A 922,746-nucleotide genomic window follows, 5' to 3' on the forward strand; every position below is an offset into this window, starting at 1 on the left:
TTCTTATTGCAGCTGAATGAAAGGAAACAGATCTTCTCCACTTTATTGAAAATAGGTCGATAAAGCTTTGATACCAATCATCCTTCACTTGATAAAGGTCTTTTCGGACCCCTCTTTTCCAAGCACGTTCCACTAACTTCAAATCGGATAGTGCTCTGACAGATGTGCTCATGCTCGTTTTGCTCATCCCGAGTTCTTCTGTCATGTCATCCAATGTTAACGGCTCATTATGAAAAAACATCGTGCCATACTGTCTTCCAGCAGAAGGTGTAAGACCATAAAGATGTATATTTTGTGCGATGGATTCAATAATCCGCTCACGAGCTTTTTCAAGTTTTTCATTACCGTTCATACAACGTCTTCCCTCCACTATAACCGGCATTTATTAACCGATCCAGCTCATTTCTTATAGCGTATTATATCCTATCTTAAAAAGCAATTCGTAGCAATAAAAGTTCGTACAGTTTTTTCTGTACAAACCATTTAAATTGAGAAAACGGTTGTAATGCAAAAAAAAGACAGCTATACTAGAAGACATTCGTCAGTTTTGAAAATATAAGGAGTGTATGTATGAGTGAACAGATTGCCAGTAAGAAAATCCAAGTGATAAACACCACAAAGATTTTCGGTAAAAATGCGAAGCGGGCTTCCCAGCTTCTAAATGAAGGAAAAACAAAAGGTGAGATTTTGAAAGCCACCGGCGCAACAGTCGGGGTGAAAAATGCATCATTCGATGTGTACGAAGGTGAAATATTTGTCATTATGGGATTGTCAGGTAGCGGAAAATCAACGCTTGTTAGATTACTGAACAGGCTGATTGACCCAACAATGGGCAATATCCTGCTAGACGGTGAGGACATCGTTGGGATGAATAAAGAACAACTTCGTAATGTAAGGCGTAAGAAAATTGGAATGGTATTTCAAAACTTCGCACTCTTTCCCCACAAGACGATTCTTGAAAACGCGGAATATGGCTTAGAAATCCAAGGAGTAGCGAAGGCAGAACGTCAAGTCAAAGCGAAAGAATCCTTAGGACTAGTCGGACTTGCAGGATATGAAGATCAATTCCCTAGCCAGCTGAGCGGAGGCATGCAACAGCGTGTTGGTTTAGCGAGAGCGCTAGCTAATGGACCAGATATTTTGCTGATGGACGAAGCATTCAGTGCGCTTGATCCGTTAATCCGCAAAGATATGCAAGACGAATTATTGCAACTTCATAATGATATGGGGAAAACAATTATTTTCATTACGCATGACTTAGATGAGGCACTTCGTATAGGCGACCGCATTGCATTGATGAAAGACGGGGAAATTGTTCAAGTGGGTACGCCCGAAGAGATATTGATGAGTCCGTCGAATGAATATGTAGAACGCTTTGTTGAAGATGTGGATCTTTCTAAAGTATTGACAGCGGGACATATTATGAAAAAAGCAGAGACGGTTCAAATCGACCGTGGAGCGAGAGTAGCTCTTCGAATGATGAAACAACTTGGGATATCTTCAATTTACGTTGTCGATAAAGCAAAGCGTCTTTTAGGTGCGGTCACGGCCCAAGATGCGAGTTTGGCTATTGAAACAGGGAAGACACTTGAAGAAATAATGATTACCGACCTTCCGATGATTCTTCTGGATACCGTGCTAATCGATCTGTTCGATATCGTATCGACAGCGGTTATTCCGGTTGCAGTCGTTGATGAAAATAACAAGCTACAGGGAATTATTATTCGTGGTGCATTGATTGGTGCATTATCAGGTGATAATCAGTTTATCAATAATAACGGAACTTTCGATTCCGATGAACATACGGATACGGAGGCGAAGATAAATGGATAAATATTTACCTCGTTTGCCATTTGCGGAGTGGATTGACAATGGAGTCGATTGGCTCGTACTAACTTTCGGTACAGTGTTTGACGGGATTTCAGATTTTCTCAAAGGAATAGTTGAAGGATCAGTGGAATTGCTCGATATCGTGCCATCTATTTTACTTGCCGTGCTATTTGCCTTGCTTGCGTGGTTCGTATCTACTCGCCGCATTGCCATATTTACATTGTTCGGCTTGCTGTTCATCGATTACTTGGGTTATTGGTACCCGATGCTGCAAATGCTAGCGCTCGTACTCACCTCTGTATTCTTCGCACTGATAATCGGAATTCCAGTCGGTATCTGGGGATCACAACAAGCGACAGCAAGAAAAATCATCAATCCCTTATTGGATTTGATGCAAACCATGCCGGCTTTCGTTTATTTATTGCCAGCTATATTCTTCTTTAACATCGGGGTCGTCCCAGGTGTTGTGGCATCTGTTATCTTCTCAATGCCGCCAACAATTCGTTTGACAATGCTTGGAATAGAACAAGTTCCGAAAGATTTAATCGAAGCGACAGAAGCATTTGGTTCTACTACTTGGCAGAGATTGAGCAAAGTACAAATTCCGCTTGCAAAACCTACAATTATGGCGGGTGTCAACCAAAGTATTATGCTTTCCCTATCGATGGTCGTTATTGCATCGATGGTTGGTGCGCCAGGGCTTGGTGAAGAAGTTTATCGAGCTGTTACACAACTGAAAACGGGTGTTGGTTTTGAAACCGGATTGTCCATCGTTATCGTAGCCATCATTTTAGATCGCATCACGCAACACGCAGGAAAGAAAAAACAAGGGGGAACTAAACTATGAAATTAACAAAAAAAGTATTAGGACTTGGAGCGGTTGCTCTGCTTGCAGTAGGACTTGCTGCATGTGGCAGTGACAAGAATGAAGCAGACGGAGACTCCACGAAAACAGTTGGTGAATCAGTAGACTATAAGATTACAGGTATCGATCCAGGTGCAGGTATCATGGAAGCTACTGAAAAAGTACTTACAGAATATGACCTTACAGATTGGGATCTAACAACAGGTTCAAGTGCGGCAATGACAGCTTCACTGAAAAAAGCTTATGACAAAGAGCAACCGATTATCGTTACAGGTTGGACACCGCATTGGAAATTTGCGAAATACGATTTGAAATATCTTGAAGATCCAAAAGGTGTGTACGGTGGGGAAGAGCAGATCCGTACAATCGGAAGAATCGGATTAGCAGAAGATCTGCCAGAAGCGCACCAAATCTTATCGAAGTTCAACTGGACTGAAGAGGATATGGGAGAAATAATGGTAGCTATTCAAGAAGGTGAAAAAGAAGACGCGGCAGCACAAAAATGGGTTGAAGCAAATGAAGAAAAAGTGGCTGTATGGACAGAAGGCGTTGAAAAAGTTGACGGCGACAAGATCAAACTTGCTTACGTTGCATGGGACAGTGAAATCGCTAGTCATAACGTCATGAAAATTGTTTTAGAAGATATGGGTTATAAAGTGACATTAACACAAGTTGAAGCAGGTCCATTATGGACTGCAGTTGCTGACGGTAGTGCAGACGCATCGCTTGCAGCTTGGATGCCATTAACACATAAAACATATGCTGATAAATTCGAAGGTAAATTCGAAGAACTTGGCGTCAATATGGAAGGTGTCAAAGTCGGTCTAGTGGTACCGAAGTATATGGACATCGATTCAATTGAAGACTTGAAGAAATAAGTAATAGAATGTCAGTGTTATTTAAACGCGAGCAATAGGATAATGAACCCGGAAGAACGCTGTAATATGCAGCGGTTTCTCGGTTTTATTATATGTTGCAAATGCAATGGTATTCTTATTTCATCATATATAGAAGACTCAGCTCTGTTCAATCAGACTGAGTCTTTTTTGATTTTATGGCAGCAGTATGATAACTTTAAGTCGGCACGTATAAACAAACTCTTCGGGGCAAGGTGAAATTCCTTACCGGCGGTGATCGAGCATAGCTCGTCAGTCCGTGACCCGTCCTTCCTTGCTTGGAAGGCGGTGGAGCTGGTGAAATTCCGGCACCGACAGTTATAGTCTGGATGGGAGAAGTTGTTTGGATATACGTGCTGTGCTTGCAGGCTCTGCCCTTTCAAAAAACGAAAGGGGGAATGCCAATGGACCCTCAACATTATATGAGACTTGCTCTTGAACTGGCGCGTAGTGCACAAGGACAAACCTCGCCAAATCTACTTGTTGGTGCTGTTTGTGTGAAAGACGGCCGGATTTTAGGGACTGGTGCGCACTTGGAAATTGGGACAGCTCATGCTGAAGTGCATGCGCCGGCAATGGCAGGTGCGAATTCTATTGGTGCGGATCTATACGTGACACTGGAACCGTGTGCCCATACTGGGAAAACAGCTCCGTGTACAGATCTCATTATTTCATCTGGAATTCAAAGTGTTTTTGTTGAGTCTATCGATCCGAATCCCTCCGTCAATGGAGCGGGAATCGGGCTTCTTAAAGTTGCTGGGATTGAAGTCATTACCGGCATTTTACAGGAAGAGGCAGAGCAGTTAAACCAAGCATTTTTTCATTTCATCAGATACGGGAAACCATACGTTACCTTGAAAGCCACCGCAACTCTTAACGGTAGACTTTCAACGCAGAACGGGGACAGCAAATGGATTACTTCGGCTGCATCACGAACCGATGTCCATCACCTCCGCCATACCCATGATGCTATTTTGGTAGACGTACAAACCGTACTTCACGATAACCCTTTCCTCACCACCCGTTTGCCCCATGGTGGAAAGAACCCAATTCGAATTAATTTAGACCGGCATCTCAGGACGCCAAATCAGCGAATGTTGTTACAGACCGCGCTGTAGAAACAGTTATTTTTACACTCGATTCAACACATTCTGAAACTACTTTTTTTGAACATCCTTTAGTTTCAATTAAAAGGATTTCAGAAAACGTATCTTTTTTGAATGAAGTTTTAAAACGTTTTGCTGATAAAGAAATCATGACGTTGTTCGTTGAAAGCGGTAGCAAAGTTCATTCCAATTTCATCAATGAAGGTCTCGCAGATGAACTGTATTTGTATATGGCTTCGAAATTATTCGACAACGGTTCTTCATTGTTCATGAATGATACTTGGAACCTAATGGCAGAAAGCGAATCCCTGCGTTTTTTAGATGTGCGACAAAAAGGAGACGATTTCAGCTTTCATGCCAGGTTTCTGAAGGAGGATTGACAGCAGTTGTTTACTGGGATTATTGAAGAAGTAGGAACAGTTTCAGCGGTTAGGCCAGCGGCGAATTCTTTGCAACTATCAATCCGTTGTAGCAAAGTGCTTAGCGATGTTAAAAAAGGCGATAGTCTGGCGGTGAATGGTGTCTGTTTGACGGTATCAGATTTCTCGAGCAATCATTTTACAGCTGATGTCATGCCTGAAACTGTTAAAGCGACAACGCTTCAAGCATTGCGTACGGGAAGTCCAGTTAACTTAGAACGTGCGATGGCGGCGAATGGTCGTTTCGGCGGACATATAGTCAGTGGACATGTCGATGGCACTGGCGAAATTGTTTCGGTTAGACAAAAAGAAAATGCAATCTATATGGAAATCAGTATCGCAACTAAATTATTGAAGTATTTTATCCCAAAAGGTTCAGTAACTGTGGATGGAACATCACTTACTGTATTTGGTGTGACGAGTATTGGTTTTATCATCTCATTAATTCCAGTCACGCAAGGTGACTCAATCATCGGCCGAAAACGGGCTGGGGATCGAGTGAACGTAGAATGCGATATGCTCGCGAAATATATAGAACGGCTAATAACTACAGACAAAGAGAATCCAACTGGCGGTTTAACAATGGATACCCTTATCGCCAGTGGATTCCTCAGTTAAGGGGGCAAAGCAGATGTACTCTACCGTAGAAAAAGCAATTGAAGAACTAAAAAAAGGAAAAGCAATTATTGTCGTTGACGACGAAGACCGAGAGAACGAAGGTGACTTTGTTGCACTTGGTGAATTCGCTACACCCGAAATCATTAACTTTATGGCGACGGAAGGCCGTGGATTGATTTGCGTGCCGATAGACGAAGAGAAATCGCGACAGCTTGAACTCGGACTTATGACAGAAAATAATAGTGATGTGCACGGAACTGCATTTACGATTAGCATTGATCATGCGGATTGTCATACTGGAATCTCTGCATTTGAACGGTCGGAAACAGTATTAAGGATGCTAGGGACTGAAGCAGGTCCAACAGACTTTAGAAGACCAGGACATATATTTCCGCTAATAGCGAAGTCTGGCGGCGTCCTAAAGCGCTCTGGTCATACAGAAGCTGCTGTAGACCTCGCGAAGCTCGCGGGAGCAGAACCAGTCGGCGTCATATGTGAAATTATGAACGTAGATGGGACAATGGCGAGAGGTCCACAGTTGAAAGAGATAGCTGAACGATTTGATCTTGTTATCTTAACAATTCAGGAACTAATTGCTTATCGTCGCATCAATGAAAAACTTGTTGAGCGCATTGTAGATATTAGTCTGCCAACAGATTTTGGAGATTTTAAAGCAGTCGCTTTCGTTGAAAAAGAAACAGGGCATGAACATATTGCTTTGGTAAAAGGTGATATCGAAGATGCTGAAAATGTACTCGTCCGCGTTCATTCGGAATGTTTGACAGGCGATGTCTTTGGCTCATGTCGATGTGATTGTGGTCCGCAACTTCAAGCTGCACTTGCACAGATTGAAAAAGCCGGAAGAGGCGTCTTACTCTATATGCGTCAGGAAGGTCGTGGAATAGGTCTCGTCAATAAAATGAAGGCCTACAAGCTGCAGGAAGAAGGATACGATACTGTTGAAGCCAATGAGAAATTAGGATTTCCAGATGACCTTCGAGATTACGGCATCGGTGCACAAATACTGCGGGATCTCGGTTTAACGTCGATTCATCTTCTGACGAACAACCCGCGTAAAATTGCTGGAATAGCAGGACACGGGTTAGAAATAACAGAGCGCATTCAAATCGAAATGCCTGTTAAAGTGGAGAACAAAATTTATATGGAAACAAAGAAAAATAAAATGGGACACTTATTGCATAATTGAGGGGGAATAATGATGAGAACAATTTATGAAGGACATTTAGTTGGAACAGGGCTTAAAGTTGGAATCGTGGTAGCAAGGTTCAATGAATTCATTACAGGAAAATTACTAAGCGGAGCGGAAGATGCATTGCTTCGTCACGGAGTAGCCGACAGTGATATCGCGGTTGCTTGGGTGCCAGGTGCCTATGAAATTCCGCTAATAGCGAAGAAGATGGCGGCTTCCGGTAAGTACGATGCAGTTATCACACTTGGTACAGTTATCCGCGGAGCAACACCGCATTTCGACTATGTATGTAATGAAGTGGCTAAAGGGGTCGCGGCCATCAATCTGCAGGAAGGCATCCCGGTTATTTTCGGTGTCTTGACAACAGACACGATTGAACAGGCAATTGAACGTGCGGGAACGAAAGCCGGCAATAAAGGATGGGATGCAGGGAATGCAGCGATTGAGATGGCGAATTTGTTGAAACAGATATAATCGTTGATAAATAGAAGGCACAGTTTTCGGTTATCCGGAAACTGTGCCTTTTTTAATATTTCAACACCCGCGTACATGTTAGTTAAGGAAATGTAGTAGTAGAGTGAATAATGTGGTTAGTTTTAGGGATTCCGAGGTATAAAGAATAAAGGAAAGGTTTTTTGAGGAAACTATTTTTTGACGAAGTGCATACAATGTTGTATGATGCTAATAACCAAGTAAGTTAATATGAATTAAGGAGAATGGGTATGAAGAAATTTAGTTTACGCGTAATTCTACTATTTACAGCAATCATTTTACTTGCTGCATGCGGAAACGCTAATAAAGGAAATACAAGTGGTAGTGAAGAGTCTAAAGGAAACAGTGATTCAGGAAAGAAAACGGAAGATTTACTTGTGAAAATACAGGATGAAGGCAAGTTAACAATCGGGACAGAAGGAACATATCCACCATTTACATTCCATGATGAGAAAGGGGAACTTACAGGTTTTGACGTTGAAATCGCAAGAGAAATAGCGAAACGACTCGGGGTAGAGCCTGTATTTCTAGAAACGCAATGGGATGCGATTTTCGCAGGGCTTGACTCTAAACGGTTCGATATGATTGCAAACCAAGTAGGGATTCGTGAGGACCGTATTGAGAAATATGACTTTTCGGAACCGTACATTTCATCATCTGCAGTCCTCATTACAAATACTAGTAATAAAGATGTGACAAGCTTTGAAGATATTAAAGGGTTAAAGTCTGCGCAGTCATTAACGAGTAACTATGCAGACACTGCAAGATCTTACGAGGCTGAAATTGTGGGTGTTGAAGGATTTAACCAAGCTATTGAGCTCATCAATTCCAAACGTGTAGATGTAACGATAAATGATAATTTATCTTTCTTAGACTTTATGAAGCATAAACCAGATGCACCTGTCCAAATTGTGGCGACAGCAGATGACGTTTCACAAAGTGGTTTAATGTTTAGAAAAGGTAATGAAACACTTGTTAACGAAGTAAATAAAGCACTAAATGCAATGATTGAAGACGGAACATACTTAAAAATCTCCGAGAAATGGTTTGGTGAAGATGTCCTTAACTAATATTTTAGCTAACCCAGAGAAAGTACAAAGACTTCTAGATATTGCCCTAACATCCCTTTGGCCATTGCTGGAGGGAGCTCTTTACTATACGCTTCCTTTAACGTTTCTTTCTTTTTTCTTTGGAATTATTCTTGCAGTATTAACTGCGTTAGGAAGAATATCAACAAGCAAGCCGCTACAAATTATCGCAAGAATTTATGTATCTGCAATTCGTGGAACGCCTTTACTCGTACAACTATTTATTTTGTTTTTCGGATTGCCAACGGTCGGAATAGTTATAGATCCATTTCCAGCCGCCGTCTTCGGATTTTCATTGAATGTAGGGGCGTATGCTTCAGAAGTGATTCGCGCAGCAATACAATCGATACCGAAGGGACAGTGGGAGGCAGCACATACGATTGGCATGAACTATACCCAAACGCTTAGGCGAATCATTTTGCCGCAAGCAACGAGAGTATCTATCCCGCCTTTATCGAATACATTTATTAGTCTTGTGAAAGATACATCGCTGGCATCGCTTATTTTAGTGACAGAAATGTTTAGAAGGGCTCAAGAAATCGCTTCTGCAAACTATGAGTTTTTATTACTTTATACTGAAGCGGCGATTATCTATTGGCTCATTTGTTTTATCCTTTCCTTAATTCAAGACAGAATCGAACATCGGCTGGATCGATATGTGGCTAAGTGATAAGTTGAAAAAACAACTGTTAGAAGGTGCAAACTATGATTTCAATAAAAGGCTTGTATAAAAAGTTCGGGGACCTTGAAGTGTTAAAGGGAATTGATTTGGAAGTGAATAAAGGGGAAGTTGTAGTTGTCATAGGTCCATCAGGCTCTGGTAAAACGACACTGCTTAGATGTTTGAATATACTGGAAGTCCCGACAGCCGGGACTATAACCCTTGATGGCCACGAAGCAGACTTTTCTAAACGTGTAGCAAAAAAAGAAATTGACTATTTTAGAAGTGAAACAGGTATGGTGTTTCAGAATTATAATTTGTTTCCTCATAAGACTGCTCTTGAAAATGTGATGGAAGGGCCAGTCATCGTAAAAAAAGAAGCTAAAGATGTAGCACGGAAAAAAGCTGAGAACTTGTTAAATAAGGTTGGATTAGGTGATAAGTTCGACTTCTATCCTTTTCAACTATCAGGGGGGCAGCAGCAGCGGGTAGGGATTGCAAGGGCGTTGGCATTGGAACCAAAAGTAATGCTGTTTGATGAGCCTACATCTGCGCTAGATCCTGAATTAGTCGGTGAAGTGCTGCAGGTCATGAAAGATCTTGCCAATGAAGGAATGACCATGGTTGTCGTTACACACGAAATGCGTTTTGCACAAGACGCAGCCGACGAAGTTATTTTTATAGATAATGGAAAAGTAGTTGAGCGAAATAAACCGAGCGAACTATTTACAAATCCAAAAGAAGAACGAACCCGACAGTTTTTGAACTTAATTTCATAACTAAAATATACGAAAAGATAGCCGATACGCTTGGTTATCTTTTTTGTCTCAGATCGAGAACCTCGCTAAAATTGTTAACAATAGTTATGATAGAGGAGATGTTATTTTATGAAATGAGGCGATTTACATGAGTGAACAATCAAATGTAGTACTACCTAAAAAAACGTGTACGATTGAAAAGCTAGTTACGATACCCAAAGATGTTAAAAAAGTGCTGAATGGCGAAAAGACAGCTACTCGCCGTAATGGTGTTTATGCAGATCTTGGTGAAATTATGGTACTCGACGGGAAAGAGTTTAAAGTAGATACAATTTATTCACAGACGCTCGGCGAAATGACGGACGAACATGCACAACAAGAAGGTTACACAACGATGGAAGAATACAAACAATCTATTCTCGCGATGCATGATAAAATGCCATGGTTACCGACGATGAGTGTTTGGGTGCATGAATATAGCCCAGTAGAGAAATGATGTTCTGAATGAATTCAGGAATCTATGGCGCGATTGTCTTTTTGCATGTTATCAGTGCTGTCCTTGCCATAGGTCCATTATTTCTATTGATGCCGATTATTAAGCGAGTGCGTGGCGTTGAAACGGACATTGAGCAAGTCTACTTGTCTATTATCAATGTCATCATTCGCTTGGTCATGCATGCAGGACATGTTCTCGTCTACACGGGTGTCCTTCTATTGGTATTTGGACCTTGGCCATGGTATACGTCATGGGTAATCATGACGCTTGCTGTTTTGCTACTATCTGGAGTTTTCCTAGCAAGAGGATTTACGGTTGTGCTACGAAGATTTAAGAATCCAGATGCTGATAAAAATAAGATACTTGATCGTTTAAATGGTACTTCATGGCTCTATATCGGCCTTATGCTAATCATGCTCTGGCTCATGGTTCAAAAACCGATGCTTTGGTAGATAACCCGCGATACATAGGAAAAGACGTGCATCTAACTGGTGCATGTCTTTTTTGATATTTAATTCTACAAGCATTTTGCCATAGCTTATGGCAATTGATGAAACTGTCATGGCAAGTACACGAACTGTCATAGCAATTGATGAAGCTGTAATGGCAAGTACACGAACTGTCATGGCAATCATTAAAACTGTCAGTGAAAGCCTGAACTGTCATGGCAATCGATGAAACTGTAATGGCAAGTACACGAACTGTCATGGCAACCAATTAAAACTGTCAGTGTAAGCTTGAGCTGTCATAGCAATCGTCAAAACTGTTGGGATGAGTCAACCTATAACCACTTGTAAGTAAAGCAGGCACATTATTTCATATTTCCGACTCCTTTTTGAAAGTAGTTCGTCTAGTAAGGGTGAGGGGCAGTGGAGAAAAGTCTAGAACAGCTTTATGTAGAATATAGTGATCGCATTTATCGATATATCTTTTTACAAGTCCGTCAGAAGGAGTTGGCGGAAGATCTGACCCAAGAAACTTTTTATAGAGCGTTCAAAAATATTCATTCGTTTAATAAACAAGCTAGTATGTTGACATGGCTATTGAAGATAGCTAGAAATGCTACGTATGATCATTTCAGGCGGAAAAGGATCATTCGATTTTTCAGTCTTGATAAAGATCTGAATGTGGATACAAGCAATCTTTCGCTGGAAGATGAATTACTGAAAAAGGATATGACTGTAAGGTTGTACAATGCGCTAGCTAGTTTGAAGCCAACCTATCGTGACGTCCTTATTTTACGGAAAATCAACGAAAGCTCGATCAAAGAAACAGCATATATCTTAGGGTGGACTGAGACAAAGGTGAAATCAACAATGGTGCGGGCATTTGCTGCGCTGAAAAAAGAAATGTACAGAATGGAGGGGGAGAACGGATGAATGACTTCGATGAATTTGATGGTGAGTTTAACGAGTTGAAGGATGTTGATAGATTAGAAACTGATCGAATGATTAGCTTGGAGAAAGTCATTGCTAAAAGTGGAAAAAAGAAATTTAATATGCTCCCACTAATTTTTTCTAGCTTTGCCATCTTTGCTGTTGGACTATTTTTAATGATGACGATTAAAGAGTATACATCTGAAGTTGAAAGTCAGAAAACAATCATTGATGATCAATCCGTCCCTGAAATTCCAATGGTCGAAGTAGAGTCAAATATGATCACTGTAGAATACGGAATAGATAATATGGACAAAGGAAATCACGATTATGAAACAATAGGTACTGGAAAAAGAATTGTAGTAGAGCCAAGAGTCTCTGGCTTTCAACGCGGGGACGTTATTTATTTTGCAACACCGAAGTATTCAAATGGAAATCCAAATTTAAATCTAGCAGGGAATTATATATCAAGAGTTGTGGGCTTACCAGGAGAGAGAATTGAAATTAGAGAAGGTCAGCTATATATTGATGAAATGAAACTAGAGTCTTTTTATTCATTTCCAACCGTAAGAGGAATGAATAAAAAAAAGTATTTGGAAACAGTCGATTCTCAAAATTCCTCTATGACTGAAGAAGATTTTGAAGAAAGCATGGAAGCCATTTTAGTACCAGAAGGCACAGTATTTGTGCTGGGGGACCAGTGGTGGAGAAGTATAGACAGCCGTCACTTCGGACCTTTATCATTAAGCCAAGTGGAAGGGAAAGTAATAGGATATGGAATTGAATAATAAAATAATATGCCTGATAGCCTATTATTTAGGGGATCATAAATAGTTTAAATTTAAATCGTCTGTAATTGAAAAAAGCTCACCAAGTCACAATCATTGTGATTTGGTGAGCTTTTAACATCATAAGTTACTTTGAACATAGGACAGACGTTGTGCAATTTCATTTGCAATTTTCATGCCATGGAAGCGTCCGTCTTCAATGTAAACACGATTTGTAATGCCACCCGTTACAACACCAGAAAGAAAAACGTTCTTGACATTTGATTCATATGTCTCTTGATTAAAGGAAGGAACTAATGAAGAGAGGTCAGTTTGAATTCCAATGCTTTGAAGCAGAGAGATATTGGGTTGATAACCGATGAGGGAAAATACATAGTCATTTTGAAGTGTAACTGTTCCGTCAGAAGAGTTTATGCGAATAGTTGATTCATCGATAGCAGCAATACTGGAATTGGGATGAAAATCAATTTTTCCTTTTTTAAGAAGGTTACGCATATCTAATAACAACGATGGTTTAATGCCTTCTAAGACAGTTTCTCCACGATGGATAAGTGTAACCTTGGCCCCATTACGATAAAGATCAATAGCAGCTTCAATTGCTGAATTTTTACCACCCACAACTGTAACATGTTGTCCATAATAGAGGTGACCTTCTTTATAGTAATGTGATACCTTCGCTAGATTATCTCCGTCTACACCTAGTTGTCTTGGCGTATCGAAAATTCCTGTTGCAATAACAATCATCTTCGCTTCGTAAGGAATGGTGTTGCCATTACGATCTTCTGCGTGGATAGTAAAGGATGCTGCATTCTTTGAAATAGAATTAACCTTTTGATAGCACTTAATATTAATTTCTTGTCTCTCAGTTACAAGACGATAATATTTTAATAGTTCAGTTCGATTTGGACGGACATCTTGAGATAGGAATGGAATGTTGCCGATTTCTAAGCGGTCAGAAGTACTATAGAAAGTCATGTGTAATGGACAGTTGACAATGGAATTGACAATCGCCTCTTTTTCAATAATCACATAAGAAAGTCCTTTTTCTTGTAGAGCAAGACCCGTTGATAAGCCACACGGACCACCGCCAATAATAACAACATCATACATACAATAAATATCCTCCTTAAAGTTTTACATAAACAATGGTTAAAAGCATTAATTTTTTAGGAATGTTGCATGCATGAATAATGCAACAATGCTGTATAAGCCTTGCCCGTTAGTATGCTCAGACGAGTGGGAAGAAATACTTAATTAATTGTATATAACTTGTTTTACGCACTGGAAAAGGAGTTCATATATTTTGCTAGCGAACTATCCTATAAGACCTTGCCTCATTCAGACATACCGAGCATGAAAAGTTTGCATGATTTAGGTGATACAGCAAGACTTCTATACGATTTTCATGCAATAACTGGACAATGGGAAGAAAGCAAAGCACAAAACGAGAAAAATCACCTTGATTTAGCAAAGGAATTAAAAAACAGTGGAAGCTATGATTATATAGTGAATCGGATGTTAGGAAATGGATTATTCTGAAATTTAATAGAAACTATTAAATAGATGGAGTATAATAACAAGTATTCGTGATTATAAGTCAAGATTAAAGTTGTATACTTCACTATTAAATTGAAAATTCTTAAGTTTTTTGGGCTATCTAAATTATGAAAAAAGGGGATAATTAATGATGAAACGATTAGAAAAGGGAGATACAATCGGTATTTTCACACCATCTTCACCCGCAACTGTTACTGCGTTGCAACGGTTTGAACGTGCAAAAGCATTTTTAGAATCAAAAGGGTTTGTTATTGTAGAAGGTAAATTGACAGGACAGTCTGATGTTTATCGTTCCGGTTCACCTAAAGCACGCGCAGATGAACTAAATGAGCTATTAAGAGATCCGAATATAAAGATGATTATGTCCACAATTGGTGGCACGAACTCAAATAGCATGCTGCCATATATTGATTATGAAGCATTTAAGCAAAATCCAAAGCTAGTCGTTGGGTATTCTGATGCAACGGCTGTTTTACTCGCCCTTTATGCAAAAACAGGTATCTCAACATATTATGGACCTGCTTTAATACCTTCGTTCGGTGAATTTGAACCACTAGTAAATGATACTTATCAATATTTCGAACAATATTTTATGAAAGAGACAGAGCTACCTTATGAAGTGCCAATGTCTCCATTTTGGTCTGATGAGCCTGTGAACTGGTTAGAAAAAACGACAGAGAAAACGCTTTTTAATAATAAGTGGGTGACTGGACATAGTGGTGTTGCAGAAGGACGATTAATAGGTGGCAATGTGAATTCGATGTATGGATTTATTGGCTCTTCTTATTTCCCTACAATTAAACAAGGCGATATTTTATTAATTGAGGATTGTATGAAAAATGCCTCAATTGTTGAGAAGAATTTTGCAATGCTAAAAGTGCAAGGGTTTTTTGATAAAGTTGCTGGTATTATTTTAGGTAAACATGAACAGTATGATGATTTAGGTACTGGCAAGCAGCCATTGGACCTACTGATAGAGCAATTAGATGGGATGGATATTCCCATTTTAGCTGAGTTCGATACGTGCCACACCCATCCAATGCATCCATTTGCTATTGGCAAACAAGTGAAGTTAGATACAGGTTCCAAAAAAGTATTTTGCACGGAAAAATGGTTGTGAAATTTTCAGTATCTAAAACTTTTGTTTAACAGAAATAGAAATAATTTTTGACGATAAGCAATAACAACAAATTGATTATTGAAATGTTGAATTATGTAATTTGTTGTTTATTGCACCAAATGGGCAGGTTAGTGGAAAAAAGTAAAAATGCTCAATAGTAAAAGGGCAAGATGAATCTGATGAAACAGGATAAACAAATAGATAGGTCGAGCAAGCTATTCGCATTTTTATATAGCGTTTTCATAGCAACACCTTTCTATAGCATATTAGGCATTGCTACTTACCTGGAAGAGGAAAAGTTGAAGTTACCAAAAATGAGAATACTTTTGATATTGAAATTTCCAGCAATGCTATCCTTGTAAAAGAATTGATGTAACAATTTAAAACAGCGGAAAATAAATATGGACGGGGGAGTAAAGACACTATTTCTCTTTTTTCACCAATGACTATATACTAGTTTGGTGTTTTAAAAGTAGGACATTAAGTGGCGTCATTATACTATCCTATGAATCTTTTGGTACTTATTATTGCCATCTATTAGACTATGTGGTATATTTTTTGATGGTTATAGGCAAACTTATTGAAAAATAGGGACGCAAAGCTACAGGTCTAAAGTAATTATTACTATGACGGCTGAGCTGCTCAAGAAATGCTAGATAATAGTCTAGTTTTTTTATTTGCCTATTTCATTGTGAAATGGGCTTTTTTTATGTGTAAAGAAAGATACAAAAATTGAAGAGGAGGAAATAATTATTATGAGTTTTTTTAAAAACATGTCATTAAAGTATAAACTTTTACTTACAGTTTCTATTATTGTTTTAGCACTTTTTTCTGTTCTAACGACACAAAGTATTTCTCAATTGAACGGCCAGTTAGAAAATGACCTAGAACAAGAGTTAAAAAGTGTTGGCTTATTGACAGCCATGAACCTAGATTCCAAAGATATAGATGGTCTATTGAAAGTTCAAGGGGAAGACGATCCTGAATTTTTGAAAATGCAAAGTACCTTGGATGGCATAAGGGAAGAACAGGGAATCATGTTTTGGAGTTATATATGGGAGATGGAGGATAATGGCGTCACTCCTATCGGCTATACTGAAAATTTGAATGAAGCGTATGAAGCGGGGGAATTGTTTACTGATCTTGCTCCTGTTCATGTAGATACTGCTAAGCTCGCAATTAAAAATGATCAATCAGAGGTAACAACTATTTTTGAGGACTCATTCGGATCATGGCGAACAGTTTTCAGCCCTCTTAAAGATGAAAGCGGAAATACAATTGCAGTGTTAGGAATTGATTACTCTGCGGATTATATTGATACCATCATAAAAAAAAGTGTTACAAAACAGATTATTATTGCAGTAATCGGAATTTTAATCTTATTAGTATTGCTGTATTTTACAATTGATCGGCTTTTATTACCACTTAAAAAAGTGGTCATTGTTGCAGACCAAGTGGCAAATGGAGAATTGAACGATGTTGATCTTCAGATTACAAATGATGAAGTTGGACAACTTTCACAATCGATAAAAACAATGGTTTCAAATTTGCAACATGTCATATTAAACATTAGAAATACATCTGATCACGTTGCATCATCAGCCAATCAGCTAACTATGAATGCGACAGAATCGTATATTAGTTCAACAAACGTTTCAAAAGAAATGAAGAATATCGCTCAAAATGCTGAAACTTCTTTGGTGATGACTGAAGAAACAGCTGCTGCGATGGAAGAAACAGCGGGGGGAATACAACAAATCGCTGATTCAGCCAATACGGCTTCTGAATCGTCTCTGACGGCCTCAATTGCTGCTGAACAAGGAAATAAGGTTGTCCAACAGGTGATTGATCAAATGCAATTAATTAATACATCTGTAGAACAAATAGAGGAAACTATTAATGGTTTACATGCTAATTCTAATAAGATTAGCGACATTGTGAACATTATTACTGCTATAGCAGAGCAAACAAATTTGTTAGCACTAAACGCTGCTATTGAAGCAGCCAGAGCTGGTGAGCATGGTAAAGGATTTGCTGTCGTTGCAGATGAAGTAAGGCGTTTAGCTGAACAATCATCTCAGTCGGCTAAAGAGATTTTCCAACTAATTCATATGATTCAAACGGATTCTAATGCCTCTGTAACCGTGATGGAAAAAGGAAAAGAAGACGTAAGAGTGGGAATGGATTATACGAATGAAGTAGGCGAGATATTTAAAAGGATTGTACAATCTGCAGATGAAGTCGCAGATCAAATCCGGGAAATTTCTGCTGCATCTCAAGAAATTTCTGCATCCTCTGAAGAAGTAGTCGCATCCGTTAATAATATTAAGAAAACATCTCAACAATCTACCGAGTTTTCATTGAATGTCTCACAAGCTACACAAGAACAATTGGTGTCGATGCAAGAAGTGAAAGAAGCATCTGCTTCATTAGGCCAAACTGCGGAGAAGCTGCAGTCCCTAATTACAAACTTTAAATTGGAGAGTGAAGATTAATGGATTTAAAGCTTACCGGTAAAAATGTTCTCATTACAGGCTCTAGTATGGGGATAGGCAAGGCAATTGCTTTAGCTTTTGCTGAACAGGGAGCAAATATTTTAATAAACTATATTGGCAGCGATCAAGAGGCGGAAACAGTTCGTCTACAAGCGAAGGACCATGGCGTGAATGCACTAAAATATTGTGCGGATGTATCTGACTCTAAACAAGTGCAGGATATGTTTCAGTATATGGACAACCAGCTAGGAGCAATAGATATTCTTGTCAACAATGCCGGGTTTGCACAGAATGCTCCTATTACAGATTTAACTGATGAGCAGTGGGACAAAATGATAAAGGTTCATCTTTACGGAAACTTTTATAATTGCCGAGAAGCGGCGAAAAGAATGAAGGAAAAAAATAAAGGTAAAATTATTAACATCTCTTCAGATATAGGAAGTCTTGGGTGTGAAGAATTCACCCATTATTCAGCGGCAAAAGGCGGTATTAATGCTTTTACAAAAGCTTTGGCAAGAGAGTTGGCACCGAATATATTGGTCAACGCTGTGGCGCCTAGTGGAACATATACTGGCATCCTCGAAGCTTTCGGTGAAAACTATATCGCGGAAGAGTCAGCGAAATATCCACTAAAGCGCTTGGCTCAACCTGAGGAAATCGCCAAAACTGTGTTATTTTTAGCATCAGAAAATGCGGATTTTTATACAGGTCAAATACTAACTCCAAACGGTGGAGTAGTTATGAACGGATAAAAGATAGATGAGGAGCACTTGAATTGATGAATATCGTCGTATTTTGTGTATATTTAGTTTTTATTTATTACATTGGCTATAAAGGATATAAGCGCGTCAAAACTGCCGAAGATTTAATTGTGGCGGGCTGGAGTATGCCGTTATCTGTTGTAACTGGGAGTTTAATTGCCGCGTTATTAGCAGCTCCATTCTTTTTTGCTGCTGTCGGCTCAGGTTATACAAGTGGAGGCTTTGAAGGATCCGCAACAATGGGCGGACTAGGTACATGTATGATTTTAGGGGCATTAATCTGGACTAAGCCCCTAAGAAGATTAAGAGGATGGACACTAGCGGACTACTACGGATTGAGATATGGTAGTAAAAGATTAGGAGCATACACGGGAATCGTGATGGCGGTAGCATTTGGTATTTTCAATGCCGCAGCTCTCACTGTTGGGGGTACTTATATTATCCAACAACTTTTCCAAATCGATTTCCTTCCAGCTGCACTATTATTTGTTTCGTTAACGGCACTCTACTCCGTTATTGGAGGCTTATGGGCTGTCGCTTACACCGAAATTGTTCAAGGGGCACTAGCGGTAGCCGGAATCCTTGGGATAACCATATTTGTTTTATTCTATTATCCTGATGTTACATTTAACCCTGATTGGTGGAATGTAAATGAATTATTTAGTAGAGGTGGAGTTGAATTCTGGACACTCTATTTAGTTTTAGCTCTTGGTGATATTCCAGCAGTGGACTTAGGTCAGCGTGTTGCAGCGGCAAAAAGTCCGCGTGTCGCACAGCTGAGTATGATTATTGCAGGTTCAGTAATCATCGCTATTAGTTGGATACCTGGAATGTTAGGGGAAGCTTTTAAATCTATTTATCCGAACAGTTCCAATCCCGAAACATTGATGCTTGTTTTTGCACAAGGTTATTTCCCACCTATTTTATCTGCTATCTTTTTAACAGCGATGGCGGCGATGGGTATGTCAACTGTTGCGGCATGTTATGTAGCAACCTCAGGAATTGTTACTAAAAATATTTATTTAGATTTTATTAATAAGAATCCTGATCCGAAAAAACTATTGTTTTTTTCCAGAATGGTGATTCTTGCAAGTGCATTGTTAGGTTTAATCCTGGCGCTAAGTGCTCAAAAAGTTATTGATTTAGCCTATTTAGCATGGGATGTTGTATTTGTTACATTGTTCTGGCCAATCGTTTTAGGCCCATTTTGGAAGCGGGTAAGTACTCCGGCTGTATGGGCAAGTATATCTGTTGGACTCGTATATTATATTATTACGTCACTTACTCACGTTCCTGGGCCGAAAATTCAATCGGATGGGTTTTTGGGCTTGTTGGGCGAATTGTGGCTAACGCCTGTTTTCTCAGGTGTGATTTTTTCTGGAGTGACAATTATTGTAATAAGTCTATTAATCCCACCTACCCAACACGTTCTTGACATGCATGAAATTGAAAAAAATAAAGAACTTGATCACGTTGGAAGTAAAGAAGAACTAGAAATATTGAATACTTCAAAACAACCAAATATCTGAGTTGGTAACAGGACATGCTTAATTGTGTGTCCTGTTTTTTTGAATTCTATCTACCATATCTGATTAATTTATCAAACATAAATATTTTTTCTAATAGTAATATTGGATTACAAAAACTTCATATCGTAGCTAGAGGTCTAAAGAATGAAAGCGATCCGCAACGAAAGTCAAGTCCTCCAAAAATAAGTTACGTAAGTTTGGACGTCGTCTAACTGCAAGTGGATGGTAGGCGACCGCTGTTTGGAATCCACGTATATCGTGCCAACTACTCCGCATTGACTTCACTTCGGCTTCAGGATTTTGAAAAAAAGACTGAACGGCTACATTTCCTAAACAAAGAATGAGAGTAGGCTTTTTTTCTGTAAGCTGCTGTACTAAATGCCTCATACAAATTTGACGTACTAATTCTTTGTCGTATGCTCGAACGGGCTTCCTTTTTAGTATAAAAGTGACATACAGATCATCTATTTTCAAGCCAGCTTCATTTGCAACTTCTTGTAGCGTTTGCCGCGTTCCACAAACAAATGACTCGCCTTCACGATCTTCACGTGCTCCGGGATTGTCAAGAATAATCATAATCGGGGCCGCTGGATTACCTTCACCCCATACCATCCGTGTCCCTTGTTCATAAAGGCCGCATTCCTGGCAATTTACAAGGTGATCAGGGGTTGGCTCCTCCAATAACATTTTTGGACAGAAGACAGGCATTATTTTCAGCTCACTTTGACGTTTATTTGCAAAAAAAAAGAGGAAGCGCCTGTAACAGAAGAACGCAGCCTTAGTACACCACAACCTGTGGCAACATTCTAGGCCCATTTGCAGATTATCCCCAGGGAAGCTTTATAATTTCCAGTGCAATAAGGAGAGCTTTCCACTAACCAATGGATTTCAATCAGAGTCACAGCATATAGGTTAAATGTGGTAGAATTGTTATAATATTTCGATGTTTATTATTTTTATGTGAATGGGGTGTGGGGATGGAGTTTAGACGTTATCAAGATGTGCAAAAATTTGCATTGAAAGCTGAACCTGTTTTAGGTAAAAGGGAAGATGTATACAGTCTTTTTTTCGGTGTATTGCAGGCAATTAAAGCTGGCCGATACGAGAAGCCGTTTATGGCGACGATTGAAGAGGAGGGGCAGGTGCTAGCCTTATTTCAAATGACCTATCCACATCCGTTAAACCTAATTTTTACGGATGAAAGCCGTTTGGAAGAATGTATGGATTTGTTAATAAGAAACCTATTGGAACTTAAAATTGAAATTAGTTCCATCATAGGTTTAAAACCGTGGGCATTCCTCTTCAGTAAGAAATGGGAAGTGAAAACAAGTGTGTATCCTCAATTGATGATGGACCAGGGATTGTATCGATTAGATAATATAGATGAAACACTTGAACACAGTCCAGGCTCTTGGCGTTTGGCAAATACGGATGATTGTTCACTCATTGAGATGTGGTTCAACTTGTTTGAGGAAGATGCAGGACTTCCGCTAACAGCAGTGGAAGATGTGAAAAGTCGAGTTGCATCATTTGTAGCCGAACAGGAAGTATTTTTGTGGGAGGATAATGGCAAAGTAGTTTCCATGATGAAAAAAGCCCGACCGACAAATCATGGCGTAACTGTCTCCCTTGTATTTACACCAAAGGAAGAGCGAAAGAAAGGCTACGCGCGGACGATGGTAGCAGCTGGAACAAAGGAACTTCTAAAAAAATATGATTTTTGTGTGCTTTACACTGATTTGATGAATCCGACAGCAAATAAAATCTACCAAGAGATCGGCTACAAGAGAATTGCAGATTCTATACAGATTGGATTTAGCTTGAAATGAAAAAGGTGTGATCTTTATAGGAAATCTGAATCACATAGTTGATCGAAATTTATATGAAAATATCTGATATGGGAAAAATTAATTCCGAAACTAGAAGATAAATATGACACAAACAATCACAATAACTAGCTGGAAAGTACAGAGAAGAAGGCGTGGCTGGATCCATCATGTGATAAGTCCAAATGATATTCGCTCTTTTCAATGTTTCTAACGAACTAAGAATATTTCATGTCAAAAAAGCCAAGAATAGAAAACTCCTGGCTTTTTTGATATGAAATTCAAATTAAATTATTTTATCGTGAAAAAATATCGAGTTTTTCAATTCGTGCAACTGCTTCTTTTAAACGGTCTTCACTTTCCAATAAGCCAACACGTATATACCCTTCACCATACCTTCCAAAAGCATGGCCCGGTGCTACGGCAATGTCTGCTTTGTCTAATAGTAACTTGGTGAATGATTCGCTTGTATATCCTTCTGGTACAGGTAACCAAGCGAAGAAAGATGCAGCGGGCGCGATGACATCCCAACCGATTCGTTTACATTCGGAAATTAAGACATTCCGGCGGCTTTCGTAAAGTGAAACGAGCTCATCCACACAATCCTGGCTTCCCGATAATGCCTCTGTTGCTGCGCGCTGAATTGCTGGGAATATATCTATGAATAAATGATCCTGCAATAAGCTGATTGCTTCGATAATATCGGCATTACCGATGGCAAAACCGACCCGCCATCCCGCCATATTATACGTTTTTGACAATGTGTACATTTCAATTCCAACTTCTTTTGCACCTTCTGCTTGCAGGAAACTGACAGGTTTCGCACCGTCAAAACCGATTCCACCATAGGCAAAGTCATGCAAAATTGCAATATCATTGTCTTTTGCCAAAGCAATCGTTTCTTCGAAAAATGGAAGTGTGGCTGTTGCGCTTGTTGGGTTATTTGGATAGTTCAAATACATTAATTTTGCTTGCTTCTTTTGTTCATCGGAAAGAGCAGAGTAATCAGGTAAAAAATCGTTTTCTGCAAGTAATGGCATTAAATCGTATTTAATATTGGCTAAGCTTACACTCGATAAATAATCGGGATATCCCGGATCCGGCAATAAAAGTAATTCATCTTCGTTCATAATCGCGAGGGGTAACTCGACCAATCCAGGTTTTGTTCCAAATAGAATCGCTACCTCTGTTTTAGGATCAATATGAACATCGTATTCTCGTTTATAAAAGTCAGCAACAGCCTGTTTTAATTCGGCAGTCCCTCTGAAAGGGGAGTATCCATGTGTTGTTGGATCTTCGACTGCTTCTTGGAGTGCTTTTATAATATGTGGAGGTGTCGGTTGATCGGGATTTCCACGCCCCAAGTTAATAACGTCGCGTCCTTCAGAAAGTGCTTCTTGTACGTTTCGAACAAGTGATGCGAAAAAGTGCGGTGGTAGGTTCTTGAGTCGATTTGATAGTGCCATGTAATAACCTCTCTTCTATGTAATCCAATCTTTAGTGTAAAAGAGTAAGATAGTATAAGTTTTTCACTTGGAGCAGTGTCTAGACTCCAGCGCTTGTCGGGTCTACCAAGGCGCTTGCGCTTTTCTTATTGTCTAGCTCCAGGCGCCAGCCGCTCTGAGGCCCAAAGGATGTGGGTCACCTAGCCATTGCCGCAGGACGCGGCGTACTTAGGCTAGGTTCCTTGAAAGCAATCCAGCTATGTGGCAAAGAGCGCCACGTCGTGCCTGCAAGGATGCAGGTATGCAGTCGTTGCGACAGGACGTCGCGCTCTAGACTGCCTTCCCCTGGATCGACTTATGCCTGTCGCGTCTAGACGGCGCCTTCCGCTTTTCTTATTGTCAGTATACATGGAATGAAATGAAAATGATAATAAATTGTTATATATCAGAACATATTATGTTGACAATCTTATTGGAACATACTAATATGAAACTTATCAATCAAAATAATTACATAATGGTACTTATCAAGAGAGACTGAGGGATAGGCCCGATGACGTCCAGCAACCCCTTGCGTAATGTAAGGAAGGTGCTAACTCCTACAGAGTGAATTTCATTCTGAAAGATGAGCTGAAACCTTTTTATTTTCGGTGCTTCTTTCATATATGAGAGAAGCATTTTTATATGGTCAGACATCTGAGATTTCGTACTTCTATTTATAGAAAGAGGAGAATTGCATGATTCAAATTCAAAACGTATCAAAAGTATACAAAACAAAAGAGAGAATCGTGACTGGTGTTGATAATGTCTCACTCGACATTAACACAGGAGAAATTTTCGGAATCGTAGGTTACTCAGGTGCAGGGAAGAGTTCTCTTATCCGTTGTCTAAATTTGTTGGAAAAACCAACGAGCGGAACGATCTTAGTAGATGGATTAAATTTGATGAAGTTACGGGGGAATAATCTCCGTCAGGCACGTCTGAAAATAGGAATGATTTTTCAACACTTTTATTTAATCAGCCAAAAGACAGTATATGAAAATATAGCATTTGCTTTACGGGCAGCCAAAACGCCTGCCAATAAAATAAACGCTCGGGTAACGGACTTACTAGAAATGGTTGGCCTCTCTGATAAACGGGATGTTTATCCTGCGCAGCTGAGTGGTGGCCAGAAGCAGCGGGTAGGTATTGCCCGAGCACTAGCGAATAATCCTTCAGTGTTACTGTGTGATGAAGCAACATCTGCATTAGATCCAAATACGACGCTATCTATTTTAAGGCTGTTGAAGAAAATAAATAAAGAATTACAGATTACAATCGTTCTAATAACACACGAGATGAATGTCGTGAAAGAAATTTGTGATCGCATGGCAATTATGCAAGATGGAAAAGTGATTGAAGAAGGACAAGTATATGATATATTTTCAGATCCTCAAGAAGAATTAACGAAAGAATTTATTAGTAGTGTTGTGTCATTTGATGTGCCGTCAATGATTTTGAGCAAGTGCACGGGCAAACTGGTCAAAGTCATGTTTAAAGGTGATGTCGCAGGCGATGGAATTATCTCAGATACTGTGCAGCAATTTACTATACAAGGTAATTTCCTACACGGCTCCATTGAATATATTCAAGAAAGGCCACTCGGTACTTTCCTGATGGAACTAAAAGGCGAGGATGACGAAATAGAAAAGGCAATTGCCTATATGTCATCACGAGCTGCTCAAGTGGAGGTAATTGACAATGGGAATTGATTTACAACACGTTATAGAGTTAATGCCTGATATTACAAAAGCATTTGGGGAAACACTTTATATGATAAGTATTTCTCTCGTTATCGCACTTGTTATTGGGCTTCCGCTAGGGATTTTGCTGTTCACTACCGATAAAGGCTTATTTTTAGAAAATCGGGCATTGAACTCAGTTATTGGCTTTATCGTCAATATGGTCCGTTCTGTGCCGTTTATTATTTTACTCGTCGCGTTAATCCCTTTAACGATTTTAATAGTAGGTACTCCGATTGGCCCTGGGGCTGCTAGTGTTTCATTATCTGCGGCAGCAATCCCTTTTTTCGCAAGAATTGTGGAGACTTCACTAAGAGAGATTGATAAAGGTGTTATCGAAGCTGCAATCGCTGTTGGTGCAACTCCGTGGATGATTATCAAAGATGTACTATTGCCTGAAGCAAAAACAAGTATTATTCAAGGCGTGACACTTACAGTAATTAGTTTAGTCGCCTATTCAGCAATGGCTGGTGTTGTTGGTGGTGGCGGAATCGGGGATTTAGCAATTCGATTCGGCTACTATCGTTACGACAATACAATAATGGTAGTGACCGTGGTGATATTAATACTATTTGTACAAGTAATTCAGTTTGCAGGAGATCGGATTTCAAAAGTAATTGATAAACGATGATGGGGAGAGAGAAAATTATGAAAAAGTTTCTATTAGTTGTATTAGTACTTGTAGTTGGAACCGCACTAGCTGCTTGTGGTGGCAAAGAAAAAGCTTCGGATGACAAATCTGTGAAAATTGGTGCAACCGCTGGACCATATAGTGATATGTTGAAAAAGGCGATTATTCCTGGACTTGAAGAAAAGGGATATAAAGTTGAACTAATTGAGTTTAGTGATTATATTCAGCCGAACAATGCACTGGCAAGTGGCGATATTGATGCAAACCTGTTCCAAAACACGACTTATTTAGAAAATGTCGTTAAAGAAACGGAAGCTGAATTATCACCACTTATTATCGTACCAACAGCTCCAATGGGCATTTATTCGAATAAATTCAAGACAATTGAAGCTATTGAGGATGGAGCAAAAGTTACCATTCCAAACGATCCTGTTAATGGAGCCCGCGCCCTTTTAGTGTTACAGGATGAAGGTCTAATTGAATTAGATCCAAATGCAGAAGTGCTAAAAGTATCTGAAAAAGATGTAACAATGAATAAGAAGAACTTGGTGTTTCAGCCAATCGAAGCGGGTCAGCTTCCACGTTCAGTTGACGGTACTGATTTAGCGGCAGTTCCTGGAAACTTTGCCTTGGCTGCAAGTATGAATTTATTAGATGCGCTAGCACTAGAGGACATGCTTGATATATACAGAAACGTAGTTGCAGTAAAAACGGAAAACATTGATAAGCAATTTGCTAAAGATATTATTGAAATAGTAGAATCAGCAGAATTTGAAAAAGTAATTGATTCAGATTTTGAAGGCTTTGGTAAACCAGAGTGGATGAAGTAAAATCTAACTAGCAACGTCAAAAAGCTGACGAGACCATTACGGTTTCGTCAGCTTTTTTTGTTCTTCCTGCCTAGGAAATTATAAAATCTTGTACAGTGGATAACCTGCGAAAGCTGATATTTCACGTCTAGACTCAAGCGCCTCTGAACAGGCGCTTGCGCTTTTTTTTATTGTGAAACGTTAGCCGTTTCGTTTGCCTCAATTTCTTCCGTCAACACAACTAGCTGATCAATCAAATCACCGATATAAGCGATTGTGTCACGCAATGGTTTTTCTGTTGTAATATCGACACCTGCCATTTTTGACAGTTCAGCAGGGGATTTTGTACCACCAGCTTTCAATACTTCGAGCCATTCATCGACAGCAGGCTGACCTTCTTCAAGGACACGTTTAGATACTTGAGTGGAGATTGTGAGTCCAGCACTGTATGTGTATGGATACAAGCCCATGTAGTAGTGTGGCTGACGCATCCATGTAAGTTCCGCGCCTTCATTAATCTCCACATCATCTCCCCAGAACTCTTCAAGCACGCCGCGTTTCAAGTTGTTCAATACACCGGCGTTGACACTTCCGCCTGCATCAATGCGTTCATAGACTTTTCGTTGGTAGGCAGCTTCTAGTAAGTGCGTTACAAAGTTATGGTAGTACGTGCGTGCAACGATTGATGAAATGACCCAACGCTTGAATTTCGGATCATTTGAGTTTTCTAATAGGTGGTTAGCCACGAGCATTTCATTCATCGTCGAAGGTGCTTCGATGAAATACAGGGATGGGCGTGCATTGAATACGTTTTGCTCTCGATTTGCATTGTAGAAATGACCCGCATGCCCTAATTCATGAGCTAAGACGAATACATCATTCATACTACCTGTCCATGAAATAAGGATATATGGATGGTTGCCATAAGGGCTGGAACAGAATGCTCCTGTTGATTTACCTTTGTTTTGAGCGAAATCAATCCAACGTTCTTTGTATGAACGATCCACCATCTCCATGTAATCAGTACCCATTATAGCAAGGGCATCATCAATATATTTCTTCGATTCATCTACGGTGATTTTTGGTTCGTAAGTTGGATCAAGCGAGATTTTCAAGTCGGCAAACGTCATTTTATCAAGTCCATGGACTTTTTGCAGAAGTTTCGCGTACTTTCGCATATGCGGTGCAAGCTCTTTTGTGATTAAATCAATTTGACGGTCATACATGGATTTATCGACTTCTTGGGTGAATAATAAGTAATCGAAAATCGAATTATACCCTCTTAGGTCAGCTGTTGTTTTTTCCGTTTGTAAATGCATGTCATATGTTTTTGCAGTTGTATGTTGATAGTCTTTTAACTTAGCTGAGAATGCATCGAATGCAGCACGGCGTTTGGCGGTATCCGTTTCGCCCTCCCAGTCACCTTCGAAGGACACATAGCTTAACGGATAACTTTTCCCGTCGACTTCGAAATCATCAAATGCCATATCCACCATTTTTGTCGTGTTATACAAGCCATATGGCCCGGCGAATGTGGAAGAGAAGGCAGCTAAAGTTTTCTCAACTTCAGGATGCAATTGGTACTCTTTTTTGCGAATCAATTTCTCCAAGTAATTTTTAAAATCACCTGACTGTTTCATTGCATCTTCCAAAACATCAATGGGTAATTCAGAAAGTTGACTGTTGACGAATGATAGTTTGCTGTTTATTTTCGCGGCAGTGGAACCAAACTTGCTTGAGCGCATTTGTGCTTCGTCATCCGTTTGGTCTGTACTTGATGACAAACTCGTATACGTGCCAACAGGAACCACTTTTTCATAAACAGCCGCAAAGCCTTCCAATGCCTCTATTACTGATTTAGCATCTCTAATGTTGCCATTGAATTTTTCGGCAAATGCATCGACTTCTTTTACCAATTCAATTATCGCAGCATCATATTCCTCTTCTGTTTTGAAAAGGTCTTGCAGATTCCATGTTTCTTCTGTCTTTACTTCTGAACGCAGCGGCATACTCTTTACCAATCTAATCTCTCCCTTTTATTACGGATGTCGAACTAAATAATAGTATATAGTAGAATAGGGTAAAAGTAAAAAAACAAATCCCTTTTTTGACAACTTTCAGATAGTATGTGTTATTTTTGCTTTTTTGAAAGACGTTCGATTTCATCTGTTAGGATAAAAGCAAGATCATCATTGCCGAAAAGTTGTAGGACATCCAGCATTGTTTCGTTATCAATGTCGATATCTTCTTCAAATTTAGCTTCCTCAACTATTTTCTTCATCGTCTCATTTTCTTGTTGGTCTGGGTATGCACGGCTATATAACTCATGCGGGTTCACTTCATTATTAGCACACCATTGTACAAACAACCGAATCATTAGCTGCTCATCTTGTTGATATTTTTGAATGACTTGTTCATCGATGTTTTTAAATTCCATGTTAGTTAGCTCCTTTAAAATACTCTTCCCATAAGTATATACGAAATGTGAAACTTCTAAGGGATATAGACGTAAGTATAAATATAGAACAACAAATTAGTTAAGAGTATCAGTCTATATATGTTGAAATAATGAAACCAATTGATTTCGCTATGAAGTTAGGTGCCTTCGAATCATTTGTTCACTATAATAGTTCATTTCAAGAATGGGGTACAAGGAAAAGTGAAAGAACTAATTATCATTGGTATTGTGTTAATTATCGCAGTGTGGCTGGGAGAGCGATTTCTGAAAAGAAAGCTGCATATAACAAAGAAGACAAATACTATGGATGATCGCGCAAAAAGTCTTCAATTTTTCGCGTTGGCAATCCTGATGATTGGTTTTGTTATTAGTTCTATCATGGGCTCCGTGACTCTAGCTACAAAGTATGAAAATTTTAACTTTGTTTATTTTTTTGGACCTTATCTGATTTTAGTATCTATGGTAAGAGGATTTATGGATTGGTAATTCAATAAACCTTCAAAACAATGGATTCTACAAATCTATACCATATTTCTTTTGTTCATATTAATGATAGCTATTTTTTTGATTGATCAACTTAAATAAACACATAAGAAAAGCGCTTGAGTCTAAACAATGCTCAAGGAGAAAACTTATATTTTATTGTCTTTTTAAAAAGGACAAGAATAGAATGACTATCTTGCCCCCTGTATTGGATAGGTTAAATTTTATTGCTGATGAGAAAATGAACAATCCAATCCACATCTAGTGGACCATCAACTACTTCGTAATAGAGTGAAGAGTTTTGGATGATTAGATCTTCATTTACAATAATGCTAAAGTTGTCTCCATTACTATCTGTTAAATTAATAATGAACTGATTGATATCATCAACCTTATTAATTTTTTCAGGTTTTAATTTTCGGACATGATAATCTTGAAGGAATTCAAGTAAGCTTTCAATTTCAGATTCATCACTTATATTCCAAATTTTGGGGGAGGAACCTGAAAGGGATGGTTCCGAAAAGGTCATTACACTAAACTGAGATTCCGTGGTGCCAAGAACCTTCGTAACCTCTTTCTTGTCGTAGCCTAGGAAAAGTTGAGTCATTGCATATGTGCCTATAATCATAATGCCAATCGATAATAGTGCTCTTATTTTCATGTTCTATTCCTCCTGTAATTCATTTCTTTAGTATACGCGGATGAAGATGTACGGGATCATGCTTGTACATTAATAATCTATGCAGAATCACACGGGGAAATTAGTAGAAAGGGGTTATAATCAAATGTTTTTGAAAAAAATAACGCTTCTTCATAAAGAGTCACTTTCAAAGGAGGAGTATCCATTTTCTATACCCTCAATTCAGTCGCTAACGGAGTTGGATTTAACGAATAGTGTTACATTTTTTGTTGGGGAAAATGGTTCAGGGAAATCGACATTACTTGAGGGAGTTGCGGATTTATGCGGGTTTAATTCGGCGGGTGGCGGTAGAAACAATACATATGCAGTAGATGCGTCTGAAAGTGCATTAAGTGATTATCTTCGCTTGTCATGGATGCCGAAAGTGACGAACGGATTCTTTTTACGGGCTGAATCTTTTTATCATTTTGCTTCACACGTTGATGAAATGGCAAAAGAACCCGATGGCTCCTATCATGCTTACGGAGGGAAATCACTTCATCATCAGTCTCATGGTGAATCATTTCTGTCACTATTTCTAAATCGATTCAATGGAAAGGCAATTTACTTACTCGATGAGCCGGAAGCCGCATTATCACCGCAAAGGCAGCTGTCGTTTCTGCGTATTATGCATGATCTTGTCCGGGAAGAAAATTGCCAGTTCATCATTGCAACGCATTCGCCCATAATTTTAGGCTATCCTGATGCGACAATCTTGAGTTTTGATGATGGAGAAATAAAGGAAACCGAATATGAAATGACTGAGCACTATCAGATCACAAAATATTTCCTGGATCATCGTGAAAAGTTTCTGAAAGATATTTTAGAGGATGAATAGATTGTCGGAATGTTATAATGATGACGTAGGAATGTGGAATGGGGGAAAAGGGATATGAATAATGAAGTAGTACATGCAATTCAAGATGACTATCCGGAAGATTTCGCTTGGTGTTTTGGTTGTGGGCGCTTAAATGAAGATGGTTACCATTTCCGAACGGGGTGGCAAGGGGAAGAAACTGTAACCTATTATGAACCGTCACCGAAGCATATTGCGATACCAGGATTTGTTTATGGCGGTCTAATCGCATCATTTGTCGATTGTCATGGGACTGGTTCGGCCGCACTTGCATTGCACCGGAAAAATGGGCATGAGCCAGGCAGTGGAGAAGAACCACCACGTTTCGTCACAGCGTCATTAAACGTGAATTATATGAAACCAACTAAACAAGGTACTTTGTTAAAAGCGGTTGGAAAAGTGGAAGAAATTCATCCGAAGAAGTTTAAGGTATCTGTTGAAGTATTTGCGGATGACACAGTTGTTGCAACAGGAGAAGTCGTTGCTGTTATCATGCCAGCAACATTCGCAAGTAAATAAAATAGGGGAGAGAAAGCTGATTGCCACATGCAGTCAGCCTTTTTTAATTGAACTCTATAATAATTGACATGAAACCATTTGGTTGTATATGCTGTAAGTGTAACCAAATGGTTACGCATATTATTCGGGAGGTAATTATATGACAATTAATGAGAATTTTGCCGAAGTGAGAAAAAATATACTCATCAATGCTCCAATTGAAAAAGTTTGGGGATATGTCGCTACAGCTGAAGGTATTGGTACATGGTTTATGCCGAATGATATGCAACCGATTGAAGGGAAAGAGTTTATCCTACAAGCAGGACCCTGGGGCAATTCGGTGTGTAAAGTGACAGAGGTGAACCCACCAAATCGCTTATCTTTTGAGTGGGGAGAGGAATGGCTGATTACGTTTGAGTTGAAAGAAAAAGACGGTCAGACCGAATTAACACTAATCCACGCGGGATGGATCGAAGAAAAACAGACGGAGTTTGGTGAATCACATGCAGAGGTGCGTTCACGTATGTCTGGTGGATGGGATGGACTCGTACAAAAACTGAAACATGTAGTTGAAGGTTAAATGGCTGAAGAGCAACAACAATACGATGTTTTTCAAGCAATTGCTGATCCGACTCGACGCCAATTGTTGCAACTGCTTGCGGGTGAAGAATTATCAATATCAACAATCAGTAGCCATTTCACAATGAGTAGAACCGCTGTAACCAAGCATCTGCATGTATTAGAGTCAGCTGGACTCGTTGTTGGCCGGAAAATGGGTCGTGAAAAGTTATATTGTTTGGAAGCCAAGCCGCTACAAAAATTGCAAACATGGCTTACCTTCTATGAACAGTTTTGGGACAACAAATTATCTATACTTAAAGATGTCATTGAAAGCGATCGAGTTGAAGGATGACACTTTAAAAGCCGACAATCAGTCGGCTTTTTTTTATACAAGAAAGCATTTAAGAAATAATTAATAATTATCGGTTACACTCTTACTAATGAAAGAAGGTGTATATTAATGTCCATCCGTAAGCGTTTGCTATTTTCTAACATTGCAATAGTGATTCTTCCTATTATTGCTCTTTTTCTTATTGATATAATACTATATTATTTTCTTGCCTTTATTATCAACTTAGATGTAGGTGCGGATTTCCAACAAACATTTATCAAACTGAGATTTATTGGAATGTTTCTGATTATTATTTTGATAAATGGTTTGCTGACATTTTACGTTTCGAAAAGTATCTTAAATCCAGTTAAAAAACTATCGAAAGCTGCCGAACAAATAAAAAATGGGGACTTTGACACTCCGATTACGTCAATGGGTGAAGATGAACTTGGGAAGTTAGCTGAGACGTTTGAATTAATGAGAATAAAATTGCAACAATCAGCACAGTTGCAAGATAAGTATGAACAAAATCGGAAAGAACTTATTGCAAACATTTCACATGATTTGAAAACGCCAATCACTTCAATTAAGGGGTATGTTGAGGGAATACGAGATGGTGTGGCGGATTCGCCAGGAAAAATGGATCGTTATATTCAAATAATCTACACAAAGGCAAATGATATGGATCATTTAATTGATGAACTATTTCTATTTTCCAAGTTGGATTTAAGCAGTGTTCCGTTTCATTTTGAACAGTTTAATCTTCAAGATTATTTTACGGATTTAATAGAAGAGATGCAATTTGATGTCGGCAAGGATGGTATTTCGATTGTACTTACTGTTGAAGGTTGGTCAGGATATGAAGTGTATGCAGATAGAGAGCAACTAAAACGTAGTGTAACGAACATTATTCAGAACAGTGTTAAGTATATGGAGAAAAAAGAGAAAAAGATTAATGTTCATTTGAAAGCGAATTCGGTTGAAATTACGATTCAAGTAAAGGATAACGGAGAAGGAATTTACGAAGAAGCGCTTGCCCATATTTTTGAGCAATTCTATAGAGCAGATTCCTCTAGAGCGGGTGGTGAGGGACGTAGCGGACTTGGACTTGCCATTGTCAAACGAATTGTCGAACAGCACGGCGGCAGGGTTTGGGCTGAAAGTGAAATAGGAATGGGGACCTCCATATTCTTTACTCTTCCAATCTCAGAAAAGCAGGTGAAAAGATGAGCAGCATTTTAATAGTAGAAGATGATGTAAGTATCGCAGAATTGGAACGAGATTACTTGGAAATGAACGGATTTACTGTAGAAATTGCACTGACGGGTGATGAAGGGTTAAGAAAAGCGATTGCTGAAAACTATGATTTAATTGTTTTGGATTTAATGCTTCCTGGTATCGATGGATTTGAGATATGTAAACGGGTCCGTGAAATAAAAGACATACCTATTTTGATGGTGACAGCTAAGAAAGAAGAAATTGATAAAATACGCGGTTTTGGTTTTGGAGCAGACGATTACATTGTCAAACCGTTTAGTCCAGGCGAGTTGGTAGTACGGGTGAAAGCGCATGTTTCAAGATACAACCGCCTGGTGAACCGTGAGCAACAGAAGAATGAAATTCAAGTACGTGGGCTCCATATTGATAAAAACGCCCGGAGGGTATTGGTCAATAATGATGAAAAAGTGTTGACCGCAAAAGAATTTGATTTACTCACATTTTTAGCTTCGAATCCGAATCATGTTTTCAACAAAGCCCATTTATTTGAAAGGGTATGGGGTTTTGATGCAATGGGGGATGTGTCTACAGTTACGGTCCACATCCGAAAAATTCGGGAAAAAATTGAAACGGATCCTGCAAACCCAGAGTATATTGAAACGATTTGGGGAGCAGGTTATCGATTTAAATAAAGTTGGAAATACCGGGGTTCATTGAGAACTTTGGTGTTTTTTGGTTGTCTAGGAAATTATAAAATCTCGTACAGTAGATAAGTTGTAATTAAGAGATTTTACGCCTAGCCCCTCGAGTCGCTTATGTCCTGTAGTGATTGAACTGCCCTCCTTACTTGTCGGGGCTGAAGTGGTGGTTGCGTTTTGTTCTAATTTTTACAGTTGGTAGACAAGGACATGTCTCCTATTTAATAAACATTTAATAATTTCCTAATAAGGAGTTCAGAATCGTATTGTATTCTATGACTAAGGTTAATGAAACAGGAGGGGTTATTCATGGGAGAAACGGTTGTAAATGCCCGAGTAAAAGTTGGGAGGGTTCTCTTTTTAGTATTTGGATTGCTATTTGCTTGTGGGATTGTTATGCAGGTTTTACTTGCGGGAATGGCAGTATTTGGTGATTCGATTAATTGGGTTAAACACACTTTGATTATTCATTTATTTGGATTTAATGTGCCGATATTCATGTTGATTACTGCATATATAGGTAAAATGCCGCGTTGGGCTTATTGGCAAGTTTTCGGAGTATTAGTATTTGTTTTCTTGATGTACTTTACAGCTAATATTACGAGTGCTTTACCGCTTGTTGCAGCGCTTCATCCAGTTATAGCTATGATATTGTTTACGTTTTCAATATGGATTGTTTTGGCGGCATGGAAACATAATTTTAAAAAGTAAGGAAGTGGAGTATTGATGATGAGAGTGATGTTAGGAATTATCGTAGGAATCATAGGAGGATTTATTCTAGGAGTTGCATTATCTAGCTTCATCGGCGTATTTGGGATGGTATTTTTCGATCAACCCCTGGGTATAAAGTTCTTGCCTTATTTCAGTTCATTTATCTGTGCGATTGCGGTACCATATATGGATAGGAAAACCCTAAAAGAAAAAGCATGATTGACATTCAATCATGCTTTTTCCATAGGTGTTTTTGTATCAAAAGCCAGTCACCGTTTCTCCCATCTCAAGTGGTTCCAGTGCTTTTGTTTGATCAATAAATATAAAAGCATCATATCGATTTCCGATTTGAGATGGTACATAGTTACCAAATTTCTCGTATTCAGGATTGTAGACGACCCCAATCGCTCGATGGCCAATCCAACCGGTGAAATAGTGTCGGTTATCTTCATTGAAAACGAATAGTTTATTGAAAGCGCCAGACTTGTGTACTAAATCTTCCCATGAATGTTGACGAGCGGGAGGGACTTCTATTTTCTCGAAAGGTACTCCCCATTGTTCAGCTGCGATGACGGTGCCCCGATGCGTTCCGAATCCTACTGCATAGACATCTTCTTTCATAAATTGTTCTCGCAGTAATTGACCGACGTTGAGCATTCCGTCCTCCTGCATTGTTGTTGCACGGGCGTCTCCAATATGCGTATTATGTTCCCAAACGATGATCTTTGCATTTTCTCCATAATGTTTCATTACTTCATTTATCGCTTCAACCATATGTTCATCGCGAATATTCCAGGAAAGTGCGTTGTCTTGGAGCATGGCACGGTAATATTTTTCGGCGTTTTTAGTCACGAGTGCATTCACTTTTAAATTTAAAGTGGTTTCCTGATCGTCTTTATAGTGTTTATTGTGCGAGCGAATGGACGATAATAAATCACTCACTTCGTCAATGCAAACTTGTGAAAAGTGAGCTGTGGAAATTGCATAATGGTCTGGCATACCGTTGAAAGGTTCGAAGCAGGAAAAAGCCTTTTTAGCTAGTTCAAGATCGGCACCCGCGGGATTGGATTCTGTTAAGTAACGGATAATTTCCTCCATAGATTCCCAGAGACTATACATATCGATTCCGTAAAATCCTGTTTTTTGATCGGGAATCCTCTTGTCATTATGCATTTTCAACCAGTCGACAAACTCCGCAACCTCTTCATTAGCCCACATCCACGTCGGCCATCTGCCGAAAGCTTTCAAAACTTCGTGTGCATCATCTTTACTTTCGCTATATCCTTTTATATAGCGATTAACATGCTGAGCGGACGGCCAATCACCTTCGACCGCGATGGCTGAAAACCCTTTCTGTTCAATTAGCATTTTGGACAGCTTAGCCCGAACTGTGTAGAATTCTGATGTCCCATGGCTTGCTTCTCCTAATAAGACGATTTTTGCATCACCTATGGCTTCGATTATTGTTGAAAGATCCGCATCAGATTGAAACGGGAGTGCATAATTTTTAACGGCTTCCTCAAGTGTGAACTTCAATTGGATAACCCCATTTCCTGCAATGTATTATGGAAGTATACCCAACTATTCACATCGTAGCCTATGATAGTTAAACAAAATGAATTGAAATTGTATGACAGACAATTGCAATAATGTACAATTGAATTAATTACATGACAAAGGGGCGATTGAAATGCTAGAGGGAGTTATTATTGTTGGGCTTGTGATGAGTGTGCCAATCATTGCAATTATTACGGATCATCAAAGAAGAATCGTGAAAATTAAAGGGGAATTCATGAGGGGTGAGATCGAACTAGAAAAACTAAAACAGCAAAACTTTATCATGGAAACTGAAAAGATGAAAATCGAATTGGAACAAATGAAACTGGATTATACATCTGGAAAAAATGAAATTATGAAAATATAAAGGAGGGGGAGTGAATGAGTATGAGCGACGATAAATTAAACCCACCATACAACGATCTAATCGGCGATATTTTAAAAGAATATACAAAAAAAGGCGGCATGGATAATTTAGCGGGCCATGGGAAACCGTTATCACAAGAGTACTTTTCGGGTGATACGTTCCAGCATTTTCAGCGAATCGCTAAAGATGCCGGATATAAACCACATTGGTTAAATCTACAGCATGAAATTCGCGATGAATTAATCGCAATTACAGCTATTCAACGTGCAGATGCTGCAGCAGAGTTGGAATTACGAATAGAAAAAGCAAACGAGAAAATAGCTGAATACAATAAATCTTGCCCACCCCCTATGCAGAAGGGATCAGTGTCGCTTAGTAATTTTGAAGCTGTGATTGATCGGTGGAAATGAAGTAATAAGAAAAGGGGAGTGACAGTGAATCGTAATTATAAGTTCATTTTTCTCGTCGTTTGTTGCACTTTATTAATGTCGGGATGTTCTCAATTTACACAAAAAAATAAGGATAAAGAAACAGATGTAACAAACTCGCCGATTACAGAACCACCCAAAAAGGAGGAGATTGTTTTATCAAAGGTAGAAGAAATGGTTGACCAAATGACATTGGAAGAAAAGGTCGGGCAATTACTAGTGATTGGCGTTGAAGGTACCTCGTTTTCTAGTGAGATGGATAACCTCATCCGTAATTATCATGTTGGTGGGGTTATTATTATGGGAAGAAATGTAGCGACAACAAATGAAATGCTACAGCTGATTAATGGAATTAAAAAAGCAAATGAACTTAATAAAATCCCACTATTCCTTTCTGTCGATGAAGAAGGAGGACGTGTTTCCAGAATGCCCGTCGGTATCCCTAAACTGCCCACAAGTGCGCAAATTGGTAAACTTAATGATGAATCGGTGAGTTACCGCGCAGGCACCTATTTAGCTGGAGTGCTTAACGAATTCGGTTATAACATGAACTTTGCACCTGTATTGGATGTTAATAGTAACCCAAGAAATCCAGTTATCGGGAATCGCTCATTCGGATCGGATCCCTATCAAGTCGCTAAGCTAGGCATATCGACGATGCATGGAATGATGGACAATGGCATTATTCCTGTCGTTAAGCATTTTCCGGGGCACGGCGATACGGTTGTTGATTCACATAAGGCGTTGCCAAAAGTGGAAACAACTTTGGAAGCACTTCGTAACGTAGAGCTAGTTCCATTTCAAAAGGCAATTGAAGAAGGTGCCGATGCTGTAATGGTCGCTCATATTTTATTTCCAGCACTTGACCCTGATTATCCATCCTCAATGTCTAAAGCTATTATCACGGGATTACTTCGCAACGAAATGAAATTTGAAGGTGTCATCATAACGGATGATCTGACGATGGGGGCGATTGCGAATGACTATACAATCCCAGAAGCGGCAGTTCAGTCCTTCATCGCGGGAAGTGATCAGCTACTTGTAGTTCGCGATTATGAAGTTCAACTAAATACTTTGAATGCGTTCATTAAGGCTATTGAAACAGGGGAAATCACAGAAGAGCGGCTTAATGAGAGTGTAAAGCGGATTTTAACGCTAAAAGAAAAATATAGTGTGTCAGATGAAGTGCATGAAAAAGTGGATATGGATAAAATCAATGAATTGTACGACAAGCTTCAGCTGAAATAAATGAATTTTCTCTCCCGATTATTCGTATAATAAAATACTTGAAAAAGATTGGGAGGGTTATTATATGGAGAATAAAGGATTAAAAGTGTTAATTCATGCCAGTGCTTTCTTTATGCCATTTTTGGTACCGTTTATCATTTATCTAGTTATTGATGATTTAGAGGTCAAAAGGATGGCGATACAAGCAATCTTATTCCAACTGGTCATGGGAGCATTGATTGTTGTTTCTACGATACTTATTATTGTAATTATCGGGATTCCATTGCTAATTGGATTTGGTTTAATGTGGTTAATTGTGCCGATCATAGCAATTGTAAAAGCACTGAATGACGAAAAGTACAATTATCCGATTGTAGGTAGATGGATTTAATTATGTTATCAATAAACAAATCATTAAGTGTAGTATGAAAAAAATCCATACTAAATGTCCACTAAAGTAGAACCTGCTTTAGTGGTATTTTTTAACATAATCCTATGTTACGATGCCGCTGTGGATTAAAAATAAAGCCGCGATGTTTATAAAAAAGATGCGACGTTTTACCCCTTTAGATGTTTATCTAAAGGGGTGTTTCATTGAAAAGGACTTACTTATTGAAGTAGTTGAGTGTAAACTGAATTTATAGAAATAATTGGAATGATATTTTGGTTTGGAAATTGTAAAGGTATATTTTTTGTCGTGATGCAAGACTACGTGTTTGGCAAGCTAGAACGAGATTGCTTGACCAGGTGCTAGATGTAATCAATTATGGCAAATTCTCTGTAACGGGATTTACTTATGATGATTTGTAAATGAGAAGGTATTTAAACTATCGGATGCTGGTTTAGTTGAAGACCAAAGGGTTCCTAGGCAGCTCTTTTTTCTTCTAGAACAAACGGAGCAGTCTAGTTTAATCAGGAACTTTTAAGTCTTTGGTTATGATAGTTTAATGCTCAAACGAAAAGAGCTGAATAAAAGTCACTGACTTTAAAATTGCATGTAAACATGTGTGCATACACATTGAATTAAGTGAAGTCTTTATGGGGGTATTAAATTATGACGAATAATGAAATTACTTTGGAAGCCAGAAGACTGATCGATAGAATTAAGATGAAATATCCCGATTTTGTTGGTAAAACAGTAAGCGAAAGTGACATAGCAAAATTAGAAAAAGAATTGAAGATAAAGTTACCAAATTGGTATATCGAACTTTATACAACCGTTCCTTTAATCGATACGGAGTTTGGGGTCCAAGAAGATGGGCCAGATGAGGATTATGACGGAATTTCTTATATGATATGTGGTGGTGTTGACGACATAATTGAAGAAAGCACTGAATTTGAACCTGGAATATCTGCGTTAAAAGATGGATACGTTTTTATAGCTAGTTGCTCCCACGGTAGCGGCAACCCTATATATGTCAAACTAAACTCAGACGAGACAAGAGTTTATCGTATATATCACGATGATCTCACTAAAGCTCAACTAGTAGAAAACCTTGCATCTTTGTTTAAAAATGCAATAGTCTAACGAATTCGATACCTGCTCAACAATTCAACGAAACCTTATTCACCTAACGGATTGTCTTGTACACGAACAAATTTTACAGGCTAGGTTTGACACAGCTATTGCTTTTCATCTTCACCTAAGGGGGCAGCTTAGATAAATAAAGGTGTAGAATAAATCATTAAAAATAAATATTAAAAGAGGGATATTATGAACCACTACCAAATTGTAAAAGAAGTAATTAATGATTGGGACCCGAAGAACTTTTTAAGTTTCTCATCTGAGGATGAATATGATCCAGAAATAAGTCGCATTGTATCGCGATTACCAACTGCATCTGTTGAAAAATTAGCTGTAGTGATACATGAGGTCTTTGATGAAATGTTTTCGAGAAGTGGAGCACCTTCGATTAATAATTGTTATCCAAGTGCATTAAAAATTTGGAACAAAATTTATAATAATAAATTTCCAAATGTTAATCAAAAGCAATATTATTAAACAAACAAGGTGCTTTATTTTAAAATCGACTGCTTTTTATTGCGTAATGGAGGTAACTACTTCCGTGAACAGGCGTTATGTTAACCTGGTGTGTATGGCTTATACAAGGTCGTTCAGCAATCGGGCCAAATAGTTGAAATGCAAGATCATCTTTAAATCATGGGAGGAGAAAAATGAAAAGAACTTTGGGATTAACATTTATACTTTTATCATTATTTCTTGCTGCGTGTGGAGGTCCTCTCACATATACCGCTTCAACATTGGTTGTCGTAAAAAAAGGTCATAGCGACAAAGACCATTGGATTGAGGCGTACGATCCGAACAACCAAAACAAAGAGGAAGCATTTAAGATAATGGTGCAAGAAGAGATGGTTTGGAATCTTATCGAGGAAGATAGAGAGTACTTTTCAATGTATTCAAAAAAGAAGGAAGTACCCTGGCGTCTAACATAAATTGAACATTCGGTAGCCGAGGAGAGGTAACTACTTCCTAATATTGGCGTTATGTCAACCAGAGGTGCATGCAGCATAAAAACCCGTTCAGCGATCGAATCGATGGTTTGCGGATGGAGATAAACGAGTTTCTTGTTAAACTAACGGGGCAGGTTAGTTCAACAAGGGACTCCGGATCAAAACAATAGAAAGAGACTAAAAAAGGGGTATTACTAAATGAATAATAACTTTATTGAAAAAATTCAATCGTTTTATTCTGACCTTTCCATTGAAGACTTTTATCCTAATGAAATTGGACAGAATAATGATGTTTTCATTGTAAACAAATCTTTGGTTTTTAGATTTCCAAAATATAAAAATGGAATAATTCAATTAAGAAGAGAGACGGAAATTTTGAAATACATTAAAGGTATCATCTCCATTCCTATTCCGAATCCAATTTATCAGTCTTTTGAAGAGTTAGAACCAGGTAAGGTCTTCACCGGCTATAACCTAATAGATGGTGTTCCTTTGTGGGAGGATAGTTTAACAGGTGTTGAGAGTGTTGAATTGGTTAAAGGGTTGGCAAAACAACTTGTCTCTTTTCTTGTAGAACTCCATTCTATTTCAGGAGAAAAAGCAAGTCGAGATTTGAAACTAAAGGTTCGTAACCCTCGAGAAGAGATGTATAAACTGTATGATAAGATTCAAAATAAATTATTTCCTTTTATTAGAAAAGACGCTCAAAAGGAAATCTCACAATCTTTTGAAACGTTCCTAAAAGGGAAGGCATTCTCAAATTTAGATATAACACTGATACACGGAGATTTTGGGTCATCCAACATTTTGTGGAATCCGGAAACAAGTATGATTTCAGGGATAATAGACTTCGGTGGTTCGGGTTTAGGCGATCCAGCGTATGACTTTGCTGGAATACTCTCTAGCTTTGGTGAAGATTTTTTTGATATGTGTATTAATATATATCCAAACGGTAATGAAATATCTGAACGAGTTAAATTTTATAAAAGTACATTTGCCTTACAAGAAGCATTGCACGGGATTGAGAATGAAGATAGACAGGCTTTTGAAGATGGAACTAAAGATTATAGATAGATTGCTTGTTCAACTAACGAGGTGTTTTAGTAGAGTAGAGCAACGTCTTTTAAGACGTTGCTCCTTTACATTTAAAAGTACTTCTGATAATACTCTTTCCTTAGCCTACCGCTTAATTGAGCGTATATCCTTGTGGTTTCACTTTTTTCATGCCCCATAAGACTTTGTATGACTTCAATAGGAGCCCCATTATTCAACAAATGAGTTGCATAGCTGTGTCTAAGTTGGTGTGGATGAATCTCTTTATTGATTTCAGCACGATTTGAAATCCGCTTAATGATGTATCGCATTTGGGCAACACTCATTTTACGTGGCTGCCTTACAGTCACAAAGATGGCAGGATTATTGTCATTACGGCTTTCAATATAGCGTTTAAGCCATATGTCGCAACGTGTATTAAAATAAACTTCCCTTTCCTTATCACCTTTTCCCCTAACGATCGCGGATTGATTGGACCAATTAATATTGTTCTTTTCTAACGCTACTATTTCTCCAATTCGGCAACCGGTAGAAAACATGAATTCAAAAATCGCTTTTTCCATTGGGGAATGACAGGATTCACGAAGGTGTTCAATCTCCCGTTCGGTTAAATACTTGGGTATCCGCTTACCTACTTTGGGCTCTTTAATCTTGCAAGTTGGATTCTTACTCAGGTAGCCTTCTTCATGAGACCAACGAAAAAAAGATTTCATAAAGCGGATGCGATGTGCAAGACTAGCTGGTTTTAAATGCTTGCCCGATACAGCAAGATATTGCTTCAGTTGATTTGTATCCAACAATTCCATCTCTACATCATTAAAATAACCAATTAGTAGCAAAGACTGTAACTGATAAGCCTTCAACGTTTGTAGTGAAAAACCCTCTATTCGTTTATCAGCTTCAAACGAAGACCATGCTTTTGACAGTAACAATTCCATTCCCCCTAAAGTAGTAATGTTAAAGGAATTATTGCCAACTTAATAGAGTTATAGACATAAGGAGTGATTTTACTAACGGGGCAGTTTAGTTGAAGAAGGAATTCTATTCAAGGAGGAGTTTTAATGAAAAAGAAAAACTATGTTATTGCATTTATTGCAGGGGTAGCAGTGACTCTTTTTATATTACCTTTACTTTATGCGTTAGGTGTTCTATCCTTTGATGTTGTGTTAAATTCTTTATTTGGTAAAGATAGTATACTGGCTATTATCTTTTCATTAGTTCTTATTATAATAATTTTGTTTTTGCTTGTTAAATATGTAAATAAAAAAGGATAACGTCACGTTTTAGCATTAGTAGATTTCAAACTAACGAGTGCTTTACTTCAATTAGGGGTTAAGCTCCCTTTTCCTCAACTAAAGGGGCAGGTTAGTGGAAGAAGATGTTTCGAATTGGAAAGTTAAATCTACATAAAGTTTTAGGTTATAATGTTCAAGAAAAAAGCAGGTTTGAATAAAGGAGAATTGATGTGACTAATTACGAAACGCAGTTGATAAATATTATCAAAAATGACGAGTATATAATCTCTATTTTAAAAAGCGTTGAGAAATTAAATTTAAATGATGCTTGGGTTGCAGCTGGACTCATTAGAAATAAAGTGTGGGATGTTTTACATAACATCAATACACCTATAAATGACATTGATGTTATTTACTTTGACAACATAGATACTTCGTGGGAAACAGAAAAAGATTTAGAAAAAAAATTAGAAATTTTAATACCTAACCAGCCGTGGACGGTAAAAAATCAAGCACGTATGCATTTAAAAAATGGATTTGATTCTTATAATTCTTCTTTTGATGGTGTTGCCCATTTTACAGAAATACCAACTGCAATAGCTGTAAAAATATGCAATAGTGAACTTAAAATAATGGCTCCATACGGACTGGATGATTTGTTTAAAAAGATTGTTAAACCTACTCCATATTATCAAAATAATAGCAAGTTACGTTCAATATATATTGAGCGCATGCAGGAGAAAAAATGGCATGAAATTTGGATTGATTTATCTGTGGAAGTTTGATTTTATTCTTCAACTAACGGGTAGCTTTACTTCAAGAAGGAGTAAAGCCTTTTTCCTTATTGAACTAAAGGGGTAGGTTAGTTTAAGAAGGTTTTAAAGAAATAATTAATTGGGGGTAGAGAAAAATGTTATGGGGAACTATTTTACTCTGGATTGTTGGTTTATTAATTTTGTACATAGTAATCTTTGCAGCAGTAAAGGATGGGATTGATAAGTCAGAGGTTGGTCAGTTAATAAAAACGAATTATGGGGTTAAAGATGAAATTGTTACGGTTAGTGATGATGAAATTGAAAAGGAATTAGAAGACGAATTTAATAAGAAATAGTGGATGATAAATAGTTTTGAAAAAATGCGAATGACCAAAGAAGGTAAATACGTGAAGATTTGTTAATTAGCAATGTCTGGGTAGACTAATTATTATTATAAGGTGTTTTAGCACACGAATGAAAAGAGTAATTCAGTTAACCTTGTTAAACTAAAGAAGCAGGTTAGTTGAACAAGGTAATTAACTTTTTAGTGAGAGCAGAGGTGGAGTATGAAACAATTATATTTGTCATTAAAAGAAGCAGGTTTAATGTTTAAAGAGGATACAGAACAGGGAGAGGTTGATTTCATTCTTTTTGAAACCTACGATAATATCAGGGGATGTGAATACATTCGAAACGCTTTTCGGGGATGTAGAAGAGAATCCGACCTATGAAGCCTTGTCAGGTTCTCATACTTTTAAATTGGAATCTACTCAATACACTATGACTGCTGAAGAAATGGGTTATCAAAAGTATTTCGACCAATGGAAAGAGCAGGGATTATTTAACTAACGGGTGCTTTACTTCAAGAAGGAGTAAAGCCTTTTTTCTTCTTGATCTAACGGGGCAGGATAGTTGAAGAACAAATTGAATAGAATTTTAATTTTTTTTTAGAACCCCTTTAAATATTATCTTAAATCAAGGAGGAGGCGTCGATCCAAAAATGTGATGGACGTCTTGTTTGCCTGGTTAGAATTGTAATTCAATTAGTATCTTCAAAAAAAGATACTTTTAAAAATTAAAGTAATCTACAATCATTTGTAAGATTAATAGAACTGTTACTAATCTAAGAAGTGGTTTTACATGTTCCGTTTTTAATTTATGAGCTAATCTTACTCCGAACTGTGCACCAATAATGGATCCAAGCATTAATGCTATGGTAAGTGGCCAGAAAATTTTACCCGTTGATATGTAAGTGATGGCAGAACCAAAGCAACTTGCAAAAACCCCAACTCTTGCTAAGCCAATTGCTCGGATATAGGCAATTTTTTGGCTTGCATATAAATACATCGCAAGTGTACTGCTTCCTGGCCCAAACATTCCGTCATACATTCCTATACCAATTAGTGCAGTTCCTGATTTTTTATTTGCATGAAACTGTTCAGTTCCATCAAAATTACCTGTATTCATGAAGGAAGTTACAAATGCAAAGCTTAATAAAATGATTGCAATAATCGTTAGGGTACTTCCGCTTAAAAAGGAAGCAATGAGTCCACCTAAAATACCTCCTCCAAGACAAAACATTAGGACTAATAATGCTTCTTTCGAGGAAACTTCTTTTCTCTTTAATATGACAAGAAAGCTTGAGAGTGAACTGACAGTATTGGAAACCTTGTTTGCACCGATTGCTGAATGCACGGGTAACCCCATAAGTAACATAGTGGGTAAGCTAATCAGTCCCCCTCCTCCAACCAATGTACCGACAACATTACCTATAATTCCAATCATAAAAAAGATGACAAATTCCATTGAAGAACCTACTTTCAAAATTACACCATAGATTCAGTTTACCACGTCTAATCTTTGATATGAACTCTAAATGAAACAACTTTTTATTTAAATTATTAGCAAATCAAAATTCGATGAATGGAACGATAAGGTAGAAGAATTTTTTCGATATTGTGTTTTTTATTCAACTAAAGGTTTACGGTTTTTTTAATAACAATCTTCAACAATAGGGAGTTTTTCTGAAATGAAAAGAGCGTCTTTCTTCATGAAAGGGCCATTTAATTGAACATCACCTTAAAGGAGTTTGGATATTTATGTTAGTGTTTATTTGAGATTGTGAAAAATTGTACTTAAACTAAAGGGGCAGTTTAGTACAATAAGGAAAAATCTGCTTTAATAAAACTAATGATTTACAGGGAGTGAAAATAATGTTTTTCTTTACTGTTGATGAGGATATTACACTAAAATTATTGACCAAGCAAAATGCTACTGAACTATTTATAATTGTAGATAAGAATCGTGTTTTTTTAAGAGAATGGCTTCCCTGGGTTGACAGTAAAAATACTGTTGAAGATTTTCGAAGTTCAATTGAAAAATGGGGAAATAAATACATATCCAATACTGCAATTAATGCTGGAATCTTTTTTAAAGGAGAACTTGTAGGAATGTTGGCCTTTCCAGAAATAGATTGGAAGGGAAAGAAGACAAGCTTTGGATATTGGTTATCACCTGATTTTGAAGGGAAAGGCATAGTAGTAAGATGTGTAAAGGGGTTAACAAATTATGCCTTTAAAACCTTAAATCTAAATCGGGTTGAAATAAGCTGTGCAGAAGACAATTTAAGAAGCAGGGCTTTACCCGAAAAACTTGGCTTCATTAAGGAAGGCATTTTACGTGATAATTACTACTTGAATGGGTGTTTACATAATTTGATTGTTTACAGTTTATTAAAAAGTGATTTGGAAAAAGCAAAGGATAATTAGTTTGTGAACAATTGCACTTAAACTAACGGGTGCTTTAGTGGAACAACAGTAATGCTTTTCTTATTAAGCTAACGAAGCAGTTTAGTTGAATAATTATGTATTAATTTGAAACTTTTACCAATGTATATCGTCAAACTTCGTATGGAGAATTGTTGTGGAATGTGCAATTTTCTTTTGAAAGGGGAATAACATGAAAAAAATAATTATTTTCATTTTTCTATTGCTTGCATTTGTATATAGTTTCTTTCTAACTTCTTGGTCAGGTTCATACATTATGATTGAAGAGGATTGGAAAAATCACATTGTTTTCACTCCTGAGAAGGTTACTGAACCACAACAAATTTATGAAATCGATAAATTTGTTTATGCTTTTAAAATCGACCCACTACTGAGTATGGTTTGTGTTTTATCATTTTTAACACTAATTGGATTTATTGTTTTTTGGATTAGTAAGAAGTTCCACCATAAAACAAAAGTATATTAAATTAAATAATTCCTTCTTAAACTAACGGGTGCTTTACTTGAAGATCATCGAGCTGCTAGACAGCTCTTTATTCTTATTGAACTAAAGAAGCAGTTTAGTTTAATAAGGGCTACTAATTATTTGAGGTGATAAAGGTGTCGATAAAATGTCTTAATCATTTTTTATTTTCAGTTTCTGATTTACAACATTCTATTGATTTTTATAAAAATGTATTAGAAGCTAAATTGTTAGTAAAAGGTAGAAGCACTGCCTACTTTGATTTAAATGGTATGTGGCTTGCCCTCAATGTAGAGAAAGATATACCTCGTAATGAAATAAGCCAATCATACACACATATAGCTTTTTCAATTGAAGAAGCTGAATTTGATAAAATGTACGAGAAACTAAAAGAATTGAATGTAAACATCTTGTCAGGTCGTCAAAGAGATGAAAGAGATAAGAAGTCTATTTATTTTACTGACCCAGATGGTCATAAGTTTGAGTTTCATACAGGCACTTTACAAGATAGAATAGATTATTATAAAAAGGGAAAAGCACATATGGAGTTTTTCGATTAAAGGATTTCCTTGTTGAACTCCCATGAAAATTAAAAAACGCTCAAAAGCTATAAAATAGCATAACAAAAGAGACTCAGAAAAAGCTTTTTTTAAAAAAGGCTGAGCCTTCATAAACAATTATATATGTGAGTGTTTACATTGATAAATTTTTTTGAATATAACTGGCAAGTAAGAGACGAATGGTTTGAATGGTGTAATCCACTATCAAATGAAGAGTTGATAAAAGATCGAACTGGAGGAGTAGGAAGTATTTTATACACCCTTTTTCACATTATTGATGTTGAATATAGTTGGCTTCGTGGTATTCAAGGCAAAGAAGACGTAGTAGTTGAATTTGCTGATTATGATACGCCTGAGAAGGTTAAATCTCTTTCAGTTAGATTCCGAAATGAAATTGCTGAATTTCTAAAAATAAATTTAGATGAATTAAAAGAGAAAGTTATATGTGTCCCTTGGGATGAAGATAAATATACTGTTGAAGAAATATTACATCATATAATTGCTCATGAGATTCACCACATTGGTCAACTCTCTGTTTGGTCAAGAGAATTAGAACTCACCCCCGTACCTGCTAACTTTATTGGCAGAAAGTTTAAATCCATTCATTCTTATTAAACTAACGGGTGCTTTCGTATTATAAGGTTAACCAGTTTTTACTGGTTGACCTTTTTTTAATTGGATTTAATATATCAGTAGCCAGGGTAGGACGTACGGGTGCGTGGGGCATTGATCCCGTCAAGTAAACTGTCCACCCCCTACTTGTAGAAACATGTTTGAGGCTGGTTGGTGGTTGGGACGTAGATCTCGTATAACAAGCGAAGCTATGACACTACAAGAAGGATTAGGGGTACTGGCAAGTAGAAATTAGAGGAGGAATAAAAATGAATCCAGTAGTTGGCCTGGATGTGGCAAAAGGAGAAAGCCAAGTTCAGGCATTCTTAGGTAAATCAAAACCGTTTGGAAAGAGCTTTTCTGTGAAGCATACCAGAGAGGAATTACATCGCTTTATTGGATTTTTAAAAGAGATAGAAAAGATGACAGGACAAATGCCTATGGTCATTCTAGAATCCACTGGTCATTATCATACCCCCGTTGTTCAATTCATGGAGGAACATGATGTTCTATATATCTTGCTTAACCCTATAATTTCTTATCAGGCTAAGAAGTCCAGTTTAAGAAAGGTGAAAACGGACGCAATCGATGCGTATCAGTTGTGTGTACTTTATTACAAAGAAGATTTTGAACCTCATAAAAACAGAGGGCTTCAGCTTTTAGACCTTCGAAATCTTTCAAGACAACAGGAGATCGTTACGAATATGTATGTAGAAGCAAAACTTCAGTTTCATACTATTTTAGATCAAGTATTTCCTGAATATCGGAAGGTTTTTGGTGATCTATATTCAAAGGTTTCTTTATTGATGTTAGAGGAATTTCCGACTTCAGAAGCCGTCTTATCAGCTGGGGAAAGTAAAATAGCCGTGCGTGTTGCAGAGTTCTGCCCTAGTCGTTCTGTCCAATGGGCAAGAGAAAAGGCAAAAAAAATAATGGATGCCGCAATGCGAAATCCATTTCAAAAAGTCGTGTATCAAAGTCACTTAATCAATCTTCAAATGTATATTGAGATGCTTTTTCAGTACCAAGGACACCTTTCAATTTTAGAGAATCGTATTGTGACCTTGGCAAATGAGCTAGAAGACTACAAGATTGTCCAATCGATTCCTGGAATAGGAGAAAAAATCGCTGCAACGATTATCTCCGAAATTGGTGAAATCGATCGGTTTAGTCATCCGAAAAAACTGGTTGCCTTTGCAGGAGTAGATCCCAGAGTTTACTCATCAGGAAAGTTCACAGCAACAACCAACCGTATGACTAAAAGAGGTTCAAGCAGACTGCGTCACGCCTTGTATCTAGCCGTATTATGTGGAATAAGAAGTTCAAGGAACAAAAAGCTTAAAGAATTCTATGATAAGAAAAAGTCAGAAGGAAAGCCTGCCAAAGTAGCGATTGTAGCCTGTATTAATAAATTACTTCATTGGATTTATGCATTATTAAACAGAAAAGAATCTTTCCTTGATATAGCTTAATTAACAGTTTTAATAATGAGAGAGAAAATCTTCCAAAAGGTTTTTGGAGGGCTGTTTGGCATGCTCAAAATAGTATAACATAGGGTTAATAATTATTTTAGAGAAAAATATTGACATCCTATTAGCTGGTTTAGTTCAATAAGAATAGGACTTGCGTTTATGATTAAACTTCATATATGTAAGTCCTTTTGTTATGCCTTCACACATAGATAAGCGATGGCGAGATGACTCTACCGCCTGCTACTGGTTCTTAGGATTCTTTGGGCAATATGAAATCATAAATCACAAGGCTGTTATGCAGATACCAATCTTCTATATCATCTCTCTGCACCAATATTTGTAAATATGTTAGACTATACCAAGCGACTGATTATTCCGTTCTTAAACTCCCATGAAAATTAAAAAACGCTCAAAATCTATAAAACTGCATAACAAAAAAAACTCAGAAAAAGCTTTTTTAAAAAAAGGCTGAGCTTTAAGAATAAATCAGGAACCAACTCCATTCTTCCTAGAATATAGGCAAGGCTGGTGCAGTAACCAGAGTAGGATTAATCTCCCATAAGTGCTACCCGTATTGGGTGCGACAGTCTGTGATGCACCGTGGTCGTTGGAGTCAGACTAACGGATGGCTCTATGGCACCATAGTTCATCGACCTTGTTCGCCAGCCGTAGTATCCAATACCCGTTCTGCACACATTTTCATTCTCTGTGGTGTAGCGCTGATTTTGCGCTACATGTATGGCTAACGGGGCAGGTTAGCTGAACAAGAAATACTTTTTATTGGAGGGTTCAAATGGAACTGATTATTGAAAGGGCAAAACATGCTGATGCTGAAAAATTAGTGGGAATTTTTCATAACGCATACTCAGAAAATGAGAAATTAGGGTTTCCTTCAAGTGCATCCAAGGTTGAGGCTGAAGAAGTTAGAGAATGGATCAACAACATGATCATATACACAGGGAAAGAAAAACGCACAAACAACATCATTGCTACTATACGGTTTAAATACAGTGAAGAGTGGCAGTGTTATGTACTAAGTAGATTGGCTGTTAAGTCATCTTACAAGGGGAAGGGCATTGCAACAAAGTTAATGAAGTACGGGGAATGTAAACTTTCAGAGATGGGAGAAAAAAGAGTTAGGTTAACGGTAGCTAAAACTCATCCTTATTTACCCAAAATGTATGGAGAAAAAGGATATGAAATTGTGGGAGAACGCTTATTTCAAGACCTTCCATATGACGAACTTATTATGGAGAAATTATTGTAGTCCTTCTTAAACTAACGGGTGATTTAGTCGAAAATCATTGAGTTGCAAATGCAGCTCTTTGTTCTTCTTGAACTAACGGGGCAGTTTAGTTCAAGGTGAAATGCGATAATTATTATCAATTTGGATATTTTGAATTTGATATAAACGAAAGCGAGAATGAGTAAATGAACATAATGGACTATCTTAAAGAAAGGTTTCCAACTGTCGAATTATTCCCAAGCGTTTATTATCAATGGGACATTGGCATCCATTTTTCACTTGGTGCGGAAATCTATCAATTCAAAGAAAATGATGAACTCAATCTTGAGCGATTTTGTCTAGTATATAAGCAGACATCCACAATATTCAACGAATTATTTGAGCAAAATGACGACTTGTTTCTTGTAACGAATGTATATAAGCACAAAACGAAAGAGAAACGTACAAGAAAACTGAAGGTATACCAACCGTTTCTGAAATGTAAAAATAATTTGAATCGAATTCAGGTGAAAACCTATCCTTATCCCTTCGAGTTGGACGAAGCAGAAGATTTTGAGATGCAACAATTTTCCTTGCTGTGTAAACGGGAGGACATACGTGTGAATGAATTACTTAAGGCAGCGACTAATGAGGATTTTCCTTTGACACCTAAGTTTGGGGGATACTCCATTGATTATCCCGATGTTTTCTTTGTGAACATCACAAAAGACATTATTTTCTTTGTTTACGACGACCGAGGGTGCGAAGTCATAGCCCGTGAAGCAGACCAGATACGTCCACTTTATGAGAAATACTATGATTGGGTAGAAGATGTTGATAGAAAAAGGATTGAAAAAGGGTTAGGAGAAAGAGGATTAAAAAATTAATAATGACTTTTCATCTCATTCTCTTGTTGAAATAACGCGGCTGTTTTACTAAAGGGGCAGTTTAGTATAATAGAGGTTGAGAAACTTGGAAATGAGGTGGATTCAATGGAGAATGTTAAATGGATAAATGGAAGCCATCAAGAGGATAACCGTATTTTTGATTCGGAGTTTGAAGTTAAAGAATGGACAGAAGCATTATATCCAGATTTTGTTGCCTATTTAGGTAATAAAAATAATGTAGGATATGCAACACCTGATGAAAAGGTAATTAAATATTTAGCATCTCTTTTTCCTCAATGGGCTGTTTATAACAATATGCAAATCGATGTCTGTACAGAAAAAACAGAAATGAACGGTCAAATTATCTATAAAATTTGGACAGTGAAATTATAATTATTTTTCACTAACGGGTGCTTTATTTGAACAACAGGGGCTTCTTAGAGGTCTCTTTTTCTTATTGAACTAACGGGGCAGGTTAGTTAACAAGGAGTTCCATTTTTTAAACAAAAATAGAGTTCAATATGATACGGTTAAATAAGAACTTGTGTAGGAATTTAATGGGGGCAAAGGTATATGTTGAAAATACTAAGAATTATCTTATCGGTTATTGTTATGGCACTAGCAGGTTATAGTCTAATTACTAAAAACTTTGAGTTTATGTCATATATGATGTTTTTCCTAGGCGTACTTATGTTGGTTACCGGAGTTGCGGAACTACAAGCAAAACGGAAAACTAATGCGATATCTTCTATCCTTGCAGCAGCATTTTTATTTTTTGTCGCCATTTATACTTTTTAAGCTAGAAGCAGGTTAGTTGAACAATGAAACAACTACAAAGGAGTGAGAATATGATTGTTTTTCAATTAATAGGAGTCTTTTTAATGCCTATCATGTGCGTTATATTTTGTTTGAATTTGGTTTCTATATTGAAAAAGGTAAAACACGATGAAAAAACTACGGTCAATACTTTTTGGCTTACAATATCGTTTACTCTTATTATGTGGAGCATTGCAGTGCTAGCAGCAGTCAGTTATTAAGCTAACGGGTGCTTTACAACAAGAAGGAGTAAAGCTTTTTTTCTTATTGAACTAAAGTAGCAGGTTAGTTCAATAAGAAAAGTCATACTTAGCCATATTATGAAGTGGTGTTACGAGATAGTAGTAGGGGCAAGGTAATAAGCTACGTAGTACTAGACGTACCCGAAGTTTATCGGAGTAAATAGTATGACTTCACTTTATCAATATTTAAATAATGATGCATGAAAGAAATGAAAAGGAGTTGATGAAAGTGATAGAAGACCTATCCAAAGAAGAACATGGTATGAGTGGAACCGTCCGTTCTAAATTATTTGATAAGTACTTAGAAGTGTGGATTGAAGAAGATGTGAGCGTTGAGTATGTCAATTTATGTGCAAAGTCTCTCAGTAGTATAGATGATAACCTTATAGAAGTTATATGCAAAGCAGCCATCACTTACTCCGAAGACTTCTGTGAAATGGTTGGACAAGTGCCTCCTAAAATTGAAAAGATGAGGGACATCCTTCAGTATGTAGAATTTGGCTCTATGCTTGGATGAGCCAGAGGATAATTCGGTACCAGTTGTCCATTTAATAGGAGGCTGCGAGTGGGAACCAGAGCATGGGATTGAAGTCATTATCCGCAATGGAGAATTAATCTACCTGGGAGCTTACAATGGTGAATGGGCGTGGGGAGAACTGGAACACTATGAGGAAGACTATAACTATGCCTTTGTGGTAAAACAAAGTGTAGAAATAGAAAAAGAGAACTTAGATTAACATTAACAACTTGTCCTTTGTTAAAAATGAATTTGGATATGCTTCTCCAAGCTCATTTTTCTATAAAAACCAACCATTAACTTTAACATAGCCATAGAGAAAAGAATTATCGTAGTTGGCATGATTATCCTTTAATAACATCTGATTTTCATAATCCTTCTTCAACTAACGGGGCAGGTTAATGCAACAAACATTTAAAGAATTCCTAAACGACGCTTTGGAATTCTTTAATCTATGTATCAAGATACTTTCAAACTTAAATTAAGTTGAATATTCATAAAATTAGAGTACAATATTTGATATATACAATTATTGATAGGGGGATATGAATGAAAAAGAAATTAAGATTTTTACTATTAACAACATTGGTTTGTGGTATTTTTTCATTTTCAAATAATTCTTATGCAGTGACACAGGAGAAAGAATTAAATGACGTCTTCCATTCTAGGGAGGTTCAAACTCTAACAGTTTTAGATTCTCAAGGTGTTTCCTACTTAACTACGGAAGAATATTTACAGACACCTTCTGGATTACCTATTTATAAAACTGAATTAATTTATACCGATTTCCATGAATTAAAACAACACGAGTTTATCGAATTTACAAAAGATGTTGAAGGGCATTTGTATAAAGGTACTCTAAAATTATATCGAGCCGATAGGCAGGACGACGATAGCTGGGTAATCTCTAGAGTCGAATTGTGAGTTTTTTCACTTCAACTAACGGGTGCTTTAGTTGAAGTATAGGGGCTTCTAAGGGAGCTCTTTTTCTTATTGAACTAACGAAGCAGGTTAGTTGAACAAGGTAATTAACTTTTTAGTGAGAGCAGAGGTGGAGTATGAAACAATTATATTTGTCATTAAAAGAAGCAGGTTTAATGTTTAAAGAGGATACAGAACAGGGAGAGGTTGATTTCATTCTTTTTGAAACCTACGAGAATGGAACGATAATATCAGGGGATGTGAATACATTCGAAACGCTTTTCGGGGATGTAGAAGAGAATCCGACCTATGAAGCCTTGTCAGGTTCTCATACTTTTAAATTGGAATCTACTCAATACACTATGACTGCTGAAGAAATGGGTTATCAAAAGTATTTCGACCAATGGAAAGAGCAGGGATTATTTAACTAACGGGTGCTTTAGTTGAACAATCGGCTGCCTTCACAGGGTGGCTTTTTCTTATTGAGTAATGGGGTTAACTACTTCCGTGAAGTGACGTTATGTTAACCTGGTGTGCATGTAGCATACAAGACTGTTTAAAGCCTTCCATGAAATATAATAAGTTAACATAGGGGGTGTATTATGATTTCATATAATAGAGAAATTAGATTGAGAGACTTGGAGATCTATTTATTATTTAAAAGTGGTTTATCTATGGGATATTTAATTATTGAAGATTTAAGAAGACCATTAGGTAAAGAGGAAATGAAATTAGATCCATATAAATATATAGATCTAGAAGATATTGAAGAGTATCGAAATCTAATTAAAATTGATGTATTGTCAGACGAAACTTTAAACGAAGATGATCAAGAAATTTTCCGGGAATTTGCGTGTGGTTTAGTGGATAGAAAAGACTTTTGTGCATTGAAAGTAAATTATACTGTTAATCCAGAGTTATTTGAGGAGTTTCCGTTAGATTTAGAGGTAGAAGATTACGAAAAAATGTTAAATGTAATAAATTCTGGGTTTGATATTTCTAATTTAAGTTTAAGTAATTTGATGTACCTATCCCAGGATTGAGAGTACTTAGATGAAAAAATATATATTAAGGTGCATTAGGTGAACAAGAAATACAAGAAGGTCTAAAATTGGGCAAGCTTGGTAATTAGCATTTGATATTTGCGAGAGAGGTTAAAGTGAATGCAAAATAAAGAATTAAAGGTGTTGGAAATACCGAAGTGGGGACGCTATTTACGAGGTGAGTGGCTTGAAAACTTTGCTGGTCATCTAACAAAAGAGAAACAAAAAGAAATATATTTGAATTCATTTTTATGGCACCTTTGTAGTTATGAAAAAACGGAATGCCTCGAAAAGGAAGTGGCCATAAAAGCATTTGAAAGGCAAAAAAAGAATCAATGCACAATCTTTTATGAATTCACGAATGAAGCGTTTTTAGTTCAAAATGCTATAAATCTTAAAGTGAAAGATTTGCCATACGATCGCTGGGATCTTAATTTCAGTGACATCTATGTTATGGATTCGGAAAATAATTGGACATTTATTATAACGCATGAAACAGGGCTTGGACCTTATTTTATTCAAAAGTCATAACTACCACTTTCACAATCGGCTGCCTTCACAGGGTGGCTTTTTCTTATTGCGTAATGGAGTTAACTACTTCCGTGAACTGACGTTATGTAAACCTGCTGTGTATAGAGGATACAAGCCCACTCAGTAATCGAATCGCTATTTTGTGGGATCTCATGGAGTGAATCCCGTTGCTAAAAAGATTATGGAGTTTTTACTTAAGGAACTTAATAATGTTTCTTGCTAAGCTAACTGTGTGCGTTGATTTAAGAAGGATTAACGCATTTTTTACAGAAATTATTGTTCTAAGGGGGCTTGTATAGATGAGAGTAGGTTATAGTGTTTTAAAAGAAATCCACGAGAAAGCTTTTACCCCTAGTGCATCTGATTATGGATTAACTCAAATAGAGTTTGAGAATTTCATCCTTTTCCTTGAACAAAAAGGATATGTAGAAAGAGTATTGAGAGTGAATGAAAGGTTTTCTTTAAATCCTGCTCGTTTAACAGCAAAGGCTATTGATTTATTAGAAGAGAACAAGCATTATATCGAATCATACCCAGAAAGAAGTGGTTTAAAAGCATGGATACAAGTAGAGAAAGAACTGTATTCAAATGGAGCTGAGGCAGAATAAGAAATAGCTCCTGTACTAAATAAGCTTTTAAAAATGTGAAAAGATTCACTTAAACTAACGGGTTTAATTTAAAAATCGGCTGCCTTTACAGCGCAGCTTTTGTTATTGCGTAATGGAGTTAACTACTTCCGTGAATCGGTGTTATGTAAACCTACAGTGCATGCAGCATACAAACTCGTTCAGCGTTCGAATTCTTTCTTCAACTAACCCGCCAGCATAGTCAATCTTAACAATAAAGTATCAATACAGAACCTTCCCTGTTAAAATTTAGGTGAGGTGGGAAACTATGAAAACTAAATCTTTACCGATTGTAATAATACTTATTGCCTTAGTCGTTGGTGCTCTAGGCTACTTCCTATTCATGAAAGTATTTATTCCAAATATGATGTAATGATAAACCTAAGAAATAGTCCGCAGTAGGTGTCTACTGCGGACTATTTCTTATTGAGTAAAGTATTTTTCTTATTGCGTAATGGAGGTAACTACTTCCGTGAATTGGCGTTATGTCAACCTCGTGTGCATGCAATATACATTCCTTGTTCAACTAACAGGGCAGGTTAGTTCAATAAGACCTGGCTAAAATATTTTTATAGGAAATATTGATATAGTTATGAAAAATGGAGGTGTAATAATGAACTTTTTTGATTGGAAAATAGAAATGGTAGAAAGTTTAAAACCGTATATAGATATTGAAAATAAAAGAATGGCTATTCTTACAGCTGAAGATGATGAAATTCATATGGCTTTAGAATTTGATGAAAACAATAATTTAGTAATGCACCCAAGATGGAATATAAACATTATTATCTTAGGTGATAAACATTTAAAATTTACTACAAATTCATAAAGATATTCTTCAACTAACGGGTGCTTAGTTAAAGATCATGGGGTTGCTTGGGCAGCTCTTTTTTCTTATTCAACTAAAGGGGCAGTTTAGTTCAATAAGAAAAAATGGACTTTTGAAATTTTCATATGGAAAATATAATCAAAATTGGAACTTTAATTCGTTTCAAACGTATTAAAGTAAAGGGGCAGGTTAGTTTAAGAGTATTGTTTAACCTTTGTTCAACAAACGGACCATAATGCCGAATAAGGGGTGTTCATATTGCGGAAATGTCAAAATTGTAATATGTCTTAATTACAACCAAAAGTGACACTCTTATTGTTGAATTAAACCAGCCGATAGTTTGTGAAGAATAATACTTAAACTAACGGGTGCTTGTGCGGCTGAGCCAAGGTCGTGTCATATAGCGGGGGGGATTCCCTTCGGAATGAACTAGCCATTCACTCGTAGCGAGTCTTGGAGGGCTACTGGTAACAGTAGCCTTTAAGCGTAGACAGTTAGGTGGTGGGCCGAAAGCCAACTGGTTGAAGGGATTGAGCTCCATAATGTTAGTAAATCGAGAGGGCTGATGCCTTGCCTGCGGCAGAAAGCTACATTTCATCCTCCGTTAGAGGCAAGAAGGATAAAACCTCTCTGGAGTCAGAGACCTTGGCACGTCACACATTGATAGGATACGGCAACTCGGGAGACCCTACCGGTCTTTTCTGCAGATAGAAGAGTATGGTGTACAAGCGATAATAAGCAAGGAAGCCAAATACCGTTGTAGGGAGTCGGATAGCAGCGTAGTACCAATGAAGTTGGGTAATGCCGATGGAGGAAAGGCTGCTACCAAGTTATCACCCTTACTAGGGACACATTTACTAAACACAGAGGTAGGGATACTAAATGGAAACAAAACTAGTAAGGATAGCAGAATTAGCAAAATCTGAGCGATAGAAGATTAGCTACATTTTGTGAATGGTGACTAGGAGGAGCCGTGTGCGTGAATAGCGCAAGCACGGTTCTGTGAGGGGGGAGGAACACAATCTACCGCAAGGTAGAGAGGTTCTCTTCTACTCGACTACTTAATCAAGGAGATAGTCAATGTGAAGGTCTTCTTTTATAACGAGGCAGGTTTGTGTTATTAAATGACAAAGTCCGTTCTTAAAATCAAATCTAAAAAATACATTAGAATAATAAAGAAAGAGAAAGAAGGAACTAGGAATTTCTAAGGAAGGTTGTGATGAACATCAAGATAACGAATTTTTATTATCTGATTGCAGGAGTCCTTGCGATACTGTTTGCCTTTACGCACGCATGGAACGGGCAGTCCGCCGTGCTACCCACGCTCAACATTGAAACGATATCCGTGGGCGTCCAGACAATATTCACGTATGTCTGGCACATCATCACGGTGGAGAATCTGGTCTTTGGCATTGCTTTCATCTTCATGTCATTCCAAACTGATCAATCAAAAATCCGTTTTTCAGCATGGTTGATTGTAGCGATTTTGATCGTCCGATTGATGGCTATTCTTGGTGTGACGGCATTCTTTGACGCTTCAGGGCTTAAGGATGCGATTATAGATTCGATTGCCATCGTAATCTATGTCGCCCTTATCATACTGGGCACAAGAATGAAGAAAAAGCAGTTAACATAAAGTTGTACTGTTTTATCCTCTTTGAATTTTTTATCTAAGGGGGTGTTTAGTTGTAACACAGTGTGAAACGATATATGAAAGTTTGTGAAGAAATCTTAAACTAACGGGTGCTTCGTATTATAAGGTTAACCAGTTTTTACTGGTTGACCTTTTTTTAATTGGATTTAATATATCAGTAGCCAGGGTAGGACGTACGGGTGCGTGGGGCATTGATCCCGTCAAGTAAACTGTCCACCCCCTACTTGTAGAAACATGTTTGAGGCTGGTTGGGACGTAGATCTCGTATAACAAGCGAAGCTATGACACTACAAGAAGGATTAGGGGTACTGGCAAGTAGAAATTAGAGGAGGAATAAAAATGAATCCAGTAGTTGGCCTGGATGTGGCAAAAGGAGAAAGCCAAGTTCAGGCATTCTTAGATAAATCAAAACCGTTTGGAAAGAGCTTTTCTGTGAAGCATACCAGAGAGGAATTACATCGCTTTATTGGATTTTTAAAAGAGATAGAAAAGATGACAGGACAAATGCCTATGGTCATTCTAGAATCCACTGGTCATTATCATACCCCCGTTGTTCAATTCATGGAGGAACATGATGTTATATATATCTTGCTTAACCCTATAATTTCTTATCAGGCTAAGAAGTCCAGTTTAAGAAAGGTGAAAACGGACGCAATCGATGCGTATCAGTTGTGTGTACTTTATTACAAAGAAGATTTTGAACCTCATAAAAACAGAGGGCTACAGCTTTTAGACCTTCGAAATCTTTCAAGACAACAGGAGATCGTTACGAATATGTATGTAGAAGCAAAACTTCAGTTTCATACTATTTTAGATCAAGTATTTCCTGAATATCGGAAGGTTTTTGGTGATCTATATTCAAAGGTTTCTTTATTGATGTTAGTGGAATTTCCGACTTCAGAAGCCGTCTTATCAGCTGGGGAAAGTAAAATAGCCGTACGTGTTGCAGAGTTCTGCCCTAGTCGTTCTGTCCAATGGGCAAGAGAAAAGGCAAAAAAAATAATGGATGCCGCAATGCGAAATCCATTTCAAAAAGTCGTGTATCAAAGTCACTTAATCAATCTTCAAATGTATATTGAGATGCTTTTTCAGTACCAAGGACACCTTTCAATTTTAGAGAATCGTATTGTGACCTTGGCAAATGAGCTAGAAGACTACAAGATTGTCCAATCGATTCCTGGAATAGGAGAAAAAATCGCTGCAACGATTATCTCCGAAATTGGTGAAATCGATCGGTTTAGTCATCCGAAAAAACTGGTTGCCTTTGCAGGAGTAGATCCCAGAGTTTACTCATCAGGAAAGTTCACAGCAACAACCAACCGTATGACTAAAAGAGGTTCAAGCAGACTGCGTCACGCCTTGTATCTAGCCGTATTATGTGGAATAAGAAGTTCAAGGAACAAAAAGCTTAAAGAATTCTATGATAAGAAAAAGTCAGAAGGAAAGCCTGCCAAAGTAGCGATTGTAGCCTGTATTAATAAATTACTTCATTGGATTTATGCATTATTAAACAGAAAAGAATCTTTCCTTGATATAGCTTAATTAACAGTTTTAATAATGAGAGAGAAAATCTTCCAAAAGGTTTTTGGAGGGCTGTTTGGCATGCTCAAAATAGTATAACATAGGGTTAATAATTATTTTAGAGAAAAATATTGACATCCTATTAGCTGGTTTACTTGAAGAGCGTTGAGCTGCTTAGACGGCTCTTTTTTCTTGTTCAACTAAAGGAGCAGTTTAGTTAAGTAAAAAATGAATTGGAGGTCGAACAGATATGAAACGAGAGGGAATTGTTAAATGGTTTAAAGAAGAAAAGGGTTATGGTCGTATTATGCTTGACGGTGAGGATGGAAATCATGTTTTTGTTCATTTCAGTTCGATTTTACCTGATAAAGAAAGATTTTCGAATGGATTCAAATTCCTTAAACAAGGTCAAAAAGTATCCTTTGATTTAATTGAAAACCCAAATTCTACTGACCAAAAGCAAGTTGCAGAAAGTGTAATCATTATCTCTGACTAAAAAGTTCTTCTTAAACTAACGGGGCAGGTTAGTTCAATAAGGGATTCCATTTTTATAAAAAAAAAAGAGTTCAAAATGATATGATTAAACAAGAAATTGTACAGGGACTTAATAGGGGAGATGGAAATATTGAAAATATTAAAAGTTATCTTATCAGTTATTGTTATAGCATTAGCAGGTTATGGTCTAATTACTAAAAACTTTGAGTTTATGCCCTATATGATATTGTTCTTAGGTGTGTTTATATTGGTTACGGGGGTTTCGGAACTACAAGCAAAAAAGAAAACAAGTGCGATATTTTTTATCCTTGCAGCAGCATTTTTATTTTTTATTGCCATTTACACATTTTAAGCTAAGGGGGGCTTTACTTGAAGATTCTTGAGCTGCTTGGGAGGCTCATTTCTTATTGAACTAAAGGGCAGTTTAGTTGAAGAATGATAAACAACTACAAAGGAGTGAAAATATGGGGAATATGATTTTTGTTTTTCTATACATAATAGGATGGCTTTTAATGCCTATCTTGTGCGTTATATTTTGTTTGAATTTGGTTTCTATATTAAAAAAGGTGAAAAACGAAGAAAAAACTACGGTCAATACTGCTTGGCTTACAATATCTTTTACTCTTATTATGTGGGGCATAGCAATGATAGCATCAGTAGGCGTTTATTAAGCTAACGGGTTGCTTTAGTTGAAGATCATCGAGTTGCTAAAGTAGCTCTTTTTTCTTATTGAACTAACGGGGCAGGTTAGTTCAAAAAAATGATAAAATGAATTCAAAGTAAAGTGGCTAAATTGGGGAGAGAAACTTGAAAATAATCCTTTGTCTTGTAAATGCTGGTATGTTATTTGGTACTTGGTTGATTGCTTCTGTTATTTTTACCACAGGGGATGAATGGTGGTCTTTATACACTCTAAATATGGAGGAAATATCTCCATTCAATTTAGAAATATCTTGGATAAAAATCTTTATTTTTGGATTCATCTCTTTAGTAATTTCTTTTTTTCTTGTAAAGATAACCTCAGAAAAAAATAATAACTTCGTCCTTCTTCAACTAACGGGTGCTTTAGTTAAACAAGAATCGGTTGCCTTTTCAGAGCAGCTTTTCCTTATTGCGCAATGGAGTTAACTACTGCCGTGAACCGGCGTTATGTTAACCTGCTGTGCATGGCCTATACAAACCCGTTCAGTGATCGAGTTCCTTGTTCAACTCCCATGAAAATTAAAAAACGTTCAAAATCTATAAAATGGCATAAAAAAACTGAGCCTTCAAAATGATTATATTAAGTTGAAAGTTAATCAGTAACCAACTCCATTCTTCCTAGAATAAAGGCAGGCTGGTGCAATAACCAGAGTAGGATTAATCTCCCCTGAGTGCTACTCGTATAGAGTGCGACAGTCTGTGATGCACCGAGGTCGTTGGAGTCAGACTTAACGGATGGCCTCAATGGCACCATAGTTCATCGACCTTCTTCGCCAGCCGTCCCAATCTATACCCGTTCTGTACACATTTTCATCCTCTGTGGTGTAGCGATGATATTGCGCTACATGTATGTCTATCGGGGAGGTTAGTTTAAGTAGAAAATTATAAAATAAGCCAAAATTATTAACTTTTTTGCTAATATGTTATTGATAGTAATATTGGTTTCAATGGATTTACTTAGGTTGATACGAGAGTGGGTCTGTTATATCCGAATAATTCTCTATTATTAAATATCATTGAATGTTAAGATAAGTTCAGGAAGGGTGTTTGGTCTTGAATAAATATATTTGCAAAACTTGCGGGGTTCAATATGAAAGTTCAATTGATGTGCCTGAACAATGCCTAATTTGTACAGAGGGGAGACAATATGTTAGTTCTTTTGGTCAATCCTGGACAACTTTAGATAATATGCAACAATCGAAAGAATTTATAAATGAAATTCTTTTAGAAGCAAATGGTTTGTACAGTATTGCTACAAAACCCAATTTTGCAATTGGGCAAACAGCTTATTTAATCCAAACTGTAGGATTCAATGTCTTATGGGATTGTATTGCGTTTTTGGATAAACAAACAATTGAGTATATCGATAAATTAGGAGGCATACAAGCCGTAGCATTATCTCATCCTCACTATTATTCAACTCAAGTGGAATGGGCAGAAGCATTTGATGTACCTATTTATATCCATGAGGATGACAAAGAATGGGTTATGAGACCAAGTGATAAAATCATATTTTGGTCAGGAGACTCTCTTGAATTACATAAAGGAATCGTTCTACATCGTTTAGGAGGACACTTTAGAGGTGGAGCTGTTTTGGAATGGAAAGACGGCAACAATCAACAAGGGATTTTACTAACGGGTGATGTTATCCGAGTGGTTGCTGACCGTCAATGGGTAAGTTTTATGTATAGTTATCCTAACTTCATTCCACTGCCCGCATCTAAAGTTCAAGAAATTTCCTCCTTGGTAAAAGGATTGAAGTTTGATAGACTGTATGACGCTTTTCATCGAATTATAAAAGAAGATGCAAATGAATCTGTACAAAAGTCTGCAAAAAGGTATATTGAAGCATTAAGTGGAACATTGTTTACTACATAATGAAAGTTCGTACCTGTTGAACTAACGGGTGCTTAGTTGAACAACAGGGGCTTCTTAGGAAGCTTTTTTCTTATTGATCTAACGCAGCAGGTTAGTTGAAGAGTGTTGTTTAACTTGTGTTCAACAATCGGGCCAGAATGTTTAATTACAATCGAAATTGTGGGGAGAATTGAAGGTCAGGATAGTTGAATAATACTTAAGGGGTGTATATATGAATAAATCATGTGTCCTTTTATTGCTGTTTCTTACAATATTCCTAACTGGATGTAGTGAGGATGATAATAAGGCTTGGGAGCCATATAGTCCTTTAAATACTTCTTCTTTAATGAAACAATATGCACTTGAAGATAATTACGCACAGTTTCAATCCTTAGTACAAGAAGGGTACGATGAAGATAGTATAAACGAGATGTATGAAACTGTGAGAAGCACTGCAACTAGTAGTGCAGAAATAAACAGTTTTACTTTAGTCACTTTTGATAATGGTAAAACGTTGCTTGTACACTTAATGCCTGTTACGTCTGAAAAGGGGGAAGTGTTAATTCAAGATGTTATTGAAATTCCAATTGAAATGGCATCGTATATAAAGGAAGAGTTAAATAAAAAGTATGAAAAGTAAAGTTGATTGAGTAAATGCCTTGAACGCTTATTAAACTCCCATGAAAATTAAAAAACGCTCAAAATCTATAAAATGGCATAACAAAAAAAACAGAAAAAGTTTTTTTAAAAAAGCTGAGCCTTCAAAATGATTATATTAATTTGAAAGTTAATCAGTAACCAACTCCATTCTTCCTAGAATAAAGGCAGGCTGGTGCAATAACCAAAGTAGGATTAATCTCCCATAAGTGCTACCCGTATTGGGTGCGACAGTCTGTGATACACCGTGGTTGTTGGAGTCAGACTAACGGATGGGGCTCTATGGCACCATAGTTCATCGACCTTCTTCGCCAGTCGTAGTATCCAATACCCATTCTGCATATATTTTCATCCTCTATGGTGTAGCGCTGATTTTGCGCTACATGTATGGCTAACGGGACAGTATATTTAAATAAGGGGGTATTGTATGATTTGGATAAAATTTTTATTTTTTGTATTTATTGTGTTTGTTTTAAATTCAATAGTTAAGCTCCTTTTGAGAAAAATACTCAAAATCGAGAAGGAGAAAAAAACCATTTTTTCTTACAATCACATCAACGAATTGCATGGAAAAGTTGATTGGACTATCAGAATTACTTCTATGATTGCACTTATCGTTTTCAATAGCTTAATCATAATTGAAGATTATTCGATAAACCTGTTACTAATTGCATCGTTTTTCTACATTGTATTAGATTACGCAGTAAGGGCATTTTTTGAGTGTAAATATTCGCAGAACCCCAAACAATATATTCTAACTACTAGCGAAGGGGTATTATTTTTAGTTGCCATAATTATAGTCATTAAGTTTGATTTGCTTATTAAATTAACTTAATTGAGAAAGTCATTCTTGGTATCCTCCCATGAAAATTAAAGAACTCTCAAAGTCAATAAAATAACATAACAAAAAAAGCTCAGAAAAAGTTTTTTTAAAAAAAGGCTGAGCCTTCAAAATGATTATATTAAGTTGAAAGTTAATCAAGAACCAACTCCATTCTTCATAGAATAAAGGCAGGCTGGTGTAATAACCAGAGTAGGATTAATCTCCCATGTGTGCTACTCGTATAGAGTGCGACAGTCTGTGATGCACCGTGGTCGTTGGAGTCAGACTAACGGATGGGATTTATGGCACCATAGTTCATCGACCTTCTTCGCCAGCCGTAGTATCCAATACTCGTTCTGAATATATTTTCATCCTCTAGTGGTGTAGCGCTGACTTTGCGCTACATGTATGGCTAACGGGCAAGATTGTGATAAACAAATGATGGAGGTGAAAAAATGGGTGTTAAAAGAAAATTCGGAGCACTAATTTTAACGAGTGTTATTGTAATGTCTGTGGTATTTTGGTACACGCAACAAAAGCCATATAGTACAGAGCAGGTTATGAACTCATTATGGGATACGTATGAAGTACAAAGTTATTCAATTGGTGATACTGATCCGGTTATATCGATAGATGTATATGATAAAAATGATATACCTGAAGTTGAAAAGTATTTAAAAGCTAAATTGTCTAAAGCTGATTTAAAACACTATGAAATCGAGTTGTTTTCTCGGTGGTCGTGAATTTTTGGGTGAGACGACAATAAACCATTTTCCACAATCGGCTGCCTTTACATGGCAGTTTTTCTTATTTAGTAATGGAGTCAACTACTTCCGTGAATGAGTGTTATGTTAACCTGGTGTGCATGGCGTATGCAAGGTCGTTCAGCTTTCAATTCGGTGGTTTGTAGGTTGATCTCAGTCAAATAAATTAAAAGGGGACGTAAAATTAGATTAGGGGACTTTGAAGTGCGGGATGTTCGTGTTAGCGGTCAACATTATTCTTTAGCCATTTTAGATGAAGTTCGACCTGCCACATTTGATGATTTTGAAATTCCATATTTAATTTATGAAGAAGATGACCAGCGTGCAAACTATTTCTCTGCTACATATTTCTCTGATGAATCTGTTAAAGATGGACATAGAAAAATACTCGGTGAATTTGCACGAATGCTTACAGAACACTTAGCATTGGCAAATTGTGAAGTAATTATAAAGTTCTATCAAGAGAACCCAGTGATGCTGACAACCAAGACCCTTACTTTAAAAAAGTAACAAAGAAGCAAAAGAGAGTTTCCTTGCATTATGTGACCTTTTAAATGGATACATTGAAGAAGGAGATTATTGCGAGTTATATACTTGTTGGGTTGGAGAAGAGGAAGAAGAAAGAAATTATGATTTTGACCAAACTATCAACCTTAATAACATTGATATCAATAACATCTCAATATTCGAGAAAACACTATTGGTAATAAGAAGATAATACTCAACTCCCATGAAAATTAAAAAACGCTGAGCCTTCAGAATGATTATATTGAGATGATAGGTAAATCAGAATCAACTCCATTCTTCAGAGAATATAGGTAAGGCTGGTGCAATAACCAGAGTAGGATTAATCTCCCATGAGTGCTACTCGTATAGAGTGCGACAGTCTGTGATGCACCATGGTCGTTGGAGTCAGACTAACGGGGAGGTTAGTTGAATAATTAAAAGACTAAATAGGGTGAACAAATAGATAGAACGAAATGGGGCGAAAAAATGGAAAGTAAGTTTAGTGAGTATTCCATCATTTTAGTTGTCGTTGGAATTTTTGTTGCATATATGACTTTCCCACCGATTAATATTACTATTTTGGGTTGGTGGGGAATATTCATTGGATTTGGTGTCTATTTAACAGGCATAATACTTGGTATCGTTGCTTTCTTTAAGAAAGAAAAAGGGTTTATTAAGTATATCTCGTTACTTTCCATTTCATTAGGCGTTTTATTTATTGCATTTCTCTATGCTATCGTCGGTAGAATTTAACGAAATTAATTTGATGACATAATTATACTAACGAAGCAGTTTAGTTCAATAAGAACTTCACCTTTTCATTCACTGTGGTGTAGCGTTTATTTTGCAATACATGTATGGCTAACGGGTCATTTTTCATTGTATTATTTACTATTAATTATGATTTATCGGATATTATTTTAATTCATTACGATTTTAATGTATATTAAAGGGATAATAGGGAATTTTACGTTCAAATAATTCCTGAGGGAGAGAAAATTATTGCGAATTTTTCTTTATATAACTTTAGTTACAATCATCATAGTTACCATTTCATCATCTATTCTTCGAAAAAAGAGTTATCCCAAGTATTGGATACATAGCGTTTTATTAACAGGAATATCGTTTGTAATCGCTGTCGTAAGCTTTTTCAAAATGGACAACGGCTGGGCATCAATGAGTTTTTTCTTTATGTTTATTAGCATTATAATTGGTTCGCTTATTGGCACAGCTATTTCAATGCTTACAAAATACAAGACGGTCTAATATCAAAAAAGCAAAACGATTTTTCGTTTTGCTTTTTTGATACACTTTCTATTGGTGTGTTGGGAACCTAGTTGTTCAACTCTCATGAAAATTAAAAAACGCTCAGAAAAATTTTTAAAAATAAGGCTAAGCCTTCAAAATGTTTATATTAAGTTAAAATTTAATCAATAACCAACTCCATTCTTCATAGAATAAATGCAAGCTTGTGCAATAACCAGAGTAGGACTAATCTCCCGTGAGTGCTACTCGTATAGAGTGCGACAGTCTGTTATGCACCGTGGTCGTTGGAGTCAGATTAAAGGATGGGCTCAATGGCACCATAGTTCATCGACCTTCTTCGCCAGCCGTAGTATCCAATACCTGTTCTGTACACATTTTCATCCTCTGTGGTGTAGCGCTGATTTTGCGCTACATGTATGCCTAACGGGGCAGTTTAGTTCAAAAGACTTTCATATTAATTAAGATACTGAAATCAAATAAATGGTTTGATTTAGAAAATTAGGGGGAACACAATGAATCAAAAATATAGCAAGTGGTCTGCCGTATTAAGTATTATTTGTGCAATAACTATTCTTACTTCTTATGCAATTGCACCAAAAGAGCCTGAAGGCTCGCTGGTTGTACTTCTAAAAATATTATTTTTCACTTCCATTATCGCGGGTGTTCTTAGTCTGACACTTAGCTATTCGGCGTTTAAAAACAAAGAAGAAGGCTTTCTGAAGAAGATAGCCCCTATTATAATTTTATTGATATTGTTAGTGTTCGCCCTTTCATTTATTGGAATAGTAGCAAGTATGGGTGATTTATTTTAATGTCGCTTATTGCACTAACGGAGTGCTTTAGTCAAGTAGAGCAACGTCTTTTAAGACGTTGCTCCTTTTACATTTAAAAGTACTTCTGATAATACTCTTTCCTTAACCTTCCGCTTAATTGAGCGTATATCCTTGTAGTTTCACTTTTCTCATGCCCCATAAGACTTTGTATGACTTCATTAGGAGCTCCATTATTCAACAAATGAGTTGCATAGCTATGTCTAAAGTGGTGTGGATGAATCCCTTTATTGATTTCAGCAGGATTTGAAATCCGCTTGATGATGTATCGCATTTGGGCGACACTCATTTTATGTGGCTGCCTTGCTGTCACGAAGATAGCAAAATTATTGTCATTACGGCTTTCAATATAGCGTTTAAGCCATATGTCGCAACGTGTATTAAAATAAATTTCCCTTTCCTTATCCCCTTTTCCTCTTACGATCGCAGATTGATTAGACCAATTAATATGGTTCTTTTCTATCGCAACTATTTCTCCAATTCGACAACCGGTAGAAAACATGAATTCAAAAATCGCTTTTTCCATTGGGGAATGACAGGATTCACGAAGGTGTTCAATCTCCCGTTCGGTTAAATACTTTGGTATCCGCTTACCTACTTTGGGTTCTTTAATCCTGGAAGTTGGATTCTTACTCATGTATCCTTCTTCATGAGACCAACGAAAAAACGATTTCATAAAGCGGATACGATGTGAAAGACTGGCTGGTTTTAAATGCTTGCCCGATATAGCAAGATATTCCTTCAGTTGATTTGTATCAAGAAATTCCATCTCTACATCCTTAAAATAACCAATTAGTAGCAAAGACTGTAACTGAGAGGCCTTCAATGTTTGTGGCGCAAAACCCTCTATTCGTTTATCAGCTTCAAACGAAGACCATGCTTTTGACAGTAACAATTCCATTCCCCCTAAAAAGTAAGATTAAAGGGATTATTGCCGATTTAATAGAATTATAGACATAATAAGTGATTTTACTAACGGGGCAGGTTACTGGAATAAGGAAATGTTAAATATGGAGTAGAAAGGTGACGATTATAAGTGCATGGATATCCAGAAGAAAACGATTTACTTTCGTTGTTTGAGTGTGAACCTACATTGTTAGATACCACTTCATTAGATTTTTTTTATAATAGAGCAACATATCGATTTTCTAATGGGGAGGAAGACTTCATTGTTACACTTTCTCCTTCTTACGGTGAAGTAAAAATACAAGTAACCCAACGGGCTTCCAATCAATTGATATCACTCATGGATTTAAAGCGAGTTGATAAATTTGAAATAACAGCAGATAAAAAAGACCTATCAAGTGTACTGTTAATGCTTCTGAATGACGATTTCATCACACAAACAATTGAAATTGATTTTAAGCCGAAGTATAAATTAATTTTTAGAGAACATTATACGCGGTAAAAATCCCCGTCTTGTTTAACTAACAGGGCAGTTTAGTATAACAAGGATTTTTGTTCTATTTCATTGAACATAGTCTCATATGAGGAGGTAGAACATGAAAAGGAATTTCAATTGCAGAGATATAATAGTTAATGTAAGTAGAGTTATTCAAACAATGTGCAGTTAAACTTAACTTGGAGGAATACATAATGAAAATAAAACCGACAAAAAAGGACTTACTTTCATGGATGGATAGTTATGTACCAGAAAAAGACTTATTTTTCATAACGAAAGAACTTCTTAATAATGAAATTGACTTTACAGATGTGTTATTAATGCCAATAGATGAGTTTTATAATCACAGTACGTATGGACAAGTAAATTATGTAAATGGTTATGAGTACTGGAATATAAAGAACGCTCAATACGTAATCATAGCTGAAAAAGAATGGATTGAAAGCATATCTGAAGAGGAAAAACAATTAATTTTAAATTCACAAGTGCTAAGTGAAAGAGGGCTTGTACTACCTGTTACATTTATACATGAGACAGAAAAAATACCTTCAAGTTATGTGGTGAATGGGCACGTTGTCATTCAGCGTTCCATGTGGGAAAAGCTTGACGAGTCATTTAAAGAACAGTTACTTACAACAGTGGTTTATGAATGGTGGGATAAGGGAGAATATGAGGAATCACCAAAGTCCTTACCTAGTTTTCTAAAACCATTTGCCAATACCTTTGGTCATTTTCAAGGTGCAAATTGTTTAGCAGCAGTTTTGTTTGCTATTTCAAAAGGGAAACAAGAGTGGTTTATATATGAATGGATACATCAAAAAACATTTCTTGAAAAATTGAAACAGTATCACTATGAGGAGTTTCTAGATGAAGGACTACACCAAGCGGACATTGTAATTTGGAAAGATGAAAATGCTATCATTCAACATGCAGCTTATTATATTGGGGAAGAATTATATTTCAATAAACATGGACAAACGATGTTTAATCCTTGGAAGTTACTTTCGAAAGAGCAACTTTATAAAGAGTGGGAACATCTAACACTTGGGAAGTATCGACAACGTAATTAATCAATTGGTAAAAAAGGAATATTTTTTCTTATTGTACTAACGGGTGCTTGTGCGGCCGAGCCTAGGTCGTATCATATAGCGGGTGGGATTCCCGTCGAGAAAGAACTAGCCATTCACTCGTAGCGAGTCTTGGAGGGCTACTGGTAAAGTAGCCTTTAAGCGTAGACAGTTAGGTGGCGGGCCGAAAGCCAACTGGTTGAAGGGATTGAGCTCCATAATGTTAGTCATTCGAGAGGGCTGATGCCTTACCTGCGGCAGAAAGCTACATTTTATCCTCCGTTAAAGGCAAGAAGGATAAAACCTCTCTGGAGTCAGAGACCTTGGCACGTCATACATTGATATGATACGGCAACTCGGGAGACCCTACCGGTCTTTCCTGCTTATAGATGAGTATGGTGTACAAGCAATAATAAGCAGGGAAGCCAAATGCCGTTGTAGGGAGTCGGATAGCAGCGTAGTACTAATGAAGTTGGGTAATGCCGATGGAGGAAAGGCTGCTACCAAGTTATCACCCTTACTAGGGACACATTTACTACACACTGAGGTAGGGATATTAAATGGAAACAAAACTAGTAAGGATAGCTGAATTAGAAAAATCTGAGCGAAAGAGATTAGCTATATTTTTTAAATAGTGACTAGGAGGAGCCGTGTGCGTAAATAGCGCAAGCATGGTTCTGTCAGGGGGGAGGAACACAATCTATCGCAAGGTAGAGAGGTTTCCTTCTACTCGACTAGTTCAATGAATGATACTTGAAGTTTAGCTGGAATAAACATAAAAAGATGGAGGGGTATGTTTATGTTCAAAAAAAGATTAATTTTAATCTGCACAGTAATTTTGTCGTTAGTAATTGCAGGATGTAATGACGAAGAGCAGATAAAAGAAGAAGTTATTCAACACAATTGGAATGAAAGTCCTCTATTTGAATCAGACAATTACACAATGATTGGGGAAGAGGGACGTTTGGGTTTTATTTACGATGATAGTGAAGGTATCAGATTTTATCCAAACAAAGTACAAAAATATATGTGGCACTTTTGGGGAAATAAAGATGAGTTAATTGGTGACTTTAAGGTTTTAGGAACTCACGAAAACAGTGATGAGGAAATAATAATTGTACCAAAAAGAGATAATTCTAATCTTAGTCCTAATAATGGTGCAGATCAGCACTCTCCAACAAATATGACGCTCCCTAAAAGTGGAATGTGGAAGTTAGATGCCTATAAAGGAGATGAAATATTTGGAAGTGTTTATGTAAAAGTTCATAAGAAATAAATGATTTATTGGACTCCCATGAAAATTAAAAAACGGTCAAAATCTATAAAACTGTATAACAAAAAAAGCTCGGAAAAAGTTTTTTTAAAAAAAGGCTGAGCCTTCAAAATGATTATATTAAGTTGAAAGTTAATCAGAAACCAACTCTATTCTTCAGAGAATAAAGGCAGGCTGGTGCAATAACCAGAGTAGGATTAATCTCCCATAAGTGCTACCCGTATTGGGGCAACAGTCTGTGACGCACCGTGGTCGTTGGAGTCCGACTAACGGATGGGCTCAATGGCACCATAGTTCATCGACCTTCTTCACAAGCCGTAGTATCCAATACCCGTTCTGCATATATTTTCATCCTCTGTGATGTAGCGCTGATTTTGCGCTACATGTATGGCTAACGGGTGCTCTACTTCAATTAGGGGTTAAGCACCCTTTTATTATTCAACATAAGGAGCAGTATAGTTGAATAATACATTTCAACTATAATAAATAAATGTTAGTATAAAATTATAATATTAAAACAATTTGAACCTACGCGGTTGAGGGAGGGCGATTTGTGAAAAATTTATTATTAGCAATCTTAGGGGCAGTTGTGACAGCGGTAGTATTAAGTTTGATAACAAAAGGTTTTGAAATGGATGTATTAATTTCCCTTATCTTAGGTATTGTACTTGGGTATAGCATTGGAAAGAAAGAAAAAGCAGACTCGAATTAGGGAACTATCTAACTGAATAGGGAAGTTATTTTAGTAGTATTACAATATTTTTTATTAAAATAACGGGTTGCTTTAGTTGAACAACAGCAGATCGTCTAATGACGGTCTTTTTATTTATCTAGTTGTCTGTAGGAAGGTTTAATAAAAGCATATCCACTAAATCGTTTCGAAAATACCGTCCTCTAACGTAACAACCTAAAATCATTATATAATTTTTTATATGAAATACCGTCTATTCCATAACTAGCTAATATATCCTATTGTAAGGGGGTGCCGCATGAATAAAAAAATTTCCATTATATTAATAATAGCTTTATCTTTGTTTTTTACCGAAACAATTTATGCTAATGAACTTACAACACCATCTGGAATTTCAATATCCGATGTAGAACGTTTCGTAGACGATTATGCACATGAATATATTGGTGAAACAACTGCGGGTGCGAGCATTGTTATTTTGAAAGATAATAAAGTTGTTTTATCAAAAGGATATGGTTATGGAGATATTGAAAACCAAATTAAAATAAATCCGAATACTGCTGTTTTTGAATGGGGTTCAGTAAGTAAATTGTTTGTCTGGGTGTCGGTCATGCAATTAGTCGAACAAGGAAAAATCGATTTAGATGAAGATATAAACAGATATTTACCAAAAGGATTTTTAACAAAACTAACATATGATGACCCTATCACTATGTTGGATTTGATGAATCACACTGCAGGATTTGAGGAAAATATTTTTGACACGGGATATGCTAACGAATACCGTGTAAAATCTTTAGAAGAAGGATTGAAAATTGCTGAGCCAAACCAAGTATATCGTCCAGGTAAAGTCGTTGCTTATTCTAATTATTCAACTTCTCTAGCTGCATATATAGTTCAATTAATTACAGAACAAGACTTTAATGAATATGTTGATGAACATATATTTCAAAAATTAGGTATTCTAGATTCAACTTCATATTTGTCTTTAGGGAGAAATGAGCAGATAACAAAAAACAAAGTAAATGGATATGAGCTTATTGAAGAAGGAGATTTCAAACTATCGACACCGTACTATATGTCCATGTATCCTAGCGGTGAAATAAATGGAACAGCACCAGATTTAGCTAAGTTTGCAATGGCACTTATGCCACAATCCGAAAATGAAAACGTTTTGTTTGAGGATAAAAATACGCTAGTTACAATGCTTTCGCAAAGTTATGCTATTAATGAAAATGTCCCTGGTATCGCACATGGTTTTTGGGAGTATGATGGAAAGTTTAAAGGATTAACACATGGTGGAAATACAGTTTCCTTTTCAAGTAATTTTCATATCGTCCCTGAAGAAAACTTTGCAGTAATAATATTAACGAATCAAGCTTCAGAGTCTGATATTTCCTATGGACTGACGAAGGAATTGGTTGGAGAAAAAGAGATAGATGAAGTAAAATTGGCGGACTTACCAAACTCACAAATCACAGAAGGAACGTATCTTACTACTCGCAGAATGAAAAGTGGATTTTTAAATTTGTATTACTATTTACTACCACTTACAGTGAAATCACTAAATGCGAACGAAATTGAAGTAAGTTTGGTAGGTATGAAAGCTAATTACGTCCAAACATATCCAAATGTTTATAAAATGACAAAAGGTAGTACTATGTTTATTCTTACAAATGTTCTTTATTTTTCTATAGAGGATGGTGAAGTTAAACAAATTTCTACATCGATTTCAGATTATCTCCCTTTAGATAAAAATATATTTTGGTTAACAATAAGTGCTGTATTATTCATTTATTGTTTAGTATACTTTATTGCTTCCCCATTCGTTTTAATCGTAATCAGTATTTTGAATCGGAGAAGAAAAAAACCTTCTATAAAAATAAGAAAATGGGTTTACCTATTAAATATTGTTGGTACAGCATTTATCGTAAATATTATTTTATTAGTAATTAGGATGTTGAGTAATAGTGATCGAGGATATTTTGAAGTATTCCCACAAATAGTTGCTAATTATGTTTTAACTATTTTAAGTGTTGTTTTTATTATTTTCATTCTAGTTAATTGGAAAAAGGCAACTCTAATGAAATTACAGAGGGCTATTTATCTTCTATCAATCGTTACTATTGTTATATTAATCTTTTTACTTATAACATGGCAGTTTTATTCTTAGTGAAAAAGCTCTGTTTAATTTACGCTGTTGATATTTGATTATTTAGTTCAATGAGAAAACAATGAGGTTTTTGCTGATATTTGTATGATGAGTAACTACAATGAAAGAAAAAATAAGTTACCCTATTCAACATACTTTTATTTTATCATCACTTTTAATTACCTTTTTATCATTTGTATCGCTAATAATATTTCGGTTTTTTTGGAATTAGCTATTTATTCACTTAGAGAACGTTATATACGGTTAAAATTAATGTTTAGAATTAATTATAGCGTCACTTTTTTAACTACATGAAGAATTTCACTTAAACTAACGGGTGGTTAGTGGAACAACTGTAAAGCTTTCCTTCTTGAACTAAAGAAGCAAGTTAGTTGAACAATCAGTCCAGTTTATTGAACAAGGATATTTTCTGTTTTTAGCGAATTAGAATTACAAACAAACTTATCAAGAATACAAGATATTGCAAAATAACAGGAACAAAGGAGGTATGAGATTTGAAAATCCATAGAATAGATCATGTGGGTGTAATCGTAAATGATCTCACTGCCGCTAAAGATTTTTTTCTCGATTTTGGCCTTGAGGTGCAAGGGGAATGGGAAATGGAAGGAGAGTTGATAAATCAGGTATTTGGGCTTAATGACGTTAAAGTAGCATGTGTAGGATTAGGGACACCAGACGGTCAAGTATGGATAGAGCTAATCAAATTTTATAATCCGTCAGATGAAAGAGAAATTCAGCAACCTTTTGCAAATACCCCGGGTATTCGGCATATTGCCTTTGCTGTTGAAGATATTGAAGCTGTTGTTGCCAAGTTGAAAAAGAAAGGTACGAAAATCTTTAGTGAGATACTACACTATGAAGAAAGTTATAAGTTATGCTACTGCAGTGGGCCAGAGGGAATTATTTTAGAGTTGGCGGAGAAAATCAAATAAATTATGGGTAATTACTAGTTATCGGGCCAATAATTGATGGATTTTGACATCCTGCCAGTGAAATATGTAATCACGTCGATAAAGTTGTTCCGCAAGCGGGCGCGATTGTTATGTAAGTGTTTCTGTTCTTATTCAACTAACAGGTAATTTAGTGTATCAATAGTAATATATTTCTTATTCAGCTAACGGGGCGGTGGCAGCAGTTAGTTTAATTAACAAATTATATGAAATGCAGTAAAGAACTTTACTCTTTCATAATGATGGTTCGGCTTGTATAAGGTGAAGTAAGCAAAAACACCTCTCACAAACAATTGTGAGAGGTGCTCTTTTCTGCATAAAGAGGTAGACACCAGTGCTTCTTTAAAATCCGCTTTGATTTCCCCTGTTAAGGGACCTACGCTCAATTAATATGGATTATCACTTTAGTTTATCGTTTAAAATGCCCTCTTCTAGGACGGAAAACTTATCTCCATATACTTTCATAATATGTACGTTCCCCCAAGCGCATAGCGAATCTAATATACTCTCCAAGCTTAAACCGTATTCACTCAATTCATATTCTACTTTCGGTGGAACCTGGTTGTAAGCAATCCGGTTAATTACGCCATCTGCTTCTAGCTCACGTAATTGTTGCGTGAGCATTTTTTGTGTGATATCTGGCATAAGACGTTTCAATTCACTTGTACGTTTTTTACCATGTGTCAGATGGCATAGAATGACACATTTCCATTTTCCACCGATCACTTCTAATGTCGCTTCAACGGATATATTATACTTCTTTTTTGTCATGCTCATCCTCCTTACTAATGGGTACTTTAAAGTACCTATATAACTTTTTGGTACCTATAGTACTTAAAAGTGCGTACTTTTCTTTTTAATCCCTGTGACTCATACTAACATTTGCAGATGAATTGTACGAGGTATTCATTGTGGTCTTTGTAAATTCAATCATACAACAAAGGAAAAGAAAGGATGAAAAAAGTGACTTTAGATAAAAAGAGAAGTATGTTTGCACTTCTTGCATTAGCTGTCAGTGCATTTGCAATCGGAACAACAGAATTTATTAGTGTTGGGCTTTTGCCTCTGATTTCCCAAGACTTAGATATATCGGTGACGACTGCAGGACTAACTGTTTCCCTGTACGCGTTAGGTGTAATGATAGGTGCTCCAATTTTAACATCGCTCACTTCAAGAATGCCACGGAAAACATTGTTATTATGGATTATGATAGTCTTTATCATAGGAAACGGGATTGCGGCGGGTGCAACAAGTGTTACGGTTTTGCTTATGGCCCGTGTCATTTCAGCGTTTGCACATGGTGTGTTTATGTCAATTGGGTCGACAATCGCTGCTGATTTAGTTCCAGAGAATCGCAGAGCAAGTGCGATTTCAATCATGTTTACAGGACTTACGGTTGCTACTATTACAGGAGTTCCATTTGGGACATTTATTGGACAACAGTTTGGTTGGCGCTTTGCCTTTGTGGCAATCGTAGTGATAGGGATTATAGGGTTTATTGCGAATAGTATTCTTGTTCCATCCGATTTACGTCAAAGTACTCCGACAACGATTCGAGATCAAGTTAAACTCATAACAAATAGTCGGATATTGCTAGTATTGACCATTACAGCATTGGGATACGGAGGAACATTTGTTGTATTCACGTACTTATCTCCGTTGCTTCAGACGATAACAGGATTTAAACAAGGAACCATCGTGATCATCTTACTTGTTTACGGAATTGCGATTGCAATTGGTAATATGATTGGTGGGAAGCTGTCAAATAAAAACCCGATTGGCTCGCTGTTCTATATGTTTATTGCGCAAGCGATTGTGCTTTTCATATTAACATTTACGGCACCATTTAAGGTCGTGGGTTTAGTAACAATTCTTTTCATGGGATTGTTTGCATTCATGAACGTTTCAGGACTTCAAGTGTATGTCGTCATGTTAGCTGAACGTTTTGTCCCAAGTGCAGTAGATGTTGCTTCCGCTATGAACATAGCTGCATTTAATGCGGGGATCGCGATGGGGGCCTACGTAGGTGGAGTGGTTACTGATTCGATTGGGCTCATTCATACGGCTTGGATCGGGGGGGCAATGGTACTGATTGCAGCCATACTAACAGGCGTCAGTCGGGCGCTAGAAAGAAAAGATCAGCAAAGGATTAATCTAACCTAAAGGGGGTGATTGGAAACGTATAATCTGCAACACAACTTTAATTAAAAAATAGGAGGACATAAATAATGAAAAACTTACAATCGACAACAATGTTGCATAACGGTGTGAAAATGCCTTGGCTTGGCCTTGGTGTATTTAAAGTGGAAGAGGGTCAAGAATTAATAAATGCGGTGAAAACTGCGATTACACATGGCTATCGCAGTGTCGATACAGCGGCGATTTACGGCAATGAAGTTGGCGTAGGACAAGGTATTCGTGAGGCAGTTAAAGAAACAGGTATTGGGCGAGAAGATTTATTTATCACATCAAAAGTTTGGAATTCAGAGTTGGGCTATGCATCAACAATTGCAGCTTATGAAGAGAGCTTAACGAAACTAGGTTTAGACTATTTAGATCTATACCTTATTCACTGGCCAGTGGCAGGAAAATATAAAGAGGCGTGGAGAGCGCTAGAAACACTTTATAAAGAAGGACGGGTTAAAGCAATCGGCGTAAGTAATTTCCAAATTCATCATCTTGAGGATTTGATGAAGGATGCGGAAATTAAACCAATGGTGAACCAAGTGGAGTACCATCCACGTTTGACACAGAAAGAATTGAGTGGATTTTGCCGAAAACAGGATATTCAGTTGGAAGCATGGTCTCCACTCATGGCAGGACAATTACTCGACAACACAGATCTTCAGGAAATCGCCGATAAATATGGTAAATCAATTGCCCAAGTTATTTTACGCTGGGATCTACAAAATGGCGTTATTACAATTCCGAAATCCACGAAAGAACATCGTATTGCTGAAAATGCAACAGTTTTTGATTTTGAATTAACAGCGGATGATATGAAACGCATCGATAGTCTGAATCAGAATCACCGAGTGGGTCCAGATCCGGATAACTTTGATTTTTAAATAAACTAAACCCCTATCTTAACCTAGATAGGGGCTTTTCATTTTGTAATATATGGTGTAAGAACCAGAGTCAATTGACACTTACCTATTAGTAAGTTAGTATTTGGTTATGGAAAATAGAAAATCACAAATCATTGAGCTAGCACTTAGAAATATTCGAGAAAAGGGCTATTTGTCTTTTAGTTATGACGACTTGGCTAAGGAACTTGGTGTAACGAAAGCAAGCATTCATTATCACTTCATGAAGAAAGAGGATTTAGGTCTAGCCGTTTGTACAAAGTTAAAAGAAGGTCTGGAAAAATCTTATTTGAACATTGATCAAGCTCAAATAAACAGTGAAGATAAACCGTGGGAGTTTATTTCAAGAAGAGCTAATCAGATTGGTAACAATGAAGTTTGCCCGATATCATCTTTACAAGCAGACTATAACTTTTTACCGATCGCTATGCAAGAGAGTGTACAACAATTGAGTCAAATGGAGATAGACTATTTAAAAAAGCTTCTTGATGTTTTAAAGGAAGAAGGAAAACTAACACATGATACAGGGGCATTAGCCGCTCTTCTAATATCGAGTATTAAAGGTGCGCTACAATATAGACGTGTAGTAGGAGAATATTTGTATTCTATAGTAATTGATCAATTAAAACTGCTTGTAAATGGAAATGATGGAGTTAGGAATATGTGAATACATGACGATTTTATGGGAGGTATTAGTATATGGAACGTCGAGTTGTTGTAACGGGATATGGAGTCGTATCGCCACTAGGAAATGATGTAGATACGTTTTGGAATCATATTAAAGAAGGTAAATCTGGGATTGGGAAAATTGAGGACGATGAATTCAAAGAAATTAACACACAGATTGCTGGGCGTATAAAGGACTTTCCAGCGGAAGAATACTTTGATAAAAAAGAATTGGGGAAATATGATTTGTTTGCGCAGTACGCTTATGCAGCGGCAAAACAAGCGTTAGACCAATCAGCACTCAATTCGGACACCGTTAATAAGGAGCGAATAGGCGTTTACGTTGGATCTGGAATTGGTGGAATTGACACTGTACTCGAAAATCATAAACATTTACTAGAAAGAGGCGTAAGAAAGGTCTCTCCATTTATGGCACCAATGATGATTAGTAATATGGCGGCAGGTATTATAGCTATTAAATATGGTTTTAAAGGTCCGAGCTTTTCGCCAGTTTCTGCCTGTGCAACAGGTAACCACGCAATAGGTGAAGCATACTTGAATATTTTACATGGTTATTCCGATGCTATCGTAGCGGGGGGAGCAGAAGCTTCAATAAATCCATTATCTTTTGCTGGTTTCTCAAGAATGAGAGCCATGTCTACTTTAAATGATTCACCTGAAAAGGCGAGCCGCCCTTTCGATCGTGAGCGTGATGGCTTTGTTATGTCGGAAGGCGCAGGAATTTTAGTACTTGAAGAGTATGAACATGCTAAAAAACGGGGAGCAACCATCCTGGGCGAAATCGTGGGTTACGGTTCAACAACAGACGCCTATCATATTACATCCCCGGATTTTGATGGAGCAGCAAGAGCGATGAAATTAGCTTTAGGAATGGCACGACTTAATCCGACTGATATTGATTACATTAATGCGCATGGAACGAGCACACCAGAGGGCGATAAATCAGAAACGAAAGCCATTAAAGCTACTTTTGGTTCTCATGCCTATCAGTTAAAGGTAAGCTCAACCAAATCGATGACAGGACATCTATTTGGTGCGGCAGGTGGGGTTGAAGCAATCATAACGCTTAAAAGTATACTGGAAGATATTGCACCACCTACTATCAATTACGAAAATCCAGATGAAGAATGCGACTTGAATTATGTTCCAAATGAAGCTGTGAAAATGGAGATAAACTATGCGATTTCAAATGGCTTTGGTTTTGGCGGGCATAATGCAGTACTTGCTTTTAAGAAATTTATCCCGCATTAACGGGCAGTAAGACTCCGACATCGAGTCTTTAAGGACACAAGAAGAATCGGAGGGGGATCAGAACCCCCTCTGATTGAAGATTAACTTTATAAAGTAACTAAATACATGTGGAGCTCCGTCCGATTGTCAGACGGAGCTCCATTTATATTGAAGCAGTCTATATATGTTGAATTAAAGAATCCTATTGAATCTGACGTTGCGCTCAAAATAAGAGAGTATTAATTCGGGGTGTGGATTGTAGAACGCTTGGCGCTTTGGGGATGCCTTTGCCGCGCCTGCGCTAGGGTGTTCATTATCGAGAGAAATGTAATTTCGAGATGTATATGCTGAGATTATAAGTTGATTACTAGTTGATACTACTTATAGTCAATAAAGACGTGCCCCAGCTTGCAGATTTCATCGTAGATAATGAAAAGCCCTTTCTCACATAGACAATCCAGCGAAGGCGCGACTTCGTGGTAGCCGGAGCGATAAGACTAAGGAGGGATGCAGTTCAATCCCTCCCAAGGGGTCTTCTTTCTGGCTTATCGCGGGAGGCATCCACAAAGCGTCGAAGCGATATTAGTGGGAATTCTAAACCATTCCAAGTACTAATGCTTTTTCAGTGGCCTCCCAAAAGCCCTTGTAAAACGCATACGCCGTATTCATTTGTTCAACATATATAGTGAAATTAAATGACTTTATGGATTAGCGAGGAGTGCATTGTATGAATGGTAAACGTGTCACACCGATTCTCCGTATATTCGATGAGAAGAAAGCAAAAGAATTTTACGTTGACTATTTGGGATTTAAATTAGATTGGGAGCATCGATTCGAGGATAATTTGCCGTTGTATATGCAGGTTTCAAACGGAAATTGTATCATTCATCTATCAGAGCATCACGGGGATTGTAGTCCGGGGGCTGCTATTCGGATAGAGATTGAAGATATCGAAAGCTTCCATGCAGTGCTTCACTCGAAAGAATATAACTTCGCACGTCCAGGTCTTGAAACAACTCCATGGCAAACGAAGGAACTGACAGTTATTGATCCATTTAGCAATCGCATTGTTTTCTTTGAGGATAGAGAATGAAAAAACGGGTTATCTTTCGTTAAAGATAACCCGTTTTCTATTATTTTCGATTGCTATACGATTTTAAGATTTGATCGGATTGTTGCATGATTTTTAAGGCGTTGTCGATAGATTGTTGTGTTTTATTTGTCCGAGATTTCTCTTTCATGGTTTCCAAGTTGTAGAGGATAGCAGGTAATTTAGCGCTTGGTGCGACATACAATGTGTCATCGTTTATGAAGGAGCTGCCTGGCAGGTGGTAACGCATGCCAAGTAAATTGTTTTCGTAATGAAATAAATCGTGACCTATCATCTGTGCATCATGTTCTATTCCGAGTAAATTTAATAATGTAGGCATCAGATCAATTTGTCCGCCTAAGTGGCTAATCGTTTCCCCGGAGAAAAGTCCGCCTCCTGAAAAAATGACCGGTACGATAAAACGGTCTTGTAGGTTATAAGGATGGTCGAGTAGATCTAAAAGAATAGCCTCATCATCTTTTGTGACAGGAGCCCCGTGAACACCCGAATGATCCCCGTAGACTAGAATCAACGAATTATCATATAAGCCCGCCTCTTTTAATGTATCAATGAATATTCCGATTTGCTCATCTGTATAGCGGACTGATTGAAGATAATTGCCGACATATGTGCTGTCATAACTATCCGGTAATACTAGATATTGAAGATCTTCAGGCATTTCAAACGGTGTATGGCTTGTCAGTGTAATGATGTTTGAATATATTTTTTCATGTTTCTTAAATTGCATGGGCAGTTGTTTAGCAGCAAAATCGAACAGTACTTCATCCGCAGGTCCAAATCCTATTTCTTGTTCTGCTGGAATTTCTTTGTTGGTATAAACGTAGTCAAAACCGAGTGCTGGATATAGTTTTTCACGATTCCAATAGGTAATGTCATCGGCATGATAAGTGGCTGTACCATAGCCATTCCTTTGTAAAGTTCGAGGTAGAGAAGGGACTGGCTTTCCATTAATGACATTGACAGTCGGATCCATACCTTCAGGGTAAATGGACGTGTGCATAAGCCACTCGGCGTCAGAAGTGTTGCCCGCCCCGATTTGTTGGTATACGTTATCGAAATATGTACTATCTTTCAATAAGGCATTTAAATAGGGTGTGATTTCTTGTCCGTTCACTTTTCTATTGATCACAAAGCCTTGTAATGACTCGACCTGAATGACGAATACATGACGATCCTTAGCAATACCGTAGGAATTATGCTTATTTGCGGGAACGTAGTCATTCCCTTTGAGTTTCTCCACGTCTTGTTCTGATAAATTAACATCAGAAGCTAGCGCGATACCGAAGCTCCGCGTGAAAACTTGCACCGCTTGCGATTGTAAATAGCCATTCTCTTTTGCAAAATAAGAAACGTCAATAAGTGGTTGCCTAAAAGCTAGTAGTGTTGTAATAAGACCAATACTTCCAAATAGAATCGCTAATTGTCTAGTTACTTTAGCTGAAGATTTTATTTTTTTGGCATTATAGTAATATGCAATTGGAAGGATAAGTAGTAGGTCCAGGAAAAAGAGGAAATCATAGGGCTTGCTTAGAAGACCGACTGTTCCTCCTACAGAATTCGATTGATAAAGTTGCTGTAAGTCATAATAGGATGGAATTGTTGAAAAGTAACGCGTGTAGTAAATAATGGCGATAAATAATACAGACAATATCGTATTGAATACGAAGATGCCGGTCCATGTCCGTTTCTTTACGAAGAGAACGATGAGTGAAAGTAAGAATGCCCATAGTGGAAATTCAATGAGTGCAATATGGAAGACAGATTTGTTATGAAAAACGACGACACGAAATGCGATCACTTTTAAGAAAAGTAAGGTCAAAATCAGGGTGGTTGGATGTAGTAGAATAGGCTTAACTTTTTTGATGAACAATTTCATATTGAGTACCCCCAAATAGAACTTTCTATTAATATAGTGTAACAAAGATATTTTTTGATGTGAAATAAAAAGAAGGAAATAGATGGAACTTCTTTGTAATTAAAGAAGTAAATGAAAATAGACTTGAAAGGGGATGCCGAAGCCCTAAGTTTAGACAGTGCTAAAGTGGACTTGACGGTTTTCATTTCATTAAATATAGTGAAACCCTTCATCGAAATTGTTTGATAAATTTACTTTAAACGCTGGAATGTATTTTTATCATGTATCTTAATCTCTATTAACAGATCATTTTTAGCTATCTAACATAGAAATACACTCTACTCGTTAAAGGAGAAAATCAACACTAGTAGTTGGAGGAACTTTTCAAAAAAACATGTAACCTTTTCGGTAGCTTAAACGAATAATGGTTGTATGACAAAATGAGGGGGGATATATTTGCTTGATGCAGAAAACTTGGAAGACAGAATCATTGAGATTTGTAAAGATGGTATTTGATATTCACAGGGATTCCATAGCAAGAAAAGATAGCACCTTCATCGCTAATGGAAAAGAATATGCAAAGGTGGCGTTAATAGTGTCTCGAACAAGCAAGAATTACGATGAAAATGTGGATTTCGCAGAACTACTACACGCTAAAATTGAGCAAAAATACCCTGGAATTTCGAGAGGGGTAATAGTTAAGAATGGTAAGGCACAAAGTACTTACAATCAGGATCTCATTGGTGAGTCAGTATTAATGAATATAGGCGGGATAGACAATACATTGGAAGAAGAATTTAGAGCAGCGGATATTTTAGCGACAATCATTAAAGAAATAATTGAAACGAATTAATCTGTTACTTAAACACGGATGATCTATGATATATATCGGAATCTGCCAAGTTTTAATATGAAAAATTCATCTTGTATACCACGTCTGTTGAATTTCTTTCGTCCCAAAAAGCTTTAGTACTTCGTGTACTTGTGCCTTTGGAGGGCGACGGATGAACGACCACCATGCGCATCCTATAGATCAAGATATCTCGGTACTGGTATAGGAGTCATTCAATCCAAAGCGATCTAAAAGCAACCGTACTCGGGACGCCTAGTGTTTGATTAAGTTGTTTTTTGGTTTATTTTGGTTATCAACACGTGTGCTTGTATACTATTAAAAAACGATCCCCCAATTTTATGCCAGGTGAATCGTTTTGTTTTATCCATTATTTGTTCTCCCATTACCTCTGAGAGGATTAAACCGTAGTTCATGTCTATTAATAAAATAGTTTTTTTTGAAGAATATCTAATGCTTGGTTAATAGCATCTAAATCTTCATTCGAAGCATTTTGTATTCGATCTAGGAAACGAAATTCTACACATGCAAAAGACTCGTTCATCATGGTTTCCCCATCTTCTGAGAGGCGAATATATTGTTTTCGTCGATCTTCGGTATCACTTGATTTTTCGATTAGATTTTTTTCGCTTAATTTTTTCAGTTCACGGCTCGTGTTTGGCATAGATATATGCTGACAATCACTGATTTCACTAGGAGTAACAGGTTGACTAACGGCTATATACTCAAGAATATTATATTGAACTGGTGTGACGGAATCTGATTTGGTATTTTTGGTTAATTCGTGTGTCACGCGATGAACAGAAGTTGTAAATGATACACATTTATAAAAAAGAGCTTTTTTGTCCATAATTCTCACCTCTTACTCACAAGATATCAAAAACATTGTCCTAATACAATTATCATTTGACAACAAAAAGAAGAGAGTGCTATTATTTACTTGTCATATGATAAGTAAAAGGGGTGCGTTATGAAAACGCTAGTTATATACACATATCCAAATCACAAAAGTTTAAATTATGCATTTTTACAAAAAATTATCAATGGAAGTAATGAAAATCCGAACATAAAGGAGTTACAGGTATTAGATTTATATGAAGAAAAATTTGATCCACTCCTAGTGTTTAGTGAACATAAACGAAGACGTGATATGTATCGTGATCCTCGCATTGAAAAATATAGAACACAAATTACTTGGGCTGATAAGATTGTCTTTGTCTATCCAATCTGGTGGGGAAGACCTCCAGCAATGCTTATGGGATACATTGATCAATTATTTTCTGCGAATTTTGCTTACAGGGATAAGAAGGGACTACTACCAGAAGGACTTTTGAAAGGAAAGTCAGTTGTATGTGTATCGACTATGAAGGGCCCTACAAAATATCCACTTCTCTGGTTGAATAATGCACATAAAATATTGATGAAAAAAGCGCTGTTTAGTTTTGTAGGAATCAAAAGAGTGAAGTTTTTTGAATTTGGTAATATGGAAAGTTTAAAAGGAAAACAAACAAAAAAATTAGAGAAAATTTATCTTTATTTTAAAAGAGTAGATCGGTAAGAAAAGTATTTCGATACTTTTAAAATGTAGGTACACGATAAGCAAAGCTTACTAATTCAAGTTCAGTAGAATAAAACAGCTCACTTAGATGGATTTACTCCATTGAGTGAGCTGTTTTATTAATATGGATCGGCGTCATGACCTTTCGCCACTGCTTCATCAGGGGCTTTATCGCCATCTCTATTTCCGAGGGGCTTCTGACTCGATCCTTTTGTTGAGGCTTGTGCCAAGCCTTCTCGTAAACGACGTCCGTATTCTTCATCCGCCTCATCCGCAAGAGCTATCATTTTAACTTGAATACGTGGGTCACAATTTGAAAGGTCTGACACCAAGTTTGAAATTAAATCTGCTCGTTCCCATTCTTCAAAATTGCGATACGTGTCTCCGGCTTGTTTTGTATTGCTTTGTCGGTCAATGGACTCTCGCACAAGTTTACCTTCAATATAAGGAGTGTATTCTATTCCGTCTTGTTCAGCCTCTTTTAAACCGCCTAAGATCGATGGCTCGTAGTTAATATGAGGATTCTGACCCGGAGCTCTGTCAAGTTTATATTGCATCTGTCCGCCACTCTGATTCGTTGCTACCCGTTTTTTGGGAGAATTGATGGGTAGCTGTAAATAGTTGGCGCCAACGCGATGACGCTGCGTATCGGAATAGGAGAAAGTCCGTCCTTGAAGCATTTTATCATCAGAGAAATCAAGACCATCGACAAGCACACCTGTACCGAATGCTACTTGTTCAACTTCAGTGAAGTAATCTTCAGGGTTTTTGTTTAAGGTCATCTTTCCGACAGGTAACCATGGGAACAGATCTTCAGGCCATAATTTCGTATCATCGAGCGGGTCGAAATCGAGTTCTGGATGTTCGTCGTCACTCATAATTTGGACAAGCAACTCCCATTCAGGATAATCACCTTCTTTGATCGCGTCATGTAAATCTTGTGTCGCATGATTAAAACTTGTCCCTTGGATTTCACTTGCTTGTTGTTGGGTTAAGTTTTTAATACCTTGTTTCGGTTCCCAATGATACTTGACAAGTACTGCAACGCCTTCTTGGTTCACCCATTTATACGTATTGACACCGGAGCCTTGCATCATGCGGTAATTGGCAGGGATGCCCCAGGGCGAATAAACAAATGTCACCATATGGAACGATTCGGGAGAGCTGGCGCAAAAGTCGAAAAAGCGTTCGCCGTCTTGAATATTCGTAATCGGATCTGGTTTAAAAGCATGAATCATATCGGGGAACTTGATCGCATCACGGATAAAGAATATTTTTAAATTATTTCCAACGAGATCCCAGTTACCGTCCTCTGTATAAAATTTCACAGCAAATCCACGAGGGTCACGAAGTGTTTCAGGCGAGTGTCCACCATGAATAACGGATGAAAAGCGGACGAATACAGGCGTCTGTTTGCCTTTTACCTGAAAAAGTTTTGCGCGTGTATACTTGGAAACGGGTTCGTCACCAGCTGTTCCATAGGCTTCGAAATAGCCATGCGCGCCTGCACCACGTGCATGGACAACACGTTCAGGAATACGTTCTCTGTCGAAGTGGCTGATTTTTTCTAGAAAATCATAGTTTTCTAAAACAGCAGGACCTCGATTGCCGACTGTTCTTAGATTCTGGTTGTTTGTAACAGGATGTCCCTGTCTATTCGTCAATGTATCTTCTTGTTCTTCATTCAATTTGTTATTGAATAGATCGTCTGACAATTGATAACCTCCTCTTTAATATGATGAAACGTGTGCATAGTAAATCGTAGGACAATACGTTTTGAACAGGGATCTCATCCACACTCTGCTCAATTAAGAAGGATTTAATTCCTGTTTACGTTTTTTACTATAACGAATTGTCGTAACTGAGTGAAGAAATGCTTGAGACAGGCATATACATCTATAAAGTATTTGAAATAGGTGGGGTCCTGTGTACATTTTACAAAAGGCGCTAACGCTATTTATCGGAAGTTTATTAGTCGCGATCGGTGTAAATTTATTTCTTGTTCCATTTGGGTTGTTGGATGGTGGTGCGATTGGTATCAGTCTAATTATCCATTATGCGATGGGTGTCAAAGTGGGGCTTACATTTCTTATCGTAAGCATCCCAATCTTTATGCTTGCTTGGAAGTATTACCGTTCTTTTTTTTACAACGGAATCCATGGCATGTTGCTTTCATCCCTAATCATGGATTTATTATATCCATTGAATATGATCGGAAGGGAATTGGTAATTAGTCCTCTAATAAGTGCAATATGTGGAGGGATATTTATCGGTGTTGGGGTGGGTATCATGCTTCGCCTTGATATTAGTATTGGGGGAACCGATTTACTAGCACAAATGATTGCAAGGAAACTGTCCATTAATCCAGGTGTTATGATCTTTTGCATTGATATATTGATTGTCACAATGGGAAGCTTATTAATACCTTCTGTTCATCTAGTCTTGTCGTTTACGACAGTGATTATGGTTGGTATTACAACAAGTCTGATTGTATTAAAATCCGCAAATGCATAGAAAAGGGCAATGAAAATACGTATTCTTCATTGTGATTAAAGAGAAGACAGAAACAAGACCAAGTGTACATTTCACTCGGTCTTGTTTCTGTCAGCATACCTTTAGAAAGTCTTCGGTTTTGTGTAAATTGTTCTCAGTAGTAGGACTGGGGTTTCAATCTTAAGCACGTGTTGTAATAAGAATCCATTTCAAACTCCGTATCACTTTTTATTAATATACTTCTGTTACGTTTCTTCTTTAACTCCGATATTATTGAACGCATTGTGAACATCAATTGAATTTGTCACAATGACCGCTAATACGATGGCAGTCTTACTTAAGTTTATTATTAAAGTGATTTTCTCGGCAGTACTGTCGTAGATTTCCACCATATACGGTACAAATTCAGGAGTGAACAAATTAGGATTAAATACAATAGATAAAAGGAGAGCAATCCATAGAAGATTAACAAAGAAATTTCCGGCCGCGAGCTTGGTAGTCCATTGTGAATCACTGGATTTATAAACTGATAGCGACAATTCAAACGTAACTAAAACTAATAGGAGAGGAAAATAATAAAGTAAAGTATCTCCATTCAAAGCAAACATGAAAGTATTCAATCCCTTCCGCCCTTGTATGTGTATATTAAAGTGTTGCCAAATTGTCGGTGGAAAATAAGTCCGGCGGATATGTTTTTCAAAGCAATCCAGAAATAATCGATATGTATGTGAATGATTTGACCACAGTTTAGAGTTGAATATCGAAAGAGGACATACAAAACAAGACCGGGTGTCCATCCACCCGGTCTTGTTTCTGTCATTTTTCTTTTTCGTAAATCTTTAACTTCGTATAAATCGTTTCCAGTATCGGGGTTGGGACGTCATGTGTATTCGCGTGTTGCAATAATAAACCATGCAGATGATCGGATTCTAGCGGAAGGGATTTTTCTATATCTCGCTGCATCGAGGATTTCATAAGGTATGGCATATCACTAATTTTGGTATACAGTTCTTGCGTGATAGTATCATGTATTGGTGCATTGATTTTCTTCATAATTGCGCCGAGTTCTTCCAACAGTGAAGCAACAGTATTACGCCCGGTTTCCAACTCCATAATTGGTCCTATTGGTGACTCCATCAGTGATGTAATACCGGATAGTGCAGTGATGAACAAATATTTATGCCACATTTCCTGATTGATTTGCTCACTTAGCACACATGAAGCGTTGGCCCCTTCAAAAGCAGCTTTCAGTTTTTCCATACGGGGTGTGATCTCCCCAGATCTTTCGCCGTAAATAAGCTGATGGATCGGACTTTTTTGTAATATGGCTCCATGTTCGTCAAGTGTCGTTTCGATGAAACAAAGACCACCGATGACGGCATCTTCTCCGAAAGCTTTGATTAGTTGTTCGAGATGCCCGACGCCATTCAAGAGGGGGAGAATAATCGTGTCCTCTTTTACAAATGGACGTATATCATTGATTGCTTGGGTAAGGTGATAGGACTTTGTAGAAATGAGGATCAAATCGAATTTATCCCCAATATCCTTTGATGTAATCATTCGCGGGGCGAGCTTAGCATCCCCGTTGACACTTTCAATTTTTAAGCCAGATTTTTCAAGCATTTCTTTGCGCTTTGCTCGTACAAGGAAAGTAACGTTCTCTCCTTTTTCCAAGAGCCTACCTCCAAAATATCCGCCAATTGCTCCTGCTCCGACGATTAATATGTTCATATCATAATCCTCCTTATATCTGTATGATAAATTCTATTCTACAGTAGTCTGGGTTATTAGAATCATTGAATGACGTGTAATGAAAAACGATGGCATGCCGGACAGGATATGTCTAGCTTGCCATCGTATACATTAACCGATGATCGAAATATATTTTTCGCCAAGAACTTCCTTCGTTTTATAATCGGTATTGACCAATTGATCACTTACGAATGCTTTAACATCTTGTTCTTTAATTGCATAAAATTCTTCGATTTCACGTGAGAACAACAGTTTTTCTTGTTGGATAAGTGACTGCAAACTTGATTGTTGTTTTGGTTGCAAAATCTCCCCGGGCAGCATTTGTTGAAGTGCCTCCGTGTATTGTTCAAGTGCTCGTGCACCGACAATCTTGACGCCTTTTTTCTCTTCATTCAACATGACGATAGTTGGGAATCCACGGACGCCTAGTTGACGAACGAGTTGAAAGTCTTCTTGCAATGACGTTTCAGCTTCCGGCAGTTTCGATTGTTTGACGATTTCTACTCCACTAAGGCCAACTTTATTGACAAGATCGATTAATATGTCATCTTGCGCAATGTTTTGATTGAAAGCGAAGAGGGCTTCGCGTGCGCGGCGTAAAAATATATTGGCGATTTCGGGACTTTGCTTATGAATCACTTTAAATACACGAGAAGGAATGAAGGAAGATTCGATCGGATTATCATGCCAAAGAGTCCCGTCAATCGGCATACGAGAATGCTCACCGACTTCTCTCCAATGCTCAGCGACATCGGCAGGACCATTGATGCCATTTGCGGTGTCCGCAAAGCCGTTCCAGTTTTCCAATAATCCACCCATCAATGTATGCATGTTGACGTATTGGCCATATTGCGCCTCGAATTTTCGGAGAACGGGTTCCAGTGCCCAACAGTGGGAGCAAATTGGATCCGTTACATAATATAAGTCGACCTTCTTTTTAGGCGTGGAGAGATCGATAAATTGCATTTCTGTTTCTCCACCAGGTCCGCATACGCCAGTTTCTAAATCGCATATCATATTGTTTTTCATTCTAATTCCTCATTTCTTTATTTTGTAATTGTCTGTTCCAAATCGATATTATCTTGTGCCCACTTATGAACAGGTTGGAGGGCAATTGCTAACTGCTGTCCTTTGTCTGACAGATGATATGAAATGGTGACGGGGGTGCCTTCTGTTACTACTTTCACAACCAAGCTATAATTGGCGAGTTCAGTTAGCTTTAATGATAAGGACCGTGGGGTAATATCATTCAAATCACGTTTCATATCAGAAAAGTGTGCCGTAAAGTTTGGGCAATTCGATAAGTAATGGACGATGAGACCATTCCAACGCCTGCCTAATATTTCAAAGCACGATTCCAAATAAGGACAAACCTTCATAAGTATCACCTCTTCTTTCGATAACTTTATTATATGCAGGTATACTAAGTATATCAAGTATAAAAATTATATTAACTAAAACACGCTCATCAAAGTAAATTTGATGAGCGTGTTTTAGTTAATTAATCCAAGTTGTGAACTCTTTAAAATCGGTCCTTTTAAACGGTTTCGGTTCAATTTCAGGATATCCTAGGTAGATAAATGCAACAATCTCACCTTTAGTAGATAGTCCGAAAAAATCACTTACTTTTGGATGGTAACAAATTGCACCTGTTCGCCAGATTGCACCAAGACCGAGTGCATGTGCGGTTAATAGCATATTTTGGACACTGGTACTGACAGTGGCATACTCTTCTTTCAAAATAACATTTTCTTTTTCACTTGGCTCCACTCCGACCGCGATGATGACAGGTGCACGCAGCGGATTCCGTTCACTTCGTTCAATTTTTACGATACTACTTTCCGAAAGAGGATCTTCCTGTTGAGAAATCGTTATCTCACGAAGCACTTTACCTAATTTCATTCTGCCATCGCCTTGAAGTACATAGAAACGCCAAGGTTCGGTTTTATGATGATTCGGCGCATAAGTTCCCGCCTCAATAATTTGTTCAATAAGATTTGCTGGTACAGCTTGATCACTGACTAGCGGAATAGTTCTCCGTGTCTTAATCGCGTCGTGTATATTCAAAAAGATCGCCTCTTTCTATCCATACTAAATAGCTACTTAATAAGTATATCGACATGAGTAGATAAAATCATTGTTTTCGCTATATTAAACATTCAAGTGTTCGGAAAATGCGATATACTTGGTCTATTAAGTTACTACTGTCAGGGAAAGAGTGTGAGAATCAAATGACCACAGTAAAAGAATCATCTGCATTAGGAAATCCTGTTTATCCAATTATGTTTGCAATTGGTGCTTGCCATTTGTTAAACGATACGCTTCAAGCTGTGATTCCAGCAATGTTTCCTGTTCTTGTAAAAGAGAGGGGGTTTAGCTTTACCCAACTTGGATTCATTTTTTTTGCTTTGAATATGGTGGCATCAGTCTTACAACCGGTCATCGGGTATATAAGTGACCGGAAGCCAAAACCTTATGCGCTTCCATTCGGAATGATGTTTTCGCTAATTGGAATAGGGGGGCTCGCTTTTGCTCCAACTTACTGGTTATTAATCGTTTCCGTCATGTTACTTGGATTTGGTTCCGCCGTTTTTCACCCTGAAGGATCACGAGTCTCTTTTATGGCTGCAGGATCGAAGCGTGGACTTTCTCAATCCATCTATCAAGTGGGTGGAAACTCGGGACAGGCACTTGCACCGTTGATTGGTGCGTTCATATTAGTTCCGTATGGTCAAAAATCGGCAGCGTTATTTTTGCTTGTTGCAGCACTTGGTATTTTTATATTGATGAAAATATCTGCCTGGTATAAAAAGCAGTTGGAACAGGAGAAGTTAAACAATCGTAAGAAAGTCCTTCTCTCATCGATTGGTAACTTAACGAAAAAGAAAATAGGGATAGCACTTGGTTTACTTCTTGTCATCATCTTCGCCCGTTCATTTTACGTTACGAATATTACAAGCTTTTTCATATTTCATTTGATGGATAAATATGAGGTATCAGATAAAGAAGGATTACTCTATATATTCCTGTTTTTGGCACTTGGTGCAGTCGGCACATTTTTTGGCGGACCGATGGCAGACAAGCTTGGAAGAAAAAATGTCATTGTACTTTCGCTCGCAGTGCCGATACCGTTATGCTTAATACTTCCATATGTTCCATTATGGGCTGTGGCAGTGTTACTGATGTTAATTGGTTTTTTCATTATGCTAAGCTTTTCGGTGACAGTTGTTTATGCACAAGAGCTAGTACCAAGCAAAATTGGAACGATGGCAGGGCTGACTGTTGGACTGGCATTTGGTATGGGAGCAATTGGTTCGGTTATCATCGGAATAATGATGGATAGTATTGGTATTCATCCTACGATGATCATTGTTTCATTCCTCCCTATTATTGGACTTGTAGGGTTGGCGCTACCGCGCGATCAAAAATTAACAGCAGAAACTGCGGATTAAGGGGACAAAATGAACAATTATTGTAGATATGCGTTGCATCAAATAAGGGTTGCGATTGATTCCCTTGTTGAACTAGTAGATTGCTTAGAAGAGCATGACTTACAACAAAGACCAACAGCTGCAAAACATTCCGTTGGTGAGTTATTAGAGCATATTGCCACAATATGTAGAGCGGATTTTTATATTGCTGATGGTGCAAACCAAGAAGAAATGGCTACATTTTATTCAACAGTTTCATTGATTTCAAAAGAGGAAATTAAAGAGGCATTATTGAGTAATTATACTTTTTTACAAGAGAGATTTATGGAGTTTAATGAAGAAGAGTTGCACATGGAAATAACTTCATATTGGGGGGTGACCTACTCCCGGTACGAGTGGCTAGTAGAAACAACAGCCCACCTATACCATCATAGAGGGCAATTGCATTCAATACTTGTTCATTGTTATGGTTTGGACTTAAATGCTCAGCTATTTGAATAATTGTATGGTGAAAATAAATAGTTTTTTGAGTTGGCTTTTACATTCAATCCATATTATAATATGGAGTCGGCTTAAATTTGAAAGTAGGTTGTAAAAATTGTCCAAAGACCAAAGAAAGAAAATGCTAATATTAATGATTAATATGTTTATTGCAGTAGGAAGTTTCGGAATTATAATACCTATATTACCGGCCTATCTTTTGTCAATTGGCCAAGGTGGGACGGCAGCGGGCTTGATGATTGCCATATTTGCGGGAGCACAGCTTGTAATGTCACCAATTGCAGGGAAATGGACGGATCGCTATGGACGTAGAATAATGATTATTTCAGGACTTAGCGGTTTGGCCCTGTCCATGTTCGTTTTTTACTTTTCAGATTCGATAGGTGTGTTATATCTATCCCGTGTTATTGGGGGCGTTGGAGCAGCGTTATTAATCCCAGCGATTTTTGCTTACGTGGCAGATATCACAACAATGGATCAGCGTGCCAAAGGTAACAGTTTCATTTCTGCTTCGATGTCACTTGGGATTGTTATTGGTCCTGGAATCGGAGGATTTTTAGCTGATTTTGGTTTGAAAATGCCACTGCTTATATCTGCGATAGTAGGACTCGCAGCCGTTGCTTTTTCAGCATTCATGTTGGAAGAAAGCATGGATACGAAAATCGAAGTGCCTAATGAAAAACCTGAGCCAATGGTAAAAGAAATTGCACAGTCATTTAACAAACCGTACTTTATCCCTTTAGTTATCACGCTTGTCATGAGCTTTGGGTTAATGGCATATGAATCAGTTCTCGGCCTTTTTGTAGATAATGTGTTCGGAGCCACTCCGAAAGATATTGCTGTATTAGTAACTTCAACAGGTATCATCAGTGTAATCATTCAACTATTTGCTGTTGATTGGATTGTTCGCAAATTTGGTGAAGCAGTCGTGTTGAACATTTTCCTTGCTCTTGCGGCACTTGGATTTTTGCTGTCCATCTTTGTGCCGAGTTATATTATGTTTTTCGGTGTTACGATGATTATTTTCCTCTCGACTTCTATACTGAGGCCTGTACTGACGACACTCATATCTAAGTTGGCGGGGAATGAGCAAGGATTTGCGATGGGAATGAACAATGCATATATGAGCATTGGAAACGTCCTTGGACCACTTCTTGCTGGGCTTCTGTTTGACGTGCATATTTTGTATCCATTTATTTTGGGACTAATCGTTCTTGTAATTACAATATTTGTCTCTATGAAATGGAAAGGTCCACGAAACATCTCAATGTGATAAAACAGGCAATCCCCATAGGAGGGATTGCCTGTTTTATTGAGTTCTGTTTCTTTACAAGTTTCGAATTCCGAAGTATAATATAATAGTTACCTAAGTAAATAAAGGAGTTGAAGATATGAATCCATTATTCCATGAAGTATTTCAAAAGACACGATTATTAAGTAAAGAATTAAATCTAGTGCTTAAAGAATATGATCTGTTCGCATCACAATGGACAGTGCTTTACTGTGTTCATCAACATGAGGAAATGATATTAACAAATATATGGAAGTATTTGAATGTGGAAGCTCCAACGATAACACGAACTGTGAGTCGATTGGAGGAATTAGGATGGCTGAAGACATACGTAGGGAAGGATCGTAGGGAAAAGGTAGTCCGCCTTTCGGAAGAAGCTGTAGCCAAGTTTCCTATGATTGAGGCCTCGATTATTCATTTTGAAAATGAATTTTTAAAAGGTTTGTCAAATGAAGAACAGGTAATACTAAGAGGATTATTGAAAAAGCTCGACAATGAAAGAAGTGAGTAATTTGGAAAAAAAAGAACCTATTTGGACAAAACCATTCGTCAGTTTGTTTTTTACTAATATATCTGTATTTATCGTATTTTATGGCCTTGTAACTACTCTGCCGCTTTATGCAATCGGGGTGTTGAACCGAACAGATGAAGAGGCGGGATTACTGATGACAGTATTTTTACTTTCCGCAATTGTTGTCAGACCGTTTACAGGGAAAATTTTAGATATTGCAGGAAAACGAAAAATGTTATGGATTGGTCTTGCCCTCTATTTGATATGTACAGTCCTTTATTATTTTATCCAACCGTTTGCGGGACTTTTAGTGTTGCGTTTTGTACAGGGGATCTGGTTTAGTATTATTACGACGGCGACACTTTCAATTGCGGCAGATATTGTGCCGATCACGCGAAGAGGAGCAGGCCTGGGCTATTTTTCGATGTCGACAAATTTAGCTGTTGTTCTCGGTCCATTAATTGCGCTGGCTGTCATTCAATCCTATTCATTCGATGTATTGTTTGTCGTGCTGAGTATATTAATGATTGTCGGCGTGTTAACATCTCTATCTGCACCAGCCGGCGTTATTCCAGTGAAAAATGATGTGAAAAGCAAATTGTCATTTGGCGACCTGTTTGAAAAACGGGCAGTGCCAGTGGCATTCCTTGGAAGTTTGATAGCATTGTCTTATGCGAGTGTCTTATCGTACCTATCCATTTATGCACAGGAAAAAGGACTCCTAGCATTGGCGAGTTCCTTCTTCCTCGTGTTTGCGGCAGTTATGCTATTAACTCGCCCGTTTACTGGTAGGCTCTTCGATGAAAAGGGGCCCCAATATGTAATAATACCCGGGTTTATATTTTTTGCCATCGGTCTTGTCCTTTTGGCAAACATGGATTCTGCAATATCCTTTTTAATTGCGGGAGCATTTGTTGGATTTGGTTATGGTGCACTTGTTCCGAGCTTCCAGACACTTGCAGTACAATCAACAAAACATGAGAGAAGTGGATATGCGACCGCTACATTCTTCACGTTTTTTGATTCGGGCCTTGCGATAGGGTCGTTTGTACTTGGGCTAATTGCTCTCCATTTCGGATATGAATCCGTTTACTTGGTGTCGGGTGCACTTGCGTTTGCTGTCCTTATCCTTTATATGATTATCCATCGGAAAAAGAAACATGAATCCTTAACATAGGGATTCATGTTTTTTTGTTTGCTGCAAATCGTGATAAACAAGGGAAGGGCACTTATTACTTTTTAAAAAATTTAAGTGTTCATTTGCGATTTAATTGGAAGTAGTTTAGGGTATATAGTTATTAACTAATTTAATAGGGGTCGGTTTTCTTTGGATAGGAAGTTTTGGAGAAATCCGGTATTCTCAATTTCAGCAACAGTTATCTTGTTTCTTGTAGTTGCGGGGGCGGTATTACCGGAAAAGTTTGGAAATGTAGCAGATAAATTATACGACTTTACAGCAGTGAATTTTGGCTGGTTCTACTTGCTGGTTGTTTTCATCATAGTGATATTTTTAGCTGGTCTGGCGATCAGTAAGTATGGAGCAATCAGGATTGGCGGCGATGAAGAACGGCCGGATTATCCGTTTTTCACATGGATTGGGATGTTATTTTCGGCTGGTTTCGGAGTAGGGCTCGTTTTTTGGGGTGTAGCGGAACCGATGAGCCACTATTTCATTTCACCGATTGGAGGCATAGAACCGCATTCAGAACAAGCGGCACGGGTTGCAATGGGTTACTCATTTTTCCACTGGGGTATTTCTCAATGGGCTATCTTCGGTATTGTTGGCTTGGTTATCGGGTTTTTACAATTTCGAAAGAAAAAAGATGGTCTCATTTCCACAGCTTTGGAGCCGTTGCTAGGATCGAATAAAAAGTTGAAGATAGGTATTGATTCTTTTGCAGTCATTGCTACAGTCATGGGGATTGCCACTTCGCTTGGGCTCGGTATTTTGCAGATGGCTGGTGGTCTGGAATCTGTATTTAACATTAAAAGTACATTCAGCATACAGTTAATTATTATAATTATCGTTTTTATTTGCTACATGCTGTCGGCAGCTTCAGGGTTGAATAAAGGAATCCGTTATTTAGGGAACTTTAACTTAGGAATGGCAATAGCGATGCTTGTGTTCTTTTTCATCGTGGGTCCAAAGGTATTCATCCTTGAAACCTTTACACTGGCAATCGGTGATTACATAACGAATTTCATTCAATACAGTTTGCGTTTACAGCCTTATCAAGGTGGGACATGGGTCAGGGATTGGACGATATTCTATTGGGCGTGGACAATCGCATGGTCGCCTTTTGTTGGGGCGTTCGTTGCACGTGTATCCAAAGGTAGAACGATTCGAGAATTCATCATCGGGGTAATGGTCATTCCGCCGGTGTTTGCATGCATGTGGATTGCAACATTGGGCGGGACAGCACTTTATAGTGATTTGAACAACGGTACAAAGATAGCGGAAGCTGTTAACGCTGATGTCACTTCTGCAATTTTCGAGACGTTTAGACATATGCCATTCACTGGACTCATGTCCGCTTTGGCAATCTTATTGATTTTTACATTCTTGGTGACATCTGCGGATTCGGCAACGTACATCCTGGCGAGTATGACAACGAAGGGGAGTTTGATGCCACCCTTGATTGTGAAAATGGTTTGGGGAATCCTAATGTCAGCGATAGCGGCAGTGCTGTTATATGCCGGCGGGTTGGATGCATTGCAATCTGCTTCACTTATTGCTGCATTGCCTTTCACGGTTCTTCTCCTTTTACTTGTAATCGGAATGGGCAAATTGTTGAAGAAAGAACCAATTACGGTCAGACCGGCCGACATAAGAAGTTTTGAGAGGATCGAACGTGCAGTGAAGAAGAAAGCTGAGAAGGAAAAATCAATTATGCCTTCATCCAAAAGAAGGAATCAGCAGAAGAAGTGAATTAAAATAACACAAAAATGCCTGCCCTATCATATTTTAGGGTCAGGCATTTTTTGTGATTTTTATCATCTAATTACTTCTCGTAAATTCTTTTGAGTGCATCTTTAAATTGGGGCTTAATATTAATAGCCGGTTTGATTTCTTTCGCTTTCTGTTCGGCTTCATCCACGGAATCCGCTAGTCCCAATTCCAATAATGTAGCAGTGGCAATGGTTCCTGCTCTACCCCGACCAGTATTACAGTGAAAATACACATTTTTCCCAGCCTTATATGCATCGGTTATTTCTTTTACAGCAGCTTGAATGGACGCGTCTTGTTGCTGGGTATCGTCAACAATAGGCTGATGTACACTTTTATTATTTGAAAGTGGAACTTTTACTTCTGCACGTAAATCAAAGATAATATCAATTTTTTCATTCGCAAGAAGATCATCAATTGCATCTACGCCACCTATGAAAATTCGATTTGAGACTAGTTCTTCATACTTTTTGATTGTCATGGAGGATCTCCTTAGTATGTATTTGTAAACAGTATATCATTTAACGTAATGAACTTTTCGTTTCGGTAATTCTAAGCAATTTAATTGCCCGCCGTAGACAGCTCCACCATCGATACCAATAATCCGGTTATCTCCGAAGTAAATAGTATGATTTTCCGCATCCTCATGAAAAATTTTAGTTGGCGTATGACCGAAGACGACTGTCCTGTCTCCATCATAACCTGTGTGGAACTCTTCGCGGATCCACATCAATATATAGGGATCTGTTTCAGCAATTGGTTGTGTAGGGTGAACGCCTGCATGGACGAAAACATAATCGTCACGTTCGATAATGTGATCCAGATTTTGAATGAATTCAAGGTGTTTTTCCAATATTTTGGAATTCAATACAGGTTTAACAAATACCTCTGCATCTTGCATCATAAACTCACTTTCGTTGAGACCGTAACTTTCTAAGGTTTTGCTACCGCCACATCGATTGATCCAATGTTTCCAAGCTCGTTCCTCGTTTGTCGTCAAGGCTTTGATCATCAAGTCTTCATGATTTCCTTTTAGGACAAGGGCTCCTTCTGATTTCAGCTCGATAACCTTATCAAGTACCTTTCTCGAGTTTGGCCCACGGTCTACATAATCACCTAACAGAATGAGTTGATCGTGATTAGAATCGTACTCCACATCGGATAATAAACGTTCAAACATTTCTAATTCGCCATGAATATCACTCATTACAAGTGTACGCTTCATTCTTCTTCATCCTTTCGGAAATGCTTTATATTACTCAAATCTATCAATTTTGTTGATTAACCATATTCTTACATAAGGAACAAGAGTCTACAGTAGACTTGTACATTTCCGGCTCTTTTTGGCCGAAATAATAGCAACACCTTTACCACGGGTTAATTGTAGCTGGAAATGATTTGGAAACTTCCGTCCGCTCCACCGCTTTAGTAACAGTGTGACGCTATATAGAAAGTGTAACTGGCTTACATCAGAAAAGGAAATGCTATAAAGAAGGGGCAGACAAAATTGCTCCTTTATGGAGAGGAAAGTGGTTATTCACTCCTTCCCAAATGGTTTAGAGCTTAGTGTAACTGTCACTTTTAGGAGCGACGGAGGTCGACTACCCTACGCAATAAGAATTCCCTATAACGGTGCAGTAGTCGGTCGAACCAAAGCGATTTAAAAGCATCTGTACATTAGGCATCTGGGGTTTAATCATAAAATTAATTAGTCATTACTGGATAACTTGGGTTACTCAACGCATGTGCATACTTAAATTGATTATACGGTAATGTAAATGCGACATTATTAATAATAAAGATTCTTGTGTTCTGATTTTATCCCGCATTAACGGGCAGTAAGACCCCCACTTCAAGTATTTAAGGACACGAGAAGAATAAGTGGGGGTTCAACTGCCCGTAAAAGCCCGAATGGTTATACTAACAATCAGTGGGGGATGAAGAGCCCCCCTCTGATTGAAGATTAACTTTATTTTAAAGTAAATGTTTTTATGTATTTAGTGATTTTGGCTGAATGGTTTGAAGAAGAACTTTATTTCCGGGGAAATATTTTGTAGTTGCTATAAATAGTAATAATAATCATATATATCATTAGTTCTAGAGTTTATTCATCCGAGAACAATGAGTAAATACTTATTTCTCGGTTAATGAAGGGGAACAAAAATAGTTTTTCTATTTGATTTGATTAAAAAGTAAAACTATATAACTAATATATGAGAGAGGTATCGGTGGTGAAATGTATTGGAGTTGTTTTTTGACCTGATTAGATAAGTTGTAACTTTGCCACCAGCAAAACGGACTAATAAGAATACGAGGAGGGTTTTTATGAAAAAGAAATTTGGTTTGTTTCCGTTACTATGTTTAGTCCTACTACTTACACTTTTTTTGAAACCTGTACCTGTGGCTGCTTGCTCATGTGTAATGAAGCCTTCAGTAGATAAAGGATATTCACGTTCGCAAGCAGTTTTCAGCGGAGAAGTTATCGGAATAAAGGACAATAACGGGCTGTTAGGCAGGCGTGGAAAAACGGTCCTATTTAATGTGAAAGAAACATGGAAGGGAATTAATGAAACGGAAGTTGCTATTGCGACAGGGAGTAGTGATGGAGATTGCGGCATAGCATTTGTCGTTGGCGAAGAATATTTGGTATATGCTAGGCTATCTGATATGTACGGGGATGAATCGCTTACGAGTATAATTTGCGATCCAACGACAGAGCTTGGAAATGCTGCTGAAGATATTGCTATTTTAGGCCAAGGCCAAGTTCCAACACAAGATGTTAAATCTGTTGATAATGGGAAATCAACCGTCTTAATTGGTGGTGGAGTTGTTTTTATAGCTGGATTGCTTGCGATTTTTGGGTGGTACCGGGTTAAGAGAAATAAATAAGAAATAAAACCAATTGCCGAAACAGAATCAAAGTTTCGGCAATTGGCTTTATTTTTGGTTTTCTTATGGATTTATCCCGCATTAACGGGCAGTAAGACCCCCACTTCAAGTATTCAAGGACACAAGAAGAATAAGTGGGGGATCAACTGCCCGTAAAAGCCCGAATGGTTAAACTAACAATCAGTGGGGGGAAGAACCCCCCCCTCTGATTGAAGATTAACTTTATTAAGTGAATGCCATCATCCGGTCAAGTGGACCATCGGGTTTTATTATATCGGCTAGATCTAGAATTGGAATCGGGAAGTAGGGGAAGCCCCAATAGTATGGCGTGATTTCATAAAGCTGGAAATAAATAACGAGAGAAGTGTCAGCGATATAGAAATCCTGGTCACTACGGATTCCTTTGAATGGTTCAAGCAACTCAATATTCCAGTCTTTGATCCGCTGATTTATGATATCCGACAGTTTTTTCTCGTAGTTGCTACCCTTTTTGAATAAATCCTTCAACTCGTATTGTTTACCGGTTTTTGTATCAAAGGTCAGTGATTTAACGATAGTCATCCCGTGTGCACCGCCTGTAAACGAATAGACGATGAGATTCAAACTAAGGATACCGCGTTGATTGTTCTTTAACTCGAAGTTGGCAAGTAATTCCACGAGGTCTTTCTCGTAAAAACTTTGTTCGACTAGTATTTTGTTCAGAGTGGTTATGATGGCATGGTTAATAGTACTTTGCGCATTGGGATTTGGTAATTGGGTAACAACAGGGTAATATACTTTAACATCCTTTGAGGCGTGGGGCAGTCTTTTTGTTGCAATTGATACTGGTAAATCCACTGGATACGTCCTTCCCTTCTCAATAGAGTAGTACATCATATGTTCAATTGAGTTAGGAAAGTCGAAATAATGGCTTGTAAGAATAAAACAAAGCCTTTTTTAATTCGGAAGTTGTTCCATACATATATTGAAATAATGAAGTTTATTGAATCCGCTGTGGCGATAGAAGGTCCCTTGAAAGTCGCCTTCGCTGTTTATTCATATATCCAACTTATATAGAAACTACGGGTGGGATCCTGGAGCTATAGAATGACACATAGCGTCGTTCCGTGTAGAATTAATGTAATGAGCAGCGATTGAGGAGGTTTCAATATGATGAAAAAACAAAAAGAGTACGAAAATAAATTGAAGAACTTTGATCCGGAGTCCAGTATGCCGGAAACAGAAAACCATTATTCAGACGAAAAGTTTTGGGGAAAAATGATGAAATACGGGAAACTGGCGGGGAAGACAACAGTCTATTATAGCTTGCTTCTTTTCTACGTTGCAAAAAGTCCTGAGGTTCCCAAATCGACAAAGATGATTATTGTCGGTGCACTCAGCTATCTGATTTTCCCGATCGATCTCATTCCAGATTTCATACCAGTAGTCGGACTGGTGGATGATGCCGGGGTCATAGCCGCAGCCGTATTTAAAGTGATTTCTTATATTGATGAAGATATAAAAAATAAAGCAAAAGTGAAAATGAATACACTACTTGGTTTTAAATTCAATGATGAAGAAATAGACAAACGATTATTATAATGGAAAGAGCTAACAAGGAAATGAAAAATTCCGAGTTAGCTCTTTTTGTTTGAATTTCTGCTGTTATTCATACACAATTCTTGGGGCCTTACGAATAATAATTTCCCAGTTTGTTCCGGTACCAATACGATAGGCATCTGCAAAAGATCCTTGATTGATAGCAATGCCGATATTGTCGAGGGAGTTCACATAAACGAGTGGCTCACCAATATGCAAGTCTGCAAACGATCGGCCGAACGTCATGATGTTGTTGTAGATTGTACGGCCATCTGTCGTTATAGAAACTTCTATTGAATCGCCATACTGTTCTACGATTTCCTTGAATTGTTCTCGGCTTATATTGGTCCAGAGATTGCCGAAGGGACGGTCGATAATATCTACTATTCCTGTAATTGTTTCATCTACAATGGTGGACAATTTCAATGGTAGTGCAATAATAGTTGATGGATTAACTGATGCACCAATTTCTTCAAATTGTATAATTCCAGCAGCAAGCCGCGCACCCGTGTAAGCAAATATATCGCGTCCGTGGAAGGTATGCGATTCACCTGAATTTGGAAGCCGGTTTTTTGATTCATCGATTTCCCGGATCTCCGTTATTTTGATGAATTGCAACACATGCGTTAATGTCCCGTTATCCGGCGTAATAATATAGTGATTATCCGCAGTCTTCGCAACAATCGCACGACGGTTCGATCCAACTCCTGGATCGACAATTGATACGAAGACCGTTTCACTTGGCCAATAACCAATCGACTGTAATAACCGATAGGAAGCTTCCCAAATATTGTATTGAGGAATTTGATGTGTGATTTCAAAAATTGGGATTCCGCGTTGAACGGAGTTTGCTACGCCATGCATCGCACTCACTGCACCATCACTTTTGCCGAAATCGGATTGAAAAACTAATAAACCTGTTGTCATTACAAATCCACTCCTCATTCCTATAGTTTATGAAAGTGAGAAACAAAAAAATCCCGCTCAAATCAATCGTTAACCGATTGAAAAGGACGGAATTCATCACTTTACTTTTCTCTTCAATGCTCGTATGTATTATTGAATAATTTACACGATTATGAATCAAAAGTCAACAATGCTGCATGATAAGGTTCTATAAAAATGCCTGTCACTACTACGAATCAATAGTGTAGTGTGACTAGTATCTTCCTGTTATTTCCGAAATGTTGTCCGATTTTAAAGAAAATGAACAATCAGAGCAATTAGTAAGGGAAATATAGTTGTTTTGAATTGATTTGAATGACACCATTCTTCGCTTTTTGGGCTGTTTTATGTTAGAATTTAAGTTCATAACAGAAGAGGACGTGACGTTTAATTGATCACAATTACTATACCAAATCCGGATGTAACAATTGTACAACGTAAACAAGAAATGGGTGCCGATGTTGCGCCGATAAAACCAATTTATGGATTTATTGATTTACATGAAATTCCACGTGATAAAGGCGGCATCATTTTGTTTTATAATAACAAAGATGAATTGCTGTTTGCTGGGAAAGCACGTAAACTGCGCCAACGTGTTAAAAAGCATTTTGAAGACACGGTCTCTCCAATCAAAAATCATCGTAACGAAGTGCATGAAATTGCGATTATCGTTGTCGAAGACCCGATGGAACGCGAAATTTATGAAACGTATATCATTAATACACAACGTGCGAAATATAATCTTGATAAAGTATTTTTTGAGTGAACAACAGAGCTGACTGCCATGTGCAATCAGCTTTTATTTTTGACCATTTATGTTGAACAACACGAATGAAGTTCTTTATTTCAATAATACATAGGAAAAGGGTGGGAACATGGACAAGAGACTACAAAAGATTGTCGATGAAGCGCAAGAAAAGTTTGGTTTGGATGCTTACCGAATGGAAAGACATTCGATTTATAAAGAACGAGATACTATGGGGGATGCTTACTATACGTTTACTATGGAGTGGTTTCCTAAAGAGTTAAACGAGCCAATCGAAGAAGGTTATAATCCCGAGGGAACAGCGATTGTTGAATATGCAATTCAAAAGCAACGCTTTAGTAATGTGTCATTCGTACAAGGCGAATCATTTTCTACAAAAACGCACTTTCCGGATAAAGCCGCTGATGAAGTCGCTGCATGGCTTGAAAAGGAAACTGGATTGGTGTACGAACAGGATTTCAAACTAACGCAAGCGAATGCAAATGGGTTTCAATTTACATCAGACATCGATGGTATCTATTTTTCTCCGAGCTGTATACTTGAAGTTGAATTTGATGATGTTGGCAAGCTGACTTCTTATCATTCGTACGGAACGATGCCTTCGCAAAATCTCGTTGAGCAGTCAAAATTCACGTTAACACTTGAAGAAATTGAACCAATCGTCAAAAAACAGCTTCAACTTATAAAGTTTCCATCTGAAACTGAAAAACGTTTTGTTCCCGTCTATGCAATGGAAGAAGTGTACGTAACGGTTGACGGGGCCCGAATCATCCCATTTATGGAACATGAGCGTTCAGAAGTTAAAATTGATGAAGTAATCGAATGGAATAAACCGTTAGAACAAAATATTGATCGTGAAGAAATCACAATTGTTTCCGAAGCAAACGTAGAAGAAGCATTAGGTAACGTCGACGCAGGTAAAAAACTGACGTTGTCGGCTGATCAAATTGAACGTAGTAAAAAAGTTGTTCGGGATGTCCTACGGGCTGAATATCCTGATGAATCAGGAAAGTGGAAGCTGTCCCAACTTCGTTGTCAAGAGAACTTTATCGAAGCGCATTGTGAAATAAATGAAGAAAACCCAATGATTTTTAATAGAAAAGTAGTTGTTTTCATGAATCCGGAAACGATGAAGGTGCTGAATTATCTTGATAACGGCTCGATGTTTGAGATTTTTGATGCCTTTCTCCCTGCCGCAAACGCGGTCGTAACACATGAAGAAGCATTTGAGAAAATGATACCCTATATTACGCTTGATCCGACTTATGTATATGATGAGTTCGTAGGTAAGTATATTCTTTGCGGATTGTTGGATGCAGCGGAATGTGTTGATGCGGTGACAGGGGAAATTGTCGATTTAGGAGATATATAGGTTCAGTTAATTAATTATAAATGTTGAACAAATGAATACGGCGTATGCGCTTTACAAGGGCTTTTGGGAAGCCACTGAAAAAGCCTTAGTACTTGGAATGAATTAGGATTCTCACTAATACCGCTTCGACGCTTTGTGGATGCCTCCCGCGATAAGCCAGAAAGAAGACCACATGGGAGGGATTGAACTGCATCCCTCCTTAGTCTTATCGCTCCGGCTACCACGAAGACGCGCCTTCGCTAGAAGGTCTATGTGAGAAAGAGCTTTTCATTATCTGTGATGCAATTTGCAAGTTGGAGCACGTCTTTCTTGAATATAAGTAGTATCAACTAGTAATCACCTTATAATCTCAGCATATACATCTCGAAATTACATTTCTCTCGATAATGAACACCCTAGTGCACGCGCGGCAAAGGGGTCGCCAAAGCGCCAAGCGCTCTACAATCCACACCCCGAATTAAGAGGAAACTGAAAAAGTTCTTTTTTATAGTAAGAACTAGTTGATTGTAGTGAAGAGCGGCGACTCCAGCGGGAACAGCGCGAGCTGAAGACCCCGCAGGAAGAGCCGTTACGCAGAACGGCTTTTGCGAGCAAAAGCGTTAGCGTTGGGAGCACGGGGCAAGAATGCCTTAATTTCTGCCAAGAACGCAGAAATACGGCCAATCGAACCCTTTGCTGTTCGATTGGCTGAAGCCGTGCCCGCGGAAAGCGTCCGCTCGGAACGGAAATCAACGGGATTGAAGGAAATCGTACTTTTTCAGTGGCCTCCGAATTAAAACGCTCTCCTTATTGAGCGCCACGGAAGATTCAATGGGATTCTTTAATTCAACATATATAGTATGTAAATGGGGATTGAATACACGTTTCCCATTTATGTAATAGTAATGATAAGTGATGAAAAATGAAAAGAGTATCCAATTATTGTTTACGCATTCTTGAAGTCGGTATACTTAATGCCTCTCTGAAACAATAGAAATTAGATATGAATAAAGAATTGGAATATTTAAAAGTTTGTGTTATAGTCAAGGGGATATTTCGATAATTGAATATGTGTAAAAATAGGTGCGGATTAATACTGATGTATTGGTCTGCTTAAAAGGGAAGTTCGGTGAGAATCCGACGCTGTCCCGCAACTGTAAATGGGAGCGATTTCGTTTAAACCACTGCTTTTTATAAAAAAGTGGGAAGGTACGAATAGCAATGATCATTAGCCAGGAGACCTGCCTCTTTTTATAACACATGTTGACCTACGAGGATAGGGGGTGTTAAGGACGCGCGGATGAGCTATGCCTATTTTTAGCAGGCAGCTTTCTTTTAGTTGGGATTCTGGCGCTCTTTAACAACTTCTCTTATGAAGTTGTTTTTTTTATGGTCAGAAATAAGGGGAAGCGCTGCGAACAGATACAATAGGATAATTTTTGGTGAAGTGAAAGCGTTTACAAATCTCAGAGTCATAACCATTCAGATTGGGGGAAAATAGTATGACGAATACACTTACATTTTTACCAGGACTTGAAGGCGTGATTGCCACTGAAACATCCATTTCGCTGCTCGATACGGAATTGGGTCAGATTATTATCAAAGGATACGATTTAATCGAGCTTTCAAAAACAAAAGGGTATCTTGATATTGTCCACTTGCTAATGGAAAATACCTTGCCGTCTGATACTGAAAAAGCAGGTGTGGCAGATAAATTGAAAAAAGAGCATGGTGTGCCAGAAGGTGTCACAAAGATTTTGCAAGCATTGCCTAAAGAGACACATCCAATGGACGCATTGCGAACTGGGATATCTGCTTTAGCGGGCTATGATAAGGAAATTGATCAGCACACTCTAGCTATCAATAAAAAAAGAGCTTACGAGTTACTTGGCAAAATTCCGGAAATAATTGCGAACAGCTTTCACATTTTACAGGAAGAGGAACAAATCCTTCCGTTGAAAGAATTGTCATACAGTGCTAATTTCCTTTATATGATTACGGGGAGGAAACCGACAGAGTTGGAAGAATCTATTTTTGACCAGTCGCTACTACTTTATAGCGAGCACGAAATGCCAAATTCCACCTTCACCGCAAGGGTAATTGCCTCGACGTTTTCGGATTTATATGGTGCATTGACTGGAGCGGTTGCTTCTTTAAAGGGCTATTTACATGGAGGAGCGAATGAAGCAGTCATGAATATGCTTTTAGAGGCTAGTTCTGTTGACGCATTTGAATTGTTATTAGAAAAGCGTTTACGTGATAAAGAGAAAATTATGGGGTTTGGTCATCGAGTCTATATGAAAAAGATGGATCCAAGGGCCTTGGTAATGAAGGATGCGTTAAAGGAGTTATGTGCGCTAAAGGGTGACGATCTCCTTTACCGGATGTGTGAGGCGGGAGAAACCATAATGGAGAGAGAGAAAGGACTTTATCCAAATCTAGATTATTACGCGGCACCGGTATATTGGATGCTGGGCATTCCAATCCCATTATACACACCAATCTTTTTTGGTTCGAGAACAGTAGGATTGTGTGCGCATGTTATTGAACAACATGAAAATAATCGTTTATACCGTCCAAGGGTTCATTATATAGGCGAACGACACAGCAATCATTCAACTGGGGAGTTGTAACTGGCCGTTCACCACAACAGCGATACACTAGGCATCACTTAGTACTATTCTAAACAAATTGAAAGCGGAAAGGAAGAGTTAGATGTTGAAATTGAAAGAACAAATGACAATGGATACACTGATAGAGGAAATTACGGACTATGTTTTAAATAAAGAAATTACAAGCGAGGAAGCATATAAGACAGCACATAATGTGTTAATAGATACAATCGGGTGTGGAATATTGGCATTAAGCTATCCGGAGTGTACGAAATTACTAGGACCTGTAGTACCGGGTACTATTGTTCCAAATGGCAGTCGTGTACCTGGTACATCGTATGTACTGGACCCGGTCCAAGGCGCATTTAATATTGGTTGCATGATACGATGGCTCGATTATAATGACACATGGTTAGCTGCTGAGTGGGGTCATCCGTCCGATAATTTAGGTGGCATTTTAGCTACAGCGGATTATCTAAGCCGTTTACGTCTCTCGGAAGGAAAAAAACCACTTGTTGTACGTGATGTATTGGAAATGATGATTAAAGCACATGAAATCCAAGGCGTACTGGCATTAGATAATAGTTTGAACCGTGTTGGACTTGACCATGTTCATTTCGTCAAAATTGCTACAACTGCGGTCGTCACCAAAATGCTTGGCGGGGGACGTACAGAAATAAATAATGCGTTGACAAATGCCTGGATTGATGGCGCAAGCCTTAGAACGTATCGTCATGCACCTAATACCGGTTCACGAAAATCGTGGGCAGCAGGAGATGCAACGAGTAGGGGTGTACGACTGGCGATGATGGCAATGACAGGCGAAATGGGTTACCCGACAGCGCTATCCGCTCCGGAGTGGGGATTCCAAGATGTTTTATACAATCAAAAGGAATTAACACTGGCACGTCCTTTAGACTCTTATGTGATGGAGAATATACTGTTTAAAGTATCGTATCCAGCCGAGTTCCATGCGCAAACAGCGGCGGAATGTGCCATTATCCTGCATCAGGAGATAAAGGAGCGACTTGATGATATTGAAAAAATTACAATCACGACACATGAATCTGCTATTCGGATTATCGATAAAGTAGGTCCGCTTAACAATCCCGCTGACCGTGACCATTGCATCCAATACATTACGGCACTTGGTTTACTATATGGCGATGTTGTTGCAGATCATTATGAAGATGACGTGGCAAATGACTCACGAATCGATCAATTAAGAAATAAAATGATTGTCGTAGAGGACGAGCAGTATAGTAAAGATTATCTCGATCCGAGCAAGCGCTCGATCGCCAATGCTGTTCAAGTTACATTTAAAGACGGTTCCACAACAGAGAAAGTTGTAAGTGAGTATCCGCTTGGTCATCGCTTTAGAAGAGAGGAAGCTATTCCTCAAATACGCGAGAAATTTTCGGCTACATTGATGACTCATTACCCTGAAAAGAAGCGAACAGAAATAGAAGTGGCGTGCGAAAGCCAAAGTAAGTTAGAACAGATGAACGTCAAAGAATTTGTCGACTTATTTTTGCTTTAAGAGAGGAGGGAAATGACAATGGCGTGGATTGTTGATCAACAATCATCACAAGAGACATTAGCTAAGAAATTCCATTCAATCATGCATGCATCAGGAATCGTTCAAATCCCTGGTGCGCATGATGCGATGGCAGGGCTTATTGCACGAGATGCCGGATTTTCTGCACTCTATTTATCGGGGGCCGCCTATACGGCTAGTCGTGGTTTACCAGACTTAGGGATTGTGACGTCAACTGAAGTTGCGGAGCGAGCAAGGGATATAGTGCGTGCTACCGATTTACCGCTGCTTGTTGATATAGATACAGGTTTTGGTGGTGTATTGAATGTAGCAAGGACAGCCCGTGAAATGGTAGAAGCGAATGTCGCAGCAGTACAATTAGAGGACCAACAGTTACCTAAGAAATGTGGCCATTTGAATGGAAAGAACTTGGTTTCTACTGAAGAAATGGTGCAGAAAATAGTAGTGTTGAAACAGGTTGCACCGACACTTCTTATTGTTGCGAGAACAGATGCGCGCGCAGTGGAAGGTTTAGAGCAAGCGATTGATAGAGCGAAGGCATATATGGAAGCGGGTGCGGATGCTATTTTCCCGGAAGCTCTTCAATCAGAAGAGGAATTCAGACGGTTTGCCAAAGAGATTTCGGTTCCTTTGCTTGCAAACATGACTGAGTTTGGAAAAACACCCTATTATAGCGCCGATGAATTTGCTGAAATGGGTTTCCAAATGGTAATTTACCCAGTCACATCATTAAGAGTTGCTGCCAAAGCCTATGAACGTGTTTTTGAGAAAATCATCAATGAGGGCTCACAAGAACAAGCACTTTCTGATATGCAAACGAGAAGTGAATTATACGTTACTATTTCTTATGATGAATTTGAAGCATTGGACGAGTCAATAGCGAAGACCGTATTAACAAAAGAGCAGTAATACTGAATAGCGGCGATGATTCGTTCTTTAAGGCATGGAGGTAAGGCCTGCTGGAGAATGGATCATCGCCTTTTCACATTATCAAAAGGTGGATGATGAGAAATGGTAAAAGAAGATTATTATAGGGTTAAAGAATGGATGAGCGAATATCCGCAAGTGTTGACAAAGGACCTTGAAATCGGAGAAACATTACGTTTGCTCTCCGAAGGACATTGTTCGGAACTGCCAGTTGTGGATCATGAACGACTAATCGGAGTCGTCACAATAGGGGATTGCCTTGCTACTATTAAGAGTGGAATAGGTTGGAATGAACCGATTAACTCTATTATTAGTGCAGTCTTCCAATCGGTGAATGAAGATTTCTCCGTGAAGCAATTGGATGGATGTCCAACCTATGTCGTATGTGAGAAGACAGGCATGCTCCAAGGAGTAATCACACAAATAGAACTGCTGAAGATTAATCAAGCCCTTTTTCAACGACTTGAAAAATCAAAGGAGACAATCGAGTGGTATACACTATGTTTTGATACGGCTTATGAAGGATTGACGATTGTAGATGAAGCTGGTGTGATTCAATTGTTTAATGAAAACTATAGCCGCTATGTTGGCGTGACTAAGGAGGAGGCTATTGGCCTTCCAGTAGAAAATGTTATTGAGAATACAAGGATACCAATTGTCCTTAGAACGGGTATCCCTGAGCGTAATCAAATCCATTGGCTGCAGGGGCAAAAAATGGTTGTTCACCGAATGCCGATTTGGAAAAATGGTCGTATTATTGGGGCCGTCGGTATGCTTATTTATGAAGGCGTTTCTGAAGTCCAGCAAATTATCACTCAAATAGATTTGTTAGAGCAACGAAAAGGGAGTGAAACGTCGATTGAGGTGAGCAAAGTTGCTGCACAGAAACGGTTCACTTTTGAAGATATTCTCGGAGAGAGTCCCGCCATATCTAATACAAAGAAGCTTGCAAGAAAGGCAGCACAGTCTAAGGCTCCCGTTTTGATCACTGGGGAAAGTGGTGTTGGAAAAGAGCAATTTGCAAGGGCGATACATGATACGGGTAAGATGAGCAGTGGACGTTTTATCAGTGTTAATTGTGCAGCAATTCCCGAGAACTTAATCGAATCAGAGTTATTTGGCTATATGGAAGGTGCGTTTACAGGTGCGAAAAAAGGAGGGAAACCCGGAAAATTTGAGCTTGCTCACATGGGAACAATTTTCTTGGATGAAATTGGTGACATGCCCCTTGCGACACAGGTGAAAATTCTTAGGGTGATTCAGGAAAAAGAGGTGGAACGGATTGGTGGAACTGAACCGATTCAGGTCCAGTTCCGGATTATTACAGCTACAAATAAAAATCTTGAAAAAATGGTGAGGGAAGGCGAGTTTAGAGAAGATTTATATTATCGGCTTCACGTGATCCCCTTGAATATTCCTCCACTTAGGGAGCGGAAAAGCGATATCCCACTGATTATTTCCGCACAGCTACCCACTCTTTGTCAAATGTACGATAGTGAGGGGAAAACGATTGATAAGGAAGTCATGCAACTATTCTTTCGATATCATTGGCCAGGGAATGTACGCGAGTTAATTAATGTATTGGAAAGATTATTTGCATTGACAAGCGAATCCCATATTAAAAGGAGTGATTTGCCAAACGAATTTTTTCGAATAGAAAAGAAACAAGAATATATGACTATTTCCTCGTCGTTAAGCGAAAGAAATGAAGTAAGACAACTTGTGCATGAGGAAGAAGAGAAGAATATCATTGAAAAAGTATTAAGAGAAGTAAGCGGGAACAAGTCGGAAGCGGCTAAACGTCTCGGCATTACAAGAGCAACTCTTTATAATAAACTATCTCGTTATCAGTTATAAATGCATACTGCTAAATAGAAGCGTCAATTTGTCTAGTCACTTAGACAGTTGGCGCTTTCCATAGCTTAGAAACATCTGTGTTCCGTCCGAGATTTTATTGGCATGCAACTTGCAATATATAACATTGAATGGAGGGAATGAGAAATGGAGCAGATACAACACTTAATCTCAGATACTAATTTAACAAATAGTAGTATGACTTATTCCTATTTTACACCCGAAGATTTTACAGACGACTATGAAATGATTGCTAAAACAACCAAACAATTTCTGAAACTGGACGTGAAGCCTCAACTTGAAAAAGGTTTGTCGATAGAAAATCAAGATGTTCGTGTACTTTTTGAAAAAGCTGGGGATATTGGTCTTCTTGGTATTGAAGTCCCGGAAGCCTATGGTGGTTTTGAGTTAGGGAAAATGGTTGCAGGTCTCGTTGCAGAGATAATGGGTGCGGCCGGCTCATTTAGCGTTTCGTTTAATATTCATGTTGGTGTTGGTACATTGCCATATGTCTATTTTGGTACAGCAGCCCAAAAGGAAAAGTACTTACCGAAATTGACAAGTGGGGAATGGATTGGTGCTTACGCCTTGACAGAGTCGAATGCAGGGTCGGATGCTTTGAATTCGAAAACAACTGCCGTCTTGAACAAAGAAGGGACGGATTGGATATTGAATGGTGAAAAGCAATGGATAACGAATGCCCATCTCGCTGATTGTTACGTAGTGTTTGGAAAAATAGCCGAAGGTATGACTGCATTTATCGTAGAGCGAACATTTGAAGGAGTGTCAGTTGGACCTGAGGAAAAAAAGATGGGGATTAACGGTTCTTCTACTGCTACTCTTATTTTGGAAGACGTCAAAATACCTGTTGGAAACGTCCTGGGGGAAATTGGGAAAGGGCATCATATTGCTTTGAATATTTTAAATATGGCTCGTTTGAAACTTGCATTTGCCAATATCGGAACGGCAAAGCATGCATTACATCTATCAGTAGCTTATGCGAAAGAGCGAAAGCAATTCAGCAAAGCATTGATTGGCTTCACGATGATCCAAGAAAAGGTAGCCAATATGGCAGTACGAATCTTCGGTGCAGAAAGTGCGGCATACCGAACAGCGGGGGAAATGGATGAAGCGCTTCAATCTGTTGATTCGGAAGAGGAGTTAGTAAGAATTGTCGCTGACTTCATGATTGATTGTGCAATAAATAAAGTGAATAGTTCAGAAGCCCTTGATTATATTGTTGACGAGGCAGTGCAAATCCACGGGGGATATGGTTATATGCAGGAATATGAAGTAGAAAATTTATATCGCGATGCACGAATCAATCGGATTTTCGAAGGGACGAATGAAATTAATCGTCTTGCAATTGCTAAAGGTGTACTGAAAAAAATCGAAAAGGGGCAACTATGGTCTGCAAAAAACGAAGTGGACAATCGGACGCATGCTTTGACGCGGCATTACGGCTACTTAGTAAAGGCAAAACAACTTATCGGAATTGTCGTGAAAGCGCTTGCTGGACCTTTAGGGAAATCAATTGAAGAGGAACAAGAGTATTTAGGATTACTAGCCAGTATGAATGAAAGGCTATTCATCATGGAATCTGCTTTGCTAAGGACTGAGAAGGCACTAATTAAAAATGGGGAATCCGAGGAAAAAAGGAAGATGCTAATGTCCGATGTCATTTGTGAAGAGGGGTATCGAAGTATTCAAACAGCAGCTATTTCGTTTGTATCAAGTGCTCTACCCGATGAGGAAAGTCGTGGGCTTATGCTGATGGAAATTCAAGCAATCTCAGCTCCGCTTTACAGTAATATGTTTATCAAGAAGAGAGAAATTGTTCAAGGAATAATAGAAAGCGCTCGATATAACGTCTAAAATATGGGGGGACTCGATGATGAAAATTGGCATGATCGGCTTAGGGAATATGGGAATGCCCATGGCGAAAAACTTACTGGAATCTGGATTCACTGTTTATGGAAATGACCGAAGTGAATTAGCTGAAACTGTATTTCAGCAAGCGGGCGGAATAATTGGTCTTTCTGCAATACAAATGGCAGGACGTTGCGCTATTATTTTGACGAGTTTACCATCAACAGCCGCGGTGGAATCAGTTTATTTAGGAGAAGCAGGGTTGATTCACCAAAGCGATGAAAATATTCTTTTGATTGATACGAGCACTGTTTCGCCGGAAGTGAATCGCCGCATAAGCGAGGAAGCACAAGCGAAAGGAGTTGCTTATTTAGCCGCACCAGTCAGTGGGGGTGTGATAGGTGCGGAAAATCGGACATTGACATTTATGGTTGGTGGCCGAGCGGTGGACTATGAGCGTTCATTACCAATTATTTCAGTACTAGGCGAAAATTTGTTTCATGTGAATGAGCGAATTGACAGTGGTACAATTGCAAAATTGATAAATAATCTGCTCATCGGTTTCTATACCGCAGGGGTGAGTGAAGCGTTGGCATTAGCAAATGAAAATAACATGGACATGAACAAGCTTTTTGATATGTTAAATGTTAGCTATGGACAGAGTCGAATATATGAACGGAACTTCAAATCATTTATCGAAAATGAGGAGTATGAACCGGGATTTGCGCTGAAGTTATTACGAAAAGATATGGGATTCGCATTGCAATTGGCAGAGAGTAATCAGTTGCATCTCCCAATCAGCCAAGCCCTTTTTGCAGTTTATGAAGAAGCGGAACATGCGGGATTAGCGGAAGAGGATATGTCAGCTTTGTATAAAAGAATTGGACATCAAAAAATAGCATTTACAATAGGGGGATTGAAATAAATGACTACAACAACTATAAAGCAAATGAAAAATTGGATTAACGGTGAATGGGTGGACTCATCTGGTACTGAAACGGAAACAGTTTCTAATCCAGCAACAGGTGAAACAATTGCTTATGTACCACTATCTACAAAGAAAGACGTCGATGCTGCAGTGGAAGTGGCAAAACAAGCTTTTCTATCGTGGGCCGATATACCAGTTCCGAACCGTACGCGTCTTCTGTTTACTTACTTGCAAAAGTTGGAGGAACATAAAGAGGAGTTAGCACAGATTATTACGATGGAAAGCGGAAAAACATTGAGAGATGCAAGAGGGGAAGTGCAAAGAGGGATTGAGGTAGTGGAACTTGCTACGTCAGCGCCTAGCATGATGATGGGAGAAGCTCTACCAAATATGGCTACCGGTATTGACGGATCTGTCTGGCGCTACCCGATTGGAGTTGTCGCAGGGATCACTCCATTTAATTTCCCGATGATGGTGCCCCTCTGGATGTTTCCACTCGCAATTGCTTGCGGGAATACATTTGTCCTTAAAGCATCTGAAAGAACGCCCGTTTTAGCGGGACATCTTGTTGAATTATTTCACGAATCCGGTTTCCCGAAAGGTGTCTTAAGTTTGGTGCATGGGGGAAAAGAAGTGGTGAACGGTTTACTGGAGCACCCAGATGTCAAAGCAATTTCTTTCGTTGGATCAGAACCGGTTGCAAAACATGTGTATGAAACGGGTACGAAATACGGTAAACGTGTTCAGGCGCTTGCTGGTGCAAAGAATCATGCGGTCGTCATGGCGGACTGTCATCTCGAAAAAACAGTTCAAGGAGTTATTGGTGCAGCGTTTGGCAGTAGCGGTGAGCGTTGTATGGCTTGTTCGGTCGTTGCAGTTGTTGATGAAGTTGCAGATGATTTTATGGAGCTACTTGTTGCAAAAACGCGTGAATTATCAGTAGGAGATGGACGTTATAAAGAGAACTTTGTTGGCCCCCTTATTCGCAAATCGCATAAAGAACGTGTGCTTAGTTATATAGAGAGTGGTATAGCTGAAGGGGCTTCGCTGATTGTCGATGGCCGAGAAATAGATAGTCAACTGGCAGAAGGAAATTATCTCGGAGCGACTATTTTTGATAACGTGAACAACGAAATGAAAATTTGGCAGGAAGAACTCTTTGCTCCAGTGTTAAGCATTGTGCGTGTGAAGGATTTAGAAGAGGGAATTGCGCTGACAAATCAATCGAAGTTTGCCAATGGAGCGGTCATTTATACGGGAAGTGGTAAAAGCGCTCAAACGTTTCGTGAAAAAATTGATGCGGGTATGATTGGAGTAAATGTGAATGTACCTGCACCAATGGCATTTTTCTCTTTTGCTGGTAACAAATCTTCGTTCTATGGAGATCTCGGCACAAATGGGAAAGACGGGGTACAGTTTTATACGCGTAAAAAAGTTGTAACGGAGCGTTGGTTCTAAGAAAAGAATTGAAAAAAGCCGAATTCCTTTTTGGGGGGATTCGACTTTCTCTAATTAGTCGGCTATGAAAAAGCCATTGACCATTTCATTCGAAACAGATGAAATGTGTGGGTACTTATAGCAGGGTGCTAAATCTTTATCAATCAAGACAGAGCGAACTCCTTCGAAAAAGTCTTCGTGTTTCATGAAGTTCATTGCAAGAATAAGGTCTGTGGCAAGGCATTCTTCCAATGTTTTTTGTTCGCCGTCAATTAACTGTTTTAGTGTCACTTTTAATGATACAGGTGATTTCGTACGCATTGTTTCTATGGCTTCTTTCGCGAATGAAGTATCATTTTCCCCTAAGGCATCGAAGAGGGATTCTATCGTCGTCTGAGAGAAATGGTCGTCTATGTCTTTTTGCAAAGATACTAGTTTGCCTTCATCCGGTGCGGTTGATGTGTATTTTGCGAGCAATGTGTCAATGGTTGTTTGCTCCCATTTCCTTCCCTCCAATTCATCGATGAAAAGCAGGAGTTTTTCATGAGACATAAAATGATCTGCTCCATTTATATACAGTACATCTGCAGCTTTTAATTGTGTAGCCGTCAATGCTAAATATCTTCCGATGAATCCCGGAGCCTTATTTAAAAAATAGGCGGCACCTACATCTGGGAAAAAACCAATTGTCATTTCTGGCATTGCCCAAACGGTACGCTCGGTAACGATTTTAATAGAAGCACCATAAGTTAAACCTACGCCGCCTCCCATGACAATACCATCTAAACAAGCAATGATTGGTTTAGGGAATTGGGCAATGGATAAATCTGTTTGATATTCTTCTGTGAAAAAGTCGTTTGCTTTTTGGAGACCATTTTCACTATTTTTCGCTTCATATAATGTTTTAATATCTCCGCCGGCACATAAACCTTTTGTTCCTGCACCTTTGATTATGACAGCTTTGACACGTTCGTTTGTCTTCCAATCTGTTAATTTTTCCCTGATTGCTTGAACCATCGCGAAGGACAGTGAGTTTAAAGCTTTCGGCCGATTGAGTAAAATTGTAGCAACTCCATTGTCGCTTATTGAAAAAAGGACTTCTTCTGTCATTGTTCACAACCCCTTTTACGTATGTTTAAATAGCGGTTTTCTTTTTTCAATAAATGCGTGTACACCTTCCTTGGCATCGTCTGTTAAAAACAGTTCAGCAAAATTGTTACGTTCCCGTTCTAGCCCATTTACTAAGGATTCATTTGCTCCATGTATGATACATTCTACAGCTCGCGTGATGCTGGTCATACTCTTACCGTCTACAAATGCTTTGGCAATCGTTTTAGCAGTTGGCAAAAGATCTTCTGGGGAAACGACTAATTGGATAAGTCCAGCTTCCTTTGCCTCGTCGCCGTTAAGTTGTTTGCTTGTTAAAATTAGTTCCAATGCAGTGGCTGTACTGGTTATCCTGCTCAATCTTTGCGTTCCGCCGAACGTAGGGATAAGCCCAAGTTGAAGCTCGGGTAATCCCAGTTTGGCTGCAGAAACGGCAATCCGGTAATGGCAGCTCATAGCCAATTCCAATCCTCCACCAAGACAAGCACCATTAATGGCTGCGATAACGGGTTTTTTCATCGATTCTATTTCGTTGCAAATTGCTTGTCCCGCTGTGGCCATTGCCAATCCTTTCTGGTCGTCACCTAGTGCGTCAATGAATTCTTTAATATCAGCACCGGCAACAAAGAAGCGACCTGCACCAGTTAAAATAATCGCTTTCAACTTATCATCATTGGCAAGACATTTAAAAACCTCTCTTAGTTCGGCAATGCATGCTGTTGACAATGTATTGGCTGGTGCATGGTCTATTTCCACGATTGCAATGTCATCTTCAATCAGTAGATTCGTGAAATTTCTCGACATGATTTTTCCACTCCTTTATTAACTATATATGTTGACATAAAGAATCCACTCAACAACGCTTGGCACCCCTATGAGGCGCCTTCGCTGGTGATTATATAGAATCATTAGTTCAATATATATATTAGTTATGCAATTATCATGCCAGTCTAAAGAGTGTGTAGTAGGAATGTTTAATTAATATGGAACTGTAAAACTGTCTAGACAGTTTTACAGTTCTTCGTCAGATGAAAGTTTTCGTAGTCGGGAGATTTTCATCGGTTGAAGTCTGTGAACTGAAATCTAATCAGGGAATCTACGGATGCTGTTGGTATGGCTTTCTAGGGGTTATTTTTCAAAAAAATATTTTTTTCTTTACTTTTGGTTTTAGATGTTCTACTATGAAGTTAGTAAAGTTTCCTGAGGGAAACAATAATGTAATTCATTTTTTTGCCTATAAAGTTTCCCTAGGGCAAAAAAAATTTGGATTTAAAGTTTCCCTTGGGAAACTCCGGCATATAAATAGATATATGGAGGTGTGTAAATATGAAAGATGCAATTGTAGTTTCGAATTTGCATGTGTCGTATTTCGGAAAAGAAGTGCTACATGATATAGAGTTCACGATATCAAGTGGGAAATCAGTTGGAATCATTGGACCGAATGGAGCAGGGAAGTCCACTTTGCTTAAAGTGTTACTAAATTTGATTTCAAAAGATAAAGGGGATATTACAATCCTTGGTTCCACGCTGAAAGAAGTCCGTAAACGAATTGCTTACGTTCCGCAGCGTAGTACAATCGATTGGGATTTCCCGATTACAGTCAAAGATACAGTTCTTATAGGTACGTATCCGACAGTTGGATTATTAAAAAGGCCAGGGCGAAAGGAAAGGGCATTGGCTCTGAAGTGCCTTGAAAAGGTTGATATGATCGAGTTTCAGGATCGGCAAATTGGAGAGTTATCTGGCGGTCAGCAGCAGCGTGTTTTCCTGGCTAGAGCACTTGCTCAGCAGGCAGATTTGTTTTTACTCGATGAACCATTTGTTGGAATTGACGCAACGAGTGAAGAGATGATTGTGAAGATTTTAAAAGAGTTGCGCGATGAAGGAAAAACAATCATCGTCGTCCATCATGATTTGAACAAGGCGGAAAAATATTTTGATGAACTGTTGTTGTTAAACAAGGAGTTAATTGCGAAGGGCAGTGTGAAAGAAGTGTTTACGCCTCAAATGATTTCAAAAGCATACGGCGGACAATTATCGTTTTTAGATGGGGTGATGGCGAAATGATGCATTTCATCGAGGCAGTTATGCAATATGGTTTTCTGCAAAAAGCGCTTATTACATCGGTGATGGTTGGTATCATTAGTGGCGTCATTGGCTGTTTTATTATTTTAAGAGGAATGGCCCTGATGGGGGATGCGATATCTCATGCCGTATTACCAGGTGTCGCAATTTCTTTCATGCTAGGTATCAATTTCTTTATCGGAGCGGTGATAACGGGTATTTTAACAGCTATCGGTATAGGATTCATCAACCAGAACAGTCGTGTGAAAAATGATTCTGCGATTGGCATCATGTTTACTGCTGCATTTGCCGCTGGGATTATCCTTATCACATTTATGAAGAGTAGTACAGATTTGTATCACATCCTGTTTGGGAATGTGTTGGCGGTCAGACCTTCTGATATGTGGATGACACTAATAGTTGGTATTTTCGTGTTGTTAAGTGTGTTTATATTTTATAAAGAGTTGCTTGTCAGTTCGTTTGACCCGATTATGGCTCAAGCATATGGGCTTCCGACTAAGATGATCCATTACTTTTTAATGGTTCTATTAACACTTGTTACGGTCGCATCGTTACAGACAGTGGGCATCATATTAGTAGTTGCGATGCTTATTACACCCGCTTCGACAGCTTATTTATTAACTGATCGGCTGTCTGTCATGATAGTCATTTCAGCTGCATGTGGAACGATTTCGGCGATAATTGGTTTGTATTTGAGCTTCACGTACAATCTTGCATCTGGCGCAACAATCGTACTCGTCGCAACCGCTTTATTTTTCTTAGCATTTATATTCTCACCGAAACAAGGTTTATTGTGGAGAGCTATTCGAACAAATAAACAAAAATCAGCCGTTTCGTGAATGGCAATTCAAAATAGAAGGGGAAGATTGTGAATGAAAAAAAGTATGCTATTGTTTGCACTGATTGTTGTTGGAGTCTTGTTGTCGGCATGTAACCAAGGGGCGACTGCTCCAAAAGAGAAGGGTGAAAAACTGCAAGTCGTTGCGACGTATTCGATTGTCTACGATATTGTGAAAAATGTCGGGGGAGATTTGGTCGATGTTCACAGCCTTGCACCGATTGGATCAGATCCTCACCAATATGATCCACTTCCGGCAGATGTCGCTTTGACGACAGATGCAGATGTTGTTTTTTATAACGGGCTAAATTTAGAAGAAGGAAATGCATGGTTTACTAAATTGATGGAAACCGCTGGAAAAGCGGGGGAGGATGCGCCGGTATTTCGTGTAAGTGAAGGGGTTGAACCGATGCTCCTCAGTTCGAAGGACCATTTAGGGGAAGAAGATCCCCATGCTTGGCTTGACGTGCGCAATGGCATCAAGTATGTAGAAAACGTGCGTAAATCCCTGAAGAAAATTGATCCAGAAAATGCAGACATCTATGATGAAAACGCGGATGCATATATCACTGAACTCAAAGCCCTTCATGAAGAAATCGTGGAGAAAATGAACAAGATCCCAGAAGAACGACGGATACTCGTGACGAGTGAAGGTGCGTTCAAATACTTCTCCAAAGCGTATGATTTTAATGCAGCCTACATTTGGGAAATCAATTCACACCATGAAGGAACACCTGAACAGCTGACAACTATCATTGCAACTATCAACGAGGAAAAGGTTCAAGCATTATTTTTAGAAACAAGTATCGATCCACGTAGCATGGAGATGGTATCAAGGGAAACGAATGTGCCGATTAAAGGGAAAATCTTTACGGACTCTCTAGGGAAACCTGGTGATGATGGCGATACGTATGTGAAAATGCTAAGATGGAACGCAGACATGATTTATAGTGGTTTGAATCAATAACAAAATGATGAAGCAGCCAGGACTTTTTACTTCAAAAGTCCTGGCTGCTTTTTGGAGGAAATGGTTGTGTCGGTGATAACGCAATCCATGGCGGTGATAACCTCGTTTGAGTCGGTGATAATACAATCCATAACGGTGATAAACTCAGTATAAGCTTGTTTTTTGTTAGTCCATATTAATGAAAATCCCATCAAGATTTGCTTCGTTTTTCAATAAACCGGTTTCTGTCATCCAATCGGCAGTTGCTTGCCATGCCTGTTCATCCTGCTCACCAAACGTACCAGGTGCTGTCATTTTCGGAAGAAGAATCGAAAGTGACTCTCTTTCAACAACCTCGACGAGTGGGAAATTCGCTTCATCCTGGTATTTTAGCAAGATAGACAGCGCTTCTTCAGGATCTTTCTCCATATCATCAAAGGCTCTTCCGGCAGCGCGCCAAAATGCTTCGATGTTCTTTTGGTCTTTCTTCCAGGTATCGTCACTTGTCACAACAATAAGTTCATAAAACGAAGGTATTTCGAAGTCTGTCGGGTCAATATAGCCTGTTGGAAATCCTTCATATTCAAGTAGCGGTACTTCATGATTAATATATGCCCCGATAACAGCGTCTGCTTTTTTTGAAATCAATGCAGAATTTAATTCAAACCCCACATCGACCATGTTTACTTTACCGTAGTCTGCACCATCTGCTTTCATCATTGTTTCTAGTATTGCTTCGTTCAAAGGGATTCCTGAATAGCCTACAGTTTTTCCTTCTAGATCTTTTGGTGACTCGATACCACTTTCTTTTAAAAATGCTACGTGATTCAATGGCGAACGAACGAGAACGCCGACGGATTTAATGCCGATATTCTGTTCAGACTTTGCAATTATAACGTCAGGCTGATAGGTGATGCCCATAGTCACTTTTCCTGCTGCTGCAAGGTTAATAGGATCAGTCGGACTTGCGGGGAACTTGATATCCAGTTCAATGCCTTCATCTTTGAAATAACCTTTTTCCTCCGCAACATAAAGGAAGCTATGTACAGCATTAGGATACCAATCAAGCATGATACTTACCTTTTCTGTTTTTTCATTAGTATTGCACGCGCTGAGCAATAGAATTAGCGCAATACTTGTAAGTGATAATGTGATTTTCTTCAATTTTTAATCCTCCATTTTAACGTTCGATTTTCAATAATGGTCACGCAGATGAATAGACCGATTCCGACGGCACTCAGTACAAAGATGGGTGCGAAAACAGCTGCACCATCGAACTGCGTCATCATACGCCTACTGAAGTAACCAAGGCCTGCCTGCGCGCCTAACCATTCTCCGATTGCAGCGCCAATTACACTTAGTGTCACAGCGACTTTCATTCCAGAAAAGAAATGAGGGAGGGCAGTTGGTACGGAATATTTATAGAAAATATCCTTTTTTGAAGCACCCATCGTCAAAAAAAGTTCTTGTATATCTTTTTTTCCTGACGATAAACCATCGAATGTATTCACTGTTATCGGAAAAAATGTGATGAGCACAGTAACAGCAACTTTGCTCCAAATTGTGTAACCAAACCACAGTACAAAAATAGGTGCAAGCGCAATAATAGGAACCATTTGAGATGCAATGAGAATTGGATAGAGCGCTTTTCGTATGCCTGGACGGGAAGACATTAGCACTGCAATTGCTGTTCCTGAAATAATCGAAATGGCTAGGCCGATAATAATCGTCATCAAAGTAACCGGTAGATGTTTCAACAATAATACTTCCCTCAGTTCCCAAAAACGTATAAAAATTTGTATAGGGGAAGGGAGAATGAACGCTTTACCGTAAAGGCGTGCACCCAACTCCCAGATACTTAGAAATCCTGCAATGATTACTAAGGAAGCCGTATTTTTCACAGCGAAACCTCACTTCTGAGCTTGCCGATAAGCAGTTCTTTTAGCTCGAGCATTTCAGCGCGATGTAAATCGTTTCTTATTCGAGGTCTTTCAAGAGGCACTTCGATTTCCACGAATGAAGTGACAGGTTTGTTTTGCAACAGAAAAATACGGTCTGACAGAAACAGTGCTTCCTCTACGTCATGTGTGATGAAAAGGACAGTTGATTTGCGCTTTTCCCACAGATTGATTAGCCACTCTTGCATAGCCAGTCGGGTGATGGCGTCGAGTGCTGAAAACGGTTCATCCAACAATAGTAGGGAATTGCCAGAAAGAACAGCGCGTAAGAAAGCGACGCGCTGCTTCATTCCACCCGAAAGTTCTCCTGGATAGTTATCCTCTGTTCCACCAAGACCGAACTCTTGTAATAATGGTTGTACTTGTTCCTTGGCGGCCTTCTTATCTAATCCGGCTACTTCAAGCGGAAGACATGCATTTTCTAAAATGGTTCGCCAAGGCAGTAACAAATCTTGTTGTGGCATATAGCCGACCTTTCCAAGGCGCTGAGTATTTGGATTCCCTTCAAGAGAAATGGTACCCCCTGAGGGTTCATCTAATCCGGTTACAAGACGAAAAATCGTACTTTTACCGGAACCGCTAACACCAATTATCGAAATAAACTCACCGGGAAGAATGTTGAATGACAGATTATCGAGTATGCTGTTGCCTGATTGGTACGTGAATGAAACACCGTCAAACGATAGCATTTATCATTTCAACTCCAGGCCACATTTGTTTTGTATTTGCCATATCCCAAAACATATATTCATAACGAGTTGTATTGAGGAAAATCTCCTCGAGCTTTAACAGTTCATGCTCCGGTTTTCCTTCTGCTGATTTGTTCATTAAATCAATACACCAGCCCGCAAGTTCCTTGAATTCATCCGAAGAATACATCTGAATCCAATCGCCATATAACGAGTGATCGGCAGCACCTGGAATAGCATTTAGCTCCTTACCGATTTCCCAGTAACTCCATGCGCAAGGAAGCAGAGCAGCCATCACTTCCGCAACCGTTCCATTTTGACAGACGTGTAACATGTAGTGCGTATACGCAAGTACAATTGGTGACGGCTTAGCGTTTTCAAGTTCCTGTTCAGAAATGCCGAACCGCAGTGCGTAGCTTCGATGCAGGGCCATTTCCTTGTTCAGCGTCCCATCGAGTAGTGTCGCGAATTTGCCCATCGTTTCCAAGTCGTCGGCTTTTACAGCCCCGATCGCAAACAGTTTTGCATAATCAATCAAATACAAGTAATCCTGTACCATATAAAACCTGAATTTATCCGGATCAAGCGTCCCATCGCCAATTCCTTGTACGAACGGATGGCTATGATTCTGTCTCCAGATTGGTAACGTCTTTTCTAACAAACGGTCAGTGAACTTCATGATTCCAACACTCCCTTTGTATTCTTGAAAACCAAAAAACCCACTCCTTGAAGAAGAAGTGGGTTGTAGACAATCAAAAGTATCCCGGAAAATAGACCGGCAGAATTATTGTGTCAGCACCTCTTCCTTACGCTGGTATTAACCAGTTCAAGTTATAAGGGTCAAGGCACATGCCTCTCTCAGCTCTGTTAGAGCACCCCTAGCGGTGGATCATATGAAATTGGACTCATCCCCATTATAAGCATATTAAAAATAGAAGGTCAACCTTAACTTTGCGAAAAGTTAGAAAGGAATGTATGTTTCCTTTTACGAGAATTATCCTGTAAAGTAGAAAGAAAAAGTGTTGAAGGGGGAAATGAATTTGAAATTTTTCCATACAGCGGACTGGCATTTAGGCAAGCTCGTTCAAGGTATATATATGACAGAAGGACAGCGTTATGTGCTTGATCAATTTGTAGAGGCAGTCGAAGAAGAGAAGCCAGATGCGGTCGTTATCGCAGGCGATTTGTATGACCGTGCGGTGCCACCTACAGAAGCGATTGCACTACTTGACGAAGTGCTTGGAAAAATTACTATGGAACTTGGAATACCTGTCCTAGCGATTGGAGGAAACCATGATAGCCCGGGACGCCTCCATTTTGGAAGCGGATTGATGCGAGTAAATGGCTACCATATTGCAGGTCAGATGACGAAAGTAATCGAACCGGTCGTTTTGTCAGATGATTACGGTGAGGTTCATTTCCATCTCGTACCATTTGCGGATCCTTCTGTTGTAAAACATTTGCACGAAGATGAAACGATTGTGAACCATAACGATGCGATGAAGAAAGTGACGGCAACTATCCGTGAACAAATGGCAGAGGGGGTCCGACATGTATTTGTTGGACATGCTTTTGTGACACCTCACGGAGAAAGTGAAAATAACACGAGTGACTCCGAACGACCGTTGGCAATTGGTGGGGCAGAATATGTGTCGGCGCATCTTTTCGAAGGATTTAATTATACTGCACTTGGCCACCTACATCAGGCACATTATGTGTTAAATGAAACAGTGCGATTTGCGGGTTCGCCAATGAAATATTCGATTTCAGAAGAACATCATAATAAAGGGTTTCTAATTATCGAACTTGATGCTGCAGGGCAGGTATCTGTTGAGAAACGGGAGTTGAAGCCAAAGCATGATATGCGGACGGTTGTAGGGACGATGGAAGATATTTTGTTGCACCCAGTAAGTGAGGATTATGTTTTTGTTAAATTGCTAGATGAGACACCGGTTTTATTCCCGATGGAAAAAGTACGGTCAGTCTATCCGAACGCGATGCATGTTGAGCGTAAAGTGCTCATGCTGACCGCAAATGCGGTTGATGAACAACGTATGGAACATGGGAAGCATGATGATTTAGCACTCTTTAAAGCATTTTACGAAGAGATGAAAGGAGAAGCGGCAGACGTAGAAACGGAGACCCTCTTTTCAGAAGTGCTCCATGAAGTTATGCACAAGGAGGGGACACAGCTGTGAGGCCAATTCAATTAATGATGACGGCATTTGGACCATATAAAGGGACGGAAACGGTCGATTTCAGGGAATTGAAAGACAATCGACTCTTCGTTATTTCAGGAGCTACTGGTGCGGGGAAAACCACGATATTTGATGGGATTTGTTTTGCGCTATATGGTCAGGCGAGCGGAGAAGATCGAACGGATAATCGTGCGATGCGAAGCGACTTCGCAGACGACGCAGTTCAAACGACCGTTGAATTGACGTTTGACATTCATAATCGAACGTACCGCATCATGCGGCAAATACCGTATGTCAAACAGGGGAACAAGTCCGAAACGTCTGCGCGCTGCGAGTTCTATGAACTGACGGAAGACGGGGAGGTACCACTTGTCGACAGGCAGATTGTATCTGAAATTAACAAGAAGGTAGAAGAACTAATCGGCTTTACACAAGCACAATTCAGTCAGATTGTTATGCTGCCGCAAGGAGAGTTCCGAAAGTTTCTAACGTCTGATACAGAAAATAAAGAAACAATCATGCGGAAAATATTTAAAACAGATAAGTACCGTGAAATAGTGGAGCAGCTAAAAGGGAAGAAAGACAGCGCACAAGCGACTCTGACGAAAGAGATGCAACAGAGCGAAGGACATATTGGACAAATAGCGACCTTACTGCCCGAGCGTGAGTCATCGGTCTTTACTGTTCTGGCGAATGAACATTACAATGTGAATCAAGTCGTTCAAGGATTAGAAGAAGAATTTGCGTTTTATCAAGACAAGACGGTTGTTGTTAAAAAGAGTTATGACGAAGTTTATGCAAAACATACAAAAATGCAAGAAATGTACCAGGCTGCGAAAAGTATGAATGAACGTTTTATTGAACTACGTCAAAAAGAATTATCGTTAAATAAGTTAACGGAACAGTTGCCAATTGTGGTACAAAAAGAGCAACAAATAGCCGACGCAGAGCGAGCTGTTTCAATCGGTGAACTTGAGATGCAATTACTCAATTTGAAAGAAGAAACTGCCGCAAAAGCCGATAATCTTAAGAATGCGAAGGAAGCAGTCCAGATAGCAGCAGAAAAAATGGAACTTGCTGGAGAGCATTTTCGAGTGGAAGAAGCAAGAAAAACTGACCGTGAAAAGCTGACGGAAAGTTTGATTCGACTAAAAGATTTCCTTCCGGCGGTTTCAAGTTTGGCATCGAAGGAAACTGCTCTTGATGTGATGAAAAAGGAAAACAATCATTTGGAAAAAGAACTTGAGAAAACCGTTAGAATGACAGATGAAGAAACGAAGAACTTGGAAAAAGTGAAAGTAGAAATCGAGATGTTTGAAGTGGGACAAGTTCAGTACGATGAACGTATCGATCAACTAAATGAAACGATTGAAAAGTGCAAACTACTGGATGAATTCATTGCGATTCGAAATCGGATACACGTATTGGAACAAGGAAAGAATGATCACGAGGCGCGTTATGAGAAAAGTAAATCGGAATACGATGCAGTAGAACAACTTTGGCTAAATAACCAAGCAGCTATGTTGGCTGAGTCTTTAAAAGACGGGGAATCCTGCCCGGTATGTGGGAGTGAACATCATCCCGCTAAATCGCATAAAACAATTGAAGTAACCATTTCAAGGGAAAAGCTGGAAGTGGAGAAAGAACGGCTGAAAGAAGTCGAGGGGCAATTCCGAACCGCGGCTATTACCTACCAAAATACAATCGAGCAGTTAACTGATAAAGAAAATGAAATGAAGCGGTTAGCTATAGAAAAGGATAATAATAATTTACATGAGGTAAAACAGAAGCTAGAAGCGGAAGTGGCTAAGCTTCGCGCAGATCGAAAATTGCTTGTTAATCTGAAAGTGGAATTGAAAAAGAAAGAAGTAATTACAGCGCAAATCGTGGCGCAGAAAACTGAAATGGAACGTGCATTGTTTCAACAAAAATCGTCCTATGATACACAACTAGCCCTGTTTAACATGACATTACAAACGATACCCGAAGATGTACGGGTACTAGCCACGCTTCAGGAGCGGATTGCTGAAACTGAAAAGAAAAAAGAAGAATTAGATTACGCTTGGGAAGTAGTCCAGAAAGTGCGTGAGGAAACGAGCGAGAAGCTGGGGGCGGCGAAAGTAGCAGAAATTCATGCTGGGGAAACCTTGGAAGAAGTTGTAGGGAAGAGGGGGCAGGCGGAAAGTAGATTCAAAAAAGCATTAGAAGAATTGGCATTCCCAACAGAACAGGCTTATCGTGAGGCGAAAATGCAAGAAGTTGACCGCATTTTGTTGAAAGAAAAAGTGGCGGTATTCAAACAACAACTTTATAGTTTACGCGATGCAGTAGGGGAGTTACGGGTACTGCTTGAAGGAAAAGAAGTGGTGGATTTGAGCGATTTGGCAACGAAAGTGGCCAAATTGAAAACTGATTATGAAGCCGCTCTTACTGACTATAATGCTTCTTCAGAATATGAAAAAAACGCATTCAGTTTGAAGGAGAAACTTGTACAGTCATCCGTAACAGTGATTGAACTTGAACGAATATATGGGAAAATCACAGACCTTTACGATATCGTAAGAGGACAGAACGGTTTGAAGTTGTCATTCGAACGCTATATTCAAATCGAATACTTGGAACGTATTATCCAATCGGCGAATGAACGTTTGAAAGAAATGTCGAATGGGCAGTTTGTCTTAATCCGCAGTGACCGTCAGGAAGTACGAGGGAGACAAAGTGGACTGGGTCTCGATGTATATGATGCTTATACAGGGCAAACACGTGACGTGAAGACATTGTCAGGTGGCGAAAAGTTCAATGCCTCTCTCTGTCTAGCACTTGGTATGGCAGATGTCATTCAAAGTTTCCAAGGTTCGGTGTCAATTGATACGATGTTTATTGACGAAGGATTCGGGTCACTTGATGAAGAGTCGTTGAACAAAGCAATTGACACATTAATTGATCTGCAGAAATCAGGTCGTATGATTGGCGTCATTTCTCACGTTGAAGAACTGAAAGCTGCATTCCCTGCGATTCTCGAAGTGAAAAAAGCAAAAGAAGGCCATAGTCACACGAAGTTTACTATTAAATGAGTTAATCTTATGTCCGTTTGCATGTTCGATCATGCAAACGGACAATTATTATATCGAAAATAGTATTATGATTTGTTTATTGTTAATATATCAGAAAAATCAATGTTTTATTATTCTTTTTAACATAATAAATTGCCATTATTATATTGCATTTTGTAAAGGAAAAGAGTATTATTAATTCAGCGATATATTGCATACGTGTAATGTTATTTACATCAAGGGGGAACTGAAGTTATGCAAAAGAAGTTATCATTTTCATCGTATCTTGCCATTGGCTTGATGCTATTCGCACTATTTTTTGGAGCAGGAAATCTTATTTTTCCAGCACAGCTTGGGCAATATGCTGGAACGAACATGTGGCTAGCTGTTCTTGGGTTTTTAATTACTGGAGTAGGGCTTCCATTTCTCGGCATCTTAGCGATGGGCTTCTCGGGGAGTCAAAATTTACAGCAACTTGCAAGCCGGATACATCCAGTTTATGCAGTTGTTTTCACATCACTTTTATACTTAACAATTGGTCCATTCTTCGCCGCACCACGTACAGGTGCAGTCGCATTTGATATTGGAATCTCTCCGTTTATTAGCGCGGAATATATGCAGATTGCTACAATTATCTTTACTTTATTGTTCTTTGGTCTTACATTGTGGTTATCATTAAATCCCGCGAAAATCGTTGACCGTGTAGGTAAAATCCTTTCACCAGCACTCATCGTACTTTTGTTCGCTTTGTTGGTTATGGTTATTGTAAAACCAATGGGTGTAATTCAATCACCGCAAGGCGATTATACAAGCGGAGCGTTAATAAAAGGTGTTATGGAAGGTTATAACACAATGGACGCACTCGCTTCATTGGTCTTCGGGATTATCGTCATTAACGCAATCCGCTCGATGGGTGTGACGAATAAACGTGAAATTCTAATGGCGACAGCAAAAGCAGGTGCGATTGCGACTACATTCCTTGCGATTATCTATGTAGGAATTGCTTACTTAGGGGCGACGAGCACAGAGTTATTTGGACTCTTTGATACGGGCGGACCTGTATTAAGCGGTGCATCATCTCATTATTTGGGGACATTTGGATTGGTTATGCTCGCTGTAGTAATCCTACTCGCATGTTTGACTACGAGTATCGGACTGATTACTGCATGTGGTGAATATTTCAATACAATTATGCCGAAAATTAGCTACAAAGTTTTCGTTATTTTCTTCTCAACATTCTGTTTCGTTATCGCGAATTTTGGATTGGCGAATATCATTACGTATTCGATTCCGGTATTGATGTTCTTGTATCCGTTGTCAGTCGTTTTAATGATTCTGACATTCCTGTCACCGCTATTCAACCATGCCCGTGTAGTGTATGTATCAGCAACAGTCGTTGCATTTATGATTAGTATTATTGATGGATTTAAAACACTTTGTAAATCACTTGAGATAGCGTATTTTGATTGGTTAGCCCCAATTATATCCTTTTATGATCGTGTACTTCCTTTCTATGAGGAAGGGCTTGGTTGGCTTTTACCGGTACTCGTTGTCATACTAATAACCGGAATAGCCGCACGCATTCGGAAAAAACCTACAGTAGAATTATAATAAAAAGCCGGTTCCTCACTGAGGAACCGGCTTTTTATTATACTTTGACGCGTCTGTTGATTAACTATTTATTGTCATAAAATACTGGTGAGTAGGGCTTGGAAAAATCCATTTTCACCGGATCATTTCCGGTTCGCTTTCGGCGAATTATTCATGACATATTTACCGAGGGGCAAGTGTGGCTAGAAATTGCAGTTCATTCCGCCTAGGTAATCCTGTTACGAATAGTTGCCTGTCGCGTTCCTACAACATTCAAGTGAAGTATAAAGCTACTTTAGAAAAAAGAGGACTTTTATAAATGTTGTAAGTGACCAAAGATACAATTTCAGTCACTCTAGTACTTAGTACAATGCGTTCCTTGCTTACTTTTAGTAAAGAATATGCATTTTATCATGCGATGGACTATAAGAAAGTGACCCTTCCTTAACTAAAGAAGACTCGACTATGGAGAAGGCTTCAGCCGCCAAAATTGCATCTTTGGCGGCTTTTATCCAGATAAGCAGTCCCGCTATTCTTTCGTCCCGAAAAGCTTTAGCGCTTAGTGTACTTATCCATTTGGATTGCGAAGGATGAATAAGTGCCCTACACATCAAGACATCTCGGTAATCTTATAGAGGTTCTCCGATCCAAAGCAATTCAAACATAACTGTACACAAAGCGTCTAGTGTTTGATCAAGTTATTTACTGTTTTTTGGGTTAATCAATACATGTGTTAATTTGATTTGAGAGAATGAAATTCTTCAATCGCACGTAGCCAGTTTCCACTCATAATTGAGGAAACAGCTATAGGATCCCGTTCTTTCATTGAATTGATAATTTTATCATGCTCATCAATCGATTTTTCAGTTAAGATAATAGAGTTATGGAAGAATAATCTTCTGACATGTGCTTGAAGTGAAGCGACCATAGTTATGATGTATGGATTGTCCGCTGCGTCAACGATAATCTGATGAAACTCTTCGTCGATTTTTAAAGCAGAAAAGTAATCTTCAGTATAGACTGCATGGGCAAATATTCTATTCGTACTTTCAAGTAAGGCGATCGTCTCTTCTGTCAGCTGCGGGATTGCAAGTTCAGCGGATAAGGCTTGCAATGCTGCGAGGGGGGGAAGGAGGTCTGTGATAGATTCTTTATCGACTTCCGTTACTTGCGTTGCCTTCCCAGGATACATTCTCACAAACCCTTGCACTTCAAGTAATTGCAACGATTCACGAATAGGTGTCCTGCTAACCCCGAGCGCCCCGGCAAGTTCTGTATCGTTTAACTTTTCACCTGGATGTAATGTGCCATCTATAATCCATTGCTGGAGTTGGTTAAATGCATTTTCCTTTGCGGAAATTCGAAGTGGCTTCGTATGATCTGTCGGTACCGGCATTTTGAATCACCATCCTGTATTTGTCATTATTGCTCTAGTATACAATAAAGTAAGGTCAGTTGGAAGATATGCAATATATTACGAGTGAATTTTTCTGTTTTTAAAAAGATGGTTTGTCTTCGGAAAGCGTTTTTTCATAACAATGTACACGTAGTAACCAATCATACTACCTAGTGTGTTTAACCATAAATCATCAATATCGCTACTTCTGGCTTGGGACAACTGCGTTATTTCGATAAAAAGAGATATGCTTAACCCAATCAAACAAACTTTCCAAAATCGATTGAATTTGCTCCATAATAAAGGAATCATAAAACCAATGGGCATGAAAATGCATATATTACCTAAAAAATTTATAATAAATGGCTGCCAGAAATTCAATTCCGTAATGGCATAATAATTATCTTGAAAAACCCTGAAAGGAATAAGATTTACATTCGAAAATGAGCGTGTAACGACCGGTCCTGTATAAAGAAACGTCAGGATTGTTTGTGAAAATAACGCCGTCATGAATAATAAAAAGATGACAACACCAATTTCATGGTAGACATGAAGTTTCACGTATCCGCGTATTTTATTGTAAATGATGCGGGTGATGAGGATGATTGGCAAAGCGATGAATAGATAAGGAATCATTTCTGCGATATACCCTAAGATTGTAGTCATTAAATCCACCTTATTTTATGTAATGTCGCGCTTATATTTCAGAGAGATATCTTGATCCTCTTTAGAAGTTCCATATGCAAGTTCTTCATGCTGGAAGATGAATCCGCGAGCCTCATAGAAGGGAATGCCATAATGGTTTCCTTTGGCGACGGAAACCCATTGTTCATTTGCGCCATACGTATATTTCTGTATTTTAGTAAAGAAGTCGAGAAGTCGTGTGCCAATACCCATTCCTCGCATTAAAGGGTCTAAATAAAAGACATATACTTCTCCCGCAGTTTTACTAGTCATTCCGCCGCCAATAGCACCGACGATTTTTCCATTTGACTCAGCAATGAAATAACCGTGCCATTGTTCATTAATAGAGACGATTTCTTGCTCAATACGTTGCACGCTGTAATATTGGTCAATTAGTTTAGTAATATAATCCTTGGAATAAAGCTTGTCGTATGTAAACCATTGACTCGTTATAAGTATGTCAGTTATGGCCGCGGCATCGTTCCTTGCCGCTCTACGAATAGTAATCGTATTCATTGCAGACACCTCTTTGCATGTAATAATACACATACTGATTGTAATGGTAAAGACAGCTTTCTGTAATGTTCCTGTAATAGTCGATTGCTATTATAAGTATAGACTAAATAGCAGGGAGTAGAGTAATTGAGAAAATTATTAATGACCCTCATTCTTACGATTGCATTATTGGTCAGCGGAGCAGATGTAAGCTGGGCAGCATCGCCAAATTACACAGTTAAAAAAGGTGATTCGTTATTCACGATATCTAAGATGCATAACGTATCCATTTCCAAATTAAAATCATGGAACAACTTGAAGTCAAATATAATTCAGCCGAACATGAAGCTGAAAGTCGCTTCTGGGGCAAAAGTAGTTAAAAAAGCAGCAGCACCGAAAAAAGTGGTTAAATCAGTTGCGAAAACACCATCTCGATCCGATTCTGATAATGTTGTCAAAGAATTCACTGTTTCGGCCAGTGCATTTACGGCCAATTGCAATGGATGTTCAGGAGTAACAAAAACAGGTATTAATCTGAAAAGTAACCCGGATGTCAAAGTCATTGCTGTTGACCCAAGTGTCATTAAACTCGGAACTAAGGTATATGTGGAAGGCTACGGATATGCAATCGCCGGTGATACGGGAAGCGCAATCAAAGGAAACAAGATTGATGTATTTTTCCCGACAAAAGAGGCAGCGTATAAATGGGGTCGTAAAAACGTGATGATAAAAATACTGAATTAAATGATAAAGCGCCAACTTTCCGATTGGAGGGTTGGCGCTTTTTATGCGTCGATTTACAGTCAAAGTGTGCACTTAATCTTGCTTGCTCTTTGTAATGAAAAAGACAACTCGTTGTAATGTTATTGTCATACAACTTGGGCAAGCTGTCTCCTGAGAATAAAATACAAGGAGACGAGTAAATGAAAAACATACTTTTGACATTAATCCTGACGATTGTCTTATTAATTAGCGGAGCAAATGAGGGTTTCGCTTCATCAGCAACGTATAAAGTCAAAAAAGGCGATACATTATACAAAATCTCTCAAATGCATAATACAACAGTAGCGAAATTGAAGTCGTGGAATAATTTGAAATCGGATCTCATTTTCCCGAATCAAAAACTTAGTATCGGTTCAAACGCTAAGAAATCTAAGGAAGCAGCTGATAAGCCCGCATCAAAAGCTGTATCACGGTCAACGTCTACGAATGCCGTCAAAGAATTTACCGTCTCGGCAACTGCATATACAGCTTATTGTAATGGTTGTTCCGGTATCACAAAAACGGGCATAAATTTAAGAAAAAACTCAGATCTAAAAGTGATCGCCGTCGATCCGAATGTTATTAAACTTGGAACGAAAGTACACGTAGAAGGGTACGGATACGCGATTGCTGGTGATACTGGAGGAGCGATTAAAGGAAATAAAATTGATGTTTTTATACCTACGAAAAGCGAGGCCTATAAGTGGGGGCGAAAAAATGTCAAAATAACAATAGTCGAATAATCACTATCAAAGCTTGCCTGATCGATTAGGCAAGTTTTTTTTATTGTCTAGGAAATCATGAAATCTCGTACTGTGGATAAGTTGTAACGTAGAGATTTTACGTCTAGACTCCAGCGCCTAGCCCCTCGAGTCACTTCTGGCCTGTAGGTAAAGGCAAAGAGCGCTTGTCGGGGCTGAACAGGCGCTTACGCTTTTGTTCTTGAAAGGATAAGTTTTTAGATTTGGAACAGTGTCTAGACTTCAGGCGTTAACCGCTCTAGTCATAAGTAATCTAGCTATGTGTCAAAGAACGCCACGTTGTGCTTGCAAGGATACAGGTATGCAGTCGTTGCGACATGATGTCGCGAACTTAGACTGCCTTCCCTTTTGTCCGACTTATACCTGTCGCGTCTTAAAGGGAACCTTTCGCTTTTCTTATTGAAGTAAAGGAGTATGAAACATAAAATGTATAATACATATCGGTACATTGCTATTCATAGCCCTGTCTGCTATATTTCGTATTCACCTATTAATCGAACTTTAAGGAGTTTCAAGCAATGATCTATTTCCAAAAAAGTGACATAAAAAATCCCCATATCAAACCAAATGTAACAGTTAATTTGAAATTGAAAATGATTCTTCTCATTGGTATATTAATCATCGCAATCGTCTTGGTCATCGGGGTCTTTATGAATTATTTTATATCTGATATGTTAGAAACGCAGATGGGAGATCGGGCGCTCGGCGTTGCTGAAAGCGTTGCACATATCCCCGAACTGGTTAATGCATTTAAGGATGACAATCCTGCGTCAATTATCGGTCCGATTATTGCACCAATTCAAGAGGTGACTGGCGCTGAATTCATCGTCATCGGAAATGCGGAAGAAATAAGGTATGCTCACCCTATAGCCGCTAAAGTCGGAGGGAAAATGATGGGGGAAGACAATGAGAGGGCATTAGTGCGTGGTGAATCGTACCTCTCAAAAGCGATCGGCTCATTAGGCAGCTCATTAAGGGCGAAAGTACCCATTTACCTTGACGGGAACATTGTCGGTGTCGTATCTGTCGGTTTTTTAGCTAATGATATGCAAACTATAATCCATAACTATAATAGTCAGTTATGGATTGTCTTGTTGCTCATTGCAGGAGTTGCAGTTATCGGTGCAATCATCATTGCATCGTATATTAAAAAAGTATTATATGGATTAGAACCAGAGGAAATAACCCATTTGCTGATCCAAAAAGAAACGATTCTTCAGTCGACGCATGAAGGGATTATTGCATTAAATCAAAATGGAATGATCACGATGATAAATTCTGCTGCACAACTTTTATTATTCGATAAACAGATTGCATCAGATTATTACGTTGGTAAAAAAATACAAGAAGTATCTCCAATTGAACATTTATCCGTGTTGTTGAATGACGTAAACGGGCTATCTGATAAGGAAATAGTGATAGGTAATAATAGTGTTTTCATAAACACTGTTCCAATCTACTTTGAACAGCTGTTCATCGGGACGGTATCCACTTTTAGGAACAAGACTGAAATTGAGTCGTTAACGAAGGAGCTGACTCGGGTTAAACAATACGCAAATGCATTAAGGGCCCAAACCCATGAATTCTCAAACAAGCTACATATGATACTCGGCTTACTACAACTGGGAAAGAAAAAGGAAGTTATTGATTATATTCAAAAAGAAAGTAACTTGCAAAAAAACTGGATTCGTATATTGATAAGGAAAGTAGCAGATCCGCTAATAAGTGGAATTTTATTAGGGAAATTAAATCAGGCGAATGAATCAGGTATAGATTTGGTAATTCACCAGGATAGTATATTGGAAAATCAATTATCTGAGAAGAAAAGTGAGGTGTTATTGACAACAATAGGGAACCTAATTGATAACGCAATGGACGCAGTGAAAAAGAATCCTTCCTCAAACCGAAAGATATCGATTTTTTTCACTGATATAGGTGATGATATCATTTTTGAAATAGAGGATTCAGGAGAAGGAATTACTGAGAAGCTAGCTCAAAAGATATTTGAACAAGGATTTACTTCGAAAGAAGGCACGAATCGTGGTTTCGGGCTTGCTTTGACGAAACAGCTAATAGCCGAAGTGAATGGAGCACTCTATTTAGAAGAAGGAGAGCTGGGAGGAGCTTGTTTTGTTGTCTCCATACCGAAAAATCCACGTGAAGGGACAGAAAAAAATGCGTGAAACAATTCAAGTATTAATAGTGGAAGACGACTTTAGAATTGCTGAAATAAATCGTCAATCCGTCAATCGGGTAGATGGGTTTACTGTCATGGAAGTTGTTAAAACTGCGGAAGAAGCATTGATTTTATTGCGGAACAAAGCGAAGTTGCCACATCTAATTTTATTAGACGTCTATATACCTGATACCGAAGGATTGAGTCTGTTTTGGCAATTACGAAAAGAGTTCACTGAAATTGACGTCATTATGGTGACTGCAGCTAAGGAGGTAACGACCATTGCTGAAACGTTACGTGGCGGAATTTTTGATTATATTGTGAAACCTGCAGATTTCATCCGTTTTGAACAGACGTTGAAACGTTTCAGTAATCAGCACGTCCTTTTGACTTCAAGGGAAGAGCTTGAACAAGATGAAATCGATTGGTTGACAGGTTTGCAAACATCCCAAAAGATTGAAACTGTTGCGATAGGAAAGTTACCGAAAGGAATTGACCAAATTACATTAGATAAAATAAAAGATGTTATACAGGCAACCGATAATTCTGGCGTTACGGCAATGGACGCTGGCAAAAGAGTGGGGGTAAGTCGATCAACCGCAAGACGTTATTTAGAGTATTTAGTGTCGGTTAAGGAAGCAGAAGCACAATTAAAATATGGAGACATCGGGCGGCCTGAACGAAAATACATACCGTGGACAAAATGAACAAAACACACAGAAAGATCAATAATGTTTTTACTTAATTAAACTTATTTTTCTAACCTCTTTATGATAAGTTTCTGAGTATAGAAAACTTTGGAAAAGAGAGGGATCATTTTGTCTGTCGAAACAAATTTTCAATCGTTGTGAAAATTGATGTATCCGCTTACACTATGTGAACTTCCTTTTCATTAGTAAACAGCCGTTTACTAGAAGGAGGAAATTATGCTTAGTATTATTGGTTTATTTACAATACTCATTGTTGTTGTGCTACTTATAAGTGGCAAAGTCTCTCCAATTGTAGGGCTAGTACTTGTTCCGATAGTGGGGGCGTTCAGTGCAGGATTCAACTTCGAACAAATTGGTGAGTTTTTCACAAGTGGAACGCAATCTGTCTTCAGTGTTGCTGTCATGTTCATTTTTGCGATACTGTTTTTCGGAATCATGCAGGATGTAGGGGTATTCGACCCTCTCATTGATAAGATGATATCACTTACTCGTGGAAATGTTATTGCAGTGGCTGTTGGTACTGTCATCATTGCTGCAATCGCTCATTTGGACGGTTCAGGAGCCTCGACGTTCCTAATTACAATCCCCGCTTTGCTCCCGTTATATAAAAAGTTAAAGATGAGTCCCTATTTGTTGCTCATGTTGGTCGGAACAAGTGCAAGTGTAATGAATATGGTTCCTTGGGCTGGCCCGTTAGGAAGAACCGCGGCAGTGCTTGATATGGATGTCACTGAACTGTGGAGACCACTCATTAAGATTCAAATAATCGGCCTAGTATTATTAGTTGTTTTGGCAGTTTTACTTGGACTTCGTGAAAAACGTCGCATCGCGAAAAACATATTAGCGGATGAAAAATCCATGTCCGTAGATGACTCACTTGAATTGCCGGTAAATGTTAATCAGGGTCAAGATACGGTCGCGGAAAAGTTATTGAGCCGACCAAGGTTTTATTGGATAAACGTCATATTAGCAATCAGTGTAATCGGTGTTTTGGTCTGGGGCGTAATTCCAGCTGGATTCGCATTTATGATTGGGGTCAGTATTGCTTTACCTATTAACTATCCTAATATACAGGACCAGATGTCGCGCATAAAAGATCATGCACCAGGTGCGATTCTTATGGCAACGATCATTTTGGCCGCAGGTTCGTTTTTAGGTATTCTAAATGGGACGGATATGTTGAATTCGATTGCAAAAGATCTTGTGACTGTTTTGCCCGCATTCATCATTCCATATTTGCACATCATCATAGGAGTGCTCGGTGTTCCATTCGATTTACTGCTAAGTACGGATGCCTATTATTTCGCATTGCTTCCGATTGTCGATCAGGTTGTAACTGGTTTTGGAGTATCTTCACTCTCTGTCGCTTATGCTATGATTATCGGAAATATCATTGGAACGTTTGTCAGTCCTTTATCTCCGGCTCTATGGCTTGCACTAGGATTGGCAGGGCTTGAAATGGGCCGTCATATCCGTTATTCATTTATGATGATGTGGGGTTTCAGTGTTGTTCTATTGGCAATCGCTATTGTGATCGGTGTTATTAAAATCTAAGTTTAAAATTGAAAAATAATTTTCCTTCGGGGAAGTTGTTTTTTTGTTGTTTGAATAGTTTTCGAAACTGACTGGGTGACTGTGATTCAGTCAATTCGGATGATACAATAAAGAAAAAGATGAGTGGGAGTAGTAGTCTCGGAAATAGATTTCGATATATTTGTGCTCATAAAAAATTTGGAGAAAATCGAGCTGTGCTTTCTGAACGAGTCATTAATCGTCGACTGTAACAATGAGGGGAATTGATTCGGGACCAATCTCTCAGAATTAAGGGATGCTATCCAATTCATAGAGTAAGTACAGGAGCCGTTAAAAAAGAACGATTTCAAAGAATGGTTGAAATACATGCAGGAGGGGTGGAATAAATGAACGTCTATATTATTACAGGTGTGTCAAAAGGGATTGGATTTGAACTTGCAAAGCAGCTAGGTAGTGAGGGGCATTTCGTTATCGGGATTGCACGCACTATAAGTAAACTAGACGGTGTAAAATTCATTAGAGCAGATCTTTCTGAAACGGAGAAACTGGAAGCGCTAATGGATGAGTTAATCACTGTTTCCCCACGAGAAGCGGTGTCATTCACACTTATTAATAACGCTGGCATGGTTGATCCTATTGGAATAATGGGTGCTATAAATGCGGAAGATATAACAAAAGCAGTAGCATTAAATTTGACGGCACCAATGATTTTATCCAATACATTTATTGGGGCTTTGAAAAACTTCAAAGGAGTGAAGCGAATCGTCAACATCTCATCTGGAGCAGGCCGCAATGCGTATGAAGGATGGGGAGCATATTGCACAACGAAAGCGGGACTTGATCATTTCTCGCGTGTTGTCGCACTTGAGCAGGGGAGCGCGGAACACCCAGTAGACATCGTTTCTATCGCGCCGGGGATTATAGATACTGGAATGCAGGAAACCATTCGGGGAAGTAAGGAAGAGGCATTCCCTCTCCTTGATCGTTTTATAGACTATAAGGAAAAAGGGTTGTTAAGCAGTGCTGAACAAACTGCTGGCCAATTAATTGCATTTATGGTGAATGAAGACTTCAAAACAGTAGGTGCGATTGCTGATTTACGGGATTTTTGACACTGAAGTTAGAAGCGAGCAAATAGCGTTGCGTCCCGATCATATAACTGGATTGCCGATCAAATAACATTGCGTGTCGATCATATAACTGGATTGCCGATCAAATAACGTCGCGTGTCGATCATATAACAAGTTTGCCGATCAAATAGCATTGCGTCCCGATCATATAACTGGATTGCCGATCAAATAACGTTGCGTCCCGATCATATAACTGGATTGCCGATCAAATAACGTCGCGTCCCGATCATATAACTGGATTGCCGATCAAATAGCGTTGCGTCCCGATCATATAACTGGATTGCCGATCAAATAGCATTGCGTCTCGATCATATAACTGGATTGCCGATCAAATAGCGTTGCGTCTCGATCATATAACTGGTTTGCCGATCAAATAGCATTGCGTCCCGATCATATAACAGGTTTGCCGATCATAAAGCATTGCGTCCCGATCATATAACTGGATTGCCGATCAAATAACGTTGCGTCCCGATCGTATAACTGGATTGCCGATCAAATAGCGTTGCGTCCCGATCATATAACTGGTTTGCCGATCATATAGTGTTGCGAACCAATCATATAACTGGATTGCCGATCAAACAGCGTTGCGAACCAATCATATAACTGGATTGCCGAGCATATAGCGTTGCGAACCAATCATATAACTGGTCTGACCGATCATATAGCATGTGTCCCAAGCATATAAGCTGTTCAATCAATCAGAAACTAAAAAACAACAGAAAAAAGGTTGCCCCTGATTTTATTTCAATCGAGCAACCTTTTTTTGTCATTCAACTAGTTTTACTGTTATAAAATCCTTCATCTTTTCCATCGCTATCAAAAACGGGGGATTATTTCGCTGATTGATCATTTCATATCGAATGACATGGACATCAGCCTGGTGTAAGTTTTTTACATAAGCCAGAAGTGCATCCCGCTCTTCTCCGCCACCTTCATGTCCATCATAGACAGCAACCGCTATGATACCGCCTTTTTTCAGCAACCCAAGCATTGTATGGATTGCTTTGATTGTAGAGTCGGCTTTTGTAACAATTGACAAATCTTCACTATGCGGCAAGTAACCAAGGTTGAACACGGCGCAGCCAATTTGTCCGCTAACATATTTTTCGACGTTTGCATGACTATCCAATATTAGTGACACGCGTTCACTTAAATTACCGAGTCGTTCGGCTGTTGAGTCGAGTGCTGCCTGTTGAATATCGAATGCTAAAACATGTCCATTTTCACCGACGAGATCAGCTAAAAAGAGTGTGTCGTTGCCGTTGCCGGTAGTTGCATCAACAACGGTTTCACCAGCATTGACTGTTTCACTAAATAATTGTCTTGCGAAGGGAAGAATGCGATGTAGCTTCAAATCAATTCTACCGCCCCTGCATAATGTTTCCCTTGCCAGCTGTCACGACGTTCGAGTTCTTTGTCTATGCCATTCAACACTTCCCATTTCGTGACGCTCCACATTGGGCCAATCATTAATTCAATTGGACCATCACCTGTAATGCGGTGGACAATCATTTCTGGTGGAAGAATTTCAAGTTGGTCAGCAACTAGGTCAATGTATTCTTGTTTCTCCAAGAATTCAAGTTGGCCTTTTTCGTATTGTTTCACCATTGGCGTTCCTTTAAGTAGATGAAGAAGATGGATTTTGATGCCTTGAACATCGAGTTTTGCAACTTCACGTGCCGTTTCCATCATCATGTCATAATCCTCAAGCGGTAAGCCGTTGATGATATGTGTGCAGACACGAATACCGTGTTTGCGCAATTTCTCGACACCTTCAACGTAGGATTTGAAATCATGTGCTCTATTGACAAGGTTTGCCGTTTTTTCGTGGACAGTTTGTAGGCCAAGTTCAACCCATAAATAAGTTCGTTCATTCAGCTCAGCTAAATACTCGACAACATCGTCAGGTAAGCAGTCTGGACGAGTTGCGATTGATAATGCAACGACGCCTTCTTGCGCTAATGCCGCTTCGAATTTTTCTTTTAACTTTGGAAGCGGGGCATGCGTATTTGTGTATGCCTGGAAATAGGCCATGTATTTGCCATCTTTCCATTTCTTGTGCATTCTTTCGCTGATTTCTGCAAATTGGACGTCGATTGGATCGACGCGGTCCCCGGCGAAATCTCCAGATCCTGCAACGCTGCAAAATGTACAGCCACCGAAAGCAACAGTGCCGTCCCGGTTCGGGCAATCAAATCCAGCGTCAAGCGCAACTTTCATTACTTTGAATCCGAATTCATCTTTTAAGTGACGTGACCATGTATGATAGCGTTTCCCTTCAGTAGGGAAAGGTAAGTTTAATTTATCCACTTTATTCACTCCTCTAACAGCTAATTGTATCATGTTTTTCCGTACTGGCATCATCTGAATTATGGAACTTATTTTATGGGTCTTGTCTGAATGTAGAAAAAGTCATACACTTTTACTGACTTTATATATGGACGGAGGCGTAGGGTATGCCTAAAAAAGTATGGCTTCTCGTGATTGGAATGTTCATTAATGTCATGGGAAACTCGTTTCTATGGCCGCTAAATACGATTTATATGCACGATTATTTAGGGAAATCGCTTTCTGTCGCTGGACTTGTCTTGATGGCTAATGCAGGAGCTGGTGTCGTGGGCAACTTGCTTGGCGGTTATTTATTTGACCGGATAGGTGGATTTAAGTCTATCATGGCTGGAATCATCATTTCAATCATCGGCCTTGTTGGCCTTGTATTTTGGCATGACTGGCAACCATACATCTGGTTTTTGACGCTTCTAGGTTTCAGTGGGGGTCTTATTTTTCCAAGTATGTATGCGATGATGGCGACGCTTTGGCCGGAGGGCGGCAGGAAAGCTTTTAACTCGATTTACCTGGCCCAAAACGTCGGTGTGGCGATTGGGCCAGCCTTAGCAGGACTTGTCGCTTCGGTCAGTATTGACTATATTTTCCCTGCGAATTTGGTATTTTATGTGGTCTTTTTCTTTATCGCTTTCTTCGGTTACCGCAAACTTGAAATTGCACCTGATCGTCACACAAGTGTCATTAAGGAGAATAAGAAAATTCGTCAAAAAGCACCTTTTTATGCGCTACTTATCATTTCAGGCGGTTATCTGATTATGTGGCTTGTCTATTCCCAGTGGATGACGACAATTTCTACCCACTCATTATCACTTGGTATTTCATTGAAACAATATAGTTTGTTATGGACGATAAATGGATTGCTGATTGTGATTGGACAACCAATCATTAAGCCAGTCATCTCTAGGTTGGAAAATAAAATAAAAACGCAAATAATTATCGGGATTGTTATTTTTAGTATTTCTTATATTGTAGTCAGTTTTGCAGCTTCATTTACAATGTTCATTGTTGCAATGGTGATTGTGACGTTTGGGGAAATGTTTGTCTGGCCGGCTGTGCCGACCATTGCGAGCCAACTTTCTCCTAAAGGAAGGGAAGGCTTTTATCAAGGAATTGTCAATTCCTTTGCGACAATGGGGCGGATGTTTGGGCCATTTATTGGAGGAATTCTTGCAGACCAATATGGTATGCAAGTGATGCTATTCATATTGACAGCATTTATGATCATTCCAATCATCACTAGCTTGCTATACGACCGGCCCATTAAAAAAGCCGGCTATCAACCGGAAAGCCGCTTATAGGCTTTCCGTTTTTTTCTGTACGCTACTATCATTGCAACATTCGGTAGAGTTTGATTTAATTGAGAAGAAGGATTATTACGTAAGTTTTAAAAGATTCAAAGGGGGATGTAAAATGAAGCCGATTTATTCATCAGCGAAAGAGGCGGTTGCACAGATTGAAGATGGTGCAACATTAATGGTTGGGGGATTTGGACTAGTAGGAATTCCGGAACAACTCATTCTAGCACTTGTTGAAAAAGGTGTGAAAGACTTAACGGTTATTTCAAATAACTGCGGAGTCGACGAGTGGGGACTTGGACTACTATTGAAAAATAAACAGATTAAGAAAATGATAGGCTCATATGTTGGTGAGAATAAAGAATTCGAACGTCAGGTACTATCAGGTGAAATTGAAGTTGAGTTGACGCCGCAGGGAACACTTGCAGAAAAGATTCGTGCTGGTGGCGCTGGTATACCGGCATTCTTCACGCCGGCTGGTGTTGGAACGCTCGTTGCGGAAGGGAAAGAGATCCGTGTCTATGATGGTAAAGAGTATGTTCTTGAAGAGGCGCTTCGTGCGGACTTCTCACTTATTCGTGCAGCAAAAGCCGACAAGTTCGGCAATTTGATTTACAACAAGACCGCACAAAACTTCAATCCAATGATGGCGGCTGCAGGGAAATTCACAATTGCAGAGGTGGAGGAAATCGTGGAAACGGGCGATCTTGATCCAATGACGATTCATACACCTAGCATTTATGTCCAAGGACTTCTACAGGCGCAACAAGAAAAACGAATTGAGCGTCTGACGACTCGCTAAGGAAAGGGGAATTGTGATATGGGAGAAGTGAATGTAAGGGAACGAATCGCAAGACGGGCTGAAAAGGAAATCGAGGACGGGAACTACGTCAATCTTGGAATTGGTATGCCAACGCTCGTTGCTAATTATATATCACCTGAAAAAACAGTCGTACTTCAATCAGAAAATGGATTGTTAGGTATTGGACCTTATCCGGCAGCTGATGAAGTTGATCCGGATCTCATTAACGCGGGAAAAGAAACTGTTACATCTATTCCAGGTTCAGCATACTTTAACAGTGCTGAATCATTCGCGATGATTCGCGGAGGACATGTCGATGTTGCCATACTTGGCGCGATGGAAGTGTCTGAAAAAGGGGACTTGGCTAACTGGATGATTCCTGGCAAGATGATCAAAGGAATGGGCGGTGCGATGGATCTTGTTCATGGCGCGCGAAAAATTATCGTTATTATGGATCACGTTGCGAAAGACGGCTCTGCGAAGATTAAGAAAGAATGTACACTTCCGTTAACAGGAAAAGCGGTCGTCCATAAAATCATTACAGAACGCGCATTGATTGACGTGACAGCCGATGGACTGGAATTGAAAGAAGTGTTCGAAGGATTCACTATTCAAGAAGTCATTGATTCGACAGAAGCGGTGTTAATTGTGAAGGATGTTATTGAAGGCGTAAAATGATTGTTGTTAAAGTGGCATGATTCGGGTAAACTAATAGCAATAGCTTTGGTGTTGAAGAGGAGTAGTAATCTTTACTGTCGTTTATTAGAGAGCAGGCGGTTGGTGGAAGCCTGTACGATAGAGATGAACTCGCCTTGGAGCCTGCATTGGTGAATTATTTGATTTACTAACCCGTGCCGTTTTCCGCGTTAAGGAGTCAAGTTGGGCGGCTTTGTCGTCAATTTGGGTGGCACCGCGGGAATTATACTACTCTCGTCCCTTATCTTTTTAAGGGACGGGAGTTTTTTGTTTTTAGTGCTTTTCTACTTATCAAGGAGGAATTTTAAATGAGTTATAATCACGGACAAATTGAGAAGAAGTGGCAACAGTACTGGAAAGACAATAAAACATTCAAAATGATGGATGATCCGTCTAAACCGAAATTTTTTGCGCTTGATATGTTTCCATATCCATCAGGTGCTGGACTACACGTCGGGCATCCGCTTGGCTATATCGCGACAGATATTTTGAGCTCATTCAAACGGAAGCAAGGCTTTAATGTCCTGCATCCGATGGGCTGGGATGCATTTGGCCTTCCGGCAGAGCAATACGCGCTTGATACAGGTAATGATCCTGCCGAATTCACCGCGAAAAATATCGCAACGTTCAAGCGTCAAATGAATGATCTTGGTTTTTCTTATGACTGGGACCGTGAAATTAATACGACAGATCCATCTTATTACAAGTGGACGCAATGGATTTTCATCCAACTTTACAATAAAGGCTTAGCTTACGTCGATGAAGTAGCTGTTAACTGGTGTCCAGCACTAGGTACAGTTCTTGCGAATGAAGAAGTAATCGATGGCAAGTCAGAACGTGGCGGCCACCCGGTTGAGCGTCGTCCAATGCGCCAATGGGTATTGCGAATTACAAATTATGCAGACCGTCTTCTTGAGGATCTTGATGAACTTGATTGGCCGGAAAGCTTGAAAGACATGCAACGTAACTGGATTGGTCGTTCAGAAGGGGCACAGCTGACTTTCGAAATTGAAGGAACTGATTTGTCATTTGAAGCATTTACAACACGTCCGGATACAATTTTCGGAGCGACGTATGCAGTGCTTGCACCAGAATTAAAACTTGTTGAAAAAGTGACGACTGCAGAACAAAAGGATGCAGTTGAAAAATACCTAAACGAAGTGAAGATGAAGAGTGATCTTGAACGTACAGATCTTGCAAAAGAGAAGACGGGTGTCTTTACGGGAGCTTACGCAATTAACCCTGCAAGCGGCGAGAAGATGCCAATTTGGATTGCAGACTATGTTCTTGCAACATATGGAACAGGCGCGATTATGGCGGTTCCAGCACATGATGAGCGTGACTATGAGTTTGCAAAAGAATTTGATCTGCCAATTATTGAAGTTGTAGCAGGCGGCGACGTTTCTGCAGAAGTATATGTTGGAGATGGAAAACACGTCAATTCAGGTTTCCTTGATGGATTACTCAAAGATGAAGCAATCGAAAAAGCAATCGCATGGTTTGTTGAAAAAGGCAAAGGCGATAAAAAAGTTACATTCCGTCTTCGTGACTGGTTGTTCTCAAGGCAACGTTACTGGGGCGAGCCGATTCCAATTATCCATTGGGAAGATGGCACAATGACACCTGTTGAAGAAGCAGATTTACCGCTCGTATTACCAGTAACGGATAATATTAAACCAAGCGGAACGGGCGAGTCACCACTTGCAAACATCGATGAATGGATAAATGTGACTCATCCAGAAACAGGGATGAAAGGTCGTCGCGAAACGAACACGATGCCACAATGGGCGGGTAGCTGCTGGTATTACTTGCGTTACATTGATCCGGATAACGATGAAATGATTATCGATCCTGAACTTGCGAAACGCTGGTTGCCTGTAGATATCTACGTAGGTGGAGCAGAACACGCAGTTCTACATCTGCTTTACGCACGATTCTGGCATAAAGTGCTTTACGATATCGGAGTAGTTCATACGAAAGAGCCATTCCAAAAGCTGTTCAACCAAGGGATGATACTTGGTGAAGGTAATGAGAAGATGTCGAAATCAAAAGGCAATGTAGTTAATCCAGATGATATCGTTCATTCACACGGAGCTGATTCACTTCGCCTTTATGAAATGTTCATGGGGCCTTTGGAAGGTTCAAAAGCATGGACGACGAATGGTCTTGACGGAGCTCGTCGTTTCCTAGATCGTATCTGGCGCCTGTTCGTCAATGAGGATGGATCACTTAGCACGAAAATCGGTGGAAAAACGGGCGGATCGCTTGAGAAAGTTTACCATCAAACTGTGAAAAAAGTGACGGAAGACTTTGAAGGAATGCGTAATAATACAGCAATTTCTCAGATGATGGTCTTCATTAACGAAGGCTATAAAGTGGATTCGATTCCAAAAGAATATGTTGAAGGCTTTGTTAAAATGGTAGCGCCAGTTATTCCGCATCTTGCAGAAGAGTTATGGGAGAAGTTGGGTCATAGTGATACAATTACGTATGAACAATGGCCGACATTTGACGCATCAAAACTGGTCGATGATACAGTTGAAATGGCTGTTCAAATCAACGGCAAAGTACGTGCGAAAATCGTCGTATCGAAAGACGTTACGAAGGATGATCTAGAGAAGCTTGCACTAGAAGATGAAAATGTGAAAGTACTTCTTGAAGGCAAAGAAGTGAAAAAAGTCATCGCGATTCCAGGAAGACTGATTAATATTGTTGCAGTAGGTTAAAAAAGAAAATCCGCGTAAGAGGGTTGGCCCTCTTACGCGGATTTTTTGTTGTCCAGTATCGGATAGCTGTAGTTTAGTTCGTACAATCTATAATAAAGTTTTTCCATAATCAACGTTTATAGATCAGTCGCATGTTCTCCTGCATTCATCCCAGCAATCCTGCCGGTAACAAGTGCGGAAGTGATATTATAACCGCCTGTATAGCCGTGAATATCCAAAATTTCACCGCAGAAGTAAAGACCTTCCTTCTTGCGGGAACCTAATGTCTTCGGAACGATTTCTTTTACGGATACTCCGCCGCCTGTGACGAATGCTTTTTCAAGTGGCTGCGTACCATTGACGTTCATTGGGAATGCTTTCAATAATTTAGCTAATGCCCTAATCTTTTCTACTAGCATCTGAGCTCCAGTTTCAGCCGGATCAATTCCTGCCCGGTCGAATAAAAATAGCATCCAACGTTCAGGCACAATCCCTTTTAATACATTCTTCACTGCTTTTGTTGAATCTTCTTTTAGTGTGGTATTGAGCAGTTGGAATACTTTTTCTTCATTGAGCTCGGGCATTGAGTCAATTCTCATCTCAACGGGCTTGTTGCCGTTTTTCATACGTTCTTTCACAACAAATTGACTGCATCTTAAAATGGCAGGCCCGCTTAAGCCGAAATGGGTGAACAACATGTCCATCTGATGTGTGATAAGATTCTTACCTTTGGCGTTAAGGACGGATACTGCCACGTCACGAAGCGCAAGACCTTGTAGATCCTTTGAAACAATGAAAGGTTCATTTGATAATAAAGGTACTTCTGTTGGATAAAGTTCCGTCACGGTATGTCCGGCTTTTTCTGCCCATGGATAACCGTCTCCTGTTGAACCGGTTTGAGGAACTGCTTTTCCCCCGACCGCTACAACAACAGCGTGTGAACGGATCTCTTTGCCAGAATCGAGTCTGACACCTAGAATTTGCTCTTCATCCATCAAAAGTTTTTTAACGCGCGTTTCTAATCTCACTTCAACATGTAAGCGATCCATTTCTGTCAGCAATGCATTGACTACATCTTTTGCTTTGTTCGACACTGGAAACATTCTGCCATGATCTTCTTCTTTCAACGGAACGCCAAGACCTTCGAAAAAACGAATGATGTCTTCATTATTGAAAACGGAGAAAGGACCATATAAAAATCGCCCGTTCCCTGGAATGTTTTTAACGATTTCTTCTTGTGACAGGCGATTCGTAACGTTACAGCGCCCGCCCCCTGAAATGGCCAATTTAGTACCAAGTTTTTTTCCTTTTTCTAGAAGGAGAACTTTCCTTCCGTTTTCAGCAGCGGCAATGGAGGCCATCAATCCTGATGGTCCCCCGCCAATGATGATGACGTCTACATCAACATGGTTAGTAGTCATTGTGTTATCAAGCCTTTCGGTAATGGATTATTAAATAACAGTTTAACACAGCATCATTGAAAAATAGTAGGGGCGGTCAAAATGGAAGAAAATATAACGACGGCATGTGGTACAATTAAAAATGGTTTAACAATAAAACTTTCAAGAATAGTGCGAGTAGAAGTGTTTGCAAACTTCTTTCCCAAGACTGGGATAGTGCCTGTGATAAATTGGAATGATGAGGAAGCAGAGTAGAGTTACTTTGACGAAGAATAGGAAGAGGGTACGGAATGACTAGAGAAGTAAATAGCGAAGTTGAACAGCATATAAGTCAGCCAGAGGGATATCAAGAGCAGTCGTATCCAACGAGCGCGGAGAACGAGAAAATAAGACACGATGCTTTTCAACACAAAGAGTGTCAGCGCATCTATCATAAATTGATTAGCCATGCAGGGGGAATGGATGTAGTCAGAAAAGGTAGGAGATTGATTGCGAAAAAAATTGCTACCACATGCTTCCTAAACTCAACAGAGCCTGACTATGAAGAATTTAAGCAAGGTGTACTGATTGCTAACGAAAACATTAAAATAAAACGAGATGAATCATACTGAGTTTACCTAGTAATTAGAGACACATACAGAACAAAATTAGGCTGCCTTTTCTCCAGAATCCAGTGGAGATGGGTAGCCTGATTTTTCTTTGGCGACTGCCCGCTTTTTTTACTGGTCTGTACGTTTGACTAACTAATTATCATATGATGACGTCATATATAATGGAAACCACACTTTCAGTTTTTCTCTATTCCACACTAATGACGGATATACATTGTGAAAAGCGTCGTCTGGGGGTAAACTGTTAAGTAGATTTAGGGAGAATGGAAGGATCAAACATGTCATCAAATCTTGTAAAAGGGACCTTTATACTGACAATAGGTCTATTTTTATCGAAAGCGCTTGGACTATTATACGTTATTCCATTTTACGCAATCGTTGGGAAAGAAAGTATCGGTCTCTATCAATATGCATACATCCCATACAATATCGCGTTAGCTATCGCGATATCAGGAGCACCACTTGCGATTTCAAAATTCGTAGCAAAATATAATGCTCGTGGCGATTATGCAACTGGACGGAAATTGTTAAAGTCAGGGATGCTTGTGATGGCAGTCACAGGAATACTTTCCTTTTTAACGCTGTACTTTTTAGCTGAACCGATTGCGAAACTTGTTCGTAAAGATGATGAACAAATCTTCACAATTGAAGAGATTGCAAATGTGATTCGCTGGGTCAGTTATGCACTGCTTGCCGTTCCACTTATGAGTATCGTGCGAGGCTTCCTACAGGGCAATCAAAAAATGATGCCGACTTCGGTTTCTCAGTTAGTAGAACAGGTTGTGCGAATTATTGTCGTTCTGGCAGGAGCGTTTATTGTCGTGAACTTCATGCATGGATCTCCGAAAACTGCAGTGAACTTCGCGGTATTTGCGGCGTTTATCGGGGCGCTTGCGGGTCTCGCTGTCTTGTTCAAGTATTGGAAAAGTTATAAACCAGAATTCGACCATCTTCTTGCGAATAGTACTTCATCAAGTGACGTTTCATTCAAAGACATGTACAAAGAAGTATTTGCTTATATCTTGCCCTTCGTCCTGGTAGGGGTTATTAATCCCCTTTATCAATTCGTTGATATGATTACTTTTAACGAAGCGATGTCTTCAATCGGCTTTGCAAAGGTAACTGACATCTATTTAACGATGCTGAACTTTTTAACGCATAAAGTCGTCATGATACCTGTCATGATTGCGACAGGATTTTCAATGGCTCTTATTCCGGTCATTACAAGTTATTATGCGAAAAATGATCAAAAAGGGATTACAAATTCACTTGATCAGACCTATCAGATTATGCTGTTCTTGACGGTACCAATCGTTATCGGATTAATCGTTTTGTCAAATGAGTTCTACCAATTTCTATATGAAAAAGATGCAATGGGTGCAGAGATACTAGCGAATTATGCCCCTGTCGCGATTTTATTTGGCTTATATACAGTGACAGCAGCCATTTTGCAAGGCATCGATCGACATAAGTGGATAGTTTTCACTTCATTACTCGGACTGTTTTTCAAACTGGTACTGAATATACCGCTCATCAAAATATTTGAAACGAATGGTGCCATTATGGCGACTTCAATTGGTTATACAGTCGCGGTAGGCATTAATATCGTCATCATTACTAAGACCCTTAATTACAGGTCGAAGATGGTGTTTAGAAGACTTATCCTTATCGCTATATTAAATGTCATTATGTTAATAGCTGTCACATTTACATTGAAAGGACTGACAGCAATCAGTCCTGCTGACGGAAAAATGCAGTCTATCTTGTATATTTTGATATGCGCTACAGTTGGTGCTGCAATTTACGGTTATCTATCGCTTAAAACGGGGCTTGCACAGAAATTGTTCGGAGAGCGATTGACTAGATTCACCAAGAAATTAGGCTTTTAGGAGGAATAAAATGCGTTTGGATAAATTATTGTCGAACATGGGATTTGGTACGCGAAAAGAAGTAAAGATTTTGATGAAAAAAGGTTCCGTACGGGTTAATGAAGTGGCAGTGAAAGATGCCGCACTGCATGTAGATACAGTGAAGGATGAAGTAACGGTACTGGGTCAAAAAGTCGTCTATAAAGAATTTATGTACCTAATGATGAATAAGCCACAAGGAGTCTTGTCTGCTACTGAAGATAAAAGGGACCAGACAGTTATTGATTTATTAGATGAAGAATATAACATTTTTGAAATGTTTCCTGTTGGAAGGTTAGATAAAGACACAGAAGGTTTTTTGTTACTGACGAATGACGGAAAACTTGCGCACAACTTATTGTCACCTAAAAAAGGGGTGCCGAAAACGTATTATGCTCATATCGAAGGAATTGTTACAGAAGAAGATACCAAGCAGTTTTCAGAGGGTGTTACTCTGGATGATGGCTATGAGACGAAGCCTGGTCAGCTGCGCATATTGAAATCAGCGGATATTTCCGAAATCGAGTTGACGATTACGGAAGGGAAATACCATCAAGTCAAGCGAATGTTTGAAGCGGTTGGTAAGCAAGTTGTTTACTTAAAACGCTTATCGATGGGGCCTTTATCTTTGGATGAAACTTTAGCGCTTGGATCATACCGAGAATTGACGGAAGAGGAATTACAGCAACTCATGCAGATTTCTGGAAAATAAAAAGGGCTGAGCCGTTTAAGAATACGGTTCAGCTCTTTATTGTTTGTCTAGAAAATAATGAAATCTCGTACTGTGGATAAGTTACCATTTGAAAATTTCACGTCTAGACTCCAGCGCCTAGCCCCACACGACGCGGGTCATGCAGTTTCTGTCTTGCTGATTAAAGGCAAAGAGTGCTTTTATCAGCAAGGCTACCGGGAGGGATTGAACTTGCATCCCTCCTACTTTTTGGGGCTAAACAGGCGTTTCCGCTTTTGTTATATACAGGCTCCAAGCGCCAGCTCCCTTATACCTACGTGAAGCAGGTATGAGAGCTGGCGCTTTTTGCTTTTCTAGGTCATGTGCGGGTCACGAAGATAACTTCACTTTTTTTGCTGTCGTCGTCCATTTACCGCGTACCGGGCTCATAATGAGCTCGTTGTATTCAAGGACATTTAAATCCCTTTGGACCGTACGGTGAGTGATGCCAAATTCTTCGACCAGGTTTTCGGTAGTTACAGTGCCATTATCAAGGATATAAAAATAGATATCCTTTATGCGTGTAAGCATACGATCAGTTGCAGGTTTCAAGTGTGGAATCACCCCTTCATCTTCATTTTCCAAAAAGGTTTGGTCATGAGACTTATGAATGTTGCCTAAAGCACGTTGAAATTATCCCTGACGACGCACATCCTTTCGAAAAAGTTGAAAAGTCAGATTAAATCTTCTGACAATACTAGTATAACGTATTCTCGTGAAGTTTGCATGAATTTTATTGTAAAGAGTCTGTAAAAGATGATTCCTCTTTATTTTCTTGGGCTAACGTGTGAAAATAGACTTATTGTGAAAGAAGGTGCCTTGAATGTCTAATTGGGAAAATGAAGCTTTAAAAAGACAAGAATCTCTGCTAGCTGATTTACAAAGTTTAATCGCTATCCCTTCTGTACTTGATGAAAGTGCGGCAACTAAAGATTTACCATTCGGACCGGAACCAAAACGTGCACTCGACTGGCTGTTAGAAGAAGGTCGAAAAGCGGGAATGCTTGTGAAAAATGTAGATAATATGGCGGGGCATATTGAGATGGGGGAAGGGGACGAACTCATCGGGATCCTTTGCCATGTCGATGTCGTGCCAGCAGGAAGTAATTGGATACATGAGCCGTTTGGCGGTACTATCGAGGACGGAAAGCTGTTTGGTCGTGGTGCCATTGACGATAAAGGACCGACTATAGCCGCTTGGCATGCGATGAAAATAGTCCGGGATTCAGGTATCACGATGAACAAACGAGTGCGGCTCATTATCGGAACAGATGAAGAAAGTGGTTTTCGATGTGTGAAGCGCTATTTTGAAAAAGAAGAAATGCCAACTATTGGATTTGCGCCAGATGCTGATTTTCCCATCATTAACGCCGAAAAAGGAATTGCTTCTATCCTATTTAAACAAAAGGTAGTAACTTCAGATGGACAACTATTGCTATTCAAGTCAGGAAATAGGACAAATATGGTGCCAGATTATGCAGAGGCACACCTGGCAGAGGAAGTTGTATTTGACAATGAACAGTTTGTTACATTTTTGAATATTCATGACGTAACAGGGGGAGTTTCCACTGATAGTGGTAAGACCATCATCAGTTTGAATGGAAAATCAGCACATGCAATGGAGCCAGATAATGGCGTCAATGCCGCCGTCCTACTTGCTTCTTTCCTGAATCGCATATTGAAAGAAGGTCAATCAAAAGACTTTACACAATTCATGTTTGATGCATTTGCTAATGAATCTCGAGGACTGTTCTTAGGTTTGGCGTTCAATGATGAAATGTCAGGCGATACAACGCTGAATGCGGGTATCGTGACATACAATCCCACAAGTGGTGGGGAAATTAATGTTAGTATGCGTTATTCAGTCAGCTATCTATTTGAAGAGAAAATGACGACATGTATGAAACGGTTAACGGAAACACCTTTTTCGGTCGATATTGGATCGAACTCTGCACCGCATCATGTGGACGCAAACGACCCCCTTATTCGGACGTTGCAAGAAGTGTATACTGATCATACTGGAGAACATGCAGAACTATTGGCAATCGGGGGAGGAACGTACGCACGTGTCCTTGAAAAAGGGGTTGCTTTTGGTATGCTATTTCCTGGCAGGGAAGACGTAGCTCATCAGGCAGATGAATATGTTTATATAGATGATTTAGTGAAAGCAACTGGGATCTATGCAGATGCAATCAGCCGACTCGTATCTGAAAAAACGGAAGGGGAATAAGGATGACAGTATACTTTATTGATGGACAGTTTACAGAACGTGATGGATTGGCTATTTCGATTGATGATCGCGGTTATTATTTTGGTGATGGCGTGTATGAGGTAATTAAAGTATATGGTGGAGAATTATATACTGCGGAAGAACATATTGATCGTTTATTTCAAAGTGCTACGAAGATAAAGATGACAATCCCTTATGCTGAAGTGCAATTGATGGAAATTGCCCGTGAATTAGTGGCAAAAAATAACATTTTGGTTGGGCATGTTTATATCCAAGTGACACGTGGATCTGCAACAAGGATGCACCAATTCCCTGATCCGGCAGTACCGCCAGTCGTGACTGGATATGCAATTAACAACCCAAGACCTATGACAGGTATAGAAAACGGAGTTGGGGTTAAATCAGTAGCGGATGTCCGTTGGTTGCGTTGCGATATTAAAAGTCTTAACTTGCTCGGCAATGTTCTCGCTAAGCAAGAGGCGCTTGAAGCAGGCTGTATAGAGGCATTGCTTCACCGTGACGGTGTTGTTACGGAAGGTTCTTCGTCGAATATGTTTGGGGTAAAGGATGGAACAGTCTATACTCATCCTGTGACAAATCTTATTTTGAATGGAATTACGCGTCAAGTTGTACTGGGACTGTGTGAAGAGCAAGGAATTCCTGTCGTCGAGAAATCCTTTACAATAGATGAAGCTTTTGGAATGGATGAATTTTTCTTAACGTCAACGACATCTGAAGTAACGCCAGTCATTTCAATCGACGGACGTCCTGTAGGCTCGGGAATATTGGGACCATTGACAATGAAGTTACAAAAAGCATTCAGCTCGCAAATCTCATCTTTTATAGCGGATGAATAATAATGTATAGTATGTGATTGGAGTGAATGGACATGGCGCAACTTGTTAAACTGCTTGACTATGTCTCCCGTTACGAGCAAGATCTTACGCGTTATCCTTCGCAGTATATCCGTTTGAAAAGGTATCAATGGGAACGTATGAAGACCCAGTGGGAAAGTGGAGCTGATTTATCAGAATGGCAACAGGATATTAAAGAGGTAGTAGAACCGGAAGAGAACAAATGGTTTTCTCCTCTACTTCGGGTCTTCGGCCAACGTAAAGATGTTGAGGCAGAGCAATATCACGACAATAGCGAAGATGAAAAAGGCGATAAGGAAGAGAATTTTGGATTTAGTCCAAATCTGATTCATAACCCCTCAAGTCTTGAGCACTTAAGAAGACTTTATTTGGATCAACTATTTCATTTTCAAATCAAGTGGGCAAGTTCGACGTTAATGGACAAGTCAAGGGTTGAATCTCGCTTTTTCCGAGATCCACTTTTACGAAGTTTCGCTCAGAATCTTCCGGATAATTATTTGTTGTTCTATTATCCAATCTTACTACTGAAGAAAGCACCTGTTGAACTAGACATTATCATTGTGACACCTGTTGAATGCATGTGTATTACGGTGCTTGAGAAAGAAGACGTTGCAGCGTTTAGTGGGAGCGGGGACAGATTCTGGTTAAAGAAGCTTGGGGAAAAAGAAACGAAATTTCTAAGCCCGCTTATAGCATTGAACAGAACTGAAAAGATTGTTTCGAGTATATTGAAAGCACAAGGTATCGATTTTCCTGTACGTAAATATTTGATTTCACGTAACGGGTATATCGATCACCCAGGTTCGGCATTCGATGTTGATATTATCGATAGACGGTCATATGAGGACTGGTTTTCTGCACTTCAGAAATTGCCGGTTCCGATGAAATCTACGCAATTCAAAGCGGGCCAGGCAATACTTGACGTGGGGCAAACTACTTCAATAAGCAGATTATTTGGCGATGAAGAACAACCAGAAGATGGCAATAACCTATAAATAGAAAAGAGTGTATATAATGAGGCTTCGTAATAAACCATGGGCAAGAGACTACATGGCAGAACACCCAGATATCCTATTAGCTGAACCAGAAAAAATGATGAATGGATGGCATACCCTGTTTGGTAATGGCAATCCAATACACATTGAAGTTGGATCAGGTATGGGCCAATTTATAATTGGTATGGCTGTTGCCAATCCAGATGTGAATTATATTGGCATTGAGCATTTTGACAACGTTATCGTATCTGCGCTTGAAAAGGCTGTTGAAGCAGAAAAGCCATCAAATTTACGACTATTCCGTGCAAATGGAATGGACCTTGCAAAGATCTTCCACAAAGGGGAGATAGATAGGGTGTATTTAAATTTTTCTGATCCGTGGCCGAAAACGAGAAATGCGAAAAGAAGATTGACGCATGAAACATTTTTAAAACTTTATGAAGAGGTACTAGCAGAAGGTGGAGAAATTCACTTTAAAACAGATAACCGTCTGTTGTTCGAGTACTCACTCGTCTCAATGTCTCAGTACGGTATGAAGTTAGGTTTTGTATCACTTGATTTGCATGCAGAGATGCCGGAAGATAATATTATGACGGAATATGAAGAGAAGTTTTCAGCAAAAGGACACCCGATATACAGACTTGAATCACATTTTACTAATTCTTGATAGAAACAAGTAAGGGAATGGGGGAATGTTTCTGTGGATACTTATACATTTCATGATATGACGTTGACATGGCTGGATGGTAGTGGCAATTTTTTAGACGGCGGAACTATGTTTGGGGTTGTTCCAAAAGCACTGTGGTCAAGACGTTATGAAGCGGATGAACAAAACCGTATTAAAATGAGAAACGATCCGATTCTCATTCAGTATAAAGGAAAAAATATATTGATTGACACAGGGCATGGAAAAGGGAAACTCAGTGAGAAAATGATGAAGAATCTAGGCATAGTTGAAGAGGCAAGGGTTGAGGGGAATCTTGCTGAGCTCAGTTTGTCGCCAGAAGACATCGATATTATTCTCATGACGCACTTGCATAATGATCATGCAGCAGGTTTGACGGAATTACGCGAAGGGGATTTTGTTTCTGTATTTCCGAATGCTGAAATTTACGTTTCACAAATCGAATGGGATGAAGTACGTAATCCGAATATTCGTTCCAGAAATACATATTTAAAAGAGAACTGGGAGCCTGTTGAGCAGCAGGTGAAGACATTCAAAGGAAGCATTACAATCATTCCAGGAATCGAAATGATCCATACAGGCGGTCATAGCGATGGTCATAGTATTATTAAATTGACACAGCATGGTGAGACGATTCTTCATATGGCTGATATTATGCCTACACAAGCACATAGTAATCCGTTGTGGGTTCTGGCTTTTGATGATTACCCAATGACGTCAATCTTTGCTAAAGAGAAATTGATGAAAGAGGCGCTTGCTGGGGGCTATAAGTTTACGTTTTATCATGATGCCTATTATAGACTTGTAAAATGGGATGCTAGCGGAAAAGAAATCATCGAATCCGTTACAGTTTCTAGTTAGGTTCAGTTAAAGAATTCCATTAATTTCGCTCCTGCGCTCGGGGATGCTTCCCGCCTTAAGCCTGATCGCTGCACGTCTTTATAAGCTCAACATATATAGCCATTGGTTAATTAAAAAACCGTCACACTACCAGAGGAGTCTGGGAATGTGACGGTTTTTATTGATATATATAGACTTCGGCGCATTGTTTTAAGCTTTTATGAGTTCAACGACTGTACCCGTTTTTGCATCTGCTGCAAATTCGAATTGTTCCAGTTCGCCTTCTTTAATGCGTGATATGCCGCCGCGGTAAACGTCCATTGTAATGACTTTGTTTGTGAAAGGCTCAGTTTTCATGACGATCCATGAACCATCTATCGGACCTTCATTTTTAAAAGCATCTTTAATTGTGTTTAGAACAGAGTCTGCTGAAACATTTTGGTTAACTCGATCGATTGTTTCGCTGACAACAATACCAGCTGCAACACCCGTTAATACTCCTGCTAGGAAATCTGATACTTTCATTCTTTTTACCCCCTATAGTCGGTATTTCAAACAGTGTACCACAATTTTACTTATCTTTGCCAAGCCAGTCTATTGAAATAGTAATTCGATTTCCGAATTAAACGATGGAAAGTTTCTGAATAATCGACTACACTATATACAGTAGGTACATATATGAAAAGTGGGAGGAACTATTTAATGCAAAAAGATACACTTGAAATGTTTAGGACTTTGACCGAACTTCCGGGTGCCCCTGGGAATGAACATGCAGTTCGTGGTTATATGCGTGGAGAACTTGGGAAGTATTCTGATGAATTGATCCAAGATAACTTGGGGGGTATTTTTGGCGTTAGAAAAGGGCCTGAAGACGGCCCGCGTATAATGGTTGCGGGTCATATGGATGAAGTTGGATTTATGGTTAGTCAGATCACGGATAACGGAATGATTCGTTTCCAACCGCTTGGCGGATGGTGGAACCAAGTACTACTAGCGCAACGCGTTGAAATTATTACGGATAGCGGTCCAGTTATTGGTGTCATTGGTTCGATTCCGCCGCATTTGTTAAGTGATGAAGTACGAAATAGACCAATGGATATAAAAAATATGCTTATCGATATTGGTGCAGACGATAAAGAAGATGCGAAGAAAATCGGCATTCGTCCAGGTCAGCAAATTGTTCCAGTTAGCCCGTTCACTCCGATGGCGAATGACAAGAAAATACTTGCTAAAGCTTGGGATAATCGCTATGGTTGCGGACTCGCAATCGAATTGTTAAAAGAAGTGCACGGTGAAAAATTGCCGAATAATTTGTACTCCGGGGCAAATGTTCTCGAAGAAGTTGGACTTCGTGGTGCTGCGGCAGCCGCAACGATGATCAATCCGGATTTATTCTTTGCGCTAGATGCAAGTCCAGCAAATGATGCCACGGGTGACAAAAATGAATTCGGTCAACTTGGAAAAGGGACATTACTTCGGATTTTTGACCGTTCTATGATAACTCACCGCGGTATGCGCGAATTCATCCTTGATATGGCAGAGACACATAATATTCCTTATCAGTACTTCCTCTCACAGGGGGGGACGGATGCAGGACGGGTCCATACGTCGAATGAAGGTGTTCCAAGTGCTGTCATTGGTATTTGTTCACGCTACATCCATACATCGGGATCTATCATTCACACCGACGACTACGCAGCAGCGAAAGAGCTTCTTGTGAAACTTGTTAAGGCGTGTGATAAGACAACGGTAGAAACGATCAAAAGTAACGTATAAACTGAAATCCGTCCTTGCGCTATTAAATGGCGTAGAGGACGTTTTTTTACTTGGATGAATGGAGGAGGATATGAATGGAATTTATGATAGGATCTACGAACCCTGCAAAAGTAAAAGCAGTTAAGGAAGTTTTGGCAATTCATTTTCCGCAGGCACTTATTGCTGAGACTGAGGTAGGGTCAGGTGTTTCAGACCAACCTTTTAGTGATGATGAAACTAGGCTTGGTGCAATTAATCGTGCACTACGCGCAGCGGGGAAGGGAGCAAGTGCAATTGGAATCGGGCTGGAAGGTGGTGTACGGATTCTTGAGGGACAGATGTACCTCTGTAACTGGGGTGCGTTGACACTTCCTGATGGGACGAGGTTTACAGCGGGAGGTGCACAGATTCCATTACCGAAAGAAATTGCGGATGAGTTGATGGCTGGGAAAGAACTGGGTCCGGTTGTCGATACTTATTTCAAGTCGAGCGGAATTCGGATGAAGGAAGGAGCTATCGGAATGCTGACTGCGAACGCGGTAAAACGCGATGAACTATTCGTACATATTTTACAGCTTTTGGTGGGACAATATAAATACCATCTGCAATCCCAGTAAATATCGAAGTGCTTGATTGCAACGTGTTTTGGTTGCAAGTAATCCGTAACAACATTAAAATGATAAATAGTGTTTAAATTAATGATTGGGGGAAATCGAATGTTCCGAAAATGGAAATTCATATTCCTGTTGACGATATCTGTATTAACGCTTGTAGCATGTGGAAAAACGCTTGACGAAAGTGCAACTTCAGGAGTCGAAGCGGCGAGAGAAGCATTTCACTCGAATGATAAAAAACGTACTGAAGAGATTGACGGCATTAAACTATATCTACCTGCCGGATTTAAGAAGAATGATAAGTCAGATGCACAAAATATCGTCTTTACGAAAAAAGAAGAAACATTTATCCTTTTTGTCAATCCAAATGAAAAAAATGACAGTAAACTGTTTTATGATTTGCTTCTTGCTGATAAAAGTAAAGAAATTGTCGAGCAGGCAACGTTTACGGATGAAGGCATTTTTGGTTTTGCGGCGGTAATCAAAAGCGGCAATGACGATGTTGAGCTTATGACGAGCGTGGGCGGATCAAAAATGACGACAATGACGAAAAAAGGAAACATCGAAGAAAACCTAGCAAGAATGATGGAAATCGTGCGTTCTATTAATCAAGAATAGATGCAATTTTCCGAGAAAAGTAAGAAGGTATAAGTTTTTCGACACGGAACAGTGTCTAGGCTCTAGGCGCCAGCCGCTCGGGTCATAAGCAATCCAGCTATGTGGCAAAGTGCGCCACGTCGCTGGATTGACTTATGCCCGTCGCGTCTAAACGGCGCCTTGCGCTTTTCTAAGTGTCTAGGCTTCAGGCGCCAGCCGCTTGGAGGCCCACAGGATGTGGGGTCACGTAGCCATTGCCGCAGGACGCTGCGTACTTAGGCTAGGTTCCTTGAAAGCAATCCAGCTATGTGGCAAAGTGCGCCACGTCGTGCCTACAAGGATGCAGGCATGCAGTCGTTGCGACAGGACGTCGCGTACTTAAGCTGCGTTCCTTTAAGGCGTCTTACGCTTTTCATAATGAATGGAGGAAAAAATAGATGAATTCTGCGCAGCTTGTTGAAATTTTAAAAGAGCATCTTCCATCTGAACATTTCAAGTGGCGATTTGACCGAAAAACGGATAAGGTTCGTCTAGAGCATTCGGTTCTAAAAAAAGGGATGGATATTTCACTCCCGGAAATTCTTGTGAAATATGAACAGAAAAAAGAGGCGGCAATAAAAGAAATAGTTTATACAATTGGTGAGACGTTTAAAGCGATGGAAAAAGAACAATCAATAGGATTCTCTGATAGTACGATTATTTATCCTGTGATCAGGTCTTCATCGTTTCCGAAAGAATCTGCTGTAGGACATCGTTTTCTTATGAAGGACCATACGGCTGAAACGTGTATCTATTATGCACTTGACCTTGGAACTACCTACCGGTTAATTGATGAAAGTATGTTGGAGTCTCTTGGTATGTCTGAAACGGAGATAACAGAGTCTGCATTATTCCGTGTAAGAGCATTACCGACCGCGATGAAGAAGGATGAAGTCTCGGGTAACATCTATTACTTTGTCAATAATAACGATGGTTATGATGCTAGTAGAATATTGAACAGCACATTCCTGAAAGAGATGGAAGCGAAAATCGAGGGTCATATGACTGTTTCTGTCCCACACCAAGATGTACTAATTATTGGTGATATCCGGAACGATACGGGGTATGATGTACTTGCTCAAATGGCTATGCATTTCTTTACCACTGGCACTGTACCAGTTACATCTTTATCATTTATCTATGAAGATGGAAAACTTGAACCAATTTTCATTATGGCTAAAAATCGTTTAGCAAGAAGGGAAGGAAAGAAAAAGTGAATATTTTTTATAACATAAATGGTGTTGGAGATGTGTTGCTTGTGCAGCTTGCACTTACACGTCCAGAATCTATTGTAACTAATTCACAAGGGGATGTTACGTTAATCCATGACGAGGTTACTGGAGAATTAACTGCATTTAACCTATTCAATGCATCATCTTACGTGAAAAATGAAGCAGTCGGGGAAGTTGAGCTGACTGAAGAGGTGGCAGGGCAATTGCAAGACGCACTTCTAAAGAATGGCGTAGAGATTAAACTTGACATAGACTTTACACCAAAGTTTGTTGTAGGACATATTTTGACAAAAGAAAAGCATCCGAACGCCGATAAGTTAAGTGTTTGCACGGTCGATGTTGGCAGTGAAACAGTTCAAATTGTCTGTGGAGCACCGAATGTGGGTGCGGGCCAGAAGGTTGTTGTCGCGAAAGTTGGAGCTGTTATGCCATCTGGAATGGTCATTCGTGATGCAGAATTGCGTGGGGTTCCATCGGCTGGAATGATTTGCTCAGCAAAAGAACTAGGTTTGCCTGACGCGCCTGAAGAAAAAGGGATTTTAGTACTAGATAACAATGCTGTTACTGGTGAAATCTTCACAAAATAAGAGCACGAAAAACGTACCGGTTTGGTACGTTTTTTTGTTTTCATAAATTGATTTGATTTTGTCGTGTCAGTACTGTTAAAATAGAGTGATTGACATGAAAAGAGTGATAGTCTTGAGTTGGTTTAAAACAATAGTAGACCGGTTATTTGGACCGGATGAAGACAATAATAAAGTGGAAACAGAATATGAAAAAACTGAAAATGAAATTGACGAATCATTAAATAAAAATGAAACTAGTAACAACACATCATTTCGCTTTCCGATTATCTCAGATGCAGAAATATATGGTTGGGACGATGAATCTGTTACTGAAGTAGATTATCCGAAATACACAACTAAAAATAAAGATGCGGACGATAATTATGAAACGAAACCACTTTCCGAAAATGCTAAATGGCCAAGTGATAACAGAACAGTCAATATCTTTAGGGCTGATTCATTACAAAAATATGGCGTAAAAGAGAAAGAAAAAAGAAGTTCTTTCTCCTCCACAAAAAAGGCCCTTCAGGAGGAACTTCCACCGAAAGTGAATGTGACGGTACAAAAACGTTCCAGTAAGCCATTTACACCGACCGCAGTACCTTCGCCCGTTCATGGATTTATTAATCCAAGGAGAGAAGTAACGACACCTTTAAAAACGGAAGAAGTGAAGTTGCAGCCACCGGAAGAAGAGGTAGTTGTTACAGAATCACAGTTGACAAAGACGGATGAATTTTATTATGAAAATGAAAAAACGAGTAGTATACCAATTTTGAACGAGGACTTTGTGATTGGAAATGACAGCAGAGAACTCACATCTAGTGAGATAGAGCCGCTAAAAGTTGAAGTCTACGAAACTGAAACGACAGTAACTGAGGACGAAGAGACCGTAGTATTGCCAGATGCCATAGAGCTTTCTAAGGATGAATTTGCTACAATCGAATCACTAGTGATTGAAGAGGACTTTAAGGGAATTATTTCGGATGAAGTGGACTATACTAAGGATGCGTTACCTGATGTAGAGGCTGAAGTAAAAGTAGAGCCCTCTCCAGGCATTCCAGAATTGGTAGAACAACAAAGTCAAGTAACAAAAAAAGAACGGACTGTTCCATTCAATGTATTGATGTTGAAGTCCGATAAAGAGAAGCTAAAAGTAGTAGAACCTTTAAGTGTGAAAGTTCCAAATGAAAGCAAAAAAGTAACTATCTCTGAGCCGATAAGTACGAAACCTTTGGTCGACATTCGAGAAGAGGTTTTGGTAGAGACGAAAGAAATAGCTGGCGAAACCTTAGAAGAAGAGGAACCCTATTACGCATTCCCGTCACTGGATTATCTGATCCCCCCTGAATCACAAATCGAAGATACAGAGTGGCTGGAATCGCAATCTGAAAAGCTTGAGGAAGCGTTGTCGCACTTTGCGGTTAAAGCGACCGTTATCGAAGCGATGCAAGGTCCGACAGTCACTCGTTTTGAACTGACTGTCGGAGTGGGGACTAAAGTGAGTAAAGTACGTAATTTAACAGATGACCTAAAATTGGCGCTAGCAGCCGAAGATATTCGTATCCAAGCACCGATTCCCGGAAGAAGTTCCATAGGAATTGAAATTCCAAATCGGAAGACAAGACCTGTTCGGATATCCGAAGTTATTGCGACGGAACAGTTCAGAGCTTCCACGTCTCCCCTTGAGGCTGTGCTTGGATTAAGCCTAACTGGAACACCAGTAACCTTAGATCTCCGCAAGATGCCACATGGTATGATTGCTGGGGCTACAGGTTCAGGTAAATCCGTCTGCATTAACTCGATTTTGGTCAGTTTGCTTTACAAAGCTACACCAACAGACTTGAAAATGATGCTGATTGACCCTAAAATGGTAGAACTTGCACCATTCAACGGCATACCACATCTAATTAGTCCTGTGATTACGGACGTCAAAGCTGCAACTGCTGCACTAAAATGGGCAGTGGCGGAAATGGAAAGACGTTACGAGCTGCTTGCTCATGCAGGTGTGAGGGATATCGAGCGTTACAATAAAGCAGTTGTAGAAAGTCGTAGGTTCTCTTTGAAGATGCCTTATCTTTTAATTGTCATTGATGAACTTGCAGATTTAATGATGATGGCGCCGGCAGATGTCGAAGTATCAATTAGTCGAATTGCACAAAAAGCACGTGCATGCGGTATCCACTTGATCATCGCGACACAGCGTCCTTCTGTCGATGTTATTACAGGTACAATCAAAGCGAATATCCCAACACGAATCGCATTTTCAGTTTCATCACAAATCGATTCTAGGACAATAATTGATTCCCCTGGAGCAGAAAGGCTTCTTGGGAAAGGTGACATGCTATACATTGGAAATGGACAATCTTCTGGCGTTCGACTACAAGGTACATTTGTCACGGATGAGGAAATAGAGCGTATAATAGAACACGTTCGGAATGAGGCAACACCAGATTATTTATTTGGCCAAGAAGACCTTCTTGCAAGTAGTATTGAAGAAGAAGGAGCCGATCCACTTTTTGAAGAGGCTTGTCTCTTTATCCATGAAACAGGCAGTGCATCAACGTCTCTGTTACAACGTAATTTTAGTATCGGATACAATCGAGCCGCCAAACTAATGGATCGAATGGAGAAAAGTGGATTCATCTCAGGGCCGCGGGGAAGTAAGGCACGCGATGTCTTTTTGACAGAAAGTGATCTCGATCGACTTACAGATCGTATAGAATAGTAAGGAGCCTTGCAATGCGGGCTGTAAATCAAAATACTTAACTGATAATTGTAGAGGGAATAAACTAATGATATTTAATTAAGGGGAACAGAAATGATCCCGGGAGGTTGCATTATGACGTTGTTCCATTTTACTGGCATTAAGGGCGCTGGAATGAGTTCGCTCGCCCAAATACTTCACGATTCTGAGAATGAAGTACAAGGTTCAGACGTGGAGAAATGGTTCTTCACAGAAGATCCGCTCCATGAAAGAAAAATAACTGTGTTGAAATTTGATGAAAACAATATTAAATCAGGAATGACAGTTATCGCAGGAAATGCATTTCCTGATAGCCATCCAGAACTTATAAGGGCTAAGGAACTTGGCCTCGAAATTATTCGATACCATGACTTTTTAGGAAAGTATATGGAGAAATTCATATCGATCGGAGTTACAGGCTCACATGGTAAAACATCGACTACGGGTTTGCTTGCTCATGTGTTATCTGGACATTCACCTACTTCCTATTTAATTGGAGATGGTACGGGAAGTGGCCCAGCAGACAGCGAGTACTTTGTATTCGAAGCTTGCGAATATAAAAGACATTTCCTGGCATACGAACCTGACTATGCGATTATGACAAATATCGATTTTGATCATCCAGATTATTTTAAGGATCTAGCGGATGTGATGGACGCATTTGGTGAAATGGCACTCCGGGTGAAGAAAGCCCTAATTGCCTGCGGTGATGATAGACACTTGCAAAAAATTCAGGCCAATGTTCCAGTGCTCTATTACGGATTTGAAGAGTCGAATGATTTTGCTGCGAAAAATATCATCAAAACTGTGGAAGGTTCATCCTTTGATGTTTTTGTAAGGAATGAGTTTTATCATACGTTTACAATACCGCTGGCTGGGGATCATGCAATCTTGAATTCGCTAGGCGTAATTGCGCTCTGTCATTATGAAGGAGTAAAAGCGTACACTATTCAAGAAAAACTGTCTACTTTTCATGGTGTTAAAAGGCGCTTTACGGTAATGGAAATAGCAGATCGAATTATTGTGGATGACTACGCTCATCACCCTACTGAAATCCAGGCGACATTGCAAACTGCGCAACAGAAATATCCTGACCGTGAAATTGTTGCGATATTCCAACCGCATACATTTACGCGGACCGCTGCCCTTTTGAATGAATTTGCGGAAAGTCTTTCAACTGCTGACCACGTCTATTTATGCGATATATTCGGGTCCGCACGTGAAAAGGCAGGTATTTTAACCATTAATGACTTGATTAATATAATTCCGGGTGCAAAGCATCTTGATCTTGATGATAATAAATCACTTGAATCTCATGGAAACGCAGTATACCTCTTTATGGGGGCAGGCGATGTTCAGAAATACATGAGCGCATTCAAGTCTTACCTTGATAAAGAAGAAACGGTTTAACAGGACACTATATAAGTTGAATGTATAGCATAGTTATATAAACAGCTTGACCCTGGACGGGAAAGATTTAACTTGATCCAGGGCTAGCTGTTTTTTCGTTTTGGGAATGAATAAGTTGTCACAAAAAATAAAATGAATTCTAGTTTGATGAAGGAAAATGAAGACTAATGTCGAAGAAGTAATAATGTGTATAACGTTTATTTTACCTTCGACAAGGGTAGACAATGTTATATGAGTATTTGAAGGAGGCAGTACCGTGGAGAATTTACTGTACATAGCGGCAATTGTCGCTGCAATCGCATTTTTGATTTTATGCATTAGTTTAGCGAGGACCCTATCCTCATTGAAGAACACATTACACAGTGTTTCTGGAACAATGGAAGGGTTGACAACTCAACTTGAAGGGGTAACAACGGAAACAACAGAACTTCTTCATAAAACAAATCAACTTGCAGAAGACATTCAGCAGAAAGCCGAAAAACTGAACACTGTTGTCGAAGCTGTGAAAGGCGTAGGCGAGTCTGTCACAGTACTCAATTCCTCCGTTAGAAGGGTTTCCAGCAATATCGCTACAGAGGCAGAACGGAACAGTGACAAGATTGCACAAATCGTTCAATGGAGCAATGTGGTTATCGATATAATGGGTAAAGTAAAGGAACGGAAGACAGGTAAGGCAAGCGCGAAAGGGTGGACTGTTTACAAGCCAGTACCAGGCCAAAAGAGATTGCCTAGCCCGAATAAAGGCAGATAAATAGAACTTAAATATGAAGTATTTAAGTTGAATATATAAATGCGTGTTTAAATTACGTGAAGGCGCCATAATTGGGGTAACCGAAAGCCCTAAGACTGTGGTGAAAGCTGCCTGGCTTAGGGCGAGAGGCATCTTCTAGCGTCGTAGCGGATACAATAGGATTCATTATTTCAACATATATATATAGACTTAAAAAACAGGAGGAATTGGATATGAGTGAAGAAAACAAAGTGAAATCAAATAATAATGACCCACAATACAACCAGGGTGGTCAAGGTTATGAAAATGCGTATGGCCAACCATCATACCTACCGACAAATTATGATTATAACAAGGACTATACAGATTCTTTCTATGATGAAAATGAAAGTTCAGGAGCGGGAAGCTTCTTAATGGGTGCACTTGTGGGAGGAGTTATCGGAGCAGCTGCGGCACTATTCTTGGCACCAAAAACGGGTAGTGAAATGCGAGGAAACCTTACAACTCAAGCAACTCAACTGAAAGATAAGAGTATTGAAATCAGTTCTGTTGCGAAGGAAAAAGCTACAGAGCTAACTTCGGTCGCAAAAGAGAAGACTGGTGAATTATCGAAAACAATCCAAGAACAGTCTGGACAACTTGTCGATAAAGTGAAATCGATGAAATCGAAAACATCTATGCCGATGGATGATGGAACAGCATCTTCTGAAGGCGAAGAGTCTATTGATTTCGTTGATACAGCTAAATCCAAAGTTGAAAATACTATTGAGGCTGGAGAAGAAAGTATTACAGCTACTGCAGAAGCTGTAAAAAAAGCAGTCGTGGGAAAAGCTAATAATGCTGAGAAAGCTACAACTGGCAATAGTGATGTCTCTTATGGTAATAGCGAGAACCTTGGTAAAGATAAAATAACTAACCAGAACTATGTGTCAGACATTCTTGAAAAATAAAAAGTAATAGAAAAAAGTCCGTCTACTCAAATATGAGTAGATGGACTTTTTTTAAAGGTAAGCAAGTATAAATGTTCCTACCAAGGCGTTTCCGCTTTACTTGTTGTCTAGACTCCAGATGCCAGCCCCTCGAGTCGCTTCGGTCTTGCAGAAAAGGCAAAGTACGCCTTTATCTACAAGACCTCCAGAGCTTGTCGGATCTAACCGGCGTCTTCCGCTTTTCTTGTTGTCTAGACTCCAGATGCCAGCCCCTCGAGTCGCTTCGGTCTTGCAAAAAAGGCAAAGTACGCCTTTATCTACAAGACCTCCAGCGCTTGTCGGGGCTAACCGGCATCTTCCGCTTTTCTTATTGTCTAGACTTCAGCGCCTAGCCCCTCGAGTCGCTTAGGACCTCAAGTTAAAGGCAAAGAGCGCCTTTATCTTAAGGTCCTTCAGCGCTTGTCGGGTCTCCCAAGGCGCTTCCGCTTTTCTTATTGTCTAGACTTCAGACGCCAGCCCCTCGAGTCGCTTCAGTCTTGCAGAAAAGGCAAAGAGCGCCTTTATCTTCAAGACCTCCAGCGCTTGTCGGGGCTAACCGGCGTCTTCCGCTTTTCTTAAGTAAAACTAATTTCAAGTCTGTCGCCGCCGAAAATAGCATCGTTGAATCCGATTGGTGTGTCGTTTCGAAGCAGTTTATAATTACTTGATGGGTTTTCGGGTAAACTATAATCTGTAAACGCAAAGATGTCGCCAAAAGTAATAGGACTTTCACTTAGTGATACAAAATCAAGATGATCCCCAGGTTTTACAATGGCAGATACTTCAGCACTATGCCCGTTTAAAGTAAAGGTAAGACGTGGTTTTTGAATTGTGACGGGTTCATTGTTGAATAGTACTGTTAGTTTATCGAACGCCTTTTTACCTATCTCAGCTACAACTTCATCTATGGTAGGGAATGGCGGTTTTTGGGTTGTAATTCGGTCTCCATCTTTCAGTACGTGCGATGGCTGCACCGAAGTCCCCATGATGAAGAACTCGTTGTTCTTTTTTTTCAAGGTGACCGTTCTTTTATTGACGGATACTGTGAAAAGATTGTCCTTTAAAAGGTCATTTCGATGTGCTTTTTCAAATACTGCCGCGACTGTCTTGGTGTGTGAAACTGTGATTTTATCACGGTCTTGTATCGATGTATCGATGCTTTTTAGAATTCCATTAATATGAATAAGGGGCTCCAATTGCACGGCAACTCCGTCCAACATTGCACTGATGGCTCTCATATCCTCAACAAGGTCACGCACAGTCGCTATTGCGTTAGTACCATCACTGCCGGGAAGTAAGTCGATTGTATCTCCATTTTTAATGCAGTCTTTTGTACTTGCTTTTACCCCATTTAATAGGATTGTTGAGGGTGTACCATGTTCTCCAGGTATTATTATATCATTGTCATTTACTGTTATCGTCATTCCAAGTCCGGGCATACCGTATAGTTGACGGGCTTTAATGTTTGCGGCAAGGAGTGCATCACTGACGGTCATTTCTTTTAATTCGAAGAGTCGTAGCACCTTGTCATTTACGGACACGGACATATAATGAATCGGCGCTCTTCTTGCAGCGATAGCGATACCGATTGGTGTGACGAGTTCTGGCGATGAAGCTATACCGGGTTCCAATGTAATTCCCGAGAGAGCATCCAACCCACGAATACCTACCCTATTTTCGGGTAGTCCTAGGCATATACTAATTTCTTTTGTCAGCCCCGGCGTTAAACTACCGCCGCCAACAACCATAACTGCTTTAGGGGAAACTCCATTGTTCAGGCGCTTGATTTCATCCGAAATGGATTTGGCAAGCCGATCTACAGCAGGTTTAATAATAGCGGTTACATCACTTGAAGCAACATTATCTTCAAAGCCGAGAATGTCTGTCATGACAATTGTATCTTCTGTTGTAATACTTCTTTTTGCAGTCTCAGCAAGTTGGAAGTCAAGGAGATAATGGTTGCTGAGTGCTTCTGTAATTTCATCACCTGCAAGTGGCACCATTCCGTAAGCCACAACGGTGTTGTTATCGGTAATAGCTATATCTGATGTCCCTGCACCTATATCGACAAGCGCGACGTTTAGGCGTCTCATGGATGGTGGGATTAGGACGTTGATAGCTGCAATCGGTTCCAGTGTCAGGGCTTCCATTTCGAGTCCTGCACGTTTGAGCGCAGAAAGAAGTGATTCGACGACGACTCGAGGAAGGAATGTCGCGATGACGTCAACAGAAGCAGACCGTCCAGCCTGATCAATCAGGCTACCTATTTCATCACCTTCAAGTTTATAGTAAAGAACGGAATAACCGACACAATAATAATAGTCGTCTTTTGTCACTGTATCGGAGGACAGCAGTTTTTGCTGGGCTTGTTGGACTGCTGCAAGTTCTAAACGATTGACGTCTTCGCCAGCAATGAGAGACCTTTCTGAAATATCGATAGCCATTGAACCTTCCGATGTTTTCAATGCACGACCTGCGGCAGCAACACTGACCCGTTTCAAAGGACCGTGCTTTTCCTCAAGAATTTCTTTGATTTCTAAAATGACGTTTGCAACACTTAAAATGTTATGTATTTGTCCGTCAATCATTGAACGTTCCTTATGTTCAATCGAAACAAGATCAGCAACATGAAAAATACCATTGTCTTCAATCAGGATGATTCCAACGACAGAACGCGTCCCGATGTCGAGTGCAAATAGTGTAGTAGCCAGAATTATTCATCCTTTCTGTCGATAAATGTCCCGTATTTAAAAGAATAAGTAGAAATAACGTGACTTTTCAAATAGTCTTCTTTATACTTAGGTCTATTATCAAAAATGTAACATATATTCTTCTCTACTGAAAGAGAATTATATATACGGGGAGGAGACGGACAGATGAGACAAAATGATTTAGATGAATTGCGCGGCCGTGTAAACGAGCTGAATGGTAAAGTTTTGGATCTTATTAACGAAAGAACAACTGTGGTCCAAGAAATTGGTAAAGTAAAAGAAAAGCAGGGTGTTAATCGGTATGATCCGATTCGCGAACGTGAAATGCTTAACTTCTTAAAAGAATCTAACAACGGTCCGTTACCTAATGGAGTACTTGAACAGATTTTTAAAGGAATATTCATGTCTGCACTTGAGATACAAGAAGACGACCAACGCAATGCTTTGCTTGTTTCCCGTAAGAGAAAAGCCGAAGATACGATTGTCGACATTAATGGCCATAAAATTGGGGACGGAACACCGTCATTCATTTACGGTCCATGTGCAGTCGAATCATATGAGCAGGTTTTAGCTGTTGCATTGTCCATCAAAGCAAAAGGGTTAACGATGATAAGAGGAGGAGCTTACAAACCTCGTACATCGCCATATGATTTCCAAGGTCTCGGCCTTGAAGGTTTGAAAATACTTAAACGAGTTGCTGATGAAACAGGTCTTTCAGTTGTTACGGAAATTATTACGCCGTCACATCTCGAAGAAGCGCTTGAATATATCGATGTAGTTCAGATTGGCGCACGTAACATGCAAAACTTCGAATTGTTGAAAGAAGCTGGAATGATTAATAAACCAGTTCTTCTAAAACGTGGACTTGCAGCGACAATCGATGAATTCATTCATGCAGCTGAATATATACTCTCTAAAGGTAATAGCCAGATCATCCTTTGTGAACGTGGTATCCGTACATATGAACGGGCAACTCGCAACACATTAGATATCTCTGCCGTTCCAATCTTGAAGCAGGAGACGCATCTTCCGGTCTTCGTTGACGTAACACACTCAACAGGTAGAAAAGATTTGTTACTACCTACAGCGAAAGCTGCGATAGCAGTTGGGGCGGATGGCGTAATGGCTGAAGTGCACCCAGATCCAGCTGTTGCATTATCCGATTCTGCACAACAGATGGATCTGCAACAATTTGATGAATTTTATGACGCAATTAACCAATTCATGAACACGCACACAACAATCTCATGAGTAGACGCCGGGCCTATAATGGTTCCGGCGTTTTGATTACATAGGTCACATCTGTTGATTAAACATCTACTTGCATAATACACTGGTAAGAAAGGCTTGAAAATCATCATTTTCACTGGACCATTTCCGGCTCGCTTGCGGCGAAATAATCATGATACCTTTACCGAGGACAGGAGTGGCTAGAAATGACTTCGTCATTCTTAGCCACTCCCTTTGGGAAGGAATTGCAATTCATTCCTCCATGGTCATCTTGTCACGAATATTTCCTTTGCTGAAAAAAGACAAAACAATGGGGAAGGCCTCAGCCGCCAAAATTGTATCTTTGGAGGCTTTTCTCTAGATAAGAAGCGACTTTTTCTTTCGTCCTGAAAAGCTTTAGTGCTTTGTGTACATATGCCTTTGGGGAGCGACGGGTGAACGATAACCATACGATTACCGGAAAAATGTATATGAATGCGACTTTATGGCTTCCATATACATCAAGATATCCCGGTAATCATATAAGAGTCATTAAACCAAAGAAATCCAAACGTAACTGTACACGAGCGCCTAGTATTTGATTGAGTTATTTACTCGTTAAATTTGGTTAATCAACACATGTGACATAAGGTATAATGAATGTATATAGAAGGAGGAATTTTAATGGCTATAACGATTTACGACGTAGCCAGGGAGGCTAATGTTTCAATGGCAACGGTCTCCCGTGTCGTTAACGGCAATCAAAATGTAAAACCTGCAACGAGAAAGAAAGTTCTCGACTGCATTGAACGGCTTGGCTATCGACCGAACGCAGTTGCGAGAGGTCTGGCTAGTAAGAAGACGACAACAATCGGAGTCATCGTTCCTGATATCTCGAAAAGTTTCTACTCGGAGCTTTCCCGTGGAATAGCGGACGTTGCGACGATGTACGAATATAATATGATCCTGTCGAACTCCGATGAGAGCACAGACCGAGAAGTAGAATTAATAGAAGACCATCTCGGTAAACAGGTGGACGGGCTCATCTTTATGAGTGATTCGATTTCTGATGAAGTTCGTGCCGGAATGTCCACAGCGAATGTTCCGATCGTTTTGGCTGGAACGTTGGACGTGGAAAAACAATTAGCAACGGTGAATATTGATTATGAAGAAGCTGCTTATGTGGCGGTCAATAAATTAATTCGAAATGGTCATACGAAAATCGTGTTTGTTTCGGGGCCATTTACAAGAGATATCAACCGTATCAGTAAAAAAGTGGGATACATGAGAGCCCTCCAAGATGCGGATATTCCAGTCGATGAGCAGTTTGTCATTGAAATGGAAGATACGTACGATGGTGCATATGAGGGCTGGAAACAAATCCGTGAATTGCAGGGTCAACCAACTGCCATCATTGCAGGAAGTGATGCGATTGCTGTCGGTTTGTTGAATGGAATTAGGGATGGAGGACTATCTGTACCTGAAGATTACGAACTCATCTGTTTTGAACATTCAATTTTGGCAAGGGTAGTAAGACCGCAACTCACTTCTATTGTCGTTCCGCTCTATGATTTGGGTGCAGTGTCAATGCGTCTGTTGACGAAATTGATGAATGGGGAAGAGGTTGAAGAGCAACAGGTCATTTTACCTTTCCGGCTTGAAGAACGTAAATCTATGAAATGAAAAAAGAGCAATCTTATCAATCGGATATATCCGGCTGAAGGGGATTGCTCTTTTTGAGGAATAATACTGCTATTTGTCACGTCTGTTGAATAACCAAAGTAACCAGCAAGTAACTTGATCACACACTGGCTGCGACGTGTATAGTTGCATTTGGATTGCTTTGGATTGGAATTGACTTCTATTACGATTACCGGATGTCTGGATGCGTAGGGTAGTCCTTCATCCGTCGTTCTTCAACTACATAAGTACACGAAGTGCATTTAGAGCTTTTTAGGACGAAAGAATAGCTGGCTTCTTAACTAGAGAAAAGCCGCCAAAGATGCAATTTTGGTGGCCGAAACTTTCTATAGGGTTTTCTCTTTTTTATTAAAGAAGTGTCACTTCTAGCCATACATGCCTCTCGGTAAAAATGTCACGAATATTTCGCCGAAAGCGAGCCGGAAATGGTCCAGTGAAAATGGGGGATATCAAGCCAGTCTCACCAGACGTGGTTATTTGTCAATTTTTTCGTTGCGGATCATATGTAAGGCTCGGCTAAGCATCTGTGCATTTTTCTCGTTGATTTCATCTTTTCGTGGAATAGGTTCGTATAGTGGTACAGGATCCTCCCAAGTCGGAATAAGTGTAACGGGAGACTGCTCCTGCCACGTTGATAACCAGTCCTCTGGCAGTGGACCAGTAGGTGTAGGGATATTTTTCATCGCCAGCCAAATATGAGCCCAAGCCCTTGGGACAACGCGCCAGATATCATATCCGCCACCACCGACGGCTATCCAGCGGCCTTCGCAATATTGTTCTGCAATTTCGCGTGCAACCCGAGGGATTTCTTTATAAATATCCATTGTTCCATAAAGGTGGGTTAAGGGATCGAAATAATGCGCATCTGCACCATTTTGTGTCAAGATGACATCGGGTTTGAAAAATTCAGTCACTTCTTTTATGGCTGTTTTATAAACAGAAAGGAATGACTCATCCTCTGTAAAAGCGTCAATCGGGAAATTAAAGGAAGTCCCATAGCCAGAACCATTGCCGCGTTCGGTTATACTTCCGGTTCCAGGGAACAGATAACGCCCAGTTTCATGGATGGACAGTGTACAGACTGTAGGGTCATCGTAGAAGCTCCATTGAACGCCATCTCCATGATGAGCGTCTGTATCGATATAAAGAACGCGTGCCCCGTACTTTTTTTGTAAGTACTTTATGGCAACTGAACTGTCATTATATACACAAAAGCCGGAAGCACGTCCATGAAATCCATGATGCAGACCTCCGCCTAGGTTCAATGCATACTTAGAGCGTCCTTGCATCACTTCATCTACCGCAGTCAATGTACCGCCGACCAGCATAGCACTGGCTTCATGCATATTCGGGAAAATTGGCGTATCCTCTGTACCGATACCGTAAATGCTACCAACATCCTCAGTTAGTTCACCTTTACCAGCCTTTTTTACTATTTCAATAAATTTTTTATCATGAGCGAGAAGTAATTCTTCGTCTGTGGCCATGCGAGGGGCGATGATATCGCTATCTTGAATGGCCCCAGATTTCTTTAAAAGGTCGAGAGTCAAGAGAATTCTTTTTTGGTTAAATGGATGTGAATCTGAAAAAGAGTATCCAAGTTGTTCTTCTGAAAAGATGAAAACGGCATCTTTTTTCATACGTCAATGCCCGGGACATTTGGCCAAAGGACCTCAAATCCGCTTACCTTTAATCCCTCAATAATTTTGAGAGGATTCATTGAGTTAATCCGGATGACAAGAATTTTATTTGCTTCGTTCTCTTTATCGGGATAGACGAGCACACTCAAAACGTTTAATTTCTGCTCGTGGAAAACTTTGGATACTTCGAAAAGGATTCCAGGTGTATTAGGAACCCGTACTTCTATTTGTGAGCCAGGTTGATGTGCGCCCGTTAATTCAATATATTTGTAAAGTAAATCCGTTTCAGTGATGATTCCAACTAATTTTTTATTGGACACTATTGGCAGTGAACCGATTTTATTATCATAAAATAGTACCGCTGCTTCTTCAACAAAGTCCATTGGATGTCCGGTAATCGGATTTTTCGTCATCACTTCAGAAAGTAAAGTATCATATGGGCTACTGTCTTTTATTTCGGAAATGGACGAGGGAACAACTTCTTTCAAGTCTCGGTCTGTCACGATGCCGACTACTATGCCATCCATAGATAGGATTGGCAAGTGGCGAATTTTTCTATCCCGCATGGCGTCAAGTGCATCTTTTACCGTATTTTCTGGTGATAGGGTTAGAACATCTTTTATCATTATTTCTTCAATTAGCATCTGATTTATCCTCCCTTCAATACATGAACCGGTTCATGAACCGGAGACTGTCAAATTGCTGGACGGTATCTTGATTAATTCTTTTGCCGATTCGTGCCATTAGGCAATTGGCTGGGTGAGAACTTATTTCAGGATCATCGGTTGCGTAATATTCCAGACCTCCGGCATTCATCATCTTCTCCATTACTTTTCTATACTCCCAAACGTTGAGTTTCGTACCCTTCAAGTCCCAGTGCCAGTAATATTCAGTCGTTAGGATAATATAATCTTCCATTGCATCGTCCATCATGGAAACGCGTAAAAGTGACTTGCCAACCCCGCCGGCCCTGAACTTTGGAATAACTTCAATTGCTCCAAGTTCGATTAAATTTTCTATACTTCCTTGCGACCATCGCTCCAGAGGGTCGGGATACAAATAAGTTACGTAGCCCACAATTTCATTTGAATCGCGAACGATTAAAATACGACCTTCTGGGAGTCCTGCAATTTCAATGAGTGCCTTGTGTTGTTGTGCGGGAGGTCTGAATGCAACAAGATCCTCGTGAAAATCAAGGCTAGCAAGGTAATCGGCAGTAATGGGCCCCTCGATAACGATGTCTCCATTCTTATGTTTTATCTCCATTGCGTTATATGTTTTTATATGTTCCAATATGATCACCTCCGTATTTGATATAAACCTACTACCTAGTATACAACAATATGGATAAATAAAAGCCTGTTGATTACTACAAATTTAAAACTGTTGGAAAAATATAATTAATTAGACAACTAGGTTTGGATTGAGGTAGAATGATAGTTATATTGTATTCTTGAAAGGGTGAAATGAATGGTAATGAAAACATTGCCCGCAGTTCATGGGGATTATCAGTTAGCAGATTATGATCGTACAGCCGCAGAATTTAAATGGACGGATGTAGAAAAAGACTTCAGCTGGTTTGAAAGCGGACTCATGAATATTGCCCATGAAGCGGTAGATCGCCATGCGGATTCTTATCGAAAAAACAAGGTTGCACTTTATTATAAGGACGCTAATCGAAAAGAAAGCTATACGTATAATGAAATGAAAAAGATGTCAAATAAAGCTGCAAACGTATTGCGCAATCAGTCGCCGCTCGAAAAAGGGGACCGGATTTTCATCTTTATGCCTCGCTCACCGGAATTGTATTTCTCATTTTTGGGCGCGTTGAAGCTGGGTGCTATTGTTGGACCGCTTTTCGAAGCATTCATGGAAGGTGCTGTCTATGACAGATTGTCTGATAGTGAAGCAACTGCAATCATCACGACACCTGAACTTCTTGAACGAGTGCCTGTTGACAAATTACCACACCTGAAGACAATCTTTATTGTAGGAGAAAATGTGGTGGAAGAAGGCCTTATCGTCGACTTTAACAAGCATATGGCAGATGCTTCCCAGTACTTCCAAGTTGAATGGATGGATAAAGAAGACCCAACACTTCTACATTACACTTCAGGTTCAACAGGAAAGCCGAAAGGCATCGTACATGTACAGGAAGCGATGGTACAGCAACTGCAGACAACACGTTGGGTACTGGATCTAAAAGATGAGGACATCTTCTGGTGTACAGCGGATCCAGGTTGGGTGACAGGCACAGCTTATGGTATTTTCGGACCAATGCTTGCCGGGGCAACTAGCTTGATTCTTGGCGGCAGATTTTCGGCAGATGCTTGGTATGGAGCGATAGAGGAATATGGTGTCACGGTTTGGTATAGTGCGCCAACCGCATTCCGGATGCTTATGGGAGTTGGGGAAGGGCCACTAAGCAAGTTTGATCTTTCTTCACTGCGCCATATTCTTTCCGTGGGTGAACCACTTAATCCCGAAGTAATCCGTTGGGGATCTGAAGCGTTTAAATTGCGAATTCATGACACATGGTGGATGACAGAAACAGGTGCACAAACAATCTGTAATTTCGGATGTCTGCCAATTAAACCTGGATCAATGGGCAAGCCGGTTCCCGGTATTGAAGCAGCCATCGTTGATGATCAAGGAAACGTATTACCTCCAAATCATATGGGTAACTTAGCTATTAAAAAAGGATGGCCTGCAATGATGCGGCAAGTTTGGAATAATCCTGAAAAATATGCATCTACCTTTATCAATGATGAGTGGTATGTTTCGGGTGATTCAGCATACATCGACGAGGACGGATATTTCTTTTTCCAGGGCCGAGTCGATGATGTGATTATGACGAGTGGAGAGCGCGTAGGACCATTCGAAGTGGAAAGTAAACTGCTTGAGCATCCCGCGATTGTTGAAGCTGGGGTTATAGGTAAACCTGACCCAGTTCGTGGCGAAATTATAAAAGCATTTGTATCGCTTCATGAAGGAATTGAGCCGACAGATGAATTAAAAGAAGAAATTCGACAATTTGTTAAAAAAGGGCTGGCCGCACATGCTGCTCCACGTGAAATTGAATTCAAAGATAAATTACCGAAAACACGAAGTGGAAAAATTATGCGTCGTGTGTTAAAAGCTTGGGAACTGAATTTGCCGACAGGTGATTTGTCGACAATGGAAGACTAACATTGAGTAACTAATAAAAACACAAGGACACAAGGCGCCTGGAGATAGACACTATTCTAAGTCGAAAAAACTTATACTTTCTTAGCATTCAAAAAAGAGCCTGTCCGCTATTGATAGCGGACAGGCTCTTTTTCCTATTTCATTCCCCAGTTTCATCGTCTCCACTTGTAGGAGGCGGGGTACCACCGTCGTTCCCATCCTCAGTTACAGGAGGTGGTGTAACAGGTGGTACGTTTTCCGTTGGAGGTGTTTCGATAACTTCCTCTTCAGGCTCAGGCTCCGCAATGGTGACTGCATTGGAGCCATTTGAAAGTCTTCCGGTAATGTCGACAGCCTTGACTGAGTATGAGCCAGAACCGACTGTAAATATATTCGAAGAACCGTCTCTTATTGTTCCGATTTTAACATTATTATCATAAACATAGTACCCAATAACATCGTTGGAAGGTGAATTGCCCCATGTTATTGTCGTTCCATTTAAACTAACATTTACTGGTGCAGGAGCGACATCATCTGCATTAAATATAGCTCCCGACACGACATGAGATGCGAAAGCGGAGTTCGCTGGGAACAATTTTGAAGCATCTCCTCCCCACGGTCCGAGCATTCGGTCGATGAACACTTGGTTAACGCCTGTGCCACCTGATGACACGAATTCGCTTGGTGTTGATGGAAGTGCAAGGTACCTCGTCCCTTTAACAGATACATAAGAAGAAGAGGTAATGCTATCATCCGGTTTTGTTGGTAACATCACTTTTGCGTTGAATAAATCCGTTTTAACGAGCCCTGCAGACGAACATGCAGCAGAGGGAGCAAGCCCAGAAATACCGCAGAACGATTTTTCAACGACACCGTTAGGACGACTGAATTTTGCAGAGGCCCCGACTATTTCTGGTGTTACTTCGTTCGCAGCATTCATAATTCGGGCGAAAAGCATACTTGTCCTTGTGGTAGGATGCAATGTTTGTTTTTCGAGTCCATAATAAAGACTTCGAGTTCGGTCTTTGTATCCGAGCCAAACACCAAGAGACACATTTGGGTTGTATCCAACAAGCCAAGCGTCACCGTAACCTTGTGTTGTTCCCGTTTTGGCAGCAAGATCTGTAGTGAATTTCATGTTTTGCGTTACTTGCGAGCCAGTGCCGCCCGTTTTTACAACATCACGTAACATATCAGTAACAATATAACTCGTTTCAGGGCTGAAAACATCGACAGGTTCAATTTCATGTTGATAGACGATATTGCCATCCATATCTTCGATTTTTTCGACGATGTATGCGTCTATGAACTGCCCACCATTCGCAAATGTTGCAAATGCATTCGTGTTTTCCTCAACACTCATTCCGACCGTCATGCCCCCGTATGAAGTAGAGGGATTGACATAGTCTCCTGGGAGAAGTTTTGAAATACCCATCTTGTCGAGGAATTCGGCAGGCCGTCGATCAAGGATGTCGCGATATAATCTTGCTGTTGCCAAGTTCAATGACTTGGAGAGTGCTTCCCTTGCAGGGATGATTCCATATTCCATCGATTTTGTATAGTTGCTAGGTGTCCACATAGAGCCATTCGCTTGTTTGACACTGAATTTAACATCGACGACGGGACTTCCAGCCCCGATTACGCCATATTCAATAGCAGGTGCATAAACGAGAAGTGGCTTCATGGCAGATCCATTCTGTCTGAATGCTTGTGTAGCATGATTAAGCGCTTGGTGTTCATGTCCACGGCCGCCGATGAAGGATAAGATTTTACCAGTGCTATTTTCGATCATAATAGCCCCGACTTGGACTGGATCCTCCGCGAATTCGACCTCGCCGGAATGAGAATCTTTTACTTCGCGTGTATAGGTAAATCCGTAACTTTCGAAATCATTACCGACTTCATTCATCTTGTCATATAGATCTTTATTAACGGTAGAGTAAATTCTATAGCCATCATTTTTCATTGAACGCGTCGCAAGTATTGAATATTTTTCTCGTAATTTATCTTCTTGTTCAAGACGTTCGGCATCGACTCCGTCTTTTTCCGCAATAATTTCCGCGAGGATATCGACCGTGCGATTCTGAATTTCTTGCGTCAAATAAGGATATCTTTCATTCGCGCGCATGACGGGTTCACGGAAATCCTTTGTAATATCATAGACGATTGCTTCATTGTACTGCTGTTCAGTTATGTAACCAGTTTCCTTCATCCTGAAAAGAACTGTCTTCATCCGATTGATTCCCGGCTGTAAGAATTCTTGTTCTTTCAATCCGCCACCACTTTTAAAAGGGGTATAAGCGAAAGGGGCCTGAGGAAGTCCAGCTATGAAGGCGGCTTGTGGTAAATTCAATTTCGCTGCTTTTAAAGCGAAAATACCACCAGCTGCAGTTTCAATACCTGCAATGTTTTGCCCATTTGAATTACGGCCGTATGGAATAATGTTCAAGTAAGCTTCGAGAATTTCATCTTTTGTCATGAAATGCTCAATTCTCATTGCCAGTAGCATTTCTTTCGCTTTTCGTTCGTATGACACTTCGTTGGTTAAAATTTGGTTCTTAATAAGTTGTTGTGTCAAAGTCGAACCGCCAGTTTGGTTATCGGAGTTCGTTACATCCTGTAATAGTCCGCGGAAAATCGCTTTTGGGACAATGCCCTCATGCTGTGCGAAATACTCATCCTCTGTGGCGAATACTGCATCAATAACGAATGGGGATACACTTTCGAGTTTCGTCTCTTTCCGTTCTATATCAGAGTTAACTTTACCGATATAGATATTGCCGGCAAGATAAAGTTCGGACGTTTCTTCGTAGGTGAAGATTGCATCCCGCATTTCTTGCTTTGAACGAAGCGGTTCTTTGGCTACCAATGAAGCAAAATAGCCTGCTCCGACTGAACCGGCAAACACTACCAGTGTCAAACCTACTACAATGAATAGAAGAAAAAGGTTCCAGGTGACGCCTGAGGTGATGCGCATCCCTTTAGCCCATTTAGTTTTAGTCATTGTTTCAAGTTTCTCTTCTATTAGATCAATACGATTCTTTTGATGTTTACTCACTTAAATCAACCTCCTGAAATCTTACCTATTATAGCACATTTCCATAAATGCCAATCGATAATATTTGACAACTTTTGAATATCGGTTAGAATTACTGATACATATACTTTCACATGTTGAATGAGTCGAAGTAGTGGTTGGGGAACCGTTTAGAGAGGCAGCGGCTGGTGAAAGCTGTCCGGTAAACCAATCATGAATTACAGCTCTGGAGTGTGACGCGTGCGCAGTGTTATTGCGTTTTGAGTGGAGAATTTTTTCTCAAGCCGGGTGGTACCGCGTTAATACAATAATTAGCGTCCTTGCATGATTTTTTTAAATCGTGTAAGGGCTTTTTTGTTGTCTACTTCCAGGTGCTAAGCGCTTTGAAACTCATTCGACGCGATGCGTTATTACTTAAATCACAGGAGGGGTTAGGATGAAAGAGAAATTGATGGAAGACTTAAAGTGGAGAGGGTTACTCTACCAACAGACGGATGAGGCGGGTCTTGAGGATTTGCTGAATAAGGAGAAAATCTCACTGTATTGCGGCGTTGATCCGACTGCGGATAGCATGCACATCGGACATATCGTGCCATTACTTACGCTACGCCGTTTCCAAATGCATGGACATCGTCCGATTCTACTTGTTGGAGGAGCTACGGGTATGATTGGGGATCCATCAGGCCGCTCGGAAGAAAGACAGCTCCAAACAACTGAACAAATCGATAGAAACGTTGCCGGGATTAAGAAGCAGATGGAACAAATTTTCGATTTCGATTCTGAAAACGGCGCTCAAATGGTGAACAACAATGACTGGGTAGGTTCGATGAGCGTCATCGAATTTTTACGCGATTTCGGTAAGTTGTTAGGCGTTAACTATATGCTTGCGAAAGACAATGTTGCATCACGTCTCGATAGTGGAATTTCTTTCACTGAGTTTTCATATATGCTTATTCAAGGAATTGACTTCAACCATCTATTCAATAATTATGGCTGCAGAGTTCAAATCGGTGGATCGGATCAGTGGGGCAATATTACGACAGGGCTTGAAGTTATTCGTAAAACGCACGAAGAAGAAGTGAAAGCATTCGGTATCACAATTCCACTGGTTACGAAAGAAGATGGTACGAAATTTGGTAAAAGTGCGGGCGGCGCAGTATGGCTTGATGCAGAAAAAACATCACCTTATGAATTCTATCAGTTCTGGATAAATACAGCTGATGCGGATGCTGTTAAATATATGAAAATATTCACATTCATTGAGCGCGAAGAAATCGAAGCGTTTGAAATTACAGTTCAAGAGGAACCACATTTACGGAAAGCGCAACTTAGATTGGCAGAAGAAATGACGCGTCTGATTCACGGTCAGGAAGCACTTGACCAGGCAATCCGTATTTCCAAAGCATTATTCAGTGGTGATTTGAAAACACTAACTGCGAATGAAATGAAAGACGCATTCAAAGATGTCCCTTCGTTTGAAATGGCGAAAGAGGATAAAAACATCGTTGACTTTATCGTCGATTCTGGCGTGTCGCCATCAAGACGACAAGCTCGTGAAGATGTGACAAATGGTGCGATATCATTGAACGGCGAACGAGTGACGGATACGGCATACGAGGTGAGCGCAGCAGATCGTTTGGATGATGCGTTTACGATTGTCCGTCGCGGTAAGAAAAATTACAAAATGGTGAAATTCGTTTAACTGTGGAGATTCATGAAAGCGAAACCCGCAAACTTTTCATTCGGCAGGAAAAAAGAGATGTTCGAGGGCTATGTTAGAAACTCCATAACTGAAGTTAAAACGACTCATTGCAGAATGGTTTTATGAGTTTGCCAGTTCGCGGAGGGCATTTGACTTCACAAATCTATTTCCGAGTCTGCACGAAAAATCAGAAATGATTCCTTATGAAATTGACTGAAGAAGAGAATTTAGAGCTGAATTTTCGAACTGTGATGGCAACGGCCGGAACTGTCATGGGGAGTTATGAAACTGTGAGGACAATGGCAGGTACTGTCATGGCAATTCGTGAAACTGTGAGGACAACGACGAGAACTGTCATGGCAAGTCATGCAACTGTCGCGGCAACAACTGAAAGTGTCTAGAAATAACATTGCTTATAATGCGAAAGGCTGTTTTCCCTATTAGGAAGGGGAAAACAGCCTTTTTATTTTACGCGTTTCTAACCCACTGCGGTAGTTGTAAATCCGCATAAATTTCCGGGTGAATCATTTTGGCTAATTTCAAAGCGCCTTCAAGGAGCCGCGGGGAAGGGCGACAATACAGTTCTTCTTCCATTACTGAAAGGCGGTCACTTTTCACGGCGTCCAACTCTTTCCAACCGGGCCGTTTCAGAACAACTTCTTTTTTCACTTTATTGATTCGTACTCCGACCCAAGCTAGAAGGATGTAATCAGGTGCTCTATTTAGTACATCCTCCCAGTCAGTCTGAACACTGGCAAATTCAACGTCGCGAAATTCATTCAAAGCTCCGGAAATAGTGCTTATTTCAGTCAGCCAATTAATTTTTCCAGGTGTAAATACAGGCTTTGGCCACCACTCCCAGTATAAAGAAGGGGTAACTTCGACAGTTTCGGCACGTTTTTTCATGTCTTGAATAAATAATAAATACTCTTCTTTAATTTGAAGTGCGTGTTCTTCAATTCCACATGCTTTTCCGACAGTTAACAGATCTTCTGCGATATCATCCAGGCTTTGTGGATCTAATACTAAGTGTGGAATCATTCGCTTCTCGAGTTCTGCGATGTTTTTTTCCATTCCGGGAACACTGAGCGATGCAAGCACTAAGTCAGGTTCATACAATTCCAATTTGTCCATATCAATCGACAAGTCAGGCCCTAATTTGGGTAAAGAATTGATTCCGCTAGGCCAATCAGAAAAATCATCAACTGCAACGAGTTGATCAATGAGGCCAAGGTAGGCAAGTAGTTCCGTATTACTCGGGCAAATCGATACAAGTTTCATATAATCACCTCATAAGTCGTAGTATGTACAGTATATCACGAAAAAAAAGAGCCCTGTGAAGGGCTCTTTTCCAAAGATGCTATTAACGAGAGTAGAATTCAACGATAAGTGATTCGTTAATTTCTGCTGCAAGTTCGCTGCGCTCAGGCATGCGGACGAATTGACCGACTTTAGTGTCTTTGTTGAATGTTACGTATTCAGGAACATAGCTGTTCACTTCAAGCGATTCATTTACAGTATCAAGGTTTTGAGATTTCTCACGGAAAGAAATTTCTTGACCAGGTTTAACGCTGAAAGAAGGGATATCAACGCGTTTACCATCAACCATGATATGGCCGTGGTTTACAAGTTGGCGTGATGCACGACGTGTGCGTGCAAGACCCATGCGGTATACAATGTTATCAAGACGAGTCTCAAGAAGAATCATGAAGTTAACACCGTGTTTACCAGGCATTTTACCTGCTTTGATGAACATCGTTTTGAATTGACGTTCGTTTACGCCAAACATAAAACGAAGTTTTTGTTTTTCTTGTAATTGCTTTCCGTACTCAGAAAGTTTTATGCGTTGGTTAGGACCGTGTTGTCCTGGACCGTAAGGGCGTTTTTCGATTTCTTTTCCTGTGCCTGTAAGTGAAATCCCAAGACGACGGGAAAGTTTCCATGATGGACCTGTATAACGAGCCATGAAAGACTCCTCCTCTATTGTTGGTTTTATTTTGTTGTAAAATAAGAACCAGATGTGTTCAATCCAAATGCCATTCTATCATCTTGCACCCTCGCCTCCGCAGCCAGGAAGTTACTCGATGCACCTTGTAAAAGGAATAGACTGGACAATCTGAAACACACAACTGCTGCAACTATTTTACACAAGTTCCATCATAACAACTATAGAAGTAAGAGTCAAGCGTCATACTTGTAAACTAAAATAAGTCAAATGGTCTATGTAAAGTAATGGTAACTATAGTACCAATGTATTACAATGATAGTAAGACTTATTTGAATTCTATATACAGATTAGGATTGGGGTGATTATGTGACGGATCATCAATTGACGATGTTGAAAATTAAAAGCGATTTGATGGATTTATGGACCAAAGATACTGCTTTGCAATCGTATGAACAATGGTTTAAGGCGTTGAAACCAAAACTAAATCACCATTTTAATATTGCACAAGCGGATTTTTTCATATATGCGAATAATAGTTTTGTGGCACTTAAAGGTCATAAGTCCGTTTCTAAGAGAGAACAAGCCTTGGTATTTGATGCACTTAAAACCGGAAAAGCGTTTAGCCATGATTCTTTAATCTCGCGAGTTAGAGAGACAGGTTTTAGCTATGCCGATGACTTTCTTCTGTTCCGGAATTTGAAATCTGAACCACTCGGATTGCTGGTTCTGAAATCTACTAATAAATGGAACGCATTTGCTACATCGCCATTTTTACATGAACTTGAAAAGGCGGTAAGCGACCTCATTGAGATAGTAAAGAAAATGGTTTTTCTTATAAAAGAGGAAAAAAGCTCCAAGCGTTTGTTCGGAGTCACCGAATTATTCAATTCAACAATGCAAAGTAATGTGATTTTAGATGGCGTAGTCTCTGCGATATCTAAAAATTTCCCGTCATCTGAAGTGGGACTTCTTTTATCACATGATCAAAAAGGGGTGACGCATAACTATAAGTTAATTGATTACATGAACGAAAGACCGTCTGCGATGAATGCGTTTGTATCGGGTGAAACGACAAAGGAAGTAATGCCTGAATTGTCATGCAGGCTGATTAATGCACCAATTAGAGGAAGACAAGGTATCTATGGTGTGTTGCAAATTAAAGCACCAATTGACCTCGTTTTTTCATCGACACAGAAAAAGTTTATCAGTATGGTAGTAAACACAGCAGGAAGTGCACTGGAAAAAGCGATTCTACATGATCAATCCCACCGTGTTATCGAAGATTTACAACTTGTCAATGAAACGTCGAAAAAATTGAATAGCAATATGCATTTTGGAGAAATGACAGCATTTTTGAAACAGCAATTGCTGAAAGCGTTTCGGCCAGCAGAAATTGCATTTGTTTTTAACAATGAACAAGATGGTTATGACCTCTCTCAATTAAGTTCAGATTTTTTTCGTACGGAATCAGGCAAGAATTATATTGAATTCTCATCGAAATACTTGAGGAGTGGCAAAGAAGCTTTATTTGATGCGAATTTTAGCGGCACCATGAACGAATCTATTGGTTACGAGTCAATCATAGCGATTCCGATTGTGAATCAAGAGGTACTTACGGGTTTCGTTGTACTACTGCATATGGATCAATACTTCTTTTCATTCGACAGCTTCAAACTCATGCAATCACTTATTGGCCACTCTTCGCTTGCGCTTGCGAACTCGGTATTACGCGACCAGTTACAGGAACTTGTTGATAAAGATCACTTAACCAAACTTTATACAAGGAGTTACGTAGATAAGATTATTGAAAAGTCGATTGTTGATGATGAAATGGGTGTGTTTGTTCTCGTAGATGTCGATGACTTCAAGAAGATAAACGACACATATGGTCATGTTACTGGTGATGATGTGCTGAAGCAGATCGCTACCATCATACTTGCAGAGGTATCCGGTAGAGGGGTTGCGGGAAGATGGGGTGGAGAGGAAATCGCTATCTTTTTGCCGTTGACAGAATTTCAAGAAGGGGCATTATTTGCGGAACGACTAGTTAAACTTATTCCTGCTGCCACTGAACCCTCAATTACGGTATCGATAGGGATGCATAACTGGACGACTAAACGACAGTCGACTTATAAAGAACTGTTTCAGCATACTGACAAAGCACTGTATATAGCGAAAAATAACGGTAAAAACCAAGTGGTAATCCATGAAGAAACCAGTTATACCTTTTCCTAACTGTGATTAAAGAGTAAACTAATAGATGTAGAGTTAGAATATTCTTTAAACATAAGGAGGGCAATGGAAATGGACAAAAAAAACCTTCACAAAGATACGATTGTCATTCATGAGGGATATGATGATAGGGAACATCAGGGGAGTTTAGCGGTACCACTTTACCAAACATCGACCTTCTCGTTTGAAACAGCATTGCAAGGGGAGAATCGCTTTTCAGGTGTAGAGGGAGGGAACATTTACTCCAGGCTTGGTAATCCGACTGTCCGCGTGTTAGAAGAGCGTATGACAGCTCTTGAGAACGGAAAAGGTGCACTTGCGTTTGGTTCGGGGATGGCAGCAGTCAGTACGATTCTCGTCCACTTGACGAAATCGGGTGATCATATTCTGTGTTCACGTGGAATTTATGGCTGCACATTTGGACTTCTTGGTATGCTGAATGAGAAATACAATATCACGCATGACCTTATTCAGATGAAGACAGAAGAGGAGATTGAACGGGCTATTAAACCGGAAACGGTCTGTATATATATTGAAACGCCTATCAATCCAACAATGGAACTTGTCGATATTCACGCGGTCGTGAATGTAGCTAAACGTCATGGACTTCGAGTTGTAGTTGACAATACTTTTTCGTCGCCCTATTTGCAGAATCCGCTCGATATCGGTGCGGACTTCGTTTTGCATAGCGCAACAAAGTATATTAACGGTCACGGAGATGTCATAGCTGGGCTTCTTGTCGGAGCTGACAAAGAAGAGATGGAGTCAATTCGTATGTCTGTGCAGAAAGATTTCGGAGGCATCATATCGCCATTCGATGCTTGGCTTTTAATCCGCGGATTGAAAACGCTATCGGTTCGCATGGAGCGCCATACTTCGAATGCGGAAAAAGTGATAGCTTATTTAAAAGGTCAGAAGCTTGTTGAAGAAATCTATTATCCGTTCGATAAAGACAATCCACAATATGAAATAGCGAAACGTCAAATGAGAGCAGGAGGCGGCCTGATTTCATTTACAGTTAAAGGTGGTAAAGAAGGTGCTCAGCTATTCATGGATAGCCTTTCTCTCATTAAGATTGCAGTCAGCCTAGGAGACGCAGAAACGCTTATCCAGCATCCTGCGACGATGACACATTCTGTTATTCCTGAGGCGGAGCGACTACAGATGGGTATCACTGATTCTTTACTAAGGCTTTCAGTCGGTCTTGAACATGCCGAGGATCTCATAGCTGACTTCAAGGCGGCATTCGCAATCATGGAGACAGCGATTACTGAGCGGGCTTAAACTAAGAAAAGCGCAAGGCGCCTAAAGGATTGCAGTTTAATTGCGCCACTTCCTGTGGCAACAGCTGCATGACCTACATCCTGTAGGCCCGCGACAGGCATAAGTCGATTCAGGGAAGGCAGTCTAAGATCGCGACGTCCTGTCGCAACGACTGCATACCTGCTTCCAGCAGGCACGACGTGGCGCTCTTTGCCACATAGCTGGATTGCTTATGACCTGAGCGGCTGGCGGCTGGAGTCTAGACAATAAGAAAATCGCAAGGCGCCGGGAAACTAGATACTATTTTAAGCGAAAAAACTTATACTTTTTTATCTATGACCAAATAGGACAGGAACCTCTCTGCTATAATTAACAACAGAGCAGGATTTCATGATTGTTGAGCAATGAAAAAACTGCCTTGGCACCGATTGTCTGGTGGCCAGGGCAGCTTGTTGTTCAAAGATGTTTGACTAGTACCTCGACAAGATGTTCCAGTCCAGCCTGATCTTCTTTTGTGAAGCGATTCAGCTCGGGGCTGTCGATGTCAAGGACACCTAGTAAGACACCATCTTTTAAAATAGGAATGACAACTTCAGACTGGGAAGCTGCATCGCATGCAATATGTCCTGGGAAAGCATTGACGTCCGATACGATAATGGATTTTTTTGTTTCAGCAGCTGTTCCGCAGACGCCTCTTCCAAGGGGAATACGAATGCACGCTGGAAGACCTTGGAAAGGACCAAGCACCAGTTCTCCGTCATCCATTAAGTAAAAACCGACCCAATTGATGCGGTCGAAAAATTGATTGAGTAAAGCAGAAGCGTTGCTCAAGTTTGCGTACATATTTCTCTCACCCGTCAACAATGCGTCCAATTGACTTGAAAGTTGTTCATATTTCACTTTTAAATCAGTGGCATAGTCAATTTCTTGAAACAAATAGAACACCCCTTGTTAAGTATATTTTGTTTAAATAAGTATACATATTAAGACGTTTATAAACAAATTTTGTCGATTATTAGGGTGGAAAACAGGTTTTTCCCTATAAATCATTCATATTCGCAACCAAAAGGGTTTAAACGTGGTACTATATAGGATAATATCATGGTACAGTGACTTGGACAGGGGGACCACGATGAAAATCATCATCATTGCCATACTAGTAGTTATTATATTAACGACAATCGCCTTCTTATTCAGGCGTAAACATATCCAGGAAATTGGTCGGTTGGAGCAGGAGAAACTACAAATTCAACACAAACCTATCTTAGAAGAGATGACAAAAGTGAAACAACTGAACATGACAGGCGAAACCGAAGAGAAATTCGAACGGTGGCGTAGCGAATGGACAGAATTGATGGACGTACATATGCCAAAAATCGATACATTATTATTTGATGTAGAGGATGTAGTAGATCGTTTCCGTTTTAGAAAAGCAACAGGATTAGAGAAAGAAATTCAAGAGAAAGTTCGATTTTGCGATAAAAAAATGAATAATATTTTGCAAGAGCTAAACGAACTCGTTGGCAGTGAAGAAAAAAATCGCATTGAGATGGAAAAATTAAAAGAGCAGCATCGTGCCGCTCGCAAAGCGGTACTCGCTCATCAACATTCGTTTGGGATGACAGCGAATCCACTTGAAAAGGAACTGGAATCATTTAACCCGAAATTCGCAGAATATGACGAGTTGACAGCGAATGGCAATTATTTGTTGGCACGGGAAATTGTCATGGCATTATCAGCAAAGGGAGATCATGTTTTTACGTTAATCCACGAGATCCCATCGTTGCTTTCTGAAATACAAAGCAAAATTCCAGCATCGATTCGTGAACTGCGAAATGGAACGAGAGAGATGGAAGAACAGTCCTATTATTTGCAACACCTAGAACTGACAAAACAACTTAGAACAATTGAGATTGAACTTGAAGAACTATTGTTAAAAATGGCTGATCTTCAAATTGAATCTGTTCAACAGTGTACAAGTGAAATAAATGATCGCATTGATTCATTTTACGATGCGCTTGAAAATGAAGTGAATGCAAAGCATTATGTAGATGAGTACTACAATCAAATTGCTGAGAGGCTTCACGCAATAACGATATTGACAAGAGAAACTTCAGACGAGGCGGCTTTTGTTCAGCAAAGTTATCGAATGGATGAAAAAGAAGCACAAATTCCACAGCTGGCTCTCAAAAAGTTAGGTTCTCTCGACAAACGATTTGGTGTGCTTATTTATAGGCTTGAGGAACAATTATCTGCTTATTCGGGATTACAGGAAGAGTTGCAATCCATTTTTGAAGAACTAGAGCAAATTGCTGTTGAACAGGAAAGTTTCACAAATCGTATGAAAAACTTGCGGATTGATGAAAATAATGTTCGAACTAAACTGGATGAACTGTCGCGTAAATTACAAAATTCAGAACGTATGCTACATAAGGGGAATATCCCAGGTATACCAGATGATATGGAAGCACGTCTTGAAGAAGCAGATGAACAAATTTATATTGTGACACAAAGTTTACAGGAAGTACCGCTTAATATGAGTCTTGTCGATTCTTATTTGGAGAACGCAGGGAAAGCTATAAATGATGTATCTATAAAAGTTGAAGAGATGCTTGAGAATGTATTACTGATTGAGTGGATCATCCAATATGGAAACAGATACCGTGCATCCAATCCGGAAGTTCACGCCCGCTTGTTAGATGCTGAAGAGTCATTCAGACAATTCCGTTATGCAAAAGCATTGGAAGAAGCAGCGACAGCGGTTGAAGAAATGGAACCGGGTGCTATGAAACGAATTGAAGAACTTGTGAAAGAACATGTCTGAGTTAAAAAGTAGACTACAAATAGCCACCGGCATATAATGCAGGTGGCTTTGTCACGCATTGAACTTGATTCAGTAATTTTTTTGTACTGAAAGCGAAGCGTTAGCTAAAGTAGTACCCACTTCTATAAGTGGTGGGATCAATGCTGAAATGCGTATTTAATGTAAAATGAAAGGAAGATTCACATGATTTATTTTGATAATAGCGCTACAACAGCTCCTGATGAGGGTGTGCTTACATCTTTCATAGAAGTGAACAAGCGCTTTTTTGCGAATCCCGCTTCAATACATCTTGCTGGAAAGGAAGCCGAGGCGCTTCTTGAACGATCGAGAGAACAGATCCTATCGATTCTTGGTGCACATGATGGAGAGCTTTTATTCACATCGGGTGGTACGGAAGCCAATAATTTAGCGGTAATCGGTTTTGCACGTGCTTTGCGTGCTAGAGGCAACCATCTCATCACAACAAAAATTGAACATCCATCTGTTCTTCGTTCAATGGAATATTTAGAGACGCAAGGGTTTGAAGTGGATTATTTGTCAGTTGATGAGCAAGGAATGATCTCTGTTGAAGAGTTGAAAAGTAAACTTCGGAAAGATACAATACTTGTCAGTATTATGCATGTCAATAATGAAATCGGTACAATACAGCCAATTGCTGAATGTGCACGCCTCATTAAAGAAAATACAAGAGCACTATTTCATTCGGATGCTGTTCAAAGTTTCGGAAAACTACCCGTTTCGTTAACTGGAGATGGTCCGGACGCAATAACGATTTCAGCCCATAAAATTAATGGCTTGAAAGGTTCGGGCATACTAGCATTAAGAAAAGGAATGGCACCAGAAGCAATTAGTTATGGCGGCGGCCAGGAAAGTGGTATTCGCAACGGTACCGTATCCGTAGCGAATGCAGTGACGATGGCAAGGGCGATACGGATGAGTGCGATAGACATCGAGCAGAAGGATTTCAGTCAATGGAGAAATCGGCTTATAGGCTTTATCGGGCAATTTGAGAACGTTCGTGTACTTGCCCCTGATAAGGCAGCACCGCATATTTTAGCTGTCGCTTTTTATAAAGTAAAAGGGGAAGTTGCAGTTAATTTCTTTCAAGAAAACGGTATTACAATTTCTACATCTAGCGCTTGTTCATCGAAAAGTGGCACTGCGGGGCATGTAATAGAAGCTATAGGTGTTAATGGGAAATTTAAAAACGGAGTAATCCGTATCAGCTTTGGAAAAAATAATATAGAACAGCATGTAGTGGAATTCGAGCAAGTATTTGCACGGTTCATGGAACTGCTTGGAAGGGGAAATAAGTAATGGAATGGAACGAACTATTGATACGCTATGGAGAGATATCATTAAAGGGACGAAACAGGAATGTATTCGTCAAGAAATTAAGAAACAATATTAAAGATGCTTTGAGTGATTTGAAAACGGTAATCATTAAACCTGAACGTGATCGCATGTTTCTTTTTGCGGAAGACAAAAGCGATATGGAAGAAGCGATAGCTCGTTTGCCACATATTTTCGGCATTCAATCTTTCAGTCCAGTTGCAAAATGTGAAGCGACGCTTGAAGCGATTAAAGAAAAAGCCTTAGAAATCATTGGGGCAAACGAAACAGCTGGAAAAACGTTTAAAGTTGAAGTGAGACGTACAGACAAAAGGTTTCCGCTTGTGACAAACGAGTTGCAGCTAGAAATTGGGTCACATGTGTTACGTAGCTTCCCAGACCTCATTGTGCAAATGAAAAAACCTGATATCGTGCTACTCATTGATATTAGAATAGAAGGAGCTTTCTTAACAGCTAAAGTATATGAAGGTGCAGGCGGTATGCCGGTAGGTTCAAATGGACATTCAATTCTAATGCTTTCAGGTGGTATCGATAGCCCAGTTGCAGGCTATCTTATGATGAAGCGCGGTGTGTCGATTGATGCAATTCACTTTGCCAGTCCGCCATTCACAAGTGATTTGGCTAAAAAGAAAGTGATGGACCTTGCAGAGAAGTTAAGTTCATTCGGAGCAGCAGTTAGGCTTCATATAATACCATTCACTGAAATCCAACAAGCGATTGTCAGTCAAGTACCTGATAATGTTTCAATGACGACAACGCGGAGATTAATGCTTCAAATTGCTGATAAAGTGCGTGAAGAAGAAGGTGCGCTCGCAATTGTAACAGGGGAAAGCCTTGGACAAGTTGCTAGTCAAACGCTCGAAAGCTTAACGGCTATTAACGCTGTGACCTCTTCCCCTATTTTGCGCCCGCTCATTGCAACGGACAAACTGGATATTATAGATATTGCCCAAAAGATTGGCACATACGACATTTCAATTAGACCCTATGAAGATTGCTGCACAATCTTCTCGCCTTCAAACCCGAAAACAAAACCAAAGCTTGAAAAAGTAGCTTATTATGAAAGCTTTACTGATTTCGAGCCAATGATTGAAGAAGCGATTGAAAAACGACTAATCGTTGAACTACCACTTCAACAAAAGGACGACTTCGAAGACCTTCTTTAATGTTAGAATAAATTACTGTTTACATCCACTGTATGAAATTCCGTTTGCGATGCATTCTATACGCACATAGAAGTTAGTACCAAAGTTAAAGGCATCAATTTAAGTGGATTAGGGATAATGGGAACTCAATCAAATTGAAGTACTATATATCGAACAAATAAGTATCTGTATAAACTGTGGAAGGCATCGTCTAGCGCCTGAGCGAATTCAATGAAATTCTTTATTTCAACCAATATAAAAGCTGCATCGGACATTGTCTGATGCAGCTTTTTGGCTTATATAGTGTAAGCAAAAGAATGGTTGCTTAAACTAATCTTAATTATTTGGCGTTATTTACCACTTATTATTCGCGCATGAATTTTATTAACTTGTGCATTCTAACTGCACAAGGAGGTGATAAACATGGCGAACAACAACAGCGGCAACTCGAATCAGCTAGTAGTTCCAGGCGTAAGACAAGCACTTGATCAAATGAAAAATGAAATTGCAGCAGAATTTGGCGTACAAATGGGGCCAGACGCATCATCGCGTGCCAACGGATCCGTCGGCGGAGAAATTACTAAGCGATTAGTGCGTCAGGCGCAACAACAAATGAATGGCAATAAATAAAGATTTATTCAATGAAAAGATGTTTCGGAACAACTTTTCGCTAATATAGTGTAAGCAAAAATGCAGATGTTTAAACTATTTTATGTAATTGGTGGACATTACCATAACAAATAAATGCATAAAGTTTTATAAACGGCACATTCTATGTGCACAGGAGGTGACAAACATGCCAAACAACAACAGTGGTAATTCAAATCAGTTAGTAGTTCCAGGCGTAAGACAAGCACTGGATCAAATGAAAAATGAAATTGCAGCAGAATTTGGTGTACAAATGGGACCAGATGCATCATCACGTGCTAATGGTTCGGTCGGTGGAGAAATTACAAAACGACTAGTGCGTCAAGCGCAACAACAAATGAGCGGGTACCAAAAATAACTCTTTAACTGTGAGGCTGGTTTAGGTATTATCTAAAACAGCTTTCGCTTATACAGTGTTATCAAAAGTACAGTTGCTTAATCAATTCAAAGTGATTTACAAACTTTACCACCTATAATTTTGCATGAATTTCTGCATCTAGCACATTCTAATTATACAAGGAGGTGGCAATCATGGCGAACAACAACAGCAGCAACAACTCGAATCAGCTATTAGTTCCAGGCGTACGACAAGCATTGGATCAAATGAAAAATGAGATCGCAACAGAATTTGGCGTACAAATGGGACCAGATGCATCAGCGCGTGCCAACGGATCCGTCGGCGGAGAAATTACAAAGCGCTTAGTGCGACAGGCTCAAGAACAGATGAAGGGTCACTAAGAATAATTGTTTAATGAAAAGCTGTTCCGGAATTATTCCGGAACAGCTTTTCATAATTTTTACAAGTATTAGCTAGTAAAGAATGAATTACTCTTAGGTTTATTTAGAAAAGTAAATTAGTTTTGAATTATCGGTACTTTATTTGTATACTTAGATGATACATCTAAGGGGGAATTTGCATGAATCGTGAACAACTGATTGCGCCAGAACAATATAACCTTGTCAGTGAATTTGAAAAGTATGCAACAGGTACAGGAAAAAAAGCGCTAATTTATGTTAATGCAGAAGGAAACAAGAAGGAAATTACATATGATGAATTAATCACTTTAGCGAATAAGGCAGCCAATGTCTTCAAATCGAACGGACTTGAAAAGGGTGATGTCGTTCTTGTCATGGTTCCAAGGCTAATCGAAGCATATGTGACGTATATCGGCGCCCTTAAAGCGGGACTTGTCGTAATCCCGAGTTCAGAAATGTTACGGTCTTCCGATATTGAATATCGATTGGCACATAGTGATGCTAAAGCAATCGTTGCGTTCGATGCGTTTACTGATCAATTTAGCGAAGTAAAAAACATAGGGGATGTCAAGGTATTCGTTGTTGGACAGGCTAAGAAAGATCAACTTTCATTAACCGATCTAATGGAAACTGCATCAACGGCGTTTACAGCACCACAAACGAAAAGTTCGGACATGGCATTTCTATCTTACACATCAGGCACGACGGGGAAACCAAAAGGTGTCGTACATACACACGCTTGGGGGTATGCGCACTTACGGACAACAGGAGCAAGCTGGTTGGGTATCAATGAAGGTGACGTAGTCTGGGCTACGGCTGCACCAGGATGGCAAAAGTGGATTTGGACACCTTTCTTATCCGTAATTGGTAGCGGCGCAACGGGACTTGTATATGACGGGAAGTTTGATGTGACGACTTATTTAGAGTTGATTGGTAAATATCAAGTGAATGTATTATGTTGTACGCCAACGGAATACAGGTTTATGGCGAAGGCCGAAAACCTTGGGGATTTTGATCTTTCTTCTATTCGTAGTGCGGTTTCGGCTGGAGAACCGCTTAACCGTGAAGTAATTGATATATTTGATAAGACTTTTTCGCTTTCAGTAAGAGATGGCTATGGGCAGACGGAAAACACATTACTCGTCGGGACGATGCTAGGTATGGAGGCGCGGAAGGGTTCTATGGGAAAACCGACGCCTGGCAATAAGGTCGACATTATCAATGACGAAGGAAATCCAGCGGTTGTTGGGGAAGTTGGGGATATTGCGGTACATGTATCGACACCTGCGTTATTCAAAGAGTATTTAAAAGATCCGGAACGGACAACAATGCAGTTCCGAGGTGATTATTACGTAACTGGTGATCGTGCAAAAATGGATGAGGATGGTTATTTCTGGTTTGAAGGTCGCGGGGATGACATTATTATCAGTTCCGGCTACACAATCGGACCATTTGAAGTAGAGGATGCATTGACGAAGCATCCCGCAGTCCGTGAATGCGCAGTCGTTGCGAGTCCGGACGAAGTCAGGGGGAATATCGTCAAAGCATTCGTGGTGCTACGTGACCCTGAAAGGAAAAATGAAGAGGGTCTTATTAAAGACTTACAGGATCACGTGAAAAGTTTGACAGCGCCTTATAAATATCCACGTAAAATTGAGTTCCTGGATACTTTGCCGAAAACTGCTTCAGGAAAAATCATGCGAATTGAATTAAGGAAAAAAGAACAACTGTAAATCATTCCAGAAAACAAACCGCTTAAAAAGCACGGGTTATTCCGTACTTTTTAAGCGGTTTTTGGTGTTTACGAGTAGGTTGTCAGTATTCTAAATAATCTCATCTTTACGTAGTGAATTAATGGGGCTATACTTAGTTTATTATTTCGATAATCAAAATATATGGGGGCGTCGTGATGCAAACAGAAAAAAGCGGTGTCCTTTGGGCAATCGGTTCGTATCTTATTTGGGGGATTATGCCGATTTATTGGAAAAGCCTTGAGCATGTCGCAAGTGCTGAAATATTAGTGAGTCGCATCGTGTGGGCATTTGTTCTAACGTTAGTAGTAGTTCTTCTTCTGAAAAATGGACGTCATCTTAAGGCGGATATAAAAACCTTGTGGATCTCGCAAAGAGACTTTTGGGCTTTGTTCGCTGCTTCAGCACTTGTTTCAACGAACTGGTTTATCTACATATGGGCAGTGAATCATAACTATATTGTCCAAACAAGTCTTGGTTACTATATTAACCCGCTTATATCGGTACTACTTGGAATCTTTTTCTTGAAAGAAAAGTTGTCAAGAGCACAGCAAGTTGCTTTTTTACTGGCGGCAACAGGAGTCACAATTTTGACGATTTCGTACGGTAAGTTTCCATGGTTGGCATTTACACTGGCAATAACGTTTGCAGTTTACGGTCTTATCAAGAAACAAATTAAGCTAGATGCACTTCGTGGGTTGACAATTGAAACGTTCTTCATTGTTCCGTTCGCTGTCATCTATTATGTGTGGCTATTCATGGAAGGCAATGCAGTGTTCTTACATTCTGACATCAAGACGGACATTTTACTTATCCTAACAGGTATAGCAACGGCTTTACCACTTATTATGTATGCAAAAGGCGTACAAAGAATTCCGCTATATATGGCTGGATTTCTTCAATACATAGCCCCAACGATGATGCTGTTTCTCGGAGTTGTTGTGTACAAAGAAACGTTCGGGAAAATTGAGGTATTGTCATTCGCTTTCATTTGGGCAGCATTGTTACTCTTTACGGTATCTAAACTAATTGAAGTGATGAAAATGAAGAAGAGCCTCCTTTAAATTAGGAGGCTACTGAAAAAGGCTATCTTTATATGTTGAAGTAAAGAATTACATCAAACCCGTTCTGGTATTTTGGGGATGTCTAGGCTAAATATATTCATCTGTTCATACATTAACTGAAAAAAAAGGAGGATAATATTGATTAATAAAATAGATATTATAAATCCGAAACTTGCTAAGGAGGTATTGAGCGTTCAAATTGCTTCGTATAAGGTAGAGGCGGAGTTGATTGATTTCTATGACATTCCGCCATTAAGGGATTCGGTTAGCACATTGCAACAATGTGGCGAAAATTTCTATGGATGCTATTTAGATGGAGAGTTAAGCGGAGTCATTTCTATAAAGGCAGAAGAGAATCTAATAGATATTCATAGGTTGATGGTGCACCCAAAACATTTTAGAAAAGGAATTGCCAAGAGATTATTAGATTTCATTGAAAGCGTCGGAGAAGGGAATGAAAAACTGATCGTATCAACGGGTTCTAAAAATGCACCAGCAATCTCCTTCTATGAAAAAAATGGATTCATAATAACTGGAGAAACAAAAGTAATGGAAGGTTTATCAATAACTTCATTTGAAAAGAAAATAACTCGATATCGCTAACAGCCTTCTTTCCTAGTAGAGCCATATTGTGAAACCCATCTGATAAGTATACGTCTATTAGTAGAAAGGGGGGATAATATGAAAGAGTTATCAATGCTATTTATTATACTAGGAACTTTACTAGTAGGGAGTTTTCAAAAGGAACAAATAGAAACAAAAACGGGGTATTTAGATTTAAAAGAAAAAAGTGGAATAGCTATATTCAGTAAAGCGGTGAGTGATTCGACCAGCGAACTAGGAATTGTTAATATGGTAAATCCGTCGTATAGATTCGACCTTGGTGAAGAATCATATTCCCTTTGGATTTCAGAAGACAATGGAACAATAATGAATACAAAAGACACTCATACTATTTACAGACTTTCAACTAGCTCAGTTCAAGAGGTTAATGGGTTTGTTAATAGAGATTAAACCTTCTTCAACGAACGAAGCAGTTAGTTGAAGAAGGTTAACCAAGCATTCTGCCGATGAATATAATGAAAGTTAATACGATTGAAAAAACTGACATGAAAATTATAGTAAATATACCTCTTGCCATTGCCTTCCATTCCCTTACATCCTTTAACCCGATGACTCCAAGAAAAAATGTTATCACTGTTATGCCTAAGACAATATCTAATGAATGAAGCCCTATGATTTTTGTGGTAAAACTAAAAAAATCTGCAGACGATATTGCGATTAAAAACAGAGGAATACAAAGTAAAGAAAGTATAAAGGACAATGAATTAATAGTTATTTCCATTCCATTCCACTCCCTTCTAAAAATACTATTCAATTTTAATAAATCTTCACGTACATATCCTTTACTTTTTTAGAACTTAGAGCTCATCTATATGATAAAACAGGATTAAAAAATATAGTATATATGTTGAATTAAAGAATCTCATTGAATCTGCTATGGTGCTCAATAATGAGAGAGTTGTAATTCGGTGTGTGGATTGTAGAACGCTTGGCGCTTTGGGGATGCCTCTCGCCGTAAGCCTGGATTAGCGCTACGCATCCAGTCTTACGACTTCGGCGACCCCTTTGCCGCGCCTGCGCTAGGGTGTTCATTATAGAGAGAAATATGATTTTGAGATGTATATGCTGAGATTATAATGTGATTACTTTTTGCTACTATTTATATTCAAGAAAGACGTGCCCCGGCTTGCAGATTTCATCGTAGATAATGAAAAGCTCTTTCTCACATAGACCATCCAGCGCAGGCGCGATAAGACTGAAAGTGGTCTTCTTCCTGGCTTATCGCGGGAGGCATCCACAAAGCGTCGAAGCGGTATTCGTAGGATTTTTATTTCATTCCAATTATTGTTTTTTTCAGTAGCCTTTCAAAAGCCCTTGTAAAGCGCATACGTTGTATTCATTTGTTCAACATATATAGAGCTAGGGATAAGTGAGTTAATAATGCCGAAATACTTTAAAACATATTTTTTAAATTTTTATGGAGAAATCAGGTTATGGAGATAGGGTAATGCCATAAAATGAAAGAATTAGGAGTAAGTACATACTTAGGACGAAGATAAATCATGATTGTTCCATCGCGTTCCAATTTCATAAGTACACGAAGTGCTAAAGCTTTTTGGGACGAAAGAATAGAGGGGCATAGACCTGGATAATAGCCGCCAAAGATGTTATTTTGGCGGCTGAAACTTTCTTTAGGGTTATCTCTTTTTTACTAGTAAAGAAGTGTCAATTTCTATATGGTATCACATGATTACATGCATACTCTTTTGCTAATAGTAAGCAATATAACGTGCAAGAGTGCCCGAAATTGCATCTTCGGGCACTTACAATCCCTATAGAAAGTCATCTATTCTTTTCTTTCAAAACAACTGTATTTTTCACTTGAACATTGTAGGTACGCGACAGGCAACTATTCACAACAGGATGACCCAAAAAAAGTGTGGCTAGAAGCGACGGAGTCACTTCTAGCCACACATGCCTCACGGTAAATATGTCGTGATTAGTTCGCCGAAAGCGAACCGGAAATGGTCCAGTGAAAATGGGTTTTTCCAAGCCTTAATACCAGTGTTTTATGCAAATAAATGGTTAATCAACAGACGTAATTGTAGATTGAAAGGTTCTTACTAAAGTAGTTGAGCTTTTCAATGTTGAAATCATATGTATTGCTATAAAACGGTAATCGACAGGCGGTGTTGCTTTTCTTTTATAAATAAATTCGCTGCACTTTCTCCCAGAAGGAGTTATTTTTCAGTTTCACAGTTTTCACAGTTTTATCGCTTAATCTAATTTCCACACTTTCAACTTGGCGAATCCCCAGCGCTTCATTGTCAGCAGCAACTAAAGGGAAAACGTTGCCATCCTGATGAACTTTTAGTTGGAATTTACGTTCGCCACTCATTATGAAGGACGAGCCAAGTGTTCTGTATTTATTATTGTTTACGGAAGCAAGCTCAGTCACTTGGAAACACCGAAGTAGTGGATCAACGACCGCTCCATTGACAGACTTATTGTAAGCAGTACTGCCAGTCGGTGTGGAAATTATTAGACCATCACCGAGGAATGTTTCGAATAATTTATCATCTATAATGACATCCAGGACGAATGTCCGAATGATATTCGAGCGAATACTGAATTCATTTAGGCAATAGAATGGTTGGTGATCATCAATCTTTACTTCGATAAGTGGATACTTTCTCACTTCAAGACCTTCTTTACGAATGGTCTGCGTCATTTCGTAAAGATTGTTATAATGAAAATCACAATAAAGTCCGGGTTTACCTGTTAAAGAAATACCTGCATATAAACAATCCTGTCGGAAACCGGTTTTTCGAACCGCTTGTAAAAAAGAACCATCGCTACCGATGCTGATGATAATATTTGCATCTTTATCGTTGTCGGTCATTGTAAAACCCTCATGAATCAACGCATCTGCCACTTTGGATTTTTTATCAAGTGAATCTTCATCATGTTTACTGTAAATAAAAATATTCATTCGATCTGTCATTACACAAAGCCCCCTCTGAATAAGTTATACTGATTTTACCACGTGGTGAAACATTTTGGTGTGTCCGAACGTATAAGTTAATGGAATGAAAAAGGAGGAATTTGAAATGACAATTAAACGATGGATTGCAATCATCGTAGCTGCAGCACTTGTTTTTGTGTCAATAGGCATAAATTCACTATCGTACATATTTACGAGAGATTTCAACGGATTCTTTGAAGACATGATGGCAACTTCATCTTCGGGGTATGAGGAAGCGATTATTGAGGAAGGAACGGGTAAGGATAAAATCGCTGTTCTTTCTCTTGATGGGGTTATTCAGGACTTAGGGGATACGTCATCCCTTTTCCAATCTGCAGGTTATAATCATCAGTATTTCATGAATCAGTTGTCTGAAATTCTTGAAGATACTAATGTAAAAGGCGTTGTGCTTGAAGTGAATTCACCAGGTGGCGGAGTCGTTGAATCAGCGGACATTTATGATGCTCTCCGTATGATTCAAGTAGAAAGAGAGATTCCGCTGTATGTTTCGATGGGCGGAATGGCTGCTTCAGGCGGTTATTATGTATCAGCTCCAGCTGATAAGATATTTGTTAATCGTGAAACGATTACAGGTTCAATCGGTGTCATTATGGAAAGTGTTAACTATGCGAAACTTGCTGAGAAATACGGCATTGATTTTAACACGATTAAAACAGGTCCATATAAAGATATTATGAGTGGATCTCGTGAGATGAAAGATGAAGAACGCGTAATGCTTCAAGAAATGATAAATGATTCCTACGAACGCTTTGTTGATATTATCGAAGAAGGTCGCGGCATGACAGAGGCTGAAGTGAAAAAAGTAGCTGATGGCCGTATCATGAATGGGCGTCAGGCAATCGAAGCTGGGCTTGCAGATGAATTCGGCAAGGCGGGTGATGTTATTGCTGCCATGAAAGAAGATTATAATCTTCAAGATGCCACAGTCTTTGAGTATACGTCCCTTGATAGCTGGACTTCAATACTCGGCGTGAAAGCAGGAAATATGTTTGGCGGTAATATTGAGTCTGAACTAATCGGTAAGTTATTAAACGATTATAATGCACCACGGATGATGTATTTGTATGGTGAAAAATAAGGAGGGCTAGCGAATGTCGGAACACATCGAACAACAACCGGATCTGACGGGGAATTCCACTGCTGCGACGCCTATTCCAGATTACGAGACTATTCAAACTGAACATTATCGGGCGAAGTATGCGGGTTTCTGGACGCGACTATGGGCATATACAATCGATCTTCTTGTTTTATCAGCAATAAGCGGGATTATCATTAAACCGATTTTTCGAGTTGCAGGTTGGGAGATTACAAATCCCTCATTCTTCTTCTTCAGCACCTATAAAGTTACTATCCTTATTTTGATGTTGCTTTACTTTGCGCTTATGACGAAGTATTTACAGCAAACAGTAGGGAAGATGATCATGGGCATAAGAGTAGTGGCTAAAGACGAGGGTAAGCTTACGTGGGGGTCTGTCATATTCCGCGAAGTCATCGGAAGATTCATATCCAAAATGTTGGTCATCCCTTATCTGCTGGTCCTATTTATGCCTAGAAAAGAAGCATTGCATGACTTATTCGCCGATACTGTTGTTGAACATGAGCATTCTTATGAAAAAGAGATGGTTGTAGATTACCGTAAACGGATTGAGGGACAACAGTTGCAAGACGGTACTATCATTTAGTAAGATAGACTTAGAAGAGGAGGCGTCTTAATGGCTAACGTTACATTCAAGAACAACCCTGTTACATTGCTTGGAAAAGAAGTTGCAGTAGGTGATACTGCGCAAGATTTTACAGCACTTGCGAACGATTTGAGTCCGGTGACACTTGCCGATTCAAAAGGGAAAATCAGGTTAATCAGTGTGATTCCTTCAATTGATACGGGTGTCTGTTCAACACAGACGCGTAAATTTAACGAAGAGGCTGCTTCTCTTGGGGATGACGTTCAAGTGTTGACGATTTCTGCCGATCTTCCTTTTGCACAAGCGAGATGGTGTGCTGCTGAAGGTATTGCAAATCTACAGACATTATCCGATCATCGCGATTTATCATTTGGAGAAGCGTACGGCGTCGTAATGAAAGAACTTCGCTTGCTTGCACGTTCTGTCTTCGTTATCGATAAAGATGATAAAGTGACGTATGTTGAGTATGTCGGCGAAGGTACAGACCATCCTAACTATGAACAAGCAATTTTAGCGGTAAAAGAATTAACGAAGTAACTAAAAAATACTAATGAAAACCCACTCGGAAACGGGTGGGTTTTGTGAGTTGAGGGATAACTAAATGACAACTAATACAGAAAAAATATTTTCATTCATTGATGCATATGCAGAATCTACAGAAGTACTTTACCTGGAAGCAACCATTGATATTTGTCAAAAATGGCTTTCAGGAGAATCGCAACCTGCGGTATCAGAAACAGTAACTAAAGAGGATATCCGTAGAGGTATCCAGCTTGCAGTCCTGAAGGGGATGAAGCAAAATGTACAGCCTAACCACCAGATGACTCCTGATTCAATCGGAATGCTCATTGGACATATTGCTGGAAAATTGGCGATAGGTGAACAAGGTATTACACTTCTTGACCCTGCAGCTGGTACAGGAAATCTTCTCTATACGGTCATGAACACAATTGAGAACGATGTCACTGCGACAGCAATAGAAATTGATGATTTGTTAGTGAGATTGTCCGCTGTTACTGCGGAATTACTTGAGCACCCTGTCACATTCTATGTGCAGGATGCATTGCGACCGTTATTTGTCGATCCAGTCGACATCACCATAAGCGATTTACCTGTCGGATTTTATCCTGATGATGAAAATGCACTCAATTATGAATTGATGCCTGCAGAGGGGCATGCTTATGCACATCATCTGTTCATTGAACAATCAATGAAGCATACGAAACCAGGTGGGCACGGTGTATTCATCATACCTGCAAATTTGTTTGAGTCCGATCAATCGCCTACATTGCATCCCTATTTGAAAAAACAAACGAATATCCGGGCAATTATTCAGTTACCTGATTCGTTATTTAAAAATGTAGCGCATGCAAAAAGTATATTAATTTTACAAAAACCTTTACCAGAAGCAAAAGTGACACATGATGTCCTTCTTGCGAAGGTTCCTAATATGACTGATAAGCATGCCATGGCCCTGTTTCTTCAGAAAATCGATATTTGGGCTACTGAATAAAGCTGGAATCTAGACTTACTCGGTAGCTGTGTGTTTAGAATTGCTTGGTAAAGAAATATGTGTAAAAGGAGCGCTTTATATGCGGAACATTTTAGCGATAAACGCTGGAAGTTCGTCCTTGAAGTTTCAACTTCTCCAGATGCCAGAAGAGCACGTAATAGCAAAGGGACAAATTGACAGAATAGGTCATTCAGAATCGATTTTCAACATGAAGTTCGAACAACGCAGGGTAGAAAAGGGTCAAGATATCCAGAATCATACCGAAGCTGTAGCCATGCTTCTTAAGATGCTGATTAGTGAAGGAGTCGTTCGATCATTCGATGAAATTGATGGGATCGGTCACCGTGTTGTACACGGTGGCGAAGTTTTCAGCGGTTCCGTACTCATCAATGATGAGATACTTGCAACGCTTGAGGGACTATCAAACCTTGCGCCACTCCATAATCCCGCAAACATTGTTGGCATTAAGGAGTTTAGTAAAGCATTGCCTAATGTGCCTGCTGTTGCGGTTTTTGATACGGCGTTTCATCAGACGATGCCGGAAAGTTCTTTTCTTTATCCGTTACCCTACGAGTATTATGAAAAATATGGCATCCGAAAATACGGTTTCCACGGTACAAGCCATAAGTATGTAACGGAACGTGCTGCGGAATTATTAAATCGTCCACTTGAAGATACACGTCTTATTTCCTGCCATTTGGGAAATGGTGCAAGTATAGCTGCTGTTGAAGGTGGGAAATCACTCGATACGTCGATGGGTTTTACCCCTCTTGCGGGGGTGACAATGGGGACGCGTTCAGGAAATATCGATCCGGCACTCATCCCATATATTATGGAGCAGACGGGAAAGACGGTCGAAGAAGTCCTAGACGTTTTGAATAAACAATCGGGAATGCTTGCTATTTCGGGGTTTTCAAGCGATTTACGTGACATTGAAATCGAGGCTTCAAAAGGGAATGCGCGTGCACAGCTGGCTCTAGATGTCTTCGCAGATCGAATTCATAAATACATTGGTTCGTATGCGGCAAGGATGGGCGGAGTGGATGCGATTATCTTTACAGCCGGAATCGGTGAAAATAGTGATGTCATTCGTAAGAAAGTGTTAGAAGGTCTTGAATTTATGGGGGTCTATGTTGATCCGGATTTGAATACTATCAGGGGTAAGGAAGTGCATATCAGCTTTCCGTACTCTCCCGTTAAGGTGTTAGTAATCCCGACGAATGAAGAAGTAATGATTGCACGTGATACGATGCGTGTTGCGAAGTTATAAAACATCCAATTGAGTGTTAGATAATAAAAGAGTTGCCCAGGGAAATAATGGGCAACTCTTTTTTGAAAAGATAAGAAGATATAAGTTTTGACTTAGCACTTTGTCTAGAAGGCGCCTTGCGCTTTTCGTATTATAATGCTTCAGGTGTACGAATGACGAGGACGTCACATTTTGCAGAACGGACGATGTTTTCGGATACACTACCGATTAGGAAACGTTCGACCGCATTCAAGCCAGTTGCACCACAAATGATAAGGTCTGCATTTAGTTTTTTAGAAATATCTTTCGAAATCATTGTTTTTGGTGACCCATATTCTACTATGACATTAACGCGTTGCAAGCCAGCTTTCTCGGCTTCCAATTTATAGTCGTTTAACAATTCTTCTGCGAACTTTTGTGCTCTTTCGGCAATCGACCGATCATAAGCTTCGACCGCAGCATATGAACGTGTGTCGATGATGTTAATCAAGTTTAATGTAGCCTCGTTTCTATCGGCAATTGCCACCGCTTTTTTGAAAGCCCACTCTGATTCCTTTGATCCGTCGACAGCAACAAGAATTTGTTTGTATACTAATGTCATTTAATTTCACTCCATTCTTTAAATAGGTATACTTACCTTACTTCGATAAAAAGGATGAAAAACCTTTTAATAATAAAGAATAAAGTGACGAATAGTTTTAGTTTCGACAAAAATGTCACATTTTCGAATTAAGGTTAAAAAATTTCTCGAATAATAAGACTTTTGAGTAATAGAGTATTCTGCGAATTGATAAAATACAGCATAAATCCTTACTATCTGATAATATTAAAAATAGATTGGCCTGGATGAAAGATTTTCGAATGGTCAACTAACTAAATGTTATCTTTAGGAGGAATCGCAATGATTATTGGTGTCCCAAAAGAAGTGAAAAACAACGAAAACCGTGTCGCTATGACACCTGCAGGGGTTTTTAACTTAAAGTCGGCAGGTCATGAAGTTATCATTGAAAAAGGTGCAGGTCTAGGTTCAAGTTTTACGGACGAGGATTATACTGCAGCAGGAGCTAAAATCGTTGCAACTGCAGAAGAAGCATGGAATGTAAATATGGTTATGAAAGTAAAAGAACCGGTTGCCGCTGAGTATGGTTATTTCAGTGAAGGGCTTATCTTGTTCACTTACTTGCACCTTGCCCCTGAAGTAGAATTAACAAAAGCACTTCTTGACAATAAAGTTGTAGGAATCGCTTACGAAACAGTGCAGCTTCCAAATAACTCGTTGCCTCTTCTAGCTCCTATGAGTGAAGTTGCAGGCCGCATGGCTACACAAATTGGTGCACAATACTTACAACAAACAAATGGTGGTAAAGGTATTCTATTGAGTGGCGTACCGGGCGTTTCACGTGGCCACGTAACTGTTATTGGTGGTGGGCAAGCTGGAACAAATGCTGCTCGTATTGCGGTTGGTATGGGTGCGAAAGTAACTGTTCTTGACTTGTCAGTCGATCGTCTGCGTCAATTAGACGAAATCTTCGGCAATGATATTCAGACACTTGTTTCAAATCCATTCAACATTGCTGAATCAGTAAAAAATGCAGACCTTGTTATCGGGGCGGTCTTAATCCCAGGAGCGAGAGCGCCGAAACTTGTTTCAGAGGAAATGGTTAAATCAATGAAACCTGGATCTGTTCTTGTAGACATTGCAATTGACCAAGGTGGTATTTTTGCGACATCGGATCGTGTAACGACTCATGATGAGCCAACCTATGTGAAACATGGTGTTGTTCACTACGCGGTAGCGAATATGCCAGGTGCAGTTCCACAAACTTCAACAACTGCATTAACGAACGTTACAGTTCCTTATGCACTTCAAATTGCGAATAAAGGCTACAAACAAGCTTGTTTAGACAACGTTCCTCTTCAAAAAGGCATCAACACAATGGAAGGGCATGTTACGTATAGAGCTGTAGCAGATGCTCAAGGTGTTGAGTATGTATCCGCTGAAACACTTTTGAATCAATAATGTTTAACTTGATTCAGCAGAAGTCCCTGCTGATATAAAAAGGCTGTCCACACTTGTTAGAGTGTGGACAGCCTTTTCTAATTATGGTTGAATAATCTGTAATTCTTTAGGGAACTTGGTTAATACTTCGACGCCATCAGCTGTAACGACAACATCATCTTCAATCCGTACACCTGTAACTGCTGGATTATAAATACCTGGCTCAATTGTGAAGACCATACCTTCCACAAGGGCAAATTCGTTTGTACCAGTCATGGATGGGAACTCGTGAACTGAAATTCCAAGTCCGTGACCGATACGGTGTGTGAAGTATTCACCGTAACCCGCTTGGTCAATCACATCACGCGCAGCTTTATCAATTTCCATAGCCTTGACGCCGGGACGAACCAAATCAACAGCAGCCTGCTCCGCTTTTCTTACCGTTTCATAAATTTCACGCATTGCATCCGTTGGTTCACCGAACGCAACTGTGCGTGTAATATCTGAACAGTAGCCGTTATAAACGACGCCTAGGTCAAAGAGGATGAAGTCGCCTTTTTGGATTTTACGATCTCCAGGTGTACCGTGTGGAGATGCTGTTTTCGGGCCAGAAAGAACCATCGTATCGAACGACATTTTCTGAACTCCTTTTTTCTTCATTTCAAACTCAATTGCCATAAGAATCTCAAGTTCAGTTTTTCCTTCAGCGATTTCTCTGCAACCAACTTCAATAGCGTAATCAGCCAGTTCAGCAGCTTTACGTAAATTATTTAGTTCATCTTCGCTTTTGATGTTACGCATGCCGTTTAGCTGTTCGTCAAGGCGAACAAATTTAGCGCCAGTAAACAGTTCATTCATCCGCTCAAGACGCTCCACTGTCAAATGAGATTTCTCAATGGCGATTGAAGCAGGGAGTTCTCCACGTTTACGGACAGCCTCCATTACGATATCCCAAGCATCATCTGTATCTTCGTGACCAACAGCGTCATAGGACCAGCCCGCTGTTTTTACGTCAGTTACTTCCATCAAGGGACAAATTACAAATGGTTCTGCATCTTTAAATACCATTACGCCAAGAAGACGTTCATGCGGGTCACTCTGGAATCCAGATACGTAAAATACGTTATCTGGTGTAGTGATAAATGCCGCGTCCAAGTTTTCTTTCTGTAAAAACTGTTGTATTTCTTTAACTTTACTCAATTCAATGACCTCCTCTAATATACTTCTATCATAACAAAAAAGAGGGTTTTCAGGTTGTATAACGAAAATTGTTTAATAAGATAAGAAAATGGAGGAGATTATTCAATGCAAATTTCATACCACGGTCATTCAATTGTGAAAATAAAAACAGGCAACTGCACAATTCTCATTGACCCGTTCATTACAGGAAATAAGCTTACGGATCTTGAAGTTGGAAACGAAAAACCGGATATTATTTTACTGACGCATGGACATAATGATCATGTTGGAGATACGGTGGCAATTGCAAAGGCGAGCGATGCACTAGTTATAGCACCAAATGAACTTGCCGTTTACTTGAGTTGGCAGGGAATAAGAACACATGGCATGAATATTGGAGGTTCCTGTAAATTTGAATTCGGTACAGTAAAATATACGCAAGCATTTCATAGTTCTTCTTACACAACAGAGACCAATGACATCATTTATACAGGTATGCCAGCAGGTATTTTAGTAATGGTGGAAGAGAAAACAATTTATCATGCTGGGGATACGGCAATTTTTAGCGATATGGAGATGATTGGTAAGCGTCATCCAATCGATATCGCATTTGTTCCAATAGGTGATAATTTTACAATGGGCCCTGAAGATGCTGCATGCGCAGTCAAGTTGCTCAATCCGCAACTAGCTGTACCAATCCATTTCAATACATTTCCGCCGATTGAGCAGGACCCCGAAACATTCAAAGCGCTAGTGGAAGGACATGAAGTGAAAATAATGATAGCGGGAGAAGTTTTTGAATTATAAAAGAGCTATGCGAAAGTTTTTTGAAATAGCTTATCTATTGCGTCCAGGCGCCCGGTTAGCGCTTTTTTTAAGCCTTTTGTGGTAGAATGTCCTTAAGGTCATGATAGAGAAAAGGTGAAGACATGGCGACAAAACATGAATTGATACTCCGCTATATCGAGGGGTTAGCCGTCGGTGAGAAAATTTCGGTCCGCCAAGTAGCGAAGGCGCTGTCTGTCAGCGAAGGGACTGCCTACCGGGCCATCAAAGAGGCGGAAAATCAGAAGCTCGTCAATACGATTGAACGTGTAGGAACAATCCGGATTGAAAAGAAAAAGAAAGAGAATATTGAACGACTCACATTTGCAGAAGTACTTAACATTGTCGACGGGCTAGTAATCGGTGGCCGTGGGGGATTACATAAGACGTTGACGAAATTCGTTATAGGTGCAATGCAATTAGACGACATGATGCGCTACATCGATGCGGGAAGTCTTTTGATTGTCGGAAATAGATTGAAAGCGCATGAAACTGCGCTTCTTGCAGGGGCTGCAGTGCTAGTCACTGGTGGATTTGACGCATCCGATGAAGTGAAGAAGTTAGCGGATGAATTGGAACTACCGGTTATTTCGACGAGTTACGACACATTTACCGTAGCAACGATGTTGAATAGGGCAATCTATGATCAGTTAATTGAAAAAGAAATTTTGCTGGTGGAAGATATTTTGACCCCGCTCGCTGACACAATTACACTTTCAGCAAAAGATCAGGTCACTCATTTTCATGAAGTGAACGATAGGACATCTCATACTGGTTATCCAGTTGTAGAGAAAAAGGGGAAACTTGTGGGTGTAATTACTTCACGTGACGCGATTGGTAAAATGGATGATGAATTGATTGAAAAAGTAATGACACGTCATCCGATAACAGTTACGGGAAAAACATCTGTTGCTTCGGCTGGGCATAGTATGATTTGGGAAGGTATTGATTTGTTACCAGTTGTTTCGGATGCGGGATTGCTTGCTGGAATTATTAGTCGTCAAGATGTCTTGAAGGCGCTTCAAATGACTCAGCGTCAACCTCAGCAGGGTGAAACAATTGATGATATTGTTAAAAATCAGATGAAATCCATTCCTGAACAACCGCATACTGTCGAATTTACAGTTATCCCGCAGATGACGAATCAGTTTGGTTCTTTGTCATACGGAGCTTTGACCACCCTTTTAACTGAGGCAGGCAACAGAGCTATCAAAATGCGGAAACGCGGGGAAAGTGTCCCGGAAAATATGTCACTGTACTTCATTAAGAATGTTGAACTTGGAAGTATAGTTGTCGTTATTCCAAAGATATTACATATGAGCAGAAGGTTTGTAAAAGTCGATTTCGACATACTAACCGAAGGGGACCTAGTTGCAAAGGCCATGATTATGTATCAATTGTTTGAACGATAATTAAAGAACGCGGTCCAAGGACGCAGCATCCTGTCGTAAATTGGTCATATAAGTTGAAGTATTGATAACTGAGCGTAGGCGCCTTTCAAGGGGTAGCCGCAGCGGATTCAATGGAATTCTCTATTTTAACGTAAAAAGACAAAAAAACTGATGCACATTTGCGCATCAGTTGTCGTTCAACTTTGTTTCTTCATCTACAAAGCTTCTGTAATGTTTATAGGCCTTGAAATTAAAAATACCTACGTAAGCTCCGAATAGGATAAATAAGGCTGCGATAACATATGTTGTGATACCGTCAAAAAGCATCAGCTGATTGAATCCGAAAAACAACAGCAAACCGCCGAGCGAGGCGCCAGACATACTAGCATACATTTTCTTGCGAATTGGAAATAGTGATCTTGTGCGGAACTGCCGAGTCTTAAAGTAAAAGTAGAAGACCGCAGAAGCGATGATGAAAAATACGAAAATGAAATTTATCGTTAACATGAAAGCCCTCCATTACATACAAACTTCTTACATTGTAGCGGATTTTGGAGCAGAATGCGAACTGAATATATCGAAGCTTGGGGGAATCGGATATGAAAAGACAAATCATCGACACAATTGAAAAGTACGATAAAATCATTATTCATCGTCATGTGAGACCAGATCCTGATGCATACGGATCACAATCAGGACTGAAGGAATTGATAAAAGCAAACTATCCTAATAAGCAAGTGTTTGCAGTTGGCCAACACGAAGAATCACTTACCTATCTCGCGCAACAAGATCACGTCGAGCGGTCGTTTTATGAAGGAGCTCTTGTGATTGTCACTGATACAGGAAACACGGGTCGAATTGACAGCGAGTTTTATACAGAAGGTGCTGTACTTATGAAAATTGATCATCATCCTGATGCAGACCCATACGGCGACATCAAATGGGTTAACACCTCTGCAAGCTCGACATCTGAAATGATCTACTCGTTGTATGAAGAAGGCAAACAGTTTTATGGGTGGAAAATGACCACTGATGTGGCTAGGTTGCTATTCGCGGGAATTGTCGGGGATACAGGACGTTTTCTGTTTCCAAGTACAACAACAACAACTTTTGAAGCAGTTAGCGAGCTTATCAAATTTGATTTTGATCGTCCGGAATTATTTGCGGGAATGTACGAAGTTAAGCGGGAATTGCTACATTTAAAAGGATATATGTACCAAAACTTTACCATGGATGAAAATGGAGCCGCATTTGTTAAAATAGATAAAGCGACACTTAAACAATTTGGCGTAACTGCATCTGATACATCTCAACTCGTTGGGGCGTTAGGTGACGTGCAAGGGATTTGTGCATGGATCATATTCATAGAAGAAGAGGATCAAATTCGCGTTCGACTACGCTCAAAAGGTCCTGTCATCAATACTTTAGCTGCCCAATACGGTGGCGGTGGACATCCTCTTGCCTCGGGTGCTTCTGTTCATTCATGGGAAGAAGTAGACGAAGTCATCGCGAAGTTAAAACAATTATGTGTATAAAAAACAGGCGGAGGGATTGCATTGACACTTGTCTATCCGCAAGTAGTAACTGGCGCCGATCTTCTGCGTGGAATTAATAAACTAGATTATTTAGCCCCGCTTCTGAAAAGGAGAGGGGCTAAAGCCGTCGCGATCGTTAACTCGAAGTTGTACGGTATTCGGTCATTTTATAAGGTAATGAAAAAATACGGAATTCGTCCGGTTATAGGATTATCTATCTTTTTAGAAATTGAAGAAGGGGTAGTTGCTCTTCTTTACGTTTACGCAAAAGATGATGAAGGTTATCGAAATTTGTTGAAGATGAGCAGTGCCGTTTCCGTAAGAGAGTCTGAAACGCTGCCGCTACAATGGTTGAAAGCATACAGCAAAGGCTGTATCATCGTTTGTCCGTTGACGGATATATCCTGGGGGCCTTCACTATCACATAACGAAGAAGTGTTCCAGCGCGTCATAAAGGATTGCGACAAGTCATCGATATTCATTGGTGTTGCTAGGACAGAAGGCGTCAGACATCCTGATGAAGAATTAATTGAGAAAATTGCAGATGTAACCAATACGCCTATCGTTGCGGTTTATGAAAGTCGGTACACCGACAAGGAGGATGCATTCGCTTATGAAGTTGCGGAAGCAATTCGGACAGGATTCAAGCTGAATGACCCTGCTAGGCCTGAAAACCGTCACAAGGCGGCATATCTACCAGAAGAAGCTGAGCTTGCTGAATGGTTCTCAGACAGACCAGAGTGGCTTACAAATACGTCAAGTATCCTCTTGGCGTGTGATGCAGAATTGCCTCCGAGTCAATCGCTTATGCCTGTGTTTCCAGTTCCAGCGGGAGAAACGGCGACAAGTTTGTTGGAGCAAAATGGAATGACGGGTTTGCAAAAACGACTAGGCAAAGTGGATGAGGCATATGAAAAACGACTCCGTTATGAAATTAGTGTAATTAGAGAAATGGGCTTTGCCGATTACTTCCTGATTGTCGAAGATTTTATGCGTTACGCTAAAGAAAATGCTATCTTGACGGGTCCAGGGCGGGGGTCTTCGGCCGGATCGCTCGTTGCTTATGCGCTTGGCATCACAGATGTTGATCCGATTAAATATAGGCTCATTTTTGAACGATTTCTAAATCCGGGCCGGGTAACAATGCCGGACATTGATATTGACTTTGCGGATAATCGACGTGCGGAAGTAATTGACTATGTTGCACAGAAATACGGGAAGACAAATGTTGCGCAAATCATTACGTTTGGCACGCTTTCTGCCAGATCGGTTGCTCGAAATGTGGCACGTGTGTTTGACTTTTCAAATGAAGAAATGGCTTATTTATCGAAGGAAATTCCTAATAGACATGGAATTACGCTTGAAGCGGCAGTTGCAGAATCGAAGGCACTGCAAGATTGGATTGCAATTGACCCGCTACGAAATGATTGGTTGAAAGCAGCAATTCGACTTGAAGGATTACCTCGTAACGCATCTACACATGCTGCTGGTGTGATTTTATCGCCTGTCCCGCTTGTTGAGGTGGTACCGCTTCAAAGTGGTGCGGATGGAATTTACCTTACCCAATGGCCGATGGGAGATGTTGAAGAACAAGGTTTATTGAAAATGGACTTCTTAGGTCTGCGTAATTTAACTTTATTAGACCGTATCAGATCTATGATTACTTATGACAGAGGAATTCGCTTGGATTTTGAAAAGATTCCCCTAAACGATGAAAAAACCTTTGAGCTTTTTAGGGCGGGAGATATGACAGGGATCTTTCAGTTTGAATCGGATGGAATGAGAGATGCCCTTCGTTTGATTCGACCGAATAAATTTGAAGATATCTTTGCAATTAATGCACTTTATAGACCAGGACCGATGGACAATATTCCATTGTATAGCAGGCGTAAAAATGATAATGAAAAAATAATGTATATTCATCCGCAACTTGAATCTGTTTTGAAAGAAACCTATGGGGTTATCGTCTATCAAGAACAAATCATGGAAATCGCAGTCCGCGTGGCAGGATTTACGATGGGTGAAGCGGATTTGTTAAGGCGTGCTGTAAGTAAGAAAAATCGGGAGAATCTAGAAAAGGAACGAACTCATTTCACGCAAAAAGCTCTTGAAAATGGTTTTCCGGAAAATTCCGCTGTTGCAATTTACGATCTTATTGTAAAGTTTGCGGACTACGGATTTCCGAAAAGTCATGCTGTTGCCTATTCCCTTATCTCGTACCGGCTTGCTTATTTAAAAGCGAATGAACCCGCTTATTTTTATGCTGCACTCCTTTCATCGATGACTGGAAATAATGACAAGGCAATGGAGTTAATGCGTGAATCTGAGGCGGCGGGCGTTAAGATTTTACCGCCATCTATTAAGTATAGTAAATATATGTATACAGTTGAAAAAGGCTCAATTCGGATTGGACTTGGCGCTATCAAAGGTGTGACGCCTACATTTTACGATGCTATAAAGCGTGCAAGGAAGTCTGGTGGTAATTGGAAGACATTATTTGATATGGCAGCATCAGTCGGTGGGGATGTATTTACTGAGAAGGCGATTAGGCCACTTGTAAAAGCAGGGGCACTCGATGAGTTTGGAGAATCACGGGCTATTTTGATCGCTTCAATTGACGCGGCGATATCTCATGCATTGTTCATCCGCCCTGATGATGGCGATGATTTATTAAGTGAAGTGCTTCGTTCGGTGGCGAGCCCAAAATATTCTCCGGGTGGCACACTGCCCCGCATGACGCTACTCGAATATGAAAGAGAAGTACTTGGCTTCTATCTTTCAGAACACCCTGCAGCAGAAGTGAAAAAAGCGGCAGGTGGTGGATTCCATACCATTACTTCAATTGATGGAATTCCAGACCGCGCATATGTGAAAATGGTGGGTCTGATTACTGAGATAAAACGAATAAGAACAAAAAAAGGGGAATCTATGGCATTTGTTACGATTCAAGATGAGACGGGACAAATTTCTTGTACATTATTCCCGAAACAGTATATGATTTCAGAAAGTCAGCTTACTGAAATGGCGATAATTCATGTAGAAGGAACTGTCGAACGTCGTAGAGGGAAGCCACAAATACTTGTTCAACAAACGAAAGGCAGTTAAGAGGCATGCTGATATAACAGGCATGTCTCTTAATCGTTGCATAAAAGTATGTGTTGTGTATTACGGTTTGATTCGATTTCCATCTTTCACTTTACGTTCAGCATCGTTTTCTGTATGCTAAAGGCAGGAGTGGTCAGACCACTTATCATCATGTCTATTTCCAAAGGGGTCCACGCATGCAAAATCCAAAACCATCGTCGAAAATGTTTCTAGATATTGTCGGTGAACTTAAATCGATAATTAAAGAAGAGGGCATTGAAACCGGTGGAAAGCTACCTTCCGAACGTGAACTGGCAGAACGTCTGCAGGCAGGAAGATCCACGGTTCGTGAAGCGTTACGAAGTTTGGAACTGCTCGGGCTTATCGAAACTCGGCGTGGTGAAGGTACGTTCCTTGTCGATTTCAGGAAGCATCAACTTGTTGAAGTCCTTGCAGCTTTCATCATGCAACAGCCCGATTCCGTCATCGATGTTCAGGAAACACGGAGAATTCACGAAACGGCGGCAATCCTCGCTATATGTAAGGACAGTGCATTACGGGCATTACCAGTATGGGAGAGCTTGCTGAAAAAAATTGATCAGGATGGGGAAATTTTACGAGAGGACCTTGTCCGTGAGATGATTGTTGCAGCGGGAAATCGATTATCGCTTAAAATTTGGTTTTTATTAAAACAATATAGTAAAGTACCATTCAGTGAAATGACAAAAGTTGATGAAAACGATAGTGTGAAAATGTTGCTTCTAAACTTGGGTGATGGCAACGTGATTGCCACGTTGGAAGCCTATTCTGAATGGATTGAACTAGTTGAAAGTGAAAGAGGGGACAATAATAAATGATTCGCGATCTATTTATGAAAAATAGAAAAAAGCATACGACGACAATTCCTTCCGTTGACGCTAAAAATGATGTACCAGAAGGAATTATGACAAAGTGTCCAGAATGTAAAAATATTATTTTAACAAAAGATCTAATCAAACTAATGAAAGTCTGCCCGAAATGTGATCATCATTTGAAGATGACAGCAGCAGAACGTGTAGCTTGTCTATTCGATGAAGAGACATTCAAATCAATTGACGATCATTTGAAGACGGAAAATCCACTTAATTTTCCTGCTTACACTGAAAAAGTTGAGTCAGATTCGAGAAAAACGGGTTTGAATGAGGCAGTTCTTACTGGAACAGGTAAAATCGATGGACTGGAAATTGCTGTAGCTATTATGGATTCACATTTCCGTATGGGCTCGATGGGGTCGGTTGTTGGTGAAAAGATTACCCGCGCAATCGAAAAAGCGACTGAACTTGGCATTCCAATGATTATCTTTTCTGCGAGCGGTGGGGCACGTATGCAGGAAGGCGTGTTATCACTCATGCAAATGGCGAAAACAAGTGTCGCACTTACACGTCATGCCAGTGAAGGTTTGTTATATATATCAGTCATGACATACCCAACGACAGGCGGCGTGTCAGCAAGTTTCGCATCGGTTGGTGATATTAATATCGCGGAGCCAAAAGCTCTCATAGGTTTTGCAGGTAGACGCGTTATCGAACAAACTGTTAGAGAAAAATTGCCAGACGACTTCCAAACAGCAGAATTTCTCCTGGACCACGGCCAACTGGATGCAGTCGTTCATCGTACGGATATGAAAGAAACTATATCTAAGATTGTTCGACTTCACGTGAAAGGGGCTAACTGAAATGGGGAAAACGTTGAAATTCGAGGAACCAATCGTCAAGCTGCGCGAGAAAATCGTAGAACTTGAAGAGTTCACAGCGAACAATTCGGTTGACCTTTCAGATGAAATCGGAACGTTAAAGGTTCGTTTGAAGAACTTGGAAGAAGAAATATATGAGAATATGGAACCGTGGGACCGTGTTCAAGTGGCAAGGCATCCGGAACGTCCAACTACAATTGACTATATCAATATGTTGTTTGAAGATTTTATGCAACTGCACGGGGATCGGGCTTATGGTGATGATGCAGCAATTGTGGGGGGGATCGCTTCATTTGAATCGGTTCCAATAACAGTTATCGGCCATCAGCGTGGGAAAGACACAAAAGAAAACGTCAAACGGAATTTCGGAATGCCGCATCCTGAGGGGTATAGGAAAGCATTGCGCCTTATGAAACAGGCTGAGAAATTCGGCAGACCAATCATTTGCTTCATCGATACGAAAGGTGCTTTTCCTGGCAAGGCGGCTGAAGAGCGGGGACAAAGCGAAGCGATTGCACGTAATCTTGTTGAAATGGCTGGCTTGACTGTTCCAGTTATCTCTATCGTCATCGGAGAAGGCGGGAGTGGCGGAGCGCTGGCACTTGGGGTGGCAAATCATATTCATATGCTTGAGCACTCAACTTACTCTGTTATTTCACCTGAAGGAGCCGCTACCATTCTTTGGAAAGATTCAAGTCTTGCCAAACAAGCTGCCGAAGCTATGAAGATTACAGCTCCACACTTGAAAGAAATGGGTATTATCGATGATATTATTCCAGAAGTTCGAGGTGGTGCGCATCGTGACTCGAAAGCGCAAGCTATTAGTATCGGGAATGCAATTCGAACTTCGATGGATGAATTAGGAACGCTAGATGGTAAAGGCTTAGTTGACCATCGTTATGATAAATTTCGCTGTATAGGCGTTTTTTCTGAATAAAAGAAAGATGCGGGTGACCGCATTTTTTCGTGTTCATAAAAATCTACATAGGAGTGATTTCAATGAAGAAGATTGCTGTGTTGACAAGTGGGGGAGACGCGCCTGGGATGAATGCTGCAGTTCGTGCAGTTGTTCGGAAAGCAATTTATGAAGGACTTGAAGTTGCAGGCGTTTTCAATGGTTATCAAGGATTAATCGAAGGAAAAATCGAACTTCTACAACTGGGTTCCGTGGGTGATATAATTCAACGGGGCGGGACCATATTACGGTCAGCCCGCAGCGCTGAATTCCGGACGCTCGAAGGCCGTCAAAAAGCACTGAAACAATTGAAGTTGAACGGGATTGAGGCTTTAGTCGTCATTGGCGGTGATGGTTCGTTCAGAGGTGCACTTGAATTAACGGCTCTTGGTCTACCATGTGTCTGTGTTCCAGCAACAATAGATAATGATATCAATGGCACTGAACTCACAATCGGTTTTGATACGGCATTGAATACAGTCATAGATGCCATCGATAAGATTCGCGATACTGCTACATCTCATGAACGTACATTCATTATTGAAGTTATGGGACGCGATGCTGGAGACCTTGCCTTATGGGCGGGACTGGCTGGCGGTGCTGAAACGATTCTTGTACCGGAAGAGAAGTATGAATTGCCTACGATCATCGAACGGCTGAAAAGCGGTAAGGGACGAGGTAAAAAGCATAGTATCATTATTGTAGCTGAAGGGGTTATGTCGGCCGCAGAGCTTGCTGAAATATTGAAGCGCGAAGCAGATATCGAAACACGTATATCAGTGCTTGGACATATTCAGCGAGGAGGTTCACCTTCTGCACGTGATCGTGTCATTGCAAGTCAGTACGGAGCAAAAGCTGTAGAAGTATTGAAAGAAGGACGCGGTGGCATTGCGATTGGCATGCGAAATCATGTGGTGGTAGACTATGAGTTGACAGATGTTTTCGAACAATCAAATGGTTTGGATATGGAAATGTACAAGCTGTCCAACGAATTGTCTATTTAACTTTGTGTATCAAAAATTCCCTGCCTTTATACGTGGGAAGACAAACGCGAACGAAGTCAGTAATTCAGAGGGCATCAAAATGTCGGCTGAATCGAGCGAGCACTATTTAAAATCTGGGTGCAATTAATTGGGTTGTTAAAAAAACTAAAAGAGGCGATATTTGATGAGAAAAACGAAAATAGTATGTACGATTGGCCCTGCAAGTGAATCACCGGAATTATTGGAACAACTTATTGAGGCTGGTATGAATGTAGCGAGGCTGAATTTTTCCCATGGTAATCATGCGGAACATAAAGCCCGTATCGATTCCATTAGAAAAGTCGCACGTGAAAAAGGCAAAGTTGTTGGGATTCTATTAGATACGAAAGGACCAGAAATTCGGACGCATTCTATGATGAATGGAAAGTTGGAACTTGTAACAGGACAAAAAATTGATATTTCCATGACGCAAGTCGAAGGAAACAATGATGTATTTTCAGTAAGTTACGATAAACTTATTGAAGATGTAAACGAGGGTTCTGTTATTCTTTTAGACGATGGTCTAATCCAATTAGAAGTTACTGGTAAAGACGTAGCACGAGGGTTAATTCATACACTAATTATTAATTCGGGGTCATTAAGCAATAATAAGGGCGTTAACATACCGGGTGTTTCAGTACAACTTCCTGGAATGACGGAAAAAGATGCAGAAGATATCCTGTTTGGTATTAGGGAAGGTGTCGACTTCATAGCTGCCTCATTCGTAAGACGGGCTTCCGATGTTATGGAAATCCGTGCCCTTCTTGAGAACAACAACGGCTCGAACCTGCAAATTATTCCGAAGATAGAAAACCAAGAAGGCGTCGACAATATCGATGAAATTTTGAATGTTTCAGATGGTCTTATGGTAGCACGTGGTGATCTGGGTGTAGAAATACCACCAGAAGAAGTACCACTTGTCCAGAAAAATTTGATTGAGAAGTGTAACCAGGCGGGTAAACCGGTTATCACGGCAACACAAATGCTTGATTCGATGCAGCGTAACCCGCGTCCTACACGTGCAGAAGCGAGCGATGTAGCGAATGCGATTTTTGACGGTACCGATGCAATTATGCTGTCAGGAGAGACGGCAGCAGGAATTTATCCAGTCGAATCAGTCCAAACGATGGATCGAATTGCGCTTACTACGGAAGCTGCCATCGATTATCGCTCTGTAGTGTCGACACGTCGACGAGAAAAACATGGTAATATGACTGAAGCGATTGGACAAGCTGCAGCATACACGGCTATCAACTTGAAAGTGAAGGCTGTCCTTGCCCCAACAGAAAGTGGTCACACAGCTAAAATGATTGCCAAATATCGTCCAGGTTGCCCAGTTATTGCGGTAACGTCATCTGAAATGTGTTCAAGAAAACTATCACTTATCTGGGGCGTCTACCCGATAGTTGGAAAAAAAGCTTCTTCGATTGATGAAATCTTGCAAGAGTCTGTAGAAGAGAGTGTTAAACATCAATATGTCGGACATGGTGATGTGGTTATCATTACAGCAGGTGTTCCAGTTGGTGAAGCGGGAACGACGAACTTGATGAAAATACATGTCATAGGTGATTTGCTTGCACGAGGACAAGGAATTGGCAAAGATGTAGCTTATGGTCGAACTGTTGTAGCCAAAAATGCAGCTGAAGCATTGGCGTATGATACAGAAGGAGTTATTCTTGTAACGAACGCATCTGATCGTGATATGATGCCTGCCATCGAGAAATGCGCAGGACTCATTACGGAAGAAGGCGGATTGACGAGTCATGGTGCAATTGTCGGACTCAGTTTAGGTATACCGATAATTGTCGGAGTTGAAAATGCTACCCAGCTTATCCAACATGGCAAGGAAATTACGATGGATGCTGAATCTGGCGTTATCTATAATGGACACGCGAGCGTTCTATAAAGTTAATCTTCAATCAGAGTGGGGGTTCTTCATCCCCCACTGATTGTTTAAAGAACTTAGGCTAAGTGCGCCACGTCCTGTGGCAAAACCTAAGTAACCAACAGGGAGGAATGAACTGCAATTCTTCCTCATTGGCCCTACCCATTCGGGATAAATAAGATAAGGCTGCTTCCGAAATGCTCGGTAAGCAGCCTTTTTTAGGAGATGAATTTTGCATGAAATGGATAGTACTCACATTTATTGCTGTTCCGGCAGCTGAGCTTGCTTTACTAATTTATTCAGGGAAGACGCTAGGTCTATTGCCCACGATAGCTATTATCTTTATCACGGGGATAGGAGGGGCATATCTCGCCAAACGCCAAGGTATGAAGGCTTGGACTGAATTGGAAATGCGTATGACAGCTATGGAGACACCTGGAGATGCACTTATTGATAGTGTTTGTATCCTATTTGGGGGGCTTCTGCTAATCATGCCTGGATTCATTACCGACTTAGTCGGCTTATTACTCCTTTTCAAAGGACCAAGAAATAGTATCAGACCATTTATTCAGAATTGGATTTATAATAAAATGAAAAAAGGACAAATTGTTATCCGGTAAATAAAGGATGCTGTCTGACTTTCAGTGCGGTAAAAAGTAAGAATGGTGTCAGTAGAATACCGGGTAATCCGAATAAATAGAAGGAAGAAGCCGTTATGAAAAAAGCATGAATGGGCTTTAGGTGGAAAGTGGATGCCCACATGTATGATTCGGCCATTTGCCTAGTTATCATGGTGAATAGATAGAGTAAAATAAGTGAGATACCTATATATAAATTGTTTGTGTATAGGAAGAAAGCGGCCATGGGCAATAGGAACAGGCCGATACCGAGGAATGGCAGACTATCTGCCAGCGAGATAAGAAAAGCGTTACCAATGGGTGACTCGAACCGTAGAAGCAAGAACCCTATTGAGATAATACAGAATGTCAGGAAGAATAAGCGGGCTTCTACTGATACGAAAGTGCCGATAAGTTTACCGGATTTCGTAAACATACCTTTTGCTGGCAGGCGTATGGTGCTAGGGAAATAGACTAGAAACCAGTAGCGGTTTTTTCCGGATTCCCGTAAGGCAAAAAAATAAGCAACGAGGAAAATGAACAAACTGAATAACTGTTGAAAAACGGTACTGATGATTGTTAGGGTGTATTCTAAAAGCGCATGGCCATATTCTACAACTTTATCCTCGAGGAAAGTGAATAGCTTGCTAGGGATGTCGGTATTTTGTGTGAATGGAGCTATATGGCGTTCGACAGTTGGAACGGTGTCAATAAGCCCATGGATTGCGATGAAAGTGAACGCGCTAATTAAAAAAAGCATAAGTGTCATAACGAATAATGTTGCAATTGTAAGCGGAAGCTTGGTCATTGAGCGGACGGATGATAAGATAGGGGCAGTGAAGTAGGCGATAATGATAGCGATTGCCGCCGGGGGAACAGTGAACAGGATAATACCCGCCAAAAAAGCAGGCAACCATTTCATGAAAATTGATTGAAATGCTTGTTGCTTGTTCCGATTTTCCGGCATTTTCCGTCCCCCTTTTTATAAATCTAAAAACAAAAACAAGCGTATCCATTCACAAAGATGACAATATTGATTATAATGGTCGTTGTAAGCGTTTTTAAGTAGCGAATTAGTATTAGCAGACTAGCTGTTCTTCTGTCTCCTTTTTGTAGATTGGACAGCTGTACTGAAAGAGGGAGCGATTTATATGACGTCAACCAAAGGGTTGGAAGGAGTCGTAGCGACACAGTCAGCAATCAGTTCTATTATTGATGACACACTTACATATGTCGGCTATGATATTGATGATCTTGCAGATAACGCCAGCTTTGAAGAAGTTATTTATCTTCTTTGGCACCAACGTCTGCCAAAAGAGGACGAGCTTGCAGAGCTGAAAAAACAGCTTGCAGAGAACATGTCTGTTCCTCAAGAAGTACTTAATCATTTCAAAACGTATCCTATTGGGGAAGTACACCCAATGGCTGCACTGCGTACTGCAGTATCTCTACTTGGACTATACGATGAAAAAGCAGAAGATATGTCTGATGAAGCAAATTACGAAAAAGCGATTAAGCTTCAAGCGAAAATCGCTACACTCGTTACTTCATTCTCGCGTATCCGTAAAGGCCTTGAGCCGGTTGCTCCAAAAGCTGAACTTGGCTATGCTGAAAACTTCCTATACATGCTTTCAGGAAAACAGCCTGAAGCAATTGCAATTGAAGCATTCGACAAAGCACTTGTCCTACATGCAGACCATGAGCTAAATGCATCTACATTCACAGCACGTGTTTGTGTAGCTACGCTTTCTGATATGTATTCAGGTGTGACAGCAGCGATTGGTGCACTTAAAGGACCACTTCACGGTGGCGCAAACGAACAAGTAATGAAAATGCTGATGGAAATCGGTTCAGAAGACAAAGTAGAAGCATATATCCGTGCAAAATTGGATAACAAAGAAAAAATCATGGGCTTCGGCCACCGTGTCTACCGTAAAGGTGATCCACGTGCGAAACATCTGCGTGAGATGTCTAAGCGTTTGACTGAACTTCGCGGCGAAGAGAAATGGTACAATATGTCCAATAAAATCGAAGAAATTGTTACCGGCGAAAAGAATTTGCCGCCGAACGTCGATTTCTATTCGGCTTCTGTCTATCATTCACTCGACATCGATCATGATTTATTCACGCCAATTTTCGCAGTATCTCGTATTTCGGGATGGATTGCACATATCCGTGAGCAATACGCGAACAATAGATTGATCCGTCCTCGTGCAGATTATACGGGACCGGGCATGCAAAAATACGTTCCAATTAAAGAACGATAAGAACGAAAATACATGGGGCAGCATAGATATATGCCGGCCCTCTGATTTTGAATTTGGGAGGAAATTATTCATGACTAACGGTGGAAAAATTACAGTAACTAATGGTGTTTTAAACGTTCCTGATCACGCAACAATTCCTTTTATTATCGGTGACGGTACTGGTCCGGATATTTGGCATTCGGCATCACGCGTACTTGAAGCAGCTGTTGATAAAGCTTACGACGGCAAGAAAAAGCTTGTGTGGAAAGAAGTTCTTGCAGGGGAAAAAGCATTCAACGAAACTGGCGAATGGCTTCCACAAGCAACACTAGACACAATCGATGAGTATTTGATCGCTATTAAAGGACCACTTACTACGCCAATTGGTGGCGGTTTCCGTTCATTGAACGTTGCGCTTCGCCAAGAATTGGATCTTTACACTTGCCTACGTCCAGTACGTTACTTTGAAGGTGTTCCTTCACCAGTTAAACGTCCTGAAGATTGCGATATGGTTATTTTCCGCGAAAATACGGAAGATATCTATGCAGGTATTGAATATAAAGAAGGTACACCTGAAGCGAAAAAAGTAATCGAATTCCTACAAAACGAAATGGGTGTTAAAAATATTCGCTTCCCAGAAACTTCTGGTATCGGTATCAAACCTATTTCTGAAGAAGGTACAAAACGTCTTGTACGTGCTGCTCTTGCTTATATCATTAAAGAAGGCCGCAAGTCACTGACGCTTGTCCATAAAGGAAATATCATGAAGTTTACAGAAGGCGCATTCAAAAACTGGGGCTATGAAGTTGCTGAACAAGAATTCGGCGATAAAGTCTTCACATGGAACCAGTATGATCAAATCAAAGATGCTGATGGAACTGATGCTGCAAACAAAGCACAAGCTGAAGCTGAAGCAGCAGGCAAAATCATCGTTAAAGATGCAATTGCTGATATCTTCTTACAACAAATCTTGACACGTCCAAAAGAGTTCGATGTTGTTGCAACAATGAACTTGAACGGCGACTATATTTCTGATGCACTTGCTGCACAAGTTGGTGGAATTGGTATTGCTCCTGGAGCAAATATCAACTACATTACTGGGCATGCAATCTTTGAAGCAACTCACGGTACTGCACCGAAATATGCAGGACTTGACAAAGTTAACCCTTCTTCACTCCTTCTTTCAGGCGTCTTGATGCTTGAGCACCTTGGATGGAACGAAGCGGCAGCTATGATCACTGCTTCAATCGAAAAAACAATTGTTTCTAAAGTTGTAACATACGACTTTGCTCGTCTTATGGACGGTGCAACTGAAGTGAAAGCATCTGAATTCGCAAATGAATTGATCAAAAACCTTTAATTATTACTACTTTAGCGGTGGAGAAGACTTCGGTTTTCTTCACCGCTGAAGGTTTATAGTAGATTAAATGAGGGCTCAACCCCTCATACATATGAATAAAAGGAGAGACAACTCATGACAATGCAACGTAAAAAAGTCTCAGTTATCGGTTCTGGTTTCACGGGTGCGACTACAGCATTTCTTTTAGCTCAAAAAGAGCTTTGTGATGTAGTGATCGTTGATATTCCACAAATGGAAAATCCGACAAAAGGGAAAGCTCTTGATATGATGGAAGCTGGACCTATTCAAGGTTTTGACGCGAGTATTATTGGAACTTCAGATTACGCGGATACAAAAGACTCTGATATCGTCATTATCACAGCTGGTATTGCACGCAAACCAGGTATGAGCCGTGATGACCTTGTTCAGACGAACCAAAAAGTCATGAAAATCGTAACAGGTGAAATCGTAAAACATTCTCCGAATACAACCATCATTGTATTGACAAACCCTGTCGATGCTATGACGTACACAGTATACAAAGAATCAGGATTGCCGAAAGAACGCGTAATCGGACAATCTGGTGTACTTGACACTGCACGTTTCCGTACGTTTGTAGCGCAAGAATTGAACTTGTCTGTTAAAGACGTCACTGGTTTCGTTCTTGGCGGTCATGGCGATGATATGGTTCCACTTGTACGCTACTCATATGCGGGTGGTATTCCACTTGAAACGTTGATCTCTCCTGAGCGTCTTGAAGAAATCGTAGATCGCACACGCAAAGGTGGAGCAGAAATCGTAAACCTTCTTGGTAATGGTTCTGCTTACTATGCACCAGCAGCATCACTTGTTGAAATGGCTGAAGCGATTCTAAAAGATCAGAAACGTGTACTTCCTTCGATAGCATATCTTGAGGGTGAGTACGGTCTTGACGGTATTTACATCGGTGTTCCAACTGTGCTTGGCGCAGGCGGTATCGAAAAAATCATCGAACTTGAATTGACTGAAGATGAAAAGGCGGCATTGGCTAATTCTGCTGAATCAGTTAAAGCTGTTATGAAAGTTCTCGTCTAATATCTTTAATAAAAATCGAGTAGCATATGCTACTCGATTTTTATTCTGATTATTGATAAACTTGTATTATCACACTAAAAGGGGGAAATAAGTTGATACTAGGGAAGAAAAGACGTCTAGGTAGAAAGATAGAGGAAATCACTGTTGGAGAAAAGTTGAAATTGACAGAGAAAATTGAAGATAAAGATCTCCTACTCTATCTTGGTCTAACAAATGATAGTAACCCGCTCTATATACAGCATGATTACGCTTCACAGACGGCTTATGGATTGCCTATCGTACCAACTATTATGCTGACAGGGATTGTGACATCCGCCGTTTCAAAGTATTTACCTGGACCTGGTTCACATATCGTGAAACAGCAATTGTCATTCCCGAAAGCTGTGTATCACTATACAACTATCAATTTTTTGCTCGAAGTAATTCATGTTGATAAAGAAAAAAACTCAATAGACATTTCAATAGAAGCGTGTGACGAAAAGGAAGATATCGTTATTTCTGGAATAGTGACAGTCACTCCGCCAAAAGTGGAAGAGCGTCTTACATCACAAGCAATGGATAACTTTTGACGGGGGATTGATGCAAGTTGAGTTCAAGTATAAAGAAAATATTGATTGTCGATGACGAACAGCCGATTCGAACACTATTAGAATACAACTTAAAGCAGGCGCAATACGAAACAATCACCGCTGCTGACGGAGAAGAAGCTGTATTGAAAACAGAAATGGAAAAACCTGATTTAATTTTACTTGACTTAATGCTTCCGAAAATGGATGGGATTGATGTCTGCAAAACGTTAAGACAGCGGGGACTCGATATTCCGATTATCATGCTGACGGCAAAAGGGGACGAGCTCGACAAGGTGCTAGGTCTTGAAATTGGCGCGGATGATTATATGACGAAACCGTTTAGTCCTAGAGAGGTTGTTGCACGCGTTAAGGCTGTATTGAGACGTAGTGGGGAATGGACAGGCCGTGTCGAAGAAACAGGGATTTTGACCACTGGATCTTTAACTGTGCACGCTGAACAATATGAAGCTTATCTTGACAAAGTAGAACTTGAGTTCACACCAAAGGAATTTGAACTTCTTGTTTATTTCATGCAGAACAAGAATCGTGTTCTATCACGGGACCAACTTTTAAGTGCAGTCTGGAATTATGACTTTGCTGGCGATACACGCATCGTCGATGTTCACGTCAGTCATCTACGGGAGAAAATTGAAGAAAACACGAAGAAACCTGTTTTCATCAAGACGGTAAGGGGAATTGGCTATAAATTTGAGGAGCCGAAAATTTGATGAAAGATTTATATTCCCGATTAACTATTGCGTGTGCAATTCTTCTTTCGGTTCTTTTAACTGGCCTCGGTATTGTCCTGGGTCAGTTTTTCCCTTTATTCGCGCGTGATATCACACTTGATCTGCAACGACAATACTGGGTCTATTTAATCGTCACGCTGATAATTGCATTTATTCTCTCTCTCTTTATAGCGATGCGGATGATGATGCAATACGCTCGTCCGGTCGATGAAGTGACAAAAGTGGCCGTTCAAATTGCACAGGGCGATTACCATGCAAGGACTAAAACGGATGAACCAGAATATGATAATGAACTTGCGATTTCTATTAACAAAATAGCGAGTAATCTGCAAGAAATGTCGACACTTCGAATGATGGAAAAAGAACGCTTGAAAACACTTATAGAAAGTATGGGAAGCGGTCTTCTGATGTTTGGTCGTGAAGGATCAGTCAATCTTGTAAATGGGGTATTCGAAAAGACATTTGGATTTTCAAAAGAGGAGCCAATTGGTAAAACGTTCAAAACAATCGGTTTGCCTATTGAAATTGAAGATTTGATTGAAGATGTTTTTATGACAGAACAAGTACGTGAAAAACAGGTTAGGATTGATTCTGGAGGTTTTTATTCCTACATGGGCGTTTATGGTGCGCCTGTTATCGGCCATCATGGGAATTGGCTCGGAATTGTTGTTGTCATGCATGATATTACAAAGCTTGTCCGGCTAGAAGAAGTAAGAAAAGATTTCGTTGCAAATGTATCCCACGAACTTCGTACTCCTATTACTTCAATTAAAGGGTTCACTGAAACATTATTAGATGGTGCGATGAATGAACCTGTCATAATGAAAGAATTTCTTGAAATCATTCAGAAAGAAAGTAACCGCCTACATCTATTAATTGATGACTTGCTCGAATTATCAGCAATGGAAAGAGAAAACTTTTCACTTCAGTTTGGACATGTTGAGCTGTTAGAACTGATGAATGATGCATTGAAAATCGTTTCCGGTAGTTTGGAGCGTAAGAAGATGGCTATCAACTTGGATATTGCAGATGAAATTGCTATCGAAGGCGATGCAAGTCGATTAATTCAAGTAATGGTAAATCTCTTATCAAATGCGATTAACTATTCAAAAGAACAGACAAAAATCACTGTTTCAGTAAAAAGAATAGCGCAAAATGTAATTATTGAAGTACAAGATGAAGGAATCGGTATCGAACAAGTTGAACTGGCACGGCTGTTTGAACGCTTCTACCGTGTTGACCGTGCAAGGAGCCGTGACTCGGGTGGCACAGGGTTAGGACTAGCCATTGTCAAACATCTCGTGGAAGCCCATAGTGGTACAGTCGAAGTGGAGAGCACAATCGGTGTTGGTACATTGATTCGTATCTGTCTACCTTTACGACAAGGTAATTAAGCAATCCCACGTCTGTTGATTAACCAAAGTAACCAGGATCACACACTGGGCGCTACGTGTATAATTGCTTTTGGTTTGCTTGGATTGAATGATTTCTATACTTTTACCGAGATATCTGGATGTGTAGGGATGCGAATTTGTCGCATCCCTACACATTTTTTCGGTAATCGTATGGTGGTCCTTCATCCGCCCTGCTCCAAATGGATAAGTCCACGAAGTGCTCAAGCTTATTGGGACGAAAGAATAGAGGGGCATCTACCTAGATAAAAGCCGCCAAAGATGCAATTTTGGCGGCTGATGCTTACTCTATGGTTTTGCCTTTCTTTATTTAAAAGAAGTGTCACTTTCTAGTAGACATCACATAATTAGATGCATAAACTTTACTAAAAGTAAGCAAGGAACACATCGTACATCGTGAAAGGGTGCCCGAAATTGCATCTTCGGGCACTACAATCTCTATAGAAAGTCATCTATTCATTTCTTTCAAACTTAACCGCATTTTTCACTTGAACATTGTAGGTACGCGACAGGCAACTATTCTCAACAGGATTACCGAAAAAGTGTGGGTAGAAGTGACGGAGTCACTTCTACCCACACATATCTCTCGTTAAATGTGTCGTGATTAGTTCGCCGAAAGCGTAACGGAAATGATCCAGTGAAAATGAAGGTCATGAAGCCCTTCTCACCAGTATTTTATACGAATAAATGGTTAATCAACAGACATGTTCATAAGTAAAGAATTACAGAAGCAGACTAAACAACGCGTCATTTTCAATTCTATCCACCCCCGTGGTAAGATGAATGAAGATGACGTTTTTTTGAATGGAGTGGAATGTACATGACGACAAAGAAAATTGTGTTACTTGACGGAAACAGTCTTGCGTACCGGGCATTTTTTGCATTACCTTTATTAACAAATGATAACGGTATCCATACCAATGCGGTATATGGCTTCACGATGATGCTACAAAACATCCTTGAGGATGAAAAACCGACGCATATTCTCGTGGCATGGGATGCTGGAAAAACAACATTCAGGCATAAAACATACGGAGAATATAAAGGTGGGCGTCAGAAAACGCCACCTGAATTATCCGAGCAATTCCCTTATCTGCGAAAGTTGCTTGAAGCATACAATATCCCCCAGTACGAACTGGATCAGTATGAAGCGGATGATATCATCGGCACGCTTAGCAAAGCGGGAGATGCGGACGGTTCCGAAATCGTCGTCATTTCAGGGGATAAGGATTTAACGCAACTTGCCAGTAGCCATACAACGGTGTTCATCACTCGAAAAGGGATGACGGATATTGAGAAATACACGCCTGAACACGTCATGGAGAAATACGGCATTGAGCCCCATCAAATCATTGATATGAAAGGACTAATGGGCGATGCATCCGATAATATTCCCGGCGTTCCTGGAGTCGGGGAGAAAACTGCGCTCAAATTGTTAATCGAATACGGTTCGATTGAAAATGTCTATAAATCACTTGCTAAAATTACTGCTAAAAAGCTGAATCAGAACCTAACGGAAAATGAAGCGCAAGCGTTTATGAGCAAAGATCTTGCGACAATTGAAGTGAATGCACCGATCACGGTTAACATTAATGATTTAGCGTATGACGGCCCCGATATGGATCAAGTGACGACTATTTACCGGGAGTTGAAATTCAAAACGCTCCTCGAAAAAATTACTCCTCAAGCAGCTGAAGAACCAAAAGAAGCAATTGAAGTCACGATTGTTGCCGAACTCTTGGACAAGGATTTATCAGATGAGATGGCGATTCATGTTGAAATGATGGATGAAAACTATTTGACTGCAGAGATTTTAGGCATTAGTTTAGCGGATGAAAAAAACATTCTATTTATACCGCTTGAAGTTGCAAAAAAATCGACACCATTCAAAAACTGGTTGCAAAATACGGACAAGCTGAAATACTCGTCTGATTCAAAAGCAGCTAGTGCATCACTAGCGCGTCAAGGTCTAGATGCAGAAGGCTTCCAGTTTGACCTATTGCTGGCGACCTACATCGTCAACCCATCGACGACCTATACCGATGTAGCTTCCATTACAGGAGAGTTTGGTTACACAGAAGTCGAGCAGGATGAAGTGATTTATGGAAAAGGTGCTAAGAAAGCGATACCGACCGAAGAAATAATTGCAGACCACGCCGGTCGAAAAGCGCTGGCGATTTGGAAATTGCACGCAGAGATTGAAGAGAAATTACAAGATAATGATCAATATGATTTATACCATGAACTTGAGTTACCGCTTGCGGCGATTCTTGCGAAAATGGAAACGACTGGTGTTAAGACGGACCGAGAGACGCTTCTGACAATCGGAACTGAACTGTCTGCTAAACTGGCCACACTTGAGACAACTATTTATGAAATTGCAGGAGAAAAATTCAACATTAATTCACCTAAACAGCTTGGCGTCATCCTTTTTGAGAAAATCGGACTTACTCCGATTAAAAAGACGAAAACTGGTTATTCAACTGCGGCGGATGTGCTTGAGAAGCTTGAAAGCGAACATGAAATTATCAGCCATATATTGAACTATCGCCAACTCGGTAAATTGAATTCGACATATATCGAAGGACTATTGAAAGAAATTCACGAGGATGGCAAGATTCATACCCGTTTCCAGCAAGCACTCACGACAACAGGTCGACTTAGTTCCATCAATCCCAATTTACAGAACATTCCTGTACGGCTTGAAGAGGGAAGGAAAATTCGTGCAGCGTTCGTTCCATCTGAACCGGGCTGGTATCTATTTGCCGCGGATTATTCACAAATCGAACTGCGGGTACTCGCACATATGTCGCAAGATGAAAAACTGATTGAGGCTTTCCGTGCAGGTGCAGATATTCACACGAAGACAGCAATGGATGTTTTCGGTGTTGATGAAGATTCAGTGACGTCAGACATGCGACGAGCAGCAAAAGCAGTCAACTTTGGAATTGTCTACGGTATAAGTGATTACGGACTTTCGCAAAACTTGGATATTACGCGCAAAGACGCAGCACAATTCATCGATACTTATCTCAGCAGTTTCCCGGGAGTCAAACAGTATATGAGCGACATTGTTGCAGAGGCGAAAAGGAAAGGCTATGTGACGACGCTTATGAACCGGAGACGCTATTTACCAGAAATCACAAGTTCGAATTTCAACTTAAGAAGTTTTGCGGAACGGACTGCTATGAATACACCGATTCAAGGAAGTGCAGCCGATATTATTAAAAAAGCAATGATTGAAATGGCTAACAGGCTTGAAGTTGAAGGCATGCAGACACGTATGCTCCTGCAAGTACATGATGAATTGATCTTTGAAGCACCACAAGAAGAAATTGAGAAACTAAAAGAAATCGTACCTGAAGTGATGGAATCTGCTCTAGCGCTTGACGTGCCATTGAAAGTAGATTGGGCATTCGGATTATCTTGGTATGAGACGAAGTGAGGGGATAAAGTGCCTGAATTACCGGAAGTAGAAGGGGTTGTCCGTGCACTCGCACCAATTGCGATTGGAAGGACAATCCAGAACGTAACCGTTTCAGATACGGTTATCAAATCAAAACAACTAGGTAAAGAAGCTGTGATAAAAGGAATTACAACCGAAGATTTTATAGTAGATATGGCTGGTATGACGATTGGAAATGTCACACGGCGCAGTAAATACATTTACTTTCATTTAATGAAAGATGGTAACACCTGTCTTCTTGTCAGTCATCTTGGTATGACAGGGGCTTGGTTCACCGTTGACAGCGTTGATGACATTACGGAAATGAAGTTCCGTAACCATGTTCATGTTGTTTTTACGCTGGAAGGCGGGGGACTACTGGTGTATTCGGATATTCGTCGTTTTGGAGAACTACGGCTTCTTGGCTGTGAAGCAGATCATCCGCCACTATTGAAAATGGCTCCTGAACCGTTCGCTACTGGAGCGCGCAAGCATTTCCTTGAGTTTGCAGCTATGCCGAAATATGCCCGAAAACCAATCAAAGAAGTCATTATGGACGGGCATGTACTATCTGGATGTGGGAATATTTATGCGACGGAAGCAATCTATAAGATGAAGATTCATCCCGAAAGGACTACGGAGCGGATTAGTCTAAAAAGAAAAAATGAATTATTTGATGTGATTGTGGCTATTTTACAGGAAAGTATTGATGCGGGAGGTAGCTCCATTTCTGATTACCGGAATATTAATGGGGAAGCGGGCACAATGCAGGATCGTCTTAAAATGTATGGCAGGAAATTTTGCCCTGCTTGCGGCTCTGCCACGGAGAGTATGAAAATCGCAGGTAGGACATCCGTTTATTGTCCGACATGCCAGAAATGATTGTTGAAGGGCTGTGTGAGCTATGATTATCGGTTTAACGGGCAGTATTGCAAGTGGGAAAAGCACCGTATCCAAGATGTTGAAGAAAAAGGGCTTTCCAATTGTAGATGCGGATGAAATTGCACGTCTTGTTGTCGAACCCGGAAGTCCAGTTTTACAAGAGATCAGTCGCGTATTTGGTCAGGGGATTTTACGTTCGGACGGATCGCTTAATCGTGAAAAGCTAGGGGAGCAAATATTCGGCAATGTAGAAGAGCGCCAAAAGTTGAATGGTATCATCCATCCTGCAATACGACAAGAGATGTTAAGGCAAAAAGAGCAATTGATTTCAACAGGATCGAATACAGTTATCATGGACATCCCTTTGTTGTTTGAAAGCAAGTTGCAATCGTTCGTGGATAAAATTATTGTCGTGTCTGTCACAGCAGAAATACAAAAGGAACGTCTCATTGCGAGGAATGTGTTATCGGAAGAAGAAGCGGATGCACGAATCCGTTCACAACTATCAATCGAAGAGAAGGAACTGAGTGCAGACGCGGTTTTATTCAATAACGGTCCAGTGGAAGAGACAGAAAGCCAGTTGACTGAGGTACTTTCTAAATGGAATGCAGAGCCCTGAAGTGATTCTGAAAAATGAAACATTTCAATTGTCCATAGTAAATCTTGGTTTTAGCATAATATGTGTTATACTAATGACGAGTATTAGATAAAAAGTATAACATACATACAGGAGGATCTTTATATGACTACTTCTATTGCGATAAACGGGTTTGGACGAATTGGACGAATGGTATTCCGTCAAATGATTACAGAAGAAGATGTAACAATCGTTGCGATTAACGCAATGTATTCATCAGAAACACTCGCTCATCTTATAAAGTACGATACGAATCACGGTACATTTGATGGCGAAGTCATTGCAGAAGAAAATGCGATTGTCGTCAATGGGAAACGAGTGCAAATCGTCTCTGACCGTGACCCGCTTAACCTTCCTTGGAAAAAGCTTGGTGTCGATATTGTCATTGAAGCGACTGGTAAGTTCAATTCGCGTGACAAAGCGGCTCTTCACCTTGAAGCGGGGGCAAAAAAAGTCATTATATCGGCACCTGGTAAAAATGAAGATATCACAATTGTTTTAGGTGTAAACGATGATAAATTAGATATCGAAAAGCATGACATCATTTCGAATGCAAGTTGTACAACGAACTGTCTTGCTCCTGTAGCTAAGGTATTAAATGATACATTTGGGATTGACAACGGTTTAATGACAACGGTTCATGCGTATACAAACGACCAAAAGAACTTGGATAATCCTCATAAGGACCTTCGACGTGCACGTGCATGCGGACAATCTATCATTCCAACATCTACTGGGGCTGCGAAAGCGTTGGCACTTGTGCTTCCAGAATTGGAAGGGAAGATTCACGGAATGTCACTTCGTATACCTACCCCGAATGTTTCACTTGTCGACCTAGTTGTAGATTTGAAGCAAGACGTGACAGTAGAGATGGTAAACAATGCATTTAAGCAGGCTTCTGAAGGAGCGATGGCAGGTATTCTCCGTTTCTCAACAGAGCCGCTTGTATCTATTGATTACAATACAACAACTGACTCAGCAATCATTGACGGTCTTTCAACAATTGTTATGGCAGATCGCAAAGTGAAAGTACTTGCCTGGTACGATAATGAGTGGGGTTATTCTGCACGAGTCGTCGATTTGACAAAGAAAGTTGCAGTAGCTTTGAAAACAAAAGAACTTGCTTAATTGTGAATAGAGAGCGTCCCTAAAGTCAGTGAACGATGACTTTAGGGACGTTTTTTCTTGGAAGACAAGTATATGTTTTCGACGTGGAACGGTGCCCAGGCTCCAGGCGCCAACCCTTGGGTCATAAGTTGTTTGGGAAGGGATTGAACTACATCTCTCCTGTGTGGGGGTTGAAGTACGCCTCCTCGTACTTGTAAGCAGTCATAGCGACAGGACGTCGCGAACTTCAACTGCCTTCTTTTATCACTTATGCCTGTCGGGGTGGATGGCGTCTTGCGCTTTTCTCATTGTACAATGCTTCTTTCCACTCTATTTCGATTTTTTTTGTCGTTTTCTGTTATAATTAAGTTATTATCTAAGAAAAAGCGGAGGATACACATTATGAAATGTCCAGCTTGCCAGTTCAATGGCACCCGGGTAGTTGATTCTAGACCGGCCGAGGAGAATAGATCCATCCGGCGTCGCAGAGAATGCGAACAATGCGCATTCCGTTTTACGACATTTGAAAAAGTTGAGGAAATGCCTTTGATTGTCGTGAAGAAAGACGATTCGCGTGAAGAATTTAGTGGAGAAAAAGTGCTCAGAGGTCTTATTCGAGCATGTGAAAAACGCGCTGTTTCCCTTGAGGACCTAAAAAAGATCGTCTATTCTATTGAAAAAGAATTGAGAAGCGCAGGTGTTGTGGAGATTAATTCTGATGATGTTGGGGAAATGGTTATGGAACAGCTATCGGAAGTTGATGAAGTCGCTTATGTCAGATTTGCTTCAGTCTATCGCCAATATAAAGACATCACAGTTTTCATAAAAGAATTGCAAGACCTACAAAAACGAACGAAAAAGTAACGTATCCCATTCAGATAGGAAGTAGAGTTTGATGGCACCCCTTTATAAAGAACTACAGCCAGTTGACGCATACAAAATACGGTTATCGCAGCCCTTTTCAGATTATGACCGTCAACTCCTCACTTTATTTTACCAACCGCTGATTGGCCCAGGTGCGATGAGTTTGTTTATGACATTATGGGCGGACGCAGAGCGTGAAGATGACCGTGAATACAACCATTACCACCTTATGAACATTTTGACGATGCCACTGGGACCTGTCTTCGAAGCCCGTATATCTCTTGAAGCAATCGGCTTATTACGAACGTACAAGAAAAAAGATGGAGATGCGAGATTATTTGTTTACGATCTGCTTCCTCCACTTGATGCCAAAGCTTTTTTCCTAGATCCACTGTTGTCGACATTCTTGTTTAGTAAAATCGGAGAACAGGCATACCGAAATCTACGTAGCCGCTTTGCGCTAGACAGTGTTAATGAAGTTGGATTTGAAGATGTTTCTCGTACATTTTTAGATGTGTATACGCCCGTTCAGCAGGGCTATAGCATGGATATGGGCGAGGGCCAGCAGTTTATCGGACGGAATGAACCGGAAGGTGTTCCGTTTTTGCATTCAGACTTTGATTTCAATCTGCTAAGTTCGGGGTTATCTGAACAAATGGTTCCCAAAGCTTCATTATCTTCTGTTTCTAAGGAATTAATTGCGAAAATCGCATTCCTTTATTCGCTCACGCCGCTAGATATGCAAAAAGTCATCATGATGGCTCTCGATGAAGATCTCAAGTTGCCGGAAGACAGATTGCGAAAGTCAGCAGCGGAGTTTTATAAAATGAATGTTTCAAAAGAGGCGCCAGTCTTGCATAAAGTGTATGCGAAAGAATTACCTAAGCCTGAAACAGGACTATTAACGCGAGATGAAGAATTGGTGCATTACCTTGAAAATACGGCACCCCTTGAAATGTTGCGTGAGATTAACGGGAAAGAGCCACTTTCTGTAGACGTGAAGCTTGCTGAAAAGTTGGTCAATACACATGGGTTGTCCGTCGGTGTCGTCAATGTTCTGCTGCAATACGTTCATTTGCGCAATGACGGGAAAATAACGAATAGTTATGTCGAGAGGATTGCTTCCCATTGGATGAACAAAAAGGTTGATACAGTGAAAACTGCACTTGAAATGTCGAGGAATGAGCATGACCAGTATGTTAAATGGAAAAATGAAGGTCAGAGCACAGGATCGAAATCGACGCCTAGACGAAAATCCGCGCGGGAAGAGAAAGTACCGGAATGGTTTTATAAAAAAGAAGAAAAGAAAACAAAATCAGATAAACCTGTTAAGTCTTCTTCAGAGATTGATGAAGAACGCCGTAAATTACTTGAGGAATTAGGCGTAACGGGGGACGGGACGGTGAAGTGAAATGGAACATATTGGCGATACGTTGAAACGGGTCGTGAAATCACCGGCATTTGCCGCAAGATATGATGAATTGCGCAGAGAAGTGATGGAGAGTCCAGGGGTACAACAATTTTTGAAGGATCATTCCACTGAAGTTGATGGCGAAGTGGTCGAGCGGAGTCTTGGGAAACTATACGAATACGCCACCGCTTCCCATAGTTGTGGAAAATGTCCCGACCTCGCAGGATGTGTGAATATCATGAACGGCTTCGAACCGAAATTGGTATTATCCCGTGGGCTTATAGATGTGGAATATACAAAGTGTCCCAACAGATTAGTTGATGATGATCAACGTAATATTAAGAAGATGATAGACAGTATGTATATGCCCAAAGATGTCATGGAAGCGAAATTGCAAAGCATTGATATGTTTTTTGATGATAGTAGGGTGCCGGCGGTTCGAGCTGCAAAAGATTTCTTGAACGCTTTCGATGAAACCGGAAAACTTCCAGAGCGAGGTATGTACATTTATGGCCCGTTTGGAATCGGTAAATCATTCGTGCTTGGAGCATTGGCGAACGAATTAGCCAATCGTCGGATACGTACAGTTGCTGTATATGTCCCGGAATTCCTAAGGGAAATGAAACAATCTATTCAAGATCAGACCTTAAATGAGAAAATTGATTTTGTGAAAAACGCACAAGTACTTATGCTTGATGATATTGGTGCAGAAACAATGTCTGCTTGGACGCGTGATGAAGTGCTCGGCACTATTTTACAATACAGGATGGCAGAAAAATTGCCGACTTTTTTCACATCTAACCTTAGTTACGCTGAACTTGAAGATCATTTGACATACACACAGCGTGGTGAAAAAGAAGCTGTAAAAGCGGCAAGAATCATGGAGAGGGTGCAAATGATTAGCATTCCAATACGACTCGATGGTGAAAATAGACGCGATAAATAAAAGGGAAACCTAAAAATGACAGAAGCATTGAGCTTCTGTCATTTTAATAGTTTATTTATTATCTATTTTCAAAACGGTTTGTGCGTTGTTCTCTTTGCTTTTGATTCTCATTTTCTTGAGTATTCAACTTATCGATATCGAATGTAGAGCCGAATTCTTCACGCATATCATTTGGTTTTTGGTTTTTGTTACGGTCTTGATTTTGTTTTTGGTCACGGTTTGGATTTCTGTCTTTGTTATTTGGCAAGATTAATCACCTCCATAAACGTATCATGTGTTTAATGCAGCTTTTCATTCCATGGTAATTAATTCTACCTATATATGTTGACATAAAGAATGCTCTCAACAACGCTCGGCACTTGGGGGTGCCTTCGATGGAGATTATATAGAATCATTAGTTCGACATATATAGCAAGTGCGATTTCTGATTTTTAACTTCATATTTTGACAAGCCTTCGCGTTTCGTAATTGATAACAATAATGCTACAAACTCCCTATTCACTCCTGTACAGAATTTTATATTTTGTTCTTTCCGGCTCAAATTCTTCGGAAAAGTGGCCTGAATGATTATAAATTTACCATATCAATATCGGGCGGGTGAATGTCCTCGTTATTCACTTTATCTCCCTTATACCTCACTATTAAATACCATTGCTACTAGTGCTGGTTTTAGTCGTCAATCCGCTTTTCGCTCATTAAATCACTTACGGTACCTAGTCGAAGCCCTTTCCCTTTAATTTCAATTATCATAGTTTCCAGCCCTTCAAAAACGGCTTTTGTGGGGTGCATTAGAACCATCGCACCGCTACTTACCCCAGAGACAACACGCACAACCATTTCGGAGGTTGCTGGCTTTCTCCAGTCAACTGTATCGACCGTCCATAGAATGGTTTTCATGCCAAGCTCATTGGCGACCAAAATGGTTTCCTGATTAAAACTTCCACTTGGCGGTGCAAACCATATCGGTTTTATACCAAGAGTTTCCTCAATTACATCATTGGTTTTTTTTAATTCATTCACTGTTTCATTTCGAGAACGCTGTTTAAGGTCGGGGTGACTATAAGCATGGTTGCCGATTTCGTGACCTTCAAGGTTAATCATTGTAGCCAGATCGGGATTATTTTTAACCCAACTACCATCAAAAAAGAATGTTGCCTTTACCTGGTTGTCTGATAATGTTTTCAGGATACCCGGAATGTACTCATTGCCCCAAGCGACATTTATGAGTAGGGCTACCATTGGTTTTTCAGGATTCCCACGATAAATCGGTGAGGGTTCTAAATCGCTCAAATGGATTTCCGGAGAAGTTTCCTTGAAAATGATTTTATTTGTATCAATATCTGTGCTGGGTTTCATGTTCTTATAGCTGGCTTCAATATCTACTTCTAAGCCATTATATCCGGGTATTGCTTTCCAGACTCTGTCGATTTTAGCGTTAATAGGTTCAATTTTATGTTGGTCATTATAAGCTGAAATCATTTTAATAAGTTCATCATTATCAGCTTCTGAGAAAGTAGTGATGGAGCTTTCGGCGTCAGGCTTTGAAGAAATAGCTGTAAATGTCTTAATGAGAATGCTCGGCACTGAGACTAGCACAATAAAAATCATAATCATGTAAATGATCTTTTTCATTCTTTTTCCTCATATGCAATACATTTAACTAATTGAAGATGTTCAGGCCAATCTACGGCAGCTTTATCACTTTGTTCCATGGTAAATCCTCCATTCAATATCTTGATACTAGTAGGCTTCCCGTTCATCTAAGGACTATACTTTTGATTATCTGGCAACACTGCAATCTAAATAAATAGAAAAACAGCTGGAGGAACCTAGAGGATTAGGTTGTTTTATAATTATTAATGCAATGAATTATGGAGATACATGTAGAACGAACTTGCATTTATTACGTAATCGACGTATACTCAGTTTTAATTAATAATCTGAAATGCTTGGAAGAGGACAACAATCTTTTCGTCTACCTAAAGAGAACGGGGCCATTGGCTGGAAGCCCTGAAGGATAGAAGGATGATTTACCACCTTGGAGCAGCATCGGTGAACAGTGCAGTAACCGATGACGGAATCCGGTCCGTTACCCGACGTCAAGCTTCATCTTTTCGGTACGTTTGTCTAGCTTCAGCGGTCTAAACAGGCCACTTACGCTTTTCAAGTGTTCCGGATTGAAGGAAGAAGGGTGGAACCGCGAGCTAAAGCTTCGTCCCTTTCCAGGGATGGGGCTTTTTTTGTTTTCCAATAATAATAAATGAGGAGTGCTTAACAATGACAAATATGATTAATTTGAAATTTCCAGATGGTGCCGTGAAAGAATTTCCACAAGGCACAACTACAGAAGACGTAGCAGGATCAATTAGCCCGGGACTGCGAAAAAGTGCGCTGGCAGGTAAAGTTGGAGACAAGTTAGTAGACTTGAAATCAGCAATTAATGAGGACGGTGATATCGCGATTATCACACCTCAATCACCGGAAGCGCTTGAAATATTACGCCACAGTACAGCACATCTTCTTGCACAAGCTGTAAAACGTAAGTTTCCTAATGCAAAACTAGGTATTGGGCCAGTTATCCAAAGCGGATTTTATTATGATATTGATTCGCCTGAACCGATTACAGCAGAAGACTTACCAGAACTTGAAAAAGAGATGAGAAGAATTATTGCTGAAAACGTGGAAGTAATTCGTCATGATGTATCTCGTGAAGAGGCGAAAAAGCGTTTTGAAGAAATCGATGACGAATACAAACTAGAACTTCTAGAAGCGATTCCTGAGGGCGAGCAAGTGTCTATTTATGAACAAGGCGACTTCATCGACTTGTGCCGTGGTGTTCACGTTCCATCTACAGGGAAGTTAAAGGAATTCAAACTCCTTAGCATCGCAGGCGCTTACTGGCGCGGCGATTCGAATAACAAAATGCTACAACGAATTTACGGTACAGCGTTCTTTAAAAAAGATGAACTAAAAGAACATCTTCGTCTTTTGGAAGAAGCTAAAGAGCGAGATCACCGTAAAATAGGGAAAGAACTTAATCTTTTCATGAACTCTCAAAAAGTGGGTCAGGGCTTGCCGATGTGGTTGCCTAAGGGAGCAACGATTCGCCGAATCATCGAGAGATACATCGTTGATAAGGAACAGAGGCTTGGCTATGATCATGTCTATACACCAGTTCTCGGTAGCGTCGAATTATATAAAACTTCAGGCCACTGGGATCATTATCAGGACGGCATGTTCCCTGTAATGAGTATGGACAACGAAGACCTTGTTTTGCGTCCAATGAACTGCCCTCATCATATGATGATTTATAAAAATGGAATTCATTCATACAGAAACCTGCCGTTACGTATTGCGGAACTTGGTACAATGCACCGTTATGAAATGTCCGGAGCACTATCAGGCTTGCAGCGCGTTCGTGGAATGACGTTGAATGATGCGCATATCTTTGTTCGTCCGGATCAGATTAAAGATGAGTTCAAACGCGTTGTCCAACTTGTTATTGACGTTTATAAAGATTTCAATATCGAGGATTATTCATTCCGTGTTTCTTACCGCGATCCAGCGGATAAAGAGAAATATTTTGATGACGATGCAATGTGGAATCGTGCACAAACAATGCTGAAAGAAGCGATGGATGAACTTGGTCTTGACTATGTTGAAGCAGAAGGGGAAGCTGCATTCTACGGACCTAAACTTGACGTTCAAGTGAAAACAGCAATTGGTATGGAAGAAACATTGTCAACAGTGCAACTCGACTTCTTGCTTCCTGAACGTTTCGATCTAACATACGTTGGCGAAGATGGAAAACAACATCGTCCAGTCGTCATTCACCGCGGCGTTGTTTCAACTATGGAACGTTTTGTTGCATTCCTAATTGAAGAATACAAAGGTGCATTCCCAACTTGGTTGGCACCTGTCCAAGTTGAAGTAATTCCAGTTTCACCAGATGCACATTTTGATTATGCAGATGGCGTTCGTGAAAAATTGGTTGCTGCTGGATTCCGCGTTAATATTGATAGCCGTGATGAAAAAATTGGTTACAAGATACGAGAAGCACAGATGCAAAAAGTACCTTATATGCTCGTTCTTGGAGACAAAGAAGTCGAATCAGGCGAAGTGAACGTTCGTAAATACGGCGAACAGCAATCTGAAAGCTTGCCATTCGACGAATTCCTTGCTAGACTAAAAGAAGAAGTTACAAGTATTTAAATTTATACAGCAGTGGTCAAACACTAACTATATAAATTGTAACGCATGTTTTCAGCGATGAAAGCAATGCGGCAACCGTGAATTAGCCAAGCCGCAGATTAAAACATGTTGACAAGTTTACTATCACATGGTAAAGTAATTAAGGTTAGTAATGACTGAATACAGTTTGTGGTATAAGAAGAGGCTACCCGCTTCTCACCTGTTCGACGCCTAGACGTTGTTGACGGGTTAAAACATGAGTGAAGTGCCGTGCATTTGCACGTACACATACGCGGGTAGACAAATCCAATTTGTCTACCTTTTTTAATTGGATGGACCTGTGGGGCCGACCCGAACCGGACGGTATACCCAAACCATGTATTCGAGAAATATCCGGAGGTGGATTACTATTAGCAAAGACATGTACGTAAATGAGGGCATCCGTGCCCGCGAGCTACGCATTATTGATCACAACGGCGATCAGCTCGGAATCAAAACACGCACTGAGGCACTTGAAATTGCCGCTCTTGCGAATTTGGATCTTGTCCTTGTAGCACCAACAGCGAAACCCCCAGTGGCTCGTATCATGGACCACGGAAAGTTCAAATTTGAACAGCAGAAAAAGGATCGCGAAGTCCGTAAAAATCAGAAAATCATTTTGCTTAAAGAAGTTCGGTTAAGCCCGACAATCGATGAGCATGATTTCCAGACAAAACTACGGAACGCTGTCAAGTTCCTTGAAAAAGGCGATAAAGTTAAAGCTTCAATCCGTTTCCGTGGACGTGCGATTACGCACAAGGAAATCGGACAGCGTGTCCTTGACCGTTTCGCAGAAGCGTGCAAAGATGTATCTACGGTTGAACAACGACCGAAGATGGAAGGCCGCAGCATGTTCCTAGTGCTTGCACCAACTGCTGAAAAAGAGTAACAATGAATGATTTAGGAGGAACAGAACATGCCAAAAATGAAAACTCACCGCGGCTCAGCGAAACGTTTCAAAAAAACCGGTTCTGGTAAATTGAAACGCGGCCGTGCTTACACAAGTCACTTGTTTGCAAACAAACCGACAAAAGCGAAACGTCACCTGCGTAAAGCTTCACTAGTTTCTTCAGGCGATTTCAAACGCATTCGTCAAATGATCACTTACATGAAATAATTTAAAACACAATCGGACAGAAAAGCAGGAGGTAATGAACTATGCCACGCGTAAAAGGTGGAACAGTGACGCGCAAGCGTCGTAATCGAGTATTGAAATTAGCAAAAGGTTACTTTGGTTCAAAACATAGACTTTACAAGGTAGCAAACCAACAGGTAATGAAATCATTCAACTATGCATACCGTGACCGTCGTCAGAAGAAACGTGAATTCCGTAAACTTTGGATTACACGTATCAATGCGGCTGCACGTATCAACGGTCTTTCTTACAGTACTCTTATGCACGGCTTGAAAGTAGCTGGCATTGATGTTAACCGTAAAATGCTTGCTGATCTTGCAGTGACTGACGCGCAAGCGTTCACACAACTTGCAGATGCAGCGAAAAAATCAATCGCAAAATAAGAACGTCAATAAAAGTCGCCAAACGGTCCAGAGTTAATCTGGGTGCGAGGCGACTTTTTTATTTGTTTTTTTTACGGCGACGGTAAAGTTTTCGTATTGAGGAGTTTAGGAAGAGGATCTTATAGATCCGTGAATCTGTCGTACAGTTTAAAGAATTATATTATTACTCTCTGACTGCTAAACAGTGTAAAATGTAAGTAGAGAAAGAAAAGAGGGGAATCATACTTGCAAACGACACTATTAGGATGGATTGCAATTATGTCCGTTTGGGCATTTATTACGATGGGGTATGATAAGCGTCAGGCAAAGAGAAAAGGACAACGAATACCTGAAAAGAATTTATGGACGCTTGCACTGCTTGGTGGAGGCATTGGTGCATATCTTGGGATGCAAACATTCCGTCATAAGACAAGACGTACATCTTTCCGGATCGGCTTTCTTATTTTAGCAATTGCCTATGGTATTGGCATACTCTATCTTCTAGGTGTTACCCTACCAGGAATGATGGAAGTGTAAAATAGCCCGCTTTTCAACGGGCTTGTTCTATTGTTCCATTAGTCGTTCGATTGGATTTTTCCAACTAATAGCGGCTTTGGGGTAGTTGGATAAGATTGTGGATGAAAGAAAATCAAAATCCGCTTTTGTGAAATCTTGAAGTTTTGTTTCATCTTTTACCCAAACGAAAATGGAGATGACGTCAATGGAATCATCTGTTGTATCTAAGTATTTTTCACCCTCAAACATAGCGCCTTTATACGATAGGAAGAAATTTTTTCGCACATTATTTACTTCATCATAGAAATAATACTTTTCCTCCGCGTATGCATCATCAAGCTTTCTTTTGGGGTCCGTCAAATAACGAATCCCGCGGTAGACTAAATAAATGATAAAAGCAATAATGATCAAGCGGATCAGTAATCCCATAACGGATCCCCCTTATGAATTTATAGATACTATCTTATACGGATGACAATCTGAAAAGTTTCAATATAGTTAAAAAAATGGAGGTTTTTTTATGCAACTGTCAAAACTATTTACCATGCAACGTGAACTCGATTTATTTATCCAAAATAACAGAGAGGAAAAAACAGATGTTTTTCTAGAAAAAGGACTTGCACTCTTAATTGAACTCGCGGAACTTGCGAATGAAACGCGTTGTTTCAAATTTTGGAGCACAAAAGGTCCTTCAGATGATGCTGTGATTCTTGAAGAATATGTAGATTCGATTCATTTTCTACTTTCCTTGGGTATAGAAAAGGACTTACATACGCTAACAAATTGGCCGGAAGGTGAAGTTGAAGGAGAATTGACACAATTATTCCTAGAAACTACGGCTGCTATTCACTGTTTCCTGAATGAACTTAGCATGACGGCTTATGAGAAAGTCTGGATTCATTATGGGGCCATTGCTAAAAAACTTGGTTTCACAAATGAAGATATTATTGGTGCGTACTTAGCGAAGAATGAAGAAAATTATAACCGTCAAAAAACAGGTTATTAATTGTTTTATAGAAAAATCAAAAAATAGATTGACAGAAGCCTCCAGATAAAAAATAATAGAGTTGTATATAAACTTTTTAGGGGGCGTAAATGTGAACGATTGGAACAAAGAGGATTTTGGTATAAGGTTAAAGAAATTGCGTGAAGAACGCGGATTATCAATGATGGCATTCGGAGCAGCTATAGGAACGTCAGCAAGTCGTATTAAAGATTGGGAAAAAGGGAAGAATGCTCCATCGGCGGCTTGGGTGGCAAAAATATCTGAACGCTTTAATGTTACAACTGATGAGCTGATTCTAGGGAATTCGAAGACGTCAAAACCGTTTAAAAGCACGGGATCTGCAAATGTAGATATGCTTTACGACAAATTGAGAGAAAATGTTATTAGCGATATAGAAACGCAAGAACAAGAACAAACGAGTCATACAGACGAACTGTATGCAGAACTTGATGCTATACACAAAGAAACGTATAGAAGCGGAAAGGGCAGAAAACGTGCAGAAATCGAAATGCTTGCGATACTGACAGAACTGCCGAAAAAAGAGGTCCTAGAACTTTTAGAACTTGCAAGGTTGAAAAAACGCTGGTTGTAATGAAAACGACTACGAATACAACGAAAAAAAAGATGCCCTTACGGCGTAAATGGTTTTTCATCTTATTCATACTTGTCCTTCTTTGCTTTGTCGTATATAAAGGAAATACAACAGTCGGGGTAACGCATTATGAAATTGCGTCGGACAAGATCCCTGCTAATTACGACAAATACACTATCGTCCAGATTTCTGATTTACATGATGCCGAATTGGGTGAAAACCATTCACATGTTGTTGATAGGGTGAAAATGATCACGCCTCAAGCGATATTCATTACGGGTGATTTTATCGACAGTAACCGCTACGATCTTGAAAAAAGTCTGATTCTTATTGAAGAGCTTCAATTTGTCGCTCCAATCTATTACGTGACAGGAAACCATGAAATCGCTACGCAGGATATGGACCGTATTAAGGGGGCTCTCGAAGACTTGGGGGTTCGTGTCTTATCGAACGAAGCGGATGTAATTACATTGTTTCCCGATAGTTCAATAGCAATAGGAGGAATTGAAGATCCGCTGGCAAGTGAGCTTGAAGATGATGAAGACGTTAAAATATCGATAGAACAAGCATTTGAAAATATACCTGATGAGATGTTTAAAGTGCTATTGTCACATAGACCTGAGCAATTTGATGTATACGCTGAAGCCGGGATAGATGTGACGTTCAGTGGTCATGCTCATGGCGGACAGTTTCGTATACCAGGGATCGGTGGCCTCGTTTCACCCGGACAAGGTTGGTTTCCCAAATATTCATCAGGCGTCCATGAGAAGAATGGCAGCGACTTGGTAGTCAGTCGCGGCCTGGGCAATAGCATCATTCCAGTGAGGCTGTTCAATCAACCGGAAATAGTAGTTGTCACATTACGCACAATAGAATAGTCCTAGCCTCCTTTCGATTATTGAAGGAGGTTTTTTTGTTGAAAATAATAATAGAATCTACCGTAAAATCCCATTAAATAACTGCTATTCTCATTTGTCGAAATAGGATATGATATGTACTTAACGTGAAAGTATCCGTAGTTAAGGTAAAGGCATTTTTGACATGTGTATAAAAATTACACTGCGAATGTTAAAAATGGAATAGGGAGGAACTAGAAATGATTCAAAGTGCTTTAGAGTGGATTGTAACGACAGGGAATAACCTTTTATGGTCGTATATCCTAATCGGTTTGTTAATTGGTTTAGGTATTTATTTTACGATTCGAACGAAATTTGTACAGTTTCGCCTGTTTGGTGAAATGTTTAAACTTATAGTGGAAAAACCGGAAGTGAAGGGCGGGATATCTTCCTTTCAAGCGTTTACAATTAGTGCTGCATCACGGGTTGGAACAGGGAATATCACTGGGGTTGCCCTTGCAATTGGCATTGGAGGGCCAGGCGCAGTTTTCTGGATGTGGGTCATTGCGATAATCGGAATGGCGACTGCGTTTATCGAAAGTACGCTCGCGCAAGTGTATAAAGTGAAGGACGGCGATACATTCAGGGGAGGGCCTGCTTATTATATGCAAAAGGCTTTGGGGAATCGGAAGCTGGGTATCATATTCGCTATTTTGCTGACACTTTGCTTCGGTTTTATTTTTAATGCTGTACAGTCAAATACAATAAGTTTATCATTCAATAGTGTGTTTCATATTGAAAAATGGGTTATTGGATTAGTTCTTATTTTTATAACGGCTCTTGTTATTTTCGGAGGCGTTAAACGGATTGCCAATGTCACACAAGTTATCGTTCCGATTATGGCTATTCTCTATATTATTGTTGCTTTATATGTCGTTATTATGAATATAAATGAGGTTCCCGCAGTATTTAAACTAATCTTCACGAGCGCATTTGGAATGAACGAAGCGGTCGGTGGGGCAGTCGGGGCAGCGATTATGCAAGGAGTGCGACGTGGACTATTCTCCAATGAGGCAGGTATGGGGAGTGTACCGAACGCTGCTGCGGTTGCAAGTACATCGCATCCGGCAAAACAGGGTCTTGTTCAAAGTCTAGGTGTGTTTTTTGATACAATCATCATCTGTTCTGCAACGGCGTTCATTATTATTCTTGCCGATCTTTATAATACAGGTGAAGTGGATGGAATTCTCTTGACGCAGACATCCCTTGGTGTCCATGTAGGAGAGTGGGCACCTTATTTCTTGGCAATTGCCATTTTGTTTTTTGCTTTCAGTTCAATTATTGGAAACTATTATTATGGCGAGACGAATATTGAATTTATCAACGCGAATAAAATATGGTTAACTCTTTACCGTTTTGGTGTACTCGCGATGGTCATGTTTGGAACGCTTGCAAAAGTGGATCTTGTTTGGAACATGGCGGACCTCTTCATGGGGATGATGGCAGTCATTAATCTAATAGTTATCTTCCTTCTAGGAAAAGTGGCATTCAAAACACTAGATGATTATACAGAACAACGAAAAAGAGGACTCAATCCTATATTCAAGTCTAGTACGATTCCCGGGCTAAAAGGTGCAGAATGTTGGGAAGATGAAAAGATAAGCGACGGCAAATAAAAGATTACTTCAATTGTTAAGAAGGCAAGAAACCTATTTGAACTATAATTGGTTTCTTGCCTTCTTTCATTTCGTTTACTATTTAGAAGAGTGTGAAAAAAGGTAACTATTAAGGTATGATAGAGATAGTATGCACTTAAGAAAGGATGATTAAGATGAAAGCATTTATCCATGAATTAGGGCAGTTGAAAATAGGTGACATGAAAGAACCAGTTGCAGCAAGTGGTGAAGTCGTCGTTGCGATTCAGACGGCAGGTTTGAACCGTCGAGACTTATATATACCTGGACGTAGGGGGAATGAGGCACAAGCATTGACGCTAGGATCTGACGGTGCAGGAATTATTGAGTCAGTAGGTGCAGGAGTAACGGCGTTTGCAGTCGGGGATGAAGTAATGATTAATCCTTCGCTACGTTGGTTTGAAAACAGCGATGCCCCACCGGCAGAATTTGATATTTTAGGAATGCCAGATAATGGGACATTTGCTGAGAAAATTGCTATTTCGGCTGAACAGATTGAAAGGAAACCCACTCACTTGTCCTGGGAAGAGGCAGCGGTACTTTCGTTAGCGGGTTTAACAGGTTATCGTGCACTATTTACTAAAGGGGGATTGAAAGCGGGGGATACAGTTTTCATCCCAGGTGCCGGCAGTGGAGTAGCCACGTATCTTATTTCATTCGCTAAAAACGTTGGAGCACGTGTGATTGTTACTTCCCGCAGTGAAGCTAAGCGAAAACAGGCACTTGAACTTGGCGCGGACATCGCTCTTGATACGAATGGGGATTGGAACAAGGAGTTAGAAGGAGAGACAATCGACCTCGTTATCGAAAGTGTTGGCCGGGCGACGTTTAATCGTTCGCTTAGTTTATTGAAAAAAGGCGGGCGTATCGTCATTTTTGGAGCAACGACTGATGATACAGTCGACTTGGATTTGCGCGCGTTTTTCTATGGACAGTACCAACTTTTCGGTTCTACGTTAGGTAGTCGAGAAGAGTTACGTGACATGATTGCGCATGTCGAAAAATATGGAACACGTCCAATTGTCGATAAAGTCTTCAATTTGGATGAAGCGGCAGAGGCATTCGATTATATTGAAGAGAGTAAGCAATTTGGAAAAGTGGTACTGCAAGTAACGAAATGATGTAGTACTTCAGTTAATTATAATGTCGTATAAAATTCACTGAGATATCCCGCTATTTGGATATAGCTGGGGTATACTTAAAATAAAAAAGGTGGGACAGACATGACAAAAAAAGTATCGCCATTAACTGATTTACAAATAGCATCACAGGCCACGATGAAATCGATTTGGACTATAGCCAAAGAGGCAGGTATACCCGAAGAAGCGGTCGAACCATACGGCAGATTCAAAGCGAAAATTGATGTAACTAAGTTAGCCGAGAGTAGCAAGGATGGAAAAGTGGTTCTTGTCACAGCCATTAGCCCAACGCCGGCGGGGGAAGGGAAGTCGACTGTCACTGTAGGGCTTGCTGATGCCCTTTCAAAGCTCGGAGAAAAGACAATGATTGCTTTACGCGAACCATCCCTTGGACCTGTTATGGGGATGAAGGGTGGGGCTACAGGCGGTGGTTATGCTCAAGTGTTGCCAATGGAAGAAATTAATCTACATTTTAATGGTGATATTCATGCAATTACGACTGCGAATAATGCGCTTAGTGCACTTATAGATAATCATCTTCACCACGGAAATGTGCTTCGGATTGACCCGCGGAGAATTACTTGGAAACGCGTCTTGGATATGAATGATCGCGCATTACGCAACATAACAATTGGACTCGGCGGCCCTACACAAGGAGTTCCAAGAGAAGATGGTTTCGATATTACAGTCGCATCTGAAGTTATGGCGATTTTTTGTTTAGCGACAAGCCTGCAAGACTTGAAAGAAAGACTTGCACGTATCGTTATCGGTTATACGTATGATAAAGAGGCGGTAACGGTACGAGACCTTGGTGTCCAGGGGGCATTGGTACTTCTACTGAAAGAGGCATTCAAACCAAACCTTGTGCAGACAATTGAAGGGACTCCGGCACTTATACATGGTGGACCCTTTGCGAACATTGCGCACGGCTGTAACTCGTTAATTGCAACAAATACGGCACGTAAACTTGCTGATATCGTCGTTACGGAAGCTGGATTCGGTGCCGATTTAGGTGCTGAGAAATTCATGAATATAAAAGCACGTCAAGGTGGATTCTCACCTGATGCAGTTGTTATTGTGGCAACAGTACGTGCACTTAAAATGCATGGCGGAGTTCCGAAAAACCAGCTTGCAGAGGAGAATGTACAGGCTGTCACGGATGGATTAGTCAACTTAGCTAAGCATATTGATACCATTCGTGCATTCGGTGTCCAACCGGTCGTTGCGTTGAACAAGTTCATCACGGATACTGGTGCAGAACTGGAAGTCATTTTTGAGTGGTGTGAGGAAAACGAAATAAGGGTAGCACTCACTGATGTCTGGGAACGCGGTGGAGATGGCGGCATTGCTTTGGCGCAGGAAGTTTTAAAGCTTCTGGATGAACCAAATAATTTCGCTCCACTCTATGATGTAGAACAGCCCGTAAGTGATAAAATTACAGCTATTGTTCAAAAAGTATATGGTGGATTGGGTGTTGTATTTACAGAACAAGCGTTAAAAGATCTCAAAAATATCGAGAACAATGGCTGGGGAATTTTGCCGATTTGTATGGCCAAAACCCAATATTCATTTTCAGATGATCCGAAAATACTTGGGCGCCCTGAAGGGTTTACTATTACTGTTAGAAAAATCATTCCGAAACTTGGAGCAGGATTTCTTGTCTGTCTGACGGGGGATATTATGACGATGCCAGGATTGCCGAAAACGCCTGCAGCACTTCAGATGGATATCGATTTACAAGGCAATGCAGTAGGTTTAATGTGATTTTTGAAATTGTGGATAGGTAATAAATTTAATGAGGTTGTCCAAATAATTGGGGACAACCTCATTGTTAATTAAGTAAGTCTCGAATCATGTTTCGCTTAGAAGCACACATATTTAAATCAGTTTATTTAGGTGGCAATTTAGTAAGCGAGTGTATACGTGGTATGATAATTAACTATAAACGATAAAAAACACTGAACAGTAATTCAGTGTTTGCATTTAAAACAACGAAATAATTTCCTCCCTTTTGAACTAAAGCACTGATTAGCATAATAAGAGGTGTAGCTATTATTAGAATATACCTATAGACTTCCAGCTAATTCTTTAATTACTTTTTTTGCTTCAGATGCAAATTCTACCGAGGCATCATAATAGTCTTGCCCATCTTTTAGGAGTGAAAAATCACCAATTTCAATTTTTAGTAAAGTACTACCGTTTAGGTCTTCTAACTTAAACAGATATGCCACATCACCTTCATTCGGTTTTACTTCCCAATTTGATGAGTATAAGGCAAGTTTTAATTCCTTCAATTCTTCTGCTTTTATAATTGTTGTAACAGTCTGGTCACCGTTAGGATGCTCCCAAACCACTTTACTTCCCTTACTCATATTTTCACTAGGATAATTTTCTGGAAGTTCATCCCACTGTGCAATATATTTTGGGTTAATGAGTACCTCCCATACTTTTGAAGGAGTAGCCTCTATATGAACTTCATCTTTTACAATTAGTATATTGGTCATTATATCTACCTCCTGAAATGTTGGATCTAAGTCAATATTTTCATTGAGAAAAACTGTCGTTAGTTCAATAATAAATAATTCCAATATTCTATTATACCAACAATACTTAGAAATTAAAATTTTCCATCACTTTAGAGTATCCCGTCCGTTTATAAATTGGGAGGATTTTTATTATTACGCCCAAAAGCGAACTTTCGTTGTTCTATATAAATCAAAAAAGCACTGCGAATTGCAGTGCTAATTTATGCTCTAATACAATGTGGTTTTGGCTACGAAATTTAATGTTATTTGCTTGTTTGCACCTCCGAAGAGAAACCGTGAAGCATTTCTGCTTCTACTTACTTTATTTTAAAGTGCTTTATCGTCAATCGAATCGAGCCATGATTCGATTGTTCCGATAACAGACTCAACACAGCCGTCTTCGAAAGGTGATATTAAATTGGCTTCGGCGACTAGTTTTGTAAATGATTTTGAACCACCGAGTGTGCAAAGATGTAAATAATCTTTCCATGCCGCATCACGGTCTTCAAATGAGCGTTTCCAAAATTGGAACGCACATATTTGTGCAAGGGTGTAATCGATATAATAGAATGGGCTTTCATAAATGTGACCCTGACGCTGCCAAACAGCACCCGATTCCAAGTATTCAATGCCATCGTAATCCCGCATAGGTAGGTAGATATTCTCGATCTTTTTCCAAGCTGCTTTTCGTTCTGCAGCTGTCATTTCAGGGTTTTCATAGATGACATGCTGGAATTCATCGACTGCGACGCCATATGGTAAAAAGAGCAATGCACTGCTAAGGTGTGCGAATTTATATTTATCCGTTTGTTCTTTGAAGAAGAGTTCCATCCAAGGCCATGTGAAGAACTCCATACTCATTGAGTGAATTTCTGCACCTTCAGATGTAGGCCACATATATTCTGATATACCAATATTCTGGCTAGAGAACACTTGGAATGCGTGCCCGGCTTCATGCGTTAACACATCGATATCTCCAGAAGTTCCATTGAAATTAGAGAAGATGAAAGGCGAATCGTAATTATCGATGAATGTACAATAGCCGCCCGCTTCTTTCCCTGTCTTCGCTTCGACGTCTAGTAAGTTCTTGTCCGTCATGAATTTGAAAAATGCATCAGTTTCAGGTGAAAGTTCAGCATACATCTTTTTACCGTTTTCAATGATCCAGTCAGGAGATCCCTGGGGTGTTGCATTGCCTGTAAGGAAGTCTAAGGACTGATCGTAAAACTTCAATTCGTCTACGCCTATACGTTCAGCTTGGCGCGCATAAAGGCGGCTTGCGAGCGGAACGATATGGTCGCGTACTTGATCACGGAATTTCTTCACCATATTTGCATCATAGTCGATACGTTCCATTCTTAGGTAACCAAGCTCCACAAAGTTTTTGTAACCAAGTGTCGTCGCGATTTCATGACGGAGTTTAACAAGTTGATCATAAATTTCATCGAACTTTTCACCATTGTCAGCATAGAATTTGTAGGAAGCTTCCATAGCTGATTTACGAACGGAGCGGTCCGTAGATTCTGCATAGGGTCCCATTTGAGCAAGTGTAAGTGTTTTACCATCGAATTCGATTTGTGAAGATGCGACCAGTTTCGAGTAATCGGAAGTTAGTTTGTTTTCTTTTTGTAACAAGCCAACAATTTCTGGAGAAAACGATTTTATGGCATTATCAGCTAAAGCGAATAGTTGAGTGCCCCATTTTTCTTCGAGTTGTGCTCTGAAAGGAGTGGAAACCAGTTCTTTGTAGTAAGCGGTTTCAAGTTCTTGGTACTCTGGTCCGATTTCGTCGAAATAATCGCGTTCTTTCTGATAGAACTCATCGTTTGTATCGATGGATGCACGGATATAGACAAGGTTGGCCATTGTTGAGTAGTCTTTACCAATCGTGTTGATCTTCTCAATGACTTCATTTTGCTGGTCATAAGAACTTGCGGTACGGAATTCCTGTAGCAACTCGTCAAAGTCTTGTTTTACTTCTGCCATATTGAGCTTTGAGTATTGATAGTCTTCAAATTTAATCAAAATGATTCCCCCTGCTAGTTTACTAGTGAATTACTTCACTCTTTATATTGTTCACGAAGTTCCGGAATATTGCAAAAGAAATTTACGATTTTCATGTATTTTGTCAAATTAGCTTGTTAAAGAAGTATCATGACTAAAGCATAGTAATAGAAGAAGTATGAAAATAGTCGTCTACATTGGCACGTCTGTTTATTAACCGTTTTCTTTCATAAAGAGCAGGTAAGAAAGGCTTGAAAAACTCTATTTTCACTGGATCATTTCCGGTCCGCTTTCGGCGAGCTATTCATGACAACTTTACTGAGGGACAAGTGTGGCTAGAAATGACTTCGTCATTCCTAGCCACACCCTTTGGGGAGGAATTGCAGTTCATTCCTCCTAAGTAATCCTGTTACGAATAGTTGCCTGTCGCGTTCCTACAACGTTCAAGTGAAAAATACAGCTACTTTAGAAAAAAAGAATAGATGACTCTTTATAAAGGTTGTAAGTGCCCGAAGATACAATTTCGGGCACTCTAGTACTTTCTACAATGTGTTCCTTGCTTACTTTTAGTAAAGAGTATGCATCTTATCATGAAATGGACTATAAGAAAGTGACTCTTTCTTAACTAAAAAAGACAAGACTATGGAGAAGGCTTCAGTCGCGAAAATTGTATCTTTGGCGACTATTATCCAGATAAGAAGCCCGCTATTCTTTCGTCCCGAAAATCTTTAGTACTTTGTGTACGAATGTATTTGGATAGCGACGGATGAATAAGCACCATGCGATTTCTTCACATCAAGACACCTCGTTAATCGTATAGAGGTCGTTCAATCCAAGCAATCCAAAAGTAATTGTACAAGAAGTGCCTAGTGTTGGATTCAGTCATTTACTGGTTGCTTTTGGTAAATCAACACATGTGATAGATTGGATATTTAAGAGGTATATGGAGGGAACAATAAAATGCAAAATGGAACTGAACAATTGATGGATACGGATGTGGAATTTGGATTAAGTGAAGAGGAAGTGAATAAAAGGCTGGATGAATACGGGGCGAATAAACTTACGGGTAGTAAAAGCCGTACGCTGATACAACGGATTTTTGCACAAATCAATAATGTGTTAATTTATGTATTAATCGTTGCTGCTGTTATTTCCGGAATACTTGGGGAAGTGGCAGACTCAGTTATTATTGGATTGGTCGTTATCATCAATGCAGTTGTGGGGGTCGTTCAGGAATCGAAAGCGGAGGAAGCGCTTCAAGCGTTGAAAAATATGGCAGTACCTAAAGCACTTGTAAGGAGGGATGGTGTCAAGCAAGAGATACCGTCGGAAGAAGTCGTTCCAGGTGATATCATTCTCCTTGATGCAGGCAGGTATGTTCCGTGTGATATCAGACTAATTGAATCAGTAAATTTGAAAATTGAAGAGGCGGCACTGACAGGTGAATCTGTGCCTGTTGAAAAGGATGCACATTTTAGTGGAGATCCCTCAATGCCAATCGGAGATCGAAAAGACATGGCCTTTATGTCGACATTGACTACATATGGGCGTGCAACTGGAATTGCTATTGCAACAGGCATGAAGACTGAAATAGGGAAAGTGGCTACCATGCTTGACCAGGAAGTGGACGACGAGACGCCTCTTCAGAAAAGCCTTGCCCAATTAGGTAAATATCTTGGCATTGCTGCTGTTGCCATCTGTGTCATCATATTTACGATTGGCATACTTCAAGGGCGTGGCTATTTGGAAATGTTTATGTTAGCGGTCAGTCTTGCAGTTGCAGCAATACCTGAGGGGATGCCTGCGATCGTTTCAATCGTCCTTGCAATCGGCGTTCAAAGGATGATTAAGCAAAACGTTATCATCCGAAAACTCCCTGCTGTGGAAGCGCTAGGCTCTGTGGATGTTATCTGCTCTGATAAAACCGGGACGTTGACTCAAAATAGGATGACGGTTACAACGTTTTTTGCAGATGGGACTTTAAATGAGTTAAGTAAAGCTAATCTGAAAAACCCGGTACAAAAATTGTTGTTTGAGAATATCGCATTGTGTAATGATGCGACGTATTCTAAAACAGGAGAAACAGGAGATCCAACAGAGATTGCGCTTGTCGTAGCGGCGACAGAATCCGGACTGGAAAAAGAACTGTTGGATAATAACTATCCTAGAATCACGGAGTTACCATTCGATTCAAATCGGAAACGAATGACTACGGTACATCGATCTGCAGATGCAATGTATTCACATACAAAAGGTGCTATTGACGGCATCCTACAGAAGTGTACACATATTGAAGTAGCTGATGGGTCAAGGATACTTGATGAAGCAGACCGGCAATCAATTCTGGAAGCGGCCATGACGATGTCTTCTAAAGCGTTACGTGTATTAGGCTCCGCTTATAAGATTGTAGAAGAAGCCAAAGCCATGGAACTAGACCAAGCTGAAGAAGGATTGACATTCCTTGGCCTTATCGGAATGATTGACCCGCCGCGTGAAGAAGTGAAAGACGCAATTAAAGTGACGAAAGAAGCTGGGATTCGAACAGTGATGATTACTGGTGATCATCAGGACACGGCATTTGCAATAGCGAAAGAACTAGGAATTGCGACTCGGAAATCAGAAGTAATTGAAGGGAAAACAATTGATTCGATAACGGGGGATCAATTGGTAGAAAAAACCGGAGAGATTAATGTCTATGCACGTGTTTCGCCAGAACATAAAGTGAAGATTGTACAAGCACTTAAAGTGAAAGGTCATACAGTGTCGATGACAGGGGATGGCGTCAACGATGCACCATCATTAAAAGCGGCAGATATTGGCGTGGCAATGGGGATTACGGGAACTGATGTTGCAAAAGGTGCAGCAGACATGATTTTGACAGATGATAATTTTTCGTCAATCGTGAAAGCTGTCGAAGAGGGACGTGTGATTTACCGCAATATTAAGAAGTCCGTCATATTTCTATTGTCATGTAATCTAGGTGAAATCATCGCGCTTTTTGCCGCGATTTTACTAGGATGGCCGCTACTATTGCGTCCGATTCATATACTGTGGATAAATCTTGTGACAGATACATTTCCAGCACTATCACTCGGTGTGGATCCTGAAGAGCCTGGAGTAATGAAAGAAAAACCACGACACCGGCATGAGAGTATATTCAGAGGATCTATTCCATTTTTGATTTTAAACGGAATTTTGATTGGGGCGATTACGCTCGTCGCTTTCATGGTTGGAGTATACATGTCAGGTGAGCATGAAGGTAGTTTCCTAGCCCTGTTTTCATCGGGAATTCCAGAAAGCGCACTAGTTCACGGACAGACAATGGCTTTCATCGCACTAAGTTTTTCCCAACTTGTTCACTCCCTTAACTTCAGGTCGATGGATAAGTCTGTATTTACAGCAGGGATTTTCAAAAACAAATTCTTGATTTACTCAATTTTGCTTGGAATCATTTTGCAAGTGGTTATCGTGTCAGTTGGTCCAATCGCAAAAGTCTTTAGTGTGCATTCACTAGGGCCTATGGAATGGCTAGTTATTGCCGCTTTAAGTCTGCTGCCTCTCTTGATAAACGAAATGATTAAATTCATTAAAAAATAAGGTATGTGCCAAAGTTAACCCTTTTGGTGTTGAATGATGTATTATGGAGTGTAGTGGCTTTGTAGCCGGGGAATCTAAAATTGTAAGTGAGAGGTTGGTACTACTATGGAAATTACTGAGTATATCATCAAAAAAATTAACGATCCTACTGGGATCATTGCTGGAGAGCGTTATGAATACCGATTGTACATTAATCTTGATGAAGAAGACGAGCTTTATTCTGAAGGTGGAACGGGCCTTCGAGTAATCTTTGCAATTGACGAGGATGAAGGTCGAATTGCTTCATATCACTTCTTTGAGCGTTCAAGTGAGAAAGTTCTTGATTTCGAATTGGAAGATGACGAGAAAGAAACTGTTCTTGCATATTGCAGAGCGCATCGCGAATAGGAAGAAATAAAAGGCCTGTACACATTTGATGTGTACAGGCCTTTTATTGCGTACCTTTAATTCGAAAATCAGATTATGTGTATTTTATTGTATTTTGTTAGATAATGTGTAGAGTGGATAGAGAAGAAGAAAACTTTTATCCGAGACTAATCTAATTGGAGTGTTTAACTATGAATAACGAAATCGTTGATATTACAATTATCGGGGGAGGACCGACAGGACTCTTCGCTTCTTTCTATGCTGGAATGCGTGAAATGTCGGTAAAAATCATCGATAGCTTGCCACAACTTGGCGGTCAGCTGATCGAACTGTATCCTGATAAAGATATATATGATGTGGGCGGATTCCCTAAAATTCTTGCGAAAGATTTCGTAGCGAATCTAGTAACGCAAGCTCATTATTCGAAACCAGAAATCCTTCTCGGTGAAACGGCTATGTCAGCAACGCGTGATGGAGATCATTTCATTCTTAAAACAGATAAAGGCGTTCATTTGACACGTACCATTCTTTTGACTGCTGGAATCGGTGCATTCCAACCACGTAAGATTGGTCTTCCTGAAGAAGTCCTTTTTGAAGGAAATACACTTCATTACAGCATTAAGGATCTGACGATTTTTAAAGATAAAAATGTACTCGTTTGTGGCGGTGGGGACTCCGCGGTTGACTGGTCACTTATGTTGGAGGATATCGCTTCAACTGTGACACTGGTTCACCGTCGTGAACGCTTTACAGCACATGAGACGAGCGTTAATCAACTGATGGAATCGAAAGTTGATGTGAAAACTTCCCGTGCTGTGAAAGTGATTGAAGGGGAAGATGGCAAGGTTAGTGGCATCGTCTTAGCAGAAAAAGACGGAACTGAGGAACGTCTTGACGTCGATCATTTAATTGTTAACTACGGTAATATATCTTCTCTTGGGCCCTTGAAAGATTGGGGTCTAGAAATGGATCGTAACTCGATTATGGTTAACACGCGTATGGAGACAAACATCGAAGGTATCTATGCAGCTGGAGATGTTACAAATTATGAAGGCAAGGTGAAGCTAATTGCTGTCGGACTTGGCGAAGCGCCGATTGCGGTGAATCATGCGAAAGCTTATGTCGATCCAAAAGCAAGATTGCAACCACTTCATAGTACAAGTATCTTTAGTTAAATATATTTTATGGTAAATTGAAAAACCGCCTTGCGCGGTTTTTTTTTGCGTGGAATTCGGGAAAATATTTATCAGTAGTGATTTGCTTGAAACTACCTTGCGATATAGAACGTAATAGTAGTAGTACATGAAGAGGGGATGCTAACAGTGAAAAATGGTCGTGATAGTGGTTTTATTTACTGGAAGTTGAATTATAGAAAAAAGTTTATCATATATGTTGAATTAAAGAATCCCACTAAATTTACTATGGCGATCAATAAGGAGAGAGTATTAATTCGGGGTGCGGATTGTAGAACGCTTAGCGCTTTGGGGATGCCTTACGCAGTAAGCTTGGATTAGCGCTTCGCATCCAGTCTTACTGCTTCGGCGACCCCTTTGCCGCGCCTGCGCTAGGATGTTCGTTATCGAGAGAAATGTGATTTTGAGATGTATATGGCGAGATTGTAAGGTGATTACTATTTGATACTATAAAAATTGAAATAAAGAATTCCATTGAACCGCTACGGCGCTAGGGGATGCCTCCCGCAATAAGCCAGATGAGGTATTCTTTAACCTATCTGGAATAATATCTTGGCATTAACTGTATAATTTCTGCAAAGAACGCAGAAATTATACAAACTGAACTCTTCATTGTTCGGTTGGCTACCCCGTTAAGGCGCCTTCGCTCAGTATATATACCAGATTCAACATATATAATTATATTCAAGAAAGTCGCAATCCAGGTTGTAGATTTCATCCCAGATAATGAAATGCGCTTTCTCAAATAGACCATCCAGCGCGGGAGGCAACCACAAAGTGTCGAAGCGGTATTCGTAGGATTTCTATTTCATTCAAAGTACTAGATCTTTTCAGTGGCCTCCCAAAAATCCTTGTAAAGCGCATACGCCGTATTCATTTGTTCAACATATATAGAACTTTATGGCATATTCCGATTTGTATTATCGTAATCATAGTACTGCTAATTTCAGCAATACCTGAACTAGAGAAAAAATTGGATTATGGCGTTATTAATTACTTTACCTGTTCAAATACTTTACACTTATTTAAAATGAAAAAATGAATATCAACAGTAAAAATAATTTAGTGGTGCGCCATTTTGGTCAATCATTTCAAGCGGATGGGCTAGCTGTTAAGTGGTTTTTCACTAATGAGGGCTTTAGTAGAATGAGCAACAGAAAACCCACCTTGGCCAAGGTGGGTTTTCTGTTGCTCTAAAATAATACTATGCATGGTTTGTAGCTCATAATGGGTTTTAGTTCAGCTTATATACAGCTGTAGTGTATACGTTAATCTCTGAAACATACTGCTTTTAAAACTATAAAAAGAAAGTGATAGCCAGGATGAGTAGCAATGGACCAAATAGGATGATGTATCCAATCGGGTTGGCGAAGTTGATGGTCCAACCGACACCGAATCTTTTCTCAACAAAAATGGAGGAATCGTCTTTATTCACATAAAAGATCCCAGCTTTCCAATACTTATCGTCATCGACGTCAGTAATACCGGCAATAGAATCATCTTCAATGTCAACATTGATCCGTGAGCCACTCTGACCGACTTTGAAAGCATAGATAGCTGTCGTTATAAGGACGATTAGTGAGAAACCCAACGGTAATGCAAGCATAAGTACTGCACTACCAAGTCCTTCATGGATTGTCGTAAGCTGTAGGAATCCCAAAAGAACAGTCATGAGTACGCTTATCATAAATAATAACCAACTCGTGTATTTACGGAACGATAATTGTTGAATTTGAGATGTTTTTCGTTTTGCGGCATTCAATTTAATGCCGGAATTTTTTGTGAATGCATTGATCCCAAGCATCATCCCTTGCATAACCAACAGAATGAGTAGAAGGGCAATTACGGAGAAAGGTGTTTTCGGGCTAAAGGCATCTGCTTGGCCACTTGGTCCCCAATGTGTTGGAATCATACTAGGCATACTACTGTATTGGGTTGCAGTATAGGCAATTAGGCCAATAGTTATAATCATTGGTAAAGCATAAAGAAATGAAGGAAGCATTTCGTCTTTTGTTCGGATAGCTAAATCAGCGATTCGGACCTGTTTCAAATGTAAGCCCCATTCATTGAGTTGTTTAAGACGTGTTGTTTTTGCATGAAAGTAAAAATAGAGCCCCATACTCAAAAAGATGATACCGAACTGAATCGCTAATCCGGTTAAGATAATTTTGTCTTCCGTTAGGCTACTAGTGTTGGCCAAGGTAAAATAAGCAATCAGTGAAATGAGACCGGTAATGAAAATAGTTGCGGCATATATTTTCTTGAAAGAAGCAATTGTAGGGTCGTCTGTATGTCCTTCTGGAATCGTTACGCCGAACGCAATTGTCCGTCTCAATAAAAATGGGGTGGCGGATAGCAGTACAAAGAGAAAACCGATTATGACTAAAAATAGTGTAAGTTCCATTCCTTTACTCCTCCTTAATAGATAAAATGATAGATGAAATTAATTTATTAATAGCTTCAGGTTTCATCCCGAGCACGATTGCTTCTGCGATGATTGGTTTTATTTCTGTGGAAATTCTTTCAAGATGATCCCCACGAATGTCATCTTGTGAAAGAGGATTGACGATAGCTCCTGACTTTGGAACAATCCGAATGATTTCTTTTCTTTCAAGTTCATGGTAAGCCTTATTGACGGTATGCATATTCATGCCAAGGTCTGCTGCTAATGATCGAACGGATGGTAGCGCATCCCCGCCTACCAGTTTTCCACGAGCAATCGCTTCGATTAGTTGGGAGGCTAATTGTGCGTAAATTGGTATATCCGATTCCGGTTCGATTTGGATGAACATTTGATTACCTCCTAACTGTTCTAATTCTATTATAACAAATGTGTTCTATTATGTATAGAGCAAGTGTTGGTTTACATTAATCAATTACGCCTTGGGGTAGTTGCGCTTGCGCAATTAACACCTTTCAAAATTTGTGACATCCGTTGGAGGCTTAACTTGAATAAGCAGAGTCTTCTACTGACTCAAGTTAAACTAAAAACCCCTGAACATCCAGTCCAGGGGGAGTAAAGTGACTACTTATTGTAACTCTGAAACTTTGACGAATGTATAGCCTTCACTTTGCAAGTAAGCTAAAACTGCATCGAGACCATCCGCTGTCGATTGGTGAATATCGTGCATAAGAATAATGCTGCCATCTTTTGTCGCACCTTTTACATGTGCAAGAAGTTTGTCTGGATCACGGTGTTTCCAGTCAAGCGTATCTACATCCCATAGAACAACAGGTAAGTTTGTTTGGCTACGAACAGTTTTGTTAACTGCACCATAAGGGGGCCTGAATGCAGTTACTTTCTGACCGGTGACATTTTCAATAATGGAAGACGTCTCGTTGATTTCACTGCGAACCTTTTCGACGTTTGCCTTTGTTAAATCGGGGTGGTTCCAGGTATGATTCCCAAGTTCGTGCCCTGCTTCTTGTACTTTTTTTGCGATCTCCGGATAGTATTCAACCCGACTACCAAGCATGAAAAATGTTGCTTTTGCATCGTATTTATTTAACGTCTCAAGAATTTGAATGGTCACTTTAGGATCGGGCCCATCATCGAATGTAAGGGCAATTTGTTTAATGCCATCATCGACTTCTTCTGTGGATCCTTCCGTTTCATCTTCAGTAGTATCACTATCGTTGTTGACTTGATTTGTAGAGGATTCTGTATCCTTAGGAGGGGTAGCTGGATTTTCCTCCTTCACCGGATCTTTGGTAATCGTATTCTCATCAGTATCTTCAACTACCAATTGGAACTTTTCGGAAAGTAAGCTGTTTATATCACTCACTGGAATTACGATAATCGGTGGACCGGCTGCTCCCGCTGCTAGTTCGTATTCATCGAAATAAAGAATAAGAGATTCATCCGTGATTGCGAAATTATCGAAGTTTGCCCAGATTGGTTCAGTCTGGAGATGCACTTCTTCCGGGAAAACGTGATCTGCAAGTAAAGGATCGTTGTAAATTGCTTCGCGTGCTAAAGTAGAAAGTTGTTCGAGATTTTTTGGATCACGTCCAAAGAGGTCCGCAATTGTAAACGTTTCTCCTGTTTCAGGATTCAAATGGAATGATCGAATATCGGTTGTACCGTTTGCCCCGCCGGTTGAACTACTGTTAACAAGAACAAACGAATAGTTTCCTGAATAATGGGAAAGGGTTTCAAAAGAAATGTTGAGTTCACCTGTGAATTTACTACCGTTTTTTTTGTTTTCTGCCATTGTAGTTAAATAGTTTTGTTTAGCTGTTGTTATGTATTTGGAAATAGCTTCATTGAATGGACTATGTAAACTTTGCGGATATTGAATGGCAAATGGAATATATGTATCATTAGAAGTTTCCGTAATAATTTTAATACCTGGATAATGGGAGTCAATCGTATCGATTACGACCGAAGTTGAAGCCTTGTTCTTTTCAGGAAGCGAAGAAGCCTCGTTCTTAGTAGTTTGTGAAATTAAATAGATAGCCGATACGGTTAATGCGATGATAGCTATTGAAAATGTAATGTCAATCCAGGATGAACGACGTTTTCGGTGCATATTTTTCATGTTGTAGGCTCCTTTACTGTTTATAAAAAGTTAGACGGATGAGTCTCGTTAATAGTTTCAAAAAGTTATATATATGTCGAAATCTATCATTAAACATACTTTTATAGTATACATGAAAAAAAGAAATGTACCAAGTATTGACATAAAATTCGGGAAAACTAATTAACCTTAGTTAATAGAAGGGTAATTTGGGTATATATTGACTCGGAATAATTCTTGACCAACGTAGCTAAAGAAGCTTGTTACGTCCAGACTTCAGCGCCTAGAGGCTCGGGTCATAAGTCGGTCCTGCTGTGCGGTAAAAAATCGGCTTGGCCAGCTCGTCTTATGCCTGTCGCCTCTGAACAGGCGCTTGCGCTTTTGTCTATTTGTGATATAATATCAGCGTCCCGGATCTTGCAAATACGGGTTTGCTTTTGTATATTTACAATTATTTGTGAATAATCCGAGCCGGTTGTTGCTATAACATGCAATTATAAAAACAAGGTGGTTGGAAAAAATGGAAAAAAACGCATACCAGGTTCTTCTCTATTACAAATATGTAACGATTGAAGATCCTGAAACGTTAGCTGTTGAACATTTGGCGGCATGTAATGAAATTGGTTTAAAAGGTCGTATTATTTTAGGTACTGAAGGAATTAACGGTACATGTTCGGGAACCGTTGAACAGACGGAAGCGTACATGAACATGATGAAAAGCGATGATCGTTTCAAAGATATCGTTTACAAAATCGACGAAGCAGATGGACATACATTCAAAAAAATGCATGTGCGCGCTCGTGAAGAAATCGTTAACTTGAGCTTACCTGATGATATTAACCCAAATGAATTAACGGGTAATTACTTAAGTCCTGAAGAGTTCTTCAAGCAGATGCAAGATGAAGATACAGTTGTCATTGATGCACGTAATGATTACGAGTTTGATCTTGGACATTTCCGTGGAGCAGTTCGTCCAGAAATTGAAAACTTCCGCGACCTGCCTGAGTGGATTCGCGACAACAAAGAACAGTTCGAAGGGAAGAAAATCCTAACGTATTGCACTGGTGGAATACGTTGTGAAAAATTCTCCGGTTGGCTTGTACGTGAAGGTTTTGAAGATGTTGGTCAATTGCACGGAGGAATCGTCACGTACGGAAAAGATCCTGTTGCCAAAGGTCAGCTTTGGGACGGACAATGTTACGTATTTGACGAGCGAATTGCGGTTCCAATCAATCAAGTGGAGCATGTAATCGTCGGCCGTGATCATTTTGATGATACGCCGTGTGAACGCTACGTGAACTGTGCAAATCCGATATGTAACGCAAAAATTATTTGTTCTGAAGAAAATGAGCACTTGTATATGCGCAGTTGTACGGACGAATGTCGTACACATCCGCGGAACCGTTACTTCGTTGAGCATAACTTGACAGTAGAACAATATGACGAGCGTCTCGAAGCAATTGAACGTCGTAAAAATGAAATGCAAGCTATTTAAATGAAAAACGCCTAAACAGATTTATCTGTTTAGGCGTTTTTTGTTGGAAGTATAGAAAATAATTCGTCAGATTTTTATCGTAAATAATGGTGGCGATAAGAAAAGTAATAAGCGATCATACCGGCAATCGGGGTGGAAGAAGCAATCAATAAAGATAACATAAGCCGGAATTTCCCCTCGAAGATCAGGGCTAAAGCCATTGCCACTAGGGCGATAGGAGCTTACGGCTTCGGCGACCCCATTGCCGCGCCTGCGCTAGGGTGTTCATTATCGAGAGAAATGTGATTTTGATATATATACTGAGACTATAATGTGATTACTTTTTGCTACTAATTCTATTCAAGAAAGACACACTACAGGTTGCAGATTTCATCGCAGATAGCGAAATGCGATTTCTCACATAGACCTTCTAGCGAAGGCGCGACTTCGTGGTAGCCGGAGCGATAAGACTGAAAGGGGTCTTCTTTCTGGCTTATCGCGGGAGGCATCCACAAAGCGTCGAAGCGGTATTAGTGGGAATCCTAATTCATTCCAATTACAAGGGCTTTTTCAGTGGCCTACCATAATCCCTTGTGAAGCGCATACGCCGTATTCATTTATTCAACATATATAGTTGAATCATAATAAAAGGTGCCCGATACATGAAGACTAAATGTAATAATTGTCAAATTCTAAGAGATAAGGTTAGGTTAAGCTTCTCATCTGAAATCCGCACATATTCATTACTTATGTTGCAGTACTTTAAATGAAATTAAATACGTCAGCAATCCAACTATAGGAATGGAGACTGTTGTAAAGAGTGGATACCAAATATAATCAACAAAATAATTTGGAATGAACATATAAGATCCAACAATAAAAAATGAGTAAACTAAAATAAAGATGAATGCATTACTGACTGCTTTAAGTGTAATTTGAACAGCTCGTTCGTCTGAAACATCGTATTCTACGGCTAAGAATGCATTCAAAATAGAGTGTTTGTTTTTACGGACGAGAATAAATTGTATGGTATTTATGATGACAAATAAAATGACAATAATTATAAAAATAAACCCTGGCCATCGAGTGATAAAGACTTCAAACCCATCAATAAAGCCTCGGTCCATTTGAATATATAGCTGCTCCACCCTTAAATAATCAAAAACCATTACCGCTAGAGATAGCAGTAGCATAATCCTTAAAAACACTGTAATGTACATACTCATTTATTTTTCTCCTCTTTCGAAAAAATTCTCTCAATCGGCATTTCAAACACTTCTGCGATATTCATAGCTAGTAGTAGGGAAGGGGTGTAGCTACCCTTTTCGAGCGAGACGATTGTCTGTCTTGTTACCCCAACCTTGTCGGCGAGATCACCTTGTGTCAAATTGAAACGCGCTCTTAATTCCTTCACGCGGTTTGTAAGCAAATGGATTCCTCCTTGCTGAATGTTAAGTTGATTGTATAGTATGATATTCCTTTTGTAAAGTTAACTATACAAAAAGGATGCTTTGCTTTACATGTAGTAGGCTTAAATTGTCACTTACCCTCTTACTTATAGGCACGTCAAAGTGTTATACTAAGAACAGTCAATTGATATTGGAGGAACTATAGTTATGCAGTGGAGAAATTTATATCGTGGATTCTTTATGGGGATTAGCGATCTTATTCCTGGTGTGAGCGGAGGAAGAATTGCGTTCATTTTGGGTATTTATGATGAATTACTAGCATCGATTAGCGGGTTTTTCAGCCGTAATTGGAAAAAACACATCGGATTTTTATTGCCGTTAGGTATTGGAATCGGAATCACACTTCTATTGTTCAGTAAGGTAATCGAATACTTACTTAAAAATCAGCCTGCGCCTACTCAGTATTTCTTTATGGGTCTTGTCGTCGGCGTACTACCTTTCATTACAAAGCAAGCGGGTGTGAAAAGAAATTTTACATGGCAACATTTCATAGTCATTCTATTAGTTGGAGGAGCACTCGCTTCACTGGCATTCATTAAACCACAAGATACAGCAGTCATTACATCCCTGACTGCCTCCAATGCGATTGGACTCTTTTTCGCTGGATGGGCGGGAAGTATCGCCATGTTATTGCCGGGTATTAGCGGTTCATTCATTTTGCTGGTTTTGGGCGTTTACTCGACGGCAATTGGTGCATTATCGAACTTTAATTTATCAATTATCGCTGTTATCGGTGCAGGAATCATTGTGGGGTTCATCGTCAGCAACAAAGCAATCAGTTATTTGCTGAAGCATTTTAAGTACATCATGTTTGCTGTGATTATCGGACTTATTGTAGGTTCGTTATTCGTCATCTATCCCGGGATTCCTGAAAGTGGAACACCGTTTGTCATGAGTGTCATTGCGTTCTTTACAGGTCTCGTCGTCGCGAATATGTTCAATTCACAGAGCAAAACATCAATCGTCAATAAGTAGTGAAAAGTGCCACATCTGAAACGGATTGAACCGTTTCTGGATGTGGCACTTTTCATATTGACCGTCATTATAACTTCCCTCCTCGCATACTATGGATAAAACATGCCCTGACTGGAGGGAAATTGATGGATATATTAAACAAAGTAAGAAATTTCCGAGAAGAAGAAAACAGACTTAAGTGGGAAGGCACGTTTGCTGAGTACCTAGCCATAGTGAAGGACAGAAAAGAAGTCGCACAAACAGCACATTCACGTGTTTATAATATGATTAAAAGCTCTGGATTAGTGGAGAAAGATGGTAACAGGCTCTATCAATTTTTTGGAGAAGAGATTTTTGGACTTGAAGAGTCAATCGAAAGGCTTGTGGAAGAATACTTTCATCCCGCAGCTAAAAGACTAGAAGTTCGTAAACGGATTTTGTTGTTGATGGGACCAGTGAGTGGTGGTAAATCTACAATCGTGACTTTATTGAAACGCGGACTTGAGAACTATTCCAAAACAGACGAGGGTGCGGTTTACGCCATCAAAGGCTGTCCAATGCATGAAGATCCGCTACATTTAATCCCGCAGCATTTACGCAAAGATTTTTTAGAGGGGTATGGTATTCGTATTGAAGGAAGCCTGTCGCCGCTAAATTCTATGCGACTTGAACAAGAATACGATGGTGAAATTGAAAATGTACTGGTAGAACGAATCTTTTTCTCGGAAGACAAACGTGTCGGTATTGGAACATTTACACCTTCCGATCCAAAATCACAGGATATTGCGGATTTAACGGGAAGTATCGACTTTTCTACAATTGCCGAATTTGGTTCCGAATCGGATCCGCGTGCTTATCGCTTTGACGGTGAATTGAATAAAGCAAACAGAGGCATGATGGAATTTCAGGAAATGCTGAAGCTGGATGAGAAGTTTCTATGGCATTTATTATCGCTGACCCAGGAAGGTAACTTTAAGGCGGGCAGGTTCGCGTTGATTAGCGCAGATGAACTAATTGTTGCGCATACCAATGAAACAGAGTACCGATCTTTTATTGCCAATAAAAAAAATGAGGCTCTTCACTCAAGAATTATTGTAATGCCGATTCCTTATAATCTAAAAGTTAGCCAAGAAGAGTGTATTTACGAAAAAATGATTAAAGAAAGTGATATGACGCATGTTCATATTGCTCCACATGCATTTAAGGTAGCTGCGATATTTTCAGTGTTGACACGTCTGGAAGATTCTAAGAAACAAGGAATCGATGTTGTAAAGAAAATGCGTCTTTACGACGGGGAAAGTGTTGAAGGATTTAATCAAATGGATGTAGAGGAATTGAAGAAGGAGTTTCCGAATGAAGGAATGAACGGCATTGATCCACGTTATGTCATCAACCGAATTTCATCGGCTATCATTCGAAAAGAAGTTTCTTCAATTAATGCACTAGATGTCTTACGTTCTTTGAAAGATGGGCTAGACCAGCATGCTTCCATTTCACAAGCAGACCGTGAAAAGTATATGAACTATATTGCAATCGCAAGAAAAGAATTTGATGAAATTGCAAAGAAAGAAGTCCAAAAAGCATTCGTTTATTCATATGAAGAGTCCGCGGTATCGATGATGGATAACTACCTCGATAATGTTGAAGCCTATTGCAATAAAAACAAATTGCGAGATTTTTTAACAGGAGAAGAAATGAATCCGGACGAAAAATTGATGCGTTCCATTGAAGAACAAATTGGTATTTCGGAAAATGCTAAAAAAGCTTTTCGAGAGGAAATTCTCATTCGACTTTCCGCTTATGCAAGGAAAGGAAAGCGTTTTGACTATAATTCCCATGAGCGTTTGCGAGAAGCCATTCAAAAGAAACTGTTTTCAGATTTAAAAGATGTTGTCAAAATTACGACTTCATCCAAAACTCCAGACGAATCGCATCTTAAAAAGGTGAATGAAGTCATCGCACGACTTATCGATGAGTATGGTTATAATTCAATTTCGGCAAATGAATTGTTGCGCTATGTTGGAAGTCTACTAAATCGATAAATGCTGGAAGATAAATGAGCAAGACTGATGAAGCATTGGTCTTGTTTTTTTCTAAAAATCACAAGCATACATTGGCTAAAAGATGGGTGTGGATGAAGATGAGTGAAAAAGACAATGAACATTTTGCTATCTCACAAGAAAACTGGTCTCTTCACCGAAAGGGCCATCAAGATCAGCAACGTCACTTAGATAAAGTGAAAGAAGCTATTCAAAATAACTTGCCTGATTTAATCAGTGAGGAAAGTATTATTTTGTCAAAAGGTAAGGACGTTATTAAAATCCCCATACGTTCGCTAGATGAATATAAAATTCGATACAATCATGACAAATCAAAGCATGTAGGGCAAGGAAATGGAGATAGCCAAGTAGGTGATGTGGTTGCGAAAGATGGATCGCAGGGGAAAAGTGGGCCAGGGACAGGGAAACAAGCCGGGGATCAAGCGGGGGAAGACTATTATGAAGCAGAAGTCTCGATTGCTGAATTAGAGGATGCCTTGTTTAAAGAAATGGAATTACCGGATTTGGAACAAAAAGAGCAGGCCGAAAACACGGCTGAAAAAATTGAGTTTAATGATATCCGAAAAAAAGGACTTATCGGAAATATTGATAAAAAACGAACGATTTTAACTGCTATTAAAAGGAATGCCATCAAAGGGAAAGCTGAAATTGCACCCTTTCACAATGATGATTTACGTTTTAAAACATGGGACGATGTGAAAAAACCTGAATCTAAAGCAGTAGTTCTTGCCATGATGGATACGAGTGCATCAATGGGTAATTTCGAAAAAATGATGGCGAGAAGTTTTTTCTTTTGGATGGCTAATTTTTTGCGCACGAAATATGAAACAGTTGAATTTGAATTTATTGCGCATCATACAGAAGCAAAAGTGGTGACTGAAGAGGACTTTTTCTCGAAAGGGGAAAGTGGGGGTACTATTTGTTCATCCGCGTATATAAAAGCACTTGAATTGATTGAAAATAAATACAATCCTGTACGCTATAATATCTATCCGTTTCACTTTTCTGACGGAGAAAATATGTCATCTGATAATGAAAAATGTATAAAACTTGTTCAAGAACTTATGGCTGTTTCCAATATGTTTGGTTACGGTGAGGTAAATGCCTATAATCGTTTTTCAACAATGATGTCCTCATTTAAAAAAATCGATGACCCGAAATTCCGTCATTATATATTGAAAGAAAAACGAGATGTTTACTTTGCGCTTAAAAGCTTCTTCCATAAAAACTTGGAGGGATTCGATTGACGGAAATAAAAGCGCTTCACCGTGCGATTGATGAAATCACAGAGATCGCAACTGGATTTGGTCTCGACTATTATCCCATGCGGTATGAAATTTGCCCTGCCGATATAATTTACACATTTGGAGCGTATGGGATGCCAACCCGTTTTACTCATTGGAGTTTTGGAAAGCAATTTCATAAAATGAAGTTGCAATATGATCTTGGTTTGAGTCAAATCTATGAGTTAGTCATTAATTCAAATCCTTGTTATGCGTTTTTGCTGGATACGAACAGCCTTATTCAAAACAAACTTATTGTTGCCCATGTTCTTGCCCATTGTGATTTTTTCAAAAATAATGTTCGATTCTCTAACACAAGAAAAGACATGGTAGAGAGTATGACTGCAACGGCTGAGCGCATTGCGAATTATGAAATGATCCATGGTAAAGATGAGGTAGAACGTTTTTTAGATGCTGTATTAGCCATTCAGGAACATATTGATCCTTCTATACTAAGGCCTCAACGGCCAGCTGATGATTTGGATGAGGAAAGTGTTGAAGAAGAAATTATACGGAAAACGCCTTATGATGATTTATGGAATTTGGATAGAAAAGCGGCAGAGAAGAAAGTAACAACACCAAAGGGAAAGAAAGTACCTCAAAATCAGGAAAAAGATCTTTTGCTATTTATTTTGGAGTATAGTCGTGAACTGGAAGAATGGCAACGTGATATATTAACGATGATGCGAGAGGAAATGCTCTACTTTTGGCCACAGCTTGAAACGAAAATTATGAATGAGGGCTGGGCATCTTTTTGGCATCAACGTATTTTGAGGGAAATGGATTTAACCTCAGATGAAACAATCGAATTTGCTACATTGAATGCGAATGTTATCCAGCCTTCGAAAACCTCGATTAATCCCTATTATCTAGGATTGAAAATTTACGAGGATATTGAAAAGAGATACAATAATCCGACGGAGAAATTGAGAAGGTTAGGGGTCCAGCCTAACACGGGTATAGAAAAAATCTTTGAAGTGAGAGAAATTGAATCGGATATATCCTTTATCCGCAACTATGTCACCAAAGAGTTAGTTCAACAGGAAGATTTATATCTCTTTGAAAAAAAGGGCGGCAACTATCAAATTACTACTAAAGATTATGAAAATGTAAGAAATCAACTAGTATCCATGCGTGTAAACGGTGGTTTTCCATATATCGTAGTTGAAAATGGAGATTACTTGCGCAACGGAGAACTGTATTTGGTGCATAAATACGAGGGGACCGAGCTGGATCTTAAGTATTTAGAAAGTGTGCTTCCTTATATTTATCAATTATGGGGACGGATTGTACATCTAGAAACGTATGTAGAGAATTTGCAAGTCGTCTATTCATATGATCGGAACAAGGTATATCGACGGTATGTTTAAGTGATAACCAATAGTTAGAAGTAGTACTATCCCGCGATCGGATTTTCGGTTGTGGGTTTTTTTCTCGTCCAGATTCCGATGGGGTAAAGGTTCATGGACTGGGAGATACATTCGTTAATGGTGCTTATGTGGAAATTGAAGTGGCAAAAGGTAAAACATCAATGAAAACGAAATTCATATAATGGCGAACGGACTTTCATTTCAATACGCCGCATAATCTGTTATTCTTAAAGTAAAGCTTAAGACGGGAGAGTGAATGAAATGGCTGGACCAGCACTTAAGAAACTACACTCCCACCGCGCAATTCATGAAGGCGGACTTTCAGGGGCAGTTAGTAAGACAGAGGGCATGATGGAATTTCTTCAACAGGGTGATCTTGCGTTGGCGAACCAGGCGGCTGATGATTTAATTGAATACTGGAAGACACGTGTTATCAGTCACGCGGATGCCGAAGAACAAGGGTTTTACGGAGAAGTTGCCGAACGGAATCCTGATCTGAAGGACACTGTTGTTCAATTGACACGAGACCATGATTTGCTACGGATTATCGTGAAGGATATTGAACAACTGCGTGAGGACGAAAATCTGAGTCCTGCTGTACTTCATAGGTTTCATGCATTAATCGTCGTCAATGAAATACATAGCCGCGATGAAGAACGCATGCTTTTTGAAAACTAATACTACTTTAAGCGCCATTAACCGGTGCTTTTTTCTTTGATATATAGTTAGGAGATGGTCCAAATCGAAAAAGCTTTATCAATATTGACAACATATTTTGGGTATCCTTCTTTTAGGACAGGTCAGGAGCAAGTTATCCGGGGCGTTATGAGCTATCAGGATACACTTTGCGTTATGCCAACGGGGGGCGGGAAGTCTGTCTGTTACCAAGTGCCCGCACTCGTGATGGATGGCACCGTTCTTGTTATTTCACCACTTATTTCACTGATGAAAGACCAAGTCGATGCACTCCACCAAGTAGGGATTCCCGCAGCGTACATCAATAGTTCACTTTCATCAGAGGAATACTTTGAAACAATGGAGAGAGCCGTGTTGGGCGAGTATCAGCTTCTTTACGTCGCCCCTGAACGTCTTGACTCACCGTCTTTCAAAAATCAGTTGCGGCGGATGACAATTCCGATGGTCGCTATTGACGAAGCACATTGTATTTCGCAATGGGGTCACGATTTCCGTCCAAGTTACCGCAATATAAGCAGTATTGTTTCTCTATTTGATAAAAAGCCGGTTCTCCTTGCACTAACAGCTACTGCCACACCAGCTGTCCGGGAAGATATTTGCCGTCAGCTTGGAATTAGTGAAAATAATACGGTTATGACAGGATTTGAGCGGGCAAACCTCACTTTTTCGGTCGTCAAAGGGCAAGACCGTGAAAAATTTGTAAAAGAATACGTCCGTAAAAATGAAGGAGAAGCGGGCATTATTTACGCTGCTACACGAAAAGCGGTTGATCATGTGCACGACATTCTTCAAAAAAGTGGAGTGTCTGTTGCGAAATATCATGCTGGACTTGGAGATATTGAACGTCAGTCTGGACAAGACCGTTTTTTGAATGATGAGGCGTCAGTCATGGTTGCGACAAATGCATTCGGCATGGGAATTGATAAATCCAATATCCGCTATGTTATTCATTACCAGATGCCGAAAAATATGGAGAGCTATTATCAGGAGGCAGGGCGTGCAGGACGTGATGGGCTTGACAGTGCTTGTACTGTGCTATTTTCATCACAGGATGTACAAACCCAGCGTTTCTTGATTGATCAATCACAAGACCCAAGCAGAATTCCGGCAGAGCTTGAAAAATTGCAGTCAATGATTGACTATTGCCATACAGAAACATGCCTTCAGAAATTCATTATTTTGTATTTCGGAGAGACAGATGTGAAGGACTGCGGTCGCTGTGCAAATTGTACCGACACACGTGAAAGTACGGATGTGACTGAAGACGTTCAAAAAGTATTGTCATGTGTCATTCGAATGGGACAACGGTTTGGCAAGGCGATGATTGCACAAGTATTAACAGGATCTCGGAACAAGAAGGTGATTGAATTCGGTTTCGATAAATTAACGACATACGGTTTAATGAAAGGGCGTAGCGCAAAAGATATATCTGATTTCATCGAGTTCATCATTTCAGAAAGTTATCTTGGCGTGGAGAATGGGCAGTTTCCAACCATTTACGTCAGTGAACAAGGGAAAGATGTGCTGACAGGTAAAGTGACAGTCAATCGAAAAGTGACTGTTATTACAATGCAAGTTGCGAATGATGATCCACTATTCGACCAGCTTCGTGCACTACGTATGAAACTGGCTCAAGAAGCGGGTGTACCGCCGTTCGTCGTCTTTTCAGATAAAACGTTGCGTGATATGGCGGCAAGAATGCCTGTTACAAATGATGATTTCCTCGAAGTAAATGGTGTTGGTCTTGCGAAATTGGAAAGATACGGGGAAGCATTCATGGAAGAAATCAAGACTTTTCAAATGCAAAACGCATAAAAACCATCCGGACAATGAACAGTCCGGATGGTTTTTTGTTATCAAATTATCTATTATCAACTTTTTCCGGATACATATCGTGATTCATCATCCGGTGTTCCGCCATTTGTACATATTTTGTTTCGGGTTTGCCATAGTTGCAATAAGGATCGATTGACAAGCCGCCACGCGGCGTAAATTTCCCCCATACTTCGATATAACGCGGTTCAATTAGTTTGATTATGTCATTCATAATAATATTGACGCAGTCTTCATGAAAGTCGCCATGATTTCGGAAACTGAATAGATATAATTTGAGTGCTTTACTCTCCACAAGTTTTTTATCCGGCACAAAACTGATATACATCGTCGCGAAATCGGGTTGCCCTGTCATCGGACAAAGTGATGTAAACTCCGGACAGTTGAATTTAACAAAGTAATCGCGATCCACATGCATATTGTCGACAGCCTCTAAAACATCGGGGTTGTACTCGTACACGTATTTCGTGTTTTGATTGCCGAGCAAAGTTAAGTCGGTCAATGTTGCTTCATCTCTTCCAGCCAATTAAAAAAACCTCCCGTATATTTTGTCAGGGAGGTCCATAGGCGCCGGGAAAACGGCCATATCGAATGCACATGGCGTAAATTCCGTCATCCATAGTTTTTTATAGAGGGTCGCTATGAACCTCTCCCGAACAGGGTATTCATTTCGTATCTGACATTATAGGACGTGCGATGATTTGTCAATAGATCCTTTTTTCTTCAAGCCAATCAAGGCATATAAAGCGACAGCGAGGAGGATGAATCCTGTCAGCATGAAAGCGCCTCGGTACTCCAAGTCCAAGAATCCAATCAAGCTTGAACCTGCAACGACACCAATCGAGAAGAACGCGTAAAAGTAACCATATGCTTTCCCGCGAAATTCAGGAGATGAAGAATCGATTAGCAGCGAGTTGATGGATGGGAAGAGGAAAGCGAATCCAGCCCCATAAATACACATTGCAATATATAAGTAATTCAATTCCTCAACTTGACTCAGGAACAGCATACTTAATCCCATAAGTGTTATTCCGAATGCAAGTGTCACAACTGGCCGTACACGGTCAAAAACTCGATTGATGGGCAATAAGAAGATGAGAATAGCGACGACGCCAAATGTGCTTAGTAACAACCCCGTTGTTTTGGTATCAAATCCAAGTGATTCAACTTTTAGCGGCAACACAAGGGCAAGTACACCTTGTGAGAACATTAAGAAGAATGCTCCCGCGAATGCTCTGACCATCCCCGGATGTTGGAAAAGATATCTGACACGGAAACTGTCAGCTCCTTTTGAAGGCTGTTTTCGTACATATGTAAACGATCGGAGAACAAAGAATGCAAGTATTGCCAGTAGCATCATGATGCTGCCGTTGACCGCCATAATGAAAGGTGTACTTGTTTTAGCTGCCACAATACCACCATAAGCTGGACCGATAATCGCTGCCAATCCAACGAATGCACCTGAAATTGCAACACTTTTACCTCGTTTAGATTCTTCTGCACGATTTGCCAGGAAAGTGAACGCAGCTGGTACAATTAGCCCTTCCATAAAACCATGGACAAAGCGGACACCGAGCAATGACATTGGTCCATCAACAAACGCGTAGAGGAAGAGAGAGAGTGCCGAAGCAAATAGTCCAAGTACGAGTATGAAAAAAGGTCCTCTTTTGTCAGTCATGAAACCGGAAATGACATTCCCGATAGTATTTGAAAATGAATACATACCAACTGCAAGTCCAACTAAAAATGGTGTAGCACCAAGAGATAATGCAAATGGGCTCATGACAGGCAGTTGCGAAAATAAATCAAAAAACGAGAAGAAAACGATGAGGTAAACAAAACCACGCATAATGAAGCCTCTTTTCAATTAATAGATAACATCCTACCCTATACTTTAGCATTATTTGGACCTAAGGGGAAAAGGAGAGATTGTGAACAAAACATATTCTTTAGCAATTAATGAAAGATAACGATAAGATTAATGAAATATATGAATGGGTAAAGGGGGAAACGGTGAGTGGGCTTTTTTACAAACTTATTTAAAAAACAAGATGATAGCGAAATTGTAAATGAAATTGAAAAGCGATATATTTTCGTTCAACTAGACTTGGAACATTATTCCGAACCGTTTTTTGCGAGGGATTTAGTAAACATGCCCTCTCCCGATTTGAAACAACCTGAATATAGGGGCGTTCACAAATCATTTGCTGCAGGGTTGTCATTAATCCCGCATCTTAAAGCAGATACTTCTATCGAATTGTTCATTCTAACGGATTATTTCGATGTGGAGGAAATCATCAAAGCGGGTATTGCTGTGAAACATGTGCAATCTTCTGTTGATAGGATAATGATGGAAGCAATTATTTGGAAGCGTAACGGTCAGGTGGAAACAATTCCATTTTTGCTGAATCTCCGTCTTGAAGACGAGAGCTCCCGATTGGCTGCAGCATTAATCAGTGTTCAAAAAGAGATACCATTCTATTTTGGGCAGATTGTGAATGAAGTGTTCACAATAGAAAAGCAACTGCTTGTGAACATGCCCGAAGTGGTCCAAGAAGATATGCAAAACACTTTCGCAGAGCTGTATAGTGATGAACCCAGGAAATTCGGACCTTTTGTCGGCCTAGAAAGCGTATCAAATCGAGAAATGACGACTGGAGGATGGGTCATGCATTTTAATAATGAGAAGCTGAAGGAAGAGGAATCAGACTTGTCTTTGATGAAAATTAAAATTCTAAGCTCAGCTTTTGATAAAATTAGTCGTCTAGGTGTCAAAGGTCGGTTTACAGGATGGATTGCAGAAAATGTGGCAGATTCAATCGGAACGGGTTCATACGGTGAGACGACGACGCTTATCTTTACATCATCGGAACCGATGCATGGTAATGAAAAATTGCATAGTGAAATTATGAAATATATGAAGTCGTTAAAAGGGTTTATTCGCGAGGAAGGCGGCTATCCCTTAAAATACGAGGGCCTTCCTGTGCTAAGACAAAATGGCGGTGGCTATGGGTTTGTTGCCATTGATGAAGTTTTTTTTACGAAAGCGGACGAGTTATATAGAAAAATGACCAATAAAGAGATAAACTTATACTATAAATTGCTGAAATTGAATGCAACAGATTGAAAGGGGAAATACGACGATGACAATTAGAGTCGGAATTGCAGGTTACGGAAATTTGGGACGCGGTGTTGAGTCTGCAATCAATCAGAATAAAGATATGGAACTGGTTGGTGTGTTTACAAGGAGAAATCCAGAAGATGTGAAATTACTGAATGGCAATGTATCCGTACATATGATGGATGACATTCATAAATTTACTGATGCAATCGATGTACTCATCCTTTGCGGCGGATCGAAAAATGATTTACCAGAGCAAGGCCCGGCCCTATCAGCTTTATTCAACACGGTGGATAGCTTTGATACACATGCGAAAATTCCAGGTTACTTTGAAGCGGTAGATGCATCGGCTAAACCTAACGGTAAGATTGCCATCATTTCAGTCGGCTGGGATCCAGGTTTGTTCTCCATTAATCGTCTTTATGGCGAAGCGGTCTTATCAGAAGGTGCGACTTACACGTTCTGGGGCAAAGGATTGAGTCAGGGACATTCCGATGCGCTTAGAAGAATTGAAGGCGTAAAAGGTGCTGTCCAATATACAATTCCTGTTCCGGACGCTGTTGACAAAGTGCGTAGCGGTTCATTACCAGAATTGACTACGCGTGAGAAGCATACCCGCGAATGTTATGTAGTCTTAGCAGATGGCGTTGACGGCAACAAAGTGAAAGAAACGATTGTCACGATGCCTGACTACTTTACAGATTACGATACGACAGTGACTTTTATTACTGAAGAAGAATTGAAACAGGATCACTCTGCGATGCCACACGGCGGTTTCGTGATTCGCAGCGGTAAGACAGGGGAAGACAGCGCACAAGTGATGGAGTATTCCTTGAAACTCGACAGCAACCCTGAATTCACATCAAGCGTGCTTGTTGCGTACGCACGCGCAGCTTATAGGTTGCATCAGAACGGTGAGACGGGTGCGAAAACAGTCTTCGACATTGCGCCTGGATTGCTTTCTCCAAAAAGTGCTGCAGATTTACGGAAAGAATTGCTGTAATTGTAGTTGGAAATAGAATTGCATATTGCTTTTTGAATAAACAACGGCAGCGTTACCTCTATAGTTGAGGTAACGCTGTTTTTATGGAGATGTTTTGTTTATTACTATATATTCGGCACTACTTATTTGGAGTTAACAAGGTGGTATATCTTGCAGGGTATAACGAACAAATCTAGCGACTAAGTTGTTTTGGAAGAACATTCCACTTGTTGAGTGCCGACTATATAGTGATTTCGATCAACTCTCTACTTTATTTGATTCTCAATCCTAAATGTTTTGATAATAGTGCACTTTTCGCATATACTACTCATGTACGATTTATTTAGGAGGTCGAAGGAATTGACGAAATTAGATGAAACGTTAGTGATGCTGAAAGAACTTACAGACGCAAAAGGGATTCCTGGTAACGAACGTGAACCCCGTGAAGTTATGAGAAAGTACATAGAGCCATTTGCAGATGATATTGAACAGGATGGTCTTGGTTCATTAATCGCGAAGAAAACTGGCGATGAGAATGGACCCAAAATCATGCTAGCGGGACATCTTGATGAAGTTGGATTCATGATTTCTAAAATTGACGATAAAGGTTTCCTATCATTTCAAACAGTAGGCGGCTGGTGGTCACAAGTAATGCTTGCACAGCGCGTGACAATCGTTACACGCAAAGGGGACACAGTTACAGGTGTTATTGGATCGAAACCACCGCATATCTTATCGCCTGAAGCGCGTAAAAAACCGGTCGATATTAAAGATATGTTCATTGACGTTGGTGCAACTTCGAAAGAAGAAGCAATGAAGTGGGGCATTCTACCTGGAGATATGGTTGTACCGTATTTCGAATTCACAGTGATGAATAATGAAAAATACCTTCTTGCAAAAGCGTGGGACAACCGTATCGGCTGTGCAATTGCGATTGACGTAATGAAAGCGCTTAAAGATGAAAAACATCCAAATATCGTTTTCGGAGTGGGGGCTGCACAAGAAGAAATAGGTCTTCGTGGTGCGCGCACAGCGGCAACGAAAATTCAGCCGGACATCGGATTTGCAGTTGATGTAGGAATCGCTGGCGACACGCCAGGTGTTACGTCCAAAGAAGCTACTGGTAAAATGGGCGATGGTCCACAAATTCTATTATTCGATGCTTCAATGGTATCGCATAAAGGGTTGCGTGAACTTGTTGTTGACACAGCTGAAGAGAATAGCATTCCTTATCAGTTTGAAACGATTCCAGGCGGAGGAACAGATGCAGGTTCAATTCATCTGTCAGGCAATGGCGTACCATCACTTGCAATCTGTATTCCAACACGTTATATTCACTCGCATGCAGGTATCCTGCACCGCGACGATTATGAAAATACAGTGAAACTGATTGTCGCAGTCATTAAGAAATTAGACCGTGACACGGTGAATAAGATTACATTTGAATAATTGAACGATTATTCTGCTCAGGCCAATTAAATGGTCTGGGCAGTTTTTTTATTTGAATAAATCTATAAAAATACACTTGACTTTATAATTATGCATACATATAATCAGAGATACCAATTGAAATAAACGATAGGGGATGAGGGAATGGTGAAGATTGAAATGGATAATGCGAAAATAGTAGAAGGATTGAAAGGGAGAGATTTACTTACCCTGCTTGATTATACACATGAAGAGGTATCGTATTTATTGCATAAAGCAGATGCCATGAAAAAAGATATGGCGGCTGGCAAGATGCCGAATTTATTGGCCGGAAAAACACTGGGGATGATTTTTGAAAAGCATTCAACGCGTACACGTATTTCATTCGAAGTGGGTATGATCCAACTTGGGGGGCATGCAATGTTCATGAATGCACGTGACTTGCAAATCGGCCGTGGGGAGTCCGTTTATGACACAGGTCATGTATTGTCTGAGTACTTGGACGGCGTCATGATCCGTGCGAATTCACATGAAATGGTGAAGGAACTAGCACAACACACTTCGGTTCCAATCATCAATGGTTTGACGGATATTTTCCATCCGTGTCAGGCGCTAGCAGACTTGCTGACAGTTTTGGAAGTGAAAGGTTCATTAGCGGGGCTGAAGTTAGCATATGTAGGAGACGGTAATAATGTAGCGCATTCACTTGTAATTGCTGCGGCACATATGGGTATGCACGTAGCTGTCGCGACGCCAAAAGGGTTCGAATACAATCCGAACCTCTTAGTGAAAGTGAAAGCCATTGCTGTTAAAAATGGCGGAAGTGTCTTTGAAACAACGAATCCAATAGAGGCTGTCGCTGGAGCTGACGTCGTTTATACAGATGTCTGGACGAGTATGGGCCAAGAAGAGGAAGCGGCTGCACGCCTAGAAGCATTCAAAGAGTTTCAAATTAATGACGGATTGGTCGCACATGCGAAAAAAGATTATATGTTCTTGCATTGCTTACCTGCACACCGTGAAGAAGAAGTTGCGACGTCTGTTATTGATGGACCGAATTCTTATGTATTTCAGCAAGCGGGCAATCGACTGCATGCGCAAAAAGCGGTTCTTGCTTCATTGTTGTAATAAAATAAATTAACAAGTCCAGGTTTTGATGTGAGTAGCACGTGGCGGTCATAAGTGCCTCCATGGCGAGCATAAGGAGGAGCTACGTGGCGGTCATAAGTACACCCGTGGTGAGCATAACTAGCCCCATGCCGGTCATAACGTAATCGACAGTCCTGACTACATCAAAAAATGACTTGTAACTAATTGGCAAGTACTCACATCCAACTTCTATAGATTAACAAGTCCAGGTTTTAATGCCTGGGCTTTTTTTGTATATTAAACCTAACTTAATGTTAATAATACTGTACACAATGTTAAGTTTAGTATACATTATGAATAGGAGGTGTCACGATGTTAAAGAATCGGCTGAAAGAATTGCGAGCACGACATGATTTCACACAAATTGAACTGGCAAAACGTGTTGGCGTGACACGACAAACAATTGGCTTCATCGAAAAAGGGGAATTTTCACCGTCCGTGACACTTTCATTGAGATTGGCACGTGCATTGGAATGTGATATTAACGAATTATTTTGGTTAGAAGGGGAGGAATGACAATGAAGAATGATATGAGAATTACGTATCCACTATGGCAAATGGGTGTCATCGTTATAGCAATGCTCCTCACTTGGCTGGTTGGTTTATCTTCTGTTTTCACAGTGGGAGATAGGACCTTTGAGGTTAATGTTCAAGAGGAATGGGGAGTGATTTGGGGAGTTGCGCTGCTTGTTTTCGTTTTCTATTTAGCGTTATTTACTTGGAACGTTGTCAAGCACAATAAACGGATGCCGAATCATAAAATAAATGTTTTCTCATGGAAGCCGCAAGAATATATGGAGGATGACGAACTATTTCAAGAGGTTACGAAACGGGCGACAAAGAAAGTCTATACTTATTTTGTTTGGTCCATCCCCCTTTTTGCTGGTTTGTCTTTAGGACTCCAAGTTGGAACGATTGGTGTGGTAATGGTTCTTTTACTTCTTTCAATGGGGCAATATTTAATTTATTACACAGAAGTCAGGAAATATACGGGGGTAGATGAATGATGTTTGAATATTTTTTAGTGTTTCTAGGTGCTGCCATTCCGTGGTTAGAAATCGCACTTGTCATCCCGCTAGGCATCATTAGAGGGTTGTCCCCGTTTTGGGTTATGATCCTTGCATTCGTTGGTAATATGCTGACGGTGCTGATTCTCATTATTGCATTCCAAAAAGTGAAGGAATGGATGGAGTCAAGGAAAAAGAAGGATGGAAAAGAAGAATCGAAGCGGACTGAGCGGGGGAAACGAATCTGGAATAAATATGGTATGCCTGGACTCGCGTTGCTCGGTCCGGTTTTAATCGGAACACATATTGCGGCGTTTATCGGATTGTTATTTGGGGCAAGTAAAGTGAACACGACAATTTGGATGACGATTAGCATTGCGTTATGGACGCTTGTATTCGGCATTGCGACAGCGATGGGCTTCGATTTCTTCGTGGAAAACCTTTGAATCTAATAATGCAGAAACAAACACGAAAGTTTAAACTTTCGTGTTTGTTTAGTTTGTTTTTTAATTGTTGGATCGACCACGGCCACTTCAGCAATTAAATGGTGAAGAAACTAGCACAACACACTTCGGTTCCAATCATCAATGACTGACGGACATTTTCTATGACTTTGAACTTCTACCCAAAGGTTCTGCTGAAAGGTTTGAATGATTAGAATTGATAGTAATGATGTCTATGAAGCTGAATATATTGCTTACAATAGTGAAGGTGTAGTGATTTATACTGGTAAACCTGGCGAGTAATAAGAAAAGTGGGTGAAAAGTATATGAAGTTGAAATTTTTATATTTAGCAATAACAGCATTTTTGATTGTTGGTTGTTCAAATAACCAAGAAGTAGGGAATATCACTGATACAGATAGTTATGAAAATGTCAGAGAAGTTGCTTGGGCGTTTATCGAAGAAAAAGGTTGGAATGACAATGCTAAAAAAGACTGGAAAAGTGCGAAAGTGAAGAAAATGATTGCGAATAATAGCTATGAATTGTTGGATAAAACTTATGAAGGAAAAGAGATATTAATCGTTTCTTTTGAAGACAAAGAGAATGTTGTGGTTGGTACCCCTTTAATACTTATTGACCCCAATCTCAATGAAGTAATTGGCTATATGCCAGGTGAATAAATCCCTTGTTTAAGCAAAGATGGCTTTAATTGAAAAAGATAAGTACGCTAAAATGAAAATCGCTCGGATTGATATGAAGCCACTGAAAAAGTCATATTTCCTTCAATCCCGTTGATTTTCGTTCCGAGCGGATGCTTTCCGCAGGCACGGCTTTAGCCAATCGAAAGCAAAGGGTTCGATTTGCCGTATTTCTGTGTTCTTTGCAGAAATTAAGTCATTCTTGACCCTTGCTCGCAAAAGCCGCTTTTCACTACAATCAACTAGTTCTTACTATGAAAAAGAACTTTTTCAGTGGCCGCATTGATATCCAAGCGATTTTTTGTGCTAAGTTTAATGTTATTTAACTTGTTGAACAATATGTAATTTGTTGTCTTCCAACCTTATATCCACATTACCGGAGCTACTTAGGTTTCTTGGGCATGTTTTATCTTATCGAACTCCCTTGAAAATTAAAAAACTATAATTGGTTGGAAATTTCTGCGAATTCAATGTATACTTTGAGTATCAAAAAAAAGGGAGATTAGCCTATGTTATCGAGCATTGCAGTAGAAGTTTTAAAAGAATTAAGTGAACAAAAAAACTTCGCAAGGGCACAGTAGAATATCGCAAACCCTTACTGCTGACCCCTGCAATTTAATTGGGGGACATTAAATTGATTAAGCATTATAGTGAGAGTTTTTTATCAGGAAATAAAATTGCTTTACGTAAAATTACAAAAGAGGATTATGCGAATTTCTTTGCAATTGAAGATATAATGGAAAGTCGTTTATTAATGAATGATGGTATTCCATTTCCACCTACTGAGGCGGACCACGAGAAATTTCTTAGTGAGATTAGTTCTGAGAAAGATGACTACATGTTTGCCATCGAACTTAAAGACGAAAAACTATTCATTGGAACTATCGCTGTTTACTTAGTGAACTGGAAAAGTAGTACTTGTCACGTTGGTGTTTCAATAGGACCTGAAAACCAAGGAAAAGGCTATGGAACCGATTCAATGAAAGTATTGGTAGATTTTATTTTTAATTATATGAATTTAAATAAAGTGAAACTTCAAGTATTTGGCTATAACAAAAGGGCGATTTGTTCTTATGAAAAATGTGGTTTTCTTTTGGAAGGTACTCTAAAAGAAGAACTCTTTAGATTTGGTAAGTATCATGATATTTATATTATGGGTTTACTTAGAAAAGATTGGGAATGTAAGACATAATTAACCTTTGAATAGGCAGACCAGTTAAATGGTCTGTTTTTATATCTCTTTTTCAGCGAACGAGCGCATTAGCATAAGTAATGGAGCTTAAGCAGCTCCTTTTTATAATTTCAATTATGATTGTGTAATTCTCTTTTAAACGTTAATTGTATACTATTGTCTTTATTGTTTTTTCACTTTTTTGTTACTGGATTATTTTTGCATCTAATTTATTTCACTACCGAATGCTTTAGTTGAAGAATCGGCTTCCTTACGGGGGAGCTTTTTCTTATTGAGTGAGAGGTAAATACTTCCGTGAACGTAAAAATATGTGAATTTTCAATTATGAATGATATAATTCAAAATAAGTAACGGAGGGAGGGGCGTAATGAAAAAACAGATACGCAAGGCGGATCAGGCTAAAATACGCCAACGAAAACAGATCGTATTGCGAATGAACTTCCTATTCTTTTCAATCTTTGTCCTATTTTCATTGCTCATTTTTCGCCTTGGCTATTTACAAATCGTTAAAGGTGAAGAGTATTCCCGTGAGTTGGAAAAAAAGGAAGAAATACCTGTCAACACAAGTGTGCCAAGGGGAAGAATATTTGACCGTATGGGGCTTGTTCTAGTTGATAATGATCCGAAGAACGCCATTACATATACGAAAATGACGTCGACGACTTCAGCCGAGATGCTTAAAGTTGCTGAGCAACTTGCGGTCTTGATTGAACAAGAGACGAAAAGGATTACCCCTGGAGATAAGAGAGACTTTTGGATTTTAAAGAATTCAAAAGCAGCAACGGAAAAAGTTTCTATAAAGGAACAAGAGAGACTTGAAAAGGATAGTAAGCTTTCACGGACGGAATTGCAGAAGAAGATTAATAGGCTTACACGAAAACGAATTACGGACGAAGAAATTGATTCTTTTACGGAAGAGGAGCTAGAAGTACTTGCGATTTACAGAGAAATGATGTCGGGCTATGCATACTCACCGCAAATAGTGAAAAGTGGAAATGTGACGGACGAGGAATTCGCAACTGTATCTGAACGTCTAGGAGAGTTACCGGGCGTGGATACAACGACAGATTGGGAACGTGTGAGAAGATCAGACAATACGATTCTAGGGACAACCACGAGCCCCATTGAAGGTATTCCTAAATCCCGTGAGAATTATTTCTTGGCACGGGATTATTCAGGAAATGACCGTGTTGGAAAAAGTTATATTGAGCAATATTATGAGGATTTGTTAAAAGGGCAAAAAACAATTGTGAAGAATATTAAAGATCGTAGCGGGCGTGTCGTCGAAACGAAAACAATCCGACAAGGCGAACCTGGTAAGGATCTTATTCTGACGATTGATAGTGAACTGAATCAGACAATTGAAAGTATTGTATCGGATAAACTGTTGGAATTGAAAAGAGGGCCAAATACCGGAGAATTGGACAGGGCTTTTGTAGTTATGATGAATCCAAATAACGGTGAAGTTCTTTCGCTTGTAGGTAAGCAAGTTGTTACGAATCCAGAAACAGGAAAACTTGAAATATGGGACTATGCATATGGTACATTTACTGCGCTCCATGAAGCGGGATCAACAGTGAAGATGGCGACGCTTCTTACGGGGTATCAGGAAAATGTGGTACGTATCGGCGAAACGAAGATAGATGAACCGATTAGAATCGGTGGAATTACAAAAAGATCGCTGTTTAATCAAGACTCTAGGGTTGCTGTAACTGATATTGAAGCAATCGGCAAGTCTTCGAACGTTTATATGTTCCGTATCGCAATGGCTATGGCGGATTCTAACAACAGCACTGAAGGAGCGAAACGCATTAGGGAAAATGCATTTGATACGTTCCGACATTCTTTCGCGTCTTTTGGACTTGGAACAAAAACTGGCATTGACTTACCGGGGGAGTCACGCGGTCTGATTGGCGAAAGTAATTCAATCGGTATTTTAATGGATTTATCCATCGGGCAGTTCGATACCTATACAACACTTCAATTGGCTCAATACGTCTCAACAATTGCAAATGGTGGTTATCGGATAGCTCCAAAAGTATTAAAAGAAATACGCGAACCATCTGAGGATGGTGAAATTCTTGGTTCTCTCATTCAAGAAACAGAGGTCAATATTTTAAATAGGATTCATAGTACTGATGCGGAAATTGATCAAGTGAAGCGTGGTATGCATTACGTGTATTATGCACCTAAAGGAACGGCCTCGAATCATTTTGCTGGAAAAGACTATGATGGAGCAGGGAAGACGGGAACCGCACAAGCATTCAGTTCAGGGAAATCGACAATCAATCTATCCCATGTGGGGTTTGCACCTTACGAAAATCCGGAAATTGCTTATGCGGTTCTTATCCCAAACATTACTACAAAGCCAGGAGATCAAACGGCTGGTGCTCAAAATAAGATTATCCAACAAGCAGTAGACGAATATTTTAAACTAAAAGTAAAAAGAGCTAAAGAAGAAATTTCTACAGCAGCCGAGCAACCAATTATACAGGCACCTAAAAAAGAATCTGAAAAATAAAAGTAGGGAAACCAGAAGAATGGTTTCCCTACTTTTTCAATAGATAAAAGCCTAAGCCGCTATCTATGATGAAAATGAAATTAAGCTCTTCGAAAAGAGAATCCGCTCCTATAAAATACATACAGTCTTCTTGTCAATTAATTTTAAAAGAATATTCATGGATATTCCTCCGCCTATCGCTAAGAAAAAACTCCTAGAATTCTAAAATAACCCCTTCAAATAAGGCGTGTTCTTTGTCATCTGAAATTCGAAAAAACTGAAAACTGTAATTCTGGGTAAAATTTTGTTATACTTACAAACAGACCAGTTGGTATGTGGAAGGAGATACATCAAATATGGATATAAAATCGCAATTAATTGATACTGCTACGACCCTTTTTCAACAAAAAGGATATAAAAATGTCGGACTTAACGAGATTTTAAAAGCTTGTAATGTTACAAAAGGAGCGCTCTATCATCATTTTCCAAACGGAAAAGAAGAATTATTGATTATTTGTTTACAAGGTTTAAATGAGGCCATTACCACAGATATCAAAGTTATTTTCGGCAGGCATCTATCAGCTAAGGACGCCATACTCTCAATGATTGATAAGTTAATTCAGGATTTTGAAAAAAGTGGCACCATTATCGGCTATACATTTAGTAGCATTGTCAGTGAAATGGCAACGATGAGTGAACCAGTCCGTACTGCTTGTAGTGCTCTATATGAAAACATTCAACACCTTTACTATGAGAAACTTATAACGGAAGGCTATTCGAGTGAATCAGCTTCCGCTATTGCATTGTTGATGACAGCTTCGATTGAGGGGGCAATGATGCTATGTTTGACGCAAAAATCCGCAACACCTTTGAAAACAATTGCCACATTATTGCCGGGTATATTAAAAGTGAACAAGTAAATTCGACAGAACCCGTTAATATTGTGTTTGTTAAACTGAGTGCATCTTTAGTGTAAATTGCATTTACTGCGGTTTTATTGATATATCTTACGATTATTCACTCCATAGCGTGATTTGTTATTGGCATATTCATCGATGTATTTAACGTAGGTCTCAAATATGAATTTTGAAAGGAAGAAAAACAAACTATGCATCAAGAAAACAGACTACCGAAAAACGGTAAAGAGGGCGCGTTATTTGGCGCAATTATCGTAACATTATCAGTATTAACAATGGGACCAATCAATATGATCCTTGCTGCTGGAGGCTTCAACAAAGATGTTGCAATGAACATGCTAATCGTGTTACCTATTATTTGGGTTTTCGTCATGATAATTGAACCGGTAGCAATCGGTCGTTTTGCAGAATTTTTATCATCTAAATTCATTTCGCCAACAGATGGTTTTGCTGCTCGTATTATGTTCCGTACAATTTTCACAGTATTAGGCATGTCATTTACAATGACATTTGTTGGGGTTATCATTGGGGATGGTTTTACAACTGATATCTTTGCACACTTTATCCAAATCTGGCCCCGTAACTTCTTACTCGCCCTATTTTTAGAGAGCGTAGTGATCCAACCATTTGCACGTTTAGTAATAGTTAAAATGCACGCAGCGCAAGATAGAAAAGCCGCAGTTCAAACGAATACACAAAATATCTAAAAAATCGCTCAGACTTTTCAAAAGTCTGAGCGATTTTTTTATTATTCATTCAGCAGGCGTACGGATGACTAAAACATCGCATTTAGCTGAACGTACGATTGCTTCAGATACAGAACCAATTAAGTAGCGCTCTACTGGCGTATGCCCCGTAGCGCCGCAAATAATTAAGTCTGCCTTCACCAATTTAGCAATCTCTTTTGTAATCACCGTTTTAGGTGAACCATATTCAATAATGATAGTTACATTTTCAACGCGAGCAGCTGCTGCGCGTGCTTTATAGCGTTCTAAAATTTGTTGAGATTGTTCTTTGACTTGCCCAGCAACTTCTTTATCAAGAGGTCCCAAGTAGCGCGTATCAATAATGTTAACGAGGTTTAATTGTGATCCTTGATTTCGATATGCAATCTCAAGTGATTTACGAAATGCAAAATCGGCCTCTTTTGAACCGTCTACAGCTACTACAATACTTTTATAATCAGTTGCCATTAGTCATAAACTCCTTTTAAAATTATGTAATAAATCAGTTGTAGTTATTTTGAATTCACATTTTTCGATTTTTTCATGAACAAATACAATATAACATTAATCACTGCAAATACTAAAACGACTATAAAATTTTTCGGATTATCCAATATACTTTTCTTCGAGTTTTTCTTTCTATTTTCACTGCTTTAAAAAGTGGATAGATGGGGTCGTGGAAAAAGGAATTCGAGTCGGAACGAATGGGGAAAATGAATTTGAAGTAAATACGGCATGCCTGGATTGGCACGCATACCGCCGCACTCATCGGGTTATTGTATGGAGCAAGCAAAGTGAACACAACCATATGGATGACCATCAGTATTGCATTATGGATACTTGTATTTGGCTTTGCAACGCCGAAGGGCTTTAATTTCTTTTTGGAAAATAGCTAGTTCTTAAAATACAAAAGCCGCTCAATTAATGAGCGGCTTTACGTTTATCCAAACGCCGTGATAGAAGATTGCGCCGGTGATAGTGCTCCGTGAAATCTTTGCATAATTCAACTTGCCGCAAATACTTGTGCTAGCTCTCCGGCCATCTTTGTTTTTTCTTGTTCTCCTGCATGATTCCATAGCTTTTCGAAAAACACCCCTAGTCCAGGTAACAGGTGCTCTTCACCTCGTTTAATAGCATCTTCCACAACGTTACGGATATCATCCGCTGTATTATTCGTCATGTTTGCTGAAATGGCATCTCTTATTTGAAAATCCATTTTATCAACCTCCCACTTTCATTTTGGACACAAATATCGCCAACTATACCGTCATTTGATACACTGAAAAGAAAAAGGCGGTAACGTACATATGAAACGAATTGAATCATCACAAAACGCACTCGTGAAACATTGGAAAAAGCTTGTCACAACACGAAAAGAACGCGATCTGTCGAAAGAATTCCTTGTCGAAGGTTTTCATCTCGTCGAAGAGGCATTAAAAAGTAACGGGACAATTCTCGCGTTGATCACCCGTGACGGAGTTGAAATACCTCAAGGATGGTCTATCGAAGGTGTAAAGCTTGTTGAGATAACAGAGGCAATTGCGAAAGAAATTTCGGAAACGGAGCAGTCGCAGGGTATTTATGCACATTGCCGTCAGCCGGAGCATGCCGAAGAGGATTATTCAGCATGGAAAAAACTTTTGTTAATTGACGCAGTCCAGGATCCTGGTAATGTCGGAACGATGATTCGGACGGCAGATGCTGCTGGAATGGATGCAGTTATTCTTGGAATGGGGACCGCTGATTCGTATAACCCGAAAACAGTACGTTCTGCGCAAGGCTCACATTTCAATATTCCAATCGTCAAGGGTGATCTTATTGAATGGACGGCTAAGGCGAAAGAAGCGGGCATCCAAGTTTTGGGGACAGGATTGAAAAATGCTGTGAATCATTCCGATATTTGGCCACAAGACGAATTTGCATTGATTGTTGGAAATGAAGGCAGTGGCGTCAATCCGGATTTGCTTGAGATGGCGGATAATACGGTCAAGATTCCAATGTACGGCAAAGCAGAATCGTTAAACGTCGCAGTGGCAACGGGTATCCTGCTATATACGTATTCTAAAGTGTGAAAATTAGCATGTTGTTGATGATCAAATCATAATCGGGTATACTATTGGTTATGAATAGAAATGAAAAGCAATGATCGGGAAAAGTAAACAATACATGAGCCGAAAGGGAGTCCGCGCCTTGACTGAAAGCGCAGATGGGTAAATGATTGTCGAAGTTCACCCCGTGAGCTGCCGCCAGGACCAGCGTAAGCTGTAAAGGTGTGCCGGTGCCGGACCGTTATTCCGATTTGAGTGATCATATCTTCGGGTATGATAATCAGGGTGGTACCGCGAAATCGTCCTCGTCCCTTTTTTAAGGGGCGGGGTTTTTATTTCGTCTAGTTTCGGGCGCCAGACGCCCTACACTTTTTTTATTTTGAAAGGAGAATTGACATGGAAGCACAATTAGAACTGTTGAAAGTAGAGGCGCTTGCAAAAATTGAAGCAGCTTCAGATGTAAAATCATTGAATGAAGTTCGTGTAGCCTACTTAGGGAAAAAAGGGCCAATTACTGATTTGTTGAAAGGCATGGGAAAACTTCCTGCTGAAGAACGTCCGAAAATGGGGGCGCTTGTCAATGTTATTCGTGAGGCAGTGACAGAAGTGCTCGAAGACCGTATGGCGAAACTTGAAGAATTAGCCATCAACGAACAGCTTGAAAAAGAATCGATTGATGTAACATTGCCTGGACGTCCTGCACGTACTGGAAATCACCATCCGTTAACACGTGTTGTTGAGGAAATCGAAGACTTCTTCATTAGCATGGGCTATGAAATTGCTGAGGGTCCTGAAGTTGAGAAAGATTATTACAACTTTGAAGCGCTGAACTTGCCAAAAGGCCATCCAGCACGTGATATGCAAGATTCGTTCTACATATCCGAAGATATTCTTCTTCGTACACATACGTCACCAGTTCAAGCACGGACGATGGAAGCGAAAGGCGGCGCGCCGATTAAGATTATATGCCCAGGTAAAGTGTACCGTCGTGATAGTGACGATGCGACGCATTCTCATCAATTCACGCAAATTGAAGGGCTTGTTATTGGTGAAGATATCCGCATGAGCGACTTGAAAGGGACACTTTCTTTATTCGCTAAAAAAATGTTTGGCGATGAGCGTGAAATCCGTCTGCGTCCGAGTTTCTTCCCATTCACGGAACCGTCTGTTGAAATGGACATTTCATGTTTCAAATGTGGCGGAGACGGCTGTAACGTTTGTAAGAAAACAGGCTGGATCGAAATTTTAGGTGCCGGTATGGTACACCCGAATGTACTGGAAATGGCTGGTTATGACCCCGCTGTTGTATCAGGTTTCGCTTTCGGTATGGGCCCTGAACGTATTGCAATGTTGAAATATGGTGTGGAAGATATCCGTCATTTCTATACAAATGACGTGCGGTTTGTATCGCAATTCCACCGGACGGAAGCTTGAGGAGGAGACGAATATGTTAGTATCTACAAAATGGTTAAGTGAATATGTAAATATAGAGGGAATTTCTACGGCAGACCTTGCGGAGAAAATTACACGTTCGGGCATTGAAGTTGATTCCATCATCGACCGTTCGCATGGTATGACGAACATAGTTGTGGGTTATGTGTTGGAATGTGTGAAACATCCTGAAGCGGATAAGTTGAATATTTGTCAAGTGGATGTTGGGGAAGAAACTACACAAATTATTTGTGGTGCTCCCAACGTTGCAGAAGGGCAAAAAGTCATTGTTGCACGTCCAGGTGCAGTACTACCAGGCGGCATGAAGATTAAAAAAGCAAAACTGCGTGGTGAGGAATCGAACGGAATGATCTGTTCACTTCAAGAGCTTGCAATTGAAGGCAAGCTTGTACCAAAAGCATATGCAGAAGGAATCTATGTGCTTCCTGAATCAGCTGTACCAGGTGAATCCGCACTCCCGCTGCTTGGTCTTGATGATCAAGTGCTTGAATTCGATTTAACGCCAAACCGTTCAGACGCACTCAGCATGATAGGCGTTGCGTATGAAGTTGGAGCGATTTTATCACAAGGTATACAACTCCCTGAAATTAACTACACGGCTTCAAATGAAAAAGCCGAAGATATGCTGAAACTGCGTATCGATGCAAAAGAAGAAAATCGGATGTACGTAGCGAAAGTCGTTAAAAACGTTAAAGTAGAAGCATCGCCGTTATGGCTTCAAAACCGTTTAATGGCTGCTGGAGTACGTCCACATAATAACGTTGTCGATATTACAAACTTTGTGTTGATGGAATACGGTCAGCCGCTTCATGCATTTGACTATGACCGTCTTGGAACAGGTGAAATCGCTGTCCGTCTTGCGGAACAAGGTGAAAAAATCACGACATTGGATGATACTGAACGGACACTGGAAGCGCATCAACTTGTTATTACGAATGGTAAAGAACCTGTAGCGATTGCTGGCGTAATGGGCGGATTAAATACGGAAGTACATGATGGAACGACGACGGTTGTCATCGAATCTGCTTACTTCTCATCAGGATCTGTCCGCCGTACATCGAGAGAGCTTGGACTTCGTAGTGATGCGAGTACACGTTTTGAAAAAGGAGTCGATCCTAATCGAGTCGAAGCAGCAGCAGAACGTGCCGCACAGCTTATGGCTGAAATTGCGGGGGGCGAAGTGCTTGCTGGATCTGTCATTGTTGATGAACTCGATAAAACGCCTGTACGCATTACTGTTTCACCGGATTATATTAACAATCGCCTTGGTATGAAGATCCCTCTAGAAGAAATGCTAGCTATTTTAGACGGATTACAAATCCCTACAGAAGCGGTGAACGGAAAATTGATCATTGACGCACCGACACGCAGGCAGGATCTTCGAATCCAAGAAGATATTATCGAAGAGATTGCACGGATGTACGGCTATGACTTGATTCCAATGACACTTCCAATAACGGAATCGACGCCGGGTGGGTTGTCGCCGTATCAAGCGAAACGTCGTACAGTTAGAGCGTTCCTTGAAGGCGCAGGACTCTTCCAGGCACTGACGTATTCATTAACATCTAAGGAACAGGCACAAAGCTACGCGCTTGAAACAGCACCTGTTACAGAACTTCTGATGCCGATGAGTGAAGACCGCAGTATCCTTCGGCAAAGTCTTATCCCGCATCTCCTTGAGGCTGCAACATACAACGTTGCACGCCGTATGGATTCGGTAGCACTTTATGAAACTGGATCGGTATTCCTTGGTGAAGAGGAAGATGGACTGCCACAAGAAGTTGAACATGTTGCAGCTGTTATTACTGGGAAATGGGTTGACCATGCATGGCAAGCTGAAACGAAATCGGTCGACTTCTTCGTTCTAAAAGGAATTGTCGAAGGCATGATGGATAGTCTCGGTCTTTCTGAAGGTCTGTCATTCGAACAAACTGTTCTTGACGGGATGCATCCTGGACGGACAGCAAACATTTTCTATAATGCCGAACGGATTGGTTTGATTGGACAAATTCACCCGACAGAACAGAAAAAACGTGATTTGAAAAACACATATGTAATGGAAATGAACCTTGCTAAAATTTTGGCAGTTGAAACGGAAGAACTTTTATATACCCAGGTTCCACGTTTCCCATCGAGTTCAAGGGACATCGCGCTTGTCGTTTCGAGCGATACATCAGCAGGTATGCTTGAAAACGTTATTCGCAGCGCTGGTGGTAAATTGTTGAAATACGTTAGATTGTTTGACCTGTACGAAGGGGACAATGTTGAAGATGGCAAGAAATCACTTGCGTTCTCACTGACATATTCAGATGCTGAGCGCACATTGACAGACGAAGAAGTTGTCAAAGCGCATGACAAAGTATTGAACGCATTAACAACAGAAGCAGGAGCTTTGCTTCGCGGATAACTAAAATCAAGAGGCACACAGAATTCTATTCTGTGTGCCTCTTTTTGGGGAAATGCAATTAGAAAAGAAAAGTTGCAACTACGTTTGAAAAATTGAAATTAGAATCTTAGAGTTGCCATTAAAAACGTAAAGTTGCAATTACAGTAATTACCTTGGCATTTGTTGCTTAGATTTTCGCGAAAACGAAAAGTTGTGATTACACGTCAAAAACTCACCGTCTTTTCCTAACCGCGAGATTCTTAGCTTTCCCTGCATTCGCAAAATGCCACTTCGTCAGTGATTTCAAAGTATCTTCACCGCTTTTCAATAAAATCTTGGCGGCCACCTCATCCACTCGCGGTCCTGCGCCTTTTGGCAGTGTCATTCCTGCAATACCACTCAACCGTTCCATCTCTTCTAAAAACGCAACACGTGCAATAATTGACGCAGCTGCAACCGACATATGAAGACCTTCCGCTTTTGTCGAAAACAGCACATTCTCTCGCACAATTTCAGCCTCCGCTTTGATGTGATTATAATAAATTCCGCGCTCCGCAAATTGGTCAATCAAAATATAATCGGGTTTCTCTCCGTCCATTTTCCGGAGTACATGCTTAAGTGCCTGATTATGAAGGAGGGCTTTAATCTTTCCCTGAGACCAGCCGCTCGCTTGTACATCATTGTATTTCTCGTTTTCAAGCGTCAGCACACTATAAATGAGCGCCTCCTGTAAATCAGGTGCGATTTTTCGCATGAGGTCATCTGTTAGCATTTTTGAATCTTTTACACCAAGTTCGCGAACAAGCTCTATTTGATCGGCACGGACGAAACAAGCTGCAACAGTAACAGGCCCGAAGAAATCACCCGTTCCTGTTTCATCTGACCCGAGAACGGATAACTGTGCTAAGCGGTCTGGCAGCACATCACCTTTTGTTTTCAATGCGGCCGACCCAGCTTTAACTTCTGCAGTACCCCAACGCGCGGCTTCTCGTTCAGATCCTGCGCCCTGGAATAGTACTTTTCCGGACTTGTAGGCTGTGATTGAGGTATCAGGTAGTTTCGCTGCAAAGACGACGCCAGGAGCGTTGCGTAAGACTTTTGAAGACGTGTAATGATTTATCACTTTTTTCATATCTTGACTGTTTACAATAATAACTTGATTACTCAATTTATAACTTCCTCTCGTCGACTTAATTCACAACTAAAACCATTTCGTGGTATGATTAATAACAGAGTTTTTTATGTGGGAGGTCGTATCATTGGCAGACGAACAGAAGACACGCATAGCAGTTGACATATACGGACAGACCTATAAAATGGTCGGTACCGAAACAAGCACTCATATGCGGCTGGTCGCCTCGATGGTCGATGAAAGGATGAGGGAAATCAGTGCCCATAACCCTTATCTCGACAGTACAAAAATCGCTGTGCTAACCGCCGTTAATAGTGTACATGATAATCTTAAATTAAAAATGCAAATTGAACAATTAGAAGTAGAATTGAATAAGCTGAAGGGTTGACGGTATTACATGCTTGATTTATTAATTATTATCCTCCTATTTGGGGGACTCGTAACTGGATTCAGACGGGGACTCATTGTCCAAATTATACATATGACAGGTTTCATCATCGCACTTGTCGTCGCTTATACGTACTATAAACAACTTGCGGAAGCATTTGTTCTTTGGGTTCCTTATCCAGGTGTGACTGCCGGTTCAAAATTATCCATGACAGTTGAACAACTTGATCTAGATGGGACGTTCTATCAATTACTGGCATTTGTTTTGATATTTCTTGTTGTCAAATTTGGATTGCAGCTCATTGCATCTATGTTTGATTTCCTGAAGTATTTGCCCGTCCTCGGTTTCGTTGCACGTATTGCGGGAGCTTTGTTCGGATTTATCGAATTCTATATACTTATGTTCCTTGTTCTCTATCTGCTGGCTATGCTACCGATAGAGTTTATCCAAGAAAGGATAAGCAATTCATTGCTTGCTAAGTCGATGTTTGAACATACGCCGGTGCTATCTGAAACTGTGAAAAAATGGTGGTACATTTATACAAACTGACGGCTTCCCCCTTTTTGGAGGGAAGCTTTTTTCTAGAATTGTCTATCCGCAGCGGCCGAATGCAAAAGGACGCTTCCGTATATCAGAACAGGAGGGCTTATAGTGAATAAAAAAACAATCATTCGCACGTTTGAAAAAATCGCTTTATATATGGAGTTGCTTGGGGAAAACCATTTCAAAGTAGCAGCATTTAGAAAAGCGGCCAACGTGCTTGAACTAGATCCACGCAGTTTATCCGAAATGGATGATATTTTAAAGTTGAAAGGGATTGGCAAAGGCACGGGTGCTGTCATTACCGATTTGCTAGAAAAAGAAGAGTCTGATCTGCTGAAAGAACTGGAAGAAGCTGTGCCAAAAGGGCTTATTCCATTGTTGAAAATACCAGGCCTAGGTGGCAAGAAAATCGCCAAACTACGGGAAGCGATTGGCATCGATTCGGTTGAATCGCTCCATGCGGCATGCATGGCAGGGGAAGTAAGTAAAGTAGCTGGTTTCGGCAAGAAGACAGAAGAGAATATGTTGAGCGAAATTGAAATCTTAGGAACTCGTCAAGGGAAATTTCCGCATTGGCAAATGGAGAAGGTTGTTACATTTGTTGAGCAGGAACTTCGTTTGATACCAGAGATTAAACATTTTTCTGTCGCTGGAAGTTACCGTCGAACGGAAGAGGAAAGTAGTGACGTCGATTTCATCATTGTGACGGACGAGCCCGCAACTGTACGGGAAAAGCTACTTGCCACATTACCTCTGGTTGCGACGATTGCGGCAGGGGATGCGAAACTGTCTGTAACACTCGACTTGGAAGAGGCGATTGACGCCGATTTCCGCTTCGTGAAAGCAGAACAATTCGCAAGTGCTATTCATCATTTCACTGGCTCGAAAGACCATAACGTCAAAATGCGCCAACTTGCGAAATCTAGAGGAATGAAAATAAGTGAATACGGAGTGGAGAATGAAGATGGTTCCATCGAGACATTCGATTCAGAAGAACAATTTTTCGCTCACTTCGGTTTGCCGTTCATCCCGCCTGCAGTGCGCAGAAATGGCAGTGAAATCGATCGTGTCGATGAACTAGCCGGCTTGGTAGCGATCGAGGACATCCGTTCGGACCTTCATATGCATACAACATGGTCGGACGGAGCGTACTCAATCCGTGAAATGGTTGAGGCCTGCCGTGCTAAGGGCTATTCTTATATGGTTATCACAGACCATACGCAGTATCTCAAAGTTGCGAACGGACTAACACCTGAACGAATACGTGAACAAATCGTGGAGATCCGTTCGTTGAATAAAGAATATGATGATATCGAAATTTTTTGCGGAACGGAAATGGACATCCTTCCTGACGCTACACTGGATTTTGATGATGAACTGCTAAGTGAGTTAGATTTTGTCATTGCTTCTATTCACTCTAATTTCAGTCAATCACAGGAATTGATTATGGAACGGCTCCATACGGCTATGAAAAATCCGCACGTCGATATGATTGCACACCCGACCGGTCGAATCGTTGGTCAACGGGAAGGTTATAATCCTGATGTACCCCAACTTATTCAGTGGGCGAAGGAGTATGGTAAAATACTTGAGTTGAATGCGAACCCATATCGGCTCGACCTTGCGACTGATCATCTGATTATGGCGCAGGAAGCTGGAGTTACTATTGCCATTAATACAGATGCACATGCAATTGAACAACTAAATTATATGACTACTGGCGTAAACTACGGTAAAAAAGCATGGTTGAAAAAAGAGACGGTCGTTAATACGTGGCCGCTCGATAAATTTATCCGCGAAATTGTGCGGAAGTGAGAGGAAGTGTAAGACATTGGAAAACCGTGTCTTAAAAACACTTGAGTTCGATAAAATCCGGGATATGGCAGCAACTCATTGCACATCATTCGCCGGTCGATCTTATATGGAGAAATTAGTACCCGTTAGTGATTTTGATGAAGTTGTAAAACTGCTAGAGGAAACAGACGAAGGGTTATCGATACTTCGCGTTCGTGGCAATGTGCCAATGGGCGGAATTAGCGATATTAGACCCCATGCCAAACGTGCACAAATGGGCGGCATGCTGAGTGCTTATGAATTGATGGAAACAGCCAACACAATCCGTGCAAGCCGGAACCTGCGTCAATTCATTGAAGCGATAGTGGCAGATGAAGATATTGAAATTCCGCATTTCATTGCGAAAAAAGATGCCATTCCGATTTTGACAGGCTTGGAACACGAAATCAATGCATGCATTGATGACAATGCGCATGTTGTCGACAGCGCTTCAGGATCGCTACGTACAATTCGGCAAGGTTTGCGAATGCAGGAAGGCCGCGTACGTGAAAAGCTGGAAAGTTATACACGTGGGAAAAATGCTGCAACGATGTTATCCGACGCCATTGTCACTATCCGGAATGACCGTTATGTGATTCCAGTAAAGTCGGAGTATCGTTCGCATTACCGTGGTGTTATTCACGATATGTCGTCGTCTGGTCAAACGCTTTTCATCGAGCCTGATGCAGTCGTACAGGCAAATAATGAAATTAGAAGATTAAAACTGCAGGAACAGGAAGAAATCGAGAAAATCCTTATCGATCTGTCCGCGAAAGTGCAGGAAGTCGCACATGATTTATTCACCCTTGTTGCGATACTGTCTGAAATCGACGTTATCCTTGCGAAAGCAAAATTTGGCAAAGCGCATAAATGCACGAAGCCCGAAGTGAACAATAAAGGCTATATTCGTCTAACGAAAGCGCGACATCCCTTGTTGTCGATGGAAGAAGCAGTTGCGAATACAATTGAATTCGGTAAAGATATCACAACCATCGTTATTACCGGACCTAATACGGGCGGGAAAACGGTCACATTAAAAACGGTAGGATTATGTACGCTAATGGCACAGGCAGGACTTCCTATACCGGCACTCGACGGCTCTGAAGTTGCAGTGTTCGATTCGATCTATGCTGATATTGGAGACGAGCAATCGATTGAGCAAAGCCTTAGTACATTCTCCTCACATATGGTGAACATCGTCGATATTTTAGAGAAATACGATGACCGTTCCCTTATTATATTCGATGAGCTCGGTTCGGGTACGGATCCGCAGGAAGGGGCGGCACTTGCCATCTCGATTCTGGATGAAGTGCATGGACGTGGTGCAAGAGTAATGGCAACAACTCATTATCCAGAGTTGAAAGCATATGGCTATAACCGTCCAGGCGTTGCCAATGCAAGTGTTGAATTTGATGTTGACACGCTTAGTCCTACGTACCGTTTGTTAATAGGCGTTCCAGGACGCAGTAATGCGTTTGAAATTTCAAAGCGACTAGGATTGCAGGACAGGGTTATTGATCGGGCGAAAAAATTCACGGGTACAGATCGCGGTGAAGTCGATTCAATGATCCTTTCGCTTGAGACAAGCCGTGTGCAATCAGAAAAAGATGCAGAAGAGACGCATGACATCTTACTAGAAACGGATCGTTTGAAACGTGAATTGGAAGAAAAACTAGCGGAGTTCGATAACAAGAAAGAACGAATGGAAGAAAAAGCAAAAGAGAAAGCCAAAAAAATCATCGAAGATGCGAAGCGTGAATCGGAAGCAATCATTTCAGATTTACGTGCAATGCGCCTGAATGTGGGGGCAAACGTAAAAGAACACGAATTGATTGAAGCTCGAAAACGTCTTGAAGGCGCTGCTCCTGCTGAAGCGAAGAAGAAGGCAGTGAAAGCGAAGGCAGCGCCAAGGGCCCTTCAAACAGGTGACGAAGTGAAAGTGCTCAGTTATGGTCAAAAAGGGACGCTCATTGATAAAGTTTCAGATCATGAATGGATTGTCCAAATTGGTATTTTGAAGATGAAGCTTGATCAATCAGGACTGGAATTTGTTAAACCTGAAAAAGAGAAAAAACAGTATGTATCAACTTCAGTAGCGGGACGAGATACACATGTTAAAATGGAACTCGACCTGCGGGGAGAACGCTATGAAGATGCAATTTTCCGCACAGAGAAGTATTTGGACGATGCGCTCCTATCAAATTATCACCAAGTGTCGATTATTCATGGCAAAGGGACAGGGGCGTTAAGGCAAGGTATCCAGCAATTCTTGAAAAATCACAGCCGCGTGAAAACGTACCGATTTGGCGAAGCCAGTGAAGGCGGACACGGCGTTACTGTTGTTGAATTGAAATAATTCCACTGTTTAAGTTAACCAATGTATACCTGTATAAACCAAGCAAAGGCGCCTTACAAGGAGGAGTCACTGAAAAAGTTCTTTTTTATAGTAAGAACTAGTTGATAGTAGTGAAGAGCGGCTTTTGCTAGCGTTGGGAGCACGGGGCAAGAATGCCTTAATTTCTGCAAAGAACACAGAAATACGGCAAATCGAACCCTTCGTAGTTCGATTGACTGAAGCCGTGCCCGCGGAAAGCGTCCGCTCGGAACGGAAATCAACGGGATTGAAGGAAATCGTACTTTTTCAGTGCTCTCGCTAAGGGCGGAAGGCATCCCCGAGCGCCGCAGCGACTTGAAAGGAATCTCTATATCCACCTACTCAGTGGATAAGATTCTCTCAAAGTTTCATGCGCTAATGAAAAAGTATATTCCCGTTTTTGAAACCTTTTACGTGCTTATCCGTATAGGAAGGAATGACCGAACGTAAAAGGAGTCTAAAACTATGAATAAAACCGAATTTTGGAATCATCCATTAGTAGAATCAGCAGGCTATTTCAGTGTAGTAGTCCTATGTCTTATCGTTTCAATGGTGCTTTTTGAGCTCGTCACGAAATATAAGAATTGGGAAGAAATTAGAAAAGGAAACGTTGCAGTGGCACTTGCGACAGGTGGTAAAATATTTGGGGTAGCAAACATTTTTCGATACTCAATCGAACAGCATAATTCATTACCTCAAATGATTGGCTGGGGCTTGTTTGGATTTACCCTGCTTATTTTCGCCTATTTGTTGTTTGAATTCCTGACACCTAAATTCAATATTGATAAGGAAATCGAAGCAGATAATCGTGCGGTCGGTTTCATATCCTTGACGATATCAGTGGGACTTTCATTCGTTATAGGAGCAAGTATTTCATAAGGGTTGTGAAGTTGTGGAAAAATTAGCTAAAATATTACTCGTTGTCTGCGTATTATTTATCGCAGTAGGTATTTATTGGATGACGGCAAATACACCTTGACCAGTTTATTCTGGTCAAGGCTTTTTTTATTGACATAAAATATTCTATTTGAAACCTGACTCAATTACTACTATAATTAGATTAGGAATATTCAAAGAATTGAAGAAGAGGAAAAAGGAGGCTTTTATTTGACAATGAAACCTTGGCTGGACTTATATCCCGCTGAAATCTCAAAGACGCTTGACTATGAACATATTCCTATTCAGGAATTCTTGACAAGATCCAGCGAGAAATATCCTAACAAGATGGCTATGCATTTCCTTGGTAAAGACATCTCATTTAAAGAGTTTCATGAATCAGCTTTGAAGTTCGCGAACTATTTGACAACTATCGGAATTGTCAAAGGGGACCGGGTTGCAATCATGCTTCCAAACTGTCCACAAGGGGCAATTGCCTACTATGGGATATTGTATGTGGGTGCAATCGTCGTTCAGACGAATCCTCTTTATACGGAGCGTGAAGTGGCTTATCAAATGGTTGATTCTGGAGCGAAAGCAATCATTTCACTCGACATTCTATTTCCGCGAATTTCGAAAATCGTTAAAGACACAAAACTTGAGCATGTAATAATAACGGGAATAAAAGACTACCTACCGTTTCCTAAGAATCTCATCTATCCATTCATTCAGAAAAAAGAACACGGGATTACAGTGAAAGTTGAGCACCGTGGAATGAACCATCTATTCACGGAAATTATGAAAGTCGCAAAATCAGATCCGGTTAGTTATGACTTTGATTACGATGAAGATATTGCGTTGCTGCAATATACGGGTGGCACAACGGGTCCTCCAAAAGGAGTCATGTTGACACACGCTAATCTTATTTCTAACGTTAAAATGTGTGGCGAATGGTTGTATAAGTGTAAAGAAGGCGAAGAAACGGTCATGGGTATTTTGCCATTCTTCCACGTATATGGAATGACAACCGTATTAATTCTTTCTGTCATGCAAGGGAATAGAATGGTACTTATCCCTAAATTTGATTTTGAAACGGCTTTGAAAGCAATCGATAAACAGAAGCCAACCTTATTTCCTGGCGCACCTACGATCTATATTGGACTTTTAAACCATCCTAATCTTAAAAAATATGATCTATCTTCAATTAAAGCGTGTATTAGTGGTTCTGCCGCATTACCAGTCGAAGTGCAGGAGAAATTCGAGAAAGTCACTGGTGGGAAACTCGTCGAAGGATACGGTCTTACGGAAACGTCTCCCGTTACCCATTCAAATTTCGTTTGGGCAGACAAACGAGCTAAAGGATCAATTGGTGTCCCTTGGCCAGATACAGATTCTTGCATACTTGGTCCTGAGTCATCAGAACCGCTGGCGAATGGAGAAATTGGTGAAATTGCGGTAAAAGGCCCTCAAGTGATGAAAGGCTATTGGAATAGACCGGAAGATACGGAACAAACTTTCCGCGATGGCTGGTTTTTAACTGGGGATCTTGGATATATGGATGACGAGGGTTATTTCTATGTTGTTGATCGTAAAAAAGATATAATCATTGCAAGCGGTTTCAATATTTATCCACGGGAGATTGAAGAGGTTCTTTATGAACATGAAGCGATACAGGAATGTGTTATCGCGGGTATCCCAGATCCGTACAGGGGCGAAACTGTCAAAGCCTATATTGTCTTGAAACAAGGAGCTACTGTAACGGAGGAAGAGCTTGATAAGTATTGCCGAGAGAATTTAGCATCGTTTAAAGTGCCGCGACTTTATGAATTCCGTACAGAATTGCCGAAAACAGCTGTCGGGAAAATTTTACGCCGTGCTTTGATTGATGAAGAAAAAGAGAAAGCTGAAAAGGAATTACTTCCACTGTGATGTAATGCTTGACATAGTAGCCGTTAACAACTAATATGAAAATATGAATGAATCATCATTCATATTTTCTTTTTGGTGGTGATATATAGATATGAAACGAGATAGACCAAAATATAAGCAAATAGTAGATGCGGCAGTCATTGTCATTGCTGAGAATGGATACCACCAAGCCCAAGTTTCGAAGATAGCAAAAGAAGCGGGGGTTGCTGACGGGACAATCTATCTTTACTTCAAAAATAAAGAAGATATCCTGATATCTGTTTTTAGAGAAAAAATGGCAATTTTCGTAAATAACGTCGAAGTTATATTGAAACAGGATATTGATACATCTGAAAAGCTATTCAGACTGATTGACAGTCATTTTCGCATTCTGCATGAAGACCGTCACTTGGCAATTGTTACGCAACTAGAACTTCGTCAATCGAATAAAGAATTACGTCTTCGTATTAACGAAGTCCTAAAAGAATATTTAACGCTCCTAGATGCAATTTTGAAAGAGGGAATCGTGAATGGGGCGCTAGACGAAGGCCTTGATATCCGACTTGCTAGACAAATGGTATTTGGTACAATTGACGAAACAATCACTTCATGGGTGATGAATGATCAAAAATATGATTTAATGAAACTATCACCCGAAGTACATAGGCTGATTATGAATGGAATGAAAGCGTAACTTGAATCAAGTTAAGTAGCCTCTGGCGGATGTCGCAAATTTTGAAGTGGGTTCGGGAAGGCAACCAAAGTTCGCCGAGTCCTGCGGCAAAGGTTGCATACCTGCATCCAGCAGGCACAATTCAAAATTTGGACGCAATTACGCCGAGGTGTTATTGATGGAAAGTGGGGATGAAATGGAGTTTCTAACAGTAGCAATTGATGATGGGGTAGCTGTTGCGACAATTAACAGGCCACCCGCGAATGCGCTTTCACGCGCACTCATACTGGAAGTGAATGCATTACTTGATCAAGTGGAGAACGACGATTCTGTACGAGTCATTGTCTTTCACGGAGAAGGCAAGTTTTTCTCGGCTGGAGCAGATATTAAAGAATTTACATCTGTCACTTCAGGCGAAGAATTTTCAAAACTTTCCGCAAGCGGACAAGAAGTTTTTGAACGGCTTGAACGTTTCTCTAAACCGGTTATTGCCGCTATTCATGGCGCGGCACTGGGTGGTGGGCTTGAACTAGCGATGGCCTGTCACATGCGGATTGTAACTGAAAATGCGAAACTGGGCTTGCCGGAATTGCAATTGGGTCTAATCCCCGGTTTTGCTGGGTCACAGCGGCTTCCGCGTTACGTCGGCATGCCGAAAGCAGCGGAGATGTTATTAACGAGTGATCCAATCAGTGGGATAGAAGCAGCCCGTCTAGGACTTGCCAATCATGCTTATACAGATGAAGAACTCCTGCCTAAAACAATGGAGCTTGCTAAGAAGATTGCTAAGAAGGGTCCTGTCGCAGTGAAAGCTGCACTAGAGATGCTGCAATTTACGAAGCATCCTTCTTATTATGAAGGTGTGAAGGCAGAAGCTGATTCATTCGGTGAAGTTTTCGTCTCTGAGGATGCAAAAGAAGGAATCCAAGCATTCCTTGAAAAACGTGTACCTGTATTTAAAGGGAAATAATTAAAAAGTTAGGGAGGCCTGCAATATGAATATTTATGTACTAGTAAAACGGACATTTGATACAGAGGAAAAGATCACGGTTTCTAACGGTAAAATTTCTGAGGATGGTGCGGAGTTCATCATCAATCCTTATGATGAATATGCAATTGAAGAAGCTATCCAGGTACGCGACGCAAATGACGGCGAAGTAACTGTCATTACAATCGGTGGAGAAGACGCGGAAAAACAACTTCGAACAGCGCTTGCAATGGGTGCAGACAAAGCGGTTCTAATCGATACTGAAGATGACCTTGATGAAATGGATGAATTCACATCTGCTAAAATTATTGCTGAGTATTTGAAAGATAAAGAAGTAGATTTGATTCTTGCAGGAAACGTTGCAATTGATGGCGGTTCTGGACAAGTTGGTCCACGTGTGGCTGAACTTCTAGGCATTAACTACGTAACGACAATTACGAACCTTGAAATCAACGGTACATCCGTCAAAATCATTCGTGATGTTGAAGGGGATTCTGAAACAATTGAAACGTCACTGCCATTACTAGTGACTGCTCAGCAAGGTCTTAACGAACCACGCTACCCGTCACTTCCAGGTATTATGAAAGCGAAGAAAAAGCCGCTTGAAAAGCTTGAACTAGATGATCTTGACCTAGAAGAAGATGACGTAGAAGCGAAAACACAAACAATCGAAATTTACCTTCCGCCGCAAAAAGCTGCTGGACGTATTCTTGAAGGCGAAATTTCTGATCAAGTGAATGAACTTGTAAATCTGCTTAAAAATGAAGCTAAAGTAATCTAATCAGACTTTTAATTGTAATGGAGGGACTATAAATGTCTAAAAAAGTAGTAGTACTTGGGGAAGCACGAGAAGGAGCTTTGCGTAACGTTTCATTCGAAGCGATTGCAGCTGCTAAAAAGATTTCGGGAGGCGGAGAGGTTGTCGGGGTATTGCTCGGCGATGCTGTTCAGTCACTTGCAGAAGAAATGATTCATTACGGAGCAGACCGTGTCGTTACTGTGGAACATCCACATTTGAAACTATATACTTCTGACGCATTCAGCCAAGCGTTTATGGCGGTTTACGAACAAGAGAAACCGGAAGCTATTGTGTTCGGTCACACAGCTTTAGGGAAAGATTTGTCACCTAAGATTGCTAGTAAACTAGCATCAGGTTTAATCTCTGATGTAACTACTATTGAAGGCGAGGGCGATGCTGCGGTATTCATCCGTCCAATCTTCTCTGGTAAAGCATTTGAAAAAGTGAAGAACAAAGACGGACTTCTATTCATCACAGTACGTCCGAATAACATTGCGCCTTTAGAGCACGACGCAGGCAGAACAGGCGACGTAGCTGCACTATCTGTTGATGTTACCAATCTTCGTACAATCATTTCAGAAGTTATTCGTAAATCGACAGAGGGTGTCGATCTTTCAGAAGCGAAAGTTGTTGTTGCAGGGGGCCGTGGCGTGAAAAGTGCGGAAGGCTTCGAACCATTGCAAGAACTTGCGACACTTTTAGGTGGAGCAATCGGTGCATCTCGTGGAGCGTGTGACGCGGATTACTGTGACTATTCTCTACAAATCGGGCAAACTGGTAAAGTTGTTACACCGGACTTGTACATTGCTGCAGGTATTTCGGGGGCAATCCAACATATGGCAGGAATGTCTAACTCGAAAGTAATCGTGGCAATCAATAAAGATTCAGAAGCGAATATTTTCAAAGTAGCAGACTATGGAATTGTTGGTGACCTTTTCGAGGTTATTCCGATGATGATTGAAGAAATTAAAAAAATTAAGACAAACTAATTTAAAGTGAAGCTCCCTCAATAGTGGGGAGCTTCTTTCAATAACTAAGCATATATTTAGCCCGTCATATAGCTGCATGCTATAATACAGACATAGGTTATCTATTAAGAGGAGGAAAATTTATTATGGCTATTATTCACGCGACTGATCAGAATTTTGACGAAAATATTAAAGAAGGACTTGTCCTTGTTGACTTTTGGGCACCTTGGTGTGGACCTTGTAAAATGATCGCTCCAGTTCTTGAAGAACTAAACGGCGAAATCGAAGGTAAAGCGAACATTGTTAAAGTTGACGTTGATGACAACCAAGAAACAGCTGGTAAATATGGTATCATGTCAATCCCTACTTTGGTTCTTTTCAAAGATGGAGAAATTGTTGACAAAGTTGTCGGCTTTAAACCAAAAGAAGCACTTGCTGAATTGATTGCAAAACACGCTTAATTAGTAACTTGATTTAGCAGAAGTTCAAAATCTGGGCGAAATATTTTTTGCGATGAAAGCGAAGCGGCAGTCGCAAATAGCCGAGATGTATTTGATAGAATAACCGGGTCCTTCATTGGCACCCGGTTTTTTGGTAGGTGAATTAGATGAATGAGTTAATCGCAGAAAAGTTGGCCATATTACCGGAGTTGCCAGGCTGTTATTTGATGAAAGATAGGCAAGGGACAATCATTTATGTGGGAAAAGCGAAAGTGTTGAAAAATCGGGTTCGTAGTTATTTTACGGGTAGCCATGATGCTAAAACACAGCGACTTGTTGGAGAAATCATAGACTTTGAATATATTGTCACTTCAACCAATCTGGAAGCGCTTGTCCTCGAGTTGAACCTTATCAAACAGTATGATCCGAAATATAATATCATGTTAAAAGATGATAAGACCTATCCATACTTAAAATTAACGGCAGAGCGTCATCCGAAACTAATCATTACGAGACAAGTGAAAAAAGACAAAGGGAAATACTTCGGTCCGTATCCTCATGCTTTTGCCGCCGGTGAAACGAAAAAGTTGCTTGACCGGCTCTATCCTTATCGAAAATGTCATACGATGCCTGATCGGGTCTGTTTGTATTACCATCTTGGCCAGTGCCTCGCCCCTTGTGTCAATGAAGTGGAATTGGAAACGTACAAGGAAATGGTTGATGATATTACCCGCTTTTTGAATGGCGGCTATAAAAGTGTGAAAAAAGAATTGACGGAAAAAATGGCTGCAGCTGCGGAGAATTTGGAGTTTGAGCGCGCGAAAGAATACCGCGATCAGATTGTTAATATTGAAGCGATTATGGAAAAACAGGCGATGACGATGAGTGATTTCACTGATCGTGATGTCTTCGGATTTGCTGTGGACAATGGATGGATGTGTGTTCAAGTCTTTTTCGTCCGTCAGGGAAAGCTAATTGAACGGGATGTATCGCTATTCCCGGTTTATCAAGAACCGGAAGAAGAACTGCTAACGTTCATCGGGCAGTTTTACGGTAAGTCCCAACATTTAATCCCGAAAGAAATCCTGTTGCCTCAGGGAATGGATAGTGAAATCGTCCGTCAACTTCTAGATGTCAACGTCTTCATTCCGCAGCGCGGTAAAAAGAAAGATCTCGTCCATCTAGCCATCAAGAATGCTGAGATATCATTGAAAGAAAAGTTCCAACTTATTGAACGACAAGAACTTCGTACAATTGGCGCATGTGAAGAACTTGGCAAGGCGATGAATATCACCATACCGTACCGTATTGAAGCATTTGATAATTCACATATGTACGGTTCAGATGCCGTCTCTGCGATGGTGTCATTCCTTGATGGGAAACCGAACCGTAAAGACTACCGAAAGTATAAGACGAAAACTGCGGCAGCACACGATGACTATGCGGCGATGCGTGAGGTTGTAAGGCGGCGTTATATCCGTGTGCTAAAGGATGATTTGCCATTACCTGACCTAATCGTTATAGATGGTGGTAAAGGTCATATGGAAGCGGCCAGGGAAATCATTGAAGATGAGTTGAACTTGTCGATTCCAATTGCTGGACTTGCGAAGGACGATAAACACCAGACGGCGCAACTTCTCTATGGCAATCCGATTGAAATGATCCCGCTAAAGAGAACGAGTGAAGCGTTTTACTTGTTACAGCGAATTCAAGACGAGGTGCACAGGTTTGCAATTACTTTCCACAGGCAACGGCGCGAAACTAATTCATTGACATCAGCGCTCGATGGATTACCAGGCGTCGGACCGAAACGGAAAACATTATTACTTAAACACTTTGAATCTATGAAAAAGATTCGTGAAGCATCCGTTGAAGAGCTGCAACAAGCGGGCTTGCCGAAGGTGGTTGCGGAATCAGTGGAAACGTATTTCCGTGAAGAGGCATTGCGAGAAGAGAAGTAATGTGATAGAGTGAAAGCACTGAGTTTTTTCACTAAAAAATTGCATATGTAGTGAAGATAGAGGTGCGGATACCAATAGTAAATCTCCGGAAGGCGGCAGCCTGATGAACGGGATTGAAAGGAGTATTCGCCGAAGCGGACCAATCGGCTGTCACGATTGTCCTGCTGGATTTCCATTGAATAAATGGAAGTCTGTCAGGTATAAAAATACCTGGAGAGCTATCTGAACGGGGCGGCTCTTCGGCGAGCGCTCCAATCGGACCGGCTCTCATACTTATGAGGGCCGTTTTTGCGTTCAGGGGGAAATTGGAGGGAATAATTATGGAACGAATTGTAATGAAATTTGGTGGCACATCAGTTGCGAACCCCGAGAGGATTGCACGCGCTGCAAAGCTTGTACAAGGTGAAGTAAGTCGGGGGAATCAAGTTGCGGTTATCGTCTCTGCAATGGGAAAAACAACGGATGATCTTCTAAAGCTCGCCGTGGAAGTTAATCCGAAAGCGGGCCGCCGCGAACTTGATATGCTACTTGCGACAGGTGAGCAAGTAACAGCATCCCTTTTAGCGATGGCAATTGCGGCACAAGGTTTGGAGGCTCGCTCATATACAGGGTGGCAAGCGGGTGTAACGACAGAGTCAGTTCACGGCAATGCGCGAATCGAGCAAGTCCATGCAGATAAGGTTGTATCGACGCTTGAATCGGGTGCTGTTGCAGTGATAACCGGCTTTCAAGGTGCTGACAGCTCGGGTGAGTTGACAACACTTGGTCGCGGGGGATCTGATACAAGTGCTGTGGCGATTGCGATTGCAATTGATGCAGCTATCTGTGATATTTACACAGACGTTGAAGGGGTATTTACGACAGATCCAAGATTAATTGGACAAGCGAAGAAACTTGAGGAAATATCATATGATGAAATGCTTGAAATCGCGAATTTAGGCGCAGGAGTACTTCACCCAAGAGCGGTGGAGTTTGCCAAGAACCATCAAATGCCGCTTCGGGTCAGACCTGCACATATGGAAGGTGAAGGAACGATTATCAAGGAGGAAATTGATTTGGAAAACAATTTAATTGTTCGGGGCATCGCCTTTGAAAGAGATATTATTCGGATTACAGTTATGTATGACGTTCCATACAATGGCTCGCTTGCGAATATATTCACTGCACTTGCGGATCACCATGTTAACGTCGATATTATCGTCCAGACAATTATGGAAGGCGTACAGCCGTCTGTGTCATTTTCCATTAAGAAAGAGGATTTTGCAGAAGCTATTAATGTTTTGGAGACAGAAAAAGAAGCCCTTGGTTACAACAGAGCCGACTTTGAAGTGGGTCTTGCGAAAGTTTCAATCGTTGGAAGTGGAATGGTATCCAACCCAGGAGTCGCTGCACAAATGTTTGAGATACTCCGTAGTGCATCAGTTCCTGTGAAAATGGTTAGTACGTCTGAAATTAAGGTATCCGTAGTTATTCCAGAATCGGATATGGAAATAGCGGTAGCGGCGCTTCATAAACAATTCGGGTTAGACAACGACTGAAATAATTTGTTATGTCTATTGTTAACCATTTTATTGCAAGTGCCTGAAGACAAAGGGCGCTCTATCACTTTTAATAAAGCCTTCCTTGTAAATTTTAGTTAAGACTATACAAGTTACAGTGCAATTCCATATAGAAAGTGACACTTCCTTAAAATTAAAAAGGAAATGCTATATAGATGGATTCAGCAGCCAAAATTCCATCTTTGGCTGCTCTATTATGGATTGGAAAGTGCTTATTCATTCGTTCCCAAAAACCCCTCATGCGATTAACGAGAAAACTGCGAGAGGTGCAACCCAACGGAAACTGTACATAGAGTGTTTCATCATGAAAATAAGCAGTAATTTACTGGTTATTTTTAGTTATATATGTTGACATAAAGAAACCCCTGTACAACGCACGGCGCATAGAGATGCCTTCGCTGGAGATCATATAGAATCAATAGTTCAACATATATAGATTAGTTGTATGAAAAAGAAGATGCGCCCGATTTAAAGGATGCATCTTCTTTTTCATGCCTCAACTTTCGTTTTTAAGTCCCATTTGACTTGGAAATGGATGAGACCATCCTTTGCGTTAAATTCTCCGTAGCACTCAGTGAGCAATCCACTAAATTTCTGGTACTGTTGTGCAATGAAACCGGCTTCAAGTTGGCAAGATCTGTTTTGGGCATTTGTAGCGAAATCATTTTTTAAAGAATAAAAAGCCTCGTCTTTCAACGTCTTTTCAAGATGAAGTGGCCCCCATCCGGCTTCTTGAAAGAATTCAGGAAGTTCATCAACACCAAAAATCGGGAATTTTCGAGCTACTTCTTTTCCGGCCCAATAGAGGATTTCATCTTCATGTTTCCCGAGGATACTTGGCAACACGTGATCTCGTAAAATTTCATAGCCAAAACGGGTTGGTGAATCATATGTAGTATTTTCCAATCGAATATGCAACCCTTTCAGTTAAATGATAGCGTTAGTGAATCCAAGAGAATAATAATATATTAAATTCGGGCGTGTCGAAAAGCCCACATCGTCTTGACCTCTTCAAAACTGAGGAGTACAATGGTTATGTCATAATATTGTACCACGAAGAGGTACGTCGTCAACGGTCGCTTCATGTCGAAATGATGACAGAGGCGCACTGAAGGACTCAGTTAATAAAGGAGGGTAAAAGACTTGTCGAGAGAATCAGATTTTTATTTGCGTCGTCTTCATTCACTGCTCGGAATCATTCCAGTGGGGCTTTTTGTTGCCCAACACTTAGTGATTAACCATTTTGCCACACGCGGCCCAGAGGCATTCAACACTGCATCCAATTTCATGGGTAACTTACCGTTCGTATTGTTTCTTGAATGGTTCATCATCTACATCCCACTTATGTTCCATGCGTTCTATGGTGTGTACATAGCTTTCACAGCGAAAAATAACGTAAAGCGTTACGGGACTTTCCGAAACTGGATGTTTATGCTACAACGAATTACGGGAGTATTCCTAGTCGTGTTCATCGCATGGCACATCTTCCAAACAAGAGTTCAAAAAGCATTGGGAGCTGATGTGGACTACGATATGATGGCTGACATCTTATCGAGTCCATTCATGCTTGCGTTCTACATTGCAGGTGTCCTTGCAGCTACATTCCACTTGGCGAACGGCGTTTGGTCATTCCTAGTAAGCTGGGGAATTACACAATCTCCACGTTCACAAACCATCGTTACGTATATCTCAATGGCAATATTCCTAGTGCTTTCTGTAATCGGTATACAAGCACTACTTGCATTTGTTTAATTTGAATCAGCAGAAATCCCTGCTGATTCAAATTTGGACGCAATTACGCCGAGGCGTAATTGAATAACAACTTAACTAAATGACTACGAGATCACCTATAATTTGAGGAGTGAAACAATAATGGCAAAAAGCAGATTGATTGTCGTCGGCGGTGGACTAGCCGGCCTGATGGCAACTATCAAAGCCGCTGAAGAAGGTACGCCGGTTGACTTGTTCTCCATTGTTCCGGTTAAACGTTCCCACTCTGTATGTGCACAAGGCGGCATTAATGGTGCAGTAAATACAAAAGGGGAAGGCGACTCACCTGACATTCATTTCGATGACTCTGTATACGGCGGAGACTTCCTTGCGAATCAACCACCAGTTAAGGCAATGACGGATGCAGCACCAGGAATCATCAGTCTATTGGACCGGATGGGCGTTATGTTCAACCGTACGCCAGAAGGATTGTTGGATTTCCGACGTTTCGGAGGTACAATGCATCACCGTACGGCTTTCGCTGGTGCGACGACAGGACAGCAGCTCCTTTACGCATTAGACGAGCAAGTTCGAAGTCATGAAGTTGCTGGACTTGTGACGAAATACGAACACTGGGAATTCCTTGGTGTTATTCTTGATGAAGAAGGCGTTTGTCGCGGTATTAAAGCGCAAAACATGAAAACGATGGAGATTCAAGCCTTTAAAGGTGATGCAGTCATTATGGCAACAGGTGGACCTGGAATCATTTTCGGGAAAACGACAAACTCTGTCATCAATACAGGTTCTGCAGCTTCTATCGTTTATCAGCAAGGTGCACACTACGCGAATGGTGAATTTATCCAAATTCACCCAACAGCAATTCCAGGAGACGATAAACTGCGTCTTATGAGTGAATCGGCACGTGGTGAAGGTGGACGTGTCTGGACTTATAAAGACGGCAAGCCTTGGTACTTCCTTGAAGAAAAGTATCCGGATTACGGTAACCTAGTACCGCGTGATATCGCAACACGTGAAATATTTGACGTTTGTGTTAACCAAAAACTTGGTATCAACGGTGAAAACATGGTGTATCTGGACCTTTCCCATAAGGATCCAAAAGAGCTTGATATTAAGCTTGGTGGAATCATCGAAATCTATGAGAAATTCACAGGCGACGATCCACGTAAATTACCGATGAAAATCTTCCCGGCTGTCCACTATTCAATGGGCGGACTATGGGTTGACTATAATCAGCAAACAAGTATTCCAGGTCTATTCGCGGCGGGTGAATGTGATTATTCACAGCACGGTGCAAACCGTCTTGGCGCAAACTCACTCCTTTCAGCAATTTACGGCGGTATGGTCGCAGGACCGAACGCTATTCATTACATGAAAGGTTTGAAACGTTCTGTAGTGGACCTTCCTTCTACAATCTTCGACGCAGCAGTGAAAGAAGAGCAGCAGAAGTGGGATGATACGCTTAAAATGAACGGTACTGAAAACGCTTATGTTCTTCATAAAGAACTTGGCGAATGGATGACTGATAACGTAACAGTAGTTCGTTACAATGACAGACTACAAGCGACAGACGATAAAATCGTTGAGCTTCTTGAGCGTTATGAAAACATCAACATTACGGATACACAACTATGGTCTAACCAAGGTGCAACATTTACGCGTCAACTGAAAAACATGCTATACTTGGCTCGTGTTATTACTCTTGGTGCACTTAACCGTAATGAAAGCCGTGGAGCCCATTACAAACCGGACTTCCCGAATCGTGATGATGAGAACTTCTTGAAAACGACAATGGCGAAATTCGATGGACATTCTGCACCAATCTTCCATTATGAAGAAGTAGATGTTTCCTTGATTCCACCACGTACACGCGATTACTCCGCGAAGAAAGGAGATTGACCTAAATGAGCGAGAACAATACGGCAGTACAAGAACGTGAACAGCAGACGTCACAGAAAACGGTTCTTTTTGAAATTCGACGTCAGGATACTGCTGAATCACAACCTTATTGGGAAAGTTTTGAATTAGAATATAGACCGAATATGAACGTCATTTCTGCTTTAATGGAAATTCGTCGTAACCCGGTCAACGCAGAAGGTAAGCAAACGACACCAGTTAACTGGGAAATGAGCTGTTTGGAAGAGGTTTGTGGGGCATGTTCAATGGTTATCAATGGACGTCCACGCCAATCTTGTACGGCACTTGTAGATCAGTTTACACAACCGATTAAACTTGAACCAATGAAGACATTCCCAGTCGTTCGCGACTTGATTGTTGACAGAGAATTCATGTTTGATTCGTTGAAAAAAATTAAGGCATGGGTTCCGATTGACGGCACATATGACCTTGGTGAAGGACCTCGTATGCCTGAGCGTAAACGCCAATGGGCATATGAACTTTCAAAATGTATGACGTGTGGTGTATGTCTTGAGGCATGCCCGAACGTTAACGACAATACGAACTTCATGGGACCTGCATTGCTATCACAAGTACGGCTGTTCAACTCGCATCCAACTGGTGCAATGAACAAAGACGAACGTCTGGCTACGATTATGACAGACGGTGGAATTGGTGAATGTGGTAACTCACAAAACTGTGTAGTTGCATGTCCAAAAGGAATTCCTTTGACTACTTCGATTGCAGCAATGAACCGTGCAACGAACGTACAAATGTTCAAAAACTTCTTCGGAAGTGACCATATGGTGGACTGATTTCAGTCCCTAGCCTCGCTACGGCATTATGCCTTGGCGGGGCTTTTTTCTATTTTTGTTTAGCACCTTCATTTATTAGGGAGTATTTGATAGAATAGATGAATGGGTATTCATTTTAGAAGAGGAGATGTTTGGTGAGTGAAAGCAGTGTACATAAAAGAGTTGTCGACATGGGAATCGGAATTCAAGTTTTCTGTACCTATATCCGTTCGTTTTTCTGAGACGGACATGTATGGTCATTTGAACAACACGGTCCCATTTATTTATTTTGAGCATGCGAGGATTGAGTTCTTAAAAGAGATTAGGCTTATGAATAATTGGCTTGATCCAAAGGGTGAAAATTTTCCGGTCGTTGCTGATTTGCAATGTGATTTTTTGAAGCAAGTCTTTTTTGATGAAAAGTTGGAAATATTCGTTAAAGCTGCCGCAGTTAGTAACAGTTCTGTTGATATTCACTATATGGCGAAGAACAGTAAAGATGATATCGTCTTCACAGGACGAGGTACGATGGTTCAGATTGGCAGACAGACGGGCAAAGGTGTTGCGTGGTCTGAAGAGGAGAAAATACTTTTTGTTAACTAAATCACCATGTAGCCGGCACAGCTCGCCGCCTCTTCACATATTTTAAAGTGAAAGTGGATAGGAGGGCGCGTCTTGATAGAGGACTCTAAAAACCGTTCTTTGCTTACGGCAAGAGAGCGAGAAATTTTTAATCTGCTCGTTGAAGATCAAACGACAAAAGATATTGCGGGGCGGCTCGGAATCAGCGAAAAGACTGTTCGCAACCATATTTCGAACACAATTCAAAAGCTAGGTGTTTCCGGCAGAGCACAAGCGGTAATCGAATTGTTACGGTTGGGAGAGTTACAATTGCGTTGAAGCAGGTGTTAATGATGAAGGGTGATCATAGCCGAGTGTAGGTGATTGATGCCTTGTAACAGTAGCTGTTTGATCTGCATTATGCAGCTCTCAAACAGCTTTTTTTTAACGTTTTTTACCATCAATTTATTAGGTATTGCCATAAGCGCAAAAAAGGGGGACAATAGGTAGACAGTATTTGTTTTCAGGGAGCTGGTTCAGTTGATGGAAAATAACCCACCAAAAATTCAATATACAGATGAAGTTGCACATATGGAGAAAGAATTACGGTATGTTGCAGCAATCATCAAACAACAAGGCCGTAGAATTCTTAGTAATTATACAATCACTCCACCTCAATTCGTTGCTTTACAGTGGCTATTTGAACATGGAGATATGACGATTGGGGATTTGTCGAACAAGATGTTCCTTGCATTCAGTACTACGACTGATTTGGTCGATCGGATGGAAAAGAACTCGCTTGTGAAGCGTGTCCGCAATGATCAAGATCGCCGTGTTGTCCGAATTCATCTTCTTAGCGAAGGTGAACGGGTAATCGAAGAAGTAATTGATAAACGCCGTCATTATTTGAATTCGGTGTTAGTAGACTTCGATGAACAACAAGTGAAGGACTTCTCAGATTTGCTGAGTAAACTACATCAAGAGATGAAAAAGGATTGAGGGATTTTAGTGGAAGCACCAATTGGAGTAATTGATTCGGGCGTCGGCGGGCTAACCGTGGTTAAAGAGATGCTCAATCGACTACCACATGAACCCATTGTCTATATAGGGGATGATGCTCGTTGTCCATATGGGCCCCGGCCGATTGACGAAGTCCGGGAGTTTACAATGGAGATGGCATCAGCACTTTCCGAAATGGGTATAAAAATGCTTGTCATTGCTTGCAATACGGCTACGGCTGTTGCACTCGATGATATCCGAGCACGATTTTCATTTCCTGTCATCGGCGTTATCGTGCCAGGTGCACGGGCTGCAGTTAATGCGTCCGTGGCGGGAAAAATTGCTGTGCTTGGGACTGCTGGAACGATTAAAAGTGGCGCTTATAATGATGCAATCCATGTTCTTTCACCGAATGCGATGGTTTACTCACTTGCGTGTCCTGAATTTGTTCCAATTGTCGAAAGTGGTCAGTATAAGTCAGATAATGCAGGTATCATTGTTGACCGTACACTCCGTGAACTTGAGGGGAAAGATTTTGATGCGGCGATATTGGGGTGTACACATTATCCATTATTGCAGCAACATATTACAACCTCCCTTCCGAATAATGTAAAAATTATTTCATCCGCGGTAGAAACAGTGTGTGATGTTGAACGTATTCTACTTTCTAAAGGCATTGAGCGCATTGCTGACAGCGTAGTGGCACCTGTTTTTTATACAACAGGGGAGTCAGAAACTTTTCAAGGCATTGTTGAAGACTGGTTGTCGATTGAAAAGCCTAATGTAAGCTATATTGAATTGTAAGAAACCCGGAATGTCCAGATTTGGACATCCGGGTTTTTGCGTATATGAAATGAGTTATGATAAGATGAATGCGCAATCTGAATGATGGAGGGTACACGATATGAGACATGATGGAAGAATGGCCGACATGATTAGGCCGGTAACAATTGAAACAGATTATTTAATTCACCCCGAAGGCTCAGTTCTTATTACGGTCGGAAATACGAAGGTGATTTGTACAGCTTCTATAGAAGAACGGGTTCCACATTTTTTACGTAATAGCGGAAAAGGCTGGATAACAGCGGAATATTCTATGTTGCCACGCGCTACTGGACAAAGAACGCAACGTGAAGCTTCAAAAGGTAAGGTTAGCGGACGTACGATGGAAATACAGCGCTTGATAGGCCGTGCACTGCGCGCTGTCATCGATTTGGAGACGCTTGGTGAACGAACTATCTGGGTGGACTGTGACGTTATCCAGGCAGATGGTGGTACGCGTACAGCGTCGATTACGGGTGCGTTCGTCGCAACAGCAATGGCAATCTCGAAACTACACATCGAAAAAGGATTAGCTAAATTCCCGATAACTGATTTCCTTGCTGCAACGAGTGTAGGGAAGACGGTTGAGGGTGAACTCATTCTGGATCTGGACTACATCGAGGATTCGTCGGCTGCTGTCGATATGAATGTTGTTATGACTGGTGCCGGCGCTTTCGTCGAACTTCAGGGGACAGGCGAAGAATCGACATTTACGCGCGTTGAGATGAACGGTCTTGTGGAGCTTGCAGAAGTAGGAATTAACCAACTAGTTGAAGTGCAAAAAGAAGCACTTGGACTTGTTGCGCAGTTGATCAAACCGAAAGAACAAGGTGAATCATGAAGGAAGTATTGATAGCCACGAATAATGTGGGCAAGGCAAAAGACTTTGAAGCGTTGTTTAAGCCACTGGGAGTAAAAGTTCTTACGTTAAATGATATCGAAGGAGATATCGATGTAGAAGAAACGGGCGACACATTTGAGGCGAATGCGATTCTGAAAGCAGAGACGGTCGCACGCTTGCTTGGCAAAATCGTTATTGCAGATGATAGTGGACTTGAAATCGATGCGCTTGGCGGCGCGCCAGGCGTCTACTCCGCGCGTTATGCGGGTCTCGAGAAGAATGATGATGCAAATATCGACAAAGTACTACAGGAGCTAGAAACGACGCCTGTGGATGGTCGTACCGCTCGATTCCGCTGCGTGCTAGCAGTGGCTGGTCCTGGTTTGGTTACAGAAACGTTTTCGGGTAGCTGTGAAGGTCTGATTCACCATGAACGTCAAGGAAAGAACGGCTTCGGCTATGATCCAGTCTTCTTCGTGCCTGAAAAGAATCGAATGATGGCGGAATTGTCACCTGAAGAGAAAAATGAGATTTCACACAGGGGAGCAGCTTTAGCTCAGTTGAAATTCAAATTACCTCAATATATGACGGTGGCAGGTGATTCAGAATGAAGATTGTTGTTATGAGTGATTCGCATGGAGATAAGGAAACGGTGAAAGCCGTTTCTGCACTTTCTGCGGACGCGACTTTCCATTGCGGTGATAGTGAGCTGTCATTCGATGATTCAGTTTTACAGACAATGCATAGAGTCCGTGGAAACTGTGACAGGGATGCTAGGTTTCCCGCATCTGTTGCGGTCAAGGTAGAGGGGAAGACAGTTTTAGCTGTACATGGTCATGAGCATGATGTGAAACAATCGTTGATGGGGCTTTATTATTATGCAAAAGAATCTGGAGCAGATATCGTTCTATTTGGCCATTCGCATTTGTATGGTGCTGAGATGAAAGACGGAATACTGTTCTTGAATCCAGGCAGCACAATGCAGCCGCGGGGCGGGAAAGATGCGACTTATGCTGTTGTAGAATGGGATGAAACAGTGCGCGTTACATTCAAGAATATGGCATCGGAAATAGTAGATTTTATAGAAATAAAAAAGATTTAAAAAAGCGTTGACTTTATTCCTAATGCAATATATACTAAGTATTGTCCTTAGGGAATGAATGAAAGTTTGAAACGCACGTCTCAGTAGCTCAGCTGGATAGAGCAACGCCCTTCTAAGGCGTCGGTCGGGGGTTCGAATCCCTCCTGGGACATAATCAAGATAAGTTAGAAGAAGTTAAGAAATTAAAAAACCGCTACAAACGTTGTACTAACAGCGTTTGTAGCGGTTTTTTGTTTTTGGAGAATTCGTTAGAAAACGATAGAAAGTGAAACCATTATACTCAAATTATACACATTTCACACGATCATTTCCTCGAAGGTAGCGATTGTACTCTTTTCATCACGTACACGTAATTCTTTATGATGTGTGCATAATATTTCAATGTGGTATCAATATCTTTGTGGCCTAACCTTTCAGAAACATAATATATGGACACCTTTCTGTACAGCAAGATACTTGCGTGTGTATGGCGTAATCCATGAACCGAAATCAATTCGATGTCGAGACTTTTAAGCATCCCACGTAACAACTTATTAACGTATTCATTAGTGATACATTTATATTTTGATATCTCACTATAAAAAATAAGTCCAATTTCATTGTTCGGTGTTTCATTAAACAAAACTTGAAATGCCGACATGGTCTTATTATCCATTTTTATTATACGGATAGATTGCTCATTTTTTGTAGGTATAAAACCGTTACCTCCTTTATAATCCCAAGTTTCATAAACATCAATTTCATTTTTCGTGAAATCAAAGTCTTCTCGAGTCAAACCCATCATTTCTCCAAACCTCATTCCTGAAGTTAAGCCAAGTAACAATATGTAATGTGTTATTGTTCTTAGATTTCTATCCTTAGTGATTTGAAATAATTTATTTAGAAATAGTGTGCTTTCCACGTAATTAAGGTGCTTGTCTTCATTCCTTTTCTTGGCAGTCCCAGTCAAAACGACATCTTTTGTAAAATCCTTATAGATAATATTTTCCTCTATAGCCGTTCTAATACAAGCTCGAATATGTGTATTTAACTTTCGTGTCGTTTCTTTAGCATGAGTCAGCCCATATACGTTCAGAAATTGCTGATATTGACGTTTAGTGATGTTTTGTATGGGAGAATTCCCGAAGTGGAATATTATCGTTTCTAGGGTGGCCTGGTATCGTTTAAGAGTAATGGTGCTTATGTCGACTTTGTAGTCTGCAACCCATCCCCGAAAGTATTCATCAAAGGGCTCAGGTTTCAAATGTGGAATAACCCCTTTTCTTAAATTGGCCTCTAACTCCGTAGCTGCTACTTCGGCTTCTTTCTTAGTTCTGAATCCTCCTTTCCTAATAGGTTTTTGTGTCCCGTTTATCATGCGACTAACTCGATATTCCCATGTCTTACCTCTCTTTTGAAATGACGCCATTCTACTTCAACCTTTCTATCAATCATTTGTTTAAACCAGCCAAGTAACAGGCTTCTCGATACTGTAACCATATTTCTAATCTGTTGTTTGCAAAGGAATGTTCAACATTGAATAGCGTTGCGATAAGACGGATTGCTTCACATCTAAGTTTTGGTAATACCAAAAGGTTTAACATGAAAGTTGGAATGCAGAGATGGTAAGCAAATTCTTCTGCTTGCCACTTTTGATACCTAGGAAAAGGGTTGTGAATAGAGGACTGGAATTCTCTTTGCCTTAAGATGTAAGCCAATCCATGTGCGAAGTCTTGCCAAATCTTTTGCTCCGCTTGGTTCTCATTAAGAAAAATAATGAATATTCATTCGAATTTGATAAAGAAATAGAACGCCTTCATTTCTTATTAATGGATGATGATGGATTGAATTCTTCGTTTATAGAAATGGTAATGAAAAGGGACTTTATTATCTACCGAACATCTGATGATCATCCTTTTGTAATAGGTGATAATCCAGTCGTTGCTGTAAATAATAAAAATATAAACACAATTTCTGTTCCTCTTAGCCAAAATTACTTAATTGCTTTTGACTCTATATCATTAGGGTATAACAATGGAATAGTAGATGCTGGGCCGGAGAAAGTCAAAATGTTTAATAATTTACAATATCATCAGAGTATAGAACAGATTTGTTCTTCAAAAGATGACTTTTCATGGATTGATAGAAATAATAGAAAGCTAGAATCGCAAGGTTTTGATTTCTTTTCCAAAATGCCTAAAGAATCCCTTGAGTTATTGGTAATATTAGAAGGGGAAAAGAGTTTTAAAATTGATTAATTTAATTTATGCCCCCACTCAAATAACGCACATCCAAACACGGCATCTCCTTGGTACAATCAATGTATGAATTTTAGGTAGTGCTGTTCTCACGTCTCAAGAAAGATTAACGATTGTCCACATCACACTCCAACCTGTTAGCAAAGATGGATTGTATTTGGCAAGTATAGCGCTCAGATTGGTCTTGATCGGTCTTTAATATCGTCTTAATGCTGCTCAGGTTTGCTCTAGGAGAGTATTCTAACGCTTTTTACAGGTAGCTTCGATACGTGTAAAAGAATACCGTTCCGAAAGTTTGGGAAGTGCTAGACATGACTTTAATGCTTGTTTTTTATTTTTATTGGCCGATAATATAGCTTTAATGGTTGTAAATGTATTTGGACCAACACCTTCTGCCCATTTTAAAAAGTGTGCAGAAGTAAAGTTGATTAGAGCCATGCGATTTTACCACTTGTGACATCTTTCTTACCATTGAATCCCAACTGGAGAGATAGCTTTTTTGACAGCATGACCTCAAAGCGGCATGAGCTGGTTAACAACTTGACACCGAGCCTTCACGGGCATGACACTCAAGCCAGGAAATCAGCAACACGTGCTGGCTTGCCCCGCCAAGGCTATCATGCCCGTCACTCGGTGTAAAGTTGTGAGTTTAAGAATCAGCAACCCTCCCCAGTCGTTGTGTATCCTATATCCACGTCTCTCATGTAAAGGGGTAGCTATGGTAAACTACTTGTCATTCACTGGTACATTTGTTGTTCTTCGGTGGTAAAAACATGTTAGGGGTGGTACATTTCATTGGCTGTAATCAAAAGTTCAGATATTGCTGGTGTTGAGTTGGCATATGATCCTGAACGATGGTGTTTTGTCCGTCACGAAAAAACGTGTGAATAATATACGAAGCGAGGTGCAATCCTATGAAATATCCAGATAAATTGAGTTCATTGGATAAACAGCGATTATATGATAAACAGACCGAATATGATTATCGAAGGATTCTTAACTCATTACGAGACAATAGTGAAACAGTTAAAATTATTGGAACATCATTGAATAACGCTATTATCGATATGGAAAATGAATCAATAAAGTATTTATTGGAAGATATAATGCATCTATTACAAACATTGGATTATTTATTTGATTCTTGTAGTAGTATAGAAGGTTCAAATGTAAAGTTTCTTCCGCATACAGCATTTTTTCGTGAGTATGTCACGACATTAAAAGTGGTTGATGGTAAAATTTATGATATTTTCAATGAAAGAAAATTGAAAGATAGTGAGTTGTTTAAAGAGTTTTGCAATATAAGTGAACTTATATTAAAAGAGAAAAATTGGAGAAATCAAATAGAACATAATATTGATCCGTTTTACGATGGAGATTATTTTGAAATAATAAATGAAGTAAATGTTGAAAAGATGGTGTTATATATTGGAGGAATATTTGATCTATCGATGAAATTAATCGATGCAAATTATTTGAAGGGAAAAGTAGAAAATATAAAAGTAACTTATAAAATAGTTCCACTCAGCGAAAGAATCCAAACCATGTCCAGAGCCAATAAATTGCAAATTGGAATAAATGAGATGTTATGTGAGATAAGTCATCGAGTTATGGAGAATAATAAATTGGACGATGAAGGGAAAAATATTATTGATCTAGGATTTAAGTATTTAGAACTTAATAAATCGTTATTAATAGTCTATAAAGATGAGGAATCGGAATATGTAAATCAGAGTTACTCAGGTCTAAAACGAGAACATTACCAATATTTTGTACGTATGTCTATATCAATAATCTATAGAATTTTTGACAAGTTAGGTCTCTATCTTTATAAAAAAATGGATTTACGAATCAAAAAATCATACTTTAAAGCTGTTATAGATTCGATTGATAAGAAAAATAATAATAACTCTTCATTATTAATAAAAGACTTAAGTGATTTAAGGGGAAGTACGGAGTATATTGAGATGAGTAGGATTAGGCAGAATATTGCTCATAAGAAATTATCCCTCGACTTTAATAGAAGTTCTGAGGAGATGAGGTCTTTGATTACCAATATGTTTGATATTGTTGGGAGCATTATATATAGCTTGTCGGAAGAATATTTTGAAAATAACTCGTTGAGTGTTTCAAATCGTTCTAAAAGTGAGGTTGCACAAAATAGTATTGGTAAAAAGCTATAGAGCAAAATAACTTGGAAAATATATTTTGGTATTGTTTCAAAAAACTAAGAATAGTCATGCGAAATATGCCGGATAACAACTTGATATGAAGTAACCTATTTGACGCCAACTTTTTTATGATCAATTCAATTTCCTGGTTCCTCAATAATATTTGTACAGAAATTATTTCCCTACAATTGCGAACCACTTTCAAATTGGATATAATATATACATATTTCATTAGTTTTCACGTCACCATTTTTCACAGGTGAAAGTCGTAATACCTTTTATTCTTCACTAAAGGAGATTCGACACAAATGTTAGCCTTTGTATTTTCATTCTCTTTTGAGAAAAGTTAGGCAGACGTCTTCCGTCATAAAATTGCTGTATGCACACTAGATACTTACGCATTATTTGCGTGATATATATTTTAAAAGCCGATTGATCCCACTATGGGTGAAATTGGCTTTTTTGCTTTAAAAATCTGAAAGGAGTGCTGCATTGAAATGACACGAAAACAAAACAACTTTCGTTTTCTGTTTCAGTGGGTTACATAAAAGTCGATTGATCCCTTATGGGTGAAGTCGGCTTTTTTATTTATAAAAAATACAAAAGGAGATGGTTTAAGTGGAAAAAGTACTTACGTTTACAAACGAACAGAAGTCGTTGATTTGGAATCGGTTTGTTCAGCCAGCAAATGGGACTCAAGAAGAGGCGGACCATTTTATTGAAGTCTGTGAGACATTCGGCTTGAATCCATTGCTTGGTGATATCGTTTTTCAACGTTATGAAACGAAGAACGGTCCGAACACATCTTTCATTACTACTCGCGATGGGTTGCTTCGTGTAGCTACTAGGCAAGAAGGCTATGTAGGACCTCCTAACGCTAACGTGGTCAGAGAAGGAGACACATTCGAGTTCATCCCATCAGAGGGAAGTGTTCGGCATGAGTTCGGTCAGAAGCGTGGTCCAATACTAGGTGCTTATGCAGTCATGCATCATAAACATTTTAGACCGGTTGCCGTCTTCGTGGATTTTCAAGAATACTTTCAAGCAAATTCAGGTGAACTTAACTCGAAGTATGGCAATAAAAATACTTGGGATAAAATGCCCTCTGCCATGATTCAAAGAATAGCAGAAGTCTTCGTACTTCGTCGTCAGTTCCCTCTAGGTGGCTTATACACTCGTGAAGAAATGTCGATTGAAGAAGACTTTAATAGCAACAGTGGCAATGTGGATGCACCGAAGCAGTCTAATCCAGCCCCCAAAAAACAATACGAGATTACAGGAAATCAACAAGCTGCCGAGACACCTGTTCAGCAATCAAGCAACAACATTATTGAAGGGGTATTCATCCTACAAAGTTTTGAAAAAGGGGTAAGCCCACAAAAAGTGCCATTCGCAAAATTGAATGTTATGAACAAAGAGAGCAATGAAGTAAGTCTTGTTCTGGTGAAGGAGAAACAAGAACTAATTGATTCCCTAAGCCAAATAAAAACGGACCAAGAGTTGACTATGGTCATTAAAAAAGAAAGTGGCTTTAATTTTCTTGAAGAATTCTCTACTGTTCAAGCGAATGTTCAATCTGAAACTCAATCAGAGTCGGTTCAAAAGGAATCCGTTCAAGAGCCGGTTCAACAGGATAATCAAACGTCTTCTGAACCACTTGATGCGTTCATCATGGAAAAGTATGAACAGGGTACAACTCCGGGTGGCGTATCCTTCGCAAAAATGTATGTGAAAAGTGTGGCTAGTAATACTAAAACAATGGTGTTTGCGCAAGGGGAAATAGCGGTTCAAAAAACACAACACCTTATTGAAGGAGATCAGTTTACGATGCAGACCCGTACAGAAAATGGATTTACGTTTTTCGAGAAATTGGGAGATGCGGATAAGGGGGCAGCTTAATTATGCTTCCTGAAATATTAAAAGTTGCAGAGGAATATGGGCTCTCGTTCAATCCTCGCTCTCACGGAAAAAAAGAGACACTTTGCAAATGCTGTTTTTGTGCTGAGGACTCCAAGGCGGGTAAAGGACATAAATTTTATTTGTCGCTAAACACACATGATCAACTTTTTAAATGTTGGTTTTGTGGTGTTTCAGGTGGCGTATTGGACTTTGAAGCCAAGATATCGGGACTACCTTATTCTGAAATACGCAAAAAGTATTTCGGGATAAGAAAGAAACCCATACATCCGGCTGAAAGCTTGAATGCACATCAACTTCGGTCCATTGGTTGGGCTGAATACAAACGGGAGAACCGAGCCGCATTCAAAGAGAATAGAGAAATGGTCTTTAGTGACTGGCAGAACTATGAATACGAAGAGCTTGCAAAGCACTTTGCTATGTTCATAGTGGTAGCTCATATCGAAAATCAAGAGGAGCGTCAAAATAACCTTCTTCATTACGTTATGCAGTCCTGTCACGATACACAAATTCAATTGATGTTCAATCGAGTATTGGCTGAATATGTGAAAGATGAAGCGGATCGTGCTGGTTGGGCTATTCAAGGTGCTGAAATAGGAAGGGCTGCATGGAAAGTATCGTTGTCCACCTATGACTTTGAAATGGATAAAGTCGTGTACAACGTCATTTTCCTTTATCACATGCTAAAAACGGATGAAATGCAAAAGTCTTTAAAAGGGACTCGTAAAAAGGAAGCAATCGTTAATGACAAAATGTCTTTCGCTAATTAAAATAACCGTTACCCTTCACGGAGGAGAAATAGGGACGTAGCTGAAAATTAGTTGCGAGAAAAGGAGTGAATTATGAATAACGTTAGTTTGGTAGGTCGTCTGACGAAAAAGCCAGAACTAAAATACACACAAAACGGTGTTGCTGTTTGCAACTTTATGCTTGCAGTGAAGCGTCCATTTAAAAATGCTAATGGTGAAAATGAAGCTGACTTCATCATGGTTCAAGTTTGGAGGAAACCTGCCGAAAATGCGGCTAACTTCCTTAAAAAAGGCAGTCAAGCTGCGGTGAATGGTCGTATTAGCACACGGCATTATGAAAACGACAAGGGTGACCGTATATACGTCACAGAGGTTGTCGCTGACTTTGTACAATTTCTCGACCCGAAACCTCAAGGTCAAGGCAACCAACAACGGCAAGGACAGGAGAGCTCCCAGAAACAGCCTAATCCTTACGCTAGTAACAGTAACACTCAAAATCAAAATGGTAATCAATTCGAAACGAGTGGAGGTCCTGTTGTGGTAAGCGATGATGACCTGCCATTCTAATAGGAGAATTTAGATGAAAAGAGGGATTGGGAAACCAGTCTCTTTTTGTTTGTCAAAAATGAAAGGGAGGAAAAATAAAATGAAATGGAAATATAATAGTATGTACGAAATTATTGAGTTATTGCATGTGCTTGATTTCAAATGTAATAAACAAAAAATAGGGGCTGAATTAGTCATTTTGGGCGGTTCAGGGATATTACTTTTCATGGAGTTACATGATAAGACATTTCGGCCTACGATGGATGTGGACATAAATCTTCTTAGTACAAATGACGTTCAAAAATTGAGGTCGTTACTGGAAGACTTGGATATAGATATAGTAGGTGGGGTAATGGAATTACCACCATTGGAAGATTTTAAAAAGAGTTCTATGTTCAAGTTAGATGTAGATTTTACATCAATTGAAGTATATGTTCCTGATATTGAACTGCTGGCCTGCAGCAAAATATTTTCGGCCCGTGAAAAGGATCTAGTAGATTTGGAAAAGACGATAATACTTGAGAGTTGTAACAAAGAAAAGTTGTTAGATATGGTGGAGGAGTACAAAATGTACTTATTAAACACCGATAATCCTAATTTGAATCTGTATTCGTTAACTCGCATATTTGAAGAAAAAGGCATATAATGTAGGAAAGAGTGCACAATATAATGAAAGAAGGGAGTCGTTCAGGATGAATTCGATGACTGATAAGAAATACGCTGTTCCTTTTTCAGCCTTTGTTGAAAAACTGCAGCAACAGAATGATTATCTGTTAGAAGGTGGAACTAGTTACCGTCAACGGACAGCGGAATTGGCACTAGAAGTTGCTCGTAAAGCTGGTAATGTTAATTCGTTTTATGACAATGATGATGCCAGGGAACTAGTTACTCAATTATTTCCTGAACTCAATCTTCATCGAAGAGAAGATGTAGCAAAAATGCTACGAGTAGTTGTTAATCGTCTTCATCTGAACGCGACACTTTCTGATGATGTTAAAGAGCACGTAAAACAGAAAATGAGTAGCCAAAAGAAAATTAGGTTAGTCAAAGTAAAATAGGCGAAGTATCTTTTAAAAGTCGATTTACCCATTACGGGGTAGTCGGCTTTTTTTGATAACTCAAATAGAAAGGAGAATTCACTATGATCTTTTCCTTTTCAAGATTAAGTCTCTACACAACCTGTCCTTATCGCTTCTTCAAGAAACACATCGAAGGATACGAAGAACCAGCAACCTACCCTTTAGCTTTGGGGAAAGGGGTTCATAAAGCGGTCGAAGATAAAATTAATGGGGTGTCTCATTCAGAAGCCATTTTAAATGGGATGATTGAAGCCGAGTTTCATCCAAAAGTGACGATGGATGAAATGTCAGAGTTGGTTAGTTATGCACCGCTTACAGAGAACATGGGGGAAACGGAGATTCACTTTCAACTTCCACTTTCTGATGAAGATTCAGCCCCGATGTTACAAGGGTATATTGATCTTGTTTCACCAGACGGAAGTACAATAGTCGATTGGAAAACGAATCGGGTTAGCTACGATGTTCGAGATAATCATCAGGTAGGGTTGTATGCGTGGGCAGTTGGTCAATTAAAGAATCAATCTGTCGTTGAAGGTAGTTTGTACTTTCTTCGATTCAGAAGAGCGAGCAAACACGTTTTTAATCAGGCTGATATGGACAGATCTAGACAGTGGGCTTTGGGTGTAGCAAATGAAATTAATTTCAAACGTGAGATTTTGGATATGCTACCGGAAGAAGCGGAGAGTTTATTCCTTTCAACGCCTTCTAGTCATTGTAGGCATTGTCCGTTTGCTATTGAGTGTTATCGAAATTTTAGTAGTTACTAAAAGATAGAAATATAGCAGAGTTAGCGCCGATGTGGATTATCCCCTTCGGTTTTTTTATGTCCAATAATTAATGGGGGGAGGTATTTACATGACGATGACTACAGTATAGTGTAAGCGGTATGAACTATGAGCGTTAGCGGAAGAATTGCTATCATATCTGACGGGGTTTAAATTAGACGAAATGTATGTGGAGGAAAAAGTAATGGTTGATTTAATTGTTTTATCTTAACTTCACGCTTACTATTGTCAATAGGATATTAATATGAGGCGCCTGGGAAAATATACTTGATAATAAATAGGCACTCAATTTCGTTGATTAATTCTTGAGGTTTAATCTGAATGGTTTTGTGAATTTAGGATACGTTTATTTATACAGGTTTGAATTGTCAGATAAATAAATTTTTAGTTAATTATTATTATGCTTAGCCCCCAGAAAAGTTATTGCTACTTTCAATCCACGAAATATAGTTTGAAGTACTCGATTATATGGACTATATATTGTGGTTCAGAGGAAGCAGTTTTTCAAAAAAGGACTTTTTGTGGTCTAACCTTAATATAGATTATAAAAAAATTGTGAACGGAGATGGTAGAATGTATTTTTATAACACTGGATTCGGACAAGTAATGTCTCGTCCTGGAGTGCATCTGATCAGGGATAATTGGAATGATTTTGGATATCGCACTCTTTTTAAGATGTATTTTGTTGATGAATCAAAAAAGCAATCCGAAATAGGTCATGTTAAAATTGGTACGTCCACAGAAGAATTTTCCACCAACATTTCGACTGGAATCGCAAAGTTAAACGAAACGCATTTCAGTTTAGGGCAGGGTAAGGATTATTATGAGAATTTAAATAGATTAGGCCCAGATATACGAAGTAGTATATTGGTGGGAATGAATGATATTGCTAACGATTTGAATATTTTTGATCAGGTAATTCAATATGAGGTAACAAAATCATCCTTGTTACGTGATATAAAAGTATTCACCGTAAAAAATCAATTTCACAGAATAGCTAAAGGTGGGGTACCGCTTACGCCTTATCAATTTAGTTATCATTACTCCTACAACGACAATGAAGATTCAGTTGTTTTCGAATTTCAGGTAGAACCGGACTCAATGCCACCGACAAACATACATGCTTTAATTGGTAGCAATGGTGTTGGTAAAACGACAATACTTAATGGAATGATTGACTCTCTGTTAAATGGTTCGGGAACATACGATGAGGATGGTTCAATCATAGAAGATGAAGACAAAAATAACCTTTTTTACGATTCACTTACTTTGGACTCAACAGATTTATTCGCTAATATGCTTTTTATTTCTTTTAGTGCATTTGATAACACAGCTCATTTTCGAGACAGAATAGATGAAGAGAAAGGAATACTCTATTCTTATATTGGGATAAAGGATAGTGAAATAACTGAACAGAATGAAGCTACCAATAAAGATGGTTCAAGTGAAAAGTATATTTCTAAGACACCGGAAACATTGATTAATGAATTTTTACACAGCATTAAAATTATTGAAGAAACAAGTGATTTACGAAAGATTCATGAGTGGAGGAAAGCAATTGAAATGCTAGAGAGTGACGCCATTTTTAAGAGTTTTGGTCTTAAGGAAATAGATTTAAAGGAGATTGATGAATTAAAGCAGATATTTAATGAGCTAAGTTCAGGTCATAAAATTATCCTTTTAACTATCACAAGATTAATTGAAAAAGTTGATGAGAAGTCATTAGTAATTTTAGATGAACCGGAATCTCATTTACACCCTCCACTACTATCAGCATTTATTAGAGCGTTGTCTAATATTTTAATATCTCAAAATGGAGTTGCAATCATAGCTACTCATTCGCCTGTAATTCTTCAAGAACTACCGCGTAGCTGTATTTCTATTATTAAGAGAGCCGGCAAAAATTGTTCTTTTTACAGACCTGAAATCGAAACCTTCGGTGAAAATGTAGGGACCCTAACTAGAGAAGTATTCGGTTTAGAAGTTACATATTCTGGATTCCATGGACTGTTGGAGAAGTTGGTGGAAGAAGGAAATAATTATGAAGAAATACTTGGCAAGTTTAATGGTGAACTAGGGATAGAAGCTCGTACTATTCTAAGGTCACTATTGCTGTATAAGGAGTGAAAAAATGCGAACAGTTCCCAGACCCAATTTTTCTACAGATGAAGTTATATTAAAATGCATTAGCAATTACGAAGATGAAGAATTAGTTTCACGCTTTAAGGATAGTATAGAAGAAATAGTTGAATGGGGTAGTGTGCTTAAAGAAAAAATTGAAACTAATACAGTCCATACAATTGAAGAAGATAGTTGTATTCCCAGAATAATAGATAAAGCAGAAATGATTAAACTTTATAATGACAAATTTTCTAAGCAGGGGCAGCCCGGTAGAGATTACTATAACACTATAATGGAATTACCTAAACATCTTCTATGTCCTTTGTGTGGATATAGACCCGTCGATAGTATAGACCATTACTTGCCAAAAGGAAAATTCCCTGTGTTTTCTATTAGTCCTTTAAATTTGATTCCAGCTTGTTTTGGTTGTAATAAGCGTAAAAAGGAAAAAAAAGCCAATAAGGCGGAAGAAGAATTTCTTCATCCTTATTTCGATAATATCGAAGATGACTTGTGGTTGTACTCAGCGTTCGAAGAGAAAATTCCTTTGACCATATTTTTTAATGTGAATCCACATGAATCTTGGGATGATATTACTAAGGAAAGAGTACGTAAACATTTTAATATATTTCAGATTGGACAATTATATAGTAGTTATGCCAGTTCTGATATTTCAGGAAACATATATAATTTAAAAAAGATATATGATGAGGGTGGAGCATCCGCTTTAAAAAATGAGTTATTCAGAACAGTGGAAAGTTTTCAATATGCCCAAGTAAATTCTTGGCAAACAGCTATGTATTCAGCATTATATAATAGTGAGTGGTTTTGTGAGGAAGCATTAAATTACTCAATAGAAGATATATTAAAGTGAGTAATTCGACTACATCTCTGATACACGTATTCCGAAGTGTTGCGACTGCTACTTTGATTTGATAAACTTAATCTATGTCTGTTAGTTTTCAAGTCATCGTATTTTGATGAAAGTCGTTATACCTTTTCATTTTATAAAAGGAGATTCGACACAAATGTCGCAGCCTTTGAATTCTCATTTAGGGAAAAGCTAGGTAGATGTAATTGTACGTCACAAAATTGCTTTCGGGCAAAATCATATTGGATATTTACGCATTTTTGCGTGATATATATTAAAAGTCGATTGAATCCTTAGGGATACAGTCGGCTTTTTTGATTTCAAAAATAAAAAGGGAATGGAGCGATGCAAATGGTTGGTAAACAATTAGAACGTCTAGTTTCTAACAACAAAAAGGGAAGCGCGAACAAGTCATTCATCTGCTTTATGGATGATAAGAGAGAACGGAAATTCCTTGTCTTTAAGTTTGGCGGTATCTACCAACTGGATGGCAATGGAGAAGTTAAAAAGATGGATTCTCTTACCGATATTCAAGATATTTTCATGTCTATTGAAAACGGTGATGTGAAGATAATTGGTAGCGGAGATATTGGAATCTAAAGGGGGAGTTTCATAATGGTTCTGGCAAAAACAGAGATTATTGAAAGTATGGATCATGCAATTAAATTAGGAAAAGAAATTGAACGTGTTGAATCAGCGTTGAAAGCAATGAAGGCTGAACTAAAGGCTTTCGTCGACAACAATGGTCCAGTTGATACAGGTGATGTTATTTGGGATTACACTGTATCTGCATCGTGGCAATTTGATGAAAAAGGAATAAAGGAAGTAGCTCAAAACATGGTGCTTGAAGGTGTGAATCCATGGAAAATGCTGAACATCACAGCTTCAAATCTGAAAAAGATAGGCTGGGATGATGCAGTAATTACAAAAATGGGCGAAAAAAAGGAGACGCGTCGATTCGCATCTCGTAAAAAGTGATTCTTTTAAACCTTGTAGATTGATTATATCATAAAAGCCTTCCACCGGGCAATGAAAGAGTGGCACATGAACGCTTGTGCCACTTGGCACTTGCTTTGTGTGAGAGAGGATTACAAAATGACAACTAAAAAATATATTATAGCTGCTCGTGAAGCAGTTTCCACTTACAATGCAGTCGGTTCTGAAAGTATGATCGAATTGCAGGATATTCTGGCTGTATTAATTGGACCATCTGCAGAACCGGAATTTACGGGTCGTTTAGCAGCTCGTGGAATCAGAGCCCTAGTCGATATGACTGTTTCTGAGTTGGAAGAGGAAGGAATGACGCATAGTGAGGCTCTAAAAGTCCATTCTGGTATGTTGATTGCTAGAAAGATGCGTTCTGCTGGAAAGGTTGAGGAACGATATACAATCAGATCTCTAGAAGATACAGCAGCTTATTTGATGGCTGAAATGACGTCACTAACGCAAGAACATTTCGTGGTCTTGTACCTAAATGTAAAGAATGAAGTACTTCATAAAAAGACGGTCTTCATTGGTTCGTTAAATTCTTCGATAGTGCATGTCCTCTCCCGCCGTGAGAAATTCCGGCACGCCATAGAAACCTACGGAAGTTTTTATATACATTCCCAATCGTCATCGGTTTGCCACCAAGTGCCGGGAAAAAATAATCTTCTGCCACAGGATAAGGATGGACCTTATTAAAGTAATGCTTAAATCGTTCTATAAGTGAAGGTGACATGGGTACTAGTCTACTGTTATCATTTTTAGAATGATGGATGGTGAGAATACCATTTACTAAATCAATATCACCCACTTTGAGAAGTCTGGCTTCAGATGCTCTTAGTCCACACATATAAATCAAACGAAAGAAAACAGGCATAATTAAGTGTCTATAAGGACATTCACAACTGTATCGGCATTTGTCGGTTTCAACAAAAATTCTTTTCAATTCATCAGCAGTATAAATATATGGCATATATTGTTCTTCAGTTGGATAGTACCCTTTCGGAATGATATATGCTTGGATTCCGATGGAATCCATATACTTTCCAAATTGGCGAATGATTGATGTACGTGCGCATTGGTTTGCCTGCGCTTCATAAGCTTTTTTTGCTACACCAATCCAATACGATGCCCCTTGTAAGATTTGTAGCATTTGGATATTTTTCCAACGTAAATCTGGCAAAACGTTTCAATTGACCTTCTTCTGTATCGTACTTGTATCCGACAGCCCGCTTCAGATCCACGTGGTTTTGAATATGTTCTTTAAAAGGTCCTTCATAAATGATGTCACTCATGACTTGATACCTCCTCAAAGTCAAGGGCACATTCCTTCAACTTCTTAATATCAACCTTCAGATAAACGGCTGTTGAATCAGTATCTACATGGCCGAGTATATCTGAAATGGCGGAGAGCGGTGTGTCATTTTCAAGAAGCATGCTAGCCAGTGTGTGCCTAAGGGAATGCATACCTCTTTTCTTTTTCAATGTGGGAAGATGTGCTAGTTCCATGTATCTTTTTATGAGCTGGTTTAAATGGTCACCTTCTGAAAACGGACCAAAAGGTGCCATATGTTTGACGAAAACGTAGGGACTGTCTATTTTAGGTCGACCGTATTTGAGATAATCAATCACTGCCCAGCCAACCTCCGGTGTCAATGGAAGAGATAAGGCACTTCTTGTCTTTGATTGAATAAAGACAAGCTGCTTCTCTTCCCAATGAAAGTTCTCCATTTTAAGGTTTTTAATATCTGTACAGCGCAAACCAAGACAGCACGCCAGTAGGATAATGGCATAATCCCGTTTTCCTTTCGGACTTCCTTTATCGATGGCATTGACTAGTTTTTTCAACTCATCGGGTGTCCATACGGATGGAATATGGGTTTGTTTCCTTGCTTGCACCATTGGCATTTTTGAAGCAAAATCAGTCTGTACTCGTCCAGTTTCCTGAAGAAAACGGCAAAAGGCACGTATAGAGCATATATTTTGCTCCACTGTTTTGTACGTATAGCCTGCCAATGTTTTAATATAGTCATTAATCAATGTAAGGTTGATTGCCCTACAATACGATATGGATTGGGAAACAAGATAATCCATGAATCGTTCCGACTGTTTAACATAATGGTCTATTGTCACATTGGAGTAATCCTTTTCTGTACAATATTGTTTAAAATGGCTACTGATATCAATGAAATAAGGATCCGTAAGGATTTCCTTGTGCTTGTAATACCGACGTAAAACGGTATTGTGCAACTGAAAGTCTCCTATCATTCTGATGATGCGTAGCTCTTGTGTCTCAGATTGCGATAGAGCTCGATCAAAATCTTTTTCAAGGATGCGAAAGTATTCTTCAACAAAGTCTATTCCCAGGCTTTCGGAATAGTAGGTTTCACCTTTTTCCCGAGCGAATTGAATCAACATTCGCCATCTTCTACGGTAGAATTTCATAGTTCCTTCAGTGTAACCGAGGCGTAGCATTTCTTGCCCGAGATCGTGAATTAGATCTTCCAATGTTTTCTTTTGCATAATTACTTTCTTTGCATAAGGTGGGGTTATCTCTCCTTTACTAGCGAATACCTACCTCAATGAATTGGATTGGGAGCTTGATTTGAATGGACTACGTTTTGTCCGATACGCAGATGACTTTCTAATCTTCGCCAAAAGTAAAGAAGAAATTCAAAAGGCAATAGGCATCACAAAAGCCAAATTAAAAGAGTTGGGCTTGGAAATTGCGGAAGGCAAAACAAAAGTAGTCAATTTTAAGAAAGATGACTTTGATTTCCTTGGCTTCACATTTCAACATTGGACAATGAATAAGAAGGGGAAACCGGTCTTTTTCGTCGTACCGAAAGAGGAGTCCATTAAAGACTTCCGTCTGAAAATCAAGAGGAAAACACCTAAGAAACTGACGCTCGATAAAGTCGAATGGGTAAACCGGGTCAATCCGATTATTAGAGGGAAAGTAAATTATTATGTGCTTGTGATAGACGCGATAAAAGAAAACACCGAATTGGGTCAGAAAAGTCATTGTGTAACAAGGAAAATCCGAAGGATGTTAGATAGTCTAGATGGATATATCCGCAGAAGATTACGAGTGGCTTTTATACATAAGCACCCAAGTCAAATCAAGGAATATAAGATGCGATATAAGTGGAATAATGAATTTTTCATCGCGATTAAACTTATCCCTAGCTTATGGCTCTATCTGAATAAAGCATACGGACAAACACTCGAAGATTTCGCAATGGATAAGAAAACAAAATCCAAACGAAAGTATGAGTTGGCTAAACTTCGTTTCCAAATGAAAGGCGAAGAGTATTTTTCATCCCTTCGCCTTCAAAAGATGCAAAACGCCTGGAATGCATCACACTAGAATCTAGCGATAACATATTGGTAAGCCGTATGCCTAAATAGGGCACGTGCGGTTTGATAAGGGGGAAGCCATGAGAATGGTTTCCCTACTTTATCTTATGAAGAACTGAAGTGAGGAAGATGCAATATTTACATGAATTAAGCAAATAAATATAGTTAAACTTTGCCGAGGAGTCGTAAAATTAACTAATTGAAAAAGTCTTGCAAGTCTAGAGATTAGGGTGAAAGCTGGAAAAGTATATAAAATAGAGCTGCAAATTGATCTAAGACATGATAAATATTCAAGTGAAGCAAAATGTATAAAAACCTGCATAAAAGCAAAAAAAATTGGGATTTTTAATGGAAGTATTTATATTTTGAAAATAAAGAGATAATAATGGTCCGGACTTTGATGTCCAAATAGTCTAGACTTTGGTGTCCTTGTACATTTTTCGTTTGTGTCATTTTTAATTCCTCTTTTCTATTTTTTTATTAAACTCATGACTAAATTTGAATTTAGCTTAAAGTTTATTATAAGACAAGTGAGAAGAGAATGTCACTCCCCTTCTCGTTGTGGTACAAAACTAAATGAATAGCGAAACTAAACATTCTTACTGTATGCGTTTTATTATCCGAACTAAAAACTTCGCAGCAAAGTATGATAAAGGAATACCTAAAAATAAAATAAGGTAGCTCATAAAATAACTATCAAAAAAGTATTGATCCGACAAGTAAGCAGCTAGTTTAAAATATGGAATAAAAAGTATTATCACTAATGCTACAAAGCCTGCTTCTCTCAACATTAATTTATTTTCATTAACCTTTTCCTCGCCTTTCCAATTTTCCTCCATAACGAATCTACCCCTTTTCCATTTGATTCTTCTTGCACTAACTATCTGCCTCTTTATTCAAAGAAGAAAAAGAGCCGTTTTAGCTGCTCAGATCCTTAAATAAAGAACCCGATGTTATACAAGTGAAAAAACCTTTGTATAAATTGTAAACTATTTTAAAGAATATTAAAAACAATACGGAAAATCATAGTGAGATTTTCCGTATTGTATAAACTTAAATTAATAGAATCCTTCTAGTGGTTTATCCATTCATTCCATGCACTTCAATTTTTTTGAAGATGACTTAACAGGTAAGAATCGATATTTGGAGCAACTTCTGCTTGATAGCCTAAGATATCAAGAGTTTCAAGGTTCAAATCGCTGTTGATAGAAATTACGTCTGTTTTAAATGAAACACTATCTCCAATTGAAAATTGACTCATAAGGTCTCCAGCAAACTCCCAATAAATCTTTGAAACTTCATTTAAGTTAGTTTTATCTGAGTAGTCAAACCCTAAGCTTGTAGCTTGTTTGTCAGTATCATAGTAAATATCTGTAATAGTATCGCTTACAATAATAGAATCCCCTATATTGAAGCTTTTCAAACTGTTAACATATTCCTGCAGTTCTTCATCAAAATGGTCATTTTTCAAATCATTAATCGACAAAACGGATTTTTTTGTCTTTAATTTTGAATTTGTATTGTTCTCTTTAAAAGCTTTCTGTTGCGGAATGATAAAAAGTGAATTATTTTCAAAGTGGTACTTACTTTGTTTTTCTTCTAGTGCTAAAGGCTGCGGTCCTTCAGCTGGGAGACATTGAGTACATGGAGGACTATTAAAAAAGTAGAATACTCCCAGGTTCCACTGAATTGGATCATGGATATTATACATAACTGTGTAATCACCGGATGACATTCTACTAGCTGTAATTCCTTGATCATGTCCGACGTTTCCACTTGCTACTCTTGTCCAGGTGCTGTTTCTATATATAGCAATACCAATTTTTTTCGTCCAAGAATTTACAGGGCTTGTTCTACCAAATGCATATATAGAATCATAGTAATTTTGAAATTTCACTGTTGTCTCTGCCCATGCTTCATCCTTGGTATAAGTTTTCGATCCAGTAGTCGTCCCCACAGCACCAGTTACTGAGGCAGATTTTGCGGGTACATTGTAAAGTTTATTAGATAGATGTCCACTGATTGAATAAACGGCCCCCAAATAAGTTTTCCATAAATTTTGAATAGATATTTCGTCACTTGCAGCGTCGACTTGAATTTTAGCTTCATCTAAAGAAGAAGCCATTGCTGTTTTGTTAGACCCAATGAATATTGATAATAACATCAATGTTCCGGTTTGTGTAGTGCAAAATAGAAGTACATAGAATTGCAAAGGAAAAGTACATAACGTTGCAACACAAGTTTCAACAAAAAAAGGCTTGCCAGCCTTCCAAAATTTCTCTACTGTATTGGTGTCGAATCAAATCAGTGGAGGTTGAAAGGAATGCTGGCAATGCCTGAAATTAATTGTATCAAATTAATGAGGAATCAGAAATCATTATCTATTAATCACATATCAAAAACTCTTGGAATCAATTGGAGAACTGCTAAAAAGTATGCAGATGAAGATGATTTGCCTGTAGAAATAGAAAGAAAAAAGTCAGGAATGATGTATGAACAAAAATGGGGAGAAATTGTTGGAGATTGGCTTTGGGAAGATCAAAAGCTCAAAAGAAAAGAAAGAAGGAATAACAAAGGAATCTTTTCTGCCTTACAAGAAATGGGGTTTAGGGGGTCCTACCGGACTGTCTCATATTTTATTAAAGAATGGCGCGAAGGAAGAGAAGATGTTGAAGATGAGACTAAAGATAAAAACTACGAGCGCTTAATCCACCCTCCCGCTGAGGCACAATTAGATTTTGGATTGATGCAAGCTGTTCAAGATGGAAAATATAAAGACATCCATTGCCTAGTCATGTCACTTCCCTTTAGCAACGCTGCTTATGTAATTCCATTACCGGCGGAAAATCAAGAGTGTCTTTTACATGGCATGAAAATGATATTCAAACAACTAGCAGGGATTCCTAAGAAAATCCGTATTGATAACATGAAAACAGCCGTCATTAAACCAAGGAACAGAAATGAGGAGGCTGTATTCACAGATGAATTTCTTCACTTTTCGAATCATTATGGATTTGAACCCCAAGCCTGTAATCCTTATTCCGGCAACGAAAAAGGAAGTGTAGAAAATAAAGTCGGCTACGTTCGATATAATTTCATAACTCCAGCACCCGTCATAGAGGATTTGGAATATCTAACCCGGCTACTTGAACAACAGCTTACAACGGATCGTCAACGCATACACTATAAAAAACAAGTACCGTTACAAGAGCTATTGGAGGAAGAGCATCAATATCTTTTGGAGTTACCTGAAGAAGAGTATCCTGTTTTCAAAGAAGAAAAAGTGAAAGCAAATAAATATGGAGAAATCACTTTAGACAAAGTAAAAGTCTATGTTCCGAAAGCTTACAATTATACAGGTTTATCTGTCGTAAAATATTGGAATCGATTCAAGGTACTATCTCCCCATGGAGAAGTCTTGTATGAAGATAATCGTCCGTATATGCACAAGAATCGTGAGATTCCGTGGAAATCCATCTTAAAAGCGTGGTTAAGTAAGCCGCGTTCAGTACCCTATTCTCGTTTTTCAACTTATCTTCCAGGTCGAGTATATGAATACTTTAATATCTCGAATCTTTCGATTCGTAAGGAACGCATAAATTGGGTACTAGCACTACTAGCCACTCATGATATGAATGAAATCAATAATGAGTTTTATGAGCTATTGAATGGACAAACAGACGCTTTAAAAGACCCGGAAGCACACCCTTATGACGTTGATTGGAACAAGTATGATCAGCTTCAGAAAGCACCAGAGATTGAAGGTGAGGTTCGTTGACTACAAATTTAGATACTATGTGTAAAACTTTACGTTTAGCTCATGTCAACGATATTTATTCTGGTATATCATATGAAAATCCAGCTCAATTTCTAGAAGATTTATTTCAAAAAGAGCTTCAGCTGCGAGAAGAAACGAAAGTCGAACGATTAATAAAGCAGGCGAAATTTCATCAAAAGAAGTCACTTTCATCATTTCAATGGAAAGAACAGATTCATTTCCCCGCTCACATTGACTCGCATGAGCTATGTACACTAAATTTTATAGGCCGTAATGAAAATTTAATTTTAACCGGTGCTCCTGGAACTGGAAAGTCTCATTTAGCGACCGGTATTGGATATGAGGCCTGTAAGCAAGGTTTAGAGGTTCGCTTTTATAGAGTTTCGGACTTGGGAGAAGCGCTCGAAAGAGCATGGCGAGATGGCAAGCTATCTCAGTTTAGATGCCGCTTTAAAAATGTGGATTTAATTATATTGGATGAAATGGGTTACGTTCCATTCAATAAAGAGGGAGCAGAGCTCCTCTTTCAGCTCATCTCGGATTGGTACGAACAGAAAAGTTTAATTATCACTTCAAATTTAGAATTTAGCCAATGGAATCGTGTTTTTAGCGATTCTAGATTGACTGCTGCATTGGTAGATCGAGTGATACATCATGCTCATATTTTGAATTTTACAGGAGATAGTTTTAGAGTAACAAACGCTTTATCACGTCAGAAATAAATACTGATTTGAAGGCTGGCAGGCTTGTGTATTTTCCTTTGCAATCTTCTGCACTTTTATCTTGCAAAACACACCGGTTAACAGTATTAGTAGTTTTTTCATACAAGATACCCCCTATTGTTTTTTTTTGGTACAATATAATTATAATAATTCTGTATATTTAAATCACTATAATGAGGTTGGGAAAATAGTATCTTAAGAGCCCAATAATCTAACCCTTTCGACAGTAAGTTTCCTAGAACTAAGAAAGTGATGTGAAATAAATGATTCTAACCGGTTACTTAATTAAAAAAGAACGAATAAACAAAAATATGAAGCAAATTTGGCTGGCCAAAGGTATCTGTTCAGTATCTTACCTAAGCAAGATTGAGAATGGACAAACAGTTGCTAGCCAAGAAATTCTAAGTCTTCTAGCAGAAAGATTAGAGATCGTAACGGATAGCTTCGACACACATACTGAAGATACTTTCATAAAATCAATGTCGAATAGCTACAAAGAATACCTTACAAAGAAAAATAATGATGGAATTCAACGATTTGTGAATACCAGGGAAAAAAAATATGTATTTAATTGTAAAAGAAATCACAATACCTATAACCTATTGTTAATCCGCTTTTTATTAATCAATAACGAAGATAGAATTACAATAAGAAAGGAAATAGCTTTTTCCGAGCTGCTACTAAGTGAGTATAGTAATAAAGAAAAGTACCTCTATTATATAAATGGATGTTTATATAGATACTTTGAAAGTGATTACCAAAGTGCTTACGATTATATATTGAAAATTGAAGAGATATTGAACGAGTTAATACTGGAACCATGGGAAAAAGCGGATTTTAGTTATATTGCAAGTCTATGTTATGGAAAAAGAGCACTCTTTAACCAAGCCATAGATTTAGCTGGACAATCATTGAAATACTTTACAGACAATATTTATTTGGAAAAAGCCCTGGATTGTCATATAGTACTAGGGAATTCATATAAGAATTTGTTGGATTACAATAGTTCGGAGAAGCATTTGATGTTTGCATTAGAAATAACTAACCAATTAAACAAGTTTGACTACCTCGGTATGATTTATCATAATTTGGCGCTACTACATTCACGTATGGGGTTTTCACAAATCGCAATTGAAAAATTTAAAAAAAGTTTAGAGTATAAAAGAGATGAAGGGCATAAAAGTTATCTTCTAACTCTTTACGCTCTGATGAAGGAACTTTATAGACACAGTGATTATGAGGAAGCAAGAGGATTTTGTAGACAGGGATCCCTTCTAATCAATGAGTGGGAAAACAATGAATTATACAGGGAGTATACTTTTCATTTTGAAATTTATAGGAATTATATTGATAAGAATGAAGATATTGAAAAGACTTTAATTTCTGCTATTGACTATTTTAGACAAGTTAATGATAATTGGAATACGACTAAATACACACTAGCCTTAGCTGAGCATTACAATAGTATTGGTCAGTATAAGAAATCAGCATTAAATTACAGTAAGTTTGTCCAGGCGAAACTCGAAAAAAAATCGATTAAATCATGGGAGGAATTATAATGAGAAAAATAGTAATACCATACTTTTTAGCTCTACTGTTTTTAGCGACGATTTACACTCAGTCTACATCTGAAAACGATGATGAAAATCCAAGACCTACAGAATTTCCATCCACCTTCATTAATTAATTTTCTAACTTGCATTTATAATAGTTTAACAAAAAAGAAGACAGGGATCCCCTAACGGGTTCGGTTGATGGGGAGAAAACAATAAAAAATACAGTGTTTGGGGACACAATTCGCATAGGAATTAGTGTCCCCGTTTTTGTTGTTGCATCAACATTTAGATGCTTTATATTGATGAATTAGTACCACAATTGGCACCGGAATTAGCAGCAGCACATAAATTTATTTGCCTTTGTTAATTCCATTGTTAAAACACTTGCTAATTAGATGTTGAAATGAAAAATGTTGAAGGAAGACGAGAAATCTATGCTAAAATATACTAAAGATTGTGAAATAATGTACTTAAACTAACGGGGCAGCGCGACAAGTTTTGTTATAAACACTAATGTGTGAAAAAACAAGGGATTTCTTCGGAAATCCTAACTTTATAACCGAGGATAGGAATGACAAAACCATGTATTTTGAAACTATCCCATTAAGATTCCTGCATGCGTCATAATGGACAGATTATGTCTCGCTTAATTTGACAAACCAAGTTAGTTAATAATACACTGCACAAGGTGAATAGACATTCTTCGCTCACTAACCAAACGTGATAGTTCAAAAAAGAGTTTTTTTACTTGAATTTGAATGTATACTTATCGCAATGAAGTTACTTTTACATAAAGAAAATAAAAAGGTTTAATGAAGAGGCAATTGATTACCACAAGAACTTCTGGCTGTTCTATGATATTAATGGACGAATTGTTTAAAATAAGGTTTAATAAAAAGACTCAGCAGCACCGAAACAGATAGCTTTAATATGTAAACAACTGGAAAGAGGGAACAAATGATTTCATTCATACTAACGTTGAAACGTTTATTATCAGCTGTAATTCGAATAGGAAAGGAACCGCTATTTAAAACATTACTTTTAACATTAGCCATTATTTTGTTATCTGGCACTATGTTTTATTATGGGATAGAAGGATGGTCACTGCTTAACTCGTTTTACTTTGCATTTGTCAGTTTAATTCCGACAGGCGTCAATACTGGGTTAATGCCAGAAGCGACTATCAGTAAATGGTTTACTATGGTTTATCTAGTGGTCGGGATAGGGGTCATGCTTATGCTAATAATGAGACTGGGGCTAGCTATCATCAAATTTGAAAAACCAGAAGACAAGGAAGTTGAATCAAAGAAATGAATAAGAGCCAGGAACGAGAAGAACAACTTTAGGCCATGGTCCAGCAGCTGCAAAGCGACCTGGACGAACTGAAAAAGCCCCGGTAAAATCCGAGGGCACTGAAAAACTTACGTTTTTTAATTTTATAAAAAAGTTTCACAAAAAAAAGCGACATTTCGTTCAAAATCGAACGAAATGTCGTAAGCCCCCAATCAAACAAGGCATATCCAAACTTAGCACCTCCTTGGTACGATTAACGTATCAGTTTTAGGAGGTGCTTTTAATGTCGCAAGAAAAATTAACAATAGTCCCCGTTACACTCCACCCTGATGGTAAAGATGTATTTCCCCTCGCTACTTCGAATACCTCCGGTATTTGCATAATCAAAACCGTTACTGCTGAAATCTCCTTTTATAACGGACTAGAAGAGCGCATTATCCAAACAGTAATGAGGGAGTTGAAGCATTTATGAAACAGGATTACACCAGTGTGAAAAATATCTATATCATCTGTGGGAAAACCGATATGAGAAAAGGTATTGACGGCCTAGCTACACTGATTCAAGACTCTTTCGAGCTCGATCCCTACAGTGATTCCATTTTTTTATTTGCTGGAGGGAGTAAAGATCGTTATAAATGTTTGTATTTTGACGGTAATGGCTTCGCTATGCTTTATAAGCGGTTAGATAACGGTAAACTACAATGGCCTAGAAATGAACGAGAAGTTCGCAATTTGTCGCAACAGGAACTCAGATGGCTTTTAGAAGGATTATCTATTCAGCAACCAAAAGCCATTCAATCTTCATCTGAAGGAATATTTTGATTTTTATCTTTATTTCGCTATTCGAACTCGTTATACTAATAGAAACAAAACCGAACGGAAAGTGGTGAATGGTATGCCAGATGTTTCTTCTACGAATGAAAAACAAACAGAGAAATTAATTCGGGTACTAGAAAAGCAATTGGCTCATTCAAATCAACAAAACCAGGAAATGTCGAAACAAATTGAATGATAATAACAACAATCAATGAAATAGAATTTAATAAAAGGAATCTGGAAGTTGATCAACTAAAAAAGGATATTTCGAAAATTGATAATGTAAGTTCTGAGGAATTAGAAGATTTTCAGAAAGAAAACAAAGAGTGGATTGCTGATGTAAACAATAGACTTGATGAGTACATTGCTGATGTTCCTGAAGGTGAAAAAGAAGCTGAATTGCTAAAATTACTTGATGTAGAGAATCAATTTGGTACAATGTCTGCTGTTTCTGCGCATTTCCATGACCATAATTTCCAATTAGAAATGGTTATTGGACTTATAGCATGACACCTAAAGCATCTACTAGAATATTGAGGCCTTTGGCTATTGCTGGGTGGAATGACCTGAAAAATAGTTATGCAAACATTAATACAAGTAGTTTTAAAGACCAATATTGGTGCCATTTTGAAGCGATCATAGAAGCAGATTGGGATATTGAACAAGGTAGACCAGATGTAGGCTTAATTAAAACTATTGCTGCTTTTTGTAATCCAAAATAATAAGAGATATAGCCCCTTTGACTTTGAGGTGACCCCTAAAAGTTAGAGGTTATTATTAAGCAGCTAATTGGCTGGTTTGAAGACGGTATTGAACCGGACTCATGCCAGTCAATTTCTGTTTGATCCGTTTGTTATTATAGTAATTGATGTAAGATTCGATATCTCTTTTTAATTCCTCATATGTGCGAAGTGTTTCGCCATAATACATCTCTTGCTTTAGAAGCCCGAAGAAGTTCTCCATTGGTGAATTATCTATGCAGTTTCCTTTGCGGGACATACTTTGCGTTATCTGATGCTTTTGTAATTTTTTTTGATATTTCCTCATCTGGTAATGCCAGCCTTGATCGGAATGAAGAATGACTTCATCGCCTGGTTGAAGACGCTGAACAGCTTCGTCTAATATATCTCCTACAAGTTGATAGACCGGTCGATTCATGACTTTATATGCGATAATTTCGCCATTACACAAATCAAGAACAGGTGACAGATAACGTTTTTCTCCAAAGAGATGGAATTCGGTCACGTCTGTTACCCATTTTTGATTCATTTTGTCTGCCTTAAAATCACGTTGTAATACGTTAGGAGCGATTTTTCCGACGTTTCCTTTATAAGAGCGATACTTCTTCATACGGACCCTACATTTTAAGCCGATTTCATTCATCAAGCGGTTGATGGTCTTCGGGTCATGCGTAAACCCGTATTTCTTCAGTTCTTTCGTGATACGGCGGTAACCATAACGCCCCTTATGTTCGTGATAAATGACGTTGATTGCTTCTTTAACGATCTCATATTTATCAATTTGATTTAATCGTTTTTCCCAGTAGTAATAAGTGCTGCATGGAATGTCAGCGACTTCAACTAAATCCACGACCTCATATTGTTCCTTTAGTTCAAAAATTAATTGCGCTTTGATTTTGTTTGTAATTTTTTCTGCATCTGAACTAAAGCGTTCAACTTTTTTAGTTAAGCGTTCTCCATTTCTAGACGCACGATTTTCGCTTGTAAGGCTTCTACTGAATCTTCAGCTGAGATTGATTTTTGTGAGTCGATTTTCTTCGTTTCTTTTTTCATGGATGGACGCCACTTCTTCTTTGGTTCTAGCGCGTCGAATCCTTTTGACTTAAGCAACTGCTCCCACCTATAAACGCTACTAGGGGAAGAGATATTAAAAGTGCTTGCCGTTTCTCTAAAAGACGCACCTGTTTTGTTCATAAAATTGAGTACGTCTAGTTTAAACCCTGATGAGTGAGTATTGCGGACAGAATGAGCCACAGGTCAGATGAAGATATAGAAACAGCCATTGAAACCGGGCTCGCAATGGCTGTTTGCGTTCTTTATCGAAATGATTAACGATCTAATCCTTTATCTATGATGTGAATAGCCCATAAAACCATTTCATCCATATCTATTTCCTCATCCTCAGACTCAAAACAACGAGTTAGTAAGCCATTTACTACTATCTCCATTATCCCATCAGGCAAGTACCTGTGAAAATAATAAGTAGCGATACGATTTTCCACTTCGGATGGAATCATACCTTAACCCCCAAGCCATGACGTTCTCTCATCGAAATTTCTCCATCAACTAGGATTTTATAGGAATCATGCACAATCCGGTCCAGAATCGCATCTGCTATCTGTGCCTGTCCTAACTTCGAGTGCCACCCTTCGGGTGAGAATTGAGAACAGAATATCGTGGATGTCCGCTTTAGTCTCGATTCGATAATTTCTAAGACATGAAGGGCATGCTCTTCTGATAGCTCTGTCAGTAACCATTCATCCAGAATCAAGAGATCAATTTTCTTATATTTTTGAATGATTTTACGGAAGCTACCATCGGCTTCATATTTCGCTACAGCTAATTCATCCAGTAATTCTGGCAACCGAATATACTTTACTTTGTAAAATTGACGACAGGCATGGATGCCAAACGCGTTCGCTATCCATGTTTTTCCGTTCCCCGATGCACCCATTAAAATAATGTTATGGTGATTCTGTAGATAATTCCCTGTTGCCAGCTCTAAGATGAGGTTTTTGTCTAGCCTGCGATCTGGATGATATTCAATGTCTTCAATGGCTGCCGTTGGATTTTCAAAAGTTGCCTGTTTAATCAATCGTTCTAATCGGTTGGATTTTCGACGATCGTATTCGTAGTCAACCAGGAGGTTGAAGCGATCATCAAAATCCATTGTTTTATAGTCTTTGTTCTGACTCTGTTGTTGATACAGCTCTGCCATGGCTCCCATATTCATTTCAGTTAATTTACGTAACGTTTCTTGGTTCATCATTTGCTTTTCCCCCCCAAGTATTTAGCGCCACGGGTAAAGCCGTGGTTTTCATGGTGAATAATTTGCTCATTGTCTTTTGACTTGCGCTTATTTCGCCTGTCTAAAATCCCTTTTAACACAGGTATGGTCGGATTAGTGGAGATTTCCAGTAATGTTTGAGTTGCAGTCTCCAACTCATCCTTTGTATGCTTGGTGGATACATTTCGTAACGAGCTTAGAATCATGAGTGCTTTCTTTTCCGGATTATGTTTTAAAATGTAGGCGACCAATCGATCCACAGAAGGTCCGACGGACTCTGCCCATATCTGATTATTCTCCGGAGTATGTTCCAGATATGACCGATGATTATCCGGCATATGATCAGGGTTCGTAGAAAATTTGCCCTACTTCCTCACGCAACCGTTTGTGAGATGCAATGCGCACTTCCTTAAAGTACACTTCAAGTAGATCCGCGGATAATCGAACATCGACCTGTTCACGGACATACTCATATGGAACGGAATAATACATGCGCTCAACTTGGATGTGGTAGTTCAGTTGAACTTTCGCTGTTTTCCATTCCGCAAGTTTGTAACGGTTTGGAGGAAGTGGCTGAAGGTGAGATTTCTCCTCTTCCTCGAATACCTTTTTCCGTGACCCAGGACGTTTTTGAAAATCGATTTCGTTGATTTCTTCTAGTTTTTCATGAATTCGTTGATTAAGATCTTCCAAGTGAAAACATTGATAGTTCCGTAAAGACGCGATAATTTGGCGTGAGATGTGACCAACTGTTCCTTCCACACTGGCCTTGTCTTTTGGTTTTCGAACGCGACTGGGCACAATGATTGTCCGATAATAATCTGCCAGTTCGCGATAGGATTCATTGAGAAGGGGCTCTACTCGATGAGCTTTAATCACACCTGTTTTAAGATTGTCAGGTACAAGAGTTTCAGGCACTCCACCAAAATATTCATACGCTTGAATATGAGCGGACAACCAATTGGGTGATTTCATATCCAGAAACGCCTCTACGTAGCTGAATTGGCTGTAGGGTAAGGTCGCAATAAAGACATAGGCTGGAATTTGTTCCCCGGTAAAGCGGTCGGTTACATGCAAAGTGGAACCTGCCCAATCCACTTCCATAATTTCGCCTGGCTTTCTGCGAATAGGCATGGTCAATTTATACTTCCTTGCGTATTTCCCATACTGTTCGCAGAACGTTCGGTAAGCATAAGGGATTTTTCCGCCTTCGCGAGCCTCTACCGCATACTCATGATGCAATAAGGCCAACGTGACATTCTTTTTTTGCAACTCTTTATGCACCTTCTCCCACTTGACAGGGAAGTACCCCTTTTCACTTGGCTGCTTCTCGGGAAAGAGAAGCTCCTCCAACCACCGGTTGGTCGTGGTGTCATTCAAACTTTCCAAGCCGTGTTTCTTGGCACGTTGAACGACCTCGGAAACTGTATTCCGGGAATGACCAGTGCTGGAACTAATGGTGCGCTGACTGATCCCGTCAAAATACAGTTCGAGGATTTTGCGACAATTAACCATAAAAAAACCTCCTGTATAATAAAATTGTCATGCCTGTACGCATGCAATTTTCATTATACAGAAGGTAATTTAATTAGTAGGGTGGCTCTCATGCCCGCATTCACCGGCTCTATCAGTCGCACTGGGTGGCTCAAAACTCCGCACTAGTGGCTCAATTCGTATGCAATAATCATGAGTAGCTTGCATAGTCTTTCTTAAAACCTCTTTCGCCTTGTGCTTCAAATAATTTCACCCAATTAATGACTAGAGATTTATCCGCGCCAATGCTTTCTGCAAGAGTTTTATAGCTTTCGTTTCCAGTTAAATAGCGTGCCACCGCTTGTAATTTAACTTCCACTGTATATTTAGACATAAAAGCACCCCGTAAATGTTAGTTGGTGTCTAAGATTTACGGGGCAGAACAGAGAGCAAAATCTTCTAGGGTTTTTTTATTTTTTTAATAAAAGGTTGTGATAATTGCGAATGACGTTTCTTAATATAATGTGTATATAAATGGGGGGTTGGAGAATGAATGAAACTCAAGTTAAATTAATAATAGCGCCACATTCTTTTGATGAAGAAAAAATAAAAGATGAAGTAACTAATAATATCTCTAGCATTGGTGCTAGACACTTTTGGAATCAGGGATATACAGGTAAAGGTGTAGTTGTTGCTATATTAGATACTGGTTGCAACTATCACAATTTAGACTTAAAGGATCGCATTATTGGTGGGTATAATTTTACTAAAGATTTTGACGGAGATATAAATAGATTTGAAGATTTAAATGGACATGGTACACATGTAGCTGGAACAATAGCAGCTTCATTAAATGGTTATGGGATAGTCGGGGTAGCACCTGATGTGAGTTTACTTATTTTAAAAGTTTTAGATTATAGAGGAAGCGGAACTGTTGATTCATTGGTGAAAGCTATTGATTATGCTATGAATTGGACAGGTCCAAATAATAAAAGAGTAAATATTCTATCTTTATCATTAGGATTATCCTCTTCTAAAGAAAATCTTCATAATGCCATTAAACATGCCGTTTCTAAAGATATTGCAGTTGTTGTAGCTTCTGGGAACGAAGGTGATGGCGATTTATCAACTGATGAATACTCTTATCCTGCTGGGTATGAGGAAGTAATTGCAGTTGGTGCATTAGATAATAATAATGAAGTTGCCAATTTTACTAATACTAATAAAGAAGTAGATATTTATGCCCCCGGAGTTGATATTAAATCAACATATCTAAATATAGATTTTGCCGATTTATCTGGGACTTCTATGGCCGCTCCACATGTAACGGGGGCATTAGCATTATTAATTAATAAATATGAAAATTTGACAAAAACAAGGCCTAAGGAATCGAAATTATTTGAATATTTAATGTTACATACAACTAAAGTACAAATTGCGCATTCAGGAGAAGCGTTCTCTATCCTAAATCTATCAAAAGACGTTATTATAAAAGAAGATTTTAGTGAACAATTCGAAGATATACTAGATAAGTCATTACTCATTAAATGTTTTTGTGAAGTCCGAAAATCGCAAGCTTTCTTTACGCAATGCTTGAACGAAAATTCTACAGAAAATGAAAGTGAATTTCTAATATCATTGATTCAAGAATCAGCATCTACTGCAGAGCATATTAAAAATTTATGTAAACCATTTAAATAAATCATATAAGGGTTAGTTTGTGTACTTTCTTTTTTTAATATTATTAAGAACATATGATCTTTTTTATCATTAAATAAGAACATATGATCCCGTTATGTGTTATAATATATGTTTTAAGGGGTTGCTTTGGATGTTGAAAAAAGAATGGGATGATGGAAAAGTTAGAAAATTCGAAAAGGAAAACCCGGAATTATTAGGTAATAATTTAGTGATTTCCTTTCTAAAAATACCAACTAACAAAAACATTTATATGGATACGATCTCAAACCCTACTCCAAAGAATATGAAAAAATTAGATGTATTATTCAAAAAATTCTATTTTAGAATTCGTTTTATTTCTCATATTTCTACAACACTTAAATTTAATTCTATTAATTACGACAAACGATTGAGACTTATACAATCAAGAGTTTCTTCCACTTTAGATGCGACAATTAATTCTAGTGAAGGCGAAGAAACATTCCTCGATTTATTAGCGGACGAACAAGCATATAACTTTTTCGGTGAGATTGTTATAAATGATGAACTAGTTGAACATGTAACCTGTCCTATATTGTATGATGCTTTAAATACACTGACCAAAAAGCAAATAGAAATTATTAATTTAGCTTATGTAAATAGATTAAGCGATACAGAAATTGGACTGAGATTAAATAAAACGCAGCAAGCGATTTCTAAAACTCATAAGAAAGCATTGGGAAATATGCTAACTTACATTGAAAACTATAAGAATAAAGGGGGTTAAGGATAATAAGAAGGGGGTGGATTAATTATGTTAACAGAACCATCGGAATGGATTATGATAATCGGGAATTTCGGATTTCCGATTGCAATAACAGTATATCTATTTATTAGATTCGAAAAGAAAATAGAAAATCTTGAAAAAAGTATAAATCTCTTATCAGGAGTTATAAAAGATTTAAGAAAGGATTGAAAATTAATGCCAAAAGAGTTGATTGCCCTTGTAGAAAAATCAAAATATGATGATAATGCATTATTAACTGTATTAAATTTTTTTGAACCTAAACTGAAACATTGCCTCTATCAAACACAACCGCATTATAGAGAAGATTTACGTCAAGATTTGCTTATTAAACTCATTAATACTATAAAAAAATATGATGTAAATTCTGTTCCGGGGTTCTGGGATTTGAAAAAGATTTATAGTGACCAACAAAGTTAAAAAAAATTCAATTAATGCTAAAACGGTCAAAATTTTGATCGTTTTAGTTTTAAAAGTTTGTTATTTTAATACTTTTACTTCTTTAATTTATATAATCATTGTGGTGGCATAGCCAAGTGGTAAGGCAGAGGTCTGCAAAACCTCTATCCTCGGTTCGAATCCGAGTGTCATCTTATTATCCTTCTAAGTAGAGGGGGATTCCAGAAAGCCATATTATTAAATATAGGATTTTATATCGAATTTAATTTTATAAAAGGGTTGTTATTTCGTATTGTCGATATTCTTTAATACATATAACACAAATTAGGAGGGAATATTTCATGGAAATCATAGTATACTCTAGCAGCAATTGTGGATTTTGCACTAATCAAAAGGAATTCTTAACATATAAAGGAATTGTTTTTGAGGAAAGAGATATTGATAACGACGTTCAATATTTTCAAGAACTTAAAGATTTAGGAGCGTCAGGTATACCATTTACCATTGTTAAAGAAGCAGGTGAAATTATTTCAACCTTAGCGGATTTGATGAGGTAAAACTTTCTAAAATCTAAATTAACAATAATTACGCTTTCTCCTAAGGGAAATATTTATATCAAAAAAAGATGCCCCTACCTTTAAGTGAAAAAGGGAGATAAAGTAGAAGGTTATTTAGCGGGCAATCATTGCAGAAAGAATCTTAGCAAACATCAATGACCTATTGAAATTCTATGATGTCAAAGTAGCAACTCAGTTTTTTGATGAGACATTCGGATACACAACCGAGCAAGTAGGGTTGTAAACAAGAAAGATGGAAGAAAAGAATCATTCCCTTCTTCGTAGAACTTTTCCGAATGGCAAATGAATTGTAGGAGACGACCAAGAAAAACGAGTTATCTAAAGTAATTACTCAAGAGAGAGAAGAAATATAAATAATAAGAAAAGCACTCATCCTTAACGCTGTGAACTATACCCCGAATCTCGGACACTTTGAAAAAAGACCCGAGATTCGGGGTTTTTGTATATAATTATCGAAATCCCGTATATAATCAAGACAATGTGGATAGGTTACACTTAGTTGGACAATTAAATTAAGGGCTAGTAGAATAATACACAAGAAGTGAGGAGATCTACTATGTCCGTAAAAAGAAGAACGTTTTCTACAGATTTCAAAAAACAAGTGGTAGCCCTATATGAAAACGGGAAAAGCCGACAAGATATTGTCAAAGAATATGAATTAACCGCATCTGCTCTTGATAGGTGGATTACACAATTCAGGCAGTCAGGTTCTTTCTTAGAGAAAGATAATCACTCTCCAGAGGAACAGGAATTGATTGCCTTACGGAAGAGAAATAAGCAACTGGAAATGGAAGTAGATATTTTAAAGCAAGCAGCACTGATCATGGGACGAAAATAGATGTGATTCAACAAAACCGTCACACCTATTCGGTATCAGCAATGTGTAAAGTCCTAAAAATTGCGCGTAGCACCTTCTATTATGACACTGAAGTATCCGCTCAAAAAGAACAAGTAAAACAGGCAGAAGAACGCGTATTAAAAGAAAAGATCGCTAAGGTTTTCAATGAAAACCGACACGTTTATGGAACTCGGAAACTAAAAATAGAACTAGATAAAGAGACAGAGGGCCTTACAATCTCGAGACGCCGAATTGGAAGATTGATGCGCGAACTTGGACTTCAATCAAAATACGCCAAACCTTCCTATAAACCAATGGCAACAAGACCAAATGAAGAATCCGTTCGAAATGTATTAAATCGAGAATTTGAAGTGGACAAAGAGATGTCCGTGTTAGTAAGCGACTTAACATACGTAAAAGTAGGATACCGTTGGAGTTACGTTTGTTTCTTAATCGATCTATACAATCGTGAAATTGTCGGGTGGAGCGTCGGAGCACAAAAAGACGCTGCTTTAGTTCAGCGTGCCTTCGATTCTGTTAAATACCCATTGGGAAACGTGAACTTATTTCATACAGATCGCGGTTCTGAATTTAAAAACGTTGGTATCGATGAATTATTAAGTGGATACAACATTAAAAGATCACTCAGCCATAAAGGGAATCCTTATGATAATGCAGTGGCAGAGGCAACATTTAAGATTTTAAAAACAGAATTGATCAACGGAGCACATTATCAAACCCTTAACCAGCTGTCTCTTGAGCTTTTCGATTATGTCAATTGGTATAATAATATCCGTTCGCACAGTACATTAGGCTACCTAAGTCCGGTTGCTTATAAAAAATAGCCCTTAATAATATCGTTTGATTTAGTGTTGACATACCAATGTACTGAGTGGAGGATTCGATATGAACAAGAAAAAATTTACTGAGACACAAATACGCTTACTAGAAGCTAAAAAAATATAAAACATGCATCTGATAAATCTATCTCCTATGCACCTGATTTCAAATTAAAAGCTGTAAAAGAAAACAAGCTTAGCAAAGGTCCTCAACAAATCTTTGTTGAAAATGGATTTAACCTGGAGATAATAGAATAGGCTCAGATAAACCTAAAGAATGTCTGAAGCGTTGAAGAAAGGCCTATGAGACTCATGGAGAAGAAGCTTTCAGTGTGGAGAGACGTGGCAAAGACAGCACTGGCAGACCGAGCGCAAAAGACGAAACAGCTTAGACTATTCTAAAGAAAGCGGAAGCGCGTATCAAGTATCTACAGGCTGAAAATGATTTTCTAAAAAAGCTAGAGGAACTAGAAAGGAAGTGAAGAAGTAAATATTCCAGCACAACAGAAATTCATGCTCATTGAATTGACAATTAGGAGACACGGTCTTGGGCGCATGATAAGCGAGTTTTGCAGGATTGCTGAAGTTAGTCGGGCTGGCTATTACGACTGGTTGAAGGCTGCAGATAAAAGGATACTACTTGAAGAAAGTGATTATATGGACTATGAGCTTACCCTGAAAATCTTTGAAGCTAAAAAGAGAAAAGCCGGTGCCAAGACATTGAGGATGGATATGGAAAACGATTACTCAGCAGTGATGAATCTCAAGAAAATCCACAGATTGATGAACAAGTATGAGTCGGTCGCTAAAGTATGACGTCCAAATCCATATGAAAAAATAGCTACGGCTAACCAGGAGCACAAGACACTTCCTAACATTTTGAATCGTGAGTATGACCAACAAGAGCCGGGGAAAGTACTTCTTACGGATATCACTTATTTGTATCATGGCAATGGGAAACCAGCTTATCTGTCCGCTGTAAGGGATGGAGCGACTCGTGAAATTATCGCCTATGAATTATCTCAAAGCTTGAAGATGGATTTTACATTCAACACACTAAAAAAACTTGAAGATTCTCCCGAAGGTCGCATGCATCCCGAAGGAATACTTCATTCAAATCAAGGATTCCATTACACACATCCTGAATACCAGCTACTGGTTAAGGAGATGGGACTTACACAATCTATGTCCCGCAAAGGAAACTGTTGGGATAACGCATCGATGGAGTCCTTTTTCGGCCATCTAATAGATGAAGTTGATTTCGCGAGCTGTCAGAACTTCGAAGAATTAAAACAGTTGATTGACGCTTATATTTTCGAATATAATTCACATCGTTATCAGTGGGATTTAAAGAAGATGACCCCGGAATCATCTCATTGCAAGTTAAGCTATAGGGTCTTTTTAATAAGTGTTCGTATTATAGGGTACAGTTCACTGCAGAGTGAGTGTTTTTCTTTATGTTAAGAAAAAGATATCAATTTCGAGTAGGGCATTATGCACCAAAACCTCGCATACCCATTAGGACAATTATTCCGCCGTATCCTAAGATAACAATCGATATGATAGACAATCCGAAAAATTTCAAAAAACCGTTTTCTTTTGATTTAACTGCGACAATACCTATAGTAACACTTGTTATCCAAGCGACGACCCCTAAGAAAAAATAAATATTGAGTGCGCCGTTTTCACCAAATGAGCTGGCATAAAATAACAACAATCCTACAATGCTTAAAACACTTGAAGTTAAACCATATTTCCCCTTCAAAATCATTCCCCCCTCCCTTCATCCTGAATGCTGAATTTTCATTAAATAATAACATTTTATCTAGTATATCATAAAACTCTTAATCGGAAAAGCGAAAAAGGTAAGAAGGAACACCAAAACGCAGTTAATTATATCTGTTATCACGTCTATTGATTAACAAAATATAGGTAAACCTCTTTCACTGTATTCCCTCAAACGACATAGAAAATCGACAACAGTACTTTGCCATATTAGTTCCAATGTCAGCGACAAAAAACGCGGGTAAAACTTATGTACGAGTGGATGGAAAATGGTATTACGTATGCTTATTTGTCGCACTTTTTAACCGGGAAATTATTGGGCATAGTGCAGGCCCGAACAAAACCGTAAAAGCACTATCTAGCGTCAATAGACGACTTGATCTCATACAAATTTTCCACACAGATTGAGGTACTGAATTTAAAAATAAAATAATTGATGAAGCCTTAAGTACATTTGAAATCAAGAGATCTCTAAGTATGAAAAGATGCCCCTATAACAACGCTGTGGCAGAAGCGTAAGCGTCAAATAGGTTCTTTCCACCGTTGGTTGAATTGACTATATACTCTGTTATAATGTAGGGAAAAAGAATGTAGGAGGGATTGCTTTATGGATGAACTCATCACATTACTTGACGGAAATTTGATTTTTACAGGTACGGGCATATCTTAAGATTTCATTTATTTCTTTGTGACATCTACTCGAAAAGAATGTGCGTGCCCTTTCTGTCAAAGTGTATCTTCTCGAGTCCACTCTCACTATAACCGAAGCTTTCAAGATTTGCCGATTCAAGATAAAAAGGTAGTTATTACGCTATCTAATCGAAAAATGTTTTGTGATAATCCATCGTGTCATCGGACGACATTTGCCGAAACTTTTTCTTTTATAGACAATAAAGCGAAGAAAACCAAACGATTGAAAGAAACCATTCTGGAGGTTTCACTGACACAAAGTTCTGTCTCTGCCGCAGTTTATCTATCGAAACACGTAGTCGACGTTAAAAAGAGCACAATCTGTAATTATCAAAAAAAAAGCATACTGGTAATAAATAAAGAGGATATTGAAGCTATTTGTATTGATGATTTCGCAATGAAAAAGAGAAAGAGTTACGGTACAATCATGGTGAACCTAACCGATGGTAGGGTCATTGATCTCATAGAATCAAGAGAGAAAGATGACGTAGTTATCTGGCTTTTTCTTTTTCCCAATATAAAATATTTCTCAAGAGATGGCTCTCTTACCTATGCCTCTGCGATTAGGGAAGCCCATCCTGATGCCCACCATATTAGTGATCGATTTCACTTAGTGAAAAATTTGACGGACGCAAGCACGCTCTGTATGTATAGAATTTTAGCTGGGCGAATTGTCATTCCATTAACCAAGGAAAAGAACGCGATGAACGAACTGTTAACGAGTAAACTTTCACGACGTACTAAAGTCCTTTGGGTCAAGTCCTTAGCGTCTCAAGGTCTCACTAAGCAAGATATCCGAACGCAAACGAAATGCAGCCTTCAAACTATTCAAAAATACAGTAGAATGCGAGAAGAAGAAATCCCTAAAGATTCAGAGGATCAACGTGGTCGTGAACATAATGAAGCAATCCAGAGGATTATGGATAAAGTCAAAGAAGTGAAAGCTTTACAAGAAAAAGGATATAGTAGTAGAAAAATATCTGATGAGACAGGCTATACAAAACGCACAATAAAAAATTATTTATCGCACAATTTCAATCCTATCCATGGTCAATATGGTGTACAGCGCCCCGGAAAATTGTCCGCTTTTTGAAATGAAGTAATTGCCTTGCGCTCGAAAGGAACAACTTATAAAGAGATCTATACTTCCATTTGTAAAAAAGGATATACAGGGTCAGAAGCCGCGATTAGACAATTCATAGCGAAAGAAAAAAGGTTACAAGGTGATCTGGAAGACGACGTCACCGCTGGTTCCACAGAGATTGTGGAAAGAAAATGGCTTGTAAAGTTACTCTACAAGCCACTAAATAAAGTGAAAGCAATTTCCCCCGAACAAGTAAAAAACGTTGTTCAGAAGTATCCATTAGTCGGTACATTACTTCGCTTGGTCAGGCGCTTCAAGGAGATTCTTCATTCGGGAGATAAAGAGTTGTTACATACATGGATTTCAGAGGCCGTAGCCCTCGAAATAAATGAATTGACTAGTTTTCTCAATGGTATTAAAAAGGATATAGATGCGGTTGAAAATGCATGTACGCTTCCCTATAACAATGGATTAGCTGAAGGTAGCATAAATAAGTTGAAAACCATCAAACGTATCATGTATGGCAGAAACAGTTTTGAACTTCTACGGAATAAACTATTATTGCTTAAATCCCGTAAATTCAACTAACTGTGGAAAGAACCTATTTGACGCTTACATAATAATAGTCACGATTAATGTTGAATTTTTCGACTTTAATGAAACCGAGAAAAAATATTATTGTTAGTGTTGGTGCTGCTGAACATAAAGCGGCGATTGAAGCTATAATCCATCCTGCTCCAGACAGCATTTTAAAAACAATTGGAATATAGGCATATAAAATCAATCCTCCCCCCGCTATGTACATGAGTTGCCGTTTTGAAAGAGATCCCAATATTTCTTTTTGTTCTGACGACATATCTATGGGCACTTTTTCATTTCGCATAATGTTGCTCCTTTCAATGGCCGCTATTGAAAAGCACCTTTTTTCTATAAACAAAGAAGGTGCTTTTCAATAATTAATGGCTTGACCTTCGATACCTATACCGATTCGGTAAATGAGTGGTTAATTTAATAAGAAAGACATCTAGTTAACTACCACCAAGTCCAGTCGCCCAACCTGCAATGTCGTAAACTTTGAAAATTATAAATGCGCCTACTAGAACCAAGGATAATTTAATAAATCCCTCTGTCCGTTTCTGTGGATTGCCACCACTACCAGCTAGCGTCATGCCACCCCACTCGAGCATTCCTACAATCCAGAATCCTCCAAGTACCATAATGAAATAAACTACACCCGTCAAATCTTTGTGAATTCCAGTCATATCACCGGTTTTAGTAATCCCGGACTGTTTCATAGCGTCTGAAACATCCGCTACTAATGCTGCATTTGAATCCATAAGTAATCAAACCACCATAAATACAGCTGCAACAGCTAGAGGCGTTTTAAAGCTTTCATGTTTTCAGAGGGGTATTCCCATTCGAATCTATTAACTTGAATACATCATAGTAAAACAGATTCCGGATGGCAAGTGAATTTAAAGAACCTCTTACCATATATAAACAAAGAAGTGATGTGTGGTTTCTTTTGAAAAAACCTATAGTAAGCATCAGTTCATAAGTTAATAAGAGAAGTTAAAAAGAACGCAACTAATATCGTTGCGTTCTTTTTAACTTCATATTTCGTCTGCCTTTTTTTGTTTTGTCGCACCAGGAACACACATGCGACAAGTCCATGCGGCAGAAACTACCTTAAACACAGCCACAGGAGAAATCTGATTTCATCCTTCTCCATGTGGTCTCCCGATATCAAGTTGAATAGTGTTCTGCAGCTTGTCTAAGTTCTTTCCACTCCCTTGTGCTACAAAAATCTCAATAGATTTTGCAATTGAAATCTCGTACGAAGTAATTTCTTTTAATAAAAATTGTTTTTGTGCAAAGGTTGTTACTTGACCTACTTTTTTTGCTTTATATAATGTCAGCTGACATTGATAAAAAAAGGAGGAAAACAAATGGTAGTAGTAGTAGGTAATTATCTAACTTCTTCAGAAATTGAAGAACTTACATCTAGTTTTAAAGAAAGTCAAAAGTACAAAAATCTTATTCAGGAAATGGGTTCATACGGTATTGTCGATGATCGTACCTTTGACGTCTCGCAAGGATTAAAATTTGATTTGATCCAGAACGAGGATGTTATTTCCGCTAAATCCCTAACCCTTCAGCTTCCAAACGATGTATCAATCATGTATATCGTAAGACACCTAAATGGTGACAAAGAAACTACAAATGATTTCTTTGTAGGTGCTATTGAAGAAAAGGATGAGCACGGCGGAGTAAAGGAGACTAAATTTACAGCTAGAAATGAAGTATCTGTTTCTATCTTTGAAAAACAATTTAATGAAGAACAGCTCGTAGAAGCAGCGAATCTCGACAAAAAATCGAAAGAAGAATTTCCGTTTGACGAGAATTATTATCCGGGACAACTATTGGAACAAGTTGATTCACAAGCTTGGTATTCTGGTTGTATGGCTGGAGGTTATCACTGGTGCGGTGAAGGTTGCGGAGGTTCAATAGCATGTAGTTCTCAATTAGCCGGTGTAAATCAATTGGATAACTGTTGTAAGTCTCATGACTGTTGCTATACCACGAGAGGGGTAAAACATCCGAATTGCTACTGTGATGAACAGTTGTGTAAATGCGCTAACGCGGCAAAATGGTATTTTAACACTCCGCTAGTTCAAGCAGCCATGTGCTTCAGTTGTTAATAACACAAGAGTTGAGTAATGAACCTTTAATGGGTTCATTACTCAATAATATCAAATCATATAAAAACTATTAGGAGGAAATTAAATGAATATCACATTACCTAAATCGAATTTCAAAAATATTTTGCTTATCTCCACTCTTCTATTTGTTGTTTTTTTCGCAACATCTGTACAAGCTGGTACTACACGTTCCGATGCCGTTTTGAATAATCAAGGTATTAAATCGGGTCCAACAATAAATATTCATGGTGGAAGTGCATACTTTTCTTCATTCAATGAAAGTCGTTCTCAGGAGTGGCTACATGGAAGCATTAAACAATCCATTTTAATTTTGCCTGATCCAGAAAGGTTCGTGAACATTGATCAACCGGGTTCTGGTATCGGGAAATCAGTGTCACTTAGCCCTTCCACATACTATGCTCACGCATTTGGGTCAAAACCCATTTATGGTTATGTGAAAGTAACAGGCACGGAATAAAAAATAGGTAATGAACCATAATTTATATGGTTCATTACCGTTTTTTATATAACGAAAGGAGATAAAATATATTGAACTTTATATCAATCATGAACATTAAATTGCATAAATATCTTTTGTCTGTTGGGTTGATGGGTTTATTTACTTATGTTGCCTATGTCCTCTACAAACTCATGTTTGAATTAAATGACATGGGAAATGCAATACAGTTATCTAGTTTTGTTATACAGTCTGGGATGCTTTTTTTTATGTTACTTGGTTACCGTTTTGCCAATAAAAATACAAAAGTTGCATTTTTATTGAATACAGAGAAGAAAAGTCTATTTAAACTGCACCTATCAAGTATACTTTTATTTCTATCTATTGGTGTGTTTTTCGTGTTTTCTGTTATAGGTTTTACAAGTGTCTATTATTACAAAATTTACTCTACTAATCACTTTTATTCAGAAAGTGCATTATTTTTAATAAATCAATGGCTTCTCCCATTCTTAATAATGGGTTTAATTGGATATCTAGTAGGATTAAATTCAAATAGTAAATTTGCATATGCTGTATTAATACTTATTTGGACCTTGATGTCTCCCACAAATCAAGACTTCATCTTTCACTTACTTGCTAACACTAAATTACTTGAAGGAAATTCTTTATTAAGAAACTTAAATATAGGAATAAGTGAACCTAGCAAACTATACCACCCCTTTTTAGGAACAGAATTATATTGGACAAAAAAAGGGCTGTTTTTATTCTTCTTATTAGGACTTAACTTCCTGTCAATTCTTACTTGTGCACGTCAAGGTCTTAGGAAATTAAATTTATCGTTTTTTATAATGAGTCTAGTGGTATATTCTTTAATTCCTGTAACTTCGACCACTAGCTTAAATTCAGAATTGCTAATAGAAGATTTCAAAAGTGATATTCAATATTACTCACAAGAACGTGTATCGTCGGATAAATCGTTGTTCGACTATAAAATAGATAATTATGATATTACTATCAAAAATTATGAAGATTTTGTTGTCGATTTGAATATGGATATCAGTGATGTTAAACAGAACCAAGTTGCTTTTACACTATACAGAGGATTTAAAATATCAGAAATCAACATTTTAAAAGGGTCTACTGTGAAAAAAGCAACTTTTACTCAAGATGGCGACCATACTTTAGTGATTATTCCGCAAAAGTTAATGGGAAAATCTATTACTCTAAACGTGAAATATATAGGAAGTAGTACATTTTCAAATCCTTTATCTAATAAGCATGTATATCTACCATCGGATTTTGCATGGATCCCCTCTAATAGAAGTGATAATACTCATTTTGTTTTTAGTAATTTATATTTAAATAATTCGTTTCACTTAAAACATAAGACTCCGTTTCGACTGACATATGAAGGGGTAAATAAACCAGATTTCATAAATTTGGATTCAATACGAGATTCCTATTATGAAGGGGTAACATCAGGGGTAACACTTATTTCAGGGGAAATTGATCATCGTATTTCCAACGGAAAATATGATGTCTATTTCCCGATTTCTTGGTTCAATTACGAAAGAGAAATTGATAATTATCTAAATGAATTTGAAAAAACGCTTAGCGCTTACAATCGAATTTTAAATACAAGTTATACGATGCCAGAGACAATAATACTTTTACCTAGTTTAGCCTTGAATGACACGTTTATGTTTACAAAAACTAATAGTGATAAAGAACATCTAATAGTCCAAATAGACCCTAACCAATTGACTCAAAGCAGACCTTTGAATACAAATATTCCCTATCAAATTGACGCCGCCTTTGGGAATAATACGTTCTACGATAAACCTGAAAAATTCGCACAATGGATATTATTTAATAGTTTATTAGGAAGTAATTTGAGTGGGCAGCTTGATGATCATTCTTCATCAATTGTTTTTAAAAAGTTCCAACAAACTTTGGCCTCTCCCTATGTGAGTTCAAAATATAAAGAAACATTTAATACTATATCGCAATATAATAACAATCGATTGTCTGAGGATTTTTTATTAAAATGGAAACAGCTTTTAAGTGACGATATTGAAGATGACTGGAATCAACTAGAAGAATTAATAAAATCAAACGATATGGGGGATATGTAATGATCCAGATAAATAACTTATCAAAAACTATTAAAGGGAAAAAAATTTTAGACAATCTAACCATCAACCTTAATGGTATAACAGGCATAATAGGACCGAATGGCGCTGGTAAGTCCACATTGATGAAGATTATTGCTTCTGTAGAGAGTGCAGATAAAGGAAGTGGTTTTAAAATTGAACAGATAAACAAGGAGAAATTGAAATTAGGCTATTTACCGCAAGAATTTTCTATCTATCCTAACTTAACTGTACTGGAGGTCCTGAAATTACTAGCTACTTTGAAAAACAACTTTGATAATCATCATATTGAGCACTTGCTAGAAATTTTGAATTTAACAGATTATAAAGAAATGAAAATGAAACATCTATCCGGTGGCTTGAAAAGGCGTGTGGGTATTGCTCAAGCACTCTTGGATAAACCTAACTATCTAATCATCGACGAACCTACTGCTGGCTTAGATATGATTGAATGCATTAATTTAAGAAATATTCTTCTGAATATTGGTGAAGAAGTAGATATAGTAATTTCTTCTCATATTCCTGAAGACATTGAGTATATCTGTAATCATATAGTAGTAATGGATTGTGGAAAAAAGAGATTTGAAGGCCAGTTATCTAAAATGATAGAGCTTACTAAAAATCTGACATATGAAACAATTATAGAGATAAATAATATTGGAACTTTGAAAGAAATAGGAAAGTTAGTAAAGATCGATAAAGTATCAAATTCATTAGCTAAAGTAGTTTTTGTTACAACAAAGCCTTTATCAAACGATCTCATGTTTAAAAACATCGCACCTTTATTTTCAGGAAGTTACGTCTCGCTCCTAGATAGCGATTTAGCAATATGATTCCATTAATCCGATTAAAGAGTAAATCAATAGGTTTATTGTTGTACCTTCCACTGGTGATTTTCTTAATTAACATGGGTTTAATTGGAATTGGTTTTGACAATGTGAACATTTTAATCATATTTCTACAATTATTCTTTATTCCTCTAGCATTTGCAGGGGTACTATACTTATTTTACGATCTATTTAACGAGAAGAACTTTGCTTTCATGTTAAGTTTTTATAAGGGTCAGATAGGTAAGATTCTTATAGCATTTTTCGGGATGTTATTAGTTCCACTATTCATTTTACTTTTTACAATAGATTCTATTTACGCTGAATTTAATCTGTTACCCACTCTAATACTATTGGTTTCACAACTATTTTTAACCGGAATTACCGCTTTGGTCATTTACTCTTTGTTTAAAGATATTAGCATTTCTATTTCATTGTTTTTTTTATATATATCAACAGAATTAGCAACTTTCGGAACAAGTGAATATTTGTATCATATAATGTATTTAAATTTAGATGGAGTATTCACATTTAATAGCATAATAAGCCTTTCAGTTTTGAATGTATTCTTCGGTGTTATTGGGTATAAAGTATTTAAAATGTATATTTCAGTATAAACTTCATTAAAGAGTAGTAATTAATACTTTATATAAAGTTGTTATTTTTACCGCCTGTCCTTCTTTATATAGTGTAATACAAATTAAAATAATTAGGAGGAAACAAGATGAACAAAGAACAGTATTTAAAAAATGACGAGGTACAAGCAAATGAAGAGGTATCAATTGCAGCAAAAGAAACAACGGTGTCTGCTAGTGTGTCCTACAAAGTAGGTTTAGTGGGTTATGCAACTTCCTCAAGAATTGATGCGCCGGACGGAATTCTTAGAGTTGTCGCAAAAAACACAGGTAGCAACACTCTAGTTGTTCGGGTCATTAGAGGAACAGGTGTAGCAATTGTGAAGGAATGGAGTGTTGCGCCCGGCAAAACAATAACAACAGGTGATTTTTCACTTCCGCCGGACTATTACTCTCTACGCTTGGCACGTGAAAGGGATAGTTATCCTACATCTGGTACTGGTACCATCACAAGCGTCCAATATTATGGTTAAAAAATGTTGAAAACTTTTTAAAGAATCTGATGAACATCCCCCCACCTTGCATATACTTTGCAGTGGGGGTTTTTGTTGTATTGAAAAGATAACTGCTGGATTGTCAACTGTAAGTCGCACAAAACTTATAAGGTCTGTAATCTATATTCCAATGGACTTTTATACCCAAGTGTTCCATGTATTCTAATTTTATTAAACCAGTGGACATAATCATCAAGTTCTACGACAAGCTGCTCAAGATTCTCAAAATGTGCACCATTCGCAAACTCCGTCTTGAACACCTTGAACATCGCTTCTGCGTAAGCTCCAATACACCCCACCTTCTAACCTCATTCTCCCCAAAAGAGCGTAAGAGCCGTTTGGAAGTTGATGGTTACAGCTTTTTGATTATGACCTTAATTGCGGTTGATTTGCGGTCTTTAATGCTAGCGGGGTTAAAGGCGTATTGCTCAATCTGTTCAACTATATTATTGGGGTATAATATTAACGCCTGTTCTTTTTATAAATCTAATCTCCTTGAATAAATCTTGTCTCCGTAATAAATTTTAAAAAGCATAGTCAAAACCGTGGCCAGAGATTTTTTTAGAACAAGAAAAACGCTTTAAAACCGTGACCTGATAGCATTTCTTCGAGAAGAGGGTTCGACTCTCACCGTCTCCATACCTAGAAATCATATGATTTCAAACAGTATAAAACCCCTTGGTAATCGAGAGGTTTTACTTTTGCCTTAATTCATCAAGTAACATCTAATTGAATTCAACATTTCACCTAGATGCTGCTTTGATATATCGAAACGCTCATAGCAAAACAGTGAGCGTTTTCTTTTTACAACATAATGTAAATTATGTTGTATTTTTCTGTTTACTTGGATATAATTAAGGCCATAATACAACATAGTTTATTAATTCTAATGAAAAATAAATGCAACATAATTTACAGGAGATGATAGTATGATGGAAGCTTTCCAGGAATATTTAAATTCAAGCGACCTAAGTGAAAATACCATCAAAGGGTACACTCAATCTGTCAATGGATATCTAAAATGGTTTGATGATTCAAAAGGTGTTTCATTCACGAAGTTGCACCGAGAAAATATTCGCGAATATCTATCCTTTCTTAAAACAATTGAAGCGGTAGGACCTAAAACGATTAATACGAAATTAAGCGGTTTAGTCAAATTCAACGAGTTTTTAATTCAGGCTAAAAAACAATCAGATCTGGTTATTGAAAAAAGTGATTTCGTTAAAGTTCAGCAGCAGTATGCGTCCCTTGCAAAAGTTGAATTTCAGGATGCAGAAATGTTTCGTCAATTAGTACTGGATAGTGGAAAGGCAAGAAATTATGCAATCGTAACTGTTCTAGCCTATGGGGGATTACGCATTTCAGAAACACTCAATTTAAAAATAAACGACATTAACTTGGTGTCCCGTGAAATACTTGTTGTGGACGGGAAGGGCGATAAATCTAGAACCGTTTTTATGGGGGAGAAGGTGAAGATTGCCTTGCAGTCTTGGCTGCGGGAAAGGAAGGAGAAAGAAATAGATTGCGAATTTCTTTTTCCGAGCAATCGAAACAAAAGGCTGGATCGTACTGTTGTCAATAGGTTGTTTAATACTTATTCAGCTAAGATTGGAAAGGATATTACTCCACATGATCTTCGACATTTTTTCTGTTCAAATGCGATTGAGAAGGGCATGAGTATTCATGAAGTGGCCAATCAAGCCGGGCATTCAAATATTCATACGACGATGTTATATACGAATCCTACTAAAAAAGAAATGTTGGAGAAGATGAACCGGCTTTGAAAATGATTTTTACCTAGAAGGAATGTGAAACCTCATTATATAGAGGGAATTCAAATTTAATTAGTGTTTTATTATGATGAAAAAGAAAGTTGGAGGGATTACTTGAAGGTTAATAAAATCTTCTGACTCTTATTCGTTTCTATCTTATAATGAAGTAAGTGTTATGAACTGATATTAAACTATTAGCGGGTATGAGAGGAGCTAGTGCATTGACAAATACGATTACGATGAAGACAATCAACGAGCTGTTGGAAACTACCGCTTTTTTTATTCCATCCTATCAGCGCGGATATCGCTGGGACAAACAACAAGTACAGAATCTATTAGACGATATTCTACAATTTATGAATGAAGGAACATCGGCGTTTTATTGTTTACAACCTGTTGTTGTACGGAAAAAAGATGAGTATGAAGCAGGGTTGCCTATATATGAAGTGATTGATGGACAACAGCGGCTTACTACGATTGCGCTGATTCTAACATATTTAAATGAAGAACCGTATTCACTTACATACGAGACACGTCCTGACAGTTTCCTGTATTTAAAGCGAATGAGGGAAGAAATTGAATTGGAAACGGGCGCGAAAAATATTGATTTTCATTTCTTTAACAATGCATTTGTAACAATTAAGGACTGGTTTGAGCAGCCTCGAGATAACCGTCGTACTTTACGACAGAAGTTTCTCATCGCGCTTGGTGAAAGTGTCAAAGTGATTTGGTATGAAGTGGCGTCTGGGATTGAAGTGCGTGAGGTTTTCAGTCGTTTGAATATAGGGAAGATACCGTTAACTAATTCCGAGCTAATCAAAGCGCTGATTTTATCGAAAACCCCACGACTTCAGCAATTTGAGTTAGCAAATGAATGGGATCAAATCGAGCGTCATCTCCAGAATGATCGTCTTTGGTACTTTATCCAACCGAAAGATGCTTATACGAACCGAATTGAGTTTCTATTTGATATATACACAAGCAATATCTCACAGAAGCATCATGATCCTTTCTTTACGTTTTATAAGATTCAAGAAGAAACATCTTTCGAGCAAGTATGGCTACAAATCAAATCCTATCTAGCGCGTTTTGATGAATGGTTCAATGATCGTGAACTTTATCATTATGTCGGCTATTTAACACAGCAAAAATCTATTACACGCTATATGAGCTTATATGATAGCGACCGTATTAAAGATAAACGCGAGTTTCGTAATGAATTGAAAAATGAAATAAAAAATGATATAGAAGGAATGGAGCTTGACGAACTAACATATGGTGGACGCGATAATCCACAGATTAAAAAAGTATTGCTCTTATTTAACATATCCACAACATTAAATCAAAAAAATGACGAAGCACGTTTTCCTTTCGATCGTTTTATAAAAGAACGCTGGAGCATTGAGCATATTCATGCGCAAAATACAGAAGGATTGAATAGGAAGGACCAGTGGCTTGCTTGGATTAGTGATACGATTTATATGCTTGAACAATTGGAGCAGCTAAGTGAACAGGGGCAGTATCAATTTTTAATTCAAAAACTTGGAGAATATAAAAATGACAAGGATATTACACATGCTATTTTTGAGCAGTTGTTTGACCAAGTGCTTGCCGAAACAGAAAAGCAATTTGGCTCAAACATTCATGGGATTGAAAATCTAGTGTTATTGGATCAAACAACGAATAGTGCGCTGAGTAATCACTTTTATCCTGTGAAATATAGCAGAATGAAAAAGCATGATAAAGAGGGGAGTTTCATTCCGATTTGCACACGAAATGCTTTCATGAAGTATTACAGTAGTGAAGTAGACAATTTCCAACTTTGGACAGAACAAGATCGTCATGATTATATAAAAGCGATTCATCAATCACTAGAGATATTTCAGTAAAGGAGAATGAAGATGGAGGCACCTACAACGTTTTGGCAACTATTAAACCACTTTTATATTACCATACCAATCATTCAGCGTGATTATGCACAAGGTCGCATGGATGACCGTACGAAAGATATTCGAACGGTCTTGCTTGAGCATTTACAAGAGGCGCTGGAAGGAGAACGGCATGTTGATTTTGACTTTGTCTATGGTTCAGTAGAAAATCAAACATTGACACCACTTGATGGGCAGCAACGTCTTACTACTCTTTTTCTCTTACACTGGTATTTTAGTGTGAAAGAAAATATAGATATAAAGGATGTATTAAGCCGTTTTTCTTATGAAACTCGCATTAGTGCACGTGACTTTTGCCGTGCGCTTGTATTGAATTCACCTTCATTTAGCCAGGTGAAAAGTCATAAAATTTCAGATGTATTACAAGAGAAAAAGTGGTTCCAACACCAGTGGTTACAAGATCCAACTGTACATGCAATGCTTGTCATGCTAGATGATATACACACTCAATACGAATCTCTTGAAATTGAGGTGATGTTACTCTTAACGGAAGACGTATGTCCAATTACGTTCAGCTTTTTGGAGCTGAAGGAATTTGGTCTAGGTGATGAACTCTATATAAAAATGAACGCGCGAGGGAAACCGCTTTCGACTTTTGAGAACTTTAAAGCTCAATTTGAACAAGTTTTAGAAGAGGGGGATTTCTTGCAAGAGAGCAAGAACTTTTCGAAAATGCTTGAGCGTGAATGGACAGATTTACTATGGTCATATAAAAGTAATGATTTTACAATTGATGAATCATTTATTGAAGTGTTTAGTTTTATTACAACCGCATTGGTGGCTAAGAAAAAGGGGGTTCGTAACCCACGTATATTTTCAGAGCCCTTCGTAAAGCGGTCGGAGTTGAAGGCTGTCTATGATAGGAAAGAGCATGTAAGTTTTTTATTTGAAACACTTTCTTTGTGGGGAAATAGCGACGACATTCGCGCGGAATTTAATCAACTAACACGGGCATTACCGTTGTACACACAACATACGCAGCTCTTTGACATGTGTGTACAAAAGGATAGTAGCTTTAGTTTATATGAGAGGATTTTATTATATACGATTGTAATGAAGAAACTTCACAAACAAGATGATGATATGGTGGACACCCTTCGAGTGATTCGTAATCTAGTGCAACGCATACGCCAAGCGAACAATGGTCAATTTAATAGTAATTTACGTTTTGACATGATTGGTGCGATTTTTAGAACCATAGATCAATTAATTGAAACAAATGAACCGATTTATGACGCGATTTTACGCATTGCTTCGGTAGAAGGGTTTGCGCTTACGAGCTGGAAACAAGAACAAGAAAAGGCTCGTTTATTGAAAGAAAGACCGGATTTAAAAGAAGCCTTACATGCATTGGAAGATGAACTGACTTTAAAGGGATCAGTCCACCGATTGCTACCGATATTCAAGCGCTATCCAAATGAAACACTGACCTATGTGAAGGAGTTATTACAACTTCCAGATGCCTTAGTTGCGCGGGCAATGTTAACAATCGATGATTTTGCGCCCCAAGTGGGTTGGAGTAATTTGGGACCACGTTATGTATTTGGAGGTAGCTTTTACCGCGACTTTATTTGGACGAATAATAATGAAGATTTGACAGAAACCTTTTCACAACTGATTGAATTACTCATTGCGGCGCCGCAAGAAAAAGTAGCCGATAAAATTGCGTACATCATTTCGAATAATAATGAGTGGGGTAAAGATTCGTGGGTATATTATTTTGTTAAATATCCGACAATGTTACGCGGAAATAAGTTGCTTTATGTATTTGCAGATGAAGAGAAGTATGCGATTGAGCGTTTAACGGGTGTTAATCTGCAAGCAGAGCATATTAATCCCTTTTATGATGCAGTTATTCAGGAAATCAATGATAACGACATTTGTAAATATTCGCAATCAACGATTCGACTAAGTGATCCTAGTTGTCTTGTGACTGAATATGGATTTGTGTTTAGAATTACAGAAGGATATTGGACTTATGAAGGAGAATCATCGATTTGTGATGCGTTAGGAAAACATAATAAGACTTTAACAGGGCTTGATCTAGTGGAAAGAGGAGTAGCACTTGTAAGGTATGCGCACGCTATGAAGACTGTACCTGCATGAATTAGTTCATTTTGAGATTCAGAAATAAAAAACTCTTGTCTTTACTTATCGCGATTTGTTGGAAACCTTTATGAAATAAACCGTTATTTTATCGGCAAATACATATTGCAAGGCTTTATCTGAATCATTCATTGTAAGGACAAAAAATGATGTTATTTTCATTCATACGGGTTTCTTCCATAGCTTTACTACTGTGATTTCTTCAACTTTCCATTTACTATAGGCCATTGATTATAGCCACGAGAATGTATCACTTGTGACATCTTTATTACCACGCAATGTCACCTCGTGTACCAGAACACTGAGCTGCATACTAACTGGGGAGATAACGTTTGTATGATTACAAAGTGATATGCGCTGGTTAACAACTTGACTCCGAGCCTCCACGGGCATGAATTCCAAGCCATGAAACCAGCAACACATGCTGGCTTGTTCGAATAAGGCTATCATGCCCGTAACCCGGTGTAAAGTTGTGAGACTAAGAATCGGTTGCTTCCCCCAGCCTTTGTGTAGCCTGTATCACGTCTGCTACACAAGGAGCAAATAGTTAAAATGTGGCAGTGGTAAACTACTTGTCATTCACTTGTACAAAACATGGCAGGGGTGGTACATTTCATTGGCTGTAATCAGCTATTAAAAAGCAATCCGTTTATCTTTTGCCAGTTTGTACTTGCTGTCGTTTCCTAGCTCGATATAGTAATCGGAAAATGCTGGTTGCTTAGTTTATTTTCAGGTATAGAAAAAGCATCCCGAAAGATGCTAGATGAATTGCTATTAATGGACATATACAAAGTCAAAATAATAATCATCGTTATCATGTTTCAAGTCTAATTTGATAAATATGTTTGCTTCATCGCTATCTTTACCTAACTCCACAGATGCGAATTCAAATTCTTCAATAGGGTATTTCCTCAAAAAATCTTCGGCTCGTGACAATCCTTCGTTTATTGCATTTTCCTCAGTTTTTTCTCCGTACGGAACAGTGTTGTAAAAATGTTTCGCCACAACAAAACTAACTATCCCATCCTTCTTCAGACGTCTAACCTTTGATATGGACCTATCATATATTCGTTCATTATCACAGATTAGAGGCTTTAAAAACAATCTGAATGCAGTAAACTGCATAATTTCTGGTACATCTTCCTCGTAAAATCCTATATATGATTTCGGATTTTCTAGAATTGAATCTTCCAAGTTATGATACTTTTTTCTTGAGAACTGGGTAGGATACTCACCCTTGGGCGTTATAATAAGCAAGACATGCCTTTTATTTTGACCTTCTAATTGATCCAGATATTGTTCGATTGGCAAATTAACTCACTTCGCTTTCGTTTGGTAATTTGAATATACTTTAAAACACCTCGGATGGGATGCAAGGATGTGTGCTTATATCCCTAATTTTATCGCCATTTGTTGAGTTGTCTGAACAATTTCTTTAGCTGCCGTTCCTTGTAAACTCTTTGCTTCTTCATAAAGCGATTCATTCACCGTAACAATTTCAACATTGAGTGAACTGATCATTAAGTTAGTAGCCTCAACATATTTCCCGAAACTATTAACTAAACGATCGTGTTCAGTCTTCAAAGCGGATGGGACATTTTGTTTTAACAAAGTTTTCTCTTGTTGCTTAAACTCCTGTAACAAAATAAGATATTCGCCTTTCGCTTCTCTAATTCCGATGGTATCGCGAGTAATGTCATCGGATATTTCTCCGAACCGGTTTCCTGTTTGTTGCATTCGGTTTCCTACCGCTGCTATATTCATAGCGTATGTCCTAATTTCAGGCGTAATTTTCATTACTATATTCTCACCTCCTACTGACAACATTCGCCAATAAAGGCGCAAATCCTTTATTTATACCCTCAAAACTACAAATTGTATCAGCATTTCAATGTGGTTTTAAAGAAAGGGGAAGTATATCGAACGGTGTATGGAATTTTTATTGGCACGCCAGGCATCCTTTCATTACATCGAATCATGGTATACTAAATTTAGTAGAGTTTTTCGAAAAGTATAGGGGGGCTTTTTATGTATATTTCCGATTTGAATATTTTGAATTATAGGAACTTTAATCAATTTAAAGGGGAGTTGAATAAAGGCTTGTCGATAATTATTGGCGAGAATAACGTAGGGAAATCAAATTTTTTAGAAGCTCTAAGTCTTATTTTTAATAGTGATTACTCCGCACGAAAACGAATATTACAACAAGAGGACTTTTGGAACGGTCTGAGTATCCATAATGCTTGGCCAGAAATTGTAATTGAAGCTACCTTAAAAGGGATTAAGACAGAAGATGAACTTGCTATTACAAGTAGATGGCTAACAAGAAAGCCTGGAGAGGCGAGACTTACCTATAAGTATAGACCAAAAGCTAATATATCTATCAAACCACCTACCGAAAATACGCTTATCAATAAGGTTCGTCTTCCACTAAACGAATACGAGTGGGTAATTTATGGAGGAGAACGTGAAACATTGGATACGTTTGATTTCAATATGCTTTCAAAATTTGGTGTGGAGTATGTGGGGGCTCTTAGGGATGCAACTGCAGAATTAAAAAAGTCTTCTGGTCAATTGCAGCGTATTCTTAGAAACTTTGATTTAGATGAAGATGAACTCCGAAAAATTGCAGATAAAATTGATGAGCTTAACAAGCAAATTATGCAGGGGAGAGAAATCAAAAGTGTACAAAGTGACATCAATCAATACCTAAGAAAAATAACGGGTGCTACAAGACAACAAGTAAAAATACAAATGGGAGAAAGTGATTATGATTCCCTATTAAAAGATTTAAAGGTCGTAATCGGTGTCAAGGAAGACAGTGTGCATTCTGTTGAGATGAATGGTCTTGGTTATAATAATTTATTGTATATCAGCCTCTTGCTTACACAGCATACTGCTTTAAAGGCTAAGCGACTCCAAGAACATGATTATTTATTTCCAATTTTGATTGTAGAAGAACCAGAAGCTCATCTACATAGTCATCTGCAAAAATTTCTAGCCAATTACTTCTTTAATGAAGATGTTGCGGGGCAAGTCATCATGACATCTCACTCATCTCACGTTAGTTCACATTCCAATTTGGATAGCTTAGTTATGTTTTATAAAAACTTAGATCAGAACTTATCCAAACGTATTGGAACAATTTTTGATTCGAAAAAGGAAGATCAAAAGCAATATAAGAGGTACTTGGAAAGATGGTTAGATGCTACTAAATCTGATATTTTCTTTGGGCGAAAAGTTCTGTTGGTAGAAGGAATTGCAGAACGCTTATTGATACCCAAATTTTTCTCGATGTTATATAAAGAAAAAATAACAGAAGGTAAGAAAGTAGAAGTGATAGATAAAACATTAGAAGGCGAAGGGATTTCCGTGATTTCCGTAGATGGTGTAGCGTTTCGACCATTTTTACAGTTATTTGGACCAACTGGTTTGAACATAAAATGCGCGGTTTTGACCGACAGTGATCCAGAATCGGTTCCTCTTAAGGATAAAGATGGTGATGAAGTAATTGGAACGGATAGTAAAGTTGTTAGAGAAGAGGTGTATCCTACTAAAATTGGTGAGTATGAGAATTGTGCACGAACCGCTGGTTTAATGAGGGATTTTAGTCCTTCTCCAAATATCTTTGTTTCTAGTAATATAAAAACATTTGAATATGACTTGATGCTTGAGGACAATATTCCTTTCTTTTCAGACTTGATTAAAAAGTATAGTATTGGTACGAAAGATAACAGGGAACGTATAGTCTCATTAAATGGACAAGAATTCGTAAAAGAGGCATATAAGTTGATTTCAAAGGAAAAGGGGGAATTCTCCCAATTCATATTAGAAGAATTGAATAATGGTAAGCAGCTTCACATACCAACATATATCAAAGAGGCATTTAAGTTTCTCATGAAAGAAAAGGAGGGAGACGGAGATGATTGATAATGACGATTTTCGTAAAAGTATAGCTTATGCTCCTGTGACGGACTCAATTGTCGTACAGGCTGGTCCAGGGAGCGGGAAAACAAAAATATTAATTGAACGATTAAAGTACATAATCGAAAATCGACCCCAATCCTATTCTGGTATTGCGTGTATTACCTATACTAATGCGGCAAAAGATGAAATTATAACGCGATTACAGAATGATGGATTTCAGTTACCTAAGGATTTATTTATAGGAACAATTCATTCCTTTTTGTTGGATCATATAATTAAACCTTATTCACATTTTGCTAATAAAAAGAAAGAGCCATACAAGCTGGCTTCGTACGGTTTTGCAAGAAAGTATAAACAAGAAATTGGGGAGATGTTAAATCGTCCCACTCACTTTATTAGCGAGAGCATCTACAGGGCATTTGAAAGCTTGGGGCGTGATGAAGAAGGTGAACCATTTTGCTTTCAAAACAGAATAACCCCTGAAGTAGCTAGAATATGGAAGGATATCACAAAAGAAGAGGGGTATATTGACCAACAAGATGTTATTTACCTCTCATATCTTATATTAAATGGATACGAGCATATTAGAAATGCATTTAGTTCTCATTTTCCATATGTCCTTGTGGATGAGTATCAAGATGTTACTTTTTATCAAGAGAAAGTTTTTAAGCTAATGGAAAGAACCTCATTTTTTTGTGTAGGCGACCGAAATCAATCCATTTATAGCTTCACTGGTGCAAAGCCAGAGATTTTTCAATCAAAGTGGGCACATGAATGCTATGCGAGTTATACTTTAAGTAATAATTTACGTAGCACAGAACATATTGTCAAGTTTGCAAATCATAAAACGGGAATTATTCAATTAGAAGCTGGTCTAAATGCATCTAGTGAGCAAATGGTGATATTTATTAAAGATGTTAATGAGGATTTTGAAGTTCTTCAAATATTTAACCGTATACGTGGAGAGGTAGAATGTGAAAACCCATATAATCCTTATATGATTTTGGCAAGAGAAAATGATTATGTTAAAAAAATGGGGTACTTACTAAAAAATCAAGATATGGAGTCAAATCCATTTCTTCGAAAGTTGAAAAAGGAACATTATCGTCGTTTTCGAATTTTAGAAAACCTCTTACTCGCTATTTCTTATAAACGCAGAAATGAATTTGACCAAGCTGTTGAGAGAATGTCTGAGGCCTTTAGTTATTTATTTTTTAATGAGCATCCGAATTTTGTAGCCTTATCTGAAATTGGATTTGATAAGTTTATGTGGAAAAAGCTTCAGATTTTCACGTTATTTTTTTTAGACAATATTGACTTAACTGAAATTTCAGTAGCAAGTCTATTTTTGCAGGTGAAAGAATTTTTATCAGTACAATCTAAGAAACTATATGATATATCTATTGGAAGGAAGATACTTATGCTTAACTATAAATGGAAAAACCAATCTAGGGCGGCTAAAAACACTATGGTATCTCATTTGCTAGAGCAGGTTGAACTGCAAAGTAATTTATCTGAAAGTGGAGGTCATCTGTTTAGCATTCATGGTGCAAAGGGGCAGGAAGCTGAATGCGTACTAGTGATGGCTGAATCAGAATCGCAGCTTACGGAATGGCTTGGGAAAAATGAGGAGTCCGAAGAAGCACGTGTTGGCTATGTTGCGTTTTCAAGAGCTCGAAAGCTACTATGTGTATGGGCTCCCTCTATTAAAGAAGAAAACTATTTACACTTACAAAAGCATGTGAAATTTGTTGATAGCAGTTACGCAACAGAAATAGAAAGTGTTTAAGGCGAAAGGCATAGTAGCAACTAATCCAATATGAACGTATGTTTTTTTCCACCGAAGGACAACAAATGTACTAATGAATGACAGGTAGTTTACCATGGACCCTCTTTAATTAATTGATCCTTGCGTGGTAAATCTATTGCATTCAATGGTGAAAAAGATGTCACAAGTGGTAAAATCACAAGGCGTAACCAGCACTGTTGTAGCGTATATCTCGGGAAAAGTTGATATCATATTTCACATCCGGCTTGCAAAAAAAAAGAAATGAGGACTGATTATAATACGTCAGTCCTCATTTCTAGATTCTTCATCGCTATTTAAAACATAATGTTGATTTGGATCAAAATTAGAAGAAGCTACATGTCTAATTAAACCTTTATCTTCAAGTGATTTTAATACTTTTAGTGCATAGCTTGGACTTTTTTCTAATGCTTGGGCTAACTGTTTTGTCTTCAATTTATCTTTTTCATAAGCGATTTCTAGTGCTGTCTTTTCGTCCTCAGTAAGATACTTCCAGCTTCTGTTTATTAAAGAAGAAATCCTTTCTTCTCTACGTCGACGACGCATAACAATGTTGTTTTTTAATGTTAGAACTACTGATGTTGGTGTTTCTTCATAAACAGGTGGATTTAAGAAAAATTGTTCCATATCCTGAAATATCCGCTTCACACCTTCATTGAGTTCACGAACCCATTCAAAATCGGTCAATGCGCGAGCGATTTTAGGGTTTCTTGAATAACGTGTAAATTTAATATTTTCTACGCTCACTAGATTTGGTAGTTTTCCTGGACTATGGATTTCTAAGCGATCATCAAACATAAAAACTTTAATATCATCACCATGGACGTTGTAGGCACGATGGGTAATGGCATTAATCAACCCCTCTTGCCATGCGAATGGGGGATATTCAGGAATAGTGGTGAATTTACCTGTATCTTTATCAAGGGTCATAAACTCTCGAAGTTGTGTGTCAATAAACTCTTTTGCCTCTTCAATGAGTGTAGGTATAGGTGCCTCGAATACTTTTTGCTTAGAAATATTAATATTAGTACCGACCTCTGCCTTTATTCCGTCGTATTTGTAAAATCTTAATTTCGCGCTTGGAACAAACATTGTTGGATACTTTGCGAACATGAGGGCTCCGGCAATCGTGACTTTTAATTCACCGTCTATAAGCTTTAAAAATCCTCTTGCCAGAAGGAGTTCTTCAAAATCTCCTTTAAACTTCAGTTTTTCTTTGTACTTATGGAAAACATTCACATCCAAATTTTCCATCGTGCAGGATTCAGCAATCAACTCTTCATAAAGTCGATTTCCCTTATCATATTCGATATCTATTCGTTGCTCAAAGCTAAGTTTTTTTGTTTCATCTCCAACGCGTAAAAAAACATCATCAGCCTCTGTTTTATGCACTTTATCCACGCTTGGTTCAATGTGTAGCAAAAGAATTTCATCTTCTTTTCCGTTCTCTTTAATAATATTAATTCGTTCAAATTTATAGTTGACTGAAGGAAAGCATTTTTCAAAACCGCATTGGATAAAATCATTTACTTTTATATTACCTTGAGAAAGAATACCAAGGGCTTTCCCATTTTCAATACCTATAGCAAGTAGCCCGCCATCGGCATTTGCAAAACCGACAATGGCCTCTGCTAACTTTTGTACTTTAATACTCGCCGATTTACGGTCAAAATACTGGCTTTCATTCATTTCTAATAAAGCATCTAACGATAATTTAGAATCATGTTTGGAAAAGACCATAATTTCCCTCCATCTGTTACTTGATGATACTGTATAGTGATTCCTGAACAGGTAAATATCTATATTATACCACAATAAACAGCCATCCTTAGCACTACTACCTAAAATGCATCAAATAAACATGAAACAGTACAAAGGTGCAGCGAGGCATCAGAAACAAGCCTATAATGTAGGGCGATAAAAGATTATCAAAACCATATGTGGTAAAGTACAAAATCATAAGCAGCCATTGTACATTGTTACCGCACTGTTTAATATTGTGCGCTTTATCTAGTCAGTGGCTTCTAACAACGTCCGCAAACAGTGGCTAAAAACTCCTCACAGCTGCCTTATTCTGTTCGCAGTGCTAATTGAATTGAATGAACCCCTACGGTTAAGTGAAATTAATCTGTAGGGGCCTTTTCGTTTTAGTGGTAAAGTCTGTGGCAATCGTCGTTACAACTATGGTAGTAGAGGTACATTCTTGTGGCTGCAATCACCAAGCTTTGCATTTTGACTATCAAGCTTCTCACGGAAAACCAATAAAAATCTAGTCAAACAGCTGTTTTAAGTCCCGATCCTCGTTTTTCAGCTACCGAGCCTCCTACGAAGCAGGTTGAGCTTCGCAATTTGGCTATCGAGCTTCGCACGGAAAACCAATTAAAACCTAGTCAAACAGCTGTTTTAAGTCCCGATCCTCGTTTTTCAGCTACCGGACCTCCTACTAAGCAGGTTGAGCTTCGCAATTTGGCTACCGAGCTTCGCACGGAAAACAATATAAACCTAGTCAAACAGCTATTTTAAGTCCCGATCCTCGTTTTTGAGCTACCGAACCTCCTACGAAGCAGGTTGAGCTTCGCAATTTGGTTATCGAGCTTCGCACGGAAAACCAATAAAAATCTAGTCAAACAGCTGTTTTAAGTCCCGATCCTCGTTTTTGAGCTACCGAACCTCCTACGAAGCAGGTTGAGCTTCGCAATTTGGTTATCGAGCTTCGCACGGAAAACCAATAAAAATCTAGTCAAACAGCTGTTTTAAGTCCCGAGCCTCGTATTTCAGCTATCGAACCTCGTACGAAGCAAGTTGGGCCTCGTACGAAAAATCAAAAAATGGTTTAGTTAAACAGTCGTTTTAAGTTCCAGGCTTCGCAATTTGACCATTGAGCTTCTCACAAATACTGGTACTCATAATATTTATCCGATATTATTCTGATTTTGTTAGAATAAATGCATATCCAATTATTTTTCATTCATCTTAATTACTGGTGAAAGTCGCTATACTTTTTGCATTCAAAAAGACAGGGAAGGGAGTTGGAAATGGTGTGAATTCAGAGTAGTTTGCTACATAGGCATCCGAAACTGTAGTACACTAATAAGGATTACTTCAGTAAAATAAGGTATATTATAATTGTTGAATAGATTCTCTTTAAAGACAAGAAAAGTAGGTGAACAAAGTGGGGAAATATCAATTGGATAACAAAGGTAAGGCAGCTGTGACAAATTATCATGAAAAAAACAAGCCTGCCAAATTTGATAAAAAGCAGCAACTTGAAAAAATACGTGCGGAGTATTTGGAAAAGAAGCAAAAACAAACAGATAAATAAAAGGATGTATCTTCGGAATTATCAAAAATAGACGAATGGCAAAAGGCTATTTTAGAATTAGTGTCGATATAACACCTGTTTAAGTGCCGAGCCTTGTAGGGAAAACCAATAAAGGTTTAGTTAAACAGCGGTTTTAAGTTCCGAGCTTCGCAATTTAGCTATCGAGCTTCTCATGAATACAGGTGCTCATAATAGTATTCCGGTATTTTTGCGATGTTATTCTGATTTTGTTAGAATAAACACATATCCAATTATTTCACAGTCACCTTAACCACTGGTGAAAGTCGTTACACTTTTTGCGTACGCAGAAAGAGATCCGGCACAAATTTTCAGCCTTTGTATTCCTTGTTTAAAGGAGAAGTTAGGTAGACGTATTCGACGTCAATAAATTGCTTTTGGATATCAGAAGAGATACTTACGCATTTTGCGTGAACTATTAAAATCGGTTTTTCCTAATCAGGAGAGATCGGTTTTTTGCATTCAAAAAGACAACAGGGAAGGGAGTTGGAAATGGATTTACTATAAAGAAAAAATTGAGTAATTTTAAAACGCATCTACTTGGCAATCGCTAGGTATAAATGCGTTTTTTTATTTATTAAAATACAAAAATAGAAAGGGTTGATAAGTATGTCGATTAATCTTGATGATATGACGGCAGTTCAAAACGAGCAACAAGAGGGTATTCTCGGCCATCTCATGTGGTTTTCGGTTGGCAAGCAGTTAGTCAAAAAGGATGATTTAGAACGAGCACTTGTTCAATCGGGTTTGCCAGTTGAATGGATGCCGAATGCGATTCGTCCAGCCGATGCTTTCCGAAGAAGTACAAAAGAGATTGAGACTAGAAAATCTACTGGTTATGCTGGGGTATTCGAGAATTTTCTTATACGTGAAGTGTTCTCGGACAAAAGCCACGTGCAAAGAAATATTGTAGTGGAAAAAGTGGATCAGGCAGGCAAACGTCTTGATTATAACAGTAAAGCCGGAGTGATCACGCTAGATAAACAGAAAAGTTCTCTGACGTTTATTACGGAGAACGAAATTGCAAAAGAGTTGTGCTTTGAGGCAGAGCGTAATTTCAATATTTATAAATCCCATTATTCAGCCCAACAAGTAAGGGTAATGGTCAATAAAATCCTACAGTCTTTAGCGCCTACACCTGTGCGCCCGAATGGAGGGATATACTTTGTCCCAGATTCACATACGGAAGGGTTGAAACAACTCGTGAACTTCACGTCTTCTCTTGAGAATAGTGAAGGGTTCAAGATACCTGTCGTTAATACATTCGATAACCGACAAATGGTGAATACGAAGCTAAATGATCATTTAGAATCCATTTTACGTGATTGCAAATCGAGTGCTGGGCTGAAAAAAGGGCAAGTGAAGGAGATTATTGAAAATGCGCAGTCCGTAATTGCGAATTATCGTAATTACAAAGGCATTGTCGCCAATGAAACAGATGCGCTAGAAAATAAAATCATGACGATTCGTGCAGCGGTTTCACAGTTAGTAGCGGACCTTTAAATTTATTGGAATGGAGAGAAGAAAATGGCAGAATTTTATCAAATGGATGTAGTCGAATATGTGCAGCATGTTAAAAAGATTGCCCAAGAGCTTGAACGCTCAAATGAATTAAAAGAAAAGGAATTGCAAATTAAAATGCGAGAAATATCAATAAAAGAACAGGAATTGTTTATTCTTTCGGCGAAAAATTGAATGGATTCTAGTGAAGGGAAGTACGGTAGCGACAGAGTCCGACTTCCTTTTCCTATGTAAATTTAAAATGAAGGGGTTATCCAAAATGACAAACACTAATTTTGCAAAGTTAGAGGAAATTAAAAATGCGCTTAATGCAAAGTTTTTTGAGCGTGAGGAAGAGATTGAGGGAATTCTTGTCGCTCTACTTTCTAGGCAGCACATGCTAATGATTGGTCCTGCAGGAACTGCAAAATCCGCATTGTCGGTTGAAATAGCCAAAATTGTACAGGGGACAGCGTATTTCCAGTGGTTGCTAACACGGTTCAGTACACCAGAGGAGGTATTTGGCCCACTGTCGTTAAAAGATCTTGAACAAGGCGTGTATAAGCGGAACACGGCAACTAAAATGCCGGAAGCTAACCTTGTTTTCCTGGATGAAATCTTCAAGGCGAATTCAGCTATTTTGAACAGCTTGCTAACGTTAATAAACGAAAGGCTTTTCTATAATAACGGGACGCCAGTAAAAGTTCCTTTGATGTCAGTTATCGGAGCCTCAAATGAGTATCCCGAAGAAGGCGAGGGACTTGAAGCGCTTTTTGATAGGTTCTTACTTCGGTTTGAACTAGATTACATTGCCGATGAAACGAATTTTGTTTCTATGATGAAAGGTGCTGGTCAAAATCAGGAAATGCCTACTATGACGATGGACGAGTTGGTTCAACTTCAGTTCTTTACTGACATGGTAGCTATTCCTGATGAAGTTTTCGAGATCCTTTCGAAAATCCGCATGGCATTGAGAGATGAAGGAATTCGCCCATCAGATCGGCGTTTCAAGCAGTCTTTGAGTGTTTTACAAGCGAAGGCACTCATTAGCCAGCGACAAGTAGTACAAGTGGATGATATTGTAATCTTAGAAAATGCACTTTGGGAAACCGTTGATCAAAAGGATACGGTATCGCTCATTGTTCGGAGTCACGCACAGGATGTAGTGACTCGGGCCATTGATGCCGTACAGAATGAAGCGAATGAAGTTTTTAACTCTATGCTGAAGGATAACTCGACAGATGCCGGAATGGAGGCGACCCAGAAATTGAAAGCATTAGTCGCTAATTTAAATAAGTTGAAAAAGCATAATCAAAGTCGGGATATGGACATTAATCCAATACTCGATAAAGTGAAATCGATGCAACAAGAAATCCTCGATAGTATTTTAGAACCCATGGATTTTGATGCTCAAAATGAGAAGAAAGCAGTCGAGATGCCATTCTAAAATGTCGAGTGAAAATATGAGGTGTCGGGGGGAGGTTCCTTCGACATCTTTTTCAAACTATGAAAGGAAGTGTTCTGCGTGATAAAGAATGAAAATCGCTCTGTACTAAATACCGATACATTTGATAAAAGACGATTTAAAGAAATCTATGAGATGTCGCAAGGATTGCAAAAGATAAGTGCTGATGGAGAGTTGCCAACGTACGAGCCATTATTGGCTGACATCTGGGCCTCCTTATATAAGATGAAACCAGAAATCACGAAAGGTGACGATACTGGCGATCTTCAGGTTAATAAATCACTGATGGAAAAAATCATGACGGATGAATCTTTCGAAAACTATCGAAGCTTCACACGGTTGGATGATTTGTCTTCAGCTATTGGCACAATGAAATTCGGAGAGAAGACGAACGAATGGTTGGCAGACCAAAAAAAGCAAGATGAAGACCTGCAAAAACAGATGCAAGAAATCCAGGCGATGCAAAGGCAACTTGGAAAACAGGAACGACAAGAAGGGGCTCAAAATGGTATGGAGCAGCTTCAAGCTGACCTTTCAAAAGCGATGGCCGACTTAGACAGCCAGCTGCAACAAACACTCCAAAACAATAGTCATAGCTTTTCAGAGGCGATGGCTCAAGCTATGCAGGAAACGAAACAGGTGAAAGATGGTCTAAAATCATTGCTTGGTGGTACCGGTACTGGTAATGGGGATGCGGAACTAAAAAAGGTTCCCCTTCGAGACCAGATTGCATTGGCCGAGAAAATTGCGTCTGACAAGAAGATGAAAGAAATTGCTGAGTGGGCAGGCAGGTTCAAACAGATTGCCCGTAAAAAGCAGAAGTCCAAACATAATGAGGCTATGGAAAGAAGCGGAGTCACCATAGGTAATGAAATTGAACGGTTATTGCCGATGGAACTAGGATTATACACGCATACAACAACAAAGAACGACTTCTTACGTCGGTATGTTGAAGGACAAACGATGCAATATGAGCAAAAAGGGCATGAAGTATTAGGGAAAGGTCCAATCGTACTTTGTCTGGACCAGTCAGGCAGCATGAGCAAACTGGATACACAATCAAAAGGGTTTACATTAGCCCTTATGTCGATTGCGAGAAGACAGAGAAGGGATTTTTGTTTGATCTTGTTTTCTACACGTACACAGATCTTTCAATATGAAAAAGGAAAAATTAAAGGGTCCGATATGGTTAGTTTTGCACAAACATTCTTAGGTGGCGGCACGAACTTTGCACTTCCCTTAGATAAGGCAATGAGCGTCATAAACGAAAGCCGTTTTAAACAAGCTGATGTCGTGTTTGTTACAGACGGTGAAGACAGATTAAAGGATTCTATTTTAGAAGCTTTTAATCAGAAGAAAAAAGAGAAAGCGTTTAATGTGCTCTCCCTTGTGATAGGAAGTAGAACGGATACGGTGAAACTGTTTTCCGATAAAGTTGTCCAAGTTAAAGACTTTGATGATAAAGGAAGTTTTACCGCATTTGAAATCTGAGTGGGGGACGGCGGAGTCGCTTATGATATTAATTGTTAGAAGACTTATTAAATTGAAACGGCGTTTCCGATAATTTATCAACAGAAATATGCAAAAATATCTTTCGTGAACTAAATCTTAGCATGAGGGATGTTTGTAGAAGCTATGATTCAGCTTGGTATTTATGAGTAAGCCGGAGTGATTTGATTAATGTGAGAGGGCAAATCATTAAAGGGAATTAACCTGCGCTGCTTCAGAAGTCATTTTCGACTTTCGGGGCAGTTTTTGTGCGCCCGGTATGGGCGCAGTCTATAGAGGCAAGTCCCGAGCTGCAAAGAAAATTTCTTTAGCTATTAGCGCCGATAGTAGAGCAAAAGTCGACTTTTCATTGGATTTTTGCACCATAATAGTGTCATAACTTAAATATTCTTGTTGTTAAATGCGATAAAAAGTTTCAGAAGAATGGACCTATTGGAAATGTGGGGTATAATGAACCTATTAAATAACCATTTAATTAGAAGACGCATAGATTGGAGGACAGTTCTTTTGAAAATAGCTTTAGTACATTTAAGTGATATACATTTAAGAGAGAACGACGAAAATAACTTTATTAATAAAAAAATAAAATCGATTATAAAAGCGATTAATTCTGATATCTTACATACAGAAAAGGTATTTATTTTGATAACAGGAGACACTGCTTTTTCAGGGAAAAATAAGGAGTTTGAAAAAGGAATAGATTTATATACCGAAATAATAAACGAAATTGAAAATGTGACCAAAAATATAGTTTTAATTCCAGGAAATCATGATTGCGATTTTTCCATTAACTCTAAGCTACGGGAAAAACTAATGGAACGTACTACCATCGAGGATGCTTATGACGATGATATGGTGAATGAGATCTCGACTCCATTAAAAAATTTCTATGAATTCGACGATCTTTTTAAAAACCATGATAAGCTCGCCTATTCCGACCCATTGTTCAATCAATACAAGTTTGAATACGAAGGTTTTGTGATTCAAATCAACTGCCTGAATACGGCATGGTTCTCTGTGAGAAATGAAATACCAGGATCTATGCTCTATCCTATTAATAAGTATAAAAGAAATATGCAAGATATTGCTAATCTTTCCATTACTCTTTTACACCATCCTACTCATTGGTTAAACCCTGTCAATAAAAGAGAAGTCGATGCTGTACTGAGAGAAAATAGTGACATTATTTTAACTGGCCATGAGCATGAAAGCACACATACCAAAGGGAGTAATTTACAAGGTGATGAAACACTTTATTTTGAAGCAGCTGCACTGCAAACCAATTTCCCAGATGAAAGCAGCTTTACAATATTACATTTAGATTTAACTAAAAATCATCTTTCAAAAAATGACTTTATTTGGTGTCCTGAAAATGAGATTTACTTCAAAAATGACATTATAATAAATGAAGAGATTAATATAGCTAAAACACTAAAAAAGAATGGCTTTTATTTCAAATCTGAATTCGAAACCTGGCTTCATGAACCTGGAATAATGATAAAACACCCAAGAATTGCAGATGAAATTTTACTGGGGGATATCTATGTATTTCAGGATGCTGAAATACTCGATATTGAAGATAAAGACCCTTCTTCAAAAATAATTAATTTGAGCACCCTTTTGAAATTTAATGATAATAAAGTCATGATTATAGGTCCAGAGAATTATGGTAAAACCGCTTTTTGTAAAAGATATATATTAGAGGCGTTTCAACAAGGATATGTTCCGGTATTAATTAATGGAGATAGATTAAATAAAACATCCATTGGAGAAATAAAGAGGAGTATATTAGTAGAATTTACCAAACAATATGGCGAACAGAAAAAAGAAGAGTTTTCTCAGTTAGAAAAAGAGCGAATTATATTGATAATAGATGATGTCAATAAATCTCCACTAAATGCTAAGCATCGAATAAAATTATTAAATGAAATAAATGAACATTATTTAAATGTAATTATTACTTCTAGCGAATTTATCAAATATGAGGAGTTATTGGTGGAAACAGAGAAAGCTATTTATAAAGATGATTTTACTTTCATGGAAATGCTCCCTTTAGGAAATGAATTACGTGGTGAACTAATAAAAACATGGAATGAGATTGGTGATACAGGTACATCGGATGAAGATGAGAAGATTAAAAGAATAAACCGCTGTGAAACTATTCTAAGAACAATGATTGGTAACAATTATGTTCCATCCTTACCTTTTTTTGTTTTGACTATTCTACAAACAGTTGAAAGTGGAGATTCAAATTTAAAGGACAGTGCATACGGATATTACTATGAATATTTAATTAGGAATCAGCTATTAAATATTCGACTGACTAATGAAGACATGAATACTTTTAATAATTATATAGCACATCTTGCTTTTACTTTTTTTACTGAGAAAACATCGTATATGAGTAGAACAGAACTTAAAAATTTTCATGAGCAGTATAAAGTAGAGTATGCTGTTACTGCTGAATTTAATATTTTTTTAAAGATGTTATTAGACACCTCAATTATTACAGAGTTCGGATCTACATTTAGCTTCAAATATAAATATATATATTATTACTTTGCCGCAAAGTATCTTTCTGATAACTTAACTGAGCCTGAGATTGTGAATCGCGTATCAGAAATGTGCGGTAAACTATACAATGAAGAATATTCAAATATAATCATGTTCTTGTCACATCTCTCAAAAAACCCTGTTATTTTAACTAACGTTTTAGCAAGTGCAAAAAATATATTCAAAAAATATATTCCTTCTAAGCTAGATGAGGATGTACAATCATTGAATAAATTAGCCGTTAATATTCCCGAACTAGTAATTGAAAATAGGAATGTTTTGGAGGAGAGAAGAAAGAGACATATTCGGGAAGATGAGATTGAGAGACAACGATCTCAAGTTATTCAAAATATTGAAGTTCAGGATGATATATTTGAATTTGATGATGAAACTGAATTTGATATAGTAGCTAATTTAAATTGGTCGATGAAAACCATAGATATTATGGGGCAAATTTTGAAGAATTATTATGGCTCCACTAAAAAGGATCAAAAGATTCAAATGGGTGAAGAGCTTTATAACCTGAGTCTAAGATCTCTAAGTGCTTTCCTAACTACGTTTGTAGAAAATCAGGATGCTATTCTATTGGATTTAGAAAGAATTATTAACAAGAATGAGGTTAGCGATAAAGCGAAAATTAAAGATTTGGCCCGCAATTTTATATTTGGATTGACATCTACTATTTCAGGGTTTTTTATTAAAAAGGTGTCCAATTCAGTTGGAACAACAGACTTACAACCTATTTTTGATGAAATACAAAAAATAATTCCTACTACACCAGTTAAACTTATAGATATTTCAATAAAACTTGATCATGCATATGTTATTCCCTTTAAGGAAATTGAAGATTTACTTGATGAGATAGGCGATAACCCTATGGTTAAATATATATTGCGTAGAATAGTAGTAAACCATTTGTATATGTTTCCTGTAAATTACAGGGATAGGCAAAAAGTTGTTGAAATCTTATCACTGAATCAAAAAGCATTGGCAATAACTACTATTAAAAAACAACTTATTGAAAAGTAATAGTGGCTTTATTCTTTAGAATGAGTGAAAATCATCACAATACTACACAAACGTTGGTTAGACTGACATAGCGATAAGAACAATAGAGCTACCTTTACATCCTATCTTATTGGTGTTAGGTAGCTTAATATTGCTTGAATATGCCCCTAATAATTTAAAGAGGTTATATATGTTTATCAATGTCGAACTATTGAATAATTAATTTTAGTGATTTGGACTTCAGGTTTCACTGGATTCGGTTACCGGGTTATCCATATCCGAACGTACGATGATTGCCATGGGATGTTTCGGACAGCTAATGCTGCCTTTAAAGTATTGATTACGAGTAGCGTTGATGTTTTGATAGAATAAGGTGACTACGATATACTGAAGCAAAATAAAAAAGTTGAAAAGGGTTATCGACCGATTTGTGTTTTTTGATTATTCTATCTGGAACCTCTAAAATAGAATATACTAAGCAACGGGGTGATAGCTATGGCAAAGATCATAACTTTCAAAACAAGACAGCAGTTGGAAACAGAAAAGGCAACGAAAGTTGTACATGAGTGGGAAGCTCACTTGGAATGGGAAGAAGCGAATTGGTACCATGTAATTGAAAAGGAAATCGAAGAAGAGCAGAGCTTATCTCTAGAGGAGATCGAGTGGTTGAAAGAGTGGATAAAAAAAGATAGTTAACAGGAACAGTGTTATTATCATTTTTACATATAATTGGATATTGCGCTTGTACTCATATTATACGCATTAAATAGTGAGAACCTTGCTACATAAGGCGTAAAGTGCTCTTGAAAATGTCCTCCTGGGACATAATGTAATAAAATTAATTTGAATAAAAAACACCTGAAACATTGTTAATTCAATGTTTCAGGTGTTTTTTATTTGCTGAGAGCCTGGTTGAATTTGATTGTTTTGAACAGTAACTACGCGGATTTCTCACACGACAATTGATTAGCGCGTTTCGACACTATGCTTTTGAAAGAAATATCGATTGATATGTTGTTTATAAAGTTGGAATTTAGAAGTCAGATTTCGTTCATCTTTTTTTACACAAAAGGAATAGTGACATCAGTTGCCGACAAAAACGAAATTGATGTGTACTGTGTTTATTGTCCACAAACCGTTGAATATTATTAGTTTGACCCTAAACGATTTGATTAGTCATAAGCTTGTGAGTAGAGGCACCGAAGAATAATCAGGCCCACAACGTAAAGTTTGCAAATGATTATCATGAGGTTCCTAGTGTTTAGCTAAGCCGTCGGTCGGGTGACGAATCCCTCCTTGGGCATTAAAAAAAGATGTATGAATGACATCAAATCAGTCTTTTTAGTAAGTAGGGTAAAAGAACAGGATACCAACTGTACTGTATTTATCTCCAATTGCAAAAGATTTGCCGGAAGAGGGTCGTGCAGTTGCTGTAGCTTGGAGAGATAAATTCTTAGAACTTGTAGATAGAGAATAAAATCTGATCATAAATAAAAAGTGGACGCAAGTTTTTTATAACTAGCGTCCACTGCTATTTAATAAGCAATAAAACATCACCAGTTGTAATATAGATATTTCCATCTATTTCAACTGTTTTCACTATATTTCTCTTCAAGAAAATTATGCCACGCTCCTTAACTACTGTTTATTCTTTTTTAAAATGAATTGACCACTCTAAAAAGAATGTGTTACTGTGTATATGAGTATAAACAGTATAACAGTTAAGAAAGGGTGTTTATATATGAATGAATGGAAAGAAGCATACAGGCTCGCAGCTTTTGAAATAAAGGCTTCAATAAAAAGCTTTCTACTGATCTTGATTTTCTATATTGTGATGAGCCTGATTTTCATGCTGTCGTTCGATGTTTACCTGGAAGGCGAATTCAAATTCTTTGATTTTATGTTCATGCTGATTTTCTTCATGTTTCCGGCCTGGATGAAAGGTAAGGAATTCCAGATGCAGAAGATGGATGGGGATTTATGGACAGCGCCCTCAATTATCATGCTGCAGCAGCTACCGATCTCCAAAAACATCATCGTCAAAAGCCGCTTCATCATTCATGCATTCTGTTCATTTCCGTTCCAGTTGGTTCTGTTCATCGCGATGCCGCTGATGTCGGAGAATTTCCGGGACATGATGACGCCTATCGCTTACATCGCATTCCTGCTGATTTGGCTGGGTTTATCGATTTCCGTCGGCTTTATCATGGCGGCGAGCGAAGCGGGAGGAAATTTCAATACGAGTACCATCGTAAAATCGTTTATTTACTTGGTGATTGGCGCCGTTGCACTTTATTTCATGTTCCCGCTTTTATCAGAGAACGGCTTTATCCACTGGACGATGTCGCTTGCAACTGAATGGACACTGCTGTCAGTCATCGTGGCTATTGTCTTGAGCATTGCGGGCTGTAAATACTGGCAAGCGGATATGAGAAAAACCATTAAGAAAACGGAATATCTGTGAGAGGGGGGCTGGACTTTGCTGCCGATACGCTTATCCAAAGATTCTCGTGAACCGATTTATCACCAGATTGAAAAGCAGCTGAAAGCACTGATTGCAGGAGGCCATTTACCTGCAGGAACGCCGCTTCCATCAATCAGGGTGCTGTCGAAAGACCTGGAGATTAGCGTCATCACGATACGTCGCGCCTATCAGGACCTGGAGTCACAGGGCTTCATCGAAACAGTCCATGGCAAAGGGACTTTTGTCGCGGAAATACAGAACTCCATGAAACAGGAAACGATGACGGCTTCCGTCCAAACGGAATTCGAACGGGCCATCCGCAACGCGATGGATTACGACTATACTGTCGATGAAATCAAAACGGTTTTTGAAGAGACTTTAGAAAAACTCGCGAAAGGGGAATGACAATGCAGCCATGGATTGAAATAAAAGACGCGAATAAAAAGATTGATGATTTTCAGCTCGGGCCTGTCAGTCTAGCGATTGAGCCGGGGACCATCACGGCGCTGGTCGGCAATAACGGCTCTGGCAAAAGCACCTTGCTGAAGCTGATCATGAATCTGGCGAATCTGGACGGAGGAGGGATCAGGGTCTTTGGTAAATCGGTCGACGGGAAAGACGAAAGCTGGAAAAGGCATGTCACGTACCAACCGCAAAACGCTGTTGGCTGGAACGCCTATACAGGAGAGGACCTGAAAAGGCTGATTGCCCCTTTATATACGAAATGGGATGAGAAGCTTTTTGAACGCATGATCCAGCTACTCAACATCCCACTCGATAAGCGTTTCGGCAAATTATCGCCAGGTCTCCAGCAGAAGCTGAGCCTGTCGCTCGCATTGCCGCGGAATACTGATATCCTGATTCTCGATGAACCTACCGTGTCACTCGACATCCCATCAAAAAAACAATTCATGGATTTGCTTGTCGAGTGGATGGAAAAGGAGGACCGTGCTGTCATCCTGACAACTCATCAGCCGGAGGATCTTCAGAAACTGGCGGATTACTTGTTTCTGATGAAGGACGGGCAGGCGGTCGGCCGGTATGAGAAAGACATGCTCGCTGCCGGATTCCGCCGCTATTGGCTCAAAGAAATGCCAGCGGTGCGAGTACCGGGTGAGGTTTCCCGTTCCGGAAACGAGCTGATATCAGATAATCCTGACACAACGGAACAGTATTTCACGCAACACGAACACAGTGTCATTGACGTCAAAGCCTTGGAACTGGAAGAAATCATCAGCCTTCTGCTGAAGTAGAGAACTAAGAGAGGATGAGAGAAATGGAAACAATGCTTACTGTAGAAGGTTTAGGAAAATCCTTCAAGGATAAGAAGATTGTCTCAAATATTTCCTTCGAAGTGAAAAAGGGAGAGATTATGGCGTTGCTCGGACCGAACGGGGCGGGGAAATCGACGACAATCCGCAACATCATGGGCATCTTGTATCCCGATGAAGGTACGATCGCTTTCCGGAACCGCTCTACGAAAGATATCCCGCGTGATAAAATTGGCTATCTGCCGGAAGAGCGGGGGCTCTACAAAAACGTCAAGGTCATGGACATTCTGCTGTATCTTGCGGACCTGAAGGATTATCCGCTGGACCTAGCTAAAGAACGCGCGCTCGAGTACTTGAAAAAGTTCGGCCTAGAGGGCAAGGATAAAGTATCGGTCGAGGAGTTGTCGAAAGGGATGGGTCAGAAAGTCCAGTTTATCGCCTCCATTCTTCATGAACCGGAACTGCTGATTCTGGATGAGCCGTTCTCAGGTCTTGATCCGGTCAGCCAGGAGCTGTTCAAAGAAGAAATCCGTTCACTGGCCAAAAAAGGCACGGCGATTCTATTGTCTTCGCATCAGATGAACCTTGTCGAAGAGATGGCGGACCGGCTGTTCTTGATTCACCGCGGCACGAAAGTGATCTACGGGACCCTGAGTGATGTCAAAAAGGAATATGCTAATTTCAAATGCACGATCAACGGCAGCAACAGCCGCAGCCTGCTTGAAAACCTGCCAGAAGTCGAGCGGGTCGAACAGAACGGGGCAACGGCTGTGCTTTATCTCACAAAACATGTGCAACCCGCTGTCTGGCTGAAAAATCTTCCAGATGAACTCGACATTCAGGAACTATCGATCGACCGGATTTCGCTCCATGAAATCTTCATAGATATCGCCACGGACAAGAATCTTTTGAAGGAAGTGGGGGAGTTGCATGCGTAACACGATGAAAGTCGCCAAATGGGAAATCAAACGCAATATGAAAAGCAAGTCGTTCATCATCGGCCTATTCCTGACACCAATCATCTTCCTAGCATTTTTCCTGCTGCCGGACCTGTTCAGTTCGGATGATGAAGCAGCGACAACGACAGTCTACGTCAATGACCAGCTCGGGGTCTACGGACAATTGGAAGCAGCGGTAGCAAATACCGAATGGCAGATGGAACAGACAGACACCACAGAACAGGAAGCCACCTCAGCGCTTGAAGGCAAAGAAGACGCTGCGTATATCTTCATCGACGAACAGGCAATTGAAACCGGAAAAGTTGCAGTTTACACGCATGAAGATACGAGTTCAGCCTTCATGGATGAAGTCCAGATCCTCGGTGGTCCGCTACAGATGCTGCAGATCGAACAGCTCGGCCTGACACAGGAAGAAGCGGCAGTTGTCGCGCAGGGAGTCGTCTTTGAAGATGCTTCAGAAAAACCGGAAGAAGGCGGCCTGTTCAGTGAAAACATGCTGGAACGTGTGATTCCAGGAGCATTTGCCGCTGTCGTCATGCTGTCAATTGTCTTCACCGGAATGGCAATCTTCCAAAGCGCGTCCCAGGAGAAGAAAGACAAAATTGCTGAGATTATTCTGTCGTCTTTAACGCCTGCAGAACTGATGCAAGGCAAGATCATCGGCTATTTTGTCCTCGGTATCATCCAGGTCGTTGTCTATATTGTCATCGCGCTGCCGGTGCTCATCTGGAAAATCGATTTTCCGATTATTGAGTATCTGTTAGTGCCCGAACTTCTAGTGCTAATATTCATTTCTATCCTCGGATACCTGCTCTATGCGGCGCTATTCGTCGGAATCGGTGCCACAATGGCTGATATCTCGACAGCGGGGAATTTCCAGGGCATGGTCATGATGTTACCATTCAGCCCATTCCTTTTCATTGGACCAGTCTTCAGCGATCCAAGCGGATTCTGGGCGCAGCTTGGAAGCTATATCCCGTTTACATCACCTGGCGTTCTCATTATGCGCCTGTCACTTCTTGAAGAATGGCCGTGGGTGCAAATCATTATCGCCATCGGAATTCTTGTCGTCAGCGTCTGGGTCTTCATGAAACTTGCGGGCAAAGTCTTCAAGATTGGCATCCTGATGTATGGCAAGAACGCTACACCGGGCGAAATTTGGAAATGGATTCGGGCGTAAAAAATAGAGCTTGCTAATCAACAATATCTATTAACCTTATAAATTATAGAATAGAAAACTTTCTTACACATGTGTTCATTAACTAAAAATAACCAATAAATAACTTAATTGACTACTAGACGCTCGGTGTACAGTTGCTTCTGGCTCGCATTGCATTGAACAACTTCTTTATATAACTGAGCTATTTTGATGTATAGGAATGCGACTTCGCCGCATTACTATACATCTTCTTCAGTAATCGTCTGGTGGTCGTTCATCCGTCGCGCCCCAAAGGCAAAGGTACACGAAGTGCTAATGCTTTTGGGAACGAGGGAATGGAGGGTTCCTAACTGGGTAAAAGCCGCCAAAGATGCAATTTTGGCGGCTGAAGCTTTCTCTATGGTCTTTTCTTATTTTAGGAAGTGTCACTTTCTATAGGAGCTTACCTGATGTGGAGTTTAAGCCTTATTAAAGAACACATTGTGCAATGTACCAGAGTGCCCGAAATTGCATCTTCGGGCACCGATACCTTGTGAAAAAGCTTGCTCTTCTTTACTTCTAAAGCAACAGCATTTTTCACTTGAATAGTGTGCCGAAAGCGAACCGGAAATGATCCAGTGAAAAGGGGTTTTCAAGCTTATGCATATCTGTTGTTTATGCAAGAAAATGGTTAATCAACAGAAGTGACTTTCTTATTAAGTAAGGTGGAGAGATTTGACCCTTTGCAATCTTAACTGTAGATTGCCGAGGCACTGTGCTAATTCCGAAAGTATTCACGTAAAGTCGTCAAACCCTTTTGATAAGGTTTTGACGTTTTTTTGTCAGGATAAACGCTGTTTCAAATACAAGATTTTAGGCAAAGAACGAAATGTATTGTGTGAAAATGAAGACGGCTGTATTTCTTAAGGGAACAGATGTCGAATTCTGGTAAAAGAATTCGGGAGATTTTGAAAAAAATGGGACCTTAAACTAATTCGCATGCGGGTTGACCTGAAGGGTGCGCAAGAAATTCTCCGCTGTCGAGAACAATAAATACAGTCCGATTAAAGTTTTTTATTTACTGTAAATTCTGGATGGGGTAAAAACCACCCAGAATATTTATGAGTAATGAAAAACATGTAAAACATGAAACTCACAATTTTGTCTCCTATTATTAATAATTTTTTAGCCAATATTACAGGGGTTTTACTGGTACTGACCAAGTATAGAGAAGAAGCGGGTGACGAATTGATGGAATACCTTTTCAGATGGCGAAAGCTCTCGAGTTGCGGGGCTAATGATTCCAACGGTTCTTCGAATGATTGGTGTTTCTATTGGTATCTTAACTGTAAATCGTGGTGTAGAATCGTAAAAAGAGCTTTCGGGTAAAATAGTTACACCGATACCTGCTGCTACTAACCCTTTGATGGCATCCATATCTTCTCCTTCTGATGAAGTTTTCGGTGTGAAGCCAACACTATTACATGCTTCTACTGCGATTTTTTTTAGTACATATCCTTCTGGAAATAATATGAAATCATCGTTTCTTAAATCAATAAGTTGTAGCTTCTCACGTTTTGCAAAGGGGTGATTCGAAGGTAAAAGTACAGAGAAATTTTCAGTAAATAAAATAGATGTGTTGATCGAGTCATCTTTTGGAGGAAGCGGTCCTAAAAAGGCAAGATTTAGTTCCCTTTTATTCACAGCATCGATCAAATAATTATATGATCCTTGACGTAAATGAAACGCTACATTGGGATATTCTTTTTTAAACGCTGAAATGACAGTAGGTAATAGGTGACCAGCTAAACTAGTAGGAAATCCAATTTTGATAGTCCCTTTATCTGGATCTAAATATTCGTCTATTTGTTTTTTCGCATAATCAATCGCTTGCAAAGCAGAAATGCTATGTTCTGAAAAAATCTTGCCAATTTGTGTTAACTTCACATTTCTACCAACACGTTCAAATAATTCTACTCCAAGTTCATCTTCTAAATTTGCAATTTGTCTACTTACAGCTGATTGGGCTACATGCAAATGAATAGCTGCTTCTGAAATATGTTCACGTTCTGCTACTTCGATAAAGTACCTCAACTGGCGTATTTCCATACTTCCCTCCTAATCTATCTCAAAAACAGATCATTTATATCCAAATTATATATTGTTTGTATTAGTTTGAAAACATATAATATTAGTAAGTTACTTTTTATGGAAAATGGAGGGGTTCAAATGACATTTCATCAATTACCGAAAGCACAGGGCATGTATGATCCAACGTTTGAACATGACGCATGCGGGATAGGTTTATATGCACATATAAAAGGAAATGCAACACATGATATCGTAGAAAAAGGATTAGAAATGTTATGTCGACTTGATCACCGTGCGGGACGTGGAAGCGATGGTCAAACGGGTGATGGTGCAGGACTGATGGTGAAGATACCAGATGTTTATTTTCGTGTTGTGTGTAATGAATGGGATTTGCCGGAAAAAGGAGCTTATGGCGTAGGAATGCTATTTTTTACAGACAATAATGAAGAACGTGCGGGCATTGAACAAAAAATTAACGACATGATTATTGCGCAAGGGCAAGAACTCATCGGGTGGAGAACAGTTCCAATTAACGCTAGTGTTCTAAGTGAAAAAGCAAAAGAAACAGTACCAGTCGTTCGTCAAGTATTCATCAGAGCAATAAACACAACTGATTCACTTGCATTTGAACGTAAATTATATATCATTCGAAAACAAGTGGAGCACTGGGCAGTACAACAGGATAAAAAATTCTATTGTGCAAGTCTATCAAGTCAGACAATCGTCTATAAAGGATTACTTACTCCCAAAGAGGTGAATCTTTTTTACGTGGATCTTCAAGATGAGCTATTTACATCTGCCTTTTCATTAGTACATTCTCGCTATAGTACCAATACATTTCCAAGTTGGGAAAGAGCACATCCAAACAGATATATTGTTCATAACGGTGAAATAAATACATTACGTGGAAATATTAACTGGATGAAAGCACGGGAACAACAATTTGTATCAGAAGCATTTGGGGAGGATCTTCCAAAGCTTTTGCCAATCATTGATACAAATGGGAGCGACTCTTCCATGTTAGATAATGCATTTGAATTTTTTGTACTTGCTGGTAGAAAACCAGCTCACACTGCCATGATGTTAATACCAGAACCTTGGACAGAAAACCCTCATATAACTGAGGAGAAAAAGGCTTTCTATTCTTATCACAGCAGTTTAATGGAGCCATGGGATGGACCAACAGCTATTTCATTTACAGATGGGAAACAAATTGGGGCAATTTTAGATCGCAATGGTTTACGACCAGCTCGGTACTATGTGACAAAAGATGATTATATTATTTTCTCTTCTGAAGTAGGGGTAGTAGATGTAGAAGAAGAAAATATTTTATACAAAGAACGTTTAACCCCTGGAAGAATGCTACTTGTTGATTTAGAACAAGGTCGTATTATTTCAGACGAAGAAATTAAATCAGATATGGCAAATGCATTACCTTACCAACAATGGTTAGACGAAAATTTAGTAACTATTACATCTGAAATGGAAGAACCAGAGCAAATAGATGATTTGTTGTTCAAACAAAAAGCATTTGGCTACACATATGAAGATATTCAAAAATACATGATTCCGATTGCGTTAGATGGCAAAGACCCAATTGGATCAATGGGGAATGATACACCACTAGCCGTTTTATCAGATCGACCACAATCGTTATTTAATTATTTTAAACAGCTCTTTGCACAAGTAACAAATCCACCAATAGATTCAATTCGTGAGCATATTGTGACATCTACAATGACGCTACTTGGAGCAGAAGGAGATTTACTGCATCCAAATCGATCTAATAGCGAACGAATCTTTTTAGACACACCTATTTTAACAAATAGCCAGTTTGGCCAATTAAACGATATGAAATCAAACAAATTCCGAAGTGCAACTATAGATTTAACTATGTCTGCAAATTTAGAAATCGATTTATGTCATGTTTCTAAACAAGCGGATGAATATATAGCACAAGGAATAGCCTTGCTCATACTTTCCGACCGACTGTTGGATGTAAAGCAATCTACAATTCCAGTCCTACTAGCTGCAAGTAGCCTCCATCAACATTTACTTCGCACAGGAAATCGAACGAAGGTAAGTATTATTGTGGAATCTGGTGAAACAAGAGAAGTGCATCAATTTGCTGCTCTGATTGGATTTGGGGTAGATGCGATTAATCCATATCTTGCTTATGCAACGATTGCAGAAGCAATAGAAGAAGGGCATATTGATAGTAGTTATGCAGTAGCGGTTGCGAAATATAGTCAAGGTATTACAGATGGTGTAGTGAAAGTAATGTCGAAAATGGGTATTTCAACTGTTCAAAGTTATCGCGGAGCTCAAATTTTTGAAGCAGTAGGGATTAGTAAAAAAGTGATTGAACGTTATTTTTCAGGAACTGTTTCTCAATTAGGAGGTATTAATCTAGAAACAATCGTGGAAGAAGCGCATAAAAGACATCAAGCAGCTATAGATTCCACTGGGGCTTCTTTAGATTCAGGTAGCGATTTCCAGTGGAGAAGTACTGGTGAACATCATGCATTTAATCCGAAAACAATCCACACACTTCAGTGGGCTACTCGAAAAGCGGATTACGGTTTATATAGACAATATGCAGAAATGGCAAATGAAGAGCGTATTGGATTTTTGCGTAATTTATTGACATTTAAAAAAGATGTTAAATGTATTCCACTGGAAGAAGTCGAGTCTGTAGATTCCATTGTCAAACGATTTAAAACGGGAGCGATGTCGTTTGGTTCATTAAGCAAAGAAGCCCATGAAACACTTGCTATTGCGATGAATCGCCTAGGTGGTAAAAGTAATAGTGGGGAAGGTGGAGAACATCCTAGCCGTTATGAACTAGATGCCAATGGAGATAACCGAAGAAGTGCCATTAAACAAATAGCGTCTGGTCGATTTGGAGTGAAAAGTCATTATTTAGTGCAAGCAGATGAACTGCAAATTAAAATGGCGCAAGGTGCGAAACCGGGCGAAGGTGGTCAGTTACCAGGTAATAAAGTATACCCGTGGGTAGCCGATGTTCGTGGATCGACAACTGGAGTTGGATTAATATCTCCACCTCCACATCATGATATTTATTCGATTGAAGATATGGCGCAATTAATTCATGACTTAAAAAATGCGAATAGAACTGCTCGTATTAGTGTGAAACTAGTGGCGAAATCGGGTGTTGGAACGATTGCTGCTGGGGTGGCAAAAGGTGCAGCAGATGTGATTGTCATTAGTGGATATGACGGTGGAACAGGTGCATCTCCTAAAACGAGCATTAAACATACGGGACTACCTTGGGAGCTAGGACTCGCAGAAGCGCATCAAACATTAATATTAAACGGTTTACGTGATAGAGTGAGACTGGAAACAGATGGGAAATTGATGACTGGTAAAGACGTTGTAATGGCTGCCTTACTTGGAGCTGAGGAGTATGGATTTGCAACAGCTCCATTAATCGTTTTAGGCTGTATTATGATGCGTGCGTGTCATCTAGACACTTGTCCAGTCGGAATTGCGACTCAAAATCCGGAACTTCGCAATAAATTCACAGGAAGTGCTGATTATGTTGTGAATTTTATGAAATTCGTAGCGGAAGAAGTTCGTGAGTATATGGCGTTACTTGGATTCAGAACAGTAGAAGAAATGGTAGGACGTGCGGATGTGCTAGAAGTTAGTGATCGTGCAAAAGAACATTGGAAAGCAAAACAATTGGATTTAACGGCATTGCTTTATCAGCCAGAGGGAGCACGTACGTTTAAAATTCCACAAAATCATAAAATAGAACAATCATTTGACTTACGTGAATTATTACCAAAAGTAGAACATGCTATTCTAAGTGAATCCAAAGTGGAATTGAATTATCCAATTGCAAACACGGACCGTGTAGTAGGCACGATTATTGGAAGCGAAATATCCAAACTATATGGTGCTAGAGGATTAGCCCACGATTCGATCACACTTCGATTTACCGGAGCAGCCGGGCAAAGTTTTGGTGCGTTTATACCAAAAGGGATGTCTATGTATGTAACAGGGGATGTAAATGATTATTTTGGCAAAGGATTATCTGGTGGAAAACTGATTGTCACTGCACCTATTCAAGGTGTTGCTGAAGAAAATGTTATTGCTGGAAATGTTGCGCTATACGGTGCAACAAGTGGAACTGCATTTATAAATGGACGTGCTGGAGAGCGCTTTGCAGTTCGAAATAGTGGAGTAGATGTTGTCGTAGAAGGCATTGGGGATCATGGCTGTGAATATATGACAGGTGGTCGTGCTGTCATATTAGGGGATGTTGGGAAAAATTTCGGCGCAGGAATGTCTGGCGGCATTGCGTATGTACTTGTTGATGACTTGGATGGATTAAAACAAAAATGTAACACAGAAATGATTGGATTTGAACGAATTGAATTATCAGAAGAAAAACATGCGATTCGCCAATTAATTATGAATCATTATTATTACACGAAAAGCACGAAAGCTATGAACATACTAGATAAATGGGAGGAAAATGTTCAAAGATTTGTAAAGGTCGTGCCAAATGATTATAAGAAAATGCTCGAAAAAATCGCTGACTTTAAAAGGGATGGTTTAACGGATGATGCAGCTGCAATGCAAGCATTTTTAGCAACTTCCGTGAACCCAGAAATAAAGCCACTCGCGCTTGTGAAAAAATAAGGGAGGGGGAATAGTAAATGGGTAAACCTACTGGATTTATGGATTATAAACGAGAAAAAGGAAAGGAAGAAGCCCCTCTCAGACGTATTAAAAACTGGGGAGAGTATGCCTCGAAGTTAACAGATGAAGCACTTAAAACACAAGGTGCAAGATGTATGGATTGTGGGACTCCTTTTTGCCATATGGGGATTGAAATACAAGGTGCGACTGCCGGTTGTCCTATTAATAACTTAATCCCTGAGTGGAATGATTTAGTGTATAAAGGAAAGTGGCAGGAAGCACTAGAAAGATTATCGATGACAAATAATTTTCCAGAATTTACTGGTCGTGTTTGTCCAGCTCCTTGCGAAGGATCTTGTACACTTGCCATTTCAGATCCAGCAGTATCGATTAAAAATATTGAGCGTACTATTATCGATAAAGGATTTGAAAATGGCTGGATAGTACCTAGAATTCCAGTAGAGCGCACAGGGAAAAAAATTGCTATAGTCGGCTCTGGACCTGCTGGACTTGCAAGCGCAGATGAGTTAAATCAAGCGGGTCATTCTGTAACTGTATTTGAACGTGCGGACCGTGTTGGTGGACTACTCATGTATGGCATTCCAAATATGAAACTAGAAAAAGATGTAGTTGAACGTCGAATTCAGTTACTCCAGCAAGAAGGAATCGATTTTGTGTTAAATACGGAAATTGGTAAAGATATTTCAGCAGATCAATTAAAAGATGAATTCGATGCGATTATTTTATGTATCGGCGCACAGAAACAACGTGAACTTCGCATGGAAGGTAGCGATTCAAATGGGGTTCATCTTGCAATGGATTACTTAACTTTTACTACCAAAAGTTTGCTGGATTCTAATTTTGCTGACGGGCAATTTATCAATACAAAAGGGAAAGATGTCATCATAATTGGTGGAGGAGATACGGGGGCAGACTGTGTGGCAACTGCAATTCGTCAAAACTGTAAATCAGTTGTCCAGTTCGGAAAACATCCACAGCTACCAAATACAAGAGCGGAAGACAATTTGTGGCCAACCGATTCGAATATTTACAAATTGGAATATGCTTATGAGGAAGCGGAAGCTAAATATGGCAAAGATCCTCGTGAATACTTAATCCAAACAACGAGAATGGTCGCAGATGAGAAAGGGAATTTAAAAGAGCTCCATACAATTCATATGGAAAAAATACTAGGGGAAGATGGGGTTCATTTCTTTAAAGCAATACCTGGTACAGAAAAAATTTGGCCTGTACAATTTGTGTTTGTTGCAATTGGATTTGAAGGAGCAGAGCTTTCATTACCAAATCAATTGGGCGTGAACATTGTAAACAAAAAAATTGCCGCAACAACAAAAGATTATGCAACAAATGTAGATGGCGTATTTACTGCAGGAGATGCGAGAAAAGGTCAAAGTCTTATCGTTTGGGCCATTAAAGAAGGGCAAGATGTAGCGAAAAAAGTCAATGAGTATGTAAGTAAGCAGTCAGTCATTTGCTAATACGGCAGCGTTGGAGGAAGCTGAACAGATGTATGCAGGCATCACTCTGGAACCGGCTAGATCGCTTTTCGAGAAGCTGGATATCAAAGTGTTCCTATAGGGAGTTAACTTCAAGAGGGATTCTAGAAGTGAGATTTCGTTCATCTTATTGCAACACAAAAGGAATAGTTACATCAGTTGTCGACAAAAACGAAATTGATGTGTACTGCGTTTATTGTCCACAAACCGATGAAATGCTATTACTTTGAGCCTAAACGATTTGATAAGTCATTTAGCTTGAGAGTAGATGCACCGAAGAATAATCAGTTACACAACGTAAAATTTGCAAAAGATTATCGTGAGGTTCCTGGCGTCTAGCTAAGCCGTCGGTCGGGGGCTCGAATCCCTCCTTGGACAAAAAATATATGAATGATATCAAACTAGTTTTTTTAGTAAGTAGAGTAAAAGAACAGTCATCATCAGAATGCGACACTTACTGATGCTGGTAAAGACTACTTAAAACAGAAAATGAGTGCCAAAAGAAAGTTAGGTTAGTCAAAGTAAAATAGGGGACGTTTCTTTTAAAAGTCGAATTACCCAAAACGGGGTAGTCGGCTTTTTTGATATCACAAATAGTAAGGAGAATTCACTATGATCTTTTCCTTTTCAAGATTAAGTCTCTACACAATGCGAAGATGCGGCAAGGTTCATCAATTCCTTTTAATGTTCAATAAATATGCAACTAAAGTAGGTCAATTTCTTAACGATAAGTTTCTAGATAAACCAAGAAAGCGCGTGATTTTAGTGATTTGTTGACTTGGATTGTATTTTGAAACTATGCAATTGGATCGTCAGATATACCTTTTTTAGGGGTTTTTTTTAGAAATACGCATTACGAAAAAATCAGTTGCTAATTTAAAAACTCTCTTGTATGATAAATAAACAAGTAAATCGTAAACATTACTGTTTGGGATTAGTGAAGTAGAAATAGTGCCGGCTAAAGTTGTTACAGAGCATAATAATTTTAACTGTCTTGGTCGTTGATGAGAGAATGATAGATATAAACCTAATTTGAGAGGAGAGATTTTTATTAACTCAAGTAAGAAGATTCCAGTATATGTACTAAGCGGTTTTCTTGGAAGTGGTAAAACCACCGTGTTATTAAATATGCTAGAACATTGTAAGAAAAAGGGGCTACAGCCGGGAATTATTTTAAATGAAATAGGCCAAACAAACGTAGAAGGTCATTTATTTGAAAATCAAAAGGTATTTGAACTGTTAGACGGTTGTATTTGTTGTACGATCCAAGAAGATTTAAAAGAAACAATGAACGAGTTGATAACGGAAATGGAACACAGTCCACTCGATGTTTTATTTATAGAAGGAACCGGAGTAGCCAATCCGATGGAAATACAAGAAGTTCTTCTGAGTCATCCATATACTGATCAATTTGACTTAATGTCTATTATTACAGTTTTGGATGCTAGTAATTATTTGGAGTATCAAAGCATATTTTCAAGCTCAACAGAAGTCCGGAATTTAATACATGAACAAATGATTTGTGGAAGTCTACTGGTGTTAAATAAGACGGATTTAGTTCCTTTAAATCAACTTGAAAGTATTAAACAAAAAATCACAAAGAAATCGAAACAAGAAAAAACTATTATGGAAAGTGTCTACGGTAAAATTGATGCTGAATTGCTTTTTGAAAAGCGTATCCACTCTGTTACGATTGGAAAATCGCCTTTGGATGTTGAACATCATCATCATCATCATCACTCGACATTGCAAGCGCTTAAGTTGGAGGATTGCCCTGTAGTTCGAAAGAAAGAATTCGGAAAATGGCTCAAACACCTTCCAGCCAATGTACTACGAGGAAAGGGGTTCGTTGAAATCGAAAGCTCACACCAACTTTACAGTTTCCAATATGCTTCAAGGAAGGTAGCATTTACTCCAGTCCCCGCCGCTTTAAATAGAAAACCAGTTATTATTCTAATTGGCTTGGGGCTTGACACAGAGCAGATAAACGATCATTGGAAGCAACTCGTAAAGCAATGAAAATCGTATTTTTTTGCGTAGCACTTTACAGAAATTAAGGATATTAGAGAGATAGGAGTACGATTCATGACAAGCAAACGAAGTTTAGGGGTGAGCTTACTTTTCATAGGAGTGCTCCTCTATTTCTTTTTATCAATAGGATTCACAGAAATACAAGCGGCAATTCCAAAAAGCATATTGCATGTAAATACCATTTTTCTGAGCATCGTATTAGAAGCATTACCCTTTGTGTTTCTTGGGGTGTTTACATCAGCTCTAATCCAAACGTTTGTGTCTGAAGAGGCTGTACAACGGTTTATTCCTAAAAATCCTATTATAGCAATCGTGCCAGCTGTACTAGTAAGTGCAATTTTTCCCGTTTGTGAATGTGCAATTATTCCAGTGGTGCGAAGATTGATGAAAAAGGGAATGCCGTTGCATATAGGTATTATTTTTATTGTTGGGGCACCTGTATTAAATCCCATCGTCTTTGCATCTACCTATTATGCCTTCCAATCTACCCCAGCAATTGCGTATGCCCGGATGGGATTGGCGTTCGTATTGGCCATTGTAATTGGTAGTCTCATATATGCTTTCTATCGGAATCGTAATCAATTAAAGTGGACAACAGAGGAACTGTTGGATAGACCTATACAGTCGGGTGGCAGGGAAGTCCCTAAAATAAAAGCTGTATTTTATCATGCAAGTGATGAGTTTTTCGATATGGGGAAATTTTTGATCATGGGCGCAATGATTGCCAGCTTATTTCAGACGTTCTTTGATAGGGGGCTATTGGTAAGTATTGCTGCCAATGACATGACTTCACCTCTTGTTATGATGGGATTTGCGTTCATCTTATCACTTTGCTCCGAAGCGGATGCATTTGTAGCATCCTCGTTTGCACACACATTCTCCGCAGGATCACTCCTTGCTTTTTTAGTCTATGGGCCGATGCTAGATTTGAAAGGTACGATTATGCTATTTGCTTATTTCCGTGCTAAATTCGTTATAGGCTTAATGGCTATTATTACTGTGTCTGTATATGTGATGATTTTGATATACCAATACTTATTTATGTGAGGTGCGTTATGCAGGAAGAACGGGATTACAGTTCTCATGCTTTGTTTAGAGGAATTATATTACTAGGTTTTTTTCTACTCTTATTTAGATTGCTAGTATCAGGGGATATTACTTATTATATTGCTCCTAAAATGATTCCCTTTTCTTATTTTGCACTTGTGATTTTATTGGTATTGGGGCTTATGCAACTATGGAGAAGTGGATCGAAGAATCTGGAGGAATTATACTGTAATTGTGGCTTTAGCCATACTCAAACTGGAACACCCTTACAAACATTTTTTATATACACTTTGTTTGTCTTACCTGTTCTGACTGGATTGTGGTTTCCAATGACCGTTTTAGATAGTTCAATTGTCGCCAAAAGAGGGGTTATATATGGAACAGGTTTGAATACCACACTGCCAGCCGTTAGAGATGATGAAACTGATACCTCCTATGACTTGCCAGGAACAGATCCTGACATTGTAGAAGAATCCATTGATGGAACGAAGATTGTTGAAGACATGAACTATGAAAATGATGAATACCCTACTCGTATGGAAAGTCTGAGAGATGAACTATTAGAAGACGATAAAATCATTGTAAGTGAAGCAAGATATCTGGATATTACCGATAATATTTATGCTTATCTCGATTGGTTTCTTGGTAAGGAAATAGAAAATGTTGGGTTTGTATACAAGCAACCTGACTTGGAAGAAGATCAGTTTGTAGTTGCACGATTCGGAATTACTTGTTGTGTTGCAGATGCTTCTGTCTTTGGCATTTTGTCGACTTCTGGTGAAATGTTTGAAGTAGAGGAAGATGAATGGGTTAGGGCAACGGGCTATTTATCGAAAATAACCCTAGAAGATTGGGATTATCCTTACCTGCAGATAACTGACATAGAGAAGGTAGAAGAGCCCGAAAATCCATATATAAATTAAACATAGCCCTTGTCAACCGGACAGGGGCTATGTTTTTTAGGTGTGATAATGTGCGGAAACCTGTTTATAGCTATCGTGAAATAAATGGACCTGATACAACGAAAGGAATAATACTCAATAAATGCCACCGCCATTGCCTGAACTAATGTGGTAACGGTCATCTCTACTTTTTAGGTTGTAGACTTAACCAACGTGTGTTCAAACTTCTATACTAACTCCAATAATCTTGTGAAACAGTATTTAAAGAATTCATTAATCATAATTAAGGTTACCTTATCACTCGCAAAGTAAAAAGAGATCATTCATGACCTGAAAGTACAGGTGTGCTTAGTTTAAAGGAATTACTTTTCACAATATGAAATAAAAACAGTTGCTAATTCAAAAATGCTCTTGTATGATAAATAAATACTTAAAACGTAATGATTACGATTTAGGGGGATGAAGGAGGAGTTTTTTGTGGTGAATAAAAAGTTTTTATCTATTTTTTCAATTATTACTCTACTATTGCTCGCAACATGCGGCAACAAAGAGCAAACGAATGAGAAGGTAGAAGCGGAAGGTAACGAAGACCTCATATCCGTTTATACTACTGTCTATCCGCTTCAATATTTCACAGAACGGATTGGCGGCGACGCGGTCGATGTGCAATCTATTTATCCGCCGGGGGCAGATGAGCATACGTTTGACCCAACACAAAAGGATATGATGGCACTCGCTGATTCAGATTTATTCTTTTATATCGGACTTGGTCTTGAAGGATTTGTGGAGAATGCCGAAAAGACAATGAAAGGCGAGCATGTCAAAATGATAGCGGTCGCTGACAATATTCCAGAAGAGTCGCTAGGTGAAGGACATGATCATGATCACGGAGAGGAGGGGCATGAGTCTGATGGGCACGATGAAGAAGAGCATGAGTCACACGAACAGGACCATGAAGAAAACGATTCACATGATCATGACGACCATGAGCACAGCGAATTCGACCCTCATGTTTGGATTTCTCCTTTATTAAGTATAGAACTCGCAAGGGTAATTAAAGACTCACTCATCGAAGCATCTCCTGAAAAAAAGGATATGTTTAAAGAAAATTTTGAAGTGTTAAAAGAGGATTTACTCGCCCTCGATCTGAAATTTAAAGACATGGCTTCCAATGCTACTACAAAAACATTTTTCGTTTCACACGCAGCTTTTGGTTATATCGCTGATTCGTATGGACTTGAACAAGTAGCAGTTGCCGGATTAAATTCGCAAAGTGAACCTTCACAAAAGGAATTGGCTGCTCTTGTTAAATACGCGAAAGCACATGAAGTGAAATATGTTTTATTCGAACAAAACGTCTCCTCTAAACTAACTGATGTCATTCGAAAGGAAATTGGAGCGAATTCACTGATGTTGCATAATCTTGGTGTTCTAACAAGTGAGGATGTGGAAAACAAAGCAGACTATTTATCTTTGATGGAATACAACATTGCAACACTTGCGGAAGCATTGGGTAATAAGTAAAGCGTAAGGAGTGGGAGAATGAAAAAAAGGATACCCGTAACGTTGTTAAGAGGCTACTTAGGTTCGGGGAAGACGACCTTATTGAATCATATTTTACACAATCGACACGGGCTGAAAGTCGCCGTCATCGTTAATGATTGGTATTCGGATGAATCAACAGGAAATTACGGAAGGCTTAGATAAATGCTTGCTTACGGAAGAAGAATTAGTGCAAGATTGGACAATTTTTGTGGATCCATTGCCTAATTTTCAAATCGAAATTTGACCTATAGGAGGAACTAGTATGAGGGTAAATATCACATTAGCTTGTACAGAATCAGGAGACCGCAATTACACAACTACAAAAAACAAACGCACTAATCCCGAACGGATTGAATTAAAGAAATACAGCCCGCGCTTAAGAAAAGTCACGATTCATAGAGAAACAAAGTAAAAAAATTTGCAAAGTTTTAAATCGTAATGATTACTAATTATGGAGTGGAAATAGAATGGCGAAGAAATCTAAGGTAGCGAAAGACAAGAGGCAACGGAAGTTGGTTGCTCACTATGCGGTACTTCGTAAAGAATTGAAAGAGAAAGGTGACTATGAATCGTTAAATAAGCTACTTAAGGATTCTTCCCCAACACGATTGAAAAATCGATGCGAACTGACGGGGAGACCAAGAGGATATATGCGGAAATTTAACATGTCACGGATTGCTTTTCGGGAACTTGCGCATAAAGGGCAACTACCAGGTGTTAAAAAAGCCAGTTGGTAAAAGATATTCAACCATTCGGTTACTATAGAATGGTTGAATTATTCCAATGTGAGGTGCGTGGGATAAATGAGCCTGTATCAGTTTAACTCAGGAAACGGAAGGGAGATTTAAGTGTCTTGCCAATAAAACATCAACTGCTTAGCAGTTTGTTACTCATGTTACTTGTTGTAGGAGCTTGTAGTAATAAAACGGAGGAATCGTCTGCTGAGTCAAAGGAAGAGAAGAAGCTACTAGATAGCACGGGTACAGAAATTGTATTAGACAAGATACCCTCTGAAATTATTTGTTTAACAGAAATCTGTGTGGATACCCTGCATCTTTTAAAAATCGAGCCCAGTGCTGTATCAGCTGCTGGAATCACGCAGGAATCAGAATTTTTTGGAGAAGCGGGTGTCGCTATCCCATTGATAGGCGGAACTTTTTTTGAGCCAAACATTGAAGATATTTATCAAACGAATCCGCAACTGGTTATTGGTTTAGGTGGCGTTCATGATAGCTTGCGTGAAAGTTTAGGAGATATACCGCTTTATATAGTTAGTCCATTGTCATACAAAGATTCTATTGAATTCGTACGTGTAATGGGAAGCATAACAGGAAGGCAGGACTTGGCCGAGGCTGCAATTAAGAACTTTGAGGAAAAAATTGAATTATTTAAAGAACAAGCATCTATGGATATTACCACATTAGTGATGTACGGATCTGATGTGAATTTTGGGATTGATACAAAAGAAAGCGTTGTCGGCTCTTTATTAGCCGAAGGTGTCAGCTATCCATGGTCTACTGGTGGAGATGCTGAAAGTCATACTAGTGGGGGAGCTCAATTTTCCTTAGAGGAAGTCCTTAAGCAAAATCCAGATATCATCTTTGTCGAAACATTTTCCTTTGATAAGAAAGGACCGACATTGTCCGATCAACTCTCTGAAAGTCCAATTTGGAAAGAATTAAAAGCTGTTCGAAATGATGAGGTCTATGAAGTTAGGACCAATATCTGGGCAAATGGTAGAGGGATAGGTTCATTATCAATTGTTTTAGATGAAGTGACTGGGATTATTGAAAACGGTAAATAAGCCGAGAAGTGGGCAAAAAATACTATCCATTAGTTTATCCCTCGCACTTTTATGTTTGGTTCTATCGTTTGTTCTACTCATTTTAAGTTTAATGTTGGGCGAGCCTAGACTCTCTTTTGCTTCCTTGTTACAAGTGTTGGATGGGCAGGCCACGAAGTTAGAGGAAATTGTTGTTTTTGAGATACGATTACCAAGATGGGTTGTGGGATGGATTGCAGGGGCTGTTTTAGCACTTGCTGGTACAATGCTTCAAGACGTCCTTCAAAATGACTTAGCAGGACCGGAATTGACAGGAGTGTCAGCGGGTGCTGCGATGGTAATGGCATGTGTTACTATATTTAGCCTGCCATTATCTTTTTCACTTTATCCGTTAGCAGCACTGACTGGCGCTATGTTTAGCGGACTTATTGTGGTCACAGTAGCCTCCAGTAAATTGCGACGATCTTCTATCTTACTGGTCGGCGCTGCTATGACCGCAACAATAAATGCACTGGTGATTGTGGTGATAAGCATTGGAAGTCCAAATGACATCGGATTGTTGTTTTTCTATCTCACCGGCAGTTTAGCGAACCGAACGCAAGAGCATGTTTTGGCCCTTTTACCTTGGTTTATCATCGGCGTTCCTTTGGCATTACTTGCCGGAAAAGCTTTAAATGTTTTCCGTTTGGGAGATGAAGCGGCAAAGGCGCGGGGAGTTTCCGTAGATCGCATCAGACTTTTGGTATTTGGAATAAGCGCTACCTTAACTGCTGCTGTTGTCGCTTATTGTGGTCCAATTGGTTTTGTTTCGCTTATTATCCCTCATCTAATACGTCGGGGTGTTCAAAGTACAAACAGCTATGTTGTTATGCCATTAAGTATTCTTGCGGGCGGAACATTTTTGACAGGAATGGATTTAATTACACGAATTTATTTTTATCCGGTTGAAATTCCTGTAGGATTGCTCACTTCCATAATTGGTGGGAGCTGGCTCTTGTTTATGTTTATAAAAAGGAGAACCGGCTTATGAATATATATACTTTTAAAAGATTATGGTCTATTCTATGTATCTTACTTTTGCTGTTCTTTTCTCTTCATTTGATTTTAGGTGGTTTGAGTGTGGAAATTCAAACAGTTGTTAAAGAGCTCATGAATCCTAATCATGATTCTACAGTCCGGAATATTCTTCTAAACCTGCGTTTACCAAGAGCGATTATTGCTGTTCTTTGTGGGGGGATGCTTGGGTTAGCAGGTGCTTTATTGCAAAGTGTCATTTCAAATCCATTAGCTGAACCCGGTGTTATTGGTGTGACAGCTTTGAGTACGCTGTTTGCTGTTCTTTGGATTACCTACTCGCCATTTTCCATTCTTATGAGTTATAGCCTTCCTGTAGTGGCAGCTATCGGAGCAACGCTTTCTGTTGCGTTGCTTTATCGAATCTCGAAGTTTCCTCATATCGGGATGCAGAAATTGGCTTTGATTGGTGTACTTTTTTCAGTTATTATACAAGCTTTTATTTCTCTCATTCTATTGCAGCAACAACAAGCTATGGGGAGCATTTTACTATGGATGATTGGATCGCTAAACGGACGTACATGGTCGCAATTTTATATGGTGGTACCTTTTGCACTGATTTTGATACCGATAGCACTTTCTTTTGCAGGTATAGTGAACGGCTTGCGTCTAGGTGACGAGAAAGCTCAAACATTGGGCATCAATTTACAATCATCAAAAAAATACATACTGCTTGTTGCGGGATTACTAACTGCAGGTGCCGTTTCAACAGTTGGAGCAATTGCGTTTGTAGGACTCATTGGACCGCACATTGCCAGACACCTAGCTGAAGAAGATGCCCGACTATTCCTGCCTATAAGTTTCTTGACTTCCTCTTTACTTTTATTGGCTGCAGATATAATTGCTCAGGTTGCAGTTCCATTACTGCCGGATGCTTGGGTACCGTTTACTATCCAATTGCCGACGGGTGCTGTAACAGCTCTAATTGGCGGACCCTTCTTTATGTACTTAATTACTAAAAACATGAAAGGTGGTAAAGTCAGTTGAGTCAACAAGATATACAATTGCAGGATATCGGGATTTCTTTTGGCTCAAAGGACGTAGTGACAGCATTTACTGCAACAATTAAAGAAGGGAAAATCACAGTTCTTTTAGGCCCGAATGGCTGTGGGAAATCAACGCTATTAAAAGCTATTTCAAATATTGTAACGCCTCAAACAGGTAAAGTTTTGCTTGGAGATACACTAATTTCAAGCCTTTCTGCTAAAAACCTGGCAAAAAAAATGGCGTTGCTCCCGCAAGTTTACGATGCATCGATTCGGATAACGGTGGAAGAACTGGTCGAGCAGGGTAGATATCCCCATATGGGTGCAATTGGCATGCTCAGAAAACAAGATCATATTGCCATCGGAAAAGCTATGGAGATGACTTCAGTTAATCATTTGAAGAATAAATTATTGGACAACTTGTCTGGTGGAGAAAGACAGCGGGCATGGCTTGCTTTAGCGCTTGCTCAGGATACACCGATTATATTGTTGGATGAGCCGACAACGTTTTTAGATATCCAACACCAATTAGCAATGCTTGAATTGATAAAAGAGATTAATCAAAAAGAACAAAAAACAATTTTATTGGTATTACATGACTTAAACCAAGCACTTCAATATGCGGACGAAATTTTATTGATGAAAAACGGCTCGCTATATATTGATGGAAAACCGAAAAAGGTATTGAACGCTGAAACGATTAAAGATGTTTACAATGTGAAAGTCAGCTTAATAGAAGATGCACAGTCGAATAAATCATTTATTCTTCCATTCCACTGATTCTGTGTAAAATGTCACCTAACGGACGTTTAAAAAGCAAGTTAGTAAAGTCTATCCAACCATTCTTTAATTAAAGAATGGTTGGGTTTTTAAGTTGTAAATACGTGAGGTGAGGAAAATGCATGATCGATTAATGGAGTTTTTACTAAGAAGCGAGGTTAAAAAGCTTACGGAAGAAAAAAGGAGCCTGTATCAGTTTGTCATTGAGTTAGAGGATTCTTTGGCTGAAAGTGCTGAAACGGCTGATCATTTTCTTAGTCTTCTAGTGGAAAATTCTCCGTACGAACTCGCGGGCCGTCATTTTAAATTGCCCATAACAAAAGTGGTCCATCTGATGACTGCTATTGAAGTAGAATTAACTGGAAAAATCGAAACAAGGTGTGGAAAGATGAAATGGGTTGACTATACTGATCACTTACTGCAAACGGCTGAAGAGGGACGGAGTAAAAAGCTATTTCTGTTTATCAATTAATAAAATTGATTGTAGCGTAAAGAGCAATTAACATGATTATCTTCAATGGATGTAGCTCTAGAGGATTACTAAAAAATTGTAAATATTGGTGTCCATCCTTTTTCCAAGTCGATTTAGAAAGTAGACAGATTATGAACTCAGACGATATACAGCGCCTGTAAGAGGATTGATGAGATGGAATGAATTCTTATAAGGAACGAAATTCCAGTGAACGTGTAAACACCAATCTCAAAGGTTATTTTCTACTAAATCAGATCTAACATTATACAGGAGAGAAAGCCAAAGTTCATTTCGTCGGAGTTCATATTGAGTGCAATACTAGTAACTTGCAGTTAATCAACTCATCCAGCTTCAACTATTCACAACAGCGTAATCGGAATTTTCATTCGTTTTTTAAAGAAATCATTTGGACTCTGTTTCTTTATGATTTTTTAAGAGTACGTAATATGAAATCGATTCAATTGACTTTTAAAAAAGGGAAGAGTAAGATACGGAAGTACTCTAATTAGAGTACTTTGTTGAAACCGAAAAACATATTTTATTAGAAAGAAGGAAGAAATACATGAAATTTATACATTTCTTAAAAACAAAAGGGGCTATTGCCGCTATTTTTATGGGGATTTTTTACGCAATCGCCATGCTCGGAATATTTATCCCCGGGTATTCAGCCATTCCGAATAATATTGATCAAATGCCGATCGCTATGGTGAATGACGATGCAGGCGAATATGGGATAATGATTGCAGAACAACTTGCAGAGAAACTACCATTTGAAGAAATTGAAACGGATTTGACAAACAAGCAAGCGTTAGCACAATTAGAAAAAAATGAATTGGCGTTAATCATCCATATTCCTGTAACGTTTTCTGAAGACATGCAAAATGGGGAAACAGCATCAAGCATTGACTTTACAACCAATGGAGCAAGTGCGACAGTTGTTTCTTCGACAATGACTTCCATCGTTAACGAAATCAATAATCAATTAAGCGCACAGTTTTCCACACAAACAGCACAAGGTGTATTGATGAATTTGAATATACCCGAAGAGCAAGCAACTGAAATGGCGGAAATGATCGAAACTGCATATGCTGGAAATTTGGTCACGATCAATGAGATTCCAGCGGGCATGAATAATACTATGCTACCAATGTTCTTAACAATGGCCGGATACACGGGTGCAATGATTGGCGCTATGCAATTAGTCGGAGCATTTAGAGCCAGTCGCGGAAAAGCAAGCAAAACGCGGCTATTCTTATATGTTCAATTAACAGCATTGTTAATCGCGGTTGTATCATCCCTTGTAGCTTTGGGTATAGCATATTTAGTCAGCAGCCATGGAGCTGACATATTTGTGAGCCTGACTGCACAGCAAATTTTGAACTATATGGTATGCTTCAATTTCACGGCGATTTTAATTTTCTTGATGGGTGAAGGCGGAATGGTTCTCAACTTGCCAATACTATTGGTCCAAACACTTGCCAACGGTGCGACAATCCCTCGGGAAATGATGTACTTGCCATATGAATGGATGAGCTATATTTCGCCGATGTACTATTCTGTCCAAGCGTACTTCGCGACATTATATGGCAGCGTCAGTGCAGCGCCTAATCAGTGGATGATGGTGGCTGTGGGAGCCGGGGCTATGTTAATTAATATATTAATTGTGGCTTTCCTTCACAAGCCGCAGCCTGTATCGGAACCTGAAACAGAGTCTGTAAGTATTGAGACGGCTGAAATCACTGCATGATTTTGTTACAATGAGGGAGTCACTTGCCGAAGGAGATTGATCATGACAATCCAAATATACATTTTGAGTAAATTAATCGAAGGCAATAATTATCCATATAAATTAAAAAGACAGCTGTCGGATCCGATTCCATTTGATAAACTTGCCGGATTGACAGAAAGTAAGTTGTATTATAATTTTAATACTTTAGCAAAACAAAGACTTATCGAGGCAGTGGAAATCATCAAAGAAGATCATCGGCCTGACAAGCAAGTATTTTCCATTACTGCAAAAGGCCGTGAAGAACTGCCGAAAAAAATATACAAGTTATTTGAAAAAGCCGACAAAATCAGTGAAATGCTTGTGGGCTTAGCCAGTATCGAGTACGTTGATCGCGACAAAGTGATTGCCATTCTTGAAAGGAAGTTAGCCGATCATAAAGACCGCTGGGAGTATTTGAAAAGTTTAAATGAGCACGTAGATGTTGGAAAAGAAAAAGAAAAGCTCATGGAATTTATGGGCGATTATTTCCCCAGCAAGGCCGAGCATACAGCGAGCTGGCTTGAAGTGTTGATAGACCTTATAAAACAAAGAAAAATATAATTGGATGAATGAATCTAACGCTATTGGAAGCTTGTACTTCCGTGTAATTAAAGGGTTTATTCTATATGAGTTATGTTGGTATCAGCTTTTATGATTATTGCTTACTGTATGGTTTTTATCAAACTAAAGAAGTCTTTTGGGTAAAGAAAATTACTTTATTAAATGAATCGTTACGTCCTTGCATAAGGAAATAACGGTTCATTTTTATTTTCATTCAAGTAATTGTTTGTCTGTCCTGTAGAATAGAGATACATTTTATTCAAATGAGTGTTTGCGTCCGTCAAATTTATCACTAGTTGAAATCGATCACTGATATGGTGGGCTTCAGGAGGGGCTATCCAAATCTCAGTGGTAAGAGAGCCATCTCTTGAGACATAATTTATATTAGCAAAAAAAGAAAGCTAGATAACTGCATCTTCTATCTCTCTTGATTCTACGGGGTTAATGACCCGACCATCGGCTAGGTTCACCATGATGGTAGCGTAACTCTTTCTCTTTTTCATTGCGAAATCAGCGATACAAATGGCTTCAATGTCCTCTTTATTTATTACCAATATGCTTTTTTGAAAATTACAGATTGTGCTCTTTTCCACTTCATTATAAAACGATGTACAAACAATTCAACTAATTGTGGAAGTAACCTCTTTTTCATTTACTTTAAAGAGAATGAAGAGCCATCAATAATTTCAACGTCTTTCCTTGCTTTTACTTCATCCATTAATTTGAAAAGCGCCTCATCTTTTTTCTTAGCCTCAATCATGCAGTCAATTAGTGGAATACTGCCCTTTATTTCATGAAGGAATCTAAAAAACATATCGATGTCTACATAATCTGAATGATGGCGAAAAGCTTTATCACTCTTTGGACTTGATATATGCATTTTTATTGAGAGCGGAGAATGTCTCCATGTCTGAATAACTCTATTCCAGTTGGTTTCCCAATTTGTACCTAGGTGATGGGCCAGATGATGATGATAATCGAAAACTAGAGGTATATCTAGTTTTTCACATAAGTAAAGTGTATCTTCTAACGTAAAAGAAGTATCATCATTTTCAAGCATAATCATATTTTGAATCCTTTTCGGGACGTCCATCCAATTATCAACAAAACGTTCAAGTGAGAGTTCGGTTTCTTTATAATTACCACCAACATGCATGACACAGCGATGAGTCGGGTCAATCCCCATCGCCTTTAGTAATAAGTAATGTAGCTTTAAGGTACTAATTGAATTTTTTAAGATATGCTTCTCTTTAGAATTAATCAGAACAAAGTGATCTGGATGAAAATCAACTCTAATCTTATGTTTTTTTGCGAAATCTCCAATCTCACGAAGCGGTTCTATTAATGGCTTTATATAATTCCATTTAAGAAGCTCCTCGTGGTTTGCTAAAGGAATAAGGCGAGAGGTTAGCCGATAAAAATGAATATCAGACGCTACATTATGTTTTAACAGTCTTAGTGTATTATGTAAATTCGAAAGTGCAATACATTCTAATTTACGGATGGCAGCTTCCCGATCATCAATTTTTTTGAATTGGGTAAAAGTCATTGTTTGCGAAGGGGATGCATTATCAAGTTCCATACTCATTGCGACATAACCAAGACGTACAATCGTCATTTATTCCACCTCATCTGTATTATCATTATTCAGCAAATGTTTATGTACTGAAAGCGAAGCGTCAGCTACAGAAGACTCTCACCTCCATAGGTGGGAGATGAATGCGTTTTTTTACCTGTTAAGCGGGTGTCCAAATGTCCGCTGACCAAAGAAAGAATGGCAATCTAAGTTCGCCGCGTCCTGCGGCAACGGTTGCATGACCTACATCCTGTTGGCCTCAAGCTCGATTCAAAATCTGGACTCAATAATTGAATAACTCTATTCTTCGCGGTTACCATTCCACAGATGACCCTGAAATACGTTTGACTCCTCGAATTGCAGCTATTTCATCTACAAGTTTCAGCATGGCAAGGTTTTTTTGTTTTGCTTCTATCATTATGTCAAAGTCCTTATTAAGCTCCTTTGCCATCTTTAAGAAGGGGAGGACAAAGTCTAAAGAAACAAAGTCGGCATGAGAACGATAGGCTTGATCTGATTTCGGTGAAGAAATGTGAACTTTTGGGACAATATTAAAGGTATTCCAAGTCTTAAATATGCGGTCTAAGTAAAGAGGGAGGTCACTCTCCACGTTATTCGCCATATAGTGATGATAATCGAGTACCATTGGAATGTTTTCCTTTTCACAAGTAATGAGTGTTTCCCGAACATCATACGTTTTATCATCATTTTCTAGCGTCATCTGCTTCTTAATTTCCTTTGGCAATTTTTTGAGATTTTGATGGAAACGGTTTAATGACGCAGTTTTATCCCCATAGGCTCCGCCAATATGAATATTAATTAATCCCGTATCAAGAATGTTCATAGCTTTGAGCATCCTAAAATGATATTCCATACTTCTTACTGCATTCGTTGTGACTTCTTCTCTTTGGCTTGTGAAAAGTGTAAATTGATTTGGGTGAAAGCTTACTCTAAGCTTGAAATTTCGGACTAAATTCCCGATTTCTTCCCATTCGTTTTTGAATGGAGTTAAGAAATCCCACATCACTTCCGGATGGGTTGCTAAAGGGACAAGTGAGCTTGAAAACCGGTATAATTCTATTTCATGCGCGATATTATAATACAAAATTCTTTTTGTGTGCTGTAAATTTTGTGCTGTTATCGATTTCAATTTTTCCATTCTCTCGTTTATAGGGAGCGTTGAATACCGTGTAAAAGTTAGAGTTTTTGATGGACTCGCATCCCATAAGCCTAGTGCATTACCTACATATCCGAACCGGATTTTCATCTACTTTTCCCCTTTATTCAATACTTTGAGGTTGAAATCTAATCTGACACATAATTTCTAAGAGCATTTTAAACAGTGAGGGGAAATTTATACATAAATATTATCTGCATAAATCCATTTATGTATACACAAAATGAGAATGGTTAACCCGCTTCGTTAATTGAGTATGCTTTATATAAGCTAACGGTCCATGAGAGACAATTGGTTCAACCTTCCTTTTACTTGTTCATATAATGTATTGAGAGGAGGTTAAACTAAATGGATCGATTTATTCTTTTGATGTTGGCTAGTATTTTAGCTGGATTTGCATTATTAAAGGTTCCCTTATCAGATACTTTTTTAGCGGGTTTAGAGCCGATAACTAACTTAATAGGTATTTTGGCAATTGTGATTTTCTCCCTTGTCCTAATGTATAAAGGTTTAATGGCGCTACTGGGGAGAAAATGATAAGAAGTTTAGACTCAGAAGTTATTCTGAGTCTTTTTAAGTTACTACTCACAAATATATTATTATCTAAAAGGTTGCAAACATACAATGGCATTGTAAAAAAATATGGTATTTCACTCTTTTGGGTAACACTTATTCAACTAACGAGTACGTTACTGAAAGAGGGAATAGAAATATGAGAAATGAAGATAAGATATGCTATCTAGATTGTACAGGCTAGAATAGTTTGAGTTTTTTTGATACTTTCACTTGAATCCCCTATTATAGAAGGAACAAGTCTAGTCTGAAGTGGTGGCGATTTTGACGAAGATAATACCATACAGAACTAGGCAGCAATTATAAATAGAAAAGGCGGTTAAAGTATGCACGTGTGGAAGACTGCTTGGGATGGGAAGAAGCAAATTGGCACAATGTAGTAGATAGAGAAACGAAGTATGAGGGGGGCAATTTATTGATAAAGTATGAGTGGCGAAAAAAGGATAAAAAAATCTATTTACCAAAACAGATACCTACTATTTACAATGATACCGAAAAGTCGTATATCAAATTGCAAGGTGCAGGACATCCAGATAGCGATTCATTCCGGGTAAATGTGGAAATTTTATATGCATTGTCTTATAGTATTCGAATGATGCGAAAGGGTGGCTACACACCAAAAGACTACTATGAATATACAGTATTTCCGCTTGAAGGAATTTGGGATTTAGATGAAGAGGGAAGAAAATTGGATTACCTGGATAAAAATCATTTTGTCTATCAATTAATGATCAGACAGCCTGACTTTGTGACGAGGGAACTTTTTCAAAGGGCTGTTGAAAGTGTACGAGCAAAAAAGAAACATTTACCAGTTGATACAGCAACACTCGAATCTTTTTCTGATGGATTATGTGTTCAGATGATGCACCATGGTAGCTACGATAAAGAACCAGAAACGTTTTCTAAGATGGAAAAGTATTGTGAGGAACAAGGTTTGATACGAATTGAAAAAAGCCATAGAGAAATCTATATTACAGATGCAAGAAGAACAGCTCCAGAAAAATTAAAGACTGTGCTAAGATTTAAAGTTTCTAAATAAAAAAATGTTCGTTTCGCGCTTTATTTATAACGAATCGTATTCTCGAATACCCCAAGCTGTATTTTGTATATTCCCATTCAATTAGTAATGCTATTTTATGCCAGACGAATGAATTCGAAAAAGAGTATTTGAAGTTGCAAAATACATAAGTGGTCAGTGTATATAGTTAAAGAGAATATTGGGTAGCGTTAACTCGGAAAAGTAAGTCTTTATAACAAATAACGTCATGAAAAGCCTTACACATATTATAGAGATTGAATAGAAGAAACCTAGGTATATCAGGAATTAAACGCTCTAAAAACGTCCTCGTGGGACATTATGTAACGAAAATTGATTCAATAAAAAACACCTAAAACATTGTTGATTTTAATGTTTTAGGTGTTTTTTTATGGTAAGAATTTGGTTGGAATTGATTGTTTATAAAAAGTGAAAAAAACGTCTCTTTCAAATTGAACAGCAGTGTGCTCAGTGATCAGGCTCTTTAATAAGGGGGAACGAAAAAAGCCCAATATCTTAATATTAATACTAAGGAATTGGACTTTTTAATATTGGAATTTCTTAATGTTTTAAATCCGTATTTTCCTGATGCTACACTAAATAATTGGATATCATATTTCATCTTCGAATTCGCAACAATTATGATCGCATAAATTCATTGAAAAAAATGAGAAACTGTGGTAAATTTATATAGTTACACATCATTAAGGAATTAGTATATAGATTACCCTATTTTAATTATACATCATAAAGCCCTTTTTAGTCAATATTTTTTTGAGAAAAGAAGTGTTTGATATGAATATGGAACTTCGCCAGGAGCAAGAACGAGTGGACAGCGTAATTGGTTGATCAGATGAACAACTTTTGTCATATGATTCGTCTTGGTATTGAGCGATAAATGGGAGGGAAAGAAATGAAACCATATGTACTAGAGTTACGGGAAATCGATAAAATGAGTCAAATGGTGGTTGGTGGCAAAGGGATGAATTTGGGTGAGTGTTCGAGGATCGAAGGAACACTTGTACCAGAAGGTTTTTGTGTTACCACTGAGGCATATAAAAGAGTCATTGGGGAAAATGAGGAGCTTCAACAATTACTAGAGCAACTAGCAGTTCAAAAAGTGGACGAACGAAAAAGAATTAGTGAAATTAGCAGGAAGATTCGTGAGCTGATTGAGGGGATTGAAATCGAGAAGGGGATCGAACAAGATATCGATCGATGTCTCTTAACATTTGGCCTAGAGCATGCATATGCTGTTCGTTCAAGTGCAACAGCCGAGGATCTTCCATTTGCCTCCTTTGCTGGTCAACATGACACTTATTTAAATATCATCGGAAGAGATAAAGTATTGCGCCACATCAGTAAATGTTGGGCTTCCCTATTTACTGATCGCGCAGTAATTTACCGAATCCAAAATGGATTTGATCACAGCCAAGTTTTCCTATCCGTTATCATTCAACGCATGATTTTTCCACAGGCTTCAGGAATTTTATTTACTGCTGATCCGCTTACTTCTAATCGAAAGCTACTATCGATCGATGCTAGCTTTGGACTAGGGGAGGCCCTTGTTTCCGGCTTGGTATCGGCGGATTGCTATAAGGTGCAAAAAGATGAAATCGTCGATAAGATGATAGCAACCAAAAAACTGGCTACCTATGGGCTAAAAGAAGGCGGAACAGAGACGCAGCAGATCAATCCTGATCTGCAAAAGTCTCAAACACTTACTGACCAACAAATTTTACAACTAGCACGCAAAGGAAGACAGATTGAAGCTTATTTTGGTTGCCCACAAGATATCGAATGGTGTTTGGTTGAAGATACATTTTATATTGTCCAGAGTCGCCCAATCACTACTTTATTCCCTGTCCCTGAAGCGAATGATCAAGAAAATCACGTTTACGTTTCTGTCGGTCATCAACAAATGATGACCGACCCCATGAAACCATTAGGATTGGCTTTTTACCTGTTAACGACCCCTGCACCCATGCGTAAAGCTGGTGGAAGGCTGTTTGTTGATATCACACATAGTCTGGCTTCACCTGTTAGCAGAGAAATTTTAGTAGATACGCTGGGACAATCTGATCCGCTCATAAAAGACGCACTAATGACCATAATCGAGCGGGATTTCATTAAATTGTTACCAACTGATGACAAAGAGCTGAGTCCAAGTAGTAATAAAAGTATGTCTTCTGCGGGTTTTCAAACACAATTCAAAAACGATCCTACAATCGTTTCTGAATTGATAAATAGTAGTGAAACATCGATAAACGAGTTAAAACAAACCATCCAAACGAAATCAGGATCAGATTTATTTGATTTTATACTAGAAGATCTGCAGCAATTAAAGAAGATTCTATTTGACCCACAAAGTTTGGGTGTGATTATGACTGCTATGGATGCTTCATCATGGATCAATGAAAAAATGAATATGTGGTTGGGTGAAAAAAACGTAGCAGACACGCTTTCCCAATCTGTACCAAACAATATTACTTCGGAAATGGGTCTGGCGCTATTGGATGTCGCAGATGTGATTCGTCCATTTCCAGAAGTAATTCATTATTTACAGCATGTAAAAGATGATAACTTTTTGGAGGGAATCGTTACGTTTGAAGGAGGACAGGAAAGCCAAGATGCAATAATAGCTTATCTCAACAAATACGGAATGCGATGTGCTGGAGAAATCGATATGACTAAAACTCGTTGGAGTGAAAAACCAACTACACTTGTCCCTATGATTCTCAGTAACATCAAAGAACTTGAGCCTAATTCGGGCAAACGGAAATTTGAGCAAGGGCGGCAGGCAGCTTTGAAAAAAGAACAAGAGTTAGTAGATCGATTGATGCAATTACCGGATGGTAAACGAAAAGCCGAAGAGACAAAACGAGTGATTAGCCTAATCCGGAATTTCATCGGTTATCGTGAATATCCCAAATACGGCATGATTAGTCGCTACTTCGTTTATAAGCAGGCGTTACTGAAAGAAGCCGAACAACTCGTACAAGCCAACGTTATTCATAAAAAAGAAGATATATACTATCTCACATTTGAAGAACTTCGTGAAGTCGTACGAACAAAAAAACTGGATTTCGAGATTATCAGCAAACGTAAGAACGACTACAAATTTTATGGAAAACTAACGCCCCCGCGTGTACTCACGTCTGATGGTGAAATCATTGCAGGTAAGTACAAACGAGAAAATCTCCCAGCCGAAGCGATTGTAGGACTACCTGTTTCTTCTGGAGTTATTGAGGGACGAGCACGTGTCATCTTAAACATGGAAGAAACTGTTTTAAAAGAAGGAGATATATTAGTCACCTCCTTTACTGATCCCGGCTGGACACCATTATTTGTCTCCATAAAAGGTCTTGTTACCGAAGTTGGTGGACTGATGACCCATGGAGCAGTTATCGCACGTGAATACGGCTTACCAGCAGTTGTCGGAGTGGAGAATGCTACCAAGCTGATAAAAGATGGACAACGTATTCGAGTAAATGGAACAGAAGGGTATATAGAAATACTATAATTCAATACATTTAAATCTTAAAAGAAGAGCATACGAATTAGAAGAATCATTGACATCATGGTGCTTTGGGGTCTATGTTTAGAACCCTGTGACTAGGACATATGAGCAGTCATTTTCTAATTAGGGAAATCCGAATTTTTTTAAAAAAAATTATGAAACCCAGCAATCTTCTCATTTGAAGGTAGCTGGGTTTTTAAAGTTGGATGTGCAAAATAACAATTTAAATAAGCGCAAATTATTGGGGAAAGTGAAAATCATGATGGTTCGGGCTAAGGTTACTTCTTGAGTGAATGAAGTGAACTTTGGTAGTTGGAAAAAGGATTGTATGCATCCGGTTCGATTGACAAGCAACTACACGGTTGCTTATACTTAATGTATGAAGGACAAAGACGCTATATTCAAAGCACTTGGCGACTCGACTCGGCGGCTGATATTAGACGAACTATCCGAACGCAACGAGCTAACGTTGTATGAACTTACGGTACGTCTCATTACGAAGCACAACCTTACCATTTCGCGACAAGGGATAGCTAAACATCTTTCTGTATTGGAAGATGCAGGGCTTGTAAAATCAAAACGAAAGGGAAAATATCGAGTACTTATGTTCAACACCGAACCACTTAAAAACTTGCTGAATGGATGGATAAAGTGATTTTGTGGAAAAACAAGAAAAAATATTCCGCAGACGTAAGTAAGGGGATAAAAAGCGGATGAAGTCACTGAGTGTATTTTGAATGGTTTATTAAAAAAGGATATTATAGAAATAGGGTTTCGAACGAACTTGTGTTTTTCACTTGCAACCAGATTGTTAGCACAGCACTATACATCGCAAATATCAAAGGAGGCAAAAAACAGTATGAAAATTATTGTTACTAGTATATTCGTAGAAGATCAAGACAAGGCACTAGAGTTTTATTCAGAAACGTTGGGCTTTGTAAAAAAGCATGACGTTCCTACCGGAGAATTTAGATGGATTGCACTTGTTTCTCCCGAGGAGCAAGAAGGTACTGAGATTTTGCTCGAACCAAATAATCATCCAGCAGCCAAGGAGTATCAAAAGAAACTATTTGAAGAAGGCATACCTGTAACAATGTTTGGTGTTGAAGATGTTCGCAAAGAGTACGATAGGTTATTGAAACACGGCGTGAACTTTTCTATAGAGCCGACAGAAATGGGCGAAGTTACAATAGCTGTCTTCGATGATACATGTGGAAACCATATTCAGATAATCCAGCAGTAACTTTATGCGGATAACAGAGTAGAGTTAAGCTTAGCAACCTATTAACGCGTGGCACCAAAGCGTTTGGTATAGGAATGAACTGAGTATCTGCGTATGTAGGGAGTTTTTATTTAAACTAGCTAGTGATTCACTGAGCGGTTAATCAGCATTGCTTCAGCACTCAGTTTATTCCATCAAAGGGCACTTTTCCGGAGTAACGAAAAAAGTCCAATTTCTCAATTTTAATATTGAGAAATTGGACTTTTTTATATTTACTTATAGTGTTATGCAACTTAAAGAACAAAAAAGCTTGCCAGCCTTTCAAAATCCTCTACTGTATTGGTGTCGAATCAAAGCAGTGGAGGTCGATAGGAATGCTGGCAAAGCCTGAAGTGAATGTGCACATAAGCATAAGGGTAATGATGAATGCTTAAATAAAATCGTGTAGTTTGATTCACTGTTGGGGTCATTTAAGGAGTACATTCATTATTAACATGATAACGTCCTTTTGGTATTGCATAAGGAGAGCCTGAAACAGGGTCTTTTATCACCATACAATCGAGGCCGAATATGTCTTTAACTAATGTGCTTGTAATAACCTTTGATGGCTCACCCTCAACTATAAGCTTTCCTTTACGAAGTGCAAAAATATAGTCTGCATAGCGCGCGGACAAGTTTATATCATGAAGAACCATTACAATCGTAGTTCCGTGCTTTCGGTTAAGGTCTGTGAGTAGGTCAAGAATTTCGACTTGATATGTGATATCTAAAAAGGTTGTCGGTTCATCAAGAAATAAAATATCTGTTTGTTGAGCCAGAGCCATTGCGATCCAGACGCGCTGTCTTTGACCGCCAGAAAGCTCGTCAATATCATTATTTGCAAGCTCAGTTATATCCATAATACTCATAGCTTCGGCGACTGCATCATAATCCTTTTTTGTCCAACCGCTGAGCAATGATTGGTGCGGAAATCTTCCGCGTCCAACCAAATCAGCGACAGAAATTCCTTCTGGAACAATGGGGGATTGCGGTAGCAGTCCTAAAACACGAGCTAATTGTTTTGATGGGATTTTGCTGATGGGTCTTCCGTCAAGAGTGATTTTTCCAGACGTAGGCTTTATAAGCCTTGATAGTGTTTTAAGAAGCGTAGACTTTCCGCAGGCATTTGCTCCAATAATAACGCTTATTTTATTACTTGGGATAATAAGGCTGACTCCATGGATGATCGTTTTATTATCATAGCCCGCTACTATCTCTTCGGCTTGAAAAACATGTGTCGGTTTCATTATAATTCTCCCCTTCGATTCATTCGGATTAGCAGGAAGATCAGATACGGCGCTCCGAGTATTCCAGTAATGACGCCCACGGGGTATCTGGCCACAAAAGCAAATTGTCCGATTAGATCTGCCGCCAAAACTAAATTAACGCCAACAAGACCTGCGGGAATTGCGCTTGAGAAGCCAACTCCGACTAGTCTTTTTGCAATTGGTCCGGAGAGGAAGGAGACAAATGCTATTGGACCCGTGGTAGCAGTAGCAAGAGAAATCATGCAGACGGAACTAAAAATAAGCACAATTCTTGTCTTGTCCGTGTTCACTCCGAGAGAAGTGGCTGACTGTTCTCCAAGTTCCAATATACTTAGGTGTTTTCCTAGCACTATAATAATAGGTGTAAAGATGAAAACTGATAGTATCAAAGGCGGAAGTTCGTGCATTTGTGAGCCATTGAGGCTACCGCTGAGCCATCTGAACGCTGCGGGGAGATCTTGTTCTGCACCGATCAGTAGAAGATAGGATATTAAAGCGCCAAGCATGGCTTGTATGCCTATACCGATAAGAATTAATCTCCCGATTGAAAATGACTTTCCCCTAGATAATATGTAAATTAGTATTACAGTAGCAAGGCCAGCAATCACGGAAGCAATGGAAACAACAGCTCCGCTAGTATGAAGTATGACTATACAAAAAACAGCCGCTGCGCTCGAGCCGCTAGTAATACCGATTACATTCGGGTTAGCTAGGGGATTGCGCAACATAGTCTGAAAGGTGTTTCCGGCAATGCCGAAAGCGAATCCAGCGAAAAGACCTGCCAGCATTCTTGGTAGACGTATGGTATTAATGGCAAAAGAAGCACCTTGGAGTTCTTCTCCAGAAAGTACTCGGATTACATCTATTACGGGATAGATGGTGTTCCCCAGTAAAAGCATCGCACAGCAAAGAATGAATGCAAGTGCTGCCAGGGAGCCGGTAACAAGTATCCATCGACGGTGTCTTTGACGTCTGCCCGCCATAATAAACTTAACAGATTCATTTTTCATAATGACCGCACTTTCGATTTCATAGCTAATAGTATTAGTATCGGTGCTCCTATAAATGCTGTAACTACACCGACTTCAAGCTCTCCAGGGCTACCGATGAGCCTGCCGCTTACATCTGATACAGTCAAAATGATGGCTCCTGAAATAGCAGACATCGGTATAACAAAACGCAGGTCAGGGCCAAGAATAAGGCGCATGACGTGGGTTGATAAAAGCCCAACAAAGCCAATTGGACCTGCCAGGGCAGTAGCTGAGCCGCACAAAAGAACGGCCCCAAGAGCTGCAACAAGCCTCAGTATTCCTGTTTTAACGCCGAGTCCGGTTGCAACATCGTCTCCCAGGGCAAGTGCATTTAGTGCTGGTGCAGAAATAATAGCTATCAGTATTCCAATTATCAAAAAAGGGATAAAAGTCGTAATAGCGCTCCAGTTTGCTGAGCCAACACTTCCTACCTGCCAAAACCTGAATTGATCCATGACATGAGAACGTGGGATCATTATTGCGATGACTAGGGAAGAAAGGGCGGCACTTGTAGCGGCTCCCGCCAAAACAAGCTTAATGGGCGTAGCTCCACTACGCCCCATAGAGCCAATACCAAATACGAAAATCGCAGTAAGCGCAGCACCAGCTAAAGCTAGCCATATATATTGATTGGCGCTGCTTATGTTAAAGAATGCAATTCCGCAAACGACAAACAATGATGCACCTGTATTAACTCCCAGTATACTCGGGTCTGCAATCGGGTTGCGAGTGACCGCTTGCATAAGCGCTCCTGAAACTCCGAGTGCTGCACCGCAAAGTAAACTGAAAACTGTTCGTGAAATCCTTTTGCGAACCACATTTGCTTCGTAGGAGTTTACGTCAGGGTGAAATAAACCGTCCATCACTTCATTTAATCCCACCATACGAGAACCTAAAGCCAGGGATGCAAACATGCACAAGCCGAGCAGGACAAAACAGATCACCAGAACTGTTATAAAATTCTTCGGAATATGTAAGCTTGACTTTTTTATTTTGGAAACCGATATACTATTCATTTAATTTCTTAATGGCTCCTCCTATTAATTCAAGGTATTCATCAATCGTATAAGATATCGCAAGTGGATTTGGATTTCCAGAAGCGGCCATAGGAGTATCGTTACCAATGAACACAACAGAACCTCTTTGAATCGCTGGAATTTTGCCTAACAGGGGATCAGCTTTAACTGCTTCATAAAGGCTTTCATCACCATATCCAATTATGATATCAACGTCGTTAAGAATGTCAGCATTCTCAGCGCTTAATGACAATGAGTAGCTAGTAGGATCAGTAATCTGATTCGTGATACTTTCAGGATATTCCATACCTAGCTCAATTAGAAAAGCACCTCGAGGATCTTTAGGTGTATAAAGATGGAGTTTAGACATATCTTTAGCCGAGAAGTTGACCCAGGCAACTTTTTTGCCTTCCATCTCAGGATATTTACTTGATTCCTCCTCAATTAGTTTCTCAGTGTCCTTAATAAGTTGTTCGCCTTCTGCTTTCATTCCCATACCTGTTGAATTTAATATAACTTGGTCACGCCATTCGGTTGCCCAAGGAGCGTCCTGATAGGCTACGACTGGAGCGATTTTACTAAGAACATCATAGTCTTCCTGTGTTATACCCGAGTAAGCTGCAAGAATTACATCAGGATTTGCATCTGAAATAGCCTCAAAATCAAGACCATCGGTATCCTGGAAGATATTAGGTTCATCTGCGCCGAGTTCCTCGAGTTTTTTAGCTGTCCAAGGCAAAAGTCCGCTGTCATCCTGAACCCCGTAATTAGCGGCTGAGAAGCCTACAGGTATAACTCCAAGAGCGAGAACAACATCATGATTAGCCCATTGAACTGTAACAACTCGTTCAGGCTTGCTAGCAATTTCAGTTTCGCCAAATGCATGCTTTATTACGATCGGAAATTCAGTATTTTTATCTTGAGAAGCAGGTTTTTCTGTTTTAGATGTTTCGGTACTTTCCGATGATGAATCAGGTGTTGAACTTGATTTCTCACCTGAACAACCAACTAGTAGTATCATAGCCATTGCCGAAATTAGTAATGCTTTTAATGAGATTTTTAGTTTCGTATTCATTTTCATAACCTTCCTTATCGTAAAATGTATTTTTAGTGATTGGTGACTAACTTTACGGAATAAACTCACATTATTTATTTTGTAAAGTTTTTTGAAAGATGTTTTAACTTTACCTTCCGAAGATGATCAAAGAATCAGTAAGGGGATAAAATTTTTCTTTAATTGTCTCCTTTTTATAATTGATAATGATAATCATTCTCTATTAATGTATATTTACTTTGATAGGTTGTCAATGAAAATTTATTAGAGCTACTTGCGATGTACGGTTGGGAGGGAATAGGTATCCAAATCTTCTTTGATTTCCACGATTCATTGGTACTCAATAGTGTAATCTAGCCGCTTTAATATCCCTTCTGGAATTGGGAAATGAATTTTCGTCACTTTACTCTTACAAAATCAAAAAACTCTCAGTGATAATAATGCATAACAAAAAACTCAGAATTTTTTTAAAAAAAGGATGAACCTGGAGTTCTTTGCGCTATTTGGAATCAAGAAAACAGACGGCGGAAACTAAAAACATTCACCTATCTGTTTCTGATGCCTTGATTAATGCAGAAATGTTTAAAAATCAGTATAAGTTGATAGAACTAATTTGGATTAAACACTCCAAACATTGATGTATAAGTAAGACTTGGAAGCTATGTATTTAGATATAATTACTTAGATCAGGCTATCGTGCATATTTCATGTGACGATGCATATAATAAAGTTGACCATTGGCCATGACTAAGATTTATTCAAAGGAAAGGTTAATGGGCATCGGGGTGTCTTTTGTGGAATCCTGAGGTTAAAAATCTGGTGATGATTAGGCACCGTGAAAACTTGATACACTTACCGGACTTCGGGTACCGGAGGTTGGCAAGCAACATTATAACCTAATCATTATATTCGAGAGGAAGGGAGGGAGTAGTCATACTTACCTCTCTTCTTTTTGATTGGAAATAGGTGACTCATTATGATGAATAATGACAGGACAATAGCTTTCGAATGAAAAGGCGATTTGTAGTAGAAAAAAATTACTGTTTAACTCTTGTTAGAACAAATTATCAATTATAAACACCTAAATTATTATATGAATTTGGGACCATCAAAAGGGAAAGCCTGTACATTGTATATTGAATTATTCACGGATATTTCAATATTGGCTACGCATGCCGTTTTACAACGATTGGCGGAGGAATACTGTTTCTGCACCTTGACTTCTGACGGCTTAAAATCCTTTTTCTTTTGTTAAATAACGAGCAAACAATATACCCATTATACAGCCATACATAATGTGCCCTACAATCCAGTATGAAAATGAGGGAATACTAGTAAATGCAGGCGTTCTGTCGGAAAATGTGGTCGTAGGGAATATTGCTACACCAATGATGAAAGAGACGAAGGTACATAAAACAATGATTTTCCTACTAGATGAAATCTTTCCATTAATAATCATCAAATACAAACAAATCGATAAAGCTATCGAGACAATTAGATGAAAACCTACTTCAACAAGTTCTGGAAAGACAAACGTTTTGATGTAAGGAATATAATCGACGTTTAATAATAGCGTGTAAACTTTAAAACGAGTAATGTGCTCAATAATTTTTAATAATGCAGCTAAGAATAAACCTGAAATCAGTCCATATAAAAAAGCTCTTTGCAGGCCCCGTCTTGTTAAAAGCATATTTTCACTCCTTGCACTTATTTATTTCCATTTCAGTAAATGATGTTTAGTTCACTTCTTAGCGAGGTAAACTCCAATAGGGCTAAAAAAGGGAGTAGATAATGATGGATGAAAAAAAACAAGCACTGAAAATATTGAAAGAAAGCTTCGTGGGTACGATGGCTACAGTTCAACAAAACAAGCCACACACTCGTTATATGACTTTTTTCAGTGATGAATTTACGCTTTACACCGCAACATCAAAACAAACGCAGAAAGTGGATGAACTTGAAGTGAATCCACATACCCATATCTTAATTGGTTATGAAGGAGAAGGTGTGGGTGACGAATATCTTGAAATAGAAGGAACTGTCAGTATTTCCGACGATGAAAGTGTAAAAGAAAAAGTATGGAATGAGCATCTGAAACCATGGTTCAGTGGTCCTGAGGATTCCGATCTTGTTATCTTGAAAATTTCACCAGATTCAATTCGGCTGATGAATAAAAAAGGTGACGAACCAAAAGAGATTACACTATGAACAAAGAGGTACCAGCATTAGGAGCTGGTACCTTTTTTTGGTTTATTGGCGTAAGGCTTCTTCAAGTGAACTGGTGACGTGGATTGCCTGAAGTGTTTTGTTTGTTGCGTAGTCGAGTGCACCCATGCCACCTAGGTAAAAATCAATATGTTTATTATTAGCTGCAAACTGATCTAAACTCTCCAGTAAATCCGGATCATTTATAAAAGGGGCTGTTGTTGTTGCTGATAGCAGTACTTTTGCAGGCTTCAATTTTTCTACCAGAGACTCTATGGCGCCAGGAGCAGGAGAAGTACCAACCAATACTGTTTTCCAGCCTTTCATCATAAATTGCAATAATAGTATGTGCAAAGGGATTTCATGACGTTCATAAGGCAGGCATGCTCCTAAGACTAAAGGTGCATCGTCACTGCTTTGATAGTTACGACGAATTTGCACTAGGAAGTCTCGTACGACCAAGCTTGAGACAGATTCCTGATACTCGCTCCATTCCTTCATGTGCCATTTATTACCGACCTCATTTAAAAATGGAACAATCACAGATGTTAAAAAATCGTTTAATCCGAAAGAATGATAAGCCTGCTGCAACACTAGATATAATTCCAATTCATCACAATAGGATCCTTTTTCTAGAAGTTGAAAGACATAATCATTTAGCAATTTTTGATGTTGAATCGCATGGATTGGATCTGGAACAGTATCTAACAACTTACGTCTATCCTTTGTAAGTTCGACAGCACGCTTAATGGAATGTCCTTGCCCAGAAAGAGTCTTCACATTTAATAGGGAGTTGATATCTGCCTCACTATATATACGATAGCCATTTTCTAATCGATTGGGTTGTACAAGATTATAACGTTCTTCCCACTTGCGGATTACTTGTTTCGATAATCCTGTCATGTCTGAAACTTGTTGTATAAAATATAAACCATTAGAATCTGCTGGAGTGATTATGTTCATTACATCCTTTCGACAAACTAGAAGTCTTAGTGTAAGTATAGGGAATTTGGATGTTTTGTACAATGTTGTAGTTTTAACGTTATACAATGGGGAAATTCGATCCCAACACAGCCTATCATTTGGCTAGGTCTGTTGGGATAGGTGTTGGCTTTCCAAACAAATAGCCTTGGAATAATTCGTATCCGACCTCTTTCAACCATTCAAAGTCTTCTCGCTCTTCAATCCCTTCAGCAAGCGGAATTGCACCAACTTGTAAGGCACTCGATAAAAACTTTTTAGCAGCTGCCTGTTTTGTTAAATCACCAGATACCCCCTGTACAAATTTCATGTCTAACTTCATATAATTGGGCATTAATTGTTCAAGGACTTCAATTGTGCTAAAGCCTACACCCACATCATCCAGCGCGTAGTGTAAACCCCTTTCTCTGTAAAAAGTTAATATTTTTTTCAAATGCTCAATATCATCCACACTTTCTGTCTCAACTACTTCAAAGACTAATTGAGAAAAAGGGATCCCCAACTGAATTGCAAGTTGAACGGTAGTTCTGAGACAATGTTCGGGAGAGTAGATTGAAGTCGGGATAAAGTTAATGAACACTTTCTTATGAATAGCGGCGGCGTTCCTAACGGCAGCAATTCTGCAAACGCGATCTAGCGCATAAGTACGGTTTCTTTTTTTTGCTGCTGTAAATACTTTACTTGGAGCCACAGAATTTCCGTTATCATCTTGGAAACGGGCCAGCATTTCATAAGCAAAGACTTCTTGGCTTTTCGTAACGATTGGCTGTATGTGAAATGTGACGTTGTTTTTAAGTATGACCTGGTCAATCCATTTAAATTCTAGCAATTCAATTATTTCATTAATCGGTTTCCAGTCACTGTCGTCCACTTTAAAATAAATTGACTTTACTTCCATTACATCACTGAAATAATCGTATAGCCCCGCAACCGCAGCCTCTCTTACAACAATGATATTATCACGGGAGTTGACCAATAAGTCGTTACTTTTAAGGTAAGACATAAGTTGGGGAAGGTGAGTTAAATTACTTTCTCCAGAAATACGGATTTTGTAAAACAGCTCCGTTGGATTGCATGAAGTACAAATGTGCATATAGTCTCCTCCTAATCTTTGGCTAGAATCCTCTCCATCTAGTATATAACAACCCTTATCATTTGTATAACGTTTTATTGTTTAGAGTGTACAAAGGTTTGACAAACTTTTATTACTCTGTTTTAATTGAGTTCAGAAATAGAAAAGAATTGAGAAGTTAGGAAAGGGGTAACAGTTTTGAATCGATTAAATTAATGGATAGATAGCTGCTAAATAATCTCGAAAATGTAAACTACTTAAACCAAAATTACATAAGGATGTGAAGAAATGTTTTTAGCTTTAAATGAAATTAAGAAAAACAAATTACGCTTTACGTTGATCATTGGTGTTCTAATGCTCGTATCATACTTAGTGTTCTTTCTATCGGGACTTGCTACAGGCTTAGAAAATCTGAATCGTGAATCAGTTGATAAATGGAAAGCAACAGAAATCATTTTGACAGAGGAATCGGATAAGAGCATGTACCAATCTTCATTAACAATTCAAGATGCAAATGAAATCGATGCTGAAGAAATTGCCGTAATCGGTCAAATAAATGCAGTTGCCGGCAATGGTGATAATAAGACGAACGTATCTATTTTTGGGATAAACAAAGATGAATTCATTATGCCGAATGTGACGGAAGGCAAAGAATTTGCAGAAGGCAATGAAGTTATCGCCAGTGATGCATTAAAAGAAGATGGATTTAAAGTAGACGATGAACTGCAATTATCATCATCTGACGAAATATTAACTATTGTAGGTTTCACAGACAATGCAAGATTTAATGCGGCTCCAGTGCTATATGGAGATTTGTCTACTTTCCAATCAGTGAAATTCGGTGAAGCAGCCGAAGCAAATAAGGAAAGTATAAGTGGAATTGTTGTTCGCGGGGATGAACCAATTGCTGACATGAAAAATGATTCATTGGAATCCATTGAAATTGAAACATTTATACGGAGTTTACCAGGGTACACGGAACAGAGTTTAACATTAAACTTCATGATTTATTTCTTGTTTGGTATTTCAGCGGTCATTGTTGCAATTTTCCTTTACGTATTGACCGTCCAAAAAATCAGTATGTTTGGCGTCATGAAAGCTCAAGGTATTTCTAATAACTATCTGTCACGTTCAGTCATTGCACAAACATTTATATTAGCTGCGATTGGTGTGGCAGTAGGTTTCGGATTGACGTTAATCACCGGTTCATTTCTACCAAGTGCGGTACCAGTAGCATTCGATGTTGTAACAATGGTCATCTACGGACTCGTACTAATAGGAGTTGCGATATTGGGTGCGGTGTTCTCAGTTCTTACAATTGTTCGAATCGATCCATTGAAAGCAATAGGAGGGTAAATGATGGTAGTTTTAGAATTAAAACAAGTGAAAAAGACATTCGGCAGTGGCCATAAAGAAATAGAAGCAATGAAGGAAACAAATTTTACTGCAGACAGGGGTGAGCTGATAGCTATTATCGGTCCGTCTGGTTCCGGTAAAAGCACATTTCTAACAATTGTCGGCGGGCTTCTTACACCCACTTCAGGGTCTGTGGTCATAAATGATAAGAATCTAGCGGATTTAAATGAGAAAGAGCGTTCAAAGATTCGGTTGAAGGAAATTGGGTTCATTCTACAAGCATCGAATCTAGTTCCATTTTTAACAGTCGCCAATCAGTTAAAACTATTGGACCAAGTTAAGAAAGAAAATATGACGAAAAAAAAATTAGAAGAGTTATATGATGACTTGGGTATTGGGGATTTACGAACTAAATACCCTGCAGACTTGTCTGGCGGAGAACGTCAGCGTGTGGCAATTGCCAAAGCGTTATACAGTAACCCTTCCATTATTTTAGCTGATGAACCAACAGCATCTCTTGACTCAGATCGTGCCTATGAAGTTATGGAACTACTGAAAAACGAAACAAAGAACAAAAACACAACGACCATTGTCGTCACACATGATATACGTCTCGTAGACTATTGCGACAAGGTATTCAAAATGACAGACGGTGTACTTGTGCAAGAAAAATAAAGAAGTCTGGTGCCTTACTAATGGTTAAGGCACCTTTCTCCATACATAGAAAATGAATTATGTAGAAAGAATCTTGAAAAGGTGGTGAAATCAAATGAACAGTAAACACTTGGACAGTGAGAAGCTATATTATGCTTTTGTCTCAGGCGCAAATAGGGTTATTAAACATAAGAATGAACTTAATAGAATAAATGTGTTTCCAGTAGCTGACGGTGATACCGGAACAAACTTAACATTTACGATGCAAAATATTATTGAAGAAACACAAATGAAAGGCTCTGCAAAAGAAACAATAGGATCGATTGCAGATGCGGCATTAACAGGTGCGAGAGGGAATTCTGGTATTATTTTTGCGCAGTTTCTGAATGGACTTCATCTAGGATTGGACGATGAAAAGGAGATAACGTTATCTGGTTTTTCTGAAGCAGTAGAAAGTGCGGTACTCTATGCATACAAATCAATCTCCAATCCAGTAGAAGGAACAATTATTTCGGTTATGAAAGATTGGAGTAACTCTCTTCGTTTACTAAAAGATCGTGTAACCGACTTTTCTCAACTATTTACCATCTCGCTGGAAGCCGCCACCCAATCACTACAATCCACGCGTAAGCAGCTTAAAGTATTAAGAGATGCTTCAGTGGTAGACGCCGGTGGAAAAGGATTTGTTTGTTTTCTTGAAGGTATAACTAATTACTTTTTGAAAGTAGAGGTTGAAGAAACAGACTACGTATCTGCTGACGTGGAATTTAAGGATAGTGGACGTGCGACTTGTTTCGCTATAAACGGATAAAACCGTGAAATGTGAGGATTACATTTTCGTAATCTAACTTTGTTTTCGATAGATGGAATGATAGGGACATGTCCCCTAGAAACATCCACACTGATACTCCTACATGCGTTCTATCCTGTTAGGGATTGAAGGTATGAAGCTAGGTGAAGTCGGGCGAAGGATACACTAAGTTCAGCTAATACAGTGAATATGGTATCTGATAGTTCGGGTGGCTATAAAATATCTATGATGAGAATGTTCTATTAGGAACTGACGAATTTCCGAATGTACGGGTCTAAACATTCGCCATATACGAAAGGTATGGTCATGCACAACGCATGGTAAGTTCACGATGAGTAAGAGTGTTCACTATGAAAACCGTGTAGCAGACTAAGTTGCTAACAGACTTACAGGCTCAAAGGGAACATCTAACGATATATGTACAGCTAGAAAACAAGGAACAAGGGAAGCAAAGAACGTTGTTAAGGGCTAGCACCCTAACGGTTGCTATAAGACAGATAATGTCGAAATGCATTTATTCTTGTGAAAGTAGGGGCATGAACCTTTGAAGTTACTGTAATGGTAATGGAGGAATAGCCCCAAGTCTACTTTAAATATAATAGTCGATTTTCTCAAAAGTGAATTGCAAAGGTCTGGTAAGAATGTGGGAATATCACACAAGAAAGGCGTGATGCCACAATGCAAACTAACCTAAGATATTGGGAATACTACAATATGACTGATACCTTTACTGATTTATATGAAAGGTCAAAACAAGATGAAAAATTCACTAGACTTTACGAATTAATCATCTCAAGAGAAAACATTCTCTTAGCTTTTCGTGCTATTAAATCAAATAAAGGGTCAAAAACACAAGGTACAGATGGTAGAACGATAAATAATATAAAAACCATGAAAGATGAAGAAATAGTTGCGGAAGTACAACGTATCCTGTTAAATTATCAACCTAAAAAAGTGAGACGAGTATTTATTCCTAAACCTAATGGAGATGAAAGACCATTAGGTATTCCATGCATTATGGATAGACTTATCCAACAATGTTTTAAACAAGTATTAGAACCGATTGCAGAAGCTAAGTTTTACAATCATAGTTATGGGTTTAGACCTTTACGGTCAACACATCATGCTATGGCTAGAACCCAATTTCTTATCAATCGAAATAAATTGCACTTTGTAGTAGACATTGATATTAAAGGATTTTTCGACAATATCAATCACACGCTGCTAATAAAACAATTGTGGAATATAGGAATACAAGATAGACAAGTCCTGAAAATCATCAGTAAAATGCTCAAAGCAGAGATTGATGGAGAAGGCATACCAACTAAAGGAACACCACAAGGCGGAATCTTATCCCCCTTATTATCTAATATCGTTCTAAACGATTTAGACCAATGGGTAGCTGGACAATGGGAACTCTTTGAAACGCAACACAAATATACACAGTGGAATAAATACACAGCACTAAAGAACACCAAACTAAAAGAGGGTTTCATTGTCCGTTATGCAGATGACTTTAAAATCATGTGTAAAGACTGGAAGACAGCTGAAAAGTGGTTTCATGCAGTTAGGCTTTACCTAAAAGACCGTCTTAAACTCGATATATCACCAGAAAAATCACAAATTGTGAATCTAAGAAAAAGCAAATCCGAATTTCTAGGATTCACAATAAGGGCAGAAATGAAAAGAAATATATTCGTAGCTCAAACTGGGGTAATGGATAAGAAAAAACAGGATATTAAGAAAGAGTATAGGGCAAGAATCAAAACATTAAGAAACTCCCCAACAGCACAAAATGCTAGGAAGTTTAATAGCTTCATACTCGGACTACACAACTATTTCATAAAAGCGACAATGGTTAATATAGAATTCTCACGAATGGCCTTTGACCTTTCAAATTTCACGATTAATCGTCTTAAAAGTGTAGGAAAATATGAAAAACCTAAAAATCCTACCAAAGTTTATAAGAAATTCTATAGAAACAACTTTAGAACCCATAAAGTTGCAGAAGTTTACCTTTTTCCCTTAGCGGATATAAAAACTTCTAATAATATGAATTTCTCACAAGACTTAACACCATTTACGGTAGGTGGAAGAGATAAAATTCATCAAAAGTTAAAGCCTGACATCTTTACAGAGATTAACAAACTCATGAACTCCTATATTCCAAATAGAACTACTGAATATATGGATAATCGTATCAGCAGATACAGCATGAAAAATGGTAAATGTGAAATCACTGAACTTTTTCTCTTTGCAGAAGATGTTCATTGCCATCACTACAAACCAATTAGTCTTGAAGGAACAGATGAATTTAAAAATCTGCGAATTCTTCATAAAGATGTTCACAGGTTAATACATGCAACAAAAGATGAAACAATAAATAGGTTAATTAAATTCCTAAAACTAACAGACGAACAAATAAAGAAAACAAACCAATATCGAAAGTTCTGTAACTTAGAACTTATTGACTGAAATTTAAAGTAGATGGAGCGCCGTATGATGGGAAACTGTCACGTACGGTGTGGAGCAGGGGAAAAGATGGAGATAATATCGAAGTCTTACCTATTGCTATTTCATTCGAATGAGAATACAAAACCAAGTCACAGATATTGTACGGAGGCGCTTATAAAAGGCGAGCAGATAGATTTGGAAATGTTGAGAAATAATCTATTAGATCTAGGAGAGTCGCTGATTGTCGCAGGAAGTCCGGAGAAGGTCAAGATTCATATCCATACAAACCATCCTGAGATACTGTTTGATAGACTAAGAGAATTTGGAATGATTATTCAGCAAAAAGCAGATGATATGCTTAGACAATTTGAAACTGTTCATAGTAGGAAACATAAAATTGCGCTAGTTACAGATTCAATTGCTGACTTACCAAAAGATTTAATGGACAAGCACCAAATCCATATGATTCCTTTGAATCTACTTATAGGTGATAATAGTTATTTAGACAAATTGACAATTAGTCCTTCTTATTTGTATGAATCAATGGATGATGCCAAAAAATATCCGACATCTTCACAACCTACTGTAAAAGCAGTAGAAAGTTATTTGAATTCTATAGTGCCTTACTATGAATCAATCATTGTGATTACCGTCTCTAATAAAATGAGCGGAACATACGATACGATTGTCAATGCAGCGAAGAAAATTAAAAGCACCGGTGCAAAAATTGCGGTAATAGATTCGATGTTAAACTCAGGCGGACAAGGTCTAGTTGTTTTAAAGGCTGCTGAAGCGATTGAGAAAGACGTAGAATTTACGAATGTAATTGAAATAATTAACGATACAATCAAGAAAACAAAAATCTTTGTGAGCGTTGATACGTTGAAGTACATGGTTCGTTCAGGACGCATTAAAAAATATACAGGTCTTGCTGCTAAAATGCTGAATTTAAAACCTCTTGTATCCATTAATAACACTGGAGATGGCATAGTTATTGGTAAAGCACTTAGTGTGAAAGCTAATACTAAAAAAATGCAAGCTTTGGTAAGGGAAATTACTCGTACGAAAAAGATTGTCAGTTATTCAATCGTTCATGCAAATGCGATTGATCGGGCGAATGAATATGAACAAATTTTCTCGCCTCTTATAGGAAGAACACCTGAATACATCACTGAAATATCTTCAATTGTAGCTATGAATGCGGGTGTGGGATGTGTTGCAATTGCATTGACAACAGAATAAAGGAGGTTTTATGATGTCAGCTGTTTATTTGGGTACGTTCATTACCTTGTTACTATTTTTCTTCATTTTTTTTCTGGTTGCTCAGAAAAAGAAAAACAACGGTCTAGTCGATATTGCATGGGGACTTGGATTTGTCATAGCGGCAATTTTTAGTTACTTTGCTGGAGGGTTCCAAACTGATCGCGCAACTCTCATAACAATTTTAACTATTATTTGGGGAGTACGGTTAGCGTATTACTTATTCAAAAGAAATTGGAATAAGCCTGAGGATTACCGCTATGTTAATATGAGGAAAAGATGGGGAACTAATTTTGTCTATTTAAAAATATTTCTAAATGTATATGTACTCCAGTTAGTATTGCTATTTATCATTGCGCAACCTATTTTACTGACAAATGTATCTTCTACAAAAGGTCTTGGAACGCTGGATTATATTGGATTGATAGTTTGGATAATCGGATTTTTCTTTGAAGTCGTAGGAGATAATCAGTTGAAATCTTTCATTAAAAAACCTGAGAATAAAGGGAAGTTGATGAAGTATGGTTTATGGAAGTATACGCGTCATCCTAATTATTTTGGAGAGGCAACCATGTGGTGGGGAATTTTTCTAATCGCCTTCTCTTCACCTAATGGATGGATAGGAATAATTAGTCCAATCATCATTACTTTGCTTCTATTATTTGTATCAGGAGTACCTTTGCTCGAAAAGAAATATAAGAATCATCCTGAATTCGCTGACTATGCAATGCGAACGAGTAAATTTGTACCAATGCCTCCAAAAAAATAGTAAGCAAATTGGACATACTACGGATAACTGATTTGAAGGATGAGATGTAGTTGAAAAAAATAATTGTCTGGTTTAGAAAAGATTTACGAGTACATGACAACCCCGCTTTGTGGGAAGCAGCCCAGCAAGGAATGATTATTCCTGTTTTTATCTGGTCGGAAGAAGAAGAGCATGAAAACACCTCAAACTTAGTAGGGCAATGGTGGCTTCATCATTCATTGATAGCGTTGAAAAAAAAGCTAGAATCAATTGGTTTATCCCTCATTTTTAGACGAGGTAGCAGTTTAAAAGAGCTTTCTTTACTTTGTAAACAAACAAAAGCAGATGCTGTTTTTTTTGGTGAAAGATATGAGCCATCTATTATTAGAAGAGATAACGCGATTACTCAAAACCTGTTTTCTAATGGGATGGAAGTTCGTTCATTTCCTTCAAATCTACTCTTCGTACCTGGTGATTTACTGAATCAAAAGAATGAACCTTATAAAGTGTTTACAGCTTTTTGGAAAAGGACGATGGGGGAGTCTGTTAATCGTCCGCTTCCTATTCCAGTTGACATTAATCCATTCAATCAAGTTCTTCCGTCTCTACAAGTGGAAGAACTTGATTTGTTACCAGTGAATCGCTGGAATGAAAAGTTCCATCCGCACTGGGAGCCAGGTGAAAAGGGCGCTATTACGAGATGGGAAAAATTTACCGATGATGGCCTCAGCCGATACGTTGAGGGGCGTGATATCCCCTCTTCAGATTCGGTTTCATTATTGTCGCCCCATTTAGCCTGGGGAGAAATAAGTGTTAGAGCAATTTGGTATTCAGCTAAGCGGCTGAACGAAACGGAAACAGGAGAGTACATGCAATCATCCATCGATGCCTTTTTGAGGCAGTTAGTATGGCGTGAGTTCGCATATCACCAGCTCATTCATTTTCCGGAAGTGCTACAAGTCCCTTTACGTGAAAAATTCACAGCATTTCCTTGGCAGGGTTCTAATGAAGAATTTGCTAAATGGCAAAAAGGTTTGACGGGTTATCCTCTAGTCGATGCGGGAATGCGAGAATTATGGCAGACGGGTGTAATCCATAATCGGGTTCGAATGGTTGTCGCCTCATTTTTAGTTAAACATTTACTCATATCCTGGGTAGAAGGATCTAGCTGGTTCAAGGACACGCTAATTGATTTTGATGCGGCTAACAATGCAATGGGTTGGCAGTGGGTCGCTGGGTCAGGGATCGATGCGGCGCCGTATTTCCGGATATTCAATCCGATTCTTCAAAGTCAAAAGTTTGATCCGGAAGGAATATATATTCGGAAATGGGTTCCCGAACTTGCTGGAATTTCTTCGAAGTTTATCCATGAACCATGGAAAACACCCGCAAATTTACTACATGAATCCGGCATCGTACTTGGCAAAACGTATCCGCTCCCTATCGTTGATCATTCACTTGCCAGAATTCGTGCGTTAGAAGCATACGCGCAAGTTAAAAATAAATCATAATACGTCTGTTGATGAACCATTTATTTGCAAAAATACTGGTGAGTCGGGCTTGATGAATTTCATTTTCACAGCACTATTTTCGGCCCGCTTTCGACTAACTATTCAGGATAGATTTACTGTGGGGTCCGAGTGTGGCGAGAGGTAATACTGTTTAGCAAAAAGTATGCTCCTAATCATGTGATACCTTATAGAAAGTGGCACTTCTTTACTAAAAAAGGAAAAAACCTTATAGAAAGCATCAGCCGCCAAAATTGCATCTTCGGCGGCTTTTCTCTAGCTTAAATGTCAGCTATTCTTTAGTCAAAAAAATTTTCTGCACCACGAATACTTATGCATTTGGAGCAGGGCGGATGAAGGGCCACCAGACGATTACCGAAAAAACTGTGTAGAGATGCGACAAAGTCGCATCTCTACACAGACAGACATCCCGGTAATTGTTTAGAAGCCATTCAACCAACGCAATCGGAAAATGCAACTATACAAGTAGCGCCCAGTAGGTGATTATGTTATTCACGGGAAAGGATAATGGATATTAGGATGACTCTCTGGTATCCGAATATAAAAAAACACCATTCAAATCTGAGTGGTGTTTTTTCTATTTTCAATTCACTTGTAATGAAACATCAAGCAACAGTGTGGCCGATGCCGCTAGAAAAGGGCTTGTAAGTACTTTAATCCGTGGGCCAGTTGAATTGCGGTCCATTTTAAACAAAATCCTATTTATGAACTGCACCCCTGCTGAATAATTGAAGCTGCAGTTATTAATGCGGACGGTTCCTTATTCTCTATATCTTATAGCTAATCCTTTTAAGAAATTCCTTGCGTATCTGTCAAGGCACTCTTTATAATTCTTGTGTCCTTCTTTTCTTAATACAGCACCTAATTCACCTTTTGTTATAACGACTCCTGCTTCTTCTAATATTTCAAGCATATCATCGCTTGTTAATGATAGTGCTATTTTCACTTTTTTTAGAAGGATATTATTAACGCTTTCATAATTTTTTATAGCCAGTGCCGGTTTTTCAGCTTGTCCTGGTTTTGGATCTTGTTGCCCTCTTTTGAAAATAATAAAGCCATTTAAAAATGAATCTAACATACTATTACTACACTTTAAAGTCCCTTCATTTTCAGCTGCATCATGGTAATTGTCATCTGATTTTATGAGCAACATGGACACTTCTTCTTGTGTTACTTCAACGCCGCCAAGTTTAAATATCTCTACCATAACCGAGTCTTTTATATCTAGAGCATATCGTAATCTAATTAATATATCATTATTATTCATGTATAAACCTCCAGTGAAATTGTACTATTTACGTAATTGAATCATCATTTTTAAAGTGGAAAAAGGCAATCAAAGTTAACTTAATAATAGCACATAAAATTAGTTTAACCTTTTTTTTGTTATATCAGACTTTAAAATAGACGAATTCCTATCCGCATTAAAAATTCAGGGTAAGGTGAGTGTGAAATCATAGCTTTCCTCATCAATAAAATCCCTATATAATATAGTAGAAACGGAATATGGGTCCCGGTTGTGGACAGTTTTAAATTTTGAAGAATTATTCTTAGTGAAGGAACAGGTGTAAAACATATGAGTTTATTGACTGTAGCAAATTTAAGTCACGGCTTCGGTGATCGTGCGATTTTCGAAGACGTCTCTTTTCGGTTATTGCAAGGAGAGCACATCGGCTTAATCGGCGCCAATGGCGAAGGTAAGTCGACGTTCATGAACATTATTACGCGCAAGTTAGAACCTGACGCGGGAACGGTAAGTTGGGCGAAGCGGGTGCGGGTCGGGTATTTGGATCAACACGTTGCATTGAAACAAGGGATGAGCATTCGCGATGTGCTGCGGACCGCTTTTCAATATCTTTATGACCAGGAGACAGAAATGAATGCGCTCTTTGCCAAGATGGCTGAGGTAGATGCAGATGAACTGGAAGTCCTTCTTGAGGAGACGGGTCAGATGCAGGAAGAATTGACGAACAATGATTTTTATATCGTCGATTCCAAAGTCGATGAAGTAGCGAACGGACTAGGATTAAATGAATTTGGTCTAGATCGGGACGTTCATGATTTGAGTGGGGGGCAGCGGACAAAAGTGTTGCTTGGTAAGTTATTATTGGAAAAACCGGACATTCTTCTTCTTGATGAGCCGACGAACTATTTGGATGTTGAGCATATTGATTGGCTACGCAATTATTTGCAGAACTATGCGAATGCTTTCATATTGATTTCCCATGATATACCATTCTTGAATAGCGTTATTCAGCTTATCTACCACATGGAAAATCAGCAGATCACTCGATATTCTGGGGATTACGATGAATTTTTGCGCGTGCATGAAATGAAGAAGCAACAGGTGGAAGCCGCCTATAAAAAGCAACAGAAGGAAATTTCAAACCTTAAAGACTTCGTGGCACGTAACAAAGCGAATGCAGCGACGAGTAAAATGGCTATGTCCAGGCAGAAGAAGCTAGATAAGATGGATGTCATCGAATTAGATGCCGAAAAGCCGAAGCCACAATTCTCCTTTAAACAGGCAAGGACCCCGGGGAAATATCTGTTCGAAACAAAGGAACTCGTGATTGGCTATGATGAACCGTTGTCAAATGCCTTGGATCTTACGATGGAACGTGGGCAGAAAATCGCTTTGTCTGGTGCGAATGGTATTGGGAAAACAACTCTCTTAAAGAGCATTCTAGGAGAAATCCCTGCACTTGCCGGTTCTGTTACTCGTGGTGACCATCTGGAAATCGGGTACTTCGAACAGGAAGCCAAATCGGAAAACAACAATACTTGCCTTGAAGAAGTATGGGAGGATTTTCCGCATTTTACGCAATACGAAGTGCGTGCTGCCCTTGCGCGATGCGGGTTAACGACCAAACATATTGAGAGCAAGGTGAAGGTGCTAAGCGGTGGAGAAAAGGCGAAAGTGCGTCTTTGTAAACTGCTTAACCGCGAAACAAATTTGCTCGTCCTTGACGAACCGACAAATCACCTTGATAGAGACGCGAAAGAGGAATTGAAACGTGCCTTAAAGGAATACAAAGGCAGCGTGCTACTTATTTCTCATGAACCTGATTTTTATGAAGGCCTTGTAACTGATGTTTGGAACGGCGAAAATTGGACGACCAAGATGTTTTGAGTGGCTTGAACTTAGGTAGTTGAAATTAATTCGAATAGAATAATGAACCAAACAAAAGTCTCTCACAATTTGCGAATTGGTGGGAGATTTTTGTTTGGTTATTTTTGATAGCCCTCCATTTGCACATATAAAATAGTACTGGTCGAATGCTAATCTCATTTTGCATAAACGATTTTATTCCGCCCCTTTTACTAGCTGAAAAACTCCTCTTTCATCGAAAAGCTAAAAAAGTATAGTAAATGTTGAAAAAATGCTATTGATAGCGCTTTCATATTGAATTTTCAGAGTTTATGATTAAGTAGTAAGTACTTTTTATTCGAAAAGAGAGGGGTAAAAAAATGATTAAGAAATTTAAGGGGTTAACATTTTTGGCAATCTTGATGGTGTTCACACTCGTCGCAGCTGGATGTAACAATGATGGAGGTAGTTCGGTTGACGTAGGTATCGTATTACCGACGAAGGATGAACCTCGATGGGTACAGGATGAGCAACGTTTCAAGGATGCATTAGCAGATTCAGATTATTCAACGGAAATTCTATTTAGTCAAGGATCTTCAGCGAAAGAGAAAGAAAATGTAGAGGCATTATTAAATAAAGGCATCAAGGTATTAATTATCACTCCTCATGATGGTGCGGCAGCTGCATCTGCAGTAGAAGCAGCGAAAAAAGAGGGTGTAACTGTTATTGCGTATGACCGTTTAATTACAGATACGGATGCAGTGGATTATTATGTAACATTCGATAGTTTAGCAGTAGGTGCTGCACAAGCACAGTATTTAGTGGACAATGCACAGGGGTCTGACGTTCCTCTTTACCTTTATGCAGGTGCGGCTTCAGATAACAACGCATTTTTATTCTTCGAAGGGGCCTGGAAAGTGCTTCAACCGAAAATTGCAGATGGTACCTTTAAAATTGCTAACTCAAGTGAAGCAGAGGGGTTAAAAGATTCAGCCGAACTTTCGCGCGACCAACTGGGAAAAATTATTGGTCAAGTTACAACGAACTGGGATGCAAATGATGCGAAAAACAAAGCGCAAACACACTTAACAGCTGCGGGTGACGACTTAAAAGGTGATGTTGCAGTTCTAGCTCCGAATGATGGAACAGCTCGGTCAATCGCAGACGTATTTGCTTCTGATAGTGTAATTTCAAGTTACTTTGTGACTGGCCAAGATGCAGAGAAAGCATCTATCCAATATATAATCGACGGAAAACAGTCGATGACGGTATTCAAAGACGTTCGTGCACTGGTGAAAGATGCGATGGGTATGGCAGTTGAAATCTTAGATGGCAATACACCAGAAACAACAGGTTCTTATGATAATGGTTCAGTTGAAGTTAAAGCGAAACAAACGGACGTAATCGTGGTGAATGAAGATAACGTGAAATCTGAGCTAATCGATTCTGAATACTACGAGGCAAGCGAATTCACAGGTTTAGAGTAAAAGTATCACATTGGAAAATGGAAAATAGTGATAGTGTAATCTATCACTATTTCTCCATTTCTATTTTGTTTGGGTTAGGGAGGCGATAGAATGAGCGAATATATTTTAGAGATGAATGACATATCTAAAGAGTTCCCGGGAGTCAAGGCCCTATCGAACGTGAATTTCAAAGTGAGAAAAGGAGAAATTCATTGTTTGGTTGGCGAGAATGGTGCGGGAAAATCGACGTTGATGAAGGTGTTGAGTGGAGTTTATCCATATGGCACATACGACGGAGATATCGTATTTGAAGATCAAGTTCAACAGTTCAATGAGATTAGCGATAGTGTGAAGGCTGGTATTGGCATCATTTATCAAGAGTTGGCACTTTTTCCGGATTTGTCCGTCTATGAAAATATATTTGCTGGCAATGAAGTGAAAAAGGGTCCGTTCGTTGATTGGAATCAAACAATCGTTCAAGCTACGCAGATACTGAAAAAAGTAAAGCTGAAGGTGACGCCGGAAACACTGATTAGGGAATTAAGTGTAGGAAAACAACAGCTCGTAGAAATTGCCAAAGCATTAAGTAAAGATGTAAATCTGCTGATTTTAGATGAGCCGACGGCAGCACTGAATGAAGATGACAGTGAAAATCTGTTAAAACTCCTAAAGGAATTAAAAAGCCAAGGAATTAGCTGCATTATGATTTCTCATAAGCTGAAGGAAGTTATCGAGATAGCGGATAAAGTAACGATTTTGCGGGACGGCAAGACGATTTGTACGCTAGATGCAAGTAAAGGGGAAGTAGCGGAAAATGTCATTATCAAAAATATGGTAGGACGTGAAATCGAAGACATTTACCCGAAACATCCTGATAAGAAAATCGGGGATACTGTCCTCAAATTGGATAACTGGTCAGCGTATGACACGCAACTAGGAAGAAATGTTGTGAAAAACATCAATCTTCACGTAAAAAAAGGCGAGATTATTGGGATCGCTGGTCTGATGGGGTCCGGTCGTACAGAACTTGCTCTTAGCATTTTTGGGAATCCGAAAAACTATAAGTTACAAGGGGATTTGGAAATTCAAGGGGCGCCAAAAGTACTGAAGCATACAAGTGATGCGATTAAGGCTGGTATTGCGTATGTGACGGAGGATCGAAAAGGAGACGGACTGTTTTTATTACAGGATATTAAGAGTAATGTCTCGGCGGCACATCTGAAAGGTATTTCGACGAAGGGGATTCTCAACTTAAATGAAGAAGTGAAGGTTGGTAAAGAGTACAAAGACTCGTTGTATATTAAAGCGAGTTCACTAGAGCAAATAGTTGGCAAATTGAGTGGTGGAAACCAACAAAAAGTATCGCTTGGGAAATGGTTGTTTACTGGACCTAAGATCTTGATCTTAGATGAACCGACAAGGGGAATCGATGTTGGGGCGAAATTCGAAATTTATACGATTATGAATCAGTTGATTGACGAAGGTATGAGTATTATTATGATCTCCTCTGAACTTGGTGAGGTGCTAGGGATGAGTGATCGTATCTATGTTATGGCAAATGGCTCGATCAAAGGAGAACTGGCCATGAAGGAAGCGACACAAGAAGCGATTATGGAACTTGCGACGCAATAGGAGGGATAACGATGGGATTTTATAAAGAAACTAAAGCGCTCGTCAAAGCCAATATTCGAGATTACGGGATGTATATTGCGTTAATCGTTATTTTGTTAACATTTACGATTATGACGAACGGCTTGTTTATGTCTTCTCGAAACATAAGTAACTTACTGGATTCCGCTGGTTATATTGCGGTTTTGGCGGTTGGGATGACCCTTGTTATCGTCATTCGTCATATTGATTTATCGGTGGGCTTTTTAGCAGGATTTCTAGGTGCGATTACAGCCATTTTCTTGACGCAAATGGGCTTGTCAGTATGGATTACTATTCCGCTGATTTTAATTTTAGGTGCTATCATTGGATTATTTAACGGGGTATTAGTTGCTAAAATTGGAATTCCATCATTCGTTGCTACGCTGGCGGGGATGTTGATTTTCCGTGGTGCACTCCTTCAGGTTACAGAAAAAACGGGAACGATTATTGTTAGGGATGAACAATTCAATGCGATTGGGAATGGATTTATTCCATCGATTATGCAAATTAATGGCTTGCATCTACTGACGTTATTAGTAGGATTTGTCGGAGTACTTTTATATATATACAATGAAATCGCCAATCGTCGTAACAAATTGACGTATGGCTTTGATGTAATGTCTAAGGGGATATTTAGTGTAAAGCTTGTTTTGATATCAGCGATTATTGCTTACATTACTTGGATTTTAGCTGGCTATAACGGATTTTCTTGGACGGTTGTCATTATAATAATCGTTGTCATAGTTTATCACTTCTTAACGACTAAAACAGTACTCGGTCGTCACATTTATGCAGTCGGTAGTAATCCTGAGGCCGCGCATTTGAGTGGGATCAATGTACAAAAGATTACATATATCGTCTTCGGTTCCATGGGGATGCTCGCGGCGTTATCAGGAATTCTATTTACATCTCGGCTTCAATCGGCAACGACCACAGCTGGAACTCTCTTTGAGCTTGACGCGATTGCAGCGGCATATGTTGGTGGAGTATCTTCTGCAGGTGGTGTCGGTAAAGTAACAGGTGCCATTATCGGAGCCATCGTGATGGCCTCGTTATCGAGTGGGATGAACTTACTAGGTGTAGGAATTTCCTATCAATATATGATTCGCGGTGGTGTTTTAGCTGGAGCGGTAATCTTTGACGTCATGACACGGAAGCAACGGGGTTAAAAGAGAATAGTAGAATAACTGGGCACCCTATTTGTAGGGTGCCTGATGTCGTTTTGTAAGGCATTGTTAATTCCTAGACAGGTTGATAAGATGAAAGAAACAAGCTTTAGGAAAGGGGAAGGGATATGCGGAAAAAAGTTGTTTTAATACTTGTCGCACTCATTATGATTTTTAGCTATTTGACTATTGTATCCGCAACTAAAGCGTATCGTTTAACTAGTGATAGGCCAGCTAACCTCCCCATTTCCCCGGAATCTATTCGTCTCGTGCTCATTACCCAAGAGCTTGATACTCCATTTTGGAATAAGGTTGGCCAAGGGGCATTGAAGCAGGCACAAGAAGAAAATGTTCAGCTTGAAGTGTGGGGAAGCTATGGAAATAACCAAGATGATTTTTTGAAGACAATGGAGATTGCGATTCATTCTAAGGTGAATGGTATTATCGTTCAGGGGCTAGATAATGAAGAATTTAAAGAACTGACAAAGGTTAAGGCGGCTTTTTATGGGATTCCTATCATTACCATCGCTAATGATGTACCAGTGGAAGAGAGCTTGCGAAAAACATATGTTGGTTCAGATCAATTTGGGGCAGGACAAATGGTTGCTCGTCAATTGATAAAAGAAATGGGCACCACAGGAGAAGTGATTATACTTGGTGATCAAGAGCAAGCATATTATCAAAAAGAACGTTTAGCTGGTATCCAGAATGTATTGGGTGGCTATCCAGACATCGAAATGATTGTTAAAGGAACGGCAGATGCAAAGGAACAAGTAATGACAACGACGCAACAGCTGATGAATGAAGTACCGCGAGTCACTGCATTTATAGCCATCAATGCAAATTATACAGGTCCAATGATTCAAGAGATCGGAAGACGTACTCAAGTAGAGCCGTATTATATTTATACCTTCGATGACGGCGTTGGATTAACTGCCCTCTTAGAGCAAGGCAAGATCGATGGAATTTTGGAGCAAAAGCCAGAAGCGATGGGCAGCGAGAGTGTTGAGCGGTTGATGGAGTGGATTTCTGGCGAGACCGTCCCGCTCGATTCAAATGGTTACCTCACTGAAACGCGCATGGTTGACGCGGAAGGTGAAGAACTATGATGACGATTCAAAAAAAGATCTGGATACTCGTTTCCGTTGTGTTGCTGATAATGGGAATTATTTGGTTGACGCTTACATCTTATAATCAGAAAACTCAGGAAAAATCCAATGATATTTTACAACGCTATTTGCGGATGAATGAAGTAACAACAGCAAGTCAGCAAATAATTACCAACTTAAATAACTATTTACTTGACCCAACAGCTAATCATAAGCAACAGATAGAGAAAAGCGTAGCCGTTATTGAGGAGGTACAACAGGATGTAGCGGAGCTGCGGAATGTGGAAAATGCATTTTCAATAACCAATTATATTCATTTAATCGATAGTCTTATTGAGACGACGAATCGCTCCATTATGTTTTCAGAGGAGCAAGAAATGGAAGGGTCGACGAACGAATTTAATGAAGCAAACCGTATTTCTATGTACATATCTGAAATGACCTTAACGATTTTAGACCGAGAGCTGAAGACCTCTAACCGGTTTTATCGAGGTATTATCAAGCAATCGGAGGAGTTGAAAAAGCTAGGAATCTGGCTGTTGCTATTGATTACTGCTGTGTTACTTTTGGCTATCTACTGGTTTTCACTTAGTATTACGCGGCCGATTCATCAGCTCACGAAGGCCGCTAACGCATTGTCTCAAGGTAGTTTTAATCAACAGATTGAAGTGAAGTCTAATGATGAGATAGCCTTTTTAGCAAAGACCTTTGATGAGATGCGTGTAAACATTAATGATTTAATAGTAGAAATTCAACAAAAGGCACAGCTTGAGCATGAGCTTCAGCAAAGTAAGTTGTTATTGAAGGAGAGTCAATTTAGAAGCTTGCAGAACCAGATAAATCCACATTTTTTATTCAACACATTGAACACATTGTCGAAAAAGGCGTATTTAGATGGTGCGGAGGAGACGAGCGATCTTATAGTCAGTGTAGCCGGCTTGCTACGTTATAATTTGAAGCGGATTGACCGCTCTGTGACGGTGTTTGAAGAAGTAGTCGTTTTGAATCAGTATATGGAAATCCAAAAGGCACGTTTTACGGATCGCTTACAATTTAAATCTGACATCGACGAATCTTGCTTAGATGTAAAAATTCCGGGACTAACCCTTCAACCCATCATTGAAAATGCGGTAATTCATGCTATTGAGCCGGAGCAGGATGGAGGCATCATTTGGTTTAGGATTAAGAATGACGGTCCATGGGTCATCATTGAAATCGAGGACAGTGGACAAGGGATGTCCCCAAAGAAAGTGGAACAGTTGCTGAAGGGGCACATTATACCAATCGAAGGACATTCTACAGGAATAGGCTTTCAAAATGTGGTGAAAAGATTGCATTTATTCTATGGAATAGAGGATTTGGTCACGATTGAAAGTAGAGAAGGTCGGGGGACAAAGGTGGTCATACAAATTCCAAGGGCCAGGGAAGAGGGAAATGATGATGAAGCTTCTAATCGTTGATGATGAACCGATTGAGCGAGAAGGGATGCAGGCAATCTTACAAAAAGCGTTCCCTGAACTTTCCATTTACCAAGCAAGAAATGGGGAAGTAGCAATAGAATTAGCAGATACAATTCAACCAGATTTGGTCTTAATGGATATTAAGATGCCTGGTATGACAGGACTTGAAGCCTTAGAAAAGATTCAAGATAAGCATTCTACTATCAAATTTGTTATGGTGACGGCCTTTGATATGTTCGATTATGCGAGACAAGCGCTCAAGCTCGGTGTGAAGGATTACTTACTGAAACCCAGTAGAGCAAGTGAGATTGTTGCAACGGTAGGGAGAGTATTAGAGGAATGCAGGCTAGAACGCATTGCAGAGGCTACGAGCCAAATGCAGCATGAAAAGTGGCAAAAGGCGTTGACATTAGTGGAAACAGATATCGTGACACAGCTATTATTTGATCATGTTCATGAAGTTCATATTGATATGCTTGTCGAGATGCTAGATATTCGCTCTACTCATGAAAAGTTTGTAGTAGTAGTGTTGTTGCCAGAGGGAGCAGAACACTATTATGTGAGGATTAAGGAAAAGGTGCGTGAAGCGGGAAATGCTTGGGTAGGTGCGTTATATGGACGGCAGCTACCCATCATTGTGTTTCGTGATCCAGAGAAATCCTTTCGTTCGCAAGCAATGACATTAGCCAAAGCGATTTTATCGTTGGCTAAGGAACAAATGAGCTTAGACTGGTTTATTGGGATTGGTCAGGTTTGCGAACCATTAGACGAGATTCGTCAGTCGTACCAAGAAGCGCTTATTGCGACTATGGATACAACGCTAGCGGTCAAGAGTCGGTTTTATGCTGACGCTCCAGTGCTCAGTTTAGAGACAGATAATCAGGTTATCAAGCAGCAGCAGAAAGACTTTTTTGACCAAATTCGTTTAGGGGACTGGGTATCCATTCGCTCTGGGATATTGGATTTGATACAACAGCATGAGAATGAGGGGAATTCACTAATTTACACGCAACAACGAATGCTTGAGTTGCTTTGGATTGCGAACAGAGTGATGGATGAAATGGGAATGGAAGCGAATGCCCCATTTTTTTCGTTTCAAGCACAGGACTATCGACAATTGCGTACGGAGACGCTACTGCTACTCGAACGGATGAATGCTGCCTATGAGGCACATTACGAACGAGTGGAGGCTGATAAGATACATCAAATTAAACAATTTATCAGTGAGCATTCACATAAAGATATTTCACTGAACATTCTCGCGCAAAAAGTCGATTTAAGCCCGATTTATATTAGTAAAATGTTCAAAGAGAAGTTGGGCATTAACTACATCGATTTTCTGACGGAGTGCCGAATTGAAAAAGCAAAGAAGCTATTGAATGATCCAGAGCGAAGCCTAAAAGAAATTACGTTTGAGGTCGGTTATCATGAGCCGAATTATTTCAGTAAGGTGTTCAAGAAAATGTGTGGAGTGTCCCCGAAGGAGTACCGAAAAACGTTAATGAGTAAAAAAGTCGAAGTCTGATAGGGGGCAAGTAGATGAAACGAAAGGCTATAATCGTATGGCTATTGGGAATGATTTTGATACTAGTTACTTGTATAGCTATACCAAAGCAGACATTGGAGACCGTTGAGTTAGAAGAAACGATACCTTTTAGTGCAATCGACAGTCCAATCCGTATTGGATTTTCGATGGACACACTACTTGAAGAACGATGGCTGAGAGACCGTGATTTGTTTAAAGAAGCCGTTGAAGCACTAGGAGCAGAAATCGAGATTGTCGCTGCGAATGGAGATGATGCGCTTCAGATTTCACAGGCAGAGGCGCTCATTCAAAGCGGAATCGACCTTTTGGTAATTGTCCCACATAATGCTGAGGCAACAGCCGCGATTGTTCACAAGGCGCATCTTGCAGATATCCAAGTAATTGCCTATGATAGACTCGTCAAAAATGCGGATCTCGATCTATATGTTTCTTTTGATAATGAACAAGTGGGCGAAATGCAGGCGAAAGCCATCACTGCTCTCGTACCGAAGGGGAATTACGTCTTTATTGGTGGTGCGATTACCGATAACAATGCACATTTATTGAAAAAAGGTGTGTTCAATGTGCTGCGTCCCTATATTGAACGAGGTGATATTAAGATTGTCTATGATCAGTGGACGAAGGATTGGACTCCAGTGAATGCACAAGCCAATATGGAAGAAGCTCTTCGGACAACGAACAAGCAGATTGATGCGGTAATTGCTGCGAATGATGCCACGGCAGGTGGTGTTATTCAAGCACTCGCGGCTGTTGGACTAGCAGGTCAAGTACCAGTTGCCGGACAGGATGCGGATTTGGCAGGAGTGCAGCGAATTGTTACTGGAACACAAACGATGACAGTCTATAAGCCAATCAAGATGCTTACACAGGAAATGGCGAAATTAGCGGTTGCGATGGCAAAAGGTGAGAAAGTATCTGCTGAACAGAAAGTTAATAATGGGAAGATCGAAGTTCCTTCCGTGCTACTAACACCAATCGCTGTAAATGAACACAACCTAGATAGTACGGTGATTTTCGATGGATTTCATTCATTTAAAGATGTGTATCAAGTAACATCGAAGTAAATCGGGTGTCCAACACTTAGCGAGAGACCATTTTTGGTAACTCTTGCTAAGTGTTTATTTTTCATTGCAATACGAACGTGCATTCTATATGATGACTAAAAGAGGAGGGAACGAGTGTGCGTGTTGAGTTGATTAAATCAATGGAATGGAATCACGTCTCAGATATGATATCCGCGGCGAAAGACGATGCGATAGGCAAGCGAAGCATTAAAATACTACAAGTAGGTGATGTCTCATTTAGGGCCAATTACTATTCACGAAAATCCGATCGTATATTTAAAATCGACACTATCCTTGCACTCGTTCCCGTTACTCCAAGAGAGCGGATTGTTGTATGATTGACTACGGTAAGTTTCCAAATCGGCACATCGCCTGTATTGATATGGTGAGTTTTTATGCTAGTTGTATGGCTTCGTTGTATAGCTTAGATGTACAAAAGGTGCCGATTGCGGTCGTTGGGAATCTTGAAAGAAAAGGGTCTGTTGTGCTCGCGGCATCGCCTCCAATGAAAAAAAGATTTCGCGTTAAAACAGGTTCTCGTTTGTACGAAATTCCACAACATCCTGACATTAGGCTATTCAATCCAAAAATGAGTTATTTTCTAGAAATGTCGATGGCTATTACATGCCTACTTCATAAATACGTTCCGGCTGAAGCGATTCATGTCTACAGTGTAGATGAAAGCTTTATTGATCTAACTGGAACCGAAAAGTTGTGGGGCGACCCAGTGCAAACTGTTAAAGTTATTCAACAGGAAATAGTTGCGACGCTAGGCTTACCTTCAACTGTCGGCATGGGACCGAATATGTTAATGGCAAAGCTTGCACTAGATCTAGAGGCAAAGGATACAGGCTTTGCGAAATGGACCTTTGAGGATGTAGCGGGGAAATTATGGCCAATTTCTCCATTAAGTGAAATGTGGGGGATTGGTCGTCAAACGGAAAAAAATTTAAACAATATGGGGATATTTTCAGTTGGTGATTTGGCCAATGCCGATTTACAAAGGCTTGAAAAAAAGTTTGGAGTAATGGGCAATCAGTTATTCCATCATGCGTGGGGAATAGACCTCTCCAAGATGGGTGCACCAATTCTTGAAGGCCAGGTTAGCTATGGGAAGAGTCAAATACTTATGCGAGATTATAATTTGCGGGAAGAAGTAAACGTGGTCTTGTTAGAGATGTGCGAGGATATCGCCAGAAGAGTAAGGGAAGAATACAAGGCCGGACGCACTATATCGCTCGGTATCGGATATAGTAAAAATGCTTTTGGAGGTGGATTTCGTCGTTCTCGTACTATTGTGGAAGCCACAAACGACACAATGAAAATTTATAACGTTTGCAAAGAATTGTTGAATGAAAATCATGGCAATCAAGCCGTGCGGCAAGTCACCGTTTCGATTACGAAGTTAGAAGATGAGCGTTCAATGCAATTAAGTTTATTTGATACGAAAAAATGGCAAGTACGGAAGCTAGGTACAACAATGGATACTATTCGTACTCGTTATGGGGATAACGCTATATTAAGGGCGGTATCACTCACAAATGCAGGGACATCTATTAAGAGATCTACATTAGTTGGCGGTCATCAGGGATAGGAGTTGTACTATGATTAGGGACCGAGGAAATATTAAATGGACAGCGATGATGCTGTCGGAGCATGTAAGGGAGTTACGAAAATGGATGGATCAGGATAATTACACTGAAAGACCGGAACTAAACGAGTGGGATCTTCAATCGATTCAAGAAGAGCTTGAATTAGCGTATAAGAGGCAATGTGAAACGCTAATTAAAACCTGGGATAGTGGACGAATTATTCAACATCACGGGATAGTTGAAGACATCGATTTGAGGGAGCTGTGCATTGAATTAAAGAATCCGCTCGGTACAGAAATAATACGGGTAGCTGCTATTACAAATGTGCAAAGCATGGAGTAGAGAGACAATAACGCCAATTTAAAACTGATAATAGTATCCCTATGTTAAGGGATACTATTTATTTTGGAGGTTAATTAATGGGGTATAATGGTTTTTTGAGAGTTGAAATGGTTAACTTTATCGACCAATAAACAGTAAGAGGCATTCCGGACTAATTCAAACAAGAAAGTCCGTCCTTTTCAGTGGTCGGTATCGTGTCGTATCTGGATGGTGTTAATCGCAGGAAAAGAAAATAGCGGACATTAATCGTGAAAACATGTTAAGAGTATGTAAAGCTTCTTGATTACATCTTGAATGTATTATTTGAAATGGTATATTTGTCTTGTTGCAAAACAATATCGATATTAAGGGAATAGTGGCATAGAAGATAAAGTATTAAGAGGAGTCAATATGAAAAAAGCTAAATCAAATAGGGGATTAAAATCACTTTTGGAACTATTTTTAGTTTCAACACGACTTGGATTGACCTCCTTTGGTGGGCCAACAGCTCATTTGGGGTATTTTCATGAAGAATATGTACGAAGAAGAAAATGGATGGATGAAAAAAGCTATGCAGATTTAGTTGCTTTAGCTCAGTTCTTACCTGGCCCAGCTAGTAGTCAAGTAGGTATTGGTATAGGTGTTATGCGGGCGGGCGTTTTGGGTGGAATTATATCCTTCATCGGGTTCACAATGCCTTCAGTTATTGCACTTATTTTATTTGCCTTGTTGCTCACAGGGGGTGACGTCGGAAATGCTGGATGGATACATGGCTTGAAAATTGTAGCAGTGGCGGTAGTTGCGCATGCTATTATCGGAATGGCTAAAAATTTGACACCGGATTTAACAAGGAAATCCATTGCTCTATTCGCACTAATAGGTACTCTTTTTTTGCAAACAGCTTTTGCTCAAGTAGGCGTCATTGTAATCGCTGCATTTTTGGGGTTCATTCTGTTCAAGCAACACAAAGAAAATGATGAAGTGAGTTCGCAATTTCCAATCGCTAAGAGTGTTTCAGTGATCTGTTTACTGCTATTTTTCGGGTTACTCTTTTTGTTACCCGTAATCAGGGAAGTAACTGGATCCTACTGGGTAGCTATGTTCGATAGTTTTTATCGGTCAGGTGCTTTAGTTTTTGGTGGCGGTCATGTCGTCTTACCTTTACTAGAACAGGAATTTGTACCAACTGGATGGATAAGCGAAGAATCATTCTTAGCTGGTTATGGTGCTACACAAGCAGTACCAGGCCCTTTATTTACATTTGCAGCTTACTTAGGAACGGTAATGAAGGGCTGGCAAGGTGGTTTAATAGCTACGTTTGCAGTATTCCTACCTGCATTCCTGCTTATTCTCGGTGCACTCCCTTTTTGGGATAGTTTACGAAGCAATCCTAAAATTAAAGGAGCCATCATGGGCGTAAATGCAGCAGTTATAGGGATATTAATAGCCGCTTTTTATTTCCCTATTTGGACGAGTTCCATTTTAGCGCCTATTGATTTTGCTTTAGCTGCCCTATTGTTTAGTATGCTTGCCTTTTGGAAGCTTCCACCTTGGATTATTGTAGTTACAGGAGCTATTGGTGGTTCATTACTGACACTATTATGAAATAAATAACGTCACGCATGGGGTTTTTCCTCAGGTGTGACGTTTATTTTATTTCTACTATTATTGTCATTTTATCATTTCAATCTAACTCGATAGACATTCATCACACAGATGGTGTACAATAAAACCAAGAAAACTAAAATGGGTTTTTTAGTTTTTGAATAGTTGAAGTTGAAAACAAGAAATTTAAATGCATTTAAAGAAGGAATCGAGCATATTAAAAATTAGGGAAGAAGATTTATCTCCTACATTTGCATCAGTTATGAATTTAGAGTGTGAAAAAGGTTGGTATATATGTTGAACACATGAATACCTAAATAAACTGAATGAAGGCGCCACCTCGAGTTCAATGGAATTTTTATTTCGACGAAAGCTATATTGCTAAGATAATGAATGTGAGCATTAGAAGAGATCGAATCGTTAATAATGCTGTGACAGGCAATACAGAATACTATATACGTTGAATTAAAGAATCCCATTGAATCTACTATGGCGCTCAATAAGGAGAGAGTTGTAATTCGGGGGGCACTGAAAAAGTACGATATCCTTCAATCCCGTTGATTTCCGTTCCGAGCGGACGCTTTCCGCGGGCACGGCTTCAGCCAATCGAACTACGAAGGGTTCGATTTGCCGTATTTCTGTGTTCTTTGCAGAAATTAAGGCATTCTTGCCCCGTGCTCCCAACGCTAGCGCTTTTGCTCGCAAAAGCCGTTCTTCGTAACGGCTCTTCCTGCGGGGTCTTCAGCTCGCGCTGTTCCCGCTGGAGTCGCCGCTCTTCACTACAATCAACTAGTTCTTACTATATAAAAGAACTTTTTCAGTTTCCTCTTAATTCGGGGTGTGGATAGTAGAACGCTTGGTGCTTTGGGGATGCCTTTGCCACGCCTGCGCTAGGTTGTTCATTATCGAGAGAAATGTGATTTTGAGATGTATATGCCGAGATTGTAAGGTGATTATTTTTGCTACTAATTCTATTCAAGAAAGACACACTTCAGGTTGCAGATTTCATCGCAGATAATGAAATGCTCTTTCTCACATAGACCATCCAGCGAAGGCGCGACTTCGTGGTAGCCGGAGCGATAAGACTGAAAGCGGTCTTCTTTCTGGCTTATCGCGGGAGGCATCCACAAAGCGTCCAAGCGGTATTGGGGGAATTCTAATTAGTTCTAAGTATTGGGACTTTTTCAGTGGCCTTCCAAATGCCCATGTAAAGCGTATACGCCGTATTCATTTGTTCAACATATATAGATGTTAAAGTGTTAGACGGCCATTATTAGTTGTATATTCTTATATAAATCTAGTCTTTAAATATGAAAGGAAAAATGATGACAGTAATTATAAATGAAGTTACAAAAGACAATATAAACGATATTCTAAAACTGCGTATTAATGAAGAACAACAGTCTTTTATTGAAACGCCGCAACAATGTTTAGATGAGGCAAAGGTATGCAGCAACTTTCAACCAGTAGGGCTTTATTGGGAAAAGAATTTAGTTGGTTTTGCTATGTATGGATTTTTTCCTGATGAAGGAATAAATGGACGAGTGTGGCTGGATCGGTTTTTAATCGATTCTAAATATCAAGGTCTTGGATTAGGAAGCATTATGTTAAGCGCATTAATTCAACGGTTAGAACAAGAATATAGTTGCAATGAAATCTATTTAAGCATCATTGCCGATAATCAAGGAGCACTTCACTTGTATCAGAAATTTGGCTTTAAGTTCAATGGTGAAGTGGATAGTAATAATGAAAAGCTAATGGTGAAAAGTTTATAATGTTTTTTGGTTTATCGTTTAGAACTTGACCTACTTAACTCTGTAGACATTCATCTCACAGAGGTTGTATAATGAAACTGGTAAAACTACAAACGGATTATTAGTTTCTGGGGAGGTCGAAAATTGAAAACAAGAATCAGAAATGCATTTATTGAAGAAACGCGAAATAATGGCATTAAGTTCACGATGGATGATTTGGCAAAGCGTCTTGGAATTAGCAAGCGGACGTTATATGAAAATTTTTCATCTAAGGTAGATATCCTTGAATCAATTATAGATATGACGCTCGTTGAGTTCGATGAACAAACACGGCGTATAATTGACAATCCAGAACTTACGCTGTTAGAAAAAATCCGTAAGGCGATTGTCGTCATGCCAAAATACAATGAGTTTTACGATCTCCGGATTCTGAACCAATTAAAACGGACTTACCCTGTACAGTGGGAACGGGTGAACCGTGAGTTGCATCAGTGGGATGATTTAAAGGGTCTTCTTGAAGAAGGGATCCGAACAGGTATTATTGTGGATCGAAATATCGATCTGCTTATGAAATTGATTATTGAAGCTTCGAATGCAACGCTCGACCGACAATTTTTTTTAGAACATAGTATTTCTGTTACGGAAGCGTACGGGGCGATTGTGGATGTGTTATTGACAGGTATGGTGAAGGAAAAATAAGGTCAGCTTACTGGCATTTTAACTGCCAGTCTATTTTTTTGACTGACGAAACTATAAAAACTAAAATCGTTTCCGTGTTTTATGGAACGACAAAAGATAAGGAATTGAATTGGTAATGAAAAAGGAACAAGTAGTAAATCGCTTAGATACGGAATCTGTTGGGAAATCTTTTTTGAGGTATTTAATCCCGTCGATGGTTGGGATGCTACTGATGGCTGTCAATATTGTGATCGACGGAATTATGGTAGGCAATCGCTTAGGCCCAGTCGCTCTTGCCGGGGTAGGGATTGCAGCGCCAGTTTATACGGTTTTTGTCGCGATGTCACTGTGGATTGGAATTGGTGCAGCGACCCGTTATTCCGCAATGATGGGAGCTAAACGACCTGATAAGGCGCGTGTTATTTTTTCACATGCCATTGTCTCTATATTTATTTTAACGCTGATTGTCGGGCTTACTGCCTTTGTTTTTAGGACGGAACTTGCGTATTTATTGGGCGCGAATGCCGACACATTTCAGTACACTGCAGGTTATATGAAGGTCATGTTGCTATTTGGATTCATCTTCACTGTTGAAAATGCATTCAGTATTTTGGTGCGAAATGACGGTGGACCGAACTTATCAATGATTGCACTTGTTGCTACGGCAGTCGTCAATATCGGATTGAATTATGTGTTTTTATTCATACTTGATTATGGTGTAGAGGGTGCTGCAGCGGCAACGGTCATTGGTGCATTTGTGGGGCTTGTCATATTGAGCACGCATTTTTTTAGAAAGAAAAGTAATTTGCGTTTTGTTCGCTTTAAGTTCAATCGAAAGCTTTTTCTATTAATATTAGTGATTGGATTTCCGAGTTTTCTTGCGGAAGTTGGATTTTCGGTCTTTACAATCTCGCATAATATTACGTTTGAATACCTCGCTGGAACCGCAGGCGTGTCTGCATTTACGATATTGAATTATGTTCACAGTGTTATGTTGCTGTTATTTTTAGGTATGGGTGCGGCGATTCAACCGCTGATTAGCTATTACCGTGGGGCAGGTAGCGAAATCAAGATGAAAAAGACTGTTCGTATGGCTATTGGGACAGCACTCGGGGCCGGCATCTTCTTTCTGCTTGTCGGCCAATTTGCAGCCGCTCCAATTGCAAGTTTGTTCGGCGATTTTCCAGAAGAAGTAATGAAAATTGCGGTTCCGGGTATTAAACTGTTCTTTATCGCCTATCTTTTTATGGGCACAAACTTTGTCATGATGACGTATTATCAATCCATCGGACAGATCCGAATGGCAACGTGGATTACTGCAGCAAGGGAAATTGTTGTTTTGCTAATCTTGCTCGCCATCATGCCACGACTATTTGGATTAACAGGTGTCTGGCTCGCTATACCAATATCGGAATTCATTGTTCTGATGACAATTTATTATTACCACAAAAAATGGAACAATTGAGATGTGACTTTATAAGGAATGTTGTAAGAGAAATAACCTATATATGTTGAATTAAAGAATCCTATTGAATCTGCCGTGGCGCTCAATAATAAGAGAGGTGTAATTCGGGGTGTGGATTGTAGAACGCTTAGCGCTTCGGCGACCCCTTTGCCGCGCCTGCGCTAGGATATTCATTATCGAGAGAAATGTGATTTTGAGATGTATATGCCAAGATTATAATGTGTTTATTTTTTGCTACTAATTCTATTCAAGAAAGACACATTCCAGATTGCAGTTTTCATCACAGCTAATGAAATGCTCTTTCTCGCATAGACCATCCAGCGCAGGCGCGTCTTCGTGGTAGTCGAAGCGATAAGACTAAGGAGGGATGCAGTTCAATCCCTCCCAAGTGGTTTCCTTTCTGGCTTATCGCGGGAGGCATCCACAAAGCGTCGAAGCGGTATTAGTGGGAATACTAATTCATTCCAATTACTAGGGATTTTTCAGTGGCCTCCTAAAATCCCTTGTAAAGCGCATACGCCGTATTCATTTGTTTAACATATCTAGAAGGTATTGGGGGATAAATATGCAAAAAGTAGTGCAGACTAAGTGATTGGTCTGTACTACTTTTTTGTTGTAAGAAGAACAATTTCTTTAGGGTTATTTTTTCTAGTGAGTACATATAATTTATTTTATTAGATTATAAACTGGTATAGACAACTATACCGATTGAGTGTATAGTGAAAATTAAGAATACTAGACATGTTGAACAAATAATACCTATATAAACTAGCGAAGGCGCTGTAAGCGGCGGATTTGAATGGAATTTATTTCTATTTATACAGGATATTCAAAAGGGATGAGGAATTTGATGAAGACATTGTTGATTTCAAATATTACAATTGCCAATTCAACAAAGGATGGTATATCTGGAGACATTTATATAGAAAATAGCGAAATTATAGAAATCGCTACTTCTATAAATAAAGTTGCAGATATACGAATCGATGCGGCGGGTAAGGATTGGATTGTTGTGCCTGGTTTTATTGACATTCACATTCACGGTTCTTCAGGCTTTGATGTAATGGATGCGACGCCGGAAGCATTAAATGGTTTGGCGAGCGCGCTTCCCCGTGAAGGGACGACGAGTTTTTTAGCAACAACAATGACGCAGTCGGATGAAGCGATAGCAGGGGCGTTACGCAATGCGGGTTTATTCAATGCGGATGAAAGGCAAGCTGAAATGTTGGGGGTTCATTTGGAAGGGCCTTTTATTTCAGCTATACGAGCGGGTGCACAACCGGTTGAGCATATTACAACACCGTCTTTTGCCCTTTTTGAACAATGGCAAGAGCTGAGTGGTAACCGCATTAAAATTGTAACTGTTGCTCCTGAGGTGGAAAACGGTCTTGCTTTCATTGAAAAGGTAACGACGAGTGGTGTGATTGCATCTATTGGACATACGGATGCAACATCGGATATCGTTCGTAATGCGGTTGAGGAGGGTGCTACTCATGTGACTCATTTATACAACCAAATGAGTCCGTTTCGTCATAGAGAACCAGGGGTTGTTGGAGCTGCTTTTTTAGAGGATTCACTTCTCGTTGAAATTATCGTCGATTGCATTCATAGTCATCCGAAATCGGTTGAACTCGCTTATCGTCAAAAGACTTCCAATCGAATTATTCTTATTACGGATGCAATGCGTGCGAAAGGGCTTCCACCTGGCATTTATGATTTAGGAGGCCAAGATGTAGAAGTATCACACAAAGCTGCGCGGCTTCGCGATGGAACGCTTGCAGGAAGCATATTAACGATGGAACAAGCGGCACAGAATATGAAGGCTATTACAAATTGTTCATTAGCTGAATTAGTTGCAATGACCTCAACAAATGCTGCCGAACAACTTGGCCTATCCAATAAAGGCAGGATTGAGCCTGGAAAAGATGCGGATCTTACCATCATCGATGGGGAGTGGAATGTCCAGATGACTATTTGTAGGGGGGAAATTGCTTATACTAAGGAGGTAATGGGATGAAGGTAGTCATATGTGCTAATTATGATGAAGTAAGCGTAAAGGCCGCACAATTGGTAGAAGCACAAATTCTTGGAAATGATCACTCGGTGCTTGGACTTGCAACAGGATCAACGCCACTAGGGCTTTATGAACGATTAGTTGAAGGTGTTAAATTACGTGGGATATCGTATAAAAATGTGTGCACGATTAATCTAGATGAATACCTAGGTCTAGATAAAGGGCATCCGGAAAGTTACCGCACATTTATGACTGAAAACTTATTTGATAAGATTGACATTGTAATTGGAAATACGTATATTCCGGATGGGACATCTGATTCAGCAGAAGAATGTCTGCGTTATGAACAAGTAATTGATAGCGTAGGGCCGATTGATCTGCAGGTATTGGGGATAGGAAGAAATGGGCATATCGGCTTTAACGAACCGGGAACGGATTCAAACAGTCTGACACATGTCGTTGAACTTGTTGCATCTACCCGAGAAAGTAACGCACGTTTCTTTACTTCCATTGATGAAGTTCCAACACATGCGATTACAACGGGCATCAAATCGATATTAAAAAGTAAGGAAATTATTTTACTGGCATCCGGAAAAGATAAAGCAGAAGCTGTGAGAACATTATTAAATAAAGATGTGACTGAAAGTTTTCCAGCATCAATTTTATGGAATCACGATAATGTTACACTTATTGTTGATAGGGATGCATATGAACTGGTTAAATCATAAGGGAAGTGAGTATTATGCTAGATAAACAGTCACCGATACCCATGTACGTCCAAATCGAGGACTATTTGAAAAATCAAATTCTGCAAGGGGATTTTGTAATTGGAGAGGCAATCCCTTCCGAACGTGAACTGACGGATACGTTTGACGTAAGTCGCATGACTGTCCGCCAATCCATAACGAATCTAGTAAATGAGGGGCTCCTTTATCGTGAAAAGGGGCGCGGAACATATGTGGCGACACCCAAGATTGAACAGCCTCTTAGTGGTCTTACAAGCTTTACGGAAGATATGCTGTCACGTGGGATGAAACCTAGTAACAAACTTATTAGTTTTGAGAAAATGATACCTGAAATAGATATTATGCATGAGTTACAGTTGGCTAAAGATGAAGAAGTATTCGTCGTTAAGCGAATTCGGTATGCGGACGACAAACCGATGGCGATCGAAAGGTCATATCTTCCTGTTAAGCTCGTCCCAAATCTTGAATTGAATGACATAGAAGGATCACTGTATTCGTTTATAGAGAAGGATAAACGGCTAATAATTAGCCATGCCTCGCAACGCATGGAAGCTGTGTTAGTGAAAAAGGAAGATGCAGAGTTCCTTCAAATTTTTATGCCTTCAGCAGTTTTGTTGATAGAACGAATCAGTTATTTAACGAACGATGTTCCGATTGAAATTGTTCGAAGTACATATCGGGCAGATCGTTATAAATTTATCAGCGAGATTCGGAGATGATTGAATGAATGCGTATTTCAAGGAAATCGAATCATTGATGAAAAAAGTTATTCAAGAAGAACAGCAATCTGTTGAAAAGATTGCAGCAGAGATAATGAAACGCCTTTCGCGTGGTGGTATTGTTCAGTTATTCGGCTCAGGTCATTCTCACTTAATAGCGGAGGAGCCGTTTTTCCGTGCGGGCGGTTTAGTACCAGTACGACCAATTATTGTCGAGACTTTGATGCTTCATAATGGGGCTTCACAGGCATCTACGAATGAAAAAGACCCTGAATTTACCCAAACATTTGCGGGTCAGCTAGACATTCGTTCTGAAGATGTAGTCATTATTATTTCAACTTCTGGACGAAATGTGGTACCAATAGATGTGGCGTATATTGCAAAAGAGTCCGGGGCTTATGTTGTTTCTCTCCAGTCTCTTTACTACAACGCGTCTGAACAGCCATCTAAACACCATTCAGGAAATAGACTTGAAGATGTTACTGAAGCTGTTTTGAATACGCATGTAACGGTTGGGGATGGGCTTCTGCTATCGGAGGGAACACCTTATGCACCGGCTTCTGGCGTCATTGGGAATATGCTTCTTCATGCGACATTCAGTCGTGTGATTGGTATGATGATTGAAAGTGGTATAGAACCTCCAATATTTAAAAGCGCAAATTTGGATGGAAGCTCAGCACATAATGAGCAAATGATTGCTACTTATAGCAAGCGAATTAAGTTTTAACTTGATTCGACTAATCTATTAAAAGGGAGAGTTTAAAATGATTGAGAAAAATTACAAAGTTACTAGCAACGAGGGACTTCACGCCCGTCCATCATCCGTATTAGTTTCAGCGGTGACACCATTTACGTCAGATGTGAAACTTGCATACATGGAAAAGACAGTGAACTTGAAATCGATTATGGGTGTTATGTCACTGGGAATTTCAGCTGGGGCAGACATTAAAATCATCGCTGATGGTGAGGATGAAGAAGCATTAATGGCTAAAGTGGATGAAGTAATAAAATCAGAAGGAATCGGTGAGTGATTTCAACGATTTAAGGCATTCCACTTTTGCATGCTTTTAGCGTTTTGAATGCATCTATATATTGAACTACTAAAAACTATATAAACTAAGCGAAGGCGCCTGACAAGGGGTAGCCGAAGCCCTAAGACTGATGGCGAAGCTGTCTGGCTTAGGGCGGGAGGCATCCCAAGCGCCGAAGCAAAGTCAATGGGATTATTTATTTCATCAAATATAAAACAAAGATGTTTCAAGTCCTTGTGAAAGCGTCACCGAGCTCTAGTCGGGTGACGCTTTACTGTTTTACGGGATAGCTCATCGACTTTTTTTACCTAATTGACCAATTATCAATGTTAAAACAGAAATCGCTGTGATATAGTGGGAAATGATGAAAGAAGGTGTGCGTATTGAGAAAGAAATACGGAAGACTCAGGAAAAAAGAAAATGTTATCGTCTTTCCAGGAACATTTGAAAAGCTTGTTGAAAATGGCCATGTAGCCGTCGAACAGGAGAACTATGAGTTAGCGGTGGAAGCATTTGACCAAGCTATTGTATATGAACCTGACAATCCGGAATTTCTGGGACCATACGCGGTTGCCCTTTATGAAACAAAAGACTTTCAACGTGCAAAAGAAATTGCAGCAAGGCTCCTTCATAGCGGAACCGCCGATTACGTCGATGCAATGGAGCTGTATTTGACAATTAGCATTCAACTGCAGGAGTACGATGAAGTTGAAATGACAATTGATGCGCTAATTGATGAAGGAATCGTTCCGCCTGATATGCTGAACAAATTCAATTATCTGCGGGAATTGAATGGTCGTTTGTCTGACCGCTATGCACAGGACGAGCCCAGCTATCGAATGGAATTATTCACACTAGACGAATTCATGAAGATGGATGCATTGGCACAACAGTATGCACTGGCTTCACTTGAAGGTAGTGATTTAACTGATTTAGTCCCTTTACTTGCGATAATTGTAGCGCGGGACGATGTGGCACCATTAGCAATTACGTTCGCATTAACGCTACTGCATCAGACAGGGCACTCTGATGAACTTACAGTGCGGAAATTCGGCTGGGAGAAGCGTATTGTTCCAGCAGCTATGACATTACCTGGGCAAGATGATTTAACGAAACAAGTTCTTGAAGAAGTGGATCGTCGGTTACTGCAGGATCCATCTAGATTAGAAATGGCTCAAGGTCTCATTGAGAAATTTGCAATTACTGCTTTCCCTTTCGGCTGGGGGACTCATCAAGCAGAAGAAGTCGCAACAGCCTATGTAAACTACATAGAAAGTCTGTTTTCAGGTGAGCAGTTACCCGAGACAGCACTGAACTTACTTATTCAACAGATTGACAACGATTCGGACCTTTAACAAAGTGTGAAATCTGTTGAAAGATGAAGAGACTATGATATACTGAAATGGTTGTCAATGGAGTATATACGGAACAAAAGATATTGGCCAAAACGATTCGGAGGTATTTAATTATGTCAGTTAAATGGGAAAAGCAAGAAGGAAACACAGGGATTCTAACAGTAGAAGTACCTGCAGAAGCAGTAACGGTAGGTCTTGATAAAGCATTCAAGAAAGTTGTGAAAACAATACAAGCACCAGGATTCCGTAAAGGGAAAATGCCACGTCAAATGTTTGAAAAAATGTATGGCGTAGAATCACTTTACAATGAAGCACTTGATTTCATCCTTCCAGAAGCATATTCAAATGCTCTTGACGAAGCAGGCGTTGAACCAATCGATCGTCCTGAAATTGACATCGAGCAAATGGAAAAAGGAAAAGACCTTATTTTCAAAGCGGTTGTTACATTGAAACCAGAAGTGAAACTTGGCGATTATAAAGGCCTTGAAGTAACACGTCAGGAAACAACAGTTACTGACGAAGAAATCGAAGAGCAACTGAAAGATCGTCAACAAAAATTCGCTGAATTAGCTATTAAAGAAGATGGCGCAGTTGAAAATGGCGACACAGTGAAAATCGATTTCGAAGGTTCTGTTGATGGAGAAGTTTTCGACGGCGGAAAATCTGAAGGGTACGACCTTGAAATCGGTTCAGGTTCATTTATCCCTGGATTCGAAGAACAATTGGTTGGCATGAAACAAGACGAAGAAAAAGACGTCGAAGTGAATTTCCCTGAAGAATACCATGCAGCAGAACTTGCTGGTAAACCAGCGATTTTCAAAGTGAAAATTCATGAAATCAAGTCAAAAGAAGTTCCAGCACTTGATGACGAACTTGCAAAAGAAATTGATGAAGAAGTAGAAAGTCTTGAAGCATTGCGTACGAAGCTGAAAGAAACTACTTTGGAAGAGAAGAAATCGGCATCTGAAGTAGCACTTCGCGATGATCTTGTCGAAGCAGCTGCGAGAAATATGGAAGTCGAAATTCCTGAAGTAATGATCAATTCTGAAATTGAACGTATGATGGAAGAGTTCGGACAACGTCTTCAATCACAAGGTATGAACCTTGAGCTTTACTTCCAGTTCTCTGGACAAGATGAAGAAGCACTTCGTTCACAAATGAAAGACGATGCACAAAACCGTGTTCGCGTTTCACTTGTACTTGAAGCGATTGGTAAAGCTGAAAACATCGTAGTTGAAGAAGCTGATATTAACGCAGAACTTGAAAAAATGTCCGCGCAATTCGGTATGGATGTTGAGCAAATCAAAACAACACTTGGTGGAACTTCTGTTCTTGAAAATGACCTTCGTTTCAATAAAACAGTTGAATTCCTTGTTGAAAATGCAAAGATTACTGAATAATAAAGTGAAATAAGGACAAGGTACGGAAGACCGTACCTTGTTTTTCATAGAAAGACATAGAATTACCTTCTTGAATAGGGAAGAATTCTAATTAGTTGATAAAAACGGGGGAATCTTGTAAGATTGTCACTTGAATAGGGGTGAGCATAATGTTCAAATTTAACGATGAAAAAGATAACTTGAACTGTTCTTTTTGCGGGAAATCCCAGGAACAGGTTCGTAAGTTAGTCGCTGGTCAAGGCGTCTATATTTGTGATGAATGTGTTGAACTTTGTGCTGAAATCGTTGAAGAGGAAGTCGGACTTGAAGAAGGTTTCGAGCTTAAAGACGTTCCGAAGCCGAAAGAAATACAAAGTATACTCGATGAATACCTTATTGGACAGGACCGTGCAAAGAAATCACTTTCAGTTGCTGTCTATAATCACTATAAACGTGTTAATTCGAACAGTAAGATTGATGATGTCGAGCTATCGAAATCCAATATCGTCTTAATCGGACCAACAGGGAGCGGTAAAACATTACTTGCTCAAACGCTTGCTAGAATCCTCGATGTACCTTTCGCGATTGCAGATGCTACATCTTTGACGGAAGCGGGATATGTTGGTGAAGACGTAGAAAATATTCTATTGAAACTGATTCAGGCTGCAGATTATGATGTAGATCGTGCGGAAAAAGGGATCATCTATATTGATGAAATCGATAAAGTCGCGCGTAAATCCGAAAATGCGTCCATTACACGTGACGTGTCAGGGGAAGGTGTCCAACAGGCACTTCTTAAAATTCTTGAAGGGACAGTTGCGAGCGTGCCACCACAAGGCGGACGTAAACATCCACATCAAGAATTTATCCAAATCGACACGACGAATATTCTCTTTATTGTTGGGGGAGCATTCGACGGAATTGAAGAAATCATTAAACGCCGCATCGGACAAAAAGTAATTGGTTTCGGTGCTGAGCCGAACTTGGTTATTGAAGAGGAGTCTTACCTTGCTAAACTGATTCCGGAAGATCTTCAACGTTTTGGTCTGATACCAGAGTTCGTAGGTCGTTTACCTGTTCTTGCAAGTTTGGAGCAGTTGAGCGAAGATACGCTGTATCAGATTTTGACGCTTCCGAAAAATGCGATTGTAAAACAATACCAAAAAATGTTTGGGCTGGACAATGTTGAACTGCGATTCGAAGATGATGCCTTGCTTGAAATTGCAAAAGAGGCAATCACACGAAAAACAGGTGCTCGTGGTCTGCGTTCAATCATTGAGAATATCATGCTCGACGTAATGTATGAACTGCCTTCACTTGAAGAAGTGACGGAGTGTGTCATTACTAAAGACTCCGTCTTGGGGCAATCAAATCCAATTCTTTTAACAGCGGACGGTACCCGAGTTCATCTGGATAATGAGAAAGACTCGGCGTAACGCCTGAAGGATGAAGCTGACTCCGATGACGCGCGTGAAAATGCGCTCTTCGGATGTCAGCTTTTTTTAAATATTTGATTGAACTAAAAGTTGGATATACATAATTAATGGAGGTGACTTCCGCATGTTAACTAATGAATTGAACAATATACCATTGTTGCCGCTGCGTGGGCTGCTCGTATACCCTACGATGATTTTACATATTGATGTTGGAAGAGAGCGCTCCGTATTTGCCATTGAACACGCAATCGCACAGGATAACCTTATTTTTCTTGCTACGCAGAAAGATATAAGTATAGAAAATCCGGAACCGGAGGATCTGTATAAAGTAGGGACATTGGCGTTTGTTAAATCGATGACACAACTACCAAACGGGACGTATCGTATACTTATTGAAGGAATTGAACGTGCAGAATGGTCGGATTATGAGGAAGCGGATCTTTATCCCGTGGTTAAAGTAATTGGTTATCCAGATGATGAGGAAATTGATGCTGAATCAGAAGCGCTAATGAGAACGCTACTTACATATTTCAAAAAGTACTCAAAAATCTCGAAAAAAGTGACAGAAGAAACATATGATTCTGTCGCTTCAATTATAGAACCGGGAAGACTGGCAGATACGGTCGCTTCTCATTTACCGCTGAAATTGGTTGCAAAGCAAGAAGTACTTGAAATAAAAAATGTCAATGAACGCCTTGAATGGCTTATGAGTAGACTTTATAATGAGCAAGAAGTGCTGAACCTTGAAAAGAAAATTAATGAACGTGTCAGGGAAGCCATGGAGCGAACGCAAAAAGAGTTTTATTTGCGTGAGCAGATGAAGGCGATTCAGACTGAACTCGGTGATAAAGACGGTAAAGGTCTAGAAGTAATAGACTTGACTGAAAAAATTGAGAGTTCCGGTATGCCGGCAGGTGTTAGAGAAGCCGCGTTGCGTGAACTCGACAGATATGAAAAACTACCATCTGCTGCAGCTGAAAGCGGAATCATCCGTAATTATATCGAGTGGCTCGTTACGTTGCCATGGTCCGATGCATCAACAGATCAGCTTGACATTAATCGCTCGGAAGAAATCTTAAATCGCGACCACGATGGACTAGAAGCTGTTAAAGAACGTATACTTGAATATTTGGCAGTTCGTCAATTAACGAATTCATTACGGGGACCAATCCTTTGTCTTGCGGGTCCACCAGGTGTCGGAAAAACGTCTTTAGCTAGGTCTATTGCAGAATCTCTAGGTAGGAAGTTTGTTCGAATCTCACTTGGCGGAGTGCGTGACGAGTCGGAAATTCGTGGTCATAGACGGACATATGTGGGCGCAATGCCTGGGCGAATTATTCAAGGTATGAAAAAAGCTGGCAAGATTAACCCGGTGTTCTTACTGGATGAAATCGATAAGATGTCGAATGACTTCCGTGGGGATCCATCGTCCGCGATGCTTGAGGTACTTGACCCAGAACAAAACAATAAATTTAGTGATCATTACATCGAAGAGCCTTATAACTTATCGAATGTTTTGTTCATTGCGACTGCCAATGATTTAAGTGCAATTCCGGGACCACTTCGTGACCGGATGGAAATCATTTCAATTGCTGGTTACACAGAAATTGAGAAGCACGCTATTGCGAAAAATCACTTGATCCCGAAACAGTTGAAAGAGCACGGACTGACAAAATCGCAGGTTCGTATCAATGATCCTGCGATTCAGGACATTGTAAGGTATTATACACGCGAGGCAGGTGTACGTGGCCTAGAACGACAAATTGCTGGTATTTGCCGTAAAGCTGCGAAACTGATTGTCACGGGAGAGAAGAAAAGTATAACGGTTAGTTCTAAAACACTTGAATCTCTTATTGGTAAAAAGAAATACAGGTATGGACAGGCGGAGACAGTGAATCAAATAGGCGTCGCGACAGGACTTGCTTATACGCAAGTTGGTGGAGATACATTGCAGATTGAGGTTTCTTTATCGCCAGGAAAAGGTAAACTTATACTGACGGGTAAACTTGGAGATGTTATGAAAGAGTCTGCACAGACTGCATTGTCCTACGTGCGTTCGAAAACGGTGGAATTCGGTATTGATCCAGATTTCCATGAAAAGTGTGATATTCATATCCATGTACCTGAAGGTGCGATCCCTAAAGATGGACCTTCAGCCGGTGTGACGATTGCTACATCACTGGTCTCTGCATTGACTTCACGGCCAGTACGCCGTGAGGTCGGGATGACTGGTGAAATTACACTGCGCGGTAGAGTTTTACCGATTGGTGGCGTGAAAGAAAAAACATTAAGTGCCCATCGAGCTGGCTTGACGACGATTATCTTGCCAAAAGAAAATGAGCGCGACATCGAAGATATTCCAGAAAGCGTCCGAGAGGAACTGACATTTAAACTCGTTTCTGACGCAGAAGAGGTCCTCGAAATTGCATTGGAGGAGACTTCCAAATGAAAGTCCATAACGTAGAAATGATAATGAGTGCTGTACGCCCCGAACAATATCCGGCGGAAGGGTATCCGGAATTTGCGTTAGCAGGCCGGTCGAACGTCGGTAAATCATCTTTCATAAACAAGATGATTGGTAGAAAAAGCCTTGCTCGAACTTCTTCGAAGCCAGGTAAGACACAAACGTTAAACTTTTATAAAATTGAAGAGCAATTATTTTTCGTCGATGTACCGGGATACGGGTATGCAAAAGTATCCAAGTCTTCTCGTGAAACATGGGGGAAATTCATTCAACAATATATGACTGAACGGGAGCCACTTCGAGCTGTCATTCAAATTGTAGATTTACGCCACGCTCCAAGTGCTGATGATTGTGCAATGTACGATTTCCTTGTAGAGAATAATATGCCTGCAATCATCATTGCGACGAAAGCGGACAAGATTCCAAAAGGGAAATGGGAAAAGCATAAAAAAGTCGTTCGTGAAACGCTTGCAATGCGACCATACGATGCATTAATTGTCTTTTCATCTGAAAAGGGAATCGGAATGGACGAAGCATGGAAAGAGATTGAAAGCAGAATGTAATTGTAGAATTGGGAAATCCGGAAGACGAGATATACATCGTTTTCCGTTTTTTTTATAGTGTGCTGGCGCACAGTTTAGTAATTCAGTCGTATACTAAAATAATTTGTTCTTCAGTTTTCTTATCCAGTCGTATGGTTTAGTCAATCTGTCGTATAGTATTAGTAATCGGTAATGCAGTTCCAATAAATTTGATTTAGGATTGCACATTAATTGCATGTGAAATCGAAGGCTGTTAGGATTAGATTATAATCATTATAAATAGTTACGTTTAACCGTTCGTAGTCATAGGTTGTTCACAATTTCCAACAAGAAAAGTGATAACTATATGGTATAATGGGAAGCGTGAAATAGAACGTGAGAGGTGTGAACACCTGATGCATACAATCGTAATCGGTGTCAATCACCGGACAGCACCTGTTGAAATAAGAGAGAAATTATCTTTTATTGAAACAGAACTGCCGCAGGCGATGCAAACATTGCAACAGCAAAAAAGTATATTAGAAAATATTATTATATCAACTTGTAATCGAACTGAAATTTATGCAGTAGTTGATCAGTTGCATACGGGTCGTTATTACGTGAAGAATTTCTTGGCTGAGTGGTTCGATTTGCCACTTGAGTCTTTCTCTTCTCATTTAATTATCATGGAAAATGATGGTGCGATTGAGCATCTGATGCGCGTATCGGCAGGCATCGATTCTATGGTACTTGGTGAGACACAGATTTTAGGTCAAGTGAGGGACAGTTTCCTTGAAGGCCAAACAATTGGTACAACAGGTACTGTTTTCAATGAGCTATTTAAACAAGCCGTAACGCTTGCGAAAAAAGCCCACACTGAAACTGCAATTGGCGATAACGCTGTCTCAGTTTCCTATGCTGCTGTAGAACTCGGTAAAAAGATCTTCGGTACATTGGACCAAAAGCATGTGGCCATTCTTGGAGCAGGCGAAATGGGTGAACTTGCCGTTAAGAACTTGCACGGAAGCGGTGCAAGCAAAGTGACTGTTGTTAACAGGACACTGTCGAAAGCGGAAGTCCTTGCCGATAAATTCGGAGGTGTTGCGAAGTCGATGCAAGAACTGCAATGTACACTTCTTGAAGCAGATGTACTGATTAGTTCAACAGGTGCAAACGACTTCGTTATCGATTTTGAACTTATGCAGTTAGTAGGTCGGTTGCGTAAAGGAAGACCAATATTTATGGTAGATATCGCAGTACCGCGGGATCTGGATCCACGTATCGGCGATCTTCCAAATGTTTTCCTTTACGATATCGATGATTTACAAGGAATTGTGGAAGCGAATCTCGCGGAAAGAAAGCGAGCAGCCGAAGAAATTGGCCTTATGATTGAGCAGGAACTTGTCGTATTTAAAGAATGGGTTGCTACACTTGGAGTGGTTCCGATTATATCGGCACTTCGTCAAAAAGCGAATCGCATCCAATCGGAGACAATGGCGAGTATTGAAAACAAAATGCCAAATTTAACTGAACGTGAAAAGAAAGTATTAAGCAAGCATACGAAATCTATCGTTAATCAATTATTGAAAGATCCTATTCTACAGGCGAAAGAGCTGTCAATGGATCCGAAAGCATCCGAAAAGCTGGAATTGTTCCAGCAAATATTCGGTATTGATGAAGATGTAGTAAATGAGAAAGAAACGCTTGCAAAACAGGCGAAACAACGGTTAAAAGTCAGAGCTGAAAGACATGCGACGGCACAACCGGATTTGACATTTTGAACGTTTGTCAAAGGGGCGTTTCCGCATCAGTGTGATACACTATAGATGCAGAAACGCCCCTATTAGTTCGGAAAGGCAGAGAGGTTATCATGGCTGAAATGATGATGGCGAGACTGCATGAAGTAATGGTCGTACTCTATGCAGTAAGCCTTGTTTTTTATTTTATAGATTACTTGAATAAGGATACGTTTGCACACCGAAGCGCTTTTTGGATTTTAACCGTCGTCTACTTTCTACAAACATTCTTTCTTGTGATGTATATAATCGAATGGCAAAGGTTCCCTGTACTCACTCTTTTTGAGGGGATTTACTTTTACGCTTGGTTGTTGATTACTTTATCAATTGTCATGCATCTGTTTTACAAAGTTGGTCACGCCGTCTTTTTCTTAAATGTGATTGGATTCATATTTATGACAATTCATACATTTGGACCTGAACAAATTGAACAGTCGCCGATAGGGGAAGCGCTTATTTCAGAGCTGCTATTCATCCATATTACATTCGCGATTTTGTCTTATGCAGCGTTTGCGATGTCATTCGTTTTTTCGATACTCTATCTTCTTGTTTATAAAGTTTTAAAGAAGAAGAAATGGTCAAAACAATTTAATAGGCTTCCTTCTCTTCATCAAACAGAGATAGGCATGAAGGCGTCTCTTTATACAGGTATTCCGTTTCTGCTCGTCAGTTTAATTCTCGGCATGCAGTGGGCGATAGTTGCACTCGATGTATGGTCCTTTTTTGATATGAAGATTATTGGTTCATTTATCCTTCTTGCCATTTACGGTTCTGTATTATTCTTGAAGCGAAGTGGCAAGCTAACAGGAAACGACTTTGCATGGGCGAACGTATTTGCATTCCTTTTTGTTATCATCAATTTTTTTCTTGGAAGTAAGTTATCCGGGTTCCATTTTTGGTTATAACTTAATACAGCTTGGTTTCAAACCCTGGCTGTATTAAGTTAAAGCCTCTGGCGGATGCTACAGATTTTTTGGGGATTTATTATCAAGCAAACTCGAAAAAATCTGAACACAAATACGCCAAGGTGTATTCGATTAAGAAAGGTTGGATTAATTAATATGAGAAAAATAATCGTAGGTTCAAGAAGAAGTAAACTTGCATTGACACAAACAAACTGGTTTATAGACCAGATGAAAGCTGCCGGTGCTCCATTTGAATTCGAAGTGAAAGAAATCGTTACAAAAGGAGATCAAATCCTAGATGTAATGCTATCGAAAGTTGGCGGTAAAGGGCTTTTCGTGAAAGAGATTGAGCAGGCATTATTTGATAAAGAAATCGATTTCGCAGTACATAGCATGAAAGACATGCCAGCTGTTCTTCCAGAAGGACTTGTTATCGGTTGTATTCCTCCGCGTGAAGATGCGCGCGATGCATTCATTTCGAATGGTCATGTGAAATTCATGGACTTACCAGTAGGTGCTAAAGTTGGAACGTCTAGTTTACGTCGTAGTTCACAATTACTGCTTCTGCGTCCCGATCTTGACATCCAATGGATTCGTGGCAATATCGATACACGTCTGAAAAAAATGGTTGACGGTGAATACGATGCGATTCTTCTTGCGGCTGCCGGCATGAAGCGAATGGGCTGGAGCGCGGATGTGACTACGGAATATATGTCCGTTGAAGATTGTATTCCAGCAGTAGGACAAGGGGCACTAGCAATTGAATGCCGTTTTGATGATAAAGAGTTACTTGCAGAACTTGCGAAATTAACGGATGAAAAAACATGGAAAGAAGTTGAAGCAGAGCGTACTTTCCTAACTGAAATGGATGGTTCGTGCCAAGTTCCGATTGCCGGATTTGCGCAATATAACGGTAGCGAAGTCGAATTGACGGGCTATATTGCTTCTCCAGACGCAACACAAGTGTTTAAAAAGACTTTCTCAAGCACGGATCCCGTTGAAGCGGGTATGGAAGTTGCAAAAATATTGCGTGCCGAAGGGGCTTCAGAAGTGATTGAGAAAGTGAAGGCGGATATGGATGCGTGATCGTCAACCGCTGTTAGCTGAAACGGTCATCTTTACAGGGACTCCGAAGTCTAAAGATGTCTTTGAATTGGTAAAGCGCTACGGAGGGACGCCTGTTTCATTGCCGCTTATCCAAGTGGCGGAGTTAGTGGAACAGACAGATGAACTTCGTTTGACCGCTTGTCCGATGTATGATTGGTTAATATTCACAAGTCAAAGTGCGGTTGCGGCGTTTGGTGCAAAACTCAATCGTCATGGTGTTTCTTCGGAATCAATTCCAGCGAAAATAGCAGCCGTAGGCACTCGAACTGCAGAAGCGCTTGAAAAAATTGGTTTTACAGTCGATTTCATCCCAACCGTGTTCAGTGCAGATACATTCGTAAAGGAATTTAATCCTGCTGAAACAGATATTCGACGTATTCTTTTTCTACGCGGATCAATTGCAGGCGTCACCATCAAAGAGGAAATTCCTTTTGAAGTGGATGAATGGACAGTTTATGCGACAGAGCGTGCAAATGATTCCATCGATTCACTAGTAGATTTATTGCAACAACAACAGCATTTGAGCGTTTTATTCGCAAGTCCTTCGGCGGTTGAAGTTTTTGCTGAAGAAGTGGCTCCGCGGACAGGTTGGAACGGCTTTACAATCGGGGCTATCGGACATGTGACGGAAAAAGCATTGCTAGAAGTTGGTGCGGTCGTTCATGTTAGACCCGATACATACACACTTATGGATCTCGTCGAGAAATTGGCGGGGCGAAAGGAAGGGTAATTTTGGATACTTTACAATTCAGACGCAACAGACGTTTGCGCACATCAACTACATTGCGTTCTATGGTGAGAGAAACTGTTCTGAGGAAAGAGGACTTCATCTATCCGATTTTTGTTATAGATGGGGAAGACATCAATAATCCAATCGCTTCTATGCCGGGTGTGTTCCAGAAATCACTCGACCATTTTACAATTGAACTCGATGAAGTTGTGTCACTTGGAATTCCATCAATTATTTTATTTGGTCTTCCGGCAACTAAGGACGAATTGGGGTCGGAAGCTTATTCTGATCAAGGGATTGTCCAAAAAGCCACTCGTTTAGCGAAAGAACGTTATCCTGAACTTGTCGTCATTGCGGATACTTGCCTGTGCCAATATACAGATCACGGACATTGCGGTGTTCTAGAAGACGGTAACGTATTAAACGACCCATCATTGGAACTGTTGACGCGTACTGCAGTAAGCCAGGCGAAGGCGGGAGCCGACATCATTGCACCGTCGAATATGATGGACGGTTTTGTAGCAGCTATTCGCCAAGGGTTAGACGCAACTGGTTTTGAGCATATCCCGATTATGTCATATGCAGTGAAATATGCATCCGCCTATTACGGACCATTCCGTGACGCTGCGGAATCCACTCCTCAATCAGGCGATCGCAAAACGTATCAAATGGATCCAGCAAACCGCATAGAAGCAATGCGTGAAGCGGAATCAGATGTTGCAGAAGGTGCTGACTTCCTAATCGTTAAACCGGCGCTTTCGTATCTCGATATTATGCGTGATGTCAAAGACAATTTTACATTGCCAGTAGTTGCATACAATGTGAGCGGCGAGTATGCAATGGTTAAAGCAGCAGCGCAAAATGGTTGGATTGATGAAAAAGCAATCGTTCTTGAAACGTTGACAAGTATGAAGCGTGCGGGTGCGGATCTCGTTATGACGTACCATGCGAAAGATGCGGCACGCTGGCTGGAGGAGAAATAATTGGGTAGAAATTATGAAAAGTCGAAACAAGCATTTGCTGAAGCGGTAAATCTTATGCCAGGAGGAGTTAACTCTCCTGTTCGTGCATTCAAATCTGTCAATATGGACCCGATTTTCATGAAGAGCGGAAAAGGCGCTATTCTTACAGACATCGATGGCAATGAATATATCGATTATGTACTATCTTGGGGTCCGCTTATTCTCGGTCATTCTGATCAAGACGTAGTTGAAGGCATTAAGCGCGTTGCAGAAACTGGAGCAAGCTTTGGTGCACCAACGTTAGCGGAAAATGAACTTGCGAAACTTGTTATTGAACGCGTTCCTTCAATTGAAATGATTCGTATGGTGTCATCCGGTACGGAAGCAACGATGAGCGCACTACGTTTGGCGCGCGGTTATACTGGTCGCAATAAGATTTTGAAATTTGAAGGCTGTTACCACGGTCACGCTGACTCACTGCTCATTAAAGCGGGTTCTGGCGTTGCGACACTTGGCCTACCAGATAGCCCAGGTGTGCCTGAATCGGTTGCGAAAAACACAATCACTGTTCCTTATAACGATTTAGAAAGCATTAAAGTCGCAATTCAAGAATTTGGTGACGACTTAGCGGCAATTATTGTTGAGCCTGTCGCGGGTAATATGGGTGTTGTCCCACCTGAACCAGGTTTCCTTGAAGGATTGCGTGAGTTGACAGAGAAAAACGGCACGCTTCTTATTTTTGATGAAGTAATGACGGGCTTCCGTGTTGGCTATAATTGCGCACAAGGTTATTACGGTGTGACGCCGGATATTACATGTCTCGGAAAAGTAATTGGCGGCGGCCTTCCAGTTGGTGCATATGGAGGGAAACGTGAAATTATGGAAAATATGGCTCCTGCAGGAACGATTTATCAGGCAGGAACTTTATCAGGTAATCCACTGGCGATGACTGCAGGTATTGAAACGTTGAAAAAACTAACGCCTGCATCTTATGAACACTTCATTAAACTTGGTGATCAGCTAGAAGCCGGTTTCCGTTCGGCGGCTGAAAAGTTTGATATCCCGCACACAGTAAACCGCGCGGGCTCGATGATCGGCTTTTTCTTCACCAACGAAAAAGTGTCGAATTACGACAAAGCGAAAACGGCTGACCTTGAATTATTTGCTGATTACTATCGCTTAATGGCTGAAGAGGGTATTTTCCTTCCGCCATCTCAGTTTGAAGGTATGTTCCTATCGACTGCGCATACAGAAGCGCATATTGAGAAGACAATTGAAGCGTTCCATACGGTATTTGCTAAACTTCGCGCGTAAAATAGCTTAGTCAATTCAAATATGAATTCGATAGTAATGTTTGTTTTAATAATAAAGACAATATCCTCCGACTAGTTTACTGGTCGGAGGATATTTACGTTCAATCTATTTAATCTTCTATTGTAACCATGCCGCGCATACAATTGTTTGTGAAGGAATAGAAGGAGGGAACAGGTATGGAGAAAAAACAGTGGTCAATGGAGGAAAGTTTCTATTTCCCAGAACATGCTGGCGTACCGACGGGTGTACAGTCAGTCACAGTGACGCCAAGGTATACTGAAGAGCGTACAGAAGACTCAGTCCGGTTGACAGGCATTTATCATATTGCGGCGAATGTCGAATTCGGTGAAGGGCTAAGGGCAGGGGAATGGGACGATTCATTTATCCTCATTGACGATGTCGAAGTGGATGGCAAGGATGGTTATTTTGAATACGCGGTACCGCTTAATATTGACTTACCTTCAGTAGCAGAGAGCCCATTGGAGATTGTAACAACGCAAGCAACAGGTAAATCAGACGGACAAGGTACTTATGGGGTTGTCTGGAATGTAGAATGTACGTACACAGAAGCGGTTGCAATAGTGGAAGAGGCTGAGGAAGTGCAAGTACAAGTAGCGGTTGCGGTTGCAGCGCCCATTGTAGCAGCAATTGACAGCACTCCGTTAGACGAGATGGACGAAGTGCTGTCGTTCATTGCGGAGCTTACGGATGGCATATCGACGACAGCCTACCGTTCAAATGATGTTTTTGTAAAGAACGAAAGCTAAACCACACAGGAAACAGAACAATAGAAAGTCGCCTGTCGTCGGTATGATCAATAATCGTATCAACTGAAAAAGGCAAATAGGGATAATGATTCCTTTAGCGTAAAATCGACATTTTCGAAGCCAGGGAGGAAGTAAATAAGGGTTATATCCTCTACGCATAACACAATCCTTTCGTTATATACTTGACGAGCAACCGATTATTCCGTTACAATTACTGCAATTGCATATGGATGCGATGATTGGGATAGTACGTGAATGGATTAGACTAAAGAGAGGGTTCGAGTGCTGAAAGGACCTGTCGATTATTTACCGAATGTAACCCATGAGCAGTTTCCGTGAAAGTGTGTTCAAAAAGAAAAACATTTTTGAGCGTAGTAGCAGAAGCCGGTTTGAAGCCGTTATCGAAGTTTGAGGTGCACAGCTCTTTTGTGTGCACGAATAAAGGTGGTACCGCGAACAGCTCCTTCGTCCTTTAAGGCGATAGGAGTTTTTTTGTACCCAAAAATAAAGGAGGAAATAACATGTCAACTGAAAACAACACGTCGATGCCGACGAAATATGATCCACAGACAATTGAAGCAGGTCGTTACGAATGGTGGCTGAAAGGGAAGTACTTTGAAGCACAACCTAAAAGCGATAAAACACCTTATACAATTGTTATTCCACCGCCGAACGTCACAGGTAAACTTCACCTAGGCCACGCATGGGATACAACGCTACAAGACATCATGACGCGTATGAAACGTATGCAAGGCTATGATGCACTATGGCTTCCAGGAATGGACCACGCGGGAATCGCGACACAGGCTCGTGTTGAAGCAAAACTTCGTGAAGAAGGAACGACACGTTATGATTTGGGCCGCGAAAAATTCGTTGAAGAAACATGGAAATGGAAAGACGAATACGCAGGTCATATCCGTGCGCAATGGGCGAAACTTGGATTGGGTCTTGATTATACACGTGAACGATTTACCCTGGATGAAGGACTTTCGAAAGCAGTACAGGAAGTTTTCGTTAAACTCTACAACAAAGGGCTTATCTACCGTGGCGAATATATTATCAACTGGGATCCGGCAACGAAAACAGCTATATCCGATATCGAAGTTATCCATAAAGACATACAGGGTGCTTTCTATCATATGCGTTACCCACTAGCAGACGGAACGGGCAGTATCGAAATTGCGACAACTCGACCTGAAACAATGCTTGGGGACACTGCGGTTGCAGTCCATCCTGAAGATGAGCGCTACAAGCATTTAATCGGCAAAACGGTTAAATTACCGATTGTCGGCCGTGAAATCCCGATTATTGCAGACGATTATGTCGACATGGAATTTGGAAGTGGTGCCGTGAAAATTACACCTGCACATGACCCGAATGACTTTGAAATCGGTAACCGTCACAATCTTCCACGTGTTCTTGTGATGAATGAAGACGGTTCAATGAATAAGCTTGCTGGTAAATACGAAGGAATGGATCGCTTCGAATGCCGTAAAGAAATCGTTAAAGACTTGCAGGAGATGGCTGTTCTATTCAACATTGAAGAACATAATCATTCTGTCGGTCACTCTGAACGCAGTGGTGCTGTCGTTGAACCGTATTTATCAACACAATGGTTCGTTAAAATGCAGCCACTTGCTAATGAAGCGATTAAATTACAAGAAGCAGAAGACAAAGTAAACTTTGTCCCGGACCGTTTCGAAAAAACGTATTTAACATGGATGGAAAATGTCCATGACTGGTGTATCTCGCGTCAACTTTGGTGGGGCCACCGCATCCCAGCTTGGTACCACAACGAAACGGGCGAAATACATGTAGGTCATGAAGCGCCTGCTGACAGTGAAAACTGGAGCCAGGACAATGACGTTCTTGATACATGGTTCTCATCTGCGCTTTGGCCGTTCTCAACAATGGGCTGGCCGGATCTCGACAATGAAGAATTTAAACGTTATTACCCAACAGATGCACTCGTAACGGGCTATGACATCATTTTCTTCTGGGTATCACGGATGATCTTCCAAGGCATCGAATTTACAGAACAGCGTCCATTTAAAGACGTCTTAATTCACGGACTCGTACGTGCAGAAGATGGTCGTAAAATGTCTAAATCACTTGGTAACGGCGTCGACCCAATGGATGTTATTGAAAAATACGGAGCGGATGCACTGCGCTACTTCTTGTCAACCGGTTCATCGCCAGGGCAGGACCTTCGCTACTCAACTGAAAAAGTTGAAGCCATCTGGAACTTTGCCAATAAAATCTGGAATGCATCCCGTTTCGCACTTATGAACATGGATGGCATGACTTACGAAGAAATAGATTTGACTGGTGAAAAATCCGTTGCAGATGCATGGATTCTGACAAGGTTGAATGAAACAATCGACCAAGTGACGAAACTTGCAGATCGTTATGAGTTCGGTGAAGTCGGCCGTGCACTTTATAACTTCATCTGGGATGATTTCTGTGACTGGTACATCGAAATGGCGAAACTGCCATTATACGGTGAAGATGAAACAGCGAAGAAAATGACACGCTCAGTACTGGCATACGTACTCGATAATACAATGCGTCTATTACACCCATTCATGCCGTTTATTACAGAAGAAATCTGGCAGAACCTACCGCATGAAGGCGAGTCAATCACAATCGCTGCATGGCCGGTTGCAGATCCTGATCTTACTGATAAAACGCGTGCAACAGATATGAAACTGCTGATGGATATCATCCGCGCAGTACGTAATATCCGTGCAGAAGTAAATACACCATTAAGCAAAAAAGTACCACTCTATATTTCAGCTAAAGACGATGCAACTGTAGCCGTGTTGGAAGCAAATCGCAGCTATATCGAACGATTCTGTAACCCTGAGACATTAACGCTAGGCAACAACATCACAGCACCAGGCAAATCGATGTCAGCTGTCGTTACAGGAGCAGAACTGTTCTTACCACTTGAAGGTCTTTTGAACATTGACGAAGAGCTCGCACGTCTGACAAAAGAACTTGCGAAATGGCAAGGCGAAGTAAAACGCGTTCAAGGCAAACTTTCCAATGAACGTTTCATGTCAAAAGCGCCTGAAGCAGTGGTTGCAGAAGAGCGAGCTAAAGAAAGTGACTATCTAGAAAAATACGCGGCAGTAGAGCGGCGTATGCAGGAATTGAAGGAAATCTGATTTTAAAACGAAAAGCCCTGATTGCAATTATGCGATTAGGGCTTTTCGTCTTGAAGATTTATCAATCAATTTTAAGAAAGCTTATTCTTAATGTAAAACATTAATTTCATCGCCACCGAAAAATCATGCGTTATATACAGCGAACGTGCACCAACAGGATCCTCAATCTCATTCAACATCCACCTGCCATCCGGCAACAACAAGAAGTCAATTCCAACATAATCGCTTTTTATTGCTCGGGAAATAGTTTTCGCATCTTTTTCCTGCCAGCTGGAAAGTATGTATTTTTCGACGGAGCCACCAAGTGTGTAGTTTGATTTGAATGTCCCATGGCCAGTGCGTTTTACGGCTCCGACAACTTCATTGCCAATCATAAATACACGTATATCTCGGGCACCGGATTCGATGAAGGGTTGGGCAATTAGTTTTCGATCGTGGAATTTGGTGAAAAACAACTTCGCGTCCGCAGCCGAAGTACAAAGAAAAACTTCATTTCCGCCATGACCATCAACCGTTTTCAACACGCAAGGATACGAATTAATTTCTTCGATAGAACGAATTCTTCGCGTAGGCACAGCTGGAACGCCGAGCAGGGTAGCAAGTTCAAATGTCCGCAATTTATCGTTTGCAATTCGGTTCACTTCTGCTCGGTTGAATACCTGGAAACCATCCAATTCAAAGGTTGCAGCACGTTCTGAGTTACGATCTCTAAAAAGAATGAAATCTGCATCTGATTTTGGTTTTTCATCTTCAACCAATAATTGCAGTTCAATACCAATTTTCTCGGATTCGATTATCAAATCATCAATAAACGCATGATTTCTAACTGATTCTGCCTTTGAATAATAAACGTAGCCCTTCAACCTAGCTTCCTCAAAATATAGGCGATCATCGCATCCGCAACATTAATGCCAGTCACATTATAAATATTACGGATGTGGGCGGCCGCATTGACCTCACAAACGAGCGGTTCTTCGTTGTCACCGAACAATAAGTCAACACCGGCAAACTCCGCTCTGACTGCGTGCGCAGCTTGTATCGCTAACGCTTTCTGTTCGTCTGTTAGTTCGATTACTGTCGCAACGCCGCCGTTTGTAATATTTGCACGGAAATCAGTTTCGGAGTGACGGTACATTGCCGCTACAATCTCCCCTCCAACAATGTTTACGCGGATATCACGCCCTCTGCTCGTTGCGATGAACTCCTGAAATACATAGTCGATACCGCGCAATTCATCCGTTTTATCATAGAACTGCTCTTCCGTTTCAATCAAATACACTTTCATACCGAATGAACCATGACCTTCTTTAATAACCATCGGTAATCCAAGACGGTTGAGTACTTGTTCATAGTAACCTGAATCTTTAATTGTGAAATTCGGATACACTTTCGGTGCAATAATTGTTTCAGGCATTGGAATGCCTTGTTTCGAAAGCACGAGATATTGTATGGCTTTATTATCGCATGTTTCAATGACATCGGGATCATTGAAAACAGGGATTCCCGCATTTTTCAGGAAATTCGCAAGAAGAATATCTTTATCTAGAAAAACAACGAAATCAGGACGAATCTCTATATTCGTTTTCAAATTCATCATTACTTCATAATTTTTCTTAAGCTCAGCGCGTACACCCGCGCGTTCTGCCGCTTCCCTCATTAACTCGGCTTGATCTTTGAATTTGTCGCTCGTTAAACTTCCATTATAAATAATCCAACAACTTTGCATGTGGAACCCTCCGGAAATGATATACTTTTGATAACTAGATTCTAACATACGGAGGGATAGTTTTGATTCCAAATATGAATGTCTATACAGAGCGATGGGGAATTGATAGTGACAATTCAATAAAACCTGGCCTAGATGCGGTGCAAGAAGCGTTGTCTAAGGTGGGGAATCCGGAAAGGAAATTACAAGTCATCCACGTTGCGGGGACAAATGGAAAGGGTTCGACAATAGCATTTATGGAGGCGATTTTAAAAGAGCATGGGTTTTCTTCGGGGGTCTTTTCATCGCCTGCAATTATCGATATACATGATCAGATACGTATTAATGGCGATGCGATAACAGGAGAGGAACTAGATAAATCATTTCGGGCGATTAAAGAGGCTGGGGTAAGTGGGCTACTGACAGATTTTGAATTACTAACTGTTGCAGCATTCCTAACATTTGGAAGGATTGGACCGGATTATGTATTACTAGAAACGGGTATGGGTGGCTTGCTGGACAGTACGAATGTGGTGGTGCCGCTCGTTGCTGTGATTACTTCGATTGCGCTCGAACATACCGCATTTCTCGGAGGAACAGTCGCGGCCGTGACGGAGCAGAAAGCAGGTATTATAAAAAATGGAATACCTGTCGTAATAGGTCCATTGCCTAAAGAAGCAGTTGAGGTCGTCCAAGCTAGTTCAAATCGACAAGGGAGTCCGCTTTTCACGTACGGTAAGCAGTTTTGGATGTTGGATGATGTGTTTAACGGAACCGAAACGTTCCAGTTGGCTGAACGAAAGATGAAAGGGCTACACCAAGGTGTAAATGCCGCGGTTGCGATTCAATCACTTCTTGTGGCGGGCATTCAGCTTGCTGAAGAGGCGGTCTCTAGGGCAGTTGCTATCACGCAACTCGCACATCGCTTCCAAGAAATATCACCAGGTGTCTTCGTTGACGGGGCACATAATCCAGCAGCTGCAAAAGTGTTAGTGGCGACAATTCGCTCGGAATTCCCGGGGGAGAAAGTGGACTTCGTTATTGGGATGCTAAAAGGGAAAGACATCGAGAAAATGCTGAATGAGCTCATCCCGGTGGCGGCATCATTTACCTTCCTGACGTTTTCGCATCCTCAAGCGGCAACTGGTGGGGAGTTAATGGAATATTGCCACCATGAAGAAAAAAAGGTGACAATGGCTGAAAGTAATACTATAATACTATCTACAGATAGAAATAAAAAGAAAATAGTAACAGGTTCACTATACCTACTGAACAGTCTAATGGACTATGACACAAATTAATTGCTCAAAAACTTTTTTTGGGTAATAGTGACAAATGTATTTTGGTCTGATAAACTTTTGAAGACTTCTACCTTTTCTGACTTATTTAATTGGGAGTGGATAATGTAATGAAGGTTGCAAATAGGTCCACTATTCGTTATTTTATTTTGTGGTTATTGACCGTTCCAACTGGATTGATTTATGTTTTTTTAAATTATCCTCCAGTGCAAGTAAACTGGATGTACGTGGCGGTTTTTATGGTATTCGGATTCCTTACAACCTATTTTCCGATATTAAGGAATGATATACCGATATTCCTAGTACTCTGGGTGACTGTGCCCGCTTTTTTAATGTACGGACTCTTTATCGAAATAATCGTCATGCAAATTTCAATCCTTGCAATCCTATTAGCATTACCGAGTAAGTTACCATTGTTACAACGTTTTTTCATTAACTCGACGCTTTTTATTTTTTTATCGATTATTGCTGCAATCATTTTTGAGATGGTGGGTGGGGAAATCGGCTCAATTGAATTTTGGCCAGTTATTATTGCGGTATTCTGCTATCAATTCATTCATACAGCATTCAACGACGTGGTGCTGAAGTTATATGCGGTTTACCAAAAGGTTGAGTCCCCTTTCTTTTCAAAAGACCTATTGTCCGACTATGCGATGATCATTGCTGTTCTTCCCTTATCACTTACGTTCTATTATTTATTGCAACTTGTCGGGACAGGTTCCTTTTTCTTAATAGGAATTCCTTTTTTCTTTATTTCATTAATTGTCCGCCTTTATAATAATTCGGAAAAAATTAATACTGACTTGCAGCAAGCAGGGGATATTGGTAACGGCCTTTCGGAATTATTAACGGAAAAGGCTGTAATTGACCAATTCGTCATGGAAGTGTCGGACATGTTTGATGCAGAGTATACGTATCTTTTTGACCATCAGGATGGTTGGCTAGAGCTCCTCCGTTCCTATGAACATGATAAATTCATTGATATCGATTTTGCCCTTTTATCTGCGGGACAAGGAATTGCGGGATCAGTTCTTGAACAAAACAAGCCAATCATCTATTCGGAAAGGAAAGAGTGGGAATCGATTTCAAAAGATTATTCGCCTAATGGAATGCAAAGTATACTTTGTGTCCCAATTTCACGGAACCAGAAAATCGAGGCAGTTTTGTTTTTGGCCTCAGAAAAGAAGGCATTCTTTGATGGCTATCAATTGAAAATCTTAGACTTACTATGTTCCTATTTCACTGTTTCGGTGGAAAAAGCACGCTATATGCAAGAAGCAGTTACAAAAAATGAGCGTTGTGCGTTAACTGGACTTTATAACTATAGGTATCTGGAGGAACGGTTAACGTATGAGATGGACAGGCTTAAAAACAACGCAATAAAAAATCTTTCAGTCGTTATGCTTGATATTGATCATTTTAAACAAGTGAATGATACGTATGGGCATCAAAGTGGGAACGATATTTTAGGTATGCTTGCAAAGAGACTTGAAGCTGAACTCCCTATTGGTGGGACAGTTGGCCGCTATGGAGGAGAGGAATTCGTTTACATTTTGCCTGGTATTGCAAAAAAGGAAGCTGTGGAATTCGCTGAAAGTCTACGCGCTGAAATTGGTGAACATGATTTTACGATCGTTCCAGATCTAGTTGAGGATAAGCATCCGCTAGTCGTCCGTATTACATCGAGTATCGGTGTTTCATCGGCTCCAATTGATACGGATGAAGTGCTGACGCTTTTGCGCAATGCGGATCGTGCACTTTATTTAGGAGCCAAACAGGCAGGGCGAAATAGAGTTGCTGAATATGTGAAATGAATTAATGAAAGGTAGTGCCAGGGGAAATGGAGATATCTAAAAGGTTTCAGATTAGCACTTTAATAGCGTGGATTGTTATCGTTCCTCCTGGCATCTTTCTTGCATTCAGGTTATTTCCTTCAATAGAAATAGAATGGCTGAATTTGAGCATTTTGTTTGCGCTGCTATTCGTGACGATGATAATGCCTTTGCAATTGAAAAAGATCACAGTTTCATTTGAACGCTGGATTACCTTCACCATTTTTTTTCAATACGGTGTATTCGCGGAAATGGCTTTTATGCAGATTGCACTGCTTATCCTAGTATTTAGCACGAAATCAGATTTGCCGCTTTTGCATCGTTTTTTTGTGAATTCGCTTATTTTTACACTTGTCTCATTAGCAAGTGGAACTCTATTTCATTATGCAGGTGGAGTAATAGGGTCGACAGATTTTTTGGACATCTGTCTATTCGGGCTTGTTTACGCGATTAGTTATTCGGTTATAAATAGTGTTTTGATGCAACTCTATTTATATTTTGAAATTGGCATCTATTCATTTAGAGAAAAGTTTGTTGGATGGGATTTTGCTTCTACAATGTTGTTACTTCCGTTTAGCATATCCCTTTATTTTTTAAATTTGCAATTTGGTAATCATGCGATATTTTTGATAGGCATCCCGTTTCTTCTCGTATTATTAATCGCAAGGATGTATAATCGGTCCGATAATTTGAATGACAAACTGTCTTCCGCGGGTATAATCGGGCGTGAACTTGCTGAGCGATTGGGCTTTGAAGATGTTATCCGGACATTTATCCAGAAACTAGAAGATGTGGTCCCTTATGATAATGCTTATGTTTTAGATCTTCGAAACGGCGAACATTTGATCACGTTGATGGCTTCTGAAAACGGGGTTATTACCAAAAATATGAATGGACTTTCATTCAATTTAGAAAAAACTGTGGACGATGGATTGGATACCGACAATCCGAAAATATTTTCGACTAAAAAGGAAGCAAAAACACTAAATAACTTCAAATTCCTACAGTCGGTGGAAAGTGTCATGACTGCTCCAATCAAGCGGAATCAGAAAACGGAAGGATTTCTGATACTAACTTCCAAGCGGAAAAATGTATTTCAAGCAATGGAAATGAAAATTGTTGACGTTTTGACTGGATACTTTGCAATTTCATTAGTAAAAGCGCGTTATTATGAAAAGACTGTCGAGCAAAGTGAACGATGTGGTTTAACCAAATTGCATAACTTCCGTTACCTAGATGCAAAGTTGGACGAAGAAATCATCCGATTCCATACTGGAGATATCAATTCACTTGCGGTTTTAATTCTAGATATCGATCATTTCAAATTAATTAATGATACACATGGACATCAGAGTGGAAATGACCTTCTTAAGGCACTTGCTAGACTGCTTGAACCATTTGTTCCGATGGACGCAACACTTTCACGATACGGAGGAGAAGAATTCGTTATCGTCTTACCGAGTTATGGGAAAAGTGAAACGATACAACTCGCTGAAGAAATTCGTAGAGAAGTGGAATCATCTATATTCCGCATCATTCCAGATTTATCTAAAAAACGAGAACCCGTTGATGTTCATATGACCGTCAGCATTGGTGTTGCTTGTGTCCCTGAGGATGCGGGAGATGCGAAAGAGTTGTTGCGTAATGCGGATCGAGCCCTTTATATCGGTGGAAAGCAGGCGGGTAGAAACAAGGTTGGGGTTTATGGGGAAAAGGAGATTGTGAGTATTTGACACAGTGAGACGAATTGAAGATACTAAAATCTAAACTTAATGAAAGAGCCAACGAAAAGATGAATTTTCTTTGGCTCTTTCTGATTTAATTACTTTCGGTCCTTTTCAAGCGGTGGATCAATTTTTCGGATAATCGGTTCAGGCTTGTTTAGTTTTAAAAAGTTTTCAATTAGATTAGCGTCATAAATGACTTGGAGACGGGATGGGCTATTTTTTTGTATAGCGACACTTTGATATGTGCTATTTGAAGATTTACCTCTAATAGCATTTAAAACAATCCTACTTGCTGAAATTCCACCCTCAATCCTAATGTTTGAACCAACGCCGTACATTTCGAAGTTTTTCTGACTGTAAAAGAACCCTTTAATCGTACTTGGTTCATCCCGATCCACGGAGTTATTTGCTATATAAATATCACCCGTCGCAAAAATTATGAGAGTACCAGTACTTCCATCATTTAGTTTTTTTCCGTTTATAGAAGAAAATCGTATGTTTACATCCCCATCAACGTACATGAGAGCGTTACTTTCTAGGTTGGCACCTTGAATCGTTACATCTCCGTTTACATAAATAGATCCATCTAGCTTTATATTATCGCGAGAATTAGGATTGTCTGTTTGGACTTTATTTCCTATAGTCAAGTTATGCTGACTATTCTTTTGGGGGGGAGCAGATCCAACAAATAATCCGTCTTTAAAAGTATGGTCCCCTTTTACTATAGTTAAGCTTTGTTTTACTGCCATTTTATTGAAGTTGTTAGTATTAGTCATTGAAAAATCAAGATTATCGTCTAATGACGTTTGCTTTCCACTAGATTCACCTTTTCTCCGTGGTAGCAAATTCGAGAACGGCTTATCAATACCTGATATAACTGTCGAGTTCGTAATATCCAAGTATTGCCCACCATGCTTATTATCAAAATAATATAAGTCTTTTTTATCTGTAATACCAATAGGGCTTATAGTCGGATCGCGTTTGACAATTCTTGGCGCTAATTTCTCGTCAAACAAGTCTTTTGGTTCTGTCCGTAGAGAAAAACCGCTAGTATTAAAATTATCTTTTTTAATATAATTATCGTAGCCACTTTGACTTCCATTACTGCTAGGTTTTGAGACGACCTTATACATACTTTTACCTAAAACAAGTTTCGAAGAAGTCGAATGTTCAGAAGGGTATGCTCTAGGAAGTAGGCTTGGTTCCCATTTATATGCAGCAGTTCCGTGATCATAAGAAATTAAATTGCCATCTACCTTAATATCTCCATGAATATCAGAGCTCCCATGCAATAATAAGTTACCTTCTCCCTCTTTTGGGGTTTTCGACATAATATTTGTCCCAATCGCATATTTCATTGTCTCGGGAAATGCTTCTGCACCTATTTCAATAGTACTCGTTAGTATTCGTTTAGCAGAACCAGATTTCCCGATACTTTCAAAAGTCACAAGTTTACGGAGGTCACTGACAACGTCATTTTTATCTTTCACATCACCATCCGGTTTTTTAATGCAGGATCCAAATTCGCCCGTACTTCTTTTTTCTAATATTTTAGTTTGAGATGAGCAAACATATTTATTTAATGTTTTCAGAAGTTCCTTACTAAAATCATCTCTGGGTTTACCATCTTCACCTAAAAAAAGGGTCAATTCCGAGTTTATTTTCGCTACAAGGCCATCAATCCCCGTTTCTGCCAATGCCTTAGCTTGTACTGTTTCCTTTCGGACATTATTCTTCTTCATCCCATCAGATGTGAGTGCCAACATTGTCATCCCGAGCACGGTAAATAGTATGATAATCACAAGAGTGATAAATAATGCATATCCCTTGTCACTTTTTAGTAGCCTCATAAACTTTGCTCCTTTATATCAATATCATTAATCGTTCTGATAACATTTTCGAACTTCATTTTCTTTGGTTTATCGCCTGTTAGCTTTAGCTCGAAACTTATTTCATATTGATTAGGTTCAACAAATGTGATGGTTGGGTTTGGAGATAATTTGATGGAGCTATCTTTCGCATGGATAACTGTGTCTGACAGGATTAGCTCACCGTTGATAAAACCGGTTTTTATTCCATTGGGTTTAGTAGGGACCTTTTTTATTAAGAAATAATTAGCTGTACCATTTGCTGGTAAATTGTCTTTATTTATTTCCGATTCTTTCATGACATACATTTCTTTTAGCATAGCGGCCATCAAATAATCTGCTTCATCCCGTAGCTTTACTTCTTGCTGAATGGTGGTCGCAGTTTTTAAACCATTAATAAGAATTGGGAAGGTTAGTCCTGTAATAATGACTAAAATAACTATGGCGCCAAGCAGTTCAATGAGTGTCAAGCCCGCTTCAGTTTGTACCCGTTTGTCCATAAGTCACGTATCCCTCCACCGAATAACTGATTTTCTTGTTTATGTTTTTGACTGTGACAATAATTCTAATCAATTGAGATGTACCTTCTTCAGAGTTTTGTGAGGCTTTTACATCGATACTATATTTTTTTTCATTCAATAAGATGGAGTAGAGAGCCTTACATTCTTCCGAACTACAATTTGACCATGTGTAAGATTTTTCTTTAGACTTGCTTACGAGGTACAGTGGTTCTGGTTTGTCACTAGGCTTCTCTATGTAACTATAAGGATCTACTTTTAATCTTTCTAATGTCGCATCCGCAAGATTTATGACGACCAGTCTTTCCATGTTTGAATCGGACATCTTCTTAGAGTTGATTAGAAAGGGGTAGAAACTTAATAGAACGATTGAAATAAGGACGAGGGAAACGACGACTTCTAATAGTGAAAAACCTTTTTCTGAGTGCATATCTACCCTCCCTTTAGGACTATTACTATAATTACCAATATGATAACATAATAGTTATTGTAAATCTCTATCTTTTAACTTATTATTAGGATATAATCTAGAACAAAAGATATAATTTTGTAAGGTAAATTTAAAATAATCATTCGCATTCGGGTCTTTAGTACTGTTTTATTTAAGAATGAACTATTTCCGTGTGTAGGAGGGTCTTTATGTATAAACGTTCAATGAATACTAGATTTATAGTGCGTGTACTTTCAGCTAGTTTTATTTTATTATTATCGGTGATACTATCTCTTTCGACTGTTTTCGCTTCATCTGGAGGAGAATTATCGACTATCGCAGGGAATAAAATCGATTCGAAAGACAAGAAGGAAATTGAGCAGATGTTGTTACAAAAAGTTCTTGAGTGGAAAGAGTCTTCCTTATTGCTAAAAACGACCAATGGGGATATGGAGCTTGACACGTCTTTATTTCATTTTCATATGAAGGAAACAATAAACGAGTTTGAAGTTCAGACAAAAAAATCATGGTATCAATTTTGGAAAAAGAAAGTCCACATCGATCTACCGATTCAGTTTTCTATAGACGAAGAAATAATCGAGCTATTGAAAAAGGATTCAGCTATTTCAGTCGATGAAACGATGGATCAATTGAATGAGGAGATAGGTTACCAGTTGACTAGTGTTATACAAGCCGTTCAATCGGAAAATAGTGCTGTAGAAGAACGCATCGCGTTAGTTGTTAAGGAAGTTGCGGTGAATAGAAATTCACTTGACCTTATTCTGCAAGAGTTGGACGGGCTTAAGATAAACCCGGAGGAAAAGACTTCCTATCTAGAGTCAGTGACGGATATAAGTGAACTAGGGGATCAAGATACACTTGATTACATGGCATCTATTATGTATTCGCTTATTTTACAATCCAATTACATTGTGTTGGAGAGACATGCAAGCCCTGTCAAATTACAAACCTTTTTACCTGGAACAGAGGCAAACGTCAATCAATTGATGAGCAAAGATTTGATTTTCAAGAATCCAAATATAGTTTCGGGAACTTTTAAGTTTACGATTGTAGACAATCAGTTAACAGCTGAATTGCTATCTATTCCGCTCGATGTGAGAATAGAGTCCTATCAAGTTGAAGAACAGGAAGTTAAACCGAGGACAATCTATCGGTATTCGGATAAATTACCTTTATACGTTGAAGAGGTTATAGAAGTGGGTGAATCGGGAGTCAAAGTGTCTACATTCCGAATGACTTCTGAAAAACATGGCTCATTTGAAACAGAAGAACTAATTAGTACAGACTTTTATCCACCGACCCATCGAGTCGTCGTAAAATCCTCTAAGCAACTTGAAACTGAAAGTGAAGAACTACCAGCCGGAGAAGATGGGGCGAACTTGGGAACAGGTAATTCAAAACAACCAAGTGAAATACATGTTACCGATGAAGCAGGTACTGACTCGAGTTCGGGTGGGGGTATAGATTCATCATCAGGTGAAAAGGTTGAAGGGAATAATGAAGAAGTAGAATACGATAAAGGTGGCAATATTATCAAGCCGTCTGGGAAGTAAGAGGCGATGCTCCTATGATCAAACGAAAACGAATAGGTGACCTGCTTGTCGATGCTGGAATCATTACAGAAGTGCAATTATTAAAGTCGCTTGCTGACAAGAGAGCTGAAGAAAAAATAGGAGATTACTTGATACGCGAAAATCTTCTTACGGAACAACAGATGATAGAAGTATTGGAATTTCAGTTAGGCATTCCACATGTTCACTTGAGTCAGATTCCTATTGAGCCGGAAGTGCTAAAACTGATTCCGGAAGAGCTTGCAAAAAGGGCTCATGTAATGCCAATAAGCCGGGAACGCAATAAACTATATGTCGCAATGGCTGATCCTATGGATTACTTTGCCATCGAGGAAATACGCCTCACAACGGGTTATCATGTCGAACCTCGTATCTCATCTAAAACCGACATTTATCGAACGATAACTAAATATTACGACTTGCAACAATCCATGGAAGATGCAATGAGTGACCTTACTCTTCAGGAAGTGGCAAACGATGCGGAATTGAACGACGAAGAATCACCGATTGTGCGACTAGTTAACCAGATTATTGCCAATGGGGTTGCTCAAAATGCGAGTGACATCCACTTTGACCCCCAAGAAAATGAGTTGCGGATTCGTTACAGGGTCGACGGTGTCCTACGTACGGAAAGAGCCATTCCAAAACATATGCAAAATGTTATTATTGCTCGGGTTAAAATTTTAGGGAACTTGAATATTACTGAAAACAGAGTTCCACAAGACGGGCGAATTAAAACCATCATCAACTTCCGCGCAATCGACATTCGTCTTTCATCACTTCCGACCGTTTATGGCGAAAAACTTGTTATGCGGATTCTAGACATGGGAAATGCATTGAATTCGATTGACAAATTGAACTTTTCAGAACCTAACCTAGCGTTGTTCCAAAAAATGATTACTACGCCAAATGGAATGGTTCTTGTTACAGGACCTACTGGATCAGGTAAATCATCAACTCTCTATGCTGCACTAAGTACGTTGAATACGGAAGGTGTAAATATTATCACCGTTGAAGATCCTGTCGAGTACCAAATGGAAGGGGTTAACCAAATTCAAGTGCGTGACGAAGTTGGTTTGACATTCGCTTCTGGATTACGCTCAATCTTGCGTCAGGATCCTGACATCGTCATGATTGGGGAAATCCGGGATTTAGAAACGGCGCAAATTGCGGTTAGGGCTTCATTGACAGGCCACCTGGTTCTGAGTACATTGCACACCAACAGTGCGGTTGAATCCATTGCACGACTGAATGATATGGGAGTTGAACCATTCTTACTTTCGTCTTCGTTGGTTGGAATTGTTGCCCAACGTCTCGTCCGTAAAATATGCAGGGACTGCGGTCATACCTACACGCCGGATGATGCAACGCTCACTATATTCCGCCAGTACGGCATTGAGGTAACTCAGCTTAGAAAAGGCGTGGGTTGTCCTTCATGTAATGGCACTGGCTTTAAAGGAAGAATTGCCATCCACGAAGTTCTGCCCATTAATCGGGAAATCAAAAACATCATGATGACATCCATGAATTCGAATGATATCAAACAACAGATGAAAACAGATGGCATTCAGACGATGATGGAAGATGGCCTTTTGAAAGTTGAAAAAGGAATCACGACACTTGAAGAAATTTTGCGAGTTACTACGGTCGAATAGGTTGTGAGAAAATGGATTATACAGTAAAAGAATTGATGAAACAGGCGTTCAACGAAGGTGCATCCGATATCCATTTGACTGCTAATCTCCCCCCGGTATTCCGTGTCGATGGGACGTTGATTCAAAAAGGGATAGAACCTCTGGCGACAGATAACTTACGGTCCATGGTCGAAGAAATTACACCAGAACGGAAACGTAAGGAACTAGAGGAGGTTGGCGAAGCAGATTTCAACTTTGCTTTAGAAGATACTTGTCGATTCCGTGTCAACGCCTTTAAGCAAAAACAATCTTATGCATTAGCGTTAAGGCTTATATCGACAAAAATACCTTCGTTGGATGAGCTTGGTATGGGATCTGTTTTTAAAGAGCTAGTGGAACAAAGGCAAGGGCTTATTTTAGTAACGGGACCAACTGGATCAGGTAAATCGACGACATTAGCAGCAATGATCGATCATCTCAATAAAAACTTCTCAAAGCATATCATTACACTTGAAGATCCGATTGAATATTTACATACCCATCAGAATTCGGTCATTAATCAGAGAGAAATCGGCTTAGATACCGCAAGCTTTGCAAGTGGATTACGGGCATCCTTACGGCAAGATCCCGATGTCATACTTGTTGGTGAGATGCGAGATTTGGAAACAATTTCAACTGCGATTACCGCTGCAGAAACGGGTCACTTGGTGTTAGCCACATTACATACGAGTACTGCGGCTTCCACAATCGATCGAATTATCGATGTCTTCCCACCAACGCAACAAAACCAAGTTCGGCAACAACTGTCTAGTGTTATACGGGGAGTTGTTTCACAACGGCTGATTGCGAAATCCAGAGGAAACGGGCGCGTTGCGGCGACTGAAATTATGATCCAAACGCCGTCTATTTCGAACTTGATTCGCAGTGAAAAGATTCACCAGATTCCGAATGTCCTCCAAACCAGTAAGGCACAAGGCATGCACACAATTGAAATGGATGTGCAACGGTTGCTGACTGCGGGGATAATCGACCATGATCTAGCAAAACCTTTTTTCACAGCAGGTGAATACAGATGACAGTTTTTAAATACAGTGGTCGAGCGAAGGATGGATCACATAAAAAGGGTATTATCGATGCGCCAAATGAGGGTAAAGCAATAGAAGTTTTGCGTGCAAAAGGTATTAATCCAAGAGAGATTCAACCATCAAAAAGTATTCTACATAAAGATATTGGAATGGGTGCGACTGTAAAAAACCAAGATTTCGTCATTTATTGTCGTCAGTTCGCTACTTTGATACGTGCAGGCATTTCCATCGTTGAAGCGACCGGAATCTTAGGTGATCAGACAGCCAGCAAACCTTTGAAACATGCATTGCATGAAGTAGAAGTCGATATCCGAAGCGGAACTCCGTTCTCGGATGCTGCAAGAAAGCATAGCAAAATATTTCCGCCGTTATTCATTAATATGATAAGCGCGGGTGAGGCAACAGGTAGTTTAGAAGATACATTGGACAGGTTAGCAATCTATTACGAGAAACAGTACACATTAAAAAAGAAGATTCAATCGACACTAATGTATCCTGTGGCTCTTCTACTTATGACAGTCGTCGTTGTCATTTTCATGATGATTTTTATTGTGCCTCGGTTCACATCTATGTTTGCAGATTTTGGAGCAGAACTTCCTTGGATTACGTTGTTTGTTCTTGGCATGAGTGAACTGATACAAAATTATTGGTGGGGCGGCTTATTACTTGTTGTGGTGGTTGCGATTGTTTTGATTTATTTGCAGAAGAATAGTGAGGTATTTCGATACAACGTTAGCTTATTGTCGCTGAAAATGCCGGTTTTCGGTAAGATGCTTCAAAAGGCGGCCATTGCACGGATGACGAGAACTTTGTCATCATTATTCAGTAGTTCAGTACCCATTTTAAACGCGTTAACGATTGTTGAAAAAGTGGTAGGTAACCCTGTTATCGGACAAGTGGTGTTAGAGGCACGTGCAAGTTTAGAGCAGGGAGGGACATTGACTGCCCCTTTGAAAAAAAGTTGGATTTTCCCTCCGCTAGTCACACAAATGACTGCAATTGGGGAACAGACCGGATCGCTTGACTATATGCTTGAAAAAATTGCGGATTTCTACGAAGACGATGTCGATCGGACAGTCGATACGCTGAAGGCGCTCATCGAACCGTTGATGATTGTCGTACTAGCGGTTGTTATCGGTACAATCGTCCTAGCTATTATGGTTCCGATGTTCAGTTTGTTTGAACAGATATAAATATAGATAGCTAGATTAACCATCTGAAAGGAGGTGAGAAAGAAAGATGGAAGAAGTTTATACCAATGAAACTACAGGGGGAAATAAAATGAAGAAATACACGAAGCATATGAAGAATGAAAAAGGGATGACATTGATTGAGCTATTAGCAGTTATTGTAATTATTGCAATCATCGCGGCGATTGCTGTGCCGGCTATTGGCGGAATTATTAATAATTCACGTGATAAAGCAGTGTTGGCGGATGCGAGTAATATTTTAGCAGGGGCTAAGATTGCGAACGTTGATGGTGCTTGTACAGTGGAAGCTACAGGGAATGTGAAGTGTTCTCAAGAACAATTAAAAGGACACGTTGAAAATGTTAAAGCGACTGCCGGAGTATACAGCGCGAGTTATGATGCTGCTGGAAAAATATGGACTGTTGTTTATCCTTTAATTAGTGGTATTAAAAATGATAAATATAAAGTAACTGGTGATATAACAGAGGCGAAACTAAATGCAGCTATGGAAGGTAATTCTACTCCTGTAACTGGAGGTTAATCAACGAACTAATACGATCTCTGCAGCAGCCCAAACTGCTGCAGTCTTTCAGTTTTCTTCTCGAGCAATCGATTCTATCGTTCGCTGGATAGGTATACTGAAGTTCAAGGAGGATCCACATGTTCAAGAAACTAGGGAAAAAACAATTTGTTTGTGTCGAATTGAACGACTATGTGTTCAGACTTCTATATAGAGAGTCTACTGAAGAAAATAGTTATTACGTTCATGAAGTAGCATTGGATGGTGGACTCGTTTCACATGGTCAACTTGCTAATGAAATGGAGTTATTTGAATTACTAAAAGAGAAATTAAGTGGATGGAATATGCGTAAAAAAGCTGTTCGATTTTTCGTACCTGATCAATCTGTTCTTATGCGGCCTATCGATTTGCCTGAGGAGTTGTTGAATACTAATCTCAAAGGGTTTGTTGAGATGGAAATTGGTAACTCGATTCATCTGCCGTTTGAAAATCCGCTCTTTGATGTGCACGACCTAGATCCAGCTGATGGTAAAGCGATTCTTTTTGCTGCACCTGACGAAGATGTAAGGAGGCTCTCTGATTTATATGATGACTTATCTCTTGTGCCAGAAATTGCTGATATCCGGATGCTTGCAAATGGACGATTTCTGAATAAGGTAGATCTTTTCTCATCCAATCAATCGTATGTAGTTGCAGATTGGACGATTAATGGTCTTTCGATAGGGATATTCACCAATAATGAATTAGAATTTTTACGTTTCCAAGAAATTGAAAGTGTTTCTTCACAGTGGAAGACGAGTGAAATTGAAGAGGACCGATTCCTATTTACGTTCTCAGGTGACCCAATCGATTATCGTAATCAGTTGATTGACCAAGTAATGGAAGTTGGTCGGATTATTAACTTTTACCGCTTCTCACTCCATAAAGGTGAGCGCAATATTGAGAAGATTATTCTCATGGGGGACAATCCTAAACTGGATTTCATCAAAGAACAAATCGAAGAAGTCCAAGAGCAGGAAATCATCGTTATCGATGATACGTTTATTCAAGGATTGTATCCGAATTTGAATGGAAGACACGCGTCGCTTGTCGGTCTTGCATTAAGAGGAGGCGTATAAGTGGTCGCTGAAATTAACTTACTACCTAAAAAAGAGAAAAAAGAACTTAGTGGAAAAATGTACATAATTGTTTTAACTGGTATTTTTATAGTTATTGCACTGTTTTTTTTCTATCTATTTTTCGCTAGTAAAGCAGAACGGACGCTGGTGAATGCAGAACTCAATCAAATACAGGCAGACATTGTAACCTTGCAAAGTGAAGTTGATAGTACGTCAACTAGCGAATCAAATTCCAGGCAATTAGCTGTGCATTTCACGGAAAGTGTCTCGTATCCAGTCTCGCCAATTATTCTTGAAGTCGATTCATTTTTGTCGTTACATACGTATTTACGAGATTATGAGTTTGAGGAACAGTCGGTTTCGTTTCAAGTCGATTTTGAAGACAAGACGATGATCGCACTATTTGTTTCGAATCTTTTGACGAGTCCACTATTCACCGATGTTAAAGTAGATGAAATCACTTCGTTCAGTCCGGGAAATGAATCAACTGAAGGCATTTCTGATGATTTTGATGAAATGCCGCGCTACTCAACGTACTTCACGCTCGATATTGACAGTTCCAATTTACAAGACAAGGGGGAAACACGATGACATCGAATCGCAATTTACCCTTTGCCTTATTGACGATACTTTTAATTGCCTTGTTGTTTGCATTTTATTTCTATTTCATTAAACCTGTTAAAGAGGAAACGAAATCCGCAGAAGTGTCGCTTACTACTGCAAAACAGGAAGTGAAAACGTTACAAGCTCGTTCAGAAGCGATTGAGTGGGAAGATGATGATGCAGGTGAAATGGAACTCATGAAAAGACTGCCGAAGAACCGTGAACTGCCGGATGTCATTCAACTGTTACAGGAAGCGGAATTCATTAGCGAATCTAAAATCCAGTCGATTGTATTTAATGATTATGACGGGAATATACAGGACTCTAATTTAACCGTGCCTGAACCTGAATCCGAAACAGCGGGTGAGACGGATGAAAATCCAGTGGACGCATCGGTTGATGCAGCCGAGGGCGACGTAGCTACTGATCAGACACCAGTTTCAGAAATTGCACAGGTTTCTTTACCTGAAAATCTGATGTTGTTAACACTTGAAACAATAGTAGTCCATAAAGATTATGAACAATTCCTTCATTTTATAGATGAAATTGAAAAGAATGATCGAATTATAAAAATCGATTCTGTAAAGTTCAGTCTGCCTGGCGAGGAAACGGGATCTGATAACTTGGAAACAATGTCATCAACTATTCAACTGACAACTTTTTATCTGAAATAACCGTAAGAACACATTACTTGGAGCGTGTGCCTATTGATTTGTGTATACACAACTTTATTCTTCATCTACGGAATCGTATTCGGCTCGTTCTTCAACGTTGTTGGCTTACGTATTCCGAAAAAAGAGTCCATCGTGTCACCGCCTTCCCATTGCACAACTTGTGACCGGAAACTGGGGGTTCTTGACCTGATGCCGGTCTTTTCTTACATCTTCTTGAAGGGGAAATGTCGGGGGTGCAGGTCAAAAATCAGTGCCATTTATCCGTTTATGGAGTTTGTGACGGGTGTTGCGTTTGCGCTGGCATTTTATATGCTCGGTTTTAGCGCAGAACTTATCGTTGCAATTTTGTTTATGTCACTTCTTGTCATCATAACGGTATCGGACATAGCATATATGCTTATCCCCGATAAGGTGTTGTTACCGTTCGCTGTTGTGTTGTTTGGGGTCCGACTGTTCATTCCCCTAGAGCCGTGGTGGGATAGCCTGTTAGGGGCTCTAGTGGGCTTCGGGGTCCTTTTTCTTATAGCGGTTGTGTCGAAAGGTGGCATGGGTGGCGGGGACATCAAGTTGTTTTTCGTTATCGGTCTTGTGCTGGGTACGACGAATACACTTGTGACACTGTTTTTAGCGGCGTTCATCGGGTCTATTGTTGGGCTTATCGTGTTAAAACGGACAGGGCAAGGACGAAAAACACCAATCCCATTCGGTCCCTCGATTGCAGTGGCTGCTGTCATCTCTTATTTCTGGGGAGCTGATTTTGTCGCTTGGTATGGCAATCTATTCTATTAAGTCGATAAATTTATTGGAACAAGGCGACATACGTCTTGTTCTTTTTCATGTCCACTCTGATACGGTTAACTATAAAAGTACCTTGGTTAGGGCAGACTTATGCCTCAAGCAACTAGGCGCTAGATAAACTTAAAACGGGGTGGTCAGCAATGAAATTCGGAAAACGTTACTCGAAAGGGACAGTTTTCATGGCGATGCTTCACGGTGTCCTCATAGGTGTCGCAGCTGTTGCAGTGATTGGTCTACTACTTGCTGGGACCAAAGGGAAAGACGATGTAAAGACCAGCGGCAAAGAATTAGCCGCATCGGGTCCAGCACCTGTTGAAAATTCAGCAAAGCCTGATGAAGAGCCGTTACAATTATTTGCAAAACAGCATGGGGCATTCTCGTCCTCGGAATCTGCAACTCTATTTATTGCAGAAGATCCAACTCTATCGAAAGCGGCCGTTATAAAGGCGGCCGATAAATACTTAGTTTGGACCGCTGTTGGATTGACGGAAAATGAGATTGATTCTAGTGAGTCTGAAGGTACTTATCGGAAAACATTCAGGGCAGATACCTCATCCTGCGGGGCAATCGGTGCAGGGAAATTGCGTGAGGTCCTCATGCAAACAGAAATAGCCAAAATTAATAATTTGGACGAAACTACAAAGGAGGGGAAAGATGATGATAAGACAAAAGGTTTTTACAAGAATATTACCACCATTACAACATTTACGAAGGATTTACGTGTCGTTAGATTGCTTCTTCTTTCCCAGTATTCACATACAGAAAACTGCGTTAAAATCACTTTTTGAGGCTTGAAAAAGGGTCGGATTTGAGTTGTGAGGATTTTGAGACAATTTTCACAAATCCTTTTATCCAGTATGATTGGCTAAAGGGGGAATTACTAATGAAATTTACAGTTGTTAAACCAGTTATTCTAGCTTCAGCATCTCCGCGCAGGAAAGAAATTCTAAGTTTGCTTGGCTTCCCGTTTACAGTCGTGCCAAGCAATGTGGCTGAGGATTTAGCTGTAGAAAATGACGATTTTGAAGGCTATGCACGGCAACTTGCCGCGATGAAAACGCAGGCAGTAGCGAATGATAAGCCCAATTGTATTGTAATCGGAGCGGATACGATTGTTGTGCATGAAGGCAAATTATATTCGAAACCTGAAAGTAATGAACAAGCGCAAGTATTTTTAAAAGAGCTTTCAGGGAAAACGCATTCAGTTATAACAGGCGTTGGAGTATTTATGGATGATAAGATATGTACATTTTCCGTCCAGACAAAAGTTACTTTTCGTGAACTTGATGATATGTTGATTAACGCATATGTGGAATCCGGAGATCCAATGGACAAGGCTGGCGGATACGGTATTCAGACGGCTGGCGCATTATTGGTCGATAAAATTGATGGTGATTACTACAATGTTATGGGATTGCCAATTGCGAAGTTAACTGAGTATATACGGAAGCTGGGCTGTATGGAATTGAATGGTGGTGTATCATTCATTGACAATTGATCTTCAGCCCAAAATGATGATTCGCGATGTACATATTGCGGACAGGCCACGTGAACGACTCATCAGACAAGGTGCGGAAAGTTTGTCCAATCAAGAGCTGATTGCGATATTGTTACGCACAGGTACAAAACAGGAATCTGTTCTTGTTCTTGCTAACCGAATCTTATCCTCATTCGATAAAATCCAAGACTTGAAAGACGCTACGATTGAAGAACTGATGCTGGTAAAAGGAGTCGGTAAGGCGAAGGCGGTCCAAATTCTTGCTGCCGCAGAGATTGGCAAGCGGATGTATCGTAAGCATTCAGAGGGACGATACACGATAAGATCCCCGGAAGATGCAGCTGCCTATTTAATGACGGATATGGCCTCACTCAATCAAGAGCATTTCGTAGTGCTCTTTTTGAATGTTAAAAATGAGGTCCTTCATAAACAGACTATTTTTATCGGTAGCCTCAACTCCAGCATAGTTCATCCGCGTGAAATTTTTCGCGAAGCAGTAAAGCGGTCTGCCGCGTCAATTGTAGTTGCGCATAATCATCCGAGTGGAAACCCCTCACCATCTCCAGAAGATATCGAAGTAACGAAAAGATTAATTGAAGCGGGTTCGATTATGGGCATCGAAGTTCTCGACCACGTTATCATTGGAGATCACCAGTTTTTAAGCCTGAAAGAGAAGGGATATATGTAAATTTATTCTGAAATAATGCTTCGAATGGCACGAAAAATGAATAAGGGTACATGTGACGCTGTGAATTTGCTCTTCTATCCGTTATACTATGGTGTATGATTTCATGAATGCCGTAATTAACGGTTTAGCAGAAAGGAAGAACACAATTGTTTGGATTTGGATCTAGAGATGTCGGGATTGACCTCGGCACAGCAAATACATTAGTTTTCATTAAAGGAAAAGGCATTGTCCTCAGAGAGCCTTCAGTAGTAGCGAAAAATACACATACTGGTGAAATTGTAGCAGTCGGTAGCGCTGCGAGAAATATGATTGGTCGTACACCTGGATCTATCGTGGCAACACGCCCGATGAAAGACGGCGTTATTGCTGATTTTGAAATTACGACAGCAATGATTGAGCATTACATGAAAGAGGCAACGAAAACGTCGGGCGGAGCATGGAAAAAGCCAAACGTCCTAATTTGTGTGCCTTACGGAATTACTTCCGTTGAACAGCGTGCGGTTATCGATGCTTCACGTCAAGCCGGTGCAAAAGAAGCGTTCACAATTGAAGAACCGTTTGCGGCTGCAATCGGCGCAAATCTACCTGTTTGGGAACCTACTGGTAGTATGGTCGTCGATATAGGTGGCGGTACAACAGAAGTTGCGGTCATTTCACTTGGCGGCATCGTAACAAGCGAGTCAATCCGTGTCGGTGGCGACACAATGGATGGCGCGATTATTAGCTATATCCGCAAAATGTATAATTTGACTATCGGTGAAAGGACTGCAGAAGCTATTAAAATTGAAATTGGTTCTGCAAAAGTTATCGGCGATACACAGAAGATGGAAATTCGTGGACGTGATCTTTTGACTGGTCTGCCGAAAACAATCGAAATTTCTTCTGATGAAATCGCAGAAGCATTGCGTGAGTCAATTGCACAAATCATTGATGGTGTGAAGAAGACGCTTGAAACAACACCTCCGGAATTATCTTCGGATGTTATGGAACGCGGAATTGTACTAACAGGTGGTGGTGCATTGCTCCAGAATCTTGATAAAGTCATTTCTGATGAAACACAAATGCCTGTTTTCATAGCTGAAGATCCACTTGATTGTGTTGCAATCGGTACAGGTAAAGCACTTGATAATTTTGAATTGATCAAAAAAATGCAAGGTAGATAAGTAAGGGAGGACATGGGCAATGCCGCGATTTTTTTCAAATAAACGTTTGATATTACTGCTCGTGGGCGTCATTATCCTTGTGGCATTAATTTCATTCTCCCTCAAAGACCGGCAGAATGCCTCCCTTCCAGAACAAGTTGTGAAAGATGTCGTCGGCTTCGGGCAGTCACTATTCTCGAAGCCGGCGCTTTACATAACAAACGTTATTGGGAATATTGATGGGATTTTGAATACATATGAAGAAAACAAACATTTAAAAGTAAGATTAAGCGAATACGCCTCTGGACAAGCCGAGCTGGCGGATGTGAAGGCAGAAAATGAACGCCTGCTCGAAATTGTCGGCAAAAAAGATGAATTGCGTGTTTATGATCCGGTCCAGGCGACGGTCATTTCGCGGAACCCTGACCAGTGGGAAGAGAAAATCATCATAGACAAGGGCGAAAATCAAGGTATTGAAAAGAATATGGCGGTCATTACAGCGGATGGCCTAGTTGGAAAAGTTGTACTTGTTACAAAGTTTACATCCACAGTTGAGCTATTGTCGACGGAGAATCGTAATTTCCGTGTTGCTGCAGTTGTTGCAGGTGAAAAGACTTACGGACTTATCGAGGGGTACGACATTAAACGCAGTGAGCTTATTATGAAACGTATTGACTCTAGTTTCGAAGTCAAAGTCGGTCAGAAAGTCATAACATCCGGTCTTGGTGGTATTTTTCCGAAAGGGCTTTTAATTGGAGAAGTAACAGAAGTATCGACAGATGATTATGGACTGACGAAGTTGGCATATATCCGGCCGGCAGCGGACTTTTCGTTGTTGGACCATGTTATCATTGCTAAGCGCTCATCCATTGTTCAGGGGACAGACGGGGACAGCTCTGCGGATACTGAGGGGGAGGATGGATCATGATCCGATCCGTCATCCCTCTTATTGCCGTATTGTTGTTTTTCCTAGAGCCTGTATTCAGTCTGTTTTCACCGGTGAACATTGGTAGTGATAGCTATACGCTTGTTCCGCGGTTTGTTATCGTGTACCTTATTTTTATAGCTGTCTATTACAGTAGAAAACATGCAATCATTTACGGAATTGTGCTTGGACTCTTGTATGATATGTACCATATTGATATTATTGGATTATATGCATTTCTCTATCCTTTGATCTGCTTTATTGCAACACTTATTATTCGCCAAATCCACCGCCATATTGTTACGGTGATGTTCTTGGCCTTACTTCTGATTATCGTGCTCGAAGTACTATCATACTTTTTTGCTAGTCTCGTTTCATTGACATCTATTGGATTGGATGAATTCATTACAGGGAGACTTATTCCAACGATAATTGCCAACTCAATATTCGTTGGTATGTTCGGTTGGTTTTTCAAAACACTTATTTATAAAAGAGTAGTAGAGCGACAGGGCGAAACTTTGTAAAAGAAAATGCGGGGTGACGCAAATGACGAAACAGCAATATGTAACAATAAAAGGGACAAAAGACGGTCTTGTTCTTCGGCTTGACGACAAATGCGCTTATTCGGACATGATTGCCGAGCTCCGCAGAAAAGTGGAGGAAGACGGCTTGGAAGGACTTGCGGAAGTGCAGGTTCATACGGGTAGTCGCTACTGCAATGAAGAAGAATTGCGAGAGATAATGAACGCGATTCATGATTCTCCAAATTTACGTGTATCAAAAATCCAAAGTGATGTTATCACGATGGAAGAATGCAATAGAAAAGTACTTGAAAATCAATCTGAAACCTACATCGGCATCGTGCGATCGGGTCAAGTTGTGCAGGCAGAAGGGGATCTCGTTGTCATTGGTGACGTGAATCCCAATGGCCGCGTCGTCGCTGCGGGCAGCATTTATGTACTTGGTAGACTGAAGGGGATCGCTCATGCAGGATCGAGCGGCAATACGAAGGCTGTGATCGCGGCTTCTTGGCTTGAAGCAACACATCTTATAATCGCGGACAAAATGGAAACGATGACGGATGAGTTAACGATTTTGTCGGAACAACCGGAAATGGAATGTGCTTATTTGCATCCGAACGGCTTCATTGCCATCGACCGTCTGCAGGAACTCCGGATTCTTCGGCCTGGTCTGTCATCATTCAAAGGAGGAAGCTAGTTTGGGAGAAGCAATCGTAATAACATCTGGTAAAGGTGGTGTCGGCAAGACGACGACATCCGCAAATCTTGGAACTGCACTGGCTCTCCAAGGTAAAAAAGTGTGTCTGATTGACACTGATATCGGCCTCCGCAATCTTGACGTCATTCTCGGCCTTGAAAACCGTATCATCTATGATTTAGTGGATGTTATTGAAGGACGCTGCAAAGTTCAACAGGCACTCGTGAAGGATAAACGTTTCGAGGACGGTCTCTTTTTATTACCGGCTGCTCAGACTACTGATAAAAACGCAATCAATCCTGAACAGATGAAAAACTTGGTTACTGAACTGAAACGGGATTATGATTATATATTGATTGACTGTCCGGCTGGAATCGAACAAGGTTTCAAAAATGCCATTGCCGGTGCTGACCGTGCCATTGTCGTTACGACTCCTGAAATTTCGGCCGTTCGTGACGCCGATCGAATCATTGGTTTGCTTGAACAGGAAGACATAGAACCCCCGAAACTGATCATCAACCGCATCAGACGGCATCTCATGAATAGCGGAGATGCACTTGATGTCAACGATATTACGACACACTTGTCTATCGACTTGCTTGGCATCATCCTAGACGATGAGAACGTCATCACCTCCTCAAACAAAGGGGAGCCCGTCGTCATGGATCCAGCGAATCCTGCAGCAATTGGCTATCGTAACATTGCGCGCCGTATCCTCGGCGAATCAGTTCCGCTTATGTCTCTTACCACGGGAAAACCTGGATTCTTCGGTAAACTTAAATCGATATTTGTGAAATAACCCTAAAACCCCTTGCACATATTTTTTGTGTTGGGGGTTTTTTGTGAATTTTAGGTGGTGAAAATGGAAGAGTTGAAATTACAATTCGAAAGTTCCAATTAAACGTGGATTGTAGCAATTAGGTTTCAAGAGTTGAAGTTAAGCATTGAGAGTTGCAATTAGCGATAGTAAATGAATTGGGTTCCGCGATTGAAGTTAGAAATCGATACTTTTTCAATGAGAAATTCAAAATAGGAGGAGATTTTGATTGATAATTAAAAAACGAGGTATTCCAGGGGCTTTTGCAGGGCTAGCATAGCTTGTTTCACGTATATCGGAATCCGATGAAATGTATAAAAGAATTAAGTCTGATTATAAAAATAGTCGAGCGGGATTTGCGGGTGAATTGAAAGTTGATAATTATTTGAAAGAGCTTGAACTAAAGATGCCCTATTACGTTTTGCAGAATCTGAATATCAAGGTTGGAAAAAAGGAAGTTCAAATTGATACATTACTTATACATCCTAATTTCATTTTGGTAATAGAAATAAAAAATATGCGGGGGGAATTTTATTTTGATCCCGTTAATAAACATTTTTATAGGCTGAACGACGAAGGGAAAAAGGAAGGAATGAGGAACCCGGAAGCGCAGCTAAGTCGGTCGACAACTATTATCAATTCATTTCTTCGTAATATAGGGGTCGAGATGTCCGCCAATGGACTTATCGTATTCGTTAGCCGTGCGGGGATCGTTATGCAAGCATCGGAAAACTGGAAAACGATTCCGATTGATTCACTGGTGGAATATATCGAATTTTTAGAGAGTCGTACTAAACGTGTGATCGCGAATGAAATATGCAAGCGTTTGGCATTTGAGCTTTTGACCGAAGATAGACTAGAAAAACCATTTAGTATCGTTGACTATTATAATATTTCGGTTGATAAAGTGAAGAAAGGGGTCAGATGTCCAAAGTGTGATTACATTCCAATGCTAAGAAAGCATTCGCGATGGTGTTGTGGGAAATGCGGAAAGGAATCACGTGATGCTCATCTCAATACCCTACAGGAATATCGTTTATTATTTGGACCGGAAATTACGAGTAGAAGTGCGATTGAATTCATGCAGCATGACTCCATTTACTTTGCGATACGTGTTCTTAATAATAATGCTGAAATAAAAAAAGCGAAGACAAGGTATAGATTATTTCAAATTAGAGATGAAAAACATCTATTATCGGAATTTATTCGGGAAGAGTTGAAAAAATAGTTGTTGAAATAGGAGGTTTGCAATTAGGTTTGACTAGTTGTAATTAGAATTCGAAAGTTGCAATTGAAATCCCGAAGTTGCAGTTAAAACTCGCTAGTTGCAATTAGAACCAAAAAGTTGCAACCAAAGAGAGATAACGGGTATTTGCTGCCCAACTTTTCTCGCAGAAATAGAACTATACGAACTCCACTTTCGATAAATTCCGTTCAACCGCCCATAATATTCCCCCCACCTACGTCATATACTAAAAAAAACGGGTGGTGTGACCGGTTGAAATGGAGAACGAAGTGGATGATGGCAATTGTGTTGACGCTCGGGGTGATTGGTGTGGCGAAGTTGGAGGATGCGGGTGTTATACGGGAACCTGTTACGCAGTATGTCACGTCTGGCAAGGACTTTATAGCGATGAAAAAATGGGTGGCAACAATAATTAAAGATCCGGCTGCTGACCAAATCGCGGTCATGGCAGATCCCCATCAGGAAGACCCTTTTTCCGCGTATGAATCAATGCAGCCATATAAAGAGGGTGTGATTGTATCCTATACACAACCGTTAACGATTGATGCGCAAGAGAACGGGCTTGTCATTTTTACAGGTTTCACCCGCGAATCGGGGAAAACCGTTACGGTGTTATATGATAGTGGGGATGAAGTGACGTATGGTTACGTTGGAAAAGTTGTCAAACTGCCGTATACAGCTGTGAAAAAAGGGGACACGCTGGCGCTAATGGATGAGGGGGCGATTTATCTGAAGGTAAAGCGTGATGGTGTGAAAATGGATGCGTCGCTTTTGCCGACATATCTTTCGGGCGGGGAACAATGAAATTTAAGCTTCATCCTGTTCTTTTGCCTTTTTTTCTATTTTTAATCATGACCGGCAGCATTTCGATCTATGCCATTATCTTTATTTCGCTTCTGATTCATGAAGCTGGGCACCTCCTTGCTGCCTATCTTACTGGAATGCGCATACGATCTTGTACAATCATGCCTTACGGTGGCGAAATCGTTATTTGGAATAAACATATGGCACCAAGAAGAGATCGTCTCCTCGTCGCGCTCAGCGGACCTTTAGCAACGTTGCTCCTATTATTAATGGCGATTTGGATTCCATTTCCGGGTGACGACCAAGTTATCCGGATTCAAGTTGCATTGCTAGTGCTTAACTTACTTCCCATTCTACCGCTTGATGGTGGACAGGCAATATGTGCGCTGCTCGAAACAGAAGGTTCCGTTTATCGCACACGCTCGCTCGTTTTGTTGCATTCAATTCTACTTCTTTGCGCTAGTATTATCCTATTATCAATTGATATACCTAAGACATTGCCCTACATTCTCCTGGCAACGTTCCTCTTGCTTCAAAACATTTCCGCTTTTCGTTTCCGAAAATATGAAAAAGCATTTGCAGAAATAAAATTAAATAGGTTGACGTAATTAAATATACGTGGTAATATTCAAATGTTATTGTTTGTAGCACCCGTGCTACAACCGCGCTGATAAGGTACAAGTATCCGTATGGATCACCTTGGAAGGCGAGTCTGTAATTATAGAGGAGGTGCAAGTATGTACGCAATTATTGAAACTGGTGGAAAACAGATCAAAGTTGAAAAAGGCCAGGAAATCTACATTGAAAAAGTAGCTGGTGAAGCTGACGAAGTTGTCACTTTCAACAGAGTTCTATTCGTAGGTGGAGAAGACGTGAAAGTAGGCGTTCCATTCGTGGAAGGCGCTACAGTTACAGGAACTGTTGTTAAACAGGGCCGTGCTAAAAAAATCACTGTTTTCAAATACAAGCCGAAAAAGAACTATCACAAAAAACAAGGTCATCGTCAGCCATACACTAAAATCGTCATTGACGGTATTAACCTGTAAGCCGGCATGATCAAGATCATCATCAAGAAACAATCATCCGGTCGTATCAACTCTTTTGAGATGACAGGCCACGCTAATTTTGCAGAATACGGAAAAGACCTTGTCTGTGCAGCTGCATCTGCAGTATCATTTGGTGCTGTCAATGCAATTATTGCACTTACAGGCAAAACCCCTGAGATTCAACAAGGATCTGACGGTGGCTATTTGAAAGTCAGTTTTCCTGAAACTGAAGAAAACGATCACGATACACAGTTGATTGTAAAGGCGATGATTGTTTCATTGCAGACGATTGAAAATGACTATGGGCAACATATAAAAATTATTCTTAAATAGTAGGAGGTGGCATACATGCTACGTTTAGATCTCCAGTTTTTCGCATCGAAAAAAGGGGTAGGTTCTACTCGGAACGGTCGTGACTCTCACTCGAAACGTCTTGGCGCAAAACGCGCGGACGGACAGTTTGTTACTGGCGGCTCAATCCTTTATCGTCAGCGCGGAACGAAAATTCATCCAGGTGAAAACGTCGGTCTCGGTGGTGACGATACTCTTTTCGCAAAAGTTGACGGCGTCGTTCGTTTCGAACGTTTTGGTCGTGACAAAAAGAAAGTTAGCGTATACCCTGAAGTTCAGGAAGCTTAATATACGTACGACAGAAAGGACTGCATACGAATATGCAGTCCTTTTTCTTTTTTTCCGAGAGAAGAAAATGTGTTTTTTCTACTTAGATTGTTGTCTGGGCGCCAGCTGCTCGCATCGCTTCAGTGGAAAGGGATTAGAACTGCATCCCTCTTACTTGATGAAAAAGCAAAGAGTGCCTTTATGTTCAAGCCTTCCAGCGCTTTTAGCGTCTTGCGCATTTCTAGGCAACAGATGCTATACTATATACATGAAAATTGTTGGCGGTGAATGGGAATGGGGAACAGTAAACTTACCACGGCGGAAGCGCTGAAATTTGCAAGACATGATTTTTTAAATGAACTTCAATTAGTCTTGCTCTATATCGATCTTGATAAACTACCGGAAGCAAAACAAAAGATCTTGGAAGCAACCAATCGTATGCGTGAAGTGGCATTATTAGAAAGGCTCGGACTTCCAGCCGTTGAGATATGGCTCACTACGTTCGACTGGCTATATGGTGCTTTTACAAAAACGATGACGTGTACAATAGCATCCGGAATCCGGGAAGCTGATGATGCGGCAGTTGTAACTTATTTAGAACGAATGTTTAGTGAAGCTGAAAAAACATTGGACCCGACTTCTGAGTACGAAACGCAGATCGATGTGCAGGCAACAGCCGAAAGTTGGTCAATTACGATTACTGTGCATGCCCACATGAAAAAAAATCTGTTAGAACCGGTGGCACTCGGAAACATTACAGTTGAAGAGACACTTTCGCAAAATCAATGGACGTTCACAATTAGTGGACAATAGGAGGAAAATAAATGTTTGTCGATCACGTAAAGATTTATGTAAAAGGCGGCGACGGTGGTGATGGAATGGTTGCTTTCCGTCGAGAAAAATATATCGCATATGGCGGTCCAGCCGGTGGTGATGGAGGACAAGGTGCTAACGTTGTTTTCATCGTGGATGAAGGATTGCGGACACTTATGGATTTCCGTTACCAACGTCATTTCAAGGCGCCACGCGGTGAGCACGGTGGCAGTAAAAATATGCATGGGAAAAACGCAACTGATGTAGTTGTCAAAGTCCCACCTGGTACGATTGTGACAGACGCAGAGGACGGTTCAATCATCGCTGACCTCGTTGAGCACGGTCAGACAGCAATCATTGCTAAGGGCGGTCGTGGAGGACGTGGGAATAGCCGGTTCGCAACTCCGTCAAACCCTGCACCTGAACTATCTGAAAAAGGTGAGCCGGGCGCTAATAAAGAAATTAACCTGGAATTGAAAGTGCTAGCGGATGCAGGACTAGTTGGCTTCCCAAGTGTAGGGAAATCGACGTTATTATCTGTTGTTTCCGCTGCAAAACCGAAAATTGCAGATTATCATTTTACGACACTTGTTCCGAATTTGGGCATGGTTGAAACGGATGATCACCGCGGCTTCGTGCTAGCTGACCTTCCGGGATTGATTGAAGGAGCGCACCAAGGTATTGGTCTCGGTCATCAGTTCTTACGCCATATCGAACGGACACGCGTCATCATCCATGTTGTTGATATGTCCGGCCTTGAAGGACGTGAACCATTCGAGGACTTCTTGACAATTAATGAGGAGTTAGAACAATACAACTTACGTTTAACAGAACGTCCGCAAATCATTGTTGCAAATAAAATGGACATGCCTGAAGCGGAAGAGAATCTAAAAGTCTTCAAGGAAAAACTGAATGACAGCAATGCACTCATCTTCCCAATTTCAGCACTCACAAGAACTGGACTTGACGGATTGCTACATGCGGTTGCAAATCTCCTTGAAACGACACCGGAATTCCCGATGCATGAAATTGAGGACGAAGACAAAGAGAACTCAGTTCTGTACAAATATGATGGAGAAGCAGAGTTGTTTAAAGTGGCGCGTGATGATGATGGCGCATTCGTATTGTCGGGCTATACAATTGAGCGTCTGTTCAAAATGACCGACTTCAACTTTGACCAATCCGTACGTAAATTCGCGAGACAATTGCGTGCTATGGGTGTAGATGATGAACTCCGTAAACGTGGCGCGAAAGATGGAGATACTGTGCGACTTCTTGACTTCGAATTTGACTTCGTAGATTAATCAGGTGGAATGAATGACTAAAAAATGACAAAAGCTACGCACGAAGGGGGATATCCTATGAAGCAGTTGGGGGAAGGTCAGTTTTATCTTGTAAGGGAAGACGTACTGACAGAATCGATGCTGAAAATGTTAGAAGCGAAAAGGCTTTTGGCAAGCGGAGAGGAATCGACGATACAAGATGCCACGAAGAGGGTAGGATTATCCCGTAGTGCATTTTATAAATACCGTGACACTGTTTATCCGTTCGAATCAATTGCACGTGAGCGTATCCTAACGATTTTCATTCAGCTGGAAGACCGGAAAGGATCGCTTGCGACATTGTTGCAGATTGTCTCTGAGTCAAAATGTAATGTCTTGACAATTCATCAGACCATTCCTGTTCAAGCACGGGCTAATATTACTTTGTCACTCGATGTAACAGAAATGATCATAAAAATGGAAGAGTTCCTGCAACGGTTGAAAGCACCTGACTTTGTCGATTCAGTTGTCTTAATCAGTTCAGGTGCACTCTGATGGGAGGATACTAGTATGGGAAATGAAAGATATACGCCGACTGTCGCTTATTTAGGGCCGGAAGCATCATTCACGCACGTTGCGGCAAGCACTCTTTTTGGAAATTCGGGATTGATACCTCAACCTACGATACCGGATTGTATAGAGGCTGTGGCGGAAGGGCGTGTCGCCTATGCGATTGTCCCGCTTGAAAATGCGTTGGAAGGATCCGTTCCGATGACCATCGATTACTTGTTCCATGGAGCAGATTTGTTCATCAATGCTGAAATATCGATACCAATCGAACAGCATCTTATGGTCAATAAAAAGCAAGTTCCTTTTATCACTGAAATCGAATCCATCAATTCCCATCCCCATGCCCTTGCGCAATGCCATAAATATTTGCAATACCATTACCGTCGTGTCCCGCTTATCCAGACGACCTCCACGGCGGCAGCTGCCAAATATATTTCCGAAAACCCGGAAGTGAAGGTTGCGGCAATCGGAAATAAGTTGGCGGCTGAAAAATATGGTCTACATATCGCAGAGGAGAATATTCACGATTTTCATTTTAACCATACGCGATTCGTCGTATTATCCCTGCGAAAAGAAAGTTTGGAAACAAATGGCCATTCTGCAAATCTAAAAACGACATTAATGGTAAAATTACCAGAAGATGACCGTTCAGGTGTGCTGCACCAGGTTTTATCCGTTTTTGCATGGCGCAGACTCAATTTAAGTAAAATTGAATCAAGGCCATTAAAAACAGGACTTGGCAATTACTTCTTCATTATCGATGTAATGGAATCCGAAGACCACCCGATGATGAAAGGTGCGATGGAAGAACTCAGCGCACTGAATTGTACTGCTCGTTCATTCGGTTCATATTTCATATACGACCAACTACCGTCACGTCATTCAATATGACCGTGGTGGTTTTTTTATTGGGAAATAAATCACTACTTATATAAACAGAGCGAAGGCGCCTTACAGGGGTAGCCGAAGCCCTAAGACTGGCGGCGCAGCCGCTTGGCTTAGGGTGGGAGGCATCCCCAAGCGCCGAAGCGGATTCAATGGGATTCTTTATTTCAACATATACAGTGTCCAACCCCGGCTTTTCTTTAGAATAAATAACCCACATCCGCATATACATGGCAAGAGAGGATATCTCGTTAAAGATGAGCGTCACACAGACGGGCGTCCGTTCATACGATGGATTGACGGAAGGGGGAAATTTTTAAGTGGAAGTCCATATTGTTGTAAAAGGGGATACGCTATGGAAGATTGCGCGCCAATACGGTATCCCGTTTGAAGATTTGAAGCGGGTGAATGCGCATCTTGCTAATCCAGATTATATTGTTCCTGGAATGAAAATTTTCTTGCCAAAAAGACAGCATAATGCTGAACATCCTGAAAAAGGGAAAGGGCCGGTGACGCCGCATCCTCCAAAGGGTACAAAACCGTCGCCGCCAATACCGGTGCCAAAACCACCAACATCAAAACCACCGACACCGAAACCGCCAACACCGAGACCACCAGCACCAACGCCAAGACCGCCAACACCAGTACCACCATCCAAACCAACACCACCACCAGCAGTACAACCAACAGTGCCAGCTCCCATACCGTTACCAACGCCAACACCAACACCAATGCCAATGCATCCGCCACAAACATTTGCTCATCCGATGATAGGTATTCCGTGTGGGTGGATGCCGATTTTTGACGCAGATTGTTTCCCGTTCATGCATTCGGGGCAAATCCAGGCGATGCCAAGGCAAGAACAACCGATGCACCACGCTCCTTTACCATCGACTCAATTTCCGATGTATGAACAAGAATCACCGATTTTCTCTGGCCAAGGCCCTGCAACATCTCCTTTAGAAATACCTATGGTAGAAGGGTGGCAGTTGCTCGAATCGCCTGATTTTATGTTTGAAGAGACGGCTGAAATGGTTATGCAACCAGCCGCTGAGTATTCACCAGAGTATATGTATGAAGAATCACCTGAAATTGACCTGCAACCATCTGCTCCGTGTCCACCTGGGCCGGGCTACGTACCGCAGGCTATATCACCAGCTGTACAAGGTCAATGGAATCCCGGACAATTCGGTTATCCTGCAATGCCGCAACCAGGTTATCATCAAGGGTGTGGCTGCGAGGGTCAGCACCAACACCATCGTCAGCAAATGATGGTCCCGATCTTTTATGGTCATCCATGCAATTGCCCTTCATGCATGCAACAGGCAACTCCTTATTCTGGAATGCCTCCTAATCAAGGTTCCAACTGGTTCGGAGCGTATTGACCGGCATATGGCGCTGGATGGGAAATTAGAAAAAATAAAAGATAATGTGTGGAAGTTAGAGAGTGATGGCAAGCGCTTTTCGGTGAAGCGATATCAGTCCAACTCCACCGCGATGAAAGTACAACGTGTACATGAAGCTCTTCATTCTGTTTCTTTCCCGCATATTGTAGATGTAGTGTCCCAAGAGAATCAACTGACGTTTGTTCAGCCATGGTTGGATGGTGCGAAGGCGGTCAACTTCAAGAAAAGGGCAGATCGGACGGATTCGCTTGCTGCTCTTCATGCACTTCATGAAACAAAAGCACAACTCGACTGGCACGCCTCACCCTATCTGCATCCGTACCCCCTTATCGCGAAGTGGGAAGACCGGATCAGCCGTTTCCGCGAAATTGGTGGAGAGTGTGAGGCGTATATTGGAAAAGGCCTTGTCGATGAAATCTTATTTTATGCATTGAACGCGATTAGCGCAGTGAAGAAAACTTATAAAGACAATCTGAATGGTACATTGCTTCACGGAGATGTCGTCCATCATAATATATTGCGTGATAGAGATGGCGTCATCCGTTTCATCGATTTCGATCTAGCGAGTACGGGGCCAGCCGGTACTGAAATTGCGCTCTGGATTCATCGAGTGCTGCCACAAATAGGATATGACATTGATTTTCTGTTTGATGAACAGCCGTCGCTTCGAAGACTGAATTATGCTTCCAAGACACTGCTTCTATTTCCAAATGAAATACTTCGAGAATGGCTTCATTTCTTCACATTGTCACCGTCTGGAAGAGAAAGACAGGCGAAGCAACTGGTCCCCTTTACTGAGTCCGCACTCTCACATTGGCCAAAATTATGGTATGATGTAGAACGGATTAACACATAGGGGGTAAGGTTATGGCAGGGCATTCTAAATGGAAAAATATCCAAAACCGTAAAGGCGCACAAGATGCAAAACGCGGTAAGGTTTTCCAAAAGATGTCGAAAGAAATTTTTGTAGCCGCAAAAGCAGGCGGACCTGATGCAGAATCGAACGCATCTCTTCGTTTGGCTATTGAAAAAGCAAAAGGCGTTAATGTTCCAAACGACGTGATTAAACGTGCAGTCGATAAAGCGACGGGTGCTGGCGCGGATGAAAACTATGAGGAAGTAATCTATGAAGGATATGGTCCTGGAGGAGTGGCAGTACTTGTTTACTGCTTAACAGAAAACCGTAATCGAACTGCGCCGAATATGCGTGTCGCCTTCAGCAAAAACGGCGGTAGTCTCGGTGAAAGTGGTTCGGTAGGCTATATGTTTGACCGAAAGGGACGTCTTTTCATCGAACGGACGGACAGTACTGATGAAGATGCAGTTATGATGGCGGCGCTTGAAGCAGGTGCAGATGATATTGAGTCGACAGCAGATGGCTTTGAAATTATTACGCAACCAACGGACTTTTTAACAGTGAAAGAGACCCTTGAAGCGGAAGGAATCGAATTCATTTCGGCGGACATCGAGATGATTCCTTCTATGTACACGGTCCTTAGCGAAGATGCTGAAGAGCAATTTGAAAAGATGCTCGAAGTACTCGAAAATGATGAGGACGTTCAGGATATCTACCATAATGCGGAAGACCAAGATTAAACCCTTTAAATAGGATTCATTCTAATATCCATCCACCGTTTAAGAATGGTGGATGGATATTTATTGTGATAGATGAACAGTGAAAATAATATACATATCAATCAGTAAACTAGTGTACAATCTAATTGTGTCTGTGCATCTAGAAAAACAGTAATTACGTAATAGGAGTCGTGGGAAGGTGATTTCTTTTGATTGAAACATTATTATTGAACTTTTTGTTTTTACTCTTTCCGATTCTGATTGCTGTAATTTTCATTGAAAATGGGTTGACTAATTTTAATAAATATTTGCTTATGTTACTGTCCTCTGTGACGCTCGTTTTTTGTATGGCATTCCCAATTAAATTGGAGTTAGGATATATCGTTGATTTAAGATATGTTCCGTTTATTATTGTCGCCCTTTTTGGCGGATACAAAATGGCCTTTCCACTTTATATAATTCTAAATGCGTATCGGTTCTTTATCGGTGGAGATGGGATTTTTCAGTCGCTTGCTCTCTCGACGGCGGTCCTTATTTTGGTACCGATATTAAGTGCGAAATTTAAGCAACAAAACTCGCGATGGCGAATTTTTATTGCGATCTGCGTCACTTTTCTTACTATGACGTATTACTTTTTCACATTGAGCTTTAAATTTCCGAAACTGACAAGCGAATTTTGGTACTTGGTATTTTATACGCTTAGCACTTATCTAATGGCGACCTTTATACTAATGGCTTTAATTGAAAAAATTATTTCTAACATCAAAAGGCGCGAAATATATGTGCAAGCAGAAAGAATGAGAGACGTTAGTCATTTTTCGGCAAGTATTGCTCATGAAATCAGAAATCCACTTACTGTAACACGCGGGTTTCTCCAACTGTTAAATGAGTCCAAAACGATTAATGCCGATGAAAAAATATATATTGAATTTTCGTTGAAAGAATTAGGACGAGCAGAAACTATTGTCAGTGACTTTTTAACGTTTTCGAAACCACAATGTGAAAATATGGTTTTCTCTGATTTTGCAAAAGATATAAAGTATGTTGAGAATATTATGCAACCGTATGCGAAGAGGAATAGAGTTGAAATCCTTGTTCGTTCAACAAATACGCTGAAAGCAACATATGATGAAAATCAGATGCAGCAATGTCTCATTAATCTAGTTAAAAATGGTATCGAATCAATGCAGGATCACGGTGGTGTGCTTTATGTCGATGTGTCGGAACACAAGAAAAAAATCTTGATAAAGATTCAAGACAGTGGGAGCGGCATGACAAGAGAAGGGATTTCACAAATGGGAAAACCTTATTATTCTACAAAAACAGAAGGAACAGGCCTTGGAATGTTCATGGTTTATAGCACAATCAGGAATGTTAAAGGGGAAATTAAAGTGAAAAGTACGGTAGGGAAGGGAACAACTTTTCTGTTATACATACCTGTATAACTGTATTGATAAATAGTGTGGTAATTGCTATGATAAGTGTAATCTAGATTAATGTGAGTGAATGACCGATGACCGCCGATAAAGCGGTCATCTTTTCTTTTGCATACCAACAACCAATTAACTACGCCTGGTCATAATTATGATCACTTTTTGAATTGGGCTAGCCACTGGATACGGTGTTTTCAGTCTGAGTTCCACTAATCAGCAGGAACTTCTGAAGATTCAAGTTAAAGGTAGAAAGTGCGTTCGTATGGTATAATCGGTTCTATATATAGGGGGAGAGTAGCGTGTACGACTACATAAAAGGGCAGGTCACACGTGTGACGCCTGAACATATAACACTCGAACAGGGTGGGATTGGCTGGCTCATCATGACGCCCAATCCATATGCTTTTCATAAAACAGAAGAAATCCAACAAGTATTTACTTATCTGCATGTTCGTGAAGATATCCAGTTGCTTCTTGGATTCAAATCCTTGGAACAGCGGGAGTTGTTCAAAAAATTGATCACGGTATCCGGTATTGGTCCAAAAGGTGCCTTGGCAATACTTGCTAGCGGCGTCCCTTCACAAGTAATTGGTGCAATCGAACGGGAGGATGAAACGTTCCTTGTTCAATTTCCGGGAGTTGGGAAAAAAACGGCACGACAGATGATCCTCGATTTGAAAGGGAAGTTGTATGATCTATTTAATGCGATGGACATGCCAGATGAGGATATCACACTTCTGACAATGGCGGAAAATGGTGCACTTGATGAAGCAATACTTGCACTAGAAGCACTCGGTTACTCACAGCGCGAGCTGACAAAAGTGAAACCTAAATTAGAAAAAGAAGAACTTGATACAGAAGGCTACATGAAAATGGCACTTCGGTTATTATTAAAACAGAACTAATTGTATGGATAAATTGAAGTAATGAATCCCGTGTTTAAACTAAGCGAAGGCGCCTTACAAGTGGTAGCCGTAGCGAATTCAATGGAATTCTTTGTCTCAACATATATAGCAACGGCAGAAAGGGGGGCGGACAATGGAGGAACGTGTTATTTCCGGAGAAGCATCGGATTTCGATGAACGTTTTGAACAATCGCTTAGACCGCAATTTCTTAGTCAGTATATAGGACAGGAAAAAGTGAAGGAAAACCTCGGTATTTTCATCGAAGCAGCAAAAGGCCGTAGCGAAAGTTTGGATCATGTCCTATTGTATGGACCACCAGGTCTCGGTAAGACGACGCTTGCAACGGTCATTGCCAATGAGATGGACGTCAATATCCGCATGACCAGTGGCCCGGCAATTGAACGCCCTGGCGATCTCGCAGCGGTCGTTTCCTCTCTCGAACCAGGGGATGTATTATTCATCGATGAAATCCATAGGCTGAACCGTACAATCGAAGAAGTGCTGTATCCTGCCATGGAAGATTTCTGTTTGGATATCGTTGTCGGAAAAGGGCCCTCTGCGCGTTCTATCCGACTCGATTTGCCGCCATTCACACTGATTGGTGCGACAACCCGTGCAGGAGCATTATCGGCGCCGCTACGTGATCGTTTCGGTGTTCCACTGCGCCTCGAGTATTACGAAGTTGCGCCGCTCAAGGAAATTGTCATTCGTAGCTCAGGCCTTTTTGAAGTAGCAATTGATGAACAGGCTGCAGTAGAAATAGCACGCCGTTCTCGCGGCACCCCGCGTATTGCAAACCGACTGTTGCGCCGTGTGCGTGACTATGCACAAGTAAGAGGCAACGGGAGCATTACAATGGAAATGGCAAATGAAGCACTAGAAATGCTGCAAGTCGATTCACGTGGTCTTGATCATATTGACCATAAGTTGATTACGGGAATGATTGAGCGCTTTCGTGGCGGGCCTGTTGGAATTGATACGATATCTGCAAGTATTGGCGAGGAATCGGTAACGATTGAAGATGTCTACGAACCGTATCTCCTTCAAATCGGTTTTATCCAACGGACACCGCGTGGGCGGATTGCGACTCGTCTTGCATATGAACATTTTGGCTATCCAATTCCCGAGCACAACGATTTCTAATTCAATTATAAAGGGAGAATTTATAGACGATGGATGTAAATGATTTTGATTTCGATTTACCAGATAATCTAATAGCACAAACACCGTTACTAGATCGCACAGCAAGCCGTCTTATGGTGCTTGACCCAAAAACAGGGGAAGTAGAGCACCGTCATTTTCGTGATCTTCTCGAAGAGCTAGAGTCGGGAGATATGCTCGTACTCAATGATACGCGGGTGCTGCCTGCTCGATTAATGGGTGTGAAAGAAGATACTGGAGCCATGATTGAAGTGTTACTATTGAAGCAAACGGCAGATGACGAGTGGGAGACGCTAGCAAAACCTGCGAAACGTGTGAAACTTGGTACGATTGTCACTTTTGGTGACGGACGTCTGAAAGCAGAGTGCACGGGGATTTTGAAACAAGGTGGACGTACATTCAAATTTATCTATGACGGTATTTTTTATGAAATCCTAGATGAACTTGGGCAGATGCCACTACCACCATATATTACTGAAACGCTGGATGATCAAGCACGCTATCAGACTGTGTTCGCCAAAGAACGAGGTTCGGCAGCAGCACCGACTGCAGGACTTCATTTCACCGATGAAATCCTAAAAAGTATCCAGAATAAAGGCGTCAATATCGCATTCATTACACTGCATGTCGGTCTTGGCACATTCCGTCCAGTCAGTGCAGATACAATTGAGGATCACACGATGCATTCCGAATATTATCATGTCACTGAACAAACAGCGGATGCAATAAATGAAGCCAAAGCACAAGGTGGACGCGTCATAGGGGTCGGTACGACGTCTGCGAGAACACTAGAGACAATCGCTTCGGAAAATGCAGGTAAAATTGTGGCTTCAAGCGGCTGGACGTCGATTTTCATCTATCCAGGTTATACATTCAGTATTTTGGATGGACTATTAACCAATTTTCATTTACCTAAATCGACGTTGATCATGCTGATTTCAGCGCTAACAACTCGAGAACATATTTTAGCAGCATATAACAGGGCGGTTGAGGAAAAATATCGCTTCTTCAGCTTTGGAGATGCAATGTTCATAAAACCGTCACAAAGGAAGGAATCATAAAATGACAGCAGTTACATACGAACACATCAAAACTTGTAAACAAACCGGAGCACGTCTTGGAATCGTCCATACACCACACGGTTCATTTGAAACACCAGCATTTATGCCGGTTGGTACACAGGCAACTGTCAAAACATTATCACCTGAAGAGCTGAAAGAAGTCGGAGCAGGCATTATTTTAAGTAATACCTATCATCTGTGGCTTCGTCCGGGTCAGGATATCATCGAAGAGGCAGGCGGACTACATAAGTTCATGAACTGGGATAGACCGATTCTGACCGATTCAGGCGGTTTTCAAGTGTTTTCACTAAGCGAATTCCGTAAAATCGAAGAGGAAGGTGTCCATTTCAGACATCATTTGAACGGTAGTAAATTGTTCCTTAGCCCCGAGAAAGCGATGGAAATTCAGAATTCACTAGGCGCAGATATTATGATGGCTTTCGATGAATGTCCGCCGTTCCCTGCAACGCGTGAATATATGAAAGCTAGCGTTGAACGGACATCTAGATGGGCTGAAAGATGCCTAGGAGCACATGCACGTCCGGCAGATCAAGCACTATTCGGCATTATACAAGGTGGCGAGTTTGAGGATTTACGTGCTCAAAGTGCAAAAGATCTTGTGTCACTTGATTTCCCAGGTTATGCAATCGGCGGCTTGTCTGTTGGCGAGCCGAAAGATATTATGAACCGTATCCTTGAACACACAACACCGCTTCTACCGCAGGACAAGCCGCGTTACTTGATGGGTGTCGGTTCGCCAGACTCACTTATTGACGGTGCTATCCGCGGTATAGACATGTTTGACTGTGTCCTACCGACTCGTATTGCTCGAAACGGTACGCTTATGACGAGTGAAGGACGTTTGAATATCCGCAATGCGAAATTCGAGCGTGATTTCCGTCCTCTTGATGAAAAATGTAGCTGCCATGTCTGTAAAACGTACAGCAGGGCTTATATTCGCCATCTTATCAGAGCGGATGAAACTTTCGGAATCAGGCTGACTTCTTATCATAATCTCCACTTCCTACTTAATTTAATGGAGCAGGTAAGGGATGCAATTCGCCATGATCGACTGGGAGATTTCCGTGAAGAATTTTTTGAGAGCTACGGATTTAATAAACCGAATGCAAAAAACTTTTAAATCTAGTATAATGAATCTTGATTGAAGGGGGGATATATATATGGGTTCATTAACACAACTATTGCCATTCGTTGCGATGTTCGCAGTGATGTGGTTCTTGCTAATCAGACCGGCGCAAAAGAAACAGAAAGCGACGAAGCAGATGCAAGGAGATTTGAAACGTGGAGATAAGGTCATCACAATTGGTGGCATTCACGGCACGATTGACGCTGTAGATGATTCATCGGTTTTTCTTAAAGTTTCTGAAGGCACGACACTTCAGTTCGATAGACAAGCTGTTGGACGTGTAACAGAATCAATTTAAGTATTGTAAGAATTTGAAGGGGCGATTGGCTGAGTGGGAAATTTCCCATTCAGGCAATCGCCTCTTTTTCCGTACTGAACGTGTATATAAGCAGAAGTGTAAAGGGCATCCTTTCGTAAAAGGGGTAGATCTTTATGAACGATTTATTAATTATCAGTTTTAGGACGGTATTTCTTTATGTGCTCATCTTGATCATCTTACGGATTATGGGGAAACGAGAAGTCGGCGAGCTGGGTGTTATCGATGTTGTGGTCTTCGTCTTTATGGCAGAGGTTGCTGCATTTGCACTCGATTCCCCCGACAAAGATCTGATTCAATCCGTCATACCGATGCTTATTTTACTCGTCATTCAAGTCGTTTCTTCTTATTTTTCAATGAGAAGTAAGAGGTTTAGAGATATTGTCGATGGTGAACCAACACTTATTATTAGGCACGGTAAAATAATTGAGCATGAAATGCGGAAACAACGTTATAATCTTGACGATTTATTTCAGCAACTTCGTGAACAACAGATTGGCTCTGTTCATGAAGTCTCATTCGCTTATTTGGAACCATCAGGAAATTTGTCCGTCTTTAAACACGACAGTATCCAACCAGTACTTTCGCTTATTTCCGATGGTGTTATCCAAGGTAAACATCTTGAACTTATCGATAAAACCGAAGAGTGGCTTTTAGAAGAACTACTGAACCTCGGAATAAATGATGTAGAACAGATTTTCTATTGTTCATTTGAAAATGATGGACTGAAGTTTCAGTTGAAAGAGAGTTATCAATGACTTTTCAGTAGTCTCCTGAACAGAAACAGATCACTTTTTTTAACTTGACCCGTCAAAATAAGTATCACAAGAAGGAAAACACTTGTGATTGCACATTCTGTGAATAAACCAAAATCTCCAATTGGGATGAAAATTGGTCGCATAATACAGGTCATGATAAAGGAAGCATAAGGCAGAGCAAATATGGTGAAGCCGGAAGCGGTCGATTTGTTTTTCCGAAGTGTTGCTATATGAAGGAATGATGTAATAAGCACGCCAAAGCCGATCGCAAGGACTGCCCCTGTCACCTGTAAACCAGGCTGGGAAGCGAGGATGAACATGACCGCCAGTTTAGCAATACCACCATATACGGAGTTCATCATCCCTGCCTTGGCATCGCCCGTTGCTTGTAAAATTGAATAGAGTGGGCCTTGGATATAATAAAAGAAAAAAACTGGAGCAAGTAACGCCATATAGGAAGCACCCTGGGTGACATGGAATAACTTTACTGCCAAATCCTCACCGTGAATGAAAAACACAGTTGCTGCAAACGTACCTGTTAATGCGGACAGGCGGAGCGAAAGATGAATTCGTTCTTTCAGTTTTCTCGTATTATTTGATGCGACTGCTCCGCTTACGGCGGGCACTAGGACAACAGACAAGGCATATGGGATGAACGCCGGAAATAGGAGCAACGGGACAAGGACACCGGATACAATGCCGTACAACGTTGTGGCAGCTACAGCTGAAACACCTGAAAACGCGAGTGCACGGAGGAAGATAATCGGCTCAAGGAACCAAGTGAACGTACCGAATAGGCGGCTACCAGACGATGGCAAAGCGATGGCTAGCAAAGGTTCCATTGGATAGCGCTTGAGTTTCTCCTGCTGTTTTGGTATTCGCTTCTTTTGTTGCCTATATTTGAACAATAAATAAAGGACGGATAGCATTTCCGCAAGAAGCGTAACGCCCATCGCATAAGCGGCACTCAGTGCTGTATTATCAGCTACGAGGAGATGTGGTAATAGCCATGTGATTAGCGTGATACGGCATATTTGTTCTATGATTTGTGACCATGCGGTTTCTTCGATTCGTGCGATACCTTGGAAATATCCGCGGATCAATCCCCCTATAGCAGCGATAGGTACGATTGCGATTCCGACATACAGTGTGGTGGATGAAGCAGAATTACCGAGAAGTGTTTCAGCTAAGTAGGGAACGAACAAAATAGAAGCTGGAATGAATACTACTGCCGTCAAGATAGTGATGAAGGAAGCTGTCTTCATAAGAGAAGGGATTTTTACGGATTGCCCTTTCGCTTCGAGTTCGGCAATCACTTTGGCTATGGCAATCGGTACACCAAGCTGAACAAGTGACAGGAAAAAGATAAAAGCGGGATAAGCGGTCATGTAGATGCCGACCGCCTCTTCGCCTGCAATCCGCATGAATTGAATCCGGAAGACGAATCCTAAAAGCTTGGTTAGGAAGACGGCAACCATCAGTACGACAGTTCCGCGGATGAATGAAGACAATTTAAACAACTCCTTCTCAATTCCGGTCATTTCGTATACACTAAACCTATGCAGAAATATCCATACTTACGACTGTCCAGGAAAGGGATGGAAAAGATGCCAAGACGATTCGGACAACTGTTCACACATATGCTGCCTGCAATTGAAAGCAAAAAGACTGAATTTCATCTGTACGGCTATACAACAGTAACCGAAGAGGACATTTGGACATTTTGCGTCCAGAAGAAATGGCGTAAAAAAAATATCGAGGACATGGGGATGCATGAAATTGCAAATGGAATCCTCAAAATCTCACCAGCAGAATATATGACGTTTACACAGATTGAAGAACAACGTGGTGCAAACTGGTTTACCGACTTGAACAGTGAAGAACTTCAAATCTTACTGACACCACATAAATCGAAAAGTGAGTTATGATAGAGTCAAACGTGACAATTTGACACATGAATGACTGTGTTTCATAATAGACATATTGTGTTTTTATAATTGTGTAGTATTCAGCGCCTAGTTGTTGCGGGGCGCTGTCGCTATTCTCGGAGTATGTACATAGATAAATGTCGTACAGTTGCACTCCATATTTAGAGGGGGAAATTGGATTATGAAAAGAAGAGGACGGATCGTAGCGTTTCTATTATTAATCGTCGTGTTTGGCTTGACGATTGGAACGACTGCGAAACCGGTAGTGAACGATGTAAAACTGGGTCTAGATTTACAGGGCGGCTTTGAAGTCCTTTATCAAGTTGAACCTTTGAAAGACGGCGCCCCAGATATAACAGAAGAAATGGTTAAAGATACAGCGAATGCACTAAGAAATCGGGTTGACGTACTTGGGGTAAGTGAACCAAGTATCCAAATCGAGTCGGGTAACCGGATTCGCGTGCAACTTGCGGGAGTCGAGGACCAAGAATCAGCTAGGGAGCTACTTTCGACTCAGGCAAATTTGACGTTCAGGGATGCCGATGACAATCTCCTTCTAGACGGAAACGACTTGAAAGAGGGGAAGGCCAAGGCTAACTTTGGCGAAAATGGTAACCCGGTTGTTACGCTTGAAATGAAATCACCGACTAAATTCGGTGAAGTGACAACATCAATCTCACAAAAAAAACCAGAGAACGTAATGGTCATCTGGTTAGACTTCATAGAAGGTGAAGATTCATTTAGAGCGGAAGTAACGAAAGAAAAACCTAAATTCGTTTCCGCACCCTATGTGGCAAACCCGATTAACTCATCAGACGTTGAAATATCGGGATCATTCTCTTTAGAAGAGACGAAAAATCTTGCTGGAATATTAAACGCAGGTGCATTACCTGTTAATCTTAAGGAAGTCTACTCGACATCAGTCGGCGCGCAGTTCGGTGAACAAGCGCTTAACAAGACAATTTTTGCGGGAGTAATCGGTATCTCGCTTATCTTCCTATTCATGCTTGTGTATTACCGCCTGCCAGGTTTTGTGGCAGTTATTACATTGTCGGTTTATATTTTCATCATTTTGCTCGTCTTCACGCTGATTAATGGTGTGCTTACGCTGCCTGGTATTGCGGCACTCATGCTCGGGGTTGGAATGGCAGTCGATGCGAATATCTTGATGTATGAACGGATACGAGAAGAATTACGTGTTGGTAAATCTATCAAGACATCGTTTATGGCTGGAGCGAAAAATTCTTTCACCGCCATTCTAGATGCTAATATCACGACGCTTCTTGCAGCAGTTGTCCTGTTTATATTCGGGACAAGCTCAGTGAAAGGCTTCGCAACAATCCTTATCATCAGTATTCTAGCCAGCTTCTTGACGGCTGTATGGGGCTCTCGTATACTCTTGGGTCTTCTCGTCGAAAGTGGTGTGTTTGATGGGAAAACAGCATGGTTCGGCATTCCGAAAAGTAGGGTTCATGCACCCGAAGAAAATATTGAAACATTGGAACTGACAACGAAATTTGATCGTTTCGATTTCGTAGCTTCGCGCAAAAAATTCTATGCCATTTCAGCAGTATTGCTAATTAGTGGTGTCATTGCGCTTGGAATCTTCAAGCTGAACCTCGGTATTGATTTCTCGAGTGGTACACGTGTTGAAGTGCTTGCAGACCATCCAGTGACGAAAGATGAAATATCTACTTATCTAGATGAAATCGGGCACCCTTCAACTGATATCGTTATTTCTGGCGATACGGGGAATATGGCTGTCATGCGTTACGTAGATGAGTTTAAACAAGAAGAAGTCAACAAATTTAAAGCTGATCTTGCAAAAGAGTATGGCGAAGATCCAAATATATCAACTGTTTCACCAACAGTTGGTAAGGAACTTGCGAAAAACGCCATTAAAGCATTGCTTATTGCCATGCTTGGTATCGTTATTTACGTTGCACTTCGTTTCGAATGGCGTATGGGGGTCGCGACCATCGTCGGACTTCTCCACGATGTGTTCTTTATGGTAGCAGCAATTAGTCTTTTGCGTCTAGAAGTCGACATCACCTTCATCGCCGCCGTGTTGACGATTGTTGGTTATTCCATCAATGACACGATTGTGACATTTGACCGGATACGGGAAAATATCAACCATCGAGGTCGTATCGATGATGTAGCAGAACTGGCGGATATCGTTAACAAATCATTGCGTCAGACACTTGGACGTTCTGTAAATACGGTACTCACTGTTATCATTGTCGTAGTAGCGCTTATGCTATTCGGTGCAGAATCAATCCGGACATTCTCAATCGCACTTCTAATTGGATTGTTTGCGGGAACTTATTCATCGATTTTCATCTCAGCTCAAATCTGGTTTGATCTGAAGAAACGTGAAATCAATGAAAAAGGTGCCATTAAAGTCGAAGACAAGAAGAAACAATGGGGTTCAGACGAACCTATCGTTTAACACCTATTATGATAAGTTTCGGTTATTCATGGAACAGGGTATACTTTATGTATACTCTGTTCTATTTTTTTCTTAATGAAAGGGGAAAACTATATGAAGTTTCAATGGAATTTGTTGCTAGGTCTATTATTCGCCATTATTATCGCCATCTTTGCTGTCTTTAATGTTGACGCGGTACAAGTCAATTATGTGTTTGGCAAAGCACAGTGGCCACTCGTTCTTGTTATTTTAGGTGCAGCTCTTCTTGGTGCTGTAGTCAGCGGGTTTGTCGCGATGTTCCTGTCATTTCAATCAAGCCGCCGCATAAAAGAACTTATGAAAGAAATGACCACCAAAGAGCTTACAATTGCAGCACAACAGAATGAAATTGCGGAACTGCAAAAGTACACAGCCTTACCATCCAATGATGAAGTAATTATCGAAAATAAAAATGTATAAGCAAAGAGCGTCTTCCAGCTACTAATACAGGGAAGATGCTCTTTTTTGTTAACGAATTTAGTGCAGACTTCTACTTCAGGGAATTTTAGCAGTCTTTTCTTTTAGAGTCGGAGCCCATCCGTTATAATGAATGTAAGGATGTGAAGGAATTTGATCGAATCAATGAAAAGATGGAAAGTGGAACGGCCGGATGAAGAAATTGTAGCAATGTTGACAAAGGATCTCGGTATTTCATCTGTCCAGGCAAAAATACTTACTTCAAGGGGAATAATAGATTCCGGAGTGGCAAAAGATTTTTTACATATGGATGCATCTAGCATGCATGACCCTTTTTTACTATATGATATGGACAAAGCGGTGTCGCTCATAACAACAGCAATCGCTTCAGATAAAAAAATTGCTGTTTATGGCGATTATGACGGTGATGGTGTGACGAGTGTGACGGTCCTTACAACGGCTTTGGAGCGAATGGGTGCAGATGTGTTCTATGCGATACCCAATCGGTTCCAGCACGGCTATGGACCGAATAAAGACCTTTTCTTGGAGCTATACGAAAAAGGGGCCTCGCTTATTATTACTGTCGACAATGGCATTTCGGGTGTTGATGAAATTGCATATGCGAAATCACTCGGAATGGACATCATCATTACAGACCACCATGAAATAGGTGAAGTGTTACCAGCAGCAGATGCCATCATCCATCCTCGACATCCAGAAGGGGAGTATCCGTTCGGAGAGCTTGCTGGGGTTGGTGTAGCATTCAAACTTGCGTGCGCATTACTTGAAGATGTTCCGGAAGACTTATTTGAACTTGTTGCTATCGGGACAGTTGCAGATCTAGTTCCGCTTCGCGATGAAAACAGATATTTCGTCAAAGAGGGCATCAGGCAGATGCGTGTTTCAAAACGTCCTGCAATCCAGGTGCTCGCACGCATCGCTAGCACTGAACAAGCAACACTCTCAGAGGAGTCAATCGGATTTATGATTGGGCCTCGTCTGAACGCAGCTGGGCGTCTAGGCGATGCTACCCCGGCAGTTCAACTATTGAAGACAGAAGACGCAACGCTTGCGACAACATTGGCAAAAGAACTTGATACGCTGAATAAAGAACGACAAGCGATTGTAGCTGAAATAGCTAAAGAAGCGGAAGACATGATATTGAAAATGTATGGTGATACAGTTCCGCTCGTCTTCGTTATCGGAGGAGAAGGTTGGAATTCAGGTGTGGTGGGAATTGTAGCATCAAGATTAACTGAGAAATATTACCGTCCGTCAATTGTCTTGTCGATTGACAGGGAAACAGGAATTGCGAAAGGGTCTGCAAGAAGTATTGCTGGTTTTGATATGTTTGCCGAACTAACCAAAAATGCACAGCTTCTACCTCACTTTGGAGGTCATCAGATGGCGGCGGGAATGTCTCTTGCAGTGACAGACGTTGTTACGCTACGTGAAAACCTGAATAAACAGGCAGTTGAGGTGTTGACTGAAGAAATGTTGACGCCTGAAGTTCGTATCGATGTTCCGTTGTCAATTAGTGAAATTGATGTTAGCGTTTTGGAATCACTGGAACTGCTGCGTCCATTTGGAATGGCTTTTGAAAAGCCTGTTTATATGATCGAAGATATTACAGCCACGACTGTGCGGAAAATTGGTGCGGCAAAGAATCATATGAAGCTGGAATTAGCGGATGAGGGTGTTTCACTTGATGCCATTGGATTCGGACTGGGTCCTATTGCGGACCAACTGACACCGGGTGTAAAGTTGTCGGTTACGGGCGATTTGCAGGTGAATGAATGGAACGGTAATAAGAAGCCGCAGTTATTAATCAGCGATATCCGTTCTGATGATTGGCAACTGTTCGATTTGCGCGGCGTACGCGAAGCAACAAGATGGCTACCAACCATTCCGTTAGACGATACAGTGTTTGTTGCTTTCCATGAACAAACGGTGACACATTTTCAATCATCCATGAAGGGGATTGATATTACTCTATTTGGACAAGAAGCAATAGCGAAGGCTGAAAATCTCGTCCTTCTAGATATACCGGATGATGTTATCCAACTTGAAGAACTTGTAGGTTCTGTCCATCCTGACCGCGTCTATGCACATTTCCATGCTTCCGAATCAAGGTATTTTGATGGGATTCCTGATCGTGAGCAGTTTGGCTGGTATTACAGTTTCTTGAAAAAACGTGAGAAATTTGACTTCGTTACGAACGGTGCTCAGCTCACAAAACATAAAGCATGGAAAAAAGATACGGTTTATTTCATGTCAAAGGTGTTTTCTGAGCTTGGATTTGTTAAGATTGAAGATGGTTTTGTTTCCGTTCAGGAAACAGCCGGTAAACGCGATTTGACGGAAGCACCAGCTTATAAAGAGCGCGAACGTCAAATTGAGCTTGAGAAAAGACTGCTATATGCGCCTTATATGGAATTGAAACAATGGTTCGATACTGTGCGAAATGGAATTGTCGACAGGGAGGAACACTAATGGATTTGAAAGAATATGTGACGATTGTACCGGATTATCCGAAAAAGGGAATCAGCTTTAAGGATATTTCAACAATCATGGATAATGGTCAAGCTTATAAATTTGCAACAGATGAAATTGTTAAGTTTGCGAAAGAGGTTAATACTGATATAATTGTTGGCCCTGAAGCGCGTGGATTTATCATTGGTTGCCCAGTTGCCTATGCACTGGAAGTAGGATTTGCTCCTGTCCGTAAACCCGGAAAGTTGCCAAGAGAAACAATTGAAGTCGAATATGATCTTGAATATGGAAAAGATACATTAACAATTCACAAAGATGCCATAAAGCCTGGTCAACGTGTATTGATTGTCGATGATCTTCTTGCGACAGGCGGTACGGTGGGAGCGACAGTCGAGCTAGTTGAAAAACTAGGCGGAGTTGTTGCGGGCTGTGCGTTTATCATAGAGTTATCGTATTTAAGCGGTCGTGAAAAATTGCAAGATTATGACATGCGTTCACTGATCACATATTGAAAAAGGTCCTCCGCGATAATAAGCGGGGGATCTTTTCATATGTTCAGAATGAAGGTGCGAACCACTTTTCCATATACTAACCCTTTACACGAGCATGTATTTATACATACAATAGGTAATACAATCATTTTTGCGGATAAAGTCGGAAGGGGTAATCGTATGGCGAAAAATCGTGACATGACGGCGGAAGAAATATTCACACTTGTTGCCTCTTATATGAATGAAGAACATGTTGAGTTCGTCAAAAAAGCATATGAGGCAGCGAAAACTGCACACGAAGGACAGCATAGAAGTTCAGGTGAGGTATATATTATTCACCCTGTCCAAGTAGCGGGTATTCTTGCCGAATTGGAAATGGACCCTTCGACAGTTGCAGCTGGGTTTCTACACGACGTTGTGGAAGATACAGACATCAGCAGGGACGACATCATCCGAGATTTTGGAGAAGAAGTGGCAATGCTTGTCGATGGTGTGACGAAACTCGAAAAATTACAATATAAATCCAAAGAAGAGAAACAGGCAGAAAATCATCGTAAAATGTTCGTAGCAATGGCTCAGGATATCCGTGTCATACTTATTAAATTAGCGGACCGGCTCCATAATATGCGAACGTTAAAACATGTCCCGGAAGAAAAACAGCGCCGGGTTGCGGCTGAAACGCTGGAAATCTTCGCACCACTTGCCCATCGTTTAGGTATATCGGCTATTAAATGGGAATTGGAAGATACAGCATTACGCTATTTGAACCCACAGCAATATTATCGAATTGTCAATATGATGAAGCGCAAACGCGTCGAACGAGAAAACTATTTAGTAAACGTTATGGAGCAAATCAAGACGGAAATTGGAGAGATGGAAATTGACGCTGATCTTTCAGGACGTCCAAAACATCTGTATTCAATTTACCGTAAGATGGTTATCCAAAAGAAAGAATTCAATGAGATTTATGACCTTCTGGCTGTCAGAATTCTCGTTTCAAGTATTAAAGATTGCTATGCGGTTCTTGGTATCATTCACACATTATGGAAGCCGATGCCTGGCAGATTCAAAGATTATATTGCGATGCCAAAACAGAATCTGTATCAGTCGTTGCATACGACCGTAGTAGGGCCGGCTGGCGATCCGCTTGAGGTACAAATTCGGACCGAAGAGATGCACAAAATTGCTGAATTCGGAGTTGCAGCACACTGGGCCTATAAAGAAGGAAAAACGGTAGCCGAAACCCCAAGTAATATTGATTCGAAATTGACTTGGTTCAGAGAGATACTCGAATTTCAAAACGAATCATCTAACGCTGAAGAATTTATGGAATCACTTAAATTTGATTTATTCTCGGATATGGTCTATGTCTTTACGCCGGACGGAGACGTTATTGAACTGCCGGCAAGTTCAGTCCCCATCGATTTTGCCTACCGTGTCCACTCAGAAATTGGGAATCGGACAATAGGTGCAAAAGTGAATGGGAAAATGGTCCCGCTTGATACAGAATTGTTTACGGGAGATATTATTGAAATTTTGACATCGAAGCAATCGCTTGGACCAAGCCGTGATTGGTTAAAACTTGCCAATACATCGCAGGCGAAAAATAAAATCCGGCAGTTTTTCAAGAAACAACTCCGGGAAGAAAACATCCTAAAAGGCCGAGAAATGATTGAAAAAGAAATAAAATCACAAGAGTTTGATGTGAAAGAAGTACTAACACAGGAAAATATTAAACGCACAATCGAAAAATTCAGCTTCACTTCCGAAGATGATATGTATGGAGCTGTTGGGTTCAATGGTATAACCGCTCAGCAGGTAGTTAATCGTCTTGCTGAAAAGTTACGGAAAGTACGTGAACAACAAGATACAATTGACAAAATCGTTTCAGACATGAAATCCCCTCAACCGGAAAAAATGACTGAATCAGGTGTTATTGTTAAAGGGATCGACAATTTGCTAATTAGGTTATCGAAGTGTTGTAATCCAGTCCCAGGTGATGAGATTATAGGATTCATCACAAAAGGTCGCGGTGTTTCCGTCCATCGTACCGACTGCCCTAATATTGTGGTCGAAGATGATGAGCATGATCGAATTATCGACGTCGAATGGGCGATAGGGCCTTCTAGTTCAAGGAAAGAGTTCCTGGTTGATATAGAAGTGTCAGCTTTTGATCGACAAGGGTTGTTGAATGAAGTGATGATGGTTGTCGCCGATACGAAAACGCCGATGGTTGCGGTCAGTGGCAAAGCGGACCGAGACAAAATCGCCCGCATTCATATGACGATTAAAATTATGGATATTGCACATTTGCAAAGAATTGTTGATCGGATTAAACAAATCCGCGATATCTATTCTGTAGAACGTGTCATTAATTGATTGGAAGGTGTAACAGATGAAAGTTGTGTTGCAACGATCGGGTCCAGCTACTGTCCGCGTTGATGGGGAGACAACGGGGTCAATTGATAAGGGCTACGTGCTCCTTGTTGGTGTAACTCACTCGGATAGCGAAGAAGACGCTGCTTATCTTGCGAAGAAAATTGCAGGCCTTCGTTTATGGGAAGATACGGAGGGGAAGATGAACCATTCAATCCTTGAGGTAGGTGGGGATATTCTTTCAGTATCCCAGTTTACTTTGTTCGGAGACGTGAAAAAAGGACGTCGCCCAAGTTTCATCGAAGCGGCAAGGCCAGAACAGGCAAAACCGCTTTGGGAATTCTTCAACCAAAAATTAGAAGAAGAAGGCTTGAAAGTTCAAACCGGTGTTTTTGGCGCAATGATGGATGTCCAGCTCATTAACGATGGGCCGGTAACGATTATTCTAGACTCGAAATAATAAGAAAAAGGACCTTCCTCAATACCTGGGAAGGTCCTTTATGTTTTTGGATAGTGTTTGGTATGTCTTTTTCTAATCAGTGCGTGGTGTCAGTAACTGGCACATTGCATTATTCTTCATACTACTAGTGATTGTATTCTATACAAACTAAGCGAAGGCATCCCCGAGCGCCGTAACGAATTCAATGGGATTCTTTATCTCAACATTTCTAGTTAATTAGCATTGAAATAGTCGAGAAGCCCTTGATATATACCATGCGTCGCACGTTCACGGAACATGTCGCTTGTGACCGTTCGTTCCTCAGCAGAATTCGATAGGAAGCCTAGTTCAATCAGAATAGCATTTTGCCTATTCTCACGAAGAACTAGGAAATCGCCAGGCTGTGATCCTCGGTTACGCAAATTCACTGATGAGGCAAGCCCGTCATTAACCGAAGAAGCAAGCGCTTGTTGATGTGCGTGTGAGTAATACGTCGTAAAGCCCGCTACGCTAGAATCGGGATTGGCATCATAATGGAGACTGATGAATGCATCCGCAGCATGCTGATTACTGATAGCGACTCGTTTTCTCAACGATACATAAGTGTCTGTTTCACGAGTTGTGATCACATTCGCGCCTGCAGCTTTTAATTTAGCTGCTAATAATTCAGAAGTAAGAATTGTAATGTCCTTTTCGTCTGTTCCACGGGCTCCTGTTGTGCCGCGGTCATTACCGCCGTGTCCAGGATCAATCACGATAGTAAGCCCCTTTAAAGTGCCGGCAACACGTGGGATTGATTCTTTCATAACGGGTTCTGTCAATAGTACCTCGTCGCCCGTAGAGACTACCCATGTAGCAATAAATGCAGAAGCCCCTGTCGGTAAAGAAATTTCATACCAGTCGCCATCTTGTTTAACAATTGGAAACTTTTCTCCTGCATCTGCTCGAGCGGCAATCTGTGAAGAAGTCGTAGCGGCTTCACGGATATTCGTCCCATTTGACAGGATGGTAACCGTTCCTAAATTTGAGCTTTCGGAAGTCTGGTTGCCATTCGATGTGAGCGTGCCGTGGAATGAGTAGACCCAACCCAATTCGTTATCATCTAATGAAATTTGTACCCAATTGCCATTGACTACCTTAACGTCATACGATTCACCTTGACGGATGAGTCCTACTCGTTTGGAGGTAAGGTCTGCATTTTTTCTGACGTTGAGTGCTTCAACTGAAACGGTAAATGACTCGGGTGTTGCGGCTTGATTGGTTGTCAGTGGTTCAGTTTGATCTGCCACCGGTGTAATATAATCTGTATGTACCCAACCGCTTGTGCCGTTAAATGTAATGGAAGTCCATTCACCATCATTTCCAGTGGCAATTGCTTCGTCCCCAGCGGCCATCCGACCAAGTACTGCTGAATTGGTGGAAGGACTGGATCTCACATTTAACTGACTGACGCGTGAAACGACTGCGGTACTTGTCCCAGTAGCTTGATCTGCGGAAGCAGTTAGCCAAGATGCAATCCATCCAGAACTGTTGCCATGCTGGATTTGGTACCAGTCTCCAGAAACAGCAATAACGTCTACCCGATCACCCTGTTTTAGCGAGCCGATTACAGCAGAAGTAAGCCCGGCACCGGACCGGATGTGTACGGATTTTGCATCAACGACGACTGATTCCGTATTAGCGTAAGTCGTTGGAATGTCGTGGAATACGCTGAATAAAAGTATGAATGCGATCATCCATTTGCTCATTTTTGACAAAATATCATACCCCCTACAGTCCATTGTAGAAGTTTTCACTACAAAAAACTACAATTAATCGAAAAAGGTTGACACTATGACGCAGAATCATTAAGATGATGATTAATTAACAATTTAACTCACACGGATAGTACGTGTTATATTTATGCCAACGACATGGAAAGTAATTGTATAATTGACTGACAAGAGAGGGACGGACGTGGCTGAAATCCATCCTACAGCGATTTACAATGAATAACACCATCGAGGCTCTGTGCTGAACGATTTCTAATTCAGTAAGTACAGACGGAACCGGCCGTTATCCGGTTTTAGAGTGGGCGCAAACTTTTGCGTCAATTTGGGTGGAACCGCGGAAGCTATAAAGGCTCTCGTCCCTTGCATAGGCAAGGGATGGGGGTCTTTTTTTGTGTACCGACTAAGCGTGTCTAGGCTTCGGCAGGCCTACAGGAAGTAGGTTATGCAGTGGAGAGGGATTGAACTTCATCCCTCTTAGTTGCTACAGGTCGTGGTGTACTTAGACTGCAATTCTTATTTAGGAAGGGGAATTTATATGATTTTCAAAGTGCCAAGAGGAACTCAGGATATTTTGCCATCTGAAACATGGAAATGGCAGGAAGCAGAAAAAATCATTAACGAAGTATGCGATATCTACCGTTATAAAGAAATCCGTACACCGATTTTTGAACAAACGGAATTATTTCAACGTCTCGTAGGTGAGACAACTGATGTCGTTCAAAAAGAGATGTATACCTTTACTGATAAAGGCGATCGTTCAATGACGCTACGACCTGAAGGAACTGCAGCTGTCGTACGCTCTTTCGTGGAGAATAAAATGTTTGGTTACCCGGATCAGCCTGTAAAGCTTTTTTACACAGGTCCAATGTTCCGTTATGAGCGTCAGCAAGCAGGACGTTACCGTCAATTCGTTCAATTTGGAGCAGAAGCAATCGGCAGCGCAGATCCTGCGATTGACGCAGAAGTGATTGCGTTGGCACTGGATGTTTATAAGCGTGTGGGGTTGACAAAGTTGAAACTTGTTATTAACTCGCTAGGGGATACAGAGTGCAGAATAGCGCACCGCGAAGCGCTTATTGCGCACTTCAATCCGCATATAGGGGAATTCTGTTCTGATTGTCAATCTAGATTGGAAAAAAATCCACTACGCATATTAGATTGTAAAGTCGATAACGGCAATCCGCTCATTGCTTCAGCACCATCCTTAGCTGACTATTTGAATGAAACGTCTGCTCAATACTTTGCAGATGTAAAAGGTTATCTCGACGATGCAGGGATTTCTTATGAGGTCGATGCAAATCTTGTGCGTGGCCTTGATTATTATAATCACACGGCATTTGAAATTATGAGCACTTCGGAAGGATTCGGAGCGATTACGACTTTGTGCGGCGGTGGTAGATACAATGGTCTCGCTGAGGAAATCGGTGGACCTTCTGCACCAGGTATCGGTTTTGCGATGAGTATTGAGCGTTTACTTCTTGCGATGGCTGCTGAAGGGAAATCGTTTGAAGCTGAGCCAGTACTTGACGTTTATATCGTTACTCTTGGGGAAACAGCACGTCGTCCAGGCTTTAAATTGCTTGGTGCACTTCGAGAAGCTGGTATTCGGTCGGATATGGATTATATGGACCGGAAAATGAAAGCGCAAATGAAATCGGCAGATAGATTGAATGCACGGACAGTCGTACTAATCGGTGAAGATGAAGTAGCGGAAGGCGTTGCTTTATTGAAAAATATGGCTGACGGGGCGCAAGTAAAAGTTCCTGTTGCTGAACTGGTTCAAAAACTTAAAGAAACATTGATTGGCTAAAGAGAGGCGGATGAAGGCAATGAAACGTACACATTATAGTGGTGAATTGACAGAAGAGGTAATCGGACAACCGGTTACATTACAAGGATGGGTTCAAAAAAGAAGGGATCTTGGGGGACTAATTTTCGTCGACGTACGGGACCGTTCAGGAATCGTTCAGGCAGTATTTAACCCGAGTTTTTCAAGCGAAGCAATCGTGACGGCAGACAAACTGCGCAATGAGTTCGTAATCGAGCTAACAGGTTTAGTTGTTGAGCGCGCAGAAGGCCAGAAAAATCCGCTATTGAAAACCGGTTCGATTGAAATTCAAGTTACTGAATTGAACATCGTGAATGAGGCGAAAAACCCGCCGTTCATGATTGAAGATGAAACAGACGTGAATGAAGAAATTAGACTGAAATATAGATACCTTGATTTACGCCGTCCAAAACTTGCGAATACGTTCAAAATGCGTTCAGACATCACTAAAACAGTCCGTAACTTCCTTGACGATGAAGGATTTTTCGAAGTAGAAACGCCGATTCTAACGAAATCTACACCTGAAGGCGCACGCGACTATCTAGTACCTAGCCGAGTTCACGAAGGCGAATTTTACGCGCTGCCACAGTCACCACAACTATTCAAACAAATGCTGATGGTAGCCGGATTCGACCGTTATTATCAAATTGCACGTTGTTTCCGCGATGAAGACCTTCGCGCTGATCGCCAGCCGGAGTTCACTCAGATCGATATGGAAATGAGTTTCATGTCAATTGAAGATATTATTGAATTGAATGAACGAATGATGCAAAAGGTAATGAAAGATGTAAAAGGAATCGATGTTCAAATTCCATTTAAACGTCTTCCTTATGACGAAGCAATGGCGCGTTTCGGTTCAGATAAACCGGATACGCGATTTGCATTGGAACTGACAGATGTCTCTGACGTCGTTAAAGATTCTTCATTCAAAGTATTTACGGCAGCAATCGAGTCAGGTGGGCAAGTTAAACTCATCAATGTAAAAGGAGTAGCGGATAGCTATTCTCGTAAGGACATCGACGCACTTGGCCAGTTTGCAGCAGTCTACGGCGCAAAAGGCCTTGCATGGTTGAAAGTCGATGCCGAAGGTCTGAAAGGACCTATCGCGAAGTTCTTCGAAGGAGAAGAGGGCGAAGGACTAAAAGCTGCAGCGAATGCTGAAGTAGGAGATCTATTGTTATTTGTAGCAGACAAAAAGAAAGTTGTCGCAGATACATTAGGAGCACTACGTACTAAGCTTGCCAAAGATCATGACTTAATTGACGAATCGAAGTTCAACTTCCTTTGGGTAACTGAATGGCCACTGTTCGAATATAACGAAGAAGCCCGTCGCTACCAGGCAGCACATCATCCATTTACAATGCCAGCAGATGTGGAAGAACTAGTAGCAAGCCCTGAGACAGTTAAAGCACAAGCCTATGACCTTGTTTTAAATGGGTATGAACTTGGTGGTGGGTCACTACGGATTTACAAACGTGATGTTCAGGAAAAAATGTTCGAAGCACTTGGATTCAGTAAGGAACAGGCGAACGAACAATTCGGATTCCTTCTTGAAGCATTTGACTATGGAACACCTCCGCATGGCGGAATTGCATTCGGTCTCGACCGTATTGTAATGTTGTTATCTGGTTCGACGAACTTGCGCGACACTATTGCATTTCCGAAAACAGCGAGTGCAAGCTGCCTGTTAACGTCAGCGCCTGATCACGTTGACGATACTCAACTAGCTGAACTTGGAATTCGAGTGATGGCAAAGAGTAAACGGTAATCAGTTAAGTTAGAAAAATGTAAAAACTATTTCCGTGAAATCGTTGAACTGACTAAAGATGTATGTTATTATACAAGTAATACGAATCCTGAAGTGTTCGTTATTTGCCAATCAGTTTTGACCGAACATTTTTTCGTCGGGAGTCCGCATTTCGAGTCGGATGACATGCCTTTAGTCGGGACCTCAAAAGAATCGGATAGGACACCCACCTGCTGAGAGCGGGTTCAAAGCGATACTACAAAGACGGCACATTTGGGATTCGTTACTTACATGATCATACACCCCTCTGACTTACGTGCGGAGGGGTTTTTTATTGGGGAAAATTTAAATTTATAATGGATGGAAAGGCGGAATTTCAATTGTTACATCAATTTTCAAGAAATGAATTAGCCATAGGTACAGAAGGTGTAAATCGTATGCGGGACATGACTGTCGCGATACTTGGTGTTGGAGGAGTCGGTTCATTTGCGGCAGAAGCATGTGCGCGGAGCGGAATTGGACGGATTATCCTTGTCGATAAGGACGATATTGACATAACGAATATTAATAGACAGCTAATCGCTAATTTGTCGACAGTCGGCCGTTCTAAAGCAGAAGTGATGAAAGAGCGCATTGCTGATATTAATAAAGAGTGTGAAGTGATTTCGCTCCATATGTTTTATACGGAAGAGACAGCTGAAGAGTTTTTCAGTTACAAACCTGATTATGTCATCGATGCATCTGATACAATCATCTTTAAAATTCATTTGATTAAAGAATGTGTCGCACGTAACGTAAAAATTATATCGAGTATGGGTGCTGCTAATAAGATGGATCCGACCCGTTTTCAAATTGCGGATATTTCAAAGACGCATACAGATCCGGTAGCGAAAGTAATTCGTCGCAAACTTAAAAAAGAAGGTATTTATCAAGGAGTGTCAGTGGTCTTTTCTGATGAAAGCCCCATTGTCGTGAGACCGGAAGTTGTTGACACAGTTGGTAAACCTGATGCCTTCATTCGAAAAGCGAAAATGCCGCCTGCATCGAACGCATTCGTCCCATCAGTTGCCGGTCTTGTTTGCGCCAGCTGGGTAATGAATGATATCGTTGCCGATATTCCTATCCGGCGAGTGAAAGATAAAGTATAATGGATAGTACCGTGTGGATAAGCTTTTTCATGCGGTACCTTTTTGGTTGTCACCAAAATATGGGTAGAGGTATAATAGAGTGATTGCTTATGAAAATGAACTTGGATTGCTAGAAAGGGTGTTTATGTGTGAATAAAGTGTTTAAGGTATTTGTTTTTGGGTTAGTTGCCCTTTTATTAACAGCATGTGGCAATGTGGAAGCGAAACAGGGGATGACTGCACAAGACGTTTTCGAAAAAGCGAAAGATGCCTCTGCTAAATTGAAAAATGTGCGTACACATATCTCTTATGATGATTTTTGGAAAACAACAGCACCTGATGAAAGATATAGCGTGAAATATGAAATGACTTCAGATGCTGCGCTACAACCAGAAATAGTTAAACAGGACGTAAAAGTGCGACCGCAACCGATAAATGGGGATCCATGGGATGCGGAAGTATATAAAGTAAATGACCGTGTTTTCATTAAGGATACGAAAGTAAAGGAATGGGAAGAGTTGCAGTCCGGTTCGATTGCTGAATTATTCGGTTCGATGATTGAAAATGTTCAGCCAACACTGGACCTCGCGTTTTTTAACGACTTTGAAAACGATTTTGTGTTAGAACCGATTGACTATGGTTATAACTTAAGGCTGTCATTATCGAGAGAACAATATAAAGAATTTAAAAAAACACTGTACCTGTCGAACAACGGTAGCGATACGGATGTAGATGTAGTGGACAGTGAGTTTCCCCTTATTAATAAATTCGACATTGTGATTGGAATTGATAGCAAATCATTCTATGTAACTGATTTCAAAATGACACTTGATACAACAACGTACTCAATGGTACAAGTTGATGGTAATTCCCATCGAGTTAAACAAACGATCAATGCAGTTTATAGTCACTACGACAACGTGGATGATGTAAAGGTTCCGGCAGAACTATTAGAAGCTGCAGCTAACTAAAAAATACTCAGTAAAAACCCTCCTGAAAGTTTAACTTTTAGGAGGGTTTTGCATATGCTATTTTGAATATCGAGTAATTGTCTCGCAGGAGCTTATATTGAAAGTGTGGCGGGCATAACAAGCTTTATGCTAATTGGGCTGAATAACCATCCACATTACTATGAAAGAACTTTCATTTAATTACATATTAATATGGTTGATAACTGGGATTTCAATCATGAGGGATTACTCCACTGTTTATTTCGAAGTTTCTTATGATAGATTAAGACTATCAATATTTAACTGGAATAAAATTTAACAAAACAACTAGGAGTGTAATAGCATGCCACTAACTTTTGCTCACCCAGCAGCCATACTTCCGTTCTCAAGAAAAAGTAAATATATTAACTTTTCTGCAATGGTATTCGGTAGTATGGCTCCTGATTTTGAATACTTTTTGAGAGGCCAACCAATGGGGGACATTGGACATACTTTTACTGGGCTCGTTTTGTTTAATTTACCCTTGGTGACAATCGTTTATGTAATTTACCATATATTTGTACACCAAATTCTATTCAATCATTTACCAACTATTCTACAAGATACTTATGTGAAAAGAGTAGATCCGACTATTATATTAAAGGTAGTTGTATTTTGTTATTCTGCACTGTTCGGTATGTTAACTCACGTTGTATGGGATTCTTTCACTCATATAAACGGATATATGGTGTTAAAATTTCCGGCTTTATTCACTCACAGCTATCACATCTATGGTTTTGCTATACCTTTGTATAAATTTTTACAACATGGGAGTACATTATTTGGAATAACAATGATTTTAGTTTACATGTATTATAGAGCATTGACCCAGAGAAAACATAAGCATATTACTGTTTATCCTAAGAAAAAAATTATTTTTTGGTTTTCTTTATTCATTTTAACAGTATTATTTGTATCGTTGTGGTGTCTTATTGACCCTGTTTCGATAACCAGTTATGGGATATTGGTCGTTAGAATTATAGACTCTTCTTTACTAAGTTTATTCCTAATTTCTTTGTTGATAAAATATGTTCGAATGTAATTAATATTTCCTGGATTTTAGGAACATGAAGATAAGTACAGATTGGGGTAGGTTCTGTGGAAAAACGTATTTCATTTGATTATCAAATCCTAAATAAAACCAAGTAAAGCATATAATAAGCGCCCCAGAAAAAGGGGTACTTATTATATTCTTACTCATAATCTAATTTAATGTTACCCACTGAAAGAACACTCCACCTATTTAATTTAAGTATTTATTCGCATCAACCACCGTACATACTCCGGATTCCTCCAAAAACTGTTTAATAAGATGAACGTGGCCGCCGCCGATTAATAGCAAAACTCGATCCTGTGGAGTTGATATCAACCTTCTCACATTTGTATAGAGTATTAAATTTCGTTTGTACCACCAAGTTAACCAATCCATTGCGTAATAATCTTTCTCTTTTCCAATCATCGCAAATTCCATGTAAAATTGGTGCATCTTTTTAACAGTTTCTGCTTCATTCACACGTTTATAGCCTTCTAAAATCGGGAGTTTGGACCATTCTTCTGCCTCACGTTGCATGGGTTCCATGTACGTTGTCATTATTTTCTTATAGCGTTCGGGTTCATACTCTTTTGCATACTGAAAAATATCGCCTATTGTTGCTATTTCATTATCGTCCCCCCTCCAATCGATACAAGAAACTTCGCTTATGCCCGATTCCTTCGCTAAAGGGAAACCAATCGTTTCTATTTCATTTTTCATTGGGGTCGGATCATTCAATAGATACTTTCGATAACTTTCATTTAACTTCGATTGTACTTCCCGATCAGCTTCGACAGCTAACTTTGTCGGATTAAACCGACTTAGTGCGTCAACAACTTCCTTTGCTTCTAGCTCTAAATCAATATCGTTTTTGCGTTCAACATTGATTAAATCCGATGTGTCTCCTAAATGATACACCCCGACGATCATCACTTCTGGAATCATGTTAACCCTCCACTGTAAAGATATTGTAGTTGAAGATTGTTATTACTCTTTCAATTAATTGTATATTATCCAAAATGTAGCTTTTAACCAGAAAAAGTAATAAGGTGAATACTTTTTTGTAGATAGTTAATTAAGCTATTCCAAGAATCAAAAACGGTCATATAAGATTTCAGTGTTTTTGTTTTTAAACATACTGTTATCTCTCTTTTTTCGTAATTTTTCGCTTAAAATTTATAGCTAGAGTTAGATAGCGATTAATCTTTTGGTACTAACAGTATAGAGTAAATGGACTTAATTATCGGTCTTAGAGTAATTAATATCAAATTTTTGTAACGTTAAATGAAAGATGATTTTTATTTATTGAAACTATTCAGTCACAATGAACGTACTAGTAGTAGAGAGATTTCTAATTTAAGTAATGTGTAGATCGATTGTACAAGGGACCTGTCAATTCTCCGACAGAAAAAAATACAGCTAATGCTTACTACATGACATATGGTGGTGCCGCTGGAGGTGTCAATCTATGGATAGAAATCACTTATAATGATGTGGATGATAAAATTGAGACAGTTTATTATAGTGATGCAAAAAGTTATTTTTCTATGGAGTGGAAGGATGAAAACACTTTATATATTATAAATGAAGAAATTAAGTATCCAAATTCAAATAGAAGTATTGAGTTGGAAATCGGCAAAGAAATTTATCACGAAAGTGGGTTAGTATGTCAAAGCTGATTAATGAAAGATCAGTATGAGACTTGCTATCAAAACTAACGACTCTTGTTTCGTGTAGGGGCAGGACTGTTGAACAAGAATGAAGAAACGAAAAATATAAAGGGGGGATTAGATATGATTGTTTTGCTTAATCTTGGCAGCTTAGTGCTTGGGCTAATTGCTTGGATACTCCCTGTTGTTAATCTGATGCGATATGAAAAGCAGAACCAAAAGAATTGGGTCCCTCTTACTATTATGAGCATCAGTGCTTGTGCTATTTCGCTATGTTTCCAGATTTTCTATAACTATCACTTGGTAAAGATTGAGGATTGGTCTGCTCTTATGGACACAACGGGTGCTGTGGCGTTCGTTGCGGCAGTTCTTCTCATCGTTACCATTCTATTAAATGTAATTACGCTGATTGTATATCGTGACCGAGCAGCGAAGTAGGATGTCAAATTCCAGTTTATAAGGTTGAAATAATTAATTCACACTTCTCTTATTAGGTATTTGGGATTGTGAAAAGGGGAGGGAATGTAATGCATTGGGTGATGTGGGTTTTCTGGGGTTCCATTGTAACTTTGCTTGTAGGTGTCTATCTTGTGGATTTTTTGACTGGGCGAAAATATGATTTTAAAGAACAGGAAAAGTCAGTGAATCAGAACTCAGCGGTAGCCGGTTCTCTACGAGAAGTGGGGCGGCATGACCAGCAAAATGGACCGTTTTAATAAGAGGAAAGTTGAAGGGGGGAGTCTTAAATTAAAAGATTTTTATTTTATTTCGTTTCCGTAGTAGTTATGGGATTTATTTTTTATCTAGGAATGGATTATAAAGTGCGATTAAGAGAAGAGTCGGCAACAACATTTAATATAATGCCTTATTTAATTTTTATAACTATTTTTCCTGTTTTTATTGGATTTTTTTTACGATTCCCTAAATTAATTATAGAGATAAAAGAAAAAAAGCAATGGTCGTTTGATTGGATTAAGGTTGTTGCAATTGGAATTCCGTCTCTTTATATAGCAATGATACCTATTCTGTCTATTTATTTCGGGTTGAATTTGTTATTCGCAAAAGAGTTTCTGCTATTAGGAGATACTACATTCACGTCAACAGCTGGGATTGTATTTGGTTATGTTTTGTTAGACAGCTTAAAAAAATAACAATTCCTCAACTAAAAATGCGGCACTACTCATTTTGGGTAAACTAGGTGGTATACCTCTCCCAGATAACGAACAAATCTAGCGAAGGAGCGACAAGCGTGAGGCCGTCACCAAAAGAAGAAGCATAGTTGGAAAAAAACCCATTCGTTAAGTACAGATTATATAACTGGGTGCGTTTCTACAAAAAAGTAGAGGCGCATTTTTTGTAACTGGCAATTTAGATGGGAATAAGTGAAAAATTACACTTTTGACTGTTTCCCTTCTGTGTAAGAAGAATACAGAAATGAGCAAGAAGACTGTATTATGGAAATCATATTCAAGAAAAATAGGCAGTCTGTTCTCTATTAGATTGTAGAGAATAGACTGCCTATTTGGGGGTTTATATGGGTCTTATATCGCTTGGGAAATTCATTTAGGGTGGGGTTTTAGATATTCCAGTCACTTCTTTTTCCGAAATTCTTTCAACCTATCATAAATTGCAGCCATCTTTTTTTCTTCTCCTGCTATAACCGGCTTGTAAAACTCCGAGTTTTTTAATTTATCGGGTAAATACTGCTGGTTAGTCCAGCCTCCGAAGGAACCGAGTGGTGTGTCATGCGGGTATTTGTAGCCGACGTGACCGAGCTTCGCCGCACCGGCATAATGTGCGTCCCGTAAATGCAATGGAATATCTCCGGTTTTGCCCTCGTTAATCGCTTTTACAGCCGCATCGAATGCTTTATAAGCTGAATTCGACTTAGAGGCCAGGCACATTTCGATAACAGCGTTTGCGAGTGGGATACGCGCTTCCGGCATGCCGAGCTTCACCGCTGCGTCTGTCGCCGCTAATACGTGTGGTCCAACCTCTGGTGAAGCTAATCCGACATCTTCGTAGGCCATCACAAGCAAGCGTCTATTGACGGCTACTAAATCGCCAGTCTCGAGAAGATTTGCAAGATAATAAATAGCGGCATTAACGTCACTACCACGGACTGATTTTTGAAGTGCTGACAATAAATTATAAAAGTGTGAACCTTTTTTATCCCCAAATAACCCGATACGTCCAAGCAGATTTTCAAGTAGCCAGTCTTCGATGATTATTTTTTCATCGACTTCATCGCTTGCGGAAACGGCAGACTCAAGAACAGTTAACGCTTTTCGTGCATCACCGTTAACACCTTCCGCAATCAATGTAAGCTGCTCATCAGTTATGGTAATCGGCATTTTTCCAAGCCCGCGTTCTTCATCTGCCATCGCCTTTTGAAGCACTTCCATTAGGTCTATTGGCTCTAATCTGGATAATTGTCGGATTTCACCACATCTGGAACGTATGGCGGGATTGACGTCGTGGTATGGATTTTCAGTTGTTGCTCCTATTAAGACGATTGCTCCACTTTCGACGTGTGGCAGTAATGTATCTTGCTGTAATTTATTGAAACGATGAATTTCATCTAAGAATAGTAGAACTTTCCCTGTAATGCGTGATTCTGCTACAACGTCTTCGACATCTTTCTTCCCTGAAACTGTTGCATTCATGGCGATGAAAGGCAGATTGCTAGTACCTGCAATTGCATGGGCGAGTGACGTTTTACCGATTCCGGGTTCCCCGTACAACAACATAGATGGAACATGACCGTTTTTTATCATCCGGTAAAGTGCCGTCTTTTCACCAATAATATCCTTTTGTCCAGCAATTTCATCTATAGTTCTTGGGCGCATGCGAAACGCCAATGGCTCATTTTGCAACTTATTCACTCCTTACCTAGTACATCCGTTCCTCTATTATACACGTTAGACAACCGTAAATCATTTTAAGGAAGCTTGAGGGTCAGTTATGCTATAATATTTTGAAGCAATCGTAAAAGGACGGGATAGATATGAAGATTTCTACAAAAGGTAGATATGGATTAACAATAGTTGTTGAACTTGGCTCTAAATTCGGGGAAGGTCCAGTACCGCTACGGAAAATTGCGGAAGAACAGAAGTTGTCTGAAGCATATCTGGAGCAACTTATTCCCCCGCTTCGTAACAGTGGAATTGTGAAAAGTGTTCGCGGCGCTTATGGCGGATATATGCTGGCTAAGCCACCGACGGAAATTACTGCGGGAGATGTTATCCGAATTCTTGAAGGACCCATCCAAGTTGTAGAGGGACTAGAGGGATCTGATATTCCGCAACAAGAACTTTGGAAACGGATTGGCGAGGCGGTACGCAGTGTCCTCGATACAACTACGATTGAAGACTTGATGAAGTCGGGTGAAAAAGATGAGCGCGATAGTTATATGTTTTACATTTAAAGGAGTCTTATTATGACTAAAATTTATCTTGACCATGCGGCGACGACACCGGTTCATCCGGCAGTAAGCGCTACTTATATAGAAACACTTGAATCTGTTTTCGGTAACCCTTCCAGTATCCATAGTTTTGGAAGAGAAGCACGGAAATGGCTAGATGACGCACGGAAAACGCTAGCGCAGTCAATCCACGCAGAACCGTCGGAAATCATTTTCACTTCGGGCGGTACGGAAGCGGACAACACCGCGGTTTTTGGGACTGTTATGGCGATGAAGGTCAAAGGGAACCATATTATCACGACGAATATTGAGCATCACGCTGTATTAAATCCATGTAAACAACTAGAACTGCTAGGTTTCGAAGTAACTTACTTAGAAGTCGATGACAATGGACAAATAACTGTGGAACAAGTGCAAAAAGCACTGACAGACAAAACGGTTCTTATCTCGATTATGTATGGCAATAATGAAGTGGGTACCATTCAGCCGATTCGTGAAATTGGGGCATTGCTGAAGGAACACCAAGCCGTTTTCCATACGGACGCTGTTCAAGCTTATGGAATCGTTCCACTTCATGTGGATGAACTCGGCGTTGATTTGTTTTCAGTTTCAGCTCATAAATTGAATGGTCCAAAAGGAATCGGTTTCCTTTATCAGCGTAAAGGACTTGATACAACACCAGTTCTTTTCGGGGGCGAACAGGAACGCAAACGACGCGCAGGAACCGAAAATATTCCAGCGATTGTTGCTTTTTCTGAAGCAGTATTAATTGCACAACAGGCGATGGAACAAAATACTGTGAATTATTCTAACTACGCAACCATTATGACTGACGTATTTAACCAACAAGATGTCACTTACGAAATGAATGTAAAAAGTGCGGAAAAACTGCCGCATATAATGAATGTCAGCTTCCCTGGGACAGATATTGAATCGCTCCTAGTGAATCTCGATATGGCGGGGATTGCCGTGTCTAGCGGATCTGCATGCACTGCGGGTTCACTTGATCCGTCGCATGTCTTGACTGCTATGTTTGGTAAAGGGTCTTCCAAATTACGAAATTCGGTCCGATTTAGTTTTGGTCTCGGTCTTACTGAGGAAACGATTAAGGAAGCAGCGCAACTAACGGCTGAAATCGTCAAACGGTCTGTGAAATGAAAATATAAAGGATGAAAAATAGAATGAAAACAACTAAATCACCAGCAGAAACACGCGTTGTTGTCGGTATGTCGGGCGGCGTAGATTCGTCTGTTGCAGCACTATTGCTGAAAGAGCAAGGCTATGAAGTTATCGGTATTTTCATGAAAAACTGGGACGACACAGACGAATTCGGTGTCTGTACTGCAACGGAAGACTATGAAGATGTTATCAGTGTTTGTAATGATATCGGAATACCCTATTACGCGGTCAATTTCGAAAAACAATATTGGGATAAAGTATTTACGTATTTCCTTGAAGAATATAAAGCGGGTCGTACACCGAACCCCGATGTCATGTGTAATAAAGAAATCAAGTTCAAAGCGTTTCTTGAGCATGCAATGAGTCTAGGTGCAGACTATTTAGCAACGGGTCATTATGCACAAGTCGTAGAAGTAGAAGGCGGCGTATCAATGTTGCGCGGGAAAGATGCAAATAAAGATCAAACGTATTTCTTGAATCAATTGACACAAGATCAACTACAAAAAGTGATGTTCCCAATTGGCAATATGGAAAAAAGCGCTGTGCGTGAAAAAGCGGTTGAAGCTGGGCTTTCGACAGCGGCGAAAAAGGATTCCACGGGCATTTGTTTCATCGGAGAGCGGAATTTCAAGGAATTCCTTGGTCAATATCTTCCTGCTCAACCAGGAGATATGACGACGATGGAAGGCGAAACTGTAGGCCGTCATGATGGGCTTATGTACTATACGATTGGTCAACGTCACGGTCTTGGTATTGGCGGAGCTGGAGAACCATGGTTCGTTATTGGCAAAGACTTGAAGAAAAATATCCTTCTCGTTGGTCAAAACTTTGATAACGATGCACTTTATTCCGATAGTTTGACAGCAATTGACGTCAGTTTTTCGACTGTACGTGAACTTCCGAAAAAATTCAGTTGTACAGCGAAATTCCGCTACCGTCAACCGGATACCAACGTCACAGTTGAACTAACTGAAGACGGAAGTGCAATCGTCCACTTTGCACAACCAGTGCGTGCAATCACACCTGGACAGGCCGTCGTTTTCTATGATGGAGACGAATGTCTCGGCGGGGGAACAATCGATACAGTTATCAAAAACGGTAAACAACTTGATTATGTTGGATAAGGGGAAGTTAACTATGGAATACAATGAAATTGGAATCGCCGCACTACAAAATGGCGAATATGAAAAAGCAGTCGAATCATTTATGCAAGGGGTCGAAAAGGACCCGGAAAATGCAGTCGGTTATATCAATTTAGGGAATGTTTTCGCTTCACTTGGAGATGCTGAAAGAGCAGAACCATTTTTCCAAAAAGCGATTACACTTGATGCTGAAGCAGGCACAGCGTTTTATGGTCTTGCCAATCTTTATTACAATAAAGATCGTTTTGAAGAAGCAGCAAAATTATATGAAAAGGCAGTCCGCAAAGGTGTCGAAGAGGCGGACGCTTATTTCATGCTCGGGAAAAGTCTCGAACGTTCGAGTAATGAGAAATTAGCGTTGCCTTATTTACAGCGAGCGACAGAACTGGCACCTGAGGATCTTGAAATTCGGTTATCTTATGGGATTGTTCTTGCCAATTTGGAGCTATTTAAAGAAGCCGGGAATGAATTCCGTTTTATCATCGAACAGGACGAAGCAAGTGCCGATGCTCATTATAACCTCGGTTTCTTATATGCAGTGTCAACAGAAGAGAAACAAGATGCGCTTAATCATCTTGAAAAAGCATTCACAATCGATCCAGAACATGTTCAAGCACGCTATATATATGACATGATCAAGTTGGGTGAAGAAGGAAAATAAGAAGGGGTGGCGGTGATGGAAGGGAACAACATGGCGGGAAATACGGATGAAGTTTTTTTGATTGGACGACCAGTCGTGACAATCTTCCATAACCCCGACAGCCTTTTTACGATCGCGAAATTAAAAGTTCGTGAAACGAATAGTGGGAATGAAGATAAAGAAATCATCGTTAAAGGCAGTTTTCCACAACTGAATCCTGAAGATGACTATAAATTTACAGGTAAGCTTGTTAATCATCCGACATACGGTGCGCAGTTTGATGTGCATACCTTTGCGAAAGAGATGCCGGCAACAGAAACGGGACTGGTCCATTATCTGTCAGGTGATTTGTTTCCGGGCATCGGGATGAAGACAGCACAAACAATTGTTAAAAAGTTAGGCAAGGATGCTATTAAAAAGATACTTGACGATCCGTCTGTTCTTGGTACTATTCCGAAACTAGCGGATGATAAAAAAGAGACATTGATTTCCGTTTTGGAGCAGAATATGGGACTTGAGCGGACAATTATCCAATTGAATGAATGGGGATTCGGACCGCAAATCGCTATGCGCATTTATCAGAAGTATCGTGAAGAATCGGTTTCATTGCTGTCTGAAAATCCATATCGACTTATTGAAGAAATTGAAGGGGTAGGTTTTCAGCGTGCGGACGAACTCGGCAAAAACCTAGGCATTACAGGAAACCACCCTTCAAGAATCAAGGCAGCCATCCTTCATTCGATGAACCAAGCAGTGCAATCAGCGGGGCATGTATACGTTGAAGCGGAAGCCATTTTGCCAGACGTCAAACGCCTGCTTGAAATGAGTCAGCGCATTGATATTCCATTTTCAGATATTTCCCAGGCAATTATTGTGCTTGTTGAGGAAGGCAAGCTATCTGCTGAAGAACGTAGATTATACATACCGTCCCTCTACTTTTCAGAAATCGGTATCGCTGCGAAGCTTGAGCGCATTATGGAAAATGACACAGCGGATCAATTTCCTGTGTCTGAAATAAGAAAAGCGGTCGGGGAAGTTGAAGAGCGGCTAGGTGTTAATTATGCAGAAACACAAGTTGCAGCGATTGAAACAGCCCTTCATTCGCCATTAATGATATTAACGGGCGGTCCTGGAACCGGGAAAACGACTGTTATTCGTGGTTTTGTCGAAGTGTATGCAGAACTTCATGGATTGTCGCTCGACCCGAAAGAGTATGCCAAAAAGAAAGAACCATTTCCGATTGTATTAGCGGCGCCTACTGGGCGTGCAGCTAAGCGTATGTCGGAATCGACTGGATTACCTGCGATGACAATTCACCGTTTGCTTGGATTCAACGGGCAGGAAAAGGATGAAGAGACTGAGCGGGAAGTTGAAGGGCGTCTCATTATCATTGATGAAATGTCGATGGTCGATACATGGCTTGCCCATCAGTTACTAAAGGCACTTGCCAATGATGTACAACTGTTATTCGTTGGTGACCAAGACCAGCTGCCGCCTGTAGGACCCGGTCAAGTACTTCGGGATATGCTAGACTCTGGGAAAGTTCCTATCATTGAGTTGACTGAAGTATTTCGGCAAAGTGAAGGTTCGTCGATTATTGAAATGGCTCATATGATTAAACGGTCAGAATGGACAGATGACATAACGAAGAAAACATCGGATCGTTCATTTATCAAAGCGGGTAGCGATCGAATTCTCGAAGTCGTCGAACAAGTCGTGAAAAATGCCATTACCAAAGGTCACCGCATTAAAGACATCCAAGTTCTTGCGCCGATGTATAGAGGACCGGCGGGTATTGATGGTTTAAACAAAATGATTCAGGAAATGGTCAATCCACCAGGACCAAAACGCAAAGAAGTGGTTTTTGGCGAAGCGATTTACCGAATTGGTGATAAAGTGCTTCAGCTTGTCAACCAACCCGAGAGTAATGTTTTTAACGGAGATATGGGTGAAGTCATTGCGATTATCAAAGCGAAAGAAACAATTGATAAAAAAGAACTACTAGTTGTTTCGTACGATGGAATTGAAGTTACCTATGAACGCAATGATCTTAACCAGCTGACACTTGCTTATTGCTGTTCAATCCATAAATCCCAGGGCAGCGAATTCCCAATCGTCATTATGCCAATCGTCCGCGGTCATCGTAAAATGTTGCGTCGTAATTTACTGTATACCGGCATCACTCGTGCAAAAAACTTCCTTATCCTCTGTGGTGAGCCTGAAGAGTTCAGGGCAGGTATAGCACGAACTGACGAATTGGAGAGGCAGACGACATTAAAAGAACGGTTAAACGGCGATGTCGTTGAACTGGTAGCTATGGAGTCTCCTGATCCTGAGCGTGCAAAGGTTTCTAATGAGGCGCATGTGAGTTCAGAGGATTCCCAACCTGTCATTTTCTCACTTACGATGGAAACTTTCCTATCAATCGATCCGCTGATTGGCATGAAAGGGGTAACGCCTTATGAATTTCTTGAAGTTTCAGATTGACAACAAGGCGGAACTTTTCTATAATCCAATTACAAATGTTATTCATATGTAATACGTTGACGGAGAAAGTAGACAAGTTTACTCGTCCAGAAAGGAGCCCCTTGGCTGAAAGGGCTCTCGAGCGAAAATGTTGAAAAGCTACTCCCGAGTGCAGCTCATCACTGCCGTCCGCCGCGTTAAGGCAACCAGAGATGCCGGATTCAATTCGTCCGGTAATTAGGGTGGTACCGCGAGACTAACATCTTCGTCCCTTGCATTAGGGGCGGGGATTTTTTTGTGCTCACAGGACGCGGGTATGCAGCCTTTGCGACAGGACGTCGCGCACTTAGGCTGCATTCCTTCAGCGGTTTGCAATTATATCCCGACGTCGCGCTTGGAAATCAGGAGTTGCCGTTACGTTTCGAAAGTTGCCATTAGAGCCTCCAAGTTGACATTACGATTCGAAAGTTGCAATAAGAGGCCCACACCCGATATCCACATGTTTTCAATTTAAAAGGAGGATTCATTCATGAAAAAACTAACAACGTCACAAATACGTAACATGTTTTTGGACTACTTCAAGGAACAGGGGCATAGTGTTGAACCATCTGCACCGCTTGTACCAATCGATGATGCATCACTTCTTTGGATTAACAGCGGCGTTGCAACAATGAAAAAGTATTTCGATGGTCGTGTTGTTCCAACTAATCCGCGTATCGTCAATGCACAAAAGTCAATCCGTACAAACGATATTGAAAATGTCGGGAAAACAGCTCGCCATCATACATTTTTTGAAATGCTTGGGAACTTCTCAATAGGTGATTATTTCAAGGAAGGAGCAATTGTTCAGGCATGGGAATTTTTAACGGATGAAAAATGGATCGGTTTTGACCCTGAGCTGCTATCCATCACAATCCATCCTGAAGACGAAGAGGCATATGGAATCTGGCGTGACAAAGTAGGGATTGCAGAAGATCGTATCATCCGTCTTGAAGGAAACTTCTGGGACATCGGGGAAGGACCGAGTGGTCCGAACTCAGAAATCTTCTACGATCGCGGACCGGCATACGGCGACGATTTCTCTGATCCTGAATTATATCCAGGCGGAGAAAATGAACGTTATCTAGAAATTTGGAACCTTGTATTCTCGGAATTTAACCATAATCCGGATAATACATACACCCCACTTCCGAAAAAGAACATTGATACAGGAATGGGACTCGAACGGATGGCATCAGTTATCCAAAACGTTCCGACAAACTTTGATACAGATCTATTCATGCCTATCATGAATGCTATTGAAAACTTTACCGAAGAGAGATACGGTACAGATGAACAAAAAGATACTGCATTTAAAGTGATTGCAGACCATATCCGTACAGTGGCTTTTGCAATCGGTGATGGAGCACTTCCGTCCAATGAAGGTCGCGGTTATGTGCTTAGAAGATTGCTACGCAGAGCTGTTCGTTTTGCGAAACAGCTGGGCATCAACAAGCCGTTTATGTTTGAACTTGTACCAGTTGTAGGAGAAATCATGCAAGACTTCTATCCTGAAGTGACTGACAAGAAAGAGTTCATCATGAAAGTTATTAAAAATGAAGAGGAACGCTTCCATGAAACATTAACGGATGGAATGACAATCCTTTCTGGCGTGATCGAAACTGCAAAATCATCGGGAACTTCTATCGTTCCAGGAGCTATCGCATTCCGTCTCTATGACACATATGGCTTCCCATTCGAGTTGACAGAAGAATTTGCTGAAGAAGCAGGGGTTACGGTTGACCGGGCTGGGTTCGATTCGGAAATGGACAGCCAACGTAAGCGTGCGCGTGCAGCTCGTCAAGACGTCGATTCAATGCATGTTCAGTCGGGTGTACTTGGTGAAATTCATGATTCAAGCGAATTCATTGGGTACAATCAACTGCAATGTGATGCAACAGTTGTCGCGCTCTTACTCGAAGGAACATTAGTTGACACTGCATCAGAAGGTGATGAAATTCAATTCATCTTGGATCGTACTCCGTTCTACGCGGATAGTGGCGGACAAGTAGCGGACAAAGGAACAATTAGCAGCGCAACATTTGTTGCGGATATTAAAGATGTACAAAAAGCTCCAAACGGTCAAAACTTGCATACGGCAATCATTCGTTCGGGTGAAATGCATAAAGGTGCAGCCGTTCAAGCAGAAGTAAATCAAGCAGCTAGAAAACTAACGGTTCGAAATCACACGGCAACGCATCTTCTTCACAAAGCATTGAAAGAAGTACTTGGAGAACACGTTAACCAGGCAGGTTCCTACGTCGGTCCTGACCGTTTGCGTTTTGACTTCTCGCATTTTGGTCAAGTGACGAAAGAAGAACTTGAGAAAATTGAGCAGATTGTCAATCAAAAAATCTGGGAAGACATCGCTGTAGATATTGCAGAAAGACCGATTGACGAAGCCAAAAAACTTGGTGCAATGGCACTCTTCGGTGAAAAGTATGGCAAAGTGGTTCGCGTTGTTTCAGTTGGGAATTACTCATTGGAACTTTGCGGTGGATGTCACGTCGCTTCAACGTCTGTCATCGGTTTGTTCAAACTTGTATCTGAAAGTGGAATCGGTGCAGGCACACGACGCATTGAAGCACTTACGGGGCAGCAAGCCTACCGTTCATTCAAAGATGAAGAGGAAGTGCTCGTTAACGCTGCAAGCCTTTTAAAATCGAATCCAAAAGACGTTGTGACGAAGATCGCATCAGTGTTAGCTGAAATGAAAGAACTTCAACGTGAAAATGAATCACTATCTGCTAAACTCGGAAACAGTCAATTGGCGGACATTATGGCATCTGCTCAGCAAATCAATGACGTGACAGTGATCTCTGCACGTGTTGATGTGAAAGATAATAATGGACTTCGTCAGATGATGGACGAAATGAAACAGAAGTTATCAAAAGGAGTCATTGTCCTAGGTGCAGCGGCAGACGGTAAAGTGATGCTGGTTTCAGGCGTGACAGAAGATTTGAAATCAGGGAACTATCATGCTGGGAAAATCGTCAATCATGTAGCTACACAGTGCGATGGAAAAGGCGGCGGTCGCCCGGATATGGCAATGGCAGGTGCGAAAGATGTGTCTAAACTTGATGATGCCCTTCAATCCGTGTATGATTATGTCAAATCTGTTTAACTGGTGAATCAAATCGGGTATAATTAGAAATGTAATTATATCCGATTCATAAAACGGATGATCTGAAAGCGGGGTGTCGATTATGGAGTCATACGATAAGACGATGAAATTTAACTTTCCTGAAGAGTCAATGGAGCAAGAAGTGAAGCAGGTTATGCTTCATGTGCACAAGGCACTTGACGAAAAGGGCTACAGTCCAATTAATCAGATTGTAGGTTATCTTCTTTCGGGCGATCCAGCTTATATACCACGTCATGACGATGCACGTAACTTAATCCGAAAGTTGGAACGGGATGAGATCCTAGAAGAACTTGTGAAGTTTTACGTTCGTGAAAACGGAGGGAAAACAGAGTGAGGACAATGGGGTTGGATGTTGGATCCAAAACGGTTGGCATCGCGATCAGTGATGCGCTTGGGTGGACTGCCCAAGGCATTGAAACAGTAAAGGTCGATGAAGGTGCTGGCCAGTTTGGCATGGAAAGAATCCAGGAACTCGTGAAAGAATACGAAGTGAGCGGATTTGTGGTAGGATTCCCTAAGAACATGAATAATACAGTCGGACCAAGAGCGGTAGCATCTCAAGATTATGCTGAGCTTTTGAAACAAACATTCGGCTTTCCTGTTGCATTATGGGACGAGCGATTGACGACGATGGCAGCGGAACGCGTGCTAATCGATGCAGATGTTAGTCGTAAGAAAAGAAAGACTGTTATCGATAAGATGGCAGCAATCATGATACTCCAAGGGTATCTTGATTCAAAAAATAGATGAGGTGATCGTAATGGAACACGGACAAGAAACAATGACGATTGTAGATGAAAACGGCGAGGAACACGTATGTGAAGTAATCTTTACATTTGATTCAGAGGAATTCGGTAAATCATACGTTCTTTATCATGTACTTGGTGAAGAAGATACGGATGACGACGAAGAAGTCGAAATCCATGCATCTGCATTTGTACCTTCTGAAGACAATGAAGATGGCGAATTGATGCCTATCGAAGACGACGCAGAGTGGGAAATGATTGAAGAAATGTTGAACACGTTCCTTGCAGAAGAGGACGAAGAAGACGAAGAGTAAACTATATGTGCACGGACGGGACGGTGCGGTACAGGCCGTTCCGTTTTTTCATTGAGAGATGAGAAAGAGTAGGTCAGAACCTTGAGCAATGTCTTGACTCGAGCGCCTAGCCCCTCGAGTCGCTTCAGTCCTTAAGGCCCTCCGACATACAGGACGTACTAGTGTCGACGTTGCCACAGAACATCGCGAATTTAGTCGGTCTGCGCTTTTTCTTAGTGTCTAGGCTTCAGGCGCCAGCCGCTCGGGTCATAAGCAATCCAGTTATGTGGCAAAGAGCGCCACGTCGCTGGATCGACTTATGCCCGTCGCGGGCCTACAGGATGTAGGTCATGCAGCTGTTGCCATAGGAAGTGGCGCATTTAAGCTGCGTTCCCTATAGGTAGGCGCCTTGCGCTTTTCTTATTATGCTTCGAACGAAAGAGGTGGATTACGCATGGATGATGGTTCGAAAAAAGATATCATGTTCGAGCGAATGCGTGAAAAGAAGAAAGAAGTGAAAATCGTTAGAAGGATTGTGCTAGTAATCGTACTTGTTCTAGTGCTTATTGGCTTAATTGGTGGCCGTTACGTCTATAAATACATAACAGGGGCCCTTCAACCCATGGACCCGGATTCCGAAAAAGTCATTGAAGTAGAAATTCCTATCGGGTCTGGTGTAGACACTATTGCAACGAAACTTGAAGAAAATGGGATTGTTAAAGATGCTCGTCTGTTCAAATATTACGTGAAGTTCAATAACAATTCTCAGTTTCAAGCAGGGACGTATGGCTTAACGAAATCGATGACGCTTGACGAAATCATCGAAAGTTTAAAAACAGGAAAAGTTTATAGAGAACCAGTCTTTACAATGACTGTTCCAGAAGGACTGACATTGAAACAAATTGCTAAAATTGTCGAAAAAAGTACAGGGATTTCAGAGAAAGAATTCCTTGCTTATGTAAATGACGAAGCAACCGTCAATATGTTGATGGGGAAATATTCGAAAATCTTGACAGAAGATATTAAAGCAGAAAACGTTAAATATCCGTTGGAAGGTTATTTATTCCCAGCAACTTATCCGTTTTTTGAAGAAAAACCATCTCTTGAAACAATAGTCAATTCGATGATTCAGGGGACTGCGCTAAATGTAACGCCTTATCTCGATTATCTGCAAAGCAATGATAAATCAGTTCATTGGTTGTTGACATTCGCATCGCTGCTTGAAGAAGAGGCGACGGCCCAATCAGATAGAGAAACGATTGCCAGTGTATTTTACAATCGCTTGGAGATAGATATGCCGCTTCAAACGGATCCAACAGTCCTTTACGCACTAGGTGAGCACAAAGATAGAGTACTTTATTCAGATCTTGAAATAGAAGATCCCTATAATACGTATGTCGTCAAAGGATTGCCGCCTGGACCGATTGCGGGAGCAGGAAGGTCTTCAATCGAAGCAGTTATAGACCCTTCTAAAACGAACTATCTATTTTTCTTAGCTGATAAGAAAGGTGTCAATCATTTTACGGATTCTTATGATCAGCATTTGAAAAACCGGACACTTTATTTATCAGGGGATTGACGGTCTTGAACTGGAGATGAACGCAATGGATAACTATAAGACATATCTTGCAAGTTTTGTGAAAGAAAGAGATACACTCATTGTTGAGATAGAACAATATGCGAAAGAACATCATGTTCCAATCATGGATAATGAGGGTATCGACTTATTTATTAGCCTATTAAGAATTCAAAATCCGGAACGTATCCTTGAAATTGGTAGTGCAATCGGCTATTCGGCGATACGAATTGCTGGGGCACTACCTAAGGCTTCTATTGTGACTATTGAAAGAGATACTGATCGGTATTTGAAAGCGGTTGACTACATCACGCGGAGTGGTTTTGAACAAAGGATTGCTATTATTGAAGCGGACGCGCTGTTAACTGACAGTGCTGAAATTTTCGATAAGACTTACGATGCGCTTTTCATTGATGCTGCTAAAGGGCAATATAAACGATTCTTTGAAAAATATGCGTCTAGCCTCAAAGCCGGGGGCGTTATTTATTGCGATAATATGTTCATGCATGGTATAGTGCTGCTCGAAGATAAGGATATCCCGAGGCGAAATCGCACAATGATACGCAACTTGAAAGAGTTCACTGAATGGGTTATGAATAATCCTGAGTACGAAACGTCTTTGCTTCCGGTTGGAGACGGGCTTTTAATTGCGGTAAAAAAATAAAAAGACATTAATGTGGATATCCTAGAATAACGGGATATTCTGATGCGTAAAGGGAGTTTGAAATGAAATCTAGAAAACCTCTCGTCATCGGTATTGCAGGTGGCTCAGGATCGGGTAAAACAAGTGTTACCAATTCAATCTACGATGTGTTTAAAGAGCATTCTGTGGTTGTTATCGAACAGGATTATTATTATAAAGACCAGTCTCACTTGGAATTTGAGGAACGGTTGAAAACGAATTATGACCATCCGCTGGCGTTCGATACAGATCTACTAATTCATCATGTTGAAACCCTTATTGACCGAAAGCTCGTAGAAAAACCCGTGTATAATTATACATTACACACGCGGTCTGAAGAGACGATTATTATCGAACCGAAAGATGTCATTATCCTGGAAGGGATTTTGGTTCTTGAGGACGCGAGGTTACGTGATCTAATGGATATCAAATTATTTGTCGATACAGACGGGGATTTGCGTATCATTCGTCGTATTATGCGTGACATTAATGAGCGGGGTAGAACAATTGATTCGGTCATCGAGCAATATTTGTCTGTTGTACGCCCAATGCACAATCAATTCATCGAACCAACGAAAAGGTATGCCGATATTATTATTCCAGAAGGCGGTCATAATGAAGTCGCAATCGACCTAATGGTTACGAAAATAAAAACAATTCTTGAATCTGGAACAGAATTGTAATATGATAATGACAGAATTCTATACAGATTTAGCACTATGTCGCATACCTGTCGTAGGAGCGGCATAGTATTTTTATGAACAGGAATATTAGGGAGTGGTGTGTGTAATGATTACAGAAAAGAAATTTCCAATGACTGCATCAGGTAAACAAAAGCTTGAAGAAGAGCTAGACTTTCTAAAATCAGTTAAACGAAAAGAAGTTGTCGAGCGCATAAAAATCGCGCGTAGTCACGGGGATCTTTCGGAAAACTCGGAATACGATTCCGCGAAAGAAGATCAAGGTTTCCTTGAAGGTAAAATTGCTTCTATTGAGTCGATGATCCGCAATGCGGTAATCATCACAGCAGACGAACTAAATACTGACGAAGTACGCCTTGGGAAAACCGTCACATTTAAAGAACTGCCAGACGGAGATGAAGAGACGTATACGATTGTTGGTTCTGCAGAGGCGAATCCAATCGAAGGTCTTATTTCAAATGATTCACCGATTGCAAAAGGACTTATCGGTCGTTCTAAAGGTGATCAAGTAAAAATTATTACACCGGGTGGAGAAATGTCAGTTACAATTCTTGATATAAAATGATTTACTGATAGCCGCCCTCTATTGTGAGGGCGGTTTTCGTACTTTATGATTTACGATAAAAGTTGAATAAATGAATGCCTATAAATAAACTGAGAGAATGCACCTTAACAGGAGTAACCGAGGCCCTTAGGCTGATGCCATCCCCGAGCAGTGCAGCGAATTCAATGAAATACCTTTTTAGAACTTTATGAAACAAATTACGTTGCTACTCGTCTATTACATACTGGCAATCGTCAAAATCTTAACAGGAGTTGATATGTGAATGACAGAACGAGAACCTGATCTTTCGAGAGTTGAACGAAAAAAAGGTCGTAACCGAAATAAAATTTTGAACAGTATGATTGCAGTTGTTGTAGTTCTTATTGTTATCGCTACAGTGGCCATTTTCTCTGGCAACAAGAGTGATAATGAACCGAACGATATTGAAGAAACTGCAAATGATACCACTGTCAATGATGATAAGGCAGAAGACGTTGAAGATGACGATAAGGATAATGCGACAGAAGATAGTAATCCAACAAAGGACGAAGAGAGATCTGCACCAGAAAACACTACAGAAACCGAACAAGTCGAAGAAACAACTAATGAAGACGGTAGTGAGGAATCTGGCTCGGTTACATCCGTTCCTTCAGACGACGCAATCATTGCCGAGACGATTGTCAATAATGCATGGAAGCCTGTAGGTACGACACAAACAGGCGAGCACGTATCCCAGTATGATGGCACTTCAGTGGATTGGAATGAGAAAAAGCAAGCACTTGCCTATGCAACTGGTCTACCACAAGATTCAATGATCTTTTTGAAGATTAAAAACGGCGGTGGACCACAGAAGTCTATTGGAATCGTTTCGTCAAGAGATAGTACACAGAAATACCGTGTCTATCTCGAATGGGTGGATGGCGAAGGCTGGAAACCTGTAAAAATGGATAAATTAACAACATTGGACTTTGATTATTAAATGCAGTTTAGTGGAGGGAATACTATGAAGATAGCAGTAATTGGCGCAATGGAAGAAGAAGTAATACTCTTACGTGAACAAATAGATTCAGGTCTTGCGACAACAATTGCAGGGTGTGAATTCATCGAAGGGAAAATCGGTGAGCATGATGTTGTACTTGTAAAAAGTGGGATTGGTAAAGTAAACGCCGCGATTGCAACGACGTTATTACTAAGCAATTATAAGCCGGATGTTGTTCTTAATACAGGTTCAGCAGGGGGATTCCATGATTCACTTGAAGTCGGCACGGTCGTTATTTCCAATGAAGTGCGTCATCATGATGTCGATGTAACTGCTTTTGGCTACGAGCATGGTCAAGTTCCAGGACAACCAGCAGCGTATCCAGCAGATTTAGGGCTTGTGGATGCAGCTCGTGCTGCTGTCGATGAAGTAGGAGCACATGCACATGCTACAGGACTTATCGCTTCGGGTGACACGTTTATGAGCAATACTGAACATGTTAAAAAAGTGAAAGAGACATTCCCTCTGATGATCGCTGCGGATATGGAAGCATCGGCCGTCGCTCAAGTATGCCATCAGTTTGGTACGCCGTTTGTTGTCATTCGGGCATTATCAGATATTGCAGGAAAAGAGTCACCAATTAGTTTTGATGAGTTCCTTCCGGTTGCGGCACGTCATTCCACAGATATTGTTTTAAAAGTCATCTCGAAACTTTAAGCATTTCATGGTAAGATAGGTATATGAATAGATCTTGCAGATATTCTTTTTCGAGGAGGGATTTAACTATGTTATTTTTAATGGCAGGCGTGTTTATCGCAACAACAATTATTGCAGTTGTCATCTCCCGTGAGGTTAGCGCGGACTGAGCTGTAAAAGAAGAGGCGTTTCCTATGCTGGGATCACTCCCGCGTGGAAACGCCTTTTCTTTATTACTTATGGAATTATAAAATCTTGCACTGTGGATAACCTACAAATGAAGGTAATTCACGTCAAGACTCTAGTGCCACTGAACAGGTGCTTGCGCTTTTGGTCCTTAATTTGAATCATTGTATTCATGTTTGAATAGCTGGTACAGTTTAACGATTGCGCGTTTTTCGATACGAGAGACATAGCTTCTCGAAATGTCGAGCTGCTCGGCAATTTCTTTTTGCGTCATAGGCAGGTCATCTAACAGACCATATCGTCTTTGAATGATTTCAAGTTCCCGGCCGTCAAGTTTTCCAAGATGTCTGTACAACCTTTCTTTTCTTTCTTTTTGTTCGACTGCATCGACCGGCGATTCATCATCTGTTTGAAGCAAATCAGCAATTTGCAAGGATTGGCCATCTTTATCCATACCGATCGGATCAAAGAGGGAGACGTCTTTTTGTACCTTTTTCTGTGTTCGTAAATACATGAGTATTTCATTTTCAATACAGCGGGCGGCGTATGTGGCCAGTTTCGTTTTGCGATCCGGAGTGAAACTGTTTACCGCCTTCATGAGTCCAATTGTTCCAATTGAGATATAATCATCAAGTAGTTCGTGTTTTGGGTGGAATTTTTTTACGATGTGGGCGACGAGCCGCATATTACGTTCAATCAATTCATCTCGAGCATCTTCGTCGCCTTCTGCAAGACGTTGCAGGCAAGCTGCTTCTTCCTCTTTGGATAGAGGGCGCTGGAAAGCCTGCCCTCTAATATAGCCAATCACTGCAGGAATTTCGAGCCATAGCTGGACAATCGCCATGACAAACCCGCTCATCGGGCCACCTCCTGTGTCGTTGTATGACAGCATATGCGGTCGGCTCTTGCCGTATCACCGTTTTTTTAGTCGGACAGGCGATAAAGGATGTCCTAATTTAAGCCAGCTTGATGTGAGATGAACGTAACTTGCGTTTCTCTAATCGAGTCGGCGCCTTGCGCTTTTCTTAGTGTCTAGACTCCGGGCGCCAGCCCCTCGAGTCGCTTCGGTCTTGCCGAAAAGGCAAAGAGCGCCTTTATCGTCAAGCCTTCCAGCGCTTTTCGGGGCTAAACGGCGCCTTGCGCTTTTCTTAGTGTCTAGGCTCCAGGCGCCAGCCCCTCGAGTCGCTTCGGTCTTGCCGAAAAGGCAAAGAGCGCCTTTATCGTCAAGCCTTCCAGCGCTTTTCGGGGCTAAACGGCGCCTTGCGCTTTTCTTAGTGTCTAGACTCCAGGCGCCAGCCCCTCGAGTCGCTTCGGTCTTGCCGAAAAGGCAAAGAGCGCCTTTATCGTCAAGCCTTCCAGCGCTTTTCCGGGCTAAACGGCGCCTTGCGCTTTTCTTATCAATGCGTGTAAGTTGCATTGTTATGTTATAATCGTTTCAGATTAAGTACTATATCGGAGTGGATATCGTGTATAAGTATTTTTTACCAGATGAGTATGTAAAAGACATTTTTCATATTCAACCTGAATTATTAAAAGATAAAGGAATCAAAGGGGTAATCACGGACCTGGACAATACGCTTGTCGCGTGGGACAGGCCGGATGCAACACCTGAAATCATCGAATGGATAACATCAATGCAAGATGCGGGCATACAGGTTACCATTGTTTCAAATAACAATGAAATGCGTGTTAAAGCCTTTTGCGAACCTCTTGGCATTCCATTCATAAATGATGCACGTAAGCCAATGCGGAAATCATTCCAAAAGGCACTCATTTCTATGAACGTCAAAAAAGAGGAAGTCGTCGTCATCGGTGACCAGTTGCTAACCGATATACTCGGCGGTAACAGAAAAGGGCTACATACGATACTCGTAGTGCCTGTCGCGACGTCAGACGCCGCTATTACGAATTTCAACAGGAAGATTGAAAGAAGGATCATGGCGGGATTGAAACGCCGTGGCTTGATTAAGTGGGAGGAATAAGCTTGGAAGAAATTAAATGTATCGGTTGTGGAATAACAATCCAGACTGAAGACCCGAAATTGGAAGGCTATACGCCACCAGCTTCTTTAGAAAAAGAAGACGTTATTTGCAAGCGTTGTTTCCGACTGCGCAATTATAATGAATTACAACCCGTATCATTATCGGGCGATGATTTCCTCGCTATTTTAAATGGTATTGGTCAAAAAGACGGTTTGGTCGTTAAAATCGTCGATATTTTCGACTTCAATGGTAGCTGGATAAACGGTCTGCACCGCTTTGTTGGCAATAAAGATATTTTATTAATCGGTAATAAGGCAGATATTTTACCGAAATCAATTAACCCGAACCGTCTTATCAACTGGATGAAAGCTGAAGCGGCTAAACTTGGCTTAAAACCTGTTGATGTTTTACTTGTTTCTGCTCATAAAGGCAAAGGAATGGAAGAAGCACTCACAGCGATTGATAAACATCGCCGTGGGAAAGACGTCTATGTAGTCGGCTGCACGAACGTCGGGAAATCAACGTTCATCAATCGCATCATTAAAGGGGCGACTGGTATTGGAGAAGTAATTACGACTTCTCATTTCCCAGGAACAACTTTAGATCTTGTTGAAATTCCATTTGAAGATGGCAAAGCAATTTATGATACACCTGGTATTATTAATCATCATCAGATTGCACATCATTTGGATGCAAATGATTTGAAGGCAATCACACCTAAAAAAGAATTGAAACCGTCAGTATTCCAGCTGAACGCTGAACAGACACTATATATCGCTGGTCTTGCACGTTTTGACTTTATTTCTGGTGACCGTTCGTCGTTTACAATTCATGTTTCGAATGAATTATCAATTCACCGGACAAAGCTTTCCAATGCGGATCATTTGTACAAAGAACACCTTGGTGGGATGCTAGCGCCGCCGTCTGGTGAATCACTTGAAACGTTACCACCATTTGTCCGTCATGAATTTTCGATTAAAAAAGCGAAAACAGACATTGTAATTTCAGGGCTAGGTTGGATCACGATTCAGCATCCTAATGTAGTAGTCGCAATTCATGCACCTCGTGGGGTAGACGTTGTACTACGTCCTTCATTAATCTAAGGAGGGACTCATTATGAAAAAGTGGTATGCGGTTATCGGAGATCCAATCAAACAGTCAATGTCTCCGAGCATGCACGAAGCTTGGTTTGATGAAGAAAGTATAGACGCAGCCTATATCCCAATACATGTAACTGAAGACAGACTCCGGGAAGCAGTAGAGGGCTTAAAGAACTTAGGCTGTTCAGGATTTAACGTCACTGTTCCGCATAAAAGTGCTATTATCCCGTTTCTTAATCAGTTGGATTCTTCCGCGCGACAAATGAACGCTGTAAATACTGTCCACGTACTCGAGGATGGCACACTTGTGGGCTACAATACGGACGGTAAGGGATTTGTCCAGTCTTTGGAAGAAGCCTGTGCTGATCAGTGTAAGGATAAAAAAGTTCTCGTTATCGGAGCAGGCGGTGCTGCACGCGGTATCGCTTTTGCACTTCATTCCGCGGGATACGGCCCTATCTTTTTCACGAACCGTACTCTGGAAAAAGCCGTACAATTAGCAACTGAACTAACCGATTCGGCGGTTCTATCGGTAGCAGAGGCAGAATTATCTTTAGCCGAATTTGGTTTAATCGTCCAGACGACATCCGTTGGCATGAACTTTTCACAACAAGGAATGCCTTTAAACCCGGAAAATATGTCTGAAGGAACTGTTGTTGCTGATATTATCTATAACCCACTTGAAACGGCATTCCTTGCAGAAGCCCGTAAAAGGGGAGCAAGCACAATGAATGGGGTCGGCATGTTCGTCCATCAAGGAGCGCTTGCGTTCGAGACATGGACAGAAGTCCGCCCTGAAACAGGATTTATGATTGACAAAATAACGACAACTCTTGGAGGATAAATAACTATGTTAACTAATAAACAAAAAAGCTTTCTTCGCGGCGAATCGAATCGTCTACAACCACTTGTCCATATTGGTAAAAGTGGTTTAACAGAATCGGTCATCACGCAGATTGAAGAAGCGCTTGAAGCAAAAGAATTAATCAAAGTAACAATTCTACAAAACTGTGACCAAGATAAAAATGAAATTGCAGCGAAACTTGAAGAACAAGTAGGCATTGAAGTCGTTCAAGTTATCGGTAAGATCATTGTTTTATATAAAGAATCAGTTGAGAAAAAACGGATCGAACTTCCATAAGTGAGGTAAGCCCATATGAAAAAGATTGGCATTCTTGGCGGTACATTTAACCCGCCTCATATCGGTCATCTGATTGTTGCGAATGAAGTAAAGCAATCTCTCGGTCTTGATGAAGTTCGATTAATGCCGACGGCGGTTCCACCGCATAAAACTGCACCTGGTGATGCGACTGCTGAACAGCGTTTGCAGATGGTGGAACTTGCTGTGATGGCTATTGATGGCTTGACTGTGTCTGCTTTTGAAGTAGGACGTGGCGGTGTTTCTTATACGTTTGATACAATGAGACAATTGACACAAATTGAACCGGAGATTGAATTTTACTTTATAATCGGGGGTGATATGATTGATTTGTTGCCTAAATGGCACCGGATTGAAGAACTTGTCACGCTTGTCAATTTCGTAGGTGTTGGACGTCCAGGGACTAACGGAACAACGTATTATCCAATCATTATGGTGGATATCCCACAAATTGAGTTGTCTTCAACATTGATTCGACAACGCTTTTCTGAGAATGGTGCCGTCCAATTGCTTATCCCGCCTGCAGTGGAAGCTTTTATTCGCGAGGAGGGTTTGTATGGAAGTTGCACAGTTGAAAATAGAAATCGCTAAACGTATGCCGAAACAACGTTATGAACACGTTTTACGGGTAACGGAAACGGCAAAAAGATTAGCTGAGAAGTATCGACTTCCAGTGATTAAAGCTGAGCAAGCGGCGCTATTTCATGATATTGCAAAATTCATGGACAAGGCTGACCTGCATCATGTTTTAAACACAGCAAACGAAGATTCACGGCTCTTGTCATTTCATCATGAGTTGTGGCATGCTCCAGTTGGGGCGATTATCGCACGAGATGAATTTGGGATTAGTGACGCGGATATCCTAAACGCAATCCGCTATCATACAACCGGTCGGGCGACTATGTCCCCGCTCGAAAAGTTGATCTATGTTTCTGATATGATTGAACCTGGACGCAGCTTTCCAGGAGTGGATGAGTTAAGAGTAAAAGCTGAAGAAAACCTTGATACAGCAATGGAAGCTTGCATTTATCAGTCAGTGCAGTTTCTTGTGAATAAAAGAGTACCGGTTTTTCCGGACTCAATAGACTGTTACAATCAGTTAATAAGAAGGGAACAGTGAAATTATGACTACTACATTACTAGAAACAGCTTATAAAGCAATCGACGATAAAAAAGGCGAGGACATTGTTGTACTGAATATGGAAGGGGTATCACTTATCGCGGACCAATTTATTATCTGTCATGCAAATTCAGGACGCCAAGTCCAAGCAATTGCAAAAGAAGTAGCTGACAAAGCTTCTGAAGCTGGATTTATTACAAAAAGAATCGAAGGAATGGATATGGCAAGATGGGTACTCGTTGATTTAGGCGATGTTGTCGTTCACGTATTCCATAAAGATGAACGCGGTTACTACAACCTTGAAAAGCTTTGGGGAGACGCACCAATGTTGGACATGGCTGAAGAAAGATGAATCAGGCTTATTCCGAATTCGCTTCTGTCTACGATGAACTAATGACCGATATTCCCTATGACGCCTACATTGATATTATTGATGTAGCGGCAGGGGGGATTGATGGTAAACGTGTGCTAGATATCGGATGTGGAACAGGCCTTTTATCCATGAAACTTGCTAAGCAAGGAGCACAAGTGACTGGGATCGATCTTTCTGCCGACATGTTAGTGATGGCAGAAGAGCGTGCACAGTCGCTTTCTTTGCCTGTGCAATTTATCGAACAACCTATGCAACAGCTAGAGGGGTTTGCGGACTATGATATCGCGGTTATCGCCATTGATTCGTTAAACTATTTATCGAATCGTGAAGATGTGCTGTCGACATTTCGGCAAATCCATTCGGCCCTTGCGGTTGGTGGAAAATTGATCTTTGATGTCCATTCAACTTTTAAAACGGATGTCATCTTCATGGAAGGTCCTTTTACGTTTGATAATGGTCGAATAACATACATATGGATAACGGAAGAAGGCGAAGAACTTCACTCCGTTTATTCTGAACTGGCTTTTTTCGTTAAGAGCGAAAGTGGGTTGTATAGGCGTTTTGATGAGGTTCACACGCAACGAACGTTTCCAGTAAGTGACTATGCAGATATGCTTATGGACACAGGTTTTTCGATTGAACGGATTTTTGCAGATTGGGAAGATGAAGCGCCACACGAAGAAAGCGAACGAATATTTTTCCAAGTCAGAAAATAAACCTTTTCATTTTATTCGGTGAGGGGTTAGCCCTCACTGAATAAAATTAAGCCTCCGACGGATGTCACAGATTTTCAGATGAATTATCGAGCAAGGTCAGGCCTGCGTGATGCAGGTCAGTTAGCCATTGTCGCAAGGATGCGACGTTCTTTGGCTAACTTCTTTACTTGATCTGGACGCAAATACGCCAAGGCAGATTTGATTTTTGGTCGGCATTCATTTATAGTTGAATGTACTCCATATGGATGCCGCCGAAGAAAGGGTGACTGTACTGTTTCTTTCGTTTGTATCCGGTAAATGGCGTAAGATTATAACCCCAATTGCAGCAATCGCTGTCATATCCGCTTTTCTGTTCTTCCCCAAAGGACAGGCTGACGATAATACGTTTGTCATGAGCGAACAAAACCCATTCCCTGAATTGATTGAAGAAAAGATTGAAGAAGAAATTGTAAGTAGTATTCAAATTGCTCCAGCTCCCATCGTTGTCGATGTGAAAGGCGCTGTTAGGCACCCCAGTGTCTATTCGATGCAAGATGGAGACCGCCTGATAGATGCTATAAACGCAGCAGGCGGCTATTTACCAAACGCTGACTCTAGAATGTTGAACCATGCTATGAAACTGGCGGATGAATTCGTCGTCTATGTACCGATCATTGGAGAAGAAGTACTAGATATTTCTTTCACTCCATTAAGCGGTGCAAGTGCGCCCCAAGATGACGGAAAAGTCAATATTAATACCGCGGATGAAAAAGAATTGATGACGATCCCAGGTGTGGGACCCTCAAAAGCGGCAGCAATTGTTCAATACCGAACGGATCATGGCGATTTTAAATCACCGGAATCATTGATGGAAGTGTCTGGAATCGGTCAGAAAACATTTGAAAAACTAGAATCTCAGATTACTGTGAATTAAATGGAGTACATTCTATATTAATTGAACTATTGAATTTCATATAAGAGCTTAGCGTAGGCGCCTTCCAGGGGTAGCCGAAGCGGTATGGAGTGGAATCTTTCATATAGCCTATATAGTAGGGAAACATACTAAACGAAATAAATATTGGAGGCATTCACAATGGAGCGAATAACGTGGGACCAGTTTTTTATGGCCCAGTGCCATCTATTAGCAGTAAGAAGTACATGTACAAGACTTTCTGTCGGAGCATCAATTGTCAGAGATAACCGGATCATTGCAGGCGGCTACAACGGTTCCATATCAGGGGGAGACCACTGTATTGACCATGGTTGCTATGTCATTGAGAGCCACTGTGTGAGGACAATCCATGCAGAGATGAATGCATTGCTGCAATGTTCGAAGTATGGCATACCTGTTGCAGGATCAACGCTGTATGTGACGCACTTCCCATGCCTACAATGTTCGAAAGCAATTATTCAAGCAGGCATTAAGCATGTCATCTATGCAACAGATTATAAAAACGACGAATACGCATTAAAGTTATTTACACAGTCGGATGTTTCCGTTCAGCATATTCCGTTCGATGAAAAGAAAGTCGACTTTTCCAGCGAAAGTAAGTTAGAACTTATCAATGAAATGCTTCTAAAAATGCAGGCACTAGGCGCTGGGAATGAAGAACTTGCCCCCTATAAAAAAAGGGTGGATAGCTTATTCGACAAATGATTTCACGTGTACGTTTCATGTATTTAGCAATCCCGGTCGCCGTATCAGCATTTGCTGTATACGGTCCGGTTTATCTATTACTCAGTAATTTATTTCTTCTTCCCATCTTCTTGAGTAGAAAAGAAGATTTCCTCACACCTATCCTCGCGGTTGCGACCGCTACCTTCTCTTTTTTCTATATTTCAGCGACGATTCCTATAATCAAAGAATCCGGCGATGCAACCCTTAGCATCACTTGGACCGATAATGTGAAAATTGATGGTGGCAAGATGAAGGGATTTGCTAAAACCTCTACTGGTGAAACAGTTTACGCCATCTATACAATTAGCAGTGAACAACAAAAAACTCGTTTTCTTGAGATGAATATACCGTCCGTGACATTCACGATGTCAGGTTCATTTCGCAAACCGGATATTCCTTCACATGATTATTCTTTCGATATGACGAAGTATATGAGAATGTATGGAGCATCAGGGATATTTGAATCGGAGACGATTATTCAGGTAGAAAAAAATTCTGGTATCAGGACACGATTATCTGGACAGAGGCGGAAAGTGAAAAATCATATCGGGGCTACATTCCCAGAGACGCTGAAAGTGGAAGCTGAAGCTTTGCTTATTGGTGATCGAAGCGGGATGGATGAAGAACTGGCATCAAATTATCGGACGCTTGGCATTACACATCTTTTTGCGATTTCAGGGTTGCACGTCGGACTGCTGACATTCATGTTGCGGGAATTGCTACTAAGAGCAACTATAAGGAAAGAAACAATTGATACACTTGTTATGGCACTGTTGCCTCTGTATGCCGTTATGGCTGGAGGGGCACCTTCTGTCTGGCGTGCGGTATCGGTGACTATACTCGTCCTTCTCGCGTCGTCAGGGAGGGTGAAGGTGAGACTGGATGATGCACTGGCGATAAGTGCAACTTGTTTTATCCTTTATCAACCATTTGTTCTATTTCAGCCAGGTTTTCAGTTGTCTTACTTGGCAGCTTGTTCACTCGTCTATTCTTCCGGTATTTTAGCCAAGGCAAAGACTGCTTTTGGTGTATCGTTTCTCGTCACGTCAATCAGCCAACTTTCTTTGTATCCAGTATTACTATTTCATTTTCATGAGCTGTCGATTTCATCATTTGTTGTTAATCTTGCTTATGTACCTCTATATTCACTCATTATTTTGCCAGCAAACATTGTTTTACTAATCATGACATCGATATTGCCGAAGGTTGCTGGTCTATTATTCATGGTATATGAGCCTTTCAGGGAAATCGTAGGAGGAGTAACAAGTTGGATATCTTCTTTACCCTATCAACTATGGACTCCAGGAAAACCGGATGCGCTTTGGACATCTATAGCTGTAGCAGGAGTCTTGCTGTTCTTTATGCGCAGTGAAGAAGGGGCCAATGTTTTTAAGTCGTTGCCAATTGTGCTCGTGCCTGCACTCGTCATTCATTTCATACCGTACATGGACAGCTCGTTAAAGGTAACATTTTTAGATGTCGGACAAGGGGACAGTATCGTTATCGAATTGCCTTATCGGCAAGCGGTATATGTGATTGACGCGGGCGGAACCATTACATTTGGCGACCCGAATTGGAAAACGCCTACAAAGCAGTTTGAAGTAGGTCGAAAAATCGTAGTTCCTTATTTGAAAGGCCGAGGTATTGCAAAAATTGATAAACTAATTATTTCTCACGCCGATGCGGATCATATGGAAGGGGCAGATGAAGTTTTAGAAGAGCTGACAGTTGGTGAAATTCATATTGCACCAGGAAGTGAATTTGAAGTAGCGATGAAAGAAATCATACAGATTGTAGGGGACAAACGCATTCCGATGTTGTCGATGAAAGAAGGAGTCTCTTGGACAAAAGGGAGCTCGAATTTTCATTATGTGGCACCTAAAGAAGGGAAATATGATGGGAATGCAAGTTCACTTGTCCTTTTCATGAAAACATCGGGACCTTCGTTTTTATTGACAGGAGATATGGAAAAAGAGGGAGAAGCTCAATTTCTTCGCGACTACGGGCATTCTGATTTCGGTCCCGTCATTTTGAAAGCAGGGCATCATGGCAGCAGGACATCGAGTACGGAGCCATTTGTCGACGTGCTTCGTCCAGAACTAACCATCTTTTCGGCAGGTCGAAACAGCAGATACGGACATCCTCATCCTGAGGTCGTCGCAACGTTTGAAAAGAAGGGGTTACCGACAATGTCAACCGCTGAATTTGGGTCGGTTACTGTAACTGTTAAAAAAGATCATTTCGAAGTTTCGAGTATGAAAAAATAAAAAAACGAACACAACACCCTGGATAGGATGTGTTGTCCGTTTTTTTCAAACATATTAGCCAGCGACTACGTCGATTATAGTAGCAATAACAAAAATAGCTGAGAATGCTACGAAAGCGACTACAAAGCCGATTCCTGAATCGATTAAATCATTACGTTTGGACTGTACATCATGTTCAAACTCATTCATTGCTACACCTCCTGATTCCATTATAGTATAGATGATTCCATGGTAAAAATCCATAGCAATCAACTTTTTAAACATGTCCGGCTGGAACTGACACAATTTGTCCATACAGTCGTTTTGCTATACTGTATAATTGGAATGTATTTAATTTGATTCAGCAATTTTTTTGTACTGAAAGCGAAGCGTCAGATATAGAAGTTCCCCCTATTATAAGCAGTGGGATGAATGGTAAAACGCTTATACATCGATGGTGGGCAAGTTTCTTACTGATTAGGGGAACCCAGACTAAATTCGCCGGGTCCTGCGGGCACAAGTGCAATTAAAAATTTGGACGAAATTGCGCTGAGGCGTAATCGATTTGGAAGAGGTGAATAATGTGGCAAATGCAATATGGAAAAAAATAGCTGCTGGGGAAATCGATCCGGTCTACTTATTGACTGGTCTCGAACAACATCTATTCGACTCCACAATTACACGGCTGAAAAAAGCATTACCTGACATTGATGCTGCATCAGTCATTCGGTTTGATTTGGATGAGACACCTGTAGAAGCAGTCATTGAAGAGGCGGATACACTACCATTCCTTGAAGATCGAAAATTAATTATAGCTGGAAACGCATCATTTTTAAAAGCATCAGATAAAACCAGAGAGAAAGTGACACATAATTTGGAGCTGTTGGAAGCTTGGCTGGCAAATCCTTCACCAACGGCAACGGTTGTATTTATAGCACCATATGAAAAACTGGATGCACGAAAACGGATTACCAAAATAATAAAAGAACATGCGACTGTCATAGAATCAAAACGACTGCAAGGGAAGGATCTGTTCACGTGGATACAGCAGGAAGCGGGGGCAAATGGATCACGAATTGGACCAACTGAAGCAGAATTTCTCGTGAAAATGGCGGGGGATGACCTGCTTGCTTTGTCATCTGAAATTGGTAAAATGGCTACCTATTTGAATGGTAATGGGGATATTACGGCAGATGTAATTGAGTCGCTCGTACCACGGACTCCAGAAATGGATGTCTTCCGATTAACAGATGCCTACGTTTCTGGAAAAGTGTCGAATACCGTGGCCATCTACCATGACTTATTACGTAACGGTGAAGAGCCAATCATGTTGACTTCACTTATTGCAAGTCAAGTTAGGCTCATGGTCCATGTGGGTTTACTTCAGAAAAAAGGATACCAGCAACATCAAATTGCAAAAACGTTAAGTGTTCATCCGTACCGTGTGAAATTAATGATGGAGAATAGAAGTCTGCCAAGTTCTGAACGTTTGCTATTGATCTTAAGTAAGCTTGCGGCCATTGACTATAAATTGAAATCATCTAGTGGGAAAAGAGAACGAATTCTGGAGTTGTTCTTTATGGAGCCGTTGAGAAAATAAAAAATGACAATAAAAAAAGAAAGGTCGTCCGATAATCGGGCGGCCTTTCTTAGGTTGAAAATTAAAGTGCTTTTTTAGTAAGACGTGCTTTTTGACGTGATGCAGTATTTTTATGGATAAGGCCTTTACGTGCAGCAGTATCCATTTTTTTGATCGCATCTCTTAGTAGGCCAGTAGCGTTCTCGTCTTTAGCGTCAAGAGCAGTTTCAGCTTTACGTACAGCAGTACGCATCGCATGCTTTGTATTCGAGTTTTGCTCGTTCGCAGCATTGCTTTGTTTTACGCGTTTGATTGCAGATTTAATGTTTGGCATTTCATTCACCTCCAGTTTCAGGTAAAGCAAGAGTGTTTCCACGAAGTTTCGGATATCTCTTTCACAACAAGCATTATTTTATCAAATCAAGCGCCAGATTGCAAGAACAAATGCGCAAGCATCTGTTCAGCCCCATCAAGTACTGGACGTGAAATCCTTATGTTAGAAAATATCTACAAGTCGAGATTTTTATTAATTCCCCAGCAACTAGAAATTTAAAGAAGTGGTGGCGTAGTTCGTAGCGTTCTGTCGGCCCTGAGCATAGAGCTGCTGGACACAGGATAATTAATCAAAGAACAAAGAATATTTCTGAGTCACATCGCACAAACTTAAAGGTGAGGTGATTGTATGGAGAAGTATGATTTTTATCGAACGGATCTTCTAGATGAGAGTGAAGAAGTAGTCCGTCACCGGACGGCGGATGACAAAAATAAGTTGAAAGAATCAGATGGGGTTTTGTTTGGCGAAAAAAGATTAGGTCGGGTCATTGTGACTTCTGTAAAAGTCGATGCGCAAGGTGAGGAAAAGATCGGGAAGAAGCAGGGAACTTATATTACGCTGACAGTTCCGGCACTTACAGCGGATGATCGAGAAGGGCTTGCTGATATGTCGCGTGTGTTAATCGAAAAACTGGATGAAATCCTTGTGGATATTACCACGCTCAAAACGGGAAAGATTCTTTTAATAGGTCTTGGCAATCGTGACATCACGCCCGATGCTGTGGGCCCACTGACGATGGACAGGTTGCGAGATATTGTGCCTGGCTATTATTCCGAAGAGGGCAGCGAAGTATTCGTCTATGCGCCTGGTGTGACGATTCAAACGGGTTTGGAAACATCGGACTTTGTAAAAGCTCTTGTTACTGAAATAAAACCCGACTTACTTATCGTCATCGACGCACTTGCGGCAAGAGATAGTTCAAGGCTTTGCCGAACGATTCAATTGACGGATACGGGTATCCATCCAGGATCTGGTGTTGGCAATAGCCGTAAAGAGATTTCAAAAGAAGTACTTGGAATACCTGTAATCGCAATCGGAATTCCGACTGTCGTTGACGGTCCTGTTCTAATAGCGGATGCCATCAATTCCATGTTTGGTTATATTGCTTCAAAAATAGAGGAGAAGGACAGTCCTTCATCAAGACTTTCCGTTACGCCGTGGCTGCACACTGAAAATAAGGATGCTGACCGAGCTAATCTGCTACCAATCTTTGGTGATTGGGCGACGTGGCCGCACGAAGACCGTATCCAGTTGTTTGAAGAAGTGTTGACGAACCATGAATTACGGACATTTGTCTCTCCGAAAGAGATTGATTCATGGGTTTCACTTTATGCGGAATCACTTGCCGATTCATTGACGAACTGGATTTCGACTATAAAAAACAGTCATTAACTCGTGTTCCAACGCATATAGTTGGAACACGGAGGGATGCCATTTGAAAAAAACACTGCAAATATGGGGCACACTTATCTTATTTCTCTTCCTGTTTCCAATGATTATCACAACATTTCCGAAGGGACAGTCGGCGAAATCTTCTAATCTCGTGAAAGAGTCTACTTACATGGTATACGCCGCAAATATTTTGGAAGAGGAAACAGAAACAGAAAAAGAGCCAGAACCAGAACCAGAGTCGGAGCTAATGCCAATACAAGCATCAGAGGCAGAAGGGAAAGCGTTACTCTATTTCACCCATTACCACGAAGCCTTTAAACCTGTGACACAGGCGAAAGAAGGAAAAATCACTGTATCCCACCAAACTGAAAACATTACAAAATTTGGTGAGAAATTAAAAACGCAACTACAATTCAACGGAATTGAAACGGATATGATAGCTGTAGAGGTGCCCCATACCGGTGCCTATAATGCAATCCGACCACATGTCAAGAAGAAAATACAGGAAAAAAAGTATGATTTGATAATCGATCTTCACAGGGATTCGGCTGGTCCGGATATAACAACAATTGCGTTCAATGATGAACAATATGCGAAAGTGGCATTTGTTATAGGCATGGAACATTCGAACTTTGAGCGTAATCGAGCAAATGCTGTGCTACTGAAGAATGAAATGGAACTGCTTGTACCGGGGATAACACGAAACCTAGTCATGAAGCACGGGCCAGGTGTTGATGGAAAGTATAATCAGGACCTTGATCCGTCTCTTCTTGTCGTGGAACTAGGAGGAATCGGCAACACTGAAGATCAACTAAATCGAACAATTGCTGTCTTAGCGAAGGCGGCTACAACTGTCATTGAAAATTCTAATCGTGCCGAATATTGAAGTATGCGCGGTTCACTGCTATAATTCATATAGCTAAAATAGGAGTGAACTGACTATGAATCATGAACAGAGAGCAGCACGTCAAAAGAATATCCGGAACTTTTCCATCATCGCTCATATCGATCACGGGAAATCAACATTGGCGGATCGTATTCTAGAACAAACCCAAACGTTAACAGCAAGAGAAATGAAGACACAAACGTTGGATTCGATGGATCTTGAAAGAGAACGCGGAATCACAATCAAATTGAATGCGGTGCAGTTGACGTATGCAGCTAAAGACGGGCAGGAATACACATTCCACCTGATCGATACGCCAGGACACGTCGACTTTACATACGAAGTGTCTCGAAGCCTTGCAGCTTGTGAAGGTGCAATCCTTGTTGTCGATGCGGCGCAAGGAATTGAAGCACAAACACTGGCAAACGTTTACTTGGCAATTGATAATGAGCTTGAAATTTTACCGGTTATCAATAAAATTGATTTACCCGCAGCAGATCCGGAACGTGTGAGAAAAGAAATTGAAGATGTTATTGGGCTGGACGCTTCAGAAGCAGTCCTTGCATCGGCAAAAGCAGGTATCGGAATCGTAGATATTTTGGAACAGATTGTAGAAAAGGTTCCAGCTCCACTGGGGGATCCGGATGCTCCGCTCCAAGCGCTTATTTTTGACTCGCATTATGACCCATACAAAGGGGTTATTGTTAATATTCGAATTATGCAAGGTACGGTTAAGCCAGGCGATAAGATTCACATGATGGCGACTGGTAAAGATTTCGAGGTACTTGAAACAGGTGTCTTCACACCAAAAATATCACCCCGAGATGAATTGACTGTCGGAGACGTTGGCTATTTATCCGCTTCGATTAAGAATGTTGGAGATACACGAGTTGGGGACACGATTACAAGCGTGAAAAACCCTGCAAGCGAACCGCTAGCTGGTTATCGCCGGATGAATCCGATGGTGTTCTGTGGACTATATCCAATTGATACATCAAAATATAATGAACTGCGTGATGCACTTGAGAAATTAGAATTGAATGACTCAGCACTTGAATTCGAAGCAGAAACATCACAAGCACTTGGTTTCGGTTACCGTTGTGGATTCCTTGGTCTCTTGCATATGGAGATTATTCAGGAACGGATTGAACGAGAATTCAATGTAGACTTGATCACAACAGCACCGAGTGTTATTTATAATGTCGTACTTACAGATGGTTCTGAAATGAAAGTGGACAACCCTGCAATGATGCCGGATGCACAAAAAGTCGATTATGTTGAAGAACCATATGTAAAAGCATCTATTATGGTGCCTAACGAATATGTCGGTTCTGTTATGGAACTGTGCCAGCATAAACGGGGGAACTTCATGACAATGGACTACCTGGATTCAACACGTGTCAATATCATTTATGAACTGCCACTTGCAGAAATCGTCTATGACTTCTTTGACCAATTGAAATCTGGTACGAAAGGGTATGCATCACTTGACTATGAACTGATTGGCTACAAACAATCGAAACTCGTCAAAATGGACATTCTCCTAAACGGCGAGCACGTCGATGCATTCAGTTTTATCGTCCACAAAGACTTCTCATATGATCGCGGAAAAGCGATTGTTGAAAAGTTACGTAAACTAATCCCAAGACAACAGTTTGAAGTGCCTGTACAGGCAGCTATCGGACAAAAGATTGTCGCACGTTCAACAATCAAGTCAATGGGTAAAAACGTTCTTGCTAAATGTTACGGCGGAGATATCTCCCGTAAACGTAAACTTCTTGATAAACAAAAAGAAGGTAAAAAACGTATGAAACAAGTAGGATCGGTTGAAGTGCCTCAAGAAGCATTTATGGCTGTCTTGAAGATGGACGAGGATTAAGGATTGTAGGTATCACGTTTAAGGTTTCGGTAAACTTGATAATATTGTGTTTTGCCCCCGTGTTGCACCCATAAGAAAAAGTCTGGGGGCAAGATTATTTTAAATCTCGCATGGCTTGTTCGAAAATATCTACTGACTCATTTTGCATCTTCTGCGTTAAATGTGAGTAGGTATCAATCGTAATGGCAGATCTACTGTGACCAAGGCGCGCTTGGATGTCCTTCACCTTTGCGCCGTTCTCCATGAGCATCGTGGCATGAATGTGGGGTAGCGAATGGAAGTTGAATTCAATTCCAAGTTTTTCTTGCATTTTTTGTGTATTATATTTAATAACAGACGGCGTGACGATGCTCCCACATTCTTTCACGCATACATGATTTGATTCAGTATAGTGAGCACCGTATTTCAGCTTATTCTTTACAAGCCAAATGCGGTGTTTTTTAATATATTCACTAAGGTTTGACCAATATGAATGTCTCTTTCTGAGGAAGCGGTCTTTGTTGAATCTAGAACCCAAACACTTTCTTTGTTAATCATTGCCTGTTCAATCCTTAGCGTACCTCTATCAGAATTTTTTTGGGGATTTCACAACTGGAAAATTAGTTTCTTCGCGATTGAAAATATGGACATCATGAGTGATATACGCTATTTAGAAGGCGGCAAAGGAATCATGGAAGGAAGTTCCTTGAAGAGAAAGACATCACTACTTAAACGATGACTGAGGACGACAATGGTAAGTAGATCCTCGTGAACAATGATACTGATGAAATACAAAAAGCAAGAAAACCACGGCCGAAATACTTAAAAGTCGTGAAATAAAAAACTCACTTTCTAAGCTGTAACTTAGAAAGTGAGCAAAAAGTGGGGGTAACCCAAAACTATATGTCACCACTATATCCTAAATGACTGGATTTTAGTAGTGGGTGCTGTTTCCATAGAAAAGTAGTACCCCGTACCAAATGGTATTAACTCCTGGACTGTTGACTTATAAAGGGAAGGTACTGCTAATTCCTTACAGGGAAGGGAAACGAAATTTGGTAATCAGCTCAAAACTCAACAGTCGTCTCCTCCGTTGTTTAAGAAACATGCGCCAACAATAATCAAAAGAATAAACAGAACAATTAGTAAGGCAAATCCTGAACCGAACCCTGAACGATTTTCAGGTCCGCAACCGTATCCGTAACCTGCATAACCCATAAAGTACACCTCCTAAAACGAATTAATTCATTCTATGCCGGTAATTATCGATTGTCTGGTTCATTTGTTTAGTAAAAAAATATTCTTTATTCGCTGTAGGCACGATGAGCGAGTGTGAGAGAGAGCGCGCATGTGTACCTACAGCTCTTAAATAGTATATTCAAATATATTAAGAATGCTTGGGATTCAACTCAGAAAGAAATAAAAATAGTAGGACCAAAATAAGTGCCACTCACTGCAGGATAACGAGATTCATGTACCAACGGAAGAGTGAATCCATATGCCATCCATTCCAAAAAGAAAACAGCGCAGACAATAATCAGCTTCATTGCGGCAAGCTCTTCTGAACTCACTAGCTGAACTTGAGTCATTGAAAAAAGAGTTATGTGAAAAGTGTAAGGGTGTCGGAAGTAATAATAAAAGCACGCTCTATATATGCGGCTGCGGGGCGGTTGATTACACGTGTGAAATCGGTCAGGAGTTATTGAATTCAATAATTGAATGTTCTGAAGCAGAAGTGGAAAAAGTGAAAAAGGTGGCGAGGAAAGAACCTGCTGAAATTACTGAAGAAGCGGTAAACGAAATGAGGGAAGCGGTATGAAGTATGCAGCGATTGCGAAGGAGATAGGTGTGATTTTGCAGCTACTCACTAATTGTCGTCAAAACTGGGATTTGCAAAAGTAAGGGAGCAACACCAGGAGTGGAATCATCATTCCAAAATCTCGTTTTTATCCGGTCTTGTATCCCATTTGTGGTTTAGCAATCTCCACAAATTACGAAAAAGGAATGTCAGGTAAAATAGCTAGAGAAGGTGCTTTAAAAGATCATGTATACGACGTAGCGCCATCTATGACTCGCAATGACACAATTGTAGGCTTTTCACGTATCCATTGATGACAAGCAAGCTGTACAAGCCATTCCTTTTACACGTAGTATTTATCATGCAAGGGATGGTAAGGGCAAAGGCAATCGAGCATCCATCAGAATTGAAATATATTACAGCGAAAGTGGTGAACAGAAGTATTTAGCTGCAGAAGAAAATACTGTTGAATACGTCGCTCAAGTCTTGAAGCTATACGGATGGGGAATTGATCGTGTGAAATGGCATTGTGATTGGAATGGTAAGAAATACCTACATAGGATCAACGGCGAGTAAGGTACTCAGACTGTTGAAGCCGTATTGCTAAGTTGTTGACCGAACTTAATAACCCGAAACCGCCGAATTTATTGAAAAATAGCAACGAAAAGTCTGAAGTAGTAGAAATAGAGGGATATTAACTTCTATAAATATTCCTAATAATAAATTCGGATCAACTTCCGATGAACATAGGAAAATAATTAATAATTATTTGGAAGAAGAACATTCGACAAAAAATAAGTTGATATCTTTTACCCAGAAAAAAGCATCTCTCGCGAGGGGCTTTTTTGTTTGTCGAATTAAAGAGGTATTCGTATGGATAAGGACGAATATAGTAACGTTGTTCTGTTCTTGTTCAACAAGTACAATTGGATTCTGGGAGGTAAATAATATTTACTTAGGAGGAAAAATGAATAAAACACTAATCCAATTCGAAAAAACCATTGATGACATTTCGAAATTAAAAGATATACAAGAATCCCAGCTACTTGAACCTATTAGTAAGAAAAAATGGTCGATTAGAGAAATTGTAGGGCATTTATATTATTGGGATAAGTATAATTTGGAAATAATGGTTCCGAAAATGAAAAATGGAGCAACCTTGCCGGAATATCCAAACCATGACCAACACAATGCGGAAGCAATATCATTTCTAAGTGGCCAATCAGTAAAATCTATTATAAGTGCTTTCGTTGTAACACGAAAAGAACTTATCGAAAGTATCTCAAAAGAAGAGGGTAATGTTAGATTTACAATTGGCAAAGGCAAACGACAGTTCACAGTAGAATGTTTTATAAAAATTTTTTTAAAACATGATATTCACCACGTACAACAAATAAATGAAAAATTAAATAATTAGACTGTTTCCTAATCTAAACCTTGTTGCACCAAAGGGTGATTTAGTCGGACAAATAAAAAGATCGTCCATTGACGGTCTTTTTATTTGTCCAGTTGTCTGTGGAAGAGTTAAATAAGAACTGCCCGGAGATTTGATTATGGATAGGTCGCTTTTTTGTATGTCGAAATAGAGAGGTATTCATATTTATAAGATTGAATAGGGAACAAAGCTCAGTTCTTCTTTAATTGACGGGGCAGTTAATTCAATAAATGTTATATTTAATAGTGATGGTTAATTATTCGAAAGGAGAATTAATTATGATACATATTATAAAAGCCAAACCTAATCATGTTGAGGGAATATCAAAAGTTTGTAGTGATGGTTATTGGGCGACATACAGCGAAACACATTCTGAAATGTACATCAAAGGAATAATTAAAGAGTTTTATAATCATGAAAGAATACTAAAAGAGGTTTTAGAAACCAGTAAGGAATGGGGAGGATATTTTGTTGCAATAGAAGGGAGTGAAGTGATTGGGGCTGGTGGAGGGGGTATGATTGAGGATACCTCTGGAGAAGTTTTTGTATTGTATCTAAATCCTGCTAGACGTAACGAAGGTATTGGCACAATGATATTAGATGCTATTACCAAACAACAAAAAGAAGAGCTTAATGCAACGGAACAATGGGTTTCCGTTGCGAAGGAAAATCAAAAAGGAATTCCTTTCTATGAGGCAAAAGGATTTATTTTTAATCATGAATTTGATGGACATGGAATTGTTGATGGAGAAAGATATACTTCATTGAGATATTGCCGAAATATTTAATGTTTTTTTAAAACAAACTTCTTTTTCTTATTTAATTAAAGGGAGAATTAGGGGATGACGACTTTCGTGAACCGGAGTTGTATAAACCTGTTGTGTATTGCGTATACAAACTCGTTCAACGATCAAATAGATGGTTTTAGGGTTTGATCTCATGTAGCCAAACCTTCTCCTCCTTCACCAAACTTGCCCGTTGGTTGAAGGAGGAAAGTGTACTTTTATATAAAAGTACAATACTTTGTATGGTTAAGTAGAGATATTAAGTAGGAGGAATCTTAGTGAAAAAAACAGCTGTTTTATTGTATCCACAGTTCAGTGAGTATGAACTAACTGTAGCCTTATCTATATTAATGCAAGGGAAAAAACAAGTTATTACGGTTGGATTAAACAAACAACCGATAAAAGGTGAGTCAGGGTTATCTTGTGTAGCTGCCGCTACTGTTGATGAAATTAATTTCGAAGAAATAGATAGCCTCTTATTACCAGGTTGTATGGATATTATGTCGCTATATGAAGAAGAAAGAATAGTTGATTTCATTAAACAAGTAGTTACTAAAGAAACGGTGATTGCAAGTATATCTAGCTCTCCATTCTTATTAGCAAAAGCGGGTGTTTTAAGAGATAAAAAATATACTGTAGGGATTATAAAAGAAAACATGGAAAAATCCGGTGTCTTTAACCTGGAGAATTATTCAGAACAGATTGTAGTACAGGATGGTAACATAATTACAGCTAGAGGAAGAGGATTTGTTAGATTTGGAGAATATTTAGGGAAAGCGTTAAACCTGGAATTTGATAAAAGATGGTATTCGGAATAATGTAATAAAATTGAAATTAATGAAAAAATATCACTATAGCACTAGTTTTAGGTGAAGTTGTTCCATTTGACACATAATTAGGATTTGGGATTTTAATGCTTTATAGGATTATACCGCCATCGTTGAAATCAGCTTTTAACTTGGATAGTGATAATTGGATTACGCAACATCAGGCCGAGTCAAGTAAGTCTAGGGCATTAGGAGCAATAAATGAGCTGTGCTCTGAAAACGGAATCACTAAAGATGAAGTTAATAATTTTAGAATCGTTTAAATAAATTTATCTAAAAAAGCAGCTCTCACGAGGTGTTTTTTATTTACTTGCAATACGAACGTATATTCTGTATCGTGGGTAAAAAGGAGATGAAGGTTGCATGCCGATTGCGAAGGACAGAGTAGAAGTTGACTAGGATCTGATTAGAGAGTACTTGAATGGAAAAATGGACGAGGCTAATCGCGAGGTTTTGGGATATCAATGAAATGTCAAAATGGTTGTGTATGGGCAGAACATTCCTAGAAGAAGAATTTCTACACGATCCACGCATGAAATTTCTACAACGTCAAAAGGAAAGCGATTTTGGTTCTACGAGCCATCGTTGAAAGTAATTAAGTTCAATACAAACAAGCAATGGACTTTATCTTCTGAAAATATATATAGAATTGGAGAGATTTTATTTTGACATATTTTGAAACAGCTGCAGAGTCACGTAAAGTATTCGATGAACAATTTGAAAAAGGCTTTTCACCGTTGCAGGCTCGTCATGAACAAGCTGGTATTTTTAAATCACGTTTAAACGAAACTGGATTTTTTGCTTTGACCCTACAACGTATCGGTCATCAATTAATTTTCCTAACAGCTTTATACGAAAAAACTACTGATAAGGGAACAAAATCCGGGGTCCTTCAAGAGATTGAAGCCATTATTAATGGTGAAACTGTCTCTGGTGTAGGATCACATGTTGGGACTAAGTCTTATACTTTCATTACTCTAGCGCCTACTATCACTGGCTATACTAAAAACACAAGCGGTGTTACGGGTTCGAAAGAAATAGTCAATGGAGTATCTACAAGCAATAAGTACTTTTCAACTCCGACGGTTTCAGATGGTATTATTGAACCGACGTTAGATAACTACTCAAAAGATCTTGGCTATATTGATGGTGGATTTGAAACAGATCCGGGATTTGGTCTTATTTTAGTGGGATATACGAACATCTTAGCTAATTTAACTTTACTATCATCCCTAGACCCTACAGTCCGAACTCATGTAGAAGAAGGGGCAAAAATTATGTTCCAAAAGCTCGCAATTTATTATGCTCAAAACCCTAAATTTACCGAGAAAAATCAAGCTACTTCTGACTTTGATTTTACACATACTACTATTGCTCGTTTAGCAGAGAACTACGGTTCTTCTGACTTACAAATCTTCGATATTGGTATTGCTACAGATCTTTCTACAACTGATGGTTTCAAAGCAGCAACTGGTGTACTAAACACGATCTACACGCACATTGCTTCATTGGCTTATTATCTAGTAGTTGGACTAGGAAAATCAAAGTCACAACTCAGGACTATTGAAACATCTGAACTGTTAAGTGGAATTTCTACAAACTCACCATTACGTACTGGTCAATTAAATCAATACTTCGAACAATTCCCTGACTACCTTAACAAAATCGGAAATCCAACAACTTTCAGCTCGATCATCGGTCTTGCTCTTGGGGTTGGTGGTGTAAGTCAAACGTTCGCTCTTATTTCTTCTCAAATATCTGAGGCTCGTCTTACTGAACTTGGTGTATCTTCTGTTTCTCAGTTGAACGCTTCAAGTACTACCGATGGGAATACTTATTACTCTCAAGATCATATGAGAGGCTACTTAGGCTCAAATGGTTACGATTCATACGTGTCTATGGCATTAGTATGGCTGTCACATGCATCTGGAACCGAAACTGTAACTGATCGATATGCTACTGCACCTCAATTAAGTGGGACTGCTTTCACAGTTGCCAAACAGCTTGGTCATGAGTACCGTCGAAAGCTAAGTAACACAACACTTAACAATCCTATCGCAATGCATCATGCATCTAAGTCTGATGATGGTTTAGCATTAACAGCTTATCTTGGTCAGTTCCAAAACTACATTAAGAATGCAAGTGCAACAGAAACTAATGGACTTTATCCAACATTCGTTGATTTTGTCGATAGAGTTAATTTAGATAATCCAGAGCCAACTGGTTTCTTATACTCATTTGCATCTAATGGTGATGCTGATTTATTCAAAGAAATCAATGATCGTGTAATTGCAACTGGTGAATTCAACAACTTACATAACACACCTGCTAATATTTCTGCAGTTCGAGGTTATATCCGGATTTCTCCTAAAACTTCTCATCGAGGTATTCATGGTTTAGCTGGATTACTAGAAAGAGGACTCACATCAAATTGCTAAGAGTGTTTATTGCGGATACCTTATTTGACACAGGCTATTGAATGGAAAGGTGGTCCGCTAAGCTGAGTGATATTAATGAGGTAGGGAAATCCTTGAAAGATACAAAACCTAGCTGGTTTGATATTGATTAATAAATGGAGCCTCTTTAAGAAAATGAAAGAATTGCAGATTAATTCCCAAGGGGTACTGAATATTGATACAACGGAACTATCGGAATTGTAATCAGTGGCGGTAAGGCCCAGGTGCAGAGAATCCTCCACATGCTAATAAGACGCATAAAGAGAAAGGTGACTCCGTGTTAATTGGGATGAGGGGGGATTTTGAAAGATGATGTATACTAATCTGCAATTTAGTACAGATTCTTGCAACTGAGGAGGAAAAGACTGTAGAAATTAATCAAAAGAGATGATTGAAAAGGTCTTCCTGATGCTTATGCATGCTAGTTAGTCAAGAAGAGTACCAGGGCAAGAGGTAAGTCAAAAGAACAGCTGGTTGGTAAGGAAGGGGCTGAATTGATAGGGACTAATCAACAGACGTACAAGCTTGGTAATTCGTAGACGATAATTAGGGGAGGATTTATGACTGAAAAGCAGATTGAGCAGTTGTAGTTCCATACATCCCATTTAGCTGATTCCGCCGCTATTAATATACTACAGTAGTTTTTTCTCTCTCTTTTATATCTGCGGGCTTAGTCGGAGTATCGGATAGGTTGACTACTACGAACATTACTACAAATGCGATACCTAAAAAATTCAACTGCTTTTTGCGCAGCACCTTGTCCTTTTTTACTATGGCAATAATAGTTTGTATGAAAAAGTAAAAAAATGCAAACACCGATAATAAAGTGATGAGTGAAAGTATACTATCCAAATAGACTACTCCTCCTATTTGATAGTAGTTTCATAGTACGATAAAGTCTGTTAATTAACTATATATGATGCGAAAGCCATCAACTTAATTAAGTAGATGTTAATTTGCTCATTTTTAAAGAATGTTGCGATGTATCTGTACTAATAAAAATTGTATAATGAAAGTAAAGATGGCGATATGTGTACCCCATAATCATTATATTTAACTATAGGTCGCCGGAGTGGGAGGAAAACAAGTGGTTATTTTAAAATCAATGAATCAACAGGAATTTCAGCAGTATATTAGTAGTGCAATTGATGACTATGCAAAAGACAAGGTCGCTTCTGGAAATTGGAAGGAAGATGAGGCGATTGATTTATCTAAGCAGTCATTTGATGATCTATTGCCAAAAGATGAGGAATCCGAATTTAATTACTTATTCTCTATCTTTAACGCCGAACAGATTGTTGGAATGATATGGATCGCACAAAAATCACCTACAAATAAGGATGAAGGTTTTATTTATGATTTCAATATTTTTGAGCAATATCAAGGATTGGGATACGGTAAGGAAGCAATGCGAGAACTTGAATGTATTGCAAAGGATTTAGGAATGAAAAAGATTGGACTTCATGTTTTTGGTCATAACAAAACTGCGCGAGGATTATACGAAAAGTTGGGCTACGAAATTACAAATATAACGATGGAAAAGTTAATTTAAAGTTGTTATATAGCGTATAAAGTGACCTCCATAGTCATTCAAAGAAAAAGAGATCCATCCACAGATTCAATAGTGGATGGGTCTCTTTTTTATGAGTCAAGACACAGTCACCTTCTTAGTGGTATTCACATAGTTCACTTTTCTCTAACGAAATAAACAAGAGTTGGAAATAAAAAAATTCGTTTGCACCGGATGGTTCGTCCAATCATTACGCGTACTCGTCCATATAATACGTAGAAGGCTGGCCAGCTTTAAAGAATAACAAAGGGGGGATAGAAAATGTGTTTTGAAAATCAAAATCGAAATCGAAATCGGCGGGTAGAGTTGATTTGTGAATGTCGTGAAGTAAGGTCTGATCGTGATAATAAACATCATTGTGACCGTAATCGTGACCGCGACGATAGGTTGAAATGTCACTGTAAAGAATCTCGTCGCAAACGTTGTAACTTTGGCTGGTAAACGTAGTAGAGATTAAAAAATGAAATAAAGAAAATCCTGATGCGAACAAGAATTTCCAAGCAAAAGGTGACCATTCCATACGGAACGGTCACCTTTTGCGTTTGTTTTTTACTAAAGAAATACACTTCATGCAATTTATAACGTTATATGCTTCGGCTTCTTCCAAAACAGTGCAATAATCGTACCGATTGCTAATACGATTGCGGCAAAATAGTATGGGTAGTTTAAGTCGATGTCAAATAACACACCACCGATGATCGGGCCAAAAATATTGCCAATACTGGTGAAGGTTGAGTTCATACCGCCAATAAAGCCTTGTTCATTGCCCGCAATTTTAGATAAATAGGATGTAATGGCTGGGCGTATTAAATCGAAACCAACAAACAGGAAGAATGTTGTCAGTAATATTGTGAAGTACGAGCTTACGAAGGTCATCAATAGGACAAGAATCGCTGATACAGCTAAGCTGTAGCGAATAAGATTAATTTCGCCAATGCTTTTTGATAAACGATCGAAAAGCAATAGTTGCGCAAGAGCACCGACAATTCCGCTACCCGTGATGACGATGGCGATATCTTTTGGCGTGAAGCCGAATTTATGGTCGACGAATAAGCTGAAAAATGATTCAAACGCTGCAAGGCCAAACGACAAAACGAAAATTAAAATGAAAGCAATAGCGTACATTGGGATGAAGAGCCGACGAAATCCTGTTTTTTGTCCTGGGATAGGCGCATCTTCAGTCACGCGTTCTGGTTCTGTTAATAGAATAAGTGAAAGAATCGCAGCAACCGCTCCGAGTACACCGGCTGAATAGAATGGTACACGTGTACCAATTTCAGCTAAAAAACCACCAATCCCGGGTCCGATAATAAAGCCAGTGCTAATAGCGGCGGACATATAGCCAATTGCCTTTGGTCTTGTGGCGTTCGTTGTAATATCTGCGATAAAGGCTGTTACAGCAGGCATAATGAATGCCGCACTGACCCCGCCGAGCATGCGCGAGATAAATAGTACCTCAACGGATTTACCAAACCCGAATAAAAACTCCGAGAAACCAAATACAAACAGGCCAAGCACGATCATAATTTTGCGACCGTATTTGTCAGCCCATCGCCCGGCAAACGGTGAGACGATAAGTTGTGTAATCGCAAATGCCGCCATCATGTAGCCAACGACCGTCCCGTTAATGTTTAACTCATTCATGATCGTAGGAAGAACGGGAATAACGAGCCCGATACCAAGAAAGGCAATAAATAAATTCAGTAATAAGATAGCTAATGTGACTTTTTGATTTTTCATAAACAAAACTCCTCTACATTTAAGTTGCTATAAACCACTTCTTTCGATTGATTTTATAACGATTACAATTGGTATCTATATATGTTGAAGTGATGGGTAGTCGTGTACGGGATTTAAGCTTTGTGTGACACATCATAATGCTGTATGATACAAGTTAGTACATCCAATTAGCAAGAAGTATTTATTGCTATCTTGGAGATGGACGAGGATTAATAAATGAAGAAGGGGGCGACGAGCCCTCTTCTTTTCCATGTATAGACTCTAAGGCGTAGGAATTCGGGGTCATAAGCCCTGATCAAGGCGTTAACTAAAGGAAGGAAGTGACGGTATGAGGGGTATGTATATCCACATTCCGTTTTGCCACCAAATTTGTCATTACTGTGATTTTAATAAAGTGTTTTTCAAAAATCAGCCTGTCGATGAATATATCGAATCAATGGGTCAGGAACTGGCGATCATGCGGCAGGAAGGTATTTCATTCAAAGAAGTGGAAACGGTATTCTTAGGAGGCGGCACACCAACTTCGCTGTCTGAAAAACAGCTTGAACGGTTGCTTGAAATAATCCATGAATATGTAGATGTCAGTTCATTGAAAGAGTTTTCGACGGAAGCAAATCCGGACGAGCTAACATTCGGCAAATTGATTGTCCTGAAAAATGGCGGCGTGGATCGATTGAGCATCGGTGTTCAGTCATTCGACGCAGACTTATTGACAAAAATCGGTAGGACGCACGGTCCAGACGACGCTGCACGTGTTGTAGGAGAAGCGAGAAAAGCCGGATTTGATAATATAAGTATCGACCTAATTTACGGGTTGCCGGGGCAAACAATCGCGCAATGGCAGGATACTCTTGATAAAGCACTTGCCCTTGATCTACCCCATTATTCAGGGTACTCGTTGATTGTCGAGCCAAAAACAGTCTTTTATAATTTGATGAATAAAGGCAAATTGCCACTCCCAGGCGAAGACATGGAAACGGAAATGTTCACGATGTTAATCGAACAGATGGAGCGTAAAGGACGCAAACGTTACGAAATTAGTAATTTTGCAATTCCAGGTCACGAATCAATCCATAATCTCATCTATTGGGAAAATGCTACGTACGCTGGTGTTGGTGCAGGCGCACATGGTTATGTAGATGGCACCCGATATTCCAATATCGGACCAATTGCGAAATATATGGAGAAAACAGCATTGGGCGAACGACCCGTCCAACAGACACATGTAGTTACTGCAATCGAAGCAATGGAGGAGGAAATGTTTCTTGGCCTACGCAAATCAAATGGTGTATCCATCTCTTTATTCCAAGAGAAGTTCGGACGGTCACTTGAAGAGGTTTACGGGGAAACGTTACACTCGCTTATTAAAGATGGACTTGTCGAGCGATTGGATGATGCGGTTAAGTTAACGCACCGTGGTGTTTATAGAGGAAACGATGTATTTCAGCAATTTCTTAAATAATCCAGAGTCAATTCGTTGACACTTCGATCTGCATTTGTTAAATTATCAGTAGTATTAGCACTCGCAGTTATAGAGTGCTAACAGGAGTGATGACTATGTTGACGAACAGACAATTGCTTATATTGCAACTGACGGTTGACGATTTCATCGAATCCGCACAACCTGTCGGATCGAGGCAGCTATCCAAAAAGCCGGAAGCACCATTTAGTCCTGCGACAATACGGAACGAAATGGCTGACCTAGAAGAAATGGGTTATCTTGAAAAGACCCACACTTCATCCGGCAGAATACCATCTGAAAAAGGGTACAGGTTTTATGTAGATAATCTATTAACAAAAGAAAAGTTGAACACGGAAGACAGTATTCACCTGCGTTCGGTTTTTCGGGAAAAAATTGTGGAGACTGAAGAGTTAATACGAAAGTCAGCGACAATTTTGTCTGATTTGACGAATTACACGTCGATTCTCCTCGGCCCCGATACATCGCTACATGCAGTGAAGCGTTTTTCAATCGTTCCACTAGATGAGAAGACAGCTGTCGCTATTATTGTCACGGACAATGGACGTGTTGAGAATAGACTCTTCAATGTACCGGAAGGCTTCACCGCGTCAGATATTGAGAAAATGGTAAACATTCTGAACGAGCGGCTCATTGGTACTCCGCTTGTCCATATTCAGAAGATACTTGCTCAGGAGACGCAAATGGTGCTGGAACGTCATATCCACCATGCAGGCGACTTGTTCGCTTCATTCCAACGGGCGATTTCAATCGAACCGGAAGAACGGCTGTTTTTTGGCGGCAAAATGAATATGATGAAGCAACCCGAATTCAATGATATTCACAAGATGAAAACATTTTTTGAATTAATGGACAAGGGCGCACCAGCAATGACGTTTTTTCAGGAAGGTATGACAGGAATTCATGTCCGCATCGGTTCTGAAAATAATCACAATGCGATGGAAGATTGTAGTGTGATTACAGCGACATATTCGGCCGGCGACAATATGACGGGTTCCATCGCTATCATCGGACCTAAACGGATGGATTATGCAAGAGTTATCACCATGCTTGATTTAATGAGCAGTGATTTGTCCAGAGAATTGGCGAGACTGACAATCGGCGGAACAGCAGGGAGGAACGACTAATGACAAATGTAAACGACGAATTTAAAGAGAACGAAGAAGTAGTAATGGAAACGCCCGATAATACAGACGACATCATCGAATCAGGTGAAGATACTGAGGAGATTGAAATCGTTGAAAACGGGGAAGAGACAATTGTGCAAGAACTTACTGAAAAGCTACAAGAAGAAGAGAATAAACGACTTCGACTTCTAGCAGATTATGAAAACTTCAAGAGACGGGCTACGCTTGATAAAGAAGCGCTACAGAAGTATCGTGCACAGAACGTCGTGACGAATTTAATACCAGTTCTTGATAACTTTGCACGGGCACTTACTGTGGAAGCGACAACTGAAGAGGCTCAAACGATGATGACGGGATTAGATATGATTTATCGTACATTCCTTCAAGCCCTTGAAGATGAAGGTCTTGTTGAAATCCAAGCGCTGGATCAGGAGTTCGATCCGAATTTCCATCAAGCAATTATGACGGGTTCAGATGAAGACAAACCAGCAGGCATCGTACTTGAACAAATGCAAGCTGGTTATATGTTGAAAGATCGTGTATTAAGACCAGCAATGGTTAAAGTAAACGAATAAAAAATGTAGCATATATATAGGAGGAATTTGATTATGAGCAAAATTATCGGTATTGACTTAGGGACAACAAACTCAGTAGTAGCAATTTATGAAGGCGGAGAGCCTAAAGTTATTCCAAATCCGGAAGGTAACCGTACAACTCCATCAGTCGTTGCTTTCAAAAACGGCGAACGTCAAGTCGGAGAAGTAGCAAAACGACAATCAATCACAAACCCAAACACAATCATGTCTGTAAAACGACATATGGGAACAGATTTCAAAGTGAAAGCAGAAGACACTGAATATACACCTCAAGAAGTTTCAGCAATGATTCTTCAGTATTTGAAGGGCTATGCAGAAGAGTATCTCGGAGAAAAAGTAACGAAAGCAGTTATTACAGTCCCTGCTTACTTCAGCGATGCACAGCGCCAAGCAACACAAGATGCTGGTAGAATTGCAGGCCTTGAAGTAGAACGTATCATCAACGAGCCAACAGCAGCTGCACTGGCATACGGCCTTGATAAAACGGACGAAGACGAAACTATTCTTGTTTATGACCTTGGTGGCGGTACGTTCGACGTATCAATCCTAGAACTTGGCGACGGTGTATTCCAAGTTAAATCGACGGCGGGCGATAACAAGCTTGGCGGAGACGATTTTGACGATGTTATCATCGACTTCCTTGTTCAAGAATTCAAAAAAGACAATGGCGTTGACTTATCGAAAGATAAAATGGCGATGCAACGTTTGAAAGATGCTGCTGAAAAAGCGAAAAAAGACCTTTCAGGCGTAACAACTTCACAAATCTCATTGCCTTTCATTACAGCAGGAGATGCAGGTCCACTTCACCTTGAAGTTTCACTTTCACGTGCGAAATTCGATGAATTGACTGCTCACCTTGTTGAACGTTCAATGGTACCAACTCGTCAGGCCATGAAAGATGCTGGTCTTACTGCATCTGAGATTGACAAAGTAATTCTTGTTGGTGGATCGACTCGTATTCCTTCAGTTCAAGAAGCAATCAAGAAAGAAACGGGTAAAGAGCCATATAAAGGTGTTAACCCGGATGAAGTAGTTGCACTTGGTGCAGCTGTTCAAGGATCAATCTTAAGCGGAGACGTTACAGACGTTGTACTTCTAGACGTAACACCTCTATCACTTGGTATTGAAACAATGGGTAACGTGTTCACTAAACTAATCGAACGTAATACGACAATCCCGACTAGCAAATCACAAGTATTCTCAACAGCGGCTGATAGCCAGCCAGCGGTTGATATTCACGTATTGCAAGGGGAGCGTCCAATGTCCGCGGACAACAAAACGCTTGGTCGTTTCCAATTGACGGACATTCCGCCAGCACCACGTGGCGTTCCACAAATCGAAGTAACATTCGATATTGATAAAAACGGTATTGTTACTGTTAAAGCGAAAGATCTTGGAACACAAAAAGAACATAATATTACAATTCAAGCAAGCTCAGGTCTAACTGACGAAGAAATCGAACGTATGGTGAAAGATGCTGAAGCAAATGCTGAAGCGGACCAAAAGCGTAAAGAAGAAGCGGACTTGAAAAATGAAGCGGACCAACTTGTATTCATGGCTGAAAAGACATTGAAAGATCTTGAAGGAAAAGTTTCAGAAGAAGAAGTGAAAAGTGTCGAAGAAGCAAAAGAAGAGTTGAAAACTGCGCTCGAAGCTGCTGACTTTGACGAAATTCGTACTAAAAAAGAAAAATTGGATGAAATTGTCCAACAGATGACTATGAAGTTGTATGAACAAGCTGCAGCTGAATCTGCTGAAGGCGCTGAAAACGCAGGCGAACCTAAAGACGACGATATAGTCGACGCAGATTTTGAAGATGTAATCGACGAGAAAAAGTAAATAAGAATGATCGTTGACGGAAAAGTCAAAGTCCGATATTCCGGCTTTGGCTTTTCCGATTTTTATTGTGCGTTCTATACTTCAGTACCTAGCTTCAGTCTAGTCTTTAATGGCAAAGAATGCCTTTAAATTCAAGCCTTCTAGCGCTTTTTTAGGCTGAACAGGCGCTTACGCTTTTCAGTTTTTAATGATACAATAGATGATATTCAAAGTATTTCGGGAGAGTGAAGTAATGAGTAAAAGAGATTATTATGACGTGCTTGGTATAACAAAATCGGCATCAAAAGATGAGATTAGGAAAGCGTATCGTTCGCTTTCGAAAAAATATCATCCCGACTTGAACAAAGCAGATGATGCAGTTGATAAGTTTAAAGAAGTGACCGAAGCATATGAAGTGCTGAGCGACGATTCGAAAAAAGCGAATTACGACCAATTCGGACATACGGATCCGAATCAAGGATTTGGTGGTTTTGGTGGCGGAGGCGGCGGAGCTGATGGATTCGGCTTCGATGATATATTCAGTTCGTTTTTCGGTGGAAATACACGACGACGTGATCCAAATGCACCTAGAAAAGGCGACGATCTACAGTATTCGATGAACATTGATTTCATGGAAGCTGTTTTCGGTAAGGAAACGGAAGTTGAAATACCGAAAGAAGAAGACTGTGATACTTGTGATGGGTCAGGCGCTAAAAAAGGGACTAAACCTAAGACGTGTACACATTGTGGCGGTTCGGGTCAAATCAGCGTTACGCAAAACACGCCACTTGGCCAAATGGTTAATCGTCGAGCGTGTCAGCATTGTCAAGGAACTGGGAAAATAATTCCTGAGAAATGTTCGACTTGTCACGGAGCAGGTAAAGTGACGAAAAGGAAGAAAATTAAAGTAACGATTCCTGAGGGGGTCGATGATGGACAACAGCTTCGGGTATCTGGACAGGGAGAACCTGGTCATAAAGGTGGACCTGCGGGCGACTTATATATCGTATTCCGCGTCAGGGCTCATGAGAAATTTATCCGTGAAGACGACGACATCTATTTGGAACTCAACCTTTCCTTCCCGCAAGCTTCACTCGGTGATGAGATTGAAGTGCCAACTGTACAAGGCAATGTGAATTTGAAAATCCCAGCAGGCACGCAAACAGGAACACGATTCCGCCTAAAAGGTAAAGGTGTTAAAAACGTTCATGGCCGTGGTATTGGAGATCAGCATGTTGTTGTGAAAGTGTTGACGCCTAAAAAGATGACAGAAAAACAGAAAGAACTGATGCGTGAATTTGCGGCAATTAGCGGCGATTCGCTTGACGAGTATTCAAGTTCACTGTTCGATAAAATCAAACGTTCAATTAAAGGCGATTGAAAGGGATGAATTCATTTGAAGTGGTCGGAAATTTCTATTCATACGACGCATGAAGCAACTGAAGCAGTAGCGAATATTTTACACGAAGCAGGTGCAAGTGGAGTCGTTATCGAAGATTCAGCAGATCCAAGTCGAATCCACGAAGACCGGTTCGGTGAAATATGGGCACTCGACAAGAACGATTTCCCAGTAGATGGCGTTATCTTAAAAGCCTATTTACCAGTCACTACTTTTCTTATTGAAACGGTGAAAGATATCGACCAATCTATCAAAGGTTTATCGGAATTCGGAATAGACGCAGGGGAAAATGCCATTCAGACAAATGAAGTCGATGAAGAAGATTGGGCAACTGCCTGGAAAAAATACTATCATCCTGTCAAAATTTCTGGACGCTTTACAATTGTACCGACATGGGAAGAATATGAACCTGTTGAATCAGATGAATTGATTATTGAACTTGATCCTGGCATGGCGTTTGGAACGGGCACACATCCTACAACGGTAATGTGTTTACAAGCGCTTGAGAAATACGTCAAGCCGGGAGACACAGTTGTTGACGTGGGAACAGGTTCAGGCGTGTTATCTATCGGGGCAGCACTTCTAGGTGCTTCACGTGTCCATGCACTTGATTTGGACCAGGTTGCAGTTGTAGCTGCAAAAGAAAACATTGAGCTGAATCATGTTGAAGAAACAGTGGAAGTGAAGCACGGCAATCTTCTGGATTCTGTAAAAGAGCCGGCTGAAATCATCATCGCGAATATCCTTGCAGAAGTTATCATTTCCTTTTCGCAAGATGCGTATTCAATTTTACCGGAAAATGGCTTGTTTATTGTTTCGGGAATCATTGGACAAAAACGTGATCTAGTAAAAGACGACCTAATCAGCAAAGGATTTGAGATTGTCGAATCTGTACTTATGGAAGACTGGGTTGCTATCATCGCTCAAAAAAGGAGCGTGTAACGATTTGCAACGCTATTTTCTGCAATCTCCTTTTGATGAAGATGGAAATGCAATAATTACTGGTGATGACGCTAAACATATCGCGCGTGTTATGCGAATGACCGTTGATGATGACGTCATCGCTGTTACTAATGGCGAAGCCTTCGTCTCCCAAATTACAGAGCTTTTACCTGATGGCATCGTAATCCGTCGCAAAGGAGAACCTCTTCAGTCAAACGAAATGCCTGTTAAAGTAACGGTAGCTTGTGGTCTCCCGAAAGGTGACAAACTCGATTTAATCGTTCAAAAAGGAACGGAACTCGGCATGGCAGGGATTTTTCCGTTTCAAGCCGAGAGATCTATTGTAAAATGGGATGACAAAAAAGGTGACAAAAAAGTTGAACGGCTTCGCAAAATTGCCAAAGAAGCTGCTGAGCAATGTCATCGCACAGTTATCCCGGAAGTGCGAAATCCATTTTCTGTTAAGCAGTTAATCGCTGAATCAGAGAACTTTGATGTCCTTCTAGTTGCTGATGAAGAAGACGCGAAAAGTGGGGATCCACATAAAATTTCGGACCGTTTAAAAAGTGTATTACCTGGTCAAACAGTACTTGCTGTATTTGGTCCTGAAGGCGGATTGTCTAGGACAGAAGCCGAAACACTACGTTCGGCAGGTTTTTTACCGATAGCGTTAGGTCCGCGAATACTGCGGACGGAAACGGCTCCATTGTATTTATTGTCCGCAATGTCATACGAATTTGAATGAAAGTGGTGAGCAGTTGTGTCTTCGGTCGCATTCCATACGTTGGGCTGCAAAGTGAATCATTACGAAACCGAGGCAATCTGGCAACTTTTTAAAGAAGCCGGTTATGTCCGCGGGGATTTCGAAAAAAATTCTGATGTTTATGTCATTAATACATGTACAGTGACGAATACCGGTGATAAAAAAAGCCGGCAAGTCATCCGTCGTGCTGTTCGGAAAAATCCGGACGCTGTAATTTGCGTAACAGGTTGTTATGCACAAACGTCTCCTGCGGAAATTATGGCGATTCCGGGAGTAGATATCGTTGTTGGAACACAAGATCGGACAAAGCTCCTCGGACTCATTGATGAATTCCGTACGGAGCGTCAGCCAATCAATGCAGTCCGCAACATCATGAAAAACAGGATTTATGAAGAACTCGACGTACCTACATTTTCGGATCGTACACGTGCATCGCTCAAAATCCAAGAAGGGTGCAATAACTTCTGTACGTTCTGTATCATTCCTTGGGCGCGTGGACTAATGCGTTCACGTGATCCACAAGAAGTCATTCGACAAGCGCAACAGCTTGTTGATGCGGGTTACCTTGAAATTGTATTAACCGGTATACATACGGGCGGTTACGGTGAAGATTTGAAAGATTACAATCTTGCTCGTCTTCTTCGGGACCTTGAAACACAAGTCAAAGGACTGAAACGCCTTCGCATTAGTTCGATTGAAGCGAGTCAGCTGACGGATGAAGTAATTGATGTTCTTCGAGATTCAACAACTATCGTCCGCCACCTGCACATTCCGATTCAGTCCGGTTCAGACACGGTGCTTAAGCGTATGCGCCGGAAATATACAATGGCGTTTTTCGCAGAACGTCTAGACAGACTTCGTGAAGCGTTGCCGCACCTAGCAATCACTTCGGACGTCATCGTCGGTTTCCCAGGTGAGACAGAAGAAGAGTTCATGGAAACGTACAATTTTATTCGTGATCACAGATTTTCCGAACTTCACGTTTTTCCTTATTCAAAACGAACTGGTACTCCTGCCGCTAGAATGGAAGATCAGGTTCCGGAAGAAGTGAAAAACGAGCGTGTTCACCGTTTAATTGAATTGAATGATCAGCTAGCGAAACAATATGCATCTACTTTTGAAGATGAAGTACTTGAAGTCATCCCAGAAGAGAAGTATAAACTTGAACCGGAAAGTGGTCTGTATGAAGGCTATTCAGATAACTATTTGAAAGTTGTTTTCGCTGCCGATGAATCAATGGTAGGGAAAATTGTTCGTGTGAAAATTGCACAAGCAGGTTATCCATATAACGAAGGGCAGTTTGTCCGCATTATAGAGGAAGAAATACAACTTGTTTAAGGTTTCCATAAAAGCTGTTCCTACTTTATTTTGAGTAGAAACAGCTTTTTTCGTGCAGAAATGAATTGTTCTTGATATGATGTGAGAAGTACGGACAACTCGAGGAGGTATTCATTTGAATACAAATTTTGCAACTTACATTGATCATACATTATTGAAAGCTGACGCAAAGAACAATGAAATCGTAACATTATGTGAAGAAGCTCGAAAATACACGTTTGCATCAGTTTGTGTAAACCCTACATGGGTGAAAACAGCAGCTGCTGCGCTAGAAGGATCACCTGTTAAAGTGTGTACAGTTATTGGTTTCCCTCTAGGAGCTTCAACTTCCGAAGTAAAAGCGTTTGAAACTAGGGACGCAATTACAAACGGTGCTAATGAAATTGATATGGTTATCAATATTGGCGCACTTCGTGGCGGTGATGATGAAACTGTGAAAAAAGAAATCGAAGCGGTAGTTACTGCTGCAAAAGGAAAAGCAATTGTTAAAGTCATCATTGAAACGTCCCTTTTAACGGATAAGGAAAAAAGGAAAGCATGTGAACTTTCTGTCCTTGCGGGTGCTGATTTCGTGAAAACATCGACAGGCTTTTCAACAGGCGGTGCGACTGAAGATGATGTGAAGTTAATGAGAGCTGTTGTTGGACCTGAAATGGGTGTTAAAGCTTCAGGTGGTGTCCGGAATTTAGAGGATATGAAGAAAATGATTGACGCAGGAGCTACAAGAATTGGTGCCAGTTCAGGCGTTCAGATTATGCAGGGTCTTGAATCACAATCTGATTATTAATTTAAAAGTTTTATATTGACCTATAGTTAAATCCGCGGTATAATTTATGAGTACATGGCACTTGGTCATGTTCTAGAAGTGTGTTTGGAGGGAGGGACAAGAGATATGTCGAAAACTGTTGTTCGTAAAAACGAATCGCTTGAAGATGCTCTTCGCCGCTTCAAACGTACTGTATCCAAAAGTGGAACAATACAAGAGGTAAGAAAGCGTGAGTTTTATGATAAGCCGAGTGAAAAACGTAAAAAGAAATCTGAAGCTGCAAGGAAACGTAAATTCTGATTTCCTGTGGTGATGAGTTCGACCTTGTTTTGAAATTAAAATTTGGTAAACCGGAAAATCCTTTATGGGTTTTCCGGTTTATTTGTATATGAGATAAAACGAAAAAATTAAGGGAAAGTGAAACTTCTGAGCATTTGGAACGTATATAGAGATATAATAGAATCTATAGAGAGAGGTGAAAAATACTATGCATAAAATGATAGGAAGGGTTCTCCTGTTCATTTTATTCGTATCTGTGTTAGCATTCCCACTCTTAGAAACGGGAGCTGCAGCTTCGAAAGTCTATAAAGTGCCAGTTGAGAACGTAGTTGAGAAAGGATTGTACGCATTTTTACAGCGGTCATTTGCGGAAGCGGATGCGGCGGGAGCAGAGGCAATAATCTTGGAGATTAATACACCGGGTGGATTTACTGATGCGGCCGACCAAATTGCCAGGCTAATGGATGACAGTGACTTGAAAATAATCGCTTACGTTAATAATAAAGCGATGTCTGCTGGCGCTTTCATAGCTCTTCATGCTGATGAAATTTATATGTCCTCAACAGCCACGATAGGAGCGGCTCAAGTAATCGACTCGGAAGGAAACGCGGCTACTGTCAAAGCTCAGAGTGCGTGGGTTGCAGATATGATAACTGCCGCTGAGTTAAACGGGCGAAAACCGATTTACGCACAGGCTATGGCGGACCCTAAAGTTGACCTTCCTAAATACCGTGCTGGTGTGGGCGATTTGCTGACTTTGAAAGCGGATGAAGCAAAAGAAGTGGAATACAGTGAAGGAACCGTAGCATCATTCAAAGAACTATTAAAAGTAACAGGCCTTGAAAATGCAGAAATCATTTCAACAAATGAAACATTTACGGAAAGTATTGCTCGTTTCATCACCCATCCGGTCGTTGTACCGATTCTTTTATCAATTGCGGGACTTGGATTTGTGTTGGAAATGTACTCGCCAGGATTTGGTGTAGCCGGAACGATGGCTGCTAGTTCATTAGCTCTATTCTTTTACGGACATCTTGTTGCCGGGCTTGCGGGTTATGAAACGATTATCCTGTTTCTAATAGGGGTCGTTCTCATCGTAGCGGAATTCTTCTTGCCCCATGGTATAGCAGGTGTCATTGGAACGCTCGCAATTATAGGTAGTATCATTATGGCGGGCGGCAATCCGATGTATATGGCGATTTCTGTCCTTATCGCGGTTGCTATCGCTGTTATAGGGATGGTGATTATTATGAAATTTTTCGGTAAAAAACTGCACTTGCTCAACAAGGTTGTGCTAATGGATACAACTGATACGGAAAGTGGTTATGTTTCGAATGTGAACAGGGTTGAATTGCTTGGACGCATTGCAAAAACATCGACTGCACTTAGACCATCTGGTGCAATTGAGTTAGATGGAGAACGAATCGATGTTGTTTCTGAAGGAAGCTACATCGCTAAAGGAATACATGTTATCATTGTAAAGGTTGAAGGTTCCCGGATTGTAGTCAGGGAATCAGTAGAAAAGGGGGAAATTAAATAATGGCAGGACTCTTAGGTTCAGGAAGTTTAGTAATGGTCGTTGTAATAGCAGTTGTAGCAATCATCGTATTGTCAGCATTTTTCACACTCGTTCCTGTGGCGCTGTGGATTTCAGCAATGGCAGCAGGCGTTAGAGTAAGTATATTCACATTGATCGGTATGCGTCTTCGCCGGGTTATTCCGAGTCGAATTGTTAATCCGCTTATTAAAGCACATAAAGCTGGACTCGATGTTTCAATTAATCAGCTTGAAAGTCATTATCTTGCGGGAGGGAACGTTGACCGTGTTGTCAATGCTCTGATCGCTGCACACCGTGCGAACATCGAACTTACATTTGAACGTGCTGCTGCAATCGATCTTGCAGGACGTGACGTTCTAGAAGCGGTTCAAATGTCCGTTAACCCGAAAGTTATTGAAACACCATTCATCGCCGGTGTGGCAATGAACGGGATTGAAGTAAAAGCAAAAGCGCGTATTACAGTACGTGCAAACATCGACCGTCTTGTCGGTGGTGCAGGTGAAGAAACAATCGTTGCCCGTGTTGGTGAGGGTATTATCTCGACAATCGGTTCATCTATCGACCATGCAAAAGTATTGGAAAATCCTGATATGATTTCTCAAACTGTTCTAGCAAAAGGTCTTGACTCAGGTACTGCATTCGAAATTCTATCAATTGATATCGCAGACGTTGATATTGGTAAAAACATCGGTGCAGAACTTCAAACTGAACAAGCAATGGCTGATAAAAACATTGCACAGGCAAAAGCAGAAGAACGCCGTGCAATGGCAGTTGCAAACGAACAGGAAATGAAAGCGAAAGTTGAAGAAATGCGTGCGAAAGTTGTCAGTGCTGAAGCGGAAGTTCCGCTTGCTATGGCAGAAGCGCTACGTAAGGGCAATATTGGTGTCATGGATTATGTGAATTATAAAAATATCCAGGCAGATACAGGAATGCGTGACTCCATCAGTAACTTTGGCGGAGATAAGGAATCTACAGAAATTAAGAAGAACTAATACTTGAGGAGCCATTTCCTGGAAAGGGGATGCACGAATGGAACAGATAATCATTTTTATCATTTTGGCAATTGTCGGATCTTTTTTTAGGGGCAAGAAAAAAGATCCAGCTGAGGGGCCAAAGCCTAAGCCGTCCACGGCAACGGGGAACGCTCCAGAGGGTCCTACAACTAAATTAAAAGAGATGTACCGTGAATTGCAGAGAGAAATGGCAGGAGCAGATGCGGAACCACCTATCCGCCAGCTGCCAAAACAGCAGCAACAGGCAACAGTAACGGTTCCTTCAGCTCCTGTAGTAGTACCACCTGCAAGACCAACTGCTGACAGAAAAGAACGTACTAATTCATCAGCGAATCGTCACATCGAACGCCCAGATTCATCCGTGAATCGACATAGTGGAAGATTGTCTGCACATGGTGGTCAACGTCCAACTGTGTCTGCTATACAATCGCACGATTTAATGCCGAAAAGTCAAGGGGACTTGCTGAAAGGCATTGTGTTCTCTGAAATTTATGGCCCACCGAAATCAAAAAGATAAGCATTGACCCTCTATCCGAATCATACGATGTGGATAGGGGGTTTTATATTTTGAAAAGACTATTTCAGACCGGTTCATCAGTTACAATTGAAGATTTCGCTTCATTACGAATTAATGGCCCTTATTCTTTGTTGAAACTTGGCCCCGATTTCGCGATCATTAGCAGTGGTGAATACAGGATTGAGGCGATAGGCACTGATTTAACAGTTGAAACTTTATCAGAAGAAGTTGCTGTTTTCACATTCACTTCAATTACCACAATGAATGTGACTACAGGTGCAGACAAGGAAGCGGAGCGCAATGCGTAAAAGGTATGCTATCAAAATATCAGGCGACGGCAACCTTTCCGGATTCCTCACTAAACTTGTCACAATTGGAACAAAAATTACATCGCTATCAGTTGTCGATGGGGTGGCATATTTTCAAACAGATCGTAGCGGACTTCGTGCTATCCGGCGTAACAGAAGGCATTATCGATTAAAAGTAGCCATTTCAATTGCGAATCTTGAATCAGGCTCAATTGGACTTTTCACATCTAGCCGTTTCCTAATCGCATGTCTCATTCCTTTCGTTGCCTCATTTTTCCTTTGGACAGTAGATGTTGAATCGGATATGCCGGAAGTAGTGGACAGAATTGAGCAGAAACTTGAAAAAAGCTCTATCGTTTTGTTAAGACCCTTAGCTTTAATTCCTGATGAAGGTGAAATTCGACGAGAGCTCATGCTCGATGATCCTGCTTTATCGTGGGTTAGATTTAGACGAGTTGGAACGTCTCTGACAATTATTCCGATGTTATCACCACCCACAACTAACATTATTGAAGAGAACGAATCACCGTCACACCTTGTAGCGCGTACAGGAGGCGTTATAACGCGTTTTGCGTTAGAAAAAGGGGAAAGGGTCGGCCATGTTCATCAGACTGTAAAGAAAGGGGACGTGCTAGCCACAGGTATATTGGAACAAGGTGATAAAACGACAGTTGTTGGAGCGGATGGTGCCGTGTATGCGGATTATTGGGTTGAATACACCTTTACTCTTCCGAAAAAAATTAAATTCCAGTTACAGGGTGAGGAAATTGTGAACTATTCTTTTAACCTCCCATGGAAGCAGCAAGGTAAAGAAGGATGGTCTCTAGGGTCTTTCATCGAAACAGAAAGATATATGGAGGAAACCGCAGGGCACTTTGAATTGATTGAGGGAATGGAAGAAACAGTTATAATTCCCTTATTAAAAAACAAATTAATGTCGGAATCTTTTTCGAAAGCAATTATTAAAGATGAAAAAGTTTTACACGTGACATTCGATAATGATAAAGTTAGAGGGACTATATTGTTTCTTATCAATGACAATATTGCTGAAAAAAGACTGATTCCCAAGGAGACTGAGCCTATTGGATGAGCAAATGATTCAACTACATGTTGAAGACCCGAATGAAACAGTAATGCTTCTCGGAATTTCTGATCAGAATATGAAACTGATTGAAGAGCAGTTAAATGTTTCAGTATTAACTAGAGGCGACACGATATCAATCAGTGGTGCTGAAGATAGTAGGAATTCGGCTAAAGAGCTTTTGGAACAGTTGTTGAAAGTAATACGTAAAGGCATTAATATCAATCAACGAGATGTCTCGACTGCGCTCGAGATGGTGAAAAGTGGCACAATTGAATACTTTGCAGAGTTGTACGATGAAGAAATTTCAAGGAATATGAAAGGTAAAGCGATTCGTGCGAAGACAATCGGTCAGCGTGAATATGTCAGCGCAATTCGATCGAGAGATCTTGTATTCTGTATCGGGCCGGCTGGGACGGGGAAAACGTACTTAGCGGTCGTACTAGCTGTTTTAGCTATGAAAACGGGCTCTGCGAAGCGAATTGTCTTAACCCGTCCCGCTGTTGAAGCAGGAGAGAGTCTAGGCTTCCTTCCAGGTGACTTAAAAGAGAAAGTTGACCCATACCTTCGTCCGCTGTACGACGCGCTACACGATGTTCTGGGAGCGGAACAAACGGATCGACTTATGGAACGAGGGGTAATCGAAATTGCGCCGCTCGCTTATATGAGGGGACGGACACTCGATGATGCATTCATTATTCTGGACGAAGCACAGAATACGACAAAAGCACAAATGAAAATGTTTTTAACACGTCTCGGTTTTGGGTCGAAAATGGTTATCAACGGCGACAAAACACAAATTGATTTACCAAGAAACACTGAATCCGGTTTAATCGTTGCAGAATCAATCCTTAAAAAAGTTGGAGATATTCACTTTCAGTACTTAGAGCAAGGTGATGTTGTTCGTCACCCACTTGTTGCGAAAATAATTGAAGCATACGAACAGGAGCAGTCATAGAAAGTGACTGCTTTTTCTTTAGAATCATCGCTACTCTGATTATATCTATAGAGAAGCAGGGGGAGAGATTCCAATGTTCCAACCAATTAGAAAGTTATTTAAATCACTTAAATTCAATTATTTATCCTTATTTTTAATCGGCCTATCCACTGTACTCCTTTTTTCATTCATGTATGGCAGTGTGAAAAAAGAAACGTATGAATTGAAAGCTTTTCAAATTGCACCAGATACTATCCGTTCCTTAAAAACGGTTGAGGACGCAGTAAAAACCGAACAGGACAGAGAACGTGCCGCTAATGAAGTAGGACCTTCCTATGTATTTTCAGAAGATGTTGTAAAAAATAGACAAGCAATCGCTACGTCTTTATTCGATTTTCTAATCGAAGTAAAAAACCAAGATGAGCCTGATCAAACTACATCGGAGATAGCTACTAAGCCCTCTAAAGAATTAGTAGCAGAAATGCGCACTAAACTTTCCAGTTTGGAAAAGGAAGAACCTAGTCTGCGACTTAGTGATGACGCCATAGTTAATCTTTTATCCCAGAGTACAGATGCTTTACTGAACGCGCAAAGCGTATTAGTAGGTGTACTAGGTGAGGAATTATCGAAGCCGGTACGAACTGCGGATCTGTCGACAGTCCGCTATGAGGTAGATCGGAAAATTAGGCTCACAGATTCAGTTTCATCTTCAATCTTACAGACTCTAATAACGCTTAGCCGCTCTCTGGTAGTAGAGACGGAATCGATTCATGAGGAAATGACAAAGGCTAGGGTTGAGCAGGCGCGGGAAAGCGTTGAACCTACCCGTATCTTGCAAGGACAAGTGATTGTCCGTGAAGGGCAGGTCATTGACAAAGAAATATACAGGCAATTAGAGCTTGCGGGCGTATTGTCAAATCAGTCGTCCATGAAACCGCTGGCAGGTCTCATTTTATTTGTCCTGTTTGTCGGTGCGATTATTTATATGCATTTCCTATCCTGGAGTGAAAATAGGGTTGTAAAGAAAAAGGCATTGCTCATTGTATTAGTTGTTTTTTTCCTGCTCGTCATCATAATGAAACTCATTTCCCTTATTGAAAAAGACTTTGATGTCCTATTAGCATTCTTGTTTCCGACAGCACTCGCTCCAATGCTTATTAAGCTTCTGACGAACGAGCGACTTGCACTAATGACGACAATTATCACAGCAGCAACAGCAGGAATTCTTCTTCAAGAAGGTTACGCGGCAATCATTCAGATGGAAGTCGCATTGTACATACTTTTCGGAGGTATTGTCAGTTTGTATTTACTCGGTGACAACGGCAGACGTTCGAATATTTTACGAACAAGCTTAGGGGTTTCTGTTTCAAATATGATGTTCATTGGATTTTACCTCTTAATGACACAGTCATCTTACGATTTGACGGAATTAGTGTATTATATGATAGCGGCAATTGTTTCGGGTATATTGTCAGGAGCTCTTACAATTGGGCTTATGCCATTTTTTGAATCTGCCTTTCGACTATTATCGGATATGCGACTTATCGAACTATCGAACCCGAATCACCCGCTACTGAAAAAAGTACTAACCGAAACGCCAGGCACTTATCATCATAGCGTTATGGTCGCAAATTTAGCCGACGCAGCATGTGAATCGATTGGTGCGAATGGACTTCTTGCCAGAGTGGGAAGTTATTATCATGATATTGGAAAGACGCTGAGACCGGGTTACTTCATCGAGAATCAGCATGCTGGTCAAAATCCACATGATTCATTGCCACCAGAAAAAAGTAGGGACATCATTATTGCCCACGGAGAAGACGGTGCGAGACTTCTGGAAAAGCATAAAATGCCAGTAGAAATCATTGATATCGCTCGTCAGCATCACGGAACAAGTACATTGAAGTATTTTTACTTTAAAGCTAAGGAATCTGGGGAAGATGTAAAAGAAGAGGATTTCCGTTATGCGGGACCCAAACCTCAAACAAAAGAAATTGCAATTATCTCAATAGCAGATAGTGTTGAGGCCGCTGTACGATCAATGAAAGAACCGACTTCAGAAAAAATTGCAGCTCTCGTACGATCTATCATTAATGATAAAATGAACGATGGACAATTCGATGAATGCGATCTTTCTATGAAAGAATTGAAGAAAGCGGAAAGAGTTATGTGTGAAACGTTAAATGGAATTTTCCATAACCGGATTGAATATCCGAAGTGAGTACGAAGGGAGCTAGTAGTAGATGTTGGAAATACATTTTGAGGATGAAACAGCTAGAGTCGATGACAAAATCGAGGATTTAATCCGAAAGCTGTTAAACCATACCGCTAAAGAAGAGGAACTAGCAGGCGAATTAGAGGTTTCGGTAACATTCATGACAGATGCAGATATTCAGGAAGTGAATGCAACTTATCGCGGTAAAAATGTACCGACGGATGTCATTTCATTTGCGCTCGAAGAATTAACGGAAGGTGAAGTAGCTATTATTCCTGAAGAAGGCATGCCAACCGCTTTAGGTGATATACTTATTTCAGTAGAAACAGCTGAGCGGCAAGCAGGGGAATACGGACATGATTTTAATCGTGAAATTGGATTTCTTGCGCTTCACGGCTTCCTTCACCTTCTCGGCTATGATCATTTAACTGAAGAAGAGGAAGCTGAGATGTTCGGCAGGCAAAAGGAGATCCTCGCATCATTCGGACTCGAGAGGTGATTGATCAATGCGGAAGTTCCTTCAATCTTTTGTCTACGCATGGAATGGGATTTGTTATGGCATAGGAGCGGAACGGAATACGAAAGTGCATGTGATGGCCGCAATCCTCGTCATTGTAGCGGGTTTTATGACGGGTCTTTCGCGGACAGAGTGGTTCATCGTCATTATTCTGATTTGCGGAATGCTGGCGCTTGAGCTGATGAATTCTGCAGTCGAACGTGTCGTCGATCTACTAACAACTGAGCGTCATATACTCGCGAAACAAGCGAAAGACCTCGCAGCAGGCGCGGTCTTAGTGTATGCGATTGGAAGTGCAATAATCGGTTTAATGTTATTTATTCCGAAATGGTTTAACTAAATTAAAGAGGTGTCTTTATGGATGTAGAAAAATTAATTGCTGAATCGAAAAAAGCACGGGAGCAAGCGTATGTCCCGTATTCAAAATTCCCAGTTGGAGCGGCGTTGTTAGACGAAGATGGGACTATCTATCACGGCTGTAATATTGAAAACTCCGCTTATAGCATGACCAATTGTGCAGAACGAACAGCATTTTTTAAAGCTGTTTCCGACGGCGTACGTAGCTTCAAAGCGCTTGCAGTAGTTGCAGATACAGAAGGACCTGTTTCCCCGTGTGGAGCATGCAGACAAGTAATTGCGGAGTTTTGTAATGGCTCGATGCCTGTCTACCTCACGAACCTAAAAGGGGACATTGAAGAAACAACTGTAGCAAAATTATTACCAGGCGCATTTTCAAAGGAGGATCTTTCATATGCAGCAGAACAATAAAAAGGGGTTCAAATCGGGATTCATCTCGATTATTGGACGTCCAAACGTAGGTAAATCGACATTTCTTAACCATGTAGTCGGACAAAAGATTGCGATTATGAGTGACAAACCACAGACAACTCGCAATAAAGTGCAAGGTGTTGTCACGACAGAAAAATCTCAAATCATATTCATCGATACACCGGGGATTCATAAGCCAAAACATAAACTTGGTGATTTCATGGTGAAAACGGCCCGTAACACATTGAAAGAAGTAGATGTGGTCATGTTCATGGTCAATGCAGATGAGCCGATTGGCCGTGGTGACCGCTTCATCATGGAACTTCTTGAGAATTCAAAGACACCGGTATTCCTTATAATTAATAAAATTGATCTTGTTCATCCGGATGAATTATTCAAAATCATTACTTCGTATACAGCAGAATATGACTTTGCTGAAATCGTGCCAATTTCCGCGATCAACGGAAATAATGTTGAACGCCTTCTCGAGACGATGATAAAATATTTACCAGAGGGACCAAAATACTATCCAGATGATCAAGTAACGGATCACCCGGAACGATTCATCATTTCTGAATTAGTTCGTGAAAAGGTATTGCATTTAACGAGAGAAGAGATTCCACACTCCATAGCGGTTGTAATTGAGAAGATTGAACGCGAAGAAGGACGGGAAATGGTAAATGTTATGGCGACAATTGTTGTCGACCGTGATTCCCAAAAAGGTATTGTCATCGGTAAAAGAGGTGCATTGCTAAAAGAAATTGGAACAAATGCTAGACATGACATCGAAATGCTACTTGGTTCGAAAGTATTTCTTGAGTTGTGGGTAAAAGTGCAGAAAGACTGGCGTAATAAACCCGGCCATCTGAAGGAATTCGGATTTAGGGAAGACGAGTATTAATGAATTGAACGCATCCTAAGTTCGCCGCGTCCTGCGGCAACGGATGCATGCCCCACTTCGTGTGAGCCCAAAGCGTAAGCGGCCCGCCAAGACGCGACAGGCATAAGACAGTCTGGCGGAGCGGCGTACTTTGCCGCATAGCTGGAATGACTTATGACCCGAGCGTCTGGGTCGCTGAAGCTAGACAAAGAAAAGCGTAAGCGGCCCGCCAAGATGCGACAGGCATAAGGCAGTCTGGCGGAGCGGCGTACTTTGCCGCATAGCTGGAATGACTTATGACCCGAGCATCTGGGTCGCTGAAGCTAGACAAAGAAAAGCATAAGGTGCCGCATAGCTCCGACAGGCACAAGGTAGTTTGTGAGGAGGCGTCTTTTAGCCTCCGCAGCAAAATGACTTGTGACCCCGAGGAGCTGGCACCTGAAGCTAGACAAAGAAAAGCGTAAGGTGCCGCATAGCTCCGACAGGCACAAAGTAGTGTGTGAGGAGGCGTCTTTTAGCCTCCGCAGCAAAATGACTTGTGACCCGAGGAGCTGGCACCTGAAGCTAGACAAAGAGGTGATTGCTTCGCTGAACAAATGGGAAGGAATCATTCTAAGAGGTATCCCGTACGGTGAGTCCAATAAAATTGTGACACTGTTTACTCGTGAAGGCGGTAAGATGACAGCAATGGCCCGTGGAGCGAAGAAACCAGCGAGCAGGCTAGCTGCTGTGACGCAGCCTTTCACACATGGTTCATTCTTGATCCGTACGGGTAGAGGAATGGGGACGCTTGAACAAGGCGAACCCATTGATTCGATGCGGCATATTCGTGAAGACTTGGAAGCAACAGCTTATGCAAGTTATGTTGTTGAATTGATTGATAAGTTAACGGAGGATAATGAGCGAATTTCTGGTATATACAGCTTGTTGTATGAAGCGCTTCACGCTATCAATGAACAATATGATCCAGAAGCAATTGCATTATTTGTTGAATGGAAAATGTTGCCGATCGCTGGTATCCATCCAATACTTCATCAGTGTGCAAATTGTGGAGCGACAGAAGGTGAATTTGCTTTTTCATTTATGCAAATCGGCTTCATTTGTCATCGATGCTTCCATGTAGATAAGCATGCGATTCGAATTTCACCCAGTCAATTGAAATTGATCCGAACCTTTTATACAGTTCCAATTAATCGGGTCGGTAATTTGACGTTAAAGAAGACGACAAAAATCTTCATGAAAAAACTCGTCCGAACAATTTACGATGAGCAAGTGGGGATTCGATTAAAATCGAGATCATTCCTTGATCAGCTCGACTCGACACCCGAACTGCTACCTAGAAAAGAGAAACCAAAAGAGAGTGGCGAATAGTCCTCTTTACAATAAACTCCGAACCTTGGATCCTATGAAAAAGGGTCTAGATTCGGGGTTTTTATATAGAAATAAATTGAAGTAAAGATTACATTCAAATATGCTTGGGCACTAGGGGAAGCCTTCTGCCCTTGGCCAGACTAGTCTCATAGCTTCTTCTACCACTTATAAGGCGCCATCGCCCGGTTTATCCATCGTATTCAATACTTGAACTTATGTAAAAAATATTACACACTGTTTACCCGTTCAAATCCACTAAAACGAGTCCCCTGGAAAGTGAGCATTCCCACATCGCCATCAGCCAACATACCATATTGGGAACCGTTTACAGCTAATTCCATACGATCTCCGCTGTCGACTTGAAATGTAGCATAATACCAAGTACTTGCCGATGAATCGCCTGATCCGCCGGAAGTCTTGGTTCTTTTTGTAACAACTTCCGCTGGCACTGTCAGTATAGGGGAGTTATTATTTGAATTCCACGTACCGATAGATTTCACAGCAATGAAAATAATTCCACCAAAAATGATAATTGCAACTCCGCCGATAAAGATGGGAACAAACGTAAACATAGCTTCTCCAAAAGGTGAAAACATGTACAAAACCTCCTTATGTTTTTTGAGTGATAGTTATAGATAATATACGTTCTATTTTTGAAATAGTTTCATTACGTCTTTGATATTTTACTTATATATCTTTATACTGATACGAAAGGAGACGGGATTTATCTATGAAATACATAAAAATAGTTCTTCAAATAATAGTCTTGTACAGTTTTGTCTTGATGGGGAACTGGCTTCAAGTTTTTCTACATTTGCCGCTTCCGGGAAGCATAATAGGACTTTTAGTATTGTTGGCGGCCCTTTCATTGAAAGTATTTCAGCTTGAATGGATTGAATCAGGTTCTTTCTTCCTTTTATCTTATTTACCATTATATTTTATCCCAGCGACTGTCGGTGTGATGAATTACGGACATGTTTTTGCAGGAAAAGGATTTCTGTTAATACCAATCACGATGATTAGCACGTTTTTGACGATGTGGATTTCTAGTTATATAAGTCAATTTCTTGCCAAGAAATCTGCTAACAAGGAGGGAATTTCATGCAAGTAATGATGTATTCAATCCTCTTTGTTATTGTAACGATTGCAGTTTATCTTGTTATGAACTTGTTATACTTTAAGTATCGTAAAGCATTTTTCATACCAATACTAACAACAACAGTTGGCATTATTTTGATCCTCATTCTTTTCAAAGTCCCATATGAAACTTATATGCTCGGTGGAAAGTGGGTTGACCTGTTGCTGGGACCCGCGATTGTATCATTGGCAATCCCTTTATATAAACAAAGGGAGTTAATCAAACAGAATATGCTTCCCATACTTGGCGGTGTAATGACGGGCGTTCTTTTTGGTATGGTAAGCGGTGTACTTTTTGCAAAAATGGCAGGATTCTCAAAAGAAATCGTTGTGTCATTATTACCTAAATCGATTACAACACCTATAGCTATACAGATTGCTTCGGAATTGGGTGGAGCAACTTCGCTAACAATCGCTTTTGTCATGATTGCAGGATTTACCGGTATCATTCTAGGACCAACATTTTTGAAATGGTATCGTATCGATACTGCAATCGGTCGTGGCATCGGACTGGGAGCAGCAGCTCATGCTCTTGGGACATCGAAAGCAATTGAAATCGGGGAGCAGGAAGCATCCTATAGTTCCATTGCAATGACGCTCTCCGCTATTATTGGGTCTATCGTTGGTCCGCTGATAGCTTGGTTGTTTTATTGAATGGCAAAAAAAATTAAGTGGATGAACAAATAGAAATCGAGTTATTACAACAAAAAGACAAAGAGGAATTGTGTATGTTAAGTACACATTAGTTATGTAATCAGTAGCAGAGAATATAACTATGCATTCTCCGCTACTGAGAAAATTCAAATTAGAGGAATCGATTACTATTATGCTTGAAGTATATTCTTCAATTCTTTGACGGCATCAAGAGAAATGCCTGTACCTAATGGTCCCTGTAATAATGCTGCGACGGCAACAGCGACCGCAACAACATCAACGTTATTTGTAACAGTGATTGTTGGACTTCCTATATTTTCGAAGGTACTTGTATCAGTATCAGCTTGAGTTTGCTTCTGGTTTTGATCTTGATCTTGATACTGGAATTGTTTCTGGTATTGATTTTGATATTGGAATTGCCATTGATTTTGTTGTTGAAGTTGTATCAAAATATCATCTAATTTTGCTTCCATGTTTCTTAAATCCTTTTTCTTCTCACAACAATCGTACTTATCATAATGATTCTTTTCATTACAATGATAACAATCACACTTTTTTGAATGATTTCCCATTTTTTCTCCTCCTATTCTTAATTACAATATGAAATCAAATCCATCATGTAAGTTTTTTGTTCTTCTTTGACCCTGAAAAACTAATAATTAAAAATTAAAAGGAAACTTGGGTTTTAATAGCTAGAAGCGGAAAGAGAAGTCAGACCTTACAAAGCTATTCGTATTCACGGACGTTAGTTCAGTAATTTGTGGCAGAAAATTTTAATCATATATGTTGAAATAAAGAATTCTATTAAATTCGCTAGGAGGCTACCCGTGTAAGACGCCTTCCCTCAGCTTATATAGCTATTCAATTATTCAATATATATAGGTGAAACAAATACTATTATGCTTGAAGCATATTCTTCAATTCTTTTACTGTATCAAAAGAAAGACCTGCTCCTAATGGACCTTGTAATAATGCTGCGACGGCAACAGCGACTGCAACAACATCTACGTTATTAGTAATAGTGATTGTTGGACTTCCGATATTTTCGAAGGTACTTGTATCAGTATCGACTTGAGCTTGCTTCTGGTCTTGATCTTGATACTGTAATTGATTTTGGTATTGATTTTGATTTTGATACTGGAATTGCCATTGCTTTTGTTGTTGAAGTTGTATCAAAATATCTTCTAATTTTGCTTCCATGCTTTTTGAATCCTTTTTCTTCTCACAATAGTTCTTCTCATAATGATTATTTTCATGATATCCCATTTTTTTCACCTCCTATTCTTAATTACAGTATGAAACTAAATTCCTCGTGTAAGGGTTATTGTCTTCCCCTTGTCCTTAAAACAATTAGACAGTAGGAATAAAAAGGGAAATAATTTTTGATCGTAAAAGCGGAAAGGGAAGTTAGATATTACAAAGTTCATCGTACCAATTATTTGAGGACGCTATTTATCACTAAAAAAGTAGGGTTGTTTAAGAAACATTATTTTAGGTATAAATATGTGGAATACTATCTGAATGGTTTTAAGGTGATTCAAATAAGGCTAAAGGAACGTATACGGATAATTAGCCAAATAAGTCAAGTTGACTCCGAATTTGCATTTAGGGAACAGGTAGAGGCTAGTAAGAATCCTTTAACCCTTGAATGTTTAGAAGTAAATTACGGAAAACAAATAGATAGTTACATAGACAAGGTTATTTTATATATTAAAGATTAAACACCTTTTCCAAAGTTGAGGAAATTTTAAAATGGAATAACTTTTTCGATAAAAGTAAGTAATGTTTAACAGGTAATTGTTAATGAGTGACTATTCATTCAAGTTTGAAAGTGATACTCTTTATTCAATGAAGTCAGATTAATTGTGGGAGCGATTGAATAATGAAGCTTAAAGTTGGGGCTATTTTCACGTGATTAAAAACGTTTAATGTGGAAGAAACACAACAGTTTTCAGAGGTAATAGGTGATAAGGGAAAATATCATATGGAATGAGATGAAAAAGAGCTTTATGTACAAGGTCTTTTACTGCGAGTATCGGGGATTTAGTTAATATTGCAAGAAGAGATGTTAAGTGGTTACCTTCGCCCTGTCAGGGGACACGATTACTTGTGAATTCACGATAACAGAAGTTGAATTTAAGACAATAGCCATGATTACCTTTTATCATAATCAAAGCGGAAAAGAAGTTCTGATTGGAATGAGTCATGGAATTATTAGGGGTTAATTAGCCTGTAAAAAAATATTAAAGCTATACTGCTTTAATTTGAATTGCTTTTTTATTTCCATTGTATTGTTATTAAATTATTCTTAATAATGAACCTTCTTGCTCAAGAGGCGTCAAATAAATAAAAGGAAGGCGCCTTTATGAAAAGATTAGTGTATCGACTTTTCGTAATGACTGTCTTTTTATCAATGATGATAGTAAGCGTAAGTGTTTCTCTGCTACAAGTTGGATCGAGATGGACCCGCAAGAAGTTAGCGACGAAGCTGAAGTAGTTATAAGTGGAACTTACGACTTTTCAAGTAAGCCGATAGACAGTGAATTTATTTTTCAAGGATATACGTTTGCCGTTGAAAATGTTTATAAAGGAGAGGCTACTAAACAAATAATCGCTGGAATTGACATGTATGATGTCGGTTGGGCTGAGGGATTTCAGAACGAAGGCGGTGAGTTTCTTCTGTTTTTAGAAAAGAGTGATTCTGCGACATTTCTTACACCTGTAGGAGGGCCAAATGGTATGGTTCAAGTCCTTAACGGCATAATAAATAATGAAAATGAAGAAATCGCAACTTATTATGCTGATTTTCTAAAAACGAGTCACAAGAATCCTAGCAGTGGAAACAATGTAGCGCTTATTGACAAGGAGAACTCAGATATATTTAATCCATTATATATCTGCGTAATTGCTTTGTTTGCAATCGCAGTTCTTATTTTACTATATCGTTTCGCAAGGAAGGGGAGGCGTTGAAAAAAGTTTTATTCATTCTCATAGTTTCAATGAGTGTATTTTTTAGTGCATGGCAAACAAAAGAATTGACATTCGTTGGTGAAGGCGAAAATTGGTGGGCAGAAGTGACCGTGACCCAAACTGACGGAGATGAACAATATGAAATTCAGATTATTTATAAAGGTAATGAGTTAGACAGTGTTAAAACCTTTGATTATTTCGTTGAAACAAGCACCAATGGAGTGCTGAATTTTGGTACAAACAATGTTTCATTGAACGAAAAAGGTAAGTTTCAACACAAAAGTTTAAGTTCTAATAGCCCTTCAACGAAACAAGAAGAGAAGCTGGTTTTGAAGGTAGTATGGAACGGGATTACCGAAAAAATCTTTTTAGAAAATTAGTAAATTAAGAACTAAATATGTCGAAACAAAGAATTCAATTAAATTCGCTAGGGGCTGTGATTGAGGCATCTCACTTTCTAAACGGAACTTCATCTTATCGCACTTTGGTAGATTATACAGAAGAAATGATTAAACGAAATGCCTGATCGAATTGCTTATCAGTTAGGGTGGGAAGATTGAGCGTTAAAGAAGTTATTAGCAGAGCGTTGCCGAGGAAAATAATAACTGCGGCGATTACAGTTCCTATTTATGCAATATTATTAGCGTTAGTGACACCATACTTCTACGAAAGTAACGTGTACTCACTATGGCGATATTTGGGAAAGATTTTAGTTACAACGCAAGGGTATATTCTATACAGTTTTCCGGCCATTCTTCTATATGGGGTGTTTACTTCTTCTAGTAAGCGACTTACTTTCATCCAAATTCACGAAAAATGAGTCAGTAAAGTTAGAGTGTTTTCTATCGTTACTTTTTCATATGATTTTCGGATTATTATTACTTTGGATTAGTCTGCCCGCGGCTCTAATTTACTTTATGATAGATAGGTATTTAAGCAAGCGAAAAACTCTGTATAAATGGAGCGAAACTTATATAAGCTTAATGATTCCAATTGGATTATTTCTATTGATAATATTGATTTTAGTAGTAGGAGATTTCACTGTGAACTGGAAGGACTATATTGTCTTTTGATTCACTATAACAATGATTTTATTAGTAGAAATGGGGTACCAGTTATGGAAGTTACGTTAGAAAAAGCAAACGAATTTGATGCGCAATCTCTTTTTGATATACAAGTAAATGCATTTTTACCATTACTTGAAGTTTATGAGGATTACAATACTAATCCAGCGAATGAAACGATTCAGCGAATGATAATAAGGATAAACAACACGTCAGGAGGAGTTTATAAAATAAAATCGGATACTATTCTTGTTGGCGCTATTAGTATCTGGTGGAAAGAGGAAACTGAATTTTGGATCAGCCCAATGTTTATACAACCGAAATACCAGGGGCAAGGAATTGCCCAGAAAGCAATATCACAAATAGAGGGACTTTTTCCTCAAGCGGTTAGTTGGGAGTTGGCTACTATAGCGGAAGAAAAACGTAATTGTTATTTATATGAAAAGATGGGCTTTATAAAAACAGGAGAAACCAAGAAAATAAATGACAGCACGACACTTATTTATTATAAAAAAGGTTTATGACTCTTATAAATTATTCTTGACCAACAGAAAGTGATTGAAGGGATGGAACACAGATTGCTAGAAAACTAGCACGTTTCGTGTGGAACAGGAAAAAGGCAGGGATAACAATAAATACTTATCTATTGCGGACAGTTAGTTGTAATTGGAAATGTCTGGAAATAATGAGAGGGGGATAATTGTGGGATATAAGTTTGAAATTATGACACAAGAACAAGCGGAAGAGATTGCATATAATTGGCACTATAATGCGGAATATTCTTTTTACGATATGGTAGCAGATAAAGAAGATTTAGTTGAGTTCTTAGAAGCTCAAAAACGGGGTGACTCAAACTTCTTTGTTACTAAAGACAATGATGCTATAGGCTTCTATACTTTTAATGAAGTAGCTAACAACACCATTGATATAGGGTTAGGCATGAGACCAGATTTAACTGGTAATGGCAACGGTTTGGGATTTGTCCAAGCAGGTTTGGATTTTGCTAAATCAAAATACAGACCAGAAAAAATAACATTATCAGTAGCAACTTTCAATCAAAGAGCTATAAAAATATATAGGGAAATCGGGTTTGATGAAGTTGATACATTTATGCAGGAGACAAATGGAAGTAGATTTGAATTTATGAGAATGCTTTATCGATGCTAATACAGGTTCATTACCTTTAATAGCTGGGATAACTTTTTATGTATGGCACTAACTTTATGACGAAAACAGAAGAAAGAATCTTTTATTACTTAATGTTACTTAGTGGTTTTATAATGCGGAGGTATTTACATTGAAAAATGGTCGTAATAGCGGTTTAATTTACTGGAGATTGAATTATAGAAAAAAGTTTATTAGGACTTTATGGATGATTCCACCTAGTATTATTCTGATTATAATGCTACTTATTTCCGAGATCTCTTATTCACTAAAAATAGTATTAACTTTGGCATTAATAGTTACTTTGCCTATTCAATTATTTTACACGCATTATAAGTGGAAAAGTGACATAGAATTTTAAAAATGAACTATTAAATTTTCTTGATGAGGAGAATATTGTTTATGGAAATAAAAATACTGACATTACAAACAGGTAAATTAGAAATAATGAAAGAATTTTATACGCAATATTTAGGTTTTTCTCTTTGTGGTGAAAGTCCAAAAAGTTTTCAAATTCAAGTAGGAACTAGCATTTTAGAATTTACGAATGAAAATGTAGTAGGGGAGCCATATTATCATTTTGCATTTAATATTCCACCCAATCAATTTCAAGAAGCGAAGGAATGGTTAAAAGGAAAAACAACGCTTTTATTAGAAGACGGAGAAGACGAGGCTGATTTTGCATTTTGGCCTGCACATGCTTGCTATTTTGAAGATCCAGCAGGAAATATAGTAGAACTCATAGCTCGATACTATGTAAATCCAAATAGTGAATCGACATTTGAAGTAAATAACATTTTGAATATCAGTGAAATTGGTTTAATTGTAAAAGATTCACCAAGGGTTGGCGAGCAATTCAAAGAAATAAATATTTTTGATAGTGATAATGATCCAATTACTACTTCTTCTTTAAACTTTATGCAAGAAAATAAAAATGGTGTTTTTATTATTTTAGCTAGCATAGGTAGAAGATGGCTGTTCTCGGAAAAGAAATCTGAAATTTTTCCAATGAAAATAACACTTGATAAACAATATTGCGTAGGTATAGATGAAGAACATGAATTTTTCATTAAAATTATTATGGAATGAAGTCATATAGGGACTTAGAATTTGTTGATGATAATGAATCAAAAGAATACCCTATTCAATTTTGAGAAGATGGATGGCAATTACTTTTTGGTAAACTTGAAAAGGTCGATTTCTCGTATGGGAAATCGACCTTTTCAAGTTTGTATGCTAATTGCTCCGATTGTAAATAAAACTCCCGATTTATTTTTTCATTCGACGAGAATATCAGCTTTTCTAAGTGCTTCTTCCGCTTTTCTGATATTTTCTTCGTCGTCCGCCAATACCGTATGAAGATGAATACCACCTTCTGTTAGCTTTGATAAATAAATAGCATCTGCCTCTTTGATTCGCTTGATGAATTCTTTTACTTCATTCCGATTGGAAACCATTATTGACGCACTAAGATCTCCATAGACAGGATGTTCAATTTTGACGTCCTTTACTGTAACGCCGTTATCGACAAAAATGTTCAACTCCTCCATCGTTTGGTCCGGAGTATGTTTGCAAACAATCGTCTTTTCGATTCTCCTGGGTGCCGCTTGCACATGCATATAAATATAGCCCTGACTTGTTGCGACAATAGGTTCGTTTTTTGCTTTCAGCAATGTAATATCTCCAACAATCACCTGACGGCTGACATTTGTCATTTCTCCGAGTATTCTTCCTGTAATAGGTTTATCGGACGTCTGTAACGTATCGACGATTAATTGGCGACGTTCATCCCCAAGAATTTTTTCGTTTTCATTCATTATATAACCACCTCGCATAGCTATTTTACCATATTTAACGTATGTATAACCCTAAATGATAGCCCTATATATGTTGACCTAATGAATACGGCGTATGCGCATTACAAAGGCTTTTGGGAGGCCACTGGAAAAGTCCCAATACTTAGAACTAATTAGAATTCTCGCCAATATTGCTCGACGCTTTGTGCATGCCTCCCGCGATAAGCCAGAAAGAAGACCGCTTGGGAGGGATTGAACTGCATCCCTCCTTAGTCTTATCGCTCCGGCTACCACGAAGTCGCGCCTTCGCTGAGCGCCAAGCGTTCTACAACCTAACATCCGGAATTACAACTCTCCCCTTATTGAGCGTCACAGCAGGTTCAACGGGATTCTTTAATTCAACATATATAGCAAGTAATTTTCGAGTAGTAATTGAAGAAGAGGCTAAAGGTTCGCAGGAAAGTATAAATATCAGAAAATACATTGTATTCCGCGAACAAGTATGTTAAGGTAATAAAATAATTAATATGAAGTCAAAACTTCATTTGGAAAGATAATGACGGAAGAACTTCAAAAAGGAAGAGTGAAGATGATATTAAAGGACCTGATTAACGAGTATTACGACCAACTGTCAAAAAGCCAGAAAAAAGTCGCGACTTATATAATCGATAACCCAAGAAATATTGCGATGTCTACGGCACAAGAAATTGGGAAGACAATCGGTGTCAGCGAAACGACAGTCATTCGCTTTTGCTATAGCCTGCATCTCTCTGGTTATGGCGAACTACAAAAGGTCATCCGTGAACAATTGCTATTTCAAGAGAGTAGCTTCACAACATATCAGAAATCTAAACTGGAACTTGAACAGGCACCGCATTTTTTCACAAAAGTGATGGAGCGGGATCGAATAGCGATTGGAGAGACGATGAAACAAATTAAAGAAGAAGACTACGAAAAGGCAATCGAGCAGCTCTCTCAAGCAGAAACCATTTATATTCTTGGTCTACGCTCTTCGTATACTGCAGCTATTTGGCTCTCATACACGCTTGGTTTAGTGAAAGGAAATGTCAGACTGTTACGACCAGAAACGGAGGATGTAATCCAAACGCTCAGTCAAATGAACGATAAGTCCGTTGTCATCGCCATTTCGTTTCATCGGTACTTGAAAGAAACAATTCAAATTGCGGAATTGGCACATAGACAACAAGCTTTCATTATCGGAATTACTGATTCAATGTTAGCCCCGATTCATACATTCAGTGATTTGTTATTTCCAATTTATTCGCCTAACAAGTCGACGCTCGATGCAACGGCTTCTCTATTTTCATTCATGAATGCGATTATTGCAGGATTGTCCGTGAAGGAGAAGGACAGTTTCGAAAAAAGACGTGAAACGTATCAATCGATACCAAGCGATTTCTTATTTGTTGAAGGAGTTGATTGAAAATGAAAGCAGTGTTACAAGAAATGAAGCCGATTGTTGAAAAGGTTTTTAACCATTTACACTCACATCCTGAAATTAGTTGGCAGGAATTTGAGACGACAAATTATTTGCAACAATTGTTAGAGAATGAAGGATTTCAAGTTACGACATTCGACGATTCAACGGGACTTGTAGTAACACTGGGGTCTGGTGATCCTTGTATTGGACTTCGAACAGATATCGATGCACTCTGGCAGGAAGTGGATGGGGTCTTTCAAGCGAACCATTCATGCGGACATGATGCGCATATGACGATTGCAATTGGCGCTTTACTCGTTTTGAAAAAGCTTAGGTATCCGAAAAACGGGCGACTAAAAGTGATTTTTCAACCAGCTGAGGAAAAGGGGACGGGCGCATTATCATTTGTGGAAAAAGGGATCGTTGACGATATCGACTATTTGTATGGTGTCCATCTCCGTCCGATTCAAGAAATCGGTCATGGCTATGCATCCCCAGCCATTATGCATGGTGCTGCAAAAATGATTAAAGGAACAATCGTGGGGACAGATGCGCATGGAGCAAGACCGCATCTTGGACAAAACGCCATAGAAGTGATGGCACTTCTCGTACAGGCAATCCACTCCATCCACGTTGACCCAATGGTCCCGCATTCTGCAAAAATGACGATGTTCCAAGCGGGTGGAGAGTCAGCCAACATCATTCCCGGAAGTGCAGTATTTAGTCTGGATTTACGCGCCCAAACAAACGTGGTTATGGACAAACTGATGAATTTAGTTGATAAAGCGATTAGTTCGGTTGCAGAACTGTCTGATGTTATCATTAATTATGAAATAATCGCGGAAATTGCAGCTGCCCAAGTCGATGACACTGCTGTCGAAATGATGGCACAAGCGATAAGGGAAACAGTTGGGGAACAATTTTTGGTGCCGCCTATTGTCACACCAGGCGGAGAAGACTTCCATTACTACACATTAAAAAGACCTTCTGTTAAAGCGACAATGCTCGGTCTTGGCTGCGACTTATCGCCAGGCCTTCATCATCCCAACATGACATTCAATCATGATAGTATACTGACCGGAATTGAAATACTCGTTCGAACGGTCATCCATTCATTCGGGCAGTTAGAGAGAAGGAAGTGAACCAAATGGACGTCAACCTATCCATTCGCAAACTAGAAACCAATGAAGACATGCGCCTGGTCCAATCGCTTGAACGAGCAATCTGGGGCCTTGAACCGATACCGACTCATCAAACCTATACGGCAGCGAAAAATGGCGGGTTATTGTTAGGCGCTTTCTTAGGTGATGAAATCGTTGGCTTTTCATATGGTTTTCCGGGTTTCACCAATGGTAAGCCGTATTTATGTTCACATATGCTTGGCATTCTTCCGAACTATCAACTGATGGGAATCGGAAAGTTGCTAAAGGATGAACAGCGTAAAATTGCCAAGGAAATGGGATACAATTTGATTACTTGGACATTCGATCCATTGGAAAGTCGCAATGCTTATTTAAATGTGTCGAAACTGTACGCAATTTGCGATACTTATTTAGTGAATTGTTACGGTGAAATGGAAGATGGTTTGAACAAAGGATTACCATCAGACCGTCTTCAAGTCGAATGGTGGGTTTCGAGCGAAAGGGTCGAGGACAAGTGGACACCGCAAGTTTCCGACTATGATCGACCATTTATAGTTGAGAAATCCCATAAAGGAAATCCAACACTAGTTGTGGATTCGGAAAATGTCCTGTTAAACAGTGTTGGTGTTGAAGTTCCGGTACCAGAACAATTTCAGTCGATCAAAAAGAATGAACCTGAACTAGCGCTCGACTGGCGATTGAAAATTAGGACCGTTTTTCAATCGTTATTTGGTTCTGGCTATGCGCTAGTAGGAGTGAATAGGTCTGAAGAAGGCGTTCATTATTATCAATTTGTAAAAAGAAACACAATTCCACTGACAATAAAAAATAGAGGAGAATCCGAATGATTATAAAAGAAATCAACATCCGAAAAATGAAAATGAGAATGAAGCACCCGTTCACAACTAGTTTTGGTACGTTCCAAGATAAAGATTTTCTGTTACTTGAAGTGAAAGATGAGCTGGGTAATACGGGATGGGGGGAGTCAGTGGCATTTCACTCGCCTTGGTACAGCGAAGAAACACTTGAAACGAATTTACATATGATCCGTGATTTTCTGATACCTATCGTATTAGGAAGGGAAATCGGACATCCCGACGAAGTAAGTGAATTGTTCGCTGCCATCCGTAAAAATAATATGGCGAAATCCACTTTGGAAGGCGCAATTTGGGATCTTTATGCTAAGCGTAACAAATTGACATTGGCGAAGGCTCTTGGTGGCGAACGCGATAAAATTGAAGTGGGTATCAGTATCGGGATCCATGAAAATATTGCTAATCTAGTCGAAACGGTACGTGGTTTTGTGGAAGAGGGATACAAGCGTATTAAAGTGAAAATCAAACCGGGCTATGACGTTGATGTAATCCGCGAGTTGCGCAAGAATTTCCCGGATGTGCCACTTATGGCAGATGCCAACTCGGCTTATACATTGGACGACATTGAACTTCTCAAACAGCTGGATGAATTTAACTTGACGATGATTGAACAGCCGCTTGCTTCAGACGATATTATCGACCATGCGAAATTACAAAAACAATTGAAAACACCAATCTGTTTGGATGAAAGCATTCACTCCCTTGAAGATACACGAAAAGCGATTGAGCTTGGTAGTACGCAAATCATTAACATTAAAATCGGTCGTGTTGGAGGTCTTACTGAAGCGAAGAAAATTCATGATTATTGCATGGAACGTCAAATACCTGTTTGGTGCGGCGGAATGCTGGAATCAGGAATCGGCCGTGCGCATAATGTAGCGCTCACAACACTTCCAAACTTCATATTACCAGGGGACACTGCTGGATCCTCACGTTACTGGGAGGAAGACGTTATTACTCCAGAAGTTGTAGTGGAGGACGGCTATATTACTGTTCCAACCGCATATGGAATAGGTTACGAACCAAACTTGAAAGCTATGAATAAATTCACGGTAGACGAGTTACACTTCAAAGCTGAATGAGGTGTGATGAGAAAGGCTGAATAGGTGTAGGGAAGGATGACTTAAATCGTCCTTTCTGACTGGAGAAATCAGAAAATAAAATCTATTGTAGTAGTTTGACTATAAAGAGACACTGCGGCTAAAACGGGGGATGAGTTATGAGAAAAAGTTTTCAAATCGCTGGAGCTTTTATCGGAGTGATTGTTGGAGCAGGATTTGCATCAGGTCAGGAAATTTTACAGTTTTTCACTAGTTTTGGACCAATTAGTATCGTTGGAACACTTGTAGCAACTGTCTTATTTGCATTTTTAGGGATGAACTTGACACAATTGGGAAGTCGTTTGCAAACTAAGTCTCATCAACGTGTAATCTATCATATATGTGGTCGTTATTTAGGGGTACTTGTTGATGTTATTATTACATTTTTCCTTTTCGGGGTAACTGTAGTCATGTTCTCAGGGGCTGGAGCAATTTTTGAACAGCAATTTGGCATTCCTAGTTTCATTGGAAGTATTTTGATGGCGATTGTAACCATATTGACGGTAACGTTGAGTGTTCAAAAAGTGATTACACTCATCGGAGCATTTACTCCGTTTTTACTATTAATAGTGATCGTAATTACAGTTTACTCATTAATAAATTTTGACTTTGCAACTGCTGATCTGTCAGCCGCTGTTGTCACTCAAAATAGAGGTGCATCCCATTGGCTACTGGGCGCAATTTTATATGTCTCTTATAATTTGGCAGCTGGAGCCGCGATGCTCACGGTTATGGGTGGCACTGTAAAGGATGAGAAGGTTGCGGCATGGGGTGGAATCATCGGTGGTCTTGGATTGGGACTACTCATCCTGCTTATCAATGTCTCAATGCTGACTCAGTTAAAAGCGATTGCAAGTGTACCGATGCCAATGCTGTTTTTGGCAAATAATATTAGCCCTATAATGGGGGCAATTATGTCCATTATCTTATTGGGGATGATTTACAATACAGCGGTTGGAATGTTATACGCATTTTCAGCTCGTATCGTTAAAACTGAAACAGTGCGTTTTAAAGGTGCCGTTACAATTTTTGGTGTAGCTGCGTTCGGCGCGAGTTTTATTGGATTCATCACACTTGTTGGTACTGTCTATCCAGTGATGGGCTACCTAGGTTTCACATTAATTGCTGCAATTATCTTCACATGGGCAAGGAAAAAAGGAACAGTTGGTAAAATAGATTCTTCGAATTAATCAATGCTTCACAAATCAAATTCAGTATTGTTTGGTTATTTGAAACTATCGGTAATTGAGTGGTGAAGAAGGAGTAATATGTGGCAATAAGGTGTGAAAGAGAATGGGATTTATCAGCTAGCGAATCCCAACATCACAAACTCCTGCATTAGCCTTCGTAATCTTATGCAAAAACATAGAGGGAATTATCGCCGCGAAAGTTAAGCCCTTTCGTCCTTAATACCAGGACGATTGGGCTTTTACTGGGTATAGGAAGAAGAGAAGGTGGGTTTGCTACTTTTTACAACAATAACAAAATAGTAATATCTTAGATTGCAGAATGTTATTGTTACGGATTGAACATGTGTTGATTAACCAAAGTTAACCTGAAGATAGGAACTTTTTTCGAAATGCTGTGAAATAATCTTGAAGGTAGAATGGAACAGGTTGACACATGATTATATAGAACTATAATTAGTAGAGAATTATCTTATAATAGTTGTAAAGGAGAACCGATTTTGTTTACTCATCCTTCCATGGAATCATATAGTGTAGTTGTTGGTGAATACTCTTTTTCAATCATTCTTTTGTCCGTTATCATTGCGAGCTTTGCTTCCTATACCGCGATATCAATGAATGAGCGAATGCAAGAGAATAGCTTTTTTCATCGAAATTTGTGGCTCATATTAGCATCGGTTGCTTTGGGGTTCGGGATATGGTCCATGCATTTTATTGGAATGGGTGCCTATTTATTACCCATTTCGATGACTTACAAACCTGAGCTCACATTTTTGTCGATTATTCCAGCAATTGCAAGTTCATTTTTAGTGTTTACTTTAGTCAACCGCACGCGAAAAACGATTGGATTAAGTTTGATTTCGGGTGTCGCAATGGGAATTGGTATCTCTGCCATGCATTATATTGGGATGGCGTCTATGGAATCAGATGCTATCTATACATATGATCGCACAATTTTTACTGCATCTGTGGCGATTGCAATTAGTATTTCTTTTATCGCAATCTACATTTTTTCTTCTCTTCAGCATCTTTTGAAAAATAAACTCCTGAAAACAGTTACTTCGCTCGTTATGGGGTTAGCAATTTCTAGCATGCATTATACCGGACTCATGGGGACTACTTACTATATTCATCGTGACAAGATTGATAGTCTGCATGAGATTCATCAAATGGATATGAACTATCTTAACATTACAGTTTCAATTGGTTTGGGTCTATTGCTGCTATTATTACTATTATCGAGTTTTATTGATCGGTATATTGATTACCGCGTAAACTATTTCGAGTCCTTAACGAGAATTCCAAACAGGCGGAGCTTTGAGAAAATGTTGAACAGTCCCTCTTATGATGGAAGTCTTGCAATGTGGTATATCCCCGACATTGAAAAAATCAATGTTGAACAAGGGTATATTTTCGGAGACAAAGTTATTCAGTATTTGGGTCGTTTTTTCTCGCAGTGGTCATCATCCTCTATGAAACTTTACCAGCTTCAGGGCAAGCGTTTTGTCTTTCTTCTTCAGGGGGTGGACGGAATCGTTGAGTTTGAACGCACCATGAATAAGGTTGCAGAGCAACTTAAAGCACTGACTGAAATCGATGGCAAATTAATTAAGATTGAAGCGGTCTGCGCGATGTCAACTACGGAAGAACATCGGGATCCGAAGCGTTTGTATACAGAAGCGCTTACTGTGTTAGAGCATCCATCGACACGCTATGATTACCAGGTGATTCGTTTTGATAATGCAATCCATTCTCATTCATTCGAAGAAGAAATCCTAGAGAGTATAGAAGGTGCGATGCACGAAGGACAATTATTCATGGTTTATCAGCCGAAAGTAAGGGCTAGTACTAATGAATTGTCGGGGTTTGAAGCTTTGATTCGCTGGAAGCATCCGAAATACGGTATGCTATCTCCAGTAACTTTCATACCAATACTTGAACAAAGCACACGAATAGGAGACGTCACGAACTGGATAATCGAGCAAGTTTGCAAACAGATTGCAGAGTGGGGAAAAACGACTTTCCAAGTACACCCCGTTTCAATTAATATTCCTGGGGATTATGTTACATCACCAATCCTACTTAATGTATTAACGGAAATGGTGAAAAAGTATAAGTTGGAACCGTATAATTTAGAATTAGAAATTACGGAAACGAGTGTAGTGAATTCGATTGAAGATGCGGTGAAAGCCCTCAATACGTTTCGGGAAAAAGGTTTTTCTGTAGCATTGGATGATTTCGGAACAGGAGTTTCATCTTTGTCTTACTTGAAAAGATTGCCGATTTCGACTTTGAAAATAGATAAGTCATTTATTGACGATGTACCACAATCTGAGAAAGATTCATCTATTCTCAAGGCAATTCTCGCAATCGGTCGGACGTTAAATTTAGATATTGTACTAGAAGGTGTAGAAACTGAAGAGCAAGTACAATTTCTAAGCCAAGAGTCGGAGTCGTTAATCTTCCAAGGCTATTATTTTGCTAAGCCAATGACTTCGACAGAACTTTTGAATTGGTTAGCGCAGCGCAAGCCGGTTTAATTTTAAGAAACTATGCTGAATGGTTTAAAAGATTAAATGTTATGGATAATCTATAGGGTGCTCTAAATAGTTGAAAAACGTTCTAAGCTTGAACTAACGAAAAAATGTATAAGAAATTCGTTCTATTCGCAATTCTACCTGTTGTTCTCGTCACCATCTTGCTCATAATAAAATGAACTTCAATACCTGAAAAGGCACCGACATATGGGAGTATTACTATTTGTCATTACTTTAGAGGGGCAGTGACGATATTCATTGTCCGTTCATAATATCTGAAGTAAAAGTAGTTCACTCATACACGCTTGACAATTCAGTTAAGTGTTGTATGATTGTTTAAAATCTTCTAAAACTTGAACGGTGATGAAGGATTACTATGCGAATCCATGTTGTGAAAGAGAGCGGAATTTATCAGCTGGAAGATTCCGTCACGACAATCGCAGAACCTACCTTCGTAGTCTTATGTAAAACATAGGCGCCCCCCTCGGCGTTATGGGGATAAGTGGGATGTGTTCGCATGCATCCAATTATGGTGGTACCGCGGAAGCTAAGCCCTTTCGTCCTTAATATCAGGACGAGTGGGCTTTTTTTGTTTTCCACCACAAGAAGGAATGGGGTATTGGAATGAAAAAACAACGGATTGTCGTGAAAATAGGAAGCAGTTCTTTAACAAATGTTAAAGGTGAAATCGATCAAACGAAATTCAACGATCATATCGATGCGCTTGCCGTACTACGTAAAGCAGGGCATGAAGTGATCCTTGTTTCTTCTGGTGCAGTCGCGGCTGGGTTTGCAAAGTTAGGCTATTCATCGCGGCCAATAACAATCAAAGGGAAACAGGCGGCTTCGGCGGTGGGCCAGGGTTTGTTAATGCAATCTTATATTGAAAAGTTTAGTGTTCATGGAATCGTGCCAGCTCAGATTTTATTGACACGAATCGATTTTTCGAATCGTGAGCGCTATAGAAATGCATTTGCGACTATGACGGAACTGTTGGAACGCGGAATCGTGCCCATTATTAATGAAAACGACACAGTCTCTGTTGAAGAACTGACTTTCGGTGACAATGATATGCTGTCAGCACTTGTCAGTGGCTTGCTCCATGCGGACCAGCTTATTATTTTAACGGATATTAATGGACTTTATGAATCAAATCCACGCAAATATCCATTAGCGAAACGACTTGATTATCTTGAACAGATTACAGATGACTTACTAAAAGGAGCTGCCGATACGGGATCAAAAGTGGGAACAGGTGGCATGAAATCAAAACTACTAGCTGCAAAAACAGCAACATCACTAGGTGTTTCCGTTTTCATCGGAAGGGGAGAAGGTTCGAATAAACTACTAACGATTTTACAGGGGGGAGGCGACGGCACCTATATTTCCAATCCAGCTATCGCTAAGATTAATACGAGCAGACAATGGATCGTGTTGCATTCCGAATCGACAGGTGAACTTCACGTTGATCAAGGGGCGGAAGTGGCTATTTTATATAACGGAAAAAGCTTATTACCTGCAGGTGTTGTTAAAGTAAACGGGGATTTTCAAAAAGGTGACGTTGTTGAAGTATTTGGCGTGAATGGGATTTTAGGTAAAGGAGAAGTAAGTTATTCTTCTGGTGAATTAAGAAACGCGATTGAAGACAGAAACAAGGAAAAAGAAGGTGAACTAGTTTCATCGGCTGTTGAAGTCATTCACCGGGACCGCTGGGCACAAATATGAAATGAGGGGATTTAGCATGAGCGAAGTACACTTAAAAGGGAAAGCTGCAAAAGAAGTAAGTTATTCGTTGGTGAACATCACAACCGACCAAAAGAACAAAGCACTGGCATTAATTGCCGAACAATTAGTGGTCGATCAAACGTCCATACTTGCTGAAAATCAGAAAGACTTGGACGATGGAAAAGCGAAAGGTTTTACAGACGCAATTCTTGACCGCATCCTACTCACTGGAAAACGAATAGAAGACATGGCGAATGCCATCCATCTGTTAATCGAATTACAGGATCCGATTGGAGAGACAGTGGAGACCATTGAAAAAGACAATGCATTGCTTATTGAAGTGAAGCGGGTACCAATTGGCGTTATCGGTATGATTTATGAAGCGAGACCGAATGTCACTGTTGACGCGGCGACGCTTGCCCTTAAAACGGGGAACGCCGTCATTTTACGCGGAAGTTCTTCTGCGAAATATTCGAACTTGGCTCTTATAAAGTCAATTCATGCTGCTCTTGATAAAAGTGATGTTCCCAAAATATCTATCCAATTAATTGAAGATACGAGCAGGGAGACGGCAAAAGAACTGTTCCGGCTTAATGAATACTTGGACGTTCTAATTCCAAGGGGTGGCAAAACACTTATTGAAACAGTAATTCGTGAAGCAACAGTTCCGGTCATTCAAACTGGGGCGGGTAATTGCCACATCTATATTGACGAATCAGCAGAGCTAGAAATGGCTACTAATATTGCATTGAATGCAAAGATTCAGCGTCCATCCGTTTGCAATGCCATTGAGACAATCTTAATCCATGACAAGTGGTTTGCATTTTATGGAAAAGGACTTATCGAAAAATTGCAGGAGAACGATGTGGAGATATACGGAGATGAAACTGTTGTTCGAGAATGTGAAAAGGTGCGAGCTGCATCCGAATCAGATTGGTCAACGGAATATCTCGGGTTAACAGTTAGTGTCAAAATTGTAACGAGTATGGAGGAAGCAATTACTCATATTACCAAATACGGGACAAAGCATTCCGAAGCGATTATCACCAATGATGAAAAGCATGCTACGATTTTCTTGAATTATGTCGATGCCGCCGCTGTTTATCATAATGCTTCGACGCGATTTACGGATGGTTTTGAATTTGGTTATGGCGCGGAGATTGGAATTAGCACACAGAAATTGCATGCACGGGGTCCAATGGGATTAAAGGCATTGACTACGACCAAGTATGTCATCCGTGGGAATGGGCAAGTGCGGGTATAGAGAGGAGTATTGGGGAATCCGAGGGTATGTTCGAAAATCGCGGGTAAATCCGTGAAACAGTGGGTACACCCGAAAGCAGCAAGTGGAAACCCATAGCAAACAACATCAAAAAATCCGCGGAGTTTAACATTCCGCGGATTACTTTAATTCAATTCCAAATGTTGCTTCATGGTACCTGTAACTTCCTGTAATTCTGTTTCATCCATAATGTAATACCATATACCGCCGTTCATTCGCTTGCCTTCACCTTTTTCAAAATGAAGTTGCTCCACTTTACCAGCCGCGTCACGGTAATTCTTTTGGACGTCTACCATTTCATCGAACGTCATATTTGTTTTTACATTGTCACCCAGGGCATTGAAGACACTGCGGTATTTTAACAGACTTTTTATGGAGGTTCCTTCATGCAGTACTCCTTCAATTACCTGTTTCTGTCGATCTTGACGCCCGAAGTCGCCGTTAGGATCGCCTTTCCGCATCCGCACATAGGATAGTGCTTCTTTGCCGTCCAAGGTGATGTCACCAGTAGCGTAATGAATCGAATCCTGTGTAAATTCAAAAGGATTGTTAACACTGATACCGCCGACGGTATCTACAATTGTCTGGAAACCTTCCATATTAACTTCCATAACATAATCAATGGGAATATCCAGTAGATTCTCGACCGAATCCAGTGACATCTGAATGCCACCGAATGCATACGCATGGTTTAATTTATCTGTGGTCCCGTGGCCAATGATCTCTGTGTACGTATCCCTTGGAATACTAACCATTTTCGTCGTTTTTAACTTAGGATTAACGGCCATTACAATCATCGTATCCGAGCGGCCTTTATCACCTTCGCGTTCATCAACACCCAAGACAAGCACTGAAAACGGATCTTGGTTACCCAAAGTAATTCCTTCTGCTCGCTTCTCAGATAATTCGCGGTCAATCGGTTTATACATAGCTTTCAACGTTGACGTCAAGTCAAAATAGACATTCAATGCAAAACCGCCGATTATTAGGCTGATTACTGCAATGACCCATGGCCATTTTCTACGTTTCTTAATTTTCTTCATATCTGCTCGATTCATTATAGTTCCTCCAGTAGGTGTCATTCGAAAAAGTGTACCAGGATATAGACGCTCAACCTTACGTCTAAGTTTCAATTAGATTAAGAAAGATCCAGCTAGATTATTAAGGCTTCTAGTTTTTTACAGTTTAGAGCCTGGAATTTAATCGAATACAATTCGCATCAGTACTTAAATAAGTGTTGAAACAGCATTGTAATGTAGAAACTCTGCTGCTATAATTCGTATACTTAGTTATGAAATGTTTGGTTATTTTTACAAGCAAAGCATTATAAAATTCACAACGGTGTTTAATGAAGGAGAGACTGCATTGGAAGATAAGACACGATTACGCCTCGTTTTGACGGGGATTTTATTGGGAATATTAATGGCTGCAATGGATAATACAATTGTAGCGACAGCGCTCGGTTCAATATTGGGAGATTTGGGCGGTGTGGACAGCTACATTTGGATTACGTCTGCTTATGCAGTAGCTGTACTTGCGGGTATGCCGATTTTCGGAAAGTTATCCGATATGTATGGACGAAAAAGGTTCTTTTTATTTGGTATCATTGTTTTCTTAGTTGGGTCTGCTCTTTGTGGGCTTGCACAAACGGTTCCGCAGCTTGCGGTATTCCGGGCGATCCAAGGAATTGGGGGAGGGGCATTATTACCAATTGCATTCACTATTGTCTTTGATGTATTTCCTCCTGAACAGCGTGGTAAAATGACAGGCCTTCTTGGTGCTGTATTTGGCGCTTCAAGTGTTCTAGGTCCTTTGCTAGGCGCATGGATTACGGAATCAATAAGCTGGCACTGGGTATTTTACGTCAATATTCCAATCGGCGCGATTTCTTTATTCTTGATCATTCGCTATTATAAAGAAGCTGCACAACCGATCAAGCAGACAATCGACTGGCTAGGAGCAATTACACTTGTTACAGCTGTCGTCAGCCTGATGTTTGGGCTTGAATTGGGCGGGAAAAAGTTTGAGTGGTTATCATGGCAAAGTATTACCCTCTTTAGTATATTTATTGTCTTTTTTATTGTCTTCATATGGGCTGAAACGAGAGCAAAAGAACCGATTATTTCATTTTGGATGTTCAAGAACAGACTTTTTGCTTCATCCCAGGCCCTGGCATTCTTATATGGTGCTACATTTATTGGCCTGACAATTTTCATCCCTCTTTTTGTGCAGGCTGTATACGGTGGATCTGCCACAAATGCGGGAATTATTCTTATGCCGATGCTTCTTGGTTCGGTCGCTGGAAGTGCACTTGGAGGAATATTGCAGACGAAAACATCGTATCGCAACATCATGGTGATCTCGGTTATCGCTTATTCAATCGGTATGGTATTAATGAGTACGATAACACCTGATACATCACGAATCGCATTATCCCTATTTATGGTACTTGTTGGATTTGGCGTAGGGTTTTCATTTTCATTACTGCCCTCTGCATCGATGCATGAAATGGACTACCGCTATAGGGGATCGGCTAACTCAACGAACTCGTTTTTCCGTTCGTTAGGCCTTGCCCTCGGGATTACCATCTTCGGTGCGATTCAAACAAAATTGCTAACAAGTGAAATGAGCACTGGTTTTGCGAAACTTGGTGGAAGCGGGCAGGGCGGACCGGAATCACTTGGAAATATCCAAACGGTATTTCAGCCAGAAGCTCGCGCCAACATCCCGCCAGATATATTGGATGTGATTGTAAATGCAATGTCTACATCAATTTCAGCCACATATCTCTGGTCACTTATACCAGTTGGAATTGCAGTTATTGCCGTTTTCTATATGGGTAATGAAAGACTAGATGTAACTAAAAAACAGTAAAACAGTAAAGCTGTCACATCCATTTTTTACAATGGGCGCGACAGCTTTTCTTTGATTTATGACAGTTGCTACTACAACTAGTTTCGTTTGAAGCGACTGGTTTTCTTGGATTTTAACCGTTGTATTCTGTCGTCTACTTCTTGTTCCATTTCAGCTGTTTTACCTTCATCTACTTGGAATGAAATGATTTCATCACCTTGGATTTCAACTGAAAACCATGTGCCAGCCTTGCTGTCAATTGGGAGCGTGTTTATGTCGACATGGAATTCTTTCTGCAATTTTTCAACTAAAAGAAGTGCTTTATCGTCGTCTGTGAACCGATCGAGATATGCTAAATACATAATTATCCTCCTATGCACGCAATGCCTTGCGTGAGAATGTCGGTAATCCGGGCAGGTCCGATGCCTTTTATTTTACTAAGATCGTCAACTGATTGGTAAGGGCGGAGTTGGATTAAATCTTGTGAACGGGCGGGACCGATGTGGATAATGCGCTGTACCTCCACTTCACTTGCTGAGTTGATATTAACACATGAGGCACTTGAAACTGGCTGTGTCTCATTTTTTGGTTCAGGTGTAGGTACAACTTCAGTTTCTACTTCAGGTGGTGTGTGCTTTATAGTCCCTTGGTTATTTGTATGGACGCTAAAAGTCTTGCCATCTGTTTCGACAATAACTGTTCCATGAATATCCGTTCCATAAACAAGAACACCGCTTTTTTCAAGCCGATTAATCGTTTCGATATGCGGATGTCCGTATTGATTGTCAACACTTGCCGAATAAATCGCTATATCAGGTTGAACGGCCTTTAGAAAACTATCGGTTGTTGATGTTTTCGAGCCATGGTGACCAACTTGTAAAATATCTGCCTTTAGGTTTGCACCACTACTAAGCATTTCACTTTCTGCTTCCTCTTCACTGTCACCAGTAAAGAGGAAGGAAATCTCTCCGTATTGTAAACGAATCGCAATCGAATTGTTATTTGTATCGCCTGACAGCGATTTCGGATGAAGTACTGCAACCTCTAGCGGCCCAATGTCGAATACATCGCCAACCTCCGGCTCATAGTAATCTACGTTATTGTCTTCAATTGCAGCAAGTGCACTCGTGAAAACTTGCGAATTCGTAGTTTCACCATTCATCCATACTTCTGATACATCAAATGTACGGATGATTTTATCCAGTTGCCCAATGTGATCTGCATGGGGATGCGTAATCGCGACAATATCGATGTCTGTTATGTTGTGGGCTTGAAGATAGGACACAACTTCTGTGGAGCTCCAATCTCCGGTATCGATGAGTACTGCAAATGCTTCATCACCCTGGTTGTATTCAATCAATGTGGCGTCTGCCTGTCCGACATCTATGTAATGAACTTTCATCTTCGAGAGCGGTAGATTTTGCTGTTCAATGGAATCTGCATCTTCCACTTCAACAACTTTGTTCTGTTCTTCGTTTGCTTGTTCTTCTACTAATTCGGGATCCCCATTTACATTATCAGGTATAGGTGACTGTGTTGTACTTTGACCGCAACCTGCAAAAACAAGTAAACCCGCGATTAAATAAAGACTGGTAAATATATTCTTAATCATTTTTTCTCCTCTATCATTCGGGTATTTTCTTACTAGTATAGTGTAGCAGACATAGGTGCTGAGGATAACATTGTTATTATGTGATAAATTAATGGGATTTAATACCAACGACCAAGCGTTCATACTTTGTACAAGCATATCCAATAATTCCACCTGTTATAATAGCTCATCAGCCCTTATAATAGAAGTATATTCTAAAAGGAGTTGTCGTAGGCTTGAAGCATGTTTCGAAGTTTGCAACAAAGATTATGGTTCTCGTCCTCTTAGTCACTGGAACAGTAGCAAGTGTGGGGTGGTACTTCTTTGATGCAAATAAAGGAATCGCAGTATCGTTTTCCGAATTGGAAAAGACAATTCAAGCTCAAAACAATCAAGTTGTATCGCTTAAAGAAACGTCGAACGGAACATTATACTTACAGACGAAAGATGAGAAATACGTAACTCAAGTTCGTCCTGAAAGCCAGTTAGTCGAACAATTAGTCGAAAAATATAATATATCATATAACTATTCCGATCAAAGCAAATTTAGTAGTTTATTGTTCGGAGGAGTGTTCATTACGCTGCTCATTACATTAATAGTGCTTCATAAAAAAGGAAAGATTGGCGTAGGTGCCTCTTCTATGAAAAATAGTGCATCTAAATCGACGCCTCTACCCGATATAACATTACAAGATATTGGTGGGCTTCCTGAAGAAATGAAGGAAGAGATTTTACAGACGTTATCTATTGTGAAAGATCCGAAACGGTCGGCCCAAGTAGGTATTCAGCCACCCAACGGAATTCTTTTATATGGTCCACCGGGTACTGGGAAGACTTTACTTGCACAAGCAATTGCGCGCGAAATAGGTGCGACCTTTTTTTCATCCAGCGGGTCAGCGTTCACAGAATTATTTGTTGGTGTAGGTGCTTCCCGTGTACGATCTCTGTTTGAAAATGCAAGAAAGCAACGACCGGCAGTCATATTTATTGATGAAGTCGATGCACTTGCAGGTAAACGGAAAACACATGGTGGGGAAGAAGCGGAAAAAACATTAACGGAACTTCTTGTTCAGCTAGATGGTGGCAATAATAACGACGGTGTGCTATTCATTGCAGCAACGAACCGAAAAGATATGTTAGATGAAGCTTTTCTTCGTCCAGGTCGAATCGATTATTCATTCCAAGTACCCTTACCTGATACGACTGGAAGAAGAGAAATTATTGATATTCACACGAGAGGTAAGCTGTTGGCTGATGAAGTCTTTGCTGCATTAGATACTCTTGCCGAAAGTACATCAGGATTTTCAGGAGCTGAACTGAGTTCTCTCTTTAAAACAGCGAGCAGAAGAGCAATTCGAGATGGACGTGAACAAATTGCTAAGAGTGATCTTGACTTTGCAATTGACCGCACCATTCTTGGAAGCGCCTCCCGTTCGATGAATGACCCGGAGACGAAGAGAAGAGTAGCCATTCATGAATCCGGTCACGCGCTAGTAGCTGCAGTAACAAAGCCTGGTTCAGTAAGGAAAGCAACAATTATTCCACGCGGCCAAGCACTTGGATATGTAGCACCGATTCAGAAAGAGCTTCACTTGTCTACGTATAGTGAATTATTAGACCAAGTCAGTATGATCCTTGCTGGTGGCGTTGCCGAACGAATATATCTTGGCGAACACAGTATTGGCGTAAGCGGCGATGTTCAACAAGCGAAAGAAATCATCGAGCGCATGGTTGATACAGGTTTATTACAAAACGGCTTCACGTTAACTTTCAATAAAAGCGAGAAAGAAGCGAAGATGCAAATTCTTTTTGATGAAGCACTTCGCAAAACAGAAAACCTCATTCAAGAACACGCGTCAGAATTCAAACAGTTGGTGGATCTATTAATGCAAAAGGAAACACTGGACGGCTCAGAAATACAACAGATTGTTAGCAGGCACGTAGTCGAAATATAAATGTGTTAAAAAAAGTAATCAACGGGAGAGGCATTTGCCTCTTCTTTTTTTATGCAGTAGAAAACGATAGAAAGCCGTTTGGTTGAGCTTTCATCATCACAATTGGTTAAACCGACTATATCTGTAAGGCGAACGATCATATATGCTACTCAACCAATCATAAGTCAGCCCTGACCGATCATATATGCTACTCAACCAATCATAAATTAGCCCCGACCAATCCTATATGCTACTTAACCAATCATAAGTCAGACTCAACCAAGCATATCTATAAAAATCATCCCATTCCCTAGCGTTTGAATCCACAAGTTCGTTCTAATTTCCTCCCGTTCCTCCTACAGTGTAACAAGGCATAGAAATGGGGGAGATTATCTATGTTAATAGATGGAGTTTTTTCAGGAGGAGGATTAAAAGGATTCGCGTTAGTTGGGGCTTATCAAGTCCTCGAAGAAAAGGGGTATCGATTTCATCGTGTAGCTGGAACGAGTGCGGGCGCAATTCTTGCCAGTTTCATTGCGGCTGGTTATTCGGCTAAGGAAATTGAAAAGATGCTGGATGAACAAGATTTTCAGGTGCTTCTTGATCCACGGAAGACAATAATTCCTTTACCGTTAATGAAATGGTTTCAACTGTATTGGCGACTTGGTTTATACCAAGGTAATGCTTTGGAGAATTGGTTTTTAGAAAAATTAGCAGCAAAAGATGTCTATACATTTTCAGATTTACCGCCGGGAAAACTAAAGCTTGTTGCTTCGGATTTAACGAATGGAAAAATGATTGTGCTTCCCGACGATTTGGAGGGCTATGGAATATCAGCAGAAACTTTTCCAATTGCTCGTGCATTACGCATGAGTTGCGGAATTCCATTTTTCTTCGAACCGGTACGATTAAAAGTAGGGAAAGGAGAGACGATTGTTGTGGATGGGGGGGTGTTGAGCAACTTCCCTATGTGGATATTTAACGACGAAGGTGGAAATACAGAACGTCCAGTCCTTGGTTTGAAGTTAAGTCGTAGCCAAGAAGAAATGCCGGGACATAAAATTGACAATGCCTTAGATTTATTTGAAGCCCTTTTTTCGACGATGAAAAATTCGCATGATGAAAGGTATATTTCGAGAAAGCATGAAAGAAATATCATTTTCATCCCAGTTGATGATTATAGTGCAACCCAATTTGATATGGATCAAGAAACAAAAGAGGGACTTATGGATGCGGGACGCAACAGCACGATTCAATTTTTGAAAACATGGTGAAAAATACCGGGCACCAAAACGATTATGAGTCGTTTCGGTACCCGGTACTTTTTTAGAGCTTAGGGAACTATAAAATCTCGTACTATGGATAACCTGCGAAATAGGCTATTTCACGTCTAGACTGCAGCGCCTAGAGGCTTGCACTTTTGTTTACTTTAAAATTAGTTTTTTGCCCATTCAGTATGGAAATGGCCTTCTTTATCCAGGCGTTCATAGGTATGGGCGCCAAAATAATCGCGTTGAGCTTGGATAAGATTGGCCGGTAATGTCTCCGTACGGTAACTATCATAGTAAGCCAATGCACTTGAGAGAGCAGGAATTGGAATCCCATGTTGAATGGCTATGGCTACTACTTCGCGAAGCGAATTCTGATAGTCTCCTACTATTTCTTGGAAATAGGGATCAACTAAAAGGTTTGGCAAGTCACTGTTAGTATCAAATGCCTCTTTGATATTCTGTAAGAACTGGGCACGAATGATACATCCTCCACGGAAAATCATGGCTACTTCTCCGTAAGGGATTTTCCAATCATACTCCTCAGATGCTGCACGCATTTGCGCAAAACCTTGGGCATATGAACAAATTTTACTCATATATAAAGCTTTACGAATCGCTTCAATCAACTCTTTTGGATCACCTACATACTTTTTCAGTTCAGGACCTTTTAGTAGTTTACTTGCTGCAACGCGCTCTCCCTTAATAGAAGAAATAAATCGTGCAAATACGGACTCTGTGACGATTGGAAGGGACACGCCTAAGTCTAACGCATTTTGGCTAGTCCATTTTCCTGTGCCTTTTTGTCCGGCTACATCTAGAATTTGATCAATGAGCGGTTTCCCAGTTTCTTCATCCATCTTTGTGAAAATATCTGCTGTGATTTCAATGAGATAGCTGTCGAGTTCTCCTTTGTTCCATTCTGAAAATATTTCATGCAACTCCTGCGCTTCAAGACCAAGTGCATGTTTCATGATGAAATAGGCTTCGGAAATCAGTTGCATATCGCCATATTCAATGCCATTATGAACCATTTTCACATAATGTCCTGCTCCATCAAGACCCATATATGCACTGCAGGGAATGCCGTCAACTTTTGCCGAAATAGCATCAAGAGTGGGCTTCACTTGTTCGTAAGCTTCTTTTGAGCCTCCAGGCATAATCGATGGGCCGTTACGAGCTCCTTCTTCTCCACCAGAAACACCTGCACCAATGAAATGTATGCCTGATTCTTTTAAGGTTGCTGTACGTCTATTCGTATCTTTAAAGAATGTATTTCCTCCATCGATAAGAATATCCCCTTGTTGAAGATGAGGGACAAGGGACTGGATCACTGTATCTGTTGTTTCCCCGGCTTTAACCATTAATAAGATCTTACGTGGGACTTCTAGCGAAGCGACTAGATCTTCAATGCTGTAGCTACCATGAATAGCTTTATCTTTCGCTTCTTTGTTGGAAAATTCATCTGTTCGATCTGTCCAATAATCATAGACAGCTACCGAATAGCCTTTACTTTCGATGTTTAGCGCAAGGTTCATCCCCATTACGCCCAAACCAATAACGCCCATTTGTTGTTTGATCATATTTTACTCTCATTCCTTTGTATACGTTATTTGATTTTATCTAAGCGACTTTCTAAACTTTGTTTTTCTACTTCAAAACCAGACTTGCCAAGTAGCGCAAACATATTCTGTTTATAAGCTTCTACCCCTGGTTGGTCAAATGGATTTACCCCGAGCAATGTTCCACTTATTGCACAAGCCTTTTCGAAGAAATATATCATTTCCCCAAAGGTAAATTCATTGAGTTCATCCAACTCAATAAGCAAGTTTGGAACACCTCCATCAATGTGAGCGAGGGCAGTACCCAGTGCAGCTTTCTTATTTACCTCATCCAATGTTTTTCCTGATAGGAAATTCAAACCGTCAATATTGTCTATATCATCTTGAATCGTTCGTTCAATTTGGGGCTTTTTTATCTGTAGGACTGTTTCAATGAAAAGACGACGCCCTTCTTGTATATACTGACCCATCGAATGTAAATCCGTTGTAAAATTAACCGATGCAGGGAAGAGTCCTTTTTCATCTTTACTTTCACTTTCTCCAAAGAGCTGCTTCCACCATTCAGCTACATAATGTAGACCAGGTTCATAATTCACAAGTAATTCAATTGATTTCCCTTTATTATAGAAAATATTTCTTACCGCTGCATACTGGTAACTTTCATTCGTTGCGAGAACGGGATCATCGTATTTGAAATAGGCGGCTTTTGCTCCTGCCATCATTTTGTCAATATCGAGACCGGCTACTGCGATTGGAAGTAAGCCAACAGGCGTCAGAACTGAGTACCGCCCACCTATGTTATCCGGAATAACAAATGATTCATAACCTTCTTCGTAAGCAAGGTTTCGAAGTGCACCTTCATTTTGATCAGTAGTTATATAAATTCTACTTCTTGCCTCTTCTTTTCCATACTTTTGTTCCATATATTCACGGAGAATACGGAATGCTAAAGCGGGTTCTGTTGTTGTACCTGATTTGGAAATAACATTTATAGAAACGTCTTTCCCTTCTAACACATGTAGTAAATGTTCGATGTAGGTAGAACTGATATTTTGTCCAGCAAAGTATACTTCCGTATTACCTTTGATTTGGTTATGAAACGTATGTGATAATGCTTCAATTGCTGCTTTAGACCCCAGATAGGAACCTCCAATACCAATAACAACTAGCACGTCTGACTGTTGTTGAATTCGTTTAGCAGCTATTTTCACCCTGGTAAACTCCTCTGTATCATAGGTAACTGGCCAGTCAACCCATCCTAAGAAATCAGAACCTGGTCCTGTTTGTTGATGGATTTGGTTATGAGCTTGTTTTACAAATCCGCTTAGATTTTCAAGTTCACTATTTTTCATGAACGATAAAACATTGGTGTAATCAAATGAAACTGTCATTTTTTTATCTCCTTTGGACTTTATCTTTTATTTACCACCAATTAAATTGATTGGATTGCAATAGTTGATTGGCTGCTTCTGGACCTGTAGAGCCAGCAGGGTAAGGATATAAAGGCAACATATCCTCCTGAAATGCCTCCAAAATCGGTTGGATCCATTTCCATGATAATTCGACTTCTTTCCAATGGGCAAAGAATGATTTATTACCGTGCATTGCATCAAATAGAAGTAGTTCATATGCTTCTGGTTGGTCTTTAGAATTGGTCGAGTGGTTCATATAAACAGGATAAAAACGGTTACTAGAAGGATTTTTCATATTCACCCTTAAAGATATACTTTCGTTTGGACTAATCTCGAATGTTAATAAATTAGGAGTTATCTCTTCAGTTTGAAGTACATTTGATTCTTCTACCTTATTCTTTAACTCAAAGACAATTCGTGTAGACTTCTTATCCATCCGCTTCCCCGTGCGTATATAAATTGGGATTCCATTCCAAGACGGATTATCAATATATAAACGCGCTGCGAAATAAGTATCATTCATTGAAGAGTCATTCACCCCGGGCTCCTCTTTATAGCCAGCAACTGGTGTATCAAGAATCGCTCCAGATTCGTACTGTCCACGAACAACATCCAGGTAAACTTTATCTTTAAGAATTGGTCGAAGAGATTCTATGATTTCCATTTTCTTGATTTCGTTTTCTTTGGTCGTTACTTCCCCGGGGAGGTGCAGTGCTGTCATCATCACTAACTGAAAAAGGTGGTTCTGAACCATATCACGTAAGGCTCCAGCCTGATCATAATAATCAGCTCGTGTTTCTACCCCAACCGTTTCACTTGCTGTGATTTGAACATTGGAAATTTGTTTATGATCTAATAAAGCTGCTAATGCTGGGTTGGCTAGTACTAAGGTTTCAAAACTTTGGACCATTGGTTTTCCAAGATAGTGGTCGATTCTATAGATTTCTTTTTCGTTGAAGGCTTTGCTCAAAGTATCATTCAATTGCTGTGCCGATTTCAGGTCACTTCCAAACGGTTTTTCAACAATGATTCGCTTCCAGCCTAAAGTTTGACTTATACCATTTGCGTAAAGATTTGACGTAATAACATCAACCAACTTCGGTGCGACAGACAAATAGAAAAGTCGGTTTTCTGGTATATCTAACTCATTTTCTCTGTTTTCGATGAGTTCGAACAAATTCAGATAGGATTCATGGTCTGTTACATCAAATGCAAAGTAGCGAAACTTAGTTAGGAAATCTTGCAAACCAAAAGTTTGAACAGCTCTTCTGGAATATAACCGGAGTGCTTTTTCCACTTTAGATTGAAAAAATTCGTTAGAACAATAGTATCTACCTAAACCGACTATTGAGATAGAATCCGGCATTTTTCCATCGAGAAATAAATTATATAAAGCAGGAAATAACTTTCGTTGAGCTAAATCTCCCGTTGCTCCAAATAAAATAAAAGTCATGTCTTGCATGATCCATTCCTCTTGGGATTCCGTTAAACAATGTTTAACATCAAATCCTTCCGAGGGATTTTCGGTATCCATATTCGATTCCCCCTACTTTTACAATTAATATTCCGTTTAAGCTTTGAATGATAATCGCAACAGTTCTCACTATACTAACTGTGGTCAATTAATGTAAGTACGCACTTTATCATCATATAGTGACTAAAAGTATACTGTTGCTTGTAATTATAAAAAGAAATGATAAGGAGTGTGAAAATGAAACAGTTGGCTTATACATATATGTTGAATTAAAGAATCCCACTGAATTTACTGTGGCGCTCAATAAGGAGAGAGTTGTAATTCGGGGTGTGGATTGTAGAACGCTTGGCGCTTTGGGGTTGCCTCTGCCGCGCCTGCGCTTGGGAATTCATTATTAACGGAGTTGTGATTTAGAGATGTATGGATTGAGATATAATGTGATTACTATTTGATACTAACTTCATTGAAGAAAGACGCACTACATGCTGCACTAATCTCCGATAATGAAATGAGCTTCCCTATATAGAGACTAAATAGCGAAGGCGCGACTTCGTGGTAGCCGGAGCGAGAAGACCGAAAGTGATCTTCTTTCTGGCTTATCGCGGGAGGCATCCACAAAGCGTCGAAGCGGTATTGGAAGGAATTATAATTAGTGCTAAGTATCGGGATTTTTTCAGTTGCTTCCCAAAAGTCCTTGTAAAGCACATACGCCGTATTCATTTGTTCAACATATATAGAGGATAGTAATGTCAACAGACTCTGAACTCAATTTTTTCAAGAAAACTTAACTTTTTTATAATCAATATATTGACTTAGAGGCAGTAATGAAATGATGAAATCAATTTGTTATCTTGTAACTCCATTACTTAAAAGGATTTTCACAGTATACTATTTGTCTGTATGTGATTTAAAAGTGCGTACTTCACAATTTTGACTTTAGGATATACACTAAGTTTGCATCAAAAAACGACTAAAAGGAGAATGAAAAAATGAAATTACAATTAGCATTAGATCTTGTTAACATTCCAGAGGCCATCGAACTTATTAAAGAAGTAGAGGAATATATCGATATCGTTGAAATCGGTACGCCAGTTATAAACAAAGAAGGACTAAAAGCAGTTGCAGAAGTAAAAGCTGCATATCCTAACTTAGAAGTTCTTGCAGACCTTAAAATCATGGATGCTGCAGGTTATGAAGTAGGTAATGCTTCTGATGCAGGCGCTGACATTATTACTATTCTTGCGCAAGCAGAAGATTCATCTATTAAAGGTGCTGTTGAAGCAGCAAAAAAACTTGGTAAAAAAATATTGGTCGATATGATTGCAGTAAAAGACATTAAAACACGTGCTGCAGAGCTTGATTTGATGGGCGTAGATTATATCTGTGTACACACAGGCTATGATTTGCAAGCAGAAGGTAAAGATTCATTCGCAGACCTACGCACAATTAAAAGCATTGTAAAAAATGCTAAAACTGCTATTGCTGGTGGTATTAAGCTTGAGACATTACCAGAAGTGATTAAAGCACAACCAGATCTAATCATTGTTGGTGGTGGAATCACAAGTAAAGACGACAAAAAAGCAGAAGCTGCACAAATTCAAAAGCTAATTAAAGAAGGCGTGATGGTGTAACATGAACACCACAAGTTACGCAGATGAAATTTTGGCTGAGCTAAAGCGAACCATTAATCTAATTAATAGTGAAGAAGCCGAAAAATTAGTAGAAGGAATTTTATGTGCGAAAAAGGTATTTGTTGCAGGTGGGGGACGATCTGGATTCATGGCTAAGGCATTCGTAATGCGAATGATGCACGTAGGTCTTGATTCGTATATTGTAGGCGAAACGGTAACTCCGAATCTAGAACCAGATGATATTTTCATTGTCGGTTCTGGATCCGGTGAGACCCAAAGTTTGGCTGCAATGACTAAAAAAGCGAAGAGCATTGGTGCAACAGTGGTAGCTGTTACCATTAATCCTGATTCTACAATTGGGAAGTTGGCAGATATTAAAATTGAAATACCCGCCCAAGCAAAAGGGGAAGGCAATAGTGGGAAGTCAATCCAACCGATGGGATCACTGTTCGAGCAATCGCTTCTCTTATTTTATGATGCAGTTATTTTGAGATTTATGGAGAAAAAAGAATTGAATTCTGAAGTGATGTATGGACGACATGCTAATTTGGAATGATATCTCTTACCTATGTACCGAGCCTGTATGAGGATATTTTCGGACTATAAAGGTACTTATTTGTTTCTAGTCCAAAGTGTGCAAACTTTATGTGAGCTAATCGTACAACCAAATCTGCGATGGTTAAAAGAATAAACAAAAGAACTGATTTCGCTTTTTCGAAAAGGAAATCAGTTCTTTTGTTCATTCATACTATCGGTGTACTTTTTTAGTATATCTATCCTGTAACCAAAGTTGCTTTACTAGACAGCTAACTGAATAACATGCGAGGATAGTTAGGTATTGCAATGTGCAAAGCAGGAAAGGAATTAAAAGAGAGCGCTGATTATCGAATAGGAAATAGTTAATGATTTAGTTTTTAATAAAGTCTGTATATGATTGAATTCAAAGTACGTACTTTTTTCATACATAGTGGTGAAAAGTATACTATGATAGAGAATGGAGGTGGAGTAAATGCCGAACTTAGGGGAGAAAGCGTTTAATTGTGAAAAAGAATTGACGCTTGCTATCATTGGCGGCAAGTGGAAAATGCTTGTGTTATGGCATCTTGGCAAGGAAGGAACTAAACGCTTCGGTGAATTAAAGACCCTCATACCTGGTATCACCCAACGGATGCTTGTAAATCAATTGCGTGAACTTGAAGACCATTTGATTGTCCATCGCGAAGTATATGCTGTTGTTCCTCCAAAAGTTGAGTATTCACTTACTGAACATGGTAGAAGTCTTATGCCAATTCTAGAAACAATGTATGAATGGGGTAAAGATTATATGGAGAATGTCTTGGAAGTGAAAACTGACGACCTATAAATGGGTACGTCAGTTTTTTGATTTAAGAAGACTTATGCAAATCACTGATACAATACGACGCCTTTCTACATATGGTATATAAGTACTTATGATTTTAGAAAGGGTGATAATAACAATGGATTCCTACAAAAGAAAATATCCCTACAAGAAGAAACAACCCAACATTCTGTTCTTAATGGTTGATCAGGAACGCTTTCCATCGGTTTATGAAACAAAGGAATTGAAGGAATGGCGAAAAGAAAATTTAGTTGCGCAAGAATTACTACGGAAGAATGGTATGGAGTTTTATAATCATTATGCTGGGAGTACAGCCTGCTCACCAAGCCGGGCAACATTATATACTGGACAATATCCTTCGCTTCACGGCGTTACTCAAACGCCAGGTGCTGCTAAGGGATCATTTGACCCAGATGTATTTTGGCTTGATCCAAACACTGTTCCAACGATGGGGGATTACTTTCGATCTGCAGGATATGATACATTTTGGAAAGGGAAATGGCATGCTTCAGACGAGGATATCTTAATCCCGGGCACGCATAATGCATTACCTAGCTATAATCCAGCAACTGGCGTTCCAAATAAAGAGCAAGAAAAAATATATGAAAAAGCGAACCGACTCGAAAACTTTGGATACTCCGATTGGATTGGACCGGAACCCCATGGCGCGGATCCTCGAAATTCCGGTTCGTCTGCGGGAATAGGCACAAGTGGGCGGGATGAAGTGTACGCTGCTGAAACAGTAAAGCTTATCGAATCCCTACATGAAATTTCAAAGTGTACGAATAACATGACACCTTGGTTTATAAAGTGCTCCTTCATAAACCCTCATGATATTGCGTTATATGGAGTGCTATCCGCAGTTTCCCCGAATTTCAATTTTGAAGTCGACCCAACTCTCCCATACATCCCACCGGCACCAACAGTAGGGGAATCATTGTTTACTAAACCATCTGCTCAGGAAAGCTATCGTGTTACGTATCCAAAAGCATTGCAACCGATAATCGACAATAATTTTTATCGTCAATTGTATTACAGCTTACAAAAAAAGGCCGACAATGAAATGCTTAAGGTCCTAACCGCACTTCAAAACTCAAGTTTCTATGACAACACAATTATTGTATTCACGTCTGATCATGGAGAACAACTGGGAGCGCATGGCGGACTCTATCAAAAGTGGTATAATATGTATGAAGAATCGATTCATGTCCCATTAATCATTCATAATCCAACCCTATTCAGAGGAGCTAAATATACAAATATGCTAACAAGCCATGTCGACATACTTCCAACATTGCTGGGACTAACGGGAATAAACGTAGACTTAATCCGTGAAAATCTTTCAAAAGATCACACCGAAGCACTTCCGTTAGTTGGTAGAAATTTGACTCCATTATTTTATGGGCATGAAAGGTTTTTTGGTGCAAATGAACCACTCTATTTCATGACAGATGATGATGTATTCAAAGGTTTACATCAAACAAATGCAATCACGGGCAAACCCTATAAATCGGTTGTTGAACCGAATGACATCGAGGCGGTGATTACTAAGCTAGAAACTGGAATAGATAAGAGCGATGAGATATGGAAATTCGCCCGATATTTTGACAACCCAAAATTTTGGACGAATCCAGGATCTAGTGATACAGTCATAACTGAACAAAATGGTTGTTATGAGCCGATAACAAAAACAGAACCAGTTCCGGAGCAATATGAGCTCTACAATCTTACTAAGGATCCACTAGAAAAAACAAACCTTGCCGATCCAGCATTTGCAACAATCGAATCGGCTATTATTCAACGCGTGTTAACAAAGGTGCTTGAAGAGCAGTGCAGAAAAAAAAGACTGACGCCAGCGAGTGGGAAAGTTCCTGGCATGCCGAATTGCAGTAAGGGTGAATAATTAGTAGGTGAGAAGCACAACTATGGGTAAGGAAATAAATCTTATTTGTTTCTATATCTGGTACTTTTTCTTGATAGTAATTCACACAAATAGTAATTAATAAGCCAGCGATTCAGTCGATTAATCCGACTGAACCGCTGGCTTGTTTATAATTAATTCGTTCACAAAGTACTACTGAAAAGTCCCATCTGCGTTTACTTTTTGGGAAGAGGAGCACCATTTATGGGGCCAATGTAAAAATATGGGGAAAAAGCGTTAAGTTAGTGCTCCTATCTTCTTCTCTATTCGAGCAAATGATTTGAAACTTATTAGTGTAGCTATATATGCAAATACGCTACCAGTAAATAGTGGGATAATCCCAGGGAAAAGTGTAGAGACAAAGTAGATACCACCAGCTAAAGCGCCAATAGTGATGACTTCAATCGGAGATGTAATTGCGATTAAGAAAGACTGTTTGATGTATTGAAAGAACTTTAAGTTGAAATGTACATAGACTGGGAAGAAAAATAGTAATGTGATGATGCTTGAAATAAGTATGAAAATTAGTACGGGGAATAAAAACTGTAATTCACCACTATTTAACTGTAAGAAATAAAAATTGATATAAAAGCAGTAGCTAATGACTAGAAAAATAAGTCCAAAACCATTTGTCTTTAAAAAGTCAGTCCGAAATAAAGTCAAAAACATAGGAAGTATTTTGAATTTCTCTTCACCTCGAATTAATTTACGGACAACTGCAAACATGGCAGCTGTAGCTGGAAAGATACCGAAAGCGATTAAGCCAACTAATGTAAAAAAGATCCAAAGCAAATTAATATAAGCTAACTCGATCATTCTATAAGAAATTCTATTAAATTTTTCCCAACCAACCATGTCTATCACCTCTCAATAGTTAACTATATATTAAAAACATTGAAATTAGCAACCATTAATATGCACAAATATGGAAGGATTTTAAAAAATTAATAATCGCATGTCCCCAATTAAAGACGCTTTAGAGACTTGTCTCTTGATGAGAAATAATGTAATCTGATAAAAATGGACGCGCAATTCAATTACTTCAGTCTATTTAATTGTTTTGAAAAGGTAATCACAAGTATTTTTGTTAACTGTAGTAGAGAAAGTTTGAAGGAGTACTCAAAAGATTCTTACCCAATCGGTTTAGAGCCGAGAAAAGTATATTGTGCAGTGAGAGTCGCTACCGAATTGCAAAGGGGGGGTAATTCATATTGTAGTTTAATAGACCAATTATAACTAAATCAAATCAATATAATTTGAGAGGGGTTATTTAGATGAGAAGAATTGGATTTTTTCTATTATTACTATTACTTGGAGCTTTAATTGTAGGATGTAGTTCTACTGATACTGACACTGGCGCTGAAAAAGAAGAAACTGGTGAAGAAAAACCAGAAGTGGTGGGAGAAGAAACAGAAAAGGAAACGGGGCTCTCTGGTGAAATAACAGTTTGGGCACATCCATTTACCGGCGATCAAGAAACTGAGGGCGCGATGTGGGATGAAGTCATCGCTTCTTATGAAGAGCAAACAGGTGTGAAAGTAAATTTTGAACAGATACCATGGGCCAATCGTGATCAAAAAGTACTTACAGCTTTAGCAGCAAACAATGGTCCTGATGTGTTTTACGTAATACCTGATCAGATGCCACAGTACGCTGATGCGGGTATGTTACTAGCGTTAGATCCCTATTTAGAAGGCTTTGATATTGATGATTTTGTAGATACAGCGTTAGTTTCTACAACTTGGAAAGATGAGTTATATGGACTGCCAATCTTACAAGAAGCCTACACATATTTATATAATGTCGATGTAATCAAAGCGATTGGTGAAGATCCTGCAAATTTACCTGCAACTTGGGAAGATTTTGAAAAGTGGGCTGAAAAAGCAAAAGACAAGGGCTTTTATGCAACAAGTTTTCAAGGTGGAGGATCAATGAATGGAACGTTATATCCATTCCTATGGCAAGCTGGCGGAGATGTTATTACGGCAGATAATGAAGTATTAATTAACAATGAAGCAGGAGTGGAAGCATTTGAGTTCATCAATAAAATGTATAACGAGGGCTGGATTCCGAAAGATTCAATTACTGCATTAGAACATGATGCACTATGGGAAGGCGGAAAAATGTTAGCAGTTCAAGGTTCAGGTATTTCAGTAAGTCGTATGTTAAGTCAAAACCTTTTTGAATTCGTTATTGCTCCACCAATGAAAAATAAGGAACAATTAACATATGGAACAACAGGGATGTTTGTAGCGCCAATTAATACGGATAATCCAGCAGCTGCAGCAGAATTTATCAAAGTCGTGACGGATTCGGATAATCAGAAGAAATTTAACACAGTCACACAGTATATCCCTACTAGAGAATCAGCTAAAGATATCTTTGGAGAGCAAAAATATCTTGCACAGCTAGCGGATTATACACAATTTGCATTACCGGGAGTTATCCATCCAGAAGGACGTACAATCATGCCGTTAATACAAGCTGAACTTCAAACAATGATGGAAGGGAAGAAAACACCAAAAGAAGCAGCAGATGCCGCCGCAAAAGCGATTGAAGGTAAGATCGGAAAATAAAATGTTAGTAAAGCAGAGAGTTTGATCAATAAACGATCAAGCTCTCTGTTACTAACTTACATATGAAAGGGTGATTACACTGAGTAATGCAGTAGCTTCTAAAAAGAGTAAATTGCCACTGGGAGAAAGAGTGAAGCGTGAGTGGAACCGTAATGCTATCGTATATATCTTTCTCATCCCTGTTTTAATCCATTTCATAATCTTTCAGATATATCCTTTTGCATTGAGCTTTTATTTAACATTTATGGATTGGAAAGTAATTGGTGACCCGGAATTTGTAGGACTTAAACATTGGAAGTACTTCTTGACCGATTCATTGGCGTGGAAAGCTATTTGGAATACAGTGAAATTTTCAGCATATTATATTGTGCCAACGATGGGCTTAGGGTTAATTTTAGCGTTAATTATCAATTCGGGTGTTAAATCAGCAGGATTTTTTAAAGGAATCTTTTTCTTGCCAGTGGTCACTTCATTCGTAATTATTGCCGGGATCTGGGGTTGGTTATTTAGAGGTACAGAGGCGGGAATGATCAACTACTTGCTTAGTTTTATTGGTATCGAACCACAATTGTTTTTATCTAATTCTAGCCAAGCCCTAGCTGTTTTAGCGGGATTGAGTATATTTAAAGTTGCCGGAAGTACGATGATTTATTACTTTGCTGGACTTCAGTCGATTGATCGACAATTGTATGAGGCGGCACGAATTGATGGGGCATCATCATTTAAAATATTTTGGACGATAACATTTCCATTATTAAAGCCCATTCACTTTTTTGTCGCAATAACAACAACAATCGGTTCGTTCCAAATTTTCGATTCAGCTTATTTATTAACAGGTGGAGGTCCGAATTATGCTACGACAACCATTGTATATTATTTGTATGAACAAGGATTTACAAGTCTTAACTTAAGTTATGCAGCTGTACTTTCTTATGTATTATTTTTTATTATCCTAGTTATCTCGCTTATACAGAGAAAATATCTAGGACAAGAATCGAATAATTACTAATGTGTAGATGACCGCAGAAAGGAGATTGAAAAAATGCTTAAAAAAATGATCTCGTATATAGCGTTAATTGTTTTGGGATTTTGTTTTCTATTGCCGTTTCTTATTATGATTTTAGGATCTTTTAAGGATGTTCAATATGCACAATTAGATCCATTATTCTGGATACCGGACCATCCTACAATGAAAAACTATTTATATATAATGAGAGACGGAATATTTATCAGATGGATTTTCAACTCTGTTATTATTACCGTCATTCCAGTAGCGAGTCAAATGATATTTTGTGCGGTTTTAGGCTATATTTTTGCGAAGAAGAAATTCCCAGGACGAGAAATCGTATTTTGGGTTTTCATGGCAGTTATCATGATTCCGCAGCAACTATTAATTATACCTAAATTCATTATGTTCTCTGATTTCGGTTGGATAAATACTTATTGGGCATTGATTGTTCCAGAGTTATGGGGAATTATGGGTGTATTTTTAGTTAGACAATTTCTACAAAATATACCGAATGATTTGGAAGAAGCTGCATATATTGACGGGGCGAATGATATACAAATATTTTTCAAAGTCATTTTGCCACTTTCGATACCTGTTGTAGCTACAGTGGGAACATTTTCATTTATTTCAAACTGGAATGATTTATTCCAACCACTGATTTACTTAACACAAGAGAAAATGTTCCCAGTGACGCTTGGTTTAGCTTCAATGCTTGGGAAAGAAGGGAACTTTGGTATTGAAATGGCTGGTTCGACAGTTTCTTTTATACCGACTTTCCTCATATTCCTATTCTTCCAGCGTTACTTTACGGAAGGAATTCAAATGTCAGGATTGAAATAAACTGTCCCACTGAATAAGCTTCGGCTCTAGAGGATGCCTTCTGTCATAAGCCAAGCAGTTTCGCCGCTAGTCTTAGAGATTTAGCTGCCTCTTGTAAAGCGTCTTCGCTCAGTGTATATAAGGTATTCATTTGTTCAACTTATATAGGTGAAAATGATTAGAAAGGAGTGGAGGATACCGTTTGTACTTTGAAAATCGGCATTATTGGGCTAGATACATCGCATGTGTTGGCATTTACCAAGTTATTAAATGATCCGAGTGAAAGATACCATGTGCAAGGTGGAAAAGTAGTGATTGCTTTTCCAGGAGGATCACCTAATTTCGAGCTTAGCATGTCCCGGATTGACGGCTTTACTAGAGAACTCAGGGATAGCTTTGATGTTGAAATCGTGGATTCTATTGAGGAAGTTGCGCATGAAAGTGATGCGATTTTGTTGGAATCAGTCGATGGGACAGTGCATCATGAGCAATTACAAAAGCTTGTTGCGTTTAAAAAACCTGTTTTTATCGATAAACCTTTTAGTCTAAGTTCAAAAGTTGCTATCGCAATGATTCAATTAGCTGAGGGCAATCAGACACCCATTATGAGTACATCTGCGCTACGTTATGCAGAAAATTTAACAAACGTTCTTAGAATTTCGGATAGAGGAAGAGTTATAGGTGCTGATTGTTTTGGACCCATGGAACTACTGGATAAACAACAAGGCTTTTTTTGGTATGGGATTCATATGATAGAGATGCTGTTTACTATTCTAGGTCAAGGCGCAAAGTCGGTAACGACCATAACAGACAAAGAACATGACGTTATTACAGGTGTTTGGAAGGATGGGCGTATAGGAACGGTTAGAGGTAATCGAAAAGGAAACGCTCAGTTTGGCGCATTGATTCACTTTGGGAATGGTACTGAATATGTCGATATTAATTTATACCAAAAACCTTATTACGCTAGTTTATTGGAGCAAATTATGGATTTTTTTCACGATGGAATTTCGAGGGTTCCTTTAAGTGAAACAAAAGAGGTTATCCGTTTCGTTGAGGCGGCTAACGAAAGTAGTCATTATAGAAAAACAATAATTATTTAACAAACAGTGAAAATACTATATCTTTCAGAGCTGAGGTTTTAGTAGTCAAATGAAAGCCGATGAAAAATACAGTGATTTTCCCATCGACTTATAAAGTTGTTTGTTATCTTTGCTCTTCCTCAATAAAGCTTAGTCGATAAATACGACGGGGCCTTCCTTTGTGCGATAATTTTTCTTCGCCAACAATATCAACCAGTTCAGCATCCATCCATTTTAATAGAATTCGGTTGGCGCTCCTAATGGTTACATTTAATGTCGAAGCTAATTCTTGGGCAGTATAATCAATTTTTTTATGCCTAGAAACGCGTGCCATTAATTTTGTCATATAGGAAGCTGACATCCCGGCCTTTTCAGCTTTATCTAACAAATGTGGGTCTGTAATGGCTAAATTATATCTTTCATATTGTTTATGGCTTGTTATATCGACAGGCCCCAAGACACTGCGATCTTCACGAACAATATAGCAAACGTTTCCACCTAAATCTTTTGATTGACGGAGCGCTAATCGTGCGTGATTGCCTGCTTCGGCAGCGGTACGGCCAAAGCCGACACCAAGACTTATCGTAATGCCAAGTTCATTTTTAATATCTTGGAGTAAGGGAATGAATTTATAGCCCCTTGTTTCACGTTCGAAAATACCGCGGGTGGTAATGAATGAATATTCTTCTCCACCTAAATTGATTAGATGCCCATCAAGCAGTTTAATATAATCAAGTAGCATTTGTTGGATAGTTAATTTTAATAATTGAACATCATGCTCAGAAGAATACTTTTCCGTTACGCCTTTGAAATTGTCTATATTAATTAAACCGAAAACAATTTGCGATTCTTTATTTCTGCGTGTATTCGTTGCTAAGAGGGCTCGTTCCAAAGAAACGATCATGTCCTGTTGAGTAGGTGTTACCCATTCATGGGGAATATGGCGAGCAGATAATTGAATCGCTACGTCCTGAATCCCTGTAAGTGCAATTGCATTATAGTCCTGATAATTGCCAATATGGAATTGTACTATTTCCTCAATGATTGTACTTTGTAAAGGGTTTTTATAGATAAGAAGTTCATAATTAACTTCTTCAAGTTCTGATAAAATTTGTTCAACATACTTTTCTTCAACTGTATCAATGGACAGGCATTTTAAACTGTACCTACTTTTAATGATAAATAATGACCTGTAAAGTCCAGTGCCCATTAAGGGCATATGATGCACAGGGATTATAAAATCGACAACTTGTTTGACGATGTTATATGAGTGATATTCAGTAAACATTAATACTTCGACATCGTTCATTAATTCCCTAGTTATTTCTGTGATAAGACTAGTAGGTTCGATGATTCGAAAAACAGGTTTAAAGTTTGGAAACGTTTTCAGTGTTTCCCGTGTTTGATCGACAAGTGCTTTTGGCCCGATGATACCGATATTAATATCTGAATTATCTTGTACATTATTCTTTCTATGCATAAATAGTTCCCTCCTTATCGTTGTAGAAAAGTGAAATAACGGGATAGTGTCTCTTAACCTAATGTTTTGTTTATAATACTTTCTTCTAGTAATTCTGTCAAAAATGAGAAATAACAGCGCTAATGCATGATAAAAGAAATTCGACATAAAAGGACTCAAATAAGACTTGTCTTTTAATGAAAGTCTACATACAATACTATTGAATAGCAATTTAGAGGTATCAGATAACTAGTTTTTATTAAATGAAAATAGGGAGTGTTGAAATGAAGACAATTGCAGAGCTTGAAGATCTTATGACGAAACCATCAACAGAACTAATCAATGATCTTAGATTAGTAGATGGTGATATCTTAATTTTAGGTATTGGTGGAAAAATGGGACCAACATTAGCGAAGATGACGAAACGGGCGATTGATGAAGCGGGTTTGGATAAGAAGGTGATTGGCGTTTCTCGGTTTTCAAATGGCAGTTTAAAAGAAGAGTTAGAGGACTTTGGAATTGAAACAATCGCTGTTGATTTACTAAATGATGAGCAACTACAATCACTCCCGGATGTAAAAAATATTATTTTAATGGCAGGGAATAAATTTGGAACTGCTGGCAATGAACATTTCACATGGGCAATGAATGCTTATTTACCGGGTAGGATTGCAAATAAGTTTAAAAATTCCCGTATCGTTGCATTTTCATCTGGTAATATTTATCCACTGACGAGTGTGGTGAGTGGTAATTGTTCTGAAGAGACAGCTGTTAGTCCGATTGGTGAGTATGCACAATCTTGTTTAGGGAGAGAGCGTATCCTAACAAACTTTTCTCGTAAAAATGAAACGCCACTGCTTCTATTTCGACTAAATTATGCAATTGATATGAGGTATGGAGTGTTAGTAGAAATCGCTCAACAAGTTTTAGAAGGTAAAACTATTGATTTAACAATGGGGAGTGTAAACGTAATTTGGCAAGGAGATGCAAACGAATACGCAGTACGGTCCTTGCTACATTGTGATACTCCACCGAAAATAGTGAATGTGACTGGACCGGAGACCATTTCAGTCCGTTGGTTGGCTGAAGAATTTGGAACGCGATTTGATAAGAAACCTATATATGACAATGAAGAACAGCCGACAGCATTGTTAAATAATGCTTCCAAAGCGCATCGGTTATTTGGCTATCCAAAAGTAACACTTCAACAAATGATTGATATGACGGCAGAGTGGTTAGTGAATAATGGAGAAACATATAATAAACCAACCCATTTTCAAGAACGAAAAGGAGCATTTTAAATGTTGAATCCTGCTGTGAAAAAACAATTACTTGAGGGAACTGTTATTCCGGCGCATCCATTAGCCCTAACAGAAGAACGGCAACTAGATGAAGCCGGTCAGCGCGCACTTACTCGCTATTATATTGATGCAGGTGTGGGTGGGGTAGCAGTTGGTGTCCATACAACTCAGTTTGAAATTCGTGATCCGCAGTTTAGTTTATTTGAAAAAGTATTAACCCTTGCGATTGAAGAGATGAGGAAGGCACTAGTTCCCGATTCATTCATAAAAATTGGCGGAATTAGTGGTCCCATAGAACAGGCGATTAATGAGGCGGAATTTATAAAAGCGATTGGCTATGACCTTGGATTGCTAAGTATGGGAGGTTTACACAACGCTTCTGAGGAAGAGCTACTTGATCGGACTGAAAAAATTGCTGGGATTATCCCGGTTATTGGATTTTACTTGCAGCCGGCGGTAGGGGGCCGGATTCTTTCCTATGATTTTTGGAGGAAGCTTGCTGATATACCGAATGTTCATGGCATAAAGATCGCACCTTTTAATCGATATCAATCTCACGATGTGATTCGAGCGGTTTGCCATTCCAAAAGAAATGAAGAAATAGCTATTTACACTGGAAATGATGACAATATCGTTAATGACTTGTTAACGACCTACCGTATTGATGTAGACGGTAAAAAGATAGAGAAACAGATTGTCGGGGGGCTACTTGGGCATTGGTCAGTCTGGACGAAAACAACAGTAGATATGTTTAATAAGATAAAAAACATTCGATCTAAAGAGGACATTCCAAGCGAATTATTAACCTTAGGGCAAGAAATAACCGATGCAAACGCTGCTTTTTTTGACCCGAATAATCAATTTAAAGGGAGCATTGCAGGTATTAATGAAGTGTTGGCAAGACAAGGGCTGTTGAAAGGTCGTTGGTGCTTACTTGATAAAGAAAAATTAAGCCCAAATCAATCGGAGGAAATAGATCGTGTGTATGTCGATTATCCGCATTTACATGATGATGCTTTTGTGAAAGAAAACTTAGACAAATGGTTTAAAGAGTAAGGAGCGGATGAAATGAAATCAATTGTCACAAGAAATCAAAATGTTCATATTGTTAAGTGTATGAAACCGGCGATTAAACCTTCCTATCTATTAATTAAAACACTGCACTCGGTCATTTCACCTGGGACTGAACTAAGCTTGATTGGAATTAGTGAGGATAGAGATATCACATTAGGCTATAGTGCGGTTGGTGTTGTTATGGAGTGTGGTGAAGGTGTGGAAGATTATCAAAAAGGGGATATTGTTGCCTGTTATGGTGCTCCATATGTAGGGCATTCTGACTGTCTATTAGTTCCAACGACATTATGTGCAAAGGTTCCGTCTGGCGTGGAGGCAAAGGAAGCAGCTTTAGCAGGAATTGGTGCGATTGCAATACATGCACTAAGGATTGCAAAACTAGAATTCGGGGAAACAATTGTTATTATTGGCCTAGGACTGCTTGGTCAAATGATCGCTAAAATAGCCAATGCTGCTGCATATAATGTGATTGCTTTCGATATTCAAGCAGAAAGAGCCGCAATGCTTCATGAAGAAACGAGTATTCGTTCTTTTTCTACTATCCCAGAGATGGAAAGCGAAATCGAGAAATGTACGAAAAAATATGGGGCAGATGCGGTTCTATTATGTGCAGGTGGTAAAGGTTCATCGCTGACAAATCAAAGTTTAGAGTGGATTCGACATCAAGGAAAAGTCGTAATTGTCGGTGACATTGAACCGGACTTTCCTAGAAATTTACTGTTTGCGAAGGAAGCGCAAATACTTATTTCACGCGCTGGTGGGCCAGGACGATATGACCAAGTTTATGAGAAACAGGCAATCGATTATCCATACGGTTACGTTCGCTGGACAGAGGGAAGAAATGTGGCAGAGTACTTACGTTTAGTAAATGACAAGCGGATTAATGTCCAATCATTTTTAACGGATGAAGTTGATTTTCAGGATGCACCAGCTGCTTATGATGAGTTGTTCAATAAAAAGTCAACGACATTGACGAAGATTATTAACTATTAATAAGTCGAAGTAAAGATTCCCATCAAATCCGCTTCGGCTATCCCTTGTAAGGCGCCTTTATTCAGTTTATATAATTAGTATTTTGAATAATTTTACTATTTCATCGCGTACTATTCCTATTATATAGAAGGGAGTTATGTCTATGTTGAAAGTTGGTGTAATTGGAGGAGGTTCTATTTCCGAGTTTCATATTATTCCATATATGAAAAACGATGGAGTAGAGTTAGTGGCGTTATGTGATAGCAATGAACAGCGTCTAGCCAAAGTTGGTGAGCGCTATAGTGTCACTGAACTATATAGTAACTATGAAGAGTTATTGCAAAATCCGGAAATTGATGCGGTTAGTATTTGTACGTGGAATAACACACATGCAGTGATTGCAATTGCGGCATTGGAAGCAGGTAAGCATGTTTTGGTTGAGAAGCCATTATCTATGACTGTTGCACAAGCATTAGCTGTCGAAGCGGCGGTTAAGAAGTCCGGTAAAGTACTACAAGTTGGGTTTGTCAGACGTCATGGAGACAATACAAAGCTACTCAAGCAATTTATCGACCAAGATGAACTTGGTGAAATTTATTACGCCAAGTCTTCCTGTTTAAGAAGGCTGGGTAATCCTGGTGGCTGGTTTAGCGATCAGTCGAAATCTGGTGGTGGGCCGCTTATTGATTTAGGTGTCCATATGATTGACATCTGTTGGTATCTGATGGGGAAACCACGACCTGTCTCAGTTAGTGGTAATACATATTCAAAGTTAGGCAATCGTAGCCATATACAAAATCTATCGTTCTACCAAGCAGCTGATTACGACCCTGCATTAAATGATGTGGAAGATTTAGCAAATGCACTCATTCGGTTTGACAATGGAGCCTCTTTGTTTGTAGATGTTAGCTTTACACTTCATGCCAAAGAGGATGAGTTATACGTTAAATTGTTTGGTGAAAAAGGTGGAGCAGAAATTGAACCGAAATTAGTGATGGTAACGGAGAAAAGCAACACGATTTTAAATGTTACACCACAAGTTGATAATTTGAGCTTCGATTTTGAAAAAGCTTTTAAAAACGAAATCAATCATTTCGTTGACTGTTGTAAAGAAGGAAAAGAAACTATTGCACCTGTTGCTGATGGTGTGCAAATCATGAGAATGTTGAATGCCGTCTATGAGTCAGCAAAAATGGGCAAAGAAGTTTACTTATAAATGAAAACGGTGGATAAAGATGTTGTCATCATAGGTGGTGGACTAGGTGGTTGTGCAGCGGCGTTATCGGCATGCGCCAATGGTTTACAAGTGTTGTTAACTGAAGAAGCCGAATGGGTCGGTGGTCAAGTCACTTCGCAAGGGGTGCCACCTGATGAGCATCAATGGATTGAAGAATTTGGTTCAACGAAGAGATACCAAGACTATCGTAAAAAAGTTCGAGACACTTATTTACGAACAATGGATGTAAAAGTTACTAAAACACTATTTAATCCGGGGAATGGTTTGGTCAGTAGCATTTGCCATGATCCGAGAGTCAGTCTACATGTATTGAATGAAATGCTCCTGCCATATGTCTTAACTAGCCAGCTTACGATTGTATTGAACACGGTAGCTACCTCGGTTGAAAGAAATGGCAGAACATTAACTAGCGTAACCTATAAAAATACTGTAACTGGAAAAGAAGAAGTGGTTACTGCACCCTATTTCATCGATGCTACAGAAGCTGGGGATCTATTGCCGTTAGCAGCTGTCGATTACGTAACAGGTGCGGAAGCGAAAGCAGATACACATGAACCGCATGCAATGAAAGTAGCCGATTCTGACGATATTCAAGCATTCACATATGTACTTGGTATGGAATACCGGCTAGGAGAAAATCATACGATACCGAAGCCGGAGATGTACGAGTTTTGGAAAGAATTCCATCCAGCTATATGGCCCGATAACTATTTAAGCTTTTTTGCGCCACATCCGATTACGAAAGAGAAAAGAGAATATACGCTTTTTCGTGAAGAAACAGGCTTCCCTCTTTGGGAATACCGACGTAGCTTTGATAAGCAACAGTTTAATACGCCAGTCGATGCTGGTGATGTCAGCTTAATGAATTGGCCACAAAGTGATTATTTCTTAGGTAACATTTACGATGTGCCCGATGTAGAAAAAGAGAAACATATCTATCAAGCAAAACAGTTAAGCTTGTCCCTTTTGTATTGGTTACAAACCGAAGCGCCGCGGCCTGATGGCAGTAAAGGATATCCAGGGTTGAAACTTCGTAAAGATCTATTCGCAACTGAAGATGGCTTAGCAAAAGCAGCCTATATTAGGGAATCGAGACGGATCAAAGCGGAATACACAATCGTAGAGCAGGATGTTTCACCTGATTTTAATGAAGGGAAGACAGGAAAGTTATATGTTGATCGTATAGGGATTGGCTCATATAGCATCGATTTACATCCAAGTATGACCGGGAGAACCTATCTAGATATAAAAGCGTTACCCTTCCATATCCCTTTAGGTGCGCTGATTCCGAAAGATACAGATAACCTGTTAGCAGGTAGTAAAAATATTGGAACAACACATATAACAAACGGTTGCTATCGCCTTCATCCAACAGAGTGGAATATAGGGGAGGCATGCGGTGCATTAGTTGCATTTTGTATGAAGAACAACACAGATCCCAAAACAGTTCGTGAAAATAAACTGTTGTTAACAGAGTTTCAAGATCAGCTAAGAGCAGATGGATTTGAATTAGAGTGGCCAGCAGAATTTTATCGTTAGTGAAAGTCAATCGACGTGGAGGGATCGCATGAATATTAGTGTAAGTATGTATAGCTTGGCATCCACTATCCGAAAGGAAAACTGGTCGATTGTCGATTTCATTGACTATGCCAGCAGTATTTCAACGGAAGGGGTGGAATTGCTCGATATTTATTGGACGAATAAGGACGAAAAAGACGAAGAAATCGGAGAAGTACTTACCGCATTGAAAAGCTATAATTTACAAGTGTCTGCATATGATATCACGAATAATTTTGTGAAAGAATCAGTTGAAGAACGTGCTGAAGAAGTGGCAAAGGTTTTACACGGTATTCAAGTTGCGAAAAAACTTGGAACGACAATTGTTCGCGTATTTTGTGGCGATATCCAAGGTGACTTAACATATGAAAATGGATCGGCCTGGATTATAGAAGGTTTGAAGAAATGTGCAGAAATAGCTGAAAAAGAGGGAATCTATTTAGCTATTGAAAATCACGGCTTATTAGCCGGTAAGAGTAAGCAAGTAAGCGAGATTATAAAAGCGGTGAATAGTCCTTTTGTAAAATCGACGTTTGATACCGGGAATTTTTTGCTTGTCCATGAAAAGCCGAAAGAAGCATTTGAGCGGTTGAAAGATGAAATTGTTCATGTTCATTTTAAAGATTTTCGTGAAAAAGTAGAAAATGAGTCACTCCGTGGCTTTCGTTCAACAGAAGGGGTGGAACTAATTGGGGTTATTCCAGGTGATGGAAAAGTGGATCTCGCTTATATTGTAAATGGATTAAAAAATTCGAATTATGATGGTTGGTTATCTATTGAATATGAAGGACATGACGACGCGAAAATGGCTAATGAAGAAGCGGTTAATCGTTTAAGAAACCTATTGAGATAGGGAGTTGAAAGTAATCATGAAAATTGTATTTGCTAGCTTAGAGAAACTCGACTTTCGTAATACAGTTGAAAATGTAATTCTAATAGAGTCTGTTGAACAATTAAATAATACTAATAATGAAGATACTACATATGTGTTACCTGTTTCTGAAGAGTATATGGGAATTATAGCGGATGCCGGAAATGAAGTTTATATTCCATTCACTGAATTAACAGTTGACCATCAAAGTCTAGGATGGCATGTGTATTTTGATTTAGAAAACTATCCATTTTATCAAAAAGTAAAAGGGATGATCGATAAAGAAGAAAAACCTAAAGGCGTTTTTCGTTTTAGACGCATGGTGAAGCAATATGAAAACAATTCATTACTCACGGGCGATTTATATGTATTATCGTCATTACTTGGGGAGCCTCAACGTATTCAAGTAAAACAAACGGATCAAACTGTGATTCCAGTACATACGATTATTTTGATGGATTTTGGTGGAGGAACAATGGCGCATATTGAATATACAGTGACTAATCAGGAGCGAATAGAGCTTGAATGGAGCGGAATTAAAACGATCTTAGAATTTGATAGTGATCAGATGAGACCGATTCAGCAAGGAAGTAAGGCGTCTCTACCATTAGCCTATTCGGTCGATGCCATTTTAGCAACAGCTCAGAAAGTAGATCAGGTGCTCGTTAATCGATTGAATTATTTTAGTAACCTATTCAATGGAGGTGCTCATTCATGAAGGTTGGCATGATGAGTTTTGCACATATGCATGCATACAGTTATGCGGATGGCGTAAAGAGATTACCGAACGTTGAGTTAGTGGGCATCTTTGATGAAGATATTGAAAGGGGCCAAGAAGTCGCTAAAACATATAATACGGACCACTACAGTGACCAAGCAGAATTTTTAGCATTGGAAATGGATGCAGTCATTATTTGCAGTGAAAACAATCGTCACAAAGAAATGGTTGTAAATGCCGCGAAAGCAAAGAAACATATCCTCTGTGAAAAACCAATTGCAACGAATCTTAGAGATGCTAAGGAAATGATTCAGGTATGTAAAGATCATGCTGTTATTTTGCAAATTGCTTACCCTGTACGCTTTAGCTCACCGATTCAACAAGTAAAAGAAATGATTGATAACGGAGAACTTGGTGATATTATAGCTTTCCGGACAACCAATCGGGGGCAGAATCCTGGTGACTGGTTTATTGATGAAGGACAATCTGGTGGTGGTGCTGTATTAGATCATACCGTACATATGGTCGATATCATGCGCTGGTATTTAAATGTAGAAGTAATGGAGGTCAATGCAATTATTGATTCCTATTTTCATGATATTGCTATTGATGATGCTGGTCTTCTCACACTAGAATTTGAAAACGGCGTGATTGCTTCTCATGATGCAAGTTGGTCCCGTTTTACAGATTACCCAACATGGGGGGATGTAACGATTGAAGTGATTGGGACAAAGCAAACAGTGAAAGTAGATGCATTAAAAGAACATATTAGGATGTTCAGCAGTGGAGAAAAATCATTGCAACATGTTTTTTATGGAAACGATATGGACTTTGGATTAATAAATGATTTTATCAACTGTGTAAAAGAAGGAAGAGAACCTTCTATCACAGGTTATGACGGACTGAAATCATTAGAGGTTTCATTGGCGGCCTATGAATCAAGTAAATTTAAAAAGGCGATTAGGTTATAGACACTAATAAGGGCACTAGTTTTCGTCAATTATGATAGGAAGCTGTAGTGTCCTTTTGTTGTTTGATGGAAAAGGGGTAAAACCTTCCATTATATATTGAACAAATGAATAACTATATCAACTGAGTGAAGGCGCTTTACAAGGGGGAGTGCGGGAGACATCCCCTAGCGCCGTAGCGGATTTGAAGGGAATCTTTATTTCAACTTCTATATTTAAGAAAGGTGTTGTTAATCATAGACAAAATTATTTACTGGAATAATCACGAAACGGTTTTGTTCGCTGTTGAAGAGTTAAGAAGGTTAATGAGAGAAGCAGGACATGAAAGTACAATCGATGCCCAGGCGGAATTCACTGCACTTAATAAAAACATGAATAGAGTTATCCTGCTAACAACAAACGAATATCATTCTTTGAAGGATATGAGAAAAACAATCATACTAAATGATGATGGTTTTGCATTGATTAGATCAGAGCATGATATGTGGATTATTGGGAATGAGCCCCGTTCTATTCTCTATGGTGTTTATATGTATTGTAAAAAGCAGTTTGGTTACCAGTGGATTGATTTGGACAAAGAAACAATCGTTAACCCTCATTCACCAAAGAAAGAAGAACTATATATCCATGAACCGATGTTTGCTAGACGTGGAAATATTATTGAAACCATTAATGATCCCGGCTATATCAATACCCTCATAGATTGGGGAGTTAAAAACGGACAAAATGAATATTTCTTCACGTTCTTCTTATGGAATGAGGTTAAATCATACGTAACTTCTGCGTTACGTAAAAGAGATGTTCAAGTGACGTTAGGCGGTCATAGTTTAAGTTACTTGCTTAGAGAGATACAAAAGGATACGAACGAGAATATGCTCAAGCAAGAAGAGAAACTAAAGTTCTTTGCTGAAAATACATATCTTCAGGATAAAGTCATTCAAAAAATAGTCGCTATCTGTTTGGAAAACAAAGTGATTACTAGAATATCGTTGTGGCCTGAAGATATCGGAATTGACGAGAAAAACGCGAGTGGATTTTTACCGACATATATTCGATTTACTGAAAAAATGAAAGAAGCGCTTGATAAAGAAGGATTACACGTAGAAGTAGAATATATTGTGTACAATGCTGGGTTGTCTTGGAACATGCTGGAAAGGGAAAAACAAACAGAAGCATCTAATCAAGTCGATGCGTTATATGCCTATTGGGGAAGGGATTATTCATCAGCCATAAATTCAAGTGATTCTAGGCAAGTTAGAGCCTATCAAACATTGCAAGACTGGAATGAGCAAACGAAAAAATGCGGGAAATCGTTAACAGTTCTTGAGTACTATAGTGATCATTTTATGTTAACGGAGCTATTCCCGCCACTTCTTATGAGAATACAGCAAGATTTACATGATTATAAACAATTGACTATAAACGGTGTATTAAATTTAATTGTACCAACGCATCAAAAACAACACTATCCAGAGCTAGAAGTTAACTACCCCTGGAAATGGATTCACCATTTTAATAATTACGTATACACAAGGATTGCCTGGGGTGAAAAATATGAAGTGATTGCAGAAGAATATTTCACTGTTTTTAATGAGGATAAAGCAGCATTTCATGAGATGCTGCTCGAATTAGAAAAACTTTTATCACAGCATACGAAGTGGAATGCACCACTTTTTCCTGCTCGAGTAGTGGATCCAGAAAAAGTCCGTGAGCCGATGAGTCAATTAAAGATACCTTCCTATTTACGCGATGTATATGAGCATTTGGCGAAGCTGGATATGACGGAGACTGAATCATTACTTGTCATTCAGACAAAGGATAATTTTAAATCATTTACAACAAAAGAAATGATGTCGATCTACTTCTATTATTTAAAAAAAGGAACCGAGATTTATTCAACTGCATGGGCATTAAAAGAAGAACAATAAAGCCTAACAGAATCTACGGAGGTTTTACTTATGGATTTTAGTAATCTGCATTATTATGTACCAACAAAAAAAGTCAACAAGCCAACGTTAATTGAAAAAAACCTGATTATATACGGAGGAACACCAGCGGGAATAACGGCAGCTATTCAAGCGACAAGAATGGGTCTCACTGTAGCAATCATTGAGTTTAGCAGAAATATTGGTGGGATGACTGCGAGCGGATTAGGAGCTACAGATCTTGGCGCTGAAAATGCTGTTGGTGGTCTTTCAAGAGAATTTTATAATGAAATAGCGAAGTACTACCGAAAAGAGAAACAATGGAAATTCGAACCGAAGGCGGCTCAGTATGTATTTGATAAATGGATGAAAGATTATGATATCCCGGTTTATTTAAACCAACATCTAGCAGAGGTAAGTAAAGAGAATGGGGCAATCATTGAAATTATAATGGAAAATGGGTCTCGCTATAAAGGGAAAGTCTTTATGGATTGTAGTTATGAAGGTGATTTATTAGCTAAATCAGATGTTAGTTATTTTGTTGGACGAGAATCAAATGCAACGTATCAAGAGATTTATAATGGCGTCCAATTTGGAGCACCGCATCATAAATTTGAAAAGTGGATTGATCCTTATGTTGTGGAGGGGGAGGCAGAGAGTGGTTTGTTGCCGGGAATTACAGAAGATGATCCCAAACAGTTAGGTTATCAAGGGCAAGGAGATCATCGAATTCAAGCGTATAATTTCCGGATTTGCTTGACGAAGGAACGAAAGAATCGTATTCCATTTCCAAAGCCATCACATTATGAATCAGATCGATATCAGCTTCTACTTCGTTATATTCAAGCGGGTGTTTGGGATGCGATGAACCTTCACACGATGTTGCCAAACGGAAAATCCGATTTAAATAATTATGGCGCCATTTCGACGGACAATCTTGGGATGAATTATGACTGGCCTGAAGGTAGTTATCATAGACGTGAGGAGATTTTTCAAGATCATTTGAATTATGATTTGGGGATGTTGTACTTTTTAGCTAATGATTTACGTGTACCAGTAGAAATCCGTGAGGAAGTAGCTGCCTGGGGATTACCGAAAGATGAATTTGAAAAAACGGGAAACTGGCCACATCAGTTGTATATCCGTGAAGGAAGAAGAATGATTTCTGATTATGTCATGACAGATCATAATTGTCTAAAGCAGACATTTGTTGATGATCCGATCGGTTTGGCATCATTCCATATGGATTCTCATAACTGCCGACGTGTCGTGATTGATGGCAGGTGTGTGAATGAGGGAGATGTTCAAGTACCAATTGCTCCTTATGCGATTTCGTATCGTTCCATTCGTCCAAAGTTTGAGGAATGTACGAATTTACTTGTTCCCGTTTGCTTATCAAGTTCACATATTGCTTATGGTTCGATTCGAATGGAGCCGATATTTATGATTCTTGGGCAGACAGCAGGAACGGCGGCAGCTCTTGCCTATAAACATGAAATAGCTGTCCAAAATGTAGATTATGAAGAATTGAAACAGGAACTTCTAAAGGCGGATCAAGTTGTCGAATGGGGAGAGGAGATGATGGATGATCCGATTAAACGAATGGAAGAAACGTTCGGAAAGGAATAACCATTACAGTAGTGGAGGGGTCTAGATGAAAATCATTGCTTGGAAACGCGATAGATTAGAAGAGCTAGTAGAGTTATGGAATAAAGAATTAGCCGTAGATTTTCCGATGCGTAAAGAGCTGTTTATACAGAATAGTTTCAATGACGTGAACGTTAGCTATGAAGGTTCTTATATCGCAGTAGATGATCAAGACCATGTGATTGGATTTGTAGTTGCTAAACGATGGCAAGAAACAATAGACGTGAAAATGGATCCTAAAAGGGGGTGGATCCAAGTGTTATTAATAGACAGTGCACACCGGGGGAAAGGGCTTGGAACAAAGCTTCTTAAACGTGCAGAAGCACAATTAAAAGGAAATGGTGTTGAGGAAATGCAATTGGGTGGTGACCCCTTTCACTATTTCTCGGGTATACCGGATCAATATAAGAATGCTCAAAAGTTGGCGAAAAAACATGGCTACACTAAAAGAGTAGACACATATGACTTGATTAATCACCTGGATAAAAAATATGACTTACCTGTTGATAATTCAGTTGTATTTACAATCCTTAAAAAGGAGGAAGAAGTTGATCTAATTTTATTTCTAGAAAGATGTTTTCCCGGAAGATGGGTCTATGAAACGATGAAGTACTTTGAAATGAATGGGGATGGACGAGAATTTGTTGTCGTCAAAAAGAAAGGTCAAATCATAGGTTTTTGTAGAATAAATGATAGCCACTCGCCATTCATTGCACAAAATATTTATTGGAGTCCCCTTTTTGAACAAGAGGTCGGTGGGATTGGTCCATTAGGGATTGATGCGAATGAACAAAAGCAAGGGTACGGATTAGCGATTGTTCAAGCAGCAATAGCTTATTTACAAGAACGAAACACTGAAACTATCATTATTGATTGGACAATTTTAGTGGACTTTTATAAAAAACTAGACTTTAATCCATGGAAAATATATGGCGTTTATTTAAAGGATTTGAAGTGAAGATTTTAAAGAAGGTGTAGTGAGTAATGGGGGTCCGCCAACACGGAACCAAATTGTTTGAACAGGTGATCCAATTGGCTTATGAAACATTTCTTGAATAGGGCCAGACATCGATGGGGTGGCCTAAATAAGTTTTATCCCGCATTAACGGGCAGTAAGATTCCCACTTCAAACACGAGAAGAATAAGTGGAGAGTCAACTAATCGTAATAGCCCGTATGGTTATGCTAACAATCAGTGGAGGATGAAGAATCCCCACTGATTGAAGACTTTTTTAATTGCGGTGAAATTTCCGCAGTTTATACATAGCTTTGTTGCAGAAAAAATGAAAGCGATTAACATACATTCTTTATAGTTTACATTCAAGGTTTATGGTAAGATACTTTGAATGTAATTGGATAAAGAAGGGAAGTGTAGTAATGGCATCAGCCGAAACTGCAAAAAGACCAGACAAAAAACTGAATTTATTTCATTTAACATGGCCAATTTTTTTAGAAGTCTTTCTTTTTATGTTGATGGGTATCGCGGATACATTCATGTTGAGTGCATTGTCAGATGATGCTGTGTCAGGTGTAGGGGCGGCAAATCAGTATGTTCATATTGCCATTCTCATCCTAGAAGTTGTTGGGAACGGGGCGGCAATTGTTGTATCACAATATCTCGGCTCGAAAAGGTATCTTGAAGCATCCAAAATTTCAGCATTAGCGGTTACATTAAATTTAATTGTCGGTCTTCTTATGAGTGTTATTTTCGTTATATTTTCAAAAAACATGATGATTGCTATGAATTTACAAGGCGATGTACTGGAGCATGCTTCAAAATATTTAATCATTGTGGGCGGAGCGATTTTCTTACAAGCTATTATTAATTCGTTATCAGCGATTATTCGTGTACATGGCTTTACAAAACAAACGATGTTTGTTTCATTAGGTATGAACATTGTTCACGTAGTCGGCAACTATGCACTAATTTTCGGGAATTTTGGTTTTCCAGAGTTAGGGGTACAGGGTGCAGCAATTTCTTCTGTTGTCAGTCGCTTGCTTGCATTGATTGTTTTCTTTTGGATACTTTATCGAGTAATGGAATACCGTGTAGAGTTCCGCTATTATATTACATTGTCAAAAGAATATATTCGTAAAATATTACAGATAGGCATTCCATCCGCATTCGAACAGGTGATGTATCAAGGGTGTCAAATTGTCTTCTTATACTATGTAACTTACTTAGGAGCGGAATCATTAGCAGCAAGACAATATGCTGTGAACATATCAATGTTTACGTATTTATTCGCGATTGCGATTGGTATGGGAACGGCGATTATTGTTGGAAGGTTTGTTGGCGGAAACGAGCAAGACGAGGCATATACGAGTGTTTGGACAAGTGTCAAATGGGCATTTCTGTTTACGTTATGTATGGTGACACTCGTTATCATATTCCGCTATCCATTGATGAGGTTGTTTACTGATAACACTGAAATCATTGAAATAGGGGCATCCGTTTTACTTCTTAGTATTTTACTAGAAACCGGGCGTACGTTGAACATTGTTATTATCTCCTCATTGCGTGCAGCTGGAGATGCAAAATATCCGGTTATCATTGGTTCTTTTTCAATGGTAGCGATGAGTTTGCCATTAGGCTATTTTCTAGTGTTCGAATTAAACCTTGGACTCGTTGGAGTATGGCTAGCGATTACTGTAGATGAATGGACGCGTGCTATTATTATGTATTACCGATGGAAGAGTAGGAAATGGGAAAGATACGCTCTTGTATCGCCGAAAAAGAGTCGTCAGTGAATACAGATAGTCAAACATAGAACTTGGAACAGTTGAATAATATATAAAGCGTGTCACTTAGAGTTTTACTATCTAAGTGGCATTTATTTGACTCGGTGTAAAGTGGATATGCAATTTTAACGAGGTAAATAACTAAAGCCCCAGCAACTCAGGCGAAATTAATCGACAGAGTTACTGGGTTTTTTAGTTTAATACAATCATAATATCTTCTCTAAAAAGTCTTGTGCACGTTGACTTTTTGGTGCAGAAAAGAATGCGGCAGGGGGGGCGTCTTCAACTAATTGCCCATCGTCCAAAAATAACACGCGATCTGCGACTTCTCGCGCAAATCCCATTTCATGGGTTACAATCGCCATCGTCATACCGGTAAGTGCTAACGATTTAATAACTTCCAGTACTTCCTTCACCATTTCAGGGTCAAGGGCAGAAGTTGGCTCATCGAACAACATCATTTCGGGTGACATTGCCAAAGCTCTTGCAATGGCTACACGTTGTTTTTGTCCGCCCGATAATCGAACTGGATGTTCGTTCTCTTTTTCAGCGAGTCCTACCTTTTTTAATAATTCTCGCCCCTGTTCTTCTGCTACATCCTTAGAAGTTCCTTTGACCATCATCGGTGCATAGATAATGTTTTCAAGAACAGTCTTATGGGGGAAGAGGTTAAATTGTTGAAATACCATTCCAACTTGCTCTCTCACCTTCATAATATTGACCTTGGGATTTGTTACTTCAGCTTCATTCACCCATATATGTCCGCTTGTAGGTGTTTCAAGTAAATTAATGCAACGAAGAAATGTCGATTTTCCAGAACCTGAAGGACCAATAATTGCAATGATTTCCCCTTTTTGAATGGTGGTTGAAATCCCTTTTAACACTTCAACTTTTCCGAAGTTTTTACGAAGATCCTGAATTTTAATCACTTCGTCTCATCCTCCTTTCAACCGCTTTACCAATCAGTGTTAAAACAATTACCATCAGATAATAGATAACACCCGCGAAGATTAGCGATTCAAAATAACGATAAGTATTGCCGCCTACGATATACGATCTTCTCATAATATCTGTTACACCAATGACGGTGACAATCGCAGATTCCTTCGTTAAGGTAATAAATTCATTCATCAAAGCAGGTAAGATGTTTTTCAAAGCTTGCGGTAAAACAATATCCATCATCATTTTCTTATAAGGGATGCCGAGGGCCATTGAAGCTTCCAGTTGCCCTTTATCTACAGCTAAAATACCGGCTCTAATAATTTCAGAAATGTATGCGCCCGAATTAAAACCGAATGCCAAGACAGCTGCAGTATATGCAGTGACTTTAATATCGAATAACTGTGGGGTACCATAATAGATTAAAAGAAGTTGGAGAATCAATGGGGTTCCACGGAAAATGGACGTATAGATGTCCGCAAACCATTTTAGTCCTTTAAATCTCCCAATTTTACATAACGCTAAAAGAATTCCGATTACAAAACCTATAATTGCTGCAACGCCGACAATTTTCAGAGTGACCCCAATTCCTTGTAGAATATAAGGAATTGAGGGGGCAATTTGGGAAAAGTCTAAATTCATGGGCTAACATCCCTTTCTTTCCCGAATGAATTAGTTACTGAACCATTTCAAAACTAATTTCTCTACTTCACCTTTATCCTGTAATTCCTTGAGGACACGGTCAAATTCAGCAGTTAAATCGCTGTCTTTTTGGAAAGCCATTGATAAACCTAATTTGTGCTCCTCTGGAAGTTCAAAGCTAGACAGTTCCTTATTTGACTCGATATAGCCATTTGCCACTACATCTGCAATGACGATTGCATCAAGATGACCAGATTTGATTTCTTGGAAAAGATCCGGTACGCGGTCACGGCTTTCAACAGAGTAACCATATTGTTCTTCAAGTGATTTCGCACCTTTTTCTTGAACAGATGCCGTTTGAGCACCAATTTTTTTGCCTTTTAGATCTTCCGCGCTATTGATGTTGCTGTCCTTCATCGTAATAACTAGATTTGTAGCTGTAAAATAAGCAGTTGAGAAATCAATTACTTTTTTACGTTCTTCATTGTTGCCATCCATACCTGCAACGACCATATCAATGCTTTTTGCTTGGAGCGCGGGAATTAAACCATTGAAATCCATGTCTTCAATTTCTAATTCATAACCTAGTTCTTTGGCAACCATTTTTGCCAAATCAATATCAAAACCGATGATTTCATCACTTACTGCTGTGTCGACATATTCGAATGGGGGATAATCTGCTGAAGTTCCCATTTTAAGTATCTTCGTATCTGATGCACCTGTTTTCTCACCACCTGCTTCATCTTTGGTTCCACATGCCACAAGTACGCTCATCATTATAACGAGTAGAAGTGCAATCCCTGACCACTTTTTCATAATAAATCACTCCATTTCTAATTTGTTTTATTTTCAAATTCCGTTAAAGCTTCATCCAATACAGTCAATCCGTCATCGATCTGCTCTTTTGTTATTGTAAGCGGGGGAATCATTCGAATAACTTCACCAGAGTTGCCGCACAAGTAGAACAGTACACCTTTGTGGAGACAACCATCCAGGACAGCCATTACTGCTTCGCCGTCAGGTTCACCCGTTTCTGGATTGCCAAGCTCGATACCAATCATCAAACCAACACCTCTAACGTCATTTATGGTTGGATGTTGTAGTTTCATTTCAAGTAAGCGTTCCACTGCATAGGCGCCCATTGCTGTTGCGTTTTCCAATAGCTTTTCTTCTTTCAACACTTCAAGAGATGCGAGAGCAGCGGAACAAGCGATAGGATTGCCGCCAAAGGTCGTTCCATGTGTGCCGAGCGGCCATTGGTCCATTAGTTCTTTCGAGGCAACAGTAGCGCTAAGCGGAAGCCCTGCTGCAATCCCTTTAGCGATCGCCATGATATCCGGTTTGACATCGAATGTCTGTGCAGCGAACCAATTGCCTGTGCGGCCGAATCCAGTTTGAACTTCATCGAAAATAAGTAGAATGCCATGGCGGTCACAAATTTCCCGAACTTTTTTCAGCCAAGCTTTTGGTGGAATGATGTATCCACCTTCGCCGAGAATCGGTTCGATAATCATACAAGCGACTTCTTCCGGATCTACTTGGTGGTTGAATAGTTTTTTCGCATCTTGCTCAAGTTTTTCAGGGAAGAAGACGTCAGGATCTGCTCCTTCAGGAAGGTATTCAGGCAGTGCATATGGCAACTGATAGGAAAGCCATGTGGGCTGCAAATGTTTCCGGTATTTACTTTTCGATGTTGTCACACTTAATGCGCCCATTGAACGTCCATGGAAACAGCCAGTGAAAGAAACGATATAAGGTCTTCTTGACGTATATTTTGCAAGTTTTAACGCACCTTCAATTGCTTCAGTGCCACTGTTCGCGAAAAAGAAGTTATCGAGTTTTGGTGGTAAAATCGTTTGCAGTTCGGCTGCAAGTTTTAAGATGGATTCATAGATGATAACACCTGATGGACCATGAATAAGGTGATCTGCACTATCTTTGATCGCCTGTACGACTTTAGGGTGCCGATGTCCTACGTTCTCGACAGCAATGCCAGAAGTGAAATCTAGGTACCTCTTACCATCAGCGCCGTAATAATAACATCCTTCTGCTTTTACAACAGGTAAGTTCGGGTGATCTTTTGCCATACTTGGTGCGAGAAAGTTTCCAATGTTGTCGACCATATGAAGCCAGTCTTGTTGTTCTCCTAATTTTTGCTGCACAGTAAATCCTCCTACTAAATATCGGTATATTTTTTCAGTTTGCGAACGACAGAAGGTTGGCTTATTCCAAGGAACTTAGCGATTTCAGTCGTTGTACGATAGCGCTCCTGCGCATCCCTTAACACTTTCATTTCAACATCATCTAAAATACTTGGTAGTGTTCGTCCTTCAAGATGAATAATAGACAAGTCATCGTCTGTTTTTTTACGGTATTCTGGAGGCAAGTCTTTTGCCGTGATAATAGGGGAAGTACTTTGGACAACCAACCGTTCGATAACATTTTTGAGTTCGCCATGGTTTCCATGCCAATCAAGAAGTAGTAACTGGTTAAAGACATCATCTGAGAGCTTCTTTGTAGTAGTGTGTGCAATTGAAAACTGACTTAAATAGATGGAAATCAAAGCACTCAAATCTTCTTTACGTTCACGAAGCGGTTTTAAATGAATTGGAACAATGTGGAGCATGTAATACAAATCTTGATGGAACTTTTTAACAGCAATTGATTCTGTCAATGCATTTTCAGCTGAGCTAATTAGCCTCACATCAAGTGGAGAAAATGTAGTTGCATTTATAGGGGTAAATCTACGTTCTTTCAGTACATTGGCAACTTTTCCTTGAAGATGAACCGAAAGTTTATCGATTCCCTTTAAATAGAGGGTTCCTTCATGGGCTAACGTCAACAGACCCGTTACCCTTTGCTCGAACTCTCCACCGAACAGTTCACGTTCAAACATCGCTTCCGGCATTGTTTCGCAGTCAATTTCAATGAAAGGTCCATTTTTTCGCTTACTTTCGTTATGAATGAACTTTGCCATTGTTGTTTTTCCAGTTCCTTGTTCTCCATAAAAGATGACAGAAACATCGAGTGCGGCCGCATTCCTAGCGGTTTCATAAGCAATTCGTGTCGTCCTGTTTTCCATCGTCAATCCATCGATTGTAAGATTCTCTTTTCGGAGTAGCGAGAGTTCCTCTTTTGCCAGGGACATTTCATTTTCAAGTTCTTTCATATATTCCTGAATGACGAGAAGTTCGGCTACTTCATAGGAATAACTAAGGACAAATTCAACTTCGCCTGACTCATTAAAGAATGGCACGCCTGTAATAAGTGCTTTTCGTCCAGAAGGGGTAGCTTGTATGACAACTACCTTCTTTTTTTGTAGAAGGACGAGTGGAGTAATAGCAGGAGAGAAAATACCCCTTTTTTCTAAATCATATACGGATTTTCCGAGGAGATCCTCAGCACGTATCCCGTAGTAGCGTCCACTAATTTGTGAAGCTTTTACGATAATACCTGCGTGATTAGTAACAATGATATCTTCATCATACGAATCAATAATTTCTTCTTTTGAATTTGGATGTAAGAAAAATCCTGTCATACGACCACCTTTCCTAGAGGTAACAGTATTCAATAATGAATAATTATTTGTTTGTAAATAAAATATACGTTATTATTGGAAGATTAGCAATATATTTTAACTCATTGGTGAATGTACTAGATACTTGTATTGGCGATGTCGAAAATTATAACATGCATTCAAATGCATTTACAAGTATAATTATACAAATAGGAGATATAAGTACTGAGAAGTTCCTTTTTTCGCTTATCTATGATTAGATACAGGTCAAGTGACTCGTTTATTATTCAGAAATGAATTGAAGGAAAGGGGATTAGATGATGTTAAAAGAAATACTAATCAATAGTATAGAGGAATCTATTGAAGAAATGATTCAGGTGCGTCGTCATTTACATATGCACCCAGAATTATCACATCAGGAAATTGAAACACCAGCCTTCATCGCCAACTACTTGGATGACTTAGGAATCGAAGTGCGCCGGGGAGTTGGGGGGAGAGGTGTGGTAGGAATAATACGCGGAGGAAAGTCGGGGAAAACGATTGCTTTCCGAGCTGATTTCGATGCATTGCCAATCCAGGATGCAAAGGATATCCCGTACCAGTCAACCGTACCGGGCGTTATGCATGCCTGTGGACACGATGGTCATACTGCAGCATTATTAGGCTTTGCAAAAGCGGTAAATGCAGTGAAAGATCAATTGCAAGGAACCATTATCCTCATTCACCAGTTCGGGGAGGAATTGCCGCCAGGTGGGGCGAGAGCCATGATTGCGGATGGTTGTTTAGATGGAGTGGATGCGATTTACGGTGCCCATCTTCAGTCTACTATGGATTCAGGTCATGTTTATGTACGTGACGGTTATTTACAAGCTGGTGAAGATACCGTCAAGATTATTGTAAATGGTTCTGGAGCACATGGGGCAGAACCACAAAAAGGAGCAGATCCAATTTTAGCAGCCAGTCACATCATGGTTGCACTTCAATCCATTGTGAGCCGGAATACAGATCCAATGAAAGAGCTTGTTATTTCAATTGGGAAGTTTCATGCTGGGGATGCAGATAATGTCATTCCAGAAAAAGCAGTGATGGAAGGGACGATTCGTGTTTTTGATGAAGAGTTGCGTACGTTGGCCGGCGAACGTCTGACGGATCTTGCACGTTCTGTGGGTCGCGGACTTGGTTGTGAGGTGGATGTGCAAATTGAAAGAGGGTACGATGCACTTTGGAATCATGCCGAGCAGGTGGACATCGTTCGAAAAGCAGCTTCGGATACATTTGGTAGTGATGCTGTAATTGAAACACAACCGATTATGCCAGTCGAGGACTTTTCCTATTACCTGCAACAAGTTCCAGGTGCTTATTTTTTTGTCGGTGCAAAAATGGAGGATACTAAAAAGGTGTTCCCACATCACCATGAAAAATTTGATTTTCATGAGCCGGCATTGGAAATGATTACTAAGACATTTGCAGGGATTTTGCTTGATTATCAAAAATAGTGAGGGCGTATCAGTTGGATGCAAGACCCATTTGAGGTAATCCGCAATTCCATGCTGGTTATGCAGTTCATTCAACAAGTTGGTTGCGGAATAGAGAACACAAAAAACTTAAAAAAGGGATTGTATAGCAATGGAAATCAAAACGGTTGTTTTGTTTACAAAAGATTTAGTGCAAATGAAAAATTTCTATATTAATATACTAGGTTTTTCTTTACTGAATGAAGATAAGAATAGCTTCCGAATCACTATTGGTACAAGCGAATTAGAGTTTTCCTCAAAAGTAGTAGAAGGCAATCCCTATTACCACTTTGCATTTAACATACCAGCTAACAAATTTAATGAAGCAAAAGTATGGACGAAAGAAAGAGTAAGTCTACTAGTTGAAGAGGGGGAAGATGAAGTTGAATTTGTTCATTTACCAGCTCATGCGTTGTACTTCTATGACCCAGCCGGTAATATAGTAGAGTTCATTTCGAGACAGTCAGAATCCAAAGATAGCAAGGAAGCATTTTCGATTAAAAGCATTTTAAATATTAGTGAAATCAGTTTGACTGTAGATGATGCTATAAGTGTGGGCGAAAAACTTTCCGTTATTGGTGTGACTGAACGTGACAATAATGCAATAAGTACAAACATGCTTAATTTTATGGGTGAAAGAAAGAATGGGGTATTCATTTTATTAACTCAACCAGGAAGGAAGTGGTTATTTTCTGATAAAAAAGCTGCCATCTATCCTCTTGAGATAACATTAACGGATAATAATAAAATAGTAATCAAGCCTGATAATGAAGTACAAACATTTCCGATTAAGCATGAAAAATCGTCTATAGAGTTGAAATAAAGAATTCTTTTTAATCATATATACGTTTTGGAACTTTGGAACTGTCTACGCCCACATCGTAATTAAATAAGCTGCCAATCATGTTATTAACTGGTTACATTTGGTTAATCAACAGGTGTGATTTAAATTAAGAATAGGGAAGTTCTTGATTTTCCAAATATGCGTTTAGATTTGCCAATGAATAGGCGAATCCTTCTTGGTTAAATTCTACTCTTGTTCCGTCAGGTTCAGAGCTTAATTCAATCGAAAAAAGTATTTGATTTGAATCCCAGTAATACGAAATTTTTTGATTTTGCACGACTTCTTTAATCGTAAATTTCATTGTCATGCTCTCTTCTTTTTTAAGATCATTGTATGAACTTGGCATCAATGTGAAAGTGGCTTGCTCTCCAGCCTTAAAAATGGGTATGTTCCACTTGGAACCTGGAGCATACCAAATTGAAAAAACTTCATCATTGGCAATGGCATTCCAAACTGTTTCTAAATCTTTTTTGATTAATATGGACTTACTGTTAGTCTTCAATATAACAACCTCCGATACATAGTCTCTCAAGTATAAAAAAGGAATGATGGAAACACAAACATATGTCGATGGTCAGATGATCTAACAAAAGATATGATGACTCATGAAAGTAATTGGACAGTAATGGATAATGAAGAGTCGCTTGCAGTCTATGATAATCAAACGTTACAGGTGGCATTCGCTTGTAATCCGAAGAAATAGTTACTAAGCCGAGCTGTAGTATCGCCCTTGGTGACGGTAAATACTTTTAATTTTGAATAAAAACAAGAGCCTTCTGGAAAGTATCCCGGAAGGCTCTAACGCATTTTTCATTCAAGTAGGTAAGATGAGATTAATTCCATAACCCTGCTTTTTCAAGTTTCTTTTTACCTCTAAACGCTAAGATGATAAAGACTATATTGAAAACAAGCATTGCAACGATTGTATAAAGTACTAATGTGTAAGTACCAGTTAATTCAAATACAAACCCATATCCAGGTAAAGCTACGATACCCGCAACAGCTAGTCCTAATGCAGCAGTAGAATAAATTTGACTGAATTCTTTATTGCCGAAAAGGGAAGTTGTAAGAATAGGTCCGAGTGTTCCAACCGATGCAGATACAACACCGAAAATCCCGATTGCAATCATAAAAATTGTTGAGTTATCTGCAATCGTAAGTAACATTCCGATTGAAACCAATCCCGTAATCATTGAGAAGATGGCTGTATTTCGTGCGCCAATCTTGTCGCTTAAGAAACCGAAAACGATAGATCCAACTAGCATACCAATCATCCAAATACCTAATGCATTACCGGCGAATTGAACGGAGTAACCAAGACCCATTGCGAATGTGGGAATATGTTGACCAAAGCTAGCAATTGCTGTTATGAAGAAGAAAAAGATAACTAATGCATAAAATGCAGTAGATTTTCTTGCTACAGCAGCAATTACACCTTTATTAGGCTCAACTATAGTTTCACTTGCACCTTTTTTAACTTCGTCCATGCCAATTGGTAGCAGACCTTTTTGTTGAGGTGCCATTCTGATTGTTAAAATAATAATGGGAATAACGATTGCCATTACGACAAGTCCTAATGTAATGTAAGCGGATCTCCAACCGTTGTTAGCAATAAGGTTTCCAACGATAGGTGAGATGATAGCGCCACCTATTCCAACAAATGCCATCATGGCCCCCATTGCTAATCCATTATGTTTTTTAAACCAGTTATTTATCAATACTGGCCCAGCCATTGTTGCAACGAAAACCGAACCAATTGCCATTGGAATAGCGAATAAATACCATCCCCACACTGAATCCATTAAGCCAAACATAGCAAAAGAACCAGCTTGTAAAATTACACCGACAATAAGTAGTAATCTGATGTCATATTTCGCCATCATCTTACCGGCAATCGGTAAAAATAGCATTGTAGCAATTGAAGAAACACTAAAGTATAATGTCAAACTACCCATACCAATTCCTAAGTCCTGAGAAACGGGTGTTAAAAATAATGCACCTGAGCTATTAATTCCACCTCGTGTAAATGCCGCCATAAGTGACACACCGATGAGTAACCACCAGCCAAAGTGAATTTTTTTCTTGTTATTCATTAAGTTAAACCATCCTTTTTTCTTGTACTTTGATCGTTCCGTATATCGAAATGTTCATTACCTTTTTCCACGATAATACTTACAGCCATATTAATTTAACATTAAACTATCTTATGTGTCAATAAGGTGAATTTTTTTTGTTCGTTAGATTTGAACGCGAATAATTCTAAATAGTAATGTTGAAATAAAGAAATCCATTGGATTGATATGGCACTAGGGGATGCATTATGCCTAATTAGATCAGCTTCTGCGGCGTCATCACTCAGTAAATATTGCAATCCATCAGTTCAATATTACATGTGTTGATTGGCCAAAGTTAATCAGTAAATGACTGCTTACTCCTTCTTTATAGCATATCTTTTTCGAATGTAAGGCAGTTACACTTGCAACCTTTCTTGAAAAATAGCTGCATTTTTTACTTGAACAATATAGACACGCGGTAAAGGTGTTGTGATCGTTTCGTCCAAAGCGAGCAAGAAATGTTCAAGCGAAAATGTAGACTTTTATGCATTTCTTACAAGTGCTTTATGTAAGAATGTAGTTAATCAACAGATGTGGTTCAATCTGTATGTACATTCGTAACACGATCATTCTGCGTCTACTTTCACCTTGTGCATTTACCAAGTAGATCTGTATTAAATTTGGGGAATATCCGAACTTGGGTAACAGATGAATCCTTTTCCATTTATGAGTAGCATCCTTTCACTGAATAACTTTTGTACAGAAATCTTAAACATGATTTTGCTATTATCAATGAAAATGGAGACACTAGTACTTGTAACATATAGTGGAATGCCGATTTACGTTGTGGGCTAACCGAACAAGCGGTGTAGATACAATGATGCATTGGGTAACGAGGACATGGTTTTGAATGAATAGCTAAAAAGCACTAAGTACGGAATCTGAATTGATTCCGTGCTTAGTGCTGTTATTGTGAATTTATAGAAGGCGTGTATGCATTATTTAACCGCAGAAATCTCCTGCAAAATCCCATAGCCATTTTTCACTTTCAAGTGCGCCATCAATCGGCCTTTCGCTGATAAATCTTCAAGTTCTTTGCCGGTGTTTTCCGGTACGAAGTAGCGTTCCAAGCCAAAATCGATGGAATGGACGTTAACACCATCAACATTCTGGTAATCATAACTGCTCAGTTTCCCGGTTAAATAGACGCTACCTCTAGGCTTTTTATCAGATAAACTATCCAACACATAGATATCGTCTTGCTTAACAAGTTTTCCGTAAACAGTTAACCCATTGGAATTCACCGACTTGTTGAGTTTGTCCAAAATCACAGTCGAAATTTCATTTTTCGGAACTTCCTCAATTTCATAACGGAGTGTGACATAATCACCGTACAGTAAATCTCTTGGATCTACTGGCACTGTCAGCAATGCTATATCATCTCCGTATGTCAATGTCCATAATGGTTTGACTGTCAGGCCGATTAATAGGAGAAGGGGGACAGTTAGTGCAACAATGAAACCAATACCCTTATTTTTCATCATGTTCATGTGCAATCACCGTTCCTCTCCGAGTTTTCTCGAACCAAAAACCAAAACCGATTAAAATCAAGCCTCCAACGATAAAGAATAACGATTTTGGCATAAAATTATATGACAAATCGGCGTAGAAGCGGAAGATCAATGTGCACACAATAAGAACCGCTGGCAAACTGCCAATCTTCAAGAAGTACAACAGTATTATTGAAAAAATGATTGTGAAAATAATCGCTGCTATTCCTGTATTGTTTGCCGGTATAAAATCCCCCCATGTACTTGGGAAAGTCAGAAACAGCCCCGCCATTCCATAGACTACTGAACCAAGCCATTCGGATGGCAACTGGTATCGGCCAAATGGATAGAAGGCAAGAAACAATCCAAGTGCAAAGAATGTACATAAAATTAGTACTTCATGCAGATCAAAATAAATGAATAAATTGAATGAAAATAGTAAAGTCAAAATGACATTGGAAATAAATAAAACTTTGGAATGACCCATCCGTCTTTCATTCATCCAAAATAGTAGCGGAATAATTAGTAGAAGCAGATAAGGTAATTCAACCGTTCCATTCAACACTTTGAAACCGTAAATGATGAAGAATAAGCTAGCAGACGCAAAAATGAGTTTGTCTTTCAAGTGATAGGCGAGTGGTAAAATACCGAGGCCCCACATGAAGAAATCTGTATAAACACCTTCACCCAGATTAAACATTTGACCAATTAGAAAAATCCCGGCGCCAAACACAAATACACCAATATAATAGAGACTTCGTGAAGTTTTCGGGTAAATATCTTCCATCTTATGACCACCTGCATAAAAGCCGGCTGTCCCAAGGAATAATAGTAAGAACTTCGCAAGTTTCGGTATTTCTTGCCAATTACCTGCGATGAAGCTAAGAATGCCAACGCCGATTAAAATCGCTCCGATGACTAGCAATACCCGTACAAAACTTAGTCGCTCAGTAGGCAAATATTCTGCTAGAAGTTTGCGTGCCTGATTTGTTTCCAATTGTCCTGTTTGTTCCAAAAAGAGGAATTCCTTCTCAAGGATACGGTACTCTGATTTACTAATTTTCCTCTTCATCTCATTGACCTCCGTTTCTTTTAGACTCCCTTATGCTAAGTATACCCGCAATTATTGAGATGCAACAGTTTCCGTTTTTCGTAAATTAAGTACAATGTCCCTTATCTACTCCTTTCTTTTTTCTATTATCATTCCTGCTTTTTTTACAATTTTGATGGAATTTAACAAAATAAAAAGCACTCATATTGAGCGCTTTTTATCTTAATTTTTGTTTTCTCATCCATTGCGTTGCGACCCACTTTTCTCCGGCTATAACTGGTGCTCCACCATGTAAAGTTAACTTGTTTAAATCATCATCACTATAGAAATACTCGAAATAAACTGCCATACCCTTGTGTGGGGTTACTGAGAGATTCAGTTTAGGGAAAAAAGTTTCTCCGCCTTGTTCTACATCATTTAAGTACATAATGAGCGTACTAATTCTATTATTGTTTGCTACTTTACTTGTTGATGAAAAAAAATCATAATGAGCTTTATACTCTTGACCAGGAGTATACTTAAGGATTTGAATTCCCTCTCCGTGTTCAATAGGAATATTCATGATAGTCGCAATTCTCTTTTCGACTCTAGCAACAGTTTCGTTTTCACTTTCACTTTCTTGAAAAAACATACTACTACTTGTTCTCAGTTCATCTATTTCACGAGTCTTCCCAATTTTTGAACGTTGCATTTTGTCCTTTGACAATTTGATTAGTTCATCACATTCTTCGTTACTTAAAACATTACCTAAAATTACTATCAATGGCTCTTCGAATCTAGTGATTATATCAATTTCTCTGTCTGTTTTTATTTTATTTCCAGCGTGATCAAATATAGTTTGTTCTTTATTCTCCGTTATCATCTTCAAACGACCCCTTAAACTATCTAATTTTCAGAACGAGTACGTTTTATCCCGCATTAACGGGCAGTAAGACCCCCACTTCAAGTCTTAAAGGACACAAGAAGAATAAGTGGGGGATCAAATGCCCGTAAAAGCCCGAATGGTTAGGGCCAACGAGGAGGAATTGCAGTTCATTCCTCCCTGTTGGTTACTTAGGCTTTGCCACAGGACGTGGCGCACTTAGCCTAAGTTCTTTAAACAATCAGTGGGGGATGAAGAACCCCCCTCTGATTGAAGATTAACTTTATTGGTAATGATTATACGTGTTAACGGTCTACTTTCACTTCAAATATTTGATTATAAGAGCATGCTCTTATAGTTTCTTCTTTGAATGATTTTATTTTATCATAGAATTTTAACATATCGCAAATTTGGTAACCATTTTAATGTTGGGATCTTTTCGTTAATATTGTGGCTAATAGTGAGGAAATTTAGATGTGGAAAATGACAACGTGTCGGCTCAATCTGTTGTAAAAGTAATAGTTGAAGTGATTTCAATGGGGAGAATGGAAGATTGGAAGGGAACAAAAGAGGACCTTTTATTAGGTTTATTGCCTTTACAAACCGATCAATTTAGAAAACTGCCTTCATCGATTTATAGTGAATTTCACAAGTAAAAGAACCAAGTGTCGGATTAGAACAATTCCGACGCTTGGTTCTTTATTAAATCATCTTTATATGTCAAAAATAGAGATGCAATACTGATCACAGAGAAATGAATAAGTCTTATCAGACGCCGCGTTTATTCCCCCATAGCAGAGTATGCAATTGTGGCAACACTTTGGCATCATTCATTATAGGGGAGTGGACTGTTAAATCAATTAACCACTCATATCGTTGTAACAATGTCGAAACGAGAAGTGCATCGTCAGTTGTCGTCGTATCGTCATTTCCTGTCTGTAGAAAGAAAGGAAACGCCGGATATCGCAGATGGACCTCTTCCGAAAACTTGAAATCCTTTTCATCGAAAATGACGACTTTCAAAGTAGCAGTCGTTTCAATCAGTTTCTCCATGAACGTATCCAGTTTACTGAAATCCGTCACCATCCCTGAACTTGGTGGTTTTGGGGAAAGCGTGATGTCATCAATTTTCAATAACCAATCCTGCCAAAAAGAAGCTTGCGTTTCAACTGCGACCTTCCAACCTTGTTCGTGGCACAAATCGACAAGTTCCCCAATTCCTTTATGAAGGGCAGGGTTCCCACCTGAAATTGTGACATGTGAAAATGACTGTCCGCCTATTGCTTTAAGTTCATCTATGATTTCTGCCGGCTGTTTCGAAGTGCTTTTTCCCGAACCGTCCCAAGTAAAACTGGAATCGCACCAAGAACAAGAATAATCACATCCAGCTGTTCGAACAAACATCGTCTTTAACCCCATGACCATTCCTTCGCCTTGAATAGTCGGACCGAATACTTCCATAACAGGAATCTTCATAGGACTACCTCCTGTTCAGGACGATAGATGACATAGCTAGTCGGCGTTTCTCGGACTATGACTTGAAGGCAGACAGGCTTGTTGTTTCTAGTTAGAAGAACTTCCTGGATTGATTTGCAAACCTGTTCTGCCAATTTCTCGGTCGTCGGGAAATTGTTCTTAAATTCAGGATGATCATTCAACACAGAATGATCGTATTTATCATGAATGAGGTTTTTGAGTTCCTTGAAATCAATCAGGAAACCGATTGAATCCAGTTCATTTCCTCCAATTGTTATGTTTAAGTAATACGTATGACCGTGCATTACTTGGCATTTTCCAGCATCTTCGCTTGGAATGAAATGTGCCGCAGAAAAATGCATGTCTTTGTTTAATTCAAAACGATATGAATGCTGAACTTGCGGATAAAATTGCTGCATCATTCAGAGACACCTACAGACTTTTTAGATAAATAGGTAGCGAGACCGTCATTCCGTAACACACAGGCAGGACATTTCCCGCAGCCTGTACTCGGAACTCCGTTGTAGCAAGTAAGTGTCTTGTTCTGCACAAAGTCGAACGCACCAAGTTCGTCAGACAAAGCCCAAACTTCGGACTTATCGAGCCACATCAAAGGCGTATGGATGACAAACCGCCCGTCCATAGCTAAATTCAGTGTCACATTCAACGATTTTATAAAATTGTCACGGCAATCAGGATAACCGCTAAAATCCGTTTCACTGACACCCGTAATTAAGTGCCGAGCACCAATCGCATCTGCATAGACCGCGGCAAATGACAGGAATAAATGATTCCTGCCTGGAACGAAAGTCGACGGCAATTCACCTTCTACTTCATTCACTTCAATATCATCTCGCGTCAAGGCATTTGCTGACAGTTGGTTGATCAAATTCATATCCAGTACTTTAAACGATACCCCAAGCTCATCTGCAATTTTTCTAGCACACTCGATTTCCTCCGAATGGCGCTGACCATAGTCAAACGTCACCGTAGCAACTTCACGGAAATTTTTCAATGCCCAAAACAGGCATGTCGTACTATCTTGGCCGCCGCTAAAGACGACAACCGCTTTTTCATTTTTCACTATAAAACATCTCCTTAGTTTTTTAGAGAGGGAGTTTTCGAACCTCTTTTTTTGAACAACGTTAATGATAACATAAATAGGTGATGGAAGGGATTAGAAGAGGGGTTTGGAAACAGTTGCGCACACAATTCTTATAATACAATCCGCGTATTATAAGTCTATCGTTTAATGAATTGTTTAATTAGGTGTATGATAACTATGCAAACAACTTAAGGAGATGAATTATCAATGAGAGCAGCAGTATGGTATAAAGCCAATGATATTCGTGTTGAAGAGCGTGAAGTGAAAGAAGTTCTTGCAAATGATGTAAAAATACGAGTGGCATGGACTGGTATTTGCGGCAGTGACTTGCATGAATACCATGAAGGCCCAGTATTAATTCCAGGAAATGGTCCGGATCCATTGACAAACCAGGAAGCGCCACTAACGTTAGGGCATGAGTTTTCAGGTATTGTTGAGGAAGTTGGTTCTGATGTGACACGCTTTAAAGCAGGGGATCGTGTCGTTATCAATCCGTTGATTACATATGGCACTAAATCGTCTGAGTATGATATATATGATGGCTTCACGTTTGTTGGACTAGGTTCTGACGGTGGATTTGCAGACTTTGCAGTCGTATCTGAGAAAAACGTTTATGCACTTCCGAAAGGTTTATCTCTTGAAGAAGGCGCACTTGTAGAACCGATGGCAGTTACTGTACAGGCCGTGAAAGAAGGCGGATTGCAAGCTGGTCAAACGGTTGCTGTATTTGGTGCTGGCCCGATTGGATTATTGACAATCATTGCTGCAAAAGCACAGGGTGCTAACAAAATTGTTGTATTTGACTTGTCTGAAGAGCGCTTGGAAAAGGCGTTGGCAGTAGGAGCTACACATGTGTTCAACTCAGGTAAAGTGAATCCTTTGGAAGTTGGAAAAGAGATTGAACCTGAAGGCTTTGATGTCTCGTTCGAGGTAGCTGGCGTAGAAATTACGTTGAACCAGGCAATTAAAATCACAAAAACGAGGGGGACGGTTGTTATTGTATCTATATTCCCGAAACCAGTTTCCTTCTCACCAATGGATTTAACGGCTTCCGGTATTAAAATTACATCAACACTAGCTTATGAGCCTGCAGTATTCCAGAAAACAATTGATATGATGGATTCTGGCGAAATTAACCCTAAAGAAATTATTACGAGCCGTATTGAGCTTGAAGAGCTTGTTGAAAAAGGTTTTGATGCGTTAACGAATGACAAAACGCAAGCGAAGATTCTTGTTAAATTGAGCGGCGAACAATAATACGATAGAATAGTTAAAAGTAAAGTACCCTGGTTGCATCTTTGGATGTTACTTAGGTACTTTTTTTAGGTGAATACCGTGGCGGACTAGGTTTATCTATCGCAAAAATAATCATTGATCTTCATGGCTAAAAAAACTATACAAAGCGAGAAGGGGAAGGGAACAATTTTTACGGTTACCATTACTCTCTAACTTTGTTCGGTAATTGATGTGATAAAGTGAGGGAAACAACAGATGTCATTTACAACTATTTTATTAATTTTGCTCGTCTTAGTGATCTATTTACTGTTATGTTTTTATATCGGATACAATGGCTGGGTATGGCTGAAAACAACGCAATTTGCTGCCTTCAAGAAAACCTATATAATGCTCATGATCTTACTTAGTTTGTCCTTTTTCATCGGACGGTTTTGGTCATGGGTACCTATCCAATTCATCGGCGGATTTTGGCTCGTGATTTTTGGCTATAGTTTACTATTATTACCTTTGATCAATCTCGCGATCTGCTTATTGAAAAAGAAATGGATTTTTCAAATCGGATTAGGGACGATATTATTCTTTGTTGTTGTGCTTATCTACGGTTCGTACAATGCTTGGAGTCCCGTTGTCACAACGTATGAGGTAGCTATTGATAAACCAGCTACAGAAAAAGAGTTAAAACTTGTCGTTGTATCCGATCTTCATCTCGGAAGCATTGTCGGTGAAAAGCATTTGGAACGTTTAGTTGCCGAAATTGAGGTATCACGCCCCGATCTAATCTTAATTCCTGGTGATATTATCGATGACTACATTGCTCCATACCTGGATAAAGAGATGGGGAAAATATTAGGGAAACTTCATGCACCACTTGGCGTTTACGCAGTACCTGGGAATCATGATTATTATGGCAATGATGTTGATCAATTAGTTATCGAAATGGATAAAATCGGCATCCATGTACTAGCAGACGAAACAGCACTCGTTTCCGATGACTTTTACATCATTGGTCGAAAAGATCTGGCGGCAAAGAGTAGGATTACAACAACTGCATTAGTTGCCGACTTAGACCAAAACAAACCAATGATTATGATGGACCACCAGCCCGTTGAATTTGACGAGGCAAGTGACAGTGGCATCGATTTACTGTTATCGGGACATACGCATAGAGGTCAACTATTTCCAGCTAATCTAATTACTCGATGGATTTTTGAAAATCATTATGGCCACATAATGAAAGGTCAGCTACACTCAATCGTAACTTCTGGTTTTGGTACATGGGGCCCCCCTCTTAGAATCGGTAGCCGTGCTGAAATCGTAGAAATCAATCTCAAATTCCAGAAATGAAACGCAAAATAACAGGAGACATTGAGACAATGGCAAGCTGAAAGTTGGGGTTCTTTACAAAAAGGAAAAAACAGCTGAAAGAAAAGGATTTCCTTTTCTTTCAGCTGTTTTACTTATGGGTATTTGTTTTCAAAATCACAGTCTTTCAATGGAATCAATTTTGATTTGTGTTCTACTTTATAGACTAGCCAAACGATTAAGAACAATAGTAAACCGACGTAGGGAATGACTACGCTATTCCAATCAATTCCGCTACCCATGAAAGCTTGAAAGTTTTGATCTAAAATAATGAAAATACATAGAAATAGCACCAATAATGGACCAAGCAGGAACCATTTTGTACGATTTGGAAGCTCTTTTATTTCGTGCGCCAAGTCCCAAAGAACGCGAGTGGACGTATACATGCCAGAGTTACCTGCAGATAATACGGCTGTTAGAATAATCGCATTCATAACGGATTCCATTGGTTTTACGAGTCAGGGTTTCTTTTTACAGCCGTTTAAAACTATCAAATTTTGATTTCCAGTAGCTGTTACTTAAGCTTGTTACTTGCGACTGCTTGCCCCCAGCATGCACGAACTTATTATTGCCAATGTAAATGCCGACGTGTGAAATGCCTTTACGATATGTATTTTTGAAAAAGACCAAATCACCTGGTTTGGGCGAGGTTACTTTCTTCGATTGCGCAAATTGACTAAGCGTGGTGCGTGAGATTTTTTTCCCTGATTGTTTGAAAGCATATTGTACGAAACCACTACAGTCAAAGCCGTTTTTTGTCGTCCCGCCAAATAGGTAGGGTATAAACCTTAGCTTCATTGCCTGATCAACAACGTTTTGAGAAGCAGTGGATGATTTGGAAGTTGATTTGTTTGCACTTGTTAAAAGAGAACTAAGTATCCATCCGGATGTTTTGTTAACTTTTACGTGAAACCAAACATCGTTCCCCAACTTTTTTTGCTGTGAAACAGTTAACGTCGTCCCTTTTTTTACCTTAGCAACAACCTTATTTGTTGTACCAGCAGCGGAACGCACATTGACATTGGATTTTGTCTTAAAGGTTCCCTTTTTTGCTGAAATGCCGTTAGACGCTGAATTGGTTTTCTTAGCTGATGTTTGTAAGATTTGATTTGGATAGAGTGAATCTGACGTTAAGTTATTCCATTTTTTTAGATTGGTTATGGATACCTTGCTTGATTTTGAAATGTTCCATAGTGACTCCCCATTTTTAACTGTATGCGTGCTCGCTTCTACATCGCTATTTGCCATTCCGAATACTAAAGTGCCTGCTAAAAGTAGTGAACATGCAATTTTTCTCATTATGTATTTCAGCCACCTTTTCTATTAATCATTGACTGGTCAATGCCTATACGTTTAATAGTAGAGAACTGAATATGCAAGTACAACAGCAATTTGATTACAGATTCATTACGCGTCCGTAAAAATAACGGGATATCTTGGACTTGCATCCAACTTTAGTTAACATTTGCCGTAGGCAGCTTAAATCATAGACTTCTCTCGGTTCACTGGTTGAACTGGGGAGAGGTTTTTTTATTGAATATGGCACAAAACAAACATTCTTTTGTGGATTTCTCATTATTGTGCTTAACTGGAACTAAATTCCTGAAAATAAAAATGAATAATCTGTCCTAATTCTTGTTTCTAATCAATATACATATACAAAGGCTTGTACTTCAATTAAGAAGAATGGGGGGTCAACATGAAGGTCAAAAAATCTTTAGCTTTATTGTTAGCGGGAGTTTTGGTGGTAGGTATGTTAGTGGGCTGTGGTTCAAAGCCCAAAACGACTGGGGGAAAAGATTTACCGATTATTAAAATCGCTACTCAGACACCACTATCAGGAGGTAGTGCCGCAATTGGAGAAGTAATTAAGCTAGGTGCACAGCTTGCATTAGACGACCAAAAGGAAAAGTTTAAAGAATTAGGATTTGAGTTGCAACTCGTCCCTTTCGATGACCAAGCCGATCCCAAAAAAGGGGTGGCCAATGCTCAATTAATAGGTGCAGATAAATCTATATTCGCAGTTGTCGGTCACTTCAACTCAGGTGTTGCTATCCCATCTTCAGAAGTATATGAAAAATACAGTATTCCAATGGTTTCACCAGCCAACTCAGCAACTGAAGTTACAGATAGAGGATTAAAAACAGTGAATCGTATTGTTGCTCGAGATGATTCTCAAGGTCCAGCAGGGGCTGATTATGCAGTTAACACTTTAAAAGCAAAGAAAATCTTTATCGTTCAAGATAAAACAGCATACGGTACGGGGCTTGCGAAAGCCTTCGAAAAAGGTGCTGAAGATGCAGGAGCTGAAATTCTTGGGTTTGAAGGGATTACGCTTGGAGAGAAAGATTTTAATGGAGTTCTAAACCAAATCCTTTCTAAGAAACCAGATCTAGTATACTTCGGGGGAATCTACGCAGAAGGCGGGCTATTAATAAAACAAGCGAGAGAAAAAGGTATTGATATCCCGATTATGGGTGGAGACGGATTAGATTCTTCTACACTCGTTGAAATTGCTGGAGATGCAATTAAAAATACGTACATTACTACTCTAGCAGGAGATCCTGCTGAATCAGAAGCTGGAAAAGAGTTTATGGAAAGGTACAAAGAAATTAACAATCGTGATGCAGAAGCATACTCAGTATACGGCTATGACACTATGGGAGTGGTATTAAAAGGTATCGAGAATGCAATTACAGCAAATAATAATAAATTGCCGACACGCGAGCAAGTAAGAGATGCTGTTCGTGGAATAAAAGATTATCAAGGTGTGTTGACAACAGTAAGCTTTGATGACATTGGCGACAATAAGTATGCAAAAGTATTTATTTTTAATTATAAAGAAGCTAGTTATCCACCGCAATTAGAAGGTGAAGTCGAAAATTAAGTAGCTTGGAAGGGTACGATTCATTTTGACTGTCTAGCTCCAGGCGCCAGCTCCTCGGTCATAAGTCAGACCGGCTTATGTCTGTCGGAGCTGTGCGGCGCCTTGCGCTTTCTTTTATACACCTTGGACAAGGAGGTAGCTTATGCTGAACGAAATAATACAAACGATCCCGCAAGTCTTGATTGATGGCCTTGCCCTAGGAACTGTGTATGCTGTAATTGCTTTAGGGTACACAATGGTTTATGGGATATTAGAATTAATTAACTTTGCACACGGGGAAATCTTTATGACAGGTGCTTTTATTGGGACAGCCCTATTAATCTTTATGACAGGCACTGGATGGGGGGCGGCGCTACCTGCCATTGTTATGCTAATTATTGTACTCATTGTAACTGCTTTCCTTACAGGTTTTTTGGGGATGGGTATTGAAAGATTGGCATATAGACCATTACGCAATGCACCTAGATTAATCCCGCTTATTACAGCGATTGGCATTTCATTTTTATTACAAGATATTGTAAGATTCATAGCAGAATTAACAAAAGGAAACTACATTGTAACGGGACCTAGTCTTTTTACAGAACAAGTTTTGATTAAAACTTCTTCCATAAGTTCCATTTTTAATGATGCATCTATAAAAACATCATTTATTATTGTGTTAGTTACAGCGGTAATTATGATGATTGCTCTAGATATATTTGTGAATAGGACAAGATGGGGAATGGCGATGCGGGCTGTTGCACAAGATCGAGAAACAGCTTCCTTGATGACAGTAAATGTGAATAAAGTTATTTCAATAACCTTTTTTGTAGGATCTGCTCTTGGGGGCGCAACGGGGGTATTATTTGCTGTACAATACGGAACCATAGATCCTTATATTGGATTTATTCTTGGGTTGAAGGCATTTACCGCGGCAGTAATAGGGGGCATAGGAAATATTCGTGGCGCAATGATTGGCGGTTTACTACTTGGGGTATTAGAAATGTTTGCATCTGCTAATTTAACACTTTTAACTGGTGGAGTATTTGGTGCCGAATACAAAGATGTGTTTGCGTTTGCGATATTGATCATCGTGTTACTTTTTAAACCGGAGGGCTTATTAGGCAAACCGGTCACTGAGAAAGTGTAGGTGAGAAGATTGAAAACTCTATGGAAAAAATATGAACAAAACAAACTTGCGCATGGAATCTTTCTTCTAATTTACATCGGAGTTACATCACTAAGTTTATATACGGCACAGAAGTCAGTTGCCGCCTTTCTACTTCTATTAACTTCGTTATTACTACTATATTTTACAAAGTTTACTAATCTCACAAAATGGTTGATAGCGGGTTTTGTACTAGTGTTTTTACTGCCGTTCACAGCTAGTAATGGTGATGCTTATCAATCTTACATGGAAGTTTCGACACTTGTTGGTATCTATATTGCTATGGCTTTAGGATTAAATATTGTAGTTGGTATGGCTGGGCTTCTTGATTTGGGTTTTGTAGCATTTTTCGCAGTTGGGGCATACACATATGGTATTTTTGCTACAGCGCAAGCATCTAATTTTATGCCATTTGGAACTTTCCCTTTATCGGGAGAAAGCTTTTGGCTATTTATTATCATAGGTGGATTGGTAGCTGCGTTGTTTGGAATTCTACTTGGAATTCCAGTTCTCCGGGTTAAGGGAGATTATCTAGCTATTGTTACGTTAGGTTTTGGAGAGATCATTAGAATTATATTTAATAATCTAGATCGCCCCATTAATATAACAAACGGTGCAATGGGAATTTCTTCCGTAACTCCACCTAGATTATTTGGGATCGATTTCCTATATCCTAGCCAATTTTATTACATTGTACTTGTTCTCCTATTTTTCACGATCTTTACAGTTCGTCGTTTTGAACACTCCAAAATAGGGCGTTCGTGGAAGGCTGTTAGGGAAAATGAAATAGCTGCTCAAGCTATGGGTGTACCTTTAGTTCGGACAAAACTAATGGCGTTTGCGATTGGTGCTACCTTCTCAGGGATGATGGGTGTCGTCTTTGCTGCTAAACAAGCATTTGTAGACCCTACAAGCTTTACACTACTTGAGTCAATTACGATATTAGTAATGGTGGTTTTGGGTGGTATGGGAAGTGTCCCGGGCGTTATTCTTGGGGCGGCCGTTATGACGATTCTGAATCTCCAAGTATTGACGGAAATGACAAATTGGTTAAATCAACTAAGCTTGTCGGGGATAATTTCGATTCCATATGCATTATCACCAGCTAAAATGCAACGTTTCATATTTGGAGCTCTATTAATCCTCTTTGCTTTATATAGACCAAAGGGACTCTTGCCAGCAAAAAACCGTATATTTATCGAAAAGGATTTACAAGGAGTAAATAGGAAAGCTAAGTTAGTAACAACGCAGGAACAATCGGAAAATGAGAAGCTGTAGCAGAAGGGGGTGCAGTAATTGTCTATTTTAGAAGTTCGAAATATAACAAAAAAATTTGGCGGTCTAACAGCAAATCAAGATGTATCAATGACAGTAGAGAAAAACTCAATTACAGCAGTTATTGGACCGAATGGTGCTGGAAAAACAACATTTTTTAATATGATAACCGGTATTTATCAGCCAACGTCGGGCATAATCCTCCTTGAAAATGAAAAAATAAACGGATTAAAGCCGCATGACGTTTCAAAAAAAGGGATTTCGAGGACATTTCAAAATATCCGTTTGTTTAATGAAATGTCAGTACTTGAAAATGTCCTCGTTGGTATGCATACCCATTTAAAAGCAGGTCTAATGGGTATTTTATTAAATCTTCCTGCCATTCGGAAGGAAGAGAAGGCTTCAGAAATGAATGCATATAACTTATTGGAATATGTAGGACTAGCTCATCTTTTAAATGAAAAAGCATGTAATCTAAGCTATGGCGCACAAAGAAGACTGGAAATTGCAAGAGCCCTTGCTGCTAATCCAAAGGTTTTATTATTAGATGAACCTGCGGCAGGCATGAATCCAAAAGAAACAAAAAATCTAACTCAGCTTATACAGAGCATGAAACATGAATTCAATCTAACCGTTATCTTGATTGAGCACGATATGAAGCTCGTCATGGAAATCTCCGAACATATTGTTGTATTGGATCATGGCGAAAAAATTGCGGAAGGTAAGCCTGAGAACATCAGAAATAATCCAAAGGTTATAGAAGCATACCTAGGATCGGGAGCTATTCAAACGGGATAGGGGGACACTATATGCTTCAATTAGTAAATGTTGAATCCTATTATGGTGGTATACATGCCTTAAAGGGTATAGACGTGTTAGTGAAAAAGGGAGAAATTGTAACACTTATAGGTAGTAATGGAGCTGGAAAATCAACCACACTAAAAACCATAAGCGGATTGGTGAAAGTAAAGACTGGCAACATTATATATAATGGACAGGAAATCTCAAACAAGCCTGCCCATGAAACGACTTTATTAGGAATTGCTCATGTTCCCGAAGGTAGAAGGATTTTTTCGAAACTGTCGGTTAAGGAGAATTTGCTAATGGGAGCATTCTCTGTGAAAAATAAAAATGTGATTAATGAAAGAATGGAAAGAGTATTTCACTATTTCCCGAAATTAAAAGATCGTATCGAGCAAAAGGGCGGTACGATGAGCGGAGGGGAACAGCAAATGCTTGCCATTGGGAGAGCACTCATGATGGAACCGGATTTATTAATGCTAGACGAACCTTCAATGGGGCTTGCCCCAATAATTGTGGAACAAATTTTTGAAATCATAAAAGAATTAAATCGAGAAGGCATAACCATTTTACTTGTGGAACAAAATGCTTATCAAGCGCTGCAAATTGCGCATAGAGGTTATGTTATTCAAACAGGAGAAATAAAACTTCAAGGAAACGGCTATGATTTGATTACTAATGAAGAAGTCCGCGAAGCGTATTTGGCATAGTAGCAAGTAAGATTTTAAGTTTAGGATTTTGTAGCCAATCTATTCAAAAACGCTTAGATATTAAATGTCCAAGCGTTTTTTTAGGTGTTGTAACAGATGTATTAGGTACGTATTAGCATTGCGTTAGTTAAGAAGGCTGGGTTCGCGTTGATTTCGGAATTTCTTTATATCCTACTCACTTAATACTGAATTGTGTCGTAATTATATGCCTAATTTAGTATATAAATACTTTCACTTAGAGAAAGAGCTATCTTCTGTAAATAGTTGCAGAAAATTTCTTAGCGTAAAAGAATTATACGCATCTTTTTTCGTTTTAATACCTAATCTCCATTTATTGCCGGAATATACTCAGCCATTCTAGGGTTGTTACTCCCTTCAGACGGTGGAAAGTGGATTGTGGAAGCGCCGTACTTGCTCGCTGCCGCAAAAGGATTAAATATGAGCATGGCCTGGATTGTGCAAGTATACAATGCTTCAGAAGCACTTCCCAACATGATAAATCCATTCTTTATGTTACCTTTATTGGGTGTCCTTGATGTCAAAGCAAAAGATCGCGCTGGATATTCCATTTTGCAACTGATTTTTCACGATCCTGTTGTCCTTTTCTTAGTGTAGATCTTAGCAGAACAATGCCCTATATTTGAATAGTATGTTTAATAGATTTTGAGCCCTTGGGAACTCCAGTAAGAGTTTCCAAGGGCTCTTTGTAGTATTGTGTTATGGGATATTCACTAGTGTTGTTGTTTTCCCTTAAAGGAGATTTCAAATGAAGTGAGAAGTAGCACACCTTCATACAAATTTTCAACTGACCAATCCTCTTAGCTCAGTAGATTTTTGGACTTCGATAACAATGCGTTCATTATTTGTCTGATAGACTATCGAATTTTTATCTGCTTGCATTAACGCTTTTGTTGCTTCCTCAACTATGTCTTGTTGATTTTGGGGCAATTATTTCATCGTTCCTATCAATAGTGGTGATTTTATCATTAAAGTCAGTGTTATCTTTGTAAAAATTCCGAGCAGATTCAAGGATTTGTTTCGTATTTCCATAATTAATGGCGAGTACAATTGACCTGCCCAAAAGTCTAATCCTATGTCATTTAAAACCCAAAATAATTCCGAAGTAAATAAGCCACCCATTTACAATGAGGATGATTTCGAATGTTTTCGAGTAACCCTTTCACAAGAGCAGGACTTAAAGTAGGTTTAAGTAGCTGTTGCTTAAGCAGAATTAACGATTCTTTTTCAATAGAATCCTCAATTTCTTTTATATTTTGTTCAATGATTTCAAGGATTTGCTCCTTTGTTGTTTCTTCCTGCATTGGTTGTTTAAACAGTTGAACTAGCTCGTTTGAAATAAATGGAAGGGTAATGTGCTTGGCTAGTATATTCGTTTTCTCAACCAGCGATTGAGCAAGTAATTTCGAATCTAATGGCAAGTTATAGAATAAAAATAACTCTGAATAGTTTTTCATAAAGCCTTTAATGCAGTAAATTAAATCGTGCTTTATCTGTTCAATTTCTTCGCCGTATAATCGTTCAACCATCGATAAAATTACTTTCTCCATCAATTGATCGTATGCACGAATTTTTAAGATGAACTCTTCGTTAAATGATTGCATTTGTTCTTTAATAAGAATTTTGCCAAAGTCAGAGTGCTTATGAAAAGAATCGAAAGTCGTGTAATAAAAATTGAATAACAAATCTTCATCATTTTTCGTGGTATTGACTTCGTAGTCAATACTGGTTATAAATTGGATCATAAAATGATCAATCAATGCTAAAATCAATTCGTCCTTTGACTTGAAAGATAGGTAGAAGGCGCCTTTAGAAATCCCGCAATGTGCTGTTATCTGTTGTACAGAGGTAGCTTCAAAACCTTGTTCTGCAAAAAGTTCTAAAGCCTTATCCATAATTAGTTGTTTTTTTATCATTATGATTATATCGCTCCTAGGGTTTATCATTGACAACTGACTCGTTAGTCATTAGTATAAATATTTGAGTTCGTAAAGTCAATTTGGGGAAGGTGTAAGAATGAAAGGGTTAGTCAATTTTGTCCTAAAGAATAAATTAGCAGTATGGCTACTTACAATTATCATTGTTGTATCCGGTATATATTCAAGTACACAAATGAAAACGGAGACGTTGCCAGATATATCAATTCCTTACTTAATGGTAATGGGTGTCTATCCTGGAGCTACTCCAGAGCAAGTGATGAAAGATGTCTCCATTCCATTAGAGAAAGCGGTAGACAATCTTGAACATGTGAAAGCCGTTTTTTCAAATTCTTATTCTAATATGTCAAGTATTCAAGTGGAATACGAATATGGCATAGATATGGAAGAGGCGAAACGTGCATTAACTTCCGCACTAGATGCAGTGTCTTTACCAGAAGGAGCACAAGCGCCAACGATTACAGCAATTAGCATGAATATGATGCCGGTTGTCGCACTAAGTGTAAGTAGTCAAACAGAAGATATTGTTGAATTAACGTCAACAGTAGAGGAAATACTACTTCCGAAAATCGAGAAAATCGATGGAATTGCATCTGCAACGATTGCAGGTCAGCATATTGAAGAAGTGCAACTTACGTATAAAGATGAAAAGATGGCTGCACTGGGCATAACGCCAGATACAGTCAAGCAAATGATCGAAGCAAGTGATTTAGCTGTGTCACTGGGTCTTTACGAGTTTGAAGAAGGTGAGCAAGCTGTTTCAGTAGACGGCAAGTTCATGACTGCTGATGAATTAAAGGAAATGCTTATTCCTGTAACACCATCCGCAACAAACACAGCACCATTTGTGAAGCTTAGCGATATTGCTACAATTGATGTCGTAGGTAGAGAAGAGTCGGTTTCACGTACAAACGGTGAAAATGCCATTGCCATTCAAATTATTAAAGGGCAACAAGCAAACACAGTTGATGTTGTAAACGCTGTGAAGGACTTAATTAAAGAAGAACAGAAAACAATAGACGGTCTTGTCATCGATGTATCACTTGACCAAGGTGCGCCAATTGAAGCTTCAGTATCAACGATGATTGAAAAAGCGTTATTTGGTGGTTTGATCGCCATTTTAATCATTCTTCTGTTCCTTCGTGATTTCAAATCAACAATTATTTCGATCATATCCATTCCAGTTTCGATTTTCATGGCTTTACTGTTACTAAACTGGTTGGGTATTACGTTAAATATTATGACGCTTGGTGCGATTACGGTTGCCATCGGACGTGTAATCGATGACTCGATTGTCGTCGTTGAAAATATTTATCGTCGTTTGCATTTAAAAACAGAAAAATTATCAGGCCGGGCACTTGTGCGTGAAGCGACGATTGAAATGTTCAAACCAATCATGTCTTCAACATTAGTGACAGTTGCGGTATTTGCGCCACTTATTTTCGTTGGTGGTATGGTCGGTGAGCTATTCTTACCGTTTGCATTAACAATGACGTTTGCGCTTGTTGCTTCGTTAATTGTTGCCATTACAATTGTACCTGCATTATCTCACTTCTTATTTAAGAAAAAGTTATATAGTGAGAAGACAGAAAGCCGCCATAAAGAGGTCGGTAAATTAGCTACATGGTACAAAGGTGTTCTGGGCTGGACATTAAACCATAAAGTCATTACTTCACTAATTGCTGTCGTTATGTTGGCAGGCAGTGTGGCATTAACGCCATTAATTGGTTTTAGCTTTATGGGTAGTGAAGAAGAAAAAGTGATGTACTTAACGTACACGCCGGAAACAGGCGAGCTAATGGAAGATACGTTAGCAAATATTGAAATTGTAGAACAAAAGTTATTGAAAAATAAAGATATTGACATTGTTCAACTATCTGTTACTGATTCCGGTGATGCAATGTCCGCGATGATGGGCGGAGGATCTGGTGGCGCTTTAATGTACCTCATTTTCGACCCGGATATGAAGAACTTTGCGGAAGCTCGTACGGAAATTGAAGACTATGTGTTCGACATTGGTCAATCAGGCGAATGGAAGAGCCAAGACTTCACTTCAATGTCAATGCCTACGGGTGGGGTTAGCTACACATTCTACAGTGAAAATTTAGATAAACTAAATGAAGCTGTAAAAATGGTAGAAGGTGTTATAAATGAAAACGATCGCTTAGAAGATGTTTCTTCAAGTGCAAAAGATGCTTACGTTGAATACAAATTCAAAGTAGAGCAAGATGAATTACTGCAGTATGGCTTAACAACGGGGCAAATCGTCATGATGCTAAACCCGATGCGTACAAACGATGTATTAACAACGGTTGAAAAAGATAAAAATACATTAGAAGTAATCGTGCAGCAAGAAGAAGCTGTACAACCAAAATCAATCGATGATCTTTTGGCGACAGAGATACCGACAGCACTCGGTACGACAATGAAACTTTCTGAGCTGGTAACAGTTGAGGAAGGGACAACGTTAAATGCACTTGCTCGAAGCCAAGGTGAATATTACGCAACAGTTTCAGGAACAATCATTGATGCTGATATTTCAAAAGCGACATCTGAAGTAGATAAAGCAATTGATAAACTTGATTTACCTAAAGGTGTTACGGTCGGTGTTGCTGGTGTGGCAGCGGATATGACGGAAACATTTACACAACTTATTGTGGCAATGCTTGCGGCAGTAGCAATTGTCTTCTTCATCCTGGTTGTAACATTCCGTGAGGGCGTCGCACCATTCGCGATTCTCGTCTCGTTACCATTTGCAGTCATTGGTTCATTTGTTGGTTTATTAATCGCGGGTGAAACAATCTCTGTATCGGTCATGATGGGGCTATTAATGTTAATCGGTATCGTTGTTACGAACGCGATTGTACTAGTAGACCGTATTATCCGTATGGAACGTAGCGGTTTGAAAATGCGTGAAGCAGTTCTTGAAGCGGGTGTGACGCGTTTACGTCCAATTCTTATGACTGCGATTGCTACGATCGGTGCACTAATTCCATTAGCAATTGGATCAGGCGGCGGTGGCGGTTTGATCTCCAAAGGTCTTGGTATTACAGTAATCGGTGGTTTAATCAGTTCAACGTTATTGACACTGATTGTTGTTCCGATCGCTTACGAACTATTATCCAAGCTTTTCAAGAAAAACCGTAAAGAAATAGAAGAAGATTAATTGATCTAACTAACAAAAACGACCTCATCTATTTATAGATGAGGTCGTTTTTGTTAGTGGATGCTACCTACGGATACCAAACAAAATCACTTTCACATGTGGCACTCTATATTAAGCAATAAAATCAATTCATCTTTCTGAATTTCTCAATTGCTTCCTTTGAAAGTTAGTTTCAAGTTCTTTAAACCAATGATCCCCGCTCAATCTATTCGATTATTATGACGATGTGTCACATGGATTAATCGACAAAGCCATATTTTTCGATGTTTTTATGAAGTTTGATGTGTCAGTGGAGTTAAAGCTTCCTTGGTGAATTAAAGTGAAATCGAGGTATAATTGGGGCAGCAGTACTGTGTTTTGGCGGTGAAAATTGGGTCAGGTTGAATTGCAAGTGTATGCTAAATGCCACAAGCAGCTAGCTGGAAACTTCGATCAGTTTCAAGAGCGCTGTATATCGATCGAATACATTGATGAATACATGATATTTACAGTCTCTTTAGTGGATGAAGAGCTAGAGCCTGTTTATGCTTGGAGAGGATTTGGAAATTATAGGACGAGCATGGAATACGCTGTCTGATTGACCAGAGGATTTCGTATCGTACATTGAAAAGGGCATACTATTTTCTGGGGATGGAGGACGAAAGTCTACTTACTTTGGTCTCAATTCATGTATTTATGTTTTACAATAAAGGAGTTTTGACTGAAGTATTTTAAGAGTACTTGAAAGTTTATATGGACAAATTATTGTTATCAAATGGCTCGCTGTGAAGGGTGCCTGGGACTAACGTATTAGTACTATATATGTTGAATTAAAGAATCCCATTGAATTTACTGTGGCGCTCAATAAGGAGAGAGTTGTATTTCGGGGTGTGGATTGTAGAACACTCGGCGCTTTGGAGATGCCTTTTCCGCGCCTGCGCTAGGGTATTCATTATCGAGAGAAATGTGATTTTGAGATGTATATGCCGAGACTATAATGTGATTACTAGTTGCTACTAATTCTATTCAAGAAAGATGCACTCCAGGTTGCAGATCTCATCACAAATTATGAAATGCTCTTTTTCACATAGACCATCCACAAAGCGTCGAAGCGGTATTGGCGGGAATTCTAATTAGTTCTAAGTATTGGGACTTTTTTTAGCGGCCTCCCAAAAGCCCTTGTAAAGCGCATACGCCGTATTCATTTGTTCAACATATATAGAACCCTAAAATTAAGTGGAAATGCCCAAAGTTAAATACGATAGAAAAGTGAATACCAATAGAACACGAACACTCAGACAACTTTTGTGACCAAATGTAATATTAAGTGAAAGCGTTTTCGAGTATAGTTTTTGTAAGGGGGAGCTAGTTATGTTGGAGAGCAGAAGCTTGAATACATATTTCCAATTAATGAAATTGAAGCCAGTACAGCTATCCTGGTTTATTGACATGCTGAACTTATCCGGACGTCAGTTTCAATATGATGTAGAAAAAATAAATAACTACTTAATTGGCGAGGGAATGTCACCGATTCGCATTTCAAATGACCGAATTCTCATACCAACTGAGGTTATTAATTTTTGGAAAGATAACAACACAGATTTTACAACAAATCAATTTTCTTTTGACCAGGAAGAACGCGTGATCATTATCTTGTTATATACCTTTATCAGGCGCGAACCCCTTTCTAATTTTCACTTTCAAAATACTTTTGGAATTAGTAAAAATACTGTCAGTGCAGATGTAAAACGGGTCAATCGGTTTTGTATCGATTTCCGAGTTGAGATGCGCTATACACGTGAGCAAGGATATCATTTAAAAGGATCAGAAGAAGATAAGCGGAATTTGATGCTCAAGGCGATTTCAATATTGAAAGTTAAGCCACATGCACATGAGAAATTCACTTTTATATTTCAGCAGCAACAGTTTGAGAATCAATATGATCTTTATCAGCAAATTTTGAAGGATTTTGAACAGCAATATTCATTTACATTCATTGAAGAAAGATTGGATGAATTTATTTACTTACTTCAAATGATCCATATTCGCCAACGGCAACAAAAAAGGGTGTTGATTTATCCGGATACGGTGAGTTTTCTAGAAAAGAAAAAAGCTTTCATAGTTTCGGGATTGATTCAGCAACGTTTAGGATATACGACTCACCCGGAAGAAGTATCCTTTCTAACAATCCAGCTGCTCGGTATATGCCAAGGAGAAGTTAGCCCTACTAGGACTGATACTCTGCTTGAAATCACGGAACAAATTGTTGTTAGTTTTGAACGTTATGCATGTATCCAATTGCTAGATAGAAACAAAGCAATTGAAACGTTATATTTGCATTTTAAACCGGCTTATTACCGAATGCTCTTTAAAATACCAATTACAAATGCGTTGCTTGCTGAAATTAAGGAAGAGCATCATGATTTGTTTACAGTTGTAAAGGAAGTACTAAAACCTATTGAAGAAATGCTGAATATTAAAATACCTGAAGATGAGATTGGCTTCCTTACCCTTCATTTTGGTGGGTTACTTAAATTGGATAGTGAGAGTCAAAGCAAAGTATTCAGGGCTCTAATTGTTTGTCCAAATGGGATTAGTTCAAGCATAATGCTAGAAAACCAATTAAAATCGCTTTTTCCGCAATTTCATTGGAATTCATCGCTTTCATCCTATGACTTTCAGCATCTCGATGAAGCGAAGTATGATTTAGTATTTTCCACTGTTTTACTTAAAACAAAAAAACCGTTGTATATGATTAGACCGATCATGAGCGAAATGGAAAAGAATGAACTCGTCCAAACGGTAAAAGGGATGACGCTTCAACAGCCTTACCATTATCCAACTTCGGATGAATTAATGAAAATCGTTCGCCAATATGCAGACATCAAACAGCCAGAGTTGTTAAAAAGTGCATTGCAGCACGCGTTATTTCAAAAGGATAGCTTGAATACGAGGAGGAAACAACCGGTGCTAAAAGATTTATTAATCGAAGAAAATATTCAATTTATGGATGAAATCGAAAATTGGAAAGATGCAATCAAGAAAGCAGCAGAACCGCTACTGTTAAACGATTCAATTACAAATCAATATATTGACGTAATGATTGAGAACGTTGAGACAATGGGACCGTACATTATCATTGGAGAGCAAATTGCAATCCCACATGCACGCCCAGAATTCGGTGTAAAAAAATTAGGAATGAGCTTGTTGAAACTAAAAAAATCTGCACACTTATTAAACAGTGAAGCCAATCAAGTTGAAATATTTATTTGTTTAGCTGCAATTGATAATCAAACACACCTAAAGGCGTTGGCTCAATTGACAAAGTTGTTAAGTGATCCTATTAAATTGCAACATTTAAAGGAGGCGGAGACAAAACAGGATATTCTTGACTTGGTTTCAGAGTTCTCAGTTCAGTAGGTTTGTAACGTTCTATATAAGAAGTTGAAAAGTACGATTAAAACAATCAATCATAGGAGGAATATAAGATGAAAATTTTAGCAGTGTGTGGGAACGGATTAGGAACGAGTTTTATTCTGTCAATGAACGTAAATAAAGCACTAAAAGAATTGAATATTGATGCCGAATGCAAAAATATGGACTTAGCGAGTGCAAAATCAGAGGCAGCTGATTACTACATTGGTACCCCTGAAATTATGGAACAATTGCAAGACGGTAATAGAAAAACAATTGGTATCATTAATATGGTCAGTGCAGTTGAAATCCAGAAAGCGTTGACTTCTCATATCTTAGGGGAGCAATAATATGTTTGATCTGATAATGAAGGATATTTTAGGAACACCTGCCATTTTGGTTGGTTTGTTCGCTTTATTTGGTTTACTATTGCAGAAGAAAGCAATTACTGATGTTGTTTCTGGAACATTAAAAACCATAATGGGCTTCATTATTCTTGGAGCAGGTGCGGCTGTATTAGTAGGTTCACTTGACATCTTCGGAAATATGTTTGAAAAAGCATTCAATATTCAAGGTGTTATCCCGAACAATGAAGCAATTGTAGCTATGGCACAAACTGCTTTCGGTGCTGAAACGGCTATGATTATGTTAATTGGTATGCTGGTTAACATAGTCATAGCAAGATACACGAAATTTAAATACATCTTCTTAACTGGGCATCACACAATGTTCATGGCCTGTTTACTTGCTGCTGTTCTGTCAACTTCGGGCATGGGTAGTGTAATGATAGTAATCGTAGGCTCACTTATTTTAGGTGCATTAATGGTTCTACTACCTGCAATGCTACAACCTACAGTAAGAGAAATTACGGGCTCGGATGATATTGCTGTAGGTCACTTCGGTTCATTCGGTTATTTTGTAGCAGCTAAAGTTGCTAAATTGACTGGAGACAAAACGAAATCGACTGAAGATGTAAAAGTGCCAAAATCACTTGGGTTCTTACGTGATTCTTCTGTAGCATTGGCATTAACAATGGCAATTATGTTCTTTGTGGTTGCTTTGGTTGTTGGTCCTACATACATTGAAGAAAACCTGAGCGATGGTGCAAACTTCTTAGTGTTCTCATTGTTACAGGCAATTACGTTCGCCGCGGGTGTATTCATTATCTTGGCGGGTGTTCGTATGTTAATAGCGGAAATCGTTCCTGCATTTAAGGGAATCGCAGATAAAATTGTTCCAAATGCGAAACCTGCATTAGACGTTCCTATTGTATTCCCATTTGCACCAAACGCAGTTATCATTGGATTCTTATCAAGCTTTGCAGCAGGACTGTTAAGTATGTTTTTACTACCGCTTGCAGGGTTAGCTGTTATCGTCCCCGGACTCGTTCCACACTTCTTCTGTGGAGCTGCTTCCGGAGTATTCGGCAACGCAGTGGGGGGGCGTAGAGGTGCTATAATTGGTGCTTTTGTACAAGGATTGTTAATCAGTTTCCTTCCCGCAATGTTGATGCCCGTTCTAGGTTCACTTGGATTTGAAGGTACAACTTTTGGTGATTCTGATTTCGGTGTTATAGGTATTCTAATAGGATATATAATCAATTTCTTCAACTAATTCAACTAATAACCCTAAGGGCTCCTTTTATGGAGTGCTTAGGGTTATTTTCATTTCTGTATATAGGAGTTTGAATCTCGGAAAAAGTCCTTGTAATTGGAATGAATTAGGATTCCCCCTAATACCGCTTCGACGCTTTGTGGATGCCTCTCGCGATAAGCCAGAAAGGAAACCACTTTCAGTCTTATTGCTCCGGCTAGCACGAAGACGCGCCTGCGCTGGATGGTCTATTTGAGAAAGCGCATTTCATTATCTGTGATGGAATCTGCAACCTAGAGTGCGTCTTTCTTGAATACAATTAGTATCAAGTAGTAATCGCCTTGTAATCTCGGCATATTCATCTCAAAATCACATTTCTCTCGATAATGAACACCCTATCGAAGGTATGGAAAAGGCATCTCCAAAGCGCTAAGTGTTCTACAATCCACACCCCGAAATACAACTCTCTCCTTATTGAGCGCCACAGTAAATTCAATGGTATCCTTTAAATCAACATATATAATCAATTTCTTTTCAAAAAGAGTATCCTTTTGCGGATTCTAACCTAAATAAAGTGTGAAAACGCAATGATCAGTCGGTCATTGCGTGTAGGGAGCGATTATTTAGTGAAGTTCCAACCGGTTAAAACAAAAGAAATATTAAATGAAGCTGTATCATTAGTTCGACGATTCTATATGGGGATGAAAGTGCTTAAGGAATCATTTGCTCAGTGAATCTTCGGAACAGGTCCAACTTTAAACGTGGCGACCGACAATGGCCTTGCGCGTGCAGTGAAACTATTCGGTGTTACGGTCTAGGCTCCATAGAAATCGGTCGTCATCCGGGTGTGATTACAGTCACTTTGCAGGTACGGAAGTCATATCTTGCTCAAGCAAAGCTATGGGATATTGTTAATTAAGATGAAAAACAGAGTGGGCTACCAATTTTGGTAGTTCACTCTGTTTTTTGCGAAGAACTATAGGTAGAAACTGTTCGCCTTAATTTAAACATCAATATTATACTGTTTAATTTTATTATAAAGACTGACTCTCGAAATACCTAATTTTTTTGCTGCGGCACTTTTGTTTCCGTATGTTTCAATAAGTACTTCTTTGATACGCTCATGTTCCAATTGAGCTTTCTCTTGGGCTAATCCTTTTTTGTTTACAAGGTTGTCAGTTGTGACGGGGAATATAGCCATAATGTCTTCTGCATGAATCGTTGAATTATCAATAATGATAATCATTCGTTCAACAACATTTCGTAGTTCTCGAATATTACCTGGCCACTGGTAGTTTGTGAACATCTCCATGGCGCTGTTCAGAAGTGTGGGTATTTCTTTTTGATATTTTGCGCAATACTCTTGAACGAAACTAGTGACTAAAATTGGGATATCCTCGATTCGCTCTCGGAGTGGGGAGATTTTCAAAGTAACAACATTTAAGCGGTAATATAAATCTTCGCGGAATAGCCCTTTTTTAATCATGTCTTCTAAATTACTATTAGTTGCAGCGACGATTCGGCTATTTACTTTTATTGATACGTTGCCACCTATTCGAGAAACTTCTCTTTCTTGTAAGACACGAAGTAACTTTACTTGCATATCAAGAGGTAACATCCCAATTTCGTCTAGAAATAATGTACCGCCGTCAGCCATCTCCACTTTTCCAGCTTTTCCGTCCTTGTGAGCGCCTGTAAAAGATCCTTTTTCATACCCAAAGAACTCGCTTTCAAAAAGAGCTTCGGGAATTGCACCACAATTTATGGGGATAAAAGGTTGATCTTTACGTAAGCTTGCTTCGTGTACGCCTTGTGCAAAAAGTTCTTTACCTACACCACTTTCCCCTTGAATTAACACCGTCGCATCTGTCTTCGCAACTTTTAACGCTAATTCCTTTGTGGATTGTATGGCACTACTATGTCCTTTAATTTCAGAGAAAGGACCTATTTGTCCCTGTAAATTATATTGTTGTTTGACCTTTTGTAATTCTGTAGTTGTTAATGATAACTTTTCATTTAATTTTACAATGCTTGTTATGTCTTGATCGATTGAAATGGCTCCGATTAAGTTCCCATCACTATCTAGAATAGGGGATGAGCTTATGAGGACATGCTTATCCGGGAGGGGTTGATGATAGACATTATAAACGGGCTTTTTCGTTTCAAGAATCTCTAATAACTTTAAATCTTCCTTTTTAAAAAAGGTACTAATCTTGTTGTTTTTTATAGCTGCCAGCGGTATTCCGTAAATTTGTTCAGCTTGAGAATTCCAATATTCTACTTCTCCTAAGGCGTTAATAATGGCAATTGCATCAGAACTCGTTTCGATTAATGTATTCAAATAATAGTGCGAATGTTCAATGGGGATAGTATTCATTGCTTACAACATCCTCCCTGAGTAAAGTTGTTAGTGTTAATTTTGTATTTACAATACTGTAAACTTAATGAACAGTTCCTATTGTAATGAATTTTACGAACGATTGCAATATGGGGATTAGATATACTTTTTTGAGTTGGCACGCTTCTTGCAAGTATAGTAGTGAGCAAGAAATAACTATGTACTTGGGAGGTATAAACGCTTTATGGTGATGATAGGGAAAAGTATACGGACGATTGATGCTCATACTATGGGTGAAGCAGCCAGAATAGTGATTGATGGGATCCCATCAATCCAAGGGAATAGCATGATGCAAAAGAAAAACTATATGCAAACTGAAATGGATCATATACGGAAGCTGCTGATGCATGAACCAAGAGGTCATTTGAATATGTTTGGTGCAATTTTAACCGAACCTTGCAATGTGGAATGTGATCTTGGTGTATTATTTATGGATAGCGGCGGCTATCTAAATATGTGTGGGCATGGAACGATTGCGGCTGTAACAATAGCAATCGATCAAGGGCTGATTGAGAAACGGGACAAGGTATTATTGGATACACCCTCTGGAGTTGTTGAATGTTATATCGTGTACGACAATGACAAAGTTAAAGAAGTGTCTTTTATTAACGTACCCGCATTTTTGTTGAAAAAGAATGTAAGCGTTTTAGTAGATGACGTAGGGCATGTCAATTTGGATATATCATTCGGCGGTAGTTTCTTTGCGATTGTGGATGCCAAGCAATTCAATTTGGAATTAAATATTGAAGAACAAGATAAAATTGCGGCACTTGGAATTGCGATTAGGAAAGCTGTAAATGAGCAACTAACAATAGTACATCCTGAAATTCCAGAAATTAATACAGTTGACCTTGTGGAATTTAGTTTAGAAGTAGAAAAGAATCACTATAAAAATACAGTTGTTTTTGGAGACGGACAAATTGACAGATCGCCTTGTGGAACAGGGACATGCGCGAAACTTGCAACATTAGATCTTAACAAAGGTGAAGAAATCATCCAAGAAAGTATCATTGGATCACGATTTAAAGGGGCAGTCGTTGATTATACGGAAGTCCAAAATATTAAAGCAATTATACCGAAGATTACTGGATCTGCTTGGATGACAGGGATTCATCAGTTTTCATTAGATGCAACAGACCCATATGTAGAAGGTTTTTTATTAAAATAATTAATAGTAATCACACAAAATGGAGGTATTGATCATGGGATTAACAAGAGATTTCTTTATTTTACTGTCACAAAACAAAGTTTTGAATAGCGGTGCAAAACGATGGGGGTTAAAACTAGGGGCACAGTCAGTTGTTGCAGGAACGAGCGTTGAACAAATGGTAGAAAGCGTAAAGCAATTAAATGCAAAAGGTATTGCTGCAACAATCGATAACCTTGGGGAATTTGTTTTCGAGAAGCAAGAGGCGATTGAGGCAAAAACACAAATCCTAGCAGTCATCGAAGCGATTCATGAACATGCATTGGACGCGCATATTTCTTTGAAGCCTACACAGCTTGGCTTAGATATTGACTATGATTTCTGCTTAGATAATCTAAAAGAAATTGTTGCGAAAGCAAACGACTATGCCATATTCATCAATTTTGATATGGAGGATTATGGACATTTACAGCCATCCTTTGACATCATTGATGAGCTTTCAAATGACTACACGAATATCGGAACAGTTATCCAAGCCTATTTTTATGAGGCGGATGAAAACCTTCAGAAATACAAAGACTACCGCATGCGAATCGTTAAAGGTGCTTACAAAGAGCCAGAAAACTTAGCGTATCAAGATAAAAAAGATATTGATCAGAATTATATTCGATTGATTGAATATCATTTGCTGAATGGTAAATTTTCGTCTATCGCAACACATGACCATCATGTTATCAATCATGTTAAAAAGTTTGCGAAAGATAATAATATCTCCAAGGACAAGTTTGAATTCCAAATGCTATATGGCTTTCGGAATGAATTACAACTGGAGCTTGCTAATGAGGGGTATAAATTCTGTACATATGTACCATTTGGAGTAGATTGGTATGGCTATTTCATGCGTCGACTGGCGGAGCGGCCACAAAACCTTAATCTTGTTGCGAAGCAGATGTTCAATAAAAAGACCAATACAATGATCGGCATTGGGGCTAGCGCATTTTTATTAGGTAGAGTCAGTAAAAAGAAAAGGATCTAAGCATATCAGCTAGCTATTTTTGGGGATGTACTAAACGATCTTATATGAAAATATGCATTTTTAGATGCGAAATTTAGGGGGAATTTACATGGAGAAAAAAATGCCGTTTTCACAATTAATAGCGATTGGTTTTATGCTTTTTGCTATGTTCTTAGGTGCTGGAAACGTTATTTTTGCACCAATGTTAGGTCAAGAGGCAGGAACAAATACATGGATTGCGATGGGGGGATTCTTAATAACAGGTGTTGGAATGGTTCTTCTTGCAATTATTGCATTAACGCGTGGGGGAGGAACTGTTGAAAAACTAGCGGGAAGGGTACATCCCCTATTTGCAACAGTATTCTCGATACTACTATTCCTAACGCTTGGGCCGATTTATGTGGTTCCACGAACAACATCAGTGGTCTATGAAATTGCGATCAATCCGTTAGTGCTAGATAAATCAAATACCAGTCTCTTTCTTTTTATTTTCTCGCTGTTATTTATTGTCCTGACGATTTACCTATCATGGAACACTACAAAGTTTGTGGATCGCTTAGGTAAAATCATAACGCCGATTTTTGTAGTGCTCTTAATTGTACTTGTTGGCAAGTCCATTATTACACCTATGGGGAGTTTTGGGGAACCTCAGGGCGATTATATAAAGGGTGCCTTCTTAAAAGGATTCACCCAAGGCTATTATACAATGGATGTTCTAGCGGCTTTTGTATTCGGGGGAATATTCATCAAATCAATTAGTGCCTTTGGCATAAAGTCTGAAAAAGAAGTATCCAAGTTATTTATTAAAGCTGGAATAATTACAATTATTGGTTTGGTGGCTTTACAAATCTCAATGGCATGGATAGGTGCTTCCAGTGTTAATCCAATTGGCTATATGGCTAATGGTGGAGAAGTATTAGCGCAAAGTGCTATCGTCTTATTTGGACAGTTCGGGATTTATATTATCGGAACTGTTATTTTGTTAACAGGAATCACGACAAACGTTGCTTGTTTAGCAGCTGTTGCGGAGTATTTTGAAAGAATTGTGCCTACTGTTTCATATAAAAAGTGGTTGATAGTATTTGCTTCTTTAGGTTTAGTTATTACAAACTTTGGACTTACGACTATTCTGACGTTGGCGTCTCCAATTTTGCTTTTACTCTACCCAATAGCAATCGCTTTAATCGTTCTAATATTTGCAAACAACTTGTTTAATGGCCATCAATCGGTTTATGTAGGAACTGTGATTGGTGTCGGTTTTGTTGCAATTCTTGATGCTTTAAAGGAGGCGACTATTTTTCCAGAAGCCATCAATACGATGTTTGGATTTATCCCTTTATTTGAAAATGGTGCGGGATGGGTTGTAACAGGGATCATTGGATTTGTTATTGGTCTAGTCGTAGCGAAATCGAGAAAAGAATCTGTTACATTAATCAATATCGCTGGTGAAGAAGTCCATTAATGATTAGTGGATTGAATAGTAGTTAGTTTTTTGAATGATAAGTAAAATGCCGCAGGGGACATAAAAACTCCTGTGGCATTTTTATATCAAAGTTTTTTAAGGAACCTATACAAGATGTACCATTGAAAGCTTAACTATCTCGCGCCAACTCATTGACTTCTCTAAATTACATACGTATAATACCGAGTAAACAGGTAAGAATAGTTTATTTGGAGAGTATCCTTGAAAGGGTGTTTACTATGACAAGTAAAGCGATTTCAATTTATGCTAATCAACTTTATCTTTCGGGGGTTCTTCATCTTCCAGAAAGAGTGCATCATAGAAAGGTTCCGCTTATTGTATTATTACATGGATTTGTCGGTAGCAAAGTCGGAGAACATCGGTTATTTGTGAAAGCAGCATGGTATTTCACAGAGAAGGGTTATGCGGTTTTTCGATTTGATTTTAGTGGTTGTGGGGAAAGCGACGGGGATTATGCGGATGTTACGGTCACGAAGCAATTAAGTGAGGTTCAGGCGGTGTTAAATTATGTATCCATGTTACCTGAAATAGATGCAAACAATATTATATTAATCGGTCATAGTCTTGGAGGTGCTGTAGCTTCATTAACTGCTGCAGTAGATTGTCGAATTCGTAAACTTATTTTATGGTCACCAGTTGGGAAACCTTATAAAGATATTACCGGAATTTTAGGCGAGAACGCTATGAAAACAGCGGCACTAAATGGGGTAGTTGATTATCATGGGTTTTATGTGAGTCAATCATTTTTAACTGATTTGAAAAACCATCACCCTCTTGAAGCGATTCGTTCGTACCAAGAGGCAGCGTTGATCATTCATGCACAACAGGATAAGGATATACCGAAAGAACATGCTGCGCGTTATTCTGCATCATTGCTACAAAGACTTGTTCCTGAACGAGTAAACACGCATTATATTGAGGATGCAGATCATACATTTTCAAGCTACACATTTGAAAATGAATTATTCATGAAATCTACCGAATGGCTTGGAGATTGTTATGAGTATTCTGGAAAAGTAGCATTATAGTTTTAAAGATGATTCAAAGAAGTTGATGGACTTAATAAAAGAGTCCGTCAACTTCTTTGAATTTCTTTTCAAAAAGAGTATCCCTTCTGCAGATTCCAACAGTTTACAAAAGAAAACTCTTTTATTAATAATATTGATTTTGATGAAAAATAAAAGGACCATAAATAACTTAGTATTAAGGGTGCTAAGTTACTTCTGGCCTTCTAATAAGAATAATTGCTCCCTTTCACTGGACTATTACGAATACTTTGATTGAGAAATGGTTTGTGATAGTCAAACAGTCATTTTTCTTTCATTTCATGATATAGGTTGCGATTATCCCAAGAATGATTCCAATTATTATGGTAGCACCAAATATTAATACTTGTTTCAATTCTCCATCCCTTCATTGTTATTATTTAAAGTTTATTGACGAGGTCTGGAACATATTCAGTGGAAAAAATAGATATTCAATATAGTTTTGAAGATCTCCCAGGTGACGCGATTATTCGTATACATGGTTTTATAAAGAAAATGATGGTCGTATCACTTTGGGCGTAAAAGCCCTATATATACAATAAAAACAATTATCCTTGAAATTTTTTTTCGTAATTGGTAAGCGCAAGCAAAGGAAAGATATATTGATAGCTATGATAGTGGATATAAAAACCTCCACCCATTCCTTGTCCAACCGGATAGAATAACGTCCAATCGACTTTATTATAGGTTTCTAGCAAATAGGAAATCCCTGCATCAATTACGGGTGTTGCCTTTTCTGAAACCGCAATGAGTGTATCCAGTGCCCATGCTGTTTGAGTTAGGTTGCTGGAACCAAGAGGGATGTACTTAGATGCGAGGTCGCTTTTGCAAGATTCTCCCCAACCGCCGTCATGATTTTGTATCGAAAGTAACCAGTTTACAGCTTTTTGAATAGTTGGACTCCCTGGGCTTACACCTACCGCGATAAGACCAGTAATTGCCGCCCATGTTCCGTAAATAAAACAAATTCCCCAGCGCCCGTATCATGAACCATCCACTTCTTGATTATGAATTAGCCAATCTACCCCGCGTTTCATAAGGTCATGATTTTTCGGTAAGTTCGTATATTCACCTAGAAATTCAAGTGTTCTACCGGTTAAATCGGCACTGCTTGGATCTGTCAATAAAAATTTACCGCCTTCAATTGGAAGCAAGTTCAATAATTGATTATCAACATTTTTTTCGAATGCAGGCCATCCACCGTCACTATTTTGCATAGACATTACCCAAAGAATTCCTTTGTCCCAAGCTTGATGAATGCGAGTGTCTTTCTGAACTAGCTGTGAAATAGCCCTTAGTGAAGCCGTTGAGTCATCTATATCAGGATTCATCGTATTTACAGCTGAGAATCCCCAGCCCCCGGATAAAACTCCAGGATTATGAATCGCCCAATCGCCATATTTAGTTTGCTGCTGCTCTAACAAGTATTCGCTTGCCTTTTCGATTACCGAATCAGTCGAAGGAACTCCTGCTTTTTGAAGAGCGTAGCTAATTAAGGACGTATTCCACACCGTTGCAGTTGTATATTGTATATGCTGCTGACCATGAATCGTGCATTGCATCGCTTTTAGTCCTTGGACCGCCTTTAAAATTATCGGGTCGCTGTTGGAGTGACCAAGAGAGAGCAGGGAAAATATCATAAGAAACGTAGAACTAAAATAACTGTAAAGGGTTCCATCTGGCTCAATGTGATTGAGCATATACTGTTTTGTTTGATTGATGGCTAAAGAATTGAAAGTTTGAGATAAACCCAGAAAACTATTAAGGTCATGTTCAATTATAGAAAAAAGTTCTTGGATATCTTGTATATTGAAAAAATCATCAGCTGTCTCTGGAAGGAATAATTCAGATAGATTAGGGCTGCTTTTTGTTGTTTTTACGTATTTCTTATTTGCTAAAATCATAATTGGAGCAAGATTTGCTCTTCCATACACAGAAAGGTCATAGAAATTGATGGGGAAATTGAGCGGCAAGAGGATAATTTCAACCGGTATTGGGAAATATGCGGGCCATGGATATTGACCGGTTAACGCCAGCATGATTTTTGTTAACATATGTGATTTTTCAAGACCACCGTTTGCCAAAATAAACTTTTTTGCCGCAAGCAATCTATAGTCTTCCTTGCTGACATAGCCTGAATAAAGAAGTGAGTAATAGGCTTCAACCGTAGCGGATATGTTCCCATCACCTTCATCATGGAAAAGTTTCCAAGCGCCATTTGCCTCCTGTTTACTCAATATTCTTTCAGTTAATTCGCGAACTAAATTTTCATCATCTATTTCCAGTGTCCTTACTAAAATAATCATATAGGCATCTGTTGAAATACCCGTTTCAAAGGGGTAATCCCACGAACCATCGGGTGTCTGGTCAGTTTTTAGTTGTTGGACTAATTGGCTAATCAACTGTTCAGTACGATATGTCAACGTCTCATCATCTCCTTAGTAAAGGTTATTCATATCTATATATCCCTATTCATAATCCTAAAGGAGGAATGATTTTTAGTAGGGGGGCGGCCCGTGTTTAATTTATTAAGAAAAATAGGGGGAAAACAACAACTTCCGGAAAGTTTACTATTAATTAAAGCTGATTTGAAGAAGTATAACTCTGTTCCTATTCTGGAGGAACAGCACTTATCTTGGGGGGATCAGCAACTTCTTCAACTGATTCGTTTAAAAACGAAACAGTTGAACCTGAATAATGTGACGAGAACAAAAGCTTACCTCGATTTCTATATTTTTCGGCCAGAAATTCACTGGGCATTCCTAGGACATATGGTTTCGAGAAATGGCGGATGGAATATGACGGATTTAAAAGGAGAGTTCCTTTCTAGACTTATGAATGAAAAAACAAAACAAGATTTCTATTCATTCTTGGAACGTGGGAACTGGCTTATATTCCAAGATGTATATCCGCAGTTCTTATTATATGAAGAAAGTCTATTTCAAAGTCGAAATTTGTTTTATTTGTTGCCTTACTTAAATGTTTCTGCTTTTATGGAAGTGATTTGGAATCGTTTCTGGGAGGAAAGTGATTCCTATACGCTTGCGATTGCACTCATAATTAATGAACAAAATTATTTGGAGAACAGAATCGTGCGAAATTCCTTCTATCAAAGAAAGGTTTTTCAGACGTTCGAATTCGTACTCCAGGATCTGCTTTCATTCAATCAAATTTTGTTTCCCTTTACTGACAGTGGAAAGTCAACTGAAAAGGCACCTCTTACGGGATTAACGCTTCATCAATTTGGATCGCTACATGAACGTATTATGCTCGGAAAGGATTTGTATCGATTACTATTTCATGAGGCAGACCTATTAGAAAAAGTTTATCGCTGGGCAACTACCCACCCACATACAGGTTCGCGTAAGGACTATTGGCCGGATGTTTTTAATGATGTGTTCGAAGGGGTGCCAGGATTGGCTATTACGAGGAGGTTAAAGTCTTGTGCGCTAAGAAAAGGAGCGCTTAGGTTGTATAGCCCGCGGCTTGAGTATGTGTGGGAAAACATCCCTCATCACGAAGCGGAAACTGGAGATTGGTTCGAGCATTGGCGTGTTGTTGATTACTTAGTAGAAGTAAAAGAACCAATTAATGGAAAGGTGATGGGTGAATACTGTGAAACACTTGAAAGGCTTGAACTCGCCGCTATCGCGAAAACGGCTATCTTCACGTAATGCATTCTTGTATTTGCCATCTATTTTAGTGGCTTCTTTACTGGGTACCTATTTAGATTTGTATTTTGTTGGAAAACAATTATATGAGTTCCCGGTTCGCCCTTTCCCAGATGTATTTCCGATTAATATTGTATTTACATTAATCATACTACCTATGTTAATAGGGCTATATCTTTATTTGGTAGATAAAATGTCAAAATGGAGTAGGCTGATTTTTACTTTTTTTCTTAGCGCACTCGTGCCATTCATTGAGAAAAAGTCAATGCAATTAGGTTTTTTTTATCATGAGAATCAATGGAACCATATCTATTCGTTCATAGGTTATTTCCTATTTCTGTTGCTGATTTGGAAGATTTTTGAATGGGTGAAATCAGAAGTTAGACTATATATGTTGACATAAAGAATTCTCTCAACAATGCCCGCGCTAGGGGATGCCTCTCGCAATAAGCCAGACAGAAAACCGCTGTCAGTCTTATTGCTTCGGCTACCCCTATGAGGCGCCTTCGCTGGACATTATATAGAATCATTAGTGCAACATATATAGGTCTGTATATGCTGAAGAATCATGGAGAGGAACTTATTTATTCTAGAGCCTAGATTATAGCGGTTAGTCTGGTGTCACCGCTATAGGAATAACGAAAGAAAAAATGACCGGAGATGAAAGTCAAGGAGTTAGTTGCTAAACGAAGTACAATTGAAGCTTTCGGTAATTTTTTTCAAGCGATAGGGAACACAGCACTATTCAACAATGAGCTACTTAAAAAAGCAGTGATTGTCGGTAATAAGCGATAATCACTGCTTTTTTATTTTGAAATTCAACTTATGGGTATCTGGACTAAGTATGATTTAAAGTATATTGAATTACATGAGTACCTTTTTTTACGTGTGTATGACAAGGGGAAAATCAATTATAAATATAACTTGATGCAGCAGCTACAGCGAAGCGAGGGAAACAATTGAATCAGGAAATACCATTTAGCATCAGTCTAGCGCCGGCAAGTAGTGAGACGGTTGTAGTAACTTGATACGTCTGATGATAGTGGTCGGTACCATGAATGGTGAAAATAGTGTTAGCACCATTCATGGAAGAACCATCTAGACATTGGTTGGTGGGGGGGAACGCTGGTACACCAAGCAATACTAAAATAGTACCCCCGATTGTATAGGAGACACCTATAAGAGGTAGAGGTCAAAGTTGTCACCGTAGGCTATGGTGGACTATTAGTTCCGTTAGAATATACAGTTGCAAAAAAATGCACCTATAATAATCATTTCTACTTTTTATGTCCTTTCTCTATTGAATTTTTTTGGCACAGCTTGCTTATGTGTGTAATAAAAAATAAGTCATTACCACTCTCAAAAAGCGGAATCCTTGTGGTATTCTATTTTATCTGATAAATGGTATACTAATAGGAAGAAATGAAATTGCTTTACTACCATTTAGGGGGTTCATAATGATTAATTTTCCGAAACCAACAGTCGAGCAATTTTTCCGTACGTATACGATTACAAACTTTGCAGTAAGTAGCGATGAAAAGCGATTAGTGTTTAACGCTAATTTAAATGGCAAAATGAATTTGTGGGCGATGGATTTGCCGGACACTTATCCATATCTGTTTGCTCATAGGGATGAATCATGTAATTTTATAAAATTCGATCCAGAGAACCGGTATGTGTTAGCGGGATTTGATAAGGATGGAGATGAGAATTATCAAATTTATGCGATACCGAACGAAGGTGGATTGCCGCATCCACTTATTACAGGAGATGCATCTGAAAAGTATTATTTTAGCCATCTGAGTGGAGACGGAAAGTGCGTGTACTATGAGACATCAAAAGAGAATCCATCTTTTTTGAACACGCGGATTCGTAATTTGGAAACAGGAGAGGATAGACTGCTGAATGTCGGAGAAGTATCAACTACCGAACTAGCTGCAGTATCCGAGAATGAAGAATCATTTGTTTATTTACGAGCATTTGCCAATACATATATCGTTGGCTTTGTAAAGATGGGGGAAGAGACCTTCAACATTACACCGGACCCAGAGAAGGTCCATGTTGCCATGGAACCAGTTTTCACAGATAATGAAACAATTTACTTTGCAACGGATTACGACAGCGACGAAATGTATTTGGCTAAGTTCGATTTGACATCCAAAGAGTTTTCCAAAGTCCTAGCCTTTGATGGGGAAAGTATTCAATCGGTTAAATGGGATAAGGACAACAAAGCGTTCTATCTTATCACTGTCAAAGGTGTTACAGATATTTTATATCGGTATGACGTTGCCACCGACAAAGTTGAAGAATGCTCGTTGCCTGTTGATATCATAGAACAAATACAAGTGGCGAAATCGGGAAATCTTTATATATTAGGACGCAGTGCAACCGTACCACATAATGTCTATCAATCGTCTAACGGTGTAGAGTGGAAGCAATTGACGAACAATCGTGTCTTGGGATTAAGTCCAGAGGATATGGTGGAGCCAGACATTGTTTCCTATACAAGCTTTGATGGGATGGAAATCGAGGCTTTATTGTTCAAAGCGAAGCCCGAAAATGATAACGGTTATACGATTTTCTGGCCACATGGTGGACCGCAATCAGCTGAGCGGAAAATGTTCCGTTCGATGTTCCAATGCTTCATTAATAGAGGCTATACAATTTTTGCGCCGAACTTCCGTGGAAGTACAGGATATGGATCGGCATTCACAAAGCTAGTTGAGCTGGATTGGGGCGAGGGACCAAGACTTGACTGTATCGCTGGAATCGAGTGGTTGTTTGAAAGTGGGTTTACAGACCGAAATAAGCTGTTCCTTGTCGGCGGTAGCTATGGCGGATACATGGCACTATTATTGCATGGGCGACATTCAGACTATTTCAGAGCAGTTGTTGATATTTTCGGGCCGTCTGATTTATTTACCTTCATCAACTCTGTTCCACCACACTGGAAGCCGATAATGGAACGATGGCTTGGGGATCCCGAGCGCGATAAAGAACGTTTCATCAAAGACTCACCTGTTACTTACTTAGACGGCATGGTAAAGCCTATGCTTGTCATTCAAGGAGCAAAAGATCCACGAGTCGTCAAAGAAGAGTCTGACCAAATCGTTGCAAAATTAAAAGAAAAGGGCCGTGATGTCGAGTATCTCGTTTTGGAAGATGAAGGACATGGGTTCTCGAAAAAAGAGAATGAAATTAAAGTATATAGTTTGATGCTGGCATTTTTGGAAAAGCATCAGGCGTAGATTATTAATTCAATACGAATAGCCGCTTTGAGAGATGGAACTCCCAATCTTAAAGTGGCTATTTTTTTCATTATTCCGTGGCACACGGCGTTGAAATTTAACCTAGACAAACACTAATGTATTGATTCACACACAAATTAGTAAATCGATAGGAGATCGTTCTATGGACATAAGAACAAGCACTTGGCCCAAAGGCGTAGTTTACAAGAACTATTGAAAAGTAATATTTCCTGTCATACCAATAATTGCATGATTGGATTCAGTCAATGCTAAGCATTCACATCCTCCCGTTAGACCTGCTTAATAGGTATCGAAAATTAAAATAACGTGATTAGTCTTTAGATTTTCACGAATTATAATTTAATGTATTAAAACACTCTATTGGCAGAAGATAAGAACAAGTCTTAGCGATTTACGGATGAATTGTTTTTATTGTGACCATTCCTGAAGGTATCATCCAGACAGCACTCGGGAAAGATCTTACGATGAGAAAAAAGAACATTTCATTAGTGATTGCGGCGGCGATTAGTTTATAAAACGGAATAGTAATATGGAGGAGGTGTTAATTCATGAGAGCGATACAACGGATTGCTTTGGCATTAGTAATTATTGGTGCTATTAACTGGGGTTTAATTGGGATTTTTAAATTTGATTTAGTAGCATCAATATTTGGTGGGCAAGAGGCATTTTTGTCAAGGGTGATTTATGTTCTTGTTGGTCTAAGTGGACTGGTTTGCTTAGGGATTTTGTTTAAACCAATGGAAGAAGTAGTTGAGGATACAAATCATCGCAACTTTAACAATCTCAACTACGACACAGAATTCGGGGAGGAGACAGACTTTTCAAAAGAACAGGTATCAGTCGAAAAGAAATCTGTTGAAAATAATATTAAGGGTAAGAGTAAAGGTTCTTCAAAAAAGAAGAAATAATGGAAACAGAGTGAAGTTGCGATATTATTGGAAATATCCCTGTCTATGTCAACAGAACATAGACAGGGATATTTATTTGGGAAAAAGTATCTGATACAAATACAAATTGGTATTTCATCCGAACTAGGAGCCAGAAATTCCGGATACCGATAAGTAATTGATATCGGGAAATTTTTAAACCTTTATATGTTTGCATCAATTTTACGATTAAGAAAGCTACGTCAAAGGAAGCGCTATATAAAGTCGATATTGAGGATGCATTGACGAATTCAAATTTTGCTTAATCAAATCGGCCGAGGTGATTTTTTATAATCAGTGCGATGAATGCCAATCCTGAATCGTCATTTTCTGTTTAATAATGAAAGGCGAATTGAAACAGATACTGGCTATGATTATGTATGAGACAATCTCGAATTTACGTCCATTACTTTTACTTGGCAATCGGTTTGAATTCAGATTTGGCGAGCGAAGAGCGGACCTCGAATAATGCCATTCCATTTATTATTCGAGGTCCTCTGAAAAAATACAGAGTAATTGCAGCCGAGAATTTCACCCTTTCTATGTATTACAATGCCCAATTGAACAAGCAAAGAATGATGATCTATCGCTCTGAACAGTTACGTTCATTTTCAAAATAACTAAAAGGCTATGCAGAAACTACAGTTGCATATTAATAATTAGAGTATCAGGTATGTAAGTGAATGTCTGGTATCTTTTGTATGTTTATATGGATATGTGAGTTGATAGTAATTTCGCATAAAGAAAATGCCTTACTAAAAACCGAATAGAACTCGTCTACAAACTGAAATTCTATCATATAATCAGAAGGTATTGTCTGGAAATTTAAAAAAGGGTGGAGGGGTGTTTAATGGAGGATTTTGTAAATGGACTGAATAACATTTTATGGAGTACGCCAGTCATTTATATTTTACTTGGGGTCGGTTTATTATTTTCTGTATTGACGCGTTTTTTGCAGGTGAGGCACATTAAAGAGATGGTTACATTGATGTTTCAGGGGAAAAGTTCAAATGCTGGTATTTCCTCCTTCCAGGCGTTATCGATTGCACTTTCCGGGCGGGTTGGGACAGGTAATATTGCGGGTGTGGCAACGGCAATTTATTACGGAGGACCAGGAGCTGTCTTTTGGATGTGGGCAATCGCTTTCATTGGGGCCTCAAGTGCCTTTGTTGAATCCACACTAGCACAAATATACAAAGTGAAACAAGATGGACAATATCGCGGTGGTCCAGCTTATTTTATTGAGAAAGGGATAGGATGGAAGTGGTTTGGAACTCTATTTGCAATTGCTGCTCTAATTGCGATGGCAGTCCTCATGCCAGGTGTCCAATCCAATTCAATTGCCGTTGGGATGAATAATGCATTTAGTATTCCCCAATGGGGAACAGGGCTTGTAATTGTAGCTATCTTAGGTTTCATCATTTTAGGTGGAGTCAAGCGAATTGCGAACGTTGCACAGATTATCGTTCCATTCATGGCATTGGGGTATATGCTGGTTGCACTCGTAATTATTGTAATGAATATCAATCTATTACCTGAAGTCTTTGCATTGATTTTTAAAAGTGCTTTTGCCATAGATTCCGCTTTTGGCGGTATCATTGGTATGGCGATTATGTGGGGCGTGAAGAGGGGAATATTTTCAAACGAAGCAGGACAGGGAACTGGAGCTCATGCGGCCGCGGCGGCAGAAGTATCCCATCCAGTCAAACAAGGTTTGGTTCAGTCTTTTTCCGTCTACATTGACACATTGTTCGTCTGTTCAGCGACAGCATTTATGATTCTATTTACGGGAATGTATAACACACAGGCAGAGGATGGAACATATATCGTCAATAATATCCCTGGTGTAGAACAGGGTCCAGGATATACACAGGCAGCAGTTGACAGTGCTCTTCCTGGTTTTGGAGCAGGCTTTGTAGCCATTGCGCTCTTTTTCTTCGCTTTTACAACAATCATGGCCTATTATTATATTGCAGAAACAAACATAGCTTATTTAATACGAAAAAAGAACACGAAAATGGCCATGCTCATATTGAAAATCGTCATTCTAATCATGACTTTTTGGGGAACAATCAGAACGGCAGAGTTGGCCTGGGCACTTGGAGATGCGGGTTTAGGTATTATGGTATGGCTGAATGTCATTGCGATTTTACTACTGACCAAACCAGCGCTACTTGCCTTGAAAGATTATGAAAGTCAGAAGAAATTAGGGCTTGATCCTGTTTTTGATCCCAAGAAGCTGGGCATAAAAAATGCTGATTTTTGGGAAGAGGATTATAAGCAGGATTCCGATGATCGTTTATGAACCTAAATTTAATAACATAGTATGTATTTGGTATTTAAAATCATACAAAAGAGAATGGAATCGGATTCTAACATAATTCAGAATTAGGTTCCGGAAATATAGTTAAAATCAGCCATTTATGTGAATGGCTGATTTATTTTTGTGTTTTTATTCTTTTAAATGAAATTGTTAGTCATTTACTGTCATGAGACGGTCCTTATATATGTGGGCGAATACGGTAAATTTAGTGTGGTAAAATAGGGTAAGCAATGATCTGTGGAGTTGAACGGAATCAAGAGCAAACAGATTGTTTACGATGTAAATGGAGGAAACAATATGAGGCTGAATCAATTTATTAGTTCATCGGGGCTTTGTTCCAGGCGAAAGGTCGATGTGTTGATAAAAGAGGGGAAAGTGACTGTGAATGGGAATCAGATTTCACTAGGACATGTGATTTGTGAAGGGGACCGGGTAGAAGTGGATGGGCAACTTATCAAAGCGAAAGAAAATGATATTTATCTTATGCTCAATAAACCACCGGGTGTGACGTGCACCTCGGCGAGCCGAATTGAAGGGAATATTATCGATTTCGTCAATTACCCGGAAAGGATTTTTCCTGTTGGACGTCTAGATAAGCAGTCTGAAGGGTTAATTCTTCTGACGAATGATGGCAGCATTGTAAACGAGCTTTTACTGGAAGAAAATAATAATGAAAAAGACTATATGGTCACAGTTGATAAAAAAATAACGGCGGCGTTTATAGATGAAATGGCTAAAGGCGTGGAAATTTATAATCCTAGAAAAAAGGGGAATGTACTAACAAAGTCGTGTAAAGTCATTCAAATAGATGATAATTGCTTTAGAATCACCTTGTCACAAGGATTGAACCGACAAATTAGAAGAATGTGTAGACGGTTTCAAATTAATGTCACTCGTTTACAACGTGTGAGGATTAAAAAACTCCCCCTTGGTACGTTAGCTCTTGGTGAATGGCGTCAATTATCGAAAGAAGAAGTAGCTGGGTTAAAATGAAAGGTTGTATGATTAAATGCATATTCACGGGAGTGTATATACAACATTTGGACATACTATAATTTGAACTAAAAAATTGTAGTATGTCTAAATGGAGGTGAAAGAACTAATGACGAAAAACAAAAATAGCAATAGTGATCACAATAACGATAAAGGGAAGAAAGCCACTAGTGTAACGCCTCAAGGTTATGGAGATACTGAATTCGCTGAAGAGCCAAAAAGCAAACTGGAAGAAAGAGCTAAAAAGAAAAATACCAAATAGACTTTAGGTGTTCAACACATTGGTATGACCAGATAGAAAATGCCCTGTCTCGAAACAAGAGACAGGGCATTTTCATTTTTACTATAAAAGACTATTTACGAATCACAGGACTTGTATTTTGTTCCGTTGGTTCTTATTTTTTCGTATTTGATAAATAGCAATCAGCAAAATGAACCAAACAGGAGTAATGAACAAAGCAACACGTGTATCTTCTGCAAGTGCTAGTACGACAAGAACGAATGCAAGGAAAATAAGGATTAAGTAATTGGAAAATGGATGAAGTGGCATTTTAAACTTGTTCACTTTCGCAAGGTCTGGTCTAGTTTTACGGTATTTCAAATGACAGATGACAGTTATTCCCCAAATAAAGATGAAACACACTGTAGAAATACTTGTAATCAGTGTAAATACGCCTTCCGGCATCACATAGTTCAAAACAACAGCGATCAGAATAATAACGGTTGAAAAGAACAGTGCATTGGAAGGGACTTTGTTGGTAGTCAGTTTTGTAAATGGTACAGGTGCATTATTATCTTTAGCTAGCGAGTATATCATACGGCTTGTGCTGAAGACGGCGCTGTTACATGCCGAAGCTGCAGATGTTAGGACGACGAAATTAACGATACCAGCAGCTGCAGCGATACCGACTGCAACGAAGACTTGGACAAACGGGCTTTCCAGTGGATTGATAGCATTCCACGGATAAATACTCATAATAACAATCAGAGCACCGATATAGAATATTAAAATCCTAATAGGAATATTATTGATTGCTTTCGGGATAACTTTTTCCGGGTCTTCGGTTTCCCCTGCTGTCAGTCCTACAAGTTCAATGCCTACAAATGCAAATACAACCATCTGGAATGATAGGATAAAGCCATGAATGCCATTAGGGAACATACCACCGTGGCTCCATAGATTAGAGAAGCTGGATGGACCTGAATCGGTAGAAAAACCTTTTATAATCATGAAGATTCCGATAACAATGAGTCCAAGAATCGCGATGATTTTAATTAATGCAAACCAAAATTCCATTTCGCCAAAAAGTTTAACAGTTGCAAGATTCATAAATAGCAAAATGACAAGTGCAATTAATCCTGGCATCCACTGTGGCACTGTAGGGAACCAAAACTGGGTATACAGACCAACGGCAGTTAAGTCAGCCATTGCGATTGAAATCCAGCAGAACCAATAAGTCCAGCCTGTAACGAACGCAGCCATATTCCCCATATAGTCTTGTACAAAGTCAACAAAAGAGTTATATTCCAAATTGGTTAAGAGCAGTTCTCCAAGTGCGCGCATGATTAAAAAGCAAACTATGCCTGTAATCAAATAAGCAAATAAAATGGAGGGTCCTGCTAAATGAATCGACTTTCCGGCACCAAGGAATAATCCTGTTCCGATTGCTCCCCCAATGGCAATTAGTTGTACGTGCCTGTTTTTTAGGCCTCTTGCCAATTGTTGTTCCTGCATACGAATTTCCCGCTCTCTACTAGTTATATGTCTTGTTTAAAATATCTTACAATTGCAAATTAATACCCTAATGAAAGTTTAACACGTTTTCAGTTAACCGAACAATAGAGGGGTTAATAGTCATTATATTGCGATAAAAAAGTTTTATCCAAAACTATTCTAGGTCTCTGCAGTAATGCTTCTTTATTGTTTTATTTTGAACTTCAAACTACGCTTGATTCTGAAGAGGTTGGTATAGTGAATTGAAAGAACCAAATTCACCGGACTAGGCTAAAATAGGACATAAGTATAAAAAAGCGTACCGATTCAGCAACTTTTGCTGTCCAATACGCTTTTACAAGACATGATTTTCTGTTTCAATAAATGTTCCGGAAACCGAAATTGAATTCGTTCCAGTTCTGAATTTCATATGTAGGTTTAGCGGTAGTTGAGTTTTTCTTTTGTTGCGGATTGAACCAACAAGTATCGATACCAAAGTTATTTCCGCCTTGAATATCAGATGAAAGTGAATCCCCAATCATTAGGACACGGGACTTGTCTGTTAGTTGCAATTTATTGAATGTATACTCGAATATCTTTGACTGTGGTTTTTGGTAACCTGCCTCTTCAGATGTAATAATAGCTTCGAAAGAGTTTTTTAAGACTGATCCACCGATTCGAGCTAACTGAACATCTTTAAATCCGTTCGTCAATATCGCCAATCTGGAACCTTTAAGGCTACTCAGCATTTCTGTCACACCGTCAATAAGATGAACTTCTTTACCCAAGTTATCAAGATAAGTTTGCCCAAAAACTTCCGCATTCATATCGAGGCCGTGTTGCATGAACAATCGCTTAAACCTTTCTGTTTTTAACTCCATCAGTGTGATATGCGCTTGTTCCAAATCATCCCATAGCAACTTGCTGATTGCGTTGTAACTATCCCTATAGTCCTTCAACCCATTCGGAAAGCCGTTTGATTCGAAAGAGTGAGTGAACGCACGTTTTTCTGTTTCGCCAAAATCAAACAATGTATCGTCTAAATCAAATAAAAACACATCATATATCATAAAAATTTCATCCTTTACAAATTAAAATTTTCTATTGGATGATAGTATAACATGGTTTACACTTTTAACATCAGCAATAATTGGCACACAGAACTAGTTCCATTCATTAAAAAAGTGCGACTGCAGAACTAGCTCATCTGCACGCGCACTTTTTAGATTTTCGGAAATAACTTTCTTGCTGCTATAAATAACCAAGTACATAAGATGAAAGGGAACGTTAGCGCAGGCAGACCAAGTGGATCGAGAAGGAACTCCAATCCTGCAGTAATTGGAACTGTCAAGGTGGCAGCTACTATTCCAGTCAGCGGCGTTTTTTCTGGTTTATTATCAAATACGAGACTGACGGCTATGATTGTCAAAACAGCGTTGTAATTATATAAACCTAAATTCAATGATTGCGCATCTACACCCATAAAATAAGCAGCAAGCCAGGATACAAACGTACCGATAATTGCATAAACTCCAAATCGCCAACCTGCCAAGAAAAGCCCTACAAGAATTAGGGAGCCTGTCAAAAGAGAGTCAATGATGAAAACTTCACCGATTCCTTTTATCAATCCAACTAATAAAGTTGGCGTTCCCTCAGTTTGTAAATTCCAACGCGCGGGGGAGCTGATGACGAAACCAGGATCCATGTGAAGCACGTCGGTCCTGTAAGTAACAAGTAGCCCAATCCAAGTAATAAAAACGAACGGCACTGTTAGTATAGGGATTCCCCATTTAGCAATCCATTTCGTTAGTATAGCCATTGATAAAGAAGCAATTGCAGCGGCAATCAGTGCAATCAGCCAGCGATTTCCCCCAGTTAAAAAAAGAACTGCCGCCATTCCACTTAGAACGGAATTAAAACTGTAAATTCCAGCCCGAATCAGCGAATGATCTCCACCGCAATACTGCGCGGTTAGGGTTCCTATTATAGAAGAAAGAAAAGCCATTAGACCAAGAAATGGTGAATGAAGCGTAATCCCCATTAGTATTAAAAACCCTGAAAAAGCATTATCAACTAAAATAACTTGCGAAAAGCCTTTTAATGACGCTGAAATAAGAATTATAAACTTATTAAGAAGTGTGGGATTTGAATTAATTTGCCGCATTTGGACATCTCCTGTTTATTATTTGCGTTAAAGAGTTCATAATTAGTTGTCCAATGAGCGCAAAAAATAGTGATATAAAGTAACTTTTAAATACTATTTAAGTATAGTACCACGAAAAGGGCTTTACTTATACAAAAAAAAGTGTAAAATGTTAATTTGTAAATAAAAACTCATTTAGGAGTGTCCAATGAAATTATCAGAAAAAAATGTTCTGATTGCCACAGGCGTATTGTTTGTAATTGTTGTCGCCATGTTGAACCTTGGTAATAATGAGACTGCTAAGCAACTTGAGAATCAGTCTAATATAGAAATTTCTTCATCATCCTATAATGTGAATGATGGAAAATTAACATTGGGATTCGAGAAACCGACTAAAGAATTTGAATTAGCACGTATAACGATAATTGATCAGAACAGTAATTCGTTTAACGGAGAGCCTACGAAGCAGAAAAATTATATACTAATTGATGCCTATATCCCTGAATTAACTAAAGGGGATTTATTAAATATAGTAATCGAAGAAACTATTTCAACAAAGGAATTAAAGATCGAGTACAAGATTCCTGAAAATATAAGTATCACGATTTAATTATAAGTTGAAGACATTCGAGGGCTTTTAGGTGCAATATCCTTGTCTTCATTATAAGATTGAAAAACCTGTGACTGATTGTTTCCGAATATGGAGCAATCAGTTTTTAGTTGTCCAAATATAGGTCTGGAAATGTGGCCTTTATAAATCAGATTAACTGTCACCTCTATTAGTAATTGAACCAATTGAGTGATTGTATACATTTATCCTGAATACAGTGTCATACTTAAGAATAGACCCAATTTACGAAAGGAAGGCATGCTTAATGGGACATAAATCAACCATAAATGTGGCGATGCGCTGTGGGCTTGAAATTACGGCTAACGCACGCAAAGAACTCATAAAATGGTCAACGGATGAGCACGCCTTTTTTTCGATGCAGGTTGCCTTCGATGTACATATTGAAAAGCGTCCCAATAATAGACAGGGCAATATGTCCTTTTCGTTGTTCTTCGACAATGGCTCAAACGAAGCTTTATCGAAGCGTTTAAACGATAGAGTAGCTGTAATGGAATGTGTTTATCAAAATGATGGTTTTTTAGCGACTGGTTTCCACGTTAGGGGCCGTAGAGAACCCGTACAGACGAACAGACGTCTTCCAGTACGATTGAAGTTTCTTGTTGGCCGTAGTGCCGGCGTCGCGATGCCTATCGATTTGTACACAAGCATTAGAGAATTACCGATTGCACAAGAACGTTCTGAGTACGTGAAGAAAAGAATTGCCAGCTGGGAAGGTTATTTACGAATTCAAGAAAGTAATGCGGATGTTGCAGATTTGACAGCAACTTTTTCAATGGCCAGTTTTAATGAAGATTTCAGTAAACTGAGTATTGTTTGCAGTGGGTTAAAAGGAAATGAATGGAATACAATTAAAGGTTTTGGTGCCAAGATGAAAGGGCTATCAAATGACATTGGTAGCGTCATAAATACAGATAGGTCTAAGAAAGTTATTGAAATCGAACTGAGTCGGAATTATAAAGAGATGGCAAGACGGAATGAATGGCATCCGAAATCGTATAAGGAAGTTGTATTTAGTAACTTTGCTGAACTTAGCCAAGTAAAAAGATTAAGGAAAGGTTTTAAAGATCTCCAAGATGGTCTAGCTGCCAATGCAAATTTAGAAAAGGTCCTTTTCGAGGAGCGGCCAGTCGTTCGTATTTCAAAAAAACAGCAAGAGCTTGTTTTTCATAATGAATTAAATGAGTTTCAACAAGAAGCTGTAACTGGGGCCATGACGTCAAATGATTTGTACGTGATTCAAGGGCCTCCGGGGACCGGAAAGACGACAGTTATCTCTGAAATTTGTCATCAAAATGTCAAGGCGGGGTTGCGTACACTCGTCGCCTCACAAGCAAATCTAGCGGTGGACAATGCACTCGGTAGATTATTAACGCATCAAGATATTCGGATTTTACGTTACGGTCGGACAGATAGTATTGAAGAAGAAGGAAAAAAGTTTATTGAAGAAAATGTAGCTTTGAACTGGAAAAACGTAACGTTAGATGCAGTGAATAATCAACTTCAGTCAAATACTGAAAAAGAAGCACAACTTCAAGATGAGTTAGTGAATTGTGAAGTGCGATTGAAAAAACTTCAACAGGACCTGCTGTTGCTAGATGAAATAATAAAGCAAAAAGAAGAGGCCGAAGCACAACATCTTCTCCTCTCTAGCGAAATCATGAAGCTCAGTAAAAAAGCAGTAATCTATAAAAAGGAATGTGAAGAATTAGTAGGAAATGAAGCTGACTTCAACAAATTAGCTGACGCATTAAACAAGGAAATCACTCAACTTGAACAAGTTATACAAGTTGAAAACATGAGTCCAGAGACAATTGAACAGATGGAGAAATTAGAACCTCAATTAGAGCAAATGCGTTTTTACATAAGCTATCGTCAAACAATACACATGATTGACGAGACAGAAAATGCTATCGCAAGTATAGGTAAAGAACTGGAACTAAAAAGCAATAAAATTGATACTATTCATGTGTTTGTGAAACAGCTAGATTCAATAACCAAAATTGACTTATTGAAAAATCGACTAGAGTTTTTCGGAATAGTGCCGTCATTCAATACGAATTGGAAAATGACCGAATTAAATAAGCTGATTGATTCAATTAAATCCGACACGTCTAGTGGCGAATACAGTGAATGGCAAGAATTACAAAAAAGACTTTTAGCGGCTATTGAGATGATAGAGCGTTTGTTGAAAGAGCATGGATTTTTGCCAAATGCAGTTAAAAGAACTGTGAACCAAAAGTATAGTTCAGTAACAGATATTCATGGGCTCATTGATCGTGTTGGGAAATTTCTAATCGATCCAGCGACTAAAAGTAGTCTTGAAACGAGGAATTATTCGGCTCAAAAATATGATAATCTTGATAAAATCGCGATTGCTTTAGAAATGTTACGTGAAAGAAAGAATTATGTGCAGACACAGGGCGGAAATTTGGAAAAACAAAATCAAATTAGGTTGGATGCCAAAAAAATGTTTGCTGTTATTAAGACAGAAATAATTGATCATACCAATCAATTTATATCAGAAATAGAACAGGAAAGAAGCGCAATGCAGCGCAATGCGGAGAGTCACCAAATAACGCTAAGTGACCTTCAGCGAACTGCTGAAAAAATTCAAGAAGAAGTTGGAACTGTCGATGAAACGGTATCACTTAGAGCAGCGAAAGAAAAATTGAAGCAAAAAGAACAAGTCTATGCCGACTATATGGATAAGAAGGCGACACTTAAACGATATATCAATGAGTTGGATGCTAAAAACAGTGAAGTCGACGTTAATAATCAAAGATTACAAAACAATAGAGCTAGGCTTCAAGTCATAAGTGAAGAACTTGATTCGATAAATGCAGAGCGCCTGGAGCAGGAAAGTCAACTAGCACCTTTAGTGGAATTGCTAGCCCAGAATCCCGAAGAACAGCGTCAACAAGCGCAAACTTCACTCATGACTTTATCGAAAAAAGTGAAGAAACTCAAAATCGATAAAGAACGTTTGCCTATCAACCATTCACTTCAAAATGAATGGAGGACACTGCTCACGGAAGCGAATGAATATGATCTTGACGAAATCCGAAAACTATATGTACAGCATGCGAATGTCATAGGGACAACTTGCGTCGCGTCTGCGAGACGTGATTTCATGGAGGAGTATCCGACATTCGATGTGGTCATTATAGATGAAGTTTCTAAAGCAACACCTCCCGAATTATTGCTACCAATGTTAAAAGGGAAAAAGATTATTTTAGTGGGGGATCATCATCAGTTACCACCACTTATGGGGCAAGATACACTGGAGGAATTACTTGAGGAGAGCGACAATACTGAAGAAAAGAATGAACTAGAAAAATTGTTGAAAGAATCATTATTTGAACGTCTTTTTAGAACATTACCGAAGCAAAACAAAACGATGCTAGCCATCCAGTATCGTATGCACGAAAGTATAATGGAAACAATTACGCCTTTTTACAAAGAAGGAAATTATGGTCTTCAGTGTGGTTTAACGGACTCAGATTCTGTTCGTGATCACTTGATGGAATCCCGCTATGTGCATAGGAAAGATCATCTTCTCTGGTTTGACATGCCAAATGAACCGAAGTATTTCGAGGAGAAGGTTAAAGGGGGTACTAGTCGCTTTAATCAGGCTGAATTGACGATGATAAAAAAACTCTTGATGGATTTAGATAAGGCAACTGAAAATGCGAAAAATGCTGGAAGAATGAAGCAGGAAGACAAAAAAAGTGTTGGTGTAATAAGCTTCTATGGTGAACAGGTGAAAAGAGTAGACCGGTTAATTCAGCAAGAATTAATCCCGCAGCATCTACATTGCAGAACAGGTTCAGTGGACAAGTTTCAAGGCATGGAAATGGACGTCATTATTTTAAGTTTCGTTCGGAATCACCAGGATAAGGGTGGTGACATCGGGTTTGCGAGGGACTACAGGCGTCTAAATGTTGCTTTGTCACGTGCACGCGAGTTGCTCATAATCGTGGGGAGTTCGGGTATGTTCACGATGAGGACAAAACATCCAAGTTCAAGGGAAATGTATGGACGTCTTTTAGAAAGCATCAAATTGAAAAATGGGCTTAGGAATCTTGAAGGAACTGCAAAAGTATGATTTATAGGGGGATCCCTGTGTATGAATGACTTAAAGGGACGGTTAACAAAAGAACTTCAACAGGACTTTAATGTAAAAATAAAGGGTTCTCTATCATGGAGTTTACCTGTTAATTCAGTCGAAATTGTCTACCAAACCGTTATGCGCACGAAAGTGGATATTCTGATGAAAATGATGTTGATTGCTTTTGGAAAAGCCGATATTGCAACTGCTGAAGAGTTGAGTGATATTCTACTCGTTGAACAGCTTTTTATCAATGATTTGATTGATAAAATGTCGAGAACTGGTGTAATCGAAAAAAGAGAAGGTTTTTACTCTTTAACAGAAGTTGGGGTCCGGCAGTTTAAAACGGGTATTTTCGTACATGAACCAGAAAGTGGCTCTACACATGCGCTTTACAGTCCATGCCATCAAGCATTTCTGAATGGAGAAATAAAGAATATTGCGTATGAAGAGAAGGAACTTTATCGCTTTAAAAGCGAAATTGATGATTGGTCTGTAGCGAAGCTTGAGGATTCGGTTCTCATAGATGCGCTTAAAGCGATGGGCGTAGAATCAGGAGAAGGAAACGTTCAGATTGTTGTGTCTGAAATTGTATCTGCTTCTGACATTCAAGTCGATTTGGTTCCATGCATTGAATTTCATCTGTATAACGAGGCAGAGGATTTACTCTATGCAAGGGTGTGGAATACGCTGTCAGAACACTGGGATGAGACGCTCGAAGCACAATTGAATGAAAAAGAACGGAAAAAGTGGCGAGAGATATATTTATAATGAATTTGATACAGATATCTAGGTGAAACGGGAGAATCCTTTAGTTGGGGAATCTCCCGTTTATTCATTGCATAAACTTCGCCTTGTAGTTGTCCTAGTAGTACGTATGAAATAATTGTTAGAGTGTCAGATAGAAGTATTAAAAGGTCTCTTATTTGGGTGGATAGAATCAAAAACTTGTGCTACAGTTAATTCGCAGACAAGTTCAACTAGTTTAGTGTATAAAAAATAAGAAATGTAGGGATGGAATATATGAAAATAGTAGCAGTGGATATTGGGGGAACATCTATTAAGATGTGTATAGCTGATGAGAAAGGGAATGCTTCTGCTTTTAAAGAATTCGATTCTGAAGCTGAGAAGGGTGGACCACATTTAGTTGATAATATAATCACGAAAATCATAGACGCTTATACAGGATTTGATGCCATTGGTATTAGTACAGCCAGTCAAGTAAATAGTGAAGAGGGCTCTATCATTTATGCGAATGAAAATTTTCCGAATTATACGGGTATGAAAATAAAAGCGATTTTTGAAGCTAAGTTCGGCGTTCCTGTGAAAGTTGAGAACGATGTGAATGCGGCTGCACTAGGGGAAAACTATTTTGGTGCTGGTAAGAACTTTAACGATTTCTTATGCTTAACTTACGGAACAGGTATAGGCGGAGCAATAGTAATTGATTCCACTGTTTATAAGGGGCTTAATGGAGGTGCAGGTGAATTTGGACATATGATTTTGCATCCTGGAGGCGAGAAGTGTAATTGTGGCTGTGTGGGATGTTACGAGATGTATGGATCGACCACAGCTTTAGTAAAAAAAGCATCGCAACTTGATAAAAAGTATATCAATGGTCGAAAGATTTTTGAAGGCCTTGAACAAGGTGATGTGAAATTAGAAGAGGTTCTTAATGACTGGGTACTTGAAGTAGCATATGGCCTCGTTTCACTAACACATATCTTTAATCCTCCTGCGATTATTATAGGTGGTGGGGTCATGGAGCAAGAAAGATTAGTAGCAATGGTGACTAATAAAGCAAAAGAATTAATGTTGAAAAGTTTTTCTAATGTGGAAATATTGAAAGCTTCGCTTGGTAATAAAGCAGGATTATTAGGTGCGGCATCATTGCATTTTCCTAGCAAGGACTAGAGAAAGTATACACTATAAAGCTTTGTGAAGGTCGAAACTTTGAGAGATAGCTCCTTTTGTTACTTCTATGATTGAGAGTGATCACATTAAGTGGTTAACTCTCTTTTTGGTATTTGTATACGATGACACCATTCAATTTAGAAAATAGGGAGTGATATAAGTATGAACAACAAAACGGGTTTTATGGGTGGCTTGTATGCCATTAGTGAATGGATTATGAAGTTTTCTTTGATTAATCTATTTTGGATTCTCTTTAATATACCAATTGTTTTTTTGCTTTTAAATCTATTATTTATTGAACAAATAGAAGAATTACCCCTTTTATTGATTCCCTTAATACTATTAATGCCAATTTTATTCTTCCCTGCAACGACCGCAATGTTTGGGATGGTAAGAGGGTGGATTATTAAAGATGAAGATAGTAGTCATCTTTTCAAGACTTATTGGCGGTACTATAAAGAAAATTATAAAAGAAGTGCTTCAAGTGGCCTTATTTTAACAATAGCTTGGATGATTTGGGCGGTAGATGTCTATTATTTTGTTGATAAAAGTAGTATTTTGATGTTTCTTTTTATGATTTTGGGTATTATCTTATTTGTCTTTTCAATCAATCTTTTTTCGGTTACAGTTCATTATCATATGAAGTTGATTACTGCATTAAAAAATACATTTCTCCTAACGATAGGAAGTCCAGTATTATTTATTGCTGTGGCAATTAGTAGTGGTGTAGTCCTATATATAAGCCTAAACGTTTTCAGATTCTTCCTTCCCTTTTTAACAGGCTCGCTTATTGCCTTTTTATGCTTTTCCGCTTTTTATAGAAATTACCTAAAAATAATTGATAAAAGTAAAAACTGAAATCACCTAAAATTTAATGGAATCTAATAAATCAATTATTTGTATTGCACAATTAGAAATTGGATGTTAGTCTAAAGATGTAAATCAATGCAACCGGTTTCATGATTGGTCTAGGGGGATAAGTCGATAATTAATGGCTACTAGAATTAAATTGTGCAACCGCTTTCATTGGGGGAAAACAAAAAAGGGGAGATTATATTGAGAAAAAAGAAGCGTTTTTGGGGTTTAGTTTCCGTATTTCTAATTTCTAGTCTTGCATTAGTCGGATGCTCAGGTTCGGAAGGCGAAGGAAAAGACAATGCATCTGGGGATCAGGTAACAGTTGATATTTTTCAATTTAAAGTAGAAATTAAAGATCAATTTGAAAATCTTGTAGAAGTATATGAAAAAGAAAATCCTGATGTAAAGATTAATGTTAAAACTGTCGGTGGGGGAAATGATTATGGCGCATCTTTAAAAACGGCATTTTCTTCAGGTGAAGAACCAGATATTTTTAATGTAGGTGGGCCATCTGCTGTTGAAGAGTATAAAGACTATTTAGCAGACGTATCCGATACAGATGCAGCAAAAATTGCCCTTGAAGGTACACTAGACACTGTTCGAAATGGTGATGAAGTTCTGGGATTGCCGTTTAATCAAGAAGGCTATGGCTTAATTTATAATAAAAGAATTTTTAAAGAGGCTGGAATTAATCCAGATGAAATTATTACTTTTGACGATTTAGAGAATGCGGTTGAGTCATTGGACAGCCAAAAGAAGAAACTAGGCATCGACGCTGTATTTGCACTTGCAGCTAAAGAAAAATGGGTAATTGGAAACCATTTAGCAAACATCTTCTTTGCACCAGAATTCAATAATGATGCTATAGAGGCTTTTAATGGTAAGACGATAGCATTTGAAAAAAGTGATGAATTGAAAAGGCATCTTGACCTGGAGAATAAATATTCTGTTCAACCTGTTCTCAGCTTAGATTACTCCCAACAAGTAGAACAATTATTTTCTTTAGAAAAAGTTGCTATCATTCAACAAGGTAACTGGGTTTATAACTCGATTTATGATATGGATCCAGAATTAGCTGAAAATAACATCGGTATTATTCCAGTTCCTGTTGAAGGATTGGAAGGTCATATTCCAGCCGGAGTTCCGATGTATTGGGCTGTAAATAGTAATAGTGATGAAAAAGTAGTTCAAGCAAGTAAAGATTTCTTGAATTGGATGTATACATCTGAGACTGGTAAAAATGCTGTATTAGAAGACTTTAAATTTATTCCTGCGTATAAAGATTATGATTCATCTAAAATAGCAGATCCTCTATCTCAAACAATTTATGAATATGCTTCCAAGGGGAACACTATACAAGGATGGGTGTTCCAGGGGGCTCCAACGGGCTGGAGTGAAAATGTACTTGGAGCTAGCATGCAAAAGTATTTAAGTGGTGGTATCGCTTGGGATGAAATGATTAATGAAGTACAAGTTAAATGGGAAGAAGAACGAAAATGATTTGATCTACAGAAAAATACAGCTAACAAAAATTCATGCAAATTTTTGTTAGCTGTACTACATATTGGGGGTGCAAGTAATGCGTAACCGTGATTTATCATTTTGGTTATTTCTAATGCCAGTGATTTTGAGTTTAGGTATTGTGATTATTATCCCATTTATTTATGGTGTTATTTACTCCTTTACAAATTGGAATGGTATGGTAGTAACTGACTTTGTCGGCTTTAAGAATTATATCACTTTATTTAAAGATGCAGAATTCAGAGCAGCGATATGGTTTACTACTAAATTTGCAGTAACTTCCGTCATACTCCTTAACTTTTTAGGACTAGGTCTAGCTTTGCTAGTGACACGGAAAATGAAAACGAGTAGTTTTATGCGAACTGTTTTCTTTATGCCAAACTTAATTGGTGGGCTCATTTTAGGATTCATTTGGCAGTTTGTTTTCATAAGTGTTTTTGGGAGATTAGGAGATTTGCTGGGAATTGAGGCCTTAACAGGTTGGTTGTCTACGACCGCAACTGGCTTTTGGGGACTAGTCATTTTAACATCTTGGCAAATGGCTGGGTACATTATGATTATTTATATTGCTTACTTGGAAAACATACCAAAAGATTTGATAGAAGCGGCAGAAATTGATGGAGCATCTAGCTATCAGCGTTTTTGGAAAATCACTTTTCCACTAGTAGCACCTGCATTTACGGTTAGTATGTTTTTAACACTGTCTAGTTCATTTCAGATCTATGACCAAAACCTGTCGTTGACTAATGGCGGACCTTATAACTCCACGCAAATGGTTGCGATGAGTATTGTTAAAGCAGCTTTTACTGAAAATAAAATGGCCTATGCCCAGACGCAAGCCGTTATTTTCTTCCTGATTATAGCCGCTGTTGCCGTCACGCAAGTTTACTTTAATAAAAAAAGAGAGGTGGATTTGTAATGAAGCAAAGTAAACGTAATTTATATATTATAGAATTTTTTGGCCTATTGCTTGCTTTATTATGGCTCTCACCTTTTTACTTAATGATTGTTAATGCATTTAAAACAAAGCGGGAAATTTTCACGGATGTACTCGGATTACCTAAAGAATATACGATGGATAACTTTGTGAAGGCTTTTATTGATTTAGATTTTATGAGTGCCCTTTTGAACTCTATACTAATTACTGTTTCAGGTGTAGGAATTATCATTATTTTCTCATCTATGGCGGGATATGCATTGGCACGGAATAAGAGTAAGCTTAGTGGCATTATTTTCTTAGTTTTTGTTGCTGCTATGTTAATTCCATTTCAATCAGTTATGATTCCACTTGTCTCATTATTTGGACAAGCGGATATGTTGAATCGTCCAGGCCTTATCTTTATGTACTTAGGATTTGGTTCTAGTTTATCTATATTTTTATATCATGGTGCAATGACTGGAATATCAAGTTCAATGGATGAGGCTGCCATTATCGATGGAGCGAATAGATTTCAAGTGTTTTGGAAGATCATATTCCCATTACTTAAGCCTATTTCAGTTACAGTAGGAATATTAAATGTGATTTGGATTTGGAATGATTACTTATTACCATCTCTGATATTATCGGACTCGAGTGCGACAATTCCTATAAAAATGTTCCTATTCTTTGGTCAATACACAAAACAATGGCATTTAGCATTAGCAGGGTTAACAATCGCCGTGATTCCAGTTATTATCGGTTATTTCTTTGCGCAAAAGCAAATTATCGAAGGGGTATCAGAAGGTGCCGTTAAATAAAACTATAAAGGATGAAGGTTATGTCAGTAACGATCAAAGATGTTGCGGCTCAAGCAAATGTAGCCCCATCTACGGTTTCACGTGTAATTTCAGATAGCCCCCTCATTAGTGAGAAAACGAAACGAAAAGTCCAAAAAGTTATGGATGAAATGGGTTACCATTTAAACTATAATGCGCAAATGCTTGCTACACAATCAACGAAGACAATCGGTATTATTATGAAAAACTCTACGTCAGAGTTTATGCATAGCTCCTTTTTTCCAGAAGTTATTCGGGGTATCAGCGCCTTGTGCAGCAAGTATGACTTTAGTATCAGTTTAACCACAGGGGAATCTGAGGAAGAAATCTTTGCTGATACTGTAAAAATGGTACGCGGAAAAAGAGTGGATGGCATGATCGTTTTATACTCAAAAAAAGATGATAAAGTCGTTCCTTATTTAATAGAATCTGGTATTCCATTCGTCGTCATAGGCAAACCTCTAATTCAATCCAGTAAGATCATGTTTGTAGATAATGACAACGTCCAAGCGGCGAAAGAAGCTACTGATTTTTTACTAAACCTTGGACATAAAAAGATCGCATTTATTGGTGAAGATGATCAGTTTGAAGTAAGTGAAGCCAGGTTAAATGGCTTCATTCAAGCGGTAAAAGCGCAGGGGTTGGCTGTATCAGAGGGCTATATCAAAAATATTCAATTCGATCCTCATCATGGGAAACAAGTTATCACTGAATTAATGGGCTTAGCTGAACCGCCTACTGCATTAGTTGTCTCAGATGACTTAAATGCGTTAATTGTGTTGACTGCTTTGAGTGAGAAAAACATTAAAGTACCAGACGATATGAGTATGATTGTTTTTAATAATTCAGTGATATCAAAAGTAGCCAATCCACCATTAACAACTGTGGATACACAAATATTTCAATTAGGGTATGAATCGGCAAACTGTTTAATCGAACTGGTGAAAGATCCGCAAATGTTTAGAAAAAGTGTTATCATACCAACTGTTATTGTGGAAAGAAATTCGTGTTCAGCTTTGTAAATAAGGAGAATACGTAATTTTATATATAAATGCAACCGGTTGCTTAAATTCGTGCAACAGACTATTTGAAGGAGGAACTATTTATGAATATCGTCGTATGGAATGAAAATCGTCATGAACAAAAAAATCCAGTTGTTTCGGGTATTTATCCAAAAGGAATACACGGAGCAATTGCAGATTTCTTACAACAGGACGCTCAACATGTAAAAACAGCAACACTCGATGAACCAGAGCATGGTTTAACGCAAGAGGTTTTGAATGATACAGATGTACTCGTCTGGTGGGGTCATCTTGCGCATGATGAAGTACAAGATGAGGTAGTAGAAAGAGTTAAGAAGCGTGTATTGGAAGGTATGGGCTTAATTGTTTTGCATTCGGCTCATTTTTCTAAGATATTCAAGACGTTGATGGGAACGACTTGTGATCTTAAATGGCGCGAAGCAGATGAGAAAGAACGATTATGGGTTGTTGATCCGAGCCATCCCATTACAGAAGGCATCGGGGAGTATATCGAACTTGAAAAAGAAGAGATGTATGGGGAGCATTTTGATATCCCAGCACCTGATGAGCTAGTCTTTGTTAGTTGGTTTGAAGGTGGGGAAATATTTAGAAGTGGCGCAACATTTAAGCGTGGCAAAGGGAAGATCTTCTATTTCCGACCAGGACATGAAACATATCCTACATACTACAATAAAGATGTGCAACAGGTGATTCGTAATGCAGCAAAATGGGCTACCAATTCGAACACACCAACGCCAATCTATGGCAATGCTAAACCGTTAGAGAAAATTACTAATATGTTGAACAAATGAATACTTTTATAACTCAGTGAAGCCCTCTTAAAGGGATAGCCGCAATCCTAAGGCTGGCGGGGAAAATCCTTGGTTTAGGCAGGAAGCAGCCTCTCACGCTGTAGCGGATGTAATGGGATTCTTAATTTCAACATATATATTCATATTCAATGAAAACAATAAGAGGAGTGAAAAAAGTGTCGAAATTACGAGTTGCTGTTATTGGATGTGGAAGTATTGCTAAAAATAGACATTTAGGAGAATTTAATAGCCATTCCGGAGTAGAAATTGTCGCAGTCTGTGACATTATCGAAGAAAGAGCACAAGAGATTGCACTACAATATGGAGCAAAAGCTTATACTAGCTATGAAAAGTTATTTGAAGTGGAAAAGCCGGATGCAGTGAGTGTTTGTTTACCAAACTATTTACATGCTCCTGTTTCCATTGCTGCTTTACAAGCGGGCTGTCATGTCTTATGCGAAAAACCGATGGCAACATCGAGAGTTGAAGCTACGGAAATAATTGAAGCTGCAAAAAATAATAATAAAAAATTAATGATCGCGCATAATCAACGCTTTGTAGCATCGCATGCTAAGGCCCGAGATTTAATTGCAAAAGGTGAGGTAGGTAAAATCTATAGCTTCAGAACTGCATTTGGACATGGCGGGCCAGAAGGATGGAGTGTTGACGGTAAAGACAGTTGGTTCTTCAATAAAGAGCAAGCCTTTATTGGTGCGATGGGGGATCTTGGCGTACATAAAGCTGATTTGCTTCGCTACTTACTTGGTGAAGAATTTGTCGAAGTAGCTGGTTTTATTGAAACAAGTGCGAAAGAAAATACAGATGTTGATGATAATGCCGTTTGTATTTTGAAATCTGAAAGCGGTGTGATTGGAACACTTGCAGCTAGTTGGGCTTATACGGCAAAAGAAGATAATTCCACGATTATCTATGGTGAACATGCTACATTACGTCTAGAAGATGATCCAAACTATTCGTTAATTGTTCAGTATAAAAATGGTGAAGTCGTTAACTATGAATTAGGTGGAATTCAGTCTAATGCCGAAGGTGGTCAAACAACAACACACATCATCGAACATTTTGTGGACTCGATTGTGCAAGATACTGAACCACTCATTAATGGCGAGGAAGGTATGAAGTCATTAGAGGTAATTCTGGCGGCTTTGGAATCAATGGAAACAAAACGATTTACCAAAATTTGACTAATCATTGGAGGTACGATTCATGAAACTAGGCGTATTTGCAGTTTTATTTTCACAAATGCCATTTGAAGAGATGCTAGACTATGTAAAAGATGCAGGTTTACAAGCAATAGAAATTGGAACGGGTGGAAATCCAGGGGATGCCCATTGTAATGTAGATGAGCTACTTGCAAGTGAGGATAAACGGAAGGCGTATCTTGATAAAATTCAGTCCCGCGGATTAACGATTAGTGCGTTCAGCTGTCACGACAATCCAGTTTCTCCAAATAAACAAGTCGCACAAAACGCTCATGACACATTCGTGAAAACGGTTAAACTAGCACAGTTATTAAATGTGCCCGTTGTCAATACATTCTCAGGAACGCCGGGATCACATGAGGGCTCAAAACATTCAAACTGGCCGATATCTCCATGGCCAACAGAGTACTCGGATATTTATAACTGGCAATGGGAGCAAAAACTCATTCCTTACTGGAAAGAACAAGGGAAATTCGCGGAAGATCACGGTGTAAAAATAGGGATTGAGCTTCATGGTGGGTTTTCAGTACATACACCTTATACCCTGTTGAAATTAAGAGAAGCAACTTCACCGGCCATTGGAGCCAATTTGGATCCAAGCCATCTCTGGTGGCAAGGGATCGATCCGGTTGCGGCTATTAAAATTTTAGGGAAAGAAAATGCCATTCATCATTTCCATGCCAAAGATACTTTTATTGACCAGGACAATGTGAACATGCATGGCTTAACAGATATGCAACCCTACGGAGATGTGCAATCTCGCGCGTGGACATTTAGATCTGTCGGATGTGGGCATAGTATCCAAGATTGGTCGGATATGATGAGTGCATTACGCACATATGGCTATGATTATGTTGTGAGTATTGAACATGAGGATCCGTTAATGTCAGTTGATGAAGGGCTTTCACGTGCAGTGACGAATTTGAAATCTGTAATGATAAAAGATCAGCCTACTGATATGTGGTGGGTGTAACAAACGGAAAAAAGTTGCGTTGTATGAGGTAGATTTTCATGCAGCGCAATTTTTTTGACGAGTAAATTAATGCATGTATTCATATAGTAGACCTGTATTGAATGATCAACAACAACTTATAGACAATCCAAAACGAAAAGAGTGTTATGAATGAGTGTATTGAGAGTTGGAATCATTGGTGCTGGGGGAATTGCAAGTGGTGTACACATCCCTAATTATTTGAACAGCGGGTATAAGGTGGAAATAGTCGCTATTGCTGATGTTGTAGAGGAACGTGCACAACAAGTTGCAGAACAATTTACAATTCCTCATGTCTTTACTTCCTATAAAGAAATGCTTAAGAACGTAGAATTAGATGCGATAAGCGTTTGCGTGCCTAATAAATTTCATGCAGAAGCCACGATTGCTGCGCTTGAGGCAGGTTGTCATGTGTTGTGTGAAAAACCACCGGCAATGACTGTGGAAGAAGCACAATTGATGGTAAAAGCGGCTAGCGATTCAGGGAAAATTTTAACGTACGGTTTCCATTATCGCTATCGACCTGAAGTAGAAATCGCAAAATCGTTTATTGATGCTGGAGAAATGGGCGATATTTACTCAGCACGCATTCATGCTATCCGTAGGAGAGGTATTCCGGGTTGGGGGGTATTTACGAATAAGGAATTACAAGGCGGTGGTCCGCTAATCGATATTGGCGTTCATATGCTAGATACCGCGCTCTATCTCATGGGCTATCCAGAGCCTGAAGTTGTATTGGGGAAAATCCATCAACAAATTGGCCATAAAAAAGGAGTAGGGCTGTTTGGTGAGTGGGACTTTGAAAACTATACAGTAGAAGATATGGCTGTTGGTATGGTGACATTTAAAAATGGAGCTACCTTAACTTTGGAAACTGCTTTTGCTGCAAATGTCGAAAAAGATGAGACGATGCAGGTTTCCTTGATGGGGAATAAAGGGGGAGCCGATATTTTCCCTTTGAAAATTTATCAAGAGAAATACAACACATTAATCGATAGTACTCCTGCTTATCTACCAGAAGTAAATGGACATCAACTTGAAATCAATCAATTTGTAGCGTGCTGTTTGGAAGGCAAGACCCCATTAAGTACGCCAGAACAAGGGTTAATTATTCAAAAGATTGTTAATGCGATTTATGAATCTGCGGAGACTGGGAAAGCGATAGTGTTTTGAAGTATTTAGATGAGGAAAAAGCACGGGTGCACTAGATTTACAATTTTGGTCCATTCGAGAAGAAGTGGAAAAGGATAAATTGGGGATGATTGAAAGGTAGCGAAGATGGATGAGATAGGTATTAAACAGCGGGGCTATTGTTCAGATTGCAGACCTCGAATATAATCTTGATAAAATACCATAAAACGATTAGAAATGATTTGATATTCCAAAAAAGAATATAGAGGGGAGGAGTATAATTGAAAATAAAAGTTGGAATTATTGGATGCGGTTCAATCGCTAAACTACGGCATGCACCAGAATATAAAGCCAATCCATATGTTAGTGAGATTATTTTTTATGATAGAAATATAGAACGTGCACAAGCGTTAGCAGATTTATTCGGCGGTGGTGTAGCGGAAACTGCGGAAGAATTACTAGCCGACCCTTCTATTTTGGTGATCAGTGACTGCTCATCGAATGAATTTCATCATATTTTTTCTACAAAAGCATTACTGAGTGGAAAGCATGTATTATGTGAAAAACCAATCGCTTTAACAATCGAACATGCAGAAAAAATAATTGAAGCCCAAAGTAGATCGGGGAGAAAACTGATGGTTGATCATAATCAACGATTAACCCGGGCACATCAAAGGGCGAAGGAAATAATAGAGAAAAACCAATTGGGTGATGTGCTCACTTTTAGGACGACGTTTGGACACTCGGGACCGGAAAAGTGGGGAGTGGATAAAACAAACTCAACTTGGTTCTTTAAAAAAGATCGATCTGGCTTTGGTGTAGCAGGTGATTTAGGCATTCACAAAATCGATTTACTCCACTACTTATTAGACGATGAGTTTGATCAAGTAAATGCTATGCAAGGAACACTTGATAAAGTGGATAAAGACGGAAATCCAATTGAAGTATGCGACAATATCGTATGTGTGTTAAAAACGAAACAAGGACGAATTGGAACGGCTACCTTTTCATGGACATATTATGGAGAAGAAGATAATAGTACGACAATCTACTGTGCAAATGGCATATTAAAAATATATAATAACCCTGACTACCCAATTGAAGTGATTATGAAAGAAGGAGAAAGAATCAACTACCAGCTTGAATCAATCCAGACGAATGACAATCAAATAAATAGCGGTGTTATCGATGCATTTATTGATAGTGTCCGGTTAGATCAAGAGCCGATTGTTACTGGGTTAGATGCATTGGCCTCATTGAAAGTAGTATTGGGTATTATCGAAGCCGCGGAAACGGGGAAAAGTGTAAGGATTGAGTAAAGATCGAATAAGTGTAACAAGTAATAAAAAAGGTTGTGCAGTATGAATGTTGAATTCATACTGCACAACCTTTTTTTATAAAGTAAGAACTTTTGTCACACTGCGAGAAATTTCATGCGTATTAATTGTAGATTCTATTTGATTATTTTTCACGCATTTTATAAACTCTTCAACTTCATAGTACATAGTATTAAATTCATGTTTAATAGAAATATCCTCAGTTTGACCGTCTTTGTATTTAATAATAATTTTTTCCGGATCACTGATTTTATCGATTTCGATGACGCCATTCTCGCCCTGTATTTCATTTGGTGAATGGGAATCTGAAATTTTTGAGTACATAATAACAGCTTCAAATTCATCGTAATTTAAGATCATACTTCCTTGACCATCTGCACCAGTGGATAGTAAATAAGTATTTTTAAGTACAGATTTAGGTTCGCCGACTAGATGCACAATAGGCGCGATACAGTAAACCCCTAAGTCTGTTTTAGCGCCATTCCCCAGTTCGGGTTTAAAAGCATTTTCAATAATGCCATCCTTATATTTATCGTAACGCGAAGAATACTGGTTATAATGAAATACGAATCGTCGGAGTGGACCAATCTTAGCTAGGTTCTCTTTTAAGTTGAGAAATGTAGGTGTAACTGTTGATTTCATTGCTTCCATATAGGTTGTTTGATGGTCATTAGATGCTTTAATTACTTGATCCATTTCAATTAAGGAAGTGACAGCGGGTTTTTCGCAAAGAACGTGAATGCCATTATTCATAGCTAAAATACTTTGTTCTGCATGAAACGCATTGGGTGATGCAATATAAACGGCTTCAATATCACCGCTTTGAAACATTTCTATCATATCTGTATACACATGTTCGATATTATGTTTCTCTGCAAATGCTCTCCCTGTCTCCTCAGTCCTTGAATAGACTGCACCGACACTAAATTCGGGATGTTCTTTAGCTGCTGCCAGTAATCGATCTGTAATCCAATTCGTTCCGATAATTCCAAACTTCATAGAAATAGCCCCTTTTAGTTATATATGTTGATGTAAAGAATTTCATTAAAATCGCTACTGCGCTCGGGGATGCCTCACGCTCTAAGACGAGCAGCTTCGCTCAGTTTATATAGATGTTCATTTGTACAATATATAGTTGATAATAAGTAGTTCTTGCCCTATAAGGCGGATCTAGCCCTCAATGCCAAATGAAAACACTGTTTGTTTGTCATATAATTCATGGGCCTCTAAGATAACGGAAGGAAAGCCCTTGTGATGCAATGAGGCAGGGGAGGCTTGTGTTTCAAAACAGACACCTAAATAAGGTTTTGAATTACCTTCTGCTAGATTAAGTCCTTCATCGAGAGTATTCGATGTGTACATAACCACGCCTGGTTGGTTGGTCTTAATCGTCATCAGGCGGCCACTCGTTTCTTCTTTTACACGGATGTTTTGTTGTTGAGTTTGATTGAGAATAAAGTAATGATCATATCCATGATTAGCAACCCTATTTTGTGTTGATATGGAGTTAATGCCGTCAACAAGTTTTCTTCCAGTTCGGAAATCAAATGGCGTATTCACTACATTGATTTTTTTACCTGTTGGAATTAGTTCCGTATCAAGTTCAACAAAGTCATCACTCTCCATTGTAACATGATGGTTGTGGATCGTGGCGGCTAGATTTCCACTTAAGTTAAAATAGGAATGATTTGTCATAGTAAGCACAGTCGTTTTATCGGATGTTCCTGAATAATCAAGGATGAGCTCGTTATTATTAGTCAATGTATAGGTAACAGCAACTTCAATAGTACCAGGATATCCACCTTCACCATCTAAACTTTTATGGTTTAATTTCACGCCAACTGTATCATCTGACTGAAAGGGACTAGACTGCCAGATTACTTGATGAAATCCTTCGTCTGCTCCATGTAAATGATGGCCACCTTCATTTGCTGCCAATGAATATGGTTGATCTTGGATAGTAAATGAAGCATCTTGAATTCTTCCGGCAACGCGGCCGATTATCGCACCAAAAAAATTTGGGTTTTCTTCATAATCGGTATAATTTGTATAGCCAAGGACCACATTTTCTAGTTGATTATGCCTGTTTGGAACGCTTATGTCAGTGATGATACCACCGAAGTTCAAAAAACTTACTGTCATACCGTTATTATTTGTTAATGTATACAACTTCCACTTATTCAGTATATCTTGGGTCTCTATTTTCATCTGGCTAGCCACCTACCTATTTAATGTTTGGATGAATCGTTCACACTCACTTTGTACTTTAAAAACGCCTGCATCTCCAAGCACTTTGGCGAATTTAATCCCAAGTTCTTTTTCTAAAATGGACTCAATTTGCTCTAGGTTTGATAATTCTCCATAGTTAGCTTTCATTTGCTCTGCCCATTGTTGATGATAGGGGGCTACAGAAGTTGTTTGATCGAGTAAAAACTTCTTGATTTCAGCTAATTCATCTTTAAGACGAGCCGGTAAAACTGCCAGACCCATTACTTCAATAAGCCCAATATTTTCTTTTTTTATATGATGGACATCTGCATGGGGATGGAAAATCCCTAGTGGATGTTCTTCAGTTGTTCGATTGTTGCGTAAGACGAGATCGAGTTCAAACTTGTTAGCACGCATTCGGGCAATCGGTGTAATTGTATTATGTGGAGTTTCATTACTAAAGGCTCTGATATCCGCTTCCTCATCACTATAACTTTTCCATGTGGTAAGGACATGGTCAGCTGCTTGAATCAATGGCTCAATCTCATCGCTCTGCAAGCGAATGGTTGTTAACGGCCATTCCAGGACAGATGCAGTTATGTTTGGAAAGTTTTCTAACGTAAACGAAAGTGCAGTTGTTGCAGTTGTCATTGGAAAATTATAACTTCCTGCTTGATAATGATCATGATTCAAAATAGAGCCACCGACAATAGGTAAATCGGCATTTGAGCCAATAAAATAATGTGGGAATTTCTCTATAAAAGTAAGTAACCGTTTAAAAGTATCCTTACCAATTTTCATATCACGATGTTCTTCAGCAAGTAAAATACTATGTTCATTATAATAAACATAGGGTGAATATTGCAGATACCAATTTTCATTTACAAGTGGTACTTGAATGATACGATGATTTGCCCTAGCTGGATAACCTGTCCGGCCAGCGTATCCTTCGTTTTCGATACATAATAGACATTTTGGATAATCAACATCATGTTTCAATTCGCTTTCTCTCTTGATTTGTTCAGGGTCTTTCTCGGGTTTTGACATGTTAATGGTAATATCCATTTCACCATAGATTGTTGTAGCTTTAAAATGGATGTTTTTCTTGATGCGGTTCATCTGAATATAATTGCTGTTTTTACTTAATTCATAAAAATAATCTGTTGCGTTTTTTGGGGAGTTACTATATTTTTTCTGGAAAATTGCATTGATAACAGATGGCCTTTCCACAAAGCAATTCATGATTGTGGCTGAAAGTATTTCTTTGTCATCAAAAACATTGTCAATGACATTATTTTCGGTAGCATAGGCAATAATTTTGTCGAGTAGATTTGGAATTGAATCATCTGTTGTGCCTTCAGTTGTTGCAGGCATAGATTCGAGATGGAGCAGTGCAAGTACTTGATTCGTCACATAATTCTGATCAGCGGTATCGATTAGTCCCACTTCGATACCTTTTTGAAGGAGTCCTCTAATATCTGAGTAAATCATTTAGCTGTCACGTCCTTCTGGTAACCATTTGGGTTGTTGACATGCCAGTTCCAAGCATCTTGAATGATTTTTTCAATTGAAGTTCGCGTTGGCTGCCAACCTAAAAGAGTGGCAGCTTTATCAGAGCTTGCGATTAGGATACTAGGATCACCCGCACGACGTTTACCTGAATTCTCAGGGATTTCTTTACCTGTAACTGCTCGTGCTGTATCAATCATTTCTTTGACTGAAAATCCTTGATTACTGCCAAGATTGAAAATATCGCTTTCTCCATCATTTTTTAAATAATTAAGTGCTAGAAGATGCGCTTGAATAAGGTCTTCTACATGGACATAATCACGGATACATGTGCCATCGGGTGTATCATAATCTTCTCCGAAAATAGTGATATTTGAACGTTGTTCGAGTGCTGCTTGGAGAATGATTGGTACGAGATGTGTTTCAGGATGATGATCCTCGCCGATTTCTCCAGATTCCCGTGCACCTGCCACATTGAAGTAGCGTAAAGCAACATAGCGAATGCCATAGGCTTGTTCGCACCATTTCATCATTTTTTCCATCGTCAGTTTTGTTTCGCCATAAGTACTTGTCGGATTGGTTGGCATCTCTTCTGTGATTGGGACAGATTCTGGCTCCCCGTAAGTGGCTGCTGTTGATGAAAAGACAATTTTTTTGACATTAAACTCTGTCATCACTTGCAGTAATATTTGTGTGCCATAGACATTATTATCATAATACTCCAATGGATTTGCCATGGAATCACCGACAAGGGAATTCGCAGCAAAATGGACAACTGCATCAATAGGTTCATTAGTAAATACATTACGCATAAACTCGATGTCTCGACTATCACCTTCGTAAAATGTCGCATCAGGATGGATAGCTTCTCTGTGCCCAGTTTGTAGATTATCAATCACTACGACGTCCGTCTGTTGATCAATTAACTGATAAACCGCATGTGAACCGATATATCCAGCTCCACCTAGAACTAATACACTCATTTAGTACACTCCTTCAGTAAGTTCTCTTGCTCCGTCACCAATTGCAGCGGTGTAAAATGATGCCTCATAACCAATTTTTCCTCTATATATTTTATTTACATTGTTCTTGAAGCTATCAACTTTGTCTATTTCAACAATTGCAATTGCACAACCACCAAAACCTGCGCCTGTCATGCGGGCGCCCACAACGCCTGGTTGATCCCATGCTGCTTGGATAATCGTATCTAGTTCGATGCCTGTTACTTCATAATCCAGTTGAAGAGATTTATGTGACTCATTCATTAATTGCCCAAATGCCTCTAAATTGCCTTGTTGTAATTGCTGAAGAGCCTCAACAGTCCGTAGATTTTCATAGACAGCATGTTTTGCACGTTTTTGGTTTGTTTCATCAGTAATAAGGTGTTTGTGTTGTTCAAATTGTTCTTTCGTCAAGTCACCAAGCCCCTTAATTTGAAGATCTGTTTGCAAGTTCGTCAAAGCCTGTTCACATTGCACGCGACGTTCATTATATTTTGAACCAGCAAGTGTTCGTTGTTTATTGGTATTAATGATGATAATCACATGGTCAGCAAGCTCGATAGGGGCATAGTTGTAGGCTAAAGTTTGGCAGTTTAATAGGATGGCATGCCCTTTTTTACCTTTACCAATTGCAAACTGATCCATAATTCCACTGTTGACGCCGATATAATCATTTTCTACTTTTTGCCCAAGTTGAATCATCTTTACACGATCAATATTTAAATCAAATAGTCCTTCCAAAAGGACACCAGTGACCATTTCAATAGAAGCAGAAGAGGAGAGCCCGGCGCCGGTAGGAATGTCACCATAAAATAAGATATCCATTCCAGTCGTTATTTGGAGTCCGCTTTCCTTCATATAATGAATCATACCTTTGGGGAAGTTCGCCCAATCATGTGCTTCATTATAGTCTAAATCGGCAAGATCACATTCAATGGTCCCAATAGAGGGGAAGTTCAACGAGTAAAAACGTAACTTTTGATCATTGCGTTTTTGAGCAAGTGCGTACGTTCCAAATGAGATTGAGGCGGGGAATACATGGCCTCCATTATAATCCGTATGTTCACCAATTAGATTAATTCGTCCTGGTGCAAAAAACGTCCGTGGTGTTTCGGTAGAGTCGAAGATTGATCGGAATTTATTTGGCAGATCTGGATTAGTCAAAGGTGTTACCTCCCGAAGTTAATAAATTAATTTAATTAAGTATAGTGTACTATACTTTGAAAGACTATTCAATATAGTCCGCTATATGTTGAGGTTGGGATAAAGATGCGTATTCAATCAACTGAAAGGTTGAAAAATAGATTTCTTTCAAAACTGCTTCTGCGCTCTGGGATACCTTTGTTCGGTTTATAATCCGTATTCAATATCTAAGCTTATATAAAAAATGTTATAGCACGAAAATTGGTTAGTTGATTTCCGTCAAACTAGCGATTACTCTAGAAGAAAAAAAATGAAGTTAATCTATAATACGAATTAGGATCTATGAATAGTAGTGTGATTTTTTAAAATGTTAATACTCTTACGGATGAAGGGGAAAAGTGAATAATAGGTGGCTGCTTCTAATGATTTATTGCTACACGTGCAACGTGGTCAATTACTTAGTCTCGGAAAAACACCTTTAGCTATTTCAGCAATAGGAATTGTAATATAGAACTAGCTAGTATGGCTACTAAGACTTTAACAATAATTAATATCCCGAAAAAAGAAATAGGTAGAACACTAGCAGACCAATTAAGCTATCAAATCATTGGAAAGGCACATTATGACCGGATAGTTCAATATGATGTGGATTTAATAATAAGAGAGTCTTCCAAAAATACTTGACATTAAAGTATTTTTCAGTATATTCTTAATACTAGGAATGTATTTTTTTTGGGTTCAGGAGTTCGATTTGGTGAAAACTGGTTTTTATTTTGATATCTGGTAAAAGACAGTTAATGAAATGTGTACAATATACGCTATTCAACAGAAACAAGGTATAGTAGCGATGTTAGATGGAACAAACTTACCGGTTCATCAGATTTACGTGTTTAGCATTCTTTATCGTTTATCACAAACAATGATGACTAGGCTTGGCCGACTACAATTCATGTGTATTTATATAATAAGAATGATCTTTTTGTTTTTTAGCGAAATTCAAAACAAAGTTGGAACAATCGTTTTTAGTATTGAAATAACTTTGGGGGCCAGAATATTGGCCTCCTTTTCTATAGTAATAAGACTTCTCTTGCAATAACTTACATATAGAATCAGGGAAATAGTTTAATGAAAACGGAAGGTATGTATTTACGAATTCGTATATTAAATAATGTTAAAGTAATCGAAATAACGATAGTTGGAAATGGACAAGGGCAGTATATTATTAATTGTTCAGATATATATATCAAGTGGTTGGATTGATTTACATGTCCATGCGTTCCCATCATTCAATGCTTATGGCGATGATATCAATGAAATCAGAGTTAAGCAGGGAGTGACAATGATTGTTGAAGTAGGAAGATGTGGCACCGAACGAATTTCAGATTTAATTGCTAGAGGTGAATGAGGTATACAGAATATATCGGCTTTTTTATTGTTTCAGTAATTTCTTGCAGGTTGATGAATTATCAAATTAGAATGGATTAATCGAGCAGTGAGAAAGTATTCGGATCATATCTTCAAATTAAAGGTGCTGATGAGTAAAAGTGTAAATGGAGACAACGGGAATAAACCGTAAAAAATTGCTCGCAAACTTGCGAATGAAATGTCACTCCTATTAAAGTTACATATCGGTTCAGGACCAATAGCTATATTGATATTATGACGTTCTTAGAAAGCCACTTTAAGTAGTAATTGATGTAACCGAACGTGGTGTTTAATTGACGGTGGACATGGAGTGTATTAAAAGGATGAAGGACTAAGTAGTGATTTACTTTTATTTGATTTATTAAGATTTTCTATATTAATATTCTTCCGTATAGATTTAATAAAGCGAATAATATGAACCCTGGATCTAGTAATGAAACTTTTGGCTGAAATCGGTTCTATCTATAGTTGGGTTGAAGATGATTTAAAGGAGGAACTAATCGTATGAAATCTTTAAATGGTATCTTTAAAGCGATTTTTGAAATAGGAAAATGGCTTAGTAAAATGATGTATCTCCACCTCTTATGGGTTATATTCTCATTAATGGGTCTTGTGGTGTTTGGTGTTATGCCGGCGACGACAGCAATGTTTACGGTAATTCGTAAATGGATGGAAGATGATAACGATATTCCAGTATTTCAGACCTTCCTCGCATCGTATAAAACCCACTTTCTAAAATCCAATGCGTTAGGGACATTTTTAGTAGCTATTGGTATATTTTTATATATTGATATGAAAATTTCAAAGCAGCTAGTCCAATCTTTTTATTTACATATTATTTTATTGATTATTGGTTTCTTGTATTTAATTACTTTACTATACTTTTTCCCTGTATTTGTACGATATAAGCTTAAGTATTCTCAGAACTTTAAGCAATCGTTTTATATTGCATTGGCTAGACCATTTGAAACAATCGCAATGGTTATTAGTTTGATACTTCTCTATTATTTATTTAACTTTCTACCGATTCTCTTGATATTTGTAGGGTCTTCACTTATTGCGTATTCGCTTATGTGGTTCGCCTCTCAAGCATTCAAACAAATAGAAGGAAAGAAAGCAACCTAGAATATTTACAACTTTTTTGTACAGAAAGGAAGTTGAATATATGCATTGGCTTAAGAGGACAAAATCCCGATTATTATTTAAGTACATTGTGTCGTATTTATTAGTTTTCCTCATTCCTTTCATGTTAATGAGTGCATTTATTTATTATAGTTCGGTTTACAATTTACGAGAGGAAATCGAACAATCTAATATTAATAAATTGAAACAAGTAGAAAACATTACAAACGAACGGATAAAGGAGCTAGAAAAAATTGCGACAAATATAGCCTATGATCCCCGCTTGACACCGTACATGATGAAACATAATTATTACAGTGGAGAGGCAATTGAAGAGTTGAAAAAATATAAGTCAAACAGTTCAATTATTGAAGATTTGTTTGTTTATTACCATGAAAATGACCATATATATACCTTAAGTGGCTCCTTTTCGCTGGATACATTTACACAGAGAATGTATAAATTCGATAAAGAAGAACAAGAGAGCTTGATAAATGATTTATATATTACAAAGCCAATGTTAAAGACTGTTGGGAACGTAACGCTGAATAATGGTACGCAAGATCGTATAATTGCTTTCCTATACCCAATAGTTCCAAATAGTCTTTACCCTTACGGAACCGTTATGTATTTTATCAAAGAAAAGGTCCTGACAGATCTCACTCAAAACATATTAGGTAACTTTCAAGGAAATACGTATATTTTTGACGAGAATAATCAGAAGGTTGCATCTAGTATTAATGTACAGGAGATTAGTGAGGGGAATTTAAATTTAACAACTATTAATGATCAAGAGATAAGGAATGTAGAGATAAATGGAAAAGAGTACTCTCTCGTTTCTGTCAAATCAGAAATTAGTGGATGGACATTTATAACACTGATGGATACAGATCAGTTTCTTGAACGGGTTTTCCATATGCGAACATTTATCATCACAATTTTGATTTTCCTCCTTTTTGTTGGTATTATAATAGCTGTTTTATTTGGGAGTAAACAATATAAACCAATTCGAAAGTTATTTGAACTAACACAAAAAAGCGACAAACAAAATGTGGAAATTATGGAGTTAAATGAATTCGAGAACATCGGAAATACAATTGCAAAGGCATTCCTAACGCATCAGAGTTTGAATGAAACAATCTTTTTACAAAAACCATTTGCAAAAGAGCAACTACTTATTAATTTACTGAAAGGTGATTTAAGGGATAACAAAGAAATAGATTCATTAATGCATGCGCTAAATGTTGTAATGAGGGATGATTGTTATTTTGTTACAATTGTATATTTCGATAAAATGAAAGAAAAAGAGAATTTTCTACAGCTATTATCGAAACTAACAATACAGGATGCCGCAGTACATGGAGTTGATTTGATTTATAATGATGCATTGGCATTAATTATAAGTATGAACCAAGATCCAAATAAAGCTGTCAATCAACGCCGAATACTTGTCTCACAAATCCAACAGTATATACAGGAAACTACTGTAATTAACCCTACTGTTGCAGTAGGGAAAATGTATGAGGAAAAAAGCTATATTAATCGATCTTATATTGAAGCACTTGCGGCAATAGAATATAAGTTTGCAGTACCACAGGGGAGTATCATTTATTTTGAGGAAATAAGTTCCCAGTCAGAACGGGGGTTGGGGTATCCAGTAGAAGACCAAATAAAGCTTGCCCAAAGTCTGAAGCAAGGGGATCATATAGTTGCAACAGAAACACTGCGCGACATGTTTACAAGACTTGCGAAAGAGGAATTGTCCATACAAGTTTTAAAATGTATCTGTTTTGATATTATCAATACGGTAATGAAAACGGCTTCTGAAATGGAATTAACGAAGTATATAGACGACTTCAATAGCATTGTAGATTTTAATTCTATAAAACAATTAGAAGAACAGCTTTGCGAAGTAGCCATAAAAATATGTAAAAAGGTTGAGAGTAAGAAGAGGTCAAATAATGAGGAATTGCGAAATGATGTTCTTGAATACATTAAAGTGAAATATAAAATGTTCGATTTAAGTCTGGAAAGCATAGCAATAAATTTTCATCTTACCTTACCTTATCTTAGCCGATTTATTAAAGATCAAACTGGTAGCACTTTTACGGAGTATGTATTGAAACTGCGCATGGAAGATGTAAAGAGAAAATTAAAGGACACGGATTGGCCAATTAAGAAAATTGTTCTCGATGTTGGCTACAAGGATGTATCAAATTTCACACGGAAATTCAGGGAGAGGGAAGGAATCCCACCTGGTGAATATCGTAAATTGAATAGAAAGTAATCAAATAACTCTAAAGTCCTTCGTATTGTGTGAGGGCTTTTTTTTTCGTTAATTTAAATGTAGGTTTAAGAACGGATTGGCAGTATGTGCTTCAGTTTCACTCTAAACATGACCTAAATCCTTATGTATTAAATCGACATATGAATATAAAATCGACATATCCATTTCATTATCAATCCATGTCTCGCAAGTCTGAATTGCGTTACTACTCATCGCGGAAACAAGAATTAATAAAATCAACATATTGCTTACAAATTACATAACGAGCTAAGATGATGGTAGTTTCACATTAATGGATAAAGGAGGATATTTGAATGAGCATGAGTACAGCTACCCAACAAAAGGAAGCAAAATCAAAAAAAAAGCTTGGATCAAGTAAAATCCTACAGAATTGGCAATTATACATATTTATATTGCCAGCATTTTTATACTTTTTGATATTTCACTACATTCCAATGTATGGGGTGCAAATCGCATTTAAAGACTTTATTCCATCATTGGGTATATGGGGTAGTGAATGGGTAGGTTTCGAACATTTTATCCGATTTTTCGAGTCATATTATTTTTGGGATTTAATTAAGAATACATTAGGAATTAGCGTTTATGAGTTGATTGTAGGTTTCCCGTTACCAATTATTTTGGCACTAGCAATAAACGAAGCAAAAGATGGTTTATATAAAAGAACTGTGCAAACGGTTACATATGCACCACACTTTATATCAATAGTCGTAATGACAGGGATGGTCATTGCATTCCTTGCCCCAACAACAGGCATAATAAATCATGCTATTCAATTACTTGGTTTTGAACCTATTTCTTTTATGACGGATCCAAAATGGTTTAAGACGGTCTATGTATTTTCGGGAGTATGGCAAAATGCAGGTTGGGGAACAATTATTTACTTGGCTGCTTTAGCCGGTGTTGATACACAGCAACATGAGGCGGCCATTGTAGATGGAGCTTCACGTTTACAACGAATATGGTATATAAACATTCCGGGGATATTCCCAACAATGGTTATTCTATTAATATTGAACGTCGGGAATATGTTAGCAATTGGCTTCGAGAAAATTTTATTATTACAAAATCCGCTTAACCTCGAATCCTCGAACGTTATCGCTACATTTGTTTATCAAGCTGGATTATTAGATGGCCAATATAGTTTTGCTTCTGCAGTTGGATTGTTCAATGCAGTTATTAATGCTATTTTACTCATTAGTGTAAACCAAATTGCGAAAAAAACGAGTGAAACAAGTCTATGGTGAGGAGGTAAGAATATGGGGGCAGTAATAAAAGAAACAAATAAAGACAAATTGTTCAATGTTTTTAACTATATTTTTCTTACACTGGCAGCGGTAGTAGTGTTGTATCCCTTGCTTTATATTGTTAGTGCATCAATAAGTGATCCCGCAGCTGTAAACTCAGGAACGATGTGGCTACTTCCTAAAGGGATAACATTTGACGGATACAAGTTAATTTTTGAAAATAGTGATATTTGGAGGGGATATCTTAATACTATTTTTTATACCGTACTCGGTACATTTATAAACTTAGCCATTACAATTCCAGCTGCTTATGCATTATCACGTAGAGATCTTGCAGGTAGAAATCTATTCATGGGTATGTTTGTTCTGACAATGTTTTTTGGTGGTGGATTGATTCCAACTTATTTAGTTGTTAAAAATTTAGGGCTTATTGATACAATTTGGGCGATGCTTTTACCTAATGCCGCTGCGGTTTATAATATAATAATTGCTCGTGTATTTTTCGAAGTTACGATTCCAAAAGAATTGGAAGAATCGGCAACTATTGATGGAGCCACCAATTTTAAAATGTTTTTTAAAGTTATACTACCATTATCGGCTCCAATAATAGCGGTTATGGCACTATTCTATGGGGTAGCACATTGGAATGGCTATTTCAACGCCTTAATCTATTTATCAGACAGAAATCTTTATCCGCTACAATTAGTATTAAGAGAAATACTGGTATTACAGGAAATGTCATCACAGAATATAAATATGTCAAGTAGTATGGCTGAGGTACTTCATAGTAAGCAACAACTAGCCTCTATTATCAAATATGGAGTTATGATTGTGTCTACCCTACCTATTATCATTATGTATCCATTTATGCAACGTCACTTCGTTAAAGGGGTCATGATTGGATCACTTAAAGGCTAGTTAAGATGAACGCATAAACATAGATGATATTTAGGGGGTGATGCGTATAAGGATTGAAGCAATTCTTGGGAAATAATAGTAGTTAAAAAAGGAGAATGGAGCATGAAAAAAACAATTACGTTACTTTTTGTAGCTATATTAACTATATTGATTATGGTAGCTTGCTCATCAGATAAAGGGGAAAAGGATAAAGATGCATCCAAAAGTACAAATGTTGAAGTAAATAAAACAGGATTTCCAATTGTTGAGGAAAAAATAAAGTTATCTATGATTGCACCAGGTATTGGCCTAGCTGAATGGAAAGACATGGCTACATTACAAGAATATGAGGAAATGACGAATATCTCTTTTGATTATGAAACACCTCCAATGAGCGACTTTAAAACAAAATTAAATTTGGCATTTGCTAGTGGAGGAATAGCAGATATTATATATGCAGCTGGAACAAATAATTTAACACCAGCTATGGAAACTGACTATGGAGAACAAGGGGTTTTATTACCTTTAGAAGACCTTATAGAAGAGTATGCTCCTAATCTGAAAAAAGTACTTGAAGAAAGACCGGATGTGAAAAAGTCTATTACTACAATCGATGGACATATTTATTCATTACCAGTGATTTCTAGTGGGCCAACATCTATCTGGTATAAAGGACCAATGTGGTATAACGGTAAATGGCTAAAAGCGTTGAATGTTAAAGAGTTACCGAAAACTACAGATGAGTTTTATGATCTATTAAAACGATTCAAAAACGAAGATCCCAATGGAAATGGAAAAGCAGATGAAATTCCATTGCTTGATGTAAAAATGGATGGCACTCGTGCATGGTTTCTAGGTGCTTTTGGCATGAAAGAACAGGGGATTGAAGAAATTAATGGTAAAGTACGATATGCGCCGAAACTTCCGGAATATAAAGAGTATCTAACGTATATGAATAAGCTTTATGAGGAAAAACTATTAGACCCAGAGACATTCTCCCAATCCGATGAACAGAAAAAAGCAAAAGGACAAGCTAATAGAGTTGGGATATTCCCAGATTACTTTTCATTCTTTACAACAGGAGAAAAGGAAGAAGATGCAATGACTAATCCCATGTTTCAACCGTTAACTAGCCCCTTTTCGGATAAACCATTGGTACCACGCAGTCCGGGAATCAAAAGAGGGGCTTTCTCGATCTCAAGTGGGAATCAAAATCCAGAGGCTTCTATACGATGGATTGACTATTTCTATTCACCAGAGGGCTATGCATTTTTAAATATGGGTCCTAAGGGGGCACTTTGGGAATGGGCTGACGAAGAAGGAGGGGCTATAGTAAATCTTGATCCGCCAGAGGGCTATGAATCCTCAGAGGAATACCGTGGGACATTAACACCTGATTACGGAATTCCCGCACCTTCTTTAAGTGGTCCAGTAGAAGGGAAGAAGATATCAGAATTTGATAAGTTTATCGAGTCTGAAACTAATGGGAAAATCGATCCATTTGCAGAAGTACCTTTTCCACTTGTGTACTTAACGTCAGAAGAGCAGAAACAAGTTAACACAATTGAAATAGACCTACAATCGTATATTCAGCAAATGGAAGCAAAATTCATCACAGGTGTTGAGCCATTATCTAATTGGGATAAATATGTAAAAACAATCGAAGATATGAATATTGACAAGTACATTGAAATCTACCAGGTAGCTTATGATCGTTGGGCAGCAAGTTAAGTGAATTGATATAACTTGTAGTTCAAAGAGATGGAAAAGGTTAAAGTTTTCCTTTAGGAAAGGATTGAATATGACCAACTTCCAAATAAATAACAAAGCAAAGAATTAATCTGTTACCGAATTTTGAATAACGAGATATGGCCAGATTTAGATTGTCTGAATGAGGGGTTATTTTTGATGAAACCAAGTGCTGGCTGTTACTCATCTACACTGACATTGTAGATGAGTAGAGCGTTTGGGAATTTTGATTCGTAAGATTGGGAAAATAGGAAGTCCAAGGAGGAAAAAAATGATGGAAAAATTAAAACTGGGTATAGTTGGTTGTGGCGGAATTGCAAATGGGAAGCACCTCCCAAGCTTAAGTAAACTAAAGAACGTTGAACTTGTTGCATTTTGTGATATAGAACTAGATAAGGCTGAAAAAGCAGTTAAACAATATGGGACTGAAAATGCTAAGGTTTATGAGAATTATCAAGAATTATTAAAAGATGATTCAATTGATGTTATTCATGTTTTAACTCCAAATATCTCTCATGCAGAAATTTCAATTGCTTCAATGGAAGCAGGGAAGCACGTTTTATGTGAAAAACCAATGGCTAAAACATCTGAAGAAGCGCGACGAATGGTTGAAGTAGCTAAACGAACTGGTAAAAAGCTCACAATTGGTTATGACAATCGCTTTAGGCCTGATAGTCAGAGCTTGCATAAAATTACAAGACGTGGTGACCTAGGAGACATTTACTTTGCCAAAGCACATGCAATTCGTAGACGTGCTGTGCCGACTTGGGGAGTGTTCCTCGATGAGGAGAAGCAAGGTGGCGGTCCGCTAATTGATATTGGGACACATGCACTTGATCTAACATTATGGATGATGGATAATTATAAGCCGAAATCTGTAATGGGTAATGTTTATCATGTATTGGGTAAAAACGAAAATGCTGCAAATGCTTGGGGACCTTGGGATCCTGAAAAATTCAAAGTTGAAGACTCTGCATTTGGCTTTATTACAATGGAAAATGGTGCAACAATTACCTTAGAAGCAAGTTGGGCATTAAATACACTTGATGTTGATGAAGCTAAATGTTCCCTAAGTGGTTCAAAAGGTGGGGCAGATATGAAAAATGGTCTGCGTATTAATGGAGAAGACATGGGCAACTTGTATACTAGAAATGTAGAATTAGGTGCAGGTGGTGTTGCTTATTATGACGGCGCATCAGAAAGCAATGCCGATCTTGAAGCGCGTTTATGGATTGACTGCATTATTAATGACACAGAACCAACTGTTAAACCAGAAGAAGCTTTTGTTGTGACGCAAATTTTAGAAGCAATTTATGAGTCTGCTAAAACTGGTAAAGCTGTTTATTTCGACTAATAAGTATCTGTATTAAAATGGCGAGATTTGAAAGCGAGTACATTTAGCTTATGAAGTATTTATGTTTTAAATATAAAATATAGAAAAGTGAGTGATAAAAATGATTAAAGTAGCCTTATTAAGTAGATGGCATGTACACGCTGATGACTATGCTGGTAATGTTAAAGAAAACGACAACATGTCGATTGAAGTTGTTTGGGATGAAGAAGTCGAACGGGGAGAAGGCTGGGCAAATGAGCTAAATGTTCCATTTGAACAAGACTTGGAAGTTGTTTTAGCTAATCCAGATATTGATGCAGTCATCGTAAATACACCAACAAATATGCACAAAGAAGTTATCATTGCTGCAGCGAAACATAAAAAACATATTTTCACTGAAAAGGTTTTAGCATTTACGGTTCAGGACGCTGAAGAGATATATGCAGCCGTTCAAGAAGCTGGCGTCAAGCTAATGGTTTCTTTACCGAGACTAACTGATAATAACTTCCTATATGCTGAGAAATCAATTAATGAAGGTTGGATAGGAAAAGTTACAATGGTTCGTTGTCGTTTCGCTCATAACGGTGGCGTAGCGCCAGAAGGACAAGAAAATGGATGGTTGCCTGCACGTTTCTATGATAAGAAACAAACTGGTGGGGGAGCTATGATTGACCTTGGCGCACATCCAATCTATTTGACGAATCGCTTAGCTGGAAAAGCAGCAGGTGTTTATGCACGTCTTCATAAAGCAAACAGTACAACTGTAGATGATAATTCTGCACTATTAGTAGATTATGAGTCGGGAGCACTTGGTATTATTGAAACAAGTTTTGTGTCAAATGGCAGCCCGTTCCAGTTGGAGTTATATGGAACGGAAGGGACGTTACGTATTAGTGATGATAAAATTCACATTAATAGTGCCAATATAAAATCACAAGACTTAACAGAAGTATTACCGGCATTACCAATGCCAATGGTGCAGTGGGTTAATGCGATTAAAACAGGGGCACCGCCAACGATTACCAAAGAAGATGTCATTAATTTAACACTAATTAATGAAGCGGCAGTGAAATCTCATGATGAAGGACGTCGGATTGAGTTGTAATGCATTTCAAGTGAAATATTGAACTGTTATGTGGAACTGAAAATAGCTAATTATATAATTGAAACAAGAAAAAATAGTATGTTAAGAATTAGGGAGTATGACCAGCAAAATTAGTTATAAACTAAGTTTATAAAACCTTGCTGATCATCTCTCTTTTTTATTTTATTTACATTTTCAAGGGAGTAGATTATATGTTGAAAGTTGGAGTTATTGGGGTAGGTTCAATATCGGAGATGCATCTTACACCGTATTCTCAAAATAAGGAAGTAGAGTTAGTCGCATTATGTGATATTCATGAAGAGCGCTTAGTTGAGAAAGGTAAGTTATTTGGTGTTAGCCAGTTATACACTAATTATCAGGAACTATTAAATAATCAGGGAATTGACGCTGTAAGTATTTGTACGTGGAACAACACGCATGCGGAAATTGCTATTACTGCGCTCGAAGCTGGTAAACACGTCTTAGTTGAAAAACCATTAAGTATGACTGTCGAAGAAGCATTTGCAGTTGAGGCTGCAGCTAAAAAGTCTGGAAAAACTGTACAAGTTGGTTTTGTCAGACGACATGCAGATAATGTGAAAATTTTAAAGGCATTTATCGATAATGATGAGCTTGGTGAAATATATTATGCAAAAGCATCATACTTGAGACGATTGGGAAATCCAGGTGGTTGGTTTAGTGATCAAACAAAATCAGGCGGCGGTCCGTTGATAGACCTGGGCGTTCATGTAGTTGATATTATGTGGTATTTAATGGGGAAACCGCGACCCGTTTCAGTAAGTGGAAATACATACCATAGGCTTGGCAATCGTAGTCATATTGAAAATCTATCATCTTATCAAGCAGCAGACTATAATCCAACATTAAATGATGTAGAAGATCTAACAAATGCACTCATCCGTTTTGAAAATGGAGCATCACTTTTTGTTGATGTTAGTTTTACACTACACGCTAAGGAGGATGAAACGTCGGTTAAACTATATGGAGACAAGGGCGGGGCTGAAATTGAGCCTGCATTAGCACTTGTTTTGGAGAAGAATAATACAATCTTGAATGTTACTCCTCAAATTGACAATTTAGGTTTTGACTTTGTAAAATCATTCGCAAATGAAATCAATCATTTTGTAGAATGCTGTCAATCTGGCCATGAAACAATTGCACCTATAGCTGATGGTGTCGAAGTAATGAAAATGCTTAATGCAATTTATGAATCCGCAAAAATAGGTAAAGAAGTTTATTTATAAGGGGACTTTAGTAATAAAGTAGGAGGCTCTTTAAATTGATGAAAATGATATTTAGTAGATTTGACAGGATCGACTTTAGAACGACTTTAGAAAATGTAAGTGTTTTGGAGTCTGCTGAACAATTAAGAGAAAATGAAAATGGCGAAGCGATTATCGTCCTAGCAGCTACAGTTGAAAACTTGCAAGCAGTAAAGAATCATGCACACCAAGTTTATATTCCATCAAATCTGATAACAACCAACAATCAAAATCTGGATTCGAGTGTTTATTTTGATTTAGAAAACTATCCATTTTACCAAAAGGCGAAAGAGATTATTAGTAAAGAAGATAAACGTAAAGGTGTTTTTCGCTTTAGACGCACTGTGAAGCATGTTGAAGATGTTTCATTACTTGCGGGAGATTTATATGTGTTATCAGCACTTTTAGGTGAGCCACAAGATGTTCATGTAAAACGGACTGATCAAACTGTGACCCCGGCTTATATCATTATTATGTTGTATTTCGGTAGCGGAACAATGGCTCATATTGAGTATACGGTTACTGATCAGGAACGAATTGAGTTTGAATGGAGTGGGATTAATACTATTATTGAATTTGACAGTGATGAAATGAGACCAGTCCGACCTGGAAGTAAGACGGCATTGCCGTTAACCTATTCAGTTGATTCCATTTTAGCTACAGCATACAAAGTTGATCAGGCGCTTATTGATCGAATGAATCATCTTGGATTGCTTGTCGATGGAGGTGCAACTAAATGAAAATAGGTATGATGAGTTTCGCACATATGCACGCATATAGTTATGCAGAGGGGTTAAAGAACATACCCAATGTTGAATTAGTTGGTATCTATGATGATAACGTTGAAAGAGGACAAGAAGTCGCGGTGAACTATAATACAATACATTACAGTGATCAAGCAGACTTCTTAGCACAAGAAATGGATGCCGTCATTATTTGCAGTGAAAACAATCGACATAAAGAAATGGTTTTGAACGCAGCAAAGGCAAAGAAACATATCTTGTGTGAAAAGCCAATTGCAACCAATCTTGATGATGCTACAGAAATGATTCAAGTTTGCGAAGACAATAATGTTACTTTACAAATCGCTTACCCAGTAAGATTTAGCTCACCAATTAGAGAATTGAAAGAGATGATAGATAAAGGGGAACTCGGTGATATTGTCGCATTTCGTTCAACAAACCGTGGCCAAAATCCTGGAGGCTGGTTTATTGATGAAGAGCAATCAGGTGGTGGGGCTGTACTCGACCATACTGTTCATATGCTTGATATTATGCGTTGGTATTTAAATGAAGAAGTAACCGAGGTAAGAGCGTTTGTCGATTCTTATTTTCATGATGTTGACATTGATGATGCAGGGATTCTTACGTTTGAATTTAACAATGGTGTGATAGCTTCCCATGATGCCAGTTGGTCACGCTTTACTGAATACCCAACATGGGGTGACGCAACAATTGAAGTGATTGGAACGAAACAAACAGTAAAAGTTGACGCGTTTAAAGAGCACTTTAGAATGTTTGGTAGTGGTAGCAAGTCTTTGGAGCACGTGTTTTTTGGAAATGATATGGACTATGGTTTGATTCTTGATTTCGTAAACTGTGTGAAAGAAGGCAGGGAACCCTCCATTACCGGCTATGATGGACTCAAATCACTCGAAGTGTCGCTAGCAGCATATCAATCAAGTGAATTGAAAAGGGCTATTAAGTTATAAGTAACAGGATATAACTAATGAGTAAATGTGGAATTTGAAGGAGGAGAAAGTAATGGGGAAGTTAGGATTACAATTGTATTCAATTAAAGATGCAGCTGAACAAGATTTACTTGGTGTACTTGAGCAAGTTGCTAATATGGGGTATGAAGGTGCTCAATTTGCAGGTTTCTTTGACCATACAGCAAAAGATGTAAAAGCTAAAATGGATGAAGTAGGAATCAAGGCAGCAGGTGCACATATTCAAATTGAGGAATTACAAGATGATGTTGATGGTTTACTACGTTATCATGAAGGTATAGATAATCGTCTACTGATTTGTCCATATCTACCAGAAAACATGCGGACAACTGAGGATGATTATAAACGGACAGCTGAATTATTTAATAATTTGGGTGAGAAAGTAGCTAAAGCAGGTTTTTCATTTGGCTATCATAATCACGCATTTGAATTTGATTTATTTAATGGGAAATCAGGTTTTGAACTATTATATGAAAATACGAATCCGCAATATGTGAAAATGGAGTTAGATTGTTTTTGGGCTGCACATGCTGGGAACAGTCCAGTTGAAATAATAAAAAAGTATGCAGATCGCTGTGTTTCGTTACATATTAAAGATCTAAAGCTTGTTAATAGTAAGCCTGTTTCAACTGAAATTGGTACAGGAACACTTGATATTGCCCAGTTTTTAGAAGCGGGTAGAGAACATAAAGTTGACTGGTTTGTTATTGAACAAGAAGACTTTACAGGTGACCCAGTAGAAAGTGCAGCACAAAATGCTAAAGAACTAAGGAGAATTAGTGAAAAATCATAAATGTGAAGAAAGGTTATGCAAGTATAACGATACTCCGACCATTTTTCTATATGGAGATCAATTTAGCTCCATGAAAAAGTCTGTTGCTTTAAGGAAATGAATAACTCTATTATAGCTGATAATAAAAGAGTCTAAACGAAGAATAGGTTGTTGAAAATAATATTGAATGTATCTTATATGAACGATATCAAACTGATCAAATAAATTGATAAATAGTGTGCATTGACTATGCTCGACTACTTCAATAAAATTGTTTTGGTTTTCTATTGGACATAAAAATATAGATTTTAAAAACTGAATATATAGAATTGCTAATTTCGTAATTAGTATAATAATCTGGAGGATTAAGTGATGACAAAAGTAATTAAAATAGGCATTATTGGCAGTGGTGGAATTGCAGTCAGTCATGCAAAAGCTTATCAAGCAATGGCAGATGTTCAGATTGTAGGGGTGGCAGATGTTGTACCAGGAAAGGCACAGGAATTCATTAATAACTTAGCGATTGAGGATGCCCAAGCATTTGAAAATCATAAACAAATGCTCGATCTAGATATAGATGGTGTTAGTATTTGCACCCCAAATATTTTTCATCATATGACAAGTATTGATGCATTGCAAGCCGGAAAACATGTACTTGTCGAAAAGCCTTTAGCAGTCACACTTGATCAAGGAATTGAAATGGTTCAAGTAGCGAAAAAGACAGGGAAAATGCTCTCTGTTGGTTTTCAACCACGATATGATCCAAATATGCAAAAGGTAACAAACATTGTTCAGTCTGGCCAGCTTGGAGACATCTACTATGTAGAAGTAGGGGGAGGACGCCGTCGCGGGATGCCAGATGGCACGTTTATTAATAAAGCATTGGCGGGTGTAGGAGCTATGGGTGATATAGGAACATACTCGCTTGACTTAGCGCTAAATGCATTAGGTCATCCAAAGCCGCTAACAGTCTCGGCATATACATCGAATCATTTTGGGAAGAATCCGATTTATCATCCTGAAGCGGATAAGTTCGAAGTAGAAGATTTTGGTGTTGCCATGATTCGTTTAGAAGGCGGTATGGTACTTAACTTTAAAATATCTTGGGCAATGCATATGGATACATTAGGGCCTACGATTTTTCTTGGAAAAGATGCTGGTTTAAAGTTAATGCCTGCAGGTAGTGGACCCTGGAGTGGGGTTTGGGATGGAGGAATTGGATCAATTAGCATGTTTCATGATGTGGATAGTCATCAAACAGAAACAGCTATTCCTCTACAAGTACATGACATCAACATTTTTGATGCGAAAGTACGCGATTTTGTTGTTGCTATCAAAGAAGATAAACCTGCACCAATTCCAGGGGAAGAAATCCTAATCAACCAAGCAATCATCGATGGTATTTTCAGGTCTTCTGAAAAAGGGAAGGAAGTAGATATTCATATTCCAGTATTATAAATTGGATCCGTTATAAGGCCACTATTTAGACGAATTAAAGAACTTAAGAGAAATATAGACTGCCTTTTTCCTAACAGTAACAGGATATAAGCAGTCTATACTTCTAAAATAAATGTATTAGTTTACAGTTATTTCAGCACAAAAGTTAACTACCTATGCGACTAAAATTGGGAGGGAAAATAATTATGAAATTAGGAGTCTTTGCAGTACTATTTGCGGGGAAAACATTTGAAGAAATGCTAGATTATGTGCAAATAGCTGGATTGCACGGGGTAGAGATTGGTACAGGTGGATATCCAGGTAATGCCCATTGTAATTTAGATGAATTACTTGGGAGTGAAGATAAAAGAAAAGAATATATTGATCACGTGCATTCACGTGGTTTAACCATTAGTGCGTTTAGTTGTCATGATAATCCTGTTTCGCCCAATAAAGAAATTGCCCGAAATGCACATGAGACATTTACCAAAACGGTAAGATTGGCAAAATTATTAGATGTGCCTGTTGTTAATACCTTTTCTGGGACACCCGGGTCTCATCCAGATTCGAAATATTCAAATTGGCCAATATCTCCATGGCCATCGGAATATTCTGATATTTATAAATGGCAATGGGAAGAAAAGTTGATTCCTTATTGGAAAGAACAGGGTAAATTTGCCGAAGATCATGGTGTAAAGATTGGCTTAGAGCTACATGGTGGGTTTTCAGTTCATACACCATACACGATGCTGAAATTGAGAGATGCTACAAACAATTCTATCGGTGCTAACTTGGATCCGAGTCATCTCTGGTGGCAGGGTATTGATCCAGTAGCAGCGATTAAGATTTTGGGTAAAGAAAATGCAATTCATCATTTCCATGCAAAAGATACTTTTATTGACCAGGAAAATGTAAACATGCACGGATTAACTGATATGCAGTCTTATGGAGAGGTACAAAGTCGAGCATGGACATTCAGGTCTGTTGGATGTGGGCATAGTATTCAAGAGTGGTCAGATATGATGAGTACTCTGCGAACATATGGGTATGATTATGTTGTGAGCATTGAACATGAGGATCCATTGATGTCGATTGAAGAAGGATTTTCGCGCGCAGTAAAGAATTTGAAGTCAGTCTTAATTGAAGAGCAACCTACTGATATGTGGTGGGCATAGAATATTTTATCGCAAGCATTATTTTAGACTAAAGATTTAACTAACATATACCAAAATTTCTAGACTAGCCCCGCTATACTACTATAGAAGGAGATGCTTATTATGAAAGTTGGTTTAAGTTCTTACAGTCTATATGGAATATTGAAAAGTAAGGAAATGTCAATTATTGAGGCGATCCAATGGGTAGCTGATCAGGGGGGAGAGCATATTGAAATTGTCCCGAATCTTGGTTTTAAACTTGAAGATAATCCAGCATTAGTTGATGCTATTCGAGAGAAAGCTAGTGTTGTTGGGATTGATATTTCTAATTATGCGATTGGAGCTAATTTTATCACAGAGGGTGAAGAAGCTTTTCAAACAGAAATTGAGCGAGTTAAAAAAGAAGTAGATATTGCTAATCGTCTTGGGATAAAATTCATGCGCCATGATGTAGCGTCACTACCTATTTCCGACTCAACAATCAAACAATTCGAATCTGACTTACCTAAGCTAACAAAAGCTTGTCAAATAGTTGCAGATTATGCTAGGAAATATGGAATTACAACTAGTGTAGAAAATCATGGCTTTTTTATTCAAGCAAGTGATCGAGTACAGTCGTTAATAAATCATGTAAATCGTTCTAACTTTAAAACAACATTAGATGTTGGGAACTTTATGTGTGTAGATGAAGATCCAGTATCTGCTGTTAAGAAAAACATCTCATATGCATCTGTAGTACATATCAAGGACTTTTATCTGAGACAAGCACATCTTTATCCTGGAGAAGGCTGGATGCAAACAACATCAGGTAATTATTTAAGAGGTTCAATTGTGGGTCATGGGGATATTAATATGAGAGAAGTTATCAAAGTTATTAAAGAGTCAGGTTTTAACGGCTATATATCAGTTGAATTTGAAGGAATAGAAGAGTGTAAACAAGCTTCGAAAATGGGTATGGATAATGTACGTCGTTTATGGGACGAAGCTTGAATAGAACAGTGTATAAAGCAATAGAAGATCACTGAGAGTTCAGTTGGAAATGTTAAGAAAAGTATTGTAGGTACTGCTCCTGTAATTAGTCAATGCAAGAAGGGATTGTGAGTCGTAAAACTTCACCGAATGACATTCTATTGAAATAACTTAGTTTGTTAAAGTAATAGAAGAGAGTGAATTTTGAGGTGTATCAAAAATAAAACAAATTGTTTAAGCTCATTGGCAGATGTGTCAGCAGATAAGGAAATTTTTGATCTACCTATTCATAAAGCATCTGCTCATTTAAATGAAACAAGGTTAGAAATGCTGGTTGTTAGAGTGGAAATAATTGAATTGCTAGAAGCAGCGCCATACGAGAAAAAGGCCATTTAACAAGCCAGCCAGTGGCGCCACAGTTCAATCAATTCAAACTTGCCATAACGCAGAAAATCCCTAATTCGATTTCCGCTAAACCAGTGATTACTATAGAAGGAATAAAATCAAGTTAATGGGGGAGTTATATTGACTATAAATGTAGGGATTATTGGAACAGGTTACTTCAGCATATTCCATGCAAAGATTTTATCGGGTTTAGCAGGTGTCAAAATAACAGCTATATATGGGACAAGTATAGAAAAAGCGGAGTCAATGGCATCAAAGTTTACGCATGCGAGAGGGTATAACAATTTGGAAGGTATGCTGGACGCCATTCACTTGGATGCTGTCTATATTTGTGTCCCGCCAATGGCACATGGAGAGATAGAACTGGAATTAATTAAGCGAGGAATTCCGTTTTTTGTGGAGAAACCATTGAGTCAAGACAATGAAACACCTTTAACTATATTTACGGAGATCAAACAAAAGTCTTTGCTTACATCAGTAGGCTATCATTATCGCTATAGTGATTCGATTTCGCATTTAAAAAGTATTCTAAATGACCAGAATATCGGTATTGTCCTTGGGCAGTATATGGGGAGTATGCCAAAAGTGCCGTGGTGGCGATATCAAGCTAGTTCCGGGGGACAATTTATCGAACAGACAACGCATATTGTCGATTTACTTCGCTATATTTGTGGGGAAGTCGAAGAAGTTTATGCGGTATTTGGTAGCCAGATTCTTTCTACGCAAGACGAATCTGTCACAGTTGCGGATGTAGGAACGGTAACCATGAAACTACGTAATGGGATTGTAGCTAATATATCGAATACTTGTATACTCCCAGAAAGCGTTGGGAAATCGGGAATCACCTTATTTACAAATCAAGGAATGGTAGATTGGTCACCCAAACGTTTAGAGATTAAGATGAAAGGGTCTACAGCAGACTATATCGACACGGTTAATCCTTATCAAACAGAAAATGAAGTATTTATCAATGCAGTACGCACAGGTGACCCATCTAGAATTTTGTCAGACTACGGAGATGCTTATAAGACGCATAAAGTAACCACGGCTGCGTTAGAATCGGCAGTAAAAGGATCACCTGTGAAATTGAGCAATGCATTTTGAGTTAAAAAATAGATGATTGCTATGTATCGATAAAAAACAACAAAGAAACTCCTCTATAATTAGATAGACAATCGAAGAGGGGGATTTTGATAGATAAAGGAACTATAAGTTTTTCGATATGGAACAGTGTCTATGTCCATCTGTCGGCTTCTTCGAGTTGCCTAAGAATTGATGGCAATGGACAAGATTGCCCTTTCCATCAATTCCTCCAGCGCTTTCGCAATGAGGAGCGATTGAACGGCATCCCTCCTTATTGCGAAAGGATGTCGTGAACTAAGGCTACGTTCAAATATAACGGTGCCTTACGACTTACTTAATTTAAAGTTGACGTTGCAGAATAGCTTCAATTGCTAATCCAACACCATCATGTTCATTTGTTGTTGTGATTTCAGTGCAAGCAGCTTTAATTGCTGCTGGAGCATTACCCATAGCAACAGCGCGTCCTGCACGTACCATCATTGATAAATCATTATAACTATCACCGATTACCATAACATTTTCCATTGAAATCCCTTTACTCTTGGCGTATTTTTCAACTGCTATTCCTTTTTGTGCATTGATATTTGTAATCTCGAGGTTTCCCGCTCCAGATGAACTGATAGCAAGTCCAGGCAACAACTGAAGTGCTTCTCTAGCTTTATCCAAATTCAGTCTATTAAAGGACGTTCCAAATACTTTATATATTTCACTTCCACGTTGGTTTATCAGCTCTTTGTAAGAATCAACTTGGCGGATATAACCTTGTTCTACTCTATCCATTACTTCTTGTCGAATTTTATCTACGACGGGGATCTGGTTAGCTGCCTCAGCAAGTTGAATGAAAGTATCGATTTGATCTTCAATACTATTAATATAAATGAGCGTATCAATATATAATTGATAATCGATTGTGTGAGTATCTAAAATAGATGTGATTTTTGTGATGTCATTTTCGACTATATGGGTTGCGGAAATCAATTCCCCAAATGCATCTCTAATTTCTGCGCCATTAAGACAAATGTATGAAAGATTCAATCCACTATCCCTAACAGGACCATAGGCTTCTGAGAAACCTCTTCCAGTAGCGATTACAACCTCAATTCCATTTGACTGCGCAGCTAAAATTGCTTGTTTGTTTCTAGTACTGATGCTGTGGTCAGGGCTTAATATTGTTCCATCCATATCAATTGCAATTAGGTGTATCATAATTGTCCCCTTTCTTATACATAGAGACTGATAATACCAATGAATGCGATAAATATCAACTTGCCTGTTCGACAGAGTTTTTCTTGTCCTAGCGAAATAATTATTATCAAAATTAAGAAGCTTCCAATGGAATGAATGAAATGCCTGACAATGAATTCATGAATTAGTATGGAATCTATAGTGAATCTAAATAAGCCAACTTAACGGGTAGTTTTGAGATAACCATTGATGAATTTTTTGCAAACTATGTTCGTTTGTAGGAAAATGGAAATCGTGCAAAGAATCACTGGGGAAGCTTCAATCGATTTGGAATTTGTCTAATTGCAGCAGATACTAGTTCTATATTTGATTTATAGAAAAGAGATTACATTGCTCAGCAATTGGGTGAATAGTAGAACGGTTTGGCTCGAATTCATGCGGCCAAAGGCAATTGGAAAAACATCAAAGAAAAATTGAACTTTTCACACTCAAACAATGCTGTCTGTCTATTCTACTAAAGAGATAAGTGGTAGTATTAATGCTAATGAGCGAAGCGTGTAATGATAATAATGGTTAGCCTTTCGAGCATAAATTGAGAAGCTAATAAATATCAACTAGTTAAAGCGGTTTCCTGTCATGAAAAAACGATTTGATTGGTATTATAGATTAATGTGTTAGAAGTAACATAGGGATGTTATTTATCTATAAATCTATAATAATAGGAGGCTTTAATATGCGGCAAGGCACATTCCAGTGGATGAAATCAGTAAACAAGTCCATTATATTAAATAAAATAAGGACGGACGCACCCATCTCTAGAGCGCAAATTGCTAAAGAGACTAAATTAACGCCGCCTACGGTTAGTAGTAATGTGAAAGAGTTGATTGAGCAAGGGCTTGTAAAAGAAAGTAAGCTTGGTGAGTCTCAAGGTGGCCGTAAGCCAACGATGCTCTTAATCAATAACCAAGAATTTTATGTAGTAGGAGTAGACGCGGGACCGGAAATGATAGAGTGTATCCTCACCGATTTGTCGGGAAAAATTTTGAATCGGACTTTAAGTAAGTTGACTACACCACTAACAAACAACCAATTTCTCATTATTTTAAAAGACTGTATTCACAATTGTATAAAAGACATACCCTCAACTAGTAAAAAAATTATTGGTATAGGTATAGCTATGCATGGAGTTGTGGACGTAGAAACTGGTACATCATTGTTTGCTCCTATTTTAAGTCTGACAAATGTTCCGATTAAAGAAGAATTGGAAAAAGAATTTGAACTAGAAGTTAAAGTAGAAAATGATGCACGCGCTATGGCGTTAGGCGAATCTTGGTTTGGAGATCACGGTGAATTAACGAGTATGTTAGTTGTGAATATTGGACGGGGTGTCGGCGCGGGCCTGATCATTGATGGGGATTTATACCACGGTGCACAAGATATTGCAGGTGAAGTGGGACATATGACTATCGATTTGAACGGAGAAATTTGTGAATGTGGTAATCGCGGTTGTTTGCAAACGTTCACAACGGGTCCCGCGATTGCTAGGCGAGCAATGAAGAGCATATCCCAAGAACTTATCACTGCAGAGGAAGTCTATGAATTAGCTATTAGGGGTAATGAAGAGTTTGTGACGTTATTAAAAGAAACTGGAAGAGTTATTGGAATAGGTTTAACAAATTTAATACATATCATTAATCCGCAAAAAATTGTACTTGGTGGTGGGGTAACAAAAGCAAAAGAATTTATTTTACCAGTCATACTAAAAACGATTGAAGAATGTGCATTGACACCACGGGCAAAGCAGACTGAAGTAACCATAACTAAACTGGGGGATGATGCAACACTTATAGGTGCTGTGTCTTTGCTTTTAGTTGACGTATTTGACCCAAATTGAATATATAATTAAACTAGAATATAACGTATAGCGGTTAGCTTGGCTAGTAAATTTAAATGAAAGAAGTGCAAGAAAACACTCAAATTACTACGTTGTTAAGCCGTTAAAGTAAATTTGAGCTAGATAAGTATCTGGTACTCATTTAATAGTTATTGAAGAAGTATGCTAATCTCTTATGTCCTTAGCGACATAAGGGATTTTTTAATGAGAGCATTTACATACAAATATTTTTTGTATTCTGTATAGACGGAATAATCCATGTATGTTATTATTGGAAAAACGTTAAGTAAACATTTTACTTACTAGATTTACTAAAGGTTTACTTGAATGCGAAAGCTTATTTATTGAGCAGCTAAAAAGAATGTGTGGTGAAATATATTTTGGGTGCAGATGGTCACACTCATGCGAATTGAACGCTATAAAAATACAGAAATTCGGCGGCAAGTGATTTTGTAGGTATGGAAAAATATGAGAACGAGTAATGAAACGTATTGTACAGATTTATAATTGGTTTCTCTAAAGTACTCTATTCTTGTGCATTGCGAAGTGCGAAGTGCGAAGTGCCAAAAAGGCATGTTTACTTGTTTGAGTTATTTGAAAAATAATATACCAGTTTGAGAGATAAGTAGAGGAGGTAATCGATTTGAAGAATTATAAAACTGTTTGGATTATTAGTATGATGCTCGTACTTAGTGTGTTATTAGCAGCGTGTGGTGACGTAAAAGAAAGCGCTGACATTATTGATGGAGTAGAAAAAGAGGCGACAGAAGGATCGTTAAAAGATGTATCACAAGTTCTGAACTTGATTGAAGTAGCGGAAATTGCATCTGCTGACTCAGCAATTGCTGAAGACGCAATAAGCACTAAGGTACTCAATAACGTAATGGAAGGACTATACCGTGTGAATCAGGAAGGATTACTAACGCCAGCTATGGCTGAAGCGGAGCCTGAAATCAGTGCAGATGGAATGACGTATACGTTCAAAATTCGTGACGCACAATGGTCCAATGGAACACCTGTAACTGCGCATGACTTCGTATATGCATGGCAACGTGCTATCGATCCTGACATGGCTTCACCTTACGGACCGTATTTGATGGCGGGCATGATTGAAAATGCGACTGAAATCGGAGAAGGTGAGATGGAAGTAGCAGACCTTGGTATTAAGGCAGAAGACGATAAAACGCTTGTTGTTCAACTGGAACGCCCAGTTGCTTACTTCCTATCTCTTACTGCTTTAGCGACATTTTTACCACTTAACGAAGAATTCGTAACTGCCCAAGGTGACAAATATGCTGCTAGCTCTGATGCAATGATTTATAATGGTCCATTCTCATTGGGAGATTGGGACGGTACAGGTAGCTGGAAATACGTTAAAAATAACACGTATTGGGACGCTGCTTCTGTAAAACTCGATGAAATCATTGTTGATATTATTAAAGAAACAGCTACGGCAGTAAAATTATATGAACAAGGCAAGAAAGATCGTGTAGTACTGACTGCTGAGTATGCAATGCAATATGCCGATGATCCAAACATTATCAATGAGGTTGAAACGGCCGTATTCTATTTCAAAATGAACCAAATGCGTGATGGTAAACCAACGCTGCTTGCCAACGCTGACATTCGTAAAGCGATTGCAAGAGCATTCAATAAAGAAGAACTTGCAGAAGTGGTCTTAGCGAATGGTGCTGAAGCTGCTAACTTCCTCGTAGCAAATGACTTCGTGCTCGATGAAAACGGTAAAGACTTCCGTGATTACAGTAAGGATTTCACTGTTTACGATGTTAAAGAAGCTCAAGCTTTTTGGGAAAAAGGACTAAAAGCACTCGGGACAGATAACGTAACAATCGAGCTTCTTGGTGGAGACGCTGAAAGCTCTAAGAAACAACAAGAGTGGTTCAAGTCGGAACTTGAAAGAAATCTACCAGGTTTAACAATCAAACTAAAAGAAGTTCCTTCGGCAGTGCGTCTGGAACTTGATGATACTAGTGATTATGATATCCAAGCAACAGGGTGGGGCCCTGACTTCCAGGATCCAATTTCATTTATGGAATTGTTTGTAACGGGAAGCCCGCAGAATAAAATGGGTTACACAAACCCAGCATATGACGCACTAATTGAATCTACAAAAACAACTTATGCTAATGATCCAATCAAACGTTTTGAAGTATTTGCGGAAGCTGAAAAAATTCTACTTGAAGATGATGCAGCAATTGCGCCGACGTATCAACGCGGAGGAATGTTTCTTAGGAATCCAGCTGTAAAAGGGATTGCTATCAATCCCTTCGGAAGCGATTTCAGTTATAAGTGGATGTATATCGAAGCGGCCGGGAAGTAAGAAGCGTAAAAGAATTCTTTTACTCATTTCCTTGTAATAGTAACTTGAGGAGCGTCTTAGTTTTTGGCAACAGTTGTAGTGTAGTTTTTGTGGAGGGGATTATTTACTACTAACACTCTATATAGACAGAATAATGAGTGTCTGTTAGTATAAAAAACATTAGTAATAGTTTTACTTGTAATTTTACTTGGTTTCAGAGTCAGATAGAAAAGTAGATGAAGAGATTGTGTGGTGAATTATGTGGCATATGCATTGGGTGTTGATATTGGTGGTACAAAAATTGCGACCGTGATAATTGATCAATATGGAGAAATATATAAACGTTCAGAAGTTGCAAGTGATCCATCAGATAAAGAAAAGATGTTTGAGCAGGTCATTAAAAGTATTGAAATGGTGTTAGAAGGTTCAAAAATACATCTTAAAGACATCAAAGGTATGGGGGTTGGTGTACCAGGAAAAATAGATCGTGAGAATGGGATTGCGGTTTTTCAAAACAATTTACCTTGGAGGGACTTTCCAATTGTAAGTCGGTTGCAAGATTACTTTTCTTTTCAAAACATTGTAATCGATAATGATGTATATATGGCTACATTTGCAGAATGGAAAGTATCAGATACAAATAAACAGGATACATTTGTATATTTAACAATTAGTACAGGAATTTCCTGCGCTATTATTCATCAAGGCTCGTTTATGCGCGGGAATGGTTTTGCGGGTGAACTTGGTTTGTTTCCAGTTTTGGCAGGATCATCATTAAATGGAATCGAAAACTTGGAAAAGTCAGCATCTGGCCCAGCTATAAAAAAAATTGCGGAAAAGCGATTTAACAATCCAAATCTAACAACAGGCGAATTTTTCTCGAAATATGAAGAGAATGATGAAGATGCAATAGTGTTAATGAATGAAGTCGTCGGATCTTTAGCGCATGGTATTTATTCAATTATATGTTTGTTAGATCCACACAGGATTGTACTTGGTGGTGGAGTTATTAATAACAATACTCTTTTATTAAATTTAATAAAAGAGTCATTGAAACAATACTTAATCCCTGAACAACAACATATCCTAGAACGCTTATTTACAAGTAAATTAAAAGGAGATTCAGGGATTGTTGGTGCAGGTTTAAAAGGGATTGAGTAGTTAATTAGCAACTATAGAAAGGGGAGCGATAAAGTATTGGGAAGTATATTTTAGCGAATTTAGTAATGTTTAAGTCGAAAAGGGAATGAAATATGGGGAAAAGGGGTTTTTAAAAATGAGGAAAATTGTAGGATTACTTTTTGGTCTATTTTTACTCGTTATTCTTGGAGCTTGTGGAAGTAATAGCGAAGGTGCTAAAGCTGATAATGAAATAACTTTGTGGTATTGGAACAGAGGACTTGATGAAAGTGTTTTGGAGAAAGTGAAAGAAGAGTTCCCGGAAGTTGAGTTTAAAGCTCAGAAGTTACCACCAGGCGGTGATTATAAAACGAAATTGAGTTCTTTATTAGCATCTAAAAATAGTGATGATGCGCCTGATATGGTTTTAATGAACATCTGGGTTTCGGAGTTTTTACCCCATGCTGATCGATTTGTAAATTTATATGATTATGGTGGGGAAGAAATTGAAGAAATATATCCTAAATGGAAAACAAGTCAAGCTATCACTGGTGATGGAAAGACAATGATAGCGGTCCCAGTTGATACATCTCCAACAGGTTTCTTCTATAGAGAAGATGTTTTCTCACAAGCAGGAATAGCTAATTCACCAGAAGAATTATCAAAGAAAATGAGTACATGGGATGGCTATGTGAATGTGTTAACAGCACTTAAAGATAAAACAGACGGATATGCTGTTTCTTCAATTAAAGACGCTTTTTCTGGCCAAGTTAATAAACTAGATCAGCGCGTCTTTGATGAAGAGGACAACTTTATTGGTGACCAAAAACATATTAAAGAAATTTGGGATAAAGTAATTGAATTAAATGAAAAAGGACTTGTTTTTGGTAATATCGAAGAACAGTCACAAGAGTGGAATGCGGCAATTAATAATGATGAACTTGTTGGTTATGATGGACCAGTTTGGGCAAAGGACATACTAATTGATGCAACGCCGGATACTGCAGGTAAGTGGAAGGTTTCCAGATCACCAGTTAGTGATGGAAATGATGGTGGGTCATTCCTAGCAGTATTAAATTCATCGAAAAATCCTAAAGTAAGTGCAGAAATCGCTAAATTTATTAATTCGACTGATAATCAAGTTACTTCATATAAAAATTTGAGTTTATTTCCAGCAGAAATAAAAGCATTAGAGAGTGATGAGATTAATCATGACGAAGAGTTCTTTGGCGGTCAAAACACAACGGAAATATTTGCTGAATCTGCTAAAAATGTAAAAGAAGCATATAGAGGACCTAAAGAATCTATTGTGTTTACAGCGTTTAGGGACGAATTAGATTTAGTTAAAATAAAAAATAAAGATCCTGAAAAAGCGTGGAAAGATGCTCTCGCTAAAATAGAACGGGACCTCGGTCTGTAATATTTAATAGGGGGAATAGCCATTCCTCCTATTAAAATATAAATTCAGGTGGTGAGTTAAAATCGGGATTAACAATAGTCAAGTAATTAAAAAAGATACATGGAAAGAAATAAAGAAGAATAAAGGAGCCTATTTACTAATATCACCATTTTTCTTGATTTTTTTAGTATTTGGTGTATTCCCACTTTTATTCTCTATTTACCTTGCACTGTCTAGTTGGGACGGAATAGGAACGATGGAATTTGTAGGGTTACGAAACTTCGAATTTCTAGTTAAGGACTCCCTATTTTGGAAGTCGATTGCAAATACACTTATCATTTGGTTTTTATCAACACTACCTATGATAATTTTAGCTCTAGTTATTGCATTTTTGTTAAATTCAGCGTTTGTTAAGTTTAGTGGATTCTATAAGACTTTGTATTTCCTACCAAACGTAACAGCAATTGTAGCTGTTGCAATCGTTTTCAGTGTAATATTCGCACCAAGTTATGGGTTAATAAACTATTTTGTTACCTTACTTGGATTTGAAGCCATTGATTGGCATAATAATTCGGCTGGGGTGAAACTAGCTATTTCCGCTATGATTATTTGGAGATGGACAGGATATAATGCGATTATTTTTCTTGCTGGTTTACAAAAGATATCCGGTGATTTATATGAAGCTGCTAGAATTGATGGGGCAAATTCATTTGAAATTTTTACTAAGATAACAATACCATTATTAAAACCAGTTCTATTATTCGTTGTAATTACTTCTACTATTGGTGGAATGCAGACCTTTGTAGAGCCACAACTACTCGTAGGTAATTCTGGAGGAGCTGGGGGAGAAGGGTTAACAATCGTTTTATACCTTTATCAACAAGCGTTTGTGAAAAACCTTTATGGTTATGGTTCAGCAATCGCAATCGGGTTATTTGTAATAATAATGCTATTTTCATTGATTAACTGGAAGGTTATACAACGAAAAAGTTGATAAAGATAAAAGAGGTGAAATAATTTGACTAAAATGAAGAAAATAGTATTACATGCAAGTTTAACCTTAGGAGTTATTATATCAATATTTCCATTCTATTGGTTAATAGTTATGGCAACGAATGATTCAAGTGCAAGTTTTAAATTTCCACCTGTTTGGACATTTGGAGATCAACTCTTTGTAAATATCCAAAAGGTGTTTGCAGAAGTTGACTTTTTAAAATCAATTGCTAATACAATTCTTGTTTCAACGATATCAACAGTATTAGTTTTGTTCTTTAGTTCATTAGCAGGATTTGTTTTCGCTAAATTTGATTTTCCTGGTAAGAACAAACTATTTGTATTTACGCTTGCTACGATGATGATTCCGGCTCAACTATCTCTAATTCCAATGTTTATTATGATGCAACAATTTGGTTGGATTGATAGTTATAAAGCTTTAATAATTCCGGGACTTGTTAGTGCGTTTGGGATATTTTGGGTCAAGCAGTATGCTGAGGGAGCAATTCATGACGATCTATTGAATGCAGCGAGAATCGATGGTTGTGGTATTTTCAGGATGTACTGGAGTATTGCATTGCCAGTTCTAAGGCCAGCATTAGCCTTTTTAGGGATATTTACTTTTATGGGCGTATGGAACGACTACCTATGGCCGCTAATTGTATTGAATGACCCCTCTAAATACACATTAATGGTCGCTTTAGCAAATTTAAAAGGATTACATCAAACAGATGTTGCAGCTGTTATGACTGGAACATTACTAGGGACATTACCGCTGATTATATTATTCTTAATTGTAAGTAGACAATTTATTTCGGATATTGCAGCAGGAGCAGTTAAAGATTAAAAAAAGAAGGATGAGTAGACTTTGAAAAAGACAAAAGCTGTATTAATTGGTGCCGGTGACAGGGGAGCTAAAGCGTACGCTCCTTATGCCAACGATTATCCACACGAATTAGAATTTGTAGCTGTTGCTGAGCTAAATCCTGAGAGAAGAAAGGCGTTCGCACAACAGTACTCACTTTTAGAAAACCAATGTTATGCCACGTGGGAAGAGATGCTAGAAGCTGACATCGATGCAGATATAGCTTTCATCTGTACATTGGATAGGGAACATTATGAACCTACAGTAAGAGCAATCGAAAAAGGATACCATGTTTTACTAGAAAAACCTATGTCACCTGATCCTAAAGAGTGTATTTCCATGGTGGAGATTGCAAAGAAACATGATAAACTGCTAACGATTTGCCATGTTCTTAGGTATACACCATTTTGGCAAAAAATCAAAAGTATCATCGATGAAGGGAAGATAGGGGACATTGTTTCGATTCAATTGAATGAAAATGTCGAAGTTATGCATATGTCACACAGTTTTGTACGGGGAAACTGGAATAATAGTGATATATCTAGTCCAATGATTTTACAAAAGTCATGTCATGATATGGACATCTTAATGTATTTGATGGATCAGAAATGTAAGCATGTCAGTTCCTTCGGATCGTTGATGCATTTTAAGGAATCAAATGCGCCTAAAGACGGCCCTTTACGTTGTTTGGATGGATGTCCTATCGAAAACGACTGCGCATTTCATGCTGGGAAATATTATTTAGGTGAAGGTAAAGGTTGGGCGAAAAAGTTTACAACAGATCATTCGCGAGAAGGTATTATTCATGCGTTAAATACAACGTCATATGGAAAATGTGTCTATCGATCGGATAATAATGTTGTCGATCATCAAGTAGTCAATCTGGAATTTGAAAATGGGGCTACAGCTACTTTTAGTATGTGTGGATTCACAAGAGAGCAAACGAGGATTGTACAAATCATGGGCACAAAAGGTGAAATTAGAGGGAAAATGGATGAAAACTTGATACCTGTATTTGATTTCCTAACAAAAAATGAAACAATTACGAAATTGAATGAACCAAGTAGTGGCCATGGTGGTGGCGATGAAGCCATTGTTAGAGACTTTTTACAAGAAGCAAGAAACTACGATGGAAATGAAAGCAAATCATCCGCTGCTGTATCACTTGAAAGTCATTTATTAGCATTTGGGGCCGAAGCTTCAAGGCGACAAAATGGTAAAGTCATTCATATTGCTAATTTTGCTAACGAAGCTCTCTAACTAAAAAATAAAGGGGTTGCTTATTGTGTCGAATTTAATAGTACAAGGAAAAAGTCTATACATAAACAACGAGCCCATACAACTTATCTCTGGTGCAATCCATTATTTTAGAATTGTACCGGAATACTGGGAAGACCGTTTATTGAAGTTAAAAGCATGTGGTTTTAACTGTGTCGAAACATATGTACCATGGAATTTACATGAGCCAAAAGAAGGTGAATTTAACTTTGAAGGAATTGCTAATATAGAGGAATTCATTCGGATAGCAGATCGTGTAGGATTGCATGTCATTGTTCGCCCTAGTCCATACATATGTGCAGAGTGGGAGTTTGGTGGTTTGCCTGCTTGGTTATTAGCGGATAGTAATATGAGATTTAGGTCATATCATGAACCGTATTTAGAAAAAGTTGATAAGTATTATGACGTTTTATTAAAAAAACTAGTCCCATATTTAACAACAAATGGCGGTCCCATTATTGCGATGCAGATTGAGAATGAATATGGGAGTTATGGAAATGATAAAAAGTATCTTACGCATATAAAAGATGCGATGCTTATAAGAGATATAGATGTATTATTATTTACGTCTGATGGGCCAACAGATTCGATGCTCCAAGGTGGTTCGGTTGAGAACGTTCTTGCGACAGTTAATTTTGGATCTAGACCAACAGAAGCGTTTAACAAGTTGCAAGAGTATTTCCCGAATACACCTAATATCGTCATGGAGTACTGGAATGGGTGGTTTGATCACTGGGGCGAAGAGCATCATCAGCGGGACCCAGCTGAAACCGCCGCAACTTTTTCGGAGATGCTTGAACGTGGGGATTCGGTTAATTTCTATATGTTCCACGGAGGCACAAATTTCGGTTTTTACAATGGTGCCAACTACGGTGATGAATATCAGCCGACGGTTACGAGTTACGACTATGATTGTCCAGTAAGTGAGGCAGGTGATATCACACCTAAATTCCATGCAGTACGTAAGGAAATTGCCAAGCATAAAGACATTGGCGAATTAATATTACCTGAATCAATCCCTAAAATGAATTATGGACCTGTTACAATGACGGAGTCAGTTCAGTTATTTGATGCACTAGAAATGATTAGTAAGCCAATCCAAAAGGCAAACCCGGAAACAATGGAGAAGTTGGGCCAAGATTATGGATTTACACTTTATCGTACGTTTTTAGAAGGCCCAAAAGAAGAAGCGGCATTAACAATCCAAGAAGTCCGTGATCGTGCGCTGGTATTTGTTGATAATGAGTATAAGGGAGTCATTGATCGGTGGAAAAATAACACCATTTCATTTGCAGTACCTAAAGAAGGTGTACAAATCGATTTACTAGTTGAAAATATGGGGCGTATTAATTATGGCCCTTTGATGAATGATCCAAAAGGAATTACAGAAGGTGTTCGGTTTGAACGACAATTCTTATTTGACTGGACGATGTATCCTTTACCAATGGACAATCTTCAATTACTGTCGTTTAAGGAAAACAATGAAAAGACTACTGGGCCTGCATTTTACAAAGGAACATTTAATGTAGAAGAGATTGGCGATACTTTTGTGGAATTACCTGGGTGGACAAAAGGATTTGTCGTTGTTAATGGATTTAATCTGGGCAGGTACTGGGAAGTTGGGCCGCAAGAAACATTATACTTGCCAGGTCCGTTAGTAAGAAAAGGTGAAAATGAAATTATTATTTTTGAATTACATGGAACAGCGGCTCCTAAAGTCTCGCTAATAGACACACATAAACTAGGCTAAATCATAGGACAGTTGCTAATCTGTTCTATGACTATAAATACTGTATGATGTATATATTGTAGGTAATCTACTAAATACGGTAATTATAGAAATGGAAAAGGTGATTGAGAGTGGCAACGATTAAAGATATAGCAGAAAAAGCGGGTGTCTCTTCTGCAACAGTTTCTCGGGTGCTTAATTATGATGCAAGCTTATCGGTAGCAGATGAAACGAAGAAGAAGATATTTGAAGTAGCAGAAGAATTATCATACCGAAAAACTTCGTCAAAGAGGTATGTCGATCAAAAGGTCGCTGTTGTGCATTGGTATACGGAAAAAGAAGAATTAAATGACCTTTATTATTTATCAATAAGGCTTGGAATCGAAAAACGATGTAAAGAAATTGGTATGAAGCCAGAAGTATATTTTTTCAATAATATTAAAGATATAAAGGCTGCTGAAATAGAGGGTATTATTGCTGTTGGTAAATTTAGCGAACAACAAGTTAAGGAATTAACAACTATTAATCCAATGGTTGTCTTTGTCGATTACAGTCCTAATGAAGATAAATATGATTCAATTGTCATTGATTTTGAAAAAGCTACAAAGAAAATAATCGATTTTTTCCTTTCCACTGATCATCGTAAAATAGGATTTATTGGCGGGAGAGAATTACTGAAAGGCCAGACCGAACCTATAGAAGATTTAAGGGAAAAGACGTATAAATCCTATATGTGGGAAAATGGACTGTTTGATGAACGATTTGTCTATGTGGGCTCATTTTCAGTTGAAGATGGCTACAACTTAATGAAACAAGCTATAGAAGACTTAGGCGAAGACTTACCGACTGCCTTTTTTATGAGTAGTGATGTTATGGCCATTGGTAGTTTAAGAGCACTTCATGAGGCTAATATAACAATCCCAGACCGGGTCAGTATTATTGGGATAAATGACATGACAGTTTCGAAATATATGTACCCATCATTAAGTACGATTAGAGTATATACGGAAGTTATGGGTGAAACAGCTGTAGATACATTATTAGAACGACTAGAAGGCAGAAAAATAGCGAAGAAAATACTTGTTTCGACCAAACTTATTATTCGCGATAGTGTGAAAAAGTAAGGGAAGTATTCATTGAAGAAGTGGAGGATGTTAAAATGTTTAATCTAACTTCAGACCAAATTAAGGAAAGCAATGCGGTACATACGACAAGGGAAATACATCAACAGCCAGTTGTATGGAAGGAACTGGTTACAGATTTAGTAGAGCAGCAAGAAACTTTAAAAGGATTTCTTACATCCATTTACAAAAAACATGATACTGTTCGAGTTATTTTAACTGGTGCCGGTACATCTGCATTTGTTGGCGACACTTTAGTTCCAGAATTAGCACGACAAAATCAACAAAACGTCCAATTTGAATCAATCCCAACAACTGATATTGTCTCCAATCCAACAGAATACTTATTTAAAGAGATACCAACAATCTTGGTGTCATTTGCACGGTCCGGTAATAGCCCGGAAAGTGTTGCGACTGTTACATTAGGGCAAGAGATTGTTACTGACTTTTATCAAGTTGTTATTACATGTAATAAGGATGGACAATTAGCGAAAAATATTCAAGGCGATGACAAAAGTATTACGCTGTTAATGCCTGAAAAAGCAAATGATCAATCATTAGCAATGACAAGTAGTTTCACGAGTATGACCATTGCTGCTTATGTGTTGTTTACTGAGGATGTCTTTACGAAAGACGTAGCAACACAAGTTATTACTAGTGCGGAACAGTTAATTGAAAGACTAGGGAACACTGTTGATGAAGTATTGGGATTTGATTTTGAACGAATTGCATATTTAGGTTCAGGTTTACTTGCTCAACTGTCACATGAAGCAGCTTTAAAAATGCTTGAACTCTCCGGTGGACAAGTTGTTGCAATCCACGAATCATCACTCGGATTCCGTCATGGTCCGAAATCAATTTTGAATGACAAATCAGCAGTCGTTTTATTCATGTCACAAGATCCCTATACAAGAAAATACGATCTGGATATTTTACAGGAATTAGCGGCAGAATCTGGCATGAAAATTGTAGCACTTACTGAAACGAAGGATGAAGAAGTTGAAAAACTAGCTGACTGGGTTATTTCAGTAAATACTGGCACAGAATCACTTTCAAGCGACTTCCATCTTGCATTATTGTATATCATTTTCGCCCAAGCTCTAGCATTGAAAAAATCAATTCAATTAGGAATCACACCAGACAATCCGAGTCCGGATGGAGCGATTAGCCGTGTCGTTAAAGGTGTTACTATTTACGACTATAAAAAATAAGTTATCCAGTTATCAAATCGATTCAATTCATTAATGGAATAACTAGGGGGAAAAGTGATGGGATACGTACAAAACACGAAAGAAATGCTCATTAAAGCTAGAAAAGAAGGGTATGCTGTTCCTGCTTTTAATATTCATAATCTAGAAACAATCCAAGTGGTCATTGAGGCAGCAGTTGAATTAAGATCGCCCGTCATCCTAGCGGCGACTCCTGGAACGATGGCTTATGGTGGTCGTGAATATATTCAAGCAATTGCTGAAGTAGCAGCAAAGAGCAATGATATACCAATTGCATTGCACTTAGATCATCATGAAACAGTTGAATCGATTGTAGAATCGCTTGAGTTAGGTGTAAAAGCGGTCATGGTGGATGGATCACATGGTACTTTTGAAGAAAATATTGCTCTCTCTAAAAAAGTAGTAGATGAAGCTCACAAATATGGTGCGACTGTCGAAGCTGAACTAGGGAAATTAGTTGGGCAAGAAGATGATATTATTGTTGAAGCAGCAGATGCAGCGTATACAGATCCAGATACTGTACAAGAATTTATTGAGAGAACAGGTATTGACTCACTCGCTGTTGCGATTGGCACAGGTCACGGCCTTTATGAGACTAAACCGAATCTTGACTTTGATCGTCTAGAAAAGATAAAAAACTTAGTAGAAATTCCAATTGTGCTTCATGGTGCTTCGGGAATTTCACAAGAGGATGTTCGAACATGTATTTCACTTGGTTGTGCAAAAGTAAATATTTCGACGGAGCTAAAGATCCCGTTCTCTGAAGCATTGCGCACGTATTTAATAGAAAATCCAAATGAAACAGATACAAGAAAGTATATGAAACCAGCTAAAGACGCTATGAGGAACGCAGTTAAAGAGAAAATAATCATGTGCATGAGTGACGGAAAAGCATGACGATGTGGAGTGAGGGAATATTCTCACTCCATTTGAGTATACAGGGGTAAACTTTGTAATGTATTATTGAGGATGGAGTGGTATACGATGATATTAACGATTACATTAAATCCAGCAGTAGATATTAGTTATAAGCTTGATAACTTATTGCTTGATACGGTAAACAGGGTCGAAGATGTATCTAAAACTGCGGGCGGAAAAGGGTTGAATGTAGCACGGGTATTGCAACAACTAGGCGAAGATGTCGCTGCATCGGGCTTTTTAGGTGGTAGCTTAGGAGATTTCATTCGTACGCAACTTGCGGTAATTGGAATTCAAGATTTTTTTGTTCCGATAGATGGTGAAACGCGCAATTGCATAGCTGTAATCCATGAAGGAAAACAGACGGAGATATTAGAAACTGGCCCAGTAATATCAGTAGGTGAAGCGGCACTTTTTTTAGATAAATTTACTGAATATGCAGAACAGGTTGAGATTGTAACACTATCTGGAAGTCTGCCAAAAGGCTTGCCGACGGATTTTTATGTTGAATTAGTGAAGATTTGCAACCAATATGATACCCAGGTTTTACTAGATGCGAATGGGGCTTTATTAACAGCACAAGTAGCAAGTGAACATAAGCCTTATTTAATTAAACCGAATGAGGAAGAACTTGCAGATTTACTTGGTCAAACGTCTCTTGATGAAACACAAATTATGGAAGCGCTAGAATCAGCGCTGTTTGCAGATATCCCTTGGGTTGTTGTCACGCTAGGCGCGGATGGCGCGATTGTGAAAAATAACAAGACCCTTTACAGAGCAAAGGCCCCTAAGATTAAGGCGATTAATCCTGTAGGTTCTGGTGATTCCGTAATTGCGGGGTTTGCTGCGGGAATAGCCCGTGGTTTAGAAGATGCAGCCTTAATCAAATATGGACTATCAATTGGTGTTCTAAATGCGCTGGAAGAAAAAACGGGTCACATTAATGCAGAAAAAGTAGAGTGGGCTGTTGAGCAGATGTTGGTCGATAGAATCGAAAGAGGATAAGTGTGATTGTGCATAATTGAATGAGTGTCGATTTATATTGCAATACTAGACTGAACGTATGGAAGGAAGTTATTCTTGGGAAACTTATATTTAATTAACGCTACACTAGTTTTGGAAGATAGTGTATTGCACGAAGGGTTTATACATATTAAAGAAGAAAAAATCGAGTCTATTGGTGTGATGGGAGATTGCCCCTCTTTGGCTACGGCAGATCGAGTAATCGATTGTAAAGGGAAACAATATGTGATTCCAGGTATGATTGATATTCATGTTCATGGAGCGGCAGGATTCGACTTTATGGATGGTAAACAGGAAGCTTTTGAAGGAATAGCGCTTGCTCTAGCAAAAGAGGGGACAACCTCATTCCTGGCAACAACCATAACGAATCCAGTCTCTTATACTAGTGAAACGCTAAAAAGTCTTGGGAGATATCGAGTAGAAAGCAATGATCCGGGAACCGCGGAAATGCTAGGTATTCATTTAGAAGGCCCTTTTATTAATAAAACACAAAAAGGGGCCCAACCAGAAAATGCTATTATTACGCCGGATGCTAATTTATTTAAAGAATGGCAGGAATTATCTGGATGTTCTATTAAAATCATCACATATGCGCCGGAGTTGGACAACGATTTTGAACTTCTAACTGAACTTAACAAAACCAATGTGATTCCATCGATGGGTCATACAAATGCATCCTATGATGAATCAGTTCATGCCATATCACACGGTGTTAGCCATGCAACGCATTTGTTTAATGGCATGAAAGGAATGCACCATCGTGATCCTGGAGTTGTTGGAGCAGTTCTTTTACAGGACGATATCCATGTTGAAATTATTCCAGATGGCATTCATTTTCATCCGGATTTAATGAAACTCATTGTGAAAATGAAAGGGCTTGAAAAAGTACTAGTCATAACTGACGGGATGCGTGCGAAAGGGATGCCAGATGGGGAGTATGATTTGGGCGGCCAGGAAGTGACTGTGCGCGACGACAAATGTTTATTAACGTCGACTGGTTCTTTGGCTGGAAGCATAGTGACGATGAATAGCGCTAGATTGAACCTCGCCAAGTGGCTAGAGTTGTCTATCCATGAACAACTGCAAATCACCTCAATAAACCAAGCGAATCGTTTAGGGCTATCAGGACGAAAAGGATCATTAATGACTGGTAAAGATGCTGATGTTGTTGTTCTAGGGCAAGAAGGTTCAGTCGAGTTGACAATTTGTAGGGGTTCTGTAGCATATGAACGTAGTGGTGCATTCAAATGACTTTGGGAGGTTATTCATGTGGCGTGGCAAGATGGAGCAGCAAAATGGTTTAATTATGGTGATTTAGAAGTTGCACTAAAGCAACAACTTCTGGTTGAAAAAAACAATAAAGAATTACTGGAAGATTGTTTTTATAAAAATCTCTCATTCGGCACGGCCGGCTTGCGCGGAGAACTGGGGTTTGGTACGAATCGGATGAATATCTACACTGTTAGGAAAGCGGCACTTGGGCTTGCTTTATATATAAAAAGCTGCGGGGAGGTTGCAGAAAATAGGGGCGTCGTAATTGCTTATGATCCGAGGCATCAATCTGCGGAATTTGGTCTTGAAGTGGCGAAAGTCCTTGGGTTTAATGGCATTCGTTGTTATTTGTTTGATGAACTTCAATCTACTCCATTGTTATCCTTTGCAGTGCGGGAGTTGAATACGTTTTCGGGCATTGTCATTACAGCAAGCCATAATCCATCAGAATACAATGGACTGAAGGTATACGGAGAAGATGGTGGACAAGTAACTTTAGAAGCCGCAAATGCGATTACTGCTCATACGGAGAGTATTAATGATCTATTTTCGGTTGAGGTCGCGGAAGAGGCTATTCTCTTAAAAGAGGGATTGCTTACTTATTTGAATCATGAAATGAGCGACCGGTATGTATTGCATTTGAATGGAATACTTTTAGGCGGAGAGCCGGATAAAGGTCTATCGATTGTATATTCTCCACTTCACGGAGCAGGGGGCAAATTAGTTAGTAGAGGACTAGAGGTAGCAGGCTTCTCGGACGTAACCATAGTTAGTGAACAGGCAATTCCAGATCCGAATTTTACAACCGTTAAGTACCCAAATCCGGAGGAATCACAAGCCTTCGAAATGGCACTTACATATGGCTATAAAGTGAAAGCGGATCTACTCATAGCTACTGATCCAGATGCAGACCGAATGGGAGTTGCAGTACGGGATTTAGAAGGAGAATATGTTTTTTTAACAGGTAATCAGATTGGTGCATTACTATTAAATGCATTGTTGGAAGATAAGTCGGACCGCGATACAATGCCGAAAAATGGTGTTGTTTTAAAAACAATCGTCACATCAGAACTTGGTAGGGCGATTGCAGACAAGTATGGTGTTAAAACGATGGACGTCCTTACAGGGTTTAAATTTATAAGTGAAAAAATCTTAGAATTTGAAGAAACTGCAGAGTCAACTTTCTTATTTGGTTATGAGGAGAGCTATGGCTACCTGATTGGCGATTTCGTACGGGATAAAGACGCTGTCCAAGCATCGGTTTTAATTGCTGAAGTGGCCGCTCGTTATAAAGCAAAAGGCCAAACATTATTGGATGGACTACACGAACTGTATGAAGAGCACGGCTTTTATCAAGAAAGTTTGGAATCAATAACGCTAAGAGGGAAGACTGGAATGGCGAAAATTGATGAAATCGTGAATTATTTCCGGTCGACATCATTTGTAAAAGAGTTTACCAAACCCCTTTCAATCATTGAAGATTATTCATCTGGACATTTTGTTAACGTTGAAACGGGGGATCGGCGGCCACTCAATTTACCTATCGCGAATGCTCTTAAATTTATATTGTCTAATGGTGCATGGTTCGCCATCCGTCCATCTGGAACAGAACCGAAAATTAAGTTCTATTTTGGAGTGAAGGGCGAAACGCAAGTTGAAAGTGATGAGCTTTTAGCAGCATTAAAAGAAGCAGTCATGACGATTGTTGAAAGGTTAACTATTGACTTATTGTGAGGAAATTTTTAAATGAAGAATGTTGAAATGGAATCGCCTACTGGTATTGTTAAAGGTATTTCTACAGGTGCCGATTTTTCAGGTCGGAGAAATCTCACTAATGAACTACTAGATAATGTCTTATTGGTAGCGGGGATAGTAAGGGAATTTTCAAAATTGATTTTGTGAACCGTGTTGGAGAATCTTATTTAGGTATGAAAGCAATTCAGGATGCGCATTCTTCCTATTTCGGAAAAACCGAAAGATTCCGAAGTATTCTTGCTGGTCAGCATTTACTTTCTGACGTAAATCCAAATGAGTAGTTGGGAAGTATAAGAAGAATAGGAATGAGAATAAGTGAGTCCCTTTCAACCAATTATGGTGTAAGGGACTTTTTTATCTTGTAGGAAATTATAAAATCTCGTACTGATGATGAGTTGTAACGTAGAGATTTCTTTTCAAAACTTCGCATAGCCTCTCGATTCACTTCTATTTTTTTAACCTTTCAGCGCTTGCGCTTTTGTGCTTTTGGAATGCAGTAGCGTTTTGACTTCAACTCCCTATGTGTACCAAATAATTTAGAAGTTAATAATCACCAATAATATGATCTACAGTGATAAATGACTTTGTATTTCTATACTCTCCAGGGGAGATGCCAAGAGAAGCGCGAAATACTTTACCGAAATAGTTACCATTAGAAAATCCAACATTTAATGCGATATCTTCAATTGATAGTTTGTCATTCTTTAATAATTCTATTGATTTATTAATTCTAATAGTTGTTAAATATTGTATAGGCGTAATATTTATTGATTTATGAAATAAGCGAGTGAAATGGTATTTAGAAAGTCCAGAGGCATCTACAATATCATCAAGAATGATAGAGTTTTGAAAGTTATTACTAATAAAAGTGATTGCACTGGAAATAGCTTTTGGCCACTCATCGTCTGTTTTTATATTCGAAATATAACGATATAATTCCATTAAAAATGAATAGGCAAATGAAGAGGCTTCGTATGCATCATTCATTTTATTAACTGAAACAATTCTTAAAAGCTCTATAATCCTTGATATAGGCTGAGAATGTAGATTTAGTTTTAATATATGCCCTAGGTTATTTGTTATATCTTCATAGCATCTAATAGCTTCTTGTCCAAATAAAGATATATGTATAAATTCCCATTCACTGCTATCGGAAGGCAAATAGTATTGATGATCACTAGGGATTTTAACGAAGAAAGCTTGTCCAGCTGTCAAATGAAAGATCTGATCCTCGATTTTAATTTTACCGGCACCTTTTAAAGTGTATTGAAAGACAATGATATCTGTTTCAGTTCGAGTCAAACCATTCCAGTCATAGGAAGAATCAGTCTGCTTCTCCCATCCTAAAGAGTGAATTCCTACGATACGTTGCTGATGGGGTCCTTTGAAAAGAAATCCAAATGTCCCATACTGTAAAGAGTCTAATTTTGATAGCAATATATTACCCTTCTTTCTGCTTTATTACCATTGTATAACTATATAACTCGGACTATGATTATTGTAGCAGTCAATTCTATGGAATAGGAAATATTATTTTAGGTTGAATAATAATATTTTTCAACTAAAATTACTTCTATATCTTAGAATTAAAGATAATAATAGGGGGTTATTTTATGTCAAAGATTATATTTTTAGGTGCTGGAAGTTCGGTTTTTGCAAAAAATGTACTTGGTGATTGCATGGGGGTTGCTGCTTTACAAGGTTTTGAGTTTGCACTATTTGATATTGATCATGAACGACTAAAAGACTCAGCACAAATGCTTAATAATATAAAAAAAAATCTAGGATCAACTGTGAAAATTGTTGCTTATACAGACCGCAAAGAAGCATTACGAGATGCGAAATATGTGATAAATGCAATTCAAGTTGGTGGATATGAACCAAGTACAATTATTGATTTTGAAATTCCTAAGAAGTATGGCCTACGCCAAACGATTGCTGATACAATTGGGATTGGTGGGATTTTTCGTAGTTTAAGAACGATTCCTGTAATGTTGGATATTGCTGAAGATATACAAGAAGTATGTCCGGATGCCTGGTTATTAAATTATACGAATCCTATGGCTACTTTAACAGGTAGTATGTTGAGATATACTGATGTCAAGACAGTTGGATTATGTCATAGTGTTCAAGTATGTGCAAACGATTTATTGAAAGATTTAGATATGCCGACAGATAATATTCAGTGGAAAATTGCAGGAACGAACCATTTAGCATGGCTGCTTGAAATTAACCGCAATGGGCAAGATTTATATCCGGAAATTAAGAAAAGAGCGCTAGAGAAACAACAGACTAAACATCATGATATGGTTCGCTACGAATTGATGCATCGCTTTGGTTATTATGTAACAGAGTCTTCTGAGCATAATGCGGAATATCACCCATACTTTATTAAACGTCAGTATCCGGAACTAATCGACCGTTTTAATATTCCGCTAGACGAATACCCAAGACGTTGTATTAGTCAGATTGCAGATTGGAAAAAGATGCGTATAGATTTAATTAATGACCAAAATTTATCGCATATACGTACACATGAATATGGATCGTATATTTTAGAGGCAATGGAAACAGACCAACCAATTAAAATAGGTGGAAACGTGCTGAACACGGGTGGTTTAATTAGCAATTTGCCAACAAGTGCTTGTGTGGAAGTTCCGTGTTTGATTGATGCAAGTGGCGTGACACCAACGTATGTCGGGAATCTACCTGAGCAATTAGCGGCGTTAAATCGAACAAATATTAATACGCAATTACTCACAATTGAAGCAGCAGTAACGGGTAAGAAAGAACATATTTATCATGCGGCTATGCTGGACCCGCATACTTCAGCTGAATTGTCCATTGATGATATTGTTTCATTATGTGATGAGCTTATTGAAGCACATGGAGATTGGTTACCGAAGTATAAATAAAAAATTGCTTCAATTAAATTAAAGGAAACCTGAGCATTGAATGAGAGAATTCAATGCTCAGGTTTTTTATTTTTTATATGATGCGAAGGTCAAGCCACTTAATTTCATCTTCTGTTAAGGATATTTCAGCAGCAGCTCTACATGAAAGCATCTCTACATAATTTTGTGGTCCGATAATTGCTGCTGTTGGAAATGGTTGATTTAAGACATATGCTAAGCTGATTTGAATTGTTTCCACATTTTTTTCTTTAGCCAATTGCTCTGCTCTTCGGTAGCGTTCCCAGTTGTCGTCATTGTAGAATACCCGAACTAAGTCCTCGTTAGATCGGTCTTCTGGTGTAAAACGGCCGGTGAAAAATCCACGTGCTTGTGAAGACCAAGAAAGAATAGGTAGATTTGATTTTTCATACCAGGCAAGAATTGAATCGTCGACTGATACACAATCTGACCAATATGGTGACTGTGCTTTTGCTAGGCTTAGGTTAGGACTACTGAAGGAAAAACCTATTAAACCATGGCTCTCTGCATAGTCATTTGCTTCTTGAAGGCGGTCAATTGACCAATTAGAACCTCCAAAAGTGCCAATCCTACCTGCTTCTACCTGCTCATTTAATATTTCTAGTATTTCGCCGACATGCACAGTAGGGTCATCACGATGAAGTGCATAGAGCTCAACATAGTCTGTTCTAAGTCTGTCCAAGCTGATTATTAGTTCTTCACCGATTGCTTTTTTATTTATTTGTGAGCCTTCTCGATTGGGGTGACCACCTTTTGTCAGTAGCAAGACATCGTCACGACGTTTGTTTTCTTCCATCCAGATACCTATAGCCTGTTCACTTTTTCCACCTGCATAAACAAATGCTGTGTCGAGGATATTTCCACCGATATTTATATAATTTTCTAGTACCTCAGTAACTTTATCAATAATTTCTGGTGTGAAGTAATCAGTTCCCATTACGAGCCCAGTTATAGTTTTCTCTAGTTTACCAATTTGAATATTCTGCATTTTTAATCCCCCAATCTTTATATTATAAGAATTCTTTCTTGTTTTTCTGCTGAAATAAGTGTACCTTTTATTGCTTTTATATTGCCGATTATATCTTCATTCGGGAATTTAATGGGTTTTCCATCAAGGACACTTTCTGCAAAATTGTCAGCCTGTAATGCATAAGGATTAATATTATCATCAAGGATTTTGTTCGTTTGTCCATCTTTGATAATTTTATATGATTGGTCTCCAAGGAATGCAGCCTTCATCACAATTCTTCCCTTTGAACCAAGAATTTCGAGCTCATTTCGAAATTCAGCCCACATACCACAATCAAAAGTCAAGGCAACCCCATTAGAAAACTCCATCATTCCAGAAGCCATCATATCGACATTACCATGTTCTGATGAGAAAAAAGCATGAGCAGTTACCGCCGAAGGCTCCTCATCTAGCAAGAATCTAGCAGCACTAATAGGATAACAACCTACATCATAAATTGATCCACCACCCCATTCTTTTGTAAAGCGAATGTTACCTGTATCCTCAGCTCCATTAAATGTGAATACAGCATGAATACTCCGTACATCTCCAATTTCACCATTTTTAATCCGAATTTTAATAGTTTCATATCGTTTTTGATGGCGATACATAAATGCTTCTGCTAGAATAACACCTGCTTTTGTACAAGCATCTACCATTACTTTGGCTTCTGTTTCATCTAATGCAATTGGCTTTTCGCATAAAATATGCTTTCCAGCCTTAGCGGCTTTAAGTGTCCACTCTTTATGTAAGTGATTTGGAAGAGGAATGTACACCGCATCAATTGAGGGATCATTTAGTAATTCTTCATAGCTACCATATGCTTTTTGAATTCCTAATTCATCAGCGTAAGCTTGAGCATTTTTCAAAGAACGGCTTGCAACTGCCGCGACTACATTTCTTTTTGACTCCTGTATACCCGGGATTACAGACCGCTTGCCAATACTTGCTGTGCTCATAATGCCCCAACGAACTTTTCTTTCTGCCATTATTTAACGCCTCCTCAGATTAAAAATAGTATAACATTAGTTTTATAAAATGAAAGAGTGAATATATTAAATATTCCGGTTATAGTTTTTGGAGATAAATTCCTTCATGAATAATATTGTTTATACAAGTAATTGTTATTTGGAGTCGATGGAAAATTCAGACAGGGGTGGTATAGTTGAATAGGTATAAATATATTATCTTGTTGTTATGCAAGAGGGGGATAGATTATGTCGGTACATAAATGGTGTAAAGTATTGATTGTTGACGATGAACTGCTAATTAGAAAGGGAATTAAACATTCTATTAATTGGGAGAAAGAGGGCTTTCAAATTATCGGTGAAGCAACGAATGGGGAAGAGGCACTTGATTTAATTGAAACTTTTCGACCACATATAGTAATCACAGACATGGTGATGCCGGTTATGGATGGAGTAGAATTGACAAAAGCAATCAAGGAGGATTATCCACAAATTGAAATAATTATCTTGAGCAGCTTTGGAGATTTTGATTATGTCCGTTCTACATTTCAGCTTGGTATATCCGATTATATACTTAAACCACAATTGGAAGGCGCTGACCTATTAAAGGCGCTTAAACAAGCAGCGCATAAGATTCCAGAATTTGTATTAGTTGATAATAGTGGTGGAGATGTGACAGTTTCGCTTGAGAGTATGATAGATAGAGTGATGACGGGCTTTGGATTAGAGGAAGATCCGGCACTTATAAGGAACATTTTTTCACACAGTCACTTCTGTTTACTTGGGATCGATATTAGAGCTCACATAAATCATAAAAAAAGTGTAATTGGGCCATTAATTGAGGAAATTGAAGGAAGAGTGAAAAGTGATTTTACGCATATTGAAATACATCGATTACCCGTCACTCAAAACATTATGGCTTTTATGTTTAATTTTGAACTGAATCAATTACAAACAATTAAGGAATTTATTAAGATGATTTCTATCTCACTTACTTTTGTTGATACTAAAGTTGGCTGGGCATTAACAGAGCCTTTCACTGAATTTCTTGATTTAAAGCAAGTTTATCAAAAAAAATTACTGCCGCTTATTCAATATCATTTTTACTTACCAGATATATCTGTGATGATTTATGATGAAATCCCGGGCGTCCGGCAAATTAATGAGCCTTTCCAATTAACTAGGTTTACTGAATTATTTCAACGTCAACAGTTTAAGGCGGCATTTTTATATTTGGAAGCTTACATTGAAGACCTTGCTCACCAATATACAACAGATGAGTTTGCATTTAAGTCCTTGGTAGGGAATATCATTTTCAATGTTACGATTCTTTTTGGAAATATGGAGAATAACAGCAGAAGATTGGAAGAGGAAAAGTATTATTATATATCATCTATTGATGGAGCATTAAATGTAAAAGAAGTTTTATCATTATTAGATGAATTTTTAACAGAGGCAAAGACCATGATTGAACTAGCACAAACCAATCCGAATCAGAATAATATGCAGAAGCTATTAGACTATATTTATGAACATTACGCAGAATCACTTAATTTAACAGAAATGGGGAAAAAGTTTCACTACAATCCATCGTATTTATCAAATTACTTTAGTGAAAATAACAATCAAAGTTTTAGCGAATATTTAAAACAAGTGCGAATTGAAAAATCTATTGAACTATTGCAGAAGGAAGAGATTTCAATTGCTAAAATTAGTATGCTAGTGGGTTACTCTGATCATAGCTATTTCTGTAGAGTGTTTAAAAACTCTACAGGTGTTTCACCAAGTAGTTATCGCAGACAATATTCTAGTACGAGAAAGAGGGAAAAATGACGAATCTTTTTGAACGCATAAATAATTATGGGTTATTGGTTAAGATATTTCTTGTGATGTTCATTAGTATTATTGCGATTACAATTACGATTACATTTAGTACTTTTCAGATGTCGAAAAAGTTATTTACAGAAACGTTTAGCATAACAAATTCAAAAATACTCGCAACAATCCAAGAAAGTGTGGAAAACTTTAATTATTCTGTTGTGAATACAATTAATAATATTGAACAAAGTGGGACAGTTAAAAAGTTCCTTACCGAAAGCGATACCAATAGCCTAGAAATGTCGGCGTCCTATTTCAATATGAGTGTGCAAATGAATCGAATTCGGACACACCTAGATACTTACGATAACGGGATTACAGTGTTGGGTGTAAATGGACGCAACTTTTCCACCAATCGGATATATTGGTCAATCACAGAAAAGGCACTACCAGACCATCCAATCACACAAAATGCGCTTGATAATCCAAAAGTATTGTCATACCACTATGATGATCGATATACCGATGCATTAAAAAAACCAGCAATTATTGCTTCGAAAGCGCTGACAGATAGAAAAAGTGGAGAAATCTATGGAGTCATGTATATTACTATGCAAGAACTTGAATTTCGACAATTTTACACAAGCTATACAAGTATAGGAAACAATGTTGCGATTATTAATGGAGCAGGAATTATTGTTTCGAGCAATCGTACGGAATTAATTGGACAACAAGAACTCGAATTACTCAATCATGCACAAGAGATTGAGAAACAGGATTTGAATTATAAGGATATTGAATTCTTAGAAAGAGAACAGATTGTACTATCTGAATATCTACCATCACTAGATTTATATTTGGTCAACTTAATTGATCGAAAACTTGTTATGGATAAAATAATTGATAAGAAATCAATAGTTCTCATTAGTATTTTAACCGCCAGTATTGCTTCGCTATTTATTTATTTTATTTCCAGGCGACTAACAAGATCACTAACAGGTCTTGTTAATCAAATTAATAATATTGCGAAATCCAATTTTGATCATTATGTCACCGTTTCAGGTAGTTATGAAACGAAACAGGTCGGGAATGCGTTTAATTTTATGCTTGATGAACTTCATGAATATGTTAGTGAATTGATTGCAACCCAAAAAAAGCAACGTAATGCGGAGTTAGCTGCACTACAGCAACAAATCAATCCACATTTTTTATATAATACGCTGGCATCCATAAAGATTATGGTAAAACAAGGGGATAAAGAGAAAGCAGCCGAAATGATTAATAAACTTATTTCTTTATTGCAAAATACAATCGGAAATATTAGTGAGACGAATACAGTAGAACAGGAATTAACGAATATGAAAGACTACACGTTCATTAATCAGGCCCGTTATGGGGAACAGATTAGGGTTAATTACTACATAACTCCCGCTTGTTTATCTTACCAACTTCCAAAGTTAATCATTCAGCCTTTTATTGAAAATGCATTTTTTCATGCATTTAATAAAAAAACATCAGGATTTATTCATATAATGATTGGACAAGAGCGAGATTCGCTTATCTGTGAAATTGTTGATAATGGCGATGGAATGGAGACAAATCTTGAAAAACAGATGCCCAGCTACAAAAGTAAGCGACAATTATTTAGTGGTATCGGAGTGAAAAATGTTAATGAAAGGATTAAATTATTGTATGGAGAAACATACGGTGTGGAAATAACCAGTACGTTAGGGGAGGGCACAAAGGTTAGGATTCGTTTACCAAGTATAGAATCTTGAAATAATCCTAATATACAATGAAAGTCCAAGTCGCTAATAGTTGATGATTTAGAAAACTATGAAAAGTGCGATTTCAGATAGATATTATCCTAACAGTCCCTCTTTTTTTTGTGTAAAATTGATTGTAGAAAGCGCTTTCAACTACAGAAGTGGAGGGGTAGGACAATGAAAAAGATATTCATATTATTTTTAATCAGTATATTATTGGTAGCTTGTTCTTCATCACCGGATTCAAAAGGAAGTGAAAGTAAAGTTGGAAATGAAGATACTAATGAAGTTACAGTTTGGGCATGGGATCCGAAATTTAACATTGCCGCGTTAGAAATTGCAAAAGAAACTTACAAACAAGAAAATCCAGATCTTAATGTCAAAGTTATTGAAAATGCACAAGATGATATTATCCAAAAATTAAATACAGCATTAGGTTCAGGTACAACGAAAGGATTACCTAATATTGTTTTAATTGAAGATTACCGGGCACAAAGTTTCTTAAAGTCTTTCCCTGATTCGTTTTATGAATTAACAGATTCATTTAATGCATCAGACTTTGCAGAATATAAAATTGCCCCAACAAGTTCTGAGGGTAAAAACTATGGCCTTCCTTTTGATACGGGTGTAACTGGTTTGTACGTTCGTACTGATTACTTGGAGGAAGCGGGTTATTCAGTAGAAGACTTAGAAGGAATTGATTGGAGAGAATATATCGAGATTGGGAAAAAGGTGAAAGAAGTTACAGGGAAAACATTCCTTACCATAGATCCTAATGATCTTGGTCTTATCCGAGTCATGATTCAATCAGCAGGCTCTTGGTATGTGAAAGAGGATGGCGTAACGCCTGACCTTGTAGATAATGAAGCTCTAAAAGAGGCATTTGAAGTTTATAAAGAAATGATAGATACAAACATTTTAAAGCCGCACTCTGATTGGAACCAATTTCTAACAGGCTTTAATAGTGGAGACGTTGTTACTGTACCAACAGGAAACTGGATTACACCTTCTATAAAGGCTGAGGAATCGCAATCTGGGAAATGGGCAGTTGTCCCAATACCTAAATTAAATGTTCCTGGTGGGGTAAATGCTTCGAATTTGGGAGGAAGTTCATGGTATGTGCTAAATATCCCGGGTGCCGAGCAGGCAGCAGATTTCTTAGGTAAAACATTTGGCTCTAATAGTGAAATGTATGAAAAACTTGTGAGTGAAGTTGGCGCAATTGGTACGTACAAACCTGCAGCAGAAAATGATGCTTATGCTACAGAAGATAAATTCTTTAGTGGACAGAGAACAATTGAAAACTTTGCATCATGGATGGAAGAAATCCCAGGTATTAACTACGGAATGCACACGTATGCAATTGACGATATTATTACTGTTGAAATGCAAAACTACTTAAATGGAAAAGATATTGACTCTGTCTTGAGTAACGCTCAGAAACAGGCAGAGGCACAACTTAATTAATATGTGAAAAAACGATAATCCTTAAGCAATTGATTGCTAAAACGATCTAATTTAAACGACCTGATCGGATCAATTGTTTAAGGTTTTTATTCTAAGTAAGGAAGTGATTTAAAGTGAACGGTAGAACTAAAACCAAATTGACTGGATGGACGTTTGTTGGGATTTCTACTTTTATGATTAGTGTGTTTTATTTTTATCCGATGATTCAGGCATTCATCCTCTCACTCCAATCGGGGTCGGGCACAAATTTAAGCTTTGTAGGGTTAGATAACTATAAACGTGTCTTTTCCGATCCTACATTTATTGCGGCTTTTAAAAACACTTTTATTTTTCTAATAGTACAAGTTCCAATAATGATTCTTTTAGGATTATTTTTATCTGTTCTCTTAAATGATCCTAAATTAAAATTTAAAAGTTTTTTCCGTATAGCAATATTTTTACCTTGCGTTACATCACTTGTTGCATATTCTGTCATCTTTAAAGATTTATTTGCGGTTGATGGAATCCTAAACAAACTATTACTTAATTTATCAATCGTGCCAGAGGGAATTAATTGGTTGACGGATCCATTCTGGGCAAAGGTCTCAATTATTATTGCAATTACATGGCGTTGGACAGGCTATAATATGATTTTTTATTTATCTGGTCTACAAAATATCGATTATTCAATATATGAAGCAGCAAGAATTGATGGAGCTTCCTCATTTCAACAGTTTTTCAAAATTACAATACCAATGTTGAAACCAATCATTTTATTTACATCCATTACATCAACAATAGGGACGTTACAGATATTTGATGAAGTAATGAACATTACAAAAGGTGGTCCTGGTAATTCGACCACATCAATATCTCAATATATCTATAATCTTTCCTTTAAGTATACACCAGACTTTGGCTATGCGGCGACGGTCTCTTACTTTGTTGTTGTGATTATCGTACTATTTGCCGCTCTACAGTTTAAGTTAGCAGGTGATAAAAAATGAAGAAAGTAAAAAGAATATTTACGTATCTATTTTTAACTTGTGCGGCAATCATTTCTATTTTTCCTTTTTTCTGGATGATTATCAGTGCGACAAATAAGTCGGTTGATGTGTCAAAAGGTAGATTATTTCCTGGAAGCCACTTAATTGAAAACTTTAAAAACTTAATTGAAACAGTTGATATTGCTCAAGCATTAACAAATTCATCAATTATCTCAGTGACAACAACAGTTCTGTCATTGATAATAGCCTCATTAGCTGGTTATGGCTTTGAAGTATATCGCAGTAAGGCAAAGGACATTGTATTTAATATTTTATTAATATCAATGATGATTCCATTTGCCGCATTAATGGTTCCGTTATACCGGATGTTCGGTTCGCTATCACAAGTAGCACCTTTCATTGGAATGGACACATTAGCATCTGTAATGTTGCCTACGATAACAACAGCTTTTCTTATTTTCTTTTTCAGGCAAAATACCAAAATGTTCTCAAGGGAATTGATTGAAGCAGGCAGAATTGACGGTTTGAGTGAACTGGGTATATTCTTCCGTATTTATATGCCAACAATGAAAACAACGTATGCTGCTGCAGCTATTATTACATTTATGAATAGCTGGAATAATTACTTATGGCCGCTAGTTGTATTACAATCACCTGAGAATCAAACGATCCCACTACTTATATCTAACTTGGGTTCAAGTTATGCACCTGATTACGGTGTAATTATGTTAACAATAGTAATCGCAACATTACCGACGGCGTTGATCTTTTTTGTGATGCAAAAACACTTTGTGGCTGGAATGATGGGGTCAGTGAAGTAATCACTTTATTATTGATAAGGAGTGTATGTTTAATGAAGAAACCGAGTTTAGAATGGCTTACAGATGTAGAGGTATTTGCTGTAAATCGTGTACCCGCGCATTCAGATCATCATTATTATGCCACGATGGAGGAGGCACGAAAAAAAGGGGAGATGAATTTCCGAAATTGTTTAAATGGTACATGGAAATTTAGTTACGCTGTTAACCCAAGTAGTCGTATAGAACAATTTTATGAATCCGATTATGATGCTAAAGGATGGGGAACTATTCAAGTTCCAGGACATATTCAATTACAAGGATTTGGACGACCACACTATGTAAACACAATGTATCCATGGGATGGCCATGATGAAATTCGTCCACCTGAGATCCCTATTGATGATAACCCAGTAGGTAGCTATTTGAAAACATTTACAGTACCTGAAAACATGCAAGATCAACCCTTGTTCATTTCTTTTCAAGGTGTTGAGACAGTACTTTATGTATGGCTAAATGGAGAGTTTGTTGGCTATAGTGAAGATAGTTTTACACCAGCAAATTTTGAACTTACACCTTATTTACAGGCGGGTGAAAACAAATTAGCTGTTGAAGTCTATCAGAGAAGTACAGGAAGTTGGTTAGAAGACCAAGATTTTTGGCGTTTTTCAGGAATTTTTAGAGACGTCTATCTATATAGCAAACCCTCTATACATGCAGAGGATGTGCATGTACATACTCATCTTGATGATACCTATACAAATGCGGTTTTGGAAATAGATCTCAAAGTGGTTACTGACCAAGATATAAAGGTGTCACTTGTATTAGAGGATGCGGATCATAAAGTTATAGAAGTAGTCGATCAAACACAATTTAGTACGAGCGGTTCATTGAAATTATCTGTTGAAAATCCACTATTATGGAGCGCAGAAAGTCCATATTTATATCAAGTTTATATTAAGCTTTATGATCAATTAGGAACATTAATAGAAGTCATTCCACAAAATGTTGGATTCCGTAGTTTTGAAATGAAGGATAAAATTATGCGATTAAATGGTAAACGGATTCTATTTAAGGGTGTCAATCGGCATGAGTTTAATTGTCATAGCGGGAGAGTAGTGACAAAAGAAGATATGCTTTGGGATATTAAAACGCTCAAACAGAATAATATTAATGCAGTTAGAACAGCTCATTATCCAAATCAAAGTTATTGGTATGAACTTTGTGATCAATATGGTATTTATGTCATTGATGAAATGAACTTAGAAACACATGGGACTTGGCAGAAGATGGATGCAATTGAACCTTCTTGGTTGATCCCGGGTAATCTTCCGGAATGGCAAAACATTGTAATGGATAGGGCGGTTTCAATGTTCGAACGTGATAAAAATCACCCATCGATTTTGATTTGGTCATGTGGTAATGAATCATATGCTGGTGAAGTCATACTGAATGTGACGCGCTATTTTAAAGAAGTTGATGAAAGTCGATTAGTTCATTATGAAGGTGTATTTTATGATCGGAATTATAGTGAGACAAGTGACATGGAAAGCCAAATGTATACAAAACCAGCTGATATTGAGAAGTATTTATTGAATAACCCAGATAAACCGTATATCAGCTGTGAATATATGCATGCGATGGGGAACTCACTTGGTGGGATGAAAAAATATACAGATCTTGAACGAGAATATCCAATGTATCAAGGTGGATTCATTTGGGATTATATTGACCAAGGCCTTGTAAAAAAGGACCGTTATGGACAGGAATTTTTGGCGTATGGTGGTGATTTTGGTGATCGACCAACAGATTATAATTTCTGTTTTAATGGTATTATTTATGCGAATCGCGAACTGTCACCTAAAATGCAAGAAGTACGCTTTTTATACCAAGATATAAAGCTATTTCCTGATCGTAATGGTGTGAAAATCATCAATGATCGATTATTCGAAGATACAAGTGATTTAGTATTGGAATATCGTTTAACATTTGAAGGGCAGCAATTATACCATGCTCAAAAACAAGTGAATATTGAGCCGGGAAGCGAAGAGTACATTGAATTAGATTATCTATCAGAATTGAATATGAATGGTGAATATGTGATTCAAACTGCACTATTATTGAAAAACAAGACAATTTGGGCAGATCAAGACTTTGAACTTTCTTTTGGAGAGCATATATTTCAAGAAGGTAAACGAGACTTTATTATTCCAAAGGGGACAGTAAATGTAGTCAAAGGTGACGTAAATATTGGTGTCCATGGAGAAAGTTTCAGTGCTATATTCTCACTTAAAATGGCATCACTTATTTCACTCAAATACGCGGGCAAGGAAATGATTGAGCAAGCGCCTGCTCCGCTATTTTGGCGAGCGCTCACGGACAATGACCGGGGCAATCAAGCAGGCTTTGAAATGAGTGAATGGTATGCAGCTAGTCTAGGTCGGAAATGTATTGGATTCAATGTACAAGATGAGAAAACACACGCAACAATTAGTTTTGATTATACATTGGCGATAGATTCGGCTGTAAAACTCAAAGTTTCTTATACAGTTTATGCCGACGGACGTATTAAAGTATGTTCATCCTATCAGGGGGCCACTGGGGTGCCGGATATGCCGCTATTTGGAATTTCTTTTAAAATGTCTGCTGATTATCATGAACTAGACTGGTATGCGAACGGTCCAGAAGAAAATTATCTCGATCGTTCAAATGGTGCAAGATTAGGGGTATTTAGAAATATGGTGTCAGCTAATCTAGCTGCCTATGCGTCTCCACAAGAATCTGGTAATAGGACAGGTGTCCGCCGGGTAGATGTAACCAATAACGAAGGAATTGGCATCCGAATTTCATCTACAGATACACCAATTGAATGCAATATTTCACCTTATACAGCATTTGAATTAGAAAATGCTTCTCATCATTATGAACTGCCAGCTATTCATTACACAGTGGTTACCATCGCAGGTAAGCAAATGGGGGTGGGTGGTGATGATAGTTGGGGCGCACCGGTACATGAAGAATACAGAATTAATGCAGAAAAAGAAATATACTTTGAGTTCATGATTGAACCTAAATAATTAGCCGGTAATATTGCCCTGCAGACAGTGATTATGTAGGGCAATACGTATGAAATTTGTTGATGATTAGATAAAAATATATATGAACTATTAAATTTAAAAAGGAGGAAAAACATGCGAAACATAGGTTTACAATTTTGGTCGATTCGTGAAGAAGTGGAAAAGGATTTATTGGGGATGATTGAAAAGGTAGCGAAGATGGGCTATACAGGTATACAATTTGCTGGATTCTTCGATCATACGGCCGTAGAAGTGAAAGACAAATTGGTTGAAGTAGGGATTAAAGTTGCTGGTGCCCATGTTCAAATTGAACAACTTGAAAATAACCTTGAAGAAACATTGAAATACCATGAAACAATCGGAAATAAATTAATTATCATTCCTTTTTTACAGAAAAATATGCGGACAACTGAGAATGATTACAAACGAACGACAAAACGACTAAATGACATAGGCCGAAAAGTTCATGCAGCAGGATTTACATTAGCCTATCATAACCATGACTTTGAATTTGACGTGTTTGATGGAAAAACTGGTTTTGATATTCTGTTTGAAAATACAGCTGAAGAACATTTAAAAATAGAGTTGGATTGTTTCTGGGCGGCTTGTACAAATAATAATCCATTAGAAATTATTGAGAAGTATGCTAATCGTGTGGTTTCTTTGCATATTAAAGATATGAAAGTTGTAGACAATGAGCATATTTCTACGGAGCTTGGTACGGGAAGACTGCCGCTACCCGAGTACATTCAAAAAGGGAAAGCGAACAACGTAAAGTGGTTTATTGTTGAACAAGAACATTTCACAAAAAATCCAGTAGAAAGTGCAACACAAAATGCAAAAGAAATGTACACGATTTTCGATAAGTAATATGACTTGGGTGCAGGGAGGAAATTGGATATGGATAAATTGAAAATAGGTGTCATTGGATGTGGCAGTATTGCTAAGTTCCGTCATCTTCCGGAGTATTCGACAAATGAAAATGTAGAAATTGTTGCAGTTTGTGACATAGTTGAAGATCGGGTGAATGAAACAGCAGAAAGGTATAATGCAAAAGCATATATAAATTTTGAAGATTTACTTGCCGATGAGACTATTGATGCAGTAAGTGTTTGTTTACCAAACTATTTGCATGCACCTGTTTCGATTGTCGCATTAAATGCTGGGAAACATGTATTATGCGAAAAACCTATGGCTACTTCTTATGAAGAAGGGAAACAGATGATTGAAGCAGCAAGTAATAAAAATAAAAAACTTATGATTGGACATAATCAACGCTTTGTTTCTTCCCATGAAAAAGCGATGGCACTCATTGCAAGTGGAGAATTGGGTAGGATTTACAGTTTCCGTACTGCATTTGGCCATCCGGGGCCAGAAAGATGGAGCATAGATGGACGTGATAGTTGTTTTTTTTATAAAGAGGAAGCGTTTATTGGAGCGATGGGTGATTTAGGTGTCCATAAAACAGATTTGATGCGCTATATCTTGGGTGAGGAAATTGTTGAAGTAGCTGGATTTGTTGAAACAAATGCGAAAAAAGATACAGATATTGATGATAACGCTGTTTGTATCTTAAAGACTGAATCGGGAATTATAGGTACGCTAGCAGCAAGCTGGGCGTACACTGCAGATACAGATAATTCAACGATTATTTACGGAGAAAAAGCAATTCCACGATTGGAAGATGATCCAAAGTATTCGCTTATCGTACAATATACAAAGGGTGAAGTTTTAAAGTATGAATTAGGTGCCATACAAACAAATGAAGAAGGTGGGCAACATACTTCGCATGTGATTGATCATTTTGTATCAGCGGTTCTGAATGATACAGAGGTGCCCGTGTCTGGAGAAGAAGGATTAAAATCATTAGAAGTTGTTTTGGCAGTATTAAGGTCTAGTGAAAGTAAAAAGATTGTAAGGGTTTGAAGTATATCTAGAAATTGAGGAGGGTTTATCCGTGAAATTAGGCGCTTTTGCAGTTTTACTTGCTCAAAAGCCGGTTTCAGGCCGAATAATGAAAGAGCATACCCCTCAAAAGAGAGACCACTGTAAAACGTACTAATAATTCATTTTTTATATGTTGTCAGGCTATGGACTACATGCCAATAGATTACAATTACTGCGGTTGTTATTGGTGGTAAGTTGGTAACTGGAGGCGTAGGAGTACTAATATTAGGTATTATTCAGACATTCATTCTATTCGTAGGAACACTTGCAAAAAACAATCTTGAAACAATAAAAAAATATACCACGAAGGATCAATTAGGTGGATTTAAGGATAGATTCGATAGAATTATGTTGTTTTTGATAAAGAGACGGCGGTTTGGTCGTGAAATATAATATTACACAAGGACTTGCCTGATAATTGGTGAGTCTTTATTTTTTATATAGGGGAGAAGGGAATTTGAAATAGATAATGAATATGTTATGTTTCATGTCATTTCAAACAAGGTAGTTTTATGACAACAAATAGTCCGGGTTTACCACCGTTTAGGAAAGAAAGAAAAAGTTCATTTTAATGTAGTTCGTATTGTATACAATGCATCTAAAATAGCAAATGATCGACTCAAAAAACGAATCATCGCAGCCTAATTGAGCTGTAAGTATTTCATTGTCTTTCGTTAAACGACTCAATGTTCTGATTAGAAGCTTTTTTTATAACATGTATTGTGAAATAGATTCAACTAGCCCAGATATTAAAATTTAACTTTTTCAAAAAAATATTGATTGTACGTACGTTTTGTATTAATATGAAGATGGGAACAATAACATGTACGTATATATCGAGTTGGGAAGGTGGAAGTAAATATGCTAGAAGATTTGAAACAAAAGGTGTTAGATGCGAATTTAGCATTACCAAAACATAATCTAGTTACTTTTACGTGGGGGAATGTAAGCGGTATCAGTAGGGTAGACAATCTTATTGTCATCAAACCAAGTGGAGTACCTTATGATGAGTTGAAAAAAGAAGATATGGTTGTTGTTGATTTTGATGGCAATATTGTAGAAGGTAAATTAAAGCCATCTTCTGATACGCCAACTCATATTGTCTTATATAAAAACTTTCCTGACATTGGTGGAGTTGTTCATACGCATGCACCATGGTCAACAAGTTGGGCTCAAGCGGGAAGAAGTTTACCAGCTTTAGGTACGACGCATGCGGATTACTTTTACGGCACAATTCCTTGTACACGGGCAATGACTGAGGATGAAATTAATGGGGCGTATGAACATGAAACGGGCAATGTTATTATTGAGACTTTTAAAGAAATCAATCCAAATGAAATACCAAGTGTGCTTGTTCATAGTCATGCACCTTTTTCTTGGGGGAAAGACCCTGAAGAGGCGGTACATAATGCGGTTGTGTTAGAAGAAGTGTCAAAAATGGCTTTACAAATGTATCAATTGAATCCGAACACGACTGATATGGATCAAGCGCTGTTGGATAAACACTATCTTAGAAAACATGGAGCAAAGGCATATTATGGACAAAAGAACTAAGGAGGCTAAAAAATGACTGAAAAGTATGCAATTGGTGTTGATTATGGTACTCAATCTGGTCGCGCAGTGCTTGTTTCATTAGAAAATGGGCGGGAAATCGCTGATCATGTAACATCTTATCGTCATGGTGTTATAGATGGAAAATTGCCTGGAACGGATATTGAATTAGGCTATGAATGGGCTTTACAACATCCACAAGACTACCTAGAGGTATTAGAGAACTCAATTCCTGCTGTTTTACAACAATCGCGAGTCAATCCAGATGATATCGTTGGGTTGGGCATCGATTTTACTGCGTGTACGATGCTACCAATTGATGATGAGGGAGAGCCTTTATCGAATAATCCAGCGTTAAAAAACAATCCGCATAGTTGGCTTAAGTTATGGAAACACCATGCGGCACAAGATGAAGCTAACAAGTTGAATACCATTGCAGAACAAAGGGGAGAAGCCTTTTTACAAAGATATGGTGGGAAGATTTCCTCAGAATGGATGATCGCTAAAATTTGGCAAATTTTAAATGAAGCACCTGATATTTATGAGCAAACAGATCGTTTTGTTGAAGCGACTGACTGGGTGACGTCAAAGCTGACGGGCAATTTAGTTCGTAATAGCTGTACGGCAGGTTATAAATCAATCTGGCATAAAAAAGATGGCTATCCGAGTAAAGAATTCTTTAAAGCACTCGATCCTCGTTTAGAAAATCTAACGGATACGAAACTTCGTGGTGAGGTCGTGTCTATTGGAACGAAGGCGGGAGGGCTGACTGCAGAAATGGCCAAGCGCATTGGATTAAATGCTGGAATGGCGGTTTCCGTCGGCAATGTCGATGCGCATGTCTCGGTCCCGGCGATGGGTGTAGCTGAGCCTGGAAAACTTGTTATGACAATGGGTACATCCATTTGTTCTTTGTTATTAGGGGAACAGGAGAAAGAAGTAGAAGGTATGTGTGGAGTCGTTGAAGACGGAATTATTCCAGGGTTTTATGGTTATGAGGCAGGTCAGTCTGCAGTCGGAGATATCTTTGAATGGTATGTCAATCAAGCTGTACCAGAATATGTTGAACAAGCGGCTAAAGAAGAAGGACTCAATGTTCATCAGTGGTTAGAGAAAAAGGCCTCAAACTATCAACCGGGTGAGACTGGATTATTGGCATTGGATTGGTGGAATGGCAATCGTTCCACTTTAGTAGATACTGATCTTAGTGGGCTGCTGCTTGGAATGACTTTGCAAACAAAGCCAGAAGAAATTTACCGAACGCTACTTGAAGCTACGGCATTTGGGACGCGTAAAATTGTGGATGCCTTCACCAATAGCGGATTAGCTGTCAATGAATTATATGTTTGTGGAGGATTACCTCATAAAAATAAACTATTAATGCAAATCTATGCGGATGTTACGAATCGAGTTATTAAAGTGGCAGACTCGTTCCAAACGCCAGCATTAGGAGCAGCGATGTTTGGTGCAGTTGCTGCTGGAACTGCAAATGGAGGATTTGATTCCATATTAGATGCAACAAAGAAAATGGCACGTATAAAAGATGAAGTAATTACACCGATTCCTGAAAATGTAGTTGTATATGACAAAATCTATCAAGAGTATTCGATTCTACATGAGTATTTTGGTCGTGGAGAAAATGATGTGATGAAACGGCTACGTGCCATTCGATCTGAAGTAAAGTAATCTACTAATTGGAGGAATAACTATGCTAGCTATTAAACCTTATGAATTTTGGTTTTTAACAGGAAGTCAGGACCTTTATGGTGAAGAAACACTGCTAGAAGTTGAGAATAACTCAAAAGAAATTACTAAACAACTAAATGATAATGGAAATCTTCCATATAATATAACGTTTAAAACGATTTTAACGAATGCGAATGATATTCGGAAAATAATGCTGGAAGCGAATAGTGATGAAAATTGTGCTGGTGTGATCACGTGGATGCATACATTTTCTCCGGCAAAAATGTGGATTGCTGGTCTTGCTGCATTGCAAAAGCCGTTACTCCATTTGAATACGCAATTTAATCGCGATATTCCTTGGCAAGCTATTGATATGGACTTTATGAATACCAATCAATCTGCACATGGTGACCGTGAATACGGTTTTATCGGAACACGTATGAACATCTCACGTAAAGTAATCGTTGGTCACTGGTCAAATAAAGATGTTACAGAGAAGATAGCTAGCTGGATGAACACGGCAGTAGCTGTTACAGAAGGCACGAATATTAGAGTGGCGCGTTTTGGTGATAACATGCGTAATGTCGCTGTGACAGATGGCGACAAAGTAGAAGCACAAATTATATTTGGCTGGACAGTAGATTATTATGGTATTGGCGATCTCGTAGCAGAAATGGCAATAGTGTCGAATGATGCCATTGAGAGTCTATATAAAGAATATGAGACGTTGTATGAGCTACCTGAGGAAGCGAATGAGCCGGGTCCTGTCAGAGATTCAATCTTAGAGCAGGCTCGCATTGAATTAGGATTAAAGTCATTTTTGTCAGCTCGAAATTATAATGCATTTACTACCAATTTTGAGGATCTACATGGCATGAAACAGCTGCCGGGATTAGCAGCTCAACGTCTAATGGCAGAAGGTTATGGTTTTGCGGGGGAAGGGGACTGGAGAACAGCGGCCTTGTTGCGCATGATGAAAGTAATTGCCAATAATCAAGGGACTTCGTTTATGGAAGATTATACGTACCACTTGGAGCCGGGCAATGAAATGGTATTAGGCTCGCATATGCTAGAAATTTGCCCAACAATCGCAGCAACAAAGCCGCGTATTGTTGTTCAACCTCTTGGTATTGGCGGCAAAGAGGATCCAGCCCGACTCGTGTTTGATGGACAAGGGGGGAGTGCAGTTGTTGCTTCATTAATTGAATTAGGGGGCAGATATCGTCTCGTTGTCAATGCTGTTCAAGCCCAGCATTCAATGGCAGAAACACCAAATTTACCAGTGGCAAAGGTTTTATGGAAACCGGAACCTTCACTTAGTGAAGCAGCTGAGTCATGGATTTATGCTGGTGGAGCGCACCACACAGTATTTTCTTTAAACGTTACAACAGATCAATTATATGAATTTGCCGATATGGCAAATATTGAATGTGTTGTCATTGATAATGCAACGAATGTTAGACAGTTGAGAAATCAATTGAAGTTAGGCGAGGCAGTTTGGCAGTAAAGGCTATCATGAAATGAATTCTGATGATATAAGGGTTTTCAATATATAACATGTATGTTCTGAGGAGGTAATTTTACTATGCATACAACAGATAGTTTAATACAGCAGCTAGAGGAAATGGGTATTGACCGGGATGGAACAGTAATCGTTCATTCTTCAATGAAAAGTATTGGTGATGTAGAAGACGGCGCAGATACAGTACTTGATGCATTGTCCACTTTTATGGAAAAGGGTCTACTCGTTTTCCCTACACATACATGGCAATATATCAACAAAGATAATCCGAAGTTTTATGTAGAAAGCTCGCCTTCACATATAGGGATATTAACGGAGCAGTTTAGAAAGCGCCCAAATGTTATTCGTTCTTTACACCCTACACATTCAGTAGCAGCGCTAGGCGAGGGGGCATTATCGTTTACAGCTGATAATGAAAAGTTTGATACCCCTTGCGCGAGGGGATCATCGTGGTGGAAACTGTTAGACCGTGAAGCGAAGATATTGTTAATAGGCGTCGATTTGCGGCGGAATACATTTATCCATGGGATAGAGGAATGGTTGGGAATACCCAATCGAGTGACTGATGCTCATGAACAATTATTCACTGTGCTTTCAAATGGAAAGGAAATATCTGTACCATCTCGAAGACACTATGGTTTAGATTGGTCAGCACACTATTGGAAGGTTGAGGGGATTTTAGCAAAAAAGGGAGCAATTCAGTATGGGGAATTTGGCGATGCTACCGTGCTTGTTTGCGACACTGTTAAGCTAACCCGGTATATAACTGAAATGTTGACTATTAATCCGGAGTTGTTTTCTGATAATGAACCATTAGCAGAGGTAATAATTTAATTTTAAAAACACAGGGCTATATTTTAATATAACCCTGTGTTTTTCTGTACAGAGGAATGTTAGCGATAGCACTTATACAAATTTTAAAAATGAATTTCTTCAAATCAGTTTTGGTACCTAAGCTGTATTTGTATGTTCAACAAATAAATAAAATCTATTAGTCGGAGGAGAACATGGGAAAGAAAATCACGGTTTTTCTGGTGGTATTGTGTGCACTTGTGTCATTTACGATGATTGCCCATGCGGATAATCCTATTATTAAAGATCGTTTCTCTGCTGATCCAGCTGCATTGGTCCATGATGGTAAGGTTTATCTATATACGGGTCATGATGAAGCAAGACCTAGTGGAAACACCTTTGTGATTAAAGAATGGAATGTATTTTCTTCCGATGACCTTGTGAACTGGGAGCTTGAAGGTCATTTACCTCGGACGGAATTTAAGTGGGCTCGAAGGGATAGTGCTTGGGCTTCCCAAGCGATTGAAAGAGATGGTCAATTTTATTGGTATGTAACAGTCTTCAACGGAGATCCTGCTGACCCGGGTTATTCAATAGGTGTTGCGCAATCGAATCATCCGGCAAAGGGATTTAAAGATGCACTCGGCGGCCCGCTTATTACACCGAGCATAACTACAGATCCAGAATATATGGGAAAAGTGCCGTGGGATGATATTGATCCGTCTGTTTTTATCGATAAAGATGGTCAGGCTTATCTCTATTGGGGAAATACGCATCTTTATTATGTGAAATTGAACGACAATATGATCGAACTGGATGGTGATATTCAACGTGTGGAAATCGCAAATATGCCGGTTGGCTATACGGAAGCTCCTTGGCTTCATGAATATGACGGGCAGTATTACTTGACCTATGCAATGAACTATCCAGAAGAGATTGGTTATGCCGTGAGCGACAGTCCTGAAGGACCTTGGACGTATAAGGGCAAGTTGATGGATAAGCTGCCAGGAAGTTCAACGAGTCATCCTGCTATTATTGAGTTTGAAGAGCAATGGTATTTTATCTATCATGGGGCTACTTTACCTACAGGAGGTGAGGTTAGGCGCTCGACTTCGATTGAAAAAATGTATTATAACCCAGATGGAACCATTCAAAAAGTAGTACCAACTGTATCTGGTATAAGTGATCATAGTTATTTAATACAAGCTTATAGCGATGCGGATCGCTATGTGCGTCATATGGGAATTGGACTTCAAGTGACATCTATAAAAAAAGAAAACTCGAATTATAAATGGCATGTCGTACCTGGGTTAGCAAATAATCATGAAACATATCTATCATTTCAATCGGATAGTAAGCCAGGTTTTTATATGAAGAGAAAAGACCAGCAAATAGTGATGGCTAAGAATGACGGAACGGATAGTTTTAAAGAAGCAGCAACATTTCAAGTTGTTCCGGGTTTAGCTGATAAAAAAGCATCCTCCTATCAGGCATACGGCGATGATTTATATTTGTATCACGATGAGGATAATCAATTGATGTTAACAATGATGAACGCAGCACAAGATAGCGAACGTGCAACTTTTCGACTGGAGGGCGGAAAGCTGAATGCGGATAAGGATGAAGTAACTGTAGAAGCAATTAATGTGGATGAAATACCTGTGCCTGCTAGTCGAATTTATGTACCTTTAGGCATCATTGTCCTTGGATTAGCAATAACAACTACAATGTATGCGACGAGGAGGAAAAATAAGAATAGATAAATTTTCAAGGTGGCAAATTCAACTTATGCGTTCAATTCCGCTATATACGAATAATTAAACAATGATTTTAATGAATTAACCTATTGAAAAATGAGTAACGAAGGTGAGAAATTCATGAATAGTGAATATATTAAGATAATAAGAGCCAAATACCATTGACAACCAATAATTTAACTACTATAATTTAAAATAAAGTGACGTACGTACGAGTTGCGTTCTCGATTTCATTCAGATACGTACATCTAAAAAGAGTAATTAAAATGTTTGGTATATTTCGACTCTTTATGAAAGCGCTTAAACTTAAGGCGCTTATTATACGCTATAATAAGCGCCTATTAAAAATTGACTATTGAAAATTTGGAGGTGATATTTTGAGTACTATGAATATTAAGAAAATATGGATTGTTGGTGTTATGTTAGCATTAGTCATTTTTCAACATCCAAATCCGGCTATTCATGCACAAGATGATAAAGATAAATCAAAAGGAAATACCGTTGTAGAGGGTGCAGCATCTATCCTGGAGAGTAAATACAGTTCATACATAAAAGAACATCGAGGGAAGTCCTATCAGGGTAACGATATAGTTTTGGATAAGCCGGAAAATTGGGTGACGGATACATCTTTATTGACTTCCAATGATGAAAAGGCTGCTTTAAGAATTAAGCAAAATGATGAAGCGAACATAACCATCCAGGCTCCAGAAACGGCATCTTATTTAATCGGTTTACAGTATTCCACTGAGGGAGATAACATATTACCCACGCAACTTGAAATGAAGGTCAATGGACAATTTCCTTTTTATGAATTAAGAAACTTAATATTTGAAAGTAGATGGGAAGTACCTAACGAAACGCTGAAAGATAAGTACGGTAATGAAATTGTTCCGCAACCGAACAAGGTAAAGGAATGGCAAGAAAAATTTATTAGCGATGCAAGTTATCGTAGTAGTGAACCTTTTTATATCGAGTTACAAAAAGGAGATAATGAGATTACTTTTCGTACGATCGAAGGTAATATCTTAATTCAATCTATCATACTTGCATCGGTAGATGAGTTGTCTGGTTATCCGGAAGGTAAGGTAGTAGGTAATGAATTTATAGTTATAGAAGGAGAAAATAGTACGTATAAAAATGATTCCTCTATCCGTGCTAGTTCTCTCTATAATATTGATTTGACACCGTATAGTGCCGGAAAACGAGTAATGAATTATTTAGATAGTGATTCATTTAAAAAACCAGGTCACAAGGTCGAATATGAATTTGAAATAGAAAAATCCGGCTACTATTATATGGGAATGATCTACCGACAAAATGTCAAGATAGATTTCCCGGTATTTGTAAACTTGGCGATTGATGGTGACATCCCATTTAAACAATATAAAAATTATCCGTTTGACTATACGCCTGAATTTACGCATACGACAATCCATGACCCTGAAAAGGACGTGGATATACCGATTTACCTTGAAGCTGGAAAACATACAATCAGTTTGACAATCAGTTTAGATCATATAAAGTCGACGATTGAAAAAGTCGAACAATTAACGAAAGAAATTCAAACATTATCATTAGAACTCACTAAATTGACAGGTCCTAGTATTGACCGCAACCGTGATATTGATGTAGAAAAATATATACCCGGTATTACCAAGCAGTTGCAAACTTGGACAGATGAAATGAGTGACCTTTATGAAGGGGTTAAAAAGTATAATCCTAATGTAGCAGAAATAGGGGCATTTTCTTCTCTTAATATAGCAGAAAAACAATTGAAAAGTCTTTCGAAGAATGTGGATAAGTTAATTGTGAGGAAAAATGAATTATCAACGGGAACGAACTCGATTACTGCACATTTAGGGAATTTACTGCAAGAAATTATCAATAACGGCTTAGCTGTCGATAAATTGTATTTCTATCAAGATGCTGAAGATGTTCCAGAAAAAAAAGGGTTTATGAAGAAACAGTTGGCCAAAGTGGAACGTTTGTCGAAGTCGTTTGGTGAACAAGATTATGCAATTGATAATGTAAATCCAGATCACCTACAAGTTTGGGTTAACAGGCCAAGACAATATATTGAAATCATGCAACAACTAATTGACGAACAGTTTACACCATCAACAGGTATTCAGGTCGATATTTCACTAATGCCGGATGAAAATAAGCTTATTTTGTCGAATGCTTCAGGAGATGCTCCAGACGTAGCAGTTGGCGTCAATTATGCACTTCCTTTTGAAATAGCTATAAGAGGAGCCTTACAAGATCTAACGGAATTCGATGATTTTGATGAAGTGAAGAAGAGATTTCCTGAAGGTTTACATGTTCCAGCTACAGTGAAAAATGGCATTTATGCTTTGCCAGATACGATGAATTTCTGGGTGTTATTTTACCGTAAGGACATTTTAGATTCATTAGGCCTGCCTGTCCCTGATACACTCGAACAAGTGAAATCCTATCTTCCAGAGTTGCAAAGAAAAGGGATGAACTTCTTTTATCCGACAGCAGGTATGGCGGGTCTAAAGACCTTTGCTAGTACAATGCCAATTATTTATCAAAATGGTGGTAACTTTTACGGAGATACCATTGGTCGAACGGCATTAAATGAAGAAGAATCCATTGAAGGTATGCGGCAATTGACAGAACTGTTCACGATATACAATATGCCCTTTGAAGTTCCTAGTTTTTATCAGCAATTTAGGGACACTTCATTACCAATCGGTATATCAGATTATTTCATGTACAATCTGATATTAAATGCAGCACCAGAAATAGCGAATACTTGGGATATTGCATTGATGCCCGGTATTGAAAATGAAGATGGAGAGATTGAAAGATGGTCTGCAGGTGGAGCTGAAAGTAATGTCATTTTTGAGGATTCTGCGAAAAAAGAAGAATCATGGGAGTTCTTGAAATGGTGGTCTAGCACAGACGTACAGATCGCATTTGGTAATAATCTTCAAACGACATATGGTAAAGAATATATTTGGAACACAGCAAATATAGAAGCCTTTGAAGGACTGCCTTGGGTTACAAATCATAAAAATGTAATTCTAGAGCAAACAGAGTGGGTCACAGAAGTACCAAGAGTTCCAGGAAGTTACATGCTTGAAAGAGAAATTAGTAATGCTTATAACTCTATTGTGTTAGATGGAGCAAACTTTAGAACAGCTATTGACTTGGCAAGTAAACGTATCAATCGTGAAACTTTTAGGAAGTTGGAGGAATTTGGCTTTATGAAAAATGGCGAGACTATAGAGCCTTATCCAAATCCAGAGTTTACTAACGAGTAACGGAGGGCAAGTGTATGCAAAAAGACAAAAAGAATCCATATCTCTTTTTGCTTCCATATGTATTATTATTTTCAGTATTTATCATCATCCCGATTGTAATGGCCATTTACCTATCATTTACGAATTTTAATACCATTGAAACACCTAACTTTATCGGGTTTTTAAACTATCTTAACTTGTTAACGCAGGATGAAATATTTATGCAATATGTCTTGCCTAACACTGTATTGTTTGCGGTAATTGTTGGACCAGGAGGATATATATTATCCTTCCTGCTGGCTTGGAGCTTATCACAATTAACAAGAGTGCCACGTATGATCTTGGCATTAATTTTCTATTCACCATCTATGACATCGGGTGTAGCAATGGTTGTTGTTTGGAAAGTCTTGTTTAGTGGTAATCAGGCTGGTTATGTAAATAGCATATTGATGAAATTTGGTATTCTCACAGAACCACTGATATTTTTACAGGATACTAGATTTATCATGTTAATTATGATTATTGTAGCCCTTTGGGGAAGTATGGGTGTTGGATTCTTAGCTATGCTTGCAGGTGTTCTAAATGTAGATGAAACACTCTATGAGGCGGGCGCTATTGATGGTATTCGAAATCGCTTCCAAGAGCTATTTTACATTACGATTCCATCAATGAAACCACAAATGTTGTTTGGTGCAGTAATGGCTATTGTCGGAACTTTTTCTACCGGAGTTATTGGTGTGGCACTGACAGGATCGAACCCCACACCCTCATATGCGGGACAACTAATTGTAAACCATATTGAAGACTATGGATTTATTCGATTTGAAATGGGTTATGCAGCAGCACTTTCAGTTGTATTATTGCTGATTATTTTCTTGTTTTCTTATATCTCGAAAAAGCTGTTTAGCGAATCCTAAGAGAGGAAAGATTCTATGGCCTTAAAAGTTAGTGGTAATAATCCAAGTAAATTTAATAGGAGTCAAATTAAGTTTTATGTATTTTTAATACCCTTTGCATTGTTCATGATGCTTCCGATTCTCTTTATCATCAATCATGCCTTTAAACCATTAGATGAACTATTTGCGTTTCCACCGCGATTTTTCGTCAATGCACCAACATTTGATAACTTTAGAAATTTGTTTGATTTGGCGAATACGTCCGGAATCCCTTTAAGTAGATATGTGTTGAACAGTTTAATTGTCACAGTTGCAGTTGTATTCTTTTCTATCATTATTTCTGCGATGGCAGGGTTTGTTCTGTCGAAAAAGCAATTTAGAGGAAAAAAAGCACTTTTTGAAATCAATAATGTTGCCTTGATGTTTGTACCAATTGCAGTTACCATCCCTAGATTTTTAACGATTTCATTCTTAGGGATTGATGATACATTTTTTGCTCATATTTTGCCATTGCTTGCTATGCCAGTAGGGCTGTTTTTGATCAAACAGTTTATTGATCAGATTCCGGATGCCTTAATTGAAGCGGCCATTGTTGATGGAGCAAATGATTTTCAAATCTTTTGGAAAATTATTCTGCCGCTCATCAAACCAGCGTTGGCAACTGCTGCTATTTTAGTATTCCAAGTAGTATGGAATAACGTAGAAACATCAACATTGTTTACGACGAGTGAAAATATGCGTACATTAGCATTCTTTATGAATACACTTGCAGTAAATACGAATGTTGTTGTTGGACAAGGTATGGCAGCCGTTGCATCCCTTATTATGTTTATTCCGAACTTAGTTTTATTCATTATTTTACAAAGTAGTGTAATGAACACGATGTCACATTCAGGGTTAAAGTAGGTGTAAAAATGTTGGGTAAGAAAAGGTATATATCATTTTTGATTAGCATTGCACTCTTCTTCTTTATCAATCAAAATGTGATATTTGCAGGTACAGCATATAAGACATTTACAGAAGATGGTTACGGAAATTATGTAGAAACGCAATCTGCCTACACAGTTTCTAATACCATTGTAAAATTTGGTGATGAACTTTTCTCGCAGCCATCTGATCTAGCGATTGGTGATGATCAACTTCTCTATGTCTCTGATACTGGAAATCATCGAATTCTGGTCGGTGATAAACAAGGAAATCTAATCCGTATCATTGGTGAAGAAGTGTTAAAGAAACCGAATGGTATTTTTCTATCGGAGGATAACAAATTATATGTAGCTGATGAGACAGCGGCAAAAGTATTTGTATTCTCTTTAGAAGGGGAGTTACTAGCGGAATTTGGTAAGCCTGATAGTATCTTATTTGGTGAAAAAGCTAACTTTGTCCCTGAGAAACTTGCTGTAGATCGTCGTGATAATATTTACATTATTTCTCGTGGTAATTCAAATGGTATTATTCAAATTAATGCTAATAACGGAGAGTTTATAGGGTATTTTGCACCGAATAAGACCATGGTTACGCCGCTAACTGTTTTTAGAAAAGCAATATTTACAGATGAACAGCTTAGCAAAATGATTGATACAATCCCTTCGACAGCTAAGAATCTTAACCTTGATGACAAAGGTCTTGTCTACACCGTTTCTCAAGGTGAACAAATAGAAGCAATCAAGAAATTGAATATGGCGGGAAAAAATATTATTGGAACAGATCTTTTTGACGCTTTTCCAGTGACAATTGATGTTGGATCACTAGAAAATGTTTTTGTCGCAGGTGAGAATGGTTTTATCTATGAGTACACCAGTGAAGGGAACTTGCTATTCGTGTTTGGAGGGCAAGATGATGGACGGCAGCGTGTAGGTCTTTTCAATAAAATTTCAGCCATTGCATTGGATGAAAATGATTCGATTTTCGCATTAGACTCTGAGAAAAAACAAATTCAAGTATTCGAACCCACGGAATTTGCAAGTTTAGTCCATAAAGCATTAACACTTTATCAAAATGGAGACTATGAAGGTAGTAAAGCACCGTGGCAAGAAGTTATTAAGCTAAATAGTTTATTCGATTTTGCAAATCTAGGACTTGGTGAAGCGTATTTTAAAGATGAAAATTACGTGGATGCTTTAGCGTCATTTAAACTAGCAAAATATAAACCGGGTTATTCCGATTCGTATTGGGAACTTCGTAATAAATGGATGCGTGAAAATATCATTGCATTACTGTTTATAATTATTGCATTATTTATTATTAACAAAGTAATTAGTAGAATTGAAAAAAAGTATCGATTCTGGTCTGAGTTTAAAACGAAGATAGATAATAAGTACAATCTTAAGTTATTGAAAGATCTTGCTTTTGTGAAAAATTTTATACGTCATCCGCTGGATAGCTTTTACAGCATTAAATATGAAAATAAGACAAGCATTCTATCATCGACTATTTTAATGTTTGTGTTCTTTATCATTTATTTATTAGAAAAGTACTATTCAGGTTTCATTTTTGGGACTATTGAAGAAGGAGATTTTGCGCTTGGTTCTGATTTTGCCCTAGTGTTTGGCGCGCTGCTGTTAGTGATTATTTCAAATTACCTCATTTGTACGATAAATGATGGTGAAGGGCGCTTTAGGCATATCTATAGTGGTTTTATCTATTCTTTTGCCCCCTATTTTATCATCAAACCGTTTGTCATCATTGCAAGTAATTTCTTAACTTTTAATGAAGCTTACTTACTGAGTCTGACAAACGTTATTATTTATGTTTGGGTAGCTATATTACTCGTTATCATGATTAAAGATATCAATGATTATTCAATAAAAGAAACGATTAAAATAATCTTTTTGACGATGTTTACGATATTAATAGCTGTCTTACTTATCTTTATTGTTTATGTATTAATTTCACAATTGATATCATTTGTGATGTCAATAATTAATGAGGGGGTGTATCGAATTGAAAATGGTTAACATTAAAACCGTTATCAAACCCATCCTTTTTATAGTCTTGTTATTGGCTGTAATAATCTATTTGTTTACGGGAAAAGAATCAAAAGAAATTGTAGGTCCGCCGAAAGTGCCTGAACCAACAGTTACTGAAGGTTCGAAGGAAGAAGAGGGGTCTAGTGAAGGTGTAACACAGCCTGAAGTAGCTGCACCTGAGCAACTAGGTAAAGATGATAAAACATCGGAAAATAGGGCGGGATTTTACGATGTAACACAACAAGAAATTGATGGTCATCGATTTGTCGTAGCGAATGATCAACAAGAAATGTACATGAAGGAAGAAAATCTATCCATCATAATGAGGGATAAAAAAACGGGTGCAGTTATGTATTCAACGGTTGACAAGCCGGTGAAGAGTAATGAGGAATGGACGAACTTCATGAGATCGTCCATTGTTCTGGAGTATCTTGTAGGTACCAATATTGTTGTTTACCGTGCAGATATGTATTCAGGAAATCCAGAAAAGAAAATAACCTATACATCAGATGGTTTTGTAGCAAATATCTATTATCCGGAGCTAGAAATTTCTTATGAAGTGCAAGTACTTTTAACAGATGAAGGCTTTAAAGTGGAAATTCCACAAGATAAAATTACAGAGGATAATAGTAAGTACAAAGTGGCAGGCGTATATGTCTATCCTTTCTTAGGTTACTCAAAGCTAGATGATCGAGAAGGCTATATGTTCATACCTGATGGTTCTGGGGCTTTGATTCGTTTGAAAGATAACGATGGTAAATTTAAACAACCCTATTCTGAAATGGTTTACGGTTCCAATGTGGGGATAGATGATTCATATGTTTTATCCCTATTTAATCAAATGAATCCTTTTAATAAACCAGAACGTATTTTGGCTCCAGTGTTTGGTATGGTTCAAACAGATTTAGCAATGGGCTATTTAGGGATTATTGAAGAAGGTCAATTTAGTGCAAAGGTTGAAGCGTATCCAAGCGGTGCAATTATCCCGTATAACTGGATTACAGCTAAGTTTATTTATCGCCAGGTGTATAACCAACCAACGAGTAAGGATTCCGGAACAATGGTTGTACGTCAAAAGAATATGAATAACTTTGACATTAAGGTTCGTTATGATTTTGTATCTGAAGACAAAGCGGATTATGTAGGTTTGGCTGAAAAATATCGTACATATTTACTGTCCAATAAATTGATTACTGAAAAGGGTAATGAATTTAAAGTACGAGTGGATTTATTGGGTTCAGATATAGAAAAAGGGTTAGTCTTTAACAAAGATATACCGATGACTACTTTTGAACAGGCAAGTGAAATTTTCAATGATTTGCAAGACAATGGTGTAAAAGATATTTTGTCTATTTATAAGGGTTGGCAAGATAATGGCTACTACGCAAGTTTACCCGTTCGATCCTTTAAAACAGAATCGAAGTTAAGTGATGAAATGAAAATACAGGACTTAATACAGGAGACGAAAGATAAAAGTATCGACCTGTACCTTGGTCACGACGCATTGAGAATTAACGGAGAAGAACAAGGAAATACGAAATATAAAGTAATGAAAAAGTACAATAAGCAAGCTTATAATGAAAACGTTTATGGTAAAGTTTACAACTCTTTTGGTTACTTAAATCCTCAATCTTCTGCAGATATTATGGATAAGATGAAAAAGGAATATAAGGATAATGACGTTGAAAATATTATGATTAGTGGAATTTCGAATGAGCTCTTTTCTTACAGTGAGGGCAGTAAGGAATTTGATCGGATCAAGACCAAAGAATACTATGAAACGATTGTGGCTGATTATAGTGACAACTTTAATTTATTATTAGAGCAGCCATTTTCTTATCTATGGGATTATACAAACAAAGTTGTTGACCTTCCGATGAAGTCATCTAATTACGTGTTTACAGATGAGGAGATTCCATTCTTAGCGCTAACGTTGAGAGGAATTGTTCCATTATATTCGGAGTACACCAATTTTCAGGCAAACCAAAAAGAATTTTTCTTACAGCTAGTGGAACAAGGGGTGAATCCATCCTTCTATATCACACACAAAGACCCGTCAGAATTGCTGAACACCAATTCTTCACATATTTATAGTTCGAAATATGATCGTTACGATGAAATGATACAAACTTACTACCAGGAATTAAAGGAAGTCTACGAGCAAACAGAGGGTTCTATCATTCAGGATTATAATCGTTCCAATGGCGTTACCGAAGTAACTTATGGCAACGGTACAATCATTTATGTCAACTATCAGAAACAAGACGTCCAGTTCGACGGACTAACCATTAAGGGCTTGTCTTATAAGGTGGTGCAAGACCATTGAGAATAAAAAGAAAAACGATTTACGGTTATTTATTTATCATGCCATGGCTAATAGGTTTTTTATTATTAGTACTATGGCCGTTAATCCAATCTTTTTATTTTAGCTTAAATAATATGAGGATTACGCCAATTGGATTAAAGTTTAAATTCGTAGGATTTAATAATTACTTGGATGTCTGGTTGAAAGATATGTTTTTCATCCAAGAATTATTGCAATTTCTTGTGAATACGGCACTCAGGGTACCTGTTATTGTCGTATTTGCTTTGATTATTGCCATGCTATTAAATGAAAAGGTTAAATTTAAAGGAGCTTTTAGAACAATATTCTTTTTACCTGTCATTGTAGCAAGTGGACCAGTTATTGATCAGCTAATTGGTCAAGGTGCAGCAACTATTCCGCTGGCTGACCAAGAGGTTATTATTACAACTTTACATCAGTTCCTGCCAATGTGGTTTGCACAAGTGATTGGTGAATTATTTAATCAAATCATTATCATTCTATGGAACTCAGGTGTACAAATTTTGCTCTTTCTTGCTGTGTTACAAAAAATTGACCCGCAGCTATATGAGGCAGCGAAAATTGATGGAGGTTCTGGCTGGGAATGTTTTTGGAAAATTACACTACCAACCATTAAGCCAATTATTTTGATCAATTTAATTTATACACTTGTGGCATTGGCAAATAGTAATCAGAACCCAATTATTAACTTAATTTATACCAATATGTTTTCGGCAACGAGAGGCTATGGCTTTGCGTCTGCTATGGCCTGGATGTATTCAATTGTTACGACAATCTTATTGATTATTATTTTCTTGATTTTCCGAGAGAAAAAGCCTAAAAGAATACTATAGAAAGGAGGCAAACCATGTCATTGCAAAAATCAAAAGGTTTTTCTTCAATAATGAAAAATCCTGCTATTAGCAACAAAGAGAAATTTAGAATGGTCCAAGGAAAGGCATTTCGATTTCTCTTTGGTTTTAATGATAGAAGGGGTTTTGTTTTAAAACTACTTACATACACATTGCTCATTAGTATTGGTTTTGTGTACTTATATCCAATGCTACATATGTTTGTAACGAGTATTAAATCATTAGAAGATTTGCTTGATATGTCGATTAAGTGGTTACCTTCTACTATCTATACAAGTAATTATGAACAAGCCTATTCTGTAATGAATATAAAAACGGCTTTTAAAGGGAGTTTACTACTGGCCTTACTACCAACTATTTGTCAGGTGGTGGTCGCCTCCCTTGTAGGATTTGGCTTAGCTAGATACAATTTCCCGTTGAAGAAGCTGTTCTTTGGACTGATGATTTTCAGTTTTATCATCCCACCACAAATTTTGATGATGCCGATGTATCGTCTACTAAGTGCCTTGGAATTAACGGGATCTTTAAATGCTTTTATTGTTCCAGCTCTGTTAGGACAGGGATTAAATAGTACAATTTTCATTTTGATTTTTTATCAATTTTTCAAACAAACACCAGAAACATTATATGAGGCGGCGGAGGTAGATGGTGCGAACCAATTTACCATTTTCTTCAAAATAGCTATCCCAATGGCAGTCCCAGCCTTTATCGTTTCATTCTTATTCTCATTTGTTTGGTATTGGAATGAAACCTATTTAACTACACTTTATCTAACGAGTCGATCAACGGATATAACGACAATCTTATTACAATTACAGCAGTTTGAACAAAATTATGAGGCAATGTATCCTGTCACTGCAAATAGCCCGAATAAAATTAATGAAGGCATTAAAATGGCGGGGACAGTAATTAGTATTTTACCATTACTAATCGTTTACTTTTTTCTACAAAGATACTTTGTTGAAAGTGTCGACAAAAGTGGTATTACTGGTGAGTAATCACTGTGATATAAATTGTTTATTATAAAGGAGGAAATAATTATGAAACGAAAATCACTCGCTGGTCTTGCTTTTCTACTTTTGCTGATTTTACTGATGGCAGTTGGTTGCTCGAATGAAGAAACTCCAGCGGATGGAGAAAAAGGGGACGATAAAGGGACTGAAGAAGGTAGTAAAGAGTTGTCATTAGAACCGATGACAACAGAAGACATTACGCTGTCGTATGCATCTTGGGCGAATAGTGCTCTCAATCAAGAGTTAGCAGATAAGTTTATGGAGATGTATCCAAATATTACAGTTGAGCTCGTTCAATTAGAACAAGAAGGTTGGAATGATCACTTAACAAACCTAGCGAGTACAGGTGAGTTACCAGATGTATTTTGGTATATGGGAAATGTGGACATTGCGATTCGAAATAGCTGGCTAGGTGACCTGACAGAGTACTTTGAAAACGATCCGGAGTCTGCCAATGTTTTGTCGACAGTAAAGGACGCAGGCTATTTTGATGGTGAAAGAAAACTTGCGGCCCCGGTAGCTTATCAACCCTATACAATCTTTTTAGATGAAAACCTATTCAATAAGATGAATAAGGATATGCCTTCAGCTGATTGGACGTATAGCGAAATGATTGATTTAATGAAAGAAATGACCGTTCCTGAGCAAGGGATTTACGGATACAATTCATTCACGAAATTAGTAACAATGGCACCAATCGTTAATACAGATGGTAATGGAGAATTCGGTTGGGATGGAGAGCAATACGATCTTACAAAGGATTGGGCCGATGCGACAAGCTTACATGCCGAACTACTGAGAAGTGGTGTACATGCTCCGCTATTCGATACCGATGAAGCTGAAGCTGCTTTCGGTGACCGCTTACTGTGGGCGGCAAATACTGGCCGTTTAGCGATGCAATTAGATGCATGGTGGTCAGTTGGATTATTTTCACAACCTGAATTTATGGAAAAAGGTATGAAGTGGGTTCCGTATGTTGTTCCAAAAGGTGATAAGGCAGAAACATTGCATAAACCAGCGTTTATTGACTTCGGTTCATTTTCATCCGCTACCGAGCATCCGCGTGAAGCGTATGAGTTATTGAAATTCTTTGGATGGGGTCAAGAAGGATGGCAAACAAAATTACAAGCATTTAAAACATTGGAAAATGAAGATGGTTCATTACTATTTAAACATCCAGACGGATTACCGTTAATCGAGGATGAAGCAATTTGGAATGAATTAAGAGCATTACTTCCAGAATCTCAGTATTACACTGATTTCTTAGAACGAGCAAAAGAACCAATTCCATTAGGAGGAGCTTCGCAACCTGGATTCCAAACGTTCTTGGATGAAGTTTACTTTGGTGGAGAATACGGAGATGTTGAGGCGGCTATTATCAATGGGGATGTAAACGCCCATGACATTGCTGATGATTTAACGGAAAAGATTAATCAGTACAGAGAAGACGCATTAGAAGAATTATTTTTTTGATGAATAAATGAATGATGGATAGTTTGTCCGATTAGTTGGCAGGTAAATTCTTGTAAGTGAAGAATTTATCTGCCTCTCTTTGATATCAGAAGAAAGGTGTGAAAAGATGATGCTACCACACAATATTCCAAAAGACCGAGAGCATGATGAAAGAATACAGCAAGACGAATTACTTTGGGCAACTCATAATGTGCATGACCCATCTATTTATAAAGAGGGGGATTGGTATTATGTATTCTCAACAGATGCTCAAGAAGGTGGAACATTCAAAGCGGGCATCCAAATTAGAAAGTCGAAGGACTTAGTCAATTGGCAATGGGTAGGACGTGCATTTACAGAAGTACCAGGAGCTGCAAAGAATTGGACTGGTGCAGTTGGTTTATGGGCACCAGATGTTACTAAGTTTGGTGATACTTATTATTTATACTATGCTGCATCACAATTTGGTAAGACACAATCCTTCATAGGTGTTGCAACGAGTACTCATATTGAAGGTCCTTGGATAGACAAGGGTGAAGTCGTCAAGACTGAACAAGATGAAGGCCCAAATGCAATTGATCCTAATATTAGTATTGATGAAAAAGGAGATCCGTGGATGGTATATGGGTCGTTTTTTGGTGGGATTTTCATAGCTAGAATTAATCGTGCAACGGGGAAATTTGCAGAAGAGGGAAAAGGGAAACTGATAGCTAAGCGACATGCTAGTGTTGAAGGAGCCATCGAAGGTCCTTATATTGTTTATAATCCCCATTTTGATTATTATTACTTATTCGTCTCCTATGATTCTCTATTTTCTTCCTACCATATAAGAGTGGCGCGTTCTAAACATATTGAAGGCCCTTATGTGGACAGTAAGGGGCATGAAATGACAAATACTGAACTTCCCCCAAATGATGTTGGGATGAAAGTGCTCGGAAGTTATCAATTTAATGGTGGCCCCGGTTGGATAGCACCAGGTCATAATTCTATTCTAAAGTTACCAGAAGAATATTATGTTGTCCATCATGTTCGTGTGGAAGGCAAGAAAGGGCATTATCTACATATCCGGAAAATTGGCTGGACAGAGGATGGTTGGCCGCTTGTTTCACCGCAACGATTTGCGGGAGAGCAGGAAAAGATGATTGATATGTGGGATGTGTTAGGAAATTGGGAATGTATTTTTTTTGAAAAAGATAATACTGGTAAGGTGGCTGCCCTGAACATAGGCTTTTCTGCCCATCTTAATGATCCTAATGCTTATGTAGTGGAACAACATTCGGGCAATCATTTTACGTTATCTTCTTCTCATCGTCCATCAGTAGACGGAATCATGATCCTAGGATGGGATTGGGAGAAATGGATTGAAACAGTTGTGTTTATGGGGAAGGATAGAGACGGGAATGTTATGGTAGGTAAGCGAAGCGTATAGGAAATTGTAGCTTGCAATAAGCATGTAGAATATCTTTCACTCGTACGGTCTAATATGAGCTTTTTCGGAATCTTTTATTCGCGAAGTGACGAACTGCATGTTATTATAGTAATAATAAAAGATACTTGTACGTTCAATTTAGTTGAAAATAGACAGCTGTAGGGGTGTGCGAATGAAAACAAAGTATAGTATTGTAAGGGACTCTATTAAGACAAAAGTTTTGGATGGAACATATCAGCCAAATCAAAAGATTAGCTCCGAAAGTGAATTAATGGAAGAATTTGGTGTTAGTCGACATACCGTTAGACTTGCGATTGGTGATTTGGTGATTGAGGGATGGTTATATAGGGAGCAAGGTTCCGGGACGTTTTGTGCGGATAGAACTGAAAGTGCGTCACAATTAGCAGGAGAGAAATCGAAGAATATCGCTATCATTACAACGTATATTTCGGATTATATTTTTCCTTCTATAATAAGAGGGGCAGAAAAGTATCTAAGTGAAAATGGTTATAATGTTAGTTTATTCAGTACGAATAATAATCATGAAACAGAGAAAAATGTTTTGGAAACGATCCTCTCACAAAAATTTGATGGGGTTATAGTTGAACCAACAAAAAGTGCAATTGCTAATCCTAATATTAATTATTATTTGAATTTGGAAAACCAAAACATTCCTTACATCATGATTAACTCTTTTTATGATGAATTAGATCCCATTAGTATTACATTAGATGATGAAAAGGGGGGATTTCTTCAAACTGCCCATCTGATGGAATTAGGGCATAAGAATATTGTTGGTTTTTTTAAAACAGATGATAAGCAAGGGGCAAAACGAATGAAGGGCTATTTAAAAGCCCATCGTGACAATCAAATAACGATAATTCCAAAAAATATCATTGGTTATAAAACGGATGAAATGTCTACAAAGCCGTTAGAAGAATTTGAAAGAGTTTTATCGTTGAATAATATTGAATGGCCAACCGCAATTATTTGTTATAATGATCAACTCGCTATGAAGTTATTGGATATTATTCGAGAGCGAAAGTTAAAAGTTCCAGACGATATTTCAATCGTTGGGTTTGATAATTCTTTTTTAGCTAATATATCTGAAGTAAAATTGACGACTGTTCAACACCCTCAAAGTGAATTAGGGGTAACAGCAGCAAAACTAATTGTAGAATTGATAAATGATAAAAATGGTGAAAATAAAAAGGAAATTCACAAAGTAGAATCGGTTATTTTTGAGCCGACATTAGTTGTGAGGAATTCCACAAAAAAGCTCAATGCATAGGGAAGGGATATGTACAGAAGTGAAAGTGAATAGTATTATTTATCCATTAGATGCCCTTTAAAAAGGTATCTTTTTTTTGTGAATTTCGCAATTGGATTAAAGACCTTTATCATGAACGCTTTGTTTAAGTTTCTTGTGAAAAGTAGTCGTAGATTCTATTCGTGAACCAATAACCAAAACAGATGAGTTGTCTGATATTTATCATTTGTACTTGATTTCAGAAAGTGATAAAATAACGCTCGAGAGTGAAAATTGGTACATATACGCATGAGTGGTTCGTTAACGCCTTAAAAGTTATTGACAGCGCTATCATTCAAATGTATACTTTGGTTAGAACTTAATTACAATGAATATTCGGACAAAATATGGTGGTACTAATTGTAAAATATTAGATAGTATAGGGGGAGAAATATTGGGGAAAAAACATCTTTTTTTATCGATACTGGCTTTATTTTCATCGTTAATGTTGATTGGATGTAGTACTGATGTGTTTTGCAAGATAAAAGTGCAGAAGATTGCAAAGGAAAATACACAAGCCTGCCAGCCTTCAAATCAGTATTTATTTCTGACGTGATAAAGCGTTTGTTACTCTAAAACTATCTCCTGTAAAATTCAAAATATGAGCATGATGTATCACTCGATCTACCAATGCAGCAGTCAATCTAGAATCGCTAAAAACACGATTCCATTGGCTAAATTCTAAATTTGAAGTGATAATTAAACTTTTCTGTTCGTACCAATCCGAGATGAGCTGAAAGAGGAGCTCTGCTCCCTCTTTATTGAATGGAACGTAACCCATTTCATCCAATATAATTAAATCCACATTTTTAAAGCGGCATCTAAACTGAGATAGCTTGCCATCTCGCCATGCTCTTTCGAGCGCTTCTCCCAAGTCCGAAACTCTATAAAAGCGAACCTCTAAACCTTGCTTACAGGCCTCATATCCAATACCGGTCGCTAAATGAGACTTTCCAGTTCCAGGAGCACCGGTTAAAATTAAATTTTCATTACGGCCTATAAAATTTAGTGTACATAGCTCATGCGAGTCAATGTGAGCGGGGAAATGAATCTGTTCTTTCCATTGAAATGATGAAAGTGACTTCTTTTGATGAAATTTCGCCTGCTTTATTAATCGTTCGACTTTCGTTTCTTCTCGCAGCTGAAGCTCTTTTTGAAATAAATCTTCTAGAAATTGAGCTGGATTTTCATATGATATACCAGAATAAATATCGTTGACATGAGCTAAACGTAAAGTTTTACACATAGTATCTAAATTTGTAGTCAACGAACCTCACCTTCAATCTCTGGTGCTTTCTGAAGCTGATCATACTTGTTCCAATCAACGTCATAAGGGTGTGCTTCCGGGTCTTTTAAAGCGTCTGTTTGTCCATTCAATAGCTCATAAAACTCATTATTGATTTCATTCATATCATGAGTGGCTAGTAGTGCTAGTACCCAATTTATGCGTTCCTTACGAATCGAAAGATTCGAGATATTAAAGTATTCATATACTCGACCTGGAAGATAAGTTGAAAAACGAGAATAGGGTACTGAACGCGGCTTACTTAACCACGCTTTTAAGATGGATTTCCACGGAATCTCACGATTCTTGTGCATATACGGACGATTATCTTCATACAAGACTTCTCCATGGGGAGATAGTACCTTGAATCGATTCCAATATTTTACGACAGATAAACCTGTATAATTGTAAGCTTTCGGAACATAGACTTTTACTTTGTCTAAAGTGATTTCTCCATATTTATTTGCTTTCACTTTTTCTTCTTTGAAAACAGGATACTCTTCTTCAGGTAACTCCAAAAGATATTGATGCTCTTCCTCCAATAGCTCTTGTAACGGTACTTGTTTTTTATAGTGTATGCGTTGACGATCCGTTGTAAGCTGTTGTTCAAGTAGCCGGGTTAGATATTCCAAATCCTCTATGACGGGTGCTGGAGTTATGAAATTATATCGAACGTAGCCGACTTTATTTTCTACACTTCCTTTTTCGTTGCCGGAATAAGGATTACAGGCTTGGGGTTCAAATCCATAATGATTCGAAAAGTGAAGAAATTCATCTGTGAATACAGCCTCCTCATTTCTGTTCCTTGGTTTAATGACGGCTGTTTTCATGTTATCAATACGGATTTTCTTAGGAATCCCTGCTAGTTGTTTGAATATCATTTTCATGCCATGTAAAAGACACTCTTGATTTTCCGCCGGTAATGGAATTACATAAGCAGCGTTGCTAAAGGGAAGTGACATGACTAGGCAATGGATGTCTTTATATTTTCCATCTTGAACAGCTTGCATCAATCCAAAATCTAATTGTGCCTCAGCGGGAGGGTGGATTAAGCGCTCGTAGTTTTTATCTTTAGTCTCATCTTCAACATCTTCTCTTCCTTCGCGCCATTCTTTAATAAAATATGAGACAGTCCGGTAGGACCCCCTAAACCCCATTTCTTGTAAGGCAGAAAAGATTCCTTTGTTATTCCTTCTTTCTTTTCTTTTGAGCTTTTGATCTTCCCAAAGCCAATCTCCAACAATTTCTCCCCATTTTTGTTCATACATCATTCCTGACTTTTTTCTTTCTATTTCTACAGGCAAATCATCTTCATCTGCATACTTTTTAGCAGTTCTCCAATTGATTCCAAGAGTTTTTGATATGTGATTAATAGATAATGATTTCTGATTCCTCATTAATTTGATACAATTAATTTCAGGCATTGCCAGCATTCCTTTCAACCTCCACTGATTTGATTCGACACCAATACAGTAGAGAAATTTTGGAAGGCTGGCAAGCCTTTTTTTGTTGAAACTTGTGTTGCAACGTTATGTACTTTTCCTTTGCAATTCTATGTACTTCTATTTTGCACTACACACCTGATTCAAATGCAATTGAATTTTGGACACCGTTAACGGGTGATGATGGTGCTTATATGGATCAACTTGTTAAAGAATACAATGAGACAGATCCAGAGTCTAAGGTGAAACATGTGATAACGTCAGATATGTATACAAAAATGTATACTGTTATGAATTCAGGTAAGGGTATACCTGATTTAGCTATCATACATGCTGATCGAGTTCCAAACTTCGTAAAGCAGGATCTATTAGAACCGATGACACAAGTTATGGAGTCTCAAGCTGAAATAAAAATGGAGAACTACTTATCAGAAGCATGGTCAGTAGGTAATATTGATAATGTTCAATATACTATTCCACTAGATATACATGGTAGTGCTATGTATTACAATAAAGATTTACTAGCAAAATATGGTGTAGAACACTTTTTGGATGATGATGTAGTTACTTTTGATGAAATCTTATCCCTAGAGGGTAAGCTAGAAGACGGAGATTACGTTGTCAATGATGCATTACTAAGCTGGGTAATCTTGGCGCAACTTCAAAATCTAGGTGGGGATGTTCAAGTCAATGGAAATCCAGCTGTTAATACACCTGAAATGAAGCAAGCGATTGAAGCAACAAAAGGGATAGCAGATGCTGGATTAATGACGCCTTATGGTGAGGATGGTTACTTAATGTTCCAATCTGGTAACGTATTATTTTCAACAGATGGGACATGGAGTTCTACTGGACATGCAACTGTAGATGGATTGGATTTTGGGGTAACAAATATTTATGCATTTGAACCTAATAAGTTTACTAACAGATCATCTTCACACTTATTCGCAATGTTGAAAAGTGAAAATAGAACCGATGAGAAAGAAACAGGCGTTGCAGATTTCTTAGAATTCATTCGAGAAAATTCGATTGAGTGGGCAAAAGCAGGTCAAATAGTAGCAAGTAAGGAAGTAAATGAAAGTCCTGAGTATAAGGACTATTTGCAGTCATTCTTCACTTCTAATGAAAAGGAGACTGAATCGTTATACATTTACACATATGAGCACTATCCTTATGTTGCGGAAGCTTTGGATACTTATATTTTAGACGTGGTTCACGGCGAAATAGATATTGACCAGGGATTAGAGGAGATGCAAAAATTTGTAACTGATAAAGTTTCTGAAGGTTCTTTAAATATAGAGAATGCGGAAAAAGAGTAAGAGTAAGAAAAGTAATGTGCCATAATTTATTTGGCACATTACTTTTTACATAAAAGTCTATTATTATGTATTTCTCAAATATAAAAGTAGACATTTGAGAAATACACATAAAAAAGTACTTTGAAAATAACACTTTACTAAGAAATAGCAATGTATTAAATCCTAGCAAGCTTAATCAGTAACAGAGGGAGGTAATATAGCGATGAACAAAAATAAACGATTAGCACCATTACTCTTTGTTGGTCCGCACCTACTATTATTCACTGTGTTTATCTTACTGCCATCAATTTATGGTATATATGTTTCATTTACAAAGTGGAATTTAATAAGCGATCCAGTATGGGTAGGGTTCGATAATTACAAAACAATACTCTTTAATAAAGATTCAACATTTCATGCCCAATTTTTTAATGGTATGAAAAACACACTTATTTTTGTAGGGGCTACAGTTCCCTTAATGATTATAGTTCCTCTATTCATTGCTGTTTCATTAGAACATAAAGATGTGAAAATGAAAAACCTTATTCAGTCAATTATATATTTACCAGGACTTATCTCCATTTCAGCAGGAGCTCTTATATGGTCATTAATTTTTAATAAACAGTTAGGTATAGTAGGTAACGTTTTTGGTTCAGAAACGGTTTGGGGATCTGCTCAGCCATATGCGTGGATAATTATTATTGTACTCACAATATGGGGCGGAATAGGTGGGAACATGATTATTTATCGCGCTTCCATAAATGGAGTTTCAAGAGATTTATATGAAGCGGCGGACATTGATGGGGCTAGACCCATACAAAAGTTCTTTAGTATCACTTTGCCATCTATTCGTTTTCCATTAATTTATACACTCGTTATGTCAACAGCCGGCGCATTTAATGTATTTGGACAGCCATTAATGATGACTGATGGAGGTCCTAAGCAAAGCACAACCGTTTTGATGATGTATATTCGTGATCTAGCTTTTAGCCACGGGGAATCGATTGCTGGAATGGCATCAGCAATGGCAGTATTGCTAGGGGTAGTTATTTTAGTTATTTCTGCTGCACAGTATTACTTAATGACCCGTAATGATTGATAAATTAATATTTAAGAAAGAAGGGTTGATTAAATGTTGAAAAAAATAAATATGTCAAAATATTTAGCGTATATTTTTTTAATCGTAATTTGTCTGATTTGGATTGTTCCAGTTATATTTGGAATATCAACTTCATTTCGCTCGCAATCAGAAGTCGTTTCTGTAGGATTTAAACTCTTACCTGTAAACTGGATAGTCGATAACTATGTTAAAATTTTGGAGAATACATCTTCAGCACCTATCTTGCGTTGGATATGGAATTCTATATTCATTGCAACGACACATACACTATTGGTAATTGTTGTGATCTCGATTACAGCATATGCTTATTCACGTATGAATTTTAAAGGAAGAGATGTATTATTTTTCACTTTACTTGGTATATCTTTCTTTCCGAATGTCGTGAATTTGATTCCTTCCTATAAGATTATAGATATACTGAATTGGGTTAATACACCTTGGGCAATGATTATACCTGGATTAGCAGGTATGGGAAATATATTTTTAGTCAGGCAGTTTATGAAAGGGATTCCAAGAGAGTTAGATGAATCTGCACGTGTTGACGGTGCAAGTGATTTTCAAATATACTATAGGGTAATAGTACCCTTGATTAAACCGGTATTGATCGTGTGTGGTTTGTTTTCTTTTATTGGTTCATGGAATGATTTTCTATGGCCAGTTATCGTCTTTACAGATGTGAGTAAAATGCCCGTTACAGCTGGTTTACTGTTGTTGCAAGATATTTATGGTAACTATCGTATGATTGGACAGTTAATGGGATCTGCAATACTAGCAATAATTCCAACAATGCTTCTATTTATATTTGCTCAAAAATACTTTGTTCAGTCGCTGGACTTAAGTGCGGGCATAAAGGGTTGAGTAAGAGTATTGTGAAGAGTTAACATTGTACTATATTATTATATTTGTAGTGTTTGAGAAGTGGGGTAATCAACATGAGGAGAAAGTTGGAAAGGAATCTGCTGTTAGTTGGATCAATATGGAACTTAATAACGTCACTTTTAACGATTTTTAGTTATAATACGTGGTTTCGTAAGGAAGGTACATACCAATTAGACAATGTGGACATGAATACAATGATAGTCGGAACACATTTGTTAGGTAATATATCCAAGGTTATCTTAACATTTGGCTTGTTTATGTTTGTTGGATCAATTATAAACTTTCTTATTGCTATAAAAATGAAGGATGACATTATTCAAAATAAAATACTCATCTGGATTGGCGTTTGGGGAATAGTTCAATTAATTTCTATGGATATTATTGGATTTGTAATATTCATGGTCGTTTTTATTATTTACTTATCAAAAAATAAGGCAATAAAGCTATCTGGGAGTGGAGCTAGTTAATACTAGTTATTATCACCTCTGTCGATTAACTAATTACTTGTAAAAAGTATAGGTTAGCAAAGGTTTGAAAATCTTCATTTTCACTGGATCATTTCCGGTTTACAGAGAGTAAAGCTTACTTATAGTGAAAATGGGGATTTTAGTATAAGAGGATTCAGCTACTCAAATTTTATCTTAAGCAGCTTCTCTCAAGATAGGAAGTTCTGTATTTCCGTGTCCCCATTTCTTTGGAGAGTGATGGATGAACGACTACCATGCGATTAATCGAAAAAATAACTAGGGATGCGGCGATGTCGCATCCCTATTCATAAAAATATCTCAGTAATGGTATAGAAGTTATTTAATCCAAAATAAACTGTACAGGGAGCGCCTAGTATTTGATTAATTATTCCGGTTGCTTTTTGTTAATCAACACCTGTGGGTTATTATTAACAAATCCTCAAGTAGAATCGGTTATTTTTGAGCCGACATTAGTTGTGTGAAATTACACAAAGAAGCTCAATACATAGGAATATATACTGAAGTGAAAGTGAATAGTATGATTATCGACTAGATGCCCTTAAAAGGCATTTTTTTTATACAATATTATAAAATTAGTCTTGACAATTCTCTAATAATTCCATAATATTGATATACGTACAACTTCTTTGAATTTAATCGTTATCACTGAACTTGTACGTCCGACTAGCGATAGTGCAGAGAGGCTATTTGGTTAATAATGATTGTCATGTAAGCGGTTAACGTTATTCTGAAGTGAAAAATGACTATATATATTGAATCAATGACTTGAAGGAATTCTTTATTTCAATTTATATAGTAAAGAGTAGGGGGAAGGATTACTATGGCAAAAGAAATGACTAAAGCAAGAATGATAGTCGATAAGGACTTTATCATATCTGAGATTGATCCACGGATCTATGGATCATTTATCGAGCACCTTGGCAGAGCGGTTTATGGAGGGATTTATGAACCGGGTCATTCATCTGCTGATGAGCATGGATTTAGACAAGATGTTATTAATCTAGTAAAAGAATTGCAAGTACCCATTGTGCGATATCCGGGTGGCAACATGGTTTCAGCATATAACTGGGAAGATGGTGTTGGCCCACTAGCAGATCGCCCTCATCGTTTGGAGCTAGCTTGGCGTGTGACTGAAACCAATGAAATGGGGACAAATGAATTTGTCACATGGGCCGAGAAAATTAATGCTGAAGTGATGATGGCTGTGAATCTTGGAACAAGAGGTGTAGATGCAGCTAGGAATCTATTAGAGTATTGCAATCATCCTAGTGGCACCTATTGGAGTGATTTACGAAGAAAGCATGGCTATGAAAATCCGCATAATATTAAAACATGGTGCTTAGGAAACGAAATGGATGGACCATGGCAACTGGGTCAAAAAACAGCTTATGAATATGGGCGTCTAGCTGCTGAAACAGCAAAAGCGATGCGGTTGGTAGATCCAAGTATCGAGTTGGTAAGCTGTGGAAGTTCGAGTTCTGCAATGCCTACTTTCCCTGAATGGGAAGCGACAACATTAGAGCATACGTATGAATTTGCTGATTATATTTCACTTCATCAATATTATGGTAATCGTGATGATGACACTGCAAACTACTTAGCGAACTCATTGGATATGGACAACTTTATCCATACTGTCATTGCTACTTGTGACTATATTAAAGCGAAGAAGCGTAGTAAAAAAACAATGATGTTAAGCTTTGACGAATGGAATGTATGGTTCCATTCCAACACGCAGGACACAAAGATTGAGCCATGGTCTGTTGCACCGGCTCAACTAGAGGACGTCTATACATTTGAAGATGCACTTCTTGTTGGAAGTATGTTGAATACGATGCTCAGGCACGCTGATCGGGTGAAAATTGCTTGCATGGCGCAACTTGTGAACGTTATTGCACCAATTATGACTGAGACAGGCGGTGGGGCATGGAAGCAGACCATTTTCTATCCTTACTACTATACATCTGTATACGGTAGAGGTGTGGCGCTCAACCCTATTGTTCATTCCCCTAAATATGATAGTAAAGATTTTACGGATGTTCCTTACTTGGATTCATCGATTGTCTACAATGAAGAAGGTGAAGAATTGGTGATATTTGCAACGAATCGCCATTTAGAAAATACATTACGAACAGATATTGATATCCGTTCTTTTGAAGGACTTGAAATCATTGAACACGTCGTATTGGAAAATGAGGATCCGAAAGCATTCAACACTTTAACGAATGAACAAGTTAAACCACATAAACAAGGTCAATCATTTATAGAAGCTGGACTGTTGGTTGGAATTTTACCAAAACTGTCATGGAATATGATTCGTTTACGAAAAACAAAAAAAGAATGAGGTGTCAGAATGGAAAACAATCAAGTCATTATTAATACAGATATCGAACAAGGAACGATTAATAAAAACATTTACGGGCATTTTGCTGAGCATCTGGGCAGAGGTATTTATGAAGGGATTTGGGTTGGTGAAGATTCCTCGATTCCTAATACAAATGGAATTCGAAACGATGTTGTTGAAGCGTTAAAAAATATCAGTATTCCAGTTATCAGATGGCCTGGAGGCTGCTTTGCTGATGAGTATCATTGGAAAGATGGTATTGGACCTCGAGAAGGGCGAAAACGGATGGTCAACACGCATTGGGGCGGACTTGTAGAAAATAATCATTTTGGAACACATGAATTTATGATGTTATGCGATATGTTGGGGACTGAACCTTATATTTGTGGCAATGTGGGGAGTGGAACTGTCCAAGAAATGTCGGAGTGGGTTGAATACATGACATTTGATGGTGAATCACCAATGGCCAATTGGAGACAGGAAAATGGACGCCAAGAGCCTTGGAAAGTGAAGTATTTTGGTGTTGGTAATGAAAACTGGGGCTGTGGTGGAAATATGCGCCCTGAATATTACGCCGACCTTTATCGTCGCTATCAAACTTTTGTACGAAATTATGGTGATAATAAGCTGTATAAAATTGCTGGTGGTGCCAATGTCGATGATTACAACTGGACAGAGGTGTTGATGCGCGAAGCAGGCCATATGATGGATGGTTTGAGCATTCACTATTACACAATTCCAGGTGATTTTTGGACAGGCAAAGGTTCTGCAACTGATTTTACTGAAGATGAGTGGACAATCACGATGCAAAGAGTACTGCATACGGAAGAGTTAATTAAAAAACATAGCATAATTATGGATAAATATGATCCTGATAAGCGAGTAGGAATGATTATTGATGAGTGGGGGACATGGTTTGATGCAGAGCCGGGCACGAATCCAGGTTTCCTTTATCAGCAGAATACAATTCGTGATGCCCTCGTTGCAGGTGTGTCATTAAATATCTTTAACAATCATTGTGATCGCGTACAAATGGCGAATATTGCACAAACGGTAAATGTCTTACAAGCAATGATTTTAACAGATGGCGCTAAAATGATTTTGACACCAACGTATCATGTGTTTGAAATGTATAAAGTGCATCAGGATGCTAAAAAGTTAGCTGTTGAAATGAATGTAGACTCGATTACAAGTGGAGGGGCTGTTATTCCTCAAGTAAGTGTGTCTGCATCTAAAGATAAGGATGGAAAGGTTCATATTAGTTTGTGTAATTTAGATAATCATGCTGATGCTACGATTACGCTGAACTTACGTGGCATTGTTGATCCAATTCATGTTACTGGTCGAATTTTAACATCAGAGCAGATGGATGCACGTAATACTTTTGAAGCGCCAAATACTGTTGAACCAACTGCGTTTACAGGATTTACAGTTGAAGGTCATAATCTACGTATTTCTTTACCTTCTAAATCAGTCATGATGCTAGCAATTGAATCATAAATCTTGAATAACTAAATGGTGGCAGTAAATGCCACCATTTTTTTAAAAAGGGGGACTAAAATATGGCTGATAATACAAAGTTATTAACTGGGTTATTCAAGCAATCTGAAGACAAGGGTAAAGAATACTTACTCTATTTGGATATCGATAGGCTACTAGCACCGTGTTATGAAGGTGTTTGCCAAACACCTAAAAAAAACCGATACGGAGGGTGGGAATCAACGGAAATTGCTGGCCATTCCGTTGGGCATTGGCTTTCTGCGGCAGCTGCTATGTATGCGGTTACAAAAGATGAAAATCTCAAGCAAAAGATTGACTATGCAATTGATGAACTGGAACATATCCAAAGATATGATGGAGATGGCTATATAAGTGGGTTTTCTCGCACCTGCTTTGATAACGTTTTTAGCGGAGACTTCCAAGTAGATAATTTTAGCTTAGGGGGTTCATGGGTTCCTTGGTACAGTATCCATAAGATTTATGCGGGTTTAATAGATGTCCATACATTTTTAGGGGACGTTAAAGCACTTGAAATTGTCGTGAAACTAGCAGATTGGGCAATGGGGGGGTTAGACAAACTTTCAGGTGAACAGTTTGAAAGAATGCTTATCTGTGAACACGGTGGTATGAATGAAGTAATGGCAGATCTTTATATCATTACGGGCAATCATGGCTATCTTGACCTTGCTAAACGTTTTTGTCATCAGGCAATACTTCAGCCCCTCTCTCAATCGATTGATGACCTTGAAGGCAAGCATGCCAATACGCAAATACCTAAAGTAATCGGTGCAGCGAAATTATTTGATATCACTGGTGATGTGAAATACCAAGAGATGGCTGTTTTCTTTTGGAATCAAGTCACGAATTACCGTTCCTATGTAATCGGTGGTAATAGCATCGGAGAGCATTTCGGACCAGGTGGTCAGGAACAACTCGGAGTTACATCAGCAGAGACTTGTAATACGCATAATATGTTGAAGCTGACTGAGTATTTATATGGCTGGTCACATGATTCAGTGTATATGGATTACTACGAAAGGGCACTTTACAATCATATTCTGGCATCACAAGATCCAGATTCAGGTATGACGACATACTTTGTATCGACCCAACCTGGACATTTTAAAGTATATTGTTCGCCAGAAGATTCATTCTGGTGTTGTACAGGTACTGGTATGGAAAATCCAGCACTTTATACAAGAAATATCTATTATCAAGAGCAAGATCAATTGTATGTGAATCTATTTATTGCTTCAGAATTAATAGTGGCAGAAAAACAACTAAAGATTAGCCAGAAAACTTCATTCCCAGAGACTAATCGTTCTACACTCGTTTTTAAAGAAGCTAATCACGTGAATCTAACAGTCCATATTCGTGTTCCTTATTGGGTTGTCGGAGCACTGACTGCAACTATCAATGGAACTAAAGTAGTTACGCATGCGAAGAATGGCTATTTAACAATTAATAGGGAATGGCAATCTGGGGATTGCATTGAAATAGAACTTCCAATGAATTTACATACATATGTCTCAAGTGACAATCCCCAAAAGCAAGCGATCATGTACGGACCTATTGTATTAGCAGGCGCATTAGGAAAAGAGCATTTCCCGGAAACAGATATACTTGAAGATCATATGAAGCTCGATAATCATCCTTTAATTGATGTTCCAGTCTTAGTGGCTGATACAGAAGTTTTAAATCACTGGATAAGACCAATTGAAAATTCAACATTACGATTTGAAACTTTAACAGTGGGTCAGCCAGGGAATCAGAAGATTACGCTTATCCCTTTTTACCAATTACATCATCAACGCTACACCATCTATTGGAACATTATGAACGAAGCAGCCTATCATAATTTCCATGATAGGGAGGAAGAAGAGCTTCGGAGAAAAAGAGACATTACCGTTGATTATGTCAATCCAAATGAGCAGCAGCCTGAATTTGAACATCATCTTTCATCAAGCAATTCAAATTCAGGTTATCTAAATATTGTTCATAAAGGGTGGAGAGATTGTCGCGATGAAGGATTTTTTAGTTATGAAATGGCTGTACAATCGACTAAACAAATGTATTTAGTGGTTACATACTTTGGCAGTGATTCAACTTTATATGTGGATGGACAAGCATATAATCGTGAATTTGACATTGTGGTGGAGGGTACAGTTATTGTGAATCAGAAACTGGAAGCCAAACATCCAGGTAAACTTTTTGATGTTTGTTATGAAATACCAAGAGTATTGATAAAAGAGAAAGAGCGGGTTGAGATAAAGTTTTCTTCCAAAATAGGTACAGTTACGGGTGGGATTTATGGAGTCCGGATCATTAATGAAAGAGTTTATTAAGAATTACTCACTTGAGGTGATTAAATGCTAATTATAAAAGATATTAATAAGTTAATCGAAGAAGTGAAAGCAGAAGAGATAACTGTCCCAGAAATTTTCATTGAACAGAAAGCATTATGGTTGATCCCAACATATTTAAGTTCGAAAAAACTTAAGAAAATAGTTCTTGTCGTCGATGGAAATACGCGTAAGGCGGCAGGGGATAAGTTGGGGAATTTGTTGGCCAAAGATGAATTTCAAATGACAATCATAGAGTTAAAACCAAATAAACATGAACAGGTTATTGCTGATGAACAAACGTTAATTAAATTATTTCTTGATATGCCAAATGATACAGATATTATTGTGGCTGTTGGTTCTGGAACAATTCATGATGTTGTACGCTTCATTAGTTATAAAATGGCTATCCCATTTATTTCGGTACCTACAGCCGCATCAGTTGATGGTTTTACATCTAAGGGAGCACCTTTAATAATTCAAGGATTTAAAAATACATTTCAAACAGCATCACCTATCGCTGTGTTTGCAGATATCGACGTACTTAAAGAAGCGCCACACGAGATGACTGCGGCTGGGTTTGGTGACATAATTGGAAAATATACATCTCTTCTTGATTGGAAGATTGCTAGTTTAATTGCGGATGAACCATACAACCAATTAGCAGCAGATCTGACAAAACAATCATTAGAAGCATGTGTAAATAATGTACAAGAAATAGCCAACAGAAGTGATTATGGGGTAACAATTCTAATGAAGTCATTGATAGTGTCAGGCTTGGTTATGCTGGTGTTAGACTATTCAAGACCAGCCTCTGGAAGCGAACATCATTTATCTCATTACTGGGAAATGGACTTATTGAAAAAAGATGCTAAACAATTATTACATGGGGCAAAGGTCGGTGTTGCTGTATCGATAATAGTTGATTTATATAAACAACTTATTATCAATTTAGATGTGAAAAGGCTTGGACATGATTCGAGTTATGTTAATGGTTTCATCGGAAATTGGGATCAAATAAAAGTAGCAATCAATGAACTGCCAAACTCAAATTATATAAGAAACCTACTCAAAACTGTTGGAGGAGCTACAATACCTAAAGAATTAAATATAGACGATAAGCTGGTTGCGGAGAGCTTAAATGAAGCATTTCATTTAAGAAATCGTTGTACAGGTTTATTTCTAATTAATCAATTTAAAAAAGAGGATATAAAATATCCGTTATAAAATATAGTGTATAAAAAAAGGGGCGTATAAATTAATGAACATTGTTAAGGTTGAAAATATCGAAGTGAAAACAAAGATAGGAAACAAACCAGATTTACCAAACTTAATAGCTGTTGAATTAAAAAATGGTACACATTTAAAGATGAATGTCTCTTGGAATACTCTCACACCAGAACAATACGGTGAAGTTGGGACTTATAATGTTGAAGGTGAAATTCAGCTGCAAGAATATCCAAACCCTTTAGTGGAGCAAAGAGCAGATCCATATATTCACAAACATACAGATGGTTACTACTATTTTACAGGGTCTTATCCTGAATATGATCGAATTGTATTAAGAAGAGCGAAGTCAATAAAGGATCTTTCGCACGCTGAAGAAACTGTCATATGGAGTAAACCTGAGAAAGGTATTATGTCCAAGCATATTTGGGCACCTGAACTGCATTTTATTGATGGTAAATGGTACGTTCACTATGCTGCTGGGGATATTGATGATGTCTGGGCAATTCGACCATATGTGTTGGAATGTAGTGCTGATAATCCTTTACAAGGTGAGTGGCTAGAAAAAGGACAAGTCAACACAGATTTTCAAAGTTTTTCTTTGGATGCGACAACATTTGAAAATAAGGGAAAGAGATACTTAGTTTGGGCACAAAAAGTAGATGGTGATACAGTATCTAACCTATACATCGCCGAAATGAGTAATCCATGGACAATCAAAGGTGGACAAACGGTATTATCGACACCAGATTTGGAGTGGGAACAGCAAGGGTTTTATGTTAATGAAGGCGCAGCTGTCATAAAACGGAATGGCAAAGTGTTTATCACGTATTCTGCTAGCGCGACGGATGATCGCTATGTTATGGGCTTATTAAGTGCTTCTGAAGACAGTGATTTAGTCAATCCTGCTTCGTGGACAAAATCAGTAGAGCCTATTTTTGCGACTAGTGAGAAGGCTGGGGAATACGGACCGGGTCATAATAGTTTTACAGTCGCAGAAGATGGAACAACAGATCTACTTGTTTATCATGCTCGTCCGTACAAGGAAATAGAAGGTAATTCGTTGTACGATCATAATCGTCATGCGCGTGTACAACAACTATTTTGGGATCAGCAAGGAAACCCTTATCTTGGTTCCCCAGGACAAATTATTGACATGTCTAAACAGAAAGCGATTGCTACAGTTACTGTTCAATAATTTGGGGAGGAGAAACAATATGAGAAGAAACTTTTTTCTTAAATATGTCATGTTTTCTTTAATAACTGCCCTCCTCATACCTTCCTCTGCATTTGCAGAAGGAACTGAAGTTGAAATACCTACATTTACTGAAGCATCTATCCATGATCCTTCAGTCATCAAAGTAGATGATATGTATTATGTATTCGGCTCTCACTTAGGAGTGGCCAAAACAAAGGATTTTATGAACTGGACCACTGTTGCGGCAGGTGTGAATCCAAATAATCCATTGTTTGATAATGTCGTAGAAGAACTAAAAAAAACATTAGAATGGGCAGAAACCGATACGTTATGGGCGCCAGATGTGATTGAATTGAACGGTAAGTTTTACATGTATTACAATGCGTGTGAAGGCAGTTCGCCACGCTCAGCAATGGGAGTGGCTGTAGCGGACCATATCGAGGGCCCATATAAAGACGAAGGTATTTTCCTGAAATCGGGCATGTGGAATCAAGCTAGTGAAGATGGAAAAATATATAATGCGACAATTCACCCAAATGCTGTTGACCCACATGCATTCTTGGATGAGGATGGTAAGCTTTGGATGGTTTATGGGTCATACTCTGGTGGTATTTTCATTTTACAAATGGATGCTACAACAGGACTTCCACTCGAAGGTCAAGGATATGGTACCAAGTTAATGGGGGGGAACCATAGTCGAATGGAAGGCCCCTATATTCAATATGTCCCAGAGACAGGCTACTACTATTTATATATAACATTCGGTGGTCTTGGTGCAGATGGCGGCTATAATATGCGCGTTGTTCGCTCGGAGAATCCTGATGGACCATATGTTGATGCAGAAGGTAATGATATGACTACTGTTCGCGGTGCCGATGGAACTTTTTTCGATGACAAAGCGATTGAGCCTTATGGTGTGAAATTGATGGGGAATTACTTATTTGAGAATATGACGAGTAATTCGACTGTAAGCACGGGAATAGGTTATGTATCTCCAGGACATAACTCAGTGTTTTATGATGAAGAGACAGGCAGGCAATTATTATTATTTCATAGTCGATTTCCACAAAGAGGGGAGCAACATGAGATTCGGGTTCATCAACTGTTTATGAATGATGATGGATGGCCGGTTGTAGTACCTTATCGATATGCTGGGGAAGAATTAGCGAAGATTTCTTCTGAGGGTGTTAGTGGAGACTATCAATTTATTAATCATGGTAAAGAAATTACTGAGAAAATCAAGAAGTCCGTTATGATTACATTGCTCGCTGATGGCACTATTACTGGGGAAGTCAATGGAACATGGACAGTTGAAGGAGATAACAAAGCGAATCTGGTCATTAATGATTATTCTTATCAGGGTTTTTTCCTGAAACAATGGGATCCGATATCCAAAAGTGATGTGATGACATTTACAGCTGTATCGGAACAAGGAATGACTATTTGGGGGAGTCAACTAGAAGAAATGTCAGATGAAGACGCTGTGACATACGTGAAAAATACATTGAAACTTGGCAATACGATGGCCGTTATTACCGATGTATCACTTCCCACGGTCAGTACTTTTGATACGGAAATTTCATGGAAGTCATCGGATTCCTCGATTGTTTCTGAACAGGGGGCTGTCAAGAGACCTTACTCAGAACAAGATACTACAATTACGTTAACAGCTACTATCAGTAAAAATGAGACTATGGCTACAAAGAGTTTTAAATTGGTTGTATTACCGGCAGAAGAGGCTAAAGTTGAAGGAGAAGGATATGCAGAAGTGGAGGCAGTCGATCAAACAACAAATCTGGTGGTATGGATTGGCTTAGTGTTGCTGTCACTGGGTTTAGTTACTATTTTTGTCATCAGAAGAAAACGAAATAATTACAGAAGGGGAATTTACGTAAAATAGCCAAAATCACATACGTAGCGATTATCTACCTAAATTCAAGCGGTTTACAGTATTTGTGTTGTAAATAAAGATAAAGGATGAGGGAAGTGGCGTGTAAAGGTTGCTCACAATCAGTCATTGTTTCGGACGATAAAATCAAACAACTTGTCAAGGAACAACTTCAATACGAAATTGATATCGTTGAGGATGAACTCTATAACAACAGGTTAAAAATATGTAAAACCTGCCCCTCGCTTGTTTACGATACAACTTGTGGTTACTGCGGCTGTTTTGTACAATTCAGGGCTAAGTTAATGTACAAGCATTGCCCTCACCCAGATGGTCCAAAGTGGTAATACATTCATATGAATTTGTTGAACATATGATTACGAGTATAAACAGAGCGTAGGCGATTTAAAAAGGCTTCTTTATTTCACTCTATGTAGAAGAGAGTTGTTATTATGTCATTTAAAATAGCTTTTATTGGTGCTGGAAGTATTGGATTTACAAGATCATTGCTGCGAGATCTATTAGCAGTTCCAAAATTTAAAGATATTAAGGTAGCATTTACAGATATTAATGCTAACAATCTAGAGATGGTAACACAGTTATGTCAACGTGATATCAACGAGAATGGATTATCTATTTCGATTCAAGCAACGACTGATCGGAAAATGGCGTTAAAAGGGGCTAAATACATTTTTAATGTTGTACGTATCGGTGGACTGGAAGCATTTAAAACAGATATTGAAATTCCGCTAAAATATGGAATCGATCAATGTGTGGGGGATACATTAAGTGCTGGTGGCATTATGTATGGCCAACGGGGTATCGCAGAGATGCTGGCGATTTGTAAAGATATAAGGGAAGTTGCAGCAGAGGAATGTTTGCTGCTTAACTATGCAAATCCAATGGCCATGATCACATGGGCTTGCAATCAATACGGTGGGGTAAAAACGATTGGATTATGTCATGGTGTTCAACATGGCCATCAACAAATTGCTGATGTATTTAATTTAGACAAACAAGAAGTTGATATTATTTGTGCGGGCATTAATCATCAAACCTGGTACATCCAAGTGAAGCATAATGGCGTTGACTTAACCAATAAAGTACTAGAAGCTTTTGAAAAACATCAGGAGTTTCCAAAAACGGAAAAAGTACGGATTGATATGCTAAAAAGATTTGGCTACTATAGTACAGAATCCAATGGTCATCTAAGTGAATATGTTCCTTGGTATAGAAAAAATCCGGATGAAATACTTGATTGGATCGATCTTGGTGTATGGATTAACGGTGAAACAGGAGGTTATTTACGTGTGTGTACAGAAGGGCGAAATTGGTTTGATATTGATTTTCCAAACTGGATGAAAGAACCTGCAATGGAATATAAACAAAGAAATAGAAGTGAAGAGCATGGATCTTATATTATAGAAGGGTTAGAGACTGGAAGGGTCTATAGAGGACATTTTAATGTCATCAATAAGGGTATTATTGCTAATTTACCTGCAGACTCTATTATTGAAGCACCTGGATATGTAGATCATAATGGAATTAACATGCCTGTTGTTGGGGATTTACCTCTTGGTTGCGCAGCCGTCTGTAATGTTAGTATTTCGGTGCAAAGACTAGCTATCGAAGCGGCTGTCCATGGTGATGATATGTTGCTACGACAGGCTATGATGATGGACTCACTTGTAGGAGCTGTTTGTAATCCAAATGAGATTTGGCAAATGGTAGATGAAATGTTAGTAGCGCAAAGTGAGTGGTTGCCACAATATAAGGAAGCAGTGAAAGAAGCGGCATATAGACTAGAAAATAATGAATTGGTCCCAACCAAAGATTATAAAGGTGCAGCACGTCTCCATGTGAAAACGGTGGAAGAAATGGCTCTTGATCGGGATGAGGCAAATATAAATGCTGGAGAAGCTGATAAAGCTAAAGTACGGCCAGCTAGTAAGTGATATATCAACCTTTAATAAATAGTAAATACTTTCACAATGGTACTGAAATGGGAACTTTGATTTAGTAGATATGAAGTTGTTAGAACTAATGAGCAAGATTTTTTTGCCATTGGGGATAGCAACTTTTTTGAAGTCAATGACTCGATAGATATTCCTTTTGAATAAATTCCTAGCAGACTAAAGGATTAGATAAATACGGAATTAATTGATTGGCAATTCTGGGTATATATTCTGTGATTTGTTGTAAGCTCTCGTATTAGTCTTTAGACAAAATCTGAAACGTTTTCGCGAAGTGTTGAAAGTGCTTTCATCAAAGGTGGATTCAGCAGCCAAAATTTCATCTTTGGCTGCTTCTTGCTAGATAGAAAAGTGGTGATTCCCTCGTTCCCTGGAGCTTTATCACTTAGTGTACCTGTAACAGCGGAGAGCGGCGGACGAAAGACCACCATACGATTATCGAAAAAAACTGTGTAGTGATGCGACAAAGTTTCATCACTACACAGTGAGAAATCCCGATAATGGTGTATTAGCTATTCAGTTCAAAGCGATTTAACCGTACCAGTACATAGAGTGCCTGGTTTTTCATCACAAGAGTAAGTAGTAATTTATTGGTTAATTTTGGTTAAGCAACACATGTGTTGCGACGTAATAGTTTGTATACTTTTATATTGTGTTTACTCAACCGCAAAAAGACATGTGATTCCTATTGGAACACATGTCTTTTTGGCTAATATTTTCTTCGTTCCAGTTTAAATACAGGAATCTTTATATCCTTTCTTTATAAATAAAGTAATCGAAATCAGCATGTCGATTCTGACCTGATGTATCTTGACACTGCATACCGACAAATGCACCAGTAAAGAAGCCTCCACCTTTGATATAGTCATCAGAAAGCTTATGTGATGCAAGTTTGACAGGTATAACAGTCCAATTCACTCCGTCAAAGGAATAAGAATACTCGTAAAAATTGGTTTTTACATCAACTCTGAGGTGAACATATTCTATAGTATCTGGAATGACGATTTCTTTACCTTGAAGCGGTTGAGCAAATATAAAGTTATCGTAAGTGCTGAGTTCAAGGATTCTACCTTTCTCTTCGTGCCAGGAAATCTGAAGTGCTGTCCAGTTTTCTGTATTATAATAGTTGACTAGTCCTGCAGATTGCTGGAAAGAGTTTGGAGTGAAGTTCACTTTCGTTTCTGCAGTAAAGTTAAAATGTTGCCAACGTCTAGCTATAAAAGCCTGAGTGAACTTTGAAGTCAAGGATTCTTTTCCATATAGTCGCAGATGGCCAGGATTGTCTTTTAGTGAAACAATATCTTCGCCTAATGGGATACGCAGTGATTGAAAATGATTATTTAATTCATCAATATCAAAGTCATCTTTCTCATCATAATCATTCTTCCATTTTACTTCTACGATATCAGGTCCTTCAATTTCAAGGGACGGTCCGTTACCGCCAACCACATATGGCCAATCATTTTCCCATTCCATTCTTTGAATGGCAGTTTCCCGTCCAAGTGGGCAATATCCTCGATCATCCAACAATGGTTGGTTTTCTCTTGGTAAGGGCCTTCCTGTTAAGTGTACTAAAAACCATTCATCTGTATGTGTATGAACAATTGAAGCATGTCCAGACTTTTGAAGTGGATTTCTAGGATATGGCCATGATGTAATCAATGGATTCTCGGGATGTACTTCATATGGTCCCCAAAGATTTTTTGATCGTGCGATCGTGGCAGCATGATCGTATTTTGTACCACCCTCTGCTGTTAATAAGTAGTAATAATCATTGATTTTATATATATGAGGGGCTTCAACTAATTTGATATCTGTCCCTTTAAAAATTATTTTAGATTCTCCAACTAGTTTTTGTTCCTCGACGTTATATTCTTGAAGAACTATACCATAAAAATTATGATGATCGATACGATGATCCCAGTACATGTTCGCTAGATACTTTCTACCGTCTTCGTCGTGATACAATGATGGATCGAAGCCGGAACTGTTTAAGTAAGTACGCTCAGACCATTCTCCATCAATAGTTTCACTGGTTACAAGGTAATTGTGGCAATCTTTCCATTGTCCTTCTGTTACCTTCACATCCGTATAGATTAGCCAAAACTTACCGTCACTATGTGAGAGTTGGGGGGCCCATACACCCCCTGAATTAGGATTTCCCATCATATTTAATTGGCTTAATCGATTAAGGGGCCTTGAAACTAATCTCCAATTATTTAAATCCTTGGAATGATATATACCCACTCCAGGGAACCACTCAAAGGTAGAAACGGCAATATAATAATCTTCTCCTACGCGGCAAATGCTTGGATCTGGGTTGAATCCAGGTAAAATTGGATTTCGAATGATTGTCATTTTAATTCACCCTTTACATAATTTTTATCTTTCACCAAATCTGAGCACCCTGAAAAATAGTGAATGCATGTAAGTGCTTACAAAATGGAGAAAGGTTAAATACAATTATAAAAATACTAATTAATGACCTATTGTTTATCAATAATCCGACAGTTATTGGCAGGGGAGTAATGGGATTAATAAATAAATGAAATCATTAATTAGCAATTTTCGCAATACTATATTAGATAATACACTAGTTAATTGGATTAGCAAATTAGTGATAGTTGATTAACGAATGACTAAAGTAACAAAAGGTTTGCCGTTACTACTACTTTAAATTTGAATTATACTTCTTTGTTGGATACTAACACTTAAAAAGTTTTCTATTGAAAAAGCAGCTACGCCTAATGCGGACGAGAGTGTGGATAACTCCGAAAAATCAATTTGTAAATCACTTCGTTGAAACCATAGAGCTTGGTTAGCTACTCTTGTATTCAAAGATTCCTCTAGCCACTTTTTAGAAGAGGCCATCCGATTACCAATAATCACTTGTTGTGGATTAAAGATATTAATAATGTTATTTATGCCTACACCTAAATAGTCCCCAGTTTGTTCAAATAGTTTGATAACCTCTTTATTGCCATTCTCTGCGAGAGTTAATAAATTATTTAAGTCGCCTTCTTTGTTAGAAGGGAGGGGGATATCTAACAGTCCAGCGTTATTGATTAATGCTTGTTCTGACGCATACAATTCCCAACAACCATCATTTCCACAACGACATTTAGAACCATTAACTTGTATTGTCATATGGCCAAGCTCACCAGAAAAACCATTGGACCCTTTATACAAAGAACCATTAAGAATAAGTCCGACACCTATTCCAATCCCAGCACTTACATAAATGATATTTTCAAACTCTTTTCCAGCACCAAATTTCTTCTCTCCGTAGGCACCAGCATTTGCCTCGTTTTCAATAATGACTGGAAGGTTATATTTTTTTTGTAAAATTGACTTTAAATTAACGTTTGTCCAGTTTAGATTTGGCGCTAGCAAAACTTCCCCACTATTATCAACTATTCCCGGTACACCAACACCGATTCCAACGATTCCGTGAGGGCTAGGTGGCACAGAAGAAATTAGGGAATCGATGGTGTTAAATAATTGTTCTTCAATTTCATTATAAGAAAGGTTCTTAAAAGTCATTACTTTCTCTTGAAAAATATTTCCGTCTAGGTCAGTTAAAACGCCAAGTAAGTAATTCACCCCTAGATCTATTCCTATCGAATAGCCAGCTGAATTGTTAAATAATAACATGACAGGTCTTCTCCCGCCGCTAGATTCACCTGGACCAGACTCATAGATTAAGTGATCCTCTAGTAATTCGCTCACTAAGGATGAGACAGTTCCTTTGTTTAAACCAGTTTGATTTGCAACAGCAGCCCTTGAAATAGGGGAGTTATTTTTAATTTTATCTAAAACTAAAGATTTATTGCCTTTTTTGACTACATGATGATTCCAAGTTTGATTAGCATCCATCTTCATTCCATTCAACTCTTTCTCTCTTTTTTTTCATTCTAACAAATAAAAACTTGATTAGATACAACTTCGTATTCAACTGATTTGAGTGTCTACCTAACTTTTGTGGAAAGAATTATAACGTCATTTTCCTATTTTTGGGAAAAACACAATTGAAAATCACAAAAATAGACGTAGAAAAAACTTTGTTCATCCACTAGACTAACAACTTCCTCTTTGCTATAATGAAAATGCATACAACAATCTGAATATTGTTGTTTCAAAAACTTGAGTTGGGGGAGATAAATAATGAGGAAAAAGAAAGCGTTTACAATTCTGTTATCCACTTTTGTTTTGTCTTTATTATTAGTAGGTTGTTCAGATTCAGGTAAAACATCTAGTGATACTGAAATAAAGTTTATGCATCTATGGCCCGAGGGGAGCTCTAAACAGCATCATGAAATTGTAAGTGAAATTATTGCTGATTTTGAAAAGGAACATGAAGGTGTCAAAATTGATTTAGAAGTGTTAAGCAATGAGCAATACAAAGATAAGTTAAAGGTTCTATCAACATCTAAAGAATTACCAGACGTTGGAATGACTTGGGCAGCAGGATTTTTAGAACCCTATGTAGGTGGTAATATGTTTGCTCCATTAGATGATCTTATTGATAAAGAATTAAGCGATACATTCATTCCAGGAACTGTAGAGGCTTATGCAATAGATGGGGTGACTTACGGTCTTCCACTAGAATTGAACATTGCGACAATATATTATAATAAAACTATGTTTGCAGAGCATAATCTCGAAGCACCAGAAACATTTGAGGAACTAGAAAATGTAATTAATGTATTTAAGGCAGATGGAATACAACCTATCGCTTTAGGTAACAAAGATCCTTGGACAGGTTCGTTATGGTATATGTATCTAGCAGACCGAATTGGTGGTGCTGAAGTCCTTAATAAAGCGATCGATAGATCCGGTACTTTCGAGGATCCAGCATTAATTGAAGCAGCAGAAAAAGTACAAAACCTTGTTGATATGGGGGCATTTGTCAAAGGATTTAATGGTCTTTCTGATGAAGAAGCGAAAAGTATGTTTATGAATGAACAAGCACCAATGTATTTAATTGCAACATGGGATTTACCAAATTACACAACAAATGAAGATGTACCTCAAGAATTTAGAGATTCTGTAGAGTATCTCAAGTTTCCAACTGTGGATGGAAAGGGAGATATGAATAGTTTTATTGGGGGACCTGGAGTTGGATTATTTGTTGCGGAAGATTCTGATGTAAAAGAAGAAGCTAAAGAATTTGCCGCATTTTTTGTTAAACAATGGGGCGAGAAATCTGTCACAAAAGCTGGCGTTATTCCAGCATCAAAAGTGGATGCTGGATCCTTAGACCTGCCACAAATGTATATCGATATATTGGATGAACTTAATTCAGCAAGCAATATTACTATGTTTGCTGACGTTCAAATGAGTCCAAGTGTAGCACAAGTGCATTTAGATGCGATTCAAGCACTTTTTGGGAATCAAATGACACCTGAAGAGTTTGCGAAAGCGCACGAAGAAGCCCTTTCGAAATAGTAAAAAGCATTCTGCATTGCGTAAAGTCAAATTAACAATGAAGAGGACATATCCTTAACATCGGATGGTCCTCTTCTACTTCATAAGATATGGGGTTGAGTGTAATGAATAAAGTAATGTCAAATAAGCTATATATAGCACTTTATATTTTACCAGCACTCCTGTTGATTACTGTACTAATATTTATTCCGTTAATCCTTACGGGGTACTATGGATTAATGGACTGGGACGGCATTGGTGCAATGAAATTTATTGGATTAGAAAATTATATTAATGGGATTAAGGATCTCAAATTTTGGAGTAGTGCTTATCATTCGTTTTTACTAGCAATTTTCTCAACAATGAGCTTAGCGCTATATTTGTTAGTTTCATTAATATTGGCATCCAAAATAAAAGGCGCTGATTTACTGAGGAAAATATACCTGATTCCGATGCTTTTATCTTCAGTTGCAATCGCTCAACTTTGGATAAAAGTATATAATCCGTCGAATGGTATTTTAAATGCTATTCTTATCAAGATAGGGATTGATAATCCACCCGCGTGGTTGGCCGAGCCTTCACTAGTATTATTTGCTATTTTCATACCAATTTTGTGGCAATATGCTGGGTTTTATATTTTGATTTACTATGCAGCACTTAAAAATATTCCTGAGTCGATGATAGAGGCAGCGAAAATTGATGGTGCATCTGCTTTTCAAATTGCCCTTAGGATTAAGTTACCTCTAATTAAAGAAGTAGTAAGCGTCACGGTCGTATTAGCTATTGTTGGATCACTAAAGTACTTCGATTTGATTTATGTTATGACTGGTGGAGGACCAAATGGAGCGAGTGAGGTCATGGCGTCCTATATGTATAAATTAGCTTTTTCAAGTTATGATTTTGGATATGGAAGTGCCATTGGATTCTTATTGTTGATCATTACCTTAGTAGTAACGTTAGTTGTTCGGAAATTTACTACTTCCAACGAGCCAATAGAATATTAGAAGGAGGTTTATGATATGGGGCGCATTGGTTACTTTTTTCTTTACGTTTGTCTAGCAGTTGTAGCATTATTCCAGATACTCCCAATAATGTGGCTTTTCATTTTCTCATTAAAAGATAATAAAGAGATATTTGCTGGATCGCCATTTGCTCTACCGTCGGAGTTTAGATGGGAAAACTACCAAAAGGTTTGGGATGGTGGAATAGGCATTTATTTCTTCAATAGTGTTTGGATTACTGGTCTAGCGATTATCCTAACAGTATTGTTTGCGAGCATGGCGACTTTCGCAATTACAAGAATGAAATGGAGGTTAAGCGGTTTCGTATTGGGATTGTTTATGGTTGGACTAATGATTCCAATACACTCTGCTTTGATACCACTTTTCAGTATGTTCTTAAGCGTAGACTTAATTGATAATCCTTTCGCTGTTGTCATTACATATACGGCTTATAATTTACCAATCACAATGATGATATTACTCGGCTTTTATTACACATTACCTCGTGAAATAGAAGAAGCCGCAATTATAGATGGATCTTCAGTTCATCGATTGTTTTTCCAAATTATTCTTCCAATGACTGTACCAGTAATGTCTACTACTGTGGTTATTAATATGATTTATAATTGGAATGAATTTGTATTTGTAAATACGTTTATAAGTTCAGAAAAATATAAAACATTAACAGTAGGTATTCAAAACTTTATTGGGCAATATATGACAGACTGGGGAGCAATCGGAGCAACGTTAATCATTAGTGTGTTACCAATTATTCTTGCATTCATCTTCTTTAGTAATAAAGTCGTTGAAGGGATTTCTGCTAGTGCAGTGAAAGGGTAATAAGTGTATGGCACATAAAAAACTTCACACAACGGGGGATTGAGTTGCTCCGTTGTGTGAAGTTTTTTTCGTGAAAATAGTCGTTAATTCTCGATATTAACGGGATTGCCATTTTTCTTATTCGTTTTATTAAAAGCATGTAAACTGATCCACATTGTTATGTATGCATATGAACTTCCACCAAATATGAATGCCAAGGCAGGAAAACCTTTCATAATAAAAAAGAGTGGTACAAGACAGAGTATTATCAATAAACTATTGAAGGGGTTTATTAACATAATAAAAAAGCTGTTTTTCATAACATATTGTACTTTTATATCGTAATGAACAAAGGCAGGAAAGATATAAAATAATAACATAATGAAAAGTAACATAAATGCAAATAAAGGTATATATGTCCATGTTAAATCCCCATTAGTATTACTTTGAATGTAAATAATATCAATCGTAATTAAGAAGATTATTATACTAATAAATATTCCCAAAAGATTGCTTTTTAAGAAGTCTCTCCGATAGTATTCCCAAAAGGCTTTTAAAATTGGCTTTTCTGTATTTCCTTTTAACCATTCTCTGGTTATTGCAAACATTGCTATAGTAGCTGGGAAAAAGCCGAAAATTATTCCGCCTGCTAATGAAAAAAGTATCCACAATAAATTTAAATAGGCAAACCTTGTTATCCATTCAAAAACGTTATAAATAAAGCCACTAGTAGGATTCATTGACAACCACCCTTATTTCCTGACTTATAGAATAAGCCAATCTCATTATTTAATAGAAAGAGGAATCATTAAAAGCATACACTACTCGTATAAAAAGTTCATCATTTCCAGTGATAAATGCAATCAGTTTTATAGTTGAAAACTTTGTTTAACTAATAGACAAACTAATGATTTGTGTTATAATTACAAATGTAAGCCTTTACATTCGCTGTTGCTTTGTAACATAAAAAATCTAGGAGGTACAAACAATGACTTATTTCCTAAACATTGACAAGATTAAATTCGAGGGTTCATTATCAACAAATCCATATGCATTTAAATTTTATAATCCCGAGGAAAAAATCGGTGATAAAACAATGGAAGAAATATTACGCTACGGAGTCTCGTATTGGCATACATTTACGATGAATGGCTCAGATCCATTTGGCGGAGGCAACATGATTCGCTCGTGGGATAAGTTTAGTGGTATGGATTTAGCTAAAGCCCGCGTAGATGCTTCATTTGAATTTTACGATAAAATTGATGTACCATTTTTCTGTTTCCATGATATTGATATAGCACCAGAGGGTAGCAGTTTAAGAGAGTCTAATCAAAACTTAGATACAATTGTAAGTATGATCAAAGACTATATGAAAGATAGTAAAGCAAAATTACTTTGGAATACGGCGAATAACTTTACACACCCACGATTTGTTCATGGTGCTGCCACTTCAAGTAGTGCAGATGTATTTGCTTATTCTGCAGCTAAAGTGAAAAAGGGATTAGAAATCGGTAAGGAACTTGGTGCAGAAAACTACGTATTCTGGGGTGGCCGCGAAGGTTATGAAACACTTCTGAATACAAACATGAAGCTGGAGCTGGATAACTTAGCACGTTTCTATAATATGGCTATTGACTACGCCAAAGAAATTGGCTTTGATGCCCAATTTTTAATTGAACCTAAGCCAAAAGAGCCTTCAACACATCAATATGATTATGACGTAGCTACTGCACATGCATTCTTGCAAAGTTATGGTCTTGAAGATCATTTCAAGTTCAATATTGAAGCAAACCACGCGACATTAGCGGGACATACATTTGAACATGAACTTCACTATGCACGCATTAATAATATGCTGGGTTCAGTTGATGCAAACCAAGGGGATCCACTTATCGGATGGGATACAGATGAATTCCCTACGGATTTATGGTCAACAACACTTGCAATGTATGAAATTCTTAAAAATGGCGGACTTGGTAGGGGCGGCCTAAACTTCGATGCGAAAGTAAGAAGAGGTTCATTTGAGCCAGAAGATTTATTCCATGCACATATTGCTGGAATGGATGCTTTTGCAGTAGGTTTAAGGGTGGCACAAAATTTAATTGATGATAAGGTCTTGGAAAGTATAGTCGAAAATCGCTACCAGAGTTACACTGAAGGTATTGGACTTGCTATTGTTGAAGGGAAAACAGACTTCCGTAAACTGGAAGAGTATGCTTATGGTTTATCAGATATTAAACAGACATCTGGTCGCTTAGAACAAATTAAAGCAACAATCAATCAATACTTATTGAAAGCTTTCGCTAACTAATTAAGTTTTGAATGGCAGGAGAGATGTAGCTATGAAGTATGTAATAGGGATAGATTTAGGAACAAGTGCTGTTAAAATTTTACTCGTCAATCAACATGGTGCTGTTGTTCAAGAGGTATCGAAATCCTACCCACTAATTCAAGAGAAAACGGGATATAGTGAGCAAAACCCTAAAGATTGGGTGGATCAGACTGTATCGGGGCTTCTGGATCTTTTGAAGGATTTCGATGGGGATCCAGAAGATATTGAAGGCATTAGTTTTTCTGGGCAAATGCATGGACTTGTTTTGTTAGATGAAAATAATGAAGTATTACGTCATGCGATTCTCTGGAATGATACAAGGACAACAGCGGAGTGCAAGCGAATTTATGAAGTCGTTGGAGAAAAGCGTTTGTTATCTATTACAAAAAACCACGCATTAGAAGGATTCACTTTACCAAAAATAGTATGGGTTAAAGAACATGAGCCAGAGTTATTTAGTAAGGTTAAGACGTTTGTTCTTCCAAAAGATTACTTGCGTTACAAGCTTACAGGTAAATTACAAATGGAGTACTCTGATGCAGCTGGAACACTTCTATTGGATGTCAGTAAAAAAGAATGGAGTACAGAACTCTGTGAATTACTAGATATTGATACCAGTCTTTGTCCACCATTAGTTCACTCCTATCAGGAAGTAGGTAAGATAACATCTGAATTTGCAGAATCTACTGGTCTTGCCAACTCTACACGTGTATTTGCAGGTGGTGCTGATAATGCTTGTGGTGCTATTGGTTCAGGGATTTTAGAGGATGGAAAAACACTTTGTAGTATTGGGACATCTGGTGTTGTTTTGTCTTATGAAGAAAGTCCTGATAAAGATTTTCAAGGAAAGGTTCATTACTTTAATCATGGTGCTCCCGACGCGTTTTACTCAATGGGTGTTACTCTGGCTGCGGGTTATAGCTTAACTTGGTTTAAAGATGTTTTTGCGGGGGACGAATCTTTCGATGATTTACTAGCCGATGTTGGGTCTGTCCCTGTTGGATCTAATGGACTGGTATTTACTCCTTATTTGGTGGGTGAAAGAACACCACATGCAGATGCCGCAATTCGTGCAAGTTTTATTGGAATGGACAGCTCACATCAAAGAAAAGATTTTGTTCGAGCAATTCTCGAAGGGATTACATTTTCGCTAAATGAAACTATTGATATTTTTCGTCAAAATGGTAAACCAATCGATACGGTCATATCAATTGGTGGTGGTGCGAAAAATGAAGATTGGCTTCAGATGCAGGCTGATATTTTCGATGCTGATATTGTTAGACTTAAAAGCGAACAAGGACCAGGTATGGGGGCAGCCATGTTAGCAGCTTATGGATGTTCATGGTTTGATTCATTGAAGGATTGCGCGAATGAGTTCTTGAAGGAAGATAAACGATTTCATCCCAATAAAACTAATGTGGAAAAATATAAAAAGATGTTCGCTATTTATCAGGATATTTACGGTCAAACAAAAGATATTAATCGAAGGCTTTTAGAATTCCGTAGGTAGTCCTTTTAAATAAGAGTCTAAACTAGTTAGTTAGGACTCTTATTTATAGAAATACTAGTAACTATTCTGCATAACGGTGAAGAAGTTAATGACAAACATAACAGCTAAGTGTGAAATTCTGACATAAAAGTCACTGATGAGATCTAACAAGAACAAGTGAATCCAAATAGGATAGAACTATTATATACAGTTTGAAGCATGTTCACCGAAGTTTTGCGGAAATGAAATGGATATGATTTGTTCGTAAAAGAGTGAATAATTAATATTATCGTGAGTGCCAAAACGGCTTTTATTAATTAGTATACGTATTAAAGCTTTTGTTCTTGTATTTCAAATCTGTTGTTATAGGCTTTGTTAAAAAATACTTGGATAAGTGGAGTGAGGAAAAATGAATTATCGTCAAATTGGCAATACAGATTTAAAGGTAAGTGAGCTCAGCTTTGGTACTTGGGCAATTGGCGGAGCTTGGGGAAGAACGAATGATCTAGAAGCATTGAAAGCTTTAGACCACGCAATAGGAAAAGGTGTAAACTTTTTCGATACGGCAGATGTTTATGGAGATGGCCATAGTGAGGAACTTTTAGCGAAAGCAACCAAAGGAAAACAATCTGAAATTCATATAGCAACTAAATTCTGTCGAGCAGGGGATGTACATGACCCTAAAACATACTCAATGGAAAGTGTTACAAAGTATTGTGAAGACAGCTTAAGACGACTTAATCGCGATCAACTTGATTTGTTTCAAATTCATTGTCCACCAATGGAGATTTTAAAGAATGGTCAAGTGTTTGAAGTACTTGATCGTTTAAAGGAACAGGGGAAAATTCGCTATTATGGTGTTAGTGTTGAAACTGTTGAAGAGGGTTTATTCTGCCTGGAGCAACCTAATGTTAGTGCATTGCAAGTCATATTTAACCTATTTCGTCAAATGCCGTTAGAAGCACTATTTCCGCAAGCAAAGGAACAGGGGGTTGGTATTCTCGCGCGGGTTCCACTAGCAAGTGGATTATTAACAGGGAAATTTAAAGCCAATTCACAGTTTGAAATAGATGATCATCGTAATTTTAATCGAGATGGAGAAGCATTTAATATTGGAGAAACATTTGCAGGGGTAGAATTTGCAAAGGGTATAGAGTTAAGTGACAAACTTACTTGGATAGCTGAAAATAGAGGGAATATGACACGGGCGGCACTCAAGTGGATTTTAGAACACGATGCAATTTCTTGTGTAATACCTGGATTTAAAAGCGTTGCTCAAGTAGAAGATAACTTGCAAGCTGTAAACGTAGAAAGTTTTACGGAAAAGGAAATGACCAAATTGGCGGAATTTTACAAGGATGAAGTGCAACGGGAAATTAGAGGGGCGTATTGAGTTTGTATTGAGGCTGTAAAAAGCGTCTATGCTTGTTTCAGCAGAAACTTTTACTAATACATTGGTTATCACAAAAATGCCAAAGGGAAAATTCCTTAGGCATTTTTACATTACTTTGTTTTACTGGAACTGCATCATATTTATGTTTATGTGTAGTTGCAAAAACGGAATCATCTAATCGCAAGGCGTATGTAAGTATTAATGTGGTACTATTAATTTTGACATAATAATCTAAAGTGAAAATGTTTTTCGAAAAAGGTAAAGAGGTGCTTTGATGATCAATCAATTACGTAAAATTTATTCTTCACTTCTTGTATATTCTGAGAGAAAGGATAACCTAGACCGTACATATAAGTGGTTTGTGACAGACGACAATGAAATTATTGGTATTAGTGAAGAAGAATTAACTTCCAAAGATGTATCATTATTAACTACTTTCTTATTGCCATATAATATAAACTTACCATTACCTACCGCTGAAGAACAAAAGTGGAGAAACACAGTTCATTCGACTGAAGTAAATCCTAACTTTGAAATTAAAAATCCCTATCGCTTTATTTACTTTTCAATCAAAAAAAATCAAATTGACCCAATTATATTTAAAGATGCCATTCAAGAACTATTTGCAAATCCAGTTCCTATTCTATGGGAAAATGGACATGAAGGGATTATTATAGAAGAACAGACAGTCTATGAAGATAGCATCTCTTTTGAAGAGATTAAAGATATACTCATGAGCGATTTATACGTGAAAATCAACTTCTTTATAGGATCTTATAAAGACGGTTTGGAGGACATCGCTCAGTATTATCACTCATTAATAAATGCGGCTAAGAAAGTATTTATATATACGAATAAGACAGTAGTAACGTATATTGATGCTGTGCCCTATCTACTTATCAATCAAACAGAATCAGATTTACGTTCCGATATTGGCAAAACTATTTTACAAGAATACATAAACGATGAAGAAACACTGAAAATGATTGAAACGTTTCTTCAATGTAATTTAAATATATCGGAGACTGCAAAAGTATTACATATGCACCGAAATAGCCTACAATATCGGTTGGATCGTTTTTTTGAAAAGACGGGGATTGATGTCCGACAATTTCATCATGCAATGACAGTTTACCTGGCACTTTTAGCCAGAAAGTAACTCCATTTGTTCGGAAACACCGTTCATAGTAAATATGCACGAATACTGTCCAGATCTTTGTGCATATTCACCATTACTCAAATAGTGTAAATATTGTATTCTATTAATAGTAGATGAAAGCACTTACATACACTGGAGGGAATAAAATGGCAGACTTGAAATTGGTAAATATAAGAAAAGTATATGATAAAGATGTTGTTTCTGTTAAAGATTTTAGTTTGGAAATTAGAGATAAAGAATTTTTAGTATTAGTTGGTCCATCAGGTTGTGGAAAATCAACAACACTTAGAATGATTGCTGGTTTGGAAGAAATATCAGGAGGAGATCTTTTCATCGGTGGTAAAAGAGTGAACGATGTCCCACCAAAAGATCGTGACATTGCTATGGTTTTCCAAAACTATGCATTATATCCACATATGGACGTTTACAATAATATGGCATTTGGTTTGAAGCTACGTAAATTTAAAAAAGATGAAATAAAAAAACGTGTTGATAATGCGGCTAAAATTTTGGGACTTGAGGACCTCTTAAATCGTAAACCAAAGGCACTTTCAGGTGGACAGCGTCAACGTGTTGCTTTAGGACGTGCTATTGTACGTGATGCCGAAGTATTCTTAATGGATGAGCCATTATCTAACTTAGATGCTAAGTTACGCGTACAAATGCGCGCGGAGATTCAAAAGTTGCACAGGCGCCTGCAAACAACAACTGTTTATGTAACCCATGACCAAACGGAAGCGATGACAATGGCCACGCGCCTCGTAGTAATGAAGGATGGATTTATTCAGCAAGTAGGAGCCCCTAAAGAAGTTTACGATGAACCTAACAATGTTTTTGTTGGTGGTTTTATTGGTTCTCCAGCAATGAACTTCTTAAACGGTAAACTAGAAGAGAATCATTTTGTCATGGGAGATGTAAAGGTTCTGGTACCCGAGGGTAAAATGAAATATCTTCGCGAGCAAAACTATATTGGTAAAGATATCATTCTAGGAGTTCGTCCAGAAGATATTCATGATGAACCGTTATTCCTTGATTTTTCTCCTGAAACAAAAATCAGGGCTTCGATTGAAGTTGCTGAATTAATGGGAGCCGAGATTATACTTTATTCTAAAGTAAATGACCAAGACTTTGTTGCACGTGTAGATGCGCGTTTCAATGTTGTGGCTGGAGAAACAATCGACTTAGCATTTGACCTTAATAAAGCACACTTTTTCGATAGCGAATCAGAATTACGAATTAAATAAGATTAAAAAGTAAAGCCACTAAGGGAATTAATTTTCCTTTAGTGGCTTTGTATTTGGATTCTTTGATGTTGAAAATGGTTGCCAAACACCACCTATATATCTATTTAACATCTTATCTACAAACACTACTTATTGTCGATCATAAAACTCATCTACCGGAACAAATAAACCGACTTTTCCATGTGTTTCATGATCTAACGTGGCGAAAACAATGCCAATCACCAGCCCCTTGCTATTAAATACGGGGCTACCGCTATTACCTCGATAAACCGGTGCCTTCATCATAACGACAGGTACATCCCAATCTGGTAGCTGGATATAATCAATTATCGTACCTTCATTTGCAATGCCCTTAAAACTTAAAGGATTACCAATAAAGTTTATGGCTTCATTAGCTGTAAAAGTCGTTTTTTCAGCGAGTTCTAAATGGGGTAGGTCTTGTCCATTGACTTTTAATACAGCAAGATCGACTGATGGATAGGTATATACAACTTCTGCCGTAAAACGTCCTTCTACTGGGAAAAAGACATTTACTGTGTCGGTTCCTTCGACAACATGATAGTTTGTTAGAATAGTTCCGTCACTCGAAATGGAGAAACCTGTGCCTTTGCTTTCAGCGGATTGAATAACAACAACAGATTTCTTATAGGTACCAATGTTTTCTTGCTTCGATAATTTTGAGGAAGTTTGTAAGAATTCAATGGCTGGGATTGAATACACTTCAAAAATGATCGCAAATGTGTTGAAAACCATCACAATGGAGATAAGCCAAAATAGCCATTTTGGAAATGGGCGTTTCGTTTTGGGGTTTGTTTTTTCTTGCGCCTCTCTATAAAGGACCTCCTGTTGTGCTTCTAATACCAGTGCTTGTAGCTCTTCATCATCAATTTCCTCATTTGAATCAACGTCTTTAAAATCAGGCGGTTGTTTTTCATTCGAATTCATGCACGCACACCCTAACTATTAAATACATTTCGTTATAGTTCATTATAGCAAAGGAAAGAATACAACATTTTTTCTTTTATTTGTTTGTCATCATTTATTAAGTCAGAACATATAATGAATGGTTCAATGACATTTAGATGGAAGAATGAATATTGTCCAAGCGTATTTTTCTTACACAATTATTTAGTAAAAGGGGAATGAGATATGAGCAGAGAAAAGCAGAGAATGTTGGTCCTTTCTATAGCATTAGCACTTGGGATTGGCGGAGTGATGCCATCTTATACTTTCGCAGCGGTGGAACAAACTGGATCACACTTTCAAATTGGACAGATTGTCAAAGGGACAGTCGTTGAAAATTGGGGTAATGAAATAATCGTTAAAGGTGATAGCGGTGAACGCTACCATGTAGGATTGCATACTTTTACTGAGGAGAAAATCCAGGCGATGAATTTCTCAGTTGGAGCTTTGGTGCAAATCGAAGGAGAAGTCCTGGAAAGCATTGCGGATTTTTATAGCTTTGACTACTTTGTTAAAAATCTACCGCTCGGGGTGACAAAAGATGAAATTAAAAAGCTTGAACTTCTTTACAATGAGGTAATGACTTTAGAAAAGGATGAGTTATGGGAGGAGGCAGGAGAACTATGGGTGCAAATTAATCGAATAACCAATCCATATTATCTTGCAAATTGGGAGCCTGAAGCATTTGACGTCTATATAAGTATGTTTGAATATCCATTTACGGCTAATGACCTGCTGCAAATGGAAGAACTATATTATCAATGGGTTTCACTTGCAAAAAGTGGGGCGGAGATAGAATCTGGCGTTAAATTAGATCAGTTTTTTGAAATTGTCAATACTTATTATGTAGAGCCCACATTTGAAGAGTATATTATAGATTTAGGTACGACTATTTCCAAAACAGATTTTCCGGTGATAAAGAAATTATATGAGGATGCTCGCCAGGCTAGTAGTGATGGAGACGATCAACTGGCGATGGATAAATGGGAGGCATTTGACTCCGTGATGCGTCCGTATTATCGCGCTGCCAATCCAATGCCCACATTTGATGAACAAATGGCTTATTATGATTTCGAAGTATCTAAGGAAGATCTTTCTAAACTACAAAAAATTTATACTGGCATCATTGACTTGGAGCTTAATGGTAAATATGATGAAGTAGATAGTCAATGGGAGTCATTTTATAGCATTTTGGAGCCGTATTTCTCAATGAATGTAAATATCCCATTCCGTGCCACACAAGTCATAATCAACGGCGAGACTTTTCAAAGATAAAACGTATGTTAAAATGCCTATCGTTTCGGTAGGCATTTTTGTGTTGTCTTAAATATAACGTAAATATTTCTAAAGCATTGAAAATTAGTTTTAGGTAGACGTCTGTGTAAAGCTACTCAGTCAATACACCCTAATTTCACTACAGCTTCCAATTGCTAGCCTGAATAACTTATGACAAGTAAGAGCATATTGATAAGTAAATTACATTTTCACCGCCGATAAACGCATTTAATAATTTACTCTTTAAATGCATTTATCATTGAAAGTAAATGAATATCTTCATTTTATGTAGAAATTCATAGGAGGACCTCCATGAAAAGTATTGTCAGGGTAACCAAAGTAGAAATAACTAATTTGAAAAACGTTAAAAATGGTGAGTTTCACACAAATTCAACTTTCAATACATTGGAGAAAGCTGATGTCATAGGGTTTTATGGTCAAAATGGTTCTGGGAAAACTGCGGCAGTGGAAGCGTTCAATCTGTTAAAGACTTTATTATCAGCCAATTATAATGCTCCACTTCCCAAGCTCACATCTAATTTGCTATATTTTAATGAAAAGACTATTCGTTTATTGTTTCAATTTATTGTTGAAAATCAATTCGGTGAATTCTACGTTAACTATTCAGTTTCTTTGACGGCGGGAAAAGGAAGGTATCAAGTTGTCGAAGAACAAGTAGTATATCGAGAAAATAAGGAAAATGAGCCATTCAAAGTTCTAATTTCGAAAACTGTTAAAGGATTAACGATAGGAGCTAATGAATCACATGAAATGAATGAATCTGCAAGGGTCTCAGTCATAGTAGCCAATAGAATGGCCACTAGTAACTCAACTTCTTTTGTATTTCGAGAAGAGTTAAAGGAAGTATATGAAGAGCATTTAGAAGAAACTGAAATTGAAATCATGAAAAGTCTTTCAGATGACCTTAATCGTGATTTACACATCATTGATACGATTCAATATGGTTTATTAGTTGCCAATCTTGTTATGCCTTTTAGTGTTCATTTGGAAAGAAAGCGTGGACATATACCCTATGAGATGGCGGACACAATGGTGTTACCACTGGACTTATTTAAAACGATTGACCAAGTGGTTAGTCAGACGAATATTGTCTTGCAGACCATTATCCCAGGCCTACTAATAAAGATAAGGCAGATCAATAAGCAGAAGTTGAGTGATGGCAGTGAAGGGGTTCGCTTTGAGTTTCTATCAAAACAAGGGGAGATTGAACTTCCTTTACGAAGTGAATCGGAAGGTACATTGAAAATCATTTCTATCTTAAGTACTCTTATTGCAGTTTATAATAATCCGAACGCTTGTGTTGTAATTGATGAGCTCGATGCAGGGATTTTTGAATACTTACTTGGCGAAATATTAGAAGTTCTGAACGAAAATGCACAAGGTCAACTTTTTTTCACTTCTCATAATTTAAGAATATTAGAAGTGCTTCCAATTCGAAACTTATGGTTTACGACTCTTAACGAAGAGGATAGATACCAACAATTAAAAGGGGTTGAAAGGCTAAGCAATGCACGGGATATCTATCTACGTGCAGTGCAACTGGGCGGTCAAGACGAAGAAGTCTATGCAGAAACGAATTTATATGATATTAAAACGGCATTCCGAAAAGCTGGGATTATACATGACAAATACTAAAAAGAAGGTCGTGTTATTACTTGTCGAGGGAAGCTGCGAAGAGGTATTGCTATACAATCGGTTACGCAGTCTTTTCGAGCAGCATAATATACGTTTCCATATTCAGCACGGCGATATTTTATATGACTTGGACAGGCCGGAAGAACCTATCAAGTCTGTGATTGGAAATGCAGTAAATGAATTTATGATAAAAAGTAAATTTCGTCCTGAAGATGTATTCTGTGTATTGCATATTATTGATATGGATGGCTGTTTCATCCCAGAAGATGCGATTGTTATTGATGACACCCAAAAAGAATTAACGCTTTACCACGAGGATCGAATAACTGTTCCGCATGAAAAACAAAAGCAACAAATAGCAGCTAGAAATATGGATAGAAGTACAAATATCAATATAATGAAGGCATTGGATAAGATAATTGCTGGTGAAATCGACTACCGTATGTATTACTTTTCAAGAAATTTGGAACATGTTCTATTCAAAGAACCCAATCCAGAAAAGGATAGGAAATTTCCAGAAGTAGAACGGTTTATTGAGCAGTTGGAGATACCAATTGAAGACTTTTTACAGGGATCTATGCCATTGGTAAACGGTGCAGATTCTTATAAGGAAAGCTGGGAAAAGATTTCTGAAAGGACGGCTTCATTGCAAAAATATAGTAATGTGCCTTTGTTATTCGAATTTGTTAAATTACGATCTGGCTTTCAGAGTCCATAAAATAGCGTATAGTCAGGTGTTAGTGTTCAGTTATATGACAAAGAAAAGAAATCACTTTATTTCAAAAGTGGTTTCTTTTCTATGGCTTTCTATTTGATGTATTGACCTGCAAGCTTACATAGAACGAATTAAAATATCTCTGACACTTTTTCGATCTAATTCTTTGTAAAGGCCAACCCCAGGTTTGATAAAAGTTTTATCGATAATTAATTCAATATCTTTGTCGTCAATCCCATAGTCGCTCAAACGATTGGGGGCATCGAGAGAATCCCAGAATGTACGAAGTGCTTTCGCTCCTTCTTTTGCGACTTCAATATCACTCTTGCCTTTATCAGAAATACCAAAAACGTTCATTGCCAACATTTTTACTCGGGATGGATCATCTTCAAGTACATGCTCTAACCAGTTTGGGAACAATATGGCCAGTCCTCCACCGTGTGGTATGTCATAAACAGCCGAAAGTGCATGTTCTATTCGATGAGACCCCCAGTCACCGCCATCTGTTCCATTTGACAATGTTTCATTAAATGCAGTTGTACTAATATACATCATCGTTTCACGATGTTCAAAAGAAGTTAAGTCTTCAAGTAATTTTGGTGCAGTTCGAATCGCTGTTCGGAGTAGTGATTCAATGAATCCATCGATCATAGGCGTGTTTCTTGTACGATGGAAATAACTTTCAAGAGCATGAGACATACTATCGACAATTCCATATACTGTTTGTTTACGGGACACCGAGTACGTATAAGTCGGATCCAGGATTGAAAACTGCGGGAATACATGTGGCGAACCCCAACCAAGTTTATCCTTTGTGTCCCAGTTTGAAATAACAGATATCGGATTCATTTCAGAGCCAGTTGCCGCTAATGTAAGGACAGTTCCGATTGGGAGAGCTGATGTTATCGGAGCTTTTCGAGTAATTAAATCCCAAACATCTCCGTCATACTTAGCTCCAACAGCAATAGCTTTCGTACAATCAATCGCACTTCCGCCACCGACGGCTAAAAGAATATCGATTCCCTCTGATTTGCAAATTTCAACGCCTCTATGCACCGTTGTTAAACGTGGATTTTGTTCCACACCAGGAAATTCAAATACCATGGCTTCTGCTTTAGTGAGTTCTTTCATCACATCTTCATAGACACCATTTTGCTTAATACTGCCTCCACCATAAACTAGAAGAACTTTCTTATGAGCAACTTCTGTTGATAATTGACTAATTTGCCCCCTACCAAAATATAACTTCGTCGGGTTGTGTTGTGTAAATATATTCATCATTGCACCTCTTCTTAATAAAATCTTTCATCTCGCTGCAAAGGGGGATATGAGCCCCATTTTAAAAAATCGCAGAACGATCTTTCTAGGTGGGATAAACAGCTGAGAAAAGCCCTATTAGTTCAATTAATACTTTATCACGACTTGCGTTCAATCGTCCCAAATGCTGATCTAGGGTAAGGTATGTATCACTATATCTCCTATATATGTTAAGATAATGATATCAGAAATATTGGATAATAATTTTGGCTTGGAGTCTAAAACACCCATCGAGCCTAAGTTCTTATTTTCTAACATGCTTGATGAGAAGAAAAAGTTAGCGATGGCCAATTCGTTATCGAATTGCTCCATTAGATAGTTAGTCTAGCAGGGAATTAGCAACCAAGCAAAGTGTATCGGTAGAGATTCAATCACATTCAAGCTGATGTATCGATTCAATTTCCCATTTAGTTACGGCAGTTGTCATTTAAATAATACTTTCGGGAGTGAACTATTTTTGGAGAATAATACGATATTTTTAATTGATCAAAAAGAGGGGTTAAGTCTAGAGTTCAGTAAACTGGTTTCTATGATGGATTATACTAGAGTTACAACGATTCGTGAAATCGAAAGTTTAACAGTTGAAGAATTGGATTTTCTTTATGGAGAAGAATCGAATTCAATCGGAATGTTGCTTGCTCATATGATATCGGTTGAAAAGGCATACCAAATCTTCACGTTCGAAAATCGAGATATTACAGATGATGATAGTAGTACGCTAAATCCAGGATTAGATTTAGGGAATAGTGCGCGAGATCAAATTAAAGGAAATAGCATTGATTTCTATTTGGAACAATTAGCTGAAACAAGGAACAAAACAATTGAAACGTTTAAAACATTGAAAGATGAATGGTTATTTGAACAAATGTCATTTTGGGATGGACTACCCACGAACAATTATTTTAAATGGTTTCATGTATTTGAAGACGAACTAAATCATCGAGGTCAGATTCGAATTATAAAAAAGATGATAAATAAACCTAAAGGGCGATAAAGTGAAATAGGTGTCAAGTGACAGAATCTAACGCAAACAAGATTGTTGCAAATACTAGTTTAAAAGAGAGTAGAGAAGGGTTTCATTCAAAAAAATGCAAATTGCAACTAAATATGTTGAATTAAAGAATCCCATTGAATTTACTGTGGCGCTCAATAATGAGAGAGGTGTAATTCGGGGTGTGTAGAACGCTTGACGCCTCTCGCCCTAAGCCTGGATTGGCGCTTCGCATCCAGTCTCACGGCTTCGGCTACCCCTTTGCCGCGCCTACGCTAGCGTTGTTCATTATTGAAGAGAGTTATGATTCGGAGTGTATATGCCGAGATTATAATGTGATTATTTTTTGATAGTGATTTAATTCAAGAAGGACGGACTAGAGATTGCAGGTCTCATTCCCGTAACGAAATGCTCTTTCTCACATAGTCCATCCAGCGAAGGTGCGTCTTTCTGGCTTATCGCGGGAGGCATCCACAAAGCGTCGAAGCGGTATTGGCAGGAATTTTAATTTGCTCTATGTAGTGGGGCTTTTCAGTGGCCACCCAAAAGCCTTTGTAAAGCGTATACGCCGTATTCATTTGTTCAATATATATAGTCGAAAAGCCTATCAACAGCGGAGTGAAATTATAGGACATTATCAACGAGCATGTGGTCAAAATGGTGCTGTCCCAGTCACTGACGAGTTGAAGCGGAAATACGATAGGCGACCAGCTTTTTAGATGAATTGAGGAATATGTACAGTGGAATTGAAACCCAATACTTTACGATGAAAAACGGTTCAAGGGGGTATTATTCCTTGAACCGTTTTTATGTCCATATTAATCATTGTATCTTATTAGAACTTTTTAGTATTTGTTGAAGTGCCTCCCCGATTGTACCAAATGTAAACTGAAAACCTTCCTTTTCTAATCGATCAGGAATAACCCAACGGCTTTTCAAAATCAATTCCGTTTCAGTGTTCATAAAGATGGCTCCCATTTCGAGCATCCATTTTGGCGAGGGTAATCCGATCTTTCGGTTCATCGTTTTTCGCAGTTGTGTCATGAATACTCGATTCGTGATCGGCTGGGGAGCCGAACAATTGAATATACCATTCAATTGTTCGTTGCTTTGAAGAAATAGGATGATTCGAAACACATCTTCTATATGAATCCAACTAAACATTTGATTACCTGTTCCTTGTACTCCGCCGAGCCCAAAGCGGACGAGGTTGAGGTAGGGCTCCATCACTCCACCATCCTCACCAAGGACAATAGCAATTCTTAAAGCGACTTTCCTTGTTTGGGATAGCTGAAAATCAAATAGAGATTTCTCCCAAGCTTGTGCTACTTCTACGGAGAATCCGGTTCCAATATCGCCACTAGCCTCCGTCATAGGTCGATCCTCCGCATGTCGATAAATCGTACCCGAACTCGAATTGATCCATAATGGCGGTGGATTTTTACAGGCTAGTAGAGCATTTCCAAGTATTTCTGTGGTCCCAGTTCTGGAGTCTAGGATTTCTTTTTTATTCTTCTCATTATAGCGGCAGTTGACGGACTTCCCAGCAAGATTGATGAGCATCTCGGCACCTTCTAAGGCATCTGCAATACCTACGCTATCCGTCCAAAAAAGATGATGGGGTTGTCTTGAAATGATAATTACTTCATAGCCTATATTCGTAAACTTCTCTTCAAAGTATTGACCTATAAAACCCGTTCCACCAGCTATGACTATTTTCTTTTTCATATCATCCACTCGTTTCTTGTAGTTCTTCCTAATTGGACGATGCTTTGCTCAATTATGTTGCAAAGTTAAATTTTGACTTAGAGAACCAAGTTCCCTTGTTGTTAGCATGAATTAAGCGACGAAAAATAATGAAACCGATGTTCTTATTGTGATACAATACATGCAAAGCATTTGCATAAGCAGGGGGAGTATGGCGTGTATCTTACCAATATCTGAATCAATATATTAAGGATTTCACTAGCTATATAGAAATCTATTTTCCCAGCTTAATTAGGAGGTAAATAGAATGATTTATGTAAAAGGAATTGTATCTTTTCTGTCCAACAGTAAATTACCAAAAACAAAAACATATATGAAAAACAAATTTGTAAGTATGAAAATTATTGAAATAACCGAGCGGTATTCAACTACTGAGGAAGAACAATCTGTAGTGATCACATGTAGTTTTACTGTTTCTATGGACGAAGACTATGTATGCAAATCACTTGAGGATTACAACGGAAAAGTTAAACCTTTTTTACAGAAACATATAAAAAGTTTAATTTATAGAGTAGAAATTCATCACTTAAATTATTTAAGGAAAAGTGAAATGAAATCAACTGCTCGTATATCTTCATATTAATTAATCAAAAATTTCTTCTGATGTGTAAGCAATACTAATCGTTTAGTCCTATGACCGTTTAAATGTGTGAGATATGTATAATGAGCTCTGAAATAATCTGTGTAAATAAGGGAGGTAAAATGATGGTCCAAGCATTCGATACAGCAGAAAGTTACCAATGTCCTATTTGTAAAGGCAATAATAATTGCTGTAATTCCACAGAAAAATCTCTAGGTATATGTTGGTGTAGTGGAGAGTTCTTTCCGAAAGCAATTTTCGACCTAGTACCTTACGATCAATTGAGAAAATCATGCATATGTAAAAAATGTCTAGACGAGTTCGTAGGGTGATAGAAGAGAGGGGGAATAAAATATGTACGAACAAAAAATGAAGGCAACAGACAATGATGTTATTGAATTTATTGAGAATGTAGAAAATCCGAAAAAACGTGCAGATGCTTACACGCTACTCGATATATTTAAAGAGACGACTGGCTTTGAAGCAAAAATGTGGGGACCAAGCATTATTGGTTTTGGATCGTATCATTATGTATACAAAACGGGCCACGAAGGTGACGCACCTTTGGCAGGTTTCTCTCCGCGAAAAGCAAAAACTAGTTTGTATTTTGCACCCGGAGATAGCGAACGTGATGCATTGTTGGCGACATTTGGAAAACACACTTCTGGCAAAGCATGTGTGTACATTAATAAAGTCGATGATATCGATACGAACGTATTAAAAGAGTTAATTACTCAATCGGTTACGTTTTTGCAAACACAATATCCGGAGAATTAATTACGATTTATCAGCAGATAGATATGCGTTGACCATTAACTAGAATGAGAACTGTTAATTCTGACAATAAAGAAGAGCTATGTGTATACTTAGTTCCATCAAGCACACACATGGCAACAATAGAAGTGACAAAATAGCGTTTACATTCAATTGCTTAACGAATGTAAACGCTTTATTATTGGTAGTAATCAAACAGTTGTCGCTTTATAAAAAAGGAAGGGAGTGTATGTTTATGGAAAATGAACAGCAAACAAATTCAGGATTCAAAATGAAAGTCCAACGTTTTGGAAGTTTTTTAAGTGGGATGATCATGCCGAATATCGGTGCATTTATTGCTTGGGGGATTATTACAGCATTATTTATTCCGACTGGTTGGATTCCGAACGCAAGCTTTAGTGAACTGGTAGATCCTATGATTTATTACTTATTACCAATTTTAATCGGTTTTACAGGTGGCCGTCTTGTCCATGATATTCGTGGGGGAGTCGTTGGGGCAATTGTCACAATGGGGGTTATTGTTGGAGCACCAGATGCTCCAATGTTCCTCGGTGCAATGATTGTAGGACCTTTAGGTGGATGGTCCATTAAACAATTTGATAAATTAGTTGAAGGGAAAATAAAATCAGGTTTTGAAATGCTTGTCAATAACTTTTCATCAGGTATTATTGGCTTCATTTTAGCTTTAGTTGCTTTTAAAGGAATTGGCCCAGTTGTAGAGGCGTTGAATAAAGCTCTTGGAGCAGGTGTGCAAGCGATTGTCGATGCGAATTTATTGCCAATTGCTAGCATATTGATAGAGCCAGCAAAAGTGTTGTTTTTAAATAATGCTATTAACCATGGTGTGTTAAGTCCGATTGGGCTTGAGCAAGCTACACAAACAGGTAAATCGATTCTCTTTCTATTAGAGGCCAATCCAGGACCCGGTCTCGGGATATTACTTGCGTATATGATTTTTGGTAAAGGGATGGCGAAGCAAACGGCATCAGGGGCAGGGATCATTCATTTCCTCGGGGGGATTCATGAAATTTATTTCCCTTACATTTTAATGAGACCATTGCTATTGGTTGCTGCCATTGCAGGAGGCGCTACGGGCGTATTTACATTTCAATTATTGGGAGGCGGCTTGGTTGCCACGGCATCGCCAGGTAGTATTTTTGCCATCCTTGCCATGACGCCAAAAGGTGGCTTTGTAGCTGTTATCGCGGGCGTGCTCTTTGCAACAGTTGTGTCATTCATTGTAGCATCGATCATCTTAAAAACAGGCAAGGAAACTGAAGAGGATGACTTGTTAAAAGCTACGGAAAAAACGTCTGCGTTAAAAGGTAAAGAGAGCCGTGCAGCAGACTTTATGCAACAATCGTTTGCTGAAGAAGCTGTTCAAGAAGTGTCATTTGCAAATGTCGAAAGTATTATTTTTGCATGTGATGCAGGCATGGGTTCCAGCGCAATGGGTGCCTCAATTTTGAGGAATAAAGTGAAAAAAGCTGATATTGATGTTGCGGTTTCGAATATGGCTATCAGTAACTTACCGCCCGATGCGGAAGTAGTAATCACTCATAAAGATCTAACTGAACGTGCGAAAGCAAAATCACCAAACGCATATCATATTTCTGTCGAAAACTTTTTAAATAGTCCGAGATACGATGAACTTCTTGAAAAACTGAAAAAGTAATGAGTGTACACTTAAACTCAGCCTAATTCGAAAGAAATTAGGCTGAGTTTTACCAATGATTATAGAGCATTTCAGTGGGGTGTTTAACGTGGATATTTCAGCTCGGGAAAAAGTTATCTTGGATGAATTGATCAACAGAAATGAAGAAGTAACAATTAAAGAGTTATCGGAGAAAATAGCAGTCAGCCCTCGGACCATTCACCGCGATTTGAATACGATAGAAAAGTTATTGCGTCCATACAACCTTGAACTTATAAGGAAAACTGGGGTTGGCATTCAGATTCTAGGGGAAGAAACAAATAAGGAAATATTAAAACAAAAGCTAAACACTTTCTCCTCTCGCGAGTATACATTGGACGAAAGGCAAACAATGATTCTTTGCACATTATATGAATCAACAGAACCTGTGAAGCTGTTTGCGCTCGCAAATGAACTAGGAGTAGCGATTGCAACGATTAGTTCAGATTTACTAAAGCTAGAGGAACAATTAAAACCCTTTCAACTTTTAATAGTGAAAAAAAGAGGGTATGGAATTAAAATAAGCGGATCCGAAAAAGCAAAACGAAGAGCAATGAGTTACGTGATTGCCAAGACTTTAAAAGAAGACGAGTTGTTTTCATTTATTAAAGAACGTATCCAGAAGAAGTTTGGGAATCACGAAAGTTCTATATCCAAACGGTTATTACATCTTGTTGATAGGAAAAAATTACTTGTTATTGAAGATGTCATGCAACAATTAAATCGAGTACTCCCATTTCCAATTACGGACAATGCTTATGTCGGACTCATCGTTCATTTAACTTTGGCAATTGAACGTATTATGTTAGGTGAAAACATTCAGATGGATACGATATATTTGGAGCAGTTAACAAAGGAACCGGAATACCATATTGCACACGAAATTATCACAAAATTAGCGACCCGTTTCCAGATTGATATCCCTAATGCTGAGATTGGATATATTACGATGCATCTTCAAGGAGCTAAGCTTCGTCATAATGAAGGACAATTACTTGAAGCTTCCAATTTGGAAACGTTCATGCAAGCGAAGAAACTGATTCAGTACATGGAAGATGCTACGGGTGAAGATTTGAAGGACAACGCGCCCCTCTTAGAAGGTCTTGTTACACATTTGAAGCCTGCGATTTATCGAATTCGACAGAATATGGGTATCACCAATCCATTGTTGAAAAATATTCGTAAAGACTATGAAGAACTGTTTCAACTAGTTAAGGATGCAGTAGGAGAAGTATTTCCAGAATTACGAGTTCCCGATGAAGAGACAGGTTACTTAGTTATGCACTTCGGATCTGTTTTACTTGGCTTGAGGGGCGAAAAGGACTTAAAAGCCTATATTGTTTGTTCTAGTGGCATTGGAACATCGAAAATGCTTGTATCGCGACTTCAACGGGAAATACCAGAAATTGCAGAAGTAGTGAATGTATCTCTATTTGAATTGAATGAACTTCAAATCTCAGATAGAGACTTAATTATTTCCACTATTTACTTACAAGATTTTACTAAGGAATATATGATCGTCAGTCCGTTTATGACACAAGAAGAAATTAAGCAAGTTCAGCTGTATGCAAGAAGGCAGATGCTTATAAAAAAACCGGTTGCCTTGTTAAATCGCGTTCGTTCAAGCGTTGATGAAATAATTAACAGAATGAAAAATATCCAATTATACACGGAAACTGTAGCCGAGTTATTATCGGGTTTTCAGCATTCATCACAAAATGAATATATGTCGATAAAAAAGTGTATACGGGTAGCATGCCATCAATTGGAAAAGCAAAAAATTATAAAAGATGATGAAATTGTAGCAAATGCTCTATTTGCAAGAGAAGCTCTTGGTGGGATAGGAATACCTGAAACAAAGCTCGCTTTATTTCACACCCGTCATGAACAAGTTCTAAAGCCTTCGTTTACGATTCAAACACTCAAAGACCCAATCGTTATGACAGCAATGGACGGAACTGATAGCGAAGTCAAGCATTTATTACTGTTGTTAGCCCCCCATCAATACCATAAACAGGGTTTAGAAGTACTGAGTTTCATTAGTGCGCTAATTATCGAAAACGAAAAAAGTGTCGAATTGTTTGAATCCAATCAGGGGACGCTTATCCATTCTTATTTGGCACAGAAATTTGAGCAGTTCATAGATGAAAAAATAAATTGACTAGAGGAGTTTTTATAATGACATTACCAATTTTATCAATCGAAAACATCGTGTTGAATCAAGTACTGGCAACAAAAGAAGAAGCAATCCGCTTAACAGGGAAAATCCTTTTTGACAGAGGCTATGTTCAGTCAAGTTATATAGAAAAAATGCTTCAACGTGAAGAAATGACATCTACGTACATGGGCAATTTTGTAGCCATTCCACATGGTACAGACGATGCAAAACAAGAAGTGAAGGAGTCAGGTATTGCGATTATTCAAGTGCCTGGGGGTGTGGATTTCGGAGATGGGAATATCGTGAAATTGATCTTTGGGATTGCTGGAAAAGGGGATGAGCATTTAGAAATCCTGTCGAATATTGCAATCGTAGTTTCTGATGAAGAAAATGTAGAAGCAATTGTGTATGCATCATCTAAAGATGAAGTCTTATCCTTCTTTGAAGGAGTGAACTAACATGATCGCTGTTCATTTTGGCGCTGGAAATATAGGAAGAGGTTTCATTGGAAACTTATTGTATCAATCCGGATTTGAAACATGCTTTGTAGATGTGAACAGCGAGCTTGTTAATTTGATAAACGAAAAAAAACACTACCGTGTTGAACTTGCAAATGAAGCTCACGAAGGACTACTTGTGAAAAATGTTCGGGCTATTAATAGTGCGACGGATCCGGAATTAGTAATCGAAACAATTGCCAAAGCCGATCTTGTAACAGCGGCGGTTGGGCCGAATGTATTGCCCTTTATCGCGGGATTACTTGCTGATGGACTTAAGGAGCGTCTCATTCAAACGGGACAACCGTTAACAATCATCGCTTGTGAAAATATGATTGGTGGAAGTGCTTTTCTTAAAGAAAAAGTATATGAAAAGTTAACTGAAGACGAAAAATCCCAATTCGATAACTGTTTTAGCTTTCCGAATGCAGCGGTAGATCGGATTGTCCCGAACCAGATAAATGAAGACAAGACAGCGGTTCAAGTGGAGCCATTTTATGAATGGGTAGTTGAGGAATCGGAGATCATTGGTGAAAATCCGCCTGTTAAAGGCATTACATTCGTTAAAGATTTGGAACCATATATTGAAAGGAAATTATATACGGTGAATACAGGCCATGCTGCCGTTGCTTACTTTGGTTATTTGGCAGGTATCAGGAGAATGGACGAAGCACTTGCGAGTGAAGAAATCAAAACTATGACTGAGAATGTCTTGCAAGAAACCGGTAAATTACTCATTGCTAAATATCAATTTAATGAGCAAGAGCATGGCGATTATATACAAAAAATTATGGGGCGGTTTGCAAATCCCTTTATATCTGATGATGTAACACGAGTGGGTCGCTCACCTTTACGTAAACTCAAATTCAATGATCGGCTGGTTGGCCCGGCAACTCAATACGTGGAGTTGTTTGACGAGACACCGACTTTCTTGGCGATGGGAATTGCAGCAGCATTGCGTTATGATTATTTGGAAGATCCCGAAGCAAAGCTCATTCAAGAAACAATTCAACGACAAGGTGTTCGTCATGCAATTGAAGCATTTACTGGATTGAAGGCTGGAACAGCTCTATTTACAGCGATTGAAGAGGGATATCAAAAACTTAAGGGAAATTAAATTACAGTAATGACATAATTGAATGATGGCTGAAAGTATAAGGAGTTGTCATCTATATAAAAAGAAGCTCATTTGCATGCAGATGAGCTTCTTTTTATATAAGAAAAAATGAAGTTAAAATCGATCTTGTTTTGTCAGGTAGAGATGGATTAGCTGCTTAAGCATTTAGAATTTGAGATGGCTATCCATGTTTTCGAGATTACTTGCGGCAGTGATAATCATCCACTTACAACTTTTTCTAAGGGCTTAAGTGCGGGTTTTTCGCCTTCCACTTGAACTTTTCTAATATCAACTCTGATTAATATGGAAATAACGAATGCAACTACAAACAAACCAGCGAAATAGAGCAAGCTGCTTTCGTAACTACCCGTCATATCTTTCATCCATGCAGCGAACATAGGCCCAGCAAGACCAGCTGCCGACCAAGCAGTTAGTATATAACCGTGGATTGCACCAAGCTGTTTCGTTCCGAAAATGTCGGCAATGTATGCGGGAATGGATGCGAAACCACCGCCATAGCATGTGTAAATGACTGCGAGCATAATTTGAAATAGCAGTGCATTTGTTGTGAAAGGCAATAGTGCAAACAAAAAGATTTGGATTACAAAAAATGTGGTATATGTGTTTTGTCTACCTATATAATCAGAAGTAGCCGCCCAGCCAAGTCTGCCGGCTCCATTAAAGATACCGAGGACCCCGACGAGTGCTGCAGCCTGTATAGTTGTCATACCGATACTGTCAATTGCGAGTGGTTTTGCGGCTGATAATATACCAATGCCACATGTGACATTAATAAAGAGCATTAGCCATAAATAGTAAAAACGTTTGGTTTTCACTGCTTCATTCGCTGTCAATTGTGCCAAGTCTCTCTTTTGTTCGATTTTTCCTGCTTTAACTTTTTCAATAAATCCAGCGGGTGCCCAGCCTTCTTCAGGCTTTTCAAGATATAAAGAGGATAAAATCATAACTAAAAAGTAAGAAACACCCAAAAAAAAGAATGTGTTTTTTAGCCCAACAGAAGTAATAAGCGCTTCCATAATTGGGCTACTAATAGCTGCAGCAAAACCGAATCCCATAATGGCAAGACCGGTCGCAAGTCCACGGCGGTCAGGGAACCATTTTACAAGAGTGGAAACTGGCGCAATGTAACCAACGCCAAGCCCAATCCCACCCAGTACCCCATAAAATAAATATAGTAATGGAAGCGAGGAAGCGCTTACAGCAAACCCGGAACCAATTACACCCGAGCCAAAACAAATAGCTGCCATGATTCCCGCTTTCCTTGGCCCATATTTCTCCACGAAGTGACCAAGAAATGCTGCAGACAGCCCCAAAAATAGAATGGCGATACTGAATGTGAGTTGTACTTGACTTGTGGACCAACCAAACTGATCGATTAATGGATTTGTAAAATTGCTCCAAGCATATACGGAGCCGATAGAAATATGAATACCAACTGCGGATGCGGCAATCAACCACCTGTTCTTCGTTTTATTCCCCTTCAAACCTTTTCCCCCTTTATGAAAATATGAAATTAAACAGATATAAACCTGTAATCCCCAAAGGTAATTTCGAGCAGCTGAGCCCCTATATTTAAATAGCCTTTTATTTACATGAAAGATGTATAATTTGTTAATGTTAGACATTTCAGTCATCTTAGCATTCATTGCCAATTTTGTCACGAATGTTTTTTTAGTGTTGAAAAATATTGTTGTTTTCTTCGATAATGATCCGATCCGGGTGAGTGTACAGATTGAATGAATTTTGCCGTATAAATCCGACTGTAGTAATTCCGAGTTCTTCTGCGAGTGTCAATGCCAATTCAGTAGGGGCTGATTTTGAAAGTACAATTTCACAGCCGATTTTTGCCACTTTCAATAAAATCTCCGATGAGATACGGCCACTAAACACAATTATTTTGTCTTTTACTGAAATAGTATTTCTTAAACAATGACCGTAAATTTTATCTAAAGCATTATGTCTGCCAATATCCATCCTTGACAGCACAATGCCAGTAGGATCACAGAGTGCTGCATTATGGACACCTCCAGTTTTATGAAACATGTCTGCTGATTGATCCATTTGCTCCATCAGAAAAAAGCAATCTTCCGGGGTAAGCGTTACATGGGTTCCTGTCATTCTTTTCACTGTTAATGCATCGTTAGCAAACACAAAACCTTGTCGGCTCATGCCGCAACAGGAGGTGATGTAGCGTTTGTTCAGCAATTTTTCGTAAAAAGGATACATCTTGTCCGTTTTGATATGGACAATACCCAATTCTTCCTGTAGAGAAATGTCTTTGATATCTTCATACTTTGGGATGACACCTTCAGATGCCAAAAAACCGACCGCCATGTCTTCGATGTACTCAGGCGAGCAAACGATTGTTGCAAATTCTTGGTCATTGATTTTGATAGTGACGGGGTGTTCGACTACAATTTGGTCTTCCTTTTTCGAGAAATATCCGTTTGAGTATCGAAAAACAGTCCGTTTCTTATCTTGTTCCATCTACTTTCCCCCCCTTGTGTTCAATTTGCCGGTCGAAAAGAAATACGGAAATTGCAATGTCCTCTTCCAATTTGATGTCCGAGAAAAGGTGGACAAATTTAGCCCCGACGAGTTCTTCCATGCCATCGGGTGGTGCTTTTTGATAGACATCTTGAATCATTCTAGTTCTTGCAGCATGGATCATTTCTTTTCCTTCTGGTGTACTGGCAATAAATTTTTCAGTTGGAGTCAAGTTCCCGTAGAGTGTTGAAATAATCATATTATCAACAAAAACCGTGTGGATTCTTTCAGGTCCCTTCCCGAATAAGTCTTTGCGTAGCTTTCTGATAATATCATTAAAATCATGTATTCTTTTTAACATGTATTTATTCCTCCTCCGTGGTAAAAGAAAATAGTTCAAAAGCTGAAAAATAGATTGTTTATTCTTTCAACTTAAAATATACTAGTGTCTAAGAGGTGTTACAGTATGAACTGCTGTGGCATTATCGAACGTTAAATAGAAATATGGATTGGTAGTTTAACATGTCCTGTTAGAAGACTATTCCACTATGAAAGTGCACTTGTCAAGTCGGTGTATTTTTTCATGGTGGTTTTTTATTTATAAAAAAGGAGGCGCATACATGCCAATCAAGATTAACGGTTCCAATTATGACTTCGTGGAAGGCAAGACGATCCTTGAGGTGATCAATCAGTATCAAATTGATCATCCGCAAATATGTTACTTACCTGAAGTGGACCCAATTGAGACATGTGATACGTGTATCTTGGAAGTAGATGGCCGTCTAATGCGTGCTTGTTCAACAAAAGCTGTCTCTGGAATGAGCGTAGAGCTGGCTTCAACTCGTGCTAAAGAAGCGCAGACGGAGGCAATGGATCGAATTCTAGAAAATCACCTTTTGTATTGTACAGTGTGTGACAACAATAATGGCAACTGTAAAATACATAATACGGTGGATATGATGGAAATCGAACATCAAAAATATCCAAATGAACCAAAATGCACACAGGAAAGTGTTGATTTTACACACCCATTTTACCGTTACGACCCAAATCAGTGCATTGCTTGCGGCCAGTGTGTTGAAGTATGCCAAAATTTACAGGTAAATGAAACCTTATCGATTGATTGGGAGAGGGACCGTCCAATTGTTCTGTGGGATGGGGGCGCGAAAATTAATGACTCATCTTGTGTAGGCTGCGGCCACTGTGTTACCGTATGCCCATGCAATGCACTAATGGAAAAATCAATGCTTGGTGAAGCCGGATTCATGACCGGGCTAAAAGAGGAAATCCTGACGCCGATGATTGAACTTGTCAAAGATGTTGAGCCCGGGTATAGCGGCATTATGGCCGTATCAGATGTTGAATCGGCGATGCGCGATACGAGGACGAAGAAAACGAAAACAGTATGTACATTCTGCGGTGTTGGGTGCTCATTTGAAGTGTGGACGAAAGATAGAAAAATTTTGAAAATCCAGCCCGTTTCAGATGCCCCAGTCAACGCGATTTCGACATGTATAAAAGGGAAATTCGGGTGGGATTTCGTCAACAGCGAGGAACGAATTACGACACCACTTATCCGAAAAGGCGATTCTTTTGTTGAAGCTACGTGGGAAGAAGCGCTTGACCTTGTTGCTTTGAAACTAGGTACAATAAAAAAAGAGTATGGAAAAGAAGCTGTTGGCATCATTTCATCTTCGAAGATTACAAATGAGGAAAACTATGTGATTCAAAAATTAGCACGTCAAGTATTTGAAACAAATAACGTTGATAACTGCTCACGCTATTGTCAATCACCAGCGACAGACGGTCTATTCCGTACAGTAGGGATGGGCGGAGACGCTGGAACTATTAAAGACATAGCGAAGGCTGGTCTTGTCATTATTGTCGGGGCTAACCCAGCTGAAGGACATCCAGTTCTGGCCACTCGTGTGAAGCGTGCACATAAGCTGCACGGACAAAAATTGATTGTCGCCGATTTGCGAAAAAATGAAATGGCTGACCGCTCTGATATCTTTATAAGTCCGAAGCAGGGAACTGATCAAGTATGGCTCATGGCAGTGACAAAGTACATGATTGATAAAGGATGGCATGATCAGTCCTTTATTGATGAAAATGTCCATTACTTGGGTGAATTCAAAGAAGTTCTTGAGAAATATACACTCGACTATGCTGAAACAGTATGTGGTGTATCAAGGGATATGCTAATCAAGACAGCGGAAATGATTCGTGATGCAGACGGTACTTGTATTCTTTGGGGAATGGGTGTCACACAAAATACTGGTGGATCGGATACTTCCGCCGCAATCTCCAATTTGTTACTTGCGACAGGTAATTATCGACGTCCTGGTGCTGGGGCTTATCCGCTACGTGGACATAATAACGTACAGGGTGCATGTGATATGGGATCGCTACCAGGATGGCTACCAGGCTATCAACACGTCACTGATGATAAAGCACGTCAAAAGTTCGAAAAGGCATACGGCGTGAAAATCCATGATAAGCCCGGACTTGATAATATTCAGATGCTACATTCCGTCGATGCTGAAATCATGAAAGCCATGTATATAGTTGGTGAAGATATGGCGCTCGTCGATTCTAATGCGAACTATGTACACGATGTCTTGTCTAAGCTCGACTTTCTCGTTGTGCAGGATATTTTCTTCTCAAGGACTGCGCAATATGCAGATGTCATTTTACCGGCGGTTCCATCACTTGAAAAAGACGGAACATTTACAAATACGGAAAGACGTGTGCAGCGTTTATACAAAGCACTTCCGGAATTGGGAGACGCACGGGCGGACTGGTGGATTGTACAGGAAATCGCTAACCGTCTCGGTGCAGAATGGAACTACAGTCATCCGAGTGAGATTTTTGCGGAAATGGCTAGCCTTTCACCGTTATTTAGTCAAGCTGATTATAGCGTAATGGAAGATTGGGACAGCTTCTTATGGGGCAGTTTGGATGGTGAAAGTACACCGCTGTTGTACGTGAACGGATTTAATTTCCCTGATAAAAAGGCTCGTTTTGCTCTGTCTGACTGGGTGGAACCTGTAGAGTTTCCCTTAGAATATGATCTCCACATCAATAACGGGCGTTTGCTAGAACATTTCCACGAAGGCAATATGACGAATAAATCGGATGGAATTCAGAAGAAAGTGCCGGAGGTTTTCGTTGAAGTTTCACCGGAACTTGCGAAAGAGCGTGGTGTGTTAAGCGGTTCCCTTGTACGCTTGATTTCGCCATATGGCGCTTTAAAATTACCAGCACTCGTAACGGACCGTGTAAAGAAAAATGAATTGTTCTTGCCGATGAACTCAGTTGAAAAAGAATCAGCCATTAATTTCCTAACCGGTCCTGCAGTCGATCAGCGCACGAATACACCAGCGTATAAACAGACGATGGTACGAATGGAAGTACTTCGAAAAGAAGGCGAAAACCCGTTGCCTAAGTCGAACCATCGTAATAAAGAGCGTCACCCACAAAATGGTGTTGAAGTGGAGCGGAAATGGGCTCGTCCAGGATATATACAATTAACTGAAGCTAAGAAAGAAAGGTGATATACGATGGCGGCACCAATTACTTCTATTAAATGGAACGAACTGACACCACAAGAAATCAAACAGAATAAACTGGGTGAGCTACAGTCATTAATTGCCGAACAAGACCAGGCACTCAATAAAATACTTGAAATTACTGGGGAGTTGGATGACGCAGGCGTCTTCGATGCACTGAAGGCGATGGTGAAAGCAAAGGCTGATATCGCGAAAATTGCAGTAGACCAAGCATCACGTGACCCAGTAACCAATATTATCAACCATGTGCTACATGCAACTAGTGTGATTTCATCTATTGACCCTGATGTTACAGCGAAACTTGCTGCGAGCGTTAAAAGTGGATTGAATGAAGCTGAGCTTTATAGCGGTAATGGGCAAAAAGTAAGTATTTTTCAATTGATGACTGCATTAAATGATCCTGATACGAACCGTGCCGTGAAATTTGGACTAGATTTTCTGAAAGGGATGGGCAAAGGGTTAGAATAAGATAGCAAGTAGTAGAAGGTTCGAAAAAGTACCAGTAATACGTCTCGATTACACACAAATAAAATGAAATCAGCCATACATGTTAATGGCTGATTTCATTTTGTGTTACACAGTACTTAATTACGTCGATAACTCCATTGTTGGTATTGGAAGCGTACAAAGCAACCTATGCAAAAACCTAGGATTGCGATGAGTGCAGCTATGCCAACCATCGTCGTAGCGATATTAAATAATATAGTCCAATTCAATAAAAAGCTTACACATGCAACGAATAAAAATCCGACAGCCAACCATTGGTTAAATCGTAACTGCGCGTAGTCTTCTTGAATATATTGATTAGCTGGTTTAGCTAAAAAATGCTTAACAAGTACTAAAATCGGATGGAATCCCGTCAATAAACTTGAAAGATTTGCGATTAATGGAATGAGTAATATCCAAGCTGACTGTGTTAGAAGTGCAATAATTACAGTCAAAACAATCGTCCATTGATTTGCCATTACTAAAGGTTTTGGTATTGTTTTCACATTAAAACCTACTATTCTAATTGGATTTTATACTATTATATGTTATGGTGACCGGAATGTACATGAGTAAGAGGAATAAAAATAGAGCAGGTTTTAGATATTTACCTAAAATTGAAGTTCGAGGTTTCCATACATATAAAAGAGACCCATTATATTTTGACTTTAAATCATTATTCTATTCAGTGTATTGCATAGTTACTCTTGCATCATTCATTAGTCAAAGCGACAGCATTGCGTTGAAGGACAAGTGACGCTTCTAGATGTAAACAACCAAAATTGTTTTCAGTAAAGGGTTAATTTATGAATAAAAAAGCTTTTTACTTGCGATGTTTACAGTCATTGAATGGGATCAGGATTCGCTACTATACGTACTAGTTTACTAGGAGGCTATAACCAGGCAATTTGATACTTACTCGGTTTTATAGTATCTAGCGTTTTCGTAATTTATGCCCTCTGGCTTGGAACTAAATTCCGGTCACCTAAAAAAAGAGGATATTCTGAAGATAGGTGTACTTGGTTAGATTGGGATTAGTGTCTACCACTGGGGAGTTACATATAGAAGAAGTGACAGTTTCTTCAGGTTCCGAAGAAATGTTCATTGCTTCTGCACCTGTTTACACAGCATTGATAGCTGTCATATTTCTGAAAGAGCGGTTAAGTACTCTCGCTTGGGTGGGGATGTTTGTCGGGATTATCGAAATTTTTCTCATTACAGCTGGATCTAAGGGAACATCTTTCACTATTTCAAAAGGAGTTATTTTCATTTTGAGCGCATCTATAGTAACATCTTTTTTCTTCGTTTTCCAAAAATCACTATTGAGATGTTATCGTTCCAATGAAATAACCACATACTTCACTTGGGGGGGAACTGCCATTCTTCATTTACTTCCCAGGTCTCTTACAAGGCATTCAGGGTGCTACAAATGAAGCTAATTTGTCGACTATTTATTTGGAGGTTTTCCGGAGGCAGCTGCTTATGTTACATGGGCTACGGAACTTTCATTGGGAGAGACGGGTTCAGTTGCAAGTATGTTATATGCTGAACCAGTTGTTGCCATTAATGTCGCCATTGCGAGTGATCCGATTTATGTAAATAAACACGTTATAAATTGTTAATTATTCAAGAAAATGAAAGACACCAGATTCCAAAACAGTCAGAATTGCTTTAGAATCTGGCGCTTTCCACAGTGCATGATACTAAGCTTGAACTAAATTATAAATAATCGAATACGTCGTCATTCAATCTCTTGGCACGAATGTTTTACAATCCGTTTCTTCACTACTTGTTGCTTTTTTTCCTTTTTGGCTGACTACGTAGATAGAATTCGCTTTACATTTGTTTCCGGGACCCCAGAATTTACAGTTACTCACTTCGCAAAGAATTTCTTGAGCCATAGTATCACACCTCCTTTTTATTATGATGAGCAAAAACAGAGGATTAATACTTTTTTCTTTTAAAAGCATCTATTAAGAAAACTATCATGATTTTAAAAAATGGGGTACAATTGAAAACATTGCTCAAGCGCGTAGTATGACCAATAATATTAACTATAGTAGTTGAATAAATGAATACCCTATATAAACTTAATGAGGGCACCTTACAAGGTGTAGCCGAAGTCCTAATGCTGCAGCGAAGCAAGTTAGCATAGGGCGGGAAGTATCCTTAGCGATATAGTTAGTTCAATGGAGTTCTTTATTTCAACACATATAGCATGATTATCATTAGGAGCTGTTCGTAAATGTCTATTAAAACAGAAGTTGAAATGAAATTGAAACAACAGGGAAATCAAAATGAAAATCGGGGGCGACTGTTAGTAAAATGTCCGGATAAACCTGGAATTGTATCGATGTTGTCGACATTTTTACTTAATCATGATTCGAATATCATTGAATCAAGTCAGTATTCGAATGATCCCGAAAAGGGAAACTTTTTTATTCGAATGGAATTTTACTGTGAAAATTTGAAAGAAAAGTCAGCGCAAATGGAAAGTGATTTTGAGGAAATTGCTACCAATCATTCTATGGATTACCACTTTGCTTACGAAAGTGAACGGAAGCGGACAGCTATCTTTGTTTCAAAAGAGCCACATTGTTTGATTGAACTTTTGTGGGAATGGCAAAATGGTGACTTGGACACAGATATTGTAGTCGTTGTAAGTAACCATGAGGACGCACGGGAGATGGTCGAATCTTTAGGAATTCCTTTTCACTATATTCCTGCCAATAAGGACATTCGGAAAAAAGTAGAAGAAGAACAGATTCGCCTAATGGAAGAATATAGTGTTGATTTACTAATTCTTGCTCGCTATATGCAAATTCTTACGCCTGACTTTGTAAATCATTTTCAACATCGAATCATTAACATTCATCACTCTTTCTTGCCGGCGTTTATTGGAGCCCGACCATATGAACGGGCATATGATCGTGGTGTGAAACTGATAGGGGCTACTTCCCATTATGTAACAAACGATCTTGACGAAGGTCCAATAATTGAACAGGATATCGAGCGGGTAGATCATCGTGATGACGTAATAGATTTGAAAAAAATTGGAAGCCGTATTGAGCGACGTGTTCTTGCAAAAGCTGTAAAGTGGCACCTCGAAAATCGAATTATTGTCGAAGGTAACAAAACGATTGTGTTTCATTAATATTGGGTTTTTGCGTTTGGTACAGATTTTAAATAGTTAAGGAATCTAGTTTCATAGCGCCTGGAATCAGTATGTAAGTCAATGTAACGACATAATAAATAAGGCCAATTTCTCAATTAAACACGAATGATTACAATGTCGTGTTTAGTAGAAACTGGTCCTTTTTATTTATTGAATTATTACTATGTGCACTGAAAAGATATGATTTTATCCAAGTCTATTCTCCATGGAAGCCATGCATAGCCATCCCATTTAAAACCCGTGGTTGTAAAATAATCGATGTAAGTTGGATGAAACCAAAATGATGTTCGGTTTACGAGACGTAGGTAAGTATCGCGATATAAGCAACCTCGTAACGCGCCTGGATCTATGGAAAGTGGTCCAGTTTGTTGTTTTGGGATAGTAGATGGCGGTGGATTGGTCGGTGCTGCACCTTGTTTCGTAAATTGAACTTGTTCTTGATTTTTTGGATAATGTGGCTGTCCAAAGGGGAGTTCCGAGTTATTGGGATTGTGCGGGACTGGAAACTGATCGTCAGACAAAATTGAGTGCCTCCTTTTTCGATATATACCTAGTAGTATATGTGAGAATCATATTTTGGGACCTGGTTAGTAAAGTGCTACCTTGCCGGAATCAAGTAAGTGAAGAATTTAGCTGTCTGCTAAGGGAAGAAGCCAGTATAGGAGTTATGTCCGTTCCTTATATGAGTAAGGGCCGATGATAACATATCGATTACAATTAAATGAAGGATCAGAAATGTGTAATGAAGATGTAAAAGAGGAGTTTTTTTGGGTTAGATCCTTTTCTATCCCGACCCAAAATGATAAGCTTGGTAAGTAAGTATTATTTTAATGAGGGAGTATGATTTAAATGGTTGAAAAACAATTTATAGTTACGGATGAGCAGGGGATTCATGCGCGACCCGCTTCAATATTAGTAAGTACAGCAACCAAATTCAAATCCGATATAAACTTGGTTTACAATGAGAAAAACGTCAATTTAAAATCAATTCTTGGCGTAATGTCTTTAGGTATTGGTTTAGGTGGAGAATTTAAAATTAGCGCCACTGGAATCGATGAACAGGATGCACTTAACGAACTTGAAGAAGCGTTGAAAAACGGAGGACTGACTAACTAATGAGCCTACTTCATGGGATTTCTGCATCAAATGGTATAGCGATAGCAAAAGCGTACCGTTTTGTTGAGCCAGATCTATCTTTCAGTAAAAAAACTGTTGAAGACATTCCGGAAGAACTTTCACGTTTTCAGTCAGCTGTCTCTATTTCGAAAAGTGAGTTAGAGTCAATTCGCGATACCGCTGCAAAAGGACTTGGTGCAGATGAAGCAGCTATCTTCGATGCACATATATTAGTTTTACTTGATCCGGAGCTTCTGACTTCAATTGAAGATAAAATTAAAACAGATCATGTGAATGCTGAACACGCACTCAAAGAAACGTCTGATATGTTTATTACAATGTTCGAGCAAATGGATAATGAATATATGAGAGAACGGGCTTCGGACATTCGTGATGTTGCGAAACGTTTGCTGTCCCATTTGCTAAATGTTGAAATTGTAAATCCGAGCATGATTTCTGAAAAAGTAATTATTATCGCAGAAGATTTAACACCTTCAGACACGGCGCAGTTAAATCGTGAATTTGTAAAAGGTTTTACAACTAATATTGGTGGGAAGACTTCCCATTCTGCGATTATGGCGCGCACATTGGAAATTCCCGCAGTTGTAGGTACGAAGGAGGCGACTAAGCTTATTCAGGACGGTGACATCATTATTGTTGATGGGTTTAAAGGAGAGGTACATATTAATCCTACTCCGGATGTCATTGCTACATACGAAAATGAACAATTGAAGTATGAGCAACAAAAAGCTGAATGGACAAAGCTAGTAGATGAAAAAACAACTACTGCTGATGGTCATCATGTTGAGTTAGCTGCAAATATCGGCACCCCGGAAGACTTAGAGGGAGTCATCAGTAATGGTGGAGAAGGGATCGGATTATACAGAACCGAGTTTTTGTATATGGGCAGAAGCCAACTCCCAACTGAAGAAGAGCAGTACGAGGCATATAAGAAGGTTCTACAGGGAATGTCAGGTAAACCGGTCGTTGTTCGGACCCTTGATATTGGCGGGGATAAAGAACTCCCTTATTTAAATCTCCCTAAAGAAATGAATCCATTCCTAGGACTTCGCGCTATTCGTTTATGTTTGGAAGAGCAGGATATTTTCAGAACGCAATTAAGAGCTCTTTTAAGAGCCAGTTCATATGGGAATTTGAAAATCATGTTCCCGATGATTGCAACTCTTGATGAGTTCCGCCAGGCTAAAGCAATTTTGGAGGAAGAGAAACAAGAACTCCTAAATAACAATATAAATGTTGCCACTACTATTGAGGTTGGCATCATGGTAGAAATCCCTTCCACTGCAATACTGGCAGATCAGTTCGCGAAGGAAGTTGATTTCTTTAGTATTGGAACAAACGATTTAATCCAATATACGATGGCTGCAGATCGTATGAATGAACGCGTTGCCTATTTATATCAACCTTATAATCCAGCAATTCTACGGTTGGTCAAGATGGTTATTGACGCCTCACATAAGGAAGGAAAATGGACTGGGATGTGTGGGGAAATGGCAGGGGATGAAATCGCTATTCCTTTACTATTGGGACTAGGCCTTGATGAATTCTCGATGAGTGCCACATCCATTTTAAAGGCCCGTACTCAAATTCTAAAATTGAACAACAGCGATATGGTAGAACTTGCGAATGAAGCCTTGCAGATGTCAACAGCTGAGGATGTAGTTCAAGCAGTTATGGCCCGCTGCAATTTGTAATTCAAAACAGTTATCATAAAACAGCATCCCAGAACTTGATTAATCGTTCAGGGGTGTTGTCTTTATTTATTGTTTTGCTGTATTCTTGTGTCAAACACCAACACCACTGTTATTCCTACGACGCCATTCTAAAGAATCCTATTTGTTGATGTATGTTAGAATTACCCCGCAATTAGCCTCGAATTAGTATGAAATAAGAATCACACTTTTAAAATTGAACCAAATATGAATTCATTCTGTAATGGGGGAAATAAAATGACTAAAAAAATGATTATGTTTGATATTGACGGAACTCTTTTAGACCACGATAAGAAATTACCTGCTTCTGCGAAGGAAGCTGTTAAATCTTTAAAAGAAGCAGGACATGAAGTAGCCTTTGCGACGGGGCGTGCTCCTTACTTTATTAAAGATCTAAGGAAAGAATTGGAAATTGATTCTTTCATTTGTTTTAATGGTCAGTATGTTGAAATTGAAAATGAAGTCATTTATAAAAACCCTATTGATAGAGAATTATTAGCGCATTTATCGGGTTTTTCCACAACGCAAAATCATCCACTTGTTTATATGGGTGCAGAATTTATGAGATCCACTTTTGACTATCATTCTGATATAGAAGAATCTCTTACCTCCCTTAATATTGATACTACTCAAATAGTAATGGACGCTAGTTACTACAACGATACTGAAATTTATCAAACACTCCTGTATTGCAAAGAACATGAAGAAACATTATATCGAGACAATTTGCGAAAATTGAACTTTATCCGTTGGCATGAATATTCGATGGATGTTCTACCTCTTGGCGGCTCTAAAGCGAAGGGAATTGAAAAGTTCATTGAGAAGAAAGGGTTCTCGAAAGATCAAGTCTATGCTTTTGGTGATAATTTAAATGATATTGAAATGCTTCAGTATGCTGGACATAGTGTTGCGATGGGGAATGCACCTGAGGAAGTGAAAAAAGCAGCAAGATATGTTACGAAAGATGTGGGCGAAGATGGTATTGCTTACGGATTGCAGATGGTTGGATTATTATCTTAACTAATTGGAGACATAAATGATCTATTACAATTGCCTACAGTGAAAACAACAATTAGTCATTCAAATGAATGGCTGATTGTTGTTTTTATTTTCGTGGATTTAATTCGATAACTTACACATTATGTAATAAGATTTCATCGCTAAATCGCTAATAATACCCTATTCTCAAAACAAATTTTAGTTGTTTTGGAGAAGGGTTTCTTTTTATTTAATTAGAATGTTTGTTTTTCAAAGATTCGGGGCAATACTTGTGGAAACAAATTATCGATTGCTGTTTAGGATAAGCAATCGTATTTGAAATGAAGGAGGAGACTTTTGTTGAAAATGAAAATATTTTTGTTAGCCCTAATTTTTGCGTTTTCCACTTATTCAGTAACAGATGCGGCGATACTCTCAGATGCCCAACTGAGTGATGATGAACTGACATATTTACAAACCCTTTCAAATGCAGTTGACATGATTTTGGGAGAAGCAGAAGAAAGTAAGGTACCTGATCAAGAAGTAGTAGATCAGGAATTAGTCGCACCAGTGGAATCAACTCCGAAGCCGAAAAGCTATACAGTAAACGCAGGCGATAATTTGTATCGAATTGCACTTAATCATAACATTACTATAGATTCTCTCACGAGTTGGAACGGCCTAACAGGCGAGGTGATCCACCCTGGTGATGTATTAATCGTCAGTGGGCATGTAGCAGATGCGGGAACGAAAGATACAATTGCGGCTGCAATCGTGCCAACGCCACCACCTGCAAGTGATGGAAAAGAGATGCTGGTTACAGCGACAGCCTATACAGCCTACTGTACGGGCTGTTCAGGAACTACCGCTTACGGCATTGACTTACGTTCTAATCCAAATCAGAAAGTAATTGCAGTAGATCCAAAACTTATTCCGCTAGGTACAAAGGTTTGGGTGGAAGGCTATGGAGAAGCGATAGCTGGAGATACAGGAGGAGCCATTAAAGGGAATAAAATCGATGTTTTCATTCCATCTTATAATAATGCAATGGAGTGGGGAGTCAAAAAAGTGAAACTTAAAGTACTCAATTAATAAAGAAAACCTGTGCAAAAATAGTATTTTTGCACAGGCTTTTCATTCTGGTTAAGATAGACGGTTTCTAAAATCGTCATACCCAAACTGTTTAATCACTTGAATACCATTACTAACGGTATTTAAGGCGATAGAAGGTAAGTTAACACCATTAAATGTATTGTTTTTCACCATCGAGTAGTGGCCCATATCACAAAAGACAAGCTTATCACCAGGCTTTAAAGGCTCATCAAAAGAATAATCACCAATGACGTCTCCAGCTAGGCAAGTAGGTCCACCGAATCGATAGGTGTAAGCCTTTTCGTTTGGCATTCCTGCACCAATGATTTCAGGGCGATAAGGCATCTCCAGTACATCAGGCATATGACATGCTGCTGAAGTATCTAAAATAGCAATTGGCATACCGTTGTGGAGGGTGTCCAAAACAGTCGCAACAAGATAGCCAGTATTCAATGCAACAGCTTCACCAGGCTCTAAATACACTTGTACACCGTATTTATTCTTCATAAACAGTATCGAACGGATAAGTGTTTCGATATCATAATCGGGTCTTGTGATATGATGCCCACCGCCGAAGTTGATCCACTTCATATTTTTAATGTATTCCCCAAACTTTTCATCGACAACTTGCACGGTGCGCTCCAGCGTATCAGAGTTTTGTTCGCACATCGTATGGAAGTGTAAGCCATCGATGCCTTCAAGCTGATCCGCTTCAAAATTCTCAAGCGTAACGCCAAACCTTGAATGCGAAAAACAAGGATTGTACATATCGACTTCGATTTCAGAGTATTCAGGATTAATGCGAAGTCCAATTTCTATTTTTTTTGGATGGTTTTTAATTTTTTCTTTGAATTGATTATATTGTTGAAACGAATTAAAGACGATGTGATCTGAATAAGTAAGAATCTCATCAATCTCTGTTTCCGAAAAGGCAGGGGCGTAGGTGTGTACTTCCTTGCCCATTTCTTCGAAGCCCAGTCTTGCTTCGTGTACGGAACTAGATGTTACCCCGTTCAAGTATTCTCCGATTAACGGATAAACTGAGAACATCGAAAATCCTTTTTGAGCAAGTAGAATCTTACAGCCCGTCTGGTCAATAACAGACTTCATTTTTTCCAAGTTTTTAATAAGCAATCCTTCGTCCACTACATAGCAGGGGGAGGGGAGTGCATTTAAATCAATATTCAATTTCAAGCCCTCCTCAGTCAATCAATTCAGGATTGAAGCTTTCCTGCCATGGTAGACCATATTTGTTGAGTGCTTCCATGAATGGATCAGGATTGAACTCTTCGATATTGTGTACGCCAGGATTCTTCCATTTACCCGTCATTACCAGCATCGCACCGATCATTGCAGGTACACCTGTTGTATACGAAATTGCTTGTGAACCTACTTCTTTGTAACATTCTTGATGGTCACAAATATTGTAAACATAATACGTTTTCTCTTCGCCGTCTTTGATACCTTGGAAAATACAGCCGATATTCGTTTTTCCTATTGTTCTTGGCCCAAGAGAAGCTGGATCCGGTAGCACAGCTTTTAAGAATTGAAGGGGAGCGATTTCTTTCCCTTCGAAAAGGATTGGTTCAATAGAAGTCATTCCAACGTTTTCAAGCACTTTTAAGTGGTTCAAATAGTTCTCTGAGAACGTCATCCAGAAACGAATTTTTTTGATACCTGTAATATTGAGTGCAAGGGATTCCAGTTCCTCGTGATGTAATAAGTAAACATCTTTTGGACCGATTTCAGGAAGATTATAGACACGTTTAATTGATAATGGTTCAGTTTCGATGAACTCACCATTTTCAAAATAGCTTCCATTAGCTGTGATTTCACGGATGTTAATTTCAGGATTAAAGTTAGTAGCGAACGGATAGCCGTGATCACCAGCGTTTGCGTCCACAATGTCAATCGTATGAATTTCATCGAAATGATGTTTTAGTGCATGCGCAGAGAAGACACCTGTAACGCCCGGATCGAAGCCGCTTCCAAGTAGGGCAGTGATGCCAGCTTTTTCAAAACGTTCTCTGTAAGCCCATTGCCAGCTGTATTCAAACTTAGCTTCGTCAAGAGGTTCGTAGTTTGCAGTATCGACATAGTCAACGCCAGTAGCAAGACATGCATCCATGATCGTTAAATCCTGATATGGCAATGCAACGTTAATGACGATATCTGGTTGGAATTTATTAATAAGTTCAACCAGTTCTTCCACATTATCAGCATCTACTTGCGCCGTTTGAATTTTAGTACGGCCGCCATCCAGTTTTTCTTTTAACGCATCACATTTAGATACTGTACGACTTGCGATACAGATTTCTTCGAATACGTCAGGAACCTGACAACATTTATGAACAACTACTCCTGCAACTCCACCAGCACCAATAATTAACGCTTTTCCCATAATGAACACCCGCCTATAATATAGTTTTTTTTAGATTGAAAAGTTGAAGTAAAGAATTCCTTCAAATCTGCTGCGGCGCTAGGGGATGCCTCCCGCCAAGATTAGTCGAGATATCCTTGAACCTAAAGGAAATAACCTCTGGACATTAACTGTATAATTTCTGCAAAGTACTCAGAAATTATACAAACCGAACTCTTCGTTGTTCGGTTGGCTATCCCTTTTAAGGCGCCTACGCTCAGTTTGTACATGTATCCAAACGCCACACCCCGGTGCCAGTTACTGCCACCGAATTCAAATTGCCAATAACAATTCGCGTAGTACTTTACATGCTACCGCTGTCGAGACACCGCTTTGATCGTAAATCGGAGATAGCTCGTTTACATCACAAGCAACAATATTGAGGCCGCTTACTGTTAACATGGCATTCAGTAATTCCATAAAGCTGACTCCGCCGGCTTCAGGTGTACCTGTTCCAGGAAATACAGAAGGGTCCAATACATCCAAATCGATGGTTAAATAGACTGGTTTACCTTTAAGCTTTTCAACGACTTCTTCTAATCCGTTAAAGTTAAACTTGTTCGTAAACACATGGTCTTTACCCCATTGGAATTCACTGCGGTCTCCAGAGCGGATACCGAATTGGAAGATCTTGTCGTCTCCGAGTAAGTCCCATACTCTGTGAATAACGGTGGCATGAGAAAGGGTTTCCCCAAGATAGTCCTCACGTAAATCTGCATGTGCGTCAAATTGAATGACATGAAGGTCAGGATGTTTTTTGGCAACAGCACGCATTGCACCGAGTGTCACCAGATGTTCCCCGCCAATCATGCAGGGAATCTTGCCGTCATCCAAAATTTGAGTTGTGAAATCTTCAATTTGTCCTAATGCTCTTGTCGTGTTCCCAAAACTTAATTCTAAATCGCCACCGTCAAATACAGCGATATCCTCTAAGTCTTTATCCTGATAAGGGCTATACGTCTCAATTCCAAACGATTCACCACGCATTGCTTTACTTGCGAAGCGTGTACCAGGACGAAAAGAAGTTGTAGAGTCAAATGGAGCCCCAAAAATAACGATTTTCGATTCTTCATACTCATTGTCACAACCAATAAACGTTTCAACATTTCTATTCAACATCTTTTAATTGCTCCTTTACATAGTTTGGAAGTGCAAATGAACCAACATGAATGTCTGTATTGTAATACCTTGTTTTCAGGTCAAGGTCATTCCATGCTGTTGCATCCAAATCTTGAATAGGGTCAAATTTCTTTGACGCAAAACCAAACAACCAATGACCGGATGGATAAGTTGGCATGTGAAATTGATAAACTTTACAAACAGGGAAGAAGCCCACGATTTTTTGGTGTGCTTTCCTCATACCAAGCGCATCCTCAGCGTAAAAGGGACTTTCATGTTGATTCACAAGAATTCCATCTTCTTTCAGCGCTTTATAACAGTTGCCGTAGAATTCTTTTGTGAATAGCCCTTCACCTGGACCGAATGGATCTGTCGAGTCCACAATGATCAAATCATAATCATTTTCGATTTTACGAACAAATTTTAGCCCGTCTTCAAAGTACAGATTAACCCTCGGGTCATCTAATTTCGAGGCTGTCTGCGGTAAATATTCTCTGCAGACATCAACAACCATCTTATCAATTTCAACCATGTCGATTTGTTCAATAGTTGGGTAAGCAGACAATTCACGGATTGTTCCACCATCACCAGCCCCAATGACTAGTACTTTTTTTATAGTCGGATTGGTTGCCATTGCTACATGCGTAATCATCTCGTGATATATAAATTCATCTTTTTCAGTACACATTACGAGTCCATCTAGTGTAAGAACACGGCCAAACTCCGACGTTTGTAAAATATCGATTTTTTGAAAATCACTTTTACCCGTGTAGAGGTGCTCTTCCACTTCCAATGAAAAACGGACATTAGGCGAATGATTTTCTGTATACCATAAATTCATTTCGCCAACTCCTTCAACACATTAATATTTGCAATGTCGCTGTCTTCAGTACCTGTTAAGAAACAGCCTTTATCTTTGGAGTATTGAATGAAATCCAAAATTTCCTCTGTAATCCGTTCACCAGGCGCCAAAATCGGGATACCTGGGGGGTAACACATAACGAATTCACTGGAAATATAACCTGCGCTCTCCGAAATGGGCAACTTTTGCTTAGGCGCATAAAAGGCTTCTTGCGGTGTGAAAGCAACTTGCGGACGAATGTAATCATGGATGAAAACGCTGTTTTTATTCTTAGAATAGCGGCGTTTTATTTCAGCGAGTGCTGCGACTAACCGTTCCAAATCAAGATGCCTGTCACCGACAGAAATATAAGCCAAAATATTACCGATATCGCCAAATTCAATTTGAATATCATACTCATCTCTAAGAATGTCATAGACTTCAATTCCGGCTAAGCCAATGTCGCGGGTATCCACCGAAAGTTTCGTAACATCAAAGTCGAAAATCGTATCTCCATTAATCAATTCTTTCGAATAGGCGTAATAGCCGCCAATCTTATTGATTTCAGTCCTTGTATAGTGTGCCATTTCGGCAACCTTTTGAAATATCTCTTTTCCGTTAAGCGCTAAACTTCTTCTCGAGATATCCAGGGAAGAGAGCAGTAAATAAGATCCGCTTGTCGTTTGTGTCAAATTGATAATCTGCCTCGTATAACCTTCGCTTACGTCATTGTTTATCAACAAAAAAGAGCTTTGTGTCAATGACCCGCCGGATTTGTGCATACTAACGGATGCCATATCAGCACCAACTGACATAGCAGAAGCGGGAAGATTATCACCAAAGTAAAAATGAGTACCATGTGCCTCATCGACAAGGACGAGCATATCGTGTTGATGTGCAAGATCGGTAAGAGCTTGCAGGTTTGAACAAATCCCATAATAAGTAGGATTGTTGATGAGAATGGCTTTAGCATCTGTGTTATCTAAGATAGCTTGTTCTACATCTTTTACGGCCATTCCTAAAGGAATGCCAAGTTCACTGTGTACGCCCGGATTAACATAGATAGGAACGGCACCACTTAAAATGAGGGCATTAATCGCACTGCGATGTACATTGCGTGGCATAATGATTTTATCCCCAGCTTTGCATGCCGTCATGATCATTGCCTGTACTGCAGATGTGGTACCATTCACCATGAAAAAGGCGTGCTTAGCATTAAATGCTTGAGCTGCTAATTCTTCTGCCTCTTTTATAACCGAAACAGGGTGGCAGAGATTATCAAGTGGTTTCATGGAATTGACATCCATAGTCAAGCATTGTTCACCTAAAAATGCAGCTAATTCAGGATTACCTCTTCCACGTTTATGACCTGGAACGTCAAAAGGGACGACGCGCATTGATTTGTATTGATTCAGCGCCTCCATTATGGGGGCTTTATGTTGCAAAAGATGTGTCACGTAATCACCCCTCATTCATCTATATTAGAACCATTAAAAATTTCAGTCATCTCTTTTCGTAGCATGGTTGTGATTTCGAGCCTTTCATTAAGAGGTAGCTCCGAGACATCTGTATTGAACAAATAGTCCTGCAGGTTTATGTCTTTGATAAGTAGCTTTGTATGAAAGATATTGGATTGGTGTACATTTATATCTTTCCAATGGTATTTCAGCAATGTATTGCTGTCAATATAATCCCGAATGGACTCTATAGAATGATCTATATACAATTTTTCGCCTTCCATATTGCGTGTAAATCCACGCACTCGGTAATCAGTTGTAATAATGTCTGAGTCGAAACTCCCGATCAGATAATCAAGTGCATTCAACGGGGAAATTGTGCCGCACGTTGAAACATCAATATCGACTCGAAAAGTAGCGATAGAATTATCGGGATGATATTCCGGATATGTGTGAACGGTAACGTGACTTTTATCCAGGTGACCAACGACTGTTTTACGAGTTCCCAAAATGGTACGTTCACCTTTATTACACGATTCATCAATCAATGCGATAGGAAAGGCTTCCTCCGAAATAAGAATGGTCACACTTGCACCTTGTGGATCATAATCCTGTTTACTGACATTCAAGACATGTGCCCCGATAATATCTGTCACTTCGTACAGGATACTGGTTAATCTATCGGAATTATATTGCTCATCAATATAAGCAATATATTCACTTTGCTCCCGCTCACTTTTCGCATAGCAAACATCATAGATGTTGAAGCTAAGAGTCTTTGTGAGGTTGTTAAAGCCATAAAGCTTCAGCTTATTTTCCAACCCTACCATCACGCCTTTCATGTAAAACAAATCTTATTATAAAGTATAACATTTCTTAGTCAATAGAATTTATTCTTCATAAATTAAAATAAAGAATCCCATTGAATTCGCTTCAGCGCTAGGGGATGCCTCTCGCCTTAAGCCAAGCAGCTTCGCGGCCAGTCTTAAGGCTTCGGCTACCCTTTGTAAGGGGCCTACGCTCGGTTGATATAGGTATATGCAGATAAAATATTTAGTAGGCATTCACTAGAGTTGCAGTAGAAAAAAAGTGGAACTACTTTAAAATATTATTAATTACTTGCGAAAAAATGCCCCTAATTAGTAGTAAGGAAACGACGACTAAATCAGTTACCTATACTATTAAAAGGAGCTTCATGAAAAGTGTAAACTAAAGTTTAATCTTTCGTCAATAGTTTTTAAATTCAGTGTTAGTTGACTGTGAAAAAAATGGGATAGAAAATAGGTTGAAGTAGTGTAAATAAAAATGGAGAATTAATATTTTTGTAATATATATTAATTGTAAAAATTTATTTATTAATTAATTTTATTCTTCGGGAAATAGGATGCTTTCAAAATGTTAGAAGATTATTTCCTGGGAAACTAATTTTGATTATTCTTAATACAAGGAATTCTTAACGAGAGTATGTGTATTTTAAAGATTACTTTGCGTTAGATAATTTATCTGACACGGTAAAAGATGGGAATAATATCTTTCGTGGCTGTATTTTCAGAAAAATACAACATGTTAATAAAGTGTATCCATTCCGCTTGTAGTTCATACGCTATTGAGTGAGTATGAAACGGAGGGAATATTGCATGATAGATGTTGTGAATTTACAGGCGATTATTGAGGAGCATCGAAGACAAATAAAGCCTAGGAGAATGACAAGTGGAGAGAAGCGAGTTCTTTCACTGCAAAAAGAGGACAGACGACTTAACGGGCAAAAGCCCTGACAGTCGTTTTTTTGATTATTTTAAAGGACGTGTGTCGTAGTATAGATGAGTATCCATTGTTCTAATAATTATCTTCAAAACTGATTCTGATTAGGGAAGAGTTATAAATCCATACCAATATAAACTGAGCGAAGGAGCTTTACAAGGGGCAGTCGAAGCCCTAGCGTCGTAGCGAATTCAATAAGGTTCTTTATTTCTACATTTATAGTACCGTAAATACACAGGTTGTAGATGAATACACCAAACTGGCAAACTAAAATGTACACTTATTATTTTTGTATAGTCATGTTACACTTAAATGTATTCTTAATTAGTTAAAGGACGTGTTTATGTGATTGGACGTAATGATCCATGCCTCTGTGGCAGTGGGAAAAAATATAAAAAATGTTGTGAATCGAAAGCGACATTTTCAATAGAAGAAGTGCAATCGGAAGAGCTTGAAAGAATTTTGCAAGCGTTTTATGAAGAGTATCCTGAAAAACGTGACCTAAATGAATTCTTGAGCTTGGTGAAAAAATGGAGTGAGCCACTTAAGGAATATTTAGTCGAGGAAATGATTGAAGCGATTGTCATGGATGAATTCTTTTTCCATCACAAACCGGACATTTGGACGAATTATATGAAGAAACAACAAAAGAAAATTATCCGTCCATCTGTAGTGAAAGTGTTAGAAACATGGTCTGATCCACGTATTTTCATTGGAGAAGTAGTAGCTGTAGATGATACATATATGTCCATTAAAAATATATTAGAAGACGAAACGATACGTTTACGACGTGAAAGTGAAAAGCCTGTTCCAGTAGGCGTCCATGTGTATTGCTTCATTTTACCGGATGGCTCATCCAAAGATAATCACTATTTGGCGATTTCAAGCTTGATTTTCTTCCCAACCGATTATACAAAAGCATTCGGGAGATTTGTGAAGCAATTTGAATCACAAGAAGAACAATCTGTTCCCTCATTTTTAAAAGAAAATGGAATTGCATTTTGGAAGCTACTTGGTGAGGATGGCTACGACGGAGGAGAATTTACAAACTTTGAAGCGGGTGTACTCCAAAAAGCAATAGAGTTTTTAGAGGAAAATGAACGTGAATCTGAGCAATTAATAGAAATAATAGAAGATTATTTAGTAGAACAGCAGCCGAACGCACGTAAAGAAGTGGCGATTGCAGCTGGAGCAATTCGATTTGGCCAAGAAAATGCCTTATTTGAACCTCTTACGATAACTGTGAAAGAGATTGCTGAATGGTTTGAAGTGTCTACCTCTTCATTGAATAAATATTATAATGATTTAAATGCGTATTATACTAGCAAAGATTGATCCATATTTTTATAAAGAACATCCTACTCATTTGAAAAAATGGAGTGGGATGTTCTTTTTTTATTTCATCAAAAAATGAATTGATTTGTATCTTAAACTCGTTATAGCAAGTGAATATGCTGACTCTTCACGGGTGGCATTGTCATTCAAAGTCTTGGAGAAAAACAAAAAATCATAAAAACTGTATTTAGTATGAAGAAGACAAAGAGAAATGGGAGGTGCCATTATATAGGTAGATTCACATATTTGTTTTGTCATGAAGCACTGCAAAGGAGGAACTCCATAAATTTTGGAGTCTTTTTTTTATTGCTTATAAGTGTTGGGATTTTCTTGCAAATGTTGGTAAATGGTAATCCTTTAATTGTAATGAAATAATTTAAGTTTGTTAGGGCAAGTGCTGATATAATGGAATTTAACTCTTTGGAATAATCGGTTCTCAGTAAACGCAGGAGGTGACGTAGTCATTTAAGTAATTGGTTATTATGTTAATGGCATACATAGAACTTCTTAACTGGAACGTACGTACTTTTGTGGAAGGGAGTAGAATACATGAAACTGCATTTTTATAATCATGCTTTTGCTAAACTCATAGAAAACTATACACTAACTAGCGAACAGCAACGATTTACGGGAACCCCAAAAGATTCTATTGATCTTTCGAATACGGAAGAGAATCGCTATTCGATTTTAGCGGTAGAAAATGAGCAACTTGTAACGTTCTTTAGCTTACATAAAGGTGAAGGGGTTAACCCTTTTTCTCCTAATGACGATGCTATATTAATTAGAAGCTTTTCAACGGATTTTCATCAGCAAGGTAAAGGTTATGGGAAGAAAGCATTGATGCTTATACCAGAATTTGTTAGAAGTAATTTTATTGGCATTGATGAGATCGTACTAGCTGTAAATATTAAAAATGAGATAGCTCAAGCCCTGTATAAAAAGTGTGGCTATATTGATGAAGGCGTTCGGGAGATGGGGAGAAGTGGTGAACTCATTGTGATGAGCTACCACCTGTAGAGAATTCTTTCATAACGAGCAAGTGGAGGGAATAAACAGTGGACCAACAAGTACTAGTGGAAGAATATCGTAATGACATTTTAGAAAACGTTCATATGGGTGTTATTTGTGGAATCAATGCAGATGGCGATATCCTTTATTCTGTTGGCAACGAAAATCATATGACATTTCTTCGTTCGGCAGCAAAACCATTTCAGGCGATTCCAGTTATTCAAAATGGAGTAGATGACAAGTTCGGACTTACATCCAAAGAAGCTACTTTATTTGCTGCTTCGCATCGTGGAGAAGACTATCACATTGAGGCGCTGGATTCGATTTTACAAAAGGTCGGAATTAATGAAGAGCAATTTTATTGCTGTCCAACCTATCCGCTGAATGAAGAACCAAAAGCGGACTATCATCGAAAGCACGGGAAGCAGCGAAAGCTTTACCATAACTGTTCAGGAAAGCATAGCGGTTTTATCGCTTTGGCAAAAGTGCTGGGATACGACATTGACGGTTATTGGAAGTTGGAACATCCGGTACAGCAGCTGAGCTTGGCCGCGATGGCTGATATGGCCAATTATCCGAAGAAAGACTTTGGCATTGGAATTGATGGATGTGGATTCCCTGTGTATGCAATGCCGCTTCAGAACATTGCTCAAGCGTACCTGAAACTTGCTTGTCCAGATTTGATTCAGCAACGAGAAATGAGAGAAGCTGTCGTTAAAATTACTCGCTATATGAATGCACATCCGGAAATGATTGCGAGTCATGATTTCATTTGCTCTGTTTTATTGGCGGACCCAAATATCGTTGCTAAAGGTGGAGCTAAGGGCGTGTATGGTTTTGCACTTAAGAATGAGCGAATGGGCTTTGCATTAAAAGTAATGGATGGATCCGAGCTTGTGTGGCCAATCATTATTGCATCTATTTTGGAGCAGATCGGTTATGAAAACCATGAAACGATTGAGCGTTTGTATAAGTTAGCGCCAAAAGAAATTATAAATGATAATAATGTGATTGTCGGGGAAAGAAAAGTCGTATTTGATTTACAAAAATAAAATGCATTCATAGGAGGTGTAACCAAAATGATGTTAGAAATTATAGCTACAAGTTTGACGGATGCAATTGCTGCAGAACGAAGTGGTGCCGACCGATTGGAACTTTGCGCAGCTTTGACTGAAGGTGGCCTAACGCCAAGTTTGGGATTGGTGGAAGCAGTGGTTGCAGGTGTAAATATTCCAGTCCATGTAATCGTTCGGCCACATAGTCGAACTTTTCACTATGATGACAACGATTTAGCTGTAATGATAGCTGACATTCGCCATATTAAACGTGCGGGAGCTGCGGGAGTTGTTGTTGGAGTACTAACTGAAGAGCGTAAAGTGAATACGGATGCCCTCTCACGTTTGTTGGAGGAAACTGGAGAGATGAAAGTCACTTTTCACCGTGCATTTGATGAGATAGAAGATCAGCTGGAAGCTTTAGAAGTCATTGCTCGTTTCCCACAGATTCAGCGGATTTTGACTTCAGGGGGACAAGCACCAGCGCCAGAGGCTGCTGAACAGCTGAAAAAGTTGGTGGACAAGTCTAAAGATACTTCTGTCCTAATTTTAGCGGGGAATGGTATGAACCCTGAAACGCTGTCTTCATTGGTGTCTGCAACAGGGATAGAAGAAGTTCATTTTGGGTCGGCTGTCCGTGTTAACAGGAGCTTCATGTATCCGATTGATGGAGCGATTATTACAGCGATAAAAAGTGAACTTGAGCATAGTTAAATTTGGAGAAAAGTGAAATTGTACCTACAAACATTGGGATTACGACAAATGAGATTATAGAAATAATAGTTGAAATAGGTTCGGAGGATCGAATGGAAAACAAAACCTTTATTGGAAATGTGAAATTACTAATACAAATGCATGCTGAAGGGTTGCTTGGTGGTGAAATAATGCCAGAGGATGCTCTGATTGGAATTGTTCCCAAAGATGATTTAATGAATGTACTGACATTAGGAATGGCTTTAAATTATCAAAGAAACTCATATAAATTATGGGAGTCGGTTGCACAAGCTTATTTGGATAAAAGTTCTCGTTGGATCTTTAATCCAAAAGTCGTATCTGAAAGTAATTTGGATGAATTACGTAGTATTTTGGTTTATTACCGAGTTGCTTTACAACCCAATCGCCACCCGGAAATTTGGCAACGTGTGTCTAAGGGAATAACTCAATCATCTCAAAGAGGTGACGTAATAGGATTGATTGAATCTGCTCAATTTGATATAGCCATCTTAAAAAGCATTATGGAAATCAATAGAAAGCCAGAATTTCCATATCTTTCTGGACCTAAGATTTTCAATTACTGGTTATATGCCATGGAAAGGTATACGGGAGTTTGCTGGAGGTCTCGAGAATTGATTACAATAGCTCCTGATACGCATATTTTGAAAGCTAGCGTAAATTTAGGTCTATGTTCTTCTGAGGTATTAGATGGTTCGTCGGATAATAGACAGATAGTTGCTAAATCATGGGAAAAGGCACTAATTGATAGTGAGTTATCTCCAATTGATGTTCATACCCCTTTATGGTTGTGGAGTCGTGCGGGTTTTCCATCTCTTTCAGTCTAATAACTTTGAAATGTTACACAAAAGCTAGCTATTAAAATGAATAGAATTATATGTTTGAGTAAGCAGTAACTGATAATAATAGTGTAGTTACAACTAGATAAGTAAGAGAACCGCTTGTGTTATTAGAATCAAATTATTCCCTTGTATGACATCGGGATAGCAGGATACTTTGATACAAAAGCTAATTAATCTTGACTGACTTTTTGTTCTTAAACCAATTGAATATAGGACGAGTAATCAGCCATTTAACGAAAGTGACTGATTTTTTTGATTTCCCAAAACTGTTGTGATCTCACTATCATTCTGCATATATTAGTGAATAGGGGGATTAGAAAAAAATCTAGTCTTACTCTCTTTATTTATTGACAAAAAAACAGCAAGTTATGTAAGATGATAAAGTTGATTCATAGCTACTAGTACTAGATAAGCTATTGGTCACCGCGTGTAAAAGGAGTGAAAATCGCGCGTTAAATGTAAATCGGAAAACAGTTAAAGCGCCAGTGCTGAAGAAATCGGACGTTACTAATTTTCAGCAGACGAGGTGGAGGAGTATCGAACTTTCGGCGGAAGCCTCCCAATCGCAATTGCCCGGTTGTATTTTTTGCTAGTAAATCATTTGAGCAATCGAATGGACAAAGGAGCAAAAAGGCAAAATCATTCAAGCAATATGTAAGGACACTTCGCTAATTCAGCTGAGGTGTAGTTAAGTATTGCTTATTTTGCAAATATCGGAGGAAAAAATATGTGTGGAATAGTAGGTTATATTGGTGATTTAGATGCGAAAGAAATTCTATTAAAGGGACTTGAAAGGTTAGAATATCGTGGGTATGACTCGGCGGGAATCGCACTCCGCAATGAAAAAGGTATTACTGTTATAAAAGAAAAAGGACGTATTGCAGACCTACGTGCAGCAGTGGATTCAACAGTGTTAGCGTCAACTGGAATTGGTCAAACACGCTGGGCGACTCATGGCGTTCCAAATCAAACGAATGCACATCCACATCAAAGTACATCGAGTCGGTTTACACTTGTGCACAATGGTGTAATCGAGAATTATCATAACCTTCAAAAAGAGTATTTACAGGACGTTCAAATGATTTCTGACACGGATACAGAAATCATCGTACAACTTGTTGAAAAGTTTGTTAAAGATGGTATGACTACTGAAACAGCTTTCCGTCACACACTGTCTTTACTCCATGGTTCCTATGCAATCGCCATGTTAGATGCTGATGAGGCAGACACTATTTTTGTTGCCAAAAACAAGAGCCCATTATTAATAGGAGTTGGAGACAACTTCAATGTGGTTGCTTCTGATGCGATGGCGATGTTACAAGTAACAAACCAATACGTTGAACTACACGATCAAGAAGTTGTCATTGTTCGTAAACAAGCAATCGAACTGATGACATTGGATGGCGAAACTATTGATCGTGCACCTTTTACTGCAGAGCTCGATATGAGTGATATTGAGAAAGGCACGTACCCTCACTTTATGCTGAAAGAAATGGACGAACAGCCAGGTGTTATTCGTAAAATTCTTCAAGCATATGAAAACGAGCAAGGTGAACTTGCAATGGATGAGAATATTGTAAATGCGTTTAACGAAGCTGACCGTCTTTATATAATTGCAGCGGGCACAAGCTATCACGCTGGTCTTATCGGCAAGCACTATTTTGAAAAAATTGCTGGTATTCCGGTTGAAGTGCATATTTCAAGTGAATTTGGCTATAACATGCCACTTCTTTCGGAAAAACCGTTATTTCTTTTCATTACACAATCTGGAGAGACTGCGGACAGCCGTCAAGTATTGGTGAAAATAAAAGCGTTAGGCTACCCAAGCATTACGTTAACAAACGCTACAGGCTCCACACTTTCTCGTGAAGCGGATCATACATTACTGTTATACGCTGGTCCGGAAATTGCTGTAGCTTCGACAAAAGCATATACAGCTCAAGTAGCAGTTCTTGCTATCGTAGCTTATGTTGTAGCCAAAAAACGAGGGAAAACAGTAGAAATTGACTTGAAGAAAGAGCTTGCCATCACAGCGAATGCAATCCAAACACTTGTGGATTCAAAAGAGGAAATGGAGCAAATCGCACATGAATTCTTAGCAGTTTCTCGAAATGCTTTCTTCATCGGGCGGAACCTAGACTATTACGTTAGCTTAGAAGGTGCACTTAAAGTAAAAGAAATTTCCTACATTCAAGCAGAGGGCTTCGCAGGTGGGGAATTAAAACATGGGACGATTGCGCTGATTGAAGAGGGCACACCTGTGTTTGCAATTGTTACACAACAAGCAGTGAGTCTCAACACTCGTGGTAATGTTAAAGAAGTTGTCGCGCGCGGAGCGAATCCTTGCATACTGTCAATGGAAGGGTTGGAAGAAGAGAATGATCGTTTTGTTCTGCCCAAAGTGCATGCCTTACTTACACCTCTTGTTGCCGTTATCCCCTTGCAGCTAATTAGCTATTACGCTGCTCTTCATAGAGGATGCGACGTTGACAAACCTCGTAATTTAGCAAAATCAGTTACGGTGGAGTGAGGTTAGTTTGAGTATCAATTTTTTTGATGTGATGTAGCTTTGAAATAAAGTTGTGGATTTAAAATAAAGTCGCGATGTTTGTAAAAAAATGCGACGTTTATAAAAAAGTTACGAAACACCCCTTTGGATTTTTATCCAAAGGGGTGTTTCGTTGTAAAAGGGCTTATTTAATGAAATAGTTGAGTGTAAACTGGATTTATAGAAATAAATGAAATGATATATGGAAGTTTGTTGAGGAATGTACTTAAACTCCTAGGAAAATAAAAAAACTCATATTATTGATAATAGTGCATAAATGTACGAGGGGAGTTGAAACTGTACGGGTTCATTAAGGGAAATCTAAAGTAGAGAGCTTCATTCGTACTCGTTTAGCGCATATGGTGATCGCAATGAAGCCGTACTTCAAGACAGATTAAGGGTATGGAAATTTTTTCTTGGATGCGGAGATATGAATCATCCCAAATGGATAAGATGGTAAACAAAATCATTACGGAATTAATCAAGAAATAAGTTCGGAGTACACGAGTCTCTTTGAATGACTAATGGTTTCAGAACCTGGTATCATTCAATAAAAAGTATACTCGAAGTATTCTATAATTAAGGGAATATAGATTTTAAGGAAGGAGACATTTTACAATGGGAACTTCAAACAGGAGCTTACGAATATGTAGCAACGGACACAACTATTATAAAAGTAGTGATTGTCCAAGCTGTCCGATATGCGAGAAAGAACGTGAGCCGGACAAGGGATTTCTCTCAAAGCTCTCAGCACCTGCAAGGAGAGCGTTAGAGCATCACAGTATTGGAACGTTACAACAACTATCAATGTTTAGCGAAAAAGAAATTTTACAATTTCACGGTATTGGCCCAGCTTCTCTGCCTATACTTAGAAACTCTTTGGAGGAAATTGGATTAGTATTTAAACCTTAAAGACAGGATCGGTCTTCTTATTTTTGCGAAGGTACCAAAGCGAATTCAATGGGATTTATTGTATGAGTGTATCTAGGTCGGTACTACGTGTTTGAATTATGAAATCTGCATACCAATCATTTTCAATTAATGTGGCAATGAATGCCATTTTAGTAATCAAAGAGGAGGTTAATCATGTATATTCCCAAGTATTTTAAAGTTACAGACGTAGATGAAATTAAAGAATTTGTTCAAGAGAACTCATTTGGAACTATTGTTACAATAAAACAAAATAAACCAATTGCTAGTCATTTACCTTTGGCGCTAAATAAAAAAGGAGATGATTATTATATTACCGGGCACATGGCATATGGGAATCCACAATGGAGAACATTCGAAGGCTGTGATGATGTACTAGTTATGTTCCAGGGGCCACATGCTTATATTTCTTCTTCTTGGTACGGGCATGAAAATGTTCCAACATGGAATTATCAAGCCGTACATGTATATGGCATTGCGAGCATTTTGGATGAGGAAGAGTTAAAACAAGACCTAATAATGATGCTACAAAAATACGAGAAGCATCGAAAGAATCCGGTTTTATGGAACAAACTATCTCCTCAGTTAGTAGAAAAAGAACTAAAAGGAATTGTTGGATTTAAAATTAAAGTAGGAGAAATTCAAGCTGCCTATAAATTAAGTCAGAATCGCAATGAGGAGGATTATCTTAACATCGTTGATAAACTGCATGGGGAAGAAGAAACAAGTTCCCAACAAATGGCGAAGGTGATGAAAAAGAGAGTAGAGAATTACGGAGATTCTGATTAATATGTTAATAAATCCGATAATGGCGTGGAAAATCCTTTCCCTAAACGCCAAATAATGCTTACTTGAAAATCAAAAGGGTATTATTTGGCGTTTAGAATAAGAGGTTCACTAAATAGAAATACAAACAACAAATTGGAACTTCAAATCGGTATAATATCTTTTGGTCATGTCCTAACAAAATTTCTTTCGAGTAAAGCCCAATATAATATAGTTAAGTAGAATAATTCACTTGTGAATATAAGTGTATTCTTATATGATGATTTGAGGAGGGATGACTAATGAATGAAACAGTAACGATTGATATGCAGCAAGCATCGCAACTCTTAAAATTACTCGGAGATCCAACCCGTTTGACCATGATGCAGCTACTCAAGTCACATGAATGCTGTGTGTGTGAATTTGTTGAGATTTTTAATATGAGTCAGCCAGCAATCAGCCAACACTTGCGTAAACTTAGAGATATTAAGGTAGTGAAAGAAGAACGTAGAGGACAATGGATTTTCTTCTCGATTAACAAAAATCATGAAGACTATCCGTTTATTCAAAGCATTCTTGAACAGCTTCCTGAACAGAATGAGTCTATAGCTAGACTGAAAGAGCAAGGGCTTAGAGTTTGCTGCGAGTAGGAAGGGGAAAGGGCGTTGGTTTCAGTAATAATGGCATCATTGATATTCATCATTACAATTATTTTTGTTATTTGGCAGCCTAGAAATTTATCAATTGGATGGTCCGCTTGTATTGGAGCAATAATCGCTTTATTAGTAGGAGTGGTTAACTTTCAAGACGTTATTGATGTTACAGGGATTGTATGGAATGCTACTCTTGCTTTCATCGCCATTATAATCATCTCATTGATCTTAGATGAAATCGGATTCTTTGAGTGGGCTGCCTTACATATGGCTAGATTAGCTAAAGGCAGTGGGATTCGCATGTTTGTTTACGTCAGTATTTTAGGTGCAGTTGTTGCGGCTTTGTTCGCAAACGATGGGGCTGCATTAATACTAACGCCAATTGTTCTTGCAATGGTAAGAAATTTGAATTTCAATGAAAAGATGATTTTTCCATTTATTATTGCCAGTGGTTTTATAGCTGATACCACTTCGTTGCCATTAGTTGTGAGTAACTTAGTCAATATTGTTTCAGCAGACTTTTTCGGTATCGGATTTGTTGAATATGCAACCAGAATGATTGTTCCGAATTTATTTGCATTAGTTGCGAGCATTTTAGTGTTGTTGTTATTCTTCCGTAAAAGTATTCCTAAAGACTATGATGTCTCGGATTTAAAAGAACCGAAGGATGCTATCAAGGATATAAAAATGTTCCGACTAACTTGGCTGATTTTAAGCGTATTACTCTTAGGTTATTTCTCTAGTGGGTTTACGGGATTGCCTGTTTCTATTATTGCTGGGCTTACGGCGATATTCTTTATGGCCATGGCACAAAGAAGTCCAGCTGTACACACGAAGCAAGTACTTAAAGGGGCACCTTGGGCCATCGTTTTCTTCTCTGTTGGGATGTACGTTGTTGTCTACGGATTGCGTAATGTTGGTCTTACAGCTGTATTGGGCGATGTCATTCAATTGGCAGCCAATCAAGGACTCTTTATTGCAACGATTTCTATGGGATTTATTGCAGCGATATTGTCCTCACTTATGAATAATATGCCTACGGTCATGATTAACGCGTTAGCTATATCAGAAACGACTACGACAGGTCCTATTCGCGAGGCTTTGATTTATGCAAATATCATCGGATCGGATTTAGGTCCCAAAATAACGCCAATCGGTTCGTTGGCCACTTTACTATGGCTACATGTTTTATCTCAAAAAGGTGTGAAGATATCTTGGGGTAGCTATTTTAAAATCGGAATTATTTTAACGGTTCCTACACTTCTGATTACACTAATAGGACTGTATTTATGGCTGTCAATCATACAATAAAACACAAAAGGTGGCTTTAATTATGTCGAAAAAAACACTCTATTTCTTATGTACAGGTAACTCATGCCGTAGCCAAATGGCTGAAGGTTGGGGCAAAAAGTATCTTGGTGAAGAATGGCAGGTTCTCAGTGCTGGAATTGAAGCACATGGAGTTAATCCAAATGCTGTCAAAGCCATGAATGAGGCTGGCGTCGACATTTCGAATCAAACTTCGGATAGTATTGATCCACAAATCTTAAATGATGCAGATTTTATCGTCACGCTTTGTGGGGATGCTGCTGACAAGTGTCCGATGACACCACCCCATGTAAAGCGTGATCATTGGGGATTTGATGATCCTGCAAAGGCAGAAGGAACGAATGAAGAGAAGTGGGCTTTTTTCCAACGTGTTCGTAATGAAATTGGTGATCGTATTAGGTACTTTGCTGAAACTGGGAAATAAATAATTAATAAAGGTCGGGAGAAACCATCTCTCGACCTTTATTCCGAAATGCATATAAGTATATTATTATCTTTTTATGAAGGGGTCGATCCCAAGATGAATATCTAACGTACGACTTTGAATCAGCACAAAAAGTGGAACTGGATTTACCAAAAACAGGAGTATGCAATGTGAATCTGACACCAATAAGCAAGAACAGTCTTGATGCTGTTAAGTCAGCTATTGATTCTGCAATAATATAGGCGTTAGGTGATGAGATGAATAAAGAGGATCATGATTTTTATGCAAAAGGAAAAGTATTGTAAACCATTAGTCTTAAAAATAGAGTTGGATTAGTATTGAAGGGAAATCGAAAGCCTCAAGAACGCAACTGGGAGGGGATGGAAGAACGTGATATGCATTGACATAACATTAGGAACAAGTTAGTATAATTTAAGCTTTGAAAGGAGCGATAGAGGTGGGATTTTTACAACTATACTGATCGATATGTACATATTTTGTTAACCACTCTTTTGAGGGGTTATTTGTTGTGCGTACTAGGTTAGATAGGAAGTAGAAGCTTTATCGCTCTACAGATATCTTTACCATTTTTTAAGTACGCAGTAAAATGCGTACTTTTTTTATAGACTCAGGGAGACAGGTGCTATAGTCGTTTCTAAGCAGTCGTATTGTGATTTTATGATTTGGAGGGATTTCACTATGATGATGTTACTTTTCTATTGATACGGGCTTAGTAAGTCAAGCTCGTATCGGTGAAGAATCGATACGCAAATTCAGGAGGTATCGATTATAATGGAAAATAGAAATTGGAAACGAAAATTTATTGCGTTATATACAGGACAGTTTTTCTCATTGCTGAGTAGTGCCGCTGTTCAATTTAGTATTATTTGGTGGTTGACAGATACAACGGGTTCTCCACTTGTATTAGCACTGGCTGGGATAGCCGGCTTTTTACCGCAAGCCTTGCTCGGTCCATTTGCAGGGACGATTGTTGATCGTCATTCCCGTAAAGTGATGATGATTTTAGCAGATCTGATTATTGCACTGGGTAGTTTATTCTTGTTTTTATGGATGTATTATAGCGAGCCAAATATCACGTTAGTCATACTTGTGTTAATTGTTCGATCCCTTGCGACTGCTTTTCATATGCCGGCAATGCAAGCTTCTGTACCATTGCTTGCACCAAAAGAGCATCTTACAAAGGTTGCAGGCTGGGGGCAGATGGTGAGTTCAATGACCAATATTGCAGGACCCGTAGTAGGGGTGTCGTTACTGGCAGTTAGCTCCCTTGAATGGGTGTTATTGTTCGATGTTTTTGGCGCTATTATCGCTTGTAGCGTGCTATTGTTCATCCGAATTCCGAGCGTAACAAGAACAGAAGAAATGGCCACTGATAACTTGATAGCTGAAATGAAATAAGGCTATCATGCGATTGTGAAACATCGCCTTGTCCTAAAGCTAACCATCGTGATGATTGTTGTAGCTGTTCTATTCATTCCCGTTGGAACTTATTTCCCGCTTAACGTACGGAATCATTTTGAAAAAGGCGTAGTAGAAGCAGGTATCGTTGAGATCGTATTTGCAATTGGTTTGATTGTAGGCGCTTCGTTTTTAGGTGTACTGGGAGATCGGTTCGATAAGGTTAAAACAATGGCAGCAGGCATGATCTTGATGGGCATTTCCTTATTTATTTCCGGTCTGCTTTTGCCGTCGATGTTCTATGTGTTCGTAGTGATGAGTTTTTTAGTCGGTTTAGCTGGTCCATTATTTTCAGCGCCATTCTATGCTTTTATCCAAGCGGAAATTGAACCTCAATTGCTTGG

The 922,746-nt window shown here is 39.1% G+C and carries 834 protein-coding genes, 2 tRNA genes, 1 other RNA gene, 9 pseudogenes, 8 riboswitches and 5 other annotated features (2 of these 859 running past the window's edge); of the genes and pseudogenes, 666 read left to right on the forward strand and 180 right to left on the reverse strand.

The genetic code is table 11. The features are described 5' to 3' along the window. Positions 1-352, reverse strand: the 5' portion of a protein-coding gene (locus H7992_RS07705; RefSeq protein WP_187047173.1) for a GbsR/MarR family transcriptional regulator. It extends 206 nt beyond the left edge of the window; only the first 352 of its 558 coding nucleotides appear in the window; it begins with the start codon at positions 350-352; its stop codon lies beyond the left edge, outside the window. A gap of 218 nt (positions 353-570) precedes the next feature. Between H7992_RS07705 and H7992_RS07710 the strand changes: the two genes are divergently transcribed. The 14 genes and pseudogenes from H7992_RS07710 (at position 571) to lepB (ending at position 12,603) form a co-directional block, all read left to right on the forward strand. After that, entirely contained in the window at positions 571-1,833 is a 1,263-nt protein-coding gene (locus tag H7992_RS07710; protein WP_067207174.1) for a quaternary amine ABC transporter ATP-binding protein, read from the forward strand. Next, on the forward strand, positions 1,826-2,677 hold the full coding sequence (locus tag H7992_RS07715; RefSeq protein ID WP_067207181.1) for an ABC transporter permease: 852 nt from the start codon (positions 1,826-1,828) through the stop codon (positions 2,675-2,677). The genes H7992_RS07710 and H7992_RS07715 overlap by 8 nt, the downstream gene beginning before the upstream one ends. Continuing rightward, on the forward strand, positions 2,674-3,573 hold the full coding sequence (locus tag H7992_RS07720) for a glycine betaine ABC transporter substrate-binding protein (protein ID WP_067207184.1): 900 nt from the start codon (positions 2,674-2,676) through the stop codon (positions 3,571-3,573). The genes H7992_RS07715 and H7992_RS07720 overlap by 4 nt, the downstream gene beginning before the upstream one ends. 215 nt (positions 3,574-3,788) lie before the next feature. Further along, positions 3,789-3,936: riboswitch (FMN riboswitch) on the forward strand. Positions 3,937-4,013: 77 nt separating this feature from the next. Next, positions 4,014-5,077, forward strand: a pseudogene (ribD, locus tag H7992_RS07725) (bifunctional diaminohydroxyphosphoribosylaminopyrimidine deaminase/5-amino-6-(5-phosphoribosylamino)uracil reductase RibD). A 6-nt stretch (positions 5,078-5,083) separates the two neighbouring features. Then, entirely contained in the window at positions 5,084-5,734 is a 651-nt protein-coding gene (ribE, locus tag H7992_RS07735) for a riboflavin synthase (protein ID WP_067207188.1), read from the forward strand. A 13-nt stretch (positions 5,735-5,747) separates the two neighbouring features. Next, complete coding sequence (locus H7992_RS07740) at positions 5,748-6,941, forward strand: bifunctional 3,4-dihydroxy-2-butanone-4-phosphate synthase/GTP cyclohydrolase II (protein WP_187047175.1); 1,194 nt, start codon at positions 5,748-5,750, stop codon at positions 6,939-6,941. Between the two features lie 12 nt (positions 6,942-6,953). Continuing rightward, positions 6,954-7,418: a 6,7-dimethyl-8-ribityllumazine synthase gene (gene ribE / locus H7992_RS07745; RefSeq protein ID WP_067207194.1), complete on the forward strand. Its 465-nt coding sequence runs from the start codon at positions 6,954-6,956 to the stop codon at positions 7,416-7,418. A 248-nt stretch (positions 7,419-7,666) separates the two neighbouring features. Next, positions 7,667-8,506 (forward strand): amino acid ABC transporter substrate-binding protein, encoded by an 840-nt coding sequence (locus H7992_RS07750; RefSeq protein WP_187047176.1) that lies wholly within the window; start codon positions 7,667-7,669, stop codon positions 8,504-8,506. Continuing rightward, positions 8,493-9,194, forward strand: coding sequence for an amino acid ABC transporter permease (locus tag H7992_RS07755; RefSeq protein WP_067207199.1), 702 nt, complete (start codon positions 8,493-8,495; stop codon positions 9,192-9,194). Before H7992_RS07750 ends, H7992_RS07755 begins: the two co-directional genes overlap by 14 nt. A 35-nt stretch (positions 9,195-9,229) precedes the next feature. After that, on the forward strand, positions 9,230-9,964 hold the full coding sequence (locus H7992_RS07760) for an amino acid ABC transporter ATP-binding protein (RefSeq protein WP_067207201.1): 735 nt from the start codon (positions 9,230-9,232) through the stop codon (positions 9,962-9,964). A 127-nt stretch (positions 9,965-10,091) separates the two neighbouring features. Then, positions 10,092-10,439: an ASCH domain-containing protein gene (locus H7992_RS07765; RefSeq protein ID WP_187047177.1), complete on the forward strand. Its 348-nt coding sequence runs from the start codon at positions 10,092-10,094 to the stop codon at positions 10,437-10,439. A gap of 8 nt (positions 10,440-10,447) precedes the next feature. Further along, positions 10,448-10,891 (forward strand): hypothetical protein, encoded by a 444-nt coding sequence (locus tag H7992_RS07770; protein WP_067207205.1) that lies wholly within the window; start codon positions 10,448-10,450, stop codon positions 10,889-10,891. 417 nt (positions 10,892-11,308) lie between these two features. Continuing rightward, on the forward strand, positions 11,309-11,818 hold the full coding sequence (locus tag H7992_RS07775; RefSeq protein ID WP_187047178.1) for an RNA polymerase sigma factor: 510 nt from the start codon (positions 11,309-11,311) through the stop codon (positions 11,816-11,818). After that, complete coding sequence (gene lepB, locus H7992_RS07780; RefSeq protein WP_187047179.1) at positions 11,815-12,603, forward strand: signal peptidase I; 789 nt, start codon at positions 11,815-11,817, stop codon at positions 12,601-12,603. Before H7992_RS07775 ends, lepB begins: the two co-directional genes overlap by 4 nt. Before the next feature lie 120 nt (positions 12,604-12,723). Here lepB and H7992_RS07785 read toward each other — a convergent pair whose 3' ends face one another. Further along, positions 12,724-13,713, reverse strand: coding sequence for a YpdA family putative bacillithiol disulfide reductase (locus H7992_RS07785; protein WP_187047180.1), 990 nt, complete (start codon positions 13,711-13,713; stop codon positions 12,724-12,726). A 577-nt stretch (positions 13,714-14,290) separates the two neighbouring features. On the opposite strand from H7992_RS07785, the gene H7992_RS07790 reads away from it, so the two are divergent. The 4 genes from H7992_RS07790 to H7992_RS07805 all read left to right on the forward strand — a co-directional run bounded on the left by H7992_RS07790 (position 14,291) and on the right by H7992_RS07805 (position 20,065). Then, positions 14,291-15,280 (forward strand): S66 family peptidase, encoded by a 990-nt coding sequence (locus tag H7992_RS07790; RefSeq protein ID WP_187047826.1) that lies wholly within the window; start codon positions 14,291-14,293, stop codon positions 15,278-15,280. A 560-nt stretch (positions 15,281-15,840) separates the two neighbouring features. After that, a riboswitch (cyclic di-GMP riboswitch) is annotated at positions 15,841-15,926 on the forward strand. A 109-nt stretch (positions 15,927-16,035) separates the two neighbouring features. Then, positions 16,036-17,775, forward strand: a complete 1,740-nt coding sequence (locus H7992_RS07795; RefSeq protein WP_187047181.1) for a methyl-accepting chemotaxis protein — start codon at positions 16,036-16,038, stop codon at positions 17,773-17,775. Further along, the gene (locus H7992_RS07800; protein ID WP_187047182.1) at positions 17,775-18,527 is read left to right on the forward strand and encodes an SDR family NAD(P)-dependent oxidoreductase; all 753 of its coding nucleotides are present in this window, start codon (positions 17,775-17,777) and stop codon (positions 18,525-18,527) included. Before H7992_RS07795 ends, H7992_RS07800 begins: the two co-directional genes overlap by 1 nt. A 26-nt stretch (positions 18,528-18,553) precedes the next feature. Further along, positions 18,554-20,065, forward strand: coding sequence for a sodium:solute symporter family protein (locus H7992_RS07805; protein WP_255428679.1), 1,512 nt, complete (start codon positions 18,554-18,556; stop codon positions 20,063-20,065). A 129-nt stretch (positions 20,066-20,194) separates the two neighbouring features. Here the strand turns inward: H7992_RS07805 and H7992_RS07810 are convergent, their stop codons facing one another. Next, positions 20,195-20,677: a uracil-DNA glycosylase gene (locus H7992_RS07810; RefSeq protein WP_370569978.1), complete on the reverse strand. Its 483-nt coding sequence runs from the start codon at positions 20,675-20,677 to the stop codon at positions 20,195-20,197. A 365-nt stretch (positions 20,678-21,042) separates the two neighbouring features. Here H7992_RS07810 and H7992_RS07815 point away from each other — a divergent pair, with 365 nt between their 5' ends. Continuing rightward, positions 21,043-21,894: a GNAT family N-acetyltransferase gene (locus H7992_RS07815; protein WP_187047184.1), complete on the forward strand. Its 852-nt coding sequence runs from the start codon at positions 21,043-21,045 to the stop codon at positions 21,892-21,894. Between the two features lie 293 nt (positions 21,895-22,187). Here the strand turns inward: H7992_RS07815 and H7992_RS07820 are convergent, their stop codons facing one another. After that, a complete protein-coding gene (locus H7992_RS07820) occupies positions 22,188-23,357 on the reverse strand; it encodes a pyridoxal phosphate-dependent aminotransferase (RefSeq protein ID WP_187047185.1) in 1,170 nt (389 codons plus the stop codon). Positions 23,358-23,857: 500 nt separating this feature from the next. Then, positions 23,858-23,968, forward strand: a riboswitch (SAM riboswitch). A gap of 105 nt (positions 23,969-24,073) precedes the next feature. On the opposite strand from H7992_RS07820, the gene H7992_RS07825 reads away from it, so the two are divergent. From H7992_RS07825 to H7992_RS07835, 3 genes are read left to right on the forward strand one after another with little or no spacing between them, the layout of a single operon-like run. After that, complete coding sequence (locus H7992_RS07825) at positions 24,074-25,087, forward strand: methionine ABC transporter ATP-binding protein (protein ID WP_187047186.1); 1,014 nt, start codon at positions 24,074-24,076, stop codon at positions 25,085-25,087. Beyond that, positions 25,077-25,748 (forward strand): methionine ABC transporter permease, encoded by a 672-nt coding sequence (locus H7992_RS07830; RefSeq protein WP_067207239.1) that lies wholly within the window; start codon positions 25,077-25,079, stop codon positions 25,746-25,748. The genes H7992_RS07825 and H7992_RS07830 overlap by 11 nt, the downstream gene beginning before the upstream one ends. A 17-nt stretch (positions 25,749-25,765) precedes the next feature. Beyond that, a complete protein-coding gene (locus H7992_RS07835) occupies positions 25,766-26,578 on the forward strand; it encodes a MetQ/NlpA family ABC transporter substrate-binding protein (protein WP_067213880.1) in 813 nt (270 codons plus the stop codon). A gap of 167 nt (positions 26,579-26,745) precedes the next feature. Here H7992_RS07835 and pepF read toward each other — a convergent pair whose 3' ends face one another. After that, on the reverse strand, positions 26,746-28,578 hold the full coding sequence (pepF, locus tag H7992_RS07840) for an oligoendopeptidase F (RefSeq protein WP_187047187.1): 1,833 nt from the start codon (positions 28,576-28,578) through the stop codon (positions 26,746-26,748). A gap of 110 nt (positions 28,579-28,688) precedes the next feature. Then, positions 28,689-28,994, reverse strand: coding sequence for a hypothetical protein (locus H7992_RS07845; RefSeq protein WP_187047188.1), 306 nt, complete (start codon positions 28,992-28,994; stop codon positions 28,689-28,691). Between the two features lie 222 nt (positions 28,995-29,216). On the opposite strand from H7992_RS07845, the gene H7992_RS07850 reads away from it, so the two are divergent. Beyond that, the gene (locus H7992_RS07850; RefSeq protein ID WP_187047189.1) at positions 29,217-29,501 is read left to right on the forward strand and encodes a DUF4181 domain-containing protein; all 285 of its coding nucleotides are present in this window, start codon (positions 29,217-29,219) and stop codon (positions 29,499-29,501) included. 214 nt (positions 29,502-29,715) lie between these two features. Here the strand turns inward: H7992_RS07850 and H7992_RS07855 are convergent, their stop codons facing one another. Continuing rightward, on the reverse strand, positions 29,716-30,159 hold the full coding sequence (locus H7992_RS07855) for a hypothetical protein (RefSeq protein ID WP_067207247.1): 444 nt from the start codon (positions 30,157-30,159) through the stop codon (positions 29,716-29,718). Positions 30,160-30,283: 124 nt separating this feature from the next. On the opposite strand from H7992_RS07855, the gene H7992_RS07860 reads away from it, so the two are divergent. From H7992_RS07860 to H7992_RS07895, 8 genes are all read left to right on the forward strand, one after another. Continuing rightward, positions 30,284-31,015: an AAA family ATPase gene (locus H7992_RS07860; protein ID WP_187047190.1), complete on the forward strand. Its 732-nt coding sequence runs from the start codon at positions 30,284-30,286 to the stop codon at positions 31,013-31,015. A gap of 54 nt (positions 31,016-31,069) precedes the next feature. Further along, a complete protein-coding gene (locus tag H7992_RS07865; protein ID WP_067207253.1) occupies positions 31,070-31,552 on the forward strand; it encodes a PaaI family thioesterase in 483 nt (160 codons plus the stop codon). Positions 31,553-31,691: 139 nt separating this feature from the next. Continuing rightward, positions 31,692-32,111 (forward strand): SRPBCC family protein, encoded by a 420-nt coding sequence (locus tag H7992_RS07870; protein WP_067207256.1) that lies wholly within the window; start codon positions 31,692-31,694, stop codon positions 32,109-32,111. Continuing rightward, on the forward strand, positions 32,112-32,444 hold the full coding sequence (locus H7992_RS07875; RefSeq protein WP_187047191.1) for an ArsR/SmtB family transcription factor: 333 nt from the start codon (positions 32,112-32,114) through the stop codon (positions 32,442-32,444). 108 nt (positions 32,445-32,552) lie between these two features. Further along, the gene (locus H7992_RS07880; RefSeq protein ID WP_187047192.1) at positions 32,553-33,653 is read left to right on the forward strand and encodes a sensor histidine kinase; all 1,101 of its coding nucleotides are present in this window, start codon (positions 32,553-32,555) and stop codon (positions 33,651-33,653) included. Then, on the forward strand, positions 33,650-34,333 hold the full coding sequence (locus H7992_RS07885) for a response regulator transcription factor (RefSeq protein ID WP_187047193.1): 684 nt from the start codon (positions 33,650-33,652) through the stop codon (positions 34,331-34,333). Before H7992_RS07880 ends, H7992_RS07885 begins: the two co-directional genes overlap by 4 nt. Before the next feature lie 315 nt (positions 34,334-34,648). Further along, entirely contained in the window at positions 34,649-35,050 is a 402-nt protein-coding gene (locus H7992_RS07890) for a DUF6220 domain-containing protein (protein WP_187047194.1), read from the forward strand. 15 nt (positions 35,051-35,065) lie between these two features. Next, positions 35,066-35,269, forward strand: coding sequence for a DUF5957 family protein (locus tag H7992_RS07895; RefSeq protein WP_231885785.1), 204 nt, complete (start codon positions 35,066-35,068; stop codon positions 35,267-35,269). A 39-nt stretch (positions 35,270-35,308) separates the two neighbouring features. On the opposite strand, the gene H7992_RS07900 is transcribed toward H7992_RS07895, so the two are convergent. Further along, entirely contained in the window at positions 35,309-36,586 is a 1,278-nt protein-coding gene (locus H7992_RS07900; protein WP_187047195.1) for an erythromycin esterase family protein, read from the reverse strand. A gap of 154 nt (positions 36,587-36,740) precedes the next feature. Here H7992_RS07900 and H7992_RS07905 point away from each other — a divergent pair, with 154 nt between their 5' ends. The 8 genes from H7992_RS07905 to H7992_RS07940 all read left to right on the forward strand — a co-directional run bounded on the left by H7992_RS07905 (position 36,741) and on the right by H7992_RS07940 (position 42,175). After that, positions 36,741-36,974 (forward strand): hypothetical protein, encoded by a 234-nt coding sequence (locus H7992_RS07905; RefSeq protein ID WP_067207275.1) that lies wholly within the window; start codon positions 36,741-36,743, stop codon positions 36,972-36,974. Between the two features lie 14 nt (positions 36,975-36,988). Beyond that, the gene (locus tag H7992_RS07910) at positions 36,989-37,384 is read left to right on the forward strand and encodes a DnaJ family domain-containing protein (RefSeq protein ID WP_255428620.1); all 396 of its coding nucleotides are present in this window, start codon (positions 36,989-36,991) and stop codon (positions 37,382-37,384) included. Positions 37,385-37,408: 24 nt separating this feature from the next. Then, complete coding sequence (gene nagZ, locus H7992_RS07915; protein ID WP_187047196.1) at positions 37,409-38,650, forward strand: beta-N-acetylhexosaminidase; 1,242 nt, start codon at positions 37,409-37,411, stop codon at positions 38,648-38,650. A gap of 64 nt (positions 38,651-38,714) precedes the next feature. Continuing rightward, positions 38,715-39,020, forward strand: coding sequence for a DUF4870 domain-containing protein (locus H7992_RS07920; RefSeq protein ID WP_067207281.1), 306 nt, complete (start codon positions 38,715-38,717; stop codon positions 39,018-39,020). 663 nt (positions 39,021-39,683) lie between these two features. Beyond that, on the forward strand, positions 39,684-40,157 hold the full coding sequence (locus tag H7992_RS07925; protein ID WP_187047197.1) for an SMI1/KNR4 family protein: 474 nt from the start codon (positions 39,684-39,686) through the stop codon (positions 40,155-40,157). A gap of 186 nt (positions 40,158-40,343) precedes the next feature. Further along, complete coding sequence (locus H7992_RS07930; protein ID WP_187047198.1) at positions 40,344-40,631, forward strand: DUF1871 family protein; 288 nt, start codon at positions 40,344-40,346, stop codon at positions 40,629-40,631. Between the two features lie 173 nt (positions 40,632-40,804). Then, positions 40,805-41,083, forward strand: a complete 279-nt coding sequence (locus H7992_RS07935) for a hypothetical protein (RefSeq protein WP_187047199.1) — start codon at positions 40,805-40,807, stop codon at positions 41,081-41,083. A gap of 216 nt (positions 41,084-41,299) precedes the next feature. Beyond that, positions 41,300-42,175 (forward strand): aminoglycoside phosphotransferase family protein, encoded by an 876-nt coding sequence (locus H7992_RS07940; protein WP_187047200.1) that lies wholly within the window; start codon positions 41,300-41,302, stop codon positions 42,173-42,175. 71 nt (positions 42,176-42,246) lie between these two features. Here the strand turns inward: H7992_RS07940 and xerA are convergent, their stop codons facing one another. Next, entirely contained in the window at positions 42,247-43,086 is an 840-nt protein-coding gene (gene xerA / locus H7992_RS07945) for a site-specific tyrosine recombinase/integron integrase (RefSeq protein WP_187047201.1), read from the reverse strand. 129 nt (positions 43,087-43,215) lie between these two features. On the opposite strand from xerA, the gene H7992_RS07950 reads away from it, so the two are divergent. The 4 genes from H7992_RS07950 (at position 43,216) to H7992_RS07965 (ending at position 44,993) form a co-directional block, all read left to right on the forward strand. Further along, on the forward strand, positions 43,216-43,428 hold the full coding sequence (locus H7992_RS07950) for a hypothetical protein (RefSeq protein ID WP_187047202.1): 213 nt from the start codon (positions 43,216-43,218) through the stop codon (positions 43,426-43,428). Positions 43,429-43,619: 191 nt separating this feature from the next. Then, entirely contained in the window at positions 43,620-44,174 is a 555-nt protein-coding gene (locus tag H7992_RS07955; protein WP_187047203.1) for a nucleotidyltransferase family protein, read from the forward strand. 125 nt (positions 44,175-44,299) lie between these two features. After that, complete coding sequence (locus tag H7992_RS07960; protein WP_067207296.1) at positions 44,300-44,500, forward strand: hypothetical protein; 201 nt, start codon at positions 44,300-44,302, stop codon at positions 44,498-44,500. A 295-nt stretch (positions 44,501-44,795) separates the two neighbouring features. Beyond that, positions 44,796-44,993, forward strand: coding sequence for a hypothetical protein (locus H7992_RS07965; protein WP_255428621.1), 198 nt, complete (start codon positions 44,796-44,798; stop codon positions 44,991-44,993). Positions 44,994-45,212: 219 nt separating this feature from the next. Here the strand turns inward: H7992_RS07965 and H7992_RS07970 are convergent, their stop codons facing one another. Then, entirely contained in the window at positions 45,213-45,950 is a 738-nt protein-coding gene (locus H7992_RS07970) for a sulfite exporter TauE/SafE family protein (protein ID WP_187047204.1), read from the reverse strand. Between the two features lie 407 nt (positions 45,951-46,357). Here H7992_RS07970 and H7992_RS07975 point away from each other — a divergent pair, with 407 nt between their 5' ends. The 30 genes from H7992_RS07975 to H7992_RS08120 all read left to right on the forward strand — a co-directional run bounded on the left by H7992_RS07975 (position 46,358) and on the right by H7992_RS08120 (position 68,732). Further along, positions 46,358-46,912 (forward strand): GNAT family N-acetyltransferase, encoded by a 555-nt coding sequence (locus H7992_RS07975; protein WP_187047205.1) that lies wholly within the window; start codon positions 46,358-46,360, stop codon positions 46,910-46,912. Between the two features lie 190 nt (positions 46,913-47,102). After that, positions 47,103-47,396 carry a DUF4306 domain-containing protein gene (locus H7992_RS07980; protein ID WP_187047206.1) on the forward strand — a complete coding sequence of 98 codons (294 nt, stop codon included), beginning with the start codon at positions 47,103-47,105 and terminating at the stop codon, positions 47,394-47,396. 134 nt (positions 47,397-47,530) lie between these two features. Beyond that, positions 47,531-47,953 carry a FosM family fosfomycin resistance protein gene (gene fosM, locus H7992_RS07985; protein WP_187047207.1) on the forward strand — a complete coding sequence of 141 codons (423 nt, stop codon included), beginning with the start codon at positions 47,531-47,533 and terminating at the stop codon, positions 47,951-47,953. A gap of 138 nt (positions 47,954-48,091) precedes the next feature. Next, on the forward strand, positions 48,092-48,568 hold the full coding sequence (locus tag H7992_RS07990) for a DinB family protein (RefSeq protein ID WP_187047208.1): 477 nt from the start codon (positions 48,092-48,094) through the stop codon (positions 48,566-48,568). A gap of 266 nt (positions 48,569-48,834) precedes the next feature. Next, entirely contained in the window at positions 48,835-50,037 is a 1,203-nt protein-coding gene (locus H7992_RS07995) for an IS110 family RNA-guided transposase (protein WP_187047209.1), read from the forward strand. 793 nt (positions 50,038-50,830) lie between these two features. Beyond that, positions 50,831-51,304 carry a GNAT family N-acetyltransferase gene (locus H7992_RS08000; protein ID WP_187047210.1) on the forward strand — a complete coding sequence of 158 codons (474 nt, stop codon included), beginning with the start codon at positions 50,831-50,833 and terminating at the stop codon, positions 51,302-51,304. Positions 51,305-51,468: 164 nt separating this feature from the next. Next, positions 51,469-52,149 (forward strand): DUF3885 domain-containing protein, encoded by a 681-nt coding sequence (locus tag H7992_RS08005; RefSeq protein ID WP_187047211.1) that lies wholly within the window; start codon positions 51,469-51,471, stop codon positions 52,147-52,149. Positions 52,150-52,254: 105 nt separating this feature from the next. Further along, positions 52,255-52,542, forward strand: coding sequence for a hypothetical protein (locus H7992_RS08010; protein ID WP_187047212.1), 288 nt, complete (start codon positions 52,255-52,257; stop codon positions 52,540-52,542). Positions 52,543-52,722: 180 nt separating this feature from the next. Then, entirely contained in the window at positions 52,723-52,947 is a 225-nt protein-coding gene (locus H7992_RS08015) for a DUF3953 domain-containing protein (RefSeq protein WP_187047213.1), read from the forward strand. A gap of 489 nt (positions 52,948-53,436) precedes the next feature. Next, positions 53,437-53,724 (forward strand): DUF6985 domain-containing protein, encoded by a 288-nt coding sequence (locus H7992_RS08020; RefSeq protein WP_187047214.1) that lies wholly within the window; start codon positions 53,437-53,439, stop codon positions 53,722-53,724. Further along, entirely contained in the window at positions 53,717-53,944 is a 228-nt protein-coding gene (locus tag H7992_RS08025) for a DUF6985 domain-containing protein (protein ID WP_187047215.1), read from the forward strand. Before H7992_RS08020 ends, H7992_RS08025 begins: the two co-directional genes overlap by 8 nt. A 329-nt stretch (positions 53,945-54,273) precedes the next feature. After that, positions 54,274-54,648, forward strand: coding sequence for a hypothetical protein (locus H7992_RS08030; protein WP_187047216.1), 375 nt, complete (start codon positions 54,274-54,276; stop codon positions 54,646-54,648). Positions 54,649-54,782: 134 nt separating this feature from the next. Continuing rightward, positions 54,783-55,076, forward strand: coding sequence for a hypothetical protein (locus H7992_RS08035; RefSeq protein ID WP_187047217.1), 294 nt, complete (start codon positions 54,783-54,785; stop codon positions 55,074-55,076). Positions 55,077-55,247: 171 nt separating this feature from the next. Continuing rightward, positions 55,248-55,688 (forward strand): hypothetical protein, encoded by a 441-nt coding sequence (locus H7992_RS08040; RefSeq protein WP_187047218.1) that lies wholly within the window; start codon positions 55,248-55,250, stop codon positions 55,686-55,688. A gap of 120 nt (positions 55,689-55,808) precedes the next feature. After that, positions 55,809-56,219: a DUF4275 family protein gene (locus H7992_RS08045; RefSeq protein ID WP_187047219.1), complete on the forward strand. Its 411-nt coding sequence runs from the start codon at positions 55,809-55,811 to the stop codon at positions 56,217-56,219. A gap of 299 nt (positions 56,220-56,518) precedes the next feature. After that, entirely contained in the window at positions 56,519-56,827 is a 309-nt protein-coding gene (locus tag H7992_RS08050) for a hypothetical protein (RefSeq protein WP_187047220.1), read from the forward strand. 631 nt (positions 56,828-57,458) lie between these two features. Next, the gene (locus tag H7992_RS08055; RefSeq protein WP_187047221.1) at positions 57,459-57,674 is read left to right on the forward strand and encodes a hypothetical protein; all 216 of its coding nucleotides are present in this window, start codon (positions 57,459-57,461) and stop codon (positions 57,672-57,674) included. A 1,219-nt stretch (positions 57,675-58,893) separates the two neighbouring features. Further along, positions 58,894-59,310, forward strand: coding sequence for a hypothetical protein (locus tag H7992_RS08060; protein ID WP_187047222.1), 417 nt, complete (start codon positions 58,894-58,896; stop codon positions 59,308-59,310). A gap of 357 nt (positions 59,311-59,667) precedes the next feature. Next, entirely contained in the window at positions 59,668-60,870 is a 1,203-nt protein-coding gene (locus tag H7992_RS08065; protein WP_187047223.1) for an IS110 family RNA-guided transposase, read from the forward strand. 229 nt (positions 60,871-61,099) lie between these two features. Continuing rightward, positions 61,100-61,345 carry a cold-shock protein gene (locus H7992_RS08070; protein ID WP_187047224.1) on the forward strand — a complete coding sequence of 82 codons (246 nt, stop codon included), beginning with the start codon at positions 61,100-61,102 and terminating at the stop codon, positions 61,343-61,345. Positions 61,346-61,465: 120 nt separating this feature from the next. Further along, positions 61,466-61,696 (forward strand): DUF3953 domain-containing protein, encoded by a 231-nt coding sequence (locus tag H7992_RS08075; RefSeq protein WP_255428622.1) that lies wholly within the window; start codon positions 61,466-61,468, stop codon positions 61,694-61,696. A 112-nt stretch (positions 61,697-61,808) separates the two neighbouring features. Beyond that, on the forward strand, positions 61,809-62,015 hold the full coding sequence (locus tag H7992_RS08080; protein ID WP_187047226.1) for a hypothetical protein: 207 nt from the start codon (positions 61,809-61,811) through the stop codon (positions 62,013-62,015). Positions 62,016-62,151: 136 nt separating this feature from the next. Then, on the forward strand, positions 62,152-62,472 hold the full coding sequence (locus tag H7992_RS08085; RefSeq protein WP_187047227.1) for a hypothetical protein: 321 nt from the start codon (positions 62,152-62,154) through the stop codon (positions 62,470-62,472). Between the two features lie 627 nt (positions 62,473-63,099). Then, positions 63,100-63,924 carry an MBL fold metallo-hydrolase gene (locus H7992_RS08090; protein WP_187047228.1) on the forward strand — a complete coding sequence of 275 codons (825 nt, stop codon included), beginning with the start codon at positions 63,100-63,102 and terminating at the stop codon, positions 63,922-63,924. Positions 63,925-64,135: 211 nt separating this feature from the next. Further along, complete coding sequence (locus H7992_RS08095; RefSeq protein ID WP_187047229.1) at positions 64,136-64,543, forward strand: hypothetical protein; 408 nt, start codon at positions 64,136-64,138, stop codon at positions 64,541-64,543. A 444-nt stretch (positions 64,544-64,987) separates the two neighbouring features. Beyond that, complete coding sequence (locus H7992_RS08100) at positions 64,988-65,395, forward strand: DUF4181 domain-containing protein (protein WP_187047230.1); 408 nt, start codon at positions 64,988-64,990, stop codon at positions 65,393-65,395. 443 nt (positions 65,396-65,838) lie between these two features. Further along, a complete protein-coding gene (locus H7992_RS08105) occupies positions 65,839-66,126 on the forward strand; it encodes a YolC/YozM family protein (protein ID WP_187047231.1) in 288 nt (95 codons plus the stop codon). Between the two features lie 225 nt (positions 66,127-66,351). Further along, complete coding sequence (locus tag H7992_RS08110) at positions 66,352-66,657, forward strand: hypothetical protein (protein ID WP_187047232.1); 306 nt, start codon at positions 66,352-66,354, stop codon at positions 66,655-66,657. Positions 66,658-67,140: 483 nt separating this feature from the next. Next, on the forward strand, positions 67,141-67,407 hold the full coding sequence (locus tag H7992_RS08115; RefSeq protein WP_187047233.1) for a hypothetical protein: 267 nt from the start codon (positions 67,141-67,143) through the stop codon (positions 67,405-67,407). Positions 67,408-68,432: 1,025 nt separating this feature from the next. Beyond that, positions 68,433-68,732, forward strand: coding sequence for a hypothetical protein (locus H7992_RS08120; RefSeq protein ID WP_187047234.1), 300 nt, complete (start codon positions 68,433-68,435; stop codon positions 68,730-68,732). Between the two features lie 73 nt (positions 68,733-68,805). Here H7992_RS08120 and H7992_RS08125 read toward each other — a convergent pair whose 3' ends face one another. Continuing rightward, positions 68,806-69,645: a tyrosine-type recombinase/integrase gene (locus tag H7992_RS08125; RefSeq protein ID WP_187047235.1), complete on the reverse strand. Its 840-nt coding sequence runs from the start codon at positions 69,643-69,645 to the stop codon at positions 68,806-68,808. A 141-nt stretch (positions 69,646-69,786) separates the two neighbouring features. On the opposite strand from H7992_RS08125, the gene H7992_RS08130 reads away from it, so the two are divergent. The 6 genes from H7992_RS08130 to H7992_RS08155 all read left to right on the forward strand — a co-directional run bounded on the left by H7992_RS08130 (position 69,787) and on the right by H7992_RS08155 (position 76,288). Then, a complete protein-coding gene (locus H7992_RS08130) occupies positions 69,787-70,158 on the forward strand; it encodes a hypothetical protein (protein WP_187047236.1) in 372 nt (123 codons plus the stop codon). A gap of 188 nt (positions 70,159-70,346) precedes the next feature. After that, entirely contained in the window at positions 70,347-71,222 is an 876-nt protein-coding gene (locus tag H7992_RS08135) for a hypothetical protein (RefSeq protein ID WP_187047237.1), read from the forward strand. A gap of 796 nt (positions 71,223-72,018) precedes the next feature. Beyond that, the gene (locus H7992_RS08140) at positions 72,019-72,495 is read left to right on the forward strand and encodes a DUF4871 domain-containing protein (protein WP_187047238.1); all 477 of its coding nucleotides are present in this window, start codon (positions 72,019-72,021) and stop codon (positions 72,493-72,495) included. Positions 72,496-73,045: 550 nt separating this feature from the next. Next, positions 73,046-73,204 (forward strand): hypothetical protein, encoded by a 159-nt coding sequence (locus tag H7992_RS08145; protein WP_156475985.1) that lies wholly within the window; start codon positions 73,046-73,048, stop codon positions 73,202-73,204. Positions 73,205-73,481: 277 nt separating this feature from the next. After that, positions 73,482-75,356 (forward strand): serine hydrolase domain-containing protein, encoded by a 1,875-nt coding sequence (locus H7992_RS08150; protein WP_187047239.1) that lies wholly within the window; start codon positions 73,482-73,484, stop codon positions 75,354-75,356. A 494-nt stretch (positions 75,357-75,850) separates the two neighbouring features. Beyond that, a complete protein-coding gene (locus H7992_RS08155; RefSeq protein WP_067207311.1) occupies positions 75,851-76,288 on the forward strand; it encodes a VOC family protein in 438 nt (145 codons plus the stop codon). A 417-nt stretch (positions 76,289-76,705) separates the two neighbouring features. On the opposite strand, the gene H7992_RS08160 is transcribed toward H7992_RS08155, so the two are convergent. Next, positions 76,706-77,077, reverse strand: a complete 372-nt coding sequence (locus H7992_RS08160) for a winged helix-turn-helix transcriptional regulator (protein ID WP_067207314.1) — start codon at positions 77,075-77,077, stop codon at positions 76,706-76,708. Between the two features lie 216 nt (positions 77,078-77,293). Between H7992_RS08160 and H7992_RS08165 the strand changes: the two genes are divergently transcribed. The 5 genes from H7992_RS08165 (at position 77,294) to H7992_RS08185 (ending at position 82,402) form a co-directional block, all read left to right on the forward strand. Beyond that, a complete protein-coding gene (locus tag H7992_RS08165; protein ID WP_370569996.1) occupies positions 77,294-78,469 on the forward strand; it encodes an MFS transporter in 1,176 nt (391 codons plus the stop codon). Positions 78,470-78,534: 65 nt separating this feature from the next. Then, positions 78,535-79,374, forward strand: a complete 840-nt coding sequence (locus tag H7992_RS08170; RefSeq protein ID WP_370569979.1) for an aldo/keto reductase — start codon at positions 78,535-78,537, stop codon at positions 79,372-79,374. Between the two features lie 109 nt (positions 79,375-79,483). Beyond that, positions 79,484-80,059, forward strand: coding sequence for a TetR/AcrR family transcriptional regulator (locus H7992_RS08175; protein ID WP_067213885.1), 576 nt, complete (start codon positions 79,484-79,486; stop codon positions 80,057-80,059). 32 nt (positions 80,060-80,091) lie between these two features. Beyond that, positions 80,092-81,330 carry a beta-ketoacyl-ACP synthase II gene (gene fabF / locus H7992_RS08180; protein WP_187047241.1) on the forward strand — a complete coding sequence of 413 codons (1,239 nt, stop codon included), beginning with the start codon at positions 80,092-80,094 and terminating at the stop codon, positions 81,328-81,330. Positions 81,331-82,036: 706 nt separating this feature from the next. Beyond that, the gene (locus tag H7992_RS08185; protein WP_187047242.1) at positions 82,037-82,402 is read left to right on the forward strand and encodes a glyoxalase superfamily protein; all 366 of its coding nucleotides are present in this window, start codon (positions 82,037-82,039) and stop codon (positions 82,400-82,402) included. A gap of 40 nt (positions 82,403-82,442) precedes the next feature. Here H7992_RS08185 and H7992_RS08190 read toward each other — a convergent pair whose 3' ends face one another. Further along, complete coding sequence (locus H7992_RS08190) at positions 82,443-84,296, reverse strand: LTA synthase family protein (protein ID WP_187047243.1); 1,854 nt, start codon at positions 84,294-84,296, stop codon at positions 82,443-82,445. Between the two features lie 442 nt (positions 84,297-84,738). Here H7992_RS08190 and H7992_RS08195 point away from each other — a divergent pair, with 442 nt between their 5' ends. Beyond that, positions 84,739-85,128 (forward strand): stage II sporulation protein P, encoded by a 390-nt coding sequence (locus tag H7992_RS08195; RefSeq protein WP_255428680.1) that lies wholly within the window; start codon positions 84,739-84,741, stop codon positions 85,126-85,128. A 418-nt stretch (positions 85,129-85,546) separates the two neighbouring features. Here H7992_RS08195 and H7992_RS08200 read toward each other — a convergent pair whose 3' ends face one another. Further along, positions 85,547-85,975 carry a MarR family winged helix-turn-helix transcriptional regulator gene (locus H7992_RS08200; protein WP_067207326.1) on the reverse strand — a complete coding sequence of 143 codons (429 nt, stop codon included), beginning with the start codon at positions 85,973-85,975 and terminating at the stop codon, positions 85,547-85,549. Between the two features lie 120 nt (positions 85,976-86,095). Between H7992_RS08200 and H7992_RS08205 the strand changes: the two genes are divergently transcribed. Further along, a complete protein-coding gene (locus tag H7992_RS08205; protein ID WP_187047245.1) occupies positions 86,096-86,683 on the forward strand; it encodes an NAD(P)H-dependent oxidoreductase in 588 nt (195 codons plus the stop codon). Positions 86,684-86,802: 119 nt separating this feature from the next. On the opposite strand, the gene H7992_RS08210 is transcribed toward H7992_RS08205, so the two are convergent. Continuing rightward, on the reverse strand, positions 86,803-88,398 hold the full coding sequence (locus tag H7992_RS08210) for a catalase (protein ID WP_222618009.1): 1,596 nt from the start codon (positions 88,396-88,398) through the stop codon (positions 86,803-86,805). A 211-nt stretch (positions 88,399-88,609) separates the two neighbouring features. Here H7992_RS08210 and H7992_RS08215 point away from each other — a divergent pair, with 211 nt between their 5' ends. Further along, positions 88,610-89,197 (forward strand): YitT family protein, encoded by a 588-nt coding sequence (locus H7992_RS08215; RefSeq protein WP_187047246.1) that lies wholly within the window; start codon positions 88,610-88,612, stop codon positions 89,195-89,197. A gap of 224 nt (positions 89,198-89,421) precedes the next feature. Here the strand turns inward: H7992_RS08215 and H7992_RS08220 are convergent, their stop codons facing one another. From H7992_RS08220 to H7992_RS08240, 5 genes are all read right to left on the reverse strand, one after another. Next, a complete protein-coding gene (locus H7992_RS08220) occupies positions 89,422-89,796 on the reverse strand; it encodes a hypothetical protein (protein WP_067207337.1) in 375 nt (124 codons plus the stop codon). A 196-nt stretch (positions 89,797-89,992) separates the two neighbouring features. Next, positions 89,993-90,907: a ketopantoate reductase family protein gene (locus H7992_RS08225; protein ID WP_187047247.1), complete on the reverse strand. Its 915-nt coding sequence runs from the start codon at positions 90,905-90,907 to the stop codon at positions 89,993-89,995. Between the two features lie 132 nt (positions 90,908-91,039). After that, positions 91,040-91,957, reverse strand: a complete 918-nt coding sequence (locus H7992_RS08230; RefSeq protein ID WP_187047248.1) for a DsbA family protein — start codon at positions 91,955-91,957, stop codon at positions 91,040-91,042. A gap of 17 nt (positions 91,958-91,974) precedes the next feature. Beyond that, a complete protein-coding gene (locus tag H7992_RS08235; RefSeq protein WP_187047249.1) occupies positions 91,975-92,307 on the reverse strand; it encodes a winged helix-turn-helix transcriptional regulator in 333 nt (110 codons plus the stop codon). Positions 92,308-92,425: 118 nt separating this feature from the next. Then, positions 92,426-92,995 carry a nitroreductase family protein gene (locus tag H7992_RS08240; protein ID WP_067207350.1) on the reverse strand — a complete coding sequence of 190 codons (570 nt, stop codon included), beginning with the start codon at positions 92,993-92,995 and terminating at the stop codon, positions 92,426-92,428. A 164-nt stretch (positions 92,996-93,159) separates the two neighbouring features. Between H7992_RS08240 and H7992_RS08245 the strand changes: the two genes are divergently transcribed. The 6 genes from H7992_RS08245 (at position 93,160) to H7992_RS08270 (ending at position 99,591) form a co-directional block, all read left to right on the forward strand. Continuing rightward, positions 93,160-94,380, forward strand: coding sequence for an MFS transporter (locus tag H7992_RS08245; protein ID WP_067207351.1), 1,221 nt, complete (start codon positions 93,160-93,162; stop codon positions 94,378-94,380). 9 nt (positions 94,381-94,389) lie between these two features. Further along, positions 94,390-94,860, forward strand: a complete 471-nt coding sequence (locus H7992_RS08250; RefSeq protein WP_187047250.1) for a DinB family protein — start codon at positions 94,390-94,392, stop codon at positions 94,858-94,860. A gap of 97 nt (positions 94,861-94,957) precedes the next feature. Beyond that, positions 94,958-96,133 (forward strand): MFS transporter, encoded by a 1,176-nt coding sequence (locus tag H7992_RS08255; protein ID WP_067207357.1) that lies wholly within the window; start codon positions 94,958-94,960, stop codon positions 96,131-96,133. A 118-nt stretch (positions 96,134-96,251) separates the two neighbouring features. Next, on the forward strand, positions 96,252-96,662 hold the full coding sequence (locus tag H7992_RS08260; protein WP_067207359.1) for a MarR family winged helix-turn-helix transcriptional regulator: 411 nt from the start codon (positions 96,252-96,254) through the stop codon (positions 96,660-96,662). Further along, the gene (locus H7992_RS08265; RefSeq protein WP_370569997.1) at positions 96,655-97,839 is read left to right on the forward strand and encodes an MFS transporter; all 1,185 of its coding nucleotides are present in this window, start codon (positions 96,655-96,657) and stop codon (positions 97,837-97,839) included. The genes H7992_RS08260 and H7992_RS08265 overlap by 8 nt, the downstream gene beginning before the upstream one ends. Before the next feature lie 150 nt (positions 97,840-97,989). Further along, a complete protein-coding gene (locus tag H7992_RS08270) occupies positions 97,990-99,591 on the forward strand; it encodes a BCCT family transporter (protein WP_187047252.1) in 1,602 nt (533 codons plus the stop codon). A 73-nt stretch (positions 99,592-99,664) separates the two neighbouring features. On the opposite strand, the gene H7992_RS08275 is transcribed toward H7992_RS08270, so the two are convergent. Both H7992_RS08275 and H7992_RS08280 read right to left on the reverse strand, forming a co-directional pair. Next, the gene (locus tag H7992_RS08275) at positions 99,665-100,090 is read right to left on the reverse strand and encodes a protein-tyrosine phosphatase family protein (protein ID WP_067207369.1); all 426 of its coding nucleotides are present in this window, start codon (positions 100,088-100,090) and stop codon (positions 99,665-99,667) included. A 36-nt stretch (positions 100,091-100,126) separates the two neighbouring features. Continuing rightward, complete coding sequence (locus tag H7992_RS08280; protein WP_187047253.1) at positions 100,127-100,834, reverse strand: metallophosphoesterase family protein; 708 nt, start codon at positions 100,832-100,834, stop codon at positions 100,127-100,129. A 1,100-nt stretch (positions 100,835-101,934) separates the two neighbouring features. Between H7992_RS08280 and H7992_RS08285 the strand changes: the two genes are divergently transcribed. Continuing rightward, a complete protein-coding gene (locus H7992_RS08285; RefSeq protein WP_187047254.1) occupies positions 101,935-102,498 on the forward strand; it encodes a hypothetical protein in 564 nt (187 codons plus the stop codon). Positions 102,499-102,723: 225 nt separating this feature from the next. Here the strand turns inward: H7992_RS08285 and H7992_RS08290 are convergent, their stop codons facing one another. Beyond that, positions 102,724-103,335, reverse strand: coding sequence for a DUF3298 and DUF4163 domain-containing protein (locus tag H7992_RS08290; RefSeq protein WP_067207378.1), 612 nt, complete (start codon positions 103,333-103,335; stop codon positions 102,724-102,726). A gap of 312 nt (positions 103,336-103,647) precedes the next feature. On the opposite strand from H7992_RS08290, the gene H7992_RS08295 reads away from it, so the two are divergent. After that, on the forward strand, positions 103,648-104,079 hold the full coding sequence (locus H7992_RS08295; protein WP_231885788.1) for a YkvA family protein: 432 nt from the start codon (positions 103,648-103,650) through the stop codon (positions 104,077-104,079). A gap of 63 nt (positions 104,080-104,142) precedes the next feature. Here the strand turns inward: H7992_RS08295 and H7992_RS08300 are convergent, their stop codons facing one another. Further along, entirely contained in the window at positions 104,143-105,003 is an 861-nt protein-coding gene (locus H7992_RS08300) for an SAM hydrolase/SAM-dependent halogenase family protein (RefSeq protein ID WP_067207381.1), read from the reverse strand. A 409-nt stretch (positions 105,004-105,412) separates the two neighbouring features. Between H7992_RS08300 and H7992_RS08305 the strand changes: the two genes are divergently transcribed. The 9 genes from H7992_RS08305 (at position 105,413) to H7992_RS08345 (ending at position 118,344) form a co-directional block, all read left to right on the forward strand. Further along, the gene (locus tag H7992_RS08305; RefSeq protein ID WP_067207386.1) at positions 105,413-105,787 is read left to right on the forward strand and encodes a nucleotide excision repair endonuclease; all 375 of its coding nucleotides are present in this window, start codon (positions 105,413-105,415) and stop codon (positions 105,785-105,787) included. A 109-nt stretch (positions 105,788-105,896) separates the two neighbouring features. After that, complete coding sequence (locus tag H7992_RS08310) at positions 105,897-107,159, forward strand: hypothetical protein (protein ID WP_187047255.1); 1,263 nt, start codon at positions 105,897-105,899, stop codon at positions 107,157-107,159. 1,043 nt (positions 107,160-108,202) lie between these two features. Next, a riboswitch (cobalamin riboswitch) is annotated at positions 108,203-108,402 on the forward strand. Between the two features lie 238 nt (positions 108,403-108,640). Then, positions 108,641-109,771: a citrate synthase gene (mmgD, locus tag H7992_RS08315; RefSeq protein ID WP_187047256.1), complete on the forward strand. Its 1,131-nt coding sequence runs from the start codon at positions 108,641-108,643 to the stop codon at positions 109,769-109,771. Between the two features lie 82 nt (positions 109,772-109,853). Beyond that, entirely contained in the window at positions 109,854-111,290 is a 1,437-nt protein-coding gene (locus H7992_RS08320; RefSeq protein WP_067207396.1) for a bifunctional 2-methylcitrate dehydratase/aconitate hydratase, read from the forward strand. 18 nt (positions 111,291-111,308) lie between these two features. Next, positions 111,309-112,217 carry a methylisocitrate lyase gene (prpB, locus tag H7992_RS08325; RefSeq protein WP_187047257.1) on the forward strand — a complete coding sequence of 303 codons (909 nt, stop codon included), beginning with the start codon at positions 111,309-111,311 and terminating at the stop codon, positions 112,215-112,217. A gap of 102 nt (positions 112,218-112,319) precedes the next feature. After that, on the forward strand, positions 112,320-114,092 hold the full coding sequence (locus H7992_RS08330) for a sigma 54-interacting transcriptional regulator (RefSeq protein ID WP_187047258.1): 1,773 nt from the start codon (positions 112,320-112,322) through the stop codon (positions 114,090-114,092). 144 nt (positions 114,093-114,236) lie between these two features. After that, entirely contained in the window at positions 114,237-115,964 is a 1,728-nt protein-coding gene (locus tag H7992_RS08335) for an acyl-CoA dehydrogenase family protein (RefSeq protein WP_187047259.1), read from the forward strand. A gap of 16 nt (positions 115,965-115,980) precedes the next feature. Then, on the forward strand, positions 115,981-116,883 hold the full coding sequence (locus H7992_RS08340) for an NAD(P)-dependent oxidoreductase (protein ID WP_187047260.1): 903 nt from the start codon (positions 115,981-115,983) through the stop codon (positions 116,881-116,883). After that, on the forward strand, positions 116,884-118,344 hold the full coding sequence (locus H7992_RS08345) for a CoA-acylating methylmalonate-semialdehyde dehydrogenase (RefSeq protein WP_187047261.1): 1,461 nt from the start codon (positions 116,884-116,886) through the stop codon (positions 118,342-118,344). It abuts the gene before it with no gap. A 54-nt stretch (positions 118,345-118,398) separates the two neighbouring features. Here H7992_RS08345 and H7992_RS08350 read toward each other — a convergent pair whose 3' ends face one another. Both H7992_RS08350 and H7992_RS08355 read right to left on the reverse strand, forming a co-directional pair. Next, the gene (locus H7992_RS08350) at positions 118,399-119,433 is read right to left on the reverse strand and encodes an enoyl-CoA hydratase/isomerase family protein (protein ID WP_067207409.1); all 1,035 of its coding nucleotides are present in this window, start codon (positions 119,431-119,433) and stop codon (positions 118,399-118,401) included. Positions 119,434-119,448: 15 nt separating this feature from the next. Next, the gene (locus tag H7992_RS08355; RefSeq protein ID WP_187047262.1) at positions 119,449-120,234 is read right to left on the reverse strand and encodes an enoyl-CoA hydratase-related protein; all 786 of its coding nucleotides are present in this window, start codon (positions 120,232-120,234) and stop codon (positions 119,449-119,451) included. A 522-nt stretch (positions 120,235-120,756) separates the two neighbouring features. Here H7992_RS08355 and H7992_RS08360 point away from each other — a divergent pair. From H7992_RS08360 to H7992_RS08370, 3 genes are read left to right on the forward strand one after another with little or no spacing between them, the layout of a single operon-like run. Continuing rightward, the gene (locus tag H7992_RS08360; RefSeq protein ID WP_067207414.1) at positions 120,757-121,497 is read left to right on the forward strand and encodes a metal ABC transporter ATP-binding protein; all 741 of its coding nucleotides are present in this window, start codon (positions 120,757-120,759) and stop codon (positions 121,495-121,497) included. Then, positions 121,497-122,354: a metal ABC transporter permease gene (locus tag H7992_RS08365; RefSeq protein ID WP_187047831.1), complete on the forward strand. Its 858-nt coding sequence runs from the start codon at positions 121,497-121,499 to the stop codon at positions 122,352-122,354. The genes H7992_RS08360 and H7992_RS08365 overlap by 1 nt, the downstream gene beginning before the upstream one ends. Before the next feature lie 33 nt (positions 122,355-122,387). Beyond that, positions 122,388-123,320: a metal ABC transporter substrate-binding protein gene (locus H7992_RS08370; protein WP_187047263.1), complete on the forward strand. Its 933-nt coding sequence runs from the start codon at positions 122,388-122,390 to the stop codon at positions 123,318-123,320. A 165-nt stretch (positions 123,321-123,485) separates the two neighbouring features. On the opposite strand, the gene H7992_RS08375 is transcribed toward H7992_RS08370, so the two are convergent. Genes H7992_RS08375 through tenA form a run of 4 tightly spaced genes read right to left on the reverse strand, consistent with a single transcriptional unit; the run spans position 123,486 to position 126,625 of the window. After that, positions 123,486-124,463: an ABC transporter substrate-binding protein gene (locus H7992_RS08375; RefSeq protein ID WP_255428624.1), complete on the reverse strand. Its 978-nt coding sequence runs from the start codon at positions 124,461-124,463 to the stop codon at positions 123,486-123,488. Then, positions 124,460-125,200 (reverse strand): ABC transporter permease, encoded by a 741-nt coding sequence (locus H7992_RS08380; protein ID WP_187047264.1) that lies wholly within the window; start codon positions 125,198-125,200, stop codon positions 124,460-124,462. Before H7992_RS08380 ends, H7992_RS08375 begins: the two co-directional genes overlap by 4 nt. Further along, positions 125,197-125,946 (reverse strand): ABC transporter ATP-binding protein, encoded by a 750-nt coding sequence (locus H7992_RS08385; RefSeq protein ID WP_187047265.1) that lies wholly within the window; start codon positions 125,944-125,946, stop codon positions 125,197-125,199. Before H7992_RS08385 ends, H7992_RS08380 begins: the two co-directional genes overlap by 4 nt. After that, the gene (gene tenA / locus H7992_RS08390) at positions 125,933-126,625 is read right to left on the reverse strand and encodes a thiaminase II (RefSeq protein ID WP_067207426.1); all 693 of its coding nucleotides are present in this window, start codon (positions 126,623-126,625) and stop codon (positions 125,933-125,935) included. The genes H7992_RS08385 and tenA overlap by 14 nt, the downstream gene beginning before the upstream one ends. A 107-nt stretch (positions 126,626-126,732) precedes the next feature. Next, positions 126,733-126,836, reverse strand: a riboswitch (TPP riboswitch). Positions 126,837-126,986: 150 nt separating this feature from the next. On the opposite strand from tenA, the gene H7992_RS08395 reads away from it, so the two are divergent. From H7992_RS08395 to brnQ (H7992_RS08405), 3 genes are all read left to right on the forward strand, one after another. Next, positions 126,987-128,144, forward strand: a complete 1,158-nt coding sequence (locus tag H7992_RS08395) for an exonuclease SbcCD subunit D (RefSeq protein WP_187047266.1) — start codon at positions 126,987-126,989, stop codon at positions 128,142-128,144. Further along, positions 128,141-131,218 (forward strand): AAA family ATPase, encoded by a 3,078-nt coding sequence (locus H7992_RS08400; protein WP_187047267.1) that lies wholly within the window; start codon positions 128,141-128,143, stop codon positions 131,216-131,218. The genes H7992_RS08395 and H7992_RS08400 overlap by 4 nt, the downstream gene beginning before the upstream one ends. Before the next feature lie 234 nt (positions 131,219-131,452). Continuing rightward, positions 131,453-132,808, forward strand: coding sequence for a branched-chain amino acid transport system II carrier protein (brnQ, locus tag H7992_RS08405; protein ID WP_187047268.1), 1,356 nt, complete (start codon positions 131,453-131,455; stop codon positions 132,806-132,808). 712 nt (positions 132,809-133,520) lie between these two features. Here brnQ (H7992_RS08405) and H7992_RS08410 read toward each other — a convergent pair. The 3 genes from H7992_RS08410 to H7992_RS08420 form a co-directional block, all read right to left on the reverse strand. Beyond that, positions 133,521-134,183, reverse strand: coding sequence for a GntR family transcriptional regulator (locus H7992_RS08410; RefSeq protein ID WP_067207436.1), 663 nt, complete (start codon positions 134,181-134,183; stop codon positions 133,521-133,523). Between the two features lie 78 nt (positions 134,184-134,261). Continuing rightward, the gene (locus H7992_RS08415; RefSeq protein ID WP_082786518.1) at positions 134,262-134,849 is read right to left on the reverse strand and encodes a VanZ family protein; all 588 of its coding nucleotides are present in this window, start codon (positions 134,847-134,849) and stop codon (positions 134,262-134,264) included. A 15-nt stretch (positions 134,850-134,864) separates the two neighbouring features. Further along, the gene (locus H7992_RS08420; protein ID WP_187047269.1) at positions 134,865-135,383 is read right to left on the reverse strand and encodes a GNAT family N-acetyltransferase; all 519 of its coding nucleotides are present in this window, start codon (positions 135,381-135,383) and stop codon (positions 134,865-134,867) included. 126 nt (positions 135,384-135,509) lie between these two features. On the opposite strand from H7992_RS08420, the gene H7992_RS08425 reads away from it, so the two are divergent. The 6 genes from H7992_RS08425 to H7992_RS08450 all read left to right on the forward strand — a co-directional run bounded on the left by H7992_RS08425 (position 135,510) and on the right by H7992_RS08450 (position 142,416). Then, entirely contained in the window at positions 135,510-136,106 is a 597-nt protein-coding gene (locus tag H7992_RS08425; RefSeq protein ID WP_255428625.1) for a 3D domain-containing protein, read from the forward strand. Positions 136,107-136,285: 179 nt separating this feature from the next. After that, a complete protein-coding gene (locus H7992_RS08430) occupies positions 136,286-136,867 on the forward strand; it encodes a 3D domain-containing protein (RefSeq protein WP_187047270.1) in 582 nt (193 codons plus the stop codon). A 536-nt stretch (positions 136,868-137,403) separates the two neighbouring features. Further along, positions 137,404-139,068, forward strand: coding sequence for an ATP-binding protein (locus H7992_RS08435; protein ID WP_187047271.1), 1,665 nt, complete (start codon positions 137,404-137,406; stop codon positions 139,066-139,068). Beyond that, positions 139,061-139,768: a response regulator gene (locus H7992_RS08440; RefSeq protein ID WP_187047272.1), complete on the forward strand. Its 708-nt coding sequence runs from the start codon at positions 139,061-139,063 to the stop codon at positions 139,766-139,768. The genes H7992_RS08435 and H7992_RS08440 overlap by 8 nt, the downstream gene beginning before the upstream one ends. A 219-nt stretch (positions 139,769-139,987) precedes the next feature. After that, the gene (locus tag H7992_RS08445) at positions 139,988-141,325 is read left to right on the forward strand and encodes a CitMHS family transporter (RefSeq protein WP_187047273.1); all 1,338 of its coding nucleotides are present in this window, start codon (positions 139,988-139,990) and stop codon (positions 141,323-141,325) included. Between the two features lie 365 nt (positions 141,326-141,690). Continuing rightward, a complete protein-coding gene (locus H7992_RS08450; RefSeq protein ID WP_187047274.1) occupies positions 141,691-142,416 on the forward strand; it encodes an SDR family NAD(P)-dependent oxidoreductase in 726 nt (241 codons plus the stop codon). A 784-nt stretch (positions 142,417-143,200) separates the two neighbouring features. Here H7992_RS08450 and H7992_RS08455 read toward each other — a convergent pair. Then, positions 143,201-143,788: a tRNA 5-(aminomethyl)-2-thiouridylate-methyltransferase MnmM gene (locus H7992_RS08455; protein ID WP_067207456.1), complete on the reverse strand. Its 588-nt coding sequence runs from the start codon at positions 143,786-143,788 to the stop codon at positions 143,201-143,203. Continuing rightward, a complete protein-coding gene (locus H7992_RS08460) occupies positions 143,785-144,744 on the reverse strand; it encodes a tRNA modification radical SAM protein MnmL/YtqA (RefSeq protein ID WP_067207459.1) in 960 nt (319 codons plus the stop codon). The genes H7992_RS08455 and H7992_RS08460 overlap by 4 nt, the downstream gene beginning before the upstream one ends. A 146-nt stretch (positions 144,745-144,890) precedes the next feature. Between H7992_RS08460 and H7992_RS08465 the strand changes: the two genes are divergently transcribed. The 4 genes from H7992_RS08465 to leuS all read left to right on the forward strand — a co-directional run bounded on the left by H7992_RS08465 (position 144,891) and on the right by leuS (position 150,299). Then, positions 144,891-146,078 carry an MDR family MFS transporter gene (locus H7992_RS08465; RefSeq protein ID WP_067207461.1) on the forward strand — a complete coding sequence of 396 codons (1,188 nt, stop codon included), beginning with the start codon at positions 144,891-144,893 and terminating at the stop codon, positions 146,076-146,078. Between the two features lie 112 nt (positions 146,079-146,190). Next, positions 146,191-146,877 carry a CoA transferase subunit A gene (locus H7992_RS08470; RefSeq protein ID WP_067207464.1) on the forward strand — a complete coding sequence of 229 codons (687 nt, stop codon included), beginning with the start codon at positions 146,191-146,193 and terminating at the stop codon, positions 146,875-146,877. An 18-nt stretch (positions 146,878-146,895) separates the two neighbouring features. Next, positions 146,896-147,555 carry a 3-oxoacid CoA-transferase subunit B gene (locus H7992_RS08475; protein ID WP_187047276.1) on the forward strand — a complete coding sequence of 220 codons (660 nt, stop codon included), beginning with the start codon at positions 146,896-146,898 and terminating at the stop codon, positions 147,553-147,555. 42 nt (positions 147,556-147,597) lie between these two features. Further along, positions 147,598-147,818, forward strand: a binding site (T-box leader). Positions 147,819-147,881: 63 nt separating this feature from the next. Continuing rightward, complete coding sequence (gene leuS, locus H7992_RS08480; protein ID WP_187047277.1) at positions 147,882-150,299, forward strand: leucine--tRNA ligase; 2,418 nt, start codon at positions 147,882-147,884, stop codon at positions 150,297-150,299. A gap of 116 nt (positions 150,300-150,415) precedes the next feature. Here leuS and H7992_RS08485 read toward each other — a convergent pair whose 3' ends face one another. Then, entirely contained in the window at positions 150,416-151,699 is a 1,284-nt protein-coding gene (locus H7992_RS08485; RefSeq protein WP_187047278.1) for a BaiN/RdsA family NAD(P)/FAD-dependent oxidoreductase, read from the reverse strand. Positions 151,700-151,780: 81 nt separating this feature from the next. Between H7992_RS08485 and H7992_RS08490 the strand changes: the two genes are divergently transcribed. The 4 genes from H7992_RS08490 to H7992_RS08505 all read left to right on the forward strand — a co-directional run bounded on the left by H7992_RS08490 (position 151,781) and on the right by H7992_RS08505 (position 154,908). Next, entirely contained in the window at positions 151,781-151,933 is a 153-nt protein-coding gene (locus H7992_RS08490; RefSeq protein ID WP_156475988.1) for a hypothetical protein, read from the forward strand. Between the two features lie 35 nt (positions 151,934-151,968). Next, positions 151,969-152,289: a hypothetical protein gene (locus H7992_RS08495; RefSeq protein ID WP_187047279.1), complete on the forward strand. Its 321-nt coding sequence runs from the start codon at positions 151,969-151,971 to the stop codon at positions 152,287-152,289. 278 nt (positions 152,290-152,567) lie between these two features. After that, positions 152,568-154,178, forward strand: coding sequence for a putative polysaccharide biosynthesis protein (locus H7992_RS08500; protein WP_187047280.1), 1,611 nt, complete (start codon positions 152,568-152,570; stop codon positions 154,176-154,178). A gap of 10 nt (positions 154,179-154,188) precedes the next feature. After that, the gene (locus tag H7992_RS08505) at positions 154,189-154,908 is read left to right on the forward strand and encodes a pseudouridine synthase (RefSeq protein WP_187047281.1); all 720 of its coding nucleotides are present in this window, start codon (positions 154,189-154,191) and stop codon (positions 154,906-154,908) included. A 348-nt stretch (positions 154,909-155,256) separates the two neighbouring features. Here the strand turns inward: H7992_RS08505 and H7992_RS08510 are convergent, their stop codons facing one another. Continuing rightward, the gene (locus tag H7992_RS08510) at positions 155,257-155,478 is read right to left on the reverse strand and encodes a DeoR family transcriptional regulator (protein WP_067207480.1); all 222 of its coding nucleotides are present in this window, start codon (positions 155,476-155,478) and stop codon (positions 155,257-155,259) included. Between the two features lie 271 nt (positions 155,479-155,749). Between H7992_RS08510 and pepV the strand changes: the two genes are divergently transcribed. The 5 genes from pepV to H7992_RS08535 are packed head-to-tail and all read left to right on the forward strand — an operon-like array spanning position 155,750 to position 160,572. After that, entirely contained in the window at positions 155,750-157,156 is a 1,407-nt protein-coding gene (gene pepV, locus H7992_RS08515; protein ID WP_187047282.1) for a dipeptidase PepV, read from the forward strand. Positions 157,157-157,158: 2 nt separating this feature from the next. Then, positions 157,159-158,013, forward strand: coding sequence for a D-amino-acid transaminase (gene dat, locus H7992_RS08520; protein ID WP_187047283.1), 855 nt, complete (start codon positions 157,159-157,161; stop codon positions 158,011-158,013). A 32-nt stretch (positions 158,014-158,045) separates the two neighbouring features. After that, a complete protein-coding gene (locus tag H7992_RS08525; protein ID WP_187047284.1) occupies positions 158,046-159,026 on the forward strand; it encodes a nuclease-related domain-containing protein in 981 nt (326 codons plus the stop codon). Between the two features lie 19 nt (positions 159,027-159,045). Further along, positions 159,046-159,693, forward strand: coding sequence for a tRNA (guanosine(46)-N7)-methyltransferase TrmB (gene trmB, locus H7992_RS08530; RefSeq protein ID WP_067207493.1), 648 nt, complete (start codon positions 159,046-159,048; stop codon positions 159,691-159,693). 33 nt (positions 159,694-159,726) lie between these two features. Then, complete coding sequence (locus H7992_RS08535; RefSeq protein WP_187047285.1) at positions 159,727-160,572, forward strand: YtnP family quorum-quenching lactonase; 846 nt, start codon at positions 159,727-159,729, stop codon at positions 160,570-160,572. 189 nt (positions 160,573-160,761) lie between these two features. On the opposite strand, the gene H7992_RS08540 is transcribed toward H7992_RS08535, so the two are convergent. Continuing rightward, positions 160,762-161,076, reverse strand: coding sequence for a peptidase M4 (locus tag H7992_RS08540; protein WP_067207498.1), 315 nt, complete (start codon positions 161,074-161,076; stop codon positions 160,762-160,764). 177 nt (positions 161,077-161,253) lie between these two features. On the opposite strand from H7992_RS08540, the gene H7992_RS08545 reads away from it, so the two are divergent. From H7992_RS08545 to H7992_RS08585, 9 genes are all read left to right on the forward strand, one after another. After that, positions 161,254-162,327 carry a M42 family metallopeptidase gene (locus tag H7992_RS08545; RefSeq protein WP_187047286.1) on the forward strand — a complete coding sequence of 358 codons (1,074 nt, stop codon included), beginning with the start codon at positions 161,254-161,256 and terminating at the stop codon, positions 162,325-162,327. 74 nt (positions 162,328-162,401) lie between these two features. Then, positions 162,402-162,923, forward strand: coding sequence for a DUF84 family protein (locus H7992_RS08550; protein WP_187047287.1), 522 nt, complete (start codon positions 162,402-162,404; stop codon positions 162,921-162,923). Positions 162,924-163,022: 99 nt separating this feature from the next. Continuing rightward, positions 163,023-163,538 (forward strand): hypothetical protein, encoded by a 516-nt coding sequence (locus tag H7992_RS08555; protein ID WP_187047288.1) that lies wholly within the window; start codon positions 163,023-163,025, stop codon positions 163,536-163,538. A gap of 416 nt (positions 163,539-163,954) precedes the next feature. Beyond that, positions 163,955-164,773 carry a DUF1444 domain-containing protein gene (locus tag H7992_RS08560; RefSeq protein ID WP_067207509.1) on the forward strand — a complete coding sequence of 273 codons (819 nt, stop codon included), beginning with the start codon at positions 163,955-163,957 and terminating at the stop codon, positions 164,771-164,773. After that, on the forward strand, positions 164,770-165,375 hold the full coding sequence (ytpR, locus tag H7992_RS08565; protein WP_187047289.1) for a YtpR family tRNA-binding protein: 606 nt from the start codon (positions 164,770-164,772) through the stop codon (positions 165,373-165,375). The genes H7992_RS08560 and ytpR overlap by 4 nt, the downstream gene beginning before the upstream one ends. A gap of 94 nt (positions 165,376-165,469) precedes the next feature. Further along, positions 165,470-168,079 carry a DNA translocase FtsK gene (locus H7992_RS08570; RefSeq protein WP_187047290.1) on the forward strand — a complete coding sequence of 870 codons (2,610 nt, stop codon included), beginning with the start codon at positions 165,470-165,472 and terminating at the stop codon, positions 168,077-168,079. Positions 168,080-168,193: 114 nt separating this feature from the next. After that, a complete protein-coding gene (gene murC, locus H7992_RS08575; protein WP_187047291.1) occupies positions 168,194-169,507 on the forward strand; it encodes a UDP-N-acetylmuramate--L-alanine ligase in 1,314 nt (437 codons plus the stop codon). A gap of 256 nt (positions 169,508-169,763) precedes the next feature. Next, positions 169,764-170,258: a DUF948 domain-containing protein gene (locus tag H7992_RS08580; protein WP_067207516.1), complete on the forward strand. Its 495-nt coding sequence runs from the start codon at positions 169,764-169,766 to the stop codon at positions 170,256-170,258. A 212-nt stretch (positions 170,259-170,470) separates the two neighbouring features. After that, a complete protein-coding gene (locus H7992_RS08585; RefSeq protein ID WP_187047292.1) occupies positions 170,471-171,187 on the forward strand; it encodes a YtxH domain-containing protein in 717 nt (238 codons plus the stop codon). Positions 171,188-171,780: 593 nt separating this feature from the next. Here the strand turns inward: H7992_RS08585 and H7992_RS08590 are convergent. After that, positions 171,781-173,793: a cell division protein FtsA gene (locus H7992_RS08590; RefSeq protein WP_255428626.1), complete on the reverse strand. Its 2,013-nt coding sequence runs from the start codon at positions 173,791-173,793 to the stop codon at positions 171,781-171,783. A gap of 288 nt (positions 173,794-174,081) precedes the next feature. On the opposite strand from H7992_RS08590, the gene H7992_RS08595 reads away from it, so the two are divergent. Beyond that, positions 174,082-175,167, forward strand: a complete 1,086-nt coding sequence (locus tag H7992_RS08595; protein WP_067207524.1) for a bifunctional 3-deoxy-7-phosphoheptulonate synthase/chorismate mutase — start codon at positions 174,082-174,084, stop codon at positions 175,165-175,167. Between the two features lie 66 nt (positions 175,168-175,233). Here the strand turns inward: H7992_RS08595 and H7992_RS24655 are convergent, their stop codons facing one another. Next, the gene (locus tag H7992_RS24655) at positions 175,234-175,365 is read right to left on the reverse strand and encodes a hypothetical protein (protein ID WP_255428627.1); all 132 of its coding nucleotides are present in this window, start codon (positions 175,363-175,365) and stop codon (positions 175,234-175,236) included. A 444-nt stretch (positions 175,366-175,809) separates the two neighbouring features. Here H7992_RS24655 and ccpA point away from each other — a divergent pair, with 444 nt between their 5' ends. Further along, the gene (gene ccpA, locus H7992_RS08600; RefSeq protein WP_067207526.1) at positions 175,810-176,808 is read left to right on the forward strand and encodes a catabolite control protein A; all 999 of its coding nucleotides are present in this window, start codon (positions 175,810-175,812) and stop codon (positions 176,806-176,808) included. A 491-nt stretch (positions 176,809-177,299) separates the two neighbouring features. Here ccpA and H7992_RS08605 read toward each other — a convergent pair whose 3' ends face one another. Genes H7992_RS08605 through H7992_RS08615 form a run of 3 tightly spaced genes read right to left on the reverse strand, consistent with a single transcriptional unit; the run spans position 177,300 to position 179,759 of the window. Then, positions 177,300-178,466 carry an acetoin utilization protein AcuC gene (locus H7992_RS08605; RefSeq protein ID WP_067207529.1) on the reverse strand — a complete coding sequence of 389 codons (1,167 nt, stop codon included), beginning with the start codon at positions 178,464-178,466 and terminating at the stop codon, positions 177,300-177,302. Further along, positions 178,463-179,110: an acetoin utilization AcuB family protein gene (locus H7992_RS08610; RefSeq protein ID WP_067207531.1), complete on the reverse strand. Its 648-nt coding sequence runs from the start codon at positions 179,108-179,110 to the stop codon at positions 178,463-178,465. The genes H7992_RS08605 and H7992_RS08610 overlap by 4 nt, the downstream gene beginning before the upstream one ends. A 16-nt stretch (positions 179,111-179,126) precedes the next feature. Continuing rightward, positions 179,127-179,759, reverse strand: a complete 633-nt coding sequence (locus H7992_RS08615; protein ID WP_067207534.1) for a GNAT family N-acetyltransferase — start codon at positions 179,757-179,759, stop codon at positions 179,127-179,129. Positions 179,760-179,936: 177 nt separating this feature from the next. Between H7992_RS08615 and acsA the strand changes: the two genes are divergently transcribed. Beyond that, positions 179,937-181,655, forward strand: a complete 1,719-nt coding sequence (gene acsA / locus H7992_RS08620) for an acetate--CoA ligase (RefSeq protein WP_067207535.1) — start codon at positions 179,937-179,939, stop codon at positions 181,653-181,655. A gap of 139 nt (positions 181,656-181,794) precedes the next feature. Here the strand turns inward: acsA and H7992_RS08625 are convergent, their stop codons facing one another. Continuing rightward, positions 181,795-184,692, reverse strand: a complete 2,898-nt coding sequence (locus tag H7992_RS08625; protein WP_370569980.1) for a transglycosylase domain-containing protein — start codon at positions 184,690-184,692, stop codon at positions 181,795-181,797. A gap of 415 nt (positions 184,693-185,107) precedes the next feature. Between H7992_RS08625 and tyrS the strand changes: the two genes are divergently transcribed. Together tyrS and H7992_RS08635 are read left to right on the forward strand one after the other, a co-directional pair. Next, a complete protein-coding gene (tyrS, locus tag H7992_RS08630; RefSeq protein ID WP_187047293.1) occupies positions 185,108-186,373 on the forward strand; it encodes a tyrosine--tRNA ligase in 1,266 nt (421 codons plus the stop codon). A gap of 203 nt (positions 186,374-186,576) precedes the next feature. Next, positions 186,577-186,774, forward strand: a complete 198-nt coding sequence (locus tag H7992_RS08635; RefSeq protein ID WP_187047294.1) for a hypothetical protein — start codon at positions 186,577-186,579, stop codon at positions 186,772-186,774. Positions 186,775-186,841: 67 nt separating this feature from the next. On the opposite strand, the gene H7992_RS08640 is transcribed toward H7992_RS08635, so the two are convergent. Both H7992_RS08640 and rpsD read right to left on the reverse strand, forming a co-directional pair. Then, on the reverse strand, positions 186,842-187,654 hold the full coding sequence (locus H7992_RS08640; protein ID WP_067207543.1) for a cobalamin-binding protein: 813 nt from the start codon (positions 187,652-187,654) through the stop codon (positions 186,842-186,844). 82 nt (positions 187,655-187,736) lie between these two features. Further along, positions 187,737-188,339 carry a 30S ribosomal protein S4 gene (rpsD, locus tag H7992_RS08645; protein ID WP_067207545.1) on the reverse strand — a complete coding sequence of 201 codons (603 nt, stop codon included), beginning with the start codon at positions 188,337-188,339 and terminating at the stop codon, positions 187,737-187,739. A gap of 348 nt (positions 188,340-188,687) precedes the next feature. Between rpsD and H7992_RS08650 the strand changes: the two genes are divergently transcribed. Together H7992_RS08650 and megL are read left to right on the forward strand one after the other, a co-directional pair. After that, on the forward strand, positions 188,688-190,556 hold the full coding sequence (locus tag H7992_RS08650; RefSeq protein ID WP_187047295.1) for a sensor domain-containing diguanylate cyclase: 1,869 nt from the start codon (positions 188,688-188,690) through the stop codon (positions 190,554-190,556). Between the two features lie 69 nt (positions 190,557-190,625). Further along, positions 190,626-191,837: a methionine gamma-lyase gene (gene megL / locus H7992_RS08655; protein ID WP_187047296.1), complete on the forward strand. Its 1,212-nt coding sequence runs from the start codon at positions 190,626-190,628 to the stop codon at positions 191,835-191,837. A gap of 435 nt (positions 191,838-192,272) precedes the next feature. Here the strand turns inward: megL and H7992_RS08660 are convergent, their stop codons facing one another. Continuing rightward, a complete protein-coding gene (locus tag H7992_RS08660) occupies positions 192,273-192,752 on the reverse strand; it encodes a GAF domain-containing protein (protein WP_067207552.1) in 480 nt (159 codons plus the stop codon). 196 nt (positions 192,753-192,948) lie between these two features. Here H7992_RS08660 and ezrA point away from each other — a divergent pair, with 196 nt between their 5' ends. From ezrA to H7992_RS08710, 10 genes are all read left to right on the forward strand, one after another. Continuing rightward, on the forward strand, positions 192,949-194,640 hold the full coding sequence (ezrA, locus tag H7992_RS08665) for a septation ring formation regulator EzrA (protein ID WP_067207555.1): 1,692 nt from the start codon (positions 192,949-192,951) through the stop codon (positions 194,638-194,640). A gap of 183 nt (positions 194,641-194,823) precedes the next feature. Continuing rightward, positions 194,824-195,957, forward strand: coding sequence for a cysteine desulfurase family protein (locus H7992_RS08670; protein WP_187047297.1), 1,134 nt, complete (start codon positions 194,824-194,826; stop codon positions 195,955-195,957). Next, positions 195,957-197,159 (forward strand): tRNA uracil 4-sulfurtransferase ThiI, encoded by a 1,203-nt coding sequence (gene thiI, locus H7992_RS08675; protein WP_067207559.1) that lies wholly within the window; start codon positions 195,957-195,959, stop codon positions 197,157-197,159. The genes H7992_RS08670 and thiI overlap by 1 nt, the downstream gene beginning before the upstream one ends. Positions 197,160-197,561: 402 nt before the next feature. Next, on the forward strand, positions 197,562-197,768 hold the full coding sequence (locus tag H7992_RS08680) for an alpha/beta-type small acid-soluble spore protein (protein WP_067207561.1): 207 nt from the start codon (positions 197,562-197,564) through the stop codon (positions 197,766-197,768). A 166-nt stretch (positions 197,769-197,934) separates the two neighbouring features. Then, complete coding sequence (locus H7992_RS08685) at positions 197,935-198,144, forward strand: alpha/beta-type small acid-soluble spore protein (RefSeq protein ID WP_067207564.1); 210 nt, start codon at positions 197,935-197,937, stop codon at positions 198,142-198,144. A 173-nt stretch (positions 198,145-198,317) separates the two neighbouring features. Continuing rightward, positions 198,318-198,524 (forward strand): alpha/beta-type small acid-soluble spore protein, encoded by a 207-nt coding sequence (locus H7992_RS08690; RefSeq protein WP_067207567.1) that lies wholly within the window; start codon positions 198,318-198,320, stop codon positions 198,522-198,524. A 179-nt stretch (positions 198,525-198,703) separates the two neighbouring features. After that, on the forward strand, positions 198,704-200,275 hold the full coding sequence (gene mbcS, locus H7992_RS08695) for an acyl-CoA synthetase MbcS (protein ID WP_067207570.1): 1,572 nt from the start codon (positions 198,704-198,706) through the stop codon (positions 200,273-200,275). A gap of 176 nt (positions 200,276-200,451) precedes the next feature. Further along, entirely contained in the window at positions 200,452-201,357 is a 906-nt protein-coding gene (gene rarD, locus H7992_RS08700) for an EamA family transporter RarD (protein ID WP_187047298.1), read from the forward strand. Positions 201,358-201,495: 138 nt separating this feature from the next. Beyond that, positions 201,496-201,960, forward strand: a complete 465-nt coding sequence (locus tag H7992_RS08705; RefSeq protein WP_067207576.1) for a GNAT family N-acetyltransferase — start codon at positions 201,496-201,498, stop codon at positions 201,958-201,960. 78 nt (positions 201,961-202,038) lie between these two features. Continuing rightward, positions 202,039-202,371, forward strand: a complete 333-nt coding sequence (locus tag H7992_RS08710) for a YhfM domain-containing protein (protein ID WP_187047299.1) — start codon at positions 202,039-202,041, stop codon at positions 202,369-202,371. Between the two features lie 37 nt (positions 202,372-202,408). On the opposite strand, the gene H7992_RS08715 is transcribed toward H7992_RS08710, so the two are convergent. After that, on the reverse strand, positions 202,409-202,702 hold the full coding sequence (locus H7992_RS08715; protein ID WP_187047300.1) for a hypothetical protein: 294 nt from the start codon (positions 202,700-202,702) through the stop codon (positions 202,409-202,411). Between the two features lie 1,422 nt (positions 202,703-204,124). Beyond that, complete coding sequence (locus H7992_RS08720; RefSeq protein ID WP_067207583.1) at positions 204,125-204,925, reverse strand: NAD kinase; 801 nt, start codon at positions 204,923-204,925, stop codon at positions 204,125-204,127. A 106-nt stretch (positions 204,926-205,031) separates the two neighbouring features. Here H7992_RS08720 and sppA point away from each other — a divergent pair, with 106 nt between their 5' ends. The 5 genes from sppA to H7992_RS08745 all read left to right on the forward strand — a co-directional run bounded on the left by sppA (position 205,032) and on the right by H7992_RS08745 (position 209,432). Next, positions 205,032-206,045, forward strand: coding sequence for a signal peptide peptidase SppA (gene sppA, locus H7992_RS08725; protein ID WP_067207586.1), 1,014 nt, complete (start codon positions 205,032-205,034; stop codon positions 206,043-206,045). A gap of 13 nt (positions 206,046-206,058) precedes the next feature. Continuing rightward, the gene (locus H7992_RS08730; protein WP_082786520.1) at positions 206,059-206,649 is read left to right on the forward strand and encodes an RDD family protein; all 591 of its coding nucleotides are present in this window, start codon (positions 206,059-206,061) and stop codon (positions 206,647-206,649) included. Between the two features lie 30 nt (positions 206,650-206,679). After that, complete coding sequence (gene tpx, locus H7992_RS08735; protein WP_067207588.1) at positions 206,680-207,186, forward strand: thiol peroxidase; 507 nt, start codon at positions 206,680-206,682, stop codon at positions 207,184-207,186. A gap of 64 nt (positions 207,187-207,250) precedes the next feature. Further along, a complete protein-coding gene (locus H7992_RS08740) occupies positions 207,251-208,162 on the forward strand; it encodes a class I SAM-dependent methyltransferase (RefSeq protein WP_067207591.1) in 912 nt (303 codons plus the stop codon). Between the two features lie 79 nt (positions 208,163-208,241). Continuing rightward, on the forward strand, positions 208,242-209,432 hold the full coding sequence (locus tag H7992_RS08745) for an acetate kinase (protein ID WP_067207594.1): 1,191 nt from the start codon (positions 208,242-208,244) through the stop codon (positions 209,430-209,432). 130 nt (positions 209,433-209,562) lie between these two features. Here the strand turns inward: H7992_RS08745 and H7992_RS08750 are convergent, their stop codons facing one another. Beyond that, complete coding sequence (locus tag H7992_RS08750; RefSeq protein WP_067207597.1) at positions 209,563-210,012, reverse strand: universal stress protein; 450 nt, start codon at positions 210,010-210,012, stop codon at positions 209,563-209,565. A gap of 300 nt (positions 210,013-210,312) precedes the next feature. Between H7992_RS08750 and ald the strand changes: the two genes are divergently transcribed. Next, on the forward strand, positions 210,313-211,431 hold the full coding sequence (gene ald, locus H7992_RS08755) for an alanine dehydrogenase (RefSeq protein WP_067207599.1): 1,119 nt from the start codon (positions 210,313-210,315) through the stop codon (positions 211,429-211,431). An 81-nt stretch (positions 211,432-211,512) separates the two neighbouring features. On the opposite strand, the gene H7992_RS08760 is transcribed toward ald, so the two are convergent. Further along, positions 211,513-212,610 carry a M24 family metallopeptidase gene (locus H7992_RS08760; protein ID WP_187047301.1) on the reverse strand — a complete coding sequence of 366 codons (1,098 nt, stop codon included), beginning with the start codon at positions 212,608-212,610 and terminating at the stop codon, positions 211,513-211,515. Between the two features lie 105 nt (positions 212,611-212,715). Here H7992_RS08760 and H7992_RS08765 point away from each other — a divergent pair, with 105 nt between their 5' ends. Then, entirely contained in the window at positions 212,716-213,396 is a 681-nt protein-coding gene (locus H7992_RS08765) for a metal-dependent hydrolase (protein ID WP_187047302.1), read from the forward strand. A 122-nt stretch (positions 213,397-213,518) separates the two neighbouring features. Beyond that, positions 213,519-214,826, forward strand: a complete 1,308-nt coding sequence (locus tag H7992_RS08770) for a DRTGG domain-containing protein (protein WP_067207606.1) — start codon at positions 213,519-213,521, stop codon at positions 214,824-214,826. A gap of 165 nt (positions 214,827-214,991) precedes the next feature. Here H7992_RS08770 and H7992_RS08775 read toward each other — a convergent pair whose 3' ends face one another. Further along, positions 214,992-215,312 carry a YtpI family protein gene (locus H7992_RS08775; RefSeq protein ID WP_067207609.1) on the reverse strand — a complete coding sequence of 107 codons (321 nt, stop codon included), beginning with the start codon at positions 215,310-215,312 and terminating at the stop codon, positions 214,992-214,994. A gap of 92 nt (positions 215,313-215,404) precedes the next feature. Here H7992_RS08775 and H7992_RS08780 point away from each other — a divergent pair, with 92 nt between their 5' ends. The 8 genes from H7992_RS08780 to H7992_RS08815 all read left to right on the forward strand — a co-directional run bounded on the left by H7992_RS08780 (position 215,405) and on the right by H7992_RS08815 (position 225,638). Continuing rightward, the gene (locus H7992_RS08780; RefSeq protein WP_187047303.1) at positions 215,405-216,340 is read left to right on the forward strand and encodes a DHH family phosphoesterase; all 936 of its coding nucleotides are present in this window, start codon (positions 215,405-215,407) and stop codon (positions 216,338-216,340) included. Positions 216,341-216,361: 21 nt separating this feature from the next. Continuing rightward, the gene (gene dnaE, locus H7992_RS08785; protein ID WP_187047304.1) at positions 216,362-219,445 is read left to right on the forward strand and encodes a DNA polymerase III subunit alpha; all 3,084 of its coding nucleotides are present in this window, start codon (positions 216,362-216,364) and stop codon (positions 219,443-219,445) included. Positions 219,446-219,621: 176 nt separating this feature from the next. Next, on the forward strand, positions 219,622-220,281 hold the full coding sequence (locus tag H7992_RS08790; protein ID WP_067207615.1) for a FadR/GntR family transcriptional regulator: 660 nt from the start codon (positions 219,622-219,624) through the stop codon (positions 220,279-220,281). Beyond that, on the forward strand, positions 220,278-221,138 hold the full coding sequence (gene accD / locus H7992_RS08795; RefSeq protein ID WP_082786521.1) for an acetyl-CoA carboxylase, carboxyltransferase subunit beta: 861 nt from the start codon (positions 220,278-220,280) through the stop codon (positions 221,136-221,138). The genes H7992_RS08790 and accD overlap by 4 nt, the downstream gene beginning before the upstream one ends. Before the next feature lies 1 nt (position 221,139). Then, the gene (locus H7992_RS08800) at positions 221,140-222,093 is read left to right on the forward strand and encodes an acetyl-CoA carboxylase carboxyltransferase subunit alpha (RefSeq protein WP_067207617.1); all 954 of its coding nucleotides are present in this window, start codon (positions 221,140-221,142) and stop codon (positions 222,091-222,093) included. Positions 222,094-222,155: 62 nt separating this feature from the next. Then, positions 222,156-223,115 carry a 6-phosphofructokinase gene (pfkA, locus tag H7992_RS08805; RefSeq protein WP_067207620.1) on the forward strand — a complete coding sequence of 320 codons (960 nt, stop codon included), beginning with the start codon at positions 222,156-222,158 and terminating at the stop codon, positions 223,113-223,115. A 163-nt stretch (positions 223,116-223,278) separates the two neighbouring features. Then, on the forward strand, positions 223,279-225,039 hold the full coding sequence (gene pyk / locus H7992_RS08810) for a pyruvate kinase (RefSeq protein WP_187047305.1): 1,761 nt from the start codon (positions 223,279-223,281) through the stop codon (positions 225,037-225,039). Positions 225,040-225,254: 215 nt separating this feature from the next. Continuing rightward, positions 225,255-225,638: an FxsA family protein gene (locus H7992_RS08815; protein ID WP_187047306.1), complete on the forward strand. Its 384-nt coding sequence runs from the start codon at positions 225,255-225,257 to the stop codon at positions 225,636-225,638. Here H7992_RS08815 and H7992_RS08820 read toward each other — a convergent pair. Further along, entirely contained in the window at positions 225,628-226,602 is a 975-nt protein-coding gene (locus H7992_RS08820; protein WP_187047307.1) for an AI-2E family transporter, read from the reverse strand. The genes H7992_RS08815 and H7992_RS08820 overlap by 11 nt on opposite strands. Positions 226,603-226,786: 184 nt before the next feature. Here H7992_RS08820 and citZ point away from each other — a divergent pair, with 184 nt between their 5' ends. From citZ to dnaI, 13 genes are all read left to right on the forward strand, one after another. After that, positions 226,787-227,902: a citrate synthase gene (gene citZ / locus H7992_RS08825; protein WP_067207654.1), complete on the forward strand. Its 1,116-nt coding sequence runs from the start codon at positions 226,787-226,789 to the stop codon at positions 227,900-227,902. 70 nt (positions 227,903-227,972) lie between these two features. After that, the gene (gene icd / locus H7992_RS08830) at positions 227,973-229,241 is read left to right on the forward strand and encodes an NADP-dependent isocitrate dehydrogenase (protein WP_067207657.1); all 1,269 of its coding nucleotides are present in this window, start codon (positions 227,973-227,975) and stop codon (positions 229,239-229,241) included. A 114-nt stretch (positions 229,242-229,355) separates the two neighbouring features. After that, positions 229,356-230,294, forward strand: a complete 939-nt coding sequence (gene mdh, locus H7992_RS08835; protein ID WP_187047308.1) for a malate dehydrogenase — start codon at positions 229,356-229,358, stop codon at positions 230,292-230,294. 92 nt (positions 230,295-230,386) lie between these two features. Beyond that, positions 230,387-230,863 carry a MaoC/PaaZ C-terminal domain-containing protein gene (locus tag H7992_RS08840; protein ID WP_067207661.1) on the forward strand — a complete coding sequence of 159 codons (477 nt, stop codon included), beginning with the start codon at positions 230,387-230,389 and terminating at the stop codon, positions 230,861-230,863. 17 nt (positions 230,864-230,880) lie between these two features. Then, complete coding sequence (locus tag H7992_RS08845) at positions 230,881-231,591, forward strand: response regulator transcription factor (protein ID WP_082786522.1); 711 nt, start codon at positions 230,881-230,883, stop codon at positions 231,589-231,591. After that, positions 231,591-233,006: a two-component system histidine kinase PnpS gene (pnpS, locus tag H7992_RS08850; protein ID WP_187047836.1), complete on the forward strand. Its 1,416-nt coding sequence runs from the start codon at positions 231,591-231,593 to the stop codon at positions 233,004-233,006. The genes H7992_RS08845 and pnpS overlap by 1 nt, the downstream gene beginning before the upstream one ends. 838 nt (positions 233,007-233,844) lie before the next feature. Continuing rightward, entirely contained in the window at positions 233,845-236,469 is a 2,625-nt protein-coding gene (polA, locus tag H7992_RS08855; RefSeq protein ID WP_187047309.1) for a DNA polymerase I, read from the forward strand. Positions 236,470-236,478: 9 nt separating this feature from the next. Next, positions 236,479-237,351 (forward strand): bifunctional DNA-formamidopyrimidine glycosylase/DNA-(apurinic or apyrimidinic site) lyase, encoded by an 873-nt coding sequence (gene mutM, locus H7992_RS08860; protein WP_067207669.1) that lies wholly within the window; start codon positions 236,479-236,481, stop codon positions 237,349-237,351. 22 nt (positions 237,352-237,373) lie between these two features. Then, complete coding sequence (gene coaE, locus H7992_RS08865) at positions 237,374-237,970, forward strand: dephospho-CoA kinase (RefSeq protein WP_187047310.1); 597 nt, start codon at positions 237,374-237,376, stop codon at positions 237,968-237,970. Positions 237,971-238,093: 123 nt separating this feature from the next. Further along, positions 238,094-239,116 (forward strand): glyceraldehyde-3-phosphate dehydrogenase, encoded by a 1,023-nt coding sequence (locus H7992_RS08870; protein ID WP_187047311.1) that lies wholly within the window; start codon positions 238,094-238,096, stop codon positions 239,114-239,116. Positions 239,117-239,497: 381 nt separating this feature from the next. Next, the gene (gene nrdR, locus H7992_RS08875; RefSeq protein ID WP_067207676.1) at positions 239,498-239,959 is read left to right on the forward strand and encodes a transcriptional regulator NrdR; all 462 of its coding nucleotides are present in this window, start codon (positions 239,498-239,500) and stop codon (positions 239,957-239,959) included. A gap of 31 nt (positions 239,960-239,990) precedes the next feature. Then, positions 239,991-241,370 carry a replication initiation and membrane attachment family protein gene (locus H7992_RS08880; protein ID WP_187047312.1) on the forward strand — a complete coding sequence of 460 codons (1,380 nt, stop codon included), beginning with the start codon at positions 239,991-239,993 and terminating at the stop codon, positions 241,368-241,370. Position 241,371: 1 nt separating this feature from the next. Next, positions 241,372-242,316 (forward strand): primosomal protein DnaI, encoded by a 945-nt coding sequence (dnaI, locus tag H7992_RS08885; RefSeq protein WP_187047313.1) that lies wholly within the window; start codon positions 241,372-241,374, stop codon positions 242,314-242,316. Between the two features lie 58 nt (positions 242,317-242,374). On the opposite strand, the gene H7992_RS08890 is transcribed toward dnaI, so the two are convergent. Beyond that, positions 242,375-242,563 carry a hypothetical protein gene (locus H7992_RS08890; protein ID WP_187047314.1) on the reverse strand — a complete coding sequence of 63 codons (189 nt, stop codon included), beginning with the start codon at positions 242,561-242,563 and terminating at the stop codon, positions 242,375-242,377. A 422-nt stretch (positions 242,564-242,985) separates the two neighbouring features. After that, positions 242,986-243,948, reverse strand: coding sequence for a polysaccharide deacetylase family protein (locus tag H7992_RS08895; protein ID WP_067207693.1), 963 nt, complete (start codon positions 243,946-243,948; stop codon positions 242,986-242,988). Positions 243,949-244,593: 645 nt separating this feature from the next. Here H7992_RS08895 and thrS point away from each other — a divergent pair. From thrS to H7992_RS08920, 5 genes are all read left to right on the forward strand, one after another. Continuing rightward, positions 244,594-246,528 carry a threonine--tRNA ligase gene (gene thrS, locus H7992_RS08900; RefSeq protein ID WP_067207695.1) on the forward strand — a complete coding sequence of 645 codons (1,935 nt, stop codon included), beginning with the start codon at positions 244,594-244,596 and terminating at the stop codon, positions 246,526-246,528. 400 nt (positions 246,529-246,928) lie between these two features. Continuing rightward, entirely contained in the window at positions 246,929-247,435 is a 507-nt protein-coding gene (gene infC / locus H7992_RS08905; protein ID WP_067207698.1) for a translation initiation factor IF-3, read from the forward strand. Positions 247,436-247,462: 27 nt separating this feature from the next. Continuing rightward, positions 247,463-247,663 (forward strand): 50S ribosomal protein L35, encoded by a 201-nt coding sequence (rpmI, locus tag H7992_RS08910; RefSeq protein WP_067207701.1) that lies wholly within the window; start codon positions 247,463-247,465, stop codon positions 247,661-247,663. Positions 247,664-247,704: 41 nt separating this feature from the next. Further along, positions 247,705-248,064 (forward strand): 50S ribosomal protein L20, encoded by a 360-nt coding sequence (rplT, locus tag H7992_RS08915; RefSeq protein WP_067207704.1) that lies wholly within the window; start codon positions 247,705-247,707, stop codon positions 248,062-248,064. Between the two features lie 225 nt (positions 248,065-248,289). Then, a complete protein-coding gene (locus tag H7992_RS08920; protein WP_231885791.1) occupies positions 248,290-248,580 on the forward strand; it encodes a DUF1294 domain-containing protein in 291 nt (96 codons plus the stop codon). Positions 248,581-248,607: 27 nt separating this feature from the next. Here H7992_RS08920 and H7992_RS08925 read toward each other — a convergent pair whose 3' ends face one another. Further along, a complete protein-coding gene (locus tag H7992_RS08925; protein WP_187047315.1) occupies positions 248,608-248,988 on the reverse strand; it encodes a sigma-w pathway protein ysdB in 381 nt (126 codons plus the stop codon). A gap of 91 nt (positions 248,989-249,079) precedes the next feature. Between H7992_RS08925 and H7992_RS08930 the strand changes: the two genes are divergently transcribed. The 6 genes from H7992_RS08930 (at position 249,080) to H7992_RS08955 (ending at position 255,590) form a co-directional block, all read left to right on the forward strand. Next, a complete protein-coding gene (locus H7992_RS08930) occupies positions 249,080-249,565 on the forward strand; it encodes a dUTP diphosphatase (protein ID WP_067207709.1) in 486 nt (161 codons plus the stop codon). A 91-nt stretch (positions 249,566-249,656) separates the two neighbouring features. After that, on the forward strand, positions 249,657-250,157 hold the full coding sequence (locus H7992_RS08935; RefSeq protein ID WP_067207712.1) for a helix-turn-helix domain-containing protein: 501 nt from the start codon (positions 249,657-249,659) through the stop codon (positions 250,155-250,157). Then, positions 250,157-251,035: a metallophosphoesterase gene (locus H7992_RS08940; RefSeq protein WP_255428628.1), complete on the forward strand. Its 879-nt coding sequence runs from the start codon at positions 250,157-250,159 to the stop codon at positions 251,033-251,035. The genes H7992_RS08935 and H7992_RS08940 overlap by 1 nt, the downstream gene beginning before the upstream one ends. 218 nt (positions 251,036-251,253) lie before the next feature. Next, a complete protein-coding gene (locus H7992_RS08945) occupies positions 251,254-252,669 on the forward strand; it encodes an alanine/glycine:cation symporter family protein (RefSeq protein WP_187047316.1) in 1,416 nt (471 codons plus the stop codon). A 155-nt stretch (positions 252,670-252,824) separates the two neighbouring features. Next, positions 252,825-253,808: a zinc-binding dehydrogenase gene (locus H7992_RS08950; RefSeq protein ID WP_187047317.1), complete on the forward strand. Its 984-nt coding sequence runs from the start codon at positions 252,825-252,827 to the stop codon at positions 253,806-253,808. A 102-nt stretch (positions 253,809-253,910) separates the two neighbouring features. Further along, positions 253,911-255,590 carry a formate--tetrahydrofolate ligase gene (locus H7992_RS08955; protein ID WP_187047318.1) on the forward strand — a complete coding sequence of 560 codons (1,680 nt, stop codon included), beginning with the start codon at positions 253,911-253,913 and terminating at the stop codon, positions 255,588-255,590. 302 nt (positions 255,591-255,892) lie between these two features. Here the strand turns inward: H7992_RS08955 and H7992_RS08960 are convergent, their stop codons facing one another. Beyond that, positions 255,893-256,330: an SRPBCC domain-containing protein gene (locus tag H7992_RS08960; RefSeq protein ID WP_067207723.1), complete on the reverse strand. Its 438-nt coding sequence runs from the start codon at positions 256,328-256,330 to the stop codon at positions 255,893-255,895. Positions 256,331-256,678: 348 nt separating this feature from the next. Continuing rightward, the gene (locus tag H7992_RS08965; protein WP_370569998.1) at positions 256,679-258,337 is read right to left on the reverse strand and encodes a M3 family oligoendopeptidase; all 1,659 of its coding nucleotides are present in this window, start codon (positions 258,335-258,337) and stop codon (positions 256,679-256,681) included. 978 nt (positions 258,338-259,315) lie between these two features. On the opposite strand from H7992_RS08965, the gene H7992_RS08970 reads away from it, so the two are divergent. The 3 genes from H7992_RS08970 (at position 259,316) to H7992_RS08980 (ending at position 263,493) form a co-directional block, all read left to right on the forward strand. Beyond that, a complete protein-coding gene (locus H7992_RS08970; protein WP_187047320.1) occupies positions 259,316-261,952 on the forward strand; it encodes a cation-translocating P-type ATPase in 2,637 nt (878 codons plus the stop codon). 105 nt (positions 261,953-262,057) lie between these two features. Continuing rightward, entirely contained in the window at positions 262,058-262,339 is a 282-nt protein-coding gene (locus H7992_RS08975; RefSeq protein ID WP_067207728.1) for a DUF6509 family protein, read from the forward strand. Between the two features lie 170 nt (positions 262,340-262,509). Continuing rightward, entirely contained in the window at positions 262,510-263,493 is a 984-nt protein-coding gene (locus H7992_RS08980; RefSeq protein WP_067207734.1) for an NAD(P)/FAD-dependent oxidoreductase, read from the forward strand. 1,315 nt (positions 263,494-264,808) lie between these two features. On the opposite strand, the gene H7992_RS08985 is transcribed toward H7992_RS08980, so the two are convergent. From H7992_RS08985 to H7992_RS24660, 3 genes are all read right to left on the reverse strand, one after another. After that, positions 264,809-265,915, reverse strand: a complete 1,107-nt coding sequence (locus tag H7992_RS08985; protein WP_187047321.1) for a DUF1648 domain-containing protein — start codon at positions 265,913-265,915, stop codon at positions 264,809-264,811. 4 nt (positions 265,916-265,919) lie between these two features. Then, positions 265,920-266,303, reverse strand: coding sequence for a GntR family transcriptional regulator (locus H7992_RS08990; protein WP_187047322.1), 384 nt, complete (start codon positions 266,301-266,303; stop codon positions 265,920-265,922). Positions 266,304-266,540: 237 nt separating this feature from the next. Then, positions 266,541-268,052, reverse strand: a complete 1,512-nt coding sequence (locus tag H7992_RS24660; RefSeq protein ID WP_255428629.1) for a polysaccharide deacetylase family protein — start codon at positions 268,050-268,052, stop codon at positions 266,541-266,543. 499 nt (positions 268,053-268,551) lie between these two features. Between H7992_RS24660 and H7992_RS09000 the strand changes: the two genes are divergently transcribed. Then, positions 268,552-269,526, forward strand: a complete 975-nt coding sequence (locus tag H7992_RS09000) for an oxygen-dependent tRNA uridine(34) hydroxylase TrhO (RefSeq protein ID WP_187047323.1) — start codon at positions 268,552-268,554, stop codon at positions 269,524-269,526. A gap of 722 nt (positions 269,527-270,248) precedes the next feature. Here the strand turns inward: H7992_RS09000 and H7992_RS09005 are convergent. Together H7992_RS09005 and H7992_RS09010 are read right to left on the reverse strand one after the other, a co-directional pair. Further along, entirely contained in the window at positions 270,249-270,731 is a 483-nt protein-coding gene (locus tag H7992_RS09005) for a hypothetical protein (protein WP_187047324.1), read from the reverse strand. After that, positions 270,728-270,934, reverse strand: a complete 207-nt coding sequence (locus H7992_RS09010; RefSeq protein ID WP_370569981.1) for a helix-turn-helix transcriptional regulator — start codon at positions 270,932-270,934, stop codon at positions 270,728-270,730. The genes H7992_RS09005 and H7992_RS09010 overlap by 4 nt, the downstream gene beginning before the upstream one ends. A 187-nt stretch (positions 270,935-271,121) precedes the next feature. Here H7992_RS09010 and H7992_RS09015 point away from each other — a divergent pair, with 187 nt between their 5' ends. The 6 genes from H7992_RS09015 to recQ all read left to right on the forward strand — a co-directional run bounded on the left by H7992_RS09015 (position 271,122) and on the right by recQ (position 279,152). Next, entirely contained in the window at positions 271,122-271,949 is an 828-nt protein-coding gene (locus H7992_RS09015) for a DUF368 domain-containing protein (RefSeq protein WP_187047325.1), read from the forward strand. 125 nt (positions 271,950-272,074) lie between these two features. Next, positions 272,075-273,970, forward strand: coding sequence for a PrkA family serine protein kinase (locus H7992_RS09020; protein WP_067207760.1), 1,896 nt, complete (start codon positions 272,075-272,077; stop codon positions 273,968-273,970). Between the two features lie 98 nt (positions 273,971-274,068). Further along, positions 274,069-275,235 carry a sporulation protein YhbH gene (yhbH, locus tag H7992_RS09025; protein WP_067213898.1) on the forward strand — a complete coding sequence of 389 codons (1,167 nt, stop codon included), beginning with the start codon at positions 274,069-274,071 and terminating at the stop codon, positions 275,233-275,235. After that, entirely contained in the window at positions 275,232-276,641 is a 1,410-nt protein-coding gene (locus tag H7992_RS09030; RefSeq protein WP_067207763.1) for a SpoVR family protein, read from the forward strand. Before yhbH ends, H7992_RS09030 begins: the two co-directional genes overlap by 4 nt. A 261-nt stretch (positions 276,642-276,902) precedes the next feature. Next, a complete protein-coding gene (locus tag H7992_RS09035) occupies positions 276,903-277,319 on the forward strand; it encodes a hemerythrin domain-containing protein (protein ID WP_187047326.1) in 417 nt (138 codons plus the stop codon). Between the two features lie 54 nt (positions 277,320-277,373). Next, positions 277,374-279,152 carry a DNA helicase RecQ gene (gene recQ / locus H7992_RS09040; protein ID WP_067207768.1) on the forward strand — a complete coding sequence of 593 codons (1,779 nt, stop codon included), beginning with the start codon at positions 277,374-277,376 and terminating at the stop codon, positions 279,150-279,152. A 46-nt stretch (positions 279,153-279,198) separates the two neighbouring features. Here recQ and queF read toward each other — a convergent pair whose 3' ends face one another. After that, on the reverse strand, positions 279,199-279,696 hold the full coding sequence (gene queF / locus H7992_RS09045; protein WP_067207771.1) for a preQ(1) synthase: 498 nt from the start codon (positions 279,694-279,696) through the stop codon (positions 279,199-279,201). Between the two features lie 86 nt (positions 279,697-279,782). After that, positions 279,783-279,826: riboswitch (PreQ1 riboswitch) on the reverse strand. Positions 279,827-279,852: 26 nt separating this feature from the next. Next, positions 279,853-281,019 (reverse strand): MFS transporter, encoded by a 1,167-nt coding sequence (locus H7992_RS09050; RefSeq protein WP_187047327.1) that lies wholly within the window; start codon positions 281,017-281,019, stop codon positions 279,853-279,855. A gap of 168 nt (positions 281,020-281,187) precedes the next feature. Here H7992_RS09050 and H7992_RS09055 point away from each other — a divergent pair, with 168 nt between their 5' ends. The 12 genes from H7992_RS09055 (at position 281,188) to H7992_RS09110 (ending at position 293,314) form a co-directional block, all read left to right on the forward strand. Then, complete coding sequence (locus tag H7992_RS09055) at positions 281,188-282,297, forward strand: hypothetical protein (RefSeq protein ID WP_187047328.1); 1,110 nt, start codon at positions 281,188-281,190, stop codon at positions 282,295-282,297. A 16-nt stretch (positions 282,298-282,313) separates the two neighbouring features. After that, positions 282,314-283,294: a diaminopimelate dehydrogenase gene (locus H7992_RS09060; RefSeq protein WP_067207779.1), complete on the forward strand. Its 981-nt coding sequence runs from the start codon at positions 282,314-282,316 to the stop codon at positions 283,292-283,294. A gap of 339 nt (positions 283,295-283,633) precedes the next feature. Continuing rightward, positions 283,634-284,722 carry a M42 family metallopeptidase gene (locus H7992_RS09065; RefSeq protein WP_187047329.1) on the forward strand — a complete coding sequence of 363 codons (1,089 nt, stop codon included), beginning with the start codon at positions 283,634-283,636 and terminating at the stop codon, positions 284,720-284,722. A 144-nt stretch (positions 284,723-284,866) separates the two neighbouring features. Beyond that, complete coding sequence (gene argF, locus H7992_RS09070) at positions 284,867-285,829, forward strand: ornithine carbamoyltransferase (RefSeq protein WP_187047330.1); 963 nt, start codon at positions 284,867-284,869, stop codon at positions 285,827-285,829. Between the two features lie 333 nt (positions 285,830-286,162). Then, positions 286,163-286,366 (forward strand): helix-turn-helix transcriptional regulator, encoded by a 204-nt coding sequence (locus H7992_RS09075; protein WP_187047331.1) that lies wholly within the window; start codon positions 286,163-286,165, stop codon positions 286,364-286,366. A gap of 2 nt (positions 286,367-286,368) precedes the next feature. Further along, positions 286,369-286,857: a hypothetical protein gene (locus H7992_RS09080; RefSeq protein ID WP_187047332.1), complete on the forward strand. Its 489-nt coding sequence runs from the start codon at positions 286,369-286,371 to the stop codon at positions 286,855-286,857. Next, complete coding sequence (locus H7992_RS09085; protein ID WP_187047839.1) at positions 286,857-287,303, forward strand: small multi-drug export protein; 447 nt, start codon at positions 286,857-286,859, stop codon at positions 287,301-287,303. Before H7992_RS09080 ends, H7992_RS09085 begins: the two co-directional genes overlap by 1 nt. Before the next feature lie 323 nt (positions 287,304-287,626). Next, the gene (locus H7992_RS09090; RefSeq protein ID WP_067207792.1) at positions 287,627-287,980 is read left to right on the forward strand and encodes a hypothetical protein; all 354 of its coding nucleotides are present in this window, start codon (positions 287,627-287,629) and stop codon (positions 287,978-287,980) included. 652 nt (positions 287,981-288,632) lie between these two features. Then, the gene (locus H7992_RS09095) at positions 288,633-289,190 is read left to right on the forward strand and encodes a GNAT family N-acetyltransferase (protein WP_255428630.1); all 558 of its coding nucleotides are present in this window, start codon (positions 288,633-288,635) and stop codon (positions 289,188-289,190) included. 367 nt (positions 289,191-289,557) lie between these two features. Continuing rightward, positions 289,558-291,711 carry a peptidoglycan D,D-transpeptidase FtsI family protein gene (locus tag H7992_RS09100; protein WP_187047334.1) on the forward strand — a complete coding sequence of 718 codons (2,154 nt, stop codon included), beginning with the start codon at positions 289,558-289,560 and terminating at the stop codon, positions 291,709-291,711. A gap of 335 nt (positions 291,712-292,046) precedes the next feature. Then, complete coding sequence (locus H7992_RS09105) at positions 292,047-292,610, forward strand: TetR/AcrR family transcriptional regulator (protein WP_187047335.1); 564 nt, start codon at positions 292,047-292,049, stop codon at positions 292,608-292,610. A 188-nt stretch (positions 292,611-292,798) separates the two neighbouring features. After that, positions 292,799-293,314 (forward strand): DUF2798 domain-containing protein, encoded by a 516-nt coding sequence (locus tag H7992_RS09110; protein WP_187047336.1) that lies wholly within the window; start codon positions 292,799-292,801, stop codon positions 293,312-293,314. Positions 293,315-293,359: 45 nt separating this feature from the next. Here the strand turns inward: H7992_RS09110 and H7992_RS09115 are convergent, their stop codons facing one another. Then, positions 293,360-293,800, reverse strand: coding sequence for a universal stress protein (locus tag H7992_RS09115; protein ID WP_187047337.1), 441 nt, complete (start codon positions 293,798-293,800; stop codon positions 293,360-293,362). A gap of 535 nt (positions 293,801-294,335) precedes the next feature. Then, positions 294,336-294,548, reverse strand: a complete 213-nt coding sequence (gene sspI / locus H7992_RS09120; RefSeq protein ID WP_067207810.1) for a small acid-soluble spore protein SspI — start codon at positions 294,546-294,548, stop codon at positions 294,336-294,338. Positions 294,549-294,639: 91 nt separating this feature from the next. Between sspI and H7992_RS09125 the strand changes: the two genes are divergently transcribed. The 3 genes from H7992_RS09125 to pheT all read left to right on the forward strand — a co-directional run bounded on the left by H7992_RS09125 (position 294,640) and on the right by pheT (position 299,239). Further along, on the forward strand, positions 294,640-295,404 hold the full coding sequence (locus H7992_RS09125; RefSeq protein WP_187047338.1) for a TrmH family RNA methyltransferase: 765 nt from the start codon (positions 294,640-294,642) through the stop codon (positions 295,402-295,404). A gap of 61 nt (positions 295,405-295,465) precedes the next feature. After that, positions 295,466-295,696 (forward strand) — a binding site (T-box leader). 80 nt (positions 295,697-295,776) lie between these two features. Beyond that, a complete protein-coding gene (pheS, locus tag H7992_RS09130) occupies positions 295,777-296,814 on the forward strand; it encodes a phenylalanine--tRNA ligase subunit alpha (RefSeq protein WP_067207815.1) in 1,038 nt (345 codons plus the stop codon). A 13-nt stretch (positions 296,815-296,827) separates the two neighbouring features. Then, the gene (gene pheT, locus H7992_RS09135; protein ID WP_187047339.1) at positions 296,828-299,239 is read left to right on the forward strand and encodes a phenylalanine--tRNA ligase subunit beta; all 2,412 of its coding nucleotides are present in this window, start codon (positions 296,828-296,830) and stop codon (positions 299,237-299,239) included. Between the two features lie 211 nt (positions 299,240-299,450). Here the strand turns inward: pheT and rnhC are convergent, their stop codons facing one another. Then, positions 299,451-300,386: a ribonuclease HIII gene (rnhC, locus tag H7992_RS09140; RefSeq protein ID WP_187047340.1), complete on the reverse strand. Its 936-nt coding sequence runs from the start codon at positions 300,384-300,386 to the stop codon at positions 299,451-299,453. Between the two features lie 73 nt (positions 300,387-300,459). Between rnhC and zapA the strand changes: the two genes are divergently transcribed. The 13 genes from zapA to H7992_RS09205 all read left to right on the forward strand — a co-directional run bounded on the left by zapA (position 300,460) and on the right by H7992_RS09205 (position 315,639). After that, a complete protein-coding gene (zapA, locus tag H7992_RS09145; protein ID WP_370569982.1) occupies positions 300,460-300,738 on the forward strand; it encodes a cell division protein ZapA in 279 nt (92 codons plus the stop codon). A gap of 9 nt (positions 300,739-300,747) precedes the next feature. Further along, complete coding sequence (locus H7992_RS09150; RefSeq protein ID WP_067207826.1) at positions 300,748-301,287, forward strand: CvpA family protein; 540 nt, start codon at positions 300,748-300,750, stop codon at positions 301,285-301,287. A 102-nt stretch (positions 301,288-301,389) separates the two neighbouring features. After that, a complete protein-coding gene (gene polX / locus H7992_RS09155; protein WP_067207829.1) occupies positions 301,390-303,096 on the forward strand; it encodes a DNA polymerase/3'-5' exonuclease PolX in 1,707 nt (568 codons plus the stop codon). A gap of 64 nt (positions 303,097-303,160) precedes the next feature. Continuing rightward, on the forward strand, positions 303,161-305,470 hold the full coding sequence (locus H7992_RS09160; RefSeq protein WP_067213901.1) for an endonuclease MutS2: 2,310 nt from the start codon (positions 303,161-303,163) through the stop codon (positions 305,468-305,470). A 483-nt stretch (positions 305,471-305,953) separates the two neighbouring features. Continuing rightward, positions 305,954-306,367 (forward strand): DUF350 domain-containing protein, encoded by a 414-nt coding sequence (locus H7992_RS09165; protein WP_067207831.1) that lies wholly within the window; start codon positions 305,954-305,956, stop codon positions 306,365-306,367. Between the two features lie 228 nt (positions 306,368-306,595). Beyond that, positions 306,596-308,293, forward strand: coding sequence for an AMP-binding protein (locus tag H7992_RS09170; protein WP_255428631.1), 1,698 nt, complete (start codon positions 306,596-306,598; stop codon positions 308,291-308,293). 91 nt (positions 308,294-308,384) lie between these two features. After that, positions 308,385-308,966, forward strand: a complete 582-nt coding sequence (locus tag H7992_RS09175) for a fatty acid metabolism transcriptional regulator FadR (protein WP_067207836.1) — start codon at positions 308,385-308,387, stop codon at positions 308,964-308,966. Between the two features lie 175 nt (positions 308,967-309,141). After that, entirely contained in the window at positions 309,142-309,915 is a 774-nt protein-coding gene (locus tag H7992_RS09180) for an enoyl-CoA hydratase (protein ID WP_067213902.1), read from the forward strand. Between the two features lie 25 nt (positions 309,916-309,940). Further along, a complete protein-coding gene (locus tag H7992_RS09185; protein ID WP_187047341.1) occupies positions 309,941-310,714 on the forward strand; it encodes an electron transfer flavoprotein subunit beta/FixA family protein in 774 nt (257 codons plus the stop codon). Between the two features lie 32 nt (positions 310,715-310,746). Continuing rightward, a complete protein-coding gene (locus tag H7992_RS09190) occupies positions 310,747-311,721 on the forward strand; it encodes an electron transfer flavoprotein subunit alpha/FixB family protein (protein WP_187047342.1) in 975 nt (324 codons plus the stop codon). Between the two features lie 125 nt (positions 311,722-311,846). Then, complete coding sequence (gene trxA, locus H7992_RS09195; RefSeq protein WP_067207845.1) at positions 311,847-312,161, forward strand: thioredoxin; 315 nt, start codon at positions 311,847-311,849, stop codon at positions 312,159-312,161. A gap of 146 nt (positions 312,162-312,307) precedes the next feature. Beyond that, the gene (uvrC, locus tag H7992_RS09200) at positions 312,308-314,101 is read left to right on the forward strand and encodes an excinuclease ABC subunit UvrC (protein WP_187047343.1); all 1,794 of its coding nucleotides are present in this window, start codon (positions 312,308-312,310) and stop codon (positions 314,099-314,101) included. Between the two features lie 49 nt (positions 314,102-314,150). Further along, a riboswitch (Lysine riboswitch) is annotated at positions 314,151-314,330 on the forward strand. A gap of 91 nt (positions 314,331-314,421) precedes the next feature. Next, positions 314,422-315,639, forward strand: a complete 1,218-nt coding sequence (locus H7992_RS09205; protein WP_067207851.1) for an aspartate kinase — start codon at positions 314,422-314,424, stop codon at positions 315,637-315,639. 510 nt (positions 315,640-316,149) lie between these two features. On the opposite strand, the gene H7992_RS09210 is transcribed toward H7992_RS09205, so the two are convergent. Further along, positions 316,150-316,566: a YslB family protein gene (locus H7992_RS09210; protein WP_187047344.1), complete on the reverse strand. Its 417-nt coding sequence runs from the start codon at positions 316,564-316,566 to the stop codon at positions 316,150-316,152. 237 nt (positions 316,567-316,803) lie between these two features. Here H7992_RS09210 and H7992_RS09215 point away from each other — a divergent pair, with 237 nt between their 5' ends. From H7992_RS09215 to H7992_RS09265, 11 genes are all read left to right on the forward strand, one after another. Further along, a complete protein-coding gene (locus H7992_RS09215; RefSeq protein WP_187047345.1) occupies positions 316,804-317,412 on the forward strand; it encodes a succinate dehydrogenase cytochrome b558 subunit in 609 nt (202 codons plus the stop codon). A gap of 120 nt (positions 317,413-317,532) precedes the next feature. After that, entirely contained in the window at positions 317,533-319,287 is a 1,755-nt protein-coding gene (gene sdhA, locus H7992_RS09220) for a succinate dehydrogenase flavoprotein subunit (protein ID WP_067207858.1), read from the forward strand. Between the two features lie 5 nt (positions 319,288-319,292). Further along, on the forward strand, positions 319,293-320,099 hold the full coding sequence (gene sdhB, locus H7992_RS09225; protein WP_067207861.1) for a succinate dehydrogenase iron-sulfur subunit: 807 nt from the start codon (positions 319,293-319,295) through the stop codon (positions 320,097-320,099). A gap of 138 nt (positions 320,100-320,237) precedes the next feature. Then, positions 320,238-320,681, forward strand: a complete 444-nt coding sequence (locus H7992_RS09230; RefSeq protein ID WP_187047346.1) for an acyl-CoA thioesterase — start codon at positions 320,238-320,240, stop codon at positions 320,679-320,681. A gap of 72 nt (positions 320,682-320,753) precedes the next feature. Beyond that, positions 320,754-320,978: a helix-turn-helix domain-containing protein gene (locus H7992_RS09235; RefSeq protein WP_067207867.1), complete on the forward strand. Its 225-nt coding sequence runs from the start codon at positions 320,754-320,756 to the stop codon at positions 320,976-320,978. A 204-nt stretch (positions 320,979-321,182) separates the two neighbouring features. Next, entirely contained in the window at positions 321,183-321,638 is a 456-nt protein-coding gene (locus tag H7992_RS09240; RefSeq protein WP_067207869.1) for a MarR family winged helix-turn-helix transcriptional regulator, read from the forward strand. 9 nt (positions 321,639-321,647) lie between these two features. Next, positions 321,648-322,442, forward strand: a complete 795-nt coding sequence (gene racE / locus H7992_RS09245; RefSeq protein ID WP_067207871.1) for a glutamate racemase — start codon at positions 321,648-321,650, stop codon at positions 322,440-322,442. A 100-nt stretch (positions 322,443-322,542) separates the two neighbouring features. Beyond that, positions 322,543-323,301 carry a ribonuclease PH gene (gene rph / locus H7992_RS09250; protein ID WP_067207874.1) on the forward strand — a complete coding sequence of 253 codons (759 nt, stop codon included), beginning with the start codon at positions 322,543-322,545 and terminating at the stop codon, positions 323,299-323,301. Beyond that, the gene (locus H7992_RS09255; RefSeq protein ID WP_067207875.1) at positions 323,298-323,912 is read left to right on the forward strand and encodes an XTP/dITP diphosphatase; all 615 of its coding nucleotides are present in this window, start codon (positions 323,298-323,300) and stop codon (positions 323,910-323,912) included. The genes rph and H7992_RS09255 overlap by 4 nt, the downstream gene beginning before the upstream one ends. Next, positions 323,909-324,403 carry a metallophosphoesterase gene (locus H7992_RS09260; RefSeq protein ID WP_187047347.1) on the forward strand — a complete coding sequence of 165 codons (495 nt, stop codon included), beginning with the start codon at positions 323,909-323,911 and terminating at the stop codon, positions 324,401-324,403. The genes H7992_RS09255 and H7992_RS09260 overlap by 4 nt, the downstream gene beginning before the upstream one ends. Positions 324,404-324,480: 77 nt before the next feature. Then, positions 324,481-324,554 (forward strand) — tRNA-Arg (locus H7992_RS09265). Positions 324,555-324,707: 153 nt separating this feature from the next. Here H7992_RS09265 and H7992_RS09270 read toward each other — a convergent pair. Then, positions 324,708-325,811, reverse strand: a complete 1,104-nt coding sequence (locus tag H7992_RS09270) for a tyrosine-type recombinase/integrase (RefSeq protein WP_370569983.1) — start codon at positions 325,809-325,811, stop codon at positions 324,708-324,710. 22 nt (positions 325,812-325,833) lie between these two features. Then, the gene (locus H7992_RS25040; protein WP_370569984.1) at positions 325,834-326,100 is read right to left on the reverse strand and encodes an ImmA/IrrE family metallo-endopeptidase; all 267 of its coding nucleotides are present in this window, start codon (positions 326,098-326,100) and stop codon (positions 325,834-325,836) included. A gap of 3 nt (positions 326,101-326,103) precedes the next feature. Here H7992_RS25040 and H7992_RS09280 point away from each other — a divergent pair, with 3 nt between their 5' ends. The 13 genes from H7992_RS09280 to H7992_RS09340 all read left to right on the forward strand — a co-directional run bounded on the left by H7992_RS09280 (position 326,104) and on the right by H7992_RS09340 (position 338,562). Further along, positions 326,104-326,640, forward strand: coding sequence for a DUF4238 domain-containing protein (locus H7992_RS09280; protein ID WP_187047348.1), 537 nt, complete (start codon positions 326,104-326,106; stop codon positions 326,638-326,640). 914 nt (positions 326,641-327,554) lie between these two features. Continuing rightward, the gene (locus H7992_RS09285; protein ID WP_187047349.1) at positions 327,555-328,823 is read left to right on the forward strand and encodes a Cthe_2314 family HEPN domain-containing protein; all 1,269 of its coding nucleotides are present in this window, start codon (positions 327,555-327,557) and stop codon (positions 328,821-328,823) included. Between the two features lie 606 nt (positions 328,824-329,429). Then, positions 329,430-330,710 (forward strand): RecT family recombinase, encoded by a 1,281-nt coding sequence (locus H7992_RS09290; RefSeq protein ID WP_187047350.1) that lies wholly within the window; start codon positions 329,430-329,432, stop codon positions 330,708-330,710. Between the two features lie 2 nt (positions 330,711-330,712). After that, on the forward strand, positions 330,713-331,498 hold the full coding sequence (locus H7992_RS09295; protein ID WP_187047351.1) for a hypothetical protein: 786 nt from the start codon (positions 330,713-330,715) through the stop codon (positions 331,496-331,498). A gap of 69 nt (positions 331,499-331,567) precedes the next feature. Beyond that, the gene (gene ssb / locus H7992_RS09300) at positions 331,568-332,044 is read left to right on the forward strand and encodes a single-stranded DNA-binding protein (RefSeq protein ID WP_187047842.1); all 477 of its coding nucleotides are present in this window, start codon (positions 331,568-331,570) and stop codon (positions 332,042-332,044) included. Positions 332,045-332,057: 13 nt separating this feature from the next. Continuing rightward, the gene (locus H7992_RS09305) at positions 332,058-332,669 is read left to right on the forward strand and encodes a DUF6036 family nucleotidyltransferase (RefSeq protein ID WP_187047352.1); all 612 of its coding nucleotides are present in this window, start codon (positions 332,058-332,060) and stop codon (positions 332,667-332,669) included. A 46-nt stretch (positions 332,670-332,715) separates the two neighbouring features. After that, the gene (locus tag H7992_RS09310) at positions 332,716-333,081 is read left to right on the forward strand and encodes a hypothetical protein (protein ID WP_187047353.1); all 366 of its coding nucleotides are present in this window, start codon (positions 332,716-332,718) and stop codon (positions 333,079-333,081) included. Positions 333,082-333,164: 83 nt separating this feature from the next. Beyond that, positions 333,165-333,869 carry a PD-(D/E)XK nuclease family protein gene (locus tag H7992_RS09315; protein ID WP_187047354.1) on the forward strand — a complete coding sequence of 235 codons (705 nt, stop codon included), beginning with the start codon at positions 333,165-333,167 and terminating at the stop codon, positions 333,867-333,869. Positions 333,870-334,460: 591 nt separating this feature from the next. Next, positions 334,461-336,014 (forward strand): AAA family ATPase, encoded by a 1,554-nt coding sequence (locus H7992_RS09320; RefSeq protein WP_187047355.1) that lies wholly within the window; start codon positions 334,461-334,463, stop codon positions 336,012-336,014. A gap of 4 nt (positions 336,015-336,018) precedes the next feature. After that, positions 336,019-336,882 carry a hypothetical protein gene (locus tag H7992_RS09325; RefSeq protein WP_187047356.1) on the forward strand — a complete coding sequence of 288 codons (864 nt, stop codon included), beginning with the start codon at positions 336,019-336,021 and terminating at the stop codon, positions 336,880-336,882. Between the two features lie 348 nt (positions 336,883-337,230). Beyond that, positions 337,231-337,479, forward strand: a complete 249-nt coding sequence (locus H7992_RS09330) for a hypothetical protein (protein ID WP_187047357.1) — start codon at positions 337,231-337,233, stop codon at positions 337,477-337,479. Positions 337,480-337,494: 15 nt separating this feature from the next. Beyond that, the gene (locus tag H7992_RS09335) at positions 337,495-337,857 is read left to right on the forward strand and encodes a hypothetical protein (RefSeq protein ID WP_187047358.1); all 363 of its coding nucleotides are present in this window, start codon (positions 337,495-337,497) and stop codon (positions 337,855-337,857) included. A gap of 117 nt (positions 337,858-337,974) precedes the next feature. Then, positions 337,975-338,562: a JAB domain-containing protein gene (locus tag H7992_RS09340; protein WP_222618010.1), complete on the forward strand. Its 588-nt coding sequence runs from the start codon at positions 337,975-337,977 to the stop codon at positions 338,560-338,562. Here the strand turns inward: H7992_RS09340 and H7992_RS25045 are convergent. From H7992_RS25045 to H7992_RS09350, 3 genes and pseudogenes are all read right to left on the reverse strand, one after another. Beyond that, a pseudogene (locus H7992_RS25045) lies at positions 338,474-339,016 on the reverse strand (tyrosine-type recombinase/integrase); the annotation flags it as partial. The gene H7992_RS09340 and the pseudogene H7992_RS25045 sit on opposite strands and share 89 nt — an antisense overlap. Beyond that, positions 338,958-339,158, reverse strand: coding sequence for a hypothetical protein (locus tag H7992_RS24500; protein ID WP_222618011.1), 201 nt, complete (start codon positions 339,156-339,158; stop codon positions 338,958-338,960). The gene H7992_RS24500 and the pseudogene H7992_RS25045, both read right to left, overlap by 59 nt. Then, complete coding sequence (locus tag H7992_RS09350; protein ID WP_187047359.1) at positions 339,151-340,386, reverse strand: site-specific integrase; 1,236 nt, start codon at positions 340,384-340,386, stop codon at positions 339,151-339,153. Before H7992_RS09350 ends, H7992_RS24500 begins: the two co-directional genes overlap by 8 nt. A 28-nt stretch (positions 340,387-340,414) precedes the next feature. Here H7992_RS09350 and H7992_RS09355 point away from each other — a divergent pair, with 28 nt between their 5' ends. Continuing rightward, positions 340,415-341,233 (forward strand): reverse transcriptase domain-containing protein, encoded by an 819-nt coding sequence (locus tag H7992_RS09355; protein ID WP_187047843.1) that lies wholly within the window; start codon positions 340,415-340,417, stop codon positions 341,231-341,233. A gap of 589 nt (positions 341,234-341,822) precedes the next feature. Here the strand turns inward: H7992_RS09355 and H7992_RS09360 are convergent. Further along, positions 341,823-342,062: a hypothetical protein gene (locus H7992_RS09360; protein WP_187047360.1), complete on the reverse strand. Its 240-nt coding sequence runs from the start codon at positions 342,060-342,062 to the stop codon at positions 341,823-341,825. Positions 342,063-342,325: 263 nt separating this feature from the next. Continuing rightward, entirely contained in the window at positions 342,326-343,387 is a 1,062-nt protein-coding gene (locus tag H7992_RS09365) for a hypothetical protein (protein ID WP_187047361.1), read from the reverse strand. Between the two features lie 159 nt (positions 343,388-343,546). Here H7992_RS09365 and istA (H7992_RS09370) point away from each other — a divergent pair, with 159 nt between their 5' ends. The 9 genes from istA (H7992_RS09370) to H7992_RS09405 all read left to right on the forward strand — a co-directional run bounded on the left by istA (H7992_RS09370) (position 343,547) and on the right by H7992_RS09405 (position 350,110). Further along, positions 343,547-345,001, forward strand: a complete 1,455-nt coding sequence (gene istA, locus H7992_RS09370; protein WP_187046863.1) for an IS21 family transposase — start codon at positions 343,547-343,549, stop codon at positions 344,999-345,001. Continuing rightward, a complete protein-coding gene (gene istB, locus H7992_RS09375) occupies positions 344,998-345,723 on the forward strand; it encodes an IS21-like element helper ATPase IstB (protein WP_255428599.1) in 726 nt (241 codons plus the stop codon). Before istA (H7992_RS09370) ends, istB (H7992_RS09375) begins: the two co-directional genes overlap by 4 nt. Positions 345,724-345,986: 263 nt before the next feature. Beyond that, positions 345,987-347,282, forward strand: a complete 1,296-nt coding sequence (locus tag H7992_RS09380) for a helix-turn-helix domain-containing protein (protein ID WP_187047362.1) — start codon at positions 345,987-345,989, stop codon at positions 347,280-347,282. Continuing rightward, positions 347,282-347,410 carry a hypothetical protein gene (locus H7992_RS24665; RefSeq protein ID WP_255428632.1) on the forward strand — a complete coding sequence of 43 codons (129 nt, stop codon included), beginning with the start codon at positions 347,282-347,284 and terminating at the stop codon, positions 347,408-347,410. The genes H7992_RS09380 and H7992_RS24665 overlap by 1 nt, the downstream gene beginning before the upstream one ends. Positions 347,411-348,236: 826 nt before the next feature. Then, entirely contained in the window at positions 348,237-348,593 is a 357-nt protein-coding gene (locus H7992_RS09385) for an ion channel (RefSeq protein WP_187047363.1), read from the forward strand. A 262-nt stretch (positions 348,594-348,855) separates the two neighbouring features. Then, on the forward strand, positions 348,856-349,044 hold the full coding sequence (locus tag H7992_RS09390; RefSeq protein WP_187047364.1) for a hypothetical protein: 189 nt from the start codon (positions 348,856-348,858) through the stop codon (positions 349,042-349,044). Then, positions 349,041-349,394 (forward strand): IS66 family insertion sequence element accessory protein TnpB, encoded by a 354-nt coding sequence (tnpB, locus tag H7992_RS09395; protein WP_187047365.1) that lies wholly within the window; start codon positions 349,041-349,043, stop codon positions 349,392-349,394. The genes H7992_RS09390 and tnpB overlap by 4 nt, the downstream gene beginning before the upstream one ends. A 186-nt stretch (positions 349,395-349,580) precedes the next feature. Further along, positions 349,581-349,898: a hypothetical protein gene (locus H7992_RS09400; protein WP_187047366.1), complete on the forward strand. Its 318-nt coding sequence runs from the start codon at positions 349,581-349,583 to the stop codon at positions 349,896-349,898. Next, a complete protein-coding gene (locus H7992_RS09405; protein ID WP_187047367.1) occupies positions 349,895-350,110 on the forward strand; it encodes a DUF2599 domain-containing protein in 216 nt (71 codons plus the stop codon). Before H7992_RS09400 ends, H7992_RS09405 begins: the two co-directional genes overlap by 4 nt. Before the next feature lie 55 nt (positions 350,111-350,165). On the opposite strand, the pseudogene H7992_RS09410 reads toward H7992_RS09405, so the two are convergent. The 8 genes and pseudogenes from H7992_RS09410 to H7992_RS09430 form a co-directional block, all read right to left on the reverse strand. Then, positions 350,166-351,059: pseudogene (locus tag H7992_RS09410) on the reverse strand (IS3 family transposase); the annotation flags it as partial. 14 nt (positions 351,060-351,073) lie between these two features. After that, positions 351,074-351,238, reverse strand: coding sequence for a hypothetical protein (locus H7992_RS25050; RefSeq protein ID WP_370570019.1), 165 nt, complete (start codon positions 351,236-351,238; stop codon positions 351,074-351,076). Between the two features lie 9 nt (positions 351,239-351,247). Continuing rightward, a pseudogene (locus H7992_RS25055) lies at positions 351,248-351,322 on the reverse strand (hypothetical protein); the annotation flags it as partial. A 134-nt stretch (positions 351,323-351,456) separates the two neighbouring features. Then, positions 351,457-351,645, reverse strand: coding sequence for a hypothetical protein (locus H7992_RS09415; RefSeq protein ID WP_187047368.1), 189 nt, complete (start codon positions 351,643-351,645; stop codon positions 351,457-351,459). Continuing rightward, positions 351,642-352,397 (reverse strand): IS21-like element helper ATPase IstB, encoded by a 756-nt coding sequence (istB, locus tag H7992_RS09420; protein ID WP_187047369.1) that lies wholly within the window; start codon positions 352,395-352,397, stop codon positions 351,642-351,644. The genes H7992_RS09415 and istB (H7992_RS09420) overlap by 4 nt, the downstream gene beginning before the upstream one ends. Continuing rightward, positions 352,394-352,753 (reverse strand): hypothetical protein, encoded by a 360-nt coding sequence (locus tag H7992_RS24670; protein ID WP_255428633.1) that lies wholly within the window; start codon positions 352,751-352,753, stop codon positions 352,394-352,396. Before H7992_RS24670 ends, istB (H7992_RS09420) begins: the two co-directional genes overlap by 4 nt. Positions 352,754-352,757: 4 nt before the next feature. Further along, positions 352,758-353,930, reverse strand: a complete 1,173-nt coding sequence (gene istA, locus H7992_RS09425; protein WP_255428634.1) for an IS21 family transposase — start codon at positions 353,928-353,930, stop codon at positions 352,758-352,760. Positions 353,931-354,099: 169 nt separating this feature from the next. Beyond that, positions 354,100-354,282: a transposase gene (locus tag H7992_RS09430; protein WP_187047370.1), complete on the reverse strand. Its 183-nt coding sequence runs from the start codon at positions 354,280-354,282 to the stop codon at positions 354,100-354,102. Positions 354,283-354,437: 155 nt separating this feature from the next. On the opposite strand from H7992_RS09430, the gene H7992_RS09435 reads away from it, so the two are divergent. From H7992_RS09435 to H7992_RS25065, 9 genes are all read left to right on the forward strand, one after another. Continuing rightward, on the forward strand, positions 354,438-355,589 hold the full coding sequence (locus tag H7992_RS09435) for a S8 family peptidase (RefSeq protein WP_187047371.1): 1,152 nt from the start codon (positions 354,438-354,440) through the stop codon (positions 355,587-355,589). Between the two features lie 130 nt (positions 355,590-355,719). After that, entirely contained in the window at positions 355,720-356,334 is a 615-nt protein-coding gene (locus H7992_RS09440; RefSeq protein ID WP_187047372.1) for a sigma-70 family RNA polymerase sigma factor, read from the forward strand. Between the two features lie 27 nt (positions 356,335-356,361). Beyond that, positions 356,362-356,523, forward strand: coding sequence for a YvrJ family protein (locus H7992_RS09445; RefSeq protein WP_187047373.1), 162 nt, complete (start codon positions 356,362-356,364; stop codon positions 356,521-356,523). Between the two features lie 6 nt (positions 356,524-356,529). Beyond that, a complete protein-coding gene (locus tag H7992_RS09450) occupies positions 356,530-356,772 on the forward strand; it encodes a helix-turn-helix domain-containing protein (protein WP_187047374.1) in 243 nt (80 codons plus the stop codon). Positions 356,773-356,874: 102 nt separating this feature from the next. Continuing rightward, a tRNA-Cys gene (locus tag H7992_RS09455) sits at positions 356,875-356,945 on the forward strand. Between the two features lie 147 nt (positions 356,946-357,092). Further along, positions 357,093-357,308, forward strand: a complete 216-nt coding sequence (locus H7992_RS09460) for a glutaredoxin family protein (protein ID WP_187047375.1) — start codon at positions 357,093-357,095, stop codon at positions 357,306-357,308. A 577-nt stretch (positions 357,309-357,885) separates the two neighbouring features. Next, positions 357,886-359,012 (forward strand): IS3 family transposase gene (locus H7992_RS09465; protein WP_187047376.1). Its coding sequence is split into 2 segments (ribosomal slippage): positions 357,886-358,132 and positions 358,132-359,012, totalling 1,128 coding nucleotides; the frame shifts between segments, so codons are not numbered across the junction. Between the two features lie 507 nt (positions 359,013-359,519). Continuing rightward, entirely contained in the window at positions 359,520-359,822 is a 303-nt protein-coding gene (locus H7992_RS25060) for a hypothetical protein (protein ID WP_370569985.1), read from the forward strand. 63 nt (positions 359,823-359,885) lie between these two features. Then, positions 359,886-360,470, forward strand: a complete 585-nt coding sequence (locus tag H7992_RS25065; protein ID WP_370569986.1) for an IS3 family transposase — start codon at positions 359,886-359,888, stop codon at positions 360,468-360,470. A 28-nt stretch (positions 360,471-360,498) separates the two neighbouring features. On the opposite strand, the gene H7992_RS09475 is transcribed toward H7992_RS25065, so the two are convergent. Next, positions 360,499-360,771, reverse strand: a complete 273-nt coding sequence (locus H7992_RS09475; protein ID WP_187047377.1) for a hypothetical protein — start codon at positions 360,769-360,771, stop codon at positions 360,499-360,501. A 266-nt stretch (positions 360,772-361,037) separates the two neighbouring features. Between H7992_RS09475 and H7992_RS24675 the strand changes: the two are divergent. The 3 genes and pseudogenes from H7992_RS24675 to H7992_RS09485 form a co-directional block, all read left to right on the forward strand. Beyond that, positions 361,038-361,307: pseudogene (locus H7992_RS24675) on the forward strand (DDE-type integrase/transposase/recombinase); the annotation flags it as partial. A 172-nt stretch (positions 361,308-361,479) separates the two neighbouring features. Then, positions 361,480-362,574 (forward strand): transposase, encoded by a 1,095-nt coding sequence (locus tag H7992_RS09480; RefSeq protein ID WP_187047378.1) that lies wholly within the window; start codon positions 361,480-361,482, stop codon positions 362,572-362,574. Between the two features lie 15 nt (positions 362,575-362,589). After that, positions 362,590-363,153 (forward strand): transposase, encoded by a 564-nt coding sequence (locus H7992_RS09485; RefSeq protein WP_187047379.1) that lies wholly within the window; start codon positions 362,590-362,592, stop codon positions 363,151-363,153. Positions 363,154-363,166: 13 nt separating this feature from the next. Here the strand turns inward: H7992_RS09485 and H7992_RS09490 are convergent, their stop codons facing one another. After that, positions 363,167-363,448 carry a PrgI family protein gene (locus H7992_RS09490; RefSeq protein WP_187047380.1) on the reverse strand — a complete coding sequence of 94 codons (282 nt, stop codon included), beginning with the start codon at positions 363,446-363,448 and terminating at the stop codon, positions 363,167-363,169. 145 nt (positions 363,449-363,593) lie between these two features. Further along, positions 363,594-363,902: a hypothetical protein gene (locus H7992_RS09495; RefSeq protein WP_187047381.1), complete on the reverse strand. Its 309-nt coding sequence runs from the start codon at positions 363,900-363,902 to the stop codon at positions 363,594-363,596. 612 nt (positions 363,903-364,514) lie between these two features. On the opposite strand from H7992_RS09495, the gene H7992_RS09500 reads away from it, so the two are divergent. From H7992_RS09500 to H7992_RS09520, 5 genes are all read left to right on the forward strand, one after another. Further along, positions 364,515-365,267, forward strand: a complete 753-nt coding sequence (locus H7992_RS09500) for a phospholipase A2 family protein (RefSeq protein WP_187047382.1) — start codon at positions 364,515-364,517, stop codon at positions 365,265-365,267. A gap of 85 nt (positions 365,268-365,352) precedes the next feature. Beyond that, the gene (locus tag H7992_RS09505) at positions 365,353-365,745 is read left to right on the forward strand and encodes a hypothetical protein (protein ID WP_187047383.1); all 393 of its coding nucleotides are present in this window, start codon (positions 365,353-365,355) and stop codon (positions 365,743-365,745) included. 71 nt (positions 365,746-365,816) lie between these two features. Beyond that, positions 365,817-367,859, forward strand: coding sequence for an MFS transporter (locus H7992_RS09510; protein ID WP_187047384.1), 2,043 nt, complete (start codon positions 365,817-365,819; stop codon positions 367,857-367,859). Next, positions 367,859-368,710, forward strand: coding sequence for an ATP-binding cassette domain-containing protein (locus H7992_RS09515; RefSeq protein WP_187047385.1), 852 nt, complete (start codon positions 367,859-367,861; stop codon positions 368,708-368,710). The genes H7992_RS09510 and H7992_RS09515 overlap by 1 nt, the downstream gene beginning before the upstream one ends. A gap of 718 nt (positions 368,711-369,428) precedes the next feature. Continuing rightward, positions 369,429-369,812, forward strand: a complete 384-nt coding sequence (locus H7992_RS09520; RefSeq protein WP_187047386.1) for a hypothetical protein — start codon at positions 369,429-369,431, stop codon at positions 369,810-369,812. Positions 369,813-369,937: 125 nt separating this feature from the next. Here the strand turns inward: H7992_RS09520 and H7992_RS09525 are convergent, their stop codons facing one another. Then, complete coding sequence (locus H7992_RS09525) at positions 369,938-370,132, reverse strand: IS3 family transposase (protein WP_187047387.1); 195 nt, start codon at positions 370,130-370,132, stop codon at positions 369,938-369,940. A 630-nt stretch (positions 370,133-370,762) separates the two neighbouring features. Here H7992_RS09525 and H7992_RS09530 point away from each other — a divergent pair. The 3 genes from H7992_RS09530 to H7992_RS09540 all read left to right on the forward strand — a co-directional run bounded on the left by H7992_RS09530 (position 370,763) and on the right by H7992_RS09540 (position 375,660). After that, on the forward strand, positions 370,763-371,617 hold the full coding sequence (locus H7992_RS09530; RefSeq protein WP_187047388.1) for a tyrosine-type recombinase/integrase: 855 nt from the start codon (positions 370,763-370,765) through the stop codon (positions 371,615-371,617). Positions 371,618-371,826: 209 nt separating this feature from the next. Next, positions 371,827-373,494 (forward strand): DUF262 domain-containing protein, encoded by a 1,668-nt coding sequence (locus H7992_RS09535; protein ID WP_255428635.1) that lies wholly within the window; start codon positions 371,827-371,829, stop codon positions 373,492-373,494. Positions 373,495-373,506: 12 nt separating this feature from the next. Continuing rightward, on the forward strand, positions 373,507-375,660 hold the full coding sequence (locus H7992_RS09540) for a DUF262 domain-containing protein (RefSeq protein WP_187047390.1): 2,154 nt from the start codon (positions 373,507-373,509) through the stop codon (positions 375,658-375,660). Positions 375,661-376,434: 774 nt separating this feature from the next. Here H7992_RS09540 and H7992_RS09545 read toward each other — a convergent pair. Both H7992_RS09545 and H7992_RS09550 read right to left on the reverse strand, forming a co-directional pair. Beyond that, positions 376,435-376,971, reverse strand: coding sequence for a hypothetical protein (locus tag H7992_RS09545; protein ID WP_187047391.1), 537 nt, complete (start codon positions 376,969-376,971; stop codon positions 376,435-376,437). Positions 376,972-377,046: 75 nt separating this feature from the next. Further along, on the reverse strand, positions 377,047-377,457 hold the full coding sequence (locus tag H7992_RS09550) for a hypothetical protein (RefSeq protein ID WP_187047392.1): 411 nt from the start codon (positions 377,455-377,457) through the stop codon (positions 377,047-377,049). A gap of 231 nt (positions 377,458-377,688) precedes the next feature. Between H7992_RS09550 and H7992_RS09555 the strand changes: the two genes are divergently transcribed. Next, a complete protein-coding gene (locus H7992_RS09555; RefSeq protein WP_187047393.1) occupies positions 377,689-379,590 on the forward strand; it encodes an ATP-dependent nuclease in 1,902 nt (633 codons plus the stop codon). Continuing rightward, a complete protein-coding gene (locus H7992_RS09560) occupies positions 379,583-381,376 on the forward strand; it encodes a UvrD-helicase domain-containing protein (RefSeq protein WP_187047394.1) in 1,794 nt (597 codons plus the stop codon). Before H7992_RS09555 ends, H7992_RS09560 begins: the two co-directional genes overlap by 8 nt. A 282-nt stretch (positions 381,377-381,658) precedes the next feature. Here the strand turns inward: H7992_RS09560 and H7992_RS09565 are convergent, their stop codons facing one another. Next, positions 381,659-383,134: an ATP-binding protein gene (locus tag H7992_RS09565; RefSeq protein ID WP_187047395.1), complete on the reverse strand. Its 1,476-nt coding sequence runs from the start codon at positions 383,132-383,134 to the stop codon at positions 381,659-381,661. A 1,432-nt stretch (positions 383,135-384,566) separates the two neighbouring features. Between H7992_RS09565 and H7992_RS09570 the strand changes: the two genes are divergently transcribed. The 12 genes from H7992_RS09570 to H7992_RS09625 all read left to right on the forward strand — a co-directional run bounded on the left by H7992_RS09570 (position 384,567) and on the right by H7992_RS09625 (position 398,643). Further along, positions 384,567-384,716 carry a hypothetical protein gene (locus tag H7992_RS09570; RefSeq protein ID WP_187047396.1) on the forward strand — a complete coding sequence of 50 codons (150 nt, stop codon included), beginning with the start codon at positions 384,567-384,569 and terminating at the stop codon, positions 384,714-384,716. A gap of 627 nt (positions 384,717-385,343) precedes the next feature. Then, positions 385,344-386,237, forward strand: coding sequence for a DUF6744 family protein (locus H7992_RS09575; RefSeq protein ID WP_187047397.1), 894 nt, complete (start codon positions 385,344-385,346; stop codon positions 386,235-386,237). Between the two features lie 24 nt (positions 386,238-386,261). After that, complete coding sequence (locus H7992_RS09580) at positions 386,262-386,429, forward strand: hypothetical protein (RefSeq protein ID WP_187047398.1); 168 nt, start codon at positions 386,262-386,264, stop codon at positions 386,427-386,429. An 85-nt stretch (positions 386,430-386,514) separates the two neighbouring features. After that, complete coding sequence (locus H7992_RS09585) at positions 386,515-387,681, forward strand: AAA family ATPase (RefSeq protein WP_187047399.1); 1,167 nt, start codon at positions 386,515-386,517, stop codon at positions 387,679-387,681. Positions 387,682-387,759: 78 nt separating this feature from the next. Beyond that, the gene (locus tag H7992_RS09590) at positions 387,760-389,190 is read left to right on the forward strand and encodes a VWA domain-containing protein (RefSeq protein ID WP_255428636.1); all 1,431 of its coding nucleotides are present in this window, start codon (positions 387,760-387,762) and stop codon (positions 389,188-389,190) included. A gap of 525 nt (positions 389,191-389,715) precedes the next feature. Next, on the forward strand, positions 389,716-392,790 hold the full coding sequence (locus H7992_RS09595) for an anti-phage protein (RefSeq protein ID WP_187047400.1): 3,075 nt from the start codon (positions 389,716-389,718) through the stop codon (positions 392,788-392,790). Between the two features lie 474 nt (positions 392,791-393,264). Beyond that, entirely contained in the window at positions 393,265-393,465 is a 201-nt protein-coding gene (locus tag H7992_RS09600; RefSeq protein WP_187047401.1) for a hypothetical protein, read from the forward strand. Positions 393,466-394,510: 1,045 nt separating this feature from the next. Beyond that, the gene (locus H7992_RS09605; protein ID WP_067207936.1) at positions 394,511-395,233 is read left to right on the forward strand and encodes a hypothetical protein; all 723 of its coding nucleotides are present in this window, start codon (positions 394,511-394,513) and stop codon (positions 395,231-395,233) included. Positions 395,234-395,248: 15 nt separating this feature from the next. Further along, positions 395,249-395,638 (forward strand): GntR family transcriptional regulator, encoded by a 390-nt coding sequence (locus H7992_RS09610; protein ID WP_067207939.1) that lies wholly within the window; start codon positions 395,249-395,251, stop codon positions 395,636-395,638. Between the two features lie 2 nt (positions 395,639-395,640). Next, positions 395,641-396,486, forward strand: a complete 846-nt coding sequence (locus H7992_RS09615; RefSeq protein WP_187047402.1) for an ABC transporter ATP-binding protein — start codon at positions 395,641-395,643, stop codon at positions 396,484-396,486. Between the two features lie 23 nt (positions 396,487-396,509). After that, positions 396,510-397,442 (forward strand): ABC transporter ATP-binding protein, encoded by a 933-nt coding sequence (locus tag H7992_RS09620; RefSeq protein WP_067207944.1) that lies wholly within the window; start codon positions 396,510-396,512, stop codon positions 397,440-397,442. Further along, positions 397,435-398,643 (forward strand): ABC transporter permease, encoded by a 1,209-nt coding sequence (locus tag H7992_RS09625; protein ID WP_187047403.1) that lies wholly within the window; start codon positions 397,435-397,437, stop codon positions 398,641-398,643. The genes H7992_RS09620 and H7992_RS09625 overlap by 8 nt, the downstream gene beginning before the upstream one ends. Positions 398,644-399,807: 1,164 nt before the next feature. Here H7992_RS09625 and H7992_RS09630 read toward each other — a convergent pair. Further along, positions 399,808-400,710, reverse strand: coding sequence for a glutamate biosynthesis transcriptional regulator GltC (locus H7992_RS09630; protein WP_067207950.1), 903 nt, complete (start codon positions 400,708-400,710; stop codon positions 399,808-399,810). 120 nt (positions 400,711-400,830) lie between these two features. On the opposite strand from H7992_RS09630, the gene gltB reads away from it, so the two are divergent. The 17 genes and pseudogenes from gltB (at position 400,831) to H7992_RS09710 (ending at position 419,829) form a co-directional block, all read left to right on the forward strand. Beyond that, a complete protein-coding gene (gltB, locus tag H7992_RS09635; RefSeq protein ID WP_187047404.1) occupies positions 400,831-405,363 on the forward strand; it encodes a glutamate synthase large subunit in 4,533 nt (1,510 codons plus the stop codon). A gap of 17 nt (positions 405,364-405,380) precedes the next feature. Next, the gene (gene gltD / locus H7992_RS09640; protein ID WP_187047405.1) at positions 405,381-406,862 is read left to right on the forward strand and encodes a glutamate synthase small subunit; all 1,482 of its coding nucleotides are present in this window, start codon (positions 405,381-405,383) and stop codon (positions 406,860-406,862) included. 95 nt (positions 406,863-406,957) lie between these two features. Further along, positions 406,958-407,219, forward strand: a pseudogene (locus H7992_RS24685) (group I intron-associated PD-(D/E)XK endonuclease); the annotation flags it as partial. A 777-nt stretch (positions 407,220-407,996) separates the two neighbouring features. Next, the gene (locus H7992_RS09645) at positions 407,997-408,899 is read left to right on the forward strand and encodes a CobW family GTP-binding protein (protein ID WP_255428637.1); all 903 of its coding nucleotides are present in this window, start codon (positions 407,997-407,999) and stop codon (positions 408,897-408,899) included. A 66-nt stretch (positions 408,900-408,965) separates the two neighbouring features. Beyond that, positions 408,966-409,958 carry a permease gene (locus H7992_RS09650; RefSeq protein WP_187047407.1) on the forward strand — a complete coding sequence of 331 codons (993 nt, stop codon included), beginning with the start codon at positions 408,966-408,968 and terminating at the stop codon, positions 409,956-409,958. A gap of 8 nt (positions 409,959-409,966) precedes the next feature. Then, positions 409,967-410,881: a TIGR03943 family putative permease subunit gene (locus tag H7992_RS09655; protein ID WP_187047408.1), complete on the forward strand. Its 915-nt coding sequence runs from the start codon at positions 409,967-409,969 to the stop codon at positions 410,879-410,881. 459 nt (positions 410,882-411,340) lie between these two features. Continuing rightward, positions 411,341-412,384, forward strand: coding sequence for a metal ABC transporter solute-binding protein, Zn/Mn family (locus H7992_RS09660; RefSeq protein WP_255428682.1), 1,044 nt, complete (start codon positions 411,341-411,343; stop codon positions 412,382-412,384). Between the two features lie 18 nt (positions 412,385-412,402). Then, a pseudogene (locus H7992_RS09665) lies at positions 412,403-412,522 on the forward strand (GTP-binding protein); the annotation flags it as partial. A gap of 145 nt (positions 412,523-412,667) precedes the next feature. Further along, positions 412,668-412,817 (forward strand): 50S ribosomal protein L33, encoded by a 150-nt coding sequence (gene rpmG / locus H7992_RS09670; RefSeq protein WP_187047410.1) that lies wholly within the window; start codon positions 412,668-412,670, stop codon positions 412,815-412,817. Positions 412,818-412,872: 55 nt separating this feature from the next. Beyond that, positions 412,873-413,142, forward strand: a complete 270-nt coding sequence (gene rpsN / locus H7992_RS09675) for a 30S ribosomal protein S14 (protein WP_187047411.1) — start codon at positions 412,873-412,875, stop codon at positions 413,140-413,142. Positions 413,143-413,258: 116 nt separating this feature from the next. After that, positions 413,259-414,209: an ABC transporter substrate-binding protein gene (locus H7992_RS09680; RefSeq protein ID WP_187047412.1), complete on the forward strand. Its 951-nt coding sequence runs from the start codon at positions 413,259-413,261 to the stop codon at positions 414,207-414,209. Continuing rightward, positions 414,193-415,218, forward strand: coding sequence for a FecCD family ABC transporter permease (locus H7992_RS09685; RefSeq protein ID WP_187047413.1), 1,026 nt, complete (start codon positions 414,193-414,195; stop codon positions 415,216-415,218). The genes H7992_RS09680 and H7992_RS09685 overlap by 17 nt, the downstream gene beginning before the upstream one ends. Continuing rightward, complete coding sequence (locus H7992_RS09690) at positions 415,215-416,249, forward strand: FecCD family ABC transporter permease (protein WP_187047414.1); 1,035 nt, start codon at positions 415,215-415,217, stop codon at positions 416,247-416,249. The genes H7992_RS09685 and H7992_RS09690 overlap by 4 nt, the downstream gene beginning before the upstream one ends. Beyond that, positions 416,246-417,028: an ABC transporter ATP-binding protein gene (locus H7992_RS09695; protein ID WP_187047415.1), complete on the forward strand. Its 783-nt coding sequence runs from the start codon at positions 416,246-416,248 to the stop codon at positions 417,026-417,028. Before H7992_RS09690 ends, H7992_RS09695 begins: the two co-directional genes overlap by 4 nt. Before the next feature lie 118 nt (positions 417,029-417,146). After that, positions 417,147-417,500 carry a hypothetical protein gene (locus H7992_RS09700; RefSeq protein WP_187047416.1) on the forward strand — a complete coding sequence of 118 codons (354 nt, stop codon included), beginning with the start codon at positions 417,147-417,149 and terminating at the stop codon, positions 417,498-417,500. Between the two features lie 562 nt (positions 417,501-418,062). Continuing rightward, positions 418,063-419,247 (forward strand): YhgE/Pip domain-containing protein, encoded by a 1,185-nt coding sequence (locus tag H7992_RS09705; protein WP_187047417.1) that lies wholly within the window; start codon positions 418,063-418,065, stop codon positions 419,245-419,247. A gap of 42 nt (positions 419,248-419,289) precedes the next feature. Next, the gene (locus H7992_RS09710) at positions 419,290-419,829 is read left to right on the forward strand and encodes a PadR family transcriptional regulator (protein ID WP_187047418.1); all 540 of its coding nucleotides are present in this window, start codon (positions 419,290-419,292) and stop codon (positions 419,827-419,829) included. 652 nt (positions 419,830-420,481) lie between these two features. Here the strand turns inward: H7992_RS09710 and uvsE (H7992_RS09715) are convergent. Together uvsE (H7992_RS09715) and uvsE (H7992_RS09720) are read right to left on the reverse strand one after the other, a co-directional pair. Continuing rightward, positions 420,482-421,447 carry a UV DNA damage repair endonuclease UvsE gene (uvsE, locus tag H7992_RS09715; protein ID WP_187047419.1) on the reverse strand — a complete coding sequence of 322 codons (966 nt, stop codon included), beginning with the start codon at positions 421,445-421,447 and terminating at the stop codon, positions 420,482-420,484. A 271-nt stretch (positions 421,448-421,718) separates the two neighbouring features. Next, complete coding sequence (gene uvsE, locus H7992_RS09720) at positions 421,719-422,672, reverse strand: UV DNA damage repair endonuclease UvsE (RefSeq protein WP_187047420.1); 954 nt, start codon at positions 422,670-422,672, stop codon at positions 421,719-421,721. Between the two features lie 258 nt (positions 422,673-422,930). On the opposite strand from uvsE (H7992_RS09720), the gene H7992_RS09725 reads away from it, so the two are divergent. The 5 genes from H7992_RS09725 (at position 422,931) to H7992_RS09745 (ending at position 428,954) form a co-directional block, all read left to right on the forward strand. Next, entirely contained in the window at positions 422,931-423,119 is a 189-nt protein-coding gene (locus H7992_RS09725; protein WP_067207961.1) for a hypothetical protein, read from the forward strand. A gap of 451 nt (positions 423,120-423,570) precedes the next feature. Further along, positions 423,571-424,194: a GyrI-like domain-containing protein gene (locus tag H7992_RS09730; protein WP_222618012.1), complete on the forward strand. Its 624-nt coding sequence runs from the start codon at positions 423,571-423,573 to the stop codon at positions 424,192-424,194. Between the two features lie 910 nt (positions 424,195-425,104). After that, the gene (gene ppsA / locus H7992_RS09735; RefSeq protein WP_187047421.1) at positions 425,105-427,714 is read left to right on the forward strand and encodes a phosphoenolpyruvate synthase; all 2,610 of its coding nucleotides are present in this window, start codon (positions 425,105-425,107) and stop codon (positions 427,712-427,714) included. Positions 427,715-428,090: 376 nt separating this feature from the next. Next, positions 428,091-428,366 (forward strand): ArsR/SmtB family transcription factor, encoded by a 276-nt coding sequence (locus tag H7992_RS09740; RefSeq protein ID WP_187047422.1) that lies wholly within the window; start codon positions 428,091-428,093, stop codon positions 428,364-428,366. A gap of 204 nt (positions 428,367-428,570) precedes the next feature. Continuing rightward, a complete protein-coding gene (locus H7992_RS09745; protein ID WP_067207969.1) occupies positions 428,571-428,954 on the forward strand; it encodes a VOC family protein in 384 nt (127 codons plus the stop codon). A gap of 449 nt (positions 428,955-429,403) precedes the next feature. Here the strand turns inward: H7992_RS09745 and H7992_RS09750 are convergent, their stop codons facing one another. From H7992_RS09750 to H7992_RS09770, 5 genes are all read right to left on the reverse strand, one after another. Then, a complete protein-coding gene (locus H7992_RS09750) occupies positions 429,404-430,219 on the reverse strand; it encodes an ABC transporter ATP-binding protein (RefSeq protein WP_187047423.1) in 816 nt (271 codons plus the stop codon). After that, complete coding sequence (locus H7992_RS09755; protein WP_067207974.1) at positions 430,219-431,250, reverse strand: FecCD family ABC transporter permease; 1,032 nt, start codon at positions 431,248-431,250, stop codon at positions 430,219-430,221. Before H7992_RS09755 ends, H7992_RS09750 begins: the two co-directional genes overlap by 1 nt. Further along, positions 431,247-432,287: a FecCD family ABC transporter permease gene (locus H7992_RS09760; RefSeq protein ID WP_187047424.1), complete on the reverse strand. Its 1,041-nt coding sequence runs from the start codon at positions 432,285-432,287 to the stop codon at positions 431,247-431,249. The genes H7992_RS09755 and H7992_RS09760 overlap by 4 nt, the downstream gene beginning before the upstream one ends. Then, the gene (locus tag H7992_RS09765; protein WP_187047425.1) at positions 432,280-433,362 is read right to left on the reverse strand and encodes an iron-siderophore ABC transporter substrate-binding protein; all 1,083 of its coding nucleotides are present in this window, start codon (positions 433,360-433,362) and stop codon (positions 432,280-432,282) included. The genes H7992_RS09760 and H7992_RS09765 overlap by 8 nt, the downstream gene beginning before the upstream one ends. 1,210 nt (positions 433,363-434,572) lie before the next feature. Next, positions 434,573-435,031 carry a hypothetical protein gene (locus H7992_RS09770; protein ID WP_187047426.1) on the reverse strand — a complete coding sequence of 153 codons (459 nt, stop codon included), beginning with the start codon at positions 435,029-435,031 and terminating at the stop codon, positions 434,573-434,575. A 104-nt stretch (positions 435,032-435,135) separates the two neighbouring features. Between H7992_RS09770 and H7992_RS09775 the strand changes: the two genes are divergently transcribed. Continuing rightward, entirely contained in the window at positions 435,136-435,549 is a 414-nt protein-coding gene (locus H7992_RS09775) for a pyridoxamine 5'-phosphate oxidase family protein (protein ID WP_187047846.1), read from the forward strand. Between the two features lie 42 nt (positions 435,550-435,591). On the opposite strand, the gene H7992_RS09780 is transcribed toward H7992_RS09775, so the two are convergent. Then, on the reverse strand, positions 435,592-436,509 hold the full coding sequence (locus tag H7992_RS09780) for a MerR family transcriptional regulator (protein WP_187047427.1): 918 nt from the start codon (positions 436,507-436,509) through the stop codon (positions 435,592-435,594). A gap of 115 nt (positions 436,510-436,624) precedes the next feature. Further along, the gene (locus tag H7992_RS09785; RefSeq protein WP_187047428.1) at positions 436,625-437,620 is read right to left on the reverse strand and encodes an EAL domain-containing protein; all 996 of its coding nucleotides are present in this window, start codon (positions 437,618-437,620) and stop codon (positions 436,625-436,627) included. Between the two features lie 267 nt (positions 437,621-437,887). Here H7992_RS09785 and H7992_RS09790 point away from each other — a divergent pair, with 267 nt between their 5' ends. From H7992_RS09790 to H7992_RS09820, 7 genes are all read left to right on the forward strand, one after another. Continuing rightward, the gene (locus H7992_RS09790; RefSeq protein WP_187047429.1) at positions 437,888-438,955 is read left to right on the forward strand and encodes an ABC transporter permease; all 1,068 of its coding nucleotides are present in this window, start codon (positions 437,888-437,890) and stop codon (positions 438,953-438,955) included. Between the two features lie 3 nt (positions 438,956-438,958). Beyond that, entirely contained in the window at positions 438,959-439,630 is a 672-nt protein-coding gene (locus H7992_RS09795) for an ABC transporter ATP-binding protein (RefSeq protein ID WP_187047847.1), read from the forward strand. A gap of 94 nt (positions 439,631-439,724) precedes the next feature. Next, positions 439,725-440,420 carry a DAK2 domain-containing protein gene (locus tag H7992_RS09800; RefSeq protein WP_187047430.1) on the forward strand — a complete coding sequence of 232 codons (696 nt, stop codon included), beginning with the start codon at positions 439,725-439,727 and terminating at the stop codon, positions 440,418-440,420. A gap of 678 nt (positions 440,421-441,098) precedes the next feature. After that, positions 441,099-442,895, forward strand: a complete 1,797-nt coding sequence (gene ltrA / locus H7992_RS09805; protein ID WP_187044899.1) for a group II intron reverse transcriptase/maturase — start codon at positions 441,099-441,101, stop codon at positions 442,893-442,895. A gap of 66 nt (positions 442,896-442,961) precedes the next feature. Beyond that, positions 442,962-444,116, forward strand: coding sequence for a DegV family protein (locus H7992_RS09810; RefSeq protein WP_187047431.1), 1,155 nt, complete (start codon positions 442,962-442,964; stop codon positions 444,114-444,116). A 13-nt stretch (positions 444,117-444,129) separates the two neighbouring features. After that, positions 444,130-444,903: a DUF1295 domain-containing protein gene (locus H7992_RS09815; protein ID WP_187047432.1), complete on the forward strand. Its 774-nt coding sequence runs from the start codon at positions 444,130-444,132 to the stop codon at positions 444,901-444,903. Positions 444,904-444,953: 50 nt separating this feature from the next. Then, positions 444,954-446,393, forward strand: coding sequence for a cryptochrome/photolyase family protein (locus H7992_RS09820; protein ID WP_187047433.1), 1,440 nt, complete (start codon positions 444,954-444,956; stop codon positions 446,391-446,393). Between the two features lie 778 nt (positions 446,394-447,171). Here H7992_RS09820 and H7992_RS09825 read toward each other — a convergent pair. Continuing rightward, on the reverse strand, positions 447,172-447,678 hold the full coding sequence (locus H7992_RS09825) for a YehS family protein (protein WP_067207997.1): 507 nt from the start codon (positions 447,676-447,678) through the stop codon (positions 447,172-447,174). A 309-nt stretch (positions 447,679-447,987) separates the two neighbouring features. Between H7992_RS09825 and H7992_RS09830 the strand changes: the two genes are divergently transcribed. The 33 genes from H7992_RS09830 to H7992_RS09990 all read left to right on the forward strand — a co-directional run bounded on the left by H7992_RS09830 (position 447,988) and on the right by H7992_RS09990 (position 488,794). Then, a complete protein-coding gene (locus H7992_RS09830; protein WP_187047434.1) occupies positions 447,988-449,544 on the forward strand; it encodes an ABC-F family ATP-binding cassette domain-containing protein in 1,557 nt (518 codons plus the stop codon). Between the two features lie 338 nt (positions 449,545-449,882). After that, positions 449,883-450,989, forward strand: a complete 1,107-nt coding sequence (locus tag H7992_RS09835) for a sugar ABC transporter substrate-binding protein (RefSeq protein WP_187047435.1) — start codon at positions 449,883-449,885, stop codon at positions 450,987-450,989. A gap of 90 nt (positions 450,990-451,079) precedes the next feature. Next, complete coding sequence (locus H7992_RS09840) at positions 451,080-452,600, forward strand: sugar ABC transporter ATP-binding protein (protein ID WP_187047436.1); 1,521 nt, start codon at positions 451,080-451,082, stop codon at positions 452,598-452,600. A gap of 11 nt (positions 452,601-452,611) precedes the next feature. Continuing rightward, complete coding sequence (locus tag H7992_RS09845; RefSeq protein ID WP_067208008.1) at positions 452,612-453,787, forward strand: sugar ABC transporter permease; 1,176 nt, start codon at positions 452,612-452,614, stop codon at positions 453,785-453,787. Between the two features lie 125 nt (positions 453,788-453,912). Beyond that, positions 453,913-454,893 (forward strand): substrate-binding domain-containing protein, encoded by a 981-nt coding sequence (locus H7992_RS09850; protein WP_067208010.1) that lies wholly within the window; start codon positions 453,913-453,915, stop codon positions 454,891-454,893. Beyond that, positions 454,890-456,353 carry a sensor histidine kinase gene (locus H7992_RS09855; RefSeq protein WP_187047437.1) on the forward strand — a complete coding sequence of 488 codons (1,464 nt, stop codon included), beginning with the start codon at positions 454,890-454,892 and terminating at the stop codon, positions 456,351-456,353. The genes H7992_RS09850 and H7992_RS09855 overlap by 4 nt, the downstream gene beginning before the upstream one ends. Continuing rightward, positions 456,331-457,878 (forward strand): response regulator, encoded by a 1,548-nt coding sequence (locus H7992_RS09860; protein WP_187047848.1) that lies wholly within the window; start codon positions 456,331-456,333, stop codon positions 457,876-457,878. Before H7992_RS09855 ends, H7992_RS09860 begins: the two co-directional genes overlap by 23 nt. Positions 457,879-457,892: 14 nt before the next feature. Next, positions 457,893-458,963: a D-xylose ABC transporter substrate-binding protein gene (gene xylF / locus H7992_RS09865; protein WP_187047438.1), complete on the forward strand. Its 1,071-nt coding sequence runs from the start codon at positions 457,893-457,895 to the stop codon at positions 458,961-458,963. A 116-nt stretch (positions 458,964-459,079) separates the two neighbouring features. Next, the gene (locus H7992_RS09870; protein WP_187047439.1) at positions 459,080-459,301 is read left to right on the forward strand and encodes a transcriptional regulator; all 222 of its coding nucleotides are present in this window, start codon (positions 459,080-459,082) and stop codon (positions 459,299-459,301) included. Next, positions 459,298-460,557 carry a Y-family DNA polymerase gene (locus tag H7992_RS09875; RefSeq protein ID WP_187047440.1) on the forward strand — a complete coding sequence of 420 codons (1,260 nt, stop codon included), beginning with the start codon at positions 459,298-459,300 and terminating at the stop codon, positions 460,555-460,557. The genes H7992_RS09870 and H7992_RS09875 overlap by 4 nt, the downstream gene beginning before the upstream one ends. A 10-nt stretch (positions 460,558-460,567) precedes the next feature. Further along, positions 460,568-460,897, forward strand: a complete 330-nt coding sequence (locus H7992_RS09880; protein WP_067208026.1) for a YolD-like family protein — start codon at positions 460,568-460,570, stop codon at positions 460,895-460,897. A 390-nt stretch (positions 460,898-461,287) separates the two neighbouring features. Next, positions 461,288-462,481, forward strand: a complete 1,194-nt coding sequence (gene chrA, locus H7992_RS09885; protein WP_187047441.1) for a chromate efflux transporter — start codon at positions 461,288-461,290, stop codon at positions 462,479-462,481. 1,325 nt (positions 462,482-463,806) lie between these two features. Beyond that, complete coding sequence (locus H7992_RS09890) at positions 463,807-464,256, forward strand: GNAT family N-acetyltransferase (protein WP_067208032.1); 450 nt, start codon at positions 463,807-463,809, stop codon at positions 464,254-464,256. A 123-nt stretch (positions 464,257-464,379) separates the two neighbouring features. After that, complete coding sequence (locus H7992_RS09895) at positions 464,380-464,934, forward strand: TetR/AcrR family transcriptional regulator (protein WP_187047442.1); 555 nt, start codon at positions 464,380-464,382, stop codon at positions 464,932-464,934. 115 nt (positions 464,935-465,049) lie between these two features. Next, a complete protein-coding gene (locus tag H7992_RS09900) occupies positions 465,050-466,378 on the forward strand; it encodes an MATE family efflux transporter (RefSeq protein ID WP_187047443.1) in 1,329 nt (442 codons plus the stop codon). A gap of 847 nt (positions 466,379-467,225) precedes the next feature. Further along, positions 467,226-468,395 carry an N-acetylglucosamine-6-phosphate deacetylase gene (gene nagA, locus H7992_RS09905; RefSeq protein ID WP_187047849.1) on the forward strand — a complete coding sequence of 390 codons (1,170 nt, stop codon included), beginning with the start codon at positions 467,226-467,228 and terminating at the stop codon, positions 468,393-468,395. Continuing rightward, a complete protein-coding gene (gene nagB / locus H7992_RS09910; protein ID WP_067208041.1) occupies positions 468,392-469,120 on the forward strand; it encodes a glucosamine-6-phosphate deaminase in 729 nt (242 codons plus the stop codon). The genes nagA (H7992_RS09905) and nagB overlap by 4 nt, the downstream gene beginning before the upstream one ends. Positions 469,121-469,134: 14 nt before the next feature. Continuing rightward, entirely contained in the window at positions 469,135-469,857 is a 723-nt protein-coding gene (locus tag H7992_RS09915) for a GntR family transcriptional regulator (RefSeq protein WP_067208044.1), read from the forward strand. Between the two features lie 4 nt (positions 469,858-469,861). Continuing rightward, positions 469,862-470,584, forward strand: a complete 723-nt coding sequence (locus tag H7992_RS09920; RefSeq protein WP_187047444.1) for a sugar isomerase domain-containing protein — start codon at positions 469,862-469,864, stop codon at positions 470,582-470,584. Between the two features lie 37 nt (positions 470,585-470,621). Further along, positions 470,622-470,888, forward strand: coding sequence for a phosphocarrier protein HPr (locus H7992_RS09925; protein WP_304627122.1), 267 nt, complete (start codon positions 470,622-470,624; stop codon positions 470,886-470,888). A 383-nt stretch (positions 470,889-471,271) separates the two neighbouring features. Beyond that, a complete protein-coding gene (locus tag H7992_RS09930) occupies positions 471,272-472,243 on the forward strand; it encodes a tetratricopeptide repeat protein (RefSeq protein ID WP_067208052.1) in 972 nt (323 codons plus the stop codon). Between the two features lie 113 nt (positions 472,244-472,356). Further along, complete coding sequence (gene tig / locus H7992_RS09935; protein ID WP_067208055.1) at positions 472,357-473,643, forward strand: trigger factor; 1,287 nt, start codon at positions 472,357-472,359, stop codon at positions 473,641-473,643. Between the two features lie 149 nt (positions 473,644-473,792). Further along, entirely contained in the window at positions 473,793-475,058 is a 1,266-nt protein-coding gene (clpX, locus tag H7992_RS09940) for an ATP-dependent protease ATP-binding subunit ClpX (RefSeq protein WP_067208057.1), read from the forward strand. A 124-nt stretch (positions 475,059-475,182) separates the two neighbouring features. Then, positions 475,183-477,507 (forward strand): endopeptidase La, encoded by a 2,325-nt coding sequence (gene lon / locus H7992_RS09945; protein WP_067208060.1) that lies wholly within the window; start codon positions 475,183-475,185, stop codon positions 477,505-477,507. Beyond that, the gene (gene yihA, locus H7992_RS09950) at positions 477,504-478,085 is read left to right on the forward strand and encodes a ribosome biogenesis GTP-binding protein YihA/YsxC (protein ID WP_067208063.1); all 582 of its coding nucleotides are present in this window, start codon (positions 477,504-477,506) and stop codon (positions 478,083-478,085) included. The genes lon and yihA overlap by 4 nt, the downstream gene beginning before the upstream one ends. 374 nt (positions 478,086-478,459) lie before the next feature. Then, entirely contained in the window at positions 478,460-479,824 is a 1,365-nt protein-coding gene (gene hemA, locus H7992_RS09955; protein WP_187047445.1) for a glutamyl-tRNA reductase, read from the forward strand. Between the two features lie 89 nt (positions 479,825-479,913). Further along, entirely contained in the window at positions 479,914-480,744 is an 831-nt protein-coding gene (locus H7992_RS09960) for a cytochrome c biogenesis protein (RefSeq protein ID WP_067208068.1), read from the forward strand. Between the two features lie 156 nt (positions 480,745-480,900). After that, complete coding sequence (gene hemC / locus H7992_RS09965; RefSeq protein ID WP_067208071.1) at positions 480,901-481,830, forward strand: hydroxymethylbilane synthase; 930 nt, start codon at positions 480,901-480,903, stop codon at positions 481,828-481,830. Next, positions 481,823-482,581, forward strand: coding sequence for a uroporphyrinogen-III synthase (locus tag H7992_RS09970; RefSeq protein ID WP_067208073.1), 759 nt, complete (start codon positions 481,823-481,825; stop codon positions 482,579-482,581). The genes hemC and H7992_RS09970 overlap by 8 nt, the downstream gene beginning before the upstream one ends. Positions 482,582-482,583: 2 nt before the next feature. After that, positions 482,584-483,564 (forward strand): porphobilinogen synthase, encoded by a 981-nt coding sequence (gene hemB / locus H7992_RS09975; RefSeq protein ID WP_082786533.1) that lies wholly within the window; start codon positions 482,584-482,586, stop codon positions 483,562-483,564. Between the two features lie 54 nt (positions 483,565-483,618). Then, a complete protein-coding gene (hemL, locus tag H7992_RS09980) occupies positions 483,619-484,857 on the forward strand; it encodes a glutamate-1-semialdehyde 2,1-aminomutase (protein ID WP_067213908.1) in 1,239 nt (412 codons plus the stop codon). 176 nt (positions 484,858-485,033) lie between these two features. Beyond that, the gene (locus H7992_RS09985) at positions 485,034-485,624 is read left to right on the forward strand and encodes a hypothetical protein (RefSeq protein ID WP_187047446.1); all 591 of its coding nucleotides are present in this window, start codon (positions 485,034-485,036) and stop codon (positions 485,622-485,624) included. A 226-nt stretch (positions 485,625-485,850) separates the two neighbouring features. After that, positions 485,851-486,100, forward strand: a binding site (T-box leader). A gap of 45 nt (positions 486,101-486,145) precedes the next feature. Continuing rightward, the gene (locus tag H7992_RS09990) at positions 486,146-488,794 is read left to right on the forward strand and encodes a valine--tRNA ligase (protein ID WP_187047447.1); all 2,649 of its coding nucleotides are present in this window, start codon (positions 486,146-486,148) and stop codon (positions 488,792-488,794) included. A gap of 71 nt (positions 488,795-488,865) precedes the next feature. Here the strand turns inward: H7992_RS09990 and H7992_RS09995 are convergent, their stop codons facing one another. Continuing rightward, positions 488,866-489,657 carry an ATP-grasp domain-containing protein gene (locus H7992_RS09995; RefSeq protein WP_187047448.1) on the reverse strand — a complete coding sequence of 264 codons (792 nt, stop codon included), beginning with the start codon at positions 489,655-489,657 and terminating at the stop codon, positions 488,866-488,868. Then, the gene (locus H7992_RS10000) at positions 489,654-490,520 is read right to left on the reverse strand and encodes an ATP-grasp domain-containing protein (RefSeq protein WP_187047449.1); all 867 of its coding nucleotides are present in this window, start codon (positions 490,518-490,520) and stop codon (positions 489,654-489,656) included. Before H7992_RS10000 ends, H7992_RS09995 begins: the two co-directional genes overlap by 4 nt. Before the next feature lie 62 nt (positions 490,521-490,582). On the opposite strand from H7992_RS10000, the gene H7992_RS10005 reads away from it, so the two are divergent. From H7992_RS10005 to H7992_RS10015, 3 genes are all read left to right on the forward strand, one after another. Beyond that, positions 490,583-491,800, forward strand: a complete 1,218-nt coding sequence (locus tag H7992_RS10005) for a bifunctional folylpolyglutamate synthase/dihydrofolate synthase (RefSeq protein ID WP_187047450.1) — start codon at positions 490,583-490,585, stop codon at positions 491,798-491,800. A gap of 107 nt (positions 491,801-491,907) precedes the next feature. Beyond that, positions 491,908-493,611, forward strand: a complete 1,704-nt coding sequence (locus H7992_RS10010) for a sensor domain-containing diguanylate cyclase (protein WP_187047451.1) — start codon at positions 491,908-491,910, stop codon at positions 493,609-493,611. Between the two features lie 26 nt (positions 493,612-493,637). Beyond that, complete coding sequence (locus tag H7992_RS10015; protein WP_187047452.1) at positions 493,638-495,362, forward strand: sensor domain-containing diguanylate cyclase; 1,725 nt, start codon at positions 493,638-493,640, stop codon at positions 495,360-495,362. An 89-nt stretch (positions 495,363-495,451) separates the two neighbouring features. On the opposite strand, the gene H7992_RS10020 is transcribed toward H7992_RS10015, so the two are convergent. The 3 genes from H7992_RS10020 to H7992_RS10030 are packed head-to-tail and all read right to left on the reverse strand — an operon-like array spanning position 495,452 to position 498,172. Beyond that, positions 495,452-497,206 (reverse strand): hypothetical protein, encoded by a 1,755-nt coding sequence (locus tag H7992_RS10020; RefSeq protein WP_187047453.1) that lies wholly within the window; start codon positions 497,204-497,206, stop codon positions 495,452-495,454. Then, on the reverse strand, positions 497,203-497,724 hold the full coding sequence (locus tag H7992_RS10025; protein ID WP_187047454.1) for a pilus assembly FimT family protein: 522 nt from the start codon (positions 497,722-497,724) through the stop codon (positions 497,203-497,205). The genes H7992_RS10020 and H7992_RS10025 overlap by 4 nt, the downstream gene beginning before the upstream one ends. Continuing rightward, a complete protein-coding gene (locus H7992_RS10030) occupies positions 497,702-498,172 on the reverse strand; it encodes a prepilin-type N-terminal cleavage/methylation domain-containing protein (protein WP_187047455.1) in 471 nt (156 codons plus the stop codon). Before H7992_RS10030 ends, H7992_RS10025 begins: the two co-directional genes overlap by 23 nt. A 209-nt stretch (positions 498,173-498,381) precedes the next feature. On the opposite strand from H7992_RS10030, the gene H7992_RS10035 reads away from it, so the two are divergent. The 37 genes from H7992_RS10035 to H7992_RS10215 all read left to right on the forward strand — a co-directional run bounded on the left by H7992_RS10035 (position 498,382) and on the right by H7992_RS10215 (position 530,681). After that, positions 498,382-499,746 (forward strand): G5 domain-containing protein, encoded by a 1,365-nt coding sequence (locus tag H7992_RS10035; RefSeq protein ID WP_187047456.1) that lies wholly within the window; start codon positions 498,382-498,384, stop codon positions 499,744-499,746. 14 nt (positions 499,747-499,760) lie between these two features. Beyond that, complete coding sequence (locus tag H7992_RS10040) at positions 499,761-501,419, forward strand: GspE/PulE family protein (protein ID WP_187047457.1); 1,659 nt, start codon at positions 499,761-499,763, stop codon at positions 501,417-501,419. A gap of 11 nt (positions 501,420-501,430) precedes the next feature. Further along, positions 501,431-502,474 (forward strand): type IV pilus twitching motility protein PilT, encoded by a 1,044-nt coding sequence (locus H7992_RS10045; protein ID WP_187047458.1) that lies wholly within the window; start codon positions 501,431-501,433, stop codon positions 502,472-502,474. Continuing rightward, complete coding sequence (locus tag H7992_RS10050) at positions 502,471-503,676, forward strand: type II secretion system F family protein (protein WP_187047459.1); 1,206 nt, start codon at positions 502,471-502,473, stop codon at positions 503,674-503,676. Before H7992_RS10045 ends, H7992_RS10050 begins: the two co-directional genes overlap by 4 nt. An 88-nt stretch (positions 503,677-503,764) precedes the next feature. After that, positions 503,765-504,214 carry a prepilin-type N-terminal cleavage/methylation domain-containing protein gene (locus H7992_RS10055; protein ID WP_187047460.1) on the forward strand — a complete coding sequence of 150 codons (450 nt, stop codon included), beginning with the start codon at positions 503,765-503,767 and terminating at the stop codon, positions 504,212-504,214. Positions 504,215-504,333: 119 nt separating this feature from the next. Beyond that, on the forward strand, positions 504,334-505,311 hold the full coding sequence (pilM, locus tag H7992_RS10060; RefSeq protein WP_187047461.1) for a type IV pilus biogenesis protein PilM: 978 nt from the start codon (positions 504,334-504,336) through the stop codon (positions 505,309-505,311). Beyond that, a complete protein-coding gene (locus H7992_RS10065; protein WP_187047462.1) occupies positions 505,312-505,902 on the forward strand; it encodes a hypothetical protein in 591 nt (196 codons plus the stop codon). It begins immediately after the preceding gene. Continuing rightward, positions 505,899-506,588 (forward strand): hypothetical protein, encoded by a 690-nt coding sequence (locus tag H7992_RS10070; RefSeq protein ID WP_187047463.1) that lies wholly within the window; start codon positions 505,899-505,901, stop codon positions 506,586-506,588. Before H7992_RS10065 ends, H7992_RS10070 begins: the two co-directional genes overlap by 4 nt. A 33-nt stretch (positions 506,589-506,621) precedes the next feature. Beyond that, positions 506,622-507,377: a prepilin peptidase gene (locus tag H7992_RS10075; protein ID WP_187047464.1), complete on the forward strand. Its 756-nt coding sequence runs from the start codon at positions 506,622-506,624 to the stop codon at positions 507,375-507,377. A gap of 149 nt (positions 507,378-507,526) precedes the next feature. After that, the gene (locus H7992_RS10080) at positions 507,527-508,174 is read left to right on the forward strand and encodes a hypothetical protein (protein WP_067208126.1); all 648 of its coding nucleotides are present in this window, start codon (positions 507,527-507,529) and stop codon (positions 508,172-508,174) included. Positions 508,175-508,269: 95 nt separating this feature from the next. Next, complete coding sequence (locus tag H7992_RS10085) at positions 508,270-508,884, forward strand: Maf family protein (RefSeq protein ID WP_187047465.1); 615 nt, start codon at positions 508,270-508,272, stop codon at positions 508,882-508,884. Between the two features lie 16 nt (positions 508,885-508,900). Next, the gene (gene radC / locus H7992_RS10090) at positions 508,901-509,572 is read left to right on the forward strand and encodes a RadC family protein (protein WP_082786810.1); all 672 of its coding nucleotides are present in this window, start codon (positions 508,901-508,903) and stop codon (positions 509,570-509,572) included. Between the two features lie 146 nt (positions 509,573-509,718). Then, positions 509,719-510,735: a rod shape-determining protein gene (locus H7992_RS10095; RefSeq protein WP_067208132.1), complete on the forward strand. Its 1,017-nt coding sequence runs from the start codon at positions 509,719-509,721 to the stop codon at positions 510,733-510,735. A gap of 19 nt (positions 510,736-510,754) precedes the next feature. Further along, positions 510,755-511,642 carry a rod shape-determining protein MreC gene (mreC, locus tag H7992_RS10100; RefSeq protein WP_067208135.1) on the forward strand — a complete coding sequence of 296 codons (888 nt, stop codon included), beginning with the start codon at positions 510,755-510,757 and terminating at the stop codon, positions 511,640-511,642. Continuing rightward, positions 511,639-512,163: a rod shape-determining protein MreD gene (gene mreD / locus H7992_RS10105; RefSeq protein WP_067208137.1), complete on the forward strand. Its 525-nt coding sequence runs from the start codon at positions 511,639-511,641 to the stop codon at positions 512,161-512,163. The genes mreC and mreD overlap by 4 nt, the downstream gene beginning before the upstream one ends. A gap of 22 nt (positions 512,164-512,185) precedes the next feature. Then, a complete protein-coding gene (gene minC, locus H7992_RS10110; protein ID WP_067208140.1) occupies positions 512,186-512,857 on the forward strand; it encodes a septum site-determining protein MinC in 672 nt (223 codons plus the stop codon). Between the two features lies 1 nt (position 512,858). Further along, positions 512,859-513,656 carry a septum site-determining protein MinD gene (minD, locus tag H7992_RS10115; RefSeq protein ID WP_067208143.1) on the forward strand — a complete coding sequence of 266 codons (798 nt, stop codon included), beginning with the start codon at positions 512,859-512,861 and terminating at the stop codon, positions 513,654-513,656. Between the two features lie 328 nt (positions 513,657-513,984). Further along, positions 513,985-514,902, forward strand: a complete 918-nt coding sequence (locus H7992_RS10120) for an NERD domain-containing protein (RefSeq protein WP_187047466.1) — start codon at positions 513,985-513,987, stop codon at positions 514,900-514,902. 270 nt (positions 514,903-515,172) lie between these two features. Beyond that, a complete protein-coding gene (locus H7992_RS10125) occupies positions 515,173-515,724 on the forward strand; it encodes a hypothetical protein (protein ID WP_156475998.1) in 552 nt (183 codons plus the stop codon). Then, positions 515,721-516,332, forward strand: coding sequence for a M50 family metallopeptidase (locus H7992_RS10130; RefSeq protein ID WP_067208151.1), 612 nt, complete (start codon positions 515,721-515,723; stop codon positions 516,330-516,332). Before H7992_RS10125 ends, H7992_RS10130 begins: the two co-directional genes overlap by 4 nt. A gap of 42 nt (positions 516,333-516,374) precedes the next feature. Next, positions 516,375-516,448: a sequence feature (ribosomal protein L21 leader region), on the forward strand. Between the two features lie 13 nt (positions 516,449-516,461). Beyond that, positions 516,462-516,770 carry a 50S ribosomal protein L21 gene (rplU, locus tag H7992_RS10135; RefSeq protein ID WP_067208153.1) on the forward strand — a complete coding sequence of 103 codons (309 nt, stop codon included), beginning with the start codon at positions 516,462-516,464 and terminating at the stop codon, positions 516,768-516,770. 6 nt (positions 516,771-516,776) lie between these two features. Then, positions 516,777-517,103, forward strand: a complete 327-nt coding sequence (locus H7992_RS10140) for a ribosomal-processing cysteine protease Prp (RefSeq protein ID WP_067208156.1) — start codon at positions 516,777-516,779, stop codon at positions 517,101-517,103. 15 nt (positions 517,104-517,118) lie between these two features. Then, positions 517,119-517,409, forward strand: coding sequence for a 50S ribosomal protein L27 (gene rpmA / locus H7992_RS10145; RefSeq protein WP_067208159.1), 291 nt, complete (start codon positions 517,119-517,121; stop codon positions 517,407-517,409). Positions 517,410-517,682: 273 nt separating this feature from the next. Then, the gene (locus H7992_RS10150; RefSeq protein WP_067208162.1) at positions 517,683-518,201 is read left to right on the forward strand and encodes a Spo0B domain-containing protein; all 519 of its coding nucleotides are present in this window, start codon (positions 517,683-517,685) and stop codon (positions 518,199-518,201) included. Positions 518,202-518,212: 11 nt separating this feature from the next. After that, the gene (gene obgE / locus H7992_RS10155; protein ID WP_067208165.1) at positions 518,213-519,505 is read left to right on the forward strand and encodes a GTPase ObgE; all 1,293 of its coding nucleotides are present in this window, start codon (positions 518,213-518,215) and stop codon (positions 519,503-519,505) included. Between the two features lie 57 nt (positions 519,506-519,562). Beyond that, entirely contained in the window at positions 519,563-520,018 is a 456-nt protein-coding gene (locus tag H7992_RS10160) for an ACT domain-containing protein (protein ID WP_067208168.1), read from the forward strand. 15 nt (positions 520,019-520,033) lie between these two features. After that, positions 520,034-520,924 carry a prephenate dehydratase gene (gene pheA, locus H7992_RS10165; protein ID WP_067208171.1) on the forward strand — a complete coding sequence of 297 codons (891 nt, stop codon included), beginning with the start codon at positions 520,034-520,036 and terminating at the stop codon, positions 520,922-520,924. 314 nt (positions 520,925-521,238) lie between these two features. Beyond that, positions 521,239-522,303 (forward strand): LysM peptidoglycan-binding domain-containing protein, encoded by a 1,065-nt coding sequence (locus tag H7992_RS10170; protein ID WP_187047467.1) that lies wholly within the window; start codon positions 521,239-521,241, stop codon positions 522,301-522,303. Between the two features lie 7 nt (positions 522,304-522,310). Continuing rightward, positions 522,311-523,180 (forward strand): phosphotransferase, encoded by an 870-nt coding sequence (locus H7992_RS10175; RefSeq protein WP_067208177.1) that lies wholly within the window; start codon positions 522,311-522,313, stop codon positions 523,178-523,180. An 11-nt stretch (positions 523,181-523,191) separates the two neighbouring features. Beyond that, positions 523,192-523,920 carry a YebC/PmpR family DNA-binding transcriptional regulator gene (locus tag H7992_RS10180; RefSeq protein ID WP_187047468.1) on the forward strand — a complete coding sequence of 243 codons (729 nt, stop codon included), beginning with the start codon at positions 523,192-523,194 and terminating at the stop codon, positions 523,918-523,920. A gap of 188 nt (positions 523,921-524,108) precedes the next feature. Further along, positions 524,109-525,344, forward strand: a complete 1,236-nt coding sequence (locus tag H7992_RS10185; protein ID WP_187047469.1) for an ATP-binding protein — start codon at positions 524,109-524,111, stop codon at positions 525,342-525,344. Between the two features lie 287 nt (positions 525,345-525,631). Next, positions 525,632-526,237, forward strand: coding sequence for a Holliday junction branch migration protein RuvA (ruvA, locus tag H7992_RS10190; protein ID WP_187047470.1), 606 nt, complete (start codon positions 525,632-525,634; stop codon positions 526,235-526,237). Between the two features lie 133 nt (positions 526,238-526,370). Next, positions 526,371-527,381, forward strand: a complete 1,011-nt coding sequence (gene ruvB / locus H7992_RS10195; RefSeq protein WP_187047471.1) for a Holliday junction branch migration DNA helicase RuvB — start codon at positions 526,371-526,373, stop codon at positions 527,379-527,381. Positions 527,382-527,410: 29 nt separating this feature from the next. Further along, positions 527,411-528,460: a tRNA preQ1(34) S-adenosylmethionine ribosyltransferase-isomerase QueA gene (gene queA / locus H7992_RS10200; RefSeq protein ID WP_187047472.1), complete on the forward strand. Its 1,050-nt coding sequence runs from the start codon at positions 527,411-527,413 to the stop codon at positions 528,458-528,460. A gap of 1 nt (position 528,461) precedes the next feature. Beyond that, the gene (gene tgt / locus H7992_RS10205; RefSeq protein ID WP_067208191.1) at positions 528,462-529,601 is read left to right on the forward strand and encodes a tRNA guanosine(34) transglycosylase Tgt; all 1,140 of its coding nucleotides are present in this window, start codon (positions 528,462-528,464) and stop codon (positions 529,599-529,601) included. A gap of 40 nt (positions 529,602-529,641) precedes the next feature. Then, positions 529,642-529,905 carry a preprotein translocase subunit YajC gene (gene yajC, locus H7992_RS10210; RefSeq protein ID WP_067208193.1) on the forward strand — a complete coding sequence of 88 codons (264 nt, stop codon included), beginning with the start codon at positions 529,642-529,644 and terminating at the stop codon, positions 529,903-529,905. A gap of 134 nt (positions 529,906-530,039) precedes the next feature. Next, positions 530,040-530,681 (forward strand): DUF421 domain-containing protein, encoded by a 642-nt coding sequence (locus H7992_RS10215; RefSeq protein WP_187047473.1) that lies wholly within the window; start codon positions 530,040-530,042, stop codon positions 530,679-530,681. Here the strand turns inward: H7992_RS10215 and H7992_RS10220 are convergent. Further along, positions 530,675-532,192 (reverse strand): putative polysaccharide biosynthesis protein, encoded by a 1,518-nt coding sequence (locus H7992_RS10220; protein WP_187047474.1) that lies wholly within the window; start codon positions 532,190-532,192, stop codon positions 530,675-530,677. The two genes, H7992_RS10215 and H7992_RS10220, sit on opposite strands and share 7 nt — an antisense overlap. Positions 532,193-532,288: 96 nt before the next feature. On the opposite strand from H7992_RS10220, the gene H7992_RS10225 reads away from it, so the two are divergent. The 7 genes from H7992_RS10225 (at position 532,289) to dtd (ending at position 541,316) form a co-directional block, all read left to right on the forward strand. Beyond that, positions 532,289-532,609 (forward strand): post-transcriptional regulator, encoded by a 321-nt coding sequence (locus H7992_RS10225; protein ID WP_067208200.1) that lies wholly within the window; start codon positions 532,289-532,291, stop codon positions 532,607-532,609. Between the two features lie 181 nt (positions 532,610-532,790). Then, positions 532,791-535,061 (forward strand): protein translocase subunit SecDF, encoded by a 2,271-nt coding sequence (gene secDF, locus H7992_RS10230; protein WP_187047475.1) that lies wholly within the window; start codon positions 532,791-532,793, stop codon positions 535,059-535,061. Positions 535,062-535,154: 93 nt separating this feature from the next. Next, positions 535,155-535,499 (forward strand): LapA family protein, encoded by a 345-nt coding sequence (locus H7992_RS10235; RefSeq protein ID WP_067208205.1) that lies wholly within the window; start codon positions 535,155-535,157, stop codon positions 535,497-535,499. A gap of 150 nt (positions 535,500-535,649) precedes the next feature. Further along, on the forward strand, positions 535,650-537,989 hold the full coding sequence (gene recJ / locus H7992_RS10240; protein WP_187047476.1) for a single-stranded-DNA-specific exonuclease RecJ: 2,340 nt from the start codon (positions 535,650-535,652) through the stop codon (positions 537,987-537,989). Continuing rightward, the gene (locus H7992_RS10245) at positions 537,989-538,501 is read left to right on the forward strand and encodes an adenine phosphoribosyltransferase (protein ID WP_187047477.1); all 513 of its coding nucleotides are present in this window, start codon (positions 537,989-537,991) and stop codon (positions 538,499-538,501) included. The genes recJ and H7992_RS10245 overlap by 1 nt, the downstream gene beginning before the upstream one ends. A gap of 159 nt (positions 538,502-538,660) precedes the next feature. Next, positions 538,661-540,859: a RelA/SpoT family protein gene (locus H7992_RS10250; RefSeq protein ID WP_187047478.1), complete on the forward strand. Its 2,199-nt coding sequence runs from the start codon at positions 538,661-538,663 to the stop codon at positions 540,857-540,859. A gap of 16 nt (positions 540,860-540,875) precedes the next feature. Further along, a complete protein-coding gene (gene dtd / locus H7992_RS10255) occupies positions 540,876-541,316 on the forward strand; it encodes a D-aminoacyl-tRNA deacylase (RefSeq protein WP_187047479.1) in 441 nt (146 codons plus the stop codon). A 212-nt stretch (positions 541,317-541,528) separates the two neighbouring features. Here the strand turns inward: dtd and H7992_RS10260 are convergent, their stop codons facing one another. Then, positions 541,529-543,043 carry an N-acetylmuramoyl-L-alanine amidase family protein gene (locus H7992_RS10260; RefSeq protein WP_187047851.1) on the reverse strand — a complete coding sequence of 505 codons (1,515 nt, stop codon included), beginning with the start codon at positions 543,041-543,043 and terminating at the stop codon, positions 541,529-541,531. 151 nt (positions 543,044-543,194) lie between these two features. After that, positions 543,195-543,431: a binding site (T-box leader), on the forward strand. 171 nt (positions 543,432-543,602) lie between these two features. Between H7992_RS10260 and hisS the strand changes: the two genes are divergently transcribed. From hisS to H7992_RS10290, 6 genes are all read left to right on the forward strand, one after another. Then, the gene (gene hisS / locus H7992_RS10265) at positions 543,603-544,877 is read left to right on the forward strand and encodes a histidine--tRNA ligase (RefSeq protein WP_187047480.1); all 1,275 of its coding nucleotides are present in this window, start codon (positions 543,603-543,605) and stop codon (positions 544,875-544,877) included. A 19-nt stretch (positions 544,878-544,896) separates the two neighbouring features. Continuing rightward, positions 544,897-546,663 carry an aspartate--tRNA ligase gene (gene aspS, locus H7992_RS10270; RefSeq protein WP_067208224.1) on the forward strand — a complete coding sequence of 589 codons (1,767 nt, stop codon included), beginning with the start codon at positions 544,897-544,899 and terminating at the stop codon, positions 546,661-546,663. 82 nt (positions 546,664-546,745) lie between these two features. Continuing rightward, a non-coding RNA gene (ssrS, locus tag H7992_RS10275) (6S RNA) lies at positions 546,746-546,926 on the forward strand. Positions 546,927-547,022: 96 nt separating this feature from the next. Continuing rightward, positions 547,023-547,790 (forward strand): tRNA threonylcarbamoyladenosine dehydratase, encoded by a 768-nt coding sequence (locus tag H7992_RS10280; RefSeq protein WP_067213910.1) that lies wholly within the window; start codon positions 547,023-547,025, stop codon positions 547,788-547,790. 128 nt (positions 547,791-547,918) lie between these two features. After that, the gene (locus H7992_RS10285; RefSeq protein ID WP_187047481.1) at positions 547,919-548,740 is read left to right on the forward strand and encodes a DUF6612 family protein; all 822 of its coding nucleotides are present in this window, start codon (positions 547,919-547,921) and stop codon (positions 548,738-548,740) included. 322 nt (positions 548,741-549,062) lie between these two features. Continuing rightward, positions 549,063-549,800: a DUF4184 family protein gene (locus H7992_RS10290; RefSeq protein ID WP_187047482.1), complete on the forward strand. Its 738-nt coding sequence runs from the start codon at positions 549,063-549,065 to the stop codon at positions 549,798-549,800. A gap of 201 nt (positions 549,801-550,001) precedes the next feature. Here H7992_RS10290 and H7992_RS10295 read toward each other — a convergent pair whose 3' ends face one another. Further along, positions 550,002-550,736, reverse strand: a complete 735-nt coding sequence (locus tag H7992_RS10295) for a DUF5694 domain-containing protein (RefSeq protein ID WP_187047483.1) — start codon at positions 550,734-550,736, stop codon at positions 550,002-550,004. A 431-nt stretch (positions 550,737-551,167) separates the two neighbouring features. Between H7992_RS10295 and H7992_RS10300 the strand changes: the two genes are divergently transcribed. The 4 genes from H7992_RS10300 to H7992_RS10315 all read left to right on the forward strand — a co-directional run bounded on the left by H7992_RS10300 (position 551,168) and on the right by H7992_RS10315 (position 552,612). Continuing rightward, positions 551,168-551,470: a DUF5412 family protein gene (locus H7992_RS10300; RefSeq protein ID WP_222618013.1), complete on the forward strand. Its 303-nt coding sequence runs from the start codon at positions 551,168-551,170 to the stop codon at positions 551,468-551,470. A 114-nt stretch (positions 551,471-551,584) separates the two neighbouring features. After that, positions 551,585-551,899 (forward strand): hypothetical protein, encoded by a 315-nt coding sequence (locus H7992_RS10305; RefSeq protein ID WP_067208236.1) that lies wholly within the window; start codon positions 551,585-551,587, stop codon positions 551,897-551,899. Positions 551,900-551,988: 89 nt separating this feature from the next. Continuing rightward, positions 551,989-552,177 (forward strand): hypothetical protein, encoded by a 189-nt coding sequence (locus H7992_RS10310; RefSeq protein ID WP_187047484.1) that lies wholly within the window; start codon positions 551,989-551,991, stop codon positions 552,175-552,177. A gap of 105 nt (positions 552,178-552,282) precedes the next feature. Continuing rightward, the gene (locus H7992_RS10315; RefSeq protein WP_231885796.1) at positions 552,283-552,612 is read left to right on the forward strand and encodes a hypothetical protein; all 330 of its coding nucleotides are present in this window, start codon (positions 552,283-552,285) and stop codon (positions 552,610-552,612) included. A gap of 438 nt (positions 552,613-553,050) precedes the next feature. Here the strand turns inward: H7992_RS10315 and H7992_RS10320 are convergent, their stop codons facing one another. Beyond that, entirely contained in the window at positions 553,051-554,337 is a 1,287-nt protein-coding gene (locus tag H7992_RS10320) for a replication-associated recombination protein A (protein WP_187047485.1), read from the reverse strand. Between the two features lie 131 nt (positions 554,338-554,468). Between H7992_RS10320 and cymR the strand changes: the two genes are divergently transcribed. The 15 genes from cymR (at position 554,469) to mtnN (ending at position 569,734) form a co-directional block, all read left to right on the forward strand. Continuing rightward, entirely contained in the window at positions 554,469-554,888 is a 420-nt protein-coding gene (gene cymR, locus H7992_RS10325) for a cysteine metabolism transcriptional regulator CymR (protein ID WP_067208248.1), read from the forward strand. Between the two features lie 12 nt (positions 554,889-554,900). After that, positions 554,901-556,043 (forward strand): cysteine desulfurase family protein, encoded by a 1,143-nt coding sequence (locus tag H7992_RS10330; protein WP_187047486.1) that lies wholly within the window; start codon positions 554,901-554,903, stop codon positions 556,041-556,043. Positions 556,044-556,066: 23 nt separating this feature from the next. Further along, a complete protein-coding gene (gene mnmA, locus H7992_RS10335) occupies positions 556,067-557,188 on the forward strand; it encodes a tRNA 2-thiouridine(34) synthase MnmA (protein WP_067208253.1) in 1,122 nt (373 codons plus the stop codon). A gap of 13 nt (positions 557,189-557,201) precedes the next feature. Continuing rightward, positions 557,202-557,867, forward strand: coding sequence for a tetratricopeptide repeat protein (locus tag H7992_RS10340; RefSeq protein WP_067208256.1), 666 nt, complete (start codon positions 557,202-557,204; stop codon positions 557,865-557,867). A 15-nt stretch (positions 557,868-557,882) separates the two neighbouring features. Continuing rightward, positions 557,883-560,333 (forward strand): SF1B family DNA helicase RecD2, encoded by a 2,451-nt coding sequence (locus H7992_RS10345; protein WP_187047487.1) that lies wholly within the window; start codon positions 557,883-557,885, stop codon positions 560,331-560,333. Between the two features lie 508 nt (positions 560,334-560,841). Continuing rightward, positions 560,842-563,475 carry an alanine--tRNA ligase gene (alaS, locus tag H7992_RS10350; protein ID WP_187047488.1) on the forward strand — a complete coding sequence of 878 codons (2,634 nt, stop codon included), beginning with the start codon at positions 560,842-560,844 and terminating at the stop codon, positions 563,473-563,475. A gap of 82 nt (positions 563,476-563,557) precedes the next feature. Beyond that, on the forward strand, positions 563,558-563,830 hold the full coding sequence (locus H7992_RS10355) for an IreB family regulatory phosphoprotein (RefSeq protein WP_067208264.1): 273 nt from the start codon (positions 563,558-563,560) through the stop codon (positions 563,828-563,830). Beyond that, a complete protein-coding gene (gene ruvX, locus H7992_RS10360) occupies positions 563,827-564,246 on the forward strand; it encodes a Holliday junction resolvase RuvX (RefSeq protein ID WP_067208266.1) in 420 nt (139 codons plus the stop codon). The genes H7992_RS10355 and ruvX overlap by 4 nt, the downstream gene beginning before the upstream one ends. A 10-nt stretch (positions 564,247-564,256) precedes the next feature. Beyond that, the gene (locus H7992_RS10365) at positions 564,257-564,556 is read left to right on the forward strand and encodes a DUF1292 domain-containing protein (RefSeq protein WP_067208268.1); all 300 of its coding nucleotides are present in this window, start codon (positions 564,257-564,259) and stop codon (positions 564,554-564,556) included. 433 nt (positions 564,557-564,989) lie between these two features. Continuing rightward, on the forward strand, positions 564,990-566,114 hold the full coding sequence (gene mltG, locus H7992_RS10370; RefSeq protein WP_067208270.1) for an endolytic transglycosylase MltG: 1,125 nt from the start codon (positions 564,990-564,992) through the stop codon (positions 566,112-566,114). A gap of 25 nt (positions 566,115-566,139) precedes the next feature. Beyond that, positions 566,140-566,775 carry an O-methyltransferase gene (locus tag H7992_RS10375; protein WP_082786540.1) on the forward strand — a complete coding sequence of 212 codons (636 nt, stop codon included), beginning with the start codon at positions 566,140-566,142 and terminating at the stop codon, positions 566,773-566,775. Positions 566,776-566,837: 62 nt separating this feature from the next. Next, positions 566,838-567,476 (forward strand): uridine kinase, encoded by a 639-nt coding sequence (udk, locus tag H7992_RS10380; protein ID WP_067208274.1) that lies wholly within the window; start codon positions 566,838-566,840, stop codon positions 567,474-567,476. 106 nt (positions 567,477-567,582) lie between these two features. Next, entirely contained in the window at positions 567,583-568,059 is a 477-nt protein-coding gene (gene greA, locus H7992_RS10385) for a transcription elongation factor GreA (protein ID WP_067208276.1), read from the forward strand. 262 nt (positions 568,060-568,321) lie between these two features. Next, positions 568,322-569,017: a YrrS family protein gene (locus H7992_RS10390; protein WP_187047489.1), complete on the forward strand. Its 696-nt coding sequence runs from the start codon at positions 568,322-568,324 to the stop codon at positions 569,015-569,017. A gap of 24 nt (positions 569,018-569,041) precedes the next feature. Next, entirely contained in the window at positions 569,042-569,734 is a 693-nt protein-coding gene (gene mtnN, locus H7992_RS10395) for a 5'-methylthioadenosine/S-adenosylhomocysteine nucleosidase (RefSeq protein ID WP_187047490.1), read from the forward strand. A 316-nt stretch (positions 569,735-570,050) separates the two neighbouring features. On the opposite strand, the gene sigK is transcribed toward mtnN, so the two are convergent. After that, positions 570,051-570,758 carry an RNA polymerase sporulation sigma factor SigK gene (gene sigK, locus H7992_RS10400; RefSeq protein WP_067208284.1) on the reverse strand — a complete coding sequence of 236 codons (708 nt, stop codon included), beginning with the start codon at positions 570,756-570,758 and terminating at the stop codon, positions 570,051-570,053. A gap of 604 nt (positions 570,759-571,362) precedes the next feature. Between sigK and H7992_RS10405 the strand changes: the two genes are divergently transcribed. From H7992_RS10405 to H7992_RS10455, 11 genes are all read left to right on the forward strand, one after another. Continuing rightward, positions 571,363-571,881: a YqeG family HAD IIIA-type phosphatase gene (locus H7992_RS10405; RefSeq protein WP_187047853.1), complete on the forward strand. Its 519-nt coding sequence runs from the start codon at positions 571,363-571,365 to the stop codon at positions 571,879-571,881. A gap of 2 nt (positions 571,882-571,883) precedes the next feature. Beyond that, positions 571,884-572,984, forward strand: coding sequence for a ribosome biogenesis GTPase YqeH (yqeH, locus tag H7992_RS10410; RefSeq protein WP_187047491.1), 1,101 nt, complete (start codon positions 571,884-571,886; stop codon positions 572,982-572,984). A 13-nt stretch (positions 572,985-572,997) separates the two neighbouring features. Continuing rightward, complete coding sequence (aroE, locus tag H7992_RS10415; protein ID WP_187047492.1) at positions 572,998-573,825, forward strand: shikimate dehydrogenase; 828 nt, start codon at positions 572,998-573,000, stop codon at positions 573,823-573,825. A 6-nt stretch (positions 573,826-573,831) separates the two neighbouring features. Continuing rightward, positions 573,832-574,122 (forward strand): ribosome assembly RNA-binding protein YhbY, encoded by a 291-nt coding sequence (gene yhbY, locus H7992_RS10420; protein WP_067208293.1) that lies wholly within the window; start codon positions 573,832-573,834, stop codon positions 574,120-574,122. Positions 574,123-574,137: 15 nt separating this feature from the next. Further along, positions 574,138-574,731 carry a nicotinate-nucleotide adenylyltransferase gene (locus tag H7992_RS10425; protein WP_187047493.1) on the forward strand — a complete coding sequence of 198 codons (594 nt, stop codon included), beginning with the start codon at positions 574,138-574,140 and terminating at the stop codon, positions 574,729-574,731. Then, positions 574,697-575,260, forward strand: coding sequence for a bis(5'-nucleosyl)-tetraphosphatase (symmetrical) YqeK (gene yqeK, locus H7992_RS10430; RefSeq protein WP_067208299.1), 564 nt, complete (start codon positions 574,697-574,699; stop codon positions 575,258-575,260). The genes H7992_RS10425 and yqeK overlap by 35 nt, the downstream gene beginning before the upstream one ends. Positions 575,261-575,264: 4 nt before the next feature. Then, positions 575,265-575,612, forward strand: a complete 348-nt coding sequence (gene rsfS / locus H7992_RS10435; protein ID WP_067208302.1) for a ribosome silencing factor — start codon at positions 575,265-575,267, stop codon at positions 575,610-575,612. Continuing rightward, entirely contained in the window at positions 575,609-576,349 is a 741-nt protein-coding gene (locus tag H7992_RS10440; protein WP_187047494.1) for a class I SAM-dependent DNA methyltransferase, read from the forward strand. The genes rsfS and H7992_RS10440 overlap by 4 nt, the downstream gene beginning before the upstream one ends. A gap of 241 nt (positions 576,350-576,590) precedes the next feature. Next, positions 576,591-577,262 (forward strand): helix-hairpin-helix domain-containing protein, encoded by a 672-nt coding sequence (locus tag H7992_RS10445; protein WP_255428639.1) that lies wholly within the window; start codon positions 576,591-576,593, stop codon positions 577,260-577,262. 159 nt (positions 577,263-577,421) lie between these two features. Then, on the forward strand, positions 577,422-577,985 hold the full coding sequence (locus tag H7992_RS10450; RefSeq protein WP_067208309.1) for a ComE operon protein 2: 564 nt from the start codon (positions 577,422-577,424) through the stop codon (positions 577,983-577,985). Beyond that, positions 577,982-580,273, forward strand: coding sequence for a DNA internalization-related competence protein ComEC/Rec2 (locus H7992_RS10455; protein ID WP_187047495.1), 2,292 nt, complete (start codon positions 577,982-577,984; stop codon positions 580,271-580,273). Before H7992_RS10450 ends, H7992_RS10455 begins: the two co-directional genes overlap by 4 nt. A gap of 54 nt (positions 580,274-580,327) precedes the next feature. Here H7992_RS10455 and H7992_RS10460 read toward each other — a convergent pair whose 3' ends face one another. Next, entirely contained in the window at positions 580,328-580,462 is a 135-nt protein-coding gene (locus tag H7992_RS10460; protein ID WP_082786541.1) for a YqzM family protein, read from the reverse strand. A 373-nt stretch (positions 580,463-580,835) separates the two neighbouring features. Between H7992_RS10460 and holA the strand changes: the two genes are divergently transcribed. Then, positions 580,836-581,852, forward strand: a complete 1,017-nt coding sequence (holA, locus tag H7992_RS10465) for a DNA polymerase III subunit delta (RefSeq protein WP_067208314.1) — start codon at positions 580,836-580,838, stop codon at positions 581,850-581,852. Between the two features lie 61 nt (positions 581,853-581,913). Here holA and rpsT read toward each other — a convergent pair whose 3' ends face one another. Continuing rightward, positions 581,914-582,165, reverse strand: coding sequence for a 30S ribosomal protein S20 (gene rpsT / locus H7992_RS10470; protein WP_067208317.1), 252 nt, complete (start codon positions 582,163-582,165; stop codon positions 581,914-581,916). 348 nt (positions 582,166-582,513) lie between these two features. Here rpsT and gpr point away from each other — a divergent pair, with 348 nt between their 5' ends. Genes gpr through lepA form a run of 3 tightly spaced genes read left to right on the forward strand, consistent with a single transcriptional unit; the run spans position 582,514 to position 586,322 of the window. Next, positions 582,514-583,557, forward strand: a complete 1,044-nt coding sequence (gene gpr / locus H7992_RS10475; RefSeq protein WP_067208319.1) for a GPR endopeptidase — start codon at positions 582,514-582,516, stop codon at positions 583,555-583,557. Between the two features lie 43 nt (positions 583,558-583,600). Further along, on the forward strand, positions 583,601-584,443 hold the full coding sequence (spoIIP, locus tag H7992_RS10480) for a stage II sporulation protein P (protein WP_187047496.1): 843 nt from the start codon (positions 583,601-583,603) through the stop codon (positions 584,441-584,443). Positions 584,444-584,498: 55 nt separating this feature from the next. Next, complete coding sequence (gene lepA, locus H7992_RS10485; RefSeq protein WP_067208324.1) at positions 584,499-586,322, forward strand: translation elongation factor 4; 1,824 nt, start codon at positions 584,499-584,501, stop codon at positions 586,320-586,322. A 94-nt stretch (positions 586,323-586,416) separates the two neighbouring features. Here the strand turns inward: lepA and H7992_RS24695 are convergent, their stop codons facing one another. Together H7992_RS24695 and H7992_RS10495 are read right to left on the reverse strand one after the other, a co-directional pair. Continuing rightward, positions 586,417-586,689 (reverse strand): tyrosine-type recombinase/integrase, encoded by a 273-nt coding sequence (locus tag H7992_RS24695; protein WP_255428640.1) that lies wholly within the window; start codon positions 586,687-586,689, stop codon positions 586,417-586,419. 686 nt (positions 586,690-587,375) lie between these two features. Further along, entirely contained in the window at positions 587,376-587,519 is a 144-nt protein-coding gene (locus H7992_RS10495; protein WP_082786542.1) for a YjcZ family sporulation protein, read from the reverse strand. A 934-nt stretch (positions 587,520-588,453) separates the two neighbouring features. On the opposite strand from H7992_RS10495, the gene H7992_RS10500 reads away from it, so the two are divergent. The 7 genes from H7992_RS10500 to H7992_RS10530 all read left to right on the forward strand — a co-directional run bounded on the left by H7992_RS10500 (position 588,454) and on the right by H7992_RS10530 (position 595,154). Next, positions 588,454-588,675, forward strand: a complete 222-nt coding sequence (locus H7992_RS10500) for a hypothetical protein (RefSeq protein WP_255428683.1) — start codon at positions 588,454-588,456, stop codon at positions 588,673-588,675. 391 nt (positions 588,676-589,066) lie between these two features. After that, on the forward strand, positions 589,067-589,516 hold the full coding sequence (locus H7992_RS10505; RefSeq protein ID WP_067213912.1) for a DinB family protein: 450 nt from the start codon (positions 589,067-589,069) through the stop codon (positions 589,514-589,516). Between the two features lie 296 nt (positions 589,517-589,812). Beyond that, positions 589,813-590,322, forward strand: coding sequence for a GNAT family N-acetyltransferase (locus tag H7992_RS10510; RefSeq protein ID WP_187047498.1), 510 nt, complete (start codon positions 589,813-589,815; stop codon positions 590,320-590,322). Positions 590,323-590,597: 275 nt separating this feature from the next. Then, positions 590,598-591,137 carry a DJ-1/PfpI family protein gene (locus H7992_RS10515; RefSeq protein ID WP_187047499.1) on the forward strand — a complete coding sequence of 180 codons (540 nt, stop codon included), beginning with the start codon at positions 590,598-590,600 and terminating at the stop codon, positions 591,135-591,137. Between the two features lie 430 nt (positions 591,138-591,567). Then, the gene (locus tag H7992_RS10520) at positions 591,568-591,735 is read left to right on the forward strand and encodes a hypothetical protein (protein ID WP_187048043.1); all 168 of its coding nucleotides are present in this window, start codon (positions 591,568-591,570) and stop codon (positions 591,733-591,735) included. Between the two features lie 76 nt (positions 591,736-591,811). Further along, positions 591,812-593,584 (forward strand): hypothetical protein, encoded by a 1,773-nt coding sequence (locus H7992_RS10525; protein ID WP_187047500.1) that lies wholly within the window; start codon positions 591,812-591,814, stop codon positions 593,582-593,584. A gap of 1,105 nt (positions 593,585-594,689) precedes the next feature. Then, positions 594,690-595,154 (forward strand): GNAT family N-acetyltransferase, encoded by a 465-nt coding sequence (locus H7992_RS10530; RefSeq protein ID WP_187047501.1) that lies wholly within the window; start codon positions 594,690-594,692, stop codon positions 595,152-595,154. A 594-nt stretch (positions 595,155-595,748) separates the two neighbouring features. On the opposite strand, the gene norA is transcribed toward H7992_RS10530, so the two are convergent. After that, positions 595,749-596,912, reverse strand: a complete 1,164-nt coding sequence (norA, locus tag H7992_RS10535) for a multidrug efflux MFS transporter NorA (protein WP_187047502.1) — start codon at positions 596,910-596,912, stop codon at positions 595,749-595,751. Between the two features lie 328 nt (positions 596,913-597,240). Between norA and hemW the strand changes: the two genes are divergently transcribed. The 22 genes from hemW to recO all read left to right on the forward strand — a co-directional run bounded on the left by hemW (position 597,241) and on the right by recO (position 618,588). After that, complete coding sequence (gene hemW, locus H7992_RS10540; RefSeq protein ID WP_067208341.1) at positions 597,241-598,374, forward strand: radical SAM family heme chaperone HemW; 1,134 nt, start codon at positions 597,241-597,243, stop codon at positions 598,372-598,374. A gap of 95 nt (positions 598,375-598,469) precedes the next feature. Beyond that, the gene (gene hrcA, locus H7992_RS10545; protein ID WP_067208344.1) at positions 598,470-599,519 is read left to right on the forward strand and encodes a heat-inducible transcriptional repressor HrcA; all 1,050 of its coding nucleotides are present in this window, start codon (positions 598,470-598,472) and stop codon (positions 599,517-599,519) included. Then, positions 599,519-600,094, forward strand: a complete 576-nt coding sequence (grpE, locus tag H7992_RS10550; RefSeq protein WP_067208347.1) for a nucleotide exchange factor GrpE — start codon at positions 599,519-599,521, stop codon at positions 600,092-600,094. The genes hrcA and grpE overlap by 1 nt, the downstream gene beginning before the upstream one ends. Before the next feature lie 33 nt (positions 600,095-600,127). Further along, complete coding sequence (gene dnaK, locus H7992_RS10555) at positions 600,128-601,954, forward strand: molecular chaperone DnaK (RefSeq protein WP_067208349.1); 1,827 nt, start codon at positions 600,128-600,130, stop codon at positions 601,952-601,954. A 232-nt stretch (positions 601,955-602,186) separates the two neighbouring features. Then, the gene (gene dnaJ / locus H7992_RS10560) at positions 602,187-603,314 is read left to right on the forward strand and encodes a molecular chaperone DnaJ (RefSeq protein WP_187047503.1); all 1,128 of its coding nucleotides are present in this window, start codon (positions 602,187-602,189) and stop codon (positions 603,312-603,314) included. Between the two features lie 15 nt (positions 603,315-603,329). Then, entirely contained in the window at positions 603,330-604,274 is a 945-nt protein-coding gene (gene prmA, locus H7992_RS10565) for a 50S ribosomal protein L11 methyltransferase (RefSeq protein WP_187047504.1), read from the forward strand. A 4-nt stretch (positions 604,275-604,278) separates the two neighbouring features. Next, positions 604,279-605,019 carry a 16S rRNA (uracil(1498)-N(3))-methyltransferase gene (locus H7992_RS10570; RefSeq protein ID WP_067208359.1) on the forward strand — a complete coding sequence of 247 codons (741 nt, stop codon included), beginning with the start codon at positions 604,279-604,281 and terminating at the stop codon, positions 605,017-605,019. A 15-nt stretch (positions 605,020-605,034) separates the two neighbouring features. Further along, entirely contained in the window at positions 605,035-606,375 is a 1,341-nt protein-coding gene (gene mtaB / locus H7992_RS10575) for a tRNA (N(6)-L-threonylcarbamoyladenosine(37)-C(2))-methylthiotransferase MtaB (RefSeq protein ID WP_187047505.1), read from the forward strand. Positions 606,376-606,490: 115 nt separating this feature from the next. Next, positions 606,491-607,162, forward strand: a complete 672-nt coding sequence (gene deoC, locus H7992_RS10580; protein ID WP_187047506.1) for a deoxyribose-phosphate aldolase — start codon at positions 606,491-606,493, stop codon at positions 607,160-607,162. Positions 607,163-607,267: 105 nt separating this feature from the next. Then, positions 607,268-607,441 carry a 30S ribosomal protein S21 gene (gene rpsU / locus H7992_RS10585; protein ID WP_067208368.1) on the forward strand — a complete coding sequence of 58 codons (174 nt, stop codon included), beginning with the start codon at positions 607,268-607,270 and terminating at the stop codon, positions 607,439-607,441. A 187-nt stretch (positions 607,442-607,628) separates the two neighbouring features. Next, complete coding sequence (locus H7992_RS10590) at positions 607,629-608,960, forward strand: NfeD family protein (RefSeq protein WP_187047507.1); 1,332 nt, start codon at positions 607,629-607,631, stop codon at positions 608,958-608,960. 32 nt (positions 608,961-608,992) lie between these two features. Next, positions 608,993-609,973, forward strand: a complete 981-nt coding sequence (gene floA, locus H7992_RS10595) for a flotillin-like protein FloA (RefSeq protein ID WP_156476156.1) — start codon at positions 608,993-608,995, stop codon at positions 609,971-609,973. A 37-nt stretch (positions 609,974-610,010) separates the two neighbouring features. Further along, positions 610,011-610,511: a hypothetical protein gene (locus tag H7992_RS10600; RefSeq protein ID WP_187047508.1), complete on the forward strand. Its 501-nt coding sequence runs from the start codon at positions 610,011-610,013 to the stop codon at positions 610,509-610,511. A gap of 50 nt (positions 610,512-610,561) precedes the next feature. Further along, complete coding sequence (locus tag H7992_RS10605) at positions 610,562-610,819, forward strand: hypothetical protein (protein ID WP_067208378.1); 258 nt, start codon at positions 610,562-610,564, stop codon at positions 610,817-610,819. Beyond that, positions 610,812-611,909, forward strand: a complete 1,098-nt coding sequence (locus H7992_RS10610; RefSeq protein ID WP_067208381.1) for a sporulation protein YqfD — start codon at positions 610,812-610,814, stop codon at positions 611,907-611,909. Before H7992_RS10605 ends, H7992_RS10610 begins: the two co-directional genes overlap by 8 nt. Positions 611,910-611,913: 4 nt before the next feature. Next, positions 611,914-612,858, forward strand: coding sequence for a PhoH family protein (locus H7992_RS10615; RefSeq protein ID WP_370569999.1), 945 nt, complete (start codon positions 611,914-611,916; stop codon positions 612,856-612,858). 73 nt (positions 612,859-612,931) lie between these two features. Next, on the forward strand, positions 612,932-615,058 hold the full coding sequence (locus tag H7992_RS10620) for an HD family phosphohydrolase (RefSeq protein WP_187047509.1): 2,127 nt from the start codon (positions 612,932-612,934) through the stop codon (positions 615,056-615,058). A gap of 22 nt (positions 615,059-615,080) precedes the next feature. Continuing rightward, positions 615,081-615,551 carry an rRNA maturation RNase YbeY gene (gene ybeY / locus H7992_RS10625; RefSeq protein WP_067208386.1) on the forward strand — a complete coding sequence of 157 codons (471 nt, stop codon included), beginning with the start codon at positions 615,081-615,083 and terminating at the stop codon, positions 615,549-615,551. A gap of 7 nt (positions 615,552-615,558) precedes the next feature. After that, a complete protein-coding gene (locus tag H7992_RS10630; protein WP_067208388.1) occupies positions 615,559-615,909 on the forward strand; it encodes a diacylglycerol kinase family protein in 351 nt (116 codons plus the stop codon). A gap of 17 nt (positions 615,910-615,926) precedes the next feature. Continuing rightward, entirely contained in the window at positions 615,927-616,337 is a 411-nt protein-coding gene (locus tag H7992_RS10635) for a cytidine deaminase (protein ID WP_187047510.1), read from the forward strand. Next, positions 616,321-617,238: a GTPase Era gene (era, locus tag H7992_RS10640; RefSeq protein WP_067208394.1), complete on the forward strand. Its 918-nt coding sequence runs from the start codon at positions 616,321-616,323 to the stop codon at positions 617,236-617,238. Before H7992_RS10635 ends, era begins: the two co-directional genes overlap by 17 nt. A gap of 510 nt (positions 617,239-617,748) precedes the next feature. Then, the gene (gene recO, locus H7992_RS10645) at positions 617,749-618,588 is read left to right on the forward strand and encodes a DNA repair protein RecO (protein ID WP_187047511.1); all 840 of its coding nucleotides are present in this window, start codon (positions 617,749-617,751) and stop codon (positions 618,586-618,588) included. 227 nt (positions 618,589-618,815) lie between these two features. Here the strand turns inward: recO and H7992_RS10650 are convergent, their stop codons facing one another. Continuing rightward, positions 618,816-619,184 carry a DUF2500 domain-containing protein gene (locus H7992_RS10650; protein WP_187047512.1) on the reverse strand — a complete coding sequence of 123 codons (369 nt, stop codon included), beginning with the start codon at positions 619,182-619,184 and terminating at the stop codon, positions 618,816-618,818. A 134-nt stretch (positions 619,185-619,318) separates the two neighbouring features. Here H7992_RS10650 and H7992_RS10655 point away from each other — a divergent pair, with 134 nt between their 5' ends. Continuing rightward, on the forward strand, positions 619,319-619,699 hold the full coding sequence (locus tag H7992_RS10655) for a CidA/LrgA family holin-like protein (RefSeq protein WP_187047513.1): 381 nt from the start codon (positions 619,319-619,321) through the stop codon (positions 619,697-619,699). Next, positions 619,690-620,379, forward strand: coding sequence for an LrgB family protein (locus tag H7992_RS10660; protein WP_187047514.1), 690 nt, complete (start codon positions 619,690-619,692; stop codon positions 620,377-620,379). The genes H7992_RS10655 and H7992_RS10660 overlap by 10 nt, the downstream gene beginning before the upstream one ends. Positions 620,380-620,549: 170 nt before the next feature. On the opposite strand, the gene H7992_RS10665 is transcribed toward H7992_RS10660, so the two are convergent. Beyond that, on the reverse strand, positions 620,550-620,951 hold the full coding sequence (locus H7992_RS10665) for a hypothetical protein (protein ID WP_187047515.1): 402 nt from the start codon (positions 620,949-620,951) through the stop codon (positions 620,550-620,552). Positions 620,952-621,276: 325 nt separating this feature from the next. After that, complete coding sequence (locus tag H7992_RS10670) at positions 621,277-621,645, reverse strand: hypothetical protein (protein WP_187047516.1); 369 nt, start codon at positions 621,643-621,645, stop codon at positions 621,277-621,279. A 1,194-nt stretch (positions 621,646-622,839) separates the two neighbouring features. On the opposite strand from H7992_RS10670, the gene H7992_RS10675 reads away from it, so the two are divergent. The 5 genes from H7992_RS10675 (at position 622,840) to H7992_RS10695 (ending at position 626,666) form a co-directional block, all read left to right on the forward strand. Beyond that, positions 622,840-623,349, forward strand: coding sequence for a hypothetical protein (locus H7992_RS10675; RefSeq protein ID WP_187047517.1), 510 nt, complete (start codon positions 622,840-622,842; stop codon positions 623,347-623,349). Beyond that, positions 623,346-623,729 (forward strand): hypothetical protein, encoded by a 384-nt coding sequence (locus tag H7992_RS10680; protein ID WP_067208416.1) that lies wholly within the window; start codon positions 623,346-623,348, stop codon positions 623,727-623,729. Before H7992_RS10675 ends, H7992_RS10680 begins: the two co-directional genes overlap by 4 nt. 737 nt (positions 623,730-624,466) lie before the next feature. Continuing rightward, entirely contained in the window at positions 624,467-624,937 is a 471-nt protein-coding gene (locus tag H7992_RS10685) for a GNAT family N-acetyltransferase (RefSeq protein ID WP_187047518.1), read from the forward strand. A 178-nt stretch (positions 624,938-625,115) separates the two neighbouring features. Further along, positions 625,116-625,580 (forward strand): GNAT family N-acetyltransferase, encoded by a 465-nt coding sequence (locus H7992_RS10690; RefSeq protein ID WP_255428641.1) that lies wholly within the window; start codon positions 625,116-625,118, stop codon positions 625,578-625,580. Positions 625,581-625,979: 399 nt separating this feature from the next. Further along, positions 625,980-626,666 carry a hypothetical protein gene (locus tag H7992_RS10695; protein ID WP_187047519.1) on the forward strand — a complete coding sequence of 229 codons (687 nt, stop codon included), beginning with the start codon at positions 625,980-625,982 and terminating at the stop codon, positions 626,664-626,666. Between the two features lie 188 nt (positions 626,667-626,854). Here H7992_RS10695 and H7992_RS10700 read toward each other — a convergent pair whose 3' ends face one another. Continuing rightward, entirely contained in the window at positions 626,855-627,394 is a 540-nt protein-coding gene (locus tag H7992_RS10700) for a transcription repressor NadR (RefSeq protein ID WP_187047520.1), read from the reverse strand. 568 nt (positions 627,395-627,962) lie between these two features. Here H7992_RS10700 and H7992_RS10705 point away from each other — a divergent pair. From H7992_RS10705 to H7992_RS10740, 8 genes are all read left to right on the forward strand, one after another. Then, complete coding sequence (locus H7992_RS10705; RefSeq protein ID WP_187047521.1) at positions 627,963-628,817, forward strand: MurR/RpiR family transcriptional regulator; 855 nt, start codon at positions 627,963-627,965, stop codon at positions 628,815-628,817. Positions 628,818-628,819: 2 nt separating this feature from the next. Then, positions 628,820-629,956 (forward strand): M20 peptidase aminoacylase family protein, encoded by a 1,137-nt coding sequence (locus H7992_RS10710; protein ID WP_187047522.1) that lies wholly within the window; start codon positions 628,820-628,822, stop codon positions 629,954-629,956. Between the two features lie 5 nt (positions 629,957-629,961). Continuing rightward, entirely contained in the window at positions 629,962-630,804 is an 843-nt protein-coding gene (locus tag H7992_RS10715; RefSeq protein WP_187047523.1) for a GNAT family N-acetyltransferase, read from the forward strand. Then, positions 630,801-631,913 carry an o-succinylbenzoate synthase gene (menC, locus tag H7992_RS10720; protein WP_067208439.1) on the forward strand — a complete coding sequence of 371 codons (1,113 nt, stop codon included), beginning with the start codon at positions 630,801-630,803 and terminating at the stop codon, positions 631,911-631,913. Before H7992_RS10715 ends, menC begins: the two co-directional genes overlap by 4 nt. Positions 631,914-632,050: 137 nt before the next feature. Beyond that, on the forward strand, positions 632,051-633,121 hold the full coding sequence (locus H7992_RS10725) for a YkvI family membrane protein (RefSeq protein WP_067208441.1): 1,071 nt from the start codon (positions 632,051-632,053) through the stop codon (positions 633,119-633,121). 497 nt (positions 633,122-633,618) lie between these two features. Next, the gene (locus tag H7992_RS10730; RefSeq protein ID WP_187047524.1) at positions 633,619-635,658 is read left to right on the forward strand and encodes a bifunctional diguanylate cyclase/phosphodiesterase; all 2,040 of its coding nucleotides are present in this window, start codon (positions 633,619-633,621) and stop codon (positions 635,656-635,658) included. Positions 635,659-636,279: 621 nt separating this feature from the next. Continuing rightward, the gene (gene proB, locus H7992_RS10735) at positions 636,280-637,380 is read left to right on the forward strand and encodes a glutamate 5-kinase (RefSeq protein ID WP_187047525.1); all 1,101 of its coding nucleotides are present in this window, start codon (positions 636,280-636,282) and stop codon (positions 637,378-637,380) included. Positions 637,381-637,396: 16 nt separating this feature from the next. Continuing rightward, a complete protein-coding gene (locus H7992_RS10740; protein WP_187047526.1) occupies positions 637,397-638,644 on the forward strand; it encodes a glutamate-5-semialdehyde dehydrogenase in 1,248 nt (415 codons plus the stop codon). A gap of 143 nt (positions 638,645-638,787) precedes the next feature. On the opposite strand, the gene H7992_RS10745 is transcribed toward H7992_RS10740, so the two are convergent. Then, positions 638,788-639,720, reverse strand: coding sequence for an LCP family glycopolymer transferase (locus tag H7992_RS10745; protein WP_304627123.1), 933 nt, complete (start codon positions 639,718-639,720; stop codon positions 638,788-638,790). Between the two features lie 307 nt (positions 639,721-640,027). On the opposite strand from H7992_RS10745, the gene H7992_RS10750 reads away from it, so the two are divergent. After that, positions 640,028-641,536, forward strand: a complete 1,509-nt coding sequence (locus H7992_RS10750; protein ID WP_255428642.1) for an MDR family MFS transporter — start codon at positions 640,028-640,030, stop codon at positions 641,534-641,536. A gap of 77 nt (positions 641,537-641,613) precedes the next feature. Here H7992_RS10750 and H7992_RS10755 read toward each other — a convergent pair whose 3' ends face one another. Together H7992_RS10755 and H7992_RS10760 are read right to left on the reverse strand one after the other, a co-directional pair. Beyond that, a complete protein-coding gene (locus tag H7992_RS10755; protein WP_067208454.1) occupies positions 641,614-641,877 on the reverse strand; it encodes a DUF3006 family protein in 264 nt (87 codons plus the stop codon). Positions 641,878-641,879: 2 nt separating this feature from the next. Then, the gene (locus tag H7992_RS10760) at positions 641,880-643,127 is read right to left on the reverse strand and encodes an MBL fold metallo-hydrolase (RefSeq protein ID WP_255428643.1); all 1,248 of its coding nucleotides are present in this window, start codon (positions 643,125-643,127) and stop codon (positions 641,880-641,882) included. 215 nt (positions 643,128-643,342) lie between these two features. Between H7992_RS10760 and H7992_RS10765 the strand changes: the two genes are divergently transcribed. Together H7992_RS10765 and H7992_RS10770 are read left to right on the forward strand one after the other, a co-directional pair. After that, the gene (locus H7992_RS10765) at positions 643,343-645,061 is read left to right on the forward strand and encodes an AAA family ATPase (protein WP_370569987.1); all 1,719 of its coding nucleotides are present in this window, start codon (positions 643,343-643,345) and stop codon (positions 645,059-645,061) included. A gap of 374 nt (positions 645,062-645,435) precedes the next feature. Next, entirely contained in the window at positions 645,436-646,314 is an 879-nt protein-coding gene (locus H7992_RS10770; protein ID WP_067208457.1) for a patatin-like phospholipase family protein, read from the forward strand. A gap of 161 nt (positions 646,315-646,475) precedes the next feature. On the opposite strand, the gene gndA is transcribed toward H7992_RS10770, so the two are convergent. The 3 genes from gndA to zwf are packed head-to-tail and all read right to left on the reverse strand — an operon-like array spanning position 646,476 to position 650,744. Next, complete coding sequence (gene gndA / locus H7992_RS10775; RefSeq protein WP_187047528.1) at positions 646,476-647,891, reverse strand: NADP-dependent phosphogluconate dehydrogenase; 1,416 nt, start codon at positions 647,889-647,891, stop codon at positions 646,476-646,478. 26 nt (positions 647,892-647,917) lie between these two features. Beyond that, positions 647,918-649,261, reverse strand: a complete 1,344-nt coding sequence (locus H7992_RS10780) for a glucose-6-phosphate isomerase (RefSeq protein ID WP_187047529.1) — start codon at positions 649,259-649,261, stop codon at positions 647,918-647,920. Between the two features lie 31 nt (positions 649,262-649,292). After that, positions 649,293-650,744 carry a glucose-6-phosphate dehydrogenase gene (zwf, locus tag H7992_RS10785; RefSeq protein WP_187047860.1) on the reverse strand — a complete coding sequence of 484 codons (1,452 nt, stop codon included), beginning with the start codon at positions 650,742-650,744 and terminating at the stop codon, positions 649,293-649,295. Between the two features lie 1,001 nt (positions 650,745-651,745). Here zwf and hxlA point away from each other — a divergent pair. The 4 genes from hxlA (at position 651,746) to H7992_RS10805 (ending at position 655,650) form a co-directional block, all read left to right on the forward strand. After that, positions 651,746-652,387 (forward strand): 3-hexulose-6-phosphate synthase, encoded by a 642-nt coding sequence (gene hxlA / locus H7992_RS10790; RefSeq protein ID WP_187047530.1) that lies wholly within the window; start codon positions 651,746-651,748, stop codon positions 652,385-652,387. A 1-nt stretch (position 652,388) separates the two neighbouring features. Further along, complete coding sequence (gene hxlB, locus H7992_RS10795; protein WP_067208468.1) at positions 652,389-652,943, forward strand: 6-phospho-3-hexuloisomerase; 555 nt, start codon at positions 652,389-652,391, stop codon at positions 652,941-652,943. A gap of 453 nt (positions 652,944-653,396) precedes the next feature. Then, on the forward strand, positions 653,397-653,750 hold the full coding sequence (locus H7992_RS10800; RefSeq protein WP_067208470.1) for a winged helix-turn-helix transcriptional regulator: 354 nt from the start codon (positions 653,397-653,399) through the stop codon (positions 653,748-653,750). A gap of 115 nt (positions 653,751-653,865) precedes the next feature. Beyond that, positions 653,866-655,650, forward strand: coding sequence for a sulfatase family protein (locus tag H7992_RS10805; RefSeq protein ID WP_187047531.1), 1,785 nt, complete (start codon positions 653,866-653,868; stop codon positions 655,648-655,650). Between the two features lie 255 nt (positions 655,651-655,905). Here H7992_RS10805 and H7992_RS10810 read toward each other — a convergent pair whose 3' ends face one another. Then, entirely contained in the window at positions 655,906-656,523 is a 618-nt protein-coding gene (locus H7992_RS10810) for a YesL family protein (protein WP_187047532.1), read from the reverse strand. Between the two features lie 419 nt (positions 656,524-656,942). Here H7992_RS10810 and H7992_RS10815 point away from each other — a divergent pair, with 419 nt between their 5' ends. The 4 genes from H7992_RS10815 to H7992_RS10830 all read left to right on the forward strand — a co-directional run bounded on the left by H7992_RS10815 (position 656,943) and on the right by H7992_RS10830 (position 661,175). After that, complete coding sequence (locus tag H7992_RS10815) at positions 656,943-658,244, forward strand: sugar ABC transporter substrate-binding protein (protein ID WP_067208477.1); 1,302 nt, start codon at positions 656,943-656,945, stop codon at positions 658,242-658,244. 130 nt (positions 658,245-658,374) lie between these two features. Further along, positions 658,375-659,253: a carbohydrate ABC transporter permease gene (locus H7992_RS10820; protein ID WP_255428645.1), complete on the forward strand. Its 879-nt coding sequence runs from the start codon at positions 658,375-658,377 to the stop codon at positions 659,251-659,253. 33 nt (positions 659,254-659,286) lie between these two features. Next, positions 659,287-660,093: a carbohydrate ABC transporter permease gene (locus H7992_RS10825; RefSeq protein WP_067208479.1), complete on the forward strand. Its 807-nt coding sequence runs from the start codon at positions 659,287-659,289 to the stop codon at positions 660,091-660,093. A gap of 188 nt (positions 660,094-660,281) precedes the next feature. Continuing rightward, a complete protein-coding gene (locus H7992_RS10830) occupies positions 660,282-661,175 on the forward strand; it encodes a Gfo/Idh/MocA family oxidoreductase (RefSeq protein ID WP_255428646.1) in 894 nt (297 codons plus the stop codon). 103 nt (positions 661,176-661,278) lie between these two features. Here H7992_RS10830 and H7992_RS10835 read toward each other — a convergent pair whose 3' ends face one another. Beyond that, positions 661,279-662,634: a GGDEF domain-containing protein gene (locus H7992_RS10835; RefSeq protein WP_187047534.1), complete on the reverse strand. Its 1,356-nt coding sequence runs from the start codon at positions 662,632-662,634 to the stop codon at positions 661,279-661,281. 263 nt (positions 662,635-662,897) lie between these two features. On the opposite strand from H7992_RS10835, the gene H7992_RS10840 reads away from it, so the two are divergent. The 12 genes from H7992_RS10840 (at position 662,898) to H7992_RS10895 (ending at position 677,633) form a co-directional block, all read left to right on the forward strand. Next, positions 662,898-663,914: an NAD-dependent epimerase/dehydratase family protein gene (locus H7992_RS10840; RefSeq protein WP_187047535.1), complete on the forward strand. Its 1,017-nt coding sequence runs from the start codon at positions 662,898-662,900 to the stop codon at positions 663,912-663,914. Beyond that, positions 663,915-664,970, forward strand: a complete 1,056-nt coding sequence (locus H7992_RS10845) for a dihydrodipicolinate synthase family protein (RefSeq protein WP_187047536.1) — start codon at positions 663,915-663,917, stop codon at positions 664,968-664,970. Positions 664,971-664,982: 12 nt separating this feature from the next. After that, complete coding sequence (locus tag H7992_RS10850) at positions 664,983-665,981, forward strand: zinc-dependent alcohol dehydrogenase (RefSeq protein WP_187047537.1); 999 nt, start codon at positions 664,983-664,985, stop codon at positions 665,979-665,981. 142 nt (positions 665,982-666,123) lie between these two features. Further along, a complete protein-coding gene (locus H7992_RS10855) occupies positions 666,124-667,176 on the forward strand; it encodes a Gfo/Idh/MocA family protein (RefSeq protein WP_187047538.1) in 1,053 nt (350 codons plus the stop codon). Then, a complete protein-coding gene (locus H7992_RS10860) occupies positions 667,177-668,736 on the forward strand; it encodes an FAD-dependent oxidoreductase (RefSeq protein WP_187047539.1) in 1,560 nt (519 codons plus the stop codon). It abuts the gene before it with no gap. Between the two features lie 28 nt (positions 668,737-668,764). After that, entirely contained in the window at positions 668,765-669,607 is an 843-nt protein-coding gene (locus tag H7992_RS10865) for a sugar phosphate isomerase/epimerase family protein (RefSeq protein WP_187047540.1), read from the forward strand. 16 nt (positions 669,608-669,623) lie between these two features. Further along, positions 669,624-670,343: a hypothetical protein gene (locus H7992_RS10870; protein WP_187047541.1), complete on the forward strand. Its 720-nt coding sequence runs from the start codon at positions 669,624-669,626 to the stop codon at positions 670,341-670,343. Further along, positions 670,340-671,314 carry a Gfo/Idh/MocA family protein gene (locus tag H7992_RS10875; protein ID WP_187047542.1) on the forward strand — a complete coding sequence of 325 codons (975 nt, stop codon included), beginning with the start codon at positions 670,340-670,342 and terminating at the stop codon, positions 671,312-671,314. Before H7992_RS10870 ends, H7992_RS10875 begins: the two co-directional genes overlap by 4 nt. Before the next feature lie 224 nt (positions 671,315-671,538). Next, positions 671,539-673,239, forward strand: a complete 1,701-nt coding sequence (locus H7992_RS10880) for an alpha-glucuronidase family glycosyl hydrolase (protein ID WP_187047543.1) — start codon at positions 671,539-671,541, stop codon at positions 673,237-673,239. 30 nt (positions 673,240-673,269) lie between these two features. Further along, entirely contained in the window at positions 673,270-674,865 is a 1,596-nt protein-coding gene (locus tag H7992_RS10885) for an FAD-dependent oxidoreductase (protein ID WP_187047544.1), read from the forward strand. Between the two features lie 25 nt (positions 674,866-674,890). Continuing rightward, complete coding sequence (locus H7992_RS10890) at positions 674,891-675,841, forward strand: GNAT family N-acetyltransferase (protein ID WP_187047545.1); 951 nt, start codon at positions 674,891-674,893, stop codon at positions 675,839-675,841. Between the two features lie 418 nt (positions 675,842-676,259). After that, entirely contained in the window at positions 676,260-677,633 is a 1,374-nt protein-coding gene (locus tag H7992_RS10895) for an MATE family efflux transporter (protein ID WP_187047546.1), read from the forward strand. A 197-nt stretch (positions 677,634-677,830) separates the two neighbouring features. On the opposite strand, the gene H7992_RS10900 is transcribed toward H7992_RS10895, so the two are convergent. Genes H7992_RS10900 through H7992_RS10920 form a run of 5 tightly spaced genes read right to left on the reverse strand, consistent with a single transcriptional unit; the run spans position 677,831 to position 682,743 of the window. Then, positions 677,831-678,553, reverse strand: coding sequence for an amino acid ABC transporter ATP-binding protein (locus H7992_RS10900; protein ID WP_067208515.1), 723 nt, complete (start codon positions 678,551-678,553; stop codon positions 677,831-677,833). Continuing rightward, positions 678,546-679,205 carry an amino acid ABC transporter permease gene (locus H7992_RS10905; RefSeq protein WP_187047547.1) on the reverse strand — a complete coding sequence of 220 codons (660 nt, stop codon included), beginning with the start codon at positions 679,203-679,205 and terminating at the stop codon, positions 678,546-678,548. Before H7992_RS10905 ends, H7992_RS10900 begins: the two co-directional genes overlap by 8 nt. A gap of 30 nt (positions 679,206-679,235) precedes the next feature. Next, complete coding sequence (locus H7992_RS10910; RefSeq protein WP_187047548.1) at positions 679,236-680,021, reverse strand: transporter substrate-binding domain-containing protein; 786 nt, start codon at positions 680,019-680,021, stop codon at positions 679,236-679,238. A 17-nt stretch (positions 680,022-680,038) separates the two neighbouring features. Further along, complete coding sequence (locus H7992_RS10915) at positions 680,039-681,328, reverse strand: aspartate aminotransferase family protein (protein WP_067213920.1); 1,290 nt, start codon at positions 681,326-681,328, stop codon at positions 680,039-680,041. A 53-nt stretch (positions 681,329-681,381) separates the two neighbouring features. Beyond that, positions 681,382-682,743 (reverse strand): sigma 54-interacting transcriptional regulator, encoded by a 1,362-nt coding sequence (locus tag H7992_RS10920; protein ID WP_187047549.1) that lies wholly within the window; start codon positions 682,741-682,743, stop codon positions 681,382-681,384. A 299-nt stretch (positions 682,744-683,042) separates the two neighbouring features. Between H7992_RS10920 and H7992_RS10925 the strand changes: the two genes are divergently transcribed. Together H7992_RS10925 and H7992_RS10930 are read left to right on the forward strand one after the other, a co-directional pair. After that, positions 683,043-684,218 (forward strand): M20 metallopeptidase family protein, encoded by a 1,176-nt coding sequence (locus H7992_RS10925; protein WP_338652582.1) that lies wholly within the window; start codon positions 683,043-683,045, stop codon positions 684,216-684,218. 130 nt (positions 684,219-684,348) lie between these two features. After that, positions 684,349-685,059 carry a VOC family protein gene (locus H7992_RS10930; protein WP_187047551.1) on the forward strand — a complete coding sequence of 237 codons (711 nt, stop codon included), beginning with the start codon at positions 684,349-684,351 and terminating at the stop codon, positions 685,057-685,059. Positions 685,060-685,186: 127 nt separating this feature from the next. Here H7992_RS10930 and H7992_RS10935 read toward each other — a convergent pair whose 3' ends face one another. From H7992_RS10935 to H7992_RS10955, 5 genes are all read right to left on the reverse strand, one after another. Continuing rightward, positions 685,187-685,582, reverse strand: a complete 396-nt coding sequence (locus H7992_RS10935) for an SRPBCC family protein (protein ID WP_187047552.1) — start codon at positions 685,580-685,582, stop codon at positions 685,187-685,189. Positions 685,583-685,913: 331 nt separating this feature from the next. Further along, positions 685,914-687,173 (reverse strand): MFS transporter, encoded by a 1,260-nt coding sequence (locus H7992_RS10940; RefSeq protein ID WP_187047553.1) that lies wholly within the window; start codon positions 687,171-687,173, stop codon positions 685,914-685,916. 959 nt (positions 687,174-688,132) lie between these two features. Beyond that, positions 688,133-688,684, reverse strand: coding sequence for a GDYXXLXY domain-containing protein (locus tag H7992_RS10945; RefSeq protein WP_255428685.1), 552 nt, complete (start codon positions 688,682-688,684; stop codon positions 688,133-688,135). Continuing rightward, positions 688,665-689,756 (reverse strand): DUF2157 domain-containing protein, encoded by a 1,092-nt coding sequence (locus H7992_RS10950; RefSeq protein WP_187047555.1) that lies wholly within the window; start codon positions 689,754-689,756, stop codon positions 688,665-688,667. The genes H7992_RS10945 and H7992_RS10950 overlap by 20 nt, the downstream gene beginning before the upstream one ends. Positions 689,757-689,952: 196 nt before the next feature. Further along, positions 689,953-690,597: a 2OG-Fe(II) oxygenase gene (locus tag H7992_RS10955; protein WP_067208541.1), complete on the reverse strand. Its 645-nt coding sequence runs from the start codon at positions 690,595-690,597 to the stop codon at positions 689,953-689,955. A 476-nt stretch (positions 690,598-691,073) separates the two neighbouring features. Between H7992_RS10955 and H7992_RS10960 the strand changes: the two genes are divergently transcribed. After that, complete coding sequence (locus tag H7992_RS10960; RefSeq protein ID WP_187047556.1) at positions 691,074-691,253, forward strand: hypothetical protein; 180 nt, start codon at positions 691,074-691,076, stop codon at positions 691,251-691,253. Between the two features lie 112 nt (positions 691,254-691,365). Here the strand turns inward: H7992_RS10960 and queE are convergent, their stop codons facing one another. The 3 genes from queE to queC are packed head-to-tail and all read right to left on the reverse strand — an operon-like array spanning position 691,366 to position 693,157. Further along, positions 691,366-692,073, reverse strand: coding sequence for a 7-carboxy-7-deazaguanine synthase QueE (gene queE, locus H7992_RS10965; RefSeq protein ID WP_187047557.1), 708 nt, complete (start codon positions 692,071-692,073; stop codon positions 691,366-691,368). Then, positions 692,070-692,495, reverse strand: coding sequence for a 6-carboxytetrahydropterin synthase QueD (gene queD, locus H7992_RS10970; RefSeq protein WP_067208550.1), 426 nt, complete (start codon positions 692,493-692,495; stop codon positions 692,070-692,072). The genes queE and queD overlap by 4 nt, the downstream gene beginning before the upstream one ends. Next, positions 692,492-693,157 (reverse strand): 7-cyano-7-deazaguanine synthase QueC, encoded by a 666-nt coding sequence (queC, locus tag H7992_RS10975; protein ID WP_187047558.1) that lies wholly within the window; start codon positions 693,155-693,157, stop codon positions 692,492-692,494. Before queC ends, queD begins: the two co-directional genes overlap by 4 nt. An 8-nt stretch (positions 693,158-693,165) precedes the next feature. Then, positions 693,166-693,209, reverse strand: a riboswitch (PreQ1 riboswitch). 176 nt (positions 693,210-693,385) lie between these two features. On the opposite strand from queC, the gene H7992_RS10980 reads away from it, so the two are divergent. After that, complete coding sequence (locus H7992_RS10980; RefSeq protein ID WP_187047559.1) at positions 693,386-694,435, forward strand: 2,3-butanediol dehydrogenase; 1,050 nt, start codon at positions 693,386-693,388, stop codon at positions 694,433-694,435. 234 nt (positions 694,436-694,669) lie between these two features. After that, the gene (locus H7992_RS10985; RefSeq protein WP_187047560.1) at positions 694,670-695,758 is read left to right on the forward strand and encodes a metallophosphoesterase; all 1,089 of its coding nucleotides are present in this window, start codon (positions 694,670-694,672) and stop codon (positions 695,756-695,758) included. Between the two features lie 113 nt (positions 695,759-695,871). Here H7992_RS10985 and H7992_RS10990 read toward each other — a convergent pair. Together H7992_RS10990 and H7992_RS10995 are read right to left on the reverse strand one after the other, a co-directional pair. Then, positions 695,872-696,216 (reverse strand): annotated as a pseudogene (locus tag H7992_RS10990) (hypothetical protein); the annotation flags it as partial. A gap of 31 nt (positions 696,217-696,247) precedes the next feature. Continuing rightward, positions 696,248-697,075: a C40 family peptidase gene (locus H7992_RS10995; RefSeq protein WP_187047562.1), complete on the reverse strand. Its 828-nt coding sequence runs from the start codon at positions 697,073-697,075 to the stop codon at positions 696,248-696,250. A gap of 400 nt (positions 697,076-697,475) precedes the next feature. Here H7992_RS10995 and H7992_RS11000 point away from each other — a divergent pair, with 400 nt between their 5' ends. From H7992_RS11000 to H7992_RS11025, 6 genes are all read left to right on the forward strand, one after another. Next, positions 697,476-698,663 (forward strand): branched-chain amino acid ABC transporter substrate-binding protein, encoded by a 1,188-nt coding sequence (locus H7992_RS11000; RefSeq protein ID WP_187047563.1) that lies wholly within the window; start codon positions 697,476-697,478, stop codon positions 698,661-698,663. Between the two features lie 142 nt (positions 698,664-698,805). Beyond that, on the forward strand, positions 698,806-699,792 hold the full coding sequence (locus H7992_RS11005; protein WP_187047564.1) for a branched-chain amino acid ABC transporter permease: 987 nt from the start codon (positions 698,806-698,808) through the stop codon (positions 699,790-699,792). A gap of 9 nt (positions 699,793-699,801) precedes the next feature. Next, positions 699,802-701,088, forward strand: a complete 1,287-nt coding sequence (locus tag H7992_RS11010; protein ID WP_067208567.1) for a branched-chain amino acid ABC transporter permease — start codon at positions 699,802-699,804, stop codon at positions 701,086-701,088. An 18-nt stretch (positions 701,089-701,106) separates the two neighbouring features. Further along, complete coding sequence (locus tag H7992_RS11015) at positions 701,107-701,883, forward strand: ABC transporter ATP-binding protein (protein WP_067208570.1); 777 nt, start codon at positions 701,107-701,109, stop codon at positions 701,881-701,883. Between the two features lie 11 nt (positions 701,884-701,894). Continuing rightward, positions 701,895-702,596 carry an ABC transporter ATP-binding protein gene (locus H7992_RS11020; protein WP_187047565.1) on the forward strand — a complete coding sequence of 234 codons (702 nt, stop codon included), beginning with the start codon at positions 701,895-701,897 and terminating at the stop codon, positions 702,594-702,596. Between the two features lie 396 nt (positions 702,597-702,992). After that, positions 702,993-703,211, forward strand: coding sequence for a TIGR00366 family protein (locus tag H7992_RS11025; RefSeq protein WP_255428653.1), 219 nt, complete (start codon positions 702,993-702,995; stop codon positions 703,209-703,211). A 485-nt stretch (positions 703,212-703,696) separates the two neighbouring features. On the opposite strand, the gene H7992_RS11030 is transcribed toward H7992_RS11025, so the two are convergent. Beyond that, on the reverse strand, positions 703,697-704,530 hold the full coding sequence (locus H7992_RS11030) for a TetR/AcrR family transcriptional regulator (protein WP_067208575.1): 834 nt from the start codon (positions 704,528-704,530) through the stop codon (positions 703,697-703,699). A gap of 100 nt (positions 704,531-704,630) precedes the next feature. Here H7992_RS11030 and H7992_RS11035 point away from each other — a divergent pair, with 100 nt between their 5' ends. From H7992_RS11035 to H7992_RS11050, 4 genes are all read left to right on the forward strand, one after another. Continuing rightward, complete coding sequence (locus H7992_RS11035; RefSeq protein WP_187047566.1) at positions 704,631-707,717, forward strand: efflux RND transporter permease subunit; 3,087 nt, start codon at positions 704,631-704,633, stop codon at positions 707,715-707,717. 1,350 nt (positions 707,718-709,067) lie between these two features. Beyond that, a complete protein-coding gene (locus H7992_RS11040; protein ID WP_187047567.1) occupies positions 709,068-711,116 on the forward strand; it encodes a BglG family transcription antiterminator in 2,049 nt (682 codons plus the stop codon). Positions 711,117-711,184: 68 nt separating this feature from the next. Further along, positions 711,185-711,460, forward strand: a complete 276-nt coding sequence (locus H7992_RS11045; protein ID WP_067208583.1) for a PTS sugar transporter subunit IIB — start codon at positions 711,185-711,187, stop codon at positions 711,458-711,460. 1 nt (position 711,461) lies between these two features. Further along, positions 711,462-712,724, forward strand: coding sequence for a PTS ascorbate transporter subunit IIC (locus tag H7992_RS11050; RefSeq protein ID WP_067208586.1), 1,263 nt, complete (start codon positions 711,462-711,464; stop codon positions 712,722-712,724). 982 nt (positions 712,725-713,706) lie between these two features. Here the strand turns inward: H7992_RS11050 and H7992_RS11055 are convergent. After that, positions 713,707-715,080: a sigma-54 interaction domain-containing protein gene (locus tag H7992_RS11055; protein ID WP_067208588.1), complete on the reverse strand. Its 1,374-nt coding sequence runs from the start codon at positions 715,078-715,080 to the stop codon at positions 713,707-713,709. Between the two features lie 205 nt (positions 715,081-715,285). On the opposite strand from H7992_RS11055, the gene H7992_RS11060 reads away from it, so the two are divergent. The 4 genes from H7992_RS11060 to H7992_RS11075 all read left to right on the forward strand — a co-directional run bounded on the left by H7992_RS11060 (position 715,286) and on the right by H7992_RS11075 (position 719,774). Continuing rightward, complete coding sequence (locus H7992_RS11060; protein ID WP_187047568.1) at positions 715,286-716,269, forward strand: proline racemase family protein; 984 nt, start codon at positions 715,286-715,288, stop codon at positions 716,267-716,269. A 34-nt stretch (positions 716,270-716,303) separates the two neighbouring features. After that, positions 716,304-717,284 (forward strand): proline dehydrogenase family protein, encoded by a 981-nt coding sequence (locus H7992_RS11065; protein ID WP_187047569.1) that lies wholly within the window; start codon positions 716,304-716,306, stop codon positions 717,282-717,284. An 88-nt stretch (positions 717,285-717,372) separates the two neighbouring features. Further along, positions 717,373-718,725, forward strand: a complete 1,353-nt coding sequence (gene brnQ / locus H7992_RS11070) for a branched-chain amino acid transport system II carrier protein (protein WP_067208595.1) — start codon at positions 717,373-717,375, stop codon at positions 718,723-718,725. Positions 718,726-718,964: 239 nt separating this feature from the next. Then, positions 718,965-719,774 (forward strand): alpha/beta hydrolase family protein, encoded by an 810-nt coding sequence (locus H7992_RS11075; protein ID WP_187047570.1) that lies wholly within the window; start codon positions 718,965-718,967, stop codon positions 719,772-719,774. Between the two features lie 566 nt (positions 719,775-720,340). Here H7992_RS11075 and shc read toward each other — a convergent pair. Continuing rightward, positions 720,341-722,215, reverse strand: a pseudogene (gene shc, locus H7992_RS11080) (squalene--hopene cyclase). Positions 722,216-722,308: 93 nt separating this feature from the next. Here shc and H7992_RS11085 point away from each other — a divergent pair. Beyond that, positions 722,309-723,466 (forward strand): DUF2515 family protein, encoded by a 1,158-nt coding sequence (locus H7992_RS11085; RefSeq protein WP_187047571.1) that lies wholly within the window; start codon positions 722,309-722,311, stop codon positions 723,464-723,466. A 28-nt stretch (positions 723,467-723,494) separates the two neighbouring features. Beyond that, positions 723,495-723,866, forward strand: coding sequence for a CBO0543 family protein (locus tag H7992_RS24955; protein ID WP_304627129.1), 372 nt, complete (start codon positions 723,495-723,497; stop codon positions 723,864-723,866). A gap of 561 nt (positions 723,867-724,427) precedes the next feature. Here H7992_RS24955 and H7992_RS25070 read toward each other — a convergent pair. After that, entirely contained in the window at positions 724,428-724,604 is a 177-nt protein-coding gene (locus H7992_RS25070; RefSeq protein WP_187047572.1) for a BclA C-terminal domain-containing protein, read from the reverse strand. A 316-nt stretch (positions 724,605-724,920) separates the two neighbouring features. Between H7992_RS25070 and H7992_RS11095 the strand changes: the two genes are divergently transcribed. The 5 genes from H7992_RS11095 (at position 724,921) to sspL (ending at position 731,236) form a co-directional block, all read left to right on the forward strand. Continuing rightward, positions 724,921-726,711, forward strand: coding sequence for a S9 family peptidase (locus tag H7992_RS11095; RefSeq protein WP_187047573.1), 1,791 nt, complete (start codon positions 724,921-724,923; stop codon positions 726,709-726,711). 569 nt (positions 726,712-727,280) lie between these two features. Then, positions 727,281-727,640 (forward strand): DUF378 domain-containing protein, encoded by a 360-nt coding sequence (locus tag H7992_RS11100; RefSeq protein ID WP_067208613.1) that lies wholly within the window; start codon positions 727,281-727,283, stop codon positions 727,638-727,640. Positions 727,641-728,508: 868 nt separating this feature from the next. Further along, the gene (locus H7992_RS11105; protein ID WP_067208616.1) at positions 728,509-729,963 is read left to right on the forward strand and encodes an alanine/glycine:cation symporter family protein; all 1,455 of its coding nucleotides are present in this window, start codon (positions 728,509-728,511) and stop codon (positions 729,961-729,963) included. Positions 729,964-730,278: 315 nt separating this feature from the next. Next, entirely contained in the window at positions 730,279-730,974 is a 696-nt protein-coding gene (locus H7992_RS11110; protein WP_187047574.1) for a pseudouridine synthase, read from the forward strand. 109 nt (positions 730,975-731,083) lie between these two features. Next, positions 731,084-731,236 carry a small, acid-soluble spore protein L gene (gene sspL / locus H7992_RS11115; protein WP_187047575.1) on the forward strand — a complete coding sequence of 51 codons (153 nt, stop codon included), beginning with the start codon at positions 731,084-731,086 and terminating at the stop codon, positions 731,234-731,236. A gap of 102 nt (positions 731,237-731,338) precedes the next feature. On the opposite strand, the gene H7992_RS11120 is transcribed toward sspL, so the two are convergent. The 3 genes from H7992_RS11120 to H7992_RS11130 all read right to left on the reverse strand — a co-directional run bounded on the left by H7992_RS11120 (position 731,339) and on the right by H7992_RS11130 (position 734,852). Further along, on the reverse strand, positions 731,339-732,709 hold the full coding sequence (locus H7992_RS11120) for an amino acid permease (RefSeq protein WP_067208625.1): 1,371 nt from the start codon (positions 732,707-732,709) through the stop codon (positions 731,339-731,341). A gap of 356 nt (positions 732,710-733,065) precedes the next feature. Next, positions 733,066-733,758: a YjjG family noncanonical pyrimidine nucleotidase gene (locus tag H7992_RS11125; protein WP_067208628.1), complete on the reverse strand. Its 693-nt coding sequence runs from the start codon at positions 733,756-733,758 to the stop codon at positions 733,066-733,068. Positions 733,759-733,910: 152 nt separating this feature from the next. Continuing rightward, complete coding sequence (locus tag H7992_RS11130) at positions 733,911-734,852, reverse strand: urea transporter (RefSeq protein WP_187047576.1); 942 nt, start codon at positions 734,850-734,852, stop codon at positions 733,911-733,913. Positions 734,853-735,039: 187 nt separating this feature from the next. Between H7992_RS11130 and H7992_RS11135 the strand changes: the two genes are divergently transcribed. The 14 genes from H7992_RS11135 to H7992_RS11200 all read left to right on the forward strand — a co-directional run bounded on the left by H7992_RS11135 (position 735,040) and on the right by H7992_RS11200 (position 752,113). Beyond that, complete coding sequence (locus tag H7992_RS11135) at positions 735,040-735,441, forward strand: hypothetical protein (RefSeq protein WP_067208634.1); 402 nt, start codon at positions 735,040-735,042, stop codon at positions 735,439-735,441. A gap of 265 nt (positions 735,442-735,706) precedes the next feature. Continuing rightward, the gene (locus H7992_RS11140) at positions 735,707-739,567 is read left to right on the forward strand and encodes an AAA domain-containing protein (protein WP_187047577.1); all 3,861 of its coding nucleotides are present in this window, start codon (positions 735,707-735,709) and stop codon (positions 739,565-739,567) included. A 21-nt stretch (positions 739,568-739,588) separates the two neighbouring features. Continuing rightward, positions 739,589-740,341 (forward strand): hypothetical protein, encoded by a 753-nt coding sequence (locus H7992_RS11145; RefSeq protein ID WP_187047578.1) that lies wholly within the window; start codon positions 739,589-739,591, stop codon positions 740,339-740,341. Positions 740,342-740,593: 252 nt separating this feature from the next. Continuing rightward, positions 740,594-741,484 carry an ROK family protein gene (locus H7992_RS11150; RefSeq protein ID WP_067208642.1) on the forward strand — a complete coding sequence of 297 codons (891 nt, stop codon included), beginning with the start codon at positions 740,594-740,596 and terminating at the stop codon, positions 741,482-741,484. Positions 741,485-741,646: 162 nt separating this feature from the next. Next, positions 741,647-742,342, forward strand: coding sequence for a YesL family protein (locus H7992_RS11155; RefSeq protein ID WP_067208645.1), 696 nt, complete (start codon positions 741,647-741,649; stop codon positions 742,340-742,342). Positions 742,343-742,540: 198 nt separating this feature from the next. Next, entirely contained in the window at positions 742,541-743,842 is a 1,302-nt protein-coding gene (locus H7992_RS11160; RefSeq protein ID WP_187047579.1) for an ABC transporter substrate-binding protein, read from the forward strand. 79 nt (positions 743,843-743,921) lie between these two features. Beyond that, complete coding sequence (locus tag H7992_RS11165; RefSeq protein ID WP_067208651.1) at positions 743,922-744,782, forward strand: carbohydrate ABC transporter permease; 861 nt, start codon at positions 743,922-743,924, stop codon at positions 744,780-744,782. Then, on the forward strand, positions 744,782-745,600 hold the full coding sequence (locus H7992_RS11170; RefSeq protein WP_067208654.1) for a carbohydrate ABC transporter permease: 819 nt from the start codon (positions 744,782-744,784) through the stop codon (positions 745,598-745,600). Before H7992_RS11165 ends, H7992_RS11170 begins: the two co-directional genes overlap by 1 nt. 20 nt (positions 745,601-745,620) lie before the next feature. After that, positions 745,621-746,640 (forward strand): LacI family DNA-binding transcriptional regulator, encoded by a 1,020-nt coding sequence (locus H7992_RS11175; RefSeq protein WP_187047580.1) that lies wholly within the window; start codon positions 745,621-745,623, stop codon positions 746,638-746,640. Positions 746,641-746,723: 83 nt separating this feature from the next. Continuing rightward, a complete protein-coding gene (locus H7992_RS11180; protein WP_187047581.1) occupies positions 746,724-747,452 on the forward strand; it encodes a ThuA domain-containing protein in 729 nt (242 codons plus the stop codon). A 176-nt stretch (positions 747,453-747,628) separates the two neighbouring features. Then, the gene (locus tag H7992_RS11185; protein ID WP_187047582.1) at positions 747,629-748,654 is read left to right on the forward strand and encodes a Gfo/Idh/MocA family protein; all 1,026 of its coding nucleotides are present in this window, start codon (positions 747,629-747,631) and stop codon (positions 748,652-748,654) included. Between the two features lie 22 nt (positions 748,655-748,676). Then, positions 748,677-749,645: a sugar phosphate isomerase/epimerase family protein gene (locus tag H7992_RS11190; protein WP_067208664.1), complete on the forward strand. Its 969-nt coding sequence runs from the start codon at positions 748,677-748,679 to the stop codon at positions 749,643-749,645. A 150-nt stretch (positions 749,646-749,795) separates the two neighbouring features. Continuing rightward, on the forward strand, positions 749,796-750,836 hold the full coding sequence (locus H7992_RS11195; RefSeq protein ID WP_187047583.1) for a Gfo/Idh/MocA family protein: 1,041 nt from the start codon (positions 749,796-749,798) through the stop codon (positions 750,834-750,836). 239 nt (positions 750,837-751,075) lie between these two features. Then, on the forward strand, positions 751,076-752,113 hold the full coding sequence (locus tag H7992_RS11200; RefSeq protein WP_187047584.1) for a Gfo/Idh/MocA family protein: 1,038 nt from the start codon (positions 751,076-751,078) through the stop codon (positions 752,111-752,113). Between the two features lie 75 nt (positions 752,114-752,188). On the opposite strand, the gene H7992_RS11205 is transcribed toward H7992_RS11200, so the two are convergent. The 5 genes from H7992_RS11205 to H7992_RS11225 all read right to left on the reverse strand — a co-directional run bounded on the left by H7992_RS11205 (position 752,189) and on the right by H7992_RS11225 (position 758,013). Continuing rightward, on the reverse strand, positions 752,189-753,130 hold the full coding sequence (locus tag H7992_RS11205) for a Gfo/Idh/MocA family protein (RefSeq protein ID WP_187047585.1): 942 nt from the start codon (positions 753,128-753,130) through the stop codon (positions 752,189-752,191). A 171-nt stretch (positions 753,131-753,301) separates the two neighbouring features. Next, positions 753,302-754,339, reverse strand: coding sequence for an aldose epimerase family protein (locus tag H7992_RS11210; protein ID WP_187047586.1), 1,038 nt, complete (start codon positions 754,337-754,339; stop codon positions 753,302-753,304). A gap of 12 nt (positions 754,340-754,351) precedes the next feature. Further along, positions 754,352-755,830: a UDP-glucose--hexose-1-phosphate uridylyltransferase gene (gene galT, locus H7992_RS11215; protein ID WP_187047587.1), complete on the reverse strand. Its 1,479-nt coding sequence runs from the start codon at positions 755,828-755,830 to the stop codon at positions 754,352-754,354. Further along, positions 755,827-756,831 (reverse strand): UDP-glucose 4-epimerase GalE, encoded by a 1,005-nt coding sequence (gene galE, locus H7992_RS11220; protein ID WP_187047588.1) that lies wholly within the window; start codon positions 756,829-756,831, stop codon positions 755,827-755,829. The genes galT and galE overlap by 4 nt, the downstream gene beginning before the upstream one ends. Further along, entirely contained in the window at positions 756,832-758,013 is a 1,182-nt protein-coding gene (locus H7992_RS11225; protein WP_187047589.1) for a galactokinase, read from the reverse strand. A 1,180-nt stretch (positions 758,014-759,193) separates the two neighbouring features. On the opposite strand from H7992_RS11225, the gene H7992_RS11230 reads away from it, so the two are divergent. From H7992_RS11230 to H7992_RS11310, 17 genes are all read left to right on the forward strand, one after another. Beyond that, on the forward strand, positions 759,194-759,397 hold the full coding sequence (locus H7992_RS11230) for a hypothetical protein (RefSeq protein WP_187047590.1): 204 nt from the start codon (positions 759,194-759,196) through the stop codon (positions 759,395-759,397). A 524-nt stretch (positions 759,398-759,921) separates the two neighbouring features. Further along, positions 759,922-760,542: a YesL family protein gene (locus H7992_RS11235; protein ID WP_187047591.1), complete on the forward strand. Its 621-nt coding sequence runs from the start codon at positions 759,922-759,924 to the stop codon at positions 760,540-760,542. 40 nt (positions 760,543-760,582) lie between these two features. Beyond that, positions 760,583-762,826: a helix-turn-helix domain-containing protein gene (locus H7992_RS11240; RefSeq protein WP_187047592.1), complete on the forward strand. Its 2,244-nt coding sequence runs from the start codon at positions 760,583-760,585 to the stop codon at positions 762,824-762,826. Between the two features lie 320 nt (positions 762,827-763,146). Beyond that, complete coding sequence (locus tag H7992_RS11245) at positions 763,147-764,091, forward strand: ABC transporter permease (protein ID WP_255428686.1); 945 nt, start codon at positions 763,147-763,149, stop codon at positions 764,089-764,091. A gap of 12 nt (positions 764,092-764,103) precedes the next feature. Then, a complete protein-coding gene (locus H7992_RS11250; protein ID WP_187047594.1) occupies positions 764,104-765,009 on the forward strand; it encodes a carbohydrate ABC transporter permease in 906 nt (301 codons plus the stop codon). A 102-nt stretch (positions 765,010-765,111) separates the two neighbouring features. Continuing rightward, positions 765,112-766,719 (forward strand): extracellular solute-binding protein, encoded by a 1,608-nt coding sequence (locus H7992_RS11255; protein WP_187047595.1) that lies wholly within the window; start codon positions 765,112-765,114, stop codon positions 766,717-766,719. 289 nt (positions 766,720-767,008) lie between these two features. Next, on the forward strand, positions 767,009-768,091 hold the full coding sequence (locus H7992_RS11260) for a Gfo/Idh/MocA family protein (RefSeq protein ID WP_187047596.1): 1,083 nt from the start codon (positions 767,009-767,011) through the stop codon (positions 768,089-768,091). 100 nt (positions 768,092-768,191) lie between these two features. Next, complete coding sequence (locus tag H7992_RS11265; protein ID WP_187047597.1) at positions 768,192-769,175, forward strand: Gfo/Idh/MocA family protein; 984 nt, start codon at positions 768,192-768,194, stop codon at positions 769,173-769,175. A 191-nt stretch (positions 769,176-769,366) separates the two neighbouring features. Continuing rightward, complete coding sequence (locus H7992_RS11270; RefSeq protein WP_187047598.1) at positions 769,367-770,419, forward strand: Gfo/Idh/MocA family protein; 1,053 nt, start codon at positions 769,367-769,369, stop codon at positions 770,417-770,419. 35 nt (positions 770,420-770,454) lie between these two features. Continuing rightward, positions 770,455-771,177 carry a hypothetical protein gene (locus tag H7992_RS11275; protein ID WP_187047599.1) on the forward strand — a complete coding sequence of 241 codons (723 nt, stop codon included), beginning with the start codon at positions 770,455-770,457 and terminating at the stop codon, positions 771,175-771,177. Continuing rightward, positions 771,174-772,148, forward strand: coding sequence for a Gfo/Idh/MocA family protein (locus H7992_RS11280; protein ID WP_187047600.1), 975 nt, complete (start codon positions 771,174-771,176; stop codon positions 772,146-772,148). Before H7992_RS11275 ends, H7992_RS11280 begins: the two co-directional genes overlap by 4 nt. A gap of 52 nt (positions 772,149-772,200) precedes the next feature. Beyond that, positions 772,201-772,959, forward strand: coding sequence for a sugar phosphate isomerase/epimerase family protein (locus H7992_RS11285; protein WP_187047601.1), 759 nt, complete (start codon positions 772,201-772,203; stop codon positions 772,957-772,959). 351 nt (positions 772,960-773,310) lie between these two features. After that, complete coding sequence (locus H7992_RS11290) at positions 773,311-774,396, forward strand: Gfo/Idh/MocA family protein (protein WP_187047602.1); 1,086 nt, start codon at positions 773,311-773,313, stop codon at positions 774,394-774,396. Between the two features lie 185 nt (positions 774,397-774,581). Next, positions 774,582-775,550, forward strand: coding sequence for a sugar phosphate isomerase/epimerase family protein (locus H7992_RS11295; RefSeq protein ID WP_187047603.1), 969 nt, complete (start codon positions 774,582-774,584; stop codon positions 775,548-775,550). 102 nt (positions 775,551-775,652) lie between these two features. After that, complete coding sequence (locus H7992_RS11300) at positions 775,653-776,519, forward strand: sugar phosphate isomerase/epimerase family protein (protein ID WP_187047604.1); 867 nt, start codon at positions 775,653-775,655, stop codon at positions 776,517-776,519. A gap of 183 nt (positions 776,520-776,702) precedes the next feature. Further along, complete coding sequence (locus H7992_RS11305) at positions 776,703-776,894, forward strand: hypothetical protein (RefSeq protein ID WP_187047605.1); 192 nt, start codon at positions 776,703-776,705, stop codon at positions 776,892-776,894. 129 nt (positions 776,895-777,023) lie between these two features. Next, the gene (locus H7992_RS11310; protein WP_187047606.1) at positions 777,024-778,007 is read left to right on the forward strand and encodes a Gfo/Idh/MocA family protein; all 984 of its coding nucleotides are present in this window, start codon (positions 777,024-777,026) and stop codon (positions 778,005-778,007) included. Between the two features lie 318 nt (positions 778,008-778,325). Here H7992_RS11310 and H7992_RS11315 read toward each other — a convergent pair whose 3' ends face one another. Next, a complete protein-coding gene (locus tag H7992_RS11315) occupies positions 778,326-779,192 on the reverse strand; it encodes a Cof-type HAD-IIB family hydrolase (protein ID WP_187047607.1) in 867 nt (288 codons plus the stop codon). A gap of 712 nt (positions 779,193-779,904) precedes the next feature. On the opposite strand from H7992_RS11315, the gene H7992_RS11320 reads away from it, so the two are divergent. From H7992_RS11320 to H7992_RS11390, 15 genes are all read left to right on the forward strand, one after another. Further along, positions 779,905-781,065, forward strand: coding sequence for an ROK family transcriptional regulator (locus H7992_RS11320; RefSeq protein ID WP_187047608.1), 1,161 nt, complete (start codon positions 779,905-779,907; stop codon positions 781,063-781,065). Positions 781,066-781,708: 643 nt separating this feature from the next. Continuing rightward, on the forward strand, positions 781,709-783,406 hold the full coding sequence (locus H7992_RS11325; RefSeq protein WP_187047609.1) for a peptide ABC transporter substrate-binding protein: 1,698 nt from the start codon (positions 781,709-781,711) through the stop codon (positions 783,404-783,406). A gap of 240 nt (positions 783,407-783,646) precedes the next feature. Then, a complete protein-coding gene (locus H7992_RS11330; protein ID WP_187047862.1) occupies positions 783,647-784,546 on the forward strand; it encodes an ROK family protein in 900 nt (299 codons plus the stop codon). A 115-nt stretch (positions 784,547-784,661) separates the two neighbouring features. Continuing rightward, positions 784,662-785,924: an ABC transporter substrate-binding protein gene (locus H7992_RS11335; protein WP_187047610.1), complete on the forward strand. Its 1,263-nt coding sequence runs from the start codon at positions 784,662-784,664 to the stop codon at positions 785,922-785,924. A 235-nt stretch (positions 785,925-786,159) separates the two neighbouring features. Beyond that, positions 786,160-786,897 (forward strand): carbohydrate ABC transporter permease, encoded by a 738-nt coding sequence (locus H7992_RS11340; protein ID WP_255428655.1) that lies wholly within the window; start codon positions 786,160-786,162, stop codon positions 786,895-786,897. Between the two features lie 33 nt (positions 786,898-786,930). Further along, on the forward strand, positions 786,931-787,743 hold the full coding sequence (locus tag H7992_RS11345) for a carbohydrate ABC transporter permease (protein ID WP_187047864.1): 813 nt from the start codon (positions 786,931-786,933) through the stop codon (positions 787,741-787,743). Between the two features lie 21 nt (positions 787,744-787,764). Beyond that, positions 787,765-789,021 carry a Gfo/Idh/MocA family protein gene (locus H7992_RS11350; protein WP_187047611.1) on the forward strand — a complete coding sequence of 419 codons (1,257 nt, stop codon included), beginning with the start codon at positions 787,765-787,767 and terminating at the stop codon, positions 789,019-789,021. Positions 789,022-789,046: 25 nt separating this feature from the next. Next, positions 789,047-790,789: a glycoside hydrolase family 35 protein gene (locus H7992_RS11355; RefSeq protein WP_187047612.1), complete on the forward strand. Its 1,743-nt coding sequence runs from the start codon at positions 789,047-789,049 to the stop codon at positions 790,787-790,789. Between the two features lie 110 nt (positions 790,790-790,899). Beyond that, a complete protein-coding gene (locus H7992_RS11360) occupies positions 790,900-791,892 on the forward strand; it encodes a LacI family DNA-binding transcriptional regulator (protein ID WP_187047613.1) in 993 nt (330 codons plus the stop codon). Between the two features lie 35 nt (positions 791,893-791,927). Continuing rightward, positions 791,928-793,100 (forward strand): SIS domain-containing protein, encoded by a 1,173-nt coding sequence (locus H7992_RS11365; RefSeq protein WP_187047614.1) that lies wholly within the window; start codon positions 791,928-791,930, stop codon positions 793,098-793,100. A 57-nt stretch (positions 793,101-793,157) separates the two neighbouring features. Next, on the forward strand, positions 793,158-794,015 hold the full coding sequence (gene gatY / locus H7992_RS11370; protein ID WP_187047615.1) for a tagatose-bisphosphate aldolase subunit GatY: 858 nt from the start codon (positions 793,158-793,160) through the stop codon (positions 794,013-794,015). A gap of 87 nt (positions 794,016-794,102) precedes the next feature. Beyond that, positions 794,103-795,041, forward strand: coding sequence for a hexose kinase (locus H7992_RS11375; RefSeq protein ID WP_187047616.1), 939 nt, complete (start codon positions 794,103-794,105; stop codon positions 795,039-795,041). 75 nt (positions 795,042-795,116) lie between these two features. Beyond that, positions 795,117-796,310, forward strand: coding sequence for an N-acetylglucosamine-6-phosphate deacetylase (gene nagA, locus H7992_RS11380; RefSeq protein ID WP_187047617.1), 1,194 nt, complete (start codon positions 795,117-795,119; stop codon positions 796,308-796,310). Between the two features lie 18 nt (positions 796,311-796,328). Beyond that, positions 796,329-798,065 carry a phospho-sugar mutase gene (locus H7992_RS11385; protein WP_187047618.1) on the forward strand — a complete coding sequence of 579 codons (1,737 nt, stop codon included), beginning with the start codon at positions 796,329-796,331 and terminating at the stop codon, positions 798,063-798,065. 12 nt (positions 798,066-798,077) lie between these two features. Beyond that, positions 798,078-798,233 (forward strand): hypothetical protein, encoded by a 156-nt coding sequence (locus H7992_RS11390; protein ID WP_187047619.1) that lies wholly within the window; start codon positions 798,078-798,080, stop codon positions 798,231-798,233. Between the two features lie 396 nt (positions 798,234-798,629). Here the strand turns inward: H7992_RS11390 and H7992_RS11395 are convergent, their stop codons facing one another. Beyond that, on the reverse strand, positions 798,630-799,523 hold the full coding sequence (locus H7992_RS11395) for a helix-turn-helix domain-containing protein (protein WP_187047620.1): 894 nt from the start codon (positions 799,521-799,523) through the stop codon (positions 798,630-798,632). Between the two features lie 176 nt (positions 799,524-799,699). On the opposite strand from H7992_RS11395, the gene H7992_RS11400 reads away from it, so the two are divergent. Further along, positions 799,700-801,001, forward strand: a complete 1,302-nt coding sequence (locus H7992_RS11400) for an alpha-glucosidase/alpha-galactosidase (RefSeq protein ID WP_187047621.1) — start codon at positions 799,700-799,702, stop codon at positions 800,999-801,001. A 73-nt stretch (positions 801,002-801,074) separates the two neighbouring features. On the opposite strand, the gene H7992_RS11405 is transcribed toward H7992_RS11400, so the two are convergent. After that, a complete protein-coding gene (locus H7992_RS11405) occupies positions 801,075-802,007 on the reverse strand; it encodes an aldo/keto reductase (RefSeq protein ID WP_187047622.1) in 933 nt (310 codons plus the stop codon). Positions 802,008-802,024: 17 nt separating this feature from the next. Continuing rightward, on the reverse strand, positions 802,025-803,017 hold the full coding sequence (locus tag H7992_RS11410) for a Gfo/Idh/MocA family protein (protein WP_187047623.1): 993 nt from the start codon (positions 803,015-803,017) through the stop codon (positions 802,025-802,027). Positions 803,018-803,245: 228 nt separating this feature from the next. On the opposite strand from H7992_RS11410, the gene H7992_RS11415 reads away from it, so the two are divergent. From H7992_RS11415 to H7992_RS11530, 24 genes are all read left to right on the forward strand, one after another. Continuing rightward, complete coding sequence (locus H7992_RS11415) at positions 803,246-804,829, forward strand: response regulator transcription factor (RefSeq protein ID WP_187047624.1); 1,584 nt, start codon at positions 803,246-803,248, stop codon at positions 804,827-804,829. Then, entirely contained in the window at positions 804,826-806,592 is a 1,767-nt protein-coding gene (locus H7992_RS11420; protein WP_187047625.1) for a cache domain-containing sensor histidine kinase, read from the forward strand. Before H7992_RS11415 ends, H7992_RS11420 begins: the two co-directional genes overlap by 4 nt. 165 nt (positions 806,593-806,757) lie before the next feature. Next, positions 806,758-808,047: an ABC transporter substrate-binding protein gene (locus H7992_RS11425; protein ID WP_187047626.1), complete on the forward strand. Its 1,290-nt coding sequence runs from the start codon at positions 806,758-806,760 to the stop codon at positions 808,045-808,047. A gap of 173 nt (positions 808,048-808,220) precedes the next feature. Continuing rightward, complete coding sequence (locus H7992_RS11430; RefSeq protein WP_187047865.1) at positions 808,221-809,033, forward strand: carbohydrate ABC transporter permease; 813 nt, start codon at positions 808,221-808,223, stop codon at positions 809,031-809,033. Then, complete coding sequence (locus tag H7992_RS11435) at positions 809,030-809,854, forward strand: carbohydrate ABC transporter permease (protein ID WP_187047627.1); 825 nt, start codon at positions 809,030-809,032, stop codon at positions 809,852-809,854. The genes H7992_RS11430 and H7992_RS11435 overlap by 4 nt, the downstream gene beginning before the upstream one ends. 32 nt (positions 809,855-809,886) lie before the next feature. Continuing rightward, positions 809,887-812,907 carry a beta-galactosidase, LacZ type gene (locus tag H7992_RS11440; RefSeq protein WP_187047628.1) on the forward strand — a complete coding sequence of 1,007 codons (3,021 nt, stop codon included), beginning with the start codon at positions 809,887-809,889 and terminating at the stop codon, positions 812,905-812,907. Positions 812,908-813,021: 114 nt separating this feature from the next. Next, a complete protein-coding gene (locus H7992_RS11445; protein WP_187047629.1) occupies positions 813,022-813,777 on the forward strand; it encodes a sugar phosphate isomerase/epimerase family protein in 756 nt (251 codons plus the stop codon). A gap of 30 nt (positions 813,778-813,807) precedes the next feature. Continuing rightward, positions 813,808-814,833 (forward strand): Gfo/Idh/MocA family protein, encoded by a 1,026-nt coding sequence (locus H7992_RS11450; protein ID WP_187047630.1) that lies wholly within the window; start codon positions 813,808-813,810, stop codon positions 814,831-814,833. A gap of 882 nt (positions 814,834-815,715) precedes the next feature. Continuing rightward, entirely contained in the window at positions 815,716-816,408 is a 693-nt protein-coding gene (araD, locus tag H7992_RS11455; RefSeq protein ID WP_187047631.1) for an L-ribulose-5-phosphate 4-epimerase, read from the forward strand. A 12-nt stretch (positions 816,409-816,420) separates the two neighbouring features. Beyond that, positions 816,421-818,091 carry a ribulokinase gene (locus H7992_RS11460; protein WP_187047632.1) on the forward strand — a complete coding sequence of 557 codons (1,671 nt, stop codon included), beginning with the start codon at positions 816,421-816,423 and terminating at the stop codon, positions 818,089-818,091. 22 nt (positions 818,092-818,113) lie between these two features. Further along, complete coding sequence (gene araA, locus H7992_RS11465) at positions 818,114-819,598, forward strand: L-arabinose isomerase (protein ID WP_187047633.1); 1,485 nt, start codon at positions 818,114-818,116, stop codon at positions 819,596-819,598. Positions 819,599-819,676: 78 nt separating this feature from the next. Next, complete coding sequence (locus tag H7992_RS11470) at positions 819,677-820,447, forward strand: AAC(3) family N-acetyltransferase (RefSeq protein ID WP_187047634.1); 771 nt, start codon at positions 819,677-819,679, stop codon at positions 820,445-820,447. A gap of 173 nt (positions 820,448-820,620) precedes the next feature. After that, complete coding sequence (locus H7992_RS11475) at positions 820,621-822,168, forward strand: family 43 glycosylhydrolase (RefSeq protein ID WP_187047635.1); 1,548 nt, start codon at positions 820,621-820,623, stop codon at positions 822,166-822,168. 380 nt (positions 822,169-822,548) lie between these two features. Next, entirely contained in the window at positions 822,549-825,452 is a 2,904-nt protein-coding gene (locus tag H7992_RS11480; protein WP_255428687.1) for an extracellular solute-binding protein, read from the forward strand. Positions 825,453-825,466: 14 nt separating this feature from the next. Continuing rightward, positions 825,467-826,348 carry a carbohydrate ABC transporter permease gene (locus tag H7992_RS11485; RefSeq protein WP_149579379.1) on the forward strand — a complete coding sequence of 294 codons (882 nt, stop codon included), beginning with the start codon at positions 825,467-825,469 and terminating at the stop codon, positions 826,346-826,348. A 15-nt stretch (positions 826,349-826,363) separates the two neighbouring features. Next, entirely contained in the window at positions 826,364-827,233 is an 870-nt protein-coding gene (locus tag H7992_RS11490) for a carbohydrate ABC transporter permease (RefSeq protein ID WP_149579380.1), read from the forward strand. 8 nt (positions 827,234-827,241) lie between these two features. Then, positions 827,242-829,284, forward strand: a complete 2,043-nt coding sequence (locus tag H7992_RS11495) for a YIP1 family protein (RefSeq protein WP_187047637.1) — start codon at positions 827,242-827,244, stop codon at positions 829,282-829,284. Further along, positions 829,277-831,622, forward strand: a complete 2,346-nt coding sequence (locus H7992_RS11500; protein ID WP_255428688.1) for a DUF5696 domain-containing protein — start codon at positions 829,277-829,279, stop codon at positions 831,620-831,622. The genes H7992_RS11495 and H7992_RS11500 overlap by 8 nt, the downstream gene beginning before the upstream one ends. Beyond that, positions 831,619-832,473 carry a carbohydrate ABC transporter permease gene (locus H7992_RS11505; protein WP_187047639.1) on the forward strand — a complete coding sequence of 285 codons (855 nt, stop codon included), beginning with the start codon at positions 831,619-831,621 and terminating at the stop codon, positions 832,471-832,473. The genes H7992_RS11500 and H7992_RS11505 overlap by 4 nt, the downstream gene beginning before the upstream one ends. Positions 832,474-832,487: 14 nt before the next feature. After that, positions 832,488-833,489, forward strand: coding sequence for a carbohydrate ABC transporter permease (locus H7992_RS11510; RefSeq protein ID WP_255428656.1), 1,002 nt, complete (start codon positions 832,488-832,490; stop codon positions 833,487-833,489). Positions 833,490-833,531: 42 nt separating this feature from the next. After that, positions 833,532-834,977, forward strand: a complete 1,446-nt coding sequence (locus H7992_RS11515; protein ID WP_187047640.1) for an ABC transporter substrate-binding protein — start codon at positions 833,532-833,534, stop codon at positions 834,975-834,977. 106 nt (positions 834,978-835,083) lie between these two features. Then, entirely contained in the window at positions 835,084-836,385 is a 1,302-nt protein-coding gene (locus H7992_RS11520; RefSeq protein WP_187047641.1) for an arabinan endo-1,5-alpha-L-arabinosidase, read from the forward strand. Between the two features lie 172 nt (positions 836,386-836,557). Continuing rightward, positions 836,558-837,676, forward strand: coding sequence for a GntR family transcriptional regulator (locus H7992_RS11525; RefSeq protein WP_187047642.1), 1,119 nt, complete (start codon positions 836,558-836,560; stop codon positions 837,674-837,676). Positions 837,677-838,088: 412 nt separating this feature from the next. Further along, complete coding sequence (locus H7992_RS11530; RefSeq protein ID WP_187047643.1) at positions 838,089-838,250, forward strand: hypothetical protein; 162 nt, start codon at positions 838,089-838,091, stop codon at positions 838,248-838,250. On the opposite strand, the gene istB (H7992_RS11535) is transcribed toward H7992_RS11530, so the two are convergent. Next, the gene (gene istB, locus H7992_RS11535; protein WP_255428599.1) at positions 838,236-838,961 is read right to left on the reverse strand and encodes an IS21-like element helper ATPase IstB; all 726 of its coding nucleotides are present in this window, start codon (positions 838,959-838,961) and stop codon (positions 838,236-838,238) included. The genes H7992_RS11530 and istB (H7992_RS11535) overlap by 15 nt on opposite strands. Beyond that, entirely contained in the window at positions 838,958-840,412 is a 1,455-nt protein-coding gene (gene istA, locus H7992_RS11540) for an IS21 family transposase (RefSeq protein ID WP_187046863.1), read from the reverse strand. Before istA (H7992_RS11540) ends, istB (H7992_RS11535) begins: the two co-directional genes overlap by 4 nt. A gap of 98 nt (positions 840,413-840,510) precedes the next feature. Here istA (H7992_RS11540) and H7992_RS11545 point away from each other — a divergent pair, with 98 nt between their 5' ends. The 12 genes from H7992_RS11545 (at position 840,511) to H7992_RS11595 (ending at position 856,660) form a co-directional block, all read left to right on the forward strand. Then, positions 840,511-841,740, forward strand: coding sequence for an extracellular solute-binding protein (locus H7992_RS11545; protein WP_187047644.1), 1,230 nt, complete (start codon positions 840,511-840,513; stop codon positions 841,738-841,740). Positions 841,741-841,942: 202 nt separating this feature from the next. Then, positions 841,943-842,818 carry a carbohydrate ABC transporter permease gene (locus H7992_RS11550; protein WP_187047645.1) on the forward strand — a complete coding sequence of 292 codons (876 nt, stop codon included), beginning with the start codon at positions 841,943-841,945 and terminating at the stop codon, positions 842,816-842,818. 33 nt (positions 842,819-842,851) lie between these two features. After that, positions 842,852-843,697: a carbohydrate ABC transporter permease gene (locus H7992_RS11555; protein WP_187047646.1), complete on the forward strand. Its 846-nt coding sequence runs from the start codon at positions 842,852-842,854 to the stop codon at positions 843,695-843,697. A 74-nt stretch (positions 843,698-843,771) separates the two neighbouring features. Further along, entirely contained in the window at positions 843,772-844,185 is a 414-nt protein-coding gene (locus H7992_RS11560) for a hypothetical protein (RefSeq protein ID WP_187047647.1), read from the forward strand. A gap of 841 nt (positions 844,186-845,026) precedes the next feature. Beyond that, positions 845,027-846,550, forward strand: a complete 1,524-nt coding sequence (locus H7992_RS11565; protein ID WP_187047648.1) for an arabinosylfuranosidase ArfA — start codon at positions 845,027-845,029, stop codon at positions 846,548-846,550. A gap of 9 nt (positions 846,551-846,559) precedes the next feature. Next, the gene (locus H7992_RS11570; RefSeq protein WP_187047649.1) at positions 846,560-848,050 is read left to right on the forward strand and encodes an alpha-N-arabinofuranosidase; all 1,491 of its coding nucleotides are present in this window, start codon (positions 846,560-846,562) and stop codon (positions 848,048-848,050) included. Positions 848,051-848,112: 62 nt separating this feature from the next. Next, entirely contained in the window at positions 848,113-850,395 is a 2,283-nt protein-coding gene (locus H7992_RS11575; RefSeq protein WP_187047650.1) for a glycoside hydrolase family 127 protein, read from the forward strand. Between the two features lie 24 nt (positions 850,396-850,419). After that, positions 850,420-851,619, forward strand: coding sequence for a sn-glycerol-1-phosphate dehydrogenase (locus H7992_RS11580; protein WP_187047651.1), 1,200 nt, complete (start codon positions 850,420-850,422; stop codon positions 851,617-851,619). 34 nt (positions 851,620-851,653) lie between these two features. Beyond that, positions 851,654-852,817: a family 43 glycosylhydrolase gene (locus H7992_RS11585; RefSeq protein WP_187047652.1), complete on the forward strand. Its 1,164-nt coding sequence runs from the start codon at positions 851,654-851,656 to the stop codon at positions 852,815-852,817. 19 nt (positions 852,818-852,836) lie between these two features. Next, the gene (locus tag H7992_RS11590; RefSeq protein ID WP_187047653.1) at positions 852,837-854,717 is read left to right on the forward strand and encodes an arabinan endo-1,5-alpha-L-arabinosidase AbnB; all 1,881 of its coding nucleotides are present in this window, start codon (positions 852,837-852,839) and stop codon (positions 854,715-854,717) included. 77 nt (positions 854,718-854,794) lie between these two features. Beyond that, positions 854,795-855,052 carry a DUF6171 family protein gene (locus H7992_RS24505; protein ID WP_222618015.1) on the forward strand — a complete coding sequence of 86 codons (258 nt, stop codon included), beginning with the start codon at positions 854,795-854,797 and terminating at the stop codon, positions 855,050-855,052. Positions 855,053-855,157: 105 nt separating this feature from the next. Beyond that, positions 855,158-856,660 (forward strand): alpha-glucosidase/alpha-galactosidase, encoded by a 1,503-nt coding sequence (locus H7992_RS11595; RefSeq protein ID WP_187047654.1) that lies wholly within the window; start codon positions 855,158-855,160, stop codon positions 856,658-856,660. A gap of 765 nt (positions 856,661-857,425) precedes the next feature. Here the strand turns inward: H7992_RS11595 and H7992_RS11600 are convergent. Further along, a complete protein-coding gene (locus tag H7992_RS11600) occupies positions 857,426-859,036 on the reverse strand; it encodes a glycoside hydrolase family 43 protein (RefSeq protein ID WP_187047655.1) in 1,611 nt (536 codons plus the stop codon). Positions 859,037-859,351: 315 nt separating this feature from the next. Then, positions 859,352-860,554 carry an ROK family transcriptional regulator gene (locus H7992_RS11605; protein ID WP_067213924.1) on the reverse strand — a complete coding sequence of 401 codons (1,203 nt, stop codon included), beginning with the start codon at positions 860,552-860,554 and terminating at the stop codon, positions 859,352-859,354. Between the two features lie 288 nt (positions 860,555-860,842). Between H7992_RS11605 and H7992_RS11610 the strand changes: the two genes are divergently transcribed. From H7992_RS11610 to H7992_RS11620, 3 genes are all read left to right on the forward strand, one after another. Continuing rightward, complete coding sequence (locus tag H7992_RS11610; RefSeq protein WP_067208771.1) at positions 860,843-862,126, forward strand: extracellular solute-binding protein; 1,284 nt, start codon at positions 860,843-860,845, stop codon at positions 862,124-862,126. A 104-nt stretch (positions 862,127-862,230) separates the two neighbouring features. Further along, entirely contained in the window at positions 862,231-863,109 is an 879-nt protein-coding gene (locus H7992_RS11615; RefSeq protein ID WP_187047656.1) for a carbohydrate ABC transporter permease, read from the forward strand. 15 nt (positions 863,110-863,124) lie between these two features. Then, complete coding sequence (locus H7992_RS11620; RefSeq protein WP_187047657.1) at positions 863,125-863,946, forward strand: carbohydrate ABC transporter permease; 822 nt, start codon at positions 863,125-863,127, stop codon at positions 863,944-863,946. Positions 863,947-864,029: 83 nt separating this feature from the next. Here H7992_RS11620 and H7992_RS11625 read toward each other — a convergent pair whose 3' ends face one another. Beyond that, positions 864,030-864,665, reverse strand: a complete 636-nt coding sequence (locus H7992_RS11625) for a YesL family protein (RefSeq protein ID WP_187047658.1) — start codon at positions 864,663-864,665, stop codon at positions 864,030-864,032. 248 nt (positions 864,666-864,913) lie between these two features. On the opposite strand from H7992_RS11625, the gene xylA reads away from it, so the two are divergent. The 5 genes from xylA (at position 864,914) to H7992_RS11650 (ending at position 871,542) form a co-directional block, all read left to right on the forward strand. Continuing rightward, positions 864,914-866,236, forward strand: coding sequence for a xylose isomerase (gene xylA, locus H7992_RS11630; protein WP_187047659.1), 1,323 nt, complete (start codon positions 864,914-864,916; stop codon positions 866,234-866,236). A gap of 31 nt (positions 866,237-866,267) precedes the next feature. Next, complete coding sequence (gene xylB / locus H7992_RS11635; protein WP_187047660.1) at positions 866,268-867,767, forward strand: xylulokinase; 1,500 nt, start codon at positions 866,268-866,270, stop codon at positions 867,765-867,767. A 388-nt stretch (positions 867,768-868,155) separates the two neighbouring features. Continuing rightward, positions 868,156-869,139 (forward strand): aldo/keto reductase, encoded by a 984-nt coding sequence (locus H7992_RS11640; protein ID WP_187047661.1) that lies wholly within the window; start codon positions 868,156-868,158, stop codon positions 869,137-869,139. A gap of 274 nt (positions 869,140-869,413) precedes the next feature. Further along, positions 869,414-870,298 (forward strand): PucR family transcriptional regulator, encoded by an 885-nt coding sequence (locus H7992_RS11645; RefSeq protein WP_187047662.1) that lies wholly within the window; start codon positions 869,414-869,416, stop codon positions 870,296-870,298. A gap of 146 nt (positions 870,299-870,444) precedes the next feature. Then, positions 870,445-871,542 (forward strand): ABC transporter ATP-binding protein, encoded by a 1,098-nt coding sequence (locus H7992_RS11650; RefSeq protein ID WP_067208792.1) that lies wholly within the window; start codon positions 870,445-870,447, stop codon positions 871,540-871,542. A 129-nt stretch (positions 871,543-871,671) separates the two neighbouring features. Here the strand turns inward: H7992_RS11650 and H7992_RS11655 are convergent, their stop codons facing one another. Then, positions 871,672-872,487 carry a S1C family serine protease gene (locus tag H7992_RS11655; RefSeq protein ID WP_187047663.1) on the reverse strand — a complete coding sequence of 272 codons (816 nt, stop codon included), beginning with the start codon at positions 872,485-872,487 and terminating at the stop codon, positions 871,672-871,674. Positions 872,488-872,691: 204 nt separating this feature from the next. Here H7992_RS11655 and H7992_RS11660 point away from each other — a divergent pair, with 204 nt between their 5' ends. The 3 genes from H7992_RS11660 (at position 872,692) to H7992_RS11670 (ending at position 876,154) form a co-directional block, all read left to right on the forward strand. Then, positions 872,692-873,780: a hypothetical protein gene (locus H7992_RS11660; RefSeq protein WP_187047664.1), complete on the forward strand. Its 1,089-nt coding sequence runs from the start codon at positions 872,692-872,694 to the stop codon at positions 873,778-873,780. Between the two features lie 312 nt (positions 873,781-874,092). After that, positions 874,093-875,436 (forward strand): AAA family ATPase, encoded by a 1,344-nt coding sequence (locus H7992_RS11665; protein ID WP_187047665.1) that lies wholly within the window; start codon positions 874,093-874,095, stop codon positions 875,434-875,436. Further along, positions 875,423-876,154 (forward strand): hypothetical protein, encoded by a 732-nt coding sequence (locus H7992_RS11670; RefSeq protein WP_067208802.1) that lies wholly within the window; start codon positions 875,423-875,425, stop codon positions 876,152-876,154. Before H7992_RS11665 ends, H7992_RS11670 begins: the two co-directional genes overlap by 14 nt. 114 nt (positions 876,155-876,268) lie before the next feature. Here the strand turns inward: H7992_RS11670 and H7992_RS11675 are convergent, their stop codons facing one another. Beyond that, entirely contained in the window at positions 876,269-877,429 is a 1,161-nt protein-coding gene (locus H7992_RS11675) for an iron-containing alcohol dehydrogenase (RefSeq protein ID WP_187047867.1), read from the reverse strand. Between the two features lie 568 nt (positions 877,430-877,997). On the opposite strand from H7992_RS11675, the gene H7992_RS11680 reads away from it, so the two are divergent. After that, positions 877,998-878,462: a DinB family protein gene (locus H7992_RS11680; RefSeq protein ID WP_067213926.1), complete on the forward strand. Its 465-nt coding sequence runs from the start codon at positions 877,998-878,000 to the stop codon at positions 878,460-878,462. Between the two features lie 819 nt (positions 878,463-879,281). Here the strand turns inward: H7992_RS11680 and H7992_RS11685 are convergent. Further along, the gene (locus H7992_RS11685; protein WP_187047666.1) at positions 879,282-880,187 is read right to left on the reverse strand and encodes a TIGR01777 family oxidoreductase; all 906 of its coding nucleotides are present in this window, start codon (positions 880,185-880,187) and stop codon (positions 879,282-879,284) included. Positions 880,188-880,473: 286 nt separating this feature from the next. Between H7992_RS11685 and H7992_RS11690 the strand changes: the two genes are divergently transcribed. From H7992_RS11690 to H7992_RS11720, 7 genes are all read left to right on the forward strand, one after another. Next, positions 880,474-880,809: a hypothetical protein gene (locus tag H7992_RS11690; protein ID WP_187047667.1), complete on the forward strand. Its 336-nt coding sequence runs from the start codon at positions 880,474-880,476 to the stop codon at positions 880,807-880,809. 122 nt (positions 880,810-880,931) lie between these two features. Further along, positions 880,932-881,138: a cysteine-rich CWC family protein gene (locus tag H7992_RS11695; protein WP_187047868.1), complete on the forward strand. Its 207-nt coding sequence runs from the start codon at positions 880,932-880,934 to the stop codon at positions 881,136-881,138. A 22-nt stretch (positions 881,139-881,160) separates the two neighbouring features. Continuing rightward, entirely contained in the window at positions 881,161-881,583 is a 423-nt protein-coding gene (locus H7992_RS11700) for a DUF1801 domain-containing protein (protein WP_187047668.1), read from the forward strand. 232 nt (positions 881,584-881,815) lie between these two features. Continuing rightward, positions 881,816-883,255: a PTS mannitol transporter subunit IIBC gene (locus H7992_RS11705; protein WP_187047669.1), complete on the forward strand. Its 1,440-nt coding sequence runs from the start codon at positions 881,816-881,818 to the stop codon at positions 883,253-883,255. 88 nt (positions 883,256-883,343) lie between these two features. Then, entirely contained in the window at positions 883,344-885,434 is a 2,091-nt protein-coding gene (locus H7992_RS11710) for a BglG family transcription antiterminator (protein ID WP_187047670.1), read from the forward strand. A gap of 17 nt (positions 885,435-885,451) precedes the next feature. Continuing rightward, a complete protein-coding gene (locus H7992_RS11715; protein ID WP_067208818.1) occupies positions 885,452-885,889 on the forward strand; it encodes a PTS mannitol transporter subunit IIA in 438 nt (145 codons plus the stop codon). A 1-nt stretch (position 885,890) separates the two neighbouring features. Beyond that, positions 885,891-887,045 carry a mannitol-1-phosphate 5-dehydrogenase gene (locus H7992_RS11720; protein ID WP_187047671.1) on the forward strand — a complete coding sequence of 385 codons (1,155 nt, stop codon included), beginning with the start codon at positions 885,891-885,893 and terminating at the stop codon, positions 887,043-887,045. 218 nt (positions 887,046-887,263) lie between these two features. Here the strand turns inward: H7992_RS11720 and H7992_RS11725 are convergent, their stop codons facing one another. The 3 genes from H7992_RS11725 to H7992_RS11735 form a co-directional block, all read right to left on the reverse strand. Further along, positions 887,264-888,550, reverse strand: a complete 1,287-nt coding sequence (locus H7992_RS11725) for an L-lactate MFS transporter (RefSeq protein WP_255428657.1) — start codon at positions 888,548-888,550, stop codon at positions 887,264-887,266. 187 nt (positions 888,551-888,737) lie between these two features. Further along, positions 888,738-889,553: a formate dehydrogenase accessory sulfurtransferase FdhD gene (fdhD, locus tag H7992_RS11730; RefSeq protein WP_187047673.1), complete on the reverse strand. Its 816-nt coding sequence runs from the start codon at positions 889,551-889,553 to the stop codon at positions 888,738-888,740. Continuing rightward, positions 889,540-889,914 (reverse strand): Na-translocating system protein MpsC family protein, encoded by a 375-nt coding sequence (locus H7992_RS11735; protein ID WP_187047674.1) that lies wholly within the window; start codon positions 889,912-889,914, stop codon positions 889,540-889,542. Before H7992_RS11735 ends, fdhD begins: the two co-directional genes overlap by 14 nt. 259 nt (positions 889,915-890,173) lie before the next feature. Here H7992_RS11735 and fdhF point away from each other — a divergent pair, with 259 nt between their 5' ends. Beyond that, positions 890,174-893,110, forward strand: coding sequence for a formate dehydrogenase subunit alpha (gene fdhF / locus H7992_RS11740; RefSeq protein WP_187047675.1), 2,937 nt, complete (start codon positions 890,174-890,176; stop codon positions 893,108-893,110). Positions 893,111-893,116: 6 nt separating this feature from the next. Then, positions 893,117-893,593, forward strand: coding sequence for a helical membrane plugin domain-containing protein (locus H7992_RS11745; RefSeq protein WP_187047676.1), 477 nt, complete (start codon positions 893,117-893,119; stop codon positions 893,591-893,593). 116 nt (positions 893,594-893,709) lie between these two features. Here H7992_RS11745 and H7992_RS11750 read toward each other — a convergent pair whose 3' ends face one another. After that, positions 893,710-894,117 (reverse strand): DUF4395 domain-containing protein, encoded by a 408-nt coding sequence (locus tag H7992_RS11750; protein WP_187047677.1) that lies wholly within the window; start codon positions 894,115-894,117, stop codon positions 893,710-893,712. Between the two features lie 1,239 nt (positions 894,118-895,356). After that, complete coding sequence (locus H7992_RS11755; protein WP_082786555.1) at positions 895,357-895,512, reverse strand: DUF1540 domain-containing protein; 156 nt, start codon at positions 895,510-895,512, stop codon at positions 895,357-895,359. Positions 895,513-895,856: 344 nt separating this feature from the next. Between H7992_RS11755 and purU the strand changes: the two genes are divergently transcribed. Beyond that, positions 895,857-896,765 carry a formyltetrahydrofolate deformylase gene (purU, locus tag H7992_RS11760; RefSeq protein ID WP_187047678.1) on the forward strand — a complete coding sequence of 303 codons (909 nt, stop codon included), beginning with the start codon at positions 895,857-895,859 and terminating at the stop codon, positions 896,763-896,765. Between the two features lie 182 nt (positions 896,766-896,947). On the opposite strand, the gene H7992_RS11765 is transcribed toward purU, so the two are convergent. Further along, positions 896,948-897,307, reverse strand: coding sequence for a collagen-like protein (locus H7992_RS11765; RefSeq protein WP_187047679.1), 360 nt, complete (start codon positions 897,305-897,307; stop codon positions 896,948-896,950). Between the two features lie 328 nt (positions 897,308-897,635). Between H7992_RS11765 and H7992_RS11770 the strand changes: the two genes are divergently transcribed. The 4 genes from H7992_RS11770 to H7992_RS24960 all read left to right on the forward strand — a co-directional run bounded on the left by H7992_RS11770 (position 897,636) and on the right by H7992_RS24960 (position 901,705). Beyond that, positions 897,636-897,902, forward strand: a complete 267-nt coding sequence (locus H7992_RS11770; RefSeq protein ID WP_067208839.1) for a phosphocarrier protein HPr — start codon at positions 897,636-897,638, stop codon at positions 897,900-897,902. Next, complete coding sequence (gene ptsP / locus H7992_RS11775) at positions 897,902-899,617, forward strand: phosphoenolpyruvate--protein phosphotransferase (RefSeq protein ID WP_187047680.1); 1,716 nt, start codon at positions 897,902-897,904, stop codon at positions 899,615-899,617. The genes H7992_RS11770 and ptsP overlap by 1 nt, the downstream gene beginning before the upstream one ends. A gap of 255 nt (positions 899,618-899,872) precedes the next feature. After that, positions 899,873-900,655 carry a Cof-type HAD-IIB family hydrolase gene (locus H7992_RS11780; protein ID WP_187047681.1) on the forward strand — a complete coding sequence of 261 codons (783 nt, stop codon included), beginning with the start codon at positions 899,873-899,875 and terminating at the stop codon, positions 900,653-900,655. A gap of 324 nt (positions 900,656-900,979) precedes the next feature. Then, positions 900,980-901,705: a 3D domain-containing protein gene (locus H7992_RS24960; RefSeq protein WP_187047869.1), complete on the forward strand. Its 726-nt coding sequence runs from the start codon at positions 900,980-900,982 to the stop codon at positions 901,703-901,705. A 51-nt stretch (positions 901,706-901,756) separates the two neighbouring features. Here the strand turns inward: H7992_RS24960 and nspC are convergent, their stop codons facing one another. The 6 genes from nspC to speD all read right to left on the reverse strand — a co-directional run bounded on the left by nspC (position 901,757) and on the right by speD (position 908,371). Then, entirely contained in the window at positions 901,757-902,893 is a 1,137-nt protein-coding gene (nspC, locus tag H7992_RS11790; protein ID WP_187047682.1) for a carboxynorspermidine decarboxylase, read from the reverse strand. Positions 902,894-902,906: 13 nt separating this feature from the next. Then, positions 902,907-904,106 (reverse strand): saccharopine dehydrogenase family protein, encoded by a 1,200-nt coding sequence (locus H7992_RS11795; RefSeq protein WP_187047683.1) that lies wholly within the window; start codon positions 904,104-904,106, stop codon positions 902,907-902,909. 291 nt (positions 904,107-904,397) lie between these two features. After that, positions 904,398-905,243 carry an agmatinase gene (speB, locus tag H7992_RS11800; RefSeq protein WP_187047684.1) on the reverse strand — a complete coding sequence of 282 codons (846 nt, stop codon included), beginning with the start codon at positions 905,241-905,243 and terminating at the stop codon, positions 904,398-904,400. Next, the gene (gene speE / locus H7992_RS11805; RefSeq protein WP_187047685.1) at positions 905,233-906,084 is read right to left on the reverse strand and encodes a polyamine aminopropyltransferase; all 852 of its coding nucleotides are present in this window, start codon (positions 906,082-906,084) and stop codon (positions 905,233-905,235) included. Before speE ends, speB begins: the two co-directional genes overlap by 11 nt. After that, a complete protein-coding gene (locus tag H7992_RS11810; protein ID WP_255428689.1) occupies positions 906,081-907,508 on the reverse strand; it encodes an aminotransferase class I/II-fold pyridoxal phosphate-dependent enzyme in 1,428 nt (475 codons plus the stop codon). Before H7992_RS11810 ends, speE begins: the two co-directional genes overlap by 4 nt. Before the next feature lie 44 nt (positions 907,509-907,552). Further along, complete coding sequence (gene speD, locus H7992_RS11815; RefSeq protein WP_067213932.1) at positions 907,553-908,371, reverse strand: adenosylmethionine decarboxylase; 819 nt, start codon at positions 908,369-908,371, stop codon at positions 907,553-907,555. Between the two features lie 1,276 nt (positions 908,372-909,647). Here speD and H7992_RS11820 point away from each other — a divergent pair. From H7992_RS11820 to H7992_RS24970, 13 genes are all read left to right on the forward strand, one after another. Then, entirely contained in the window at positions 909,648-910,637 is a 990-nt protein-coding gene (locus tag H7992_RS11820) for a YecA family protein (protein WP_067208860.1), read from the forward strand. Positions 910,638-911,186: 549 nt separating this feature from the next. Continuing rightward, complete coding sequence (locus H7992_RS11825; RefSeq protein ID WP_067208863.1) at positions 911,187-911,654, forward strand: GNAT family N-acetyltransferase; 468 nt, start codon at positions 911,187-911,189, stop codon at positions 911,652-911,654. A 38-nt stretch (positions 911,655-911,692) separates the two neighbouring features. Beyond that, positions 911,693-912,697: an asparaginase gene (locus H7992_RS11830; RefSeq protein WP_187047687.1), complete on the forward strand. Its 1,005-nt coding sequence runs from the start codon at positions 911,693-911,695 to the stop codon at positions 912,695-912,697. Between the two features lie 27 nt (positions 912,698-912,724). Beyond that, complete coding sequence (locus tag H7992_RS11835) at positions 912,725-913,414, forward strand: copper homeostasis protein CutC (protein ID WP_187047688.1); 690 nt, start codon at positions 912,725-912,727, stop codon at positions 913,412-913,414. Between the two features lie 92 nt (positions 913,415-913,506). Then, positions 913,507-914,259 (forward strand): hypothetical protein, encoded by a 753-nt coding sequence (locus H7992_RS11840; RefSeq protein ID WP_067213934.1) that lies wholly within the window; start codon positions 913,507-913,509, stop codon positions 914,257-914,259. 742 nt (positions 914,260-915,001) lie between these two features. Continuing rightward, on the forward strand, positions 915,002-916,804 hold the full coding sequence (glmS, locus tag H7992_RS11845) for a glutamine--fructose-6-phosphate transaminase (isomerizing) (protein WP_187047689.1): 1,803 nt from the start codon (positions 915,002-915,004) through the stop codon (positions 916,802-916,804). Between the two features lie 636 nt (positions 916,805-917,440). Then, positions 917,441-917,734: an RNA polymerase alpha subunit C-terminal domain-containing protein gene (locus tag H7992_RS11850; RefSeq protein ID WP_187047690.1), complete on the forward strand. Its 294-nt coding sequence runs from the start codon at positions 917,441-917,443 to the stop codon at positions 917,732-917,734. Between the two features lie 174 nt (positions 917,735-917,908). Next, a complete protein-coding gene (locus H7992_RS11855; RefSeq protein WP_067208875.1) occupies positions 917,909-918,541 on the forward strand; it encodes an FMN-binding negative transcriptional regulator in 633 nt (210 codons plus the stop codon). 278 nt (positions 918,542-918,819) lie between these two features. Continuing rightward, complete coding sequence (locus H7992_RS11860) at positions 918,820-919,167, forward strand: ArsR/SmtB family transcription factor (RefSeq protein ID WP_187047691.1); 348 nt, start codon at positions 918,820-918,822, stop codon at positions 919,165-919,167. A 15-nt stretch (positions 919,168-919,182) separates the two neighbouring features. Further along, on the forward strand, positions 919,183-920,481 hold the full coding sequence (locus tag H7992_RS11865) for an arsenic transporter (protein WP_304627124.1): 1,299 nt from the start codon (positions 919,183-919,185) through the stop codon (positions 920,479-920,481). Positions 920,482-920,503: 22 nt separating this feature from the next. After that, on the forward strand, positions 920,504-920,923 hold the full coding sequence (arsC, locus tag H7992_RS11870; RefSeq protein ID WP_067208883.1) for an arsenate reductase (thioredoxin): 420 nt from the start codon (positions 920,504-920,506) through the stop codon (positions 920,921-920,923). A 792-nt stretch (positions 920,924-921,715) separates the two neighbouring features. Beyond that, positions 921,716-922,342 carry an MFS transporter gene (locus H7992_RS24965; RefSeq protein ID WP_304627125.1) on the forward strand — a complete coding sequence of 209 codons (627 nt, stop codon included), beginning with the start codon at positions 921,716-921,718 and terminating at the stop codon, positions 922,340-922,342. Positions 922,343-922,357: 15 nt separating this feature from the next. Continuing rightward, a protein-coding gene (locus H7992_RS24970; protein ID WP_304627126.1) for an MFS transporter crosses the window boundary here: on the forward strand, positions 922,358-922,746 show its 5' portion. Its footprint extends 160 nt past the window's final position; only the first 389 of its 549 coding nucleotides appear in the window; it begins with the start codon at positions 922,358-922,360; its stop codon lies beyond the right edge, outside the window.

It is taken from the genome of Sporosarcina sp. resist, assembly GCF_014302295.1.
GTDB classification, from domain to species: domain Bacteria; phylum Bacillota; class Bacilli; order Bacillales_A; family Planococcaceae; genus Sporosarcina; species Sporosarcina psychrophila.

Coding starts and splice junctions, on each gene's coding strand:
- H7992_RS11780 (WP_187047681.1), top strand. CDS start 899,873: ATGACTAAAAAAATGATTATGTTTGATATTGACGGAACTCTTTTAGAC.
- H7992_RS08940 (WP_255428628.1), top strand. CDS start 250,157: ATGAAAACGACTACGAATACAACGAAAAAAAAGATGCCCTTACGGCGT.
- H7992_RS10910 (WP_187047548.1), bottom strand. CDS start 680,021: ATGAAAAAGTGGTCAGGGATTGCACTTCTACTCGTTATAATGATGAGC.
- H7992_RS11515 (WP_187047640.1), top strand. CDS start 833,532: ATGAAACGAAAATCACTCGCTGGTCTTGCTTTTCTACTTTTGCTGATT.
- dnaJ (WP_187047503.1), top strand. CDS start 602,187: ATGAGTAAAAGAGATTATTATGACGTGCTTGGTATAACAAAATCGGCA.
- H7992_RS10175 (WP_067208177.1), top strand. CDS start 522,311: ATGGCGCTGGATGGGAAATTAGAAAAAATAAAAGATAATGTGTGGAAG.
- H7992_RS11700 (WP_187047668.1), top strand. CDS start 881,161: ATGTACGAACAAAAAATGAAGGCAACAGACAATGATGTTATTGAATTT.
- H7992_RS11175 (WP_187047580.1), top strand. CDS start 745,621: ATGTCAGTAACGATCAAAGATGTTGCGGCTCAAGCAAATGTAGCCCCA.
- H7992_RS10650 (WP_187047512.1), bottom strand. CDS start 619,184: ATGTTTTCACCTTTTGGAGAAGCTATGTTTACGTTTGTTCCCATCTTT.
- H7992_RS08965 (WP_370569998.1), bottom strand. CDS start 258,337: ATGGCAGAAGTAAAACAAGACTTTGACGAGTTGCTACAGGAATTCCGT.
- H7992_RS09325 (WP_187047356.1), top strand. CDS start 336,019: ATGCGAACAGTTCCCAGACCCAATTTTTCTACAGATGAAGTTATATTA.
- H7992_RS08120 (WP_187047234.1), top strand. CDS start 68,433: ATGAATCAAAAATATAGCAAGTGGTCTGCCGTATTAAGTATTATTTGT.
- purU (WP_187047678.1), top strand. CDS start 895,857: ATGTCTATTAAAACAGAAGTTGAAATGAAATTGAAACAACAGGGAAAT.
- H7992_RS09380 (WP_187047362.1), top strand. CDS start 345,987: ATGATTCTAACCGGTTACTTAATTAAAAAAGAACGAATAAACAAAAAT.
- H7992_RS10815 (WP_067208477.1), top strand. CDS start 656,943: ATGAGAAGAATTGGATTTTTTCTATTATTACTATTACTTGGAGCTTTA.
- H7992_RS08150 (WP_187047239.1), top strand. CDS start 73,482: ATGAATAAAAAAATTTCCATTATATTAATAATAGCTTTATCTTTGTTT.
- H7992_RS08340 (WP_187047260.1), top strand. CDS start 115,981: ATGATGAAAATTGGCATGATCGGCTTAGGGAATATGGGAATGCCCATG.
- fabF (WP_187047241.1), top strand. CDS start 80,092: ATGGAACGTCGAGTTGTTGTAACGGGATATGGAGTCGTATCGCCACTA.
- infC (WP_067207698.1), top strand. CDS start 246,929: ATGTACGTAAATGAGGGCATCCGTGCCCGCGAGCTACGCATTATTGAT.
- H7992_RS10390 (WP_187047489.1), top strand. CDS start 568,322: ATGACAGAACGAGAACCTGATCTTTCGAGAGTTGAACGAAAAAAAGGT.
- H7992_RS08280 (WP_187047253.1), bottom strand. CDS start 100,834: ATGAAGCGTACACTTGTAATGAGTGATATTCATGGCGAATTAGAAATG.
- H7992_RS11180 (WP_187047581.1), top strand. CDS start 746,724: ATGAATATCGTCGTATGGAATGAAAATCGTCATGAACAAAAAAATCCA.
- H7992_RS11595 (WP_187047654.1), top strand. CDS start 855,158: ATGTCATTTAAAATAGCTTTTATTGGTGCTGGAAGTATTGGATTTACA.
- H7992_RS11120 (WP_067208625.1), bottom strand. CDS start 732,709: ATGCAGGAACAACAATTGGCAAGAGGCCTAAAAAACAGGCACGTACAA.
- H7992_RS11510 (WP_255428656.1), top strand. CDS start 832,488: ATGTCATTGCAAAAATCAAAAGGTTTTTCTTCAATAATGAAAAATCCT.
- tig (WP_067208055.1), top strand. CDS start 472,357: ATGTCAGTTAAATGGGAAAAGCAAGAAGGAAACACAGGGATTCTAACA.
- H7992_RS08140 (WP_187047238.1), top strand. CDS start 72,019: ATGTTCAAAAAAAGATTAATTTTAATCTGCACAGTAATTTTGTCGTTA.
- H7992_RS08205 (WP_187047245.1), top strand. CDS start 86,096: ATGAAAACGCTAGTTATATACACATATCCAAATCACAAAAGTTTAAAT.
- H7992_RS08360 (WP_067207414.1), top strand. CDS start 120,757: ATGAAAGATGCAATTGTAGTTTCGAATTTGCATGTGTCGTATTTCGGA.
- H7992_RS09005 (WP_187047324.1), bottom strand. CDS start 270,731: ATGAGTATGTACATTACAGTGTTTTTAAGGATTATGCTACTGCTATCT.
- leuS (WP_187047277.1), top strand. CDS start 147,882: ATGAGTTATAATCACGGACAAATTGAGAAGAAGTGGCAACAGTACTGG.
- H7992_RS11000 (WP_187047563.1), top strand. CDS start 697,476: ATGAAGGTCAAAAAATCTTTAGCTTTATTGTTAGCGGGAGTTTTGGTG.
- H7992_RS09520 (WP_187047386.1), top strand. CDS start 369,429: ATGAACAAAGAACAGTATTTAAAAAATGACGAGGTACAAGCAAATGAA.
- H7992_RS09795 (WP_187047847.1), top strand. CDS start 438,959: ATGGTAGTTTTAGAATTAAAACAAGTGAAAAAGACATTCGGCAGTGGC.
- H7992_RS10725 (WP_067208441.1), top strand. CDS start 632,051: ATGAGAAAAAGTTTTCAAATCGCTGGAGCTTTTATCGGAGTGATTGTT.
- H7992_RS11625 (WP_187047658.1), bottom strand. CDS start 864,665: ATGAATCCTACTAGTGGCTTTATTTATAACGTTTTTGAATGGATAACA.
- H7992_RS11470 (WP_187047634.1), top strand. CDS start 819,677: ATGCATACAACAGATAGTTTAATACAGCAGCTAGAGGAAATGGGTATT.
- H7992_RS08235 (WP_187047249.1), bottom strand. CDS start 92,307: ATGAAGGTTTGTCCTTATTTGGAATCGTGCTTTGAAATATTAGGCAGG.
- hrcA (WP_067208344.1), top strand. CDS start 598,470: ATGTTGACGAACAGACAATTGCTTATATTGCAACTGACGGTTGACGAT.
- cymR (WP_067208248.1), top strand. CDS start 554,469: ATGAAGATTTCTACAAAAGGTAGATATGGATTAACAATAGTTGTTGAA.
- H7992_RS10150 (WP_067208162.1), top strand. CDS start 517,683: ATGGGGAACAGTAAACTTACCACGGCGGAAGCGCTGAAATTTGCAAGA.
- H7992_RS11425 (WP_187047626.1), top strand. CDS start 806,758: ATGAAAAAGATATTCATATTATTTTTAATCAGTATATTATTGGTAGCT.
- H7992_RS07940 (WP_187047200.1), top strand. CDS start 41,300: ATGAATAATAACTTTATTGAAAAAATTCAATCGTTTTATTCTGACCTT.
- chrA (WP_187047441.1), top strand. CDS start 461,288: ATGAAAAAAGCTAAATCAAATAGGGGATTAAAATCACTTTTGGAACTA.
- H7992_RS09505 (WP_187047383.1), top strand. CDS start 365,353: ATGAATATCACATTACCTAAATCGAATTTCAAAAATATTTTGCTTATC.
- H7992_RS10245 (WP_187047477.1), top strand. CDS start 537,989: ATGGATTTGAAAGAATATGTGACGATTGTACCGGATTATCCGAAAAAG.
- aspS (WP_067208224.1), top strand. CDS start 544,897: ATGAAACGTACACATTATAGTGGTGAATTGACAGAAGAGGTAATCGGA.
- hxlB (WP_067208468.1), top strand. CDS start 652,389: ATGAACACCACAAGTTACGCAGATGAAATTTTGGCTGAGCTAAAGCGA.
- H7992_RS07880 (WP_187047192.1), top strand. CDS start 32,553: ATGTCCATCCGTAAGCGTTTGCTATTTTCTAACATTGCAATAGTGATT.
- H7992_RS11045 (WP_067208583.1), top strand. CDS start 711,185: ATGAAAATTTTAGCAGTGTGTGGGAACGGATTAGGAACGAGTTTTATT.
- H7992_RS10780 (WP_187047529.1), bottom strand. CDS start 649,261: ATGACAGTTTCATTTGATTACACCAATGTTTTATCGTTCATGAAAAAT.
- H7992_RS07970 (WP_187047204.1), bottom strand. CDS start 45,950: ATGGAATTTGTCATCTTTTTTATGATTGGAATTATAGGTAATGTTGTC.
- H7992_RS09620 (WP_067207944.1), top strand. CDS start 396,510: ATGGAAACAATGCTTACTGTAGAAGGTTTAGGAAAATCCTTCAAGGAT.
- rplT (WP_067207704.1), top strand. CDS start 247,705: ATGCCACGCGTAAAAGGTGGAACAGTGACGCGCAAGCGTCGTAATCGA.
- brnQ (WP_187047268.1), top strand. CDS start 131,453: ATGCAAAAGAAGTTATCATTTTCATCGTATCTTGCCATTGGCTTGATG.
- H7992_RS07755 (WP_067207199.1), top strand. CDS start 8,493: ATGTCCTTAACTAATATTTTAGCTAACCCAGAGAAAGTACAAAGACTT.
- H7992_RS08990 (WP_187047322.1), bottom strand. CDS start 266,303: ATGTTCATCCAAATCGAACCGGAATCGGATATACCAATTTACGCACAA.
- H7992_RS08190 (WP_187047243.1), bottom strand. CDS start 84,296: ATGAAATTGTTCATCAAAAAAGTTAAGCCTATTCTACTACATCCAACC.
- H7992_RS10675 (WP_187047517.1), top strand. CDS start 622,840: ATGGACCCGCAAGAAGTTAGCGACGAAGCTGAAGTAGTTATAAGTGGA.
- H7992_RS08505 (WP_187047281.1), top strand. CDS start 154,189: ATGCGTTTGGATAAATTATTGTCGAACATGGGATTTGGTACGCGAAAA.
- H7992_RS09810 (WP_187047431.1), top strand. CDS start 442,962: ATGGAGATAATATCGAAGTCTTACCTATTGCTATTTCATTCGAATGAG.
- H7992_RS10015 (WP_187047452.1), top strand. CDS start 493,638: ATGGAGATATCTAAAAGGTTTCAGATTAGCACTTTAATAGCGTGGATT.
- H7992_RS10355 (WP_067208264.1), top strand. CDS start 563,558: ATGGAGTCATACGATAAGACGATGAAATTTAACTTTCCTGAAGAGTCA.
- H7992_RS09090 (WP_067207792.1), top strand. CDS start 287,627: ATGAAGTTGAAATTTTTATATTTAGCAATAACAGCATTTTTGATTGTT.
- H7992_RS09575 (WP_187047397.1), top strand. CDS start 385,344: ATGTCGATTAATCTTGATGATATGACGGCAGTTCAAAACGAGCAACAA.
- H7992_RS09650 (WP_187047407.1), top strand. CDS start 408,966: ATGACAAGCAAACGAAGTTTAGGGGTGAGCTTACTTTTCATAGGAGTG.
- H7992_RS09020 (WP_067207760.1), top strand. CDS start 272,075: ATGGATATATTAAACAAAGTAAGAAATTTCCGAGAAGAAGAAAACAGA.
- H7992_RS08955 (WP_187047318.1), top strand. CDS start 253,911: ATGACAAAAAAAGTATCGCCATTAACTGATTTACAAATAGCATCACAG.
- H7992_RS08680 (WP_067207561.1), top strand. CDS start 197,562: ATGGCGAACAACAACAGCGGCAACTCGAATCAGCTAGTAGTTCCAGGC.
- H7992_RS07825 (WP_187047186.1), top strand. CDS start 24,074: ATGATTCAAATTCAAAACGTATCAAAAGTATACAAAACAAAAGAGAGA.
- H7992_RS09360 (WP_187047360.1), bottom strand. CDS start 342,062: ATGGAGGAAAATTGGAAAGGCGAGGAAAAGGTTAATGAAAATAAATTA.
- H7992_RS08560 (WP_067207509.1), top strand. CDS start 163,955: ATGAATTCTGCGCAGCTTGTTGAAATTTTAAAAGAGCATCTTCCATCT.
- H7992_RS08435 (WP_187047271.1), top strand. CDS start 137,404: ATGATCTATTTCCAAAAAAGTGACATAAAAAATCCCCATATCAAACCA.
- H7992_RS10045 (WP_187047458.1), top strand. CDS start 501,431: ATGGATTATACAGTAAAAGAATTGATGAAACAGGCGTTCAACGAAGGT.
- pyk (WP_187047305.1), top strand. CDS start 223,279: ATGAGAAAAACGAAAATAGTATGTACGATTGGCCCTGCAAGTGAATCA.
- H7992_RS09175 (WP_067207836.1), top strand. CDS start 308,385: ATGAAACGAGATAGACCAAAATATAAGCAAATAGTAGATGCGGCAGTC.
- H7992_RS10950 (WP_187047555.1), bottom strand. CDS start 689,756: ATGAAGAGGAAAATTAGTAAATCAGAGTACCGTATCCTTGAGAAGGAA.
- speE (WP_187047685.1), bottom strand. CDS start 906,084: ATGAATTTATGGTATACAGAAAATCATTCGCCTAATGTCCGTTTTTCA.
- H7992_RS11130 (WP_187047576.1), bottom strand. CDS start 734,852: ATGCGGCAAATTAATTCAAATCCCACACTTCTTAATAAGTTTATAATT.
- H7992_RS10510 (WP_187047498.1), top strand. CDS start 589,813: ATGATACATATTATAAAAGCCAAACCTAATCATGTTGAGGGAATATCA.
- H7992_RS08555 (WP_187047288.1), top strand. CDS start 163,023: ATGTTCCGAAAATGGAAATTCATATTCCTGTTGACGATATCTGTATTA.
- H7992_RS10895 (WP_187047546.1), top strand. CDS start 676,260: ATGGCATCAGCCGAAACTGCAAAAAGACCAGACAAAAAACTGAATTTA.
- H7992_RS11110 (WP_187047574.1), top strand. CDS start 730,279: ATGAGGCTGAATCAATTTATTAGTTCATCGGGGCTTTGTTCCAGGCGA.
- H7992_RS07785 (WP_187047180.1), bottom strand. CDS start 13,713: ATGTATGATGTTGTTATTATTGGCGGTGGTCCGTGTGGCTTATCAACG.
- icd (WP_067207657.1), top strand. CDS start 227,973: ATGACTAACGGTGGAAAAATTACAGTAACTAATGGTGTTTTAAACGTT.
- H7992_RS24670 (WP_255428633.1), bottom strand. CDS start 352,753: ATGCCGGATAATCATCGGTCATATCTGGAACATACTCCGGAGAATAAT.
- thrS (WP_067207695.1), top strand. CDS start 244,594: ATGACAAATATGATTAATTTGAAATTTCCAGATGGTGCCGTGAAAGAA.
- H7992_RS08295 (WP_231885788.1), top strand. CDS start 103,648: ATGATGAAAAAACAAAAAGAGTACGAAAATAAATTGAAGAACTTTGAT.
- H7992_RS09085 (WP_187047839.1), top strand. CDS start 286,857: ATGTTTGAATATTTTTTAGTGTTTCTAGGTGCTGCCATTCCGTGGTTA.
- arsC (WP_067208883.1), top strand. CDS start 920,504: ATGTCGAAAAAAACACTCTATTTCTTATGTACAGGTAACTCATGCCGT.
- greA (WP_067208276.1), top strand. CDS start 567,583: ATGATTACAGAAAAGAAATTTCCAATGACTGCATCAGGTAAACAAAAG.
- floA (WP_156476156.1), top strand. CDS start 608,993: ATGGTCGTTGTAATAGCAGTTGTAGCAATCATCGTATTGTCAGCATTT.
- H7992_RS09255 (WP_067207875.1), top strand. CDS start 323,298: ATGAAGGAAGTATTGATAGCCACGAATAATGTGGGCAAGGCAAAAGAC.
- H7992_RS11280 (WP_187047600.1), top strand. CDS start 771,174: ATGAAAATAGGTATGATGAGTTTCGCACATATGCACGCATATAGTTAT.
- citZ (WP_067207654.1), top strand. CDS start 226,787: ATGACGTCAACCAAAGGGTTGGAAGGAGTCGTAGCGACACAGTCAGCA.
- H7992_RS08820 (WP_187047307.1), bottom strand. CDS start 226,602: ATGCCGGAAAATCGGAACAAGCAACAAGCATTTCAATCAATTTTCATG.
- H7992_RS08470 (WP_067207464.1), top strand. CDS start 146,191: ATGAAGCCGATTTATTCATCAGCGAAAGAGGCGGTTGCACAGATTGAA.
- xylA (WP_187047659.1), top strand. CDS start 864,914: ATGACTTATTTCCTAAACATTGACAAGATTAAATTCGAGGGTTCATTA.
- H7992_RS11860 (WP_187047691.1), top strand. CDS start 918,820: ATGAATGAAACAGTAACGATTGATATGCAGCAAGCATCGCAACTCTTA.
- H7992_RS11655 (WP_187047663.1), bottom strand. CDS start 872,487: ATGAATTCGAATGAAAAACAACCGCCTGATTTTAAAGACGTTGATTCA.
- H7992_RS09960 (WP_067208068.1), top strand. CDS start 479,914: ATGGCTGAAATGATGATGGCGAGACTGCATGAAGTAATGGTCGTACTC.
- H7992_RS08540 (WP_067207498.1), bottom strand. CDS start 161,076: ATGAAAGTATCAGATTTCCTAGCAGGAGTATTAACGGGTGTTGCAGCT.
- H7992_RS08790 (WP_067207615.1), top strand. CDS start 219,622: ATGCAAAATCCAAAACCATCGTCGAAAATGTTTCTAGATATTGTCGGT.
- H7992_RS07935 (WP_187047199.1), top strand. CDS start 40,805: ATGAAAAGAACTTTGGGATTAACATTTATACTTTTATCATTATTTCTT.
- H7992_RS08055 (WP_187047221.1), top strand. CDS start 57,459: ATGAACTTTTTTGATTGGAAAATAGAAATGGTAGAAAGTTTAAAACCG.
- H7992_RS11405 (WP_187047622.1), bottom strand. CDS start 802,007: ATGCAGAATATTCAAATTGGTAAACTAGAGAAAACTATAACTGGGCTC.
- H7992_RS07890 (WP_187047194.1), top strand. CDS start 34,649: ATGGGAGAAACGGTTGTAAATGCCCGAGTAAAAGTTGGGAGGGTTCTC.
- H7992_RS08525 (WP_187047284.1), top strand. CDS start 158,046: ATGGCGCAACTTGTTAAACTGCTTGACTATGTCTCCCGTTACGAGCAA.
- H7992_RS11040 (WP_187047567.1), top strand. CDS start 709,068: ATGTTGGAGAGCAGAAGCTTGAATACATATTTCCAATTAATGAAATTG.
- recQ (WP_067207768.1), top strand. CDS start 277,374: ATGGTCCAAATCGAAAAAGCTTTATCAATATTGACAACATATTTTGGG.
- H7992_RS08250 (WP_187047250.1), top strand. CDS start 94,390: ATGAACAATTATTGTAGATATGCGTTGCATCAAATAAGGGTTGCGATT.
- mbcS (WP_067207570.1), top strand. CDS start 198,704: ATGAATCGTGAACAACTGATTGCGCCAGAACAATATAACCTTGTCAGT.
- H7992_RS09445 (WP_187047373.1), top strand. CDS start 356,362: ATGTTAACAGAACCATCGGAATGGATTATGATAATCGGGAATTTCGGA.
- H7992_RS09990 (WP_187047447.1), top strand. CDS start 486,146: ATGTCAACTGAAAACAACACGTCGATGCCGACGAAATATGATCCACAG.
- H7992_RS11735 (WP_187047674.1), bottom strand. CDS start 889,914: ATGTTAAAAAGAATACATGATTTTAATGATATTATCAGAAAGCTACGC.
- H7992_RS10665 (WP_187047515.1), bottom strand. CDS start 620,951: ATGGGAAATCATTCAAAAAAGTGTGATTGTTATCATTGTAATGAAAAG.
- queD (WP_067208550.1), bottom strand. CDS start 692,495: ATGATGCAGCAATTTTATCCGCAAGTTCAGCATTCATATCGTTTTGAA.
- hemW (WP_067208341.1), top strand. CDS start 597,241: ATGAGGGGTATGTATATCCACATTCCGTTTTGCCACCAAATTTGTCAT.
- H7992_RS08320 (WP_067207396.1), top strand. CDS start 109,854: ATGTTGAAATTGAAAGAACAAATGACAATGGATACACTGATAGAGGAA.
- H7992_RS11245 (WP_255428686.1), top strand. CDS start 763,147: ATGAGTACAGCTACCCAACAAAAGGAAGCAAAATCAAAAAAAAAGCTT.
- H7992_RS09925 (WP_304627122.1), top strand. CDS start 470,622: ATGATTGAGAAAAATTACAAAGTTACTAGCAACGAGGGACTTCACGCC.
- H7992_RS10630 (WP_067208388.1), top strand. CDS start 615,559: ATGCGGAAGTTCCTTCAATCTTTTGTCTACGCATGGAATGGGATTTGT.
- H7992_RS11190 (WP_067208664.1), top strand. CDS start 748,677: ATGAAACTAGGCGTATTTGCAGTTTTATTTTCACAAATGCCATTTGAA.
- H7992_RS09755 (WP_067207974.1), bottom strand. CDS start 431,250: ATGAAAAATGAATCTGTTAAGTTTATTATGGCGGGCAGACGTCAAAGA.
- H7992_RS10940 (WP_187047553.1), bottom strand. CDS start 687,173: ATGAATAACAAGAAAAAAATTCACTTTGGCTGGTGGTTACTCATCGGT.
- H7992_RS08310 (WP_187047255.1), top strand. CDS start 105,897: ATGGACAAGAGACTACAAAAGATTGTCGATGAAGCGCAAGAAAAGTTT.
- rplU (WP_067208153.1), top strand. CDS start 516,462: ATGTACGCAATTATTGAAACTGGTGGAAAACAGATCAAAGTTGAAAAA.
- H7992_RS08385 (WP_187047265.1), bottom strand. CDS start 125,946: ATGCTATCGTTTGACGGTGTTTCATTCACGTACCAATCAGGCAACAGC.
- H7992_RS10520 (WP_187048043.1), top strand. CDS start 591,568: ATGGAAAAATGGACGAGGCTAATCGCGAGGTTTTGGGATATCAATGAA.
- H7992_RS08420 (WP_187047269.1), bottom strand. CDS start 135,383: ATGAATACGATTACTATTCGTAGAGCGGCAAGGAACGATGCCGCGGCC.
- H7992_RS11485 (WP_149579379.1), top strand. CDS start 825,467: ATGCAAAAAGACAAAAAGAATCCATATCTCTTTTTGCTTCCATATGTA.
- H7992_RS11335 (WP_187047610.1), top strand. CDS start 784,662: ATGAGGAAAATTGTAGGATTACTTTTTGGTCTATTTTTACTCGTTATT.
- H7992_RS08640 (WP_067207543.1), bottom strand. CDS start 187,654: ATGAAACTTGTATCGATTTGCCCGAGTAATACGGAACTACTTGCCTAC.
- H7992_RS08115 (WP_187047233.1), top strand. CDS start 67,141: ATGGAAAGTAAGTTTAGTGAGTATTCCATCATTTTAGTTGTCGTTGGA.
- H7992_RS11850 (WP_187047690.1), top strand. CDS start 917,441: ATGGGAACTTCAAACAGGAGCTTACGAATATGTAGCAACGGACACAAC.
- gpr (WP_067208319.1), top strand. CDS start 582,514: ATGGAGAAGTATGATTTTTATCGAACGGATCTTCTAGATGAGAGTGAA.
- ppsA (WP_187047421.1), top strand. CDS start 425,105: ATGAAACCATATGTACTAGAGTTACGGGAAATCGATAAAATGAGTCAA.
- H7992_RS09815 (WP_187047432.1), top strand. CDS start 444,130: ATGTCAGCTGTTTATTTGGGTACGTTCATTACCTTGTTACTATTTTTC.
- H7992_RS09770 (WP_187047426.1), bottom strand. CDS start 435,031: ATGCTTTTAACAAGACGGGGCCTGCAAAGAGCTTTTTTATATGGACTG.
- H7992_RS11670 (WP_067208802.1), top strand. CDS start 875,423: ATGACAAATACTAAAAAGAAGGTCGTGTTATTACTTGTCGAGGGAAGC.
- H7992_RS11825 (WP_067208863.1), top strand. CDS start 911,187: ATGAAACTGCATTTTTATAATCATGCTTTTGCTAAACTCATAGAAAAC.
- rpsN (WP_187047411.1), top strand. CDS start 412,873: ATGGCGAAGAAATCTAAGGTAGCGAAAGACAAGAGGCAACGGAAGTTG.
- H7992_RS11665 (WP_187047665.1), top strand. CDS start 874,093: ATGAAAAGTATTGTCAGGGTAACCAAAGTAGAAATAACTAATTTGAAA.
- H7992_RS08970 (WP_187047320.1), top strand. CDS start 259,316: ATGCAAAATGGAACTGAACAATTGATGGATACGGATGTGGAATTTGGA.
- H7992_RS09530 (WP_187047388.1), top strand. CDS start 370,763: ATGATGGAAGCTTTCCAGGAATATTTAAATTCAAGCGACCTAAGTGAA.
- H7992_RS09615 (WP_187047402.1), top strand. CDS start 395,641: ATGCAGCCATGGATTGAAATAAAAGACGCGAATAAAAAGATTGATGAT.
- H7992_RS08230 (WP_187047248.1), bottom strand. CDS start 91,957: ATGAAAAACAATATGATATGCGATTTAGAAACTGGCGTATGCGGACCT.
- H7992_RS08500 (WP_187047280.1), top strand. CDS start 152,568: ATGTCATCAAATCTTGTAAAAGGGACCTTTATACTGACAATAGGTCTA.
- pfkA (WP_067207620.1), top strand. CDS start 222,156: ATGAAGAAGATTGCTGTGTTGACAAGTGGGGGAGACGCGCCTGGGATG.
- H7992_RS09430 (WP_187047370.1), bottom strand. CDS start 354,282: ATGTCTAAATATACAGTGGAAGTTAAATTACAAGCGGTGGCACGCTAT.
- H7992_RS11100 (WP_067208613.1), top strand. CDS start 727,281: ATGAGAGCGATACAACGGATTGCTTTGGCATTAGTAATTATTGGTGCT.
- hemL (WP_067213908.1), top strand. CDS start 483,619: ATGCCAGGAGGAGTTAACTCTCCTGTTCGTGCATTCAAATCTGTCAAT.
- proB (WP_187047525.1), top strand. CDS start 636,280: ATGAAAAAACAACGGATTGTCGTGAAAATAGGAAGCAGTTCTTTAACA.
- sdhA (WP_067207858.1), top strand. CDS start 317,533: ATGGCAAAAAGCAGATTGATTGTCGTCGGCGGTGGACTAGCCGGCCTG.
- gndA (WP_187047528.1), bottom strand. CDS start 647,891: ATGATCAAACAACAAATGGGCGTTATTGGTTTGGGCGTAATGGGGATG.
- H7992_RS09655 (WP_187047408.1), top strand. CDS start 409,967: ATGCAGGAAGAACGGGATTACAGTTCTCATGCTTTGTTTAGAGGAATT.
- H7992_RS11840 (WP_067213934.1), top strand. CDS start 913,507: ATGGAAAACAAAACCTTTATTGGAAATGTGAAATTACTAATACAAATG.
- H7992_RS10870 (WP_187047541.1), top strand. CDS start 669,624: ATGAAAATTGTATTTGCTAGCTTAGAGAAACTCGACTTTCGTAATACA.
- H7992_RS07975 (WP_187047205.1), top strand. CDS start 46,358: ATGTTTTTCTTTACTGTTGATGAGGATATTACACTAAAATTATTGACC.
- H7992_RS07875 (WP_187047191.1), top strand. CDS start 32,112: ATGGCTGAAGAGCAACAACAATACGATGTTTTTCAAGCAATTGCTGAT.
- H7992_RS08030 (WP_187047216.1), top strand. CDS start 54,274: ATGAAAAAGAAATTAAGATTTTTACTATTAACAACATTGGTTTGTGGT.
- rarD (WP_187047298.1), top strand. CDS start 200,452: ATGCAAACAGAAAAAAGCGGTGTCCTTTGGGCAATCGGTTCGTATCTT.
- H7992_RS10340 (WP_067208256.1), top strand. CDS start 557,202: ATGGAATACAATGAAATTGGAATCGCCGCACTACAAAATGGCGAATAT.
- rpmG (WP_187047410.1), top strand. CDS start 412,668: ATGAGGGTAAATATCACATTAGCTTGTACAGAATCAGGAGACCGCAAT.
- H7992_RS11440 (WP_187047628.1), top strand. CDS start 809,887: ATGAAGAAACCGAGTTTAGAATGGCTTACAGATGTAGAGGTATTTGCT.
- zapA (WP_370569982.1), top strand. CDS start 300,460: ATGTGGGAGGTCGTATCATTGGCAGACGAACAGAAGACACGCATAGCA.
- H7992_RS11445 (WP_187047629.1), top strand. CDS start 813,022: ATGCGAAACATAGGTTTACAATTTTGGTCGATTCGTGAAGAAGTGGAA.
- H7992_RS10805 (WP_187047531.1), top strand. CDS start 653,866: ATGGATTCCTACAAAAGAAAATATCCCTACAAGAAGAAACAACCCAAC.
- rpsD (WP_067207545.1), bottom strand. CDS start 188,339: ATGGCTCGTTATACAGGTCCATCATGGAAACTTTCCCGTCGTCTTGGG.
- H7992_RS10445 (WP_255428639.1), top strand. CDS start 576,591: ATGGATGCCGCCGAAGAAAGGGTGACTGTACTGTTTCTTTCGTTTGTA.
- lepB (WP_187047179.1), top strand. CDS start 11,815: ATGAATGACTTCGATGAATTTGATGGTGAGTTTAACGAGTTGAAGGAT.
- H7992_RS11565 (WP_187047648.1), top strand. CDS start 845,027: ATGGCAAAAGAAATGACTAAAGCAAGAATGATAGTCGATAAGGACTTT.
- H7992_RS10945 (WP_255428685.1), bottom strand. CDS start 688,684: ATGAACATGATGAAAAATAAGGGTATTGGTTTCATTGTTGCACTAACT.
- radC (WP_082786810.1), top strand. CDS start 508,901: ATGATTCGCGATGTACATATTGCGGACAGGCCACGTGAACGACTCATC.
- H7992_RS07845 (WP_187047188.1), bottom strand. CDS start 28,994: ATGGAATTTAAAAACATCGATGAACAAGTCATTCAAAAATATCAACAA.
- nrdR (WP_067207676.1), top strand. CDS start 239,498: ATGAAATGTCCAGCTTGCCAGTTCAATGGCACCCGGGTAGTTGATTCT.
- trxA (WP_067207845.1), top strand. CDS start 311,847: ATGGCTATTATTCACGCGACTGATCAGAATTTTGACGAAAATATTAAA.
- H7992_RS11260 (WP_187047596.1), top strand. CDS start 767,009: ATGATGGAAAAATTAAAACTGGGTATAGTTGGTTGTGGCGGAATTGCA.
- H7992_RS08200 (WP_067207326.1), bottom strand. CDS start 85,975: ATGGACAAAAAAGCTCTTTTTTATAAATGTGTATCATTTACAACTTCT.
- argF (WP_187047330.1), top strand. CDS start 284,867: ATGGTGAAGATTGAAATGGATAATGCGAAAATAGTAGAAGGATTGAAA.
- H7992_RS08135 (WP_187047237.1), top strand. CDS start 70,347: ATGAAAATAAAACCGACAAAAAAGGACTTACTTTCATGGATGGATAGT.
- H7992_RS08815 (WP_187047306.1), top strand. CDS start 225,255: ATGAAATGGATAGTACTCACATTTATTGCTGTTCCGGCAGCTGAGCTT.
- H7992_RS08350 (WP_067207409.1), bottom strand. CDS start 119,433: ATGACAGAAGAAGTCCTTTTTTCAATAAGCGACAATGGAGTTGCTACA.
- H7992_RS10835 (WP_187047534.1), bottom strand. CDS start 662,634: ATGCATAGAAAGAATAATGTACAAGATAATTCAGATATTAATATCGGT.
- H7992_RS07865 (WP_067207253.1), top strand. CDS start 31,070: ATGAATAATGAAGTAGTACATGCAATTCAAGATGACTATCCGGAAGAT.
- H7992_RS09390 (WP_187047364.1), top strand. CDS start 348,856: ATGTCGCAAGAAAAATTAACAATAGTCCCCGTTACACTCCACCCTGAT.
- H7992_RS08945 (WP_187047316.1), top strand. CDS start 251,254: ATGATTCAAAGTGCTTTAGAGTGGATTGTAACGACAGGGAATAACCTT.
- thiI (WP_067207559.1), top strand. CDS start 195,957: ATGGAATGGAACGAACTATTGATACGCTATGGAGAGATATCATTAAAG.
- H7992_RS08545 (WP_187047286.1), top strand. CDS start 161,254: ATGCAAAAAGATACACTTGAAATGTTTAGGACTTTGACCGAACTTCCG.
- H7992_RS08010 (WP_187047212.1), top strand. CDS start 52,255: ATGGAGAATGTTAAATGGATAAATGGAAGCCATCAAGAGGATAACCGT.
- nagB (WP_067208041.1), top strand. CDS start 468,392: ATGAAGGTAGTCATATGTGCTAATTATGATGAAGTAAGCGTAAAGGCC.
- H7992_RS08440 (WP_187047272.1), top strand. CDS start 139,061: ATGCGTGAAACAATTCAAGTATTAATAGTGGAAGACGACTTTAGAATT.
- H7992_RS08750 (WP_067207597.1), bottom strand. CDS start 210,012: ATGACATTAGTATACAAACAAATTCTTGTTGCTGTCGACGGATCAAAG.
- H7992_RS10655 (WP_187047513.1), top strand. CDS start 619,319: ATGAAATACATAAAAATAGTTCTTCAAATAATAGTCTTGTACAGTTTT.
- H7992_RS08345 (WP_187047261.1), top strand. CDS start 116,884: ATGACTACAACAACTATAAAGCAAATGAAAAATTGGATTAACGGTGAA.
- H7992_RS10130 (WP_067208151.1), top strand. CDS start 515,721: ATGAAATTTAAGCTTCATCCTGTTCTTTTGCCTTTTTTTCTATTTTTA.
- H7992_RS10505 (WP_067213912.1), top strand. CDS start 589,067: ATGAATAAAACACTAATCCAATTCGAAAAAACCATTGATGACATTTCG.
- ald (WP_067207599.1), top strand. CDS start 210,313: ATGATTATTGGTGTCCCAAAAGAAGTGAAAAACAACGAAAACCGTGTC.
- H7992_RS08975 (WP_067207728.1), top strand. CDS start 262,058: ATGGAAATTACTGAGTATATCATCAAAAAAATTAACGATCCTACTGGG.
- H7992_RS08610 (WP_067207531.1), bottom strand. CDS start 179,110: ATGCTAATTGAAGAAATAATGATAAAAGATGTTCTAACCCTATCACCA.
- H7992_RS09740 (WP_187047422.1), top strand. CDS start 428,091: ATGAAGGACAAAGACGCTATATTCAAAGCACTTGGCGACTCGACTCGG.
- H7992_RS08450 (WP_187047274.1), top strand. CDS start 141,691: ATGAACGTCTATATTATTACAGGTGTGTCAAAAGGGATTGGATTTGAA.
- sspL (WP_187047575.1), top strand. CDS start 731,084: ATGACGAAAAACAAAAATAGCAATAGTGATCACAATAACGATAAAGGG.
- H7992_RS10920 (WP_187047549.1), bottom strand. CDS start 682,743: ATGACAGGATTTTTCTTACATCCAAATTCAAAAGAAGAAATTATTGAT.
- H7992_RS11545 (WP_187047644.1), top strand. CDS start 840,511: ATGTACTTTTCCTTTGCAATTCTATGTACTTCTATTTTGCACTACACA.
- H7992_RS09835 (WP_187047435.1), top strand. CDS start 449,883: ATGATTAAGAAATTTAAGGGGTTAACATTTTTGGCAATCTTGATGGTG.
- H7992_RS09825 (WP_067207997.1), bottom strand. CDS start 447,678: ATGAATAATAATGATATATTAATTAGATTACGATATGCTCTAGATATA.
- H7992_RS11620 (WP_187047657.1), top strand. CDS start 863,125: ATGGGGCGCATTGGTTACTTTTTTCTTTACGTTTGTCTAGCAGTTGTA.
- H7992_RS08590 (WP_255428626.1), bottom strand. CDS start 173,793: ATGATTGACGGACAAATACATAACATTTTAAGTGTTGCAAACGTCATT.
- H7992_RS09550 (WP_187047392.1), bottom strand. CDS start 377,457: ATGAAAATTACGCCTGAAATTAGGACATACGCTATGAATATAGCAGCG.
- ruvB (WP_187047471.1), top strand. CDS start 526,371: ATGGAGGAACGTGTTATTTCCGGAGAAGCATCGGATTTCGATGAACGT.
- H7992_RS09500 (WP_187047382.1), top strand. CDS start 364,515: ATGGTAGTAGTAGTAGGTAATTATCTAACTTCTTCAGAAATTGAAGAA.
- H7992_RS09800 (WP_187047430.1), top strand. CDS start 439,725: ATGAACAGTAAACACTTGGACAGTGAGAAGCTATATTATGCTTTTGTC.
- H7992_RS08495 (WP_187047279.1), top strand. CDS start 151,969: ATGACTAGAGAAGTAAATAGCGAAGTTGAACAGCATATAAGTCAGCCA.
- H7992_RS09580 (WP_187047398.1), top strand. CDS start 386,262: ATGGCAGAATTTTATCAAATGGATGTAGTCGAATATGTGCAGCATGTT.
- H7992_RS08275 (WP_067207369.1), bottom strand. CDS start 100,090: ATGACAATCAAAAAGTATGAAGAACTAGTCTCAAATCGAATTTTCATA.
- H7992_RS11150 (WP_067208642.1), top strand. CDS start 740,594: ATGAAAATAGTAGCAGTGGATATTGGGGGAACATCTATTAAGATGTGT.
- H7992_RS10865 (WP_187047540.1), top strand. CDS start 668,765: ATGAATATTAGTGTAAGTATGTATAGCTTGGCATCCACTATCCGAAAG.
- H7992_RS10225 (WP_067208200.1), top strand. CDS start 532,289: ATGCCAAGACGATTCGGACAACTGTTCACACATATGCTGCCTGCAATT.
- H7992_RS08670 (WP_187047297.1), top strand. CDS start 194,824: ATGATTTATTTTGATAATAGCGCTACAACAGCTCCTGATGAGGGTGTG.
- H7992_RS09860 (WP_187047848.1), top strand. CDS start 456,331: ATGATGAAGCTTCTAATCGTTGATGATGAACCGATTGAGCGAGAAGGG.
- H7992_RS10425 (WP_187047493.1), top strand. CDS start 574,138: ATGAAAAAGATTGGCATTCTTGGCGGTACATTTAACCCGCCTCATATC.
- H7992_RS10890 (WP_187047545.1), top strand. CDS start 674,891: ATGAAAATCATTGCTTGGAAACGCGATAGATTAGAAGAGCTAGTAGAG.
- H7992_RS07750 (WP_187047176.1), top strand. CDS start 7,667: ATGAAGAAATTTAGTTTACGCGTAATTCTACTATTTACAGCAATCATT.
- H7992_RS09765 (WP_187047425.1), bottom strand. CDS start 433,362: ATGAATACGAAACTAAAAATCTCATTAAAAGCATTACTAATTTCGGCA.
- xylF (WP_187047438.1), top strand. CDS start 457,893: ATGAAACGAAAGGCTATAATCGTATGGCTATTGGGAATGATTTTGATA.
- H7992_RS09105 (WP_187047335.1), top strand. CDS start 292,047: ATGGATATAAAATCGCAATTAATTGATACTGCTACGACCCTTTTTCAA.
- H7992_RS10460 (WP_082786541.1), bottom strand. CDS start 580,462: ATGAATGAGTTTGAACATGATGTACAGTCCAAACGTAATGATTTAATC.
- H7992_RS08070 (WP_187047224.1), top strand. CDS start 61,100: ATGAAACGAGAGGGAATTGTTAAATGGTTTAAAGAAGAAAAGGGTTAT.
- H7992_RS08370 (WP_187047263.1), top strand. CDS start 122,388: ATGAAAAAAAGTATGCTATTGTTTGCACTGATTGTTGTTGGAGTCTTG.
- secDF (WP_187047475.1), top strand. CDS start 532,791: ATGAAAAGAAGAGGACGGATCGTAGCGTTTCTATTATTAATCGTCGTG.
- H7992_RS09515 (WP_187047385.1), top strand. CDS start 367,859: ATGATCCAGATAAATAACTTATCAAAAACTATTAAAGGGAAAAAAATT.
- H7992_RS08690 (WP_067207567.1), top strand. CDS start 198,318: ATGGCGAACAACAACAGCAGCAACAACTCGAATCAGCTATTAGTTCCA.
- H7992_RS11230 (WP_187047590.1), top strand. CDS start 759,194: ATGGACAAGGGCAGTATATTATTAATTGTTCAGATATATATATCAAGT.
- H7992_RS09700 (WP_187047416.1), top strand. CDS start 417,147: ATGCATGATCGATTAATGGAGTTTTTACTAAGAAGCGAGGTTAAAAAG.
- H7992_RS08710 (WP_187047299.1), top strand. CDS start 202,039: ATGAAAGAGTTATCAATGCTATTTATTATACTAGGAACTTTACTAGTA.
- H7992_RS11575 (WP_187047650.1), top strand. CDS start 848,113: ATGGCTGATAATACAAAGTTATTAACTGGGTTATTCAAGCAATCTGAA.
- H7992_RS09760 (WP_187047424.1), bottom strand. CDS start 432,287: ATGAATAGTATATCGGTTTCCAAAATAAAAAAGTCAAGCTTACATATT.
- H7992_RS24960 (WP_187047869.1), top strand. CDS start 900,980: ATGAAAATATTTTTGTTAGCCCTAATTTTTGCGTTTTCCACTTATTCA.
- H7992_RS09750 (WP_187047423.1), bottom strand. CDS start 430,219: ATGAAACCGACACATGTTTTTCAAGCCGAAGAGATAGTAGCGGGCTAT.
- H7992_RS08605 (WP_067207529.1), bottom strand. CDS start 178,466: ATGAAAAAAGATGCCGTTTTCATCTTTTCAGAAGAACAACTTGGATAC.
- H7992_RS11580 (WP_187047651.1), top strand. CDS start 850,420: ATGCTAATTATAAAAGATATTAATAAGTTAATCGAAGAAGTGAAAGCA.
- H7992_RS11610 (WP_067208771.1), top strand. CDS start 860,843: ATGAGGAAAAAGAAAGCGTTTACAATTCTGTTATCCACTTTTGTTTTG.
- H7992_RS10450 (WP_067208309.1), top strand. CDS start 577,422: ATGGAGCGAATAACGTGGGACCAGTTTTTTATGGCCCAGTGCCATCTA.
- H7992_RS08980 (WP_067207734.1), top strand. CDS start 262,510: ATGAATAACGAAATCGTTGATATTACAATTATCGGGGGAGGACCGACA.
- H7992_RS10365 (WP_067208268.1), top strand. CDS start 564,257: ATGGAACACGGACAAGAAACAATGACGATTGTAGATGAAAACGGCGAG.
- aroE (WP_187047492.1), top strand. CDS start 572,998: ATGAAAAAGTGGTATGCGGTTATCGGAGATCCAATCAAACAGTCAATG.
- H7992_RS08330 (WP_187047258.1), top strand. CDS start 112,320: ATGGTAAAAGAAGATTATTATAGGGTTAAAGAATGGATGAGCGAATAT.
- yhbY (WP_067208293.1), top strand. CDS start 573,832: ATGTTAACTAATAAACAAAAAAGCTTTCTTCGCGGCGAATCGAATCGT.
- H7992_RS08895 (WP_067207693.1), bottom strand. CDS start 243,948: ATGAAAAAGATCATTTACATGATTATGATTTTTATTGTGCTAGTCTCA.
- H7992_RS11095 (WP_187047573.1), top strand. CDS start 724,921: ATGATTAATTTTCCGAAACCAACAGTCGAGCAATTTTTCCGTACGTAT.
- H7992_RS08730 (WP_082786520.1), top strand. CDS start 206,059: ATGTCGGAACACATCGAACAACAACCGGATCTGACGGGGAATTCCACT.
- H7992_RS07885 (WP_187047193.1), top strand. CDS start 33,650: ATGAGCAGCATTTTAATAGTAGAAGATGATGTAAGTATCGCAGAATTG.
- accD (WP_082786521.1), top strand. CDS start 220,278: ATGATTCGCGATCTATTTATGAAAAATAGAAAAAAGCATACGACGACA.
- H7992_RS09785 (WP_187047428.1), bottom strand. CDS start 437,620: ATGCACATTTGTACTTCATGCAATCCAACGGAGCTGTTTTACAAAATC.
- H7992_RS11035 (WP_187047566.1), top strand. CDS start 704,631: ATGAAAGGGTTAGTCAATTTTGTCCTAAAGAATAAATTAGCAGTATGG.
- H7992_RS10235 (WP_067208205.1), top strand. CDS start 535,155: ATGAAGTTTCAATGGAATTTGTTGCTAGGTCTATTATTCGCCATTATT.
- H7992_RS11290 (WP_187047602.1), top strand. CDS start 773,311: ATGACAAAAGTAATTAAAATAGGCATTATTGGCAGTGGTGGAATTGCA.
- menC (WP_067208439.1), top strand. CDS start 630,801: ATGATTATAAAAGAAATCAACATCCGAAAAATGAAAATGAGAATGAAG.
- H7992_RS09440 (WP_187047372.1), top strand. CDS start 355,720: ATGTTGAAAAAAGAATGGGATGATGGAAAAGTTAGAAAATTCGAAAAG.
- istA (WP_255428634.1), bottom strand. CDS start 353,930: ATGGTTAATTGTCGCAAAATCCTCGAACTGTATTTTGACGGGATCAGT.
- sppA (WP_067207586.1), top strand. CDS start 205,032: ATGACAATTAAACGATGGATTGCAATCATCGTAGCTGCAGCACTTGTT.
- H7992_RS09970 (WP_067208073.1), top strand. CDS start 481,823: ATGCGTGATCGTCAACCGCTGTTAGCTGAAACGGTCATCTTTACAGGG.
- H7992_RS08410 (WP_067207436.1), bottom strand. CDS start 134,183: ATGCCGGTACCGACAGATCATACGAAGCCACTTCGAATTTCCGCAAAG.
- H7992_RS10715 (WP_187047523.1), top strand. CDS start 629,962: ATGGACGTCAACCTATCCATTCGCAAACTAGAAACCAATGAAGACATG.
- H7992_RS11555 (WP_187047646.1), top strand. CDS start 842,852: ATGTTGAAAAAAATAAATATGTCAAAATATTTAGCGTATATTTTTTTA.
- H7992_RS09915 (WP_067208044.1), top strand. CDS start 469,135: ATGCTAGATAAACAGTCACCGATACCCATGTACGTCCAAATCGAGGAC.
- H7992_RS10455 (WP_187047495.1), top strand. CDS start 577,982: ATGATTTCACGTGTACGTTTCATGTATTTAGCAATCCCGGTCGCCGTA.
- H7992_RS24665 (WP_255428632.1), top strand. CDS start 347,282: ATGAGAAAAATAGTAATACCATACTTTTTAGCTCTACTGTTTTTAGCG.
- H7992_RS11450 (WP_187047630.1), top strand. CDS start 813,808: ATGGATAAATTGAAAATAGGTGTCATTGGATGTGGCAGTATTGCTAAG.
- H7992_RS08740 (WP_067207591.1), top strand. CDS start 207,251: ATGACAACTAATACAGAAAAAATATTTTCATTCATTGATGCATATGCA.
- H7992_RS07980 (WP_187047206.1), top strand. CDS start 47,103: ATGAAAAAAATAATTATTTTCATTTTTCTATTGCTTGCATTTGTATAT.
- H7992_RS08475 (WP_187047276.1), top strand. CDS start 146,896: ATGGGAGAAGTGAATGTAAGGGAACGAATCGCAAGACGGGCTGAAAAG.
- H7992_RS11720 (WP_187047671.1), top strand. CDS start 885,891: ATGATCGCTGTTCATTTTGGCGCTGGAAATATAGGAAGAGGTTTCATT.
- H7992_RS10985 (WP_187047560.1), top strand. CDS start 694,670: ATGTCATTTACAACTATTTTATTAATTTTGCTCGTCTTAGTGATCTAT.
- H7992_RS11685 (WP_187047666.1), bottom strand. CDS start 880,187: ATGAAAAAGAAAATAGTCATAGCTGGTGGAACGGGTTTTATAGGTCAA.
- H7992_RS10845 (WP_187047536.1), top strand. CDS start 663,915: ATGTTGAATCCTGCTGTGAAAAAACAATTACTTGAGGGAACTGTTATT.
- H7992_RS09855 (WP_187047437.1), top strand. CDS start 454,890: ATGATGACGATTCAAAAAAAGATCTGGATACTCGTTTCCGTTGTGTTG.
- H7992_RS07765 (WP_187047177.1), top strand. CDS start 10,092: ATGAGTGAACAATCAAATGTAGTACTACCTAAAAAAACGTGTACGATT.
- H7992_RS08930 (WP_067207709.1), top strand. CDS start 249,080: ATGCAACTGTCAAAACTATTTACCATGCAACGTGAACTCGATTTATTT.
- H7992_RS11105 (WP_067208616.1), top strand. CDS start 728,509: ATGGAGGATTTTGTAAATGGACTGAATAACATTTTATGGAGTACGCCA.
- H7992_RS08365 (WP_187047831.1), top strand. CDS start 121,497: ATGCATTTCATCGAGGCAGTTATGCAATATGGTTTTCTGCAAAAAGCG.
- H7992_RS08095 (WP_187047229.1), top strand. CDS start 64,136: ATGAATAAATCATGTGTCCTTTTATTGCTGTTTCTTACAATATTCCTA.
- H7992_RS10295 (WP_187047483.1), bottom strand. CDS start 550,736: ATGATTCCAGAAGTGATGATCGTCGGGGTGTATCATTTAGGAGACACA.
- H7992_RS07835 (WP_067213880.1), top strand. CDS start 25,766: ATGAAAAAGTTTCTATTAGTTGTATTAGTACTTGTAGTTGGAACCGCA.
- H7992_RS09295 (WP_187047351.1), top strand. CDS start 330,713: ATGCTTCCTGAAATATTAAAAGTTGCAGAGGAATATGGGCTCTCGTTC.
- H7992_RS08170 (WP_370569979.1), top strand. CDS start 78,535: ATGAAAAACTTACAATCGACAACAATGTTGCATAACGGTGTGAAAATG.
- H7992_RS24500 (WP_222618011.1), bottom strand. CDS start 339,158: ATGAGTGACATCATTTATGAAGGACCTTTTAAAGAACATATTCAAAAC.
- H7992_RS11525 (WP_187047642.1), top strand. CDS start 836,558: ATGAAAACAAAGTATAGTATTGTAAGGGACTCTATTAAGACAAAAGTT.
- H7992_RS09725 (WP_067207961.1), top strand. CDS start 422,931: ATGGATCGATTTATTCTTTTGATGTTGGCTAGTATTTTAGCTGGATTT.
- H7992_RS11240 (WP_187047592.1), top strand. CDS start 760,583: ATGCATTGGCTTAAGAGGACAAAATCCCGATTATTATTTAAGTACATT.
- H7992_RS11855 (WP_067208875.1), top strand. CDS start 917,909: ATGTATATTCCCAAGTATTTTAAAGTTACAGACGTAGATGAAATTAAA.
- H7992_RS10825 (WP_067208479.1), top strand. CDS start 659,287: ATGCTTAAAAAAATGATCTCGTATATAGCGTTAATTGTTTTGGGATTT.
- glmS (WP_187047689.1), top strand. CDS start 915,002: ATGTGTGGAATAGTAGGTTATATTGGTGATTTAGATGCGAAAGAAATT.
- H7992_RS07870 (WP_067207256.1), top strand. CDS start 31,692: ATGACAATTAATGAGAATTTTGCCGAAGTGAGAAAAAATATACTCATC.
- H7992_RS08335 (WP_187047259.1), top strand. CDS start 114,237: ATGGAGCAGATACAACACTTAATCTCAGATACTAATTTAACAAATAGT.
- ribE (WP_067207194.1), top strand. CDS start 6,954: ATGAGAACAATTTATGAAGGACATTTAGTTGGAACAGGGCTTAAAGTT.
- galE (WP_187047588.1), bottom strand. CDS start 756,831: ATGAGTGTATTAGTTCTAGGTGGAGCTGGATATATCGGTTCACATGCG.
- mreC (WP_067208135.1), top strand. CDS start 510,755: ATGCCGCGATTTTTTTCAAATAAACGTTTGATATTACTGCTCGTGGGC.
- H7992_RS11430 (WP_187047865.1), top strand. CDS start 808,221: ATGATTAGTGTGTTTTATTTTTATCCGATGATTCAGGCATTCATCCTC.
- H7992_RS09540 (WP_187047390.1), top strand. CDS start 373,507: ATGGAGGCACCTACAACGTTTTGGCAACTATTAAACCACTTTTATATT.
- H7992_RS11250 (WP_187047594.1), top strand. CDS start 764,104: ATGGGGGCAGTAATAAAAGAAACAAATAAAGACAAATTGTTCAATGTT.
- H7992_RS09035 (WP_187047326.1), top strand. CDS start 276,903: ATGGCTGGACCAGCACTTAAGAAACTACACTCCCACCGCGCAATTCAT.
- H7992_RS07805 (WP_255428679.1), top strand. CDS start 18,554: ATGAATATCGTCGTATTTTGTGTATATTTAGTTTTTATTTATTACATT.
- era (WP_067208394.1), top strand. CDS start 616,321: ATGCAGCAGAACAATAAAAAGGGGTTCAAATCGGGATTCATCTCGATT.
- H7992_RS08985 (WP_187047321.1), bottom strand. CDS start 265,915: ATGGAACTTACACTATTTTTAGTCATAATCGGTTTTCTCTTTGTACTG.
- lepA (WP_067208324.1), top strand. CDS start 584,499: ATGAATCATGAACAGAGAGCAGCACGTCAAAAGAATATCCGGAACTTT.
- H7992_RS09605 (WP_067207936.1), top strand. CDS start 394,511: ATGAATGAATGGAAAGAAGCATACAGGCTCGCAGCTTTTGAAATAAAG.
- H7992_RS08285 (WP_187047254.1), top strand. CDS start 101,935: ATGAAAAAGAAATTTGGTTTGTTTCCGTTACTATGTTTAGTCCTACTA.
- H7992_RS11500 (WP_255428688.1), top strand. CDS start 829,277: ATGGTTAACATTAAAACCGTTATCAAACCCATCCTTTTTATAGTCTTG.
- H7992_RS10740 (WP_187047526.1), top strand. CDS start 637,397: ATGAGCGAAGTACACTTAAAAGGGAAAGCTGCAAAAGAAGTAAGTTAT.
- H7992_RS11675 (WP_187047867.1), bottom strand. CDS start 877,429: ATGAATATATTTACACAACACAACCCGACGAAGTTATATTTTGGTAGG.
- H7992_RS08780 (WP_187047303.1), top strand. CDS start 215,405: ATGAAAAGACAAATCATCGACACAATTGAAAAGTACGATAAAATCATT.
- H7992_RS11690 (WP_187047667.1), top strand. CDS start 880,474: ATGATTTATGTAAAAGGAATTGTATCTTTTCTGTCCAACAGTAAATTA.
- queE (WP_187047557.1), bottom strand. CDS start 692,073: ATGAAGATTCCTGTTATGGAAGTATTCGGTCCGACTATTCAAGGCGAA.
- H7992_RS08100 (WP_187047230.1), top strand. CDS start 64,988: ATGATTTGGATAAAATTTTTATTTTTTGTATTTATTGTGTTTGTTTTA.
- H7992_RS09840 (WP_187047436.1), top strand. CDS start 451,080: ATGAGCGAATATATTTTAGAGATGAATGACATATCTAAAGAGTTCCCG.
- H7992_RS09330 (WP_187047357.1), top strand. CDS start 337,231: ATGGTTGGTAAACAATTAGAACGTCTAGTTTCTAACAACAAAAAGGGA.
- H7992_RS11135 (WP_067208634.1), top strand. CDS start 735,040: ATGAAATTATCAGAAAAAAATGTTCTGATTGCCACAGGCGTATTGTTT.
- H7992_RS10755 (WP_067208454.1), bottom strand. CDS start 641,877: ATGTATTTAGCATATCTCGATCGGTTCACAGACGACGATAAAGCACTT.
- H7992_RS25060 (WP_370569985.1), top strand. CDS start 359,520: ATGCTCATTGAATTGACAATTAGGAGACACGGTCTTGGGCGCATGATA.
- H7992_RS11520 (WP_187047641.1), top strand. CDS start 835,084: ATGATGCTACCACACAATATTCCAAAAGACCGAGAGCATGATGAAAGA.
- rpmA (WP_067208159.1), top strand. CDS start 517,119: ATGCTACGTTTAGATCTCCAGTTTTTCGCATCGAAAAAAGGGGTAGGT.
- uvsE (WP_187047420.1), bottom strand. CDS start 422,672: ATGAAAATCCGGTTCGGATATGTAGGTAATGCACTAGGCTTATGGGAT.
- H7992_RS11705 (WP_187047669.1), top strand. CDS start 881,816: ATGGAAAATGAACAGCAAACAAATTCAGGATTCAAAATGAAAGTCCAA.
- minC (WP_067208140.1), top strand. CDS start 512,186: ATGACGAAACAGCAATATGTAACAATAAAAGGGACAAAAGACGGTCTT.
- tpx (WP_067207588.1), top strand. CDS start 206,680: ATGGCTAACGTTACATTCAAGAACAACCCTGTTACATTGCTTGGAAAA.
- H7992_RS09890 (WP_067208032.1), top strand. CDS start 463,807: ATGACAGTAATTATAAATGAAGTTACAAAAGACAATATAAACGATATT.
- dnaI (WP_187047313.1), top strand. CDS start 241,372: ATGGAACATATTGGCGATACGTTGAAACGGGTCGTGAAATCACCGGCA.
- hxlA (WP_187047530.1), top strand. CDS start 651,746: ATGAAATTACAATTAGCATTAGATCTTGTTAACATTCCAGAGGCCATC.
- megL (WP_187047296.1), top strand. CDS start 190,626: ATGGACAAAAAAAACCTTCACAAAGATACGATTGTCATTCATGAGGGA.
- H7992_RS09705 (WP_187047417.1), top strand. CDS start 418,063: ATGAAATTTATACATTTCTTAAAAACAAAAGGGGCTATTGCCGCTATT.
- H7992_RS09110 (WP_187047336.1), top strand. CDS start 292,799: ATGCATCAAGAAAACAGACTACCGAAAAACGGTAAAGAGGGCGCGTTA.
- H7992_RS08550 (WP_187047287.1), top strand. CDS start 162,402: ATGGAATTTATGATAGGATCTACGAACCCTGCAAAAGTAAAAGCAGTT.
- H7992_RS10635 (WP_187047510.1), top strand. CDS start 615,927: ATGGATGTAGAAAAATTAATTGCTGAATCGAAAAAAGCACGGGAGCAA.
- H7992_RS08040 (WP_187047218.1), top strand. CDS start 55,248: ATGATTTCATATAATAGAGAAATTAGATTGAGAGACTTGGAGATCTAT.
- ltrA (WP_187044899.1), top strand. CDS start 441,099: ATGCAAACTAACCTAAGATATTGGGAATACTACAATATGACTGATACC.
- H7992_RS10800 (WP_067208470.1), top strand. CDS start 653,397: ATGCCGAACTTAGGGGAGAAAGCGTTTAATTGTGAAAAAGAATTGACG.
- H7992_RS08765 (WP_187047302.1), top strand. CDS start 212,716: ATGCAAATTTCATACCACGGTCATTCAATTGTGAAAATAAAAACAGGC.
- H7992_RS09780 (WP_187047427.1), bottom strand. CDS start 436,509: ATGAACATAATCACTCCAGCAGATTCTAATGGTTTATATTTTATACAA.
- H7992_RS08770 (WP_067207606.1), top strand. CDS start 213,519: ATGGCGACAAAACATGAATTGATACTCCGCTATATCGAGGGGTTAGCC.
- H7992_RS07760 (WP_067207201.1), top strand. CDS start 9,230: ATGATTTCAATAAAAGGCTTGTATAAAAAGTTCGGGGACCTTGAAGTG.
- H7992_RS07895 (WP_231885785.1), top strand. CDS start 35,066: ATGATGAGAGTGATGTTAGGAATTATCGTAGGAATCATAGGAGGATTT.
- galT (WP_187047587.1), bottom strand. CDS start 755,830: ATGATTTACTCAGATATTAGAGGACTCCTTCAAAAAGGTATCGAAGTG.
- H7992_RS11210 (WP_187047586.1), bottom strand. CDS start 754,339: ATGAAAATAGAGACCCAAGATATACTGAATAAGTGGAAGTTGTATACA.
- H7992_RS09050 (WP_187047327.1), bottom strand. CDS start 281,019: ATGCGTGGTTTTGTTTACCTCATCGTTTTCTTCTCGTTTTTTGATTTA.
- H7992_RS09205 (WP_067207851.1), top strand. CDS start 314,422: ATGGAACGAATTGTAATGAAATTTGGTGGCACATCAGTTGCGAACCCC.
- H7992_RS09115 (WP_187047337.1), bottom strand. CDS start 293,800: ATGGCAACTGATTATAAAAGTATTGTAGTAGCTGTAGACGGTTCAAAA.
- H7992_RS09335 (WP_187047358.1), top strand. CDS start 337,495: ATGGTTCTGGCAAAAACAGAGATTATTGAAAGTATGGATCATGCAATT.
- pilM (WP_187047461.1), top strand. CDS start 504,334: ATGTTCAAGAAACTAGGGAAAAAACAATTTGTTTGTGTCGAATTGAAC.
- udk (WP_067208274.1), top strand. CDS start 566,838: ATGAAATCTAGAAAACCTCTCGTCATCGGTATTGCAGGTGGCTCAGGA.
- H7992_RS08105 (WP_187047231.1), top strand. CDS start 65,839: ATGGGTGTTAAAAGAAAATTCGGAGCACTAATTTTAACGAGTGTTATT.
- H7992_RS10695 (WP_187047519.1), top strand. CDS start 625,980: ATGGAAATAAAAATACTGACATTACAAACAGGTAAATTAGAAATAATG.
- H7992_RS11375 (WP_187047616.1), top strand. CDS start 794,103: ATGATATTAACGATTACATTAAATCCAGCAGTAGATATTAGTTATAAG.
- H7992_RS08000 (WP_187047210.1), top strand. CDS start 50,831: ATGGAACTGATTATTGAAAGGGCAAAACATGCTGATGCTGAAAAATTA.
- H7992_RS08490 (WP_156475988.1), top strand. CDS start 151,781: ATGGAAGAAAATATAACGACGGCATGTGGTACAATTAAAAATGGTTTA.
- H7992_RS08775 (WP_067207609.1), bottom strand. CDS start 215,312: ATGTTAACGATAAATTTCATTTTCGTATTTTTCATCATCGCTTCTGCG.
- H7992_RS08880 (WP_187047312.1), top strand. CDS start 239,991: ATGGCACCCCTTTATAAAGAACTACAGCCAGTTGACGCATACAAAATA.
- tnpB (WP_187047365.1), top strand. CDS start 349,041: ATGAAACAGGATTACACCAGTGTGAAAAATATCTATATCATCTGTGGG.
- H7992_RS11145 (WP_187047578.1), top strand. CDS start 739,589: ATGAATGACTTAAAGGGACGGTTAACAAAAGAACTTCAACAGGACTTT.
- H7992_RS08225 (WP_187047247.1), bottom strand. CDS start 90,907: ATGAACATATTAATCGTCGGAGCAGGAGCAATTGGCGGATATTTTGGA.
- H7992_RS10660 (WP_187047514.1), top strand. CDS start 619,690: ATGCAAGTAATGATGTATTCAATCCTCTTTGTTATTGTAACGATTGCA.
- H7992_RS11140 (WP_187047577.1), top strand. CDS start 735,707: ATGGGACATAAATCAACCATAAATGTGGCGATGCGCTGTGGGCTTGAA.
- H7992_RS08800 (WP_067207617.1), top strand. CDS start 221,140: ATGGGGAAAACGTTGAAATTCGAGGAACCAATCGTCAAGCTGCGCGAG.
- H7992_RS10055 (WP_187047460.1), top strand. CDS start 503,765: ATGAAGAAATACACGAAGCATATGAAGAATGAAAAAGGGATGACATTG.
- H7992_RS10705 (WP_187047521.1), top strand. CDS start 627,963: ATGATATTAAAGGACCTGATTAACGAGTATTACGACCAACTGTCAAAA.
- H7992_RS10010 (WP_187047451.1), top strand. CDS start 491,908: ATGAAGGTTGCAAATAGGTCCACTATTCGTTATTTTATTTTGTGGTTA.
- speD (WP_067213932.1), bottom strand. CDS start 908,371: ATGGTAGGGTTGGAAAATAAGCTGAAGCTTTATGGCTTTAACAACCTC.
- H7992_RS08195 (WP_255428680.1), top strand. CDS start 84,739: ATGCAGAAAACTTGGAAGACAGAATCATTGAGATTTGTAAAGATGGTA.
- hemC (WP_067208071.1), top strand. CDS start 480,901: ATGAGAAAAATAATCGTAGGTTCAAGAAGAAGTAAACTTGCATTGACA.
- H7992_RS08570 (WP_187047290.1), top strand. CDS start 165,470: ATGAAAAGAGTGATAGTCTTGAGTTGGTTTAAAACAATAGTAGACCGG.
- H7992_RS11295 (WP_187047603.1), top strand. CDS start 774,582: ATGAAATTAGGAGTCTTTGCAGTACTATTTGCGGGGAAAACATTTGAA.
- H7992_RS08685 (WP_067207564.1), top strand. CDS start 197,935: ATGCCAAACAACAACAGTGGTAATTCAAATCAGTTAGTAGTTCCAGGC.
- H7992_RS10850 (WP_187047537.1), top strand. CDS start 664,983: ATGAAATCAATTGTCACAAGAAATCAAAATGTTCATATTGTTAAGTGT.
- H7992_RS07820 (WP_187047185.1), bottom strand. CDS start 23,357: ATGGCACTATCAAATCGACTCAAGAACCTACCACCGCACTTTTTCGCA.
- queA (WP_187047472.1), top strand. CDS start 527,411: ATGGATGTAAATGATTTTGATTTCGATTTACCAGATAATCTAATAGCA.
- H7992_RS11835 (WP_187047688.1), top strand. CDS start 912,725: ATGATGTTAGAAATTATAGCTACAAGTTTGACGGATGCAATTGCTGCA.
- H7992_RS10330 (WP_187047486.1), top strand. CDS start 554,901: ATGACTAAAATTTATCTTGACCATGCGGCGACGACACCGGTTCATCCG.
- H7992_RS10955 (WP_067208541.1), bottom strand. CDS start 690,597: ATGATAACGGAGAATAAAGAACAAACTATATTTGATCACGCTGGAAAT.
- H7992_RS11165 (WP_067208651.1), top strand. CDS start 743,922: ATGCGTAACCGTGATTTATCATTTTGGTTATTTCTAATGCCAGTGATT.
- ybeY (WP_067208386.1), top strand. CDS start 615,081: ATGTTGGAAATACATTTTGAGGATGAAACAGCTAGAGTCGATGACAAA.
- H7992_RS09745 (WP_067207969.1), top strand. CDS start 428,571: ATGAAAATTATTGTTACTAGTATATTCGTAGAAGATCAAGACAAGGCA.
- H7992_RS11050 (WP_067208586.1), top strand. CDS start 711,462: ATGTTTGATCTGATAATGAAGGATATTTTAGGAACACCTGCCATTTTG.
- tyrS (WP_187047293.1), top strand. CDS start 185,108: ATGAAAGAGAAATTGATGGAAGACTTAAAGTGGAGAGGGTTACTCTAC.
- H7992_RS10025 (WP_187047454.1), bottom strand. CDS start 497,724: ATGGACAAACGGGTACAAACTGAAGCGGGCTTGACACTCATTGAACTG.
- H7992_RS09630 (WP_067207950.1), bottom strand. CDS start 400,710: ATGGAAATACGCCAGTTGAGGTACTTTATCGAAGTAGCAGAACGTGAA.
- H7992_RS24505 (WP_222618015.1), top strand. CDS start 854,795: ATGAGGGAAGTGGCGTGTAAAGGTTGCTCACAATCAGTCATTGTTTCG.
- H7992_RS11475 (WP_187047635.1), top strand. CDS start 820,621: ATGGGAAAGAAAATCACGGTTTTTCTGGTGGTATTGTGTGCACTTGTG.
- H7992_RS11495 (WP_187047637.1), top strand. CDS start 827,242: ATGTTGGGTAAGAAAAGGTATATATCATTTTTGATTAGCATTGCACTC.
- H7992_RS08960 (WP_067207723.1), bottom strand. CDS start 256,330: ATGACCAATATACTAATTGTAAAAGATGAAGTTCATATAGAGGCTACT.
- norA (WP_187047502.1), bottom strand. CDS start 596,912: ATGAAAAATCAAAAAGTCACATTAGCTATCTTATTACTGAATTTATTT.
- rpsU (WP_067208368.1), top strand. CDS start 607,268: ATGTCGAAAACTGTTGTTCGTAAAAACGAATCGCTTGAAGATGCTCTT.
- H7992_RS11065 (WP_187047569.1), top strand. CDS start 716,304: ATGGGATTAACAAGAGATTTCTTTATTTTACTGTCACAAAACAAAGTT.
- H7992_RS11410 (WP_187047623.1), bottom strand. CDS start 803,017: ATGGCAGAAAGAAAAGTTCGTTGGGGCATTATGAGCACAGCAAGTATT.
- H7992_RS09060 (WP_067207779.1), top strand. CDS start 282,314: ATGACAATTAGAGTCGGAATTGCAGGTTACGGAAATTTGGGACGCGGT.
- H7992_RS09150 (WP_067207826.1), top strand. CDS start 300,748: ATGCTTGATTTATTAATTATTATCCTCCTATTTGGGGGACTCGTAACT.
- H7992_RS10855 (WP_187047538.1), top strand. CDS start 666,124: ATGTTGAAAGTTGGTGTAATTGGAGGAGGTTCTATTTCCGAGTTTCAT.
- uvsE (WP_187047419.1), bottom strand. CDS start 421,447: ATGACGATTGTACGTCTTGGTTATGTCGCAATGAGTATGGAACTTGAT.
- H7992_RS09305 (WP_187047352.1), top strand. CDS start 332,058: ATGAAAAGAGGGATTGGGAAACCAGTCTCTTTTTGTTTGTCAAAAATG.
- H7992_RS09180 (WP_067213902.1), top strand. CDS start 309,142: ATGGAGTTTCTAACAGTAGCAATTGATGATGGGGTAGCTGTTGCGACA.
- H7992_RS24965 (WP_304627125.1), top strand. CDS start 921,716: ATGGAAAATAGAAATTGGAAACGAAAATTTATTGCGTTATATACAGGA.
- H7992_RS11300 (WP_187047604.1), top strand. CDS start 775,653: ATGAAAGTTGGTTTAAGTTCTTACAGTCTATATGGAATATTGAAAAGT.
- H7992_RS09495 (WP_187047381.1), bottom strand. CDS start 363,902: ATGGATTCAAATGCAGCATTAGTAGCGGATGTTTCAGACGCTATGAAA.
- H7992_RS11265 (WP_187047597.1), top strand. CDS start 768,192: ATGATTAAAGTAGCCTTATTAAGTAGATGGCATGTACACGCTGATGAC.
- mltG (WP_067208270.1), top strand. CDS start 564,990: ATGGATGATGGTTCGAAAAAAGATATCATGTTCGAGCGAATGCGTGAA.
- H7992_RS11585 (WP_187047652.1), top strand. CDS start 851,654: ATGAACATTGTTAAGGTTGAAAATATCGAAGTGAAAACAAAGATAGGA.
- pheA (WP_067208171.1), top strand. CDS start 520,034: ATGGGAAATGAAAGATATACGCCGACTGTCGCTTATTTAGGGCCGGAA.
- H7992_RS11770 (WP_067208839.1), top strand. CDS start 897,636: ATGGTTGAAAAACAATTTATAGTTACGGATGAGCAGGGGATTCATGCG.
- H7992_RS09405 (WP_187047367.1), top strand. CDS start 349,895: ATGACACCTAAAGCATCTACTAGAATATTGAGGCCTTTGGCTATTGCT.
- H7992_RS09850 (WP_067208010.1), top strand. CDS start 453,913: ATGCGGAAAAAAGTTGTTTTAATACTTGTCGCACTCATTATGATTTTT.
- H7992_RS07995 (WP_187047209.1), top strand. CDS start 48,835: ATGAATCCAGTAGTTGGCCTGGATGTGGCAAAAGGAGAAAGCCAAGTT.
- H7992_RS09435 (WP_187047371.1), top strand. CDS start 354,438: ATGAATGAAACTCAAGTTAAATTAATAATAGCGCCACATTCTTTTGAT.
- H7992_RS07910 (WP_255428620.1), top strand. CDS start 36,989: ATGAGTATGAGCGACGATAAATTAAACCCACCATACAACGATCTAATC.
- dnaK (WP_067208349.1), top strand. CDS start 600,128: ATGAGCAAAATTATCGGTATTGACTTAGGGACAACAAACTCAGTAGTA.
- H7992_RS09400 (WP_187047366.1), top strand. CDS start 349,581: ATGATAATAACAACAATCAATGAAATAGAATTTAATAAAAGGAATCTG.
- H7992_RS08585 (WP_187047292.1), top strand. CDS start 170,471: ATGAGTGAAGAAAACAAAGTGAAATCAAATAATAATGACCCACAATAC.
- H7992_RS08300 (WP_067207381.1), bottom strand. CDS start 105,003: ATGACAACAGGTTTATTAGTTTTTCAATCCGATTTCGGCAAAAGTGAT.
- H7992_RS11460 (WP_187047632.1), top strand. CDS start 816,421: ATGACTGAAAAGTATGCAATTGGTGTTGATTATGGTACTCAATCTGGT.
- H7992_RS10670 (WP_187047516.1), bottom strand. CDS start 621,645: ATGGGATATCATGAAAATAATCATTATGAGAAGAACTATTGTGAGAAG.
- H7992_RS10840 (WP_187047535.1), top strand. CDS start 662,898: ATGAAGACAATTGCAGAGCTTGAAGATCTTATGACGAAACCATCAACA.
- H7992_RS09790 (WP_187047429.1), top strand. CDS start 437,888: ATGTTTTTAGCTTTAAATGAAATTAAGAAAAACAAATTACGCTTTACG.
- H7992_RS08175 (WP_067213885.1), top strand. CDS start 79,484: ATGGAAAATAGAAAATCACAAATCATTGAGCTAGCACTTAGAAATATT.
- H7992_RS07950 (WP_187047202.1), top strand. CDS start 43,216: ATGAAAAAGAAAAACTATGTTATTGCATTTATTGCAGGGGTAGCAGTG.
- H7992_RS10120 (WP_187047466.1), top strand. CDS start 513,985: ATGTATAAAAGAATTAAGTCTGATTATAAAAATAGTCGAGCGGGATTT.
- istB (WP_187047369.1), bottom strand. CDS start 352,397: ATGATGAACCAAGAAACGTTACGTAAATTAACTGAAATGAATATGGGA.
- H7992_RS09340 (WP_222618010.1), top strand. CDS start 337,975: ATGACAACTAAAAAATATATTATAGCTGCTCGTGAAGCAGTTTCCACT.
- H7992_RS08355 (WP_187047262.1), bottom strand. CDS start 120,234: ATGTCGAGAAATTTCACGAATCTACTGATTGAAGATGACATTGCAATC.
- coaE (WP_187047310.1), top strand. CDS start 237,374: ATGATTATCGGTTTAACGGGCAGTATTGCAAGTGGGAAAAGCACCGTA.
- H7992_RS07810 (WP_370569978.1), bottom strand. CDS start 20,677: ATGGTATGGGGTGAAGGTAATCCAGCGGCCCCGATTATGATTATTCTT.
- fdhF (WP_187047675.1), top strand. CDS start 890,174: ATGCCAATCAAGATTAACGGTTCCAATTATGACTTCGTGGAAGGCAAG.
- H7992_RS10615 (WP_370569999.1), top strand. CDS start 611,914: ATGATTCAACTACATGTTGAAGACCCGAATGAAACAGTAATGCTTCTC.
- H7992_RS10030 (WP_187047455.1), bottom strand. CDS start 498,172: ATGCACTCAGAAAAAGGTTTTTCACTATTAGAAGTCGTCGTTTCCCTC.
- H7992_RS10745 (WP_304627123.1), bottom strand. CDS start 639,720: ATGAATCGAGCAGATATGAAGAAAATTAAGAAACGTAGAAAATGGCCA.
- ezrA (WP_067207555.1), top strand. CDS start 192,949: ATGAAAATCATCATCATTGCCATACTAGTAGTTATTATATTAACGACA.
- rpsT (WP_067208317.1), bottom strand. CDS start 582,165: ATGCCAAACATTAAATCTGCAATCAAACGCGTAAAACAAAGCAATGCT.
- H7992_RS08925 (WP_187047315.1), bottom strand. CDS start 248,988: ATGGGATTACTGATCCGCTTGATCATTATTGCTTTTATCATTTATTTA.
- H7992_RS09490 (WP_187047380.1), bottom strand. CDS start 363,448: ATGCGAAATGAAAAAGTGCCCATAGATATGTCGTCAGAACAAAAAGAA.
- H7992_RS11125 (WP_067208628.1), bottom strand. CDS start 733,758: ATGATATATGATGTGTTTTTATTTGATTTAGACGATACATTGTTTGAT.
- H7992_RS10860 (WP_187047539.1), top strand. CDS start 667,177: ATGAAAACGGTGGATAAAGATGTTGTCATCATAGGTGGTGGACTAGGT.
- H7992_RS09830 (WP_187047434.1), top strand. CDS start 447,988: ATGAGTTTATTGACTGTAGCAAATTTAAGTCACGGCTTCGGTGATCGT.
- murC (WP_187047291.1), top strand. CDS start 168,194: ATGACGTTGTTCCATTTTACTGGCATTAAGGGCGCTGGAATGAGTTCG.
- H7992_RS10495 (WP_082786542.1), bottom strand. CDS start 587,519: ATGGGTTATGCAGGTTACGGATACGGTTGCGGACCTGAAAATCGTTCA.
- H7992_RS10290 (WP_187047482.1), top strand. CDS start 549,063: ATGCCACTAACTTTTGCTCACCCAGCAGCCATACTTCCGTTCTCAAGA.
- H7992_RS09450 (WP_187047374.1), top strand. CDS start 356,530: ATGCCAAAAGAGTTGATTGCCCTTGTAGAAAAATCAAAATATGATGAT.
- H7992_RS10250 (WP_187047478.1), top strand. CDS start 538,661: ATGGCGAAAAATCGTGACATGACGGCGGAAGAAATATTCACACTTGTT.
- H7992_RS11615 (WP_187047656.1), top strand. CDS start 862,231: ATGAATAAAGTAATGTCAAATAAGCTATATATAGCACTTTATATTTTA.
- H7992_RS11650 (WP_067208792.1), top strand. CDS start 870,445: ATGGCAGACTTGAAATTGGTAAATATAAGAAAAGTATATGATAAAGAT.
- H7992_RS10925 (WP_338652582.1), top strand. CDS start 683,043: ATGTTAAAAGAAATACTAATCAATAGTATAGAGGAATCTATTGAAGAA.
- H7992_RS09625 (WP_187047403.1), top strand. CDS start 397,435: ATGCGTAACACGATGAAAGTCGCCAAATGGGAAATCAAACGCAATATG.
- xylB (WP_187047660.1), top strand. CDS start 866,268: ATGAAGTATGTAATAGGGATAGATTTAGGAACAAGTGCTGTTAAAATT.
- H7992_RS10080 (WP_067208126.1), top strand. CDS start 507,527: ATGAAATTCGGAAAACGTTACTCGAAAGGGACAGTTTTCATGGCGATG.
- H7992_RS10040 (WP_187047457.1), top strand. CDS start 499,761: ATGATCAAACGAAAACGAATAGGTGACCTGCTTGTCGATGCTGGAATC.
- H7992_RS10875 (WP_187047542.1), top strand. CDS start 670,340: ATGAAGGTTGGCATGATGAGTTTTGCACATATGCATGCATACAGTTAT.
- H7992_RS09320 (WP_187047355.1), top strand. CDS start 334,461: ATGTATTTTTATAACACTGGATTCGGACAAGTAATGTCTCGTCCTGGA.
- H7992_RS08065 (WP_187047223.1), top strand. CDS start 59,668: ATGAATCCAGTAGTTGGCCTGGATGTGGCAAAAGGAGAAAGCCAAGTT.
- H7992_RS11420 (WP_187047625.1), top strand. CDS start 804,826: ATGACGAATCTTTTTGAACGCATAAATAATTATGGGTTATTGGTTAAG.
- polA (WP_187047309.1), top strand. CDS start 233,845: ATGACGACAAAGAAAATTGTGTTACTTGACGGAAACAGTCTTGCGTAC.
- gltB (WP_187047404.1), top strand. CDS start 400,831: ATGACATTTCATCAATTACCGAAAGCACAGGGCATGTATGATCCAACG.
- H7992_RS07790 (WP_187047826.1), top strand. CDS start 14,291: ATGAAACGATTAGAAAAGGGAGATACAATCGGTATTTTCACACCATCT.
- dat (WP_187047283.1), top strand. CDS start 157,159: ATGACAGTATACTTTATTGATGGACAGTTTACAGAACGTGATGGATTG.
- sigK (WP_067208284.1), bottom strand. CDS start 570,758: ATGAGCGGGTTTGTCATGGCGATTGTCCAGCTATGGCTCGAAATTCCT.
- yhbH (WP_067213898.1), top strand. CDS start 274,069: ATGAGTGAAAAAGACAATGAACATTTTGCTATCTCACAAGAAAACTGG.
- H7992_RS07720 (WP_067207184.1), top strand. CDS start 2,674: ATGAAATTAACAAAAAAAGTATTAGGACTTGGAGCGGTTGCTCTGCTT.
- H7992_RS09075 (WP_187047331.1), top strand. CDS start 286,163: ATGTTAAAGAATCGGCTGAAAGAATTGCGAGCACGACATGATTTCACA.
- H7992_RS10685 (WP_187047518.1), top strand. CDS start 624,467: ATGGAAGTTACGTTAGAAAAAGCAAACGAATTTGATGCGCAATCTCTT.
- H7992_RS11320 (WP_187047608.1), top strand. CDS start 779,905: ATGCGGCAAGGCACATTCCAGTGGATGAAATCAGTAAACAAGTCCATT.
- ptsP (WP_187047680.1), top strand. CDS start 897,902: ATGAGCCTACTTCATGGGATTTCTGCATCAAATGGTATAGCGATAGCA.
- H7992_RS08870 (WP_187047311.1), top strand. CDS start 238,094: ATGACTACTTCTATTGCGATAAACGGGTTTGGACGAATTGGACGAATG.
- H7992_RS10600 (WP_187047508.1), top strand. CDS start 610,011: ATGGAACAGATAATCATTTTTATCATTTTGGCAATTGTCGGATCTTTT.
- recO (WP_187047511.1), top strand. CDS start 617,749: ATGACTTGTGACCCGAGGAGCTGGCACCTGAAGCTAGACAAAGAGGTG.
- mtnN (WP_187047490.1), top strand. CDS start 569,042: ATGAAGATAGCAGTAATTGGCGCAATGGAAGAAGAAGTAATACTCTTA.
- sdhB (WP_067207861.1), top strand. CDS start 319,293: ATGAGCGAGAACAATACGGCAGTACAAGAACGTGAACAGCAGACGTCA.
- H7992_RS10375 (WP_082786540.1), top strand. CDS start 566,140: ATGGATAACTATAAGACATATCTTGCAAGTTTTGTGAAAGAAAGAGAT.
- H7992_RS11195 (WP_187047583.1), top strand. CDS start 749,796: ATGAGTGTATTGAGAGTTGGAATCATTGGTGCTGGGGGAATTGCAAGT.
- pheS (WP_067207815.1), top strand. CDS start 295,777: ATGGAAGCACAATTAGAACTGTTGAAAGTAGAGGCGCTTGCAAAAATT.
- H7992_RS11810 (WP_255428689.1), bottom strand. CDS start 907,508: ATGGAGGCGCTGAATCAATACAAATCAATGCGCGTCGTCCCTTTTGAC.
- H7992_RS11020 (WP_187047565.1), top strand. CDS start 701,895: ATGCTTCAATTAGTAAATGTTGAATCCTATTATGGTGGTATACATGCC.
- H7992_RS10310 (WP_187047484.1), top strand. CDS start 551,989: ATGCATTGGGTGATGTGGGTTTTCTGGGGTTCCATTGTAACTTTGCTT.
- H7992_RS08015 (WP_187047213.1), top strand. CDS start 52,723: ATGTTGAAAATACTAAGAATTATCTTATCGGTTATTGTTATGGCACTA.
- gltD (WP_187047405.1), top strand. CDS start 405,381: ATGGGTAAACCTACTGGATTTATGGATTATAAACGAGAAAAAGGAAAG.
- H7992_RS10020 (WP_187047453.1), bottom strand. CDS start 497,206: ATGAGGCTACTAAAAAGTGACAAGGGATATGCATTATTTATCACTCTT.
- H7992_RS10770 (WP_067208457.1), top strand. CDS start 645,436: ATGTTAATAGATGGAGTTTTTTCAGGAGGAGGATTAAAAGGATTCGCG.
- H7992_RS07930 (WP_187047198.1), top strand. CDS start 40,344: ATGAACCACTACCAAATTGTAAAAGAAGTAATTAATGATTGGGACCCG.
- H7992_RS09920 (WP_187047444.1), top strand. CDS start 469,862: ATGAATGCGTATTTCAAGGAAATCGAATCATTGATGAAAAAAGTTATT.
- H7992_RS09875 (WP_187047440.1), top strand. CDS start 459,298: ATGATTGACTACGGTAAGTTTCCAAATCGGCACATCGCCTGTATTGAT.
- H7992_RS07855 (WP_067207247.1), bottom strand. CDS start 30,159: ATGAAAATAAGAGCACTATTATCGATTGGCATTATGATTATAGGCACA.
- H7992_RS08050 (WP_187047220.1), top strand. CDS start 56,519: ATGAGAGTAGGTTATAGTGTTTTAAAAGAAATCCACGAGAAAGCTTTT.
- H7992_RS08005 (WP_187047211.1), top strand. CDS start 51,469: ATGAACATAATGGACTATCTTAAAGAAAGGTTTCCAACTGTCGAATTA.
- H7992_RS10810 (WP_187047532.1), bottom strand. CDS start 656,523: ATGGTTGGTTGGGAAAAATTTAATAGAATTTCTTATAGAATGATCGAG.
- H7992_RS11155 (WP_067208645.1), top strand. CDS start 741,647: ATGAACAACAAAACGGGTTTTATGGGTGGCTTGTATGCCATTAGTGAA.
- H7992_RS09185 (WP_187047341.1), top strand. CDS start 309,941: ATGAATATTTATGTACTAGTAAAACGGACATTTGATACAGAGGAAAAG.
- H7992_RS11285 (WP_187047601.1), top strand. CDS start 772,201: ATGGGGAAGTTAGGATTACAATTGTATTCAATTAAAGATGCAGCTGAA.
- H7992_RS11435 (WP_187047627.1), top strand. CDS start 809,030: ATGAAGAAAGTAAAAAGAATATTTACGTATCTATTTTTAACTTGTGCG.
- H7992_RS09560 (WP_187047394.1), top strand. CDS start 379,583: ATGATTGATAATGACGATTTTCGTAAAAGTATAGCTTATGCTCCTGTG.
- H7992_RS08635 (WP_187047294.1), top strand. CDS start 186,577: ATGAAATTGACTGAAGAAGAGAATTTAGAGCTGAATTTTCGAACTGTG.
- H7992_RS10885 (WP_187047544.1), top strand. CDS start 673,270: ATGGATTTTAGTAATCTGCATTATTATGTACCAACAAAAAAAGTCAAC.
- H7992_RS10915 (WP_067213920.1), bottom strand. CDS start 681,328: ATGGTCGACAACATTGGAAACTTTCTCGCACCAAGTATGGCAAAAGAT.
- H7992_RS09415 (WP_187047368.1), bottom strand. CDS start 351,645: ATGATTCCATCCGAAGTGGAAAATCGTATCGCTACTTATTATTTTCAC.
- H7992_RS10345 (WP_187047487.1), top strand. CDS start 557,883: ATGGAAGGGAACAACATGGCGGGAAATACGGATGAAGTTTTTTTGATT.
- pheT (WP_187047339.1), top strand. CDS start 296,828: ATGTTAGTATCTACAAAATGGTTAAGTGAATATGTAAATATAGAGGGA.
- H7992_RS07710 (WP_067207174.1), top strand. CDS start 571: ATGAGTGAACAGATTGCCAGTAAGAAAATCCAAGTGATAAACACCACA.
- H7992_RS10305 (WP_067208236.1), top strand. CDS start 551,585: ATGATTGTTTTGCTTAATCTTGGCAGCTTAGTGCTTGGGCTAATTGCT.
- H7992_RS10085 (WP_187047465.1), top strand. CDS start 508,270: ATGAAATTTACAGTTGTTAAACCAGTTATTCTAGCTTCAGCATCTCCG.
- brnQ (WP_067208595.1), top strand. CDS start 717,373: ATGGAGAAAAAAATGCCGTTTTCACAATTAATAGCGATTGGTTTTATG.
- H7992_RS11205 (WP_187047585.1), bottom strand. CDS start 753,130: ATGAAGTTTGGAATTATCGGAACGAATTGGATTACAGATCGATTACTG.
- H7992_RS11365 (WP_187047614.1), top strand. CDS start 791,928: ATGTTTAATCTAACTTCAGACCAAATTAAGGAAAGCAATGCGGTACAT.
- rsfS (WP_067208302.1), top strand. CDS start 575,265: ATGACTACTACATTACTAGAAACAGCTTATAAAGCAATCGACGATAAA.
- H7992_RS08035 (WP_187047217.1), top strand. CDS start 54,783: ATGAAACAATTATATTTGTCATTAAAAGAAGCAGGTTTAATGTTTAAA.
- H7992_RS10590 (WP_187047507.1), top strand. CDS start 607,629: ATGCATAAAATGATAGGAAGGGTTCTCCTGTTCATTTTATTCGTATCT.
- H7992_RS07795 (WP_187047181.1), top strand. CDS start 16,036: ATGAGTTTTTTTAAAAACATGTCATTAAAGTATAAACTTTTACTTACA.
- fdhD (WP_187047673.1), bottom strand. CDS start 889,553: ATGGAACAAGATAAGAAACGGACTGTTTTTCGATACTCAAACGGATAT.
- H7992_RS10215 (WP_187047473.1), top strand. CDS start 530,040: ATGAACGATTTATTAATTATCAGTTTTAGGACGGTATTTCTTTATGTG.
- H7992_RS07925 (WP_187047197.1), top strand. CDS start 39,684: ATGACGAATAATGAAATTACTTTGGAAGCCAGAAGACTGATCGATAGA.
- H7992_RS10000 (WP_187047449.1), bottom strand. CDS start 490,520: ATGCAAAGTTGTTGGATTATTTATAATGGAAGTTTAACGAGCGACAAA.
- H7992_RS10035 (WP_187047456.1), top strand. CDS start 498,382: ATGTATAAACGTTCAATGAATACTAGATTTATAGTGCGTGTACTTTCA.
- H7992_RS10905 (WP_187047547.1), bottom strand. CDS start 679,205: ATGAATTTAGACTTTTCCCAAATTGCCCCCTCAATTCCTTATATTCTA.
- prpB (WP_187047257.1), top strand. CDS start 111,309: ATGGCGTGGATTGTTGATCAACAATCATCACAAGAGACATTAGCTAAG.
- H7992_RS10700 (WP_187047520.1), bottom strand. CDS start 627,394: ATGAATGAAAACGAAAAAATTCTTGGGGATGAACGTCGCCAATTAATC.
- rph (WP_067207874.1), top strand. CDS start 322,543: ATGAGACATGATGGAAGAATGGCCGACATGATTAGGCCGGTAACAATT.
- H7992_RS09880 (WP_067208026.1), top strand. CDS start 460,568: ATGATTAGGGACCGAGGAAATATTAAATGGACAGCGATGATGCTGTCG.
- H7992_RS09775 (WP_187047846.1), top strand. CDS start 435,136: ATGGATGAAAAAAAACAAGCACTGAAAATATTGAAAGAAAGCTTCGTG.
- H7992_RS07830 (WP_067207239.1), top strand. CDS start 25,077: ATGGGAATTGATTTACAACACGTTATAGAGTTAATGCCTGATATTACA.
- H7992_RS10160 (WP_067208168.1), top strand. CDS start 519,563: ATGAAGCAGTTGGGGGAAGGTCAGTTTTATCTTGTAAGGGAAGACGTA.
- gatY (WP_187047615.1), top strand. CDS start 793,158: ATGGGATACGTACAAAACACGAAAGAAATGCTCATTAAAGCTAGAAAA.
- H7992_RS08260 (WP_067207359.1), top strand. CDS start 96,252: ATGAATCCATTATTCCATGAAGTATTTCAAAAGACACGATTATTAAGT.
- H7992_RS09900 (WP_187047443.1), top strand. CDS start 465,050: ATGAAAAAGGAACAAGTAGTAAATCGCTTAGATACGGAATCTGTTGGG.
- mmgD (WP_187047256.1), top strand. CDS start 108,641: ATGACGAATACACTTACATTTTTACCAGGACTTGAAGGCGTGATTGCC.
- H7992_RS11715 (WP_067208818.1), top strand. CDS start 885,452: ATGACATTACCAATTTTATCAATCGAAAACATCGTGTTGAATCAAGTA.
- grpE (WP_067208347.1), top strand. CDS start 599,519: ATGACAAATGTAAACGACGAATTTAAAGAGAACGAAGAAGTAGTAATG.
- H7992_RS11170 (WP_067208654.1), top strand. CDS start 744,782: ATGAAGCAAAGTAAACGTAATTTATATATTATAGAATTTTTTGGCCTA.
- rpmI (WP_067207701.1), top strand. CDS start 247,463: ATGCCAAAAATGAAAACTCACCGCGGCTCAGCGAAACGTTTCAAAAAA.
- H7992_RS11660 (WP_187047664.1), top strand. CDS start 872,692: ATGAGCAGAGAAAAGCAGAGAATGTTGGTCCTTTCTATAGCATTAGCA.
- H7992_RS10930 (WP_187047551.1), top strand. CDS start 684,349: ATGGAAATCAAAACGGTTGTTTTGTTTACAAAAGATTTAGTGCAAATG.
- H7992_RS07860 (WP_187047190.1), top strand. CDS start 30,284: ATGTTTTTGAAAAAAATAACGCTTCTTCATAAAGAGTCACTTTCAAAG.
- H7992_RS10760 (WP_255428643.1), bottom strand. CDS start 643,127: ATGATTAAGAATATATTTACCAGTCTTTATTTAATCGCGGGTTTACTT.
- tgt (WP_067208191.1), top strand. CDS start 528,462: ATGACAGCAGTTACATACGAACACATCAAAACTTGTAAACAAACCGGA.
- H7992_RS10995 (WP_187047562.1), bottom strand. CDS start 697,075: ATGAGAAAAATTGCATGTTCACTACTTTTAGCAGGCACTTTAGTATTC.
- H7992_RS09165 (WP_067207831.1), top strand. CDS start 305,954: ATGAATAAAACCGAATTTTGGAATCATCCATTAGTAGAATCAGCAGGC.
- H7992_RS09080 (WP_187047332.1), top strand. CDS start 286,369: ATGAAGAATGATATGAGAATTACGTATCCACTATGGCAAATGGGTGTC.
- H7992_RS11560 (WP_187047647.1), top strand. CDS start 843,772: ATGAGGAGAAAGTTGGAAAGGAATCTGCTGTTAGTTGGATCAATATGG.
- H7992_RS08430 (WP_187047270.1), top strand. CDS start 136,286: ATGAAAAACATACTTTTGACATTAATCCTGACGATTGTCTTATTAATT.
- H7992_RS08080 (WP_187047226.1), top strand. CDS start 61,809: ATGGGGAATATGATTTTTGTTTTTCTATACATAATAGGATGGCTTTTA.
- H7992_RS08075 (WP_255428622.1), top strand. CDS start 61,466: ATGGAAATATTGAAAATATTAAAAGTTATCTTATCAGTTATTGTTATA.
- H7992_RS09315 (WP_187047354.1), top strand. CDS start 333,165: ATGATCTTTTCCTTTTCAAGATTAAGTCTCTACACAACCTGTCCTTAT.
- H7992_RS09015 (WP_187047325.1), top strand. CDS start 271,122: ATGCAGTGGAGAAATTTATATCGTGGATTCTTTATGGGGATTAGCGAT.
- H7992_RS11570 (WP_187047649.1), top strand. CDS start 846,560: ATGGAAAACAATCAAGTCATTATTAATACAGATATCGAACAAGGAACG.
- H7992_RS11415 (WP_187047624.1), top strand. CDS start 803,246: ATGTCGGTACATAAATGGTGTAAAGTATTGATTGTTGACGATGAACTG.
- H7992_RS11005 (WP_187047564.1), top strand. CDS start 698,806: ATGCTGAACGAAATAATACAAACGATCCCGCAAGTCTTGATTGATGGC.
- H7992_RS09555 (WP_187047393.1), top strand. CDS start 377,689: ATGTATATTTCCGATTTGAATATTTTGAATTATAGGAACTTTAATCAA.
- hisS (WP_187047480.1), top strand. CDS start 543,603: ATGATTTTCAAAGTGCCAAGAGGAACTCAGGATATTTTGCCATCTGAA.
- pepV (WP_187047282.1), top strand. CDS start 155,750: ATGTCTAATTGGGAAAATGAAGCTTTAAAAAGACAAGAATCTCTGCTA.
- H7992_RS09310 (WP_187047353.1), top strand. CDS start 332,716: ATGAATTCGATGACTGATAAGAAATACGCTGTTCCTTTTTCAGCCTTT.
- yajC (WP_067208193.1), top strand. CDS start 529,642: ATGGGTTCATTAACACAACTATTGCCATTCGTTGCGATGTTCGCAGTG.
- H7992_RS11550 (WP_187047645.1), top strand. CDS start 841,943: ATGAACAAAAATAAACGATTAGCACCATTACTCTTTGTTGGTCCGCAC.
- H7992_RS11795 (WP_187047683.1), bottom strand. CDS start 904,106: ATGGGAAAAGCGTTAATTATTGGTGCTGGTGGAGTTGCAGGAGTAGTT.
- tenA (WP_067207426.1), bottom strand. CDS start 126,625: ATGAAGTTCACTGACCGTTTGTTAGAAAAGACGTTACCAATCTGGAGA.
- H7992_RS08415 (WP_082786518.1), bottom strand. CDS start 134,849: ATGACTACAATCTTAGGGTATATCGCAGAAATGATTCCTTATCTATTC.
- istA (WP_187046863.1), top strand. CDS start 343,547: ATGCTGGCAATGCCTGAAATTAATTGTATCAAATTAATGAGGAATCAG.
- H7992_RS08445 (WP_187047273.1), top strand. CDS start 139,988: ATGCTTAGTATTATTGGTTTATTTACAATACTCATTGTTGTTGTGCTA.
- yihA (WP_067208063.1), top strand. CDS start 477,504: ATGAAAGTCCATAACGTAGAAATGATAATGAGTGCTGTACGCCCCGAA.
- araD (WP_187047631.1), top strand. CDS start 815,716: ATGCTAGAAGATTTGAAACAAAAGGTGTTAGATGCGAATTTAGCATTA.
- H7992_RS09240 (WP_067207869.1), top strand. CDS start 321,183: ATGGAAAATAACCCACCAAAAATTCAATATACAGATGAAGTTGCACAT.
- mdh (WP_187047308.1), top strand. CDS start 229,356: ATGACAATGCAACGTAAAAAAGTCTCAGTTATCGGTTCTGGTTTCACG.
- H7992_RS07905 (WP_067207275.1), top strand. CDS start 36,741: ATGCTAGAGGGAGTTATTATTGTTGGGCTTGTGATGAGTGTGCCAATC.
- sspI (WP_067207810.1), bottom strand. CDS start 294,548: ATGGATTTTCAAATAAGAGATGCCATTTCAGCAAACATGACGAATAAT.
- H7992_RS24660 (WP_255428629.1), bottom strand. CDS start 268,052: ATGAAAAATATGCACCGAAAACGTCGTTCATCCTGGATTGACATTACA.
- H7992_RS11755 (WP_082786555.1), bottom strand. CDS start 895,512: ATGGCTCAAGAAATTCTTTGCGAAGTGAGTAACTGTAAATTCTGGGGT.
- H7992_RS10050 (WP_187047459.1), top strand. CDS start 502,471: ATGACAGTTTTTAAATACAGTGGTCGAGCGAAGGATGGATCACATAAA.
- trmB (WP_067207493.1), top strand. CDS start 159,046: ATGAGGCTTCGTAATAAACCATGGGCAAGAGACTACATGGCAGAACAC.
- araA (WP_187047633.1), top strand. CDS start 818,114: ATGCTAGCTATTAAACCTTATGAATTTTGGTTTTTAACAGGAAGTCAG.
- H7992_RS08160 (WP_067207314.1), bottom strand. CDS start 77,077: ATGACAAAAAAGAAGTATAATATATCCGTTGAAGCGACATTAGAAGTG.
- H7992_RS09565 (WP_187047395.1), bottom strand. CDS start 383,134: ATGGTCTTTTCCAAACATGATTCTAAATTATCGTTAGATGCTTTATTA.
- H7992_RS11270 (WP_187047598.1), top strand. CDS start 769,367: ATGTTGAAAGTTGGAGTTATTGGGGTAGGTTCAATATCGGAGATGCAT.
- H7992_RS11600 (WP_187047655.1), bottom strand. CDS start 859,036: ATGACAATCATTCGAAATCCAATTTTACCTGGATTCAACCCAGATCCA.
- H7992_RS09985 (WP_187047446.1), top strand. CDS start 485,034: ATGGAGAAAAAACAGTGGTCAATGGAGGAAAGTTTCTATTTCCCAGAA.
- H7992_RS11640 (WP_187047661.1), top strand. CDS start 868,156: ATGAATTATCGTCAAATTGGCAATACAGATTTAAAGGTAAGTGAGCTC.
- H7992_RS10980 (WP_187047559.1), top strand. CDS start 693,386: ATGAGAGCAGCAGTATGGTATAAAGCCAATGATATTCGTGTTGAAGAG.
- H7992_RS11030 (WP_067208575.1), bottom strand. CDS start 704,530: ATGATAAAAAAACAACTAATTATGGATAAGGCTTTAGAACTTTTTGCA.
- H7992_RS11075 (WP_187047570.1), top strand. CDS start 718,965: ATGACAAGTAAAGCGATTTCAATTTATGCTAATCAACTTTATCTTTCG.
- H7992_RS09585 (WP_187047399.1), top strand. CDS start 386,515: ATGACAAACACTAATTTTGCAAAGTTAGAGGAAATTAAAAATGCGCTT.
- H7992_RS11345 (WP_187047864.1), top strand. CDS start 786,931: ATGAAGAAAATAGTATTACATGCAAGTTTAACCTTAGGAGTTATTATA.
- H7992_RS11695 (WP_187047868.1), top strand. CDS start 880,932: ATGGTCCAAGCATTCGATACAGCAGAAAGTTACCAATGTCCTATTTGT.
- H7992_RS11255 (WP_187047595.1), top strand. CDS start 765,112: ATGAAAAAAACAATTACGTTACTTTTTGTAGCTATATTAACTATATTG.
- H7992_RS07715 (WP_067207181.1), top strand. CDS start 1,826: ATGGATAAATATTTACCTCGTTTGCCATTTGCGGAGTGGATTGACAAT.
- H7992_RS10140 (WP_067208156.1), top strand. CDS start 516,777: ATGATCAAGATCATCATCAAGAAACAATCATCCGGTCGTATCAACTCT.
- H7992_RS09190 (WP_187047342.1), top strand. CDS start 310,747: ATGTCTAAAAAAGTAGTAGTACTTGGGGAAGCACGAGAAGGAGCTTTG.
- H7992_RS08745 (WP_067207594.1), top strand. CDS start 208,242: ATGCGGAACATTTTAGCGATAAACGCTGGAAGTTCGTCCTTGAAGTTT.
- H7992_RS11480 (WP_255428687.1), top strand. CDS start 822,549: ATGAATATTAAGAAAATATGGATTGTTGGTGTTATGTTAGCATTAGTC.
- H7992_RS07960 (WP_067207296.1), top strand. CDS start 44,300: ATGTTATGGGGAACTATTTTACTCTGGATTGTTGGTTTATTAATTTTG.
- lon (WP_067208060.1), top strand. CDS start 475,183: ATGTTAACTAATGAATTGAACAATATACCATTGTTGCCGCTGCGTGGG.
- alaS (WP_187047488.1), top strand. CDS start 560,842: ATGAAAAAACTAACAACGTCACAAATACGTAACATGTTTTTGGACTAC.
- H7992_RS11055 (WP_067208588.1), bottom strand. CDS start 715,080: ATGAATACTATCCCCATTGAACATTCGCACTATTATTTGAATACATTA.
- H7992_RS07740 (WP_187047175.1), top strand. CDS start 5,748: ATGTACTCTACCGTAGAAAAAGCAATTGAAGAACTAAAAAAAGGAAAA.
- acsA (WP_067207535.1), top strand. CDS start 179,937: ATGGTAATGAAAACATTGCCCGCAGTTCATGGGGATTATCAGTTAGCA.
- H7992_RS10710 (WP_187047522.1), top strand. CDS start 628,820: ATGAAAGCAGTGTTACAAGAAATGAAGCCGATTGTTGAAAAGGTTTTT.
- dtd (WP_187047479.1), top strand. CDS start 540,876: ATGAAAGTTGTGTTGCAACGATCGGGTCCAGCTACTGTCCGCGTTGAT.
- H7992_RS11645 (WP_187047662.1), top strand. CDS start 869,414: ATGATCAATCAATTACGTAAAATTTATTCTTCACTTCTTGTATATTCT.
- H7992_RS08950 (WP_187047317.1), top strand. CDS start 252,825: ATGAAAGCATTTATCCATGAATTAGGGCAGTTGAAAATAGGTGACATG.
- H7992_RS09270 (WP_370569983.1), bottom strand. CDS start 325,811: ATGGCGTCATTTCAAAAGAGAGGTAAGACATGGGAATATCGAGTTAGT.
- ccpA (WP_067207526.1), top strand. CDS start 175,810: ATGGCTATAACGATTTACGACGTAGCCAGGGAGGCTAATGTTTCAATG.
- yqeK (WP_067208299.1), top strand. CDS start 574,697: ATGGAAGTTGCACAGTTGAAAATAGAAATCGCTAAACGTATGCCGAAA.
- mnmA (WP_067208253.1), top strand. CDS start 556,067: ATGAAAACAACTAAATCACCAGCAGAAACACGCGTTGTTGTCGGTATG.
- H7992_RS09285 (WP_187047349.1), top strand. CDS start 327,555: ATGAAATATCCAGATAAATTGAGTTCATTGGATAAACAGCGATTATAT.
- H7992_RS10070 (WP_187047463.1), top strand. CDS start 505,899: ATGACATCGAATCGCAATTTACCCTTTGCCTTATTGACGATACTTTTA.
- H7992_RS08045 (WP_187047219.1), top strand. CDS start 55,809: ATGCAAAATAAAGAATTAAAGGTGTTGGAAATACCGAAGTGGGGACGC.
- H7992_RS08465 (WP_067207461.1), top strand. CDS start 144,891: ATGCCTAAAAAAGTATGGCTTCTCGTGATTGGAATGTTCATTAATGTC.
- speB (WP_187047684.1), bottom strand. CDS start 905,243: ATGTTGAATAGAAATGTTGAAACGTTTATTGGTTGTGACAATGAGTAT.
- pnpS (WP_187047836.1), top strand. CDS start 231,591: ATGAAAGATTTATATTCCCGATTAACTATTGCGTGTGCAATTCTTCTT.
- obgE (WP_067208165.1), top strand. CDS start 518,213: ATGTTTGTCGATCACGTAAAGATTTATGTAAAAGGCGGCGACGGTGGT.
- H7992_RS11390 (WP_187047619.1), top strand. CDS start 798,078: ATGAAGAATGTTGAAATGGAATCGCCTACTGGTATTGTTAAAGGTATT.
- H7992_RS08720 (WP_067207583.1), bottom strand. CDS start 204,925: ATGACAGATCGAATGAATATTTTTATTTACAGTAAACATGATGAAGAT.
- H7992_RS09845 (WP_067208008.1), top strand. CDS start 452,612: ATGGGATTTTATAAAGAAACTAAAGCGCTCGTCAAAGCCAATATTCGA.
- H7992_RS11340 (WP_255428655.1), top strand. CDS start 786,160: ATGGAATTTGTAGGGTTACGAAACTTCGAATTTCTAGTTAAGGACTCC.
- H7992_RS09260 (WP_187047347.1), top strand. CDS start 323,909: ATGAAGATTGTTGTTATGAGTGATTCGCATGGAGATAAGGAAACGGTG.
- H7992_RS09710 (WP_187047418.1), top strand. CDS start 419,290: ATGACAATCCAAATATACATTTTGAGTAAATTAATCGAAGGCAATAAT.
- H7992_RS09160 (WP_067213901.1), top strand. CDS start 303,161: ATGGCAGCAACTCATTGCACATCATTCGCCGGTCGATCTTATATGGAG.
- istA (WP_187046863.1), bottom strand. CDS start 840,412: ATGCTGGCAATGCCTGAAATTAATTGTATCAAATTAATGAGGAATCAG.
- zwf (WP_187047860.1), bottom strand. CDS start 650,744: ATGCAAGACATGACTTTTATTTTATTTGGAGCAACGGGAGATTTAGCT.
- H7992_RS10620 (WP_187047509.1), top strand. CDS start 612,932: ATGTTCCAACCAATTAGAAAGTTATTTAAATCACTTAAATTCAATTAT.
- uvrC (WP_187047343.1), top strand. CDS start 312,308: ATGAATGAGTTAATCGCAGAAAAGTTGGCCATATTACCGGAGTTGCCA.
- mreD (WP_067208137.1), top strand. CDS start 511,639: ATGATCCGATCCGTCATCCCTCTTATTGCCGTATTGTTGTTTTTCCTA.
- H7992_RS11590 (WP_187047653.1), top strand. CDS start 852,837: ATGAGAAGAAACTTTTTTCTTAAATATGTCATGTTTTCTTTAATAACT.
- H7992_RS08060 (WP_187047222.1), top strand. CDS start 58,894: ATGAACATCAAGATAACGAATTTTTATTATCTGATTGCAGGAGTCCTT.
- H7992_RS11315 (WP_187047607.1), bottom strand. CDS start 779,192: ATGATACACCTAATTGCAATTGATATGGATGGAACAATATTAAGCCCT.
- H7992_RS07770 (WP_067207205.1), top strand. CDS start 10,448: ATGAATTCAGGAATCTATGGCGCGATTGTCTTTTTGCATGTTATCAGT.
- H7992_RS09385 (WP_187047363.1), top strand. CDS start 348,237: ATGATTTCATTCATACTAACGTTGAAACGTTTATTATCAGCTGTAATT.
- H7992_RS11235 (WP_187047591.1), top strand. CDS start 759,922: ATGAAATCTTTAAATGGTATCTTTAAAGCGATTTTTGAAATAGGAAAA.
- clpX (WP_067208057.1), top strand. CDS start 473,793: ATGTTCAAATTTAACGATGAAAAAGATAACTTGAACTGTTCTTTTTGC.
- H7992_RS11605 (WP_067213924.1), bottom strand. CDS start 860,554: ATGGATGCTAATCAAACTTGGAATCATCATGTAGTCAAAAAAGGCAAT.
- H7992_RS11490 (WP_149579380.1), top strand. CDS start 826,364: ATGGCCTTAAAAGTTAGTGGTAATAATCCAAGTAAATTTAATAGGAGT.
- H7992_RS24655 (WP_255428627.1), bottom strand. CDS start 175,365: ATGACGAAGTCATTTCTAGCCACTCCTGTCCTCGGTAAAGGTATCATG.
- H7992_RS10260 (WP_187047851.1), bottom strand. CDS start 543,043: ATGAGCAAATGGATGATCGCATTCATACTTTTATTCAGCGTATTCCAC.
- H7992_RS10440 (WP_187047494.1), top strand. CDS start 575,609: ATGAATCAGGCTTATTCCGAATTCGCTTCTGTCTACGATGAACTAATG.
- H7992_RS09365 (WP_187047361.1), bottom strand. CDS start 343,387: ATGTTATTATCAATATTCATTGGGTCTAACAAAACAGCAATGGCTTCT.
- H7992_RS10610 (WP_067208381.1), top strand. CDS start 610,812: ATGCGTAAAAGGTATGCTATCAAAATATCAGGCGACGGCAACCTTTCC.
- H7992_RS11060 (WP_187047568.1), top strand. CDS start 715,286: ATGGTGATGATAGGGAAAAGTATACGGACGATTGATGCTCATACTATG.
- H7992_RS08595 (WP_067207524.1), top strand. CDS start 174,082: ATGAGACAAAATGATTTAGATGAATTGCGCGGCCGTGTAAACGAGCTG.
- H7992_RS07800 (WP_187047182.1), top strand. CDS start 17,775: ATGGATTTAAAGCTTACCGGTAAAAATGTTCTCATTACAGGCTCTAGT.
- H7992_RS10180 (WP_187047468.1), top strand. CDS start 523,192: ATGGCAGGGCATTCTAAATGGAAAAATATCCAAAACCGTAAAGGCGCA.
- H7992_RS08715 (WP_187047300.1), bottom strand. CDS start 202,702: ATGGAAATAACTATTAATTCATTGTCCTTTATACTTTCTTTACTTTGT.
- H7992_RS09690 (WP_187047414.1), top strand. CDS start 415,215: ATGAATATATATACTTTTAAAAGATTATGGTCTATTCTATGTATCTTA.
- H7992_RS08165 (WP_370569996.1), top strand. CDS start 77,294: ATGTTTGCACTTCTTGCATTAGCTGTCAGTGCATTTGCAATCGGAACA.
- H7992_RS09600 (WP_187047401.1), top strand. CDS start 393,265: ATGGCAAAGATCATAACTTTCAAAACAAGACAGCAGTTGGAAACAGAA.
- H7992_RS07920 (WP_067207281.1), top strand. CDS start 38,715: ATGGAGAATAAAGGATTAAAAGTGTTAATTCATGCCAGTGCTTTCTTT.
- H7992_RS09125 (WP_187047338.1), top strand. CDS start 294,640: ATGAAACGAATTGAATCATCACAAAACGCACTCGTGAAACATTGGAAA.
- H7992_RS09350 (WP_187047359.1), bottom strand. CDS start 340,386: ATGCAAAAGAAAACATTGGAAGATCTAATTCACGATCTCGGGCAAGAA.
- H7992_RS09100 (WP_187047334.1), top strand. CDS start 289,558: ATGAAAAAACAGATACGCAAGGCGGATCAGGCTAAAATACGCCAACGA.
- H7992_RS08245 (WP_067207351.1), top strand. CDS start 93,160: ATGACCACAGTAAAAGAATCATCTGCATTAGGAAATCCTGTTTATCCA.
- hemA (WP_187047445.1), top strand. CDS start 478,460: ATGCATACAATCGTAATCGGTGTCAATCACCGGACAGCACCTGTTGAA.
- H7992_RS07815 (WP_187047184.1), top strand. CDS start 21,043: ATGGAGTTTAGACGTTATCAAGATGTGCAAAAATTTGCATTGAAAGCT.
- H7992_RS08185 (WP_187047242.1), top strand. CDS start 82,037: ATGAATGGTAAACGTGTCACACCGATTCTCCGTATATTCGATGAGAAG.
- H7992_RS08485 (WP_187047278.1), bottom strand. CDS start 151,699: ATGACTACTAACCATGTTGATGTAGACGTCATCATCATTGGCGGGGGA.
- H7992_RS11400 (WP_187047621.1), top strand. CDS start 799,700: ATGTCAAAGATTATATTTTTAGGTGCTGGAAGTTCGGTTTTTGCAAAA.
- H7992_RS09280 (WP_187047348.1), top strand. CDS start 326,104: ATGTGCGAAGTCTTGCCAAATCTTTTGCTCCGCTTGGTTCTCATTAAG.
- H7992_RS11680 (WP_067213926.1), top strand. CDS start 877,998: ATGATGGATTATACTAGAGTTACAACGATTCGTGAAATCGAAAGTTTA.
- H7992_RS11745 (WP_187047676.1), top strand. CDS start 893,117: ATGGCGGCACCAATTACTTCTATTAAATGGAACGAACTGACACCACAA.
- H7992_RS09460 (WP_187047375.1), top strand. CDS start 357,093: ATGGAAATCATAGTATACTCTAGCAGCAATTGTGGATTTTGCACTAAT.
- H7992_RS09000 (WP_187047323.1), top strand. CDS start 268,552: ATGGAAAAAAACGCATACCAGGTTCTTCTCTATTACAAATATGTAACG.